Consider the following 915,557-nt stretch of genomic DNA (forward strand, 5'->3'; position numbering starts at 1 on the left):
GACCTCGGCGGTCCCCTTGCTTTCCATCGGCTCACCTCCGCTCGCGCGGAGAGCACACCGGGTCGGGGCACGGGATCCGGAAGCACGGCGGCTCACCTCCGCTCGCGCGGAAAGCACTGACTTCACCGGCTGCGTGACCAGCTCTCGGACGGCTCACCTCCGCTCGCGCGAAGAGCACCGCAGCTTGTCCGTCTTCCACGGACGCCCCAGCGGCTCACCTCCACTCGCGCGGAGAGCACAAACCCATGACGTACGGGCCGTTCCGGAACACCGGCTCACCTCCGCTCGCGCGAAGAGCACGTCATCAAGCGGATGCGGCACGTGCAGTACTGCGGCTCACCTCCGCTCGCGCGGAGAGCACAGGGCCACGAGCAGGGCTGGACAGTGGCCGACCGGCTCACCTCCGCTCGCACAGGTACAGCCCTGACCCCAGGTACGGCTCGCCTCCACTCATGCGGAGAGCACGCGGCACGTATCAGGGTCGACCTGCTGATCCTCGGCTCACCTCCGCTCGCGCGGAGAACACTCACAGCCCGGATGTATCGGGGCCAGGTCGCGCGGCTCACCTCCGCTCGCGCGGAGAGCACTCGTAGTCCAGGGTGGGGGTGCCGCCAGACTCTGGCTCACCTCCGCTGACGCGGAGAGCACGAGTGCCGCCAGTGCTGGCTCCACGCGTACGACGTCTCACCTCCGCTCGCGCGGAGAGCGCAACACCGTGTTCAGCGTGTCGGTCAGTACGGACGGCTCACTTTCCGCTCGCGCGGAGAGGACCAGGTGACGGTACACGGGATCACCACCACCGTCGCCTCACCTCCGCTCGCGCGGAGACCACTCCCAGATGACACCCAGGACGTCCCCGCCCCGCGGCTCACCTCCGCTCGCGCGGAGAGTACAAGTTTGGTGCGGGCAAGGCCGGTGTCTGCGCCGGCTCACCTCCGCTTGCGCGGAGAGCACCCCCCGACCCGTCCCGTAGTACCTCCGGCCTATCTCCGCTCACGCGGAAAAGCACTGCCGACAGGATTAGGTCGCAGGCCGAAACACCGGGTCGCCCCCGTTCCCGCACAGGAACACACGATCAGGCTGCCGTCGGCCCCGATCGTGACCGGCTCACGCCCTCTCGCGCACGGCGCAACGATCACGCTCTTCACGTTTCAAGGAACGGATGTTGAAGCAACGCGCCACGCGGGGTGTCGCGCGACACCGGCTCGCCGCCGCTCACCCAAAAGCCGACTACGCGACGGAGAAAGCAGGCCTCACAACCCAGGCGCCGGCTATACCTCGCTCGCGCGGATACCTTTGCTGGACGCGCGGGAAGGTATAGCCGTAGTGGGGATACCTCGGAAGCCAGCGGGACATCCTCGCCGTGTTGAGAGGCGACGGATCTCTGGGATCCGTCGCCGTTGGCTCAGAAGAGCCAGCTGACGAGTTCGTTGATCAGGACACGGAGTGCCGTGCTGACCACCACGCGCGATACCTCGAGGAGGACCTCGCGTCGCAGAACGAACTTCCGCAGGAACCGAGACACTGCTTCTCCAGAGCGCAGACACGGTCGAGGTTGCGCCACATCCCTCGAGAGGGTCGTGCGTTCATCTCGATGTGCTGTCGCCTGAAGAGCCAATGGGATTCCGCGCACCTCCCAGAGAGGCGTGCAGCAGTAAGTACTCTACGGGACGACGAACTTGGTGTACCTGCGGTTGTCCGAATTCCCCCGCGCCGGTCTTCACAGGGATGGTGCAAGGCGACGAAGGATTGCGAGACAGCTTCTTCTGCTGCGTTCATCGGCAGCACTACCTGCACCGAACCCGTGACAAGGAGCACCATGTCTCTGGAGTCCCGCCTCTGGGGCAAGGCTGCCGGGCTGGGTAAGGACGCCCGCGGTGCAGACCATAGGCATCCGCTGATCTGCCACCTGCTGGATACGGCCGCCGTCGCTGAGGTCGTCTGGGACGAGCTGCTGACCGTGCACCAGCGGAGCACGGTGGCGGAGGCGCTGCAGGTTTCGGATGACCAGGCGCGGGCGCTCGCGGCATTCTGGGCAGGACTGCATGACATCGGGAAGATCAGCGTGCCGTTTCAACTGCACCGGAATGGACCGAAGCACGGGGGGAAGCTGCTGACTCAGCCGCTGAGCGGTGAGCCGGGGTACGCGTTCGGTGCCGGCGCCGTGCAGGACCGGCAGTTACATGAAGCGGCGGCGCACTGGTACCTGGTCGGGATCTTCAAGGAGATCGGCTATCCGTCATCGAAGCGGCGTCCGCAGTCCCAGCTCAGTCACGCGGTGGCGCAGCTGCTCGGTGGCCACGGTGGCCGCTTCCACCCGGTGGTCTACGACAAGGACTCGCGGTGCCCTGCAGCGCGTCACCCCGGTATGGGCGTGGGGAGTTGGGAGGAGCAGCGACGGCTCCACTTCGATGAGGTGCGCAGAGTGGTCGGGGTGAGGTCGGTTCCGAAGGGTCGGATGACGCCAGGAGCGGCCGTCGTCCTGACGGGGTTGGTGACCTTGTCGGACTGGCTGGCCAGTATTGAAGAGGAGATTCGGACCCTGCTCAGGGACGAGGCGTGGGCTGGAACTCCTGACGATCTGGACTCCTACTGGCAGATCGCCCGCTCGGCCGCTCCCCGCCTGTTGCAACGGACGGACCTGCTCGGGACCGGGTTCGCCGGGCCGCCGGAACCTGCTCAGGGAGCGGGGAAGCCTGGTCTTGGGGCGAGTATGGCTCGCCAGGTGCCCGATCTGGTGGCCGAGCACGGGCCGGGCATGGTGGTCGTGACGGCTCCGCCGTCGGAGGAGCGTACGGAAGCGGCCCTTCGCGCAGCGGCCGTCCTCGGGCATGCAGCGGGCGCGCGGGGCCTCTTCTACGCACTGCCGACCGGTTCAGCGGCTGACAGCCACATGGCGCAGGTGCATGCGTTCGCCGAGCAGGCACTGACCGGCCCGTGGCGTTCGTTGCTGCTCCACAGCTCTTCCCGGTTGAAGCCGGCGGAAGCCGCGGAGCAGTGGGCGCACGCCAATGCGGCCGGCGGAGTCAGTCCGGAGCCTGGTGAGGAGTGGGCCCCGACGGCGAACAGCTGGCTCAACTCCCATCACCGCGCGCTATTGGCTGCGCTCGGCACGGGGACGGTGGACGAACTTCTGCAGGCTGTCATGCCGGTGAAGTTCAACGTCATGAGGCTCTTTGCTCTTTCCGGCAAGGTCGTCGTGGTGGATGAAGCCCATGCCCGCGGTGCCTGGGGGCATGAGCTGATGCTGCGGTTCCTGGAGTGGGCTGCAGCGTTGCGGATCCCGGTTGTCCTGGCCGCGACGGCTGCGGACAAGTCGGTAGACGCGATGCTGGCGGCCTACCGACATGGCGCAGGAGGGGGCAGGGAGCCAGTGATGCAGCCCCGCCGGTCGCCGGGGTGGTCGTTCGTGGATGCTCAGTCCGGAGGCGGTCACCTGCCCCAGCAGCCTGCCGATGCCGCTCGTGCAAGCACGCTCAGCATCGAAGTCGTTGACGGTATGCCGTACGGCGCGATCGATGCGGCTCTTGCACCGATCGTCGCAGCCGGAAACGGAAGAGCCGCTGTCTACCGAGCGACGTCTGCGGAAGCCATCCGCACGTTTCATCAGCTCACGAAGGACTTCCCCGGTCTGAACGTGACCCTGATGCATGAACAGATGCGGAACAAGGACCGGTGGCAGCGTCTTGCAGCCTGCCGGGGTGCCTTCGCCCTGAATGGTGGAGTCTCTGGCCCCTCGGTGCTGGTGACGACGTCGATGCTGGAGCATGTTCGGGGCCTGTATTTCGACCTCGTCCTATCCGGACCGGCGCCGCTCGCGGCCTTGCTGGCCCGTGCGGTGCAGAGCGTGGGTGACCGGTCGAGGCTGGTGGTGCTCCGAGCGGACAACGCGTCGGAACTGGACGACGCCGCGCTGGTACGGCGCACTGACCTGCTCCTGGGGACCGGCAGGACGGTTGCCTTGCCCGAAGAGCTGCCCCTCGTGCTGGATGAGGTGTATGCCGACGAGTTCGCCGACAGGCTGGAGGGGCCGGCGGCGCGTGAGCTCCAGCAGCTCGACAATCAGCGCACGGTCCGTGAACACAAGGCCAGCGGTACTGCGCGGTGGCTGGCGGTGCCTGGACCGGGAGAGCTCGATGGCGACCTCGGACTGCTGAGCCGCGACCACACCGGTATGGAGCCCGAGCTCCTCTCCTCCGTGCTCGGGGAGGACGTGGTGCAGGTGGTCTGTCTGTACGAGCACGGCCAGCCGGGGAACCGGGTGTATCTCCTGGAGGACGGCGTTCCGGAGCGGAGACTTGAGCGCGGTCCCAAGGGGAGACCGGTGCCGGGCCAGCTGGTCCCATATCTGATTCCGGTACCAAAGCGACTCGTCGAGGGCGTGGAGGGTGATGCCAATAATGCCTGGCGCGGCATGGCCGCCCTCAAGAATGTTCTCCGGCTGAATCTGAAAAAGTCGGAAGACGGTAGGTGGGTGTACACCGGCTCGAAGCATCGATTCTGCATGAGTGAACACGGCCTGATGATCGACGAGTTGCCGTAAACGGGCACTCCGTCCCGTACGTCCGTCTAGCATCTAGGGGATGTCCGACCACGGGGGGGGAGGGGCGTGGCTACGCCTGCGTCCAATCTGATCGAACAGCCATGGATTCCTGTCGCATGGCTGGAGGGGAAGTCGGGTCCGCCGTATGTGGGTCTGAGGAATCTGTTCCTGCGTGCCGGAGAGATTCGCACGCTGCTGGTTCCGGAAGCTCCGGCTCACTCGGCTCTGCTGCGCTTGCTGTACGCGCTGACCGCCCGGATCACCGCTCTGGACGAGGCCGGTCCCGGAAGCTGGGGCGATCGGCGGGAGGAGATCCTTGAGCAGGGCTTTCCTGAGCAGAGCATCGAACTCCCCGGCGGCCGCAAGGCGGGCATCGCGGGCTACTTCGACCAGTGGTCCCATCGTTTCGACCTGTTCGACCGTGATCGTCCCTGGTTCCAGGACCCTCGTCTCCCCGACCAGTGCGACAGGAACCAGACTGCCGGGATCCACAAGCTGGTCATGAGCCGGTCAGCGGGCAACAACCACTCCTGGTTCGGGCACTGGAGCCATGCCGAGCTCGTTCTTCCCCACCTTTCACAGGCGACGCTGTCGCTGCTGACCTGGCATTACTGGGGAGCCCCCGGGGCCCTCTCGAGGCGTGCAGTCGACCATGTGAGCCACCATTACGCGAAGGCGTCACCCCTGCGGGCCGCGCTGTCGTACCACCCGGAGTGCGACAACCTTCTACTAACGCTGCTGGCGGGTCTGACCCCGCCGGACGGCGACGTCAGCCGGCAGACCGACCTGTGCCCGTGGGAGCGAGAGGATCTTCCGGACCCGCTCAAGCCGATGCCCGAACCGCAGGGCCCCTGCTCGCGGCTCACCGCCTGTTCGCAGCACGCCCTGTACTTGGTCGCCGCCGAGGACGGCGAGCACGCCACCGACGCGTACATCACCTGGGCCTACGATGCCGGGCGGATCCGGCCGGAGGACGACTACCTGATCTGGGACATCGGCAAGGACGGAGAGACGTTCCCCCGGCTCGCACGCTCCTCCCGTTCCCTCTGGCGGGACATCGACGCCCTTCTGCTGAAGCAGCTGGACGACGCCAGCCCCATCCAGCCGAAGGTGATGGACCACGCCTTCGACGTCAGCGAGTACTTGCGAGTACGTGCGCTCGGCTTCGAACAGGACGCCAGCCAGGCCGCCAACCATCAATACGTCGACTCCGCCACCCCGGTACTTCTCTCCCGAGTCGAGGAAGACGTGGTGAGCAGCGACCTGCCCGTACGCCAGCTCCGCGAACTCGGCGAGCTCTTCGGGCACCGGCTGGAGCAGGCCACAAAAGAAGCGTGGCTGAAATACACGGATGACAAGAAGAACGACCCTGGGGCCTGGATGGACGCGGTCGCGGCACGGTACTGGCCGTCGGCGGAGGACGAGTTCTGGTCGAGGTTCCGGCAGTTGACCCGATCTGGCGGCGCTGTGGACTCCGGCTTCGATTTCGAGGCCGCATGCCGGGCCTTCGGGCGCCACGCACTTGACGCGTACGAGGCGGTAACCGATTCCGTGACACGCACCCCACGGGGCGCGAAGGCCGTCACCAGCGCGAAGGCGATCATCCTCGCCGCCCTGAAGGACCCGCTCAAGGCGATGGAGCAATCGAAGACGACCAGGGCGGCCAAGAAGCCGTGAGCGTCGCCCACCGACCCGAGGACAAGCAGTGACCCCCCAAGCCCCTGATCCAGACAAGCGCCAGAGGACTCGCGCCTCGTATGCCGCCTTCGCCCTGAGTATCGAACACCTGTGCCGCACGGACCCCGGGGCCCGTGCCGCGCTGCGCGCGGGGCTGCGCCGCGATCTGGACCACCCGCGCGCCCGCCCGATGCACCGGCTGCTGACGACGCGCCTGCCGGAAGGATGTGATGACCGAACAGCGCAGGCCCACTACACGGTGGCTTCACTGATCGCAGCCCAGCCACGACACGCTTTCGCACCCGGCCAGGAAGACGACGAAGACGCCGCCACAGAACAAGGCGAGCAGGCTCTTCCAGAGAACGGCGAACCGGACGAGGCAACCGCGCCGTCAGAACCCACCCCGTACGGATCCTCGTTCGGTGCGACTCTGGGACAAGCCGTCATGGCGAAGGGTTCCTCCATGCGGATGAGCGCCGCGGAGAACCGCATCAACCTCCTGACGCGGCAGAGTCTCCGCGGTATCCACCTGCACCTCCCCGCTGCGGTGAATCAGGTGCGCTCCGCCGGTGCCCCGATCGACTGGGGACAGTTGCTGGCAGACCTCGTCAACTGGCCCTACCAGTCGGGGCGTATCAGTCGCTGCTGGCTGCAGGACTTCTACCGGATCACGGCCCGTGCCGACCGGGACTGACCCTCTCACCCACAGGAGCTCCCTGATGGCCCTCAAGCCACGCTTCGTCGATATCCACGTCGTTCAGCCCGTTCCGTACGCGAACCTGAATCGGGACGACACCAACTCGGTCAAGACCATGCTCTACGGCGACGCCCTGCGGACCCGCATCTCCAGCCAGTCCTGGAAGCGGGCCATCCGCGAGCACTTCCAGGAAGCGCTCGGTGACAGCGCGCTGCGCACACGCCGCATCGGTGAGCGGGTCGCCGAAGTACTCCGCGACCGTGGGTGGGACGAGGCGCTTGCCGGACGTGCAGGTGCGCATGTTGCGGCGGGAAGCAGCATCAAGTGGGAGGTGGCCAAGGGGAAGGACAAGCAGCCCATCACGAACAAGGTTCTGACCAACGCGCTCATCTACCTCCCCGAAGACGCCGTCGAGGAACTGGCGGACATCGCCGAAGCCCACAAGGACGCGCTCACGACCGACTTCACCGGCAAGGGAAAGACGAAGCCCGAGAGCGCCCTGAAAGGGAAGATCGACAAGATCCTCCTCAAGAGGAACGGCGTCATCAACCTCTTCGGCCGCATGCTCGCCGAAGTCGACCGGGCCGGTGTCGACGGCGCCGTCCAGGTCGCGCACGCCTTCACCACCCACACCACCGAGGTCGAACTCGACTACTTCGCAGCCGTCGACGATGTCACCGCGACAAAGGGCGATGAAACAGGCAGCGGCCACATGGGCACCGCCGAGTTCAGCACCGGCACCCTGTACCGGTTCGCCACAGTCGACCTACAGGAACTCACCAAGAACCTGAGCGACGACAACGACATCGCCGTCGATGCCGCCCGCGAACTCGCCACCCAGTTCCTGCTCTCCTTCATCGAGTCGCTTCCGCAGGCCAAGAAGAACTCCACCGCCCCGCACTCGCTCCCCCACCTGGTCCACGTGGCGGTCCGCTCCGACCGGCCCCTGTCCTTCGCCGCAGCCTTCGAGGAGCCCGTACGGTCCGCCCAGCACGGCGGCTTCGTTGCGCGCTCCGTGGAAGGTATCGACGCCTACGCCAAGGCCGCGAACACCCTCCTCGGCCCCAGCCGCGTTCTCCACGCGGCGCACGCCTCCCTCCACTTCGACAAGCTGGAGCACCTCGGAGAGCGTCACGCGTCCTTCGAAGCCCTCGTCACCGCCACCGTCGACGTGGCGCTCGCCGAGGCCCCGCAGTGACCGAGCGACCCGCCCGCGGGCTGTTGCTGCGCGTGGCCGGCCCACTGCAGTCCTGGGGCACCCACAGCAAGTACCTCCTGCGTGACACCGCCAGATTCCCCACCCGGTCCGGCGTCGTGGGCATGCTGGCCGCAGGTCTCGGGCGGGAGCGAGGAGAACCCCTGAACGACCTCACAGCACTGTCGATGACCGTACGGGTCGACCGCCCCGGCGTAGTCCTGTCCGACTTCCACACCGTAGGCGGTGGGCTACCCGCCGACGAAAAGGTGATCACCGTTGACGGGAAACGCCGGGCCAAGGACAAGGGCACTCTGGTCTCCAAGCGTCAGTATCTGGCCGACGCGGCTTTCACCCTCGCACTCACCTCCGACGACGCCGAGCTGCTACACGTATGCGCCGATGCCCTCCGTGACCCGCACTGGCCCCTGTTCCTCGGCCGCCGGTCCTGCCCGCCGGAGGGCCCGATCCTGCTGGGAACCGTAGAAGATCCACTGCACCACCTCGTACGGCTGCCCCTGGCAACCAAGAGGCCGCGCCGCGGCCCACAGGCAACCGACTTCTACAGCGACAGACCGCTCGGGGCGCTCCCCGTTGACTCCGACGCCCCGGACAGGGGCGACGGCGATCACCACAGCGGCGAAGTCACCGACGAGCCGCTGTCGTTCGCACCGCTGGAGCGCCAGTACCGGCCCCGGCCGCTGTACCGGCGAGCCGTACACCTGCCGGAAGCCGCATACGAAGGCTTCGGCACTGGCTACTTGGAAAAGCTCCAAACCTATATCGACACCCATTTCGTTCAACCGGAGAGGAGCGCCCGGTGACTCTGTGGCTGACCCGCATCGTGCCCTCGCCCAGTTCTCGCGAAGCCCGAAGGGACCTCGCCGGCAGCGACCAAGGCATCCGGCTGCACCAACGCATGCTGCAGATGTTTCCCGACGGAGCCGAAGGGCCCGCCCGGGCCGCATTCGGAGTCTTGTTCCGCGCAGAGGAAAGCCCGCGTGGGCCGCAAATTCTGCTACAGAGCCACATAGAACCTGACTCCGCACGCCTGCCAGACGCTTACGGCAACGTCGAAACGCGATCACTCGACGCATTGTTGTCGAACCTGCACAAGGGGATGGTCGTCAACTACCGCTGCGTGGCCAGCCCCGTCCGGAAGCCAGGTGCCACCTCTCGACAAGCCTATAAGCTCCCGCCGGTCGTGGCCTTGAGCGGCAATGCCGCTATTGAATGGTGGGAACGCCAGTCCAACGCCGGCGGGCTGGAGCCATTGCACACCACCGCCCACCCGCTTGCCACTGTACGAGGCCAGCAGGGCCCCAAGGACCCTGCTGCAAAACAGAGAATTCAGCATGCCCGCACGCAATTCGATGGGACAGCGCGAGTACTCGACACCGAACTGCTTCGCGAAAAGATCACTACCGGCATCGGGCGCGGCAAGGCCTACGGATGCGGACTTCTCAGTATTGCTCCCGCTCGATGAGTTCACCAGAGTGCGATCGAAGCCGTGCCTGGCTCCTGGTCGCAGTGGGCCGCCCTTGCGCGGGAGTGAGAATAAGCCGCCCACCAGGGTAGTGTACGGAAGGTGGCGTTGCTGTCCGCGCACGAATTTATGTGAACCGCTCGGCGTGAGTTGTCTGAGCGACTATCTCCGATCAAATTCCGCTCGCACGGAAAGCAGCGGAATGACGTCGAGGATCGTAAAGCGAGGCCACGAAGAGAGCTCTCTACACGAACGGGCGTGAGCCGGTCGTCGCACCGTCAGCGAGGGATTCCACAGGGTACTGATCCGCAGGAGCGGAGGTGACCCGTCCGTCACCACCGCGATGTTCGCAGCTCTCCGCGAGAGCGGAGGTAAGCCGACCGAGGCGGCGCTGTTTGCGGCGTCGCTGCCGTGCTCTCCGCGCGAGCGGAGGTGAGCCGTCCTCGCCCAGGGGCAGTCCGCCGTGGCCGCAGCGCTCTCCGCGCAAGCGGAGGTGAGCCGACCACGGCCATGATGCTGTCCATACTCGACGCGTGCTCTCCGCGCGAGCGGAGGTGAGCCGGAGAAGCTGGTCACCGGGCAGTTCTCCCCGGGTTGCGGGCCGCCGTGCCGTACACAGCGGCCCAGGGGCGTTAGTTCGGCAGGTGGCACACGCCGTCGATCTCGCGGGGCGTCACGGTCTAGGTGAACAGGGGGACGTGAAATTGAGACCATCATCCAGATCGTCAATCCGTCGCTGCTCGACGACCTTCGCGAGCAGCAGAACACAGGGAGCCCTTCATGACCGACGCCTTGGTGGCCTTCCTCCGGGCGCGGCTCGACGAGAAGCTAGAGAAGGCACGTTTCGCTAGCAGCACGGTGGCTAGGGCCCCCGAGCGGTTCGGTGTAGATCCCGAGCAGGCCGCAGCGCATGCCCGGTTCTCCGTCGCCACCTGCGAGGTGCACCTCGCGCTCCTGGAGGACACCGTCATCCCGCACCTGGGAGCAGGTGGGGCAGCCGACCGGACTGCTGAGTACCAGCTGCGGCTCCTCGCCGCCCCCTACGTCGAGCACAAGGACTACCCGCACGACTAGCGCTCGACGGCAAGTCCCCTGCCAGAGTGGTGACCTCGGCTACAGGTCACCGTCGAAGCCGCCCCCTCCGCCGCTCCCCCCACGAGTTCCCGTGCTCTCCGCGCGAGCGGAGGTGAGCCGTAGCCCAGGCCCTCGCGCCGGGCGAACGCGGGGTGCTCTCCGCGCGAGCGGAGGTGAGCCGTGCGAACGGCACACCCCGGACGCGATCCGCGGGTGCTCTCCGCGCGAGCGGAGGTGAGTCGTTGGGGCGGTGGCCGTCGAATCCTCCGGCCCGGTGCTCTCCGCGCGGGCGGAGGTGAGCCGCCGACGCCGTGGCCCTTGCCCTGGCAGGTGCAGTGCTCTCCGCGCGAGCGGAGGTGAGCCGCCCGCCGCCGCAAGTAGCACCCCTAGAGCCTGTATCTGGTCGTGATCAATCTGTGGGAGCACCCACGTCTCGTGGCGCGATCTGGTAGATCGTGTGTATGGCCTGGAGGAAGGCCCGTCGGTCACAACACCGCCCTGTACAAGGAAGCGAGAGCCTCGTTCAAGATCCGGGCAACGTGCGGCAGTTCGTCCAGGTCGTGGTCCATCCAGGTTCCTCCTCCAGTCCTGTGCTAACCCTAGAAGACCCCAGGCCGGCCAGCACGCATTGCCCTGGTCGCGGCATCGGTCAACGCGTTGGCATAGCCGTCACCCCTCAGTGCATGAACATCGTTGACCGCGCGCTGTGGGCTCGGGCCTGGCTGCTGGCGGCCAATTCGCGACGACGCATGTGGGCGTCGGGTGCGCCCATCACCCAGCTCAGGGAGTGGTTCGCCCAACAGGAACGAGGAACTCGAACAGCTCCGCGCCGATGTCTCGGCCCTGATCCGGGTTGTCAATTAGCTCACCTTGGAGAAGCACCAACTCCGCACGGGGCTCGGGAAGCCACAACCCACAACAACGTGTCATCCACTTCGCGGGCCCGCGCCAGCCGTCCTGAAGTGCCTTCCGCCTGCGGCCAGCTGTACCGGCTGGCGACCCGGTCCAGCGGCACCATCCCGGCGTCGGCACGGTCACCGGCACCACGGCGTAGACACGTCCGCCGCCCAGCCCACCGGCGACCACGAGGAGACTGGCGACGACCGCTCCCCCGTTTGCACCCGCCGTTAGACCAGGAGACCGGCATGCCCGAGCAGCACATCCAGGCCGAAGGCATGTCGGTCGGAGACTTCGTAGCAAGCCCCCGCAGCGTCGCCGCGCAGGTGGCCGGCACCCGGCATCCGCAGAACTCTCGCTCATCAACCCCTCGGCGCAATCAAGTTGACCGGTGGCGTACGGAAGTGGGTGACCGTCGGCCCGTCCCCGAACTGCCCCAGCCCGCTCCGCGCGCCGTGTCCAGTGCGGGCCGGAAACGTCTGGAGATGTTGGCCAACCTGAAGACAGGGGCGTCGTGCTTCCGGTAGGTCTATGCAAGTGGACATCCGCGATGAGCCCGCTGCGGGCATTGAATCAACGGCGTGGGACGGCCAGACCCCCTCTACCACTCAGAAGGTGCGGGCCTTCCTCAGAAGGAACCGGGCAGCCATCTCTACCGGCGCGGCCTTGGCCGCAAGCATCGTGGTCGTGGCCGTCAACAATCGGCGAGACCTGGAGTTCCCTGTCCTGGACGCAGCGGACGACCCGTTCACCGTCACACCACCTTCTGTCCAGGAGGAGGGCAACGAGACGGCTGCTGCAAGGCACGCAAGGGCACACCGGATGAAGCTCCGCCCAGGCACGAGCGCCTCCCCGAGCGCGCGGGATGCGTACCGGGAAGCGACAAACGAAGAACTACCGCCCGGAGAGACCTACCGGCGAGCCTACTGACCCGGCCCCCCTGCACCATGGCGGCGTAGTGCAGCTCCACCATGAGGCACCTCGGGTCGTTGTCGTGTCGCGGAGCCTTTGCTCCTTGCCGCCCGGCTGCGCACTGCCACCAGGAGCAAGACACGGGACCATCCCCGCGGGCGCGGGGGAGCAGGCGACGAATCTCACGGCCTAAAGGTCGCACTGAGGACCATCCCCGCCAGCGCGGGGAGGAGCAGCATACGTCGGTGGTGTTGGTGGCGCATGCGTGGGGACCATCCCCGCGCGCGGGGATGCTCCGGCCACTGGATCAACGGGGAACTGTGTCCTGGCGGTCGCCGGTGAGGGCTTCGCTGCAGGTGAGCCGAATGGTCGTCGACGGTGGAGTGGACTAGGAGTAGCCGATCACCGGCGAGGCGGGCAGGCCCATGACCGGATCGATGCGGGCCGGTCCGAGCTTGCGGTCCCGACTCAGCGGCAGACCTGGCCCTCGACTTCGGCAGATGTGTCCGATGCGGAGTCCTGGCAGCCCAGCCGGAGCGGTCATGCAGGCTCTCGGCGAAGGCGGCTGGGCGATCAGCCGGACGAACTAGGCACCCCGTCACCCTCAGCTACACCACCTGGACCGGTTTCCGGCATCCGGCATCCGGCATCCGGCATCCGGCATCCGGGACGACAGACAGCCATCATCACCTGACCGTCAATCAGGAAAGTCAGCAGATGGTCAGCATCGATCCGATTGAACCCTGACACACAAGTTCGAACACGAGACTCGATAGACCGCCTCTCAAATCCACTAGTCCCCCGAGCCCCGAGCACAAGACAGGTGCGAATAGGGCAGTCGGCGTAGCGGCCGCCCGTGGAAGCGCGGCCAGCCCGTCTTCAGGTTTCCGCAGCTCAGCGCGCTCATCCGCGTGGCTTCGGCGGGGTCGTGGGCAGTTCCGGGGCGGGCAGGCGAGCGCCGCCGTAGCCCTGCACCTCACCGAACCGCAAGCCCTCCTGCCAGTCCTTTCGCGCCTGTACGATCTCCTCACCGGATCGGGCGAAATTCCACCACAACCTGGCCGCTCCACGTCGACCCCAACACTGGTTGCTCCATCACAGGGCACCCGAGCAAGCACCAAGATCCGGACCATTTCCAGACCATCTCGCTCGCGGAACGCATCAGCGCCAGCATCTCCGCAGGCCAGCCCTTCGGAAATCTTGTACCAGCAGCAGACGAAGAACCTGCGGTTCCACCTAAGCGTTGAAGTCATCGGGTGGCTCCCCAGAGGTCATGTAAGTCCGGGGGCCTTGGCGATCCCGTCGGCTTCAGGTACCAATACGTGCGGCACGCCTCTTGATGGACTTGCGGTCCACCTATTCCGCGACGCCAGTGATGGGGTTTCCCTTACAAGGGCGTTCGAGGCGAAGTAATACCGAAAGCCATACATCCGGTGCACCTTCTGTCGGCGCGCCGCATCAAGTTACGCAGGATCCGCCCGTTCCGTCGCCACGATGTTGCCGCAGGGATGGCTCCACCTCGCTCGTGTGAGATTTCCACATGCTCGTGTGACATTTCCACATCAAGGATGTCCGTCATATCCGGGAGCACACCGCCCCCGCAAAAGCTTCTCTGCACCGCGCCCAGCCCTCACCTCTCGGCAGGCTCGGACTCAGATGCCCACGCGCACCCCCACCATCCGGATCCGGAACGGCCACCTCAAGCTCCGACGCTTTGCCCCTGGACCTTCGCAGGCTGCCTTTGCGGTGGCATCGCACATGCCACGTTGGCATCATCACGTTGGAGCGCCCAGAAGCCATCCCTCAAGATCAAAAGCGCCGCGCCGATAAACTGACGACGAGTCAGCGAACTCAGCAAGCAGTCAGCATCAGTACCGCCACAAGCCGCAGCAAGCCGCCACGGACCGCCAAGATCCACAACTGGCCATACCTCTGCTGACCTGGAGAAACGCAGGTCACGAAGCCCTCTGCTACGCTCACCAGGAGATCGGCATGAAGATGCTCATCAACGTTCCCGAGACCGTCGTCGCCGATGCGCTGAGGGGGATCGCGGCCGCGCACCCCGAGCTGACCGTCGATGTGGAGAACCGGGTCGTCGCCCGGAGGGACGCGCCCGTTGCGGGGAAGGTGGGGCTCGTCTCCGGGGGCGGTTCCGGGCATGAGCCGCTGCATGCCGGGTTCGTCGGGCCCGGGATGCTGTCGGCCGCCTGTCCCGGTGAGGTGTTCACCTCGCCCGTGCCGGACCAGATGGTGCGGGCCGCGGCGGCCGTCGACAGTGGGGCGGGGGTGCTGTTCGTCGTCAAGAACTACACCGGTGACGTGCTTAACTTCGAGATGGCCGCCGAGCTGGCCGAGGACGAGGGGGTCCAGGTCGCCCAGGTGGTGGTGGACGACGACGTGGCCGTGAGCGACAGTACGTTCACCGCCGGGCGGCGCGGCACGGGAGCGACGCTGTTCGTCGAGAAGATCGCCGGAGCACTGGCGGACGAGGGCGCTCCGCTGGAGCGGGTGGCCGCCGTCGCGCGGCAGGTGAACGGGGCCTCGCGCAGCTTCGGGGTGGCGCTCGGCGCGGTCACCACGCCGGCCAAGGGCAGCCCCACCTTCGATCTGCCCTCCGGGGAGCTGGAGTTGGGCATCGGGATCCACGGGGAGCCGGGGCGTGAGCGGCGGCCGATGATGACGTCCGGGGAGATCGCCGACTTCGCCGTGAACGCCGTCCTGGAGGACCTGCGGCCCACCGGTCCGGTGCTGGCGCTGGTGAACGGCATGGGGGCGACACCGCTGCTGGAGCTGTACGGGTTCAATGCCGAGGTCCACCGGGTCCTGTCCGAGCGGGGCGTTCCGGTGGCTCGTACGCTCGTGGGGAACTATGTGACGTCGCTCGACATGGCAGGCTGCTCGGTGACGCTGTGCCAGGTCGACGAGGAGCTGCTGCGGCTGTGGGACGCCCCGGTGCGGACGGCCGCGCTCCGCTGGGGCTGCTGAGCCGCCGGCCGGATCCCGTGACCGCGTGCGCGACCCCGGCGCGGGGCCGGCCGGCCGTACTGCCCGCACTGTCCGTGCCACCGGGACGATCCGTTCCGGCGGGACCGAGGAACAGGAGATCATGTGCTCGACACCGACTTCTTCCGCCGCTGGATGACCGCTGCAGCGGCGTCCGTGGAGCGTGAGGCGAACCATCTGACGGAGCTGGACTCGGCGATCGGGGACGCCGATCACGGCAGCAATCTTCAGCGCGGCTTCACGGCGGTGACGGCGGTGCTGGAGAAGGACGCGCCCGCCACCCCCGGCGCGGTGCTCGCCCTGGCCGGACGCCAGCTCATCTCCACCGTCGGCGGGGCGTCCGGACCGCTGTACGGGACGCTGCTGCGCCGTACGGGCAAGGCGCTCGGCGACGCCGACGAGGTGACGCGGGAGCAGTTGGCGCAGGCGTTCGCGGCGGGGGTCGCCGCGGTGGGGCAGCTGGGCGGCGCCCAGGCCGGGGACAAGACGATGCTCGACGCGCTGCTGCCCGCGGCGGAGGCCCTCGCCACCTCGTTCGAAGGGGCGGCGAACGCGGCCCGGGCGGGTGCGGAGGCGACGGTGCCGTTGCAGGCGCGCAAGGGCCGGGCCAGCTATCTCGGCGAGCGCAGCATCGGGCATCAGGACCCGGGAGCGACCTCGTCGGCGCTGCTGGTCGAGGCCCTCGCGGCGACGGCGGCGGACGGAGCGGGCGCATGAGCGGCGAGGCGCAGGTGGGCATCGTGCTGGTCTCCCACAGCGGCCCGGTCGCCGAGTCGGTCGCGGAGCTGGCCCGGGGGCTCGCCGCCGGAGGGGTGACCGCGCCGGTCGCCCCGGCCGGTGGGCTGCCGAACGGCGCACTGGGGACGAGCGCGGAGCTGATCGGCCGGGCCGCCGCCTCGGTGGACCGGGGTGCGGGCGTGGCGGTCCTGGTGGATCTGGGCAGCGCGGTCCTCACGGTGAAGGCCATGCTCGCCGAGGGCGACGAGCTGCCCGAGAACACGCGGCTCGTGGACGCGCCGTTCGTGGAGGGCGCGGTGGCCGCCGTGGTGACCGCCTCGGCGGGCGGCGACCTCGCGGCGGTGGAGGCGGCGGCCTCGGAGGCGTACGGCTACCGCAAGACGTGACACCTCACCTGGCGCCCCGCACTCCGCCGCAGCAGACTTGACGACATGTCGACCGGCAGGCGCAGTGCGGGGCTTCTTCTCTTCCGGGTCACGGACGCCGGGGGCGAGCGGGATGTCGAGGTGCTGATCGGGCACATGGGCGGGCCGTTCTGGGCGGGGCGGGAGGCGGCCGCCTGGTCGGTGCCGAAGGGCGAGTACGAGTCGGAGGAAGGCGCCGAGGCTGCTGCCCGCCGCGAGTTCACGGAGGAGCTCGGGGTGCCCGTCCCGCCGGGTGAGTGGATCGCGCTCGGCGATGCCCGGCAGCGCGGCGGCAAGACGGTGACCGTGTGGGCCCTGGAGGCGGAGCTGGACGTGGCGTCCGTCGTGCCGGGGACGTTCACGATGGAGTGGCCGCGCGGGTCCGGCGTGCAGCAGGAGTTCCCGGAGATGGACCGGTTCGCCTGGTGCACGCCGGAGCAGGCCGTCGAGCGGCTGGTCGCCGGTCAGCGGGTGTTCGTCGACCGGCTGCGCGCTCAGCTGCGCGGGACGGCCGCCTCCCCCGACGCGTAGGCCGGGGCCGGGGGCGGAACCGTGCCCACCTGGCGGCCGGCCCGCAGTTCCAGCACGTCACCGGTGAAGCGGGACCGGAAGCTGCGGTCGTGCGAGACGACGACGACCGCGCCCCGGTACTGGTCGAGGGCCTGCTCCAGCTCCTCGACCAGGCTCAGCGCGATGTGGTTCGTCGGCTCGTCCAGCACCAGCAGATCGGCCGGCCGGGTCACCAGCCGGGCCAGGGCGAGCCTGCGCTGCTGGCCCACGGAGAGGGAGGCGACGGGCACGTCGAGGTCCTCGGGGCGGAACAGTCCGAGAGCCAGGAGCTCGTCGGCGTACTCGTCGGGGAAGCCGGGGCGGCCGGCCGCGAAGGTGGCGAGCAGGGTGCGCCGGGTCGGCCGGGCGGGCAGTTCCTGCGGGAGGTAGCCGATGCGGGCGTGCCGGGTGACCGTGCCGGTGTCGGGGGCCAGGTCGCCCGCGAGGACCCGCAGCAGGGTGGTCTTCCCGGCCCCGTTCTCGCCGGTCACCAGGAGGCGGGCTCCCGGGGCCACGCGCAGGGAGGGGAGGCGGAGGCGGTCCCCCACGGAGACGTCGGCCAGCTCCACGAGGGGCCTCGTGCAGTCCGGCCGGCCGGTGGCGTCGGCGGTCCCGGCGGTCCCTGTGGCCCCGGCGGTCCCCGTGGTCCCGGCGCTCTCCGCTCCGCTGGCCTCCGTGGTGACGGTCGGGCGGCCGGTGAAGGCGAGTGGGCGGGGCGGGGGTGGCACGGGGGACCTGCGCAGGGCGTCCAGCCGGGTCCGGGCGGACCTGACCTGGCCCGACAGTTTGGCCTCGTGCGAGCGGCGGTGCTTGCCGAAGCCCTGCTTCGGGTCGCCTCCGGTGGCCGCGAGCCGCGCTCCGGCCGCCTCGACCAGTTCCTCGGTGCGGGCCAGCTCCGCCACGTACTCCTCGTGCTCCTGGGCCCAGCGGCGGCGGGCGGCGGCCTTGGCGGTGCGGTAGCCGTCCCAGCCGTCGCCGTACCGGGTGACTGAGCGCAGATCGCGGTCGACCTCCAGGATCACCGAGGTGACGCGCTCCAGGAACGCCCGGTCGTGGGTGATCGCCACGACGGTGCCCCGGTGGGCGCGCAGGTGGTCCTCCAGCCAGCCGACGGCACGGGCGTCGAGGTGGTTGGTCGGCTCGTCGAGCAGCAGCAGTTCGGGGGCGGCGGCCAGGACGCAGGCGAGGGCGAGCCGGGACTGCTCGCCGCCGGAGAGTGTGGCGAGGGCCCGGTCGCGGGTGAGGTGGGCGAGACCGAGGCCGTGCAGAGCCGCTTCGGTACGGGCGTCCGCCCGGTAGCCGTCGCGGTCCTCGTAAGCGGTGAGGAGGTCTCCGTACGCGGCGAGTTCCGCGTCGGTGGGCTCCGGGTCGCCGGGCTTCCGCCCGGAGAGGCCGGCCTCCGCCTCGCGGATGCGGTGTTCGAGGTCGCGCAGTTCGGCGAGGGCCGCGTCGACGGCGTCCTGCACGGTGTCGGACGGGTCGAGGTCGAGGGTCTGGGCGAGGTAGCCGGTGGAGCCGGGGAACCGGACGGTGATCTCTCCGGTGTCCGGCTGTTCCGCTCCGGCCAGCAGCCGGAGCAGGGTGGACTTTCCGGAGCCGTTCTCGCCGATGACGGCGGTCTTCTCACCGGGCCGGACGGTGAGGGTCACCTGGTCGAGTACGGAGCGGTCCCCGTACGCCTTGGAGACGTCTTTCATGGCCAGTTGAGCGCGGTCGCGCTGGGGGTGCATGGGTGCCTTTTCCCTGGGTGACGGCCCGCGGCCGGGCGCACGGAGGCGCGGCACGGCGGGGCGTGGATGCCGGACGGCGGAAGGGACGGCGGCGGGCGCGCGGGGTGACGTCGACGTCACCGGGGCGTCTCAGCGGGACGCGTGGTGCGGCGCGCGGCGGCCGTCCGGGCCGGGAATCAGCGGAAGAAGTAGAAGCGGTACGAACCCATGCGGGCCAGTCTAACGAGGGCGGGCCGCCCACGCCGGGAATTTCCGGCCGCCCCCGGCACACCGGGCGTGTGCCAGGAGGGGCCGGGAGGGGCCGGAAGGTGCGGAAGGTGCCGGAAGGGGTCAGGCGCCGGGGAGGATGACGGCCCGGCCGTTGATCCTGCCGTCGTGGAGGCGTTCGTAGGCGAGCGGGGCCTCGTCGATGGAGTACGTCTCCACATGGACGTCCACCGCCCCGGCGTGGGCCAGGTCGAGGACCTCGGCGAGTTCCTTGCGCGAGCCCCAGTAGGGGGCGCTGACGTTGGTGCCGTACGGAAGTGTCCCGAAGCCGACCGGGAGCGCGCCGCCGCCGATGCCGACGATGGTGACGTCGCCGTCCACGCGGGCGACGGCCCCGGCGGTCACCACGGTGGGCGGCGCTCCGACGAAGTCGAGCACCACGTGCGCGCCGAGTCCGCCGGTCAGTTCCATGACACGGGCGGCCGCCTTCTCGTCGGAGAGAACGGCTTCGTGCGCGCCGACGGTCCTGGCCAGGGCGAGCTTGTCCTCGGTGACGTCCAGGGCGATCACCCGGGCGGCCGTCATGGCGCGCAGCAGCTGGATCGCGACATGACCGAGACCGCCGGTGCCGATGACGACCGCGGTGGAACCGGGCACCAGCTTCGCCCGCGAGCGGACGATCGCGTGGTACGGGGTGAGTCCGGCGTCGGTGAGGGGCACGGTCTTCACCGGGTCGAGGTCGCCGATCGGGATCAGATGACGGGGGTCGTCGACGATCATGTACTCGGCCATCGCGCCGGGTGCGCCGAGTCCGGGCGGCATGATGCCGAGCTCCTTGGCGCGCAGGCAGTAGTTCTCCTTGCCCTCGGCGCAGTTCACACAGGTGCCGCAGCCCCACGGCCCGTACACCGCGACGGAGTCGCCGACCGCGAAGCCGTCGACGCCGTCACCGAGGGCGGCGACCGTGCCGACGCCCTCGTGGCCCAGGGTGAGGGGCAGCGGGAAGGGGATCTGGTCGGCGGGCCAGCTCATCACGGCGATGTCGGAGTGGCAGACGCCGGCGGCGGTGACCTTCAGCAGGACCTGGCCGGGGCCGGGCTCGGGGTCCGGGACGGTGACCACCTCGGGGGCGGATCCGACGGCTCGGTACTGAACGGCTTTCATGGGGTCTCCTCGCCTCTTCCTTCTTGCTTCTCTTCGTTCTTTTCGTTCTCTTCTTCGCCCCGTGCCCCCGTGCCCCGTGTTCTCTTCGTTCTCTTTGTCGCCCCGGTGTCCCCCGTCCGCCACTCGGGGCCCTCGGTCACGGGGCGGAGTAGCCGCCGTCCACCAGGTGGTAGCTGCCGTGGATGAAGGAGGCCTTGTCGGAGAGCAGGAAGGCGGCGAGTTCGGCGACCTCCTCGGCGGTGCCGAGGCGTCCGGCCGGGTGGAGGGAGATCAGGTGCTCGCGGGCCGCCGGGTCGGTGTTCCGCAGGAGCGGGGTGTCGATGAAGCCGGGACCGACCGCGTTGACCCGGACGTTCTGTCCGGCGTATTCGAGCGCGGCGGTCTTGGTGAGGCCGACGACGCCGTGCTTGGCCGCGACGTAGGCGGGCGACCCCGCGAAGCCGTTGGTGCCGAGGATGGAGGACATGTTGACGATCGCGCCGCCGCCCGCCGCGACGATGGCGGGCAGTTCGTAGCGCATCGAGTGGAAGACGCCGCTGAGGTTGGTGGCGACGACGCGGTTCCAGTCCTCGACCGGGTACGCGCCGGTGGGGCTGCTGGGGCCGGCGATGCCGGCGTTGTTCACGGCCAGGTGGAGGGCGCCGAAGGTGTCCACCGCGAACCGCACGCCCGCTTCGACGGAGGCCGGGTCGGTGACGTCCATCGCGACGGCGGCGGCCCTGGCTCCGGTGCTCTCCAGCTCGGCCGCGGCCTTGCGCGCGTTCTCCTCGTCGTAGTCGGCGACGACGACCGCCGCGCCGCCTGCGGCGAGCCGCCGGGCCAGGGCGAGGCCGATGCCGGAGGCGCCGCCGGTGACGAGGGCGGTGCGGCCCGCGAACTCGTCCGAGACCGGGGCCGGGGCCGGGGCGGAGCTGTGGTCGGTGGAGGTGCTCATGAGGTTGCCTCTGTTTCTGCTGCTGTTTCTGGTGCTGCTTCTTCAGCCGCTACTGCTTCTGCTGCTGTGGTGCGGTGGTGTTCCGGAGCGGTGCGCGGTACGCCGAGCAGATCGGCGGAGAGCGCGTCGAAGGCCTCGGTGACCAGGTCGGGCAGGGCGTCCGGGCGGCCTCCGCGCACCCAGGCGGCCTGGGCGGCGAGCAGGGCGCCCGCGCCCGCGGCGACGGTCACGGCGGGCCGGATGTCCTGCCGCGGATCGACGCCGAGCCGGTCCGCGACGATGGCCACCGAGTCCTCCTGGGCGTCCACCCGGATGTGGTGGAAGACGGCGTAGAGCGTCGGCTCCTCCTCGGCGACGACCAGCAGGTCGAAGATCCGGGGGCGGCGGTGCCAGGGCTCCGCGCCGGGGTCGGCGAGCCAGTCGAGGACGGCCCGCCGGTAGGCGAGGAGCGGGGGTTCCGGGGCCGGACGGGCGCGCAGGGACGCGTTGATGCGGTCGCCGTCGCCCCGCAGGGAGTCGAGGGCGGCGGCCTCCTTGCTCGTGAAGTACCGGCTGAACGTACGGCGGTCGACGTCCGCGGCTTCCGCGATCTCCTCGACCGTCACGTTCCGCAGCCCCCGGTCGAGCACCAGCTCGAACGCGGCCTGCGCCAGGGTGTCGCGGGTGCGGCGCGCCTTGCGGCTGCGCCGTTCCGGGATCTTCCGTTCCGGGGTCATACATGCACCGTACACCTGAAAATGTCCCCACGCGACAAACGTCTCGTGGGGACATCTCGTGGGGGCATCAGGAGGGTTCGGTGGGTCAGACCGCCGCTACGCGCAGGGCGTCCTCGCCGGTGGTCTCGGACCGTCCGCCGCCGTCGACGGGGGCGTGGCTCAGGGCGAGCGCGGCGACGTCGTCGCGCCGGACGCCGCCGGAGAAGTCCTCCAGGTCGACGTGGAGCGCGTCGAGCAGTTCGCTCGGACCGCGTCCGGCCCAGGCGCCGACCCGCTCGTCCAGCGGGTAGAAGGCGCCGGCGGTGTCGCGGGCCTCGGTCACCCCGTCGGTGACGACGAGGAGTGTCGCGCCCGGCGGGAAGTCGAAGGACTCGGTCGCCCGGGCCTCCCGGCTGAGTCCGGCGAGGCCGAGCGGAACGTACGTCCGGTGGAGGGTGACGGCCGAGGCCCGTCCGTCGTGCAGCAGCCGGGGCGGCAGGTGACCGCAGTTCACGGCCTCCACCCGGCCGCTCCCGTCGAACCCGAGCACCAGCGCGGTCACGAAGCGTTCGGCCTCACCGGTCTGGGCGGAGAACACGTTGTGCCGGACGACGGCGTCCTCCAGCGCCTCCACCACCCCGGTGAGCGTGGGTTCGCGGATGGCCGCCTCGCGGAACGCGGCGATGGCCGCGAATCCGGCGCCGATGGCCGCGAGGCCCTTACCCTGGACGTCACCGATGATCACGCGGGTCCCGTAGGGCGACTCGACGACCTCGTAGATGTCGCCGCCGACGAAGCGGTCCTCCTCGATCGGCTCGTAGAGGCCGTGCGCGAGGACGTGACCGGTCACCACGGGCAGCGGCCGCAGGATCTGGCGTTGCAGGGTGACGGCGGCCGAGCGCAGCCGTGCCATCTCCGTGGCGTGCCGGATGCGCGCCGCGCAGGCGGCGACCCCGAGGGCGCAGGCCAGTACGGCGAAGCCGATGCCGAAGACGAAGTCCCAGAAGGTGCCGTCCGCGCCGGCCCGGAAGCCGACCACGACCGCGGTGATCCACACCGCGACCCAGATGGTCTGGCGGAGGCTGCAGTAGACGGAGGCCAGCGCGGGGACGACCACCAGCAGCGGCACGACCCGCAGGTCGTTGCCCGTTCTGATGTCGAGGAACACGACCAGCACCGTCAGCAGCGTGAGACCGCCGACCAGCGTCCAGTTGCCGATCCGGCTCCGGGAGACCGACGCGGTGCCCGCGTCCGGGCCGGGTGCGGCACCGCTCCGGTGCCGCACCCCTCTCTGCCTCCGTGCCTGCTTCGACGCCCGCTTCTGTGCCATGTCCAGCAACCTCATGGGCACGGCCTGTCCTCCCGCTGGTGTCTCGGCGCCGCCCGCAGTTTCGGCCGGTCCCTTCCAGTTGACCGGGGCGCGGGCGTTCGCACAGGAGGGCTTAGGGCCCTGAGCGGGTGCCGAAGGTCCCGTTCGGGACTTCCGGCCCGGGACCTCCGGCCTCCCGCCGGGATGCCGCAGGTCCCGTCGTACGGGTACCGGCGGCCCGGTCAGCGCAGTGAGGGCCTGCGGTTCCCCTCGGCCGACGGAAGCGTGGCGGGGACGAGGGCCGCGATGAATTCCGTACGCCGGCGGAGCCGGAACCCGAGGGACTCGTAGAGCCGTACGGCCCCGGTGTTCGAGGCGGACGCATGCAGGAACGGCGTCTCGCCGCGCTCTCGGATGCCGTGTGCGACCGCCAGGACCAGCCGGCTCGCCAGCCCCTGCCCCCGTACGGACTCGTCCGTGCAGACGCCGCTGATCTCGGTCCAGCCCGGCGGGTGCAGCCGCTCCCCCGCCATCGCCACCAGCGCGCCGCCCCGGCGGATGCCCAGATAGGTGCCCAGCTCGACCGTGCGCGGCAGGAAGGGGCCGGGGCGGGTGCGGGCCACCAGATCCAGCATCTCCGGCACGTCCCGCGGGCCCAGCAGGACCGCCTCCGGGTCGGGTGCGGCCTCCACCGACACGTCGACCAGCTGAACGCCCTCGGCCCGGAAGGTGATCTCCCACTCCTCCGGCGGCTGCGCCTGGAACGCGGCCAGGGCGACGGAGCCGCCCGGCCCGGCGAGCGCCGCGACATCGGCCCAGTCCTGGGCGTCCGGGGCGTCCGGGAGCCCGATCCAGGGGGTGACGTCGACGGGGTAGCGCAGGATCCGCCCGTGGCTCTCGGCGAAGTGGGCGTGCGGACCGGTGAGCGAGGAGCGGGCGGGGTTGTCCAGCGGGTGGAGCCGGGATGGGGTGTGGGCCCGGGGCATGGTGGGGTTCTGGGGCATGGTCTTCCTCGTTCCGTCCTTCGCGTCGCACGGTTCCTCGGCGGCGGGCGCTCGGCGCCGGGCACGAGACGTCCGCCGACAGCGGAAAGCCGGTGGGTCCGACACGTATTCCGCGCGGGGCGTCTGTTCATGACACCGCAATCAACGGGGCGCGCGGTACGCCCGGTGCGCGCCCGCTCGGGCGAGGGTGCGCGCCCGCGCGGACGAGCGGCGAAATCGACTCATCCGTAGGCCAATACGCGCCTGTCCGGTCCCAACGACCGCCTGCCTGTGGCACTCTGGTGGCGACCGCCCCACCGGGCTCCCCCGTACCGGTGGGGCGGTTTCTGTGCACGCCTCCGGCTCGCGCCTTTCCCTGACGGCGCCTCAGAGCCGAACCCCGCCTGTTTTCGGCCAACTCGCGCCGTGTGGCCAGATCAACTCCCTCCGCCGCGCATGAGAGCCGTACCCCTGGGAAGGCGAACATGCCTCAGGGCCTACGAATCCAGGAACCAGGGAGCGTGAAGCGACATGACCGTGCACAGCGCGCAGACCGCGCGGACGGCCGGTACGGAGCGGGCGGGCGCCGCCGAGGAGCTTCCGTGGATCGAGGATGCCGGGAAGATCGCCCCGATGGACGCGCGGCGGCTCTCGCGTCTCTTCTTCGACCGCCTCCAGGTCCTGGAGGAGGGCACGCACGAGTACCAGTACGCGCGCAACACCCTCATCGAGATGAACCTCTCCCTCGTCCGCTTCGCCGCCAACCGCTTCCGCAACCGGGGCAGCGGCGACATGGAGGACATCGTCCAGGTCGGCACCATCGGGCTGATCAAGGCGATCGACCGCTTCGACCTCTCGCGGGAGGTCGAGTTCACATCGTTCGCCGTGCCGTACATCGTCGGGGAGATCAAGCGGTTCTTCCGTGACACGAGCTGGGCGGTGCATGTGCCGCGGCGCCTCCAGGAGCTGCGGGTCGATCTCGCGAAGGCGAAGGAGTCCCTGGCCGGCGACCTCGACCGGGACCCCACGGTGCAGGAGCTGGCGGAGGACCTGGGGATCGAGGAGTCCGAGGTCACGGAGGGAATCGTCGCCTCCAACGGCTATACGGCGGGCTCCCTGGACATGCCGACCGACACCGCGGAGTCCGGGCCCGGCCAGCACTCCGGGCGCACCTTCGCCGATGTGCTGGGCGAGCCGGACCCCGCCATGGAGACCGTGGAGAACCTGCACGCCCTCGCGCCCCTGCTGGGCGAACTGGACGAGCGGGAGCGCCGGATCATCGACATGCGCTTCGGGCAGGAGATGACCCAGGCGCAGATAGGCGCGGAGCTCGGGATCTCGCAGATGCATGTGTCCCGGCTGCTGAGCCGGATGCTGAGCAAGCTGCGGAGCGGGATGCTCACCCAGGAGTGACCTGGCCGGCGTCGGCCGACGATGGGGCGTTGCGGTTCTGACTGATGCATCAGTCAGAACCGCAACGCCCTTTTCTGATAACGGAAGCACTTCTGCTGGTGTTGAGGTTTTCTCAACACATGGCTACGGTGGTCGACCATGCAGCAGGACGAGGTGGCCGCACGGGTCCGACAGGTGATCGACGCGGCGGGTGTGAGCGCGCGCGAGTTCGCGCGGCGGATCGTCATCGATCCGTCGAAGCTGTCCCGTTCCCTGAACGGCACTCGTCGCTTCACCGCCGCCGAACTGGCCCGGATCGCGGACATCGGCGGCGTGGACGTCGGCCTGCTGATCGGTGCGGCGGACGCGGCCGGCTCGGCAGGCGGCACGGCGGCCGGTGCGGCATCAGCGGTGTCGCCCGCGCGTTCCCCGTCGGCCCCTCGCCCGGCGTCGCCCTCGCCCGAGGGCGGCAGGCCGCTGCAGATCGTGCGCGAGACCGTCCGGCTGATCGCCGAGCGCGGGTTCCATGCCGTGCGGGTCGCGGACATCGCCGCGGCCTGCCACACCAGCACGGCCGCGATCCACTACCACTTCCCCGGCCGTGACGAGCTGCTCGAAGCGGCGGTCCGCTGGTGCATGGACGAGGACACCCGTCGCCGTGCCGACGCCACGGCCGGTACCCGGCACGCCGGGGACGAGCTGCGCCTGCTGATCGAGCTCCAGACGCCCCGCACCGAGCAGCAACGGCGGCAGTGGTGCGTCTGGCTCGACCTCTGGGCCGAGGCCGCCCGGTCCACCACGGTCGGACGGCTCCACGGGGAGTACTACCGCCAGTGGCGCGGGACGGTCGCGGAGGTGATCCGTCGCGGTGTCGAGCAGGGCGTGTTCCGTCCGGTCGACGTGGACGGCGCGGCCCTCGCCCTCACCGCGCTGATCGACGGCCTGGCCTCCCAGGTCCTGGCCGCCGAGCCCGGCTCCCCGGGCACCGGCGCCCAGTCCATGCACGACGCGCTGACCGCCCACGTGGACGCCTGCCTGACCGCACCCGCCCCCGGCCACTGACTCCACACCTCGCACCCCTCGCAACCCGTAGTTCCCCGAACTCCCCGAACTCCCCGAACTCCCCGAACTCCCCGAGAGGAGACGTTTTCGTATGCCCGTGAACCAGGACGTCATCATCACCTGCGCCCTCACCGGAGCCGGCGACACCGTCGGCCGCAGCCCCCATGTCCCGGTGACGCCCGCGCAGATCGCCGCCTCCGCCGTCGAGGCCGCCGGCGCCGGGGCGGCCGTGGTCCACATCCACGTCCGCGAGCCGGAGACCGGCGCGCCCTCCCGCGATCCCCGCCTCTACCGGGAGGTCGTGGAGCGGATCCGGGAGACCGGCACCGATGTGGTCATCAACCTGACCGCCGGAATGGGCGGTGACCTCGTCATCGACCCGGAGGCCCCACTCCGTCAGCTGCCGGGCACCGACCTGGTCGGCGGCCTCGACCGGCTGCCCCACGTCGAGGATCTGCTGCCGGACATCTGCACCCTGGACTGCGGTTCGCTCAACTTCGGCGACGGCAGCAACCTCTACGTCTCCACCCCCGACATGCTGCGCACCGGCGCGAAGCGCATCCAGGAACTCGGGGTCCGGCCCGAGCTGGAGATCTTCGACACCGGTCAGCTGTGGTTCGCCAAGCAGCTCCTCGCCGAGGGGCTGCTCGACGACCCCACGGTCTTCCAGCTCTGCATGGGCATTCCGTGGGGCGCGCCCGCCGACCCGGGCGTCCTCCAGGCGATGGTCACCATGCTTCCGCAGGGCGCCCAGTGGGCGAGCTTCGCGCTCGGCCGGATGCAGATGCCCTGGGTCGCCCAGTCGATCCTGCTCGGCGGACACGTCCGGGTCGGTCTGGAGGACAACCTCTATCTGGGCAAGGGCGTCAAGGCCACCAACGGCCAGTTGGTGGAGCGCGCCGTGCGGATCACCGAATCGCTGGGTTCCCGGGTCGCCACGCCCGACGAGGCACGCGAAAAGCTCGGCCTGCGCCCGCGCGCCTGATCGCCCACCCCCGTTCCACTCCCCCCTCCCCCTCTCTCCCCTCTCTCCCCTCTCTCCCCCCACCTTCCTGGAGTGCTGCCCGTGACTGTCACCCCCTCCCCTGCCCCCGCCGACGGCCCCGCCGCCCCCTGCGCCCCGGAGGACATACGCCGTGTGGCGTGCGTCGGGGCCGGGGTGATCGGCGGTGGCTGGGCGGCCCATTTCCTCGCCCGTGGTTACGACGTCACCGCCTGGGACCCGGCCCCCGACGCGGCCGACCGGCTGCGCCGGCTCGTCGCCGCCGCCTGGCCCGCGCTGGAACAGCTCGGCCTGGCCGACGGAGCGTCGCAGGACCGGCTGACCGTCACCGCCACCCTCGAAGAGGCCGTGGCCGAAGCCCAGTTCGTCCAGGAGAGCGCCCCGGAGAAGCTGGATCTGAAGCGTGATCTGCTGGCCCGGCTGGACGCCGCCGCTCCCGCCGGTACGGTGATCGCCTCGTCGACCTCCGGCTATCCGATGACCGACATGCAGACGGAGGCAGCCGACCCCGGGCGGCTCGTCGTCGGGCATCCTTTCAACCCGCCCTACCTCATCCCGCTGGTCGAGGTCGTCGGCGGTGACCGGACCACGCCCGCCGCGGTCGACTGGGCCTCGCGCTTCTACGCCGTCGCGGGCAAGTCCGTGATCACCATGGACCGCGAGGTGCCCGGCTTCATAGCCAACCGGCTCCAGGAGGCCCTGTGGCGCGAGGCCCTGCACATGGTCGCCAACGGAGAGGCGACCGTACAGGAGATAGACGCGTCGATCACCGAGGGACCGGGCCTCCGCTGGGCCGTGATGGGTCCGATGCTCACGTTCGCGCTCGCGGGCGGCGAGGGCGGGATGGCCCATATGCTCGACCACTTCGGCCCGTCGCTGAAGTCGCCCTGGACCCGGCTCGAAGCACCCGAACTGGACCGTGCCCTGTACGAGGCGGTGGTGGCCGGCTGCGAGGAGGCCGCGGACGGCCGGAGCATCGCCGATCTGGTGGCCGAGCGGGACCGCGGCGTCATCGACGTGCTGCGGGCCACGGGCCGGCTGCCCCGGTCCGCCGAGGAGGCGGCGACCCGATGAGCGAGCACACCCGTTCCGAGGACACCGACCACGTGGACACCCATCCCGAGGACAACACCGTGCGGGACACCACCACCGGCCTTCCCCTCTCCCGCAGCACCGTCCGGCCCGAGTGGATCGACTACAACGGCCATATGAGCGAGGCGTTCTACGTCCTCGTCTTCGGGTACGCCACCGACGCGATGATGATCGAGACCGGTCTGCACGCCGGGTACCGGGAGAGCACCGGCTGCTCGCTCTACACCGTCGAGTCGCATCTGCGCTATCTCCGCGACGTGGCCGAGGGCGCCCATCTCGTCATCCGCACCCGCCTGTTGGGGGCAGACGCGAAGAAGGCGCGCTTCTGCCACGAGCTGTACGTGGTCGACGCGCCGGACGGCGTACCGGAGCCGGAGGCCGTCCCGGTGGCGACGAGCGAGCTGCTGGCGCTCCACGTGGACCAACGGGCCGGCCGCACCGCCCCGTTCCCGGATTCCGTACGGGAACGGCTGACCGCGCTCGTCGAGCCGGCGCCCGAGTGGGCGGGCCGCTCGATCGCCGAGGTGCCGGCGGCCCGCTGAGCGGGCGGCGGTTCCGGGGCCCGGCATGGCGGCCCCGTTGCCGCCGTGTTGCGGGGGATGACGGGCCGTTGCGGGTTCGTGGCCAAGCGGGCGACACGCTTCCGAGGGTGCGGAGCGCGTCCTACGGTCCGTATTCAGCCCGTCACCACCCCCGTGCGAGGTACCACATGAGCCAGCCCCTCGACTCCGTCACCGCAGGCCACACCCCCGAGGACCAGAACCGGCAGGACCCCGGCGCCGCCTGGTCGTTCGAGACCAAGCAGATCCACTCCGGCGCCGCCCCGGACCCGACGACCGGCGCCCGCGCGGTGCCGATCTACCAGTCGACGTCCTTCGTCTTCCGCGACACGAAGCACGCGGCCGACGTGTTCTCGCTGGCCGAGCCCGGCAACATCTACACCCGCATCCACAACCCCACCCAGGACGTCCTGGAGCAGCGCATCGCCGCTCTGGAGGGCGGGGTCGCCGCCGTCGCGCTGGCCTCGGGGCAGGCCGCCGAGACGCTGGCGATCCTGACGCTGGCCGGGGCCGGGGACCACATCGTCTCCTCCCCCTCGCTGTACGGCGGCACGTACAACCTCTTCCGCCACACGCTTCCCCGCTTCGGCATCGAGGTGACGTTCGTCGAGGACCCGGAGGACCTGGAGTCGTGGCGGGCCGCCGTCCGGCCCAACACGAAGGCGTTCTTCGCCGAGACGCTCGGCAATCCGCGCGGCGACGTGCTGGACGTCAGGGCCGTCGCGGACACCGCGCACGAGGCCGGGGTGCCGCTGATCGTCGACAACACCGTGCCGACGCCCTTCCTGCTGCGGCCGATCGAGCACGGTGCGGACATCGTGGTCCACTCGGCGACCAAGTTCCTCGGCGGACACGGCACGACGATCGGCGGCGTGGTCGTGGACGCCGGCACGTTCGACTTCGGGGCGCACGCCGAACGCTTCCCCGACTTCCAGGAGCCCGACCCGAGCTACCACGGACTGCGCTACTGGCCCGACCTGGGCCCGAGCGCGTTCGCGGTGAAGCTCCGGGTGCAGCTGCTGCGCGACCTGGGCCCCGCCCTCGCTCCGCACTCGGCGTTCCTGCTGCTCCAGGGCATCGAGACGCTCAGCCTCCGGCTGGAGCGGCACACCTCCAACGCGCTGGAGCTCGCCCGCTGGCTGGAGCGGCGCGACGAGGTGGAGACCGTCCACTACGCGGGTCTGGAGTCGAACCGCTGGTACGAGGCCGGGCAGCGCTATCTGCCGCGCGGGGCCGGGGCCGTGCTGGCCTTCGAGCTGACGGGCGGGGCCGAGGCGGGCCGGCAGTTCGTGGACGCCGTCGGGCTGTTCAGCCACCTCGCCAACATCGGTGACGTACGGAGCCTGATCATCCACCCGGCCTCCACCACCCACAGTCAGCTCACCGAGGAGCAGCTCGTCGCCACCGGCGCCACGCCCGGGCTGGTGCGGCTCTCGGTGGGGCTGGAGAACGTGGACGACCTCAAGGCGGATCTGGAGGCGGGGTTCCGGGCCGCGAAGGCGGCGTCCTGAACCGGACGGCCGCGCACCGCGCACTCCCCCTCGCGCCGGCCTCCGGCGGCCGGCGCGAGGGGGACCCGCCCGGTCGTCGCCGCTGGGCGGCGATCGAGGATCCGCTGCCCCTGGAGTCCGGAGTCCGGCTGCCGGGGGTGCGCCTGGCCTACGAGACCTGGGGGCAGCGGGCGGCGGACGGCTCCAACGCCGTGCTGGTGCTGCACGCGCTGACCGGCGACAGCCATGTCGCCGGGCCCGCGGGGCCGGGCCACCCGACGCCCGGCTGGTGGGACGCGCTGGTCGGTCCGGGCCGGGCGCTCGACACCGACCGCTGGTTCGTCGTCGCGCCCAATGTCCTGGGCGGCTGCCAGGGCAGCACCGGCCCGTCCTCCCTCGGGCCCGACGGCACACCGTGGGGGTCCCTCTTCCCGTATCTGAGCGTGCGGGACCAGGTGACGGCGGAGGCGGCGCTCGCCGATGCGCTGGGCATCGACCGGTGGGCGGCCGTCGTCGGCGGGTCGATGGGCGGCATGCGGGCCCTGGAGTGGGCGGTGAGCAGGCCCGAGCGGACCGGTTCGCTGCTCGTCCTCGCCGCCCCGGCCGCCGCGTCCGCCGATCAGATCGCCTGGGGTTCGGTGCAGATCGCCGCGATCCGCTCCGACCCGGGGTGGCGGGGCGGCGACTACCACCGGGCGTCCCCGGGCGACGGACCGCACCGGGGCCTCGGGCAGGCGCGCCGCATCGCCCACATCACCTACCGCGGCGAACCCGAGCTCAACGCCCGCTTCGGCGGCCGGGCGCAGCCCGGGGAGGAGCCGGCGCACGGCGGCCGCTACCGGGTGGAGTCCTATCTCGACCACCACGCGGACAAGCTGGTCCGCCGGTTCGACGCGGGGAGCTATGTGACGCTCACCGAGGCGATGAACGGGCACGACGTCGGCCGGGGCCGGGGCGGGATCGCCCGTGCGCTGCGCCGGGCGGACATGCCCGCCCTGGTCGCGGGGGTGGACTCGGACCGGCTGTACCCCCTGACGCAGCAGGAGCGGCTGGCGGCACTGCTGCCGGGGGCGGACGCGTCGCGCACCATCGTCTCGCCCTGCGGGCACGACGGTTTCCTCATCGAGACGGAGCAGGTGGGCGCGCTCGTACGGGAGTTGCTCGCGCCGCTCCCGCAACCTCGTACCGTCCCCGCCTCCGACCCCGACCCCGTCCCCACCCCCACGTCACCCCTGACCTGACCCACGAGGAGTTTCCATGAGCCCGGTGCCGACCGAGGACGCCTATGACCGGATACGGATGCGGCAGTGGTCCCGGGGCCGGGCGCGCTCCGCCGGGATCGAGCGCCGCGATCTGCTGAAGCTGGTCGCGGCCGCGTCCGCCGCCGTACCGCTCGCCTCGGTCGCCGCACCGGCGCGGGCGGCCGACGGGCTGCCCGGGGTGGTCAAGCCGCTGCCGCCGGAGCTGTTCACGCTGCGCGGCACCAACGCGGAGACGAACTTCGACGCCCTGCGGGACACCGGGCTGCTGACCCCGGCCGACCGGTTCTTCGTCCGCAATCACACCGCCACCCCGCGCATCGACCGGGCCGACTGGAAGCTGACGGTGTGGGGCGACGGGCTGCGCGGCGGCCCGGTCGACTTCACGTTCGCGGATCTGCTGGCCCTGCCCTCGGTGACCCGGACCGCGTTCGTGGAGTGCGCGGGCAACGGGCGCAGCTACTTCACCTCGCAGCAGGGCCAGGCGGTCAGCGGCACCGCGTGGACGCTCGGGGCGATCGGGACGGCGCGCTGGCGCGGGGTGCGGCTGGCGGACGTGCTGCGCCGGGCGGGAATCGGGCGGCACGCGGTGGACGTCCTGCCGCGCGGCCTGGACGCGGAGGTCGTCACCGACGGGGTGAACCTGGGGCGGGTGCGCCGTCCGCTGCCCGTGGCGAAGGCGCTGGACGACGTCCTGCTCGCGTACGGGATGAACGGCGAGCCGCTGCCGCCCGACCACGGCCACCCGGTCCGGCTGATCGTGCCGTCGTGGGTGGGCATCGCCAACATCAAGTGGGTCGGCGACATCGAGGTGAGCGCCGAGCCGCTGCTCACGCCGTGGAACACGGGCCTCTACCGGCTGTTCGGTCCCGGGTATCCGCCCGAGGGCAGCGCGCCGCTGACCCGGCAGACGCTGAAGAGCGCCTTCGAGCTGGCCCCCGGGGCCTCGTTCCGCGCCCACCGGCGTGCGCTGCTGACCGGGCGTTCCTGGTCGGGCGGGGCTCCCGTGCGGGCCGTGGAGATCAGCACCGACGGCGGTACGCACTGGCGGACGGCCCGGCTGCGGGACGAGCCGAGGGCCGGGAGCTGGGTGCGCTGGACGGCGGACTGGGTGCCGAGGGAGCGGGGTCCTGCCGTGCTGCTGGCGCGGGCGACGGACCGTTCGGGGCGCAGGCAGCCGGTGGCCACCGCGCACAACACCCAGGGCTATCTGTTCGACGCGGTGGTGCGGCACCCGGTGACGGTGGTCTGAGTCCCGTCACGCCGCCGGGCGGGCTCCCGCCAGTACGGCCGTGTGGACGGCGCGGGCGATCCGCGCGCCCCAGGTGGAGCGGGGTCCGGCGAAGGGTTCACCCCCGTCGGGCCCCGGTTCGGGGGCGGCGACGCACACGGCGTCGGTGGGGGTGCCCGAGCAGTCGAGTCCGGCGTCCAGGAGTGCCTGGACCTTGGCCTCGGTGACGGTGGCGACGGCGTTGACGAGAGCGGCGTCGGAGAGCGCGACCGGAAGGGTGACGACGATGTTGACCGTGCCGGGCCGGAACGAGGAGGCCCGGCCGTCGTCGGGGGCCGCCGCCCAGCCCCGTACACCGAGACCCGCCGTGACGGTCGCCGTGACACCGCCGTCGTGGCCGGTCGTGTAAGCGGCGACGTCGGCGGCGGTCATCAGGCCGGCGCCCGGGCCGGTGAGCCCCTCCGCCGCGGCGATCTCGGCGAGATGGCGGTCCGGGTCGAGGCGCGGGTAGCCGCCGGGGACCTGGGCGTTGAGGATCCAGGCCCGGGGGCCGATGCCGCCGCCGAGGACCGCGCTGCTGCAGACCCGGACACCGGGCCCCAGCCGCCAGAGGAGGTGGTGGAGGCGGTGCCCGTCCTCGTGCCGGTCGCGCAGTTCGCCGCGTTGCGCGGGCAGCCGGACGCGTACGGAGGAGATGGCGCACCCCTGGTGGCTCGGCGGGTCGGCTGGTTCGGCAGGTCGGCGGTGGTCCGTCGTACGGCCGCCACGGTCCGCCGATCATATGCGGGACCTGCGCCCTCACCCGTTTGGCCTAACAGCTTTCGGGGCGGCCCGGCACCGCCGCACGGGGCCAAGGCCCCGCACCGGGCCTTCGGGGACCTAGATCCGGGCAAGCGGGCGGTTGCAGCGTGCATGCGGGTGAGGCGCGATGGAATCCGGACGCGCCACCTCCGGTGGAGCCAACCACAGGGCGTGCCCGAGAGGAGGAATCGGTTATGGGAGCCGCTGACGGTTTCACGGATTCCGGAGAACTCGACGGTCTGACCGTGTACGACAACGACGGCGAGAAGGTCGGCAGTGTGGGCCGGGTGTACGTCGACGACGACACCGGCAAGCCCGACTGGGTCACGGTCAAGACCGGTCTGTTCGGCATGAAGGAGAGCTTCGTCCCGCTCGCCGGAGCCCGTCGAGTGGGCTCCGACCTGCACGTCGCCCATCCGAAGGACAGCGTCAAGGACGCGCCGCGGGTGGACGCGGACGCGCACCTCTCCGTCGCGGAGGAGGAAGAGCTGTACCGGCACTACGGCCTGACCAGGAAGTCCGGCAACCTCGGCGACAACCGGTCGGCCGGCATGGACGCGCCGACCACCGCCGGGACCGGGGCGATGGGCGCGGCCGGTGCCGCGGGTGCGGCAGGCGCGGCCGGAACGGCCCCCGGAGCCAAGGCGACCGGGAAGGCGACCACGACCGGGACGAGCGCCGGGATGGCCGGCGCGGGAACGACAGGAGCTGCGGGCATGGCAGGAGCAGGCAGCGGTACGGGCAGGCACCGCGACACGGAGGCTTCCGCCACGGAACGCCCGCTGGCGGGCGCCGGAGCGGGCACGTCCCGGGCGGCCGACATGAGCGGCAAGGAGGAGATGATCCGCTCCGAGGAGCAGCTGCACGTCGGCAAGGAGGAGTACGAGAGCGGCAGGGCGCGGCTGCACAAGTACGTGGTGACCGAGGAGGTCACCCGGACCGTGCCCGTGTCCCACGAAGAGGTCCGCGTGGTCCGCGAACCGCTCCAGCCCGGCGAGAAGACCGTCGGGACGACGGACCTCGGTGAGCAGGACGTCGAGGTCACCCTGCACGCGGAGCGCGCCACCGTGCGCAAGGAGGCCGTGCCGGTGGAACGGGTCCGGCTGGAGACCAACCGGGTCACCGAGCAGAAGGAAGTCTCCGCCGAGATCCGCAAGGAGAAGATCGACTACGCGGACGGCAAGGACATGGGCACCGGCAAGGACGCCGGTGGCGAGTTCGGCCAGGGGCGACGCCGCTGACCAGCACCTCCTCAGGTGGCCATACGGCCGCTCCCACGTCCTCGGCCGCCGGGCGGACTCGTACACGGGTCCGCCCGGCGGGCTGTCCGGGGGCGTTTCCGCTGCCGCCCGGCCGGTCAGCGGCGCGGCAGGAACCGTACCGAGGGGCGTCCGTCGGGGCCTTCCGGGGTGACGACCGCCCGGACCCCGTAGACGTCCTCGATGAGTTCGCCGGTGATGACCTCGGCCGGGGTGCCGCCCGCGACGACCCGGCCGGCCTTCATCACGGTGATCCGGTCGCAGAACATCGCGGCGAGGTTGAGGTCGTGCAGCGCGACGACGCTGGTGACGGGGAGTTCGGCGACCAGAGCGAGCAGGTCCAGCTGGTGCTGGATGTCGAGGTGGTTCGTCGGTTCGTCCAGGAGGAGTTCGCGGGGCTGCTGGGCCAGGGCGCGGGCGATCTGGACGCGTTGGCGTTCGCCTCCGGACAGGGTGTGCCAGGACTGGCCGGACCGGTCCGTGAGCCCGGTGCGCCGCAGTGCCTCGGCGACGGCGTCCTCGTCGGTGCGGTCGGGGGCGGACCAGGCGCGGCGGTGCGGGATGCGGCCGAGGCGTACGACGTCCAGGACGCTGAGGTCGACCTGGGTGACCGCGTGCTGGTCGACGACGGCGATCCGGCGGGCGACGGTGCGGCGGCCGAGCCCGGCGAGGGGGTTCCCGTCCAGGGTGACGACACCGGTGGCCGGGGCGAGGAGGCCCGCGAGGATCCGCAGCAGGGTGGACTTTCCGGAGCCGTTGGGGCCGATGAGTCCGACGGTGGAGCCGGGCGGCGGGGCGATGTCCACGCCGTCGAGGATGAGCCGGCCGCCCGCCTCCCGGCCGACCCGTTCGGCCCGCAGGCCTCCGGAACCGTGCGTGGTTCGGCTCATGACGTGCTCCGGGTGCGGTACAGGACGAGGACGAAGGCGGGGACGCCGATCAGCGCGGTGACGACGCCGACTGGTACCTCCTGCGGGTCCAGGACGGTCCGGGCGAGGGTGTCGACCCACACCAGGAAGATCGCCCCGGCGAGTGCGGTGACCGGCAGGAGCCGCCGGTGCCCGGAGCCGGTGAGGGCGCGGGCCGCGTGCGGCAGGACCAGGCCGACGAAGCCGATCGCCCCGGCCGCGCTGACCACGGCGGCGGTCAGCAGGGCGGTGGTGCAGAGCAGCACGATCCGGGTGCGGGCGACGTTCACGCCGAGCGCTGCGGCGGCGTCCTGCCCGAAGGCGAAGGCGTCGAGCGTACGGGCGTGGGCCAGGCAGACCACCAGGCAGACGGCGAGCACGGCGGAGCAGAGGACGACCTCGCTCCAGCCGACGCCACTGAGCGAGCCGAGGAGCCAGAACAGCACCCCGCGGGTCTGCTCGGCGTCGGCGGAGGTCATCACGACGAAGGAGGTGAGGGCGGAGAACAGCTGCATCGCGGCGACGCCGGAGAGGACGACCCGGTCGGTGGAGCCGCCGAGGGTGTGGCTGAGCAGCAGCACCAGGGCGAACGAGCAGATGGCCCCCACGAACGCCCCGGCCGACAGCGACACCGCTCCCCCGCCGACCCCGAGGACGACCACCACGACCGCCCCGGTCGAGGCTCCGGAGGAGACGCCGAGGACGAAGGGGTCGGCGAGCGGGTTGCGCAGCAGGGACTGCATCACCGTGCCGCACACCGCGAGCCCCGCGCCGCACACGGCGGCGAGGAGGGTGCGGGGCATGCGGAGGTTCCAGATGATGCCGTCCCGGATCGGGCTGAGGTCACTGGCGCCGAACCCGAGGTGCGCGGCGACGGCGGACCAGACGTCGGGCACGGAGATCCGGGCGGGCCCGATGGTGACGGCGACCGCGACGGAGGCCAGGAGGAGGAGCAGGCCGCCGACCCACAGCAGCACGGTGAGCGGCACGCCGCCCCGGCCGGGACCGTCCGGGCGGGCGGTGCCAGGTGGCGCGTCGGCCGCCTTCACGGCCGTACGGCTATCGGTGCTCACCCCGTGAGCCCGAAGTCGCGCAGTCCGGCCGCGACGCGCTCCAGGCCCTCGACGGTCCGGATGGTGGGGTTCATGGCCTGGCCGCTGAGCAGCACGTAACGGCGGTTCTTGACGGCGTCCATCGTCTTGGTGACCGGGTTGGACTCCAGGAACTCGATCTTCTTCTCGGCGCTCTCGGCGGTCTGCGTCGTACGGCTCAGATCGCCGATGACCAGGACGTCGGGGTTGCGGTCGGCGACGGTCTCCCAGCTGATCTGGGGCCATTCGTCGTGGGTGTCGTCGAAGACGTTCTTCGCGCCGAGTTCCTTGGTGATGACGCCGGGGGCGCCGCAACAGCCCGCGAGGTAGGGGGCCTTGGAGTCGGAGAACCAGTAGAGGAGGGAGGCGTCGGAGGCGTCGACGCCCTCGGTGGCCTTGTCGACGCGGGCCCGGAGCTTCTTCACCAGGGCGTCACCACGCTCGGGGACGCCGAACACCTGGGCCAGTTCGCGGACTTCCGTGTAGACGCTGTCCATCGTCAGCGGTGCGGTACGGGCTCCGTCGCCGCTGCCGCTGTTGTCCTTGCCGACGCAGTCGGCGGGTGAGATGTAGGTCGGGACGCCGAGCTTCTCGAACTGTTCGCGGGGCGCGACGCCGCCCTTGGCGAGGGTCGAGGCGAAGGAGGCGCTGAGGAAGTCGGGTTCCTTGTCGAGGACCTTCTCCGAGGAGGGCCGGTTCTCCGATATGCGCTCGACGCCGGCGTTGGCCTTCTCCAGGCCCTTCATCACCGGGTCGCTCCAGGTGGCGGTGCCCGCGAGCCGGTCGGCGAGGCCGAGCGAGAGCAGGATCTCGGTCGACCCCTGGTCGACGGAGACGGCCCGCTGGGGCGGGGCCTTCACGGTGACGGTGCGCCCGCAGTTCTGGAGGGTGAGCGGGAAGCCCTCGGTCTTCTTCCCGTCGGCGGCCCCGGTGCTTTCGCCCCCGCCGCAGGCGGTCAGCAGGAGGAGTCCCGCCGCGAGCAGGGCGGCGGTACGTATCGGGGCGGGGGTGGCCGTGGACAGCACGAAGGACCTCTGTGTCTCTGGGCCCAGCCGCGGAGCCCGTCGTACGGTTCCCGTGCCCCGGTGCGGGCGCGGGTGCCAGCAGGTCTTCGGACTCGGGTTCGTCCGGGCGGGACGCCTTCCCGGAGCAGGTGGGTGCTCCAGTGGCCGTGGCCCCGCCCGTCCCCCTCACCGCTGCGCGTCAGTTCCGGTTTCGCACCGGATTCCCTGACCCCGTCGCTGGGGTTCGACTGGCCCCGGCAAGCTATCACGCGGCTTCCCGCAGATCAGGCGCGGTGCGGCGGGCCGCTGGGCGCGGGGCCGGTGCGGCGCGGGATCGGCCCGCCGCACCGGCCCGGGCGGACTTAGGGCGTGTCCGGCGCCTGGAGGGCGATCACCGCGTTCTGGCCGCCGAAGCCGAAGGAGTGGCTGACGGCCCGCCGTACCGGCACCTCGCGCGGGGTCTTGGTGACGCAGTCGATGTCGAACCCGGGCGCGGGGGCGTCCAGGTTCGCGATCGGCGGGATCATCCCGTGCTGGAGCGTGAGGATCGTCAGGCCCGCCTCGATGGCGCCGGCCGCGCCCATGCAGTGGCCCAGTACGCCCTTGGGGGCGGTGACGGGCGGCCGGTGCGGATAGGCCCGGCCGATGAGGGCGGCTTCGGTGGCGTCGTTGAGGGGGGTCGACGTCCCGTGCGCGTTGACGTGGTCGACGTCCTCGGGCCGCCAGCCCGCGTCGCGCAGCGCGCCGTCGACGGCCGCCCGCGCCACGTCCCCGGAGGGGTGGGGGCTGGTGGGGTGGTGGGCGTCGGTGGTGGCGCCGGTGCCCGCGATCAGCGCCCGGGGGGAGGCGCCTCTGGCCCGGGCGTCCTCGGCCCGCTCCAGGACCATGACGGCCGCGCCCTCGCCCATGACGATTCCGGCCCGGTCGGCGGCGAAGGGCCGGCAGAGGCGGGCGGGGTCGCCGTCCCGCGGTGCCGCCGCGCCGGAGCGGGCGAAGCCGGTCATCGCGACCGGGAACACGATGGACTCGGTGGCCCCGGCGATGGCGATGTCGCAGTGGCCCAGCGTCAGCATGTCCCGGGCCACGGACAGGGCGGTCACCCCGGACGAGCAGGCCGTGCACGGGGCGAGGCTGGGTCCGGTGGCCTTCATCCGGATGGCGATCTCGGCCGCGGGCATGTTCGGGATGGTCAGCAGGATGCCCGAGGGTGAGGTGGCCTCGGGGCCGCGTCGCTCCAGGGCGACGGCCTGTTCGGTGAGTCCGGCGGATCCTCCGCTGCTGGTGCCGACCACGACGGCGACCCGGGCGCCGTCCCACCGCTCGGGGTCGAGCCCGGCGTCGGCGACCGCCTCCCGGGCGGCCAGGACGGCGAACTTGACGTACCGGCCCATCCGGAACGCGGTCCGGCCGCCGACCGCGTCGTCGAGGTCGATGCCGGAGACGGTGCAGGCGAAGTCGACGGCGCAGCCGTGCAGTTCGGGGACGGTGCGGGCGGGCGACTCCCCGGCGCAGACTCCGTCCCAGGTGGTGTCGGTGGTGTGGCCGACCGGGGTGATCATGCCCAGCCCCGTGACGGCGATGACGGGTCGCTTCATCGGGTGTTGCTCACCGGCACCGTGGCATCGGCCGCCGCGCTGCCGACGGCCGCGTCGATGTACGCGGAGATGTCGGCCAGCGTGGCGTCCTTGTACAGCTTCTCCGAGTCCGCGTCGACGCCCAGCGTCTCCTTGATGATGACGGCGAACTCGGCGACCGCGAGCGAGTCCATCTCCAGGCTGTCCATGGTGGACTCCGGCAGGATCTCGGCGGCGGGCACCTTGAAGGTCCCGGTGAGTACCTCGGTGATCTTGGGGTGGATGGTCTTCATGGCGATTCCTCTCATCGGCGTTTCACCGGCATCTGGCCGGCTCGGGTCTTCCCGTACGGCGGGTGGCCGAACGCAGCGACCCACCGCCCCAAATAACTGGATGACGATCTTCCGGTTACGCCTTGGGGCGAACCGATTCGTCTACGCTCACCTGCGGCTTCTCGAACCATCGGGAGAGGATCGAGGTGGTTCCCCAGTACGCCAGCAGGACCCCGCGGGTGCCGAGCGCGGCCACCTTCTCGCGCAGCGGGCGCCTCCTGCTGCCGCAGTTGGGCCGCTTGAATTCCGCCGCGCGGCCCCGGATTCCCGCCCTGCGGCCCCGGTGCCAGGGCCCCTCGGGGTCGTCGTAGACGTCCGCGTAACCGGGTCCGGCGATCGGCCAGTCCGACATCAGGCGCTCGGGAAGGGCGAAGGACCCGACCAGGGCGGGGGTGTGCGCGGCCACCGCGGCGATCGCCCGCTCCACCACGTCGGGCAGAAAGGTGACCTGATCGGCGGTCAGCCGTCCGGAGGCGAGCAGGTCACCGCTGTTGCGGGCGATCCACTGGAGTGCGAAGAGCCTGCGCAGCTCGGTCAGCCGCTCGCGCGCCTCACCCTCGGGCAGTGCGGCGACGGCTTCGGCGTACGCTTCGTCCGCCTGCCGGTAGGCGTACGCCTCGACGCCGCGCAGCGCGGCCGGGGAGGCGGCGTTCCAGCGGCCGAGCGGGTCGCCGGGCGGGGCGGCGCTCATCCGCTCCCGGGCCCGGGCGAACCAGAGGTTCTCCAGGGCCGCGACGAGCCGGCCGAGGAAGGCGGGGTCGTCGAGCTCGCCGGGGCCGTCCTCGGCGTCCGCCTCCCCGGCGGTGGCGCTGAACAGCATCTCGGCGGCGGCCTTGGCGTGCACGGCGAGGTTGTCGCCCTCGGCGGTGATCGCGCCCTCGATGCCGGTGAACAGTTCGGTCATGCCGTTGTTCTCCAGGAGCCCCTGGGCGCCGCACCGTTCACGGCATTCGACGATGACGCCGCGCGCCTGCCAGGTGATCCACCCCTTGGCGACGGCCACCAGGCGCTCCGCCTCGTCCCGGTCGGTCTCCGGGGCCGACTCCCAGCGGTCCAGGGCCCTGCGGTGCAGCAGGCTCATCGCGTAGACGGTGGCCATCGCCCCGGCCAGCGGCCCGTGGTGGCTGCGGTGCGCGTACACCGGGACCCGTTGCGCGGCGCGCGATCCGGAGATCATCCGGTGACCGGCGTAGCGCACGGCGATGGCCAGGGTGACCCGGGCCGAGCCGACCGCGCAGGCGCTCATGGAGAGCTTGCCGGGGGTGACCCGGCCGATGGAGGTGAGGAACCGCCTTCTGCGGTTGGGGATTTCGCTGTGGAAACGGCCGTCGTCGCCGATCCGCCCCTGCTGTCCGGCGAGCAGCGCTTCCCGCGGGACGAAGCAGTGGTCGAAGGAGGTCAGACAGTGGTCGACCGGGGAGCCCATCCGGGCGGGCAGCCGCCGCACCCGTACGCCGGGCAGGGCGCGGTGGGCGTCGGTGAGCGGGGTGAGGAAGAGGAAGACCCCGCGGTCGGCGCCGTCGGCGAGCAACCGGGCCGCCACCACACCGGACTTGGGGCCTCCGGCGGGGCTGGTGTTGGGCATGAACTTCTGCGCCCCGGCGTGCGGGGTGTGCAGGACGAAGCCGTCGCGTCCGGGGTCGTACGTCGCGGTCGTCTCGACGGCCGCCGCGTCGTTGCCGTGCGCCACCTCCGTACAGAGGAAGGTGCCGACGCGCCGCAGGGCGAGGAAGTCCGACAAGTCCCGCAGAGTGTCCGCGTCGTGGTCGAGGAGGCTGCCGAGGAAGAGGTTGTAGTGGATGCCCGCCACGGTGGTCAGCGCCGGGTCGACCGGGCCGAGCCATTCGTGCAGGGCGGCCAGCGCCCGGGGGTCGGCCGCCAGCCTCGCGCCGCTGTCGAGCGCGTTGTTGAGGATGCGCATCCGGTGGTAAGAGAGGGCGAGTCGTTCGTCGGGGGTGCCGCCACCGGGGCGGCGAAACGGTTCTGTTGTGAGCAGCCGCCGCCAGAAGCCGTGTTCCTGGCGGAAGTTCGGTCCGAAGAGCACTGCGGTGAGCAGCTCGTTCGTGGACGGCGGGGCCGCGTCGTTCATCATGACGGTCACAACACAGTAACGATCAAGGAACGGCGAGGACACCCCCCGCCGTCCCGAAATGCCCCCGTTTATCAGGCGCGTTGGAAGGCGAGGGCGACGTTGTGGCCGCCGAAGCCGAAGGAGTGGCTCAGCGCCCGCTCGACCCGCTGGTGGCGGGGCTCCTTGGTCACGCAGTCGAGCGGGAAGGCGTCGGGGAGCGCGTCCAGGTTGGCGATCGGCGGAATGGCGGAACGTTCCAGCGTCAGGACGGTCGCCACCGCCTCGATCGCGCCCGCCGCCGCCAGGGTGTGCCCGACGACGCCCTTGGGCGCGGTCACCGGCGGCCGGTGCGGGAAGAGCCGGGAGATGAGGGTGGTCTCCATGGCGTCGTTGAGGGGTGTGGAGGTGCCGTGGGCGTTGATGTGGTCGACATCGCGCGGCGTCCAGCCCGCCTGGTCGAGCGCCGCCTGGACCGCCCGCTGGGCGCCGTGCCCGTCGGGGGCCGGGGCGGTGGGGTGGTGGGCGTCCGTGCTGGAACCGGCCCCGGTGAGCAGGGCGCGCGGGCGGCCGCCCCGGGCACGGGCCCCGGCCTCGCGCTCCAGGACGAGCATGGCCGCGCCCTCGCCGATGACGAAGCCGTCCCGGTCGGCGGCGAACGGGCGGGACGCGGCCGCCGGGTCGCCGGTGCGGGTGGACAACGCGCCCATCCGGGCGAAGGCGGTGACCACCAGCGGGGTCAGCACCGATTCCGCGCCGCCCGCCACCACCACGTCGCAGCTGCCGCCGAGCAGCAGATCGCGGGCGACGGCGACGGCGGTGGCCCCGGAGGCGCAGGCGGTGGCGGGGGCGAGGCTCGGGCCGCCCGCCTTGAGCGCGATGGCGACCTCGCCCGCCGCCGCGTTGGGGATCATCATCGGGACCAGCAGCGGGGAGACCGCGTCGGGGCCCGAGGCCGCCAGCTTGGCCGCGTTGTCGACGAGCACGGAAACACCGCCGACGCCCACGCCGAGCACCACGCCGACCCGGCCGCCGTCCCACCGTGCCGGGTCGAGGCCGGCGTCGGCGACGGCCTGCCGGGCGGCCACCAGGGCCAGCTTCACGAACCGGGCCATCCGCCACACCGAGCGGCCGCCCACCGCCGCGTCCAGGTCGATGCCGTCCACCGGACAGGCGAAGTCGACCGGCAGACCGGCCAGTTCCTCGCACCGCCGGGCGGTGGAGTGCCCGGAGCACAGCCCCTCCCAGAAGCTGTGCTCGTCCGCCCCTGCGGGTGTCACCAGGCCGACCCCCGTCACCGCGATGGCGGTGCCGGTAGCGGCCTCGGTGCCCTGATCAGCGGGGAGCGACATGCTGTGTTCCTTCCGTAGTTTCCGTGGAAATGGTCTGCGGGGTACCCGGCCAGCGAAGTGCCGCCGAACCCCAGGTCAGTCCGCCCCCGAAGGCGGTGAGCAGCACCCGGTCGCCGGCGCGGAGGAGGCCCCCGTCCGCCGCGTCGGCCAGGGCCAGCGGGATGGAGGCGGCGCCGGTGTTGCCGACCCGCTCCAGATGGGTGACGCAGCGCTGCGGCGCGATGCCGACCCGGTCGGCGACGGCGCGCAGGATCCGGGCGTTGGCCTGGTGCGGCACGAAGCGGTCGACCTCGGCCGGGTCCCAGCCGACCCGGTCCAGAAGTGTCCGGCAGGAGCCGGTCATCCGCTCGACGGCGTGCTGGTAGACGGTGCCGCCCTGCATCCGGAAGAACTCGTCGCCCGGGCCCGGTGGCTTTCCGCTCGCGCGTGCGCGGGCCCCGCCGCCGGGGACGGTGATCAGCTCGTAGCCGGTGCCGTCGCTGCCCAGGTCGAACGCGAGCAGTTCTCCGGGGTCGCCGGAGCGCCCGGCCGCCACCAGGGCGGCGCCCGCCCCGTCGCCGAAGACGACGCCCGCCGAGCGGTCGGCCGGGTCGAGCCAGGTCGAGTAGACGTCGGCGCCGACCAGCAGGACCCGCCCGTAGAGGCCCGAGGTGACCAGCCCGTGGCAGACGGCCAGTCCGTAGACGAAGCCGCTGCACACGGCGGCGAGGTCGAGGGCCGGTACGGTGCCGAGCCCGAGCCGGGCCGCGAGCGCGGGGGCGGTGCCCGGACAGAGGTGGTCGGGGGTGGCGGTGGCGAGGACCACCGCGTCCACCCCGCCCGCCGCCGGAGCGCGCGCCAGCAGCCGGGCGGCCGCCTCGTAGGCGAGGTCCCCGGTGGCGACGCCCTCGCCGGCGCGGTGCCGGCTGCCGATGCCGGTGCGGCGGCGGACCCAGGCGTCGTCCACGTCCCAGTCGGCGGGCAGCCGGTCGTTGCCGACCGGTTCCCCCGGCACCCAGCCCGCCACGCCCTCCAGCACCGCCGTGCGCGTCCCGGCCGCTAAGACGCCCGCCCGCGTCCCCGGTTCCGTACCGCTGTCGGCCGTCCGTCTCCTCGCCACCCGTTGCCCCGATCCCGTTGTCGTACTGCATCGGGTTGACGAACGGCGGAACGCCTCACGAGGGTGCGTTCGACTGAGCCGAACGGGTCATGACGAGGCGTCAGTTGTGCGCCAGGGCTTCCCGGAGCTCGTCCGGGCCGGGCGGGTTGGCCCCGGCCCGCGAGACGGTCACGGCGGCGGAGGCCACCGCGTGACGCAGGACGTCGGCCACGGTGTCCCGGTCCACGGCGCGCAGCCGCTCGCGCGCGTCCGGGCCGAGGAGATGGTGCGCGGCCAGCGCGTGGAGCGTCCCGGACATGAACGCGTCGCCCGCGCCCACGGTGTCGGCGACGGTGACGGGCAGCGCTTCGACATCGGCCCGGCCGCCGTCGAACAGGGCGAACGCGCCCGCCCCGCCCCGGGTGACGAGGACGAGCGCGGGACCGGCGGCGAGCCATCGCTCGGCGACCCGCTCCACCTCCTCGTCCGGGTGCAGCCACCGCAGATCCTCGTCGCTGGCCTTCACCACGTCGCTGAGCGCGACACAGCGCTCGACGCGGGCCACGGCCGGGGCGTGCTCACCCATCAACTCGGGCCGCACATTGGGGTCGTAGCTGACGGTGGCGCCGGCCCGCAGCGACTCCACGGCGGCCAGGACCGTCGCGGCCCCGGGCTCGACGACGGCCGCGATCGAGCCGGTGTGCACATGGAGCGGCGCCCGGTCGAGCGCCACCGGGCCCAGGGTCCAGTCGACGTCGAAGGCGTACGTGGCGTGCCCCTGGTCGTCCAGGGCGACGGCCGCCGACGGGGTGGGTCCGGTGGCGTCGTCGGTACGGACCTCGACGCCGGCGGCGGTGAGATGGTCCCGGACGAGCCGCCCGTGGCCGTCCTGCCCCAACTGGGTGAGCAGGGTGGTGTCGTGGCCCAGGCGGGCCAGTCCGTACGCGACGTTCGCGGGGCTGCCGCCGGGGTGGACCCGGTCGGCCTCGCCCGGCAGCCGGACGATGTCGGCGACGCATTCGCCGATGACCAGCAGTTCACAGGGGTCAGGCATGGGGGTGGGTCTCCTGCAGGGCGGTGGGGCGGTTGTCCCGGTCAAGCCTGACATTCTCCGGAGCCACCGGTGCGACGCACCGGACCCACAGGAGCCCGCCCGCGAGCAGCACGGCGGCGGCCAGCAGCCAGGGCAGTGGGCCCGTGGGCAGGGTGCCGGCGGCCAGTCCGGCGCCGGCGGCGACCAGTTGCAGGGAGAGCGACTGGACGGAGAGGGCGGTGGCGCGGCCCGAGGCGTCGACCCGGCGGTGCAGCAGATCGTTCTCGTTGGGGCCCGCGGCTCCGAGGCCGAGGTACACCAGCCCGTAGCCGGTGACGGCGACCGCTGTGGCGAGCGTGCTCATCGAGTGCGCGGTGAGGCCGAGCAGGGTCAGCCCCAGCGCCACCAGCCCGAGGCTCACGAGCACCGCACGCTCACTGCTGCCGGTCAACCGGGCGACGAGCGGGGCGAGTTGGCTGCCGAGGGCGGAGCACAGGAATCCGGCGCAGGCGAGCCCGGCGAAGACCAGGGCCCCGGATTCGGCCGCCCCCATGAGGGCGGCGGCCCGGCCGGGGGTGAGCAGTTCCACGGCGGCGAGCGCGGCCCCGGCAGCACTCGCGGTCAGCAGGATGCGCCGGATCAGGGCGTCCCGGGCGCCGAGCCGGAGACCGGCGGCGATGGCCGCGGGCACGCCGCCCACGACCCGGCGCAGCGTGGTCCGGGGCCGGGGCGGTTCGGGCAGGGCACTGAGCACGTAGAGCACGAAGACGACCTCGATCAGCGCGCCGAGCAGGGCGGGTACGGAGAGCGGGATGACCAGGCCGCCGGTCGTGTCGGCCGGCCACTCCCCCGCGCCGGGGACGAGGCCGAGCAGCCAGGGCAGCCCGCCGCCGAGCAGGGTGCCGAGCGCGAGGGCGGCCGAGGTGGCGGAGCTGCCGCGCGCCAGGCCCGTACGCAGATCGGCGTCGGGGCCCGCGTGGGCGTGGACGGTGTCGACGTACCAGGCCTCTGCTGGCCCGCTGGACAGGGCGCGGGCGAGGCCCATCAGGCCCATGCCGAGCACGATGGCCCAGACCGCCGCGCCGAGGCCGATGAGGGTGAAGGCGGTGAGGTTGAGCAGCCCGGCGACGGCCAGGACGGGGCGCCGGCCGATGACGTCGGACAGTCCGCCGGTGGGCAGTTCCATCGCGGCGGCCGTGAGCGAGTGGACGGCGTAGCAGGCGGCGATGGCCGCGAGACCCATGCCGCGTTCGGTGAAGAGGAGGACTCCCGTCGCGATGGACATGCCGATCGGGAGCCAGAAGAGGAAGGAGACCGTGACGAACCGGCGGCGCGCGGTCGCGCCGTCCAGCCCGTGACCGGTGGCGGCGGGGGCGGTGGCCGGTCCGCCGGTCATGAGGCGTCTTTGGCAGCGGTGGCGTCCGGGCCCGCAGCGTCCGTCGGCCCGGGTTCGGCGGGGATGTCCGCGCTGTCCTGACCGGTCACCGGGTCCGGGGCCAGCGGGAGTCCGGCGGTGAACAGCACGACCTGCTCGGCGCGTGGGTCTTCGGCGTCGCGGGCGGTCAGCTCGGCTGTCTTCGCCCGGAACGCCTCCCACAGCTCGGCGAGCGATTCGGGGGTCAGCCGGGGCATGAAGTCGCTGACACCTGACGGCTCCTGCCATTCCTGGCTCAGCCGACCGCTGTCCAGGTCCGCCTCGTGGCGGTCCAGCGACCGCTGGAGGTGCTCGATCTGACGGCGGTGCAGGACGCCGAGGATCGTGCTGCCGCCGGGGGTGCGGCGCATCGCCTCGTTGCTCCACGAGGTCATGTCGTGCACGGACCTCCAGCGCCGCTCCCGGCTGTCGCGGTGGTCGGCCTCGGCGACGAACCCGTACTTGGCGAGCACCCGCAGGTGGTAGCTGGTGGAGGCCGAGGACTCCCCGGTCCTGACCGCGAGCTCGCTGGCGGTGGCCGGGCCGTGCTGCCGCAGCAGCCCGAGCAGCGTGAGGCGCAGGGGGTGGGTGAGGGCCTTGAGGGCGGCCCCGTCCTGCGCCGGATCGAGTACGCGACGACCGTCTTCGCTGTCCATGACCGCAGCGTAGGACGGCAGGAGCACTTTGCCAAAGTATTTTTGCAGAATATTTTTGGGAAACTTGGACGGTGACGGTCAGGAGCCGGTGGAAACCTCCCGCCGCGACCGCAGGACCCGCATCACATCCCGGCACCAGTCACGGTTGGCGCGTTCGAAGTCCCGCCCCCGGCGGCAGGTGAGATACGGGCCGACGCGTGCGCCGCGGAGCAGGAACTCCGCCTCGTCCAGGCCGCCGCGCATCCTGCGCAACTGCTCCTCGAACAGCGCGGCCTTGGCCTCGGCGAACGCGTAGCGCTCGGTGAGCCGCTCGATCAGCACGTCGGCGTCGAGATGGTCGGCCGCCTGCACCTGGACCAGCAGGTCCTCCCGCAGGAACGCGGGCTTGGCGGCGGCGGACGCGAAGCTCTCCAGTTCGGCCAGCCCCTCACCGGTGACGCGGAACAGCCGCTTGTTGGGACGCGCCTCCTGGACGACCTCGCGCCCCGCGACCAGGCCCTCCTTCTCCAGCCTGGCCAGCTCCGCGTAGACCTGCTGCGGCAGCGCGTGCCAGAAGTTCGCGACGCCCGCCGCGAACGCCTTCGTGACCTGATAGCCGCTCAGCTCCTCGTCGAGCAGCGCCGCCAGCACCGCGTGGCGCAACGCCATCGGACCGCCTTCCCCTCCACCGCGTCCGGGTGATCCCCGCCCGCGTCCGCCCCTGTCCGGAACACCGCACCTCATGATAGTCATGAAAGTGACTAGTCACTTTCATGACTATGAAACGTGCCCCGGCAAGGGCGCGCCTCATCGAGGAGGATCTATGACCACCGCAGTGGACCGTTTCCGTGCCGCCGTGGACAACCGCGACCTCGGCGCTCTGGACGATCTGTTCACCGAGGACATCCGGCTCTACAGCCCGGTGAAGTTCACCCCGTTCGAGGGCCGGCCGGCGGTGCTGGGACTGTTCGGCGTCCTGCTGCGCACCTTCGAGGACTTCCGTTACGTCGGCGAGTTCGCGGGCGCCTCGCAGACGAGCGCCGACGGGTCCGATGCCCCGTCGGCGGTCCTGCTCTTCCGGGCGACGGTCGGCGGCAAGGAGATCCACGGCATCGACCTCCTGCACCTGGCCGAGGACGGACGCATCAAGGAGTTCACCGTGATGGTCCGCCCGGCCTCCGCCGTCCAGGCGCTGGGCGAGGCGGTGCTCGCCGGACTGGTCGCCGACGGCCTCGTCCCGGCCCCGTAGAACCGGGGACTCAGCTCGCCCGCGCCGCCTCCAGGGCGTCCGCGACCAGGCCCAGGAACCGGGCGTGGTCGCGGGGCCCGTAGAGGGGCTCGGGGTTCCACGGAACGACGGGCGTCGGCACGCCCTCGCTCCCCCGCAGTTCCTCCAGCGGGGCGGCGTGGGCGCGGATGTCGGTCAGGACCACCTCGGGACGCAGCGCGAAGGTGTCGGTGCGGCTCAGCGTCGACCAGTTGGCCCCTGGGCCTTCGGCCGGCTCCACGACCTGGACGCCCAGTTCGGTGAGCACACGCAGCTCGGGCCACATCCGGGGGCGTGCGACATGCGCCTGGTCCGGGCCGGCCGGGGAGAGCGCGAGCACCCGGGGCGCGTCGCCGGACGTGGCGGCGACGACGGAGCGCAGCCGCTCCCGGGCGGCGGCCGGCTCCCGGTCCGCGCCCGGCCGTTCCGTCGCGCCCAGCGAGCGGGCCAGCGCGGCGAACCGGTCGCCGATCTCACCGAACGTACGGGCCTGGCTGACGTCGAGGACGACCACCGGCACCCGCTCCTCCAGCGGCTTGGCCGTCTCGGGGGCCAGCCCGTAGACATGACCGCCGCCGTAGCTGACGGCCACCACGAGCTCCGGTCCGGTGCTCAGCAGCCGCTCGACGTCGAGAGCGGACCCCGCACCGACGTATTCGACCTCGTCCAGCGGCAGGGTCCCGGTCTTCGCCGTGTCGGGCTCCGGTCCGTCGTGGTCGGAGCCGAATATGCCCACCGGCCGGATTCCGAGGTCCCACAGGGTGGCCCCGGCCTGTACATAGGCCAGCACCCGCACCGGCGGCCGGGGTGCCGTCGACTGCTGCCCCCGGTCGTCGGAGAACCGCCATTCGCTCTGTTCCGTCACGTCACACACGCCTCTCTGCCGCCGACTGCCGTTCCATTCGTGCGAGTTCGTACACGTGTACCTGCCCACCTCTTCGCCCCCACACCCCTCTGGCCAGGGAACAAACGTCCGTCGACCGGTTTCGGCCACGATGGGCGCCTCACGTCACCGAATGTTAGAAATGAGGCACCCTCAGTCATCGGGCAGCGCCCTGGGCCGGCCCCCTCCAGACGGAGTCAACTCCCCATGCGCGCGACCTTCTTGAAGGCAGCACTGGCCGTCGGTGTCGGCGCGTCGCTCTGTGCGGCCTCGGCGGACACGCCGGCCACGGCCGGGGTCACGGCACGTGCGGCGGCAGGAGCGGCGAGGGCGGCGCAGTGTCCGGTGGTCGATGTGCTGGCCCTCTACACGCCGAAGGCCGCGAAGCGGGTCGGCGGCGAACACCGGGTGCCCGCCTCGGCCCAGCGGATCGCGACGCGGATGAACCGGTCCCTGGCGGCGGGCGGACTCTGCGGCATCATCCGGGTCGTCCACCCGTACACCGCGACCGACTACGAGGGCTCGGAGGAGTTCCGTACCGCGCACGCCACCCTCAAGGAGCACACGGCGGGGTTGGGACGGCGGGTGCACGAGCAGCGCGCGCGGTACGGCGCCGACCTGGTCACGCTCGTCGTGGACCGGCCGCAGCGGGGCGGCGGCACGGCGGACTACACCCCGGCGCTCGACGCCTCGACGGACGAGTTCGCCTACGCGGTCGTCGACGTCGACGGGATCGACCTGGATTCGGCGAGCCACGAGATCGGCCACAATCTGGGCCTCGCCCACGACCGTACGACGCTGGCGGGCAAGGCGGACGGCTCGATGAGCGTGAGCCGGAACCGCCCGTACAACACCGGCTGGATCACCGAGGACGGCAAGCGCTACACGATCATGGCGTACCGCTCCGCGTGCGGGGACCACTGCCGGCGGATCAGCCGGTTCTCCAGTGCGACGCAGAGCTGGAAGGGCCACCGGCTGGGCGACGCGGACAACGACGGGGTACGGGTGCTGCGCGAGACGATGCCGATCGTCGCCGGATACCGCGACAAGGGCTGACCCGGCCGCAGCGCTTCACCCGGTGGCGCGTCACCCGTCGGCCTGTCACCCGTTACGGGGGCGCGCGCCGTCCAGCGTCAGGTCCACGATCCGGCGTGCGAGCCCCCGGTCCAGCGGCGCCCCGGTCAGCAGGACCCGCGCGAACAGCGGCCCGGCCAGGGTCTCCGCCACCAGCCGGGGGTCGGTGTCCGGGGCCAGCTCGCCGCGCTCGACCCCGCGCCGCACGATGTCCTCGCCGCGCTCCAGCCGGGCGTCCCAGTACGGCAGCCGCTCCGCCTCGACGGGCCCCGCGTCGGGCGAGGCGCCGAGGTGGAGCAGGGCCGCGCCCTGCGGCGAGCCGAGATAGTCCGAGACCGCCGACATCAGCTGGGTCAGGTCCTGGCGCACGTCACCCGTGTCGGGCGCGGGCAGCGCGTCGTCGGCGTGCGAGCCGAGGGCGTCCAGCAGCAGGTTCTCGCGGGTCCCCCACCGCCGGTACACGGAGGTCTCGTGCACCCCCGCCGCCCGGGCGACCGCCGCGACCGTGGTGCCGGTGAGCCCTTCCGACGTGAGCAGGTCGACGGTCGCCGCCAGTACGGCCTGTCGCATGCGTTCGCCCCGGCGGCGCAGCGGCGCGGGGCTCTTCTCGGTGGTCACCCGCGAACCGTATCGCAGGTCTACTTGCTTTACGGGCAGGCCGGGCTTACGTTTCAAAGCAAGGCGACTTGCGATAGGCCGCCGATCCGAACCGTAAGGACCCGTCATGGAACGCATGCGCGCCGCGCGTCTCCACCTCCCCAGCCGCACCCTCACCGTGGAGGAGGTGGACAGGCCGGCGCCCGGCCCCGGCGAGGTGCTGGTGAAGGTCGGGGCCGCGGGGGTGTGTCTCTCCGATGTGCATCTCATCGACGGCACCCTGAGCCCGATGTATCCGGAGGGGGACACGGTCACCCTGGGCCATGAGGTGGCCGGGACCGTGGCGGAGACCGGGCCCGGTGTCGAGGGCTGGACGGTCGGCGACCGCGTGGTCCTCCAGGCCGGTGAGGAGCGCCGGGGCCGGACATACACCCGGGGCGTCGACTACGACGGCGGCTGGGCCGAGTATGCCCTCGCCACCGCGTCCACGCTCGTCGCCCTGCCCGACTCGCTGCCCTTCGAGCAGGCGGCGATCATCCCGGACGCGGTCTCGACGCCGTGGGCGGCGGTGACCGCCACCGGTGACGTACGGGCGGCGGAGGCCGTGGGCGTCTGGGGGGTGGGCGGCCTCGGCGCGCATGCCGTGCAGTTGCTGCGGGCGGTGGGCGCGCATCCGGTGGTCGCGGTGGACCCCGCCCCGGCGGCCCGGCGGCGGGCCCTGGAGTTCGGGGCCGATCTGGCGCTGGACCCGGCCGATCCGCAGTTCCGCGAGACGGTGCTCGGGGCGACGGGCGGCGCGGGCCTGGCGGCGGCGTTCGACTTCGCCGGGGTGCCTCCGGTCCGCGAGCAGGCGCTGACCGCGCTGGCGCCGAAGGGGCGGCTGGTGCTGGTGGGGCTGACCGACCAGCCGCTGACCGTGCCCGACGGCACGCTGTTCAGCTACCTCCAGCACCGGATCCTGGGCCACTACGGCTCGGAGGGCCACCATGTGCCGCAGCTCGTCCGGCTCGCCGAGGGCGGTCGGCTGGACTTCTCCCGCTCGATCACCGATGTGCTGCCGCTGGAGGACGCGGCGGAGGCGGTGCGGCGGGTGGAGACCAAGGAGGGCGACCCGGTCAGGATCGTTCTGCGGCCTTGACGGGCCCGTCCGAAGCGGCCTTGACGGGCCCGTCCGAAGCAGCCTCGACCGGTGGCCCGTCCGAGGCGTCCGGGACCACCGTGGCGGGCTCGTCCGCGGTGGTGCCGGGTTCCTCTTCCGGCTCCGCCTCGCGCCGCTCCAGCTCGACGTTGAACTGGGCGCCGGCCAGCAGCGAGAGGTTGGCGAACCAGACCCAGATGAGGAAGACGACGAGCCCGGCGAGCGATCCGTACAGCCTGCTGTAGCTGCCGATCCGGGTCGCGTACAGCGCGAATCCCGCCGAGGAGGCCAGCCACAGGAAGGCGGCCAGGACCCCGCCGGGCAGACCCCTGCGGATGCCGCGCGCGGGGCGCGGGCCGGTGCGGAAGAGCACCAGGATCAGACAGGCGACGAGGCAGAGCAGCACCGGCCACTTCAGGACCGCCCACAGCGTCTCGCCCCCGTGCGGCAGGCCGATGCGGCGGCCGAGCCAGCGGGCCAGCGGGCCGGTCAGGACCAGCGCGAGGGCGCTGGTCATCAGCAGGACGAGCAGACCGATCGCCGAGACGACGATGATGTGGGCCTTGCGCAGCGCCGGGCGGGTGTCCCGCACCTGGTGCATCGCGTGCATCGCCCGCCGGAACACCGCCAGATAGCTGCACGCGGACCACACGGCGCTCACGCTGCCGGTCGCCACGAGCACCCAGACGGCGGTGCGCTGCTCGGTCGCCGCCTCCAGCGGACGGCGCAGCGCCTCGCCGGACTCGGCCGGGGCGAAGGCGGTGATGTCGGCGATCAGGGCGCTGGTCGCGTCCGGGTTGGCCAGGCCGATCACGGACACGGTGACCAGGAGCGCCGGGAGCAGGGCGAGGATGGCGTAGTACGTCAGGGCGGCGGCCCAGTCGGTGACGTCGTCGTTCCACAGCGAGACCGGGGTGCGGCGCAGGGCGGTGGGCCAGCGGCGGGACGGTGCGGCGCGTCCGGCGGTGGGGACGGCGCTTCCCGCGGCGGACGCGGTCTGGGTGGGCAAGCTGGTACTCCGGGGACGTGGGCGGACGCGGTGGGCGGCGTGACCGGTCCGTTCCCGGACCCGCCGACCCCGCTCGATCCTCTCCTGCCACGTCGCGGCCGAAGCACACCCCCCTCCCCGGCCGGGGGAGCCTCCCGCGCTCCGGAGGGTCAGTCGTTGACGGCCGTGAGCAGGACCACGGCGTCCTGGAGCGCCAGCAGCCCGTGCCGTTCCTGCGGGATCGGGTGCAGGGTTCCGGCGGACAGTTCGGCGTCGCCGGACGCTGCGGTGAGGCGGACGCTGCCGCGCAGCACGAGGAGCGAGGCGGCGGGCGGCGCGTTGTGCTCGTCGAGCGCCGTGCCCTCGGTGAGAGCGATCACCGTCTGCCGCAAGGGGGGCTGCTGGAGCAGCAGGTGGGCACTGCGGCCGTGCGCGGAGGCGCGGGCCGCGGTCAGGTGTTCCTCGGCGAGTGCGTTGAGGTCGTCCATGTGCCCACTGTGCCGCAGCCGTGGCGGTGCCGCGATCCGCGTCGTTTCAGCGGGGCGCCTTCGCGGTGGAGCCCCGGACCACCAGCTCCGGCTCGAAGAGCAGCTCGTCGGGCGGGACCGAACCGCCCTGGATGCCCGCGCAGAGCAGTTCGACGGCGGCCCGGCCCATGGCCTCGATGGGCTGGCGGATCGTGGTGAGCGGGGGTTCGGTGCAGTTCATGAACGCCGAGTCGTCGTAGCCGACGACCGAGATGTCGGACGGTACTCCGAGGCCGCGGCGGCGGGCCGCCCGTACGGCGCCGAGCGCCAGGGGGTCGCTGGCGCAGATGATGCCGGTGACGCCCCGCTCCAGCAGCCGGGAAGCCGCCGCCTGGCCGCCCTCCAGGGAGAACATCGAGCGCTCGACATGCGCCTCGGCCAGCTCCCCGCCGTTGGCCGAGGCGACGGACCGGGCCGCGGCGAGCTTGCGGCGGGAGGGCACATGGTCGGAGGGGCCCATGACCACGCCGATGCGCTCGTGGCCGAGGGAGGCGAGGTGGCGCCAGGCGCGTTCGATCGCGACCGCGTCGTCGCAGGAGACGCAGGGGAAGTCCAGTCCTTCTATGGGGGCGTTGATCAGGACGACGGGGATGCGGCGCTCGGCGAGCCGGTGGTAGTGCTCATGGGCCTCGTCGGCCTGGGCGAACAGACCGCCGGCGAAGACCACCCCGGAGACCTGCTGCTGGAGCAGGAGGTCCACGTAGTCCGCTTCGGAGACGCCGCCCTTGGTCTGGGTGCACAGCACGGGGGTGAGGCCCTGCTGGGCGAGGGCGCCGCCGATCACCTCGGCGAAGGCGGGGAAGATCGGGTTCTGCAGTTCGGGCAGGACGAGACCGACGAGCCGGGCGCGCTCGCCCCGCAGCTGGGTGGGCCGCTCGTAGCCGAGGACGTCCAGGGCCGTCAGCACGGACTGCCGGGTGGTCCGCGACACCCCGGGCTTGCCGTTGAGCACCCGGCTCACCGTGGCCTCGCTGACCCCAACCTTCTTGGCAACCTGAGCAAGTCGTCGCGTCATGCCGCAAGGTTAGCGCAAGCCGCGCAAACACTTGACTTATCGACGCAAGGATTGCACGCATAGGGGGCACTTCCCGGCCATCGGGAAGCACCCCTTTGCGATCACTCGTCCGCGGTCACGTGGGCACCCTCCGGACTACGGGTTGATATTGATCTTGAAGGTGGAGGTGGTGTTCCGGACATCCTGCGCGTTGTCGCTGAGCTTCAGACCGTTGAAGGTGACCTCGCCGACGGCGGGCCCCTGCCCGGCCTCCGGCATCTCGTTGGCCCACAGTCCGAAGCCGGACTTGGCGTCGAAGGCGTCACCGCTCTTGCGTGCTCCGGAGATGGAGACGTCGGTGAGCACGGTGTCCTTGATCGGGAACTGCGGCTGTCCGCCGACGTAGTTCGTCTGGAACATGATCCCGCTGTAGGTGGGATCGACGATGTCGACGTTGTTGATGCGAATGCCCTGGAACACCTTGGACGCCGAGAACAGCCAGATGCCGGGGAAGGTCTGCGTGCCCCAGAAGTGACCGCCCGCGCGCACGATCGAGATGTTCTCCAGCGTCGTCGGTTCGGTCCCGAAGCCGTTCATCGGGTAGCCGAAGTCCAGCGAGCTGACGGTGATCCCGGAGTACACGAGGGTGTCGGCGATATGGATGTTGCGGAAGGTGTTGTCGTAGCCGCCGTAGACGGCGACACCGGCCGCGCGCCAGGTGAGGATCGAGGTCAGGTTCTCGTAGACGTTGTTCTTCATGTCCGCTCCCCCGGCGTCGATCGCCGAGAAGAGCGCGAAGCTGTCGTCACCGGTGGCCCGCGCCTCGTTGTTGGTCACGAGGTTGTCGGTGGACCCGTTGGTCATGTTGACGCCGTCGGCGAACATGTTGCGGATCCGGGAGTTCTTGATGGTGATGTCGTCGGTGTTGGCGCCCCAGTAGAGGCACACCATGTGCTCGTTCCAGATGTTGTCGATCACGATGTCCGACACATTGGAGAAGTCGAACACCTTGCCCGGCCCGTCGATCCGGGACGTGTAGTTGCCGAAGTACGCGAAGTTCGCGAACGACGACCCCTTGGCACTGGCCTCGGCCCGGAAGCCGATGTCGGTGTTGTCCTGGGTGGCCGGGGCGTTGAAGCGGGTGTACCAGGGCCCGGCGCCGACCACCTGGACGGCCTTGCCGTACACCTGGAACTTGCTCGCCGTGCTGTACTCCCCCGCCGGGAGATAGACGCCCACCAGCGTGCCGGTGGTGTCCATGCGGACCTTGTCCAGGGCGTTCTGCACGTCCTGGTGGGTGAAGCCGGCCGGCACGGTGTACGTGGCGGGGTCCGGGTTGGCGACCGGTGCGACCTGCTCCAGGTTGATGAAGTCGATCGCGTACGTGGAGGTGTTGGCGCTGTCCTTCTGGAGCCGGATCTTCGATCCCGCCGGGACGGTCTTGCCCAGCATCACGTTCGCCTCGTCGTAGATGTGACGGGGCGCCCCGGAGCCCGGGGAGTTGCCGGGAGCGGTCTCGTTCCCGTACAGCCAGGCGTACTTGGAGGTGAGGTCGATCGCCTTGAGGAAGACGCCGTCGACATAGACGTTCAGCGTGGAGTCGATGCCGTCGCCGCCCGGGGCGTCCGGGATGGAGAACCGGGTCACCAGGGTGTTGGTCGAGGCCCTGGTGGTGAACTCCACATAGTTTCCGGTGTTGTTGAGCGTGACGGCCTTGCGGCCCGAGGCCTCGCCCGCGATGTCGCCGACGGTCCGGTTCGGGCCGACGACCTGGGCGCCGCCGCCGGTCGTGCCGTCCTCGGCCTCGTACATGTCGTACGGCATGTTGGCGCCGCGTCCGACGAAGAGCGCCTGGGTGGAGGTGTTGTTCTCGCGCTTGACCGGCAGTTCGTTGGCGTCGTCCGCGATCACGGTCCGTACGGTGTACGAGCCGTTGGCCGCGGTCCAGGTGCCCAGCGGGACCGGCGCGGTGGTGGCGCCCGCCGCGATGGCCCCGTTGTGGGCGCCGGTGAGGGTCTTCACCGTGGCGCCCTTGCTGTCGACGAGGGTCAGTGTGATGCCGTGGCTGCCGCCCGCCGAGGCCACCGTGCCCTGGTTCCTGAGTGCGACGGAGAAGGTGACCGTGTCGCCCTCGGAGGCGGCCGAGGGTGAGGTGGTGACCGCGGCGGCGACCAGGTCGGAGCTGGAGACCGGCTTCACGACCAGCGGGGAGGCGCTGGTGTAGGTGTTGTTGGTCTCGTTCTGCTCGATGACCTCGTCCGCCGGGTCGGCGACCGCGCTCAGTTCGTAACTGCCCGCGTTCCGTGCCCCGATGGAGGCGCTGACCTCGGTGGAGGCGCCCGACGCGAGTGCTCCGACGGCGGCCGTGGCGACCTTGGTGGAGCCGAGGCGGAGCTCGACCTCGCTCGCCGGGGCGGCGAGCGCTCCGGCGTTGCGGACGGTCGCGGTCAGGGTGATCCCGTCCGTCTCCACCGGTGCGGCGGGTTCGGCGGTGATACCGGTGACCTGGAGGTCCGGGTTGGCCGCCGGAGCGCCCAGCACCTGGAACTCCGCCACCTGGCCGGCCCCGGAGCCGCTGTTGGCGGTGAACTTCAGCTGGACGTCGGCGACGCGGGCGGCGACCGGGATGGTCACCGTGTTGCCGGAGGCGGGGCTGAAGTCGTAGTCCTTCGCGGCGGAGAGGGAGGTGAAGGACGAGGCGTTCTGTTCGCGGCCGAGGACCTCGATGCGCTGGGTGCGCGGACCCCAGCTGCTGTCGGGGTTCAGCTTGACGACGATGTTCTCGGTGTCGGCGTTGGAGCCGAGCTTCACGGTGAGGGTGTTCGGGTAACTGCCGCCCGCGCCCTCCCAGTAGGTGGTGGTGCTGTTGTCGTTGGCGTTCTCCGCGACGAAGGTATGGACCACGGAGGAGGCGGTGATCGGCTTGTTCACGGCGAGGTTGGACGCGGAGCCGCTCTGCCCGTTGCGGGTGACGGTGTTGCTGTCGCCGGAGACGTTGCCCGCCGCGTCCTTGGCCCGCACGACATAGCTGACCGTGGTGGACGCCGACTGGGTGTCGGTGTACGTCAGCACATAGCCCGCGACGCTGCCGCGCAGCACGTTGTTGGCGTAGACGTCGTAGCCGGTCACGCCCTTGTTGTCGGTGGACGCCTGCCAGGTCAGCTTGACCGATCCGCTCGACGGTTCGGTGTACGCCAGAGCGGAGGGAGCGGTGGGGGCCTGGGTGTCGCCGCTGTCGCCGCCGCGGGTGACGGTGTTGCTGTCGCCCGAGACATTGCCCGCCGCGTCCTTGGCGCGGACGAAGTAGCTGACGTCCTGCCCGGCCGGGCGGGTGTCGGTGTACGTGGTGACGTCGCCCGCGACGCTGGTGAGGAGGGTGCCGTCAGCGTAGATGTCGTAGCCGGTGACGGCCTTGTCGTCCGTCGAGGCCTTCCAGGTCAGCCGGATCTGCCCGGTGGCGGGCTCGGTGAAGGCGAGGTTCGTCGGCGCGGTCGGTGCCTCGGTGTCGCCGGTGGTCGGCCCGTAGATCTCCAGCTCGGCCAACTGGGCTGCTTCCGCACCGGTGTTGGCGGTGATCAGAACACGGACATAGCGTGTCGTCGTGGCGTCGAAGGTGATCGTCGCCGACTGCCCGCCCGCCGCGTCGAAGCGGTGGTCCTTGGACGCGGTGAGGTCGGTGAAGTCCGTGCCGTTGGCGCTGCCCTGGAGCTTCAGGGTCTGGCTGCGGGCCGCCCAGCCGTCGGGCAGCCGCAGGACCACCCGGTCCACGCCGAGCGATGCGCCCAGGTCGGCCTGGATCCACTGCGGGAACTGGCCGTCGCGGCTCGCCCAGTAGCTGTCGCGGTTGCCGTCGTTGGCGTTGGCCGGGGTCTGCGCGCCGTTGCTGCTGCTGGCGGTGAGGGTCTTGCCGGCGGCGAGGTCGGCCGAGGACTCACCGGCGCCCCGGACCTCCAGTTCGGAGAGCTGGGCTGCCTGCCAGCCGGTGTTGGCGGTGATGTTGACGCGGACGAACCGGGTCAGGGTGGCCGGGAACGCGATGGTGACCTCGTTCGCGGCGCCCGGGGCGAAGGTGTACGTCGCGGAGTTCTTCAGGGTCGCGAAGCTGGTGCCGTCCGCGCTGCCCTGGAGGGACAGCGTCTGGGTGCGGGTCTCCCAGCCCGCCGGAAGGGTCAGCTTCACCTCGTCGACGCGGGCGCCCGCGCCCAGGTCGGCCTGGACCCACTGGGGCAGTCCGCCTCCGGCGCTCTCCCAGTACGTCGACCGGTTGCCGTCGGTGATGTTGGACGCGCCGTACTCCGCGTGGGCGCTGCTCGCGGCCGCGGCCCGGCCCGCGGCGAGGTTGGGACCGTCGGCCGCCGAGGCGGTGAGCGACGGCCAGCCGATCATCAGAAGACTGGTCGTGACCAAGGCGGATATCGCCCGCCATCTCCAGCGTTGGGCTCTCATGGCTCCCCGATCTTCGGCCTCGGCGCAGGGCGCGTCGAGGGCGCGGCTCTGTGACCGCAGCCAGGGAACATGGATTTCTGCGTTTGCTGCGGCCTGTTTTGCGTTGTGCCGTCAGAGAGTTGCAGAGAAATGAGAGACCGTCCACCGTTTCGGCAACAGCCGAACGGCCGGGCCGGGGAGCGGATTCCGCCGCGCGGTCACCGCTCCCCGGCCCCGTGGCGGGGATCCGGTCGGGCCTTCCGACGGATCGTCAGAGGCCGCCGGTGTACAGCAGCCGGTCGGGCGAGCCCTGGCCGAGGCCGGAGAGCACGTCGGGGGTGGCCGTGTCGTTGAGCCACCGGGCGACGGCGGCGGGCGAGGCCGTGGGGTTCTCCTGCTTGTAGAGCGCGGCGACGCCCGCGACGTGCGGGCTGGCCATCGAGGTGCCGTTCAGCGAGACGGTGCCGCCGCCGAGGCGGGCGGAGACGATGTCGGCGCCGGGGGCGTACAGGTCCAGGCAGGAGCCCCAGTTGCTGAAGGAGGTCTCCCGGTCCTGCCGGTCGCTCGCGCCGACCGTGACCACGCCGTCCGCGGCCGCCGGGGACACGTCACAGGCGTCCCGGTCGTCGTTGCCCGCGGCCACGACCGGCAGCACGCCCGCGTCGGCGACGGACTCGACCGCCGCGTCGACCGCGGAGGAACGGGCGCCGCCGAGCGAGGCGTTCAGCACGGCCGGGGTCGCGCTGCGCGCGGCGTCCTTGGCGACCCAGTCGAATCCGGCCAGGATGCCGGCCCAGGTGCCCCGGCCCTCGCAGTTCAGGACACGTACGTTCACCAGCGAGGCGTCCTGGGCCACGCCGGAGGTCGCGCCGCCGACCGTGCCCGCGACGTGCGTGCCGTGGCCGTTGCAGTCCATACCGCCGCGGCCGTCCCCGACAGCGTCGAACCCGTTCACGACCCGGCCGCCGAATTCGCTGTGCGCGGCGTCGATCCCGGTGTCGACGACGTACGCCTTGACGCCCTTGCCGGTGGCCGTGGTGGTAAAGGTGTCGTCCAGCGGCAGGGCGCGCTGGTCGATGCGGTCGGTGCCCCAGCCGGCCGCGGGGGCCCGGAAGAGGCCTCCCGCCCTGGGCGCCTCCACCGCCACCTCGGCGTTCTCCTCGACGGCGAGGACGCCGGGGACGGTCCGTACCGCTTCGAGCTCGGTGGCGGTCAGCGTGGCGGCGAAGCCGTGCAGGACGTTCCCGTAACGGAACAACGGGTCGAGCCCGAGCTCCCGCAGGACGGTGTCCGGTGAGAGCTCGGGCTCCAGGGTGACGATGTACTGCCCGGGTACGGCCCGGGTGGACTGTTCCACCAGGACCCCTTCCGGTCCGGTGTCGGCCGAGGCCGGAGTCGGTGCGGCGATCAGCGGAGCGACCAGCAGCAGAGCGGCCGTGGCCCAGCGGGCGGGCAGGCGCATGCATTCTCCTCGGGGTGGGGATCCGTTCACGGAGCGAGTGCATCCGCGAAGTGCGAACACCCGTTCCTTCGTCCCCGTCCGCCGGTCGCCTTAGCGGGTTCAGCCGGACAGCGCAACGCCCGCGGCCAGCTCCAGCGCGTCGAGGTCATGGTCGACGCCGGCCCGGAGGTCGTCGTTCGCCCAACTGCCGACGGCCACCTCGGCGGTGATGCCGGGTCCGAATCCGGCGATGAGCCCCTGCGCGGACTCGGCGGCGCCGCCGTCGTCGAAGAGCCGCGCCAGCGCGTCGAAGACGACGGAGCTGGCGATGTTGCCGCGTTCGGTGAGCGTGGCCCGGCTGTAGCGGAACATCTCGGGCGGCAGCTTCAGGAAGTGGCAGAGGTCGTCCAGGATGCGCGGCCCGCCCGCGTGGACGATGAAGAAGTCCATGTCGGGGACGGACCAGCCGTGCAGGTCGACCAGGTCCTGGAGCACCGGGGCGAGCATCTCCATGGTGCCCGGGACCCGCTTGTCCAGCAGGAAGTGGAACCCGGTGTCGCGGACCGCGTAGGAGATCCAGTCCTCGGTGTCGGGCACCAGGTGGGAGCCGTTGCGCTCCAGCCGCATGCCGGTGCCGCCCTGCCCCCGTACGACAGCCGCGGAGAGGGCGTCCCCGAAGAGCCCGTTGGAGAGCAGCGAGCCGACGCCGATGTCGGTGGGCTGGTAGCACAGCGAGCAGAACTCGCAGGAGACGATGAGCACGTTGGCCTCGGGGTAGGCCAGACAGAAGTCGTGCGCGCGGTTGATGGCCGCGCCGCCCGCCGCGCAGCCGAGCTGGGCGATGGGCAGTTGGCGGGTCTCGGCCCTGAAGCCCATCGTGTTGATGAGCCACGCGGTCAGCGAGGGCATCATGAAGCCCGTGCAGGACACGTAGACGATCAGATCGATCTCGGACGGGTCGGTCTCGGCGTTGGCGAGGGCCTGCCGGACGACTTCGGGGACCCGCCTCTTGGCCTCGGCCTCGTACACCCGGTTGCGGAGCTCGAATCCGGGATGCTTCAGGGTCTCCTCGATCGGCTGCACGAGGTGCCGGGTCTGGACGCCGGTGTTCTGGATGAGCCGCAGGACCAGGTCGCGCTGCGGGTGACCGGCGTGGGTCTCGCGGGCCAGGTCCAGGGTCTGCTGCATCGTGATGATGTGCTCGGGCACAGCGATGGCGGGTCTGCACAGGGTCGCCATGGATTCTCCTCGTGTCTCGGAGCGGAGGCTCTCGTCACCATGTGACGGGCAGGGCGAGCGGGTAACGCCAGATGGACGTCGTGTTCCACTGGATGTCCTCGGGCGGCACGTCCAGACGCAGGGCCGGGAAGCGGGTCAGCAGCGTGGAGAAGGCCACTTCCAGTTCCATGGTGGCCAGCGGCGCGCCCAGGCAGTGGTGGGCGCCCCAACCGAACGTCATATGGGGGATGGACGGGCGGTCGGGATCCAGCTCGTCGGGGCGGTCGAACTTGGCGGCGTCCCGGTTGGCCGTCAGATAGGACACGTGCACCACCTCACCGGCCCTGATGAGGACGCCGCCGAGCTCCACGTCCTCCAGGGCGATGCGCGGGATGCCGACGCCCTTGCGGAACGGGATGTGGCGCAGCAGCTCCTCCAGCGTGCGGGGCAGCCGCTGCGGTTCGGCCTGGAGGGAGTGGAGAAGTTCCGGGCTGGTGAGCAGGGTGTAGGCGATGTTGCCGAGCTGGTAGGTGGTGGTGTCCTGGCCGGTGATGAGCAGGACCATCGCCATGACGGCCAGTTCGTCGTCGTCGAGCAGTTCGGCGCCGTCCCGGGCCGTGGCCAGGGTGCTGATGAGGTCCTCGCCCGGGGAGCGGCGCCGGTCGGCGGTCAGCTCCTGGAAGTAGCCGCGCAGCTCCGCCTTGGCGCGGACCGCGTCCTGCTTGCCCGCGGCCCCGACGTTCATCATCGTCATGGCGTGGGCCCGGAGCCAGGGGCGGTCGGCCTCGGGGATGCCGAGCGCCTCGCAGATGGTGATCAGCGGCAGCGGCGAGGAGACCCGGGCGACGAAGTCGGCCGGTGAGCCCTCGTCCGCCATCTCGTCCAGCAGCCGGTCCACCACCCGCTGGGTCCCGCCGCGCATCTGCTCGACGCGGCGGGGGGTGAAGCTCTTGGCGACCAGGCTGCGCAGCCGGCTGCTGGCGGGCGGGTCCATGAGGTTGATGGACTCCGCCTGGACGATCGGCTCCGGGGTCATCCGGGGGAAGTCACGGCCGAGGACGGCGCTGCGGCTGAACCGCCGGTCGGTGGTGACCGTGCGGACGTCCTCGTAGCGGGTGACCAGCCAGGCCTCGCCCTCTCCGTACGCCATCCGGATGCGGGACACCGGCTCCTCGGTCAGCAATTGCCTGAGCTGGGGGTCGAACTCCAACTGCTGCGCGTAGTCGAACGGGCAGCTCCGGACGGTTTCCTTGTTCTGCACCGAGGTGTGCTCCACCGAGGTTTCTCCCAATGACCGCTTCGAGGAATGGGCGCGCCGGACCGGGACCCGGCACCAGACCTCACCCTGTGTGCCCCGTCACTCTCCGAAACATGTCAGTGACACACAGCAGTCAGCCGATCAGAGGGGCGCACGCCCCGGCGCTCAGCCGGCCGGCTCCCCTGCGGGCAGCGCCCCGGCCCGGTCCAGGACGTGGTGGCGGCCGATCGGGAGCATCAGGGGCCGGCCCGACACGGGGTCCTCGATGATGCGGCTGTCGAGGTCGAAGACGGCCCGTACGGTCTCCTCCGTCAGCACCTCGGCGGGGGTGCCGGACGCGTGCAGTCCGCCGCCGGCCAGGGCGATCAGATGGTCGGCGTACCGGGCGGCGAGGTTGAGGTCGTGCAGGACCATGACGATGGTGGTGCCGCGTGACCGGTTGAGGTCGGTCAGCAGGTCGAGGACCTCGATCTGATGGCTGGCGTCGAGGAAGGTGGTCGGCTCGTCGAGCAGCAGCAGATCGGTCTGCTGGGCGAGGGCCATGGCGATCCACACCCGCTGGCGCTGGCCGCCGGAGAGCTCGTCCACCGCGCGTTCGGCGAGCGGTTCGGTGTGGGTGGCCTCCAGGGCGGCGGCCACGGCGGCGTCGTCCTTCTCGTTCCAGCGGGAGAAGATCCCCTGGTGCGGGTGGCGGCCGCGGCCGACGAGGTCGGAGACGGTGATGCCCTCCGGCGCGACGGGCGACTGCGGCAGCAGGCCGAGGGTGCGGGCCAGCTCCTTGGCGGGCAGCCGGTGCACCTCCTTGCCGTCCAGGACGACGCGGCCCGCCCGGGGCGCGAGCAGCCGGGACATGGAGCGCAGCAGGGTCGACTTGCCGCAGGCGTTGGCGCCGACGATCACGGTGATCCGGCCGGGCGGTACGGCCAGGTCGAGGGAGTCGACGACGATGCGTTCGCCGTAGCCGAGGGTGAGTCCTTCGGCGGTCAGTCGGTGGTGCGTGGTCATAGCGAGCCTCCCGCCCGGTTGGTGCGGATGATCAGGTAGACGAGGTAGGGGGCTCCGAGGACGCCGGTGACGACGCCGACCGGATAGCGCTCGCCGAAGGCGAACTGGCCGGTGAAGTCGGCGACGAGGACGAGCAGCGAGCCGACGAGTCCGGCGGGCACCAGCAGGGAACCGCCCGCTCCGACGATCCGGGCCGCGATGGGGCCGGAGAGGAACGCCACGAACGCGATGGGTCCGGCCGCCGCGGTGGCGAAGGCGATCAGGCCGACGGCGGCGACGATCACGGTGATCCGGGTGCGTTCGACGCGTACGCCGAGGGCGGAGGCGGTGTCGTCGCCGAGTTGCAGCGCGGAGAGGTTACGGGCCTGGCCGAGCAGCAGCGGGGTGAGGACGGCCGCCGCGGCGAGCGCGGGGAGCACCTGGTCCCAGGTGGCTCCGTTGAGGCTGCCGGTCAGCCAGCGCATCGCCTCCTGGAGGTCCCATTCGGCGGCCTGCGACAGGACGTAGGAGGTGATGCTGTCGAGCATCGCGGAGATCCCGATGCCGATCAGGATGAGCCGGGTGCCGACGACGCCGCCCTTGAACGCCAGTGAGTACACCAGCAGGGCGACGCCGAGGCCGGCGGCGATGGCGAGGACGGAGACCTGGACCTCGCCGAGGGACAGGGTGACGATGGCGATGGCCGCGGCGGCGCTCGCCCCGGAGCTGATGCCGATGATGTCGGGGCTGGCGAGGGGGTTGCGGAGCATCGTCTGGAAGGTGACGCCGGCCAGCCCGAAGCTGAATCCGGTGACCAGGGCGAGGACGGCGCGGGGCAGCCGCAGCCGGCCCACCGTGAACGAGGCGCCCGGCACCTGCTCGCCGAGGATCACCCGGAACACGTCGCCGGGCGGGTAGAACGTGCGGCCCGCCATCAGGGTCACGGCGAACGCGGCGACGACGAGGACCACCAGCACCAGGGCGACGAGGCGGCGGCGCGATGCGGCGCGGACGCGTCGGCGGGTGGCGGCCTCGACGGATGCCGGCCGGGTGAGGACAGGGGCGCTCACAGGGCACGTACCTTCTGTCGGCGGACGATGTAGATGAAGAACGGGGCTCCGACGAGGGCGGTCACGATGCCGACGTCGATCTCCGAGGGGCGCGCCACGATCCGGCCGACGACGTCGGCGGCGGTGAGCAGGACCGCGCCGAGCACCGCGGAGAGCGGCAGGAGCCAGCGGTGGTCGACGCCGACGAGCAGCCGGCAGGTGTGCGGGACGACGAGGCCGACGAAGCCGATCGGCCCGGCGACGGCGGTGGCCGCTCCGCAGAGCAGTACGGCGCCGAGGGCGGCCACGGCCCGTGCCACGGCGACGCGTTCACCGAGTCCGGCGGCCAGTTCGTCGCCCAGCGCCAGGGAGTTGAGGGCGCGGGCCGAGAGCAGGCAGACGACGAAGCCGACCGCGAGGAACGGCGCGACCTGGCCGATGCGTTCGAAGGACGCGCCGCCGGTGCCGCCGATCTGCCAGAGCTTGAAGCTTCCGGCGATGTCGTTGCGCGGCAGGATGACCGCGCTGACGAGCGAGGCGAAGGCGGCGGAGGTGGCGGCTCCGGCGAGGGCCAGCTTGAGCGGGGTCGCCCCTCCTCTGCCGAGGGTTCCGACGGTGTAGACGAAGAGGGCCGACAGGGCCGCGCCGACGATGGCGACCCAGATGTATCCGGTCGGCGAGGTGAGCCCGAAGAACGCGACCGCCGTGACGACGGCGAGGGACGCCCCCATGTTGACGCCGAGGATGCCCGGGTCGGCCAGCGGGTTACGGGTCACGCCCTGCATCACGCCGCCCGCGAGGCCGAGGGCCGCGCCGATGACGACGGCGAGAACGGTACGCGGAACGCGCTTGGTCGCCGCCGCCCGGCCCAGGGTGTCGTCCGCGCCGCCGAGCGCCGCGACGACGTCGGACCAGGGCACGTCACGGGAGCCGAAGGCGACGGACGCGACCATCACGGCGGCCAGGGCGAGCACGGAGAGGAGAACCCACAGCAGGCGCACGCCCACCGGGCGCCTGGTGACGGCGTCCGGCGGGGTACGGGTGTCGAGCGTGGTCACTTGACCTTGTCCGCGGCCTTGGCGAGGGCGGCGGCGTAGTCGTCCAGCACGTAACCGATCGACAGGGGCGTCGGGTTGGCGGCGGTGGCCAGCGGGCTGGTGCCGGGCAGGAGGTAGACGGAGCCGCGCTCGACGGCCGGGATCTTCGAGAGCAGCGGGTCCTTGGTGACCGTCTTCAGCAGTTCGCCGGTGTCGTCGCCGTAGCCGGTGATGATGTCGACGTCGTCGAACGCGTCGATCTGTTCGGCGCTCTTGGTCAGGGCGAACTTGTCCGTGCCCTCGGACGCCTTCGCGATGGATCCGGGGATCTTCATCCCGAGGTCCTGGAAGAACTGGGTGCGGGTGTCGTGGGTGGTGTAGAAGCCGACCTGGCTGACGTCGTTGGGGTCGACGTGCGTCATGAACATCGCCGACTTGCCCTTGAGCTGCGGGTACTTCGCGGCGGTCTTGGCTATGTCCCCGTCGAGCTTCTCGATCAGCTTCTCGCCCTCGTCGGCCAGCCCGATCGCCTTGCTGTTCGTCCGGATGATCTCGCGCCACGGCGTCGCCCAGGGGGCGTCCGGGTAGGCGACGACGGGGGCGATCTCGCTGAGGGTCTCGTAGTCCTTCTTGGTCAGACCCGAGTACGCGGCCAGGATGACGTCCGGCTTGGTGTCCGCCACGGCCTCGAAGTCGATGCCGTCGGTCTCGTCGAAGAGGACCGGCGTGTCGGCCTTCAGCTCGTCGAGCTTCTCCTCGACCCAGGGCAGCACGCCGTCGTCGTTGTCGTCGCCGAAGTTGGCCGCGGACATGCCGACGGGCACGACGCCGAGCGCGAGCGGCACTTCGTGGTTGGCCCAGTTGACGGTCGCGACGCGCTTGGGCTTGGCCGGGATGGTGGTCTTGCCCAGGGCGTGCTCGACGGTCAGGGGGAACGCGCCGCCGGAACGGTTCTCGTCGTCCTTGTTCCCGGTGTCGGTGGTCCCGCCGCAGGCGGAGACGCCGACGAGGGCGGCCGCCACGATGAGCAGGCGGAGGCGGTGTGAAGACATGGGTGTGTACCCGGCTTTCCGGATGTCGGGGGTGCCGCTTCTCGCGCGTCCGGGCGTGGGCTGCCGTCGTGGAGCGCTGCGCGATGCGTGCGTCAGGGGCTTAGGTAAGGCTTGCCTTGGCACTTTATGAGAGGAAGCGCACCTGTCGCAATCAACTGTTTGAGACAGCTGTTGTAGCGATATGGACATCCGTCGTCGGCGGGACGGCGGCACCTGAGGCTCTTGACCCTCACGTGACGTCAGGCCGCACAGTCGGTGCCGTGGAAGAACACTGGACCGTGGGACGCGTGGCCGAGCTGGCCGGCGTGAGCGTCCGCACGCTGCATCACTACGACGGGATCGGGCTGGTCCGGCCGTCCGCGCGGACCGCGGCCGGATACCGGGCCTATGCGGCGGGCGATGTGGAACGGCTGCGTGAGGTGCTGGCCTACCGGCGGCTGGGCTTCGGACTGCGGGAGATCGCGGAACCGGTCGACGATCCGTCGGCCGACGCGGTCGCGCACCTGCACCGGCTGCGCGGCCTGCTGCTGGAGCGGCGTGATCGCGCCGACGCGATGGTGACGGCCATCGACAGGGAACTCAGGAGGCGGGCGAAGGGACTTGAAGTGACGCCGGAGGAGCAACTGAACATGCTCGGCGCACGGTTGTACGACGCGATCGGAGGCGCCTACACCGCGACCCGGCGGACCGATCCCCGGATCGCCGCGCAGATCTGGGACGCGCTCGGAGACGCGCGGACGGTGCTGAACGTCGGGGCCGGCACCGCCTCCTACGAGCCTGCCGACCGCCGGGTGGCCCGCCGCGTGGTGGTGCTCACCTTCGACACCGACGAGCCGGGATGGCAGGACCGGTTCTGGCTCACCCGCGACTACCTGCCCGAGTTCACCGGCGTCCTCGCGGAATTCCCCTCGCTCGCCGGGATGGCCGACGCGATCGGCGCCCGCGCCGAGCCGGTGCCCGTCCCGTGGGACTGCGCCGACGGCCTGTTCGAGGCGTACTGGCGTCGGCCGGGGGCGTATCTGGAGGAGCGTGCGCGCCGTGCGATGTCGGTGTGGACGAGGGTCGGGCCGGAGGCGGAGGAGCGCGCGGTGCGCAACCTCGGCGACGACCTCGCCTCCGGCCGGTGGGCCGAACGCAACGACGACCTCGTCGGCCTCGACGCGGCGGATCTCGGCCTCCGCCTGCTCAGGGCGTGAGCTCGGGCCGGAACGTCCCCGGGGTCAGCCCGGTGGTCCGCCGGAAGGCGGCGCCGAAGGCGCTCGCGGAGCGGTAGCCGACCTGTTCGGCGACCGACTCGACGTCCCAGCCCCGGGCGAGCAGGCCGATCGCGTGCTGCGCGCGGACCGCCGCCACCCAGCGTACGAAGCTCGTGCCCGTCTCGGCGCTGAAGGCGCGCGTGACCGTACGGGTGCTGACCCCCAGCTCGGACGCCCAGTCCGCCAGCGTCCGCTGGTCGCCCGGATCCTCGCGGACCGCGTCCGCGATGGGGCGCAGGAGGCCGGAGGTGGGGACCTGGACGAGCAGTTCGCGGGGCGACGGCGCGAGCACGTCGAGCACCAGCGCCTCGGTAGCGGCCCGGGAGGAGGGAGCGAGGCCGGGTTCGCCGAGCCGCTCCAGCAGCAGGCGCAGCAGCGGGGTGATCTCGACGGCGACGGGGATGTCGGAGATCGACGCGGTGGTGCGGAAGCCGAAGAAGCTGGCGCGCAGCCAGGTGCCGGCGCTCGCCGAACCGGTGTGCAAGGTGCCCGCGGGCATCCAGAGGCCGAGCGTGGGAGTGATCGTCCAGACGCGCGCGCCGACCACCGCCGTGGAGGCGCCGCGCTCGTTCCAGAGCAGTTCGTGGAAGGGGTGGGAGTGCGCGTCCCAGAGCGTGTCGTGGGAGACGATCTCGCCGTAGTCCTTGATGACGAACGGCGTCTCCACCGAACCGGGGGCGAGCTCGGGGAGCGTCCGGGTCTCCTGGGTCACGGGACCAGCCTAGAAGACCTGCCGGGGAGACCGGCCACCCCACCCGATGGACCCTGTCGATTACGGCCGATCACGCGTCACTTTTAAGTCAGTCGATTGATTTAAATCAGGGAATGCACTTGGCTGGGTTCACAGAGGCCGACACCGGATCCGGCTTCGGCCGCCGTACCGAGAAGACCGAGGAGACAGCCATGAGAGACGCACGCAAGACCCGCGAGTACCCCGGGGCGCCCGCACGGCGGGTACGCCGGTGAACCGCGCGGCGGCCCGCACGGACCGGGCCGCCGGAACCCGCGAGGCGATCATGGCGGCGGCCGAACGGCTCTTCGCGGAACAGGGCCTGTCCGCGGTGTCGAACCGGCAGATCGCCGAGGCGGCCGGGCAGGGCAATGTGACGGCCGTCAGCTATCACTTCGGCACCAGGACCGATCTGGTCCGCGCCCTGATGACCCGGCACGGCGAACACGTCGAGCTCATCCGCGCCCGGCACGTCGCGGCCGCCGAAGGCGCTCAGGACGTGACGACGTGGGTGAGCTGTCTGGTTCGCCCGGTCACCGAGTACCTGGCGTCGCTCGGCTCCCCCTCCTGGCAGGCGCGGTTCGCCGTCCAGGTCATGACCGACCCGATGATGCGCGCGCTCGTCACCGACGAGGCCCTCACCCGGCCCTGTCTGCGGCAGACCCTCGACGGTCTCGGCCGCTGCCTGGAGGCGCTGCCGGCCGAGGTCCGCGCCCAGCGCGGCACGATGGCCCGCCATCTGATCACCCACACCTGCGCGGAACGGGAGCGCGCGCGGGCCGACGGGATCGTCTCCTCCCCCGCCACCTCGTGGCAGGACACGGCCGACGCGTTGTGCGACGCGATCACCGGCCTGCTCACCGCGCCGGTCACCTCCCCCCACCCCGGCAATTCCCCCCACTCCAGGAAGCAGGACCCCGCATGAGGATCACGGTCGACGAAGAGAAGTGCTGCGGAGCGGGTCAGTGCGTGCTGATCGCTCCGGAGGTGTTCGACCAGCGCGAGGACGACGGCATCGTCATCCTCCTCGACGCCGAACCGCCGCAGGAACGGCATGCCGCCGTGCGCGAGTCGGCGGAGGTGTGCCCCGCGCTCGCCATCCACCTCGACGAGGCCCGGTGAACCCGCCCGGGAGCGTCCTGGTCGTCGGCGCGGGCGCGGCCGGCCTCAGCACGGTGGAGGCGCTGCGGCGCAAGGGGTTCGCGGGCCGGATCACCGTCCTCGGCGACGAGGACACCGCACCCTACGACCGGCCGCCGCTCTCCAAGCAGGTGCTGGCCGGGGACTGGACGGCCGAGCGGGCGCGGCTGCGCACCCAGGAGGCGCTCGACGCCCTCGACGCCGACTTCCTCCTCGGCGAGGCGGCCCGCTCCCTCGACGCCGCCGCCCGGACCGTCCGTACCTCGGCCGGGCGGGAACTCGCCGCGGACGCCGTCGTGCTGGCGACCGGGCTGCGCCCGCGCGCTCTTCCCGGCGCGCCCGGCGTACGGGTGCTGCGGACCCTGGCGGAGGCGACGGCGTTGCGCGGTGAACTGCTCGGGGCGTCCCGGGTCGTGGTCGTCGGCAACGGAGTCCTGGGAAGCGAGATCGCCGCCACCGTACGGCGCATGGGTCCCGCCGTGACCCTGGTGGGCCCGCAGCCGGCCCCGATGGCCGACCAGATCGGCTCCGAGGTGGCGCTCCACCTGGCCGCCCTGCACCGGCGGCACGGCGTCGAGCTGCGCGACAGCACCCTGGTGGCCGGAACGGTCCCGGAGGCCGGCCCGTCGCGAGGAGTGCGTCTGGCGTCCGGAGAGATCGTCGAGGCCGATCTCGTGGTGGCGGCGGTCGGGTCGCTGCCGGCCACCGACTGGCTGGCGGGCAGCGGGCTGCGGATCGCGGACGGAGTGGTCTGCGACTCCCGCTGCCGGGCGGCCGAGGGGGTCTACGCCGTGGGCGACGTGGCCCGCTGGCACCACGCCGCGCTGGGGGTGTCGCTCCGGCTGGAGAACCGGACCCATGCCGCTGAACAGGCCCTGGCCGTCGCGGCGGACATCCTCGGCGCGGACCGGCCCTTCACCCCGGTCCCGTACTACTGGAGCGACCAGTACGACGTGAAGATCCAGGTGTACGGCCTGCCGACACCCGCCGCCGACGTCGAGGTCGTCGAAGGCTCCCCCGACGAGGGGCGGTTCGTCGTCCGCTACACGCGGGGCGACGTGCCGGTCGGCGTGCTCGGCTGGAACATGCCGAAGCAGACCCGGCTGCACCGGCAGACGCTGCTGGAGCGCTACACCCGCACAGCGGCCCCGACGGCTCCCACGCCCTCGTGAGCGCGCGGCCGGACCACCGCCGCGCCCCGCTCGATCCCCCCACTCCCCCCACCGGAGGCAGTTCCATGACCCTCGACTCCCCCACCGCCGCCCCGAGCGACATCCCCGACTTCCCGCAGCCCCGCTCGGCGCGTTGCCCCTTCGACCCCTCCCCCGAACTGCGCGCGCTGACGGATCACGGCCCGCTGACCCGGGTCCGGTCCTGGGGCGGGACGACGCCCTGGGCGGTGACCGGCCACGCGGAGCAGAAGGCTCTTCTGGCGGACCCCCGGCTCAGTGCGGAGTTCTCCCGCCCGGGCTTTCCCAGCCCGGTGGACCCGCGGCACACGCACGCCGGTGGGACCGATCTCAGCTTCGTCGGCATGGACGACCCCGAGCACGCCCGTCTGCGCCGCATGGTCAGCGGTGCGTTCACGGTCAAACGGGTGGAGGCCCTGCGCCCGGTGGTGCAGCGGATGGCCGACGAGCACATCGACCGGATGCTGTCCGGCCCCCGCCCCGCCGATCTGGTCACGGCACTAGCCCTGCCGATCCCGTCCCTCGTCATCTCCGAGATGCTCGGGGTCCCCTACGCCGACCACGCGTTCTTCCAGACCAACAGCAAGACCCTGGTCTCGGCCGTCGCGACGGCCGAGGAACGCGGCCTGGCCCACCGGACCCTCGCCGACTACCTCCACCGGCTCGTCGGCGAGAAGCTCGACAGTCCCGGCGACGATCTGCTGTCCGCCCTCGCCGAACGGATCCGGGCCGGAGAGCTGACCCGGGCCGGAGCCGCCGCCATGGGCGTCCTCCTGCTGCTCGGCGGCCACGAGACCACCGCCAACATGATCAGCCTCGGCACCCTGATCCTGCTCGACCACCCCGATCAGCTGGCCCGCATCCGGGACACCGACGACCCGGCCGTCGTCGCCGCGGCCGTGGAGGAGCTGCTGCGCTATCTGTCCATCGTTCATCTGGGACGCCGCAGGACCGCGCTGGAGGACATCGAGATCGGCGGCCGCACCATCAGGGCGGGCGACGGGGTGATCCTTCTCGGCGAGCTGGCCAACCGCGACCCGGCCGTCTTTCCCGACCCCGACCGGCTCGACATCACCCGCAACGCCCGTCTGCACCAGGCGTTCGGCGCGGGCACCCACCACTGCGTCGGCCAGCCGCTGGCCAGGATGGAGCTCCAGGTCATCTATCCCACCCTGTTCCGGCGGATCCCCACCCTGCGTACCGCCGAGCCGGTCGACCGGCTGCCCTTCAAGTACGACGCCGTCGTCTACGGCCTCCATGCGCTGCCCGTGACCTGGTGAAGGCCCCTGAGCGCCGGCCGGGAGCCGCACGCCCCGGCCGGCGCGTCCACGGTACGAACCGGGGGCGCGCGGAGTGACCGGCCCCTCCCGTCTGCCTCAACTCGACGTTTAAGCCTGCCCAGTTACGTCCTTCAGGTGAAAGGGACACCGCATTCTTCGTGCACGCCGTCGCCCGGCCCGACAGTGAGGGGGCCGACCGGGCACCGAGTCGCGGTCGGACCCAACGTGACGTGCGGAGAAAGGTGACGGATTCATGGGCACTGAGGCCACCAGGCGGGTCGCGCTCGTCTTCTCCCTGTTCGACGCCAATGCCAACGGCGTCCTGGAGCAGGACGATTTCGATCTCATGGCCGACCGGGTCGTCCGCGAGGCGCATGCGTCGGACCGGGCGGCGAAGGACACGATGCGCGCGGCGTTCAGGCGGTACTGGACGACCCTGCTCACCGAGCTGGACGCCAACGGGGACGGCGAGATCAGCTTCGAGGAGTTCACGGCGTGCGTGCTCTCCCCGGAGCGGTTCGACGCCACGATCGCCGTGTTCGCCGAGGCGCTGGCCGCGCTGGGCGACCCGGACGGCGACGGGCTGATCGAGCGCCCGCTGTTCATGGCGCTGATGCGGGCGATCGGGTTCGAGCCCGACAACATCGACGCGCTCTTCGACGCGTTCGAGCCGACCGACGGGGACCGGATCCGGGTGGAGACCTGGGTCGCCGGGATCAAGGACTACTACGCCCCGGGCAAGGCGGGTATCCCCGGCGACCATCTGGTGGTCGGCACCGCGGTCTGACCGGCGACGCCGGGGAAGGACGGACGGAGCGGATCCCCTGGCCCCGGACCTGACCGTCGCGGTGAACGCCTCGCCCGGGCGTTCACCGCGTCGGTGTCAGCGCTCACCGAGGGACGGGCGCCGCGTCCCGGGCGTGCGCCCAGGGCGGTCCCGCGGAGAGTCGGCGGGCGGACGGTGGCCGATGAGGAGGACGGCCAGGCCCGCGGCGGCCATCAGACCGGACAGGGTGGCGAAGCCCGCGGAGAACGTGGCCACGTGTGCCGCCACGCCCAGCAGGAGGGATCCGACGCCGGTGCCCGCGTCGTAGCCGATGTTCCAGGCGACCGAGGTGGCGTGCCGGTTCTCGGCACCCGCGTAGGCGAACGCCTGGACCAGGGTGAGGCTCTGGAGCCCTCCGTACGCCGCTCCCAGGAGAAGCAGCCCGGACAGCAGGGCGGCGACAGGGGCGGCGTCCGAGCCGATGGCGTACGCGATCAGCGCCAGCCCCGTGCCCGCGGTGAGGGCGAGGACGCCGGTGATGGGCCGCAGCGCGATCCGGTCGGCGAGTTCTCCGCAGCCCCAGCGGGCCAGTGCGGCGGTGCCGGTGAGGGCGAGCAGCCCCGTGGCGGCGAGCGCGGGGGTGGCGGTGAACTGCGGGGCGAAGGTGAGTACGGCTCCGCCCGCCGCCGTGACCAGGAGCAGCACGGCCAGGGGACGCCGGATGCGCCGCAGCACCGTGGTCGCGCGGACCGGCTGCCGGGCGGTGCTGTCCTGGGTCGCCGGGGTGTCGGCCCGGGCCTCGACGGCGTGGCCGAGCGACCGCGCCCAGGGCAGGGCGAGGACGGGGAGCACGCCGCAGACGATGACGGCGGGCAGGGCGAAGGTGTCGGTCAGCCAGGGAGCGGCCGGGGTGAGGACCACCTGGGGCAGGGCGACGGCGAGACCGTAGAGGCCGATGACCGCGCCCTGGCGTCCGCGCGGAGCCAGTACGGCCGCCGCCGTGGCACCGCAGACGGTGACGATGCCGAAGCCCGCTCCGCGCAGTGCGGTCGTCAGCAGGACCGGCAGCAGGTGGTCGCTCAGGGCTTGCAGAAGGGCGGGCAGGCCGAGCAGAAGCGCGCCGAGGACGAGGGTGCGGGTCCAGCCGAGCCTGCGGAGCGTGGCCCTGACGCACAGCTGGGCCAGGACGGTGGCGGCCATCAGGACGGCGGTGACGAGCCCGGCGCCGAACGCGTCGGCTCCTCCGTGGACGGCCCAGGCCGGGGAGACCGGGAGCAGGAGGGCGAATCCGGAGAAGCAGAACAGCATCGTCACCAGCAGGTGCGGGATGCCGGGGGCCCGGACGACGGATTCCTTCGCGGGTACGGACATGAGGGTCGGCCTGTCCTGTTCGGTGCGGGGGCGAGGAGCGAACTGGGCAGCGCCCTGGGCGTGGCGGTCGTCGGAACCGTTCTCACCCACGGCGCCGGCATCGCCCTGCCGCGATGACGACAGGGCGGCGCACCGCCCGGCGCGGAGGCCGTCAGCCGGTCAGCAGGTCCGGGTTGCCCGCCAGTGCGGCCAGACGGCCCCGCGGGTCCGGGACGAGGCGGCGCTCGGCCAGGTCGAGGACGCCGGCCACTCCGGTGATCTCCGCGGCGACCGTGCCGTCCTCCTTGAGGATCTGCTGCTCCAGGGTGAACGTCTTGCCGGTGCCGTAGTCGAACCGGCAGGTGACCCGGACCCGCTCGCCGCCGCGCAGCTCGCGCCGGTACTTGACGGTGACCTCCAGCTGGACCGGGCCGATCCCGTCGGCCAGCAGCTTCTCCTGGGGCAGTCCGGCGGCCCGCAGCAACTCCCAGCGGGCGTGCTCCGCGTACTGGAGGTAGACGGCCTGGTTCAGATGGCCCTGGGTGTCGAGCTCGTAGCCGCGCACGGTCACATCAACGGAGAAGGTCATGACCGTGCGAACGCCTGCGGAAAACGGTCCATTCCGACGCGGTCCGACCCGATGGCCAGTCGCGTCCGGTGACCGGTCCGGTCCCGCCCGGTCAGGCGGTCGGCGCCGCGAGCTCCGCGTTGGCGCGCTCGGTGACCAGGGCGAGGACACGGCCGGCGGCGGCCAGGTCCTCGGCGGGGATCCCGCCCCAGATGCGGGCGGAGACGGGGGCGGTCTCCGCGCCGACGGCGGCGAGGAGTTCACGGCCCGCGTCGGAGGGGCGGACATACTCGCCGTCGAGGACGAGCAGGCGTGCGGCCAGCAGTTCGTCGAGCGTGGCGCGGATGTCCGCCGGATCCGCCTTGAGAGAGTTCCGGACCTCGGCGAGGAGATCGCCCGGCGTCCGCGGGGCGTCGGCGGTGACGGCGGCGCGCAGAGCGACCTGCTGCTGGAACGTGGCGCCGTGCCGGGCCAGGACCCGCTCCAGGACGCCGCGCGCCGCGTAGTGGGCCAGGGCGAGATCACGGGCGTTGGCGGGTGCGGTGGCCGCATCGGTGGTCATGGTGTCGTCCTCCGGTTGCTCTCGTCGTTCGGTACGGATGGAGCGAGAGGTGCGTCGAGCAGGGCCGTCAGTTCAGCGGTGAACGCACGCGTCCGCGCCGCGTCGAGGCCGCCGAGCGGCTCCAGCAGCTGCTGGAGCAGTTCCTGGACCACCTCGATGGCCTGGCGTGTGACGGCCTCGCCCTGTTCGGTGAGCGCGAGTCGCACGGCGCGCGGATCACGGGGATCGCGGGTGCGGTCGATCAGACCGGCCGACTCCAGGGCCCGCGCCAGCTTGGAGACGTACAACGCCTCCAGGCCCGTGTGGTCGGCGAGTTGACGCTGACTGGGGCGCTCGCCGGCGCGCTGCATGCCGTGCAGCGACGCGACCAGCGAGTACTGCGCGTGGGTGAGGCCCAGCGGAGCCATCGCCCGATCGACCGCCACACGCCATTTGTTGGCGAGCCGCCACACCAGGAATCCGGGCGTGGGACTCGGGGAACTCGCGCTCATGACCGATAGAGTACATGGCTATTATATCCATGGCTACTGTTTTCGATGGTGCCGCCCGCAGCGGCCGGACGCTCAGCCGGCCACCCGCCGCACCGTGCGCAGCAGGTACTCCTTGCGGTGCAGCGGGTCGTGGTCCGTGCGCGGGCGGTCCGGGACCGGTCCGGTGACCGGGCGGTAGTCGGCGAAGGCGGACTCCAGCACCCCCTCTCCCCGGGTCAGCCCCGGCAGCAGTTGCTGGAGTTCATGGACCCGGGCGGCCGGGATCTCGCCCTCCAGGGTGCAGAGCCCGCCGCTCGTCACCGGCGGCCCGGGGACCGCGCGGAGCCGGGCGAGGACCTGGGCGAGCGGGCCGTACGCGTCGGCGGGCAGTTCCAGCAGGAAGCGGTGCATCGGCTCGTACACCCGCGTTCCGGCCCGGCGCAGCGCGTCCATCAGGACGAGCGGGGTGAGATTGCGGAAATCGCCCGCCGTGCTCGACATGCTTTTGTCGAACGTGCCGTGGGAATGGCTCTGCCGGGGCCAGTATCCGGAATGCGTCTGGGTGACGACGCAATCGGTGACCTGCCAGCCGTGCATTCCCTGGCCCAGGGTGGCGTGCACGGTGTCTTCCACCGCCCGCATCAGCGCATAGGGCATCGAGCCCAGTTCGACCTCGCGGCGGAATTCCACGCCACTGCCGTACGGGGCGGGTTCCACGCGCAGTCCGACGGTGGCGAGGAAGGGGTTGGGGTCCTTGTCGATGAATGCGACGGCGGACCCGGTGGAGACGGGGCGCTCCCGGCAGATGGTGGTGGTCTCCCGGAAGGCGACCGCCACGCCGAACTCCTCGGCCAGGGTCTGCTGGACGACCTCCTTCTGCACCTCCCCGTACAGCGAGAGGGACACCTCCTGGCGGACGTCGTCGTGCCGGACGCCGATCAGCGGGTCCTGTTCGGCGAGCCTGCCGAGCGCGAGGTGGAGGGCGCCGCGGTCCTCCGGGCGGGCGGGGACGACGACCGTCTCCAGGGTCGGCGGGGCGAAGTGCCGGGCTCCGGCAGCCGCCGGGACCGTGCCGACGGTGTCGCCGACGCGGATGCCGGCCAGGCCGCGCAGTCTGCCGATGCGGCCCGCGCCGACCGAGGCGGCGATCGTCTCCGTACCGTTCTCGAACACCTCGATCGCGGAGACCTTGCCCTCGCCCGCCGTTCCGTCCGCGCTCCGGAAGGGCAGGACGTCCCGGGTGCGCACGGTGCCCCCGACCATGCGGACGTACGCGTTCCGCTCGCCGCCCGCACCGCGGTCCACCTTGAACACCCTGCCGTGGACCGGTCCTTCGGCGTCGCCGCGCGCGGCGGGCAGCAGCCCGGTGATGCCGGTGATCAGCTCCTCGACGCCCGCTCCGGTGGCGGCGGAGCCGAAGAAGACCGGGTGGACGAGGCAGCGGGCGGTCTGCTCGGCCAGGGCGGTGCGCAGCCGGGCGGCGGTGAGGGCCGCCGGGTCGTCGACGTACAGGGCGAGCAGCTCGTCGTCGTGGACGGTGAGCCGTTCGGTGAGCGCTCCGGTGAAGGCCGGGTCGTCGTCGGTGAACGCGGTGCTGGTCGCCTCACGGGTGCCGAGGCGGTCGGTGGAGCCCATCGCGACGATGTCCCGGGAGAGCCGGTCCGCGATGCTCGCGAGCAGCGAACCGTGGCGCGCTCCGGCCCGGTCGGTCTTGTTGACGAAGAGCAGCGTCGGGATCCGCAGCCGGCGCAGGGTGCGCATCAGGACGCGGGTCTGGGCCTGGACGCCCTCGACCGCGGAGACGACCAGGACGGCTCCGTCGAGCACACCGAGGGCCCGCTCCACCTCGGCGATGAAGTCCGGATGGCCGGGGGTGTCGATGAGGTTGACCGTGGTGTCGCCGACGGTGAAGGAGACGACGGCGGACTTGATGGTGATGCCGCGGCGGCGCTCCAGGGCGAGCGAGTCGGTCCGGGTGCTGCCGTCGTCGACGCTGCCGATGGTGTCGATGACTCCGGCGGTGTGCAGCAGCCGCTCGGTCAGGCTTGTCTTACCGGCGTCGACATGCGCCAGAATTCCCAGATTCAACGTGTGCACGGAGCTTCATGTCCTTGAGAGAAAGGTCAGTTTCTGTCGGGAGGAACACGAAAGCTCCGCGCATGATCGAACTCCTGGGTCGTTCCGATGGCTTGCGGGGAGTAGATCAGGGCGTTGTCGCCGGTCGCAACGGGATTTATCGCGCCCGCAGGTGCGGGAAGCGCCATTCGGTGCGGCTGCGCAGGGTTTCGCCGGGGCGCAGCACGGTGCTGGGGTGGCCGGGGCGGTTGGGCGAGTCCGGCAGATGCTGGGTTTCCAGGCAGAGCGATCCGTGGCGTTGGTGGCGGCGGCCCGCGCCGTCGGTGAACGCGCCGTCGAGCTGGTTGGCGGTGTAGACCTGGAGGCCCGGTTCGGTGGTCCAGAGCTCCAGCGTCCGCCGGTCGCCGGGGGCGGTGAGGCGGGCGGCGCGGCGCAGGGCTCCGGGGGCGGCGGGGCGCAGGACCCAGCAGTGGTCGAAGCCGCCGGCGCGCTCCAGTTGGGCGTCGGTGCGGTCGAGGCGTTCGCCGATGCGGTGCGGTGCGGTGAGGTCGAACGGGGTGTCGGTCACCGGGGCGGGCGGGCCTTCGGGGATGGAGTCGGCGTCGATGGGGAGGTAGGCGTCGGCGTCGACCTGGAGGGTGTGGCCGAGGATGTCGTCGTCGCCGAGGTTGAGGTAGGCGTGGTTGGTGAGGTTGACGACGGTGGGCCGGTCGGTGACGGCCGTGTAGTCGACGGCGAGTGTCCCGGTGGTGTCCAGGGTGTAGGTGGCGCTGACGTCGAGCGCTCCGGGGAAGCCCATGTCGCCGTCGGGGCTGTGCAGGGTGAGCCGGAGGACGGCGGCGGTGTCGGTACGGTGCCCGGCGGCCTGCCAGATCCTGGTGTGGAAGCCGTCGGGGCCGCCGTGCAGGGCGTGGCCCCGGTCGTTGGCGGGGATGTGGTGGGTGGTGCCGTCGAGGGTGAAGCGGCCGTGGGCGATGCGGTTGGCGTACCGGCCGACGACGGCCCCGAAGTACGGGTTCTTGTCGGTGTAGTCGTCGAGCGCGGGCAGCGAGCGGACGACCGGGCCGGGATCGCCGGCGGTGTCCGGCACGGTGAGGCTGTGCAGGACACCGCCGTAGGTGAGGACCTCGGCCCGGACGCCTGCGCCCGAGTCGAGGGTCCAGAGGTCGATCTCGCTCTGCCCGTGGGCGCGGCCGAACGGTTTGCGGTGCACGGTGGGCATGAGGATTTCCTTGGGGTGCGGAAGGGGCCCCGCGACGGCAGGCCGTGGGGGCGCTAGCGGGCCGGTTCGGAGGGCGCGCGGGGCGTGGTGGATTCGCGGACGACGAGGCGGTAGCCGGGGCGGGGCCGGCGGGGTTCGGCGACCGGGGTGCCGGCGAGGCGTTCGACGAGGCTGTCCACGGCGAGCCGGGCGATGGCCGCCTTGTCCGGCGCGATGGTGGTCAGGGTGGTCGCCCCGTACCGGCTCTCCTCGATGTCGTCGAAGCCGACGACGGCGATGTCGTCCGGGATGGTGAGGCCGCGTTCGGTGATGGTGCGCATGGCCCCGGTCGCGATCATGTCGTTGTACGCGAACACGGCGTCGGGCCGCTCGCCACGGTCGAGGAGGGAGGCCATGGCGGCCGCGCCGTCCTCGCGTCCGTAGCCGTCGGTGACGACGACCAGGGACTCGTCCGGTTCGATGCCGGAGGCGGCCAGTTCCTCGCGCCAGCCGCGCAGCCTGAGGTGGGCGGGCTGGCGTTCCTGGCCGGTGCGGGAGCCGAGGAAGGCGATACGCCGGTGGCCCAGCGCGATGAGGTGGGCGACGGCCTCGCGGGCGGCGGCCACGTTGTCGATGGCGATGTGGTCGTAGGGGGCTTCGTACTCGCGCTCGCCGAGCAGCACCAGCGGCGCGGTCTCGGTGCGGGCCATCAGGTCCTCGGTCTCCAGGTGGATGGGGCTGAGGATGAGGCCGTCGATGACGTGGGAGCGGAAGCCCTGGCAGACCAGCAGTTCCTTCTCCCGCTGGCCCGCGGTGTGGTCGACCAGGACGGTGTAGTCGTGCCGGGCGGCCGCGTCGACGACCTCGCCGGCCAGCTCCGCGAAGTACGGGTTGCCGAATTCAGGGACGGCCAGCGCGATGATGCCGGTGCGGCCCTTGCGCAGATGACGGGCGGTGAGGTTCGGCCGGTAGCCGAGCTCGTCGATCGCCTGCTGGACCTTGGCCCGCATCTTCGGGGTGACGTGCTGGTAGTTGTTGACCACGTTCGACACGGTCTTGATGGACACGCCCGCCCGTTGAGCTACGTCCTTGAGGCTGACGCCCACGGCACTCCTTGTTGCTTGGTTCGACTCGGCCCGGTCCGCACGGTTCAGGTGGTTCTCCGGCTGCGCGCGAGGTAACGCTGCGCCACCACGACAACGATAAGGAAACCGCCGCTGACCACCGACTGGTACGAGGAGTTGAGCGAGCCGATCTGGTTGATGAGGTTCTGGATCACGGCGAGCAGCAGGACGCCCCAGAGGGTGCCGCTGATCGAGCCCGCTCCGCCGATGAGGAGGGTGCCGCCGATGACGACGGCGGAGATCGCGTCCAGCTCCATGCCGACGCCGACGATGGTGACACCGGAGGAGAGGCGGGCGGCGTTCAGCGCTCCGGCGAGTCCGGCGAGCAGTCCGCTGAGGGTGTAGACGAGGATCTTCGTCCGGGCGACGGGCAGGCCCATCAGGGTGGCCGCGTCGCTGCTGCCGCCCACCGCGAACAGGGTCTGCCCGAACGAGGTGCGCTGGAGGAGGAGCCCGCCGGCCCCGAAGAGGGCCAGCGCGATGAGGATCGGGTAGCCGAAGCCCCAGACGCTGCCCTGGCCGAGCTCGGCGAACGCGGAGTCCTTGGGGACCAGGTAGGTGGTGGCGCCCTCGTCGGTGAAGGCGAGCAGCATGCCGCGCGCCGCGAGGAGCGTGGCGAGCGTGACGATGAAGGGCGCCATGTTCGCGCGGGCGATGAGCAGCCCGTTGACCAGGCCGATCGCGCCGCAGACCACCAGGGGCACGAGCAGGGCGGCGAAGAAGCCCCATTGGGATGCCCAGGCCGCCAGCACGCCGCCGAGGGCGAAGACGGAGCCGACGGAGAGGTCGATGCCGCCGGTGATGATGACCAGGGTCATGCCGAGGGCGACGATCGCGAGGAACGAGGCCTGGACGGTGACGCCCCGGGCGTTGTCGAGGCTGGCGAAGGTCGGGTAGACGAACGAGGCGATGAGGATCACGGTCAGCAGGACCGCGAGGACGCCCTGGCGCTGGACGAGTTCGCCGATACGGGAGCCGGTGGAGCGCTCGGGCCGGGGTTCGGTGCGCGAGGGGGCGTTCTTGAGCGGCGCCGGCGCCTGGGCGGCCGGGGCGGCGGGTGTGGTGTTCTTCATCGGGACCGACGCTCCCGGGCGACGTAGACGGCGGCGATGATGATGGCCGCCTGGGCGATCTGTGCGGTGGAGTCGGGCAGGTCGTGCTTGACGAGGGTGGCGCGCAGCAGCTGCATCAGCAGGGCGCCCGCGACGGTGCCGAGCACCCGGATGGAGCCGCCGTTCAGCGGGGTGCCGCCGACGACGACGGCCGTGATGGCGGAGAGCTCCATGAGGGTGCCGAGCGAGGACGGGTCGCTGGCGGTGAGCCGGGCGGTGGCGAGGATGCCGGCGAGGGCGGCCATCACCCCGCACAGGATGTAGACGCCGATCAGGACGCGCTTGACGGGCAGCCCGGACAGCGCGGCGGCCGAGCGGTTGCCGCCGATGGCGACGATCTGTCGGCCGAAGGTGGTGCGCTGCACCAGGAACGCGACGGCCAGCGCGAGGATGCCCGCGATGAGGACGACCGTCGGGATGCCGAGGAAGGAGCCGGTGCCGAGCGCGAGGATGTCCGGGTTGACGATCTGCTTGAGCTGACCGTCCGCCATCACGAGGGCGAGGCCCCGGCCGCCGACGAACAGGGCGAGCGTGGCGACGATGGGTTGCAGCCCGACGAGCGAGACGAGCGTTCCGTTGATCGCGCCGACCACCGCACCGGCGAGCAGCGCGATCAGGAGCGCGGGAACGAGTCCGTAGCCGAGGTAGAGCGGCAGCAGGGCGGCGGCGAGCGCCATGGTGGAGCCGACGGAGAGGTCGATGCCCTCGGTGCCGATGACCAGGGCCATGCCGAGCGCGACGATCACGATGGGCGCGACCTGGACCAGCTGGGTGCGCAGGTTGTCGGCCGTCATGAAGTGCTCGGTGAACAGGGCGTTGAACAGCAGGACGACGGCGACGGCCGCGTACACGCCGTACTCCTGGTACCAGGCGGGGTCGCGGAGCCGGGCCAGCGGCTTCGCGGGGCGTGGCAGGGTGGCCTGGGTGGTCATCGGGGGTCCTCCTGGCCGGCCGGGACCTTCCCACCGGATTCGGGCGTGCGGTTCTCGGTGTCGGGCGTGTGGTCGGCGAGCACTTCGAGCAGGCGGCTCTCGTCCACCTCGTCGCCGGCGAGTTCACCGGCGACCGCGCCGCCGCGCAGCACGACGATGCGGTCGGCGCCCTCGATCAGCTCCTCGATGTCGGAGGAGATCAGCAGGACGGCGAGGCCCTCGCGGGCGAGTTCGTCGATGAGGGACTGCACCTCGGCCTTGGCACCGACGTCGATGCCCCGCGTGGGCTCGTCGAGCAGCAGCACCTTGGGCTCCAGGCAGAGCCAGCGCGCGAGCAGCACCTTCTGCTGGTTGCCGCCGGAGAGTTCGCCGACCTTCTGTTCGGGGCTGGAGGCCTTGATCCGCAGCCGCTTCATGAAGATGTCGACAATGCGGTCCTGCTTGGCGCGGGAGACGATGCCGCCCCGGGAGAGCCGGGGCATCGCGGCGAGCACGATGTTCTCGCGGACGGAGAGTCCGGGGACGATGCCCTCGGCCTTGCGGTCCTCGGGGAGCATGCTGATGCCCGCGCGGATGGCGGCGGCCGGGGTGGGGCGGCCGATGCGCTTGCCGTCGACGGTGATCTCGCCACCGTCCAGCGGCAGCGCGCCGGTCAGCGCCTTGGCGGTCTCGCTGCGGCCGGAGCCCAGCAGCCCGCCGAGTCCCAGCACCTCACCGGCGTACAGCTCCACGGATATGTCGTGCAGTTGGTGGCGGCGGTCGAGACCGGTCGCGGTGAGGACGGGGGTGCGGGCCACCTCGTGTCCGGCGGCGTCGAAGTTGGTGAGGCCCTCGCGGCGCACCTCGGCCATGTCGCGGCCGAGCATCATCGACACCAGCTGCATCCGCTCCAGCGGGGCGAGTTCACCGGTGTGGATGTGGCGGCCGTCGCGCAGGACGGTGACCCGGTCGCAGATGCGGTAGAGCTCGTCCATGCGGTGGCTGACGTAGAGGACGGCGATGCCCTGGCCGCGCAGGTTCTCGATGACCCGGAAGAGGGTCTCGACCTCGCGGGGCTCCAGCGACGAGGTGGGTTCGTCCATGATGACGACCTGCGCCTTCACGGAGACCGCGCGGGCGAGCGCGACCATCTGCTGGGTGCCGATGCCGAGGGTGTGCAACGGGCGCTTGGGGTCGACGCGGACGCCGAAGCCGTCGAGGAGTTCGGTGGTCTCGCGGTTCATCCGGGCGAAGTCGATGAGCCCGAAACGGTTCTTCGGCTCCCGGCCCAGGAAGATGTTGCGCGCCACGCTCATCAGCGGGACGAGGTTCACCTCCTGGTAGATGGTGGAGATCCCGGCCTGCTGCGCCTCGAACGGGCGGGCGAAGCGGACCGGTTCACCGGCCACCCGCACCTCGCCCTCGTCGCTGCGGTAGACGCCGGTGAGCACCTTGATCAGGGTGGACTTGCCGGCCCCGTTCTCGCCGACGAGCGCGTGGACCTCGCCCGCGCGCAGCGCGAAGGAGACGCCGTCCAGGGCGACGACGCCCGGGAACCGCTTGCTCACCGAGCGCGCCTCGAGCACGGGGTCCGCCACGGCGGCGGCACCGGCGCCGGCGGTCTCCGGGTGCTGGGGTGTCGCTTGGGTTGGTGCCATGAATCCTGGCCTTCCGGTGTTACGGGAAACGGTGCCGGGCCGCCGTGACGCCTCCGGGATGCCCCGGGGGTCGCGGCGGCCGGCCGTCCGGTGGGGTCAGTACGCTCCGCCGAGCGAATCCTTGGCGTTGGCCTCGTCGTACTCGCGGTCGGTGATGATCACGTTCTCCGGGATCTCCTCACCGGCGTAGAACTTCTGCGCGGTGGCGAAGGCGAGCGGGCCGAAGCGCGGGTTGGACTCGATGACGGCGTTGTACTCGCCGTTGACCAGGGCCTGGACGGCGTTGCGGGTGCCGTCGACCGAGACGATCTTGACGTCCTTGCCGGGCTTCTTCCCGGCCGCCTTCAGCGCGGTGACCGCGCCGAGGCCCATCTCGTCGTTCTCGGCGTAGACGGCGGTGATGTCGGGCTTGGACTGGATGAGCTGCTCCATGACCTGCTGGCCCTTGTCGCGGGCGAACTCGCCGGTCTGCTGGGCGACGATCTCCAGGCCGGGGGCCTCGGCCTTGACCTGGTCGACGAAGCCCTTGGTGCGGTCGGTGGTGACGTTGTTGCCGGACGCGCCGAGCAGGATGGCGACCTTGCCCTTGCCGCCGGTGACCTTGATCATCGCGTCGGCGGCGCGCTTGCCCTGCTCGACGAAGTCGGAGCCGAGGAAGGCCACGTAGTCCTTGCAGGCGGTGGAGTTGACCTTGCGGTCGATGGTGAGGACGGGCACCTTCTTGGCGGCGGCCGCCTTCAACGCGGGCTCCAGACCGTCGGAGTTGAGCGGGGCGACGATGAGGAACTGGGCGCCCTGGGACAGCATGTCCTGGATGTCGCTGATCTGCTTGGACAGCTGGGACTGGGCGTTGGTGGTGAGGAGCTTCTTGACGCCGATCTTCTTCGCCTCGTCCTTGATGGACTGGGTCTCGGCGATCCGGAAGGGGTTGGCCTCCTTCTCCGACTGGGAGAAGCCGACCACGGCGTCCTTCAGGTCCAGCTTGGGTGCGCCGTAGGTCTCCAGCTTGCAGCCCGCACCGGACGAGGAATCGGGGGTCTTGGCCTCCTGCGCGCCCTGACTGCTGTCGCCGCCCGCGTTGTTGGAGGTCTCCGACTTGGCGCAGCCGGCGGCGGCCAGCGTGGTGACGGCGAGGACACAGGCCACGGCGAGGGTACGGGATCGACGCTGGATCATCATGCGCGGAACGCTCCTTGGCGGGTTGACGGCACGCTGATCGGCGTGCGGTCGGGCATGCGGGACGAGGCATCGGCTGCTCTGCGGCCGATGCCGCTGCATTCCTCACACCCCTGCTCCGTACTGCGGGAACAGCGGTCGTGAGAGCCTGCGCGGCCTGTCGGCGGCTCGGTTTACAACGTTATATAGGCGGTGCGGCACAGGCGGCAAGAGCGTTGTCGATGCGTTTCCAAAATGTGTCGGCCGAGGGCCGGGGCCGGTGTGCGGCAATCGGCCCGCCCTACGGCAACGGGTCCTGCGCGACCTCTGGACAGCCGCCCGGCACCGTGCTGTCATACCGCCGGACGCCACATTTCCAACGTTGCAAGAACGGCTGCCGTACGCCGGACCGACCGCGCGACGGCGACCTTCGGCATGCGCCCGACCCGCCCGCCCCACCCGCTCCCCCGGCCGGGCGGTCCCGCACACCCTCGCCCGCGCGCCATCCCCCCCACCGAGCCCGGCCGCGGCACAGGCGGCCGCGGCCGAGAGCAGGAGCCGCACCGATGCCCCTGAACCGCAGGCAGCTCATCACCACCGCGGTGGCCACGGCCGTCGCGACCGGCGCGGCAAGCCGGTGGGCGACCGCCGCGACGCCCGACCGCAACCGGGCGTCGGCCGCCCGGGGCGGCCACTACTCCCCCAACGCCGCGCCGCTCCACCCCACCGCGTTCCTGAAGCTGCCGCCGGGCAGGGTGACGGCGCGCGGCTGGCTGGCCGGGCAGCTGAAGCTCCAGCTGGAGGGGCTGTGCGGCCGGTACGAGGAGTTCTCGCACTTCCTGGACTTCACGGCGACCGGCTGGGTGCGCCCGGACCGGGGCGGCTGGGAGGAAGTCCCGTACTGGCTGCGCGGATACGCCGATCTCGCGATCGTCACCGGGGACGCGAACGCGCTGGCGACCACCCGCCGCTGGATGGACGCGATCCTCGCCACCGGTCAGTCCGACGGCTTCTTCGGCCCGAAGGCGCTGCGCACCTCGCTGAACGGCGGGCCCGACTTCTGGCCGTTCCTCCCGCTGATCCAGGCTCTGCGCTCCTGGCAGGAGTACAGCGGCGACACCCGGATCATCCCGTTCCTGAGCCGTTTCTTCCGCTACATGAACGCCCAGGGCCCGGGGGCCTTCGACACCAGCTGGATCGCGCTGCGCTGGGGCGACGGACTGGACAGCGTCATGTGGCTCTACAACCGGACCGGCGACGCCTTCCTCCTGAACCTCATCGACAAGATCCACCGGTACGGGGCCGACTGGGGCGACAACCTGGTCAACCCGCACAACGTCAACATCGCCCAGGGCTTCCGCGAGCCGGCCCAGTTCGCGCTGCGCAGCGGATCGGCCACCGACACCCGCAACACCTACGGCACGTACGCCAAGGCCATGGACGCCTACGGGCAGTTCCCCGGCGGCGGCTTCGCGGGCGACGAGAACGCCCGGCCGGGCCACGGCGACCCCCGCCAGGGCTTCGAGACCTGCGGCATCGTCGAGTTCATGGCGAGCCACCAGCTGCTCACCCGGATCACCGGGGACCCGCTGTGGGCGGACCGCTGCGAGGAACTGGCGTTCAACTCGCTCCCGGCCTCGCTCGATCCGTCGGGAAAGGCCGTCCACTACATCACCTGCGCCAACAGCGTGGACCTGGACGACGAGCCCAAGCGGGACCGCCAGTTCCAGAACCCCTTCGCGATGCTGGCGTATCTGCCGGGCGTCGACCAGTACCGCTGCTGCCCGCACAACTACGGCATGGGCTGGCCCTACTTCACCGAGGAGCTGTGGCTCGCCACTCCGGACGGCGGGCTGGCGGCGGCGATGTACGCACCGAGCGAAGTGACGGCGAAGGTCGCGGACGGCACGGAGGTGATGTTCACCGAGGAGACCGGATACCCCTTCACGGACACGGTCGAGCTCACCCTGACCGCGCCGAAGCCGCTGGACTTCCCGCTCGTCCTGCGCGTACCGGCCTGGTGCGCCGACCCGGAGATCCGGGTCAACGGGCAGCGGGTCGCCGCGCCCGCCGGGCCGGCCTTCACCCGGATCGAGCGGACCTGGTCCAGCGGCGACAAGGTCACGCTGCGGCTGCCGCAGCGCACCACCGTACGCACCTGGGCGGACAACCACGGCTCCGTCAGCGTGGACCACGGGCCGCTCACGTACTCGCTGCGGATCGGGGAGGAGTACGAGCGGATCGGCGGCAGCGATACGTTTCCGGAGTACGCGGTCCACGCCACGAGCCCCTGGAACTACGGCCTCGTCCTGGACCCCGCCCGCCCCACCGCGTCCCTGCGCCACCGCTCCACGGGCCGGGCCCCCGGCGACAACCCGTTCACGCTGGAGGGCACTCCGCTCACCCTCACCGCCCGGGCCCGCCGCATCCCCGAGTGGACGGCGGACGACGAGCACGTGGTGGCGCCGCTCCGGCCGGGCCCGGCGCGCTCGACGGAGCCGGTCGAGGAGGTCACGCTCGTCCCGATGGGCGCGGCCCGGCTGCGGATCACGTCGTTCCCCACGGCCGCTCCGGACGGCGAGCCCTGGCTCGCGGACCGCTGGTACCGGATCGCGAACCGGCACTCCGGCAAGGTGCTCGGCGTGGACGGCATGTCGACCGCGAACAGCGCGCATGTGGTCCAGTTCGGCGACACGGGGACGGCCGACCATCTGTGGCGGCTGGTGGCCAACGGCGACGGCTGGTACCGGATCCGCAACCAGCACTCCGGCAAGGTGCTGGGCGTCGACCTGATGTCGGCCGAGAACAGCGCGCACGTCGTGCAGTTCGACGACAACGACACCGCCGACCACCTGTGGCAGCTCGTCCCGGACGGAGACGGCTGGTACCGGATCCGCAACCGGAACTCGGACAAGGTGCTCGGCGTGGACGGCATGTCCACCGCCGACAGCGCCCATGTCGTCCAGTACGACGACAACGGAACGGCCGACCATCTGTGGCGGCTGCTGTGAGAGCTCTCCCCTGACGTACCGCCCGCCCCTGCCCGTACCACCGTAGAGAGGGATGTTCGACCATGCGACCAGCACCCGCACCCCGCCGCCGCACCTGGTGGCGGAGATTAACGGCCACCACCGGCCTGCTCGCCCTGGTGGCCACCGCGCTCGTGGGGACCGGCACCTCCCCGGCCGCCGCCGCGCCCGCCGCCTGGGAGCCGAAGCCCGCGCCCATGACGACGCCGTGGACGAATGACGTCCCGGTGGACAAGCCGCTGCCGGAGTACCCGCGTCCGCAGCTGACCCGCCCGGACTGGACGAACCTCAACGGCATCTGGGACTTCGCGGTCACCGGCCGTGACGCCGGGCAGCCCGCGACGTTCCCGGAGCAGATCCGGGTCCCGTTCGTCGCCGAGTCCGCGCTCTCCGGCATCCAGCGCCGGATCACCGAGAACGACAAGCTCTGGTACAAGCGGACCTTCACCGTCCCCGCGAACTGGGACGGCCGCCGGGTGAAACTGCACTTCGGGGCCTCCGACTGGCAGACCACGGTCTGGGTCAACGGCACCGAGGTCGGGGCGCACAAGGGCGGCTTCGACTCCTTCGCGTACGACATCACGCCGCAGCTCAACGGCGGGACGAACACCGTCGTGGTCTCCGTGTACGACCCGAGCCAGACCGGCGGCCAGGCGGTCGGCAAGCAGCGCATCAACGATGTGCGGCCGCATCCGGGCGGCGGCATCTTCTACACCGCGGCCTCCGGCATCTGGCAGACGGTCTGGCTGGAGCCGGTGGCCTCCGCCCACATCACCCGCCTCGACATGACGCCGAACCTGGACGACAGCACCCTGCGGGTGAAGGTGCAGACGGCGGGCGCGGCGGGCAGGAGCGCCCGGATCACCGTCTCCGCCGGCGGTACGGTGGTGGGCACGGCGACCGGCGCGGTGGGCGGGGAGATCTCCGTACCCGTTCCGAACCCCCGGCTGTGGAGCCCCGAGGACCCGTTCCTGTACGACGTGAAGGCGGACCTCCTCGACGGCTCGGCCGTCACCGACACCGTGGGCGGTTACACCGGCATGCGGTCGATCGGGATCGCCAAGGTGGACAACATCCTGCGGCCGGTCCTCAACGGGGAGTTCGTGTTCCAGACGGGCACCCTGGACCAGGGCTACTGGCCGGACGGCATCTACACCGCGCCGAGCGACGAGGCGCTGAAGTACGACCTCCAGGCGCACAAGGACCTCGGGTTCAACATGGTCCGCAAGCACATCAAGGTGGAGCCGCAGCGGTGGTTCTACTGGGCGGACAAGCTGGGTCTGCTGGTGTGGCAGGACATGCCGTCGATGGACACCGGCAAGGTGCCGGACGGGCCGGCCCGCACCCAGTGGGAGACGGAGTACCGGACCATCATCGACCAGCACCGCAGTTCGCCCTCGGTGGTGATGTGGGTCAACCAGAACGAGGGCTGGGGGCAGTACGACCAGGCGAGGATCGCCGACGAGGTCAAGGCCCAGGACCCCTCGCGTCTGGTCAACAACATGAGCGGGGTCAACTGCTGCGGCTCGGTCGACGGCGGCAACGGCGACGTGGTGGACAACCACATCTACGTCGGCCCCGGCAACACCGCGCCGAGCGCCACCCGGGCCGCCGTGCTGGGCGAGTTCGGCGGGCTGGGCTACAAGGTGCCGGGCCACGAGTGGTATCCGGGCGGCGGCTTCAGCTACGAGGACCAGCCGAGCATCGCCGCGCTCAACAACCGGTTCGTCGGGCTGCTCGACGCCATCCGGATCGGCCAACTGCCCGCCGGGCTCTCCGCGTCCGTCTATACGGAGATCACGGACGTCGAGAACGAGGCGAACGGGCTGCTGACGTACGACCGTCAGGTGGTGAAGGTCGACACCGCCCGGGTGAAGGCCGCCAACGAGGCCCTCATCCACGCGTCCCGGAACCCCGCTCCCCCGGTGGACCTCCCCACCGGGCAGAACAAGTCGCTGCGGGTCACCACCCCCGGGCACACCACGAAGCATCTGCGCCACTACGACGGGCTGGCCTTCACCGAGGTGGTGAACAGCGGGAGTTCGGCCGTACTGAAGGCGGACGCCACCTGGAAGATCGTCCCCGGGCTCGCCAACGGCAACTGCTACTCCTTCGAGTCCCGGAACTTCCCCGGTGAGTTCCTCCGCCACCGGGAGTTCCGGGTGCGCCGCGACGCCAACGACAACTCCGCGCTGTTCAAGGCGGATGCGACGTGGTGCGCGGTCGCGGGGAACGGCGGGGTGAGGTTCACCAGCGCCAATCTGCCCGGCAGCTATCTGCGCCACATCGACTCCGAGGTGTGGCTCGCCACTCCGGGCGGCGGGCAGCCCTTCGACAGCCCGGCGCTGTTCACCGAGGACACGACCTGGGCGGTGGACGCCCCGTGGGCGCCGTGATCTGACCGGGGACACGGGCAGGGGCCCGGCAGCGGCGGAGGACGTTCCCTCCGTCGCCGCCGGGCCCCTTTTGCGGAAGCCGTACGGCCGGGCTCAGCGGATCAGAAGCGGTTCGGGGCGCGCTCCGGGACCGGGGACCCGGGGAGCACGTCCGGCTTCTGGTTCTGGCGTGCCTGCGCGTTCGACTCGGCGGTCGCCCTGCAGGTGACGTCCTTCGCGGGCAGCTTGCCGGTGGCCAGGTAACGGTTGACCGCGCCGTCCGTGCAGGCGTTGCCGCTCGGGTAGACGCCGTGGCCCTCACCGCCGAGGACCGTGACCATCATCGAGCCCTTCAGCTGGGCGTGCAGGGCCTGGCCGCTGGGCAGCGGGGTCTGCGAGTCCCACTCGTTCTGGACGACGAGGGAGCCGACCTTGTTCTTGACCACGGTCACCGGCTCGGCGGACTTCCCCCAGAAGGCACAGGGCTTGATGCTGGACGCGAAGTCCCCGTAGAGCGGGTAGCGGCCCTTGTCCTCGATGGCGTCACGCCGGTAGGTCTCCGGATCGCGGGACCACGCGGCCGAGTTGTCGCCGCACACCACGGCCCAGAAGCTGGCCGTCCCGTTGTCGGCGGGGGTCTCGGCGGCGAGCGCGGCCTTCCCGGCCCACTCGGGCGCCCCGGCCCCGCCGCCCTCGGTGATCCGGGCCAGCTTCTTCGCGGAGGCCGGCTTGCCCGCCGCGGCCTTCTTCAGCTCCACGACCGCCTCGGAGGCGTACTTCGGGGTGAAGGACAGCCCGCGCATCCCGTCGCGGATGTCGTCGCCGGTGGTGGGCTGCCCGTCCACCACGATGGGGTCCTCGTCCGCCCGCGCGACGAGGTCCCAGAAGGTCCGGTCGACCTTCTTCGGGGTGTCGCCGAGACGGTACGTCTTCGAGCGGGCGGCGGCCCACTCGGTCCACCGGTCGAACGCGGGTTCCGCGCCCTCGGCCCACCACTGGATCATCCCGCGCCAGGCGCGCTGCGGGTCGACCGCGCTGTCCAGCACGAACCGGTCGGCCCGGGCCGGGAAGAGCTGGGCGTAGACGGCCCCCAGATAGGTGCCGTAGGAGTAGCCGAAGTAGGAGATCTTCTTCTCGCCGAGGATCGCCCGCACCAGGTCCAGGTCGCGCGCGGTGTTGCGGGTCGTGATGTGCGGGAGCCGGTCCCCCATCTTCTTGCGGCACTTGTCCGCCACCGTGCGCGCCCAGGCGACGTCCTTGGCGTACGTCTCCGCCTTGTAGGGCCGCAGCCAGTTCTCCTGCTCCGGTGTGAGGTTGCAGGAGACCGGGCTGGAGCGGCCGACGCCGCGCGGGTCGAAGCCGACCAGGTCGTAGCTCTTGAGCACGGACGTGGGCAGCTCCTCCTTCATCATCATCGGCATCCACAGCCCCTCGCCGCCGGGGCCACCGGGGTTGGAGAGCAGGATGCCGCGCCGCTTGCCGGGATCGGCGGTCCTGATCCGGGATATCGCCAGGTCGATCCGCTTGCCTCCGGGCTTCCGGTAGTCCAGCGGGACCTTGACGGTGGCGCACTGGTACGCGGCCGGGGAGTCGGCCTCGCACCGCTTCCAGGCGGGCTTCTGCTTCGCGTAGCGGTCGAGCGCGCTCTTGGCGGCGGGCGGGGCGACGGCCGAGGGGGTCCCGGCCGAGGGGGCGGCAGCCGGGGCCGCGGTGGCCGGCGAGGCGGCGAGCGCCGGGGCCAGTGCCGCCGTCAGACTCACGGCCACCAGGGGCGCGAGACGTCGTCTGCGCACGATATCGATCCTTCCGGTCGCATGTTCGGACAGGAGGATCTTGTCGGATCTGTGCACGTCTGCGGATCCCTCCCGGGGCCCCACCTCCTGTACGTCTCGGGAATGACGGCAACGGGCGTGAATGGTCCGCCGGTTGGAGAACCATTCACGCCCGTGGCGGGTCCGCCGCCCTCCCGGCGCGCCCGGCCACTCCGGTGCGCGCCGGGAGAGGACCCGGAATCCTTGCGGGTTACGGCTTCTGACGGCCGGTCAGCGCGGACACCTCCTCCGCGGTCAGGGCCTTGTCGTACACCGCGACCTGGTCGACGGAGCCGTTCCAGAAGTCGGTCCTGGCGCCGTCGTACTGGGCCCGCCCGACGGAGAGCGGACCGGTGCTCACATCGGCCGGTCCGGCCTCGGTGGTGGCGGCGGGCTTCCCGTCGACGTACAGCGTGATCGTGTCGCCCTTGCGGACCCCGACCAGGTGGTACCACTTACCGGTCTCCGGGACGATCTCCAGGCGGGCGCGCTTGCCGCCCGGGGTGGAGAAGGCGAACGCGCCCTGTCCGTACTGGAGATAGAAGGGGTTCTCGGTGCGCCGGCCGTCCTGGCTGACGACGGTGGCGTAGTTGCCCGGCACGGCGTCCAGCGAGGCCCACGCGGAGACCGTGTAGTCCTTCGTGGTGTCCACGACCGGGCCGGCGCTCTGCGCGTACTGCCCGTCGCCGTCGAACTTCAGCGCCGAGCCCGTGACGCCGGGAGCCCAGGTCGTGCCGCCCTCCAGGGTGAGATGGGCCTTGTTGGGACCGCTGTCACGTGCGGTCGTGCCCTTGTTCTCGTCGAGCGACCAGGAGCCGCCGCCCTTCAGCTCGTCGCGCTCACCGGCGTTGGCGCCTGCGGCGATCACCTGACGGTTGATCTCCCGGACCTTCTTCGGGTCGACCTTGATGTCCCGGCGGTCGTACGTCCAGAGCCCGTTGAGCTCGTTCTCCAGGTCGCTCACCTGGGTGTAGACGGAGCCGGACAGTTCGGCGCCGGCCGCGGCGAGATAGTACGTACGGGTGTTGTCGACGTACTTGGCGGTGAGAGCGGCCTTGTCCGCGACGCCGGAGTAGATGTTGGCGGGGGCGCCCGGCCACATGTGCCCGGGCGTGCGGAGCGTGAAGCCGCCGTGCTCGCCGTCCATCGCGGCGCGCCGGTCGTCCGGGAAGGCCGGGTCGTTGTTCACGTAGTCGTGGTGGTCGATGATCTCGCCCTTGCCGGAATCACCCTTGGAAGCACAGCAGTTGACCCCGCTGTGCGCGTTGACCACACGGGACGGGTCCAGCGCCTTGACGTCCTCGGCGATCTTGCCGGTCTCGGTCCGGTCCCACTCGCCCCAGCCCTCGTTGAAGACGATCCAGCCGCTGATCGAGGGGTAGTTGTGGAATTGCTTCATCAACTCCTTGCCCTGGGTGAGGAAGGCGTCCTTGCCGGCGTCGTTGTCGATGTCGGCGTTGACGAAGTCCTGCCACACCAGCAGCCCGAGCCGGTCCGCGTGGTAGTACCAGCGCGGCGACTCCACCTTGATGTGCTTGCGTACGGCGTTGAAGCCGAGGTCCTTCTGGGCCTTCAGGTCGAAGGTGAGGGCCGCGTCGCTGGGCTGGGTGTACAGCCCGTCGGGCCAGAAGCCCTGGTCGAGCATGGCGAGGGAGAAGAACGGCTTCCCGTTGAGGACGAGCTTCTGGTAGCCGCCCACCTTGTCGATCTTCAGCTGGCGCATCCCGAAGTAGCTCTCGACGCTGTCCTTGGAGCGGCCGTCGGCGAGAGAGACGTCGAGGTCGTACAGGTAGGGGTCGTCGGGCGACCAGAGGTGCTGGTTCTTGACCGGCAGGCTGAGCTTGCGGTTGGCCGGGCCGGTGACCGTGCCGACGACCTTGCCCTTGCGGTCGCGGGCGACGGCGGTGATCCGGGCGTCGGCGGAGGCCGTCGCGGAGTTGACGGTGACCGCGAGGCGGCCGGTGTCGATGTCCGGGGTGGTGGTCAGGGAGTCGATGGCGGCGGGGGCGACCGGCTCCATCCACACGGTCTGCCAGATACCGGAGGTCGGGGTGTAGACGATGCCGCCGGGATTGGTGGACTGCTTGCCCTTGGGCTGGTTCGGGCCGGTCTTGTCGGTGACGGCGACGACGATCTCCTGGGGGCCGCTGCCCTTGAGCGCGTCGGTGATGTCGGCGCTGAACCCGGTGTAACCGCCGGTGTGTTCGGCGACCTTGGTGCCGTTGACCCAGACGGTGGACCGGTAGTCGACGGCGTCGAAGTTGAGCTTCAGCCGCTTGTCCTTGCCGGACGCGCCCTTGCCGCTCTTGGCGCCCTTGCCGACCGACCAGTTCTTCGGCACGGTGACGAGCTTGCGGTAGAACATGTGGTCCTCGTCGCGCTCCAGGCCGGAGAGCTGGGACTCGACCGGGAACGGCACGATGATCTTCTCGTCGAGCTTCTTGCCGAAGACCGGCTGCTCGCCCTCGGTGGCCCCGGCGAACTCCCAGGGGCCGTTGAGGTTCTTCCACTGGTCGCGGACCTGCTGCGGCCGGGGGTACTCGGGCAGCGGGTGGTTCTTGTCCAGCTTGTCGCCCCAGGTGGTGGTGAGGCGGTGCGTGGAGAGGTTCTTGGCGGTGCGGCCGATCTCCGGAACGGTCTCGGACCCCGACTTCAGGCCGCCCTGACCGTCGTAGACGACCTTGACCCGCTGGTCCTTCAGGACCGGCGCGGCGAGATCGATGATCAGCGCCTTCGGGTTGTCCGAGGCCCGGTTCACCGACTTCACCGGCATCGGCGAGGTGTCGACCTCGATCTTGAGGTGCTCCTTCACCTTCCGGTAGTCCGAGACACGGTCACGGAAGGTGGCCTGGAGGCGCTTGCCGTTCTTCGCGACGCTCAGGGCGACCGGGTAGACCTCGAAGTCGGCGGGCGGGGTGAACGCGGACTCGGGCACGATCTGCTTCTTGAGGGTGTCGCTCCCCCAGCGCAGGAACATGCTGGCGCCGCCGGTGTCCTGGAACATCTCCAGCTTGAAGTCGTGCTTCTCGCCCGCCTTCAGAGCGATCGGAGCGCTGTGCTGCTCCTTGTCCCAGTCCGGCTCCCAGTGGTCGATGACAACGTTGCCGTCGAGGTAGAGGCGGAAGCCGTTGTCGCCGATGGCGGAGAAGGTGTAGTCGCCGGTCTCGGGGGCTTCGAGCTGTCCGGTCCAGCGGGCCGTCGTGTGCTCGGTCCTGCCGGTCGCCGACTCGAACGTCCCGGTGAGACCCGGGAAGTTGATCTCGGGGTCCAGGGACGTGGCGCCGAGCTCGGCGAAGTCACGGGCGCCCGGGGCGGACATGCTGAAGTACTCGCCCTTCAGCCCGTGGACATCGGTGACCGGATCGTCGGCCGTGAAGGTGTTCGCGATGGCTCCGGCCGGCGCGGCGGGTGCGGCGGCCGCCGTCGGGACCAGGGTGGCTCCGACCGGTATGAGCAGCGCCGCAGCGCAGGTCAGGGCCCTGAACAGGGCACGGGGGCGCGGGTGTTGTCGTCTCAAGGCGTCGTCCTCGTCGAAGAGCCGGGGGTGCCTCGAACCTGTGAGGCACTGCACATAGTCGAACATTGAGCCACAACACCAAACACTGCACAACGGTCGTGCACGGAGAATTTTCAACGATAGAAAGCATCGGGCCCCCGACCGGGGGAACGGCGCCGGGGGTCAGCCGAGGAACGGCGCGACGGTCGCCACGAACCGCTCCGCGTCATCGATCCACGGGTAGTGCCCCGCGCCGGGCTGCACGACGCACGCGCCGCGCGGGAACAGCTCCGCACCCGACGCCACCGCCGCGGGCGGGCTGTTGAGGTCGAACTCCCCGGCGAGCAACAGGACCGGGCGCGCGAAACCGGCGAGCGCCGCCCGCGTGGCCGCCGGATCGAAGGCGCCCTCGGCCGCGAACCCGGCGACGGCCTCGGCGTTGTCCGGCTGCCCCGCCGCGTGGTGCCGCCGGGCCTCGGCGTCCCAGCGGCCGCAGAAGAAGGGAGCGACGGCCTCCCAGTCACCGCCGGAGCCCGCCATAATCGCCTCCAGTGCGGCGAAGGCGGCCGGGAACCACGGCTCACCGGCCCGGCGCAGCGCGAGCGCACGCCGCATCCCGCCGTCGACCGGCACCCCCAGCGCCCGCAGGCCGGGGCCGACCAGGACGAGCCTGCCGACGCGTCGCGGATGGCGGGCGGCGTACCGTACCGCGAGGTTGGCGCCGCCGGAGTGCGCCAGGACGTCCATCCGGTCGAGGCCGAGGTGGACGCGCAGGGCCTCGACGTCGCCCACCTGGCGGTCGCAGCGGTAGGAGGCGGCCTCCTCCGGACGTGCGGAACGGCCGGTGCCGCGCGGGTCGAGGAGGATCAGCCGACGGTGCCCGGCCAGCCCTCCGAGGTCGCCGAGGTACCCGGCGTCGGTCGGACCGCCCGGCAGACAGATCAGCGGTTCGCCGTCCCCGGCCGCGCGAAGGGCGAGCCGGGTTCCATCGGGTGCGTGAAATGCGGCCGGTGCGTGAAAGGGGGACATGGCCCACACACTGCACGACATAACCCGGTTATACAACCAGGTTATGACCTTCGCTCCGTTCACGGTATAACCGAGCCATGACAGACGAGGAAGAGCCGCGCCATCACTCCGGGTTCCTGAGCGAGGAACAGGCCGGCATCGTGTTCGCCGATATGAACGAGGTGATCCGCGCCGGCGAGGAGATGCGGCGGCTGCGCAGCGAAATGATCACCCTGTTCGCCGGCCTCGGCTGGACCCAGGAGACCATCGCCCGGCTCAGCGGGATGAGTCAGCCCGCCGTGTCCAAGCAGGTGGCGAAGGAGCGGCCGGGGAAGTCCGCGCCGCCGGGCGTCGCCCTCGACCAGCACGACACGCCCTGGCTCGAAGGACGGCTGTGGGGCCTGGCGGAGGAGATCTCCGAGACCCTCCTCGACGACGCCCGCTGCACCCGGCTGGCCGACGCCCTCGGCCGGGGCCGCAAGCCCTTCACGCCGCGACACGTCGACGCGCTGCGGCGGCTCGTCGAGCAGGATCTGACGGAGCGTCGGGCGGAGCTGCCCGGCAGCCATCGGAGCGCGTACGACGTGATCAGCCGGGGACTCGACGTGCCCGTGCCCACGTCCGTCGCCGGGTCGGCGCAGGTACGCCGTACGCTGGCGCGCCGCGTCCAGCGGGACCGGCTCGCGGACGGACGCTGAGCCGTTTCGCCGGACCCCGCGCATTTTCTTCGGCCGATTTCCATGAAATGCCGTTGCGGGGGTACCCGAACTCCAGCCAGAAAGCTCACGCGACGGGGTGGACGCTATGAACGACCGTATTCTGATGACGTTTTCACCGGACGGCGAGACCCGTACCGATTTCGTCTGCCGGCCGGAGAAGGCCGCCGACGCGCGGGACGCGGTCAGCGCCTTCGTCGCCCGGCTGCACCCCGCGCCCACCTCGCACACGATCCAGAACCTCCTGCTCCTCGTGTCGGAGCTGGTCACCAACGCGGTCCGGCACGCGGGGGCCGTCACCGCGCTGTGGCTGACCGCCGACCGCAAGGGCGTCCATGTCCGGGTCACCGACCCCAGCCCGGCGCACCCGCAGGACCGGACGCCCGACCTGACCGGACAGACCGGCGGATTCGGCTGGCCGATGATCCAGCGACTGGCCCGGGAGGTACGGGTCCGTGAGGCGGCGGGCGGCGGGAAGGTCATCCTGGCGACCGTGGAGCGCTGAGTCACCGGGGCTTTCGCCGGCAGCGGGCGCCGATCGTTACGTCTCGGTAGAATTCAGGACATGGGAGAGCGGCCCGCGACGCCGACTGCGCCCGAACTCGTTCTGGAGACCGATCTGGGCTCCACGGTGATGAGTCCGAGCCGGGACTACCATGTCGGGCGCGACCCCGAGAGCGACATCGTCATCGACGACAACCGGGTCTCCTGGCACCACGCGATCCTCCATCCCGAGGCCGGTCACTGGACCATCGAGGACGAGGACAGCACCAACGGCACGTACACCGGCGGCCGGCGCATCCACGCCTCGGACGTCGGCGCGGGCAGCGAGATCCGCTTCGGCAATCCGAGCGACGGACCGCGCGCCGTCCTGCTGGGCCGGGAACCCCCCGCGCCCGCCGCCACCCCCTCCGCGGACCGGCCGTCGGCCGTGTCGATGCCCGCGGCGACCGGCACGTTCCGGCAGCCGACGACGGTGCGGCCGCTGCCCGCGAAGACGGTGCGCATCGGCCGCGACGCCTCCAACGATCTCGTCATCGACGATCTGGTGGTCTCGCGCCACCACGCCGAACTGCGCGCGCCGGCCGACGGCGGCTACGAGATCGTCGACCTCGGCAGCCACAACGGAACCTTCCTCAACGGTCAGCCGGTCGCCCGGGGCCCCGTCGGCCCCGGTGACATCGTCGGTATCGGCCACTCCGCCTTCTGTCTGGTCGGCGACTCCCTCCAGGAGTTCGTGGACACCGGCGAGGTGTCGCTGGACGTCCAGGACCTGGAGGTGACGGTCGGCCGGGCCGGCAAGGACGGCAAGACCCTGCTGGACCGGGTCTCCTTCCCCGTCGGCGAGAAGTGCCTGCTCGGCGTGGTGGGGCCCAGCGGTGCGGGCAAGTCCACGCTGCTCAACGCGCTCACCGGGCTGCGCCCGGCCGACAGCGGCACGGTCCTCTACGACGGCCGTGACCTCTACCGCGACTTCGCCGAGCTGCGCCAGCGCATCGGCCTGGTCCCGCAGGACGACATCCTGCACTCCCAGCTGACCGTGCGTAAGGCCCTCGGTTACGCCGCCGAGCTCCGCTTCCCGCAGGACACCGCGAAGGCCGAGCGGCAGGCGCGGGTCGCCGAGGTGATCCAGGAACTCGGCCTGGAACAGCGCGCCGACCAGCCGATCCACTCGCTCTCCGGCGGCCAGCGCAAGCGCGTGAGCGTGGCCCTGGAGCTGCTGACGAAGCCCTCGCTGCTCTTCCTGGACGAACCGACGTCGGGGCTCGACCCCGGTATGGACCGCTCGGTGATGCACATGCTGCGCGGGCTGGCCGACGACGGACGCACCGTCATCGTCGTCACGCACAGCGTGCTGAGCCTGGAGGTCTGCGACCGGCTGCTCGTCCTCGCGCCCGGCGGCCGCATCGCCTACTACGGCCCGCCGGAGGACGCCCTCGCCTTCTTCGGCTTCGCGGAGTGGCCGGAGGCGTTCGAGGCCTTCGAGAACGACCGCGACCGCGACTGGGCGACCACCTACGCGGACTCGCCCTTCCACCGGCAGTACATCGTCAACGCCACGGCACAGCCCCATCTGCCGCCGGCCGCGCCCGGAGCACTGGTCGCACCGCCGCCGAAGACCCGTAACTGGGGTGCGCAACTGCATACGCTCGTACGCCGGTACGCCTCCGCGCTGAGCGCGGACCGGACGTTCCTGATCATCATGATCGCGCTGCCCTTCGTCATGGGCGCCATGGCCCGCGCACTGGCGGGCAGCCGGCTCACCCAGGAGACGGCGATGAACGCGCTGCTGATCCTGTGCGTGGGCGGTGTGCTGACCGGAGCGGCCAACGCCGTACGGGAGTTGGTCAAGGAACGGGTGATCTACCAGCGGGAACGGGCCGTCGGGCTGTCCAGATCCGCGTATCTGATGTCGAAGATCGTGGTGCTCGGGACCATCACCGTCCTCCAGGCCGTGGTGCTGACGCTGGTGGGTCTGGTGGGCGTCGATCTCGGCGCACCGGGCGGCGAAGGGGTGTTCCTGCCACCGCTCGTGGAGATCACCCTGGCCGTGGCGCTGTTGTCCTTCACCGCGATGATGCTCGGCCTCCTGGTCTCCGCGCTGGTGCGCAAGGAGGAGGTGACGATGCCGTTGCTCGTCCTCCTCGCCATCGTCCAGGTCGTCTTCTGCGGTGCGCTGCTCAAACTGCACGGCGTCCCCGGCGTGGAGCAGCTGTCCTGGCTGGTGCCTTCGCGGTGGGCGCTCGGCGCGATGGCCGGCACGATCGATCTGGCGCGGATCGTGCCGGGCGACCTGACCTCCGATCCGCTGTTCGGGCACTCGGCCGGGGTCTGGCTGCTCAACATGGGCATGTTGATCGTCCTCTCGGTCGTCTTCGGATACGTGGTCGCGAAACTGCTGAGGCGGCACGAGCCCGCGGTCATGCGGAAGTGAGGCGGTTCGTTCCATGGCGACCCCGACCCCGGAATTCCGCCCCACACACGTCGTCCCGCCGGACGGCCTTTCGGCCTGGGAGTCCCCCGATGTCGCCCGGCCCACCGACCCGCTGGACCCGCTGCTCCCGGTGCAGGTGCAGGACCGGCGCGGGGACTGGGCGTACGTCGCCTGTTCCAACGGCTGGTCGGCCTGGGTCGACGGGCGGCTGCTCGTCTCCGTACCGCAGACGCCACCGGCCGCCGGGGCGCCGCTCGCCCGTACCGCGGACCCACGGCCGCTGCTGGCCAGGGCGGAGGAGTCGCTGAGCCGGTACCGCCGCGCGGCGCAGGACCTGGCCGAGGGCCGCAGCGACGGGGAGGGCTTCCGGCAGCGGACGCGGGGGCTGCGGGTGGGCATGGTGGTGGACGGGGAGTCGGTGTGGCTGTACGACGCCGAGCACGAGCGGTGGGTCTACTGCGACGGGACGCGGTTGAGTACGTACGCGGCGCAGGCGGGACCGGGAGCGGCGGCGAGCGAGGACTCGGCGGGCCGGGGGGCGGGCGCGGCCGGAGCGGCGTCCGGGGAGGCGGCGGCCCCGAGGGCCCCGGCTCCGGAGCCGACGCGGGTGGTGACCGGCGAGGAGCCGGATCCGGAGCCGACCCGCATGGCACCTCCGGAGGGCCCCGAACTCACCCGCGTGGTGTCCCCGGACGGGCCCGAACCCACCCGCGTCGTACCTCCGGACGGGCCCGAACCCACCCGCGTCGTGCCGCCGGACGGGCCCGAACCCACCCGCGCAGTGCCCCCCGACGGCCCCGAACCCACCCGCGTCGTGCCGCCCGACGCACCCGAACCCACCCGGGCGATCACCGTCGCCGGGCCCGACGAACCGCCCCGCGGCGGGGCGTCCGGGGATGCGGGGCGGTGACGGCCGATGGCGCCGCCGCCTCCGCCGTCGCACGATGCCGGGCTGCCCACCGGGCGCGAGGACGATCTCGTCGGCAAGCGGATCGCGAGCTATCTGGTGGAGGCCGAGATCGGGCGCGGCGGTATGGCGGTCGTCTACCGCGCCAAGGATCTGCGGCTGGACCGGATCGTCGCGCTGAAGCTGCTCGCGCCCGAACTGGCCCGTAACGACACCTTCCGGCAGCGGTTCACGCATGAGTCGCGGGTGGCGGCCGCGATCGACCACCCCCACATCGTGCCGGTGTTCGAGGCGGGCGAGACCGAGGGGCTGCTCTACATCGCCATGCGCTTCGTCGCGGGCGCCGACCTGCGCGTCCTGATCGACCGGCGCGGGCCGCTGGACCTCACCGCCGCCGTCCGGATCGCCGCGCAGGTCGCCTCCGCGCTCGACGCGGCCCACGACCACGACCTGGTGCACCGGGACGTGAAGCCCGGCAACATCCTGGTGGCGGCGGGCACCGACAGCGACCATCCGGAGCACGTGTATCTGACGGACTTCGGGCTGACGAAGAAGTCCCTGTCGCTGACCGGGTTCACCACGGTCGGCCAGTTCGTCGGCACCCTCGACTACGTGGCGCCGGAACAGATCTCCGGGCGGCCCGTGGACGGGCGGTGCGATGTGTACAGCCTCGCCTGCGTCGTCCAGGAGACCCTGACCGGTGCGCCGCCCTTCCAGCGCGACGACGACATGGCGCTCCTGTGGGCCCACCAGTACGACCCGCCCACCCCGCCGAGCTCCCTGCGGCCGGTGCTCCCGCCCGCGGTCGACGGCGTACTGGCGAAGGCGCTCGCCAAGTCCCCGGAGGACCGTTACGAGACCTGCCTCAGGTTCGTCGCCGCGCTGCGGGCCGCCGCGGCGGGCATCGGGCCCGGCGAGCACGCGCCGACCCGGGTGGACGCGCCGGCCGGTTCCTGGTCGTCGGCCCCCGAGGCTCCGCCCGCGCCGCCACGCTGGGCCGACCCGGTGTTCCCGTAGGCGGGTCGGTGTTCCCGGAAAGCCGGCCGACCGGTCCGGTGAGGCCGGTTCAGGCCTCGGGCCGCGCGTCCCGGACCTCACCGCGCCGGTGCACCCGGGAGGCCGCGAGACCGCCGAGGAAGCCGGTGACCAGACCCCACAACACCGCGAACCCGAGCGCCGTCCACAGCTTCGGGCGCAGCGACACCTCACCGCCGAGTCCGCCGCCGAGGTCCCCGAGGCCCAGGAGGGACAGTCCGTAGTGGGCGGAGATCCGGGCGGTGAGGCAGATGAACAGCACGGTCAGGGTCAGCGCCACCGCCATGTGCACGGCGTGCTGCCACAGCCGCGTACCGGCGGGCGACCGGGCCGCCATGAGGAACGCGGCGGCGAGCACCAGCACGGCGACGACGACCACGAGCCAGCGGACGCGCCCGTCCTGTTCGGCGAGGGTGCTCAGGTTCAGGGTGGAGAGGTCGGGGGTGCGCAGGACGGAGTCGAGCACCTGGGGCATGGGCAGCCCGAAGGGGCCCTCGACCTTGCCCTCCCAGGACGCGCCGAGGCCGAGCGTGAGCGCGAGCCAGACCAGGTTGGGCAGCCCGAGGAGGATCACCGCGGCGGTCTCGGCGGGGTGCCCGCGCGTGATCATCACGACGAGACCGGCGACGACACCGAGCGCGACGCAGGCGAGGAGCAGCGCCACCATGGCGAACGCCGCCGGGCGCACCGCTTCCTGGAAGCGCAGCAGCCGGGCCGGGAGCGGGGCCCGGCGCGAGACGAGCAGGGCCAGCACGAGGACGCCGGCCAGCCACAGCAGCCCGAAGACCAGGGTGAGGGGGATCTCCGCCCGGAATCCGACCTTCGGGTCGCTGCCGAGGAGGTCCCCGGCCTCACTGCCGGTGAGGTCATCGGCCGAGAGGGTGAAGGTGTGCCGGGCGATCAGTGAGAGCACGATCAGCGCGACGATCCACAGGGCGGCGACCCGGCCCGCCCAGCCGGCCAGTTCGCGGCCTCCGGCGACGGCCCGGTGGTGGAGCGGGCGCAGGAAGCCGCGGGCGACCAGGAGCGCGCCCACCAGGGTCACCGAGAGCGGCAGGACCGAGAGGTCGGCCTGCGTCCCCACGAGGGAACCGGCGTCCCCGGAAAGCCCGACGGAACCGCCCGCCGCCATCACCACCACCGCGGCGACGACGGCCGGGAAGGCGCCGCCGGGCAGCCCGGCCGCACCGGCGGCCCACAGGCCGAGGGCCGCGGTCACCACCATGGCCAGCACGCCGGTGAGGACCGCGAGGAGGGCGTGGCGCCAGCCGTGCGGGGCGGGCGCGCTGTTCTCGTCGTTGCTCGCGCGGACGTTCACGCTTGCCACGCTAAGCAGGGACCGTACGCTCCGCTTCCCGGGGAACCGGGCCCTCCCTCCGCTTGCGGGGACCGCCGGGGCGGGACAGACAATGGTGCGAAATGCTCTGGATTGTCGGCTTATGGACCTGGTACGGATACGGGACCGGGCAGGGACGTCCGGGGCGGGTACCGACATCGGGGAGTAAAGCCCGTGAGTGACCGACCGCCGCCATCCGGCCGCCCCACAGGGCCGCCGTCCGGCCCGCTCTCGGGCCCTTCGCAGGACGGCCCCGCACCGCCCCCTCCGACCGTGACCGGTCCGCCGCCCGGCCCGCCCAGCGGCGGCGACCACGGCGGACCGCACGGCTCCGGCGGTTCGGGCGGCGGGGGCGACGGCGGCGATGCGGGTGACTCCGGTCCTTCCGGTGGCGGTACCGGCGGCCCGGGAGGCGGCTCGGGCGCCGCCCCCGGTTCCGGACCGGACCGCCCCTGGTGGCGTTCGGTGCCCCGGATCGCGGCGATCGCGACGGCTCTGGTCGCGGCGGTGGTGCTGGTCGTCGTCCTGACCCGGCCCGACGGCGGGTCGAAGGCGGGCGGTGAGGTGTTCCTCCAGGCGGCGGGCGAGTCCGGACAGGATCCGTTCACGGAGTCCACGGCGAAGGAGAGCGACCCCGAGCCCGGCACGGCCAGCCCCTCCGTCGCGCCGAGCGCGTCCAGGACCGGCGCTCAGGTGACGCGGGGTGTGGACGGCGCGGCCCCGGGTCTGTACGGAGGCACCCGCAAGGTCGCCAGTTGCGATGTGGAGCACCAGATCAAGGTGTTGCGGGCGGCTCCGGACAAGAACCGGGCGTTCGCCTCGGTCCAGGACATCGAGCCGTCCGCCGTCCCCGGCTATCTGCGGGACCTCACCCCCGTCACGCTGCGCATGGACACCCGCGTCACCAACCACGGCTACCGCGACGGCGAGGCCAACGCCTACCAGGCGGTGCTCCAGGCGGGTACGGCGGTCCTGGTCGACGACCGGGGCGTGCCCAGGGTCCGGTGCGCCTGCGGGAACCCGCTGCTGCCGCCCGTGGCCCAGGACGATCCGCGGCAGGTGGGCAAGGCGTGGCCGGGCTACCGGGCCTCCGACGTGGTCGTGGTGGAGCCGTCGAAGAAGCCGGTGAAAGAGTTCGTGATGGTCGATCCGGAGAACGGCGACTGGTTCAAGCGGCCGGCCGGTGACACGGGCGACGGCGACAAGAAGACGGATCCGCCGAAGGACGCCTCCGCGTCCCCCTGCCCGCCCGGATCGGACCCCTGCCCCTCGTCGTCCGGGGCCACTCCGTCGGAGTCCTCGCCGGACGACCCGGCGACGCGGCCCGGTGACGATCCGGCGACCTCCGAGCCCCCGCCGGACGGCCCGGCGACCTCCGAGCCGCCGCCCGACGACCCGGGGACCGAGCCCGCGCCGGAGGACCCGCCGGGGTCGCCCGACTCGCAGTCGGCCCCGCAGCCGCCCGGACCTGACTCACCGGAGCCGCAGGATCCGGGACCGGGAACGTCGCCGCAGGGCGCGCCCGCGATCGGTTAGGACATCGCGCGGAGCCGCAGACTCGGGAGGATCGCGGGGCAGCGGGCCCCGGGAGGATCGCGGGACGGAAGACCTCGGGAGAGTCCTGCCGGTCGGAGTCCTGCCGGTCGGTCGCCTCAGCTCACGGCGTCCGGCCGGCTCTCCACCGGGGTCTTTGACCGCGTCCCCGTACGCACCCCGGCGGCCGACGCGGCCGAGTGGAGGGAGCGCAAGGCGACCAGCAGAAAGCCGATGTCGTCGAGGTAGACGGGGTCGGGCAGCAGGTCGACCGGTGACACGGTGTAGATGACGGCCGCCCAGACGAGCGCCTTGTTCCGCAGCGGGATCCCGGCGTCGACCAGCAGCTTCCTGGCCTTGAAGACGCGCACCAGCAGCACGACGGCCAGCGCCAGCATGAGCAGCGCGGCCACGGCGCCGAGAACGAGCCAAACGGTGGTGTCCATGGCTCATCGTGTACCCACTCGTCCCCGGATGACGAACCCGTGGCGGCGATGCCCGTACTCCGGGCCCGAAGGATCCGGCGGTGCGGGTCAGGCCGCGCCGCGTCCCCGGGACTCCGCCCGCCTGCGGCTGCGGCGCTTCAGGGCGCGCCGCTCGTTCTCGGACAGGCCGCCCCAGATGCCGGAGTCCTGGCGGTTCTCCAGGGCCCACTCCAGGCAGGCGGCCTGCACGGGGCAGCTCCGGCAGACGGTCTTGGCCTCCGCCTCCTGGACGACGGCGGGGCCGGTGCTGCCGATGGGGAAGAACAGGTCGGGGTCCTCCTCCCGGCAGGCGGCGTGCAGGCGCCAGTTCTCCATGCTGCTCAACTCTGCTCACTCCCGATGTCGATACGTCGTCGGTCACATGCCGTAGGTGTCTTTCGTGCGGGTGACCGACGAACGGCGCCTCAAACACGTAGCGCCGGATGCGTCGTACGGGAGGCGCCCGGCATGTTGTCCATCCGGCTGGCCCCCGTTCCGGACGGGGCGTGTACCGGATGGCCGGTGGCCCTCTCCCGTTCCTAACCTCGGATCATGATCTTTCGTCGTTCGTGGTTATCGGTCGCGGTGCTCGCCCTGGCCGTCTCGTCCCTCCCGTCCGCCGCGGCCTCGGCCGCTCCCCGCCCGTCCGGCACGGGCTGGTCGGTGCAGCATGACGCCGACGCGCTGCGGGACACCGGGGTCACCGGAGTGGCCGTCCGGGTGGAGACCCCGCGGGGCACGACCGAGGCCCGGTCCGGGGTGCGGGACCTGGTCACGCGCCGGCCGGTTCCCAGGAACGGCCATCTGCGTCTGGGCAGCACCACCAAGACGTTCGTCGCCACCGTCGTGCTGCAGCTGGTGGGCGAGAAGCGGATCTCCCTCGACCGGAGCGTGGAGGAACTGCTGCCCGGGGTCGTGTCCGGAGCCGGGAACGACGGCCGGACCATCACCGTCCGCGATCTGCTCCAGCACACCAGCGGCCTGTCCGACTACGTCCACGACGTCTTCCCCGACCCCGGCGCCCGGACCTACTTCGCCCACCGGTGGACCGCGTACGAGCCCGAGGAGCTGGTCGCCCTGGCCATGCGCCACGAGCCCGCCTTCCCGGCGGGCACCGGCTGGGAGTACTCCAACACGAACTACGTACTCGCCGGAATGATCATCCAGAAGGTCACCGGCCGCACCTGGGAACAGCAGGTCCACGACCGCATCCTGCGACCCCTGGGCCTCCGGCACACCGACACCCCGGGCACCGACCCCTTCCTGCCGTATCCGCACACGGCCGACTACCAGCAGTTCGCCGAGGACGGCCCGATGATCGACACCACGATCCCCTACCGGCCCTTCGACAGCGGGGCGGACGGGTCGATGACCGGCACGGCCCGCGACCTCAACCGCTTCTACACCGCCCTGGTCGACGGACGGCTGCTGCGGCCCGCCGAGCTCGCCGCCATGCGGACCACCGTCCCGGTGCCGCAGGACGGCGGCCACCCGGCGGGCACCCGGGACGGCCTGGGCCTCTTCTTCACGCCCCTGTCCTGCGGCGGCGGCTACCTCGGGCACGGCGGAAGCGGCTTCGGATACGTCGTCCGGGCAGCGACGACCACGGACGGCCGGCGCACGGTCACCGTCTCCGCGCACAGCCGCGCCGGGGATGCGCGGAGCGCGGCCCGCCAGGAGGACGCCCTGCGCACCCTGGTCGACCGCGCCCTGTGCCGTACCCCCTGACCGGAGCGGGCGCGCGGACGCCGGCGTGACCGCCGCCGGTGGCCGCGCCGCCGCCTACGCGCGCGGCCGGTGCAGGGCGAGGAGCGCCTGGTCGTCCTGGATCCGGCCGCCGGTGTGGTGCCCGACGTCCTCGATCAGCAGGTGGAGGATCTGCGCCGGGGTGGCCGGGTCGCCGATCAGCGCCCGGTGGCGGATCAGGAGGGGCAGCCGGACGGCCGCGTCGTAGAAGACCCCGGCCTCGTCCCGGGCCTCGGTGACCCCGTCCGTGTAGCAGACGAGCGTTGCGCCGGGCGGGAACGGGAACGTGTCGACCGGGGACGACCAGCTGCCCAGGGCGCTCATGCCGAGCGGGGGCGCCTCCTCGGACGGTTCGAGCACGGTGGCCCGGCCCTCGGCGTCCAGCAGCACCGGCGGCGGATGCCCCCGGTTGACGACCCGTACGGTGTCGAGGCCTCCGGCGAACTCGGCGATCAGCGCGGTGGTGAACCCCTCGTCCTCCTCCTGGCCACCGCGCCGGCCGCCCTCGCGCAGCAGGGCCCGCTCCAGCGAGGACACCAGGCCCGGCAGGTCCTCCGCCTCGTCGGCGGCGTACCGGAACGCTCCCAGGTCGGCGCAGACCGCGCTCACCGCGCCGAGGCCCTTGCCGCGGACGTCCCCGACCATCACGCGTACGCCGTGCGGGGTGTCCTGGACGACGTAGAGGTCGCCGCCGATGGTGGCCTCGTCCTCGGCGGGCACATAGCGGGCGGCGATCCTGAGCTCGCCGAGGCGCGACGGAGGCCGCGGCAGGACGGCGCTCTGGGCCACCGCGGCGATATGGCGGGCGCGCCGGGTCCGGGCGTGCTGGCCCTCCAGCGCGCGGTTGATGAGGACGGCCAGCACGGTTACGGCCAGAAGGGTGAGCTGGTTGGCGACGCCACGCTTCCAGCCGAAGGTGCCGTCGACCCAGGCGAGGACCGCGTGGACGGCCATGGCGAGAACGCCGATCGCGATGATGCCGCGCAGCCGCAGCAGCGGTGCGGCGGCGACGGGCGCGGCCATCAGCAGCGGCGCGGAGGTGACATCGGTCGGCGTCACCAGGTCCAGCACGACAGCCAGCACGATGACCCCGACCGGGATCCACTGGGCCCTGCGCAGCTGCACCACTCCCCCACGCTGTACGGCTCCGGGGCCCGCCGCATCCCGGCGGCGGCCCGGTGTGCCGCGCCGGGCCGGCTCACTCCGGCAACGGGGTCCCGGGACCGGGCGCGGCGGCGCACGCGGCGTCCAGCCGCATGCGGTGGGCCATCACGGTCTCGGGATCCTCGATGAGGTCGACCCGCACGCCCGGGGTCTCCAGCACCGCCTGGTCCCCGATCTCCGGTGCGGGCACCCGGAGGATGTGCAGGGGCGGCATGCCGGTCAGGGGATGCGGCGGATGGTCCAGCGGCACCACCTGGACGGTGATGTGCGGCTCCTTCATCGCCTCGGCCAGCGCGGCCCGCTGCTCCGCCATGGTCTCCCGGCCGCCGACCCGCGTGTGGAGGGCCACTGCCGGGAACAGGGCCCACAGGGCGGCCCCGCGCTCGTGCATGCGGCGGCGGCGCTCCCGCAGCAGCTCGACGCGGCGCTCGCGGCGGGCGGGGCTGTCGTCGGGGTACTGCGTACGGTGCAGCGCGGCGGCGTACGCGGGGGTGCGCAGAAGCTCGGGCACGAGCGCCGGGTGCCAGGTCCGGACGAGGCTCGCCGAGGATTCCACGCCGATGACGTCCTGCTGCCAGCCCTCCATCGCGTCCCGCCAGCGGTGCCACCAACCGGGCAGGTTCGCGGCCGAGAGCCCGGCCATGATGGGCTCGGCGACGGTGGGCGGTACGCCGTAGCAGCGCAGCAGTACGCCGACCTGCCGGGCGTCGAGTCCGGTCTCGGCGCGTTCGATGCGCCGGACGGTGGCGGGGTGGGCGTCCAGCGCCTCGGCCGCGGCCCGCAGGCTGATGCCCGCGCGTTCCCGCAGCATGCGCAGGCGGACCGCGAGGACGCGGTGCTCCACGGTGGGACCTGAACGGGCTCGCATGCGTATACCTTCTCCGTCGAGCCCCGGGGCGGAGCATTACACACTCTGTCGCTTGCAAAGTATGCGTTTTGCGTCGAGAGTGCATACATGTCGGAAATAGTCAGTTGCACGGAGCGTGCCCCCGATGACGGAGGTGTCCAAGGTGCCGGAGGCACCCGAAGTGCGCACAGCTGGTGGGTTCCCCGATTGCCAGGTGGCGTGCCGGAGGCCCGTCACCGGGTCCAGGAGGCCATGCGGGCCTGGGGCGAACCGGCCGAACGGATCGAGGCGGCGGCGCTGATAGTGACCGAGCTGGTCACCAACGCCGTGCAGCACACCAGCACCCGGCGGATCCGCTGCCGGCTCCTGCGCTCCGCGGAGGGCGTGCGGATCTGCGTGTGGAACCGCGGCCGGGCCCGGATCCCGGCCCCGGCGTCCCCGGGCGACTCGACGGGCCTTCCCGTCGCCGGGGTCCCGGCGACGGCCGACCTCGAAGGGGACGACGCCCTCGACCGTCTGTCCGAGGACGGCAGAGGGCTCCTTCTCGTCGAGGCGCTGGCCGCCCGCTGGGGCACCCGCGCCGCACTGGCGGGCCGGCTCGTCTGGGCCGACATCTGAGCCTGCCCCACAGCCTTCCCGCCCGAGCGCGTGCTCGCGTGATCAGGCGGGGGCGGTACGGCACTCCGGGTGACCCCAGCCGTTGGGGTTCTTCGCGATCGGCTCCTTGGCCGCGTACGGCTTTCCGCAGTGGCACCGGCCCGCGAAGCGCGCCTTGATCGTGCCGGTGGACCGTCCGCTCCGGGACGCACCCGTGGAGCCGCGCTCCTTGGCGCCGCCCGCAGCGCCGGACGCCTCCGCGCGCCCCTTCGTGGACCGCGCGGGCGCGGGCACCGGCAGAGCCGTGGCGCCGTGCGCCGTACCGGCCGGCCGCTGGGTCACGGCGGCTTCGCTGGCGGCCTGGTCGGCGAGCGCGTTGAGCGGGTCGCCGTTCACCTGGTGCGCGGGAACGTAGCGGAACGTCACCGAGCGGTCGGCGAGCAGGGCGTCGATGCGGGTGACCAGCTCACGGTTGGCGACGGGCTTGCCGCCGGAGGTCTTCCAGCCGTTGCGCTTCCAGCCCGGCAGCCACTTGGTCACGGCGTTCATGGCGTACTGCGAGTCCATCCGCACCTCGATACGCACCGCCGGATCGGTGGACTCCAGCAGCTCCGCCAGGGCGGTGAGCTCGGCGACGTTGTTCGTCGCGGTGCCGAGCGGACCGGCCTCCCAGCGCACCGGTTCGCCCTGCGCGTCGGCGGCGACCCACGCCCAGGCGGCCGGTCCCGGATTTCCCTTCGACGCCCCGTCACACGCGGCGATGATGCTCTCGTTCATCCCCCGATCATGCCAGCCCGGCATGACCGCTCCGACCGGCCGCGAGGGCGCCCGGCCATCCGCTCAGGGCACGATCGAGTCCACGTAACCGCCGTCGACGCGCACGGCCGCCCCGGTCGTCGCCGAGGCCTGCGCGGAGCTCAGGTAGACGACCATGTTGGCGATCTCCTCGGGCTCGATGAGCCGCTGGATCAAGGACTGCGGGCGGTGCAGCCGCATGAACGCGCGCTGCGCCTCGTCCCAGGGCAGCTCCCTGTCGACGAGCTCGTACACGAAGTCCTCCACGCCGCCGGTGTGCGTGGGTCCGGCGATCACGGAGTTCACCGTCACGCCCGTACCGGCGGCCTCCTTCGCGAAGCCCCGGGAGACGGCGAGCAGCGCGGTCTTCGACATGCCGTAGTGGATCATCTCGGCGGGGATCACGATCGCGGAGTCGCTGGCGATGTTCAGCACCCGGCCCCAGCCCTGCCCGGTCATGCCCGGCAGATAGTGCCGGATCAGCCGGACGGCGCTGAGGACGTTCGTGTCGAAGTACGTCCGCCACTCCGCGTCGGTGATCTCCAGCGGCGGCCTGGATCCGAAGATGCCGAGATTGTTGACCAGGACGTCGGCCGTGGGCACGGCCGCGTACAGCAGCTCGGCGCCCTCCTCGGCGGTCAGGTCGCAGGCCACCGTCACCACGGACGCGTCCGCGACCGCCGCGCGCAGGGTCGCCGCCGCCTCGTCCAGCCGGTCCGCGTTCCGTCCGGTGAGGACGACCTCGGCGCCGGCTTCGGCCAGCCCGGTCGCGATGGCGAGGCCGATGCCCTGCGAGGAGCCGGTCACCACCGCGTTCTTGCCCGTCAGATCGATGCGCACGCCACTTCTCCCCTGGTCTGTTCGTCCGTCGCCGGTACCGGCCCCCGGGTCCGCGGGGCCTTTCGCCTCCCAGGCTCGCACCGTCGCCCCGCGTCCGCTTGACCTCAACCATCGTTGAGGTCTTAGCGTTCCGAATGAACCCGGGGCCGCACGGCCGACAGGGTCCGCAGCCGTCGGCCATCCGCAGGCCATCAGAGTTCGGAGTGCCCCATGGACATGGAAGTCACCGCGTGGCATTCGCTGCACAGCGCGATGAACGCCCAGCAGGACCGCCGGCCGTTCTCCCGGGCTGCGTTGCGCCGCATCATGCTCTTCGCCCGGCCGCACCGGCGGCGGATCTACCGCTTCCTGCTGCTGAGCGTCCTCACCGCGCTGCTCGCGGTGGCCACCCCGGTGCTGGCCGGAAAGGTCGTCGACGCGATCGTGAACGGCGAGGACACCGGTACGGTCACCCGGCTGGCCCTGCTCATCGCGCTCATCGCCGTCGTCGAGGCCGGTCTCGGTCTGCTCACCCGCTGGCTGTCGTCGACGCTGGGCGAGGGCCTGATCCTGGATCTGCGCACCGCCGTCTTCGACCATGTGCAGAAGATGCCGGTGGCCTTCTTCACCCGGACCCGGACCGGCGCCCTGGTCAGCCGGCTCAACAACGATGTGATCGGCGCGCAACGGGCCTTCAGCAACACGCTCTCCGGCGTCGTCTCCAACCTCGTCACGCTGCTGCTGACGCTCGCGGTGATGCTCACGATCTCCTGGCAGATCACCCTGCTCTCGCTGGTGCTGCTCCCGGTGTTCGTCGTACCGGCCCGCCGGATGGGCGTCAGGATGGCCGGGCTCCAGCGGGAGGCTGCCGACCACAACGCCGCGATGGGCACCCAGATGACCGAGCGGTTCTCCGCCCCCGGCGCGACACTCGTCAAGCTCTTCGGGCGGCCCTCCGACGAGTCCGCCGAGTTCGCCGCCCGCGCCGACCGGGTGCGTGACATCGGCATCCGTACGGCGATGGCCCAGTCGGCGTTCATCACCGCCCTCACCCTGGTCTCCGCCCTGGCGCTGGCCCTGGTCTACGGACTCGGCGGCTTCTACGCCCTGCGCGGCACCCTGGAGCCGGGGGCCGTGGTGGCGCTGGCGCTGCTGCTGACCCGGCTGTACGCACCGCTCACCGCGCTGGCCGGGGCGCGGGTCGAGGTGATGAGCGCGCTCGTCAGCTTCGAGCGGGTCTTCGAGATCCTGGATCTCAAGCCGCTGATCGAACAGAAGCCGGACGCCCGGACGGTGCCGGAGGGCCCGGTCTCCGTGGAGTTCGACCGGGTCTCCTTCGGCTACCCCACCGCAGAGAAGGTCTCGCTCGCCTCGTTGGAGGAGGTCGCCACGCTCGACGACCGGGGCGGCTCGCCGGTCCTGCACGATGTCTCCTTCCGCGCCGAACCGGGCCAGATGATCGCCCTGGTGGGCTCGTCCGGCGCGGGCAAGTCGACGATCGCACAGCTGCTGCCCCGGCTGTACGACGCGGACGCCGGTTCCGTACGGCTGAACGGTGTCGACGTACGCGATCTGAGCGCCGACTCGATCCGGGACACGCTCGGCATGGTCACCCAGGACGGGCACCTCTTCCACGAGTCGGTGCGGGCCAACCTGCTGCTCGCCCGGCCCGACGCCTCCGAGGACGACATCTGGGACGCGCTGCGCCGCTCGCGGCTCGACGGGCTGATCGCCTCGCTGCCGGACGGGCTCGACACGGTGGTGGGCGAGCGCGGCTACCGGCTCTCCGGCGGGGAGCGCCAGCGGCTCACCATCGCCCGGCTGCTGCTGGCCCGTCAGCGGGTCGTGATCCTCGACGAGGCGACCGCGCACCTCGACTCCACCTCGGAGGCCGCCGTCCAGGAGGCGCTGACCGAAGCGCTGGCGGGCCGGACCGCCCTGGTGATCGCCCACCGGCTCTCGACCGTACGGGCGGCCGACCGGATCCTGGTCGTGGAGGCGGGCCGGGTCGTCGAGAACGGCACCCACACCGAGCTGCTGGCGGCCGGCGGGCGGTACGAGCAGCTGTACCGCACCCAGTTCGAGCGGCCGTCGTCGGACGAGCAGCGACAGGTCCAGCCGGTCTGCTGACCCGGCGCGCCCGCACCCACCCCCGTACACACGGAGCGCGCTGACGCCGTCCGGCCGATGAGATCCGGCCGGACGGCGTCAGCGCGTGCCGATGCGGGTGAGGGACGGCCGCTCCGCGGTACGCAGCCGGCGCAGCGCGTGGCCGCCGCACCGGCGCCACTCCTTCGGCGACACCCGCGGACGGTGCCCGCCGTTGGTGACGAGCGCGTTCACCGACGTCATCGGGTCCGCCGCCATGGTCTTGGCCAGCAGCACGCCGACCACGAGCGGGAGCAGCGTGACGGCCAGGGCGGAACCGGCGGTCGTGACGTGCTGGATACGGGGGTGGCGCGGCGCTTCGGAGGTCATACGGCCATCGAACAGCAGCCCGCGGTCCGGAACATCGGGGAACGTACTCAGGGGTGCGGGCCCGGCATACTCAGGCGCTCCCCGGGGGACGCTCACAGCGGCCGGGCAGATGGCTCCCGGCCGGCAGCCGGAGCACGGAAGGACCGCCTCGATGGGTGACAGCCAGGGACGTGTGGGCGAGGGTCACGGAAGTCCTGCCGCGGCGGTGTTCGACGCGCTGGGCGCGGAGTACGAACTGGCCTTCGCCTCCTCGGACGCCCACCGCGCGTCGCTGGAGAGACTGCTGGCGGACCTCGCGCCGGGGAGCCGGGTGCTGGACGTGGGCAGCGGGACGGGCCGGCCCACCGCGCGGACCCTGGCGGACGCGGGCCACCGGGTGCTGGGCGTGGATGTGTCGCCGGTGATGACCGCGCTGGCGGCCCGGCAGGTGCCGGGGGCCGAGTTCCGGTGTGCGGACATCCGTGATCTCCCGCTGGCCGAGGGCGAGTTCGACGCGGTCTGTGTGTACTTCTCGCTGCTGCAGCTGTCGCGCGGGGAGCAGGGCGAGCTGCTGGAGCGGCTCGTCCGGGCGCTGCGGCCCAGCGGGCTGCTGGCCGTCGCGACGGTGCCGGTGGACGTCGCGGACGTCGACGCGGTGTTCATGGGTCAGCCGGTGCGGGTGTCCAGCTTCGGGGCCGAGGAGTTCACCGCGCTGACCGAGCGGGCGGGCGTCTTTGTGGAGTGGTCGCACAGCGCGCTGTTCACTCCGGACCACCCGGCGGGCGCACCCGAGCCGCATCTGTTTCTGCACGGCCGCCGCAACTGACGGCGCAGCCTTCCCACACGGCACGCCTTGACCATTGGCGATCACAAAGAACAAGCCGAATGAATGACAAGGATGGCGCATTCGCGTTCCTTCACAAGAAGGTAATGCGATAGCAAAGTTCTGGTCTATATGCTCAGCTGTAGTCGTATCCGCGAGGAGCGACCGGAGTGGGTCTCATGACGGCTGCCATCCGGCATACCGCGAGGTGAGACACCTCCCCCATTCCGAACATCCATACGGATACAAACAGCGCATTCGTCAATATGACCCGACCACACCGCTCCCCGGCACCGCCGGATGCAGGAGGCAGGCCACCATGCAGTCCCTCGTAGACCACGCCCGGACATTCACCGAGCACGTCGCCGCGAACGCAAAGGATTTCGAACGTCTCGCGGACGGCCAGACCCCCGAAGCACTCTTCGTCACGTGTTCCGATTCACGTGTCGTCCCCTCACTGTTCACCGGCGCCCGCCCGGGACAGCTCTTCGAACTCCGCACCGCCGGAAACATCGTGCCGCGCTATCCGGCGCAGGACCGGCCCACCGGTGAGGCCGCGACCATCGAGTACGCACTGCGCATGCTCCAGGTGCGCGACATCATCGTGTGCGGGCACTCCCACTGCGGCGCGGTGGGCGCCGTGTTCCGCGGCGACGACCTCTCCGCCATGCCCGCCGTCCGCCACTGGCTGGAGCACTCCACGGACGGCAGGGATCCGGCGGCGGACCCCGCCGATCTCCCCGGGGCGATCCAGGCCCACGCCCTCGCCCAGCTCGACACCCTGCGCGGCTACCCCGCGGTGCGCGAGCGCCTCGCCGAGGGCTCCCTCGGCCTGCACGCCTGGTACTACGAGGTGGACACCGGTTCCATCAGTGTTCACCGGCCGGAGCGCGGGACCGAGTTCGCCCGCCTCTGACGGCTTCCCTCCCCCCACCCTCACGTGCCCGGCCCCGGCCGGGTGCGACCGTACCCACAAGGGAAGCCACCGTGATTTCCGCGAAGGAACTCAAGAACCCCCACGTCGTACGACGCGACCTGCTGGCGTCACTCGTCGTCTTCCTGGTCGCGCTGCCACTGTGCGTCGGCGTCGCCGTCGCCTCCGGAGTGCCGGCCGAACTGGGCCTGGTCACCGGCATCGTCGGCGGGCTCGTCGTCGGCTTTCTGCCGGGCAGCAAACTCCAGGTCAGCGGACCCGCCGCCGGACTCACCGTGCTCGTCTTCGAGGCGGTCAAGGAATTCGGGCTCAGCACGCTCGGCCCGATCGTGCTGGCCGCCGGGCTGCTCCAGGTGGTGCTGGGCCTGGCCCGCTTCGGCCGCTGGTTCCGCGCCATCTCCGTCTCCGTGGTGCAGGGCATGCTCGCCGGCATCGGCCTGATCATCATTCTCGGCCAGGTGTACGCCATGGCCGACACCGAACAGCCGGGCAGCGGGCTCGCCAAACTGGCCGGACTCCCCGGTCTCGCCGCCGAGATCGTCACCGACCAGGAGGCGCTGACCGCCTTCGGTCTCGGCGCCGGAACGATCGCCGTGCTCCTGCTGTGGCCGAGACTCCCGGCCACCGTACGCATCGTCCCCGCGCCACTGGCCGCGGTCGCGCTCGCCACCGCCGTCGCCTCCCTGGCCGGGCTGCGGCCCGCGGTGGCCGATGTGAACGGACTGCTGCACGCCATCGACCTGCCCGGCGGGGCGGAGTTCGGCCGGCTCGCCGATGTGGCGGTCATCGGCACCGTGCTGGCCTTCGCTCTCATCGCCTCGGCCGAGAGCCTGTTCAGCGCGGCGGCCATCGACCGGATGCACGACGGACCCCGTACCGACTACGACAAGGAGCTGGTGGCTCAAGGCGTCGGCAACACCATCTGCGGGGCGCTCGGGGCCCTGCCGATGACCGCGGTCATCGTCCGCAGCGCCGCCAACGTCCAGGCCGGGGCGACCACCGCGCTCTCCCGGATCGCCCACGGTCTGTGGCTGCTGCTCTTCGCGGCGCTGCTGCCCGCCGCCGTCGGGATCATCCCGCTGGCCGCCCTCGCCGGGATCCTCGTGCACGCCGGGTGCAAGCTGGTGCCCGCCAAGGAGTTCGGCCCGCTGTGGCGCGAACACCGGGGCGAGGCGGTGCTGTTGGCGATCACCGCGATCGCCATCGTGGTGACCAACCTCTTCGAGGGGGTCGTGCTCGGTCTGCTGCTGGCCGTGGTCAAGTCGGCCTGGGAGACCTCGCACGTACAGCTCACCACCCACGAGCTCACCGGCGGCCGGGTCGTGGTGACCCTCACCGGCAATGCCACCTTCCTGCGACTGCCCCGCATCCTGGAGCAGTTGGAACAGCTCCCGCAGGATCAGCCCATAGAGCTGGACCTGACCGGGCTGCGCCATCTCGACCACGCCTGCCGGGTCGCCCTGGAGAACTGGGCGCGCCGGCACAACAACGCGGAGATCGAGCCGGTGACGATCCGCCGGTAGAGACGGTCCAGGCGGCGAGCAGACGCAGCGAGTGGCGGCACCGATTCCGGTGCCGCCACAAAGCCACCGGATCAGGCGGCCTGCGCCAGTAGTTCGGCGCGGCCGAAGAGGAGCGCGTAGCCGGGCGGCAGCTGGGCGACGATCCGGGCGACGAGGTCGTCGCCGACCACTGAGGCGATCTGGCTGAGGACGACGCCGGCGTCCCACCGCGCGGTCGCCGGAGTGCCTCCGGTCCGCTCGGCGAGATCGCGGACGAAGGCGGCTCCGGAGCACTGCCGCACCGCCGGGACTTCGGCGGTGAAGACCAGCGCGGCCTCTCTGGACAGTGCGGCGGCGAGCGCGACACGTTCGTCGCCGGTGACCTGACGGCCGAGCGCGCCCAGTACCGCGCGGAGGCTCTCCTCGGCGCGTTCGCGCGTCGGATAGGCGCCCTCGTAGCGGATCTTCTCCAGCAGACGGCCGGTCGTCGTACCCTCCGGTGCGCCGGTCTTCCGAGGTTCGTGGATCATCGTGACGGCAGTCCTTCTCGTCGGTGGGGACGGGCGGCGAGGTGGATCACGTCAGGTGTCCCTCGCCCGCCCGCCGAAGAACACGTCGTAGTCGGGAGGCAGTTGAAGCGGGATGCGCCGGGTGGGTTCCTCGCCGGCCGCGTCCGCGACGACGCCGAGGACGGCGGCCGGTTCGGCCCGTTCCCTGCCGACCAGGTGTGCGCCGAGGAGGGCCAGGACGACGCGCGCGGCGCGTTCGGCCTCCGTCCGCGTCCCGTACTCGCCGCGTTCCCGGACCCGGTCCAGGAACGACTCCCATCGCAGCGTCATCTCGGCTGCCCCCTCGAACGGTGTGGGCGGGAGCCGGGACCGGGGAAGAGGGGGAGATCCGTCCCGGCCCTCGCCGCTTTCACGGGCGGACCTCGGTCAGCCCTTGATCTGCTTGCGCCGGGACTCCCCGCCGATGGCGATCTTCCGCGGCTTGGCGCGCTCGGCGATCGGGATACGCAGGGTCAGCACACCCGCGTCGTAGTCGGCGTCGATGTGTTCGGTGTCGAGCGTGTCCGCGAGGACGATCTGCCGGGAGAAGGCGCCGAGCGGACGCTCGGAGAGCTCCATCTGCACGCGATCGGCGTTCGCCGCGGGCCGACGCTCGGCCTTGACGGTCAGCATGTTCCGCTCGACGTCGATGTCGATCGCGTCCGGCGAAACCCCGGGGAGATCGAATGCGACCACGTACTCGTCGCCCTCGCGGTACGCGTCCATCGGCATCGCCGAAGGCCGCGACCAGGTGCCGGGGCGCAGGAGTTGCTCGGAGATCCGGTCGAGTTCACGGAAGGGGTCGGTACGCATCAGCATGACGGAAACACCTCCAGTCGATCGGGCGGACAGCCCGTGCTTTTCACCTGGCACCGTTGTAGCATGTCATCCATTCGATGACAACAGACCATGTCACCGAAAGGACGACAGAATCCCCGAGAGTGCCAAGGAGACCCCGTGCCCGCATCAGCCCACCCCGAACGGCCCGACCGCCCCGCGCCGGACGCCATCACCTTCCTCGCGGCGTCGGCGGCTCTCAAGGCCATCGACGAGGCGGTCCGTGACGCGCATGCCGGCACCGGTGACGCGACCGGCTCCGCACCGGACACCGAGCGAGCCCAGGCCCTGGCCTCGCTCCAGCTGTTGCGCGAGGTGCGGGAGCAACTCGCGGGCTGGGAGACCGGACTGATCGAGACGGCCCGAGCGGCGGGAGCGAGCTGGGCCGACCTCGCCGACCCGCTGGGCGTCGCCAGCCGGCAGGCCGCCGAGCGACGCTATCTGCGGCTGCGCCCCGGCTCCGCGGGCAGCACCGGCGAGCAGCGGGTCCAGGCGACCCGAGACCGCCGGGCGGGGGACCGGTCGATCACCACCTGGGCCCGGGAGAACGCAGCGGACCTGCGGTCCCTTGCCGGACAGATCACCGCACTGGCCGACCTCCCCAGCTCGGCGGACGGCTCGCTGGACCGGCTCCGCCAGGCGCTCGGGACCGACGACGCCGCCGCCCTGGTCACCCCCCTCGGCGCACTCCATCCTCATCTCGCGCCGGGTCACCGGCAATTGGCGGACCGCGTCGATTCACTCACCCGCCACGCCGGTCGGCTGCGCGAGGACACGGCCAACCGGAGGCGGAGCGGATGAACCGCACCGCCGTACGGCGGTGGCCACGGCGACGCCCGCGCCCGCGATTACGGCTTGCGGGCGACCAGGCCCCACTGGTCGACCGACACCGCGTCCTCCTCCTCGGGCCGCCAGCGGTCGATCGGGACGAAGCCGGGTTCGACCAGCTCCAGCCCCTCGGCGCAGCCGGTGATCTCCTCCGGTTCCCGGACGAGGTAGGGCGGGTTGTCGCCCGACGCGTACGCCTCCTGGGCCGCCAGCGTCTGCGGGGTCTTCACCGTGTCGCAGAGCACCAGATAGCTCCCCGAGGGCATCCGGGCCAGATACCGCTGGACGACCTCGATGCCCTCGGCCGGAACGAGGTGTCCGAGGGTCGAGAGCAGGAGCACGGCGACGGGCCGGGACAGGTCGAGCGTCTTCGCCGCCTCGTCCACCACCGTGTCCGTCGCGGACAGATCGGCGTCCACATAGGCCGTGCGGCCCTCCGGTGCGCTGGTCAGAAGCGCCTCGGCGTGGGCGAGGACGATCGGGTCGTTGTCCACGTAGACGATCCGCGAGTCGGGCGCGATGCTCTGCGCCACCTCATGGGTGCTGTTCGCCACCGGCAGCCCGGTCCCGACGTCCAGGAACTGGCGCACTCCCGCCGAGGCGAGGTAGCGGATCGCGCGGATCTGGAAGGCGCGCGAGGCGCGGGCGATGTCGACCATCTGCGGGTAGGCCGCGCTCACCACCTCGGCCAGCTCCCGGTCCACCGGATAGTGGTCCTTGCCGCCCAGCCACGCGTTCCAGACGCGCGCCGAGTGGGGAACGTCGGACCGGATGCTGCGGCGGAATTCTTCGTCGTCGACGCTCATCTCTCTCCTCTACTCGCTGTCCGTGCACGGCCGTTGACCGGATTCGCACTGGTCGGGGCCCTGGTGGCGACCGTACCCCGCCGTTCGACGGCACGCGGTGGAGACGAGGCCGCGGCGCTCGTCCGTCCGGCTCAGCCGGCATGGCGCGGCGCGACCCACACCGCCCCGCCTGTTGTCACTCTACGTATCATGATCGTGACCATCGGTACACAGGTGAGGGCGTCCGCTGCGGGCGGCCGTCCCGACAGAGATCCGGAGTCCACCATGTTCCCGATTCCCGCCATGAAGCGCCTTCTCACCGTTCTGGCCCTGGCCGGGGCCGTATCGGGCCTCGCCACGGCTCCGGCGGCCGCCCGGCAGGCCGAGGCCCTCGGTCAGTGCTCGGTGAGCGCCAGCAACCCGATGCACACCGGCAACTACGTCTGGGCCGAGGCTCCGTGGAACTGTTCCACGCTGCCGCCGGACGGCGGCGCGAAGATCTATCTGAAACTCTTCCGTGACGGCGAACTGGTGAAGTCCGCCGAGTTCTGGCAGGGCGGCGCCTTCAACTTCGTCTACTCGACCGGCGTCCCCTGTGTCGGTGGCACGCACACGTACCAGGTGCGGACGCACGGCTGGGACAGCGACCACATCAGCTACGACGCGTGGAGCCAGGAGATCTCACTCGGCTGCTGAGCGCGGGAACGGTCCGGGTCGGCCGGGGCCCGGACCGGATCCGCCCGTGCGACGGGATACGCGTACGGGATGACATGCGCCGTCGCCGTATGCGTCTCAGGTCGCACACGGTTGCGACGTGAGCGCGATGCGGCGGGCCGCCGGCCGGCCGGACGATGTCCGCATGAACGATCCGACCGCGGGGCTGCCGTTGTCCGCCCCGGAAGCCCTCACCGTGCTCGGCGCCCTTGTCCTGGTGGCGGCCCGCTGGCTCCCCGGCCGGCTGCGCGGACCGGCCGCGCTCGCCGCCGGAGCGTTGCTGGCGGGATCGGTGACCGTCCTCGTCATGACGGGGCTCCGCTGGCAGCTGGTCCCGGTGGTCGTCGCGGCGGCCGTCGTCGGCGCCTTCCTGCTCGCACCGGTGTCGGCCCGGCGCGCCGGCCGCACACCGTGGCGGGCCCGGTGGTGGCTGGCGGTGCCGGGCTCGGTGGTGTGCGCCGCGCTGATCGCGGCGGGGCCGGTGTCCGTATGGACGTTTCCGGTGCCGGACTTCCCCGCGCCGACGGGAGACTTCCCGGTGGGCACGGAGGCGCTGGAGTGGTCCGCGCGCCCCGCCGGAGCAGGCCCGGACGCGGAGCCGCGCCCGCTCGTGGTGCAGCTCTGGTACCCGGCGGGCCGGAGCGGTCCGGACGCCGGGCGGGCGCGGTACCTCGGACGTACGGAGGCGGAGGCGCGTACGGTCTCCTCGGCGCTGGCGGACTACGCGAGGGTTCCCGGTTTCCTGCTCGACTCCCTGCCGCGCGCCCGGAGCCACGCGGTGCCGGGTGCGCCGGTGGCGGACGGCGGCGGGCGCTTCCCGGTGGTGGTGTTCTCGCCCGGGCTCGGCGGTGTGCGCACCCAGAACACCGCCTGGGCGGAGGAACTGGCCTCCCACGGCTATGTCGTGGCGGCCGTCGACCATCCGTACGACTCCGCCGCCGTGGTCCTGTCGGACGGGCGGACCCTCCGTACCCGGGTATCGGCCACCGGCGACCGGGCGAAGGACCGGGCGTCGGCCGAGGAGTGGACCCGGACGCGCGCCGGTGATCTGCGGGCGGTGCTCAGCCGGCTGGAGCGGCTGGACCGGGGCCCGGGCGAAGGGCCGCTGGCCGGGCGGATCGACACCGGGCGGGTCGCGGCGGCCGGGCACTCGCTCGGCGGCGCGGCCGCGTTGCGGGCGGCCCGTCAGGACCGCCGGTTCGACGCGGTCGTCGATCTGGACGGCTTTCCGCACGGGCCCGTCGGCGATCGTTTCGAGCAGCCCGTGCTGGCCCTGACCCAGGAGATCGGACCGGGGGCCGACCCGGACTATCTGCCCCGGCTGACCCGGGTGCTGGAGCTCAGCGACACGGCGGGTTACCGGCTGACCGTGCCCGGGGCCGCACACCTCACCTTCACCGACGCCCCGCTCTTTCTGCCGCCGGTGCCCGGCGTCATCGGCTCCCTGGGCCGCACGGAAGGCCACCGCATCACGGCCGGGGCGACCCGGTCCTTCCTGGACGCCACCCTGCGCGGCACCGCCGTCGATCTGCCGGCCGCGCTCTCCTCGTACGGGGAGGTGACGGTGCACCGGCCGGAGGGCGCCGGCTGAACCGGCCCGCCGCGCGGGTACGCGCTCAGGCGTCCGGGGCCGCGGGCGCCACCGGTTCGTTGAGCTTCCCGAACGGCACATGCACGCTCGGGGTGGTCCGCGAGGTGCTCTCCAGGTGGCCCTGCTGATCGTCGAAGAAGATGTGCGGCTTCAGGATCTTCATGATCCGGCCCTTGTCGATGCCGCCGAGGAAGAACGCGTCGTTGACGGTCACGCCCCAGCCCTTGAGGCTCTGCACCGCACGCTCGTGCGCGGGCGCGTTGCGTGCCGTGACGATGGAGACGTGCAGACGGGTCCGGTAGTCGGGGTTCTTCCGGCGCTCCTGCTCCTCGCACTGCTGGATCCGGTTCACGTTCGCCAGGAAGTCCCGCAGCGGTCCGGCGTCGTGCGGAACCCCGGCGTGGGTGACCTCGTGGGCGCGGAACTTCTCGATGCCGCCCTCCTGGAACACCTGCTCCGACGCGTCCGTGGCCAGGACCCCGTCGAAGTCGAAGGAGATCCGCAGGTCGTGGTCGTCCGCGTCGTCCTCGTAGGGGGCGCCCAGGACATGTCCGGCGGGCAGCCCGGTGGCGACCGCGTCCCGGACGTCCTGTTCGTTCGCCGACAGGAACAGGGACATGTTGAGGGCGGGCATGAACCGGTGGGGCGAGCGGCCCTGCGTGAAGATCGCCCGGCTGATGGGCAGCCCGTGGCCTTCTATGGAGCGCATGACCCGCAGTCCGGTGTCGGGGTCGTTGCGGGACAGGACGATGACCTCGACCAGCGGGTCGTTCACCTCGCCCAGGTCGTTCAGCGACAGCAGACGCCGGATGAAGGGGAACGCGGTGCCCGGTCGGAGCCGGTCGCCGACGTGCTGCTCCTGGTAGGCGCGGTAGCCCTCCTCGCCCTGTTCCCGGAAGACGGCGTCCGACTCGGTCAGGTCGAAGAGAGCGCTGGACGCGATCCCGATGACCAGCCGGTCGGCCAGTTCGTAGTGCACGGCACCCCCTCCGGTCGGCACCGTGCCGACGCGCCCCAACTATCGCACCGCCGCACGGCTGTTCGCGCACGGGCCACCTTCCTCTTTACTGGCCGGTAGACATCTATGCGACGCAGGTCACACTCCTCTACCGTCGGGGCACTGCCCCGGCCCCTCCACATCGGTGAGCCGCCGACCGGGCCCGGGCAACCCGTCTCCCGCCCCAGGAGGTTCCATGCCACCCCCCACCACCCGCCGCTCCCGGCGCAGGCTCCCCGTCGCGGTGCTCGCCGCCGCCCTCGGGGCGGTCACCCTCGGCGCCCCCTCCCCCGCCACCGCTTCGGGCACCGCCGACGACGGGGACTATCTCGTCGGGCGCGGCATCGCCGATGTCACGGGCGAGGCCGCCGAGACCGGGATGATGGGCTACTCCAGCTTCGACCAGAAGACCTCGGGCATCCATCAGCGGCAGCGGTCGCGCGCCTTCGTCGTCGTCGACCGGTCGAGCGGCAAGCGCGTGGTGTACGTCAACGCCGACCTCGCGATGATCTTCCAGTCCGTCCAGCAGGGGGTCATCGCCCGGCTCAAGGAGCGTTACGGAAGCCTGTACGACGAGGAGAACGTCCTGCTGTCGGCCACCCACACCCACTCGGGGCCCGGCGGACACTCCCACCACGTCGCCTACAACCTCTCCGTCCTCGGCTTCCAGAAGGAGACCTACCGGGCGATCGTCGACGGCATCACGGACTCCGTCGCGAAGGCCCACGAGGACCTGAAGCCCGGCACGATGAGCCTGGGCACGGGGACGCTCACCAACGCCAGCGTCAACCGCTCCCGGGAGGCGTTCGACCGCAACCCGGCGGCCGACCGGGCGGCCTTCCCCGACGCGATCGACCCGGCGATGACCGTGCTGCGCTTCAAGCAGGGCGACAAGGACGCGGGCGCGATCAGCTGGTTCGCCACCCACAACACCTCGATCACCAACAAGAACACGCTCATCAGCCCGGACAACAAGGGGTACGCCTCCTACGCCTGGGAGCACGACCACGAGGGCGTGCGCTATCTCGACGACACCCCGGGGTTCGTCGCGGCCTTCCCCAACACCAACGCCGGCGACATGTCGCCGAACCTCAACCTCAAGCCCGGATCCGGGCCCACCGAGGACGAGTTCGAGAACACGCGCATCATCGGTGAGCGGCAGCTCGACAAGGCCCGCGAGATCTACGACGCCGCCCGGCCGGTGGCCGGCGGCGTCGACTCCAGGCTCGCCTACGTCGACATGGAGAACGTGACCGTACGCCCGGAGTACACCCCGGACGGCAAGGAGCACCGCACCTGCCCCGCCGTCGTGGGCGCGTCCACGCTGGCCGGCAGCGTCGAGGACGGCCCGGCGATCCCCGGTTTCGAGGAGGGCACCCGCACTCCGGTCGCGGGCATCATCGACGCGCTGCGCATCGACACCCCGTCCTGGCTGCAGACCTGCCAGTACCCGAAGGCGAGCCTGATCCCGACCGGCCTGCTGAGCAACGTCCACCCGGTCACCCCGAAGATCCTGCCGCTGCAGATCATGAAGATCGGCGAGCTGCATCTGGTGGCCGCCCCGGGCGAGTTCACGATCACCTCCGGTCTGCGCGTGCGCCGCACGGTGGCCGAGCGGCTGGGCGTCCCGCTGGACCGCGTCCTGCTCCAGGGGTACGCCAACGCCTACAGCCAGTACGTCACGACGCCGGAGGAGTACGACACCCAGAACTACGAGGGCGGCTCCACGCTGTACGGCCGCTACACCCTGCCCGCCTACCAACAGGAGTACGACCGGATCGCGACGTCCCTGCGCGAGGGCACCGACCCGGAGCGGGGCACGGCGCCGCCGGACGAGTCGGCGCGGCAGTTCACCTTCCAGACGGGGGTCGTGTACGACAACCCGCCCTCGGGCAAGGCGTTCGGCGGGGTCCTGAAGGCCCCGGAGGCCTCGTATGCGCGCGGCTCCACCGCGACCGTCGAGTTCGCGACCGGGCACCCGAAGAACAACGTCCGCCGGGGCTCCACCTTCCTGGAGGTGCAGCGGCTGGAGAACGGCTCCTGGAAGCGGGTGCTGGACGACGGTGACTGGGAGACCACCTACCGCTGGAGCAGGCTCAACGGGCTGACCGGCACCTCGAAGGCCACGATCACCTGGGACATTGCGGCGGACACCGCGCCCGGCAGCTACCGGATCGTGCACCACGGGGACGCGAAGAACCTGCTGGGCAGGATCACGCCGTTCACCGGGGCGACGGGCGCCTTCACGGTCGGCTAGGCGGTCAGTCCGTGCGCGGGGTGGGCTGGAACCAGGCGGGGCCCTCGGTGAGGGCCTGCTTGATCCGGAACAGGGCGAACTCGCCGAGCGGCGGGAGCCCGTCCAGCGGGAACCAGCCCACCTCCAGCGACTCGTCGTCGTTGACGCGCGCCTCGCCGCCGGTCGCCCGGCAGCGGAAGGTGATGTCGAGATACTGGCAGCGGTCGCCGTTGGCGTACTGCACGGGCTCCAGTGCCTGGGTGAGCACCACCCGCTCGGCCACGCAGTGCACGCCGGTCTCCTCCAGCACCTCGCGCTCCGCCGTCGCCGCGGGCTCCTCGCCCGGCTCGGAGATCCCGCCGATGACCGACCACTTCCCGGTGTCCGCGCGCCGCCCGAGGAGCACCCGGCCCTCGTCGTCGAGGACGATGGCCGTCACCCCGGGCAGCAGGAGCAGCTGGTGCCCGGCGGTGGCGCGGATCTCACGGATGAAGTCGGGAGTAGCCATGGATCCGAGCCTACGTGGCCGGACCGGGTGCTCCTACGCGGTGCCCCGGCTCCGGCGTGCCCGGACCGCCGAGACGCTCACCCAGCCGAGGCCCGCCAGGGCCAGCAGCGCGATGACGCCCTCGGGCAACGGGCCCATCCGGGTGGCGGGGGTGAGCGAGGAGCGCAGCGGCACCTCGGCGACGAGGGCGTCGGGGGTGAACATCCCGGTCTTCTGGACGATCGTGCCGTCCGGGCGGATCACCGCGCTGACCCCGCTGGTGACGGGGACGACGACGGCCCTGCCGTGCTCGACGGCCCGCACCTGGGACATGGCCAGCTGCTGGTAGGTCATCTCGCTGCGGCCGAAGGTCGCGTTGTTGCTGGGCACGGCGATCATCCGGCCGCCGTGGGTCACGGTGTCGCGCACGGCGTCGTCGAAGGCGGCCTCGTAACAGGTCACGAGCCCCACCTTCGTGCCCGCGAGGTCGAAGACGCCGACCTCGCTGCCGGGGACGAACTCGCGCTGCACCCGGTCGACGTCCTCGCTGAAGAAGCGGGCGACCGTGCGCATCGGCATGTACTCGCCGAACGGCTGGATGTGCCGCTTGTCGTAGGTGTCGACGGGGCCCCGGTCCGGGTCCCACTCGATCAGGGTGTTGCGCAGGCTGTCGGAGCCCTTCTCGACGACCGAGCCGACGACCGTGGGGGCGCCGATCGCCTTGACGGCGTCGTCGATGACCTGGCGGGCGTCCGCGTTGAGGTAGGGGTCGAGGTCGGAGGAGTTCTCCGGCCACAGCACGAAGTCGGGCTGCTTCGCCTTGCCCGCCTTCACCTCGTCGGCGAGCTGGGTGGTGCGCTTGGCGTGGTTGTCGAGGACGGCGCGGCGCTGGGCGTTGAAGTCGAGACCGAGGCGCGGCACGTTGCCCTGGATCGCGGCGACGGTGGCCGTGCCGTTCTCGGCCGAGTCGTCGACCAGCGGCAGCGCCGCGAGGGCGCCCGCGATCGGTACGAGGATGCTCGCGGCGGCCCCGGCGACGGCCGCGCGGGGGACCTTGCCGGTGGACCGGTACGCCATGGCCTGGCGCACCGCCTCGTAGAGCCCGAAGCCGCACAGCACGACGGCGAAGGAGAGCAGCGGGGTGCCGCCGAACGCGGCGAGCGGCAGGAAGGCGCTCTCGGACTGGCCGAAGGCGATCTTGCCCCAGGGGAAGCCGCCGAACGGGATCCGGGCGCGGACCGCCTCGTCCAGGACCCAGACCGCGGCCGCCCACACGGGCCAGTACGCGAGGCGGGTCACCGCGGCGATGCCCAGGCATCCCACGGCGATGAAGAGCCCCTCCGCGGCGGCCAGGGCCAGCCACGGCACCGGGCCGACGTCCTCGCCGGTCCAGTGCAGCAGCGGCAGCATGAAGCCGAGGCCGGACAGGAGACCGAGGCCGAAGGCGGCCCGGAGCCGGCGGCCGTGCAGCACCCAGCCGAGCAGCGCGAACCCGGGCAGCACGAGCCACCACACGGTCCGGGGCGGGAAGCTCGCGTAGAGCAGGAGCCCGGACAGCACGGCGGCGGCCGGGCGGAGGAGCCGCGGCAGCAGTCCGGCGGCCCGGGGTGCTGCGGCGGGCGGCGGGTCGTCGACGGGAGTCATGGTGGCGCTCACCCGGCGGAGTCTACGGTGGGCGGCTGTGAGCGGCGGCGTTGACCTGCGCGGGACCGGGACGCGGGTGGCGGCTCCGGGGCGGCGCCGCACGGCTCGGCGGCGGCGCGACGCGGGGCGGTGCCGGGCTTCCGGGCGGTGCGGGGCGAGGCGGTCAGCGGGCGGAGTGGGGTGACGCGGTCAGTCGCCGGACCGGCCGCCGGGTCGACCGCCGGGGCGGTTGCCGGGCCGGTTGCCGGTGGCGGGCAGGTGCAGCCGCTGCCGGATGAACCGTACGGCCGTCTCCGCGTCGTCGACCGTGACGGTGAAGACCCGGCCGTCGCCCAGGCGCAGGGCCATGCCCTCGCCCTTGCGGACCACCACGGCAGTGCCCTGCTCGGGACGCCAGCGGTAGCCCCAGCCGCCCCACTGGCGCGGGTTGATCCGGGGGACGAAGTCCGCGCCCGTCACATGGCTGAGCAGGATCCGGCGGCGCGGCAGACCGGCGTGGCCGCAGCGCACCTCCAGGCTGTCCCCGTCGACCTTGACGGACACATGGACGAAGGCGAGCGTTCCGAAGAGGATCAGGAGTCCGGCGGCGAGGCAGCCGATCACCGACATCAGCAGCGGGGCGATGCCCGAGGTCCAGGCCCCGTCGACGGCGAGCTCGATGCCGAGCGCCACACAGCCCGCGCCCGCGAGGGCCAGCAGCCACTGCATGCGGTTGGTGGCGCGGCCGTTCCACTCCGTGGGCGGCGCCTGGCTCGACCCGTGCCTCGCACTCTCGGGGTGGTCCGTCATATTCAGCAGCGTAGCCGCGTTCCGGGCTCCCGGCCGGGGACGCGGAGGGCCGATCGGGCGAGAAGTACGGTCAGCGGACGGGGGCCGCGGCCGCCAGGATCCGGCCCTCGGCGTAGGTCAGGGCGGTTTCCGGGAGGGTGGCGGGACGGCCGCCCTGGAGCACGGTGAGCGTGCCGGTGGGTTCGGCCGTCGGGGCGGGATCCGCGCCGATCCGGCGCAGCGCCTGGGCGGCGACCGCTCCGGCCGAACCGTGCAGGGCGAGCGGCGGGCGGCCGGGCCGCTGCACGGCGTCGCGGATCCGGGTGGCGACCAGCTCGTAGTGGGTGCAGCCGAGGACGACGGCCCGGACGTCGGGCGGGGTGAGGGCGGCGGCCGCCGCGACGGCGCGGTCGATCGCGGCCTCGTCGCCGTGCTCCACGGCGTCGGCGAGCCCGGGGCACGGGACCTCGGTGACCTCGGCGGTGCCGCCGAAGTCCGCGATCAGTCCGCGCTGGTAGGGGCTGCCGGTGGTGGCCGGGGTGGCCCAGATGGCGACGGAGCCGCCACCCGCGGCCGCGGGCTTGATCGCGGGGACCGTGCCGATGACCGGCAGGGCGGGCTCCAACTCGGCGCGGATCGTCGGCAGGGCGCGGACCGAGGCGGTGTTGCAGGCGATGATCAGCGCGTCGGGCCGGTGGGCCGCCGCGGCGCGGGCCACGGCCAGCGCGCGGGCGGTCACGTCCTCGGGCGTGCGGGGCCCCCAGGGCATCGAGCCGGGGTCGCTGGAGAGGACGAGTTCGGCGTCGGGCCGCAGGCGGCGCACTGCGGCCGCTGCCGCCAGCAGGCCGATTCCGGAGTCCATGAGCGCGATCTTCACCCGGTCACCCTAGCCGACAGCCCTTGCGGACCGGGCTCAGTGGGGCAGACTTCGGCGGATGAGCGCCGTTGCCTGGATCGCCGTGGGTTCGCTGATCGCGTGGGTGTGGCTGCTGCTGGGCCAGGGCTTCTACTGGCGGACGGACCAGCGGCTCCCCCGGCGCACCGACCCGGCCCGCTGGCCGTCGGTGGCGGTGGTGGTGCCGGCCCGCGACGAGGCGGAGATGCTGCCGGTGAGCCTGCCGTCGCTGCTGGTCCAGGACTATCCGGGGGACGCGCGGATCATCCTCGTCGACGACTGCAGCAGTGACGGCACCGGGCAGCTGGCCCGGGACCTGGCCGGGCGGTACGGCGGGCTGCCGCTGACCGTGGTGTCGCCCGGGGAGCCGGAGCAGGGCTGGACGGGCAAGCTGTGGGCCCTGCGGCACGGGATCGCGGTGGCCCGGCGGGACAAGCCGGACTTCCTGCTGCTGACCGACGCGGACATCGCGCACGAGCCGGACAGCCTGCGCGATCTGGTCGCCGCGGCCGGTCCCGGCGGCCCCGACGGATTCGACCTGGTGTCGCAGATGGCGCGGCTGCGGGTGGAGAGCGTCTGGGAGCGTCTTGTGGTGCCCGCGTTCGTCTACTTCTTCGGGCAGCTCTACCCGTTCCGCCGGGTGAACCGGCCCGGGTCGCAGACGGCGGCCGCGGCCGGGGGCTGTGTGCTGCTGCGCACCGAGGCCGCCGAGCGGGCGCGGATCCCGGAGTCGATCCGGCAGGCGGTGATCGACGACGTGTCCCTAGCGCGGGAGGTGCGGCGCGGCGGCGGCCGGATCTGGCTGGGGCTCGCGGAGCGGGTGGACAGTGTGCGGCCGTATCCGCGGCTGGCGGATCTGTGGCGGATGGTCGCGCGCAGTGCGTACGCCCAGCTGCGGCACAGCCCGCTGCTGCTGGCGGGGACGGTGCCGGGGCTGCTGCTCGTGTACGTGGCGCCGCCCGCGTCGCTGGTGGCGGGGGTGCTGACGGGCGACGGGGTGGCGGCCTGGGCGGGCGGTGCGGCGTGGGCGGTGATGACGGCGACGTATCTGCCGATGCTGGCGTACTACCGCCAGTCGCTGTGGCTGGGCCCGCTGCTGCCGCTGACGGCGGTGCTGTATCTGCTGATGACGGTGGACTCGGCGGTGCAGCACTACCGGGGGCGGGGCGCGGCCTGGAAGGGCCGTACGTACGCGCGCCCGGAGGCCGCGCCCGACCGGTGACGCCGCGCCGGGACCGGCGGGCGGCCGGCGGGGGCGCGGCGGGGACGGGTCACTTGCGGCCGGGCGTCCAGTTCATGCCCCAGCCGTAGGCGGCGTCGATGGTGCGCTGGGGGCTGACGCCCCGGTCCGGGACGAGGTAGCGGGCCTCGCGCTGGACGGTGAGGTCGCCGCCGTTGTTGGTGATCAGGGCCAGGGCGCAGACGGTGGAGGGCACGGTGCACTCGTCGAGGGAGAAGTCGATGGGCGCGCCGTTCTGCGGCTGGAGTGTGACGGTGGCGTGGAGGTCGGCGAAGCTCCGGGCGCCTTCGTAGATGGTGACGAAGATCAGGACGCGCCGCAGCAGGTCCTTGTGGTCGAGGTTGATGGTCATGTTCTCGCCGGTGGAGAGCGCGCCGGTGCGGTCGTCGCCGTCGAGGTGGATGAAGGGCGGCTGGCGCAGGGAGCCGAAGGCGTTGCCGAGGGCCTGCACCACTCCCTTGCGGCCGTCGGCGAGCTCGTACAGGGCGCAGAGGTCGAGGTCGAGATCGGCGTGCATGGCGACGGCCCGGCCGAGCTTCGCGCCCCAGCCCTTGAACTGCTTGCGGACCTCCCAGTTGAGGTTGACGCGCAGCGCGCCGGAGGTGCCGCCCTGCTTGGCGAGCGAGACGGAGGGCGCGCTCTTGGTCAGCGTCACCTTGGTCAGCCGTACGGGGGCCGGGGCGGGCGGGGCCGGCGGCATGGGGGCGGGAGGCGCCGGCGGCGCGGGGGCGACCGGAGCGGGGGCCGGGGCGGCGGGCCATGACTGCGCCGGGGCGGCCGGGGGCGCCGGGGGCTGCGGTGCGGGCGGGGTGGGTGCGGCGGCCGGGGCGGGGGCGGCCTGCTGCGGTTCGTCCACGGAGATGCCGAAGTCCGTCGCCAGGCCTTCGAGACCGGTGCTGTAGCCCTGCCCGACCGCGCGGAACTTCCAGGCGCCCTGGCGCAGATACAGCTCACCGAGGATGAAGGCGGTCTCGACCGTGGCGTCCGTGCTGTCGAAGCGGGCCAGCTCGGCGCCGTTCGCCGCGTCCGTGACCTGTACGGAGAGTCCGGTCACCCGGCCGAAGGTCCCGCCGTCCGCCGAGGCCGCGACGACGATGCGCTCGATCCCGGGCTCGACCTTGCCGAAGTCGACGAGGAGGGTGTCGGTGACGCGGTCGGCCGCGGTCTGCTTGCCCTCGTGCCGGACCGCGCCGGACGCGTGGGCCGGCTGGTTGTAGAAGACGAAGTCCGCGTCGCTGCGGACCTTGCCCGCCACCAGCAGGAGCCCGGAGGCGTCGACGTCCGGCGTGCCCGGTGCGGTGTGCCACCCCACCGTGACGCGCACGGTGCCGGCCGGCACCGGAACGTTGGTTCCTTTTTGCATGGTCATGGTCGCCCCCATCACGAGTCCGGCTGCCCGCAGGCCTTCCCCACAACTTAATCCCCACCTCCCGCGCGAAGCGCCGCACCCACCCCGGGATCCACCGCGGATCCTGTCGCGCCGACTCCGCTTCCACGGCGGCATCGCGTGATGATCCGTCACTTCCCTTTCCAGGAAACGCAGTGCGATGGCCGGAGGACGGACTGCGCGGGCCCCGCGTTGCACACCGAGGCGATACGGCATTTCACGGAGAGACGGGACTGCCGGGAATTCGCTCCGCCGGACGATGATCGAAAGAACTCCCCTTCGGCGAGGCCGCGGACGCCCGTCCGCTCGGGCCCCGCCCGGGCGGTGGGGGCCCGGGCGACCGGCGGAAAGACCTCTGCCGTTAACGAAGGCTTTAACGTTGTTTTGGCGAGCCGGGCGCACAGAACCAACGTAAAACGGATAACCCAAAGATTGGGGCTCCCCATCCAGCTCATCGTGGGCTTAACTTAGGTGGCATGACGTCCCCCCGCTCCACCTTCGGCGGCGGCTACTACGCCGCGTCGTTCCCCGACACTCCGATCTACGACTCCTTGGTCGCGGAGCGGGGAACCCCGCAGATCGCCCCCATCCGTGTGCCGGCCGCCTATGACACCGGCAACAGCTACCTGCCCGCGCTGCCGTCCGCGCTGCCGGCACTGCCCGCGGCCCCGTCGCAGCAGTCCGGCTCCTACGGCTACCCGCAGCAGCAGCCGATGCCGCAGTACCAGCAGGCTCCGATGCAGCAGGCGCCGATGCAGCCGGCCCAACTGCAGCACGCGCCCGCGCCGTACATCCCGCAGCAGCCCTCGGCGGTCCGCGGCTACCCGCAGCAGCCCCAGCCGCAGCGGCCCGCGCCCGCCACCGGGTACGAGGCGATGCGCCCGGCCTCGCCGCGGCCCGCGCCGGCGCAGTCGCCGTACGAGGACCCGTACAACCGGCCGTACCAGAGCCGGGGGTACTGACCCGCGACTCCGGTACGGCGAGGTGCGCCGGGGGACGCACCGGGGCAATCCGCCCACGCCCAGGGCCCATGGGTGTGCGGCCGACGCCTCGGAAAACCACGCCTACGGAGTCCGGAAGGTGCTGGCAGGATGGGCGCATGAGCTTTCCCGTGCTCCGGTCCGTCCACCTTTATCCGGTCAAGTCGCTCGCCTCGCGCGTCCGCGACACGGTCGCCGTCGAGCCATGGGGACTCGACGGCGACCGCCGCTGGATGCTGGTCGACAAGGCGTCCAGGGCCGTCACGCAGCGTCAGCAGCCGTCCATGGCGCGGATCTCGGCCGAGCTGCTGCCGGGCGGCGGTGTGGCCCTGTCCGCACCGGGCCACCCGCCCCTGCGGGTGACGGCGCCGGAACCGGGCCGGATGCTCACCGTGGAACTGCACCGGGACACGCTGGAGGTGGCGGAGGCGCCGGGTGACGCGCACGACTGGCTGAGCGCGGTCCTCGGTACGGAGGTCCGGCTCGTGCATCTCGACGATCCCGCGCACCGCCGGCCCGTCGATCCGCTCTTCGGCCGGCCCGGCGACGTGGTCTCCTTCGCCGACGGCTACCCGCTGCTGCTGACCACCACGGCCTCGCTCGACGCCCTCAACGCCCTGGTCGCCCGGGGTGACCGGCCCGAGGAGGGCCCGCTGCCGATGGACCGCTTCCGGCCCAACGTGGTGATCGACGGGACCGAGGCCTGGGCGGAGGACGACTGGCGGCGGATCGCGATCGGCGAGGTCGTCTTCACGGTGGCCAAGCCCTGCGGCCGCTGTGTGATCACGACGACCGACCAGCGCACCGCCGAGCGGGGCAGGGAGCCGCTGCTCACGCTGGCCCGCCACCGCCGGTTCGGCAAGCAGCTGGTCTTCGGCCAGAACCTGATCCCCGAGGGGACAGGAGTGATCCGGGTCGGGGATCCCGTCCGGATCCTCGATCGATAAAGTCGGCGCCGGAGGCGCGCGAAGGGGGAGGGGGCGCGGGCGTGTGGGCGCTGTGGGCACTACTGCGCGGGCGGGACAGTCCGCTGCGCCGTGCCACCGACCGCCGCGAGGCCTGGGTGGCGCTCGGCGCGCTGCTGCTCCTCCTGGTCGCCGCCCCGGCCGCAGGCTGGGCGGGCGGAGCGGTCGCCGACGCCTCCCTCCAGCGTTCGGTGCGCGCCCAGCACGCGGAGCGCCACCCCGTCGACGCGGTCGTGGTGGGCCGGTTCCCGGAGCGGGAGCGGTTCGCCGGTGATCCGGAGGGCGGCTCCGAACGGGCCCCGCGCACCTGGGTGGTGGCCTCCTGGCAGGCCCCGGACGGCAGTCCGCGCACCGGGAGGGTGGCCACCTCGTCACGGCCCGGCGCCCCGGGGTCCTCGGTGCGGATCTGGACGGACGCGACCGGCTTCCCGGTTCCGCCGCCGATGGACGGGCGCACCGCCCGGACCCACGCGGTGCTGGCCGGCATCGGTACGTTCCTGCTCGCTGCCGGATGCGTCGAGGCGGGCCGCCGGCTGACCGTAGGACGTATGGTGCGGCGGCGGTACGCGCGGCTGGACCGGGAGTGGGCCGCGGCCGGTCCGGACTGGGGCAGGGCGGGAACGAGCGGCTGAACACGGCCCCTTCCCCGACCGGAGACGAGCGGAGACGACGGGACCCGACCGGAGATGACCGGAGCCGGCCTCCGGCAACATCGCTCCGCGGGGCCGACTCGTCAACTCCCGCCCCTCACGCGCGCTACGGTGGTCCGACCCCGTCCGCCTCCCCGGCGACGGACGGACCCGAGGCAGCGCACAGCACGAGGTGGGGGCAGAGCAACTCCATGGCACAGGGCACGGTCCAGGTGACGCACACCGGAACATCGCGATGGCGCCGCCGCACGGGCGAGTACGCCTCCCTCGCCGCGGCCCTGGAGGCAGCAGCCGACGGCGACGTCCTCACCGTCGCGCCCGGCACCTACCGGGAGAACCTCGTCGTCCACCGCGCGGTGACGCTGCGCGGCCCCGAGGGCGCGGTGGGTTCCGTGCGGATCGCGCCGGTCGACGGCGTACCGCTGACCGTGCGCGCCTCCGCGGTCGTCCAGGGGCTGCACATCGAGGGCCAGGACTCGACGGCCCCGGCGCTGCTGGTCGAGGACGGCACGGCGGAGCTGACGGACCTGCGGATCGTGACGCGGTCCGCCGCGGGTATCGAGGCGCGCGGCGCGGCCCGGCCCACCGTGCGGCGCTGCACGGTCGACAATCCGGCCGGGGTCGGCATCGCCGTGCTGGACGGTGCGGGCGGGGTGTTCGAGGAGTGCGAGATCGTCTCGGCCGGCCAGTCCGGGGTCTCGGTCCGCGACGGGGGGCATCCGCGCCTGGACCGCTGCCGGATCCACCACGCGTCCGGGGCGGGCATCGGCGTCACCGGCGAGGGCAGCGGTCTGGAGGCGTTCGGCTGCGAGGTGTACGAGATCAAGGGCAGCGGCATCCAGGTCACCGCCCGCGCCTCGGCCCATCTGACCGACTGCACCGTGCACCGCACCTCGGCGGACGGGGTCACGCTGGACACCGACGCGGTGCTGACGCTCGCCGACTGCGACATCCACGACATTCCGGAGAACGCCGTCGATCTGCGGTCGCGTTCGGTGCTCACGCTGACCCGCTCCACGGTCCGCCGCTTCGGCCGCAACGGACTCTCGGTCTGGGATCCGGGGACCCGGGTCGACGCCAACCAGTGCGAGATCCACGACAGTACGGGCGACTATCCGGCGGTCTGGGTCAGCGACGGCGCGACGGTGATACTGGACGCCTGCCGGGTGCACGACGTGCCCGACGCGCTGTTCGTCCTCGACCGGGGGTCGCGCGCCGATGTGGTGGACAGCGACCTCTCCCAGATCCGTAACACCGCCGTCTCCGTGAGCGACGGGGCCACCGCCCAGCTGGACGACTGCCGGATCCGGGAGGCGTCCACGGGCGCCTGGTTCCGCGACCACGGCAGCGGCGGCACGCTGAACAACTGCACCATCGACGCCGCGCAGACCGGCGTCATCGTCACCAAGGGCGCGGATCCGACGATCGAGCGCTGCACGGTCACCTCGCCCGCCGAGGCGGGGTTCTACGTCTCGGCCGAGGGCCGGGGCACCTTCGACAGCTGCCGGGTGACGGGCAGCGAGGGCTACGGCTTCCATGTGATGGACGGCTGCCGCACCACGCTCACCCGCTGCCGTACGGAGCGGTGCGCGCGGGGCGGTTACGAGTTCCCCGAGGGCGACAGCGGCGGCGGGACCGGGCCGGTGGCCGAGGACTGCACGAGCGACGAGAGCGGTCTGCGTACGGCGCCGGCTCCGGCCCCCGCCGTGCTGACGGCCACGCAGTCGACGCCCGGCCTGCTCAACACCATGCCCGGCCAGCGGGCCGTGGAGCCCGAACCGGTGGCTCCGGCGGCGGAGCCCGCCCGGGACTCCTCGGCGGTCCTCGGCGAACTGGACGCGCTGGTGGGCCTGGACAGCGTCAAGCGCGAGGTGCGGGCGCTCACCGACATGATCGAGGTGGGCCGCCGCCGGCAGCTGGCCGGGCTCAAGGCCGCGTCCGTCCGCCGCCATCTCGTCTTCACCGGCTCCCCCGGTACGGGCAAGACCACGGTCGCCCGGCTGTACGGCGAGATCCTGGCCTCGCTGGGGGTGCTGGAGCGCGGCCATCTGGTCGAGGTGTCCCGGGTCGACCTGGTCGGCGAGCACATCGGCTCGACGGCGATCCGGACCCAGGAGGCGTTCGACCGGGCGCGCGGCGGGGTGCTGTTCGTCGACGAGGCGTACGCCCTCTCCCCCGAGGACTCCGGCCGGGACTTCGGGCGGGAGGCCATCGACACCCTGGTGAAGCTGATGGAGGACCACCGGGACGCGGTGGTGGTGATCGTCGCGGGCTACACCCACGAGATGGAGCGGTTCCTCACCGTCAACCCCGGGGTGGCCTCACGGTTCTCCCGGACCATCACCTTCAGCGACTACCTTCCCGAGGAGCTGCTGCGGATCGTCGAGCAGCAGGCCGAGGAGCATGAGTACAGCCTGGCGGAGGGCACCGGGGAGGCGCTGCTGAAGTACTTCACCGAGCTCCCCAAGGGCCCCGCCTTCGGCAACGGCCGCACCGCGCGGCAGACCTTCGAGTCGATGGTGGAGCGGCACGCGGGCCGGGTCGCCCAGCTCGCCGAGACGAGCACGGACGACCTGACCCTGCTCTATCCGGAGGACCTCCCCGAGCTGCCCTTCTGAAGCCCCTCCCCCGGCCGGACCGGCTCGCTCCCGGTCTGCCGGGGCACCAGCGGGCCCAGTTCGTCGAGGAGGGCGGCCCGCTCCTCGGCGAAGACCGGGTCGGCCTGGTAGTCGGAGTGGCCGAGGATCGGTTCGGGCAGCGGGAGCTTCGTGGTCCGCCCGTAGGCCAGCGGGTCCTTGAGCGGGCCCCGGTCGACGCCCGGGTCGGGGTCGGCGCAGATCCGGACGGGGCCGCCGATCGGGTCGGTGGCCCGCCACAGATTGCGCCAGCAGTGCACCGAGCGGTGCAGCCCGAGCAGCGGATCGGGGCCGAAGTAGGCCGGGAACCACCGCCCGTACAGCCGCTCCAGGGGCGAGCCGTAGGTGAGCAGCGCGACCCGGCGGCGGGTCGCGTCGGGCAGCTGCCAGACGGCGGACGCGGCGAGCACGCTGCCCTGCGAGTGGCCCGAGATGACGAGCCGGCCGCGGGGCGTGGTGGTCGTCCAGGCGGACATCCGGGAGGCGAGGTCGGGGACGGCGCGCTCGGCGTAGCACGGGGGCGCGAAGGGGTGGGCGGCGCGCGGCCAGAAGGTGCCCACGTCCCAGAGGATCCCGATGGTGCGGCGGGCCGAGGCGTCCTTGTAGGCGCGGCGGCCACCGGCGACGAACAGTATGAAGCCGAAGCCGATCAGCCAGGAGCCGGTCGACTGCGCGGCCTCGGCGAACGATTCGAGGAGCGGCCCGCTCCCGTCGGCTGCCCGGCCCGGCACCTCGTCGCTGCGCCAGGAGCCGGCGATCGCGCCCGCCCCGAGCAGCAGGGTGGCGGCGGAGACCACGCCGACGATCCAGGGCGCGGAGTCGGTGAGGGCGGCGGTCGCGCGGATCCGGGCGATGCGGCGGGTACGGCCCGCGTCGGGCGCTTCGGGGGCGTACTCCGCCTCGATGACCGGGCCCAGGCGGCGGGCGGCGCGCGCGGTGCGGACGACCAGCACCAGGACCGGGACGAGCAGGAGCAGCAGGAGCACCGGGATGACGGAGGCCTGCCAGCTGAGCAGGACCGGCGGTCCGGCGATGTCGGTGCCATGGCCCATGCCCGGGGTCCCGGACCCGTCGAGCCAGTCGGCGACGCGCTGGGCGACGCCGCCGGTCATCACGCCGCCGAGGGCGCAGGCGAGCATCGCGACCGCGGGGCCGCCGAGCCCGTACAGGATGGTGCGGGGTTCGGGGGTGCGCCGGTAGAGGCCCCGGGCGACCATGGCGAGGACCACGACGAGGACGCCCTGGCCGAGGGCGAGGAGCCGGAAGGTGGCCTCGCCGGGCAGGCTGCCGGAGGACTGCCAGTCCGGGCGCGACCAGGACGCGAACAGGACGGAGAGGGCGAGCAGGGCGAGTGCGGAGCCGGGCAGATAGGTGATGAGGGCGGCGTCCAGCCGGGTGTCGCGGGTGCGTTCGCTGCGGCCCCGGCGGCAGACCACCCAGACGACGACGAGCGCGCACAGGGCGATGCCGCCCTCGACGGCCGCGCCGATGACCTGCGGCACCGTTCCTCCGGCGCTCCGGTCGTGGCGTGCGGCGGCTCCGGCGACGGCCGCGGCGACGGTCAGGAACCCGGCCGCGGTATGGGCGGCGCGGAGCCGGGCGACGAGCCGGCGGCCGTACCAGAAGCCGGGCCTGCCGAGCGCGGGGCGGACCGGGGCGGGCGGCCGCGGGGCTCCGTCCTCGTCCGGTTCGGGTGCGCCGGGGCCGTGGGCCTCCTGCGAGCCGTCGGGGTCGTACGCGTCGATCTCCCCTCCGTCCAGGGGGCGTTGGGCCTCGTACGCACTCCAGGTCCGGTTGGAGAGATACCACAGGAGCCCCACCAGGGCCGCGGGCACCAGGGCCGCCAGGGCGAGGCGGCGGCCGGGCTGGGACCACCAGCCGCCCTGATGGGCCGACAGGAAGCCGAGCCAGGAACGGCGTTCGGCGCAGGCCTCGGCGCCCGCGCACTGCCAGGCCAGCAGGTCGAGGGCGACTTCGCAGGCGGCCGCCGTGAGCAGCACGGTGAGGCTGAGCGCGACGAGCCGCACCAGGACGCCGTACAGCCGGACCGCGCGGGTGCGGCCGGTGGCGGTGGGGCGCATCCAGTGGGCGAGGTTGACCACCATGAACGGCAGGAGCAGCAGCCACAGGGCGCGGGAGCCGTTGCCGGAGGTGAGGCCGGACCAGCAGTACGCCTCGGCGACGGGCTCGTCCCGGTAGCGCTCGGGGTGCTTCTCGCCGTGGGCGTCCTCGGTGCGCCGGTAGACGGCGGCGGTCGCGTCGCCGGTGACCCGGACGGTACGGGGGTCGCCCAGCATCTCCTGCGGGGTGGCGCCGCCGACGCCGTGGACGAGCAGTTCCAGCGCGGTCCCGGTGTGCCGCGGTGACGGGTCGGCAGGGGGAGGCGGGGGCGGGGCGGCAGGAGCCAAGGCGGGACTCTCTCTCGGGCGTGCCGGCCTCGCGGCCGACGAAGACGTGCGCAGGAGCGGGTGGGGCGGGGCCGGGACGCCGTGGGCTCCGGGCGTGGTGACCCGCCGGACGGTCCCCAGGATTCCGGGCAGGGGGCGGGTGCGTGAGCGGTCTCACGGAATCTCCCCAGGTGATACGCCGGACATGCCTGCGTGGCAGGATGAGCGTGTCGCGCAGGCCGCTGCGGACCGTACGGCAGAGGGAAGGACCGGACCCGGCGTTGAGCGAGAATCAGAACCTGCTCGCGGAGCAGCGCCGTGCGCTGATCCTCGACGAGGTACGCAGGCGTGGCGGGGTCCGGGTCAACGAGCTGACCCGCAAGCTGAACGTCTCCGACATGACGATCCGCCGGGATCTGGACGCGCTGGCCCGCCAGGGCGTCATCGAGAAGGTCCACGGCGGTGCGGTCCCGGTCGTCGAGGCGAGTACGCACGAGCCCGGGTTCGAGGCGAAGTCGGCGCTGGAGCTGAGCGCCAAGGAGGACATCGCCCGGACGGCGGCGGCGTTGGCGGTGCCGGGCAGCGCCATCGCGCTCTCGGGCGGGACGACGACCTTCGCGCTGGCCCGGCATCTGCTGGACGTGCCGGATCTGACGGTGGTGACCAACTCGGTGCGGGTGGCGGACGTGTTCCACGACGCGCAGCGTCCGGCCGGTGGGCGCGGCGCGCGGCCCGGGGCGGCGACGGTGGTGCTGACCGGCGGGGTGCGCACGCCCTCGGACTCGCTGGTGGGGCCGGTCGCGGACCGGGCCATCGACTCCCTCCACTTCGATGTGCTGTTCCTCGGCGTGCACGGGATCTCGGCCGAGGCCGGGCTCTCGACGCCCAATCTGGCGGAGGCGGAGACCAACCGCCGTTTCGTCCGGGCGGCGCGCCGGATCGTGGTCGTGGCCGATCACACCAAGTGGGGCACGGTGGGTCTGAGTTCCTTCGCCGCGCTGGAGGAGGTCGACACGTTCGTCACGGACGCGGGTCTGGCACCGGAGACGCGCGCGGAGATCGGCGAACATCTGCCGGGGCTGCTGGTGGCGGGCGACGAGCCCGCGGAGGCCTCGCCCGTCACCGAGGGCTGACGCGGGTCCCGTCGGTTCCGTTCGGCTCGCCGCGGGGCGGCCGGACACCCCATAGGATCGGGCTGTGGCCGTCTTCCGGATCGAGCGCTTCTCCCCTCTCCCCGCAGCCGAGGCCTGGCGCCGGGTGACCGACTGGGAACGGCACGCCGCGCAGGTGCCGTTGACCGCGATCTCGGTGCCGACGGGGCTTCCCTCGCAGCTCGGGACGGTCTTCGTGGCGCGTACGGGGCTGGGCCCGCTGGCGTTCGACGATCCGATGGAAGTGGTGCGGTGGACGCCGCCGGCCGGCGGCCGGGCCGGGGTGTGCCAACTGGAGAAGCGGGGCGCCGTGGTGCTGGGCCGGGCCTCGATCGACGTGCTGCCCACGGGTTCCGGTTCCCATGTGGTCTGGGTCGAGGAACTGCGGGTGCGGCTGGTGCCCCGGTGGGGTGATCCGCTGCTCGCCTCCACCGGGCGGCGGATGTTCGGCAGGGTCCTGGACGCCCTGCTCGCCTCCCCCGGCGACCGGTAGGGCCCCGGGAGCCGTCGGCGAGCGGCGGAAGCGCCGGAGCCACGGGCGATGTGACCGTCACACGATTGACTCGTTTGTCGGTATGACATCCCGCCACGGCCCCGGAAGGCACCCATTTCATGCCGATCCATCAACCGCAGCAGCTGACCGACGTACGCCCCGACCGCACCGGCGTGCAGCAGGCCGAGGCCGCCCTCGTGGAGCACTACCCCCGCCTGGTGCGGCTCGCCTACGTCGTCCTGCCGCCGGCGCTCGGCCGGCACCGCCGGGTCCTGGCCGCCCACGCCCTCGTCCAGCGGGCCCTGCCCCCGGCCGGAAGCAGCGTGCGCAGCCCGCGCGTTCCCGCCCAGTCCCGCCGGTCCGACGCTCCGGCGGGTGCGGAGCCCGCGCCCGGCGCGGGGCGGGACCGGGGTCCTTCGGGCGCGGCGTACGCGTGGATGCGGCTGCGGGTGCTGCGGGCTGCGCTGGCCCATGAGCGGCGGCCCCGCTGGTGGCCCGGACGGCTCCCGGCTCCGGCCGCGCTGCGCCCGACGGTGCCGGTGGTGTGGGGGCTGCGGCTCTTCCCCCGGGCGGGCGGCGTCGACGAACTGGCCCTGGACCGGGCGCTGTCCACGGTGCCCGGGCCGGTCCGGGCGGCGTTCGCGCTGGAGTTGCTGGAGGGTCTCGACGAGCGGGCGGCCCGGGCGCTGCTGGCCGAGGCGGAGGTGGTGGATCCGGCGGGTGCGCTGCGCCGGGCGGCCCGGCTAGGGAGGCCGGACCGGGCCGGGGCGCAGGCGATGCTCAGGTCGGGCGAGTTCGACCCGTGCACGGTGCAGACCCGGCCGAGCGATCTGCTGCGGCGCAGGCACCGGGTGCGGGCGGTGGCGGTCGCCGCGGCGCTGTGCGTGGTGGCGGGCGGTCTGGCGGTGGCCGTCGAGGAGGGGACGCGGGGCGGGGGCGGGGACCGGACCCCGGCGGGTGTGTTCGCGCCGGTGCTCGATCCGGCGGAGCTGATGCGGACGGCGGCGGAGCAGTGGGCGGACACCTCGCGCGTCGACTTCACCGCCTGGCCGGCCAGGGGCGGGCGCACGGACGACGACGGGTTGCTGGGCCGGGCGCTGCGGGCCTGGGCGGGGCCGCCGGAGTCGGTGCGGGTGTCCACGACGCCGGGCACGGTCGCGGTGCCGCCCGCGCAGCCGCCCCGGCTGCTGTTCGCCGGTGAGGTGGACGGGGCGGCGGTGGTGCTGTTCCACGACGGCGGGGTCCGGGTGGTGCGGTACGCGGAGCCGTTGTCCGGGTCCGGCGGGGCGGCCCTCGACTTCGCGCGGACGGACGACGCGGACGTGACGACGGGGGCGGCCGTCGTCGTCAGCCGTACGGGCGACAGCGCCCGGTTCCTGCTCGCGCCCTGGATCGACGGGACCACCACCCGGGACCTGCTCGCGCCGGACACGCCCGGACGGCCGCTGGAGGTGGGCCCGGACGGGATCACCGCCGCGGTGGACCGGCCCGCGGTGGGCGGCGGGTGCGACTCCTGGCCGGTGCTCCAGCTGCGGTCCTCCGAGCGGATCGTGGAGAACCACGCGTTCCTGCTGACGGATCTGGGCGATCTGGCCCCCACGCATCTGACGTACACCCCGAAGCCCGGCCGGGGCGCGCCGGCCCGGCAGCCGCGCGAGGCGACGGGCACGGACGCGCTGCTCGCCTGGGCGCGTACGGCGTGCTCCCTGCGGACCCTGGCCGGCTCCGGCGTACGGGCGGTCAACAACTGGGCCTTCGCCGAGCAGAGGCTGCCCGAGGGCGGGGCGTCGGCGAGCTGGCTGTGCACCCGGGCCGACACCTGGCGGGGTCCCGGCCGGGTCCTGGTCCAGTTCCTCGGGCCGGCCACCTCGCCGACGGACCCGGCCGCGGTGGTCGCCGACCGCGACGACACGGCCCTGTGCAGCAGGTTCGGGCAGCACGTCCTGGCGGGCACCCACTGGAAGGCGGCCTCCGGCCGGTGGTACGTCCTGGCCGCCGGGAGCCGGGCGGTGACCCGGATCGAGGCGAGCGGGGCGGTGCGGGGCGCGGCGGGCGGGCCGACGTTCGCGGTGCGGGCGCCCCGTGACGCCGACGTGGAGCTGACGGCGTCGCTGCGCGAGGGCGGGACGCTCGCGGCGGTGCGCTGAGCCGGCGCGGCGGCCGGGGGCCGTCACCGTACCGATGGCGTCGATGCCGCCGTACGGAGTCCCCGACCGGTCGTGCGGGCCGTCCGGTGCCAGACTCGGGCAGGTGACGAATCTTGACGACGGTTCTGACGACGGCTCCGGCGAGCTGAAGCTTCCCGATGCTCCGGACCGCCCGGACGGCTCGCCTCCGCGCTGTCTGGTGACCGGGGCCACCGGCTACATCGGCGGCCGGCTGGTGCCCGCCCTGCTCGACTCCGGGCACCGGGTGCGCGCCCTGGCCAGAACGCCGCAGAAGCTGCGCGACTACCCCTGGGCGGACCGGGTGGAGGTGGTGCGCGGCGATGTCACCGACGCCGGGTCGCTGGCGGAGGCGATGCGGGACGTCGATGTGGCGTACTACCTGGTGCACGCGCTCGGTTCCGGTGCGGACTTCGAGGAGACCGACCGCAGGGCGGCCCGGACCTTCGGCGAGCAGGCGCGGGCGGCCGGGGTGCGCCGGATCGTGTATCTGGGCGGGCTGACCCCGGCCGGGGTGCCGGAGAAGAGTCTGTCGCCGCATCTGCGGTCGCGGGCCGAGGTGGGGCACATCCTGCTGGACTCCGGGGTGCCGACGGCGGTGCTGCGCGCGGCGATCGTCATCGGTTCGGGGTCCGCCTCGTTCGAGATGCTGCGGTATCTCACCGAGCGGCTGCCGCTGATGATCACCCCGAGCTGGGTGCGGACCCGGATCCAGCCGGTGGCCGTACGGGACGTGGTCCGGTATCTGGTGGGGTGCGCGGCGCTGCCCGACGAGGTGAACCGGGCCTTCGACATCGGGGGCCCGGACGTGATGACGTACCGGGACATGATGCAGCGCTACGCGCGGGTGGCGGGGCTGCGGCGGCGGCTGATCCTGCCCGTGCCGGTGCTCACCCCGACGCTCTCCAGCCGCTGGGTCGGTCTGGTCACACCGGTGCCCAGCTCCATCGCCCGGCCGCTCACGGAGTCGCTGCGCCACGAGGTGGTCTGCCGGGAGCACGACATCAAGGAGTACGTCCCCGATCCGCCGGACGGGTCCATCGGCTTCGACCGGGCGCTGCGGCTGGCCCTGAAGCGGATCCAGGAGGCGCGGGTCGACACCCGCTGGTCCAACGCCTCGGTGCCCGGCGCGCCGAGCGACCCGCTGCCCACCGACCCGGACTGGGCGGGCGGCAGCCTCTACCGCGACGAGCGCGAGCTGGCCGTGCCGGTCGGGCCGCAGGCGCTGTGGCGGGTGATCGAGGGCATCGGCGGGGAGAACGGCTGGTACTCCTTCCCGCTGGCCTGGGCGGTACGCGGCTGGCTCGACCGGCTCGTCGGCGGGGTGGGGCTGCGGCGCGGCCGGCGGGACGCCCAGCGGCTGCGGGTGGGCGACTCGCTGGACTTCTGGCGGGTGGAGGAGATCGTGCCGGGCGAACTGCTGCGGCTGCGGGCCGAGATGCGGCTGCCGGGCCTGGCCTGGCTGGAGCTGTCGGTGCGCCGTGACGAGCGGGGCCGCACGGTGTACGGGCAGCGCGCCCTGTTCCATCCGCGCGGGCTGCCCGGCCACGCGTACTGGTGGAGCGTGTGGCCCTTCCACTCGGTGGTGTTCGGCGGGATGGCGCGCAACATCACCGAGGCGGCCGCGGCCGAGGAGAAACGGCGCGGACCGGTGGCCGACAGTGGTACAGACAACTGACGGTCCGGCCGCTATGGTGTGCCCGATCCGCCGGGTACGCCCTGGGGTGTGCCCCGCCCTGGTCCGCCGGACACACCGTGGGGTGTGCCCGGCTCCACATGTCGCAGAGCGCCGGGAGGTGCACGGGATGGCACGCCGACTCCGTACCGTGGGACGGGAGTTCGCCGACTCGGCGCCGATACGTCTGGTGTTCGCCGCCGAGGTGTCCGCGCCGGCCGACGTGGTGTACCGCGCGCTCGCCGAGGATGTCGCGTCCTGGCCGTCCTGGTTCACCGCCGTCACCCGGGCCACGCCCACCGACGCGGGCGCGGGCCGTGAGGTGCGGCTGCGGGGCGGGGTCCGGTTCCGCGAGACGATCGTGGCGGCCGAACCGGACACCTGCTACGCCTACCGGGTCGACGAGTCCAACGCACCTGGTCTGCGGGCCCTGTTGGAGGAGTGGCGGCTCACCCCGGAGGGGTCCGGGACCCGGGTGCAGTGGACCTTCGCCGCCGATGGGACGGGGCTGTTCCGTCTGGTGCTGAGCCTGGGCCGGGCCGGGGTGGGCCGGTCCTTCCGGGACGCCGTGCGCCGCCTGGACGCGCGGCTGGCGGTGCGAACGCCCTGACGGCTCCGGAGGACGGTGCTCAGCAGGGCCAGGCGCCGGTGGCGAGGAATTCGTCGATGGCGGCGGCGTACGGGGAGATGTCCAGGCTCTGCTCCTCCAGCCAGGCGTCGGAGTAGTACTTGTCCAGGTAGCGGTCGCCCGGGTCGCACAGCAGCGTGACGACGCTGCCCTGCTCGCCCCGCTCCACCATCTCGGCGATCAGCTTGAACGCGCTCCACAGTCCGGTGCCGGTGGACCCGCCCGCCTTGCGGCCGATGGCGCGTTCCAGGGCGCGGACGGCGGCGACGCTGGCGGCGTCGGGCACCTTCATCATGCGGTCGATGGCGCCGGGCACGAAGCTGGGTTCCATGCGCGGGCGGCCGATGCCCTCGATGCGTGAACCCCGGTCGCTGGTGGCGTGCGGGTCGTGGTGGGTCCAGCCGTCGAAGAAACAGGAGTTCTCCGGGTCGGGCACACAGATGCGGGTGTCGTGCTGGAGGTAGTGGACGTAGCGGGCGATGGTCGCCGAGGTGCCGCCGGTCCCGGCGGTGGCGACGATCCAGGCGGGTTCCGGGTAGCGCTCCAGGCGCAGCTGCTGGTAGATCGACTCCGCGATGTTGTTGTTGCCGCGCCAGTCGGTGGCGCGCTCGGCGTAGGTGAACTGGTCCATGTAGTGCCCGCCGGTCTCGGCGGCGAGGGCGGCGGACTGCTCGTACATGGTGCGCGAGTCGTCGACGAAGTGGCACTGGCCGCCGTGGAATTCGATGAGGCGGCACTTCTCCGGGCTGGTGGTGCGGGGCATCACGGCGATGAACGGGACGCCGATCAGCTTGGCGAAGTACGCCTCCGACACGGCGGTCGAACCGCTGGAGGCCTCGATGACCGGCTTGCCGGGCCGGATCCAGCCGTTGCAGAGCCCGTAGAGGAAGAGCGAGCGGGCGAGGCGGTGCTTGAGGCTGCCGGTGGGGTGCGTCGACTCGTCCTTGAGATAGAGGTCGATGCCCCATGCCTCGGGCAGCGGGAAGCGCAGCAGATGGGTGTCGGCGGAGCGGTTCGCGTCGGCCTGGACCTTGCGGACGGCCTCCTTCAGCCAGGCCCGGTACTCCGGGTCGCTGCGGTCGACGTCCACGGTCGCCGTGGCCCGGTGCCCGCGGGTGTGCTCACTGGTGTCCATGGGCCTGCTCCTGTTGTCGTCGCTCGATGCCGTCGGTCGTTGCCGTCGATCCGGTGTTCCTGCCTCCACGATATGCACCCCACCTGCACAAACGGTCACTTTGATGGTCCATAGCGCTGCCTTTGACCGGCGCCCCCGGGGCGGTTGTGGCAGGCGGTGCGGGCGGCCGCGCCGCCGGGCTCCGGGCCCTCTGGCGATCCGGCCCGTACCCGGGCACACTGCACAGCAGGAGTGGTGACGAAGGGGGGCGAATCCGCGATGGCGGACGTCGAGTTCAGCGCGTCGGGGGTCAGGATCGAGCGCTTCACCAGATCGCTGACCAGGGCTGGTCAGGTGGTCGTCAAGGACGGCCGGCTGTCCCTGCTCACGAGCAACGGCCGGGAGATCGACAGCGCCCCGGTGGGCACGGTCAGCGCCCGCAAGTGGTGGTTCATCGCGGCGGATTCCGTCATCGCCCGGGTGAACGGGGTGCGCTACCGGTTGACGATGGGGCAGCGCAGCCGCAGACGCGACGGAGCCGCCCCGCTGCGGCGTTTCCTGGAGACGCTGCGCAGTGCGGGCGGACGCCGGGACTGACCTGCCGTGACGGACACGGCCGACCGGTTCCCGGCCGGCCGGGCTCCGCCGCGAGTTGCGGAGCCGTATCCCCTGAGCCACGCTGGATCCATGTCACTGAAGGTGCACCATCGGTGACAGAGCGATCCGCTCCATGGAGCCGGGTCGCGCGACACGAGCAGACACGACAAGAGCAGAGCGGATTCGGCAGTCAGTCGTCCGCCGGGCCCGTTCGCGTCTCTTCTCTTCTTCCGGACCTATTTCGGGGAGTCGCAGCCGTGATCAGCGAGCCAAGCAGGCACTGCACGGTGGAGCTCCAGGCCCTGCCGTCGCGGATCGGTCAGGTCCGCAGAATCATCTCGGCGCAACTGCGCTACTGGCATCTCGATCCTCTGATCGACCAGGCGGCCCTGGGCGTCACCGAGCTTCTCACCAACGTTCACCGGCACGCACAGCCGGACAAGTCATGCACCGTCGACATCGAGCTGCTGCTCGACCGTCTGACGGTCTCCGTCCACGACCACGATCCGCGGCTGCCCACGGTGAACGAGGCGGACTCGTTCGCCACGTCGGGCCGCGGCCTGGCCCTGATCGCCGCCGTCAGCGAGAGCTGGGGCGTGCGGCCGATCGGCTCGGCCGGGAAGGCCGTCTGGTTCACACTGCCCGCGGCCTCCGGCGCCTCGACCCTGCCACCACTCGCGGTGTACGGGTCGATGACCGACGGGCCGTTCGGGGCCGTGACCATCACGCCCGACGACATCGTGTCCGCGCCCGCCCGGTCGGCCGTCGTCGGCTGACGGGCGAGGCCGCGACACGGTACGGACAGGACCGGGCGCGGCGCACCGGCGCGCGGCCCGGCCGGAACGTGCGGGCGGCGGAGCGGTTTCGCACCGCTCCGCCGCCCCGTGGTCCGGCCGGGGTCACGCCGGTCCGCCGCCCGCGGTCCGGCCGAACTGCTCGTCCAGCACGGACAGTCGGCGCCAGTACTCGTCCTCGTCGATCTCGCCCGCGGCGAAGCGGCGGCCGAGCAGGGCGATCGGCGAGGACTCGCCGGGGCCGCCCCGCGGTCCACCGGCGGCCACCCACGGGCCTCGGCGCCCGCGCCACACCGTGCGGCGCAGCAGGGTGACGATCCCGATGACGACCGCCGCCCAGACGAGCGGGAAGAGCAGGACCCAGGGGCCGGGCCCGCCGGAGTGCGCCAGGGTGTTCATCTCGGTCAGCTCCCTCGTTCGCGGATGGCGTGGTGCCTTCCGGTCGCTTTCGAGCCTGCCCGCAGGAGGTGGTCCGGGGCGTCGTCCACCCGGCGGCCGTGTCCGTACTCCGGCGGGAGCAGCCGGAGCCGGCGTCTCCCCTCCCCTTCTGTACCTACTAGTATGTACACTCCCTGCATGAGCACCCCTGACCGACTGATCGAGGCCACCCAGGAGCTCCTGTGGGAGCGCGGCTACGTGGGCACCAGCCCCAAGGCCATCCAGCAGCGGGCCGGCGCCGGTCAGGGCAGCATGTACCACCACTTCACCGGCAAGCCCGAGCTGGCGCTCGCCGCCATCACCCGCACCGCCGAGGAGATGCGCGGGACCGCGGAACGGCTGCTGGACGGCCCCGGCAGCGCGTACGAGCGGATCGCGTCGTATCTGCTGCGCGAACGCGATGTGCTGCGGGGCTGCCCGGTGGGGCGGCTGACGATGGACCCGGACGTCATCACCGACGACGAGCTGCGCGCACCGGTGGACGCCACGTTCGACTGGCTGCGCGGCCGGATCACCGCGATCGTCCAGGAGGGCGTGGACGCGGGCGAGTTCACCCCGGGGACCGACGCCGGTCCGGTCGCGGCGGCCGTGGTCGCCACGGTGCAGGGCGGCTATGTGCTGGCCCGCGCCTCGGGCTCGTCCGCCGCCTTCGACGGTGCGGTGGAGGGCCTGCTGTCGCTGCTCGCCGCCCGCACCCACCAGAACTGAGGAGTCCCGCGTGCACGCCATGCAGTACGAGATCACGCTGCCCGCCGATTACGACATGGGGATCATCCGCACCCGAGTGGCGACCAAGGGGCATCTCCTCGACGACTTCCCCGGGCTCGGCCTCAAGGCCTATCTGATCCGGGAGCGCGAGGCGGGTTCGCCGGTGAACCAGTACGCCCCGTTCTACCTGTGGAACGCCCCCGAGGGGATGAACGCCTTTCTGTGGGGCGCGGGATTCCAGGGCCTGGTCGACGACTTCGGCCGCCCCGAGGTGCAGCACTGGACGGGCCTGGCCTACGAGGAGGGCCCGTCGTCCGGCACGCTCCCCCGCGCGGCCGTCCGGCTGCGGCGGCCGGTGCCCGCCGGCGTACGCCCCGCCGACGCGGTCGGAGCGGCCCTGGCGGAAACCCGCCGGACCGCCGCTCTGCCCGGGGTGGTCGCCACCGCCCTGGCGGTGGATCCGCGCCACTGGGAGCTGGTGCACTTCACCCTGTGGGAGCGGCCGGAGCACGGGGCGGCGGGCGAGGCCTACGAAGTGCTGCACCTGTCGTCGCCGGAGGCCGGCCGGCTGCGGCGAGGACGGCAGTGGTGAACAGGATCTAGGCCCGGGCGCGCTTCAGGCCAGCGCGACGAGCGGGTCGTCGAGGACCGGCTGCCAGGCCAGTTCGGCGGCGCCCACCAGGCTGTTGTGGGCCAGGGTGCACGGCAGGATCGGCACACTGCCGCTGCGCCCCCACAGGCTGCGGTCGGCGACGACGGCGCGCAGCCGCTCCGGGTCCGCCTCCAGCAGGTCGCGGTGGAGCCCGCCGAGGATGATCCGGTCGGGGTTGAGGATGTTGACCAGCCCGGCCAGCCCCAGGCCCAGGCGGTCGATCAGCGCCTCGGCGGCGTGGCGTACGGCGGGGTCGTCGTACTCCGCGCGGAGCAGGTTCCCGGCCTGCTTGAGGAGGGACTCCTCGGGGCCCGGTTCGCGGCGGGCGGTGGTGAGGAAGGCCAGCGGGTCGGTCTCCACGTCGAGGCAGCCGCGTCCGCCGCAGTGGCAGGGCCGCCCCTCGGGGTTCACCGTGAGATGGCCGACCTCCAGCGCGAGGCCCGAACTCCCGCTGTGCAGGCGGCCGTCGAGCACCAGGGCCCCGCCGACGCCCCGGTGGCCGGTGGCGACGCAGAGCAGGTGCTGGGCGCCGCGCCCCGCGCCGTGCCGGTGCTCGGCCAGCGCGGTGAGGTTGACGTCGTTGCCGGTGAACGCGGGCCCGGTGATGCCCGCTTCGCGGACGCAGGCGGCGAAGATGTCGCGGACCGGGGAGCCCGCGGGCCAGGCGATGTGCAGCGGGTTGAGGGCGGTCCCCTCCGGTTCGGCGACCGCCGAGGGCACCGCGAGCCCGGCCCCGACACAGCGCAGCCCGCTCGTCCGGAGCAGCTCCGCCCCCGCCTCCACGACCTCGCCGAGCACCTGTGCGGGGTCGGCCATCACCGCGACGCAGCCCGGCGATGTGGCGACGATCCGGCCGCCGAGTCCGACCAGCGCGGCCCGGAAGCCGTCGGCGTGCACCTGGGCGGCGAGGACGACCGGGCCGGTCTCCAGGACGGACAGCCGGTGCGAGGGGCGGCCCTGGGATCCGGCCGCCGACCCGGGGCTGGAGTCGACCCGGATCAGCCCGAGCGCCTCCAGTTCCGCGGCGACCGCCCCGGCGGTGGCGCGGGTGACGCCGAGTTCGGAGGTAAGCACGGCCCGGGTGGGGGCGCGCCCGGTGTGGACCAGTTCCAGCGCGGGCCCGAGCGCGCTGCGGCCCCTCTCCAACTTCGTCCGGGTGGTGGTCGCCTTGCCGTTCATGGGGGCGAGTCTCCCATGATCCGGAGGCGTCCCGGACGCCCGGGGCCGGTCCGGGCATCGCGTCCCGGCCACCGCCGTACGCCGGGAACACCCCGTACGCGGCGGTGTTGCGCCCGCCGCCGGAGCGCCCCTATGCTGAGTTTGTGCCGCAACTAAACAAACTGCGGACGGCCCTACCGGGGGGACCTGGCGGAGACACCGCCCCACCCTCGTCGGCCCGCCTCCGTACCGCGCTGACCGTGTTCTTCGCCCTCGACGGGTTCCTCTTCGCCGGCTGGGTGGTCCGTATTCCGGCCATCAAGCAGCAGACCGGAGCCTCTGCCTCCACCCTCGGCCTCGCCCTGCTCGGCGTCTCCGCCGGTGCGGTGATCACCATGATGCTCACCGGCCGGCTCTGCCGTCGCTACGGCAGCCATGCCGTGACCGTAGCCTGCGGCGTCCTGCTCCCCCTGAGCATCGCCCTGCCCGCCCAGACCCACTCGGCGCTCTCGCTCGGCCTGGTGCTGCTGGTGTTCGGCGCGGCGTACGGCGGGATGAACGTGGCGATGAACAGCGCCGCCGTCGATCTGGTCGCCACCCTGCGCAGGCCCGTGATGCCGAGCTTCCACGCGGCGTTCAGCCTGGGCGGCATGGTCGGCGCCGGGCTCGGCGGACTGGTCGCGGGAGGCCTCTCCGCCTCCACCCATCTCTTCCTGCTGGCCGGGATCGGCCTGCTCGTCACCGCCTTCGCCGGCGCCTCCCTGATGCGCCACCGCCCGGCCCCCGCCGCGCCGGAGGCGGCCGGTCCGCGCGGACCGAAGCAGCGGCTGTCGCCCCGGGCCCGCCGGATCGTCGCGCTCTTCGGCGTGATCGCCCTGTGCACGGCGTACGGAGAAGGGGCCCTGGCCGACTGGGGCGCGCTGCATCTGGAACAGGACCTGGGCGCGCACCCCGGGCTCGCGGCCGCCGGGTACGCGTTGTTCGCCCTGACCATGACGGTGGGCCGGCTGAGCGGGACGATGCTCCTGGAACGGCTCGGCCAGACCCGAACCCTCGTCCTCGGCGGGGCGACGGCGGCGGCCGGGATGCTGCTGGGCTCGCTGGCGCCGACCGCCTGGCTCGCTCTGGCCGGCTTCGCGGTCACCGGGCTCGGCCTCGCCAACATCTTCCCCGTGGCCGTGGGCCGGGCCGGCGAACTCGCGGGACCGAGCGGCGTCGCCGCGGCCTCGACACTCGGTTACGGCGGGATGCTGCTCGGCCCGCCCGCGATCGGCTTCCTCGCCGACTGGTTCTCGCTGCCGCTGGCCCTGACGACGGTCGCCCTGCTGGCCGCCGCGGCGGCCGCCCTGGGGTACGGGGCCCGCAACGCGGCCTCGGGTGCGCACACCTGAACACCCGCACACCTGGTCGATTGAGTAGCCGTACTCAGGCGGGACCCGTTCCCCCGACGCACGATGGAAGCCCGAAGACCTTCCGCCGAGCAAGGGACCCGACCATGAAGCGGCTCACCGACCACCCGCACCTGAACACCCTGGTCCGGCTGACCTTCCGCAACCCCGCTTCCCTGATCTATCTCGGGCTGGTGCTCACGGCGACGCTCTACGTCGCCGTGGACACCCTGTTCGTCACCCACGAGGACGCCTCGTTCGCCGGTGTCTGGCTGTTCCTCCTCGCGGCCCCGACCGTCTTCCTGTTCTTCGTCGGCAGCTCGCTGGCGGGCGTCGGAGCGGACGGGCCCACGTGGTTCCTGGTGCTCGCCCTGGTGGTCTCGGTCCTCGTCCAGTCGCTGGCCCTGGGCTGGTTCGTCCGCCTGGTGCGCCGGGTCGGTTCGACCGGATCCGCGCACCCGCAGGGCATCTGACACCCGCGGGGCGGCCGACGGCCCCCTGGCACAATCACCGCCATGCAGATCGCCGAGCACATCGCGTCGTTGTCCGAGGAAGGACGGCTGCTCGCGGCCGCCGCCGAGCGGGCCGGACCGGGGGCATCGGTCCCGCCCTGCCCCGGCTGGCAGATACGCCATCTCCTGCGGCACACCGGCATGGTGCACCGATGGGCGGCGGCCTTCGTCACCGAGGGCCACACCGACTACCGGCCCGACGGCGGTGAACCCGCCCTGGACGGCGCCGAACTCCTGGCCTGGTTCCGCGAGGGCCACGGCCATCTGGTCCGGTCCCTGGAGGAAGCGCCCGCCGACCTGGACTGCTGGACCTTCCTCCCGGCCCCCTCGCCCCTGGCGTTCTGGTCCCGCCGCCAGCTGCACGAGACGGCCGTGCACCGCGTCGACGCGGAATCGGCGCTCGGCGGCCCCCTGACCCCGGTGCCCGCGGAGCGGGCGGTCGACGGCATCGACGAACTCCTCACCGGCTTCCACGCCCGGCCGAAGAGCAAGGTCCGCTCCAGGAAGCCCCGCACCCTGCGGGTGCGCGCCGTGGACACGGAGGCGACCTGGACGGTACGGATCTCCGAGGATCCGCCGGAGGCCGTACGCACGGTAGCCCCCGACGCCCCCGAGGACGGCGTCGACTGCGAGCTGAGCGGTACGGCCGAGGGGCTCTACCTCACCCTCTGGAACCGGCTGCCGCTGGCCGCCCTCTCCCTGCGCGGCGACCGCTCGGTGGCCCGCCTCTGGACGGACAACTCCGCGGTCACCTGGTGAGCGGCGCAGGGCGGAGGTGCGGCGAGTGCCCGGACGCGCCTCCGCTCAGCCCAGCCAGCCGGGGCGCACCAACCCCGACTCGTATGCGAGGACGACGAGTTGGGCCCGGTCGCGTGCTCCGAGTTTGACCATCGTACGGCTGACGTGGGTCTTCGCGGTGAGCGGGCTGACGACCAGTCGGCGGGCGATCTCCTCGTTCGACAGGCCGATGCCGACCAGCGCCATCACCTCCCGCTCCCGTTCGGTGAGCCGGGCGAGCGAGGCAGCGGCCGTCGGTTCCTTGGAGCGGGCCGCGAACTCGGCGATCAGCCGGCGCGTCACACTCGGTGAGAGCAGCGCGTCGCCGCCGACCACCGCCCGTACCGCGCGCAGCAGTTCCTCCGGCTCGGTGTCCTTGACCAGGAAGCCCGAGGCTCCGTTGCGGATGGCCTCGAAGACGTACTCGTCGAGCTCGAAGGTGGTGAGCATGACCACCTTCACCTCGTTCAGCTCCGGGTCGCCGGTGATCCGCCGGGTGGCGGCCAGTCCGTCCAGGCGGGGCATACGGATGTCCATCAGCACGATGTCGGGGCGCAGTTCGCGCACCAGGCGGACCGCCTCGTCTCCGTCGGCGGCCTCCCCGGCGACCTCGATGTCCGGCTGCGCGTCCAGCAGGGCCCGGAAGCCGGCCCGTACCAGCAGCTGGTCGTCGGCAAGCAGTACACGGATCACGGTGTCTCCTCGGCGGGCTCCGGCGGGTCCTGGCGGCGGCGGTCGTGGTCCGGGGCGGTGTACGGGAGTTCCGCGCGGACCCGGAAGCCGCCGTCCGGGCGGGGGCCCGCCTCGATCGTGCCACCGAGGGCGGCGGCCCGCTCCCGCATCCCGACGAGTCCGTTGCCGCTGCCGCCCGCGTCGTCGCCGGTGGCCGGTCCCGCGTCGTCGATGCGGAGGCGGACGCGCCCGGAGCCGTGGGCGATGTGCACCAGAGCCGTACGGGAGCCGGAGTGGCGGACGACGTTGGTCAGGGCCTCCTGGACGATGCGGAAGGCGGCGAGACCGGCGCCGGGCGGGACGGCGGCCGGGTCGCCCTCGCTCTCCACGGTGACGGTGAGCCCGGCGCCCGCCGCCTGTTCGACGAGTTCGGGGAGCCGGTCGAGGCCGGGGGCCGGGGCGGTGGGGGCGTCGCCGGGCGTACGGAGGTTGGCGAGCACCTGACGTACCTCGTCGAGCGCTTCCTTGCTGGCCCCCTTGATCGTGGTGAGGGCGCTCCTGGCCTGTTCCGGGTCGGAGTCGAGCAGCGCGAGGCCGACGCCGGCCTGGACATTGATGACGGAGATGGAGTGGGCCAGTACGTCGTGGAGTTCGCGGGCCATGCGCAGCCGTTCCTCGTCGGCCCGCCGCCGCTCCGCCGCCTCGCGCTCCGCCCGGACGGCCGCCCACTGCTCGCGGCGCACGCGCAGCAGTTCGGCGGCGGCCACCACGGCCACCACCCACGCGGTGATGAAGCCCTCCTGCGCCCAGGGCGCGGCCGGGTCGCCGTCCGGCGGCAGCCAGCGGTACAGCCAGTGGGCGACCAGGACGTGCCCGGCCCACAGCCCGCCCAGCGACCACCAGGCGGCCTTCCGGTGCCCGGCCACGATCGCGCTGAAGCAGCCCACGGCGACGGCGACGAAGACCGGTCCGTACGGGTAGCCCGCCGCGAGGTAGCCGAGGGTCACGGCACAGGTGGTGACCATGGCGAGCACGGGGCGGCGGTGGCGGAGGAGGAGCACGCCGACCGCGACGAACAGCAGCAGCCGGGCCACCAGGTCCAGCGGCCGGCGGTCCTGCCCGTGCTCGGCGAAGCCCGTACCGACCATGACGAACACCAGGAGCACGGCCGTCGACAGCCAGGGCAGTCCGGCGGCGGTCCGCGAGCGCGCGCCGGACAGCCACGGCGGCGGTCCGCCCCGTCCACCCGGCCGTGCGGACGGTCCGGGGAGGCCGCAAGGGAGGCCGCCGCCCCGGTGCGGCGGTCGCTGTTCGTCCATGGCGGCCACGCTAGACGGCGGACGGGCGCGGAGGCGTCCGCCGTGCGTGGTGATCACCCGTACTCCGCGGGGAGTACGCCGCCGGGAAGGGCGGCCCCTCGTCGTCAGGCCGTGGTGACACCGCGCAGGCCCACCGAGCGGGCCAGTCCACCGGCGGCCTGCCGGAACAGCGGCTCGCGCGCCTCGACGACCCGGTTGTACTGGCCGAACAGCTCGAAGGAGATCAGGCCGAACAGCTGGGCCCAGGCGGCGACCAGGGCCGCCACGGTCCCGGGCGGGACGCCTTCGGCGAATTCGGCGGCCATCCGCTCCGCGTCGGCGCGCAGCTCCGGGTCGATGGAGGGCACGGTCAGGTCGTCGGCCAGGAACGCGGTACGGACGATGTCGATGAGGACCAGGCCCACCCGCGAGGCGGGCCCCACCGTGTCCGTCGGGGCGATGTAGCCGGGCACGGGCGAGCCGTGGATCAGGGCGTACTCATGGGGGTGGGCGAGCCCCCATTCCCGTACGGCACAGGCCACGGCGACCCAGCGATCGGCGGGTGCGAGGGTCTGCGCCGATTCCGCCGCCGCTCGCTCCGCGGCCTCGCCGATCGCGTCGTACGCGTCGATGATCAGCGCGGTGAGCAGGTCGTCGCGGCTGGGGAAGTAGCGGTAGAGCGCGGAGGAGACCATGCCCAGCTCCCGGGCGACGGCCCGTAGCGAGAGCTTCGCCGCACCCTCCTCGGCGAGCTGCTTCCTGGCCTCGTCCTTGATCGCCGCGGTCACTTCGATACGGGCGCGTTCCCTGGCTCCTCGGATGCTGCTCATGTGATCAGTCTGCCATGCGGGCGGAGCGGCGATCAATGACGAGAGCACTGCTCTTGCTTTTGAGCACCCGTCCGAGCACACTGATCTCAAGCGAGAGCACCGCTCTCCCCCACGTCGGGAGTCACCATGTCGCAGCAGCCCTACTACCTCCGGGCGAGCGCCTCCGCCCACCGCTTCAACAAGATCGTCGGCTGGCTGGCCCGGCACGGCCTCAGCCTGCTGGGCTCCGCCGAGCTGTCGGTCCGCGGGCGCAGGAGCGGGCAGCCGCAGCGCGTCCCGGTCAACACCCACACCTTCGAGGGCGACCGCTATCTGGTCTCGGCCCGCGGCCACTCGCAGTGGGTGCGCAATATGCGCGTCGCGGGCGGCGGAGAGCTGCGGCTGGGGCGCAAGGTCAGCCGCTTCACCGCCGTGGAGATCCCCGACGACGCGCAGAAGGCACGGATCGTCCGCGCCTATCTGGAGCGGTGGGGCTGGGAGGTCAACCAGTATTTCCAGGGGGTCACGGCGAAGTCCACGGACGCGGAGCTGCTGGCCGCCGGTCCGGACCACCCGGTCTTCCGCATCACGGTCGAGGGCTGAACCGTGCCCGGCACGGGCTCGGGGTGCCGTTCCGTCCGGCCGGACGGAACGGCACCCCGAAAAGTGCGGTCGTGATGTGCGTGTCGGACGGCTGTGTCTAGCGGTCCATCGCGGACAGCGCCCGCTGCGCCAGCGGGTGCGTACGGACCAGCTCGGCCAGCGACGTCGTCCCCCGGGTGATTCCGGCGAAGGACTTCCACGCCGGGCGGAAACCGGTCAGCACCGCGTGCAGCAGGCCCGGCCGGCGCTCGAACAGCTTGAGCATGCGGCGGCCGACGCCCATCTCCACGCCGAGACCGGCCTTGATGGCGAAGGCGTAGTTGAGAGCCTGCCGGCGGGCGTCCACCGCATCGTGCGACTCGGCGATCCTGACCGCCCACTCCCCCGCGAGCCGGCCCGAGCGCAGCGCGAAGGAGATGCCCTCGCGGGTCCACGGCTCCAGCAGTCCGGCCGCGTCGCCGCAGACCACGACCCGGCCGCGGGAGAGCGGTGAGTCATCGCTGCGGCAGCGGGTCAGATGGCCCGAGGAGACGGCCGGCTCGAACCCGGCGAGGCCGAGGCGGGCGATGAAGTCCTCCAGATACCGCTTGGTGCCCGCGCCGTCGCCGCGCGCCGAGATGACGCCCACGGTGAGGGTGTCGCCCTTGGGGAAGACCCAGCCGTAACTGCCCGGCATCGGGCCCCAGTCGATGAGCACCCGGCCCGCCCAGTCCTCCGCCACCGTGGCCGGAACCGGGATCTCCGCCTCCAGTCCGAGGTCGACCTGGTCGAGCTTCACCCCGACATGGGCTCCTATCCGGCCCGCGCTGCCGTCCGCGCCGACGACCGCGCGCGCCAGCACCGTCTCGCCACCGGCCAGCACCACGGCGACCGTTCGCCGGTCGGGCACGGCGGGACCGTGCTGCTCGACCCGCACCACCGATGCCCCGGTGCGCAGTTCGGCCCCGGCCTTCTGCGCCTCCTCGACAAGACCGGCGTCGAACTCCGGGCGGTTGATGAGCCCGAAGAGCATGCGCCGGGAGCGGCGGGTGCGCGACAGCTTGCCGTTGAGCGAGAAGGTGACCGCGTGGATACGGTCCTTCAGGGGCAGTTCGAACCCCGGCGGCAGGGCGTCCCGCGAGAAGCCGATGATTCCCCCGCCGCAGGTCTTGTAGCGCGGCAGTTCCGCTTTCTCCAGCAGCAGGACTCTTCGGCCCGCCACGGCTGCCGCGTACGCCGCCGATGCGCCGGCCGGTCCGGCGCCGACCACGACGACATCCCACACGGACGACTCTTCCGGCTCATGTCCGGCGTCTGCGTTCTCGCTGCTCACGATGTGCTTCTGCTCCCGATCCGACCAGTGGCCCCAAGCTGCTCACGGCATCCTACGGCGCGTTCCGGCCAAGCCCTCCTGTGGGAGGATCGGCCATGATTTCGTCGTACATGCGTCGCCGCACGAACGGCGTCGTACACGGTCGCGTACCTACCGCGCCCTACCCATAACGTCGCACCCACGAGGAGCGTGCCCATGACCGCCCGTCCGATTTCCGAGACCGTCGCCTCGTTGATGCCCCGCGCCCGGGAGGAGCTGGCCGAACTGGTGGCGTTCCAGTCGGTGGCGGACCCGGCGGTGTTCCCGAGGAGCGAGTGCGAGGGCGCGGCGAGGTGGGTCGCCGACGCACTGCGCGCCGAGGGGTTCACCGACGTCGCGCTGCTGGACACCCCCGACGGTACGCAGTCCGTCTACGGGTTCCTGCCGGGGCCGGCCGGGGCGCCGACCGTGCTGCTCTACGCGCACTACGACGTGCAACCGCCGCTGGACGAGTCGGCGTGGATCTCCCCGCCGTTCGAGCTGACCGAGCGCGACGGCCGCTGGTTCGGCCGGGGCGCGGCCGACTGCAAGGGCGGGTTCATCATGCACCTGCTCGCGCTGCGCGCCCTCAAGGCGAACGGCGGTGTTCCGGTCTCGGTGAAGGTGATCGCCGAGGGCTCCGAGGAGCAGGGCACCGGTGGTCTGGAGCGGTACGCGGAGGCGCACCCGGAGCTGCTGGCGGCCGACACGATCGTCATCGGCGACACGGGGAACTTCCGGGTCGGGCTGCCGACGGTCACGGCGACGCTGCGCGGGATGACGATGCTGCGGGTGCAGTTGGACACCCTGGAGGGGAACCTGCACTCGGGGCAGTTCGGCGGCGCGGCCCCGGACGCGCTGGCCGCGATGATCCAGCTGCTGGCCTCGCTGCGCGCCGAGGACGGCACGACCACGGTCGACGGTCTGACCGGTGACGCCGACTGGGACGGCCTGCAGTACCCGGAGGCGGAGTTCCGGCAGGACGCCAAGGTGCTGGACGGGGTGGAGCTGATCGGCACCGGCACGGTCGCGGACCGGATCTGGGCCCGGCCCGCCGTCACCGTCATCGGCATCGACTGCCCGCCGGTGGTCGGCGCGACGCCGTCCGTGCAGGCGAGCGCGCGGGCGCAGGTCAGCCTGCGGGTGCCGCCGGGCCAGGACGCCGCCGAGGCGACGAAGCTGCTCACCGCGCACCTGGAGTCGCGTGCTCCGTGGGGTGCGCGGGTGAAGGTGGAACAGGTGGGCCAGGGCCAGCCGTTCCGCGCGGACATGACCAGCCCGGCGTACACGGCGATGGCGGACGCGATGCGGGACGCCTACCCGGGCCAGGAGATGCAGTCCTCCGGGATGGGCGGCTCCATCCCGCTGTGCAACACGCTGGCGGGCCTCTACCCGGAGGCCGAGATCCTGCTGATCGGGCTGAGCGAGCCCGAGGCGCAGATCCACGCGGTGAACGAGAGCGTGTCGCCGGAGGAGCTGGAGCGGATGTCGGTGGCCGAGGCGCTGTTCCTGCGCAACTACGCGGAGTCGAAGAAGGCCTGACCGCTCCGCCGTCGGCGGCTCGTAGGGCGCAGGGCGCTACGCCGTCGGCGAAGTCGCCCGAAGCGTAGATCCGTGCGGCGGACGTCCGCCGCTGCGTACGTTCGCCGCATGGATCTCGTCGAGGTGCTCCCCCAGCTGCACATGTTCCGCTTCCGGATCGGTCAGGCCTATCTCTGGCGTGACGGACCGGATCTGACGCTGGTCGACGCGGGCGACGTCGAGGCGGCCGCCGCGATCGAGGACGCGATCCGCTCGCTCGGCCACGACCCGGCCCGGATCCGCCGCATCGTCCTCACCCATGGGCACCGCGACCACGTCGGGGCCGCGCAGGAGCTGGCGGACCGGTACGGCGCCGAGATCATCGCCCACACGCTGGACGCACCGGTGATCCGGGGCGAGCGCCCCGTACCGGAGCCGGACCTGCTGGACTGGGAACGGCCGCTGTACGCACACGGGCTGACCTGCCCCGAGGCCCCGCCCACCCAGGTCGACCGCGAGGTGACCGGCGGCGAGGAGCTGCCGTTCGGGGACGGCGCGCGGGTGGTCCACGCCCCCGGTCACACGCCCGGCTCCATCGCCCTCCATCTGCCGCACCACGGTGTGCTGTTCACCGGCGACACGGTCGCCTCCGTGGAGCGGGTGATGCTCGGCGTCTTCAACGTGGACCGGGCCGGGGCGGCGGCCACGTTCCGGCGGCTGGCCGCGCTCGCGCCCCGTACCGTCTGCTTCGGACACGGCGACCCGCTCACCGAGGACGCGGCCGCGCTGATGGAGGCGGCGGCGAACGGCGGGTGAGCGACCTGCGTCGCCGCTCAGCCCACCGGCACCCCCGCCTCCAGGTTGAGCACCGTCGACCGCTCGCGCGCCCGCAGGGCCCAGCGCAGCCGTTCGTACCGGGTGGGCGGCAGCATCCCCGCGGCCTCCTCCTCGGTGACGAAGCGCCAGCCGCGCAGCTCGGAGCCGGGCAGCAGCAGCCGGCCCGCGTCCTCGGAGCGCAACAGGCCGCCGTCGAAGAGGAACCGCAGTCCGCCGTAGCCGGGCGGCCGGGGCGACTCCCAGTCGACGAGCAGCAGTGCGGGCACCCGGTCGAGGCGGAGGCCTATCTCCTCGGCCACTTCACGGATCCCGGCCTGTGCCGGCGCCTCGCCCGCCTCCACGACCCCGCCGGGGAACTCCCACCCCGGTTTGTACGTGGGGTCGACGAGTAGCACCCGGTCCTGCTCGTCGAAGAGCAGCACCCCGGCGGCCACCGTCTCGCCGGTCGGCTCGGGGCTCTGGACGATCGGGCAGGGCGCGGCGCTCCCGGTGCGCACGGCGTCCGCGATCCGCTCGGCGGTCTCGCGGGGCGTGAGCGCGCTGTTGTCGACCACATGCGCGTCCTCGGTGATCCAGCCGAGGGCGTCGCGGTACGGGCCGATGTGCTCGTACGCCCACCGACGCACCCGTTCGCTCTGTTCCTCGTCGCCGGGAAACTCCTCGCGGCCCGCGATCCGGCTTCGCAGGATCGTTTCCTCAGGTGAGAGCGCCACATGCCGGACCGGGATGCGCCGGGAGGCGAGCCCGCCGAAGATCTCGTCGCGGTACTCCTGTCGCAGCAGGGTCATCGGCACCACCAGCACCCCGGGCACCTCGGCGAGCAGCGCCGCCGCCGTGTCCACCACGAGCCGCCGCCAGATCGGCAGGTCCTGGAAGTCGGTGACCTCGGCGAGCCTCTTCTGCGGCAGCAGACTGCGCAGCCCCGCTCCGGTGATCTCCGGGTCGTACAACGTGCTGTTCGGGATCAGATCGATCAGTTCGCCCGCGGCGCTGGTCTTGCCCGCACTGAACGCACCGTTGATCCAGACGATCACGGTTCCCCCTCTTCCGTAGCCCCCTGTGGCTTGCCCGCAACACCCTGCCGCGGAAACCCCGCGACGGCGACGGCGTTGACCGGATGCGGTCGTCCGGAGCGCCCGGAGGCCGAAAAGACCCGGGGCGCGCCGTACGACGGAGGCCATGCGGGACCTTTCGGCGGGGCGCGCGGGAAGGACCGGAGGGCGCCCGGGAGATGGGCCAGGGGGCGCCCGGCCTGACGAACCGGGCGCCCCCTGGAAGCTGTTGCCGCGCGACGGGCCCTAGCGCAGCGCGATGGCCGCCGCCGCGGCCCCGACCAGACCCGCGTCGGTGCCCATCACGGCGGGCGCCACGGTCAGCCGTCGGAGGTAGGAGAGCGTGGCGTACTCGCGCAGACTGCAGCGCAGCGGCACGAAGAGCACGTCGCCGGCCCCGGCCACACCGCCGCCGACCACCGCGATGTCGAGGTCCGCCAGGGTGGCGGTGGCGGCGATGCCGGCGGCCAGCGCCTGGGCCGCGCGCTCGTAGGAGGCGATGGCGACCGGATCCCCGGCGCGGGCGGCGACGGCCACCGCGGCGGCCGTCGCGTCGCCGTCCGGGCCGGGCCGCCAGCCGTTCTCCAGTGCGCGGCGGGCGATGTTGGGGCCGCTGGCGATGCCCTCGACGCAGCCGCGCGCGCCGCAGGGGCACGGGTCGCCGTCCAGGTCGACGCTGATGTGGCCGATGTGCCCGGCGTTGCCCGAGGGGCCGGGCCGCAGGGTGCCGCCGAGGACGAGGCCGCCGCCGACGCCCGTCGACACGACGAGGCAGAGCGCGTTGTCGTAGCCACGGGCGGCGCCGAGCCAGTGCTCGGCGGCCGTCATCGCGACCCCGTCGCCCACCAGCGCGACCGACAGCCCGCCCGCCGTCTTGCGCACCCGCTCCACCAGCGGGAAGTCCCGCCAGCCGGGGACGTTGACCGGGCTGACCGTGCCGGCGGCCGCGTCCACCGGACCGGCGCTGCCGATGCCCACGGAACCGGCCCGGCCCCACAGCGGCGAGGCCATCAGCTCGCCCAGCACCTCGTCCACCGCCCCCATGACCGCCTCGGCGCCCTCCCGGGCGGGCGTCGGCCGCTGCGCCCGTACGAGGAGGGATCCGTCGCCGTCCACCAGCGCTCCGGCGATCTTGGTGCCGCCGATGTCGAGCGCGGCGACGAGGTCGGTATGCATCGGTGTGGGCTCTCCGGATCGGTGAAGGGGCGGGACCTGCGGGTTCCGTCCATAGTCTGCACAGTCTCCATTCTGTTGACAACGTTGTCCAGGGCCTATGCTCGACGCCACAGCCTCCGTCCGCCCCCGCGGCGCCCCCAGTCGGGCCCCGCCCGGCCCGGCCGGAGCACCCGCAGCCCCGCCCGTATCCGACGACAGGACAGCGCACGTGGACCGGACCGCCCGTCATTCCGAGACCCGCTACGGCAACCGGCCGACCATGAAGGACGTGGCGGCCCGGGCCGGAGTCGGCCTGAAGACGGTCTCCCGGGTGGTGAACAGCGAGCCCGGCGTCACGCCCGACACCGAACGGCGCGTGCAGGAGGCGATCGACGCGCTCGGCTTCCGCCGCAACGACAGCGCCCGCGTGCTGCGCAAGGGCCGTACGGCATCCATCGGACTGGTCCTGGAGGATCTGGCGGACCCGTTCTACGGTCCGCTGAGCCGCGCGGTGGAGGAGGTCGCCCGCGCGCACGGCGCACTGCTGATCAACGGTTCCAGCGCCGAGGATCCGGAGCGGGAGCAGGAGCTGGTGCTGGCGCTGTGCGCCCGCCGCGTGGACGGTCTGATCGTGATCCCGGCGGGCGACGACCACCGCTATCTGGAGCCGGAGATCAAGGCGGGCATCGCCACGGTCTTCGTGGACCGCCCGGCGGGCCATGTGGACGTCGACATGGTGCTCTCCGACAGCTTCGGCGGGGCCCGGGAGGGCGTGGCGCACCTCATCGCGCACGGTCACCGCAGGATCGGCTTCATCGGCGACCAGCCGCGGATCCATACGGCCACCGAGCGACTGCGCGGCTATCACACCGCCATGCGGGAGGCGGGCATCACCGTCGAGGACGACTGGGTCTCCCTCGGCTCCACCGAGCCGGAGCGGGTGCGGGCCGCCGTCGAGGGGATGCTCACCGGGCCCGAGCCGGTCACCGCCCTGTTCGCGGGCAACAACCGGGTGACGGTGACGGCGGTCCGGGTGATCGCGGAGCGCGAACGGCCGGTGGCACTGGTCGGGTTCGACGACATCGAGCTGGCCGATCTGCTCGGCATCACCGTGATCTCGCAGGACGCGGCGGCGGTCGGCAGGACCGCGGCCGAGCATCTGTTCCGCCGCCTCGACGGGGCGGACCACGCCACGGCACGGGTGGAGCTGCCGACGACGCTGATCCCGCGCGGCTCGGGCGAACTGCCCCCCGCCTGAGGCCCGTCGGATCCCGCCCGAGGCCCGTCGGATCCCGTCGGACCACGGCGGATTCGGTCAGACCCCGGCGCCGGCCGGCCGGAACTCCCGGGTCAGCAGGGCCAGCAGCTGTGCGGGGGCGTCCTCCTGCACGGTGTGGCCCGCGCCCTCGATCCAGTGCAGTTCGGAGTGCGGGATCAGGGCGTGCAACTGCTCGGCGAAGGGCGCCGGCAGGAACCGGTCCTCGCGGCCCCAGATGATCCGGGTCGGCACCGGCACGGTCCCCAGCAGATGCTGGAACGCGTCGGTGTCGGCCTGTTCGGCCTGCCGGTACTGGCGGTAGTACGCGGCCCGGCCGCGCTCGCCGCGCCAGGGGTCGACATGGGCGGCCAGCACGTCGGGCCGGTAGCCGGTGTGGGTGGCGTGGCGCAGATGGCTCTCGACCAGCGCTTCGTGGGCGTAGCCGGGGAGTTGCTCGAAGAGCTGTGCGTTCTCCCGGATGAGCCGGAAGAGTCCGGTGCCCCACTCCCCGCAGGCCACCGCGTCCACCAGGGTGAGGTCCGCGTACCGCGCCCCCTCCAGGAGCAGTGCCCGCAGGGCCACGGTCCCTCCGATGTCGTGGGCGACGACGCGTGGGCGCTCCAGCCCCCAGTGCTCCAGGAGCCGGGTGAACACCTTGGCCTGCGCCGCCGGGCCGACGTCCTGCCCGTCGCGCTGTTCCGACTGCCCGAACCCGAGCAGGTCGAAGAGGTGGACGCGGTGGTCACGGGCGAGCGCCGGTGCGATGTCGCGCCAGATGAGCGAGGAGAACGGGGTGCCGTGCAGCAGGACAAGCGGCTCCCCCTCCCCCAGGACGTCCCAGCGCACCACCCCGTCCGGAGTCTCGAACGTCCTGGTCAGCTGCCCGTTCATGGTGTGCCTCCTGAGCTGCGGGTGGGAGGGGCCGGAACCCCGCCGGACTTTCGACGTTACCAGCAAAGGTACATTGTCGGTAACGTTGATAAAGTAGTGATCATGCGAAGGAACCCTGCACCCGCGGAGCTCGAACTCGTCGAGGAGTTCTGCAACACCGCCACCCACCTCCACGGCGAGGACGACCTCGCCCAGCCGGAGACGGCGGCCCGGTGGCTCGGTGCGCACGGTTTCCCGGCCCTGAGCGATCCCGGAGACCTGCCGTCGCTCGCGGAGGCCCGGGAGACCGTGCGGGCCTTCCTGGTCGAGCGGACGTCGCCGGATGCGGTCGACGCCCTCAACCGGCTCGTCGCCGCGGTCGCGGGCGCTCCGGCCGTGCGCCCCGACGGCGCCCTCACCCTGCGGCCGGCCTCCGGCGGGGCGGTTGCGGAGGTGGTGCGCCCGGTGCTCGAAGCCCTCCTGTTCCACGGCCTGACCGGGCGTCACGCCACGCGCCTCAAGGCCTGCGCGGCTCCGGAGTGCCGCTGGGTCTTCTACGACCGGGCACCGTCGTCGAACGGCCTGTGGTGCGACATGGACGTGTGCGGTGCGCGGCACAAGATGCGCGCCTACCGAGCCCGTGGCGGCACGGCCGCCCGCCGCGACGTCTGAGGGCCTCGCGGGGTACGACGGAGACGTCCGGGGCCGTTGGGGTGGCCGCCCGGCCCGCCGGGGCGTGGTGCCGCCGGATCGGCGGGGGCGATTCCTAACGTCGGCTGGCGGCGCCCGAGAGGGCGTGTCCGGCGGATCAGGGCCGGACAACGCCGCGCCCCCAACCACGACCCGCCGGACACGACGCCCCGGGCCCGTACGGCAGCGGCAGCATGTCCAGAACAGGTGCGTACCTCATGAGCCATCGCGTAACAGCCCCGTCGGCGTCCAGGTCTCCCGGCGGGCCGGGGGCGGACGCCCCGAAGCCGGTCCGCGGGCGGCCGCGTTGGCGGCTCCCGGTGCTGGCGGCGGCGCTGCTGCTGTGCGCGACGCCGATCGCCTCCGCCGCGCCCGGGACGGCGGACGGGCACCCTCCGGCGCACGGTGCGGCGCCCCTGTACATCTCCGACTACACCGACAACACCGTGCTGCGACTGCCGCCCGGCGGCGGCGATCCGGTCACGGTCCCGGCCGACGGCCTGACCCGCCCGACCGGGATGGCGCTGGACGCCTCGGGGGACCTCTACATCGCCGACACGGGCAACAACCGGGTCGTACGGGTGCCGGGGGAAGGAGGTCCGCAGGTCACCGTGGACACCACCGGCCTCTCCCGCCCCATCGGGCTGGCCCTGAAGGCGAACGGCGACCTCTACATCGCCGACAGCTTCAACGACCGCGTGGTGATGGTGCCCGCCGACGGCAGCGGCCAGGTCACCGTCCCCACCAGCGGGCTGCTCCATCCCAACGGGCTGGCCCTGGACGGCGCGGGGAACCTCTTCGTGGCGGACTTCGTCAACGACCGGGTGGTGAAGGTCCCCGCCGACGGCGGCCCGCAGACGACCGTGCCCGCCACCGGGCTCTCCCAGCCGACCGGCCTCGCCTTCGACCGACGAGGAGACCTCTTCGTCTCCGACAGCGGCAACGACCGGGTGGTGGAGCTGCCGGCGGGCGGCGGTCCGCAGCGGACCGTTCCGGCGACCGGGCTCAACTCCCCGTACGGCCTGGCCTTCGACCCGGCGGGCGCGCTGTACATCGCGGACTTCAACAACGACCGCGTGGTGAAGCTGCCGGTACGCGGCGGCCAGCGCACGCTGCCCGTCGCCGGCCTGCACACCCCGGCGGGACTGGCCGTTCCGCCGGGGCGCGACGCCTACTGACGCGGCCCTACGGGGCGGTGACCGTCAGGTCTCCCCGGCGCGGCGAGGCGAAGGCGTCCAGGTCCGCCCGGGTCAGGCCGGTCAGCCGGGCGACCTCGGCGGTGTCCAGCGCGCCGCAGTCGATGCCGCGCAGCAGGTAGCCGCTGAGCGCCTTGGCGGTGGCGGGCTCGTCCATGACGTCGCCGCCCGCCTTGGCCACGTAGGCGGCGAGCCGGGCGGCGGCCGGCTCCAGGCCCTCGCGGTAGAAGGCGTAGACGGCCGCGTAGCGGGTCGGCAGGTGGCCGGGGTGCATGTCCCAGCCCTGGTAGTAGGCGCGGGCCAGAGCGCGGCGGGTGAGGCCGTAGTGGAGCCGCCAGGCCTCGTGGACCTGCTCGGTCGGGCCGACGGGCAGGACGTTGGTCGAGCCGTCGGAGACGCGTACGCCGGTGCCCGCGGCGGCGACCTGCATGACGGCCTTGGCGTGGTCGGCGGCCGGGTGGTCGCTGGCCTGGTAGGCGGCGCTGACGCCGACGCAGGCGCTGTAGTCGAAGGTGCCGTAGTGCAGTCCGGTGGCCCGGCCCTGGGCAGCGTCGATCATGCGGGCGACGGCGGCGGTCCCGTCGGCGGCGAGGATGGACTGGCTGGTCTCGATCTGGATCTCGAAGCCGATGCGTCCGGCGTCCAGGCCGTGGGCCTTCTCGAAGGCTTCGAGGAGCTGGACGAAGGCGGTGACCTGCTCGGGGTATGTGACCTTCGGCAGGGTCAGCACGAGCCCTTCGGGGAGCCCGCCCGCCTCGATGAGGCCGGTGAGGAAGACGTCCGTGGTGCGGATGCCCCGGTCGCGTACGCCCGCCTCCATGCACTTCATCCGGATGCCCATGTACGGGGCCGCCGTGCCGTTCGCGTACGCCTCCGAGACCAGACGGGCGGCACGGGCGGCGGCCTCGTCCTCCTCGGCGTCCGGGCGGGGGCCGTAACCGTCCTCGAAGTCGATGCGCAGGTCCTCCACGGGCTCGCGCTCCAGCTTGGCGCGTACGCGGTCGTGGACCGGCCCGGCCAGTTCCTCGGGGATGCCGAGGACGGCGGCGAACGCGGCGGCGTCGGGGGCGTGTTCGTCGAGGGCGGCCAGCGCCTGGTCACCCCAGGAGCGCAGGGTGCCGGGCTCGACGACGTCACCGGGTACGTAGACGGTGTGCACGGGCTGGCGGGTGCCGGGATCGCCCGGGTAGCGACGGGCGAGCTCCGCGTCGACCGCCGTGAGGGAGGCGCTGATCTCCTCGCTGACCGCACCGGCGAGGCTCGTTGCCACCTTCTCCTGCTGACCCATGACCGTACCCTCCACGCTCTCGCTGTTTCCGCTTCCCGGAATCAACAATCCGTATAGTGAAGTTATAAGGCCGCTCGACCTGCGTCAATGGTCGCCCGGAACGGCCCTGGGCCGCACAGTGGGTTCACCGTGCGGCCCAGGACGGGGTGGTACGAGTGATCAGCCCTTGCGGGTGTTGATCTCTTCGGTGAGCTGGGGAACGACGGCGAAGAGGTCACCGACGACGCCGTAGTCGACGAGTTCGAAGATCGGGGCCTCGGCGTCCTTGTTGATCGCGACGATCGTCTTCGAGGTCTGCATACCCGCCCGGTGCTGGATCGCCCCCGAGATACCCGAAGCGATGTACAGCTGCGGCGAGACCGACTTACCCGTCTGCCCGACCTGCGAGGTGTGCGGATACCAGCCCGCGTCCACCGCCGCACGCGACGCACCCACCGCCGCACCCAGGGAGTCCGCGAGCGCCTCGATCACGGGGAAGTTCTCCGCCCCGTTGACCCCACGCCCACCCGAGACCACGATCGCCGCCTCGGTCAGCTCCGGACGACCCGTCGACTCACGCGCCGTGCGCGCGGTCACCTTCGTGCCCGTCGCCCCCTCACCGAACGACACCGACAAGGTCTCGACAGTACCGGCGGCAGCAGCGGGCTCCACGGGGGCGGAGTTCGGCTTGACAGTGATCACCGGTACACCCCTGGAGACCCGGGACTTCGTGGTGTACGAAGCGGCGAACGCGGCCTGCGTCGCCACGACACCCTCCCCACCGGCCTCCAGATCGGTGGCGTCGGTGATGATCCCCGACCCGACCCGCAGCGCGAGACGCGCGGCGATCTCCTTGCCCTCCGCGGAGGACACCACCAAAACCGCCACCGGCGAGACCGCCTCGAACGCGGCCTGCAGCGCATCGACCTTCGGAACCACCAGATAGTCCGCGAACTCCGACGCCTCCGAGACCAGCACCTTCACCGCACCGTGCTCACCCAGCACACCAGCGGTCGCCTGAGCACCCGCACCCAGCGCCACCGCGACCGGGTCACCGATCCGACGCGCCAGCGTCAGCAACTCCAGCGTGGGCTTACGGACCGCACCGTCCACATGATCGACCAGAACAAGAACTTCAGCCATGACAACGCACTCCAGACGAGAAGAAACGAGAGAGGGAGGGAGAGGGTGGAGAGGGGCCTAGATGAACTTCTGGCCCGCGAGGAACTCGGCGAGCTGCTTGCCGCCCTCACCCTCGTCCTTCACGATCGTGCCCGCCGTACGCGCCGGACGCTCCGTCGCCGAATCGACCGCGGTCCACGCACCCGCCAGACCCACCTCGTCCGCCTCCAGACCCAGATCCTCCAGATCCAGCGACTCCACCGGCTTCTTCTTCGCCGCCATGATCCCCTTGAACGACGGGTAGCGCGCCTCACCCGACTGGTCGGTCACCGACACCACCGCCGGCAACGACGCCTCCAACTGCTCCGAGGCGGTGTCACCATCACGACGCCCCGTCACCACACCCTCCGCGACCGCAACCTCGGACAGCAGCGTCACCTGCGGCACACCCAGACGCTCCGCCAGCAGCGCCGGCAGCACACCCATCACACCGTCCGTGGACGCCATACCGCAGATCACCAGGTCATAGCCGGTCTTCTCGACCGCCTTCGCCAGCACCAGCGACGTACCGATCACATCCGTGCCGTGCAGATCGTCATCCTCGACGTGAACCGCCTTGTCCGCACCCATCGACAACGCCTTGCGCAACGCGTCCTTGGCATCCTCCGGACCCACCGTCACCACGGTGATCTCCGCATCATCAGCCTCGTCAGCGATCTGCAACGCCTGCTCGACCGCGTACTCGTCCAGCTCCGACAACAGACCGTCGACATCCTCACGGTCCAGCGTCAGGTCATCGGCGAAATGCCGGTCACCGGTCGCGTCGGGCACGTACTTCACACAGACAACGATCCTCAAGCTCACGCCGGCTCTCCTACTGCATCGTCATTTCTGGGCTGCCTTGTTGCACGCAGCATAGGCGCCTTGTCGGGCCGAATCCGGTCAGGACGACCGAGGCTCCGCACCCGATATTACTCGCCAGTACACCCAGTCTCTTACCCGTGAGCAAGCGCTGTGCACTGTGACCTTGCCGACCCGGCGGGCCTGTGCGTGCGTGACGTCAGTCTCGCAGAGCCGTGAAGCGTCCCTGGTGGTAGACCAGCGGGCGATCGGCTCCGGCGGGCGCTCCGGCCACGACCTCGGCGATGACGATGCGGTGATCCCCGGCCGGGACCCGGGACACGACGCGGCAGACCAGCCAGGCGGACACGCCGGCGAGCAGGGGAACGCCTTCGGGGCCGCTGCTCCAGTCGGTCGACGGGCCGAAGCGGTCGGCCCCGCTGCGGGCGAAGGTCGTGGCCAGTTCCTGCTGGTGCTCGTTGAGTATGTGGACGCCGACGTACTCGGCCCCGGAGAGCACGGGCCAGCTGGAGGACGACGTACCGATGCCGAAGGAGATCAGCGGGGGTTCGGCGGCCACGGAGGTCAGCGAGGTGGCGGTGAAGCCGACCGGGCGCTCCCCCTGGGCCGTGATCACGGCCACTCCGGCGGCATGGCGGCGGAAGACGGAGCGGAAGAGTTCGGGCGTGGCGACCGTCGGGGCGGGGGCGAGATCGGGCGTTGCCGTCATGGACGTGTCCTTCTGCGGGAGTGGCGTACAGGTCCGTGGGTGCTCAGACACCCGGACAGCGCGCACTCGCGTGGCGTGCGAGATCCACATGGACCCGGCCGTAAAGAAGGAGTTCTGGCGGCATAACGTCAGACTGACGATGCGTGGTGGGCGCAGTCAAGTGTGTTCCGGAATGTGGGAGATGCGTCACGGTCCGTCATATGGCGTGCCCCAGCGCCGCGACGACGTCGACCGTGCGGGGCTGACCGGTTGCCCGGCGGACCACCTCGCCCCCGGCGTCGAGCACCAGGACGGTCGGTGTTCTCGTGATGGCCAGCTGCCGCACCAGGTCGAGGTGGGCCTCGGCGTCGACCTCGATATGGGCGACGCCGTCGACCATCCCGGCCACCTCGTGGAGCGTGCGGCGGGTGGCCCGGCACGGCTGGCAGAAGGCGCTGGAGAACTGGACGAGCGTCGCGCGTTCCCCCAGTTCCGCGCCGAGTTGGGCTGCGTCGAGCCGCTCTCCGTGTGTGCCGCGGTCCACCTGGTGCCTCCTGGTCAGAGCTCTTCGTAAGGGGTCAGCACCGGCCGCCGCCCGGACATTCCCGCAGCTCCCGGCGGACGCGCACGTGACGAGAATCTCGCGCCCCGAGTCCGCCGGGACTGGCCAGCGGCTCCCTCATGGGGCACCATCGCCACAATGCCGAAAACCTACGGCTGCGTAACTTCCGCCGGGAGAACCCTCCCCAGGCACTGAAGAAGGGTCTTCCCCAGATGGCAGAACTCGTCTATCGACCGGTCATCGGCGCCGCTCGCACCATGTTCAAGGCGCTCGACCTGAAGATCGACACTCAGGGTTCGGAGCACATCCCGAAGACCGGTGGTGCGGTGCTGGTCAGCAATCACATCAGCTATCTCGACTTCATCTTCACCGGCCTGGGCGCCCTGCCGCAGAAGCGGCTCGTCCGGTTCATGGCGAAGGAGTCGGTCTTCCGGCACAAGATCTCCGGGCCTCTGATGCGGGGAATGAAGCACATCCCGGTCGACCGCAATCAGGGCGAGGACGCGTACGCCCACGCGCTGCAGTCGCTGCGCTCCGGTGAGATCGTCGGCGTCTTCCCCGAGGCCACCATCTCGCAGTCCTTCACGCTGAAGAGCTTCAAGTCGGGCGCCGCGCGCCTCGCCCAGGAGGCCGGGGTCCCGCTGATCCCGATGGCGCTCTGGGGCACGCAGCGAATCTGGACCAAGGGGCGGCCGCGCAACTTCAAGCGCAGCCACATCCCGGTCACCATCCGCGTCGGCGAGCCCGTGGAGGCGCCCGCCGACCAGTACGCCGGTGCGATCACCCGGCGGCTGCGGGAGCGGGTGCAGGAGCTGCTGGAGGCGGCGCAGCGGGCCTACCCGGTGCGCCCGAAGGACGCGAGCGACACCTGGTGGGTGCCGGCCCATCTCGGCGGTACGGCCCCGACCGCCGCCGAGGTGCGCGAACTCGGCTGACGGCCGCCCCTCGTCGGGGCGGCGTCACCTCACCGCGGTGCGTGGACGGTGATCCGCGCGCCGGGACTCAGCTGCTCGAGCGACGCGGCGAGTTCGGCGCCCGCGGCGTCGAGCTCGCCGTTCGTCATGGGCGCGAGGCCCTCCAGCAGGAAGAGGGCGCTGACCGACTCCTCGGTGAGCCGGGTGCGTACGCCCTGGCGCCAGTTCCAGCGGCGGCAGGTGACGCCCTCGTCGTCGCACCAGACGACCTCGCCGGGCTCGGGGTGCTCGATGATCTCCTCGCCGCCGGCGACGGTGGGGAACGGTTCGTCGCCCGTCGCGCGGATCAGCCGCATGCCGCCCTTGATGTGGTCGGTGTCCTCGCCGCCGACCGGGACGAGGTGGGCGACGCTGATCGCGTTGTAGGCGTCGACCAGGAGGTTGATGCGGGGCAGGCCGCCGTCGGCGAGGGCGCGCCGGGCGAGCGCCTCGGCGGAGTTGCGGGTGCGGGAGGGCTTGGCCCCGAACGCCGTGTAGACCTCGCGCCAGGCCGCGATGCGGGGGTCCTCGTGCGGGGCGCGGCCGTCCAGGCGCTCGGCGAGCCGGCGGGCGGCGTCGCCCAGCAGGGCGGCGCTACGGGCGTCGCTGGGGCCGTTGACCAGTCCGTGCGCCTCGACGGCGAGGTGGGTGAAGCCCGGTGCGATCGTGCGCACCTCGTCGGACACGGTGAGGGTGAGCGTCATCGTCTGCCTTACTGCCTTGCTGGGTGCGGTGGCTCGGTGCGGTGGTTGCGGGCGCCGGACGGCCTCAGAGGTCCGCGGGGAGGGTCCGCCAGAGCTCCGAGCGGTCCCGGGCGCCCTTCAGCGCATGGAGAATCACCTCGGATGGTGCAGCACAGACTACCGGACAGTCGATTTCATTGAACTGTTCGCGCACCACCCACGCGAGCTGCCCCTTCTCCGTCGAGAACTGCGCGTCGATGTCCGGGGAGTGCTGCGTCAGCTCCATGATCGAAGAGCGTACGAAGCGGCCGACCGGAAGTCCATCGATTTCCGGTCGGCCGCATAGTCATGCAGGGATCGCGTTACCGCGCCATCTCTTCCTTCAGCGCCTGGAGGAAGGCGTCGACGTCGTCCTCGCCGGTGTCGAACGCGCACATCCAGCGGACGTCGCCGGCCGCCTCGTCCCAGAAGTAGAAGCGGAAGCGCTGCTGGAGCCGCTCGCTGACCGCGTGCGGCAGCCGGGCGAACACGGCGTTGGCCTGGACGGGGTAGAGGATCTCCACCCCGTCGATCGCCCGGACGCCCTCGGCGAGCCGCTGGGCCATGGCGTTGGCGTGGCGGGCGTTGCGCAGCCACAGGTCCTTGGCGAGCAGCGCCTCCAGCTGGACGGAGACGAAGCGCATCTTGGAGGCGAGCTGCATGGAGAGCTTGCGCAGATGCTTCATCGCCCGGACCGCGTCCGGGTTCAGCACGACGACGGCCTCGCCGAAGAGCGCGCCGTTCTTCGTGCCGCCGAAGGACAGCACATCGACACCGACCGTGTTGGTGAACGTCCGCATCGGCACGTCCAGCGAGGCGGCGGCGTTGGCTATCCGCGCCCCGTCGAGGTGCACCTTCATGCCGCGCTCGTGGGCGTGGTCGCAGATGGCGCGGATCTCGTCGGGGGTGTAGACGGTGCCCAGCTCGGTGTTCTGGGTGATCGAGACGACCTGCGGCATGGCCCGGTGCTCGTCGTCCCAGCCGTACGCCTGCCGGTCGATGAGCTCGGGGGTGAGCTTGCCGTCCGGGGTGGGCACGGTGAGGAGCTTCAGCCCGCCCATCCGCTCGGGCGCGCCGCCCTCGTCCACGTTGATGTGCGCGGACTCGGCGCAGATGACGGCGCCCCAGCGGTCGGTGAGCGCCTGGAGGGCGACCACGTTGGCCCCGGTGCCGTTGAAGACCGGGAACGCCTCGGCGGTGGAGCCGAAGTGGCTGTGCATGATCCGCTGGAGGTGGCCGGTGTAGTCGTCCTCGCCGTAGGCGACCTGGTGGCCGCCGTTGGCGAGGGCGAGGGCGGCGAGGACCTCCGGGTGCGCTCCGGCGTAGTTGTCACTGGCGAAGCCGCGTACCTGCGGATCGTGGTGCCGTCGTGCGTCGGTCCTCACGGTTGCGGGGTCAGCCACAGGCGCTTTCCGTTCACTTCGGTGGCGGGCTCGTCCCAGACGCCGGCGATGGCCCGGGCCAGCTCCGTGACGTCGGTGAAGCCCGCGAATTTCGCATTCGGGCGCTCGGCGCGCATGGCGTCGTTCACCAGTGCCTTGACCACCAGGATCGCAGCAGCCGCCGCGGGCCCGTCCTCGCCCCCCGCCTTGCGGAAGGCGTCACCGAGCGCGAGCGTCCACGCCTCGGCGGCGGCCTTGGCGGAGGAGTAGGCGGCGTTGCCCGCGGTGGGCTTGCTGGCCCCGGCGGCGCTGATCAGGAGATAGCGGCCCCGGTCGCTGCGCTGGAGGGCCTCCTGGAAGGCCAGCGTGGTCGACTGGACGGTACGGATGAGCAGCTTCTCCAGGGCGTCCCAGTCGGACAGGACGGTCTCCTGGAACGACTTGCTGCCGCGCCAGCCGCCGACGAGGTGGACCAGGCCGTCGATGCGGCCGAACTCCGCCTCGGTGCGCTTGGCCCAGTCCCGGGTGGCGTCGAGGTCGAGCAGGTCGACGGTCTCACCGGTGACGGTCGCGCCCCCGTGGGCGTACCGGGCGGCGTCCACCGCCTCGGCGAGCCGTTCGGGGTTGGCGTCGCATCCGACAACCGTGGCGCCCGCCTCGGCGAGCCGCAGCAGCGTCGCGCGGCCCGCGGGGCCGGCCGCTCCGGCGACCGCGACCACGGCTCCTTCGAGCACACCGGTCCCCTCGCCCGTGCCGTTTCCGTTCATGGCCACCGCCTCCTCGGGAGAATGGTTCACGCGGCTGCCCGCTCGTCGTTCGCCGCGGTGATTCCCTTGGTGGAGGCAATCACGCGCTTCAGCTTCTTGGCGAGCGCCTCATAGAACATGCTCAGGGGAAACTCGTCCGGAAGCACGTCGTCGACGAGCTTGCGAGGAGGAAGTGTGAGGTCCAGGGCGTCGGGGCCCTTGGCCCAGCGGGATCCCGGGTGCGGGGCGAGATAGGTGGAGACCAGGTCGTACGCGGCGAACCAGTGGACCAGCTTGGGGCGGTCGATGCCGTCGCGGTAGAGCTTCTCGATCTCGGCGCAGAGCTGGTTGGTGACCTGCGGGGCGCGGTCCCAGTCGATCTTCAGGGTGTTGTCGGTCCAGCGGACGACGTCGTGCTTGTGGAGGTACGCGAAGAGCAGCTGGCCGCCGAGGCCGTCGTAGTTGCGGACGCGCTCGCCGGAGACCGGGAAGCGGAACATCCGGTCGAAGAGCACCGCGTACTGCACGTCACGGCCGTGGGCGTTGCCCTCGGACTCCAGTTTCACGGCCTCCTTGAAGGCGGTGAGGTCGCAGCGGAGCTCCTCCAGGCCGTACATCCAGAACGGCTGGCGCTGCTTGATCATGAACGGGTCGAACGGCAGGTCACCGTGGCTGTGGGTGCGGTCGTGGACCATGTCCCACAGGACGAACGCCTGCTCGCAGCGCTGCTGGTCGCCGATCATCTCGCGGATGTCGTCGGGCAGCTCCAGGCCGAGCAGGTCGACGGATGCCTCGGTGACCCGGCGGAAGCGGGCGGCCTCGCGGTCGCAGAAGATGCCGCCCCAGCTGAAGCGCTCGGGGGCCTCGCGCACGGCGATGGTCTCCGGGAAGAGCACCGCGGAGTTGGTGTCGTAGCCGGACGTGAAGTCCTCGAAGGTGATGCCGCAGAAGAGCGGGTTGTCGTAGCGGTTCGCCTCCAGGTCGGCGAGCCACTCGGGCCAGACCATCTTGAGCACGACCGCTTCGAGGTTGCGGTCGGGGTTGCCGTTCTGCGTGTACATCGCGAAGACGACGAGGTGCTGGAGGCCGTCGGCCCGGTCCTTCGCGGGCTGGAAGGCGAGCAGCGAGTCCAGGAAGTCGGGGACGCGGAAGCCGTCGGCGGCCCAGCGGCGCAGGTCGGTGACGAGCGCGCGGTGGTAGGCGACGTCGTGCGGGAGGAGCGGGGAGAGCTCCTCGACCGCTCCGATCACCCGGTCGAGGACCTGCTCGACGGTGGCCGGGGAAGGGGCGCCCTCGGCCTCGAAGTCGATGGATCCGTCCTTGGACTGCCAGGGGCGGATCTCCTCGACGGCATCCTTGAGCACGGGCCAGGCCGGGTGCTCGACCACCCGCTGGGCCGTAGCTATCGCGCCGTCGGTGGCGCTCTGCACAAGAATTTCCGTCATGACACTTCCTCCACGGGAGAACCTCGCGTGACATCACCGTAGCCGGGCAGGGCTCACCCCGACAAGGGGAGACCTGAAAATTATCCTGCGTACCCCCCATGGTCACCGCTGTTTTTCCTGCGAGATACCGGGTAGGAGCGCAGTTCCCGCAGCACCGCTCGGATCCTGGCGACCGGGCCCGCACGGCTGGGGACATCGCGGGCCGCGGCCGCTACCCTCCCCAGTGCCGTATTGCCGCAACCTCCGCACGGGCAGGAGCAGTCGACGGATCCCCGCCGACGGAAACGAGGTCGCCTTGTCTTTTCTCACCCTGGGTCATCGCGGAGTGATGGGCGTCGAGCCCGAGAACACCCTGCGCTCCTTCGTCCGCGCCGAGGCGTCCGGGATGGACGCCATCGAGCTGGACCTGCACCTCAGCAAGGACGGCGCGCTCGCCGTGATGCACGACACGGACGTGGACCGCACCACGGACGGGACCGGGCCGATCGCGGCCAAGACCCTGGCGGAGCTGCGCGAGCTCGACGCCGGTCAGGGCGAGCGGATCCCGGTCTTCGAGGAGGTCCTGGACGCCGTCTCCGCCCCGCTCCAGGCGGAGATCAAGGATGTGGCGGCGGCCCGCGCGCTGGCGGACGTGATCCTGGAGCGTGAGCTCGTGGACCGGGTGGAGGTGTCCTCGTTCCACGACGAGGCCGTCACCGAGATCGCCCGGCTGGTGCCCGGCGTACGCACGGTCCTGATCGCCAGCCGCTGGGGTGCGGACGTGGTGGACCGGGCGAAGGCGGCGGGCGCGGCGACGCTCGCGCTGAACATCCGCCGCCTCACCCTGGAGGTGGTGGAGCAGGCGCACGGCGAGGGCGTGAAGGTGATCGGCTGGGTGGTGAACACCCAGGACCATCTGCGCCTCGCCCGGGCGCTGGGCCTGGACGGCGCGACGACCGACTTCCCCGAGATCCGCCGCGCCGGGCGCTTCACCGCCTGAGGACGAGCGCCGTCAGGCGCTGCCCCCGAGGTTCTTGACGAGCAGTTCGAAGGCCAGGTCGTCGCGCTGCGGAATGCCGAAGCGCTCGTCGCCGTACGGGAACGGGGTGAGCTGTCCCGTACGGCGGTAGCCACGGCGTTCGTACCAGGCGATCAGGTCGTCGCGTACCGAGATCACCGTCATGTGCATCTCGCCCACGCCCCAGCTCTCCTGGGCGGTGCGCTCCGCCTCGGCGATGATCAGCTTGCCGAGGCCGCCGCCCTGGAGTCCGGGCCGGACCGCGAACATGCCGAAGTAGGCGGCGTCGCCCCGGTGTTCGAGCTGGCAGCAGGCGACGAGTTCGCCGCCGCGCTCGACCGCGAGCAGTCGGCTCGCCGGGGCGGCGATGACGTCGCGCACACCCTGTTCGTCGGTCCGCTGTCCCTGGAGGATGTCGGCCTCCGTGGTCCAGCCGGTGCGGCTGGAGTCACCGCGGTAGGCCGACTCGATCAGGGCCACCAGCGCCGCGACGTCGTCCTCGGTCGCGTCGCGGAAGGTCAGCCGGGCCGCGTCGGGCGTGGCGGTGTCCATGGTGGGGCTCTCCGTCTCTCTGCTGCCGTACGTGGTTTCTCTGTTGCCGTACGTCCGGTCGAGCGTAACGCGACCCGGAGCGCCCCCGGCGGGCCCCGGCGCACCCCCTTCACACCCCCGTGCGCCGGGTTCGGCCGCGGCCGCCCGGGCATCGATGGATCGACCCGTAACAGTGGTGTACGTCCGACCGGGGGGAGGCGTGCCGTGCACGGAGGGGCTCCGACCGGCTGGCTGCTGATGGCGTTGTGCGCGGTGAGCGGCGCCTACTGTCTGCTGCGCACCCGCACGGGGACGCCGCAGGAGCGGCGCACCGCGCGCTCGGAGGCGCTGATGGGCTTCGGCATGGCGGCGATGGCCGTTCCGGCGGCGGTGCTGTCGCCCCCGGACTGGACGTGGGCGGTGTACGCGGTGCTGTTCGGCGCCGCGGCGCTGCGGTCGCTGCGGCCCGCTCTGCGCGGCGGCCACCACCGGCATCATCTCGTCGGCTCGCTGGCCATGGTCTACATGGCCGTGGCGATGGCCCCGGCGGTCACGGGCAGCGGCGGGGGCGGGCACGCCGGGCACGGGGCGGGCGGCGGAGCCGGTGGCATACCCCTGCTGACCGGGGCGCTGCTGGTCTACTACGCGTTCTACGTCCTGGGCTCGGCCGGCCGACTGCTGCCCGGGACCGGGACGGCCGCGGTCCCGGTCGGCGGTGCGGGCGTCGGCGGACGTGGCGCGGGAGGATTCGGGGGCGGTTCGGACGGCCGGCCCGAGCTCACGACGGCCTGCCGGCTGACGATGGGCATCGGCATGTTCGCCATGCTGCTCACTCTGTGAGACAGGAAGTGGGACAGAACCCCCGGCAAACGGTGGTCTACGTCACTTGCCGGTCGAGGCCGTACCCCGGCAGACCCGCCCCTCCTAAGCTGAAGCCATGCTGGTCTCCCTCGCGCTGCTGCTGCTCGGTGCACTGACCGCCCTGGTGACTCCGCGCCTGATGGCGCGCGCCCGGTGGCCGGAGCGCGAGCCGGTCGTGGCCCTGTGGGTCTGGCAGTGCGTGGTGGCCGGGGTACTCCTGTCGTTCGCCCTGTCCATGACGCTGAGCGCGGCCGCCGCCTGGCAGGCGGTGCGCGGCCATGTCTTCGCACCCGCCCCGCACGCCGTGGTCGAGGCGTACGCCCTGGCGGCGTACGGGCCGTGGTCGGCGGTCATCGCGGTGCTGCTGGCGCTGGGCGGGCTGTGGACCGGGGCGATGCTTCTGCGGGAGATCCGGCGGGCGCGGCGTCGTCGCAAGCAGCGCCGGGCGGAACTGCTGGTGCGCTCCCCGCTGCTGCCCGGCGAGAAGCCGGGCGCCGACCGTCTCGTGGTGCTGGAGGGCGAGCGCCCCGACGCCTGGTGGCTGCCCGGTGCGGCTCCGCAACTCGTCATCACCACCGCCGCGCTGGGCCGGCTGAAGGGCCGTCAGCTCGATGCGGTGCTCGCCCATGAACAGGGTCATGCCCAGGCCCGGCACGACTGGTTGCTGCACTGCTCGTCGGCGCTGGCGATCGGTTTCCCGCAGATCCCGGTGTTCGCCGCGTTCCGCGACGAGATGCACCGGCTGGTCGAGCTGGCCGCCGACGACGTGGCGTCACGCCGCTTCGGCCGGCTGACGACCGCGCTCGCCCTGGTCGGACTCAACGAGGACCGCGGGGTGTTCGGCCCCTGCCCCACACCGGACGCCCAAGTGCCCCTCCGGGTCAACCGGTTGCTGGCCCCGGTCGACCGGCTGACGGCGGGCCGCAGGCTCCGGCTGACGGCCGCCGCCGCGCTGGTGCCGGTCGTCCCGCTGATCGTGACCTTCGTGCCGGGGCTGCGCGCGCTGGGCTAGGCCCCTTTCCTCCTGGAGTGGGTTTTCCGCGCCCCGAGTTGGCCTTCGGGCGGTGTCCTCCGCGAGGATCGCCTCATGTCCTCCCCCCTCTCCCGCTCACCGGACCGCTCCCCCCGCACCGCGGCCGCCCTGTGGACCGGAGCCGTCGTCGTGGCGTCCGTGGTCCTGCTCGTACTGGTGGCGGTGCGCTGGCCGCCGCTGATGTCGCTGGACCGGGCGGTCGCCGACGCGCTGCACCGGCACGCGGTGGCCGATCCCGGTCTGGTCCGGGTCAACCGGGTGTTGACCGACTGGGTGTGGGATCCCTGGACCATGCGCGCCCTGATCGCGGTGGCGGTGGTCGCCCTGTGGTGGCGGGGCGCGCGGCTGCTCGCGCTCTGGGTGGCCGCGACGAGTCTGCTCGCCTCGCTCCTCCAGCAGGGGCTCAAGGCCGTGGTGGGCCGGGAGCGCCCGCAGTGGCCCGATCCGGTGGACACGGCCCACTACGCGGCCTTCCCCTCCGGGCACGCCATGTCGGCCGTCGTGAGCTGCGGGCTGCTCTTCTGGCTGCTGCGGCTGTACGGCGCGGGCCCCGGCGCCCGGGGTGCGGCGCTGGCGGTCGCGGTGGTCTCGGCGGCCGGTGTGGCGGCGACCCGGCTGTACCTGGGGGTGCACTGGCTGACCGATGTCGTGGGCGGTGCGCTGCTGGGGGTGGCGGTGGTGGCGTTGAGCGCCGCCGGGTACGCCCGGTACGCGGCGCCGCGCGCCCCGGCGGAGGAGGACCGGCCCCTGCGGGCCTGAGCCGGGCGCTCTTGTCGGCGCGGGGACGTAGCGGGAAGGATCGCGCCCATGGTGATCAGAGGTGTGCTGTTCGACTTCTCCGGAACCCTCTTCCGTATCGAACCGGTGCGGGACTGGCTCGCCGCCGTGCTGCGCGAGGAGGGCGTCGAGGTGGTCCCGGAGGATTTCGAGCGGTACGTGAGCGGGCTCACGGCCGCCGGCGCCCTCCCGGGCGGCCCGCCTCCGGTCCGGGTGCCTGAGGAACTGGCGGACGCGATGGCGCGCCGGGATCTGACCGCCGCCCTGCACCGTGCGGCGTACACCGGTCTGGCCCGGACCGTCGCCCTGCCCGATCCGGGGCTGTACGACGCGCTGTACGACCGCCATCTGCGGCCGGAGGCCTGGCAGCCCTACCCGGACGCCGCGGAGGTGCTGGCGGGGCTGCGGGGGGCGGGTATCGCGGTCGGCGTGGTCAGCAACATCGGCTGGGACCTGCGGCCGGTCTTCCGCGCGCACGGGCTCGACGCCCTGGTCGACGCCTATGTCCTGTCCTTCGAGCACGGGCTCCAGAAGCCCGCCGCGGGACTGTTCGCCACCGCCTGCTCGCTGATCGGCCGGGATCCGGCGGAGGTGGTCATGGTCGGTGACGACCGGACCGCGGACGGTGGCGCGGCGGCCCTGGGCTGCGAGGTCCGGTTCGTGGACCATCTGCCGGTGTCGGAGCGGCCGGACGGCCTGCGCTCGCTGGGGCTGGTCCCGCGCTGAGGCCCACGGCGAACCGGGGAAATCGGGTCGGGGTGTGAGGCATATCCCGCCGCGGAAGGGGTAGTGACATACGTTCGTGGCCGTAACCTGGTGACCATGTCCCCTATGCCGTCGTCCATGTCCGCCCGTTCCGCAGCCGAGGTCAACGCGGAGATCCGCGACCTGTGGCAGCGCTCGGGCGGCTGCCTGACGCCGCAGGACGAGGCGGATTACCAGCGGCTGCTGGTGGAGTGGGCCGCCGCCACCGGCGGGAGCGTCCGCGCCGCCGCCTGATCGCCCGAGCCGCCCGTCGCCGCGCCGTGAGCGGGCGGAAAAACGCGCCCGATCCGGCGATCCCCCGCGTCGCCGGATCCGGGCGCACCCTCGGCCTGTCGCGTGGGACAGGGCCGCGGACCGCGCCGGGGACCGGAGTTGCGGAGTCCGCCGTCGCAGGGATCCAGCATGTCCCCACCCGGCTCATCGGTCAATGAATTTCCGGCTCCGCACGCACCGGGGCCGGTGTCTCCCGGGCGGTCGTCCGCCCGGGAGACACCGGCCCCGGACTGCGGGTCGAGTCGGCCACCGGAACCGCTGACGGATCAGCGGTCGAAGTAGTCCGGCTGCGTCTGCACGTTGAGCTCGTCCAGCTTGACCCGCTTGGCCGGGTCGGTGCGCCTGTCGTCGAGCTTCAGCACGTCGAAGCCCTTGGCGATGTCGCTGGAGTAGATGTGACCGTTGTAGTAGTACGCCGACCAGGGGCCGGCCGTGGTCACCTGGTCGAGCGTGACCGGGCCGCGCTCGAAGAAGGCGATCTCCTTGGGCTTGGACGAGTTGGTGAAGTCCCAGACGGAGATGCCGCCCTGGTACCAGGCCTGCACCATCAGGTCGCGGCCCTTCACCGGGATGATCGAGCCGTTGTGGGCGACGCAGACTTCGACGTCGGCCTGGTGACGGTCGATCTTGAAGTAGCTGCGGAAGACCAGCTTGCGCTTGTCGCCCTTGCCGACGATGTCGTAGATGCCGTCGGCTCCGCGCTTGGGGCCGATCTCCTCGTTGCAGGTGGCCGCACCGCCGCCGCCGAGCTCGTCGGTGAAGACGACCTTGTTCGCACCCTGGTTGAAGGTGGCCGAGTGCCAGAACGCGAAGTTCACGTTGTCCTGGACCCGGTCGATGATCTTCGGGCGCTCCGGGTCCTTGATGGAGAACAGCAGACCGTCACCCATGCAGGCTCCGGCGGCCAGGTCCTTGGACGGCAGCACCGTGATGTCGTGGCAGCCGGTCGTCTGGGAGACACCCGGGTTCGTGGGCGCTCCCGGGTTGCCACCGTCCGGGAAGAGCACCGGGAAGTTGACGATCCGGGCCTTCTGGGGCGCCTTCACCGGCACCTTGATGATGGAGATTCCGTCGTGCGGCGGCTGGCAGTCCGGGAACGTCGCGTTGGGCGAGTACGAGGAGACGTACACGTAGACGTTCTTGCCGTCCGGCACCAGCGTGTGCGTGTGGGAACCGCAGGCGGTCTCCACGGCGGCGATGTACTTCGGCGCCCGCTTGTTGCTGATGTCGAAGATCTTCATGCCCTCCCAGGACGACTTCTCCGTGGCGGGCTGGGAGGTGCTGGAGCAGGAATCGTCGCTGCGCGAGGAGTCCGTCGAGAGGAACAGCAGGTTCCCCGAGACCGAGATGTCGTTCTGCGATCCGGGGCAGAGGACCTGGGCGACCGTCTTGGGCTTCTTCGGCTTGCTGATGTCGTAGATGACGAAGCCGTCGTAGTTGCCGACGTAGGCGTACTTCCCCTGGAACGCGAGGTCCGTGTTGGTGCCCTGGAGGGCGCCCTTCGGCACGTTCGTCAGGTGCTTGATGTTGGAGCTGTGGACGATCTCGTCCACGCCGGGTATGTCGCCGCCGGCTATCGCGGCCCTGGCCTCGGCCTGTTCGCTCTTGGTGACCGACCCGCGCTCGACCGGGGCGTCGCCCGGGTCGGGGGTCGCGGCCGCTGTGGTGGCCGTCAGCAGCGTGGCGAGGAGTCCGGCCGCGGCTGCCACCGCGCCCAGACGTCTGCGCCGCACGCGGGTGGTGTGCAACGAGGTCACTGCGTCCTCCCTTGTATCCGTTCGGGGTCGAACGGTTCATGAACCCCCGGCAGTATCGTCCCTCCCATGTACACATCAACAGATGGCAACACAGACGTAATAAAAGTTTTTGATCTTCGGCCGGTGGAAGCGTGTTAGGACGGTCTGCAACAAACCATGTGGCACAGGAGGTCACCGTGTTGATCCATCGCCGGTCCGCGATTCTTCGCTCAACCGCTCTCGCGGCGGTGGCGGTTGCCGCCGCGCTCGTCCTCGGAGCCTGTGACGCGGACAGCGGTGACGGAACGTCGGACAAGGCCAAGGACGCAGGTCCGGGCGTGGTCGCGCCCGGCAGACCGGGCGAACCCGCGCGGACGCTCTCCGCCGAGGACGCCGTCAAGGAGGCCGGGCAGGACACCGCCAACTCCGCGGACTTCCGCTATGCCGAGATGATGATCGAGCACCACGGGCAGGCGCTCGTGATGACCGAACTCGTCCCCGAACGGGCCTCCGCCGCCACCGTCAAGCGGCTCGCCGAACGCATATCGGCAGGCCAGAAGCCAGAGATCGGCGCGATGGAAGGATGGCTGAAAAGAAACGGCGGCGACAAGCGCAAGCAGCACCACGACCACGCGGGGATGCCCGGCATGGCGACCGACGCCCAGCTGAAGAAGTTGCGCGCCGCCGAGGGCAAGGCCTTCGACAAGCTCTTCCTGGAGCTGATGATCACCCACCACCAGGGGGCGATCACCATGGCCACGGAGGCGCTCACCGAGGGGAACGACGTGATCGTGGAGGAGATGGCCAGCGATGTGGTCGCCCAGCAGACCGTGGAGATCAACCGGATGCGCGGCCTGATGGGCTGAGACCCGCCCCGGGGCCGTGCCCGTACCACTGCCCCGTGCCGGCATCCCGTGCACCGGCGGTGCGGATCGGCCCGGCGGTGCGATCCTGGAAGCAACCTCCGGGAAGAGGTGCGCCGTGCTCTCAGTCGCCGTCGTCGGTTCCGGTCCCAGCGGGGTCTACACCGCCCAGGCCCTGCTCCAGCAGTCGCTCGTGCCCGATGTGCGCGTGCACGTCCTGGACCGGCTGCCCACTCCGTACGGACTCGTGCGGTACGGGGTGGCCCCCGACCACGAGAAGATCAAGTCGCTGCAGAACAGCCTGCGGGCCGTACTGGAGGACGAGCGGGTCACCTTCGTGGGCAACGTCGGCGTCGGCGGGCCGGACGGCGTCTCCCCCGCCCGGCTCGCGGAGCTGTACCACGCGGTCGTCTACTGCGTCGGGGCCTCGACGGACCGAGCACTGGCGGTGCCGGGCGAGAGTCTGCCGGGCAGCTACTCCGCCACCCGCTTCGTCTCCTGGTACAGCGCGCATCCGGACATCGGCGCCGACCCGTTCGCCCGGGACGCTCTGGACGGCCGCTCGGCCGTCGTGATCGGCGTGGGCAACGTGGCGGTCGACGTGGCCCGGATCCTGGCCCGCGGCGCCGACGAACTGCGGACCACCGACGTACCCCGTGCCGCGCTCAGCGCACTGGCGGCCAGCCGGGTGCGCGAGGTGCACATCGTGGGCCGACGCGGCCCCTCCCAGGCCCGGTTCACCACCAAGGAGCTGCGGGAGCTGGGGGCGCTGCCCGGGGCCCGGGTCGTCGTCGACCCGGCGGAGCTGGCGCTGGACCCGGCGTACGCCGCTCCGGACGGCCTGCCCGCCGTGGTGCGGCGGAACCTGGCGGTCCTGCGCGGCTGGTCGGCGGCCGGGGCCGGGTCGGGCGGGCCCGAGGATGTGGCGGGGGCCGCGCGCCGCATCCGGCTGCGGTTCTTCCTGCGGCCGGTGGAGCTGCTGGAGCGCGGCGGGCGGGTCGCCGGGGTGCGGTTCGCCCGGACGGCTCCGGACGGCGCGGGCGGGGTCCGGGACACCGGCCGTTACGAGGACATCGAGGCGCGGCTGGTCCTGCGGGCGGTCGGCTATCGCGGGGTCGAACTGCCGGGGCTGCCCTTCGATCCGGTGCGCGGCACGGTGCCGCACACGGCGGGCCGGGTACTGCGCGACGGGGTGCCGTCGCCGGGTGAGTACGTGGCGGGGTGGATCAAACGCGGGCCGACCGGGGTGATCGGCTCGAACCGCTCCTGCGCCAAGGAGACGGTGGCCTCGCTCCTGGAGGACGCGGCCGGACTGACCCTGCGCCCGGTGGCGGCCGATCCGCTGGCCGTGCTGCGGGAGTGGGGGCTGCGGCCGGTGGAGTGGGCCGGCTGGCTGTCGATCGAGCGCGCGGAGGCGGAGCTGGGCCGTTCGCTGGGGCGTGGCCCGGTGAAGATCCCCGACTGGCCGGGACTGCTGGCGGCGGCCCGGGACGAGAACCGCTGAGGGACGCACCGCACTGTCGCGCCCGGCCTCCGCGAAACGCCCGGCACTGTCGCCCGGCCTCCGCGAAGTGCCCCGTGCCGTCACTCCCGGGTCGCCACCACCAAGCGGGCGCGGGGGCTGCCGTCGGGGCGCAGGCCCAGCTCGGTCAGCGGCTGCAGCCGTACGACGAATCCGGCCCGGGCCAGGTCCTCCAGCACATCACCGAGCCGGAACGTGCGGTAGTACATGACGAACGTCGGCCGCCACAGGGCGTTGCGCACCCGCATCGCCGCGTCGAAGCCCAGCAGCGACCAGTAGGCGCGTGATCCCACCGGGGGCGGTGCGCCGATCGGGAAGACGAACTGTCCGCCGGGCCGGAGGGATCCGTACACCTCGGCGAAGAGGCCCAAGCGTTCGGCGGGCAGGAAGTGGCCGAACGCACCGAAGCTCAGGGCGAGATCGAAGGCGGGCGCGAAGGGCAGGGAGCGGGCGTCGGCCCGCACCCAGTCGATCGCCGGTCCTCCGCCGGCCGGCGATGTCCCGCTCCCGGACGGGAAGGCGGCCCGGGCCTCGGCGAGCATGCCCGCGCTGAAGTCGACCCCGACCACCCGTTCCCGGCACAGCTGCCGGAGCACGCCCACTCCCGCCCCGGTGCCGCAGCAGACGTCGAGTCCGGTGTCGAAGGGGCCGAGTTCGCGCACGGCCCGGGTGACGGCGTCGAGCACGCGGTCGGGTGTGCGGTAGGGCGTCAGGTCGAACTTCGGGGCGAGGAGGTCGTATCCGCGCTCGATCGAGGAGAGCGCCTGGACGGCCAGTTCGCGCACGGTGGGGCCCTCTTCGGGGCCCTGTTCGGTGAACATCACGGACCACCCTACCGACGCGTGCCCCGGCCCGGTGCCGCCGCGCTGCCACCGGCCCCGATGTCGCCGCGCCCGTACGTCAACGGCCGTCGGGAAGACGCCGCTTGAGGGTGATGGCTGTGTCGGCGGCGTACGCCTGGGTCCAGCTGCGGCCGGCCCCGGACTTCCAGGTGACGTGGACCGTGGAGCCGTCGGTGCGGGTGCTCTCCACGGTCATGGTCCGGTCGCCGTCGCGTACGTCGCCGCGGCGCAGTTCGGCCGCCTCGACCGTGACGGGCCGCTCGCCCGGCGCGTTCTCGGTCTCCTCGGCCGCCCGGAGGAGTACGGCGGCCAGCTCGCGGGCCGCCTCGGGGGTGCAGGTCCAGACGAGCTCGCCGGCCGGGGGCGAGAGCCGGATGCCGACGCGGGGAGCCGGGCCGGTCTCCTCCGCGGTGGCCGTGACCGGGTCGGCCGTCCCCCCGGCGACCGTGAGCGGCGCGGGCTCGCCCGCGGTGACCGTGACCGGCACCGGGCGGCCGTCGGCGTCCGTGATCCCGCTGCCCATCGTCGTCTCCTCGGTGTCCTGCCGTGCCCGGGGCCGTCCCCGGGTTGCCGTCCGGCCGCTGCCCGGCCCCGGCCAGCATGTCAGCTCCCGGCGGCGCAGCGGGACGCCGGCCGTCATCGGCGCGGAAACCGGGCTCCGTGCGCACGCGGGCGGGCCTCGCCATGGGTCGGGTCCTCCGGGCGGGGCGGCTTCAGGCCCGACGTCAGGTCCGGCCTCGGGTCCGGCCTCAGGTCCGGCTTCGGGACCGGCCTCAGGTCCGGTAGACGTCCAGGCGGCCGCACATGCCGAACCTGCCGCGCTCCGAAGGCCGTTCGGCGTGGACACGGGCGTCGGCGAGGTGCCCGGCCTCGCCCTTGTCCAGCGCGTCGAGCTGCCCGGCGGTGACGGCGGCAGCCGTGGCGGCCCCCTTCTCCCAGCGGGTGCGCCACTCCGGCGTACGGGGGCGGACGAGCGCGGCGGCTGCGCGGTGGAACGCGGCCAGCGGCTCCGGATCACCGTCCTCCACGGCCTCGCGCAGGGCGAGGAACCCCTCCACCGCGAGGTCGCGCCGGGCCCGCGCCGCCCGTTCCTGCACGGCCTCCTCGGCGTCCACGGGCAGCGCCGCCGCCGCACGATAGACGTCCGGGTCGGCGAGGCAGCGCGGCGGCAGGGTCAGCACGGCGTCACCGGCCTCGGGCAGCCCGCTGTTCTGCATGAGCACGATGACGCGCAGCCCGTCCTCGTTGACCAGGCGGTGGATGGCGCCCGGGGTGAACCACACGAGCGCGCCCGGCGTCAGCGGGGTCTCCCGGAACCCGGTGGCCGTGAGGGTCTGCACCGAACCGCTGCCGGCGACCACGACGTACCCCTCCGAGCAGGTCAGGTGCAGATGCGGGGTGCCGCCGCGCAGCCCGTCGGCGGCGGGCCAGTCGTAGACGCTCAGATGCGAGACGGCGACGGCGCCGGGCAGTCCTTCGAAGGTCACCACGGGGGCTCCTGAGATTCGGCGGCACGGCCCGCAGCGACCCTCCGCAAGCGCTTTCTACGGCCACTGAAAGCTAGGCCGCCGCCGGACACCGGTCAAGGGCGCCGCACCCACCGGGCCACACGCACCGGGCAGCCCACGCCGACGTCGCCGGTACCGCGAGCGTGTGCGCGGGCCGCTGTCAGTGGCCGGGTGCAGACTGGCACTGTTCCGGCACAACGGCGTATCGGGAGGTCCAGGACCATGACCGACGTACTGCTCACCGCAGGCACCCGCAAGGGCCTCTTCATCGGCCGCAGACGTGCCGGGACCTGGGAGATCACCGGTCCGCACTTCAACGCGCAGGCGATCTACTCGGTCGCCGTGGACACCCGCACGGACACCCCGAGAATCCTGGTCGGCGGGGACAGCGCCCACTGGGGGCCGTCCGTCTTCCACTCCGACGATCTGGGCGAGACCTGGGTCGAGCCGCGACAGCCCGCCGTGAAGTTCCCGAAGTTCACCGGAGCCTCCCTGGAGCGCGTCTGGCAGCTGCACCCGGCGGGCCCCGAGGCGCCGGACGTGGTCTACGCGGGCACGGAGCCTGCCGCGCTGTTCCGTTCCGAGGACCGGGGCGAGTCGTTCGAGCTGGTCCGGCCGCTCTGGGAGCACCCGACCCGCTCGCGCTGGGTGCCGGGCGGCGGTGGCGAGGGGCTGCACACCGTTCTGACCGACCCCCGGGACGCCGGGGCCGTGACCGTCGCCGTGTCGACGGCGGGTGTGTTCCGGACGAAGGACGGCGGTGCGAGCTGGGCCCCGTCGAACAGGGGCGTATCCGCGGTCTTCCTCCCCGATCCGGATCCGGAGTTCGGGCAGTGCGTCCACAAGGTCACCCGGGACGCGGCCGACCCGGACCGGCTCTATCTGCAGAACCACTGGGGCGTGTTCCGCAGCGACGACTCCGGCGACCACTGGAGCGACATCGGCGCGGGGCTGCCCTCCGACTTCGGGTTCGCCGCCGCCGCGCACCCGCACCGCGGCGGCACGGCGTACATCTTCCCGATCAACGCCGACGCCGACCGGGTCCCGGCGGAGCACCGCTGCCGGGTGTTCCGCACGACCGACGCGGGGCGCACCTGGGAGCCGCTCACGGACGGCCTGCCGGACGGGGCGCACTACGGGACGGTGCTGCGCGACGCGCTGTGCACCGACGACGCGGATCCCGCCGGGGTCTACTTCGGCAACCGCAACGGCGAGTTGTACGCCAGCGCGGACGACGGGGACAGCTGGCAGCAGCTCGCCTCGCATCTGCCGGACGTCCTGTGCGTGCGGGCGGTGGCGCTCACCTGACGGCCGGGGGCCGGAGCGTCGGAGCGTCGGCGGCAGTTGATCGGAGTGGTCGTATCAGCAGTAGAGTGCGGGCCGTGGCAGCACGACCGTTGAAAGAGATCATCGAGCCGGGGTGGGCCGACGCCCTCGAACCCGTCGCCGAACGCATCGCCGCTATGGGCGACTTCCTCCGCGCGGAGATCGCCGCGGGACGCACGTACCTGCCCTCCGGGGCTCATGTACTGCGAGCGTTCCAGCAGCCGTTCGAGGAGGTGAGAGTACTCGTCGTCGGTCAGGATCCGTATCCCACCCCGGGACACGCGATCGGGCTGAGCTTCGCGGTGGCCCCGGACGTCCGGCCGCTGCCGGGCAGCCTGGAGAACATCTTCCGGGAGCTGCAGGCGGATCTGGGGCTGCCCAGGCCGTCCAACGGTGATCTCACACCGTGGACGCGGCAGGGGGTGCTGCTGCTCAACAGGGCGCTCACCACCGCGCCCCGGCGGCCCGCCGCCCACCGGGGCAAGGGCTGGGAAGAGGTGACCGAGCAGGCCATCAAGGCGCTGGTGGCCCGGGGCACTCCGCTGGTGTCGGTGCTGTGGGGGCGCGACGCCCGCAATCTCCGCCCGCAGCTGGGCGACTTCCCCGCGATCGAGTCCTCGCACCCCTCCCCCATGTCCGCGGACCGGGGCTTCTTCGGCTCGCGGCCGTTCAGCCGCGTCAACGAACTGCTGGCGCGCCAGGGGGCCCAGCCGGTGGACTGGCGGCTTCCGTGACGCACCCCCCGGCGTCGCCCGCCCCTGCCGGACCCGCGACCGCCGTGCCCTCCCCTGCCAGACCCGGCGCGTATGTCATCGGGGTGGACTCCGGGGGCTCCGGGCTGCGGGTGGCGCTCGGTCGGGTGGGGCTGCCCGGGCCGCTCTCGACGACGGTCTGCGCCGAGCCGGTACGGACGGGGCCCGGCGGCATCGACGCCGGGCATCTGCTGGACCAGCTGCTGCCCGCCGCCCGGGAGTTGCTGGAGCGGGCGGCCGGGTCCTCCGCCGCCGCCCCGACGGGTGAGGTCGCGGCACTGGCGATCGGGGCCGCCGGAATGGCCACCCTGGGCGAGCGGTTGCGGGCGGAGCTGCCCGGCGCGCTCGCGGACGCGCTGGGGGTACGCCGGCTGGCGCTGGCCGCCGACGCGGTGACGGCCTACGCGGGCGCGGTGGGACAGCGCCCCGGGGCGGTCGTGGCGGGCGGTACGGGCATGATCGCCCTGGGTACGGACCTGACGGAGTGGCACCGGGCCGACGGGTGGGGTCATCTTCTGGGTGACAGTGGCGGCGGTGCGTGGATCGGCCGGGCCGGGCTGGATGCCGCGATGCGGGCCCATGACGGGCGGCGGGGCGGTTCGCCCGCGCTGCTGGACCGGCTGCGGGCCGTGTTCGGACCGGCGGAGGAGCTGCCGGGGTTGCTCTATCCACGCTCCGACCGGCCGGCCGTGCTGGCCTCGTTCGCGCCGGAGGTGGCGGCGTGCGCCGGAGCGGACCCGGTTGCCGCCGGCATTCTGCGGGCGGCCGCAGGGCATATCGCCGAGGCTGCAGCGGCCGTCTGCCCGACGGCCTCGCGCCCGGCGGCCGCCGGGCCGGACAACGACGGCGGCGAGCTCGGCGAGGGCGGCGAAGTGGCCCTGACGGGTGGCCTGTTCCGGATGGGCGACCCGCTTCTCGTGCCGCTGCGCGAGGAGCTGGCACATCTGCTGCCGGGGGCTCGGGTGACTTCGGCGGAGGGCAATCCGCTGACCGGCGCACTCCGGATCGCGCGGGCCCTGGCGGCCGGGGATCTGCGCCTGCCGCGCCACCCGACGATGCTGTTCGTGCCCCTGGAGCACGGGACCGGGCAGCGGGTCGGAACGGCCGTGCGCGACGAGCCGCGGACAGGGTGACGGGCCGGGGCACGGAGCGGAGAAGGAGCGAGGGCGGAAGGCCGATCGAGAGGATCAACGAGCCGACAGACGGGGACACTCCGGTGGTACATCACTCATCGGACATAAGCGGATAGTTAACGCTCGACCGGACCCTCCCCGAACAGAGGGGCAGGCAAAACCAGTAGCATGCGGCGCCATGAGCACCCCCACTGGGCCCGCTTCCGGCCTGCCTGTACGAATGCCGCGACCTCGCCAGTCCGGACGGCACCGCCGCCCGGAGCCCGTGGTCGCACCCGAGGGCGCTGCCGCGCTCGTTCTCGCCGTTCCCGGTACCCCCTCCTCGGCCACGCGCAGCCTGGCCGAAGAGGTGATCAGCATCGCCCGTTCCGAGCTGCCCGGCCTCAACGCCCGGATCGGCTACCTCGACGGTGACGATGCCGAGTACCCGACTCTTGCCACCGTTCTCGCCCACACCGCCGCCGAGCGCGTCGCGCGCTTCGAGCAGGCCGTCGCCGCCGGGCGTGAGGTCGCCGAGCCCTCGGGTCCGCCCGCCGTCGTGGTCCCGCTGCTCGCGGGTCCCGACAGCGCGCTGATCCGGCGGATACGGCAGGCCGTGATGGACAGCGGTACGCAGGCCGAGCTGACCGATGTGCTCGGCCCGCACCCGCTGCTCGCCGAGGCCCTGCACGTACGGCTGTCGGAGGCCGGTCTCGCGCGCGCCGACCGCGCCAGGCTGTTCACCGTCGCCACCGCCGCCGACGGCATCGTGCTGGCCACCGTGGGCGGCGAGGAGGCCGTGCAGGCCGCCGGGATCACCGGCATGCTGCTGGCCGCCCGCCTCGCCGTGCCGGTGATGGCCGCCGCGCTGGACGTGGAGGGCTCGGTCGCCTCGATCGCCGAGCAGCTGCAGGGTTCCGGCTCCGCGCAGCTGGCGCTGGCGCCGTACCTGGTGGGCCCGGAGGTCGACCCCGGCCTGCTGGACGCCGCCGCGAAGGAGGCGGGCTGCGCGACGGCCGAGCCGCTGGGCGCCTACCCGGCGATCGGCAAGCTCGTGCTGTCCCTGTACGCCACGACGCTGGGCATCACGCCGGCGACGCCGCAGGGCACCCAAGGCGCTCAGGGCGCTCAGGCTCACTGACCGGACGCCGCCGCCCTCGGGCGGCGGCTCGGGAAGCCGGACAGCACAACGGGCCCGGACCGGAGGAAACCCTCGGTCCGGGCCCGCTGTGCTGTCCGAACGGCCGTGACCGGCCCGCCGCGCCGCCCGGAGCGGCCGTGCTGATCGGGATCAGCCGACCGGGGTCCGCGCCGCGCAGCCGTCAGGCGAAAACGACGCAGGAGGCCGCGGGGACCTCGATGGAGCCCGCGTGCTGCGGGACGCCCGTCTCGGCGTCCACGGCGAACCAGCTGACGTTCCCGGAGTGCTCATTGGCCGCGTACAGCCACTGCCCGCTCGGGTCGAGGGTGAGATCGCGCGGCCAGCGGCCACCGCAGCCGACGGTGGCCACCAGGGCCGGCTTCTCGCCGCTCTCGTCGAGGGTGAGCACGGAGATGCTGTCGTGGCCCCGGCTGGCGGTCCACAGGAAGCGGCCGTCGTGCGCGACGACCACTTCGGACGGGTAGGTGCGCGCCGCGCCCTCGGCCGCCTCGTGCTCGGGCAGCACCGACGTCTCGCCGAGCACGTCGAGGCTGCCGGTCGCCGCGTCCCAGCGGCACACGGTGAGGGTCGGCTCCAGCTCGCCCAGGACGTAGGCGAGGGTGCCGGAGGGGTGGAAGGCCAGATGGCGCGGGCCGGTGCCCGGCCGCAGGGCCGTCTCGCCGTGCAGTCGCAGGGAGCCGGTGGCCGGGTCCAGGGCGCAGACGCGTACGGAGTCGGTGCCGAGGTCCACGCTGACCACCCAGTTCCCGGAGGGGTCGGCGAGCACCTGGTGGGCGTGCGGCGCCTCCTGGCGGCCGGTGTCCGGGCCGCTGCCCTCGTGCCGGAGCACCGAGGCCGCCGCCCCGAGCGATCCGTCGGCGAGGACCGGCAAGGCGGTGACGCTGCCGGACCCGTAATTGGCCGTGACCAGGTGGTTCGCGGCGAGCGCGAGGTGGGTGGGCGATGCGGCGTCGACGGCCTGTACGGGGCCCAGGAGGGCAGGTACGTCGCCGTCGAGGGCGAAGGCGGCGGCGACGCCCCGGGCGCTCTCGCCGACCGCGTACAGGGCCGTGCCGCCCGCTCGGGGGCCGACGGCGAGGAACGAGGGGTCGGGCACGGCGTCGGTGGATCCGAGCACGGTCAGCGCGCCGGTGTCCCGGTCCACGGCGGCGGCGGTGATTCCGTGCCCGCCCGCCGAGGTGAACGACCCTATGAATGCCCGCCCGGCGCTGTTGCCGATCATCGCGCTACCCCTCTTCCACCGTCGCCGCGATCTTCACGGCCGACGGTAGCAGGCAGCCCGCTGCGGTCCAGACCAATGCGGCGGGCGGGAAGTGCCGCTGCGTCGGGCGGGCAGCGGCGTCCCCGGCCGCGCTCGACGTAACGGCCCGGTGGGCGCGATGTAACGGCGCGATGGGCGCGATCAGGCAGGTTCGGGCCCCACGGCGGGTGTCCGGCCGCCCCGGCCCTGGAGCGGTGCCGCCAGTGCGGCGAGGGCGCGCTCCAGGCCGTGCAGATGGGCCAGCGCGGGGTCAGCGGCGGTCGCGGGCAGCTCGGGCAGGTGAAAGCCCCGGGAGCCGTCGGGTGCGGTGAGCGCCTCGACGGCCGCCTCGACGCGGGAGCACGCGGCCGACAGCCGCGCGTCGTGCGAGGCGTCCGGGTCGGCGGCGATGGAGGCCAGCCCCCGTACCTCGCGTACGCAGTCGTCCAGCAGCGCGAGCACCTGGCGGGCGCGCGCCTTGCGGGCCGGCAGCGGGCTCAGGGGGTGTACCAGCGGGGCGAGCGAGAGCCGGACCCGGCCGAGCAGGACCTCCAGTTCGGCGACGCGGGGGCCGGGGTCGGCGAGCGTCGAGCCGGCGAGCCGGTCGGCCGCCTCGGCCGTGCAGGCGTGGACGCACCGCAGCGCCTTCTGGATCCAGGCGTCGGTGATGGCGTGGGTGGTGACGGGGAGGACCAGCAGCACGGCGAGCACCGCGCCGAGCGCGCCGACGGCGGTCTCCGCGACGCGCAGCCAGAGCAGACCGGCGTCCAGGACGCCCAGCGCCCCGTAGAGCATGCCGGCCATCATGGTCACGAAGAACATCATCCAGCTGTACGAAACCGCCGCCGTGTAGAAGATGCCGAAGACGCCGACCGCGACGACGACGGCGGTCGGGACGGCCGCGCCGTCGAGCGGGATGGCCACGGCGAAGCCGGAGACGATGCCGATGACGGTCCCCAGGACCCGGCGGAATCCGCGGACGAGCGTTTCGCCGCGGGAGGTGGTGTTGACGAAGACCCACCAGGTGGCGCCGACCGCCCAGTACCACCGCTCGTCGGACAGGACCTGCCCGATGCCGAGCGCGAAGGCCCCGCCCAGGGTGGCCTGGACCGCCTGCCGGGTGGTGATGCGCAGCCGGCCCCGGACCTCCGGCGGAGCGGGCTGGGCCGCGGCGGGGAGCCGTCGCTCGTAGCACCACAGGCCGAAGCGCACGGTGGACGAGGCGCACAGGGACAGCGCCACGGCGGCGTACAGCTCGGGCAGCTGGCCGGGCACGGTGTGCAGGAACTGGGCGGCGAAGAACATCATGAACGCGAAGACGCCCAGCGCGTGCCCGCGCGGCCCCCACCGCCGGGCGTACACGCCCGCCCCCATCACGGCGAGGAAGATCAGGTCCCGGGCGACCGGCTGGTCGTGCAGGACCGCCGCGACGGCGAGAACGGGCAGACCGGCGACGGGGAGCAGGGCGGTGGTGACCGCCTGCCCGCGCACCGTCGGGTCGGTCACGGTGAAGAGGGCGAGCAGTGCCGCGAGACCGCCGGTGATGGCCGCCACGAGCGAATGCCCGGCGAGGCCGCACAGCACGACCGCGAGGCCGATGCCGAGAACGGCCCGGACGGCGAAGCGCAGCCGTACCCGCCCCGGGTCCGGCGCCACGAACACCCTCTTCAGCACGCTTCCACCCCTTCCGCGTCACCGCGGTACTCGCATGAAAAAGGCGCCGCGGAAGTCCGCAGCGCCATCGACATCACCATTGCAGCACCCATCGGGCCCATGGATCAAACCAGGAGGAATATCCTGTACCAATGGACCAGTGCAACGACCGACGGATCAGCCATCAGCATGCCAACGGACCATCCGTGCGATGAGCACGCTCCGCCGTCGCACAAGGCGGCTCCTGCACGCTGGGTACAGTCGGAGCCGCACCCGGACGGCTCGGAAGGAGATCTGCGGATCATGGCGGTGGACGCTCTCGACACCCGCATCCTGCGCCTGCTGATCGAGCAGCCGCGCACGAGCGTCCGGGAGTACGCGCGCATCCTCGGCGTGGCCCGCGGCACCCTGCAGGCCCGGCTCGACCGGCTGGAGCGCGACGGCGTGATCACCGGCACCGGGCCGGCCCTCTCCCCCGCCGCACTCGGCCACCCCGTGCTCGCCTTCGTCCACCTGGAGGTCACCCAGGGGCACCTGGTCGAGGTGGGCGACGCCCTGGCGGCCGTGCCCGAGATCATCGAGGCGTTCTCGACGACGGGCGGAGGCGATCTGCTGACCCGCGTGGTCGCCCGGGACAACGGGCACCTGGAGGACGTGATCCAGCGGCTGATCCAGCTGCCGGGGGTCGTCAGGACGCGGACGGACGTGGCGCTGCGCGAGCGGGTGGCGCACCGGGTGCTGCCGCTGGTGGAGTCCGTGGGCCGCGCGGCGGGCGACCGGGATCGGCCGGGTCCCGCGACGGGTCAGGGGTGATCCGTCCGGCCGGTCCGGGCTACGGCATGCTGGGGCCATGACATCCCGCCCCGTGACCGCGTCCGACCTCCATGTGATCTTCGATCTCGACGGGACGCTGGTGGACAGCGAGCCGAACTACTACGAGGCGGGTCGCCGGCTGCTCGCCCGGTACGGGGTACGGGACTTCGGCTGGGAGGTCCACACCAGGTTCATCGGCATCAGCACCCTGGAGACGCTGACCGTCCTGCGCGCGGAGTACGGGATCGAGGCCCCGCTGAAGGAACTGCTCGCCGGGAAGAACGCCCTGTATCTGGAGCTCGCCGGGGCGTCGACGGAGGTCTTCCCGCAGATGCGGGTGCTCGTGGAGCGCCTGTACGCGGCCGGGGTGCCGATGGCGGTGGCCTCTGGTTCGTCCCGGGCCGCGATCGAGGCGGTGCTCGCGGTCACCGGGCTCGACGCGTACATCCCGCTGTACGTCTCCGCCGACGAGGTCGCGCACGGCAAGCCCGAGCCGGACGTGTTCCTGGAGGCGGCCCGGCGGCTGGGGGCGACTCCGGCGGACTGTGTGGTGCTGGAGGACGCCCCGGCCGGAGCGGCGGCCGCCCATGCGGCGGGCATGCGGTGCATCGCCGTGCCCTATGTGCCCGGGACCGCGTCCGACCCGGCGTTCGAGGCCGCCGATCTGCTGTTCGCGGGCGGGCAGTCCGCGTTCACCGCCGATGCCGCGTACCACCGGATGCTCGGCTGAGCCGGAGCACGGCGGGCATTCCTGATGCCGGGGCGGGCGGGGAGAGGTGCCGGGCCGTCAGCCGAGCCCGGTGAAAGGGCCGTCGGGGCATCCGGGCTCCGCCGGACAGATATCCTGATCATGTCGTTCGCCGCACCGCCCACGACTCCGCCGGAGCCCGGGGCTCCGGGGGGACCGACAGCCGGAGCGGGCCACAATTCGAGATAGGTGCACAGGTGCTGGTAGCTGGTCGGTACCGATTGGTATCCCCCATCGGTCGTGGCGGCATGGGCGAGGTGTGGCGCGCCACGGACGAGGTGCTGGGACGCGCCGTGGCCGTGAAGCTGCTGCTGGGCGACCAGGCGGACGCCTCGTCGACCGCCCGCTTCCGGCTGGAGGCCCAGACCGCCGCCCGGCTGAGCCACCCGCACCTGGTGGCCGTGTTCGACTTCGGCGCCTGGGAGGACCGGTTCTTCCTGGTGATGGAGCTGGTCGAGGGGCAGAGCCTCGGAGATCTGCTGAACGCCCAGGAGCGGGTCCATCCCGAACAGGTCGCCCTGATCGCGGGCCAGGCGGCCGCCGGGCTGGCCGCCGCGCACCGCCAGGGCATCGTCCACCGCGACATCAAGCCGGGCAACCTGATGCTGGACGCCGACGGCTCGGTGAAGATCGGCGACTTCGGCATCGCCCAGTTCGTCGACGACCCCTCGACCGCGCTCACGACGGCCGGTCACATCGTGGGCACCAGCCTCTATCTGGCCCCCGAACGCGCGCTGGGACGCACCGCCGACTCCGCCTCCGACATGTACTCCCTGGGCTGCGTCGTCTACCAACTGCTGCTCGGCCAGCCGCCGTTCAAATCCGACACCGCGACCGCCACGCTGTACCAGCATGTCGACACCCCGCCGGTCCCGCTGCGGCAGCACGGTGTGGACATCTCCGCCGCCTTCGACTCGTATCTGCTCGGGCTGCTGGCGAAGAAACCCGAGGAGCGGCCCACCGCCCAGCAGGTGTCCGACTGGTTCCGCACCGACGCCTGGCGCGGTCGCCCGGAGCCCCTCCCGATGCCGACGACGCCCACGTCCCACCGGGCGTCCGCCCCCATGGCCCCGAAGCCCTCGCCCGCCGCGCCGCCCGCACCGGTCGGCCCGACGACGTACCGCCTTCCGGGGCCCACCGGCCGAAGACGGCAGGCGCCGACCCGATCGGCTCCGGCCCGCCGTCGCAGCACCCGCGAGGCGATCCGGCGGCGTCCCAGGGTGGCCAGCGCCATCGCGGGCACGGCGACGTTCCTGGCCGCGGTGTATCTGGGGATGATCCTGTTCTCCCCGGACTCCAGCTCCGCCGGCACACCGGATCAGAGCCCGTCCTCGGGCCCCTCGCAGGACGTCCGCGACGGCGGCGAACACGACGGAGACGACGGGCGGGACGACTGAGTCCCGCCCGCCACTCCCCCGGCCCCGTCTCCCCGCCGGTCACCAGCGGTCGTGGACCTCCGCGCGGATCGACCGGTCGTACAGCTCCCGCACCGCGTCGAGCGTGGCCTGCGGCAGCGGCGGCAGATCGGCCGCCGCCGCGTTGGCGCGGGCCTGTTCCACCGAGCGTGCGCCGGGGATCACGCTGGTCACGCCCGGCTGCTGGATGATCCAGCGCAGCGCGGTCTGTGCGGGGGTGGCTCCTTCGGGGGCCAGTTCGGCGAACTCGGCGGCCGCGGCGACGCCGGTCGCGTAATCGATGCCGGAGAACGTCTCGCCCTGGTCGAACGCCTCGCCGTGCCGGTTGTAGGTCCGGTGGTCGTCGGGGCCGAAGACCGTCTCCTTGGTGTACCTGCCCGACAGCAGGCCGGAGGCGAGCGGAACCCGGGCGATGATGCCGACGCCCGCGGCGACGGCCGCCGGAAGGACCTCGTCCAGCGGCTTGAGGCGGAACGGGTTGAGGATGATCTGTACGCTCGCGACGCCCGGGCGCGCGATGGCGGTGAGGGCCTCGGCGCAGGTCTCGACGCTCACCGCGTAGGCGGCGATCCGCTGCTCGGCGACCAGGGTGTCCAGGGCGTCGTAGACGGCGTCCGAGGAGTAGACGGCGCTGGGCGGGCAGTGCAGTTGTACGAGGTCGAGCGTGTCGGTGCCGAGGTTGGCCCGGGAACGGTCGTTCCAGGCACGGAAGTTGTCCAGGACGTAGTTCTCCGGCAGCTGGTCGAGGCGGCGGCCCATCTTGGTGGCGACGAAGACGTCCGCGTCGGGGCGGTTCTTGAGGTAGCGGCCGATGAGCTGTTCGCTGCGGCCGTCGCCGTACACGTCCGCGGTGTCGAAGAAGGTGACGCCGGAGTCGACGGCCGCGTCGAGGAGCCCGAAGGCGTCGTCCTCCGCGACCTCGCCCCAGTCGCCTCCGAGCTGCCAGGTGCCCTGTCCGACGACCGAGACGTCACGGCCGGTCCTGCCGAGTGTGCGCTGTTCCATGAGGATCATGCTATTCCGCTTCGTGTGTGGACGTTCTCGGGTGGAAGCTCGGGGGGAAAGGGGTGGACGGCGGCAGGAGCACCGCTGCCGCCGTCCACGTCTGTGGGCCGCCCGGTGGGACGGGCGGGCCGGGGGTCAGCCCCGGTACTCCGCGAGGACCCGGGTGAAGTCCCACGGCTGCTGCCCGACACCGGAGCAGGTGTCGGCGCCGCCGCCGGTGCAGGGCCGGTCGCGGTTGACGGACCAGAAGGTCAGCCGGGCGAGGTGCCGCTGCCGGGCGTAGGCGAGGATGGTGCGGAAGTCGGCGACGGTGATGGTCTCGCCGACGTCGGTGGTGCCGTTCATCGAGGAGATGCCGGTGTGCCGGTAGGCCTGGTCGTCGCTGTAGCCGTAGGCGTTCTTGACGGCCGTCTTGAGCCCTTCGGCGGCACGGACGCTGAGTGTGCCCATGTTCTGGCCGTTGCCGCCGAAGTTGAACGGCATGATCGTCCAGCTGTCGACGGTGAGACCGGCCTGCGCGGCCCGGTTGATCAGGCTGGTGTCGGGGCCGTTCTGGCCGGTGCCGAAGGTGATGTACAGCTTGATGCCCGGGTTGTTCGCGCGGATCGTCCGCAGGGCGTCCACGGTGCGCTGCTGGACCGTCGGGGAGTCGTAGGCGGCGGCTTCGATGTCGATGTCGATGGCCTTGAGCCCGTACGCGTCGATGACCTTCTGGTACGCGGCGGCCAGTTCGCCCGCGCTGCCGCAGGAGCTCTCCAGTTTGTTGCCGCTCCAGCCGCCGAACGACGGGATCACATCACCGCCGGCGGCCCGTACGGTGGTGATCGTCTGCTGGTCCACGCCGCCGACGAGCGGACGGCCGCCGTCCCACTGGGGGTCGCAGTAGCCGTTGCTGAGGACGAAGGCGAGGGTGAACCACCTGACGCCGGTCGCGTTCATCACGGTCGTCGGGCTGGGCGGGCTGCCCCAGCCGTTGTAGAGGTAGGGCGCGACAGCCATCGGGGGGCCGCCCGGGTCGGGGTCGCCGCCGCCGGAGGGGGCGTTCCACTTCTGGTTGGCGGCTCCGGTGCAGGTCCACAGCTGGAGCCGGGTGCCGTTGGCGGAGCTGTTGCCGGTGGCGTCGAGGCACTTGTCGGCGGCGACGGAGACGATGTCGCGGGCGGCGGAGATCCCCCACCGCTGGTTGGCGGCGCCGGTGCAGTCCCACAGCTGGAGGACCGAGCCGTTGGCGGTCGCGCCGTCCTTGACGTCGAGGCATTTGCCGAGCGCCCGTACGGTGCCGTCGGAGCGTACGTCCCACTGCTGGGCGCCGGTCCCGTTGCAGTCGTAGAGCTGTACGGCGGCGCCGTTGGCGGCGGAGGCTCCGGCCACGTCGACGCATTTGCCGCCGATGCCGGAGATCTGCCCGACCGCGGCGACGGCCGCACCGGCGGGGCTGCTCGGGGTCAGGAACGCGGCCATGGCGGCGAGCGCCAGGGCGGACAGCGCGAGGCGCGCCGGCCGTCTTCGCGGGGTCCGTGGGTGTCGCGGAGCATCAATCATGCGGTCACCGTCCTTGTCGGAAAGAGCCGGTGCCCGTCCGCGGACTGCCGCGGACGGGCACCGGGGCCGCTGGTTCCGGTGGTCAGTCGCCGGTCGTCACACGGACGTAGTCGATGACCATCTGCTGCGGGAACTGGGTGGAGCCGTCGGGGTCGCCGGGCCAGTAGCCGCCGACCGCGAGGTTCAGGATGAGGAAGAAGGGCTTGTTGAACACCCACTGGTTGCCGCCCAGGTCGGCGGGGGTGCGCTGCTGGAAGACGTTGCCGTCGACGGACCAGGTGATGGAGTCGGGGGCCCAGTCGATGGCGAAGGTGTGGAAGTCGTCGGCGAACGCCTGGCCGTTGGGCAGGGTGTACGCGGCGCCGATGCCGCCGGAGCCGGAGTATCCCGGGCCGTGCAGGGTGCCGTGGACGGTGCCGGGCTCGAAGCCGACGTTCTCCATCACGTCGATCTCACCGCTGTCCGGCCAGCCGACGTTGCCGAAGTCGTCGCCCAGCATCCAGAACGCCGGCCAGATGCCCTGGCCGCGCGGGATCTTGATCCGGGCCTCGACATGGCCGTATGCGGCGGCGAACTTGCCCGAGGTGTTGAGCCGGGACGAGGTGTACTCACAGGTCCCGTACCAGCACTGGTAGTTGCCCGGGTTCTCCTTCCGGGCGGTGATCACGAGGTTGCCCTGGCCGTCGAGTGCGGCGTTGTCGTTGCCCGGGGTGTAGTACTGCCGCTCGTGGTTGTTGACGTTGTCGCCGGTCTCCAGCTGCCACTTGCCGCCGTCCACGGCGGCACCGGCCGGTCCGTCGAACTGGTCCTCGAAGACGACCGCTTGGGCCCCGGGGCCGGGCGCCTTGGAGTCGGCGGGTGCGGCGGACGCTCCGCCGGGGAGCGCGGTCAGGATGGCGGAACAGCAGAGGAGCGAGGCCGCGTAGAGGGCGACGCGGCGGCGCCGGGAGACGCTGCGCGCCGTGGAGTGCGTGGGGAGCACGGTCATCACATCACTTCGTGGGGGGACATGTGCATGACAGGTCGACGCCGAGAGGTGAACGGTTGGGGCGATCACCTCGGGCGCATATTTCAATTCTTGATTTAAGGGAGTGCCGCAGGAGCCGTCAATAACCTGGTCCAGACCGAAGAAGGAACGGCATACGCCTCTGGCATATGCGTCTGAAGACAGCCGCACATCGTGCGGTTCGCACCGTACGGCCGCAGAGTGGAGATACAGGAGATCCGGAAGACGCGGACGAGCGAGCCGAGTGGGGATCCGGACGAAGGGAGCACGACGTGGAGAACGACGGCCTGCCACGACCCCACTTCGTCGTGCAGATCCATGACGCCCGCCGGCTGCACTTCGACTTCCGGCTGGAGGTCGACGGCGTACTGAAGTCCTGGGCGGTGCCGCGCGGGCCGTCGGAGAACCCCAGCGACCGCCGGCTCGCCGTGCCGACGGAGGATCACGCCCTGGAGTACCGCGAGTTCGAAGGGGTCATCCCCCGGGGCGAGTCCGGCAGCGGCACGGTCATCGTCTGGGACCAGGGCACCTACCGGCCGCTCGGGCACGACGGCCAGGGCGACCGTGTCCCCTTCGCCGAGTCGCTGGAGCTCGGCCATGCGACGTTCTGGCTGTACGGGGCGAAGCTGCACGGCGAGTTCGCGCTCACCCGCATCCAGAAGGGCGACGAGCCGGACAGCGGCGGCCACGAGGCATGGCTGCTGATCAAGGCCAACGACCGCCTCGCCGTACGCGGCAGGCCCGGCTCCCCCGACCCGTACCACGCCCGCTCCGCCCGTACGGGACGGACGCTGCACCAGGTCGCCGCGGCGGCGGCCCGGCAGCACGGGGATCGCTAGGCTCCCGGGCCGAAGTCGAACTTCACGTCTCCCGGCCGAGGATCTCGGCGAGCACGTCCGTGTAGAGCGACCGCCGGTCGGGCCGGGCGTGGGCCGCGGCTCGGCGCAGCACCGGAACCGCCACCGCGCCGAACCCCACGAGCGCGTCCCGCGCCGCTCTGCGGACCACCGGCTTCGCATGGCCGAGGAGCCGGACGAGGTCGGGCAGCACGGGCTCCCAGGAGGCGCGGCCGAGCGTCCGGACCGCCATGCGCACCACGTCCGGCAGCGGATCGGACAGCAGGAGCGCGGTGAGCCGGGCGTGGGTCTCCCGGTCGAACAGGGCACGCGAGGTCCGGTGGGCGTGCAGCCGCACCCCGGCACGTGGGTGGCGCAGCAACTCCTCGACCAGGGCGCGTAGTTCCGGGTCCGGCCCGGCCCCGGTCATCCCCTGCGCGTGCTCCTCGACGAGCCGGGTGAGCACCCGGCGGGTCTGCTCGGGCGTTCCGGTGCGGGCGAGGGCGAGCAGTTCCGGCAGCGTCACAGGGTCCGCCGGGGCGGCCGGGGTCCGGGCCGGGGCACGCAGGGCGTCGAGCGTGGCGGCGTCCTCGGGTCCGGCCCCGGGCGCGCGCAGGGGCCCGTCGACGAGGACGAGCGCGTCGGCCAGTGCCTCGCGGCCTTCGGAACGCAGAAGGCGCTCGGCCCTGGTCAGCGCGGGAGTCCGGAGCAGGCGGAGACCGGTCAGCAGGTCGAGCAGCCCGAGGTCGCCCGCCTCGATGCGCGGTGTCAGGACGTGCGCGAGCGCATCGGCCCGAATGTTCCGCACCGCGGTCCGGGCCGCCTCGTGCACGGCGGGCGGACCGTGCTCCCACCACCCGACGATCAGCGGGACGAGCGGGAGCAGGTCGTCCTCGGGCAGCCGCGCCGCCCAGCGCAACGCCCGCTCGGGCAGCACGCCGTGGGCGGTCAGTTCGGCGACGGCCGGGTGGTCCTCGGAATGGTCCGTGGGGCGGCCTTCGGGGTATGCCTCGGGCTGGTCCTCGGTGTGGTCCTCGGTGTGGGCGAGGAGGTCCAGCGAGGCGGCTTCGGGGAGTACGTCGACCCGGCCGCGCAGATACGCGCGCAGTACGGCGAGCGAGGCATCCGGTTCGGGCCAACTGCTCAGGGCCCGCGCGGCGGTGGTGCGGCGCTCCGGCTGCCCGGCGTCCAGCAGGGCGAGCAGGCGGGCCCGTTGGGCGGCCGACCGGGGCTGGTCGAGATCGTCCGCCCGCACCGGACGCGACGAGGCTCCGGCGGCCGTGCTCGCCGCCCGGGTCTCGGCGATGGTCCACTCGGGCGCGTCGAGCGGCTGAAGCTCGGTCATCCAGTCGACGAGTCGACCCCGCGCACCGGGCGCGGCCCCCGGGTACGCCTCGACGAGCGCGGCGAGCAGTTCCCGTGCCCCGGGCGCGGCAGGGGCACAGTCGGCCTGCACGGTCGAAGCGCTGGGACCGCCGGGAGCACCTGAGGTTCCGGCCCCGGTGGTGGCAGCGCGCGCCCGGAACTCCGCCAGCGCTTCCACCGTCCGTACCGCCTCGGCCAACTCCGCCCGCCACACAGCCGGTTCATCGGACATCGCACGCTCATCCGGTACGCCGAACGCCTCCCGGAGCACGTCGGGCGCGGCCCGCCAGGGGTCGGCGCCGAGGTGGGCGGCGGCCAGGGCCCGGTCGAGATCGGCGCGGACGAGCACCGCGCCCGACCGCCGGAGCAGCGTGAACGCGGAGGCGGCCGCCCCGGTCCGGAGCGGGCTGTCCGGGCCGACGGGCGGCAGCCTGCGGAGCCCTTCGACGACGGCGAAACGCTGGACGGCGGACAGGTGCGGTGCGACGGCGTGCAGGACCTCGATCAGCTCCTCGACCCACCCGACCGGCCCGGCCCGGCCGGCCTCATCGCCCGTGGCGGCGTCGAACGCGTCGGTCACCGTACCTGCGTACCGGGCGAGCACCGCCACCTCGTCGGCGGACCAGGGCCCCGGGCACAGTCGCAGCCCGCACCGCACGAGGCGGCCACGGATTCCGGCCTCGTCGGCGCTCTCGGCCAGGCCGAGCCAGTCCCCCAACAGCACCCGCGCTGTGGGAAGTTCGCGGGCGATACCGGCATCCGGGGGCACGGGCCGCCGGGCGATCCGCAGGGCGAGCGCCGGGTCCCATCCGGTCCGCAGCAGCGCCGCCACCTCGGGGTCGGCCGCGCCCGGCGGCCCGCCCGGGACACCGGTCGGCGTCGGCACACCGTGCCGGGCCAGCGGTTCCGCCAGGTCCGCCACGGAGCCGGCGGCGAGCCGGACACCTCCGTCGGCGACGAGCGTCAGCAGGGCGGGCACGACCGGTGAGTCGCCCACGTCGAGGGCGAGCACGGCGCGGGCGGTGACCTCGCCGTCGAGGGCGCGCAGCAGGAGGCGGCGGGTGCGCTCGTCGCGCGCCGCCTCGGCGGCGGCGAGGAGGGTCGCGGCGTGGGCCCGGCCCACGACGGCGCGCAGTGCCCGGGTCAGCGCGGACCGCAGCCCCGGGTTGTCGTCGTGGCCGAGCGCCCGCAGAAGGTGCGGGACGGAGGCGGGCGCGCCGGTGTGGAGGAGGGTGGCGGCCGCGGTCTTCCTGATGTTCATGTTGGGGTGGTGGAGGCAGCCGGCGACCGCCTCGCCCGCCCAGCGGGCCCGTGCCGTGCCCAGGGCCAGCAGGGCCGCCCGTACGGTTCGGATGTCCGGGTCGGAGGTCAGCGGGACGAGCGTCGCGGACAGGGCCCGCGCGTCCCGGCCCGAGGCGTCGTGGGCCAGCAGGGCGATGACGTGCTTGCGCACCTGCGGGTCGCGGGTGCGCAGCATGCGGTGCACCCGGGCCCGGGTGGACGCGGTCGCGGGGACCTGGAGCAACGCCTTGAGCAGCACGGCCTGTTCACCGCCGGTGAGCCCGGGGCGCTCCAGCAGGCCGAGCACCGTCGCGGTGAGGAACGCGTGGCCCGCGCCGGTGTCGTCCCGAGCGTCGAGCAGACAGACGGGCCTGATCCACCGCCGCCCCCGCAGTCGGCGCCCGAGGGCGCGCACGGCTTCCAACGCCTCGTGCGGCAGCTCGGGTTCGCCGTCCGGCCGGGGCGGTTCGGCGGGTTCGACGCCGGGGAGCGCGGTGTCCGTCCTCGGCCGGTCCGGGCCGTCGGCGGGGTCGCGGGGTGCGGCGAGATCGCGCACGATGCGCAGGAGCAGGTCGGCCACGAGGGGCAGCGTCCCGGCATCGGCGTACGCGGCGATCCGGCACAGCGCCGCCACCGGGTCCTCCACGTCCACGCGGGCTCGCAGGACGGCGAGTTCCCGCGCGTCGGGGGCGCCGAGGTCGGCCTCGATGCCGGGCGGGAGGGCCTGGGGGTCGAGCCGGGCGACCAGGTCCCGCCGCTGCGCGGGCTCATGGGTGAGCTGCCACAGGAGGGCCGCGGCCCGGTCGCGTACGGGGCGCAGTTCGGGCGCGACCGGGAGGCGGGGTGTGCGGTCCGCAGCCATGGACGGACCGTCCACCGCGCCACCCACCGGGCCGTCCACCGCGCCGTCCGCCGGGCCTCCGATGCCGAGCCCTCGGGCCAGTGCCGATCGCGTACGGTCACCGCCGATGGCCTCCAGGGCGTCCAGGGCGGCGGACGGGGCCGCGGGCAGCAGGGCGAGTACGGCCTCCTCGGCGCCCGGCGGGCGCAGGACGCGCAGCGCGTCGAGGAACGGACGCGGAGCACGTGCAGTCGGGAGGAGCCGTGCGACGGCCTCGCCGATGGGAACGTCGGCGGCCCCCTGCCGCGCCAGGGCGACGAGCAGTTCCAGCCGGCGCGGCCAGTCCGGGGCGGCGGGCGGGGCGTCGACGAGGGCGTCGAACAGTGGGCGACGGCAGGTGTAGAGAACCGTGGCGATGTCCTCGGCCGGCAGCGTGCGGTCGGCCAGGGCGAGGGCGAGGAGCGGCCCGGTGTCCGGCTCCGCCGGGAAGTGGCCGCGCCGGTGCAGTCCGCGCAGACAGGTCAGCACGGGCCCGGCGAGCAGCAGGGGGTCCGTGGCGGCCAGGGCCACCAGACGGCCGATGTCGGTGCGCTGTGCCCGGTCGCCCAGGAGTTCCACGGCCTGTCGGCGCAGGGCCGGGGCTTCGGACGGGTCCTCGGCCGTGGTCCACAGCACCACGTGGTGGCCGTGCCGGGCTCCGGCGAGGAGAGCGGCGGCCGCGAGCGCCTCCGACGACGCAGGCCCGCCGCCCTCGGCGCACCGACTGCCGCCCCGGGCGTCCGCCGGCCGGCTCAGCAGCGACGCGTCCAGGGGCGTCACCACCGCCCAGGGCTCGGCGAGTTCGCGCAGCGCACCGGTCACGACGTCGTGCTCGGGCGCGTCGAGCAGCCGGACCAGCCGTCCGCGTACGAAGGCCGGTGCGAGCAGTCCGGCGTGCAGCCCGTCGCGGGCCAGCCGCAGCGCCTCGGCCCGGAGGACCGGGTCCCCGCTGTCGACGAGTTCGGCCACCAGCAGGTCGGGGCGGCGTGCGTCGGCGGCGGCGCTCTCGCGGACGGCCCGGTAGAGGAGTTCGCCCGCCGGTTCCGTGCGGAGGACCGACGGGTCGCCGAGGAGTTCGGTCCGCAGCCAGGCGATCCGTACCCGGGCGGGCAGCGCGGCGGCGCGCCAGTCGGGCAGCCGGTGGCGCGGCGCCCGCGTGACGAGCCGGGCGTGGAGCCGTGCGAGTAGGAGGGACTCCTCGGGCGTCTCCCCCGGGGAGGCGGGCAACAGCCGAGCCAGGAGCGCCGGATGACCGGCCCTGCCCTCGCCGCCATCCCCTGCGCCCGCATCCCCTCCTTCGCTGCGGTTTCCGGCGCGCGGGGTGTCCGTGCGTTCGGCGAGGAGGGTGAGGCCGAGGTGCCGTATCCGGGGCGCGGGGTGCCGGACCAGCCGGGCGAGCAGCTCCGGCGGGCAGGTGCGGGCGTCGAGGCGTCGGGCGAGCAGACCGGCGTCGGCGCGGTCGAGGGCGTCGCTGATCGGTTGGTCCGGTCGGGTGGTCACCGACGGAGCGTAGACGGCACATTCACTCCTTCGCCTCGGGATATTCGGACGCCCGGTTCCGCACCGGCCCCGCCTTGATCGATGATGTCGGCCGGGGCCGCCGCCCCGGCAGGAGCAACAGCCGTTGGACGAAGGGGTTGTGATGCGGGAACTGCCACCGGACCCGTCGACGACGAACGCGCGGGACGTGCCCCGTACGGGAGAGGACGCCCAGGTGATCGTGGTCGGGGCGGGCCCGGCCGGCTCGTCGGCCGCGTATCACCTGGCGCGGGCCGGAGTCGACGTGATCCTGCTGGAGAAGGCCCGCTTCCCCCGGGAGAAGGTGTGCGGCGACGGTCTCACCCCGCGCGCGGTGCACCAGCTCATCCGGATGGGCGTCGACATCACCGCGCCGGGCTGGACGCGTTCGCGCGGTATGCGGTGGGTGGCCGGGAAGCATCAGGTGCACATCGAGTGGCCGGCGCTGGGCCGCTACCCGGACTTCGGCCTCTCCCGCAGCCGGCACGACTTCGACGACATCCTGGCCCGGCACGCCGTGGCGGCCGGGGCCCGGCTGTTCAGCGGCTGGAAGGCGGAGCGGCCGCTGACGGACCGGGCGGGCCGGGTCACCGGCGTCGCCGCGTCATCGGACTCCCCGGACGTGCCGGAGCCGCTCGACTTCCGCGCTCCGATCGTCATCGCCGCCGACGGGGCGTCCGCCCGCCTCGCCCTGGCGCTGGGCCTGGAGCGGGACCCCCGGCGGCAGATCGCGACCGCGGCGCGCCGCTACTACCGCAGCCCGGAGCGCTCCCGGGAGGAGTATCTGGAGCTGTGGGCGGACCTCCGCTTCCCGAACAGCGGCCCGTACCTGCCCGGTTACGGCTGGATCTTCCCGATGGGCGACGGCCGGGTCAACGTCGGGCTCGGAGCCCTCCCCCACCGGCGGCACGGCAAGGCGGACCTGCGCGCGACCCTGGACCAGTGGCTGGCCCGGACCCCGGAGGAGTGGGGGCTGCGCGAGGAGAACGCGGAGGGCCCGGTCCGCAGCGCGGCCCTGCCCCTCGGTTTCAACCGCCATCCGCTGTACGCCCGGGGGCTGTTGCTGGTCGGCGACTCCGGCGGGATGGTCAGCCCCTGGAACGGCGAGGGCATCGCGCAGGCGATGGAGGCGGGCGAGGTCGCCGCCGAGAGCGCCGCCCTCGCCCTGGCCCACCCCCAGGGGCCCCGACGCGAACAACTGCTGCTCGGCTACCCGGTGGAGATGAACCGCCGCTGGGGCCGCTACTACCGGCTGGGCAACACGGCCGCCGACCTGATCTTCAGCCGCTCGGGGTTCCAGCCGGTGCTCAACCGGTACGTCATGGGCTCGCCGTTCCTCCTCGACGCGCTGGCCCGGCTGCTCACCGACCTCACGGACAAGCCCTCGCGCGATGTGATCGACCATGTCCTCAACACGGCGTTCCGTCTCGTCCCGGCTCCGAAGTCGGGCCCGCGCGGCGGCGGGCGGTTCCGGAAGCGCTGACCGCGGGGCGGGCGGACCGGTGACGCACGCTCCGGCCGGCCCCGCAGGATTCGGTCCCGCAGGAGCCGGTCAGGAGGCGGCGGGCCGAGCGGTGCCGTCCGGCTCCGGTCCGCCGTCGGCACGCAGCGCGCGGCGGGCCTCTGCGACGAAGTGCTCCTTGGCGTCCTCCAGTTCGTCGGGCCGGGCCTGGCCGCGCAGACCGTCGACGATGCCGCACGCCGCCCGATGGACCTCCGACGGCCCTTCCAGGGCGACCTCGGCCAGGGCCGACGACAGCGTGACCGCGCCCGGATCGCCGCCGACTCCGGTACGTGCCGCCGTGACGGCGCGCTCGGCGGCGTCCAGGAAGCGCACATAGGTCTGCCGACGCAGGTCGAGCACGCGCACCGAGGCCTGTTCCCGCAAGGTCATACGGACCGTGTCGAGCATCGCGTCGGCCTGCCGCTCACCGGCGAGACGGGCGGCCTCCGCCTGTCTGATCCCGGCGCTGCGGCCGAACCAGCCGGTGACGGCGCCGCCCGCGATGGCGGCCGCCGCCGTGATCAGTGCGATCACCCATTCACTCATGAACGGCATTGTCCCGTCCGGCGGGTGGCGTGCGCCGCCCGGCCTCGTCGACTGGGACGGGGATCACGTGGGCTCGGTCGTGGCGGTGCCGGAGCGATACGATCACCGTATGCCGTCCCGAACCCGCGAACCGCGTCTGATGTGGGAGAACTTCCCCTTCTCGGACCCGCACCACGGTAGAATCAAATGATTGAAGCGACGGGCGACGGGCGACGGGCGACGGGCGACGGGCGACGGGCGACGGGCGACGGGCGACGGGCGACGGGCGACGGGCGACGGGCGACGGGCGACGGGCGACGGGCGACGGGCGACGGGCGGACCGTTCTCTTTGCCGTGAGGTCCGCGGTGGCTCTGTACCGCCTCCTCGACGTGCTGCCGGTGCTCGCCGGTGACGACCGGATCAGCACCCGCTTCACGCTGGTGCCGGGGTCGGAGTTCGGTGCGGACGCCCTGACGGCCGTCGACACCGCGGGAGCCCGGATCATTCCGTGGGACAAAGCATGCGACCGCGTGTTCGACCTGGTTCTGGTGGCCAGCCCGAAGGGCGATCTACGGCTGCTGGACGGCCACCGCGTGCTCCTGCCGCACGGTGCGGGTTTCAGCAAGACGATCCGTGGCGAGGGCTCGCCCGGCTCCGCATCGGGCCTGGACCCGGAATACCTCCTGTCCGGCGAGGGCGGCCGGACCACCGTGCACGCCCTCGCCCATCCTCATCAGGTCGACCGGCTGCGTGTCGCGAGCCCGCACCACGGTGAGAGGGCCCGGGTCGTGGGAGATCCCACCCTTGAACGCCTTCTCGCATCCCGTTCCCTCCGTGACCGGTACCGCGCCGCGCTGGGCACCGGCGCACGGCAGTTGGTGGTGATCGCCTCCACCTGGGGCCCTCGCTCCCTGCTCCAGCAACGCCCTCACCTCCCGGCGGAGTTGGCTGCCGTACTGCCTCACGACACCCATCAGCTGGCGCTGATCGTGCACCCGAACGAGCGGGCCCGGGTGAGCACGTTCGAGCTGAGGGAGCACCTGACGCCCGCTCTCGACGCGGGTATGGCGCTCGTCGGGGCGCACGAGGAGTGGGCCGCCGCGCTCATCGCCGCCGACGCGCTGATCACCGACCATGGTTCGGCGGCCCTGTACTACACGGCGGTGGCCGACCGTCCGGTGATCGCCGCCTGCGACGGGGGCGACGAGCTGATCGCGGGCAGCCCGATGGCCCGGCTGCTGGGAACGGTTCCCCGACTGGGCCCGGCCCGGGAGATCCACCGCGCACTGTCCGCCTATCGTCCGGGGTCCGGACCGGAGGCGGCCCGGGCCGCGTTCGCCGAGCAGGGACACGCTCTGGACCGCATGCGGCAGCTGCTCTACGGACTGCTCGGCCTCACCGAGCCCCCCGTGCCGGTCGAACCGCGGACGCTGCCAGCCGTGTCTCCCACGACCCGTACACCGGTCGCCTTCGACGTCTTCCTCGACCGGGCCGGCGACCGGGTGCGGGTGGACCGCTTTCCCGCGCACACAGGGCTGCCGGGGAACCATCTGGCCGTCGAGTACGGTGCGGCCGGCGAACGGAACGTACAGAGCGCCGGGTTGCTCTACCGCCGCCCCCTGGCCACCGGGCCGGGTCCGCTGGACGCCGCGTGGACGGCGGGCGGCTGGTCGGCCGACGTACTCGACCGGTACCCGGGCTGCCGGGCGGCGGCGGCCGTGCTGCCCTCGGGGACGAGCGTTCTGCGGGTCCGGGGCACTGATCGGCTGCTCTCCGTCCGGGCCGAGCCCCGGATCGAGGGCGGCCGTGCGGTGCGTGCCGATCCGGCGGCCGTGCTCTCCGCCGTACACGCCTGGGTGGTGAAGCGGGAGGAGCCGCCTCCCGCCCTCCACTGCGTCCTCGGACACCGCGACTTCCGGGTGGTGGTGTCACCCGCCACGGCCGCCGAGGAGGCCCAGACCTTCTGACCGGGCGTCTCAGGCCAGCCCGTGCCGGCGCCTGAGCTCTTCGGCGGCGTTCCGGTGTTCCTCGGCCTCCACTGTGTTCCCCTCGTCGTCCGCGACCTGGGCGAGGACGTCCAGCGCCCCGGCCGCCCCGAGGTCCGACTTCCTCCCCCTGGCCGCTTCCAGCGACGCCTCGACGAACCCGCGGGCCTCCGCGGTCCGGCCGACCAGACGCAGCGCCTGCCCGAGGGCGAGCCCCGTGCGGCCGGTCATGCGCGCCCGCCCCTGGGCCAGGGCCGTCGCATGGGCCACGGACAGCAGTTCCGCCGCGGTCTGCGGATCACCGAGCTTGAGGTGGGCCTCGCCCAGCCGGTAGGTCAGCAGCATCTCTCCGTACGGGTTGGGGATCGCCCGGTGCAGTTCGCGGGACTCCTCGAAGTCCCGGACCGCCGATGCCCAGTCGCCCCGTACGCCGTTCAGCGTTCCCCGGAACTCCACGACGGAGGCGCGCAGCTTCGCGTCCCGCACCGAGTCGCCCAGCATGCGCGCTCCGGCCGCCGCGTGCCGGAGCGCGTCGGCGGCTTCGTCCGTCCGCCCCGACTGCCAGAGCGAGCGGGCCAGTTGGGAGTAGGTGCGCACGATGGCGGGGATGTTGTTCCCAGCGCGGACCGCGGCCTCGTTGGCCGTACGGAAGACCTCGGACACATCGGTCTGGTGCGGGTGGTCCAGGAAGAACGTCCATACGGGTTCGCTGAGCTGCCAGGCCTCCTCGTCCCAGCCCCGCGCGTGGGCGAGCCGCACACAGGCGAAGAGCGTGTGCCGCTCCTCGTACAGCCACCGCGCGGCCCGCAGTTTCCGCGCCTCGGCGACGGCCGGATCGGTGGCCTCCTCCGGGTTCTCCAGGAGGGCGTCCGGGGCCCCTTCGCGTTCGAGTACGTCGTCGGCGACGGTGAGACGCGGACCTGCGGCGAACCGGTCCGCCAGCTGGCCCTGGTGCAGCACCCATCGGACGAACCGGAGCTGGGCCGCGGCCAGTTCATCGTCGGCCGCGTCCAGGCGTGTCCGCCGCCGGGCGTGATCGCCGAGCCACTCGGGGAGCCGGATCCGGCCGTTCTCCCTGTGCAGCAGGTCCCGGATGTCCAGGAATCCCGCCCGGTTCAACTCCTGCAGGGCGTCGTCGCAGGCTTCGTCTCCCAGCCCCAGGAGCGCCGCCGCGGCCTCCCTCGTCAAGGACATGTCCGGGACTCCGGCCAGCAGGCGGTACAGGAGAGCGGCTTCCGGTCGTAACTCCGTGTACGTCTCGTCCCAGAGGGATTCCACTTCCGAGATTCCCTTCTCCTTCAACTGCGTGGACAGCTCGGTGATCAGTCGTGACAGGGGGAGCAACGGGTTTCTGCGCACCCAGGCGCCCACCGTGCGCAGCGCGGCGGGGAGGCCGGAGCAGAGCCTGACCAGTTCCCTGGCGGCGGCCGGATCGGCCGCCAGCCGGCGGTCCCGGACGAGGAGACCCAGCAGTTCCAGCGAGACGGATTCCGGGAAGGACGAGAGAGCGATCTCCAGCGCCGTGCCGTCGGCCAGATCCGGCAGCGGCCCCCGGCTCACCAGGATGACCATGGCGGTACCCGACGGCGGCAGCAGCGGGGCGACTTCGGAGTCGTACTTCGCGTTGTCCAGGACCAGGATCAGGGGTTCGTCCCCGGTCTTCCGCCAGAACTGCCTGCTCCGGTCGTCGAGCCGGGCGGCGAGCGTCTCCACCTCCAGCGAGTTGAGCAGATGGCCGAGCACGTCCCCGGCGTCGAGCCGGCCGCGCAGCCGGAACCGGTCGAGGTCGGCGGTCAGCACCCGCCCTCCGGTCCGGGCGTACCAGGTACGGGCGATCCGGTGGGCGAGCTCCGTCCTGCCCAGTCCGGCGGGGCCCCACACCACCACGGGAAACGCGCGGTTGGGGGCGGTCCACTCCTCCAGCCCTGCGAAGACCTGCGCCGTCTCGTCCTCACGGTCGACGAAGTGCGCGATCTCCGGCGGAAGTTCCGTCGTCATCCTGGTCCGGCCCCGTTCACGCGATCAGCATTGCCCAGGCGAAGCGTACGCAGGTTCCGGTGGGAACGGACAGGATCCCGGAGTACGTGTCCGCCACCGCCCAGGAGTGAACGCCGCTGATGGGCGTACGGTTTCGACGACAGGTGACCGGTCGGCCGGAGGAACGGCCGGAGGAACGGATCGACGACGGCATGAGAATGACCGCACGGGGGCTCAACCGATCGACGCTCGCCCGGCAGTTGCTGTTGCGGCGGGAGGCGCTGGACGCCGCCGAGGGGGTGCGGCGGGTGGTCGCGCTGCAGGCCCAGCAGCCGGCCTCGCCGTATGTCGCGCTGTGGAACCGGCTCGCCGGATTCGACCCGGCCGGGCTCGACGCGGCGTTCACGGACCACCGTGTGGTCAAGGCGACCATGATGCGGCTCACCCTCCACGCCGTGCACGCGGACGACCATCCGGCCTTCCGGGAGGCCATGCATCCGGTGGTGCGCGCCTCCCGGCTGGGCAGCCGCTTCACCGCGTCCGGGCTGACGGCAAAGGACGCGGACGCGCTGGTCCCCCGGCTGCTGGAGTTCGCGGACCGGCCGCGGACCACCGCCGAGTGCGAGGCCTGGCTGGGTGAACAGCTGGGCGCGCCGCCGAAGGCCGGGGCGTGGTGGGGGCTGCGGCAGTACACGCCGCTGCTCCACGCGCCCACCGCGTCGCCGTGGTCGTTCGGCCACCGGCCCTCGTACATCGCGCCGCGGAGCGGTGCGCCACGCACGGACCCGGAAGCGTCCGCCGCGTCGCTGCGGACGCTGGTCCTGCGCTACCTCTCGGGGTTCGGGCCCGCTTCGGTCGCGGACGTGGCGCAGTTCGCCATGGTCACGCGGGCCAGGGCGCGGGCGGCGCTGGCCGAGCTCGCCGGGGGTCTGGATCGGCTGGCCGGTCCGGAGGGCGAGGAGTTGTTCGACCTGCCGGGTGCTCCGCGGCCGGACGGGGCGGAGCCGGCGCCGCCCCGGCTGATGGCGATGTGGGACAGCGTGCTGCTGGCGTACGCGGATCGTGGCCGGGTTCTCCCGGAGGCGTACCGCAGGACCGTGATCCGGGCGAACGGCGATGTGCTGCCGACGCTGCTCGTCGACGGGTACGTGGCCGGGGTGTGGCGTCCGGTGGCCGGGGGTGTCGAGGCGACCGCGTTCCACTCTCTGCCGGACGACGCCTGGGAGGGGCTCGCCGCCGAGGCCCGGTCGCTGGTGGGGTTCCTCGCCGACCGTGAACCGGAGGTCTACCGCCGCTACGGCCACTGGTGGAGCCGCCTCCCGGATGCCACCGTACGTCTGCTGCCGGGGAGTTGATCCGGGATCCGGGAGGCGGGATCCGGGATCCGGGAGGCGGGAGGCGGGATCCGGGAGGCGTGATCCCGGAACCTGCGAACGGATGCTCTACAGACCTGTAGATTCATCTGTGCAGATTCAGCTCCGAAAACTCAGCCCTGCCGATTCGGCCCTGCGGATTCGGCGTCCAGTCCGCTCCAGAGAAAGCAGCGACCATGTTCGGGATCGGCGAGCTCACCATCCTCCTCCTGGTGATCGTGGCGGTGCTTGCCGTGAAACGGCTGCCCGATCTCACGCGGTCGGCCGGCAAGGCAGCCCGCATCCTCAAGAGCGAGAAGCAGGCGCTCAAGGAAGAGGACGGCCCCGTGGCCGGTGCGGCGGACGGCGGCGAAGCCCCTCGGACGGCTCCCCGTGTGATCCGCGGCGAGGCGACCGAACGCGATACGCCGTAGCCCTGGAGCGTCCGGCGGACCGGGCCCCTAGCACCGGTCGTCGTCGTACGCCCGGAGGAGCGTGTACCGCCGGCAGTCGGCCTTCTCGCGAGCGGCGGCTTTGTGGGCGGCGATGTCGGTCCATTCGGCGACGACCTTCGCCTGCTCACCGTCCGATGTCAGATGGATGTGCACCGCCAGCAGGCCCGGCGCCGGAGTGACGGCGGCTTCGGCTGCCTCCGCCGCCGTCGTGGTCACCACGAAGAGACCGGCCGGCCGCTCCGCGTCGTGAACCACGCTGCCGGCGAGGCGGGTTCGGAGCGGTCCCGGGCGCTCGATGCCGGGCACGAGCGCGTCGATGCGGCCGACGGTTCCGGTGCGATGGGCGCGGGCCCATGCCAGATGGTCCTCGTCGCTGGTCCACTGCGCGTAGAAGAGGAGCCTGCGGCCGTCCGTGGACAGGAAGACGTGCTGCGCCAGGCGCCCGGCGGGCGTCCTGGCCGCCGCCCATTCCTCCATCACCGCGTCGGCGGCCGTGAGGGAACGTTCAGCGGTACCGGTATGCCATTCACTGATCAGAGCCGTTCCGGCGGCAGGGCGAACGAGATCCGAGAAACGTGTCATGGGCGCGACTGTCGATCATCAACCGCACTTGAGGTCAACCGCATGGCGGGAATTCTTCTGTCGTGGACACGCCGGGGAACCGCGCGGACACCCTCCGCAGTTGTGCGAATGGCCCCGACCGGGGCCGCCCGCCGCCAAGGCGGGGAGACACGCTCCCAGGAGGCAGCAGTGGCCCAGATCGACCTGGACAAGGTGCTCGACAAGGCTTACGCGGACAAGGACCTGCCCACCATCCTCTCGGCTCCCGTCTCGGCCCTGAAGGGCGTCTCGGACCGCGACGGCGAGCTGCTCCAGGAGGCGTTCGGCGTCAAGACGGTGGCAGATCTGGCCAACCTGAAGTACGCCCGCTGGGCCCAGGCACTCGCCGCGCTGGACACCAGCTCGTCCTGACCCGACGGCACGTCGTGCCCCGACAGCGCTCGGCCCGCCGGAGCGATCCGGTGGGCCGAGCGCCCCGCGACGGCTACAGCGGTGTCGCCGCCTCCAGGACGAGGAACAGCGCGACGGCCGCGTTCAGCGCGGACAGTGCGGAGACGGTCGTCCCGGCCGCGGCGACGAGCGCGGCGGCGCCGGCCGGGGTGAGGGCCGGGGGCCAGCCGCGGTCCGGCGGTACCGGGCCCAGGAGGGCCGCCACCCGGCGCGGCACCGGTCCGGCGGCGGCGAACGCGGCGAAGGCCGTGCCGCCGGGGGCCGGGCGGGAGACGAGCGCCGCCTTGCCGACCGCGCGTGCGGTGAGCCGGCGGTCGCCGGTGACCCGGGCCGCCTCCTCGTCCGCCCAGCGCTCGGTGCTGTAGACCAGGGCTCCGAGCAGCGGCCACAGCAGCGGGTTGACGCAGCCGGCCAGCCGCGTGGCGAGCAGCAGCCGGTGGTGGTGGCCCGTCAGATGGGCCCGCTCATGGGCGAACAGCGCCCGGTGCTCGGCCGGTTCGAGGGAGGCGAGCAGGGCCGTGGAGACCATCACCCGCCCCGGGGAGCCGGGGAGCGCGTAGGCGTACGGGACGTCGTCGGGCAGCACGGCGACATCGCCGCCGCCCGGCAGACCGGCCAGCGCCCGGTGGGCCCGGGCCCGGAAGCGGTAGTGGCGGTGGACGGTGAACCCGCAGGCCGCCGTGACGGCGACGAGCGCCAGGATGGACGCCTTGCCCGCGAACGCGTCGTGCGGCACGGCATCGCGCACCTCGTCGTCGGACCAGCCGTCGGGCAGCGGGTTGCCGGGCAGTTGGGCCGTACCCACGACCACCAGCAGCCCGAGGCACACCAGGCTGCAGGAGGCGAGGATCACGGCGACGGTGGTCAGCAGCCGGGCGGCCCTGCGGGGGTGCAGGTGCTGTTCGGCCAGGCGGGCGATCGGCAGCGCGGTCAGGGGAAGGACGAGGGGCAGGTAGACGAAGACCCCCATCGTCAGCGCTCCGGCCGGTCCGAGGGCGCGCCGGTGCCGTCGGGACCGCTCTCGGCGAGCAGGGCCCGCAGCAGGTCCTCGTCGTGCGAGGAGAGTACGGAGACGAAGCTGGAGAGCACCGCGTCACGGTCGCTCTGTTTGTCGAGGAGCCGCCGCATCCGCAGGGCGGCGAGCCCCGCCTCGTTCGCCACGGGCTCCCACAGGACGGGGCGCCCCCGTCCGGTACGGGTGACCGCCTGCTTGGCGTGCAGCCGCGTCAGGATCGTGATGACGGTGCTGTACGACAGGCCCGCGCCGAGCCGCTCCAGCACCCAGGCGGCGGTCACCGGCTCGCTCGCCCCGCCCAGCACCGACAGCACCTGGGCCTCCAGCTCGCCCTGGCCACGCCTGCGGACAGGCGTTTCCCGTTCGCCACCGGCTCCTTCGGCGTCCACGGCACGGCCCCTTTCTCCTTCTCCCCGCCCGGGCGCGGCACTTCGCCCGCCGGGCATCGGGAAATCGTATCCACCCGGCGGCGGGACCGGCCACCGACCGGGGCTGGACCGCTCGCCTCCAGGTCGCTCGTCTCCATGCCGCTCGCCGCCTGGTCGCGAACCTTCCGGCCCCGACACCTTCTGGCCCCGAAAATCTACAGTGCTGTAGATTTTATTCATTGCCGCAGAGTGTCCGCGCCGTCACCCGTGGCGTGGCCGCCAGCACGTGAACACCCGTCACCGCACAAGGGAGAACATCATGGGCGTGAGCCTCGCCAAGGGCGGAAATGTCTCGCTGAGCAAGGAGGCTCCGGGGCTGACCGCGATCCTCGTCGGTCTCGGCTGGGACGTCCGCACCACGACCGGCGCCGATTACGACCTGGACGCGAGCGCGCTGCTCTGCGACGAGGCGGGCAAGGTGCAGTCCAACGAGCACTTCATCTTCTACAACAACCTGAAGAGCCCCGACGGTTCGGTCGAGCACACCGGCGACAACCTCACCGGTGAGGGCGAGGGCGACGACGAGATCGTCAAGGTCGACCTCTCCTCGGTGCCCGCGACCGTCGCGAAGATCGTGTTCCCGGTCTCGATCCACGAGGCGGAGGGCCGCGGCCAGAGCTTCGGCCAGGTGCGCAACGCGTACATCCGCGTGGTGAACCAGGCGGGCGGCGCGGAGATCGCCCGCTACGACCTCAGCGAGGACGCCTCCACCGAGACGGCGATGGTCTTCGGCGAGCTGTACCGGCACGGCGCCGAGTGGAAGTTCCGGGCGGTCGGGCAGGGTTACGCATCCGGCCTGAGCGGCATCATCGCCGACTTCGGCGTCAGTCTCTGACCCGCCGGGATCCGGACCAGCACCTCCCACCCACGTCACGACAGGCACCGAAGGCGGAACGATGACGATCAACCTCACCAAGGGCCAGCAGGTCAGCCTCACCAAGTCCGGCGGCGGCGAGCTCGACGTCGTACGGATGGGGCTGGGCTGGAAGTCCGCTCCCCGTAAGGGATTTCTGGCACGGCTGACCGCCCGTGAGATCGACCTGGACGCCTCGGCGGTGCTCTTCGCCGGCCGTGATCCGCAGGACGTGGTCTTCTTCCAGCATCTGACCAGCGACGACGGTTCGGTCCAGCACACCGGGGACAACCGGGTCGGCGGAGCGGGCGAGGGCGGCGACGACGAGTCCATCGTCGTCGATCTGCGGCGTGTGCCGGCCCATGTGGACCAGATCGTCTTCACGGTGAACTCGTTCACCGGCCAGACCTTCGAGGAGGTCGAGGCGGCCTTCTGCCGGCTGGTCGACGAGAGCAACGGCCAGGAACTGGCCCGGTACACCCTGACCGGTGGCGGGCGGCACACCGCCCAGATCATGGCCAAGGTCCAGCGGACCGGCTCGGGCTGGCAGATGACCGCGATCGGCGCGGCGGCGGACGGGCGGACCTTCCAGGACCTGATGCCCGCGGTCGTGCAGCACCTCTAGGAACATCTCACCGGACACCGGCGGGGGTGCGCACGCGGCAGGCGCGCGCCCCCGCTGTCCGGTGGGCGGCGCACACCCGCCGCCCCATCTGTATGTCGACACCCGCATAGACACCCGTATCGGCATAGACACCCGTATCGACAGCATCGACCGAGGGACAGCATGGGCAGACCTTCCCGGCTCGGGGACGAGGACAGATCCGACTACGCGAGCGCGCTCGACGAGGTGATCGCCTCCCCGGAGATCCGACGCCTGCTCGAACGCTCGGGGTTCCCCGGCGGTCGGCTGCGGGTCCTGGGCCTGGCGGCCGTCGCGCGCACGACCGCCGCCGCCGACGCCGAGTACCGGCGGTACGCGGCTCTGCGGCGGCAGGCGCGGGGCGGGCGGCGGGAAGCCGGGGTGTCGCCGCTCTCCGGGCCGGGCGACCAGGAACGGCCGGGAGCCGGAGTGCTGGCGGTCCTCGGGGTGCTGACGCCGGTGCTCGCCGCCGTGGCCGCGGCGACGTTCCTGCTCCTCGGGTACGGGCTGCGGCTCACCGGGAGTCTGTCGGCCCTGGCGGGCACGCTCGTCGGCGTCGGCTGGTCCAGTCTGGTGGTCGCGGCGGTCACGGGCCTGGTCAGCGTGGTCGCCCTCTACCGCACGGCGGCGAAGCAGTCGGCGGACGGCGCGGCGGACGTGCCCGACCGGTCCCCCGCCCTCCAGGACGCCCGTGAGGCGTGGCTGGCGGCGCTGCGCGACCGGGGGATCCGGCCGTTCCTGCTCCAGCGACTCGCCGAGACGGCCACGCCTGCGGCAGGTCGCGGCGAGGGCTCCGGCTTCAGCTCGCCGGCGTTCGCGGGGCCCGAGTTCTCCGGGCCGGGCTTCGAGAGTTCCGGCGGGGTCGCGGGGCCGCGCCTGCCCGACACCCGCCGCTGAGGTCCCACCGCCCCACGCACGCGCGGGACGGCTCAGCTCAGGCGCGTACGGGTGTTTCCGCCGCGGGCCGGGCGTCGGGCAGGTCCGCCGCTCCCCCGGCGGCCCGGACCAGGGCGGCCATGACCCGGGTGTCCTCGCCCATCTCCGGGTGCCACTGCACGCCGAGCACCAGGCTCCCGTGCCCGGGGAGTTCCAGGGCCTCCACGGTCCCGTCGGGCGCGTGGGCGGAGGCGACCAGGCCGGCGCCGAGGCGGTCGACCGCCTGGTGGTGGTAGGCGGGCACCACCGCGGTCTCCGGTACGGCGTCCGCGTACGCGGTGCCGGGCACGGGGGTCACCGGGTGGCTGCCGAAGACGCCGGGGCCGCCGGTGTGGTCGTCCAGGTGCTGGTGCAGGGTGCCGCCGAGGGCGACGTTCAGCAGCTGCATGCCCCGGCAGATGCCGAGCAGCGGGACCTGCTGTTCGACCGCCGCCCGGATCAGGGCCAGCTCCCAGGCGTCGCGTTCGCGGGCCGGGGGGCCGGTACGGGGGTCGGCGACCGCCCCGTACCGTGCCGGTTCCACGTCCGCTCCGCCGGCGATCACCAGCCCGTCCAGGGCGGCGACGGTGTCCCGGGCCGCGTCCGCCGCGTCGTCGGGCGGCAGCAGCACCGCGCGTCCGCCCGCCGCCCGGACGAGGCGCGGGTAGGCGGCGGGCAACAGCACCACGGGCATCTCCCACACACCCCAGCGGGCCGGGTCCTGGTAGGTGCTGATGCCGATGACGGGCCGGGACATGGAACGTACTCCTCGTTGGATCGTGGTGCTGGAGACAGGGGCGCGGGGCTCAGTCGCGGGCGAGTTCGGCCTCGGCCGCCGCCAGGGCGGCGAACTCCTCCTCCGGGGCTCCCGCGACCAGCCGGTGACGGCTGTAGAGGGCGAAGTAGGCCAGGGCCACGGCGTACACGCCGAGCGCGATGAACGCCGCGTCGCGGTCCACCAGGAAGGTCGCCACCAGCGCCGAGCATGCCAGAACGAAGGCCACGGACGAGGTGAGCGCGCCGCCGGGGGTGCGGTAGGGGCGCGGCAGTTCCGGTTCGCGGCGGCGCAGCATCATGTGGGAGAGCGCCATGAGGGCGTAGCTGATCGTGGCGCCGAAGACGGCGACGTTCAGCATCCGGCCGCCGTTGCCGCTCCAGGCGGCGAGCGTGAACCCGATGACGCCGGGGATCAGCAGGCCGAGGTAGGGGGACTTGCGGCGGTTGGTGAGGGAGAGGAAGCGGGGCAGGTAGCCGGCCCGGGAGAGGGCGAACAGCTGACGGGATCCGGCGAAGATCAGGGAGAAGAAGGAGGCGACCAGTCCGGCGAGGCCCGCGTAGTTCACGAAGCGGCTCAGGACGGTCGGCTCGCCGCTGCCCTGCAGGGCCACCACCAGCGGGTTTCCGGCTTCCTTGATGGCGTTGGCGCCCTGGGCCCCGGTGGCGGAGACAAAGGTGATGAGGGCCAGGAAGACCAGGACGGCGAGCGAGATGGCCAGGGCCTTCGGCATCGAGCGGACCGGGTCCTTGGCCTCCTCGGCGGCGAGCGGCACGCCCTCCACGCCGAGGAAGAACCACATGCCGAAGGGGAAGGCGGCCCAGATGCCGAGGAGTCCGTAGGGCAGCCAGGAGTTGGAGCCGAAGGCGGAGGCGTCCGCCGGGATGTCGTTGAGACGGCCCGCGTCGAACTCGGTGAACGCGCCGACGGCGAAGATGAGGAGCGCGGCCACCGCGATGGCGGTCACCACCAGGCTGAAGCGGAGCGCCTCGCCGACGCCCCAGAGGTGGATGCCGATGAAGATCGCGAAGCAGGCGAGGTAGACGGGCCAGCCGGAGGTGAGCCCGAACAGGCCGAGCGATTCGACGTAGTCGCCGATGAAGAGGGAGATGGCGGCGGGGGCGAGGATGTACTCGATGAGGATGGCCGTGCCGGTCAGGAAGCCGCCCCAGGTGCCGAGCGCCCGCCGGGCGAAGCCGTAACCGCCGCCCGCCGTGGGCAGGATGGCGGAGAGTTCGGCCAGGGCGAAGACCAGACACGCGTACATGACGCCCATCAGGACCATGGCCGCGGCGAGGCCGCCGAAGCCGCCCTTGGACAGGCCGATGTTCCAGCCGGAGAAGTCGCCGGAGACGACGTAGGCGACGCCCAGCCCGGTCAGCAGGAGCCAGCCGGCGCTGCCCCGGCGCAGGGTGCGGCGGTGCAGATACGCGTCCGTGCCGGACGTTCCCGGGTCCGCGCCGCCGGAAGGTCCGGCGGGTGGTCCGGCGGGTGTTTCGGTTCCCTGAGCCATGAGCGCTCCCGATGTCTGTCGACTCCGCCGATGGGAGTCGGTGGCACACTGCGTCGGTCAAAGGTTCGTCGGCACACCTTTGTGGAACGTAGGAGCGAATGGCAAGGGCCGTGCGTTAAAGAGTGGTTACGGATTCGCCGCGCGGGTCCGCCGGTCCACCGGTCCACCGGACCGCCGGACCGCCGGACCGGCTCAGGCGAGGAAGCCGCGCAGCAGGGCCGCCGTGCCGCCGCAGTGTTCGCGCATCATCTCGCGCGCCGCGTCCGCGTCCCGGTCGAGCACCGCCTCGACGACGGCCGCGTGCTGCTGCTGGGAGTGTTCCAGGTTGCGCACCAGCAGCGGGATGCAGTCGAGCAGTTCGTTGAGGGTGGCCCGGACCGCGGCGTACTGGGCGGCGAGCGTGCGGGAGCCGGAGAGTTCGGCGAGCGTGAGGTGGAGCAGGGTGTCCTGGCGGCGGTAGTCCTCCAGCCGGGCGCCGTGCGTCGCGTCCAGCGCGGCCCGCAGCCGGGCCTCGCCGTCGGCCGGCAGCCCCTCGGCGCACAGGCCCGCCGCCCCGGCCTCCAGCACCTCGCGGAAGCGCAGGGTGTCCTCCACGTCGACGGCGGCGATCCGGCGGCGCAGTTCGTCGCTGTCGTCGGGGGCGGCGGTGCGCGGCAGGACGAACGTTCCTCCGTAGCGGCCGCGGCGGCTCTCGACCATGTTCTGGTCCTGGAGGACCTTGAGGACCTCGCGCAGCGTGACCCTGCTGATCCGCAGATGCTGGGCCAGCTCGCGCTCGGAGGGCAGCCGCTCGCCGGGCGGCACCAGGCCGAGCCGCAGCAGTTGGAGGACCTGCTCCAGCGCCTCCTCGAAGCCGTTGCCCGCGCGGACCGGGCGCAGCACGGAGTCCAGCCGGGCGGTCGCGGCGTCCGGCTCGCCCGCCGCCGCGTCGGTGGCGGCTGCCGCCGGACGGGTGTCGTCCGCTCTCTCCCTCGTGGCCACTGGCGGATCCCCTTCCCAAGCAATGGTTCTCTGTCATACCTTATGCCTCCCGGTTCACCCAAGGAGGCATCCCGTGGCAGACCGCACACCCCCGCTCGGCGTCGACGAGCTCCGCTCGCGTGTCGCGGACGGGTCGATAGACACTGTGGTGCTGGCCTTCCCGGACATGCAGGGCCGGCTTCAGGGGAAGCGGTTCGCGGCCGGGTTCTTCCTGGACGAGGTGCTGGAGCACGGTACCGAGGGCTGCAACTACCTCCTGGCCGTGGACACCGAGATGCGGACCGTCGACGGCTACGCGATGTCCTCGTGGGAGAACGGCTACGGCGACTTCGGCATGGTCCCCGACGCCGCCACCCTGCGCCCCGTGCCCTGGCACGAGGGGACCGCCCTGCTGATCGCGGATCTCGCCTGGCACGACGGCAGCCCGGTCGTCGCGGCGCCGCGCCAGATCCTGCGGCGCCAGCTGGACCGGCTGGCCGCGCTCGGCTGCACGGCGCAGGTCGGCACGGAGCTGGAGTTCATCGTCTTCCGGGACAGTTACGAGGAGGCCTGGGACCGCGACTACCGCGGGCTGACCCCGGCCAACCAATACAACATCGACTACTCCATCCTCGGCACGGGACGGATCGAGCCGCTGCTGCGCCGCATCCGCAACGAGATGCAGCAGGCCGGGCTGACCGTCGAGTCCGCCAAGGGCGAGTGCAATCCCGGTCAGCACGAGATCGTCTTCCGCTACGACGAGGCGCTCACCACCTGCGACCAGCACGCCGTCTACAAGACGGGCGCCAAGGAGATCGCGGCCCAGGAGGGCGTCTCGCTGACCTTCATGGCCAAGTACGACGAGCGCGAGGGCAACTCCTGCCACATCCATCTCTCGCTGACCGACGCGGACGGCGAGAACATGATGGCGGGCGACGGCGAGGGCGGCATGTCCGAGCTGATGCGGCACTTCCTGGCCGGTCAGCTGGCCGCCCTGCGGGACTTCTCCCTCCTCTACGCACCCAACATCAACTCCTACAAACGCTTCCAGCCGGGATCCTTCGCCCCCACCGCGGTCGCCTGGGGCGTCGACAACCGCACCTGCGCCCTGCGGGTCGTCGGCCACGGGCGCTCGATGCGCTTCGAGAACCGGCTGCCCGGCGGCGACGTCAACCCGCATCTGGCCGTCGCCGGACTGGTCGCCGCCGGACTGTACGGGGTCGAGCACCGGCTGCCGCTGCCCGAGGCGTGTACGGGCAACGCGTACACCGGCGACTACGACCAGGTGCCGACGACCCTGCGCGAGGCGGCCGAGCTGTGGGAGGCCAGCCCCATCGCCAAGGAGGCGTTCGGCGAGGAGGTCGTCGCGCACTACCTGAACATGGCCCGCGTCGAACTGGCCGCCTACGACTCCGCGGTGACCGACTGGGAGTTGCGCCGCTCCTTCGAACGCCTCTGACCGCTCCCTCTTCCTGATCGAGGTCCGTACGTGTCACAGCACTCCGCGGCGTCCACCCTGGACGTCCTGAACCCGGCCACGGCCGAGGTCATCGCCACCGTCCCCGCCGCCTCCGCCGCCGATGTGGACGCCGCCGTCACCCGCGCGGCGGCCGCCCAGGGGCGCTGGGCCGCCGCCGCGCCCGCCGACCGGGCCCGGCTGCTGCGCCGCTTCGCCGTGGTCGTCGACGAACACATCGAGGAACTGGCCCAGTTGGAGGTCCGGGAGGCCGGACACACCATCGGCAACGCCCGCTGGGAGGCGGGCAACGTCCGCGACCTCCTCGACTACAGCGCGGGCGGGGCGGAGCGGCTGCTCGGCCGGCAGATCCCGGTCGCGGGCGGGATCGACTTCACCGTCCTGGAGCCGCTGGGCGTCGTCGGCGTCATCGCGCCGTGGAACTTCCCGATGCCGATCGCCGCCTGGGGTCTCGCCCCGGCCCTCGCTGCGGGCAACGCCGTCCTCCTCAAGCCCGCCGAGACGACCCCGCTCACCGCTCTCCGGCTGGCCGAACTCGCCCTGGAGGCCGGTCTTCCCGACGGTCTCTTCCAGGTGCTGCCCGGCGAGGGCCCGGTGGCGGGAAGCGCCCTGGTGGAGCACCCGGGTGTCGCGAAGATCGTGTTCACCGGCTCCACCCGGACCGGCAAGCACATCATGACCCGCTGCGCGGAGCGCGTGAAGCGGCTCACCCTGGAGCTGGGCGGCAAGAGCCCCAACCTCGTCTTCGCCGACGCGGATGTGGCGGCCGCGGCGGCGGCCGCCCCGATGTCCTTCCTGGACAACGCCGGTCAGGACTGCTGCGCCCGGACCCGGATCCTGGTCGAGCGGTCCGTGTACGACCGCTTCCTGGAGCTGCTCGTCCCGGCCGTCGCCGCCGTGGTGGTGGGCGACCCGGCCGACGAGAAGACGCAGGTGGGCCCGCTGATCTCGGCGCTCCAGCTCGACCGGGTACGGGGCTTCGTCGACGGCGACCGTGGCGCCGACGGCGTACGGACCGTTCTCGGAACGGCCCCCGAGGGCCCCGGGTTCTGGTACCCGCCGACCGTCCTCACCGGGGTCTCGCCGGACGCGCCGGTGGCCGTGGAGGAGGTCTTCGGGCCGGTCGCGGTGGTCCTGCCGTTCGAGGACGAACAGGACGCGCTGCGGCTCGCCAACGCCACCGAGTACGGGCTCGCCGGCTCGGTCTGGACCCGGGACGTCGGGCGTGCACTGCGCGTCGGGCAGGGTCTGCGGGCGGGCAACCTCTCCGTCAACTCGCACTCCAGCGTGCGCTATTCGACCCCCTTCGGCGGCTACAAGCAGTCGGGCCTGGGCCGCGAGCTCGGCCCGGACGCCCTGGCCGCCTTCACCGAAACCAAGAACGTCTTCATCAGCACGGAGGCCTGAGCCCATGACCGACACTTCTTCCGTCTGCCGCCGCCTGGTCGGCCGCACCGCCGTCGTCACCGGAGCCGGCAGCGGCATCGGTCTGGCCACCGTGCGGCGGCTGGCCGCCGAGGGCGCGCACGTCGTCTGCGCCGATGTGGACGAGGAGCGCGGCAAGGCCGCCGCCGAGGAGGCGGGCGGGCTCTTCGTCCGTACCGACGTCACCGACGCCGAGCAGGTGGACGCCCTCTTCAAGGCGGCGTTCGACACCTACGGCTCGGTCGACATCGCGTTCAACAACGCGGGGATCTCGCCGCCCGACGACGACTCCATCCTGGACACCGGCCTGGCGGCCTGGCGGCGGGTGCAGGAGGTCAATCTGACCTCCGTGTTCCTCTGCTGCAAGGCGGCCATCCCCTATATGCGCGCGCAGGGCAGGGGCTCCATCATCAACACGGCCTCGTTCGTGGCCCGGATGGGCGCGGCCACCTCGCAGATCTCGTACACCGCGTCCAAGGGCGGGGTGCTGGCGATGTCGCGCGAGCTGGGGGTGCAGTTCGCGCGCGACGGGATCCGGGTCAACGCCCTGTGCCCCGGGCCGGTCAACACCCCGCTGCTGCAGGAGCTGTTCGCCAAGGACCCGGAGCGGGCCGCCCGGCGTCTGGTGCACATCCCGGTCGGCCGGTTCGCGGAGCCGACCGAGATCGCCGCCGCCGTGGCGTTCCTGGCGAGCGACGACTCCTCGTTCGTGAACGCCACGGACTTCCTGGTCGACGGCGGGATCGCCGGGGCGTACGTCACCCCGGTCTGATCCCGGCACTCTCCGGTACTCCCCCGGCGGCCGGACGTCCGTGGACGTCCGGCCGCCGGTCGCCGTTCAGCGCGGGGCCGGGGCCGGCCCTCCCCTGAGGCGCTGGGCGCGGAGCACCAGGAGCATCTCGAAGCGCTGGTCCGGTTCGTCGATGGCGTCGCCCCACAGCTCGCGGATCTGCCGCAGCCGGTAGCGGGCCGTCTGCGGGTGGACGCCCAGGCGGGCGGCCACCTCGGGGGCGCCGCCGGGGGTCTCGATCCAGGCGAGCAGCGTCTCGGCCAGCCGCTTCGTCTGGGTCGGGCTGAGCCCGTCCAGCGGGGCGAGGCAGCGGCGGGCGGCGGCGTCGATCAGCTCCTGGGCCGGGAGGAGCAGCAGTTCCTCCGTCCGCTCGGTGCAGTACAGCACCTCGCCCTGCGGCAGCAGGTCCTTCTTGATCAGCTGGACCGCTGTCTCGGCCCAGCGCAGCGAGGTCGCCGCGGCCGCCAGCGGGACCGCCGGGCCGATCGCCCCGGACCAGCCGGCCGTGGCGCGCCGCAGGATCTCCGCGCGGCCCGCCGTGTCCGGATCCGGGATGACGATGCGCGGCTGCTCGCTCTCCATCTCCAGCAGGATGCCCTGCCCCACCGCGGGGGCCACGGCCTCGCGGGCCGGGCGCATCAGCACGCCCACGGCGATCGTCTCCGGCAGCTCCCAGCCGATCCGCGCTGCCCGCTCGGCCAGGCCCCGGGCCGCGTCGCCGCGGTGTTCCATCAGCAGGAGTTCGATCAGCTGGCGCTGGAGGCGGAGCCGTTCACTGGCGCGCCGGGCCGCCGCCTCGGCGTAGCCCCGTACCGACTGTTCCACGAGCCCGTCCAGATACTCGAATCCCGATTCGGCCAGCTCGTACATGGCGGGCGCGGGGATGTCGACCTGCTGGCCGATCTCGGCGAGCCTGCGCCAGGTGAGCCGGACCCCGAGGCGGTAGATGGCCTGAAGCGCGTCGAGACTGCGGCCTTCGAGCCCTTCGCCCCGGCCGAACTCCTGGAACATCTCCGGCGGCACCCGTGGGTGGGCGCCCGCGGTGAGGTTGTGGACGAAGCCTTCGATGGCGCGGCGGATGCCGACGAGGGCCAGCGGCTCTCCGGACTCGTCCTCGACAAGGTGTAGATAGGGATATTCCTGGCGTATCTGGTACAGGATCGTCTGGGCGAGCTCCGGGGCCTCGGACCGGGCGATCGCCTCGAAGCGGTCGAGCTTCGACCGGGGGACCTCCTGCCAGGCGGGCCGCGTCACGGAGCCGCCGGGCCGGTGTCATAGCTGATCAGAGGGGTATTGGGCTGGTCGGGAGTGGCTTCGAGCAGTGCCACGACACCGACCGCCGCACCAACGGCGAAGGACGCGGCCACCAGAACGGTGACGGTTGCGGCGATGAGTCTGCGCATAAGTCGGGTCAGCTCCTTGCTGGAGACGATCCCCACCCCTTCAGCCGGGCCCCTCCGGCTGGGACACAGTGTCGACAGCACATTGACATTCCGTCAAGGGCTTGCTTACTGTTCACGCCAATCAAGGGCTGACCGGCCCGGGGCCCGTGCACCTCCGCGAAGAGATTCGACCCAGGAGTGCCCGGATGCGCCACAACGCTTCACCCCTGTCGCTTGTCCTGCTGGGGGCAGGGGTCTTCCTGCTCGTCCTCGCGCCGCTGCTCGTCTGGTACGTCCAGCCGCATGCCAAGCGCACCCCCATAGACATCGACACCACCACCGTCTTCACCGGGACGGGCAGCTACTTCGACACCTCCGAGGTGGAGACGGTCGAGGGCAGAACGATCACGATCACCCGGCAGGTGCGCGGGGACGTGGCCGACAGCGAGAAGAGCGGCAACGCCGTGTGGGACGTGTCCACCTCGGTCGACCACCAGGGCACCCTGCCCGCCTCGGACCCCCGTGACGCCCTCCAGTGGACGCTGGAGCGCTGGGTGACCGACCGCTCCACCAACGAGCCGGTGCACTGCTGCGAGGAGTCCCCGGCCTTCGACGGGGAGGCGTACCTGAAGTTCCCCTTCGACGTCGAGAAGCGCTCCTACCGCTGGTGGGACAGCACGCTCGGCGGTGTGGTGCGGCTGTCCTACGCAGGTGAGAAGGAGATCCAGGGCTACTCCGGCTATCTCTTCAAGGGCGAGGTGGAGCCCACCAGGACCGGGGTGCGCCAGGTGCCGGGGCTGCTCGTGGGGAAGAAGAAGACCCCGCAGGTGCTGGCCGAGGAGTGGTATTCCAACAGCGGTATCGAACTGGTCGTGGACCGGCGGACCGGCCGCATCATCAACGCGGCGATCGGGCCGAGGAAGACGCTGCGCGCCCCGGGATCCACGAAGGACGCCGTCGTGCTGCTGGAGAGCAAGCGGGTGGAGTTCACCGAGGAGACCCAGCTCAAGCAGGTCGAGCTCGCTTCGGCGGACAGCGACCGGCTGGCGATGCTCGGCACGACCGCGCCGGCCGGGGCGGCCGGACTGGGCGGTGTGCTCACGATCGCGGGCGTCGTGCTCGTCGTACGGGGGCGTCGGACGGAGCCGGAAGCTCCGGATACTCACATGATGACGATTCCGCACACCTGAGTTACCGGCAAGTTGTTGCACCGGTGAGTAGCCGGGCGCGTACCCGTGCCGAAAACTGTCTATCCCCACCAGAGCACGGCCCCCCGGTCTCGTCCTTTCCTTTCCCTTCCCGTTCTTCCCCACCTCCTCCGTACTTCGCTTCTCCCCACCCTCCCGCTCCCCGCCCCGTACGGCACGGCCCTCGACCCCGAGGGTCGCTTCCCCGAATTCCCTACATCCCGAGCCGAGTTGGAGCACCGATGCCCCAGCACGTACCTCCCCCACTGCTCGACGCCGTCGCACGCCCGGGTCAGGGCCCGGCGTCCGCCCCGGTTCCCGCCGTCCCCAGACGTATCGTCTTCCTCGCCCACCGCGACCTGGGCAATCCGGCCGCCGGCGGCTCCGAGCTGCTGGTCGACCAGCTTGCCCTCGGCCTCACCGAGCAGGGCCACGACGTCACGCTGCTGTGCGGCGGGCAGGCCGCACGCCGGTCCTACCGGGTCGTCTCGGCGGGCAGCACGCTGGGGCACTACGTCGGCGCGCGATCCGCGTTCGCCCGGCACATCGGGACGTGCGACCTGCTCGTCGAGGTCTGCAACGGCATGCCGTACCTGGCGCCCCTGTGGCACCGCGGACCCACGGTGTGCCTGGTCAACCATGTGCACACCGATCTGTGGGACATGCGCTTCCCGACGCCGGTGGCCCGTGCCGGGCGCAAGCTCGAACACTGGGCGCTGTCCCGGGCCTACCGCGACCACCTGATGATCGCGGTCTCCCCGTCCACGGCGGGCGCCCTGCGCGAACTGGGCGTGCCCGACCGGCGGATCCGGGTGGTGCACAACGGGGTCCAGGAGCCGAGCCCGCAGGGCGAGCGGTCCGCCACGCCGCTGTTCGTGGCGCTGGGCCGGCTCGTCGACTACAAGCGCGTCGATCTGCTGCTCCAGCTCTGGGAGCGGGTCCGGCCGGTCACCGGCGGCCGGCTCGTCATCGTCGGCGACGGCCCGGAGCGGGCCCGGCTGGAACAACTCGCCGGTCCGGGTGTGGAGTTCGCCGGTCATGTGACCGAGGCGGAGAAGCACCGGCTGCTCTGTGCCGCGTGGATGCTGCTGCACCCGGCGGCCGTGGAGGGCTGGGGGCTCGTCGTCACGGAGGCGGCGGCCCGGTCCACCCCGACCCTGGGCTTCGACGTGCCGGGGCTGCGCGACTCCGTCGAGGACGGAGTCACCGGGATCCTCGCTCCGGGCGCGTCCTCCTTCGCCGCCGCCTGGTGTGCGCTGGCGCTGGACGACGAGCGGCGCGAGACGATGGGCAAGGCGGCCCGCGAACGCGCCGCGGACTACCGGTGGACCGCCAGTGTGCGCCGGTTCGCGGCGGTGGCCGCCGAGGCGGCCGCCGGTGCGGCGAGCGGCCCGGGCGCCCCGGCGATCGGCGCGAGCGCGTGAAGGACCCCTCGTTCCGGCGGTCGGCCGCCCTGTTCCGCGCCTTCCTGCGCGAACAGGGCGACCCCGCCACCGCATACACCCTGCTGGCCCGTGACGCGGCCGACCAGGTCGAGCGGCACGGTCCGCTCCGGGACAAGGTCGTCGTGGACATCGGCGGCGGCGACGGCTACTTCACCCGGGAGTTCCGGCGGCGCGGTGCGCACAGCTATCTCTTCGAACCGGATCCGGCGGAGATCGGCCCCGGGCAGCGCGCGGACACCGTCGTCGCCGACGGCTATCTGCTGCCGCTCGCCGACGGCGCGGCCGATGTCTGCTTCTCCTCCAACGTGCTGGAGCACGTCGCCGACCCCCACACCTTCCTCAGCGAGATGGCCCGGGTGACCCGCCCCGGCGGCCTCATCTACGTCTCCTACACCAACTGGCTCTCCCCGTGGGGCGGCCACGAGTGGGCGCCCTGGCACTACCTCGGCGCCGAACGCGCCCGGAGCCGCTACGAGCGGCGCACCGGCGGCCCGGCCAAACACCGGCTCGGCGAGAACCTCTTCAAGATCGGCGTCGGCGAGACGCTGAGCCATGTCCGGAGCCGCTCCGACGTGGCCGTCGTCTCGGCCCGCTCGCGCTACTGGCCCGTCCTTCCCCAGCTCGTGCCGCGGATCCCCGTACTGCGGGAGTTCGCCACCTGGAACCTCCTCCTCATCCTCCGGCGGTGTTCATGACCAGCGCTGTCCACCCACCCCGGCCCACGGCCCCGGACGGTGCGGGTCCCGTGCCGCCGGGCTCCTCCGAGGGCCCGCCCCCGCCCCGGTCGCGGCGTTGGCTGCTGGGCTTCTGGGCCGCCGTGTTCGCGGCGTTCCTCGCGGTGTCGCCCGGGCGGATGACGTTCGACACCAAGCTCGGCGTCGTCGCGGACCCCTGGCGCTTCCTGGGCGACCTGGGCGAGCTGTGGCACAGCCGGGCCGGGTTCGGCGGGATCGCCGACCAGTACGTGGGCTACGCCATCCCGATGCTGCCGTACTACGGGGCGGCCGACCTGCTGCACGTACCGGTCTGGCTCGCGGAGCGGCTGTGGCTCTCGCTGATCGTGGCGACCGCCTTCTGGGGCGCGCTGCGGCTGGCGGAGCGGCTGCGTGTCGGCTCCCCGGCGACCCGGCTGCTGGGTGCGGTGGTGTACGCGCTGTGGCCGACGTACACGATCGTCGTGGGCTCGACCTCGGCCGCCGCCCTGCCGGGCGCGCTGCTGCCGTGGGTGCTGCTGCCGCTGACGAACCCGCGGCTCGCGCCGAGGATCGCCGCGGCCCGCTCCGCGCTGCTGATCCCGCTGATGGGCGGGGTCAACGCCGCTTCCACGCTGGCCTCGCTGCTGCCGGTGGGGCTGTATCTGCTGTCCCGGCCGGGCGGTCCGCGCAAGCGGGCGCTGCTGGCCTGGTGGATACCGGGCGTGATCCTGGCGACCGCCTGGTGGATCGTGCCGCTGCTGCTGCTCGGGACCTTCGGCGAGAACTTCATGCCGTACGTGGAGTCCTCGTACACCACCACGACGACCATGTCGGCGACGGAGATGCTGCGCGGCGGCGGGAACTGGGTCGGCTATCTGAACTTCGGCGAGGCCTGGCTGCCCGCCGGCTGGACCGTCGCCACCGCGACCGTCACCATCCTCGGCTCGGCGCTCGCCGCCGCCCTGGGTCTGGCGGGTCTGGCGCGGCGTGATCTGCCCGAGCGCCGCTGGCTGGTGCTCACGGTCCTGAGCGTCGCGCTGGTGACGCTCGCCGGTTACGGCGGTGCGCTGGGCGGGCTGTTCCACGGGACCGTGCAGGAGTGGCTGGACGGCTGGCTGGTGCCGTTCCGGAACATCTACAAGTTCCAGACGGGTGTGGCGCTGGCCCTGGCGCTGGGGCTCGCGCACCTGACGGCGGTGGCCTCCGTCGCCGTCGCGGCGCGCGGTGGCGGCAACGCGGTGCGGGCCCGCCGGCTCGCGCCGGTGGTCGCCGCCGTGATCGTGCTGCCGGGTCTGGCCTGGCCGTACGTCAACGGCTCGATCCTGCAGACGGGTTCGTTCCAACAGCTGCCGAAGTACTGGGAGGCGACCGGTGGTTGGCTGAAGAAGAACGCGGCGAACGACCGCGCCCTGGTGGTGCCGGCGACCGCGCACGGTATCTACACCTGGGGCTCCCCCATCGACCAGCCGCTGGACGTGCTCGCCAACTCGCCCTGGGCACAGAGGGACTACGTGCCCTTCGGTACGCCGGGCAACCGGCGGGCGATGGACGCCGTCGAGCAGGCGCTGACCTCCGGCGGTGAGGTTCCGGGGCTGAGCGAGTATCTGAACCGGGCCGGGCTGCACCATGTGGTGGTCCGCAACGACCTGGATCCCGACCAGCTCGGGTATGTCCCCACGACGACGGTGAAGCGCACGCTGGAGGCCTCCGGGTACCGGCGCGTGACCGGGTTCGGTCCGGTGATGACCGGCGGCCGGATCGCCGCGGACACTCCCGTACAGGTCGAGGGCCTCTATCCACGGCAGCGGGCCGTGGAGATCTACGAACCGCCCGCCGGGACGGAACGTCCGGGCCGGGCGAGCACGGCTCCGGTGGCCTCGACGGCCGTCGTGAGCGGCGGGCCCGAGTCGCTGCTCCCGCTGTCGGCGAGCGGCGCGCTGGAAGGCCGGCCGGCCGTGCTGGCCGGTGACGCGCACCCGGGCCTGGGACGGCCCTCGCTGTACGCGGCGGGCGACGGGCTGCGGCGCGCCGACACCCGGTTCGGGCTGGTCAACTCCAACACCTCGTACACGTACACCGCGGATGAGCGCAACGCCGCCGAGGCCGCGCAGGATCCGGGCCGGAGCCCCCGGCAGATCCTGCCGACGTCCGGCGCGGAGCATCAGACGACCGCCGTGCTGCGCGGGGCGAAGAAGGTCAGCGCCTCCTCGGTGGGCAACTGGCTGTTCCATCTGCCGCAGTACGACCCGGTCAACGCGTTCGACGGCAATCCGGACACCGGCTGGGCCGAGGGCTCGCCGGGCTCGCCCGAGAACGAGTGGGTGCGGATCGACTTCACCGCCCCGACGGACCTTCCGGGCTCGCTCCAGGTGACTCCGCTGCCCAGTGCGAACGTGCGGGCCGCGCCGACCGTCGTCCGCGTCGAGACGGACCGGGGCTTCAAGGACAGTCCGCTGCGGACGGACGGGTCGGCGCAGCAGGTGGCCGCGCCCGCCGGGCAGGCCGCCTGGCTGAAGGTGACGATCCTGGAGTCCCAGCAGGGGCGCCCGGGTCTCACCGGCGCCGGGTTCACCGATATCGCGATCCCCGGGGTGCAGGTGACCCGGATGCTGGAGCTGCCCACGGACGCGCCGCGCGAGGGTGCGGACTCCACGGTCTACTCGCTGCGGCGCGGCAGCGACCCGGGCGGTCTGTCCTCGGTGGCGGCCGAGGTCGGTCTGCACCGGCAGTTCACCGCCCAGGAGGCGGGCACGTACAAGGTGTCCGCGAGCGCGGTCCCGGTACCCGGGGACGAGCTGGACAAGCTGCTGTTCGAGCTGACGGGCGAGCGGGACAGGATCGAGGTGAGCGCCGACTCCACCGCGCGGCTTGGCACCAACCTCAGTCCGCGCAATCTGACCGACGGTGATCTGACCACGGCGTGGATCGCGGGCGAACGCCCCGTACTGCATCTGTCGTGGCCGGAGAAGAAGGAGGTCGGCGAGATCGTCTTCGCGGCGGCCGGCGGTCTGTCCACCCGGCCCGAGCAGGTGCAGATCAGTTCGCCGGACGGTACGGCGGTGGCGGCCGTGGACGAGAACGGCATGGCCCGCTTCTCGCCGATCAACACCGACCGGATGGACATCACCATCTCGCGTCAGGCTCCGCTGACCGTCCACAACCCGGTAGCCGACGACCAGTTGCAGCTGCCGGTCGGTCTGAGCGAGGTCTACATCCCGGCGCTGGAGGAGTACCGCTCGCCGCAGCCGAAGCCGGACAAGACCTTCAGTCTGGCCTGCGGCAAGGGACCGGTCCTGTCGGTGGGCGGTACGTTCCTGGAGACCCGGGCCGAGGGCCGGGTGCGGGACCTGACCCAGCGCCGCCCCATCGAGGTCACGCCGTGCACGAAGGACGGCTCGGTGGAGCTGGCCGCCTCGTCCACCACCGTCGAGGCGGGAGACGCGGGACCGCTCGCCATCACGGACGTCACGCTGAGCAACGGCACCTCCGAGGCCGGGGCGGGCACGCCGCGGTCGGTGGACGTCGAGCAGGGCGACGGCGACCGGCGCACGATCGCCGTCGGCCCGGGCGCGGCCTCCTACCTCCAGATCCACGAGAACCACAACGCGGGCTGGAAGGCCACCCTGGACGGCAAGGAGCTGACGCCACTGCGGATCGACGGCTGGCAGCAGGCCTGGCTCGTCCCGGAGGGCGAGGGCGGCAAGGTCACCCTGGAGTACGAGCCCGCCCGGATCTACCAGGTGGGTCTGATCGGCGCGGGAGCACTGCTCCTGGTGCTCGTGGGACTCGCCTTCGTACGCCGGCGGGGAGCCGATCCGTACGCGGCCGAGGAGCGGCCCGTACCGCCGGGGCCGGGTCTGGTCCTGGGCACCGTGGCGCTCACCCTGGTGGGTGTGGTGATCGCGGGGCCGCTGGCCCTGGCGGTGCCCCTCCTCGCCGTACTCGCCCGCTTCCGGCCCCAGTGGCTCGCTCCGGTGGCGTTCGCGGCGATGGCCGCCGCGGGTGTCGTCGCGGCGGTGGGCACCGGGGACACCACGGCCGCGGACGAGGGCGCGTTCGGTGCGACGGCCCAGTTCCTCGCCCTGGTCGGCCTGTTCGCGGCGCTGGTCACGGTCGGACGCGGACCGCTCGGCCGACGGGCCGCCGGTGGCCCGGGCACGGCCGCCCCGGCCACGGCGTCCGGCGAGGCGCCCACGGTTCCGGCGCAGTCCGCCGCGCCCTCGGGCCGGACGGTGTCCACCGACCCGAAGCGGCCGCAGGGAACTCCGCCGCCCCGTCCCGGCGGGAGCACCTGATGGCGACCACGCAGCAGTCGCGGGCGCGGGGCGGCGGGCCCCGGCCCGGGCCCCCGGCGCGGGTGCCGTTCCCGGTGGTCGACGAGGTGGCCCGGCACTGCGAGCAGGACGCCGAGCCGAACACGGTGCACATCGAGATCCATCTGCCCGGCCGGGTGGACGAGGGGCGGCTGCGCTCCGCGTTCGCCGAGGCGCTGGCCCGGCACCCCCGGGCGCTGATGCGGGAGCGCCCCCGGGGTGCGTTCGCCCGGCGCTACGAGTGGGAGCTGACCGGGAGCGCCGACCCGGATCCGGTCTCCTTCCCGCCGTCCGGGCCCGGGGCGCTCGCCCGGGCCCGGGCCCGGGCGCTGGACCAGGCCCCGTCGCTGACCGCGTCGCCGCCGCTGCGGCTGGACGTGGTGCGGGAGCCGGGCGGCGAGGGGTGTGTGCTGGTGTTCGCCGTGCACCACACCGCTCTGGACGGCCCGGCGTGCATGCGGCTGGCGGCGACGGCCGCCGAGGTCTACGGCGCGCACCGCGCCGCGCCGGCGCCCGCCCCGGCGCGCCCGGCGTCCGAGCCGCCCGCCGGGGAGTCGCCGGCGGCTCCGCTGGCCCGTCCCGCCCGGATCGCGGCGGGCGCGCCGGGGCCGTCCCCGGTACCGGGCAACGCGATGCTGCTGGCCGAACTGCCGGTCCCCCGGCGGGAGTCCGGAGCGCCGTACACGGTGAACGACCAGCTGATGGTGGCCACCGCGCTCACCGTGGCCGACTGGAACCGGGCACAGGGTGCGCCGGGGGCCGACCGCAGGCCGCTGCGGATCACCATGCCGGTCGACGACCGCACCCGGGGGCCCGAGATGCCGATCGGGAACGGCACCCGGCTGGTGGAGGTCGGTTTCGCCGCCGCGGAGCTGGTGCCCGGGGCGGACGTCGCCGCCCTGCTCCGGGCGACCGCCGAGCGGACCCGGGCGCTCAAGGCGCGCCCCCGGCCGCCGCTGGGCCGCGCCGCCTCCCTGCTGACCGCGCCGCTGCTGCCGGTGGCCGCCCGCGCCGCGGTCACCCGGGGGCTGCGGGTGCTGGCGGGGCCGTGGACCTCGACGACACTGCTGAGCAACATCGGCCGGGTGCCGTATCCGCTGGACTTCGGGGAGGCGGGCCGGGCGACGGCCGTGTGGTTCTCCGCGCCCGCCCGGATGCCCCGGGGGCTGACGTTCACCACGGCGTCCACGGGCGGCCGGCTGCATCTGGCGCTGCGCTGGTCGCGGACCCTGCTGGGGGACGAGGACGGCGTGCGCCTGCGCGAGATGTTCACCCGTCACCTGGCCTCGACGTCCTCGGAGACCGTATGACCGGCACCGCCTCTCCCCCGCCCGGGCTGCGGGACTTCTACGAGAATCCGGCCGTGCCCGTCGCCTCGGGCGACGGGCGCAGCAGACGGCAGGCCCGGCTGCTGGCCGATGCGCTGGACGCGCCGGGGCAGGTGATCCTCGACATCGGGTGCGGCGACGGCACGGCGGCCGCGACGGCGGCCCCGTTCCTCGCCGGGCACCGGCTGATCGGGGTCGACTGGTCGCAGGACGCACTGCGCCGGGCCCGGCCCCGGATGGGCGCGGTGGTGCGCGGGGAGCTGGAGCACGGCGGGCTGCCGCTGGCCGACGGGTGCGCGGACGCGGTGCTGTTCAGCGAGATCCTGGAGCATCTGGTCGACCCGGACCAGGCGTTGGACGAGCTGCGGCGGGTGCTGCGGCCCGGCGGCCATCTGATGCTGTCCACCCCGAACCTGGCGGCCTGGTACAACCGGGCGCTGCTGCTCGCCGGGGTGCAGCCGGTGTTCTCGGAGGTCAGTCTGCGCGGGATCCACGGCCGCCCCGGCTCGGAGGTGGTCGGACATCTGCGGCTGTACACGGCCCGTGCGCTGCGCTCGTTCCTGACGGCGTCCGGCTTCACCGATGTGACGGTCAAGGGCGCCCCCTTCCACGGGGTGCCGCGTCCGCTGCGGCTGCTGGACCGGGCGGCGTGCGCGGTGCCCGGGGCGGCCTCCATCCTGCTGGCCCACGCGCGGCGGAGGTAGCGCGATGTGGTGGGGTGTCGGCGCGGCCCTGGTCGCCAACGCGCTGTACAGCGTGGGTTTCGTGGTGGAGAAACGGGCCCTGGGCTCACTGCCCGCGCTCTCCGCCGGCCGGCCGCTGCGGGTGATCCGGGTACTGGCGACCAGCCCGCTGTGGATCGTCGGCGCGCTGGCGCTGGCGGCCGGGTTCGGGGCCCAACTGGTCGTCTACCGCGCACTGCCGATCGCGGCGGCGCAGGGCATCTTCGTCTCCGGTCTGGTGCTGCTCCTGCTGTTGTCGTCGGCCGTGCTCGGCGAGGAGTCGACGGGCCGCGAACGCTACGCGCTCGGCGGGGTGCTCGTCGCCCTGCTGATGGTCGTCGCCTCGGTGCGCGAGGGCGAGGACGTGGTGAGCGGCGGGGCGCCGTGGATGCTGGTGCTGCTGGTCTGCGTGCCGGCGCTGGCGGCGGGCGTCTGGCTGTACGTACGGGTCGAGAGCCGGGCGGCCAAACGGCACCGGGTGCCGACCAGCGGGATCGGCTACGGAGTGGCGGTGGGTCTGCTCTACGGGGTCAGCTCGCTGGCCATCAAGGGCACGTCCAGCCGCCTGACCAGCACCGATCTGGGCGAGGCCGCGTGGTCGCTGCTGGGGTCCCCGTATCCGTATCTGCTGCTGTTCACCGCGGGGGCCGGTCTGGTGATGTCGCAGGCGGCCCTGCAGCGCTGCCGGGCGTCCCTCATCGTGCCGGTGTGCACCACGGTGACCTGTCTGTTCACCGCGGTGCTCGGGACGCTCGCGTTCGGCGAGAGGCTGCCCGAGGATCCGCTGCTGCTGGCCCTGCGGGTGGGCGGCACGGCGCTCGCCCTGTCCGTCCTGCTGGCCATGCCCCGCCACGATCCACCGCCCGCCGCGCCGTCCTGACCCCGGACACGATCCGCCGTCCGGTCCACCTGAGTTGAGGGAGCTGTACCGATGAACCCCGACGACCCGCTGCTCGCCCTGCTGGCCTGCCCGCTCGACAAGGGCCCGCTGTCGCTGCTGCCCGAGGAGGAGGCGGAGGGGGCGGCGCTCTACAACCCCCGGCTGCGCCTGAGTTACCCGATCGTGGACGGCATCCCGCAGTTGCTGCCCTCGTCGGGCCGGAAGGTCTCGGCGGTGGACCACGAGCGTCTGCTCAGCCGGCTCAAGGCCTCGGCCACGTGACCACGTTCGCCGCGGCGGTGGCGTCCCGGCTGCCCGCCCGCCTGGTCGGCGCGGCGGCCGTCGCCCTGTATCCGCGCTTCGAGCCCGAGCTGCGGCGGCTGGCCGACTTCTGCCCGCCGGACGGTATCGCCCTCGACATCGGGGGCTGGTACGGCCCGTGGTCGCGGCGGCTGGCCGCCCGCTGCGCCGAGGTGGTCACCATCGAGCCGGTGCCGCATCTGGCCGGGCATCTGCGCCGGACGCTGCCGTCGAACGCCCGGGTGGTCCAGGGCGCGGCGACCGACCGGGAAGGCACGGCCCAGCTGTGGTTCCCGGAGGGCGACCAAGGCGACCGGGGGGTGTCGTCGCTGGCCCGCCGCGACATCCACGCGCACTGCCTGGAGGTGCCGTCGATCACCGTCGACGGTCTGGGGCTGCGCGGGGTCGGCTTCGTGAAGATGGACGTCGACGGCGGTGAGCGGGCGGCCCTGCTCGGCGCGGCGGAGCTGCTGCGCGCGGACCGCCCGGCGCTGCTCATCGAGCTGGAGAGCCGGCTCGGCCCGATCGCCCCGGCCATCGAGCTGCTGACCGGACAGGGCTATGCGGGCTGGCTCCTGGCGGGCCGGCGCTGGATCACGCTCGACGGGTTCGACCTGGTGGCCCACCAGGCACGGACCGAGCACCTGGTGCACCGGGGTCTGCTGCGCCGGGCCCTGGTCCCGCACCGCGAGCGGTACATCAACTCGGTGCTCTTCCTGCCGGACGGACGGGTACCGGGCAGGACCTGACCGCCCCGCCGGGGCCCCGCGTATCCTCGGCCCGGGGGCAGGCCGAGCGGAGGATGGCGTACGTGGCGGGCAGCAGCGCAGGGCGGGACCGGACGCGGCCGGACGGTCCCGGGAGCGAGCCGACGGGCGCCCCGGAGCGCTTGTCGCTCAGCGCCCGTGCGCGGGACGCGGTCCGGCAGCGGATCGTCGACCGCCGCTACCCGCAGGGCGCCCGCCTCGTGGAGCGCGAGGTCGCCGAGGAGCTGCGGATGTCCCGGGTCCCGGTCCGCGAGGCGCTGCGCGCCCTGGTGGGCGAAGGGCTCCTGGAGCTGCTGCCGCACAGCGGGGTCCGGGTGCGCCGGCTGGAGCGGACCGATGTGGAGCACCTGTACGAGGTGTGGGAGCCGCTCGCGGTCCAGGCCTCCCGGCTCGCGGCCCGCCGGGTGGCCCGGTCCGCCCCGGCGGAGCTGCCGGGCGTCACCGCGCTGCGGACCTCGCTCGACCGGGCGGAGCAGGCGGCGTCCGACGACGAGGGGACCCGCGAGGTGGCGGCCCACACCGCCTTCCACGAGGACATCGTGGCCCTGAGCGGCAACCCGATGCTGGCCCGCACCATGGAGCAGCTCAGCGGACAGCTCCAGCTGCTGTTCGGGATGCGGGAGGAGCCGGAGCACATGCGGGCCCAGCACGCGGTCATGTTCCGGTACATCGCGACGGGCGACGAGGAGTCGGCGGCGGCGAGCACACTGCTGCACGTACGGGACAGCCGGGCCGTGGCCCTGCGGTCCCTGTTCCTCGACACCTGACCCTTTGTATACCAATCAGCCCCACCCTCCGAAGCCTCCTCAAGAGCAGCGCCCACTTCCTGCACGTTTCCTGCACGCACAGAGAGCGGAATCACTCCTTCCCAGATCGCCGACGATCCTGGTATACAAAATGCTCCCACGTTCGCTTCCGCTTGCCGCGGCCGAAGGAGCCCTCCCATGTGCGTCGAGAACACCCCGCCCCCCTCCGGCCGGCTGACCAGGCGAGGTGTGCTCGCCGGAGCCGCGGCCCTGGCCGGTACGTCCGCGGTCCTGGCCCGGGCAGCACCCGCCGCGCAGGCTTCGTCGCGCGGTGCGTCCGGCCGGGGCGGCGATCTGGTCGTGGAGGGCGGCACGCTGCTCGACCCGCTGACCGGTGAGGTCACCGAGGACGCGGTCGTGATCATCACCGGGGGCGTCGTCCGCGCGGCCGGTGCCCGGAACCGCCTCGGAACGCGGGTGCCCTCCGGCGTACCGGTGCTGCGCGCCCACGGGCAGTGGATCCTGCCGGGTCTGGTGGACGCCCACATCCACCTCAACACGGCGGCCGAGGCGCGCGACGCGGTCCTCAAGGGCGCGACCAGCGCACGCAGCGGCTCGACCAACTTCTACCAGGACATCGCCGTACGGGAGCTGGCCCGCCAGGCGCCGGAGCGGGCGCCCCGGCTGCGGGCCGCGGGCATCTTCGTCACCCCGGACCTCGGCGACACGATCCTCGCCGACCCGGACCTCGCACCGCTCGCCCGGCTGCGCGACGGGGTGCGCTCGCCCGAGGCGCTGCGCCGGGTGGTCGAGGTCAACCTCGCGCGCGGGGCCGACACCGTGAAGACCCGGGTGAACGAGCGGGCCGGCCTGCCCGAGCAGGACCCGCTGGTCCAGGTCTACGACCACGAGCAGCTGTCCGCGATCGTGGCGGCGGCCCGGCGCGGCGGAAAGGGGGTGCTCTGCCACAGCTACAGCGAGAAGGGCTGCCACGACGCGGTCACGGCCGGCATCCGTTCGCTGGAGCACGGGGCGTTCGTCGGTGAGCGCACGCTGCGCGAAATGCGCCGCAGGGGTACGTACTTCACGCCGACGCTCACCGCCATCGCCGGGCTCGCCGAGTCCCCGGACCCGGTTCTGGCGGAGCGCGGCCGCACCTATCTCCCGGTCCTGAAGCGGGCGGTCCTGGCCGCCCACGAGCTGGGCGTCCCCCTCGCCGCGGGCACGGACTCCTCGGGCGGAACGGTCGACCCGATCGGCCGCGAGGTGGAGCTGATGCACGCGGCCGGGCTCTCCGCCCTGGACGCGATCCGTACGGCGACCACGGGCGCCGCGAAGCTCCTGGGGTTCGACGCCACGGCCGGCCGGCTGGCGCGGGGCTTCGCCGGTGACGTCCTCGTCGTGGACGGCGACCCGCTGGCCGACCTCGGCGTGCTGAGCCGCCCGGCGCGGGTGGTGCGGGCAGGGTTCCCGGTACCGGTCCCTGCCGCCTGACCCCGCCCCCTCTTCGCTCCCTCCCCACCCCCTTCTTCTCCCCTTCTTCCCCCTCCTCGAAGGAGTTCCTGATGCACGCCGAGTCCACCGCCTCCCCCGCCGCCGGACTCTCCCGGCGTTCCATGCTGGCCGGGGCCGCCGCCGTCGCGGGCACCGCGGCGACGCTCAGCGCCTCGGCGGCCTCGGGGGCCCAGGCCGCCGAGGCCCGACCCGCCGGGTCGGCCACCGTTCCTGCCGCCGCGGACCGGATCACGGAGCAGCCCGACCGCACGGGCGGCCACGCGCGCGCCACGGTGTTCAAGAACGTGCGGCCCTACGGAGCGGAGCGGCCCGTCGACCTCACCGTCGTCGACGGCGTCATCACCGCCGACCCCGCGCCGCGCGGCGCCAAGGTCGTCGACGGCAAGGGCAGGATCGCGCTGCCGACCCTGGTCGACGCGCACATCCACCCCGACAAGACGGCCTGGGGCGAGCCCTGGGTGACCCGGAACCCGGCGAGCACCATCGCGGAGTACACCGAGGAGGACGTGAAGCTGTACCACGCGCTGCGCACTCCGCTGAAGAAGCGCGCGGAGCGCCTGATGGGCCATGCCGTGGCCCAGGGCACCCGGGCGATGCGGGCCCATGTCGACGTCGCTCCCGCCTACGACCTGGTGGGCGTCGAGGGCGTCGGTTCCGCCCGCAGCGCCCTGCGGCACGCGCTCGACGTGGAGATCGTCGCGTTCCCGCAGCACGGGGTGGTCCGGACGCCGGGAACCAAGGAGCTGCTGGAGGAGGCCGCGCGCACCGGGGCGATCGACCGGGTCGGCGGCATCGACCCGATCGGATTCGACGAGGCGCTCGACGAACAGCTGGACATCGTCTTCGGCATCGCGGACCGGCACGGCGTCGGCGTCGACATCCATCTGCACGAGCGGGCCGCGACCGGGCTCACGTCGCTGCACGCGATCATCGCCCGCACCCGGGCGCTGTCGTTGCAGGGCAAGGTGACGGTCAGTCATGTCTTCTGCGTGCCGGGGCTTCCCGAGCGTGAACTCGACCGCCTGGCTGCCGACTTGGCGGAGGCCGGGATCTCGCTGACGACGGTCGCACCCTCGTCCGACCTGGTCCTGCCGATCGAGCGGCTGCGCGAGCACGGGGTCCATGTGGGCCTCGGCTCGGACGGTGTACGGGACTCCTGGAGCCCGTTCGGCAACGCGGACATGCTGCACCGCTCGCACCTGCTGGCCTGGGTGCGGGACGCCCGCCTCGACGAGGAGCTGGAGGCGGCCTTCCGCTCGGGGGCCGACGGCGGGGCCCGGCTCCTGGGGCTGCCGGAGGCGGACCTGAAGCCGGGGTCGCCGGCCGACTTCCTGCTGGTGCGCGGGGAGTGCCTGCCGCAGGTCGTGGTCGATCTGCCGCGCCGCGAGATGGTGGTGCGCGGCGGGCGGATCGTCGCCCGGGACGGGGAGCTGGTCGGCCACTGACTCGGCGTGCGGTCGGGTCCTGACCGGCGTACCGGTCGGCCGCTGACCTGCGTAACCGCCGCTGCCCGGCGCGGTTAGGGTGACGGCGTGAGAGTGCTGCTGGTCGAGGACGACGCCAACCTCCGCTTCGGCGTGGCCGCGGCCCTGCGCGCCGCCGGGCTCGCCGTCGACGAGGCGGTCGATCTGCCGCAGGCCGACGAGGCGCTGTTCGTCACCGCGTACGACTGCGTCGTGTTCGACCGGATGCTGCCCGGCGGGGACGCGGCGGAGTACGTGGAGGAGCTGCGCCGCTCCGGGCGGGCGGTGCCGGTGCTGTTCCTGACCGCCCGGGACACCGTCGCCGACCGGGTGGAGGGCTTCGCCCGGGGCGGCGACGACTATCTGGTCAAGCCGTTCGCCGTCCCGGAGCTGGTCGCCCGGGTGCGCAGCCTGTGCCGCCGCGCCCCGGCCGTCACTCCGCCGGTGCTGCGGGTCGGTGATCTGGAGATCGACACGGCACGGCGGCGGGTGCGGCGGGGCGGGGTGCTGCTGACGCTGACGAGCCGGGAGTTCGCGGTGCTGGAGGTGCTGGCCGACCGGGCCGACCAGGCGGTCGGCCGGGCGGAGCTGGTCGAGCGCTGCTGGGACGAGATGGCCGAGCACCGGTCCAATGTGCTGGAGGTGCTGATCTCGCAGCTGCGTCGCAAGCTCGGCGCTCCCCCGCTGCTCCACACCGTGCGCGGCACCGGCTACCGGCTGGCCGTGGCGGAGGACCCGGCCTCGTGACCGGAGCCGTACGCAGCCGGCCCCGGCGCTCCCGCCCGCTCACCCCGACCGCCCGGGTGCGCCGGCTCCGCCGCCGTATCACCCTGTTGTTCGCCCTGACCAGTGCGGTGGGGCTGGTGGCGATGGCCGTCTGGGCGGTACGCGGCGACGACGGGCGCTGGCGCGATCAGCTGGACCGGACGATGAGCGCGGACACCAACTGGGCGCTCGGTCTGCTGGAGACGGACGAGAACGGGCAGCTGGACGCCGACGTGCTGCTCGACACGGCCGGGACCGCCTGCCCGCCCCTCCATCTGCTGTCCGTCCCGCCGGACGCGGCGCCGGACGGACGCCGGATCTCTCCGGCGGATCTGGTCGTCGAGCACGCGCCCCGCACGCCCTGTCTCACCGTCGACGGTCCTGCCGTACGCCGGGCCGCCGCGTCGGCCGTGAACGCCGACGAGGAACGGTCCATCGACGGCGGCACGACGACGGGTGAGCCGGTACGTCTGTTGGCCCTGCCGTTCTATCCGCCCGAGGCCGAGGAGGACGCCCGCCCGCAGGGAGCCCTGGTCACCGTGGCGGACACCGCCGCGCAGCAGGCGGACCACCGGCGGCTCGCCTGGCGGGTGACCGGCGGCTGCGCTCTCCTGGTGTGCCTGTCGGCGCTGGTCGGGCATCTGCTGTCGGGCCGGGCGGTCCGGCCCGCCCTGGAGGCCCTGGACCGGCAGGAGTCGTTCCTCGCGGACGCCGCGCACGATCTGCGGACGCCCGCGGCCTCGCTGCGGACCCTCGCCGAGACCGCGCTGCGCGGGGACACCGACAGCACCGACGTGCACCGGCGCACGCTACGGCTGGCCGAGGGGATGGGCGCGCTGGTCGACGGGCTGCTCACCCGGGCCCGGCTGATGTCCGGGACGGCGGTGCTCGCGGCGGAGCCGCTGCGGCTGGACCAGCTGGTGGAGGCGGTGGTGGAGGACGCGCCGGCGGACGGCCACCGGGTGACGGTGGAGGCCCAGGAGGCCGTCGTGGTCGCCGACCCCGACCTCGTACGGCGTGCCGTGGCCAATCTCGTCGGCAACGCGCTCGTCCACGGCCACCTCCCCGGGGCCCCGGCCGAGGTGGAGGTCACGGTCGCCGTCGACGGGGCGTCGACGACCGTGACGGTGGAGGACGCCGGTCCGGGGCTGCCGCCCGAGGTGGCGGGGGCGCTCTTCGACCGGTTCCGGAGCGGCTCCCGGTCGACGGGGCTCGGCCTTTCCATCGCCTCCTGGGTCGCGCACGCTCACGGCGGCAGCCTCACGGCCGGACCCGGACGGCGCGGCGGGGCCCGGTTCGTGCTGCGGCTGCCCGGCGGCGGCCTGCCGTGCACGGGCGGCTGACACCGGGCCGCGCGGCTGCCGCCGGGCCGACTCAGCAAATCCTCAGCATCGACCAGGGATGCTGCCGGGTAACCGCACGGTCCGATCCCCGGGAGCAGTCCGTTGAACCACCCCGTCCGCCGTCCCGCCCTCGTCACCGCACTGGCTCTCGCCTGCGTGGTCGCGCTCACCTCCTGCACGGCCGGTCCGGCCGCCGGACCGGGGCGGGCCGCCGCCTACCCGGTCTCGGCCGACCCCGCGTCCCGGCCGGACCTCAAGCCGTTCTACGGCCAGCGGCTGCGGTGGACGGACTGCGAAACCGAGGGGTACGTGTGTGCGCGGCTGACCGTTCCCCGCGACTACACCGACCCGGGCAACGGCAAGACCTTCGTCCTTCCTGTGGCACGCGCGGCGGCCGGGAAGCCGGAACGGCGCATCGGCTCGCTCGTCTTCAACCCGGGCGGTCCCGGGGCTGCCGGGGTCCGGTCGCTCAAAGAGGGCATGGACGAGGCGTTCGGCCGGGCGGTCCGCGACCGCTTCGACATCGTCGCCTTCGACCCGCGCGGGGTCGGCGCGAGCGTCCCGGCCCTGACCTGCACGGCGGCCGATGACGAGGAGGACGAGGCCGAGGAGGACACGACGGAGCCGGCCGCGTCGGAAGGCGTCGCGCCGCTCCACCCCCGTACGGACGAGGAACGCACCGCCGCCGACGAGGGGGCGCGGGCCGCCGCGGAGGACTGCGAGCAGCACAGCGGCGACCTGCTGCGGCACGTCGGAACCCAGGACGCGGCCCGTGACCTGGATGTGCTCCGCGCCGCGCTGGGCGAGCGTGAACTGACCTACCTGGGCTGGTCGTACGGGACGAGCCTGGGCACCGCGTACGCCGAGCTGTTCCCGCGCCGGGTCCGCGCGATGGTGCTGGACGGGGCGATCGACCCGTCGCTGGACTGGTCGCAGCGGGTGCTCAGCCAGTCGGCCGGATTCCGGCGGAGCGTGGACGACTACGCCGACCACTGTGCGGAGATCGCGGGCGACAGCTGCCCGGCCGACAGCCCCGACGCGATACGCGCGCTGATCGAACGGCTCTACACCCGTGCCGGACGCGAGCCGCTGCCGGTCTCCGAGGACAGCTCCTACGCGGAGTACGGCGGGATGGACGCGACGGCCGTCCTGGACGCGGTGTCGATGGCGATGTACACGCCGGAGGACCAATGGGAGCCGCTGTCGCGGGCGTTGGCCGCGGCGGACGCGGGTGACGCGACCGAACTGGGCGCGCTGGATGAGGAGGAGCCGGCCGAGGAGGAGCCCGCCCCCGAGAACGGCGGGGAGGACGGCCCGGGCGACGAGGACTTCACCCCCGTCGACAACGAGGGCGCCGCGCTGACCGCGGTCAACTGCCTGGACGTCCCGCACCCTCGCGGCCTCGACGCCTACTGGGACGTCCTGCCGCGTGCGGAGAAGGCCGCGGGCGTCTACGGCACCGCCGGGGTGACCGCCGAACTCACCTGCCGTGGCTGGCCGTCCGGCGGCCGGACGCCGCACCGGGTCGACGCCGACGGGGTGCCGCCGGTGCTGGTCGTGGGCACCACCGGCGACCCGTCCACCCCGTACGCGGAGGCGGTGAGCCTCGCGGAGCAGTTCCCGGGCGGGATGCTGCTCACGTACGAGGGGATGGGGCACACCGCGTACGGGCGCGGCGACGCCTGTGTCACGGAGAAAGTCGACGCCTATCTCGTCGGCCTGAAGCCCGTCCGCCCCGGCGCGACCTGCTGACCGGGGCGGGCCGTCGGCCTGTCTGTCGGACCGTCAGCTCTGCTGCGCCTCCTCGGCGTTGCGCCAGACGGTCAGGTCGAGGGTGATGTAGCGGCTGGGGTCGTCCGGGCCCGACTTGCCGCGGTAGGTCACCACGGCGATGTGTCCGGCCTTGCTGAGGACGCAGATCTCCGACCCGGACGTGAGCTGTTCGAGCTCGATCTTCTCGGTGAAGCGGGTCTCCTGACGGCAGACCTCCAGGGAGCCCTTCTGCGAGTTCTTCAGCACCACCAGCTTCCCGTTGGCGCTGCCGACCCGCTCGTCGCCGAAGAGGGAATCCCGGTAGAAGTAGAAGTCCCCCTTGCCGTAGCTGACGCCGCTGCCCTCGTCCTCCACCGGCCGGGGCGGATGGTCGGCCAGCTTCAGGGCGTAGTTCGCCGTCATGTCTATGCCCTTGTACGAGACCGGCTTGGGGTCGGCCGGCTTGTCCCCGGCCTTGTCCGCGGAACCGCCGCCGCTCGAACCGCCGTCGGAGGACGCCGTGGACCGGTCGCCCTTGCCGGATGTGTCGGAGTCGTCAGGCAGCAGGTTGCCGATGACGCCGAGGACGACCAGCGCGCCGAAGACCGAAGCGCCGATGATCAGACCCGTCCGCTTGGGGCGCGGCGCGGCGGGCTGGAAACCGGACGTGCTCCAGCCGGGCTGCTGGATCCCCGACTGCGGGAACCCGGGCTGCTGGAAGCCGGGTTGAGCGAATCCGGACTGCTGGTGGGGCGCCGGAGTGGGGTAGCCCTGGGGGCGGGTGTTCTGCTGCCAGTGGCCGGGCGGCACGGCGCCCGGCGCACCGGGGGCTCCGGGTGCGGCGGGCCCGGTCTGGGTGGGTGCGGCGGCCACCGCGTAGCCGGTCGGGGTGTAGTGCGGGCCTCCCGGCGGCGGGGTCGACGGCGCCTGCGGGGAGGCCTGGGTGGGCGTGGGCGCGGTGGTGGGCTGTGGCGGCGGGGTGGGCGCGGGTGCGGGGAGCTGGTGCCGTTCGGTGATCGAGCCGGCGACCGCCCGCGGGAGCCAGTCCTCGCCCTGGCGCAGGGGTTCGGGCGAGATCTCGTGGCAGATGCGGATGATGTCGGCGAGGGCGGGCCGGTCGGCGGGGTCGCGGCTGAGGCAGCGGGTGACCAGGGGCCGGAGTTCGTCGGGCAGCCGGCTGAGGTCGGGGTCCTCGTGCACGATCCGGTAGAGGACGGCGTGCGAGGGCCCGTCGCCGAACGCGGGTGCGCCGATCGCGGCGTACGCGGCGATCTGCCCGAGGGCGAACACATCGGTGGCCGGGGTGATCGTCCCGGCGGCCGCCTGCTCCGGCGCCATGAACGCCGGAGTGCCCACGCTGACCCCCGTACCGGTCAGGGCGGTCGTGTCGGCGGCCCGGGCGATGCCGAAGTCGATGACCCGCGGCCCGTCGGAGGCCAGCAGCACGTTCGCGGGCTTCAGATCACGGTGCACGATGCCCGCACCGTGAATCACTCCCAGCGCCTCGGCCACCCCGACCGTCAGCAGCAGCACGCTGCGCAACGGCAGCCCGCCGTGCCGGGACACCGCATGCGCCAGCGAAGGCCCGGGCACATACGCCGTCGCCAGCCACGGCTGCGCACCCTCGGTGTCCGAATCGATCACCGGCGCGGTGTACAGCCCCTGCACCCGCTGCGCCGCCCGCACCTCCTGCTGGAAGCGTCGCCGGAACTCCGGGTCCTCACTGAACTCGGCCCGGATCACCTTGATCGCGAGGGGCCGGCCACCGGGCGTGTACGACAGGTACACCTTGCCCATACCGCCCGCACCCAGCACTGCGGCCAGCCGATAGCCCCCCACCACCGCGGGATCGTCGGCCTTGAGTGGCTGGAACGGGTCGGTCGAAGGCGCGCTGCTCATAAGGAACCATCCCCCTGGTCACGGCAGTCCGGAGCCTGCACACGCCCCGAAGATCAGACGAGAGCGTATCGAATATCCGGGCAGGGTCAGGGACTGGCCACGTCGAAGGTGTACCGCAGCGGGGCGCGGTCGGTGCGGGGGTCTCGGCGGTAGACGTACAGCGCCGACACCCGTACGTCCGCTCCGACGCCGCCCGGGCCGTCGAGATCGCCCGAATCGCCGGAATCACCGCGGTCATCGGGATCGCCGGGGTCCTCCGGCGGGCAGGGGAGGGTGACCTGCAGGACATGTGGCCGGCCGGCGACCCTCGTGCGCAGCCCGTCTGCCGGGCCTCCGTCGAGTACCGCGGACTCCCAGCGTGACGCCTCGTTCCTTTCCATGACGACAGTTTAACTATTGCGCAATCCATGAATACTCATGAGGTCCGCCGAGCGGTACCGGACGCCTGCCGTCCGCCCGGAGGACCGGCCTTGCCGCACCCCCGCGCCGGGTCCATCCTGGTGCCATGGGTGACCTGGCCGGCCCCGAGCCGACGGTGTCCGTCCGGCAGGACCTCCGGTTGCTGGAGGCCGCCGGGGCGCACCCGGCCGGTGCCTCCGCGCAGCAGCTGGCCCACGAGGCCGGGCTGTCGGACGTCACTGCCCGGCGGCTGCTGCACGAGCTCGCCCTGGACGGTTATCTGGACGAGCTGGACGACGGCGCGTTCGCCCTCCACGAGCGGAACCTGCGGTCGCAGCCGGACGCGGACGGCCTGGCGCTGCAGCACCGCATCCGCCCCCTGCTGTCCTCGTTGCGCGACAGCCTGTCCGCCGCCGCCTATCTGACGCTGTACGACGAGGGCGAGATCCGGGTCCTGGAGATCGTCGACAGCCCGCGGGCCCCACGGGTGGACGTCTGGGTGAGCTTCCAGGAAGCCGGACACGCCACCGCGCTCGGCAAGAGCGTGCTCCGCGAGCTGGACGAGGAGGCGCGCGCCAACTACCTCTCCCGGCACGCCCTGCCCGACCTCACCCCCCGCACCATCACCCATCGCGAGGAGTTGCTGCGGGAGCTCGACTCCGCCCCGGCGGGCCCGCTCTCGCTGGACCGGGGGGAGTACACCCGGGGCACGACCTGCGTGGCGGTGCCCGTGTACAGCGGTGACCAGGTCGGCTCGATCGGCATCTCGTTCCGGTCGGACCGGATGTACCGGACCACCGAGGTCAGGGCGCGGCTGCTGGAGTCGGCGCTGCGCGTCACACGGCGGCTGACCCTTCCGGAGTGCTGAGCCTGCCGGAGTGTTCCGGGCCGCCCGCGGCGGCGGACGCGCCCCCGACGGCCTCTCAGCCGGTGACGATGCCGGCGACCAGGTTGATCGTGGTGGCCAGGATGCTCGCGCCGAACACGTACGACAGCAGACAGTGCCGGAGAGCGACCGCGCGGATCCTGGAGGTGGAGACGTTGGTGTCGGAGACCTGGTAGGTCATGCCCAGGTTGTAGCTGAAGTAGAGGAAGTCGATGTAGCGCGGCGGTTCCTTCGTGTTGAAGTCGATCCCGCCGGCGGGCGGCCGGTAGTAGATGTACGCGTAGCGGGCGGCGTACATCAGATGCAGCGCCGCCCAGGACATGAACACGCCGCAGAGGGCCAGGGCGGCCGCCGCGTGGCTCAGGTCGGAGTCGCCGATCAGGAGCAGCAGCACGATGCCGACCAGCCCGGACAGGGCGGCCGTGACGACGACGAGTTCCTCGGCCACGGGCCGGAACTCCTCGCGCCGGGCGTTCGCATGGGTGGCGGTGGCGTCCATCGGCCACAGGACGAGCCAGCCCGCGACGACGAAGAGGGTCTCCGCGGCGGCGATGCCGACGAGGATGCCCAGCGGCGCGTTGGTGAGCAGGAGGCCGACCAGCAGCCCGACGGCGGCTCCGGCCACCGCTGAGCAGGCGAGCCGGGGAACGGCGGGGAGCAGGATCCGACGGTTCATGGGAGCCTCACGTGTGCTGCCCGAGGAGGGGCCCGGGGCCCTGCCCCGCAGGCGCCCCACGGCGAGGGCCGGACCGTGTCAGCGTATGCGCGCGGGGTCCGGGGCGCAGCCCGGAGCGGCCCCCTGAGCCGAGTGGCAGCCGGGAATCACCGGACATAGCCTGCCCGGAAGGACCCGTTTCGCGCCGCCGCACCGTCCGGCCCGTCATACCCGCAGGTGAAAGGGTGGAAGTGTCGTGAGCACCGGCAACGAAGCACAGGAGCCCCTGGAGCCCCGGGTCGGTCCCGTTCCCGAGGCCGATCCGGAGTTCCGGCCCTACCACCACCCGGCCGCCGGCTGGGGAGCGGCGAAGAGCGTGACCCGCTTCCTGGTGGAGGAGCGCGCGCTGGTGGACGGTCCACGGGCCATCATGCGGATGAACCACGAGAACGGCGGTTTCGACTGTCCCGGGTGCGCGTGGCCGGACGACACCAAGGGCCTGCACCTGGACATCTGCGAGAACGGCATCAAGCACGTCACGTGGGAGATGACCCGCAAGCGCGTGGACCGCGACTTCTTCGCCGCGCACTCGGTGACCGAGCTGGCCGGGTGGAGCGACTACGACCTGGAGAACCAGGGCCGGCTGACCGAGCCGATGGTGTACGACGCGGCATCCGACCACTACGTGCCGATCAGCTGGAAGGACGCGTTCGAGCTGGTCGGAGCCACCCTGCGCGGCCTCGACAGCCCGAACCGGGCGGCGTACTACACCTCCGGGCGGCTCGGCAACGAAGCCACCTTCCTCTACCAGCTGATGGCCCGCGAACTGGGCACGAACAATCTGCCGGACTGCTCCAACATGTGCCACGAGGCCAGCGGGCGGGCCCTCCAGGCCTCCCTGGGCACCGGGAAGGGGACGGTCGACCTCAAGGACTGGGAGTCCGCGGACGCCCTGTTCATCCTGGGCGTCAACGCCGCGTCGAACGCTCCCCGGATGCTCACCGCCCTCGCCGAGGCCGACCGTCGCGGCGCGCAGATCGTGCACGTCAACCCGCTGGTCGAGGCGGCGGCCACCCGCACCATCGTTCCGCACGACTTCACGGACATGGCGCTCTTCAAGGCCACGAAGACCAGCACGCTGAACCTCCAGCCGCGCATCGGCGGCGACATGGCGCTGCTGCGCGGCATGGCCAAGGCGATCCTGGAGAAGTCGGCGAGCGACCCCAAGGCCCTGGACGTCGCGTTCATCGACCGCCACACCACCGGCTTCGAGGAGTACCGGGCGCTGTGCGAGGCCACGCCCTGGGAGGAGTTGGAGCACCAGTCCGGGCTGAGCCGCGACGACATCCTCAAGGCGGCGCAGGTGTACGAGGAGGCCGACCGTTCCATCGTCAGCTGGTGCCTGGGCCTCACCCAGCACGAGCACGGCGTCGACACCGTCCGCGAGATCGTCAACCTCCTGCTGCTGCGCGGCAATCTCGGCCGGGAGGGCGCGGGCCCCTCCCCCGTGCGCGGCCACAGCAACGTCCAGGGCAACCGCACCTGCGGCATCGACCACCGCCCCACCGAGGCGTTCCTGGACCGGCTCGCCGAGGCCTGCACGATCGATCCGCCCCGCGAACACGGCCTGGACACCGTGCGGACGATCCAGGCGATGCGGGACGGCGAGGTGAAGGTGTTCGTCGGGATGGGCGGCAACTTCGCGCTCGCCGCGCCCGACACCCCGGCCACGTACGCGGCGCTGCGCTCCTGCGACCTCACCGTCCAGGTGAGCACCAAGCTGAACCGCAGTCATGTCGTGCACGGCCGCGCGGCCCTCATCCTGCCGTGCCTCGGACGCACCGAGAAGGACCACCAGCGCAAGGGCGTCCAGAGCACCTCGGTCGAGGACTCGATGAGCATGGTCCACATGTCCGTCGGGATGAAGCGCCCCGCGTCCCCGCACCTGCTGTCCGAGCCGGCCATCGTCGCCGGGATGGCGCGCGCCGCCCTGCCGGACAGCGAGACGCCCTGGGACTGGTACATCGAGGACTACGACCGGATCCGGGACACGATGGCCGAGGCGCTGGACGGCTTCGAGGACTTCAACCGCCGGGTCCGGCTGCCCCTCGGCTTCCGGATCAAGCAGCCCGCCCGCGAACTGGTCTTCCTGACCCCGTCGGGGCGCGCCGAGTTCTCCGCGGCCGCCCTGCCCGACGTGGTGCCCGTGCCCGGCACCCTGGCGCTCGGCACGATGCGGTCGCACGACCAGTGGAACACCACCATCTACTCCGACAACGACCGCTACCGGGGCATCAAGAACCTGCGCACGCTGGTCTTCATGAACCGGGCCGACATGCGCGAGCGCGGCATCGCCGACATGGGCCCCGTCGACATCACGAGTACGGCGAAGGACGGCAGCCGGCGGTTCCTGACCGGCTACACGGCGATCCCGTACGACATCCCGCGCGGCTGCGCGGCCGGCTACATGCCGGAGATGAACGTGCTGTGCGCGCTGGGCGACTACAGCACCCAGAGCGACCAGCCGATCATGAAGCACGTCAAGGTCACGGTGGTCCCGGCGGCCTGAGCGGTCACCGGCCCGGCCGCGCGCCCGTACGGGGTCAGGCCGGTGGCCGGGCGAACCGCTCCAGGAGCAGGTAGGCGCGTCGTTCCGCGGCGGCGAGTTCGGTGGGGTCGATCTCCGCCGACCAGAGCTCCCCCGCCGCGGCGTCGTCGGCGGTACGCAACTCCACGACGGCCGCCGCCAGTTGTGCCTGGGCAGCGGGGAAGGGCGCCGTCGAGCCTCCGTCCAGGACGCGTTCGGCGTGGCCCGAAGCGGCCCGGCACGCGGCCAGGGCGCGCCGCGCCCGCACGGCGGCCCGGTCGTGGACCACCAGCAGCGCGCAGACCAGTGCGATGCCGACCCCGAGCAGACTGCCCAGCGCCCGGTCCTGGACGAGGTCCCCGGCCGGCGAGGGAGCGGCGAGATCGGTGAGCAGCAGTGCCAGCGGGGTGAGGAAGACGACGCCGAGACCGTAGTTGCGGGCGACGACGTACTCCAGCAGGAACTCCATCACCACGATCACCAGGACGAGGACCACCGGTTCGGGGCGCGCGGCGAGCACGCCGAGCGCGAGCAGCAGCCCCGCCATCGTGCCCAGGGTCCGCTGCACGGCCCGCTGCGCCGCCGTCCGCACATTGACCGAGTGCAGCACCGCCGCCGCGGAGATCGCCGCCCAGTAGCCGTGGCCGAGCCCCAGCGGGAGCGCCGCCGCTCCGGCGAGCCCGGTGCCGAGGAACATGCGCAGCGCGGGCACGGTCAGGACCGCCGTACGGGCGGCGCTGCCGTGTCCCCGCCCCGTCACCAGCTCGGTGGCCCGCGCCTCGGCGGCGCGCAGGGTGGCGCTGTCCGGGGCGCTCGCGGGCGGGGTGGCCTCGGACCGGGCGGCTGCGGGCGGGACGGCCAGGGTGCGGGACAGGGCCGCCGGTTCGGGGAGCATCGGTGGCGGGCGTCGGCGGCGGCTCACCAGGAGCGCGGCCTGACGGCGCAGATCCCGGGCCGGGCCGTGGGGGTCGCCGGGCGCCCGGCGCGCCGAACCGATGAGCAGCGCCCAGGCACACCGATCGCCGATCAGTTCCTGCACATCCGGGCGGGCGGCGACCTCGCCCTGTTCCAGGCCCTGAACCGGCTGCTGGGCGATGGGGCTCACCCAGCACAAGCACGGGGTGCCCACCATCCGCGAGGTGATCAACTTCCTGCCGGCCCAGGGCAACATCGGCAGGCCCGGAGCGGGCGCCTGCCCGGTGCGCGGGCACTGCCCGACAGTGCGGTCACCGAGGCCGCGATGCGCACCTGCCGGCTCACCGCGCACATCTCCACCGAGCTCAACCGCTCCCACACGGTCTGCGGCGACACCGCCCTCATCCTGCCGACCCTCGGCCGCAGCGACCGGGACGTGCAGGCCACCGGCGAGCAGTTCGTGACCGTCGAGGACTCCATGAGCGACGTCCACGCCTCCCGGGGAAAGCTGCCGCCCGCCTCCCCGCACCTGCTCAGCGAGGTCGCGATCATCGCCCGGCTCGCCCGGCTGACCCTGGGCGAGGAACCCGCGATCCCCTGGGAGCAGTTCGAGGCGGACTACGGCACCGTCCGCGACCGGATATCCCGGGTCGTCCCGGGCTTCGAGGACTTCAACGCGCGGGTGGCCGTGCCCGGCGGCTTCACCCTGCCCAACCCGGTGAACCCGGCCATGGGGACCACCGGTACAGCCGTTGGCGCCAAGCACTTGATCATGAAGTGGATGTATGAGGGGCGGAGTATGCAGAAGTCCTGTGTTTCTTCCCGGCCCAGGTCACCGGTACGGCACCGTGGTGAGAAAGTCCAGGACGAGTGGGCTTGCCACGGCGCGGTACTCCTCGAAATAGGCGTGCCGTGCTCCGGGGATCATGTGCAGCCGGGCGCCGGGGATGTGGTTCGCGAGCAGGGAGGCGTTTGCGGCGGGGTTGAGCAGGTCGTCGCTACCGTGGACGACCAAGGTGGGTGCGCTGATACCGGGCAGGAGCTGCCACGCGTCGTGCTGGTTGCTGGCCACCAGGTGGCGACGCCGGGCGTGGGCAGGCATGCCCGGGTCGCCGAGCGTCTGGTACGGGCCGGGGTGGGCCGCCAGCCAGGCCGGGGTGTACATCAGTTCCAGCAGGGCCTGTCGCGCCGCGCCCGGTTGAACCTGTGCCAGCGACATGCGTACGTCGTTGTCGCGTTCAACGCCGTGCGGGCCGCCCGGCGACGTGCACCCGAGAACCAGGGCACGCACCCGGTGCGGATGGCGGGCCGCGAGCTGCTGGGCCACGCGTCCGCCCATGGACGTGCCGTAGACGTCGGCCCGGTCGACACCGAGGTCGTCGAGCACCGCGATCACGTCCAGAGCGAAGCCCTCGGTGCTGTAAGGCTTGTCGGGCTTGTCGCTCTCCCCCGTCCCGCGGTAGTCGAGCGTGATGGTGCTGCGGTCGGCGTGGAAGTCGTCGCGCACACCGTCCCACCAGTGATGGTTGTTCGCCTGGCCCGCCAGCAGAACCAGCGGTGCCCCCTCGCCCCGGATCTGATAGGCGATACCAATCCCGTCAGGCGTCGTCGTGTGCGGCATTCAGGTCGTCACTCCTCATGGGCAGGATTCAGCGCGCGTGGTGACGCTGAGAGCGTCCGTAATCGAGTACCGCATGGACTGTATGACCTGCGTGTTCACCTCTGTGCCTGACTTCTCCATGCCACCTGCGGAGCAACTGAGGAGTGAACCGGCCGATGCAGCCACCACAGCACCCGTCCGGTCCGGCACGGTGACCGCCTCCGACCCCCCTGAGCATCCCTGGCGAGGCATTGAACTGGACGTGTACGAGCGGCATATGGGCGACTCGCGGGTCGCGCAGCTCCAGCGGCTCCGCGATATCACCGGTGAGCAGCTCGCGGCGTACCCGTTCCGCGCCGTCGGGGTGCTGGGAGTCGCGGGAGGACCGCTCCGTGAGGATCGAGCCCGTCTTCGCGGCTATCTTCCCGCCGCGGGTGCGGCAGGCGCTGTGCCTGCGGGAGGACGTCGGGCGGCACAACGCCGTGGACAAGGTCGTCGGCCACGCCCTGCGGTCGGGGCTCCTTCCGCTGCGCGGGTCGGTCCTGATGGTGAGCGGCCGGGCCTCGTTCGAGCTGGTGCAGAAGGCGGTGATGGCCGGCGTCCCGATGCTCGCGGCGGTCTCCGCGCCGTCCTCGCTCGCGGTCGACCTCGCGGCGGAGAGCGGTCTGACCCTGGTCGGGTTCCTGCGCGGCGCGTCCATGAACGTGTATGCGGGCGACGGCCGGGTGCGCCTCGCGCCGGTGGACTGAGACGGCGTCGGGCGGTGACGGGTGCCCCGGTGGGGCGATTGGCGTTCCGTGGGGGCGTCCGGCAGACCCATGGGGTGCTGTTCCGTCAACTCGAGTATCTGGTGGCCCTCTCCCGCGAGCGTCACTTCGCCCATGCCGCCCAGGCCTGTCATGTCTCCCAGCCCGCCCTGTCGGAGGCGGTCCGCAAGCTGGAGGACGAGCTCGACGTACCGCTGGTGCTGCGCGGCCGCAAGTACGAGGGGCTGACGCCCGAGGGCGAGCGCATCGTCGTGTGGGCGCAGCGGACCCTGGCGGACCGGGACGCCCTCACGAGCGAGGCCGGTCTGTTGCGTACCGGGCTCGGCGGGCGGCTGCGGATCGGTGCGGTGCCGACCGCGTCCGGGGCGGTCGCGCTGCTGACCGCGCCCTTCTGTCTGGCGCATCCGCTGGTCACGGTGGAGGTCATAGGGGATCTGCAGTCCGGGGACGTGCTGCGGCAGTTGCGGGACTTCGAGATCGACGCGGGAATCACCTATGTCCACGAGGGGCTCGGGGAGCAGTACCGGACGGTTCCGCTGTACGAGGAGCGGTACGTGCTCCTCACCGCGGCCGCCGACGCCCCGGCCCACCGGACGGCGGCGACCTGGGCGGAGGCGGCACGGCTGCCCCTGTGTCTGCTGACGGAGGCGATGCAGGGGCGCCGGGTGCTGGACGAGCTGTTCACGGAGGCCGGGGTGCGGCCCTCGCCCCGGGTCGAGACGGACTCGGTGGCGGCGCTCTTCGCCCATGTCAGGACGGGCCGCTGGGCGAGCGTCGTGCCGCACACCTGGCTGCATGTCTTCGGTGTGCCGCACGGGGTGCGGGCGGTGCCGCTGGTCGAGCCGGCCCGGACGGTGCCGGTCGGTCTGGCGACCGTAGCCCGGGAGCCGGGGTCGGTGCTGGCCCGCGCCCTGCGGGAGATCGCGGGCCGCACCGATGTGGCCGCCGCTCTGGAGCGGCTGCCCGAGGACCGGGACGTTTCCTAGTCGGACTTCCCGTCCTGGTCCGGGGGGAGGCCCACTTCCTCGCGGTCCTCCTCCAGGCGCTCGTCGAGTCGTTTCTCGTCCGGGCGGCGGGGCATTCCGCGGCTGTGGCCGGTGTCGGGGTCGCCCTCGACCTCTTCGTTCGACTTGTGGTGGTGATGGGACATCAGTCACTCACTCCTTGCCGTCGGGGGTGTCGGCGGCGGGGGTCTCGCCGTCGCCGTCGCCCTTGCGGATGGTGCAGTGCAGGGAGTCGTCGATCACATCGGCGACGATCGTGTCCCCGGGGTCGGCTTCGCCGCCGAGCAGCAGGGAGGCGACGCGGTTGTCCAGTTCGGTCTGGATCGTGCGGCGCAGCGGTCGGGCGCCGAACTCCGGCTGATAGCCGTGGGCGACCAGGAGTTTCTTCGCCGCCTCGGTGACCTCCAGGGTCATGCCCTGGGCGTGGACGCGGTGCTTGCTGCGGTCCAGGAGGTGGTCGACGATCTCGGACAGGTCGTCCTCGGTGAGGCTGTGGAAGACGATGATGTCGTCGATGCGGTTGAGGAACTCGGGCAGGAACCGGCCGCGCAGGTCCTCCATCAGCTCGTCCTTGAGCTCGGCGGCGTCGCCCTCGTGGGCGAGGATGCGGTGGGCGCCGATGTTGGACGTCATGATGACGACGCAGTGCCGGAAGTCGACGGTGCGGCCCTGTCCGTCGGTGAGGCGGCCGTCGTCGAGGATCTGGAGCAGCGTGTTGAAGACGTCGGGGTGCGCCTTCTCGACCTCGTCGAACAGGACGACGCTGTAGGGGTTGCGCCGCACCTTCTCGGTGAGCTGGCCCGCCTCGTCGTAGCCGACGTATCCGGGCGGCGCTCCGACGAGCCGGGCGACCGTGTGCTTCTCCTGGAACTCGCTCATGTCGAACCGGATCATCCGGTCGTCCTCGCCGAACAGCAGCTCGGCCAGCGTCTTGGCGAGCTCCGTCTTGCCGACGCCGGTGGGGCCGAGGAAGAGGAACGAGCCGACGGGCCGGTTCGGGTCGCCCATGCCCGCGCGGTTACGGCGTACGGCTTCGGAGACCGCGGTGACCGCCTCGTCCTGGCCGACGATCCTGGCGTGCATCTCCTCCTCCAGCTTGAGGAGCTTCTCCTTCTCGCTGGCGGTGAGCTGGGAGACGGGGATGCCGGTGCGGCGGGAGACGATGTCGGCGATGTCGGAGGAGGTGACCGAGACGACGCCCTCGCGGCGCTCCTCGATCCCGGCGAGTTCGCCCTCTACCTCGGCGATCTGCCGCTTCAGCCCGGACGCCTTCTCGAACTCCTCGCCGGCGACGGCCTCGTCCTTCTCGCGGCGCAGCTTGGCGAGGCGGTCCTCGCGGCTGACGACCTCGGTGGAGCGGTTCGCGCTGCGCAGCCGTACGCGGGCCCCGGCCTGGTCCATCAGGTCGATGGCCTTGTCGGGCAGGAAGCGGTCGCTGATGTAGCGGTCGGACAGCTCGGCCGCCGCCGTCAGGGCCCCGTCGGCGAAGCGGACCTGGTGGTGGGCCTCGTAGGCGTCCCGCAGCCCTTCGAGGATCTGTACGGTCTCCTCGACGGTCGGCTCCGGGATCAGGACGGGCTGGAAGCGGCGTTCCAGGGCGGCGTCCTTCTCGATGTGCTTGCGGTACTCGTCGATGGTCGTCGCGCCCACCACATGGAGTTCGCCACGGGCGAGGGCGGGCTTGAGCATGTTGCCCGCGTCCATCGAGCCCTCGCCGGTGGCGCCCGCGCCGACGACGGTGTGGAGTTCGTCGATGAAGAGGATGATCTCCCCTTCGGCCTTCTGCACGTCCTCGATGACCTTCTTCAGCCGCTCCTCGAACTGGCCCCGGTACTGGGCTCCGGCGACCATGCCGGACAGGTCCAGGGAGACGACCCGCTTGTCCTTGAGGGTGTCGGGCACCTCGCCGGCGACGATGCTCTGGGCGAGGCCCTCCACGATGGCGGTCTTGCCGACGCCGGGCTCACCGATGAGGACGGGGTTGTTCTTGGAGCGCCGCGAGAGGATCTCGATGGTCTGCTCGATCTCGTCGGCCCGCCCGACGACGGGGTCGAGCTTCCCCGCCTTCGCCTCCTCCGTGAGATCCCGGCCGAACTCGTCCAGGGTCGTCGCGGGCTGCTTGGCCCCGCCGGGAGCCCCGTCCGGGCCGGCCGCCCGGTCGGCCGCGCCGCGCAGCTTCCCCACATCGAGGTCGTCCGACCCCAGGAACCGCCCGGCCCCGGAGTCCGCGTCGTCGATGAGCGCGCCGAGGATGTGCTCGGGCCCGATGTAGGACACCCCGGCCGCCTGCGAGCGGGCGTAGGCGGCGGTGAGGGTCCGCTTGGCCGCCGGGGTGAGCCCGGGCTCGGCGGACGGCTCGGCGGACTCCCGGGGCAGCACCTCGTCGAGCTGCGCGGCGAGCGCGTCGGGGTCGACCCCGGCCCGGGACAGCAGCCCGCGCGAGGGTTCGACCTGGGTCGCCGCCCACAGCAGGTGCTCGGTGTCGAGGTCCGCGGTGCCGTCCTCGGCCGCTTTGCTGGTCGCCCGGCCCAGCAGCTCGTGGGAGGACTCGGTCAGCAGCCGCCCGATCGGCACGCGCTGCATCGCGGGGGGCGAGGAGGCGGGCGACATACCGAAGAACCGGTTCAGCAGATCGCTGAACGGATCGGAAGGACCGAGGGGTGAACCGAACGCCATCGACATGTCAGCTCCAGGGGCGGCGAGGGGGCCCTCCCACTCAAACGCGATGTCCACCACCCCGCAAACGGAGCGGCCCCCCGGTGCCGCCCAGGCCGGAGGCGTCTACTCCGCCATCTCGTACGCCCCCGAAAGCGCCTCGACGCGCTCCCAGATCCGGGCCGAACGCTCCGCGTCGACGACGGGACGGCGTACCGCTCCGAGCGCCCAGCTCTGCTGGTCCTCGGTGGCGGAGTCCTTGCCGTGCAGTTCGACGGCGTGCGCGGAGAAGTCGCGTACGAGCACGGCGAACAGCTCGTCCAGCAGCTCCTCGTCGAGGCCGGTCAGCCGGGCCTGCTCCAGGATCAGCTGGCCGTGGACGACGAGGGCGAAGAGCTGGCCGACGGCGAGGAGGAGGTCGAGGTCGCGGCTCTGCTCCTCGTCGGGGGCGGCCGTCTCGACGAAGGCGCACAGGGCGTCGGCCTGCTCGCGGAAGCGGGCGACGTTCGGCACCTCGGCGTACGCGTCGAACGCGGTGCGCCAGTCGTGGAAGCGTACGGAGCCGAGGCCGCGCGCCGGTCCCTGCTGGAAGAGGAACGCGTCGTCGGCGGCGTCGAGGCGGGTGGGGACGGCCGGGTAGTCGACCGGGTTGAGCAGGTGGTTGTGCATGAACTTGAGGATCAGCGCGAGGTTCACGTGGACCGTGCCCTCCAGCTTCGGCAGGCCCCGGATCTCGATGGCGGCCTGGGCGAAGTAGTTGTCCTTCTCGAAGCCCTTGGCGGCGATGACGTCCCACATGAGGTCGATGACCTTCTCGCCCTCCGTGGTCACCTTCATCTTCGTCATCGGGTTGAAGAGGAGGTAGCGGCGGTCGTCGGGCCCGGCGGAGCGGAAGTAGTCGACGGCGCGGTCGCTGAACAGCTTCATCCCGACGAGCCGGACGTAGGCGTCGGTCAGCTCGCGGCGCACGTGCGGGAAGGCGGTGACCGGGCGGCCGTAGAGGATGCGGTTGCTCGCGTGGGTGACGGCCTCGTACATCGCGTGCTCGCAGATGCCGATGGAGGCGGTGCAGAGGTTGAACTTGCCGACGTTGACGGTGTTGAGCGCGGCGTCGAAGGCGGCCCGGCCGGTGTGCAGGATGTCGGCGGGCGCCACCGGGTAGTCGTCCAGGCGGAATTCGCTGACGTACTTGGAGGAGTCGACGACGTTCTTCACCAGGTGGTACGCCTCGTGGCGGCTGTCGGCGGCGAAGAAGACGTAGCCGTCGGGGCCCTCGACGTCGGTGCGGCGGCCGAAGACGGAGACGAGACCGGCGGCGTTGCCGTTGCCGATGTAGTACTTGGAGCCGGAGGCCCGGAAGCCGCCTTCGCTGTCCGGCGTCAGCAGCATGTCGGTGGAGTAGATGTCGGCGCCGTGCGTCTTCTCGGAGAGGCCGAAGGCGAACACCTCGCCTTGCGAGAGGAGTTCGGCCGCACGGTCGCGGGCGGCGGCGTTGTCGCTCTGCCAGACCGGGCCGAGGCCGAGGATGGTCACCTGCCAGGCGTACCAGTAGTCGAGGCCGTAGAACCCGAAGATCTCGTTGAGGGCGGCGATCCGCGCGGTGTCCCAGCGCCGGTCGTCCTTCCCGGCGGCGGACGCGGGGGTGAGGAAGGTGGCGAACAGGCCCTCCTTCGCGGCGAAGGCGAGGAAGTCGCCCAGCCAGGCGCGGGAGCGGTAGTCCTCGATCAGCCGGCGCTTGCCACGCTCCTCGAACCAGTCGACGGTGGCACGCAGCAGCCTGCGGGTCTCCGGGTCGAAGTGCCGGGGGTCGTAGGTGCGCGGGTTGAACAGCAAGGACGCGGAGTCAGCCATGGAGGTCGCCTTACGGGAAGGAGGAGGGTGGTCGGTGCTTACGGAGGTGGCGGCGGGGCCGCCGCTCAGGCGTCCGGCCCGGAGGCCGCGAGCCGGTTGAGGGTGTCGAGTACGTCGTCGAGCCAGGCGATCGTCATCCGCTCGAACGCGATGCCGCCGCGCAGCACGACGTGCTGGAGCTCCTGGCCCGCGTCCTGCGGTGCGGGGGCGTCGGGCCCGGTGAAGTCGCGCAGTTCCCCGGCGAGGTAGTGCGCGAGCCGGTCCCGGTGCACCTGGTGGTGCCGTTCGACCTCGCGGATCAGGGCGGCCGGGTCGTCGAAGGCCGCGCCCCGGATCTTCACGGCGAGATCGTGCCGGAGGCTCTCGGGCTCGATCGGCTTGTGCAGCCACGCGGCGAGCGCGGAGCGGCCGGGCCCGGTGACGGAGTACTCCTTCTTGTCCGGCCGGCCCTGCTGCTCCACCTCGCGGACGAGAAGCAGACCATCGCTCACCATGCGCCCGAGCACGCGGTAGATCTGCTGGTGGGTGGCGGTCCAGAAGTACCCGATGGACCGCTCGAACCGGCGGGCCAGCTCGTAGCCGGAGCCCGGCCGCTCCAGCAGGGAGACGAGGATCGCGTGGTCGAGAGCCATACCGCGATCCTTCTATGCAACGAGTTGCATAGACAAGTCGTGGAGCTCCGGTGAGACACGGCTCACCCGGGCAGAAGACGTCTCAGGGCCGCGCACGTCGATGTCACCGGGAGGCGCCGTTCCGGTCCGCGTTGTTCAGTGGACGTGTACCGGTACACATCCGAGAGAAGGAGCAGGTCATGCCGGCTGGATCCAACCGGAAGCGCGAGCGCCAGTACGAGCACATCAAGGAGAGCCAGGAGGAACGGGGCGCCTCGCAGAAGCGCGCGAAGGAGATCGCGGCCCGGACCGTGAACAAGGAACGTGCGCGGTCCGGTGAGTCGAGGACGGCGAGCCGAACCTCCACCCAGGACAGGAAGTCCGCCTACCGGCGCGGCGGCGAACGCTCCCACGAGGGCGCGCAGGGCCCCACGAAGGACCAGCTCTACGCAGAGGCCAGGAAGAAGAACATCGACGGCCGTTCCACCATGAACAAGGCGGAGCTGCGCAAGGCACTCGGCCGCTGACGCCCGGGGCGCGCCCTCACCCGCCCTGGTGGTCCGCCCTTTCAGGACGTCAACGGTGTACGCAGCGCGGAGCGTCCGTCGCGCCACGCCGCCAGCAGGTGGTCGCCGAGGAGGTCCTCCAGGTGGCCGGTCGCCTCGATGCCCAGGACGACGTCGGCCGCCAGCCCCGGTTCGTCCGCCAGCAGGCCGGCGATCACCTCGTGGCGCACGACCTGTTCATGGACCGCGTCGGCTTCCACGTGCTCGTCGTAGAAGCGCTGCGCCGCCGGGCCCGCACCGGCCCGGCGGAGGGCCGCCGCCAGCCTCCTGGACCCCGGCGACGAGGTGATCTCCACGGTGGCGAAGTGTCCGACCAGCGCACCGCGCAGCCGCCGGTGGAGCCCGAACAGGGACATCAGGTTGACCGTGGCCAGGGCCTGGGTCGGCGCCGCGTCGAGATAGCGGCCGTACGACGGATCGAGGCCGAGATCGGCCATCAGATCGGCGAAGAGCTGGGCATGGATGTCCTCGGCACGGCCTGCGCCGAATTCGTCGAACTCCACGGCGACCATCGCCGCCTTCGCCCGGCCGCGCAGTCTGGGCACCACCCACAGATGCGGGTCGGCCTCCTTGAGGTGGTAGAGCGAGCGCAGTGCGGCGTATTCGCGCAGCTGCCACAGCTCCCCCGCCCGCTGGAGGTGGTGGCTGACGCCGCGGCCGTCGTCCGCGACGGGTTCCAGCAGCAGCGGCCCGATCGCCGCCGGTACGTCCGCCCCGCCCGGCCCGCTGTCGCGGCGCAGCGCGTCCAGGAAGACGTCCTCGGCCGCCGCGCGTACGCCGAGCAGGGCGGGGTCCCACTCCAGGCGCTCGTCCACGCCCGCGAACCCCCGGTAGTGGAGCTCGTACAGGACGTACAGGAGCAGCTGGAGATCGTCGCCGTACGGGTCGGCCCGGCGGACCTCGCCCGCTTCCGGCAGCCGTGTTCCGCGGCCGGCCAGGACGCGAAGGACGCGCTCGCTCAGGGGGCCTCGCGGCTGCGGGAGCCCGGGAGACTCCTCGGGGCTCCGGGGGGCGGGGGCGGCAGGGGTGGCGGGAGGCGTCACGGTCCGGATTCCTCCTCGCTCTCCCGGGGCCGCCGGCCGCCCGGGCCCGGACCTGCGGCCTTGCGGCGGCGGTGGCTGGTGTCGCACCAGGGATAGGTGCGGCTGCGGCGGCAGGTGCAGATCGCGACGACGAAGCGGTCGGACCGGGTCGTCGTACCGTCGTCGGCCACGACCTCGACCGGCCCTTCCACCAGGATGGGGCCGTCCCGGTTCACCACCACTCGGCGCGGCCGCTCGTTCCGCTCGTTCCGCCGGACCTGCCCGGCCCGTTCGGCCCGCTCATCGCTTCCGGGCACGGATCACCACCAGCTCCTCCCCGTCCTGGTGGACCGGCAGCAGCCCCCGGGACCGCAGCCAGGCCGACCGGCCGCGGGTGACGGGGCCGAGCGGAATCGTGACCCGGTCGGTCACCGAGACGTCGAGTCCGGCGCCGGACAGCCTGCCGACGGTCTCGTCGGGACGGCTCAGCCCCGACTGCACCAGGAGCAGCAGCCCACCGGGGCGCAGGGCGGCGAGCGCGCCGTCGCAGATGCGGTCGAGGACCATCCGTCCGTCGAGGCCCGCGTCCCAGGAGCGGGCGGCCCGGCGGCCGCGCGCCGTGAGGCCGGGGGCCGGTACGTACGGGGGGTTGCTGACGACCGCGTCGAACGTACGGCCCGGCAGCGCGTGGAGCAGGTCGCCCCGCCGCACCGTGACGGGCAGCCGGGCGAGCACCGTGTTCAGCCGCGCCGACGCCACCGCCCGGCGGCTGATGTCCACCGCGGTGACGCGGGCGCCCAGCCGGGCCGCGTGCAGGGCCAGCGCGCCGCTTCCGGTGCACAGGTCCAGTACGTCCATTCCGGCGCGGATGCCTTCACGGCGCATGGCGGCGGCCAGCAGGTGCGTGTCCTCCTGGGGCCGGTACACGCCCGGCAGCCGTACGACCCTGCCCGCTCACGGTGCGCCGCCGAGTCCTGACGGCAGGGCCTGCTGCGTCATCGGGGTCCTCCTGTGCCGTCGGCGGTGGTCCCATGGTCGAACGGTTCCCGGCTCCGCGCCCGCAAGGACGGGCCCGGACGCCGGTCCGGCGCCCGATCGCCGTACGCGGGGTCCGCAGGGCGGCCGGTCCGGGAAAACGAACGCCTCTACGGCGAACGGGTGGTGCGCACCGACGGCTCCCGGCCTCCTCGCCGGGTGCCGCCGCGCCGCTCCTGGGACAATGCCGGTAGGCAGGCAACCGCGCGGACCGAGTCATCAGGGGTCGCAGATGTCCGACACACCGACTGACTCCGGTGGAGCGCCGGTCCGTGTCTTCCTGCTGGACGACCACGAAGTGGTACGCCGCGGGGTGCGCGACCTCCTGGAGGCGGAGCCGGACCTGGAGGTGGTCGGCGAGGCCGCCACCGCCGGGCAGGCGCTGGCCCGTGGACCGGCGCTGCGGCCCGATGTCGCCGTGCTCGACGTCCGGCTGTCCGACGGCGACGGCGTCACCGTCTGCCGCGAGCTGCGGTCCCGGATGCCGGAACTGGCCTGTCTGATGCTGACCTCGTTCGACGACGAGGAGGCTCTGCTCGACGCGATCATGGCCGGAGCGGCCGGTTACGTACTCAAGCAGATCAACGGCTCGGACCTGGTCTCCGCCGTGCGGACCGTGGCGACGGGCCAGTCGATGCTGGATCCCGCGACCACGGCGAGGCTCATGCGGTCGCTGCGGGACCCGGAGGACGACGGGCCGCCGGAGGACGAGCGGCTCGCGGTGCTGTCCGAGCGCGAGCGTTCGGTGCTCGATCTCGTCGGCGAGGGGCTCACCAACCGGCAGATCGCCAAGCGGCTGTATCTCTCCGAGAAGACCGTCAAGAACCACATCTCCCGGCTGCTCGGGAAGCTGGGCGTGGAGCGCCGGGTGCAGGCGGCCGTCATCGCGGCGGAGGTACGGGAGCACCGGCAGCACGACGAGCGGTGAGGCGGCGGCGCCCGTGGACCGGCCGTTCAGCCGTGCCCGGGAAGCGACGGGACCCGCCACTCCAGCACGGTGCCGCTGCCGGGGCGCGGCTCGGCGCGGACGGACAGGGTGCCGCCCAGGCTCTCGGCCCGTTCGGCGAGGTTCCGCAGGCCGCCGCGCCGGCCGTCGGTCGGGAGGCCGGGCGGGAGGCCGATGCCGTCGTCGGTCACCGTCACCACGAGCACCCCTTCGTCGGCGGTGACCGAGACCTCCGCCCGGTTCGCCTCCGCGTGCCGGGCGACGTTGCTCAGGGCCTCCCCGATGACCGCGATCACATGGTCGGCCACGGCGCGCGGCACATCCGTGTCGATCAGCCCCTCCATCCGGAGCGCCGGGCTGAACCCCAGGGCGGGCGCCGCGTCGTCCACCGCCTGGACGACCCGGGTCCGGAGCGTCGGACCGCCCCTGGAGCTCCCGTGCTCCCGCAGGCCGAAGATGGTGGAGCGGATGATCTTGATGGTGGAGTCGAGGTCGTCGATCGCCCGGCCCAGCCGCTCGGCCGCCCCCGGATGCTCGACCAGCGGGCGGGCGCTCTGCAGGGTCATCCCGGTGGCGAACAGCCGCTGGACCGCCAGGTCGTGCAGGTCACGGGCGATCCGGTCGCGGTCCTCCAGGAGGCTCATCTGCTCGGCGTCCCGGCGGCGGTCGGCCAGTTCGAGGGCCAGGGCCGCCTGGTCGGCGAAGCCCGGCAGTGCGGCGATCTCCGCGTCCATGAACGCCGATTTGCCTTCGAGCCGGGCGAGGATCAGGACTCCGCTCAGCTTCTCCTGGGTGCCCACCATGACGGCCACCGCCGGGCCGAACCCCTTCCACCTGTCCGGCAGCACGGTCACCCTCGGGTCGTTGGCGACGTCCGGCACCGTGACGAGGCCGTCCTCGGCCAGGGCCACGGCGGCGAGCGTGCCCCGGCTGCTCGGCAGCACCATGCCGCCGTGCGCGTCGGCCCGCTCGCCCAGGGCGAGCGAACCGGTCAGCTCGCCGTCCGGCCCGAGGCGGTAGAAGACCCCGAGATCGGCCCCGGCGATGTCGACGGCCTGCTCCAGCATCCCGTGGAGCACCTCCGGCTCCCCGGAGCCGGACAGCAGCGCGCTGGTGACGTCCGAGCTCGCGGCGAGCCAGCGCTCCTTGAGCCGTGCCTCCTCGTAGAGGCGGGCGTTCTCGATGGCGATGCCGGCCGCGACCGCCAGGGTCGAGACGACGGCCTCGTCCTCAGCGTCGAAGTCGGCCGAACCGCGCTTCTCGGTGAGGTAGAGGTTGCCGAACACCTCGTCGCGTACCCGGATCGGCACGCCGAGGAAGGAGTGCATCGGCGGATGGTCGGGCGGGAAGCCGTACGAGGCCGGATGGTCCGAGAGCTCGGACAGCCGCAGGGGCTCGGGGTGCCGGATCAGCTCGCCGAGCAGACCGTGTCCGGAGGGAAGGTCGCCGATCCGCGCACGCACCTCGTCGCTGATGCCGATGGGGAGGAACTGGGCGAGTTTCCGGTCGTCGCCCACCACGCCCAGGGCACCGTACTCGGCGTCGACCAGCGAGACGGCGGACTCGACGATCCCGCGCAGCACCTGCGGCAGATCCAGCTCCCGCCCCACCGAGACGACCGCGTCGAGCAGGCCGTTCAGCCGGTCCCGGGTACCTCTGAGTTCGTCGATACGGCCCTGGATCTCGTCGAGCAGCTCATCGAGCCGCAGTCGCGGGAGCCGGGCCATGTGGGTCTCGTCGCCGTCCACGCCCATGGGCACCTCCGACGGCCGAAAGGAGACGAGGAGCGCTCACCGGCCGCTCTCCCAACGTATCCCGCGCACTCCGTCGGCTCATGTCGAGAAGCGCGTGAGGCGAGGGCGCGGGGCGGGTACGGAGCAGGTAGAGAGCGGTACCGCTGACCTCTCGCAGACAGGACACGCCATGCTCACGCAGGAACAACAACAGCTCACGGCGGTGGTGACGTCGCTGGTCGAGGATGCCGTCACCGCGCCGTCCATGCACAACGCCCAGCCCTGGAGATTCGTCCACCACGCGGGCTCCGGGCTGCTCTCCCTGTACGGCGATCCGGAACGTACACTGCCGGTCGGCGACCCGGACCTGCGAGGTCTGCACCTGGGGTGCGGCGCGGCGCTGCTCAATCTGCGCGTGTCCGCCGCCCTGCACGGGTGGACCGCCGAGGCCGAGCTGCTCCCCGACCCCTCGGACCACCTGCGGCTCGCCGACGTCCGGCTGACGGAGTCCGGGACCACGGACACCGTGCTGGCCGACCTCCATCCCGCGATAGCCCGCCGGCACACCAGCCGTTTCCCGTTCTCCGACGAGCCGATCCCGCCGGAGCTGTTCGACGAGCTGTGCGCGGCGGCCCTCCTGGAGGGCTGCCGGCTGATCGTGCCCGGCACCTGGCACCGGGACGCCGTACTGGACCTCGTCCACGACGCGGAGCTCCTGGAGTCCGCCGACGCGGCCATGCGCGCCGAGATCGCCGACTGGACGCGCACCGGCAGGACCGGCGAGGGCCCCGCCGACGACGGCATCCCGTCCTCCGCCTTCGGCCCGCGCCAGTACGGTGTGACGGCCCCCGCCCGGGACTTCGACACCCCCCGCACCGTGCCGGACCGTACAGCGGCCGCGTTCGAGGAGCGGCCGCAGATCGCGCTCCTCGGCACGGCGACGGACACTCCGGCGGACTGGCTGCGCGCAGGTCAGGCGATGCAGCGCGTGCTCCTGGAGGCCACGCTCGACGGTCTCTCGACCTCGCTGATGTCGCAGCCGCTCGAATGGCCCGAGCTCCGCCCACTCACCCGTGATCCCGGCTCCGCGACGGGCTTCGTGCACATGGTGCTCCGGCTCGGCTACGGCCCCTCGGGAACGGCCACCCCGCGCCGGCCGGTGGCCGACGTCCTCACCGTCGTATGACCCGGCGCCCCACCGTCGTACGACACCCGGGGCCGTACCGTCCCGTACGCCGGTGAGGACGCCGGCTCACGAGGCGTCCGCCACCTCCGGCGTCCCGGCGGTGGCACCGGCGTAACCGGGCGGAATGATCTCGACGGGGCAGTTCCCGTGGTGCAGCATCGCGTGAGCGACCCGTCCCAGCGCCGGACCGGCTCCCAGCACCCGCCGCTTGCTGCCCATCACCATCAGATCGGTGTGGACCGAGGCCTCGACGAGCATGCCGGGGACGCTGGTGCCCGTCTCGACGTGGTGGACGATCGGGAGGTCCGGATACAGCTGGGAGACGCGTTCGGCCACGGCCGCGACCTCGTGCACCTTCTCGTCGGCGATGTCCCCGAGACTGTCGAGCATGGTGGTGACACCGCCGACGTGCGCGAGGACGTTGTAGACGCTCAGCAGCCGCAGTGACGCCTTTCGGGCCTGCGCCTCGGCGGCGGCGATCCGCAGCCAGTCGAGATCCGACGCGCCGTGCACGGCGGCGGTGACCACGCCGGTCCCGGGCCGGTCGGCCGCGCCGCGTACCACGATCACCGGGACCTCGGTCCGCGCGGCCACCCCCAGCCCGACGGATCCGAGCATCAGGGAGCCGAAGCCCCCCAGGCCCCTGTTGCCCACGACGATCGTGCCGCGCTCCCCGGCCGCGGCGTGCAGCCCGGCCACGGGCCCCTGGCGGCTGAGTTCCGTCGTCACGACCAGGTCGGGCCGGCTCTCCCGCACCGCGGCGGCGGTCTCGGCGAGCAGCTTCCGTCCCGCCTCCCGTACGGCCTGGACGGTGTCGGCCGACGAGTGGAAGACCCGCCGGTCGCTGTCGGAGGCGTGGACGATGTGCAGCGGACCCCCACGGTGGTCCGCCTCGGCCGCGGCCCACAGCGCGGCCTCTCGTGCCGGTGCGGACGCGTCCACTCCGACCACGACGGCGCCGAGTTCCGGGCGCCCGGGAATGTCGCTGGTCATGACTGCTCCTCGCGCAGGGTCGGGAGAGGTGAACACCTCCACCGTCGCACCGGGCGGCGGGCGGCGGGCATGGGCCGTTCGGCCCCGATCGAGCCCTGTCGGCCCTCCCCCCGGCGGGGCCGGCGGCGGAAGGCTGGAGACGTGGTTCCGCACCGGGACCCGGCACGCCGAGGAGGCCCCGTCATGAACCGCCACGTCACCGTCGGCCTGGACGACTCCACCGAAAGCCACGCGGCAGCGGCCTGGGCCGCCCGTGAAGCGTCGTCGCGAGGTGTCGCACTGCGTCTGGTGCACGTGGAGGAGTGGCCGGTCACCCCGGAGATCCCGCTGACCCTCACCGAGGCGCTGGTCGAGCGGTACGAGACCCTGCTGCGCGAGGCGGCGGAGCGGGCCCGCCGTGACCATCCGGGCCTCGACGTCACGACGGAGATGGTGCACGGACGGGCCGGGGCCGAACTGACCAGGGCCGCGGACGAGTCCGAGGTGACGGCGCTGGGCTCACGCGGGCTCGGCGGGTTCGTCGGCTTCCTGGTCGGCTCGGTGTCGCTCGCGGTCGTCGCCACGTCGACACGGCCGGTGGTGCTCGTACGGGCGGAGCAGCCCGGGGCGGAGGCGGGCGCCACGGAATCGGGAGCCACGGAATCCGGGGCGGCGGCCGAGGGTGCCGGTGCCGCCGAGCGGGCTTCCGCGGGCGCGGAGGACGCTGCCGCCACGGGCTCGCCGCCGGATGTGGTCCTCGGCCTCGACATCTCGCGCCCGTGCGACCCGCTGCTGGAGTTCGCCTTCGGTACGGCCGCCCGCCGGAACCTACCGCTCCGGGTCGTGCACAGCTGGTCCCCGCCCGCCTCCTACGGGTACGCGGCGATCCTGGATCCGGAGATCGGCACCGGGCTCGGCCGGCGGGCCGCCGAAGGGCTGGCGGAGCTGCTCCGCCCCTGGCGGTCGCGGTTCCCGGAGGTCCGGGTCGTGGAGAAGGTGGTCGTCGGTCCGGCCGCCCGCGAGCTCGTCCACGCCTCCCGTGGCGCGGAGCTGCTCGTCGTCGGACGGCGCGGCAGGAGGCCCGCGCTGCCGCACCTCGGGCACGTCGCCCACGCCGTGATCCATCACAGCGCCGCGCCGGTCGCCGTCGTTCCGCTCGCCTGAGCGCCCTCCGGCCGGGCCCGCGTGGTTCAGCCGTCGTCGTCCGGAGCGTCCGGCACGATGATCTTCCGTCCGGTGATCCGCCGCGGCGCGAGCGTCATGACGTGTTCGCGCTCCTCCCCCGCCCACGGTGTCGCGTACGCCGCCTCCCTGAGCCGGCGCGCGGCCTCCTCGTCCGTCACGGCCCGCACGGGCCCGACGAGCAGCACGCTCCACCCCTTGCTGAAGGCGTCGTCGATGTGGTCGGCCTCGAAGGCGATCTCGGTGTCGGCGGCGGTGGCGAGCGGTGATCCCTCGCCGGTGCTGAACATGACCTCGCCGTCGAGCACCTGGTAGTTCACCGGCAGCACGACCGGACCGTCACCGTGGGTCAGGGCCACCCGTCCCACGCCGTGGTCGCCCAGCAGCGTCCAGCACATCGACTCCTCCAGTTCGACCATCCGGGCCCTGCGGGCGCCTCGGCCGATGCCCGGCGGCAGGTCGGCGGTGCCGCCCCACAGTTCCTGGACGGTGGTCTCCAGCGCGTCGGCCAGCCGGAGCAGGAAGCCGATGCCGGGCGTGGCCGGCTGCTCCTCCACGTACTCGATGTAGCCGGGCGCGGCGCCCGCCCGCAGCGCCACGTCCTGCCGGGACAGACCGAGCTGCAGGCGGCGTGCCGCGATGCGCCGGCCCAGGTCCCCTCTCGCCGGATGCGGTGATGAGGGCATCACGGGCTCCTTACTCATCGGATCACTCGTCGGATCGCTCGTCGGCGCGGTCGTACCGCTGTCGTACGGCCGCCACACGGCTCACGCTAACCAGGGCCGGGAGGAGCCGCAGCACGGAACGGACCGCCGCCGTCCGTCACCCTCCGAGGTCGGGGCGCGGCACCCGGCGCGGGTCGATGAGCGTGAGGGTGGTGAGGACGGCGACGACCGCGAGCGCCGTGGACACGCCCAGTACGGCCCGGGCCCCGTCGGTGACCGCCTGGGCGCCGTGACCGCCGTGCAGGGCGAAGACCGCGCCGAGCGCCGCGGTGCCGACACCGGCGCCGAGGGAGGCGAGGGTGGAGACGGTCCCGGCGACCATGCCGACGCGTTCGGGAGCCGTGACGCGTACGGCGACGGCCATGACGGGGGCGCCGGCGATCCCGCCGCCCGCTCCCCAGGCGAGCAGCGGCGGGAGCAGCACCCACCACGGGGTGTCGGGGGTGATCAGCAACGCCAGGGCGGCGAAGCCGATGCCCTTCAGCACGTATCCGGCGCCGATCACCGGGCCGGGCGCCCGGTTGCCGATCAGCTTGGAGCCGACCATGCCCATGACGATCTGGGCGAGGAAGATCGGGGTCATCAGGAGGCCCGCCCCGGTCGGGCTCAGGCCGAGGCCGTCGGAGAAGTACAGCACCAGATAGACGGATCCGCCGATGGTCAGGACGCGGGAGAGGAGGACGGCCAGCATCGCGCCGGAGAACGCGGGCCGGCCGAACATCCGCAGCTCCAGCGTCGGCGCGGGCACCCGGAGCTGGACGAGCAGAAAGGCCGCGAGCGCCAGGCAGGCGGTGAGCAGCACCGCGGTGTCCTGCCGGGACCAGGGCGTGTCACCGGGGCGGAGCATCAGCAGTGTCGCCGTGCCGAGGCCGAGCATCAGCAGCAGGCTGCCGAGCCAGTCCGTCCGGCCCGTTCCCCCGGTCCCCGGGGTACGGGGCAGTACGCGTACGGCCAGCAGCCAGGCGGCCGCGCCGAGCGGCAGGTTGACCGCGAAGACCGCCCGCCAGCCGAAGGTCTCGGCCAGGACCCCGCCGAAGACCGGGGCGAGCAGGCCCGCCGCGGTCGCGAACGAGCCCCAGGCGCCGATGGCGAGGTTCCGTTCCTCGCCGGAATAGCGGTCGGAGAGGAGCGGGATGCCGTTCACCATGATCGCGGCGGCTCCGGCGCCCTGGACCACGCGGGCGATATCGAGCCACAGCAGATCCGGGGCCACGGTCGCGCCCAGCGAGGCAAGGGTGAACACGGCGATCCCGGCGAGGAACAGGTTCCGTCGGCCCCACCGGTCCGACAGGCTTCCGACGACCTGGGTGAGCGCGCCCATGGCGACCATGTACGTCACCACCACGGACTCCGCCGAGGCTCCGTCCGCCACATCGGCGCTGATCAGCGGAAGCCCGATGGCCACGATCGTCAGGTCCACGACCACCAGGCCGGTGGACGCCATCACGAGCACCAGGACCCCGCTCAGCGGCGGAAAGCGGCGGGACTTCTGAGCCGGCATACGGGAATCGACCTCCGGGCGTCGAGGCGGCGTTGGGGTACGGAGGGCAACCCTGGCTCCATCCATCCTTAAAGTCAACATGTGTGAAGTTGAAGCGGCCCGTACGCTGTCGCCATGCCCGCCACCCCTCGCCGCCGCCCCGCAACCCGCAAGGGCCGCCCGGTCCTCACCCGCGAGATCATCGCCGCCAAGGCGCTGGAGATGGCCGGCACCCAGGGGTTTTCGGCCCTCACGATGCGCGCGCTGGCCGCCGAACTGGACGTGACCGTCAGGGCGTTGTACAACTACGTCGAAGATCGCGCGGAGGTCGTCGGCCTGGCCGTCGACCTCATGCTGAGCTCCTGGAACCCGCCTGCGCCCGACCCGGCGGACTGGGAGACCTCCGTCGCCGACTACGCCCGCTCTCTGCGTGCCCTGTACCGCCGGTGGCCCCGTGCCCTGCTGGTCTCCCTGGACGAGGACACCCCGCCGGCCTCGGTGCATCCGAACCGCCTGCTCAACCTGGACCGGTTCCTCGGCCTGCTGCGGGAGGTCGGCCTCGGGCTGCCGGCGGCGCTCGCGGCGCACCGTCAACTGTCGCTGCTCGTGCTGTCCTTCGCCCTCGTGGTCGACGGGCCCGCCGACCGGGCCGGGGACGACCGGAACACGATCGTCCCCGGCCAGTGGCTCTCGGCACACGCCGATCTCGACATTCCGACGCTCCGGAAGGCCGCCGCGCTGCCGCTGCCCGGCGCGGACGAGCAGTTCGACGAGGTCGTCGCGGCCGTCGTCGCCAAGATCCGCGACGGACTCAGCGCGGACTGACGGCCAGCGGCTCCCGGCGGGGCTCCCGGTCAGGCTCCCGGTGGGGCTCCCGGTGGATGGGTTCCGCGCCGCCGGTCAGCGGCACGCCCGTGCCGCCGCGCCGGGCGGCGACGATCTCCGCCGCGATGGACAGGGCCGTCTCCTCGGGCGTACGGGCTCCGAGGTCCAGGCCGATGGGCGACCGCAGGCGGTCCAGTTCGTCCTCGCCCAGGCCCGCCTCGCGCAGCCGCCGTGTCCGGTCCTCGTGGGTCCGGCGCGACCCCATCGCCCCGACGAACGCGGCGGGCATCCGCAACGCCTCCACCAGCAGCGGCACATCGAACCGGGCCTCGTGCGTGAGCACGCAGAGCACGGTGCGCGCGTCGGTCGGGGTGCCCCGCAGATAGCGGTGCGGCCAGTCGACGACCACCTCGTCCGCCTCGGGGAAGCGGGCCCGGGTGGCGAAGACGGGCCGGGCGTCGCACACCGTCACATGGTGGCCCAGGAACTTCCCGGCCCGTACCAGCGCCGCGGCGAAGTCGACCGCACCGAAGACGATCATGCGGGGCGGCGGCACGCTGCTCTCGACGAGCAGGGTGAGTCCGCCGGGGCAGTGCGATCCGTCCTCGGCGAGGGTGACGGTGCCGGTCCGGCCCGCGTCGAGCAGGGCCGAGGCCTCGGCCGCCGCCGTACGGTCCAGCTCCGGGTGGCCCCCGAGCCCGCCCTCGTGACTGCCGTCGGGGCGGACGAGCAAGGACCGGCCCAGCAAGCCGTCCGGGCCGCGCACCACCCGGGCGAGGGCGGCCGCCTCGCCGGAGACCGCGGCGGTCAGCGCGGCCCGCAGCACCTCCCGTTCCGGTGAGTCGGCGCGGACCGGCGTGATCATGATGTCGATGACCCCGCCGCAGGTCAGCCCGACGGCGAAGGCGTCCTCGTCGCTGTAGCCGAACTGTTCGCGCACGGTCGCGCCGTCCTGGAGGGCCCGCTCGCACAGTGCGTAGACCGCGCCCTCCACACAGCCGCCGGAGACCGAGCCGATCGCCGTGCCCCCGCTGTCGACGGCGAGGGCGGCGCCGGGCCCGCGCGGTGCGCTGCCGCCGACGGAGACCACGGTGCCGACGGCGAACTCCCGGCCCTCCGCCATCCATCGGTGCAGCTCGCCGGCGATGTCAAGCATCCACGGCTCCCCCGCCCGTGGGGGCCGCCGCGAGGATCCGGTCGGGGCGGATCGGCAGATCCCGGTGGCGTACGCCGGTGGCGTGCCAGACCGCGTTGGCCACGGCCGCCGCCGCGCCCACGATGCCGATCTCGCCGACGCCCTTGATGCCGACCGGGTCGTCCGGGTCGTGGTCGTCCACCCAGTCCACCTCGATGTCCGGGACGTCGGCGTGCGTGGCCACGTGGTAGCCGGCCAGATCGGGGGCGTAGTGGCCGCCGGTGTTCCGGTCGCGGACCGCCTCCTCGTGCAGGGCCATGGAGATGCCCCAGGTCATGCCGCCGACGAGCTGGTTGCGGGCGGTGAGCGGGTTGACGATCCGGCCCGCCGCGAAGATGCCCAGCATGCGCCGCACCCGGACCTCGCCGGTGGCGGTGTCGACGGCGACCTCGGCGAACTGCGCCCCGAAGGAGTGCCGTTCTTTCTGCGCGAGGGCGCCGAGTGCCTCGGTGGTGTCGGACCGGACGGTGATCCCCTCCGGGGGTACGGACGTGGTCACCGCGAGCCGCTCGCGCAGTTCCGCGGCGGCCGCCGTGACCGCCCAGGCCCAGGAGCGGGTGCCCATCGAGCCGCCCGCGATCATCGCGGGGCCGAAATCGCTGTCGCCGATGCGGACCCGGACCCGCTCGGGTGTGGTCTCCAGCGCGTCGGCGGCGATCAGGGTGAGGGCGGTGCGGGCTCCGGTGCCGATGTCGGCGGCGGTGATCCGTACGGTGAAGGAGCCGTCCGCCTCCGCCGTGACCAGGGCCGTGGACGGGGCCGCGCCCGCGCCGAAGGAGGCCGCCGCGGTGCCGGTGCCCAGCAGCCAGCGCCCGTCCCGGCGGGTGCCGGGGCGCGGGTCGCGGTCCGCCCAGCCGAACCTGCGGGCGCCCTCGCGGAAGCAGGCCGTGAGGTTGTTGCTGCTGAACGGGAGGCCCGAGACGGGGCCGACGGCCGGTTCGTTGCGCAGGCGCAGTTCGATCGGGTCGATGCCGCCGCGTTCGGCGAGTTCGTCGAGGGCCGCCTCGATCGCGAACGACCCCGGGGCCTCCCCCGGTGCGCGCATCCAGGTCGGTGACGGCACATCGAGCCGGACGACGTGGTTGGCGGTGCGGTGGGCGTCGGCGTCGTACAGCACCCGGGCGACGCCCGCGCTCGGCTCGACGAACTCGTACACCGTGGAGGTCTGGTTCAGCGAGCGGTGTTCCAGGGCCAGCAGCCTGCCGTCGGGGGCCGCGCCGAGCCTGACCCGCTGGGTGGTGGGGCTGCGGTAGCCGCCCAGCGAGAAGGTCTGACGCCGGGTCAGGACCACGCGTACCGGGCGCTGGAGGGCGGTGGCGGCCATCACGGCGGACACCTGGTGGGCGCGCAGGCCCTTGCTGCCGAAGCCGCCGCCGATGTGCTCGGAGCGCACCCGGACCGAGGACGCGTCGAGCGAGAACATCGTGGCCAGCTCGCCCTGTACCCAGCCGGCGCCCTGGTTGGAGTCGACGACCTCCAGCCGGCCGCCCTCCCAGCGGGCGGTCGCCGCGTGCGGCTCCATCATGCTGTGCTGCTCTTCGGGGGTGGTGTACCGCGCGTCCACCACGAAGGCGGAGGCGGCCAGTTGTGCGTCCAGGTCGCCCTTCTCCGTCTCGGCGGGCATATGGCCGGCGGCGGGGTAGGCGCCGGGGTGGCCGTCGACGAGCGCGGTGTCGTGCGGCTCCTGGTCGTACGTCACCACGAGCGCCTCGGCGGCCTCCCGAGCCTGCTCGGGGGTCTCGGCGACGACCAGCGCGACCGGCCAGCCGGCGAACGGCACCCGGTCGTTCTGGAAGACGGCGCAGGTCGGGTCCGGCGGGGTGCCGAGCATGCCGACGTAATCGGTGTGCAGGCGGGGGGCGTTGCCGTGGTGCAGCACGGTGAGCACGCCCGGCAGGTCGAGGACCGGTGCGGTCTGCACGTCGAGGATGCGGCCCCGGGTGACGGTGGAGAGCACGAGCCAGCCGTGGGCCAGGTCGGCGAAGGGGATCTCACCGGCGTAGCGCGCGGCGCCGGTGACCTTGTCGCGGCCCTCGATACGGGTGTGGGCGACGCCGACGGATCCGCGCACCGCCGAAGGGCCCGGCGTGGTGGTCGTCATCGGGCGTTCCCCTCGGCGAGTTCGGTGAGTACGGAGACCACGAGGTTGCGCATGAGGGTCACCTTGTATCCGTTGTCGGGCAGCGGCCTGGCGGCGGCGAGTTCGGCGTCCGCGGCGGCGGCGAAGGTCGCGCCGTCGGCGGGTGCGCCGATGAGGACGGCCTCGGCGGCACGGGCGCGCCAGGGCCGGGAGGCGACGGCTCCGAGGGCGAGGCGCGCGTCCCGTACGCGGCCGTCCTCGATGTCGAGCGCGGCGGCGACGGAGCCGATGGCGAAGGCGTACGAGGCGCGTTCGCGCACCTTGCGGTAGCGGGAGCGGGCGGCCACGGGCGCGGCGGGCAGGCTGACGTGGGTGATCAGCGCGCCGGGCGGCAGGGCGGTCTCCCGGTGCGGGGTGTCGCCGACGGGGAGGTAGAAGTCGGTGATCGGGCTCTCGCCGGGCCCCTCGGCGCTCTCGTAGGAGACGACGGCGTCGAACGCCGTCAGGGCCACGCCCATGTCGGAGGGGTGTACGGCCACGCAGTGGCCGGAGGCGCCGAGGACGGCGTGGTTGTGGTGCTCGCCGGCGACGGCGGGGCAACCGCTGCCCGGATCGCGCTTGTTGCAGGGCTTGCTCACATCGGTGAAGTAGCCGCAGCGGGTGCGCTGGAGGAGGTTGCCGCCGACGGTGGCCATGTTGCGCAGCTGTCCGGAGGCGCCGGCGAGCACGGCCTGGGCCAACGCCGGGTAGCGGCGCCGGACTTCGGGGTGGGCGGCGAGGTCGCTGTTGGTGACGGTCGCTCCGATGCGCAGGCCGCCGTCCGCCGTGGGTTCGATGCGGTCCAGCGGGAGTTCGCGGACGTCGACGAGGCGGGCGGGGCGCTCCACGCCGCTCTTCATCAGGTCGACGAGGTTGGTGCCGCCGCCGAGGTACCGCGCGTCGGGGTCGGCGGCGAGGAGGGCGACCGCGCCGGTGACGTCGTGGGCGCGCTGATAGCCGAACTCCTTCATGCGACGGTCTCCTCGGTGCGTGCCGTCCGGTCCTCGGCGTGGGTCTCGGCGGTGTGTTCCCGGGCGGCGTGGGCGACGGCCTGGACGATCGAGACGTAGGCGCCGCAGCGGCACAGGTTGCCGCTCATCCGCTCGCGGATCTCTTCGGGGGTCAGCGGCGGCGGCCCGGTCCCGGGGCCGACGTCGTCGGTGGCGGCGCTCGGCCAGCCGGCCGCGTGCTCCTCGATGACGGCGATGGCCGAGCAGATCTGGCCGGGGGTGCAGTAGCCGCACTGGTAACCGTCGAGGTCGAGGAAGGCCTGCTGGACGGGGTGCAGGCGGTCGCCCTCGGCCACGCCCTCGATGGTGGTGACCTCGCGCCCCTCGGCCGCGACCGCGAGGCTGAGGCAGGAGACGACGCGCCGCCGGTCGACCAGGACCGTACAGGCGCCGCACTGCCCCTGGTCGCAGCCCTTCTTGGTGCCGGTGAGGTCGAGGCGCTCGCGCAGGGCGTCGAGCAGGGTGGTGCGGTGGTCGATGGACAGGTGGTGCTTCTCGCCGTTGATGTTCAGGGTGATCGCACTGGACGTCGACGAGGTCGCTGGGGCCATGAATCAGCCTTTTCTGGTGTCAGGTGACGAGGTACCGGGCCGCGGACCGGTGACCGGCCGCCCCGGTCGGCAGTAAGGTAGCCCTAACCGGACTGTTGTCCGCTTGCCTGGAAAACGTAACGGACAGCTGTCCGGTTAACAAGGACGGGTTTCGGCCATGAACCCGCGAGGAGGATCCGTGTCCCGGTCGAACAAGGACGCCCCCCTGCGCTCGGACGCGCAGCGCAACCGTGAGCGCATCCTGCGGGTGGCCATGGTCGAGCTGACGCTGCGCGCGGACGCGCCGCTGAGCGTGATCGCCAAGAAGGCGGGGGTCGGGCAGGGCACGTTCTACCGCAACTTCCCGCACCGGGAGGCGCTCGTCCTGGAGGTCTACCGCTACGAGATGCAGCAGGTCGCCGAAGCGGCGTGCGAGCTGCTGGAGACCCGGCCGCCCGAGCGGGCGCTGCGCGAGTGGATGGACCGCCTCGCCCGGTTCGCCCTGACCAAGGCCGGTCTGGCGGACGCGATCCGGCTGGTCACCAGCGCCCCGAACGGACCGGCGAGGCCCGGCCCCACCCCGGTCATGGAGGCGGCCGGAACCCTGCTCCGCGCCTGCGAGGAGATCGGCGCCATCCGCCCCGGGGTGAGCCCGGACGACTTCTTCCTCGCCATCGCCGGTCTCTGGCAGATCGATCCGCACGAGGACTGGGAGCCGAGGGCCGGCCGGCTCCTGGACTTCGTCATGGACGGGCTGCGCGTGGGGGCGCCCGGGCGGTGACCGGCCTCCGCCGGGCACTGTCGGCGGGCCGTGTGATGATGCCCCGTACGGCGCTCGGACCTGGGGAGGGACCGGGCGCGGAAACAGGGGACGGGAGCGGTGAGTTGAGCGAGGGCGGGGCGTCCATACCGGACGAGGAGTGGGAGCGTTTCCTCAGGGAGGCCGAGGCCGGCAGCCCCGGTGCGCCCGAGGAACCGTCGGCGCGGGCCCGGATGGTGACGCGGCGGATCCAGGAGGAGCCCGGCCCGCCGGAAGGCTGGCGGACCTCCACACCGGTCAAGCGCCGAAGCGGCCGGAGCTGGTACGCGCTCGGCCTGGTGGTCGCCGTCGTCCTGCTGGTCGCGGTGGCCGTCGCCCCCGGCCGGATCATCGGCTGGTTCGACGGCGGGGACGCGGTGGACACCCTGCCCCTCGCCGCGGAGTCGGAGCGCCCGGACGGGCCGCCCGGACGGGAGGCGGACGGGCCGCACCCCACCCCGGACGAACCGTTCGCCGGATCCCCGGCGGCACGGTGGGCCGACGGCGCGGCGGGCATCCATCTGCCCGCGCCGCGGGCGACCGGCTGGATGAGCGAGGCGGAGGTCGGCGAGGCTCTGGACCGGACCCGGGACTTCCTGGTCGCCTCCAGCCTCGACCCCGCCGTGCTGCGCGGCGAACGGCCCGCGAAGGCGCTGGCGCTCATCAACCCGCACCAGTCGGATGTGCGGGACTACCTGAAGAAGGCGTTCCGCTCGCCCGACCGCGCGAACGACCCCCTGCTGCTGTTCAGCCGCTTCCGGTCCGCCGATGTGCGGCCGGCCGGGGACGTGGTCAAGACCCGCGGCCGGATCACTTTCCGGGAGGGCGAGAAGGGCTCGGTGGAGGTCGCCACCGACGTCACCTACGTCTACCCGGTCATGCGCGCCTCGGGGGACGGCGACGAGGTCGCGCGGACCATCGTGCGCCGCGAGACGGTGCTGAGCTGGGACGACCCGGCGAAGATCGTGATCGAGCCGGGGACGTTCTCCCTCGTCTCCTACAAGGTGGACACCACCAACGGCGGCTGCGACACCTACACCGGCTATCTGATCCCCGCGTTCCTCGCCGACCGCACCACCGCCGACGGCGGCGACGGCCCGGCGGTCGACCCGTACGACCGCAGCGCGCCGATCGAGGAGCGGATGCGGGAGGGCGACGGCTGCGACATCGCCACCCGCTCCTGAGCACCGCCCACCCCTGAGGGCCCCCGGCCACGGGGGCGGGCTACGGGCCCGGCTCTCCGAGCGGGCCCGAGGCCGCCCACAGCTCGGCGAACCGGTCGAGCAGCCCGGCCGCCGCCGCCACATCGTCCGTCAGGGGCCGGTCGGCGGCCTCCGCGTCGAGCACCGAGGCCGCCAGTTCGAAGGCGCGGCCGACCGGCAGCTCCGGGTCGAGCCGCAGCTCGCGCTGGCGCAACGCCCGGACGGCAGCGACGAGTTCGCAGCCCACGACGAGCCGGAACGCCTCGCACGCCCGCAGGGTCTGGCGCGCCGCCAGGGACGCGAAGCTGGCCTGCTCCTCGACGCCCCGCGAGAGCACGGCGTGGCCGAGCGAGGCGGGCGCGGAGTAGGCCCGCAGATCGCCGAGGGCCGCGCCGGCCGCGTATTCGAGGATCATCACGCCCGAGGACGCGGGCTCGCCGTCCGCGAGGAACGGCCGCAGCCGGGTGAAGCCCGGTTCGTTGAGCGTCGAGAGGCGGGAGGTGGACAGCCGGGCCACCTGGGTCAACGCGAGCCTGAAATGGTCCAGGGACAGGGCGAGTTGGGCGAGGTAGAAGCCGCCGTGGTGGTAGGCGGCCATATCCTCCGCCGAGATCAGCGGGTTCTCGGCGGCCGCGTTGATCTCGACCGCGAGGACCTCTTCGAGCGCGTCCGCCGCGTCGTGCGCGGGGCCGTGGATCTGCGGCAGGCATCGGAAGCCGTACGGGTCCTGGATCCGGCCGAGCGGGGGCGTCGGGCGGTCGGGGGCGCCGAGCAGCAGTCGCATCCGCTCCGCGACCGCGTACGAACCGGTGTGCCGCCGCGCCTCGTGGACGGGCAGCGCGTAGGCCTCGTAACTGCCGTCGATCGCCATCAGCGAGAGGGCCGCCACCACCTGGGTCGCCCCGATCAGGGCGCGCAGTTCCTGCAGGGCGAGGGCGGACTGGCCGAGGGTGAGGGCGTTGCTGCTGATCAGCGCGAGGGCGTCGTTGTTGTCGAGGGGCTGGGGTTCGGGGGCGGTTCCCGTGCCCTGCCAGGGGTGTTCGCCCGCCAGGGCGAGGCCCATCTGCGCGAGCGCGGCGATGTCGCCGGTGCCGACCGAGCCGAATTCGTTGACCTTCGGGTGGGCGCCGGTCTCCAGGGCCTCGCAGAGCGCGGTGACGACGGTCGGGCGCAGGCCGGCGCCACCGGCGAGGAGCTGGTTGGCGCGGACGGCGAGCATGGCGCGGACCTGACGTGCCGGAAGCTCATCGCCGATCGCTCCGGCGTGGCTGCGCAGCAGGCGCAGACCGTGGTCGGCGGCCGCCTCGGTGGGCACGGACTCATTCCGGTTCGCGCCCACGCCGGTGGAGCGGCCGTAGACGCGGCCCCACGAAGCGATTTCCCTGGCGGCGTTCCAGGAGTCCTCGACGCGCTTCATGCCCTCGGTCGCCGGAACGGGCCTGGCGATGGATTCGGCCAGGCGTACGACATCTGCGACCATCAGTCGGCGGCCGTCGAGGACGACGATCGCACTGGCGTCTTCGGCCACCCTGTCCGAGATATGAGACGACATCAGTGACAATTCCTCCTCGATCAGGCGCTTCGTCTTGCCCTACGACCACTCGTTACCAGGGATTTACGCCTGAGCGGCGACGACCTATTGACAACCTATTCAGTCACCGAGAACTCTGCATGATGATATGCAGCCGGGCAAGGGACTCCTCATGATCCAATTCGACAAGGCCCACAAGCGCTTCCCGAACGGCACGACCGCGGTGCACGACCTCACGCTCGACCTGCCGGAAGGGGGCGTGACCGTCCTCGTCGGATCTTCCGGTTGCGGCAAGACGACCACGCTTCGCATGATCAACCGGATGGTCGAGCCGACCTCCGGGACGATCAGGGTGGGCGGCAAGGACGTCCTGGAACAGGACGCCGCCGAGCTGCGCCGCTCCATCGGTTACGTCATCCAGCAGTCCGGGCTCTTCCCGCACCGGACCGTCCTGGACAACATCGCGACCGTACCGCTGCTGCTCGGCTGGGGCCGCAGAAAAGCGCGGGCACGGGCGGCGGAGCTGCTGGAGACGGTCGGTCTCGCCGCCGACGCGGGGAAGCGGTACCCGCACCAGCTCTCCGGCGGTCAGCAGCAGCGCGTCGGCGTGGCCCGCGCACTCGCCGCGGACCCGCCGGTCCTCCTGATGGACGAGCCCTTCGGAGCCGTCGACCCGGTGGTCCGCACCCAGCTCCAGGACGAACTACTGCGACTCCAGCGGGAGTTGAACAAGACCATCGTCTTCGTCACGCACGACATCGACGAGGCCGTACGGCTCGGGGACCGGATAGCCGTCTTCCGTACCGGTGGCCACCTCGTGCAGTGCGCGGCCCCCGCCGAACTGCTGGCCCGTCCGGCGGACGCGTTCGTCGCGGACTTCCTCGGCGCGGAGCGCGGCCTGAAGCTGCTGACCCTGACGACGCTCGAAGGGGTCGCCCAGGGCCCCGCCCCCGAAGGCGGCCGCTGGCGGCTCGCCCTCGACTCCGCCCGTAGGCCGCTGGCCTGGCGCGACAGCGAGAGCAAGGGCGACGCGGAGATACCCGTCCGGCCGCTGCGCGACACCGACTCGCTGCTCTCCGCGCTCAACGAGTCGATCGCCGCGCCGAGCGGCCTGGTCGCCCGGGTCGACGCGGACGGCGTCCTCACCGGTGTCACCTCCCGCGAGGACATCCACGACCGCGCGGGCCAGGTGCACAGCGCGGCGAGCACGGTGGCCGCATGAGCGTCGACTGGTCGTGGATAGCCGACCACACCGACGATCTCACCACCCTGACGCTCTCCCACCTCCAGGCCGCGCTGACCGCCGTACTCCTCGGCCTGCTGATCTCGCTCCCGCTGGCCGTGCTGGCCCACCGGGTGCGCAGGCTGCGCGGGCTCCTCCTCGGCCTGTCGAACGTCCTGTTCACGATCCCGTCCATCGCGGTGTTCGTGCTTCTTCTCCCGGTCAGCGGGCTCACCCGCACCACCACCGTCATCGGCCTGACGATCTACACCCTGGTCGTGCTCCTGCGGAACACCGTCGAGGGCCTGGACTCCGTCCCCACCCGGACGAAGGAAGCCGCGAAGGCGATGGGCGCCCGGCCGCTGCGCACCCTGCTCACCGTCGAACTGCCCCTCGCCCTCCCCGTGATCATGGCGGGCGTACGGATCGCGACGGTGATGGCGATCTCCCTGGTCTCCGTGGCCACGTACATCGGCGACGGCGGACTCGGACAGCTCTTCACCGACGGGTTCCAGCGCAACTTCCCCACCCCCGTCATCGTCGGCGTCGTCCTGACCCTGCTCCTCGCGATCGTCGCGGACGCCCTGCTCGTCACCCTCCAGTACGTCCTGACGCCGTGGACCCGCCGGCAGAAGCAGGGGGCCTGACCTCATGTACGAACTCCTCAAGGGCCTCGGCTCCTGGCTGGTCAGCGGTGAGCAGTGGACCGGCTCCGACGGCATCGGGCACCGCCTCGCCGAACACCTCCAGTACTCGCTGCTCGCCACCCTCGTCGCCGCCGCCATCGCCCTGCCGGTCGGTCTGCTCATCGGTCACACCGGACGCGGCGCGTTCATCGCCATCAACCTGTCGAGCTTCGGGCGGGCGCTGCCCACGGTCGGTCTGGTGGTCCTCGTCTTCCTCGCCAGCGGTCTTTCGATGTGGCCGGTCTACATCGCCCTGGTGGCGCTGGCGGTCCCGTCCATCGTCACCAACACCTACGCCGGAATGACGGCGGTCGACCCCGAGGTGCGGGACGCGGCACGCGGCCAGGGCATGCGCCGGCACCAGGTCCTCCTCCAGGTCGAACTGCCCCTCGCGCTGCCCCTGATCATGACCGGGCTCCGGCTCGCGCTCATCCAGGTCGTCGCGACAGCCACCATCGCCGCGTACGTCTCCTTCGGCGGGCTCGGCCGGTACGTCTTCGACGGGCTGGCCCAGCGCGACCTCGTGCAGGTGCTCGGCGGCGCCGTGCTCGTGGCGGTCGTCGCCGTCGTCCTCGATCTCGCGCTCTCCGCACTCCAGCGCGTCCTTTTCCGCCACCGCCCCGCCACGCAGGCCCAGGCCTAGGAGCACGCACCATGAACCGCAGGAATCTCCTCGGCGGCCTCTTCGCCGCCGCCACCGTCCCCGCGCTGGCCTCGTGCAGCAGCGGCATCACCTCCCTCGACGGAGACGGCGCCGGCGGCGGGGGCGGCGGCTCCAGCGAGGGCGGCGTCACGATCGGCACCGCCAACTTCACCGAGAACCAGGTCCTCGGGTACCTCTACGCCGCCGCCCTCGAAGCGGCCGGGGTGAAGACGAAGGTCCGCCCCAACCTGGGCACCCGCGAAATCCTCATCCCCGCGCTCAAGGGCGGTGACATCGATCTGCTGCCCGAGTACCAGGGCGCGCTGCTGCACTACCTCGACGCCGGGGCCACCGCCACGGAGGAGGGCACGATGCAGAACGCCCTCGCCATGCTGCTGCCGCGCGGCCTGCAGATCCTCCCCTACGGCGAGGCGGAGAACGCCGACGCGTTCGCCGTGACCAAGGAGACCGCCGAGGAGTACGGGCTGAAGTCCCTGGCCGACCTGGCGAAGCACAACGGCAAGCTCGTCATCGGCGCGGCGCCCGAGGTCAAGAAACGCACAGTGGGCTCCGTGGGCCTCAAGGAGGTCTACGGCGTGGAGTTCAAGGAGTTCAAGTCCCTCGACTCCTCGGGCCCGTTGGTCAAGGGAGCCCTCAAGAAGGGCGATGTGGACGTGGCGAACCTCTTCACCACCGACACCGACATCGCCGCCGAGGGCTGGGTCGTCCTCACCGACCCCAAGAACCTCATCCCCGGCCAGCACGTCGTGCCGCTCATCGCCGACCGCAAGGCCGACTCGACGGTCCGCAAGGCGCTCGCCCGCCTCGGGTCCGTCCTGACGACCGAGGACCTCACCGAGCTCAACCGCCTGGTGGACAAGGACCGCAAGGACCCCGAGGACGTCGCGAACGACTGGGCGGCCGAGCACGGCATCGAGAAGAAGTAGCCGCACCGGACCGGGAGCAGCGGAACCCGGTGACAGGACCGGGCGGCAGCACCACCACACCGAGAGACCAGGAGCCGAGTCATGGCAGCTGAAGATCTGGTAGAGCGCCGCTCCATCGACGTCGTCCCGGACGACGAACGGCACGGGACGGCGTTCAGTCAGTTCACCCTCTGGCTCGGCGCCAACCTCCAGATCACCGCGGTGGTCACAGGCGCGCTCGCCGTCGTCTCCGGCGGCGACGTGGTGTGGTCGGTCGTCGGCCTGCTGCTGGGCAATGTGCTCGGCGGCGCCGTCATGGCCCTGCACTCCGCACAGGGCCCGAAGCTCGGGCTGCCCCAGATGATCCAGTCCCGGGCCCAGTTCGGGGTGAAGGGCGCGGTCGTCCCGCTGCTCCTGGTCATCCTCATGTACGTGGGGTTCTTCGCGAGCGGCAGTGTGCTGGCCGGTCAGGCGACGGCTCGGCTCATGCACACGAACGACACCACCGGCATCGTCGTCTTCGCGGTCGTCACGGCCGTGATGGCGGCGGTCGGCTACCGCGTGATCCATGTCCTGGGGCGGGTGGCGAGTGTGGTCTGCGCGCTGGCCTTCGTCTATCTGGGCATCCGGCTGCTGGACCGGGTGGACCTCTCCGCGCTGCTCGCCGACGCGCACTTCGATCTGCCGATGTTCCTGCTGGCGGTGTCGCTCTCGGCGTCCTGGCAGCTCGCCTTCGGGCCGTACGTCGCGGACTACTCGCGCTATCTGCCGCGTACGACATCGGGGCGGTCCACGTTCTGGTGGACGTTGTCGGGGTCGGCCGTCGGCTCGCAGTGGTCGATGACCTTCGGCGTGCTCGTGGCGGCGACCGCCGGGGAGGCGTTCCTGACGGACCAGGTCGGCTATGTGGTCGGCCTGGGCGGCGCGGGGCTGATCGCGTCGTTCCTGTACTTCGTGATCGCGCTGGGCAAGCTGACCATCAATGTGCTGAACACCTACGGCGGTTTCATGTCGATGGTGACGAGCATCAGCGGTTTCCGCGGTCAGCGGACGCTGTCGCCGCGCGGCCGGGCGGTGTACATCGGGCTCATCATGGTGGCGGGAACGGCGCTGGCCCTGCTGGGCAAGGACAGCTTCCTGACGTCGTTCAAGGACTTCCTGCTGTTCCTGCTGACGTTCTTCACCCCGTGGTCGGCGATCAACCTGGTCGACTACTACCTGATCTCGCGGGAGCGGTACGACATTCCCGCGCTCTCCGACCCCGGGGGCCGCTACGGCGCCTGGCGCTGGGACGCCCTCACCGTCTACGGCATCGGCATCCTCACCCAACTCCCGTTCCTGGTCACGCACTTCTACACGGGCCCGTTGGCGGATCCGCTGGGCGGCGCGGACGTCTCCTGGATCGTGGGCCTCGTGGTCCCGGCGGTGCTGTACTGGCTGCTGGCCCGCCGGGACACCCGGCACATCCCGGAGAAGACGCTCTACACCCTCGCTTCTCCGCACGAGAACTGACGGTCCGTCACTGCCTGGGGCCGGTCGTGGCGTAGGCGGTGACTCCGCCGGCCAGCAGTGCGGCGGCGGTCCAGGCGGCGGGCCCCGAGCCGGCCGGGGCCTGCAGCCAGCCCGCGACGCCGCCCGGGTCCGGTGGCGCGAAGAGCGTCACGGCCGGCCAGCCGACGACCGGCGTCCAGGCGTACGACGCGCCGAACAGGACGGCCCCGAGTGCGGCCAGTCCGGTCAGCCCGGCGGCGTCCCGGAGCAGGAACGCCGCCGTCACCGGCTCTCGCCCCGCCGTCTGCGCCGCCAGGAGTACGAGGGTGACGGTCGTGGCGATCAGCAGGACGTGGGCCGCCCGGAGCGGGGCCCAGCTGATCGCCGCGGTCCGGTCCAGGGCGGCGTCCTGGCCGCCGAGCCCGGGGGCCGCCCCGGCGACGGCGGCGGCCACGGCCAGGACGGTCAGCCGGGGGTCGGCGGCGCCGTCGCCCGCCGCGGCCGCCCCGAGCAGGGCCGCCGACGCGAGGAGCGCTCCCGTGGCGGCCGGGGCGCGCCGCGACCGCGCGTACAGCAGGAGCCCGTTCGTCACCGTGCTCCCCCGGCCAGTTCCTCGGCCCAGGTGAACTCGCAGCGAAGAGCGGCCTCGCGCACCTCGGCGGCCCGGTTCCGCTGCTGGTGCGGGGAGAGCGCCGAGAACTCCTTCCACGTTTTGCTCAGGGAGGCGCGGTGGGCGTCGCGGTCGTACACATCGGCCTCGATCGGCCGGAACGTACCGAGCGCCCAGCTCGCCAGCACGCTCTGCACCACGAGCACCTCGTCGCCGCCGAACTCCCGTGAGCTGAGGGCCCGGCAGCTCGGCGCGAGGCCCTCGCCGACCAGCCGGCGCAGCAGTTGGTCGCCCTCCACCCCGCCGATCTGCGGGTCCTCGAAGTTCACGAGCACCGATCCGGCGACGAGCCTGCGGTCCGCGCCGACGGCCCGGAGCGCGGTCTCCTCGCGTACCCGGTGCGGCGCCACGTCGCCGAGCACGGTGTCCAGGACGTCCAGTGCCCGGGCACCGGCCGGGGCCAGCGTGTCCAGCCTTGGTCGCTGCAACTCCGTTACGCACACCCGGCCTTCGCAGACCTGCGCCGCGGCCGCCGGGTCGACGCGGTAGCTGCCGCGCGCGTCGCCGGGCAGCACCAGCAGCGCCAGGGCGGCTCCGGCGAGGACGGGCACGACGGACAGCAGCCTGCCGCGCGTGTTCCGGGCGCCGAGCAGGGCGAAGCCGGTGGCCAGCAGGCCGAGGAACCACAGGCTCTGGCCCAGGTGCACCGATCCGGTGATGGTCAGCAGCGCCTGACGCGGTTCGGCGACGGCCGGTGAGAGCTGCGAGAACAGATGCGATCCGATCCGGGCGGTGGGCAGTTCGCTGTCGCCCTGCTGCATCAGCAGGACGTTCGCCGCGAGGAACAGGACCGCCAGGGCGGGCGGGGTCAGCGGTGACGGCAGGACTCGTGCCACCCCCATGCCGAACACCGCCGCGGCCACCAGGGCGAGCAGCGCGACCGCCGAGATCGGCAGCCAGCCCAGATGAGTGTACGAGGCCGGGCCGAGCGCTACCAGGACGCCGCCGCACACCAGCAGGGCGCCGAAGCCGGTCACCAGCGCCAGGGCGATCGCGGTGGCCGGTGTCGCGGCGCGCTGCCAGCCGGGCCTCGGTGTGGTGGCCAGCAGTTCCGGCATCCGGGAGCGGTGGTCGCGCAGCCCGTACAGGGCTCCGATTCCGGCGGCCACGGGCCACAGATAGGCGAGCAGCACCCGGGTCCACAGGGCCAGCGAGGTCCACTGGCCGGTCCATCGGACCGTGCCGCGCCACCAGCTGCCGTCGATGGCGAACAGGAACAGGAAGCCGGCGACGAGCACGGTGAGGCCGGCCCAGAGCGCGGCGGAGCGCAGGAGTTCGGTGCGCAGGACGCGGAGGTTCACCAGCTGCCCTTTCCCTGGTCGGAGCCGGACAGCAGGGCGGAGTAGCCGCGTTCCAGCGGGCTGTCGCCGGGCTGGTCGGCGGTTCCGGCGGCGGCCAGCGCCTCCGGGGTGCCCTGGAAGACGAGGCGGCCGCGGTCGAAGAGCACCACATCGGTGCAGGCCACGGCGACGTCCTCGACCAGATGGGTGGAGACCAGCACACAGCTCTCCCGGCCGAGTTCCTGGAGCAGGGCGCGGAACTGGAGGCGCTGCGCCGGGTCGAGGCCGACGGTCGGTTCGTCGAGCAGCAGCACCGAGGGGTCGTTGACGATGGCCTGGGCGATGCCGACGCGGCGCACCATGCCTCCGGAGAGCGCCTTCATCCGGCTCTCGGCCCGGTCCGCCAGACCGACCCGTTCCACGGCGCGCTGCACGGCGCCGGGGATGTCGCGGGCGGGCATCTCCTTCAGCCAGGCCATGTATGTGACGAACTCGCGGACGGTGAACCGCTTGTAGTAGCCGAACTCCTGGGGCAGATAGCCGATGCGGCGGCGCAGCTCACGGTGGTGGGCGCGGTCGCGGACGGAGTGGCCGAACAGTTCGAGGTCTCCCCCGGTGGGCCGCAGGACGGTGGCGAGCGTCCGGATCAGGGTGGTCTTGCCGGCGCCGTTGGGCCCGAGCAGACCGTGGGTCCCGGTGCCCAGCGAGAGGTCGAGGCCGTCGACGGCGCGATGGCGTCGGCCCACTTCGACGGTGAGGCCGGTGGTGTGGATCTCGTGGACGTAGGTGCGTGGCGCGGTGTCGAGCGCGCCGGTCGGAACGGTCATCGGTTGCTCCTTGCGGGGGGCCGTCGCAGGCTTTCGGGGCGTCATCACAGGCTCTTGGGGGTGGTGTAGGACCGGCGGCGGGCCAGGACGACGCCGACGGCGGCGGCGAGTGCCAGGGCCCAGAGGGGAAGGTGTTCGGGCCGGAGGAGGAAGAGGCGGCCCAGGGCGGCGGCCGGGGCGAGGACCGCCACGGTCCACAGCGCGCCCAGGGCGACGGTGGCGCGGCCGACGCCGATGACGCCGCCCAGCGCCAGGGCCGTCGCGGTGAGGGCGAGGGAGGGCAGCAGCCACTGCGCGAGGGCGACACCGGTCAGGAGCCCGGCGACCAGGTGCACCGGCAGGACGACGGCGAGCACGGTCGCCGTGCGCCGCAGCAGCAGGGACAGTCCGGCGCGCGGGGTGACGGCGGTCAGTTCGAACGCCGGGTCCAGGCCGCGTGACCAGGCCGCGGCGACTCCGGCGAGCGGCAGGACCGGCGCCAGCAGCAGGACGGGCGGCGCCCCGCGCGTCCAGCCGGCGGTACGGTCCAGCAGCACCGCGACGACGCTCACACCGATGACCATGGCCAGCCAGGGGCCCATCACCGGGGTGGCCCAGGCCGTGGGGCGGCGACGGCGGCGCGGGGCGGGCGTCGAACGGTCCAGCGCCGGTTCCAGGCCGCTGCGGACGGCGGTCAGCAGGGCGGTGACGGCGGGCACCTCGGCCGCCGCCCCGGCCAGCCTGCCGCGACAGGGGGCGCACTGTTCCATATGGGCCTCCACGGCCCACAGTTCGTCGGCGGGCAGTTCGGTGTCGCCCTGCGCGTAGCTGCCGACCAGCCGGTCGGACGGATGCTCGACGCTCATGCCAGTGCCCTTCTCATCGCGATACGGGCCCGGCGGGCCCGGGTCTTGACGGTGCCTTCGGGAAGATCGAGCAGGACGGAGGCCTCGCGGACCGACAGCCCGTCGAGCACCAGGGCCTGGAGGACCTGGCGCAGTTCCGGGGCGAGGGTCCGCAGGGCGTCCCCGACCTCCCCGCCGACGTCGGCGGCCAGCGCCTCGTCCTCGGCGGCCGGGGCGGTGGCGTGCTCGGCGGCGGCGGCCGGTGGTGCGGCGTGGTGGGCGCGGCGGCGGAAGGCGTCGACCAGGCGGCGGGCCGCGATCGTCCAGAGCCACCCGGCGGCGCTCCCGCCGACCGCACTGCCGGCGAACGCGCCGGCGGCACGCCACACGGCGAGATAGGTCTCCTGCATGACCTCGGCGACGATCTGCTCGTCGGCGCAGCGGCGGCGCAGGCGTACCGCCAGCCAGGGCGAGGTCAGCCGGTACAGCTCGTCGAACGCGCCGCGGTCTCCGTCGGCGACCAGGCGGAGGAGGTGTTCCTCGGCCGGTTCCGGGGGGCGCTTCTTACGTAGTCTCACACCGGCCAGACGCGGGCCGGGGCGCACGGGTTCTCACCGGGGAGTGGCCTGCGTCACACCTTCGCCCGGGCCGTCCGGCCCGGTGGCTACCGGCCGAGCAGTGCGGCGACGGCGATCAGCACCGGGACCGAGAGCAGCGTGGACAGCAGGATGGACTCCCTGGCGAACCGCTCGGCGACCCGGTAGTGCGAGGCGTACGTGAAGAGGTTCTGGGCGGCCGGGAGAGCCGCGATCACGACGACGTCCAGCAGCGCCTCGCCCCGCAGCCCGAACAGGCCCGCGCCGACGGCCCAGGCGACGATCGGCTGGGCGACCGTCTTCAGCGCTGCGGACAGGTACAGCGCGCCCCGGTCCTCCCCACGGCCCGGCCGTTCGCTGCCGTGCAGGGATATCCCGAAAGCGATGAGGACCGCGGGGACCGACATGTCGCCGATGAGAGCGAGCGGTTCGAGCAGCGGTCCCGGCAGTGTCCGGCCGGACGCCGCCACCGTCACGCCGGCCAGCGATGCGATCGCCATCGGGTTGCGCAGCGGGGTGGTCAGCCGCCGCAGGACCGACACCGGTTCGCCGGGGCGGCCGAGGTCGAGGACGGTCAGGGCCAGCGGGGTCACCAGGATCTGCTGGAGGAGCAGGACGGGGGCGACGAGCGAGGCGTCGCCCAGGACGTACACGGCGATGGGGATGCCCAGGTTCCCGGCGTTGACGTAACTGGAGCACAGGGCGCCGATCGTGACCCGTCCGGCATCCCAGCGCAGGAACAGCCCGGCCACCACGGCGAAGACTCCGGCCGTGGCGGCCACGGCTATCGCGGTGACCAGCAGACGTGTCGACAGGACGACGGACAGGTCCGCGCCCGCGAGCATCGTGAAGAGCAGGGCCGGGGTCGCGACGTTGAAGGCCAGCCGGGTCAGCACGACACGGCCGTCCTGCCCCAGATAGCCGCGGCGCCCCAGGACGTAGCCGACGGCGATCACGGTGGCGATCACCGTGAATCCGGTGAGGACTCCCTGCATGGCTTCCTTGCGGGTGGATCAGGTGCGATGGCCGACCGGCCGGGCGCAACGCCTGGTCAGGTGCGGGCACAGCGTCTCAGACGGGTGGTCGCGTCCTTGAGGCGGGGCGGCGCCCCCGGTCGATCGGGGCGCACTCCCCCTTTCCCGACCGGTCGGGTGAGCGTCCTCTGCCACCCGGTCGGGTGAGCGTCATCGCCGTCCGCCGGCCTGCGCCGCGCGCCATCGGCCCCGGTCGCGGGGGAGGCCCCCGCATGCCCGGCCCTCCCGGTCAGATCGTCCCGATATGCCCGATCTCGTGAAACGCCTTAGCCTGCTGACACTGCTCGGATAGTCGACAGCCGGCGCCGTCGGCGGAGGGCGAGCTTCCATGGCTGAGCTACGCAAGAAGTACGGATTGATCGGCGAACTGTCCGCCGAGTTCGCGGGCACGATGATCCTCATCCTCTTCGGATGCGGTGTCGTAGCCCAGGTGGTGGCGGGCGGTGCCCTGACCGATCCGCCCGGCGGGCTCGGGGACCACGACAGCATCGCCTGGGCGTGGGGGCTGGGCGTCACGCTCGGCGTCTATGTGGCGGCGCGGCTGAGCGGGGCGCATCTCAACCCCGCGGTGACCCTCGCGCTGGCCGCGTTCAAGGGGTTCCCGTGGCGCAAGGTGGCTCCTTACGCGCTGGCGCAGACGGCCGGTGCGTTCGTGGCCGCGCTCCTCGTGCGCTGGAACTACAGCGAGGCGCTGGCGAAGGCCGACCCCGGGCACACCATCAAGACGCAAGGCGTGTTCTCCACGCTGCCGGCCAACGGCAACCCGGCTCTGCCGGTCCACGAGTGGGGCGCGTTCCGTGACCAGATCATCGGCACCGCCATCCTGCTGCTGCTGATCATGGCCATCACGGACATGCTCAACACCCCGCCCGGCTCGAACCTGGGCCCGTTCATCATCGGCCTGGTCGTGGTCGCGATCGGTATGGCCTGGGGCACCAACGCGGGGTACGCGATCAACCCGGCCCGTGACTTCGGGCCCCGGCTGGCGAGCTTCCTCACCGGTTACGGCGGGGCGTGGCGGGACCAGTACGGGAATCTGTACTTCTGGGTGCCCATCATCGGACCGCTGATCGGCGGTCTGCTGGGTGCGGGCTTCTACAAGGCCTTCGTCGGACGCTTCCTGCCGTCCGCCGAGCCCGAACCGCCGGGACGCGTCCCGGCGTCCGAGGACTGACGACACCGGCCGGAGAGGCGGCACATCATGGCGGACTTCATCGGCGCGGTGGACCAGGGGACCACCAGCACCCGATTCATGATCTTCGATCACGGCGGCAACGAGGTCGCCAAGCACCAGCTGGAGCACGAGCAGATCCTGCCGCGCTCCGGCTGGGTGGAGCACGATCCCGTGGAGATCTGGGAACGCACCAACTCGGTGATGCAGAACGCCCTGCGGCACGGCGGCCTCTCGCCGACCGACCTGGTGGCCATCGGGATCACCAACCAGCGCGAGACCACGGTGGTCTGGGACCCGCGCAACGGGCGGCCCTACTACAACGCGATCGTGTGGCAGGACACCCGTACCGACGCCATCGCGGCGAACCTGGAGCGCTCGGGGCAGGGCGAGGTGATCCGCCGCAAGGCCGGGCTGCCGCCGGCGACGTACTTCTCCGGCGGCAAGATCCAGTGGATCCTGGAGAACGTCGACGGCGTACGGGAAGCGGCGGAGGCCGGTCACGCGATCTTCGGCAACACGGACGCCTGGGTCCTGTGGAACCTGACCGGTGGCCCGAACGGCGGTATCCACGCCACCGACGTCACCAACGCGAGCCGCACCATGCTGATGAACCTGGAGACCCTCGACTGGGACGAGGAACTCCTGGGCTTCTTCGGCATCCCCCGCGCGATGCTGCCGAAGATCAACCCCTCGTCGGACGCGGAGGCCTACGGGTCCACCCGCACCTCCCGGCCGCTGAACGCCGCCATTCCGATCGGCGGTGTCCTCGGCGACCAGCAGGCGGCCACCGTCGGCCAGGTCTGCTTCGAGCCCGGCGAGGCCAAGAACACCTACGGGACCGGCAACTTCCTGGTGCTCAACACCGGTTCCGAGCTGGTCCGCTCGCAGCACGGCCTGCTCACCACGGTGGCCTACCAGTTCGGCGACAGCCCGGTGGTCTACGCGCTGGAGGGCTCCATCGCCGTCACCGGATCCGCGGTGCAGTGGCTGCGCGACCAGATGAAGATCATCAAGTCGGCGCCGGAGAGCGAGGAGCTGGCACGGAGCGTCGAGGACAACGGCGGTATGTACTTCGTCCCCGCGTTCTCCGGCCTGTTCGCGCCGTACTGGCGGTCCGACGCCCGCGGCGCGATCGTCGGCCTGGCCCGGTACAACGACAACGCCCATCTGGCGCGGGCCACCCTGGAGGCCATCTGCTACCAGAGCCGCGACGTGGTCGAGGCCATGGAGCAGGACTCCGGGGTCCATCTCGATGTGCTCAAGGTCGACGGCGGTGTCACCGCCAACGACCTCTGCATGCAGATCCAGTCCGACATCCTCGGCGTCGAGGTCAGCCGGCCCGTGGTCGCCGAGACGACCGCCCTCGGCGCCGCCTACGCGGCGGGGCTCGCCACCGGGTTCTGGCAGAACACCGATGAACTGCGCGCCCAGTGGCACGAGTCGAAGCGCTGGTCGCCCCAGTGGTCCGAGAAGCAGCGCGCGGACGGCTACGCGGGCTGGAAGCGGGCGGTGGAGCGCACCCTGGACTGGGTGAAGGTCCCCTGACCCGAGTCCCCTGACCCGAGGCCCCTGCCTCCGCCGACGTGCGGAGGCGGGGGCGTCCTCGCATAGGTTGGCCGTTCCATCCGACGCACCGCGACGAGGACCGCCATGCCCAGCAGCACCAGGATCCGCCTGATAGAGCCCGCCGACGCCGCCCCGATCGCCGCGCACCGGGTACGGGACGTCGAGGCCTTCCGGCGGTGGGAACCGGCCCAGCCGGCCGACTACTTCACCCCGGAGGGCCAGGCCGAGCGGATCGACGGCCTGTTGGCCGGTCACCGGGCGGGCACGGTCTGGCCGGGTGTGGTGCTCGCCGACGACCGGGTGATCGGCCAGGTGACCGTCGGCGGCATCCTGCCGCAGCCGCATCTGCGCCGCGGTTCGGTCGGCTACTGGATCGCCTCCGTCGCGCAGAACCAGGGGCACGCCGGGAACGCCGTCGGGCTGGTGCTCCGGGTGATGGCGGACGAGCTCGGCCTGCACCGCGCCGAGGCCTCCACCAACCTGGAGAACCTGCCCTCCCAACGGGTGCTGCGCCGCAACGGGTTCACCCCGTACGGCGTCGCGCACTCCGCGATCCTTCTCGACGGGGCCTGGCGGGACGGGCTGCTGTGGGAGCGGATCCTCGGCGACTGAGCCGGTCCTCCCGGTTCACGTACTCCCCCGGCTGTCTAGAACCCCCGGCGGGACTCGCGTACCAGCAGCACCAGCAGATACGCCCCGCCGACGCACACGGTGACCGCGCCGGTCGGCAGCACCACGCCCGGAATCGCGTGCTGCGCCGCGATGTCCGCGCCGAGCAGCAGGAGCGCCCCGACGAGCGCCGAACCGGCGAGGTCCACGGAGGTTCCGCGCCCGGTGAGACGGCGGGCGATCTGCGGCGCCGCCAGGGCGACGAAGACGATCGGGCCCGCGGCGGCGGTCACCGCGGCGGTCGCGGCCACGCCGAGCACGACCAGCAGCAGCTTCGTGCGCTCGACGTGTACGCCCAGCATCGACGCCGTGTCGTCGCCCAGTTCGAGCCAGCGCATCCGCCGCTGTGCCACCGGGGCCACCAGGGCGACCACGGCGATCAGGCCCGAGGACATCAGCACGGCGGGCCAGCCGATGGCGCTCAGCGAACCGGCGCCCCACACCGCGGCCCTCAGCGCGGTGTCCACATCGGCCTTCACCGAGAACCAGGTGTTGACCGAGGACAGCAGCGCACCGACCGCGATGCCCACGATGATGAGCCGGAAGCCGCGCACCCCCCGCCGGAACGCCAGCAGATACACTGCGAAGGCGGTGACGAGCCCGCCGGTGAGCGCGCCCACCGCGAGCGCCGAGTAGCTGCTCGCGCCCGCGAGCAGGGTGAGGACGACACCGGTGTAGGAGCCGGTGGTGAAGCCGATGACGTCGGGGCTGCCGAGCGGGTTGCGGGTCAGGGACTGGAAGATCGCGCCGCCCATGGCGAGCGAAGCCCCGAACAGGACGGCGGCCACGATGCGCGGCGCCCGCCACTCCAGGACGACGGTGCGGACGCTGTTCCTGGCGGTGCCGGACAGGACCGCGCCCAGGTCGCCGAGGCTCAGCGGGTAGCTGCCGAGCGTGAAGGCCCACAGCGCCAGCGCGATCAGCGCGAGCGACAGCAGCCCGCACACCAGGACCGAGCGGCGCGTCGCCCTGAGGCTCAGGGACCCCGCCCTGAGGACGAATGTCCCGCTCACAGCTCCCTCACCCGGCTTCCGCGCACCAGCATGATCAGTACGGGCGCGCCGATGAGCGGCATCATCACACCGACCTGCAGTTCGGAGGGGATCACGATCAGCCGGCCGAGGACATCGGCGATCAGCACGATCACCGGGGCGAGGACGGCGGAGTAGACGAGGATCCAGCGCCAGTCGGGCCCGGTGATCCAGCGCACGGCGTGCGGCACCATCAGCCCGACGAACATCAGCGGTCCCGCCGCGGCCGTCGCCGCACCGCACAGCAGCGCCACCGCGACCACCACACCGCACCGGACCGCGCCGACCCGCAGCCCCACGGCCCGCCCCGCGTCGTCGCCGAGGGCGATCGCGTTGAGCGGGCGGGCACAGAGGGCGGCGGCCAGCAGCCCGGCCAGGACGAAGGGCAGGATGTCGCCGGCGGTGCCCGTCGGGCGGTCGGTGATGGTGCCCGCTCCCCAGAACCGCATCCGGTCGAAGGTTTCCGTGTCGATCAGGGCGAGGGTCTGGGAGATGCCGACCAGGACCGCCGTGAAGGCGACCCCGACGAGGGTGAGGCGCAGCGGTGTGGGCCCGCCCCGGCCGCCGCTCGCGGCGAGGTAGACGAACGCCGCCCCGACGACGGCGCCGACGAGGGCGAAGGGCAGGTACTGCTCGATGCGGGTGACGCCGAAGACGGCGACGCCCAGGGTGACGGCGAAGCCGGCGCCCGCGTTGACGCCGAGGACTCCCGGGTCGGCGAGCGGATTGCGGGTGAGCGCCTGCATGAGCGCTCCCGCCACGCCCAGGGACAGGCCGACGACGATGCCGAGCAGCGTACGGTCCACGCGGGCGCCGCTGACCGTGGCGTGCGAGGCGGAGCCGTCGGGGGCGGTCAGCGCCTGCCACACCACGTCCGGCGGGAGCAGCGCCGAGCCGATCGCGACGCTGAGCAGCACCGCCACGAGGAGCGCGCCGAGGGCGACGCCCAGGCCGACGAGCCGGCGGGTGCGGCGACGCGCCGACCGCGGCGGTGCGGTCGGTGGTGGCGCGGCCGTCTTCGCGAGCGCCTGTGCCATCTGTCTGTTCTCCCTGAGCAACCCGCCACCCGGACAGGCCGAAGTGCCGTGCGTGATCGACGTACATGTACTGCTGGGGACCCGTCGGCCGGGCTCCCCCGGTTCAGTGGCCGCCGAGCGCCTCCGCCGCGTCCGTGGTGAGCGCGCTCACCGGCACCCCGGACTCCCGGCTCAGCGCGCGCAGCAGCCCGGCCCGGGTGGCGTAGCCCGCCGCCCTGGCCGCCGCCGTCAGCTCACCTCCGCCACGGAGGTGTTCGACGGCGGCGTTCATCCTGGCCCGGTTGCGCCACCGTGTGAAGGGCAGTCCGGTCTCGTCGAGGAAGACGCGCTGCACCTGGCGAGCGCTCATCCGGTGCCGTTCGGCGAGGCTCTCCAGGGTGGCGGAGGGGGTGCGCAGGGCCTCGCGGGCGAGGGCGCGCACCGCTGGATGGACAGGCAGGACGACCGGGAAGTACTGCCGGGAGATGCCTCTCAGGACGCGCCCGAGCGCCTGCCGGAACGGCTCGACCTGCTCCGGCGTGGTCGGTGCCGCGCCGAGTGCGGTGGTCATGACCTCGGTGAGCCCGGGCACCGCACCGAGCGGCTGAACCCGGCGTCGTGGCTGGTCAGCGGGGTCGAGGAAGGGTCCGAGCGCCATGCCGCCCGGCTCGATCCGCAGCGCGTGCGGCACCCGGGGGGCGAGCCAGAGCGCCTCGTGCCGCCCGAGCCGCCACTCCTGGCCGTCGGCGGTGAGACGGGCGTTGCCCGTCACCACGTAGACGAGATGGGGCTCGTCGTGCTGGTGCGTGTCGTGTCCCAGAAAGCGGATGGCGTTCTCGGCGACCACCGTGCCGAGGGATGTCGTCGGCAAGCGTGCCTCCCGTTGTGCGATACGTCGTGTCCGTCACCGACGATGTCGTACTCGGATCGACGCAGCGGAACCAGCGAGGTTAGCCTCACCTTACCAACAGCTCGAACGTTCGAGCCTACCCAGCCACATGAGGTCCCATGTTTGCTCCTGCCCGTCTTCTCGCCGTCGCGGCCGTCGCCGCGCTGGCCCTCACCGGCTGCTCGGCCTCCGACCCGTCGGGCGACGGGGACAAGGCGTCCGCCGCGAAGACCCGTACCGTCACGACCGACTACGGCAAGGTGAAGGTGCCGACCGAGCCCAAGCGGGTGGTCGTGCTGAACCACGCGCTGGCCGGTTATCTGTACGACCTCGATGTGCCGGTACAGGCCACGATTCCCGAGGACGCCGACGGCAAGGGCGAGTTCTCCCCGTACTGGGAGAAGGAGGCGAAGGAGGACGGCACGACGTTCCTGCCGTGGAGCGTCGACGGTTTCGATCTGGAGGCGATCCTCGCCCTCGATCCCGACCTCATCGTCGGCGGCGGCATCGGCTTCCCGCTGTTCCAGGCGGAGAAGGTGTACGACGACCTCTCCGACATCGCTCCCACCGTGCTCGTCGGCAAGAAGCTCGGCGACTGGCGGGCCCAGTTCTCCTTCCTCGCGGACGACGTGTTCGGCAAGCCCGACGTCTACACGAAGCACGTGGCCGCCTACGACAAGCGGATCGCCGAGGTGAAGAGCGCGATCAAGCCGCCGGCCGGGCCGGTGTCCTTCCTCACGCTCACCGGCGACGGCACCGCCTTCGGTCTGGTGGAGAGCGTGGGCCTGCCCACCGAGCTGAAGAAGGTCGGCATCGAGCCGGCGCCGATCTTCGCCGACGGCGGTTTCAAGGTGTACGGGCAGGGCGGTGACATGTTCGAGCTGTCGACCGAGAAGGTGGGTCAGACCATCACCCAGCCGTCCGTGTTCGTCATGGGCTTCAACGCCGACACCACCGACGTCGCCACCCTGAAGAAGAACCCGGTCTACGGCGCGCTGCCCGCCTTCAAGGCGAACCAGGCCTACGACCTCCCGCACTGGGTGCTGCGCGGCGACTACGACGAGTCCATGGCGCTGCTCGACATCATCGAGAAGAAGTTCTCCTGATGGCGGCCCAGCGCGCCTACACGACGCACCCCCTCGTACTGCGCCGGGTCACCGTGCGCCGCGTCGAGGAGGTGACCCCCCGGATGCGGCGGGTCGTCCTCGGCGGCGGGGACCTCGCGGCGTTCACCCGCGACGGGATCGACCACCCCGGCTTCGCCGCGCCCGGGTTCGACGACCACATCAAGCTGATCCTGGCCGCCGACGGGAACGTCCGCGCGGCGCTCCCGGCGCAGTTGCCGCACGGCATCGAGTGGACGCCGGCCGAACACCGGGTGACCCGCGACTACACGCCCCGGCGGGTCGACCTCCGTACGGGAGAGCTCCACCTCGACTTCGTGGTGCACGGCGAAGGGCCCGCGGAGGCCTGGTCGGCGTCGGCGCGGGAGGGCGACGAGCTGTGGTTCGTCGGGCCCAAGTCGTCGCTCCGGCTGCCGGAACGGCTGGACTGGATCCTCCTCATCGGGGACGAGACGGCGCTGCCCGCGATCGGCCGCTTCCTCGACGAGCGTCCGCTCGACGCCACGGCGCATGTCCTGGTGACCGTCTCGGACGACTCGGCACGCCAGGAACTGGCGCTGCGCGACGGCGACACGGTCACCTGGGTCCGCGCGGAGCCGGGCGACGCGGCGGCCCTGGAGACCGCGGTCCGCGCGCTGCCGGTGCCCTCGGGTGAGGGCTATGCCTGGGCGGCGGCGGAGAGCCGGGCGCTGCTTCCGGTACGCCGGTATCTCCGGCGGGAGCGGAAGCTCGCCAAGGACCGGGTGAACATCACGGGTTACTGGCACCGCGAAGAGGCCACCGCACCGGAGGCGGAGGGCGCCGCCGAGACGGGCGAGGCCGCACAGGGCCCCGCCGGGATCCCGTCGCCGCTGCCCTGGCTGGTCGCCCGCGCCGCGTTGCGGCTGGGCGTCGTCGACGCGGTGGCGGACGCGCCGGGGCTCTCCCCCGAGGCGCTCGCGACCCGCCTGGGCGTGCCCGGGCCGGGCATCGACGTCCTGCTTCCGCTGCTCGCCAGGTACGGCGTGGTGACCGGCGGCGACGAGGGGCTGCGGCTCGGTCCGGCGGGCGAGGAACTCCTGGAGGACCACGAGCGCGAGGAGTACACCGGCCACGAGGCCGAACTGCTGCTCGCCCTCGCCCACCTGGCCCCGGCGCTCCGGAGCGGCACATCACCGTGGCGGCTCGCCTCGGGCGCCTCCCTGCACGAGACGGTGACGCACGACGCGGAGCGTTACGGCGAACTGGTCGAGGAGTGCGAGCAGTTGGTCTTCCTGCTGAACGGTCTGACGGCCGACTCCCTGTGGGCGGACGTCGAAAGCTGCCTGCTGACCGGTCCTGGCAGTGCCTCGGTGGTCGCCGCCCTCGACGACGCCGGACGGCGGCCGAGGCTGCGGATCGCGGAGGAGGCCACACCGGCCGGGGTCCTGCGCGGGCACATCACGGCGCCGGACCGGATCGACTGGACGGCCGGTCCCGCCGATGTCGCCGTCGCCGCGAAGGCGCTCGCCCACCGCACCGACGAGGAGGCCGTACAGCTCCTCACGCGGCTGGCCGGCTGGACCCGGACGGCGGTCCTCGTCGAGGCCTCCCGCCCCGACGGCCTGAGCCCGCACGCGGCCGAGGCGGGCCTGCACGCCTACACCGCGACCGGCAGCCCGCTGCGCGACTCCGCCGCCGTCGCCGCCCTCGCGAGGCGGTCGGGCTGGGACGTCGAGCGGACCGTCGCGCTCGGCTGGGGCACGGAGGCCACGGTCCTGCGCCGGAGCTGACGCCCGCCCCCACAGGGGAGGGGCGGGCGGGAGGCCGCCGGGGTCAGTCCGACCTCGGCGGCTTCCGCGCGTCGAAGGCGAAGAGGGTGTTCTTGGCGGCGGCCACGAACACCGCCCGCCCCGCGACGGTCACCCGGGGGCTCGCGTCCTGTTCGCCCGTCAGACCGTCGGCCTGCGGATCCGTGCTCCACAGCGGGGCGCCGTCCTCCCGCGACAGCGCGACCACCCGGCCGGTGGCCGAGCTGAAGTACACCGCGTCGCCGCCGGTCGCCGGGCCCGACGCCCCCTCCACACCGGTCTGCCGTGACCACTTCCGCTCCCCGGTCGCGGAGTCGAGCGCCGTCACCCGGCCGGTCTGTCCGCTCACGTAGACGGTGCCGTCCGCCATGCCGGCCGTGCCCGCGTACACCTGGCCGAACCGGGAGTACGTGACCTTCCGCGCGGCCGGGTCGACCCGCACCACCCCGTCGTACCCGGCCTGCGCCACTCCTTCGTAGCGCTTCGAGAGGAGGACGAGCCTGCCGTCGGCGGCGCCCACCGGCACGACGGGGCCGTCGACCGCGACGGGTTCGCCGAGTGTCCCGGAGGCGAGGTCGAGCGTGGCCAGGGTGGGACGGTTCACCTGTACGGCGTCCACCTCCGCGTCCTTCGCGCACATGGCGAGCAGCCGGGGGCCCGCCGGAACGGGGGCGCACTGGGTGCCGCCGGGGAACGGCGTCGTCCAGGTGATCTCGCCGCTGTGGGCGTCCCGGGCCTCGAAGCGGGAGTTGGAGGCGTCGACCGTCACCACGGCGGAGCCGGTCACGACGGCGTCCATGGACCGGCCCGTGACGGCCGTCGACTGGGCGGCGGACGGCACGGACCACAGCTCACGGCCGCTGTCCGCGTCGAGGGCCACCACCTCGCTGCGCGGGTCCTGCGGGGCGTCCTGGGCGGCGAAGCGGTAGCCGAGGACGGTGTCGTCGGTGGCGCCCACCAGGTGCATGCCCTGGACGGGTACGCCCGGGCTCTTCGCCACCCACACCCGCGATCCGTCCCGGGCGTCGATCCGGGTCGCGACCACCCCGCCGCCCCCGCAGAACAGCGCGTCGTCCCGCGCGACGCACCGCAGTTCGTCGGGGATGTCCTCGCGGCCGCCCGGCACGGTCCTGTGCCACGGCTCGAAGCCCTTCGGAAGCGCGCCGGCCGGCGAGGCCGCGGTGCTGCGGCGCGTGTCCCCGTCGCCGGGGTCCGCCCCGCCGCCGGACGCCCCGAAACCGCCCGTCGTCAGCGCGGCCACTCCCCCGCCGATCGCGGCCACCGCGACCGCCGCCGCGAGCACCGGCCGCCAACGGCGGCGCAGCCGGCCGCCGATCGCGGTGCCGGTGCTTCCCGTGCCGGAACCGGCCGGGGCGGCGGGCGCCGGGTCGGCCCCGGTCGCGAGGTGGTGCTGCGTGACCATGTCGCGGGTGCGCCCGGCGACCGGCCCGCCGGGTCCTGCCCCGCCGAGGTCGGTCGGCAGGTCCCGCAGCAGCACGAGGAGTTCGTCCACCGAGGGGCGGCCCTCGGGCTCCTTGTCCAGGCAGGGCTCGACGACCGCGCGCAGGGCCGTCGGCACGGAGCCCAGCGACGGCTCCTCGTGCACCACCTGGTAGGCCGTTATGTAGGGGCTGTCGGCGTCGAAGGGCCCGTGGCCGGTCGCCGCGTACACCAGGAGCGTCCCGAGCGAGAAGACGTCGGACTGCGGCCCCACGCCGCGCGGCGCCTGCAGCTGTTCGGGCGACATGAAGGGCGGTGTGCCGATGACCCGCCCGGTCATCGTGAGTGTCTGCTGGTCCACGGCGCGCGAGATGCCGAAGTCGATGACGCGTGGGCCCTCGGGCGAGAGCACGACGTTGGAGGGCTTCAGATCGCGGTGGACGACCCCCACCCGGTGGATGTCGCGCAGCGCCTCCGCCAGGCCGATGGCAAGGCGTCTGAGCTCCGCGCCGTTCAGCGGGCCCTGTTCGGTGATGCGCTGGGCGAGCGTGGGCCCTTCGATGTAGGTCGTCGCCATCCACGGCTGATCGGCCTCGGGAGCGGCGTCGACCACGGCGGCGGTGAACGCTCCGCTCACCCGCCGCGCGGCCGCCACCTCCTGCCGGAAGCGGATGCGGAATTCGTCGTCCCCGGCGAACTGCTGGTGGATCAGCTTGATCGCGACGGGTCGCCCCGAGCTCGTACGGGCCAGGAAGACCGTGCCCATGCCACCCGAACCGAGCCGGTCCTCCAGCGGATAGCCGCCGATCTCGGCTGGGTCACCTCCGCGCAGCGACACTCTTCCCGACCTCCGTCCCCCGTGCGTCTCGGCCATCGCGGGCCTGCTCATCCGTCCTGCACACAAACTAGCCGCAGGGCGGTACGGGCGAGCGCGGCGGGTACCGCGCCCGGTGCCGCCGGGCCGCGGATCCGCGTCGGACGCGTGCTCCCGGATGTCACTCCGGATCGTCCCGGATGCCGGGCCCGGCGCCTCCGCCTCTACCGTGTCGACGGCGCCCGCCAGACCGACCCGTCCGGAGCCCGGGGAGCAGCGATGCCGACGACCCTCACCAGTGACGACCGCCCCACCGCCACGGCGTTGCGGCAGCAGGAACGCGAGGTGCTGTCCGCGGTCGGCTGCGGACTCGGGGACGAGGAGATCGCCGCCGCGCTGGCCGTTCCCGAGGACACGGTGGCCGAGCATCTCGCGCGGATCCTGGCGAAGCTGGGGCTGCGCGACCGGGCCGCCGCCATCGTCCACGCCTTCGACTGCGGTCTGGTCGCCCCCGGGCACGGCCCCCGGCCCCGGCCGGCGCGACCGGCCTCCGGGACCGTGGCCGTGCCGGTGGCGGGAGCGACACCGACGTTACGGGTCTCCCTGCTGGGGCCGTTGCGGGCCTGGCGGGACGGGCGTCTCCTCAACCTGGGGCACCAGCGCCAGCAGACCGTTCTGGCGGTTCTGGCGCTGCGCCTGGGGCGGCCCCTCACCCGTCGGGAACTCCTGGACGATGTCTGGGGGTTGGAGCAGCCGGCCGCAAACGTGGTGCCCGTGTACGTCTACCGGCTGCGCAAGGCACTGGGCGACGGGGGCGGTCCGGCCCCGGTCATCGAGCACGGCCCCCGGGGCTACCGGCTGGCCCCCGGCGCCGTCGATGTGGACGTGGCACGGGTGGAGGAGCTGGTCGCCGGCATCGGGGAGGCCGAGCGGGCGGACGATCCGGCGGAGGCGGTCCGGCTCTGTTCCCGGGTGCTGGAGCTGTTCCGCGGGGAGCCCCTGGCGGGGCTGCCGGGGCCGCTCGCGGAGCTGGAGCGGCTGCGGCTCACCGAGCGCAGGATCGCCGTGGTGCGGCGGAAGGCCCGGTGGCAGCTGCGTCTGGGCCGGGACGCCGAGGCGATCGCCGAGTTGTTCGCGCTGTCGGCGGAACACCCCCTGGACGAGCCGTCGGCCGCGATGCTGATGCGGGCGCTGCAGCGGGACGGGCGCCAGGCCGAGGCCCTGGCCGTGTTCGAGCGCGCCCGCCGCAGCCTCTCCGACGACCTCGGGGTCGCCCCGAGCAGGGTGCTGCGGCGGGCGCATCAGATGATCCTGCGCGGTGACGAGGCCGGACCGGACCTCGGCCCCGCCTGATCTACGCGGCGGCGAACTCGCTTTCCAGCCGGGGGATCAGGTCCTGGAGGTCCTGCTCCCAGCAGTGGCCGTTGTGGCCGCCGTTGCACTGGCCGCCCCACCCGGCCCCGTCGCCGTAGTTGACGTAGTAGTAGGACATGCCCAGGGCGTCCATGGCGGCCTTGACGTTCTTGGCCGCGCCCGCCACCCAGAACTCGGGATCGGTGATCTCGCCTCTCCCGTCGCCGGTGTAGACGGAGACCCGCACTCCGGCGTCGGCCAGCCGGTCCATGTGCTGCGAGGGGTCGACCTCGTTGAACCGCCAGTCGGCGTTGAACACCGGGTAGGGCGAGCCGAAGGCCGCGTCGCTGTCCACGGCGGGTCGGTACGGGGAGTAGTTCGGGTCGCAACTCCCGGACGCCAGGGCGCAGATGACGCCCTGCCCGTCGATGAGGGAGGCGACGACGGCCAGCCGCAGGCCCATGGACCTGACCGAGAAGTCGATGTCGCCGGAGAGGGAGGCGGTGTGGCTGAAGAGGTCGGGGCGGACCTGGGCGTAGTGGAAGGCGCCGAAGCCGCCCATGGAGACGCCGGCGACGGCCCTGGCCTTCTTGGTGGCGATGGTCCGCAGGTTCGCGTCGATGAACGGGATGACCTGGTCCAGGTGGAAGTTCTGCCAGTTCTGCGCTCCCGCCGCGGTCTTCTGGTTGAGCCAGTTGGTGTACCAGCCGCGGGCGCCGCCGTCCGGGATGACGGTGATCATCTCGTCCGACCGGTAGAGCGCCGGGTAGTTCTGCTGGACCGGGTCGTCGGGCGAGCCGTGCAGGAAGTACAGGACCGGGTAGCGGCGGTCCGGGGCGTCGTAGTAGCCGCTGGGAAGAATGATCTTGATGTGCTGCTCGCCCGCGACCTCGGGCGTGGTCACGGTGAGGTGGAAGTCGGTGGCGCTGCCGACCGGCGCGCCGACCTGGGTCAGGCCGAAGCCGTCGGGCAGCGACGGCGGCGTGCCGGGGTCGGCGGCGCGCACCGCCCCCGCGGGTGCGACCACGGCCACCGCCGCGACGGCCCAGGCCACCGCGAGCCGCCACCAGAGAGCTGTTCTTCGTACGGTACTCGTCACTGCGTTCCCCTCGTGAGGCTGTCGAAAGGCTCAGTTCAGAACGGTGGTGCGCAGGTGCGGTGAGGCCGCGATCTGTTCCTCGGTGAACCGCTCGGTCACCCACCCGCCGGCCGAGAACAACCTGGTCTGGTCGGCGTGGTGCGGCGAGTTCGGGTTGGCCGACTGGGAGTAGGCCATGACGGAGAGCGCCTGCGGCGGGCCGGTGGCGGTGAAGCGCACCTGCTGGATGAAGCTGGAGCCGAAGACGATGTCCGGCGCGCCGTCGACCTGGCCGGGGGTGATCACGTTCAGCACGCCGAGCTGGCCGAGCGAGCCGTGGATCGGGATCTGTTCGCCGCCCCGGGTGACCTTCTGGATCTCCGACAGCGGGGCGTTCAGCGCGATGTTCGCCTTGCGCAGCGCGAGGACGGCCCGGCCGAAGGCGTCACGTACGGCGGAGCTTCCGGAGTCCAGCGAATTGGGTGTGTGCACCGGGTCCTTGGGGTCGAAGGGGACCCGCCACGGCAGCTTCTCCACCCCCTGTCCGTTGAGCAGGAAGGCCCAGTAGTTGGCGAAGAGCCAGGAACCCCGGCTGTCCGTCGTGTAGTCGTGGCTCTTCCAGGCGGCCAGGACCGGGCAGGCCTCTCGCACGTCGACCAGGTTGCCGTCGACCAGGATGTGTCCGAAGGGCACGTTCTGACACATCGTCACCGTGGCGTCGAGGGCCAGGTCGGCGGCTCTGCTGTTGTCGGCGAACAGCAACTGCCCCATGGTTTCGGGGGTGAAGCCCTTGCCGGGGAGGCCGTCGGTGCCGGCGATCCGCTTCTGCGCGGTCAGGATGAGTTCCTGGGTGCGCAGCGACCGGGGCGCGGCGGTGTCGCCCATCACCCGGGGGAAGGCGAGCGGTTGCGCGGGGTTGGCCAGCCAGGGGCTGTCGTTGGCGTTGCCCACGAAGTCGCTGCGGATCAGGCGCGGTTGCTTGTGCGGGTCCAGCAGTCCCGGCGCGGCCGCGTTCGGGTCGTCGGGCCAGTCACAGGCGCTGCGTTTGCCGTCGAGGATGGAGATCGGCGGCACGTTCGGCAGCCGGAGCGACTGATCGAACAGCAGTCGGCCGGTGGCGGTGAGGCAGGACTCCGCGTGCTGGTCGGTGATGTTCGGGGTGGCCTGGATGTCCGCGTACAGCGCGTTGCCCGTGCGGTCGGAGGCGACGGTGTTGAAGAAGGGGACGCCCTGGGTGGTCTCCAGGATGTTCACGACGTCGTGGACGTCCTCGGCCTGGTCGAGGCGGAACCAGCTGTTCAGCGCCCGCAGGTTGTGCAGGTTCACATCGCGGACCGCGTGCGCGCTGACCACCCAGGGCAGGGGGATGCCCTGCATGGATGTGGTGACGGGGCCGTAGCGGGTGGACCACAGCGTCCTGGCGGCCTTGGCGAGGGAGCCGTCCGGCTTCAGCACATCGACCTCGACCCGCTGCGAGGCCATCCGCTCCCAGGCGCCGTCCACCAGGTACTTGGTGGGGTCGAGCGGATCCACCTGTACGTCGAACAGTCCGAACGGGGCCACCGTGGCGACCGTATGGCTCCAGGCCACGTTCTCGTTGTAGCCGATGTTCACCGCGGGGAAGCCCAGCAGGCTGGCCCCGGAGACATTGACCTTGCCCGGGATCGTCAGCTGGCTCTGCCACATCCGGTTCTTGCCCTGCCACGGGAAGTGCGGGTTGGCCAGCAGCATGCCGGTGCCCCCGGACACGCCCTGCGAGCCGACCGCCAGGGCGTTGCTGCCCATGCCCTGTTCGCGGCTCGCCGCCATCGCGTCGCGGATCTTCGCGGCGGTCTCCTCGGGCGAGGAGGCTCGTGGCGCGGGCTTGCCAGATGCGGCCTTCGGCCGTGCGGCGGCCGAGGCTCCCGGGGGCGCCGCGTTCACCTGGCCGTCCAGGAGCGCGTCGGCGCTGCCCATGATGATCTCGGCGTGCGCGTGCCGGTAGACGTCCAGCTCCGTGATCGGCCGGACCCAGTCCGCGCCGCGGCAGGCCGGGTCGGAGATGCCGTCCACGCCGGTCTCGGCCAGATATCTGTTGTACCCCTGGACATAGCCGCGGATGGCTTCCCGGACCTCGGGGTCGGGCCCGTCGGGGGCGGGCTTGTCGAGGAGCCGTTCCACCACCCGGTCGTCCTTGAGCCGCTGGAAGTACAGATCGCTGTTGAGGTTGCTGGTGGTGTTCTGGTTCTGTCCGGGGCTGGCCCTGCCGTCGGGGCCCAGATGACGGGACCGCCGGGCGTCGACCATCAGATAGGTGTCGGCCAGGGTGCAGATGTTGTCCTCGGCCGCCGCGTATCCGTAACCCGTTCCCAGCCCCTCCCAGTCCGAGGCGATGATGTGCGGAATGCCGTACTCGGTGTAGCGGATCGTCGGCCTGTCCGGCCCCGCTCCGGCGGCCGCCGCCCCCGTGGCCGTCGAACCGGTGGCCGCCAGTGTGCTCATCACCGCCACCGCGGCGACGACCGCCACCGGCAGCCTCGTTCGGTGTCTCCTCCGTGCCATCGCTGTCCCTCCCCTGTCGTACGGGCTGTCGCCCGAACGCGGTCAAGCTAAGGAGCGGCGATGAAATCCCGCTGAAATCAGAACGGTGACTTGGCCCACTGAACCCCGTCCAGAACGGGGCATCCATGGCGTCGGGCGGCGGGTTTTGGCTATGTGGCCGAAGAGCACCGATGAACTCCCCCGCCGGATGAGTATCGTTCCGCTCGTCCGACAAGCGACAAACAGGACGGGGGGCGCAGTGAGCGGTGTAGTCGTTCATCTGCCGCAGGGAAGCGGTGGCGCCGTCGGCGGCGGACCGCACGGGGACACGATGACCTTACGGCTGGGCCCCGGTGAGGCGGCCCGCTTCGGGCGGGGCTCCACGGCCCTGCCCGTGGAACTGCGCCTCGACGATCCGGCGATCTCCCGGCTCGCCGGGGAGATCCGGGTCACCGACGACCACTGGCAGTTGACGAACCACAGCACGACCCACAGCTATCTCGTGGAGAACCCGGAGGGCGCCGGGGAATACCTGCGGGTGCCGCCGCGACGGGTGGGGGCGCCGATCCCGTTCGAGTTCGCGCGCGTCGTGCTGCCGACGCGTGGTGACGTCACGACCTCCTTCCAGGTGTTCGCGCCCGACCACCTCTATCTGGACCCGGACGCGATGGGCGGCCCCTGGGGGAACAGCACGGTCACCGCGTACTCCCTGAACGAGACGGCTACCTACTTCCTGGTGCTGGTCGCGCTCTGCGAACCGCGGCTGCGCGACCAGTCGCGGGTGGCGGTCCCCACCACGCCGCACATCGTCGAGCGGCTCGGTGGGCATCTGCCCGGGGGCGAGCTGACCGCACGGGCGGTCAGCTCGCACATCGACTACCTCGCGGAGCAGAAGCTGCGCATCGGCGGCCCGGACACCCCCGAGCCGGGCAAGGGCGACCGCCGCAACGGCAAGCGGGAGGAGATCGTGGCCCTGGCGCTGCGGTTCGGGCTCGTACGGGAGGAGCATCTCGCGCTGCTGCCGCCCCTGACCGGGGCCGGCGGGCGGGAGCGGCAGGCCGCACGGTGAGCGCGCCGCACGGCGTGCGGGACATCGCGGACGGCGACGGCGCGGAGCTGCTTCCGCCCGGATACCGGGTCGGGGACTGGGTGGTCACCCGGCCGATCGGCTCCGGGGGCTGGTCCACGGTGTACGCGGCCCGGCCGGCCGAGGGGCGGACCGGCGGGGCCGCCGTGCCCCGGGGGCACACCGACGTGGCGCTCAAGATCATGCCGACCGCCGGGCTCGCGCCGCGCCAGGCGCGGCGGATCGTGGAGTCCGCCCGCCGCGAGGCCGAACTCGGGCGCGGGGCCGGGCATCCCCGGCTGATCGGCGTCCTGGAGTCGTTCGTTCTCACCGCGGCCGACCGCCCCGCGCTGGAGGGCGCGATCGTGCTGGTCATGGAGCGGGCCGTCGGCAGTCTGCGGGAACTGATCGACGCGGGGGTGCCGGAGGGTGATCGCGGCCGGCTGATCGCGGGCATCTGCGAGGGGCTCGCCCATCTCCACCGGTCGGGCTGGGTCCACGCGGATCTCAAGCCGGAGAACGTCCTGCTCGGCAGGGACCGGTCGGTGAAGCTCTCCGACTTCGGCCTCGCCACCGAGCTGACCGGCACCCACGGCCATGTGCCTCCGCTGGGCACCCTGGACTACTTCCCGCCCGAGCGCTGGCGGGCGCCGCTGGGCGAACTCGGCGTACGGGTGCGGCCGTCGGCGGACATCTGGGCGCTGGGCATCGTCATCCACGAGGTGTTCGCGTCCGGTGCGTCGCCGTTCCCCGGGGCCACGCCCATGGCGCGTGGCGCCGCGGTCCAGGAGTACGGCCAGGGGCGGGCGCCGCTGCGCATGGACCAGGCCGTACCGCCGTTCTGGCGGGCGCTGGCGGCCGACTGTCTCGCCCCGACCCACGAGGCCCGCGCGCCGCACAGCGCGGAGCGGCTGCTCGCCCGGATCGCCGCCCACCGGGCGGGAGCCGGGGCGGGTGCGGGTCGGCGGGGCTCCCGGGCCCGCGCGGCCGTCCTGGCGACCGCGCTGTGCGGGATCGCCGGCGCGACCCTGTCCGCGGACGCGGTACGGGCGGCCTCTTCCGCACCGCCGGGCCGCGCGGCCACCACGCCGCCCGGCGCGATCCAGGTGTACAACGCGGAGCGGGACTGCCGGGGACGGGCCGACCGGAACCCGCAATGCAGCCTCGGCCTGGCGATCGACCCCGTACGGCCCTACACCGCGGAGAACGTCGTGCCGACCAGGGTGTGGCACGGGGACGTCCTCATCGCCGACTGCCGGGTGCTCGACGGGGAGACCATCATCGACGAGGAGGACCGCCGCTCCACCCACTGGTTCCGCGTCCGCCTGCCGCCCGGCTCCGAACCGCCGGCCGCCTGGCTCCCCGCCGTACGCGCCAAGGAACGCCCGGCGCTGCCGGAATGCTTCTCCGACAGGCCCTAGGAGCGGCCGGACAGACCTGGTTCACCCGGAGCGTTCACCCGGGCGGGCGGTCGGTCTTCGGTACGTAGTGCTGGGCCATCCCGCGCCGCTCCTCGGGCGGGAGGTTCCGGGCCGGTGTCTCCACCGGGCCCGGCACCGCCCGGCCCCGCTCGCGGTCCCAGCCCGCACGGGCGCGCGGGTGGTAGCGGTGCCGTTCGGGGACGCGTTGCCAGGTGTGGTGCACCACCAGGCCCAGTGCGCGCAGCAGCCGTTCGTCGTGGGGCGTCCAGCGCAGGCCGAGGCGTTCCCGCACGGCCGGCGGATACATGCCGACCGTGATCCACAGTGTCAGCCGGACGAGCGGGATGCGGGCGAGGGCCCACAGCGGCGACGGCAGCAGCCGCAGGAGGGGCGGTTTGGCGATCCTGCGCATGTTCAGGACGTCCCGGGTCGGCCGGTTGTCCTCCAGGACGTCGGCGCACATGTGGTCCCAGTACCGCTGGAACTCCTCCCAGGTGCGGGGCACGGGTTTCATCGAGAGGCCGTACAGCGCGTACCAGCGGACGTGTTCGTCGAAGAGCGTGTGCCGCTGCGCGTCGGTGAGGCCGCCGCCGAAGCGCTCGGCCACCTGCACGGTCAGCATGAAGAACGTGGCGTGCGCCCAGTAGAACGTGCCCGGGTTGAGGGCGTGGTACGGGCGGCCGTGCTCGTCGACCCCGCTGATCGAGGCGTGGTAGCCACGTACCTCGCGGGCGGTCCGGGCGGCGAGCGGGCCGTCGTAGACGACTCCGCCGATCGGGTACAGCGAGCGGAAGAGGCGCTCCCAGCGCTCCTCGAAGAAGCGCGAGTGCTCGGCGACGCCCGCGCCCAGCTCGGGGTGCATGTTCTGCATCGATCCGGCCCAGGGCGCGAGGAGGAGACCTCGCCAGTCGCCGAACCACCGCCAGGTGAGGGAGTCGGGGCCGAGGGGTTCGGGGGCTGCCGGGCCCGCCGGGCGCGGTCGTTGGTCTGACGCTGTCACGTTTACCTCCGCTGGGGGTTTTCCGTTGCGAGGCCGTCGAGAGCAATCTGATGACACCTGTCCTCAGGTTAGAATGTGCGGACACCTGTCGTCAATTGCGTGAACAGAACACGGGGGAACCGGAGTTGACGGAACGGAGCTGGGGCGGGACCAAGCTCGCCGATCGTCGCGCCGCCCGCCGGCAGACCCTCCTGGACGTCGCCGAGCGGCTGGCCGGCGAGGAGGGGTGCGCGGCCGTCACGGTCCGGTCCGTGTGCCGGGAGGCCCGCCTGACGGACCGCTACTTCTACGAGAGCTTCACCGGCCGCGACGATCTGCTCCTCGCCGCCTTCGAGCGGGTCGCCGACGAGGCCAGAAGCGCGCTGGAGGAGGCCGTGGCACTCAGCGATCCACAGGTCGAGGTCCGGGCCCGGGCCGCCGTCGCCGCCTTCGTCGCCCTGGTCCTGGACGCGCCGCACAAGGGCCGTCTGCTGCTCCTGGAGCCCTTCGCCGATCCGGCCCTCGGGGCCCACAGCCACCGGCTCATGCCGGTGTTCACCGACCTCGTCGGCGGCCAGCTCGCCGGTACGGGCGACGACATCGACCGCCGCATGGCCGCGCACGCCCTGGTCGGCGGCCTGGCGAACCTCTTCGCCGGATGGCTGCACGGCACGCTCGACGTACCGCGCGAGCGGCTGGAGTCGCACTGCGTGGCACTGGTGCTCGCGGCGACCGCTCCCGGGGAGCGGCCCGGCGGCCGGTGCGGGGGTCACGCCACCTGACGCGTCACCATCACGCGAATCGAACAAGGTGAAAGTTTAACCAACACTCTTCTCAACCGGATTGCCCCTCACTACGGTGAGGGACCCATGAGTCCCCCCATCGCCCCCGTGGGCTGGAGTCGCTGGCTGGTTCCGCCCGCCGCCCTCTCGATCCACCTCTCCATCGGCCAGGCCTACGCCTGGTCCGTGTTCAAACCACCGCTGGAGGAAGCGCTCGGCCTCAGCGGCACGCAGAGCGCCCTGCCCTTCCAGCTCGGCATCGTCATGCTCGGCCTCTCCGCGGCCTTCGGCGGTACGCTCGTGGAGCGCCGAGGCCCGCGCTGGGCGATGACGGTCGCCCTCGTCTGCTTCTCCTCCGGCTTCCTGATCTCCGCACTCGGCGCCGCGACCGGGCAGTTCTGGCTGATCGTCCTCGGATACGGCTTCGTCGGCGGCATCGGGCTCGGCATCGGCTACATCTCGCCGGTGTCGACGCTCATCAAGTGGTTCCCCGACCGCCCCGGCATGGCCACCGGCATCGCCATCATGGGCTTCGGCGGCGGCGCGCTGATCGCCTCGCCCTGGTCGGCGCAGATGCTGGAGTCCTTCGGCAGCGACACCTCCGGGATCGCGCTGGCCTTCCTCGTCCACGGACTGTCCTACGCCGTCTTCATGCTGCTGGGCGTCCTGCTGGTACGGGTGCCGCGGCCGCGGGGCGAGCAGCGGGAGGCCGGTGGCACCACGGCGTCCGACGGGCCCCGGGTGTCGGCGCGGCAGGCGCTGCGCACCCCGCAGTTCTGGCTGTTGTGGGTCGTGCTCTGCATGAACGTCACCGCGGGCATCGGCATCCTGGAGAAGGCCGCGCCGATGATCTCGGACTTCTTCGCGGACACCTCCACGCCGGTGTCGGCGGCGGCCGCCGCCGGGTTCGTGGCCCTGCTGTCCGCGGCCAACATGGCGGGCCGGATCGGCTGGTCCTCCACCTCCGACCTGATCGGCCGCAAGAACATCTACCGCCTCTACCTCGGTGCGGGCACGCTCATGTACGCGCTCATCGCCCTGGTGGGAAGCTCCTCCAAGCCGCTGTTCGTGCTGTGCGCGCTGGTGATCCTCTCCTTCTACGGCGGCGGCTTCGCGACGATTCCCGCCTATCTCAAGGATCTCTTCGGCACCTATCAGGTCGGCGCGATCCACGGCCGTCTGCTCACCGCCTGGTCCACCGCCGGTGTGCTGGGGCCGCTGATCGTGAACTGGATCGCCGACCGGCAGGAGGAGGCCGGGAAGGACGGCGCGGAGCTGTACGGGACCTCGCTCTTCATCATGATGGGCCTGCTCGTCGTCGGCTTCGTGGCCAATGAGCTGGTCCGCCCGGTCCACCCGTCCCACCACCTCGACGCCGTGACGGCGCGGAAGGGAGCGCCCGATGTCCGACGACAGCAGTCAGAACCCGCCTGACGCCGCCGCGGTGAAGGACCGGCGGCCGCTGATCGCCTTCACCTGGCTGTGGGTGGGCGTCCCGCTCGCCTACGGGCTGTACGAGCTGATCCGCAAGGCCACCCAGCTCTTCACCGGCTGACCCGATGCGGGCTCCGGGCCCGGGCCGCCGGGCCCGGAGCCCGGCGCCCGGGACGGGTGCCGCCGGGCTCAGCCCACCAGGTCCGGGGCGCGCAGCAGTTCGGACGGGATGCCCCAGGCGTCGACGAGGCCGCCCGCGAGGGGCCGGACCTTGCGGCAGAGGTCGTTCACCTCGCGGGTGATCGCCTTGGAACGTTGGACGGTCAGCCGGCCGTGCTCCATGAACCACGCCCGGTCCGCCTCGATCGTCGACAGCGCGAACAGGTCGCACAGCAGGCCCAGCGCGACCTTGTTGCCGCCCTCGGGCAGCGTACGCAGCTTCTCGACGAAGGCCTCCAGCACCAGCCGCTCCACATGGGCGCGGGCCACGGCGATGACATGGTCCTGGACCTGGGAGAAGACGACGCCGGGATCGCGCTTCTGGTCGATCCCGCGCTTGAGCCTGCGGGCCACCCCGGCGAGCAGATGCTCCTCGCGGTAGCGGACCATGGCGAGCTGGTACTCCGAGTCGAGCAGACCGGCCTCCTGGTCCCACTCGTCGCCGCCGGGCAGCAGATCGCGTACCCGCTCCAGCAGTTTGTGGGCCGACGTCTTCTCGATGACCGTCTCGACGGCGAGGTTGGTGACGTAGCGGACCATGCCGAGCTGGTCCAGGTCCTCGAACTCACTGGCGTAGTCGGTGAGCAGGCCCTTGGCGACGAGCTGGAGCAGGACGTGGTTGTCGCCCTCGAAGGTGGTGAAGATGTCGCTGTCGGCCTTGAGGGCGGCGAACCGGTTGACGGCGAGATAGCCGGCGCCGCCGCAGGCCTCCCGGCACTCCTGGATCACCCGGGTGGCGTGCCAGGTGCCGAGCGCCTTGGTTCCGGCGGCCCGTGACTCCAGCCGGCGCCGTTCCTGCGGGTCGTCCTCGATACCGGAGAAGACCTCGTGGAGCTGCGTACGGACGACGTCCTGCGCGAAGTGCAACGCGTAGGTACGGGCGATGAGCGGCAGCAGCCGGCGTTGGTGCAGACCGTAGTCGAGGAGGAGCTGTTCCTCGTCCCGTGAGCTCGCCGCGAACTGCCGGCGGCGCAGTGCGTACTTCGTGGCGACCGCGAGGGCGACCTTGGCGGCGTTGACCCCGGCGCCGCCGACGCTGACCCGGCCCTGCACCAGGGTGCCGAGCATGGTGAAGAAGCGGCGGTCGGGGTTGTCGATCGGGCTCGTGTAGACGCCTTCCGGGGTGACGTCGGCGAACCGGTTGAGCAGCGCCTCGCGGGGCACCCGGACACCGTCGAACCGGATGCGCCCGTTGTCCACACCGTTGAGGCCCATCTTGCGGCCGTCGTCCTCGATGTCGACGCCGGGCGCCACCTCGCCGTCGACCCGGATCGGCACGACGAACGCGTGCACGCCCTCGGACGTCCCGCCCACCTCCAACTGGGCGAAGACGACCGCCAGTTCCCCGTGGCGGGCGGCGTTGCCGATGTAGTCCTTGCGCGCCTGCTCACCCTCGGTGGTGATGACGAACTCCCGGGTGGCGGCGTCGTACCGGGCGACCGTGCCGAGTGCCTGCACATTGGAGCCGTGTCCGGTCTCGGTCATCGCGAAGCAGCCCATCAGCTTTCCGGTGACCAGGTCCGGCAGATGGGCGTCGTGGTGGCGTTCGGTGCCCAGGTGCAGGATCGCGCCGCCGAAGAGCCCGAACTGCACGCCGACCTTCACCAGCACCGACAGATCGCCGAAGGCGAGCGTCTCGAACGCGGCGATCGAGGCCCCGACGTCGCCGCCCCCGCCGTACCGCTTCGGGAAGCCCATGCCGGTCTGGCCCGTCGCCGCCATCGCGACCACGAGCTCGCGCACCCGTTCGCGGAAGGCGTCGATGCCGAGCTCGTCGGCCTCGTCGAGCACCGAGGCATGCGTCACCAGGTTGGCCCGGACCAGGTCGCGCACCTCGGCGTACTCGCCGTCGAGCACCTCGGTCAGCGCCCGGACGTCGAGCTCCGGCTGTACGTATCCGCCGGAAGCGGTAGCTGTTTTGTCAGTGGTCATACCACTTCGCTACCCCGTCCGGGGACGATCACCTCGCAACCCCGCACGGATTTCGCCGGACCGGGGAACGTACCGGCGCAGAAGGCCCCGGTCCCCCGGCCGGCCGGGGTGGCATCGAGCCTCAGGAACCGGCCCGGCGTTTGTTCCAGACGTCGAATCCGACCGCGGCGAGGAGCGCCAGGCCCTTGATCACCTGCTGCCAGTCGGTGCCTATGCCGACCAGGTTCATCCCGTTGTTGAGGACCCCGAGGACCAGGCCGCCGATGACGGCGCCCAGCACCGTCCCGACACCGCCGCTCATCGACGCCCCACCGATGAAGGCGGCGGCGATGGCCTCCAGCTCGAAGTTGATGCCCGCCTTGGGCGAGGCCGCGTTGAACCGGGCCGCGAACACCAGTCCCGCCAGGGCCGCCAGCATGCCCATGTTCAGGAAGACCGCGAAGGTCACCTTGCGGTCCTTGACGCCCGACAGCTTGGCCGCGGGCAGGTTGCCGCCGATGGCGTAGACGTGCCGTCCCACCACCACGTTGCGCATCACGTAGCCGAAGCAGACCAGCAGGACGGCGAGGACGATCAGGACGACGGGCGCGCCCTTGTAGCTGGCGAGCAGGAGCGTGGCGACCGCGATGGCGGCGGTCAGGGCGACGAGCTTCAGCACGAACAGGTTCTTCGGCAGGGGCGCCAGGTCGAACTCCCGCTGCCGGGCCCGGTTGCGGATCTCCTGGTTGACCACCAGGGCGATCACTCCGAGCCCGAGCAGCAGGGTCAGGTTGTGGTAGTTGGTGACGGGCCCCACCTCGGGCAGGAAGCCGTTGGCCACCTTCTGCAGGCCTTCGGGGAAGGGACCGAGGGTCTGCCCCGCCAGGAAGATCTCGGTCAGGCCCCGGAAGAGCAGCATGCCGGCCAGGGTGACGATGAACGACGGTATGCCGACGTACGCGATGAAGAAGCCCTGGACCGCCCCCGCGGCCGCGCCGATGAGGAGGGTCACCACCACGGCGAGGGGCCAGGAGAGATGGTGTTCCACCATCAGCACCGCCGCGACCGCGCCGACCAGAGCGGTCAGCGATCCCACGGAGAGGTCGATGTGACCGGAGATGATGACGATCATCATGCCGATGGCGAGGATGAGGATGTAGCTGTTCTGCAGGACGAGATTGGAGACGTTGCGCGGCAGGAGCAGGTCGCCGCCCGTCCAGATCTGGAAGAGCAGCACGATGAGTCCCAGCGCGAACAGCATCCCGTACTGCCGGCTGTTGCGCCGGACGCTGTCCACCAGCAGACGCGCCACCGCCGGGGCGGCCCCGCGTGGCCCGGGGTCCGCGGCGGCCGGAGGGGTGGGACTGAGGTCAGTGCTCATCGGTGAGTCCTTCGTGGGGTGCGGGGTGCCGGGGCGCGGGGACGGCGGGGTCGTGCGTCATGTACCGCATCAGCAGCTCCTGGTCGGCTTCGGACCGGGAGCTCTCACCGGTGATCCGGCCGGCCGCCATCGTGTAGACCCGGTCGCACATGCCCAGGAGTTCGGGCAGCTCGGACGAGATCAGCAGGACCGCCTTGCCTTCGGCGGCGAGCCGGTCGATCACCGTGTAGATCTCGTACTTGGCGCCGACGTCGACGCCTCTGGTGGGTTCGTCCAGGATGAGGACCTCGGGCCCGGCGAGGATCCACTTGCTCAGGACGACCTTCTGCTGGTTCCCGCCGGACAGCCGGCCCACCTGCTCGAAGACGTTGCGGGCCCGGATGCTCATGGTGCGGCGGAAGTCCTCGGCGACGACGCGTTCCTGGTGGCTGTCGACCACCCCGCGCCGGGCCAGCCGGGGAAGCGAGGCGAGGGAGATGTTCCTGCTGACGGTGTCCTGGAGGTTCAGTCCGTAGTGCTTGCGGTCCTCCGTCACATAGGCGATGCCCGCCTCGATGGCCTCCGGCACGGTGCGGGTCCGCGCCTCGGCCCCGTCACGGAGCACCGTTCCGGCGAGGTGTCTCCCGTAGGAGCGGCCGAAGACGCTCATGGCGAGTTCGGTGCGGCCCGCGCCCATCAGCCCGGCGATGCCGACGATCTCGCCGCGCTCCACCCGCAGCGACACTCCGTCGACCACGGTTCGCTGGTGGTCGACGGGGTGGCCCACGGTCCAGTCGCGGATCTCCAGGGCCGGCGCGGGAGCGGGCGGGGCCGCACACGGGGTCCGGTCGGGGAAGCGGTTGTCGAGGCTGCGGCCGACCATGCCGCGGATGATGCGCTCCTCCGTGGTCCCGGGAGCGCCGAGGTCGAGGGTCTCCACGGTGTGGCCGTCGCGGAGGATGGTGACGGAGTCGGCGACCTTCGCGATCTCGTTGAGCTTGTGGGAGATGATGATCGAGGTGATGCCCTGGTTCTTCAGCTCGCCGATCAGGCGGAGCAGTTGGGCGCTGTCCTCGTCGTTCAGCGCGGCGGTCGGTTCGTCGAGGATCAGCAGTCCGACGTCCTTGGCCAGCGCCTTGGCGATCTCGACCAGCTGCTGCTTGCTCACGCCGATGTCGGCGACGCGAGTCTGCGGGTGCTCGTCAAGACCCACCCGGCGCAGGAGTTCGGCGGCCCGGCGCAGGGTCCGCGGCCAGGCGATGACTCCGCGCCGGGCGGGCTCGTGGCCCAGGAAGATGTTCTCGGCGATCGAGAGCTGGGGCACCAGGGCCAGCTCCTGATGGATGATCACGATGCCGCGCCGCTCGCTGGCGCGGATGTCGCGGAACCGGCACTCCTCGCCCTCGTAGCGGATCTCCCCCTCGTAGCTGCCGTGCGGATGGACGCCGGAGAGGACCTTCATCAGCGTGGACTTGCCCGCGCCGTTCTCGCCGCACAGCGCGTGGACCTCGCCGCGTGCGACCCGTAGGTTCACCTCGCTGAGCGCCTTCACGCCGGGGAACGTCTTGCTGATGGAGCGCATGTCGAGCACGAGGTCGCCGGCCGCGCCCTGTTCCGGGACGCCGCCGGCCTCCGGGGCTTCCTCCGTCACCGCAGGTCCTCGGCCTTCAGGTAGCCGGAGTCCACGAGCACGGCCTGGTAGTTGCTCCTGTCGACGCTGACCGGCGGCAGCAGGTGGGCCGGTACGACCTTCTTCCCGTTGTCGTAGGTCGTGGTGTCGTTGGTCTCGGGCTTCTTCCCGTCCAGGACCGCTCCGACCATGTCGGACGCCACCTGGGCGAGTGCGCGGGTGTCCTTGTAGACGGTCTGGGTCTGCTCGCCCGCGATGATCGACTTCACCGAGGCCGCCTCCGCGTCCTGCCCGGTGACCACCGGCAGGGGCTTGGCGGAGCTGCCGTAGTCGTCGGACTTCAGGGCCGACAGGATGCCGATGGAGATGCCGTCGTACGGGGAGAGAACCGCGTCGACCCGGGCGCTGGAGTACGCGGAGGTGAGGAGGTCGTCCATCCGCTTCTGGGCGGTGCCGCCGTCCCAGCGCAGGGTGGTGACCTGGTTGAGGCGGGTCTGCCCGGAGCGGACGACGAGGCGTTTGTCGTCGACGTAGGGCTTCAGGACCTTCATGGCGCCGTTGAAGAAGTACTTGGTGTTGTTGTCGTCGTTCGAGCCCGCGAACAGCTCGATGTTGAAGGGGCCCTTGTCCGGCTGCTCCTTCAGGCCGAGCTTGTCGACGATGTAGCCCGCCTGGAGCTCCCCGACCTTCTCGTTGTCGAACGAGGCGTAGTAGTCGACGTGGGGAGAGCCGAGGATCAGCCGGTCGTAGGAGATGACGGGGATGTCGGCGTCGGCGGCCTGCTGGAGCACGTTGGAGAGGGCCTCGCCGTTGATCGCGGCGATGACCAGGGCGTCCACCCCCTGGGTGATCATGTTCTCGATCTGGGAGACCTGCTGGTCGGGGTCGTCCTCGCCGTACTGGAGGGTGGTCCGGAAGCCGGCCTTCTTCAGGCTCGCCGTCATGTTCCGGCCGTCGGCTATCCAGCGCTCGGACGATTTGGTCGGCATCGCGATGCCGATGGTCCTGGCGTCCTCGCCGGACTTCTCACGGCTTCCGCCCTCGCTGTTCTGGCCGCAGCCGGTCAGCAGCAGGGCGCACGCGGTGGCGGCGGCGAGGAGCGGAAGAGCATGTCGTCGGTTCGTCATGGTCGTTACCTGGCATTCCCGTCGTTGGGGCGGCTCTGGGGGCAGGGGCGACAGCCGGCGGGCGCCCGCTGTCGCGGCGCGGGCGCCGTCGACAGGGGAACCGCTCACCAGCCACTGGATTGTTAGCGCTCACACATGTCGGGGGCAAGAGGCGTTAAGCTGTTTCTCGAATTCGAGGTGGGCCCGTCGCCCTCGCGGAGCACCCCGCGGCCGGGCCGCGGCCGTCGTCCGGAGGAAGCAAGGCATGACCCGCCCCACCGAGGCCGTCCGCCCACCGACGATGGCGGATGTCGCCCGGGAGGCGGGGGTCTCCCACCAGACCGTCTCCCGTGTGCTCAGCGGTCACCCCAACGTCCGGGCCACCACCCGGGAGCAGGTGACGGCCGCGATCGAGCGGCTCGGCTACCGCCGCAACTCCGCGGCCCGCGCCCTGGTCACCCGGCGTTCACGCACCCTCGGCGTCATCGCGGTCGACCCGACGCTCTACGGCCCCGCGAGCACCCTCGCCGGACTCCAGGAAGCCGCTCGCGACGAGGGCTACCTGGTCTCGACCGTCACCCTGCGCAGCGGCGGCGGCCATGCACTGGAGGACGCCCTGGACCATCTGGCGGCCTGGGGCGTCGAGGGCGCCGTCGTCATCACCCCCCAGCGTTCGAGCGTGGCCGCCCTCGCGCGGCTGACCCCGCCCTTTCCCGTGGTCACGGTGGAGGGCAGCCACGGGCTCGACGTCCCGGGCGTCTCGCTGGACCAGGAGCTGGGCGCCAGGCTCGTCACCGAGCACCTCCTCGCCGCCGGCCACGAGACCGTCTGGCACGTGGCCGGCCCCGAGGACTGGCTGGAGAGCGCCGCGCGCACCGAGGGCTGGCGGGCCGTCCTGGAGGAGCACGGGATCCGCCCGCCGCGCGTACTGCGGGGCGACTGGAGCCCCTTGTCCGGCTACCACGCGGGGCAGGAACTGGCGGGGCTGACCCTGGCCCGGCGCGGCACGGCCCCGGTCACGGCGGCCTTCGTCGCCAACGACCAGATGGCGCTCGGGGTGCTGCGCGCCCTGCGGGAGGCGGGGATCCGCACCCCGCGGCAGGTGGCCGTCGCGGGTTTCGACGACATCCCGGAGGCGGGGTTCTTCCCGCCCCCGCTGACCACCGTGCGCCAGGACTTCACGGCCATCGGCCGCCGCAGCATCCAACTGCTGCTGGAGCACATCGAGGGCACCGCGGCCGGCGTCGAGCACATCGTGGTGGAGCCGCAGCTCATCGTCCGCGCGAGCACCCGCTCGCAGGACGGCGCCTGAGCCGGCCGCCGGGAGCCCGTCCGGGCACGTCCGCGGTACGCGAAACGGCGCACCCTCTTGCCCGAACTGATTGTTAGCGCTAACAATCAGGGGCGGCGGCGCTCCCCCGCACCCACTCCCGCAGCAGAGAGTCTCGCTCGTGACCCCACAGCCCGATCCTCCCGGCAGCCCTGACGACCGTGCGCCCGACGACCGTGCCCCTGACGACCCTGCGCCCGACGCCTGCGCGATCGGCGTCGACTTCGGCACCCTCTCGGCACGCGCCGTGGTGGTGCGCGTCCGCGACGGCGCGGAACTCGGATCCGCCGTGCACACCTACCGCAACGGCGTCATCGACCGGAGCCTGCCGGGCTCGGACACCCCCCTGCCCCCCGACTGGGCGCTCCAGGATCCGCGCGACTGGCGGGAGGCGCTGCGTACCGCCGTACCGGAGGCGCTCGCGGCGGCGGGTGTCGACCCTTCCCACATCATCGGCATCGGCACCGACTTCACCGCCTGCACGGTGCTGCCGACCACGGCGGACGGCGTTCCGCTGGCCGAGCAGCCCGCCTGGGCGGACCGGCCCCACGCGTGGCCGAAGCTCTGGAAGCACCACGCCGCCCAGGAGCAGGCCGACCGCATCAACGCCCTGGCGCACCGGCGGGGCGAGCCCTGGATCAGGCGCTACGGCGGCCGGATCTCCGCGGAGTGGCAGTACGCGAAGGCCCTCCAGGTGCTGGAAGAGGATCCGCGGGTGTACGCCGCCTGCGCCCGCTGGATCGAGGCGGCCGACTGGATCGTCTGGCAGCTGACCGGCGCCGAGTCGCGCAACTCCTGCACCGCGGGCTACAAGGGCATCCACCAGGACGGCGCCTACCCCTCGCCCGCGTATCTCGCCGGGCTCCACCCGGACTTCGCCGACTTCCCCGCCACCCGGCTGGAACACCCGCTGCTCCCGCTCGGCTCGTGCGCCGGAACCGTGACCGCCGAAGCGGCGGCCCTGACCGGGCTCAGGCCGGGAACCCCGGTCGCGGTGGGCAACGTCGACGCCCACGTCACGGCCCCCGCGGCCGGGGCGGTGGAGAACGGCCGTCTGCTCGCCATCATGGGCACCTCCACCTGCCATGTCGTCAACAGCGACGCGTTGGCCGACGTACCCGGTGTCTGCGGTGTGGTCGACGGAGGCATCGTGGCGGGCGCGTACGGCTACGAGGCGGGGCAGAGCGGGGTGGGCGACATCTTCGCCTGGTGGCTGCGGCAGGGCGTGCCCGACGACTACCGCGCCGCCGCCGAGGCCGCCGGTGAGGACCTGCACGAGCAGCTGTCCCGGCTCAGCGCCGAGCAGCCGGTCGGGGCGCACGGGCTGGTCGCGCTGGACTGGATGAACGGCAACCGCTCCACGCTCGTCGACCACCATCTCTCCGGTGTGCTGGTGGGCCTCACGCTCGACACCCGCCCCGAGGACGTCTACCGCGCCCTGCTGGAGGCGACCGCCTTCGGCACCCGCGTCATCGTCGAGGCCCTGGAGCGACACGGGGTGCCCGTCACGGAGTTCATCGCGGCGGGCGGGCTCAAGAAGAACCCGCTGCTCATGCGGATCTACGCCGACGTCCTGCGCCGCCCCGTGTCGCTCGCCACCTCCGACCAGGGCCCCGCGCTCGGTTCGGCGATCCATGCGGCGGTGGCGGCCGGGGCGTACCCGGACGTACGGACGGCCGCCGCCCGCATGGGCGGCGTCGAGCGGAACGCGTATCTCCCCGACCCGGACAACGCCGACGTCTACGACGAGCTGTTCGCCGAATACCGCGCGCTGCACGACCACTTCGGCACCGGCGACGACCTCCTGCTGCACCGGCTGCGCAGGCTCCGCAACCGGGCCAGGGCCCACCGGGCCGCCCCCTGACCCCGGTCCTCGCAGCCCGCCACACCCGCACCACGACAAAGGAGTACCCGCCATGCCCCTCGTCCCCACCGACAGCGAAGTGTGGTTCCTGACGGGCAGTCAGTCGCTCTACGGCGAGGACACGCTCGCCCAGGTCGCCGCCCAGTCCCAGCGGATATGCGAGACGGTGGCCGCCGATGCCGCTGCCGGAGCGGCCGCACGGATCGTGTGGAAGCCCGTTCTGACGGAGGCGGACGCGATCCGCCGGATGTGTCTGGACGCCGAGGCGGACGACCGCTGCATCGGCGTCATCGCCTGGATGCACACCTTCTCCCCGGCCAAGATGTGGATCGGCGGCCTCGGTTCCCTGCGAAAGCCCCTCCTGCACCTCCACACCCAGGCCAACCGCGGTCTCCCCTGGTCCACGATCGACATGGACTTCATGAATCTGAACCAAGCGGCGCACGGAGACCGCGAGTTCGGCCATATCCAGTCCCGTCTCGGCGTCGTCCGCAAGACCGTCACGGGGCATGTCTCCTCGCCGGACGTGGCCCACCGCATCGCCGCCTGGACGCGTGCCGCCGTCGGCCGGGCCGAGTTCGCGCGCCTGCGCCTCGCCCGCTTCGGGGACAACATGCGGGATGTCGCGGTCACCGAAGGGGACAAGGTCGAGGCCCAGTTCAGGTTCGGCACGTCCGTCAACACCTATGGCGTCAACGAGTTGGTGGAGGCCGTGGACGCCGTCGGCGACGACGCCGTCCTGGCGCTCACCGAGGAGTACGCGGACAGCTACGCGCTGGCCCCCGAGCTGCGGCCCGGCGGAGAACGCCACGCGTCGCTGCGGTACGCGGCCCGCATCGAGGCCGGACTCCGCGGGTTCCTCACCGCCGGCGGCTTCCGCGCCTTCACCACCAACTTCGAAGACCTCGGCGGCCTGCGGCAGTTGCCCGGTCTGGCCGTCCAGCGCCTCATGGCCGACGGCTACGGCTTCGGCGGCGAGGGCGACTGGAAGACCTCGGCGCTGCTGCGTGCCACGAAGGCCATGGCGCACGGGCTGCCCGGAGGCACCTCCTTCATGGAGGACTACACCTACGACCTCGCTCCGGAGCGCGGTCTCGTCCTCGGGGCCCACATGCTGGAGGTGTGCCCGTCCCTCGCCTCGACGACGCCCTCCTGTCAGATCCACCCGCTGAGCATCGGCGGACGCGAGGATCCGGTCCGTCTCGTGTTCGACGCGGCCCCCGCCCCCGGAGTCGTCGTCGGGCTGGCCGACATGGGGTCCCGCTTCCGGCTGGTCGCCAACCGGATCGACGTCGTGGGACCGCCCGAACCGCTGCCCCTGCTGCCCGTGGCCCGTGCGGTCTGGCGCCCCGAACCCGATCTGCGCACCTCGACCGAGGCGTGGCTGACCGCCGGCGCGCCGCACCACACGGTCCTCACCACGGCTCTGGGCCGCGAGGAGTTCGAGGACCTGGCCGACATGCTCGCCGTGGAACTCGCCTTCATCGACGCGGACACCACCGTACGCCGGTTCGCCCAGGAGCTCCGCTGGAACCAGGCCTACCACCGGCTGGCCGAGGCGCTGTGAGCGGCCTCGCCCGGACGGCTCCGTCCCCACCCCCGCCAGGAGGCCCCGCCATGTCCCGCTCCGCTTTCGCGTCGCTGCGCGGCGAGGTCCTCTCCGCCAACCTGCGCATCCCCCGGTCGGGCCTGGCGACCCTGACCTGGGGCAATGTGAGCGGGGTGGACCGGGAGGCCGGTGTGTTCGTCATCAAGCCCTCGGGAGTCCCCTACGACCGGCTCGGCGAGGACCATCTCGTCGTCGTCGCGCTGGAGGACGGCCGGGTGGTCGAGGGCGACCTGCGGCCCTCGACGGACACCGAGACGCACCGCAGCCTCTACCGGGCCTTCCCCTCCGTGGGCGGGATCACCCACACCCACTCCCCCCATGCCGTGGCCTTCGCGCAGGCCCTCCGCCCGATCCCGGTGCTCGGCACCACGCACGCGGACACCTTCGACGGCCCGGTGCCGGTCACCGAGCCGCTCAGTCCCGAACAGTGCGCGGTGGACTACGAGTTCAACACCGGAGAGGTCATCGTGGAGCTGCTCGAAGGTGACGACGAGCGCGCCAGGACCGTGCCGGCCGCCCTCGTGGCCCACCACGGTCCCTTCACCTGGGGCGCGGACGCCCATGCCTCGCTGGAGCACGCCGTCATCTGCGAGGCTGTCGCGGAGATGGCGCTGCACACGCTGTCCCTGGGGGCCGTGCCGCCGCCTCAGCACCTGTTGGACCGCCACTTCACCCGTAAACACGGGGCGGGGGCCTACTACGGCAACCCTGGAGCTGTGTGAGCCCGGCTCCCGGATTCTCCCGGCGGGCCCGGTCAAGGGGAACACAAGGTGAACGGCGCGGCGCGGGGGCGTGAGTTGGCCCGCACAGTGCCCCGTTCGCCATCCCGCGCGCCCTGCCGGGGGGCCACGTGACGCGGCGAGGATGAGCCGACCGCACAAGATCCCGACGCATCCGCGCACCCGCCGTTCGGTGGGTGGCTCCGCGGTGGAAGGAATCCACGTTGCTGCTTCTCATCTCCCCGGACGGTGTCGAGGAGGCCCTCGCGTGCGCGAAGGCGGCGGAACACCTTGACATCGTCGATGTCAAGAAGCCCGACGAGGGCTCGCTCGGCGCGAACTTCCCCTGGGTCATCAGGGAGATCCGCGGAGCGGTCCCGGCGGACAAGCCGGTCTCCGCCACCGTCGGAGACGTGCCGTACAAGCCCGGCACGGTGGCGCAGGCGGCGCTCGGGGCCGCCGTCTCCGGGGCCACGTACATCAAGGTCGGCCTCTACGGATGCACGACGCCCGACCAGGCCATCGAGGTCATGCGCGGAGTCGTGCGGGCCGTGAAGGACTTCCGGCCGGACGCGTTCGTCGTCGCGTCGGGCTACGCCGACGCCCATCGGATCGGCTGCGTCAGCCCGCTGGCGCTGCCCGACATCGCCCGCCGCTCCGGCTCCGACGCGGCCATGCTGGACACCGCGATCAAGGACGGCACCCGGCTGTTCGACCATGTGCCGCCGGAAGCGTGCGGTGAATTCGTCCGGCTGGCCCACGAGGCCGGTCTGCTCGCCGCCCTCGCGGGCAGCGTGAAGGCGGAGGATCTCACCACGCTGACCCGGATCGGGACGGACATCGTGGGCGTGCGCGGGGCGGTCTGCGAGGGCGGCGACCGCAACTCCGGGCGGATCCAGCCCCGGCTGGTGGCCGCCTTCCGGGCGGAGATGGACCGGCACGCCCGGGAGCACGCGGCCGCCCCGGCCGCGAGCTGACCGCCCGCATGGCCCCGCATCGGCCCCGCCCGGAACCGGCGTCCCGCGGTGGGTACTTCACCGTCCTCGATCCGGCGACGGGCGAGGACTTCGACGAGGCTCCCGACCAGCGGGCGGAAGAGCTGGACGCGGTGGTCGGCCGGGCCCACGAGGCCTGGCCGGGCTGGCGGGCCGACCCGGCCGCCCGCACCACCGCGCTACTGGCGGCGGCCGACGCCGTGGAGGCGGCCGGGTCCCGGCTCGCTCCCCTGCTCACCCGTGAGCAGGGGAAACCGCTGCCCGAGTCGTACGCGGAGGTCGCCCGCACGGCGGCCCGCCTGCGCCACTTCGCCGCAGCGGCCCCCGAGACCCGTACGATCGCGGACGGCCGGCCCGGGCACAGCGAGATCCGCTGGCGGCCGCTCGGGCCCGTCGCCGCCATCGTCCCGTGGAACTTTCCGCTCCAGCTGGCGTCGGCGAAGTTCGCGCCCGCGCTCGCCGCGGGCAACACGGTGGTGCTCAAGCCCTCGCCCTGCACACCGCTGGCCACCCGACTGCTGGGCTCCGTCCTGTCCGCCGCGCTCCCCGAGGGCGTGCTGAGCATCGTCACCGGTCAGGAGCCCCTCGGGGAGCGCCTCGCCTCGCACCCGGGGATCCGCCATGTCACCTTCACCGGTTCGGTCCCCACCGGGCGGGCCGTCGCGGCGGGCGCGGCGCCCGGTCTGGCCCGGGTCACCCTGGAGCTGGGCGGCAACGACGCCGCGATCCTGCTGGACGACGTGGAGGTGGAGCGGATCGCGGACCGGCTGTTCTGGGCGGCGTTCCGCAACTGCGGTCAGGTCTGCATGGCGGTCAAGCGCGTCTACGCCCCGGCCCGGCTCCACTCCCGGGTGGTCGAGGCCCTCGCGGAACGTGCGAAGTCCGTGGTGGTCGGGGCCGGTCTCGACCCGGGTACGGAGCTGGGGCCGCTCAACAACGCCGCCCAGCTGGCCCGGGTGGAGCGGTACACGGCCCGTGCGCTGGCGGACGGGGCCCGGGCCGTGGCGGGCGGTCACCGGCTGGACCGGCCGGGCTACTTCCACGCCCCGACCGTGCTGGCCGATGTGGATCCCGACAGCCCGGTGGTGACGGAGGAGCAGTTCGGTCCGGTCCTGCCGGTGCTGTCGTACGGGAGTCTCGACGAGGCCGTCGAGGCGGCCAACGCCACCCGGTTCGGTCTCGGCGGCTCGGTCTGGGGGACCGACCTGGACCGGGCGGAAGCGGTGGCCGACCGGCTGGAGTGCGGGACGGCGTGGATCAACCACCACGCCGAACTCTCCCTCGCCCAGCCCTTCGCCGGGATCAAGGAGAGCGGTGTCGGCGTCGCGGGTGGGCCGTGGGGGCTGTACGGGAACCTCAGACCGTTCGTCGTGCACGGTGCGAGGGAGGCCGGAGGATGAGATTCGGCGCGGCGGTACTGCGCTCGTACGAGGACCCGTTCGCCGTCGAGGAGGTGATGCTGGACGCGGGTCCGGCCGCCGGGGAGATCCTGGTCCGGATCGCGGGCTGCGGCATGTGCCGGACCGATCTCGCGGTCCGGCGCTCGGCGGGCCGCTCACCGCTGCCCGCGGTGCTGGGCCACGAGGGCTCCGGCGTGGTGGTGGAGACGGGCGGCCCGGACACCGGGCTGAGCCCGGGCGACCATGTGGTGCTGAGCTTCGACTCCTGCGGACACTGCCGAAGCTGCCTGGGCGCGGCGCCCGCCTACTGCGACCGGTTCGCCGCGCTGAACCTCTTCGGCGGCCGCGCCGAGCACGCGTCCCGGTTCACCGACGCGGCCGGTGGCGCGCTGGCGCCCCGGTGGTTCGGCCAGTCCTCGTTCGCCGAGTACGCGATGGTCCCGGCCCGTAATGCCGTACGGGTCGACCCCTCGCTCCCCCTCGAACTGCTCGGGCCGCTCGGCTGCGGCTTCCTCACCGGCGCCGGGGCGGTCCTCAACTCCTTCGGCGCGGGCCCCGGCGACACCGTCGTGGTGCTCGGCGCCGGAGCGGTGGGGCTGGCGGCGGTCATGGCGGCCACCGCGTCCGGGGCCGCCGCCGTGGCGGTGGACCTGAACGCCGAACGGCTGGTGCTCGCCGAGAAACTGAACGCCACCGCGCTGCACGCCGCCTCGGCCGATCTGCCCGGCCGGATCCAGCGGCTGACCGGTGGCGGCGCGCGCTTCGCCCTCGACACCACGGGGTCCGCCCGGCTGATCAACGACGCGCTCCGGGCGCTGCGTCCGACCGGCCGTCTCGGGCTGGTGGCCCGGCTGCACACCGCGCTGCCGCTCGAACCGGGGACGCTGGACCGGGGCCGGACGGTCTCCCACATCTGCGAGGGCGACGCGGTGCCGGCCCTGCTGATCCCCCGGCTGACCGGGCTGTGGGAGGCCGGTCTGTTCCCCTTCGACCAGCTGATCCGTACGTATCCGCTCGCCGACATCAACGAGGCCGAACGCGACTGCGACCTGGGCCGCGTGGTGAAACCGGTCCTCGTTCCGTGAGCGGGCCCATGAAATCACCGACACCGAGGGAGTGCACATGGTCGACACGGCGCACCGGAACACCGATGTGGAGGGCGTGGCAGGAGGGGTCGGGGTGACCGCTCTGCTGGTCGCCGCGGCGCGGGCCATCGAGACACATCGCCCTGACAGCCTGGCGCGGGACGCCTACGCGGAGCACTTCGTGCGCGCGGCACCGGCGTCCACGGGCTGGCCGGTCCACCCCCGGGAGGTCCCGGACGGGGACACGAATCCGCTGTGGGGAAGGTTCGCGCGGTACTTCGGGCTGCGGACGCGGGTCCTCGACGACTTCCTCCTGAGGTCGGCGCACGCGGGGAACGCCCGCCAGGTGGTCCTGCTCGGGGCAGGGCTGGACTCCCGGGCGTTCCGGCTGGACTGGCCTCCCGGCTGTGTGGTCTTCGAGGTCGACCGGGAGGAGGTCCTGGCGTTCAAGCACCAGGTGCTCGGCGGCCTTTCGGCCACGTCGAAGGCGGCCCGGGTACCGGTCCCGATGGATCTGCGCGACGACTGGGCCGGCGCCCTGCCCGGCGCGGGCTTCGATCCGGCCGCGCCGAGCATCTGGCTGGTCGAGGGGCTGCTGTTCTATCTGCCGCCCGCCGCGGAGACGTATCTCATCGACACGGTGGACCGGCTGAGCGCCGCGGGCAGCGCGCTGGCCTTCGAGGTCAAGCTGGAGAAGGACCTGTTGGCGTACCGCGACAGCCCGCTCTACACCGCCACGAGACAGCAGATCGGCATCGATCTGCTGGAGCTGTTCGACCTGGAGCCGCGGCCCGACTCGGCGGGGCGGCTGACGGACCACGGCTGGTCCACCTCGGTCCGCACGCCGTTCGACTTCACCCGTCTGCACGGGCGCGGCCCGCTGCCCGAGCCGAACGACGCGCTGGCGGGCAACCGCTGGGTGTTCGCGAGCCGGACCCGGCGGTAGCCGCCGGCGCGTACCCGGCGGGCGGAGCGCCGGTCAGCGCTCCAGGGCGCCCTCGGCGGGTGCGGCTGCGCGCTTCGCCCGCTCGGCGGCGGCTTCGAGGTCGGCCCGCCTGCTCCGCAGGAGCTGTTCGGTGGCGGCGGCGTGCTCGGCCACCACCGGGTCGGGGCCGGCCGCGGCCTTCGCCAGGGCGGGCTCGACCACGTCGCCGAGGTCGACCAGGGCCCGGCTCAGGCTCATCCGCAGACTGCGGTTGCCGCGGCCGAGCTCCTTGACGAGTTCGGCGGTCAGCCATGTCTCCTCGGCTTCGGGTACGAGGGAGACCGCGACGCGCCACGCGGTCCGGGCGGTCTCGTCGTCGGCGTCGTGCAGCATGTCGCGCGTGATCCAGTCCCACGCGGCCTTGTCGCCGATCTTGGAGAGCGTGTGCATCGCCTGGCTGCGGGCCTGGGCGGACGCGGAGTCGAGCTCCCGGCGGATCCGGGGCAGGGTGACCTCGGGCGCGTAACGCATCAGCGCCCAGGACAGGGTGTCCCGTACGAAGAGGTCGGGTTCGACCCCGCACCGCTCGACCAGCGTCTCCAGGAGTACGGGGTCGGGGGCCGAGCCGATCGCCATGGCGGCCTTGAGCCGGACCGACGGGTCCTCGGCGCTCAGGGCGCCGGCCAGGCGGATGTGGTGCGGGGTTCCGTTCGTGTCGATCGGGACCATCTCCTGCGTGTAGTGAGAAACCTTGTCGATGCGGCAGGCCCGCCGCGCCCCCTGCCCCGGTCAGAGGCGGGGCAGCAGCCCGAACTGGCCGAGCACACCGGCCAGGTCCCAGTAGAGGGACTCCTCCTGGATGCGGCCGTCCGCGGAGAACCCGTACACGGTCGCGCCTCGCATCGTGAAGTGCTTGCCCTTGGCCAGGGCGGCGAGTTGCTCGGGCAGCCCGTCGAGGACGCCCTCCAGCGTGCCCGACATGGTCCACTCGCAGACCCCCGACCGGTCGTCGGCGAAGACGGACCGTACCGCCATCCGGGTCTCGGGGATCGCGGCCAGCCAGGAGCGTACCCCCGCTTCCAGTTCGGCCCGGCCGCTCCAGACGGAGTCGAGGGGCACGTCCCGTGAGACGGCGTCGTCGGTATAGGACGCGAGCCAGCCTGCCGCGTCCGCCTCGCTGATCGCGGCGAGGCAGACGCGGACGAGCTGTTCGTTGGTGTGCATGGGCTGCTCCGGTTTCGGGACGGGACGCCCCGTCTCCACGGAGCGTCAGGATGATGCGGGCGTCCGCAACATCGACGACAGGGTGCTGTCGAGGATGTCGGGGACGTCCTTGACCTTGAGGTGCCGCGCGTCGGCCTCGGCCGCCGCGGCGTGCAGCAGGCTGTAGAAGGTGGTCACCAGCCAGGACAGCGGGAGGTCCGTGCGGAACACGCCCTCCTCCTGGCCACGGACCAGGACCCGCTCCACCCGGGCGAGGACCTTCTCGTGGTGCCTGCGGCGCCGGGCCGGGGCGATGACGCCCTCGGACGCGGCGAGCAGGAACGCATGCTGTTCGAGGATCCGCCAGCCGGACCGGACGAGCAGCGAGAAGGCCTCGTCGGCCGGCCCCTCGTCGAGCACATGGGCCCCCAGCGCCGCGTCGGCCTGCTCGACGGAGTGCTCCAGCACGGCGTCGAGCAGGTCCTCGCGGGACGGGAAGTGCGCGTACAGCGTGACCCGGCTCACCCCGGCCGCGCCGGCGACCGCGGACAGGCTGACGTTGGGGTCCTTGCGGAAGCATTCGAGCGCGGCGGCGACGATGGACGCGATGCTGCGCTCCGCGTCCGCGCGTCGGCGCGGCTCTCCTCCTGGGGTGCGGCCGCCAGGGCGGCGCACCTTCTCATGCGGCGTGGACATGGTGTGAGCGTAGGCCACCCTCTCCGGGGACGGTCCGGGTGCCGGGCCGTGCCCCGGGGCCGGGCCCGTTCCGTGTCCTGTCAGGCATGGAGCCGCGGATCGGGCTCGGTCACGGCCGGCGCGTCGGACTGCTCCGGCAGCTTCGCGGGGCCCGCGTCACCGGCCCTGCCCTTGGGGAACAGCAGCACCGAGACGACGATGCCGACGGCGGCCACGGCGGCACCGGTGAACATCGAGGGTGCCATCCCGGAGACGAAGGCGGACCGTGCCAGTTCGGCGAACGCCTCCCCCGCCTCGCCGGGCAGCTCCCGGGCGACGGCGAGGGCGCCCCCGAGGGAGTCGCCCGCGGCGTCCAGGACCGGGTCCGGGAGACCGGCGGCGACGCCGCTGTCCGTCACCTCAGCGCGGTAAGTGCCGGCCAGCAGGCTGCCGAGGACCGCCACCCCGAGGGCCGCGCCCAGCTGCACGGCCGCGCTGTTGGTGGCGGAGCCGACGCCGAGGTCGTCCTCGGAGAGGGAGCCGACGATCGCGTCGCTGGTCGGGCCGATGATGAACCCGGCCCCGAAGCCGAGGAAGAGCATCGCGGCCAGCGCCCGGCCGTAGCCGTCGCCGTCGCCGGTGGTGGCGAGGATCAGCAGCGAGACCACGGCGAACGCGAGGCCGGTCGCCGCCAGCCAGCGGGTTCCCACCTTCTGGCCGAGCAGCCAGCCGCCGACCAGCGGGCCCATGGCCAGGCCGCGCCGATCATCGCGGACCAGCGGCCGATCGGGGGCGGGGGGCGACGCTGCAGTCACGACATGCTCCTCAACTTGAACACGACTGTTCGGGTTGAGGGTAACGCAGAGCGCAACGCAAGTCGAACAGCGTTGTAAAGGTTGAGGTGCCGCAACCATTCACACCCAGCAGTTCATCCTCATCGTCGACGTGACCGTGGCGAACCTCGCCCTTTCCGCGATCGGCGGACAACTCGGCGTGGATGCCTCGGCGTTGATGTACATCGTCGCTGCCTGCGGTCTCGCCGGAAGCGGCGGCACTCTTACTCACGGCGCGGGCCGTACAGGGCATCGGTGCCGCGGCCATGTCACCTGCGGTCATGGCGCTGATCACGATGGTGTTCCAGGGGCCGGAGCGTAACCGCGCGCTCGGCGTCTGGGCTGCGATCGGCGGCACCGGCGCCGCCTTCGGCGTCCTGGGCGGCGGCGCGTGCTGATCTCGGCGTTCTTCCTCTGCTCCCTCTACCTCCAGCACGTTCTCGGCTTCAGCTCGCCGCGCACCGACCTGATGTTTCTGCCGGTCGCCCTTGCCACCACCGTCGGCGCACACCTCGGCTCGGTGCTCATGGCACGGCTCGGCCGGACCCTGCTGCCGAAAGGCCGCCACGATCCGTCGGAGGGCCCACTGTTCGCCCACTGACAGGCTCTTCGGTGTTCATGCAGCCCTTGCCGAACGCCGAAGAACCCGTTCCCCGTCAAACGAACTCCCCGCTACCAGCCCGCCTTCACCGCGTTGTAGGCCGTGCGGCAGTCGGTGTTGGTGGCCTCCGCCGCCAGCTTCTCCATGGAGTTGCGCCAGACCTTCTTGGCCAGCTTCTCCAACTCACGGGTCTCGGCGGGGACGTTCGGGGCGTACTTCTTGAGCGTCTGCAGCGAGGACCTGGCGAACTTGTTGCACACGGGCCCGGCGGCGTTCCGGTAGCGGGTGTCCAGGTCCGTGGCGACGGCCTGCCCGTTCTGGGTCGCCCAGGTGTTCCAGGCCGCGCACGCCACCTCGGTGAGCGCCTCCTGGTCGGCCTCGCTCAGCCCCAGCACCTGGCCCAGCATGGCGTTCTTGGCCTTGTCGGGGACCGTGAAGTCCACGACGGGGAACTTGTCGAGGGTTTCGAGCAGCGCCTCCTGACACGCGGGAGGCATCGGGGCCGCGTGCGCGGTGGAGGGGACGGTCAGTGCGGAGGCGGCGAGCAGAACCGCGGTGAGGGCCGTGCGCCGGACGGTACGCGAAAGAGTCATGGGGGTGGTGCTCCTTGCGGGGGAAAGCAGGAATGGGGGTGACGTTCCGGGCGCGGCTTCAGCGCCCGACGGCTACAGAACGATCACCGCCTTCCCAGGTCACGGGCGTGTCAAGGGCGTTGCGGGTACGCCGGCGGAAGACCAGGAATCCGGCGGTCGCGGCGCCGATGAGCCACAGGCACTGGATCACGATTCCCCGGACGGCCGACGCGTCGGAGAAGGCGGCGGACATGCTGGCCTGCACGGCTCCGTAGGTCGGCAGGTAGCGCACGACCGCGCTGTCCGATCCGGAGCTGGAGAGGGGGTTCTGCAGGGCGACGTCGAGGATGCTGATCATCAGGATGGCGAACATGCCCTCGACCTCGCGGCGGAGCACCGATCCGAGGACGACGCCGAGCGCGCCGTAGGTCAGAGCGGCGCAGAACAGCGCGGCGGCGAGCAGGAGGGGTTGTCGCGGCGGCCAGGAGACCCCGACGGCGACCGTGGCGTACACCGCGATGGCGACACAGACCAGCGTGAGCGCGGAGAGTTTGGCGAGGACGAGGTGATACCGGGGGTAGCCCGCCATCGCGAGGCGGCGGTCGAAGGCGCCTCCCGTGAAGGTGGCCGCGAACATCATGAACCCGGCGATCAGGGTGACCGCGTTCAGCGCACCGGTGATCTGGGTGAGGTGGTTGCCGGGCGGGGACAGCACCTCACCGGTGGCCCGCAGCCGGAACGGGGCCGGCCGGTCGGGGATGGTCACATAGGCGAGGGCGATCCATACGGGGATGTACACGACCACCAGGAGCATCGCGAACCGGTTGCGGGCGTGCCCGATCAGCGCGTACTTGGACGCCGTGATGAACAGCTGCCGGTGCCGCCTCATACCGCCACCGCCTCCGTACGCCGTTCCTGGAGCTCCAGGCGCCCGTTCTCCAGCCGCCAGAGCAGGTCCAGCCGGTCGATGTCGTAGGCCAGGTGCGAGATGACCAGGACCGAGTGCCCGGCGTCGCGCAGCCTCTCCGCCAGCTCCCAGAAGCGCAGATACGTCTCCCAGTCGAACCCCTGGTAGGGCTCGTCGAGCAGGAGCACGTCCGGATCGTGCATGAGCGCCAGGGTCAGGTTGAGCTTCTGCCGGGAGCCCCCGCTGAGCAGTCCGGCCCGCTGGTCGAGGTACTCGGTGAAGGCCAGGGTCTCCATCACCTCCTCGGCCCGTCGCAGGTTCGCGAGTCCGAACGCGCTCTTGAAGAGGTCGAGGTGCTGGCGGACGGTGAAGGAGTCGTCCAGGACCACGGACTGCGGGCAGTAGCCGAATCTGCCGCTGTGCCGCACCGAGCCGCGGTCCGGCCTCAGTTCACCGGCGAGGATCTTCAGCAGCGTGGTCTTGCCCGCGCCGTTCTCCCCCACGATCCCGGCGAGGGTGCCGGGCCGCAGCCGTAGGTCGATGCCCCGGAGAACGGCATGCTGCCGGTAGGAGTGGTGCACATCGGTGACGTCCATCGCGTTGCTCCGTCGTACCAGGTGGTGTCGTACCAGGTGTTCCTGATGGCCCGCGGAACCCGTCCGCGTCGTGTGGTGGGCGGCGCCCGCCCGGCTCATACCGGCGTCGAGCTCTCCGCCAGCTCGCCCACGGCCTGCTCCCACAGCAGCGGCAGCGACTCCCCCAGGGGCAGGGCGCGGTCGGCGAGGAAGGACACCTCGGCCCAGTCGCCGAAGAACGACAGCCCCACCGCGAAGAGATGGCCCGGCACGAGCAGGGGCAGCAGGGCGGTGCCCGTCACCTGCGAACCCCCCAGGCTTCCCCGGTCGGCCAGCGGCATGGAGGTGGCCATGACGTTGGTGACGCGCGGGGAGAGCATCCTGCGCAGATACCACTCGGTGGGGGCGTCCGGCATGAAGCGGACCAGGTCCTGAATGGCCTGCCGCCAGGTCTCGCCCCGCAGCTTCCGGGTCGTCGCCATGACCTGGTCCAGCCGTCGCAGCGGCGCCTGAGTGTTCCGGGGACCGTCCGGGTGTTCCCGGGCGGTGTGCACGGGCAGCTCGAACGGCAGGGCGAAGCAGCGGTTTCCCCAGGTCTGTTCCTCGTCCGCGCGGCGTGCGTCGACGGGCAGCACGGCCGTCGCCCGGGGAAGCGGTACGCCGGCCCGCGCCGACCAGACCGACAACGCCCCCGCCAGGGCGGCCAGATGTGCGTCGTGGGCGGAGCCGCCCCGGCCGGCGCCGATCCGGCGCAGGGTGTCCGACGGTACGCGGCCGCGCCACAGCCGCCGTTCGCCGGAAGGAGTGAAGGCCGCGTCCGGGCGGTGACCGCGTACGGCGAGCGAGCCGGCGAGGAACCTGGTGGCGAGACCGACGGCCGCGCCGACCCGCCGGGGCGCCCCGGAGAGCCGGCTGTGGCCAGGCACCGGACGGGCGGACGGCTCGCCTCCGCTCAGCAGGGCCCGGAAGGTCATGGCGGCGGCCGCGCCGTCCTGGCAGGCGTGGTGGAAGCGGTAGCAGACGGCGTACGCGTCGGGTTCATGGCCGTGGACCAGCCAGACCCCCCAGTAGGCGCCGGGGGCGAACGGGGCGTTGAGCGCGGTGTCCAGGGCCGGGTCCCAGCCGGCGGGCCCGTCGGCGACCACCTCGTGCACATGCCGGTCGACGGCGAAGTCCCCGTCCGGCTGCCAGCGTGACCGCCGGCCGCCCGCCACCCGGCTCGTGAGCAGGGGCAGTTCGCCGAGGCGGAAGCCCACGTACGCGCGCAGGTCCGCCAGGGACGGCGGCGGTCCGCTGAGGTAGGCGATGCCACCGGCATCCCAGCGGACGTCCGGCCGACGGCGCTCCAGGCTGAGGAACGCGCGGTCGACCGAGTGGGTGGGGTGGCGGGGCGGGGGAACGGACGCCTCGGACCGGGCGGACGTGACGGACGCCTCGGACCGGGCCGACGGTACGGATGAGGTGGACGGGGCGGGTGGCGGGGCGGACGGGGTGCGCTGCTCGGAATCGGGCATGAGGCTTCGGGGCTCCCATTCGGGCCGGGGCGATCGCGCTGACGACCGGAGGGCGGTGGGACGTGAGCGTGGGAGGCCACCGGCCCCGGGCGGCCCGTCCGTCCGGAACCGGCCCGGCGCACTGCCCGGACCGGCCGACCATCAGGATGACCATCGCCCGGAGCGGTTCCGTCCGGCGTCCGCACGCCGCCCCGGCCCCGGCAGCCGGATTCCGGCCGTCCCCGCGGCCGCCGGCCGCATCCGCCATCGGCCCCGGCGGCCCCCGGTTTCCCTGTCCTGACGGGCCCGGCGGCCCCACCCGGCCACAACCACTGTCGACATGGCGACTCTTCAACGACCGGTCCGGACCCCGGCGACGGGTTCCCCCGAAAGGAGGACAGGGCTCCGGCCACCGCCGTACGGCTCCGTCCGCGCACGGCTGCCGCGCAGGTGAGGGGCCGCCCGGCCACGCACCGGACCGACGGCTCTTCACCCTCCTCGGGGTGGCGTACTTCGTTCGGGTGAGCAGCGGAGATCGAGGCGCGTTCTCCGCCGCTCGTCTGCCATTGTGTGCCGTGCGCCGGAGATCACCGGGTCCGAAAGGCCCGAGAACCCCCGTCCGGACGGGTGGTCGGAGAACCGGCGAGCAAGCACCAGCCGCACCGGACCGGCCGGACGAACCGGACCGTGCGCGGTGCGATCGCCGGTGACGATCCGCGACGCACGACGGCCGGTGCCGTCGTCCTCCTCCCGCACCCGGTCTCCGCAACGGCAGCACCGCCCTCTCTCTCCTCATCCCGCTCTTCTCCGCACACGGTCGGCGATCCGCCCCCTCTCACCGCCCTTGGAGCCACGCTCGTGCACGTCGCACTCACCGGCGCCACCGGATTCCTCGGACTGCGCCTGTTACGTCGCCTGCTCGGCACCCATCGGTCGGTGACGGTCCTGGCCCACGCCGGATCGGGGGACGCGCTGCACCGCATCACCCGGTACTTCGAAGTGACGGGCGCACCGGAGGCGTTCATCGCCCGGCTCCCTCATCGGCTGCGGGTGGTGGAGAGCGATCTGGCACTGCCCCGGCTGGGGCTGCCCGCCCGGACGTATCAGGAGCTGGCCGACAGCCTCGGCGCGATCTGGCACAGTGCGGGCAGCATCAATCTGGAAGGCGACCTTCCCGAGCTGCGCCGGACCAACGTCGAAGGGACCCGGCGGGTGCTGGAGCTCGCGGCCTCGGGCCGTGGGTCGCCCGTGGTCCATCACGTGAGCACCGCGTTCGTGGCCGGGGCGCGGCGGGACGGGGTGGCGTACGAGGACGAGCTGGACGACACCGGTGGTTTCGAGAACGCCTACGAACGGTCCAAGTACGAGGCGGAGCTGCTGGTTCGCGCCTGGTCCCGGGAGCACGGCCGTCCGGTCCTCGTCCTGCGGCCGAGCATTCTGGTCACGGACCTGCCACCGCACCCCGAGCTGCCCTCGCACCCGCTGCAGGTCGTCGAGCGGATCCTGCGCGACGCGCGAAGCACCGCCCCCGCGAGCCCGGACCCGCCCGGTGGCGTGGGCGCGTCGGGCGGCATCGCCGGGTCCCGGCCGCGCGTCCGCACCGTGGGGCACCCGCACGGCCGGCTGAACCTGTTGCAGGTGGACCACGCGGCCGAGGTCATGGTGCGGCTGGCCGGTCTGAAGCCCTCCGGCGGGGTCGACACGTACCACGTCGTCCATGACCGCGATGTGCCCGTACCCGTCGTCGTGGCCTTGCTGGAGCGGCTGGTCCCGATCGCGATCGACCTGGTGGCCGCCAGGCCGGAGCGCCCGTCGGCGCTGGAGGCGCTGATGGAGTTCTACCCGGGCGTGACGGCCTACCTCGCCCACCGGCGGCGGTTCGACGACACCCGGGTCAGGGCCCGGCTGGGGCCGTCGGCGGTCTCTGCTCCGGTGGGCCTCGACTACCTCTGGTCCGGTCTGGCCCCACGGGACAGGACCCGCCCCGTCCCCCTGCCCCCGCAGATCCCCACGACCGTCTCCTGACCTGCTGACCTGCTGACCTCTTGGCCTGCTGACCTCTTGACCCGCTGACCTGCTGACCTGCTGATCTCCTCTTCCGTTGGAGTCTTCGCGTGTCCGTCCTCACCGTCCCCGGCGCCACCGCCGCGCCCCCGCCGGTCTTCTCGCCCGAGGGGATCGCGACCTGCGCCCGGCGGATCCGGGAACCCGTCCATGTCGTCGGCGGGCCGGACGGCCGGGAGCTGGGGCTCGCGACCGGCCCACCGCCCGGCGGCCCGGTGCTGGGCACGCTGCCACCGCTGTACCCCGAGTGGCTCGGCGGTCGTACGTTCTGCGAGGCGCACGGCGTCCGCTTCCCCTATGTCGCCGGTGAGATGGCGAACGGCATCGCGACGACCACGATGGTCGCGGCGATGGCCCGGGCCGAGATGCTCGGCTTCTTCGGGGCCGGAGGTCTGGCGTACGCCGAGGTGGAGCGGGCCGTGCACACGCTCGCACGCGAGCTGGAGTCCCGCCCGAACTGGGGTGTCAACCTCATCCACTCACCGGCCGAACCGGGCCTGGAGTTCCGGGTCGCCGAGCTGCTGCTGCGCTGCGGTGTCCCCCGGATCTCCGCGTCGGCGTTCATGGAACTGACCCCGGCGGTCGTGCTGTGCGCGGCCCATGGTCTGCGCCGGGGCGCGGACGGCGGCGTCGTCCGGCGTACGCGTCTGTTCGCCAAGGTCTCGCGGCCCGAGGTGGCCGAGAGGTTCCTCTCCCCCGCCCCGTCCGCCCTGCTGGAGCCGCTCGTCGCCCGGGGGAAGCTCACCCGCGAGGAGGCGGAGCTGGCGGCCCGGGTGCCGGTGGCCGAGGACATCACCGTGGAGGCGGACAGCGGTGGGCACACCGACAACCGGCCGTTGTCGGTCCTGCTGCCGAGGATCACCGTCCTGCGTGACGCGTTGTGCCGGCGGTTCGGCTACCGCCGGCCGGTCCGGCTCGGTGCGGCCGGTGGTCTCGGCACACCGGACGCGGTGGCCGCCGCCTTCGCTCTCGGCGCGTCCTATGTGGTCGTCGGGTCGGTGAACCAGACGGCGGTCGAGGCGGGCCTGTCCGACGAGGCCAAGGCGATGCTCTGCGAGGCGGACGTCGCCGATGTGGCCATGGCGCCCTCGGCCGACATGTTCGAACTCGGCGTGAAGCTCCAGGTGCTGTCCCGGGGCACGATGTTCGCGCAGCGGGCCGGCCGGCTGTACGCGGCGTACCGGGACCACGGATCGCTGGAGGAGATCCCGTCCGCGCTGCGCGCCCCGATCGAACGCGATGTGCTGCGGGCCTCGTTCGACGAGACCTGGCGGCATACGCGCGCGTTCTGGGAGCGGCGCGATCCTGCGGAGATCGCCCGAGCGGAGGCCGACCCGAAGCACCGTATGGCCCTGGTCTTCCGCTGGTACCTGGGCAGTTCCAGCCGGTGGGCGATCTCCGGGGAGGAGTCGCGGCGGGCCGACTACCAGATCTGGTGCGGACCGGCGATGGGCGCGTTCAACCGGTGGGTGGCGGGCACGTTCCTGGCCGAGCCGGCGCACCGGTCCGTGGTGCAGATCGCACTCAACCTCCTCGAAGGGGCCGCCGTGCTCACGCGCGCCCATCAACTGCGCACCTATGGCGTTCCGTTGCCGGTCGAAGCGTTCGCCTGCACGCCGTGCGAGCTGGCGTGAGCGGCCCCGGAGCAACCGACGCCCCGGCACCGACCGTTCGACCCCGAGGAGAGACCGTGCCCGGCTCCACCCCCCGTCAGATCCCCGTCGCCGTGGTCGGTGTGGGCGCTCTGGTGCCCGGCGCGACGGACGCGGCCGGCTACTGGCGGATCGTGACCGGCGGCCGCGATCTGCTCACCGAGGTGCCCGCCTCCCGCTGGCGGGTGGAGGACCACTACGACCCGGACCCGGCCGCCCCCGACAAGACGTACGCCCGTCGGGGCGCCTTCCTCCCCGAGGTGGACTTCGACCCGATGGCCTACGGGGTGCTCCCGTCCAACCTGCCCGCGACGGACACCTCCCAGCTGCTCGCCCTGATGGTCGCCGACCAGGTGCTGAAGGATGCAGGCGGCCCGGGCCGGGTGGACCGGGACCGGACCGGTGTCGTTCTCGGCGCGGCGGCCCTCGAACTGCTTCCGCACATGTACGGGCGCGCCCAGCGCCCGCTGTGGCTCGCGGGTCTGCGGGAGAGCGGACTCGGCGAGGCCGAGGCGGAGGCCGTGTGCGACCGCATCGCGGCCCGCTTCGAGCCATGGCGTGAGTCGTCCTTCCCCGGGCTGCTGGGCAACGTCGTCGCGGGCCGGATCGCCAACCGGTTCGATCTGCACGGCGTCAACCACACCACCGACGCGGCCTGCGCCAGTTCGCTGGCGGCCCTGTCGACGGCGGTCGGTGAACTGGCCCTCGGCCGGGCCGACCTGGTGATCAGCGGTGGTGTGGACACCGGGAACGACATCGGCATGTTCCTGTGCTTCTCCAAGACGCCCGCGCTCTCCCCCAGCGGCGACTGCCGGCCGTTCTCGGCCGCGGCCGACGGCACCATGCTCGGCGAAGCGGTCGTCATGTACGCGCTGAAGCGGTTGTCCGACGCGGAGCGTGACGGCGATCGGATCCACGCGGTGATCCGGGGCATCGGCACCTCGTCCGACGGCAGGAGTACGGCGATCTACGCCCCGCTGCCCGACGGCCAGGCGCGGGCCCTGCGCCGCGCCTACGAGGAGGCCGGTTACGGGCCGGAGACCGTGGAGCTGGTCGAGGCGCACGGGACCGGCACGAAGGCCGGGGACACCGCCGAACTGGCCGCGCTCACCGAGGTGTTCGCCGCTTCGGAGCGTCAGGACGGACAGTGGTGCGCGATCGGCTCGGTCAAGTCGCAGATCGGCCACACCAAGTGCGCGGCGGGCGCGGCGGGGCTGCTCAAGGCGGTGCTGGCCCTGCACCACAAGGTGCTGCCGCCGACGGTCAAGGTCGACCGGCCGAACCCGGCGGCCGCCGCCCCGGACGGCCCGTTCTACGTCAACACCGAGACCCGCCCCTGGGTCCGGCCGGCCGGTCATCCGCGCCGCGCGGCGGTGTCGAGCTTCGGCTTCGGCGGCAGCAACTTCCATGTCACGCTGGAGGAGTACACACCCTCGTCAGGACCGGGGCGTGCGGCCCTGCGCCATCGCACGGCCCCGAGCGAACTCGTCCTGTTCAGCGGCGACTCCCCGTCGGACCTGGTCCCGCCCGTGCCGGACGACGGGCGTCCGCTGGCCGCACTGGCCCGGGAGAGCCACGCCGCCTTCTCGTCCGCCGCCCCGGTACGGCTGGCCGTCGTCGCCACCGATGCCGAGGACCTGCGGAAGAAGTACGCGCAGGCGGCCGAGTCGATCCGGCGGCGGCCCGACACAGCGTTCTCCACACCGTCCGGCATCCGGTACGCGTACGGGAAGGGCTCGCCCGGCCGTATCGGCTTCCTGTTCCCGGGGCAGGGTGCCCAGTACGTCGGGATGGGGGCCGGCCTCGCGATGCTGGCACCGGCCGCCCAGACCGTGTGGGACCGGCTGGGGCCGACCCGCTTCGACGGGCGGGGCCTGCACCGGGTCGTGTTCCCGCCGCCCGCCTTCACCGACGGGGAACGCGCCGCGCGGGCGGCCCTGTTGGACGCCACCGAGTGGGCGCAGCCGGCGCTGGCGGTGCACGCGCTGGCGCTGCTGGAGGTGGTACGGGGGCTGGGGCTGCGGCCGGACTGCGTGGCGGGCCACAGCTTCGGCGAGCTGGTGGCGCTGCACTGCGCGGGGGTGCTGGACGCCGATGCGCTGGTGGGTCTGGCCCGTCGCCGCGGTGAGCTGATGCGGGACGCGGCGACCGCTTCCGGCGCGATGCTGGCGGTGGCGGCGGACCGGGCGCAGGTGGCCGAGGTGCTGGCCCGTGGCGGGTTCGGCGACCTCTGGCCCGCCAACCACAACGCGCCGCGCCAGGTGGTGCTTTCGGGCTCGGCGGAGGCGGTCGGGCGTGCCGAGAAGGCGTTCTCGGCGGCGGGGGCCGGCACCCGTCGGCTGGCCACGTCGACCGCCTTCCACAGCCCGCTGGTCGCCCCGGCCGTCGAACCGCTCGCCGCGTATCTGCGCACGGTGCCACTCGCGAAGCCCCGGCTCCAGGTCTACGGCAACGCGGACGCGCAGCCGTATCCGTCGTCGCCGGACGAGGTGCGCCGCCGTATCGCCGGTCATCTCGCCTCACCGGTGCTCTTCGAGGACCAGATCGAGGCGATGTACGCGGCGGGGGTACGCACCTTCGTCGAGGTCGGCGCGGGTGCGGCGCTGACCGGCCTGGTCGGGCAGATCCTCGGCGACCGCGAGCACGCGGCGGTGCCCCTGGACCGGTCGGCACGTCCCGGGGCCGACACCCTGCACGCCGCGCTCGGCGAACTGGCCGTACGAGGTGTCCCCCTCGACCTCGACACCCTCTGGGCCCCGTACGCCCCGCCCGAAGCCTCAGCGAAGGAGCCCGAGCCCCGGATGACCGTGAAGATCAGCGGAGGCAACTACGGCCAGTCGCAGCCGCCGCGCGCCGCGTCCACCGTGCCGCCGCCACGGGCCGCGTCCGCCGAACCGCCGCCGCGCACCACGTCCGTCGAGCCGTCGCCACCCGCACCGGCTCCCGTACTCGTCCCCGTGCCCGAACCCGTCCTCGTCCCCACCCCCGTATCCGCGTCCCACACCCCGGCGGTTCCCATGCCCGCGCACGTTCCTTCCCCGGTCCACACCCCGCAGCCGTCGGCGTACGGGACGGCTGTCGCCGACGGCGACCGGCTCGCCGCCGTCGAGAGCGTCCACCGGCAGACGGCGGAGGCTCACGCGGCCTGCCAACGCCTGCTGACGGAAAGCCACATGGCGTTTCTGCGCATGACCGAGACGACTCTGTCCGCCCTGCTCGGGGTGCCGGACGCGGGCGCGGCCGTGGAGGTGACGACCGCCGCCGCGCCGGCGCTGCCGCTGCCGCGCGCCTCGTCACCGCACCCCGCACCGGCGGCCGTTGCGCCGCCTTCCGCAGCTGCCGCATCTGCCCCAGCGGCTCCGTCGGTTCCATCGGTTCCGTCAGCTCCTGTCGTGACCGAGGTCCCCGCGCCGGAAGCCGCTCCCGCTCCCGTCGACGACGCGGTGTCCCTGTCGCCGTCGGAGCTGGAGGAGTTGCTGCTGTCGGTGGTGGCCCAACTCACCGGCTATCCGACCGCCATGCTCAACATGGACATGGAGCTGGAGGCGGATCTCGGCGTCGACTCCATCAAGCGCGTCGAGATTCTGTCGGCCGTGCGCCGGCAGGTGGGTGATGTGGCGGCGGGAGACGTCGGGCGGCTCGGCAAGCTCCGTACGCTGCGCGAGATCGTCGCGGCGATCACCGGTGACGCCCGGCCCGCCGTGCCCTCCGTGGTCGTCGAAGCTCCCGCCCCGGTGCAAACGACCCACGAGGCTGCCGGACCAACGTCGCTGACACCACCGACGCCGCTGGCACCGCGGACACCGCTGACGCGGCTGGTGCCGCGCATGGTGGAGGCTCCGGTGTCCGGGCTGGTGACGGCGGGGCTGCTGGACGGTCCGGTCGTGGTGACCGGCGAGGGCGGGGACGGGTGCTCGATCGTCGCTCTCGTGGCCCGGAAGCTCACCGAGCACGGCGTGGACGCGACCGCCGCGAAGGAGGTGCCCGAGGACGCCCGTGGCGTCATCCACCTCGGCGCGCTCACCGCGAGCGGTGATCCGGACGCGGCGCGGGAGGTCCACCGGTCGGCGCTGCGCGCGGCGCGTGCGGTGGCGTCACGGGCGGCGGCGGACGGCGGGGTGTTCGTGAGCGTCCAGGACACCGGGGGCGACTTCGGGCTCGGCGGCCACGCGGCCGGCCGGGCGTGGCTGGGCGGGGTCGCCGGGCTGGCCAGGACCGCGGCGAAGGAGTGGCCGGACGCCTCGGTCAGGGTCGTCGACTGCGAGCGGGGCGGCCGGGACGACGAGGAGGTCGCCGAGGCCGTCGTACGGGAACTCCTCCGGGGCGGGGCCGACCCCGAGGTCGGTCTCCGCGCGGACGGCGCCCGCGCCCTCCTGCGGTCGGCGCCCGAGCCCGTGACGCCAGGCGGCGCGGGCCGGATCACCGCCGACTCGGTGATCGTGGCCACCGGCGGGGCGCGCGGGGTGACCGCCGCCGCCCTGCTCGACCTGGCCAGGGCCCACCGTCCGAGGATCGTGCTGCTGGGCAGGACCGATCCGGCCGCCGAGCCGGCCGGGCTGGCGTCGGCGGCCGACGAGGCGGCGCTCACCCGCCTGCTCGCGGACCGCACGGCCGAGGTCGCGGCGGACTCCTCGCCCGCCCGGATCGCGGAGCGGGCCCGGGAGATCCTGGCCGCGCGCGAAGTACGTTCGACCGTGACGGAGTTGGAGGCCGCGGGGTCAGCCGTCCGATACGTGCGGGTGGACGTCCGCGACGCCGACGCCCTCGCCGCCGCACTGCGCGAGGTGCGCGAGACCTGGGGGCCGGTCACCGGCATCGTGCACGGTGCGGGGGTGCTGGCCGACAAGCTGATCGCCGACAAGACCGATGAGCAGGCCGAGTTGGTGATGTCCACCAAGGTGGACTCTCTGCGGGCGCTGCTGGCGGCGACGGCGGACGATCCGCTGGACACGATCTGCCTGTTCTCCTCGGTGGCCGCCGTGTTCGGCAACGCGGGGCAGAGCGACTACGCCATGGCCAATGAGGTGCTCCGCCAGGTCGCCTCGGCCGAGCAGGCCCGCCGCCCCGGCTGCCTGGTGCGGTGCGTGGCCTGGGGCCCCTGGGAGGGTGGCATGGTCACCCCGGCCCTGGCCGCGCACTTCGGCAGGTCCGGGGTGCCGCTGATCCCCCTGGCGCAGGGTGCCGCGGCGTTCACCGCCGAGCTGGACGGGGCCGTCGGCGAGGTCTGCGTCGTCCTGGCGGCCGGGGACGATCCGGCCGCCCTGTCCCCGGCCGGAGCCGGGCGCCGCGCCCAACTGCTGGTGCGCGCGGACACGCTGCCGCAGTTGGCCGACCACGCGCCCGCCGGGACTCCGGTGCTACCCGTGGCCCTGGTCCTGGACTGGTTCGCGGGCGCGGGCACGGCCTGGCTGCCGCAGGCCGGGCGGCTGGTCCTGCGCGATCTGCGGGTGTACCAGAAGTACGCCCTGCCGGAGCTGTCCGGGGCGGGCCACCGGCTCACCGTGCTCGGTGGCGGGGGCGCGCCCGGTTCGCCGTCGGGTCTGGAGGCGGAGCTGCGGGGCGAGGTGGGCCCGGCGCACTTCCGGGCCGTGCTGGACACCGGGTCCGAGGAGCCGATGCGGCCGCCTGGGACACCCCGGACGGTCTGAAGCCGCTCGACCGGACCGATCCGTACGACGGGGACGTCCTCTTCCACGGCCCCCGGTTCCACGCTCTGCGCACGGTGCGCGGTGTCTCCGAGCACGGGGCCGAAGCGACCGTCGCGGGCCTGCGGGCCCTGGGCTGGGAAGCGGGTGGGCACGGGCCGCTCGATCCGGCCGCCGTGGACGGCGCACTCCAACTCGCGCTGCTCTGGGGCGAGAAGGTGCTGGGTGCGGCGACGCTGCCGATGGCCGTCGCCGAGTGCCGGGTGCACCGGCGCGGCCCGGTGGACGACGCCGTGCGCTGTGTGGTGCGCGGACGAAAGGCGCACGACACGGGGGCGCGCTGCGACGCGGCACTGATCGACGCCGACGGATCCGTCCGGCTCGAACTGCTCGGCGTGGAACTCGTCCGCCGCCCCTCCTGAATCCTCACCCCCACTGCCGCCCCTCCCGGCCCCGCCGCCCGGGCCTCGGCCCCGCCGTGAAGCGAGATCCCCATGCATGTCGAACCGATCGCCGTCGTCGGGCGGGGCTGTGTGCTGCCCGGCGCGCTGGACCCGGACACGTTCTGGGAGAACATCGCCGCCGGCCGCGTCAGCCTGTCGGCCGCCCCGGCGGACCGGTGGCGGCTGCCGCGCCGCTGGGCGATGGGCTCGGTGGACGACCACCTCGACCGCACCTGGACCGATGTCGGCGGTTACGTCCAGGGGTTCGACTCCGTCTTCGATCCGGGCGGCTTCGACCTCGCCCCGGAGCGGATCGCCTCGCTGGACCCGCTCTTCCACTGGGTGCTGTACGGGGTGCGGCAGGCGCTCACGGAGGCGGGCCGCACCGGCGAGCGCCTGCCGCGCGGGGGGCTGGTGCTGGGGAATCTGTCGTACCCCACACCCGCCGGCGCGGCCTTCGCCGAACACGTCTGGCTGTCCGCACAGCGGCCCCCGCTCCGCGACGCCCTGCTGACGGGTGGGCGCCGTACGCGCCCGGACGCCCGCAACCGCTTCTCCTCCGGGCTGCCCGCCCGGCTCGCGGCCCGTGCGCTCGGTCTCGGCGCGGGGGCGTGGTCCCTCGACGCCGCCTGCGCGTCCTCGCTGTACGCGATCAAGCTGGCGTGCGACCGGCTGCACGACGGCACGGCCGATCTGATGGTGGCCGGTGCGGTCAGCCGCCCCGACCCTCTCTACCTGCATGTGGGGTTCTGCGGGCTGTCCGCGACGAGCCGCACGGGACGCAGCCGCCCCTTCCACCGGGACGCGGACGGGCTGGTGCACGGCGAGGGCGCCGGGTTCGTCGCCCTGATGCGGCTGTCCGACGCCCGCGCCGCGGAGCTGCCCGTGTTCGGCGTGATCCGTGGCGTGGGGCTGTCCAACGACGGACGTGGTTCCGGGCTGATCAGCCCGTCGGAGGAGGGTCAGGTGCGGGCCATGCGCCTGGCGTACGACATGGCGGGCGTCGCTCCGGAGTCGGTGTCGCTCGTCGAGTGCCATGCGACGGGGACGCCGGTCGGGGACGCGGTGGAGGCGCGCGGCATGGCCCGGGTCTTCGGGGCGGCCGAGGGCGTGCCCATCGGTTCGGCCAAGTCGAACGTCGGGCATCTGCTGGCCTCGGCGGGTGTGGCGGGGCTGCTGAAGGTGCTCGGCGCGATGCGTGCGGGGGTGCGGCCGGCGACGCTCGGCGCCCAACAGCCTCTGGACGCGCTGGCGGACACGCCGTTGCGGGTGCTGGGCGCGCCGGAGGAGTGGGCGGGTCCGCGCAGGGCGGCGGTCAGCGCCTTCGGCTTCGGCGGGACCAACGCCCATCTGATCGTCGACGCCGCGGACCACGGCGCCCCGCCCGTCGGCCCCCGGCCGGCGCGTACCCCCCTGTCCACCGCACTGACCGACGGCCCGACGCCCCAAGCCCCGGGCCCCGCACCGGAACCGGCTCCGACCCTGGCGGCCGACGCGACCCGCCCCCGTACACCGGTGGCGATCGTGGCCGTCGGCGCCCGGGTCGGCGAGGGTACGTCCACCGAGGACCTGCGCCGGGCGGTGCTGGGCGGTGAACGGCGGGGTCCCGTCGCGGAGATCGCCGTGGAGTTGACGGACCTGTGCTTCCCGCCGCTGGCGCTGGAGCGGACCGTACGCCATCAGCTCCTGGTCCTGGAGGCCGCCCGGGAGGCCGTACGGACGGTGCGTCTGCCCCGCGAGCGGACCATGGTGGTCATCGGTACGGGGGTGGACCCGGAGGTGGCCCGCGCGGGCGCCCGCTGGCGGATTCCGTACTGGCTGGAGCAGTCGGGTGTGCGGATCACGGACGGGGCGGCGGATCTCGCCCGGGAGGCGTTCACCCCGGCGATGACGGCGGAGGGCGTGGTGGGCAGCATGCCTAACCTCGCGGCGAACCGCATCAGCACCCAACTGGACCTGGCCGGGCCCGGCTTCACGGTGTCGGCGGAGGAGGCGTCCGGGCTGGTGGCGCTGGAGGTCGCGGCCCGGGCCATCCGCTCGGGCGAGGCCGATGCCGCTCTCGTCGGCGCCACCGACCTGTCCTGCGAGGCCGTCCACCGGGCCGCTCTGCGGGAACTCGGTCGCGAGGAGCAGCCCGGGGACGCGGCCGTGGTTCTGGTCCTCAAGCCCCTGGACGCCGCCCGCGGGGACGGTGACACCGTCGTCGCGCTGCTGGACGAGGAGGCCGCCGGCCCGCCCGACATGGTCATCGGCGACGGCCCGGACGCGGTGTTCGACCCGGCGTCCGCGTTCGGGCGGGCCCATGCGGCGTCCGGGCTGGTCTCCGTCGCGGTCGCGGCGCTCTCGCTCCAGCATCGCGCGGTCCCCCGGCCGGGCGGGTCCGCGGACACCGCGGCCGTCGCCCGTACCGCGCGGGCCGTGGCCACCCCGCTGGAGGGGCCGCCCGCGAGCGTACGGCTGCGCGCGGGGGACGCCCGGCCGTGGCTGCGGGGCCCGGCCCCGCGTCTGCAGGTGTTCTCCGGGGCCGACCGCGCGGACGTGCTGGCCGCGCTGGAGTCCGGTACGGAGTCCTCGGCAGGCCCGGCCCGGCTGGCGCTCGTGGTCGACGGCGGCACCGCGTCGGCGGACCGCAGGGAAGCGGCCCGCCGTTGGCTGACGGAGGGCGGGATCCGCCCGGCCGATGTCCTGTACCGGGACGGTCCCGTCACCGGGCAGACCGCCTTCGTGTACACCAACGGCTCGGCCGCCTACCCGGGAATGGGCCATGAGCTGGCGCTCGCGCTTCCTTCGCTGGGCGAGACCGTCCGGGAGCAGCACCGGGCGGTGGGGGCGCGGCTGCGGTCGCGTACGGAGCCCGGAGTGCTCGGCCAGATCTGGGCGGTCGCCGAACTGGCCGTCTTCCACACGGTGTTCAGCCGTGATGTCCTCGGGCTGCGGCCGGACGCCGCGATCGGGTACTCCTCGGGCGAGTCGACGGCACTGGTCGCGCTGGGCGCCTGGCCGGACGCCCCGGGGCTGTACGAGGCCACCCGGGACAGCGGTCTGTTCACCACCGAACTCACCGGTGAACTGCGGGCGGTACGGCGCTACTGGCGGCAGCGGGGCATCCGGGGAGAGAGGTGGTCGAGCTATCTGGTCGCCGCACCGGTGGAGACCGTCCGCGCGGAGCTGGCCGGGGAGGCGGCGGTCCATCTGATGGCGGTGAACGCGCCCGGGGTCTGTGTCATCGGCGGCGAGTCCCGGGCGTGCTCGGCCGTCGTGGCGAGGATCGGCGCCGACCTGGCGATCGAGCTGGACTACGACATGGCCGCCCACGCCCCGGAGCTGGCGGAGGTCCGTGAGGTGTGGCGCGAGGCCCACCGCCGCCCCACGGTCGAGGTGCCCGGGGTCCGGTTCTACAGCGGGGCCACCGGCCGGGCGTACCGGCCGACGACCGAGCGGGCCGCCGAGGCGCTCACCGCCCAGGGCCTCGGCACGATCGACTTCGCGGCCACCATCGAGCAGGCGTGGGCGGACGGGGTCCGGATCTTCGTGGAGCACGGGCCGCGAAGGCTGTGCACCGGCTGGATCCAGCGGGTGCTCGGCGACCGGGAGCATGTGGCCGTCGCGCTGGACGCCCCGGGCGACACCGGGCTGCGGCAGCTGTGTCTCGCGGTCGCCGAACTCGTCGTCGCCGGAGTGCCGGTGGAGGCCGACGCACTGCTCGCCCGGCTCGCCGGGGCCGCGACGGACCTCCCGCGCCCCGGCCCCACCGTCACCGTTCCCGTACCCCCCTCTCCGCGCCTACCGCCCCTGGAGCCCGCCGTGACCGTACTGCCCCGGGCCCCCGAACTGGCCCCGGTACCGGACAGGGCCCCCGGCCCGCCGCCGTCCACCGACCTCGCCGTCGCCGTGCCGCCCTTCGCCCCGGCCCAGAGGACTGCGGGGGTCGGCGGCATGATCGCCCGGCAGCATCTGCGGGTCGCGGCGCTGCACCAGGAGGTCATGGCCGCGCACGCCGAGGCGCACCAGCGGTTCCTGCGCATGTCCGCGCGCACCATCACGGCACTGACCACCGCGGGAGCCACCACAGGATCCGCGCCCACACCCGTACCCGTACGCCTGCCCGATCCCGTACGCCTGCCAGGTCCCGCACCCGCACGCGTGCCCGCCACCCCGGCGGCAGCGCAGGGGCCGACCTTCGACCGCGCCCAGCTGGAGCATCTCGCCTCCCGTGAGATCTCCGCCCTGTTCGGTCCGCGCTTCGCCGAGCAGGACGGCTACCCGGTGCAGACCCGGATGCCCGGGCCGCCCATGCTGTTCGCCGACCGGGTCACCGGCATCGACGCGGTGCCCGCGGCGCTCGTGCTGCCGGGCCCGGTCCGCACGGACGGGAGGATCTGGACGGAGACGGATGTCCTGCCCGACAGCTGGTACCTGGACTCCACGGGGCGGATGCCGGCCGGGGTGCTGATCGAGGCGGGCCAGGCCGATCTGCTGCTGCTCAGCTGGCTGGGGGTCGATCTCCTCAACCGGGGCGAGCGCGCCTACCGGCTGCTCGGCTGCGAGGTGACGTTCCACGGCAGCCCGCCGCAACCCGGCGACACCCTGTGCTTCGAGATCCATGTCGACGGCCACGCGGAGGCGGACGGGGTCCGGCTGGCCTTCTTCCACTACGACTGTTACGTGGACGGTGAGTTGCGGCTCAGTGTCCGCGAGGGCCAGGCCGGCTTCTTCACCCCGGCGGAGCTGGCGGGCAGCGGTGGTGTCCGCTGGGATCCCGCCGAGCACCCGCCCGGGGACGATCTGCCGCTCGACCCGCCGGCCGTGCGCTGCGAACGGACCCGGTTCGGCACGGACCGGCTGCGAGCGCTGGCGCAGGGGCGCCCGGCGGACTGCTTCGGGCCCGGCTGGGAGACGACGGCGGCCCATGTGCGCTCGCCCGTGCTGGACGAGGAGCGGCTGCGGCTGCTGGACGAGATCACGGCGTTCGACCCGTCCGGAGGGCCGTGGGGCCGTGGATATCTGCGCGCGGAGACCGCGTTGTCGCCCGACGACTGGTTCTTCTCCGGCCACTTCGTGAACGACCCCTGTATGCCGGGCACACTGATGCTGCAGGGCGGTCTGCAGGCGATGGCGTTCTATCTGACGGCCATGGGCTTCACCGTCGACCGGGACGGCTGGCGCTTCGAACCGGTCGACGAGCATCCCGCCAGGGCGATGTGCCGGGGCCAGGCGACCCCGGAGTCCCGGCGGGTCGTCTACGAGGTGTTCGTACGCGGCGTCTCGGCCGGTCCGGTGCCGACCCTCCACGCCGACGTCCTCGGCTCGGTCGACGGGGTGAAGGCGTTCCTGGGCCGTGGCATGGCGCTCCGGCTGGTCCCCGACTGGCCGCTGTCGCACTGGCGGCACACGGGCCCGCCCGCGGTGCAGGCCGACGGGGTGCCGGTGCCGCTGCCGCGGCTCGGCGGGCTGGCGGGGCACCGGGAGGAGAGGCCGGTGGCCGTGGCGGCCGACGGATTCCCCTTCGACCACGCGTCGTTGCTGGCGTGCGCCTGGGGCCGGCCGAGCGAGGCGTTCGGCGCGATGTACGAACCCTTCGACGGCACCCGCCGGGTCGCCAGGCTGCCCGGCCCTCCGTACCACTTCATGAGCCGGATCGTGTCGGCGGACGGGCCGCAGGGCGGGATGCGCGAGGGCAGCGTCGTCGTCGCCGAGTACGACGTACCGGACCGGGCGTGGTTCTTCGAGGAGAGCGCCGGCCGCACCATGCCGTTCGCCGTCCTCATGGAGGTCGCGCTGCAGCCCTGCGGGTGGCTCGCCTCGTACGTGGGCAGCGCGACGACCAGCGGGACGGACCTGCTGTTCCGCAACCTCGACGGGACGGGAACGGTCACCGGCGAAGTCACCCCGGCGACGCGTACGGTCCGCACCAGGGCCGAGCTGACCCGCCTCTCGCACAGCGGAGACATGATCATCGAGTCGTTCCGGGTGACGTGCGCGGCCGATGACGTGACCGTGTTCGAACTGTCCACGGTCTTCGGCTACTTCCCCCCGTCGGCCTTCGACGACCAGCAGGGCCTGGCGACTTCGGCGGACGACCTGACCCTGCTCGCCGAGCCCTGCGGCCGTACGGTCGACCTGACCACCCGCCCCGCCCGGTACTGCTCGGGCGAACCGCGCCTGCCGGGGCCGATGTTGCTGATGCTGGACCGGATCACGGGCTACTGGCCGGACGGCGGAAGCGCGGGACTCGGCCGGCTGAGGTCGGAGAAGGACGTCCACCCGGACGCCTGGTTCTTCCGGGCCCACTTCTTCCAGGACCCGGTGCAGCCCGGCTCGTTGGGGATCGAGGCCATGTGCCAGCTGCTCCAGTTCCACCTGCTCGAACGAGGCGCGGCCGACGGGATCGCCGCCCCCAGGTTCGAACCGGTGCTGCCCGGCCGCGAGGCGGCCTGGACGTACCGCGGTCAGATCACCCCGGCGAACCGGCTGATCCGGGTGGACATGGACATCGCGGAGAGCGGCACGGACGCGCGGGGCCCCTATGCCGTGGCGGACGCGTCGTTGTGGGGCGACGACACCTGTATCTACCGGGTGCGAGGGCTGGGCATGCGCGTGGTGCCGGGGGCCGTGTCCGCACCCGTGCCCGTGCCGTGAGCGGGAGCGGGAGCGGGGGCGGGGGCACGCGTCGCTACAGCTCGTAGTCCTCGGCCAGCCGCTCCCAGCGAAGCCCACGCAGCGCGGGATCGGCGTCCTCGCCCGCCGGTACCTCCGCCGTCGCCTGGAACCAGGCGACGACGAGGCCGGAACCGTCCATGGCCGGGTCGAGCGCCGAGGAGTCGAAGGAGCCGATGCACGCCACGGGAGGAAGCACCTCGACGGGCCCGAAGGCGCCCGCGCTCCCCTCCGGGTACTCACGGGAGGGCTCGACGCAATGGACCCGCATGGCGGAATACTCGCGTTCGGCCTGCCGCTGGAGCCACCCGACCTTCAGGTCGTTGACGCGCTTGCACGGATAGCCCTCCAGCATGCCCCCGTAGGTCGAGGACATCCGCAGCTCGGTGAGCCGGATCGTACGGCCGGACGTGAGGACTATGCGGCTCAGCGACATGCCGACACCCTAGTGCGACGTCGTCGCGCGCTCAGGCGCAGGACGGGCACAGGCCGCGGTAGGTGATCTCCACCGAGCCGACGGCGAAGCCGAACCGCTCGGCCTCGGGCAGGTCGCCGATGGCGTTGCCCGCCGGGTGGACGTCGCGGACCGTGCCGCAGCCGGAGCACACCAGGTGCTGGTGGGGGCGGCGTGCGTTCGGGTCGTAGCGCTTGGCCCGGCCCACGGTGGAGACCTCCAGCACCTCGCCGAGCGCGACGAGCTCGCCCAGCGTGTTGTAGACGGTCGCGCGGGAGATCTCGGGCAGTCGTGCGGCCGCCTGCAGGTGCACCTCGTCCGCCGTCAGGTGCACGTGGTCGCCGTCGAGGACCTCCGCGACGACGCGCCGCTGCGAGGTCAGCCGCCAGCCACGGCTCCGCAGCCGCTCAAGGAGGTCACTCATCTCGTCTCACCTGCTCCGGTTCGCGGGGGACGTACGGCCTCGGAAGATCCGACGGCACGCGCCCTGGCCATTATAGTTTTAGCGCACTTCTTGACTTGGACGAAGTCCATCGTAGGATCGATCCTGGCGACATCCAAGAGACAGGAAGACTCCGGTACGGCAGCAGAGACACGCGGCGGGGCTCCGCCGGTCGACCGCACAGCGCCGCCAGCCGGCCAGGCGCCGTCCTCGCCACACCGCCCGGGACCGTCCGGTCCGGTGGTCCGTGAGGCGTTCGGGCGACCCGCGGTGAGGCCCCGGCACACAGCGTGCCCCCTTCTGCACGGCCCGAATCCTCCTCCCCCGTTCAGCGCCCCACGACCCGCCGGGTCCGGAAGGATTGCTCATGACCGAGAACCACGAGTCGCACGTCTTCGACCCCGTCACCCCGGATTCGCCCGAGACGGCCGTTCCCGAGGTGCCCGAGGCGCAGGCGAGCGGCTGCCCCGTGGCGCACGGCCGCGCGCCGCACCCCACGCAGGGCGGCGGAAACCGCCAGTGGTGGCCGGACCGCCTCAACCTGAAGATCCTCGCCAAGAACCCCGCCGTGGCGAACCCGCTCGGTGCGGACTTCGACTACGCGGCCGCGTTCGAGGCGCTCGACCTGCCCGCGGTGAAGCGGGACATCGCCGAGGTGCTCTCCACCTCGCAGGACTGGTGGCCGGCCGACTTCGGCAACTACGGACCGCTGATGATCCGGATGGCCTGGCACAGCGCCGGCACGTACCGCATCAGCGACGGCCGCGGTGGCGCGGGCGCCGGTCAGCAGCGGTTCGCCCCGCTGAACAGCTGGCCGGACAACGGCAACCTGGACAAGGCCCGCCGGCTGCTGTGGCCGGTCAAGAAGAAGTACGGCCAGGCGCTGTCCTGGGCTGACCTGCTGATCCTCACCGGCAACGTCGCCCTGGAGACCATGGGCTTCGAGACCTTCGGCTTCGCCGGTGGCCGCGAGGACGTCTGGGAGTCGGAGGAGGACGTCTACTGGGGCCCGGAGACCACCTGGCTCGACGACGAGCGCTACACGGGCGACCGTGAGCTGGAGAACCCGCTCGGCGCGGTCCAGATGGGTCTGATCTACGTCAACCCCGAGGGCCCCAACGGCAACCCGGACCCGGTCGCGGCCGCCCGCGACATCCGCGAGACCTTCCGCCGGATGGCGATGAACGACGAGGAGACCGTCGCCCTCATCGCCGGTGGCCACACCTTCGGCAAGACCCACGGCGCGGGCCCGGCCGAGAGCGTCGGCGCGGACCCCGAGGGCGCTTCCATCGAGGAGCAGGGCCTCGGCTGGCGCAGCTCGTACAAGTCGGGCAAGGGCGGCGACGCCATCACCAGTGGGCTGGAGGTGACCTGGACCAGCACGCCGACGCAGTGGGGCAACGAGTTCTTCCACAACCTCTTCGCCTACGAGTACGAGCTGACCAAGTCCCCGGCCGGCGCGCACCAGTGGGTCGCCAAGGACGCGGAGGCGACCATCCCGGACGCGCACGACGCGTCGAAGAAGCACCGGCCGCAGATGCTCACCACCGACCTGTCGCTGCGCTTCGACCCGGCGTACGAGCAGATCTCGCGCCGCTTCCACGAGAACCCGGAAGAGTTCGCGGACGCCTTCGCGCGCGCCTGGTACAAGCTGACGCACCGTGACATGGGCCCGATCCAGCGGTACCTGGGCCCGGAGGTGCCCTCCGAGGTGCTGCTGTGGCAGGACCCGCTGCCCGCGCGCACCGGTGAGCCGCTGGACGCCGCGGAGATCGCCGCGCTCAAGGAGCAGGTGCTCGCCACGGACCTGACGGTGGCGCAGCTGGTCTCGGCCGCCTGGGCCTCGGCCTCGTCCTTCCGCGGCAGCGACAAGCGCGGCGGCGCCAACGGCGCCCGGGTCCGTCTGGAGCCGCAGCGCGGCTGGGAGGCGAACGACCCGGACGAGCTGGCCCAGGTCCTCCGGGCGCTGGAGAGCATCCAGGAGTCCTTCAACGCCAAGGGCGGCAAGCAGGTCTCGCTGGCCGACCTGATCGTCCTCGCGGGCAGCGCGGCCGTCGAGCAGGCGGCCAAGGACGCCGGTGTCGAGGTGGAGGTGCCGTTCACCCCGGGCCGGGTCGACGCCACGCAGGAGCAGACGGACGTCGAGTCCTTCGCCGCTCTGGAGCCCGCGTACGACGGCTTCCGCAACTACGTCGGCAAGGCGGCCCGGCTGCCCGCCGAGTACCTGCTCCTGGACCGGGCGAACCTGCTGACGCTGAGCGCCCCGGAGACCACCGTTCTGGTCGGCGGTCTGCGGGTGCTGGGCGCCAACACCGGCGGCTCGAAGCACGGCGTGCTCACCGACCGCCCGGGCACGCTGACCAACGACTTCTTCGTGAACCTGCTCGACCTGGGCATCACCTGGAAGTCCACGTCGTCGGCGCAGGACGAGTTCGAGGCCCGGGACGCGTCCGGCAAGGTCAAGTGGACCGGCACCCGTGCCGACCTGGTCTTCGGCTCCAACTCCGAGCTCCGTGCCCTCGCCGAGGTGTACGCGAGCGACGACGCGCGGCAGAAGTTCGTGACGGACTTCGTCGCCGCCTGGACCAAGGTCATGGACCTGGACCGCTTCGACCTGGTCTGACAGCCCTCGCCTCTCCTCCTGCGAGCAGGAGGAGAGGCTCCGGCGGTGGGGCCGATACCGGACCCGGTGGACGCCCTCAGCTGTGCGCTCTTTTCATGGCCGGGACGCCGGAGCCCCGGTCCCCTCCGCCACGATCTCCGCAAGCCCCTCCGTGGCCAGCACCATGCTGACAGCTGCCGAACTGTTGAGGAACAGACTGTGCCCGGAGGGGATTCGGGTGAGCAGTTCCGAAACCGGCAGCGTGACGGATGCCAGCTGCCCGATGCTCCGGAGGTAGCGCTCGGAGGTGTACACGGGGACGACCGCCGTGCCGTCGGGTGCCGACGCGCTCACCGGATCGCCGTCCGCCGTGACCGGTACCGCGACCTCGGCCCCGGCCAGTGCGGCGGTGACGTCCTCGGCCGGACCGTACCCGGTGGTGGCAAGCTGGACGGCACGGTCCACCGCGTCGGCCGGCTCCGGCCACCCCATCGCCTCCGGCGATGGCCGGTACGCCTCGTTGTCCTCCCACTCCACGATCTCTCCCGCGGAGTCGGAGCGCCACTGGCCGACCACGGCCCACTCCGGTGGCGGCCCGTCACCCTGCCAGGCGGGGTCGGCCAGGTAGAGCCAGTGGTCGGGTGCCAGACGGGCGGCCTCGACGAACTCCTCGGGGGGCGCGGGATCCAGCGCGGAGGTGGACGTCCGGACGCCGGGCTCAGTCATGGTCTCCTCGTTCACCGGGGGTGCCTGCATCGGGGGTTTCGGTTCCGCCGGCCGGGGCCGGTGCCGTCTCCTCCCACCGTGCCCGCAGCTCGTCCGCAGCCACCAGCTGGGCCGCCGGGGCGGACGCGCTGAGGAACATCACGTCCCGTCCGGGCGGAAGCAGGTCGAGGAGTTCGGGCAGCGTCATCATCACATGCGGGGGGATGCGGTCCGGTGGCGCCTGCGGCGACTCCGGGAAGACCGGCAGTGCGAGAGCGCCGCCGGGGACACGTGTCCACCCCGGTCGGCCGTCCTCGCCCACGCAGACGGCCACCGCCGCCGCCTCGGCGAGCGCCAGGGCCACGTCCGACTCGGGACCGTACCCGGTGGAGGCCAGCTGTACGGCGGCGTCGGCGTCGCTGACCGGTGGGGCCCAGCCCCGTGCGGCGGGCGAGGGGCGATAGTCCGGGTTGGGCTCCCACTCCACGATCCGGCCGCGCGCGTCACTGCGCCAGCGGCCGAGGACGGCCCATGGGGGCGCCGGTTCCTCGTCGTTCTCGCCCAGCCAGTGCCGGTCGGTCGCCGAAAGCCAGTGGTCCGGCGCGATACGGGCTGCCGCGACCATGTCCGCGGGCGGCACCGGAAAGCCCGGGTCGCCGACGGCGATCACCCCGGCGTCAGGCGTCCGGGCCCGGCCTTCCGCCGCGCCACCGTGAGCGCTCGGCCCAGGGGCGTCCGAGGGACGTGCGTCAGAGTCCGGCATCGAGGTCGCTCCAGAGCGTCGTGCCGCGCGGGCGTGCGGCTCGGGTCATGTGGTCGCACGGGCGGCACCGCGAGGCGTCGCCCGGAGAAGAGGGCCCGAGGGAGGCCCATCGGGCGGTCCTGGCGCGGGGTGCGACAGCCGTCACGGCTCTCCCCCACCCCGGCGGCCCTCGGCACGGCGCCGCTCCTGTTCCTCCAGTACGGTCGACAGCGCCCTGGCGTGCTCGTCCGGGAACCGTCCCTCCCGGGCGACGGAAGTCCGCAGCTCCTCCTCCGTCAGCGGGAGGACGTCCCAGTAGCGCCCCCAGTTGTCGGCGTAGACGGAGGCCGCCGCGGGATCGATCTCGTCGAGAGCGTGCTGCGCACCGGTCATCACCTCGTGGAAGCTGTGATGACCGACGCCGACGAGGATGCTCGCCAGTCCCGACCGGATCAGGCCCAGGTCCACGGACACCCCGGCGAGCCGGTTCAACCGGGCCACGTGCGTGATGATCCGATAGGCGCTGCCGGAGGTTCCGGTCAGGACCAGGCCGCCGGAGTCCTCGGAGCGCGCCTGGAAATCGGCGGCCATGGGCAGCGTGTGCAACTGCCCGGCGGGCGACCACAGCAGAATGCCGTCGCGGACGGCGAGGCGCCGTTCGGCCGGGCTCAGCGCCGGCCCTACCTCGTGGGGCCGCAGCGGCGTACGCAGCATCGCCTCCAGCTCCGCCATCTCCTGCGCCTCGTCCTCGGGGTCCAGCTCCGCGTCCCGGAGTTCGGCCACCTCACGCTCGAACCGCCTCAGTTGCTCACTCCGGTGCCGGTCGCGGCGCTCCACCCCGATCACCGGGTGCTGAGGCTCGACACCGCCCATGAGGTAGGGGACGAGATTGCTGGCGACGCCGTTGAACAGGAAGGTGACCCGTTCGCGCAGGTTGCCCGAGTCGACCACCCGCGCGAGGTTCTCGTACGCGGTGCCGACCGCACCGCCGTCCTCGCCTCTGTCGCTGCCGAACAGCCGGTAGTCCAAGCGGTTGTTCAGGGCGATGTGCCAGAACGCCCGTACGACCTTGCCGAACTCCTCGTTGATCTGAGGGTTCTCCCCCAGGTGCGCGGCCAGTCGGCGTTCGAAGTACAGCGCTTCCTGTGCGTAGCGCACGCGTGCCAGGACCCAGGCGGGCGCGGGAAGTTCGTCGGCGTCCTCGTCGGAGTCCGAGGAGTCTTCCGGTTCGACGGCCTGCCGGGGCGCGGCCGGAGCCGGGGTGGTCGCGCGGTCCGTCGACGGCTCCCGACCGCGCGAGGGTGGCGGAGTCGAGTCGTCCCGCGACAACAGCGGCCTGGGGTCGTCGTCCGAGTCCGACTCACCGTCGGTGTCCAGGGACAGCGCCGGGAACGACTCCAGGACCGGACCGGCGCCCGGCGCCGGCGGGCCCGAGAAGTCCGCGTCCTCGGCCTGGGCCCGGGCGTGCGGCTCGAAGTGCGGGTTGGGAACGTACGGGCCCACCGCCGTACCGAACATCATCGGCTGCGCGCCTCGGATGTACCGGCGGGCGATGCCTCCGGGGAAGAGCACCTCCTCCTGATCGGGGAAGGGTGAGGCGAGCCCCAGGGTGGCGTTCACGTCGATACCGCCGGGTGCCTGGATGTCGTAGCGCCAGCGGTAGCGGCGGTGGAGGGCGTCGGCTCCCAGCGGGTTGGACCGCGCGCTGTCGCGTACGTAGTGCGGGTTGGCGGTGGAGCTCGCGAAGACCGTGTTCGGGACCAGCGCGCTGCCGCCGTAGACGTGGTCGATCAGATGCACCATCTCGGGGCCGTACGGCTTGAGTCCCTCGCTGAAGATCCGCTCGGGGCCATCGGGGCTGAAGCGGTACAACGGGCCGTCGTGGTCGCGCCAGAGGGCGTCGGGCAGCGTCGCGCCCTCCAGCGCGACGGGGGCGGCGGCGACCACGGCCGGATCCACGGGGGGCGTCGGACTGACCGGCCCGGTGGCCGGCCAGCCGACCGGTACGGGCTCCGCCGCGCCCTTGCGCGTCTCCAGCCGGGAGGAGGCGACCAGACCGCGGCCGGGCAGGTACCAGTTCCACGCGGGCCCGTCGCGGTGGATACGCCCGGACATGTCGGTGACGCCGCCGGCGGACGGGCCGTCCGACGTGTACTCGCCGCGCAGTCCCAGCGACGGGATCTCGGCCACGAAGACGTAGGTGTCCGGGTCGTCCTCACCGAAGCCCCACACGGTGTGCCGATCGGTGGAGTCGGCCACCGGGAACTCCGCCAACGTCTCGGCGAACGCCCTGTCGAACGTGCCGTCCGCCGAGTAGGGCAGCGGCGTCGCGGGGACAGCGGAAGCATCCGCCTCCGGCTGCGCGTTCCACCTGGCGGAATCGGCCGGGGAAGGCCGTACGGGGGCGACCGGGAGCCGCGGCCGAGTGCTGACCCAGGCGGCCGGTTCGGGGTTCGCCTCGGCCGGTTCCACCCGGGGGTTCGGCCGGGTGGTCGGCACGGCGGGATGCGTCGGGCCGTCCCCCTCGGGGAGCAGGAGCGGACCGCCGTAGCTCCAGACCGTCCGGTCGTTGCGCAGGGCGAACTCCCCGAGTGCGGTGTCCGGTCCCGTGTCCAGGCCGGACACCAGCAGCACCAGGGGGCGGCGGCTGCTGATGAGTGCCATCTCCGGGTCGGATTCCAGGAGAGCGTAGACCTGGTCCGGGGGCACAGGGACCGTTCCGCCCGGCAGCCGCAGGACGACCGCGCCGGAGGCGTCCGTCTCCGCGTACACGAACCAGGGGGCGGCGGCTCCCTCCTGGGCCCAGGGGGCGAACCGCAGGGTGGCGGTGCCGTCCGGGCCCGTCTCCGAGAGCCGGAGCGGGTCGATTCCGCCGGGCGTCGGCACGGGTCCCCAGTTACGGCCCTGAGGGGTTCCTCCCGGCTGGTGGACACGGGTCTCCTCGACGAAGGCGCCGAGCGACTCCAGGTGGAAGACGGCAAGATCACCGGGGTTGCCGACGGACCGCCCCGCGGCCAGGGCCTGTTCGGCCAGCTCCCGCAGCCGGACTTCGGCCGTGGCGTCCCACAGCGCGTCGGCGGGCAAGTGCAGCGCTGTGCGTCCGCCCTCCTCGCGCTCGGCGGGGGAACGGGCGTCCAGCAGTTGGGCGGCCCCGGTCATCGCCCACAGCGCCCGGGCCCGGTCGCGCGGACCGACCGGGCCGGCGGGCCGTCGCAGCACGGCGCGCACCTCGGCGTCACCGTGGGTGTCGAGCCGGCTCAGCGCGGTCCTCAGCGCGGGAGCCGTCCACACATCGGTGAGGGAGGCGTCGCTCGAAGCGGCCAGGGCCCGGTCCAGGACGGCCTCGTGGTCGGCGACCGTCGGCCGGGCCCCGCCGGGGGGTGCGGCGAGCAGGTCCCACAGCTCACGGCGGAGCGGCGTCAGGGCGGCCAGCGACGGGTCGTTGGCCCGCAGTGTCTCCAGTGCCCCGATCCCGCGCAGCAGCCGCTCGTAACGGCCGCCGGGGACGCCCAGGTCGGCTTCCACGTCGTTGCCGAAGACCTGACGCAGCGCCCGGACGAGGCGCAGGACGCGTGGTCCCGTCCCGTCCCAGGCGTCCAGGCCGGAGGGGTGGGTGAGCGGGCGGAGACCCGCGGCGGCGGCGAAGCGCGCCGTGTCGTCCACCGGCTCGGGACGGAAGGTCTCCATCCGGGCGAAGGTGCCGTCCGGGGTCGCGGCCAGCAGACGGCCGGTGTCGTTGTAACCGGTGCGCCCGGTGGCCGCGGTGGTGGTACGCCCGCTGTGGTTGGCGACGTGCTGGGCGGTCGCCACCTCTTCCCAGGGATCCTCGACGGGCGGTGCGGGCCTGGTCTGCGGCTGGTCGCGGCGGGGGTCTCCGGGGACGCCTCCGTAGCAACTGGCGAGGTGCAGGTCGTCTCCGGCGGCGCGGGCGACCACCTCGGGCAGCCCGCCGACATAGCGTCCGCCTTCCTCGGCCCCGAGCAACAGCGCTCGGCCGTCCCGGTGGACGAGCTTCAGGCCACCGGGCACGCCGTGGGCGTGGAAGGTGTAGACGGACGCCTCGGGATCGGGGGCGACCTCCTCGGAGGCGACCGTGTGGTACGCGTCGCCCACGCGAAGGACATGGGTGCGTTCGCGCATCTCGCGCCAGCGGCGCAGCCGCCGCTCCCGCAGCCGCCCGCGGCCGTCGTCCGGCATCGACTCGCGGCCCTCGAAGCGGTGGTCGGAGCCGACCAGGGGGCGCGTGTCCACGTCGCTGTCCCTGAACCGGATGCCGTCGACGGTGACCCACTCGCGGTCCACGGAAGGGGCCGCCGCCCCGTCGGCGGGCGGGTCGAACGGCACCCAGTCGCCGTACGCGGCGTTCGGATCGGCGTCCACGAGCGTCGGTGTCAGGGGGCCCGCGCCGGCGCGGGAGGAGCCGGGTGCCGGGGGCGCCTCCGGCGCGCTCTCCAATCGCCCGTCCCCGCTGGGCGCCCAGACCCGCCGGCCCAGTCGCCGCGCCACGGCGTGGGCGATCCGACCGTCCTGTGCGCCCGCGTAGGGGCTCGCCAGCACCACGGGGACGCCGGGCGGCAGCAGAGCCAGCACCGGGTCGGCGGCCAGCAGTTCCGCGATCTCCTCCGGGCCGAGCTCGCGGCCCGCGGCGAACAGCGCCTCGTAGCCTCCCTCCGCCGCGATCACATAGGCATCGCGCCCCCAGGGGGCGGGCTGTTCGGTCACGTCGTCAGCGCCGTCGCCGAGGCCGCGGAGGCGTATCCGGCTCGGATCCACGACTCCGGCGGCCGACCCGGTCCAGTCCCTGCCCCTCGCCGCGCCGGACACGTCGGTGAGCAGGGTGGCGTCCGAGAGCAGCGCGAGGGCGGCTCCGGAGGTTTCGGGGTCGACGTCCGTGCCGGTGGACGTGGCGGCCGAGGACGCTGCGGAGACGGGCGAGAGGGGCGCGGGGCCCGTCTCGTGGGCCGGGGCGAACGCCCAGTCGGGGCCGGGCTCTTCGCCCCGGTCCACACGACCGCCGCTCCGGGGCAGCGGCTCCGGAAGCGGGCGTGACGCCTCCTGCGTCCGGCCGGGGTGCACGGGCTGTGCCTGCTGCCAGGGCTGGGACCCGGGGGTGCTTCCGTCGGCCGAGGCATGCAGGGTGAGCACGGGGGTTCCCGAGTCGTCCGTGCCGGAGAGGCCGGCCGGGAAGCCGGTCCACCACACACCGCGGCCCAGTCGCCGGGCGACCCGGTCGGCGGTGGGCCCGGGGTCGGCCACCGGGTCCGGGAAGGCCAGCACCACCGGGACGATCGTCCCCGGGCGCGTCGATGCGGGTTCGTGGGCCAGGAGTTCGGCGAGCTCCCCCAGTGGCATCCGATGGGTCCGGCCCTCCCGGGTCACCTCCACCAGGTCCGGGTCGTCCGCGTCGGGAGTGACCCGGACCAGGAAGGGGGCGGGCAGCTTCCTGCCCCTGTCGTCGCTCGCCCAGGGCGCGTCGTGCAGCCCCGACGGGGTGCGGAACCGGCCCAGGTCGGCGTCCGGCAGATCTGTTCCCGGGTGGGAGAAGCCGAATCCGTCGAGGTCGCCCAGGGCGCTGAAGTCGAGGCTGGCCAGGTCGGCGCCGGACTGGGACCGGCCGGCCGGAGGAGGCTCCGGGGCGGACTCCTCGACCGCCGCGGAGCTGGCCGACGCGGTCCAGCGCGGTGACAGGCCGAGGCCGGGGCGCAGGGTGTCGGCCAGCTCCGCGGCGGAGTCCTGCGCGTCCCCGGTGCCGGAGCGCGTCGCGTCCTCCGCGAGAAGGTGCGCGGCCACGCGGCGTACCGCGTCGCGGTAGCCGTCCGCCGCGTAGCGGAAGTCGGCGAGCACCGGGTGTGGTTCGGGCGGCAGCACCAGGGCCAGGGCGGCGGACCAGGCTCGGTCGAGCTGCTCGTCGTCCGTGCCCTGCGGCGCGGCGGCGGTGAGCTCGGAGCGGGTCTGCGCCCACAGGCGCCGCGCCACGTCGGCGGCCACCTCGTCCAGCGTCCGCGTCCAGGGCTCGGCGCGGCTCAGACGGACCCGGGTGAGATCGAGCGGGGTGAGCGTGCTCGCGGGCAGCCGGCCGTCGGCGCGCAGCATCGCCTCGGTGCGCTGGCCCGGGCTCGGCGTGCCGCCCGCCTCCATCAGCTCGGGGATGCCCACGGTCTCGTCGGCACCGGGTGTCGGCGCTTCGTTCGGCAGGTCGGCTTCGGTCACCCGCCGGGTGAGCCAGCGGACCAGCTCGGCGTCACGGGGCACCACGGGGGCGGCGTCGGTCGGGGTGGAGTCCTCCGCGGGAGCGGTGGTCCGGGCGGCTCCCAGTGCCTCCGCCGCGACTCCCCCTTCCCGGAGCCGGGCTTCGGCGTCCTCCAGCGGTCGGCGGGCGGCGTCGGCCCGGGACCAGGCCGACGCGGTCGCGGATGCCTCCTGCCCGGACCGTTGAAGCCCGGCCGCCTCGGCGGTGGCCTCGCCGAAAGCCGCCAGGGCCTGTGTGTGCGCCTGCCAGGCGGAGGTGAGGCGGTCATCGGCCGGAGAGGCGGAGTTGGCGGCCGTCGGGACCGGCGCCTGCCCGGGGTCGGGGGCGGTGCCGACAGGGTCGCCGTCGGAGGGTTCGGTCCGGCTCCAGGAGGCGGCGGTGCCCGGCTGTCCGTCCGGGCCCGGGAGCAGCGCGACGGTGTACGTACCGGTCGCCGGGTCGTGGTGGAGGGTGGCGGCGCCGCTGGTGGTCCACCAGTTGCGGGCCGAGTTGCGGGCGCCTTCACCCGGTACGGTGCCGCGGGCCGGGCTGCCCGCTGCCGGAGAGCCGTGCGGGAGCACCGCGACGACCTCGGCGTACCCGTCCTCGGCGACCAACTCCGGGTCGCGGAAGACCAGTTCGCCGAACTCCCGGGGCGGCACCGGTCCCGGCATGCGCAGCGCGTCGGCGTCCCCGTCGGCGACGTACACGAAAGGCGCCGGGCGGTGCGGATCGGCCGCCCAAGGGGCCGGTTCGGTGCCCATCGGGACGAGCGATCCGTCGGCGGCACGGCCCAGCAGCGTGATCACGGAGGGGTCGAAGGCGCCTTCCGGGCGATCGACACCGTCCAGGGCGCGTCCCCATGAGGTGCCGTCGTCACGCGTGAGGAGCCGGTCCTCGTCGAGCACGCCCTGCTGCTCCAGGTGGAAGGCGGTCAGCTCGTGGACCTGCCAGAGGTCACGGCCGGCCGCGGCGGCCCGGCGCGCCACCTGGAGGGCCTCGTCGTACCGGGTGGCGTCCGGTGCCGGCAGGTGCAGCACGACAGCGGCGAACAGACCGTGGTCCTGTCCATTGGCGAAGGTGGCCACGCGGTAGGACGCCCACAGCAGCCGGGAGAGTTCGGCCTCCCCCACCGGATCCGTGGCCTCCAGACCCAGGACCTCGCGGGCCAGGGTCGCGCGGTGGGGCGCGGCGGCCAGGCCGTCCAGCATGTGGGTCAGATGGGGCAGGCCGATCCAGTCGGTGAGCGGGCCCTGTCGGCCCGCGTCCAGGCGATCGGCCGCCTCGGTCAGCAGGGCCCGGTGGGCGTCCGGCGTGAAGGCCGGGACCGGGCCGGACAGATCGGCGCCGGAGTGGCGTCTCAGGATCTGCTCGTACAGGTCCATGGTGAACCGGCGCGCACCGTCCCGGTCGAGCCGGGGGTCGGCACCGCGCATCAGGTCGAGTGCGCCCATCCCGCGCAGCAGCCGCGGGTACTCCGGAGTGTCGTCGACCGTGGGGCCGAAGATCCGGCGCAGCGCCCGTACGAGTCGCAGGGTCCGCTCGGCGGTCTCGGGCGGGACGGGTCCGGGGCCCTGGTGGAGTCCGGCGTCACGGGCCCGCGCGTCAACGGCGTCCCCGGTGGGCTCGGGCCGGAACATGACCCAGTCGTGGGCACGGCCCCGGGCGTCGGTCTGGAGGTTGATGCGAGGCTCGGGGGAACCGGTGGGCCGGTGTTCGACGGCGTTCATCAGGACGGAGGCGAACACCGTGCGCCCCGTCTCGTTGGCTGTGTGCTGGGCGACCGCGACGGAGGCGAGCGGGTCCGGCACGAACGGCAGGGGACCGTCGATGTGACGGCCGTGCATCTCGCCGATGCCGGGAGCCGTCGCCGCGTAGCAGGTGAGCAGCACCACGGGATGTTCGGGGTCGAGGGACGCCAGGCTGCGGCGGCGGGCGAGGGTGCGGGCGAACCGGGGGCCGTCGTCCCTGCGCTCGCCCAGCGGGGTGTGCCACATGACCGCCCCGGGCAGACCGTGGTTGTTCGCGAAGTAGGGCTGGGCCAGGTTGAGTTCGGCCCAGGGCACCGGGGCGGGCGCCGGGCGGCCGAAGCCGTAGCCGTTGCGCTGGTGGGTGTATACGGTCACCGAGCCCAGTCCGCTGTGCGCCAGGGTCCGGGACCAGCCGCCGTCGGAATCGGAGGCGAGGTCCATGGAGATGTAGCCGGTCGCCCCGGGACCGCCGTGGCCGATGGAGACGGCGGCGATCCGGTCGTCGGGCGGGGTGGTGGGAGAGGCCGGGGACGTGGCGGGCGAGCTGAGGAGCCACTGGGCCCGAGGAGCCCGGTCCACCTCGTCCAGGAGGAGCAGCATCGAACCGCCCGGTGTGCCCGGGAGCCGGCCGATATCCGCTCGTCCCGCGGTGGCCCAGACCTGGCGGCCGAGCCGGTCCGCGATCCGGCGCGGTAGCTCCAGGTCCGTGGCGGCGGCGCGTTCCACGTGCAGCAGCAGCGGCACGTCGGCGGCCTGTCCGGTCAGTTCCGGGTCCAGGGCCAGGAGTTCGCGCAGCACCTCGGGGCTGACGGAGCGCGAGAATCCGCCGAGTCCGCGGACCACCGCGGATGCGGAGCCGGCGGTGAGCAGCAGGGTGTAGGCGGCGGGGTGGCCCGGGGCGGGACGCCACGGCGCGTCCCACGGGTCGCTGTGTCCGGTGGTGCCGTCGGGCGTGCGGGAGACGCGGCCGGTGTGGTCGGGGTCGAAGTCGGCGGGCAGCGGCCGGCCGAGCCAGTTCCAGCCGCGTGCGCGCCCCTGCGCGTCGGTGAGCCGGAAGTCGGGGTGGAAGGCCCCGCGCCGGACGAGGTGGTGGGCGGAGAGCCCGTCCAGGCCGACGGCCCCGGTGGTGGACGGATCGGTGGCCAGCCGCAGCAAGGCGGTCCGGGCCGCCGCGTTCAGCGGATCGGTGGGGGCCATCAGCAGGACGCGCCGGGCCACGGCGTCCAGGTCGAGGAACCCGCCGCTCAGCCCGGGGTCGGCCTGACGCAGCCGGTCCAGCCGTTCCAGGCCCTCGGCGGCCGCCTCCCTGGGGATGCCGTCCAAGGAGCCGAGGCCGTACAGCGCGTCGAGGAGGGCTTCGCGGTGCTGCTCCGCCTCCGCGGCGGTGACCGGCCGGACAGCGGGAGAGGCGGCCGGGGGCGGCGCCGTGGCCGACGGGTGGTTGGGGAGCTGCGGGGCGGGCCGGTTGGGTCGGCCGGCCACGGGTCGGGTCGGGATGGACCGGAGCGGGAGCGAGCGCCGTGCGACCGGTGCGGGCTCGGCGAGCGCTTCCCCGGCGTGCTCGTCGGGGAACCGGCCGTCCCGGGCGACGTGGTCGCGCAGTTCCTGCTCGGTGAGCGGGTAGACGTTCCAGTAACGGCCCCAGTTGTCCTGGTAGTCCAGGGCGGGGTCGTGGCCGGGCATGTCGTCGAGGGCGAGCTGGGCTCCGCGCATCACCTCGTGGAACGAGTGGTGGCCGGCGGGCAGGGAAGTGGCGATCATCCCGGCCCGGATCAGGCCGAGGTCCAGGTCGACGCCCCACTGGTCCCGCATCCGCGCGGCATGCACCAGGAAGCGGTACGTCGAACCCGAGGTGCCGGTCATGACGAGGCCACCGGTGTCCTCGGACAGGCTCTGGAACACGGCGTTCATCGCGATGTCGTGCTGCGAGGAGGCCGGATACCAGGCCAACCGCCCGTCGGCCGGCCCGAGCCCGCGCTCCGCGTCGCTCAGCGGCGGCCGTACCGCGCCCGGGTCGGTCTGCACCAGCAGCGGCCTGGTGGCTTCCGTCAGCCGGTCCTGCCGCTCCTGCGGGGACAGGGTGGGATCGTTCTGCAACCGCTGGGCCAGGCGCTCCAGTTCGGAGCGGACTTCGGCGGTACGCCGGCTGGGCCGCTCGGCGGCGATCTCCGGGTGCTGTTCCTCGACTCCGCCGAGCATCTCGGGCACCAGGTCGGTGGAGATGCCCTGGAACATCAGCCTCACGAGCTCCCGCAGGTTTCCGTCGCGCACGACCCGCTGGAGGGCGGGCCGGCCCGTTCCCACGGCCCCGTCGTGGACCGCGGCGGCGCTGCCGAACGCGCCGAGCGCGTTCGGGTATCGCATGCGCGCCTGCTCCCAGGCGGCCCGCGCCATCTTCCGGAACTCCTCCACCACGGCCTGGTTGTCGGCGAGATGGTCGGCCAGCCGCCGTTCGAAGACCGCGGACTCCTGGGCGTACCGGATGCGGGCCTGTACCCATGCGGGCACGGGTGTGCCGCGGTCCGGGCCGGGGGGCGTCGAGCGCCGCGGGGACCGTGAGCGTTCTCCGGAGGGGGATGGGGATACGGACGGGCCGGTGCTCCCGGGGCGTTCCCCGGTGGCCGGGGCGGGGCTCGTGGACCTGGACGGATCGGGAGTGACGGTCCGGGAGGGCAGCGCGGAGGTGGCGGGAGACGGAGACATGGCCGGGGTTCCGCGCCGGTCGTCGATGCCGACCGTCACCAGCCTGCCCAGGTCCGGGTCGGCCGCACGCCGCACCCGCTTCGCCTCCAGGGCCACGGGGAAGTCGGAGGGGGCCACGAGCGGTCCGGAAGCGTCCGCCTGGTGGTCCTTCAGCAGCCGTTCGAGCCGTGCCAGGAGGGCGCTTCGGACCGCTTCGGCGCGCTTGTGTCCGCTGGCCTGCGAGCGGTTTCCGTGGCCGGTGAGGGTGGTCATCGGCAGGGGCAGGCCATGGGCCCGGTTCCACAGACCGGTCCGTACGAGCGACAGAGCCAGCCCGTCCAGGGTCGCGTCCGCCTCGGCGGACGGGGTGTGCCGTTCCCGCGCGAAGGGGATCGTACGGTGGTGCCGCAGCGGCGCGTGGCCGTGCAGGGCCACCGTGGTGAGGGGGTTGGCGACGGAGGGTGCGTGGTCCGTCAGAAGGGCCGCGTTGACCGCGTGTGCCGATTCCCCGGGGCGCTTGCTGTAGGCCCGGAAGAACCACAGGTCCGTGCTGTCGGTCACGGGCGCGGCCGCCCGGACGGCGTCCCGGGCCCGGCCCCTGGCCACGTCGATCTCCCGCTGCGCCAGGGCGTGTTCGGGCCGGTCCTCGGTGAAGTACGACTGGACCTGCTCCGCCCGGTGGACCTCGGCGAGAGCCCGTGCCGCGCGGATGAAGCTCTCCAGCCGGGTGGTCTCGGCTCCGTCGCGCCGGGCCGTTTCGAGGAGGCGGCCCGCGTCGTCCGCCAGCCGCTCCAGCTGGTCCTCGTCGTAACGTTCCAGGTTCTCGTCGACGACGGTGTCGAGCTGGTCCGCCACCATCTCGGCGCGGGTGTGGGTCTCGTTCTCCAGGGTGATCTGGTGGGTGCCGTCCTCACTGGCCAGCACCACCTGGGCGAAGTGGTACGGGGCGTGCGGGCCGACCGGGTCGCCGGGCTTGGCGTGGTTGTGGGTGAAGAGCTGGGCGACGCCGTCGTTGGTGGTGCTGACCGACTGGATCAGATAGCCCTCGCCCACCTCTGCCCAGGCGAACTCGTTGATTCCGGCACGGGCCGCGGCCGCGGTCAACGGGCCGCGGCGGGTGTTGTCCGGGGTCTGGCTCAGGGCACTGCCGTAGGCCGCGCCGGGCATCGGCGCACCCACCACCCCGCCGCCGAACCGCGGGTCGGCGGAGACCTGGTGGGCCGCCCAGCGGGGGGTGGCATCGGTGGCGGGGCGGGTGCCGTCGGCGATCCCGGCCAGTGCCTGCGCCAGGTGGTGGGTGCCGGTGACCTCGCGGGAGTGCTGCGCGTTGGCCGGGGCGGTGGCCAGGGCTCCGCTCGGGGAGCGGAAGGCGAGGTGGGAGAGGGGCGGGGCGCCGGTGCCGGCGACCATGCGGGCGAAATCCCGGGTGAAGGCGTGTTCGGACACTCCTGAGGGGGTCAGGAACCGCGGCTCCACCCGGAACAGCGGTTCTCCCGTCGAGCCGTCCTCGTGGTTCAGCAGAAGGCTCACCGCCGGGTCGGCGACGAGTCGCACGCCGGCCCCGGCCGCGGTCAGGCGAACCGAGGCGCGCTCGATGGCGACCCGGGTGGCGTAGACCTGCCGGGAGCGGCCGGTGGTGTCGTCGCCTGCCGAGAGGAGCGCCAGGGTGCGGTCGGCGGAGATGTGCAGCGGCGGCCGCTCGGTCGCACGGACCTCGCCCCCGGCCTGACGGGGAAGGACGAGGGAGGGTGCGTCGGGATCAGCCGTGGCGGGCACCTCGCCCACCGTGCGGGTCCCCGGCCCGGTGAACAGCACCCCGGTGCCGCTCTCGTCGACGACCTGGTAGTCGCGGGTGATCAGCGGCCGGGGGCGCAGGGCGTCGATCCGGCGCTCGCGTTCCAACTCCTCGACCATACGGTCGAATTCCGCGTCGCCGTCGCTGTCGGTTTCGCTGTCCGCCTCGGACTCGCTGTCGCTGCTGAGGTCGCGCGCTCCGGCCAGACCGGGTTCCCGGGGCGGCGGGGGCGTGGCCCAGCCCGCCTCGGGGTCGCCGTCGGACTGGTGCAGCACCAGGTGGCGGACCTGGGTCCGGGGGTGCGTCGCGATCTCGACGGGGCCCTGCGGATACCAGACGGGCCGGGCCGTCGTCCCCGCGACCATGTCGGCGACGGCGGGCGCGTACGCGGCGGGGAGCGCGAGGACGATGTCCGCGCCGGGCGGGCGGCGGGAGTCGTAGGAGACGATCCGGGCCATCTCGACAACGTCACGCACCACGAAGGTGCGGGTGGGCGTGACGATCTCGATGCCGCCGCCCTCGGCCTCTTCGGCGACGAACAGGTACGGGTTGCGCCAGGGCGCCCGCAGTCGGGTGAGTCGACCGGACCGTTCGGTGAAGGTGGCGTCCAGGGCCGGCGCCGGCTCGTCGGCGTCGGTGAAGTCGCGTCCGACCGGCTGCCCGTCGGTCGTGCGCACCAGGGTGTCGTCGGCCAGGGCGTCGCTGTGGAACTCGATCTGCCGGTCGACGAAGTACAGCGCGAGGTCCTCGGCACTGGCGAGGTCGTCGGAGGACGCCTCCAACGCCAGCGATCCCAGGGCCAGTACGTCCTGGGCGGTCACCGGAGCGTTGTCCGGCATGTGCAGGACCTGCCGGGTGAGGTCGGCCAGCCCGTCGCGCAGGCTTCGGCCGGCGGCGGTCTCCTCGGCACGTGCGTACAGGGCCTGTGAGGTCTCCTGGAGCCGGGCGTCCGGGGCCTGCCTCCACTGCGGTCCGAAGACGGGGGCGAGCCAGTCCGGCCAGGTCCAGACCGGGGGGTCGGCGCTCTCGTCGGAGTCGGCCGGGAGGGTTCCGGGGGGCAGCGGTGGCGGCACGGAGCCGTCCGGCTCGGTCTGCGGGGAGGGTGTGGGCAGCGACACCGGGTCGGCCCACACCCGTTCCCTGCGTTCTTCCCTCGTGTCCGCCCAGGCCTGGTCCCAGCTCGTGCCGTCCGCCACGACGTGCGCCGGAAGATCGCCGACGACGGCGGCCCACACCTGGAGGTGACGGTCGCGCAGTCCGCCCTGTGCGAGACCGGCGGGCGCCTGCTCCCGGAACGGCCCGAGGAGGCTGCCGGGGGCGTGCAGCCGGGCCGGGTTGTCGGCCCCGCGGGTCTCGTCGCGCAGGAAGAGCTGGTGGGCCAGCTCGTGGGCGAACTCCACCGGTTCGGCGTCGGCCCACCACGCCCGTTGGTTCATCGGCCGGTCCCGGCCGACGAGGTCGACGGTCAGGTGAGGGGAGGCGTCCGGCGCGACCGGGGTGATGGTGATGTGCACCCGGTCGCCGTTGGGGAGACGGTGTTCCGGGCGGTTGTAGAACTCCTCCACGCCCTCGCGTACCCGCGCCAGCACGGTGTCGGTGGCCTCTTCTCCGTCCCCGGGGCGCAGCGCGAGGCGAATCTCCAGGTCGGTGACCGACTCGCCGCCGAGGGCGATCCGGCGTACGTCGAAGGAGGATCGCACGACGACGCGCGGCCGGTCGTCGATGCGGGCGCGCGGCGCGGGTCCCTCGCGCAGCGGGATGCGGAACGCGGTGCCGCCGCCGTCCTCGGGCACCAGGTGCAGCGACGAACCGTCGGTCGTGACGCGGTACGGAGCCGCGTCCGGGTCGAGATGCGACAGAGCCGGCGCGAGGGTGTCGATGTTGGCGACCCGGCCCAGCCAGCCACTGTCGCCCCGCAGAAGCGCGCCGGTCTCGGTGTGCACGAAGTCGTCGCCGAACCGCGTCCAGCCGGTGGGCGGGATCTGCCGTCCGGTCGGCAGGCGAAGGTGCCCGGTGTCGGCGACCTCGTACCGGAAGGGTTCCGGCCGGGAGTCGGCGGTCCGGATGTAGGGGAACCAGCGCCGGGGACCGGGCTCGGGGCTCTTGCCCTTCCCGGAGGTGGAGGACTGGTCGGGCTCGGGCGCCTCGGAGACGGACGGCGCCGCTGGGGGCGTCCGCTCGCCGAATCGGGGGCGCATCACGGTGACCGGGCGTCCGATCGGCCACTGCTCGGCCATCGGGTCGAGGCCGTCGTCGGGCGAGCCGCCGAGCAGGCCCCGGACGGCGACCCTCCGGGGTCCGCCGCGTCGGTCGTCGACGGTGATGCGCACGGCGTCGGCGGCGGAACTCCCCCGGTCGCGCGTCGACACCGGCCGGACGGTGAAGAGGTCGGCGCTCAGGTGTGGCCCCGGCAGCCCGTCCTGGAGCTGGGCGAGCGCGGTCTCCAGCTCCCGCCGGACCGTCTCGGCGACCGCCTGGGCACGGATCTTTCCGAGGTCGCGGCCCAACCGGCCGGGCCGGTGACCGGTCAGCGTGATCTCGGGGAGCGGCAGCCCGTTGGCGTGGTTCCACAGCCCGGTGCGGGCCACTCCCCTGCTGAGGTGCCGGACGGCCTGCGTCGAACCCTCGGGCGTCCGTTCCGTGCCGGGATCGAAGAGCACCTGGACGGGGAGCAGTTGCTGCCCCCGCACGACGCTCGCGGTGAGCGGGTTGGCCTCCGCCGAGGGCTCATCGCCCACCAGATGGGCGTTGACGTCGTGTGCCGACTCCCCGGGCCGCTGGGTGTACATCCGCATGTACCAGCGCCGGTTGCCCGGCACGACCCGTTCGATGCCCCTCACCCGTTGGGCGGCCGACTGCAGCAGGCCGGTGAACCTCGCGTGCGCCTGGGTGTGTTCCGGGGTGCCGACGGCGAAGGCGTTCCGCGTCTCCTCGGCGTTCTTGGCGCTGATCAGGAGGATCGTGAGATCGCGGAAGCGCTGCACCTCCCTGAGGTTCTCATCCGCGCCGTCGGCCTCCTGCCGGGCGATCTCGCGGCCCAGATCCTCCTTGAGCTCCTGCAGTTCCGCCATCGTGCGGGCCTCGTAGTTCGCGGTGACGGTCCGGCGGTAGCGCTCCTCGTGCTGGTACTGCCGGGCGTGGTTCTCCAGGGAGACCTGGTGGGTTCCGTCCTCGCTGGCGAGCACCACGGTGATGAAGTGGTAGCCGAAGTGCGAGGCGTCGGGCGGGCTCGACGGCACGGCGTAGTTCGTCGCCAGACTCGGGCCGTTCTCCCCCGGTGCCGCGATGGACTGGACGAGATAGCCCTCGCCGACATCGGCCCACGCGTGTTCGTTGACCCCGATCCGCAGGGCCGCCGCCGTCAGTTTCTCGCGCCGGGGGTCGTCATCCGCCTCCAGGCTGAGGGCGCTGCCGTACGCCTCGGCGGGGGTGGGACCGGTGTCGTCGCCGCCGGCGGGCCGATCGTCCTGACGGACCAGCGAAGCCGCCCAGTGGGAGTCCACCCGGTCGAGGGACACGTCGCCGTCGGCGGCCCCGGCGAGTCCTTCGGCCAGGTGGTGGGTGCCGGTGACCTCGGTTCCGCTGGTGGCGTTCACCGGCGCGGTGACCACGGGCCCGCCGTGCGGGGTGCGGAAGATCAGGTGGGACGTCCGGCCCTGGTCCGCCAGCATGTCGGCGAAGTCACGGCACACCTCCTCGGTGGAGTCGCCCTCGCGGTTGACGAAGAAGGGGGTGACCCGGAAGAGCTGTTGGCTGCCCCCTCCGGGCAGCGGCAGGACGATGCCCAGCTCGTCGTCCGTCCCGAGCCGGACGATCAGTCCGGCCCGCTTCAGCTTGGCGGTGGCCTCCTCGACCGCTCGCGAGGTGGCATAGACCTGCTGCCCGTACGCATCGTTCAACACGGCGAGCGTACGGTCGGCCGAGATCCGGACCAGGGGACGGTCGTCGGTCGTCGCCACGTCCCACAGCTGGACCGGCAGGGCGAGTTCGGGCGCGTTCTCGGTGCCCTCGAGAGCTCGCGGCGCGTTCCACCGCAGGTCACCGTTGCCGATGGTGCGGAAGAGGACGCCGTCGCCCCGCCGGTCGATGATCCCGTAGTTCCGCGTGAGCAGCGGCCGGGCCCTGCGCGCCTCCCTGGCGGTCGTGCTCCCGGTCCGGTCGGGCGGTCCATCGGCCGTCTCCAGGCCGTCCGGAGCGCGTTCGCCCGCGACCGGTTCCTGTCCCGGCCGCAGAGACATCCATGCGTGCGCCGAACCGTCCCGGATCGGACCGATGGAGAGGCGGTCGGGGCCGCCACGCCAGTCGGTGACCAACTGCACGGTGGGCGGGGATCCCCCGAGGGCGGAGCCGGTGAGGTTCGGGAACCAGACGCGCGAGCCGGTGAGATCCGCCACGAAGCGCGCGACCGACTCGATCTCCTCGTGGGAGAAGGCCAGCACCACGTCCGTCCCCTCGTCCCTGAGAGGATCACGGGCCACCAGCCCGGCCAGTTGCTCGGGCTCCTCCAGGCGCAGCGTTCCGTCCGGGGTGTGCAGACGCAGGGTGCCGCCGAAGGGCTGGGCCAGCACGACATATGCGGCCGGCCAGGGGGCGGGCCAGATGGTCTGGAGGCCGTTCTCGTCCTGTGCCGCGTAGGAGTCGAGCGGCGGCGTCCGGCCGCCGACACCGGCCCAGTTCCGTCCGGTGCTGTGCCCGGAAGCGACCAGGGTTCCCTCGCCCAGGGCGATGTCCAGACGCGTCAGGTATGCGGCGAGCAGGTCCTCGTCGGCCAGTTCGTCGGGCGAGGCGCTGAGCGCCAGCGATCCCAGCAGCAGCAGGTCGCGCGGCCCGACCGGCGTACCGGGGTCGAGGTTCAGCACCCGCCGGGCCAGGTCGTGCAGGCTGTCCAGGACACCGGTCGCCACCGACGCGTGCGCACCGTCCCGGCGGGACAGCTCTTCCAGCGACCGGGCGGCCTCGGCCAGAGCCTCGGGCGAGTAGTCGTACCTGGCGGCGGGTCCGAACAGCAGGTCCCCCCACCCGTGCGGCACCGTGTCGGCGTCGTTCTCCACGCTCGCGGAGTCGTCGCTGTCGCCGGTCTCGGTGAAGCGGAAGCGCGACAGCGCCTCCGCGTCGGGGTCGCCGGCGCGCATCCGGTCCAGCGACTCGATCAGCCCCTCCGGCGGCTCGGCCCAGCCGCTGCGGCGGTCGGGCGGCGGGGGCAGAGCGGTCGGTCCGTCGCCTGCCGTCCCCGCGTCCGCCGTGGGGGGCGTGCCGGGGAGCGTGGGGGCGGCCGGGTGCGGCTGCGGGAGGTGGAGGCCTTCCGTCTGGTCCCAGAGCGCGCGGAACCCCTCGTACATCTCGTTCTCTGCGCGGGTGGCCTCGACGGGGTTGGCGGGTCCGGGGCCGTCCTGCCCGGGGGTGGCGCCGAACAGTCGCTCCAGCAGGGGGAGCAGATCGGGCTCGTTGGCCCGTACCCAGTCCGGGCCGTTGTTGCGCGGCTGCTGCGTGTACGGGTCATGGCCGGTGTTGGTGGAGAGGTAGGCGTTGACGGCCTGCGCGAAGTACTCGAACTCGTTGGTGGAGGCGTAGTTGTCGGTCGGCCGACCGTCCACCGCGCTGCGGCGGGGACCGTCCGGCCAGTCCACGTGGGCGGGGTCCCGCCCGTCGGTCGGGTTCAGTTTCGCGTGGTAGGCGGCCGTGATCGTCCGCCGGTCGGACTCGCTGAGCCCGTACAGGTGGATGGTGTGCGCGAACTCGTGGGTGGTGGTGGAGTATCCGTCCACGTAGCTCGACGCGCCCGGTACGCCGGTGGTCTCGCCGAGGAGGTTCTCCTCGGTGATGCCGGTGCTCAACTCGCCCGCGCCGCGCACGGTGTCCCAGGTGCGCGGTTCCGTCGGGGAGAGCCGGCGGCCGGCGAGTTCGCGGAAGGGGCCGAGCGTCGTCAGGGCTTCGTTCTTCGGCACCACGAGCACCCGGGCTCCCCGCTCCAGCAGGCGGATCGCCACCGCGGGGTCGCGCAGCATGGCCGCGATCCGCTCCCGTGCCACGTGCCCGGCGGACACCGGCTGGTCCACACCGGATGCCACATGCACGAGCAACTGGGCTGCGGTTTCGGCGAGTTCGCCATCGGAGAGGCTCGAGCGGAGCTCCGTCACCAGGGCGGGATCGGCGGCCAGCCGTTCCCGGTCGGCGGAGGACAGCAGGGCCAGCTCCCTCGCCCGGTCGCCGGCCGTCATACCGGGCAGCAGGGCCGCCAGGTCGGCGAGCGCGCCGGTCGGCGGGGGGACGGCGGCGGCCGTCGCCGGGGCGGGCACCGTGCTCGGCTGCCCGGACGTGGGTACGACGTTGCCCTGGGCGGGCGGCGGGGGCAGCGAGGTGCCTTCGGACAGGGCCGGGGCGGTCGCCGGGGTCAGTTCGGTGAGCGGGACGAAGTCGCCACCGCGGCGGCGGAGCCGGATGTGCGGTTCTCCGGCCGCGGCCGGGCCGGGGTAGGTGTGCGCGGTGCCGTTCTCCTCGATCAGGGTGACGACGGTGCCGGTGGCGGACGCGGCCCACTCGGCGAGCAGGCGGTCGGCGTCCGGGCCCCAGGGGGCGGTGGCGAGGTAGCGGCGCAGATGGCTGTCCACCGCCTGTGGGCCGGGGGCGGGCGCGCCGGGCCGGACGACCATCGGGGGCGGGTCGAAGAGCCTCCCGCGCTCCTCCGGGGTGCCGGGCAGCCCGTTCATCCGCATCAGGGCGGCCGGTGGTTCGGCGGCCCGCCGGGTCAGCCGGCGGGCCTCGCGCCGGTCGAGGCCCGGCCGGCTCGCGGTCTGCTCCAGGGCGGCGGAGAGCGCGCCGAAGAAGCCGTTGCCGCGGCCGGTGGGGGTTCCCTGGCGGTAGGTGGCTCCGTCGGGGGCGGTGAGGATCCCCTGGCGGTCGAGCCGGTAGCGGGGGCCCGCCGCGTCGGCGGGCGGAGCCCACGGGAGCGCGCTGTGGGTGCGGTGCGCGGAGGGATCGGTCCGGGTGCCGCCGTCCGTCTCCGCGTCGGAGGCGGACGCGGGCCCGGGGAGAGCCGCGGTACGGGGGGCCGGGGATCCGGGGGGCAACGCGGCGTGGAAGTAGCCGTCGGCCAGGAAGAGCACGGGATCGGTCGCCGGGCGAAGGGACGCCGGATCGCCGCCGCGCGGCAGGAAGACCTGGTCACGCCCCTCGCCGGTGACCACGGTGAGGGGCATGCCCAGCACCCGGGCGGCCAGAGCGGGCAGCAGATCCGCCCCTCCGTGGTCGCCCGCGCGGCGTGCCGACTGCTCGGTTCCAGCACCGGGTGCGGTGGTCGCGGGCTCGGCGGTGAACGGACGGGAAAGCGCCGAGAGCGCGAGCGAGGCCCGCTGCTCCGGGCTCGGCCAGAGCGTCTGCGGCAGGCGCCCGAGGGCGTCGAACTCGGCCTGTTGCGCGGGGGTCAGCCGGATGCCCGCCGCGTCGATCTCGTCCTGGGTGAAGCTGTCGGCCGCGTCCAGCGCGAGGGCGTCCAGCAGATCTTCGTTGGCCGGGTCCCCCAACGCCCAGCCGAGCCGGTCGCGTACCGAGGTCACGGCCTCGGCGGTGAGCGCCGTGTCGCCCGGATTCGCGGCATACCGGGCGGCGAGGTCGTCGCCGAGCAGGTAGGGCAGCCGGTCCGGTGTGCTGGAGGCGGTGGCGAGCAGCGCGTGGAAGAACGACGCTCCGTCGTGGGGCACCTCGTGCACGTCGCGCGTCGTGGCGCCGTCCGGGGAGGTGAGGGTGCGCGGGGCCGTGTCCGTGGCATCGGTGACCTTGTACGGTTCCGGCGCCTCGGAGCGCCAGTCCGGTGCGGCGTATTCCTGTGCGGCTTCCTTGTCCGGCGTCAGCCCCTGGTGGTGAGCGGTGAGCCGGGCGGCGGCCCGGTGCAGGCGATGGTGATCGGCGGCGGCGGTCTCCAGGCGCTGCTGCCACCGGCGTACCTCTTCTCGGGCTGTCTGCCAGGCGGCGACGGCCGGGGACGCGGCGACCGTCCGGGGCAGGACTGTGGCCGTGTCGTCGTCGCCGAGCGCGGCCTGCTCCTCGGGGCTCAGGTCGAGCCAGGTCTCCCGGGTCTTCGCGCGGGCGTCGTAGTAGTTCTTCTCGGCGGTGGCGAGGTCGGCCGCGGCCTTGGCCTGGTCGTCCCAGGCCGCACGGGCTTCGTCGGGGAAGGTGGTGTCGTCCAGGAGGCCGTAGTCCCGGGCGATGTCCTCGCGGAGCCAGACCAGGGCGGTGGTCTCGGCCTCGACGGCGCGCGGGCCGCGCCTGGGCTTGCCGAGGGCCTGCATCGGCCGGCTGTCGGTGACCCGGTGGTCCACCTCGGCCACCGAGAGCCAGCTGACCGGGACCGCGAAGAGCATGCTGCGGTCGGTGACCACCTTGACGTGGGTGCCGAGGGTGGTGTCGGTGGCGCTCTTGAGCGCGGTTGAGTCGTTGGCGCCGCCGATCGGGACCGTGGCACCGGGGTTGGTCACGCCCGCGTTGCTGTTGCCCGCCAGCGGCGACGTACTGATCGCGCCCTCGACGTTGTCGGTGATGCCCGCGTCCAGCGCGTCGCCGGTCTTGCGCCGCTGCATGGCCTCCATGCGCGGCTTGTTCTCCACGGCCAGCAGCCGCGCGCCGCTCCGGTGCATCTTGGCGTAGAGACGGGAGTCGGCGGTGTGGGACTGGCCGAGGAGACGGGCGGAGGACTGGGTGGGCAGCGGCGAGCCGTCGGCCCCGAGCGCCTCGCGGAAGCCCGCGGTCAGACCGACCTGGGAGGTGGCCTCCTGCTGGGCCTGGGCCGGAGCGGTGCCGAGGGCGGTGAGCGGGGTGTGCCGGGCCATCCGTACCCGCTCGGTGAGCGTGGTGTCCGTGTGCCGCTTGCCGAGGTCCGTGTCGCCGGGGAAGCCGTCGGCGCGTGCGGTGGCGAGGGTCAGGGCGTCCTGCACATTGGCCGAGCCGAGGATGTCCACGGCGAGGATGCCGGAGCCGATCACATCGTCGAAGGGCAGGATGTCCGGGTCGCTCCCACCGGCCTCCCCGCCCGCCGTGCGCCACCGTGCGATGGAGTCCGGCAGGGCCTGATCGGCCGTCAGCACCTTCACTGCGCGCGGCGGTTCCGGAACGTCCTGTTCGGTGAGCGCACCGTCGGCGCCGTCGCCGTCCGGGGTGAGCAGGCTCGCCGGGAGGATCTCGTTGAGGCTGCCGACGGGGGCGGTGGCGGTGGGGCCGAGCGGCTTGCCGGACGCGTCGACCAGGGTGGCCGTCAGCGTGTAGGTGGTCACGATCTCGGCGTGTGCCTGGGTGGTCGCGATGTTGGGCATCGAGGTGCTGCCGACCGCCTCGGTCACGTTGCTCGACCGCTGCTTGGCCGCGGTGCCCTGGAGCGCGGGGTTGGCGGCCAGCACCCCGCTGCCCGCGGCGCGTTCGCTCGCGCTGAGCGTCACATCGGCACCACGGTCCTGGGAACGGCCGTCGACGTCGTCGCGGGCGGTGGTGCGGTAGTCCTCCAACTCATAGCCGGTGCGCAGCCGTTCCACAGTGGTGGTGACCGGCGTCAGGGTCAGTCGCAGCTGCCCGGGGCTGCCGCCGACCGGCAGGTGGTGCGGGCTGGACCAGGTGCGGTAGTGGACCGGCAGGGCCATCCCGTCGGTGGTCAACTCATGCACATGGGAGCGGAGGAAGTCCGGCGAGAGGCGCTGGAGCACCTGTTCCCGGTCGTGCGACGGCACGCCCATCCGCTCCAGCTGCCGCATCAGCTGCTGCGCCGCCCGGCTCGCGTCGAGTTGGCCGCTGGGGTGGGAGGGGAAGTGGCGGCGGCGGAGGAACGGGGGCAGCCGGTAGCCGCCGCCGAGGTTGTCCGGTGTGCTGGTGCCGAGCCCGTCCGGGGCGAGGCCGGCCTCGATCGCGTCCTGCATCGGCAGGTGGAACATCACCGCGTCGCGGACGCGGTGAAGTGCGGCGGCCGCGCGGCGCGGCGAGAGCCCGCGCCCCAGCCGGCCGGAGATCCGGCCGGCGGCGGAGCTGATCCGGCCCCCGGCCCGGGTGCCGACCGTCCCCATCGCGGCCGTCCAGCGGTCGCGTACGGCCACGGTCTCGGCGGCGTCGGCGACCACCAGGTACATCCGGCCGGCGTAGCTGAGGGTGGTGTTGCGGCCCCGGGTGAGGGTCTGGGAGACGCTGCGGCCCTTGCCCCAGGCGTACTGGAGCGCGGACGAGTACGCACCCACCAGCGCCTGTTGACCGGGGGCGCGCTGCACCGGCGTCACGGCGCCCTGGAGTCCGAGGGTGGTCCGGGAACCGCTGCCGGAGGTGCCGGCGACGCGGTGCTCGTTGCCGATCGTGGCTTCGAGGTTGCCCGGCTTCGGGTCGCTCTTGACACGAAGGTTCTCCAGCTCGCCCCGCACCGCCGCCTTGAGGTAGTGCGTCGAGAAGGGGCCCGCACCGGTGAGACCGGTGATGCGGGAGCCGAACGGGCCCAGGTACTGGCCGAGTTGCCCGGCGACGCCGAGGTTGGCCATGGCCCGGCGCAGGGCCGTGCGGATCGGGGTGCCGGGCGCGTTGACGTGCCAGGAGTCGCCGGTGGCGCGGTCGGCGGTGTCTTGGACGAGCTGCTGGCGCCGCTCGCCGCCCTCAGCACCGAGAACTACGTGCGGGGCGCTGAGCAGCTTGTTCACGAGTTGCCGGTCGGCCGCGGAGGTCCGGGGCAAGGGCCGTGTGCCGTCCAGGAGTTGGTCGGCCTCGGTGGAGGACAGGGTTCGCGGTGCCGGGGCGGGTGCGGGCGTCGGCGCGGGGCCGGTGGCCGGGGGGTCGACAGGGGCGTGGCGCTCGGAGCCGTGGGCTGCGGGGACGGCCAGCTCCACCCGGCCCACGGTCTCGGTCCCCCGGGCGAACAGCGGGCGCTCCGCGACCTTGCTGACGAAGACGCCGGCGCCCAGCAGTCCCACCGAGACCAGCCGGGTCCAGCCGCGCGGGCGGCGGTGCCCCTCGAAGGTGGCGCCCAACTCCACCTGGTAGCTGTAGAGGTCGGAGTTGTTCTGGAAGGCCAGCTGATCGTGGGTGACCGCGACGGTGTTCTTGGTGGCACGCGTGCGGGTGTGCGCGTAGCGGGCGCCCAGAGAGACGTTGCCCGCCTGACGGGGCAGCCCGGTGCCGGGGTCCTTGTCGTGTTCGCGCGGCGAGATGCCCAGCTCGACGCCGGCGGAGAGAGTGGTGGAGTCCTGCTGGCCCTGACCGGAGATCTCGGTGCCGACGACGGCGTTGCGCAGCGAGCGTTCGCTCAGAGTGGTCTCGAACCGTCGGTCGGTGAGCCGGGCGCGCAGGATGAGCGTGTGGTGCCCCCGGCGGACCTTGCTGTCCTCCGTCAGGGTGACCGGCACGCCGGTGGTGGTCAGATCGTCGAGGCTCTGCGCGAGGGTCGGCCGGTTCAGCGCCTCGCGCACCTGGCGCTCGTTGTGCAGAGCGGTCCGCATGCGCCCGTCCCCGTACCAGAGCTTGGCCAGGTGGGGGTGGCGCAGCATCAGCGGCGGGACGAAGAGCGACGGGTACGCGCGGTGCAGCGTGTCCAGGACCGTGTCGGTGAAGGCCTTCAGAGGGTCCTGGGGAACGGGCGCGGGCGTGACCGGTGGCGGGGCGGGCGTGGTCGTCGCCGGGGCGGGAGCCGTCGTCGCGGCGACCGGGGCAGGCGTGGCCGTCGTCGGGGCCGGGGGCCGCTGGTCCGGCACGAAGCCCTCGGCACGGACCTGGCCGCCCAGGTGCACCGGGTCCTCCCGCGTGAGGTACCACGGCACCGGCGGTTCGGCGGTCGGGTTCGGCCCGGTCGCTCCGGGGGTACGGCTGTCCCAGCCGGCGAGCCGGCGCGCGTCCTGGGTGGAGTACCAGTCGAGGCTGACCACGCGGACCGGCCGGGCCGCGGAGCTGGGCTGACCGGCCTTGCGGACCATCAGGGTGCGCTCCACCCGGTAGAGCGCCACCGGTTGGTTGCGGACACGGCCGGTCACCTTGCGGGCGGAGTCGGCGCCGAGGAAGTGGCTCCGGCCCGCACTCAGATCGGTGCGGACCAGAGCACCCGCCTGGATGCGTACGTCGGTCTCGGGGCCGATGAGGGTGTTGTTCGGCCCCGCGGTGACCTGTACGCCGAAACCCGTGTTGCGCGCGTGAGCGCGCTGGTTCTGGTAGGTGGTCTGGGCGAGGTCCCGGATCTCGGCCTTGACCGACTCCGTGACCAGAGTGGCCCGGTGCGGGATCGACCTCTCGACGATCAGATGGCCCAAGGGGTGCTGCCCGCTGCCCCGGGTCAGCTCGGGCCCGCTGACGGGTCCGGAGAGGCGGCCGAAGAGTCCGAGGAGCCGCCCGGGACGTACGTACGAGATCAGCGTGCGATGCGCCGAGCTTCCGGGGCGTGCACCGGAGATGGCGAGTGCGATCTCCTCGGGCGGATCCGTCAGGTGAAGGGCGGTCGTGTCGGCGATCCGCGGCTCGACCCCGTCCGGGAAGGTGAGCGTCTCCGGGGCGCGCTTCGGCCCCGTGAAAGGCACGGTGAGGTCGTCCGGCAGCCGCCAGCTCAACCCGTCCCGCATGGCGAACCCGGCCGAGTGCACCTCGCTGCGCTGCCAGTGGGGTGCGGCGGCGGGCGGCACACCCGGTACGGGGGCCGACGGATCCTCGGTGATCCGCTCGACACGCACCTGGTAGTGGACATCGTCCAGGTGCAGGTGGGACCCCGTCCAGGCCCGGTATTCGCTCTGGTGGTACGCCTGGGTGCCCAAGGTGTAGTCGGTCCTGCGGGTCCAGCCCAGCGAGACGCCGATCTTGAGCAACCAGTTGAGGGGCGGGCCCATGCCCAGCGCCGCGGCGACCCGGCGGCCGACGCCGACGCTGCGCCCGCCGCCCGTACCGGCCTGGCCGCGCCTCATCGTGTCCAACCGGACGGTGGCGCCGCCCGCTTCGGAGAAACGCTCCCAGCGGTGGTACGGGACGGCCTCGACGATCATCTCGTGGCCGACCCCGGACTTCTCCCGGCCGACGAGGCGGGCACCGCGCGGGGAGGTGAACGCACCGGGCTGGTCCCGCAGCAGGCGCAGCAGCTCCGCCCCGTCGAACTGGGTGCGGAGCTTCTTCGGCAGCTGGTCGAAGATCTCCTTCGCCACCTGCTCGGGTGAGCGCAGCGTGAGGACGCCCGGGCCGTTGAGGAGTCCGGTCCTCGGCGTCCCGGCGGTCCGCGCGCCCGGTCCGGTGGAGCCGTCGCCCGGATCGGCGTCCGGGCTGATCAGGACGGTGGGCAGGCGACTGCCGTCGTCGAAGGTGACGGTGCGCGGAGCGGGGCCCGGCGGCCGGGCGTCCTCGCCGGTGAGCAGTCTTGCCGGACGGTGCCGCTCCAGCTGCGTCTCCAGCGGTACGGGATCGCCCCGGTCCGGGCTTTCCTCGGCGGAGACGTCCGGGACCGGGCTCTCCTTCGCGGGGACGACCGGGACCGGGCTCTCCTCCGTGGGGACGACCGGGACCGGGCTCTCCTCCGTGGGGACGTCCAGATCCGTGATCCCACCCATGCTCCGCAGCCACTCCCCGAAGACGTCGGAGCCGGCCGGATCTTCGGTGGCCCGGGTGGGATCGGGGTTGGGGGTGGGGGTGGGGGTGGGCAGAGCCGTGGCCGGAACCAGGGTGTCGTAGTGGTCGGAGCCGTTGTAGGCGACGTGCAGGGTGCCGCCACGGCCTCCGGGGTTGAGCGGAATGACGGAGGTGCCCTCCGGTGCCGACGTGTCGGGCCGGACGAGCCGGAGCTCCAGGTCGAGGGTGTGTGCCAGCGCGAGCGGGAGCGCGTCGGCGAAGGGCGAGGACCACAGGGCCGTTTGTTCGGCCGCGGCGAGGATCAGCCCGTCCGTGCCGAGCCGCCGCGCGTCGGCGGGGGTGGGCGCCACGGCGGCGAGGCGGGGATAGCCGCTCTCCTCCAGGATCTGCCGCCACCGGCGTTCGTCCCCGGCCTCGACGACCTCCTGCGCGATCCGGTCCCAGGTCTCCCGTGTCCGGTCCCGCTCCTCGGCGTTCCGTGCCCGGTCCAGAGCGGCCATCCGCAGGTCGTCGACGACGACGAGCACCGGATCGGGGGCGGCTTCGACGTTCGGGGCGAGCAGTTCGGAGCCGGCGAGCCGGTCACGAAGCAGCTCGCGGAGTCCGGCGACGTTCCGCGCGGCCCAGGCAGGCGGGACAGGGTGGCTGCGCGCGGTGTCGAGGAGCGACCGGAAGAGGCAGTCCCCGTCGCCCCGGGTGGGCATCCTGTGGAAGGTCTGGCCGTCCGCCTGGACCGTCCCCGCCAGGCCCGGGACAGCGGTGTGCTCGCGGGGCGATTTCCTGTTCTCGACCGGGCGGGCTGCGGGGTGGACGAGCTCGGCGTGGTCGCTGTTCGGGGTGAAGCGCAGCAGCGGTTCGCCGGAAGGCCCCTGATGGGAACCGACGATCTTGTCGAACACCGACTTGTCGAACGCCGTCGGCGGATTCCAGAACATGTGCGCACCATGCGCCACCGCCATGTCCTTGGCCCGCATCTCATCAATCAGCGCATCATGCTCCGGATGCGAAATCCGAGAACCATCCGGAGACGACACATCGAACAGATCATGATCTCCCGTGATCGGACGACGCCCACCCTCGGCATCAAAACCGAACACGATACCGTCATGCACCGTGAACTTGCCCTCAGCCTCATACTGGGCCATCTTCCCGGCCAGCTCATGAAACTCCACGGACCGCTGATTGAACCGCGAGACCACCCCGTCCCACGCATCCACCGGAACCGAACCCTCAGCAGGCAGAACCGGCTTGAAATAACCCACCAGACCGACGTTCCCCGCATCAGCCCCCAACAGAACATCAACCTCGTTGACCGTCTTCGCCTTGATGTCCTGCGGCTTCGGCATCGCCCCCGCATCCAACCACTTCGGCGCAGACGGATTCGTCGGCCGCACATCCACGACCACATTCCGATCCCGCGCCACATCACGGAACTTGGAAAAATTCTTCTCCGGAATGCCATACACATGCCGAGCCGTGTAGGAATCGACCTGTCCGGGCTTGAGCTTCTGCGTCCACGTGAGCACGGCGTGGTCGCTGTTCGGGGTGAAACGCAGCAGCGGTTCGCCGGAAGGCCCCTGATGGGAACCGACGATCTTGTCGAACACCGACTTGTCGAACGCCGTCGGCGGATTCCAGAACATGTGCGCACCATGCGCCACCGCCATGTCCTTGGCCCGCATCTCATCAATCAGCGCATCATGCTCCGGATGCGAAATCCGAGAACCATCCGGAGACGACACATCGAACAGATCATGATCTCCCGTGATCGGACGACGCCCACCCTCGGCATCAAAACCGAACACGATACCGTCATGCACCGTGAACTTGCCCTCAGCCTCATACTGGGCCATCTTCCCGGCCAGCTCATGAAACTCCACGGACCGCTGATTGAACCGCGAGACCACCCCGTCCCACGCATCCACCGGAACCGAACCCTCAGCAGGCAGAACCGGCTTGAAATAACCCACCAGACCGACGTTCCCCGCATCAGCCCCCAACAGAACATCAACCTCGTTGACCGTCTTCGCCTTGATGTCCTGCGGCTTCGGCATCGCCCCCGCATCCAACCACTTCGGCGCAGACGGATTCGTCGGCCGCACATCCACGACCACATTCCGATCCCGCGCCACATCACGGAACTTGGAAAAATTCTTCTCCGGAATGCCATACACATGCCGAGCCGTGTAGGAATCGACGACCAGGGAGTTCACCGGGGGCGCGGGCAAGGGCGGGATCCCACCGGACTCGGGCACGTCGTGCGGCCTGGTCGGGGTGGGCGGGGCCGGGGTGGGCGGGGCCGGGGGCTCCGGCCGGTGCAGACGGCGGGCCAGCTCGGCGGTGTCCTCGGGGCCCAGGCCCAGTTCGGGCAACGGGAGCGGTGCGTTCGACAGTGACCAGGCGATCTCGGCGGAGCGCGCATAGGAAAGACCGAGGGCATCGGACCGCGAGACCAAGGTGTCCGGGGGCAGTTCGGGCGGTGGGGGCGGCAGCAGGGCGTCGAGAGTCGTCGCCGGGGTCGCACCGGCCCGCAGTTCGGCGGCGGCTTCGAGGAATGCCCTGTACTGCCCCGGTGTGGGTCCGGTGGCCGGGTCGACGTTCGTGAGGTCGGTGGCGGTGTACCAGTCGGTGACCATCCGGTCCAGCAGGTCCGGGGTCATACGACCGTCGCCGTAGCGGGCGGCGGTGCCCGGGGCACGCCAACGCACACCGTCGACGTAGGCGAGAGCTGCCAGTGCCTGCCGGTTCTCCGGCTGCTGTTCGGCGTCCGGTCCGAGGACCTCGCGCAGAGTGCGGACCTGTTGGAGGGTGCGGGCGCGGGCAAAGGCGTCGGCCGGGTCGGGGCCCGCGTGCAGCCCCGCCTCGCGTGCCAGCGCGTCCAGGTCGGCCCCGGCGGGTTCCGGGGTGAACAGCCGCCACCGGCCCGGTCCGTCCGCCCCATCGGTGAGCACCGGCCAGACGTTGCCGTCCTCGTCCTGGGCGGTGCCGACCTCCGAGGTGGGGGCGTAGACGGAGCGGCCTGTCCGGTTCGCCACATGCTGAGCCACCGCCAGGCCCGCGATGTTCGGCTGCCGGCCGGTCTCGCAGGAGAACAGCAGTAGCGGCCGGTCCTGCGAACCGTCCGTCGCCCAGGACTTGAGGACCTCGCCGAGCTGGATCCCGCTGACCTTGACCGTGGGCCGGGTGGCGTCGTCGGTGCCGAGGGTAACGGTCCGAGAGGTGCCGTGCCCGGCGAAGGCGTCGGCGCCCCGTTCGGTTCCGGAAGCGGGCAGCGGCGCGGGCGGGCCGGTGAAAATCCTGCCGGGGGTGGCCGGTGCCACGGTGTCCGCGCCCGGGAGCGGGGGTGTGGTCCGTACGCCACGGAAGGTGTCCTGGCCCAGCAGGGCACGACGGCCCGCGCTGCGCTCCGTACCGTCCTCGGCCGGGTCCTGAGAGACCGTCAGTGTCTGTACGGCCTTGCCGGGGCGGGGACGCACCGCCGCTTCAGGAACCCAGCGGCGCACCTGTGCGAGAGGGACCGTCGCGCCGTCCAGCGTGGTGATGGACGGTTCGCCACCGGACCGTCCGTCACCGGTGGCGCGGGCGGCGGGCCGTGTGACGACCCGGCCGGCCGGTGACGGGGGCGCGGGCGGCGGCGTGGCCGCCGACAGGTCGTCCGTGGCGGTCTCCACGGGGGGCGAGGTGGCCGATCCCCTGCCAGGTCCGCGTCCGCCACCGGTCCCGGGGGTGTTCCCTCCGGTGCCCCGCCCTCCGCCGTCGCCCGGGTCCGACTCCAGGAGCACGGAGGAGGCCGTTCCGGTCCACGGGCGGGATGAGGCGGCCAGCTTCCCGGGGCCCGACGAGACGGTGGGAACGACCCCGTCGGCGCGTGCGGCCCCGGGCTTCTCCCGGTCACGTCCGACGGTCGAAGCGGGCTTCTCCGGACCGCTTGTCGTCGTGGACTTCCTCGGGACATCGCCGGTGGGCGGCGGGGTGTCGGAGGACGTCGTGGCGGGTGTCGTGGACGAGGTGGTCGAGGGAGCGGAGGGGGTGGCCGTGCTGCTGGGCTGGGCGGGACGGGGCGCCGGTCCGAAGGCATCGGCCAACGGACGCAGCACATCCGCGCCGGGGAAGACCGTGCCGTCCGCGGTCGCGGCGGTGCCGGGCCCGGTGAGAGGACGGACCCGCACCGGCGCGCCCGGTGCGTCGCGGGTCAACTCGACGGCGGCGCGTACCGGGCCGGTGCCGTCAGCCGTGGTCACGGGGCCGAGCACCACGACCCGGTCGGTTCCCGCCGTGTCGAGCAGCGTGGCCGACTCCGGCGTCCCCTCCCCCGGCGGTTCCGCGTCGGAGACCACGATCGTCAGCGACGGAGCCGTCGTGCTCCCCGTCTCCCGGGAGGAGTCGGGAGCCGTCCTGACGTCGGTGACGGCGCTGTCGGGACCCTGGCCCACGGGGTCGGCGAACGAGCCTACCGTGCTCGGTTTCGACGGTGCGGCGGACGGACCGGAGTCCGTGGTCACGTTCAGGTCCGTGGCCCGGGAGGTGTCGACGTCACTCGACCGGGACGGGTCGGAGCCGGGGCGAGGGGCGTCGTCGGCAACGGTCCGCGTGGAGTGGTCCTCGTCCGTGGTCTGCGTCGCGCCCTCGGTGGTGGTGGTCCCGGGGCCGTCCGCGGAAGGGGTGGCGTCCGGGGTGCGCGTGCCCGGGGCCGGACCGGTCGAGGGTCCCGCGGCAGGAGGGCTCGCGGTGGTGGGGGCGCCTCCTGGCCGGGCGGAACCGCCCTGCCCCGGAGCGGCGTTGGCCGCGGGGGCGACGGGCACGCCTTCCGTCCCACCGGACACGGGATCGGTGCGCCCGCTCCCCTCGGTTGAGCCGTCCGCGAGATCCGAACCCGACGCGCCTCCTCGTGCCTCGCCGAGGGACGTCCCGGCGGTGGCGGAGCCGTCGGAGGGCGACGTGTCCGCGTCGGCGGCGGGGCCCGTCGTCGGGTCGGCGGGCCGGTCCGTGGCGACGGCGTCCGGATGAGGCGCGGTGTGCGCTTCCGGCTGCTCCGGTGTGCCGTCCGCCGGGGAGACGAGACCGGGGTCAGCCTTCCGGCCTCCGGTCTCTTCCAGGACGTCCGGGCCGGAACTGTCCCGGCTCGCGCCGGAGACGTCGCCGAGGTCGGCGTCGCTCCCGTCCCGTTGAACCGCCGGGGCCGGACCGGGCCCGTCGACGGACACGGTCCCGTCGGCCGACGCATCGCCCCTCACCGGTACGTTCTCGCCGACCGGCGGGTCGCCCTCGACCGGGCCGCCGCTCGGCCCCGGGGAGCCGACGGTGGCCGGGCGGTCGATGGTGACCTGGGTGTCGAAACCGCCGAGGGCACGGCGGATCTCGTCGGTGTCCACCTGGGTGGCCGGGGAGCTGTCGCCCGGCACCACCCGTACCTCGGGAATGCCCGACAGGCCGTCCTGAAGGCGATCGCGGATCTCTATCTCCGCAGCATCCGGGGTCTGGCCGCCCCGCAGCGCCGCCAGATCTCGCAGCGCCTGCTCGCGCACCTCCACCGGGCCGCTGTGGACCTGCTGCCAGAGCTCGTTCTCGGCCGCGGTGACCGGCATCGGGCCCGGGGTGTACGCCGGAGGCGCCGGACTGCTGTACGGGGGCGGTGCGGAGCTGAACGGTGTAGAACCGTCCCCGACGTAGGGCGGCGGCTCGCTGCCGACGAGGTCGCTGTGGCCCGTGGTCTGCTGGGCGAGCGGTGGCGGCGTGCCGCGTCCGGCGCCGCCGGTGCTGCCACCGCCGTCGCTCCCCTCCGTACGCGAGGGACCGTGGGAGTCCTCGGCGCCGGCGGATTCCCCGGATCCGGGCGCACCGATATCGCCCGAGGAGACGGTCGGCGGCGGCTGGACGCGCAACTTGTCGATGACATGGCGCAGTTCGGCGCCACTGTTCAGAGCCGTGTCGGAGAGCGTGGACTCGACCTGGCTGCTCACTCCCGCGCCGACGAAGGTGGTCCAGCTGGTGGACCAGTCACCGTCGAAGGCACCCTTGATCAGGATCTCCGCCAGGGCCTCGCCGGATCCGGCGGCGAGGAAGTCGGCCGTGCCCTTGAGCCCGTAGTGGCCGGCCAGCGCTCCCGGCCGATCGGAGTTGTAGCGCAGGATCTGGTTGTTCCGCCACAGCTCGGGGTTGTTCCGGAAGGACAGCGGACCGTCCCGGAAGGTGACGGGTACGGGGCCGGGCGAGGGGGTCGGGCCGTTGCCGTTGCCGTACGGCTTCGGGTCGGGGCGGTCCTTCGGCAGATCGTCGAGGTCGGGGCCCGGCTTGGGGTTGGGGCGAGGGTTCGGGCCGTTGGGCTTGAGGTCGACGTCCGGCGTGTCCCGCCACTTGGGGTTCTTGAAGTCGAGGTCCGGGCCTCCCTTGAGGAAGTTGCCGTCGAAACTGCGGACGATGTCCTTGGCGAACTTGTCGAAGACGCTGGTGAAGAAACCCGCTGCCGCGCCGAACGCGGCTGCCTTGCCGATGTCGCTCCAGTCGATGCCGTCGGGACGGCGTCCGTCCGGAGCGAAGTTCATCATCGCGAGCCGGACCGCGAAGGTGGTGAACGCCTCGGCGAACGCTTCGGTCAGCGAGGGCGCCAGGTGCAGCCGCTGGAGGAGGTGGCTGAGGGTGGTGAGGATGAAGAACCGGCTGCGCAGCTTGGCCATCATGATCTGGCTGGCCGAAGCGCCACCGGTGAAGAAGGACATCGCCAGATAGATCGCGATCTCGATGAGCAGCCGGATGATTTCAGCGATGACCTGCCACTTGGACTCCATGATGTCCATGGAGGTCTTGCGGCGGCCTTCGGCGATCTTGTCCAGCTGGTCGGAGAAGTCGCGCAGGTAGTTCTTGCCGCCGTCGTCGATGAGCATGCCCATCGCCTTGGCGTACGACGAGGCGAGATCGTCCGGCATGGACTCACCGATGTCATGGATCGACTTGTCGATCAGCGAGGACAGCCGGTCCAGTTTGCGCCCGAGGCCGGAGTAGGGCCGACGGCTCTCGAAGGCGAGGTCCTCGTCCGCGTCCATGAGCTTCTCCCCGGTGAGGATGAAGATCATGGCGTTGACCTCGGGCGATACCTGGATGCTCACCGACGGCCGCCCCGGGGGCCGTGCGGGCAGGACGGAGCCGCCGCTTCCCCCTGTGTGCGGGAGCGACGTGCGGGGCGGAGGTCAGCGCCGGCCATGCCCGCCCGTGCCGTCGAATCCGTCCGTTTCGATGCGGCTGTTGCCGTGCTCGATCTCGTCGATGTTGCGGTCGCGCGTGTCCTTCATCATCCGCACGTTGCCGATCGTGGCGTCCGTGATGCCCACCAGCGCGTCCCTGATGGAGAGCATGGTGTCCTTGGTGGTCTGCCGCTCCTCCTGCTCCTGCGGCTTGGCCTTCTCCGAGAACTCGCTGTTGGTGCCGGGCCAGCTGACCGTCAGCGCCAGTTCGTCCAGGAACTCCTCGGTCATGGTGCGGGTGAGCACCCCGATCTCCTCCAACTGGCGTGCCAGGGCCTCGATGCGCTCCGGATCGACGTAGTACCGCGGTCCCATCGTCAGTCCTCTCCCTCGTCGCCGATGACATCCCGCCAAGCCGGGGTCGCCGGACCGCCTCGTGAGGTGTCCTCGTCGTCCTCACGCAGAACCTCGGGGCCGAAGATCCGCTCCCAGTCCAGTTCGAAGCCCTTCAGCTCCGGCAGGTCGCTGCTCGGCTCGGCGAAGGGAGCCATCGCCTTCATCACGTGCCGGTTCATCTTCAGCCGAGCCGCGCCGGCCGCTTCCAGGACACTGGCGGCCAGTTCCTGCGGGGACATGTCGCGGTACTTGTTCTCCAGGAACTCGATTCCGGTCAGTTCGCCCTGCGGACCCGCGGTGGCCCGTACCGCCCGGTCGGAGGAGAGAACGGAGAACGACGCCGACCGCAGTTCGCGCTCGGTGCGCGCCACCGCCTCCTGGGCGGCGTGCAGTTCGGCCATGGCCTTTTCCAGGCGCTTCTCCAGCGGTTCCGTCATGCGCGCACCCCTCCTAGCTTCATGATCATATCGCCATCCGTACACATGACCGTACGTCCACCTCGGCGGCTGCGTACTCCGGCTCCGCCTCTGCCGCCGCCACGGCTGTCACCGGCCGATGACAGCCGGAGTGCCGCCCTCCTCCGTGCCCCACACGTCCACGTCCTCCTCCAGGTAGTCGGCGGCGGTGGCGGGCCTGCGCTCCTGCTCCCCCTCCTCCTCCGGGGAGTTGCCGCCGGTGGTCGAGACCCGTTGCGCGGGGGCCAGGAAGGTGTCGCTGTCCTCCTGGCGGTTCCACGGACTACGCCTGCGGCGGTTGCGGCGTTCGCTCTCCTCCGCCGCGTCGACCAGGACGGCCCGCACACGCTCGCCGTTGCCCTTCTCGCCGCCGCCCGCGCCCATCCCGCCCATTCCGCCGCCCATCGGCATACCGGGGGTGCCTGGCGTGCCCGGGGCGCCGGGCGCTCCCGGACCGCCGCCGGAGCCGGCGCCCGGGGTCGTCGCGTTGTTCGCCGCGCTGTCGGAGAGCGGAGCGACCTGGCCGAGGGTCTCCGCGGACGGAAGGTTCGCACCGGGGAGGCCACCGCCGGAGCCGCCCGCTCCGGTCTGGGAACTCAGCCCCAGCTCCGAGAGGGCGACGTCCCGGGTGCTGGTCCCGTCGCCGCCACCACCCCCACCACTGCCGCCACTGCCGTTGGCGAGGTCCTTGAGCCCGTCGAGATCGAGGTCCCGGTTCCCGTTCAGGCCGTCCAGGTCCTGGTTCCCGTTGAGATCTCCGAGGTTGCCGAGATCACGGTTCTGGCCGAGGTCCCGCAGGTCGTCCAGGAAGTCCGGCCTGCTGTCGTTGCCACCGCTGTTCCCACCGGCCGAGTTGAGCTCGTCCAGGGTGACCGTCTCGGTCCTGCCCTGCGGGTCGGTGACGGTGGCGATCCCGGTGTCCGGGTCGATGGAGTGACTGGAGCCGTCCGGGAAGGAGTTGAGGAACCGGCCGTTGTCCAGCGAGGAGACGGAACCGTCCGGGTTGGTCACCTCGGCCCCGTGGGTGAGGTCGGTGGTGACCTTCGAGCCGTCCGGAGCGATGCTGGTGAGCTGTCCCGTGTCCGGGTCGAAGACGGCCTTGCCGCCGTCCGGGAAGGTGGTGGCGAAGTCGCCGTTCTCCAGCCCGGTGAGACTGCCGGTCGGGGACTTCAGGCCCGCGTCGTCGGTGTTCAGGTTCCCGAGGTCGCCCAGGTCGTTGACGGTCTCGCGATCACCGAGGTCACCGGGCGACTCGGTCGGCAAGTCGGCGTTGATGTTCCCCAGGTCGCCCAGGTCACCGATGCCGTTGCGGTTGTTCAGGCCTTCGAGGCTGCCGAGGTTCTCCGTGGTCACACTGCCGTCCGGGGCGGTGGAGGTGACCTGACCGGTCGCCGGGTCGATCTCCTGCTTGGTGCCGTCGGGGTACGTCGTCGTCAGCTTGCCGTCGTCACCGAGAGAGGTGACCGAACCGTCGGGATTGGTCACCCGGGTTCCGTCGCCCAGATCCTGCGTGGTGACGCTGCCGTCCGGGTGGGTGGTGGTGAGCAGTCCGCTGTCCGGATCGAAGGAGGTGCTGCTGCCGTCCGGGAAGCCCGTGGTGAGCTGATTGCCGTCGAGCTGGGTCCGACCGCCGGTCGGGGTGTCGAGTGAGCCGCCCGCCCCGTTGTTGAGGTCGCCCAGGCTGCCCAGGTTCTCGGTGACCGCCTGGTTGGCGGCGTCGTTGGGGTTCCGCGTACCGGGGCCGCCGTTGATCCCGCCGAGATTGCCGAGGTTGGAGCTCACCGGGAGCGGGCCGCCGCCGGCGGTGTTCACGTCACCCGGGTTGTTCACGTCGCCCGGGTTGTTCACGTCGCCCGGGTTGTTCACGTCGCCGAGATTGCCGAGGTTCTCCGTGACCGCGTTGGTCACGTCGTCGAGGCTGGGCGTGTTCGATCCGCCGGGGCCAGGGCCGTTGATGCCGTCGAGGTTGCCCGTGCTCTCCGTCACCGGGATGTCCTGCTTGAGGTTGAACAGATCGTCGAGGTCGCCGAGGCCCTCGCCACCGCCACCGCCAGGCCCGTTGATGTTGCCGAGGCTCTCCTCCATCTGCTTGGCCTGTTCCTCGGCCTCCCGCTTGGCCTCCTCCTGCTCCCGACGCTGCTCCTCACGGAGCTCGTCCTGGTACTTCTTGTCCTCCTCGCGCTGCTTGTTCTGCTCCTCACGCAGCTCGTCCTGAAGCTTCTTGTCCTCCTCGCGCTGGAGGCGCTGCTCCTCACGGAGCTCGTCCTGAAGCTTCTTGTCCTCCTCGCGCTGCTTGTTCTGCTCCTCGCGCAGCTCGTCCTGATACTTCTTGTCCTCTTCCCGCTGCTTGCGCTGCTCCTCGCGCAGCTCGTCCTGGTAGCGGCGGTTCTCCTCGTTCTCCTCGTTGATCTTCTCCTTCTCCTCCTCCAGCTTCTTCTTCTCGTACTCCTCGCTCGCGGTGCCGGTCGACTTGGGCTCGGGTACGTTCTCGGAGAAGTCCTTGGAGAGCGTCAGGAACTGGTTGTTGAGCCTCGACTGCACCTCGCGGGCGGGTTTCACGAGCATGTCGTCCACGGCCCGGCTCCAGATGTCCACCGCCTTGTCGCCGACCTTCGCCCAGTTGGCGATGTCGGTGAGGTCTCCGTAGTCGGGGTGCACCTGGGAGAAGCCGGCCTGCGGGCTGTGGCTGACCGTCGTGGTGTAGCGGGAGGTGTACGACTTGATGTCGGTCTTGGCGACGTTCTCCCTGTCCACCCACTGGGCCAGGTCGTCGAGGACGTAACGCAGCACCTGGTGCGGGTCGTAGTAGTCCGACCGGGCCCAGGCCAGCCACTTGTCCAGCAGGTCCCGGGCGGCCTGCTCCAGGTGGGAACGGCCGAGGGAGAGCGCCCGGGAGTAGACGGTGCTGCCGGTGCCGATGGCGTCCCCGCTGCCCGCCGTCTCGTTGAAGGTCTCCACATAACTGTCGTAGTTCTCGCGGATCTTCTTGATGAGGCTGCGGAAGACCTCCGCGGCCTCGCCCTTCCAGCTCGCGTCGTCGGCGCCGAACCGGTCCTCCCAGTCCTTCAGCAGCGGCGCATGGTCCTTGAAGAACTTGGCCGCGTAGTCGAAGGAGTAGCCGGCCTTGGTGAAGGAGCTCAGGTCGACGACGTCGGACTCCTTGGCGACCAGGCCGCTGAAGCGGCCGTCGCCGCTGTTGCCTTTCAGCAGAGCCATCAGGGCCGCCCGGGGACCGTTCATGTACCGGGCCAGCGGGATGGTGCTGAACTTGTCCTTGTTGTAGTCCGTGAACTCGTTGCCCTCGCGCACGGACACGTCGTTGACGTCGGTGGAGTCGGTGCCGGCGAAGATGACCTCGTCACCGGACTTCACACGGCCCTCGAAGACGATCCGGGCCTGCATGATGGAACGCTTCTTACCGCTGTCGAAGAACCAGATGTCGTAGTCCTGGCCCTTGTCCCGCAGGAAGCCGGAGTCCTTGACGAGAAGGCCGAGGCTGCGCTCCTTGATGTCCATCCGGAAGAGCTTGCCGCCGTGGTCGGAGCGGAGCGTGTCGAAGATCTCGCCGCGCTTGGGCACGGGATAGCCGGTGATGTGCGTGACAAGGTCGGCCCAGTTGTCGCTGGACGCCGCATCCGTGTTCTCGTACTTGTCGACGTTCCCGACGGATGATTCGTCGTACCGGTCGGCCACCGCGCGCCCTCTCTCGTCCTTCGCCGTCCACCCCGGTGCTCGGGGCGGCTACTTCTCTTCCGTGCCCGAGGAGCCGCTCGTGAGCGTGTCGACCTCCTCGAAGGTCTGGAGCAGCGTCTGTGCGTCGATCGCGTCCAGGTTCTTGTTCTTGGTCTTGTTGGCCTCTTCGATGGTGTCGCTGAGGGCTTCCTTGAGCTCCTTGAAGAGCTCCATCTGGTCACCGAGCAGCTTGTCGAGGGAGGTCGCGACGGACTTGACGCTCTCCACCAGCGTCGGACCGGAGATCAGCTTCTCCCGGTTGATCAGCCCGAGGCGCAGCAGCTGCGATTCCTGGTCGAGGTTGTCGGCCGTGGTGTAGCCGCCGATCAGCTCGCTCAGGGGGCGGATGCGGCTGTCGCCCTCACCCTCTCCATCCTCCTTGTGCTTCTTGGCCTTGGTGTAGACCGGGTGCACCTCGTTGTCGCGGAAGTTCTCCATCTGCTTGAGGTCGAAATGCTTGACGTCGGCGTGCTCACCGGCCATGGGACGTCCTCCTGCGATCGGGCCCGGACGGGATGACTGCAACGGGGCAGCGGGAAGCCGGGGCCCGCCCTCCTGCGCGCGGCAGGGGGCGGGCCCCGAGCAGTGGGCTAACGGGCCCGCACACTGCCCCAGTTGTCGGCGCTGCGACGCTCGTCCCGGGAGTGGTTGTCGTGGATGCTCTGGACCAGTTCGCCGCTGTCGCCGAGGAGCAGGGCCATGTTCTTGGTCGCCTGGTCCCACTCGGCCTGCACGCCGCGGTACATCGCCTGGTCGTCACCCTCCCAGGAGGTGACGAGCGGCTTGAGCTCGTCCTCCAGGTTGTTGAGGGTGGTGATGATCTGCTGGGTCTGCTGCTTCAGCTCCTCGATCGCGTTACGGACCGTGGAGTACTGCACATCGATGATGCCGTCGGCCATGACATCTCCTCTCGGGTGGCCGGGCGCGCGGGCCCGGAGCTGCTCACGGGGTCCGGCCGCCACGGAGGGGGCCGGTCACGCGAGGGGGTCAGCGCAGCGCTTCGAAGACGCCTTGGCTGGTCTTGCTGTTGAGCACCTCGGTGAGGTCCTGGTTCTCCTTCGCCAGCCGGTTGGCCGACGTCACGTTCTCCTGGAGCGCGTCGATCATCTTGCTGATCTGGACGACGACCTTCTGGGCCTCGCCGTTCCAGCTGCGGAAGAGCTTCAGCAGGGCCTGGCCCTCGTCACCGCCCACGCCCGAACGCGCGGCGATCTCGGCGACGTTGTTCTGAGTCTTCTCCACCGAGGCACGGGCCGACTCCAGTGAGGAGACACCTCCCAAGCCCTTGGCATAATCGGCCCTCCTCTGGCCACTGTCCGCCATGTCACGCTCCCTTCGTCGAGGTAACTCTCGTCACACCGTTGTTCGCCGAGGTTATGGAGAACTCACCGCCCGACGCAACGCATGTAAGGAAGATTTGAGCATAGGTTTGGGTACCGGATTACCCGCCGGCGCACGGCAGTTGCCGCATGTTTCCGGGAAATGAACAGGCGTCGGCGCCGGACCGCCCGCGAACGGGAAACGGACAGGAAACGGGCGTCGGAGAAATCCGAACGGTCACCGGGGCAGCCCATTTCTGAGCTTTGTTTGAGGTTGACCGCTCACACCCCTCACCAAATCTCCCCGACCCGGCTCCCTTTACGGCCGACGCCGCGCACGCGCTTCTTCGCACTTGCGGTCGTTTGGGGTTTTCGCCGGGATCATGGCCGAGAATCGGCTGCTCCGGCGGCCTCCACCGCACCCGGCGCGCCGTCCTTGACCGCCGTGCCCTTCTTGCTCGCGGCCCCGTCCTTGTCGGCAGCGCACTCGGGGGCCGTGATCCTGGGCTCCGCGGTGCCGGAAGCGGCAGCGGGGTCCAGGTCCGCACCGGTCGGCAGGGCCGCGAGCAGCGGTGCCGGGACCGAGCCGATGTCGTCCTCCCCATAGCCGAGCGCTCCCAGGGCCTCCTTGGCCGGGACGCGGTACTTCACGCCGTTCTCCGCCACCAGGTAGGTCGTCCCCGCGTGCGCCGCGCCACTGGCGTGCAGGGCCCTCACCAGGGCGCCGCGCCCGGGACGGACCACCGTGGCGTCCGTACGGGCGCAGGCGTCGGCAAGCGGCTGGGCGGCTCCCTGCGAGAACGCCACGGGGGCGAGCCCGGTGAGCGGGACCAGCACCGACCTGATCCGGGCGCCGCCGTTGCCGCCGTCCACCTGGGCGCAGAGCGCGCTGCCACGGGGCGTGGACCGGGGCAGCGGGGGGGTACTCGGCAGCTCTGCGGCGTTCCCGTCACCGGCCGTCTCCTTCGCCCGGTGCGTGCGCAGCACGTCCGCGCCGACCTTTCGGGCCTCGGGCGAGCGCCCTTGGTAGGCCTCCTTCTGCGTGGCCGGGTCGCCCAGCACCAGGGCGGCCTGAAGCCCGGAGAGCGGCACGAGGCCGTCCTTGCGCAGCAGGTGGTACGTGGAGCCTCCGCCGACCACGCTCACCTCGAAGAGCTGACCGATCCGGCTCGGCTCTCCGCCGATCTCCGGCCCCTTCCCCCCGCGGCCCGGGACCTCCGGCGGCTTCAGGGCCGGGCCGGGGGCCAGGGCGTCGAGGAAGGCGGCCGAGACCGGCATGGCCTGTTCGGAGCCGTAGCCGAGGGCGTTGCGGGCGTCGGAGGCGCGGTCCAGGGGCAGTCGGCTGCCCCGCCACACCAGATACTCGCTGCGGTCGGGCCCGCGTACGAGCACTCCCCGGTCGGCTCCGACATCCTGGGTCTCCAGCGGCGCCCCGGCGACCAGCGTGGTGGCTCCGGGCTCGTCGACACCGGTGCCCGTGACACCGCCGGTGGTGCTGGGCAACGCTCCGGACGGGCCGGTGACGCACATGTTCCAGGCTCCGGAGTCGAGTTGTCCGGGGCCGGGCAGGGTGTCGGGGGCACCGGGGATACCGGCCGGGGACCCGACGGGGACGTCCCGCAGCGAGGCCGTGGAGACGTCCACGGCCTTCAGCTGCGGGCCTCCGATCAGCCGGGCCGAGGCGTAGTTGCGCACCGGGTGGAGCACGCCGTCGGTGCCGGTCCACAGGTAGCGGGCACCTGTCTCACGGTTGACCACCAGGTTCTCGCCCTTGCGCCAGGTCTCGTTGCCACCGGGCCGCAGGAGTCCGTAGACGGTGGCTCCGGCGCCGATCAGGACCGTCACCAGGAGACCGAAGACCACACCCCGGGTCGTCCGGCCCAACGGGCTCTCCGGGGCGTCCGGGTCGGCCGTCAGCAGGCCCGAGCTGAGCCTGCCCATCATGAAACCGTGGGCCTGCACCTGGTCGCGCTTGGACTGCACAGCCTCTCCTCAACTCTTTTTCGATGGACCGGCGATGGAACGGCGTACGGGGTTGCTCAGCCGAACAGGCCGCGCAGCCAGCCGAAGAGACCCGCCACCCACAGGGCGAACGGCAGCAGCGCGACCGCGAGCCCGGTGTGGGCCAGCTCGGCCGCCCGGCCCCAGTACGGCAGTACCCGGCGGCCGGGCACGATCCAGGACGCGGTCACCAGCGCGGCCGCGGCGGCGAGCAGCACCGCGAAGACGACCACGCGGCCGTCGGCGTCACTGTCCACCGCCCAGGCGCGGGCGAAGAGGAGCAGCCCCAGGATCCCCGGCACCGCCAGCGTGAGCCGCTGGCCGATGTGGACAAGCCCCCGGGAGTGCAGGAGCAGCAGCAGGGACAGGGCGAGCCCGGTGAGCGTCTCGGGCAGGTCGGGGGTGTGGGCGAGGACGGCCAGGGCGGCGGCGGCGATGGCGCCGGTGGCCGCGAAGAGCGCGGTGACCCAGCGCCCGGCGAGCTCGGTGCGCTCGGCGACCTCGTCACCCGCGTACGGGTCGATGCCCTCCTGGAGCTGTCCGGCGGAGGAAGGGAGCGACGGCATCCGCATCCCGGCCAGTTTGAAGGCGAAGGGTGCGACCGCACCGGCGGCGAGAGCGACCACTGTCGCCACCAGCGCCACGGCGGCGGGCACGTCCAGACCGGTGTAGCCCATCAGCGCACCGGAGAGGGCGGCGGCGACCGCGACCACGGCGGTGGCGAGCAGAGCGGGTGCGCCGACGGCGGTCGCCGCGAGCGCGAGGACCGCGCCGCCCGCCGCGGCCGCGCCCGCCGCGAGCAGCCGTGCGCCCGCGACCTGCGCCGCGTCCGGACCGGTCAGGTCGCCGCCGGGCAGCACCCAGCCGACCAGGGCGAAGCACGGGGCGACCAGCAGGCCGAGGGCGGTGGCGGAGAGCCGGTCGCCGACCGCGCGGCTGGCGGAGCCGGCACCGGCGAGAAGCAGCACCCCGGCCACGGCCGCGCAGGCAGCCCGAATACCGGTGGAGCGGGCGACTCCGGGCCAGAACACCAGCACCAGCGCGGCCACCACGGTGGCCACCGCGGTGCCCACCAGCAGGCCTCGCGCCGCACCCGCGTGCCAGGTGTGCAGTCGGCGGCCCACCGTCTCGGCGATCCCGTCGACCAGGTCGTCCAACCGCGCCTCGGGCAGCGCCTCGGTGTGCGGGCGCAGATGCAGCACGGCGCCGTCGGCGAGACCGGCCTGGGCCAGGGTGGTCTCCTCGTCGAGCGGGGCGTCGCCGAGCCGCTGGAGCACCCAGCCGGCGTGGTCGAGGCCGGCCTCCTCGGCCTCCTCGCCGACGTAGCGCAGGAGCGTGGGGAGCAGATCGGCGACCGGCACGTCGGCGGGTACGGCCAGATCGATGGTGACGCTCGGCGCACGTACGGTCAGGCGGCACGATTCGGCCACCGCACTGTCGGTCATCAGCAGAACTCTCGTCTTCGGTGCGGGCTTTGACAGGCTTCCCCGGGAGCGGGAATGTGCGAAGAGTACGGATAAGTCCGCGTGGCTGTGAGCGAGGGGGCCGGGCAGAGAAAATGTGCCCGCACACCCGGTGACCGCCACTCCCGCGTGGACAGGGCGCGTTCCGTGAATGCAGACTACTGCCTGCGGCCACCGGCCGTGCGGTGGGCCGGGGTGAGGAATCCGGCAAATGGGCGGCGGACACGGAAGTTGACTGCCCCCGCCGTCAACTCGAAACATTCACCCGGCGTTCATCGTGGCACCCGCGCCCGGGGAATCCGTCGGGTGCGGCCCTTTCCTCCCCCGGATGCGCCGGTATTCGGCGGAGCCGGAAAGTCAGTGAACCGGAGGTTCTTTTCCTTGAGTGTCGTGCTGTTTCGCCGCCCGGCCCGCAGGCGCGGGCCGGAGATGCCCGAGGGGCAGTTGACCCTCCAGGAGCCGCCGGTCCTCGCCGAGACGGTGCCCGACACCTCGGCGGTGTGGACCTACCTGCCGATGGCGCTGATGTCGGTGTCGATGATGCTGATGTTCCTGCGCCCCGGCGGCGGGAACGGCGTCTTCATGTACCTGGCCATGGGGGTCATGGCGCTCTCCGCCGGCGCCATGCTGCTGGGGCAGCTCATGCGCCGCTCCAGCGAGCGCAAGCAGCGGCTGAAGGGCGAACGCCGCGACTACCTGCGCTACTTGGCCCAGACCCGCAAGCGGGTGCGCACCACCATCGCGGAGCAGCAACGGGCGCTGGCCTGGCGCCACCCGGAGCCGGCCTCGCTCCGCTCACTGGCCCGCACCTCCCGGCTGTGGGAGCGCCGCCCGGCCGACGAGGACTTCGGCGAGGTCCGGCTCGCGGTGGGTGAACAGCAGCTCGCGCTCACGCTGAACCCCGTCTCCACCCGCCCGGTCGAGGATCTCGAACCTCTCTGCGCACACGCACTCCGCCGCTTCATCCGGGCCTACTCCACCATTCCCGAGCAGCCGCTGGGCCTCTACCTGCGTTCCTCGGCCCGGATCCTGCTGCGTCCGGAGGGAGAGGCCCCCGACGGGGAGACCCCGGAGCACGACGCCGTACAGGCGCTGGTGCGGGCGATGCTCGGGCAGCTGGCGGTGTTCCACGCACCCGAGGAACTGTGGATCGCGTTCTGCGTCAGCGACGAACGGCGGGCCGACTGGGAGTGGGTCAAGTGGCTGCCGCACGTGCTGGATCCGCACGAGGAGGACGGCGCCGGGCAGGCCCGCCGGATCACCGCCGACCTCGCCGAGCTGGACGACCTGCTCGGCGCCGAGTTCGCCGAGCGCCCCGGCTTCGATCCGGACGCCCGCCCCGGCCGTGACGAGCCGTACACCGTCGTCGTCCTGGACGGCGTCAGCGTCCCGGAGGGCCACCGCTGGGAGGGCCACGGCTACCGCAACGCCCTCATCCTCGACGTCTCCGGGGCGCTGCGCTGGCGGCCCGGCCGCAACACGCTGCGCCTCACCGTGGGGCCCGACCAGGTCAACCTGGTGCGCACCGACCGCAGCCGCAAGGAGCGCACGGTGCCGCTCGGCCGCCCCGACCGGCTCGGCCCGCTCGGCGCGGAGGCGCTGGCCCGGCTGCTCACCCCGCGCCGGATGAGCCTCGGCACCGACATCGCGCAGCCGCTGGACACCGACGTCGAGCTGACCACCCTGCTCGGCATCCCCGATCTGCACCGGCACGACCCGCAGACCCTGTTCGACCGGCACTCCGGCTCCGGCCGGCTCCGGGTGCCGATCGCGGTCGGCGTGGACGGCCGCCCGGTCGAGCTCGACATCAAGGAGTCCGCGCAGGGCGGCATGGGCCCGCACGGCATGCTCATCGGCGCCACCGGCTCCGGCAAGAGCGAGCTGCTGCGCACCCTCGTCCTCGGCCTCGCGCTGACCAACTCCTCCGAGACGCTCAACTTCGTCCTGGTCGACTTCAAGGGCGGCGCCACCTTCCTCGGCCTGGAGGAACTCCCGCACACCTCCGCCGTGATCACCAACCTGGCCGACGAAGTCGCCCTGGTGGAACGCATGCAGGACGCCCTGCACGGCGAACTCATCCGCCGCCAGGAGCTTCTTCGCTCGGCGGGCAACTACACCTCGGCGCTGGAGTACGAGCGGGCCCGCGCCGCCGGAGCCGATCTCGCGCCGCTGCCCAGCCTCTTCGTGGTGGTCGACGAGTTCAGCGAACTGCTCTCCACGCACCGGGAGTTCATGGAGCTGTTCGTGATGATCGGCCGTCTGGGCCGCTCCCTGGGCGTGCATCTGCTGCTCGCCTCCCAGCGCCTGGACGAGGGGCGCATGCACCAGCTGGAGAGCCACCTCTCGTACCGCATAGGCCTGCGGACGTTCTCCGCGATGGAGAGCCGCGGTGTGCTCGGGGTGCCGGACGCCTACGAACTGCCCGCCGCGCCCGGCAGCGGCTATCTGAAGTCCGGGGTGGAGGCGCTGACCCGGTTCCGCGCCGCGTACTCCTCGGGGACGTACCGACGCCGTACGGGGGCCGTCGTGCAGGCCCGGGTGGCGAGCCAGGTGGTGCCGTGGACCAGCGGCTGGGTGGTGCCGCGCACCCTGGAGGCCGCGCCCGAGCCGGAGCCCTCGAACGAGGAGGACGAGGAGGCGCTGCTGGAGGTGGCGCTGGAGCGGCTGCGCGGCTCCGGGCCGGACGCCCACCAGGTGTGGCTGCCGCCGCTGGACGAGCCGTCGCCGCTGGACGCGCTGCTGCCGGGGATCGCGCCGGACAAGGAACGGGGCCTCATCGCCGGGCGGTGGCCGGGCACCGGGAAGCTGCGGGTTCCGGTCGGCCTGGTGGACAAGCCGTTCGAGCAGCGGCGCGACCCGCTGATCGTGGACCTTTCCGGGGCGGGCGGCCACGTCGCCGTCGCGGGTGGTTCGCAGAGCGGCAAGTCCACGGTCGCCCGGACGCTCATCGCCGCGCTCGCGCTCACCCACACCCCGGCCGAAGTGCAGTTCTACTGCCTGGACTTCGGTGGCGGCGGGCTATCCCAGCTCGCCGCGCTCCCGCACGTCGGCGGGGTCGCTGCGCGGCTCAACCCGGACCGGGTGCACCGGACGGTGGCCGAGGTGATGGCGCTCCTGGCCCGGCGTGAGCAGTTCTTCGTGGACCACACGCTGGACTCCATGCAGTCCTACCGGCGGCGCCGCGCCGCCGGGGAGTTCCCCGACGAGCCTTACGGCGATGTGTTCATGGTGGTCGACGGCTGGTCCACGGTCCGCCAGGACTACGACGATCTGATCCCGAAGTTCAACGAACTCGCCGCCCGGGGACTCAACTACGGCATCCACCTGATCATCACCACCACCCGCTGGGTGGAGTTGTCCGCACAGGTCCGCGACCAGGCCGCCACCCGCCTGGAGCTGCGGATGGGCGATCCGATGGACTCCGAGATCGACACCCGCAAGGCCCGCTCGGTGCCGCGCACCGGTGGCCGGGGCATCACCGCGGACAGCAAGATGCACTTCCTCGCCGGCCTGCCCCGGCTGGACGGCAGCGGTTCCCTGGAGGATCTCGGCGAGGGTGTCGCCCACTTGGTCGGAGAGATCTCCCGGCACTGGTCCGGCCCGCCCGCCCCGCAGGTGCGGATGCTCCCGCACCGCCTCCCGCTTTCCGAACTCCCGGCGCCCGAGGCCACCGAGGGCGGCGGCATGCGTCTCGCGCTCGGCCTCGACCAGGACGCGCTGGAGCCGGTCTGGCACGACTTCAGCCGGACCCCGCACCTGATCGCGGTCGGCGACACCGAGAGCGGCAAGACCAACCTGCTGCGCCTCGTCACGAAGGGCATCACCACCCGGTACACCCCCGAGGAGGCGAAGATCATCGCGGTGGACTACCGCCGCACCCTGGTCGACGCCATCCCCGAGGAGTACCGCATCGGGCACGTCATCTCGCTGGACAACCTCAACGAGACCATCGAGGGCGCGGCCCGCGCGCTGAAGACCCGGGTGCCCGGGGCCGACATCTCACCGACGCGGATGCGCAACTGCGACTGGTGGACGGGCCCGCGTCTGTTCATCCTGGTCGACGACTACGACATGGTGTCGGGCAACTCCTTCCAGAGCCCCTTCGAGCCGGTCTTCGAGCACCTGACACTCGGCTACGAGATGGGCCTTCACCTGGTCGTCGCCCGCAGCGCCATGGGCGCGGGGCGCGGTCTGAGCGACGGGCTGATCCGCCGCCTGGACGAGGCGAACAACCCGGCGGTTCTGCTCTCCTGCCCGCCCACGGAGGGCCGCCTCTTCGGCAACGCGAAGCCGCTGAACCTGCCGCCGGGCCGGGCCCTGCACATCCAGCGCCGCAAGCCGCGGCTCGTACAGACGGCCCTGGTGGAATAGAGCCGGGCCGAACGCGAAGGGCCCCCTCCGGTCGGAGGGGGCCCTTCGCGTTCAGCTCCGGTCCGCGGTGCCCGCCCCCGCCGGGCGCCAGCCCCGGGCACGGGCCCGGGTGAAGGCGAAACCGGCCCAGAGCAGGGAGCCGACCCCCGACGCCCCCAGGAGGACGAAGAGAACCGCCCGGCCGGTGGCGCGGTCGGTGTCGGAGGTGTCGCGTACCGTCACCGGGTCCGCGGCTCGCTCCGCACCGGCGACGGGAGCGGCCGAGTCGTCGAGAATCGTGGTCACGGCGGCGTACGCGTCCAACTGGGGAGTATCGGCCGGGTACGCGGTGGCGGTCAGCCGACGGATCACGGCGCCGGCCGACTCCTCGGGGTGGGTGGCGCGGACGGCGGCGGCGGCCCCGGCCGCGTACGCGGTGGCCACCGCCACACCGGCGCCGAGGTAGTGGCCCTTCCCCCGCGGCCCGCCGGAAACGACCCCGGCACCCGGGGCGGCCAGATCGACGCCCTCGGTGGGCAGCGCCCCGTCCGGCCGGGCGCCGACGGGCAGCATGTCCGCGACCGCGAGGACGCCGGGTTCCCCGGCGGGCCAGTAGGTACGGGAAGGGATCTCGTCGGCCGATCCGCGCGTCGGCGGCTCCGGGGTGGCCGCCGCGACCACCACGGCCCCGGCCTTGCGAGCCTCGGCGACCGCCCGGGTGAGCGCGGCGTCCTTGCGCGGGAGAGCCACCGCGACCGCGATCACGTCGGCCTCGGCGGTGGTCGCGGCGCGTACGGCCGCCGTGACGAGCGCGGGGTCCGCTTGTCCGCGCCGGTCGGTGCCGCGCAGGGCGAGGACCTTCGCCCCCGGGGCGACTCCGGCCAGGCCCGGGGTGGAGCCACCGGTCCCGGCGATCAGCCCGGCCAGGAACGTCCCCTGTCCGACGCAGTCATCGGCGGCCTCGCCCTCGGCGGTGACGCGGCCGTCGAGTCCTTCGGCTTCGGGGTCGACGCCGGTGGAGATCAGCGCGACGGTCACGCCCGCCCCGACGGTGTGCCGGTGCAGCCGGTCGAGGTCGAGGCGCTGCCGCGACCAGTCCTGCTTCTTCGCCTGCTCCTTCGAGGCGGGGGTGCAGGCGACGGCTTCGGCCCGCGCGTCGAGCGCGGTGGGCATGCCGGGCAGCTCCTGGCCCTTGGCGCCGTCGGCGGCCGGGAGAGCCATCGGTGTACGGGACGGGGGCACGGCGTGCGCGGGCAGGGCCGCGGGCACCACCAGGGCGGCGGCGAGCGAGGCCCCGTACAGCAGGCGGGTCGTCCTGCGGGCGGGCGGCCTCACTGGGGCACCACCTTCGGGGCTGCGGCGGTGACGTCTGCCGGGAGGAGGATGCGCAGATCGTCCAGGGTGGGCGCGGCCAGCGAACTGAGCCTGCCCGCCTGGCGGGTGACCATCGACTCGACGACCTGGCGGGCCAGGCGGGCGTTGCCGAAGGAGCGGTCGCGGGGCACCGCGTCGAAGTACTCCTTGAGCAGCGGCCCGGTGCCGGGCCCGCACTCGTACCCCATGGCCGTGGCCTGGGCGCGCACGATGGTGACCAGTTCCTCGGAGGAGTAGTCGGCGAAGGCGATCCGGCGGGGGAAGCGGGAGGAGAGGCCGGGGTTGGAGCCGAGGAAGCGCTCCATCTCGTCGGTGTAGCCGGCGACGATGACGACGACCTCGTCGCGGTGGTCCTCCATCAGCTTCAGCAGGGTGTCCACCGCCTCCTGGCCGAAGTCGGCGCCGCCGCCGCGCGGGGTGAGGGTGTACGCCTCGTCGATGAACAGCACACCGCCACGGGCCCGTTCGAAGACCTCGCGGGTCAACTGGGCGGTGTGGCCTATGTAGCGGCCGACGAGGTCGGCGCGGGCCGCCTCGACCAACTGGCCGCGTTCCAGGACGCCGAGCTGGGTCAGCACCTCGCCGTAGAGGCGGGCGACGGTGGTCTTGCCGGTGCCGGGCGGGCCGGTGAAGACCAGGTGGTTGCTGAGCGAGGGGACCGGCAGCCCGGCGGCGGCGCGGTGCCGGGCGGTGGTGATGAGGTTGACCAGGTCGGCCACCTCGCGCTTCACCTCAGCCAGGCCGATCATGTCGCCGAGGCGGGTGAGCGGGTCGTCGGCCGGTGCGGCGGTCTCGGCGGCCGACGCGGCGGCGGTGGCGGAGACATCCTCGGGGAGCAGCAGTCTCAGATCGTGCTCGCTGACCTGGGTCTGGGCGGAGAGCCGGATCGCCTGCCGGTCCACCATCTCCTCGAACACCCCGCGCGCGGCACGGCCGTTGCCGAATCCGGCGTCCCGGTCCATGGCCCCGAAGTGGGCGGCGAGCGCCTGAGCTGTCCCCTCCCCCAGCTCGTACTGGTGCTGGGCGCACATGCTCTCCATGATGGCGACCAGGTCGTCCACCGCGTAGTTCTCGAACTCGACCGTCCGCGAGAACCTGGACGCCAGGCCCGGGTTGGAGCTGAGGAAGGACTCCATCTCCCGGGAGTAGCCGGCCGCGACCACGACCACATCGTCGCGGTGGTCCTCCATGAGCTTCAGCAGGGTGTCCACCGCCTCACGGCCGAAGTCGGCGCCGCCGTTGCCGCTGTCGGCGGTGAGCGTGTACGCCTCGTCGATGAACAGGACCCCGCCGAGGGCCCGTTGGAAGGTCTCGGAGGTCTTGATCGCGGTGCCGCCGACCACCTGGGCGACCAGGTCGGCGCGGGAGACCTCGACCAGGTGGCCGCTGCGCAGCGAACCCAGCTCGGCCAGGATCGCCCCGTAGAGGCGGGCGACGGTGGTCTTGCCGGTGCCGGGAGGCCCGGCGAAGATGAGGTGGCGGCTCATCGGCGGTGCGGGCATGCCGAGTTGTTCGCGGCGCTGGGCGAGCTGGGTGAGGTTGACCAGGGTGCGCACCTGTTGCTTGACGTTCTCCAGGCCGATCAGCGCGTTGAGGGCCCCCAGCGGCCCGTCCGCACGGTCCGGCGGAGGCGCGTCGGCGGCGCCGGAACCGGCCGGGTCGGTGTTCTCGGCGCTGCCGCTGCCCCAGGCGTCGCGCTTGCCGTTGCCGACGCTGTTGAGACCGTCCACGGCGAGCCGTTCGCCGGGGGTGGTCTGCACCAGGCCGCCGCCCTCGTTCTCCCGGGCGGTGCAGTTGACGAGCGAGACGGGCGCGGTGGACTCCACCCGGAAGCCGTCCTGGGCGCCCCCGTTGGCCTCGCAGCCGCTGAGCGAGGCGAGCGCGCCCTCACGGATCAGGAAACCGTGGCCCTTGGGGGCGTGGACGGTGGTGCGGTTCGCGGTCAGTTCACCGCCCGCGGCGACGACCACACCCTCCTCACCGGAGATCTCGACCCGGAAGTCGCGGACGGTGACGTTGCCGCCGTCCTCCACGATCAGACCACTGGTGGCGGTGTCGGAAACCCCGCCGCCGGCCAGGTAGAGGGTGGAGCCGGAGGCCACCCGTACCCCGGCGCCCTGGGGCCGGACGATCTCACAGTCCTCGACGCGGCCCCGGGCGTCCTTGGTGGCCGCGATGCCGTCACCGGCGGGCTCGACCAGCCGGGCCCGGCGCAGCAGCGGGTTGGCACCGCCCTGCAGAGCGACGGCGGGCGAGGAGCCGATGACCTCCAGGCGGTCCAGCTCGGGCGCCGCGTCCTCCTCCAGGAGCAGTCCGGCCCCCTCGCAGTCGCGGACGGTCAGACCGGTCAGCGCCGGGGAGGAAGCCCCGGCGACCCGCAGTGCGGCGCCCTGCGCCCCGTCCACCCAGCAGTCCTCGAAGGTGCCGCGCGCCCGGTCGGTGACGAACAGGCCGTGCCCCCGTGCGCGTGACACACGGCAGCGGCGCAGTACCGGATCGGTGCCCGCCGCGAGGACGATTCCGTTGCCGGAGGCGCCGGTGACGCGGACGTCTTCCAAGGTGGTGCGGCCCGTGGTGCTCAGGTGGACACCGGTACTGGTGTCGTGCACGACGGTGCGGACGACCGAGAGGGCGGAGTTCTCCTCCAAGGCGATCGAGGGCTTGTCGGTGGAGGAGATGTCGCAGTCCTCGACGGTGCCCCGGGTATCGCCGTTGGCCAGCAACCCGTTGCCCCGGGCACCCCGCACAGTGCAGTCGCGGACACGGGCCTCGCCTTGTTCGGCGAGGACGATTCCACTGGTGCCGAGGTGTTCGAGCGTGCAGGACTCGACGGTGGTGGGGGTGGTGGAGGTGACCACGATGCCCGCGCCCTGCGGGTTGCTGACCCGGCAGTCCCGCAGCGCGAGCGAGCCGGTCCCGCCGGCCAGCATCGCGGTCCAGGCCGCGCCGATGATCTCGCAGCCGTCGAACGCGGCCTGCCCGCGCCGGACATCGACGGCGGGCAGCTCGGCATCACCGCCGCGCAGGGTGAGTTCGGAGAGCATCACGGCGTCGGCGCGCAGCGCGATGACGCTGCCCGAACGCGGCCGGATCTCCACCGTGCCCCGCCCCTCGGCGGCGGTGAGGGTCACCCGGGTGTGGATCACCAGGTTCTCCGCGTACGTCCCGGGCCGGACGCTGATGAGCGCACCGGTACGGGCGGCGGCGAGCGCCTCACCGATCGTGGAAAAGCGGTCCGCGGGGCCGACCGTCAGTACCTGGCGCGACACGCACCAACCTCCTTGCTACGGCGGCGTCCTGTCCGGACGCCCCTCTTCGCCGGGGACACGGTTCGGCGCTCCGGCGATTTCATCATGTCTCGCTGCGTGCGCCCGGGTCAGGTGCTCCACTTCTGGTTGTCGAGCCCCGTGCACTCCCACAGGATCAGGTAGGTCTCCGGGCCCCGGCCCTTGCTGTGGTTCGGGATGTCGACGCACTTGCCGACCGCGGTGTTGACCAGGTCGTGGGCGCCGTTCAGGGTGAACTTCTGGCGTCGGCGCCGTTGCACCAGGCCAGCTGGATGCGGGTTCCGTTGTTGAAGTTCGCGTTGGCCACGTCCAGGCACTTGTCCCTGGCCCGGATGGTGCCGTCGGAGCCGAAGCGCCACTTCTGGGCGTCGGCGCCGTTGCAGTCCCACATGAACAGCGGCTGGCCGTCGTTGAAGTTGTGACCGGGGACGTCGAGGCAGCGGCCGGAAAGGTGGCTGCGGAAGGAGACGGGCCCGCTGAACGTGACGGCCGGCTGAGCCTTGGCGGGCTGGTTCTTGCCACCGCCACCGTCCCCCTTGGGCTTCTCCTTGGACGCATCGTCCTTCTTCGACGAATCCTTGGTGGTGTCGCCCTTCTTCGCCTCTTCCTTGCCGCCGTCCACCGGGGGGATGGCCGGCACGGGATTGCCGGCCTTCTCCGACTTCGCCCCGTCCTTCTCGCCCTTCCCGTCCTCGGTGGGAGCGCTGGTCTCGGGCGCGGTGACGGCGAATTCCCCCGGCGCCTCCGGTCCGCTCCCGTCGAGGACGGTCCCGGCTCCTGCGGCCTTCGTCCGCTCGGGCCCGTCGTCGTTGTTCCCGGCGAGCACGAGGAAGGGCACCGACACGAGCAGCGCCCCCACGACCGCCGCCCCCGCGAGCGCGGCCTTGCCCGGCCGTCCCACGGGCCCGGCCTCCTGCTGGGGCTGCCCGATGGCGGTGGCGGTCATGGTCCGTACGAGGGCGGGGAGCCGGCTCTGGGCGGCGGCGGAGGCCTCGGGGTCGGTCTCGGATTCAGCAGCGGTGGCGGTGGCGGCCTGGTCCGGTGCCACCTGCGGCGCGGGAGACCGGACTTCGGCTGCCTGCGCCTCAGGGCGCGCTCCCTTTTCGCCGCCCTCGCCCTCACCCGTCTTCGGGGTCTTCGCCGCCTCGGCGGACTCGGCCGCCGCGGCTTCGGTCTTCGCCTGTGCGGGAGCGGAGGCGGGGGCCTGCTGGGACGATGAACGCGTCACGGGGTCCTCCCTGTGGTGTGGGGGCGGGATTCGGTCGGGGCGACGCCTGCGGCCACGGTCACCGGGCCGGAGTTCTCGGCGTCGGGAAGGCTGTCGGCGGGGACGAGCAGCGGGGCCGCGGCACCGGAGTTGACCATCAGCAGAGCGCCGGTGCCGGCCAGCGACCCGGCCAGCTCCCTGGCGGACACGGTGTCATGGTGAAGTGCCGCGGACATGAACGCATGTGTGAGCGAGGTGAACAGGAGCACCACCGGCGTCCCGTCCCGCCCCGCGGCCATGAGCGGCCCGCCGTCCGGACCACGGACGACGCTGACGTCCGCCTCCGCGAGCGCGGCCAGCGCCTCGTCCACCGTGCCGTACCCGGTGGCGGCCCGCTGAGCTGCCGCGTCCACCGGATCGGTGGGCTCCGGCCAGCCGAGGACATGGGCCGAGGGACGGTACGCGGGGTTGGCGCGGTATTCGCCGACGTTTCCGTTCTCGTCCGACCGCCACTCTCCCAGCACCGCCCATTCCGGCGGCGTCCGCGGTCGCGACCACTCCGGATCGACGATTCCGACCCAGTGGCCCGGCGCACGACGTGCGGCGTCCTTCACGGCTTCCGGCACGAGGGAGGCATCCACTTGAACTCTTGGCTCCGTACGAATCTTTGAGTGCCGAACGGCCTCAACAGGATGTCATACGCGCTCCGCTCACGGGGCCCGGTGGCGGGCCCGAATCGGCCTTCCACCTGCCCGTTCCCTGCCCGAGTGGGGAACTTTTCGCGACAGGACGGGCTTGGGATGACAAAGCGACGGTGACGTATCGGGGCGGGTGACCTCTCCCACTCCTCCGACGGGCTACGTTGTGCATGCCCCCGAGGAGGAGTCCCCGTATGCCCCCCGAGTCCCGTACCCCCGGCACCGATTCCGTGGCAGCAGCCGCGGAGAAGTCCCCGACGCCCGCCGCCCTCGCCGAGGCACAGGAGACACGGAGCGAGGCCGCCACGACGGCCGGCGCCGCGAAGTCCCCGACCGAGCCCGCCGCTGCAGCCGGCGCCGAAGGTGCCCGGGCTCCCGCCGAGGCCGAAGCCACGGCCGCGCCCGGGGAATCGCCGGCGACAGCCGCGCCGTCCGAGCCCTCGTCCACGGCGCGGAGCGCCGAAGTCTCCGAGGGGCACACCGAGGGCATCGCCCTGGCGGCGGCCGTCGCGGCGAAGCCGGACACCAAGACCCTCACCGCTGCCGACCGGGGCCGGCCCCGGGCACCGGTCCTGGCGGGAGCCGCGTTCGTCGGCGCCGCCCTGGTCGCGATACCCGTGCTGCTCATGGGCAGCGCGAACGACGACGAGCCCCGGAACCCCGCCACCACCCCGGTCGCGGGGAGCGCCGACACGGTGCTCAACCCCGAATCGGCTCCGGCGGCCATGGACGACTACGTGGCGGTGAAGCCCACGCCGTCCGCGACGGAACAGAAGAAGATCGCCGCACCGAAGGCCGTTCCCGCACCCGTGCCCACACCCGCGCCCCGGACGAGCGCTCCCGCCGAGAAGCCGAAGGCCTCACCGAAGCCGAAGCCCAAGGCGGCCCCGAAGCCGAACTGGGGCACCCAGACGGTCTCCGCGACCAGCTCCATCGGGGTCGGCCAGTCCTGGGCCACCAACCGCATCCGTATGACGATGCAGCAGGACGGCAACCTGGTCGTCTACAACGAGCAGAACAAGCCGATCTGGGCCGCCATGACCTTCGGCGAGAACCACCGGGCGATCTTCCAGCCGGACGGCAACCTGGTCATCCACAACGGCGACGACCGACCCATCTGGGCCTCCAAGACCCATGATTTCGGCGGTGCCCAGATGGTCCTGAGGCCCGACGCCAAGGTGGTCATCGTGCACAACGGCAGGGTGGTCTGGTCGACCTGACCGGCGCGGAGTGCGCCCGGGCCTCGGCGGAAGGCCGACAACGGGGCAGACAACGGTGCCGGGCCGAAGTTCCCACGGGAGCCCGCTACCCGCCCGGTCGTCAACAGCGCCGGATTCAGGCCGACCCGGCCGAGCCCGGCCTCTCCCCTGCGGGCCCGCCCACCACGGTGAGCAGGTCCACGACGAAGACCAGCGTCGAGTTCGCCGGGATCAGCGAAGAGGGCGACTGCTTGCCGTACCCGAGACGCGGAGGAACGACGATCTCGCGCCGCCCGCCGACCGCCATCCCCCTGATGCCCCGGTCCAGGCCCTTGATGACCCTGCCACCACCCACGGCGAACTTGAACGGCTGCCCCTGCTCCCAGGAGGAGTCGAACTCCCGACCCGACGCGAACGCGACCCCCACATAGTGAATCCGGACCACCCTGCCCGCCTGCGCCTCGGGCCCGTCACCGACCACGAGATCCCGGATCGTCAGCTCGGCAGGAGCAACACCCTCCGGAACCTCGACCTCGGGCTTCGCCAGTTCACTCATCACGGTCCCATCGCTCACCACCGGAACCCTCCGTACGGGCCGGCCGGCCCCATGGACACTCCACGCGGCAACCGATCACGCTACCGGCAGGACCCCACGCTCCGGGATGCGAGCACCACCCCGTCACGACAACCCTAGGATGCGCGGCATGAGTGGAATGCATTCATGGCCGCGGTGATCGCGATGCTGGAAGCGCTCAGGGGCCACGCCCCGCTGACCGCCGAGGCTGCGGCGGCACGGTTCTCGGCTCAGGAGTGGATGCCCGGGGACAAGGTCCGCGGCGGCGTGGAGACGTCGTGGGACAAGGGCAATGTCGGGGGCTGGATCCAGACGTTCGGCGGTGGGGCGGTCAGCGTCTCGTTCTTCGTCTGGATCCGCGACGTCGACGAGTCGGGCTACTTCGACGACGTGGATGCCGCCTATGAGCAGGGGGAACAGGCCCTGGCCGACTTCCTCCCCGAGATCGAGGAATCCTCTCTCGCCGGCCACCTCGTCGAGGCCGAACAAACGGAGGCGGACAAGGACGAGTTCATCCGGCTGAAGAAGTGGACCCTCGACGGCCGGACCCTGACCGCCGGTGTGATCCAGCAGGACGCCGACCTTCCGGTAATGGTCGTCGTGGCACTGGAGGAGCCCGGCATCGCGTGACCCGGACGACGAGAACGCCGCGTTCTTCACGTCGGACCAGCGGAGAGCACAGGGAGTACATGGACGACCTAGCCCCCTACTGGGCAGGGCAAGGGAATAACACACTTGACTGAGGCGATTGACGGCAGACGCCGCTCTACCCGAGGAACGACAGACGGACCTGACGCTCCGGGTTGTCCCTGTTCGTGTCGACCAGGCAGACCGACTGCCAGGTGCCCAGTTCCAGTCGGCCGCCGATCACCGGCAGGGTGGCGTGGGGCGGGACCAGGGCGGGGAGTACGTGGTCGCGGCCGTGGCCGGGGCTGCCGTGGCGGTGTTGCCAGCGGTCGTCGGCGGGGAGCAGGTGGTGGAGGGAGGCCAGCAGGTCGTCGTCGCTGCCCGCGCCGGTCTCCAGTACGGCGATGCCGGCCGTGGCGTGCGGGACGAAGACGTTGAGCAGGCCGTCGCGGCCGGGCGCGGTGCGGGTGAGGAACTCCTCGCAGGCGCGTGTCAGGTCCGTGACGCTCTCGGCCGTACCCGTGGTGATGTTCAGGACCGTGGTGGTGAAGGAATCGGACATGCCTCCATCTTCGCCCCACAGCCGTGAGATGCCGCGTCCACGCTCCGAGACGCCATTGACCGTGTCCCAACCGGATGACTACGTTCAGTGCCATGTTCCGATCAGCTCTGCTCACTTCGCGCGGTCACATCGACCTGCTGCGAGTGGCATCCGCCGCGTGTTGTCGCGGCTGCTGACGTTCTTTCGGCGACCCCGCCTCCAGCGACTTCCGGGCCGTTTCCGGCCGTACAGCTGCCCCGGTGTCCGCGGTATTTCCGTCGCTCGTCCTCTTGTAGCCGCGTCCGGCGCCGTGCCTGACGTCGACCGCTGAGCGCTCCCCCCGCCTGCCCGCTTTCCGTCTCCCCGTCCGTCTCCGGTCGGTCATGGCGCATGCGTACGGGGTCGCCTCGGCATGCCCGCGATCCCTCGCCCGCCCCGCATCCGTGCGGCCTTCCGTGGAGCCCCCATGACCGTCAGCCATGCGCCACCCCCACCCGCAGCGCCCCTCGCTCCGGAGAAGGCCTCCGCGCCGACGCGTACCCCGCCTGATCTGGAGGCGGTCGTTCCGGCGTCCGTGCGCCGGTCGTGGCTGCGGGCCGCTCCGCGGTGGGTGCGGCGGGCGGTGGGGCCGTTGCTGTTGCTCGCGTTGTGGCAGGTCTTCAGCGCCACCGGGGTGCTGCATCCCGATGTGCTCGCCTCGCCCGGGACCATCGCCCGCGCCGGTGCCGATCTGGTGGCCGACGGGACGCTGCCCGCCGCGATGGGGGTCTCGCTCCAGCGGGTCGTCGTGGGGCTGCTGCTCGGCGGGGTCATCGGGACGGCGCTCGCGCTCGCCTCGGGGCTGTCCCGGCTCGGGGAGGACCTGGTCGACGCGACCGTGCAGATGCTGCGCACCGTGCCCTGGGTGGGGCTGATCCCGCTGTTCATCATCTGGCTCGGGATCGGCGAGGCGCCGAAGGTGGCGCTCATCGCGCTCGGGGTGGCCTTCCATCTGTACCTCAACGTCTATGCGGGAATCCGCGGCGTCGACGCCCAACTCATCGAAGCCGGTGAGTCGTTGGGGCTCGGGCGGTGGGGCCTGGTACGGCATGTGGTGCTGCCGGGGGCGCTGCCCGGGGCCATGACCGGTCTGCGCTACTCGCTGGCCACGGCCTGGCTCGCCCTGGTCTTCGGTGAGTCGATCAACGCCGACGCCGGGATCGGGTTCCTGATGAACCAGGCCCGCGAGTTCTTCCGGACCGACGTGATCGTCGTCTGTCTCGTCGTCTACGCCTTCCTCGGCCTCACCGCCGACGTCATCGTCCGGATCCTCGAAAGGCTGCTGCTGCAATGGCGACCGACCTTCACCGGCCAGTGAAAGACATCCTTGAGCCCGGCCTCGGGACCGCTGCGTCGGCCGATGCGCCGGAGGCGGCCGTACGGGTCGAAGGGCTCACCCGCGCCTTCGACGGGCGTGCGGTCATCGACGACCTCGATCTCACCCTGAGGGCAGGCGAGTTCACCGCGCTGCTCGGGCGCAGCGGCTGCGGCAAGTCGACCCTGCTGCGCGTGCTGGCCGGGCTCGACCGGGAGATCTCGGGCACCGTGCTGGTGCCCCGCCGGCGCGCGGTCGCGTTCCAGGCCCCGCGGCTGATGCCCTGGAAGCGGGTCTGGCGCAATGTGCTGCTCGGGCTGCCCGGCAAGCCCGAACGCGCCGTCGCCGAGCAGGCGTTGGCGGAGGTCGGCCTGGCGGAGCGGGCCGGGGCGTGGCCCAAGACGCTGTCCGGCGGCGAGGCCCAGCGCGCCTCCCTGGCCAGGGCCCTGGTGCGTGAGCCCGACCTGCTGCTGCTCGACGAGCCCTTCGGCGCACTGGACGCGCTGACCCGGATCAAGGCCCAGCAGCTCGTCGCCGAGCTCTGGCAGCGGCGCGGCTGCGCGGTGCTGCTGGTCACCCATGACGTGGACGAGGCCCTGCTGCTGGCCGACCGGGCGCTGGTGATGCGGGAGGGGCGGATCGCGTACGACACGCCCGTCGCGCTGGACCGGCCGCGCGGGGTCGGCTCCCCCGGGTTCACCGAACTGCGCTCCCGGCTGCTGGCCGAACTCGGCGTCGAGGACCAGGACGGCCCGGAGGCTGAGGGCAGCCCGAAGGGCCAGGGCGAACCGGAGGGCGAGGGTAGCCCGGAGGGTCAGGACGGGCCGGAAGGCGAGCGCCGCACCCGCGCTGCCCATGGTGAGCCGGGCGCCGCCGCCCGCGGCACGTCGCGCATCCCTGCCCGCCGCGAGCCGGGCGCCGCCGCCGACGAGCCCCCGTCCGAAGTCGCCGTACCTCCCCGCCCGAACGGCCCCGTCGTCACGAAGAACCCCGCCGCATCGCCCGCACACCCCCGTCACGGAGACGTCTCATGAAACGCCGTACCCTGCCCGCCCTTCTCCTGCCCCTCGCCCTTCTCCTCTCCGCGTGCGGCGGCGCCTCGTCCGCGAACTCGGGCGGCAGCACGGACGGGAAGGGCAGTCTGACGCTCAACGTCGGTGACCAGAAGGGCGGTTACGAGGCGATCCTGCGGGCATCCGGCGAGCTCGACGATCTCGACTACCGCATCAAGTGGTCCACCTTCACCTCGGGACCGCCCATGCTGGAGGCCGTCAGCGCGGGGGCGGTGGACATCGGGGGCGTGGGCAACACGCCGCCCGTCTTCGCCGCCGGGGCGGACTCGAACATCGCCGTCGTCGGCGCCAACCACGGCTCGTCCGCCGGTGAGGCCATCGTCGTGCCGAAGGACTCGCCGCTGAAGAAGCCGGCCCAGCTCAAGGGCAAGTCCATCGCCGTGGCGCAGGGCAGTTCGGCCCACTTCCAGCTGGTCGCCTCGCTCAAGGAGGCCGGGCTCGGGATCAAGGACGTGAAGCTGAACTACCTCCAGCCCGCCGACGCGCTCGCCGCGTTCAGCCGGGGCAAGGTCGACGCCTGGGCGATCTGGGACCCGTACACCTCGCAGGTCCTGCGCACGGCGGACGCCCGGGTGCTCACGACCGGCGAAGGGGTCGTCAACGGCCTCGGATTCCAGGTCGCCTCACCCGTGTCGCTCAAGGACCAGAAGAAGTCGAAGGCCATCGGCGATCTGCTCGTCCGGCTGGAGCGGGCCCAGAAGTGGGTCTTCGAGCACCCGGAGGAGTGGGCGAAGGTCTGGGCGAAGGAGACCGGGCTCCCCTACGAGGTGGCACTGGACGCCGTGAAGCTCACCTACGGCACCCGCGTCCCGGTCGCGATCGACGCCGCGGCCATCGCCTCCGAACAGGACATCGCCGACACCTTCGCCGAACTGAAGCTGATTCCCCGGAAGTTCGACTTCGAGGACTACGTCGACACCCGCTTCAACCGTGACCTCCCCGCTTCCTCCACCGCACCGCGCTCGTACGGAAAGGCCTCCTCGTGAACGTCCATCTGCACTGGTTCCTGCCCACCGGAGGCGACGGCCGGACGCTCGTCGACCGGCACGCGTACACCGACGGCGGCATCAAGCGCGACCGGATCACCCCGGTGAGCGGCGTACGCGCCCCGGACATCGAGTATCTGGCCCAGATCGCCAAAGCCGCCGAGCAGTTGGGCTTCGAGGCCGTGCTGACGCCGACCGGCACCTGGTGCGAGGACGCCTGGCTGACCACGGTGGCGCTCGCCCAGCACACCGAGCGGCTGAAGTTCCTGGTGGCGTTCCGGCCCGGAGTCATCTCGCCCGTGCTGGCCGCGCAGATGGCCGCCACCTATCAGCGGATCACCCGGGGACGGCTGCTGCTCAATGTGGTGACCGGCGGCGACTCCACCGAACAGCGGCGCTTCGGGGATCACTTGGACCACGACCGGCGCTATGCGCGGACCGCGGAGTTCCTGTCCGTGGTGCGGGGCGCCTGGAGCGGGCAGCCGTACGACTTCGACGGTGAGCACTACCAGGTGGAGGGCGGGCTGACCGCGCTGCCGCCGGACCCGCTGCCGGAGATCTTCTTCGGTGGGTCGTCGGCGGCCGCCGGGCCGGTCGCCGCCGCCCACGCCGATGTCTATCTGACCTGGGGCGAGCCGCCGGCCGCGGTGAAGGAGAAGATCGACTGGATTCGCCGTCTCGCGGAGGAGCAGGGGCGCACGGTCCGGTTCGGTATCCGGCTGCACACCATTTCGCGGGACTCCTCGGCCGAGGCGTGGGCCACCGCCGACCGGCTGCTGGGCGACCTCGATCCGGAGACGATCGCGGCGGCGCAGCAGGCGCTGGGGAAGAGCGAGTCGGTCGGGCAGCAGCGGATGCTGGCGCTGCACGGCGGTTCGCGGGACAAGCTGGAGATCGCGCCGAACCTCTGGGCGGGGGTCGGTCTGGTGCGCGGCGGAGCCGGTACCGCGCTGGTGGGCAGCCATGCGGAGGTCGCTGACCGGATCGAGGAGTATCACGCGCTGGGCGTGGAGCACTTCGTGCTCTCCGGCTATCCGCACCTGGAGGAGGCGTACTGGTTCGGCGAGGGCGTCACACCCGAGCTGGCCCGGCGCGGGCTGCTGTCCACCGTGCCCGCGTCTCCGCTGCTGGGTGGCCCCGGCGCCGAGAGCCGGACCGTCCCGGCTCCGGGCGGGGCGCCCCTGCTGCTCGCCGGGGGCCGCTGACCCGATGCCCCACCGCCGGGGCCTGTCATCGGAACCTGCCATCGAGACCGGTCGCCGACGGTGAACCGCATCGGGGCTCCGGGGCCTTCCTCCGTACGGGAAGATCCCGGAGCCCCGAACAGTTAGTAGAAGCGTGAACATTTCTGGGGTGCGTGAGCTGGACGTGGTCGTGATCGGCGCGGGTCAGGCGGGGCTGTCCGCCGCCCACCACCTGCGCCGCGTCGGGCTGAAGCCGGACGACGACTTCGTCGTGCTGGACCACGCGCCCCGGCCGGGCGGCGCATGGCAGTTCCGCTGGCCCTCGCTGACGTACGGCAAGGTCCACGGGATGCACGCGCTGCCGGGCATGGAGCTGACCGGCGCGGATCCCGACCGTCCCTCGTCCGAGGTGATCGGCGAGTACTTCACGGCGTACGAGGAGCGCTTCGACCTGCGCGTGCACCGGCCCGTCGAGGTCAGCGCCGTACGCGAGGGGAGCGGCGGGCGGCTGCTCGTGGAGACGTCCGAGGGTACGTACGCCCCTCGGGCTCTGATCAACGCGACCGGCACCTGGGACCGGCCGTTCTGGCCGCGCTACCCGGGTCAGGAGACGTTCCGGGGGCGGCAGTTGCACACGGTGAACTACCCGGGGCCCGAGGAGTTCGCGGGGCAGCGCGTCCTGGTGGTCGGGGGCGGCGCCTCCGGTACGCAGCATCTGATGGAGATCGCCGACTACGCGGCCGACACCTTCTGGGTGACCCGCACCGAACCGATCTTCCGCGAAGGTCCGTTCACCGAGGAGTGGGGGCGGGCTGCCGTGGCGATGGTGGAGGAGCGGGTACGCAACGGGCTGCCGCCGAAGAGCGTGGTCAGCGTGACCGGGCTGCCACTGAACGATGCGGTGCGGCGGGCCAGGGCCGCGGGCGTGCTGGACCGGCTGCCGATGTTCGACCGGATCACGCCGACCGGCGTGGCCTGGGACGACGGCCGTACCGTCGAGGCCGATGTGATCCTCTGGGCGACCGGGTTCCGGCCCGCCGTGGACCATCTGGCACCGCTGAAGCTGCGCGAACCGGGTGGCGGCATCCGGGCCGAGAACACCAAGGCCGTCCGCGACGGGCGCGTCCATCTCGTCGGGTACGGCCCGTCGGCCAGCACCATCGGCGCCAACCGGGCGGGCCGCGCGGCGGTCCGGTCGGTCCTGCGGCTGCTGAGGGAGACCGGTGGCGGGCGGGCGGACGAGGAAGCCGGGGCGGCCGTCGCCGCGCCGGTCCCGGGGGCCTGATTCCCTCCGACCTTTCCCCCCGGCCCCCTCCGTCTTTCTCCGTCGGCGGACGCGGTCAGCTCGTGGTGGCGGAGCCTCGGCCGCGGTTGAACTCCTCGACGTTCCTCTGCTGCTCGTCGTAGTCGTCCGTGAACCGGGTGTCGCCCGGGCCGACCGTGACGAAGTACAGCCAGGGCCCGGGCGTCGGGCTGACGGCCGCGCGCAGCGCCTCCTCCCCCGGGTTGCCGATGGGCGTCGGCGGCAGACCCTTGATCCGGTAGCTGTTGTACGGGCTGTCCAGCTGGGTGTCGGAGGTCGTCGTGTCCAGGGTGGAGCGCTTGAGGGCGTAGTTGATGGTGGAGTCCATCTGCAACGGCATGTCCTTGAGCAGCCGGTTGTAGACGACCCGGGCCACCTTGCCCATGTCGGAGGCAGTGTCGGCCTCGGCCTGGACGATGCTGGCGATGGTGATCGTGTCGTAGACGGAGACGTTGTTGCGCTGCGCGCCCGCTGTGACGTGGTCCGCGCCGAAGTGCTTGCGGGCGGTGTCGGCCATGTAGCGCAGCAGCCCGGCGGGCTCGGTCCCGGCGTCGACCGGATACGTGGCCGGGAAGAGGTATCCCTCGGGGTTTCCGGCGGCCTGGTCGGGCAGCTCCAGGTCCACCGTGGAGGCGGCCTTCTCGGTACTGCCGGCCTTCAGGTCGAGCGCCTTGTCGACGGCCTCGTACACCTGCGAGGCGCGACGGCCCTCGGGGATCATCAGGGTCTTCTGCTGCGGGCGTTCCTTCTCCCGCCCGCCCTCGTCCGATCCGGTCAGGGCCAGCGGGACCAGGACGGCGGCCGATACGACGAGCAGTGCGCCGACGACCAGGACGGCCTTCCCCCGTCGGGTCGGGCGGAGTCTGCGGCGGGGTCGGGCGTCCGGGGACTCGTTCACCATGCGGGCACGTTAACCCGGGGTGCGGGCCACGGCCGGTAGCCCGGCCACGGCGTCGGCTCCGGCGGGACGAACGCGACACGAACGCCGTACCGCACGAACAAGGGATCGGGTGTTCGGGTGTTCGCTGGAACGCGTGATCGTCAGGGGATTCGTTGCTCTTCACCCGTCCGGGGCGTGATGATTGCAGAGCGCAGTCAACGGGCTGCAGACCGCTACTGCGCAGTCCCACAGATACACCACGTACAAGGAGAACGACCAGATGAACTTCCTGACCAACCTGCTTGCCGGCGTCGTCCACTTCGTGGGTTGGCTCGTCTGACCATTGCTCCATCCGGCGCCGTCGCTCCCCGTCCCACGGGAGCGGCGGCGCCGCTGCGTTGACGTCGTGTACGAAGCCGGGCGGCTCAGCCGCTCGTCGCGGCCGGTCCGGTGAACGGCGGCAGCGCGGTGAACTCGGGTACGACCGTCACCGCCTCGGCGAGCACGTCGAGCGTCCGGCGGACCCGGGTGAGCGGGTGGTCCGGGAACTCCGCATCCCACTGGACGTGGTCCGCCGCGTGGAAGGGCAGCCCGCCCTGGACCTCGGGGGCGTAGGGGTGCTGCCGGAAGTACTGGTCGGGGCCGAGCTTGGCCATCACCACGGCTTCCCGCATGCCCGTCATGCCGCGCTCCGCCGCCTGGATCTTCACCACGGTGCTGCACCCGGCGCGCGGCACGGTGTAGCTGCCGATGAACGCCTGGCCGCTAGGCTGTCCCGGCAGCGGCAGCTTGAGTATCTGCCGCAGGGCGGGCAGCTCGCCCAGCCGCTTCACCGATGCCTCGATGAGTCCGCCGCCCGCTCGCGCGGTGAAGTGGGTCAGGCCGTGGCGCAGGGCCGGGCCGTCGTCCAGGGCGGCCGGCAGATCCGGCGGCAGGTCGAAGAAGTGCAGCGACAGCACATCGCCGTGGTCGTTCAGCCAGGTGTCGGTGTCGACGGTCCGGTAGCCGGGGAGTTCCACCCCGAGGAGAGCTCTCATGCGCGGCGATCATGCCGTACGCGCGGTGCGCCGGTGCCATCAGGGGCCGATGCCGTCAGTGGCCGGCCCCTCCTCTCCCCCCTCAGGAGGCGGGCACCGGGACCTGGTGGGAGTCGCGGCGGATCAGCGCGGCGTAGCGGCCGTCGCGGTCGAGCAGCTCCTCGTGCGTACCGCGTTCGGCGGCGCGGCCGTCCTCCAGGACGACGATCTGGTCCGCGTCGCGGACGGTGGAGAGGCGGTGCGCGATGGTGAGCGTGGTCCGTCCGGCGGACAGGGCGTCGATCGCTTCCTGCACGGCCTGTTCCGTACGGGTGTCGAGCGCGCTGGTCGCCTCGTCGAGGATCAGCACCGGCGGGTCGCGCAGGATCGTGCGGGCGATGGCGAGGCGCTGCTTCTCGCCGCCCGAGAAGCGGTAGCCGCGCTCGCCGACGAGGGTGTCGTAGCCGTCGGGCAGGGAGGCGATGTGGTCGTGGATCTGCGCGGCGCGGGCCGCGGCCTCGATCTCCTCGTCTGTGGCGTCCGGCTTGGCGAAGCGCAGATTGTCGGCGACCGAGGCGTGGAAGAGGTAGGCCTCCTGGGAGACGACGCCGACCGCTCGGGCGAGGGTGTCGAAGTCCAGGTCGCGGACGTCGACCCCGTCGAGCGTGACCCGGCCGCCGGTGACGTCGTACAGCCGGGGCACGAGATAGCTGAGGGTGGACTTGCCGGAACCGGTGGATCCGACGACCGCGAGGCTGTTGCCCGCGGGGACGGTCACATCGATGCCGGTGAGCGTCGGGCCGTTCTTCTCGTCGTAGCTGAAGTCGACGTTCTCGAAGGCGATCTCGCCGCGGATCTTCTCCAGGCGGACCGGCTTCTCCGGTTCGGTGATGTCCACCGTGAGGTCGAGATACTCGAAGATGCGCTGGAAGAGGGCGAGGGAGGTCTGCATCTGCACACCGGTGGAGAGCAGGCTGACCGCCGGGCGGAACAGCCCCTGCTGCAGCGTGACGAAGGCGACCAGCGTGCCGAGGGAGACGGCGGTGGCACCGGACTGGAGGGTGATTCCGGCCGCCCAGTAGATGACGGCGGGCATGGCGGCCATCACGATGCCGATCGTGGACATCCGCCAGCGGCCGGCCATGTTGGAGCGCACTTCGAGGTCGACCAGGCGCTCGGACTCCTCGGCGAAGCCCTGGGTGAGGGAGTCGGAACGGCCCATCGTGCGGCCGAGGAGGATGCCGCTGACCGAGAGGGACTCGGTGACCGTGGCGGCCATCGCCGCCATCTGCTTCTGGCGCTGGGTGGTGATCCTCTTGCGCTCGCGGCCGACGCGGCGGCTGATCGCGACGAAGACCGGCAGCAGGAGCAGCGAGACGACGGTGAGCCGCCAGTCGAGGGCGAGCATGGCGACGACGGTGGCGATGACGGCCGTGAGGTTGGAGACGAGCGAGGTCGCGGTGGAGGTGACCGTCGCCTGCATGCCGCCGATGTCGTTGGCGATGCGGGACTGGACCTCGCCCGTGCGGGTGCGGGTGAAGAAGGCTAGCGGCATCCGCTGGAGCTGGGTGTAGACGGCGGTGCGCAGGTCGTGCATGACGCGCTGGCCGACGGTGGTCGAGATCAGCGTCTGGAGCACGCCGAAGACGCTGGTCATCACGGCGGTGAGGATCATGCCGAGGGCCAGCAGGGTCAGCAGTCCGGTGCGGCCCTGAGGGATGGCGGTGTCGAGAATCTCGCGCAGCAGGAACGGGGAGGCGACCCCGACCAGGGAGGATGCGCCGACCAGGAGGCCGACGACGGCCAGGCGGCCGCGGTAGGGGCGGAAGAGGCGGAGGATGCGGCGCACCTCGGCGGGCGGCCGGTCGGCGTCGGTGCGGGCATCGGGCGGGGGCGTCCACGTGGGTTCGTCGGGTTTCATGGGCTCCTTCGTCGGGCGTGAGACGAGGCCGGGCAGTCCCGGCCCCGCAGAGTAAGAGCCTAGCTCATTGTTACCTATACTCACAATGAACAAGGTCCTGATATTGTTCCCGTATGGACGCCCCAGATTCCCCCGGTCCGCCCGGCTCATCCGACGCCGACGGCATACTCGCCGAGCAGCTGCTGCGGCTGACCCGTCGGCTGCACCGCATCCAGAGCCGCCAGCTGGAGCCGATCGACATCACTCCGGCCCAGTTCCGGCTGCTGCGGACGGTCGCGAGCTACGACGCGGCCCCCCGGATGGCGGATCTCGCCCGGCGTCTGGACGTCGTTCCGCGCGCCGTGACGACACTGGTCGACGCGCTGGAGGCGAGCGGCCGAGTGCGCCGCGCCCCGGATCCCGACAGCCGCCGGGTGGTCCGCGTCGAGATCACGGACGAGGGGCGCGCCACGCTGCGGTCCCTGCGCAGCGCGCGCCGGGCGGCCGCAGAGGAGATCCTGGCTCCATTGACCGCCGATCAGCGCGAGGTGCTCGGCGGGCTGCTGTCCGCTCTGGTCGACGGCATGCCGGAACGCCACTGCTGAGCACCGCGCCGAGCCGCCGAGAGGATGGCCGAGATGCCGCTGCTGGAGCCCGACCCGGATGCCCTGCGCCCCGGAACGGCCCGGGAACCCGCCCCCGACCGGGTCACCGACGGCAGCTCCGGGGGCACCCCGGAACCGCTGCGCGGCGAGCTGACGGCCCTGCTCGGCGCGGACAAGGTGCTCTGGAAGATCTCCGACCTCGTGCGGTACGCCTCCGACGCCAGCCCCTACCGCTTCCTCCCCCGGGTCGTGCTGGTCCCCGAGGATCTCGACGACGTCTCCGCGATCCTGTCGTACGCCCACGGCAAGGGCCGTGACGTGGTCTTCCGGGCCGCGGGCACCAGCCTCAACGGCCAGGCGCAGGGCGAGGACATCCTCGTCGACGTACGCCGTCACTGGACCGGCGTCGAGGTGCTGGACGACGGGGCGCGGGCCAGGATCGGGCCGGGGACGACGGTCATGCGGGCCAACGCCACCCTCGCCCGGTACGGCAGGCTGCTGGGCCCCGACCCGGCCAGCGCCATCGCCTGCACCGTCGGCGGGGTCGTCGCCAACAACGCCTCGGGCATGACGGCGGGCACCACCCGCAACTCCTACCGGACGCTCGCCTCGCTCACCTTCGTGCTGCCCGGCGGCACCGTCGTCGACACCGCCGGCCCCGCCGCCGACGAGGAGCTGGCCCGCGCCGAGCCGGAGCTGTGCGCCGGGCTGATGGAGCTGAAGGCCGAGATCGAGGCGGACGAGGAGCTGACCGCCAGGATCCGCGCCAAGTACACGATCAAGAACACCAACGGCTATCGCCTGGACGCCTTCCTCGACGGGGCCACCCCGGTGGAGATCCTGCGCGGGCTGATGGTGGGCTCCGAGGGCACATTCGGCTTCATCTCGGAGGTCGTCTTCGACACGCTGCCGCTGGACCGGCACGTCTCCAGCGCCCTGCTGTTCTTCCCCTCCCTCACCGCCGCCGCGGCCGCCGTGCCCGGGTTCAACGAGGCGGGGGCCATCGCGGTGGAGCTGATGGACGGCAACACCCTGCGCGCCTCCGTCAGCGTGCCGGGCGTTCCGGCGGACTGGGCGGCGCTGCCCCGGGGGACGACCGCGCTGCTGGTGGAGTTCCGGGCGGCCGACGAGGCCGGTCAGGAGGCGTTCGAGCGGGCGGCCGACGCCGTCGTCGCCGGTCTCGACCTGGTCGTCCCGGCCGTGTCGGTGACCAACGCGTTCACCCGGGACGCCGGGACGATCGCCGGGTACTGGAAGGCGCGCAAGGCGTTCGTCACGGCGGTCGGCGGGTCCCGGCCCTCGGGCACCACCCTGATCACGGAGGACTTCGCGGTGCCGCCCGCCCGGCTGGCGGACGCCTGCGAGGCGCTGCTGGAGCTCCAGGCGCGCCATGGCTTCGACGCCGCCGTGGCCGGTCACGCCGCCCACGGCAATCTGCACTTCCTGCTCGCGTTCGACGCGGCGAAGCCGGCCGACGTCGAGCGGTACGACGCGTTCATGCAGGAGTTCTGCGCGCTGGTGGTGGACCGTTTCGACGGATCGCTCAAGGCGGAGCACGCCACCGGACGCAATATCGCGCCGTTCCTGGAACGGGAGTGGGGGCCGCGCGCCACCGAGCTGATGTGGCGGACGAAGCAGGTCATCGACCCCGCCGGGGTGCTCGCTCCGCGCATCGTGCTGGACCGGGATCCGCGGGCCCATCTGCGGGGCCTGAAGACCATTCCGAAGGTGGAGGCGGTCGCCGACCCGTGCATCGAGTGCGGCTTCTGCGAACCGACCTGTCCCAGTGAGGATCTGACGACCACTCCGCGCCAGCGGATCGTGCTGCGCCGGGAGATGATGCGCCAGGCCGACGGCTCGCCGGTGGAGGCCGGTCTCCTGGACGCCTATGGATACGACGCCGTGGACACCTGTGCCGGGGACTCCACCTGCAAGCTCGCCTGCCCGGTCGGCATCGACACCGGGGCGATGATGAAGGGCTTCCGGCACCGCAGGCACACCCCGCGCGAGGAGCGGATCGCGGCGCTCACCGCGAAGAACTTCCGGGTCGTGGAGGCCTCGGCGCGCCTCGCCGTGGGAGCGGCCGACACGGTCGGCGAGCGGGTGGGCGACGGTCCGCTCCAGGCGGTGACGCGGCTCGCGCGCAGGGCCGTGCGCCCCGATCTCGTACCGGAGTGGCTGCCGCAGCTCCCCGGTGCGGCGGCCCGGCGGCTGCCGCGCACCACGAGGGTCGGGGCGAGCGCGGTCTACTACCCGGCCTGCGTCAACCGCATCTTCGCCGGGCCCAAGGAGAAGGGGACGCCGGGTCTCTCCCTGGCCGAGGCGGTCGTCGCCGTGTCCGGGCGGGCCGGGAGGCCGGTGTGGATCCCCGAGGACGTCGCGGGGACGTGCTGCGCGACGATCTGGCACTCCAAGGGGTACGACGCGGGCAACAGGATCATGGCGAACCGCATCGTGGAGGCCGCCTGGAGCTGGACGGCGGGCGGGACGCTGCCGCTGGTCGTGGACGCGTCCTCCTGCACGCTCGGTATCGCCGAGGAGGTGGTGCCCTACCTCAGCGAAGACAACCGCGCCCTGCACCGCGAACTGACCGTCGTGGACTCGCTGGTGTGGGCGGCCGAGGAGCTGCTGCCGCGTCTGACGGTGTTCCGGACGGCCGGCTCGGCGGTCCTGCATCCGACCTGTTCGATGGAACACCTGGGCGACGTAGGGCAGTTGCGGGCGCTGGCCGAGGCCTGCGCGAAGGAGGTGGTGGTGCCGGACGACGCGGGGTGCTGCGCGTTCGCCGGCGACCGGGGCATGCTCCACAAGGAGTTGACCGACTCGGCGACGGCCAAGGAGGCGGCCGAGGTCGACCGCCGCCCCTACGACGCCTATCTGTCGGCGAACCGGATGTGCGAGATCGGCATGGAACGCGCCACCGGGCATCCGTACCGTTCGGCGCTGATCGAGCTGGAGCACGCCACCCGGCCGACCGTCCGGTGAGCCCGTGACGGCAGGCGCGGACACCCCCGCCGGCCTGCACAACTGAGCGTTTCGGAGCCCCAATTGGTTGCACCAGTTGGGGCTTCGGCGTGCCGTGAAGAAAGTCCAAGGTTTGAGGACGAGAGTCCAAATACTTCCCTTGCGCACCATCAGCCTCACCCTCCAGGGTCCTTACCGAGACCCGGTCCCCGCGCCCGTATCCGTACGGGGGACCGGACGCGCTCGCGCACCGTCTGAACCCCCAACCCCACCTGGAGGCTCGATGAACGACGACGCCCGGCCCGCACCGGAACCGCAGGACATACCCCCGCACAGCGGCGCGGCCGACGAGCCGGCCCGGCAGGATCCCAGTCGCCGTTCCGTGCTGTGGACCACGGCGGGCGTGGCGGGGGCCGGACTCGGCCTCGGCGCACTGGGCGGGGGCACCGCGTCGGCGGCCGAGGCGACCGCCGTCTCCACCGCGGAGGCGGTCGCCGCCGCTCCCGCCCGGCAGGGCCGCACCATGGCGAGCGTCCGCTTCGAGGGCCGCTCCACGGTCCGGGTCGGCATCGTGGGCCTCGGCAACCGGGGCGGCAGCATGATCGACCTCTTCCTCGCCGTCCCGGGCGTCCAGGTGAAGGCGGTCTGCGACCCGGTCCGGGACAAGGCCGAGAAGGCCGCCGCGAAGGTGACGGCGGCCGGTCAGCCCGCCCCCACGGTCTACGCCAAGGGCGAGGACGACTACGAGAATCTCTGCAAGCGCGGCGACATCGACTTCGTCTATGTGGCGACGCCCTGGGAGCTGCACTTCCCGATGGCGAAGGCGGCGATGCTGAACGGGAAGCACGTCGGCGTGGAGTGCCCGATCGCCATGCGGCTGGAGGAGCTCTGGCAGCTGGTGGACCTCTCCGAGCGGACCCGGCGGCACTGCATGCAGCTGGAGAACTGTTGTTACGGCAAGAACGAGATGCGGGTGCTGCGCATGGCGCACGCCGGTCTCTTCGGTGATCTGCTGCACGGGGCGGGGGCCTACAACCACGATCTGCGCGGGCTGATGTTCGACCCCGACTACTACGAGGGCCCGTGGCGGCGGCTGTGGCACACCCGGCTGCGCGGTGACCTCTACCCCAACCACGGGTTCGGGCCGGTCGCCAACTACATGGACGTCAACCGGGGCGACCGGGCCGTGAGCATCACGAGCATCGGCACGCCCGCCCTGGGACTCGCCGAGTACCGCAAGGAGCACATGCCGGCCGGCGACCCCAGCTGGAAGGAGTCGTACATCGGGGCCGACCGGACGATCAGCCTCGTGCAGACGGCCAAGGGCCGGGTGATCCGGCTGGAGCACGATGTGTCGACCCCGCACCCGTACTCCCGGATCAACAGCCTCGGCGGTACGCGGGGCGTGTTCGAGGACTACCCGGAGCGGATCTATCTGGAGCCCGACAACACGGACGACCAGTGGGCGGACTTCTCGAAGTACGCCGAGTGGGACCACTGGCTGTGGAAGGAGCACGCGAACCCGCCGGGCGGGCACGGCGGCATGGACTACATGATGGTCTTCCGGCTGATGCAGTGCATGCGGCTCGGTCTGGTCCCCGACTTCGACGTGTACGACGCGGCCACCTGGACAGCCCCCGTGCCGCTGAGTCATCTCTCCATCAAGGCCAAGGGCGCGCCGCTGCCGATCCCGGACTTCACCCGGGGCGAGTGGAAGAAGGCCCGGTCCGGCGTGGACTCCGAGAAGCCCGCGGAGTGACGTTCCCGGGGTCCCGGGCCGACCTGGCGCGGGACCCCGCAGGGCGGTGGCACACCGTAAAACCGGTTGCCCCGGAACGGGACGAACAGGGAACCTTGCACGTCACCCCGTTCTTGAGGTCCACCCGGATCTCCGTTTCACGAGCCCTGGGACGTCATGCAGATTCGCGACCTTCCGTATTCGGATCCCGGCGACCCCGATGTCCGTTCAGGCCCTCGATTCCTCTACTGGCTCGGGCGCAATCAGCTCGCCGGGCAGCTGAAGTCCCTCTCCTGGGGGCTGCTGCACCAGCTCGGCATCGCCGGTCTTCCGGTCACCGTGGGGCTCGCCGTCCAGGCCGTCATCGATCGCTCCGGCGGGCGGCTCGCGCTGGCCGGCGGCCTCATCCTGGCGCTCGGCGTCGTGATCGCCGTCGGCGACACCATGCTCCACCGGACGGCCGTGACCAACTGGATCAGCGCCGCCGCCCGGGTCCAGCAACTGCTCGCCCGCAAGACCGCCGAGCTGGGCTCGGCGCTGACGCGGCGGGTCGCGGCCGGTGAGGTCGTCGCCGTGTCGACCGGCGACGTGGAGAAGATCGGCTGGTTCGTCGAGGCGCTCTCCCGCTTCGCGGCGGCCGCCACCGCCCTCGTGGTGATCTGTGTGGGCCTGGCCTTCTACCTCCCCTCCCTCGGGCTGATGGTGGCGCTCGCCATGCCGGTGCTCGCGCTGGCCGTACTGCCGTTGCTGCCGCGCGCCACCCGGCGCGCCGACGAGCAGCGCGAGAAGGCGGGCAAGGCCACCGAGCTGGCCTCGGACACGGTCGCCGGACTGCGCGTGCTGCGCGGTATCGGCGGCGAGGAGCTGTTCCTCGGCCGCTACCGCCGCGCCTCCCAGGAGGTCCGCAGGGCGGCCGTGCGCAGTGCCCGGATGTGGGCGCTGATCTCGGCGGTGCAGGTGCTGCTGCCGGGCATCCTGCTGATCTCGCTGGTCTGGTACGGGGCGACGCTGGCCCGGGACGGCCGCATCGACGTCGGCCAGCTGGTCACCGTCTACAGCGCGGCCACGCTGATGCTGTTCCCCTTGCGTCACTTCGAGGAGATCGCGATGGCGTACTCCTTCTCGCGGCCGTCCGCCCAGCGTGCGGTGCGGGTGCTGTCGCTGCACCGCAGCACGCGGGAGGCCACGGTGGAGGGCGTGACGCCGACCGGCGATCTGTACGACCCGGCGACCGGTCTGATGGCCCCGCGGGGGCGGTTCACCGCCGTCGTGTGCGGCGACCCGGACGAGGCGGGCCGGCTGGCCGAACGGCTCGGCGGGCACGCGGAGACCGGCGAGGACGGCGGGGACGAGAAGGCGACGGCTCCGTCCGTGCTGCTCGGCGCGGTCGCCCTGGACGAGATCCCGCTGGACACCGCACGGGCCGCGGTGCTGGTCCAGGACAAGGACCCGGTGCTGCTGTCCGGCACCCTGCAGGAGCTGCTGGACGTACCGTCCTCCGGCCTGGTCACGGCGGAGGCGGCGTTGGAGGCGGCCCAGTGCGGTGATGTGCTGAGTGCCCTGGCGCAGGCCTCCCCCGACAACGACGGGGACCCGATGCGGACCCGGATCACCGAGCGCGGCCGGTCCCTGTCCGGCGGTCAGCGCCAGCGCCTGGCGCTGGCCCGGTCGCTGGTCACCGACCCGGAGGCGCTGGTGCTGGACGAGCCGACCTCGGCGGTCGACTCGCACACCGAGGCGCGGGTCGCCGCCGGGATCGCGAAGCTGCGCCAGGGGCGTACGACGGTGGCGTTCGCCTCGTCGCCGCTGCTGCTCGACGCCGCCGACCGGGTGGTCCTCGTCCACGAGGGCACCGTCGTCGCCGTGGGCGTCCACCGTGAACTGCTGCGCACCGAACCGCGCTACCGGGCGGTCGTCACCCGGGAGACCGACGACGAAGCGGCGGCGTCCGCACCGGACGCCGTGACGGACATCGCGTCCGTACCTGCCGCGAAGAGCATCCAGGAAATCGAGGAGAGGGCATGATCGGCGTCGCACCCCCGGCGTACGACCCCGCGGCCCCGGAGTCGGCGACGACGCTGCCCGTGGGCACGCCGACGACCGTGCGGAGTTACGTACGGAGTCTGCTGCGCCGGCACCGCGGGGCGTTCGTCGTCCTGATCGCGGTCAACGCGGTGGCGGTGATCGCCTCGATCACCGGACCGTATCTGCTGGGCGGACTGGTCGAGGACCTGTCGAACGGCGTCACCGATCTGCATCTGGAGCGCACCGCCGCGATCTTCGCGGTCGCGCTGGTCGTCCAGGTCCTGTTCACCCGCTCCATGCGGCTGCGCGGGGCGATGCTGGGCGAGGAGATGCTCGCGGACCTGCGTGAGGACTTCCTCGTACGGTCCGTCGGGCTGCCGCCGGGCGTCCTGGAGCGGGCCGGGACGGGCGATCTGCTGTCCCGGATCACCACGGACATCGACCGGCTGGCGAACGCGATGCGTGAGGCCGTGCCGCAGCTGGCGATCGGCGTCGTGTGGGCCGGGCTGCTGCTCGGCGCGATGACGGTGACCGCTCCCCCGCTGGCGCTGGCCGTGCTGGTCGCGCTGCCGGTGCTGATCGTGGGCTGCCGCTGGTACTTCCGCCGGGCCCCCTCGGCGTACCGCTCGGAGGCCGCCGGTTACGCCGCCGTCGCCGCGATGCTCGCGGAGACCGTGGACGCCGGGCGGACCGTGGAGGCGCACCGCCTCGGCGACCGCCGGGTGGCGCTGTCGGACCGGCGGATCAAGGAGTGGACGGCCTGGGAGCGGTACACGCTGTTCCTGCGCTCGGTGCTGTTCCCCGTCATCAACGCGACGTACGTGACGATCCTCGGCGCGGTCCTGCTGCTCGGCGGCTGGTTCGTGCTGGAGGGCTGGATCACGGTCGGGCAGCTGACGACGGGGGCGCTGCTGGCCCAGATGATGGTCGACCCGATCGGTCTGATCCTGCGCTGGTACGACGAGCTCCAGGTGGCGCAGGTGTCGCTGGCCCGGCTGGTCGGCGTCCGGGAGATCGAGCCGGACGCGGGTGACGCCGGGGTGGGCCCGGACGGGCGCGACGTACGGGCTGACGAGGTCCGCTTCGGTTACCGGGAGGGCGTCGACGTCCTGCACCGGGTGTCGCTCGACGTGGCTCCGGGCACCCGGCTCGCCCTGGTCGGACCCTCCGGCGCGGGCAAGTCGACGCTGGGCCGGCTGCTGGCGGGGATCTACGCGCCGCGCACCGGTGAGGTGACGCTCGGCGGGGCGGAGCTGTCGCGGATGACGGCGGAGCGGGTCCGTGAGCATGTGGCCCTGGTCAACCAGGAGCACCATGTCTTCGTCGGATCGCTCCGGGACAATCTGCTGCTGGCCCGCGACGGGGCGAAGGACGCCGAGCTGTGGGCGTCGCTGGCCGCGGTCGACGCGGACGGCTGGGCGAAGGGCCTGGACAAGGGGCTGGACACCGAGGTCGGTTCGGGCGGGTTCGCGCTGACCCCGGCGCAGGCCCAGCAGATCGCGCTGGCCCGTCTCGTGCTGGCCGATCCGCACACCCTGGTCCTGGACGAGGCGACCTCGCTGCTGGACCCGCGGGCCGCCCGTCACCTGGAGCGTTCACTGGCCCGGGTGCTGGAGGGCCGTACGGTGGTGGCCATCGCGCACCGGCTGCACACCGCGCACGACGCGGATGTGATCGCGGTGGTGGAGGACGGCCGGATCAGCGAGCTGGGCAGCCATGACGAACTGGTGGCGGCGGACGGCGCGTACGCCTCCCTGTGGCGGTCCTGGCACGGGTGAGCGACCCGGCACCGGTGATCGACCCGACACGGGTGAGTGACCTGAACGGCCCGGGGTTCACCGGGCCGTTCGGGTGCGGTTGGGCTGGAGGAGCTGGTCGACGGGCGCATGGTCGTCGGTGAGCACCCGGGCGTTCCCGGTCCAGGAGGCGAGGGCGTCGCCGGTGGTGATCCTCCAGCCGACGTCCCTGGCGTCCAGGGCCTCCTGGATCGCGGGGGCGTCGACCGGCCGGCCGGAGGCGACCACCACCAGATTGCCGCCGACGGTCGAGGCCGTCGGGTCCAGCCCGATGTCCGCCGGCTTCCCCACCAGCGCGACGTGCGGGAAGACCGAGGCGAGGGTGGCCACCTCGGCGCGGGCGAAGGCCAGTTCGCCGTGGTCGATGAGGTTGGCGACGTACAGTCCGTCCTCGTCGAGCGCCCGGCGTACGTCGCCCAGCGCCTGTGCCGTCGTGAGGTGCCACGGCACGCTGACGCCGCCGAAGGCGTCGCCGACGATCAGATCGCGGCTGCCCGCCGCCAGTCTCCGCAGGCCCAGCCGCCCGTCCTCCACCCGTACGTCGATACCGGTCGTGGCCGAAGGGCCGAGGCCGAACCGGTCGTGGTCGATGCGCACGACCCCGCCGTCGATCTCCGAGACGAGGCTCCGGGTGCCGGGGCGTGCGGCCGCGAGGTAGCGGGGGAAGGTGAGGCCGCCGCCCCCGATGTGGTGGGCGGTCAGCGGCTCGCCCTCGGGGAAGGCGGTGTCGACCACGGACGCGATGGCGCGGACGTAGGCGAACTTCAGATGTGCCGGGTCCTCGACGTCGACGTAGGAGTGGTTCAGGCCGTCCAGGACGAGCGTGCGGCCGCTGCTCCGGTCGGGGTCCGCGACGACCTGGGCGCAGTGGTAGCGGGTCTCCGCGTCGCAGCCGCCGGGGGCGAACGCGGTGGCGAGGGAGCCCGCGACGACGGTGGCGAGGGCCACGGCCGTGGCGCGCCGCCGCCGGGCCTGCCATCCGACGACGGCGGCACCGAGTACCAGCAGCGTTCCCAGACCGATCAGGATGGTGCTGACGGGCAGTCGGGAGACCAGGACGAATCCGGTGAGGACGGTGCCGACGATGGCTCCGAAGGTGCCCACGCCCGAGAGCCGTCCGACGACCGTGCCGGTCTCGGCGAGGTTGGTGAGCCGTAGCTTCGTGACGAACGGGGTCACCGCGGAGAGCAGTGCGCCGGGCACCAGGAGGGTCGCCGACGCGACCGGCAGCAGCAGGGCGGGCGACCACTCGGCGGTGGTGCGGAGCAGGAGCGGGGTGAGCGCGACGACCACGCCCGACACCCCGAGCGCCGGGCCGATGAGCCGGTGCGGATCGACCTGGTCCGCGATGCGTCCGCCCAGCCAGGAGCCCAGCGCGATGGCGGTGAGGGCGATGCCGATCACCATGGTGCTGGTTTCCAGCGTGAGGCCGAGGTACGGGGCCAGCAGGCGCAGGGCGACGATCTCGACCACGAGGACGGCGGCCGAGGAGCCGAACACGAGCACCGCCGCGGTCCGGGGTCCCGGGCTCCGGTCGCGGGGCGGATCGTCTCCGCCTTTCCGGGAGTCGTCGGCCACGGGCGAGGAGGGCGTTGTGGTCACCGCAGCATCCTCGCACGCGGGCCGCGGCCGAACTCCCGTTGTACCGAAGGGCGGAGAGGGCGCGAACACCCGTTCCCGCGTCTCGCGAAAGGTGCTTCCGGAAGGCCGGTGCGGGCGGAAATCGCGGTGCGTTCTCGCCGGGGCCGGTGATCCAATGGGCCGGTGCGCAGCGACGAGAAGAGCACGACCGTGGACCGTGGACGTTTTCCGGATGCCGTGACGCCGTGGGAGGACCCGGTCTGGCGGGCCGAAGCGCTCGACTGGGTGGCCGGGGGTCTCGCCGCCCACGGTCTCGTGGAGTCGGGCCCCCGGCAGGTGCGCCTGCGCCCCTGGTCGGTGCTGGTACGGCTGGCCGTCGCGGACCGTGCGCCGGTGTGGTTCAAGGCCGTTCCGCCCGCCGCGGCCTTCGAGGCCGGGCTCGCCGACGCCCTGGCCCGCTGGGTTCCCGCGCATGTGCTGACACCGCTCGCCGTCGAGGCGGAGCGCGGCTGGACACTCGTCCCGGACGGCGGTCCGGTGCTGTGGGAGCTGCTCGAAGCACGGCCCGTCGACCCTGACCCCCGGTACTGGGAGGAGCCGCTGCGGCAGTACGCCGCGATGCAGCGGGCGCTGGTTCCGTACGCGGACGAGATCGGGGCGCTCGGGGTGCCGGCGGCCCGGCCGCGCGATCTGCCGACGCTGTTCGACCGGCTGGTCGCACAGAACGCCGCGCTGACGCCGGAGGACCGGGTGGCGCTGGCGGCCCTGCGGCCCCGGGTGGCGGACTGGTGCGAGGAGCTGGCGGCGTCGGGGGTGCCGGATTCGCTGGACCACGCCGATCTGCACGAGAGCCAGCTCTTCGAGCCCACGCCCGGCCGGTTCGCCTTCTTCGACTGGGGCGACGCGCTGGTCGGGCACCCGTTCCACAGTCTGCTGGTGCCCGCCCGGGCCGCCCGCGAGCGGTTCGGCCCCGAGGTGCTGCCCCGGCTGCGGGACGCTTATCTGGAGCCGTGGACCGGCGGGGGTGTCACGGCGGCCGGGCTGCGGCGTGCGGTGAGCCTGGCGTGGCGGCTGGCGGCGCTCGGCCGGGCCGCCTCATGGGGGCGGATGTTCCCCGTACCGCCGGGTCCGGCGGCCGTGCCAGGGGACGCCGAGGCCGCCTACTGGCTGCGGGAGCTGTCGGTCGCCCCGCCGCTGTGAGCGGGCCCCCGTTCACCTCTGCCAGGAGGCGGATGCCGGGCCGTCCGGTGAGGATGAGGGGTGAATCACCCGGTAAACGGGGCAGGCGAGCGCAGAACCACGCAAGCCCGAGAAGGGACGCAGACCGTGGCACCACCCAGGATTCTCGTCGTCGGCGCCGGCTTCGCAGGCGTCGAGTGCGTACGCCGCCTGGAGCGCAGGCTCGCTCCGGGCGAGGCCCAGATCACGCTCGTCACACCGTTCTCGTACCAGCTGTATCTGCCGCTGCTCCCCCAGGTGGCCTCCGGGGTGCTCACCCCTCAGTCCGTCGCGGTGTCGCTGCGCCGCAGCCGCCGTCACCGGACCAGGATCGTGCCGGGCGGGGCGATCGGCGTGGACACCCGGGCGAAGGTCTGTGTGATCCGGAAGATCACGGACGAGATCGTGAACGAGCCGTACGACTACATCGTGCTGGCGGCGGGCAGCGTCACCCGGACCTTCGACATCCCCGGGCTCCTGGACCACGCCCGGGGCATGAAGACGCTGGCCGAGGCGGCGTACGTCCGGGACCACGTGATCGCCCAGCTGGATCTGGCGGACGCCAGTCACGACGAGGCCGAGCGGGCGTCCCGGCTCCAGTTCGTGGTGGTCGGCGGCGGTTACGCGGGCACCGAGACGGCGGCCTGCCTCCAGCGGCTGACCACCAACGCGGTCCGGCACTATCCGCGGCTGGACGCCCGGCTGATCAAGTGGCATCTGATCGACATCGCTCCCAAGCTGATGCCGGAGCTGGGCGACAAGCTGGGGCAGGCCGCCCTGGAGGTGCTCCGCAAGCGGAACATCGAGGTGTCGCTCGGGGTCTCGATCGCCAAGGCGGGGCCGGAGGAGGTCACGTTCACCGACGGCCGGGTGCTGCCCTGCCGGACCCTGATCTGGACCGCCGGAGTGGCGGCCAGCCCGCTGATCGCCACCCTCGGCGCGGAGACGGTGCGCGGCCGGCTCGCGGTGACGCCGCAGCTGACGCTGCCGGGCTCGGACGGGGTGTTCTCGCTCGGCGACGCGGCCGCGGTGCCCGACCTGGCCAAGGGCGACGGGGCGGTCTGCCCGCCCACCGCGCAGCACGCGATGCGTCAGGGGCGGGTGCTCGCCGACAATCTGATCGCCTCGCTGCGCCGTCAGCCGCTCAAGGACTATGTGCACAAGGACCTGGGGCTCGTCGTGGACCTCGGCGGCAAGGACGCGGTGTCCAAGCCGCTGGGCATCGAGCTGCACGGACTGCCCGCGCAGGCGGTGGCGCGCGGCTACCACTGGTCGGCGCTGCGGACGAACGTCGCCAAGACCCGGGTCATGACGAACTGGATGCTGAACGCGGTCGCCGGCGACGACTTCGTACGGACCGGGTTCCAGTCCCGCAAGCCGGCGACGCTGCGGGACTTCGAGTACACGGACGTCTATCTGACGCCCGAGCAGATCAAGGAGCACACGGCGTCGACGGTCATCAAGCACTGACCGGCCGGACACCTCGGTGAGCGCGCCCTCAGAAAGACTGGGGCGCGCTCAGCGCTGCCGGGACAGGACCGTCTCCACGGTGTCCGCCTCCTGTGCGGTCTTGTCCTCCCGGTAGCGCAGGACGCGGGCGAACCGCAGGGTGACGCCCGCCGGGTAGCGGGTGGAGCGCTGGAGCCCGTCGTAGGCGATCTCCACGACGAGTTCCGGGCGTACGGTGACGACATGGCCGTCGTCGTCGGTGGCCAGCTCGCCCAGCTTCTCGGTCTGCCACTCCAGCAGGGCGTCCGTGAGCCCCTTGAAGGTCTTGCCGAGCATCGCGAACGTACCGTCGGGCCGCCGCGCGCCCAGGTGCAGGTTGGAGAGCTTGCCGGAGCGCCGGCCGCTGCCCCGCTCGACGGCCAGCACCACCAGGTCCAGGGTGTGCACCGGTTTCACCTTCAGCCAGGACGCGCCCCGGCGGCCCGCGCTGTAGGCGGCGGCCAGGTCCTTGACGACGACGCCCTCGTGGCCGCGGTCCAGGGTGCCGGCGAGGAAGGCGTCGGCGGCCGCGCGGGCGCCGGGGTCGTCCGGGTCGGTGACGAGGGTGCGGCCGACCCGCAGGTGCTCCGGGAGGAGCCGGGCGAGGGCCGTGTGGCGGTCGGCGTAGGGCAGGTCGAGCAGGTCCTCGTCGTCGACGAGGAGCGCGTCGAAGAAGACCGGCACGACGGGCACGTGCGCCGCCGCTCCGGCCACGTCCCGCCGTGAGCCCACCCGGGAGGCGGTCTCCTGGAAGGGCCGGGGTCTGCCGTCCTCCCCCAGGGCGATCACCTCGCCGTCCAGGATGAAGCGGCCCGCCGGCAGGGCGGCGACGGCGGCGGTGAGCTCGGGCAGCCGGTCGGTGATGTCGTCGAGGGTCCGGGTGTAGGCGCGGATCCGGTCGCCGTCGCGGTGGACCTGCACCCGGATCCCGTCGAGCTTCTCCTCGACGGCGCACGGGCCCAGCTTGTCGAGGGCGTCCCCGACCGAGCCGGCCGTGTGCGCGAGCATCGGCTGGACGGGCCGCCCCACGGTGAGGCGGAAGGCGGCGAGCGCGTCGGGGCCCTCCGCGAGGAGCACCCCGGCGACCTCCTGGAGCGATCCGGCGAGCATCACGGCGCGCCGGACGTCGGCGGGCGGTGCTTCGGCGGCGCGGGCCAGGGCGTCGGCGGCGACGGCGTCCAGGGCCCCCTGGCGTACCTCGCCGGTGAGCAGGGCCCGCAGGAAGCGCTGTTCGTCCTCGGTGGCGGCGGCGAACAGGGTGCGCAGGCGCTCCTTGCGCCGGGCCTGCGAGCCGGTGCCGGAGATGGCCGCGAGGGCGGTCAGCTCGGCGTCGACCCCGGTGACGGTGAGGGTGGGCTCCGGCGCGGGCTCCACGGGGTCGCCGAGGGACCGCCATCCCACCCCGATCCGGCCCTGGGGCAGCCGTCCGGCGAGGTACGGGATGACGACGGGGACGTTCTCGGGTCCGGCGTCCCGGAAGAGACCGGCCAGGAGCGCCACCTTCCGGGACCGGGCGGAGGTGGCGGCGACCTCCAGCGACACCTGGGCGAGCTCGGCGAGCAGCATGCGCCCATGGTGCTACGGGGCGGAGCGCGCCGCCCGCCGGAGAAGCACCGGGCACGCCGCCCGCCGATGGCCCCGGCAGGGCGTCATATGTAGTTGAGGGCGGCGGCCCCGCCCACTCCCCCGAGCACCATGAAGGCGGGCATCAGCACCTTCATCTCCACCCAGCTGCCGGCCCGGAAGCGCATGGCCTTCGGCGGGCCGATCGGGTACCAGCGCTTGCGGCCGATCGGGATGGGCCACAGGATCGGGCAGCCCGAGACGGTCAGCGCGTCGCCGATGTCGTGGACCAGGGCCCCGAGCACGATGGGCAGACCGAGCCACATGTACTCCTGGCCGGGGGCGTCGAAGAGCCAGCCGGCTCCGTTGCCCGGCTGGTCCAGGACACCGGCGAGAATCCAGGCGCTGGTGGCGCCGAGCAGCCAGACGAGGACGTCGCTGGAGACCCGGGCGGCCCGCCACAGCAGGCCCTCGACCGCGAGCACCAGATGGATGAAGAGGATCGCGAGGACGGCCCAGCGTCCGCCGAAGATCGCCGCGGCGGAACAGCCGCCGCCGATGAGGACGGCCCAGAGCCAGGTGTGGGTCAGGGTCCGGTGGCCGCCGGTGCGGCGGGGGTCGCCGGCGCTCCTGGTGGCCTTGTAGACGGCGAAGGAGAGCTTGTCGACGATCTCGCAGAGGGTCTTGGAGACCGGGCCGAAGGCGCGCGAGATGGTCGCGGACTTGTGGTCGAGGTCGGGGGCGAGCGCGGCGCCCGCGCAGATCAGCGCCCCGACGACGAGGACGGGCCAGGGCATCGTGTGGCCCGCGGCGGTGGCCGCCGCACCCACCCCCAGCCAGGCCGCCGCCCCTGACAGAGAGTGTGCCGGTCCCATCATGGTCTGTCCCGCCCCCAGTGGTTCGTGCGCCCATCACCGGTACGGCGCGGGCAGGTTGAGACCGCAGCGTATCGTCCGTGATCTTCGTGCCGTCCGCCGGTTCCCTCATCCGGGCGGAAGACAGGCAAGATGGGGGCGTGACCCTCATCGACCAGCTTCCCCAGACCGCCGACCCGGACGCCCTCTTCGAGGCCTTCTCCTCATGGACCGAGAGCCAGGGCATCACGCTTTATCCGGCTCAGGAGGAGGCGCTGATCGAGGTGGTCTCCGGGGCGAACGTGATCCTGTCCACCCCGACCGGCTCCGGCAAGAGCCTGGTGGCGGCGGCCGCGCACTTCACCGCGCTGGCGCAGGACAAGGTCACCTTCTACACCGCGCCGATCAAGGCCCTGGTGTCGGAGAAGTTCTTCGACCTGTGCAAGCTCTTCGGCACCGAGAACGTCGGCATGCTCACCGGCGACGCCTCGGTCAACGCGGACGCCCCGGTGATCTGCTGTACGGCCGAGGTGCTGGCCTCCATCGCGCTGCGCGACGGCAAGTACGCCGACATCGGCCAGGTCGTGATGGACGAGTTCCACTTCTACGCCGAGCCGGACCGCGGCTGGGCCTGGCAGATTCCGCTGCTGGAGCTGCCGCAGGCGCAGTTCGTGCTGATGTCGGCGACGCTCGGCGACGTCTCGATGTTCGAGAAGGACCTGACCCGGCGCACCGGCCGCCCCACCTCCGTGGTGCGCTCGGCGACCCGCCCGGTGCCGCTGAGCTACGAGTACCGCTTCACGCCGATCACCGAGACGCTGACCGAGCTGCTGGACACCCGGCAGTCGCCGGTCTACATCGTGCACTTCACGCAGGCGGCGGCCGTCGAGCGGGCGCAGTCGCTGATGAGCATCAACATGTGCACGAAGGAGGAGAAGGAGAAGATCGCCGATCTGATCGGCAGCTTCCGCTTCACCACCAAGTTCGGCCAGAACCTCTCCCGTTACGTACGCCACGGCATCGGCGTGCACCACGCGGGCATGCTGCCCAAGTACCGCCGCCTGGTGGAGAAGCTGGCCCAGGCGGGTCTGCTGAAGGTGATCTGCGGGACGGACACGCTCGGCGTCGGCGTCAACGTCCCCATCCGCACGGTGCTGTTCACGGCGCTCACCAAGTACGACGGCACCCGGGTGCGGACCCTGCGCGCGCGGGAGTTCCACCAGATCGCGGGCCGCGCCGGGCGGGCCGGTTTCGACACGGCCGGGTTCGTCGTGGCGCAGGCCCCCGAGCACGTCATCGAGAACGAGAAGGCCGTCAAGAAGGCGGGCGACGACCCGAAGAAGAAGCGCAAGGTCGTCCGCAAGAAGGCCCCGGAGGGCTTCGTCGCCTGGTCGGAGACCACCTTCGACAAGCTGATCCAGTCCGAGCCCGAGCCGCTGAACTCCCGTTTCCGGGTGACGCACACGATGCTGCTCGCGGTCATCGCCCGCCCGGGCAACGCCTTCGAGGCGATGCGGCATCTGCTGGAGGACAACCACGAGCCGCGCCGGGCGCAGTTGCGGCACATCCGGCGGGCCATCGCGATCTACCGTTCGCTGCTGGACGGCGGTGTGGTGGAGCAGTTGGAGACGCCGGACGCCGAGGGCCGGATCGTGCGGCTGACGGTGGATCTCCAGCAGGACTTCGCGCTGAACCAGCCGCTGTCCACGTTCGCGCTGGCCGCGTTCGACCTGCTGGACGCCGAATCGCCGTCGTACGCGCTGGACATGGTCTCGGTCGTCGAGTCGACGCTGGACGATCCCCGGCAGATCCTGGCCGCCCAGCAGAACAAGGCGCGCGGCGAGGCCGTGGGGCAGATGAAGGCGGACGGGGTCGAGTACGAGGAGCGGATGGAGCGGCTGCAGGAGGTCACGTACCCGAAGCCGCTGAGCGAGCTGCTGTGGCACGCCTACGACGTGTACCGCACGAGCCACCCGTGGGTGAACGACCACCCAGTGTCGCCGAAGTCGGTGATCCGGGACATGTACGAGCGCGCCATGACGTTCACGGAGTTCACCTCGCACTACGAGCTGGCCCGGACCGAGGGCATCGTGCTGCGGTATCTGGCGAGCGCGTACAAGGCGCTGGAGCACACGATCCCGGACGACGTGAAGTCGGAGGACCTCCAGGACCTGATCTCCTGGCTGGGCGAGATGGTGCGTCAGGTGGACTCCAGTCTGCTGGACGAGTGGGAGCAGCTGGCCAACCCCGAGGTGGAGACCGCCGAGCAGGCCCAGGAGAAGGCGGACGAGGTCAAGCCGGTCACGGCCAACCCCCGCGCCTTCCGGGTGCTGGTGCGCAACGCGATGTTCCGCCGGGTGGAGCTGGCCGCGCTGGACCGGGCCGGCGCGCTGGGCGAGCTGGACGGCGAGGCCGGGTGGGACGAGGACGCGTGGGGCGAGGCGCTGGACGCGTACTGGGACGCGCACGAGGAGATCGGGACCGGTCCGGACGCGCGCGGTCCGAAGCTGCTGAAGATCGAGGAGGATCCGGCGCACGGGCTGTGGCGGGTCTGGCAGGCGTTCGCCGACCCGGCGGGCGATCACGACTGGGGCATCAAGGCCGAGGTGGATCTCGCCGCGTCCGACGAGGAGGGCCGGGCGGTCGTCCGGGTCACCGAGGTCGGCCAGCTGTGAGCAGCCCATCGGTACGGGAGTGGAGAGGTACGGCATGACGAATCCGGCCGAGCGTCTGGTCGATCTGCTCGACCTGGAGCGGATCGAGGTCAACATCTTCCGCGGCCGCAGCCCGGAGGAGTCCCTGCAGCGGGTCTTCGGCGGGCAGGTAGCGGGCCAGGCGCTGGTGGCGGCGGGCCGGACGACCGACGGGGAGCGGCCGGTGCACTCGCTGCACGCCTATTTCCTGCGGCCGGGGAGGCCCGGGGTGCCGATCGTCTATCAGGTGGAGCGGGTGCGGGACGGGCGGTCCTTCACCACCCGGCGGGTGACGGCCGTGCAGGAGGGCCGGACGATCTTCAACCTGACGGCGTCCTTCCACCGCCCCGAGGAGGCGGGCTTCGAGCACCAGCTGCCGCCGGCCCGGATCGTCCCGGACCCGGAGGAGCTGCCGACGGTCGCCGAGGAGGTGCGCGAGCACCTGGGCGCGCTGCCGGAGGCGCTGGAGCGGATGGCCCGGCGGCAGCCCTTCGACATCCGTTACGTGGACCGGCTGCGCTGGACGAAGGACGAGGTCGAGGACGCCGATCCGCGGAGCGCGGTGTGGATGCGGGCGGTGGGCCCGCTGGGCGACGACCCGCTGGTGCACACCTGCGCGCTGACGTACGCGAGCGACATGACGCTGCTGGACGCGGTCCGTATCCCGGTGGAGCCGCTGTGGGGGCCGCGCGGCTTCGACATGGCGTCCCTGGATCACGCCATGTGGTTCCACCGGCCGTTCCGGGCGGACGAGTGGTTCCTGTACGACCAGGAGTCGCCGATCGCGACGGGCGGCCGGGGGCTGGCGCGGGGGCGGATCTACGACCGTTCGGGGCAGCTGCTGGTGTCGGTGGTGCAGGAGGGGCTGTTCCGGCGGCTGCAGCCGTAGCGGCGTTCCGGCTCAGGTGCCGGGCAGCGGGTCCTGGTCGACCTCGTGGCGGCGGGTGCGGATGTCCGGCGGCGCGGGGTGCAGCTTGGCGTCGCAGGACGGTCCGAGGCCGGCCCGGCGCGAGTCGGTCCCGGTGAGGGGGCGGCCGCAGAGCCGGCAGCGGACGAGGCGGCGACGCCGGGGCTGCTCGTCCGCCGTGTCCCGGGCGACGGTTCCGTCGGCCCCGGGCAGCGGTTCGGGGAAGGTTTCGGGAGTGTCCACCCCTTGATCCTCCCAGTACGGCTGCGTGGCGGCGGCATGTGTCCGTTCCGCCGGGTTGGGTGTGCCGGGCGTCCGGTTTGCCGAACGGGGCCGGGGCCGCGTTACTGGAGTGAGCCCCGGGCCACCGGCCGGGCACAGCTCCGTGCGACGGGGCCGGGAGCCGCGGAGGTGCCGGGATGGACATGATCCACATCCGCGCGGTGAGCCCGCCGGACCTGACCGACGAGGTCGTCGGCCGGCTCTCGGGCGACCCCTGCGTCCTCAATCTCATCGTCCAGCGCGACGCCGCCCGCCATCCCGACGGCGACTCCATCGCCTGCGACGTGCTGACGGGGGCGGCCAACGACGTGCTGCACCGGCTGCGCGCCGTCCACCTCGACCAGCGGGGCTCCCTCGTCATCGAACCGGTCGACATGGCGTTCTCCGGCGCGGCCACCGAAGGCGGGCAGCGCGAGCTGGGGCCGCTGAGCCGGGCGCCGGTCTGGGAGCAGGTCGAGGCACGCATCCGGTCCGGCGGGCGGTATCCGCCGAGCTTCTATCTCTATCTGGTCATCGCCGGTCTGATCGGTTCGGTCGGCATCGTCACCAACTCGCAGATCCTGATCGTGGGGGCGATGGTCGTCGGGCCGGAGTACGGCGCCATCGTCAGCGTGGCGCTGGGGATCGACCGGGGCCGCCGGGCCATGGTGCGCAGCGGGCTGGCCGCCCTGGGCGCCGGTTTTCTCCTCACCATCGTGGTCACCTTCCTCTTCGCCCTCCTCATCCGCGGTTTCGGGCTGGAGTCGGAGGCCTTCGAGCGGGGGCTGCGGCCCGTCTCCAATCTCATCAACACACCGAACTTCTTCTCGGTGGCCGTCGCCACCCTGGCCGGGATCGTCGGGATCGTGTCGCTCACCGAGGCCAGGACGAGCGCCCTGCTCGGGGTGTTCATCTCCGTGACGACGATCCCGGCCGCCGCGGACATCGCCGTCTCCACCGCGTTCACCAGCTGGTCCGACGTACGGGGCTCGGCCGTCCAGCTCGTGGTGAACATCCTGGTGCTGATCGTGGTGGGCACCGCCACGCTCAAGGCCCAGCGGGCGATCTGGCGGCGGGTCGGACTGCGGCGCGACCGTGCGCGGCGGCTCGCCGAAGAGGCCTGACGCACTACCCGAAGACGCCCGACGCACTCCGGAAGGAGCACCTCATGGACCGGGAAGCCGCCGCGCCGCTGCGCGCCGCACCGCACGCGACACCGGCCGAACGGGCGGCGCTGGGCAAGGCCGCGCGCCGGACCGCACCGCGGTCGGGCCATGCGGAGTTCACGCCGTCGCCGCACCGCCCCGACCCGCTGACCGTCCTCGAAGCGCAGTCCGCGGACCGGGTTCCCGAGCTGGTCCCGATCCGCTACGCCCGGATGACCGAGTCCCCGTTCCGCTTCTACCGGGGCGCGGCCGCCCTGATGGCCGCCGACCTGGCGGGCAGCCCCGACTCGGGGATCCGGGCGCAGCTGTGCGGCGACGCCCATCTGCTGAACTTCCGGCTGCTGGCCTCGCCCGAGCGGAATCTGCTCTTCGACATCAACGACTTCGACGAGACGCTGCCGGGTCCCTGGGAATGGGACGTCAAACGGCTGGCGGCCAGCCTCGTCATCGCGGGGCGGGCGAACGGCTTCACGGACCGGGAGCGGGCCGGGATCGTCCGGGCGGCGGTCGGCTCGTACCGGGAGTCGATGGCGGCGTTCGCCGGGATGCGCAATCTGGATGTGTGGTACGCGCGGACGGATGCCGAGCGGCTGCGTTCGGTGGCCGCGGAGCAGCTGGGCGGCCGGGGGCGCAGGAATGTCGACCGGGCGCTGGGCAAGGCCCGTACCAAGGACAGCCGGCAGGCCTTCGGCAAGCTCGCCGAGGTGGTCGACGGGCGGCTCCGGATCGCCCCGGACCCGCCGATGGTCGTGCCCCTCACCGATCTGATGCCCGGGGTGGGGCGCGCGGAGATCCACCGGCGGTTCGCCGGTCTGGTGGCGGGCTACGCCAGGAGTCTGGTGTCCGACCGGCGCAGTCTGCTGGAGGATTTCACGCTGGTGGACGTGGCCCGGAAGGTCGTCGGTGTGGGCAGTGTCGGCACCCGGTGCTGGATCATCCTGCTGCTCGGCAGGGACGGCGGGGATCCGCTGTTCCTCCAGGCCAAGGAGGCCGGCCCGTCGGTGCTGGCCGAGCACACCGGGGCGAGCCGGTACGCGAACCAGGGCGAGCGGGTCGTCGCGGGCCAGCGGCTGATGCAGGCCTCCAGCGACATCTTCCTCGGCTGGGAGCGGGCCGATGGCATCGACGGCGAGAGCCGGGACTTCTATGTGCGTCAGCTGCGCGACTGGAAGGGCATCGCGGAGCCGGAGTCGATGGTGCCGAAGGGGATGCGGGCGTTCGGCGAGGTGTGCGGCGCCACGCTGGCCCGCGCCCATGCCAGGTCGGGTGACCGGATCGCCATCGCGGCCTATCTGGGGAGCGGGGACGTCTTCGACCGGGCGCTCGCCACGTTCGCGGAGGCGTACGCGGACCGCAACGAGCTCGATCACCGGGCGCTGGTGGACGCGGTGGCCTCCGGGCGGCTGCCGGCGGACGGCTCGGCGGGGCGCGCTGGCGACGGCGCGAACGGTCTTCCGGGGCCGGGCGGCTGACCTTCCGCACCGGCGGGCGTGTCCCGGTGGCGGGGCGGCGCCCGGCCCGCCGGTGCGTGGTATCCCGACGTGAACCCGTGGGGACGCGTCCCCTTCCCGGGGGTCGTCACGCCGAGGAGTCGAGATCATGCCGGCCACACCTCCGGGCCCACCCGTCGCCGCGCCCGAGGACCCGTACGCACCGGTCCGTACGCGAAGGTACGCGGGGCTGCTGCTGATGGCGGCGCTCCTCGGGGTGCCCGTCTCGGCGATCGCGTTCGGCTTCCTGGCCCTGGTCTCGGAGCTCCAGTCGCTGACGTACACGGAGCTGCCGAGGACGCTGGGCTTCGCGGCGACGCCGTCGTGGTGGCCCGTACCACTGCTCGGGATCGCCGGTCTCCTGGTCGGGCTCACCGTCCGCCGGCTGCCGGGCGGGGGTGGGCACCGGCCGGCGGAGGGGCTGGTGTCCACCGGAGCGCCGGCCGCGGTGGATCTGCCCGGTATCGCGCTCGCGACGCTGCTCTCGCTGGGGTTGGGCGCCGTGCTGGGGCCGGAGGCGCCCCTGATCGCGCTGGGCGGCGGGCTGGCCGTCTGGGCGGCGGGCCGCGTCAAGCGGGACCTGGCGCCGGACGCACGGGCGCTGGTCGGGGCCTCGGGGAGTTTCGCCGCGGTGAGCGCGCTGCTGGGGTCACCGCTGCTGGGCGCGTTCCTGCTGATGGAGGTGTCGGGGCTGGCCGGGCCGATGCTGGGCGTGGTCCTGGTGCCGGGGCTGCTCTCCGCGGGGATCGGGGCGCTGATCTTCACGGGGCTGGGTTCCTGGACGGGGCTCGGCACCTACTCCCTGACCTTGGGCGAGGTTCCGTCGGCGGCGGACCCGGGCGTCGCCGGGTTCGGGTGGGCGCTGGTGCTCGGTGTGACGGCGGCCTTCGCCGGTGCGGGCATCCGCCGGCTGTCGCTGGCGCTGCAGGAACGCGTGGAGCGGCGGACGGTGGTGGCCACGGCGGTGATGGGGCTGGTCGTCGGCGGGCTCGCGCTGGTGTACGCCGAGGTCTCGGGCAAGGACGCGTCCGAGGTGCTGTACTCGGGCGAACACGAGCTGGGCCATCTCCTGACCGGGAGCGCCGCGTACTCGGTGGGCGCGCTGGTGCTGCTCATCGTCTGCAAGTCGCTCGCCTACTGCGCCTCGTTGAGCTGTTTCCGGGGCGGCCCGGTCTTTCCGGCGATGTTCGTGGGCGCGGTCGGCGGTATCGCGCTGTCCCATCTGCCGGGGCTGGATCTCACCGCCGGGTTCGCCATGGGTGTCGGGGCCATGTGTGTGGCGATGCTGCGGCTGCCGATGACCTCGGTGCTCCTGGCGACGCTCCTGCTGGGCAAGGAGGGGCTCACCGTGATGCCGCTGGTGATCGTCGCGGTGGTGGTGGCGTACGTGGTCACGCTCCGGCTGACGCCCGTGCCGGTGGACAGGGCGGGGCCGGAAGCGGTGTGATCTTCCTGTGGGTTTCCTCCCGGCCCCTGCTTCTGTTTCGTGAAAGGACCCTCCCATGACCGAGATCGTCCATGTGTCCGCACCCGAGCTGGTCACGTACGCCGACGACCTGGCCGGTCTCCTGGCCGAGACCGTCGATGAGGGGTCCTCGGTGGGTTTCCTGGCCCCGCTGGACCGGGAGGCGGCCGCCGTCTGGTGGCGGGAGCGGGCGGCCGCGGTGGAGGCGGGAAGCATCGGGATCTGGATCGCCCGGGAGGGCGGGAAGGTCTCCGGGACGATCGCCCTGGTCCGCGCTCCGCTGCCGAACGCCCGGCACCGCGCGGAGGTCGCCAAGCTGATGGTCCGGCCCTCCGCCCGTGGCCAGGGGCTCGGCGGGGCGCTGCTGGCCGCCGTCGAGGCGTACGCGGCGACCGAGGGCATCACGCTGCTGATCCTGGACACCGAGAGCGGCAGCCTGGCCGAGCAGGTCTACTGCCGGGCGGGGTGGACGAAGGTCGGGAGCGTGCCGGGATACGCGGCGGATCCGGCGGGCATCCTCAAGCCGACGACCTTCTACTACAAGGAGCTCGCCGCTCCGTGAGCGGCGGGCGGCACAATGTGCACCACCACGCAATGATCAGGGAGAGCTTCATGACGCTGCACGACATTCCGCTGCGCACCCTCACGGGCGAGCCGACCACGCTGGGCGCGTACAGCGGCCGGACCGTCCTGTTGGTGAACGTGGCCTCCAAGTGCGGGCTCACCCCGCAGTACGAGGGCCTGGAGCGGCTGCAGCAGAACTACGGGGACCGGGGACTGACCGTGCTCGGCGTTCCGTGCAACCAGTTCGCCGGGCAGGAGCCGGGCAGTGCGGAGGAGATCCAGACCTTCTGCTCGACGACGTACGGGGTCACCTTCCCGCTGCTGGAGAAGATCGACGTCAACGGTGCGGACCGGCATCCGCTGTACGCGGAGCTGACGCAGCTGGCCGACGCGGACGGGGAGGCCGGGGACGTCCAGTGGAACTTCGAGAAGTTCGTGATCTCGCCGGCCGGTGAGCCGGTGGCCCGGATCCGGCCGCGCTCGGAGCCGGAGTCCACGGAGGTCGTGGCGGCGATCGAGGCGCAGCTGCCGGGCTGAGTGCGCGCGGGGGCGGTCCGGAACACACGTTCCGGACCGCCCCCTTTTTTTGGGCTCTTCTGCCGGGCCGGGTCGCGCAACCCGCCGATAGCGCATATCGAATGCAGACTGTGCAATCTCTATTCACCTGATGGGATCTACGGTAAATTCCCGCCGGTCGCCCCCTCCAGCACCCCTGCTGGATCCGCCCGCAACCGACAAGGAGTCACCGTGCGCCGCGTCCCGTCCCGCGCCTTCCTGGCCCCGGCCGCCGTCATGACGGCCGTCCTCGCCCTCCTCCCGGCCGCCTCGCCGGCCGGCGCGGCCCCCGCACCCGCCGCTCCCACCGCTTCCGTCGAGCAGGTCCCCTACGCCATGGACGAGTCCAACCAGGCGGCGTGGTGGACTCCCGCGGCCACCTACAAGGGCCGGGGCCAGTACGCCTACTTCGCGTTCAACGAACCCGGCTCCACCGCGGCCACGCACCGCCCCGCCATCGCACGCCGCGACCCGGACGGGGTATGGAGCCGCCTGCCGCTGCTCACGAAGGACGGGCAGCAGGCGGAGTTCACCGACGACAACGGGCACAACCAGCCCTCCGTCGCCCGGGACGGCAGCGGACGGCTGCATGTGTTCACCTCGATGCACGGTGACACCTGGCGCTACTTCCGTACCGACGCGACGACCGGCCCCGTCACCGATCACTCCTCCGACATGCCCGACCAGGGCCAGCGCATCACCTATCCGGTCCTGACCACCGCGCCCAACGGCGACCTCTATCTCGCCGCCCGCATCGGCAACGGCAGCGACCGCCGCCCCGGCAAGCTCTACCGCTGGGACAACGCGGCCGCCGAGTGGAGCGTCGTCGCGACCTTCGCGTCGGCGCAGTACCGGTCCGTCTACCCGGACGATCTGGCGGTGGACGCCGCCGGGAACGTCCACCTTCTCTACGAGTGGTCCAAGGCGCCGTCGTCCGCCTTCCGGCACAAGCTCTCCTACCTCCGTCTCGACCCGGACTCCGGCCGTTTCACGGACAGTTCGGGCGCTTCCCTCACCGTGCCGACCACCCCGGACACCGCCGACGTCATCCAGGACTTCACCAGCGGCGAGGAGTGGAGTTCGGACAACACCGGATACACCGCGGCAGCCGTGCAGAGCGCCAAGCTCACCCTGGACGGCTCCACGCCCAAGGTGGCCTACCGCTACCGCTCCGCCGCGAGCGGGGCGAACTTCCAGGTGTTCTACGCGTATCCGAGCGGCGGCGGCTGGCTGCGCCAGAGCGTGTACGCGGAGGGGCAGACCAGCGCGGCGCTCGGCATCACCTGGGACGGGACCGACGCCAAGCGCGTCTACTACGTGAAGAGTTCCGGGACCGAACGCGTCTTCGCCGCCACGGAGAAGAACGGCTCCTGGACCTCCGTCTCCGCCGTCCCCGGAGTGAGCGCCGACCGGCTCGCCGTACGCCGCGACAGCGACGGGAACGACATCCTCTACCTCCCGGACACCAAGAACCGCCGTCTGCACTACGCGCGCCGCTGAAGGAACCACCGCAGCCGGCCGCCCGTCTCACCACCCCGCGAGGAGAGAACGTGTCCCCCCATCCGCCCGCGCCGCAGCACAGCACTGCCGGCCCCCTCCCCCACGACTTCCCCTTCGACCCCACCCACGGCTACGACCTGCCGCGCCTGCTCTCCGTGGGAGCCCCATCGGCGCCCGGGGACTTCGCCGACTTCTGGCGGGACCGCTACGCCCGGGCGCTCTCCGTCGACCCGGCGCCCCGGATCGAGGGGCCCTGGACCACCCTCGCCGACGTGCGGGTGGCCGACGTCTCCTACACGTCCGCCGACGGGGTCCGGATCGGTGGCTGGCTGACCGTCCCCGCCGACGGCCCCGTCACGCGCGGCTGTGTGGCGGCCCATGGTTACGGGGGCCGGGCGGCCCCGGACCCCTGGCAGTGCCCGCCGGGGACCGCGACCATCTGGCCCTGCCTGCGCGGGCTCGGAACGCGGAGCCTGCTGCCCGGAGTTCCGTCGGACGCGGCGGGGCACGTCCTGCACGGCATCGGGTCGCGGGACTCCTCGCTCCTCGGCGGGTGCGTGGCCGACGTCTGGTGCGCGGCCACCGCACTGCGACGGCTGGTGCCGGAGACCGCCGGGGCGCTGGCCTATCTCGGCACGAGTTTCGGCGGCGGCATCGGGGCGCTGGCGCTTCCCTGGGACGACCGCTTCCGGGCCGCCGGCCTCACCGTGCCGACCTTCGGCAACCATCCGCTCCGTGTCACCCTGCCGTGCACGGGCAGCGGGGAGTCGGTGCGCGGGCGGCATGCGGACGACCCGTCGGTGCTGGACGTCCTGGCGTACTTCGACGCGGCGACGGCGGCACGGCACATCCGCATCCCCGTGCATGTGGGCGCCGCCCTGTTCGACCCGTCGGTCCCCCCGCCCGGGCAGTTCGCCGTGTACGGGGCGCTGGCGGGGCCGCGCGAGCTCTTCGTGCTCCGGGCGGGCCATTTCGACCACCCGGGGGAACCGGACGAGACGGCGGCCCTGGAGGAGTCCCAGCGCCGCTTCCTGTCGGAAGCGACCTCCGGGCACCGCGCCCGGGCTGATTCGGAGGACGGGTGACCGGCACACACGCTAAGCTGATGCAGATAGTGCAATAGATTTGCAGAAAGAGGAGGGCCATGGCTAGCCGGGCTACTGACGCCGGAACGAACCAGAGCGTCGAACGGGCGGTCTCCGTACTGCGCGCACTCGACTCCGGCCGGCCCGAGCTACGCGTCTCCGACGTCGCCGAGCTCACCGGGCTGGGCTCGTCGACCACCTCACGTCTGCTGTCCACCCTGGAACGCCTCGACATGGTCGAACGCGATCCGGTCAGCAACCTCTACCGGCTCAGCCTCGGCATCCTCCCGCTGGCCGCCACCGCCACCAACCGCCACCCCGTGCACCGGGCCGCGCGGATGGTGCTCCAGGACCTCGCCACCCGCACCGGCCTGGGGGCCAATGTGGCCGTACGCCGGGACGGCGAGCTGATGTTCCTGTGCAACTTCGAGGGCGCGCGCGCCCCCAAGTCGTACACCCAGGGCGGACACACCGCCCCGCTGCACGCCACGAGCATCGGCAAGTGTCTGCTCACCGCTCTCGCCCCCAAGGAGCGCCGCAGGCTGCTGGGGGACCCTCTCGCGGCGCACACCGAGTACACGACCACCAGCCACGATCTCCTCGACGAGGAGCTCGACACCGTGCGGCGCACCGGTTACGCCGTCGAGGCGGAGGAGCGGGCGCTCGGCCGGGCGTCGCTGGCCGCACCCGTCCGCGACGCCTCGGGGGACATCGTCGCGGCCATCTCGCTGTGGGGTCCGACCTCGCTGCTCGGCGAGCGCGCCGACGCCGAGGAGGAGCGCCTCGCCCTCGTGCGCGAGGTCATCGAGGCCGCCGACGCCATCAGTCAGGCGCTCGGCGCGCTCTGAGCAGCCATGGCGAAGGGCCGGTGGGAACCGCTCGGTTCCCACCGGCCCTTCGTCGTCCGGCGGACTGTGCCGGTCAGTCCGTCCGGTCGCCGTACGCCTTGAAGGCGACCACGTGCGCGTGCCGTGCCCCGTGCGTCGCGTCGACCACGAGCCGCAGCGCGGCGGTGCGTACGGGGCCGCCGTCCTCGGTCCGCACCGGGTGCACCCGGTGGCGGCGCCGGTTCTCCGTCACCGTCAGCAGCGTGTGCCAGTCGCCTGCGGCGTCGCACGCCTGAAGGCGGTAGTCCCGTACCAGCTCCGGCATGACCTCGTACGGGGTGCGGTGGCGGTGCAGGTTGTTGAGGTACTCGTCCACGTCGTCGTCGAACACCAGGCGGACCTCGGTGACGTCCTGCTCGGCGTCCCAGTCGAGGCGGAGCCACTCCGCTTCGCCGGCCGGCCCGGAGGACCACATGTGCGGTCCGCCGTAGGGGCGTTGGTACCCGCCCACGGCCCGGGCGGGGCCGAATGCCGCGGTGTCGGGTGCGGCCCGGAAGGCGAAGGTCTGCCGGCGCAGGCCACGGGCCTGCCATTCCAGGACCGGCTGCCCGTCCTCCTCCGGTATGTCGTGATCGACGGCCGCGTCCCCCTCGGCCTTCCGGCGCAGTGCGAGGACTCCGTCGGTGCGCTCGGGCAGCAGGGTCAGGGCTGTGTCCGCGCGGGCCCGGACGAGGAGGATCGCGTTGCCGGGGGTCTCGGGACGGTGGCCGAGGCGGACCGTGACCCAGTGGGGGCCGCCGGGCGGGACCGTGACCGCGGTGGTGAGGAGGTGGTCGGCCGGGACGGCGTTCTCGGCGCGGCCGGTTCCCCACAGCTCCACGGTGAGTTCACGGGACGCGCCGTCCGGGGCGCCGTGGACGAGGAGGTCGACCGTGTCCAGGGCGGGGTCGACGGGCAGCAGGAGGGCGAGGTCACGGGTGAGGGGGTACGGGGTTCCGGGCGCGGCCGCCGTCGGCTCGGCGGCCAGCCGGGTCAGGCTGGAGGAGGCGCTGACCCGGGCCGCGCGCGCCAGGTTGTCGGGGTCCTCGTCGGCGAGGCCGATCACGGAGGCGTCCTGGCGCAGCAGCGTGCGGTGCACCAGGTCCGGCCGTTCGGTGGCGAGTTGCCTCGGCGTGAGGCCCTCGGCGACGCACAGGGCCGCGGCGGTGCCCGCGGCCTCGCCGAGCGTCGCGCAGGTGGCCATGACGCGGGTGGCCCCGAAGGCGATGTGGGTGGCGGAGATGTTGCGCCCGGCGAAGTGCAGGTTCGTCACGTTCGCCGAGTACAGGGAGCGCAGCGGGATGTGGAAGATGCCGTCCGCGTACCGCTGGCGTGCGCCGGGCTCGTCGGCGTACATGCCCTGGACGGGGTGGAGGTCGACGGACCAGCCGCCGAAGGCCACCCGGTCCTCGAACCGGCGCTGCTGGAGGATGTCCTGCTGGGTGAGGACGTGGTCACCGAGGAAGCGCCGGTACTCCCGCTTGCCGGGGAGGCTGCCGACCCACTCCAGGGTGAGGTTCGCCGCGTCCGGGAACCGGCCGGAGTTCTTGATGTGGTCCCAGATCCCCATGATCACGGACTGGAGTTCGTCGCGGATGCGCTCGTTGTCGTGGACGGTGTCGAGTTCGCCGCCCCACTCGATCCACCAGTAGTCGCAGCCGTTGTCCCCGGTGCGCAGGACGCGGTTGCGCAGGATGGGCGTGTCCGAGAGGTCCTTGGCGTGGGCGGGCGGCACGAACTTCACCGGCCGGCCCAGGTCCTTGGTGTGGAAGAGGATCGTCGAGCCGAGGAGCGCGTCGTCCGCCTCCGGGGGCGCCCAGGGCTCGTCGAACTCCGGCCGCCCCTCACGGCCCGTCCGGTAGCGGGCGCCGGCGAGATGGCCGAGCAGACCGTCTCCGGTGCAGTCGAGGAACTGGCGTGCGTGGAAGGTGATGCGGCGCTCCGAGCCCATCATCCAGCCGGTGCAGGAGTGCACCTCACGACGGTCGTCGGGGCCGCTCGCCTCGACCTCGCGCACATCGGTGTTGAGGAAGAGGTCGATGTTCGGTTCGGCCCGGACGGCGTCGAGGACGACCTGGTCCCAGTAGTACGGGTTGCCCTCGGGGTTGCGGTACTGGTTCTCCGTGTACAGCTCGCCCATGATCCCCGTCTCGCGGGCCCAGCGGTGCACGCCGTGTGCGGTGGCGCCGCAGACCCAGACGCGGATCTCGCTGCTGGCGTTGCCGCCGAGTACGGGCCGGTTGTTGACCAGGGCGACGCGCCGGCCGAGCCGGGCCGCGGCGATGGCCGCGCAGGTCCCGGCCAGTCCACCGCCGATCACGGCGATGTCGTAGTGGCCCTCTTCTTCCCGCACGATGCGGCCTCCTTGGTGTGAAGCTCGGGTACTCCCCGCCGCGGCGGAGACCTCGAACGTACATCACATCCATATTGTGCAACCACTGTTCAGTCAGTGGGATTGGCTGTAAGTTCCGGTTGCGGCCGCCGACCGGGCCGCCGCGCACCGAAGGGCGCGCTCACCACGGATCGGGCCTGCTCACCGGGGCCGCACGGAACCGGTGAGCAATCGCCCCAAAGGGTTGACTCCGTCGCACTATATGGAGAACGATCCCGCATGTTGCAACTTGTGTTCAGTGAAGCTGGGACGGCGTTCACGCACAGGGCCCCGGCGCTCCCGCCACCGTTCGAGAGGACAGACCCATGAGTACGGCCGCACCTCCCCAGAAGGCTCCTCCGCCCCGCAGGCGGACAGGGGCGCGACTGTCCGACGGTGCGTTCGCCCTGCTGCTCACCGCTCCGGGAATCGCCCTCTTCGCGGCGATCATCTTCTATCCGCTGCTGTCCGCCCTGTTCACCGGCTTCTTCCGGCAGGATCTGCGCCTCCCGGGCCGGGAGTTCGTCGGCCTGGACAACTTCGCGTACTGGCTGAACGGCGACCTGTTCACCATTCTCGAACAGACGCTGGTCTTCACCGTCGGCGCGACGCTCGCCCCCTTCGCCGTCGGCTTCGCCCTCGCGCTCGCGCTCAACACCGGCATCAAGGGCAGCGGATTCCTGCGCGGGGTGTTCCTGTTCCCCTGGGTGATCCCGGGCGTGGTGGTTTCCTTCCTCTGGATGTGGATCTTCAACGCGAACTACGGCGTGCTCAACGGGGTCCTCGTCCAGGCCGGGATCATCGAGGAGTCGGTGGCCTGGCTCGGCCGGCCCGGCACCGCGATGCTCGCCGTGATCGTCACCAAGACCTGGGCCAGCTTCCCCTGGATGATGGTGATGCTCCTGGCCGGTCTGCAGACCGTGCCCAAGGAACTGCACGAAGCGGCCTCGATGGACGGGGCGGGCGCGATCCGGCGTTTCTTCACCGTCACCTGGCCGCAGGTCCGGGGGGTCGCCTCGATCGTGCTCCTGCTGGAGTTCATCTGGAACTTCCAACACTTCGACACCATCTACGTGCTCACCGGCGGCGGCCCCGCCGGCACCACGGAGACGTTCGCGACCGCCGTCTACCAGACCGCGTTCAGCGGCTTCGACATCGGCCGGGCCACGGCGCTCGGCGGACTGTGGATGGTGCTCCTGCTCCTCCTCGTCGTCGTCTACCTCAGGATCACCGAGCGGAAGGGCGACGCCTGATGAGCACCACGTCCACCACCCCCACCCCGCCGCCCGTGACCGACCGGCCGCGGCCGCCGGCCACGCGGCCCGGCCCCGCCCCCCGGCGCCGCGTCCGCAAGGACCTGCTGCGCTCGCGCGTCGCCGCGTGGAGCGCGGTCGTCGTCATCGGCGCCTTCGGACTGCTGCCGGTCTACTGGCTGCTCGCCACCGCGCTGAGCACACCCGATGCGACCTTCCAGTTCCCGCCGAAGCTGATCCCCACCGATCTCACCCTCGGCAACTTCACGGCCCTGGCCGAGAACGACCAGCTGATCTCCTACATGGTCAACTCGCTGATCGTGGCCTCGATCACCGCCGTGCTGAGCGTGATCGTCGCCACGTACATGGGCTACTCGTTCTCCAAGTTCCGCTACCGGGGGCGGAAGTCGCTGATGCACCTGGTGCTGGCCTCCCAGATGTTCCCCCAGGCCCTTCTGCTGGTGACGCTGTACGCCGTCTTCTCCAGCTTCGGCATGCTCAACACGTACACGGCGCTGGTGCTCTCCTTCACCACGTTCACGATGCCGCTGTGCGTCTGGATGCTGAAGGGGATCTTCGACACGGTGCCGGACGCCCTGCTGGAGGCCGCGAGCATCGACGGCGCGTCCCGGTGGCGGACGCTGCACTCGATCGTGGCGCCGCTGGCCGCTCCGGGCATGATCGCCGCCGGGCTCTTCGCCTTCGTACGCGGCTGGAACGACTTCATCTTCGCGCTGACCCTGGCCGACAAGGAGAAGCAGACGCTGCCCCCCGGGCTCGTCTCCACCTACATCGGCGAGTTCCAGACGGCCTGGCCCCAGCTGATGGCGGCCTCGCTCGTGGTGTCGGTCCCGGTGATCGTCGCCTTCATGTTCCTTCAGCGCTACCTCGTCGGCGGCATGACCGCCGGTTCGGTCAAGAGCTGAACCGGCGGGGCCGTTGGCGCCCCCGTCCGCTTCCCCTCCCGTCCACTGCCCCATGGAGAGACCATGACCACCTCTGGCATCAGCCGGCGCGGCGCGCTGCGCATGTTCGGCATCGGCGCGCTCGGCGTAGCGAGCGCCGGTGTGCTCGGCGCCTGTGCGCCGTCCGGCGCCGGCACCCCCGCAGGCGGCGGCGACCCGAAGTCCAAGAACTTCGACTTCACCTCCTGGTCGCTCAACGAAGAGGCCGCCAAGCCCTCGATCGAGAAGATCATCAAGGCGTGGGAGAAGGCCGAGAAGTCGACCGTCCGCGCGGTCTCCTATCCGTACAACGAATACCTCAGCCAGCTCACCCTCAAGCTGGGCGGCGGGGAGACCACGGGCGCGGTGCACCTCGACATCGCCTGGCTCGCGGCGATCGCGCAGATGGGCAGACTGGCCGACGTCGGACCGGCGGCAGCCGGGGGCGGTTACACGGACGTGGCGCTGAAGAGCGGCGTCTACGACGGCACGCAGTACGGACTGCCGTGGAACATCGGGTCGATCGGGGTGATCGCCAACTCCAAGCTGCTGAAGAAGGCCGGGATCGACAAGCACCCGGTCACCGTCGAGGAGTTCGAGGACGCGCTGCGGGAGCTGAAGGGGCTCGGCGGCGGTGTCGTGCCGTACGCCGCCGCCACCAAGGTCGCGCAGCTCAAGGACATCTTCCCGTGGATGCAGACCTTCGGCTGCACGCTGTACGAGGGCGGGAAGGTGACGATCGGCGACGACGCCTCGGTCGACGCGGTCGCCTGGTACAAGAAGCTGCACGACGCGAAGCTGATCGCCGCCGACGTGGACCGCTTCGACGCACGCGCCCTGTTCGGCCAGGGCAAGGCCGCCTTCTACGACGACGCCATCATCGGCAAGGGCGTGACCTCGGCCCAGTCCAAGGACAAGACGCTGGCGGCCGCCATGCAGCCGGTGGAACGCCCGGTGCTCAAGGCCGGAGACACCCCGCAGGCACTGCTGTGGGGCGGGGTGATCGCGATCGTGAAGGGCAGGGGCCAGGACGCGGCGACCGAGTTCGCGCTGCACACGACGACCGACCGGGCCACCACCTCCGAGTACTTCGCGGCACGCGCGCTGCCTCCGTCCACCACCGCGGGGCTGGCCGCACCGGAGGTCGCCAAGGACACCTTCACCACGGAGTGGACCGAGAAGATCACCAGGACCGCGACCGGCAGCCCCTTCTGGCAGTTCGCCCAGAGCACGCAGATCGACGAGGCCGTCGCCAAGCACGTACAGGCCGTCCTCGTCGGCAGGGAGAAGCCGAAGGACGCGATGAAGGAGGCCCGCGAGGAGGTCACCGCGCTCATCAAGCGCTGAGCCCGGGCCGCCGCTCCCTGTGGAGGAGCGGCGGCCCGGTCCGGTGGGTACGGGGTCAGCGGATCGGCATGCCCGAGAGCGTGCGGGCGATCACCAGGCGCTGGATCTCGCTGGTGCCCTCGAAGATGGTGTAGATGGCCGCGTCGCGGTGCATGCGCTCGACCGGGTACTCACGGGTGAAGCCGTTGCCGCCGAGGATCTGGATGGCCTGCGCGGTGACGTCCCGGGCGGTCTCGCTCGCGTAGAGCTTCGACATGGAGCCCTCGGCGGAGGTGAACGGCTTGCCGGTGGTGGCCATCCAGGAGGCGCGCCAGACCAGCAGCCGGGCCGCGTCGATGCGGGTGCGCATGTCGGCGAGCTGGAAGGCGATGCCCTGGTTGTCGATGATCGGGCGGCCGAACTGGCTGCGGGTCTTCGCGTAGTCGAGGGCGACCTCGTAGGCGGCGCGGGCGGTGCCTACGGCCATCGCGCCGACGGCCGGGCGGGAGGCCTCGAAGGTGGCCATGGCCGCGTTCTTGACCCGCTCGCCGCCGGCCTTGGCGCGCTCCCGGGCGCGGGCGAGGCGCTCGTCGAGCTTCTGCTTGCCGCCGAGCAGGCAGTGGCCGGGGATACGGACTTCCTCCAGGACCACCTCGGCGGTGTGCGAGGCGCGGATGCCGTGCTTCTTGAACTTCTGGCCCTGGGAGAGGCCGGGGGTGTTCGGGGGCACGATGAAGGAGGCGTGGCCCTTGGAGCCGATGTCGGGATCGACGACGGCGACGACGACATGGACGTTGGCTATGCCGCCGTTGGTCGCCCAGGTCTTGGTGCCGTTGAGGACCCACTCGTCCTTGGCCTCGTCGTAGACGGCCCGGGTGCGCATCGAGGCGACGTCGGATCCGGCGTCGGGCTCGGAGGAGCAGAAGGCGGCGACCTTCACGTCGTCGGCGTCGCCGTACATCTGCGGGATCCAGGTGCCGATCTGCTCCTCGGTGCCGTTGGCGAGGACGCCGACGGCCGCCAGGCCCGTACCGACGATCGACAGGGCGATGCCCGCGTCGCCCCAGAAGAGCTCTTCCATGGCCATGGGGATACCGAGCCCCGTAGGGTCGAAGAACTGCTGGGCGTAGAAGTCAAGCGAGTAGATGCCGACCTTGGCCGCTTCCTGGATGACGGGCCAGGGCGTTTCCTCACGCTCGTCCCATTCCGCGGCGGCGGGGCGGATGACATCCGCCGCGAAGCCGTGGAGCCACTCCTTGACCTGCTTCTGGTCGTCATTGAGCTCAAGCGTGAACTCGGCCATGTTCCCCTCCAGGCACTGCGGCGAGAATCCGTGCGTTACTTGCGGTAACCACAGTCTGTTACTGGCAAGTAGGTACTGTCAACCGCCTCGGAGCCGATCAAGCGCCCGCCCTGCGGAGTGTTACGTTGCGCGGGCGTGCAAGAGCGGTGCGACGGCACCGCGTGGCCAGGGGTGGGAGAGACGACATGGAGACCGCACGAAGCGCCGAGCGACAGCGGACCGCGGCCGAGCGCCGTCGCCGCGAGTTGCTGGAAGCGGCGGACCGGGTGGTGCTCAGGGACGGACCGCAGGCCTCGATGAACGCCATCGCCGCCGAGGCCGGGATCACCAAACCCATCCTCTACCGCCACTTCGGCGACAAGGGCGGCCTCTACCGCGCCCTCGCCAAGCGCCACACCGACGCACTGCTCAGCGCCCTGCGGGCCGCCCTGGACGCGCCCGCCGACCGCCGCAAGCGGGTGGAGTCCACGCTCGACACCTATCTCGCCGCGATCGAGGCCCGCCCGCAGGTCTACCGCTTCCTGATGCACCCGGCCGACGGCGGAGCCGACGCCGCCCCCTCCCCCGAGCAGGGTTTCGACGTCGGCCGGCACTCCGCCCCGCTGCTGCGCCGCCTCGGCGAGGAGCTGGGCCAGGTGATCGTCGAGCGGGTCGACCTCGGCCCGGACAGCGAGCAGATGGCCCGCATCTGGGGCCACGGGATCGTCGGCATGATGCACGCGGCGGGCGACTGGTGGCTCGCCGACCGGCCCTGCTCCCGCGAACGGCTGGTGAGCAGCCTCGCCGATCTGCTGTGGGGCAGGCTCGCGGAGGCGGGCGACCTCCAGGGCGGCCCCGGGTTCTGACCGGCTGTTCCGACCGGCTCTTCCGACCAGCTGTTCCGACCGGATCTTCCGACCGCGGACGCTCAGACCTTGCGCGCCCAGGGCGCCCGACGCGCCGCCCGCAGCGCCCGGGTGCGCCGCAGCCCGGTCAGCCGGTCGGTGTAGACCCTGCCCTCCAAGTGTCGCACTCGTGCTGGAGGCACCGGGCGAACCATCCCGTCCCGGCGATCCGGACCGGCTCACCGGTCATCGTCAGCCCCTCGACGACCGCGTGGTCGAAGCGTTCCGTGCCCGCTTCCAGACCGGGAAGTGACAGACAACCCTCCGGTCCGCGTACGGTGAGTCCGTCCGCCTCGACCAGTTCGGGATTGACCACGTGTCCCAGATGGCGGACATCGTCGTCGTCCGGGCAGTCGTAGACGAACACCTTGAGCGGGACGCCGATCTGGTTGGCGGCGAGCCCGACACCCTGTGCGGCGTACATCGTGGCGAACATGTCCTCGACCAGCCTCGCGAGCGACGGGCCGAAATCCGTGACGTCCTCGCAGGCGCGGTGGAGCAACGGGTCGCCGAGCAGACTCATCTCACGGACGAGTCCGGAACTGCCGGGGATCGGGCGGTTTCGCATGGCGGCAAGCGTACGTTCCGCCGGGGCCGGGGAGTTCGCGTGGTGCCGCGGTGCGGTCGCCGCGCCGGACATCGATAGGCTGGGCGCGGACCGATGCAAGGAGGATCTAGGACGATGGCAGGCAACACGGAGCCGTTGTCGCCGCGGGCCAAACTGGCCGTGACGGCGGGCAAGGCCGCGGCGGCGGTGTCACGCGCCGCGGGGCGGGGCAGCGGATCGGTGATCGGCGGCCGGGTGGCGCTCAAACTCGACCCCGACCTGCTGGGGCGACTGGCGCAGCACCTGGACGTGATCCTCGTGTCGGCGACGAACGGCAAGACGACCACCACACGGCTGATCGCCGAGGCGCTGCGGGCCGCCGGGCCCGTCGTGTCGAACGCGCTCGGCGCGAACATGCCTGCGGGCATCACCTCGGCGCTGGCCGGCGGCTCGGACGCGAAGTTCGGGGTGATCGAGGTCGACGAGAAGTATCTGGCGGGGGTGGCCCGGGACACCACGCCCAAGGCCATCGCGCTGCTCAACCTCTCCCGCGACCAGCTGGACCGCGCGGCGGAGACCCGGATGATGGCCGAGCACTGGCGCGAGGGCCTGTCCGGCTCGAAGGCCGTGATCATCGCCAACGCGGACGACCCGCTGGTCGTCTGGGCGGCCTCCTCCTCGGCCAACGTGGTGTGGGTGGCGGCCGGCCAGGCGTGGAAGGACGACGCCTGGTCCTGCCCGTCCTGCGGCGGTGTGATGCAGCGCCCGGGCGACGACTGGTTCTGCGGGCAGTGCGGCTTCCGCCGTCCCGCCCCGAGCTGGGCGCTCAACGGCGACTACGTCCTGGACCCGCACGGTTCGGCCTGGCCGATCCACCTCCAGCTGCCGGGCCGCGCGAACAAGGCGAACGCCGCCAGCTCGGCGGCCGTGGCCGCCGTCTTCGGGGTGCCGCCGCAGGTCGCGCTGGAGCGGATGTACCAGGTGCAGGCGGTGGCCGGACGGTACGACGTCGTCACCTTCCAGAACCGTGAGCTGCGCCTGCTGCTGGCGAAGAACCCGGCCGGCTGGCTGGAGACGTTCTCGCTGATCGACCCGCCGCCGACGCCGGTGATCCTCTCGGTGAACGCGCGCGGCGCGGACGGCACCGACACCTCCTGGCTGTGGGACGTGGACTACACCCAGCTGGCGGGCCACCCGATCTTCGTGCTCGGCGACCGGAAGCTGGACCTCGCGGTCCGCCTCGAAGTGGCCGGTCTCGACTTCCGGGTCTGCGAGACGCTCGACGAGGCCGTGCAGTACGCCCCGCCCGGCCGTATCGAGGTCATCGCCAACTACACCGCCTTCCAGGACCTGCGCCGTCGTGTCGGCAACTGACCCCGGCCCCGGCCACCTCCGGAGAGGACGAAGCATGAGCAACAACGGTCTGCGTCTGGTCTGGGTCTACCCCGACCTGCTCAGCACCTACGGCGACCAGGGCAACGCCCTGGTCGTGGAGCGGCGGGCCCGGCAGCGCGGTCTGGACGTGCAGCGCGTCGACGTGCGCAGCGACCAGCCGGTGCCGACGTCCGGCGACATCTATCTGATCGGCGGCGGTGAGGACCGGCCGCAGCGCCTCGCGGCGGAGCGGCTGCGCCGCGACGGCGGGCTGAGCCGCGCCGCGTCCAACGGCGCGATCATCTTCTCGGTCTGCGCGGGCTACCAGATCCTCGGGCACGAGTTCGTCAACGACCTCGGCGAGCGCGAGCAGGGTCTCGGTCTGCTCGACGTGGTCTCCACCCGGGGCGAGGGCGCGCGGTGCGTCGGCGACGTACTGGCGGACATCGATCCGCAGCTGGCGCTGCCGCCGCTGACCGGGTTCGAGAACCACCAGGGCGTCACCCATCTCGGCCCGACGGCACGGCCGTTCGCGCGGGTCCAGTTCGGCCGGGGCAACGGCACCGGGGACGGCACGGAGGGCGCGTACAACGACACGGTCTTCGGGACGTACATGCACGGTCCGGTGATGGCCCGCAACCCGCAGATCGCCGATCTGCTGCTCAAGCTGGCCCTCGACGTGAACGCGCTGCCGCCCACCGACGACCGCTGGTACGAGGCGCTGCGCGCCGAGCGGATCACCTCGGCGACCCAGCCCGCCTGAGGCACTTTCCGCTCGCCTGAGCGGTGTCCGCCTGAGGTGTTTTCCGCTCGGTTGAGCGGAGTCCAGCAGGCGGACGGCCGGTTCGGTCCCGCCACCCTGCGCCGGTAGGGTGGCGGGGATCCAACCGGACGACGTGGTCCGGTCGTCGACTTAACGTTGCAAAGGTTTTCGGGCCATGCGCATTGGCGTACTCACCTCCGGCGGCGACTGCCCCGGCCTCAACGCCGTCATCCGTTCCGTCGTGCACCGCGCGGTGGTGGACCACGGCGACGAGGTCATCGGCTTCCACGACGGCTGGAAGGGCCTGCTGGAGTGCGACTACCGCAAGCTCGACCTTGACGCGGTCGGCGGCATCCTGGCCCGCGGCGGCACGATCCTCGGCTCCTCCCGCGTCCAGCCCGCGCATCTGCGCGACGGGGTGGAGCGGGCCCGCGGCCATGTCGCGGACCTCGGCCTGGACGCCATCATCCCGATCGGCGGCGAGGGCACCCTCAAGGCCGCGAACCTCCTCTCCGAGGCCGGTCTCCCCATCGTCGGCGTTCCCAAGACCATCGACAACGACATCGCCTCCACCGACGTCACCTTCGGCTTCGACACCGCCGTCGGCGTCGCCACCGAGGCGCTGGACCGGCTGAAGACGACCGCCGAGTCGCACCAGCGGGTGCTGATCGTCGAGGTCATGGGCCGGCACACCGGCTGGATCGCCCTGCACTCCGGGATGGCCGCCGGCGCCCACGCGATCGTGGTGCCCGAGCGCCCCTTCGACATCGACGAGCTGACCGAGCTGGTCGGCAAGCGCTTCTCGGCGGGCAAGAAGTTCGCCATCGTGGTGGTCGCCGAGGGCGCCAAGCCGCGCGCGGGCTCCATGCAGTTCGAGCAGGGCGTCAAGGACATCTACGGCCACGAGCGGTTCGCCGGGGTGGCCACGCAGCTCTCCGGCGAGCTGGAGCAGCGGCTCGGCAAGGAGGCCCGCCCGGTCATCCTCGGCCATGTCCAGCGCGGCGGGACGCCGACCGCGTACGACCGGGTCCTGGCGACCCGGTTCGGCTGGCACGCGGTGGAGGCGGCGCACCGGGGCGAGTTCGGGATGCTGACCGCCCTGCGCGGCACCGACATCGTGATGGTCCCGCTGGCGGAGGCGGTCGAGACGCTGAAGACGGTTCCGGCCGAGCGGTACGCCGAGGCGGAGTGCGTGCTCTAGGAGACATGCCGTCCAGAACTGCCCCCGGCCGCAGGTGCGGCCGGGGGCAGTTCTACGCTGTACCGGACAACCGGCACGAAACGGGGACGTGTCCCCATCGGGAGTGAACAGATGGATCACAGCGGGCACGGCATGAACATGGATCTGCCGCCGTTCACGCTGGAGCGGGGGCTGGAGCTCTCGGCCGACCCGTTCTTCCTGACCGGCTGCGTCCTGGCGCTCGCCCTGTACGGGTACGGCGTGGTGCGGCTGCGTCGGCGCGGGGACGGCTGGCCGGTGAACCGGATCGTGTTCTTCACGGTGGGCGTGCTGAGCATCGCGCTGGTGATGTGCACCAAGCTCAACGACTACGGCATGGTCATGTTCAGCGTGCACATGGTGCAGCACATGGTGATCAGCATGCTGTCGCCGATCCTGCTGCTGCTGGGCGCCCCGGTGACGCTGGCGCTGCGCGCGCTGCCGCCGGCCGGCCGGGGGCGGACCGGGCCGCGTGAGCTGCTGCTGAAGCTGCTGCACAGCCGCTACATGAAGATCATCACGCATCCGGTGTTCACGATTCCGCTGTTCATCGCGAGCCTGTACGCGCTGTACTTCACGCCGATCTTCGACTTCCTGATGGGCTCGAAGCCCGGCCACATCGGGATGATGGTGCACTTCCTCGCGGTCGGCCTGGTCTTCTTCTGGCCGATCATGGGCGTGGACCCGGGTCCGCACCGGCCCGGCTATCTGATGCGGATGCTGGAGCTGTTCGCCGGGATGCCGTTCCACGCGTTCTTCGGGATCGCGCTGATGATGGCGTCGACGCCGATGGTGAAGACGTACGAGAATCCGCCCGCCTCGCTCGGCATCGACGCCCTGAGCGACCAGAACTGGGCGGGCGGCATCGCCTGGGCGTTCAGCGAGATCCCCTCCGTGCTGGTGCTGATCGCGCTCGTCTACCAGTGGTACAACTCCGAACAGCGTGCCGCCCGGCGCTCGGACCGGGCCGCGGACCGCGACGGTGACAAGGAGCTGGCGGCGTACAACGCCTATCTCGCGTCTTTGCAGGCGCGCGGACAGTAGCGCGGAGGGCGCATACGGGGTGACCATGGGGACAACGGCCGCGCGGCCGACGAGGAGCGTGCGCGCATGTCCGGATCGACGAAAACCATGGGATACATGACCGTCGGGGCGCTGGTCGCGGTGACCGCGTACACCGTGGCGCTGGGAAGCAGCGGCTGGCTCTGGTTCGGCTGGGTGGTGCTGGGCCTGTGCACCCTCGGCATGCTGGCCACCCAGGACACCTGACCGCCGTGAGCGACCACGAGGGCGCCCGACCGTCGCGGGTGACCACGAGGAGTCCGACCGTCGCGGCGGGTGATCAGGCCTGACCGGCCCGGGGGCGGGTACCAGCCAGGAGACCGGTTCGCTACGGTCGCACCGTCACGCCGGAGCCTTACGCTGTAGGGCCCCGGCACCCCTGTGACCCGGTAGTACGCAGTCCTGAGTCGGCCCGGCAGAGCGAGGTGCACCCGCAAGGTGTTTTATTACGTCCTGAAGTATGTCGTGCTGGGGCCCGTGCTGCGGCTGCTGTTCCGGCCCCGCATCGAGGGCCTGGAGAACATTCCTACGGGCGGCGCGGCGATCGTCGCGGGCAACCACCTCTCCTTCTCCGACCACTTCCTGATGCCGGCCATCATCAAGCGCCGGATCACCTTCCTGGCGAAGGCGGAGTACTTCACGGGCCCGGGGATCAAGGGCAGGCTCACGGCCGCCTTCTTCCGCAGCGCGGGCCAGATCCCGGTGGACCGGTCCGGCAAGGACGCCGGGCAGGCCGCCATCCGCGAGGGGCTCGGCGTCCTCGGCAAGGGCGAGCTGCTGGGGATCTATCCGGAGGGCACCCGCTCGCACGACGGGCGGCTCTACAAGGGCAAGGTCGGGGTCGCGGTGATGGCGATCACCGCGCAGGTTCCGGTGATCCCGTGTGCCATGGTCGGCACCTTCGAGATCCAGCCGCCCGGCCAGGTCGTGCCGAAGATCAAGCGGGTCGCGATCCGCTTCGGCGAACCGCTGGACTTCTCCCGCTACGCGGGCATGGAGAACCAGAAGGCCGCGATCCGGGCGGTGACGGACGAGATCATGTACGCGATCCTCGGACTCTCCGGCCAGGAGTACGTGGACGAGTACGCGGCCAAGGTGAAGGCGGCCGAGCAGGAGGCCGCGCCGCCGAGGAAGTTCCCGAAGCTGCGACGCTGAGCGCGAATTCGCCACCGGCAGAGCGCCCTCGTCCGGGCGGTCCCGCTCCCCTAGCGTCGGTTCCATGAGCAACGGACAGGCATGGGTGCTGGGAGCGACGGGTCAGATCGGGCGGGCCGCGGTCCGCGCGCTGACCGCCGACGGCTGGGAGGTCACCGCGGCCTCGCGCGGCGGTGACCGGGACGAGGGATGGGATGCCGGGGTCCGGGCGGTGGCGCTCGACCGGGACGAGCAGGGGGCGCTGGAGAGGGCGCTGGGCGACGGCTGTGACGTGCTGGTCGACATGGTGGCGTTCGACGGCGCGCACGCCCGGCAGTTGACGGGGCTGGCCGACCGGATCGGCTCGGCCGTCGTGATCTCCAGCGGCGCTGTGTACGAGGACGAGCGGGGCCGCAGCTTCGACACCCAGGCCGAGCCGGACGGCTTCCCTCGCTATCCCGTGCCACTGCCGGAGAGCCGGCGCACGGTGGCCCCGGGGGACGCCACGTACGGCACACGGAAGATCCTGCTGGAGCGGGAGCTGCTGGCGGCGGGCGAGGCACTGCCGGTGACGCTGCTGCGCGCGGGCGCGGTCCACGGCCCGTACTGCCGGACACCGCGCGAGCTGTACTTCGTGAAGCGGCTGTTGGACGGGCGGCGGCGACGGGTGCTCGCGTACGGCGGGGAGAGCCGCTTCCACCCGGTGCATGTGTCCAACGCGGCGGAGCTGATCCGGCTGGCCGCCCGCAGGCCGGGATCGCGCGTGCTGAACGCGGCGGACCCCGAGGCGCCGACGGTCGCGGAGATCGCGTCGGCGATCGACGTGGTGCTCGGGCGGGAGACGGAGACGGTGCTGGTCGACGGCGCTCCCCCGGAGGGACATGTCGGGGAGACACCGTGGAGCGGCGCGCACCCGGTCGTCTACGACATGACGGCCGCCGGGGAACAGCTCGGCTACCGGCCGGTGACGGGGTATGTGGAGTCGCTGCCGGAGACGGTCGGGTGGCTCGCCGGGGAGCTGGCGGGGCGCGACTGGCGCGAGGCGTTCCCGAAGATGCTGCGCAACTACGGCGAAGGGCTCTTCGACTACGCGGCGGAGGACGCCTGGCTGGCGGCGTACGACCGGGGCCGCCGCTGAGCGGCCCCGGTCGTACGGCTCCTGAGTGCGTTACGGCTTCGGCGTGGCGTGCGGGGTGCACGTCACGTCGCGCCGGTCGGTCTTCCCGGTGAGCAGGTAGGTGTCCACCCGGTCGTTGACGCAGGGGTTGACCAGTCCGGTGACACCGTGGGATCCGGCGTCCTTCTCGGTGATGAGCCGGGAGCCCTTGAACCGCTTGTGCAGCTCGACCGCGCCCGCGTACGGGGTGGCGGCGTCGCGGGTGGACTGCACGATGAGGACGGGCGGCAGGCCCTTGCGGGTCTTCACGTCCAGCGGGGTCTGCTGCTTGGCCGGCCAGGTGGCGCAGGGCAGGTTCATCCAGGCGTTGGCCCACGTCATGAACGGGTAGTCCGCGTGCAGCCGGGTGTTGTCCCGGTCCCAGGTGCGCCAGTCGGTGGGCCACTTGGCGTCGGCGCACTCGACGGCGTTGTAGACCGCGTTGCCGTTCTCGGCGGCGGCGTTGCCCGCGAGGTCGCTCATGTCGGGGGCCGCGGCGTCGATCAGGGCCTGGGTGTCACCGGCCCGGTAGGCGCTCCAGGTCTTGGCGGTGGGGGCCCAGGCGGAGTCGTAGTACGGCGCGCTCTGGAAGAAGCCGATGAGCTCGGCGGGGCCGAGCACGCCCCCGATGGGCTCCTTCTTGGCGGCGGCCCGCAGTTCCAGCCAGGCCTTCTCGACCTTCTGCGGGGTGTCGCCGATGCCGTAGACGGAGTCGTGCTTCGCGACCCACGCCTTCCAGTCGTCCCAGCGTGCCTGGAAGGCGATGTTCTGGTTCAGGTTCGCCCGGTACCAGATGTTCTTCCGCGAGGGGTCGACCACGCTGTCGACGACCATGCGCCGTACGTGGGTCGGGAAGAGCGTGCCGTAGACGGCGCCCAGGTAGGTGCCGTAGGAGACGCCGATGAAGTTGAGCTTCTTCTCCCCGAGCGCGGCCCGGATGACGTCCAGGTCGCGTGCCGTGTTCGGCGTCGTCATGTGCGGCAGCATCGCGCCGCTGCGCTCGCCGCACCCCTCGGCGTACTCGCGGGCCAGCTTGCGCTGGGCGCGCTTGTCGGCCTCGCTGTCGGGGACCGGGTCGGCCTTGGGGACCTTGACGAACTCCTGCGGGTCCACGCAGGAGATCGGGGCCGAGCGGCCGACGCCGCGCGGGTCGAAGCCGACGAAGTCGTACGCCTTCGCGGTCTTCGTCCAGAGCGGGTTCTTGGTGGTGACCCGGGTCGGGAAGCGCAGTCCGGAGCCGCCGGGGCCGCCCGGGTTGTAGAGCAGGGCGCCCTGCCGCTCGCGCTTCGTGCCGGTGCTGACGTGCCGGTCGACGGCGATCTTGATCTTCTTGCCGTTCGGCTTCGCGTAGTCGAGCGGCACCGTCACCCGGCCGCACTGGATGGGGGCGGTCAGGCCCCAGTCCTCCGGGCAGTCCTGCCAGTCGATCCCGGCCTTGGCGGCCCGCTGTGCCGCGAGGGCGACCCCGCGCGCCTCCGCGTCGCCCCGGCCGTGGTGGCGGCCGTCGGCACTCGCGGCGGGCGCGGCCATCGCCCCCGCTATGAGCGTGCCCGCGACGAGAGCCCCGGCCGAGCCGAGCACCGTTGTACGTCTCACGTGAATCTCCCCCTTCATCCGATCCGCCGCCGAGGGCGGCGTGGTCATCGGTACGTCGCGGGGATCCTTTCGTCTGTGGGGCACCTGGGGCCAGGGCGTACACCTGTTTCTTTACCGAACCCATAACCGGTGAAGGAAGTTCGCTCAGCGGACTCAGCGGACTCAGCGGGTCTCCGGAACGCGATCGAGCCGCAGAGGGCGTGGAAGGACGACGCCGTCGCCCAGCGCGCTGAGTTCTCGGGCCGGCAGCGGTGGGTTGGTCCACGACACGCCTGTGCGGGGCACGAAGGCAGGAGATCGGTTCATGCCGACCTTCGTGCCGGTCCCCGCAAGTCCCTTGCTTCTGTTCGCTCTTGACGCCGCGCGCCGGTCCGACCACGCTCAGAAGCACAACTGACCAACTGCGGGGAACCGGTCCCGATGTGGCATGAAGGGACGAACGTGCGGCAAGAGACACCGGTGACGCAGCTGCCGGGCGATCCCGCCACGGTGTGGGAGTACGCCGCGGAGCACCCGGGCACGGACCTCGTGCGGCGGCGGGAGGTACCGCGGCCGGAGTCCGTCGAGGAAGTCGCGAAGTGGGAGGACCCGGACGGCCTGGGCAAGGTCGAGCTCTACTACGCGCCGGCGTTCTGGGTGCTCCTCCCCCTCTCGGCGCTCGGCTGTCTGGTCTGGGGCACGATCACGAGCCCCGAGGGTCATGACTGGGTCGGGACGGTGTTCGGCGGGATCGTCCAGGGTCCGCCGTGGACGCTCTGGCTCGTCTGGGCCGGCGTCGGAACCTGGCTGCTCGTCGCTCTCGGTGTGTTCGCCCTCCGTGCGAGCCTGACGCCGGAGGTCCGCAGAGCGAACCAGTGGATCTTCGAGCACGGCGTACCGCACACCCTTCACCGCTCCCCGTTCACGCGTGACGGAGGCGAGGGCTTCATCTCGCCCACGCTCATCGCGATCGACCACCGCCTCGACGACGCGCAGGCCACCCGGATCCACCAAGCGCTCCACACTTGGCTGTCGGACGAGGCCGTGCAGGAGCGACTGAGCCACGGGACCCTGCGACAGCCGCAACAAGTCGTCCCGGCGCAGGAGATCTTCGGCCCGAACGCCAAGGGCGGCTACTACGTCGAGTCCGTCCCCGGGTTCGGCTCACCCGACGACTTCGAGCCGCACCGGTGGGCGCTCATCACCGAGTCCCGTGACGAGCGGAGCGAGCCGCATGTCACCGCGGTGCCGGCCGAGAAGAAGCTGCAGCGGTTGCGTGCGAAGCTCCGCCGGAAGGCAGCGCGAAGGAGCGGACGATGAAGTGGCTCGACCAGTGGATCCACAACGCCGACGACCAGACCGAGGACTGGATGTCGAAGACGGGTTCGCCCGGGACGCGTACACGCATCCGGCGGTGGTCGCGGATGGAGACGGTCGGCGTGGTGGCGACGCTGGCCGCTGTCCCGCTGCTCCTCCTCGCCCCGCTCGCCACGCTCGCGTTCGCCATCTGGTTCAGCGTTGCCGGCATCGGTCGCACGGACGTGTACTGGTGGCTGTGGGGCATCGCGGTCGGGGTGCCGCTCGTCGGAGGCGTACTCATGGCCGTAGGCAGTGGCAGGCGCCTCGCGGCCTGTTTCGCGGACGGGTATGTGTCGACAGGTCGCGTCGACCGGGTGATCGAGTGCCCCGGCAGCGGCGACGACACCGCGTCGTACGAGTTGAGGGTCAGCGCGGAGCTGCCCGGCGGGGTCGTCCTGCGCCGGAAGGTGTACCGGGAGGGGAGCAGCCCGCTTCGGCGGGTCGGAGGACCGATCCGCTTCCGTCACAACACCCTCGATCCTGAGGACCTGCACGACGTTCTGTTCGACGGGTTCCCCGGCGCGGAGACGAAAGCGGTGCGATCATGAGCCGGCCCGAGGAGCGCCTGCGTTCCGAGCGCTGGCGGTTCAGGGCCATGTGGCTCGTGGTCATCGCCCTGGTCGCCTGGCTGGCCTTCGGGTTCGTCCGGGAGCCGGCGGCCTCCGGGCCGGAGCGGTTGACCGTCGGGATCCTCGCCTGCTGCTTCGCCGCGCCCATGGTGGTGACGATGGGCTACCGCAGGACGCTTCCCGCGCTCGACCGGACTCCACGGCAGGCCACCGTCACCGGGCGCGTCCGCTTCGAGGTGGATCCCGACTCCGACAGCGACATGCCCGCCTACGACCTCGTCGACGTCCGCGTCGACGTCGACGGCGTCCAGGTCGACACGACGATCGCCGACATCGTCGCCGCGGAAAGCCTTGCGCGCTTCGCGGTCGGCTCGGTCTGGGACGTGTACGCCTTCGAAGACCCGGCCGAGCTGAACAACGACCCCCACCTGACCCGGGTCATCCTCACCGAGGCCCACGAGGACGTCGTCCGGACCGGATACGACCTCGGCACCTACGTGCTGCATCAGGAACCGGGGCCCGGATCGGACCTGCTGCTGCGCCACTTCGCCAACGACCACCGTGCGCGGAAGGCAGCAGCGTCATGACGTGGGGGCAGACCGACGCGTGGATGAGCCGCGCGAGGACGCCGGAGACCCGGGCGCGGATCCGACGGTGGTCGCGCGTGGAGCAGGTCTCCGGCTGGATCCTGTTGACCGGTACGGTCGCGTTCGTCGCGTCGGTCCCGGTCGGCATCGGTCTCGCCATCTGGTTCTGGGCCGCCGGCGTCGACCGGTTCGACGTCTTCGCCTGGTTGTACGGATCGGGCGTAGGGGTGCTGCTCATAGCAGTTGGCCTCGACGCATGGGTCGGCCCCCGGCTCGCGGAGGCCCGGTTCGCCGACGGGCGGTGCACCGTGGGCACCATCGAGGAGGTGGTCGAGCTGCCCGGGCCCGATGCGGACGGGAACCCGACCTACGACCTCGTCGTCCGCGCCGAACTTCCGGGACGGCCCGCGCTCCGGCGCACCCTCGGCTGGGGTTCGGGAGACTCGTCGGGGCCGGACGATCGCTGGGCCGGGCGGGCGATCCGCTTCCGCCACAACACGCTCGACCCCGACGACGAGCACGACGCGCTCTTCGACGGATGGCCCGACGACAGGCAGGAGAGCTACCGGTGAGCTTCGGACGCCTTGGCGGGCAGGCCCGCCCGAAAGAGAAACCCCTCACCGAGGGGCACGTGGCCGTCGGCGTGATCGAGGAGGCGATCGAGGACGGTCCCACCGAGGTGCAAGGCCCCGACACGCTCATCATCGGCGCCGACGTGCCGGCACACGGGCGGCTCCGCCGAAGGGTGACCTCCCCGCTCCCGGCGCCCGGCGCGGGGCGCGGCCTGGTCGGACGGACCGTCCGCTTCCGGCACCACACCCACGACCCCGACGACATGGACGACATCCGCGTCGTCCGGTGGCCCGCCGAGCTCAGGAGGACTCTGGAACCGTTCCGTCCGGAAGTGCCCGGGTCGGGACGTGCACGGGCCTGGAGGTTCCTCGGCCGGTGCAGCGCTGTCGCCACGGCGGGAGGCATCCCGCTGACCATGGTGATGCTCATCGGCGTGGTGTTCACCTCCGGCGAGCTGTTCGCCGATCTCCCGGAGTGGTTCCGGCCCGGCGCGGTGCTCGCGGCGAGTGCGGGCGCGGCGGTGCTGGGGCCGTTCGCGTTCGCCTTCTGCGAATCCCGCAGGACAGCGGCTCTGGCTCATTCCCGATGTATGAACCCCACCCCTGCGCCAACTACGCGTAAGGGGTAGAACAATGGCATCACTGCGGTCGACCATGCCCGAGACGAACCGCAGGTCATGTGCGCAATATCGTGGGGTCCTGCGCTCGACTGTCGGCAACACACCGGGCTCGTTCCAACATGCCATGTTGGTAGGGCAGTTGATGTGACGCACAAGTGAAGCCCCTGGCAGACGAGTTCACGACCAAGCTCACCCGCACCACCAGAGGCTTCACCCCTTGAGTCCGTCCAGAAGTTCGCGCGTCGCCTCGTCCAGGATCCCCCGCAGCAGGCGGGCGTCGGCGGCCACCGCGGTGACCAGGACGGCGGGTCCGGCCAGCGGGGTGAGGGCGGCGGTGGGGCCGAGGAGGCGGGCGGGGAGCGGGGCGTCCTCGAAGGACGGGTCGGCCAGGAGGAGTTGGCCGACGGCCCGGTGGCCGGCGAGGACGGCGGGGCCGTCCCAGCCGCCGGGGGCGCCGGGGCCGTAGGCCAGTTGCTGGTCGAGGAGGGGGCGGCCCGCGCGGTGGACGGTGAGGCGGGTGGTGAGGGCGCCGGTGGGTTCGCCGTGGCGGCCGAGGATCTGTTCCTCGCGCAGGAGAAGGCGTGCGGTGGCAGCGAGTTGGACGCGGGTGGTCTGGTGCAGGCGGCTGCCGTGGGCGGAGACCAGTTGTTCGGGGAGCCAGTGCAGGGTCGCCCCCTCTCCCACGGTCAGGTTCACCGTGTACGTGGACGGGTCGGCGTCCGGCTTGGGGCCCGGGAGGGCGACGGTGGCCGCCGCCGCGTCGACCGTGAGGCGTGCGCCCTCGGCGGCCTCCGCCTCGATGGCGAGGCGGTCGCCGTTCAGCGGGGCGCTCATCGCGCCGACCACGGTGACCCGGGCGTACGTGGCCCGTGGGGAGCGGGTGCGGCGCAGGGCGAGCGGGCCGTCGCTCTCCAGGACGGGCAGCGCGGTGCCGCCGCGGCCGTCGGGCTCGGCGCGCAGCCGGGCCTTCGCGCGGACGCTCACGCGGTCCAGGAGGCGAGCTGTGCGCGCACCCAGTCGGCGACCGGTCCGACGCCCTCGGCCGAGGTCAGCGAGGTGAAGGCGACGGGGAGTTCGCCGCGCTGCTTCTTGGCGTCCAGGGCCATCCGCTCCAGGTCGGAGCCGACGTAGGGGGCGAGGTCGGTCTTGTTGACGACGAGGAGGTCGGCGGTGGTGACGCCGGGTCCGCCCTTGCGCGGGATGTCGTCGCCGCCCGCGACGTCGATGACGAAGATCTGCGCGTCGACCAGGCCCTTGGAGAAGGTGGCGGTGAGGTTGTCGCCGCCGGACTCGACGAGGATCAGGTCGAGCGGGCCGACCGCGTCCTCCAGGTCCTCGACCGCTTCGAGATTGGCGGAGATGTCGTCGCGGATCGCGGTGTGCGGGCAGGCGCCGGTCTCGACGGCCTGGATCCGCTCGGGCGGCAGGACGGCGTTGTTCAGGAGGAAGTCGGCGTCCTCGCGGGTGTAGATGTCGTTGGTGACGACGGCGATGGAGATCCGGTCGCGCAGTTCGCGGCAGAGGGCGGCGACGGTGGCCGTCTTGCCGGAGCCGACCGGTCCGCCCAGGCCGATGCGCAGGGCGCGCCGGGTGCCGTCGGGACGGGTGGCGTCGGCGCCGACGGCAGCGGGGCCGTCGTGGGTGTGGCCGAGGTGCATGAGACTGCTCCTGCTTCTTGAAGGGCTATGAGGCGAACAGGCGGACCGGCCAGGCGGCGTGGGCCTCGGCGGTGATGTCGAGGAGCGGCGCGGAGGCGGCGGGCAGGGCGTCGATGCCCTGCCGGGCGGCCTCGGCGGCCTGTTCGGCGACCCGGTCCAGCTCGGGGGCGAGCCGGGCCAGGACGGCGGTGGCGTGGAAGGGGTCGAGGGAGAGGAGGCGGACGACGGCGGTGGCGGGGCCGCTGACGGTCTCGTACGCGACACAGTGCGCGGCGTCCACGGGGCCCAGGCCCGCCGCCCGTGCGGTGAGTCCGAGGACGACGGGCTGGTGGGCGCCGCGCGGCCGGGCCGTGGCGAGCGCGTCCAGTTCGGGGCTCGGCCAGGTGGCGCGGGCGGCCCGCATCATCTGCCGGCCCAGCTTCCGGGCGGTGGCCCGCAGGGCCGGCGAGGGCGTACGGGCGTCGGCGGCCTCGTCCAGGGCGAGCGGGTCGAGGCCGTGGGCCGCCGCCGCGGCGAGGGCGGCGGCGGTGAGGCCCGCGGTGTGCAGCCGGCCCCGGCAGAAGGCGGCGAGGGAGTCGGCGTCCCGGACGCGGCCTTCGGCGACGGCCGGTTCGGCGCCGCCGGAGTGGGCGTGGCCCCCGGCGGGGAACCGACCGTCGGCGAGGACGAGGAGAGCTGCGCGTGACATGGCTGCGACCGGCTCTCAGAAGAGGAAGTAGCGCTGGGCCATGGGCAGTTCCGCCGCCGGTGCGGGCTCGACCGGATCGCCGTCGATGGTGACGGCGAAGCTGTCCGGGTCGACGTGGACCTGTGGCACGGCGTCGTTCTCCCGCATGTCCGCCTTGGTGACCCCCCGGGTGCTGGTGATCGGCACGAACCGCTTGTCCAGGGCGAGCCGTTCGGGCAGTCCGTCCTCGATCGCGGCGGTGGAGACGAAGTTGAACGAGCTGTGGGCCGCCGCCCGCCCCAGGGCGCCGAACATCGGCCGGGGCATGACCGGCTGGGGCGTCGGGATGGAGGCGTTGGCGTCGCCCATCTGCGCGTACGCGATCTGCCCGCCCTTGATGACGGTCTGCGGCTTGACGCCGAAGAACGCCGGGTCCCAGAGGACGAGGTCGGCGAGCTTGCCGGTCTCCACGGAGCCGATCTCGCCGCCCATGCCCTGGGCGACGGCCGGGTTGATGGTGTATTTGGCGACATAGCGACGGACCCGGTGGTTGTCGGCCCGGCCGTCGCCGGGCAGGGCTCCGCGCCGCTTCTTCATCACATGGGCGGTCTGCCAGGTTCGCAGGATCACCTCGCCGATGCGGCCCATGGCCTGGGAGTCGGAGGAGATGATCGAGATGGCGCCGAGGTCGTGCAGGATGTCCTCGGCCGCGATGGTGGAGGGTCGGATCCGGGACTCCGCGAAGGCCAGGTCCTCGGGGACGGCGGGGTTCAGGTGGTGGCAGACCATCAGCATGTCGAGGTGTTCCTCGATGGTGTTGACGGTGTGCGGCCGGGTGGGGTTGGTCGAGCTGGGCAGGACGTACGGCTCGGAGACCACGCTGATGATGTCGGGCGCGTGCCCGCCGCCCGCTCCTTCGGTGTGGTACGCGTGGATCGTCCGGCCGGCGATGGCGGCGAGGGTGTCGGCGACGAACCCGGCCTCGTTGAGGGTGTCCGTGTGGATGGCCAGCTGTGCGCCGGTCCGCTCGCAGACGGTGAGGCAGGCGTCGATGACCGCGGGCGTGGCGCCCCAGTCCTCATGGATCTTGAATCCCAGTGCGCCGCCGCGCAGTTGGGAGTGCATGGCGTCCTGCGACATCGTGTTGCCCTTGCCGAGCAGCCCGATGTTGACCGGGAAGGTTTCCAGCGCCTCGAACATCCGGGCGAGGTGCCAGGGTCCGGGGGTGATGGTGGTGGCCTTGGTGCCCTCGGCGGGGCCGGTGCCGCCGCCGACGAGGGTGGTGATGCCGCTGGAGAGCGCCTGGTCGACGAGGGTGGGCGAGATGAAGTGGACATGGGCGTCGACCGCTCCGGCGGTGAGCAGCTTCCCGTTGCCCGCGATGATCTCGGTCTCGGGGCCGATCACCAGGTCGGGGTGGACGCCGTCCATGGTGTCCGGGTTGCCGGCCTTGCCGATGCCGGTGATCCGGCCGTCCCGGATGCCGATGTCGGCCTTGACGATGCCCCAGTGGTCGATGACGACGGCCCCGGTGATGACGGTGTCGGGCGCGCCTTCGGCCCGGGTGGTGCGGGCCTGACCCATCGACTCCCGGATCACCTTGCCGCCGCCGAACACCGCCTCGTCGCCCGCGTGTCCGGGGCCGCCGGAGCGGTCCTCCTCGATCTCGACGAGCAGATCGGTGTCGGCGAGCCGGATCCGGTCGCCGGTGGTGGGGCCGAACAGGTCGGCGTACACCGCTCGCTTGAGGTCAGGCATCGAGGGCACCTCCGGTTTCGCCGCGCAGGCCGGGGACGACGCGGCGGCCGGCGAGGGGGACGAGTTCGACGTCGGCGGGGATGCCGGGTTCGAAGCGGACCGCTGTGCCGGCCGCGATGTTCAGCCGCAGACCGTGCGCGGCGGCGCGGTCGAAGCGCAGTCCGGGGTTGGCCTCGGCGAAGTGGTAGTGGGAGCCGACCTGGACGGGGCGGTCGGCGGCGTTGAGGACGGTGAGGCGGGTGACCGCCCGCCCCTCGTTGAGGGGGATGTCCCCGTCGCCGTACAGGATCTCTCCGGGAATCATCGGCGCTCCCCCGTCAGACGATCGGGTCGTGGACGGTGACGAGCTTCGTGCCGTCGGGGAAGGTGGCCTCGACCTGGACGTCGTGGAGCATCTCGGGGATGCCGTCCATGACCTCGTCGCGGGTGAGCAGTTTGCGGCCGGACGCCATGAGTTCGGCGACGGTGCGGCCGTCCCGGGCGCCTTCCAGGAGGTGGGCGGTGATCAGGGCGACGGCCTCGGGGTGATTGAGCTTCAGCCCGCGTGCCCGGCGCTTCTCGGCCACGTCGGCGGCCACATGGATGAGCAGACGTTCCTGCTCGTGCGGGGTCAGTTGCACGCTTCCACCTCATCGTCTTCCGTCCGGCTCCGGCTCCGGACGCAGCGGGACCATATCCCCGTTCAACAATCCGTTGAACGGGGATGGCGGTCTCGCGACCATGCATTGCACGTTAGGGCGGAAGTTTTTCCGTTGCGTTAACTGATCTTTTGCGGGTTCATGGACATGAGCCCGCACAACCCGTTCGCCGGCACTTCCGGGCGTACGTCCCCGAAGAGCGCCTCCTGCACGATGAAGCCCTGCGCCGTCGCGATCATCGTTCGCGCCACATGGTCGGCGGGCACGTCGCTCTCCAGGATCCCGGCGGAGCGATAGGCGTCGACGAGTTTCGCCCAGGCGACGCGCATGGTGGCGTACCCCTCGTCGAGCAGCGCGGCGAGCCGTTCGTCGCGCAGCGTCTCCGACCAGAGCTGGACGACGAGCGCGGCGAAGATCCGGCGCTCCAGTCCGTGCACCTGCCCCGCGAGCACCCCGCCCAGCACCTTGCCGAGCAGCGCGTCCGGAGTGGGCGGCGGCGCCGTGCGGGCCGCTTCCTCGAAAGCGCCGCGAATGACACCGAAGGTCTCCTCGGTAATGGCCGCGATGATGTCCTCCTTGCCCGGGAAGTAGCGGTAGACCGCTCCGGCGGACAGGCCCGCCTCCTTGAGGACGTCCTGCATGGACGTGCCGTGGAAGCCGTTGCGGGCGAAGCAGCGCGCCGCGCCGTCGAGGATCTGGCGACGGCGGGCGTCGAGGTGTTCCTGGGATACGCGAGCCATGACCTCAATCTAAAACGAACATTCCTTCTTGACAATCGAACGCGACGTCCCGACAGTGGGAGCAGACCGTAAAACGAACGATCCTTCTCTCAAAATCTTCCGCTGTGCCGCACGAATCGAGGCCCCTCATGCCCACCGCACCCAACCGCCGCGCGGTGGCGGTAGTCCTGCTGATCCCGCTGATGGTGACGCTCGCCCTCTGGGCCTTCGCCTGGCCCGCCGCCCGGATCGCACCGCGCGACCTCCCGGTCGGGGTGGCGGGCGCGGCGCCGGCCGCCCAGCAGCTGGAGCAGCGGTTCCAGCAGCGCGACGGCGCCTTCGAGGTGCACCGCTTCGACGACGAGGCCGACGCCCGCGCCGCGATCGAGGACCGGGTCGTATACGGAGCCGTCGTCGCCACCCCGCAGGGTCCGCACCTGCTCACCGCGTCGGCGGCGAGCCCGGTCGTCTCCCAGCTGCTGCGCGAGGCCGTGACGGCGTCCGCTCCGGAGGGCACGCAGGTCCAGGTCACCGATGTGGTCGCCGCGCCGCCCGGCGACCCCCGGGGCAGCGCGCTCGGCGCGAGCGTCCTGCCGCTGGCCCTGGCGGGCATGGCGGCCGGAGCCGTCGTCACGCTGATGGGGCTGCGCGGGGTGCGGGCCGCGCTGACCCTCGTCGGGTCGGCCGCGCTGGTGGGCCTCGCCGCCACGGCCGTGGCGCACAGCTGGCTCGGCGTGGTCACGGGCGACTGGTGGACGGAGGCGGGCGTGCTCGCGCTCACCGTGCTGGCCATCGGTTCGGCGGTGGCGGGGCTCGCCGCCCTGTTCGGGCCGCGCGGCATCGGCATCGGCGCGCTGCTGATGGTCCTGCTGGGCAACTCCTTCTCCGGCGTCACCAGCGCACCGCAGCTGCTGCCCGAGCCCGTCGGCGCGATCGGCCAGTGGCTTCCGCCGGGCGCGGGCGGTTCGCTGCTGCGCTCGGTCGCGTTCTTCGACGGCAGTGCGGCGGGCGGTGCGGTGCTGACGCTCTCGCTGTGGTCGCTGTCCGGCCTGGCGGCGGTGCTGCTCGCCCGCCGCGCACCGGCTGCGGCCGAGCCGGTAGGGCCGACCGAGCCCGCCCGGGAGCCGGCTCTGACCGGCTGAGCGCCGGGCCCGCGTCCGTACCGAACGAGCCGGGCGCCCCTCCCGCGGGAGGGGCGCCCGGCTCTGTGCTGTCACGGGACGGTCGGGCGTCAGGTGTCCCGGCCGTCGTGGGGGCGGTGCTCGGCGGCGATGCCGAACCTGCGCCGTTCGCCCTGAGCGGATGGCGCGGAGCCGATCGAGGAGACCGAGCTGATCACCTGCTCCTCGGCAGCGGCCTCATCCGCTTCAAGTCGTTGCAGGTCAGCGGCGGATACCAGCGCGATGAGCGGTTTGCCGTGCCGCGTCACCACAACGCGTTCACCGCCGTAGACGACGCGGTTGATCAGTTCGGCTAGCTCCGCCCGTGCTTGCGTCACCGGAATCTCGTAGGCCATAGTCCCCATCATAACCTTCTGTACGTCCTGTACATTTTTTACGCACAGCCGGACGGGCTGACGGACGGACAGACGGATGGCCGGTTCCACGAGAGAGGCACGCCATGATCCGCCCCGCCGCCCGCTACGTACTGCCCGAGTTCACCGAGCGCACCGCGACCGGGACCGGGACGCTGGACCCGTACTCCAAGCTGCTGTCCGAGCGGATCGTCTTCCTCGGGACCCCGATCGACGACACGGCGGCGGGCGACCTCGTCGCCCAGCTCATGTATCTGGAGCACGCCGATCCGGACCGGCCCCTGTCGCTCTACATCAACTCCCCCGGCGGCTCGTTCCAGGCGATGGCGGCGGTCTACGACACGATGCGGTTCCTGACCTGTGAGGTGGAGACCTTCTGCCTGGGGCAGGCGGGCTCCTACGCGGCGGCTCTGCTGGCGGCCGGGGCGAAGGGGCGGCGACATGCGCTGCCCGGCGCGCGGGTAGTCATTCAGCAGCCCGCACTGGAGGAGCCGATGCGGGGCCAGCCGTCCGACCTGGAGATCCACGCGCGCGAACTGGTGCGCACCCGCGAGATGTTCGCGGCCATGCTGGTCCGGCACACGGAGCAGACCGCGGAGCGCATCACCGCCGACATCGAGCGCGACACCATCCTCGACGCGAAGGCCGCCCTCGCCTACGGGCTGGTCGACCACGTCGTGGAGAACCGCTGACACTCCCGGCCGGCGTACGACGTGAGGTGAACCGCCGATGGAACCACCCGAGTTCCCGCCCCTGCCCGCACTGACGCGGGCCGAGGGCGAGTTCGTCGACTGCTATCTGGCCGTGCTCGACCAGGTGGGCCGGATCAATCCGGCCCACGGCGGCGACACCTACAGCGCGCTGCGGGCCGCCCAGGCCCTGGCCTCCCGGGCGGCGGCCCTGCGCGACGCCCTGGCCCTGATGCACGAGCGCGGCGAGTCGCGGATCCACGCCGCCACCCTGGCGCGGGCCCTGCGGGTCCTGGACGGGGAGCGCAGGGCCGGCCGGGTCGCGATGCCGCCGCCGGTGACTGACCCTCGGTGAACCGACGCGCCCGGCGCACCGGGAGCGCCTTACGGGAGCGGACCGGTCGACCCGCCGCACGACACGCCCGATCGCGCGATCACTTTTCCTCGCTCGTTCGGCGTAGGCGATCACCCGCGCGAGCGACGGCCCAACTTGCGTTCCGCGCGCGACCCGTACTCGAAATGTTTCGTTTCGTCGCTGGTGCGAGGGTGTGCGCCCGGCTCACGGGCGAGCGCGAATCCGACCTGTCCACCTGAATGGATCAGTGGTGAGGAGACTCACAAACCGCCGTTTCAGCTCGGAAATCCGGCACCGGGTGCGTCAAGATCCCTGGGACGACAAGCCCCCGCCACCGCGGCGGGGCGGTCCGGGCGGACGCCGAGTCCTGCCGCCGCCCGGATGACTGGTCGACAGAAGTGGATCGGCAGGAGTGGAGGACCCGAGCACAACGGGCCGACCGGGAGACCGGGAAGCCCTCGGGGTGAAGCCGCGTCGAGCGGCCGGGCAACTTCGCCAGCCCGAACCCGACAGGTCATCCTTCACAGGCGGCTGACGAAGGGTTGCGCATGTCTGCGCAGGTTCATGTCCCGTCTCTGTTCGCCCGGGTCGGCACGGCCTCGGTACTCACTCTGGCCGTGACGTCCACGATGCTGGCGCCCGGCCTGGTGAGCGACGCCGAGGCCGCCACCCACTCGACGAAGGCCCTGAAGGTCGCCGCGTCGAAGAAGGGGGCTCCCTACAAGTACGGAGCATCCGGCCCCAGTCGCTTCGACTGCTCGGGGCTGACGCTGTATTCGTTCAAGAAGGCCGGGAAGAAGCTCCCCCGCACCGCACAGCAGCAGTACAACAAGACCCGCCATATCCCCAAGTCGCAGCGCAAACGCGGCGACCTCGTCTTCTTCCATTCGGGGCGCAGCGTCTACCACGTGGGCATCTACGCCGGGGCCGGGAAGATCTGGCACTCCCCCAAATCGGGGGACGTGGTGCGACTGGCGAAAATCTGGTCCAAGAGCGTCTGGTACGGACGGGTCCGCTGACCCACCGACCGGACGCTCTTTCCGTGCGGACGCTCCTCCTCGCGGAAAGGGCGTCCGGTCTCAGCGCAACAGCGGGCCGGTGACCAGCGCGAGCCCCAGACCGGTGAGCGCCACACCGCTGCCGCCCTCGATGGCGCGGGCGGTACGCGGGCGGCGCAGCCACCGGCCCAGCCGGTCCACGAGCAGGGCGACGGCCGGAAACCAGATCAGCGCCAGCACCACCACGAGGGCCGCGAGCAGCAGGGTCCTGGGCAGCGGCGGCTGACCGTGGGGCACGAACTGCGGCAACAGGCTGAGGAAGAGGACCGGGGCCTTCGGGTTGAGCGCGTTGGTCAGGAACCCCTGGCGCAGCGCGCGCCCGAACTCCCGGGGCACGGGCCGCCCCGGCGCGTCCTCGGGCGCCGCGTCGCCGCTCCCCGGGCGGCGACGCCGGATCGCGTACAGCGCGCTGATCCCGAGGTAGAGCACGTACGCGCCGCCGAGCAGCTGGACGGTGCGGAAGAGCACCGGCATCGTCACGAGCACCGCGGCGAGTCCGGCGACCGCGAGCGCGGTGTGCACCAGCAGACCTCCGGCGACGCCGAGCGCGGTGGCCAGGCCGGCGGTGCGCGAGGCCAGGGCGTTGCGTACGACGACGGTGAAGTCGGCGCCGGGCAGCGCGACCATACCGGCGGCGACCCCCGTGAAGGCGATCAGTTGTGCGTCCATGAGGTCCACCTTGGACCTGCGGAGCCTTTAGCGTGTACTTGCAATCTTCTGGGTCTGCCTAAAGGAATGCTTTCATGTACGACCCGACACGGCTCGCGGCACTCGTGGCGGTGGCGGAGGCCGGTTCGATCACCCGGGCCGCCGCCCGCCTGGGCTACACCGCGCCCGCGCTCTCCCAGCAGCTCGCCAAGCTGGAACGGGAGGCCGGGGCGGCGCTGCTGGTGCGCCACCATCGCGGGGCGCGGCTGACGGCGGCGGGCGAGCTGCTGGCGGGCCGGGCCCGGCGGGTCCTGGACGAACTGGACCAGGCGCGGCACGAGCTGGCGCAGCTGGCCGGGCTCTCGGGCGGCAGACTGCGGGTGGGCACGTTCACGACGGCCGGGATCCATCTGCTGCCGCCGGTCCTGAGCGCGTTCCGGCGGGCTCATCCGGAGGTCGAGCTGGCCGTCGCCGACTACGAGCCGCCCGGCGGGATCGCCGCGGTGGTCGCGGGCGAGGTGGACCTCGCCCTGACGCACGCCTACGAACCGGCGACGACGGGTCCCACGCCGGTGGGCGTTCTCGTCGAACCCCTGCTGGTCGAGGAGCTGGTGCTGGTCACCTCGGTGGGCCACCGGCTCGCCGAGGGCACCGGACGGCTGCCGGTCACCGAACTGGCCGGGCGTCCGCTGATCAGCAGCGCGCCCACCCATCCGCCCCGGCGCGGCGTCGAGAACGCGCTCGCCGAGGCCGGGGCGACGCCCGCGGTGGTCTGCGAGTCGCCCGGGTACGCGCTGGTGTGCGCGCTGGTCAGCGCGGGGCTCGGGGTGGCGGTGGTGCCGGAGATGGTCGCCTCGATGGCGGCGGCCCCGCTGTCGGTCCGGCGGCTGGAGCCGGCCTCGTTCCGCCGGACCATCTCGGTCGTGCACCGGGGCGAGCGGTCGACCGCCGCGGCCGCGACGCTGCTCGCACTGCTGCGCAGCGGATTCGGCCGGGGAAGCACGGCCCAGGCGGCGAACCGGCCCCCGCAGGGCTGATCAGCCCTGGACCTGCCCCCGCCGCCGGCTCTGCGGGGCGGGGGCGGCCCCGGGCTGCTCCGGGATCAGCCCTGGACCGGGACGACCCACGGGAGTGCGATCCAGACCGTCTTGCCGCCCTCGGCGGTCGGGGTGACCTGGAGCCGTCCGCCGCGCTCCTTGGCCAGCGCCCGGATGATGACCATGCCCCGGCCGTTGTCCTGCCGTACCGCGGCGGGCAGTCGCTGGGGCCAGCGAGGGTGACTGTCCGTGACGCCGACGTACAGCTCCTCGTCGCGTTCGAGGCGCAGATCCACGGTGAAGGTGGGCGACTGGCCGAAGGTGTGCTGGACGGCGTTGGTGGCCAGCTCCGAGATGATCAGCCGGATGGTGTCGGCGAACTCGGTGTCGTCGGGCAGGCCCCATTCGGCCAGGGTCCTGGCGACATATCTGCGGGCCGAGGAGACCGAGGCCGGATCGCTCGGCAGAGTGACGGTTGCTTCCTGATGGTCTGCCATGGCGACGCCGTCCCTTTCCCGCCCCGGCCGACCGGCGGTCGGCCAGGATTGTGCTTCGCGCCAGACTGCCATTGATGCAGCTCCCTGTAACGGCGTTCGGCCAAGATATGCATATATCTGTCGCTCGAAGCGGTGAATTCAGGACCCGCACGGCGTGGACGGACGGCACACTGGCCCCTCTGCGGGCCGCTCCGGCGACGGACCGGCCCTTCCCGACAGCAGAGAAGGAGACCGGCATGCTGCACGGCCCCGTCGTCCGGCGGCGCAAGCTCGGTGAGGAGCTGCGGAGCCTGCGCCACGCCTCCGGGCTGACCAGCCGGGACGCGGCGCGGCTGCTCGGCTGGCACCAGTCGAAGGTGAGCCGTATCGAAACGGGCGCGAGCGGGGTGACGCCTGCCGATGTGTCGCGGCTGCTGGACGTCTACGCGGTGCGCGACACCCAGTTGCGCTCGCTGCTCGAAGTCCTCGCGGGGTCGGCGGGCGGCGGCGGTTCGGGCTGGTGGCACGCCTACCGGGGGCTGATCCCACCGCAGTACCGCGACTTCATCAGCCTGGAGTCGCAGGCCAGTACGGTCCGCACCCTGGAGACCTCGGTGGTGCCGGGACTGCTCCAGACCGCCGGGTACGCCCGGGCCGTGACCCGCGCCTCCTTGGACGGGTTACCGGACGGCCGGCTCGACTCCCTGGTCGAGGTCCGGCTGACCCGTCAGCGGGTGCTGCGCGCGAGCCCGCCGCTGCGGTTCACCGCCGTGCTGGACGAGGCGGTGCTCCATCGCGAGGTGGGCGGTCCCGAGGTGATGCGGGATCAGTTGCATCATCTGATCCAGGTGTCCCAACTGCCGCATGTGCAGCTCCAGTTGCTGCCGTTCTCGGTCGGCGGGTACATCGGGCTCACCGGCCCTTTCGTTATTTTCTCCTTTCCGAACATTTCTGATCTGGACGTGGTCGTTCTTGACCACTTGACGAGTAGCCTCTATCTGGAGCGAAGAGAAGACCTGGAGGCGTACAGCTCGGCCTTCCGCACCTTGCAGGCTCACGCGTTGTCGCCCGAGCGGTCGCAGGACCTCATCACCGAGATCAGACGCAGCTTCAGACGCAGCTAAGGGGGCCGCCGCCATGTCGGACCGACTCGCACCGCCCGTTGCACCGCCGCCGTCGTCGTCCGTGAGTCCGCCCGCCGCACCGTGGCGGCGCAGCAGCCGCTCGACCGGGATGAACAACTGCGTGGAGACCGCGCGGCTCGGCGACGCGCTCCTCGCCGTACGGGATTCGAAGGACGTGGACCGGCCGCCACTGCGTTTCTCGGCGGCGGCCTGGACCACGTTCGTGACCGGACTCGCCCCGGACGGATCCGGGCCGGACGGAACCGGTCCACGGCACGTCAGCTGAGGTCCGCGGCCGCCTGCCGGGGGGCGGTGGCGACGATCGTGGCCACCGCGGTCGTGATCTGCTCCTCGGTCAGGTCGGCGCGCGCGGTCAGCCGCAGCCGGGAGACGCCGTCCGGAACCGACGGCGGGCGGAAGCAGCCGACCGCCATCCCGGCCGCACGGCAGTCGGCCGCCCAGCGCACCGCCGCGTCCGCCGAGGGCGCGCGGACGGAGACGACGGCCGCGTCGGGCCGGACCGCGGTCAGCCCGGCGGCGGTGAGCTTCCCGTACAGCGAGGCGGCGACCTCCCGGGCGCGGGCCGCCCGTTCGGGCTCCCGGCGCAGCACTCCGAGGGCGCCGAGCGCGCCGCCGGCCGCCGCCGGGGCGAGTCCGGTGTCGAAGATGAACGTACGGGCCGTGTTGACGAGGTGCTCGATGACCCGGGCGGGCCCCAGGACCGCTCCGCCCTGGCTGCCCAGGGACTTGGACAGGGTGAGGGTCGCCACGGTCCCCTCGCCGCCCGCCAGTCCGGCCGCCGCGAGTGCTCCGCGGCCGCCGTCGCCCAGGACGCCGAGACCATGGGCGTCGTCGACCAGCAGGGCGGCGTTCGCGGAGCGGCAGACCTCGGCCAGCGCGGGAAGCGGGGCGGCGTCGCCGTCGACGGAGAAGACCGAGTCGGTGACGGCGAGGGCCCGCCCGTCGTGCGCCCCGAGCGCCTTGGCGACCGCGTCCGGGTCGGCGTGCGGCACAACGGCGGTCTCGGCACGGGAGAGCCGGCAGCCGTCCACGATCGAGGCGTGGTTGCCCGCGTCGGAGACGATGAGGGAGCCGCGCCCGGACAGCGCGGTCAACGCGGCCAGGTTGGCCGCGTACCCGGAGGAGAGCACGAGGGCCGCCTCGAACCCGCAGAACGCGGCCAGCTCCCGTTCGAGTTCGGCGTGCAGGGCGGTGGAGCCGGTGACCAGCCGGGATCCGGTGGCGCCCGCTCCCCAGCGGCGGGCGGCGGAGGCCGCGGCGGCGGTGACCTCCGGGTGCCGGGTGAGGCCCAGGTAGTCGTTGCTCGCGAGGTCCAGCAGCTCCGGCTCGGCGTCGCGCGGACGCAGCGTGCGTACGAGTCCGGCGTCGGCCCGCCTGCGGGCCTCGGCGTCGATCCAGTCGAACGGGGCGAAGGACATGGGGCGGGTCCCTCTCTTTGTAGGCAGCCAACAGACCCTAGCCGGGTGCGCAGCAGGTCAGGGTGTGGCAATACACACACCCTCGCCGGGGTCTCCTGTCTGGTTCCTCCTTGGCTGGAGGCGGTGCGGTAAGCAAGGATCATCTTCCATGGACCTGCTGAACACGCTGGTGGACAAGGGGCTGCGGCGCGAACTGCCGACCCGCGAAGAAGCGCTCGCCGTTCTGGCGACCTCCGACGACGAGCTGCTCGACGTGGTGACCGCCGCCGGGAAGGTGCGCCGTCAGTGGTTCGGGCGGCGCGTCAAGCTCAACTATCTGGTCAACCTGAAGTCGGGGCTCTGCCCCGAGGACTGCTCCTACTGCTCGCAGCGGCTCGGTTCGAAGGCCGGGATCCTCAAGTACACCTGGCTGAAGCCGGACGAGGCGTCCAAGGCCGCCGCCGCCGGGGTGGCGGGCGGCGCCAAGCGGGTCTGCCTGGTGGCGAGCGGGCGCGGCCCGACGGACCGGGACGTCGACCGGGTCTCGAAGACCATCGAGGCGATCAAGGAGGAGAACGAGGGCATCGAGGTCTGTGCCTGCCTCGGTCTCCTCACCGACGGACAGGCCGACCGGCTGCGTTCGGCGGGCGCCGACGCGTACAACCACAACCTCAACACGTCCGAGGAGACGTACGGGGCGATCACCACCACCCACACGTACGCGGACCGGGTGGAGACCGTGCAGCAGGCCCAGGCGGCCGGGCTCTCGGCGTGTTCCGGGCTGATCGCCGGGATGGGCGAGAGCGACAAGGACCTGGTCGACGTCGTGTTCGCGCTGCGGGACCTGGACCCGGACTCGGTGCCGGTGAACTTCCTCATCCCGTTCGAGGGCACGCCGCTCGCCAAGGAGTGGAACCTCACCCCGCAGCGCTGCCTGCGCATCCTGGCGATGGTCCGCTTCGTCTGCCCCGACGTCGAGGTGCGGCTCGCGGGCGGCCGTGAGGTGCATCTGCGCTCGATGCAGCCGCTGGCGCTCCACCTGGTCAACTCCATCTTCCTGGGCGACTACCTGACGAGCGAGGGCCAGGCCGGCCAGACCGACCTGGACATGATCGCGGACGCCGGTTTCGAGGTGGAGGGGGCGGGCACGACGACGCTGCCGCGCCACCGGGCCGACGCCCTGGCGGGCGGTTGCGGTACGCGGGACGCCTCGGCGGGATCCGGCTGCGGATCGCACGAGGCCTCCGGAGCCGGCGGCTGCGGTTCGCACGGTGGCGGGGGCTGCGGGCCGTGCGGTGGCCACGGGGAGCAGGAGCCCGCGGCCGTCGCGAACGCCGACGCCGAGGCCGACGGACCGGTCGCGCGTACGGACGCGGGCGGCGTGGCGCGTACGGATCTGGTGGCGGTGCGCCGTCGCGGTGCGGGAACGGATCTCGCGCCCAATGCCTGAGCCGTACGCCGCCGGATCCACCCCGGAGCCCGCCGCGCCGAAGCCGTACACGCCCGACGAACTGCGGGCGCTGGACCGCGCGCACGTCTGGCACCCGTACGGTCCGATGCCCGGCCGGCAGGAGCCGCTGATCGTGGAGTCGGCCTCCGGCGTACGGCTCCGGCTCGCCGAACCCGTCGAGGGCAGGCGCGAGTTGGTGGACGGCATGTCCTCCTGGTGGTCGGCGGTGCACGGTTACAACCACCCGGTCCTCAACGAGGCCGCACGCGGCCAGCTGGACCGGATGAGCCATGTGATGTTCGGCGGGCTCACCCATGAGCCCGCCGTCCGGCTGGCGACCCGGCTGGTGGAGATCACCCCCGAGCCGCTCCGGCACGTCTTCCTCGCCGACTCGGGGTCCGTCTCCGTGGAGGTCGCGGTCAAGATGTGCCTGCAGTTCTGGCGTTCGGCCGGGCGTCCGGCCAAGCGCCGGCTGCTGACCTGGCGCGGCGGCTACCACGGGGACACCTGGCAGCCGATGTCCGTGTGCGACCCGGAGGGCGGGATGCACCAGCTGTGGTCGGGCGCCCTGCCCCGGCAGGTCTTCGCCGACGCCCCGCCGGACGGCTTCGACGCCGAGCCGGACGCCGCCTATGTGACGCACCTGCGGGAGCTGATCGCCGCGCACGCCCACGAGCTCGCGGCGGTCATCGTGGAGCCGGTGGTGCAGGGGGCCGGCGGGATGCGGTTCCACTCCCCCGCCTATCTGCGGGTGCTGCGCGAGGCGTGCGACGAGCACGACGTCCTGCTGGTCCTCGACGAGATCGCGACCGGTTTCGGGCGTACGGGCACGCTGTTCGCCGCCGGGCACGCCGGGATCTCACCGGATGCCATGTGTCTCGGCAAGGCGCTGACCGGCGGTTATCTCACGCTGGCGGCGACGCTGTGCACCACCCGGGTGGCCGAGGGCATCTCCAGCGGCGAGGTGCCGGTGCTGGCGCACGGGCCGACGTTCATGGGCAATCCGCTGGCCGCGTCGGTGGCCTCGGCCTCCGTGGATCTGCTGCTCGGGCAGGACTGGGAGGGCGAGGTGGCGCGGATCGGCGCGGGCCTGCGCTCCGGGCTCGCCGCCGCCTCCGGCATCGCCGGGGTGGTGGACGTGCGCGTCCTGGGCGCGATCGGGGTCGTCCAGCTCGACCACGAGGTGGACATAGTGGCGGCGACCCGGGCGGCCGTGCGCGAGGGCGTATGGCTGCGGCCGTTCCGCGACCTCGTCTACACGATGCCGCCGTACGTCACGGGCGACGAGGACGTGGCACGGATCTGCAGGGCCGTGTGCGCCGCGGCACGGGAGGGCTGAGCCGATATGTCGATGATTCTGGTGGTGTCCGGTACGGGCACGGAGATCGGCAAGACCGTGGTGACCGCCGCGGTGGCGGCCGCCGCGCGGGGCCGCCGGGTCGCGGTGCTCAAGCCCGCGCAGACCGGGCTCGCGCCCGGGGAGCCGGGCGACGCGGCCGAGGTGGCGCGCCTGGCGGGCAGCCATGTCACCGCTGTCGAACTGGCCCGGTTCCCCGAGCCGTTGGCCCCGGCCACGGCCGCCCGGCGGGCGGGACTCGTGCCCGTACGTCCGTTCGAGGTGGCCGAGGCGGCGGAGAAGCTGGCCACCGAGCACGACCTGGTGCTGGTGGAGGGTGCGGGCGGGCTCCTCGTACGGTTCGACGACGAGGGCGGCACGCTCGCGGACGCGGCCCGGCTGCTGTCCGCGCCGGTGCTGGTGGTGGCCCCCGCGGGCCTGGGCACGCTGAACGCCACCACGCTGACCGCCGAGGCGCTGCGGAACCGGGGGCTGAGCTGCCGGGGCGTCGTGATCGGCAGCATGCCCGCGGAGCCGGACCTCGCGGCCCGCTGCAACATCGAGGATCTGCCGGTGGCGGCCGGCGCACCGCTGCTGGGCGCCGTACCGGCCGGAGCGGGATCGCTGTCGGGCGCCGACTTCGCCGAAGGCGCGCCGGGTTGGCTGGCTCCGGAGCTCGGCGGGACCTGGGCCGCGCGCTGACGGGGCGTGCGGTGGCGGCGGGCGGTCCTCGGGGATTCCCGCCGGGGCGATCCGGGGGAGAATCGTGGAGGAGCGTCACGTCCACTCCTTGAGCGTCACGTCCACTCCTCGACGGAGGTCCGTCATGCAGCTGCGCAGCAGGAAGCTTCCCCGGGACGCCGTGCACCACCCGGTCTTCGCCCGCTTCTACGCCCGGGTGAGCGTGACCGCCGACCTGAAGGGCGGCATCGCCGCGTACCGCGAGGAGCTGCTGGCGGGGCTCTCGGGCCGGGTCATCGAGGTCGGCGCCGGGAACGGGCTGAACTTCGCGCACTACCCCGGCGCCGTCTCGGAGGTCGTGGCGCTGGAGCCGGAGCGCTCGCTGCGGCAGCTCGCCGTCCGCTCCGGGCTGCGCGCCGAGGTGCCGGTGGACGTGGTGCCGGGGGCCGCGGAGGCGCTGCCGGTCAAGAGCGAGGCCTTCGACGGGGCGGTGGCGTCCCTGGTCCTGTGCACCGTACGGGATCTGCCCCGGGCGCTCGCCGAGATCAGGCGGGTCCTGCGCCCGGGCGGTGAACTGCGGTTCTTCGAGCACGGGCTGGCTCCGGGCCGGGCGCTGGCCACGGCGCAGCGGGCGGCCGACCGGACCGTGTGGCCGCTGCTCTTCGGCGGCTGTCACACCGCCCGGGATCCGCTGGCGGCGATCGCGGCGGCGGGCTTCGAGATGGGCACGTACCGCAGACTGCGCATTCCGGAGTCGGGCCTCCAGATGCCTTCCTCGCCCTGTGTCCTGGGCGTGGCCCGCAAGCCGTTCACGGAGGACTGAGCACGCCCGGTGGTGCGGCCCGGTCTCACACGCTCCACTGCCGCAGCTCGTCGGCGATGGCCCGGACGTCCGCCTTGCCCTGCTTCACCAGCAGCGCCAGATCGCGGACCTGCTCGGGCGAGGTGATGACCTTGAGCCCGGAGGCGACGAGATAGCCGTACGCGACGGCCGAGGCGAACATCGCGTTGGAGTGTTCGAGTGCGGGCACGTGCAGCAGCAACTGCAACAGGGCGGCCGCCCGCGCGTGCGGGTCGCTGTAGACGGCGCTGCCGAAGATCTCCGCGTCATGCCGTGCGACGGCGGCGACCAGCGCACCCCAGTCGACGACCTGCGGGTCTCCGGGCGTCTTGTGCTCGGCGACCATCAGCAGCCAGGAGAGGTCGATCCGCAGATTCAACGGTTGCCTTCGTGCTCCGGGCCGAACTCCTCGGCGAACACCGACTCGTACTGCTTCATGAAGTCGGCCGCGGCCTCGACGAAGGTGTGTCCGACCTCGCCCGCGTCCCGCTGGACCAGTTCTTCTATGTAGCGGTTCACGCTCATCCCCCTCTGCAGCGCGCGCTGTCGCGCGGCCTCGGCGGTGGCCTCGTCCACTCGAACGTTCAACTGGGTCTTGGGCACACCATCACGCTAGCGCGGCCGCGCTAGCACCGGCAAGAGGAGGGTGTGTCCGCACGGCGAAACGCGATCGACGCCCCGGCGCGGCGGGTGGTGGGATGGCCGCCATGAACGATCTTTCGATACGGTCCGCGACCCCGGCCGACCTGGACGAGGTCCTCGCCTTCTGGAAGGTGGCCGCCGAGGGCACCAGCATCAGCGACGACGGGGACGGCGTCGCACGCCTGGTGGAACGGGACCCCGAGGCGTTGCTCCTCGCGGAACGGGAGGGGGCGCTGGTGGGCACCGTCATCGTCGGCTTCGACGGCTGGCGCTGCCATCTCTACCGGCTCGCGGTCCATCCGGACCAGCGGCGCCGGGGCGTGGGCGGCGCCCTGCTCGCGGCGGCCGAGGAACGGTTCACCGCACTGGGCGGACGGCGCGCCGACGCCATGGTGCTCGACCGCAACACGTCGGCCCAGCACGCCTGGCGCGCGGCGGGCTACGCGCCCGAGCCGCAGTGGAGCCGCTGGGTGAAGCATCTGACGGACCGACGGCGGTAGGACGGCGCGCGGCCGGGCAGACGCCCAGGATGCTTGGTAGCCGTTTCCGCCGACACCGCGCGGTCTTTCCGTCCCTGCCCGATCATGGGACGGAGGTGAACCGATGACCGAAGTGCTTCTGCTGCTCGTCGCCCTGCTGCTCTGCGTCGCCTGCGGCGCGTTCGTCGCGGCGGAGTTCTCGCTGACCACCGTGGAGCGCGGTGAGCTGGAACGGGCCGTCGAACGGGGCGACCGGGGCGCCGCGAGCGCGCTGAAGGCGGTGCGCAGCCTCACCTTCCAGCTCTCGGGCGCCCAGCTCGGCATCACCGTCACCAACCTGGTGATCGGCATGCTCTCCGAACCGTCCATCGCCAAGCTGATCCGGAGCCCCGTCGAGGCGGCGGGGCTGCCTCCCGCCGCCGCGTCCACCCTGGCGCTCGTCATCGGTACGGCGCTGTCGACGGTGGTCCTGATGGTGGTCGGCGAACTGGTTCCGAAGAACTGGGCGATCTCCTCGCCGCTGGCCGTGGCCAAGGCGGTGGCCACCCCGCAGCGCGCGTTCACCGCGGTCTTCCGACCCTTCATCAGCCACCTCAACAACACGGCCAACCGGATCCTGCGCCGGTTCGGTCTGGAACCGACCGAGGAGCTGGCCTCCGCCCGCAGCCCGCAGGAGCTGGTGGCACTGGCCCGGCACTCCGCGAAGGCCGGGGCGCTGGAGGCGGACACGGCCGAGCTCTTCGTCCGCACCCTGAACCTCTCGGAGCTGACCGCGGAGAACGTGATGACCCCGCGGGTCCAGGTGACCGCGCTGGACCTGCACGCGACGGCCGAGGACGTCGCCAACGCCACGCGGGCGACCGGTCTGTCCCGCTTCCCCGTCTACCGGGGCAGCCTGGACACCGTGGTCGGCGTGGCCCACATCAAGGACGTGCTGGCGATCCCCGCCGACCGGCGGCCCCGCACCCGGATCTCGGAACTGCTGCGCGAGCCCCTTCTCGTACCGGAGACGCTCACCGTGGACAAGCTGCTGGACCGGCTGTCCGGACGGCTCGCCATGGCCGTGGTGATCGACGAGTACGGCGGGACGGCCGGGGTCGCGACGCTGGAGGACATCGTGGAGGAAGTCGTCGGCGAGGTCCGGGACGAGCACGATCCGCACGAGACGCCCGACCTCGCGGCGGCCGGTGAGGACGCCGACGGGCGGACCCTGTGGTCGGCCGACGGGGCGGCGCGCACCGACCAGCTCCGCAGGATCGGTCTACGGGTGCCGGACGGGCCCTACGAAACGCTCGCGGGGCTGATCGCCGCCGAGCTCGGGCGGATCCCGACGGTGGGCGACCGCGTCGAGCTGGCCGGATGGCGGATCGACGTGGTGGACGCCGCGGGCCGGCGGGCCGCGCGGGCCCTGCTGCACGCCCCGCTGCCCGGCTCCGAGGACGACCGGGCGGAGGGCGCGCGGTGATCGTTCTGCAGCTCTTCATCGGCCTGCTGACCCTCGTGGCCAACGCCTTCTTCGTGGGCGCCGAGTTCGCCCTGATCTCCGTACGCCGCAGCCAGATCGAGCCGGAGGCCGAGGCCGGGAACCGGCGGGCCCGCAGTGTCATCTGGGGGCTGGAACACGTCTCCGCGCTGCTCGCCGCCGCCCAGCTCGGCATCACGCTCTGCACCCTGGTGCTGGGCATCGTCGCCGAACCGGCCATCGCGCATCTGCTGGAGCCGGTCTTCGACGCCGTGGGGGTGCCGCACGGGCTGGTCCACCCGCTGTCGTTCGTCATCGCGCTGGCGGTGGCGACCTATCTGCACATGTTGCTGGGCGAGATGGTCCCGAAGAACATCGCGCTGGCCGAACCGGCGCGGAGCGCCCTGCTGCTGGGCCCGCCGCTGGTCGCCATGGCCCGTGGTCTGCGTCCGGTGATCTTCACGATCAACGCGTTCGCCAACACCCTGCTGAAGCTGTTGCGGGTGGAGACGAAGGACGAGGTCTCCGCGACGTTCTCGGACGACGAACTGGCCCGGATGGTGCAGGACGCCGGCGACGCCGGGCTGGTCGACGACCGTTCGGCGCAACGGCTCCACCACGCTCTGGAGCTGGGCCGTCGGCCGGTACGGGATGTGGTCATGCCGGTCGACCGGGTGCTGTACGCCAGGGTCGGCACCACTCCGGAGGAGCTGGAGCGGCTCTCGTCCGAGTCGGGGTTCTCCCGCTTCCCGGTGATGGACAGCGAGCAGCGCATCCTCGGCTACCTCCATGTGAAGGACGCCCTGGACGCGACGCCCCGCGACGTGCCCTTCCCGGTGACGGCGATGCGGCCGATCGCCCGGGTCCGGGCGGCGACCCCGCTGGACGATGTGCTCACCGCTCTGCGGCGCAGCAGGACCCACCTGGCGGCCGTCCTCGACGAGGACGGCAGACTGGTCGGCATGGTCACGATGGAGGACGTCCTCCGCGAACTCGTCGGACGCCCGCAGTCCCGCTGACCCTCCGGCCCTCCGCCGGCCGACCCGCTGGTCTACCGACCTACCGACCGGTAGGATTGTCGGGCCATGGAACTGAATGCCTCCTACACCAGTCTTGTCGCGGTCGGCGACTCGTTCACCGAGGGCATGTCGGACCTGCTCTCCGACGGCAGCTACCGGGGCTGGGCCGATGTCCTCGCCTCCCGGCTGGCCTCCCGGTCCCCCGGTTTCCGGTACGCCAATCTCGCCGTACGCGGGAAGCTCATCGGCCAGATCGTCGACGAGCAGGTGGCGGCGGCGGCCGCGCTCCGGGCCGATGTGGTGACGCTCGTCGGCGGGCTCAACGACACGCTGCGCCCGAAGTGCGACATGGGCCTGGTCAAGGGGCGGCTGGAAGAGGCCGTGGAACGTCTGGCCCCGTCCTGCAAGCAGCTCGTCCTGATGCGCAGCCCCGCCCGCAACGGACCGGTGCTGGAACGCTTCCGGCCCCGCATGGAGGAGCTGTTCACCCTGATCGACGACCTGGCCGCCCGGCACGGGGCGACGGTGGTCGATCTCTACAGCGCACCGTCGCTCAGTGACCCCCGGATGTGGGACGTGGACCGGCTGCACCTCACCGCCGAAGGGCACCGGCGTGTCGCCGAGGCGGTCTGGCAGACCCTGGGACTTCCGGCCGAGCAGGACTGGTGGACGCCGGTCCCCGCTACCGCGCCCCCGCGCTGGGCGTCCCGGCGCACCGAGGACATCCGCTTCGCCCGCCGTCACCTCGCCCCGTGGATCGGGCGACGGCTCACCGGCCGCTCCTCCGGCGACGGCCGCTCGGGCGCGCAGTTCGACGCCACCACGGGCAGGGCCTTCTGGATCACGCCCACGAACACCGAGACCCCCGGCCCGGTGACGGAATGGCACCGCGCCGCCTCCCCCGACGCCACGCTGAGCAGCCCCGAAGCCGACTGACCCTGGACCACCAGGCCCGCACCTTCGTAGCAAGCCACAAATAAGGGCGCGTCGCTGGCCTGCACAAACCGCCAGTAGAATCTGTTTACGTGACTGCTGTGTCTGCGAAGCCTCGCATCCCCAATGTCCTGGCCGGCCGCTACGCCTCGGCGGAGCTGGCCGTCCTCTGGTCCCCCGAGCAGAAGGTGAAGCTGGAGCGTCAGCTGTGGCTGGCGGTGCTGCGCGCTCAGAAGGACCTCGGGATCGAGGTGCCCGATGCGGCGCTGGCCGACTACGAGCGCGTGCTGGACCAGGTGGACCTGGCCTCGATCGCCGAGCGCGAGAAGATCACCCGGCACGACGTGAAGGCCCGGATCGAGGAGTTCAACGCCCTCGCCGGTCATGAGCAGGTCCACAAGGGCATGACCTCCCGGGACCTGACGGAGAACGTCGAGCAGCTTCAGATCCGCCTTTCGCTGGAGCTGATGCGCAACCGCACCGTGGCCGTACTGGCCCGGCTCGGCAAGCTCGCGGCGGAGTACCGCGAGCTCGTCATCGCCGGCCGCTCCCACAACGTCGCCGCGCAGGCGACGACGCTGGGCAAGCGCTTCGCGACCGCGGCCGACGAGCTGCTGGTCGCCTACGGCCGCCTGGAGGACCTTCTCTCCCGCTACCCGCTGCGCGGGATCAAGGGCCCGGTCGGCACGGCGCAGGACATGCTGGACCTGCTCGGCGGCGACGCGGACAAGCTCGCCGACCTGGAACAGCGCATCGCCGGGCACCTCGGCTTCGCCGAGGCGTTCACCTCTGTCGGTCAGGTCTACCCCCGATCGCTCGACTACGACGTGGTCACCGCCCTGGTGCAGCTCGCCGCCGCGCCCTCCTCGGTGGCGAAGACCATCCGGCTGATGGCCGGCCACGAGCTGGTGACCGAGGGCTTCAAGCCCGGCCAGGTCGGCTCGTCCGCGATGCCGCACAAGATGAACACGCGCTCCTGCGAGCGGGTGAACGGTCTGATGGTGATCCTGCGCGGCTACGCCTCGATGACGGGTGAGCTGGCGGGCGATCAGTGGAACGAGGGCGACGTGTCCTGTTCCGTGGTCCGCCGGGTGGCGCTCCCGGACGCGTTCTTCGCATTCGACGGCCTCTTGGAGACCTTCCTGACGGTGCTGGACGAGTTCGGCGCGTTCCCCGCCGTCGTGGCGCGCGAGCTGGACCGCTACCTTCCGTTCCTGGCCACCACCAAGGTCCTGATGGGCGCCGTCCGGGCCGGAGTGGGCCGCGAGGTGGCGCACGAGGCGATCAAGGAGAACGCGGTCGCCTCCGCCCTCGCGATGCGGGAGCAGGGTGCCGAGCGCAACGAACTGCTCGACAAGCTCGCCGCGGACGAGCGGATCCCGCTGGACCGCGCGCAGTTGGACGAGCTGATGGCCGACAAGCTCTCGTTCACGGGTGCCGCCGGCGACCAGGTCTCGTCGCTCGTCGCCCGGATCGAGGAGATCACCAAGCAGCACCCCGAGGCGGCGAACTACACCCCCGGCTCGATCCTCTGACCGGCACCGCCCCCACCGTATGACCCCCGAAGAGCTGAGCGCCGCCCGTGACCGCATCGTCCCCGATGTGGCCGCGGGCGGTCTGCGCGTGCTCTTCTGCGGCATCAACCCGAGCCTGATGACCGCGGCGACGGGCCACCATTTCGCCCACCCCGGGAACCGGTTCTGGCCGGTCCTGCACCGGTCGGGTTTCACGCCCCGGCAGCTGCGTCCTTCGGAGCAGAGCGAGTTGCTCGGCCTCGGGCTCGGCATCACCAATGTGGTGGCGCGGGCCACGGCCCGGGCGGACGAGCTCGGCGCGGACGAGTTCCGGGAGGGCGGGGTCGCTCTGACGGCGAAGGTCGAGCGGCTCGCCCCGCAGTGGCTCGCGGTGGTCGGCATCACCGCCTACCGCACGGCCTTCGGTGAGCCCCGGGCCCGCATCGGCCCCCAGGACCGCACGGTCGGCGGCGCCCACGTGTGGGCACTCCCCAACCCCAGCGGCCTCAACGCCCACTGGACGGTCCAGAGCATGGCCGAGGAGTACGCCCGCCTCCGGGACGCCGTGCTCACCCGCCCTTCCCGTCCGTCTGGCCGGCCGGACGCCGGCCCGGCGCTGACCGACTGAGCCGGGTCGGCCGCCCGGCCCCGCCTGCACCGACCGAGCCGAGCCCGCCAGCCCCTTTCGGTTTGGGCCTCACGCGTCCCGGTTGCGGACCGCCCACCAGCCCGCCAGGAGCGCTGCCGCCGCCCACGCGGCTGCCACCGCAAGGCCGGTCCATGGCCCCAGGCTGTCTCCCGGATTCTGGTGCAGCACCGCCTGCCCGGCGCGATCGGGCAGATACCGCACCACCGCGGTGGCGACGTCCACGAATACGAAGGGGACGATCAGAAGGAGCGGTATAAGCAGCCCGAGCACCGCGACCGCGCTGCGCATGAGTGCCGCGAGACCTGCCGCGAGCAGCGCCATCAGCGCGAGATAGATCCCTCCTCCGACGGCGGCCCGCAGTGCACCGGGGTGCCCCAGGCCGATCGCGTGCTCCTCCAGGAAGAGTTGACCGACCAGGAACGCCGCGAAACTGGTCACCAGGCCGATGACGAGCGCCGCCCCGCCGATCGCCGTCATCTTCGCCGTGTAGAAGAGGGAGCGGCGGGGAACCGCGGCGAGCGATATACGCAGGGCTCCGTTGAGGAACTCCGAGGAGACCGCGGTCGCTCCGAACGCGATGGCCGCGATCTGCCCGAAGTTCAGTGCGAAGAAGGCGTTGAGGACCGCATCGGATCCGGCCCGCTCCGCCTGCTCCTGGCCGACGGTCCCGAGGACGAGCACGGTGACGATGAGGGTGATGGCGAAGACGGCCATCAGGGAGCCGTAGGTCGACCGTATCGATCTGATCTTGATCCACTCGGAGTGGAGTACTGCCGTCAGGGTCATGTTCACGCCTCCGTGCGGTCGCGGGTGGTCGATGCGGCGAAGGGGGTGTCGTCGGCCGTGAGGTCGAGATAGGCCTGTTCCAACGTGGCCCTTTCATCGCCCAGTTCGAGCAGGGGAATGCCTTCGTCGGCGGCGAGCGCGCCGATCGCTTCCGCTGTGACGCCGTCGATCGTCCAGCGGTCGTCCTCGGCCCGTATCCCGGTCAGCCCCCTGGAGGTCAGCGCCGAGCGGAGCCTGCCGGGTTCGGTCGTGCGCAGGCGTACGCGGGGGCGGCTGCGGGAATCGAGGAACTCCTTCATCGCCATGTCGGCGAGCAGGCGGCCCCGGCCGAGCACCACGAGGTGGTCGGCGAAGGAGGCGGTCTCGTTCATGAGGTGGCTGGAGACCAGCACCGTCCGGCCCTCGCGGGCAAGTCGCTTCATGAGTTCGCGGATCCAGATGATGCCTTCGGGGTCCAGCCCGTTCGACGGCTCGTCCAGCATGACCACCTGCGGGTCGCCGAGCAGGGCGGCCGCGATCCCGAGACGCTGGCGCATGCCGAGGGAGAAGGACTTGATGCGCCGGGTGCTCACATCGCCGAGTCCGGTCTCCTCCAGCACGGCCGCCACCCTCGACAGGGGTATGCCGTTGCTCGCGGCGAGTGCCGACAGGTGACTGCGCGGTGTGCGTGAGCCGTGCGCGGCCTGGGCGTCGAGCAGGGCGCCGACGGTGCGCAGCGGTTCGGGGAGCTCCGCGTAGGGCCGCCCGCCGATCGTGGCGGAGCCGCCGGTCGGCCGGTCCAGGCCGAGAACGAGACGCATGGTCGTGGACTTGCCGGCGCCGTTGGGGCCGAGGAATCCGGTGACCCTGCCCGGTCGCACGCGGAAGCTGAGGCGGTCCACCGCACGGGTGGTTCCGTACTCCTTGGTGAGTTCGTGGACGTCGATGCTGGTCATGTCTCGAGCCTGGCCGGTGCGGCGGGTGTGCCGCTTCCCCCGCCGGCGGGGTTCGTCTCCCTCTCATGGGGGAGCCGGTCCGCCCGGCCCGCTGGGACGATGAGGACATGCACCGCATCCTCACCCCGCTGACCAGCGCGGTCACTTACAGCCGCTGGTTGCACATGTTCATTCCAGCCGCCGCTGCCAGCCTGTGGTTCTTCATCTCCGACCAGCTCTGGATGCCCCTGCTCTTCGCGGTGCCGGTGGGCCTCATACCCGCGATGCGTCTCGAGGAGGGCCTGCAGGCGCAGTTGCTGCTGACTCCGTCCGAGCGCGGGCAGCCCGACGCCTCCATCGCGGTGGCGTCCTCGGCCAGTTGGGCCGAGCGGTGGCGGACCGTGCTCTGGCTGGAGGTGCGGCTCCTGATATCGGCCGCCGCGATCCTGGCCCTGTGGTTGCCCGTGGCCTCGATCGAGCTCGTCCTGTCGGCGACGGGCAGGCCTCCGGGCGGGCTGGTCGAAGGTGTGAGCCCGCACTGGTGGAACGTGCTGCTCGCACCGCTGCCGATCGTTCCGCTGCTCGTTCTCGTGGTGCTCGGGGGCCGGCTCAGTACGGCTGCCGCCCGATGGCTGCTGGGTCCCTCGCCGACGGACCGGCTCAGTGTGCTGGAGGAGCTGACCGAGCAGTTGCTGGAGCGCAATCGCATGGCTCGCGAGCTGCACGATTCCATCGGCCATGCGCTGACGGTGGCGGTGGTGCAGGCCGGTGCAGCGCGGGCGGCGAACGATCCGGCGTTCACGGAGCGGGCGCTGGCCGCCATCGAGGAGACCGGGCGCGATGCGCTGGAGGACCTGGAGCGGGTGCTGCGGGTGCTGCGCGAATCCGGCACACCCGTGAGCCGGCGGCCGACGCTGGGCGAGGCGGAGCGGCTGTTGGACTCCGCGAGGAGTTCCGGGGCGACGGTGGATGCGCGGGTGTCCGGGGATCTCGGCCTGGTCCCGGCGCCGGTTTCACGGGAGGGGTATCGGATTCTTCAGGAGAGCCTGACCAATGTGCTCCGTCACGCGGGACCGGTTCCCGTCCGGGTGAGCATCACGGTGGCCGACGAGCGGCTGGAGCTGGAGGTGGTCAACCCGCTGTCCGGGACGGCCGGCCTGCCGGGGAGCGGCAGTGGACTGCGCGGTATGCGGGAGCGGGCCGCGTTGCTGGGCGGGAAGGCGCGGACGGAGTCGCGGGAGGGTGAGTGGCGGGTGCGCGTGAGCCTCCCCCTGGACGGCATACGCTGGTCGGATGCCCTTCACCGTTCTTCTGGTCGATGACGAGCCCTTGGTGCGCGCCGGTCTGCGTGCCGTGCTGGAGGCCCAGCCCGATATCGAGGTGGTGGGTGAGGCGGCGGACGGCGCCGCGGTGATCCCCCTGGTGAACCGGTTGCGGCCCGACGTGGTGGCGATGGATGTGCGGATGCCGCTGATGGACGGCATCGAGGCGACTCGGCTGGTGCTGCGTACGGTGCCGGATCCTCCGAAGATCCTGGTGGTGACGACGTTCGAGAACGACGAGTACGTGTACGAGGCGTTGAGGGCGGGGGCGGACGGCTTTCTGCTCAAGCGCGCCAGGCCCGCGGAGATCGTGCACGCCGTGCGGCTGGTGGCCGAGGGTGAATCGCTGCTGTTTCCGGCGGCGGTCCGGCAGCTCGCCGCCGAGTACGGGACGGACAAGGCGCGGGCCGCCCTCGATCGGGCGGCACTCACCGACCGGGAGGCGGCGGTGCTCCGGCTGATGGCCCGAGGGCTGTCGAACGCGGAGATCGCGGCCGACCTCGTCGTCGGGATCCAGACGGTGAAGTCCCATGTCAGTTCGGTCCTGGCGAAGTTGGGTGCGCGGGACCGCACGCAGGCGGTCATCGCCGCCTACGAGTCCGGATTCGTCGCTCCGGGGTGACCCAGGTTGCGGCTCGGTACCGGCTTTCCTCGCTGGTCGCAGGGGTCCCGGCCAGCGAGTACGATCCGGCAGACATGCGCACGAGCTGGGAGGACATACCGTGGGCCGGCTGACCGGTGGGGACCCGTCCCTGTTGCGACGGATCAATTCCGCGGTAGTGCTGCACGCGCTCAGGGGGGCCGGCGCGCCGACGCTGACGGACCTGACCCGGATCACCGGGCTGTCCCGGCCGACGGTCGAAGGAGTCGTCGAGGGGCTGTTCGCAGCGGGCCTCGTGGTCGAGGCCGTGCCCGACGAGAGTGAGGCGCGACGCCAGGGGCGCCCTGCCCGCAGGTTCCGTTTCCGGGCCGAGGCGGGTCACCTCCTCGGGGTGGAGATCGGCCCGCACCGGGTGTCCGCGCTCATCTCGGGGCTCGACGGCCGGATCGTCGGGGCCGGTTCCCGCGCGGTGTCGGAGACCGCCTGCGCCGATGACCGGCTCGACCAGGTCCGGGCCGTCATCGCGGATGTGCTGCGGCGCACCGGGGTGGCCCGGAGCAGTCTGCGTGCGGTCGGCGTGGGCAGCCCCGGGATCGTGGAGGCCGACGGCACGGTGCGGCTGGGTACGGCGTTGCCGGACTGGACCGGGCTCGCGCTCGGGGAGCGGCTTCGTCGTTCGTTCCGCTGCCCGGTGCTCGTCGAGAACGATGCCAACGCCGCCGCGGTGGCCGAGCACTGGAAGGGCGCGGCCACCGAGTCCGACGATGTGGTCTTCGTGCTGGCAGGGCTGAGCCCCGGAGCGGGTTCCTTGATCGGCGGGCGTCTGCACCGGGGGTTCGGCGGGGCCGCCGGGGAGATCGGCGCTCTGCACCTGCTGGGCAGGGATGTGACGCCGGAGCATCTGCTGTCGACGACGGACACGCCGCTGGACCCGCTGGACGAGCCCGCGGTGGCTGCGGTGTTCGCCAAGGCCCGGGAGGGTGACGCGGGGGCCCAGGCGGCGGTCGAGCGGTTCCTTCAGCGGCTGGTGCACGATGTGGCGGCGCTGGTGCTGGCGCTCGACCCGGAGCTGGTCGTGGTCGGCGGCTGGGCCGCGGGACTGGACGGAGTGCTGGAACCCCTCCGCCGGGAGCTGGCCCGCTACTGTCTGCGTCCGCCCCGGGTGACGTTGTCGCTGCTCGGAGAGGCCGCCGTCGCGACAGGGGCGCTGCGGCTCGCCCTGGACCACGTCGAGGAGCAGTTGTTCGCCGTCGAAGGGGCTGTGACCGCCCGCCGCTGACCGCCCGCCGGTCGCCCACGGGGGGATCTCCAGGAAAGCGCGCGCCCGCCGCTTCCGAGGGCCGGAGTCCTCAAGAACGGCGGGCGTGGGGCGAGCGGGCCGGTGGTGTCAGGAGGCCTGGCGCTCCGGCTGATCGTCGTGGCTGATCTCCAGTGCGCCGGAGTCCCCGAAGGTGAGCCGGCAGGTGTCCGCGCGGTAGGTGGCGACGGACACGGCCGCCGTGCCGTCCACGGTGAAGTAGCGGGTGGTGACGACGAGGACGGGGGCGCCGGGGAGCCGGTCCAGTTCCTTGGCGTCGTCCGCCCGTGCGGAGCCGAGCTCCACGGAGCGGTCCTGGCCCTGCAGGCCGAGCCGGTGCAGCTCGCGCAGCACGCTACGGGCCCGGACGGGGCCGGACGGGGCCTCGATGGCGGAGAGATCGGGCACCGAGGAGGCGGGGATGTAGAGGAGCTCCGCGGCTACCGCCTGCCCCTGGGTGTCACGGATACGGCGCACCACGTGGACCGGTTCGGCGGGGTCCGTGCCGAGCATGACGGCCACCGCCGCCGGGGCCTTGTCCATGGTGCTGTCGACCGGCTGCCAGGCCTCGCCGCTGACACCGCCCGTCCATTCGTGCTGGGCGGTGGAGACGGCGATGCCCACGCGCGGCGGGGCGACGGTCGTCCCGACTCCACGGCGGCGCTGCAGTCTGCCTTCGAGTTCGAGCTGCTCCAGGGCCTGCCGGAGCGTGGCTCGCGCGACACCGAACCGCGCCGCGAGGTCCCGCTCGTTGGGCAGGATCTCCCCCACCGCAAAGTCCGAGTCGAGTGCCTCACTGAGCACGGTCTTGAGGTGCCAGTACTTCGGCTCCTGAACCGATTCCAGCTGCGTGGTCCCCACCCTGTCCTCCGCAATCGCCCAGCGTCTTTTTCCGCGACGTTATTTATTAAAGGTTCCTGTCTTAAGTGGAGACCCTAGGACGGCATACCCCCTTGGTCAAGACCAATACTTATTCCGTAACGGAACGAAACGGGACTCTGGCGCAGAGCGTTCACACGACGTTCGTGGTGCCGTGAGGCGCACGCAGCACAGAGCCCCGCCATCGCGGTGGATGGCGGGGCTCTGACCAGGCTCGGAGCGGACCCGCGGGGTCGAGGTGGCCGGTGGTGCTTTTGACTATGCGGCGGACAGTCCGGAGAGCTTGTCCGGATTACGAATGATATAGGCGCATTGAATGACACCTTGGCTGACTTCGATCTGAAAGACGGCGTCGGGCTTCCCGCCGACGAAGTAGACGGCGGCGGGTCCGCCGTTGATCTCCACGATGCGGATTTCCCCGTCCGGGCCGACGTCGCCCGCCACCGCGAAGAGGAAGCGGCCGACCTTGTCGGCGGTCTCGATGATCCGCCGCGGCGCCTTCGCCTTGCCTCCGCTGTCGCTGACGAGCCGGACGTCGGGGGCCAGCAGCGCGAGCAGCTGCTCGATACCGCCTCCGGAGGCGGCGGCCAGGAAGCGTTCGGTGAGGTCGCGCCGCTCGGCGGGGTCCACGTCGTAGCGCGGCTTGCGCTCCTCCACATGGCGTCTGGCACGGCCGGCGAGCTGCCGGACGGCCGCCTCGGTGCGGTCCAGGGCGGTGGCGATCTCGGCGTACGGGAATCCGAAGGCCTCCCGGAGCACGAACACCGCACGCTCCAGCGGTGAGAGCGATTCGAGGACGACCAGCACGGCGAGCGAGACGGAATCCGCGAGGACGGCGCGTTCCGCGGTGTCGGGTAGGGCCGGGCCGAAGTCCGTGACCACCGGCTCCGGCAGCCAGGTCCCCGGATACGACTCCCGCCGCGACTGCAAGTGCCGGAGCCGGTCGATGGCCAGCCGGGTGGTGATCCGCACCAGGAAGGCGCGCGGCTCCCGGATGTCCTCGCGCGCCGCCGCCGACCACCTCAGCCACGCCTCCTGGACCACGTCCTCGGCGTCGGCGATGCGGCCGAGCATGCGATAGGCGACACCGGTGAGAACGGGCCGGTGTTCTTCGAAGAGCTCGGTCGCGGCGTCGGCGGTCATCACTCCATCCCAGCCCACGGGCCACCCGCTGTCCAGCGGGAATCGCCCGGCCCCTTGAACTCCAAGCTACCCGGCGGTAATTGTTGTTGACGAGACGTCTAACCACTCCAGGGAGCAGCATGACCACCACGGCCTCCTTCACCGTCGCAACGGCCGACGGCCCCCGTCCGGTCTCGGTCGCGTACGAACGGACCGGTGCGGGCGAACCGTTGCTGCTCCTGCACGGCATCGGGCACCATCTGCGGGCCTGGGATCCGGTGACCCGGATCCTGGCCGCCGAACGCGAGGTGATCGCCGTGGACCTGCCCGGCTTCGGCACTTCGCCCGCGCTGCCGGACGGAGTTCCGTACGACCTCGGGACCGTCGCCCCGGTGTACGGGGCCTTCTGTGCCGAACTCGGCCTGGACCGCCCCCATGTCGCCGGGAACTCGCTGGGCGGCATGCACGCGCTGGAACTGGGCCGCGCCGGGCTGGCGCGGTCGGTGACCGCGCTGTCCCCTGCGGGCTTCTGGACCGAGGCGGAGCGTCGCTACGCCTTCGGCACCCTGCGGACGATGCGCCGGAGCGCGCTGGCCCTGCCGGTGCCGCTGATAGAGCGTCTGTCGCGCAGCGCGGCCGGCCGGACGGCTCTCACCAGCACCATCTACGCCCGGCCCGGCAGGCGTTCACCGGAGGCCGTCGTCGCCGAGACGCTCGCCCTGCGCGGGGCGACCGGCTTTCACCAGACGCTGGAGGTCGGCCGGGGCGCCTCCTTCGACGAGGACGTCAAGGGCATACCCGTCACCGTCGCCTGGGGCACCCGCGACCGGATCCTGCTGCGCCGACAGGGAGTCCGCGCCAAGCGGGTGATCCCCGACGCCCGGCTCGTGCGACTGCCCGACTGCGGGCACGTCCCGATGAACGACGACCCGGCGCTCGTGGCCCGCGTCATCCTGGACACCAGCCGCTGAGCCGTCCCGGCGGTACGCCCGCGCACCGCCGGAGGGTCGCGCCCCGGCGCCCCCGCGCCGGCCGATGACGCCCGAGCCGTACGCCACGCCGGCGCCGACCAGGAGGCTTCCCGCGCCCTGGGCGATGCCGTACGTCCCGGCCCCGACCAGCGGTGCGGTCAGGGCTGCGGAGACCGGGATCAGACCGGAGAAGAGCGTGGCGCGTTCGGCTCCGATGCGCTGCATCCCGCTGTACCAGCAGACGAATCCGATCACGGTGACGACAGCGGCCTGCCACAGCAGGGCCGCCGTCTCGCCACCCGTCGGGACCCGCAGGAACGAGCCGCCGTCCAGCAGCAGACCGAGCAGCGCCGATTCGACGGCGGCGACGGCACAGACCGTCGCGGAGAGCAGTTTCGGGCCGAGCGGCCGCAGTACCGCGACGGCGAGGACCGCGAAGCCGACCTCGCCCGCGAGCGCACCCACCGAGAACAGCACCCCCGCCAGGTCGGTGCGCCCCCAGCCCTGCACGGTGAACGCCCCGACGGCGACGAGTCCGGCCGCGTACAGCGTGACGCTGGACGGCCGACGACCGTCCAGCAGCGGAACGAGTACGCCGACCACGATCGGCGCGCAGCCGACGAAGACGCCCGGAACAGCTGGTTCCGCCGACTGTTCGGCCGCCAGGACCGCCAGGTTGAACCCGACCATGCCCACGGCGGCGAGCAGCGCGATCCGCCCCCACCGGCGGCGGGTGAGACGCCGGAGCCGGACCGCCGCGGAGTCGGGGTCACGCCGCAGGAACGGGACGAGCAGAAGCGCGGCGAGACCGTACCGGAGGGCCTGGCCACCCGCGAACGGGTAGTCGCCGAGGACGCTGTTGGCCGTGAAGGATGCCCCCACCAGCACACACGCGAGAGCCGCGAGGAGGGCCCCGCGCAGAGAGGTTGCGTTCATGGGCCCGACGCTAGGGTCGGCGGCGGACCGGTTTAAGGTCCACTTCCATGACGTCTTCGGGGACCAATCCGGACCGGCGGCCCACGCGCGCGGCGGACGGCCACGGCGCAGGAGACGACCGTGCCGGTTCCCTCTCTCCGGCTTGGGAGTTGCTGCTGCCCGCCGCTGCCGCTCCGGCGCGCGGGCGGGGGCGCGCACTCCGGTCCGCGCTACGGGAGGCGGTTCGCTCCGGCCGCCTCACGGCGGGCACGAGGCTGCCCTCCAGCCGTGAACTCGCGGCCGATCTGGGGGTGTCGCGCGGACTGGTCACCGAGGCGTACGAGCAGCTGACCGCGGAGAGCTATCTGCGCAGCGGGCGGGGTGCGGGCACCTGGGTGAGCGAGGGCGTACGCGCTGCGGTGCGTCCCGCACGTGACCGTGCGCCGCGCGCGCCGGGCGCGCGGGTGGACTTCCGGCCCGGCACCCCCGATCTGTCGCTCTTCCCGCGCGGTGCGTGGAGTGCCGCCCAGCGGACGGTGTTCGGGCGGCTGCCGCACGGCGCGCTGGGCTACCCCGACCCGCGCGGGCTGCCGGAGCTGCGCGAGGCGCTGGCCGGGCTGCTCGCCCGGCGTCGGGGCGTGGTCGCCGATCCGGAGCGTCTGGTGGTCTGTTCGGGGGTCGCCCAGGCGACGACGCTGCTCGGTTTCGTACTCCGGGACCAGGGGGTGACCTCGGTCGGGGTGGAGGATCCGGGCAGCCCGGAGCACACGTCGCTGTTCGCGGCGACCGGTCTGGGTACGGTCCCGCTGCCCCTCGACGACGACGGCCTGGCCCTCGCGCCCCTGCAGCGCTCCGGCGTACGCGCGGTGGTGACCACGCCCGCGCACCAGTTCCCCACCGGAATCGGATACTCCGCCCGGCGTCGCGGTGAGCTGCTCGGGTGGGCCCGGGACACGGACGCCGTGATCATGGAGGACGACTACGACGGGGACTTCCGGTACGACCGGGCGCCGGTGGGTGCCTTGCAGGGGCTGGATCCCGAACGGGTCGTGTACACCGGATCCGTGAGCAAGTCGCTGGCTCCCGGTCTGCGGCTCGGCTGGCTGATCGCCCCCGCCGCGCTCACCGAGCGGATCGTCGCCCGCAAACGGACCATGGATCTGGGCAACCCGGTGATCGACCAGGCCGTGCTGGCGGACTTCATCGTGCGCGGCGGCTACGACCGGCAGTTGCGGCGCTGCCAACGGGCCTACCGGGAGCGCCGGGACGCGATGGTGGCCGCGCTCGACGAGCACTTCCCGGGCACGGCGGTCAGCGGCATCGCGGCGGGCCTGCACATCATCGCCCGGCTGCCCGCGCGGTACGGCCCCGAGGATGTCCTCCTGGAGCGGGCGGCCGGGGCGGGCATCGCGCTGCGCCCGTTGCGCGACTGCGGAGCGGCCGGTTCCGAGGACGGCACCGTGCCGCTCGTCCTCGGCTACGCCCATCTCGCACCCGGCGACATCGCCCGCGGGGTCGCCGCGCTGGCGGAGGCGTGGCGTTCCGGCGGGGCCTCCGCCGGCTGACCGTACGGTCCCGGCCGACCGTGCGGGCGCGGCCGACGGGCGCCGTTCACCCGGGGTTGGGGCCCCGGTCTCCGCAGGGCACTAGGCATGGGCTCAGACCGGCGCCGGTCCACGTACTCTCGCGAACGGCGCACCGCCCGCCCACCTCACCGGAGGCGCTTCGATGCCCGTGCCCTACCGTCCGCACCGTCCGCACATGGCCTCGCCCGGCCGCCGCGCCCTCCTCCGCGGCTCGCTGATCGCCCCGGCGGCGGTCGCCCTGTCGCCCGCCGTCGCTTCGGCGGCACCCGCGCTGCGTCTGGCGGGGCGGCCCGAAGCGTCCTGGGGTGTGCAGGTCGGCAGCGTCACCGCCTCGTCGGCGCTCCTGTGGGTGCGCTCGGACCGGCCGGCCCGGATGCTGGTGGAGACCTCGGCGACCGAGTCGTTCCGGCGGGTCCGCAGGTGGTACGGGCCGTCGATCGGCCCCGGAACGGACTTCACCGGCACCACACCGCTGTACGGCCTGCCCGCGGGCGAGCAGGTGCACTACCGCGTGACGCTCGCCGATCCGGGCGATCCGCGCCGTACCGGCAAACCGGTGTACGGAACGTTCCGTACCGCTCCGGCTCGGCGCCGGGCCGGGGTGCGGTTCCTGTGGTCGGGCGATATCGCGGGGCAGGGCTGGGGCATCAATCCGGACATCGGCGGCTACCGGGTGTACGAGGAGATGCGCCGTCTGGACCCCGACTTCTTCCTGTGCAGCGGCGACAGCATCTACGCGGACGGTCCGCTGGAGCCGAGCGTGACGCTGCCGGACGGCCGGATCTGGCGCAATGTCATGACCGAGGAGAAGGCGAAGGTCGCCGAGACGCTGGACGAGTACCGGGGCAACTTCCGTTACAACCTGCTCGACCAGAATTTCCGCCGTTTCAACGCGCAGGTGCCCTCCGTCGTGCAGTGGGACGACCACGAGGTGCGCAACAACTGGTATCCCGGCCAGATCCTCGACGACGCGCGCTACACCGAGAAGAACGTGGACATCCTGGCGGCGCGCTCCGTGCGCGCCTTCCACGAGTACGTGCCGCTCGCCCCCTCGTCCGCTCCCGGGCGCCGTTCACGTATGTACCGGGTCGTCCACCACGGGCCGCTGCTGGACGTGTTCGTGCTCGACATGCGGTCGCACCGCAATGCCAACTCCCCTGGCCGGCAGCCCGACGACACGACGGGGATCCTGGGCGCGGAGCAGTTGCGGTGGCTGAAGCGCTCGCTCGCCGCGTCCCGCGCGGAGTGGAAGGTGATCGCCGCCGACATGCCGCTCGGCCTCGTGGTCCCGGACGGTGCGACGGACTTCGAGGCGGTGGCGCAGGGCGATCCCGGGGCGCCGCTCGGGCGCGAGCTCCAGATCGCCGAACTGCTGCGGTTCGTCAAACACCGCGGGATCACCGGCACGGTGTGGCTGACGGCCGATGTGCACTACACCTCGGCCCAGCACTACGCGCCGGAGCGGGCGGCGTTCAAGGACTTCGCCCCGTTCTGGGAGTTCGTGTCGGGCCCGCTGGCGGCGGGCGGCTTCCCGGCCAACGCGCTGGACGGCACCTTCGGCCCGGACCGGGTCTTCGTGCGGGCCCCCGAGCGGGCCAACGTCTCGCCGATGGAGACCCCGCAGTATTTCGGCGAGGTGGAGATCGACGGCGACAGCGCGGAGCTGACGGTGCGTCTGCGGGCGGAGGGCGGTTCGGTGTTGTTCACCAAGGTGCTCCGGCCCGGTCGCGTCGGGCAGTAGACCGCGGCCTCCGGGCGGCCGACAGCTGTTCCGAGGGCCGTTGTCAGTGGTGGGTCCTACGCTTTTTTTCATGACCCGATCCGTTCAGGCCCTGGCCTACGCACGCCCGTCGTCCCTGGAGTCCTCGCAGGTGGGGCCCTCCCTCGGTCTGGAGACCGCAGGAGGGCTCACCCCGCGCGGAGCGGAGGCGCACCCGCGGTTCTTCGCGGGCTTCCTCTCCGATCCGCGCATAGCGGCACGCGGGCTGCTGGCGGTGGCGGACGTAGCCGCCGCCCGCTACTACCAGCGCACGCTGCCCGCCTCGCTGGACCCGGTGGTGACGGGGAACGGCGACCGGTTGCGCTTCGAGTCGTTCTCCGGCTGCTGCGGGGTGTACGCCCGTCTCGATGTGCTCCGGGAAGGGCTGGACGGGCGGGAGACCGGCCACGGAACGACGAATGTGGACGTGAACGCTCCGCTGCGGGAGGCGCTTTCGCGGATCACGGCGGACGATCCGCTGCATCTGCGGGTGGGGCCCGAGGAGATGGCGGTGACCACGCTCGACGGTCCGGTGGTGGAGAAGAAGGTGCCGTTGCCCGACCGGTGGCTGCGCGGTTTCGCGGAGGCGCAGGTCGCCTCGGCGAGGTTCGATCTGCGGGCCGAGCTGACGGCGGCCCAGGCGGTGGCGTTCCTGCGGTCGCTGCCCCGCTCCTCGCCTTCGGGCCGTGCGGCCCGTGGGGCCCGGTGGGTGGTGGCCTCGGGCGGGTCCCTGCGCCCGACGACCCGGCCGGTCCCGGGCGCGGTGTGTCTGCCGGGCCCGGAGCGGCTGGTGGCGTTGCAGCGGGTGCTGCGCGACGCGACGGCCCTGAGGGTGTACGGGCCGGTGGCCGACGGTGCGGCGGCGGCGAGCGCCTGGGAGGTGGTGCTGCCGGGGATGCGGCTCACGTTGACGCTCTCCCCGGACTCCGCGCGCGGGTTCTCGGGCGAGGGCGGCGTGCTGGAGGCGCTGGCCACGGATGACGCGGCGGCCGATGCCGAGCTGGTGTCCGTGCTGCTCGCCTGGGAGCCCCGGATCGAACCGGCGTCGCTGGCCGAGCAGGCGGGGCTGAGCGTGGAGCGGGTGCGGGCCGCGCTGACCCGGCTCGGTACGGCGGGCCGCGTCGGCTACGACCTGGCGGACGCGGCGTACTTCCACCGGGAGTTGCCGTACGACGCGGACCGGGCGGAGCGGCACAATCCGCGTCTTGTGGCCGCCCGCAGGCTGGCCGGTGAGGGTGCGGTGTCGCTCGACGGTTCGCGGGCGACGGTCGCTTCCGGGGACCGTCGCTACCGGGTGCGCGAGAGCGGTTCTGCGTTCACCTGCACCTGCCAGTGGTGGGCGGACTACCGGGGGCGTCGGGGGCCCTGCAAACACGCGCTCGCCGTGCGCATGGTCCGCCGGGGTGCGACGGTCGCGGGAGGCGTGCGATGAACGAGCTGCTCACCGCTGTACGGGCGGGGCGCCACCACGAGGTGCCTCCGCTGGTGCTCGCCCTGGACCGGCCCGGACGCCGGGCCGCCCTCACCGAGTTGAAGGAGCTGCGCAAGGAGGTGCGGAACTGGGACTGGCAGCGGCGGGACAGGATCCGCAAGGCGCTGCTGGTGGCCGGCGCGGGCTGTCACACCGGTGCGGCGGGGTGCGCCGCCTGGATCGGGGGCCGGGATCTGCGCGACTGGACCCGCTCTCCGTATCCGTTGATCCTCGCGTCGCTCAAGGACCGTGCTCCGGAGTGGCTCGGCGATCTCGCCCACCGGTTCGCGGGGCGCGCGGCCCTCTCCGACGCGGAGTACACCTTCGTCGGCGAGCTGACGCGGATCGCCGGGGTCCCGCTCCCCGTCACGGACAACCTGGTGGTGGGCTGGGCGGAGCTGGTCGGCGCGGCGCGTTGGCGCGGGCGGACGCGCCGTCCGCTGACCGACATCCTGCGGGACGACCCGCACACCGCCGTGCTGGCGTCCCGGTTGTTCGAGATGCCGGAGCTGCCGCCGCAGGTCGATTTCTACGACGCGCCGGACTCGCAGGACCACTGGCCCGGGGCGCTGTGCGCGCTGGCCGACGACGGGGTGCTGGACCGGGCCCATCTGGTGGAGCGGTGCGTGACCCGGCTGATGCGCGGCGGCAAGTCCGTCGATCAGCGGTTCTTCCTGGCCGTTCTGCTGCGCCTGGGCACGACGGAGGAAGAGGAGGACCGGCATCTGCGGGACTGGACGGCGATGGCGGCGGACGGGATCGCGCCGGTCGCCTCGCACGCCCAGCAGGTGCTCGTACGGCTCGACGCGCGGGGCGTGCTGTCCACCCGGGAGCTGGCGGACGTTTCGGGCGCGGTGCTCTTCCGCCAGGAGAAGAAGCTGGTACGGGCCCAGCTGACGCTGCTGGGCAAGGCGCTGCGCCGGGACGCCTCGACGGCGGGCGAGCTGCTTCCGGCGGTCGCCGAGGCGTTCGGCCACGAGGCCATCGATGTCCAGGAGCGGGCTCTGAAGCTGGTCACGCGGTATCTGCCCGGGGCCGGGGACCCGGAGGTTCGGGAGCGGCTGGCCTCCGCCGCCGGGCAGTTGGGCCCGCTGCACCGGGAGTCGGTCGCCGCCCTGTTCGGTGATCTCGTGGAGGAGGAGGCGGCCGAGGCGTACGAGGAGTTCCTGCCGCCCGCGCCGGTGCTGCGGCGTCTGGAGCCCGCCCCGGAGACCGTGGCCGAGCTCGTCGAGGAGGTGGCCGCCCGGGTGAAGGCGCATGCGTCGGAGCACTGGATCCCGTCGTCGGCCGTCCTGGACACCTCGGACGGGATCACCGGGTTCGAGCGGGCGCTCGACGGCCTCGTCCGGCTGGCCCGGACCGACCGGGAGGAGCTGGCGGGGGCCTTGCGGGAGGCGCTGGCCGGTGTGCACTTCGTCGAGCACGGCCTGTCTCCGTACATGATCGACCCCCAGTACATCTCGACCTCGCACGGGCTGTCCGCGGTGGCGGCCTCGCTGCTGGGCCTGGTGTCCGAGCGGGACAGGATCGCCTGGCGGGCGAAGACCACCGTGAAGGGTGCGGACGCCTGTGCCCACGCCGCGTTGAACGGGGTGCTGCTCGACCGGGTGTGGGAGGCGGTGGAGGCGATAGCGGCCGGGCGGCCATTCCTGGTGGCCACGCCGACCTGGCACACCGGGGCGATCGAGGCGGCCGAGCTCGTCGAGCGGCTGCGGGCCTACCGTGAGCTGGGCGCCCGTCCGGGCCCCGCCGACTTCGCCCAGGCCCTGCTGCGGGTCCGCCGGAACAGCGGTCCCGAGGGCGCGGCCGCGGCGGCTGCGGCCGAGGCGCTGGGCACCGGCGAGGGCGACCGGCTGGCCGCCTGGATCCGTGCCGACGAGCCGGTGGCCCCGGTGCTGCGGCATCCGGCGACCGCCGTCTCCCGTCCGTCGGCGGGCAATTGGTGGCAGCGCACGACGACCGGGGCCCGTCAGGTGCTGCTGGCGACCCGGGAACGGCTGGTGATCCAGCGTGAGTTCCCGGAAGCGTTCCACTGGCTGGGCCGGGCGCAGCTCCCGCACGCCCGGGAGTGCTACCACTGGGGGCCCGAGCGGTCCTCGCACTGGACCGCCACCCTGCCGGAGGATCCGGAGACGCTGGCCGCCTGGCTGATGCCGGACCTGCTGTTCGCCGCCGACCAGGGGCAGCGGGGAGCCGTCGGGTTCCTGCCGGCACTGGCCGAGAGCGCGGGCGAGGCGGGCGGGGCTATGCATCTCGCGCTGGCCTACGGGCTCGGCGCCCGGCATCCGGAGGACCGCACGGCGGCGGTGGACGCCCTGCTCGTGCTGGCCGCGCGGGGCCGGCTGGACGGTGCGTCGCTCGGGCGGGAGCTGGCGATCCTGGTCGACCGCGACCTGGTGAAGGTGAACCGTACGGCGGACGCGCTCGGCACGGCGGCGGCCACCGGTGCGTACCGGACGGTGCTGACCGTGCTGGCGGCGATGCTGCCCGGTCTCCTGGCGTACGAGAAGACGCCCCGGGGGCTCGGCGATCTGCTGTCGGTGGCGGCCGGGTGCGCCGAGCGCTGCGGTACGGACGGGATCCCGCCGATCGCGGGGCTCGCGGCGACGGCGGGGCGCAAGGGCTCCTCGCAGACGGTCCGCCAGGCCGCCCGCCTGCTCGCCGCGTTCCCCGCCGGGGCGGAGGAGTCCACGCCGGAGGCCCTCGGCCCGGATGCCCCCGCGCCGGAAGCCGTCGGGCCGGAGGGTGTCGGTCCGCAAGCCTCCTGTGCGGACCGGAAGGATCAAGGAGTGGCCGGTCTCAAAATCTGACCGAAAGACGACGATAGCGACCAGATCCACACTTAACCCATCAGTCACAAGGCGTTCGTGATCAGGCAACACCGTTCGTTCACAGTGAGGATATGACTGATGTGACCTCTGCGAAGAGCGCCCGCCGTCCGCACCACTGGCGGCGGGACCTGATCGAACTGGCCGCCCTGTTCACCGCCGTGGCCGTGGCCGACGCGATCGCCAACCTGATCGGACACCAGCCGGACGGGCCCTATCTGCTCGTGGCGTCGGCGGTGGCGCTGGTGGCCACCGCGGCGTTCCACACCTGGTGGGCGCGACGGCACAGTCACGCTCCCCCGTCCGGAGAGGAGGGCGGGGCCGACGGCGGGGCGGCGGGCGAGGCCGGGAGCAGCGGTGCGGGCGAGCTCGCCGGGGCCGAGGAGACCGTGCTGTGGCGGATGCGGACGACGGTGCGCGACGCCCCGGGCAGCCTGGCCGCGCTGTGCGTGGCCCTCTCCGGGCTGCGGGTGGACATCCTCACCCTGCAGACCCACCCGCTCGCGCAGGGGACGGTCGACGAGTTCCTGCTGCGGGCCCCGGTCTCGCTCCCGGCGCAGGAGCTGTCCCGGGAGATCGCGGCCGCCGGTGGCGCGTCCACCTGGATCGAGAGGGCGGACGCCCACGATCTGGTCGACACCCCGACCCGGGTGCTGTCCCTGGCCACCAGGACGGCGCTCGACGCGGCCGAGCTGCCGCTCGCCCTGCGCCAGTTGCTCGGCCGGTGCACCATCCACTCGCTGCCCGCCGTCTCCGTCACCGGCCGGGCCACCGGTCAGAGCGCCCCGGTCGAGGGCGTGCTGGAGGAGACGATGATGCGGCTGCGGGACCCGTCCGGCGGGGTGATCGTCGTCGAGCGGCCCTATCTGCCGTTCACGCCGACCGAGTTCGCCCGGGCCCGGGCGCTGGTCGAGCTCGACGCCCGGCTCGGTCCGCGCGTACCCCGCAGCGAGGACGTCCTCACCCTGCCCGAGGGCAACGAGATCACCGTGCGCCGCGCGGACCGCGGCGATCTCGCCGCAGCCCGCGCCATGCACGACCGCTGCTCGCAGCGCACCCTGGGCCTGCGCTACCACGGTCCCGTCAAGGACGCGGACCGCTACCTCGACCATCTGCTGAGCCCCCGCTTCGGCCGCACCCTGGCGGTGCAGACGGCGTCCGGCAAGCTGGTGGCGCTGGGCCACCTCCTGTGGGACGGCGACGAGACCGAGGTCGCGCTCCTCGTCGAGGACGACTGGCAGCGCCGGGGCATCGGCTCCGAGCTGCTCGGCCGGCTGGTGGCCCTCGCCGTGGAAGCGGGCTGCGACAGCGTGTACGCCGTGACCCAGTCCCACAACACCGGCATGGTGGCGGCGATGCGCGCGCTGGAGCTGCCCCTCGACTACCAGATCGAGGAGGGCACGCTCGTCATCACCGCCCGGCTGACGACTGAAGGTGCTGCTCGGCCCTCCGTGCCGACGGAACAGGCCCGTCGCTGAGCGCCTGGCACAGATCCGCCCACAGGTCCTCGACGTCCTCCAGGCCGACCGACATCCGCAGCAGCCGGTCGCCGACACCGGACGCCCGCCGGTCTCCCTCGTCCACAATGCGGTGGCTGATGGAGGCCGGGTGCTGGATCAGCGAGTCCACGCTGCCGAGGCTGACGGCGGGCGTGATGAGCCGCACCCCGGAGATCACCCGGTGCGGGTCCCCGTACACCTCGAAGGAGATCATCGCGCCGCCGATCCGCGGGTAGTGCACCCGGGCGATCCGCGGGTCGGCGGTGAGCCTGCGGACCAGTTCGGCGGCGCTCGTCGAGGCCGCCCGGACGCGTACCGGAAGCGTGGACAGACCGCGCAGCAGCAGATAGCCGGCCAGCGGGTGCAGCACTCCGCCGGTGGCGAACCGCACCTGGCGCAGCGTCGCGGCGAACTCCTCGTCGCAGGCGACGACGCCGCCCATGACGTCCCCGTGGCCGCCGAGGTACTTGGTGGCGCTGTGCAGGACGATCCGCGCGCCGTGTTCGACCGGGCGCTGCAGGACGGGGGTGGCGAAGGTGTTGTCGACCAGCAGCGGCACGGATCCGCAGGCGTGGGCGACGGCCCGGATGTCGATCTCGGCCAGCGTCGGGTTGGCCGGCGTCTCGATCATCACGAGCCCGGTGTCCGGGCGGATGGCGTCGGCGATGCCCGCCGGGTCGGTCCAGGTCACCTCGGTGCCCAGCAGCCCGGCGCCGAGCAGATGGTCGCTGCAGCCGTAGAGCGGGCGGACGGCGACGACATGGCGCAGCCCCTGGCTCGCGCGGGCGAGCAGTACCGCGGTCAGCGCGGCCATCCCGCTGGCGAAGGCGACCGCGCTCTCCGCGCCCTCCAGCCGGGCGAGCGCCGTTTCGAAGCGGCCCGTGGTCGGGTTGTCCAGCCGCGCGTAGACGGGCGGCCCGTCGGGTCGGGCCCCGGTGGTGGCGAAGTCGTCGATCCGCATCGCCTCGGCGCGCGAGTCGTAGGAGGGGTAGGTGGTGGACAGATCGATCGGCGGGGCGTGCACGCCGAGGGAGGCGAGGTCGTCGCGTCCGGCGTGCACGGCTTCGGTGGCGAGAGCCCTGGACGGGGTGGGAGCAGGGGGCGTCATCGAGACTTCGTTGTCCATGCCGTCACTCTGAACAGTTACCGGCTCGTAGCGGCAGAACCCCGTGCTACGTTCGCCGCATGGCTGATTCCGTCGCTCTCGATCCGGTGGATCTGCAGATTCTGCGGCTGTTGCAGAACGATGCGCGGACCACGTACCGCGAGCTCGCGGCCGAGGTCGGTGTGGCCGCTTCGACGTGCCTGGACCGGGTGGCCCGGCTGCGTCGTTCCGGGGTGATCCTCGGGGATCAGCTGCGCCTCGATCCGGCGAAGCTCGGCCGGGGGCTCCAGGCGCTGCTCCTGGTGCAGGTCCGGCCGCACCGCCGGGAGCTCATCGGGCCGTTCGTCGACCGGATCAGGTCACTGCCGGAGTCGCGGGCGCTGTTCCACCTCACCGGCCCCGACGACTATCTCGTGCAGGTCGCGGTGGCCGACGCGGCGGATCTGCAACGGCTGGTCCTGGACGAGTTCACCTCGCGCCGGGAGGTGGCCAGGGTGGACACCCGGCTGATCTTCCAGCAGTGGGACTGCGGACCGCTGCTGCCTCCCGCCACCACAAGCTGACGCGCCGACACCAGCACCGGCACCAGCACCGACACCGGCCCAGAAGTGCGGAGAAGTGATCGTCTTTTGGACGTCCGACGGCCCCTGGTGATGACGAAGAGGCCACCACCGTACGAGGATGTCCGCATGTCAGACACTTCGAGCAGCGCGCTGCCCCGTCAGGTCGCCGACGCCTACGTCGACGCAATCATCGAACTCGACCCCATCACGGGCACCTATCTGGGTGTGTCCGAAAGCTCGCGCCGGCTGCCCGACTTCTCACCGGCCGGCCAGGCCGCGACCGCCGACCTCATCCGCACGACCCTGCGGGAGCTGGACGCGGCGGAACAGCGCCCCGGTGCGGACAGCGATGCCGAGCGACGCTGCGGGCGGCTCCTGCGGGAACGCCTGACGGCGGAACTTGCCGTGCACGAGGCCGAGGAAGGCCTGCGGACCGTCTCCAACCTCCAGTCGCCCGCCCACAGCATCACCGAGGTCTTCACCCTCACGCCGACCGAGACGGACGAGGACTGGGCGGCGGTCGTGGAACGGCTGCGGGCCGTGCCCGCCGCGCACGAGGGGTACCGCGCCTCGCTCGCGCTCGGTCTGGAGCGCAAGCTGTACGGCGGCCCGCGCGCGACCGCCACGTTCGTCGGACAGCTCACGGAGTGGGGCGGGGAGGGCGAGGGCACGGCGTTCTTCACGGAGTTCGTCGCCCCGGGCCCCGCGTCGCTGCGGGCCGAGCTGGACGAGGCCGCCCGGCTGGCGACGGCCTCGGTGCTCGCGCTGCGCGACTGGGTGCGCGATGTGTACGCCCCGGGCATCGAGGGTGCCCCGGACCCGGTCGGCCGGGAGCGCTACGCCCTCTGGTCGCGGCTGTACAACGGCACCGATCTGGATCTCGACGAGGCGTACGCGTACGGCTGGTCGGAATACCACCGGCTGCTCGCCGAGATGAAGACCGAGGCCGCCAAGATCCTGCCCGGGGCCGGCCCCTGGGAGGCGCTCGCCCACCTCGATGTGCACGGCAAGCACATCGAGGGCGTGGACGAGGTCCGCGAGTGGCTGCAGGGTCTGATGGACGAGGCGATCGAGGCGCTGGACGGCACGCACTTCGATCTCGCCGAGCGGGTACGGAAGGTGGAGTCCCGCATCGCGCCGCCGGGCGGGGCCGCCGCGCCGTACTACACCGGCCCCTCCGAGGACTTCTCCCGCCCCGGGCGCACCTGGCTGCCGACCATGGGCGAGACCCGTTTCCCGGTGTACGACCTGGTCTCCACCTGGTACCACGAGGGCGTTCCCGGCCATCACCTGCAGATCGCCCAGTGGACGCATGTCGCCGACAGCCTCTCCCGCTACCAGGCGTCGGTCGGCATGGTCAGCGCGAACGCGGAGGGCTGGGCGCTGTACGCGGAGCGGCTGATGGACGAGCTGGGCTTCCTGCCCGACCCGGAACGGCGGCTCGGCTACCTCGACGCGCAGATGATGCGTGCCTGCCGGGTGATCGTCGACATCGGCATGCATCTGGAGCTGGAGATCCCGGCGGACTCCCCGTTCCACCCGGGCGAGCGCTGGACGCCCGATCTGGCCCAGGAGTTCTTCGGCAACCACAGCGGCCGTCCCGCCGACTTCGTGGAGAGCGAGCTGACCCGCTATCTGTCGATGCCGGGCCAGGCCATCGGCTACAAGCTCGGGGAGCGCGCCTGGCTGCTCGGCCGGGAGAACGCGCGCGCCGCGCACGGCGACGCGTTCGATCTCAAGACCTGGCACATGGCGGCGCTCTCGCAGGGGTCGCTGGGCCTGGACGATCTGGTGGACGAGCTGTCCCGGCTCTGAGCGAAGAAGGCGAGCGGCCCGTCATGAGCGGCACGAGCAGCACGAGCGGTACAAGCAGCGCGAGTGAGCGGAACGGATTTCTGTTCTGCGCCGATCCGTTGCGCCTCTCGCGGCCCGATCCGCAGTTCGCCGACGAGCTCGCGGCAGCGCGGGCGGCCGGCGGGCGGATCGCGCTGCTCGATCATGACGCGCTCCTCGCGGGCGACGCGGCCGGGGCGGTGGCCCGGGTCGCGCGGGACTCCGGGCCGTACTGGTACCGCGGATGGATGATCCCCTCCGGCCGGTACGCGGAGCTGGAGGCGGCACTCGCCGCCCGGGGCTGCACTCTGCTCACCGGTGCCGCCGGCTATCGGCGAGCGCATGAACTCCCCGGCTGGTACGAGGAGTTCGGCGGTCTCACGCCACGCAGCGTCTGGTGCGCCCTGGCTCCGGGGGCTCCGGCGCCCACGGCCGACGAGCTGGCCGGGCTCGCGGCTCCCCTGGGGCCGGGGCCCGGCATAGTGAAGGACTTCGTGAAGTCCCGCAAACACGAGTGGTTCGAGGCCTGTTACGTGCCGGAGCTCGCGGACCGGGAGCAACTGGCGTCAGTGGTGGGCCGGTTCGTGGAGCTGCAGGACGCTTTCCTCGCGGGCGGCCTGGTGTTGCGGGCGTTCGAGCCGTTCGTCGCGGGCGGCGAGGCGCGGGTGTGGTGGGTGGACGGGGAGGCGGTGCTCACCACCGCCCACCCGGACACCCCGGACACCCCGAACTCTCCGGACCGTGACCCCGTCCGCGAACTCCCTTCTCTGCGGGAGGCGGTGGGCCGTCTCGGGCTGCGCTGGGTCACCACCGACCTGGCGTTGCGCGAGGACGGAGTGTGGCGGGTGGTGGAGGTCGGCGACGGCCAGGTCAGCGGACTGCCCGCCGGGGCGGAGGCCGGAGAGCTGTTCGCCGCGCTCGCCGCAGCCGGAGCGCGCTGACGTCTGCCGGACCCGCCGTCTCAGCAGCCGCAGTCGGCCGCCTCGACCGGTGCGGTGAGCGGGTCGACGCCGCGCCGCTCACCGCCCTCCCAGGTCTCGTAGGCGAACCCCTCACGCGCCCAGTACTCGAATCCGCCGAGCATCTCCTTGACCTGGTAGCCCAGTTGGGCGAGGGCCAGGGCCGCGCGGGTCGCACCGTCGCAACCGGGACCCCAGCAGTATGTGACCACCGGGACGGCCGGGTCCAGCAGTGCCGCCGCCTGCTCGGGGATCAGCGCGGTGGGCAGGTGGACCGCCCCGGGGATGTGCCCCTGGTCCCAGGACGCGGTGGAGCGGCTGTCCAGCACGACGAACCCGGGGTCGCCGTCGGCGGCGAGCGCGGAGGCGACGTCGGAGACGTCCGCGTGGAAGGCGAGCGAGGCGCCGAAATAGGCCGCGGCGGCAGCGGGAGAGGCGGGCGCGACGCGCAGGACGGGGTGGTCGGCCGGGGCCGTGGTGTGCGAGGTCATGACCATGAATCTATGACCGCGGAACGGGCCCGAGAAGTGAGATTCCCCGGCACTCCGCTTGATTCACCGGGGCTTTCCCTGTTCCCTCGGAGGGTGACCGACTATTCCCCGGACGCCACCGACTGGCGCATCCTCGATGTCCTCCAGCGCGACGGCCGCGCCACCTTCGCCGAGCTCGCGCGGGCCGTCGCCATGTCCCCGAGCGCCGTGACGGAGCGGGTGCGGCGGCTGGAGGAGCTGGGCGTGATCAGCGGGTACGCGGCGGTGGTGGACGCCGAGCGGCTCGGGCTGCCCATCCTCGCCCTGGTCCGCCTGCGCTACCCGAACGGGAACTACAAGCCCTTCCACGATCTCCTGGAGACCACGCCGGAGATCATCGAGGCCCACCACGTCACCGGCGACGACTGCTTCGTCCTCAAGGTCACGGCCCGTTCGATGAGACATCTGGAGGAGACCACGGGCCGGATCGGCGCACTGGGCTCCGTCACCACCAGCATCGTGTACTCCTCACCGCTCCCCCGCCGCGCGATCGGCCGCTGAACCGCCCGCCCGGGGCTCCGCTCACGCGAGGCGGTGCCGCACGGACGAGCCCTGCCGCTCCTTAACCACTTCCAGGCGGACCGGGATCCGGCGGCGCAGGTCGGCGACATGGCTGACGATGCCGACGCTGCGGTCCCGCTCCCGCAGCGAGTCCAGCACGTCGAGCACCTCGTCCAGCGTCTGGTCGTCCAGGCTGCCGAACCCCTCGTCGATGAAGAGGGTGTCCAGACGTACGCCGCCGGCCTCCTCGGTCACCACGTCGGCGAGGCCCAGCGCGAGGGCCAGCGAGGCGAAGAACGTCTCACCGCCGGACAGCGTCGCGGTGTCCCGTTCGCTGCCGGTCCAGGCGTCGACCACATGCAGCCCGAGCCCGGCCCGGCGGCCGCCGGTGCGGGCGTCGGAGTGGACCAGGGTGTAGCGGCCGGAGGACATCTGCCGCAGCCGTGCCGTGGCGGCGGCCGCCACCTGTTCGAGGCGGGCCGCCAGGACGTACGCCTCCAGGCGCATCTTGCGTTCGTTGTCGGCGGAGGTGCCCGCCGCCAGACCCGCGAGCCGGGCGATCCGCTCGTACTCCTGGCGCACCGGGCCCAGCCGTCGCACCTCGTCGGCGGCCTCCCGGGAGAGCCGGACCAGCTCCGCGCAGCGCTCCTCGGCGGCGGCGCGCGCGGAGGAAGCCGCCCGCAGCAGCCGCTCCGCCGCATCGAACTCACGCTGTGCGGCTGCTGGTTGGGCAGGGGCCTGTTCGGCGGCCTCGCGGGCGTCGCGTTCACCGCGGCGGTCGGCGACCGCGGCGGCCTCGGCCTGCCAGGCGTCGATACGGTGCTGGAGCTCGCGCTGGGCCGAGGCGTCGAGGAGGGTCGCCGCGGCGGCCTCCGGGGTGTCGAAACCGGCCCGGAACGCCGCGTCGGACAGTCGGCCGTCGGCTTCCTTGCGCCGCCGGCCCGCCTCCTGTTCGGCGCGTACGGCCTCGGCGGCCGCCGCGAGCAGCGCCACCCGGCGGGTGAGGCGTTCCGCATAGGCGGCGACGGACCCGGACTCGCCCCGGACCACGGCGAGTTCGTCGCGCAGCACGGACTGCTCGCGGTCGAGCGCCTCCCGCCGGGAGGTGCGGGCGGCGGTCCGGCGTTCGGCCTCCTGCCGGAGTTCGAGGCGCTTGAGGTGCTCGCGCTCGGCGGCGTCGAGAGCCTCGCGCGCGGCGTGCGTCCCGGCGGCGAGACGGTGCGCTCCGGCGTGCTCGGCGGTCAACCGCTCGACGAGGTCGCGGAGTTCACCGACGGACGGGCCGGGATCCGGCTCGGTCCCGGCGTCGGCCCCGGCGGCAGCCAACGAAGGCTCCGCATCCCGCGCCCCGGCGACGGCCGACGAAGGCTCCGCGTCCCGTGCCTCGGCTGCCGCGGCCGCGTGGCGTTCGCGGACGAGGCCGAGGGCCTGCTCCGCGCGGGTACGAGCTTCCTCGGCGCGCCGGTGGGCGGTGAGGGCGGCCTCCTCGGTGGCCCGGTCGACATGGCCGTCGCCCTCGGTGGCGGGGGCCGGGTGCTCGGCGGAGCCGCAGACGGTGCAGGGCGCGCCCTCGACGAGTCCGGCGGCCAGCTCCGCCGCGATGTCCCGCAGCCGCCGCTCCCGCAGCCCGAGCCAGGTCTCGTGGGCGCCCAGGGCGCGTTCGCGGGCCTCGGTCAGCGCTTCCCGGGCGGTTTCGGCCTCGGCGGCCAGCGCCTCGCGGCGGCGGGCGGCGTCCAGTCGGCGGCGGGCCGGGGCGAGGAGTCCGGCGAGCTGTTCGGCGCGGGTCGCGGCCTCCTGGGCCGTCGCGATGCGTTCGCGGAGCCCGGCGTGGACGGTGTCCCAGCCCGCCAGCCAGGCGTCCCCGTCCCGGACGGTCGCTTCGTCGGCGCGGGACTCGCGCTCCAGCCGGTCCCGCTCCCCGTCGATCTCCGCGCTGCGCGCCTCGGCCCGGCGGGCCGACTCCAGCCCGCCCAGCTCCTGCCGGAACCGGCGCTCCAGCTCGGTGAGTTGATCGGGTCCCGCGTCGGCGAGGTCGGGCGGCAGCTGCGCCCTGGCCCGGTCGAGTTCGTCGGCCGCCCGCCGGTGGGCGCGCTCCGCCTCCTCGCGCAGGTCCAGTGCGGGGGCGACCCGGTCCGCCTTGCGGGCGCGCTCCAACTGCTCCTGGCAACGGTCGTGTTCGGGGCGCCGCTCCTCCAGCGCCGCCGAGCGTCGCCGGGTCTCCTCGTACCGCTGCTGAAGGCGGTCCCGTTCGCGTTCGGCGTCCAGAGCCTGGCGGGCCGTGCGCTGTCGGCCCTCGGCGTCGGTGACCGCACCGTGGGCGATGTCGAGCCGTTCGCGGGCCGTGGACCGGGCGATCGCGGCCCACTCCAACACCGCTTCGGCGAGGCCCGGTTCGCCGGGCCGGGCCGCGATCGGGGTGGCCTCGGCCCCGACGGGTCCGGCCGCCTGCGCGGTGCGCTGGGCGAGGGCGAGGATCCGCTCGTCGGCGGCGGTGACCTTGGCCTCGGCGCCCCGGCGCAGTTCGGCGAGGCGGTCCTCGACGGCGGCGAAGCGGCGGGTGTCGAAGAGCCGGCCGAGGAGCTTGCCGCGGGCCTCGGCGTCCGCGCGCAGGAAGCGGGCGAAGTCGCCCTGCGGCAACAGCACGACCTGGCAGAACTGGTCCCGGCTCATGCCGATGAGCTGGGTCATCTCCTCGCCGATCTCCTGGTGCGACTTGCTGAGGGCCTGCCAGCCGCGCTCGGGGTCGTAAGCGCGCAGCCGGCTCTGGGCCTTCTCCATGGTGAAGCCGTCGCCCCGCTTCTTGGGGCGGGGCTGGGCGGGGCTGCGGGTGACTTCGAGGCGTCGGCCGCCGACGGTCAGCTCCAGCTGGACCTCGGTGGGCAGACCGGCCGGGGCGTGGTCGCTGCGCAGGGAGGCCCCGGGGCTCTGCCGGGCGCCGGGAACGGCTCCGTACAGGGCGAAGCAGACGGCGTCCAGGACGGAGGTCTTGCCCGCGCCGGTGGGTCCGTGGAGCAGGAACAGCCCGGCGGAGGAGAGGGCGTCGAAGTCGACTTCCTGGGTGGCGCCGAACGGGCCGAAGGCGGTGATGCTCAGGCGGTGCAGTCTCACCGGGACACCTCGCGCGCGGTCTCGTCCACCCGTACGTCGTCGAACGCGGCGCGCAGCACGGTGCGTTCGAGGTCGCTCGGGCCGCTGCCGCCGCGCACATGGGCGACGAAGTCCTCGGCGATCTGGTGGTCGTCGCGGCCCTTGAGCCGCTGGGCGTAGGACGCCGCCGGGTCGTCGGGCGGCCGCTCGGGGTCGAAGACGAGGCTGAGGGTGTGCGGGAAGCGCCGGGCGAGGCGGGCCATGGGTTCGGCGGGGCGCACCGGGTCGGTGAGGGTGGCCTCGACCCAGGCGTGCTCGTGGCGGTCCAGGGCGGGGTCCTCCAGGAGGGTGTCGAGCCGGCCGCGGAGCCGGGCGAGGGGCCGCTCCACGGGGCAGTCGATCCGTTCCTCGGCGGCGATGCCCCCGTCGGCGTCGAGGTCGATGAGCCACATGGTCTTGCGGTGGTCGGCCTCGGAGAAGGAGTAGGCGAGCGGCGAGCCGGAGTAGCGGACGCGCTCCGTGACCCGCTGGGAGCCGTGGAGATGGCCGAGGGCGGCGTAGTCGACGCCGTCGAAGACCCCGGCGGGGACGGCGGCGACCCCGCCGACGGTGATGTCGCGTTCGCTGTCGCTGGGCTCGCCGCCCGCCACGAAGGCGTGCGCGAGGACGACGGAACGGGTGCCTCCGGGGCGGGTCGCGAGGTCGGCGCGGACCCGGTCCATGGCGGCGGTGAGGACCGCCTCGTGGCCGGCCTTGGCGGCCCGGAGGGTGTCCTTGACCAGGGCGGGCTCCAGATAGGGCAGCCCGTAGAACGCCACGTCGCCGTGGGCGTCGGCGAGCACGACGGGGGTGGCGCAGCCCTCGGGGTCGGTGCGCAGATGGATCCCGGCCCGGTCGAGGAGCCCGGCGCCGACGCCGAGCCGGCGGGCCGAGTCGTGGTTGCCGGAGATCATGACGGTCGGGACGCCGGCGTCGGCGAGCCGGTGCAGCGCGCGGTCGAACAGCTCGACGGCGGTGAGCGGCGGGACGGCCCGGTCGTAGACGTCTCCCGCGACGAGGACAACATCCACCTCGCGTTCCCGGACGGTCGCCACGAGGTGGTCCAGGTAGGCGGCCTGGGCCTCCAGCAGAGAGACGCGGTGGAAGGACCGGCCCAGGTGCCAGTCCGAGGTGTGCAGGATCCTCACGCCATCACTCCGCCGGTTCCGGCCTGCATCGTCGTCGTCCTCCACCCCGTGGGCCGCGCACCGGCGGCCCGTGATCCCGCTGTCAGCACGGACCACGCTAACGCCGCCGGGCCGCCGAACCCGCATCGATCATGATTTTGGCCCCCCGTGGCCCCCATGGGATTGCCCTCACTCACGAAGTTCACGCGGTCGCGTCGCCGTACGCCTCGCCGCCCAGCTCCAGCCTGGCGGTCCCCGCGGTCGCGTCGGCCAGCCAGGCGGTGAACGCCTCGACGTCGGCGTCCGGCAGCCCGATGTCGATGGTGACGGCCTCGGCGTACCGCACCTCGCGGACGTCCCGTCCGGTGGCCCGCAGGTCGTTCTCCAGCTTTCCGGCCCGCTGGTGGTCGACGTGGACCGTGGCGAGCCGGAAGCGCTGCCGGGTGATGGTGCCGATCGCGTCGAGGGCTTCGCCGACCACTCCCCCGTACGCCCGGATCAGTCCGCCCGCCCCGAGCTTGACACCGCCGTAGTAGCGGGTGACGACCGCCACGGCGTACCGCACCTCGCGTCGCGTGAGCATCTGGAGCATCGGGACGCCCGCGGTGCCGCCGGGTTCGCCGTCGTCGCTCGCCTTCTGTACGGAGGCGTCGGCGCCGATCACGTACGCGAAGCAGTTGTGGGTGGCGGTCGGGTGCTCCTTGCGGACGCGGGCGATGAAGTCCTGCGCCTCCTGTTCGGTGGCGGCGGGGGCGAGGGAGCAGAGGAAACGCGATCGGTTGATCTCGCTCTCGTGCACACCCGCGCGGGCGACGGTCCGGTACTGCTCCTGCATCCGTCCACCCTATGTCCCGCCCGGGCCGGCACATTCCGGCGGGAATGACGGGGTGGGGCCGTCGGTTGTCCCGGCATGAGCGCAGACGACAGGTACGCGGACGGCGCCGGCACATTCGCGGACGCCGCGACGATCCGGCGGATTCTTCGGGACTCGGGCGACACCTGGGCGGTGGTGGGTCTGTCCGGCAACCGTTCCCGGGCGGCCTACGGGGTGGCGGAGGTCCTTCAGCGGTTCGGCAAGCGGGTGGTGCCGGTGCACCCGAAGGCCGAGACGGTCCACGGGGAGCAGGGGTACGCCTCGCTCGCGGACATTCCCTTCCCGGTCGACGTGGTGGACGTGTTCGTCAACAGCGAGCTGGCGGGCGGGGTCGCGGACGAGGCGGTGGCGGTGGGGGCGAAGGCGGTGTGGTTCCAGCTCGGCGTGGTGGACCCGGCCGCGTACGAACGGACGCGCGCGGCGGGGCTGGACATGGTCATGGACCGGTGCCCCGCCATCGAGATCCCGCAGCTGGGCGGGCGTGCCTGAGCGGTCCGGGTGTGGGAGGCGCCCCGGGGCGGGAAGAATCCCCGCCGTGAACGACGTGAACAGCACGGACGGCGTGGACGGCGTGCTCGACGAGGACCGGGCGGCGGCCGCTCTGACCGCGCTGGGCGTACGGTCCGGCGCCGTACTCCTGGTGCACGCCTCGCTGCGGTCACTGGGGCCGGTGGCGGGCGGGGCCCGGGGCGTGCTGGGCGCGCTGCGCCGGGCCGCGGGGCCGGAGGGGACGGTGGTGGTGCCCGCCTTCACCACGGAGAACTCCGACACCTCCCCGCACTACCGCGCGCGGGTCCGGGGCCTGGGCGCCGGGGCGGTCGACGCCGTGCGTGCCGCGATGGAGCCGTACGACCCGGAGGTGACCCCGGCGCCGTCGATGGGCGCGCTGGCGGAGACCGTACGGACGGCGGCGGGGGCCGGGCGCAGCGCGCATCCGCAGACCTCGTTCGCCGCGCTCGGACCCGGGGCCGGGCGGTTGCTCGCCGGGCACCGGGCCGACTGTCACCTCGGGGAGGACTCGCCGCTGGCCCGGCTGTACGAGGCGGATGCCCGGATCCTGCTGCTCGGCACCGGCTACGCCACCTGTACGGCGTTCCACCTCGGCGAGTACCGGATGGACCGCCCGCCGCGCCGGAGCTATCGCTGTGTGGTCGCGGCGCGGGGGGTGCGGCAGTGGTGGGAGTACGAGGATGTCGCCCTGGACGACGGGGACTTCGCCGCCCTGGGCGCGGCGTTCGAGGAGTCCGCCGCCGACGGTGACGTACGGATCGGACGGGTGGGCGCGGCGGCCTGCCGGCTCGTCCGGCTGCGCCCGGCCGTCGACTTCGCCACGGACTGGCTCACGGAGCACCGGGCGGCGACGGTGCGTTGAGGCCGCCCGGGGCTGAGGTCAGACGCCGAGGCCCTCGACCACGACGGCGCCCGGGAGGGCGGCGAGCGCCTTGCCGGGGACGATGAGCTTGCCGCGTCGGCGGCCGCTGCCGATCAGGACCCATTCCTCGTCCACCACGGCCGGGTCCAGCAGGAGGGGCCAGGCGGCGGGCAGGCCGATCGGGGTGATGCCGCCGTACTCCATGCCGCTCTCGCCGACCGCCGTGTCCATCGACGCGAAGGAGGCCTTGCGGGCGCCGAGGTGCTTGCGGACCGCGCCGTTGACGTCGACCCGGGTGCGGGAGAGCACCACGCAGGCGGCGAGCGTGACGTCCTGGCCGCGCTTGCCCGCCACCACGACGCAGTTGGCCGAGGTGTCCAGCAGGTCAGCGCCGTAGTGCTCGACGAAGACCGCGGTGTCGGCGACGGCCGGGTCGCTGTCGACATGGACGACCTGCCCGGCGGTGAACTCGCCCCAGCCCGCGGTCAGGGCCGCGACGACGGGGGCGGGGAGCAGATCGAGCCGTTCCGCAGCGGGAGCGGCGTCCTCGAAGGTGCCGATGGGTGCGCGCATGGCGCTCACGCTAACAGCGGCCGGCGTGCGGGTGGCCGGGCGTCTCAGCGGACGGGCGGGATGGCGACGGCCATGGTGAACACGGCAGGTTCGTCGCCCTCGTTGCGGTAGCCGTGCGGCACATGCGCCTCGAAGGTGGCGGAGGTGGTGGCGGGGACGCGATGGGTGCGGCCGTCGACGAGGAGGGTCAGTTCGCCCTCGGTGACATGGAGGAGTTCGACGGTGCCCTCGGGGTGCGGGTCGGAGGTGCTGCCCTCGCCGGGCATCAGCCGCCAGGTCCACAGTTCGAGCGGGCCCCGCGCCTCGGTGCCGACGAGCAGGGTGGTGGAGCTGCCCGCGTCGGTGGACCACATGCGCACGGCCTGGCTCTCCGGGACCAGCCGGACCTGGGTGCCCTGCTCGTGGTCGAGGAGGGTGGTGATGCTGACGCCGAGCGCGTCGGCCAGTTTGACCGTGGTGCCGACGCTCGGGTTCGTCCGCGCCTGCTCGATCTGGATGATCATCCCCCGGCTCACTCCGGCGCGGGCCGCGAGGGCGTCGAGGGTGAAGCCGCGCTCCCCGCGCCAGCGCTTGAGGTTGCGGGCCAGCGACTGGGTGAGCTGGTCGAGGTCGGACACGGACCGTCCCTGCGGTGGATGGCGGAGTGCGGGTGGCTGGTGCGGGCGGCCGGTGCGGTGACCGGGTCGACCACGGCGGATGTCGTGGTCAAGAATATTGCACTGCCGTACGGTGCACCGCCGCGTTCAGCCGGTTGTACCGCCGTAGGGTGACCGCCGCCGCGTCCAGCCGGTGGGCGTACCGCCGCCACCGCGCTACGAGGTCTCGCGCGCCTCGTCCATGTCGGCGAGGGCGAGCAGCTGCTCGGGCGTGACGCCCTCGGGGATCGGCACGGGCGCGGGCGTACGCAGCGGCGGCTGCCAGCCCTTCTCCGGGTCCCAGCTGCGCACGACCCGGGCGGGGGCCCCGGCGACCACCGCGTGGTCGGCGACCTCGCCCCGGACGATCGCGCCCGCCGCGACCACCACGTTCCGGCCGAGCCGGGCCCCGGGCAGGATCACCGCGCCGGTGCCGATCCAGCAGCCGGGGCCGATCGCCACCGGTTCCATCCGGGGCCACTGCTTGCCCACGGGCTCGTGCGGGTCGTCGTAGCTGTGGTTCGTGGAGGTGATGTAGACGTACGGGCCGCAGTACGTGTCCGAGCCGATCGTCACCGTGGTGTCCGCGATCACATGGCTGCCGCGCCCCAGCACCACGCCGTCGCCCAGGGTGAGGATGGGCTCGGGCCCCAGGTCCAGGTCCGGCATCATCCCGGCGGTGAGCGTGACCTGCTCGCCGATGATGCAGTGCGCGCCGAGCTCGATCCACGGCTCCCCGAACACGGTCCCCTGCGGGAAGGCGAGGCGGGTGCCCTCGCCGATCGCGCCGAACCGCAGCCGCCCGGGGTGCTCGGCGGTCACCGCGCCCGCCCGCTGCGCCCAGGCCCAGCCGTGGTGGACCGCACGGGAGGCGGCGCGGCGCGGCCAGCGGGCGAGGAAGGAGAACGTGTTTCGGTTCTTCGGCACGCGCTCACGGTAGTCGGCGGCGCGGTGGGCGATCCGTGCGGTGACCTGTGATGTTCACCCCACTGCGCGGTGTGCGCCGGGAGCCGTCGCCTACCGTGGGGCGGAGGACCACACCGGCACGAAGGAGCAGGCGATGGCGGAGCAGGCGTTGATCACGGGCATGGGCGGCAAGGAGCCGGACATCGACGTGGACGCGTTCGTGGCCCCGACCTCCGTGGTCATCGGCGAGGTGACGCTCGCCCCGGGCTCCAGCGTCTGGTACCAGGCCGTGCTGCGCGCCGACTGCGGTCCCATCACGCTCGGCCCCGACAGCAACATCCAGGACAACTGCAGCGTCCACACCGACCCCGGCTTCCCGCTCACCGTGGGCGCGCGGGTCTCGGTCGGCCACAACGCGGTGCTGCACGGCTGTGTGATCGAGGACGACGTGCTGGTGGGCATGGGCGCCACGGTGCTCAACGGCGCGCACATCGGCGCGGGTTCACTGGTCGCGGCACAGGCCCTCGTACCGCAGGGGATGCGGGTGCCGCCGGGCTCGCTCGTCGCCGGGGTGCCCGCGAAGGTGAAGCGGCCGCTGACCGCCGAGGAGCTGGAGGGCATCCGCTTCAACGCGGCCGGTTACGTGGAGCTGGCGAAGGCCCACCGCGAGGCGCACGGCGGCTGACGGCCGCACCCGGCAGATGACGCAACCGGGCCGCCGCACCTCCCGTTCGAGGAGGTGCGGCGGCCCGGTTCCGCTTGTGTACGGCGGCGGTCAGCCGTTGGGGCGCAGGGTCCACACGACGGTCATCTCGCCGGTGACCGCACCGTCGGCGCGGGTGATCTCGATGCCGACGGGGAATTCCGGCCGCTGCCCGGCGTCCAGTTCGGCGACGACGTCGGCGATGGGGCGGCCGAGGGTCGCGGTCGCCGTGACCTCGCCCATGGCGAGCTTCTTGTAGCCGATCTCGGCCTTCACGGCGAGCGGCACGGCGCGCGACATCTGGTCGCCGAAGGCGGCGATGACGATCGCGCCGCTGGCGGACTCGGCGAGCGTGAACATCGCTCCGGCGTGGGGTCCGCCGACGTGATTGTGGTAGTCCGCCTGGTCGGGCAGCCGGACGACGGCGCGCTCCGGGGTGGTCTCCAGGAATTCGAGGTTGAGGGTCCGGGCCATCGGAACCGTCGCGACGAGCATCTCGCCCACGGTCATCTGTTCAGCGCTCATGCCCGAAGGTTACTCACCAGTAGAACCGTTTGGCCATCCCCTTGTGACGGCTCTGGGACAGGGCGGCCGTAGAAGTGGGCGCACAGCCCATCTATGGTTACTGGCCATGTGGCCAGGAACGCAGCCGCCCGGGGGCGAGCAGAACCCGCAGGACCAGAATCAGAACCCGTACCAGCAGCCGGGGTACCAGCAGCCGAATCCCTATCAGCAACCGGGATATCCGCCGCAGGGCCAGCCGGGGCAGCCCACCGAGGGCTACGGGTACCCGCAGGGCCCGCCGCCCGGCGGGCAGCCGGGCTATCAGCAGCCCAATCCCTATCAGCAGCCGACCGTGCCGCAGTACGCCGTCACGACTCCGCCCGGCGCACCGAAGCCCGGCGACGACAAGAAGAAGACGACGATCGTGGCGATCGTCGCGGCGACCGCGGTCGTGATCGCGGCGGGCGTCACCGGTTTCCTCGTGCTCGGCAAGGACGACGAGGGCAGCAAGAACGTCGCCGACGACAAGAAGTCCGCGTCGCCGAGCGCCAAGCCCAGCGAATCGGCCACCGACTCCGCGCCGCCCGCGGACAACCCGCGCGGCTCCGCAAGCGACCCCAAGCCGGTCATTCCGGGCTGGAAGGTCGTCACCAACCCCAAGTGGGGCACGCAGTTCGACGTTCCCGGTGACTGGGAGGTCGCGAGCTCGGGAACCTTCTCCGGGTTCGAGGACGCCAAGAAGCCCGACGGCCCGCCGGTCGCCGGCTTCTCCGCGCCCGCCTACTACAAGAGCAAGTGGTGCGTCGACGACTCCGACGGCGACGGCAGCCAGGAGGACACCGGGCTCGCCGGCGTCGGGACGAAGGGCGCCCAGGGCGCCAAGAGCACCGACGAGGCCGCGACGAACGAGGCCGCCAACTGGGTGTGGGCCGCCTACGCCCAGCTCGACCCGAAGTCCAAGGTCAAGATCGGCAAGGCCAAGCCCTTCACCACCGAGTCGGGTCTCTCCGGCAGCGTCGTGCAGGCCACCGCCCTGGAGCTGGCCAACAAGGACAAGTGCGACAGCGACGGCAAGTCGATCGCCTTCTCCTTCAAGAACTCCAAGGGCGACTTCTCGACCTGGGTCCTCTACGCCGCCGCCGGCGTCAAGGACGAGCTCCCGGACACGACCATCCAGAAGATCCTGAGCACGGTCCGCCTCGCGGGTGATCCCACGGGCTGATCCGCCCCGCGTCCCGTTCACCTGGCCGCATCGACCCGCCCGCCCGACGGGGCCCTCAGCCGACGCTGAAGGCCCCGTCGGGCGGTTCGGGCGAGGCGACCGCGTCCGCGTCCGCCACCGGGCGGGCCCCGCCGAGGAACCGGGTCAGCGCCGCACCGTGGGTGACCCGGGCCGGAAACGCGTCGGCGGCGCAGCCGCGGACGAGCGGGGCCACATCGATCGGCGCGTACGAGGCGAGCAGCACGACATTGCCGAAGCGCCGCCCGCGCAGCACCGCCGGTTCCCCGATCAGCGCGAGTTCCGGGAAGACCGCGGCGAAGTTCGCCAGCTGGGAGCGGAGGAAGGCGAAGGGCGCGCTGTCGGCCAGGTTGGCCGCGTAGACGCCGTCCTCGCGCAGCGCCCGGCCGGCGGCCCGCGCGTACTCGACGGAGGTCAGGTGCGCCGGAACCCGCGAGCCGCCGAAGACGTCCGCGATCAGCAGATCGACGGAGGCGGGGGCCGTCGCCTCCAGCCGTTGCCGGGCGTCGGCCGCGTGCAGGGAGATACCGCTCCCGTCGGGCAGCGGCAGATGCTCCCGGACCAGCCGCAGCAGTTCGCGGTCCGCCTCCACGACGTCCTGCCGTGAGCCGGGGCGGGTCACCGCCACATAGCGGGGCAGGGTCAGCGCCCCGCCGCCGAGGTGCAGGACGTCCAGGGGCGCGCCCGGCTCCGCCGCACCGTCCACGACGTGGGCGAGCCTCCGTACGTACTCGAACTCCAGGTAGGACGGGTCGTCGAGGTCCACATAGGACTGGGGCGCGTCGTCGACCGTGAGCAGCCAGGCCCGGTCGCGGTCCACGTCGGGCAGCAGCCGGGCGGTGCCGCAGTCGACCTCGCGGATGACGGGTATCGGCTCGTTCACCTCTCCATTGTCGCCTGCCCCGCGGTGCGGCCCGCCACCCCGGACGAGGGGTGACGGGCCGCGGTGGAGCTCAGAGCAGCTCGGTGACCGTGCCCGCGCCGACCGTGCGACCGCCCTCGCGGATCGCGAAGCCGAGACCCGACTCCAGCGGTACGTCACGGCCCAGCTCCACGGTCATGGTGACCGTGTCGCCGGGGCGCGCGACGGCCGCCTCGCCGAGGTCGACATCGCCGACGACGTCCGCCGTACGGATGTAGAACTGCGGCCGGTAGCCGGTGGCGACCGGGGTCGACCGGCCGCCCTCCTTCGTCGACAGCACGTACACCTGCGCGGTGAACCGGCGGCTGGGCGTGACGCTGCCCGGCGCGGCCACGACATCGCCGCGGCGGACCCGGTCGCGCTCCACCCCGCGCAGCAGCAGCGCCACGTTGTCCCCGGCCTCGGCGGACTCCATCGGCTTGCCGAAGGTCTCCAGGCCGGTGACGACCGTCTCGATGTCCGCGCCCAGCACCGCGACCCGGTCGCCGACGCGGACGGTGCCGCGCTCGACCGCGCCGGTGACGACGGTGCCCCGGCCGGTGATGGTCAGGACGTTCTCGACGGACAGCAGGAACGGCGCGTCGGTGTAGCGCACCGGAATCGGTACGTACGTGTCGACGGCGTCCAGCAGCCCTTCGATGGCCGCCGTCCACCGTGGGTCGCCCTCCAGCGCCTTGAGCCCGGAGACCCGGACCACGGGGACGGTGTCGCCGCCGTACCCGTGCGCGGAGAGCAGCTCGCGGACCTCCAGCTCGACCAGGTCGGTCAGCTCGGGGTCGCCCGCGTCGGCCTTGTTGAGGGCGACGACGATGTGGTCGACGCCCACTTGACGGGCCAGCAGGACGTGCTCGGCGGTCTGCGGCATGATCCCGTCGAGCGCGGAGACGACGAGGATCGCCCCGTCGAGCTGCGCCGCGCCCGTGACCATGTTCTTGATGTAGTCGGCGTGTCCGGGCATGTCCACGTGCGCGTAGTGGCGGGTGTCGGTCTCGTACTCGACGTGGGCGATGTTGATGGTGATGCCGCGCTGGGCCTCCTCGGGGGCCCGGTCGATCCGGTCGAAGGACACGTAGGAGGTGGAGCCGCCGCCGCGCTCGCTGAGGACCTTGGTGATGGCGGCGGTCAGGGTGGTCTTGCCGTGGTCGACGTGGCCCATGGTGCCGATGTTGAGGTGCGGCTTGGTGCGCACGTAAGCCGTCTTGGACATGGCTCGTTCCTTCGGAGAACTCGAAGCTGAGAAAGGATTGAAGACCCCAGGGCCCCGCCGACCCTCCCCTTGCGGGGTCCGCCGGACTGTCGGGGGAGGGTCAGCTTCGGGCGCCGCCGATGGGCGCTGCGGCAGCGGTGCACGCTGCTGCTTCCGCGGAGAAGGCGGCCGCGAGGGCCGCGTCGTTCACGGCAGCCTTCGGCGCGTCCGCGACTGCGGACTGCGCTGCGAGGAAGGCGTACCGGAACATGCCCCTGATCATGGCCGGGCGCGGCGGTCGCGTCGAATGGTTTTCCGGGCGGCTCTCAGAGGTTCTTGAGCGCCTCGCGCACCGAGAGCGGCGACAGCCGGGGCCGCGCGCCGTCGACGAAGTCGCGTACGGCGGCGGGATCGGTCTTGGCGTATTCGCGCAGCGCCCAGCCGATCGCCTTGCGGATGAAGAAGTCGGGGTGGTCCGCGCGGCGCAGGCAGTAGCCGAAGAGCCGGTCGGCGTCGGTGGCTTCCTTGTAGCGCAGCTGGTGCAGGAGCGCGGTCCGGGCGGCCCAGAGGCTGGGGTCGTCGATCCACCGGTCCATGGCCCGGGCGAGCGTCGGGTCGGCGGTGACCAGGGGCCCCGCGACATGCGCGGCGAGCACGTCGACCGTGTCCCACCAGGGGACGGTGGTGACGAGGTGGTGCAGGACGGGCAGGAAGCCGGAGCCGCAGCGGCCCACGTACCGGCGCAGATAGTCGGCGGCGAAGTACTGGTACTCCCGCTCCGGCAGCCGCCAGCAGCGCAGCGCGATCGCCGTGCAGTCCCGCTCGTCCGGCCGCCCGACGCCTGCCAGCACGGTCCGTGACAGGGCCCGGCGCTCGGGCGTCGGGATCCCGAGGAAGGGCGCGACCCGCTTCATGTACGCGGCGGCGCCTTCGGCCCGTACGGGGTCGGCGGCCGGGGCGTAGACGGCGACGAGGCGCTCCAGGACGGTGTCGGCGAGGGCGCTGTCCGGCGGGACGGGGGTGTCGGCGGCGGGGTTCACGGGACGCACATTACGGCGATCACATGGCGTTTTCGGTTACTCTCCCCGAATGTTCGACCCCGCTCCCGCCGCCCGGCCCGCCGGTTCGGCCCTGCGCCTCTCCCGGGCGCTGTTGTCGCCGTGGTCCCGGTTCTCGCTGCTCGTGGTGGTCCTGCTCGGGGCCGCGTCGACGATGCTGCTGTTCGAACCACAGCGGCTGCTGGCGTCGGGCTGGCCGCCCCAGCTGACCGGGGGCGCGGCCGCGGTGCTCTTCGGGCTCGCGTACGGGGCGCTGACGGTGGCGTTCGTGCCGCGCCCGCTGCTCAACATCGCCGCGGGTGCGCTGTTCGGCGCGCAGACGGGTCTCGCGGCGGCGCTGGCGGGCACGGTGCTGGGCGCGGGCGTGTCGTTCATGCTGGGCCGGGTGCTGGGCCAGGACGCGCTGCGGACGCTGCTGCGCGGAAAGCTGCTCACCGCCGCGGACGGGGTGCTGAGCCGGCACGGCTTCCGGTCCGTCCTGGCGCTGCGGCTCTTCCCCGGCGTCCCGTTCGCCGCCGCCAACTACTGTGCGGCGACCTCCCGGATGGGCGCTCCGCCGTTCCTCCTGGCGACCGGGCTCGGGTCGATCCCGAACACGGCGGCGTACGTGATAGCCGGCAGCGAGGCCGCTTCGCCGACCTCGCCGGCGTTCCTGGCCGCCATGGGCTTCATCGTGCTGTCGGGTCTGGGCGGCGCGCTGGTCGCCTGGCGCAAACGCCACCGGCTGGGCCGGAGCGCTCCGCGGGACTGAGCGTACGGCGGCACGTGGAAGACGGATGCGGTCATCCTGGCGTTCACCTTCAGGAGATACGCTGCCCGCGACCTCGATGTCCTTGACCGCACTCCGCACTTTGCACGCAGCCGGCGGGCCCAGCCGCCCGCGGCCGATGCACGATCACCTCCGGGATGGCCTAAGCCCCATGAGCTGGTTCGAATCATTCGTCCTGGGACTTGTTCAGGGACTGACCGAGTTCCTGCCGATCTCCTCCAGCGCCCACCTGCGGCTGACCGCCGCGTTCGCCGGCTGGCACGACCCGGGGGCGGCGTTCACCGCGATCACCCAGATCGGCACCGAGGCGGCGGTGCTCATCTACTTCCGCAAGGACATCGCGCGCATCCTGTCCGCCTGGTTCCGCTCGCTGACGGACCGTACGATGCGCGGCGATCACGACGCCCAGATGGGCTGGCTGGTCATCGTCGGCTCGATCCCCATCGGGGTGCTGGGCCTCACGCTCAAGGATCAGATCGAGGGCCCGTTCCGCGACCTGCGGCTGATCGCGACGACCCTGATCGTCATGGGCATCGTCCTGGGCATCGCGGACCGGCTGGCCGCACGGGACGAGACGGGCGGCAGGCACCGCGTGGTGAAGGAGCGCAAGACGCTCAAGGACCTGGGGGTCAGGGACGGTCTGATCTACGGTTTCTGCCAGGCGATGGCGCTGATCCCCGGCGTCTCCCGCTCGGGCGCGACGATCAGCGGTGGCCTGCTGATGGGCTACACCCGCGAGTCGGCGGCCCGCTACTCGTTCCTGCTGGCGATCCCCGCGGTGCTGGCCTCGGGCGCCTACGAACTCAAGGACGTGGGCGAGGGGCATGTGTCCTGGGGCCCGACGATCTTCGCCACGCTGGTGGCCTTCTTCGTCGGATACGCCGTCATCGCGTGGTTCATGAAGTTCATCACCACCAAGAGCTTCATGCCGTTCGTGATCTACCGCATCCTGCTCGGCATCGTCATCTTCGCGCTGATCTGGTCCGGCGCGCTGAGCCCGCACGCGGGTGAGTCGGCGGGCTGACCCGACAGACGCACGCACCTGAGAATCCGGTGTCCAGTTCGAGAGAATGACGAGGGTTCGACACTTCCTCCACCTTTCGGTCACATCTCCCACACTTCTAAGGCAATCGGCCCCTTTGGCTGCCCGCGGCTCGTTACGTTCATGCCTCCACGAACCGCACAGGGGGGCACATGTCGAACCAGCAGCCGCAGCAGCCCGGATGGGGGCAGCAGCCGCCCCCGGCGCAGAAAAGGAAGACCGGGAAGATCGTCGGCTTCGGGTGTCTCGGGATCGTCGGCCTGATCGTTCTCATCGCCGTGATCGCCGCGGTCGCCAGTGGCGGAGACGACGGCAACGAGTCGTCGACCACCAAGCCGGCCGCCAGCCAGGGCGAGACCAAGAAGGATGAGCCCAAGGAAGAGAAGAAGGAAGAGGAGTCGGCCGAGAAGGCTCCCGTCACCGTCACCGCGAAGGCGATCGCGTTCGAGAAGAGCGTCCTCGCCCAGGGTGACGACTACACCAGCGTCCAGGTCACCATCACGAACAACAGCAAGAACGACATCGACGTGAACCCGCTGTACGTGACCATCACCGGCACCGACGGCAGCAAGCACACGGCGGAACTCGGCGTCGCCGAGGACCAGTTGGACGCTGTGAAACTCGCTCCGGGCGAGAATGTCACCGGAACCGTCACCGGCAAGGGCACGTTCGACGCCAAGTACGTGACGTACACCGACGGACTCCTCGGCGACAGCGTCCGCGGCGACGTGTCCTGAGCTGACACGGGCCCAGGCCCCGCTGACCGGAAGGTGGTGGGGCACTGCTGCGCATGCCCCGCCCGGGAGCAGCCGGGCGGGGCGATCCAGCAGCGCAGCAGCCAGCAGCGCGGATAGATGTCATCACCGTACGGCGGGGGTCTGACAACGCCTGGGGCGTCAGGGCTGCCGAGGCGTCAGCCCGGTGGCGGACAGGACCGCGTCGACCGTTTCGGCCACCGTCAGCCGCGCATTGTCGATCCAGATCTTCTCGTCGGCCAGTTCGGTGCGCATCGCCGCGTCCAGCGGGGACCAGTCCGTCGTCAGCGTCTTGTCCCGGGCGAGGTTGCGTTCCTGGGCCTTCGCCGCGCCCGGGGCCAGGACGACGCAGTGCAGCGGTCCGCCGGTGAGCGTCGAGCGGTAGAAGTCGAGGTGGGCGCGGCGTACGACGACGTCGTCGATGACCGGGAGGAAGCCCGCGGCGGCGAAACTGTCCGCCAGCAGGCAGGCGTTGCGGGCCCGGAGGAAGATCTGCCGGTCCGCCTCCTCGTCCCGCTCGGGCGAGGGCCAGCGGCCGCCGGAGACGATGAGTTCCTGGAGGGCGTCCACCTCGATGTGGGCGGAGGCGGCGAACCGGGCGGCGAGGGCCGCGGCCACCGTGCTCTTGCCGCTGCCGGGGATGCCGATCAGCAGGACCGCGCCCGCCGCCGGTGATCCGGTGTCCACCGGTACGTCCGCCCAGGCCATCCCCGTACTCCCTCGGTCAGTCCGTCAGTACACGTCCCGTACGTATCTGCGGTCCGAGGTTAGTTGTTTCACCTGGGCGGTCGCGGCGTCGGGGTCGAGGCCGCCATGGGCGACGGCGATGTCGCGCAGGGCCCGGTCGACGTCCTTGGCCATACGGGAGGCGTCGCCGCAGACGTAGAGGTGCGCGCCGTCCCGGAGCCAGGACCAGAGCTGGGCTCCGTGTTCGCGCATCCGGTCCTGGACGTAGACCTTGGCGCGCTGGTCGCGGGAGAAGGCGGTGTCGAGCCGGGTGAGGGTGCCCGAGCGGCTCATCGCGTCGAGTTCCTCGCGGTAGTAGAAGTCCGTGGCGCGGTGCTGCTCACCGAAGAACAGCCAGTTGGAGCCGGAGTGTCCGAGCGCCCGGCGTTCCTCCAGGAAGCCCAGGAACGGGGCGACTCCGGTACCGGGCCCCACCATGATCATCGGTGTGGCCGGGTCGGCGGGCGGGCGGAAGCGGTCGTTGCGCTGGACGAACACCGGGACGGGGCTGTCCGGTTCGGCGTCGGCGAGGAAGGTCGAGGCGACGCCCTTGCGTATCCGGCCGCGGTGGCCCTCGTAACGGATCACGGAGACGGTCAGCCGCATCCGGTGCGGGTCCACGAGCGGGCTGGAGGCGATGGAGTACAGGCGGGGCCGGAGCGGTCCCAGCACCTCCGCCCAGGCCGCGGCGGTGGCCCGTACCGGATGCTCGGCCAGGACGTCGACGGCCTGCCGCCCCCACGCCCACCGGTCCCTCTCGCCCTTGTTGTCGGGGCGCAGCAGCTTCTTCAGTGTCCGGTCCCCCGTGTGGTCGGCGACCAGGCGCAGCAGGTCCGGGGTGATGCGGGCGATGTCGAAGTGGCGGTGGAGGGCTTCACCGAAGGGCACCGGTCCGTGCCCGGGTACGTCCACCTCGGCGGCGGGGTCGAGTCCGGTCGCGGCGAGCCATTCGGCGACCAGATCCGGGGAGTTGAGGGGCTGTACGCCGAGGGCGTCGCCGGCCGTGTACGTCAGGGGCGTGTCGGCGTGCCGCGTGTCGATCGTGAAGGCGCGGACCTCCTTCGTGGCGCCGGGCAGGCTGAGGAGGCGGTTCCCGGTAAGGAGGGCGGTGACGGGCGCGGCCCTGGAGGGGCGGGCGGGCTGCTTCTCTGCCGGTGGCGCCGGTGCCGCAGCCGCTCTCGGTGTCGGCGTCGGCTCGGCTTCCGGCGCCTTCGTTCCTTCCGGTGTCGTCGTCTCCAGTGCCGCCCGGACCTCCTTGAGCCACTGGCCGAAGGGCTGCTCGTACTCCGGTTCGCAGTCGGTGCGCGGGACCAGCCGCTCCGCGCCGAGTTCGCCGAAGCGTTCGTCCAGGCGGCGGCCGTGGCCGCAGAAGTCGTCGTACGAGGAGTCGCCGAGCGCGAGGACGGCGTAGCGGATGCCCTCCAGGCGCGGGGTCACGGGGGCGTTCAGCGACTCCCAGAAGCCGGAGCCGTTGTCGGGGGCGTCGCCGTCGCCGAAGGTGCTGGTGACGACGAGGATGTCGGCCGGGCTCGGCAGGGCGTCCGGGGTTCCGTCGTCCATGCCGAGGAGCGTGGTGCGGTATCCCTCGTCCGCGAGTGTCCGGGCGGCCGTCGCCGCGACCTCCTCGGCGTTTCCGGTCTGCGAGGCCCACAGCACGACGACCGGGCGGCCGCCCTGTTCCGCCGGGGCGCTCTCCGGCGGTGCGGGCGCGGTCCCGGGCCCCGAGGACTCCGGGAGCCGGGAGTAGGCGCCGGCCAGCATGCCGTTGACCCACAGCGCGTGGTCCGGGGCGAACGGGGCTCCTGCCGGAAGCACCGGGGTGCCGTCGGGGCGGGCGCCGATGCCCGCCAGGAAGCCGGCCAGATAGCGGCGTTCCGCGTCGCCGAGGACGGGCGGGGTGGTGTCGGCGAGCCCCAAGGCGTCCACCAGTTCCGAGGTGCGTGCGGGACCTGAGGTGCCTGCGAGATCCGAGGTGTCCGGCATGCCTTCCGCGGTGACCGCCGGTGCCGCGACCTTCGCCAGCCGGACCGCGCACACCTTGAACTCCGGCTGGAACGAGATCGGGTCGACCGCGTCGTTGGTCACGGCGTTCACGCCGAGGTACTCGCCGAACAGGTCGTTCCAGTGGAACGGGGCGAAGCACTCCCCCGCCCGGACCCGGTCCGTGATCCGCGCCGGGAGCACCGCGCGGCCCCGCCGCGAGGCGACCTCGACGCCGTCGTTCTCGCCGATGCCCAGGGCCGCCGCGTCGTCCGGGTGGATCTCCACGAACGGGCCGGGGTCCAGCCGGTTCAGCTTGGCGATCTTCGCGGTCTTGGTCAGGGTGTGCCACTGGTGCTGGAGACGGCCGGTGTTGAGGACGAACGGGAAGTCCCCGTCGGGCATTTCGGCCGGCGGCAGATGCGGGCGCGCGTGGAAGACGGCCCGGCCGTCGGGCAGGGGGAAGGCAAGCCTCGGGACCGTTCCGTCGGGTCGTACGGTCAGCTCCTGGCTGACGCCGTCGTTGAGGTAGCGGACGGGGTTGCGGGCCGGTCCGTCGATGTCCGCGCTCGGCCACTGGACCGGCGTTTCGCGCAGCCGCTCGTACGTCACGCCGCGCAGGTCGTAGCCGGTGCGCGGGTTCCAGGCCCGGGTGATCTCCGCGAAGATCTCCTCGGCACTCGTGTAGCCGAAGGCGTCCTCGTACCCCATGGCGCAGGCCACCGCCGCGATGATCCGCCAGTCCGGCCAAGCCTCGCCCGGCGGGTCGGTGGCGCGGCGGGAGAGGGTGAGGGTGCGCTCCGAGTTGATCATCACGCCCTCGGACTCGGCCCAGAGCGCGGCGGGCAGGACGACATCGGCGTACGCGTTGGTCTCGGTGTCGGCGAACACGTCCTGGGTGACGACGAATTCGGCGGCTTCCAGCCCCTCGATGACGGTCCGGCGGTTGGCGACCGAGGCGACCGGGTTGGTGCAGATGATCCAGCAGGCCTTGATCTCCCCCTCGGCCATGCGCCGGAACATGTCGACGGTGCCGCTGCCCGAGCCGTCCGGGCGCAGCGTGCCGGGCTCGACGCCCCACAACTCCTCGGTGAAGGCGCGGTCCTCGTCGACGAGGACCGATCGCTGGCCGGGCAGTCCCGGGCCCATGTAGCCCATCTCGCGGCCGCCCATGGCGTTGGGCTGGCCGGTGAGCGAGAACGGGCCGCTGCCGGGACGGCAGATCGCCCCGGTCGCCAGGTGCAGGTTGACGATCGCGTTGGTGTTCCAGGTGCCGTGGGTGGACTGGTTGAGGCCCATCGTCCAGCAGCTCATCCAGTCACCGGCCTCGCCGATCCAGCGGGCCGCCTGCCGGATGTCGTCCTCCGGGATACCGGTGATCTCCGCGACCGCGGCGGGCGGATAGTCGCGGAGGAAGGCGGGCATCTCCTCCCAGCCCCCGGTGTGCTCGGCGATGAACGCGGGGTCCGTGTGGCCGTTCTCGACGAGGAGGTGCAGCAGCCCGTTGAGGAGGGCCAGGTCGGTGCCGGGCCGGATCCGGAGGTACAGATCCGCCTTGGCGGCGGTGGCGTTGCGCCGGGGGTCGACGACGATCAGTTTCGCGCCCGCCTTGACCCGCTCCATCATCCGCAGGAAGAGGATCGGGTGGCAGTCGGCCATGTTGGCGCCGGTGACGAGGAAGACGTCGGCGTGCGCGAAGTCCTCGTAGGAGCCGGGAGGCCCGTCCGCGCCGAGCGACAGCTTGTAGCCGCTGCCCGCGCTCGCCATGCAGAGCCGGGAGTTGGACTCGATGGTGTTGGTCCCGATGAAGCCCTTGGCCAGCTTGTTGGCGAGGTACTGCGCCTCCAGGCTCATCTGGCCGGAGACGTAGAGGGCCACCGCGTCGGGGCCGTGGGTGTCCAGCACGGACCGCAGCCGGCGCGCGGTCTCCGCGATGGCGGCGTCCCGGGCGAGCGGGGCGGGCTGCTCGCTGCGGTCGGGGCGGGCCAGGGCGGTGGTCAGCCGGCCGGGCGCGGCGAGGAGGTCGGCGCCGGTGGCGCCCTTGGTGCAGAGCCGGCCGGCGTTCGACGGGTGCTCCTTGTCGCCCGAGGCCTTCACGACGGTGCGGCGGCCGTCGGGGCCGGTGGCGATGTCGAGGACGATCCCGCAGCCGACACCGCAGTACGAGCAGACCGTGCGCACCCGGTCGGTGGCGGGAGCGTCCGGCGGCGGGGTCGGCACGGTCATGGGGGCCCTTCGGGGGCGGGCGTACCTGGAAGGACGCGGGGCGGGCGGCGGTCACCCCCGAATCTAGGAAGGGCCCGTTACCCGGGGATGTCACCGGGCGAACGACACCGGTTACGTCGCCTGCACAGCGGCCGGAGGCCTCCGGTGAGGCTTGCGGCAGGTGGCGGGCCGTGATCGCGCCGACGGCCTCCGGTGGGGCCTTCGCGCCGACCGTCCGTGATCGTGCGGGAACTTCCCTGCCGGGGCCACCGACTACTGGAGAGACGCCGGGTGCGGGAGGCCCGCCCGGTGACGGAAGCGGCGGCCGGTGACCCGACACGGCTGCCGGGGCGACGCAGCAGCACACCCAGGGGGCCTCCGGGCCCGGGAGGAGGCCGCGAGGCATGCACTGGTACGAGGACGACGCGCTCTGGTCCGATTTCGCCCCGACGATGTTCCCGCCGGCCCGGGCCGAGTCCGCCGCCGCCCTGGTCGCCTCCTCCCCGCTGCTGGACTTCCCACCGGGCACCAGAGTCCTGGACCTGTGCTGCGGGCCCGGCCTCTTCGTGGTGCCGCTGGCCGGGCGCGGGTACGAGGTGACCGGGGTCGATCTGTCGCCCTCCATGCTGGAGAGCGCCCGTGCCGCCTGCGAGGCGGCGGGCGCCGCCGTCCGGCTGGAGCGCGCCGACATGCTCACGTACCAAGATCCGGGCGCCTTCGACGTGGTGCTGAACGTCTTCACGTCGTTCGGCTACTTCGACGAGGCCGAGGACAACCTCCAGGTGCTGCGCAACGCGTACGAGAGCCTCGCGCCGGGCGGGCAGCTCCTGGTGGACGTGATGGGCAAGGAGGTGCTGGCGGGCTGGATCGGGCGGCCGAAGGCGGTCGACCTGCCCGACGGCGCGTACGTCGTCCAGCGCGACACCGTCCTTGACAGCTGGCGTCGGCTGCGCACGGACTGGACGCTGGTGCGCGGCACCTCGGCGCGGACCGCGTCCATCACCTCCTGGCTCTACTCGGCGGCCGAGCTGCACGCCCTCTTCGAGAGCGCGGGCTTCACCGACGTGGAGTGCTTCGGCGGGTTCGACGCGTCCGGCTACGACCAGCGCTCGGACCGGCTCATCGTGCGCGGGCGGCGCAAGTGAGGGCCGGTGCGGACGCCCGTCCGCGTACCGCCGAGCACGGCACCCGACCGCCGCGTCCCGCCGCCGCGACCGTCCACGAGCACATCACCGACGCGGTGAAGACCCCGGACCTGATCCGGCTGAGCGGCGACGTCGTCCTCGCCCGCTTCGAGACGATGAAGGTGTACGCGGCGCTCGGCGCGGTCCGTTCGCTGCTGCGCCGGGGCCGGGTGGTGCCCGGGCAGACCCTGGTCGACAGCTCCAGCGGGATCTACGCGCTGGCGCTCGCCATGGCCTGCCACCGCTACGGGCTGCGCTGCCACATCGTGGCCTCCACCACCGTGGACGCCACCATGCGGGCCCAGTTGGAGATCCTCGGCGCGACGGTCGACGCGATGCCGCCCTCGCAGAGCCTGCGCCTGGACCAGGAGCTGCGGGTGCGCCACGTGCGCCGGCTGCTGGCCGAGCGGCCGGACTTCCACTGGATGCGGCAGTACCACGACGGGGTTCACCACGAGGGCTACCGGGAGTTCGCGGAGCTGCTGACCGGGGCGCTGCCGGAGGGTCCGCTGACCGTGGTCGGCGCGGTCGGCACGGGTGCCTCGACCGGTGGACTGGCCCGCGCGCTGCGGGAGTCGGGGCGGTCGGTGCGGCTGGTGGGCATCCAGCCGTTCGGCAGTGTGACCTTCGGGAGCGAGCGGTTCGAGGACCCGGAGGCGATCATCGCGGGCATCGGCAGCTCGATCCCGTTCGGGAACGTCCGCCACGAGCTGTACGACACCGTCCACTGGCTGGACTTCCGCCATGCGATGGCCGGTGCGGTCGGACTGCTGCGGGAACACGCGGTGTTCGCGGGCCTGTCCACCGGAGCGGCGCATCTGACGGCGTCCTGGGAGGCGGCCCGTGACCCGGGCCGGCTGCATCTGGTGCTGGGCGCCGACACCGGACACCGGTACGCGGAGCGGGTGTTCGCCCGGCACGCCGAGGCCCTGGACCCGGCCGGTCTGCGGCCCCGGACCATCGCGTCGACGGCCGAACTGCGGCCGCCGTGGTCGGTGATGGAATGGGCGGGGCGCGCCGCTCCGGAGGCCGCCAGGACCACCGAGGCCGCCGGATCCGTCGAGCCCGCCAGAACCGTCGAGGGCGAAGTCCCCTCCCCCGTAACGACCGTGGAGATGCTGCCATGACGATCGCCGCACTGGAGTCCCTGTCCTTCGGCCTGGGGCGGATGGCGGAGGCCGCCGCGCAGGCGGGGCACCGGCTGTGCCTGCTGACCGGCGACCGTGCGGTCTACCGGCACGAGTTGGCGGTGCTGCCGCCGGACGCGCTGGACGTCGTGGACGTCGACACCTGGGACCAGGAGGCCGTCCGCCGGGCGCTGACCGCCGTGCCGGACCTGGCCGGGCTGATCAACACGACGGACACCTGGAGCCTGCCGGCCGCCGAGCTGGCCGCCGGGCTCGGGCTTCCGGGGCCGGATCCGGAAGCCGTACGGCTGCTGCGCGACAAGCGCCGGGTCCGGGAGACGCTGCACGCGCACGGGCTGAGCCGAAGCACGGCCGTAGCCGTCCCGCCGGGTCCCGAAGGCGCCGGGGAGGTGCTGCGGGCAGTGGGGCTGCCCGCGGTCCTGAAGGACTCGGCGGGCACCTCCTCCCGCCATGTGTGGATCGTGCACGACGAGGAGGCCCTGCACCGGGCGCTGGCGGAGGCCGGGCAACAGAGCCTGACCGGCGCGCTGTTCGCCGAGGCGTTCCTGGCCGGTCCGCTGTACAGCGCGGAGACCCTCAGCTGGGACGGGACGACCCGGCTGCTCGGGGTGCTGAGCCGCCAGACGTCCCGGGCAGCGGTCGTACGGGAGGAGGCGGCGGCCTTCCCGGTGGCGCTGCCGGAGGAGGAGCGGGCCGGGATCGAGGCGTGGGTGGGCCGGGTCCTGGCGGTGGCCGGGCATGAACGGGGCTTCGCCCATGTGGAGTTCATCCTGACGGCAGGGGGCCCGGAGCTGGTGGAGATCAACCGCAGGATCGGCGGCGCGCTGGTCGGCGAGGTGCTGTGCCGGACGCTGCGGACCAATGTGTACACGGCCATGATGGACGAGGCGCTCGGCCGCCGCCCGGGCCTGCTGGACGCAGCGCTGGACGCCGGAGGACCCGCGTACGGCTTCGTGCTGGTGTACGCGGAACGGCCCGGGGTGCTGAAGGGCTGGCTCGGCCTCGACGAACTCGGGGCGTTCCCCGGGGCGGTGGAGTGGTTCCCGGTCCGCGAACCCGGCGAGAGCGTGCTCCACGTCGGCGACCAGCGGGGCTGTACGGGCATGGTGCTGGCCGAGGCGCCGACGGCGGAGCTGGCCCAGCACCGGGCGTGGAGCGCGGCCGTCCGGGTCCGCCCGGTCGTGGCCGTCGGCACGGCGTGAGCCCGGGGCGGTGAGGCCGCTGCACGCGGAGGCGTCCCCCGGGTCGCGTGTACGGCAGCCGTTCTCCGGTCCCCAGCGGTTCCTGCTGGCGGGCTCGTTCCTGATCACGCTGGGCAGCTTCGCCGTGCTGCCCTACATGTCGGTGCTGCTGCACCAACGGCTCGGCCTCGGGCTCGGCACGGTCGGATTCGTGCTGGCCGTCGCCTCGCTGATCCAGTTCGCCGGAGGTGTGGTCGCCGGGCCGGTGACCGGGCGGATCGGGCTGCGGCGCGCGATGCTGCTGGCGCTGGCGCTGCGTACGGCGGGCTTCGCCGCGTTCGTCCCCGGGCTGACCAGTCCGGTCCTGGCCGTCGGGGCGCTGCTGCTGGTGTCGGCGGGCGCGGCACTGTATCTCCCGGCGAACAAGGCGTATCTGGTGGACGGGGCGTCCGAGGCCGCCCGGCCCCGGCTGCTGTCGGCGAGCGGTTCGGCGTTCAACGCGGGGATGGCGCTGGGCCCGCCTGCCGCCGCGCCGCTCGTCATGGGCTCCCCCGGGGTGCTGTTCTCCTGCGTCACCGTGCTGTTCGCGCTCGTCGGGGCCGGGCACGCGCTGCTGCCGCGCGCGGCGGCGGACCGGGGCGGGGAAGCACGGGCCGCCGCCCCGGACCGGGTTTCCGACGCACCGCGCCCGGGGCCTTCGCCGTTCGTGGTGACCGTGCTGAGCGTGTACGCGTTCATGTTCTTCCAGCACTATCTGGCGCTGTACGCGGTCCCCCGGACGTCCGCCGCCTTCTACGGGGCCGTCCTGACGGGGTACGCGGCCCTCCTCGTCGTCGCCCAGCCGTTGCTGGCGGAACGGGTCGCCGCACTGAGCTACCCGGCCGCGCTGCGGTGGGGCTTCGGTGCGATGGCGGCGGGCATGGCGGCGATCGGCGTCGGAGGGCACGCGGGCATCGCGGTGGGCGGGGCGCTGCTGTGTCTCGGCGAGATCGTGCTCTTCCTCAAGAACGACCTGGAGGCGCTGGCCCGTTCGACCGCCGCCCCGGCGAGCGTGTTCGGGCGGCAGCGGCTGGCGGCGGGCATCGGCGCGTTCGCCAGCGGGGTGGTGGGCGGTCAGCTGTACGGGGCGGCGGAGGCGGCGGGCTCGGCGCGGGGGTTCTGGGCGGCGGTCTGCCTCCAGTGCCTGCTGCTGCCGGTGTTCCTGCTCCGCCGGCCCGTGTTCCTGGTCCGCCGTCGGCCGGTGTTCCTGCTCCGCCGTCGGCCGGGGGCGGAGGCACGGGGCCGTACCGCCCGGGACCCCGAAGGATCCCGGGCGGACGCCGACTAGGCCGCGTCGGGCGCGGGTTCGACGGGTTCCGCGCGCCACTGCCCGGCGAGTTCGCGGCGGGCGCGCGCCACACGGGAGCGCACCGTGCCGATCGGGCAGCCCGCGGCGGCCGCCGCCTCCTCGTAGGACGCGCCCAGCAGTTGGGTGAGGACGAAGGCCTGGCGGCGCGCCGGGTCCAGCCGCCGCAGGGCGTCCAGCACCGCGGCGGACTCCTCGAACCCGGGCAGATGGCGGGGCTGGGCGCGTTCCGCGGCGGTCTGCCAGTCCGCGGTGTCGGCGGTCCGGGGACGTACGGCGGCGGCGCGGTGCCGGTCGATGACGACGCGCCGCGCGATCGACATCAGCCAGGTCCGGGCGCAGGAGCGCCCCGCGAACCGGGCCAGCCCGCTCATCGCCCGGAGGTAGGTCTCCTGGGCCAGGTCGTCGGCCCCGGGGACGTCGGCGCTGAGGTACGCGACGAACCTGCGGACGTCCTCGTAGGTCGCCCGGACGAAGCGGTCGGCGGCCTCCCGGTCCCCGCCGCCCGCGGCCAGCGCCCAGTCGGTGATCTGCCCGTCGTTCTGCCGGGCGGCCGGCACCCGGGGGCCGGGCGGGCGGGTCACGGACACCCGAAGGACCGGCGGCCTGGTGACGGGCGCCCGGACGGACGGCGCGGAGGCCGGTGGTGCCGCGGCCGGTGGTACGGAGGCGGTGGGCGGGCGTACGGCGACAGCGCTCGGCGCCGGAGTGGCCGGAGGCGCGGCGGGGCGTACGGGTGCACGCAGCGCGGCCGGTCGAGCGGATGCCGGTGGCACCGGGGCCGGTGGCGCGGTGGCCGGTCGTGCGGGGGCAGGAAGTGTCACAGCGGTCCTTCGCGTCCTTGCGGAGCCGCGGCAGCGGTCGCCCGGCTCCGGTGACCGGTCCCGGGCGCCGCTGGGGGCGGCCCGGAGAACCGGCATGCCTGTCACGGGTGTGCGCGGGCGCACACCCGTACCGCCTCCGGCGCACAGAGGCCGGAGGGCGGATGGAGGTCAGAGGAAGCGGAGGGAGAGCGGTGGCCCGCGCCGGGAGAGGGCGTGCGGGGCCGGCAGGCCCTGGGGGCGGCGGCCGGGCCGGCGGCGGGTACGTCGCCGGGCGGGCGGCGCCGGGGCGGGCGGCGCCGCGGACCACAGGCGCCAGGCCGTCCGCAGCGGGGCCCGGACGAACAGCACCAGGCAGCGGCCCAGCCGGGCGAGGGCGACCTCGCCGCGCCACAGCCACCAGCCGCAGATCAGCCCGGCCATCGCGTGGGCGGCGGCCATGCCGAGGGTGAACACCGTGCCGTCGAAGGCCGCCAGAAGCCCCATCAGGTCTGACGAACCGCCGATCGGGACCTCGTGCGCGGAGTGGCTCATCGCGCCCGACGCATGATGCCCCGCGCCCGCATGGTGCGCGCCGGAGCCGGGCGGCAGCCAGGATCCCGCGTCGGCGAAGAAGGCGTGCAACCCCAACTGGCCCAGGACATGGGCCGCGACGGTCACCGGAGCGCTCCGCTCCCGCGCGGCGAGCCACCAGCCCGCCGCGCACACCGGCAGCAGGGCGACGGCCTGGACGAGCAGGGGCAGGGGCGCGCCGGACATCAGCGCGTGACCGAGTCCGGACACGGCGACGCACACCAGCGCGAACAGCGCGGTGCGTCCGAGTCGGAGTGCGGTTCCGGCTCCCATGGCAGCCATCGTGCCAGCCGCACCCGCCCGGGAGAGAAGAGCACCAGATGCCGAAACAACGGGAGTTCGCCTCGTTTGCCCCACCAGCCCCATGGTGTGATCCATGTCACAACAAGGTGTCGGGAACTTTCCCGCCCTCACGCCCGACTGCTCCAACAACGCGTCTGCGTACGCCTCGTGGCCCGGGGCCGCCGCATCCGCCCCCGCCAGCCGATGCCCCGCACCGAAGAGGCCGCATGACGAACCAGCCCCCCACCCCCGAACCGGAAGCGGCCACCGAGGCGCCCACCGCCGGCGCGGCCGCACCCGACGACGGCCGGGTACCCGCACCCCGTTCGCCGGGCGAGCCGAAACGTCCGACACTCCGCTCCGACCTGCGGGCCTCGTGGCCCGACGGTCTGGTGGCGCTCCTCATCACTGCGGCGATCTTCGTCCTGCTCTACCTACGCATCCGCAACAAGACCTCCTCCACCGTCACCGTGATGCCGTTCATGGCCGACGCGGGCGGCTTCTGGATGTACTTCCTCAGCCAGGCGTTCGGATGGTCCGCCCTGCTCTGGGCGTGGGGGACCGTCATCCTCGGGCTGCTGCTGTCCGGGCCCCGGCCGGGCCGGCTGCCGCTGTCGGGCCCCCGGCTGGAACGGCTGCACCGCACCACCAGCCTCAACAGCATCTCCCTGATCGTGGCCCACGCCCTGCTGTTCGGGGCCGAACTGGTCCGGCACGACACGGCGTCCTGGAACTCCGCGGTGGCCACCGCCTTCGTGGAGGCCTTCGTCCCCGGCGGCTACGACTCGGGGACCGGGCGGATCGCCATGCCCATCGGCCAGGCGGCCCTGTATCTCGCGATCCCGCTCGGCCTGCTCTTCTACGTACGCCATCGCATCGGCCCCAAGACCTGGCGCGTACTGCACCGCTGCGTGATCGTCGTCTACGTCCTCAGCGTCTGGCACACCCTGCTGTACGGGACCAACGTCTGGTACGACGGCTGGTTCCGCACCAGCGTCTGGCTGCTCCAGCTGCCGATCGCCGCGCTGCTGCTCCTGCGGCTGATGCGGCCCGCCCGCCGTTCCGAGAAGCTGCCCGCGCGGCCCGGAGCGACCGCCGGGGCCCGCACCGGCTGGGCCCTGCGGCTGGGCGGCCGGCTCGCGGTGGTGGCGGTCCTGGCCGTCCTGGTCGCCGTCGTGGCGAGCGGCAGCGACGGCGGGCGCAGCGCGCCCCCGGAGGACACCTCCTCCACCCACAACCACGACTGATACGACGACGGCCGTCACCGCCGGCACGGCTGACGACACGACCGGCTCGGCCGGGAGGCGACGGCCCGCCACCACGCCGCGAGGCCGTCCGCCCGGCGACGTACGCTCGGAGACATGACCACCAACGATCTTCCCGTGATCGCCGCCGTCGACGGATCCACGCACAGCCGGCAGGCGCTCGACTGGGCCACCCGCGAAGCCGTGCGGCGCGGGCTGCCTCTCCTGATCGTCCACGTCCGCCCGATCACCCGGCAGGTCGACGAGGAGACCGGACGGCGCGAGGCGGAGACGCTCCTCGCCGACTGCGTACGCCGGAGCGCGCTCATCGCCCCGGAGCTGCGGCCCTCGACGCTGGCCCCGCTGGACTTCCCGTCGGCGGCCCTGGTCTCGCTGTCCCGGGACGCGTCGATGATCGTGGTCGGATCGCGCGGGCTGGGCGGCTTCCGCTCGCTGATGATCGGTTCCAACAGCCTCGCCACCGCGTCGATGGCGAGCTGTCCCGTCGTCGTCGTGCAGGAGGACCGCCCGGAGGGTGACGAGGACCGGGCCGGGGACGCGGGGGCGTTCACCGACATCGTGGCGGGGGTGGCCGCCGACGAGAGCAGCGAGGCGGTCCTGGAGTTCGCCTTCGCCACCGCGGCCTCCCGGCCCGGCGCCCGGCTGCGGATCGTGCACGGCTGGACGATGTTCTCCTCGATGCTCGCGGGCGGACCCGTCCTGGACCGGGCGGAGGCGGCGGGCTCGGCGGCCCGCACCCTGGCCGAGCTGACCTCGGGCTGGCACGAGAAGTACCCGCAGGTGGAGATCGTCCGCGAGCCGGTCAACGGTTCCGCCTCGCGCACCCTGGTGACCGCGTCGGCGACGGCGGCCCTGACGGTGATCGGGCGTCGCAAGGGCGGCGAGTCGCTGGGGCTCGGACTGTCCCCGGTGGCGCAGACGACGGTCACGCACGCGCTGGGACCGGTCGCCGTGGTGCCCTGCTGAGCCGCTCCCCCGTACCCTGCCGAGTCGCCCCGCGCCCGCGTCCCGTCGGCGCAGGCCCCTTGGCCTGGCGGGCGGCTTGACCGAGACTTGACCAATGACTCAGCGTGTGGCGCTCGCGACCGTGATGGACCGGCTTGCCATCGATGCGGTGATCACCGGGTACGCGGTGGCCGTCGACGACGGGGCCTGGTCGGACTACGGCGCCCTGTTCACCCCGGACGGCCGCGCGGACTACCGGGGCGCGGGCGGCGTGGAGGGCCCGGCCGACGAGATCGCCCGGTGGCTGGCGGAGACGATGCGGCTCTTCCCCGTACGCCAGCACCTGATCGTCAACCGCCGGATCGACCTGGAGGATCTGGGCGGCTACACGGGCGACCGGGCCGAGGTGCGGGCCGACTACCTCAATCCGATGTGCCTGGACCGGAAGGCGGCGGGCGGCCCGGACACGGACCCGGCGGGCGGGGCGGACTCCGGGCGGGCCGGGATCGCCACGCCCGACTTCGTGACCGGCGGCCGCTACACCTTCGAGCTGCAACGCGCCGAACCGGGCTGGCTGATCCGTACGGTCACCGTCCACGAGAAGTGGCGCCGAGCACCGGGCGCGTAGGGCCCGCCGTCCCCCTCGCATCCGCCTGCCGTCCGCCTGCCGTCGCCGCCCGGAGGAAGGGCCGGGCGGCGCGGTCGGGCGCCCGCTCGGCCGCGTCCTGTGTCCGGCGGGGATCACCTCCCCCACACTGGGTATCCAGACGGGTGTCCGGATCGGTTGTCCGGATCGGGTGTCCGGGCCGGTATCCAGGGTTGACGCGGTGACGGCTGCCGCCCGCCCACGCACGACCGAGGAGGGCACGGCATGCGCATCCGGGGCAGGCGTCTCCCGGTCGGCCGGAACGCGGCCGACGCGTCCGGCCACGGCGCACCCGGGCACAACACCTCCGGGCAGAGGTCCTCCGAGGGCGGCGCCACGGGCGACAGCGTCTCCGAAGACACCGCCTCCAAGGACACCGCCTCCGGCGACAGCACCTCCGGTGACGGACCGGCCGCCGGTGGCCGGGGCTCCGCCGGTACGGGACCGCTCGCGTCGCCCTGGGGGCGGGGCGCGGTGGCGCTGCTCGCCGGGGCGCTGCCCGCGCTCGCCTTTCCCGCGCCCGGCCTCTGGTGGTTCGCCTACGGGGCGCTGGTCCCCTGGCTGTTGCTGATCCGTACGGCGCGCTCGCCCCGCCGGGCGGCGCTGGACGGGTGGATCGGCGGCATCGGGTTCGTCATCGCCGTGCACCACTGGCTGATGCCGAGCCTCCACGTGTTCATCGTGCTGCTGGCCGCCCTGCTCGGGCTGCTCTGGGCGCCCTGGGGGCTGCTGGTGTCCCGGCTGCTCAGTGGTTCTCCTTCCGTGCCGCGCGCCGTGGCCGCCGTGGTCGTCGTGCCCTCCGGGTGGCTGATGATCGAGCTGGTGCGCTCCTGGGAGGGACTCGGCGGGCCCTGGGGGCTGCTCGGCGCGAGTCAGTGGGAGGTCGCCCCCGCCCTCCGGGTCGCCTCGGTGGGCGGGGTGTGGCTGGTGAGCCTGCTGGTGCTGGCGGTGAACACCGGCGTGGCCCTGCTGATCGCCGTTCCCGCCGCCCGTACGACCGCCGGGGTGCTGCTGGTGGTGTGCGCCGTGTCCGTCACGGCGATGTGGGCCTGGGCGCCCCGGCCCACGGGCGACGGCACGGTCAGGATCGCCGTCGTGCAGCCGGGCGTCGTGGAGGGGCCGGGGAGTGTCGCGCGCCGCCTCGACCGGGGCGAGGAGCTGACCCGTTCGCTGGAGGGCCGGGGCGTGGACCTGGTGGTGTGGGGCGAGAGCAGCATCGGGGCGGGTGCGTGGCAGAACCCGGAGACCGCGCGGCGGCTGGCGGAGCTGTCCCGCCGGGTCGGCGCGGATCTGCTGGTCAATGTGGACGCCCGGCAGACGGACGGCTCGGGGCGGTCGGGGATCTTCAAGTCGGCCGTGCTGGTGGGTCCTGACGGGCCGACCGGGGACCGCTACGACAAGATGCGTCTCGTCCCGTTCGGCGAGTACGTCCCGGCCCGCTCCCTGCTGGGCTGGGCGACCTCCGTGGGCAAGGCCGCGGGCGAGGACCGGCTGCGCGGCGACCGCCAGGTGGTGATGACCCTGCCGGACGGGGACCGGGGGCTGCGAGTAGGCCCGTTGGTCTGCTTCGAGTCGGCGTTCCCCGACATGAGCCGCAGGCTGGTGCGCGACGGTGCGCAGGTGCTCGTCGCCCAGTCCGCCACCTCGACGTTCCAGGACAGCTGGGCCCCGGCCCAGCACGCGTCGCTGGGCGCGCTGCGGGCCGCCGAGAACGGCCGCCCGATGGTCCATGCGACGCTCACCGGGATCAGTGCCGCGTACGGGCCCCGGGGCGAGCGGGTGGGCCGCCCGCTCGGCACGGACGCGAGCGCGGCCGAGGTGTTCGACCTGCCGCTGGCACGCGGCGAGACGCTCTACGTCCGGCTCGGCGACTGGTCGGTGTACGGGGCTCTCGCGGCGCTGGCCGCGCTGTGCGCCGTGGAGGGGCTGCGGGCGCTCAGGAGGCCTGCTCCAGGGCCTCCCGGACCACCCGCTCGCACAGCTCATGGGTCGCCAGGGCGTCCCGGGCGCTGAGCGTCTCGCCCCGGCGCACGGCGTCGAGGAAGGCGTGCACACAGCTCTCGATGCCGCGCTGCCGCGCCACGGGGACCCAGTCGCCGCGCCGCCGCACGCTGGGCTGGCCCTTGTGGTCGATGACGTCCGCGAGGTTGAGGACCTGGCGCTTGGAGTCCTGGCCGGAGACTTCGAGGATCTCCTCGGTCGACCCGTTCAGCCGGTTCATCATGCCGATCGCGGTGAATCCGTCGCCGGACAACTGGAGCACCACGTGGTGCATCAGGCCGTCCACGATCCGGGCCCGCACGGTGGTGTGGTCGACGGTCCCCGGGACCAGGAAGCGCAGGGTGTCGACGACGTGGATGAAGTCGTCGAGGATCATGGACCGGGGGTCCTCGGGCAGTCCGACCCGGTTCTTCTGCATGAGGATCAGCTCGCGCGGGTGCTCCGCGCACTGCGAGTAGCCCGGGGCGAAGCGGCGGTTGAAGCCGACGGCGAGGCTGACGCCGCGCTCCTCGGCGAGGTTCACCAGCCGTTCGGACTCGGCGTACTCGTAGGCGATCGGCTTGTCGACATAGGTGGCGACGCCTGCTTCGAGGAGGCGTTCCACGATCTGCGGGTGCACGGCGGTCGGGGCGTGCACAAAGGCCGCGTCCAGCCCTTCGGCGATGAGGGAGTCGAGGGTCGTGTGACGGTTCCCGGCCGGGATGCGATGGGCGTCGCCGACCGTGTGGAGCGTGGCGGGGGTGCGGGTCTGCAGATGCGGTTCGACCCCCGGTACGGCGGTGAGCACCGGCAGGTACGCCTTCTGCGCGATGTCGCCGAGCCCGATGCAACCGATCTTCACGAGGTCTCCCTGTCGCCGTGCCGTGCCGCGGTGCGTGGCTGTTCGCCCCTCGGCAGCATACGTCGCCACTCACCGGCGGCCCGATCCGCGGTTCCACCGGTAAAACGCCTGGCCAGGGACATGATCAATGGGTGAGGATGGCCGCCATGACTTCTTCCGCAGGCCCCGAACGCTCCGAGCCCGCCTTCGACGCCGCCGAACGTCCCATGCTGGAGGGCTGGCTCGACTACCACCGCGAGACGCTCGCCATGAAGTGCGCCGGTCTCACGGACGCCCAGCTGCGCGAGGCGTCCGTGCCGCCCTCCGCGCTCACCCTGCTCGGTCTCGTACAGCACCTGGCCGAAGTGGAGCGCTTCTGGTTCCGCGAGATCCTGGCGGGCGCGGAGCTGCCGGACCTCTACTCCACCGAGGAGGACCCGGACGCGGACTTCAGGGTGACGGAGTCCACCACCTGGACCGGGACCGAGGACGTCTGGCGGGCGGAGATCGCGGCGGCCCGGGAGAGCGCCGCCGCGTACGGCCTGGACGACCTCTCCAAGGGCGTCAGCTCGTCGGGCAAGCCGTTCAGCCTCCGCTGGATCTATCTGCACATGATCGAGGAGTACGCCCAGCACAACGGCCACGCCGACCTGGTGCGCGAGCGCGTCGACGGGGCCACCGGCAAGTAGCGGCACCGCCGCCCGGCCGGTACCTGATTTCAGCGCGGTCGGGTGCCCGGTTCGGTGCACGCCGCTGACCGGGTCACTCGTGCGGGCCATTCCGCGCCCACCGGGCCGCCGGAGGCCGGGCCGCACCGCAGAGTTGGCCGGGTGCAGAGAACCAGAATCACCGCGAAACTCCTGGTCGGGTTAGCGGTCACGACCGTCTCCGGCTGCGTCTCGGTGGAGCCCGGAGCCGCTCCTCCCCCGCGTCCGGGGGTCGCCGGGCCGGTCCAGGACGTGGCCCCGCAGATCGTGCAGCCACCCGCCCGAGAGGCGCTGGAGGTCGTACCGGATCCGGGCCCGCCGACCGCCCGGCCGCCCTCCCCCGCGCCCCCGGCCGCCGGCTCCCCCGCCGCATCCCGCGGCAACGGGCCCACGGGAACCGCCCCGCCACGCAAGCGCGCCGACCCGCCGTCGCCCCGGACACCTCACCGCCCGCCGGGCGTCCCGGCCGTCACCGTGCCCGCCCTGCCACGCGTCCCCGGCGGCGGCACGGACGTCTGCGCGCTCGGCCGGGGTTACGGCGGCTGGCCCGCGGGCAGCCCGGAGGCCCGCATCTGCTCGAAGACGTACGGCCGCTGACGCTCCCGACCCCACGGGCTCCGACCCCACGGGCCCGGCTCTCCCGGGCCCGTGGGGTCACTGCTCCCGCATGCGGAGCTCCAGGCGGTCGATGGCGGCGCGGACCCCGCCGCCGTATCCGTCGTCCGCGAGCGACTCGGCCGCGGCGCGGGCCCGCTGGAGGTGGATACGGGCCGATTCGGGGCGCTGGAGCTTGAGGTAGTCCGCCGCGAGGTTGAGGTGCAGCGAGGGGTAGAACGCCCGGACGGCCGGGATGTCCGGGTGTTCCGCCGCCGGCCCGCCGTCCGCCCCTTCAGAACCGCCGGGAACATCAGAGGCCCCCGCCCCCTCAGCCGCCCCCGCACCCGCGCCTCCGGCCTCGGCGCCACCTACCCCCTCGGCGGCTCTCAGCCCCTCCGCGGCCGTCAGCGCCCGCAGGTCCCAGGCCAGCTCGTCGCCGGGGTCGTCCTGGGTGTCGGCCATGTAGTGCGCCAGGGTGCAGCGGTGGAGGGCGTCGCCGTCCGCTCCGAGCTCCGACCAGAGCGCGCCGAAGCGGTTGCGGGCCTCCTCCCGGTCACCTCCGTGGAGCAGCATGATCGCCTGGCCGATCCTGGTCATGACGGCGTCGCCGGACGCCTCCTGCTGCTCCACCACTGCGGTCTCCTCGTCGCCCGTCCAGCCGATTGCCCTCCGTCCGACGCTAACGCCGGGCTTCCGCATAACCGGTCAGACACGGGCTCTCCGGGGCTGTCCGTCAGCCGAGGTCGGGGATCCGCCAGTCGATCGGCTGGTGCCCCTGGGCGGCCACGGCCTCGTTGATCTGCGTGAACGGGCGGGAGCCGAAGAACTTCTTGGCGGACAGCGGCGAGGGGTGCGCGCCCTTCACCACCACATGGCGCTCCTCGTCGATCAGGGGCAGCTTCTTCTGCGCGTAGTTGCCCCAGAGCACGAAGACCGCCGGGTCGGGCCGGTCGGCGACGGCGCGGATCACGGCGTCGGTGATCTTCTCCCAGCCCTTGTTCTTGTGGGAGTTGGCCTCGCCGCCGCGCACGGTGAGCACGGCGTTGAGCAGGAGGACGCCCTGCTCGGCCCAGGGCATCAGATAGCCGTTGTCCGGGATCGGCAGACCGAGCTCCTGCTGCATCTCCTTGTAGATGTTGCGCAGCGACGGCGGCGTCCTGACGCCGGGCCGCACGGAGAAGCAGAGCCCGTGCCCCTGGCCCTCGCCGTGATACGGGTCCTGGCCGAGGACCAGGACCTTCACCTTGTCGTACGGCGTGGCGTCCAGGGCGGCGAAGACCTGCTCGCGCGGCGGATAGACCGGGCCCTTGGCCCGCTCCTCCTCGACGAAGTCCGCCAGCTCCTTGACGTACGGCTTCTGCAGTTCTTCGCCGAGGACGCCGCGCCAGGACTCGGGCAGCAGGTCGATATCGGTCACGTCCACAACCTCCGGTGAGCAACAGGTTCTTGATCCCAGAACCTACCGGGCGCCACTGACAACGGACGCCCGCAGCCCTTCCGTACGGCTCCTACCAGCTGGCCTTGCGGTACAGCTCCCACATCTGCATGACGGTCTGCGGGTCGAGCGCGCGCTCGCCGCCGCCGATGTCCTCGCCCGCGGCGACGTACAGCTTGCCCTGCCACAGCGGCAGCAGCCGGACGTCGTCGACGAGGATCTCCTGGGCCCGCTCGAACTGCTTGCTGACCGCGCCCCGGTCGCTCTCCTGCCGCGAGGCGGGGATCAGCTGCTGGGTGATCTCCTTGTTGATGTAGGGGGTGCCGGTGACCGGCTCCTTGCCCACGAACGGAGCGATGAAGTTGTCGGGGTCCGGGAAGTCCGGGAACCAGCCGCGGCCGAAGACCGGGTACTCGCCCTTGTTGAAGTCTTCCTGGAACTCCTTCCAGGGCTTGCCCTCAAGCTTGATCTTGAAGAGTCCGGAGGCCTCCAGCTGCCGCTTGAGCTCCTCGAACTCGGGCTCGGTGGCGGAGCCGTAGCGGTCCGTGGTGAACCAGAAGTTCATCTTCACGGGCTCGGTGATGCCGGCCCCGGTGAGGATCTCCTTGGCCTTCTTCACGTCCGGGTCGCCGAAGGTGTCGAAGAAGCTCGTGGTGTGTCCGGCGATGCCCTTGGGGATCATGGAGTAGAGGGGCTCGGCGGTGCCCCGGTAGACCTTCTCGACCAGGGCGTCGCGGTCCACGACATGGGCGATGGCCTTGCGGACGGCGGGGTTCGCGGCGGCCGGGTCCTTGGGGTTGAAGACCAGGAAGCGGATGTCCGCGCCCGTGCTCTCGACGATCTGGAGGCCCTCGTTGTCGTCCTTGTTGTCCTCCAGGCTGACGACCTCCTCGGCGGTCAGACCCCGGTAGGTGGCGTCGATGCCCTTGGCCTTGAGCGCGCTCACCATGTCGGCGGACTTCTCGAAGTAGCGGATACTGACCGCGTCGTTCCGCCGGTTGGCGAAGCCCTTGTAGTCCGGGTTCTTCTTCAGCTCGGCGGTCTTCCCGCCCTCGTAGGACTCCAGGAGGTACGGCCCGGAGCCGGTGACCTTGCCGTCGTCGCGGATCTTGTCCTGGCGGTAGTCGCCGGGGGCGACGAGCGACATGGCGGGCGTGGCCAGGATGAACGGGAACGTGGCGTCGGACTTGTTGAGGTGGAAGACGACCGTGTCGTCGCCCTTGGTCTCGATCCGGTCGAGCGAGCCGAGCATGCCGGCCGGGCCGCCCTTGAAGTGAATGTCCACGATGCGGTCGATGGAGTACTTCACGGCCTCGGCGTCGAGCTTCTCGCCGTTGGAGAACTTGAGGTTCTTCTTGAGCGTGCACCGGTACGCCATGCTCGTGGCGTCGGTGAACTTGCATTCCTCCGCCGCGTCCGGTTCCGGGCTCGTGCTGCCGGTGGGGAAGCTCACCAGGGTCTGGTAAACGTTCCGCATCAATTCCCAGGAACCGTCCCAGGCCGCCGCCGGATCGAGCGTGGACGGGGAGCTGGTCGTCCCGACGGTTATCTTCTGGTCCGTTTCCGATCCGCTGTCGGAAAGGAGACCGCAGCCGGCCAGCAGAGAAAGGGAAGCTAGGGCTGCAGCAGCCTGCAGACTGGCCCGGTAGAACACGTGCACGCTCCTCGATCAGCCATGGGTCGGCAGACCATACCGCAGCGCCCCGCCAGGTCAATCCGCTGACCCGACGGGGCACTTGACTCAATCAGGGCCAAATCGGTTCAGGCCGCTCTCAGCCCACACCCGCGTTGAGGAAGATTCCTCCGTCGACCACGAGCGTCTGCCCGGTGATCCAGTCGGACTGCGCGGAGGTCAGGAAGGCCGCCGCACCCCCGATGTCCTCGGGCACTCCGAGCCGGCCCAGCGGGTAGGCGGCGGCCGCCTCCGCTTCGCGGCCCTCGTAGAGCGCCTCGGCGAACTTCGTCTTGACCACGGCCGGGGCGATGGCGTTGACCCGGACGACCGGGGCGAACTCGTGCGCCAGCTGGGCGGTCAGGTTGATCATGGCCGCCTTGGACATCCCGTACGCGCCGATGAACGGCGAGGGGGCGACGCCGGCGACGGAGGCGATGTTGACGATCGCCCCGCCGTTCTCCTTCTGCCAGGCCTTCCAGGTCTGCTGGGCGAAGCCGAGCGCCGAGATCACATTGGTCTCGTAGACCTTGCGGGCCACATTGAGGTCGAGCTCGGCCATGGGGCCGAAGACCGGATTCGTCCCGGCGTTGTTGACCAGATAGTCGACCCGGCCGAACGCCTCCATCGTGCGCTCGACCGCCGCGGCCTGGTGCGCCTCGTCGTGCGCCTTGCCGGGGATGGCGATGACCCGGTCGGCGCCGAGCCGCTCCACGGCCTCCTTCAGGGCGTCCTCGCCCCGCCCGGTGATGGCCACCCGGTCGCCGCGGGCGACGAGCGCCTCGGCGATCCCGTAGCCGATGCCCCGGCTGGCGCCCGTGACGAGGGCGACCTTTCCGCTGTCCTGCACCGTCATGATGTCCGCTGCCCTTCGGATCAGTTGAGGGGTCCGCCGGCCACGTACATGACCTGGCCGGAGACGAAGCCCGCGTCGTCGCCCGCGAAGAAGGCGATGGCGTTCGCGACGTCCTCGGGACGGCCGACGCGCTGGACGGGGATCTGGGTGGCGGCCGCCGCCTGGAACTCCTCGAAGCCCATGCCGACGCGCTCGGCGGTCTGCGCGGTCATCTCGGTGACGATGAAGCCGGGCGCGACGGCGTTGGCCGTGACGCCGAACTTGCCGAGCTCCTTGGCGAGGGTCTTGGTAAGGCCCTGGAGCCCCGCCTTGACCGCGGAGTAGTTGGCCTGGCCCCGGTTGCCGAGGGCCGAGGAGGAGGAGAGCGAGACGATCCGGCCGAACTTGGCCTCGACCATGTGGGCCTGGACGGCCTTCGCCATCAGGAACGCGCCCTTGAGGTGCACGTTCATCACGATGTCCCAGTCGGACTCGCTCATCTTGAACAGCAGGTTGTCGCGGAGCACGCCCGCGTTGTTCACCAGGATCGTCGGCGCGCCCAGCTCGGCGGCGACCCGCGCGACGGCGGCTTCCACCTGGCCGGCGTCCGACACGTCGCAGCCGACGGCGAGCGCGGTGCCCCCGGCGGCGGTGATCTTCTCGACCGTGTCCTTGCAGGCCGCCTCGTCGAGATCGAGTACGGCGACGGCGCGGCCCTCGGCCGCGAGGCGTACGGCGGTGGCGGCGCCGATGCCCCGCGCCGCTCCCGTCACGATGGCGACGCGCTGCTCGGTGGTGGACATGCTTGGTTCTCCTCGCCCTTGGATAGCGGCTCAGCGGGCGTCGGGGCGTTTCCCTGACAGAAAGACTCCCGATCGCTGAGCAACCGCTTAGTACCTTCAGCAGACGAGACGCTAGAAGCCCTGGCACCCGGTGTCAACGGCGCACGCCCCGGCGGGCCGCACGTCACACCGGGCGGGAGCGCCCGCCGTGGTGCCGTGCCGGTCCCGCCGGGGCGTGTCTCAGCGCACCAGCAGGTCGAGCAGCCGTTCCACCTCGCCGGCCGGGTCGGTGGTCAGCCCGCTGTGCACGGCGCCGGGCTGGACGACCGTGGAGCGCGGGGCGATCAGCCAGCGGAACCGCCGCCCGGCGTCGTCGTCCGCCGCCTGACCGGCGCCCCGGCCCCCGCCGCAGACCCCTTCGACGGCGCGCAGGGCGGCCCGCACCCCGACGACGTCGGCGTCCGGGTCCAGCGCCTTCAGCTTCGCCTCGTCGAGGTGCGTACGGGCCGCGACGAACGAGTGCGCCCGGCAGTAGACGAGCACCCCCGCGTTGAAGCACTCGCCCCGCTCGACCCGGGGCACGACGCGCAGGATCGCGTACTCGAAGACATCGCGCCGCGTCATCGGCCGCCCTCCTCGCCGGTACGGGCGGCTGTCGCCGCGCGGTCGCCGTCGGCCGGTTTCGGCCGGGGCGGCAGCCGCTCGGTGAGCCAGCCGGGGGCCTGGGAGGGCCGGGTCGCGGTCGGCGCGTCCAGCGTGATCCGCTCGTGGATGCCTGCGGCCCGGGCGAGCAGCGGGGCGATGTAGGCGCGGCGCACCTCGTCGGCGGAGGCGAAGCCGGGCTCGTCGGCCAGCCAGACGTCCGGCACGTCGGCGGTCACCTCGGTGAGCAGTTCCTCGGTGACCAGCGGGGCGAGCTCGGCGGCGGCGGACGCGATGTCCGGCCCGAAGGAGGCCAGCACATGGTCCGAGGCGTTGTAGGGCTTGGCGGCGGAGGCCTGGGCGCCCGGCCAGTTGTGGTGCCAGATCATGGTCGCGCCGTGGTCGATGAGCCAGAGGTCGCCGTGCCAGACGAGCAGGTTGGGGTTGCGCCAGGAGCGGTCCACGTTGTTGATCAGCGCGTCGAACCAGACGATCCGCCCGGCCTCGGCCGCCCCGACCTCGTAGGCGAGCGGGTCGAACCCGAGCGAGCCCGGCAGGTAGTCCATCCCGAGGTTGAGTCCACCGCTCGCGCGGAGCAGCTCCTGCACCTCCTCGTCGGGCTCGGCGAGTCCGATGACGGGGTCGAGCTCGATGGTCACCAGCTCGGGCACCCGCAGTCCCAGCCGGCGGCCGAGCTCCCCGCAGATGATCTCGGCGACGAGCGTCTTGCGGCCCTGACCCGCCCCGGTGAACTTTATGACGTACGTACCGAGATCGTCCGCCTCGACGATGCCGGGGAGCGAGCCGCCCTCACGCAGAGGCGTGACATAGCGGGTCGCAGTGACCTCTTTCAGCACGTTACCGGGCCACCCATCTCTGCAGCTCTTCAGCCTTGCTTCCGGCATGAAGTGAGCATAGTAACCAAAAGTGATCACGGACGAGGAGACGTGAACCGCCGCGGCCGGGCCGGCCGACAGTCCGTGGTTCGCGGAGTGTGCGTGCGGCGGCGGCGGTAGTAGGAATACGTGACCGCTCCCAGCAGCGGCCCCCAGGCGAGCAGCGGTCCATAGGAGACGACCAGCACCCATCCGGTGCTCATCACGCCCGACGGGTCCTTGTCATCGGTGCCGATCATCGGCTCGGGGTGGAAGTGGAAGACGAAGGTGTTCAGCAGGAAGTAGACACAGGCGGCGGTGACGGCGAACGCTCCGAGCGCGGCTGGGACGACCGCAGCGGCCACCGGTACGCGCCGGCCGCCCACGAGCGGAATCCGGCGCGGCAGGATCTCGCCCCAGGGCCGGACGAGGCCGAGGGTGAGCAGCGCGAGCAGCTCGGAGACAACCGTCAGGGCGAGCATGTACGCCTCTTCGGCGATGCTCGTCCCGCCCTCCAGCAGGCCGAGGGTCATGCCGATGATGACGGCCACCCGCCAGAGCCCCGACGGCAGGACGCACCAAGGAACCGCCCTTGCCGCCAACTCGGCCCAGCGCGGGACGGGTTGCGAAAGGACGGCGGGGGCGGGGGTGCGGGCGTCCGTGGCAGTCATGACACTTCCTTCGGCGGGAGGTGCTCATCAGTATTCGCGGCGGCGCCGGCCCGGAACTCCTGCTCAGGTAGGGATCGCCTCATCCGCCCGGGCCAGGGCATGTCCGACGGCCCGAACGGAGAGACCGGCATATCCCGTCGCGCCCGCGGGTATTGGCCTGTTCGCCGTCCGATGGAGCGTCCATGCTGCGGATCCACTTCACCCCCGAGGACATGACCCGGGTCAGGGTGGCCCCGGGACCGGATCTCCTCTGGGAGATCAGCAACAGCGTGCAGACCCTGCAACGGACCGACGGGGCACGGGTCTTCGGCGACTGGCGGCGCTGGGTGCGGCCCCGGCTCCCGGAGAGCCGCCGGCTGCTCTCCCCGCTGCTGCCGCCCTACGGCTACTCCCCCGACTTCCTCACCCCCACCTCCGGGGAGCGCACCACGCTCCGGGCCGCCGTCGACACCCTGCTCGGAACGCCGCGGCCGAGGCTGCGCGCGGAGCTGACCCGGCTGGCCGGATCGACGTCGCTGCCCGGCTGGGCCGCCGCCCTGGCCGAGGGCGACACGGACGCGCTCGCGCGGCTGGGCGACGCGCTCCACGCCTATCAGGCGCAGGCGCTCCTGCCGCACTGGCGGCAGGTCCGCGCGGACCTGGAGGCCGACCGGGCGCTGCGGATGCGGCATCTGATGGACGGTGGCACCGAGGCGCTGCTGACCGGACTCGGGCCCGGCGTCCGCTGGCAGCCGCCCGTGCTGGAGGTCGCCTACCCGGTCGACCAGGACCTGCGGCTGGACGGCCGCGGACTCGTGCTCCAGGCGTCGTTCTTCTGCTGGCCCACCCCGACCACCCTCGCGGACGGTGAGCTGCCGCCCGTCCTGGTCCATCCCATCCAGCACACGGCCGACTGGGCCGGACGCCCGGGGGCGACGGAACCGACGACGGACCGCGGTCCCCTCGGCCGTCTCCTCGGGCAGACCCGTGCGGACCTGCTGCGGGCCACCCGTACCGGCTGCTCCACCGTGGAGGCGGCCCGGCTGCTCCAGGTGACCCACCCGGCCGTCAGCCAGCACATGAACGTGCTGCGCGCGGCGGGGCTGACCACCACCGTGCGCACGGCTGGCCGCGCGTTTCACGTCGCGACCGCCGAGGGGCGTGCGCTGCTGGCCGCGGAGGACCGGCGCGCCGGGCGTGGGCCGGGCGGCGAACCGCGCCCGTAAGCCTGGGCTTACACCGCTTGTGCCCGTCCCGGGCCGGCCGCCACGCTGGCTGCTTCCATCGCACCGCACCCGGCCGGGTGGCCCCCACCGCCGCCCCGCGCCGGTGTTTCCGTACGGCACCCTCCCCACAGGAGCCCTCATGCGCGCGAGACTTGTCACCGGCACGGTCGCAACGCTTTTCCTCGGAGCACTTCTTCTCCCCGGCACCGCCCAGGCGTCGCCCGCCCCCGCCGTCCCGGTCGTGGACGTACGGGCCCATGACTCGACGGCCGGCACGGCCCTCGTCTCCGGCTACGACGAGCCGGGGGCCGGGCTGCGGGTCGCCGCCGGGCGCACGAGCGACGCACGCTGGCTGGAGATCGACTACCAGGTCCAGGAGACCGGCTACTGGTGCGGTCCCGCCGCGACGCGCATCGCGCTCTCCGCCCGGACCGCCGCGCCGAGCCAGGGCGAACTGGCCGCGCAGCTCGGTACGACCGAGGCGGGCACCGATCACATCGGCCAGGTCACGGGCGTGCTCAACGCGCGTCTCGGCGGCGGCTGGTACGAGACCAAGGAGATGCCGAACGACCCGCCCACCCAGGGGCAGCGGGACCTCCTGTGGCACGACATCGTGTTCGACATCGACCGCAACTATCCGCTGGTCGCCAACATCGTCGCCCCGCCGGGCAACCAGCCGCCCGGCTACCCGCCGGACCAGACGATCTACCACTACTTCACCGTCTTCGGCTACGACGCGGTCGACCGCACCGTTCTCATCGCGGACCCGGCGTCCTTCGGCGGCAACCAGATCTACTGGATCTCCTTCGACCAACTCGCCTCCCTCATCCCGCCGAAGGGCTACTCCGCCTGACCGGCTGCCACCTCCCGCGTGAACATCCGCGCGGCGCGGCACGTACCCCTGATCGAAGTCATCGAGGACGGGGCCCGGACACCACCGGGCCCCCACCGGGACACCGACGAAGGGAATTGCCGCGATGAGCGCAACGCAGGAGCACCGGATCCTCCTCGGACGCCGCACGGTGGTCGTGGCCGTGGGGGCGGCCGGAGCGGCGGCCGCCCTCACCGCGTGCGGCGGATCGGACGATCCGGGCGGCTCGGACGCGGTCGAGCAGCCCGGGAACGGCGGCGGGGGCAAAGGCGGTGACGTGCTCGCCGCGGCCTCCGACATTCCGGAGGGCGGCGGGGTGGTCTTCGCCGCGCAGAAGGTCGTGGTCACCCAGCCGCGGCCGGGCGAGTTCAAGGCGTTCTCGTCCACGTGCACCCATCAGGGCTGCGCGGTCAAGGACGTCTCGGCCGGCACGATCACCTGCCCCTGCCACAACTCCACCTTCGACGCCGCCACGGGCAGCCCGACCGGCGGGCCCGCCACCCAGCCGTTGCCCGCCCGCGAGATCGTCGTCAAGGGCGATGCGATCAGGCTGGCGTAGGACCGGCTCTCAGACGGCCGTCGTCCGCTGCCTGCGCGGTCGCTTCCAGCTGCCGAGGACGGCGTCGGTGGTGGTGACGGTGGCGACCAGGGCGAGGGTGTTACGGACCATGGCGGGGGTGTACTCGGCGGGCACCCCCGCGATGGCGTCGGCCGGGACGACGGCCGTGTAGCCGAGGTTGACCGCGTCGAAGACGGCGTTGGGGATGGCGATGTTGGCCGATACGCCGATGATGACGAGCGTGCGGCAGCCGAGGTTGCGCAGCAGCGGGTCGACGTCGGTGCCGGCCAGGGGCGAGAGGCCGTGCAGCCGGCGGACGACGAGATCCTCGTCGGCCACCTCGATGGGGGGTGCGACCCGGACGGCGGTGGTGCCGGTGTGCTGCTGGACGGGCAGCCGGGCGGCGGCGCGGAAGAGCCGGGCGTTGCGGTTGCCGCCGCGCCCGTCGGGCCGGCTCTCGGCGATCGCGTGCATCACCTGGACGCCGCTCTCGTGGGCGGCGGCGACGAGCCGGGCGACGTGGTCCAGGGCGCCCGACGAGCGGGCTGCGGCGGCGAGTTCGGGCAGGGCGCTGTCCGGCCCCACCACCCCCTGCTGGCACTCGACGGTCAGCAGGACGGTGGTGGCGGGGTCGAGCAGCGCGGTGAGCCGCTCCTGTGATTCCCTCGACGGCACGGGCGCTCCTCCCTTTCCTGTTCCCGGGGCGGGTTCCGTGGACGGGACCGGGCGCGCGAGAGTAGCGGCCATTGCGTCATGAAGGAAGAGCGTCCATGATTTCTGACACCTAGTCAGATTCGGGCGAGATTCCAGGAGAGGGCGGCACATGACCGACACCCAGCGACGAGGCCGCCGGATCATGATGACGCCCGAGGAGCGGGACGCCTACCTCGGGGAGCAGCGCACCTGCCGGGTGGCCACGCTCGGCTCCGACGGCGCTCCGCACATCGGCGCGCTGTGGTTCGTCTGGGACGGCGGCTCGCTCTGGCTGTACTCCATCACCCGCAGCCGTCGCTGGTCCCAGCTGCGCAAGGACACCAGGATCGCCGTGGTCGTGGACGACGGCGAGGGGTACGAGGAGCTGCGCGGCGTGGAGCTCACCGGCCGGGCGGAGTTCATCGGCGAGGCTCCGCGCACGGGCGAGCCCTGCCCCGAACTCGTGGAGCCGGAGCGGCTGTTCCCGGTGAAGTACTTCGGCATCACGGAGATGCCCCACGACGGACGGCACGCCTGGCTGCGGCTCACCCCGGAGACGATCACCTCCTGGGACTTCCGCAAGCTCGCCGGTCTCACCTGACCTCGGCGGCCGCCACGCCCGCGCCCGCCGCCCGCAGCGCGTCCACCGCCGCGCGGACCGACGGCCGGCGGTCCGCGTCGGTGCGCCAGACCACATGGACGTGCCGTCGCATGGTCTGCCGCACCGGCACCAGGCGCACCCCGTCGGGAACCGGGCCGCGCCCCAGCCGGGGAGCCACACAGACGCCGAACCCGGCCGCGATCAGCGCGAGTTGCGTATGGTGCTCACCGGCCAGATGGGCGATGCGCGGCTCGATGCCCCGCGAACGCAGCGTGAACATCAGCCACTCGTAACAGAATTCACCCTCGGGCCAGGACACCCACGGGTCGTCCGCGAAGTCCTCCAGCTCCACCTCGTCGCGGTCCGCCAGCGGATGCCCGGCCGGCATGGCGATGTCCGGTGCGTCGTCGAGGAGTTCGGCCTTGGTCAGACCGCCGGGCACGGGCAGCCGCTTGTTGCTCCAGTCGAGCACGACGGCCAGGTCGACGTCACCGCGCAGCACCGCGCGCAGCCCCTGCTCGGGCTCCAACTCCCGGGTACGGACGGTGAGGTCGGGGTGGTCGGCGCGCAGGGTGGTGAGCGTCGCGGGGAACAGCCCGCGCGCCGCGGTCGGGAAGGCGCAGATCCGTACCTCACCGACGACCTCGCCGCGCTGCGCCTCGATGTCGGACTGGGCCAGCTCCACCTGCGACAGGATCCGCGCGGCATGGTCCGCGAGCAGCCGGCCCGCGTCGGTGAGGCGGACACCCCGGCCGTTCTTGGCGAGCAGCCGCTGCCCGACCTCGCGCTCCAGCTTGGCCATCTGCTGCGAGACCGCCGACGTGGTGACGTGCAGCCCGTCGGCCGCCCCGCTCACCGAGCCGTGCCGGGCGAGGGCGTCCAGGGTGCGCAGCCGCTCCAGGTTCAACATGTAAGCGATGCTACGCGAACACGCACAGAAACTCTCGCTTGTCCTACGAGGTCATCTTCGTCAGGCTGGGCACCATGAGCGCTCCCTGCGAGCCGAGGGCCACGGCCCCGGCGTCAGCACCTCCCCCGCCCGTCCCGTCCGCACCACCGGCCCGGCGCCCCGCTCTCGACTGGCGGATCCGGTTCGCGGCGCTCTCGCTCATCTGGGGGTTCAGCTTTCTGCTGATCAAGGTCGGGACCGAGGGCTACGCCCCGTTCCAGGTCACCTTCGGCCGGCTGCTCGCCGGTACGGCGGTGCTGGTCGCGGCCATGGCGATGCGCCGGGAACGGCTGCCGCGTTCGGCCCGGACCTGGGGGCACCTCACGGTCGCGGCGTTCCTTCTGAACGCGCTGCCGTTCTCGCTCTTCTCCTACGCCGAGCTGACGATCCCCTCGACGCTGGCCGGTATCTGCAACGCGACCTCGCCGCTGTGGGGCATGGCGCTCTCGGTGGTCGCCCTGTCGGAGGACCGCCCGACCCGCCGCCGGGTGGCCGGTCTCGGTCTCGGCTTCCTCGGCGTTCTCACGGTGCTGGGCGCCTGGCAGGGCTTCTCCGGCCTGGACCTGCCGGGTACGGGCATGGCGCTGCTCGCCTCGTTCTGCTACCCGGTCGGCTGGATCTACGTCCGCCGCACGCTGGCCGGCACCGGCTCGTCGACGCTGGCGCTGACGGGCAGCCAGCTCTTCCTCGGTACGGTGCAACTGGCCGTGGTGACACCGCTGTTCACCTCGGCGCCCACCTCCTTCCCGCTGCTTCCGACGCTCAGCATCCTCGCTCTGGGCGCGCTGGGCACGGGCCTGGCGGTGCTGCTCCAGTACGGTCTGGTCCAGGAGGTCGGTCCGACGACGGCCCAGATGGTCACGTACTTCATTCCGGTGATCGCTACGGCGGCGGGCGTCGCGCTGCTGGGTGAACGGCTGAGCTGGAACACCCCGGTCGGGGCGCTGATCGTCCTGGTCGGGGCGGCCCTCACCCAGAGCCGCGCCCGCCCGGCCGCCACCGCCGTACCGAAGGAGCCTGCGGGGCACCCGGCCGCCGCCCCGCCCGAAGCGGCCGCCACCGCCGTACCGGACGAGCCGACCGGGCACCCGGCCGCCGCTCCGCAGGGCGCGGACGCCCCACGTCTCAGCCGTAGTTGACCGGTCGCGCCGGCCCCGCGGCGGCGGCCACCGCGTCCGCCAGGGGGCCGATGTCCGCCGCCGTCAGCGGGGAGACGGTGAGTCGCACCCCGGGGGGCGTGTCCAGCCGGAAGCGCGCGCCCGGGGCCGCCGCCCAGCCCGCGTGGAGCAGCCGGGCGACCGCCCCGGTCTCGTCGCTCACGGGCACCCACACGTTCATCCCGCTGCGCCCCCGAGCCGGCACACCGCGCTCCGCCAGCGCCTGGATGAGCGCGTCCCGGCGAGCCCCGTAGGACCGGGCGACCGTACGGGTGTCGACGGCGCCCGAGGTCCACAGATGGAGCACGGCGCGCTGGAGCAGCCGGCTGACCCAGCCGGGCCCGAGCCGCTGCCGCCCCGCCACCCGGTCGACCGTGACGGCGTCCCCGGTGAGCGTGGCGACCCGCAGATCCGGGCCGTACGCCTTGGCCGCCGAGCGGATGAACGCCCAGTGGGCCGTCGCCCCGGCCAGCGGATGCAGCGGCAGGTCGACGATGGCGTGGCCGTGGTCGTCCTCGATCAGCAGCACGTCCGGGTGGCGGGCGAGGACCGCGCGCAGTTCCCGGGCGCGCGGCGCGTCCAGCGACGCGCCGGTCGGGTTCTGCGCCCGGTCGGTGACGACGAGGGCCCGCGCCCCGGCCCGCAGCGCCCGCTCCACATCGGCGGGCAGCGGGCCGGAGTCGTCCACGCCCACCGGTACGGCGCGCAGCCCGAGCGCCGGTACGAGGTCGAGCACGCTGCCCCAGCCGGGGTCCTCCACCGCCACCGCGTCGCCCGGCCTGAGGTGCGCCGCGAGGACCCGCTCGATCGCGTCCAGGGCGCCGGAGGTCACGGCGAGGGGCCCGGCGGGAACCCCGTCGGCGTCCATCGCGGCGCGGGCGTACGCGGCGAACTCCGCGACCACCGGGGCCTGCCCGTACAGACCGTGGCTCTCCGCGTCGGCCGCGGCGGCTGCGGCGAGCGCAGGACCGAGGCCGGGCAGCAGCTCCGGATCGGGATTGCCCTCGCCCAGGTCCCGGACGCCCGGAGGCGCCTCGATCCGCAGCGATCCGCGCGATGTGCTGGCCGGGGCGGGACGCACCCGGCTCCCCCGGCGGCCCGCCGTCTCGATCACCCCGCGCTCGCGCAGCGTCCGGTAGGCGGCCGCCACCGTATTGGGATTGACCTCCAGGCGCGCCGCCAACTCCCGCATGGGGGGCAGCACATGACCCGGCGGGAGGTCTCCGGAGCCGACCCCGCGCTCGACACTGGCGGCAATCTCCGATGCGCGCCGCCCACTGATCCGATATTCTCCTAGCACAAACAACATTATGCACTAGCGCAATGGAGTAAGCAATGCAGCACACCGCACCGCCCGACGGCACGGGCTCCGGCGTCGCCGCCCCCTACCTTCCCACCGATCGCACCGTGCCCACCCGATCCAAGGAGCGCGCCTCCTACGACCGCGAGCTGGTCCACTCGATCCTCGACGAGGCCTACCTCTGCCACCTGGGCTTCGTGCGCGACGGCGCCCCGGTCGTCCTGCCGACCCTCTTCGGCCGGATAGGAGAGCGGCTGTACGTCCACGGCTCGACGGGCTCGCGACCGCTCCGCTCGGCCAGGAGCGCGGACCCCGGGCTGCCGGTCTGCCTGACGGTCACCCATGTCGACGCCCTCGTGCTGGCCAGGTCCGCCTTCCACCACTCGATGAACTACCGCTCGGTGGTGGTGCACGGCACGGCCGTGACGGTGACCGACCCCGAGGAGCGCAGGCGCGCCCTGGACGCGATCGTGGACCAGGTCGTGCCCGGCCGCTCCCGCGACTCCCGGCCGGCCGACACCAAGGAACTGGCCGCGACGGCGGTGATCCGGCTGGACCTCGACGAGGTGTCCGCGAAGGTCCGCACCGGCGGCCCCAACGACGAGCCCGAGGACAGCACCCTGCCCCACTGGACCGGCATCGTGCCGCTCACCCGGGGCTACGCGGCGCCGGTCCCCGCGGACGACCTGGATCCCGCGATCGGCGTACCGGACTACCTGTCCGCGCTCTGACGGAGGTCGCGGCGGCCACGGCTGCCGCGACCCGTCGGACTGGGCCCGTCACACCGCGACGCCCACGGCCTCCTTCCGGCGGGCGGCCGCCGCACCGCGTGCCTCCGCGAGAGCCAGTCCGGCCACGGCGGTCAGCAGGAGCAGCGTGCCGAGAACCGTGGCCGCCGTCAGCCGCTCCCGCAGGACGGTCACCGCGATGACCGCCGCGCTCACCGGCTCCAGGAGCATGATCACGGAGACGGTGGCCGACCGGACGGCGGCCGCTCCGGCGAAGTACAGCGCGTAGGCGAGCGCCGTGGGCACCGCCGCCACATAGACCAGCAGCCACAGCACCTGCCCGGTCTCCGCGGTGTGCGGCACCAGCCCCTCGGCCAGCGCCATGGGCAGCAGGCCCACCGCTCCGATGCCGAACGCCCAGGCGCTGGTGGTCAGCGCGTCGCCGCCGTCGCCGTCCCGCCCGAGCCACCGGGTGAGCAGCGTGATCGCCGCGTACCCGGCGGCGGACAGCAGCGCCAGGAGCACCCCGGCCGGCACGACGTCGCCGCCCTCACCGCCCAGGACCAGCACGACGAGCCCGGTCAGCGCGCCGGTCACGGCGGCCAGTCCGCCGCCGCCGAGGCGTTCGCCCAGCAGCAGACGCGCCCCGACGGCGATCAGTACGGGCCCGGCGCCGAGCGTGACGACGGTGCCGACGGCGAGACCGGTGGCCTCGACCGCCGCGAAATACGCGCTCTGGAACAGGGTGAGCCCGATGCCGGTACCGAGGATCCGGAGCAGCCGGCGACGCCGGGGCTCGGGCTTGCGGGGTGCGCGGCGGGGGCGCAGCGCGAGGGCCCCGGCGAGCAGGACGAGACCGCCCGCGCAGCGCCAGAAGGACAGGGCGAGCGGTCCGAGATCGCTGACCCGGAAGATCAGCGAGGCGGCCGCGCCGGCGGTGCCCCAGGCGACTCCGGCCACGACGAGGTACAGCAGGCCGCGCCCGACGGGCAGCGCGGAAGCAACAGGGGTGTGCATATGAACTTCTCCAGAGAAGGACAGAGTGGTGGGTCGCTCGACTCCGCACGCGGGCAGCGACGAACCGCTCGGGGACTGCCCGAGCCCGGTCTTCGTCAGGAGTGGCCGCGCGCTCTAGGCGGCAGGCGGCGGCAGCACAGTCAGATGCATGGTGGGCACACTAATGCGGGGCCCGGCCGCTGGACAACTCGCCCTCGACGCCCCCGGCCACCGCACCGGTGCCGGACCCGGCGGCGACCGGGCCCGACGGGGGCTTCGGCGCGGCGGACTGGGCGATGAACGCTCCGGTCAGCACGACGAACCCGCCGATGAGCTGCGGCGCGGAGAGGTGTTCGCCGAGGAGCACCCAGGCCAGACCGGTCGCGATGACCGCTTCGAGGCAGGCGACGACCCCGGCCACCTGGGGCGAGAGCAGCCGGACCGAGACGACCCCGGTGACGTACGCGAGCACGGTGGCGAGCAGCACGATCCAGCCGAGCAGCAGCCAGGCGGGGACCTCGTTGCCGTTCATGCCCGCGCTGCCGCCGAGCAGTGACCATTCCATGCCCCAGGGGCGGGCGACGACGGTCAGGACGGCCGCGCCGACGATCAGTCCGTACGCGATGACGCCGACGGGGTGCGGAGGCTCGGCTCGCTCACCCTCGCCGCCGCTCTGCCCGCCGTGGTCGGAGAGGACGAAGTAGCCGACCTGGCAGCAGGCCGCGCCGAGGGCCAGCAGCAGCCCGAGGAGATCGAAGCTGAGCCCGGCCCAGACCTCGACGACGCAGGCGAGGCCGCCGACCGCCAGCACCACACCGACCGCGGCGGCCCGGGTGACGGGCCTGCGCTGCACGAAGCGGACCCAGCCGAGGACCAGCGCGGGCGCCAGATACTCCACCAGGAGCGCCACACCGACCGGGATACGGGAGATCGAGGCGAAGTAGAAGGCCTGGACACCGGCCACCGCGAACAGGCCGAACCCGGCGAGCAGCGCGGGGCGTTCCCGTACGAGGTTCCGGTGGCGCCAGGCGACCGGGAGCATGATGACGGCGGCGCCCGCGACACGCAGCCAGACCACGTGCAACGGGTCGAGACCCGCCTCGATCAGCGGCTTGGCCGCCACTCCCGAACCGCCGAACGCAAAGGCCGAGAGCAGGGCGAGGCCCAGCCCGGCGCTTCTGCCCTGAAACCCCGAAGACGCGTGCATCGGCACATCATGGCAGCAGTCGACAGCACCGTCATCCCCGTGACACCTGTCGAGACGACACCCGCGCCACGGCCCCGGAGCGGGCCGCGCACACGGCGGCCACGGGAACCCGCACCGCCTCCGTAACGCAAGGCCGGTAGGTCACCGTCGCGGGAGGGATCGCACCGTCGCCACCACGCGGAGGCGGCTCACCCCTGGCGTGCCGCCTCCGCCGACAGCGCGGCCACCCGGTCCGCCAGCCACCGCGCTTCCACGCCCCCGCGGGAGAGCACCTCCACCGCCCGGCACTCGGCGTCGGCCGCCAGCGCGGCGAGCAGATCGAGGCCGGCGGCGCGCGCTTCCCCGCGCGTTGCCGCACGGTCCAGCGCGCCCTCCATCGCGGCGAGGGCCGAGGGCGACCAGCCGTCGACGGCCGGGTCGCGCACCAGCGGAACGGCGCCGGAGTCCTCGACGGAGCCCTGCCAGCGGAGCCCGTAACCGATGCTGCGCTGGACGAGATAGCCGAGCACCCTGGCCAGCTGAGGACCGCCGTCGAAGGCCTCGCGGACCTCGGGGTCCAACTCGATCAGCGAGTGGAGCAGGTGGGCGGTGTCGATCTGCCGGTCCCCGTCGCGCAGCGCACGCCTGCGCGCACCCGTCAGCACCGATGCCAGTTCCACGGTGAAGCGGGCATCGAGTTCGGCGTGGTTCGGTGCGGGCTGTTCAGGCATCCGCGGCGTCCGGTTTTGCACACCTCTACCCCATCAGTCCCACGGCCGGAAGACATCCCCGGAGCGACCCATTGGACATCCCACCGAAGTTGGGGACACCGGAGCGGCCCCTCATCCTTGCGGATGAGATCGTGCCGAGGGGCACAACCATGTCAGCCCGGGGGCGCGCGCCGCCTTGCATCGCACGCCCCCACGGCAACCGCCGACCCCCGCGCACACGTCCCTCACGCGACAGCGCACGCGGCTCGGAGAACGGGGACGGGAAGGGAGCAACGGGTTGTTCTGGATGGTCGCCCTGCTCGCCCAGGACGGGCTGCAGTACGTCTACCGCGTGTACGCACCCGATGACGCCCTGCCCGCCGATCTCTTCTGGACGGCCTTCCACTGCCACGACGAGGGCCCCCACCCCCGCGCGTCGGACCGCTTCGACGCCGCGGTGATCTGGCGGAACCGGCAGCCGCAGCAGATCTGACGGTTCATCAGTATTGAATGTTGACGCGACTGCCACTACGTTCCGCGACACCGAAACCGGACGAACCAGGGGTGGTCGCATGGCTGAAGTCAGCGCCGAGGCACGCATCGAGGCGCCCGCCGAGAAGGTCTGGGACCGCCTGACGGACTTCTCGTCGTACGGGGAGTGGAACGCCACCCACACCAGCTTCCCCGGGGGCGGCCCGGCCGAACTGAAGCTCGCGGCCACCTACGAGGAGAACATGAAGCTCATGGGCTTCCCGGCCGAGGTGACCTGGACGGTCGACGAACTGGAGCAGGGCCGCCTGCTGGCGACCCGGGGCAAGGGCCCGATGGGGGCCAACCTGGCCATGCGGTACTCCCTGACCCCGGAGGGCGACGCCACGACGATGCGCATCGACGGGGAGTTCACCGGAGCGGCGGTCTCCCTGATGGGCGGCAAGCTCAAGGACTCCGCGACGGCGGCGCTCCAGGAGTCGCTGCGCAAGCTCGGCGGACTGGTCGCCCCCTGATCACGCCCGGCCGCACGGCACGCGAAAGGCCCCGCGGAATCCGTCCCACGGGGCCTTTCGCATCTGCCACCCACTCGCCTCGGGCGCACAGCCGGCTTCCGGTACGGCTCAGTGCTCGTCGGCGAGAATCAGATAGAGCTTCTTGCGCGCGTCGTTGATGACCGTGAGCGCCTTCTGCCGCTGGTCGGCCGAGCCGGTCTTCCAGACCTGCCCGAACGCCTCCATCAGACCGAATCCGGCCTGCCGGATCTCGTTGACGCCTTCCCAGTCCACGCCGCGCCCGGCCTCCTCCCACGGAGCCTCGGGGCCGGTCTCGGCCTCGCTCCGTCCGGATTCGGTGAGCGTGAACAGCTTCTTGCCGCCCTCGCTGGCGCTGACGATCAGCCCCTCGTCCTCCAGCAGCTGGAGCGTCGGATAGACGGAGCCGGGACTGGGCCGCCAGGCCCCGCCGCTGCGCTCGCCGATCTCCTGGATCATCTCGTAACCGTGCATCGGGCGGTCCTTCAGCAGAGCCAGGATCGACGCCCGCACATCACCGCGCCGCGCCCGCCCCCGGCCACCGCCGCCCCGACCGCGCCCGCCACCGAAGGGCCCGCCGCCGAACGGCGGCCCGAACGGCCCGAAAGCGGCCCGACGGCCGTCACCCTCGCCTCGACCGTGATGACCGGGCCCGTAGTGCCCCGGCCCGTGCTCATAACCATGTCCGTGTGAACGCATCGCTACGCTCCTTCCATCGTTGATCTGTCGCGATGCGTCAACGATATATCGGAAACTATCGGATGACAAGGCCGTCGAATCTCGGTGGATGACGATCTCTCGCGGCGAAGGTTGAGTGATCGCTAAGGATGACCGTCCGGGGGGACCGCTCAAGTCGACATCGTGACGGCCTCGGGCGAGTTGGCGGTTGCCGACGGGATCACGAAGAAGACCAGTGCCGCGAGGGCCGCCACGCTCGCTGCGAGCGCCAAAGCGCCTGGAAGAGACCACGTCGCTACGGGTCCGGCAACTGCTGCTCCCAGGGCGAATCCGGTGATCTTCAGGCTGGCGCCGGTGGTGAAGATCTGGCCTCGCAGGTGATCCGGGGCCTCCCGGTGGCGGACTGCGAACAAGGCGGCCAGCTGGGGACCTTCCCCTATCCCCACGATGAGCACGGCCACGATGAGTACGACTGGTTGACCCCACGGGGCCAACGCCAGCGCGGCAGCCTGGACAAGGGCACTGGCCCAGATGATCGTGTCGGGGGCGACTGAACGCGGGAACCCGGCGAGTACGACGTTGGCCACCAAAGCTGCTATCGCCACGCAGGAGAGCAGCACCGCGCCGCGGCCGGCCTCGCCCAGAACACGTTCGCCGAGGAGCGGGATGCACGCCATCAGCATTCCCTGGGCGATGCAGGAGACGGTCGAGGTGAGAGTGGCTCGGGCCAAGGACGGTCTTCCGAGGATGACCCGTACTCCGGCAACAAGGTCGCTGGTCACCGAAGTTGCCCGCACTCCCAGCACTCGGCCGGGACGGGCGGGCAGCATCCATGCGGCGGGCAGCGCCAAGGCGATGAGCACCACAGAGACCACCACGGCCATCGGGGCGCCCAGCGCCTCTGCCACACCGCCGGCGAGAGCCGGACCGGCCAGACTCGCCATATTGAACGTCATGGCATCGAGCGCATTCGCCCGGGGCAGTCGGTCACCCGACACCACACGCGGAAGTTGGGCCGTCCATCCGCCCGACAGCGCCGGCCCCAACAGCCCTGTCACCGCTGCGATCAAGATCGTGACAGCGAACGGCCACCGCCCCAGTCCCCCAAGAATCGCCCCCAGCCCCACCGCATACAGGACAAGGGCTCCGGCCAGCAGGCGTCCCGGCCGATGCGTTCTGTCGAGGAGTGCCCCGAGCACCGGCCCCCCTACAGCGGCAGAGATCGTGATGGCCGCGAGCAGCGACGACGCGGCGATGGTCGATCCGGTCAACGCAAACGCTGTCAGCATCAGCGCCGGCCCTGACATCTCGTCCCCGGCACGGGCTGCCACCGCACCGCCGAGATAGAAGCGAAGTGAGTAACGCTTTTTCACCAGCAAGACGTTACGGATGTAACTCAAAACTTAGCAAGATGCGTTACATTTCACAGGTGTCATTCCACAGCGACGATGGGTCCACCCGGCACTCCGTGCTGACCACAGCCCGGCGCACCGCAGCCCTGATCAACGCCCTGGCTGACGACTGCCCCGACCCCACCGACGTCGCCGACGTGCTCCGTGACTACGGCGAGACCGACCCCATCGACCTCACCACCCGCGACGTTGCCGGGATGCACGCGGCCGCCGCACTGCTGCGGCCGGTCTTCGCCGCTCAGCACGCCGATGACGCCGCGACCATCCTCAACCAGCTCCTGGCGGACCACACCGGACCGCTCCGCCTGACCTCGCACAACGGCAGCACTCCCTGGCACCCCCACCTCGACAGCGAGGACGACGCCCCCTGGGACGAGTGGCTTCTCGCCTCGTCCTGCATGGCCCTGACCGTTCTCGTCTGGGACCGCCAAAGTCCGCCCGGCAGGGTCTGCGCATCCCCCACCTGTCAGAACGTCTTCATCACCCAGGGCAGCGGCCCGGAGCGTCGCTACTGCTCCCGTCGATGCGCGACCCGCGAACGAGTCGCAGCCCATCGACACTCCCGCTCCGCCGAGTCACTGCGACGGGTCAGATGACGCGCGACGGGAACCGCGGGCCGTGACCAGTAGCGGAGGCGCTACGTGAGCAGGTGGCGGCGGTAGCCCTCGGCCACCGCCGAGGCCCGGTCGCGGACGCGGACGCGGAGCTTGTCGTAGATGTGCTGCAGATGGGTCTTGACGCTCGCGTCGCCGATGAACAGCGCCGTGGCCGCATCGCGATTCGGGTGGCCGTTCGCGACCAGTTGCGGCACCTGTTTCTCCCGATCGGTCAGCGGCCCTCGGCTCTCTCGCCTCTCTTGCCGTCCCCTCGCTTCCCTTTCCTTCGCTTCCGGGGATGGGAATACTTCGCCGGATGATCGTGATGCGGCCCGTTCTGGAGATGAACACCCCTGACGGCTTCGACCTCTGGCCCGTCGTGGAGACCGAACGGTTCGGCTTCCTGCCGCTCGGCGGTGACCTCTCGCCCGCCGAGGTGGGGACAGCTCTCATGCGCATCGCCGCGTGCAATGACGTCGACCCCGCGGACGACGGAGAACTGCCGCCCCGGCCGGCCGACCCCGTCGGCGGCTTCCTGCACGGACTGCTGCATCTCGACAACCTCTACGCCGCGGGCGGCCTGCGGGTCACGGACACCGCCACGGGCGTCGTCTTCTCGCCCGGCTGCTGCGACGGGCTGGAGGACTGGCGGGACTGGTACGTGGTCGCCGACTGCGGGGGCGGAATCGGGTACGGCCACGAGCCTCAGTCGTCGCTGGCCGAACGCCTCGGCGACACCGTCCGCCTGACCGTCGACACTGACCGGACCGACAGCCCGGTGATCGACCTGTCGGTCACCGAGCTCCGCCGTCTGCTCGCCGACGTCGAGCGCGACCTGACCGGGTTCCTCGCGGCGGCGGCCGACTGGGTCTCCGAGCACCTGCCCGGCCACTCCGCTCCCCTGATGGCCGCCCTCTCCCGCGTTCTCGACGTGCCTCCGCCCGGCACACCGCAGGCGCCGCCCACCACGGAACGGACGTAGGACACAGGGCGCAGGACATCGGCCATCGGCCTCCGGTCCAGGTCCGGCGACACGGGCCAGCGGGCCAGCGGGCCGACCCGACCCGGCGGAGTATCAGGGTCCGCCCGGGCGGAAGGGCTCCCGGGATACCTCTCCGTAGCGGGCGGCGACCGTGGCGGCCCGGTCCCGCAGGGCGTTGCGCAGCGACTGCGGGGCCAGGGCTTCCGCGTCCGTGCCGAGCTGCCACAGGGCCCATTCGGCGTGCCGTGAGTCCTGGAAGGTGACCTCCAGCCTCGGCCAGCCGTCCGCGTCGGGGGCTTCCGCGCGGACGGCCAGCACGGTGCCGAGCAGCTCCTCGCGCCGCACCGGGTTCACCCGTACCAGCACGGTGAGGTGGTCGTCGGCGAGGAACCGCGCGGAACGTTCCCGCCAGATCCGGTCCAGATCGACCCGGTCCGGCCGCTGTGCCGGTTCGGGCAGCTCCTCGGCGGCCAGCACCCGCGACAGCCGGTAGGTGCGGTCCTCGCCGGATCTCGTGGCCAGCAGATAGCCCCGGTCCCGTACGGTGACCAGGCCGATCGGGTCCACCGTGCGCCACCGCGGCCCCTGCCCCGTGGCCGCGTAACGGATGCGCAGCTTGTGCCCGGCGAGGACGGCCCGGCGGACCTCGACCATGGTGGCGCCGGGCACCTCGTCGGCGGCGGTCCGGCGTGAGAGCAGATCGGTCTCCGGGTCGACGAGGAACCGCCGGGCCGCGTCGCCCGCGGTGGCCTGATGACTTTCGGGCAACGCGTCGACGACCTTCCGCATCGCCGAGGCCAGCGCCGCCCCGAGGCCGAACACCTGCTCCCCGCGCCCCGATCCGGCGGCCAGCAGGGCGAGGGCCTCGTCGTGGTTCAGCCCCGTGAGCTCGGTCCGGAAACCGGGCAGCAACGCGAACCCGCCGTGCCGGCCGCGTTCGGCGTAGACCGGAACGCCTGCCGCGGACAGCGCCTCGATGTCGCGCAGCACGGTACGGGTGGACACCTCCAGCTCGCGGGCCAGTGTGTCCGCGGTCAGCCGGCCGCGCTGACGCAACAGCAGTACCAGGGAGACCAGTCGGTCGGCGCGCATGCGGGAACCGTAGCGAAATACATGACCAAGGGTGTCGTCTTTGATTGGGAGGCTCCTCGGCACGACATCGAACCCGCGGTCGCCGCCCGAGCAGGCAGCTACCGCGTATCGAATGAACCGAATGGAGCTGAAGTGGCCGTGGAACGAACAGCCGTCAACCCGGTGACCTGGTCGGTGGACCTGGGGTTCAACCAGGGTGAGGTCGTCTCCGGGCAGACCCGGACCCTGTACATCTCGGGGCAGACCGCGATGAGCGACGACGGCAAGCCTCTGCACGACGGCGATATGGCGGCGCAGTTGGCGCTGAGCACCGACAACCTGGAGGCCGTGCTAGGCGAGGCCGGCATGTCGCTCGCGAACCTCGTCCGGCTCAACGTGTACACGACCGACGTCGATCTGCTCCTCCGGCACTACGGCGTGCTGGCGGGGCGGTTGGGCGCGGCCGGGGTGGCGCCGGCCAGCACCCTGCTCGGGGTGACGCGACTCGCGGTCCCCGGCCAGCTGGTGGAGGTGGAGGGCACCGCCGTCGCGTGATGCGGCCTCGTACGCCCGTACTCACCCGTAGTCGCCCGTAGTCGCCCGTAGTCGCCTGCGGACACCCGTAGTCGCCTGTGGCCGCCTACGGTCGCCTGCGGTCGTCGGTAATCGCCTGTCGCCCCGGCCCGCCGAGCGCTAGCGTTCGGGGCGACGAGTGAGCCACGGAGCGGGGAAGGCGGAGAGACATGCCCGGTCGTCCGAGCGCGCGTTGACGTCGTAGGCCGAGACCGGCCCGTCATCGCGTGCTGCCTCTGAAGTCGCGGCACAGCGAGCCCTTTTCCGCCCGATGCCCGGCGTGCTCTGCGCGCCGGGCGGTGGTTCTCGTTTCCGGCGACCCCAGAGGCTTCCGTGCAGTCCCCTGCTTCTCCTCCTTCCCCTTCTCCCTCCCCCGCCCCTTTCCTGTGGCGGGACGCCGACTTCCGCAGGCTCTGGGTGGGCCAGACGGCCTCCCAGCTCGGCGAACACACCACACTCGTCGTGCTGCCGCTCTTCGCCGTCCTGACGCTCGACGCCCCCGAGCGCCAGTTGGGCGTCCTCCGCGCCGTGGGGCAGGCGCCGGTCCTGCTGCTCTCGCTCCTCGCGGGTGCGTGGGTGGACCGGTGGCGGGCCCGCACCGTGATGGTGCTCACCGACGCCGGCCGCGCCGTGGCGCTGGGCGCGGCAGCCGTGGCCGGACTCCTCGGACTGCTCGGCCTGCCCGCGCTGTTCGTGGTGGCGTTCACCGTCGGGGCCCTGTCCGTGCTCTTCGACGTGGCCTACCAGGCCTCCCTCGTACGGATGGTGCGGCGCGATCAGCTCGTGCGGGGCAACAGCGCGCTGGAAGGCAGCCGGTCCGCCGCGCAGATCGGTGGTCCCGCGCTCGGTGGTGCGCTGGTGTCCCTGCTGTCGGCGCCGGTCGCCACCGCCTCCGGCGCGCTGTTCTTCGCGGTGTCGTTCCTGTCCCTGCGGCGGATCCGCCGACACGAAGCAGTGCCTCCGGTACGCGGAGAGCAGCCGGAGCGCGCCCCTCGGATCCGGCACCGGATCCACGAGGGCCTCCGCTTCGTCGCCGGAAACCCCTGGCTGCGGGCCGTGTGCCTCGCCTCGGCCGCCTTCCAGTTCTCCCTCGCGGCCACGATGACCGTCTACCTCCTCTTCCTCCCGCGCGAACTGCAGCTGCCGGGCGCCACCGTCGGTCTCGCCCTCGCGGCGACCGGGCCGGGTGCGCTCCTGGGCTCGGTCCTGGCCGCACGGCTGCCGGGGCGGTTCGGCCACGGTGCGGTGCTCGTGTCGGCGGCGGTGCTCGGCAACGGCGCGCTGCTGTGCGTACCGGCACTGCACGGCTCATCGACCGCGACGGTCCTCGCGCTCCTTGCCGTCAACTTCGTGTTCGGGGCCTTCAGCCAGCTGGTGAACGTCACGGTCATGTCGGTACGGCAGGCCGTCACGCCCGACGGGATGCAGGGGCGCGCGGCCGCGACGATCACCTTCGTCGGTATGGGCCTCACCCCGCTCGGCTCGCTGCTCGGCGGCATCCTCGCGCAGGAGTGGGGGCTGCGTGCCGGGCTTCTGGTGGCAGCCGCGGGCATGATGCTGTCCCCGGCCGTCATGGCGGCCTCCCCGCTCGTACGCCTGGGACGGAGGCTCACGCTATGACGTGCGCCACAAGGCCGCGCGCCCTGCCGGGCCGCCGTGAGCACCTCCGTACGGACAACACCCCGTCCTCGCCCACCGATCCGAGGACGCGTCCCCGGGGCTGCGGGACCGAGGCTCCACCGGGCGACTTAGGTCACCCTTCCCTGCCGCCGCGGACCCCTGGTACAGATGGTGAGGATTCACCCCCCACACCGGAAGCGCAGCCATGAACGCACCCCTGCATCAGGACGGGACAGCCGAGCTCACCCCCTTCACCATCGACCTGACCTTCGAGGAAGCCCGGCGCCGGGCCGAGGTCGTCGCCGCGCTGGGGCCCGACTGGGATCCGGTGGCCGCCCTCCGCAGCGAGAACGAGGCCTACGCCCTGCTCTACTCGGGCCTGGACGCCGATCAGCAGCGCACCTACGACCGGCTGGTGGCCGCCGGTGTCCTGCCGGACGAGGACCCGGGCCGTGCGGCTGCCCATTGATCCGCAGGCGGACATCGCCCGCCGCGCCTGGCTGGCCTGCCCCGCCTGCGACGACGCCCGGCACTGCGCGACCTGCGCGGACCGTCGCACCTGCGGCGAGCACTGGCGCTATCTGATCTCCAACAACGGTCCGGTCGTGCATCTGCAGTGCCCCGGCTGTACGCACACCTGGTCGCTCGACACCCGCCCCGGCCGTACGCCGGTCGAGCCGGGGCCGGGGCGTACCGCCGAGGGGTGACCCCGCTGCGGGACCCTCGGCTCCAGGAGTCGCGGGTGCGCGGCGCGCCGACAGGGGCGGGCAGGGGCCAGACACCCGGAATTGGCCTTGGCCGAGTTCCGCGCCGCCGCCCTACGGTCGACCCATGAGGATTCGCATCGTCGACGCGTTCACCGACCGCCCCTTCTCCGGAAACCCCGCCGGCGTGCTGCTGCTGGAGAGCGGCGCGTTCCCGGCCGCCGAACGCCTCTCGGAGATCGCCGCCGAGGTCAACCTCTCCGAGACGGCCTTCGCCCACCCGCTGCCGCCGGGCGGCACGGCCGACTGGGCGCTGCGCTGGTTCACCCCGACCGCCGAGGTGGACATGTGCGGGCACGCGACGCTCGCCACCGCCCATGTCCTGCACACCACGGGCCTGGCCACGGGCCCGGTACGGTTCGCCGCGCGCTGCGGGATCCTGACCGCGACCGCGCACCCGGACGGCTCCCTGACCCTCGACTTCCCGACCTCCCCACTGGCCGAGGAGCCGGTGCCGTACGGTCTCGCCGACGCCCTCGGGGCCGACCCCGTCTCGGTGCACGACACCGGCGAGTACGTCGGGGACCTGCTCGTCGAGCTTCGCGACGAGGCGACCGTACGGGCGCTCGCCCCGGACTTCGCCGCGCTGGTGGCCCACTCCCGGCGCGGCGTCATCGCCACCGCCGAGGCCGAGGACCCCGCCCGGGGCTACGACTACGTCTCGCGCGGCTTCTTCCCGGGCGTCGGCATCGACGAGGACCCGGTCACCGGCAGCGCCCACACCGCGCTGGCCCCCTTCTGGTCGGCCCGCCTCGGCCGCGACGACCTCACCGGACTCCAGGCCTCCGCCCGCTCGGGCCTGGTCCGCACCGCGCTGCGCGGCGAGCGCACCCTGCTGACCGGCAGCGCGGTCACGGTGATCGACGGCGAACTGCTCACCGCGCTCTGACCGACGGCCCCACCGGGGTGCGCCGAATCCCGGCGCACCCCTTCCGCCCCCTCACCGCACCGCACCCGCTCAGAGCGTGGGCAGCCAGCCGACCCGGCCCGCGAGCAGCGCGTATCCGACGAACGCCCCGATGTCCAGGAGCGCGTGCGCGACGACCAGCGGGCCCACCCGGCCCCAGCGCCGGTAGAGCAGGACGAAGACGACGCCCATCACCACGTTGCCGATGAAGCCGCCGATCCCCTGGTACAGGTGGTACGAACCGCGCAGCACGGAGCTGGCCACCAGGGCCGCCATCGGGGTCCAGCCCAACTGCCCGAGTCTGCGCAGCAGATAGCCGACGACGATGACCTCCTCGACCACGGAGTTCTGGATCGCCGAGAGGATCAGTACGGGGTACTTCCACCAGACCTCGGGCAGGGACTCCGGGACGACCGTCAGGCTGAATCCGGTGGCGTGCGCCACGAGGTAGAAGGCCAGTCCGGCGCTGCCGATGCCGGCCGCGACCAGGGTTCCCCGCCCGAGGTCGAACCAGGGCCTGGCCCGGTCGAAGCCGATGGCCCGCAGGCCCGTTCCCTCCCGGATCAGCAGATGCGCGACCAGCGCGACCGGCACCAGCGCCGTTGCGATTCCGAACATTTGCCAGGACAGATCAAGCCATGGGCGGTCCGGAGCGTACGAACCGTTGAGCTTCGCCGCCTGGTCCTTCAGTCCTCCCGGTTTCGTCAGTGATCCGACAAAACTGATGAGGGAGGAGAGTGCACTGGCGCCCAGCGAGAGCGCCAGGACCAGTACCACCTCGGACCGCAAGATCCTTCGTGACACGGCCTCTTGGGGAAAAGAATCAGCCACGCGCCCGGCCTCCACCTGCACACCTGCCTTTTGTTCTGCAATCGCGTCTCATCCCGCCAACCGTCCCGCTAGTGTCTCGAATGCACGTACGAAGATCATGCGCGACAGGCCGGGGGACGACCGCCATCGCTGATGGCGCGGTCCCCCTTTCCTTGTTTCATCCTCAAGGAGGGGCACCACCGACATGGGACGTCATAGCTTGCCCGACGACCACGCGGCGGAAGGACGCCGGGACCACCAAAGCCCCCGGCGCCGGCGTCGCACGGTCGCCATCGCCACTGTGCTCGTCCTCGCCGTGGCGGCGGGAGGGGCGGTGGCGGTCAAGGGCGGCCTGTTGTCGTTCTCCGGGCCCTGCGGGGACTCCACCGTCCAGCTGACCGTGGTCGCCTCCCCGGACATCGCCCCCGCCGTACGCTCCGTGGCCGAGCAGGTCCGCGCGGACGAGGTGAGGGCCGACGGCCGCTGCCTCGCGGTGGAGGTGCTGGCCCGCGATTCGCACAAGGTCGCCGAGGCGCTCGCCGGGGGCGTGGAACCCGACTTCCAGGTCTGGCTGCCCGACTCCGACCTGTGGCTGGAGCGGGCCAAGGGGCTGGGCGAGGGCATTCCCGTCTCCCCGTCCGACTCGGTGGCCTCGTCGCCGGTGGCCCTGGCCATGGTGCCGTCCGCCTCACGAACCCTGGGCTGGCCCGAAAAGACGTACTCCTGGGCCGAGTTGGTCGCGGCGGCACTCGGTTCCGACCGGGTGCGCCTCGGTGCGGCGGACCCGGCGCGCAGCGCCACCGGCCTGCTGGCGCTCACCGGCATCGGCGCCTCGTCCGCGCGGCAGGGCGGGGACAGCGACACCCGGCTCGCCCAGACCGCGAAGGTGCTCGCCGAGCGGATGTCGGACAGCGACGCGCAGGTGCTGGAGACCCTGGCGCGCAGCACGTCAGGGGCCGAGGAGGGCAACCCGAAGCGCAACCAGGCGGTCCTGATCTCCGAGCAGTCGGCCTTCACGCACAACGCGGAGGCGACCGGCGGGGGCAAACTGGATCTCTTCTACCCGGAGGACGGCACGCCGCTGCTGGACTACCCGTACACGCTGGTGAACGAGGCACGGCTGAGCACCGCGGAGTCCCGTGCGGCCCTGCGCTTCATGAATCTGCTGGGCGACCGGGAGGCGCGGGCCACGTTCGCCGAGCACGGGTTCCGGGCCGGCGACGGGACCGCGGAGGACTCCCTCGTCGCGGCGGCGGGCGGCCGAAAGCCCCAGCCGTACGCCGAACAGGCCGCCGAGGCGCCGTCGGCGAAGGTGCTCCAGGAGACGCTGGGAATGTGGACCATCACCGTGCAGAGCGCCCGGCTGACCACGGTGGTCGACGCCTCCGGCTCCATGGCGACACTCGTTCCGGGCCGGGGCCAGTCCAGGATGGACGTCACCAAGGAGTCGCTGATCCAGGCGCTGGGCCAGTTCACCCCGAACGACGAGATCGGGCTGTGGGAGTTCGCCACCACGCTGGACGGCGACAAGGACTACCGGCGGCTCATGCCCACGAAGCGGCTCGGCGACCCGGTGAAGGGCGGCGGGACCCACCGGGAGAAGCTCACGGCCGCGTTCGCGGCCCTGCAGCCGGTGCCGGGCGGTGCGACCGGGCTGTACGACACGACGCTGGCCTCGTACAAGGAGGCCCGGTCGACGTATCGGAAGGGCAAGTTCAACGCCCTGGTGATCCTCACCGACGGCTCCAACCAGGACGAGAACAGCATCTCGCGGACCGGGCTCATCGCCGAGCTGAAGGAACTGGTCGATCCGGAGCGGCCCGTCCCGGTCATCGCCATCGCGGTGGGCCCGGACGCCGACCGCGACGAGGTCGCCGAGATCGCGCGGATCACCGGCGGCGACGGCTACGAGGTGAGCGACCCGGCGGAGATCCAGGCGGTGATCCTGCAGGCCATCATGGCGGCGGGGCAGAACGGACGCGCCGCACAGGAGTGACCGGCCGACAGGCCCCCGCGCGGCGCGTCCGGCGCCCCGCGTCAGGGCGCCGGGAAACCTACCGGCCAGGTGTGCACCGGCTCCCCCGCGTGCATCAGCTCCGCATAGCGGCGGGTGGTCGCCGCGAGCGCAGCGTCCCGTCCGAGCCCGGCGTCCAGGGCCCGGCGGTACGTGGCCACCTGCCAGGAGGCCCCGTTGACGCGCCGTTTGCAGCGCTCCTCGATCACCCCGAGATAGCGGTCCCGGTCCGCGGGCTCGATGTGCCAGGCGTCCAGCCCCGCGGCGGCCAGCGGCAGCAGTTCCTCCAGCACCAGCTGTACGGCGGGGATCCTGGCCAGCCCGCCGGAGCGGCCCGGCCGGGGCCAGAGCAGCTCGGCCTCGATGCCGTGCCGGCAGGCCTCGGTGAAGTTCTCCTCGGCGGCCTCGAACGGCAGCCTGCTCCACACCGGCCGGGACTCCTCGGCGAGCGCCCGTACGAGCCCGTAGTAGAAGGCGGCGTTGGCGATCACATCGGTGACCGTCGGCCCGGCGGGCAGCACCCGGTTCTCCACCCGCAGATGCGGGACGCCGTCGGCGATCCCGTACACCGGGCGGTTCCAGCGGTAGACGGTGCCGTTGTGCAGCACCAGCTCGGCCAGCTCGGGCACCCCGCCCTCGTCCAGCACCTTCAGCGGGTCCTCGTCGTCGCAGATCGGCAGCAGCGGCGGGAAGTAGCGCAGGTTCTCCTCGAAGAGCTCCTGGGCCGAGCCGATCCAGCGCTCGCCGAACCAGGTCCTGGGGCGCACGCCCTGGTTCGCCAGCTCCGGCGGCCGTACGTCGGTGGCCTGCTGGAACAGCGGCGGCCGGGACTCCCGCCACAGCTCCTTGCCGAAGAGGAAGGGGGCGTTGGCGCCCAGCGCGATCTGGACGCCGGTGATCGCCTGGGCGGCGTTCCACACGTCGGCGAACCGGGCGGGCGTCACCTGGAGGTGCAGCTGGACCGAGGTGCAGGCCGATTCCGGGGCGATCGAGGGCGAGGTGCAGACCAATCGCTCGACGCCTTCGATATCCAGGGCGAAATCCTCCCCCCGGGCGGCCGCCATTTGATCGTTGAGCAGGGTGTAGCGGTCCACGTCCGAGAGATTCGCGGACACCACGTCGTGCTCGCCCAGGGTGGGCAGGATTCCGATCATCACGATCCCCGCGTCCACCTCCCCCGCCTTGCGGTGGGCATAGGCGAGACCGGTCCGCAACTCCTCCGAGAGCTGATCGAATACCCGGCCGCCGAGGCGGTGCGGGACGATATTCACTTCGAGATTGAACATCCCCAGTTCGGTCTGGAAATCCCGGCTCGCGATGCGCTGGAGTACTTGCTGATTCATCATCCGGGGCAACCCGTCGGATCCCGCGAGATTCAGCTCTATCTCCAGCCCCATCAGGTTCCGCGGACGGTCGAACCTCCGCTCCGCCAGGAGTCTGCCCAGCGCCTCCAGGCACTGGTTGAGCTTGGTGCGGTAGGCCTGTCGATCGGACAGGTCAACGGCTTCCGCCACGACCTTCTCCCCCATCTAGGGGTCCCTCCTCCAGTGGGCGGCCCGCGGCCCAGGCCGCTCGCATCACGATCGATAATGCCCAGTGGGAGTGATCCGTAACGCCCCCACGGGCCTCCGATACCCGATAGTCTGGTTGAAGGAGACCGGGGGCACATTCCCGCGGCATGCGGCTCCCCGCATTTTCGGCCGGAGCATGCGTGGCGGAAACACCGACGAGTTTCGGCCGACCGCACTGCCGGAAGGACGCCAGGTGAGCGTCGACAACACGGGCTCAAATCACCAGGAATACCGCGATTCGAAGGCCGGATGACGCCTTGTGCGACATATCAGCGGCTGCTAGCGGAAACACTGTGTGAACATGCGTCATATAAACTCCGCTCAACGAGGCAGAGAATCGATACGACTCGCCCGTCACCGGCCGTCTCCGGCCCGCATGCCCGCATGCCGACAGCGCCGTCTGCACCCGCCCAAGCTCCACCGTGTCTCCGAAGTGAGAGGCGACCCACTATGCCGCTGCATGTTCCCTCGGCTCCCGCGCCCGCCCTGCGCAGCGTTCTCGCGGCCCTCGGTTCTCCCACCGCCGTCCGCGAGGCCAAAACGTCCGCCCTGCGGTCCGTCCAGGGACCGCTGAGCCCCGAACTACCGCTTCCCGTCCATGTGCTGGACCGGATCACTCCCGCCAGGACAGCACCGCTGACACGCCTCGCGGCCTGGCGTTTCCTGATCCGGAGCGAAGGCCGCGCGATCGCCGCGGCGGACACGGTGCTCACCCCCGACGGCTGGACGTTCTCGCACTTCTTCGAGGGGCCCTACCTCGCCTCGACCGAGCTGGCCGTCCGGCAGGCCGAGGCGTCGGCCCCCGCCTGCCAGGCGCGGCTGCTGTCCATCCCGGAGCTGTACATGCTCACCCTCTGGCTGCACGGCGACACCGAGGCCGATCCCGCCGGCGGGGTGCTCGCGCCGACGGACGTCCTGGTGCCCCTGGCGCCGGCCCCGCCGGGCATCGCCGCCCACCGCCCGCACCGGGTCGCCGATCTGCTGCCCGTCATCTCGCTGCGCGTGGCCCCCGGGCCGCTCCTCAGCTCGGCCTGACCGGCGCCGTTCCCGGCACACCGCCCCCGCAGCGACCCCCGTCCGCCCGCACACCGGCGGAGGGGATCACTGCGGGGGCGGTGTGCTGCCCACTCGGACTAGCCCCATCCGGCCACCCCGAACCACCCAAAGGGACAGTGCAGTTGCGGTGAACCGTCCGCGCGGGTGATGCGTCATGGGAGGAGTACGGGTGCTGCAGCGAAATCCCTGCGGATTCTTCCCCGTAGGGCAACACTGGGACCGGACCGACTGATACGGGGGCGGCCATGAACAACTCATCCAGCCGCAGGACACTCGACTCGACGCAGCGAAAGAACCCATCCATGTGCCAGCACCAGCCACCCTGCCCCACCGCCGATTCACCCGACCGGGAGGCCGCCCGCCTGACGGCCCACCATCCCGAACAGGGGTGGAGCCTCCTGTGCAACGGCGTCCTGCTCTTCGAGGACACCGGCGAACTGCTGCCCGACGGGCAGATCATCGCCCCGCACCGGCCGCTGGCAGCCGGCCGCGTGGTGAAGGCCGCCTGAGAGCGGCCGTACGAAACACTCGTACGAAGAAAAGGGGCCGGCCCGGAGAGATCTCCGCACCGGCCCCGACGCATGTCCGGGCGTACGCCGCTCACGGCGCACGCCCCGCGACAGGCGGTCTCAGTCGTCGTACGCGTCCAGCGGCGGGCAGGAGCAGACCAGGTTGCGGTCGCCGAAGGCCCCGTCGATCCGGCGCACCGGCGGCCAGTACTTGTCCGCGGCGGACACCCCGGCCGGGAAGACGGCCTCCTCACGGCTGTAGCCGTGCTCCCAGTCGCCGCCGAGCGCGGCCGCGGTGTGCGGGGCGTTGGCCAGCGGGTTGTCGTCCTTGCTCCACTCCCCCGATGCGACCTTCTCGATCTCGGCGCGGATCGCGATCATGGTGTCGCAGAACCGGTCGAGCTCCGCGAGGTCCTCGCTCTCCGTCGGCTCGATCATCAGCGTGCCGGCCACCGGGAACGACATGGTCGGCGAGTGGAAGCCGTAGTCGATCAGGCGCTTGGCCACGTCGTCGATGGAGACGCCGGTCGCCTTGGAGATCGGGCGCAGGTCCACGATGCACTCGTGCGCGACCAGTCCGGCCGGGCCGTTGTACAGGATCGGGAAGTGCGGCTCCAGGCGCTTGGCGATGTAGTTCGCGGCCAGCACGGCGACCTGCGTGGCCCGCTTGAGGCCCTCGCCGCCCATCAGACGGACGTACGCCCACGAGATCGGCAGAATGCCCGCCGAGCCCCACGGGGCGGCCGAGATCGGGCCCACACCGGTCTCCGGGCCCGCGGCGGGCTGGAGGGGGTGGTTGGGGAGGTACGGGGCGAGGTGCGCGCGGACGCCGACCGGGCCGACGCCGGGGCCGCCGCCGCCGTGCGGGATGCAGAAGGTCTTGTGCAGGTTCAGGTGCGAGACGTCGCCGCCGAACTTGCCGGGCTTGGCGAGCCCGACCAGCGCGTTGAGGTTGGCGCCGTCGACGTAGACCTGGCCGCCCGCGTCGTGCACCTCGCCGCAGATGTCGGCGACGTGCTCCTCGAACACCCCGTGCGTGGACGGGTAGGTGATCATGAGCACGGCCAGTTCGTCGCGGTGCTGCTCGATCTTGGCGCGCAGGTCCGCGATGTCGACCTCGCCGTCGTCGGCGGTCTTCACCACGACGACCTTCATGCCCGCCATGACGGCGCTGGCGGCGTTGGTGCCGTGGGCGGAGGACGGGATGAGACAGACGGTGCGCTGGTCGTCGCCGTTGGCCCGGTGGTACGCACGGACGGCCAGCAGACCCGCGAACTCGCCCTGGGAACCGGCGTTGGGCTGGATGGAGACGGCGTCGTAGCCGGTGACCTCGGCCAGGCGCTCCTCCAGCTCACGGATGAGGGTGAGGAAGCCCTGCGCCTGCTCGGCCGGGGCGAAGGGGTGCAGTGCGCCGAACTCGGGCCAGGTGATCGACTCCATCTCGGCGGTCGCGTTCAGCTTCATGGTGCAGGAGCCGAGCGGGATCATGCCGCGGTCCAGCGCGTAGTCGCGGTCGGCGAGCTTGCGCAGGTAGCGCAGCATCGCGGTCTCGGACCGGTGCTGGTGGAAGACCGGGTGGGTCAGGATATCGTCCGAGCGCAGCAGCGCCTCCGGCAGCGCGTCGGCGACCGTGGCGTCCAGCGCCTCGATGTCGCCCTCGGCGCCGAAGGCGGCCCAGACGGCGGAGATCTGCGCACGGGTGGTGGTCTCGTCGCAGGCGACGGAGACGTGGTCGGCGTCGACGAGGCGGAGGTTGACCCCGCGCTCCCGGGCGTCCGCGACGATGTCCGCGGCCTTGCCGGGGACGCGCACGGTCAGGGTGTCGAAGAACGCGCCGTGCACGACCTCGGCGCCGGCCGTGCGCAGACCGTCGGCCAGGATCGCGGCGAAGCGGTGGGTGCGCCGGGCGATCGTCCGCAGCCCCTCGGGGCCGTGGTAGACCGCGTACATCCCGGCCATGACGGCGAGCAGCACCTGCGCGGTACAGATGTTGCTGGTGGCCTTCTCGCGGCGGATGTGCTGCTCGCGGGTCTGGAGGGCCAGGCGGTAGGCCTTGTTGCCGTCGGCGTCGACGGAGACGCCGACGAGGCGGCCGGGCAGGGAGCGGGCGAACTTCTCGCGGACCGCCATGAAGCCGGCGTGCGGGCCGCCGAAGCCCATCGGGACGCCGAAGCGCTGGGTGGTGCCGACCGCGATGTCGGCGCCGAGCGCGCCGGGCGAGGTGAGCAGCGTGAGGGCCAGCAGGTCGGCGGCGACGGTGACGATCGCGCCGAGCTCGTGGGCCTGCTCGATGACGGGTTCGATGGCGCGCACGGCCCCGGAGGCGCCCGGGTACTGGAGCAGGACGCCGAAGACGCCGCGCTCGGCGATCCCGGCGGGGATGCCGTCGCTCAGGTCGGCGACGACGACCTCGACGCCGGTGGGCTCGGCGCGGGTCTCGATGACCGCGACGGTCTGGGGCAGGGTGTCGGCGTCGACCAGGAAGACGCCCTTCTTGACCTTGCCGACGCGCCGGGACAGGGCCATCGCCTCGGCGGCCGCGGTGCCCTCGTCGAGCAGGGAGGCGCCGGAGGTGGGCAGCCCGGTCAGCTCGGCGACCATCGTCTGGAAGTTCAGGAGGGCTTCGAGTCGGCCCTGGGAGATCTCCGGCTGGTACGGCGTGTAGGCCGTGTACCACGCGGGGTTCTCCATGACGTTGCGCAGGATGACGGGCGGCGTGAAGGTGCCGTAGTAGCCGAGGCCGATCATCGGGGCCAGCACCTGGTTGCGGTCGGCCAGCGAGCGCAGCTCTGCCAGCACCTCCGCCTCGGTGCGCGCCGACGGAAGGTTCAGGGCCTCCGCGCTCTTGATCACGTCGGGCACCGCGGCGGCGGTGAGCTCGTCGAGGGAGCCGTAGCCGACCTGGGCGAGCATCTTCGCCTGGGCTCCGGCGTCGGGCCCTATGTGGCGCTGCTCGAACGGAATGCCCTGCTCCAGCTGGGAGAGCGGAGTGCGACGGGGGGTCATGGTGGAGGCCTCCTGGTCTGTCACGACCTGCGAGGGGCACCACGGCGCGGGTGCCCGAACGGCCTCCCCCTCTGTCATCTCAACCTGAGAGCTTCACCGGCCCGCCCGGAGGCGTACCGGCTTTCACCGTCGGTGAGGGTCGAATCCGCCTGGGCCTGCGCCCGCACGGAACCGCCCTGCTTTCCAGAGTGACCTCAACCGTGCGGTACGGGGGCCTGAGAGATTCCGGGGAGGATTTGCTCCTTCGGCGCCTCCGGATTCTGCACCGGAGGACTCTCCCGCACGGGGTCAGCAGCCACTGCCAGCCTACCAGCGGGCTTCGTGCCGGAGCTCTCGAGTGGCCGACACCACGGATCTGCACTTGTGTGGTCCTGGTGGAGCGACCGGGTCCACCCTGAGCAGTTGCGACCAGTGGGAGGCACCGTGGAGACCGATATCGATCCGCGCCGCCTGATCGGCCGCAAGGCATTCGATCGCAAGGGCGCCAAGATCGGAACGGTGGATGAAGTCTATCTCGACGATGCGACGGGCGTGCCCGAGTGGGCGGCCGTCCGTACCGGCCTGTTCAGCAGGGACGCCTTCGTCCCGCTGGAACCGAGCGAGTTCGTCGACGACGCGCTCCGCGTCCCGTTCGACCGCGCGTTGATCAAGGGCGCGCCGGACTTCGGCGTCGGACGGCACCTCTCGCCCGAGCAGGAACTGCAGCTCTACCGGCATTACGGGCTGGACTCCCCGCCCCCTGAGGACGCGGCGGATCCGGCGTCCGACCGGGACTTCGGCAGGCTGGCCGGCCAGGAGGAGTAGTCGGCCGGCTCGCGGACGAGCGGCAGCGGATCGGCGGGCCGCAGCCGCGGATCGTCGACGCGGAACGTGAGGACCCGGCCGGGGGCGCTCCATGGTTCCTCGAACCGGACGGTGACCCGGCCGACGCCGCTGCCCTGCACCCAGCCGTGCCCGTGCTCCTCGTGGCGCACATCGTGTCCGGCGGGCCAGCGCCGGGCGGCGAGCAGTTCCGCGCTGTCCGGCTCGGGCTCCGGGGCGGTCTCCTCGCCGCCGTCCTTCTCGGCCGGAGCCCGGTGCTCCTCGGCCCGCTGCGCGAGCTCCCGGGCGTCGGCGGCCTGGGCGAACAGGTCCTCCTGGGTGTAGTCGGCGAGCCCCGTGACGCCGACCCCGAGCAGCCGTACGCCTCCCGTGGTGTCGACCGACTCCAGCAGCCGCCCCGCCGCCTCACGGACCACCGTGGGGTCGTCCGTGGGGCCTCTGAGGGTCTCGGAGCGGGTCAGCGTGGAGAAGTCGTAGCGGCGCACCTTCAGCACCACCGTGCGGCCCGAGCGGTCGGCGGCGCGGAGCCGTTCCACGCACCGGACGGCCAGCCGCTCCACCTCGGCACGCACCCGCACCCGGTCGTGCAGGTCCACGTCGAAGGTGTCCTCCACCGATACGGACTTGGCGTCCCGCTCGGCGACCACCGGCCGGTCGTCGAGCCCCAGCGCCATCCGGTAGAGCCCGTGGCCGTGAGCCTTGCCGACCAGCCGTACGAGCTCCGCCTCGCCCGCCTCGGCCAGGTCGTGGACGGTGGTCATGCCCGCGCGTCTGAGATGGTCCCCGGTGGCCGGGCCGACCCCCGGCAGGATGCGGACGGACATCGGGGCGAGCAGCTCGCGTTCGGTGCCCGGTTCGATGACGAGCAGCCCGTCGGGCTTGGCCTCCTCGGAGGCGATCTTGGCGAGCATCTTGGAACCGGCCAGTCCGACCGATCCGCTGAGCCCGGTCACCGCCCGGATGGCCGCCCTCAGCCCCTCCCCCGTCGCCCGGGCCGACGCCGTGTCGTCAGCCGTGCCACCGGCCTCCAGGTCCACGAAGGCCTCATCCAGGCTGAGCGGCTCCACCAGGGGCGACAGCCGCCCGAGCAGCTCCATCACCTGGTCGCTCACGGTCCGGTACAGCGAGAAGCGGGGCACCAGGTAGGCCGCGTTCGGCGCGAGCCGCCGGGCCTGCGCGGTGGGCATCGCCGAGTGCACACCCAGGCGCCGGGCCTCGTACGAAGCGGTGGCGACCACCCCGCGCGGGCCGAGGCCGCCCACCACGACCGCCTTGCCGCGCAGGCTCGGCTTGGCCGCCTGCTCCGCCGACGCGTAGAAGGCGTCCATGTCCAGGTGGAGGATGGTGGGCGCGGGTCTCACACCGTCGATGCTGCCCTACGGCACTGACAACGGGACGGTCCGCCGCTCCTGCGAGCGCCGGACCGTCCCGTTGCGTGCTGTTCGTCGTCCCGATCGTCGACCGGTGCTCAGCCGGCGCGGTTACGCCGCCGCGCCAGCTCGTCCGCGGGGTTGTGGCCGACGAGCGTCTCGCCGGTGTCGACCCGCTCGCCGTGCAGCTGCGAGAGCGCCGCCTCCACATCCCGCCAGACGACGCCGACGGCGATCCCGAAGACCCCCTGCCCGCCCTGGAGCAGGCTGACGACCTCGTCGGGCGAGGAGCATTCGTAGACCGTGGCCCCGTCGCTCATCAGCGTCATGCGTTCGAGGTCCTGGAAGCCACGGGCCCGCAGATGCTGGACCGTGGTGCGGATGTTCTGCAGAGCGACCCCGGTGTCCAGGAACCGCTTGACGATCTTGAGGAGGACCACGTCCCGGAAACTGTAGAGACGCTGCGTCCCCGACCCGTAGGCCGGGCGCACACTGGGCTCGACCAGCCCCGTACGCGCCCAGTAGTCCAGCTGGCGGTAGGTGATCCCCGCCGCCGCGCACGCCGTAGGTCCGCGATAGCCGATGTCGTCGGCATCGCTCGCCGCTGCCACGCCGCCCGCTGCCACCGCTGCCGGTTGAACCGGCTGCCTGATGGCGTGGTCGGCTCCACTGCCGTGCTGCGGATACGGCCCACCCGCCGCCGTACCGTCGCCGCTGCTTCTCACGCCGACCTCCGTCCTTGACCTGCCCACTCGAAGGTAGGCAGTCACTCGGGGTGCGTCAACGATCGCCACACTCGGCACGCCGAGTGATAATCACCCTGAGGGTGGTTTCCCGTGTCTCGTTTCCGGGAAAGGCTTGTCGGATGCGCTGACGGCACCCCCGCGGGACGGTCACTGACTGTTCGTACCGAAGTCCTCCGGAGAGATCTGGTCGAGGAATTCGCGGAACTTCTCCACCTCGTCCTCCTGCTCGTCGGGGATCGCGATGCCCGCATCGTCCAGCACGCCGTCACTGCCGTAGATCGGCGTGCCGGTCCGCAGGGCGAGCGCTATGGCGTCGGAGGGCCGGGCGCTCACCTCGACTCCGCTGGCGAAGACGAGCTCCGCGTAGAAGACCCCTTCGCGAAGGTCCGTGATCCGGACTTCGGTGAGCTCCTGGCCCACGGCCTCGAGCACATCCTTGAACAGGTCATGGGTCAGCGGCCTGGCCGGAGCCATGCCCTGCTGGGCGAAGGCGATCGCGGTCGCCTCTCCAGGACCGATCCAAATGGGGAGGTACCGGTCGCCTCCCACTTCGCGCAGGAGAACGATCGGTTGGTTGGAGGGCATTTCCACCCGGACACCGACAACGTCGAGCTCGTTCACACAGCAACCCTAGGACGTGCTCGCCATGTTTGGGTAGTCGGGCTCCGCCGAGCTCAGTGCAGACGGCTGCGCAGAGCGCTCTGCACGAGTGCCGCGTGCAGCCGTACGGACAGCTCGGCGAGCTCGTTCGCGGTGGCCTCGGCATGGGCTCTGGTCTGCGGATTACGGTGCCGGCGCAGGGGCGCTACCAGCTGCTCCACCAGCCCCGCCTCCCGGTCGGCGGAGGCCCGCATGGCGCGAAGATGCCGCGGTTCCAGACCGAAACGCCCCAGATCCGCCACCAGCTTGGCGACGGTCACCATCTCGGCGTCGTAGCCGCCCTCGGGAGCCGGGACGATGAGCCCGTAGGACTCCCATTCGGCCAGCCGGTCCTCGTCGACCTCGGCCGCGGCGAGCAGCTCGGCCCGCCCGATCCGGGCGGCGGTCGCCGCGCCGGGACCGCCTTCCCACACCCCGTCGGCGAGATCCCGCCGGTCGCCGGGCGTGGGCAGGACGGGCTGCTCGCCCCGGGCCAGGGCGTCCAGGTGCTCCCGGATGACCTTCAGCGGCAGGTAGTGGTCCCGCTGCATGCGGAGCACCTGCGCCAGCCGCTCCACATCACGCGGAGCGAACTTCCGGTATCCGGAAGGCGTGCGCTGCGGCTCGATGAGCCCCTCGGCCTCCAGGAACCGGATCTTGGAGATGGTGACTTCGGGAAACTCGTCGCGCAGCTGGATGAGCACCGTTCCGATGCTCATCGGGCGCGCTTCCGCGGTGGCGGTGCCGTGGCCGGCACCGCCTGTCGGTGTTCGCAGCATGGGCCTTCCTGGGGGTCCCCCCGGACGGATTCCGGGGCTGGTCACACGCCCCGCGGGCTCGCATAGAAGACCAGGCGGTACTTTCCGATCTGGACTTCGTCGCCGTTGGACAGCTGGACCGAATCGATGCGCTCACGGTTGACGTAGGTGCCGTTGAGGCTGCCGACATCGCCCACGGTGAAGCTACCGTCCGGGCTCCTGCGGAACTCCACATGACGCCGCGACACGGTCACATCATCGAGAAAGATGTCGCTCTGCGGGTGACGGCCGGCCGTGGTCAGGTCGCTGTCGAGCAGGAAGCGGCTGCCGGAATTCGGGCCGCGCCGTACGACCAGCAGGGCCGAGCCTCCGGGCAGCGCGTCGACCGCGGCCTGGGCCTCCGGCGAGAGCGAGGGCAGAGCCGTCTGGCCCGTGGCCTCCGCCTCGTACGCCTCGAGACCGGAGATGGAGATCGTGGACGTCGTCTCCGAGGGGCGCTCGGGAACGCCGCCCCGCAGCGGCGCGCCGCAGTTGGAACAGAACCTGCTGGCCTCCGCGTTACGGTGACCGCACCTCGTACAGACCGGCATCGACGAGCCCTCCGGGGTGAACCCTCCACCCGCACTCGAGGCTGATGATTCGCCGAAACCTATGCGTCCGGCACCGGCAGGGTCAACAGACGACACGCCGTCACCACCCGGGGCGCCGGACACCTCGTCGCGGAAGAGCGGGCGCTCCGCCTCCTGCTCCTCGCCCTGACCGTGGCGCGGCGCGCGGTGGCGGGCAGCACTGTTGCTGTCCTCGCGTGCACTCTTCCCGAACAACTTCGCAAACAACTTCACGGGCGATTCCCCTTGACCGACATAGACCCGCCCGTGGGGCAGGACGAACCCTGAATGAACACACCTGCCGACCCGGACATCTTCACAACGTCCGTATCCACCCGACAGTTTCCACCACGCACCACCAATCCGGTGCGCCGACCCCCCGCAACCGTCCGACCCGCTCCACCGGCCCTCACGCTCGCCCGGCTCACGGGGACGACGACCGAGCGTAGTCAGGCCGCTGCGCCGGTCGCAAGGCATCGACGACGATGTCGTCGGACCGCTCCACCAGCACCGTGGCCTGCTCCTTCTCCAGCGTCTGGACCACACCGCCGGGGATGTTGAGGGCGGGCTCCAGATCCTGCGGCTTGCCGATCACCGTGAACTCGTACGGTGCTTCGATCTTCTTCCCGTCCACCCGGACATCACCCGCGTCACCGGAGAAGTAGGTGTTGGCCACCACCCGTACCCCGTTGACCTCGATCGCCTCGGCGCCCGCCGCCCGCAGTTCCTGGATGGCGTCGAGCAGCATGTCGGGCGCGACCGCCCCCGAGGGGTCGGTGATCGTCAAGGTGATGCCGGGGCCCTTGGCCGCCACGGTGCCCGCGAGGATGCCGAGCTGCCGTTCCTTCTCCAGCGTCTGCTTCCGGGCCTCCTCGGCCTGGTCGGAGCTGTTCTCCAGCTCCGCGCGCTGATCGTCCAGGCGCTGCTTCTCGTCCTCCAGCCGCTGGGTCCGGTCGTCGACCTCGTCGAGGATGCGGACCAGGTCCTCCTGCCGGGCGCCTCGCAGCGCACCGTCGTCGCTGGTCGACCGCACCTGGATGGCGAGCCCCAGACCGAGCCCGAACAGCAGCACGGCGACGATGAGTTGCGCCCGGCTCAGCCGGGGCGGCCAGAGCCCCGCCTTGAGCCGTTGGCGACCGGACGCCTCCTCGGCCGCGGGCGGCGGCGCTGGAGCGTCCGGGACAGCGGACGCGCCGCCCTCGGGCTGTTCGCTGCGGGGGTTCTCGTCGTTGTTCATCGGCCTCAAGCCCGGAAGACGTGCCGGCGGATCGCGGCGGCGTTGGAGAAGATCCGGATGCCGAGCACGACCACCACACCCGTGGAGAGCTGAGCGCCGACACCCAGTTTGTCGCCGAGGAAGACGATCAGCGCGGCCACCACCACATTGGAGAGGAAGGAGACCACGAAGACCTTGTCGACGAAGATTCCGTCGAGCATGGCCCGCAGACCGCCGAACACGGCGTCGAGCGCGGCGACCACCGCGATCGGCAGGTAGGGCTCGACCACCGCCGGTACCTCGGGCCGGACCAACAGTCCGACCACGACTCCCACGACGAGGCCCAGTACGGCGATCACGATGTGCCCTTCCCTGTGTCTGCCGCACCACTGCCGGCGGCCTTCGGCTCTGCTGTACGGACGATCAGGCTCGGCGCGGCCGGAAGCTGCACCTTCGCCTGATCGGAGATGCTGGTGCGGATGTCGAAGCTCTCCTTGAGCGCCTGCAGGTACTGGCCGTCGGCGCTGTCCCGGAAGGCGGTCGCGAGCTTCTTCCCGTCCCCCACCGCGAGCACCGTGTACGGCGGTACGAGCGGCCTGTTGTCGACCAGTATGGCGTCCCCGGCGGCCCGGATGGCCGACAGTGCCGTCAGCCTTTGCCCATTGATGGCGATGGCCTCGGCCCCGGATTCCCAGAGGCCGTTGACGACCCGCTGCATGTCCCGGTCGCGTACCCGCCCGGTGTCGGCGAAGCCCGACGACTCGCGCGGCCCGCCGCCGCCCTGGTCGGTGTTCTTCGCGTCGTCGACGACCAGCTTCACCCCGGGGCCCTCCACCGGAGTCGCTCCGGCCAGCAGGGCCACCAGCTCGCCCTGGTCCCCGCCGTGCTGCTCCAGGGCCTTGCGCTGACGTTCGCTCACATCGGAGCGGAGCGCGTCGACACCCGACTCCAGCGTGTCCGCGGCCTGTGTCTCCGCGTTGATCCGGTCGATCAGCTCTTCGCGCTCCTTGGCGACGACCGGCGCCGCGATCCGCGCCTCGGCGGCGCCGAGGGTGACCACGAGGGCGGCCACCACCAGTCCGGCGGCCAGGCCGAGCTTCGATTTGAGCGTACGGGGCAGCCCCGCGCTCCCGTCGGCCTTGCGCCGAGCCGAGGCCTCCGCGTAACCGTCGTCGAGGCTGTGGTCCATCACGTTGTTCAGCAGCGACATGGAGGCGTCGGGGCGTGCGGGCGGCGAGGCGGTGCTCCGATCGGGGGACTGCTGCGACATGCCGCACATCGTCGCACGTCATCACGGCTGCCGCCGAATGGCCCCACCGGTGCGCCACAACCCCCTGTCCGGGGCGTCGCGGCGCACCGTGCGGGTCCGGGCCTCAGTCGCCCGCGCTGTCCACCACCGCGGCCCACTCGTCGAGCAGCGCCTGGGCCGAGGCGTCGTCCGGGCCTTCCGCCCACAGATGGGTGACGGCCTCCGCCCGGTCGGGCAGGACCATGATCCACCGCCCGTCGGCCTCGACCACCCGGACCCCGTCCGTGGTGTCCACGCTGCGGTCACCGGCCGCCTCGACGACCCGCCGCATGACGAGCCCCTTGACGGCCCAGGGCGTCGCCAGGTCACGGCGCAGGACATGCGCCCGGGGGATGCGGGCGTCGATCTGGCTCAGGGTGAGCTGGGTGCGCGCGACGAGCCCGATCAGCCGGACGAAGGCGGCGCTCCCGTCGAAGACACTGCTGAATTCGGGAACGATGAACCCGCCGCGCCCGTCTCCTCCGAAGATGGTGTCCTCTTCACGGCCCACCCGGGTCAGATCGTCGGGCGAGGTGGTCGTCCACTCCACCTGGGTGCCGTGGTAGGCCGCCACCTGCTCGGCGACGCGCGTGGTCGTCACGGGCAGGGCGACCCTGCCGCTGCGCCGCTCGGCGGCGACGAGATCGAGGAGGACCAGCAGGGCCCGGTCGTCCTCGATGATCCGGCCCAGTTCGTCGACGAGGGAGAGCCGCTCGCCCACCGGGTCGAACCGCACCCCGAAGGCGGCCCGCGCGGAGGACACGATCTCCCCGAGCCGCACCAGACCGGCCCGCCGGGTGTCGGCGGACTCGGTGGGCCGTGCCTCGTCGAGCCCGGGGTTGATCGTCAGCGCGTCCACACCGAGCCGGCCGAGCAGGCTGGGCAGAACGAGCCCGGCGCTGCCGTTGGACGCGTCGACGACGACCTTGAGCCCGGATTCGGCGATGCCCTCGACATCGACGTTCCGCAGGAGGGAGCCGGTGTACGAGTCGAAGACGCTGGACGGGAAGTGCAGGTCCCCGATCTCGCCGGGGAACGCCCTGCGGTACTCCTGGCGGGCGTAGACCCGGTCGAGCTTGCGCTGCTGGGCCTGCGAGAGGTCCGCGCCCCGTTCGTCGATGAACATGATGTCCACGGAGTCAGGCACCCCAGGCGACGTACGGATCATGATGCCGCCGGCGCTCCCCCGGGCGGTCTGCTGGCGTGCCACGGGCAGCGGTACATTCTCGAGGTCCCGTACGTCGATGGCGCTGGCCTGCAGGGCCGAGATGACGGCCCGCTTGAGGGCGCGGGCGCCTCGGGAGTGGTCACGGGCGGTCGTGACCGTCGAGCCCTTCTTGAGAGTCGTGGCGTAGGCGCCGGCCAGCCGTACGGCCAGTTCGGGGGTGATCTCGACGTTCAGGATCCCGGAGACCCCGCGCGCTCCGAAGAGGTGCGCCTGTCCACGGGATTCCCAGATGACCGAGGTGTTGACGAACGCGCCGGCCTCGATGGTCTTGAACGGATACACCCGCACATTGCCCTGGATGATCGACTCCTCGCCGACCAGGCATTCGTCGCCGATGACGGCGCCGTCCTCGATGCGGGCCGCACGCATGATGTCGGTGTTCTTGCCGACCACACAGCCCCGGAGATTGCTGTGCTGGCCGATGTAGACGTTGTCGTGCACCACCGCCTTGTGAAGAAAGGCGCCGGTCTTGACGACGACGTTCGACCCGACGACCGTATGTTCCCGGATCTCGACGTCGGCCTCGACCTTGGCGTAGTCGCCGATGTACAGCGGCCCGCGCAGTACGGCGTCGGGGTGCACCTCCGCGCCTTCGGCGACCCATACGCCGGGCGAGATCTCGAAGCCGTCGAGTTCCACATCGACCTTGCGCTCCAGGACGTCCGCCTGGGCCTTCACATAGCTCTCGTGGGTGCCGACGTCCTCCCAGTAGCCCTCGGCGATATAGCCGTAGATGGGCTTGCCCTCCTTCATCAGCTGAGGGAAGACATCACCGGACCAGTCGACCGAGGTGTCGGCCTGGACGTAGTCGAAGACCTCGGGCTCCATGACATAGATGCCCGTGTTGACGGTGTCCGAGAAGACCTGCCCCCAGGTCGGCTTCTCCAGGAACCGTTCGACCTGACCGTTCTCGTCCACGATGGTGATGCCGAATTCCAGCGGATTGGGAACCCGGGTGAGGCAGACCGTGACGAGGCCGCCCTTTTCCTTGTGGAACGCGATGAGGTCGGTGAGGTCGAAGTCGGTGAGCGCGTCACCGGAAATGACGAGAAACGTGTCGTCCTTCAACGCCTCCTCGGCGTTCTTCACGCTGCCCGCGGTGCCGAGTGGCTTCTCCTCGTTGGCATAGGTGAGCTCCATCCCGAGCTCCTCGCCGTCCCCGAAGTAATTCTTGACGAGGGAGGCGAGGAACTGGACGGTCACTACGGTTTCGCTGAGCCCATGCCGCTTGAGCAGCCGCAGCACGTGCTCCATGATCGGCCTGTTGGCCACGGGCAGAAGCGGCTTGGGCATGCTTGAGGTCATGGGGCGAAGACGTGTGCCTTCGCCGCCAGCCATCACGACGGCCTTCATGTCGGAAACGTCCTCCTAGAAGAGACGACGGTTAGCCGACTTCGCCCGCCGGGGCATCATTCACGCCATCTGCCGCGGGCCGGCCACATTGCGCGGCACCGCATCAACGAGCTCAATCGGCTACTGCGTCCGCCTTCACGAGCCGGCGGACCTGAACCACGTAGAGGATCCCTGCCCACCAGTAGAGCGTTGTACCCCATCCTGCGAACGCCCATCCGAAAACGGCGGCCAGTGTGGCCAGCCAACCACTCCCGTCGCTGAGCAGCAACAAGGGGAACGCGTACATCAGGTTGAAGGTTGCAGCTTTCCCGAGGAAGTTGACCTGCGGGGGCGGATAGCCGTGGCGTCGCAGAACGGCCACCATCACGAGAAGCATCAGCTCACGGGCGAGAAGCGCCGCGGTGACCCAGAGGGGCAGGATCTCACGCCAGGTGAGGCCGACCAGGGTGGAAAGGATGTAGAGGCGGTCCGCCGCCGGGTCCAGGAGCCGGCCGAGGCTGCTGATCTGGTTCCACTTGCGGGCGAGCTTCCCGTCCAGGTAGTCGCTGATGCCGCTGAGCATCAGCACCAGCAGCGCCCAGTTGTCACTGTTGGGCCCACCGAACACGGGGCGAAGAATCAGCCACAGGAAGAGCGGTACCCCGACAAGGCGAGCCATGCTGAGGATGTTGGGGATGGTGAGGACCCGGTCCGTCTGGACCCGAGTCTCCTGGACCTCCACCCGGGGGCCTCCTGTGAAGAACGTGCCAATGATGCCCCCTGACCCTACCCTCAGCTTCCTCCGTTCGGTGCACGGGGGTGCGGCGAAGACCGTCTGCAGAGCGCAAAGGCCCGGAAACGCAGAAAAGCCCCGCACCAAAAGGCACGGGGCTTTCCCGGAAAAATTGTTCGGCGGCGTCCTACTCTCCCACAGGGTCCCCCCTGCAGTACCATCGGCGCTGAAAGGCTTAGCTTCCGGGTTCGGAATGTAACCGGGCGTTTCCCTAACGCAATGACCACCGAAACACTATGAAACTGTGAACACCGGACATAAACACGGCCGTTCGTTATTTCAGAACTAACACAGTGGACGCGAGCAACTGAGGACAAGCCCTCGGCCTATTAGTACCAGTCAGCTCCACCCGTTACCGGGCTTCCACATCTGGCCTATCAACCCAGTCGTCTACTGGGAGCCTTAACCCCTCAAGAGGGTGGGAATACTCATCTCGAAGCAGGCTTCCCGCTTAGATGCTTTCAGCGGTTATCCTTTCCGAACGTAGCCAACCAGCCATGCCCTTGGCAGGACAACTGGCACACCAGAGGTTCGTCCGTCCCGGTCCTCTCGTACTAGGGACAGCCCTTCTCAATATTCCTACGCGCACAGCGGATAGGGACCGAACTGTCTCACGACGTTCTAAACCCAGCTCGCGTACCGCTTTAATGGGCGAACAGCCCAACCCTTGGGACCGACTCCAGCCCCAGGATGCGACGAGCCGACATCGAGGTGCCAAACCATCCCGTCGATATGGACTCTTGGGGAAGATCAGCCTGTTATCCCCGGGGTACCTTTTATCCGTTGAGCGACAGCGCTTCCACAAGCCACTGCCGGATCACTAGTCCCGACTTTCGTCCCTGCTCGACCCGTCGGTCTCACAGTCAAGCTCCCTTGTGCACTTACACTCAACACCTGATTACCAACCAGGCTGAGGGAACCTTTGGGCGCCTCCGTTACTCTTTAGGAGGCAACCGCCCCAGTTAAACTACCCATCAGACACTGTCCCTGATCCGGATCACGGACCCAGGTTAGACATCCAGCACGACCAGAGTGGTATTTCAACGACGACTCCACAACCACTGGCGTGGCCGCTTCAAAGTCTCCCACCTATCCTACACAAGCCGAACCGAACACCAATATCAAACTATAGTAAAGGTCCCGGGGTCTTTCCGTCCTGCTGCGCGAAACGAGCATCTTTACTCGTAGTGCAATTTCACCGGGCCTATGGTTGAGACAGTCGAGAAGTCGTTACGCCATTCGTGCAGGTCGGAACTTACCCGACAAGGAATTTCGCTACCTTAGGATGGTTATAGTTACCACCGCCGTTTACTGGCGCTTAAGTTCTCAGCTTCGCCAACCCGAAAGTCAGCTAACCGGTCCCCTTAACGTTCCAGCACCGGGCAGGCGTCAGTCCGTATACATCGCCTTACGGCTTCGCACGGACCTGTGTTTTTAGTAAACAGTCGCTTCTCGCTGGTCTCTGCGGCCACCCCCAGCTCACCGAGTAAATCGGATCACCAGTGATGGCCCCCCTTCTCCCGAAGTTACGGGGGCATTTTGCCGAGTTCCTTAACCATAGTTCACCCGAACGCCTCGGTATTCTCTACCTGACCACCTGAGTCGGTTTAGGGTACGGGCCGCCATGAAACTCGCTAGAGGCTTTTCTCGACAGCATAGGATCATCCACTTCACCACAATCGGCTCGGCATCAGGTCTCACCCTTAACGTGTGACGGATTTACCTACCACACGGGCTACACCCTTACCCCGGGACAACCACCGCCCGGGCTGGACTACCTTCCTGCGTCACCCCATCGCTTACCTACTACAAGTCTGGTTCATCGGCTCCACCACTACCCTCAACTCCGAAGAGATCGGGCCGGCTTCACGGACTTAGCATCGCCTGATTCAGTACTGGGCGTTTCAAAGCGGGTACCGGAATATCAACCGGTTGTCCATCGACTACGCCTGTCGGCCTCGCCTTAGGTCCCGACTTACCCTGGGCAGATCAGCTTGACCCAGGAACCCTTAGTCAATCGGCGCACACGTTTCTCACGTGTGTATCGCTACTCATGCCTGCATTCTCACTCGTGAACCGTCCACAACTCGCTTCCGCGGCTGCTTCACCCGGCACACGACGCTCCCCTACCCATCCACACAGGCGTTGGCCCTATATGTGTGAATGACACGACTTCGGCGGTACGCTTGAGCCCCGCTACATTGTCGGCGCGGAATCACTTGACCAGTGAGCTATTACGCACTCTTTCAAGGGTGGCTGCTTCTAAGCCAACCTCCTGGTTGTCTCTGCGACTCCACATCCTTTCCCACTTAGCGTACGCTTAGGGGCCTTAGTCGATGCTCTGGGCTGTTTCCCTCTCGACCATGGAGCTTATCCCCCACAGTCTCACTGCCGCGCTCTCACTTACCGGCATTCGGAGTTTGGCTAAGGTCAGTAACCCGGTAGGGCCCATCGCCTATCCAGTGCTCTACCTCCGGCAAGAAACACACGACGCTGCACCTAAATGCATTTCGGGGAGAACCAGCTATCACGGAGTTTGATTGGCCTTTCACCCCTAACCACAGGTCATCCCCCAGGTTTTCAACCCTGGTGGGTTCGGTCCTCCACGAAGTCTTACCTCCGCTTCAACCTGCCCATGGCTAGATCACTCCGCTTCGGGTCTAGAGCGTGCAACTCAAACGCCCTATTCGGACTCGCTTTCGCTACGGCTTCCCCACACGGGTTAACCTCGCTACACACCGCTAACTCGCAGGCTCATTCTTCAAAAGGCACGCAGTCACGACTGTATGTGCAAGCACATACAGCGACGCTCCCACGGCTTGTAGGCACACGGTTTCAGGTACTATTTCACTCCGCTCCCGCGGTACTTTTCACCATTCCCTCACGGTACTATCCGCTATCGGTCACCAGGGAATATTTAGGCTTAGCGGGTGGTCCCGCCAGATTCACACGGGATTTCTCGGGCCCCGTGCTACTTGGGTGTCTCTCAAACGAGCCGTTAATGTTTCAGCTACGGGGGTCTTACCCTCTACGCCGGACCTTTCGCATGTCCTTCGCCTACATCAACGGTTTCTGACTCGTCTCACAGCCGGCAGACTATGAAAGAGAGATCCCACAACCCCGCATGCGCAACCCCTGCCGGGTATCACACGCATACGGTTTGGCCTCATCCAGTTTCGCTCGCCACTACTCCCGGAATCACGGTTGTTTTCTCTTCCTGAGGGTACTGAGATGTTTCACTTCCCCTCGTTCCCTCCACACTGCCTATGTGTTCAGCAGCGGGTGACAGCCCATGACGACTGCCGGGTTTCCCCATTCGGAAACCCCCGGATCAAAGCTTGGTTGACAGCTCCCCGGGGACTATCGTGGCCTCCCACGTCCTTCATCGGTTCCTGGTGCCAAGGCATCCACCGTGCGCCCTTAAAAACTTGGCCACAGATGCTCGCGTCCACTGTGCAGTTCTCAAACAACGACCAGCCACCCATCACCCCACCCACAACAGGCGAGTTCACTGGGACCGGATCAGAAGGACAGCCACAATCGGCCGTACCCTCAGACACCCAACAACGTGCCCGACACGATCAACCCGTTCCCGTTTTCCACGCCGAAGCAGTACTAACGAAACCGTGCTCACCGTGCCGAATAGTCAACGTTCCACCCATGAGCTGACCACCGTCGAACATTTGCCGACGTAGTGGCTCTGGATTCCTTGCGGAATCTAGATGCTCCTTAGAAAGGAGGTGATCCAGCCGCACCTTCCGGTACGGCTACCTTGTTACGACTTCGTCCCAATCGCCAGTCCCACCTTCGACAGCTCCCTCCCACAAGGGGTTGGGCCACCGGCTTCGGGTGTTACCGACTTTCGTGACGTGACGGGCGGTGTGTACAAGGCCCGGGAACGTATTCACCGCAGCAATGCTGATCTGCGATTACTAGCAACTCCGACTTCATGGGGTCGAGTTGCAGACCCCAATCCGAACTGAGACCGGCTTTTTGAGATTCGCTCCGCCTCGCGGCATCGCAGCTCATTGTACCGGCCATTGTAGCACGTGTGCAGCCCAAGACATAAGGGGCATGATGACTTGACGTCGTCCCCACCTTCCTCCGAGTTGACCCCGGCAGTCTCCTGTGAGTCCCCATCACCCCGAAGGGCATGCTGGCAACACAGAACAAGGGTTGCGCTCGTTGCGGGACTTAACCCAACATCTCACGACACGAGCTGACGACAGCCATGCACCACCTGTATACCGACCACAAGGGGGGCACCATCTCTGATGCTTTCCGGTATATGTCAAGCCTTGGTAAGGTTCTTCGCGTTGCGTCGAATTAAGCCACATGCTCCGCTGCTTGTGCGGGCCCCCGTCAATTCCTTTGAGTTTTAGCCTTGCGGCCGTACTCCCCAGGCGGGGAACTTAATGCGTTAGCTGCGGCACCGACGACGTGGAATGTCGCCAACACCTAGTTCCCAACGTTTACGGCGTGGACTACCAGGGTATCTAATCCTGTTCGCTCCCCACGCTTTCGCTCCTCAGCGTCAGTAATGGCCCAGAGATCCGCCTTCGCCACCGGTGTTCCTCCTGATATCTGCGCATTTCACCGCTACACCAGGAATTCCGATCTCCCCTACCACACTCTAGCTAGCCCGTATCGAATGCAGACCCGGGGTTAAGCCCCGGGCTTTCACATCCGACGTGACAAGCCGCCTACGAGCTCTTTACGCCCAATAATTCCGGACAACGCTTGCGCCCTACGTATTACCGCGGCTGCTGGCACGTAGTTAGCCGGCGCTTCTTCTGCAGGTACCGTCACTTTCGCTTCTTCCCTGCTGAAAGAGGTTTACAACCCGAAGGCCGTCATCCCTCACGCGGCGTCGCTGCATCAGGCTTTCGCCCATTGTGCAATATTCCCCACTGCTGCCTCCCGTAGGAGTCTGGGCCGTGTCTCAGTCCCAGTGTGGCCGGTCGCCCTCTCAGGCCGGCTACCCGTCGTCGCCTTGGTAGGCCATTACCCCACCAACAAGCTGATAGGCCGCGGGCTCATCCTTCACCGCCGGAGCTTTTAACCCCGTCCCATGCGGGACAGAGTGTTATCCGGTATTAGACCCCGTTTCCAGGGCTTGTCCCAGAGTGAAGGGCAGATTGCCCACGTGTTACTCACCCGTTCGCCACTAATCCACCCCGAAAGGCTTCATCGTTCGACTTGCATGTGTTAAGCACGCCGCCAGCGTTCGTCCTGAGCCAGGATCAAACTCTCCGTGAATGTTTACCCGTAATCGGGTGCACACATCACGAGAGCGGAACAACCGGTCGGAATAAGACCCGTTGTTCACAGCGTCCTCGCTGTGTAATTGCCTACCCGGTCACCGAAGCGAACCCGATAGGACTTTCAAAGGAACCACCAACCTGCCGAAGCAGGCCGGGGTATCAACATATCTGGCGTTGACTTTTGGCACGCTGTTGAGTTCTCAAGGAACGGACGCTTCCTTCGGTCCCGTTTCACCGGGGCCCTCCGGGCGCTTCCCTTCGTTCTTACGTTTCCGACTCTATCAGACTCTTTCGTGTCCGATTCCCGGTCGAAGCGGGTTCTGCATTTCGCTTCCGAGGAATTCGCTTTCGCGTTTTCCCTTTCGGCGGGTCCGACTCTATCAGGCCTTTTCCGTCTCCCTGACCACGGCCTGCGGGCATGCCGAAGGAAGGAGCAAGGTTAGGATCTGGGCTTGAAAGTCGCCGCCGACCCCCGACTCAAAGTCGCGTTGGGGTCAGGCAGGAGTACGACAGTACAGGCCGCCGGGAGTCGAGGCAAATCGTTTCTGGTGCACCCCTAGGTCCGCCAAGCGGTAGGTCTCGGGCGGAACCGGGACTTCATATGACTTACTCTGCTGAGCAGTACGCCGTCCCCCATCAGTCGCGGCGGCGACACCTGAATCTCCACCCCCTGGGAGGCTCCCCATGACCAACGTGACGTCCCCTCTTGCTGGACGCGCCATCGGACTCACCGCGGTTCCCGACCCGGTCTTCTCCGGCGCGATGGTCGGTCCCGGCACCGCCATCGACCCCGTGCGCGAGCCCTCCGAGGCCGTGTCCCCGGTCGACGGCATCGTCGTCTCCCTGCACCCGCACGCGTTCGTCGTCGTCGACGCGGACGGGCACGGGGTCCTGACGCACCTCGGCATCGACACCGTCCAGCTCAACGGCGAGGGCTTCGAGCTTCTCGTGAACAAGGGGGACACGGTGACCCGGGGCCAGAGCATCGTGCGCTGGGACCCGTCCGCGGTCGAGGCCGCCGGCAAGTCACCCATCTGCCCGATCGTGGCCCTGGAAGCCACCGCCGAATCGCTCTCCGACGTCCGTGAGGACGGGGACGTGAAGGTCGGCGACACGCTGTTCGGCTGGCAGTAGCGCCTCGGGCGCAGTGACGAGCCAGTTGCACAACCACCGCGGTGACTCGGTCGCCGCACAACCGGAGACGGGTGAAATGGAGACAACGCTGCGAGGCGTCGGCGTGAGCCACGGTGTGGCCATCGGCGAGGTTCGGCACATGGGTACGGCGGTGCTGGAGCCGCCGGCCAAATCGATTCCCGCCGAGGAGGCCGGCCGCGAACAGGGGCGTGCCCGGCAGGCGGTGGAAGCGGTCGCCGCCGATCTCATCGCGCGCGGCAACCTGGCCGGCGGCGAGGCACAGCACGTGCTCGAGGCGCAGGCCATGATGGCGCAGGACCCCGAGCTGATGTCCGACGTCGACCGGCGCATCGCTGTGGGCAGCACCGCCGAGCGTGGCGTGTACGACGCCTTCGCCGCCTACCGGGCGTTGCTCGCCAATGCCGGGGAGTACCTGGCGGGGCGGGTCGCGGACCTCGACGACGTACGGAACCGGATCGTGGCGCGGCTGCTCGGTGTGCCGATGCCCGGTGTGCCGGACAGCGACGAGCCGTATGTGCTGATCGCGCGCGACCTCGCGCCGGCCGACACCGCGCTCCTCGACCCGACGCTGGTGCTCGGCTTCGTCACCGAGGAGGGCGGGCCGACCAGTCACAGCGCGATCCTGGCGCGGGCGCTCGGCGTTCCGGCCGTGGTGGCGCTGCCCGGCGCGGGTGAGCTGGCCGAGGGCACGGTCGTCGCGGTGGACGGCAGCACGGGTGAGATCTTCGTGAACCCGAGCGCCGAGAAGCGGGAGGAGATGGAGAGCGCCGCCGCTGCCCGTAAGGCCGCGCTGTCCGCGTCCACCGGTCCTGGTGCCACCTCCGACGGGCACAAGGTGCCGCTGCTCGCCAACGTCGGCGGCCCGGGCGATGTGCCCGCGGCGGTCGAGGCGGGTGCCGAGGGTGTGGGGCTGTTCCGGACCGAGTTCCTGTTCCTGGACGACAGCAAGCAGGCTCCTTCCGAGGAGAAGCAGATCGCGGCCTACCGCGCGGTGCTGGAGGCGTTCCCCGAGGGGCGTGTCGTCGTGCGTGTGCTGGACGCCGGGGCCGACAAGCCGCTGGACTTCCTGACGCCGGCCGACGAGCCGAACCCGGCGCTCGGCGTGCGCGGGCTGCGGAGTCTGCTGGACCACCCCGAGGTGCTGCGTACCCAGCTGACCGCGCTGGCGAAGGCCGCCGAGGGTCTGCCGGTGTACCTGGAGGTCATGGCCCCCATGGTGGCGGACCGTATCGACGCCAAGGCGTTCGCGGACGCGTGCCGCGAGGCCGGGCTGCGGGCGAAGTTCGGCGCGATGGTGGAGATTCCGTCGGCCGCCCTGCGGGCGCGGTCGATTCTCCAGGAGGTGGAGTTCCTGTCGCTGGGCACCAACGACCTGGCGCAGTACACCTTCGCGGCCGACCGTCAGGTGGGCGCGGTGTCGCGGCTCCAGGACCCGTGGCAGCCGGCGCTGCTGGATCTCGTGGCGCTGTCCGCCGAGGCGGCTCGTGCCGAGGGCAAGAGCTGTGGTGTGTGCGGTGAGGCCGCGGCCGATCCGCTGCTGGCGTGTGTGCTGACCGGGCTGGGTGTCACCTCGCTCTCGATGGGTGCGGCGTCCATTCCTTATGTGCGGGCCACGCTGGCCAAGTACACGCTGGCGCAGTGCGAGCGTGCGGCGAACGCCGCTCGCTCGGCCGACTCGGCCGAGGAGGCGCGCAGCGCCGCTCAGGCTGTGCTGTCCGGCGAGTAGCCGAGGCAGGTGTGTTGGACAGGAGGGGCTTTCCGCCGGGTGGTGGGAAGCCCCTCCTGCTGTGTGGTGGTGTTCCCCGGCGTCTCAGTGGTGGGGTTCCGCCGGGTCGGCTCCGATGTCGAACCCCGCGCAGTACTCCACTCCGGACTCCGGGGAGACGGGCTCTCCGGTGTCCGCGTCGGTGCAGTAGGCGTTGAAGACCTCGCCGGCGGTGAGCGGGGCGAGTGCGCCGTGGGCCAGTCGCCAGCCGTGGACGCGGTCCGGGCTGTCGGGGGCGCTGGTGCGCAGGACGACTCCCCCGCGTGATTCGAGGGCGATGGCGACCGCGAGGACGGTGGCGAACTCCGCGCCCTCCGCGCTGTCGAGGCGGGCCGGTCCCTCGGTGTCGCGGTGGGTGTGGAGCACGGCCAGGAGCTGGTCGTGCTCCGTCGGGGTGCTGCACACCAGGTGGTGGGTGCCCGGTCCCGCCGTTTCCAGCAGACGCATCAGGAGGTGGGAGGCGCGGTCGAAGGCCGCGCGTCCGATGTCCTGGCCGCAGTCGGCGCAGTTGCCGAGGTCGGCGAGGAGGAGGGTGGCGTACTCCCAGGTGGCCTGGCGGACCGCGCGGGAGACGAGGACGGGGATGAGGTCGCTCAGGCGTTGGCCGGTGTAGGTGACCGTGGCTCCGGCGGCGGCGATCTCCGCGGTGAAGCGGCTGCGACTGGCGCCGGTGTCGGCGTCGAGTCCGGATTCGGCGCAGAACTCCGCGTAGTCCTCCGGGTCGAAGAGGGCGACGGTGGTGTGCACGCCCTGGGCCGTGAGCGTTTTGAGCAGGCCCTCGACCTGCTGGAGATAGACGGTGTGGTCGTCGAAGGTGAAGGTGCGGTAGTGCCGCATGGCCGCGAAGTCCTGTGCGTCGGCCAGCAGGCCGATGGTGCTGGGTGCTTCGCGGCGCAGCGTGCGTCGCATGGTGGTGGCGTGGCTCGTGCCGGGCTTCCGGTCGTGTTTCGGGTCGTGGGTGGAGCTGTGGTCGGTGTGGTCGGTGTGCGCCATGTGTCCCCCTGTGCGCGGTGAATCCTTGCTCACTCAGCGTAATCAGGGGGACTGACAGTGGTGTTACGCGCGGCGACTCGCGGCCAGTTCGGCGTAGAAGTGGAGGAGGTCGAGGTTGTCGACGGAGCCCGGGTTGACCGCCTTGGCCAGGTCGGTTCCCTGGAGCAGGCGCTTGACCGGAACCTCGATGCGCTTGCCGGTGAGGGTGTGCGGGATGCCGGGGACCTCGATGACCTCGTCCGGTACGTGGCGCGGGGAGAGGTTCTCGCGGATGGTCTGCTTGATCGCCGCGCGCAGGTCGTCGTCGAGGGTCGCGCCTTCGGCGAGGTGGACGAAGAGCGGCATCCAGTAGCCGCCGTCGGGTTCTTCGAGGCCGATGACGAGGGATTCGCGGATCTCGGGGAGCCGTTCGACGGCTTCGTAGATGTCGGCGGAGCCCATGCGGACGCCCTGGCGGTTCAGGGTGGAGTCGGAGCGGCCGTGGATGATCACCGAGCCGCGGTCGGTGATGGTGATCCAGTCGCCGTGCCGCCAGACGCCGGGGTACATGTCGAAGTAGCTGTCGTGGTAGCGGCTGCCGTCGGGGTCGTTCCAGAAGCGGATCGGCATGGACGGCAGCGGGTTGGTGACGACCAGTTCGCCGACCTCGCCGGTCAGCGGTTTGCCGGCCGGGTCCCAGGACTGGAGGTCGGTGCCGAGGCAGGGGGCCTGGAGCTCGCCGATGTGGACGGGGAGGGTGGGGACGGCTCCGGCGAAACAGGAGCAGACGTCGGTGCCGCCGCTGACGGAGGCGATCCAGAGGTCGCCGGCGACCTCGTCGTGGAGCCAGCGGAAGCCGTCGGGCGGGAGCGGGGAGCCGGTGGTGGCGACGCACTGGACGCGGGAGAGGTCGAAGTCGCGGCCGGGGTGGATGTCCGCCTTGCGGCAGGCCATGACGTACGCGGCGGAGGTGCCGAAGAGGGTGGCGCCGGTCTGTTCGGCGACCCGCCACTGGGCGCTGACGTCGGGGTAGCCGGGGCTGCCGTCGTACAGGACGACGGTGGTGCCGGTGAGGAGGCCGGAGACGAGGAAGTTCCACATCATCCAGCCGGTGGAGGTGTACCAGAAGAAGCGGTCCTCGGGTCCGAGGTCGCAGTGCAGGCCGATCTGCTTGAGGTGTTCGAGCAGGATGCCGCCCTGGGACTGGACGATGGCCTTGGGCAGGCCGGTGGTGCCGGAGGAGTAGAGGACCCACAGCGGGTGGTCGAAGGGGACCTGTTCGAAGACCGGCTCGGTGTCGGCGGAGGTGAGGGCGGCCCAGGCGAGCGCGCCCTCGGGGGCGTCGGTGCCGAGCAGCGGGATGTGGACGACGGCGCGCAGGGTGGGCAGTTCGCGGCGGAGTTCGGCGACGGTCTCGGTGCGGTCGTGCTCCTTGCCGCCGTAGCGGTAGCCGTCGACGGTGAACAGGACGACGGGCTCGATCTGCTGGAAGCGGTCGAGGACGCTGCGGGCGCCGAAGTCGGGGGCGCAGGAGGTCCAGACGCCGCCGACCGCGGCGGTGGCGAGGAAGGCGACGACGGCCTGCGGGATGTTGGGCAGGTAGCCGCTGACGCGGTCGCCGGGGGTGACGCCGAGGGCGCGGAGTTCGGCGGCGAGTGCGCCGACCTGGCGGCGGAGTTCGGCCCAGCTGACGGGGAGCTGGGTGTGGGTCTCGTCGACGTACAGCAGGGCGGGGGTGTCCGCGCGGGACGGGTCCTCGGCGGTGCGCAGGGCGTGTTCGGCGTAGTTGAGGGTGGCTCCGGGGAACCAGGTGGCGCCGGGCATGGCGCGGTCGCCGAGGACGCTCTCGTACGGCGTGGAGAAGCGGATGTCGAACCATTCGGCGACGGCGCGCCAGAAGGTGTCGAGCTCGTCGACGGACCAGCGGTGCAGGGCGGCGTACCCGCCGTCGGCCGGGGCGCCGTACCGGGTCGCGGCCCAGTTCTGGAAGCGGGTGACGGCCGCGGCCTCGATGCGGTCGGGGCCGGGCTGCCAGAGCGGGGCGTCGTCGGGCGTGGCTGCGGTCATGAGGGCTGCTCCCTGGCTGTACGGGTACGCGGGGTGGGCGTCGGCGCGCACGGGCTGGGGTGTGCGCGTGAGCGGCTGACACGGACGATGCCATGTGATCGTCTTCGGCACCAGGGTGGCCCCGCCGTGAGGAGCTCGGTCGCTTTCGGGCCGGAGCGGGTGAACGGGAGTTGAACGGAAGGTTCTGCGGGTCGGGCGGGTGGCAGGGTGTGCGCCATGGACGGTCGTGACCTGGTGCGTCGGGTGAGGTTGGTCGGTTCGGTGCGGGGGCTGCGCACCGTGCGTTCGGCGTGGCGGCGCCGGTCCGCGGACGCGGCGGCGTTGCCGGCGCGCGGGGCGGAGCGGGCCCGGGTGCCCGGTGCGCTGACGGGTGCGGAGCCGGGGCCCGGCGGGGGTGTGGTGCGGTTCGCCCGTTCGGAGCTGCGGATCCGGGTGTCGGTGGGCGGTGCGGTGTTCTGGGCGTGGGACGGGGCGGAGCCGTTGCCGTCGTACGCGGTGCCGGGCGAGGCTCCCGCGCCGGATCCGCGGGCGGTGCTGGAGCCGGACAAGGACGGCGGCTGGCAGGTGGTCTCGGAGCGGCTGACGGTGGTGGTGTCGCGGACCGGGTCGGTGGAGCTGCGGACACCGGGCGGTTTGCTGCTGCGCCGGGAGCTGCCGCCGCGCTGGTGGGAGCCGGTGGGCGGGGGGCCGGTGCGGTGGGTGCAGCGCTCGGAGGTGCCGGCGGACGCGCGGTTCTTCGGGCTGGGCGGCCGGGCGGGCGGGCCCCGGTTGCGGGACGGGGTGTACGGGCTGTGGAACACCGATCCCGGCGGGCGTTTCGGTCCGCAGGACGATCCGCTGTATCTGACGATGCCGGTGCAGGTGGTGGTGTCGGACGCGGGGACGCATCTGGCGTTCCACGACAACAGCTGGGCGGGGCGGGTGGTGCTGCGGGAGGGCGAGGAGGGCGCCGGCTCGGGGCATGACCGGCCGGGTACCTGCGAGGTGCGGATGGAGGGTGGTCCGCTGCGCTGCTGGGTGGTGGCGGGGACGCCGGCCCGGGTGCTCCAGGGGTGGACGGCGCTGACGGGTGCGCCGGCGCTGCCGCCGTCCTGGGCGCTGGGGCCGCAGCACGCCCGGTGGGGGTTCGGCGGTGAGCGGGAGGTGCGGCGGGTCGCCGCCGGGTACCGGGAGCGGGGGCTGCCGCTGTCCGTGCTGCATCTGGACATCGACCATTTCGACGGGCACCGGGTGTTCACGGTGGACCGGGAGCGGTTCCCCGGTCTGCCTGCCCTGGCGAAGGAGCTGCGCGAGGACGGGGTGCGGCTGGTGTCGATCGTGGATCCGGCGGTGAAGGCGGAGCCGGGCGACGCGGTGTTCGACGCGGGGCGGTCGGTCGGTGAGCGGGGTGCGTATGTCCGGGACGCGCGGGGGCGGGTGGTGGTCGGGGAGGTGTGGCCGGGGGCGTCCGTCTATCCGGATTTTACTGATCCGCTTGTGCGGGATTGGTGGGGATCGCTGTACGAGGAGCGGCTTGCGCAGGGCTTCTCGGGGATCTGGCACGACATGAACGAGCCGGTGTCCTTCGCGGCGTTCGGGGATCCGTCGCTGCCGCGTTCGGCCCGGCACGCGCTGGAGGGCGCCGGTGGTGATCATCGCGAGGCGCACAACGTGTACGCGCTGGCGATGGCGCGGGCGGGCTATGAAGGGCTGCTCCGGTTCCGCCCGGAGGAGCGGCCGTTCCTCTTCTCACGGTCGGGCTGGGCGGGGATGCAGCGGTACGGGGGCACCTGGTCCGGTGATGTGTCGACGGGGTGGCCGGGGCTGCGGGCGTCGTTGTCGCTGGTGGTGGGGCTCGGGCTGTGCGGGGTGCCGTATTCGGGTCCGGATGTGGGCGGGTTCGACGGGTTCCCGTCGCCGGAGCTGTATCTGCGGTGGTTCCAGCTGGGGGCGTATCTGCCGTTGTTCCGTACGCACTCGGCGACCGGCGCGGGGCGGCGGGAGCCGTGGGAGTTCGGGCCGGAGGTGCTGGAGCACGCGCGGGCGGCGCTGGTGGAGCGGGAGCGGCTGCGCCCGTACTTCGTGACGCTGTCGCACGTGGCGCGGCTGACCGGTGCGCCCTATGTGCGGCCGCTGTGGTGGGGTGCGCCGGGCGACCGGTCGCTGCGGGAGTGCGAGGACGCGTTCCTGCTGGGCGACGCGCTGCTGGTGGCTCCGGTGCTGGAGCCCGGGGCGCGGCGGCGGGCGGTGCGGCTGCCCCGGGGGCGGTGGTACGACACGGTGACCGGGCGGGCGTACGAGGGTCCGGGCCAGGTCCTGGTCGACGCTCCGCTGTCCCGGGTGCCGGTGCTGGCGCGGGCGGGCGCGGTGGTTCCGGTGCGGGGTGCGGACGGCGGGCCGGAGCTGGAGGTGTGGGCGCCCGCGCCGGGGCGTACGGGCGGCGGGCTGGTGGTGCGGGACCCGGGCGACGGGTGGGCGGAGCCGGAGGTCGAGCGGTATGTGACGCGGTGGGAGGGCGACCGTGTGGTGGTGGAGCGGGACGGCGCGGAGGGCGGGGTGGACTGTCCGGTGCGGGTGCGGGGGGTGGTGAACGGGCTCTAGGGCCTCCGGGGGGACGCCCCCTTCTCCGTAAGCCCCGGTTCCTCAGCCGTGGCGCCCCGCGAACCAGGCGTCGGCGGCTTCCGTGTGCAGGGGGAACGCCAGGGGGCGCGGGCTGTACAGGATGTCGTAGCCGGACGTCTCGTCGGTGGGGGTCGAGGGCGGGAGGCTCGCGAGAGGGCGGGCCGGGAGGAGGCCGAAGACCAGGAGGTGGCCGCCGGTGTCGCTGAGGGCGTCGGCGAGGCGGACGTCCTGTGCGGCGGCCTCGATGCCGGTCTCCTCGCGCAGTTCGCGGGCGACCGCGTGACGCCAGTCCTCGGCGTGGTCGATGAACCCGCCGGGCAGGGCCGTGCCGCCCTTCTGCGGTTCGATGGTGCGGGTGATGACGACGAGGCCGGTCGAGCGGGGGCCGATGACGGGGAGCAGGGCCACCGCGACGGGAAGCGGGTTGCGGTACGCGGTGGTTCCGCAGCGCGTGCAGGTGCGGGGCCAGGCGTCCGCGGAGGGGAGCGCGGTGTACGGGGCTCCGCAGGTGCCGCAGTGGGAGTTCCGTACGTACCGGGGCGGCTGCGGGGCGGTCGGGGAAGGGCTGTCGCCGGGTTCGGACACGGGCGGACTGTATCGGACCGCCCGTGTCCTTTCCCGCGGGGCGCCCGAGCTGATAGACGGTGTGCCCATGACAGGAATGCGTACCGCTCTCCGCGCCCTGGCCGCCACGGCCGCCGCCCTCCTCGCCGTCACCGCCCTCTCCCCCTCGGCACAGGCACGCCCCGAACCGAAGGCTCCCGAGGAGTTCGTGGCGCTGCGTTCGGTGGATCCGACGATCATCCAGGAGATGCGCTACACCACGGCGCACACCTTCATGGGCGAGCGGGTGGACGGATACCGGCAGCCCGTCTGCATCCTGACCCGGCCCGCCGCCCGCGCCCTGCACTTGGCGCAGAAAAAACTGCTGCGCCAGGGGTACTCGCTCAAGGTGTACGACTGCTACCGGCCGCAACGGGCGGTGGACCACTTCGTGCGCTGGGCGAAGGACCTCGACGACCAGGCGATGAAGGAGGAGTTCTATCCGCTGGTCGACAAGGACCGGCTCTTCGAGGACGGCTACATCGCCGAGAAGTCCGGGCACAGCCGGGGCAGCACGGTGGACCTGACCCTGGTGAGGCTGCCGGCCCTGCCGACCAGGCCGTACCGTCCGGGCGAGCGGCTGACCCCCTGCTTCGCACCGAAGGGCGAGCGCTTTCCCGACAACTCGCTGGACATGGGCACGGGTTACGACTGCTTCGACACCCTGTCGCACACGGACGACCCCCGGATCCAGGGGCCGCAGCGCGCCAACCGGCAGTTCCTGAAGCGGACGTTGACCGAGGTGGGGTTCGTGAATCTGCCGGAGGAGTGGTGGCACTTCACGTACAAGCCGGAGCCGTTCCCGGACACCTTCTTCGACTTCCCGGTGCACCGCCGGTCGGTGGGCAGGTCCTGAGGAGAACGGGCGACCGGGACCACCCCCGTGGGCTCCGGCCGCCCGTTCTTCATTTCGGACGCGAAAGGGGCGTGTTCGGTTGCCGATCGGGCGACTACGGTGCCCGTATGTCACAGCAGACGTTCGATTCGTACGAGGAATTCTGGCCGTACTACGTCGCGATGCACTCCCGTGCCGCCACTCGCTGGGTCCATCTGACCGGCACCCTGACCGGGCTCGCGATCTCCGCCTACGGGCTGGCGCGGGGCCGTAAGCGCTATCTGGCGGCCCTGCCGCTGATCGGGTACGGCACCGCGTGGCCCGCGCACTTCCTGATCGAGAAGAACAACCCGGCCACGTTCGGGCATCCGGCCTGGTCGCTGCGCGGCGACGCGCAGATGATCCGGACGATGCTCGCGGGCCGGGACGCGGAGTTGGCGGAGACCGCGGCGAAGTGGCTGGCCGAGCACGGGGAGGACCGGAAGGACGGCTGAGGCCGAGGGGCCGGACCCCTCGCCGGACGACGGGGCCCGTGGCACACTTCTGACGTTCCGTCAGATCCAGTGTCGGGAGGGGCTTTGTCGCGCACGCGCACACCCGTGGTGGCCGGTTGGTTCACCGAGGACACCGCGGAGGAGGATTTCCGGCTGCTGGGCACCCGCTGCTCCGGCTGCCGGTCGGTCCACTTCCCCCGCGAGGACGACCACTGCCGCAACCCGGCATGCCCCGGCGGCGCGTTGGCGGAGGTGCCGCTGTCGAAGCGGGGCACGGTGTGGTCCTGCACCGACGGGCGCTACCGGCCGCCTCCCCCGTACGTCAGCGACCCCGGGGAGCCCTGGGTCCCGTACACGCTGGTCGCCGTCGAGCTGGCCGCCGAGCGCATGGTGGTGCTGGGGCAGGCCGCGCCCGGGGTCGGCGTGGGCGATCTGCCCGTCGGCTCGGTGGTGGAGGTGGTGCCGGGCGTCCTGGACGAGGACCGGGCGACGGGCACCGTACACACGACCTGGCACTGGCGGCCCGTACCGGCGGGCGGGGACGCCTCATGAGCGGCGACGTGGCCGTCCTCGGGGCCGGGATGCACCCGTGGGGCAAGTGGGGGCGCGGCTTCGTCACGTACGGGCGGATCGCCGCACACGCCGCGCTCGCGGACGCGGGCATCGGCTGGCCCGAGGTCGGGTCGGTGGTCGGCGCGCAGACGGTGCGCGGGGGCTATCCGGGGTACGTGGCGGGGGCGACGTTCGCCCGGGCCCTCGGGTGGCAGGGGGCGCGGGTGGCGTCCGTGTACGCCGCGTGCGCCTCGGGGGCGCAGGCCATCGACACGGCGCGGGCGCAGATCCTGGCGGGACTGGCGGACGTGGTCCTGGTGGTGGGGGCGGACGCGGCGCCCAAGGGGTTCTTCGCACCGGCGGGCGGGGAGCGGCCGGACGATCCGGACTGGCTGCGCTTCCGGGTGCTCGGGGCGACGAACCCGGCGTACTTCGGGCTGTACGCCCGCCGTCGTATGGCGCTGTACGGGGACACGCCGGAGGACTTCGCGCTGGTCAAGGTGAAGAACGCGGCGGCGGGGGCGCTGAACGAGTTCGCCCGCTACCGCAGGCCGGTGACGGCCGAGGAGGTCGCCGCCTCCGCGATGGTCGCCGATCCGCTGCGGCTGCTGGACATCTGCGCCACGTCCGACGGGGCCGCCGCCCTGGTGCTGAGCAGCATGGAGTTCGCGCGGCGTCGGGGGGTGCGTGATCCGGTGCGGATCCGGGCGGTCTCCACGGTGACGCCGACCTTCCCGAGGACCGTCCTGGATCTGCCGGACATCGGCACGGACTCGGCAGTGGCCGTGGACCCGTCGCCCGAGAGCTTCCGGGCCTCGATCGCGCGGACCGCGTACGAGGAGGCGGGGATCGGGCCGGAGGATCTTTCGCTGGCCGAGGTCTACGACCTGTCCACCGCGCTGGAGTTGGAGTGGTACGAGGACATCGGGCTGTGCGGTCCGGGCGAGGGGGCGAAGCTGCTGCGTTCAGGGGCGACCGGGCCGGGCGGGCGGGTTCCGGTGAACGCGAGCGGCGGTCTGGCCTCGTTCGGCGAGGCGGTCCCGGCCCAGGCCATCGCGCAAGTATGCGAGCTGACGCGGCAGTTGCGGGGGCAAGCCGGGGAACGGCAGGTGCCGGGGGCGCGGGTCGGCATCACGGCGAACCAGGGGCTGTTCGGGCACGGCTCGGCGGTGGTGGCGGTCCGCTGAGCGCGGACGGCCTCAACAGGTTTTCCCTGCCCTTCACTTGACTGGACGTCACCCCCGCAGAACACTCGGGGCCCGGCGCGCCGGACAGCGTGCGGCCCGTACCCCTGTCGGCGGGGGTACGGGCCGTACGCGTGCCCGGACACCTGTGGCTCAGGTGGCGACGGTGGCTCAGGTGGCGACGGGTTCGCGGGCTCGCGCGGCGCGCTCCGCCGCGGCACGCTCCAGCGCGTGCTCCACGACAGCCACCAGGACATCGCGCACGGAGGAGCGGTCCCGCGCGTCGCAGACGAGCACCGGGACCTCGGGGTCGAGGTCGAGGGCGGCCTGCACGGTCTCCGTGGGAAACCGCTCGGCGCCCTCGAAGGTGTTGACCGCCACCGTGAACGGGATCCGCCTGCGCTCGAAGTAGTCGACCGCGGCGAAGCAGTCCTCCAGACGCCGGGTGTCGGCGAGGACGACCGCGCCCAGGGAGCCCTGGGCCAGTTCGTCCCAGAGGAACCAGAAGCGGTCCTGGCCCGGGGTGCCGAACAGATAGAGGACCAGGTCGTCGCGGAGCGTGATCCGGCCGAAGTCCATCGCGACCGTGGTGGTGGTCTTGGACTCGACCCCGTCCAGATCGTCCACCGGGCGGCCCGCCTCGCTGAGGCGTTCCTCGGTGCGCAGGGGCCGGATCTCACTGACCGCGCCGACGGCGGTCGTCTTGCCGACGCCGAAACCTCCCGCCACCAGGATCTTCAGGGTGACGGGCTCGACGGGCCGCTGCTCGGCGCGGCTAGAGCGCCCGAAGGCCATTGATCACCTCGCGGAGAATGTTCACGTCCGGCAGCTCGGCCGGCGGAACGGGACGGGTGACGTGCACCAGCTCGTCCTCGACGAGATCGCCGACCAGGACCCGCACCACCCCTACCGGGAGGTCGAGTTCGGCGGCGAGCTCGGCGATCGACTGGGGCATGTCGCTGCAGAGTTCGACGATCGCCACATGTTCGGGGGCGAGCGTCTGGTCCCGGCCGGGATCGTCGGCGGCCGGTTCCGGCACGACGAGCGCGATCAGGTCGAGGCGATGGCGGGAGGCGCTGCTCGTACGCCCCCGGGTCATCGCGTACGGGCGGACCACCGGTCCGGCCTCGGCGTCGTACCACCGCGAGGCCTGGGGATCGACGGTCCCGTCCGGGGATCCGGGGCCGGTGGCCCGGGGGGAGTCGGCGCTCATGCCCGCCACACTCACCCTCCGGCGGGCGTACCGGTCGTCCGTGGGGCGTTGGCCAGATGGACCCCCACGCGCTTGACCATCAGCGTCATCTCGTAGGCGACCTGGCCCACGTCGGAGTCGGCCTCCGCCAGAACGGCGAGGCAGCTTCCGTCGCCGGCGGCGGTGACGAAGAGGAACGCCTCGTCCAGCTCGACGACGGTCTGGCGCACCCGGCCCGCGTCGAAGTGGTGGCCCACGCCCTTGGCGAGGCTGTGGAACCCGGAGGCGACGGCGGCGAGATGCTCGCTGTCCTCGCGGGTCAGGTCCGCCGACGCGCCGGTGGCGAGCCCGTCGCTGGAGAGGACCAGCGCCTTGCGGATGCTGGCGACGCGCTGGACGAGCTCGTCGAGCAGCCAGTTCAGTTCGCCCGAGCCGTGGCGTGCGGGGTTGGGTGCTGCGGCGTTCGGTGCGGTCATCGACCGTCCCCTCCCGGAGTGGTTCCTGGTGCTGTGCCACCGGGGCCGCCGGTGTTCGCGGTGTCCTCGGCGGTTTCGGTGGTAGCGGTGTTCCCGGTCGTCCCGGTGCTCTCGGTCGGCCCGTTCGTCCCGGTGCTCTCGGTACTTTCAGCGTTCTCGGTGCTCTCGGCGTTCTGTCGGCGGCCGCGCTGCCAGCCGCGCTGGAGCGAGGCCATGCGGTCGCGCACCTCGTCCGCGTCGCGCTCGGCGTCGTCGAACGTGTCCACGGGCGCCCGGTGCACCGGGCGCTCCACGGACTCCTCACGGAGCTGGCGGGCGAGGCTGGCCTGCCGGACCCGCCGGGGCAGGCCGCCGATGGTGTCGGGGGCCGGTGGGGCGGCCGGCGCGGGGGTTCCCCCGGCGCGGGACGCCTCTGCCGGGCGGGGCGCATCGGTCGTACGGGATGCCCCGGTGTCGTGGGACTCCTCGGTCGTACGGGGTGGCTCCGGCGCGCGGCGGGCGGCGGCTCGCACGGTCCAGGGCGCGTCAGCGGTACGGGGCCGGTCGGCCGGGTCGGAGGCGCGGTCGGCGGTGTGCGGGACCGGGCCGGTGGCCTTCGCGGGGGGCGAGAGCGGGTCGTCGCCCGGGGTGTCGACCCGGCGGCCCCGGTCGGTGACCAGGGTCGGCGGCGTACGACGGGGCAGCGGGACGGGTCCGGCGGGGCGCATCGGGCGGACCTCCGCCGTGGGCTCGTCGCCGTGGTCGCGGGCCTGCTGGTGCTGGTCCCGGTCGGTGTCCCGGCGCGGGCGGCCGCCGGGCTTCTCGCGGCGGGGCTCGCGGTCGCCGTCACGGCGAACGTCCCGGGCGCGGAAGATGCCGCCGCGCTCGCTCTCGGTGTCCTCCAGGTCGGAGACGCCGTCCAGGACGGGGCCGAGGGCCGGGTCCAGGGCGGGATCGGACGTACGGTCCAGCCGGTCGCCGGCGAAGTCCAGCGGTCCGACCGGGGCCTCCAGCTCGACCGGCCCGTCCAGGACGCCCGGTCCGGTGAGTCCGGTGGGCACCGGCGACAGGACGGCGGACCTGCCGTTGACGCGGCGTTCCCCGCCCGGGGCCGTGTTCTGCGCGCCCTGCGGTGCGTCGGAGCTCCGGCCGCTGCCGATCGCCCGCTCGGCCCGGCGGTCGAGGCGGAACCCGGTGCCGTGGGTGTCGGGGGCGTCGGTGAGCAGGGCGGCCGGGATGAACACGACCGCGGTGGTGCCTCCGTACGGCGATTTCTGCAGGGAGACCCGGACGTTCTGGCGCTGGGCCAGCCGGCTGACCACGAACAGGCCGAGCCGGTCGGTATCGGAGAGCTCGAAGTCGGGGGTCTCGGCGAGGCGCAGGTTGGCGTCGAGGAGGACCTCGGGGGCCATGCCGAGGCCGCGGTCGTGGATTTCGAGCGTGAATCCGTTGGAGACGCGTTCACCGTGCACCTGGACCGCGGTGTGCGGGGGCGAGAAGACGGTGGCGTTCTCCAGGAGTTCGGCGATCAGATGGGTGAGGTCGGCGACGGCCGGTCCGCCCACGCCGATCCGGGCCAGGCGGCGGACCTCGATGCGTTCGTAGTCCTCGACCTCGGCGACGGCGGCCCGCACCACGTCCATCAGCTGGATGGGCTTGCGCCACTGGCGGGAGGGCGCGGCGCCGGAGAGGATCACGAGTCCTTCGGCGTGCCGGCGCATGCGGGTGGTGAGGTGGTCGAGGCGGAACAGGTCGGCCAGTTCGTCGCTGTTCTCGGTGCGGCGCTCCATCGCGTCCAGCAGCGTGAGCTGGCGGTGCAGGAGGACCTGGTTGCGGCGGGCGAGGTTGACGAAGACCTCGGAGACGCCGCGGCGCATGTCCGCCTGTTTGACGGCGGCCTCGACGGCGGCCCGCTGAAGGGTGTTGAGCGCCTGGCCGACCTGGCCGATCTCGTCGGGCTCGTAACTGAGGTGCGGGGCCTCGGTCTCGACGTCCACCTGCTCGCCCGCGGCCAGCCGGCGCATCACGCTCGGCAGGCGTACGCCGGAGACCTCATGGGCGTCCTTGCGGAGCCGGGAGAGGTCGCGGACGAGTTCACGGCCGATGCGGACGGAGACGAAGATCGAGACGATCAGGGCCAGGAAGCCGAGGATTCCGGCGATACCGGCCTGGGCGAGGACCCGGTAGGCGGCCGGTTCGGCGCGGTCCTGGAAGCGGTTGCCCATCTCGGTGGAGTCGTTCGCCAGCCGGTCGAGGACGGGCACGGCCGCCTCCTCCCAGCGGGCGGCGTCGACGGCGCCGGGGCGCTTCGTCGGACCGGCGGCGATCAGGGCGTCCTCGGCGGTGCGCAGCGGTTCGGTGTCGGGGCTGCCCCAGAACTGCTCGACGCGTCGGCGCTCGGCGGCGGGGAGGCTCTCCAGACTGACTTCGTACAGCAGCTCGCGCTGGGCCACCAGGCCGGATATCTGGCGCAGTTCGGAGGTGGTGAAGCGGCCGGCTATGAGGCCCGATGCGATGAGCGCGTCCTCGCGCGAGAGCATCTCCCGGGCCCGGGAGACCCCGACCAGCGCCCGCATCTCCTTGTCCATCGACACGTTCTCCAGGGTGTGGAGTCCGTTGAGGAAGCGGTACGAGGGGTCGACGAGGCCGTTGTAGAAGTCCAGCGCCTTCGCCCGGCCGATGGTGCGCTTCTCGACCGATTCACGTAGGGCGTCCAGTCCGTCGACGGCGCTGAGGATCGCGTCCAGGCGGCTGCTGTCGGCGGCGCTCAGCGATTCCCGGACGTCCTGCGCCCGGGCGTTCTCCCTGACCTCGCTCACGATGCGGTCGGTGGCGGCGCGTTGGCCCATGAGGACGGGGAGCGCGTCGGAGGCCCGGGGGTCGGCGAGGAAGACCAGGGTCTGCCGTCGCTCGGCCTGTACGGCGCGGACGGCGTCGTCCAGCGGGTGGGCGACCTTCTCCACGATGGATCCGGCGCTCATCAGCTCGTCGGCCTCACGGCCGGTGATGTAGGTGGCGAAGACCCAGAGGCCGGTGAGGGAGACGAGCGGCACCAGCAGCAACGCCACGATCTTCCTGCGGATGGACTTCCCGCGAAAGCGCATGGCCTCCCCCAGATCGGCCCCGCACCGCGGGGGTGGTCTTCTCCTGGCCGTTGCTCGGCCCTGTGTCAATAAACGGCGCGAGCCTACTACTGACACAGAGACAACTCGAAGACACGTCCGGATGATTTTCAGCCGTCCGTACTGGGCTTGATCATGAGTTGTCCCGGTATTCCCGGAGATGAAATTCGCGAAAGCGACAGAGGATACCGGCCGGACCTGCCGGTACCGGCAGGTATCAGTTGGCTGGAATTCTTCGGTCCGTGACCTTCTGTGCCCTGCGGGCGCTTTTCAGGGGAATCTTCGGGACGGGTGGTTCGTCCATATGTACGGGGTAGACGCACGGTGGGGTCGTGCGCGGCAGGGCGGACGTGTTCCGCCCGCGTAGAACCGGCGCAAGCCGGGCAGCCACCCTGAAGTCGGACAGTGGTGGGGAGTTGAAGGACCTTGAGCACGCAGGAACGCGGGAGCGCCGGAGTACCGGCGGCCGCGAGGGCGGAAGCCGCGGACGGGGCACGGATCCCGCGGCAGTTGTGGGTGGAGGAGCCGGCCTCGAAGCGGCGGATGCCCGATGCGGTGCGGACGGCCGCCGTGCGTGCCGTTCTCATCATGTCGCTGACGATCATCCAGGCGATGATCGCCTTTCTGAGCACCTTGACCGGCTCCTGGCTGGCCTTCCCGATGGTGCTCAGCAGTGTGGCCAGCACGGTGGTCGCCACCTGGTCGGTGCTCGACGTCTGGGTGACCCGGCAGGTGTGGAACCAGCGCAACGGCGTGGTGTCCGTGCCGAGCAGTTCGGCCCGGCAGATACGCCGTGAGCGGCGCCGGTCCCGCCGGGCCGAGCGGGCGGCCGAGCGGGACGGCACGGGCGGTGGCATAGGCGGCCGCCGGAACACCGGCGACCTCTCCCGGGCCTGACCTGCTGGGCCTGGCCCGCTGCCGGGTCTGGCCTGCTGGACCTGGCCTGCTGCCGAGCCTGACCTGCGGGTCGGTCCCGCCGCCGGGTGGCTCTACTCGCCCGGTTCGGGGTCCGGGTGGGCGGCGGCCACGGTCTGTTCGCTCCGTTTGAACATGCGGGTGGCCGTGATCTCGCCGTGGACCGTCTCTCCGTCCGGGTCCTGCTGCGGCAGGCCGGGGCGCAGATGCTCCTCCACGCTGATGTACTTCAGCCCCGCCCTCAGGTCGGCGTCGTTGCGCAGCCGGATGACGAGGGGGAATTCGGCGAGCGCCGTCGTGTCGAACAGGCCGGTCGTGTACAGCAGTTGCACGCCCAGCGCGTCCGAGACGGCCCGCTGGAGCTCCAGCAGATACGTGGCGTTGGCGCGGCCGATCGGGTTGTCGAGGAACAGGGTGCCCGCGTGCCGGTGGCGGTCGCGGCCCCGGTCGTTGCTGCGCAGGGCCGCCATCGTGCAGTAGAGGGCGATGGCGGCGGTGAGCAGCTGGCCGCCGGAGAAGACGTCGCCCATCTGCCCGACCGGGACGCGCTCGGCGCGCAGCACGGCGTCCGGCTTCAGGATCTCCACCGCGATGCCCTTGGGCCGCAGGGCCGCCTCGACACCCCGCAGCAGCAGGGACATGCCGTCCCGGCGCAGATCGGAGTTCTTCTTGAGGGCGGCGTGGGTGGCTTCGTCGATGACCTCGCCGAGGCGTTCGGTGAGGGTGGCCTGGTCGGGTTCCTCGAAGCGGATCCGGAGGAATTCCTGCCCCGACCACTCCCCCAGGCCCTCGGGGAGCTGGGACAGCCGCTGGGCGGAGCGCAGCGTGGTGAGCGCTGATTCGACCAGGCCGCGCAGCCGGTCGACGATCGAGTCGCGGTTGCGTTCCAGCTGGACGAGCTCGTCGGTGAGGACCCGCAGCCGGGGGGCGAAGGCGTCGGCCCACTTCTGGGCGTGCTCGGGCAGGGCGGAGGCGGGCAGCTCACGGATCTGCTGGCGGGCCGGGGTGCGGACCTGTTCGTAGCGGGTGGAGTTGGCGTGCCGGACGAGGATGTCGCTCGCTTCCCGGACGGCGCTCTCGGCCGCCGAGAGATCGGCGTTGCAACCGCGCAGGGAGCGGCGGGACTCGGCGGCGGACTGCCGGGCCTCCTCCAGACTGCCGGGGTACGGGTCGGGGTCCTCGGTTCCGTCGTCCGTGCCGTGGTCACGCAGCAGGTCCCGCAGGAGCGCCGCGGTCTCGTCGAAGCCGCCGGCGGAGTCCTCCGCGGTGCGGTGGGCGTGCAGCAGCTCGCTGTGGGCGGCGCGGGCGGTGTCCAGGGCGGCGGTGGCTTCGGCCAGTTCGGCGGTGGCGGTACGCAGCAGGGCCTGGGCGCTCTCGGCGTCGGCCGGGACCAGGTCGTCCGGCAGTTCGGTGTGGTGCTGCCGCTCGTCGTCGGGGGCGAGCCGCTCGGCCTCGCCGCGCAGCCGTCCCAGATGCTCGCTGGCGGTGGAGGCGCGGGTCTCCAGGAGCTGGACGTGCGCCTCGGCGCGGGCTGCGGCGGCCTGGCGGGAGGGCCCGTCGGCTCCGTCGGTGCCTTCCAGGAGCTGGGCGGCGCGGGTGCGGACCTTGTTGGTGAGGCGGTCCAGCTCGGCCAGGGCGGCGCTCTCGTCGCTCTCGGCGCGGGCCTGTTCGGCGCGCAGGTCGGCGCCGACGCCGACCTTCTCGTACAGCTGGGAGGCGGCTCGGTAGGCCTCGCGCAGGGTGGGCAGGGCGGTGCGGGCCTTGGACTCGTCCTCCTCGGGGAGGACTTCGGGGACACCGGCGATCTCGGCGCGCTCGGCCCGCAGGGCGCGGGCGGTGCGCCGGGCGTCGTCCCCGGCGCGCTGGGCGGCCCTGCGGTCCTCGTCGGCGGCGCGGGCGAGGTCGAGGCAGACGGCGGCGCGGGCCTCGGACTCGGCGGCCTCGTCGACCAGTTCGCGCAGCCGGACCTGCCAGCCGGCCCGTTCCCGCAGCCGGTGGGCGAGGCCGGCCAGGGCGTCGGCGGCGCGGCGGGCGCGCTGGGCGGCTTCCTGGCGTTCGTCGCGGACCCGGGCGGTGTCGGCGGCGGCCTCGTCGGCCTCGGCGCGGGCGGTGCGGGCCTCGGCGAGGACGGCTTCGGCGCTCTCGGCGGCCGTACGGGCGGTGGCGGCGGCCTCGGCCAGCTCGGCGAGCATGCCGGGCGGGCAGTCGGCGCGCCAGGAGCCGATCCGGGCGGCGAGCGCGCGGTCCCCGGAGAGGCGGGCGGCGAGGGTCCTGATGTCCTCGTCGCGGGCGGCGGCGCGGCTGCGCAGTGCGTGGCGTTCCTCGTCGGCGGCGTGCTCGTCGTGCATGGCCGGGTTCGGCGGGACGAGGAAGACGCCGTCGTGCTGGGCGTCGGAGCCGGTGCCGGGGTCCGGGACGGGGGCCAGGAGGGCGGCGGCGGTGCCGACGGCCACGGTCGAGCGGGGCAGCAGGGCCGCGCCGCCGAGGACCTCGCGGGCGCGGCTGTGGGCGTCGGGGTCGGTGATGACGACGCCGTCGACGAGCTCGGGGCGGGCGGCGAGGACGGCGGCGTGGTCGGCCGGGTCCACGGCCTGGGCGAGGTAGCGCCAGCCGGGCAGGGCGGGGATGCCGTGCTCGCCGAGATACTCGACGGTGGCGAGGACGTCGGGGCCGGGCGGCAGCAGCCCGCCCTCGCCGAGCGCGCCGAGGATGCGGGCGTCGTCGGCGGCGGCGGTGCGCAGGTCGAAGAGGCGGCGCTCGGCGGCGGCGACGGACTGGTCGAGGAGCTCGCGCAGCTCGTCGGCGCTGCGGTCGAACTCCTCGGCGGTCAGCGGCTGCTGGGCGGTGGTGGGCTGGTCGGCGAGGGCCACGGCGCGGTCGGCGGCCGGTTCGGCGGCAGTGGCCGTGGTGTCGCCGCCGCTCCCCGGGCCGGTGCGTGCGGTGGCGCCCTGGGCGGATCCTGACGTCTCGTCGGCGGTTTCCCGGCGCGGGTGCGGGACGCCGGTGCCGGAGGGCAGGCCCAGCAGATCGCCGAGGCGGGGGTCGGCGGCGATGGACGCGGCGGCGCGGTGCTCGTCCTCGTAACTCTGCTCGGCGGCCTTGGCCCCGTCGGCGGCGCGGGCGGCGGCCAGTTCGGCGCGGCTCTCGGCGGCGGCGGCCTCGCGGGCGGTGTCGGCGGCGCTCCGGGCGGCTTCGCGGGCGGTGTCCCAGGCGGCGACGGCGGACTGTTCGGCGTCGCTGGCGGCGAGGGCGGCGCGGGCCGGGTCGGCGTCGGGCGCGGTGTCGTCGAGCCAGCCGGCCCGGACGGCCTCGGCGGTCTCCTGGCCGACCTCGGCGAGGCGCTGGCGCAGATGTCCGGCCTCGCTGCGGGCGCGCTGGGCCTCGGTGGCGGCGACCGTGGCGTCGCGGTGGGCGCGTTCGCCGGTGGCCTGGAGCGTGTCGGAGCGCTCCTCCTCCTCGTTGGCGACGCGCTCGCCCTCCTCGGCGGCCCGGTGCAGGGCACGGACGAGGTCGGTGGCGGCGGCGCTGCGGGCGGCGAGGGCCGGGGCGGCGTCGCGTTCGGCCTCGCGGATGGCGACGGCGACCCTGGCGGAGCGGTCGGCGGCGGCGCGGTGGCGCAGGACGGCTTCGGCGGCCTGCCAGGCGGCGTGCAGGGTGCGGGCCTCGACCAGCTCCTTGCGCCCGGCGGCGGCGCTCTTCTCGGCGGCGGTCAGGGCCAGCGAGGCGTGCCGGTAGGCCAGTTCGGCGGCGATCAGGGCGCGGCGGCCCCGGGCGGACTCGGCTTCGGTGACGGTGTGGGCGGCGGCGGTGACCCGCTCGGCCAGCTCGGCGGTGCGGCCGCGCTCCTCGGCGGCGCGGACGCTCAGACGGCGGGCCAGGGTGCGGGTGCGGCGCTCGGCGCCGGCGTGGATGTCGCGGGCCCGGGCGCGGGTCTCGGTGGCCTCGACGATCCGGTTGAGCAGCTCCACGGAGCCCGCGGTGAAGTCGCGTTCGGCGGTCAGCTCGGCGCGGCGGCCCAGTTTGTTGCCGAAGCCGCTGACCAGGTCGGCGAGTCCGTCGGTGTCGCGGGTGTCGGTGACGGCGCGGAGCAGCAGGTCGGTGAAGTCGGAGTCCTTCTTCACCGCGAAGAGTCCGGCTGCCTCGCCCTCGTCGGCGTTCATCTCGCGCTGGTAGCGGAAGAGTTCGGGGTCGAGGCCGAGGTCGCCGAGGTGTTCGTTCCAGCGGTCGTGGATCTCTTCCCAGTGCACGTCGAGGTGGGCGTAGAACTTGCCCGCGTCCATCAGCGCGTCGCGGAAGCCCTTCATGGTGCGCCGCCTGCCGCGCGCCCCGGAGACGCCCTCGGCGGGGCGGCCGACGGCGGAGGACTCGGCGACGGGCAGGCTGTCCAGGCTGAGCCCGGGGCCGGGGCGGAACGAATACCAGGCCTCGGCGAACTTGCGCGGGTCGTTGGAGACCTGGCGGCCGCGCCATTCGCTGACCTTGCCGACGACGACGCACTCACCGGTGAGGGTGTGCTGCCACTCCAGGGCGACATGGCCGCAGTCGTCGGCGAGGAGGAACTTGCGCAGCACGCCGGAGCTGGCGCCGCCGAGGGTGTTGCGGTGGCCGGGGAGCATCACCGAGAAGATCAGCTTGAGCAGGACGGACTTGCCGCCGCCGTTCTCCAGGAAGAGGACGCCCGCCGGGGCGGGGCGGCGGGGCGGGCCGACCGGCTCGTCCTCGAAGAACTCCGCCTGGGCGGGCGCGGGGTTGGGGACGGGTGCGCCGACGCCGCGCAGATCGAGGACGGTGTCGGCGTAGCGCGCACCGGCAGGCCCGATGGAGTAGAGGCGGACCCGGGACAACTCGTACATGGCGGCGGACTCTCGTCGTTCGGTGAGCGGGGGTGGAGCGGCGGGGTGTGCGGGCTGGTCGGGAACGGTCGGGCGGGTCAGGAGTGGAAGGGCAGGCCCGCGTCGGCGGCCAGCTCCACGCTGTCGGGGTCGGGCGGCGGCAGCAGGGTGGCGGAGCCGTCGGTGACGGGGACGACGCCGAGCTCCAGCAGTTCGGCCATGGCGGCGCTGCCCGCCATGTCGCGGACCTGGAGCTGGTAGCGGGCGGTGGTGCGGTAGGCGCCGCCCGCGTCGTCGCCGGTGCGCTGGAGGAACCCGGAGTCGGTGAGGAAGGCGACGGCCTTGCCGATGATGCCGGTGGTGGATCCGGCGAGCCGGCGGGCGTCCTTGGTGGCGCCGGTGGCGCTGCGGCGGGCGTAGATCCGCCAGCCGGCTTCGAGCCCGGGGGCGTCGCTGGCCGGGTCGGTGTTGTCGCCCTGTTCCTCGGCGCGCTCCTCAAGACGCCGGCAGGCCTGGCGTACGAAGGCGTCGACGCCGTTGACCGTGATGCGGCCGATGTACGCGTCGTCGGCGAGGTCCTCGGGGCGGGGGAAGGCGAGGGCGGCGACGGCCAGGTGGGCGAGGCCGTGGAGGAAGCGGTCGGCGGCGTCGGAGGAGGCGCGGCGGGCGTAGTCGCCCATGCGGACGGCGAAGACGGAGTCCTCGCCCGCCGTCACGGCCATCCCGGCGCGCGGCGAGACCTCCAGGACGATGAGGCCGAGGCCGGTGGCGACGGCGTCGGCGAGCCGGGCGAAGGCGCTCTCCTCGCGGTAGCGCCGCAGCAGGTCGGCGTATTCGGCGTCGCGGGCGGGCAGCAGCTTGGGCTGGAGCCCGAAGGAGACCAGCCGGGCGGCGTCGGCGGCGTCGGCCGGGGTGACGGGGGTCTGTCCGGCGGGCTCGGCGGTGTGCGGAGCGCTGTGCACGGAGTCGGCCGCGTACGCCGTGGCGGGAGCCCCGTACGTCGGGGAAGGGCCTGTGTGCGCGGAGGGCTCGGTCCACGCGTCGGGGTGCTCGGCGTCGTGGTCGCTCACGGCTGGGACTCCTCGGTACGGAAGTGGTGCGGGTGCGGCGGGAGGGCGGGGCCGGTCACGAGGCCTCCTGGCGGTCGGCGGCCATGCCGACGGCGTCCAGCAGGGCGGTGCCCACGATCAGGTCGGCGCCGCCGAACTCCGGGTCGTCCAGCTCGGCCCCGTCGTCCACGGCGAACAGCAGGCGGCGCTCGCCCTGGCGGTAGGCGGTGCCGACCGGCGGGCTGGCGGCGTGGACGGCGAGCAGGGCGACCAGGTACGGCAGGTCGGTGTCGCCGGTGCGGCGGGCCTCGGCGAGCAGTCCGGAGAGCCGGCGCGGGGCGTCGTGCTCCAGGTCGAGCAGGGTCATGGCGCGGGCGAGCTGCTCCTCGCTGAACCGGCTGTCGTCCGGGGTGGCGATCAGATCGGGCTCGGGCATCTCCGCGCCCAGGTGCTCACGCTCCAGGGGCGGGGTGAGCAGCATGTCGACCAGGTCCCCGACCCGTACGGCGGTGGGGGTGCGCAGTCCGGTGCCGTGGGCGAAGAAGGCGTCGGTGGCCCGGGTGGACTGCTCGACGGGGAGCGGGAGGAGCGGGGCGAGGAGCTGCCCGTACAGATCGAGGCCCGCGTGGGCGGCGGGCGGGGCGAACGCCTGCCGGTCCTGCTCCGCGCGGAAGAGGGGGCCCGCCTCCAGGAGCCGGGACTGGAGCTGGGTGTGGCGGCGGATGCAGTCCTTGACGATGTCGACGAGCTCGGCGGCCCGGCGCTTGTGCTCGGGGTCCTCGGCCTCGTCGCGCGCCTTGCGGATGTTGGTGAGGATCGCGTTCTCGTGGCGGTAGCGGTCGGCCACGTGGTCCAGGGCCTCGGCGATCATGTCCGGGACGGTGTGGAGCCAGTCGACGGCGCGGACGTTGCGCCGGGTGGCCTCCAGGGTGCGGCGCAGGGTCTCGGCGTACTGCACGGTGCGGTAGCGGGCCTGTTCGGCGGCGAGCTGGGCGTCGGCGAGACGGCCCCGGCTGATGAGGACCTCCAGCTTGACCTCGGCGGCGATCTGGGCGCTGGTGACATCGGTGTCCAGCGCGCCGACCAGGACGTTGACCGCTTCGTCGGTGGCGCGGAGGTAGACCGTGCCGCCGTAGCCGGGGACCTCTTCGATGAGCTTGAAGTCGTAGTCCCGGCGGACGTAGACCCCGTCGGGGTTGAAGGTGCCGTAGACCGCGCGGAAGCCGCGGTCCACGCTGCCGACATTGATCAGGTTCTCCAGGACCCAGCGGGCGACCCGTTCGTGCTCGGCGACGGGGCGGTCGGGGGCCTGGGCGCCGACCCGGGGCAGCAGTCTGGCCACTATCTGGTCGTGGTCGGCCCCGGTGTCGAAGTCCATGTTGAGCGTGACGTGGTCGATCGCGGCGAGGGCGACCTCCGCCATGGCGTACACCGTGTACTCGCCGGCCAGATTCGCCTTGCGGACGTCGAGGTCGTGCAGCGGAGCCGTGCACGCGAGCGCGCGCAGCCGCCGCGAGAGCCCCTCGTCGGCGGCGGGGCCCGGGGCAGGCCGCGGCCCCGCGCTGAGCTGCGGCGAGGCGTGGTCCGGGTAGGCAGGCGAAGTCACGTGGGACAGATTAGGTCCTCGCACTGACAACGGTCGAAACGGCGCTAATGCGACCGGCCCGGGGCGGGCGTCCCGGGTGCCGCCGGTCCGTATCCTCCGCCGCCCGGCGTGCGCACCACCAGGACGTCACCGGCGTCCAGTTCGGCGGTGTCGCAGCCCTCCAGCGGGACGGTACCGCCCCCGGCCCGCTCGATGTACTGCGCTCCGAGCGCCCCCGGATCCCCGCCCTCCGCTCCGTACGGCGGGACGCGGCGGTGGCCGGAGAGCAGCGCCACCGTGACCGGTTCCAGGAAGCGGATGCGGCGCTCGACGCCGTGCCCGCCGTGCCACCGCCCCGCTCCCCCGCTGTCGCTCCGTACGGCGAAGGACTCCAGGCGGACCGGCAGCCGCCACTCCAGGATCTCGGGGTCGGTGAGCCGCGAGTTGGTCATATGGGTCTGCACGGCGTCGGCGCCGTCGAAGCCGTCGCCGGCTCCGGATCCGCTGGCGATCGTCTCGTAGTACTGGACGTTCTCGTTGCCGAAGGTGAGGTTGTTCATGGTGCCGGAGCCCTCGGCCTGGCCGCCGATCGCTCGGTACAGGGCTCCGGTCACGGCCTGGGAGGTCTCCACGTTGCCCGCGACGGTCGCCGCCGGGTAGCTGGGGTCGAGCATGGAGCCGGGCGGAATCGTCACCTCCAGGGGCTTGAGGCAGCCGCTGTTGAGGGGGATGTCCTGGCCGACGAGGGTGCGGAAGACGTAGAGGACGGCGGCCATGACGACGGACCGGGGCGCGTTGGCGTTGCCGGGCTGCTGGGGCGAGGTCCCGGTGAAGTCGAGGTGGGCGCCGCGGGCGTCGCGGTCCACGGTGAGCCGGACCTGGATCACGGCCCCGCCGTCGGTCTCGTAGCGGCAGTGGCCGTCGTGCAGTCCGGCGACGATGCGGCGTACGGACTCCTCGGCGTTGTCCTGGACGTGGCCCATGTAGGCGTCGACCACGTCGGCCCCGAACTGGTCGACCATGCGCCGCAGTTCGGCGATGCCCTTCTCGTTGGCGGCGATCTGGGCGCGCAGGTCGGCGAGGTTGGTGTCCGGGTCGCGGGAGGGGTACGGGGCGGCGGCGAGCAGTTCGCGGGTCTCGTCCTCGCGCAGTCGGCCGTCGCGGACGAGCAGCCAGTTGTCGAAGAGCACGCCCTCCTCGTGGATCGTCCGGCTGAAGGCGGGCATGGAGCCGGGGGTGATGCCGCCGATCTCGGCGTGGTGACCGCGCGAGGCGACCAGGAAGCGCAGCCGGCCGTCGCGGTCCCGGTCGAACACGGGGGTGATCACGGTGACGTCGGGCAGGTGGGTGCCGCCGTGGTAGGGGTCGTTGACCGCGTACACGTCGCCGGGGCGCAGCGTGCCCTCGTTGCGCCGCAGGATCTCCTTGATCGACTCGCCCATCGAGCCGAGGTGCACGGGGATGTGCGGGGCGTTGGCGATCAGGTTGCCCTCGGCGTCGAACAGGGCGCAGGAGAAGTCGAGGCGCTCCTTGATGTTGACCGAGTGGGCGGTGTTCTCCAGCCGGACGCCCATCTGCTCGGCGATCGACATGAAGAGGTTGTTGAAGACCTCCAGCATCACCGGGTCCACCCGGGTGCCGACGGCGGTGCGTTCGGGGCGGGGGCGGCCGCGGGTGAGGACGAGGTGTCCGGTGGAAGCCGCTTCGGCCTGCCAGCCGGGGTCGACGACGGTGGTGGCGTCGTCCTCGGCGACGACCGCGGGTCCGGTGACGGTGTCGGCGGGGCGCAGGTCCGCCCGGCGGTACAGCGGGGCCCGCTGCCACCGGCCCTCGGCGTAGAGGTTCACGGTGTCGGCGGGTTCGGGCGGGCCGTTACGGAGACCGGCGTCGGGGGCCGGGTCGGGCGCGGCAGCGTCTGCGAGCCCGGGCTCGGCAGCGGGCGTGGCATCTACGGTCTCACCGGTGTCATCGGCCTCACCGGCCGCCCCGGTCGCTTCCACCGACACCGTCTCCACGACGACCGGCTTGTCCATCGTGAAGCCGAACCGGGTCCGGTGGGCGGCGGTGAACGCCTCGGCCATGGCGGACTCCGTGTCCAGGTCCACCGGCAGCGCCGCGTCCGTCCCGGCGTACCGCAGCAGGACGCGGGCCCGTGCGGTGATCGCGGAGTCCGGCACTCCGTCGGCGCGCAGCGCTTCGCGGGTGCGGTCGGCCAGCTCCGCGCAGAGCCTCTCCACGCGCTCCCGGGCGGCCGCGTCGAGCTCTTCCTCCACCGACTGTTCGCGCATCGCGGTGGCGTCGGCCAGGCCGATGCCGTACGCGGAGAGCACCCCGGCCAGCGGGGGGACGAGGACCGTGTCGATGCCGAGGGCGTCGGCGACGGCGCAGACGTGCTGGCCGCCCGCGCCGCCGAAGCCGGTCAGCGCGTAACGGGTGATGTCGTGGCCACGCTGTACGGAGATCTTCTTGACGGCGTTGGCCATGTTGAGCACGGCGATCTCCAGGAAGCCCGCCGCCACCTCCGCCTCGTCCGGCCGCCGCCCGGTGGCGCGCCCCACCTCGTCGGCGAGCGCGGTGAACCGTTCGCGCACGTGGTCGGCGTCGAGGGGAAGGTCGCCGTCCGCGCCGAAGACCGCCGGGAAGTGGGCGGGCTGGACGCGGCCGAGCATCACGTTGGCGTCGGTGACGGTGAGGGGGCCGCCCCGGCGGTAGGAGGCGGGGCCGGGGTGGGCGCCGGCCGAGTCGGGGCCGACGCGGTAGCGGCTGCCGTCGAAGTGCAGGACGGAGCCGCCGCCGGCCGCGACGGTGTGGATGCTCATCATCGGGGCGCGCATCCGGACCCCGGCGACCTCGGTGCCCAGCTCGCGTTCGAACGCGCCGGCGTAGTGGGAGACGTCGGTGGAGGTGCCGCCCATGTCGAAACCGATGACGCGGTCGTACCCGGCCCGCTGCGAGGTGCGGACCATGCCGACGACGCCGCCGGCCGGTCCGGACAGGACGGCGTCCTTGCCACGGAACCGGGCGGCTTCGCGCAGGCCTCCGTTGGACTGGAGGAACATCAGCCGGATGCCGTCGAGGCGGGCGGCGACCTCGTCGACGTACCGGCGCAGGACGGGTGAGAGGTAGGCGTCGACGACGGTGGTGTCGCCCCGGGGGACGAGCCTGATCAGCGGGCTGACCTCGTGGGAGCTGCTGACCTGGGTGAAGCCCGCCGCACGGGCCGCCTCGGCGACGGCCCGCTCGTGCTCCGGGTGGCGGTACCCGTGCATCAGGACGACGGCGGCGCTGCGCAGACCGTCCGCGTGGGCGGCGCGCAACTGTTCGCGTACGGGGTCGAGTTCGAGGGGCCGTACGGTGCGGCCGTGGGCGTCGAGGCGTTCGGGGACCTCGATCACGCGCTCGTGAACGGCCTCGGGCAGGACGATGTGCCGGTCGAAGAGCCGGGGCCGGTTCTGGTACGCGATCCGCAGCGCGTCCCGGAAGCCCTCGGTGATCAGCAGGACGGTCGGCTCGCCGCGCCGCTCCAGCAGGGCGTTGGTGGCGACGGTGGTGCCCATCCGGACGGCGGCGACCCGGTCGGCGGGCACCGGTTCGCCGGGGTCCAGGCCGAGGAGCAGCCGGATTCCGGCGACGGCGGCGTCGTCGTAGCGGCCGGGGTCGTGGGAGAGGAGCTTGCGGGTGATCAGCCGGCCGTCGGGGCGGCGGCCCACCACATCGGTGAAGGTGCCGCCCCGGTCGATCCAGAACTCCCAGCGTCCGGTCATGGCGCCATTGTGTGCCCGCGCCCCTGACCCCGCAGCGAAGGTCAGTCCAGGAAGAGCGCCGCCAGCCGGGGCAGGCGCCTGCGGTTCGCCTCGTCGTCCTCGGCGTCCCAGGCCTCCCCCTCCGGTCCCGCCGGGCGTATCCGCTCGCGCAGCGCCGCCTCCACCGCCGCGTCGAGCGAGTCCGTCTCACCCCGGACCCGCCGGTAGGCCTCGGCCACGGGGACGTTCAGGGACTCGTACCCGATCCAGCCGCGCTCGCCCCGGCCCATCCGGACCACCACCGGCAGCCCGGCCAGGGAGTCGGGGTCGGCCACCGCCCGGGTGAAGGTCTCCCGGCCGAGCAGGGCGAGCCCGTCGCGGAAGTCCATGAAGCCGTCGTCGCCGCAGCCGCCCTCGATGAGGTAGGCCGCGTTCCACAGGGGCCACCGGTACGCGGAGCGGGACACCTCCGCCGCCGTGACGGAAAAGGCGGCTATCCGCTCGGGCTCCAGGGCCGCGAGCACATCCGTCAGCGCGCCCGGCAGCGGATCGTCGGGGGCGTCCCGGTCGTCCGCCCGGTCCCCGGCCGCCTCACGTGCTCGTTCGACGAGCCCCCACCACTCGTTGATGTCCATGGGGAAAGCGTAGGAGGAGGGTCTGACAGCGACCCTCCTCCTGGGAACCGTGCGGTCAGACCGCCGGTGCGTCCGGCCCGATCCGGCTCCGTACCGCCGTCTGGACCTCGGCCTCCTCGGCCGGGTCGGCGGCGAGGCGGCGCAGGCGTTCGGCGACGCGGATGTCTCCGGTCTCGGCGTGCAGGGCGGCCACCTCGCGGGTGGTCTCCTCGCAGTCCCAGAGGCACTCCACCGCGAACCCGGTCGCGAAGGACGGGTCGGTGGCGGCCAGGGCGCGGGCGGCCCTGCCCCGCAGGTGCGAGGAGGACGTCTCGCGGTAGACGTGACGCAGCACGGGGGCGGCGCAGACGATGCCGAGGCGGCCGGCCCCGTCGACCAGGGTCCACAGCCGGGGGGCGTCGGGTCCGTCGCCGCGTACGGCCTCCCGGAGCGCGCCGAGGACTTGGGGAGCGTCCTGGGCGGTGCCTCGGCAGGCGAGCACTCCGGCGGCCGAGGCGCCGAGGGCGTCGGGGCGGTGGGCCCAGCGGCGGGCCCGCCGCACGGCGTCGGCGCTGGTCATCCGCTCGAAGGCGGCGATGGCCGTGTCGGCGACCGTACGGTCGGGGCTGATGGCGGCGGCCTCGATGAGGTCGAGGACGACGGGGTCGCCGGCCTCGGCGAGGTAGTGCAGGGAGGCGCAGCGGGCGCCCTCCGGGCCGCTGCGGGCGGCCTCGACGATCTGGGGAAGGTCGTCGGGTCCGGCGACGGCGGTGAGGCAGCGGGCCGCGGGGACGTGCAGTTCGCTGCCGCGTTCCAGGGCCTGCTGGGCCCAGTCGAAGACGGCCTGGACGCTCCATCCGGGGCGGGGCCCCCCGGGGCGCATCTGGCGCTGCCATCGGTCGAACGAGCCCTGTTCTCCGGCGGCCCTGACCCGGGCGCCGACCGCTTCGCGCGGGTCGTCGGCCCACAGCCGCCAGGGGCGCGGTTCGAAGGAGTCGCGTACGGCGGCGGCGAGGTCGGCCGCGCCCTGGTCGGTGGCCGGGAAGCGGGCGAGGACGGGCAGCGCGAGGGAGCGCAGACCGGCGTCGTCGTCGCGCAGGGCCAGCTCGTCCAGGGCCCAGGCCCAGTTGGCGCCGGTGGCCGCGTAGCGGCGGAGCAGGGCCAGGGCGTCGTCGCGTCCGTAGGAGGCGAGGTGGCCGAGGACGGAGAGCGCCAGACCGGTGCGGGAGTCGTCGGTATCGATGTGGTCGTCGGGATCGGCGAGGTGCCGCTCGATCTCCTCGATACCGCCGTCGAGGTCGAGATAGAGACGCGCGTAGTAGAGGGAGCGGTTCTCCACCTGCCAGTCGTGACGGGGGTCGCTCACGACGCAGTGGTTGAGGGCCGCGAGGGCCTCGGGGCGCGGTGCGGCGAGCGCGTGGAGCGTGCCGTCGCCGCGGCCCCTCTGCAACAGGCCGAGCAGGGTGCCGCTCGGCGCTATGAACGGATCGAACATGGGAGAAAGCCTCACATCAAGCTGTCGACGCAACCGGGACTGTGCAGTGCCCCGTGCCTCTCGGCACGTGGGGGTGTCCGGGGGACACCGTTACGCCGCGCAGTGACATGATCGGCCGACCGCCGTCTTTCGCCTGGTGTAGAGCATCTTCCTCTGCCTCTCGTCGGTGGCCCTGAGCGGGCCCGCGACGTCATGATGACCCAGCCATTTCGCCACCGCGACCACATTTACGACGGACCGGTCAGCGGAGCCCACGGCGGACGCGTCGACGAGCGCGCCCGCCGGCGTCTCACCGCGCACCGAAGCGTTCCAGCAGGTCGGCCTTGCCGAACATCCGGGCCGTGTCCAGCGCGGACGGCGTTCCGGCGGCCGGGTCGGCGCCCGCGGCGAGCAGGGCGTCGATGACGGCGTCCTCGCCCTTGAAGACGGCTCCGGCCAGCGGGGTCTGGCCGCGGTCGTTGGCCCGGTCCGGGTCGGCCTCGCGGGCGACGAGGGCGGCGACCGTGGCGGCGTGCCCGTGGTAGGCGGCGAGCATCAGGAGCGTGTCGCCCCGGTCGTTGGTGAGGTTGGCGGGGACTCCGGCCTCGACGTACGCGGTGAGCGCCTCGGTGTCGCCGGTGCGGGCCAGGTCGAAGACCTTGGTCGCCAGCTCGACCACCTCGGGATCGGGGGTTTCGCTCATCGGACGGACCGCCTTCCTTGACTGCTGCCGCGGCTGTCACCGCCGCGGTTGACCTGGTGGGGAGTACGACACAGGGCCGTACGAGTGAATCGACAGGGTACTGCTCCCGGGCCGACATGACCCGGCCCGGATGCGGCAAGGGATCACCGCGGCTGATCCTGCCCGGCACGGACGAGGTGATGCCGCTCCCCGGGGGCCGACTTCTGTGGGCCAGTCAAGTGAAAGAGCAGGATATTCACTCGATTGCACCTTTTGTCGTATAGATACTTCCCGTGATCCTGGAAGGACTCATGGTGACTGTCCCCTTCAACCAGGAGAGAACCGCTCATGATCCTTTCCATCTCGGGCGTGGTACTGCTCGCCATCATCGTCTTCCTGTTCTTCAAGAAGGACGGGCTCAAGGCCTCCCACGCCATCGTCTGTGCCCTGTTCGGCTTCTACCTGGCCGGCACCGCCATCGCCCCGAGCATCACGGCGGGCGGGGCGAGCCTCGCCGGCCTGCTGGGCGGGATCAAGTTCTGACGCTCCGCAACCGCTCCCACCCCTTCAGGAGACCGATGTGGCCCGGCGACCACTCCCCCGCATTCTGAGCAGCGGCAGCGCTTCGATCACTCGCAGCAGAGAGATCGCGCGCACGGCCGCCGACAGTGCCACCGACGTTCTCCACCCGCTGATCACGGTGGTCCGCGGGCTGCGGCTGCTGGCCGTGTCCGGCCGGCAGAAGTGGGTCGCGACCCCCAAGGAACGGCGTGGTCCCAAGCTGTTCCTCGGCGCGGCCTGTGTGCTGGTGGTGGCGCTCGTCCCCTACGGGCCGATCCTGGCCCTGATCACGGTGATGGGCGCTGCCGCGTGGAAGGGGCGGGAGCGGACCCCCGTGCGGACCGGGCCCGACGAGACGGAGACCGCGCGTCTGCGGTCGCTGTACGAGGCGCTCGTGCCGTACTTCTCGACGGCCGACGACCCCGATCCGCTGTTCGCCCACGGCGGCGACTGGGCGAAGGCCTTCGACGGGTACGCCTTCGACGACGACGGCCGGCTCACCCGGCTCCAGGTCTCCTACCCCGCGTACTTCACGGACGGCGAGGCAGCCGCCCGCTCCCGGATCGAGCAGCTGCTCCACACCAAGTCCGGCCGGGGCCGCGAGTACCACTTCGGCTGGGACGAGGAGGCCAACCGCCTCGTCATGACCGTGCTGGACGCGCTCCCCACGACGATCGCCGCCCAGCGCTTCGTCACCGCCCCCGGCGAGACGGTCCTCGGCTTCACCGACCCGAACGCCGTCTCGCGCACCGCCCCCGTGCGCGACGGCGACACGACCGTGGACGCCTCACCCGTGGTCTGGCGGACCGGCGGCCGCTCCACCGAACCGCATCTGCTGGCCGTCGGACATCCCGGCGGCGGCACCACGACCCTGATCCGCTCGATCGCCCTCCAGGCCCTCCAGAACGGCGACGTCATCATCGTGGACGGCGGCGGGACCGGTGAGTACGGCGCCCTGGCCGGGCGCACCGGCGTCCTCGCCGTGGAGTCCGGCCTCGGCGGGGCGCTGGCCACGCTGGAGTGGGCGGCGCACGAGACGGAGCGCCGGCTGATCACCGCCAACCGGGCCCGGCAGAACGGTCACCCGGTGCCCGACGACATCCGGCGGCCGCTGTGGATCCTGCTGGACCGGCCCGGCGTGCTGGGCCATCTCGCGGCGGCCGACGGCCGGCCCGACCCGCAGGAACTGCTCCGGATCCCGCTGCGGCACGGCCGGGCCGCCCAGGTCACGGTCGTGCTGGCGGAACAGTTCGACGCGCTGGACACTCTCACGGAGACCGTGCGGACCCACACCCGCGCCCGCACCGTCCTCGGACCGGCCTCCCGTGAGCAGATCGAAGCCGTGCTGGGCGTCGAACCGCACACCACACCCCCGTCCGAGGTACCCGCGGGCCGCGGCTACGTCCGCCTGGGCGCGGGCCCGGTCCTGCGGCTCCAGGTGCCCGCCACCCCGGATCCGTACGACGACGCCACGAGCGACGCGCACCGGCAGGCGGTCCTCGGTCTGCTGCCCGGCCGGCACTCCTCGATGGAGGCGGCGCCCGCGCGGGAGCACGCCGACGACGGCCCCGCGACGGAGCAGGTCCCCGTGGCGGTGGACACCGCGGCCCATCCGGTCGAGGCGGTGCCGGTGGAGGCGATGGTCGCCGAGGCCAGGCCGTCCGAGCCGCTGGCGAAGGCGCAGCCGGCAGGCGCCGAGAGCTGAGCCGGGCGGAGCGGAACAGCACGGCGGGCGGGGAGCGGACCCGATGGTCCCCTCCCCGCCCGCCGTCGTTCCCGCCCGTGGGAAGGGCTCCCCGGAAGCGCTCAGGCCACGAAGCTGCGCGGGGTGTCCGCCCCGACGCCCGCCCCGGAGCGCACCAGGTCCACCGCGGCCGCCAGGCGTACGGCCGCTTCGTCGGCGACCGGGCCGCTCACCGTGAACGGCAGCCGTACGTATCCCTCGAAGGCCCCGTCGACCCCGAAGCGGGGCCCCGATGGCACCCGGACGCCGACGCGTTCGCCCGCCACGGCCAGCCGCGACCCGGAGAGGCCGCCGGTGCGCACCCACAGCGTCAGACCGCCGCGCGGTACGGCGAACTCCCAGTCCGGCAGCTCCCGGCGCACCGCCGCGACCAGCGCGTCCCGGTTCTCCCGCGCCTGGCTCCGCCGGACCTCGACGGCCTGTTCCCAGCCGCCCGTGCCCATGAGCCAGTTGATCGCGAGCTGTTCCAGGACGGGGGTGCCCATGTCGGCGTAGGCGCGGGCGGCGACCAGGCTGCGGATGACGTCCGGGGCGGCACGCACCCAGCCGATGCGCATGCCGGCCCAGAAGGCCTTGCTGGCCGAGCCGACCGTCAGGACCGTGCTGCCGGCCGGGTCGAAGGCGCAGACCCGGCGCGGCATGTCGATATCGGTGTCCAGGCGGAGTTCGTTCATCGTCTCGTCGACGACCAGGACCGTACCGGCGGACCGGGCCGCCTCCACCAGGTCCCGGCGCTGCTGCTCGTCGGCGAGCGCGCCGGTGGGGTTGTGGAAGTCGGCGACCACGTAGGCGAGCCGGGGGGCGGCGTCCCGCAGCACCTGGCGCCAGCGGTTCATGTCCCAGCCGCCGAGCCCCTCCTCCATCGCGACCGGGACCAGGCGGGCGCCCGTCTCGCGCATCAGCTGGAGGATGTTGGCGTAACTGGGCGACTCCACCGCGATGCGTTCGCCGCGGCCCGCGAAGAGGTGACAGATCGCATCGATGGCGCCCATCGCTCCGGTGGTGACCATGATCTGCTCGGGCATGGTCGGAACGCCGAGCGCGGTGTAGCGGTCGGCGATCATCTGGCGCAGGGCGGGCAGTCCGGCCGGGTAGTCGCCGTGGGTGTGGGCGTACGGCGGCAGTTCCTCCAGCGCCCCCTGGACGGCACGGGTCAGCCAGGGCTCGGGCGCGGGCAGCGCCGCGCAGCCCAGGTCGATCATCGAGCCGAGCGCCTCCGGCGGCAGCGGCTCCAGGCCGCGGGCGGGCAGCGGGTTGCCGGCCGGGACGGCGGTCCAGCTGCCCGCGCCGCGCCGCGACTCCAGGAAGCCTTCGGCGCGCAGCGCCTCGTAGGCGGCCGCGACGGTCGTCCGGCTGACGGATAGGGCGAGGGCCAGTTCGCGTTCGGCGGGGAGCCGGGCGGCGACCGGGACCCGGCCCTCCAGGACGAGCAGCCGTACGCCGTCGGCGAGCGCGCGGTAGGCGGGCGGCTTACGGCCGCCGGGGCCGGTGGGCCTGGCCTGCTGGGAGCGGAGCTGGCGGGCGAGCTGTGCCGCGCCTACCGTTGATGTCCACTGCGCCATGAAAATCAGTCCACCTTCCGCGAATTGGCCATAGTTGGTGGCCTGTCCCCTGCCACAGAGTGACACGAAGCAGTCCACTACCACTACATCAGGGGGCACAACGTGGCCAGGACCACCGGCCGGAGCACCACCCATCTCACCCGGCGGCTGGTCCAGCTGTATGTCGGACTGACGCTGTACGGGGCCAGCTCCGCGCTCCTGGTGCGGGCCGAGCTGGGCCTGGAGCCGTGGGGCGTGCTGCATCAGGGCCTCGCGGAGCTGACCGGGATCTCGATCGGCGTCGTCTCGATCATCATCGGCGCGGTCGTGCTGCTGCTGTGGATCCCGCTGCGCCAGCGGCCGGGGCTCGGCACGGTCTCCAACGTCTTCGTGGTCGGGCTGGCGATGGACGGGACGCTCGCCGTGGTCGGCGACCTGGAGAGCATCGGACTCCGGATCCCGGTGATGGTCCTGGGCATCGTGCTCAACGGGGTGGCGACCGGGCTGTACATCGCGGCCCGGTTCGGCCCCGGCCCCCGGGACGGGCTGATGACCGGGCTGAACCACATCACCGGCCGTTCGATCCGGCTGGTCCGCACGGCGATCGAGGTGGCCGTCGTCGCCACGGGCTTCGTGCTGGGCGGCTCGCTGGGCGCGGGCACGGTGCTGTACGCCCTGGCCATCGGCCCGCTGGCGCAGTTCTTCCTGCGGATGTTCGCGCTGCCCGCACCCGCCGAGGCCGCCGAGGCCGCCCCGGCCTCCGACGGACCGGCCACCGCCGCGCCGCCCGCCGGTTCCGGCCCCGTTGCCGCCCCGGCACCCGGGCAGGCCATACTGCCGCAGTGAAACCGAGCCACCCCTATCTGGACCATCCGGCGCCGATCGCCTTCGCCCATCGCGGCGGGGCGGCGGACGGCGTGGAGAACACCGTGACCGCCTTCCGCCGGGCGTCGGACGCGGGCTACCGCTACTTCGAGACCGATGTGCACACCACGGCGGACGGCCGGCTGGTCGCCTTCCACGACGCGACGCTGGACCGGGTCACCGATGCCCGGGGCCGGATCGCCGAGCTGCCCTGGAGCGAGGTGAGCCGGGCCCGGGTCGGGGGCAGCGAGCCGCTCCCGCTCTTCGAGGAGCTGCTGGAGGAGTTTCCCGAAGCCCGCTGGAACGTGGATCTCAAGGCCGCGTCGGCGCTGGAGCCGCTGCTCGGTCTGATCCGCCGCACCGACGCCTGGGACCGGGTCTGCGTCGGCTCGTTCTCGGAGGCCAGGGTGGCCCGCGCCCACCGCCTGGCGGGGCCCCGGCTGGCCACGTCGTACGGGGTGCGCGGCGTCCTGGCGCTGCGCCTGCGTTCGTACGGGATCCCGGCGGCGCTGCGCGCGGGCGCGGTCTGCGCGCAGGTCCCAGAGCGGCAGGGCGGCATCCCGGTGGTGGACGCCCGCTTCGTCCGCACGGCGCACGCGCTGGGGCTCCAGGTGCACGTCTGGACGGTGAACGAACCGGAGCGGATGGCGGCGCTCCTGGACCTCGGTGTGGATGGCATCATGACCGATCACATCGAGACGCTGCGTACGGTGCTGAGCGAGCGTGGGGCATGGTCCTGACGCCCGGTCCGTCCGCGTCCACAGGGGACGACCGAGGGGGCGCGGGATGAGCACCGGCACCGAAGGCAAGGCCGAACCGTCCGGACAGCCGCCGGGCGACGAGACGGCTGCCGCCCGCAAACGCGAGCAGCACGGCTGGTACTTCTACGACTTCGCCTGCTCCGTCTACTCCACCAGCGTGCTGACCGTCTTCCTCGGTCCGTATCTGACGTCGGTCGCCAGGGCGGCGGCCGACCCCGACGGGTTCGTGCACCCGCTGGGCATACCCGTGCGCGCGGGCTCTCTGTTCGCGTACTCCGTATCGGCCTCCATCGTGGTGGCCGTGATCCTGATGCCGATCGTGGGCGCGGCGGCGGACCGTACGGGGCGCAAGAAGCCGCTGCTGGCGGCTGCCGCCTACACGGGGGCGGCGGCGACGGCCGGGATGTTCTTCCTGGACGGTCACCGCTATCTGCTGGGCGCGTTCCTGCTGATCGTGGCCAACGCCTCGATCTCGGTGTCGATGGTGTTGTACAACGCCTATCTGCCGCAGATCGCCGGGCCGGAGGAGCGCGACGCGGTCTCCTCGCGCGGCTGGGCCTTCGGCTACACCTCGGGCGCCCTCGTCCTGGTCCTCAATCTGATCCTGTACACCGGCCACGAGTCCTTCGGGCTCTCGGAGTCCGACGCGGTGCGGATCTGCCTCGCGTCGGCCGGTGTGTGGTGGGGCGCGTTCACTCTCGTACCGCTGCGTCGGCTGCGCGACCGCCGGGTGGAGCCGGGCGGCGAGGGAACGGTCGGGTCCGGGTGGAAGCAGCTGCGGGCGACGCTGCGCGACATGCGGCGCCACCCGCTGACGCTCTCCTTCCTGCTCGCCTATCTCGTCTACAACGACGGGATCCAGACGGTGATCTCGCAGGCCTCGCTGTACGGCTCCGAGGAGCTGGGCCTGGACCAGACGACGCTGATCGTCGCGGTGCTGCTGGTGCAGATCCTGGCGGTGGCGGGGGCGCTCGGCATGGGGCGGCTGGCCCGGAGGCACGGCGCCAAGCGCACGATTCTCGGGTCGCTAGTCGTCTGGACCCTGATCCTGGTCTCCGCCTACCTGCTGCCGGCCGACGCGCCGGTGTTCTTCTTCGTTCTGGCGGCGGCGATCGGCCTGGTGCTGGGCGGCAGTCAGGCTCTGTCGCGGTCGCTGTTCTCGCATCTGGTGCCGCGCGGCAAGGAGGCGGAGTACTTCTCCGCGTACGAGATGAGCGACCGGGGACTGAGCTGGCTGGGGCCGCTGGTGTTCGGTCTGGCGTACCAGCTGACCGGCAGCTACCGGGAGGCGATCATCTCGCTGATCGTGTTCTTCGCCCTCGGCGCGGTGCTGCTCGCGCGGGTCCCGGTGAGGCGCGCGATCCAGGCCGCGGGCAACCCGGTGCCGGAGCGAATTTAGACGTTGAAGTCAAAGGCCGGTAGTATACGTCTTTGGCCTGCCCGGAGGACCGTTACTGCGAGTGGAAGCGGTTCAACCGTTGGGTGACAACATCCACCAGAGGTGACAAACCGGGCATGTGCGGGTACTCAACCCAGATAAAGCAGCGGCACGACGGGCGACGCATGACCGGCAACGGGAATCTTTGCCGCCGACCGGACGTTGACCGGATGACGACGACAGCGACATTTTGTCCTGTGGGCGACAAGCCCGGGAGGCACGATTCATGAGTGAGCGAGCTCTCCGCGGCACGCGACTTGTGGTTACCAGCTACGAGACGGACCGCGGCATCGATCTGGCCCCGCGCCAGGCGGTGGAGTACGCATGCCAGAACGGACATCGATTCGAGATGCCGTTCTCGGTAGAGGCGGAAATTCCGCCGGAGTGGGAGTGCAAGGCGTGCGGCGCCCAGGCACTCCTGGTGGACGGGGACGGCCCCGAAGAGAAGAAGGGCAAGCCTGCGCGCACGCACTGGGACATGCTCATGGAGCGGCGCACCCGCGAGGAGCTGGAGGAGGTGCTGGCCGAGAGGCTGGCGGTTCTGCGCTCCGGAGCCATGAACATCGCCGTGCACCCGCGGGACAGCAGGAAGTCTGCCTGACCGCGTAGCACCGCACAGCATCACGTAACACCGCAGTACAGCACCGAGAGCCGCGGGCCGTGACACAGCATCTGTGTCACGGCCCGCGGCTCTTGCCATGCCTTCTCCCCCTCAGGCCCTCAGGCCCCTCGGCTCACGGGGTGAGCGGCGGGCGACGGTCCTGGGGGTCGTCGTCGGGCCCGGAGGACGCCTGGGAGCCGTCCTCGCGGATGACCTCGCCCTGGACGACCTTTCCGTCCGGCCGGTGCATCCTGGCCTGCTGGAAGGCGTCCGAGAGGCTGCCCGGCGGCGCGGCCCGCATCCGGCGTTCCAGCGAGCGCTCCGCGTAACGGCTGATCATGGTGCGGACCGGCGGCACCAGCAGGAGCAGCCCGGCCGCGTCCGAGATCAGTCCGGGGATCAGGAGCAGCAGCCCGCCCAGCATCAGCAGCCCGTTGCCCCGGGAGCCCTTGCCGCCCGCGGGGGCGGCCGGCGGGGTGGCGGGGGCGCCGGGCTGTCCCGGCATCTGCTGGAGCGTCTCGGTGAGGTTCTTGAAGGCACGCCGGCCGGCGCTCTTGATGACCACGGCGCCGAGCACGGCGCCGGCCACCAGGATCAGCAGGACGGCGAGGCCGCCGGCGGCCGAGGCGACCAGGGTCAGCAGCCAGATCTCCAGGACCAGCCAGGCGGCCAGGGCCAGCGGCAGGAATCTACGGGCGCGCGAGCGCCGGGGACGGGTCGGGGGCGGAGTGCCGGTCGTCATGCCCCCAGTGTGCCCGTAACGGCGTGCAAGCGGCGTAAGGGGGTGATCATGAAGTGGACCGGGCGGCGGGCCCCCGGGGCGGTCAGAGGGTCTTGCGGCCCATGACCTTGTTCGCGCGGGAGGTGATGCCCCAGCCGGTGACCCGCCAGAGCGCCTCGACGAGGATGTCCCGGCTCATCTTGGAGTCGCCGATCTCCCGGTCGACGAAGGTGATGGGGACCTCGACCACGTGGTAGCCCGCCTCGACCGCGCGGCGGGCGAGGTCCACCTGGAAGCAGTAGCCCTGCGAGGCGACCTCGCCCAGTCCGAGGCCGTCGAGGGTCTCGGTGCGGAAGGCGCGGTAGCCGCCGGTGACGTCGCGGACGGAGAGGCCGAGGGCGAGCCGGGAGTAGAGGCTGCCGCCGCGCGAGATCACCTCGCGGCTCTTGGGCCAGTTGACCACACGGCCGCCCGGCACCCAGCGGGATCCCAGGACCAGGTCCGCGCCCTTGAGCGCGGTGAGCAGCCGGGGCAGCTCCTCGGGCTGGTGGGAGCCGTCGGCGTCCATCTCGACGAGGACGCCGTAGCCGTGCTCGGAGCCCCAGGCGAAGCCCGCGAGATAAGCGGCGCCGAGCCCTTCCTTGCCCTTGCGGTGCAGGACGTGCACCTGGCCGTCGGCCGCGGCGATCTCGTCGGCCGCCTTGCCGGTGCCGTCGGGGCTGTTGTCGTCGGCCACCAGGATGTCGGCATCCGGGACGGCGGTGCGCACCCGGTCGACGATCGGCCCGATGTTCTCGACCTCGTTGTAGGTCGGAATGATCACCAGAACCTTGCCGAGCGGGCCGAACTGCCTCTGACCGCCGTCGTTCACTACTGCCCCTTAGAGTCCGTACACAGGGGGACACCATATCCAGCACGGCGGGCGGCGGAGCGCGCCCCCACGTCGGAACTTCGGATCGGGGCCCGGCGCCCTTCGGGCCGACCTGGGACCCGCTGGCTGCGGGTCGACCGAAAGCCGTTGTCTACTGAACGTCCGGGCCCCACCCGGATCCCACCCTCCGTCCGGCTGCGACCTTCCCTCGCCCCCGAGGCGCGGGCGCTGAACCTGGCTGTCAGTGGTGGTGCGCCGGTGCGGCACACCACCCCATGACCCAGCGGCGTTCGACGACTGCGTGGAGGTCAAACCGGTCGGACGTCCTGTGGTGGACCCGGCCGAACCTACCGGCCTGTGGGCGCGTTCTGTCAACAGCCGTGCGACCTGCGACTTCTTCCGAAATTGCCTGGTCAGTGCCGAAGGGCCGCAGGTCGTGGACCAGCCATCGGGCCATCGATCGGCGGTACGAAATGTCCCGACGTCACTCGTTCGGTCGCACGTAGACAGTTTGTCCGAGGACCACCGTCCGCAGGCAGACGGGAAGGTCGGCGCCGGGCGTCAGGTCCGGCAGTCCCGGCGTGCCGGACCGGGGGTCGGTGGACCAGCGGGCGACCCGGTCGTCGGGGGCCTGGACCAGCAGTTCGTCGGTGCGCCAGACGGCGTAGTCGGCCGGGGCGCCGGGCACCAGGAGGCCCGCGTCGTCGCGGCCGACGGCCCGCCAGCCGCCCCGGGTGTGGGCGGTGAACCCGGCGCGGACCGAGACGCGGTGCTCCGGGGTGCGGTGGTGGGCGGCGGCGCGCACGGTGCCCCAGGGGTCGAGCGGGGTGACCGGGCTGTCGGAGCCGAAGGCGAGCGGCACCCCGGCGCGCAGCAGTGCCGCGTACGGGTTGAGGCCCGCGGCCCGCTCCGCGCCCAGGCGCTCGGCGTACATCCCCTCCGGGCCGCCCCAGGCGGCGTCGAAGGCGGGCTGGACGGAGGCGGTGAGGCCCAGTTCGGCGAAGGCGGCGATGGTCTCGGGGGTGAGCATCTCGGCGTGCTCGACGCGGTGGCGGGCGGCCCGGATCCGGTCGAGGCCGAGCGTCGCGGCGGCGGCCCTGATCCCGTCCACGACGGCGGTGACCGCGGCGTCGCCGATGGCGTGGAAGCCCGCCTGGAGGCCCGCCTCGGTGCAGGCGGTGACATGGGCGGCGATCCGGGCGGCGTCCAGGTGGGCGGTGCCGGTGTGCGGGTCGTCCGCGTAGGGCTCGTGCAGACAGGCGGTGTGCGAGCCGAGGGAGCCGTCGACGAAGAGGTCGCCGGCGGCGCCGATCGCGCCGAGTTCGCGGATGCGCCGGGCGTCCTTCTCGTTCGCGATCTCCTCGGCCCAGAGGCCGAAGACGCGCGGCCCCGGCCGTTCGGCGGCCAGCGCCAGGAGGCCGGTGAAGTCCTCCTCGTCGGAGATCTCGGGCCCGCCGCACTCGTGCACGCTGCCGATGCCGAGCGAGGCCGCGTGGTCGAGGGCGGCGCGCTGGGCGGCGGTCCGCTGGGCGGCGGACAGCGCGCCGTGGGCGGCGGCCCGTACGGCGTGGTGGGCGTCGCCGGTCAGCGGCGCGTCCGGGTGATATCCGGCCATCGCGGTGACGCCGGGGACGAGGTCCAGCAGGGCCGTCGTGACGACCGCGGAGTGCACGTCGATCCGCGGCAGATACAGGGCACGGCCGTCGGCCGCCTCGTCGAGCTCGGCGCGCGAGGGGTGACGCCGCTCCGGCCAGCGGGCGGCGTCCCAGCCGTGTCCGAGCAGGACGTCCCCGACGGCGTGCCGGTTCGCGAACGCACGGACGAGGCCGAGGGCCTCGGCGAGCGTGCGGGCGCCGGAGAGGTCGAGTCCCGTCAGGGCCAGGCCGGTGGCGGTGGTGTGCACATGCGCGTCGGTGAACGCCGGGGTGACCAGGGCGCCTTCGAGGTCGACCACCTCGTCGACGCCGCTCGCGAAGGCGTCGGCGGCGCCCTCGGACCCCACCCAGGCGACATGCCCGCGTTCGACGACCATCGCGGTGGCGAACGGGTCGGCGGGGCTGTGGACGTCTCCGCCGCGCAACAGCACGGTGCGGTGTTCGGGGGCGCTCTGGGGGGCGGTGCTCTGGCTCATGGGACCAGTCTCGCGCCTGGCGGTGCCCGCCCGGACCTCGGCCCCCTCCCGGGGGAACGGGCGGGACCCGGATCCGCAGGGTGCCTGGCCCGGGCCCCGGGGTTCCGGAGCTTCAGATGCGCGGGGGGCGGGCCTCGTACGGGGTGGAGAGGACGACGGTGGTCCGGGTGGACACGCCGGCGAGCGTACGGATCCGGGTGAGCAGGTGTTCCAGCTCCAGCGGGGTCGCGACCCGCACCTTGAGGATGTAGTTCTCGTCACCGGCGACGCTGTGGCAGGCCTCCAGTTCGGGCACCCCGGCGAGCCGTTCGGCGATGTCGTCGGGGGCGCTCGGGTCGAACGGCTTCACCGAGATGAACGCGGTGAGGGGCAGCCCGACGGCCTCGGGGTCGACGACCGCGGCATAGCCGCGGATCACCCCGCGCTGCTCCAGTCGGCGGACGCGCTGATGAACCGCCGAGGTGGACAGGCCCGTGGCCTTGCCCAGGTCGGTGTAGCTCATCCGCCCGTCCTTGACGAGCAACTCAACGATCTGACGGTCCAGCTCCTCCATGCGGATCAACCTATGGCCCAGGGCGCCCCTCGGCACAGTCGCGCGGGTCACGGAACGGCACCTGCGGGCGGCATGTGACGAATGCCACAGGTTTGTGGGTCGGTAGCGGGCCGCCTCGCGGTTATCGGCCACGCGCGACGGGAAGTGCTTGCTGTGGTCGAGGCCGTGGCGCCTTGTCGGCCCACCCGAGGGGGGAATTCCCATGCAGAGCCTGAAGCTCACCGGACGTACCGAACCGGAGCCTGTCGATCCGGACGACGACGGTACCGCCGACGCGTACGACATGTTCGAGATGGTCCGGGTGATCTGCCCGGACTGCGCCCAGCCCATCGCGCTGCTGGCCGACGAGGACGTTCTGCCGGAGCACGCCCGGTGCCCCACGCCGTGGAACCCGTTCGTCCTCACGGTCTGCTCCGGAACCGGTCGCGGTGTGGGCGACGCCCCGCCCGCGGACGAGACGCTGGAGCTCCAGGAGCAGGAGACCGGGCTGCTGCTGACGCTCCCCCAGGGTCTCGACTGGCGGATGCAGCCCTTCTCGCACGCCGGAGGACCCGGCTCCCGTCCGCTGCGGGTGCCGCGGATGCGGCGCGAGGCCGCCTGACCCATACGCCGTACGCGAGGCCCAGCACCACGACGGCCCGGCCGCCGTGGTGCCCGCGGTTCCGCGTCCCGGTCGCCGGCGCGGGGTACGGGCCCCCGCGAACGGGCGCTCGAATCGGCGGGGCAGTGACCCCGGCCCGGCCTGCCGCGTTGGCCCCGTATGACCACGCTGCATTCACCAGTCGGTTCGGGTCGCCGCCGGCTCGCCGCACCCGCCCCCGAAGAATCGGTTCCGCAGCCGGGTACGCCCGCACAGCCGCTGCCCCGATCCACCGGAGCCTCGCCCATGGGCTCCCCCGCCGACCCGCCGATCTACAGCGCGCTGCTCAGACAGTGGGAGAGCTCGGGCCGGACCGTGCCGGGGCGCCGCGACCCGGAGTGGACCCAGGCCGCGGCACTGCCCCCGTGGTCCGAGGCGCCCTTGCGGTTCAGCGCGTCTCGGGACCCGCGAGGTGGCGGGCGATGACCATGCGCTGGATCTGATTGGTGCCCTCCACGATCTGGAGCACCTTCGCCTCGCGCATCAGCCGCTCGACCGGGAAGTCGAGCGTGTAGCCGTAGCCGCCGAGCACCTGTACGGCATCGGTGGTCACCCGCATGGCCGCGTCCGTGCAGAACAGCTTCGCCATGGCGGCCTGCCGGGAGAAGGGCTCCCCCGCGTCGCGCAGCCGGGCCGCCTCCAGATAGAGCGCCCGGCCGGCCTCGATCTGGGTGGCCATGTCGGCGAGCATGAACCGCAGCCCCTGGAAGTCCGCGATGGGGCGGCCGAACTGGTGCCGGTCGGTGGCGTACCGGACGGCCTCGTCGAGGGCCGCCTGGGCGACCCCGACGGCACACGCGGCGATGCCGAGGCGCCCGGAGTCGAGCGCGGACAGGGCGATGGCGAAGCCCTGGCCCTCCTCGCCGATGCGCCGGTCGTCGCCGACCCGTACGCCGTCGAAGTGGAGCTGGGCCGTGGGCGAGCCCTTCATGCCCATCTTCTTCTCGGGGAGCGCCGCGTTCAGCCCCTCGGCGTCGCCGGGGACGAGGAAGGCCGTGATGCCGCGGGGGCCCTCGACGCCGGTACGGGCGAGCACGGTGTAGAAGTCCGCCACGCCGCCGTGGGTGATCCAGGCCTTGGTCCCGGTGATGACCCAGTCGTCCCCGTCCCGTACGGCCTTGGTGCGCAGCGAGGCGGCGTCGGAGCCGGAGGCGGGCTCGGAGAGGCAGTAGGCGCCCAGCAGGCCGCCGGTGAGCATCGCCGGGAGGTGCGCGGCGCGCTGCTCGTCGGTGCCGTATCCGGCGAGGGCGTGGCAGGCCAGGGAGTGGACGCTGACGCCGAGTCCGACGGTGAGCCGGGCGGCGGCCAGTTCTTCCAGGACCTGGAGGTAGACCTCGTAGGGCTGGTCACCGCCGCCGTGGGCGGAGTCGTACGGGAGTCCCAGGAGTCCGGACTCGGACAGCAGGGTGAAGACCTCGCGCGGGAAGACGCCGGCTTCCTCCTGCTCGGCCGCCCGGGGAGCGATCTCCTTCGACACGATGTCGCGGACGAGCGCGACGAGCTGCCGGGACTCCTCGGTGGGCAGACGGCGTTCCACCGGCTGCGGGGCACGGTCGGACATGACGGCGCTCTCCTCCCTGTCGGGCGTTGCGACGGTCGCGCGCTCGGGGTGTGAGAGGCGCCGCCGGGTGATCTCCCGGAAGTGACCCGGGAAAAACAGACTGCCCCGCCGATCCTGCCCTCCCGGGTCACGGGTGGCGCGGTCATCGGCTGTGGCGGGTTGAGTATGCCCGATCGGATGTCTCCCGTCACGGGGCAACGGGCAGGTCGGACGGCCTGGAGGGGCGCCGGGAGATCAGCTAATTGGTCCGAACCATTGACCCAACTGGTCTAGTCCTTCTACGGTTCCACCGAACGCCTAACGCGTTCATGTCAAACCGGGCGCAGTCGCCCGGTGTTCGGCCAGCACCCCCCACGCACCAGCCCTCCCCCACGAGGAGCCACGATGCTCAAGCTGCACCGTCCCCGCGCCCGGCTCCGGGCGCTCGCCGCGGCCGCCTGTACGGCGGCCCTCGGCGCCACCCTGCTCGGCGTCGCCGGTATGTCCCCGGCCGGCGCGGCCCCCGCCGCACAGCCGGCCGCCGCCGAGGCCGCCCCCACGGCGGCGGGCGACAAGGTGATCGGATACTTCACCAACTGGGGTACGTACGACCGCAATTACCACGTCAAGAACATCGAGACGTCGGGTTCCGCGGACAAGCTGACCCACATCAACTACGCCTTCGGGAACGTGACCGGCGGCAAGTGCCAGATCGGCGACTCCTACGCCGACTACGAGAAGGCCTACACCGCCGAGGAGTCGGTCGACGGGGTCGCGGACACCTGGGACCAGGAACTGCGCGGCAACTTCAACCAGTTGCGCAAGCTCAAGGAGCTCCACCCCGATCTGAAGGTCCTCTGGTCCTTCGGCGGCTGGAGCTGGTCCGGCGGCTTCGGTGAGGCCGCGCAGAACCCGGCCGCGTTCGCGAAGTCCTGCTACGACCTGGTGGAGGACCCCCGCTGGGCCGATGTCTTCGACGGCATCGACATCGACTGGGAGTACCCCAACGCCTGCGGTCTCACCTGTGACACCAGCGGCCGCGACGCCTACGGCAACCTGCTGGGCGAGCTGCGCAAGGCCTTCGGGAACGACAACCTGATCACCTCGGCGATCACGGCGGACGGCTCCGACGGCGGCAAGATCGACGCGGTGGACTACGCGGGTGCGGCGACCCACCTCGACTGGTACCTGCCGATGACGTACGACTTCTTCGGCGCCTTCGCGGCGCAGGGCCCGACGGCCCCGCACTCCCCGCTGACGTCCTACCCGGGCATCCCGTCGGAGGGCTTCAACTCCGACGCCGCGATCTCCAAGCTGAAGTCGCTGGGCATCCCGTCGGAGAAGCTGCTGCTGGGCATCGGCTTCTACGGCCGCGGCTGGACCGGCGTCACGCAGTCCGAGCCGGGCGGCAGCGCGACGGGCGCCGCGCCGGGCACGTACGAGGCGGGCATCGAGGACTACAAGGTCCTCAAGGACAGCTGCCCGGCCACGGGCAAGGTCGCGGGCACGGCGTACGCCCACTGCGGGAACAACTGGTGGAGCTACGACACCCCGGAGACCATCGGCACCAAGATGACCTACAAGAACGAGCAGGGCCTCGGCGGCACGTTCTTCTGGGAGCTGAGCGGTGACACCGGAAACGGCGAGCTGATCAAGGCGATCAACTAGCTCTCACGGGGCAGACGGAGAGAACGGGCGGGGTGCCGGGCGGGCGCCCCGCCCTTTCGCGTGCGTCGCCGCCCGCGAGGCCTCAGGGGGTACGCGGCCCTCACGCCGTCACAGCAGACCGATCTGGGTGACCAGCATCGCGAACACGACCACGAAGGCCCAGCCGGCGATGTGCTCCATCAGCTTGGAGCCGTCCTCGGGGCCGCCGGTGCGTGCGCGGCGGGCGTGGTGGGCGTTTCCTGCGGCGGTGGTCGCGGTCATGGCGTCTCGCTGTTCGTACGGCGTGGGCGGGGTCCCCCGTGACCCGACCAGAGTGCCAGCGCCCCGGGCCGTACAGAACGAGATCCCGGTCACGGCCCGGGGCGGCCGGGGCGGCCACGGACGTCCCGCTGCCCCGCAACGGTACGGAAATACGCCGCCGGGGCCGGTGGCGCGGGCGGGGCGCGCTGTGGGCGACGCCACACCGGGTCCGGGCCGATGCTCGAACCAGGGGCCGCGCGGAAAGAATCAGGACATACGCGGGAACCTTTTCGGCCACTGGGCCGACTACTGCCCCATGGGAAGAGACCGCGGTACCGAGCCCGCCGCCGAGCCCCGCCGGGCGGCTGGCTACCTTGTGCCCATGCGTGCACCGGGCGGCCTGCCGAGGCGAGCGGCCAGGGGCCTGCTCTGCGGTTCGGCATGCCTGCTGCTCGGTGCGGTGAGCCATGTCGCGGCGGGCGGACGGCTGCCCGGCGCGGGGGTGCTCGGTCTCCTGCTCCTCGCCCTGACCGCGCAGGGGGCGCTGCTCCTGGGCGGCCGAAAGCGCCGCTTCGATCTCGTGGTGCTGGTGCTCGGGGCGACGCAGTTCGCCCTGCACAACGCGTTCCACCTCTTCCCGGCCCCCGGCGGGGATCCGCACGCCGGGATGCCGGCCGGGCACGCGCACCACATGGCCGGGCCCTCCGCGGGCCCCGGTACGGACGCGGGCGGCGGGCACACCATGGACGCCGGGATGACCGGGGCCCACGCGGCGGCCACGCTCGGAACGGCCCTGTGCGTGCTGTACGGGGAGCGGGTCCTGCGACGCCTCGCGGCCCTGGTCGCCCCGCTCGTCGTCCTCCGGTGGGCCGCCTCGCTCCCCTGCCCGCCCCGGCCGCGCCCGGCGCCGCCGGTGGTGGCGCGGATCCGGTTCGGGGCGCTCCTCGCCCGGTCCCGGTCCCGGCGCGGGCCGCCTCCGGTGGCCCCCGCCTGACCTCACCCGCACCAGCCGTCGACGCCGGAAGTGACCCGGCGTCCCTCAGGCATGCGCACGGGAGACGTCGGGCGCGCGTCCGCCACCGTCCGCCCTCCGAGGAGCACCCATGTCCAACAGAACCGAACACATAGCGCGACACGACCACGATCCGACCGACCCCCCGACCGACACCCCGGCCGGAAAACCGGCCCGACCGGCCCGCTCCTGGGCGGAGGTCCGGCATCTCCTGGTCCGGCTGCACTTCTACGCCGGAGTGCTCGTCGCCCCCTTCCTGCTGGTGGCCGCGCTGACCGGGCTGGCCTACACCCTGACGCCCCAGCTCGACCGGCTCGTCTACGGCGACCAGCTGCGGGTCGAGCGGGTCGGCGAGGAGGTGCGCCCGCTCTCCGAGCAGATCGCCGCGGCGCGGGCCGCGTACCCCGAGGGCACCCTGGCATCGGTGATCACACCGCCGGGCCCGGAGGACACCACCCGGGTGGTGCTCGCGGTGCCGGAGCTGGGCGAGAACCAGCGCACGGTCTTCGTCGATCCGTACACCGCCGAGGTGCGGGGCGAGCTGACGACCTGGTTCGGGTCGACGCCGCTCACCACCTGGCTCGACGACCTGCACCGCAATCTGCACCTGGGCGACACCGGCCGCCTGTACTCCGAGGTCGCCGCGAGCTGGCTGTGGGTGGCCGTCGCGGGCGGCCTCGTCCTGTGGCTCGGGCGCGCCCGGGGCCGGCGTGCGAAGTCGGCCCGGGGCGTGCTGCTTCCGGACCGTACGGCCAAGGGGGTGCGGCGGACCCGGAGCTGGCACGCGGTGACCGGGGTGTGGCTGGCACTGGGCCTGCTGTTCCTGAGCGCCACCGGCCTCACCTGGTCGAACTACGGCGGCGAGCGGTTCGGGCGGCTGCTGGACGCGGCCAACGGCAACGCCCCGGCCCTGGACACGGCGCTGCCCGGCGCCGAGGCCCCCGCCGAGGACCACTCCGAGCACGCCGGGCACGGCGGTTCCGGCGGCGCGACGGCCGACGCCGACCCGGCGGACTTCGACGCGGCCCTGGCAGCGGCCCGGGGCGCGGGCCTCGGCGGGATCGTGGAGGTGACGCCTCCGGCGGACGCGTCGAGTGCGTGGGTCGTGGCGCAGACCGACAACACCTGGCCGGTGCACTACGACCGGGTGGCCGTGGACACCACGAGCGGCGAGATCACCTCACGCACCCGCTGGGCGGACCACCCGGCCCTGAACAAGCTCAGCAAGCTGGGCGTGCAGGGCCACATGGGCGTGCTGTTCGGCGTCGTCAACCAGATCGCGCTGGCGCTCCTCGCGCTCGGTCTGACCGCGGTGATCGTCTGGGGCTACCGCATGTGGTGGCAGCGGCGGCCCACCCGCGGCGACCGGTCCGCGCCGGTCGGCAGGGCCCCGGAGCGCGGGGCGTGGCGGCGGATTCCGCTGCCGGCCCTCGTCCTGGGCATCCCGGCCGTGGCCGCCCTGGGCTGGGCGCTGCCGGTCCTGGGGGTGACGCTGGCCGGGTTCCTGGTGGTCGACGCGGTGGTGGGGGCGGTACGCCGACGGCGTACCGCCTGACGCGTCGGTGGGGTGGGCGCTGTGGCCCGCGCCCACCCCACCGGCGGCCTCCCGGGCGCTCACGGCGGGTCTTCCGCGGGTCCCACCGCCGAGCGCCCTCGGGGCGTGCGCTCTCATCCCCGGGTCAGGCTCCTGAGCGCGGTGTTCAGCTCCAGGACGTTCACCCGGGGCTCACCCATGAAGCCGAGGAGCCGGCCGGTGGTGTGGGCGGCGACCAGGTTCTCGACCTTCTTGACGGCGAGTCCGTTCCTCTCGGCGACCCGGTGGACCTGGAGCTTCGCGTACGCGGGTGAGATGTCCGGGTCCAGGCCGGAGCCGGAGGAGGTGACCGCGTCGGCCGGCACATCGGCGGGCTCGACCTTGTGCGTGGCGGTGGAGTTGTCCTTCACCACGGCCGCCCTGGCGTCCTTCACCCACCGGATCAACTCCTCGTTGTCGCCGGAGCGGTTGGTGGCGCCGGAGAGGAGCAGGGCGTACTGGGTGTTGACGCTGTTGGCGCCCAGGCCGTTGGACGGGCGCGGCTGGAACCACTTCAGGTCCGGGGCGGGCGACTCCTCGCCCTCCTTCATCGGGAGGTCGTACCGCTGGCCGATGAGGGAGGAGCCGACGACCTGCCCGCTCCGGTCCCTGATCTCGGAGCCGTTGGCCTGGTCGCTGAACAGGGTCTGGGCGACACCGGTCACGGCGAGCGGGTAGAGCACCCCGCAGACGAGGGTGAGGACGAGCAGGGCGCGGAGCCCCGCCCCGAGCAGGCGGGCGGTACTGCTGACGGTGTTGTGGGTCATGGCGGATCAGCCGATTCCGGGGATGAGGGTCAGGAGCAGGTCGATGAGCTTGATGCCGATGAACGGGGCGACGAGGCCGCCGAGTCCGTAGAGGCCGAGGTTGCGGCGGAGCATCCGGTCGGCGCTCGCGGGCCGGTAGCGGACACCCTTGAGGGCGAGCGGCACCAGGGCCACGATGATCAGCGCGTTGAAAATGACGGCGGACAGGATCGCGGACTCGGGCGAGGCGAGCCCCATGATGTTCAGCCGGTCCAGCGACGGGTAGGCCACGGCGAACATGGCGGGGATGATCGCGAAGTACTTCGCGACGTCGTTGGCGATGGAGAACGTCGTCAACGCGCCCCGGGTGATGAGGAGTTGCTTGCCGATCTCGACGATCTCGATGAGTTTGGTGGGGTTGGAGTCGAGGTCGACCATGTTCCCGGCCTCCTTGGCGGCCGAGGTGCCGGTGTTCATCGCGACGCCGACGTCGGCCTGGGCCAGGGCGGGGGCGTCGTTGGTGCCGTCGCCGGTCATCGCGACGAGCTTGCCGCCGGCCTGTTCCCGCTTGATGAGGGCCATCTTGTCCTCGGGCGTCGCCTCGGCCAGGAAGTCGTCGACCCCGGCCTCGTCGGCGATCGCCTTCGCGGTCAGCGGGTTGTCGCCCGTGATCATGACCGTACGGATGCCCATCCGGCGCAGTTCGTCGAACCGCTCCCGCATGCCCTCCTTCACCACGTCCTTGAGGTGGATGACGCCGAGGACCCGTGCGCCGCGAGCGTCCTCCACCGCCACCAGCAGCGGCGTGCCACCGGCCTCGGCGATCTGTTCGGTGAGCGCCCGCGCGTCCTCACCGGCGCTCCCGCCCCGCTCCTTCACCCAGGCAGCGACCGCGCCGGCCGCGCCCTTGCGGACCTTCCGCCCGGCCAGGTCGACACCCGACATCCGGGTCTGTGCGGTGAACGCGACCCACGCGGCGTCGGCGAGTTCCCCCCGGTCCCGTTCGCGCAGCCCGTGCGTCTCCTTGGCCAGCACGACGATCGACCGGCCCTCCGGCGTCTCGTCGGCGAGCGAGGAGAGCTGGGCGGCGTCGGCGAGTTCGGCTTCCGTCACACCCTCGACCGGGACGAACGCGGCCGCCTGGCGGTTGCCGAGGGTGATCGTGCCGGTCTTGTCGAGCAGCAGGGTCGATACGTCACCCGCCGCCTCGACCGCGCGGCCCGACATGGCCAGGACGTTGCGCTGGACGAGCCGGTCCATCCCGGCGATGCCGATGGCGGACAGCAGCGCCCCGATCGTGGTGGGGATCAGGCACACCAGCAGGGCCGTGAGCACGATCAGCGAGGTCTGGTCGTCCGCGCCCGCGTAGATCGCGAACGGCTTCAGGGTGACGACGGCCAGCAGGAAGACGATCGTGAGGGAGGCCAGCAGGATGTTCAGGGCGATCTCGTTGGGCGTCCGCTGCCGGGCCGCGCCCTCCACCAGGCCGATCATCCGGTCGATGAAGGTCTCGCCCGGCCGGGTGGTGATCCTGATGACGACGCGGTCGGACAGCACCTTCGTACCGCCGGTGACGGCCGAGCGGTCGCCGCCGGACTCGCGGATGACGGGAGCCGATTCGCCGGTGATCGCGGACTCGTCGACGGAGGCGACGCCCTCGACGACGTCTCCGTCGCCGGGGATGACGTCACCGGCCTCGCAGACCACCAGGTCCCCGATGCGCAGCTCCGTTCCGGCGACCCGTTCCTCGTGCGTGCCGGCGATCCGGCGCGCGACGGTGTCGGTCCTGGCCCGGCGCAGGGTGTCGGCCTGGGCCTTGCCCCGGCCCTCCGCCACGGCCTCCGCCAGATTGGCGAAGAGCGTGGTCAGCCAGAGCCAGCCGGTGATCGCCCAGCCGAACCGGTCGGTCGGGTCCATGAGGGCCAGCACGGTGGTGACCACCGAGCCGACCAGCACGACGAACATCACCGGCGACTTGATCATCACGCGCGGGTCGAGCTTGCGCAGCGCGTCCGGGAGGGACCTCAGGAGCTGCTGGGGGTCGAAGAGTCCGGCGCCGGCACGGTGGGCGGTTCCCCGGCCACCGGTGGGCGGCAGGTCTTCGTGAGGAGCGCGGAGGGGGGTGACGGTGCTCATGAGGCGAGCCCTTCGGCGAGCGGCCCCAGCGCGAGGGCGGGGAAGTAGGTGAGTCCGGTGATGATGAGGATCGTGCCGACGAGCAGCCCCGCGTAGAGCGGCTTGTCGGTGCGCAGCGTGCCCGCGGTCTCGGGTACGGGCTTCTGCTCGGCGAGCGAGCCGGCGAGGGCCAGGACGAACACCATCGGCACGAACCGGCCGAGCAGCATGGCGATGCCGATGGTGGTGTTGAACCACTGGGTGTCGGCATTCAGCCCGGCGAAGGCGGAGCCGTTGTTGTTGGCTCCGGAGGTGTAGGCGTACAGGATCTCGGAGAAGCCGTGCGCGCCGGAGTTGGTCATCGAGTCGCCCGGGGTGGGCAGGGCCATCGCGACGGCGGTGAAGCCGAGGACGAGGGCCGGGGTGATGAGGAGGTAGCAGGCGGCGAAGGTGATCTGGCGGGTGCCGATCTTCTTGCCGAGGTACTCCGGGGTGCGTCCGACCATCAGCCCGGCGATGAACACCGCGATGACCGCCATGATCAGCATGCCGTAGAGGCCGGAGCCGACGCCGCCGGGGGCGATCTCGCCGAGCTGCATGCCGAGCATCGTGATGCCGCCGCCGAAGCCGGTGTACGAGGAGTGGAACGAGTTCACCGCGCCGGTCGAGGTCAGCGTCGTGGCGACCGCGAAGAGGGACGAGCCGGCGATCCCGAAGCGGGTCTCCTTGCCCTCCATGGCCCCGCCCGCGATCTCGAACGCCGGACCCCGGTGGGCGAACTCGGTCCACATCATCAGGGCCGTGAAGCCGATCCAGATGACGGCCATCGCGCCGAGGATCGCGTACCCCTGCTTCAGCGAACCGACCATCCGGCCGAAGGTCCGCGTCAGCGCGAACGGGATCAGCAGGATGAGGAAGATCTCGAAGAGGTTGGAGAGGGGGTTCGGGTTCTCGAAGGGGTGGGCGGAGTTGGCGTTGAAGTAGCCGCCGCCGTTGGTGCCCAGCTCCTTGATGGCCTCCTGGGAGGCGACCGCGCCGCCGTTCCATTCCTGGGTGCCGCCCATGAACTGTCCGACCTGGTGGATGCCGGAGAAGTTCTGGATCACCCCGCAGACGACCAGGACGATCGCGCCGATCACCGAGACCGGGATCAGGATGCGGACGGTGCCGCGCACGAGGTCGGCCCAGAAGTTGCCGAGTTCGCCGGTACGGGACCGGGCGAAGCCGCGTACGAGTGCCACCGCGACGGCCATGCCGACGGCGGCGGACAGGAAGTTCTGCACCGCGAGGCCGCCGGTCTGCACGACGTGGCCCATGGCCTGTTCGCCGTAGTAGGACTGCCAGTTGGTGTTGGCGACGAAGGACGCGGCGGTGTTGAACGCCTGGTCCGGGTCGATGGAGGAGAAGCCGAGCGAACCGGGCAGCGAGCCCTGTACCCGTTGCATCAGATACAGGAAAAGAACGCTCACCGCCGAGAAGGCGAGCACACCGCGCAGATAGGCGGGCCAGCGCATTTCGGCGGCCGGATCGGCGCCGATGACTTTGTATATCCACTTCTCCGGCGTGTAGTGCTTCTCGGAGGAGTAGACCCTGGCCATGTAATCGCCCAGCGGGCGATAGGCGAGCCCAAGAGCGGCTATCAGGGCGAGCAGCTGGAGCACACCAGCGATCTGGGAACTCATTGCGGCACTCAGAACCTCTCCGGGAAAAGGAGAGCCAGTACGAGATACCCGATCAGGGAGACGGCCACGACGAGTCCGACGACATTCTCGGCGGTCACAGCTTGGTCACCCCCCGGGCGATGAGAGCCACCAGCGCGAATACCGCGACCGTGGTGACGACGAAGGCCAGATCGGCCATCGCGAGCTCCTGATTGACGTGGGGAAGGGAAGTCGGCCCAGTGGCCGAGAAAAGGAAACCTCGGCTTCATCCCCCGGGTAAGCCGTTTTGACGGGCTCCATACGACGACCGGGATTCCTTGACGCCGGTCTGACGCGGACGGCCGCGCCCCACCACGAAGCGCTTCGCGGGTTTCCACGGAAAGTGACATCCACCGGTCCCGGATGCGTTCCGGACGCGGCGGTCACGGAGCCCGGAACGCGCGTTGCCCGGGACGCCGAAGCGTCCCGGGCAACATTCCCGCTTCCTCACGGGCGCACGGAGCTCAAGCGGCTCCGCGCCCGCTCACAGCAGACCGAGCGACCGCAGGACCCGCTGCTGGGAGGGTGTCGGCCGGGCCGGCCAGTAGACGTAGCACACCCCGCCCGTGCCGCTTCTGACCTGGCCGTTCGCGTCGTAGCGCTTGGTGCGGAGCCAGATGTTCTCCCATTCGCGCCGGCGGTAGACCCGGCGTACCGCGTCGTTGTCGGGCGAGGCCGGGTCATTGGCGATGACATCGCCCTCGGGGGTGAAGCCGATGACCGTCATCAGATGGCCCGACGTGCCGTATCCGGCGCCGGTCAGCTCCTCCTTCAGGAAGGACTGGGAGGTGATGACCGGGATTCCGGCGCGGATCAGCCGCTCCACGTCGGTGAGCGAGCCGAGCCGGGTGACGGCGGCGTTCATGTCGCGGTACGTGGCCGCGTAGGCGGCGTTGAACGGCCAGTTGCCGCAGCCCCCGTACTGGTAGTCGTAGGTGTTGCGGGCGGCGTGGCAGACCTGGGGGTCGGGCAGGCCGGGCTTGACCCAGGCGAGGTCCTCCGCGGTGGGCTTCCGGCCCCAGTACTCGATGATCATCTGCGAGGAGGTGGGGCTGCACCACGCCTCGCCGCCGTTGTCGTACTCGGGGTACTGCCCGATGTGGATGTTCTGCGAGTAGCGCGGCACGGGCAGTTCGCGGGCGAGCGCGGGTGCGCTCGCGGGCACGGTGAAGCGGTCGGGCACGTCGGAGGCCATCGCGCCGACCCGCCAGACGGTCGGGGTGAGGCGGCTGCCCGGGGCGCGGTACAGCGTCAGCCGCAGCCGGTAGGAGACCAGGCGTACACCGCTCGCCGGGTCGTCCACCGAGAGGGTGTCCGTCCACACGGAGCTGTGCGGGTCGCCCTGGTCGTCGACGGACGTACGGCGGATGTCGCCGTCGCCCGCCGCCCAGCGGCCCATCACGAACCAGGGGGTGGCGGTGCCGTCCGCGTAGGCGCCGCTCAGCTCGACCTGGATCCAGGTGCCGGCCGGGGTACGGGCGTTCCAGGAGGCGATCACCTCGGTGGCGGGGACGGCGGAGCGGTGCACGGAGGAGGTCCAGGTGGCGTAGTCCCAGGCGGCCGTCGTACCGGTGTGCGGGTCGGTGTAGTCGGTGCGGCCGGCCGGGGTGGCGATCACCAGGCCGGGGCGGGCGCCGGGAAGCACCCGGGTGCCGTCGCCCGTACCGCAGCGCCAGTCGGTGTAGGTGTGCCAGAAGCGGTTGTCCACGAGGGCTTTCGGGGCGGCGGCGGAGCCGGCGGGCGAGGGCGGGGCGGTGGACGAGGACGCGGCGGCCGTCGCGGGCGTGGCGGAGGCCACCGTCCCGGCGCCTGCCGCCGCCGCGAGCGCGGCGGTCAGAACGGTTCTGCGCGAAGTCGGACTGGTCATGGTCGTGACCCCCGGTCGGATGCGGAAGGTGGTCTGCGGGTGCCGTTCGGTGCGCCAACTATCCCGGTTCCGGGCCGGATCGGGCCAGCGGTTCGGCAACCGCCACCGGACCAACATGGGTCTGGACCACTGGCGTGACCTGCGGTGGTTCGCGGCGCACCCCGGGGCGGCTCCGTGCCGGAACGTACCCTGGAGCCATGGACGACCTGGCCCGCCACGCCGATGACCTGCGCTCACTGCCCCCTTCCTGCGGACCGGTCCGGCTGGTGGCGGTCGACGGGCACGCCGGTTCGGGCAAGAGCACCTTCGCGGCCCGCCTCGCGGCGGCGCTGGGCGGTGCGCCGGTCCTCCATCTGGACGATCTCGCCACGCACGAGGAGCTGTTCGGCTGGACGGGGCGGCTGCTGGAACAGGTGGTCCTGCCGCTCTCGCGCGGCGAGAGCGCCCGCTATGCCCCGTACGACTGGACGGAGCGCCGCTTCGACCCGGCGCGGACCCTGGAGCCGGCCCCGGTGGTGCTGGTGGAGGGGGTCGGCGCGGGACGCCGGGAGGTGCGGCCGTGGCTGGCGGCGCTGTGCTGGATGGAGCTGGGGCGGGAGACGTCCTGGCAGCGGGGCCGGCGCCGGGACGGCGACGGGCTCACCGGGTTCTGGGACGGATGGACGCTCGCCGAGGAACGGCATTTCGCCGAAGACCCGTCACGTCCGTACGCCGACACGCTGGTACGCCAGGTGCCGGAGGGGTACGTGTGGCTGCCGGGGCCCCGCGCGACAGCGGGAGAGAGCCGTATCGTCACCCACGGTAGCCAGGAGATCCCGCCATACTGAGCAGTCGGAAATCAGCTCAGAAGAGCCTCAACTCCGCTTGACCGGCGGGCCTTACTGGTCTTACGTTCTCGTTGTGCGGCTTTTCGGAGCCCCCGCAGACGCGAAGCCCCCGGTTGTTCCCCCGTGATCGGGGGCTTCGCTCTGCGCTCCCCGCACCGCTCCGGCGACTACGCAGAGCGATGCACTCACCCTCGGTGACCACCCCTGAGGGTCGGCCGGAGAGCGGCCCCACCCCCGGTGCGCGGGTACGATGCAGCTCGGTGTGGTCAATTCCCTTCCTCCACGCCGTGATTCAGCACGCTCCGGTGGGCATGCTGTGCGGGCGGGACATCCTGGGGGCACGGTTTGTGGGGGACCTGATGGACATCGGCACACAGGGCGCTGGAGCCCCTGCCGACCTCGCCTGGCTGCGTGGCATGGACGCCTACACGATGGGCGCCTACCCGCAGGCCGAGGAGGAGTTCAGAGCCGCGGTGCGGTTCGATCCCGGCATGGCGGACGGCTGGCTCGGCCTCCACGCGCTGCGCATCGACACCACCACGGCCCTGTTACGCATGTACCGGCACCGCGACCGCTTCGGCGAACAGCGCGCACGCCACCGACGTACGCTCAACTCCTGGTACTGGCTGGGCTGGTGGGTGCAGCCGGTGCTGGAGAGCCCGCGCGACCTGCTGCTGGCGCACGCCTCGCACTGGCTGGACGGACGCCATGTGCCGGAGCTGGACCGGGCGTTGGCCGGGCTGCCGCCGGTGGACGCGGATCCGCAGGTGCGGTTCCTGCACGCCTGCCGCTCGTATCTGGTCAAGGACTGGGAGCAGTTGGTGCGCTGCACCGAGCAGCTCGTCGACGATCCGATGCTGGGCATCGAGGCGGGGCTGTTCGGCGGGATGGCGCGGGTGCGGCTGGAGATGTTCGGGCAGGCGGAGCCGCTGCTGTCGGCCGCGCTGATGCGCTGTCGCAGCGAGCAGCCGCAGCGCAAGGAGCTGCGCTACTGGCTGGCGCGGGCCCACGAGGGCACCGGGCGCAGTGCGGCCGCCCTGCCGCTGTACCGGGCGGTGCACCGGGTCGACCCGGCCTTCATGGACACCTCCGCCCGGCTCGCCGCGCTCGTGGAGGGCGACGGGTACGACGAGTCGGCGGATCTGGCCGCGGTGACCCTGACCGGCTTCGGTGCGGGGGCCCCGGGGGCGGAGGCGCAGCCGGAGGGCGACGCGCTGCTCGGCACCGATCTGGTGGACGGGCGCGAGTCCTGGCCGGTGGGCGAGGCGGGGCTGCTCGGCGACGAGCCGGCGCCCGGTCCGGCCGTGCCCGTCGAGGGCACCCGGCGCACCAGGACCCGCAAGGCGCCGCCCTTCCCGGCCGGGCCCAGCGATCCCGCCCTGCTGGCCGAGGCACTGGCGCAGCTGGAGCGCATGGTCGGTCTCGAACCGGTGAAGCGTCAGGTCAAGGCGCTCTCGGCGCAGTTGAACATGGCCCGGCGGCGGGCCGAGCAGGGCCTGCCCGTCCAGCCGCCGAAGCGCCACTTCGTCTTCTCCGGCCCCTCCGGCACCGGCAAGACCACGGTGGCGCGCATCCTGGGCCGGGTGTTCTACGCCCTCGGGCTGCTCGGCGGCGACCACCTGGTCGAGGCCCAACGGTCCGATCTGGTGGGCGAGTTCCTGGGTCAGACGGCGGTCAAGGCCAATGAGCTGATCGACTCGGCGCTCGGCGGGGTGCTGTTCGTCGACGAGGCGTACAGCCTGGCCAACTCCGGTTACAGCAAGGGCGACGCGTACGGCGACGAGGCGCTTCAGGTGCTCCTCAAACGGGCCGAGGACAACCGGGACCATCTCGTCGTCATCCTCGCGGGCTACCCGGAGGGCATGGACCGGCTGCTCGCCACCAACCCGGGTCTCTCCTCCCGCTTCACCAGCCGGGTCGACTTCCCCAGCTACCGGCCGCTCGAACTCACCGCGATCGGGAGCGTCCTGGCCGCCGAGAACGACGATGTGTGGGACGAGGAGGCGGTGGACGAGCTGCGTTCCATCAGCGGCCATGTGGTGGACCAGGGCTGGATCGACGAGCTGGGCAACGGCCGCTTCCTGCGGACGCTGTACGAGAAGAGCTGCGCCTACCGTGATCTGCGGCTCTCCGGCTATCCGGGCGAGCTGACCCGCGAGGACCTGTCGACGCTGCGGCTCCCGGACCTGATGCAGGCCTACGGCGAGGTGCTGTCGGGGCGCGGTCCGGTGGGCCGGGGCAAGCAGGAGCCGGGCGCGGTGTGACACCGTGCCGGGAGCGTCGGCTCCCGGCACGGTGTCGCGTCAGTGCACGAGGGCCCCGGGCGTCGGGAGCCCCGGCGTCCTGGCCACGTCCACCGTGCGGCGGGGCACCGACACCGACCGGTGGGCCGGGTCGCGCACCTCCCCCACCAGCGTCTCCAGGACGTCCTCCATGGCGACCAGACCGAGGACCCGGCCCGATCCGTCCGCGACCTGCGCCAGGTGCGTCGCGGCGCGGCGCATCACGGTCAGGGCGTCGTCGAGCGGGAGTTCGGCCCGTACGGTCGCCATCGGGCGCCAGATCTGCTGCGGGACCGCCCGGTCGGCGTCCTCCAGCTCCAGGACGTCCTTGACGTGCAGATAGCCCATGAAGGGGCCGCCGCCCTCCGCGCAGACCGGGAAGCGGGAGAAGCCGGTGCGTACCGTCAGCTCCTCGATCCGGCGCGGGGTCACCGACGGGTCGACCGTGACCAGTGAGGCCCGCTCCAGCAGGACGTCGGCGACGGGCCTGCTGCCCAGTTCGAGGGCGTCCTCCAGTCGTTCGGCGGCCTCCGGTCCGAGGAGACCGGCCTGTCCGGAGTCCTCCACGAGCCGGTTGAGCTGCTCGCTGGTGAAGACGGCCTCCACCTCGTCCTTCGGCTCCACGCCGAACAGCCGCAGCACCAGACCGGCGCAGGCGCCGAGCGCGGTGGTGACCGGGCGGCAGAGCCGGGCGAAGGCGACCAGGCCGGGGCTGAGCCAGAGCGCGGTCCGCTCGGGCGCCGCCATCGCGAGGTTCTTCGGGACCATCTCGCCGATGACCAGGTGCAGGACGACCACGGACAGCAGCGCGAGGGCGAAGCCGAGGGGGTGGACGAGACCGTCGGGGACGTGCGCCGCGTGGAAGACCGGCTCCAGGAGATGGGCGACGGTCGGCTCGGCGACGGCCCCGAGGGTGAGGGAGCAGACGGTGATGCCGAACTGGGCGGCGGCCATCATCTGCGGCAGGTTCTCCAGGCCGTGCAGGACCGTGCGGGCCCGGCCCGACCCCTGGGCGGCCAGCGGTTCGATCTGGCTGCGGCGGACGGAGACGAGGGCGAACTCGGCGCCGACGAAGAAGCCGTTCGCCAGCACGAGGAGGGCGGCGAGGAGGAGTGGGAACATGCTCATCGCGCGGCCTCCAGCAGGCCGGGTGCGGCCGTCTCCGGCAGCGGGCCGGACGTCCGGGTGAAGCGGACCCGTTCGGCGCGGTTGTGGCCGACCTGGCGGACGGAGATCCGCCAGCCGGGAGTTCGGCCCGGTCGCCGGGGGCGGGGATGCGGCCCAGGAGTTCCGCGACGAGCCCGGCGACGGTCTCGTACGGTCCGTCGGGGACGTCCAGGCCGCTGCGGCGCAGGGTGTGGACCCGGCAGCTGCCCTCGGCGTCCCACACCGGGCGGCCGTCCTCGCCGGTGGCGGTGGTCAGCTCGGGGCGGTCGGAGCCCTCGGCGTCGTGCTCGTCGCGGACCTCGCCGACGAGCTCCTCGATGATGTCCTCCAGGGTGACGACGCCGGCGGTGCCGCCGTACTCGTCGACGACCACGGCTATGGGCTGTTCGTGGCGCAGCCGCCGCAGCAGGTGTTCCACCGGCAGCGTGCCGGGCACCAGGAGCGGCGGGACGGCGATCCGGCCGGCCGGGGTGCGCAGGCGCTCGTGGGCGGGGACGGCGAGGGCGTCCTTGAGGTGGACCATGCCGATGACCTCGTCGATGCGGTCCCGGTAGACCGGGAAGCGGGAGAGGCCGGTGGCGCGGGTGAGGTTGAGGACGTCCTCGGCGGTCGCGGAGGAGTGCAGGGCGCTGACCTTCACCCGGGGGGTCATGACGTGCTGGGCGGTGAGGCCGGCCAGCGAGAGGGTCCGGACGAAGAGGTCGGCGGTGTCCTGTTCCAGGGCCCCGGCCTCGGCGGAGTGCCGGGCCAGGGAGACCAGTTCGCCCGGGGTGCGGGCGGAGGCCAGTTCGTCGGTGGGCTCGACGCCCAGGAGGCGCACCAGCCGGTTGGCCAGGGCGTTGAGGAGGGTGATCACCGGTCGCAGGAGCGCGGCGAAGCGGGCCTGCGGTCCGGCGACGAAGCGGGCCACCTGGAGCGGCCGGGAGACCGCCCAGTTCTTGGGCACGAGTTCGCCGACGATCATCTGGACGGCGGAGGCCAGCAGCATGCCGATGACGACGGCGGCCCCGGACACGGCCCCCGCGGGCAGTCCGGTGGCGGTGAGGGGTCCGGCGAGCAGCTGGGCCAGGGCCGGTTCGGCGAGCATGCCCACCACCAGGGAGGTGATGGTGATGCCGAGCTGGGTGCCGGAGAGCTGGAAGGAGAGTTCGCGCAGGGCTTCGACGACGGTACGGGCCCGTCGGTCGCCCTCGGCGGCGGCGCGTTCGGCGTCGGGCCGGTCCACGGTGACGAGCCCGAATTCGGCTGCCACGAAGAACCCGTTGGCGAGGATGAGGAGGAAGGCCGCCGCGAGGAGCAGCAGGGGGGTGGTCATGAGGCCGCCGCCTCCGGGGAAGGGGCGGCGCAGGTATTACCGGACGATCCGTCCATTGCTGGAGGGAGTCACTCCTTGGGTCGCAGGAAGAACCCCGCGGGCCCGGGATGGGGCCGTGGTACGGGCGGGGCGGGGCGCACGGGGCGCCGCCGCCCACCAGAGTAGACAAGAAGGCCCCGGGTCGGGCAGGGGCTCAGCCGCTGCCGGGGGTGTCGTCGCTCCCGACGCCGCGCGACTCGGCGAGGTCGCGCAGGGCGCGGGCGTCACGGATGGCCTGCTGCTTGGCCAGGCCGGGCTGGATGCCGAGGGCGGGCAGGCTGGTGCCGTCGCTGAGGTCGAGGAAGACCCAGGGGTCGCCGGAGCGCAGGTTGACGCGGAGGATCTCCTCCCACGCCAGCCTGCGGGACCGGGTGAGGTTGACGACGGTGACCCCGGAGTCGTCGGCGGTGACCCGGGGCCTGCTGAGCAGGGCCAGGACGCCGAAGAAGAGTGCCGCGACGAAGATGAAGCTGACCCGCTCCCCCGGGTTGAGCCGCTCCAGCATCAGGGCGATGACCGTGATGACGAGGAACATCGCCAGGCCCACGCTCAGCAGGACCACCCGGGTGAGGATGGGCCGGAAGGTGACCGGCAGGGTGGGGAGTTCGGGCCTGGGCGCGGACATCGGGGTCTTCTCTCGGGAGGTGCGGGCCGTCAGAGGCGGCAGGCGTGGATGGCCGTGGTGAGGATGGCGCGGGCGCCGAGCTCGTACAGGTCGTCCATGATCCGCTGGGCCTCCTTGGCGGCGACCATGGAGCGGACGGCGACCCAGCCCTCGTGGTGCAGCGGGGAGATGGTGGGCGACTCCAGGCCCGGGGTGAGGGCGACGGCGCGCTCCAGGTGCTCGACGCGGCAGTCGTAGTCCATCATCACGTAGGACCGGGCGACCAGGACGCCCTGGAGGCGGCGGAGGAACTGCTGCACCTTGGGGTCGTCGGCGGGGGCGCCGTTGCGCCGGATGACGACGGCCTCGGAGGTCATGATCGGCTCGCCGATCACCTCAAGACCGGCGTTGCGCAGGCTGGTGCCGGTCTCCACCACGTCGGCGATGATCTGGGCGACGCCCAGCTCGATGGCGGTCTCGACCGCGCCGTCGAGGTGAACGACGGAGGCCTTGACGCCCGCCTTGTCGAGGTGGTTGGCGACGATGCCCTCGTAGGAGGTGGCGATCGTCATGCCGTCGAAGTCCTGCGGGCCCGCCGCGGTGCCGGGCTTGGTGGCGTAGCGGAAGGTGGAGCGGGCGAAGCCGAGCTGGAGGATCTCCTCGGAGTCGGCGCCGGAGTCCAGCAGCAGGTCGCGGCCGGTGATGCCGATGTCGAGCTTGCCGGAGCTGACGTAGATCGCGATGTCGCGCGGGCGGAGGTAGAAGAACTCCACCTCGTTCTCCGGGTCGACCAGGACCAGCTCCTTGGACTCCTTGCGCTGCTGGTAGCCGGCCTCATGGAGCATCGCCATCGCAGGTCCGGAGAGTGAACCCTTGTTGGGAACGGCGATGCGCAGCATGAGGTCGGCTTCCTTCGTGCGGAGGGGAGAGATGAGGAGACGGGGCGTGCGGAGCTCGGGACCGGCTCAGAGATGGGCGTAGACGTCGTCGAGCGAGATCCCGCGCGCGACCATCATCACCTGGACGTGGTACAGCAGCTGGGAGATCTCCTCGGCGGCGGCTTCCTTGCCCTCGTACTCGGCGGCCATCCAGACCTCGGCGGCCTCCTCGACGACCTTCTTGCCGATGGCATGGACGCCCTTGTCCACCAGTTCGGCGGTGCGGGAGGTCGCGGGGTCGCCTTCGGCGGCCTTGAGCTGGAGCTCGGTGAAGAGCTCTTCAAAGGTCTTGTTCGCCATGATGGTCCTCAGAATACGGGGTCGCCGGGACGCACTCAGCGCCAGGGTTCGCTGACGGTGCGCAGCGTGGCGGCGGTGGCCACGGCGGCGGTGACCGCTTCGTGCCCCTTGTCCTCGTTGGACCCTTCGAGGCCGGCCCGGTCGAGCGCCTGCTCCTCGGTGTCGCAGGTCAGTACGCCGAAGCCGACGGGAACACCGGTGTCGACGGTGACCTGGGTGAGGCCGAGGGTGACGCCCTGGGAGACGTACTCGAAGTGGGGGGTGCCGCCGCGGATGACCACACCGAGGGCGACGATCGCGTCGTAGCCGCGTCCGGCGAGCACCTTGGCGACGACGGGCAGCTCGAAGGAGCCCGGGACGCGGAGCAGGGTGGGCTCGTCGATGCCCAGCTCGCGCAGGGCGCGCAGGGCGCCGTCGACGAGGCCGTCCATGACCTTCTCGTGCCACTGGGCCGCGATCACGGCCACGCGCAGGTCGCCGCAGTTGCGTACGGACAGTTCGGGTGCACCCTTGCCGCTCATGTTTCTCCTGAAGACGCTGATGTGGGGATGGTCGGTTACTGGTTGGCGCAGGTCGACGCGGGGGCGTCGAGCCAGGGCAGATCGTGGCCCATGCGGTCGCGCTTGGTGCGCAGGTAGCGCAGATTGTGCTCGCCGGCCTGGACGGGCATGGGCTCGCGGCCGGTGACGGCGAGACCGTGGCGGACGACGGCCTCGGTCTTGTCGGGGTTGTTGGTCATCAGCCGCAGGCTGGTGACGCCGAGGTCCACGAGGATCCGGGCTCCGGCCGCGTAGTCGCGGGCGTCGGCGGGCAGGCCGAGCTCCAGGTTGGCGTCGAGGGTGTCGACCCCGCGCTCCTGGAGTTCGTACGCGCGCAGCTTGGAGAGCAGGCCGATGCCGCGCCCCTCGTGGCCGCGCAGATAGACGACGACGCCCCGGCCCTCCTCGGTGATGCGTCGCATGGAGGCGTGCAGCTGGGGGCCGCAGTCGCAGCGCTGGGACTGGAAGATGTCGCCGGTCAGGCACTCGGAGTGGATCCGGACGAGGATGTCCTCGCCGTCGCCGATCTCGCCGTGGACCAGGGCGACGTGCTCGACCCCGTCGACGGTGGAGCGGTAGCCGTACGCGGTGAAGTCGCCGAAGGCGGTGGGCAGCCGGGTCTCCGCCTCGCGGCGGACGGTCGGCTCGTTGCCGCGGCGGTAGGCGATCAGGTCCTCGATGGAGATGATCGTCAGTCCGTGCTTGCGGGCGAAGGGCACCAGCTCGGGCAGCCGGAGCATCACGCCGTCCTCGCCGGCGATCTCGACGATCGCGCCGGCCGGGCGCAGTCCGGCGAGCCGGGCGAGGTCGACGGCGGCCTCGGTGTGGCCGTTGCGGACGAGGACGCCGCCGGAGCGGGCGCGCAGCGGGAAGATGTGGCCGGGCCGGACGAAGTCGCCGGGGCCGGCGACGCCGCCCGCGAGCATCCGCAGGGTGGTGGCGCGGTCGGCGGCGGAGATGCCGGTGGTGACGCCGTGCGCGGCGGAGGCGTCGACGGAGACGGTGAAGGCGGTCTGCATCGACTCGGTGTTGTGCTGGACCATCTGCGGGAGGTCGAGGCGTTCCAGCTCGTCGCTCTCCATGGGCGCGCAGATCAGGCCGCGGCACTCGCTCATCATGAAGGCGACGATCTCGGGGGTGGCCTTCTCGGCGGCGATGACGAGGTCGCCCTCGTTCTCGCGGTCCTCGTCGTCCACGACGACGACGGGGCGGCCGGCGGCGATGTCACGGATGGCCTGCTCGACCGGGTCCAGCGAGAGGTCCTCGGCGAGCGGGTCGTGGCCGGGGTGCAGCCAGGTGGGCTGAGCAGTCATGCCGTGGCTCCTTCCAGAGCGGGTGTCCGCGTACGCAGCCACCAGTCGCGCATGCCCCACAGGACGAGCGCGCCGTAGATGATGTAGACGAAGCCGGAGAAGGCGAAGCCGTTGGCGAAGTTCAGCGGGACGCCGACCAGGTCGACCAGCAGCCAGGCGAACCAGAACTCGACCATGCCGCGGGCCTGGGCGTACATCGCGACGACGGTGCCGACGAAGATGTACGCGTCCGGCCACGGGTCCCAGGACAGCGACGGGAAGGCGGTGAACAGGCCGCCGACGGCGAGGGTGCCGACGGCGGCGGCGCCGATCAGCACGCCGCGCTCGCGCCAGGTGGCGAAGCGGACGGCGATGGAGCCGTCCTGGGCCTGCTGCCTGCCGCGGTTCCAGGACCACCAGCCCCACAGGGCGACGACGATGACGACCAGCTGCTTGCCCGCGCTGCCGGAGAGGTGCGCGGAGGCGAAGGCGACCAGGAGGATGGCGCCGGAGAGCAGCTGGGCGGGCCAGGTCCAGATGGAGCGTCGCCAGCCGAGGGCCAGGGCGACCAGGCCGATGATGTTGCCGATCATGTCCGACCACTTGATGTGCTGGCCGAACACGGTGAAGGCCTCGGAGTTGAGCCAGGACGCGGCGTTCATCGCGGGTCCTGTCCGGCCCGGTCGCCGAGCATCCGCTCGACGTACTTGGCGATGACGTCCACTTCCAGGTTGACCGGGTCGCCGGGCTGCTTGTGGCCGAGGGTGGTCAGGTCGAGGGTGGTGGGGATGAGGCTGATGGTGAAGTGGTCGGCCGCCGCCTCGACGACGGTGAGGCTGACGCCGTCGACGGTGATGGAGCCCTTCTCGACGACGTACCGGGTCAGCTCGGGCGGCAGCGAGACCTTGACGATCTCCCAGTGCTCGGAGGGGGTGCGCTCGACGATGGTGCCGGTGCCGTCCACGTGGCCCTGGACGAGGTGTCCGCCGAGCCGGCCGCCGAGTTCCATCGGGCGTTCCAGGTTGACCCGGGAGCCGGTGGTGAGCGCGCCGAGGCTGGAGCGCTTCAGTGTCTCGGCCATCACGTCGGCGGTGAATTCGCCGTCCGCGGTGTCCACGACGGTGAGGCAGACGCCGTTCACCGCGATGGAGTCGCCGTGCTTGGCGCCCTCGGTGACGACGGGGCCGCGCAGCCGGAAGCGGGAGGCGTCTTCCAGCCGCTCGACGGCGGTGACCTCACCCAGTTCTTCGACAATTCCGGTGAACACTCAGTTTCCCTTCCGAGCAGGGGCGGGGACGGCGGTGATGCGCAGATCGGGGCCGATGGGCACGGTCTCGGTCACATCGAGGCGCAACGCCCCGGAGATGGTGGAGATTCCGGCGTCGGCGAGGGCGGCGGGGCCCGCGCCGAGCAGGACCGGGGCGAGATAGCCGACGACCTTGTCGACCTTCCCGGCGGCGACGAAGGCTCCGGCGAGGGTGGGCCCGCCTTCGAGGAGTACGGAGCGGACGCCGCGCTCGTGCAGGGCGGCGAGGAGGGCGTCGAGGTCCAGGCCGCGTCCGGCGGCGGCGCGGGGCAGCCGCAGGACGGCGGCCTCGGGGAGGTGATCGGCCGGGGCGTCCTCGGCCACGGCGAGCAGCGTGGGCGCGGTGTCGTCCAGGACCCGGGCGCCGGGCTTCACGGCGGTGGCGTTCGTGTCGACGACGACCCGCAGCGGCTGGGTGGCGCCGTCGATGCCGCGTACGCCCAGCTGGGGGTCGTCGGTGCGGGCGGTGCCGGAGCCGACGAGCACGGCGTCGGCCTCGGCGCGCAGCCGGTGGACGTCGGCTCGGGCCCCGGGCGAGGTGATCCAGCGGCTGGTGGCGTCGGCGGCGGCGATCCGGCCGTCGAGAGTGGCGGCGTACTTCCACAGGACGTACGGCCGGCCGAGGCGCACCGAGGTCAGCCAGGCGGCGTTGCCCGCCTCGGCCTCGTCGGCGAGGAGGCCCTGCTCCGCCCGGACCCCGGCCGCGCGCAGGGTGTCGCCACCGCCGGTGGCCTGCGGGTTCGGGTCGCCGACCGCGTACACGACACGGCTGATCCCGGCGGCCAGGAGGGCCTGGGCGCAGGGGCCGGTGCGGCCGGTGTGGTTACAGGGTTCGAGGGTGACGTAGGCGGTGCCGCCGCGGGCCCGCTCGCCGGCCGCGCGCAGGGCGTGGACCTCGGCGTGCGGCCCTCCGGCGCGCTGGTGGAAGCCTTCGCCGGCCAGTTCTCCGGCGGCGTCGGTGATCACACAGCCGACGACCGGATTGGGGCTGGTGGAGCCGAGACCGCGCGCCGCGAGCGTGATCGCTCGGCGCATGGCGGTGATGTCGGCTGCGGTGTCCACCGGGTCCTCCTGCCTCTTCGGGCACGGACTCCGGGGCCTGTCGATGACGACAGATGAAGCGGCTGATCAGGGGAAACGCCGAAAACCCGAGAACGGGAAACGCCAGGAACGCACGGGGTCCCGGGAGATTCCCGGCCATGCGTCCGCCGACGGCGGCGTACCGATGACAAACCGCCGCGCACTGCCTCCCATCCGGACTTTCACCGTCGGTCCAGGAATTTCACCTGGTCAACCGGCCGCTGGCTGCGGACGGGTCGCGGACTGTAACCGCCGGTTCGGAATTGCACCGACCCCGGAGTGCGCTGCTATTGGTACGCAACCAGTCTGCCACGGTCACCTCTCGGCCATGCGGGTGAGGGCTGTGGGCTGGGTCACAGCGGACGCGGCGGATCCTGACGTGTTCCCGTCGGCCTCCCGTCGGCGCGAAGTCGACAACGTAGTCATCGACGCGGCAGCGGAAAAGTTGACCGTTAAAGGTCCAGACCTATTGACGCACTGGTCTAGTCCTCTTAATCTCTGCGTCACCTCCGAGGTTCGGTCCGGCGGTGTGCGCACACCAGGACCCCGACACGACCCACCCCTTTGCCAGTTGTGTTCTGCCGACCTCCCCAGGAGGAACGACCACATGCTGTCCCCCACCCGAGCGAGAGCCACCCTGCTCGCCGCCGGCGCCGCCGTCGCCGGACTGCTGTTCAGCTCACTCGCCGCAGGTCCGTCGGCCGCCGCCGCCGACCAGACCTCCTGTCGCCCCGACGGGCTGTATCAGACCCCCGGCGTCGACGTCCCCTACTGTTCCGTCTACGACGCCGACGGCCGCGAGAAGATGGGCGCCGACCACCAGCGGCGCGTCATCGGTTACTTCACCAACTGGCGTACCGGCAAGGACGGCAAGGACGCCTACCTGGTCCCGGACATCCCGTGGGACAAGGTCACGCACCTCAACTACGCCTTCGCGCACGTCGACGGGTCCAACAAGCTCTCGGTCGGCCCCGACAGCGCCGACAACGCCTCCACCGGCATGACCTGGCCCGGTGTCGAGGGCGCGGAGATGGACCCGGCGCTCCCCTACAAGGGGCACTTCAACCTGCTGACGAAGTACAAGAAGCAGCACCCGAACGTGAAGACCCTGGTCTCCGTGGGCGGTTGGGCCGAGACGGGCGGCTACTTCGGCCCCGACGGCGAGCGCGTCGACTCGGGCGGCTTCTACTCGATGGCCACCAACGCCGACGGCTCGGTCAACCAGACGGGCATCAACACCTTCGCCGACTCCGCCGTCGACTTCATCAAGAAGTACGGCTTCAACGGCGTCGACATCGACTACGAGTACGCGACCACGATGAAGGACGCGGGCAACCCGCTGGACCACGCGCTGTCCAACGGCCGCCGCGCCGGGCTGGTCAAGGGCTACGACGCCCTGATGAAGACGCTGCGCGAGAAGCTCGACCGCGCGGGCGAGGCCGACGGCAAGCACTACCTGCTGACCGTCGCCGCCCCCTCCTCCGGCTATCTGCTGCGGGGCATGGAGACGTACCAGATGCAGAAGTACCTGGACTACGTCAACATCATGTCCTACGACCTGCACGGCGCCTGGAACGAGTACGTCGGCCCGAACGCCTCCCTGTTCGACGACGGCAAGGACGCCGAACTGGCGCAGGCGGGCGTGTACTCCACCTCGCAGTACGGCGGCACCGGCTACCTCAACACCGACTGGGCCTACCACTACTTCCGCGGTTCGATGCCGGCCGGCCGGATCAACATCGGCCTGCCGTACTACACCCGCGGCTTCAAGAACGTGCAGGGCGGCACCGACGGCCTGTGGGGCAAGGCGGCCACGACCGACTGCCCGGCGGGCGCGGGTCTGACCAAGTGCGGTGACGGCGCGGTCGGCATCGACAACCTGTGGCACGACAAGGACACCAACGGCAAGGAATCGCCCGCCGGTTCCAACCCGATGTGGCATGCGAAGAACCTGGAGAAGGGCATCGTCGGCGATTACGTCACCGACTACGGCTTCCCCGCGAACACTCAGCTGACCGGCACGTACGCCCGTAAGTACGACTCCACGCTGGTCGCCCCGTGGCTCTGGAACGCCGAGAAGAAGGTGTTCCTGTCCACCGAGGACGAGCAGTCGGTGAAGGCCAAGGCCGACTACGTCGTGGACAAGGGCATCGGCGGCACGATGATCTGGGAGCTGGCGGGCGACTATCAGTGGAACGCGGCGAAGGGGCAGTACGAGACCGGCTCCACGCTGACGACCGCGATGTACGACGCGTTCAAGTCGGCCACCCCGTACGGCGCGAAGCGCTCCACGATCGACCTGCCGACCGAGGCGCTGGACATCGACGTCTCCTTCGGGCAGTTCCCGCTGGGCGACTCCAACTACCCGATCAGCCCCAAGCTGAAGATCACCAACCGGACCCAGGCCACGCTGCCCGGCGGTACGGAGTTCCAGTTCGACTACTCCACCTCCGCCCCGGCCAACGCCAAGGACCAGTCCGGCTTCGGCACGGCGATCATCCGCAGCGACCACACGGCGGCCAACAACATCGGCGGCCTGAAGGGCGACTACAACCGCGTCTCGCTGAAGCTCCCGGCCTGGCAGACGCTGGCCCCGGGCGCCTCGGTGGAGCTGGACTTCGTCTACTACCTGCCCACCTCCACCCCGTCGAACTGGACCGTGACCTTCGGCGGGAAGTCCTACTCCCTCGCCGGTGACCTGGCCCGCGGCACCACCGTGGTCGAGCCCGGCACGGGGACCAACCCCACGCCGACGCCGGACCCGACCGGCCCGACGCCGACCCCGACCCCGACGCAGCCGGGCGGCGACTGCTCGGCGGCGGCCTGGAACGCGGCCACCGAGTACACCGGCGGCTCCGTCGTCAGCCACGGCGGCCACGAGTGGAAGGCCTCGTGGTGGACGAAGGGCGAGACGCCCGGATCCACCGAGTGGGGCGCCTGGAAGGACCTCGGCGCCTGCTGAGGCCTCTGCTGCCCTCCGGCCCGGTGCGAGCGGATCTCCCCGCTCACGCCGGGCCGGACCCCGCTCCGGCAGACTGGCCGCATGACGACGATTCTGGTCACCGGCGCCACCGGAACACTCGGCCGCCAGGTCGCGGAGCGACTGCGCACCGAAGGGGCCGACGTCCGCGGCCTCAGCCGGCGCTCCCCCTCGTACGCCGTCGATCTGCGTGACGGCAAGGGGCTGGACGCGGCGGTCGAGGGGGCGGACGTGATCGTCCACTGCGCCACCGCCCCGCGCGGCGGCGACGACCGGGCGGCGGGCTTTCTCATCAACGCGGCGAAGCGGGCCGGGACGCCGCATCTTCTCTACATCTCGATCGTCGGCGTGGACCGGCTGCCGCTGGGCTACTACACGGTCAAGCACCGGGTCGAGCGGATGATCGAGGACTCCGGGCTCGGCGCGACGATCCTGCGGACCACGCAGTTCCACGATCTGGCCCTGCGCATCCTGTCCGGAGCGGCGAAGCTGCCCGTGCTGCCGGTGCCCTCCGGCGTGTCGCTCCAGCCGGTCGACAGCGGTGAGGTCGCCGGCCGGCTGACGGCCCTGGCGCTCGGCGGTCCGGCGGGCCGGGTGCCCGACCTGGGCGGCCCCGAGGTCCGTGAGCTGACCGACCTGGCCGGGGCGTTCCTGCGGTCCACCGGCCGCAGCCGGCGGGTGGTGCCGGTCCGGCTGGCGGGCAAGGCGTACGCGGGCTACCGGCGCGGCGACCATCTGGCGCCCGAACACGCCGTGGGGACCGTGACGTTCGAGGAGTTCCTCGACCACCGCCGCCGTCCGGCCTGAGCGGAGTTCCCGGGCGTCAGCCGCCCGTGGCGAACAGCGCGTCCTGCGCCGCGTCCCGCGCCGTGATCAGCGCCCCGCGCAGCACCGCACCGTCGCCCAGCGAACCGGCGCGGACCTCGGTGCGCAGCGGAGACATCGTGGCCAGCCGCTCCTCGACCCGGGCGGCGAGCGCGGCCCCGCCCGCATGGCCGACGGCCCCCGCGAGCAGGACGCAGCCGGGGTCGAGCACCGAGACGACGGCGGCGGCGCCGAGGGCGAGGCGGTCCGCCAGCTCCTTCAGGAAGGGCTCGCCGGCCTCCCCCGCCTCCAGGGCCCCGCGCACCACGTCCGCGGCCGCCGCCTCCTCCCGGCCCTCGGCCACCGTGCCGAGGTCCACCAGTCCGTGCCCGGCGGCGAGTTCGCACAGCGCGACCGAACCGGCCAGCGAGTGGAAGCCGCCCTCGCAGTTGACCGCGGAGGGCAGCCCGCTCACCCCGGGAACGGGCAGGAAGCCGATCTCGCCCGCGCCGCCGGACGCCCCCTGACGCAGCTTGCCGTCCAGCATCACGGCGGCCCCGATCCCCTGGCCGAGCCAGAGCAGGACGAAGGTCTCCCGGTCGTGGGCGGCGCCCTCCCGGTGTTCCGCGACGGCCGCGAGGTTGGTCTCGTTCTCCACCAGGACGGTGGCGGGCAGCCGTCGCTGGAGCTCCCGTACCAGGCCCCGGTGCCAGGCGGGCAGGCCGGAGCTGTCGCGCAGTTCGCCGGTGACGGGGTCGATCAGCCCGGGCGCTCCGATCCCGACGCTGTGCAGCGGTACGGAACCGGCTTCGCGGGCGGTGCGCTCCAGCAGGGCGGCGGCCAGCTCGACGGCGGGTTCGGTGCCGGTGTCGCTGCCGATGGGCAGGGAGCCCTCGGCGAGGGTGGCGCCCAGCAGATCGGCGACGACCACACCGACGCTTCCGAGGCGCACGTCGAGCGCCGCGAGATGGGCCCGGTCGGCGACGATCCCGTACAGCTTGGCGTTGGGTCCCCGGCGCACGGCCCCGGACTCGCCCACGACCTGGATCAGCCCGGCCTCCCGGAGCCGCTCGACGAGGTCGGCGACGGTGGGGCGGGAGAGTCCGGTCAACGTCTTGAGCTGGGCGGCCGTCAGCGGGCCCTCCTGCTGGAGCAGCCGCAGGGCGAGCCGGTCGTTGATGGCCCGAGCCGTGCTCGGTGATGCGGGCATAACCGGGATCCTTCCAGATCGCCGCCGCGCCGTTCTCCCGGGCGTTCTCCGGGGCGCGAAGTAACGACTATTTATCAGGCAGGGTTCCTGATAGTTTACGCCACGCATCGTCGCAGGGGAGCGCCGGGACGGCCGGGGCACCCGAGAATTCCCAGGGGAGGGACACGACGGCATGACGAACGACTCGACCGTCACGGTCTACAGCGCACACCAGGTGAGGCGGGCGCGGATCGCCGTCGCCGCGGTCTTCACCGTGCACGGGGCGGTGACCGGCAGCTTCGCGACCCGGGTGCCGTGGATCCAGGATCATGCCGGGGTGAGCGCGGGCCAGCTCGGTCTGGCGCTGGCCTTCCCGGCGATCGGCGCGTCGATCGCGATGCCGCTGGCCGGCCGGATCAGTCACCGGTTCGGGGCGCGGACCGCCCTGCGGGGGCTGCTGACGCTGTGGACGCTGGCGCTGATCCTGCCCGCCCTCGCGCCGAGCCTGGTCACCCTGTGCGCGGCGCTGTTCGTCTACGGGGCGACGGCGGGCATGTCCGATGTCGCGATGAACGCCCTGGGCGTCGAGGTGGAGAACCGTCTCGACAAGTCGATCATGTCGGGGCTGCACGGCATGTGGAGCGTGGGCGCGCTGATCGGTTCGGCGGCGGGCACGGTCGCCGCCCACACCGGGACCGACGCCCGCCTCCACCACCTCGTCGCGGCCCTGGTCCTCACGGCGCTGGGGCTGATCGCCTGCCGGGGCGTCCTCGACCTCCAGAGCGGTCCGGAGGAGGAGCCGCCGCCGCGTTTCACGCTGCCGCCGAAGTCGGCCCTGGTCATCGGGGCGATCGGATTCTGCGCGGTGTTCGCCGAAGGGGCGAGCCTGGACTGGTCCGCGGTCTATCTGCGGGACGTCCTGGACAGCTCCGACGGCCTCGCCGCGGCGTCCACCACGGCGTTCGCGCTGACGATGGCGGTGGCCCGGATCGCCGGGGACCGGATCGTCGACCGGTTCGGCGCGGTCCGCACGGTGCGCACCGGCGGACTGCTGGCCACCATCGGCGGGCTGCTGGTCGTGTTCTCGCCCTCCCCGGCGGCCGCGATGTGCGGCTTCGGGCTGCTGGGCCTCGGCGTGGCGGTCGTGGTCCCGCTGGCCTTCGCCGCGGCGGGGCGCAGCGGACCGAACCCGAGCCAGGCCATCGCGGGCGTCGCCACCATCACGTACACCTCGGGCCTCATCGCCCCCTCCGCGATCGGCTCGCTGGCCGAGGCGACCTCGCTGGTGGTGTCGTTCGGCGTGGTGACGGCGCTGGCCTTCGGCCTGGTGCTGGGCGCCGGAGTGCTGAGGTCGGCCGATCGCAAGGTCACCGGCTCGGCGGTGGGCGGCGGCACGACGACGAAGAGCGCCGCCGGGAGCTGACCGGGGCGGGCGGTGTGCGCGGCGGCGGGAGGCGTACGGCCCCGGAAACCGGGAGGCGCGTGAGCGGTACGGCGACGGCGACCCGGTACGGCGGCGCGCGGCGGGCGACCTCCGCGCGGCCGCCGTCCGCCGCACCACTACCATTGCGCTGATCTTTTCCGCAGGTGAACACCGAAGTCCCGATCGCGGACCGGCCGGCACACCGAGCAGACCTTCAGGGAGCAACCATGAGCCTCGGCGTGCGCTGGACCTTGCACGGCGACGGGAAGACACCCGCGCCCGGGGCGGTGGTGCGCCCCGACGAGCGGCTCTCCTGGCCCCGTACGTTCGGACTCGGCGCCCAGCATGTGGTGGCGATGTTCGGGGCCTCGTTCGTCGCCCCGGTCCTGATGGGCCTCGATCCGAACCTCGCGATCATGATGTCCGGTGTCGCGACCGCGATCTTCCTGCTGGCGACCAAGGGCCGGGTGCCCAGCTATCTGGGCTGCTCGCTCTCCTTCGTCGGTGTCGCGGCCACGATCCGGGCGAGCGGCGGTGACAGCGCGACCGTCACGGGCGCGGTGCTGGTGGTCGGCGCGGCCCTGTTCCTGGTGGGTCTGGCGGTGCAGCGGTTCGGCGCGCGGATCATCCACGCGGCGATGCCGCCGGTGGTGACCGGCGCGGTCGTGATGCTGATCGGCTTCAACCTGGCGCCGGTGACCGCCTCGACGTACTGGCCGCAGGACCAGTGGACGGCGCTCGCGGTGATGCTGTTCACCGGGCTCGCCGTGGTATGCCTGCGCGGGTTCCTCTCCCGGATCGCGATCTTCCTGGGGCTGGTCTTCGGATACGTGCTGTCCTGGATCCTGGACCTGGTGTTCGGCAGGATCCACTCTCCGGCGGGCGGCGCGGAGGCGGTCGACCACTGGCGGCTGGACCTCTCCGCCGTCGGCAAGGCCGACTGGATCGGTCTGCCGGACTTCCACGCCCCGGCCTTCGAGTGGTCCGCGATCCTGGTGGCGCTGCCCGTGGTGATCGCGCTGGTCGCGGAGAACGCCGGGCATGTGAAGGCCGTGGGCGAGATGACTGGCGATTCGCTGGACGACAAGCTCGGCACCGCCATCGCGGCGGACGGCGCGGCGTCGATGCTCTCCACCGCCGTGGGCGGGCCGCCCAACACCACGTACTCCGAGAACATCGGCGTGATGGCCGCGACCCGCGTCTACTCCACGGCCGCCTACTGGGCGGCGGCCTGTTTCGCGCTGCTCTTCGGCCTGTGCCCGAAGTTCGGCGCGGTCGTCGCCGCGATCCCGGGCGGGGTGCTCGGCGGGATCACCGTGATCCTGTACGGGATGATCGGCCTGCTCGGCGCGCAGATCTGGCTCAACGGCCGGGTGGACCTGCGCAATCCGCTCAACCTCGTCCCGGCGGCGGCGGGCATCATCATCGGCGTCGGCGGGGTCAGCCTGAAGATCACCGACAACTTCGAACTGGGCGGCATCGCGCTCGGCACGATCGTCGTGATCACCGGCTACCACGTGCTGCGGGCCTTCGCCCCGGCGCACCTCAAGACGCAGGAACCGCTGCTGGATTCGGGCACCTCCGCGTACGACGAGGACGCCACCGGGCCCGAGGGACCGGCCGGACCCGGGAAGTCCTGAGGCACGGCAGCCGACGGACGGAGGGGCGGGACGCATACGGTGCGTGCCGCCCCTCCGTCGTGTCTCACCGGTCCGGCCGGTCACCGCCGGAGGTGATCCGCCGGACCACACCGGTCAGCAGATGGGCCCGCCCGTGGATCAGCCCGTGGCCAGGGCATAGGCGTACTCCGGGGTGAAGGAGCCCGCCGTGCCCGAGCAGCCGTCGGACTCCCCCGGCAGCTTCACCCAGAGATACGCGTCGATGCGGGCCTCCCCGGTCCGGGTCGTCGGGGTCTGCCCCAGGGCCCGGCCCGCCGGGTCGCACCACTGGCCGGCGGCGGGTGCTCCGTTGCCGTTGCGGCTGGTGTCGACGACCGCGCCGAGGCCGGGCGGGCCGCCGAGCGCGGCGAGCACCCGGCGGGCGTAGGCGGTCTCGTCGGCGGTGCGGTGGAAGTTGGACACATTGGTGAAGATGCCGTCGCCGCTGGTGGCCGCTCCGGCGGCCCGGAGCGCCGCGGCCTGTTTCGCGGGGGTGTGCCAGCCCGAGTGGCCGCCGTCGAAGTAGACCCTGGCCTGCGGGTTCGCGGTGCGCAGGGTGCGTCCGGCGCGGGCCAGCGAGGCGAAGCGGGCGGCTCGTTCCGGGGCGGTGAGGCAGTCGGACAGGGCGATGGCGTCCGGCTCCAGGATCACTATCGCCGGACCCGCGCCGAGCCCCTCGGCGAACTCCCGTATCCACGCGTCGTACGCGGCCAGGTCCGGGGCGCCGCCCTGGGACGCGCCGCCGCAGTCCCGGTCGGGTATCGCGTACGGCACGAGCACCGGGGTCCGGCCCGCGGCTGACGCGCCCCGGGTGACCGCGCGGACCTGCGCCGCTATCCCGTCCGGGTTGTGGGCGGTGAACCAGACGGCGGCGGGCTGCGCCGCGATGCGGGACTCGATGACCGGGCGGCGCGGGTCGTCGGGGTTGGCCCGCACCCAGTCCAGGACCTGCGACCGCGGGTGCCGGAACAGCAGGGTGCGGGGCGGCGGGGCGGGGGTGGCCGATCGGGAGGGCGCGGTCGTCGCGGGGGCGGTGCGCGGGCGGGTCGCGGTGCGCGAGGGGGACGGGGCCGGAGCGGGGGTCGCGGAGGACGGGGACGCGGTGGGCGACGGGGCCGTGGGCGTCGGCACGGCGGGGAGGGGCTGGAGGACCGGCGGGGGCGTCGGCTCGGGGCGGGCGGTGTTGCGCCCGTCGTCCCGGCCCGCGTCGATCAGCCCGGCGGTGGCGCCGATCGCCACGACCGCCGAGGCGACGGCCAGCACGGCGTGACGGCGGGTGGCCCGCCGGCGTTCCCGGTGTGCGATACGGCGCTGCGCGCGTGAACCCGGCACTCCTCGATCCCCTTTTCCGGCACCGTCGTTCGTCCGTTCCGATGAACCTCGGGCCGGTCGGCGCCGTGGCGAGCCTATGGCTGGGACGCTCCGCGCATGACGCAGATCGAGCAGTCCGCAGTACCGGCCCACGTCGGCGGCGCGCCGACGGGCGGCTCCCCGGTGATCGAACGTATGCGGGAATTGCGTTCCCGGTGGCCGTCAGCGGACGGGGTGGCGGTCTTCAACGAGGCCTATCTGGAGGTCGTCGAGACGACCGGTCCGGGCCTCGGCAGGGGTGGTCCCGACGACCGGGAGGCCGCCGCTCTGCTGGGCGTGCGCTGCGTGGAGCGCTATCTGTCGGCCGTGGAGACGGCGACGGCGGGCGGGCGGCCGCCGCAGTGCTGGCGCCCGCTGCTCCAGTACCGCCGCCATCCCGGCGTACGCCCGCTGCAGTTCGCGCTGAGCGGTCTGCAGGCGCACATCGGGCACGATCTGGTCCTGGCGGTGGTGGACACCTGTCGTACGCTCGGCTGCGCTCCGCCGGACCTGGAAGGGGAGTTCGAGCGCGTGGGTGATCTCCTCGTGTTGCTGGAGGAGCGGATCCACGACGATCTGATGCCGGGTCCCGATCTGCTGGAGATCGCGGACCCGGTGACGCATCTGGTGAGTTCCTGGAGCCTGGAGCGGGCCCGCGAGGCGGCCTGGTCGGCGGCCCGGGTGCTCTGGCGGCTGCGCGGATTCCCGTCGCTGGCCGAGGAGTTCAGCCGGCGGACCGACGCGAACGCGGGTCTGGTGGGGCGTTTCCTGCTCACGCCCTGCCGCTGACGCCCGCGCCCGCGTCGGTGCGCCGTGCCGCCGGTCAGTCCTCCGGGAGTTCCACCGGGGCGATCTCGTCGTAGACGTCGCCGGGGCCGGGGTTGGTCGCGTCGGTCGCCCCGCCGAACTGGTGCATGACGCCCCACACCGCGTTCAGCGCGGTCTGCACGGCGCCCTCGGCCCAGCCGGCCGTCCAGGAGATGTCGTCCCCGGCGAGGAAGATGCCCCGCTTGTCCTCGGGCAGCCGGTCCTGCATGAAGTGGGTGAACAGCCGCCGCTGGTAGCGGTAGTGGCCGGGCAGGTTCGCCTTGAACGCGCCCATGAAGTACGGCTCGTTCTCCCAGGAGACGGTGACCGGGTTGCCGATGATGTGGCTGCGGATGTCGACGTTCGGGTAGATCTCGCCGAGCGACTTGAGCATGACGTCCATGCGCTCCTTCGGGGAGAGCGGCAGCCACTTCAGGCTGTCGTCGCACCACGTGTAGGAGAGGCAGATGACGGCGGGCCTGTCCGGGCCTTCGTCCAGGAGGTACGTCCCCCGGGTCATCCGGTCGGTGAGCGTCATCGACATGGTGTCGCGGCCGGTGACGTTGCCCTGGCCGTCGACGGCCTTGTCCAGCCAGAACGGCCGGTCGACCGGCACGAACAGCTTGGACGACTCCATGTAGTGGGTGCGCTCCATCGCCGTCCAGTGGTCGATCGGGAAGAGCGCGTCATCGCAGTCGATCTTGGAGAGCAGCAGCCAGGACTGGCCGGTGAAGACCGCGGCCCGGAAGGTGCGGATGTCGCCGGTGGCGTCGGTGACGGTGATGCGGTTGCCCGCGGTGCGGGTCAGCCGGGTCACGGCGCCGCGCGGCTCGCCGTCGTGCAGGGAGGAGAGCGAGGTGCCGAGCGGCCAGTGGACGATCTTCTGCGGCTCGCGGTCCCACAGGCGCAGCGGGAGCTGCTGGCTGCCGCCGACGATGCCGCGGTGGTGGTCGTCGGCCTCGGTGTAGACGACGCGCAGGATCTCCAGGATGGAGTTGGGGAAGTCGGTGTCCCAGCCGCCGGTGCCGAAGCCGACCTGGCCGAAGATCTCACGGTGCCGGAAGGACTTGAAGGCCTCGGACTCGCAGAGGAAGCCGTAGAAGGTCTGGTTGTCGAGCCGCTCGACGAGCTGCGCCCAGATCTCCCGGATGCGCGGTACGTCGCGCTCGCGCAGCGCCCGGTTCATGTCGGAGAAGTCGGCGCCCTCCTCCAGGCAGGCGTTCCAGGCCTCGGCCACATCGCGGTAGACCTGCGGCAGGTCGTCGATGGTCTCGGCGTAGTGCGACTCGCCCTTGAGGTCCACGACGGTCGAGGGCGTGGCCGGGGAGAGCGGGTTGGGGAAGGGCCGGGTCTCCAGTCCCACCAGGTCGATGTAGTGCTGGAGCGCCGTGGAGGACGGCGGGAAGCGCATCGCGCCCATCTCGGCGGTGAGGTCGCCGTCGCAGCCGTCGAAGCCGACGGTACGCAGCCTGCCACCGATCTGATCGGCCTCGTAGACGACGGGCTTGAGGCCCATCTTCATCAGCTCGTACGCGGCGATGATGCCCGAGAGCCCGCCGCCGATGACGGCGACCTCCTGGCCGTGCTCGGTCGCCGGGATCTGCCCGAGGCCCGCCGGGTGGGCGAGGAAGTCGTCGTACGCGTACGGGAAGTCCGGCCCGAACATGGTGATCGGCGGGGCGGCCGCGTCGGTGTGCTGGACGGCGTTGGGCACCGTGGACGTCATGGGGTACGGACTCCTTGCGCGATGACTCTGGGGAGGTGAAGTCGGGGAGGGGGCGGGCTCAGGCGAGGGAGCCGTACAGACCGGGGCGGCGGTCCTGCAGATAGGGGTTGGCGGCGCGCGAGGCGGCCAGGAACTCCGGGTCCACCTCGCCGACGACGAGCTCCTCGCCGCGGCCAGCGCGGGTGCGCACGGTGCCGTCGGGTCCGGCCAGGCAGCTGAGCCCGACGAACTCGAACTCGCCTTCCGGGCCGGTGCGGTTGACGTACGCCACGTACATCTGGTTCTCGAAGGCGCGGACGGGGACGACGGATTCGGCGACGAACTGGAAGGGGTGCATCTGCGCGGTGGGCACCAGCAGCAGATCGGTACCGGCCAGGGCGTGCGCCCGGACGTTCTCCGGGAACTCGACGTCGTAGCAGATCAGCAGGCCGATGCGGAGGCCGTCGAGGTCGGCCTGGACGACGGTCTGCTCGCCGGGGGTGAACCACTCCTGTTCGAAGCAGCCGAACAGGTGGGTCTTGCGGTAGTTCGCGAGACGGGTGCCGTCGGGGCCGATGAGCTGGGAGGCGTTGAAGATCCGCTCCCCGTCGTGCTCCGGGTAGCCGTAGAGGACGGCGAGGCCGTGGCGTACGGCGATCTCGGCGACGGCCTGCGCGCCGGGGCCGTCGGCCGGCTCGGCGAGTACGGGGACGGCGTCGCCGATGGCGTAACCGGTGAGGAACAGCTCCGGCGAGACCAGCAGCCGGGCTCCGGCGCCGGCGGCCCGTGCGGCGGCCTCGTCGAGCACCTTCAGGTTCTCGGCGACGGCGCCCGGACGTCCGGAGCTCTGGAGCAGGGCGGTGCGCAACGACGGCATGGCTGACCTCGGGCGGTGCGGGCGGGGTGGGGAGACGTATCGAAGGTACGTGGCCCGCTTCGGCCCGGACAAGGCGCGAGTGTTGCGCGTCGACCGTTGATTCGTTGCGCGGGAAGGCTCCCTGGCGGCGAAACGTTGCGTCCGACATCGTCGCAGGTCAGAGGGGTGATCTGCGCCACCTGTTTCCGGCCGCGGCAGTCTCGGAACGCCCGGCGCGCCCTAGGCGGGCGGCGCCTCCGCCGAGTACCGGCGCAGCAGTGGCGAGAGCACCAGGACGGACTTGGTCCGCTCGACGTACGGCTCCCCCGCGATCCGCTCCAGGACCTGTTCGAAGTGGCGCATGTCGGCGGCGAAGACCTGCACCACCGCGTCCGCTTCGCCCGTGACGGTGGAGGCCGCGGCGATCTCCGGATAGCGGGCGAGGCCCTGCTTGATCGCTTCCGGGGAGGTGTTGCGGCTGCAGTAGATCTCGATGAACCCCTCGGTCTCCCAGCCGAGCGCCGCCGGGTCGACCCGCACGGTGAAGCCGGTGATCGCGCCCTCGGCCCGCAGCCGGTCGACGCGGCGTTTCACGGCGGGGGCGGAGAGGCCGATGAGCGCGCCGATGTCGGCGTAGGAGCGCCGGGCGTCTTCGGCGAGGGCGTGGACGATGCGTTCGTCGAGGTCGTTCAGGCGCACGTCGGGCGGTTCACTTCTCTGCGGTGGGTCGGCTGGCGGGAGGCGGAGGGTGCCGCCTCCCGCAGTAGACCACGGGCCGCCGCACCGGGCATGCCCGGTGCGGCGGAGCAGGCCGTCAGAAGGGGAACTGCGAGCGGCCGTGCTGGATGGAGATCCACTTCTGGGTGGTGAAGGCCTCGGTCATCGAGTCGCCGTTCAGCCGGCCGAGGCCGGAGCTCTTCTCGCCGCCGAAGGGGACGATCGGCTCGTCGTGGACGGTGCCGTCGTTGATGTGGATCATGCCGGTGTGGATGCGCTGACCGATCCGCACCCCGCGCTCGATGTTGCCGGTGTGGACGGCGCCGCTGAGGCCGTACGGGGTGTCGTTGGCGATGCGGACGGCCTCGTCCTCGCCGTCGAAGGGGATCAGCAGGGCGACGGGGCCGAAGATCTCCTGGTGCAGGACGGGCGAGTCGGCGGCGAGGCCGGTCAGGACGGAGGGGCTGACCAGGTTGCCGTCGGCGCGGCCGTGCAGGAGGGCCGTCGCGCCGGCCGCCACGGTCTGGTCGACGAGCTTGGAGACGGACTCGGCCTGCGAGGAGTTGATCAGCGGGCCGATCTGGGTGGCCGGGTCGGCGGGGTCGCCGACGGTGAGCGAGGCGACCTTGGCGACGAACTTCTCGGTGAACTCCGCCTCGACGGCGCGGTCGACCAGGATGCGGTTGGCGGCCATGCAGACCTGGCCCTGGTGGACGTACCGGCTGAAGACCGCCGCGTCGACGGCGTAGTCCACATCGGCGTCGTCGAGCACGATCAGGGCGCTGTTGCCGCCGAGTTCGAGGACGGCGCGCTTGAGGTTGCGGGCGCAGACGGTGGCGACGTGGCGGCCGACCTTGTCCGAGCCGGTGAAGGAGATGACCTGCGGCACGGGGTGCTCCAGCAGGGTGTCGCCGATCTCCGCGATGTCGGTGATCACGACGTTCAGCAGTCCGGCGGGCAGCCCGGCGTCCTCGAAGATCTTGGCGAGCAGGGTGCCGCCGCAGATCGGGGTGTTCTGGTGCGGCTTGAGGACGACGGCGTTGCCGAGGGCCAGCGCGGGCGCGACGGACTTGAGGGAGAGCAGGAAGGGGAAGTTGAACGGGCTGATCACGCCGACGACCCCGACGGGCACGCGGTAGACGCGGTTCTCCTTGCCCTCGGTGGGCGAGGGGAGGATCTGTCCGGCGGGGCGCAGGGCCAGCTGGATCGCCTCGCGGAGGAATTCCTTGGCCAGGTGCAGTTCGAAGGCGGCCTTCAGCCGGGTGCCGCCGAGCTCGGCGACGATGGCCTCGCCGATCTCCGGCTCGCGCTCCTCGACGAGGCGCAGCGCCTTCTCCAGGACGGCCCGCCTGCTGTACGGGTTGGTGTCCGCCCACGCCTGCTGGGCGCGCTCCGCGGCGCGGTAGGCCTGGTCGACCTCGTCGGCGGTGGCGACCGGGATCGAGGCGAGCTTCTCCCCGTCGAACGGGTTGAAGTCGATGATGTCCCAGGACCCCTTCCCCGGCCTCCACTCGCCGTCGATGTACTGATGGGCCAGGTCAGTGAAGAAGGACATGAGATCCCTTACCGCAGAGAGGCAGGCAGCTGAGTGCGCTTCATATTACTTATATTTCAACAGAGTTGAAGCGCCGCCCCGGCCACTCCGGAAGGCCGGAAACGGCCCCGCCCCCTCCGGCGCGAAATGGCCGGAAGGGGCGGGGTCGTTGCGGTGATCGGGGATCAACTCCAGCTGGCGTGCAGCGGCTTGCCCTCGGCGTAACCGGCGGCGCTCTGGACGCCGACGACGGCCTTCTCGGCGAACTCCGCGAGGGAGCCGGCACCGGCGTAGGTGCAGGAGGAGCGGACGCCCGCGATGATCGAGTCGATCAGGTCCTCGACGCCCGGGCGGGTCGGGTCCAGGAACATCCGCGAGGTGGAGATGCCCTCCTCGAACAGCGCCTTGCGGGCGCGGTCGTACGCGGACTCGTCCGAGGTGCGGTTCTTGACGGCGCGGGCCGAGGCCATCCCGAAGGACTCCTTGTAGAAGCGGCCGTCGGCGGACTGCTGGAGGTCGCCGGGCGACTCGTACGTGCCCGCGAACCAGGAGCCGATCATCACGTTGGACGCGCCGGCGGCGAGCGCCATCGCGACGTCGCGCGGGTGCCGGACGCCACCGTCGGCCCAGACGTGCTTGCCGTGCTTCTTCGCCTCGGCGGCGCACTCCAGGACGGCGGAGAACTGCGGGCGGCCGACGCCGGTCATCATCCGGGTGGTGCACATGGCGCCGGGGCCGACGCCGACCTTGATGATGTCCGCGCCCGCCTCGATCAGGTCGCGCACGCCCTCGGCGGCGACGATGTTGCCCGCGACGATCGGCACCCGGGGGGCGAGCGCCCGCACGGCCCTCACCGCGCTGATCATGGATTCCTGGTGGCCGTGGGCGGTGTCCACGACGAGGACGTCGGCGCCCGCGTCCAGGAGCTGCTTGGCCTTGCCGGCCACGTCGCCGTTGATGCCGACGGCGGCCGCGATGCGCAGCTTGCCCTCGGCGTCGGTGGCGGGGGTGTAGAGCGTGGCGCGCAGGGCGGCCTTGCGGGTCAGGATGCCGACGAGGCGGCCGTCGGCGTCGACCGCCGGGGCGAGCTTGCGGTTGGCGCCGTCGAGCTTGTTGAAGGCGTCGCGCGGGTCGATGTCGGCGTCGAGCAGCACCAGGTCCTTGGACATGACCTCGGAGAGCTGGGTGAAGCGGTCGACGCCGGTGAGGTCGTGGTCGGTGACGACGCCCACCGGGCGGCGGTCGGCGTCGACGACGACGCCCGCGCCGTGGGCGCGCTTGGGCAGCAGCGACAGCGCGTCGGCGACGGTCTGGCCGGGGGCCAGCTCGATCGGGGTGTCGAGGACGAGGTGGCGCGTCTTGACCCAGGAGATGACGTCGGTGACGACCTCGATCGGGATGTCCTGGGGGATGACGACGAGCCCGCCGCGGCGGGCGATGGTTTCGGCCATCCGGCGGCCCGCGATGGCGGTCATGTTGGCGACCACGAGCGGAATGGTGGTGCCGGTTCCGTCGGGCGACGAGAGGTCCACACCCTGCCGGGAGCCGACCGCGGAGCGGCCCGGAACCATGAAGACGTCGTCGTACGTGAGGTCGTACGGGACCGCGGGGGACTCTGTGTAGCGACCGGTGCCCGGCTCAAGAAAACGCATAACACTCATTTTTTCATACGAAACGGTGCAGGTCGTTTCCACGAAGACACAGCAAAAGACCCCCGCGTTCGTCCGTTCCTCCAAGGAGCACCGAGGAGTGCTCCGAGAAGGTGGCCGGGGGCCCCGGGCAAGTGGAACCTGCCTTACCCACGGACTCTACCCGAACGGTATTCGAATCATTCGTGATCACGATCCCTGGACCGGGTGACAAGGGGTCAGGTAGCTTCAAACCCGCAGGTCTCGGGGGTGTCCGAAGCGTCGATCCGGCTCGTCGGCACCCCTGGGCACACCGTTTGACCGGAGAGGATCCAGATCCGCCTGTGGACAGCGAACTGCCGGACATCTACTGCCCGTTCCCGCAGCGGACCAACCCGCACGTGGGACACACCCGGGGGCATCTGGACGCCTGGACCAGACGGACGGGTCTGGTCCACCGCGAGTCCGCGAGGCACCGATTCGAACAAGCCGATTTCGGGTCGTTCGTCGGCATGGTCTACCCGACGGCCGACGAGGAGCACCTCGACCTGGTGGCCGACTGGTTCGTCTGGCTCTTCCTGGTCGACGACCAGCTCGACGACGGCCACCTCGGCCGTTCACCCGATCGGGTGAGAGATGTCGTCGAACGCATGCGCGCGGTGGTCGACGGCTCCGCCCCCGAGCCGCTGCCCGGGGAAGAGGTCCCGGCCGCCGTGACCGCACTGGCCGATCTGTGGAAACGTACGACGCCGAACGCCGCGCCCCACTGGCGCACCCGGTTCGCCTGGCATCTGATCACCTACCTCACGACGGCCACGACCTGGGAGGCGGGAAACCGCGCCGAGGACGTGGTGCCCTCGGAGGAGACGTACATCGCCAAGCGGCGGCACACCGGGGCCATCCACGTCTGCATGGACCTCATAGAGATCGTGGCGGGCATCGAGGCGCCGGAGTCGCTCCACAACGACCCCCGCTTCATCACCGCGCTGGAAGCCGCGTGCAACCACGTGTGCTGGGCCAACGACGTGTACTCCTTCGAGAAGGAGCAGGTGCTCGGCGAGATCCACAACCTCGTCCACCTGGTCCGCCACCACCGGGGCTTCGGGGAGCAGCAGGCGCTGGACCATGTCGCGGAGCGGCTCGCGATGGAGACCGAACGGTTCCTGACCGCTGAGGACGAGCTGCTTGAGCTGTATCCGGAGCTGTCCGGGCTGCTGGTGCCGTATCTCGACGGGATGCGGAGCTGGATGCGCGGCAATCTGGACTGGTCGCGCCAGACGCCCCGCTACAACCCCGCGGACGTGGGCCAGTACGAGGAGCCTGAGGAGTATCTGGAGGAGACCGTGCTGGGCGTCCCGCCCGCGCGCACCGAGGTGGCGGCTCCCGCCCCGTGCGCGGCGAAGGCGCCGCCGGCCGGCTGAGGGCGGCCAGGACGTGCCGAGGGCCGTGCACCCCGCTGGGTGCACGGCCCTCGGCGCGTCCTGGGTGTCACTCCCCGTCCGGGTCGGCCCGCTCCAGCGCCGGGCGGACGCCCGCGGCGGACTCGGTGAGCAGATAGTCGGCCGCGGCGGTGTCCGTGACCAGGCTGGTGACCAGACCGGAGCGGAGCACCGCGCCGATCGCCGCCGCCTTGCGCCGGCCGCCCGCGATGGCGACCACCTCGGGGATCCGGCGCAGCCGGTCCGCCTCCACGGTGATGCAGCGCTCCCCGAGGTCACGGCCGACCCGGCGGCCTTCGGAGTCGAAGAGGTGCGCGGACATCTCGGCGGCGACGCCGAGCGAGGCGTAGTGGGCGCGCTCCTCGTCCGAGAGCATGTCGTGGACCGTGGAGATGCCCGGCTCCCAGGAGCCGATGGAGACGGCGGCGACCGTCACCTTGTCGAAGTACTCGAAGGCGCGGGCGATGCCCGTCTGCTCGCGCAGCGCGGCGGCCGTCGCGGGGTCGGGCAGCAGCATCGGGGCGTAGATGGGGTGCGCCTCGCCGCCGGACACCTGGGCGGCCCGGCGGACCGCCTCGACCGAGCCGCGCTCGGCGGTGCCCGCGTCGTACACCCCGGTCAGCTGGACGACCGTGCACGGCGGGAGCCGGTCGAGGGCGGCCGCCATGTGGATGGTGGAGCGACCCCAGGCCAGGCCGAGCACATCGCCCTCGGCCACCAGTTCGCCGAGGAGGTCGGCCGCGACCTCGCCCAGGTTCTCCGGGTCGGGGGCGTCCTCCGGCTCCTCGGCCGGGGACTCCACGACGACCGCGTGGCGCAGCCCGTAACGGGCCCGGAGCGCGTCGGAGCGTTCGGCGTCGAGCTCGGCCGGTACCCGGATCTCGATCCGTACGAGATCGCGTTCGAGGGCGGTCTCCAGGACCCGGGCCACCTTGAAGCGGCTCACGCCGAACTCCTCGGCGATCTGGATCTTGGACTTGCCCTCCAGGTAGAACCGGCGGGCCATGGCCGCCGCCTGCACCAGCTCCGCGGGTCCCATCCGCATGGCTGACCGACCCGCCGAGATGCCAGACACCGCGATCTCCTCACTGCTGTTCACACGCCCGATACGCCGTTCATCCTGTCAGATCCGGCGATCCTTGATCGGCCCTGTCGGACCGCGTTCATCTGCCCTTGGTTCAGTGGCCGCATGCCCAGGGGGCGGCGGCCGTGACCGCCTCCGCCTGCGCCCGCAGCCCGCGCACCGCAGCCGCCGGGTCCGCCGCCCCGTAGACCGCGGATCCGGCCACGAAGACATCGGCGCCGGCCTCGGCACACCGCTCGATGGTGGTGGCCGAGACCCCGCCGTCGACCTGGAGCCACAGTTCGAGGCCGTGCTTGCTGATCAGCTCCCGGGTGCGGCGGATCTTCGGCAGCATGATGTCCAGGAAGGCCTGCCCGCCGAAGCCCGGCTCGACCGTCATGATCAGCAGCATGTCCAGCTCGGGCAGCAGATCCTCGTACGGCTCGATCGGCGTCGCGGGCTTCAGCGCCATCGAGGCGCGCGCCCCCTTCGCCCGGATCTCCCGCGCCAGCCGCACCGGAGCCGCCGCGGCCTCCACGTGGAAGGTGACGGACCCGGCTCCGGCCTCCACGTACTGCGGGGCCCAGCGGTCCGCGTCCTCGATCATGAGGTGGCAGTCCAGCGGGGTGTCCGTGGCCTTGCCGAGCGCCTCGACGATCGGCACGCCGAGGGTCAGGTTGGGCACGAAGTGGTTGTCCATGACATCGACGTGGAGCCAGTCCGCGCCTTCGACCGCCTTCGCCTCCTCGGCGAGACGCGCGAAATCGGCGGACAGGATGCTGGGGTTGATCTGCGCCATGACCCAAGCGTGCCACGTCCGCGGCCGGTTCCCCGCCTCGATGCCCTCCGAAGCCTCACACGGCCATCACAGTCCGCACATTCTGGGCATTTTGCCAGCGCTTTACTTTTCTTTTGCCCAACGGGCGGACACGCTGACGCGGTGATATTCAGCCGGTCCGGCGCAGCAGAGCCAGATACATCGCGTCCGTGCCGTGCAGATGCGGCCAGAGCTGGACGTCGGGCCCCTCCCCCAGCGCGGGCACGTCGGGCATCAGCGGGCGGGCGTCGACCCACTCCGCCTCCACCGGATCCCCGCCCCGGCCCTTGAGGACGTCCTCGACCACCACCCGGGTCTCCGCGAGATGCGGCGAGCAGGTCGCGTAGCCCACCACTCCGCCGACCCGCACCGCCTTCAACGCCTCGCGCAGCAGGCCGCGTTGGAGCGGGGCGAAGCCCTCCAGATCCTCGGGCCGACGCCGCCAGCGGGACTCCGGGCGGCGGCGCAGCGCACCGAGGCCGGAGCAGGGCACGTCCATCAGGATGCGGTCGAAGGTGCCGGGCAGCCACGGCGGGCGGGTGCCGTCGGCGGTGATCACCTGGTACGGGCCGGGGTTGCCGGCGAGCGCCCGCTCGACCAGCCGGGCACGGTGCGGCTGCTTCTCGGCGGCGAGCAGCATCGCGCCGCGTCCGGCGGCCAGCGCCGCGAGCAGGGCGGCCTTGCCGCCGGGGCCCGCGCAGCCGTCCAGCCAGCGGGTGTCGCGGCCCTCGACGGGTACGGCGGCCAGGGCGGCGGCGACGAGCTGGCTGCCCTCGTCCTGGACGCCCGCCCGGCCCTCCTGGACGGCTTCCAGCGCGCCGGGCTCGCCGCCCTCGGCCATCCGGACGGCGTACGGCGACCAGCGGCCCGGCAGGGAGTTGTCCTCGCCCAGGGCCTTGACCAGCTCGTCGGTGGTGGAGCGGCCGGGGCGGGCCGCCAGCGTCACCTCGGGCCGCTCGTTGTCGGCCTCCAGGAGGTCCTCGATGCCCGCCCGGCCGCCGCCCAGCGCGTCCCAGAGGGCGGAGACGATCCAGCGGGGGTGGGAGTGGACGACGGCGAGGTGGTCCTCGGCGTCCTCGTCGTACGGCGGGGCGACCTTCTCCACCCAGCCGTCGAGGTCGTGCGCGGTGACCTTGCGCAGCACCGCGTTGACGAACTTCGCACGCCCCTCCCCCAGCACCACCCGGGCCAGCTCCACACTGGCGGAGACGGCCGCGTGGGTGGGGATACGGGTGCCGAGCAGCTGGTGGACGCCCATGTTCAGGACGTCCAGGACCGGCGGGTCGACCTCGCGCAGCGGCCGGTCGATACAGGCCGCCACGATCGCGTCGTACGTGCCCTGGCGGCGCAGCGTCCCGTAGACCAGCTCGGTCGCCAGCGCCGCGTCCCGGCCGTCGAAGTCGCCCTTGGCGCGGGCCTTCTTCAGCAGCGGGGGCAGCACCAGGTTGGCGTACGCGTCGCGCTCGTCGACGGCCCGCAGCGCCTCGAAGGCGAGGAAGCGGACCGGGTCCTTCTTGGGACGGCGGTGGGGCTTGGCGGGACGGCGACGCGGCTGGTCGTTCACGTGAAAGGTGCTCCGCTGAGGGTGAGAGGGGCGAACCCTCCCAGCGTACGTCGCCGTCCCCGGCCGCCCGAACGGCAGCCCGGGGCGCGCGAACGCCGCCCCGGGCCCGGGAAGCCCGCTACAGGCCCAGCAGCTCGCCGTGGGCGATGCGGACGCCGCGCGCCCAGTCGGCGGCCTTCATCGGCTTCTTGCCCTGCGGCTGGACCCAGAGCAGCTCGACCGCGTGCGATCCGGTGCCCACGTACACGTTGTTCTTGGCGGCCGACAGCTCGCCGGGGGCCAGGTCGGTGCGGTCCAGGACCGGCGTGGCCTGGATCAGCTTGAGCCGCTCGCCGCGGAACAGGGTCCAGGCGCCGGGGGCCGGGGTGCAGCCGCGTACGACGCGGTCGACGCGCAGCGCCGGAGCGGACCACTGGATCTGCGCGTCCTCGACGGTGATCTTCGGGGCCAGGGTGACCCCGTCGTGCGGCTGGGGCACGGCGTGCAGCGTGCCGTCCTCGATACCGTCCATGGTGGCCGCCAGCAGCCCGGCGCCGGCGAAGGCGAGCCGGGTGAGCAGATCGCCGCTGGTGTCGGTGGGGCGGATCTCCTCGGTGAGGACGCCGTAGACCGGCCCGGAGTCCAGGCCCTCCTCGATCAGGAAGGTCGAAGCGCCCGTCACCTCGTCGCCCGCCATCACCGAGTGCTGCACCGGCGCCGCGCCCCGCCAGGCGGGCAGCAGCGAGAAGTGCAGGTTGACCCAGCCCCGGGCGGGCACGTCGAGGGCGACCTTGGGCAGCAGGGCGCCGTAGGCGACGACCGGGCAGCAGTCGGGGGCGATCTCGCGCAGCCGGGCGAGGAACTCCTCGTCCCGGGGCTTGGCCGGCTTGAGCACCTCGATCCCGGCCTCCTCCGCCCGCTCGGCCACCGGGCTCGCGACGAGTCGGCGGCCCCGCCCGGCCGGGGCGTCGGGACGGGTCACCACGGCGGCCACCTCATGGCGCTCGGAGGCGATCAGGGCGTCCAGGGCGGGGACGGCGACTTCGGGGGTGCCGGCGAAGACGAGCTTCATGGTGGCTGACTGCCTCTCGGGCCAAGACGTACGGTGACGAGCAGCACACCAGTCTAGGGGTGCCCCGGCCGGCACGGCCCGGCCGCACCCTGGTGCGGGGGCGGCTACCAGGGGGCGTACGCGCGCCGCGCACGCCCCGTGCATATGCACATACGCCCCGATAGCGTGACCACATACCCGGCTCGGGCGTTGGTCAAAGGAGATTGACCGAAGCGGGCCGCCCCGATGCGGCCCGATCCCTTTCAACGCCGGTTCGAGAGGCTTCTTCATGGCCGACCACGCAACCCACGACGCCCAAGCGCGGGCCAGTCTGCATCTTCTGGTGCGGGACATCGAGCGGGTCCGGCGGCAGGTGGACGCGCTGCGCACCCTCACCGCCCAGCTGGGCAACGTCTACCGTCCGCGCCGCTCCGGCCCCTCCGCGGGCTTCGTCGTCTACGGCAGGGCCCCGGCCCCCACCGTCCGCCTCGCCCAGGAACTGCGGGACAGCGTCGAGACCCTGGTCACGGCCGCGGTGGACTTCGACCGCTCGCTGGGCTTCTCCTGGGACGCGGTGGGCTCCGCCCTCGGCGTCACCAAGCAGGCCGTGCACCGCCGTTACGGGACCCGCCGGGCCACGCCGCAGCCCGCGGCCGAGACGGCGGGCGAGACGACGGCCGTGCCGCGCCCCGTCTCCGTCGGCCCCGGTCTGACCGGGTCCTCCGCCGGAGGGTCCGGCTCCCCGGTGCCCTCCGTCCCGGCGGCCCGCTCCATGCCGCCGCAGCCGTCGGCGGCCCAGCAGCCGGCCCGCGAGGAACTGCGCCCCGGCGCCTTCCCCGGCCCCCGCAACGGCTGACCGTACGCCGCCCCTCTGCCCCACCGTGCCGGTCGCACGGCGGGGCAGTCCGCTGTCCGGGCCCAGAGGCCGGGGGCTTCCCCTGGTCTCAGCCGATGTCCGGCGGGTCGATCCTGATGCGTATCGGGTCGGTGGCGCCCTTGGCCGTACGGGCCGCGAGCGCCGACTTCAGGGCGCGGGCCAACGCCGCGCCGCGCCCCGGGACCACCCGGACCAGGGCCCGCTCCCAGGTCTCGCCCGGCGGGGCGTCCCCGGGTCGGCGGGGTCGGCCGGGTCCGGCCGACGGGACCGGCACCGGGCCCAGGATCTCGGCCTCCGGCGGCAGCCCGGCGGTCCGGAGGAAGACGGCCAGGGCCTCGGCCGGGCCGGTCACCGAGGCCATCCGGGAGACCGGCGGGAAGCCCAGCTCGGCCCGCTCCGCCAGCTCCCGCCGGGCGAATCCCGCCGGGTCCCAGCGGACCAGCGCCTGCACCGCACGCTCCGTCGGCTCGGCCACGATCACCACCGTGCCGCCCTCGTCCTGCCCCCGCACCAGCGCCGACGCCGCCGTCCACCGCCGCAGCGCCTCCTCGCCCGCCCGCAGATCGGGGCGGCCGAGCATGGCCCAGCCGTCCAGCAGCAGGGCCGCCGCATAGCCGCCCTCGGCGACGGGCTCCGCGCCCGGCGTGGAGACGACCAGGGCCGGGGCGTCCGGCACCGCGTCCAGGATGTGATCGCGCCCCGAGGTGCGGACCGGCACGGCGGGGAAGGCCCGGCCCAGCTCCTCCGCCGTGCGTCGGGCACCGACGATCTGGGCGCGCAGCCGGTTGGCGCCGCACTGGGCGCAGTGCCAGGACCGCTCGGCCCGCCCGCACCAGGCGCAGTTCAGATCCTGCTGGTCCGGGGCCTGGAGAGGGCCCGCGCAGTGCCGGCAGCGGGCGGGCGTGCGGCAGCGTTCGCAGGCGAGGCGGGGGGCGTAACCCCGCCGGGGCACCTGGACCAGCACCGGGCCGTTGCGCAGGCCGTCGCGCACGGTCCCCCAGGCCAGGCTGGGCAGCCGGGCGGACCGGGCGGCGCCGTCCCGGGCCAGCTCGCCGTCGCCGACCGTACGGATGAGGGGCGCGGCCCGGCGCAGTCGCTCGCGGTCCGCGAGGAGCGGCAGCGCCCAGCCGCTCTCCACGAGCTGGGCGGCCTCGACCGTGCAGCTGGTGCCGCCGAGCAGAAAGCCGCACCGGCCCTGTGCCGCCCGTAGCTCCAGGACCTCGCGGACGTGCGGGAAGGGGGCGTTGTCGTCGCTGTGGCTGGAGTCCCCGTCGTCCCAGATGACGACCAGCCCGAGGTCCTGGACGGGGGCGAACATGGCGGCCCGGGTCCCGACGACCGCCCGGACCGAACCCCGGCGCACGGCGAGCCACTGGCGGTAGCGCTTCTCGGGGCCGGATTCGGCGGTCAGCAGGGCGTGCCGGCCCGCGCCGAGCGCCTCGGTCAGGGCCGCGTCGACCCGTCCGGCGGCCCGCCCGTCCGGGACGACGACGAGTGCGCCGCGCCCGGAGGAGAGCGTCGCCGCGACGGCCCCGGCGATCTCGGCGGGCCAGTGCGGGCCGGGCAGGGCGCTCCACACGGCGCGCGGCGCACCGCCCTCGGCCAGTGCGCGCAGGAAGGCCGGGCCCTGGCCGTACCGCTCCCAGCTGCCCGGCTCGGGGGGCGGTGGCGGGGGCAGCGGGTCCGGGGAGGGCTTGGACTCGGCGCGGGCGTTGCGCGGTGGCACGGCGAGCTGGAGGACGTCGGCGAGGCTGCCCGCGTACCGGTCGGCGACGGCACGGCAGAGGGCGAGCAGCTCGGGTCCGAGGACCGGCTCCGGGGAGACCACCGAGGCGATGGCGGCCAGCGCTCCCTGATAGTCGGAGTCGGCGCGGCGCTCGACGATGAAACCGTCGATGAGGCCGCCGCCCTCGCGCCGCCCGCCCTGGACGTTGCGCCCGCCGGCTCCGAAGCGGACCCGCACCCGGACGCCGGGCCGGGCGTCGGCGTCCAGCTCCTCGGGGACCGCGTAGTCGAAGTACTGGTCGAGGTGGAGGACGCCCTTGTTGACGAGGACGCGGGCGACGGGCAGTTCCCCGGCGAGGGGCGCGCCGCGCCAGGTCCGCGGCTTGGCGCGCGGCACCTTCGCCCGGCGCACGGTCTCCCGGATCAGCGCAAGCTGCTCCGGAGCCCCGGCACCGGGCTCGGCGGACTGCTCGTTCTCGCTGCTCACAGCTGAATTCCTACCAGAGACCACTGACAGCGGCGGGGGCACGGCAGCGGGGCCCGGCCACCGCGTTCGGTGTCCGGGCCCCGCCGTCGTACTCGATGTCGCCCGCTCCGCTGTCGTACGCGGACGGGTCGGCCGCGGACCTAGAGGCCGGCGGCGGCGCGGAGTGCGTCCACGCGGTCCGTGCGCTCCCAGGTGAAGTCCGGCAGCTCACGGCCGAAGTGGCCGTACGCGGCGGTCTGGGCGTAGATCGGACGCAGTAGGTCGAGGTCACGGATGATCGCGGCCGGACGCAGGTCGAAGACCTCGCCGATCGCGTTCTCGATCTTCTCCGTGTCGACCGCGGCGGTGCCGAAGGTCTCCACGAAGAGACCGACCGGCTCGGCCTTGCCGATCGCGTACGCGACCTGGACCTCGCAGCGCGCGGCGAGACCGGCGGCCACCACGTTCTTGGCGACCCAGCGCATCGCGTACGCCGCCGAGCGGTCGACCTTGGACGGGTCCTTGCCCGAGAACGCACCGCCACCGTGGCGGGCCATCCCGCCGTACGTGTCGATGATGATCTTGCGGCCGGTGAGGCCCGCGTCGCCCATCGGGCCGCCGATCTCGAAGCGGCCGGTCGGGTTCACCAGCAGGCGGTAGCCCTCGGTGTCCAGCTTGATGCCGTCCTCGACGAGCTGCGCGAGGACGTGCTCGACGACGAACTCACGGATGTCCGGCGCGAGCAGCGAGTCCAGGTCGATGTCGCTCGCGTGCTGCGAGGAGACGACCACCGTGTCCAGCCGGACCGCCTTGTCACCGTCGTACTCGATGGTGACCTGCGTCTTGCCGTCCGGGCGCAGGTAGGGGATCGTCCCGTTCTTGCGCACCTCGGAGAGCCGCCGGGAGAGGCGGTGGGCGACGTGGATCGGGAGCGGCATCAGCTCCGGGGTCTCGTCGCAGGCATAGCCGAACATCAGGCCCTGGTCGCCCGCGCCCTGCTTGTCGAGCTCGTCCTCATCGCCCTCGACCCGCTTCTCGTACGCGGTGTCGACGCCCTGCGCGATGTCCGGCGACTGCGCGCCGATCGACACCGAGACGCCACAGGAAGCACCGTCGAAGCCCTTTTTGGAGGAGTCGTAACCGATCTCCAGAACCTTGTTGCGCACGAGGTTGGGGATGTCGGCGTAGGCCTTGGTGGTGACCTCGCCCGCGACATGCACCAGACCGGTGGTGATCAAGGTCTCGACGGCGACGCGCGAGGAGGGGTCCTCACGCAGGAGCGCGTCGAGAATCGTGTCGCTGATCTGGTCAGCGATCTTGTCGGGGTGACCCTCGGTGACAGATTCCGAGGTGAAGAGACGGCGGGACACATCGCTCCCTGGGGTTGCAGCGGCTGCTGGCTGATCATGGGTGGCACGGCTCGAGAGCTGCGCTCGGCTCGTACCGACGGCCAGTTTATCGGTCGCATCCGGCGGCCGGGCCAGGTGTCTCGCCCTTTGGGAGGTTCGTGACGTGCGCCACGTGGGTCACCAGTAGGACAATCCACCCTTCCCGGCCGCCATTTTGGGCCTTATGGGACGATTTTGCTCGCCCGGAGGGTTGATTATGAAATCGGCTGGAACCTTCCTGAAACCAGATCCCAGACCGTGTCGGCAAGCGCTTCCTTCGGTCCGTACGGCACCGGGGTCTCCTGGCCGTCGGCGGCGAGGACGACCGCTTCGTTCTCCTCCGAGCCGAAGGTCTTGCGCTCCCCCACCTCGTTGACGACGAGGAGGTCGCAGCCCTTGCGGCGGAGCTTCGCCCGGCCGTTGGCCAGCACGTCGTCGGTCTCGGCGGCGAATCCGACGACGATCTGACCGGGCCGGGCCCGCTCGGCGGAGACCTCGGCGAGGATGTCGGGGTTACTGACCAGGGTGACCGCGGGGGCCTCCTCGCCGTCCTTCTTCTTGATCTTGCCGGTGGCGTATTCGGCAGGGCGGAAGTCGGCCACCGCGGCCGCCATCACCACGACGTCCGCGTCGGAGGCGGCCTTCAGCACGGCCTCGCGCAGCTGGACGGCCGTGCCGACCCGCAGGACGTCGGCCCCGGCCGGGTCGGGCAGCCCGGTGTTGGCCTCGATCAGGGTGACCCGGGCCCCCCGGGCCACCGCGGTACGCGCCAGCGCGTAGCCCTGCTTGCCGGAGGAGCGGTTGCCCAGGAAGCGCACCGGGTCGAGCGGCTCACGGGTGCCGCCCGCGCTGATCACCACATGGCGGCCCGCGAGGTCGCTCCCGGTGACCCCGCGCGCCAGCACCCGGCGGCAGACCTCGAAGATCTCGCCCGGGTCGGGCAGCCGGCCCTTGCCGGTGTCGACACCGGTGAGCCGCCCGACGGCGGGCTCGATGACCACGGCGCCCCGGCGGCGCAGGGTGGCGACGTTCTCCTGGGTGGCCGGGTGCTCCCACATCTCGGTGTGCATGGCGGGGGCGAAGACCACCGGACAGCGGGCGGTCAGGAGCGTGTTGGTGAGCAGGTCGTCGGCGAGCCCGTGGGCGGCCTTGGCCAGCATGTCCGCGGTGGCCGGGGCGACCACGACGAGGTCGGCGCCCTGCCCGATCCGCACGTGCGGGACCTCGTGGACGTCCTGCCAGACCTCGTCGGAGACCGGGTGGCCGGAGAGCGCCGACCAGGTGGCGGCCCCCACGAAGTGCAGCGAGGCGGCGGTCGGGACGACCCGTACGTCATGGCCGGACTCGGTCAGCCGGCGCAACAGCTCGCACGCCTTATAGGCGGCGATGCCCCCGCTGACCCCCAGGACCACCTTCGGCTTGTCCACTGCGTCTCCCCGCACTCGGCAACGTCACGGCAACGTATGCGTCCCATGCTGCCTCACCGCGTGGAGAGCGCGTTCACCCGGCCCCGGACACACCTCAGGCCCGGCGGACGGGCCGCCGGGCCTGGAGTGAAGGTGCCGTGGTGCTGCTGAATTACTGCGCGGGGCCCTCGATGGCCTCGGAGGTCAGCAGGCCCGCGTTGATCTCGCGGAGCGCGATCGACAGCGGCTTCTCGTGCACGTGGGTGTCGACGAGCGGACCGACGTACTCGAGGAGACCCTCGCCGAGCTGCGAGTAGTACGCGTTGATCTGGCGGGCGCGCTTGGCCGCGTAGATCACCAGGCTGTACTTCGAGTCGGTGGCCTCGAGGAGCTCATCAATCGGCGGGTTGATGATGCCCTCGGGCGTGGTGATGGAAGAGGACACTCTCTGCCTTCCGAAGGGGGTGTAGATCAAAGATCCGGGAGATCTGGACGATCTCGGAGATCTAGGCCTGAAGCATCAACGTTAGCAGCTCGCGTGCCACGTCCTCGACGGAGGTGTTGACGAGCGTCGTATCGAACTCGGCCTCGGCGGCCAGTTCGACCTTCGCGGCGGCGAGCCGGCGCTCGATGACCTCGGGCGCCTCGGTGCCCCGGCCGGTGAGCCGGCGCACCAGCTCCTCCCAGCTCGGCGGAGCCAGGAAGACCAGGCGGGCGTCGGACATCGACTGGCGGACCAGCCGGGCGCCCTGGAGGTCGATCTCCAGCAGGACCGGCTCGCCCGCCTCCAGGCGGTCCAGCACGGCGCGACGAGGTGTGCCGTAGCGGTTGCCCGCGAACTCGGCCCACTCCAGCAGCTCACCGTTGGCGATGAGCTTGTCGAACTCCTCGTCGTCCACGAAGAAGTAGTGGACACCGTTGCGCTCCCCGGGGCGCGGCTTGCGTGTCGTCGCCGACACGGAGAGCCAGACCTCGGGGTGCACGGTGCGCATATGAGCGACGACCGTGCTCTTGCCGACGCCCGAAGGGCCGGAGAGCACGGTCAGCCGCGGACGTACGTCCGGGGGTACGGGGGACGTCCCCCGGGATGTTGCAGCCATGGGGCGATTATCCAGGTTCTCAGGAGTGCCTGAGAACGTCAGGCGGGGCTGCCGCCGAACTCACGCTCCAGGGATGCGATCTGATTGGAGCCAAGACCCCTGACCCGGCGGCTCTCGGAGATGCCGAGACGCTCCATGATCTGCTTGGCGCGGACCTTGCCGACGCCCGGCAGGGATTCCAGCAGTGCGGAGACCTTCATCTTCCCGATGACGTCGTTCTCCTGGCCCTGCTTGATGACCTCGTGGAGGGAGGCGCCGGAGTGCTTGAGTCGATTCTTGACCTCGGCCCGCTCCCGGCGAGCCGCGGCGGCCTTTTCGAGCGCGGCTGCGCGCTGTTCAGGGGTAAGGGGCGGAAGAGCCACGCCTACGTCACCTCGGATGTCGATCTGTCGGATACGGACCGGCGGGGAAGCTGGACGCCACCCCACCAGGTGAGCGACGAACACACTGTGCTCGGCCGCTCTTCGACGGAGACTAGCGCCAAGGGCCGCTGTAGTCAGCGAGAACAGACGAAAAGTCCTGGTCAGCTGTGGCCGACCAGGATTTTCCCGACATATCGACCAGGTTTCCCGTCAGTAATTCGTCAACACGCTGTAAACGTGTCAGGGTCAGCTGCCGGATACGGCACGACGGACCTCGTCCGCGAACCGCTCGGCCGCTTCGCGCAGCCCGGACACGTCCGGGCCGTGGCGCAGCACGCCCCGGCTCACGCTGGGCACCACATTGCCCACCGCGTCGCCGAACACCGTCGGCAGATCCGCGGGGGTCGCGCCCTGGGCGCCGATGCCGGGCGCGAGCAGCGGTCCGTTGATCGCCAGGTTCACCCCCGCGTCGCCGAGCGTCGCGCCGACCACCGCGCCGACCGAGCCGAGCGGAGCCGCTCCCTCGTTCTCCGCCGCCATGTGGTCGAGCATCAGCTGGGCGAGCGAGCGGCCGTCGGCGGCCGTGGCCCGCTGGACCTCGGCGCCCTCCGGGTTGGAGGTGAGGGCGAGGACGAAGACGCCCGCGCCGGAGACGGCGGCGGCGTCCAGTGCCGGGCGCAGCGAGCCGAAGCCCAGGTACGGGGAGACGGTGACCGCGTCCGAGAAGAGCGGCGAGTCCCTGTCCAGGTAGGTCGCCGCGTAGGCGCCCATGGTGGAGCCGATGTCGCCGCGCTTGGCGTCCATCAGGACGAGCGCGCCGGCCGCCCGCGCCTCCTCGACGGCCTTCTCCAGGACGGCGACGCCGCGCGATCCGAAGCGCTCGAAGAACGCGGACTGCGGCTTGAGGACGGCGACCCGGTCGGCCAGCGCCTCCACGACGGTCCGGGTGAAGCGCTCCAGGCCGGCGATGTCGTCGTTCAGGCCCCAGGAGGTGAGCAGCGATGCGTGCGGGTCGATGCCGACGCAGAGCGGCCCGCGGGTGTCCATGGCGTGGCGCAGGCGGGCGCCGAAGGGTTCGGTGGTCACAGGGCGGCCTTCTTCCGGGTCTCGGCGCCGACGGCTTCGGCGAGGGTGGCGTACGGGGAGGCGGCGAGCCGGGCGGCGAGGCCCTGGTGGATCGCGCGGGCGTAGCAGGGGCCCTCGTAGATGAAGGCGCTGTAGCCCTGGACGAGGGTGGCTCCGGCGAGGATGCGCTGCCAGGCGTCCTCGGCGGTCTCGACGCCCCCGACGCCCACCAGGGTGATCCGGTCCCCCACGCGGGCGTACAGGCGGCTCAGGACCTCCAGCGAGCGCTCCTTGAGGGGCGCGCCGGAGAGTCCGCCGGTCTCCCCCACCAGCTCGGGGGCGGACTTCAGGCCCAGGCTCTCGCGGGCGATGGTGGTGTTGGTGGCGATGATGCCGTCCAGGCCCAGCTCCACGGCGAGGTCGGCGACGGCGTCGACGTCCTCGTCCGCGAGGTCCGGGGCGATCTTGACGAGCAGCGGGACGCGCCGGGTGGTGACGGTGCGGTCGGCGGCCTCGCGTACGGCGGTGAGCAGCGGCCGCAGCGACTCGGTGGCCTGGAGGTTGCGCAGGCCGGGGGTGTTGGGCGAGGAGACGTTGACGACCAGGTAGTCGGCGTGGGCGGCCAGCGCCTCGGTGGACTTCACGTAGTCGGCGGCGGCCTCGGCCTCGGGCACGACCTTGGTCTTGCCGATGTTGACGCCGACCGTGGTGCGGAAGACCGGGTTACGGGCGGCCAGCCGGGCGGCGACGGCGGCGGAGCCCTCGTTGTTGAAGCCCATGCGGTTGATCAGCGCACGGTCGGCGACGAGCCGGAAGAGGCGCTTCTTGGGGTTGCCGGGCTGCGGTTCGCCGGTGACGGTGCCGATCTCGATGTGGTCGAAGCCGAGCATCGCCATGCCGTCGATCGCGACGGCGTTCTTGTCGAAGCCGGCGGCGAGCCCGAAGGGGCCGTGCATCCGCAGGCCGAGGGCCTCGGTGCGCAGCTCCTTGTGGCGGGGGGCGAGGGCGGCGGCGACGAAGGTGCGCAGCACGGGGGTCCGGGCGGCGAGGCGGATCCAGCGGAAGGCGGCGTAGTGGGCCTGCTCGGGGTCCATCCGCTTGAAGACCAGCCGGAAGAAGAGCTTGTACATGAAGAGATGTCCTCACAGAGAGGGGGACACCGTTTCCGGTGTCCCCCTGCTGGGCTGCCGGGGGTGCCCGGCGGATCAGGGCCGGACAGGCCGCGGCGCATGGTGCGGTGCATCGCAAGGCGCCGGAGCGTCCTCATCGCGGAGCGATTCGGGCGTTTCGGCAACGCCGCGAGGTGCCGTGCCAGGCGTCGCGGACCCGGCCATGATCCGCCGGGTGCCCCCTTAGTCGCGGGCCGCTGTCAGATGCTCGGCGTGTTCCTGGAGGGAACGGACGCCCACGTCGCCGTGGTTGAGCGCGTCGATGCCCTGGACGGCGGCGGCGAGCGCCTGGACCGTGGTCAGGCACGGCACGGAGCGGGAGACGGCCGCGGTGCGGATCTCGTAACCGTCGAGCCGGCCGCCGGTGCCGTACGGCGTGTTGACGATGAGGTCGACCTCGCCGTCGTGGATGAGCTGGACGATGGTCTTCTCGCCGTTGGGGCCGGGGCCCTCGGACTGCTTGCGCACGATGGTGGCGTTGATGCCGTTGCGCTTGAGGACCTCGGCGGTGCCGGAGGTGGCCATCAGCTCGAAGCCGTGGGCGACCAGCTCGCGGGCCGGGAAGATCATCGAGCGCTTGTCCCGGTTGGCGACCGAGATGAACGCGCGGCCCTTGGTGGGCAGCGGTCCGTAGGCGCCGGCCTGCGACTTGGCGTACGCCGTGCCGAAGACCGAGTCGATGCCCATGACCTCGCCGGTGGAGCGCATCTCCGGGCCGAGGACCGTGTCGACACCGCGGCCGTGGATGTCGCGGAAGCGCGACCACGGCATCACGGCCTCCTTGACGGAGATCGGCGCGTCCAGCGGCAGGGTGCCGCCGTCGCCGGTCGCCGGCAGCAGGCCCTCCGCGCGCAGCTCGGCGATGGTCGCGCCCAGCGAGATGCGGGCGGCGGCCTTGGCGAGCGGGACGGCGGTCGCCTTCGAGGTGAAGGGGACCGTGCGGGAGGCGCGCGGGTTGGCTTCGAGGACGTAGAGGATGTCGCCGGAGAGCGCGAACTGGATGTTGATCAGTCCGCGGACGCCGACGCCCTTGGCGATGCCCTCGGTGGAGGCGCGCAGCCGCTTGATGTCGAAGCCGCCGAGGGTGATCGGGGGCAGGGCGCAGGCCGAGTCGCCGGAGTGGATGCCGGCCTCCTCGATGTGCTCCATGACGCCGCCGAGGTACAGCTCGGTGCCGTCGTAGAGGGCGTCCACGTCGATCTCGATGGCGTCGTCGAGGAAGCGGTCGACCAGGACCGGCCGGGTGGGGCTGATCTCGGTGGACTCGGAGATGTACGAGGCGAGACGCGTCTCGTCGTACACGATCTCCATGCCGCGCCCGCCGAGGACGTAGGACGGCCGTACGAGGACGGGGTAGCCGATCTCGTCGGCAATGGCCTTGGCCTCGCCGAAGGTGGTGGCGGTGCCGTGCTTGGGCGCGGGCAGTCCGGCCTCGGCCAGGACCCGGCCGAAGGCGCCCCGGTCCTCGGCGGCGTGGATGGCCTCCGGGGAGGTGCCGACGACGGGCACGCCGTTGTCCTTGAGCGCCTGCGAGAGACCGAGCGGGGTCTGGCCGCCGAGCTGCACGATGACACCGGCGATCGGGCCCGCCAGCGATTCGGCGTGCACGATCTCCAGGACGTCCTCCAGGGTGAGCGGCTCGAAGTAGAGCCGGTCGGAGGTGTCGTAGTCGGTGGAGACGGTCTCCGGGTTGCAGTTGACCATGACGGTCTCGTAGCCCGCGTCGCTCAGGGCGAAGGAGGCGTGCACACAGGAGTAGTCGAACTCGATGCCCTGGCCGATGCGGTTGGGGCCCGAGCCGAGGATGATCACGGCCGGCTTGGTGCGGGTCGCGACCTCGCTCTCCTCGTCGTAGGAGGAGTAGAAGTACGGCGTCCTCGCCGCGAACTCGGCCGCACACGTGTCAACGGTCTTGTAGACCGGGCGGATGCCGAGCGCGTGCCGGACCTCGCGGACGACGTCCTCGCGCAGTCCGCGGATCTCGCCGATCTGGGCGTCGGAGAAGCCGTGCCGCTTGGCGTCGGCGATCAGCTCGGCGTCCAGGCGCTCGGCGGTGGCCAGTTCGTCGGCGATCTCCTTGATCAGGAAGAGCTGGTCGACGAACCAGGGGTCGATCTTCGTGGCGTCGAAGACCTCTTCCTGGGTGGCTCCGGCGCGGATCGCCTGCATGACGGTGTTGATCCGGCCGTCGGTCGGGCGGACCGCCTCCGCGAGCAGCTCGGCCTTGTCGCCGGGCTCGCCGGTGAAGGCGAACTGCGAGCCCTTCTTCTCCAGCGAGCGCAGGGCCTTCTGGAGGGCCTCGGTGAAGTTCCGGCCGATCGCCATGGCCTCGCCCACCGACTTCATGGTGGTGGTGAGGGTGGAGTCGGCGGAGGGGAACTTCTCGAAGGCGAAGCGCGGGGCCTTGACGACGACGTAGTCGAGGGTCGGCTCGAAGGAGGCCGGCGTCTTCTCGGTGATGTCGTTGGGGATCTCGTCCAGGGTGTAGCCGACGGCCAGCTTGGCGGCGATCTTGGCGATCGGGAAGCCGGTGGCCTTGGAGGCGAGCGCCGAGGAGCGGGAGACGCGCGGGTTCATCTCGATGACGATGACCCGGCCGTCGGTGGGGTCGATGGCGAACTGGATGTTGCAGCCGCCGGTGTCGACGCCGACCTCGCGGATGATCGCGATGCCGATGTCGCGCAGCCGCTGGTACTCGCGGTCGGTGAGCGTCATGGCCGGGGCGACGGTGATCGAGTCGCCGGTGTGGACGCCCATCGGGTCGAAGTTCTCGATGGAGCAGACGACCACGACGTTGTCGTTCTTGTCGCGCATCAGCTCCAGCTCGTACTCCTTCCAGCCGAGGATGGACTCCTCCAGGAGCACCTCGGTGGTCGGGGAGAGCGTGAGGCCCTGTCCGGCGATGCGGCGCAGCTCCTCCTCGTCGTGGGCGAAGCCGGAGCCGGCGCCGCCCATGGTGAAGGAGGGGCGGACGACGACGGGGTAGCCGCCGAGGGTGTCGACGCCGGAGATGACGTCGTCCATGGTGTGGCAGATGACGGAGCGGGCGGACTCGCCGTAGCCGATCTTCTCCTTGACGGCCTCCACGACGCCCTTGAAGAGGTCGCGGTCCTCGCCCTTGTTGATCGCCTCGACGTTGGCGCCGATGAGCTCGACGCCGTACTTCTCCAGGACACCGTTCTCGTGCATGGAGATCGCGGTGTTCAGCGCGGTCTGGCCGCCGAGGGTGGGCAGGAGCGCGTCGGGGCGCTCCTTGGCGATGATCTTCTCGACGAACTCGGGGGTGATCGGCTCGACGTAGGTGGCGTCGGCGATCTCCGGGTCGGTCATGATCGTCGCCGGGTTGGAGTTCACCAGGATGACGCGCAGGCCCTCGGCCTTGAGGACGCGGCAGGCCTGGGTGCCGGAGTAGTCGAACTCGGCGGCCTGGCCGATGACGATCGGGCCGGAGCCGATGACCAGGACGGACTGGATATCGGAGCGCTTAGGCACGCTGGCCCTCCATCAGGGAAACGAAGCGGTCGAAGAGGTACGCGGCGTCGTGCGGGCCCGCGGCGGCCTCGGGGTGGTACTGGACGCTGAAGGCGGGCCGGTCCAGGAGCTGGAGGCCTTCGACCACCTGGTCGTTCAGGCAGACGTGGGAGACCTCGGCGCGGCCGAACTCCGTGTCGGAGACCTGGTCCAGCGGGGCGTCGACGGCGAAGCCGTGGTTGTGCGCGGTGACCTCGACCTTGCCGGTGGTGCGGTCCTGCACCGGCTGGTTGATGCCGCGGTGGCCGTACTTCAGCTTGTAGGTGCCGAAGCCGAGCGCGCGGCCGAGGATCTGGTTGCCGAAGCAGATGCCGAAGAGCGGGGTGGAGCGCTCCAGGACGCCGCGCATCAGGGCGACCGGGTGGTCGGCGGTGGACGGGTCGCCGGGGCCGTTGGAGAAGAAGACGCCGTCGGGCTTGACCGCGTACACCTCCTCCAGGGTGGCGGTGGCGGGCAGCACGTGGACCTCGATGCCGCGCTCGGCCATCCGGTGCGGGGTCATGCCCTTGATGCCGAGGTCGATCGCGGCGACGGTGAACTTCTTCGTGCCGATCGCGGGGACGACGTAGGCCTTCTTGGTGGCGACCTCGGTGGAGAGGTCGGCGCCGGTCATCTCGGGGGCCTGGCGGACCTTGGCGAGGAGGGTGCCCTCGTCGGGGATGGCGTTGCCGGAGAAGATCCCGACGCGCATCGCGCCGCGCTCGCGCAGGTGGCGGGTGAGGGCGCGGGTGTCGACGCCGCTGATGCCGACGACGCCCTGCGCCACCAGCTCCTCGTCCAGCGAGCGCTGCGAGCGCCAGTTGGAGGGCTTGCGGGCGGGGTCGCGGACGACGTAGCCGGAGACCCAGATGCGGCCGGACTCGGGGTCCTCGTCGTTGACGCCGGTGTTGCCGACGTGCGGGGCCGTCATGACGACGACCTGGCGGTGGTACGAGGGGTCCGTCAGCGTTTCCTGGTAGCCGGTCATGCCGGTGGAGAACACCGCTTCGCCGAAGGTCTCCCCCACGGCCCCGTAGGCACGGCCGCGGAAGGCGCGGCCGTCCTCCAGGACGAGAACGGCGGGGGTGTGGTCCCCCCGGGTGGAGATCGTCATCGTGCGGTGCCTTCCGTCGTGGTGCTGGTGAGTTCCGTGGTGCCGGCGAGCTGGTTGACGGCGTCGACCCAGGCCTGGTGCTCGGCGGCGCGGTCGGAGCGGAAGCCGGAGTCGATCATCGTCTCCCCGTGCTGCCAGGTGACGATCAGCAGGCCGCCCTCGGGGAGGACCTTGCCCGCGAGCGCCTTGTCGAGGCGGGCCTCGCGCAGGGCGTCGGCCGGGATGAAGAAGTCGGCCGCTCCGGGGCGTACGACGTCCAGGCCGCGGGCGGTGAGCGTCAGCTCGGTACGGCTGCGGGTGCCGAGGCCGTGCGCGACGATCCGGTCGAGCCAGTGCCCGGCGGTGGTGGAGGCGTGGTAGCGCCCCTGGAGGGTCAGCAGGGTCTCGTCGTCGGCGAAGCCCTCGGGGGTGGCCGGGAGCTCCGGCAGGTCCGACTGGAGGCTGGCGCGCCACTTCCAGCCCTGGCGCATCAGCCAGTAGACGAGGGCGATGAAGACGAACAGGCCGACCACCCAGGCGATGCGGGCGGCCCAGTCCGTCACTTCCGCCGACTTCTGCTCGGCGGCCAGGTGGTACAGGGGGGTCAGAGTTGTCACGCGAGCTTCCCGTCGACGACCGTGGCACGGCCCCGCAGGAAGGTGTGGGTGACACGGCCCGGCAGCTCACGGCCCTCGTAGGGGGTGTTGCGGCTGCGGGACGCGAAGCCCGCGGGGTCCACGACTCCACGGTATGCCGGATCGACCAGAGTGAGGTTGGCGGGCTCACCCGCCGAGACGGGGCGGCCGTGTCCTTCGAGCCGGCCGATGGCCGCGGGGCGGAAGGACATGCGGTCGGCGACGCCCGCCCAGTCGATCAGGCCGGTGTCCACCATCGTCTGCTGGACGACCGAGAGCGCGGTCTCCAGGCCCACCATGCCCATGGCGGCCGCGGCCCACTCGCAGTCCTTGTCCTCGTGCGGGTGCGGGGCGTGGTCGGTGGCGACGCAGTCGATCGTGCCGTCGGCGAGCGCCTCGCGCAGGGCCAGCACGTCGGCCTCGGTGCGCAGCGGCGGGTTCACCTTGTAGACCGGGTTGTAGCTGCGGACCAGCTCGTCGGTGAGGAGGAGGTGGTGCGGGGTGACCTCGGCGGTGACGTTCCAGCCCTTGGACTTGGCCCAGCGGACGATCTCCACGGAACCGGCGGTGGAGAGGTGGCAGATGTGGACGCGGGAGCCGACGTGGGCGGCGAGGAGGACGTCGCGGGCGATGATCGACTCCTCGGCGACGGCGGGCCAGCCGCCGAGGCCGAGCTCGGCGGAGACGATGCCCTCGTTCATCTGGGCGCCCTCGGTGAGGCGGGGCTCCTGGGCGTGCTGGGCGACGACGCCGTCGAAGGCCTTCACGTACTCCAGGGCGCGGCGCATGATCACCGCGTCGTCGACGCACTTGCCGTCGTCGGAGAAGACCTTCACCCCGGCGGCCGAGTCGTGCATGGCGCCGAGCTCGGCGAGCTGCTTGCCCTCCAGGCCGACGGTGACGGCGCCGACGGGCTGTACGTCGCAGTAGCCGGACTCCTTGCCGAGCCGCCAGACCTGCTCGACGACGCCGGCGGTGTCGGCGACGGGGAAGGTGTTGGCCATGGCGTGCACGGCGGTGAAGCCGCCGACGGCCGCGGCCTTGGTGCCGGTGAGGACGGTCTCGGAGTCCTCGCGGCCGGGCTCGCGCAGATGGGTGTGCAGGTCGACCAGGCCGGGCAGCAGGATCTGCCCCTCGGCCTCGATCACGGTGGCGTCGGCGGCGTCGAGGCCGGTGCCCACCTCGGCGACGGTCTCGCCGTCGATCAGAACGTCCTGCGGCTCGCCGCCGAGGATCCGCGCACCGCGGATAAGGATCTTGCTCATGGTTACTTGTTCTCCTCGGTACGGGCGGGGGCGGCGGACAGCGCGGTGTCGGAGCCGCCGAGCAGCAGGTAGAGCACGGCCATGCGGATGGAGACGCCGTTGGCGACCTGCTCGACGACCGTGCAGCGGTCGGAGTCGGCGACCTCGGCGGTGATCTCCATGCCGCGGACCATCGGGCCGGGGTGCATGACGACGGCGTGTTCGGGCATCTTCGCCATCCGCTCGCCGTCCAGGCCGTAGCGGCGGGAGTATTCGCGCTCGGTCGGGAAGTACGCGGCGTTCATCCGTTCGCGCTGCACACGCAGCATCATCACCGCATCCGACTTCGCCAGCACGTCGTCGAGGCTGTAGCTGACGTCGCAGGGCCACTGTTCGACGCCCACGGGCACGAGGGTCGGCGGGGCCACCAGGGTGACGTGCGCGCCGAGCGTGGTCAGCAGGTGGACGTTGGAGCGGGCGACGCGGCTGTGCAGGATGTCGCCGACGATCGTGATGCGGCGGCCGTCCAGGTCGCGGCCGAGCCCGGCGTCGGGGCCGACGAGCCGGCGGCGCATGGTGAAGGCGTCCAGCAGGGCCTGGGTGGGGTGCTCGTGGGTGCCGTCCCCGGCGTTGACCACGGCCCCGTCGATCCAGCCGGAGGTGGCGAGCCGGTAGGGGGCGCCGGAGGCGCCGTGCCGGATGACGACGGCGTCGGCGCCCATCGCCTCCAGGGTCAGCGCGGTGTCCTTGAGCGACTCGCCCTTGGAGACGGAGGAGCCCTTGGCGGAGAAGTTGATGACGTCGGCGGACAGCCGCTTGGCGGCCGCCTCGAACGAGATGCGGGTCCGGGTCGAGTCCTCGAAGAAGAGGTTGACGACGGTACGGCCGCGCAGGGTGGGGAGCTTCTTGATCGGCCGGTCCGCGACCCGGGCCATCTCCTCGGCGGTGTCGAGGATCAGGACGGCGTCGTCGCGGGTGAGGTCGGCGGCCGAGATGAGGTGACGCATCATCTGGGGTTCTCCGGGTGGCTGGAGGGAGTTTCAGGCATGCGGGCGCGCGGAAGGGCGCCGTACGCCCCCACAAGGGCGTACGGGAGAGCTCGGGCTACTGCGCGTCCGCGGGGGCGGTCTGCTTGACGCCGAGCAGCACGGCGTCGCGGCCGTCCTCCTCGGCGAGCTGGACCTTGACCGTCTCCCGCAGCGACGTGGGGAGGTTCTTGCCGACGTAGTCCGCGCGGATCGGGAGCTCCCGGTGGCCGCGGTCGACGAGGACCGCGAGCTGCACCGCACGCGGGCGGCCGATGTCGCCGAGCGCGTCGAGGGCGGCGCGGATCGTGCGGCCGGAGAAGAGCACGTCGTCGACCAGGACGACCAGGCTGCCCTCGATCCCCTCGCCGGGGATGTCGGTGCGGGCCAGGGCGCGCGCCGGGCGCAGCCGCAGGTCGTCGCGGTACATCGTGATGTCGAGCGATCCGACCGGCGTCTTCCGGCCGGTGATCTGTTCGAGTTTGTCGGCGAGCCGGCGGGCGAGGAAGACGCCCCGCGTCGGGATGCCGAGCAGCACCACGTCGTCGGCGCCCTTGGCGCGTTCGACGATCTCGTGGGCGATACGGGTCAGAACACGGGCGATGTCGGGGGCCTCGAGAACGGGGCGCGCCGCGTTGCCGGTGTCGTCGTGCTGTGCGTCCATAAGAAACGGACCTCCTTCTCCGCCTCACGGGACGGATCGTTAAAGGACGTCGAAATTGCGTCATCCACGCTACCAGGGCTTGTGCTCGGCCCTGACCCCGCCCCCGGGAGGTGCCGGTCCGGACCATTCGGCTTGACGCATCCAAGTAACGCTGCGTAACCTCACAGTGAGTTACCAGCCACGCGGCGGAGCCGCACACTGTTCCAGCGTCCGGGGAGCCATATGTCCAGCGAATACGCAAAGCAGCTCGGGGCCAAACTCCGTGCCATCCGCACCCAGCAGGGCCTTTCCCTCCACGGCGTGGAGGAGAAGTCCCAGGGTCGCTGGAAGGCCGTCGTGGTCGGTTCGTACGAGCGCGGCGACCGTGCCGTGACCGTGCAGCGCCTCGCCGAGCTGGCGGACTTCTACGGGGTCCCGGTGCAGGAGCTGCTGCCCGGTACGACGCCGGGCGGAGCCGCCGAGCCGCCGCCGAAGCTCGTTCTGGACCTGGAGCGCCTCGCCCACGTCCCGCCGGAGAAGGCCGGTCCGCTGCAGCGCTACGCGGCGACCATCCAGAGCCAGCGCGGTGACTACAACGGCAAGGTGCTCTCGATCCGTCAGGACGACCTGCGCACGCTCGCCGTGATCTACGACCAGTCGCCTTCCGTGCTCACGGAGCAGCTCATCAGCTGGGGCGTGCTGGACGCGGACGCGCGCCGCGCGGTCGCCCACGACGAGGGCTGAGCGAGCGGGGCCGGACCCCACAGCAGAAACGTGCCGCCGGGCGGGCGGGGACCTTCGGGTTCCCGCCCGCCCGGCGTCTTTCTGTGCCCGGTGTCGCGGCGGGTACACCGAAGGGCCCACGGCCGGTCGGCCGTGGGCCCTTCGAGGCGTGTGCGACCGAACCGTCGCGGCCGGGGCTACTGCTCCCGGCGGAGGTTCGGCTTGAGGTCCTTGAAACGGGCCAGCAGGCCGTTCACGAAGGACGGGGAGTCATCGGTGGAGAACTCCTTGGCGAGCTGGACGGCCTCGTCGATCACCACGGCGTCCGGGGTCTCGTCCATCCAGATCAGCTCGTACGCACCGAGCCGCAGGATGCTCCGGTCGACGACCGGCATCCGGTCGATCTCCCAGTCCACGGCGTAGGTGACGATGAGGTCGTCGATCCGGTCCGCGTACTGCGCGTACCCCTCGACGAGCTCCATCGTGAATTCGCCGACCGGCGGCTGACGGTCGTCGGTCCGCGAGTGCCGAACCCAGTCCGCGAGGACGCTCTGCACGGACTCACCGCGCTGGTCGGCCTCGAAGAGGATCTGGAAGGCGCGCTTGCGGGCCTTGTTCCGGGCAGCCACGGTTAGCTGTTCACCCGGCCGAGGTAGTCGCCCGAGCGGGTGTCGACCTTGATCTTCTCGCCGGTGCTGATGAAGAGCGGCACGCCGATCTCGTAGCCGGTCTCCAGGGTGGCGGGCTTGGTGCCGCCGGTGGAGCGGTCGCCCTGCACGCCCGGGTCGGTGTGCTGGATCGTCAGCTCGACGGCGGCGGGCAGCTCGACGTAGAGCACCTCGCCCTCGTGCTGGGCGACGGAGGCGGTGAAGCCCTCGATCAGGAAGTTGGCGGCGTCGCCGACGGCCTTGCGGTCGACCATGAGCTGGTCGTACGTGTCCATGTCCATGAAGACGAAGTACTCGCCGTCCATGTACGAGAACTGCATGTCACGGCGGTCAATGGTGGCCGTATCGACCTTCACGCCGGCGTTGAACGTCTTGTCGACGACCTTGCCGGAGAGCACGTTCTTGAGCTTGGTGCGCACGAAGGCGGGGCCCTTGCCGGGCTTGACGTGCTGGAACTCGACGACGGACCAGAGCTGGCCTCCGTCGAGCTTGAGCACCAGGCCGTTCTTGAGGTCGTTCGTGGAAGCCACGGTTGCGGAATCTCCTGGACTGAAGCTGGTGGAACGACCGAGGATGCGCGCTAGAGCGCGAGCAGCTCCTTGGTCGTCATGGTGAGTAGCTCGGGTCCGCCGTCCGCCTCGGGGCGCACGACGAGCGTGTCATCGATCCGGACACCGCCCCGGCCCCGGAGGTGGACCCCCGGTTCGACGGTGACCGGCACACAAGCGTCCAGTTTACCCATGGCTGTCGGTGCCAGTTGCGGGTCCTCCTCGATTTCGAGCCCCACACCGTGCCCGGTCCTCGGCTGAAGCCCCTCTCCGTGCCCCGCGGATTCCAGCAGGTGCCGGGCGGCCCGGTCCACGTCCCGGTAGGCGGCCCCCGGTGCCAGGGCTTCCCGGCCGGCCCGCTGAGCGGCGAAAACGAGGTCGTAGAGCTCGATCTGCCACTCGGCGGGCGCGGTGCCGATGACGAAGGTCCGGCCGATCTCGCAGCGGTAGCCGTGGTAGCTCGCGCCCAGCCGGACGGAGAGGAAATCCCCCTCCTCCACCCTGCGGTCGGAGGGCCGGTGGCGGCCCTGGCCGGAGTTGGGGCCGGTGGCCACGGAGGTGGCGAAGGCGGGGCCGTCCGCCCCGTGGTCGACCAGGCGGCGCTCCAGTTCGAGGGCGAGATGGCGCTCGGTGCGGCCGACCAGGATCGATTCGAGGAGTTCGCCGAGGGCCTGGTCGGTGATCTCGGCGGCAATCCGGAGGCAGCCGATCTCCTCCTCGTCCTTGACGATCCGCTGCTGCTCCACGGTGAAGCCCAGATCGGCCAGGTCCAGGCGCGGAGCGGCCTTCGCCATGGCCCGGTGCCGGGCCACGGTCAGATCGTGCTCCTCGACGGCGAGCGAACCCGCGCCGGACGCGGCGGCGAGGCCGGCGGCGGCGACCACCGGATCCGCGTCCGGTACGGGCAGGAGGTCGATCCGGAGCGCCTCGTCGGGCCGCCCGTGGGCGGGTTCACCGGTCGGGGCCCGGGGGCAGAGCAGAACGTCCTCGCCGGGGCCGAGCAGCAGCACGGCGCCGGGCGGCGCTCCGCCCGCGAGATAGCGGACGTTGGCGGGGCGGGAGACCAGGGCGGCCGCGGAGCCCGCGGCGGCGCACCGGTCGCGGAGCAGCCCGCGTCGGACGGCGTGCACCTCTGACATGGTTCGAGCGTACGAGCGGGGGCGCAGGCCCGCCCGGCCAGCGCACCCGACCGGGGGGCGGAGCGCTGTCGTTACCAGGCGGGCGGGCTCGCGATGGAGCGGGCCAGCACGTCGTCCAGGACGCGGGCGGTGGTCTCGACGTCGTACGTGGAGTTGTCGATGATCGGGAGGCCGGAGCCGTACCAGCCGGCCATCCGGCCGTGGATGCGGGCGACCTCCTCGTCGGAGAGCCTGCGGTTGCCGCTGCGGGCGGCGTTGCGCTCCAGGACGATCTCCAGGCCGGGCAGCAGGACCACGGGCAGCAGGCCGGGGCCCACATGGCGCTTCCAGCCGCCGAGGCCGACGACCGGGCGGTCGGGGAAGACGGCGTCGTCGAGGATGCAGGAGATGCCGTTGGCGAGGAAGTTACGGGCGGCGAAGCCGCAGGTGCGGCGGGCCAGGCGGTACTGCGCCTCGGAGTGGTCGTTCCAGCCGGCCTGCGGGTCGGCGAAGCCGGAGCAGACCCATTCGCGGACGTCGTCGAGGGAGACATGGGCGGTGGGCACCCGGCGACGGGCGGCCCAGAGCTTGGCGACGGTGGTCTTGCCCGCCCCGGCCGGGCCGATGAGCAGCACGGCGAGCGTCGCGCCGCCGGTGCCGGCCCCGGCGGGGGGCGCGGGCAGCGGTACGGGTCCGCCCGGGGGCAGCTGGACGTGCCCGGTGTGCCCGACGGCCTCCCTGGCGGGGGGCGTGGGGCCGGTGCCGCTCCAGCCGTGCTGCGGGGTCTGGCCGGGAGCCTGCGGAGGCGGTGCCTGACCCGGAGCCGGAGGGGGCGGGCCCTGCCCCGGAGCGGGGGGAGGCGGTGCCTGGCCCGGGCCCTGGAGAGGCGGGGCCTGACCGGGCGCGGGAGGCGGCGGGGCCTGGCCGGGGGCCGGGGGCGGCGGGGGTATCGGGGGCGTGCCGGGGTGACCGGGGTGCTGGGCCTGGTACGGCCGGCCGACGTGCCCGATACCGGGTCCGTGGGGCGGCGGCAGCGGGGCCCCCACTGCGTGCTGCATCCGGTGCCACTCCGTCTCGTAACCGCAACTGACGCTGATGGGACGGCTACCGTACCTTCCCGGGCCGTCTCGGGGTGAACGGCCCGGGAGGGTGCGAAGTGCCCGCCGGCCGTACGGAGGCGGACGGGCATCGCGTCGGTGCCCGTCCGTGCGTCGGTCCTCCGTAGGTCGCTCCGTCAATCCGTCAGTTCGTCGGCCAGGGCGCGCAGGGCGAGCCGGTAGGAGCCGATGCCGAACCCGGCCACCGTGCCCGTGGCCACCGCGGCGACCACGGACGTGTGCCGGAACTCCTCGCGGGTGTACGGGTTGGAGATGTGCACCTCGATCAGCGGGGCGGTGCGCTGGGCCGCCGCGTCCCGCATCCCGTACGAGTAGTGCGTGAAGGCGCCCGGGTTGAGAACGACCGGAATCGACCCGTCCGCCGCCTCGTGGAGCCAGCGGATCAGCTCGCCCTCGTCGTTGGTCTCGCGCACCTCGACGTCGAAGCAGAGCTCCTTGCCGAGCGCGGTGCAGGTCTCGACGAGTCCGGCGTAGGAGGTGGCCCCGTAGACGTCGGGCTCGCGCGAGCCGAGGCGGCCGAGGTTGGGGCCGTTCAGGACGAGGACCCTGCGGGTCACGCGGAGACCTCCCCGTAGGCGGCGAGCAGCACGGCCGGGTCGGGACCCTCCAGGACGGTGGGCTTGCCGATGCCGTCCAGGACGATGAAGCGCAGCAGGTCGCCGCGCGACTTCTTGTCGACCTTCATGTTCTCCAGCAGCTTGGGCCACTGGTCACCGCGGTAGGTGAGCGGCAGGCCCACCGACTCCAGGACGCTGCGGTGCCGGTCGGCGGTGGCGTCGTCGAGGCGTCCGGCGAGCCGGCCCAGCTCGGCGGCGAAGACCATGCCGATGGAGACGGCCGCGCCGTGGCGCCACTTGTAGCGCTCGTTCTTCTCGATGGCGTGGGCCAGGGTGTGGCCGTAGTTGAGGATCTCGCGGAGTCCGGACTCCTTGAGGTCGCTGGAGACGACCTCGGCCTTGACCCGGATGGACCGCTCGATCAGCTCGGCGGTGTGCGGACCGGCCGGGGTGCGCGCGCCCTCGGGGTCGGCCTCGACCAGGTCGAGGATGACCGGGTCGGCGATGAAACCGGCCTTGATGATCTCGGCCATGCCGGAGACGTAGTCGTTGACCGGCAGCGATGCGAGCGCGGCGAGGTCGCAGAGCACACCGGCGGGCGGGTGGAAGGCGCCGACGAGGTTCTTGCCCTCGGCGGTGTTGATGCCGGTCTTGCCGCCGACGGCCGCGTCGACCATGCCGAGCACGGTGGTCGGGATCGCGATCCAGCGGACCCCGCGCAGCCAGCTGGCCGCGACGAACCCGGCGACGTCCGTGGTGGCGCCGCCGCCGATGCCGACGATGACGTCGGTGCGGGTGAAGCCGGTCTGGCCGAGCGCCTTCCAGCAGTAGGCGGCGACCTCGACGGTCTTGGCCTCCTCCGCGTTGGGCAGCTGGATGGCGATGGCCTCGTACCCCTGGTCGGCGAGGTCCTGGCGGACCGCCTCACCGGTCTCGGCGAGCGCCTCGGGGTGCAGCACGGCGACCCGTTGGGCACGGTCGCCGATGAGCTGGGGCAGCTCGCCGAGGAGCTGGTGGCCGACGAGGACCTCGTACGGGTCGGAGCCCGCGGAGCCTGCGACCTGGATGCGGGTGGGGCCCTGCTGCGTCATGCCGGTGTTCTCCACGCCGGGGGCGGCAGCGCCCTCCGGCAGTTCCAGTGCGTCGATGATCGCCTGGGCGACCTCTTCGGGGGTGTGTTCGTCGGTGGCGACGACGGTACGGGCGACCTCTTCGTAGAGGTGGCGGCGGGCGTCCATCAGCTCGCGCCACTGCCGGCGCGGGTTGACCGCGAGCAGCGGGCGGGCGGCGCCGAGGCCGACGCGGCGGACGGCCTCGTCCACGTCCATGGAGAGGTAGACGACCGGCCGGCCGGCCAGCAGCTCCCTGGTCGCCCGGTCCAGGACGGCTCCGCCACCGAGGGAGAGGACGCCCGGGTGCCCGGCGACGGCCGCCTCGACGGCGCGGCGCTCCAGGGCCCGGAAGTGCTCCTCGCCCTCGTCGTAGAAGATCTCCGCGATCGGCTTGCCGGCCTCGGCGACGACGTCCGCGTCGGTGTCCCGGTAGGTGGTGCCGAGCCGGGCGGCGAGCAGTTCGCCGACGGTGGACTTGCCGACGCCCATCGGGCCGACGAGGACGACCAGGGGGCCGCTCATCGGATCTGGAGGTGGTCGAGGTACGACTGGACGTTGCGGCGGGTCTCGGCCACGCTGTCGCCGCCGAACTTCTCCGCGACCGCGTCGGCCAGGACCAGGGCGACCATCGCCTCCGCGACGATGCCTGCCGCCGGGACGGCGCAGACGTCGGAGCGCTGGTGGTGGGCCTTGGTGGCCTCGCCGGTGGTGACGTCCACGGTGGCCAGCGCGCGCGGCACGGTCGCGATGGGCTTCATCGCGGCGCGCACGCGCAGCAGTTCGCCGGTGGTGAGGCCGCCCTCGGTGCCGCCGGAACGCCCGGAGGTGCGCCGGATGCCCTCGTCGGTGGCGACGATCTCGTCGTGCGCCTTCGAGCCGGGGACCCGGGCCAGCTCGAAGCCGTCGCCGACCTCGACGCCCTTGATGGCCTGGATGCCCATGAGCGCGGCGGCGAGCCGGGCGTCCAGACGCCGGTCCCAGTGCACGTGCGAGCCGAGCCCGACGGGCACGCCGTACGCCAGCACCTCGACGACGCCGCCGAGGGTGTCGCCGTCCTTGTGGGCCTGGTCGATCTCGGCCACCATCGCCTTGGACGCGTCGGCGTCCAGGCAGCGGACCGGGTCGGCGTCCAGCTTCTCCACGTCGGCGGGGACCGGGAGGACGCCGTACGGCGCCTTGGCGGCGGCCAGTTCGACGACATGGCTGACGATCTCGATGCCCGCGGTCTCCTTGAGGTAGGAGCGGGCCACGGTCCCGAGGGCCACGCGGGCGGCGGTCTCCCGGGCGCTGGCGCGCTCCAGGATCGGCCGGGCCTCGTCGAAGCCGTACTTCTGCATCCCCGCGAGGTCGGCGTGGCCGGGCCGGGGGCGGGTCAGCGGGGCGTTACGGGCGAGCTGGGCCAGCTCCTCGGGGTCGACCGGGTCGGCCGACATGACCTGCTCCCACTTGGGCCACTCGGTGTTGCCGACCATGACGGCGACCGGGGATCCCATGGTGAGGCCGTGGCGTACGCCGCCGAGGAAGGTGACCTCGTCCTTCTCGAACTTCATCCGCGCACCGCGCCCGTAACCGAGCCGTCGCCTGGCCAGCGCCTCCGCCACCATCTCCGTGGTGATCGGGACACCGGCGGGAAGACCCTCCAGCGTCGCCACCAGTGCGGGACCGTGCGACTCGCCTGCGGTCAGCCAGCGCAACCTGCTCAACGGTGCTCCTCATGCTCGCGCCTGAATCCAACGGCGCCACCGGGTGCGCGGCCCTGGCCCGCCGCCTCCGATCCTCCCACGACCCGGGACACGATCCGGCCGCCGGTCCAGCAGACGGACCGGCGGGGCCGGCGAGTGGCCGGTCAGCGGGCGGCGAGCGCCGCTTCCCCGGCCTGCCGCATGGCGGCCAGCGGGGCCGGAACACGGCCGGTCATCTGCTCGACCTGGAGCAGGGCCTGGTGCACGAGGAGGTCGAGTCCGCCGACCACCGCCCCGCCGCGCGCGGACCAGGCGGCGGCGAGCGCGGTGGGCCACGGCTCGTACAGCACGTCGAAGAGGATGCCGGGGGTCTCCGGTACGGATCCGGCCAGGGCGTCGGTGGCCCCGGCCGGGGTGGTGGCGATGACCAGGGGTGCGCTCAGTGCCGCCGCCGCGTCCGTCCAGTCGGCGATCACGACGTCGACGCCGAGCCGGTCCCCCCAGGCGCGCATCTCGGCCGCCCGCTCGGCGCTGCGTACATAGGCGGTGACCGGTCCGGCGCAGATCGCCGCGAGCGCGGCCAGCGCGGAGGAGGCGGTGGCGCCGGCGCCGAGGACGGCGGCGGTCTCGACCTTGTCGACGCCGCGTTCGCGCAGGGCGGCGATCATGCCGGGGATGTCGGTGTTGTCACCGACGCGGCGGCCGTCCTCGGTGAACACGACCGTGTTGACGGCCTCCACGGAAGCGGCCGTCGCGCTGATCTCGTCGAGCAGCGGGATGATCGCCCGCTTGAGCGGCATGGTCAGCGACAGCCCGGCCCAGGATCCGTCCAGCCCCTGGACGAACCCGGGCAGCGCGGCCTCGTCGACCTCGAACCGGTCGTAGGACCAGTCCTCCAGGCCGAGTTCGGCGTACGCGGCGCGGTGCAGGACCGGGGAGAGGGAGTGGGCGATGGGCGAGCCGAGGACGGCGGCCCGGCGTGACGCGCTCACTGGCCGGCCTTCCCGTCCTCGTACTCCCGACGGTTCTTCTCGTGTTCCGCGTTGGTCTCGGCGAAGACGGTCTTGTCCTCGTTGATCGAGACGAAGTAGTACCAGGGGCCCGGTGTGGGGTTCATGGCCGAATGCAGGGCGTCCGCACCCGGATTGCTGATGGGACCGGAGGGCAGCCCGATGATCTTGTACGTGTTGTACGGGTCGTCGATCTTCCGCAGATCGTCGACGGCACCCACGTCCAACGTGCTCTGGCCCTTGATGTAGTTGACCGTGGAGTCGAATTCCAGCCGCCCGACGGTCTCCATGTTGCCCGGCTTGAGACGGTTGTAGACGACCCGCGCGACCTTGTCGAAGTCGTGCTTGTACTTGCCCTCGACCTGCACGAGGCTCGCGACGGTGATGAGCTCCCACGGACTCTTGAGACCGAGCTTCTTCGCACTGGCCTTCAGGTCGACCTTGTCGTACTCCTTGTTCGCCCGCTTGACCATCCGCTTCAGGGCGTCCTCGGGCTTCGATCCCTTGGGGACCGGGTAGGCCGCCGGGTAGAGGAAGCCCTCCAGCGGGTCCTTCACATCCGGGTTGTCGTCCGCCCAGTCGGGCAGGCCCAGCGACTCCGCCTTGGTCTTGGCGATCTTCGCCGTGGTGCCCTTCTTCAGCTCCAGCCGCTTGTCGATCAGCTCGTAGACCCTGACGTTACGGGTCCCCTCCGGGATCACGAACGCGTTCTGGCTCTTGGGGTCGAGCATCAGGTCGATCGCGCTGGCGGCGGACATCTCCTTCTTCAGGAGGTAGACGCCGGCCTGGAGCAGCTTCCCCTTGGGGTTGTCGTTCTGCGCCGCGACGAAGGCGTCGGAGGACTTGATGACGCCCTTCTTGCGCAGGATGTTGGCGATGTCGTAGCCGAGTGAGCCTTCCGGGATCTCGACCTCGACCTCGCCGGTGCCCGCCCCCGCGAAGTCGGCCGGAGCGCCGAACTGCTTCTTCCAGAAGGTGTAGCCGACATAACTGACTCCGCCGAGGCCACCGAGCAGGACGACGGAGACCACCAGGCAGGCGCAGCCGCTGCGGCTCTTTTTCTTCTTGCTCTTGCCGCCCCGGCGCGAGGCGCGCGATCCGTCGTCGTCCGGGTCGTCGTCGCCGTCACGCGGCTCACGGCCGGCCGGATCGTCCGCACCGGTGAAGAAAGGATGCGTCTCTTCCTGCGGCTCGTCCGGGTCCCAGTCCGTCGACGGCTGCTGCTGGTGCTGGTGCTGTTCCTGCTGCTGGTGTTGCTGCTGCTCGGGCGCGGCCTCGCGGCGGCCCGGGGGCTGCGGCGGCGGGTAGGCCTCGGGGGTGCCGTAGTAGTCCTGCGTCGCGTCGTAGCCGCCGGGGTGCTGCGCGTACGGGTCCTGGGGCTCGGCCCCGTACGGCATGGCGGTCTGCTGCCCGGTGTCCCAGCCGCCGTTGTACTGCGGCTGGGCACCCTGCTGCTGGGCGTACGGGTCCTGCTGGGGCGCTCCGTACTGCTGCTGGTGGTTCTGCTGCGGCTGCTGCCCGTACCCCTGGTGCTGCTGGTGCTGGTGATGCTGCTGGTCGTACGGCTGCTGCGGGTACTGCTGGTGGTTCTGGTACTGCTGGGCGTACGGGTCCTGCGGATAGGACTGCTGCTGGTCGCCGTACTGGCCCTCGCCGTGGGCGGCCTGCGGGCCTCCCCATCCCTGGTCCCCGTACAAGGGGTCCTCGGGATGCCACGGTTCGGAGCCGGGGCCCCGGCCATACTCAGTCATCGATCCCCTAGAGCCGCGAGACGACGTTCCGTCTCTTCGCTTCGCTGTGCGGTGTTTGTTCGAACACCGCCGCATCGCGCGGAACGTTACCGTATCGCGATCAGACAACCACTTCGACGCCCTCACCGGGGGGATTGCCAGACGCCCGTTCGGACTCCAGAGCGTTCTGAAGGATCACCACAGCGGCAGCCTGGTCGATGACAGACCGGCCCTTCTTGGACTTCACGCCCGAGGCGCGCATTCCCTGAGCGGCCGTCACTGTGGTCATCCTCTCGTCCACCAGTCGCACCGGAACGGGTGCGATCGAACGAGCGAACACCTGCGCGAACTCCCGGACCTTGGCGGCCGCGGGGCCCTCGCCGCCACCGAGGGAGCGCGGCAGGCCGAGGATGACCTCGATCGGCTCGTACTCCTCGACGAGTCCGCGGAGCCGCCGGTGGGCGGCCGGGACATCGCGTCCCGGCACGGTCTCCACCGGCGTGGCCAGGATCCCGTCGGGGTCGCACGAGGCGACCCCGATCCGGGCGTCCCCTACGTCGACGGCGAGCCGTCGGCCGCGGCGCATCGCCGTCATCCCGCTCGTCACGCCGTCTCGGTGACGAGGCGTTCGACCGCGGCGACGGCGTCGCCGATGGCGGCCGGGTTCGTGCCGCCGCCCTGGGCGACGTCCGGCTTGCCGCCGCCACCGCCGCCGAGGGTCTTGGCGGCCGTACGCACGAGGTCACCGGCCTTGAGGCCGCGCTCGCGGGCCGCCTCGTTGGTGGCGATGACGGTGAGCGGGCGGCCGTTGGCCGTGGTGAACAGGGCCACGACGGCCGCGCGGTCGCCCTGGATGCGGCCGCGTACGTCCAGGACCAGCTTGCGCAGGTCGTCGGCGGAGGTGCCGTCGGGGACCTGGCCGGTGACCAGGGCGACGCCGCGGACGTCCTTGGCGGACTCGACGAGCCCGGCGGCGGCCGCGAGGACCTTCTCCGCGCGGAACTTCTCGATCTCCTTCTCGGCGTCCTTCAGCTTGCCGAGCATGCCCGCGATCTTCTCCGGAAGCTCCTCGGGACGGCCCTTGACCAGCTCCTGGAGCTGGGCGACGACGGTGTGCTCCTTGGCGAGGAAGTTGTACGCGTCGACGCCGACGAGGGCCTCGATGCGGCGCACGCCGGAGCCGATGGAGGACTCGCCGAGCAGCTTCACCAGACCCAGCTGGGCGGTGTTGTGGACGTGCGTGCCGCCGCACAGCTCCTTGGAGAAGTCGCCGATGGTGACCACGCGGACCCGCTCGCCGTACTTCTCGCCGAACTCGGCGATGGCGCCCTGCTTCTTGGCCTCGTCGATGGACATGACCTCGGCCTGGACGTCGAGTTCCCGCGAGAGGACCTCGTTGATCCGCTGCTCGACGTCGGTGAGGACCGTGCCGGGTACGGCGGCGGGCGAACCGAAGTCGAAGCGGAAGCGGCCCGGCGAGTTCTCGGAGCCGGCCTGGGCGGCCGTCGGGCCGAGCGCGTCGCGCAGCGCCTGGTGCGTGAGGTGGGTGGCGCTGTGGGCGCGGGCGATGGCGCGGCGGCGGGTGTTGTCGATGGAGGCGAAGACGGAGGCTCCGACCGTCACCTCGCCGACCTGGACGACGCCCTTGTGGACGTGGACGCCGGGGACCGGCTTCTGCACGTCGCGGACCTCGATCACGGCGCCGGTGTCGAGCCGGATCCGGCCGGTGTCGGCGAGCTGGCCGCCGCCCTCGGCGTAGAAGGGGGTGCGGTCGAGGACGACCTCGACCTCGTCGCCCTCGGTGGCGGCGGGCGAGGGCACGCCGTCGACCAGCAGACCGACGATGGTGGACTCGCCGGCGGTGGAGGTGTAGCCGGTGAACTCGGTGGCGCCGGAGGTGTCGGCGACCTCGCGGTAGGCGGACAGGTCGGCGTGACCGGTCTTCTTGGCGCGGGCGTCGGCCTTGGCCTTGTCGCGCTGCTCCTGCATGAGGCGGCGGAAGCCGTCCTCGTCCACGGAGAGCCCCTGCTCGGCGGCCATCTCCAGGGTGAGGTCGATCGGGAAGCCCCAGGTGTCGTGGAGCAGGAACGCCTTGTCGCCTGCGAGGACCTGGCCGCCGGCGGCCTTGGTCTCGGTGACGGCGGTCTCCAGGATGTTGGTGCCGCCCTTGAGGGCCTTGAGGAAGGCGGCTTCCTCGGCGAGCGCGACCGTCTCGATGCGCTTGCGGTCGGTGATCAGCTCCGGGTACTGCAGCCCCATCGTGTTGATCACGACGTCCACCAGCTCGTTGACGACGGAGCCGGTGGCGCCCATCAGGCGCATGTTGCGGATGGCGCGGCGCATGATGCGGCGCAGCACATAGCCGCGGCCCTCGTTGCCGGGGGTGACGCCGTCGCCGATGAGCATCACCGACGTACGGATGTGGTCGGCGACGACGCGGAGCGAGACGTCCGTGCTCTTGTCGGCGCCGTACCGGACGCCGGTCAGCTCGGTGGCCCTGTCCATGACGACGCGCAGGGTGTCGGTCTCGTACATGTTCTGCACGCCCTGCAGGATCATGGCGAGGCGTTCGAGGCCGAGACCGGTGTCGATGTTCTTCGACGGCAGGTCCCCGAGGATCGGGAAGTCCTCCTTGCCGTCGCCGGCGCCGCGCTCGTACTGCATGAAGACCAGGTTCCAGATCTCCACGTAGCGCTCGTCGTTGACGGCCGGGCCGCCCTCGACGCCGAACTCGGGGCCGCGGTCGTAGTTGATCTCGGAACAGGGGCCGCAGGGTCCGGGGACGCCCATGGACCAGAAGTTGTCCTTCTTGCCCAGGCGCTGGATGCGCTCGGCCGGGACGCCGATCTTGTCGCGCCAGATCTGCTCGGCCTCGTCGTCGTCGAGGTAGACGGTGATCCAGAGCTTCTCGGGGTCGAGGCCGTAGCCGCCGTCCTCGACGGAGTTGGTCAGCGCCTCCCAGGCGAGCTGGATGGCGCCTTCCTTGAAGTAGTCCCCGAAGGAGAAGTTGCCGCACATCTGGAAGAAGGTGCCGTGGCGGGTGGTCTTGCCGACCTCTTCGATGTCCGGCGTACGCACGCACTTCTGCACGCTGGTGACGCGCGGGGCGGGCGGCTTGACCTCGCCGAGGAAGTACGGCTTGAAGGGGACCATGCCCGCGGGGACCAGCAGCAGAGTCGGGTCGTCCGCGATGAGCGACGCCGAAGGCACGGCGGTGTGACCGCGCTCCTCGAAGAAGCTCAGCCAGCGGCGGCGGATTTCAGCCGACTCCATCAGTGGTCCTCATTCCGGTTGTTCGTTTTGTAGGGAAGCGTGCGGTACGTGTTCGCGGGCTCGGCCGCTTCGACGGCGAAGTGCCGCTGTACGGGAAGATCGGGGTCGACCGGTGCGTCCAGGCCCAGGGCGCCGCCCAGTTCGGCTTCGCGGCGGACCATGCCCTCCCGTACGTCGAGGGCGAAGTCCTTGAGCCGGTGACCGGTCTCGATCGCCTTGTCCGCGGCCTGCGCCGCGAGGCTTTCGGGGGTCAGCTGCTTGAGCTTGCGGTTGACCTTGGTGGTGGCCCACACACCGGCGGCTGCGCCGGCGGTGAACCAGAACGTGCGGCGGAACATCGCTCGATCAGTCCTTCTGTCCGCGGGCGTTTCGGCGTTCGCGCCTGCGTTCGCGCGCCGAGGGTACGGTCCGGCCGACGATCACCGTGCGGCGGGCGGAGCCACGGCCCCGCGCCGGTTCCGGTTCGGGCGTGGTGCGGCGACCGAGGGCCTGCCGTACGCCGTAGCCGAAGGCGGCGACCTTGACGAGGGGGCCGCCGAACGTGGAGGCGACGGTGGTGGAGAGCGCGGAGGCGTTGGAGGTGACTTCCTGGACGTCGCTCGCGATGGCGTCGACCTTGTCCAGCTGGGTCTGCGCGGAGCGCACCGTCGCCGAGGCGTCGGCCAGCAGCGGAACGGCCTGGTCGGTCACGTCCGCCACGAGTTTGGTGGTCGCCCTGAGCGTCTGGGCGAGCCTCACCAGCACCACGGCGAGGAACGAGACCAGGATCGCCCAGAAGACGGCCACGAGGATCCCGGCCACCTCTCCACCGGACACTGTGCACCGCTCTCTGCTCGTCGCTCGGGCCCTGCCGGGCCTTGTCCCACGAGCCTATCGCGCCGCGCATCTCCTCCCCTACCGCATTCCCCGCGGGCGGGGCGGGAGTTGCATTACGAGATTGTACGGAGAGCTTTCAAGCCAGTACTCTGCGTGTTTCATGCGACGCCTGCAGGACCCCTCCCCTCATCCCGATGATCCGGACGCCCGCCGCCCGGCCGCGCCCGGCAACCTCCCGGCCGAACTGAACCCGTTCGTGGGACGTGAGGACGAGCTGACCGAGCTGGGCGGACTGCTGGAGGAGTCCCGGCTCGTGACCGTCGCCGGGGTGGCGGGCGTGGGCAAGACCCGGTGCGTGACCCGGATCGCCGCTCTGCGGGAGAAACGGTACTGCGACGGGGTCCTGCTGGCCGAGCTGTCCGCCGTACGCCACCCCGACCTGCTGGAACACGCCCTGGTCGACGCGTTGGGCCTGACCGACCACACCAGCAGGCCGCCCCGCGCCGTCCTCGTCGACCATCTCTCCGAGCGCCGGACGCTGCTGGTGATCGACGGCTTCGAGCACCTCGTCGACGCCTGCGCCGACCTCGTCACCGAACTGCTGCGCCGGGCGCCGCGCCTCCAGGTGCTCGCGGCCGGGCGCTGCCCCCTCCGGGTGGACGGGGAACGGACGTACCCGCTCGCACCGATGTCCGACGAGGACGCGGTGGAGCTCTTCACCGAACGGGCGCGCGGGGTGCGGCCGGGCTGGCGGCCGACGGCGGGCGAGCGGACGACCGTGCTGGAGCTCTGCCGCCGCCTCGACGGAATCCCGCTGGCCCTGGAGCTGGCGGCCGGGCGGCTGCGCGCCCTCTCGGTGGAGCAGGTGCTCCTGCGGCTGGACGACCGGTTCCGGCTGCTGACCGGCGGCCGTCGCGGTGCGCCGCCGCGCCACCAGACGCTGCGTACGGCGATCGGCTGGAGCCATGAGCTGTGCACACCGGAGCAGCGGCTGCTGTGGGCGCGGCTGTCGGTGTTCGCCGGGCAGTTCGACCTGGAGGCCGCCGAGTACATCTGCGGCGGGGCGGATCTGCCGGCCGACGCGGTGCTCGATGTGCTGGACGAGCTGCTCGCCCAGTCGGTGGTGGAGCGCGAGGACGGGCCGGCCGGCGCCCGCTACCGGCTGCTGGACACGGTCAGGGAGTACGGGGCGCAGTGGCTGGCGCCCACCGGGGACGCCCAGCGGCTGCGGCGGCGGCACCGGGACTGGTTCCTGGGGCTCGCGACCTGGTGCGAGCTGGACTGGTTCAGTCCGCGCCAGGCGGAGGTGGCGGCGCGGATCGACAGCGAGCTGCCCAATCTCCGCCGGGCGATGGAATGTTCGATGGAGAGCCCCGACGAGGTGCATCTCGCGCAGTATCTGGCGGGCACCCTGTGGTTCTACTGGACCGGCTGCGGCCGGCTGTCCGAGGGGCGGCACTGGCTGGACCACGTCCTGGAGGAGCCGGCCCCGCACGATGCCGCGCGGCTGAAGGTGCTGTGGGTGCTGGGGTATGTGGCGGTGCTGCAGGGCGACGCGGTCGGCGCGATCTCGGCGCTCCAGGAGTGCCGGGAGGAGGCCGAGCGGGTCGGGGACGCGACGGCGCTGGCGTACGCGGTGCACCGCACGGGGTGTCTGGCGATCGTGACGGACGACATGGAGCGGGCCGAGGAGCTGCTGCGCGACGCGCTCGGCCGGTACCGCGAGGTGGGCGAGCTGAACAGCAATGTACTGATGGCGCAGGTCGAGCTGGCCATGGCGGTGGCGTTCCTCGGCGATCTGGAAGCGGCAGCGGTGATCTGCGACGAGGTCCGGGAGATCTGCGAGGACCACGGGGAGCGGTGGGCGCTGGCGTACGCGCTGTACGTCCTGGCGTACGCGGCGCTGCGGCGGGGGCGGCCGGCCCGGGCGCGGCAGATGCTCGGCGAGTGCCTGTCGATCGGGCGGACCTTCAACGATCTGCTGGGCACGGTGCTGTCGCTGGAGCTGCTGGCCCTGGTGACGGCGGTGGAGGGGGACGCCGGGGAGGCCGCCGTGCTCCAGGGCGCGGCGGAGGGCATCTGGCCGTCGGTGGGTCTGCAGCTGTTCGGCTCGGCGTTCTACGGGCGGCCGCGGGCGGAGTGCGAGGAGCAGGTGCGCCGGGAGCTGGGGAACGCGGCGTACGAGGAGGGGCTGCGGGCGGGCCGGCGGCTGGATCCGGACACCGCGGTGGCCCGGGCGCTGGCGGGCGGACCGGGCCCGTCGACGGACGCGCCGGGCGCGGGCGGCGGGGCGCCGGGCGGCCCCGGCCCCGGACCCGGGGGAACGCGAAGGCCCGCCGCCTCCCGGATGATCGGGAGGGGCGGGCCGGAGCGCTGGTGAGAGCGGCTACGCCTGGATCAGCGGGCGTAGTACTCGACGACGAGCTGCTCGTCGCAGATCACCGGGATCTCCTTGCGGTTCGGGTCCCGGTCCAGGCGGAAGGCCAGGGCCTTCAGGTTCACCTGGAGGTAGCGCGGGGTCTCGCCCTCGGTGTCGTAGCCACCCTCGCGGGCCACCTGGAAGGGGACCTTGGCGCGGCTGCGCTCGCGGACCTGGACGATGTCGTCCGGGCGCACGCGGAAGGACGGCTTGTCGACCTTGCCGCCGTTGACCTCGATGTGGCCGTGGACGACCATCTGGCGGGCCTGGTAGATGGTGCGGGCGATGCCCGAACGCAGGACCAGGGCGTCGAGGCGACGCTCGAGCTCGACGACCAGCGCCTCGCCCGTCTTGCCTTCGGCCTTCTTGGCGCGGTCGTAGGCGCGCGCCATCTGGCGCTCGCTGATGTCGTACTGCGCACGCAGGCGCTGCTTCTCCAGCAGACGGACCTTGTAGTCCGAGTTCTGCTTGCGGCCACGGCCGTGCTCGCCCGGCGGGTACGGACGAGCTTCGAAGTACTTGACAGCCTTCGGCGTCAGGGCGATGCCGAGGGCACGCGACTTCTTGACCTTGGGACGCGACTGGTTAGGCACGTTCTCCAGACCTCCGTTGTAGGTTAGGTTAGGCTTACCTTACTCAAGGAGATCGCATGTCTCGCCCTGGGAACACCACTCACGTCACGGACAGCACAGACAGCGGCAGCACCTCAAAGGAGGATGCTGCTACGACGGAAGGCCGATCAGATCGTGGTCAGCCGCGTCCCAGCGGGCTAGAAAACACTCGGATGCCGTCAGCAGCCGAGCGCACACGAACTCTCGTACAGAGTACCTGCTCCGCGCTGCTCGTCGTACCGGGGCTCGATCTGGCCCGTGCGGAACCGCTGGTCCCGGACAGCAGGAGCGTGGGACCCGAGGGCGATCTGTTCCTCGAATTCCCCGCGGATTCCCCGGCGGTCCGGGCCGCGACCCACGCGCAGGGCGACGAGCTGACGGCCGTGCTGGAGATCACGGACGTCGCCCCGGTCTCCGTACCGCACCGCATCCGTGGCCGCGCGTGGGTCTCCGGCTGGCTCACCTCCGTGCCCGGCATCGCCGAGCCCGGCCGGATGATGCTGCGCCTGGAGTTCGGCGAGGCGTACGTGGACGACCTCTGGGGCGCCGAGGACATCGAGGCGGAGGACTTCCGCGACGCGGCCCCCGACCCGCTGGCCTTCCACGAGGCGGAGCTGCTGCAGCATCTGCACTCCGCCCACGACGAGCAGATGCGCACCCTGTGCGGGCTGCTGGGCGAGCGCACCGCCCGCGCCTGCTCCGCGCACCAGCCCAGGGCCGTGCCGGTGGCGCTGGACCGCTTCGGGCTGCGGGTCCGCTTCGTCGAGGGCCAGGGGTCCTGCTTCGACGCCCGCTTCGAGTTCCCGGAGCCGGTGCGCGATGTCACCGAGCTGCGCCGCGCCATGCACACCCTCTTCGAGGCCGCCGCCTCCTGACCGGTCGGCTGGAGGCCCCCTACGTCTGCTCGCCGCTCTCGCCGGAGCGGCCCAGGCGTTCGCGGACCCGCTCGACGACGTCCGCGTACCGCGCCTCGGCGCCGTAACGGGTGGGGGTGTAGTACTGCCGGTCGCTGACCGCGTCCGGGGCGTACTGCTGGGCGGCGATGCCGCCCTGCACGTCGTGCGGATAGACATAGCCCTGGGCATGGCCGAGCTTGGCCGCGCCCTTGTAGTGACCGTCGCGCAGATGGGCCGGGACGGGACCCGCGAGCCCTTTGCGGACATCCTCCTGCGCCGCGGAGATCGCCAGCGTCGCCGCGTTGGACTTGGGCGCGAGCGCCAGCGCGATGGTGGCGTGGCTGAGGGTCAGCGCCGCCTCCGGGAAACCGATCATGGCCACCGCCTGGGCGGCGGCCACGGCGGTCGGCAGCGCGGTGGGATCGGCCAGGCCGATGTCCTCGCTGGCCGAGATCATCAGCCGCCGGGCGATGAACCGCGGGTCCTCCCCCGCCTCGATCATCCGGGCCAGGTAGTGCAGAGCGGCGTCCACGTCGGAGCCGCGGATCGACTTGATGAGCGCGCTGGCCACGTCGTAGTGCTGGTCGCCGTCACGGTCGTACTTCACGGCGGCCCGGTCGACGGTCGCCTCGACCGTCTCCAGGGTGATCTCCGCCTCCCCCGTGGCGATGGCCGCGCCCGCCGCGGCCTCCAGCGCCGTCAGGGCCCGGCGCGCGTCGCCGCCCGCGATCCGCAGCAGATGCGCCTCGGCGTCCTCGGGCAAGGTGACCGCCCCGCCGAGACCCCGCTCACCGGTCAGCGCCCGGCGCAGCAGCGAGCGCAGATCGTCGTCGGTCAGCGGCTCCAGGGTGAGTAGCAGGGAGCGCGAGAGCAGCGGCGAGATGATGGAGAAGTACGGATTCTCCGTGGTGGCGGCGATGAGCGTCACCCAGCGGTTCTCCACGGCGGGGAGCAGGGAGTCCTGCTGGGCCTTGGAGAAGCGGTGGATCTCGTCCAGGAAGAGGACGGTCTCCTTGCCGAAGCCGCCGGTGGCGCGGCGCGCGCTCTCGATGACGGCCCGGACCTCCTTGACGCCCGCGGTGATCGCGGAGAGCTCCACGAAGCGCTTGTTGGTGGCCTTGCTGACCACATACGCCAGGGTCGTCTTGCCGGTGCCGGGCGGACCCCAGAGGATCACTGACGACGCACCGGCCGGACCGCCGCTCCCCTCGACGAGCCGGCGCAGCGGCGAGCCCGGCTTCAGCAGATGCTGCTGGCCGACGACCTCGTCGAGGGTGCGCGGACGCATCCGGACAGCGAGGGGGCTGCTGGACGGGTCCTTCTCCTGGCGGTCTTCGGCGGCTGCGGTAAAGAGGTCGGGCTCCACGTCATGAAGCCTAAGCGACCCCACTGACAGCGCCGCCGGGGCAAAGGGCACCTACCACGTTGGTAGGTGCCCATCAGCTGGTCCAGAAGTCCCACCAGCGGGTCAGGATCAGCATGCCGATGATCCCGATCCACAGCACCGGAAGCACCCAGGGGAACTCGGTGAGCCCGCTGCGCAGCCAGGCCGGGGCCGGGAGGATGCGGTGCTTGACGTTGTGCGTGGTCACGTAGGAGAACATGACGATGGTGGCGACCCAGGCCAGGCAGCACCACAGGCAGAGCGAGTTGATGTTGTAGAGCGACTGGTACTGGAGCCAGGTGCAGAAGCCCACGCCGAACAGCGTCCCGGCGTTCAGCCCGAGCCAGAACCAGCCGCGGTAGCGGGCGCCGGCGAGCAGGCCCATGCCGATCGCGATGACCATGCCGTACGTGACCAGGCCCAGCATCGGGTTGGGGAACCCGAAGGCCGAGGCCTGCTCGCTCTTCATGATGTTGCCGCAGGCGACGACGGGGTTGAGGCTGCAGCCGGGGGTGAAGGAGGGGTCCTCCAGCAGCTTGAACTTGTCGATCGTGATGACCCAGGAGGCCAGCAGTCCGGCCGCGCCGGTGATCACCAGGAGCAGGGCGAGACCGCGTCCGGCCCCGAAGGTGCGCTTGCCGCCGCCCTCGTCCTGGTCGGAGGAGAGGTCGTGGTCTACCGCAGCAGTCGTCATATCGCCGTTCCATCACCGAGTGGTCAGCCGGGCAAGGTCATTGTGCCGCACCCCTGTACGGGTCAACCGTTCGATGGACATAAAGGTGTACGACCGGTGGGCAGCGGAACGCCGGTCCCACGGAATGCTCGGACCCATGACGGAACTCGTGGTGAACGTGCGCGGACTGCGCAAGCGATACGGCGGTGTGACCGCGCTGGACGGCCTGGACCTGGGCATCCGGCGCGGCGAGGTGTGCGGGCTGCTCGGCCCGAACGGTGCCGGGAAGAGCACCTGCGTGGGCGTGCTCCAGGGGCAGCGGGACCGGGACGGCGGCCGTGTGGAGGTCCTCGGCGTCGACCCCGCGACGGCCGACCGCCGTCAACGGTCCCGGGTCGGGATCGTCTGGCAGGATGAATCCGCGCCCGCCGAGTTGACGGTACGGGAGACGGTCCGGCACTTCGCCCGCTACTACCCGCACCCGCGCGACCCCGACGAGACCATCGCCCTGGTCGGTCTGGAGGCGAAGGCGGGATCCCGGACCAAGGCCCTCTCGGGTGGTCAGCGCCGCCGTCTCGATGTGGCGCTCGGGGTGATCGGCTCCCCCGAACTCCTCCTGCTCGACGAGCCGACCACCGGTTTCGATCCGGCGGCCCGACGGCAGTTCTGGGAGCTGATCCGGCTGCTCGCGGACGGCGGCACCACCATCCTCCTGACCACGCACTATCTGGAGGAGGCCGAGGCGCTCGCCGACCGGCTCGTGGTCGTCGCCTCGGGCGCCGCGGTCGCCGAGGGAACTCCTGAGGAACTGCGGGCCCGGTACGGCACCCGCGCCACGGTCCGGTGGACGGAGCCCGACGGATCGCCGCGCTCCGAGGAGACCGGGACGCCGACGCGTACGGTCACCGCGCTCGCCGACCGTTTCGGCGGCGAGGTCCCGGGGCTGCTGGTCACCCGGCCCACGCTGGAAGACGTCTATCTGCGGCTCACCGGACAGTCGGAGGCCGGCCGATGACCGCCCAGGACATCACCGGACTGCCCGGTGCGTGGCGCCTGGGGCTGCTGCGCGGCGGTCTGGAACTGAAGCAGTTCTTCCGCCTGCGCGACCAGGTCGTCTTCTCGCTCGCCTTCCCCGTCGTCCTCCTGGTGCTGCTCGCCTCGATCTTCGGCGGTGAGGTGGCGGACGGCGAGGTCCCCGTCTCGCAGATCTATGTGGCCGCGATGCTCGGGGCGGGCATCATGGCGACCAGTTTCCAGTCGCTCGGCATCTCCATCGCGATCGAGCGCGACGAGCGGCTGCTGCGCCGGCTGATCTCCACACCTATGCCGCCCGCCGCCTACTTCCTGGGAAAGGTGTGGCTGGTCCTGGTCACCGGGGCCCTGGAGGCGGCCGTCCTGCTGACGGTCGGAGTGGGACTGTACGATCTTGACCTGCCCGGGGACGTGTCCACCTGGCTGACGTTCGGCTGGATCTTCCTGCTCGGGACGGCGGCCTGCGCGCTGCTCGGCATCGCGATCAGCAGTCTGCCCGGGTCGGGCCGGAGCGCGGGCTCGGTGGTCATCCTGCCGTTCCTGGTGCTCCAGTTCATCTCCGGCGTCTACATCCCGGCGAGCGAACTCCCGGACTGGATGCTGAACATCGGCGCCCTGTTCCCGCTGAAGTGGATGTGCCAGGGCTTTCGCGGGGTCTTTCTGCCCGAATCGGCCGCCGTGCTGGAGCAGGCGGGCGGCTGGGAGTTCGGACGGATCGCCCTGGTGCTGGGCGCGTGGTGCATCGGAGGATTGCTGCTGTGTCTGCTGACGTTCCGCTGGAAGAGCCGGCGCGACGGCTGACCGGAGCGGGCGGGGCTCGTGACTCCGACGTCTGGGTCCGGTCGCTGCCTCCCTGGGACGGGTATTTCGCCGTCGTCTGGGCGGTCACCCTCGCCGTGGTGCTGGGTGCCGCCGAACCGTCGTGGCCGGTCCGCGCGACGGCGGCCGCGATCGTGGCGCTGAATCTGCCGTGGTACATCCTGGTCGGCCGGCCCGCCATGCTGGACGACAGCGGGTCCGAGGGGCCGGCCCGCCGCTATGTGGTGGGAGCGCTGCTGCTCTTCCTGCCCACCGCGATGCTGGTCGGCGAGACGCAGCTGGTCACGTTCGCGCTGGCCCCGCAGTGCTTCATGCTGCTGCGGCTGCGGGACGCGCTGTGGGTGCTGGGCGGTATGGGCGCGGTGCCGTTCGTCGGCTGGACGCTGCTGTGGCATCCGACGGCGGGCGAGGCCGCGTTCCGGCTGCTGCTGGCGGTGGCGACCTTCGCGTTCAGCGCGTTCCTGGGCCGGTGGACGATGCGGATCATCGCCCAGAGCCGCGGCCGGGCCGCGCTGATCGCCGAGCTGGAGGCGGGCCGTGAGGAGATCGCCCGGCTCTCCACGGCGCACGGGGCGCTGGCGGAGCGGGAGCGGATGTCGCGGGAGATCCACGACACGCTGGCCCAGGGCTTCACCAGCCTGCTGATGCTCTCCCAGGCCGTCGAGTCGGAGCTGGACCACGATCTGCCGCAGGCCCGGCGCCATGTGGAGCTGATGACCCGGACCGCGCGGGAGAACCTCGCCGAGGCACGGGCGCTGGTGGCCGGTGGCTCTCCGGCCGACCTGGCGGGCAACTCGCTGGCGGACGCCCTGAACCGGCTGACCGACCGGCACACCGCGCAGACCGGCGCCCCGGCCCGGCTGACGGTGACCGGCGGCGTCCGCCCGCTGCCGACCGCGTACGAGGTCGTCGTCCTGCGCGCCTGTCAGGAGGCCCTCGCCAACACCCGTAAACACGCGGGCCCGTCCGTACCGGTGGCCGTCGTGCTGACGTACGCCTCCGACGCCCTGACCCTGTCCGTACGGGACGAGGGGCGCGGCTTCGACCCCCGGGCGCCGCGCGAGGGCTACGGCCTCGACGGTGTACGGGCCAGGGCCGAGGAAGCGGGCGGCGGCGCGGCGGTCCGCAGTGCGCCGGGCGCCGGGACCTCGGTGACCGTGACCCTGCCGCTGCCCCCGGCCGCCCCGTCCGCGGGCGCCACCCGCGCCCCCTAGAAGGAGTTTGTGATGATCCGAGTCCTGCTGGCCGACGACCACCCCGTCGTACGGGAGGGGCTGCGCGGGATGCTGGACGCCGAGCCGGACCTGGAGGTCGTGGGTGAGGCGTCCAGCGGTCCGCGCGCCGAGGCGCTCTGCGCCGAACTGCTGCCGGACATCGTGCTGATGGACCTGCGGATGCCGGGCGGCGGAGGCGTCGAGTCGATCCGCCGGATCCGGGCGGCCGGGCTGCCGTGCCGGGTCGTCGTGCTCACCACGTACGAGAGCGACAGCGACATCCTGCGCGCGGTGGAGGCCGGCGCGTCCGGCTATCTGCTCAAGGACCTGGGCCGGGCGGAGCTGGCGGACGCGATCCGGGCCGCGGCCCGGGGCGAGACCGTGCTCGCGCCGACGGTGGCGACCCGGTTGGTGGACCAGTTGCGCGAAGCGCCGGAGGTGCCCCGGCTCTCGGAGCGCGAGACGCAGGTGCTGCGGCTGGTGGCGGAGGGGTGCACCAACGCGGAGATCGGGCGGCGGCTGTTCATCGGCGAGTCGACGGTGAAGACCCATCTGCTGCGGGTCTTCGGCAAGCTGGGCGTCGGCGACCGGACCGCCGCGGTGACGGGGGCGATGCGCCACGGGCTGCTGTGAGCGGACGGAAAAGGCGCGGGCGGCAGGACCTGGAGTCCTGCCGCCCGCGCCCCGTTCACGGCTCTGTCAGCCGAGGCGCTTCGCCAGTTCGGCCGCGACCTCGGTCAGCGGCACCGCGCTCTGCTCGCCGGACTCCATGTCCTTGAGCTGGACGACGCCCTCGGCGAGATCGCGCTCGCCCGCCACCAGGGCGTAGCGCGCGCCCGAGCGGTTGGCGCTCTTCATCGCGCCCTTCAGCCCGCGGCCGCCGAACGCGAAGTCCGCGGCGATCCCCGCCCGGCGCAGCCCGGTGACCACGCCGAACAGCACCCGGCGGGCCTCCTCGCCGAGCGGGACCGCGTACACGCTGGTGGTGTAGGGCAGGTCGAGCTCGATGCCCTCGGCCTCCAGCGCGAGGACCGTGCGGTCCACGCCGAGCGCCCAGCCGACGGACGGCAGCTCGGGGCCGCCGATCATCTCGGACAGCCCGTCATAGCGGCCGCCGCCGCCCACCGCGGACTGGGAGCCGAGACCGTCGTGGACGAACTCGAAGGTGGTGCGGGTGTAGTAGTCGAGGCCGCGCACCAGCTTCTCGTCGTCCTCGAAGACCACGCCGGCGGCCGTGAGGAGCGCCCGGACCTCCTCGTGGTACGCCTTGCACGCGTCGCACAGATAGTCGCGCAGCTTCGGGGCATCGGTGAGCTGCTTCTGTACGTCGGCCCGCTTGTCGTCCAGGACGCGCAGCGGGTTGATCTCGATGCGGCGGCGGGTCTCCTCGTCGAGGTCGAGGTCGCGCAGGAAGGTCTGGAGCGCCTCGCGGTAGACCGGGCGGCACTCCTTGTCGCCCAGCGAGTTCAGCAGGATGCGGAACTGCCGCAGGCCCAGCGAGCGGTACGCCTGGTCGGCGAGGATGATCAGCTCGGCGTCCAGGACCGGGTCCTCGGTGCCGATGGCCTCGGCGCCGACCTGCGAGAAGTGGCGGTAGCGGCCCGCCTGCGGGCGCTCGTAGCGGTAGTACGAGCCGGAGTACCAGAGCTTGACAGGGAGGTTGCCCGCCTTGTGGAGGTTGGACTCCAGGGCCGCGCGCAGCACGGAGGCGGTGCCCTCGGGGCGCAGCGCCAGCTGGTCGCCGCCCTTGGTGGTGAGGGTGTACATCTCCTTGGTGACGATGTCGGTGGACTCGCCGACTCCGCGCGCGAAGAGCTCGACGTTCTCGAAGCCGGGCGTCTCGATGTAGCCGTAGCCCGAGTCGCGCAGCGGGGCCGCGATGGCCTCGCGCACCGCCAGGAACGTCGCGGAACGGGGCGGGGTCAGGTCGTACGTGCCCTTGGGGGCCTGAAAGGTGCTCACGTGAATACGTCTCTCGTCTACAGTCCTCGGCGCGGCGCCGCGTCCAGACCGTTCAGGAACGGGTTGGAGGCGCGCTCGCGGCCGATGGTCGTCTGGGGGCCGTGGCCGGACAGCACCACGGTCGAGTCGTCGAGCGGCAGGCACACACGGGCCAGCGACTCGAGCAGCTCGGCGTGGTCGCCGCCGGGCAGGTCGGTGCGTCCGACGGAGCCGGCGAAGAGCAGGTCGCCCGAGAAGAGGACCGGCGGAATGTCCGCGGCCTCGGGCATCCCGAACGTCACCGACCCCTTGGTATGGCCGGGCGCGTGCGAGACGCCGAACTCGAGCCCGGCCAGGGTCAGCTTCGAGCCGTCGGTCAGCTCCTTGACGTCGTCCGGCTCCCCCACGGTCAGCTCGCCCATGAGCGGCATCCCGATCGAGCGGCCGAGCGCCTTCTCCGGGTCGCTCATCATGTAGCGGTCCTGGGGGTGGATCCAGGCGGGGACGTCGTGGGCGCCGCAGACGGGGACGACCGAGGCGACATGGTCGATATGGCCGTGGGTGAGCACGACGGCGACGGGCTTGAGCCGATGCTTCTTCAGCGTTTCCTCGACGCCCTGGGCGGCCTGGTGGCCCGGGTCGATGATCACGCACTCCTCACCGGCGGCGGGGGCGACCAGGTAGCAATTGGTCCCCCAGGCCCCGGCGGGGAACCCGGCAATGAGCACGATCGTCCTTAATGTTCGTCCGGAGGATGCGGCCGCAGCGGCGGATGCGGCAGATCAGAGCCTACCGGCGCTCCTCATGACACAGGTAACCCATATACGGTACGGGCAACTCAGGCCCTCATTTCACGACGTAACAAGGAGCCCAACCGGTGTCCAGCAGCGAACAGCGGCGGCGGCAGCTCGCCCGGGAGAAGTTCGAGCGCCAGCAGAAGCGCCGGGAGGAGGCCCGCCGCAGGACCAGGCGCATCACCGCGATCGTCGCGGCCTCGGTGGCCGTGGTCGCCGTCGTGGGCGTGAGCGCGTTCGTCGTATCGGGCAAGGACGACGACAAGGACAAGAAGACCGACGCCGCGGCGAGCCAGAGCCCCGCTCCGGAGCCTTCGGAGAGCGAGAGCAAGGCTCCCACGCCTCCGATGAAGATCGACAAGAAGGCGACGTACACGATGTCGCTCAAGACGAGCCAGGGCGACATCGCGTTCTCGATGGACGCGGCGAAGACCCCGGAGACGACGAACTCCTTCAAGGCGCTCGCCGACAAGGGCTACTTCGACGCCACCAAGTGCCACCGGCTGACCACCCAGGGCATCTTCGTGCTCCAGTGCGGCGACCCGAAGGGCGACGGCACCGGCGGCCCGGGCTACAACATCCCGGACGAGAACCTGGACGCGCTCGGCAAGGCGGGCGCCGACGGCACGGTGTCCTTCCCTCCGGGCACGGTGGCGATGGCCAATACCGGCCAGCCCGGCACCGGCGGCAGCCAGTTCTTCCTGGTCTACAAGGAGACGAAGCTCCCGCCCACCTACACCCCGTTCGGCACGATGGACGACGCCTCGCTGAAGGCCGTCCAGAAGGTCGGCGAGGCCGGTGTCGAGGGCGGCGCGGGCGACGGCGCCCCGAAGAAGGCCGTGACGATCGAGAAGGCTTCGGTCGAGAAGGACTGAACCGGCGGGACGGAAGCGGCAGGACGGCGACCGGCCGGGCGGCCACCGGCGGGGCAGCGGGCTGCCCCGGGCCGGAGCGGAGAATTTCGGCCGCGCTGAGTGCGGACAGCCGGGTGGCCGGTCGCCTAGATTGGCGTTGTGCAGGGCGGGCGAGGCCCGCCCCAGGAAACTGTGGACGATGCCCGGGGGGCGAACCCCCTCGCAGGTATCAGGTGGAGGAGGCGCTGTGAGCAGCGACCCGTGGGGCCGCGTCGATGAGACGGGCACCGTGTACGTGCGTACAGCCGACGGCGAGCAGGTCGTCGGATCGTGGCAGGCCGGTTCCCCCGAGGAGGCTCTGGCCTATTTCGAGCGCAAGTACGACGGCATTGTGGTCGAGATCGGCCTCCTCGAACGGCGGGTGAAGACCACCGACCTGTCGGCCAAGGACGCGACGGCGGCGATCGACCATCTGCGGCAGCAGGTCGACGAGCACCACGCGGTGGGCGACCTCGACGCGCTGCGCAAGCGGCTGGACGCGCTCGTCTCGACGGTCGAGGCGCGCCGCGAGGAGCGCAAGGTCCTCAAGGCCAAGCAGACCGACGAGGCCAAGCAGGCCAAGGAGGCGCTGGTCGCCGAGGCGGAGGAGCTGGCACAGAGCGAGCAGTGGCGGTCGGCCGGTGAGCGGCTGCGGGCGCTGGTGGACACCTGGAAGGGTCTCCCCCGCCTGGACCGCAAGTCGGACGACGAGCTGTGGCACCGCTTCTCGCACGCCCGATCGGCGTTCTCCAAGCGGCGCAAGGCGCACTTCGCCGCGCTGGACGCCCAGCGCGAGGACGCCCGCAAGGCCAAGGAGAAGCTGGTCACCGAGGCCGAGGCGCTGTCCGGCTCCACGGACTGGGCGGGCACGGCGGCGCGCTACCGCGACCTGATGACCGAGTGGAAGGCGGCGGGCCGCGCCCAGCGCGAGGCCGAGGACGACCTGTGGAACCGCTTCCGCGGCGCCCAGGACGTCTTCTTCGCCGCCCGCGGCGAGGTCTTCGCGGAGCGGGACGCCGAGCAGGGCGAGAATCTCAAGCTCAAGGAGGAGCTCGCCGCCGAGGCCGAGAAGCTGGTGCCGGTGAAGGACCTCAAGGCGGCCCGGGCCGCGTTCCGGTCCATCAACGAGCGCTGGGAGGCCATCGGGCACGTACCGCGTGACGCCCGCCCGAAGGTCGAGGGCCGGATGCAGGCGGTGGAGCGGGCGCTCCAGGAGTCCGAGGAGTCCGAGTGGCGCCGGACGAACCCGGAGGCGCGGGCCCGGGCCGCGGGTCTGACCGGTCAGCTCCAGGCCGCCGTGGACAAGCTGCGCGGCCAGATCGACACGGCGCGTGCCCAGGGCAACAACGCCCGTGCGGACAAGCTGGCCAAGGAGCTGGAGGGCCGGCAGGCGCTGCTGGACCAGGCGCTCAAGGGCCTGGAGGAGTTCGGCGGCTGAGACCCGCTGTACGAGGGAGGGGCCCCGGTACGCATCGCGTACCGGGGCCCCTCTCGTATGCGCTGCTACGGCCTGCGGGCCGAGGTGACCCGGTAGACGTCGTAGACGCCCTCCACGCCGCGTACGGCCTTCAGGACGTGGCCCAGGTGTTTGGGGTCGCCCATCTCGAAGGTGAAGCGGGAGGTGGCCACCCGGTCGCGGGAGGTCTGGACGGCCGCCGAGAGGATGTTGACGTGCTGGTCGGAGAGGATCCGGGTGACGTCGGAGAGCAGCCGGGAGCGGTCCAGCGCCTCGACCTGGATGGCGACCAGGAAGACCGAGGACTGGGTGGGGGCCCACTCGACCTCCAGGATCCGCTCGGGCTGCTGCGAGAGCGATTCCACGTTGACGCAGTCCGCGCGGTGCACGGAGACGCCGCTGCCCCGGGTGACGAAGCCGATGATCGGGTCGCCGGGGACGGGCGTACAACAGCGGGCCAGCTTGACCCAGACGTCCTCGACGCCCTTGACGACGACGCCGGGGTCCGCGTTGGCGCGGCGCTTGCTGCGGCCGCCGTGCGAGGGCGGGGTGGACTCGGCGATGTCCTCGTTGGCCTCGTCGTGGCCGCCGAGCGCCTGCACCAGCTTCTGCACCACGCCGGCGGCGGCGACATGGCCCTCGCCGATCGCCGCGTACAGCGAGGAGATGTCCGGGTAGCGCATCTCGTGGGCGAGGGTGACCAGCGAGTCGCCGGTGAGGATGCGCTGGATCGGCAGGTTCTGCTTGCGCATGGCGCGCGCGATGGCGTCCTTGCCCTGCTCGATGGCCTCGTCGCGGCGCTCCTTGGAGAACCAGGCGCGGATCTTGTTGCGGGCGCGCGGCGACTTGACGAAGCCGAGCCAGTCCCGGGAGGGTCCGGCGCCGGCCGCCTTGGAGGTGAAGACCTCGACCAGATCGCCGTTGTCGAGCGTCGATTCGAGCGGGACGAGCCGCCCGTTGACACGTGCTCCTATGGTCCGGTGGCCGACCTCGGTGTGGACGGCGTACGCGAAGTCGACGGGGGTCGCGCCGGCGGGCAGCGCTATCACGTCGCCCTTCGGCGTGAAGACGAAGACCTCGTTGCGTGAGAGGTCGAAGCGCAGGGACTCCAGGAACTCGCCGGGGTCCTCGGTCTCCTTCTGCCAGTCCAGGAGCTGGCGCAGCCACGCCATGTCGTTGACGGTGTCCTGGCCGCGGCCGGTGTTCTTGGGGACGTCGGTGCGCACCTTGGAGGCGCCCGCGACGGCTTCCTGCTTGTACTTCCAGTGGGCGGCGATGCCGTACTCGGCGCGGCGGTGCATGTCGAACGTACGGATCTGGAGCTCGACGGGCTTGCCGCTGGGACCGATCACCGTGGTGTGCAGCGACTGGTACATGTTGAACTTCGGCATCGCGATGTAGTCCTTGAACCGCCCGGGCACCGGGTTCCACCGGGCGTGGACGGTGCCGAGCGCCGCGTAGCAGTCGCGGACGGTGTCGACGAGGACGCGGATGCCGACCAGGTCGTAGATCTCGGCGAAGTCGCGGCCTCGCACGATCATCTTCTGGTAGACGCTGTAGTAGTGCTTGGGGCGGCCGGTGACGGTGGCCTTGATGCGGGCGGCGCGCAGGTCGGACTGGACCTCGTCGGTCACTATGGCGAGGTACTCGTCGCGCTTGGGGGCCCGCTCGGCGACGAGGCGGACGATCTCGTCGTACATCTTGGGGTAGAGGATCGCGAAGGCGAGGTCCTCCAGCTCCCACTTGATGGTGTTCATGCCCAGCCGGTGCGCCAGCGGGGCGTAGATCTCCAGCGTCTCGCGGGCCTTCTTCTCCTGCTTCTCCCGCTTGAGGTAGCGCATGGTGCGCATGTTGTGCAGGCGGTCGGCGAGCTTGATGACCAGGACCCGGGGGTCCTTGGCCATGGCGACGACCATCTTTCGTACGGTCTCGGCCTGCGCGGCCTCGCCGAACTTGACCTTGTCCAGCTTGGTGACACCGTCGACGAGCAGGGCGACCTGGTCGCCGAAGTCGCGCTTGAGGGTGTCCAGGCCGTACTCGGTGTCCTCGACGGTGTCGTGCAGCAGGCCCGCCATCAGCGTCGCCGGGTCCATGCCGAGCTCGGCGAGGATCGTGGTGACGGCCAGCGGGTGGGTGATGTAGGGGTCGCCGCTCTTGCGCTTCTGGCCCCGGTGCCAGCGCTCGGCGACCTGGTAGGCCTTCTCGATCTGGCGGAGCGTGGCCGTCTCGATCTTGGGGTCGTTGCCGCGGACCGTCCGCAGGAGGGGTTCCAGGACCGGGTTGTACGGGCTGGAGCGCTGTACGCCCAGTCGGGCGAGGCGGGCCCGCACCCGGTTGGACGAGCCGCCGCTGCGGGAGGCGGACCCGGTGGAGGCTGCGGCCTTCGCGGGGGGTCCGGGCGGCGGGGGCTTGGGGGCGGCGGCGGCCGGTTTCCTGGCCGGCGGCTGCGCCGGGCTGCCGGTCCCGGCCGGTTTCGGGGCCTCGGGGGCCGCGGGCTTGGCCGGAGCGGCGGACTCCGCGGGCTTCGCGGGAGCGGTGGGCTCGGCGTCCTTCGCGGGAGCGGCGGGCTTCGCGGCGGCCGGGGGGCGCGCGGCGTCGGCGGCGGGCCCGGGGGGCGCGGGCTTCGGCGCGTTCGAGGGCGCGGCCTTCTGCGGCGTGGCGGGGGCCGCCACGGGCTTGTCGGGCTGCGGGGCGGCGGCTGACTGGGCCTCGTCTGGCAAGAGCGCTCCTCGTGCGGATCCGGGGTACCCGGGAGCCCATGGTATCGATCCCCCGGCGGGACCTCGCCCGGGGACGGTGGGAGCCTGCACAACGAGGGATGGGCACCCGGTGTTCCCGGGTGCCCATCCCTGGTGCTCGATGTCCGTCGCCGGACGGTCGCCGGTGGTTCAGACCGTGATCAGAGCCTCCAGCGGCGCCCCGGCGAGAGCGGGCTCCAGGCGGGCCCGGCCCGCGAGGAAGCCGAGCTCCATGAGGACCGCGACGCCCGCGACCTGGGCGCCGGCCCGCCGGATGAGCTCCAGCGAGGCCCCGGCGGTGCCGCCGGTGGCGAGGACGTCGTCGATGACCATGATCCGGTCACCGGCGTCGAGGTCCTCGGCGTGGATCTCGATCTCCGCGCTGCCGTACTCCAGCTCGTAGGACTGGCTCAGCGTGGCCCCGGGGAGCTTCCCGGCCTTGCGGACCGGGATGAAGCCGATGCCCGCCCGAACCGCGACGGGCGCGGCCAGGATGAAGCCGCGGGCCTCCAGGCCGACGATCTTCGTGGCGCCGTGCCGTACGCACAGCTCCGCGAGGACGTCGGTGAGCGCCGTGAAGGCCACCGGGTCCGCGAGCAGCGGGGTGATGTCCTTGAACATCACGCCCGGCTTCGGGTAGTCCGCGACATCGCGGATCCGGCTGAGCAGCAGCTCCCTGGTGGATTCGGTGGTGCTCGTCATCGCTCAGCGCTTCCCGGGGGTGCGGTGCGACCGGGGGCGGCCGATCGCCGTGCCCGCCGTCTCGGCGCTGTCCGGCGCGTCCTGGAAGCCGTCGTCCTCGGGGGACTCGCCCTTGGCGGCCGCGGCGGCCCGCTTGGCCAGGACACGCTTCTTCAGGGCCTTCATCTGCGGGTCGCGTTCCTTGAGGTCGGCGACGAGCGGCGTGGCGATGAAGATCGAGGAGTAGGCGCCGGCGGCGAGACCGACGAACAGCGACAGCGAGATGTCGTTCAGCATGCCCGCGCCGAGGACGCCGCCGCCGATGAACAGCAGACCGGCCACCGGCAGGAGCGCCACCACGGTGGTGTTGATGGAGCGGACCAGGGTGCTGTTGATCGACCGGTTGGCGATCTCGCTGTACGTGAAGCGGGTCTGCTTGGTGATGTCCTTCTGGCCCTCCTTGAGGCTGTCGAAGACCACCACCGTGTCGTACAGGGAGTAACCGAGAATGGTCAGCAGACCGATCACCGTGCCCGGGGTGACCTCGAAGCCGACCAGGGCGTAGACGCCGACCGTGATGGTGATGTCGTGGATCAGCGCGATGAGGGCGGCGACGGCCATCCGCCACTCGAAGGCGATGGCCAGATAGATCACCACCAGGATCATGAAGACCCCGAGGCCGGTCCACGCCTTGTTGGCGATCTGCTCACCCCAGCTGGGGCCGACCAGGTCCGCGTTGATGTCGTTGGCCGGGATGCCGAGCTCGTCGGAGAGGGTCTCCTTGATCTCGTTGGCCTTGGCGGTGTCGACCTCGGTGATCTGGATGCGCAGACCGCCGTTGCCCAGCTCCTGGACGATGGCCTGGTGCCCGGAGGCCTCGGTCGCCACATCCGTGGCCTGCGAGGTCGAGATCTGAGCCTGGGTGTCGGTCGTGAAGACCGCGCCGCCCTTGAACTCGATACCCATGCGGAGGCCGCCGACCGCCACGCCGATGATGGCCGTGATGGTGATCAGTATCGAGATGCCGTACCAGATCTTGCGGTTGCGGATGAAGTCGTAACCGACCTCACCGCGGTAGAGCCGGGCGCCGAGATTGCCGAGTCGCGACATCTCACGCCTCCTTCGGTTCGGTGGGGGCGTTGACACGGCGCGAGCGGCGCAACGGCGGCTGGGCGCCGAGCCGCTTCGGGTCCAGCCCGGACCACGGACCGCCACTGGAGAAGAACTTCGTCCGGCCCATGAGCGTCATCAGGGGCTTGGTGAAGAGGAACACCACGACGACGTCGAGCAGCGTGGTGAGGCCGAGCGTGAAAGCGAAGCCCTGCACCTTGCCGACGGTCACGATGAAGAGCACCGCGGCGGCCAGGAACGACACGAAGTCGGAGACCAGGATGGTGCGCCGGGCGCGCGGCCAGGCGCGCTCGATGGCCGGCCGCAGCGTGCGTCCTTCGCGGATCTCGTCTCTGACGCGTTCGAAGTAGACGATGAAGGAGTCCGCCGTGATGCCGATGGCGACGATGGCGCCGCAGACCGCCGGCAGGTTCAGCGCGAAGCCGATGGCCGGGCCCAGCAAGGCCATGATCGTGTACGTCAGGATGCCGGAGACCAGCAGGCTGAGCAGGGCGATGAACGCGAGGCCCCGGTAGTAGACGACCAGGTAGATGATGACCAGCGCCAGACCGATCGCACCGGCGATCAGGCCCGCCTGGAGCTGCTCGCTGCCGAGCGCCGCGGTCACCGTGGTGACGCTGACCTCCTTGAAGGTCAGCGGCAGTGCGCCGTAGGACAGGATGTTGCCGAGGTCCTCGGCCGACTGCTGGGTGAAGCTGCCGGAGATCTGGGCGTTCTTGCTGAGCGCCGTGCGCACCGAGGGGGCGGAGACGACCTCGCCGTCGAGGACGATGGCGAACTGGTTCATCGGCGGCTGCTGCTGCGAGAGCCGGCCGGTGATCGTCTGGAACTTCTTCGCGCCCTTGGAGGTGAACTCCATCGACACGATCCACTCGCCGGACTGCTGGTCGATGGCCGCCTTGGCGTCGTCGACGTCGCTGCCGGAGACCTCGGCCGGGCCGAGCACGTACTTCTCGTAGCTGCCCGGGACGTTCGAGCCGCAGGCGACGATCGAGTCGGTGGGCTTGGCGTTCTGGCCCGCCTCCGTGCGCTGCTTGGGGTCGGTGCAGTCGAGCTTGGCGAACTCCTCCTGGAGCTTGGCCGTCGCCGGGTCCGCGGAGGGCGAGGCCTCGGGGGAATCGGACGGCTTCGGCTTGTCGGAGGCGCCGGGGGTCGGGTCGTCCTTCTTCAGGGCGCCGGTGACCGCGCGGCCCTGGGTGGTGGCGCTCGCCGAGGGGGTGGCCTCCGTACCGGTGGCCTCCTCGCCCTCGGGCTTGTCCTCGCCCTTGGCCTTGTCCTCACCCTCGGCGGACTCGCCGGGCTTCGGAGTGGCGCTGCCCGAGGGCGTCGCCGAACCGGAGGGCGTGGGCGCCTCCGGGCCGCTCGCCTGCACCGTCAGAACAGGCCGGAAGTAGAGCTGGGCGGTGGTGCCGACCTGCTCCTGGGCCTGCTTGGAGTTCGTCCCCTTGGGGATGTTGACGATGATGTTCTTCGAGCCCTGGGTCTGGACCTCGGCCTCGGAGACGCCCAGACCGTTGACACGCCGCTCGATGATCCCGACCGCGGTGTCCATGTTGGTCTGGTTGATCGCGTTCGGCTTGCCGGGCTGGTTCTGCGCTTCCAGCGTGATCGACGTCCCGCCGGCCAGGTCGATGCCCAGCCGGGGCGTGGTGTGCCCGGACAGGAACAACCCGCCGGTGAGCGCGACCATGGCGATGAGGATCAGAGCCAGGGCACGCCCCGGCCTGCCTTGACCGCCGGACGGCCCTCGGCCCTTCTTGGGTGCTGCCACCTTCTCGTTTCTCCCTGTCCAACCGCCCCGCGCCGGGTACGCGCCCGAGCGGCCACGAAGTGTAGTGGGGACCCTGCCCCCCGCAGACGACCGCACGGTCCCGGGGACGCCGCGCGCCGGTGGGCGCACGACGTCCCCGGGATCGTGAAACTACTTGGAGTCGGCCTCGCCGTCGGTCTTGCCCTCGCCCTTGGCGTCCTTGACGTCCTTGGCGGCGGCGTCCTTGGCGGGCGCGTCCTCGGTCTCGGCGTCGTCGGCCGCGTCGTCCTTGCCCAGGTCGATCTTGGCGACCTCGGCGGCGTCGGACTCGCCGGTCAGCGAGGAGGCGTCGTCGGGAACGACCGTGCCCTCCGCGTCCAGCTCCGGGTCGTCGCCGTGCACGATGCGGTTGTACTCCGCGTCGTCCAGGACGGCGCCGATGGCGTTCTTCGCGTAGATGGCGTGCACGCCGGGGGCGACCTCGAGGAGAACGGTGTCGTCGTGGACTTCCTTGACGGTCGCGTACATGCCCCCGATCGTCCGGACGCCGGTACCGGGCTGCATGTCGTTGCGCATCTGCGCGGCGGCCGCCTGCTTCTTCTTGGCGGAGCGGGTCATCAGGAACATGGCCCCGATGAGCACGATGAAGGGGAGGAGAGTCAAGAGATCCACGGGACGGGAATTCCTTCGCACGACCGCGCTGGAATGCGGCCTGTATCTACGGGGGTGGGTACACCGACCGGTAAGGGCGGCATCGGCGGAGTCTAAGCGAGTCCGCATCGATGGAACAACGCCCAGCATGACACCGGGGTTCCTGTACACGCGAACCTGTGACGCATCACGCCCCGAACAGACCCTGTTGTCCCTTTGCTCCGTGCTGCGGCGGGACCAGGCCCAGATGCGCCCAGGCAGCGGGGGTCGCGACCCGGCCGCGCGGCGTCCTGGCCAGCAGTCCTTCCCGTACGAGGAAGGGCTCGGCGACCTCCTCGACGGTCTCCCGCTCCTCCCCCACGGCGACCGCCAGGGTGGACAGGCCGACCGGGCCGCCGCCGAAGAGCTTCAGCAGCGCGCCGAGGACGGCACGGTCCAGCCGATCGAGTCCGCGGGCGTCAACCTCGTACACCTTGAGGGCGGCCGCGGCGATCTCCCGGTCGATCGCTCCCTCCGCCTTGACCTGGGCGTAGTCGCGAACCCGGCGCAGCAGCCGGTTGGCGATACGGGGGGTGCCGCGGGAGCGTCCGGCGATCTCGGCGGCGCCCTCCACGTCGATCTCGACGTCGAGGAGGCGGGCGGAGCGGTGGATGACGCGCTCCAGCTCGGCGGGGGCGTAGAACTCCATGTGCCCGGTGAAGCCGAAGCGGTCGCGCAGCGGGGGCGGCAGCAGTCCGGCCCGGGTGGTGGCCCCGACCAGGGTGAAGGGGGGCAGCTCCAGCGGGATCGCGGTGGCGCCGGGACCCTTGCCGACGATGACGTCGACCCGGAAGTCCTCCATCGCCATGTAGAGCATCTCCTCGGCGGGCCGGGACATGCGGTGGATCTCGTCGAGGAAGAGGACCTCGCCCTCCTGGAGGGAGGAGAGGATCGCCGCGAGGTCGCCGGCGTGCTGGATGGCGGGGCCCGAGGTGATGCGGATCGGGGCGTTCATCTCGGCGGCGATGATCATCGAGAGGGTGGTCTTGCCGAGGCCGGGGGCGCCGGAGAGCAGCACATGGTCGGCGGTGGCGCCGCGGGCGCGGGCGGCCTTGAGGACCAGGTCGAGCTGTTCGCGGACCTTCTCCTGGCCGACGAACTCCTCCAGGTCCTTGGGGCGCAGGGCCGCCTCGACCGCGGTGTCCTCACCGTCCGCGTCGGCGTCGACCAGCCGGTCGTCGAGGACCGGGCCGGTCGGCTCGTCGGTCTCGGGTCCGGTCTCGTCCCAGTTCATCAAGGGCCTCTTCGGTGGTTCGGTGCCGGTCAGCGGGCGCGGTTGAGAGTCTGCAGGGCGGCCCGCAGCAGCTGCGGCACGGGGGGTGCGGTGCCTTCGGCGACGGCGGCCTCGGCCTGCGGGGCGACGGCGTTGACCGCCTCGTCGGCCTCGCGGCTCGCGTAGCCGAGGCCGATCAGGGCGGCCTGGAGCTGGTCGCGCCAGCCGGAGGTCACAGGGGTCCCGATGCCCTGCTGGCCGATGTGTGCGCCGACCGGTTCGCCGAGCCGGTCCTTGAGCTCCAGAAGCAGCTTCTGGGCGCCCTTCTTGCCGATGCCGGAGACGGCGGTGAGCGCCTTCTCGTCGCCGGTGGAGACCGCGAGGCGCAGGGCGTCGGGGCTGTGGGTGGCGAGCATCGCCTGGGCGAGGCGGGGGCCGACGCCGCTGGCGGTCTGGAGCAGCTCGAACACCTGCCGCTCGTCGTCGTCGGCGAAGCCGTAGAGCGTGAGCGAGTCCTCGCGGACGACCAGCGAGGTGGCGAGGCGGGCCTCCTTGCCGACGCGCAGATCGGCGAGGGTGTGCGGGGTGCACTGGACGGCCATGCCGATGCCGCCGACCTCGATGACGGCCGTGGTCGGGGCGAGGGCGGCCACCGGGCCGGAGACGAAGGCGATCATGCGGTGCGGCCTTTCAGCGTGCGGGACGTGCCGGTCGTGCGCGGGGCGCCGGGCGTACGGGAGGCGCCGGGCGCGGCCTGGGTGCGGTGCGCGGCGACCGCCTGCTGGAGGCGGTTCTGCGCGGGCGCCCGCCAGATGTGGCAGATGGCGAGCGCGAGGGCGTCGGCGGCGTCGGCGGGCTTGGGCGGTGCGTCCAGCCGCAGCAGCCGGGTGACCATCGCGCCGACCTGGGCCTTGTCGGCGCGGCCGGAACCGGTGACGGCCGCCTTGACCTCGCTGGGGGTGTGCAGGGCGACCGGGATGCCGCGGCGGGCGGCGCAGAGCATGGCGATGGCGCTGGCCTGGGCGGTGCCCATCACCGTACGGACGTTGTGCTGGGCGAAGACGCGCTCGACGGCCACATAGCCCGGGGAGTGTTCGTCGAGCCACTGCTCGATGCCGCGCTCGACGGCGACGAGCCGGTCGCCGAGCTCCGCGTCGGCCGGGGTGCGCACGACGCCGACGCCGAGCATGGTCAGCGGGCGGCCCGCGACCCCTTCGACCACGCCGACACCGCACCGGGTCAGCCCCGGGTCGACACCCAGAACCCGCATGGAGCTCCCCCCTGTCCTCGACGCTCGCCGCGCCCGCTCGATCATCTGTTCCCGCAGGCTATCGGCTCGCACTGACAAACCGTCGTAACCACAGGACGACGGGCCGACGGGGAGTGCCCCGTCGGCCCGTCGTGTGAAGCCGTGCCGGCCGTGCCGTCAGGCGTCGACCTTCTCCATGACCTCGTCGGACACGTCGAAGTTGGCGAAGACGTTCTGCACGTCGTCGCTGTCCTCCAGCGCGTCGATGAGCTTGAAGATCTTGCGGGCGCCCTCTTCGTCCAGCTCGACCTGCATGGTCGGCAGGAAGTTGGCCTCGGCGGAGTCGTAGTCGATGCCCGCCTCCTGGAGCGCGGTGCGCACCGCGACCATGTCGGTGGCCTCGCTGACCACCTCGAAGGTCTCGCCGAGGTCGTTGACCTCCTCGGCGCCCGCGTCGAGGACCGCGCCGAGGACGTCGTCCTCGGTCAGCTCGCCCTTGGGCACGATCACGACGCCCTTGCGGTTGAACAGGTACGAGACGGAGCCCGGGTCGGCCATCGAGCCGCCGTTGCGGGTCATCGCGACACGTACGTCGGAAGCGGCGCGGTTGCGGTTGTCGGTGAGGCACTCGATGAGCACCGCGACACCGTTGGGGCCGTAACCCTCGTACATGATCGTCTCGTAGTCGGCGCCGCCCGCTTCGAGACCGCCGCCGCGCTTGACGGCGGACTCGATGTTCTTGTTCGGGACGGAGCTCTTCTTCGCCTTCTGGATGGCGTCGACGAGCGTGGGGTTGCCGTCGGGGTCGACGCCGCCGGAGCGGGCCGCGACCTCGATGTTCTTGATCAGCTTCGCGAAGAGCTTGCCGCGCTTGGCGTCAATCACGGCCTTCTTGTGCTTCGTCGTAGCCCATTTAGAGTGGCCGGACATCTGCCTTCTCCTTCGCGTCACCAAAATCGAGTCGAACCCGAGAGATCCTACCGGGGTCCGCTCAGTTCACTGCGCGCACCATGTCCACGAACAGGGCATGTACGCGATGATCGCCGGTCAGTTCGGGGTGGAACGAGGTGGCGAGGGCGTTTTTCTGCCGGACGGCCACGATGTGCCCGCCGTGTTCGGCGATGACCTCGGCCTCGGCCCCGACGGACTCGACCCAGGGCGCGCGGATGAAGACGCCGTCCACCGGGCCGCCTTCGACGCCGTCGACCTCGACCGCGGCCTCGAACGACTCGTTCTGCCGGCCGAAGGCGTTGCGCCGCACGATCATGTCGATGCCGCCGACGGTCTCCTGGCCCGAACGCGGGTCCAGGATCTTCTCGGCCAGCAGGATCATTCCGGCGCAGGTGCCGTAGACCGGCATACCGGCCCGGACCCGCTCGCGCAGCGGCTCCATCATGCCGAAGAGCACGGCCAGCTTGGACATGGTGGTGGACTCGCCGCCCGGGATGACCAGGCCGTCCACCTCGGCGAGTTCCTCGGGGCGCCGGACCGGCCTGGCCACGGCGTCCGCCGAGGCCAGGGCGATCAGATGCTCCCGTACGTCACCCTGGAGAGCCAGGACGCCGATCAGGGGGGTGTCGCTCATCAGTGGTTACCAGCCGCGGTTGGCGTAGCGCTCGGACTCGGGCAGCGTGTCGCAGTTGATGCCGACCATGGCCTCGCCCAGGTTGCGGGAGGCGTCCGCGATGACCTTCGGGTCGTCGTAGAAGGTGGTGGCCTTCACGATGGCGGCGGCGCGCTTGGCCGGGTCGCCGGACTTGAAGATGCCGGAGCCGACGAAGACGCCCTCGGCGCCGAGCTGGCGCATCAGCGCGGCGTCGGCCGGGGTGGCGACGCCACCGGCGGAGAACAGCACGACGGGCAGCTTGCCGAGCTCGGCGACCTCCTTGACCAGCTCGTACGGGGCACGGAGGTCCTTGGCGGCGGCGTACAGCTCGTTGTTGTCGAAGCCGCGCAGCCGGGCGATCTCGTTCTTGATCTGGCGCAGGTGGCGGACGGCCTCGACGACGTTGCCGGTGCCGGCCTCGCCCTTCGAGCGGATCATGGCCGCGCCCTCGGCGATGCGGCGCAGGGCCTCGCCCAGGTTGGTGGCGCCGCAGACGAAGGGGGTGGTGAAGGCGAACTTGTCGCTGTGGTTGACCTCGTCGGCCGGGGTGAGGACCTCGGACTCGTCGATGTAGTCGACGCCGAGGGACTGGAGCACCTGGGCCTCGACGAAGTGGCCGATGCGGGACTTGGCCATGACGGGGATGGAGACGGCCCCGATGATCTCCTCGATCATGTTGGGGTCGGACATCCGGGCCACGCCGCCGTCCTTGCGGATGTCGGCCGGGACCCGCTCCAGGGCCATGACGGCCACGGCGCCCGCGTCCTCGGCGATCTTCGCCTGCTCGGCGTCGACAACGTCCATGATCACGCCGCCCTTGAGCTGCTCGGCCATGCCGCGCTTGACGCGGGCGGTGCCGGTGGCGGGGGACTCGGCGGACTGCGGGGTGCTGGGAAGCGTGGACACGGGACCTCACTCGGTGAAAAGACGCTGGATGCTGCATCGCCGAGCAAACGCCGCGGGACCGGTCCACAGCAAGGGCCAATGAACAGGCCGTGGATCGTTTTGGCCCCGGCCCCACGCCGGGTCCGCCCCCGGCCCCGCCCCCGGACTCAGGTGCCCGGGCGGTCCGCGAGGGCCACCGGCGGGGCGTCGTCCATCTCGAAGGCCAGCGGGAAGGGCGCGTGCCCGGCGAGCCGGAAGAGCCGGACGGTACGGTGCCGGCGCAGCGCGCGGGCGGCGCGCACGGCGTCGTTGTGGAAGCGCCGGGCCATGGGTACGCGGCGTACGGCGGCGGCCAGTTCGGTGGCGGCCTCCTCGCCGCCGGGGATCTCCTTCACCGCGTCGACCTGGGCCGGTTCGCCGAAGACGGCGCGCAGGGCGGTGCTCAGTTCGCTCTCGGCGACCTCGCGGTGGTCCTCCTCGGACTGCCGGGCGGCGTGCGCGGCCTCGTACAGGACGATCGAGGCGGCCGGGTCCAGGACGCCGGAGGTGGCCAGCTCCTGGGTGACCGAGGCGCGGCGCAGCAGTTGGGCGTCGAGGGCGGCGCGGGCGGCGTCGATCCGGGAGTGCAGGCGGTCGAGGCGGCCGGCGGTCCAGCTGAGGTACACGCCGATCGCGACGACGGCGAGGACGATCCAGACGATGAGGGTTACGGTCACGGGCCCACACGCTACCGTCGCGCGGGGCCCGGCCCTCAACCGCCGGGAGCCCCGGCGTCGGCGGGAGCCCGCGCGGTCAGTCCCGGGCCAGCCCGAACCGGGCCCGCAGCCCGGAGCGTTCGTCCGCGGCGACCGAGGCGGCCCCGTCGGTCACCGTCTCGTACACCGCGAGGATGTCGGCCCCCACCGTCGCCCAGTCGAAGCGCCGTACGTGGGCCTCGCCGCGCTCGCGCAGCCCCTTCCGGCGCTCCGGGTCGCCCAGCAGCCGGATCGCGGCGGCGGCCAGCGCGTCGGCGTCCTCGTTGGCGAACAGGTCGCCGGCCGCGCCCTGGTCCAGGACCTGGGCGAAGGCGTCCAGGTCGCTCGCCAGCACCGGCGCTCCGGCCGACAGCGCCTCGACCAGGATGATGCCGAAGCTCTCGCCGCCGGTGTTCGGGGCCACGTACACATCGACGCTGCGCAGCAGCCGGGCCTTGTCCTCGTCGCTGACCATGCCGAGGAACTCGACGCGCTCGCGCAGTTCCTTCGGCAGCGAGGCCACCGCCTCCTCCTCGTCGCCGCGCCCGGCGACCAGCAGCCGGGCCTCGGGGCGGGCGGCGAGGATCGCGGGCAGCGCCTTCATCAGGACGGGCAGGCCCTTGCGGGGTTCGTCGATGCGGCCGATGAAGCCGAGGGTCTGGCCCTGCCATTCGGCCTTCGGCTCGGCCTTGGCGAAGAAGCCGACGTCGACGCCGTTCGGGATGACGACGGCGTCCCCGCCGAGGTGTTCGACCAGCGTGCGCCGGGCGTACTCGCTGACCGCGATCCGCGCGCTGATCTTCTCCAGCGCGGGCTGGAGGATCGGATACGCGGCGATCATCGCCCGGGAGCGCGGGTTGGAGGTGTGGAAGGTGGCCACGATCGGCCCCTGCGCCGCCCAGCAGGCCAGCAGCCCGAGCGACGGGGAGGTCGGCTCATGGATGTGGATCACGTCGAACGTGCCGTCGTGCAGCCAGCGCCGCACCCGGGCCGCCGACAGGAAGCCGAAGTTCAGCCGGGCGACGGAGCCGTTGTACGGGACCGGGACGGCCCGGCCCGCCGAGACGACGTACGGGGGCAGCGGTGTCTCGTCGTCGGCGGGGGCCAGCACGGAGACCTCGTGGCCGAGCCGGATCAGATGCTCGGCGAGATCCCGGATGTGGAACTGCACGCCGCCCGGTACGTCCCAGGAGTACGGGCAGACGATGCCGATCTTCACGTGGGTTCCCCCCGGGGGTCCAGGTCGTCCAGCCAGAGCCGCTGGAGCATGTGCCAGTCCTCCGGGTGCTCGGCGATGCCGCCGGCGAAGGCGTCGGCCAGGGCCTGGGTCATGGCGGAGGTCTTCTCGGCGCGGGTCCCCTCCTCCGGCACCTCGACCGGCGGGTGGACGCGTGCGCCCATCACCGGCGTGCCGTCGTACCAGAGGGTCACCGGCAGCAGCAGCGCGCCCGTCTGCTGGGCGAGCAGCGCCGGGCCCGCGGGCATCCGGGCGGTGGCGCCGAAGAACGACACCTCGACCCCGGACGCGGACAGGTCCCGGTCGGCCACCAGGCAGATCAGGCCGCCCGCGCGCAGCCGCCGGGCCAGGGTGCCGAAGGCGGTGCCGCCGCTGTGCGGCAGGACCTCCATGCCCAGGCCCTCGCGGTAGGCGACGAACCGGTCGTAGAGCGTGGCGGGCTCCAGCCGTTCGGCGACGGTGGTGAAGGGGACCTTGAGGTCGGTGGTGACCCAGGCGCCCGCGAGGTCCCAGTTACCCAGGTGCGGCAGGGCGATGATCACGCCGTTCCCGGCGTCCAGGCCCTCGGTCAGATGGTGGGCGTCCTTGACGTCGATGCTCGCCTTGATGCGCTCCGGCGTCCAGGTCGGCAGCCGGAAGGACTCCATCCAGTAGCGCATGTAGGAGCGCATCCCGGCCCGGGACAGCTCGGCCAGCCGCTCCGGGCCCGCGTCGGGGACGACCCGGGCGAGGTTCGACTCCAGGCGCAGCACGCTCTTGCCGCGCCGCTTCCACGTCTGGTCCGCGATGGTGCGGAAGAGGCGGGCGGCGGCGGGCTCGGGCAGCTTCTTGACGGCGCTCCAGCCCAGTCCGTACAGCCCGTCGGTGATCCGGCCCTTCAGACCGGACGCTCCGGCGCTCACCGGTCGGCCTCGCTCCCCCGCCCGGCGGCGTCCGCTCCCGCCGGACCGGCGGCGGCCTCCGCGGCGTCCGCCTCGGCGGATTCGCGGCGTACGGTCACCACGCGCTGGATCAGCGTCACGAGGCTGCCCGCGGCGACGATCCACAGCGCGATCGGCAGCAGGACGTCGATACCGGGGACGCCGAACGTGTGCAGTCCGGCGAGACCGGCGGCGACCAGCGAGATGACCAGGCGCTCGGCGCGCTCCACGAGGCCGTTGACCGCGACCGGCAGGCCGATCGACTCGCCGCGCGCCTTGGTGTACGAGACCACCTGGCCGCTGGCCAGGCAGAAGATCGCGACGGCGCACAGGATGTTGTCGTCACCGCTGCCCGCGTACCAGAGGGCGAAGCCGGCGAAGATCGCCCCGTCGGCGACCCGGTCCAGCGTCGAGTCGAGGAACGCGCCCCACCGGCTGGAGATCCCGGCCTGCCGCGCCATGTTGCCGTCGACGAGGTCGGAGAAGACGAAGATCGTGATGACGATCGTGCCCCAGAAGAACTCCCCCATCGGGAAAAAGACCAGCGCACCTGCCATCACTCCGGCCGTGCCGATGAGAGTGACCGCGTCGGGGCTGACCCCGAGGCGGAGCAGCAGAGCGGCGAACGGTGTGAGGACACGCGTGAAGAATGCACGCGCGTACTTGTTCAGCATGGCCTTCCCGAGGGTTCGGTTCGCCGGAGGACCCCTACGGCCACCGGCTGGCCCATCGTAGTCACCACCGGTGCCCCGCACCGGACGGGCACCCGCCGCCGGGTGTCACACCGGCCCCCGCCCGGCCCCGCGGCGCCGCTGCGCGACGTATGGACGGGGCCCCGCTCCGGTGCCAAGCTCGAAGGACCGCGGGCGTCGCCGAAGCCGCCGCGGCGGCCTCCCCGTGCCCGTGACCACCGCTGCTCCGCGCGCGGTCGCCCTCCCCCGCACCGCGCCATCGACCGGGAGGCACGCATCATGGGCGACAAGGCACACGCACATTCCGGAGCCGCCGGAGGAGTACCGACGGCCGACCACCCCGCCGCCGTACGGAACGTGGTGCTGGTCGGCCCCAGCGGTTCGGGCAAGACCACGCTGGTCGAGGCGCTGGCCCTGACGGCGGGGGCCGTGAACCGGGCCGGGCGGGTCGAGGACGGGGCGACCGTCTCCGACTACGACGAGATCGAGCAGCGCCGACGGCGTTCCGTACAGCTCTCACTGGTTCCGGTGGCCTGGGACGGCTGCAAGATCAATCTGCTGGACACCCCCGGTTACGCGGACTTCGTCGGCGAGCTGCGGGCCGGTCTGCGCGCGGCGGACGCGGCCCTCTTCGTCGTCTCGGCGGCCCAGGACGCCTCGTCCGTGGCCGCGACCACCCGGGCCGCCTGGGAGGAGTGCGCGCTCGTCGGCATGCCGCGGGCGATCGTCGTGACGCATCTGGACACCGCCCGCACCTCCTACCGGGAGATGAACCGGATCTGCGCCGAGGCCTTCGGGGGCGACGACCCCGACGCCGTACTGCCGCTGTACCTGCCGGTGCTCGGCCCCGAGGGCGCCGACGGGCACGCCCCGCTCACCGGGCTGACCGGGCTGTTGAGCCGGCGGATCCTCGACTACTCCTCGGGCGAGCGCGCCGAGCTGCCGCCCGCGCCCGGCCAGGAGGAGCCGCTGCGGGAGGCCCGGGAGCGGCTGATCGAGGGGATCATCGCCGAGAGCGAGGACGAGTCCCTGATGGACCGCTATCTCGACGGCGAGGACATCGACGTCGCGACGCTGATCGGCGATCTGGAACGAGCCGTGGCCCGGGGCTCCTTCCACCCGGTCCTCACCGCGGCTCCGGCGGCCGAGGGCGCCCGCCAGGGCATCGGCACCGTGGAGCTGCTGGAGCTGATCACCCGCGGCTTCCCGACCCCGCTGGAGCGCACCCCGCCCGCCGTCACCACTCCCTCGGGCACACCGCAGCCCGCGCCGGTCTGTGATCCCGGGGGCCCGCTGGTCGCCGAGGTCGTCAAGACGGCCTCCGACCCGTACGTGGGCCGGGTCTCGCTGGTCCGCGTCTTCTCCGGCACCCTGCGGCCCGACGACGCCGTGCATCTGTGCGGCCACGGTCTGACCGCGACGGGCCACGCGCCGCGCCCCTGCCACGAGGCGGAGATCCGGGTCGGGGCGCTCAGCTCGCCGTTCGGCCGCCGGCAGCACGCCCTGGACCGGTGCGTCGCGGGCGATCTGGCGTGTGTGGCCCGGCTCGGCGAGGCGGAGACCGGCGACACGCTCTCCCCGGCCGGCGACCCGGTCCTGATCGAGCCCTGGACGACGCCCGACCCGCTGCTCCCGCTGGCCGTACGGGCGCACGGCAAGGCGGACGAGGACAAGCTGTCGCAGGGCCTGGCCCGGCTGGTCGCCGAGGACCCCACGCTGCGCCTGGAACAGAACCCGGACACCGGTCAGGTCGTCCTGTGGTGCCTGGGCGAGGCCCATCAGGAGGTCGCGCTGGAGCGGCTGCGCAGCCGGTACGGCGTCCAGGTCGACGCCGAGCCGCACCGGGTGCCGCTGCGCGAGACGTTCGCGGGCCGGGCGGCCGGGCGCGGACGGCACGTCAAGCAGTCGGGCGGGCACGGGCAGTTCGCGATCTGCGAGATCGAGGTGGAGCCGCTGCCGCCGGGCTCCGGCATCGAGTTCGTCGACAAGGTGGTCGGCGGTTCGGTGCCGCGTCAGTTCATCGGCTCGGTGGAGAAGGGCGTCCGGGCCCAGGCCGCCCGGGGGCTGGCCGCCGGGCATCCGCTGGTCGACGTGCGGGTCACGCTGCTGGACGGCAAGGCGCACTCGGTGGACTCCTCGGACGCCGCCTTCCAGACCGCCGGGGCGCTCGCGCTGCGGGAGGCCGCGTCCGACACCCGTATCCAGCTCCTGGAGCCGGTCTGTGAGGTGAGCGTCCTGGTTCCGGACGACTACGTGGGCCCGGTGATGAGCGATCTGTCGGGGCGGCGGGGCCGGGTCGTGGGCACCGAACAGAGTCCGGGCGGGCGCACCCTCGTACGGGCCGAGGTGCCGGAGATCGAGGTCGGCCGGTACGCGGTGGACCTGCGCTCCCTGTCGCACGGCACCGGCCGCTTCGACCGTACGTACGCCCGGCACGAGGCGATGCCGCCGCAGCTCGCCGACCGGGTCCGCGCCGAGCGGGCGGACGGGTCACCCGGCGCGTGACCGGCGCACTGTCGCACACACCGTCCGCGTACCCGCCGGTGACCGGTGGTGGTGTGATCCGGACGATACGCTGTGGTCGCAGCTCAGAAGGTATGCCGCGTACGGTAGTTGGGCACACCGCAGGAGCAGACGTGCGGCGAGTGGGGGCGACAGGTGGCCAACGACGGATTCGACTTCTCACCCGGGGCCCAGATCCCGATCCAGGGCTCGGGCGGCCAGACCGTGGCGACCAACGCCCTGGCCTCGGCGGCGTATCGGGACAGTCCGGTGGAGACGATCCTCGACGCCAACAGCGAGTGGCACAAATCGGAAGTGAAGCCGGGCTCCTCCAAGCTCTTCAAGTCCGACTACTTCAAACCGAATCTCGGTGAGGCGTTCGCCCGTGCCGTCCAGGAACGCATGCTCGGCGGCGCCCGCAAGGCGCTGATCCAGTCCTTCGGCACGGACCCGCAGACCGTGGTGGAGCACTGTCTGTCGGCGAACAACCTGCGCAAGGCCCGGGACACCCGGCTCACCCTGGTGACCGTGGTGTTCGGCATCCTGTTCCTGCCCGGCATGCTGGCCTGGGTGATCGCCTTCCGGATCCGGGACGCGCTCAACAAGTCCAAGGACACGGCGTTCCGCGCGGTCGGCACGGTGCTGCTGGCCGCCTTCGGGATCGGCGCGCTGGTCCTGATGGTCAGCCTCCCGCTGGACGGGCTGCTCGCGCTCTACGTCCGGGGCGCGCTCGTCGCCCCGGTGATCGGCTGGCTGCTCGCCAAGCGGATCGCGGAGACCTCGGCCAAGGACCTGCGAGCCCGCTGGGAAGGCCTGCTCTCCGGCACCGGCGTGATCGCGAAGATCCCCGAGGCGGTGCCGAAGAACCCCAACGAGACCGCGCGCGAGGCCCTGCGCCAGGGCCTGGAGAAGCTGTCGGCCGAGCAGCAGTCGAACTCCGTGTTCTACGCCGGCCCCAAGGGCGTCCTCGGCATGGGCACCCGCTGGGGCAGCTGGCAGCTGGCGGAGGAGCTGATCCCCAAGGACCCGACGAAGGAGATCCACCAGTTCCGCAGCTGGGACCTGATCCGGATCATCCACGACCAGCTGAAGATGCTGGAGCGCGGGCCGCTGAACACCGGCGGCTTCCCGAAGCCGTCCGTGAAGCACTGGATCGTCTCGCCCATCGGGGAGAACGCCGACTCGGTCACGCGCCCCGAGGGGGAGGACGTCGCCACCTTCCAGGTGAAGCCGCACGAGATACAGCGGATCTGCAACCACCAGCAGTTCGGCAGCGGTGACCGGCACTATCTGGGCGTCCAGTTCACCCTGTGGGACGGCCAGCTGGTGATCACCATGATGATCACGGTCACCGTGCTCCACGAGACCCTGCGCATCGAGGTCACCGGCCATGCGCTCGGGCCCGTGCACGGTCTGTTCCTGACCAAACCGGCCGCGAAGACGAAGACGGTCAACAAGACGGTCCGCTTCTGGGAGACCCGGGACATCCAGCTGGCCCTGGTGGACGCCAAGGAGGTCGTCCGGCTCGCCCTGCGGGCCCCGCTCACCTGGTATCCGCCGCTGCTGGACTACCTGGGCGGGAAGATAGTGCTGCCCGAGCCGTTCGGGCTGCGGCACGCGTGGGCGGCCAAGCCGTGGAACCACCGCTTCATGGCGGACGGCGATGCGGGCCGCCACCCCGGTGCTGCGGGCCGTCCATACGGCGGCGATGCGCGTCCTCGCGGAGAACGGCGTCGACACGGAGCGCTTCGACAACCGCTCGATGATACTGAGCGGCCTCGTCCAGGACCCGGCCCCGCGCAAGGCCGACGTCTACGACGCGTAGGCACGGCGTCGTACGGAAAAGGGCCCCCACCGAGGCGGGGGCCCTCTCCTTTCGACGTACTAGACGGCGGCGGGCCAGGCCTCGGCCAGCATCGCCCGGGTGTCGCCCAGCAGCTGGGGCAGCACCTTGGTGTGTCCGATGACCGGCATGAAGTTGGTGTCGCCGCCCCAGCGCGGCACCAGGTGCTGGTGCAGATGCGCGGCGATCCCGGCGCCGGCCACCGAGCCCTGGTTCATGCCGATGTTGAAGCCGTGCGCCCCGGAGGCCGCCCGCAGCGCGACCATCGCCCGCTTGGTGAAGTCCGCCAGCTCCGCGGTCTCCGGCCCGTCCAGCTCGGTGTAGTCGGCCACATGACGGTAGGGGACGACCATGAGGTGGCCGCCGTTGTACGGGTAGAGGTTCAGCACCGCGTAGACGTGCTCCCCGCGGGCCACGACGAGCCCGTCCTCGTCGGATTTCGCGGGAATCGAACAGAACGGACAGCCGTCCTCGGCACCCGGGCCGGTCGGCTTGTCCTGACCCTGGATGTACGCCATCCGATGAGGCGTCCACAGACGCTGAAACGCGTCGGGCGTCCCCACGCCGATCTGCTGCTCCGGCTCACTCGTCATGCCGATCAGCATATTGCGTCACCCCGGCGGAGCGTGTCGCCGGGGCCGCCGCGCCCGCCCGCCCGCGATGCTGAGGCGATGAGCGACCGACCCGCCCCCGAGGCGCCCGCCCGGCTGACGCGCTGGGAGCAGCGCACGGAGGTTCCGCTCTTCGCCGCGGGGCTGCTCTTCCTGACGGGGTACGCGGTCCGGGTGCTGGCCCCGCACGACGCCCAGCCGTGGCACGACATCGCGCTGACCCTCGTCTGGTCGACCTGGCTGCTCTTCCTCGTCGACTACGTGACGCGGCTGCGGCTCAGCGGCCTGGGCTCGCGCTTCGCCCGTGTGCACTGGCTCGACACCCTGGTCCTGCTGCTGCCGCTGCTGCGCCCGCTGCGCATGGTGCAGGTCTACCAGGCGGTGCAGCGCCGCCACGACCGGCCGCGGCTGAACCTGTACGCGCGGGTGATGGCGTACGCGGGCATGACCGTCGGCCTGCTCGGCTTCGCCGCCTCGCTCGCGGTCTACCACCTGGAGCACCGGGCCCCCGGCGCCTCCATCCGTACGTTCGGCGACGCGGTGTGGTGGGCGTGCGCGACGCTCACGACGGTCGGTTACGGGGACGCCACCCCGGTCACGTTCTGGGGGCGGGTGGTCGCGGCGGGGCTGATGGCCTGCGGTCTGGCGCTGCTCGGCGCGGTGACGGGGTCGTTCTCGTCGTGGCTGATCCAGGTGTTCGCGCGGGAGGACGAGAAACGGCCCCCGGAGCGGGGTTAGCGCTCCGGGGGCCGTTTCTGTCGTAAGGATCGAGCCTCTGCCGTACGGATCAGACCTGTACGCGGTCCTCGACGGCCTTCGCGATCTTGGCGATGGCCTCGTCGACCGGGATGCCGTTCTCCTGCGAACCGTCGCGGTAGCGGAAGGAGACGGCGCCGTTGGCCATGTCCTCGTCACCAGCGATGATCATGAAGGGCACCTTGGCCTTCTGCTGGTTGCGGATCTTCTTCTGCATCCGGTCCGAGGACGCGTCCACGTCCACCCGCAGCCCCTGCTTGCGCGCCTTGGCGGCGAACTCCTGGAGGTACGGGATGTGGGCGTCGCCGATCGGGATGCCGACGGCCTGGACCGGGGCGAGCCAGACCGGGAACGCGCCCGCGTAGTGCTCCAGGAGCACGGCGAAGAAGCGCTCGATGGAGCCGAACAGGGCACGGTGGATCATGACCGGGCGCTGCTTCGAGCCGTCCGGGCCGGTGTACTCCAGGTCGAAGCGCTCCGGCAGGTTGAAGTCGAGCTGCACGGTCGACATCTGCCAGGTGCGGCCGATGGCGTCCTTGCACTGCACGGAGATCTTCGGACCGTAGAACGCGGCGCCGCCCGGGTCCGGGACCAGGGGCAGCCCCTGCTTCTCGGCGACCTGACGGAGCGTCTCGGTGGCCTCTTCCCAGGTCTCGTCGGAGCCGACGTACTTCTCCGGGTCCTTGGTGGAGAGCTCCAGGTAGAAGTCGGTCAGCCCGTAGTCGCGGAGCAGGTTCAGCACGAAGGTGAGCGTGCGGTCGAGCTCCTCCGCCATCTGCTCCTTGGTGCAGTAGATGTGCGCGTCGTCCTGCGTGAAGCCGCGCGAGCGGGTCAGGCCGTGCACGACGCCCGACTTCTCGTAGCGATACACCGTGCCGAACTCGAAGAGGCGCAGCGGCAGTTCACGGTAGGAGCGGCCGCGCGCGTCGAAGATCAGGTTGTGCATCGGGCAGTTCATCGGCTTGAGGTAGTAGTCCACCCCGTCGTCGAGCTGCATGGGCGGGTACATGCCGTCGGCGTACCAGTCCAGGTGGCCGGACTTCTCGAAGAGCTTGCCCTTGGTGGCGTGCGGCGAGTAGACGAACTCGTAGCCCTCCTCCTCGTGCCGGCGGCGCGAGTAGTCCTCCATGGCCCGGCGGATGACGCCGCCCTTGGGGTGGAAGACCGCGAGGCCGGGGCCGATCTCGTCGGGGAAGGAGAAGAGGTCCAGCTCGTTGCCGAGCTTGCGGTGGTCGCGCTTGGCGGCCTCCTCCAGGAACTCCAGGTGCGCCTTCAGCTCGTCCTTGGTGGGCCAGGCGGTGCCGTAGATGCGCTGGAGCATCGGGTTCTTCTCGCTGCCGCGCCAGTACGCGGCGGCGTTGCGCATCAGCTTGAACGCCGGGATGAACCGGGTGGTGGGCAGGTGCGGACCGCGACAGAGGTCCTTCCAGCACAGGTCACCGGTCTTGGGGTCGAGGTTGTCGTAGATGGTCAGCTCGCCGCCGCCCACCTCGACGTCCGCGCCGTCGTCCGAGGAGGCGGAGCCCTTGATGCCGATGAGCTCCAGCTTGTACGGCTCGTTCGCGAGCTCCTCGCGGGCGTCCTCGTCGGAGACCACGCGGCGGGAGAACTTCTGGCCCCGCTTCTGGATCTCCTGCATCTTCTTCTCGATGGCCTTGAGGTCCTCGGGCGTGAACGGCTTCTCGACGTCGAAGTCGTAGTAGAAGCCGTCCTTGACCGGCGGGCCGATGCCGAGCTTGGCCTCGGGGAAGAGCTCCTGCACGGCCTGGGCCATGACATGCGCGGTGGAGTGGCGCAGGATGTTGAGGCCGTCCTCGGAGGAGATCTCCACCGGCTCGACGCTCTCGCCGTCCTGGAGGACGTAGGACAGGTCCTTCAGCTCGCCGCCGATGCGCGCGGCGACGACGGTGCGCTGACCGGGGAAGAGCTCGCCGGCCGTCGTGCCCGTCGTCACCACGTGCTCTTCCCGCTCGGAATCGCGTTGGATGATCACACGGACGTCTGACACCGGTCTCTCCTGACTGAGGGGGTTGTCTGTCTTCCTATTGACTAGACAATGCGAATCGTACCGAGCCGTACGCCCCCGACGCGAACGCCTTCCGGCCGGGCTACGGCTCCTCCCCCGCGCACGCCTCCTCGAAGAAGTCCACGTTCTCCTGGAGCGCCTTCATCAGCCGGTCCCGCTCCGCCTCGTCGACCTGGACGGGCGCGACCTGCGAGGCCCCGGTGAGCCGCCGGAAGCCGCCCCGGTTCTCCAGCCGCCCCTCCACCCGCAGCGGCAGCCCCACGAGGTGGGCGTGGCCCGCGATGCGGTACGCCTCCTCGTCCAGCTCCACGCGGACGTGCGCGACCTCGGCCCCGGCCAGCACCCGCAGCCGTACGATCCCGGCGCCGCGCGGCCCGGAGCGGCGCAGCCGGACCACCGCGCCGGTCAGCCGCACCTGCACGGCCGGCTCGTCGCGGAGGTAGCGGGCTCCGGCGGCGCGCAGGGCGGGCAGGTCGCCCGGCGAGAACTCGACGGGCGCGGGGCGGGCCGGGCAGCCGTCCGGGGTGCCCGCGGCGGGCGCCCACCGCAGATCGATCCCGGCCCCCTCGGTGCCGCGCACCAGGGCGATCAGCGCCTCGGTCAGCTCCCGGCCGACGCCTGCCTCGACCGCGCTGTCGAAGGCCTCCATGCCGCCGGTGGCCCGCTGGTAGTCCACCGCCTCGCGGGTGGCGTGCAGGGCGTGGCAGAGCCGGACGGCGACGGCGCGGCCGGAGGCGACGGGGACGTACGCGGTGAGGGTCCGGCCGTCGGCTCCGGGCCCGATCAGGGCGTCGTCCAGGGCGGCCCGCGCCTTCCTGCGGTGCCGGGCCCCGTGGTACCCGGCCCGGCCGCGGGCCGCCAGCGCACCGGCCATGAGGACCTGCCGGGCGGCCGAGCGCAGCTCCTCCGCCTCGGTCCAGCCCGATGCGCCCGCGGCCGCCGCCACCGACTCGGGGACCTCGCGCCACCAGCGGATCTCGTCGCTGGGCACGGTGAGGGAGACCAGGACGTCGCGGGCGGAGGGGTCGGCGCTGCGGCCGAGGGCGAGCAGCGCCTCCTCGATCAGCTCCCCGCTGTCGGGGAAGGCCGCGCTCTCGGGCACCAGCAGGCTCGTCGCCCCGGCGGCGGACCCGGGCGGGGTCCACCGGCCGTAGCGGCCCGCCGCTCCCCCGCGCCGCTGCCAGCCGTGCCGGCGCAGGAGCGCCCCGAGGACGGCGGGATCGGGCAGCTCCGCCCCGGAGACCGGCGGCGGGCCGGTGCGGGCGGTGGGGTGCGAGCGGGCGGCGGGCAGTCCCGCCCCGCCCGTGGACTCGTCCATCGACCGGTGCATCAGGGTCTCCCTCCGGCCCCGACCCGGGCCATGATGTCGCAGAGTGCGCGGTCGTCGAAGATCCGCGAGGTCGGGATGCGCACAGTGGTCCGGTACCGGCCCGTCACCGCGTGGCCGGCCAGGTTGGTCCAGTAGCAGCAGTGGCGCAGGTCGAGGCCGCCGGGCCCGGCGCGCAGCCAGTCGTCCTGGCTGCGCGGCACGATCATCACGACCAGGATCTTGTGCACCGACACGGGGCTGCGGGCGAGCTTCACGAGGTGGGCGTTGTCGAGCGTGAAGGAGAACGCCCCGCCCGCCGGGTGCGGCGGTATCTGGTAGGTGCACTTGAGCTGCACCTTGATGGTCACTTCGTCGTCGACGGTGTGGGCCGGGGCGCCGTGGCTGACGTGCCAGTCGATGCCGTTGTCGGGGAAGGGCTGGGACAGCGAGCATCCGGCCGCCGCCGCGACGGCGTGCAGATAGCCCACCTGAAGGGTCTCCATGCAGGCGGTGGTGGCGAGGGAGCCGCGCAGCGGCGCGTCGAGCTGCTGCGGCAGCCGGGGCCCGAAGGCCTCGGCGCGGGCGGTTCCTCCGGGGTCGGGCTGCGCGAGCGCCATGGCTCCGTGTGCCTTCCGGGCGTGCCGATCGATGGCAGGTGGCCTGCCGGCGGGTGTCGTGGGCTGGGCGGATCGACGGACGCCGGAGATAACTTCCGTACGTCTCAACTGTGTTGTCACCGCATCGGACCGCCCGCAAACGGCGTATCAGGCAAACAGCCCGGGTATCACCGATATCGGGCAGGGGAATCACTCCATCTGCCGCGCAGGTGCGAGGAGTTCGGGGATGATGCACTGGTTCGAGGGGCCACTGGCCGCTTTTGACACGGAGACGACAGGCGTGGACGTCGAGCAGGACCGGATCGTTTCGGCCGCTCTCGTCGCGCAGGACACCGCGGGCGGTCGCGTCCGCGTCACCCGCTGGCTGGTCAATCCGGGGGTTCCGGTCCCGCCCGGGGCGACCGAGATCCACGGACTGACGGACGATCACCTTCAGCGCAACGGGCGTTGGCCCGCGCCGGTGATGGACGAGATAGCCCGTTCGCTGGCGGAGAGCTGTGCGACGGGCCGGCCGCTGGTCGTGATGAACGCCCCCTTCGATCTGACGCTGCTGGACCGGGAGTTGAGGCGGCACCGGGCGTCGTCGCTGGCCGGGTATCTCGACGGCGTGCCGATGCGGGTGGTGGACCCGAGGGTGCTGGACAAACACCTGGACCGCTACCGCAAGGGCCGCCGTACGCTCACGGATCTGTGCGCGCGGTACGAGGTGGTGCTCGACGGGGCCCATGACGCGGCGGCCGACGCGACCGCGTCGCTGGAGCTGGTGCGGGCGGTGTGCCGGCGCTTCTCGGCCCGGATGGAGCGGCTGTCGCCGGCCGAGCTGCACACCCTCCAGGCGACCTGGCACGCGGCCCAGGCGCGTGGCCTGGAGGCGTGGTTCGCCAAGAGCGGGACGCCGGAGGCGGTGGACCCGTCCTGGCCGCTGCGCCCGGAACTGCCCGCGGCGGCGTGAGGGGTTCGAGGGCCCGGACATGCGAAAGCCGGTCCGCGTGATGCTTGCGGACCGGCTTTCCCCGGTGGGCGATACTGGGTTCGAACCAGTGACCTCTTCGGTGTGAACGAAGCGCTCTCCCACTGAGCTAATCGCCCGGGAACGGGTTGAACCATACAGGGCTCCGCGGGCTTCGTTCAAACCGCTTCCGGCGGAGCTCTACTCAGAGCGTCCCGGCCGGGAAGTGAGTATCCGAGCGCATGTACGGGCCGGGCGGCCGGGGTCACACTCCCGTACATGGAACATGTGCCCCCGCCCGCCGAGGAACTGGCCCGCCTCGACCGCGAACTGGCCGAGCTGGACGCCCGCCGGGCCCAGCTGCTGACCCGGCGTGCCTGGCTGCTCGCGGCGCTGCGGCCGCCCGCGCCGACGGCCGCACCGGGCTGGAACCCGTCGGCCTGGGGCGCGCCTCCCGGCGGCGGGCCGGGCGCTCCGGCCCAGCCGTGGGGTTATGTGCCGCCGAAGCAGCCGTCCGCGCCGCGCAGCGCCCAGAACGTCCTGCTGACCCTGGGCGGCCTGCTGCTGACGGTGGCGGCCGTCGCGTTCACGTTGGTGAGCTGGGGCTCGATGGGGATCGGCGGCCGGTCGGCCGTGCTGGCCGTGGTGACCCTGGGGGCGCTGACCGCCCCGGCGGTGCTGCTGCGGCGGAAGCTGGCCGCCACCGCCGAGGCGCTGGCGGCCCTGGCCCTGGTGCTGACGCTGCTGGACGCCTACGCGGTCCACGCGGTGGCCGCGCCGGACACGGACGGGCTCGGTTTCACGGCCGTCGCCTCTGCGGTGCTGGCGGCGCTGTGGACGGCGTACGGGCTGGCGCTGGGCAAACTGCGTCTGCCGCTGCCGGCGGCCGTGGTGCTGGCCCAGTGGCCGCTGCTGTTCTGGGCGTGGGCCGCCGGTGCTCCGGCGCTGGTGGTCGGGTGGGCGCTGCTGGCCACGGCGGTGCTGGACGGGACGATCGCGCTGCTGGGCAAGGGCGCCGGGGTGCGGATCACGGCCTGCGTCGGCGGAACGGTGATGGGCTTCTCGGCCCTGCTGGTGGGTCTGACGCTGTCCACGACGGCCTCCGGGCCGCTCGGCGCGGTGGCGCCGGGCGCGCTGCTGCTGACGGCAGCGGCGGCGGCGCTGGCCGGGGCCTGGCGCGCGCCGAAGGGCTTCGCGCGCACGGGCGGCGTGGTGGCCGGTCTCGCCGCGGTGGCCGCGGTGGGCGGCGTACCGGCGCATGCGGTGCCGGACGGCTGGCAGGTGCTCGTGTACCTGCTGTGCGGCCTCGCGCTGACGGCGGTCGTACGTTCTCGGCTGCCGGGGAACGCGACGCGCGGGGTGCTCGCGGCGTCGGGTGCGGTGCTGGCCGGGGCCCTGGTGTGGGCGCTGCCGCCGGTCGCGGCGGTGCTGCTGGGCCCGGTGACGCTGCTGCCGGACGTGTGGGCGGGCTCGCCGGAGGACTTCCGGTCCGCGCTGGGGTCGACGCTGCGGTGGCCGGAGCTGTCGGCAGCCCCGGTGGTGCTCGCCCTGGTGGCCGGGCTGCTGGGGGCGGCGTACCGATGGTGGCCGTCACTGGCCCGGCTCGCGGCGCCGCTGGGCGAGCCGGGGGCGGCGAGTGCGGCGGAGGCAGGAGTGCCTGGCGCTGGGACGCCGGGTGCGGGTGTGCCGGGGGCCGGAGCGGCTGGCGCCGAGACTGCTGGCGCGGGAGCGCCGGGTGCCGGAGCACCGGGTGCCGGAACGCCGGGGGCCGGGACGCCCGGCGCTGGGGCGGCGAGTGCGGGTGTGCCGGGGACCGGGGCGGCGGCGCCCTGGCCGGGCTGGCCCGCCTGGTCCGGCGCGGGTGCCGGCTCCGGGGCCGGGGTGCGCAGGCCCTCCGGGGCGGCGCTGCGTGGGGCCGCCGGTGCGGGGGCGGTGGCCCTCGGCTGGGGAGCCCTGCTGCTGGCCGGGGCCGTGCTGAACGTGCCCTACGCGCTCGCGCTGGCCGGGGAGACGGTCCTGGTGGCCGGGCTGCTCGCGCTGGCCGTCCGGGGCGCCGGGAGCGGCCGGGGCGCGTCGGCGGTGCCGGTGACCGCGCTGGTGGGGGCGGTGGCCGGGGCGGCGAGCGTCGGGGTGCTGTCGCTGGCGTCCGAGGGCGCGTCCTACGCGGTGGTCGGCGCGCTGGCGGCGCTGTTCGCCGGGGCGGCGGTCCGGGCGGGGTCCGAGGTACCGCGTGCGGTGTTCGCGGTGGCCTCGACGGTCATGGCGACCGTGCTGACGGGGTTCGCGGGCCGGTCCCTGGGGCTCGCCCCGCACGAGACCGCACCGCTGGTGCTCCTGGTGCCCGCGCTGACGGTGCTGCTGGGGGCCCGGCTGCGGCGGAACCCGGTGGCGTTGCCGGTGGAGCTGACGGGCGCGCTGGGTGCGCTGGTCGCCGTGGGGCTCGCGGTGCCGGACGCGCCGTTCCTGGCCCTGGTGCTTGCGCTGTGCGGGGTGCTGGCGGCGGGCGCGGCGGTACGGCCCGAGCGGCGGCCGGTGGCGGGCTACCTGGCGGCGGCGCTGTTCGTGCTGGCCACCTGGGTGCGGCTGGCGGCCTCGGAGGTGTCGTTCCCGGAGGCGTACACACTGCCGGTGACCGTGCCCGCGCTGGTGGTCGGGTTCCTGCGGCGGCGCAAGGACCCGGAGGCGTCCTCGTGGACGGCGTACGGGCCGGGGCTCGCGGCGACGCTGCTGCCGAGCCTGGCGGTCGCCTGGACCGACACGGACTGGCTCCGGCCGCTGCTGCTCGGCGTGGCGGCGCTGGTGGTCACGCTGCTGGGTGCGCGGTACCGCCTCCAGGCGCTGCTGGTGCTCGGCGGGGCGGTGCTGGCGCTGGACGGGCTGCACGAGCTGGCGCCGTACGTGGTGCAGGTGGCCGGGGCGCTCCCCCGCTGGCTGCCGCCGGCCCTGGCCGGGCTGCTGTTGCTGGTGGTGGGCGCGACGTACGAGCAGCGGCTGCGCGACGCCCGCCGGCTGAAGGACGCGCTGGGGCGGATGCGCTGAGCCGTGCCGGTCCGGGGGCGCGCTGTTCACGGCGGCTCCCGGACCGGCGGGAGCGGGAAACGCAGAGGGCCCGGGAGACGGAATCCGTCTCCCGGGCCCTCTGTCCGGGTGGGCGATACTGGGTTCGAACCAGTGACCTCTTCGGTGTGAACGAAGCGCTCTCCCACTGAGCTAATCGCCCGGGCGCACCGCAAACATTACCCCATGTCAGCGGTGCTCCTGGACCGTCCCCGGGCTACTCGCTGATCTTCCACGGCATGGTGAGGCCGAACTTCCAGACGTAGATGCCGACCAGTACCGCCATGATCACGAGCCCCACCGTGGTGAGGATGATGTTGCGTCGCCGGACCTTGGGATCGAGGGCCCGCTGCGCCGCCTCGGTGACCTTGCGCTTGGTCCAGCGCAGCACCAGCTGGGCCCAGACGAACTCGGTCGCCCAGATCGCCATGCCGCCGAAGATCACCAGCCAGCCGGGACCGGGCAGCACCAGCATGAGCACGCCCGCGATCACGACGCCGAGGCCGACGACGAAGACGCCGACCTGCCAGCTCAGGTGGAGCGCTCTGGATGCCTTGATGAACCCCGGCGCCCGCGAGCCCAGCTCACGTTCCGCCCGGTCCGATTCCCCCGTGGCGGATGCCGGGTCCGCCTGTTCGGCGACCTTGCTCCGCTCGTCACTCTCCGCGTTCATGAAGCTCAACTTACCCGACCCGTCCTCGTCACTGGAATGGACGCATAACTCAAAGTTACACGCCGCTGAGCGAGGGACCCGAAGCATCACAAATGGGTCAGAGGGGTTTACAACGCCACCGTAGGTGGCATGTCGATTTCGCCGACGTGCGAATCCCCGAGCGCACACTGAGCGAAAGGCCCTGGCGCTTATGAACACCACGGTCAGCTGCGAGCTGCACCTGCGCCTCGTTGTGTCGAGCGAGTCCTCACTGCCTGTACCCGCGGGCCTGCGGTATGACACGGCCGATCCCTATGCCGTGCACGCCACCTTCCACACCGGAGCGGAGGAGACGGTCGAATGGGTATTCGCCCGTGACCTCCTTGCCGAGGGGCTGCATCGGCCCACCGGCACCGGAGACGTCCGCGTCTGGCCATCTCGTAGTCACGGTCAAGGCGTCGTATGCATCGCCCTGAGCTCCCCAGAGGGGGAAGCCCTGCTCGAAGCTCCGGCGCGGGCCCTGGAGTCGTTCCTGAAGAGGACCGACGCCGCGGTTCCGCCCGGCACCGAGCATCGCCACTTCGATCTCGACACGGAGCTCTCCCACATCCTGGCCGAGAGCTGAGCCAGGCAGAGAGCCGCTCGACGCCGTCGACTCGGGGAGACGACGTCGTGCCGACAACCGCATAGGGCAGACACCGGCGCCGTCGTCGCGGAATCCACCGCGACGACGGCGCCGCTGCGCGCCCGGACACCCCACCCGGCCGGAAGGGCCGATTCCGCTCCCGTGCGGGCCCGCACGGGGCCCGCACCGGGCCCGGCACCGGCGGATCGAGCCAGTAGAGTCAGCCGCCATCGGCAGGCGCCCGCCCGCCGGAGGCCAGGGAGCGAAGCGTGCTGATCCCTCACGACACCCGGATCGCCCTCGACACGGTGGTCGATCTGGTGAACACCGCACCGGAGAGCGAGCCGCCGCCGGACGACCCCGCGGACGGACCCGTGGACGGTCTCGCCGATGTCGCCGCGCTGTACGCCTTCGCGGAGCGGCATCACATCAGCGGGGTCGGCACGCTCGGCGAGAAGGACCTGGCCGCCGTGCGCGACGTACGGGCCCGCTTCGCCGAGGTCTTCGCGGCGCCCGACCCCCGCACCGCCGCCGACCTGGTCAACCGGCTCGTCGCGGCGGCCGGGACCACCCCGCAGCTCACCGACCACGACGGCTACGACTGGCACGTGCACTACTTCGCCCCGGACGCCTCGATCGCCGACCACCTCGCGGCCGACTGTGGCATGGCGCTGGCCTTCATCATCGTGGCGGGCGAGCAGGAACGGCTGCGACGCTGCGAGGCGCCGGACTGCGGGCACGCGTTCGTCGACCTGTCGCGCAACCGCTCCCGCCGCTACTGCTCCAGCCGTACGTGCGGAAACCGGCTCCATGTCGCGGCGTACCGGGCCCGGCGCAAGGAAGCCGCGGGCTGACGCCCGCGCCGCCCCGCACGGTGGCGCGGCCCGTCACAGCACGAAGAGATCGTGCAGGGCTGCCATCAGCAGGAGCACCCCGATCACCGTCAGGAAGATCATCAGGGGCGGCTGGGAGAGCGCGAAGAGACAGCCGCGGGGCTCTTCGGCGGGGGGTGCGGGGGCTTCGCCCCGGGAAGTGTCCACCATCTCGGAGTGATCATGACGCACCCGCGACCGGGTTGGCGATCAACCGGGGTCATTCCCCCGGGAGTTCACCGTCCCGTGGCCATCGATAATCGCTCCGGCGTACGGGTCGCCGTCAGGCATTCGGACCGGCGGCCCGGGCGAGACCCCGGAGCCGGACGCCGCGCCTCTCTCGGATGCCGTGCTTCTCTCAGATGCCGTGCTTCTTGAGGATCGCCTCGATGTCGCTGAAGTCGTCGCCGGGCGCGGCGGCCTCCTGCTTCTTCTTCGCCCTGGGCTGCGGCTTCGCGGCGGCCGCGGCGGCCGGTCCGGCCGGGGCGCCGGCGCCGAGCGAGGGGGCGGAGGCGGCCGGGGCGACCGCCTCGTTGCGTTCGGCGGCCCGCGCGGCCTTGCGTTCCGCGCGGGTGGTGCCGCTGCGGCGCTCGATGGCGCGGGTGGTCATGAACAGCAGCCAGGAGAGGCCCAGCACCCCGAAGCCGAGCCAGACGCTCGGCTTGAAGGCGATCCCGGCGACCCACTCGACGACCCCGGTCAGCACGAGCCCGATCGGGACGAGGGAGTAGGCGGCGATCCGCGTCGCCGTGAGGAACCGCTTGCGGTACGCGGTCACCGCGGCGATGCCCAGGCCGGCCGCCGACACCGCGGAACAGATGGTCTCGGCAAGCATCAGGGCCTCCAGGCGCAGGGGATACGTCCCTTCCATCCTGCACCGACGACCGCCGCCGGGGCCACGGCGGCGGCTCACTTCAGGGACATTTCAGGGCCGGGCTCCTCCCCAGGGGGTGTGCCGGTCCCGGTTGGGACGCGCCCGCCGGGCCTGAAAGACTGGGCGCATGAGCGATTCCACCCCTGCGGCACCGGTCGTCCTCGACCTCTGGTGCGATCTCGAATGCCCCGACTGCCACCGCGCCCTCGACGATGTGCACGCCCTGCGCGCCCGGTACGGGGACCGCGTCGAGATCCGACTGCGGCACTTCCCGCTGGAGAAGCACAAGCACGCGTTCGCCGCGGCCCAGGCCGCCGAGGAGGCCGTCGAGCAGGGCCAGGGCTGGCCGTACATCGAGGCCCTGCTGTCCCGGACCGACGACCTCGGCCGCACGGGCGAGCCGGTACTCCTCGATGTGGCCCGCGAACTGGGCCTGGACGCCGAGGAGTTCGACACCGCACTGATCGACGGCCGGCATCTGCTGATCGTCGACGCCGACCACGCGGAGGCCAAGGCGATCGGCGTCACCGGCACCCCCACCTATGTGATCGGCGACCAGCGGCTGGACGGCGGCAAGAGCCAGGACGGGCTGCGCGAGCGGATCGAGGAGATCGTCGACCGGACCCTGGCCGCGCAGGGCTGACCGGGACCCGCCGGGCGCCGACGGGATCGGCCGGGCGCAGGCGGACCCAGGCGGACCGGGAAGCCGCTACAGCGCCTTGGCCAGGTTGTACCGCGTCGTCGTATAGCCCAGCGACTCGTACAGCCGCAGGGCCGGGGTGTTGGAGGCGAAGACGTGCAGGCCGAGCCGGTCCGCGCCGCAGGTGCGGGTGATGTCCTCGGCGAGCAGCATCAGGGCCCGGCCGTACCCCCGGCCCCGGTGTTCCTCGCGGACCTCGACGTCGAAGACGAATCCGGCCGGGCCGCCCGGCGGCAGCTCCCGCAGGGCCACCCACACATGGCCGACGACCTCTCCCGCGTGCACCAGCACGTCGAAGCGGACGCCCTCGGTCGCCAGCCCGTCCGGCAGATGGGCGGCGTGGTCGGCCTCGGACTTGCGCCGGGCCTGCTCGGGCTCCACGCCGCGGTCGATCCAGTCCTGCGCGTACGCCAGCAGCGCCTCCTGCCGCCAGGCGGCGAACTCCTCCTCGCTCATCGCGCGCGAGGTGAGGCCGCCGGGGAGCGGGGCGGTCTCCGGACCGAGGTCCTTGACCATGTTGCGGCTGCGTTCGGTGTAGCCGAGGGCGGCCGCGAGGCGGCGGGCGGGGTCGTTGCCGGCGGGGACCTCCACCCGGACGCGGGTGCAGCCCCACCCGCGCAGCACCTCCTCGGCGGCGAGCGCGGCGATGGTGCCCCGGCCGCGTCTGCGCCGGGGCTCCTCCACGCTGAGAGGGCCCAGCACCCCGGCGGTCGCGCCGAACGCGTCGTCGGTGCTGATCGCGACGGCGCCGACCGGCCGCCCGTTGTCGCACACGTCGTACTGGCGGGCCCGCGCCCCGTCGGCGCCTTGCTGAAGCGGCCCGGACGGCCGGAGTGTCGTGGTCATCAAAGGTTTGTATCCCCTGCACGACACCCCGTCACGCGCTTTTCCGGGCCTCCGAGGGACCACCGGGTCTCCGAGGGGCCCGGCATCGGGCCTGTTACGGGTCGAGGTCGTCGCCGGCCCGCTCGGCGAAGATCCGCATGGCCTTCGCCGTCACCGGTCCGGTCTCCGGGGTGAGCTCACGGTCGTCGACCCGGTGCACCGCCTGGATGTCGCGGAGCGTCGAGGTCAGGAACACCTCGTCGGCCTCGGCGAGCACGTCCATCGGCAGGTCGGTCTCCTCGGCCCCGGTCCACTCCACGGCCAGTGCGCGGGTGATCCCGGCGAGACAGCCCGAGGCCACCGGCGGGGTGTGGATACGGCCGCCCAGGACGACGAACACATTGGAGCCGGTGCCTTCGCAGAGGCGGCCGACGGTGTTGGGGAACAGCGCCTCGGACGCGCCCCGTTCCCGCGCCCGGGCCAGGGCGACGACGTTCTCGGCGTACGAGGTGGTCTTCAGGCCCGCGAGCGCGCCGCGTTCGTTGCGCGTCCAGGGAACGGTGATCACCGCGGTGCTGTCCGGGCGGCGGTTCACCCCGTCGAGGGCGACGACGAGGCTCGTCCCGTGGTCGCCCCGGTCCGAGCCGAGCGGGGAGAGCCCGCCGGTGTAGGTGATCCGCAGGCGTCCCAGGGCGACGGGGTTGGCGTCGATGACCGCGGCGACGGCACGCCGGACCTCGTCGTGGTCCGGTTCGGGCAGGCCGAGGCCCCGGGCGGACCGGGTGAGGCGGTCGAGGTGCCGGGTCAGGGCGAAGGGGCGCCCCTCGCTCGTACGCACCGTCTCGAAGATGCCGTCGCCCACGGTCAGCCCGTGGTCGAGCACCGAAAGCCGGGCGTCGTCGGCGTCCCGCAGTCCGCCGTTGACCCAGATCCTCATCATGCGGTCCTTCCTGTCTCCAGATGCGCACCCGACGCTACAGCGAGCAGCCGGGAGGCCTTGAGTTCGGTCTCGTCCCATTCGCGCTCGGGATCGGATCCCCAGGTGATCCCGGCGCCGGTCCCGAAACGCAGCAGCGGCGCGGGCCCGGTCCGGTCGATCCAGAACGTCCGTATGCCCACCGCGAGCGAGGCCGTGCCCCGGTCGGCGTCGACCCAGCCGACCGCGCCGCAGTACGGCCCGCGCGGGGCCGTCTCCAGCTCGGCGATGATCCGCAGCGCGCTGGACTTCGGCGCGCCGGTGACCGAACCGGGCGGGAAGGCCGCCGCGAACAGTTCGGGCCAGCCCGCGCCGTCGGCCAGCCGGCCCCGGACGGTGGAGACGAGGTGGACGAGACCGGGGTGCTTCTCCACCACACAGAGATCGGGCACGCCGACGCTTCCGGTGGCACAGACCCGGCCCAGGTCGTTGCGGACCAGGTCCACGATCATCACGTTCTCGGCGTGGTCCTTCTCCAGCAGATCGTCCTCGGTCCGGCCGGTGCCCTTGATCGGCCCGGACTCCACGATCCGCCCGTCGCGCCGGAGGAAGAGCTCCGGGGATGCGGTGGCGATCTCCACACCGTGGCCGGGCAGCCGGATCGTTCCCGCGTACGGGGCGGGGTTGCCGCGGGCGAGCAGGGAGGTCAGGGCGTCGATGTCGGCCCCGGACCCGTCGCCGGGGAACGGCGCGGACAGCACCCGGCAGAGGTTGGCCTGATAGACGTCGCCCGCCGCGATGTGTTCACGGATCCGCCGTACGCCCGCCGTGTAGGCGTCACGGCCCAGTGAGGAGGTCCAGTCCCCGGCGGCGGGCCCACGCCAGGCTCCTGGCACGGGAGGGGGCACCGCCTCCTGGTGTACGTCGGAGAAGCGGGCGCAGACGATGCGGCCTTCGAAGTCGGCGGATACCGCCCAGAAACCGGACGAGTCGAGCGCCGCGGGATCGTGGGTCACATCCTGCAGACCGGAGGCTATGAGGCCGTCGAAGCGGGCCATGGGGGCGAGGTCGGACACGCGAATGAGTCTAGGACCGTGCGCGGTGACCTGCGTCGGGGCGAGGAGCGGGCCGGGGTCGCCGCAGCACGCTGCACAAACGCGTTTTTGTACTGGCCCAGGAATCCGCTAGAGTTCAACACGTCGCCGGGACGCGGAAGCGGAACGGGAAAGACAAGCGGACGTAGCTCAGTTGGTAGAGCGCAACCTTGCCAAGGTTGAGGTCGCCAGTTCGAACCTGGTCGTCCGCTCGCAGAAGGTGGGGGATTCTTCCCGAGCTCCCATCCCTGGTGGAGTGGCCGAGAGGCGAGGCAACGGCCTGCAAAGCCGTCTACACGGGTTCAAATCCCGTCTCCACCTCCAAGGACGATTAGCTCAGCGGGAGAGCGCTTCCCTGACACGGAAGAGGTCACTGGTTCAATCCCAGTATCGTCCACTGATCCGCAAGGATCATCGGTCCGCAAGGATCCCCGCGCGATTAGCTCAGCGGGAGAGCGCTTCCCTGACACGGAAGAGGTCACTGGTTCAATCCCAGTATCGCGCACGCAGTACACGCAGGTTCGCCCTGCGCGATTAGCTCAGCGGGAGAGCGCTTCCCTGACACGGAAGAGGTCACTGGTTCAATCCCAGTATCGCGCACCACCGAGAACCCCCGGTCGTCTCCACGACCGGGGGTTCTTTCGTCGTCGTACGGTCAGCACCGCCCGTCCGGGAACGATCAGGACGAGAAGAGCATCCGGCCGAAGCCCTTCTGGCGGCGGTGGCCGTAGTGTCCGCCGTGCTGCGGCGCACCCCAGGCGGGGGCGTGGGAGGCGGGAGCGGCCGGGTACGCCTGCGGGGCGGGAGGGGCCGGGTAGCCGCCGGGGGCGGGGGGCGCGGGCGGAGCCTGCTGGGACCACTGGGACTCCAGGCGGGTCAGCGACTCCAGCTCGCCGTAGTCGAGGAATATCCCCCGGCAGCCGCTGCACTGCTCGATCTGGACGCCGTTGCGGTTGTACGTGTTCATCTGCGCGTGACACTTCGGACACTGCATCATCGACTCGGCTCCTCGCCCTCGTTGTGCCGTCGCCGGAATGTCTGCCCGGCCACGGTCCGTTCACCCTACGACGCGTGGTCGGTGGTCAACTCGGGCGGCAACGTAGCGATTCGGGCACAGGATTCGATCATCAACTGCTCGGGTTCGTCCGGATCGCGCTTCTCCGCGGCGCACTTGGCCAGGGCGAGCGCCGCCGTCTGCACCGTCAGCGCGCGGGCCGGTACGTCCAGTTCGGGCCAGGGGTCCCCGTCGGCGGGGACCGCGGGTCCGCCGGCGGAGCGGTAGGCGTCCAGGAAGGCGGACCAGTCCTCGGGGTCCAGGAGTCCGGCCGCGTACCAGGCGGCGGGCCGGGCAAGGTCCCACGCCGGGTCGCCCGCCCCCGCGTCGTCCACGTCGATGAGCAGCCAGGGCCCGTCCGGCGCGGGATGGCGGACGAGCTGGCCGAGGTGCAGGTCTCCGTGGCACAGGTAGCCGGCCCTCGGTGCGGGCGGCGGCCCCTCGCCCCGGGCCCAGGCGGGCAGGGCGCGCCAGCAGGCCAGCACGGGCAGGACGGCCGGATCACCGGGGCGGGCGGCCCGCATCCGGGCGACGGCCCGCGCCGCCTTGGCCGGCCCGCGCATCGGCGGGAGCCGGAACGGGGGCTGTGTCCGGTGGAGCCGGGCGAGCAGCACGGCGGCCTCGGCCCAGGGCGCCGCCTCGGGGTCGGTGGGGTCGACGGGCGCGCCGAACGGCCAGAGCGTGACCGGGCGAGGGGCGGGTGCGGGCGGCTCGGGGAGCCCTGGCCGCCGGGAGGCGCCGGAGGGCTCCGGGTGCTCGGGGGCGGTGAGCGGTGGCAGCAGGATTCCGGTCAGCTGCGGGGCGGCGGCCAGGGCGATCCGGGCCGCCAGCGCCTCCCGGTCGGTGTCGGCGGCGTGGGCCTTCGCGACGATCGCGCCGCTGCGGACCACGGTGCCGTCGGGCCGGTCCGCGAGAACCTGCGGCGGCTCGCACACGCACCGCGTCCTGGCCGAGTGGGAGAGGCGGTGCGCGAGGGCGCCCAGGTCATGGACGACTGAGGTCTGCGTGGCGGTCAACGGCTCCCCCGGCGGCGGTCGACCGGCCGTGGCACCGGTCCCGCCGTGAGCGTAACGCGGGAGCCGGGGCGGCCGGCCCGGATCCGGTGGTGCGGGGTGGCCGGCCCGGATCCGGTGATGCGGGGCGGGTACGAAGGCCCGGGGCGGGGCTGTGCGTGGCACGGTTGGGGGGCTGTACGTGGCTCGGTGGGGGGAAGTGCAGGGGTCCGGAAAGCGCGATGCCCGGTCAGCTCCCCAGCTGACCGGACAAACGCTGCCGTCCGCCGCACCCCCGTCCCCACGGGGCTGTTGGCCGGATGTGCGGGTCCGGACCGCTCTTCCGGACCCCGGGCGCCGCTCAGCGCCCCAGCATCACCGCCACGGACGACGCCTGTGTGACCACCGCGTCCCAGCCGCCGAAGACGACCACGAGCAGGGCCGCCAGGGGAAGGACCATCGCCGTCGCCACCAACGGGTGACGGGTGCCGGACGAGCGGCCGCCGAACGCGGCGTACGCCTTGCGTCCCTGCATACGGACCATCGTCCGCGTCGCCGTGTCCGACATGGTTCCTCTCCTGACCTGATGGGGGGCGGCGGGCGTGTGACCTCGGGGGACGAGTGCTGCGCCCGCCGCTTGATCTCAACATTAGGTAAGCGGCGGGAACGGGGCGTCATGCCCGCGTACCGAATCCCGGGCCTCCCGGAGGATGAGCCGTCGTCGATCGGCGTACTCCCCTGGGTGGAGACGGACCACCGCAGGTTGGGGTCATCCCGGAGGGGACATCGGGACCTGGCCGGATGACTGCCCGCCGCCTGTCCTGATCCAGTCCCTTCCCGTCCGCCGACCTCGCGACAGCGCCCGCCGGGTGACTTCACTCACGCCCCCGCGCCCCGGCGGGCGCCCGCCGGGGCGCGGGGGCCGCTCGGCGCACCGCCACCCCGGACGCCGGGGCGGCGGTCGCGGCCCGCGTGACGACCGCGTCCCGGCGTTCCCGTACCGATCCAATCCCCCCTGCCCGACGGCCCCTTGAGCAGGCGGGTCGGCCGAGGGGCCCGGATCCGCCGTGTCCTGACCCCTCTTCATCTCTCCCGTACGGCACGGACAATCGAATCCCCGGCGAGGGCGCGGCCTCTGAGCGCGCCGGGCGCGGGGTACGTAAGCTGTGCCTCGTCAGGCGGACCAGGCAGCGGGGATGGGCAGACGATGGCGATGATGCGGCTCCGGCGCGAGGACCCGCGTCTCGTCGGCTCGTTCCGGCTGCACCGGCGGCTCGGCGCGGGCGGCATGGGCGTCGTCTACCTCGGCTCCGACCGGCGCGGCCAGCGCGTCGCGCTCAAGGTGATCCGGCCCGACCTCGCGGAGGACCAGGAGTTCCGTTCGCGGTTCGCGCGCGAGGTGTCGGCGGCCCGGCGGATCCGCGGCGGCTGCACGGCCCGGCTGGTGGCCGCCGATCTGGAGGCGGACCGTCCGTGGTTCGCGACGCAGTACGTGCCCGGCCCCTCGCTGCACGACAAGGTCGCCGAGGAGGGCCCCCTGGCCGCCGCCGAGGTCGCCTCGATCGGGGCGGCGCTCTCCGAGGGTCTGGTGGCGGTGCACGAGGCGGGGGTGGTCCACCGGGACCTGAAGCCGTCGAACATCCTCCTCTCCCCCAAGGGCCCCCGCATCATCGACTTCGGTATCGCCTGGGCGACCGGGGCGAGCACACTCACCCATGTCGGTACGGCGGTGGGGTCGCCCGGCTTCCTCGCACCCGAGCAGGTGCGGGGCGCGGCCGTGACGCCCGCGACGGACGTCTTCTCGCTCGGCGCGACACTCGCGTACGCGGCGATGGCCGACTCCCCCTTCGGACACGGCAGTTCCGAGGTGATGCTGTACCGCGTCGTGCACGAGGAGGCGCAGCTTCGCGGCGTGCACGACGCGTTGGCCCCGCTGATCAGCGCCTGTCTGGCGAAGGATCCGGAGGAGCGGCCCAGCACGCTGCAACTGTCCATGCGGCTCAAGGAGATCGCTGCGCGCGAGGCGCAGGGCCTGCACGAGAGCCGGCCGCCCGTCCAGCGCTCCGCCCAGGACGCCGACCGGCCGACCGGGCGGATGGCCGATCCGTACGCCGAGCAGCACACCCGCCGCGCGGAAGGCCCGTCCGCCTCCCGCCCCCAGCCGGGCAGGCGCGGCGCGCCCGCGCGTTCGGGGCCGCCGCGCACCGGTGGCTCGCGCCCGCAGCAGGCGTCGCGCAACACGACGCGTTCGGGTGGGAAGGCCGGGAAGCGGCAAGGGGCTCCGGCCGGGACGAACGGACGGCCCGGGACCCGTTCCGGGGGTCGCACGACCTCGGCGGGGCGGCGTCCGGCCAATCCGCGACTGCTGCGGCAGCGGCTGGTGGTGTTCGTCGTGGTGACGCTGCTGGTGGCGCTGGGCATCGCGGCGGCGCAGGGCTGCCAGGGGCCGGCCCGAGGTCTGGGCGGAAGCGAGCAGCGGGAGCGGACGCCGCGGGCACTGGTCACGCAGGGCGTGGAGCAAGTGCGGGCCGTGGAGGGAGTCCAGGCCGCGCAGGCCGCGCTAGGCGTTCAGGTTGCGCAAGGCGTTCAGGATCTTCGGACCGCACCGGCCTCGCGGGACGCGCAGGCTTAGCAGCCCGCCCTTTGCAGGTCGCGCAGAGCGCGCAGGCTCAGCGGCCGGCGCAAAGGGCGGCGTGGTCGTTCTGACGCCGGGCCCCCGGGCAGGGGCTGTTCGTGCTCAGTTCTCCGGACGGCCGGTGGCCACCGCGTAGAAGGCGACCGCCGCCGCCGCGCCCACGTTCAGTGAGTCGACGCCGTGCGCCATCGGGATGCGGACCCATTCGTCGGCGGCCATCAGCGCCCGTGTGGACAGCCCGTCGCCCTCCGCGCCGAGCATCAGCGCCACCCGCTCCAACCGGTGCGGGGCAGCCTCGTCGATGCTGGTGGCCTTGGCGTCCGGGGTGAGGGCGAGGAGCCGGAAGCCCGCTTCCCGTACCGTCTCCAGCGCCTTGGGCCAGGCTTCCAGGCGGGCGTAGGGGACCGAGAAGACCGCGCCCATCGAAACCTTGACCGAGCGCCGGTAGAGCGGGTCGGCGCAGTCCGGGGAGAGCAGGACCGCGTCCATGCCGAGCGCGGCCGCGCTGCGGAAGATGGCACCGATGTTGGTGTGGTCGTTCACCGACTCCATGACCACCACCCGGCGTGCGGTGGCGAGCAGTTCGTCGGCGGCCGGCAGCGGCTTGCGCTGCATGGAGGCGAGCGCTCCGCGGTGCACGTGGTAGCCGGTGACGCGTTCGGCGAGCTCGGGGGCGACGGCGTACACCGGGGCCGGGACCTCGTCGATGACGTCGCGCATGACGTCGACCCACTTGGCGGAGAGCAGCATGGACCGCATCTCGTACCCGGTCTGCCGGGCGCGCCGGATCACCTTCTCGCCCTCGGCGATGAAGAGGCCCTCGGCGGGTTCGCGTCGTCGTCGCAGCTCGACGTCGGTCAGGCCGATGTAGTCGCTCAGCCGCGGGTCGTCGGGGTCGTCGACGGTGATGATGTCTGCCACAGGGTGATACTGCCTTGTCCGGTGTGTGGTGCCAACGTCTGGGATCGAGATCCCTGTAACCGCGGGTTACTTCGCCGTGGTCACTCGGCCTGGTCCGGGGCGGTCCTCGGTGCGGAGTCCGGGCCGACCGCGACGACCTCGCCGATCACGATCACGGCGGGCGGGCGCACCTCCTCGGCGACCGCGCGCTCGCCGACGTCCGCGAGGGTCGCGTCGACCCGGCGCTGGGCGGCGGTGGTGCCCTCCTGGACGAGGGCGACCGGGGTGGCCGGGTCCTTGCCGTGGGCGATCAGGGCGGCGGCGATGGCGCCGATCTTGTCGACGGCCATCAGCAGGACGAGGGTGCCGCGCAGCCGGGCGATGGCCTCCCAGTCGACCAGCGAGCGCGGGTCCTCGGGGGCGACATGGCCGCTGACCACGGTGAACTCATGGGCCACCCCGCGGTGGGTGACCGGGATGCCGGCCGCTCCGGGCACGGAGATGGTGCTGGAGATACCGGGGACGACCGTGCAGGGGATGCCCTCGGCGGCCAGCGCCTGGGCCTCCTCCATGCCCCGGCCGAAGACGAACGGGTCGCCGCCCTTGAGCCGGACCACGGACTTGCCCGCCTTGGCGTGCTCGATGAGCGCCTGGTTGATCGCCTCCTGGGCCATGAACCGCCCGTACGGGATCTTCGCGGCGTCGATCACCTCGACGTGCGGCGGGAGTTCGTCGAGCAGGTCGCGGGGGCCGAGGCGGTCGGCGATGACCACGTCGGCCTCGGCGAGGAGGCGGCGGCCGCGCACGGTGATCAGGTCCGGGTCGCCGGGGCCGCCGCCGACGAGGGCGACGCCGGGGGTACGGGTGCGGTGGTGCGGGGCGGCGAGGGTGCCGTCGCGCAGGCCTTCGACGATGGCGTCTCGGATGGCGGCGGAGTGCCGGGGGTCGCGGCCCTGGGAGGTGGTGGTGAGGACGGCGACGGTCACGTTCTCGCTGCGGCCGGTGGCCGGGGTCCAGGCGGTGGCGGCCTCGGCGTCGTCGGACCGGACGCACCAGGTGCGGGTGCGCTCGGCCTCGGCGGACGCGGCGTCGTTGGCCGAGGTGTCGGAGGAGGCGATCAGGGCGTACCAGGTGTCGGCGAGGTCGCCGTCCTGGTAGCGGCGGCGCTCCCAGCGGATCTCCCCGGCGTCCGCCATGGCCTCGACGGAGGGCGTCGCGGAGGGGGAGATCAGGGTGATGACGGCACCGGTGGCGATGAGCTGCGGCAGCCTGCGCTGGGCGACCTGGCCGCCGCCGACGACCACGACGCGGCGGCCGTGCAGACGCAGGCCTACGGGGTACGCGGGGTGGTCGGCGTGGTCGGTGCGACCCGCGCGGTCTGCGTGACCTGAGCGGTCGGCGTGGTCTGCGGGCTCGGCCATGGCGGTACGGCTCCTCGTGCGGGTGCTGCGTTGTGTGCCGCTGCGGCGGTGGAGCGGCTGTGACGTGCGGAAAGTGGGGGTCGGGTGGGGGACACGATACGGGGTGGGGGTGGGTGGGGGCCTGGGGCGGGGCGGAGCGGGGGGCGCCTGCGGCGGGCCTTCTCCCCTGCCCCGCCCCTTCCCGAAACCGGGGCGTTGCCCCGGGCCCCCTTGTCCTCAAGCGCCGGACGGGCTGGGCTTCGGGGCTCCGCCCCGGACCCCGCTCCTCAAACGCCGGAGGGGCTGGAAGGACGCCGGACCGGTCGGTGGGTGTTCTACTTTTCCGTTACGCCTGCCGAGTCGAACGTCGCCACCTCGTGCATCGCGCGCGCCGCGCTCTGCACGATCGGGAGCGCCAGCAGCGCGCCGGTGCCCTCGCCCAGGCGGAGGTCGAGGTCGACCAGCGGGCGCAGGCCCAGCTTGTTCAGTGCGGCGACGTGGCCGGGCTCCGCGCTGCGGTGGCCGGCGATGCAGGCGGCCAGGGCCTCGGGGGCGATGGCCCGGGCGACCAGAGCCGCCGCGCCCGCGCTCACGCCGTCCAGGATCACCGGCGTACGCAGGGAGGCTCCGCCGAGGAGGAAGCCGGCCATCGCCGCGTGCTCCAGACCGCCGACCGCCGCGAGCACGCCGATCGGGTCGGACGCGTCCGGCTGGTGGAGGTCGAGCGCACGGCGTACGACGTCGACCTTGCGGGCGTGCATCTCGTCGTTGATGCCGGTCCCCCGGCCGGTCACCTCGGAGGCGTCGATCCCCGTGTACACGCAGATCAGCGCGGCCGACGCGGTGGTGTTGGCGATGCCCATCTCGCCGGTGAGCAGGGCCTTGTTGCCCGCCGCCACCAGGTCGCGGGCGGTCTCGATGCCCACCTCGATCGCGGCCAGGACCTCCTCGCGGGTGAGCGCGGGGCCCGTCGTGAAGTCCGCCGTACCCGGGCGCACCTTGCGGGGCAGCAGGCCGGGCGTCGCGGGCAGGTCCGTGGCGACGCCGACGTCCACGACGCAGACCTCCGCGCCCACCTGGGCCGCGAACGCGTTGCAGACGGCTCCGCCGCCCAGGAAGTTCGCCACCATCTGGGCGGTGACCTCCTGCGGCCAGGCGGTGACGCCCTGGGCGTGCACCCCGTGGTCACCGGCGAAGATCGCGACGGCCGCGGGCTCCGGGATCGGCGGCGGGCACATCCGGGAGAGCCCGGACAGCTGGGCCGAGATGATCTCCAGCATGCCGAGCGCCCCGGCGGGCTTCGTCATCCGCTTCTGGCGTTCCCACGCCTCGCCGAGCGCCTTCGCGTCCAGCGGGCGGATCGCGGAGATCGTCTCCTGGAGCAGATCGTGCGGCTCGGCGCCGGGCAGCGCGCGACGGCCGTACGTCTCCTCGTGGACGACCCAGGACAGCGGGCGGCGCTTGGACCAGCCCGCCTGCATCAGCTCGGGCTCCTCGGGGAACTCGTCGACGTAACCGACGCAGAGGTAGGCCACGACCTCCAGGTGCTCGGGCAGGCCCAGCGCCCGGACCATCTCCCGCTCGTCGAAGAAGCTGACCCAGCCGACGCCGAGGCCCTCGGCGCGGGCCGCCAGCCACAGGTTCTCCACGGCCAGGGCCGAGGAGTAGGGAGCCATCTGCGGCTGCGTGTGGCGGCCCAGGGTGTGCCGGCCGCCGCGGGTCGGGTCGGCGGTCACGACGATGTTGACCGGGGTGTCGAGGATCGCCTCGATCTTCAGTTCCTTGAACTGCTTCGCCCGGCCCTTGGGCAGCGACTTGGCGTAGGCGTCGCGCTGGCTCTGGGCCAGCTCGTGCATGGAGCGGCGCGTCTCCGCGGAGCGGATCACGACGAAGTCCCACGGCTGCGAGTGGCCGACGCTCGGCGCGGTGTGCGCCGCCTCCAGCACCCGGAGCAGCACCTCGTGCGGAATCGGGTCGCTGCGGAAGCCGTTGCGGATGTCCCGGCGCTCGCGCATGACCCGGAGCACCGCTTCGCGTTCCGCGTCGTCGTATCCGGGGGCGGGCGGGGTGGACGCCTCGGCGAACTCCTCGGGCTGCGGTGCCGGCGCGGCCTGCGGCTGCTGCGGCGCGTCGGCGCTGTCCGCCGTCTCGGTGTCCCGCGGTGCGTCGGTCTGCTGCTGCGGTGCCTCGGCCTGCGGCTGCGGCTGCGGGGCGGTGGCCGGGGTCTGCTCGGCGAGCTCCGGCTCCAGCGGCTCCGGAAGCTCCGGCGTCTCGATGACCTCGGGGCCGGTGCCGTCCTCGGCGTCGGGCGCGACCACCTGGGCGGCTGCTGTTTCGTCCGCCGCTCCGTCTGCCGTTTCTGCCGTCATCGCCTCTGCGGGCTCCGGGGCCGGGGCGGCTTCCTGCTCCGTTACGGGGAGTTGCTCGACGGGCTCTGCGGGCAGTTCCGCGACCGGCTGCGGCTGTACGGGCTCGGAGGCGAGCGGCGCTGCCACCGGCTCCGGAGCCGCGACGGGCTCGGGGTTCCCGGTCACTGCCGTGGGTGCCGGGACCGGCTCGGCGACCGGCTGTTCCGGTGCCGGGGCCTGGGGTTCGGGGGCTGCGGCGTGCACCGGGGCGGCCTGCGCCTCGGCCTCCGGGGCCACCGGCGCCTCGGGGGCGGGCGTCACCTCGTCGGCCAGGAGCTGGACAGGCGCCTCGACCGGGGTCTCCGGCCGGGCCGCCTCGGGCTCCGGGACGACGACCGGACCGGCGGGGGGCAGCTCCACGGCAGCCGGCTCGGGAACGACCGTTTCTGCCGGGACGGCCTGCGGGGCGGGCTCGGACTGCACGGCCTGCTCGGGCTGCGGGGCCGGCTCGGGCTGCGCCACGGCGGCGGCCTGCACGGGCTGCTGGTTCAGCTGCTCCGGCTGATCCAGGTGCTCCGCGTGGTGCGGCTGCTCCGGCTGGTCGGCCGGGGCCACCGGGGCGGACGCCGTGACCGGCTCGGCCGCCTGCACCGGCGGAACCGCCTCCACCGGCTGCTCCGCCTCGGCCACCGGCAGCGCGGCCTCCGCCACCGCGGCCTCGGCGGCCGCCTCGGGCTCCATCACCGGCTGCGCGGCCTCGACAGGCTGCTCCACCTGATCCGGCTGCTCCACCGCCTCGGCGGGCACGGGCACCGGCTCCGGCTGTGCCTGCTGCGGCTGCGCGCCCCACGGGGCGCCGGCCTGCGGCGGGATCTCGCCCAGCTGCGGGCCCGGCAGGGTCGAGGGGTCCTCGGCCGGGACGTCGAAGTACTCGGGGCCCGTCGTCGGCGGGCCCGCGTGGCGGGCGGGGGCGGTCCGGGTGGCTCCGGCGGGGCCGCGGTCGGCCAGCGAGCGCACGACGCCGCCCTGCGTACCGCCGCCGTACGACGGAGGGTCGGCGGCGGCCGGGCCCCGGTGCAGGGGGCGGCGGGCGGGGGCGGCGGCCGCGTGCGCGCCGACCGGTGCCGGTGCGGGCGCCGGGATGCGTACGCCGTTGAGGTCCACGGAACCGGAGTCGCGGCCACCGGACTCATGCGTGCCGTGCGACTCGGCGGGGGCGGGCGCGGGGGCGGCCTGCGCCTGCTGCGCCGGGAACTGCGGCTGGGGCTGCTGTGCACCGTGCTCGGGCCCGGAGGGCTGTGCCGCCACCGCGGCCGGCGCGGCGGGCTGGCCCTGTGCGGGGGCCGGGGCTGCCTGCGGGTCGCTCCAGGCGCCCTGGGAGGTCGGCATCAGGAGAAGGTCGTCGTCCTCGGTGGTGTGCTCGGAGGGGTCGAGGAAGGTGTACGCGTCCGGGGCGGGGATGCCCGGCTGCTCCACCATGCCTGCGTTCTCCGGCAGTCCCTCGCCCGGGATCTGGCCGGTGTCAGTCATGCGTACCCCTCGCCCATCGTCAGTGCTCCTTCGGCCCTTCGCCCGGGACGCCGAACCACGGCACGCCGGTGCTCGTCATCAAGAACGAGCGGGCTCGCCGCGCGGCACGAAACGCCCGCGGGTCTTCCTATTCTCGCGGCCGTTCGCCGCCGCGACAGGCAGTTCTGCCACGGCTCACTGTGGACTGCGCCACGTTGCGCGTCCCCCGGGTGGTGCCGTACCACAGTGCGGACCAAAACGGTCCACTTTTCCGGACATTGACGAACGAAGCGACGAACGGCCGGGCGCGGTACAACAATCGGCCAGCCTACCTCGCGTACCGGGCCGAACGGGTCAGGGGGCGAGGTCCGAACGCCGCGCGGACAGCAGGAACACGACCGACCTTTCGCGCTCGGTCCAGGCGGTGGTGTCCAGGTCGACGGACTGGAGCAGGGAGCACTCGACCGTGTAGCCGTTGCCGGTGAGGGCCCCGCCGAGGGCCTCGGCCTCGTCCCGGGTCGAGGCGTGGGTGACGATGCGTTCGGGGCGGCGGTCGGCGACCGCGGTGGCCACCGGCACTCCCCCGCCGCCGATCCGTACGACGTCCGGTTCGGGCAGCCGTTCCAGGACGTGCGGGGCCTGGCCGCGGACGACCTGGACGGGGACGCCGAAGGCGCGGGCGGCGGCCTCGGTGCGGGCGCAGGCGGCCGGGTCGGCGTCCACGGCGAGGACGGCCGCGCCGAAGCGGGCCGCCTCGACGGCCAGGGCGCCGCTGCCGGAGCCGATGTCCCAGAGCAGGTCGCCGGTGCGGGGGCCCAGGCGGGCGAGCTGGGCGGCGCGCAGGCCGGGGAACTCGCCCTCGCCGGCCTCCTGCATCCGCTCGGCCCCGGCCGCCCGGTAGGCCTCGGCGGGCAGGGCCCAGCCGCGTATGCCCTGGGGGTAGGCGGGCCGGCGGCCGGCGATCCAGGCGCCGGCGGTGGTGGTCTCGGGGCCGCTGCCGATGACGATGACGACGTTGGGGTCGCGCCAGGCGTGGTCGGCGGCCTTGTCGGAGGTGAGGACGGTGACGCGCTCGCGGTCGGTGCCGAGCTCCTCGCAGATCACGAAGGTGCGGTGGACGCCGTCGAGGAGGAGGGCCAGTTCGGCGGGTCCGGCGCCCGGTGAGGTGAGGACGGCGACCTTGTGGTGGGCCCGGCAGACGTTGACCGCGCGGCGCAGGGTGCGGGGGTGGGCGACGACGATCTGGGCGTCGTCCCAGGGCATGCCGGCCCGGGCGAAGGCGGTGGCCACGGAGGAGACGGCGGGGACGACCTCGACCTCCAGACCGTGTTCCCGGGCGCGCAGGGTGCGGACGACGCCGAAGAAGCCGGGGTCGCCGTCGGCGAGGACCACGGCGCTGCCGCGGTGTCCGGCGATCCTGCGGGCGGCCAGGTCGACGCTGCCGAGGCGGATGCGTTCGGCGTTCGGGGGCACTTCCGGCAGGGCGAGGTGGTGGGCGGCGCCGGCGACGAGCGTGGCGGCCGAGAGCGCGGCCGTGGCCGCTCCGGGCAGTGGCGAGCCGTCCCAGCCGATCACCGTGACCCGGTCGGCCATCGTCGTCTGTCTCCTGGGGTGTCGGAGGGTGCGGGGTGTGCCCGTGCGGTACGGGGCGTTGCCCGTGCGGGGCGTTGCCCGTGCGTGCCGGGCAGGGGTGAGGGTATCCGGTCCGGACCTTTGGCTCCGCGGGGGGCCTCGGGGTGCTACTTCCAGTCGTTGTAGGTGCCGTAGCCGCCGGCGTCGGCGAGCTGTTCGGCGACGCCTTCGAGGTCCTCGGGGAGGAGTCCCCAGACGATCAGGTCGGTGCGGATGTCGGTCCAGCCGCCGTCGGTGCCGTTCTCGGTACGGGTGCGGGCGATGCGGGCGTTGCGCAGGACGCCCTCGCTGATGCAGCCGAGCTTCTGGGCGACCTGCTGGGAGGCGGTGTTGTCGGCGGGGGTGCGCAGCTCGATGCGTTCGAAGCCCTGGTCGCGGAAGAGCCATTCGGCTATGGCGAGCACGGACTCGGTGGCGTACCCCTCACCGCGGGCCCAGGGAGCGGTGATGTAGCGGACCTCGGTGGAGCGGGTGCGCCAGTCGGTGTTGAGGAGGCGGACGCTGCCGACGAGCCGCTGGGTGAGGAACTCGGTGACGGCGAGGGCGATGCCCTGGCCGGAGGTGCGTTCGGCAGGAGCGATCCTGCGGACCCAGCGTTCGGCGTCGACCTGTTCGTACGGGTTCGGTCCGTCCATCCACGCGACGACCATCTCGTCGTTCATCATCTCGATGTACGCGGGGATGTCGGCCGTTTCGAAGGGGCGCATCACCAACCTGTCCGTGCTGATGGAGATGGACGGAAAGGTGGTAGTCATGCGCAGCTCCATGCCGAAGACCGGGTAAAAGCACAGCATGCAGCATCGGGTCCGCCTTGTGCATGGGCGGGTCGGCACGACGGAGCCCCGCACCTCCGGGCGGAAGGTGCGGGGCTCCGTCGACAAGTACCGGTCGGGCTTCAGGACTTGGCGGGTGCGCCGAAGGCCGGGACGATCGAGCCCTGGTAGGTGTCCTCGATGAACTTCTTGACCTCGTCGGAGTTGAGGAGCTTGGCGAGCTTCTCGACGCGCGGGTCGTTCTCGTTGCCGTCCTTGACCGCCAGGAAGTTGGCGTACGGGTTGCCCTCGGCCTTCTCCAGGGCGAGGGAGTCCTTGGCCGGGGAGAGCTTGGCCTCCAGGGCGTAGTTGCCGTTGATGACCGCGGCGTCCACGTCGTTGAGGGCGCGGGGCACGGTGGCGGCCTCCAGCTCCTTGAACTCCAGGCCCTTCTTGTCGGTGATGTCGCTCAGCTTGGCGCTGGTGCCGACGCCGTCCTTGAGGGTGATCAGGCCGTTCTCGGCGAGCAGCTGGAGGGCGCGGCCGCCGTTGGTGGTGTCGTTGGGTACGGCGATGGTCTGGCCGGCCTTGATGTCCTTGAGGTCCTTGACCGTCTTGGAGTAGAGGCCGAGCGGCTCCAGGTGGACGTTGACCACAGGCACGATGGTGGTCTTCTGCTTCGCGTTGAAGTCGTCCAGGTAGGGCTTGTGCTGGAAGAAGTTGGCGTCGACCTGGCCGTTCTGGGTGGCGGTGTTCGGCAGGACGTAGTCCGTGAACTCCTTGACCTCCAGCTTGAGGCCCTCCTTCTCCGCCAGGTTCTTCTTGACGAAGTTCAGGATGTCGGCGTGCGGCGTCGGGGACGCGGCGACGACCAGGGCCTTCGAGGTGTCGGCGTTGGCGCCGGTCTCGCTCTTGGAGGCCGGGTCGGAGTCCGTACCGCAGGCGCTCAGGCCCAGGGCGAGGGCGGCGGCGGAAGCGACGGCAGCGGTGATCTTGATGTTCTTGCGCACGAAAAGTGCCTCTTTCTTGTGGTGGTGGTGCGCCCGGACAAGGAGTTCGGGCTCGATGGGGAGAGAAAGTCGGGGGCCGGGTGGCCGCCTCAGGAGGCGGTGCGGCCCCGGCGGGCCAGCAGCCGGACGGCGAGGTCGCCGATCAGCTGGATCACGGTGACGATGACGATCAGCAGCGCGACGGTGATCAGCATGAACTGGTTGTCGAAACGCTGGAATCCGTAGGTGACGGCCTTGGAGCCGAGCCCTTCGCCGCCGACCGCGCCGGCCATCGCGGAGTAGCCGATGAGCACGATGAGGGTGGTGGTGACGCCCGAGACGAGCGAGGGCAGGGCCTGCGGGAGGAGCACCTTGCGGACGATCGTGGGGATGGAGCCGCCCATCGACTGCACCGCTTCGACGAGTCCGTGGTCGACCTCGCGGATCGCCGTCTCGACGAGCCGGGCGAAGAACGGGATGGCTCCGACGGCGAGCGGCACGATCATCGCGGTGGGGCCGATGAAGGTGCCGACGACCCAGGTGGTGAAGGGGATCAGGGCGATCAGCAGGATGATGAACGGCAGCGAGCGGCCGATGTTCACGATCACGCCGATGACCTTGTTCACCACGGTGTTCTGGAGCAGTCCGCCCTTGTCGGTGAGGACCAGCAGAACGCCGAGCGGCAGTCCGCCGACGACGGTGACCAGCGCGGACCACAGCACCATGTAGAGGGTGTCGACGGTGCCCTGGGTCAGCAGAGGCTGCATTTCGGACCAGGTCACTTGACGACCTCCTTGGTGATCGCGGCGGGCGCCTGCTCAGGTACGGCGGGGGCGGCGGGCGCCGTGGTCCCGGCGGCCTCCGCGGTGGCCCTCGGGCCGGTCTCGTCCTCGACGACCTCGGCCTGGAGGCCCTGTTCGCGCAGGAAGCCGATGGGGACGACGTTCTCCTCGAAGCGGCCGGGCAGCTCGATGCGCATCCGGCCGATCTGCTTGCCCGCGACGGTGTCCATCGCGGCGCCGAGGATCGAGATGTCGATGTTGTACGTCCGCGAGAGCTGGGAGATGACCGGCTGGGAGGCCGACTCGCCCTGGAAGGTGACGTCGACGACCGTGCGGTCCGGTCCTGAGGCGGTGCCGCCGACCGGGAACAGCTCGTGGGCCAGTTCGGAGCCGGGGGTGGCGAGGAGTTCGCCGACGGTTCCGGACTCGACGATCCGGCCGCGCTGCATGAGCGCCGCGGAGTCGCAGATGGTCTTGACGACGTCCATCTCGTGCGTGATGAGCAGGACGGTCAGGCCGAGCTGCTGGTTGAGGTCGCGCAGCAGCTGGAGGATGGAGCGGGTGGTCTCGGGGTCGAGCGCGGAGGTCGCCTCGTCCGAGAGCAGCACCTGGGGGTCGCCCGCCAGGGCGCGGGCTATGCCCACCCGCTGCTTCTGGCCGCCGGAGAGCTGACCGGGGTAGGACTTCGCCTTGTCGGCGAGGCCGACCAGGTCGAGCAGCTCCTTGGCCTTGCGGGTGCGTGCCTGGCCGGAGACGCCGAGGATCTCCAGCGGCAGCTCCACGTTGTCCAGGACGGTGCGGGAGTCCAGCAGGTTGAAGTGCTGGAAGACCATGCCGATACGGGTGCGTGCCCGGCGCAGTTCGGCGCTCGCGCGCCGGCCGCGGCCGGCGAGGGCGGTGAGGTCCTGGCCGGCCACCGTCACGGTGCCGGAGGTGGGGCGTTCCAGGAGGTTGACGCAGCGGATGAGGGAGGACTTTCCGGCGCCGCTCTGTCCGATGACGCCGTACACCTCGCCTTCGCGGACATGCAGGTCGACGCCGTCGAGTGCGGTGACCTCACGGTCGCGCGACTGGTAGACCTTCGTGAGGCCCGTCGTGGTGATCACAGGGGTTTCCGTCACTGTCGAGTGCGCGGCGCGGTGTCCGCCGGGCACGGGGCATTCGTCTGAAGAGACTGTTCGGGCTGGTCGGCCGGGGGTCTCGGCATGGCTGTACGCGGCGGTCGGCCGGGGGGCAGCGCATGCGCGGGCGCGCTCGTTCCGCGGGGTGCGGACGGCGCTGGCTCGGTCTCGCTTCGGGGCGCGAGGCTCAGGCGGGGGCCCTCAGAAGGCGCGCATTCGACACATACAACGAGCACCGGGCGTGCTGATCGCCTCGGTCGCAAGGGTGCGGCTGCTCGTCGTGGTCATGGGCCCAAGTAAAACAGACGTGAGGTCTCCACGATCCCGGCTGTCCGGATAGCGGACAGTGCTGGATGGTCGGACGCCGGCCTTCCGGTTCCCCTGTCCGACCCCCGCAACACGTCTGCGACCTGCGATGACAGGAGTATTACGGGGGTACGTCCGGCGGCGTTCGGGCGGCCTGGGAGCGGAACTTCGGCCGCCGGTTGTGGTCAAGGCCACGGTCATCGCCGCCGGGGTCGTGGCCGCCCGTGTGGTGGCCGGGGCCGCACGCGGGCGGACGTTCCCTCCGTAATACCCTCGACTCATGCTTGACGCCCTGACGGTCGCGGTCGCCGTGGCCGCGCTCGCCCTCGCCGCCTGGTGCGGACACGCCGCCTACCGGGACCAGCCGACGAAGGACTGGCACTTCATCGGGATGGCGGTCGTCTCCGTGCTGGCGCTGGCCCAGTTGGCAGTGGGCGTCGTGCAGCTGGCGCGCGGGGAGCGGCCGGAGCAGGGGATGGCGGTGTTCATCGCCTATCTGATCGGTTCGTTCGCCGCCGTGCCCGCGGCCGGGTTCCTGTCGTTGACCGAGCGGACCCGCTGGGGCTCGGTCACGGTGGCGGCGGGCGCGATCGTGCTGGCGGTTCTGGAAGTCCGGCTCTATGACATCTGGGGAAACTGACGTGAGCGACACCGACCGCCCCGAGGTGGACGCGGCCCCGAAGCCGTCCTTCGAACTGGGCACCGGTCCCGGCCGGGTCCTGGTCTGGTTCTACGGGGTGTTCACGGTCGCGGCGGCCTCGCGCTCGATCGTCCAGATCATCATCGACTTCGACCGGGCGCCGCTGGCGTACGTGCTCTCGGCCGTCGCGGCCGTGGTGTACGGCTTCATCACGTACTCGCTGGTGCGCGGCGGGGAGAAGGCACGCCGGGCGGCGCTGGTGTGCTGTGCCGCGGAGTTGCTGGGCGTGCTGGTGGTCGGCGCGTGGACGCTTGCCGAGCCGGCCGCCTTCCCGGACGCGACGGTGTGGTCGGACTTCGGGATGGGCTACCTCTTCATCCCGGTGATCCTGCCGGTCACCGGGATGATCTGGCTGCGCCGCGCGAAGACGGTCGCGGTCTGAGCGTCTGCCGCTCCGCTCCGCCGCGCGCGGCGCACGGTCAGGCGCTGGCCACGTAGTCCCGGTCGGCGGCGTCCTTCTCCAGCAGGACCATCTGTACGCCGTCGGCTCCGGTGACGGCCCCGACCTGGGCGTATCCGGCCCGCCGGTAGAGCCGCAGATTGCCCTCGCTGCGGTGGCCGCTGTGCAGCCGGAAGCGGGTCGCGGACCGCTCGGCGGAGAGCGCCGACTCGGCGGCCAGCAGCAGCCGGGCGCCGAGGCCGTGGCCCTGGAGCCGGGGGTGGACGCAGAGCTTGCCGATCAGACCGGTGCCGTCGGGATCGGTGAATCCTCGGACCGCGCCGACGACTTCGTCCCCGAGCCGGGCCACGAACACCAGGTCGTCGGCGACTTCGGCGCGCAGCGAAGCGAGGCTCTGGACGAGCGGATCGATCCGGTAGTTGTCGTACAGCTCCGCCTCGCGCTGGAAGCAGAGGTACTGAAGTCTGAATATCTGCTCGACGTCCTGTGCCGTCGCCGCCGAGATGGTCACGCTCATGCCCATGTGTGCACGCCTCCCGCTCACCTGTCCGCCGGTTGCCTACCGCTCCCTATCCCCGCACGGATGGGGCGACAACCTCCGCAGCCAGCATTCTGCGCAGACATCCAAGGCAACGGGAACGGATCGGGCCCAAGCTCCCCTGTGACATACCCAACTCCCCTGCGATTTCCCGGTAGGTCGGGTCGCTGGGGGCGAGCATCGCCGCCAGCAGCCGGGGGCAGTGTCCGGGCAGCCGGGCCATCGCGGAGCGCAGCGCCCGGCGTTCGGCGGCGCCGATCGCGGCGCGTTCCGGGCAGTCGGCCGGCCCGGCGGCGGGTTCCGTTCCGGCGTACGGGCGTTCCCGCCGGGCCGTGCGGCGGCCTCTGCGGGCCTCCGCCCGTACGGTGTCGCGCACCCAGCGGGCCGGGTCGGCGGGCGGTCCGGCGGCGGCCGGGCGCTCCAGGAGTCGCACCCAGACGCTCTGTTCGAGGTCGGCGGGGTCGACCCCGGCGGCCGGGGCCTCCGCCCTCGCCTCCGCGCGCACCAGGGGCTGTAAGGCGCGGACGACGTGGGCGGTGGCCGCGGCCGCGTCGAGGTCATGATCGAGAAGCGTCATGCCCCGGCGGACGTGCCGGTGGGGGCGGCCGGTTGCTCCGGGCGCGCCGCACCACCCGACCGGGGCATGCGGGGGCGTACGGCTGACGGCGCGCCCCGCGTACGGGAGGTGCGCCGCCCCGTACCGCCTCAGCGCCCCGCGTGGTCCGCCGCCGCGAGGAGGGCGGTGTCCGGGTGGTCGGCGAAGATGCCGTCGATGCCGGTGGCGAGGTAGGCCGCGTAGGCGCCGAACACGTCCCCGTAGGCGTTGGGGTCGGTGCCGCGCCGGAAGTCGGCGGGCAGGAAGCTGTTCTCGTTGCGCAGCGTGTACGGGTGCAGCAGCAGGCCCTTGGCGTGCGCGTCCCGTACCAGCGTGGTCGGGGTGGTGAGCCGGCCCGCGGCGTCCTTCGGGATGACCAGGTCGAGCGTGGGGCCGATGCCCTGGGCGAAGGAGGCCAGCCACTTCAGCCCGGCGGGCTTCACCAGATCGGCGACCGTGCGCGGGTCGCCCGACTCGACGAAGTCCCAGGGGCGCTCCTTGGGGCCGGAGAGCAGGACGATGCGCGGGGTGTCGACGAGCCGGGCGAGGCGCTGGACCGAGCCGGGCTCGAAGGACTGGAGGATGAGCGGGGAGTTCCGGCGGTCCCGGCCGTACCGGCGCAGCAGCCGGGCGAGCGGCTCCTCCAGGCCGAGGCCGAGCTTGCGGAAGTAGGTGGGGTGCTTGGTCTCCACGTACAGCCAGACGGGCTTACCGCGCTTGCGGCCCTCCTTCTCCGCCCAGCGCAGGACCTCCTCGAAGGTGGGGATCGTCCAGCGGCCGTCGTAGAGGGTGTTGTCCGGGCGGTTGCCCGGGATGCGCTCCTTGGCCCGCAGGGTCTTGAGCTCGGCGAGGGTGAAGTCCTCGGTGAACCAGCCGGTGTAGGAGACGCCGTCGATGCTCTTGGTGGCCTTGCGGCCGGCGAACTCGGGGTGGTCGGCGACGTCGGTGGTGCCGGTGATGTCGTTCTCGTGGCGGCAGACGAGGTGGCCGTCCTTGGTCGGCACGAGGTCCTGCTCGACGATGTGCGCGCCCAGGTCGAGGGCCAGCTGGTAGGAGCCGAGCGTGTGCTCGGGGCGGTAGCCGCTGGCGCCCCGGTGGCCGATCACCGTCGGCACGGGCAGATCGCGCAGCGATCCGTGGCCGCCGCCGTGACCGCGCCCCCGCTCGGCCGCCTGGGCGGCGGCGGGCAGGCCCAGGGCCGCCGTGCCGAGGACGGCGGCGCCCAGCAGGGTCCGCCGGCCGGGGGTCTTCCGCGCACGCTCCGTCATGAATGCTCCTCGCTCGGTGATGTCCGGGACCGGTCCAGCGAGGCCCGATCGTAGGCTGGGAGACGTACGAAAGGACGGACCGTCGGCCAACATGGCGGAAACACACGTCAACACTGCGTATCCGCTTCGTGAACCCGATGTGCGATCAGCGCATACCCGCGAGTATCGTCCTCACCTGCACCGACCATCATCCGTCGGCACCGGCCACCGCCCGGTGGACCCCGAACCACCGCGGCCGGCCCGGCCACGACACCGGAGGAACCGTTGTCCCGTCTCACGGTCATCAAGGCAGTGCTCGGACCGATTCTGCGCCTGATGTTCCGCCCCCAGGTGGAGGGCGCCGAGAACATTCCCGGGACCGGGCCGGTGATCCTCGCGGGCAACCACCTCACGTTCATCGACTCGATGATCATGCCGATCTGCTGCGACCGGCCGGTGTTCTACATCGGCAAGGACGAGTACGTCACGGGCAAGGGGCTCAAGGGCCGGCTGATGGCCTGGTTCTTCACCGGCTGCGGCATGATCCCGGTGGACCGGGACGGCGGCCGGGGCGGGGTCGCGGCGCTGATGACCGGGCGCCGGGTGCTGGAGGAGGGGCAGGCCTTCGCGATCTACCCCGAGGGCACCCGCTCCCCCGACGGCCGCCTCTACCGGGGCCGTACGGGCATCGCGCGGCTGACCCTGATGACGGGTGCGCCGGTGGTCCCCTTCGCGATGATCGGGACCGACAAGCTCCAGCCGGGCGGTGCGGGTCTGCCCCGGCCGGGCAAGGTCACGGTGCGCTTCGGCGAGCCGATGGAGTTCTCCCGGTACGAGGGCATGGACCGCGACCGCTATGTGCTGCGGGCGGTGACCGACTCGGTGATGGCCGAGGTGATGCGGCTGTCCGGCCAGGAGTACGTGGACATGTACGCGACGAAGGCGAAGGCCGCCTGACGCCGTAGGCCGTCCAGGACACGGGAAGGGCCCGCACCCACGCCGGGGTGCGGGCCCTTCTCCGTGACCGGGTGCGGCTACGGGTGTTCGATGCCGTCCTCCAGCTTCTGGCCCCGCAGCAGGAACCAGGCGGCGACGGCCGCCGCCAGCAGGACCGCCGCGCCGACGCCCGCGGCCGACCGCAGTCCGTCGACGAACGCCTCCTGGGCCGCCGCCACCAGCGGCCCCGCCTGGGCGGCGGGCAGCGTCCCGGCGGCCTCGACCGCCCCGCCCAGCGACTCGTGGGCGGCCGCCTCGACGCCGGCGGGGATGCCGGACGGGGTCGGGAAGCCCCGGTAGACACCGGTGACGATGGAGCCGAGCAGGGCGATGCCGAGGGCCGCGCCCAGTTCGTACGCGGTCTCCGAGACGGCCGAAGCGGAACCCGCCTGCTCCTTCGGGACGCTGGAGAGGATCACGTCGGCGGTGACGGTGAAGGCGAAGCCCGCGCCGACGCCGACGACCAGCAGCATGGCGCCGAGCAGCGGATAGCCGGTGTGCTGGTCGAGCAGCGTGACACTGCCCAGGGCCAGACCGACCGCGGCCAGGCCGCCCGAGACGACGGAGCGGACCGTGAAGCGGCGGGCGGCGAATCCGGCCAGCAGACCGGCGGTCACCGCGCCGATCGCGGCGGGCAGTTCGGCGAGTCCGGCCTCCAGCGGGCCCCGGCCCTGCACCAGTTGCAGGAACTGGGAGAGGAAGAAGACCAGGCCCGACAGTCCGAGGATGGTCAGCAGGTCGGCGAGGACCGCGCCGGAGAAGCCCCGGTGGTGGAAGAGCCGCATGTCCAGCAGGGGCGCGGGCAGCCGCAGTTGCCTGCGGACGAACCAGGTGAGCGCGGCGACGCCGAGCACGGCCGCCGCCCCGGCGTCCCAGCTCACCCCGTGCGAGGCCGTCTCCTTGATGGCGTAGACGACACCGATCATGCCGACCAGCGAGAGCCCGACGCTGAGCATGTCCCAGGGGCCCGGGGCCGGGTTCTTGGACTCGGGGATGAGCTTGATGCCGACGACGACGAGGACGGCCATCACGGGCAGGTTGATGAGGAAGACCGAACCCCACCAGAAGTGTTCGAGCAGGAACCCGCCGACGACCGGGCCGACCGCCGCGCCCGCCGAGGCCATCGCACCCCAGATCCCGATGGCGAGGCTGCGCTCGCGCGGGTCGTGGAAGAGGTTGCGGATCAGGGCGAGGGTGGACGGCATCAGGGTGGCGCCCGCGACACCCAGGAGCGCCCGGGCCACGATCATCATCTCGGGCGAGGTCGCGTACGCGTTGAGCACGGAGACCGCGCCGAACGCGACGGCGCCGACCAGCAGCAGCTTCTTGCGGCCGATGCGGTCGCCGAGGCTGCCCATCGAGACCAGCAGACCGGCGATGACGAAGGAGTAGACGTCACCGATCCAGAGCAGCTGGGTGCCGGTGGGCTCCAGGTCCTCGCTGAGGAACGGGGTGGCGAGACCGAGGACGGTCGCGTCCACCGCCACCAGCAGCACGGCGAGGACGAGGATGGCGAGCGCGATCCACCGCCCCGGGCGGCGTACCGCGTCCGTGGTGTCCGGGTTCTGGTCGATGCTGGTCATTGCTCCACGCTCCGGCGTGCTCCGCCGAGCAGCAACTCGACGATCATGTGTTGGAAATCCTGTGCGGCGACCCGTCCCACCTGGACGGCCCAGGCGCCGGTGCCGATGAGCCCGTAGAGGGCCTCGGTCAGCCAGGCGGGGGTGAGGTCGATACGGAACTCGCCGCGTTCCTGGCCACGGCGGAAGAAGGCGGAGACGCGGGCGTCGGCCCGGTTCCAGCCCTCGTTGACCTCGTCGCCCTCGAAGAGCTGGTTCTCGTTGACGAGGAAGGACAGCAGTCCGGCGCTGGGCTCGACGGCCGCGATGAGGCGGCGGAGCCCCTCCTCGGAGGTGTCCTCGTCGAGCCGGGCGGCGTCCAGGGCCGCCTCGAACTCCTGGATGCCGAGATCCTCCAGCGCCTTCACCAGGGCGTCGCGCCCGGCGAAGTGGCGGTGGAGGGTGGCGCGGCCGATGCCCGCCGCCCTCGCGACCTCGTCCATGGTGGCGGTCGATTTGTGGGACAGCAGGGCGGCGGCGCTGCGCAGCACCTGCTCACGGTCGAGAGTCATGAGACGACCATAACTCACTTGAGACATCTTCGTCTCATCGGAGGTGTCGGCGACGCAGGGGCGCGGTGCCGCGCGACAGGTCGGGTGGGGAAATAAAAAAGTGGCCGGAGGTAAAACCACTCCTTGCCACTCTTAATTTATAGCGGATGGGGGGCCTTGCCGCAAGGCCCCCCATATACCGCAGAATCGTCCGCATTCGACGTCGACGAAGGCGGAATGGTGATGATCGACGTAATAGTCGTCGGCGGCGGGCCCACCGGGCTGATGCTCGCCGCTGAGCTGCGGCTCGCCGGGGTGCATACAGTCGTGCTGGAGAAGCGGGTGGAGCCGGGCCAGGAGTCCCGGGGGCGCGGACTGCATGTGCGCAGCGTCGAGGTGATGGACCAGCGCGGGCTGCTGGACCGATTCCTGGCGGTCAGTGAGAAATTCCAGGTGGGCGGCTTCTTCGGCGGAATTCGGAAACCGTGGCCGGACCGCCTGGACACCGCGCACCCGTACGGCCTTTCCACTCTGCAGCCGGTGACCGAGCGGCTGCTGCGCGAACGCGCCGTCGAGCTGGGCGCCGAGATCCGGCGCGGCTGCGAGGTGGCCGGGCTGAGCCGGTCCGGAGACACGAACGGGGACGGCGACGAGGCCGGGGTGACCGTCGAGCTGACGGACGGCACGCGGCTCCGCTCGCGCTACGTCGTCGGGTGCGACGGCGGCCGCAGCACCGTGCGCAAGCAACTCGGCGTCGACTTCGCCGGGCAGCCCGCCACGGTCGAGACGCTGCTCGGTGACATGGAGCTGGGCGAGGACCCGGCGACGGTCGCCGCCGTCGTCGAGAAGGTCCGCGGGACGCAGCTGCGGTTCGGCGTCATCCCCAACGGCGACGGCACGTTCCGGGTGATCGTGCCCGCCGAAGGGGTGTCCGAGGACCGGGCGACCGCGCCGACGCTGGAGGAGTTCAGGCAGCGGCTGCGGGCCCTCGCGGGCACCGACTTCGGCGTCCACTCGCCCCGCCGGCTGTCCCGCTTCGGCGACGCCACCCGGCAGGCCGAGCGGTACCGGGTCGGCCGGGTCTTCCTGGCCGGCGACGCGGCGCACATCCAACCGCCGACCGGCGGGCAGGGGCTCAACCTCGGGGTGCAGGACGCGTTCAACCTCGGCTGGAAGCTGGCGGCGGCGGTCAACGGCTGGGCGCCGGAAGGGCTGTTGGACAGCTACCACGCCGAGCGGCACCCGGTGGGCGCGCGGGTCCTGGACAACACCCGGGCGCAGATCGCCCTGCTGGGCACCTCGCCGGGCGCGGTCGCGCTGCGGGAACTGTTCTCCCGGCTGATGGACTTCGAGGAGGTCAACGCGTATCTGACCGGCATGGTCACCGCGGTCGACGTCCGCTACGACTTCGGCGAGGGCCACGACCTGCTCGGCCGGCGGCTGCGGGACCTGCCGCTGAAGCGCGGCCGGCTCTACGACCTGACGCACGAGGGCCGCGGGCTGCTGCTCGACGGCACCGGCCGGCTGTCCGTGGCGGGCTGGGCGGACCGGGTCGACCATGTCGTCGACGTCGCCGAGGGCCTCGACGCCCCGGCCGTACTGCTGCGGCCGGACGGCCATGTGGCGTGGGCCGGTGAGGAACAGGCGGACCTGCACGCCGCGACGGCCCGGTGGTTCGGCGCCCCCACCGCCTGACCGCACGCCGCGCCCGACTCCACCCGGGGGAACGCCGCCCCCGGTACGCACATGTACGCACCGCAGATCGGAACCGACCACGTGAAACCCCTGACCACCAGCGCGTTCGACCTCCCCGACCGTCTCTCCCCCAAGGCCGACCCGGCGCTGATCGCCGATGACGAGCAGCACTTCGCGGCCATCGCCGACTGCCTGGAGCAGTCGATCGCCGAGCTGACCGACCGGCTCGCGGCCGAACGCAGGGCGCCCGGCGGGGCCAGCCGGCAGGCGATGGACCGGGACGTGGAGATCCACCGGCTGACCGCCCGGCTGCGCGCGCTGCGCCGGTTCGGGCTGGATCTGTGCCTCGGGCGCATGGTCTCCGCGGACGGCTCCGGGCCGCTGTACGTGGGCCGGCTCGGGCTCACCGACAGCACGGGCCGCCGACTGCTGCTCGACTGGCGCTCCCCGGCGGCCGAACCGTTCTTCGGCGCCACCCACGCCGACCCGATGGGCCTGGCCAGCCGCCGCCGCTACCGCTGGCAGGGCGGCCGGATCAACGACTACTGGGACGAGGTGTTCGCCCCGGAGGGGATCGCCGGGCATGCCGCGCTGGACGACCAGTCGGCGTTCATCGCCGGCCTCGGCGGCAGCAGGTCGGCCCGGATGCGCGATGTGCTGGGCACCATCCAGGCCGACCAGGACGCCATCATCCGGGCGGGCTCCCGGGGCACGCTCGTCGTCGACGGCGGGCCCGGCACCGGGAAGACCGTCGTCGCCCTGCACCGCTCCGCCTATCTCCTGTACTCCGACCCGCGCCTGGGCCACCGGCGCGGCGGGGTCCTGTTCGTCGGCCCGCACGAGCCCTACCTCGGGTACGTCTCCGATGTGCTGCCCAGCCTCGGGGAGGAGGGCGTACAGACGTGCACCCTGCGGGACCTGGTCGCGGAGGGGGCCGGGGCGGTGGCCGAGACCGATCCGGAGGTGGCGCGCCTCAAGGCGTCGGCAGACCTCGTGCGCGCGATCGAGCCGGCCGTCCGGTTCTACGAGGAGCCGCCCGCCGAGGGCGTACGGGTGGAGACGCACTGGTCCGACATCTGGCTGAGCGCCGCCGACTGGGCCTCGGCGTTCGGTTCGGCGGACCCGGGCACCCCGCACAACGAGGCGCGCGACCAGATCTGGGAGGAGCTGCTCACGATCCTCGTGGACAAGCACGACGGCGACGCCCCGGAGGAGGCGCTGCGCGCCTCACTGCGGCAGAACCGGGAGCTGTTCGCCCTCTTCGACCGGGCCTGGCCGCTGGTCGAGGCGGCCGACCTGGTCGGCGACCTCTGGTCCGTACCCGCCTATCTGCGCAGGTGCGCGCCCTGGCTGAGCCCCGAGGAGGTCCGGCGGTTGCAGCGCCCGGACGCGCGGGCCTGGACGGAGTCGGACCTGCCGGTCCTGGACGCGGCCCGGCAGCGGCTCGGCGACCCGGAGGCGTCCCGGCGCAGGCGTCGCCACGAGGCGGCGGCCGCCGCCGAACGCGAGCGGATGGACGAGGTCGTCGACAGCCTGCTGGCCGACGAGACGCTGGCCGACGCCGACGCGGACGGCGAGGGTGCGCTGGTGATGCTGCGCGGGGGGGATCTGCGCGAGTCGCTGGCCACCGCCGACCGGCCCAGCGGGGTGGAACCCGACCTGCTGGCCGGGCCCTTCGCGCACATCGTCGTGGACGAGGCCCAGGAACTGACCGACGCCCAGTGGCAGATGCTGCTCCAGCGGTGTCCGTCCCGGAGCTTCACCGTCGTCGGGGACCGGGCGCAGGCCCGGCACGGGTTCACCGAGTCGTGGCGGGAGCGTCTTGAGCGGGTCGGGCTCGACCGGATCACCCTGGCCTCGCTGACCATCAACTACCGGACGCCGGAGGAGATCATGGCGGAGGCGGAGTCAGTCGTCCGGGCCGTGCTCCCCGACGCCAATGTGCCGGTCTCCGTCCGCAGCAGCGGCATTCCCGTCACCCACGGGTCCGTGGCGGACCTGGACACGGTCCTCGCCGACCGGCTCGCCGCGCACGACGACGGGACCGCCTGCGTCATCGGCGCCCCCGCGTTCCGGGCGACGACGCCCCGGGTGCGGTCGCTGACCCCGGAGCTGTCGAAGGGCCTGGAGTTCGACCTGGTCGTCCTCGTCGACCCGCAGGACTTCGGCGAGGGCGTCGAGGGGGCGGTGGACCGCTATGTCGCGATGACCCGGGCGACCCGGGAACTCGTCGTCCTGACGAGCTCCTGAGGCCGACGGGTTCAGGGGCCGGGGCGGGTTTCAGTGCCAGGGCAGGCCGGCGCGGTGCCGCCAGTACGCCTCCGGCTCCTCGACCAGGGCGTCGAGGCGGGCCCGCTGCTCGTCGTCCAGGTCGACGACGGCGGCGTGCAGATTACCGGAGAGCTGGGCAGCCGTGGCTGCGCCGGAGAGCACGACGCCCGCCCAGGGCTGGTGCAGGACCAGGGCGAGGGCGACCGCGTCGCCGCCCACGCCCGCGCCGGCCGCGATCTCCTGGAACACGGCGGGGGCCTCCTCCCCGGCGAGCCGCCCGTTGGCCATGCCCTCCTTGACGATCACGGTGAGCCCGGCGTCGTGGGCCTCGGCGAGCGCGGGCGCGGCCGAGGTCTCCAGGGCGTTGTAGGTGGCCTGGACCGTACGGAAGAGGGGTTCGCCGTCGACCGTGACGGCGAGGGCGGCCCGGATCGCCTCGGCCTGGGCGGGGCCGCTGGTGGAGAGGCCGACGGTGACGCCGTCGGCGGCCAGGGCGGCGAGTCGGTCGAGCAGTTCCTTGTCGCTGAGCGCCGGGCTGTCCGGGGTGACCGAGTGGACCTGGTAGAGGCTCAGCCGGTCGCCGAGGAGGGCCCGGGTCTCGGCGTACTGGCGCTCGAAGGTGGCAAGCGAGTGGTCCTTGACCTCGTGGGCCTCGGCCTCGACGCTCCAGTCGGCGGTGTAGGTGTAGCCCCATTTGCTGCCGACGACGAGGTCGGTGAACGAGGGCCTGGCGTCCAGCCACTCGGCGAGGAACTCCTCGGCACGGCCGTAGGAGCGGGCGGTGTCGATGTACCGGACGCCCTGGGCGTAGGCGGCGTCCAGCAGCTCGTGGGTGCGGGCGCGCAGGGCGTCGACGTCCCGGTCGGCGGGCAGGTCCCGGTCTCGGTGGAGATTGATGTAGCCGGGCCTCCCTACGGCGGCCAGGCCCAGTCCGATGTGGGCGGTCGGGGTCGTCGCGGCGGCCAGGGCGGCGAAGGGCATCGCGGGCTCCTCGGGTCGGGTTTCGGTTACTCCTACCCCGGTGAACGTAGTCCGCGACACCCTTCATACACCTGCGACGACACCGTACGTACGTGACGCCGTACGTACGCGACACCGTACGGGTCGTCGGCGCTGCGGCTACCGGCGGGCGGTCGCCCAGGCGTGCTGGGCGGCCAGGTCCTCCTTCACCTCGGCGAGCTGGACGGCGACGGCGGAGGGCGCTGTTCCGCCCCGGCCGTCGCGGGAGGCGAGGGCGCCCCGCACGTTGAGGACGGTGCGGACCTCGGGGGTGAGGTGCTCGGAGATCTTGGCGAACTGCTCGTCGGTGAGCTGGTCCAGCTCGATGCCGTGCTGCTCGCACTCCTTGACGCAGGCGCCGGCCACCTCGTGCGCCACCCGGAACGGCACGCCCTGCTTGACCAGCCACTCCGCGATGTCGGTCGCGAGCGAGAAGCCCGCCGGGGCCAGCTCCTCCATGCGCTCGCGGTTGACGGTGAGGGTGGCCATCATGCCGGTGAAGGCGGGCAGCAGGACCTCCAGCTGGTCGCAGGAGTCGAAGACGGGCTCCTTGTCCTCCTGGAGGTCCCGGTTGTACGCCAGCGGGAGCGCCTTGAGCGTGGCGAGCAGGCCGGTCAGATTGCCGATGAGACGGCCGGACTTGCCCCGGGCCAGCTCCGCGATGTCCGGGTTCTTCTTCTGCGGCATGATCGAGGAGCCGGTGGAGAAGGCGTCGTGGAGGGTGACGAAGGAGAACTCCTTCGTGTTCCAGATGATGACCTCCTCCGCGATCCGGGAGAGGTTCACGCCGATCATCGCGGTGATGAAGGCGAACTCCGCGACGAAGTCCCGCGAGGCGGTGCCGTCGATGGAGTTGGCGACCGAACCGTGCTCGAAGCCGAGGTCGGCGGCGACCGCCTCCGGGTCCAGCCCGAGCGAGGACCCGGCGAGCGCCCCGGAGCCGTACGGCGAGACCGCCGTGCGCTCGTCCCACTGGCGCAGCCGCTCGGCGTCCCGGGAGAGGGACTGGACGTGGGCGAGCACATGGTGGGCGAAGAGAACGGGCTGGGCGTGCTGGAGGTGGGTCCGGCCCGGCATGGCGACGTCGGCGTTGGCCTCGGCGAGGCCGACCAGCGCGCTCTGGAGGTCGGCGATCAGACCGCCGACGATCCGGGCGTGGTCGCGCAGGTACATCCGGAAAAGCGTGGCGATCTGGTCGTTCCGCGACCGGCCGGCCCGCAGCTTGCCGCCCAGGTCCGGGCCGAGGCGCTCCAGGAGCCCGCGCTCCAGGGCGGTGTGGACGTCCTCGTCGGCGATCGTGCCGGTGAAGGAGCCGTCGGCGACGTCGGCTTCGAGCTGGTCGAGCCCGGCGAGCATCCGGGTCAGCTCGTCCTCGGTGAGCAGGCCCGCCTTGTGGAGGACGCGCGCGTGGGCGCGGGAGCCGGCGATGTCGTACGGCGCGAGCCGCCAGTCGAAGTGGACGGACGCCGACAGCTTGGCCAGCGCCTCGGCCGGTCCGTCGGCGAAACGCGCGCCCCAGAGCCGGACGTCACCGTTGTTGCTGCTCACTGCGTGCTCCTCAAAAAGCGAAAGCAAGGGCCGAGGCCAAGGCGTAGGCCCGGATGCGGATATGCGGCCGCCTCCCTGCCGCGTGACGACGGGGAGGCGGCTGTACAACGAGAGGGGGTCAGGCGAGGTCGCGCTTCGCGGCGATCTTCGAGGAGAGACCGAAGATCTCGATGAAGCCCTGCGCCTTGGACTGGTCGAAGGTGTCGCCCGAGTCGTAGGTGGCGAGGTTGAAGTCGTACAGCGACTCCTCGGACTTCCGGCCGGTGACGACGGCGCGGCCGCCGTGCAGGGTCATCCGGATGTCGCCGGTGACGTGCTGGTTGGCCTCGTTGATGAAGCCGTCGAGCGCCCGCTTGAGCGGGGAGAACCACAGGCCGTCGTAGACCATCTCGCCCCAGCGCTGCTCGACCTGCCGCTTGTAGCGGGCCAGTTCGCGCTCGACGGTGACGTTCTCCAGCTCCTGGTGGGCGGTGATCAGCGCGATCGCGCCGGGCGCCTCGTACACCTCGCGGGACTTGATGCCCACGAGCCGGTCCTCGACCATGTCGATCCGGCCGATGCCCTGGGCGCCAGCCCGCTCGTTGAGCTGCTGGATCGCCTGGAGGACGGTGACGGGACGGCCGTCGATGGCGACGGGCACGCCCTCCTTGAAGGAGATGACGACCTCGTCGGCCTCGCGCTGGGTGGCGGGGTTCTCGGTGTACTCGTAGATGTCCTCGATCGGCGCGTTCCAGATGTCCTCCAGGAAGCCCGTCTCGACGGCGCGCCCGAAGACGTTCTGGTCGATGGAGTACGGGGACTTCTTGGTGGTCGCGATCGGGAGGTTCTTCTCCTCGCAGAAGGCGATCGCCTTGTCCCGGGTCATCGCGTAGTCGCGGACCGGCGCGATGCACTTCAGGTCGGGGCCGAGCGCGGAGATGCCGGCCTCGAAGCGGACCTGGTCGTTGCCCTTGCCGGTGCAGCCGTGGGCGACGATCCCGGCGTTGTGCTTGTGGGCGGCGGCGACGAGGTGCTTGACGATGGTCGGCCGGGAGAGGGCCGAGACCAGCGGGTAGCGGTCCATGTAGAGGGCGTTGGCCTTGATCGCCGGGAGGCAGTACTCCTCGGCGAACTCGTCCTTGGCGTCCGCGACCTCGGCTTCGACGGCACCGCAGGCGAGCGCGCGCTTGCGGATGACGTCCAGGTCCTCGCCGCCCTGGCCGACGTCCACGGCAACGGCGATGACCTCGGCGCCCGTCTCCTCGGCGATCCAGCCGATGGCGACGGAGGTGTCCAGGCCGCCCGAGTAGGCGAGTACGACGCGCTCGGTCACGGGTTTCTCCTTACGGTGCAATCACTGATGGGTATAACTATGCAGTCCTCCGTATTGTTTGTCAAAACGGCAGGTCAGGGCGGTGCGCGCGGCCGTACGGACGGAAAATGCCGAGGTTCCTCGGCCGGAACGCCTCTAGCATCGGCAGCCGATGAAGGGGGCAGCCGTGGAGAGCTGGGACGGCCGGGACGGGGAGACCGTGCGAGCCGTGGTGCGGGTGTGCGAGGGCGCTGCGCCGGAGGAGGCGTTCGACATCGCGTCGGCCGTGGCCTGGTTGGCCTTCGACGCCGGCGTGCGGAGTCTGGACGACCGCCCCTGGCTGTGGACCCGCCCGCCCGGGGAGCCGGAACGGCCGGCCCGGACACTGCTGGACCGGTTGCGCGGACGTACGGGCTCCCGGGCCGCTCCCCCGGCCCCGCCACCGCCACCGCCTCCCGCCGTCGCCCTGTGCCACCGGGACGGGCGGGTCCGGGAGGCGGCCCTGGACACGGTCCGCACCGCCCCGGAGCTGCGCCCGCTGCTGGTGGTGCGGTGCGCGGACTGGGTCGCTCCGGTCCGCGCGAAGGCGCGGACGCTGCTCGCCGAACTGCCCGGCGGCGCCCTGTTCCCGCTGGCCGGGCTGATCCTGCGGCTGGCACGACGGGAGCGGGGCGACTTCGCCCGCGCTCTGCTGGCGGACGCGCTGCGCGAGGGCCCGGCAGCAGAGGTGCTGGCGCTGACGGCCGATCCGGACCGGGCGACGTACAGGCTCGCGTACCGGATCGCGGTGGAACGCGGGCTGCTGACGCCGATGGAGCTGGCCGCCACGGCGGCGAGCTGCGGTGACGTCACCCTCCAGGACCTCTGCGCGGAAGCAGCCGTGAAGCCGGCCGGGCTCGTGGATCCGGGCGTAGCTGTGGCCCCGGACGCGGCCGTGGATCCGGGCGCGGCCGTAGACCCGGGCGCGGCTGTGAAGCCGGCCGGGCTCGTGGACCCGGACGCGGCTGTGGACCCGGGCGCGGCCTTGGATCCGGGCGCGGCCTTGGATCCGGGCGCGGCCGCCGTGCTGGACCGGCTGCTGGCGGCCCGCTCGCCCCGGGTGCGTTCGGCCGGGGTGACCGCGCTGCGGCGGGCCGGGCGGCACGGTGACGCGGAGCGGTTCCTCGCCGACCGGTCCGCCCTCGTACGGGCCTGCGCGCGCTACGTGCTGCGGCAGGGCGGCATCGACCCGCTGCCCCTCTGCCGGGCGCTGTGCGCCGAGCCCGCCGCGTACCCGGGTGCCGCCGCGGGCCTCGGCGAGTGCGGCGACCGTGCGACGGACGCCGGGACGCTGTGGGCCCTGGTGGAGCACCCGCTGCCCGCCGTGCGCCTGCACGCGATCGGCGGACTGCGTGCGCTGGACGTGGTGGTACGGGAGCGGCTGACCCCGTTGCTGGACGACGCGAGCCCGGCCGTGGTGCGGGCGGCGACCCGGGCCCTGCTGCCGGAGGCCGCCGGGATTCCGGAGCACCTGCTGCGCGAGCGGAGTGCGCCGGACCGGCCGCGCGCGGTGCGGGTGGCGGCGGACCGGCTGTTGCGGGCGGCGGGGCGGCAGCGGCTTCCGGAGCCCGGGTACCGGTGATGCCCCGGCCCGTGATGCCCGACCGGTGATGCCCCGCCCGGTGTGCGCCGCTGGGCCGTACGGAGCAGGTCCGGTGGGGCGATCCTGCCGGTCGCCGTACGGTCCGGAGCATGCGCAGATCACTGGTGACCGCCGCCGTACTCCTCGCCCTGGCCGGCTCCCTCGGGGCCGGGCCCGCCGACGCCTCCGCCACCGACGTACCGCCCCTGCCGGACCGGCTGGCGGACACCGGCGGCGGCTCGCAGCTGATCACCGCCGAGGCCCCGGACACCGGCTCCACGACGGGCACGGTGACCTGGTGGGAGCGGCGCGGGGGCCGGTGGGCGGAGGCCGGGTCCGCGCCCGCGCGGTTCGGGGCGAACGGGCTGGCCGAGGGGACGACCCGGGAGCAGGGCACGAACACCACCCCGACCGGGCTGTACGACCTGCCGTACGCCTTCGGCATCGAGGACGCCCCGGCCGGCACGACGTATCCGTACCGGAAGGTGAACGAGGACTCCTGGTGGTGCCAGGACAACGACTCGGTCGCGTACAACCGCTGGGTGGAACCGCGGCCCTCCCACTGCCGGGCGGCGGAGGCCGAGCATCTGGTCTCCTACGGCACGCAGTACGCCCGGGCGCTGGTGATCGGCTTCAACTACGAGCAGCCGGTACTGGGCCGGGGCGCGGGCATCTTCCTGCATGTGAACGGGCGCGGGGCGACGGCGGGTTGTGTGTCCGTACCCGCCGACGCCATGGCGGAGATCCTGGCGTGGGCGAAGCCGGAGCGGCGGCCGCACATCGCGGTCGGGACCAGCTCGGGCCCGACCGCGATCACGCGCTACTAGTACCGGGCTCAGCGGTCGTTCTGAGCGAGCCTCAGCAGATGGTCGGCGAGCGCCTGACCGCCGTTCGGGTCGCGGCTGATGAGCATCAGCGTGTCGTCGCCCGCGATCGTGCCGAGGATGTCGTGCAGTTCGGCCTGGTCGATGGCCGAGGCGAGGAACTGGGCCGCGCCCGGCGGCGTACGGAGCACCACGAGGTTGGCCGAGGCCTCGGCCGAGATGAGCAGTTCGGCCGAGAGCCTGCGCATCCGCTCCTCCTTGGCCGAGCCGCCCAGCGGGGCCTGCGGGGTGCGGAATCCGCCCTCGCTCGGCACCGCGTAGATCAGCTCGCCGCCGGTGTTGCGGATCTTCACCGCGCCCAGCTCGTCGAGATCGCGGGAGAGCGTCGCCTGGGTGACGCTCAGCCCGTCGTCGGCGAGGAGCTTGGCCAGCTGGCTCTGCGAGCGGACCGGCTGCCGGTTCAGGATGTCCACGATCCGGCGGTGGCGGGCGGTGCGGGTCTGCGGCACGGACGGCCCGCCGTGCTCGGTTTCCTGCGCCTCGGTCATCGTCGTCGCCTCATTCTCCGGAGGGTCATGCTCCGGATCGTCCGTCCCCGTGTGCCGCGTCGAGAGCGCTCGGCAGGATCTCCAGGAACGCGTCCACCTCCGCGTCACCGATGATCAGCGGCGGCATGAGCCGTACGACATCGGGGGCGGGCGCGTTCACCAGGAGGCCGGCTCCCTGGGCCGCCTGCTGCACCTGCGGTGCGAGGGGTCCGGTGAGCACGATACCCAGCAGCAGGCCGCTGCCGCGGACATGGGAGACCAGCGGGTGTCCCAGCGCCTCCACGCCGTCGCGGATCTTCTCGCCGAGCCGCTTGACCTCGTCGAGCGCGCCGTCGGCCGCGAGGGTGTCGATGACGGCGAGTCCGGCGGCGCAGGCGACCGGGTTGCCGCCGAAGGTGGTGCCGTGGTGACCGGGCTTCAGCAGGTCGGCGGCCGGACCGAAGGCGACGGTCGCGCCGATCGGCAGACCGCCGCCGAGGCCCTTGGCGAGGGTGACGACGTCGGGCTCGACGCCCTGGTGGGCCTGGTGCTCGAACCACTGGCCGCAGCGGCCGATACCGGTCTGCACCTCGTCGAGGACGAGGAGGGTACCGGTCGCCCGGGTGATCTCGCGGGCGGCTTCCAGATAGCCCTTGGGCGGGACGACGACACCGTTCTCGCCCTGCACCGGCTCGATGATGACCAGGGCGGTGTCGGTGGTGACGGCTGCGCGCAGGGCGTCCACGTCTCCGTACGGCACATGCGTGACGTCGCCGGGCAGCGGGACGAACGGCTCCTGCTTCCCCGGCTGTCCGGTCAGCGCGAGCGCGCCCATGGTCCGGCCGTGGAATCCGCCGTCGGTCGCGACCATGTGGGTGCGCCCGGTGAGCCGGCCGATCTTGAAGGCGGCCTCGTTGGCCTCCGCGCCGGAGTTGGCGAAGAAGACCCGGCCCTGACGGCCGAACAGCTGGAGCAGCCGTTCGGCGAGCGCCACGGGCGGCTCGGCGATGAACAGGTTCGACACATGGCCGAGGGAGGCGACCTGGGTGGAGACGGCCTCGACGACGGCGGGGTGGGCGTGGCCGAGGGCGTTGACCGCGATGCCGCCGACGAAGTCGAGGTAGCGGGTGCCGTCCTCGTCCCAGACGTACGCGCCTTCGCCGCGGACGAGCGGCAGGCGGGGCGTGCCGTAGTTGTCCATCAGCGCGCCCTGCCAGCGCGAGGTGAGTCCGGTATCGGCTCCGGTGCCGGTCATGATTCCCCCTGTTCAGGCCCTGCGTGTACGTCGGCTGCGTGTACGTCGATGGGGGCGTCCGGCACGACCATCGTGCCGATGCCCTCGTCGGTGAAGATCTCCAGCAGGATCGAGTGCTGGACCCGGCCGTCGATGACCCGGGCGGTCTCGACGCCGTTGCGCACGGCGTGCAGACAGCCCTGCATCTTGGGGACCATGCCGCTGGACAGCTCGGGCAGCAGCTTCTCCAGCTGGCTCGCGGTGAGCCGGCTGATGACGTCGTCGCTGTTGGGCCAGTCCTCGTACAGCCCCTCGACATCGGTGAGGACCATCAGCGTCTCGGCGTTCAGGGCGGCGGCGAGCGCGGCGGCCGCGGTGTCGGCGTTGACGTTGTAGACGTGGTGGTCGTCGGCGGAGCGGGCGATGGAGGAGACGACCGGGATGCGGCCGTCGTCCAGCAGCGCCTGGATGGCCCCGGTGTCGATGGCGGTGATCTCGCCGACCCGGCCGATGTCGACGGACTCGCCGTCGATGGTGGGCCGGTGCTGGGTGGCGGTGATGGTGTGGGCGTCCTCGCCGGTCATGCCGACGGCGAGGGGGCCGTGCTGGTTGAGGAGGCCGACCAGCTCGCGCTGGACCTGTCCGGCGAGCACCATCCGGACGACGTCCATCGCCTCGGGGGTGGTGACGCGCAGCCCGGCCTTGAACTCGCTGACCAGGCCCTGCTTGTCGAGCTGGGCGCTGATCTGGGGGCCGCCGCCGTGCACGACGACGGGCTTGAGGCCGGCGTGCCGCAGGAAGACGACGTCCTGGGCGAAGGCGGCCTTCAGCTCCTCGTCGATCATGGCGTTGCCGCCGAACTTGATGACGACGGTCTTGCCGTTGTGCCGGGTCAGCCAGGGCAGCGCCTCGATGAGGATCTGCGCCTTCGGGAGTGCGGTGTGCTTCCGCGCGGCGCTCATGAGCTGTACGCGCTGTTCTCGTGGACGTAGTCCGCGGTGAGGTCGTTGGCCCAGATGACGGCGGACTCGGCGCCGGCGGCGAGGTCGGCGGTGATCCTGACCTCCCGGTAGCGCATGTCGACGAGGTCGCGGTCCTCGCCCACTCCCCCGTTCTTGCAGACCCAGACGTCGTTGATGGCGACGTTGAGCTGGTCCGGCTCGAAGGCGGCCTTCGTGGTGCCGATCGCGGAGAGGACCCGGCCCCAGTTGGGGTCCTCGCCGTGGATGGCGCACTTGAGGAGGTTGTTACGGGCGATGGAGCGGCCGACCTCGACGGCGTCGTCCTCGGTGGCCGCGTTGATCACCTCGATCCGGATGTCCTTGGAGGCGCCCTCGGCATCGCCGATGAGCTGCCGGGCGAGGTCGTCGCAGACGGTCCGTACGGCTTCGGCGAACGCGTCCTGGTCCGGGGTGATGCCGCTGGCGCCGGAGGCGAGGAGCAGCACGGTGTCGTTGGTGGACATGCAGCCGTCGGAGTCGACCCGGTCGAAGGTGGTCCGCGTGGCCTCACGGAGGGCGGCGTCCAGCTCCGGGGCGGGGACGTCGGCGTCGGTGGTGAGGACGACGAGCATGGTGGCGAGGCCGGGGGCGAGCATGCCCGCGCCCTTGGCCATGCCGCCGACGGTCCAGCCCTCGCCGCCCGCGACGGCCGTCTTGTGCACGGTGTCGGTGGTCTTGATGGCGATGGCGGCCTTCTCGCCGCCGTGCTCGCTCAGCGCGGCGGCGGCCTGCTCGATGCCGGGGAGGAGCTTGTCCATGGGGAGCAGGAGCCCGATGAGCCCGGTGGAGGCGACGGCTACTTCTCCCGCGCTGTGGCCCTCCAGCACCTCGGCGACCTTCTCGGCGGTGGCGTGGGTGTCCTGGAAGCCCTGGGGGCCCGTACAGGCGTTGGCGCCGCCGGAGTTGAGGACGACGGCGGTGACCTCGCCGCCCTTGAGGACCTGCTCCGACCAGAGCACCGGGGCGGCCTTGACGCGGTTGGAGGTGAAGACGCCCGCGGCGGCGCGGCGCGGCCCGTTGTTGACCACGAGGGCCAGGTCCGGGTTACCGCTCTCCTTGATTCCCGCGGCGATGCCCGCCGCCGAGAACCCCTGTGCTGCCGTGACGCTCACGGTGCAACTCCGATCGTCGTGAGACCTGTGTCCTCGGGGAGCCCGAGGGCGATGTTCATGCTCTGCAGGGCGCCGCCCGCGGTGCCCTTGGCGAGATTGTCGATGGCGCAGATGACCACGATCCGTCCGGCGGCCGGGTCGTGGGCGACCTGGACCTGTACGGCGTTGGAGCCGTGGACGGCGGCGGTGGCGGGCCACTGCCCCTCGGGCAGGAGGTCCACGAACGGCTCGTCCGCGAACGCCTTCGCGTACACCGCGCGCAGGCTCTCCGCGCTCACGCCGGGCTTGGCCTTCGCGCTGCACGTGGCGAGGATGCCGCGCGGCATGGGCGCGAGGGTGGGCGTGAAGGAGACGGTGACCGGCTCGCCGGCGGCGGCGCTGAGGTTCTGGATCATCTCGGGCGTGTGGCGGTGCCCGCCGCCGACCCCGTACGGGGTCATGTTGCCCATCACCTCGGAGCCGAGCAGATGCGGCTTGGCCGCCTTGCCCGCACCCGAGGTGCCCGACGCGGCGACGATGACGGCCTCCGGTTCGGCGATCCCGGCCTCGTACGCCGGGAAGAGCGCGAGCGAGACAGCGGTCGGGTAGCACCCCGGCACGGCGATCCGCCGCACCCCGGCGAGCGCGGCCCGCCCGCCCGGCAGCTCGGGCAGCCCGTAGGGCCAGGTCCCGGCGTGCGGTGACCCGTAGAACGTCTCCCAGTCACCGGCGTCCTTGAGCCGGAAGTCGGCCCCCATGTCGACGACGAGGACCTCGTCCCCGAGCTGCTCGGCGACGGCGGCGGACTGCCCGTGCGGAAGCGCCAGGAAGACGACGTCATGACCGGCGAGAACCTCGGCGGTGGTGGGCTCCAGCACCCGGTCGGCCAGCGGCCGCAGATGCGGCTGGAGCGACCCGAGCGCCTGCCCGGCGTTGGAGTGCCCGGTGAGGGCGCCGATCTCGACCTCGGGGTGCGCCAGCAGAAGGCGGAGCAGCTCCCCGCCGGCGTATCCGCTCGCCCCTGCCACTGCTGCTCGTACCACCATCGGTAACCCTCCTGATCGATGGCATGACTATACGCATCGACGCACTTTTATGCAAAGCGCTTGCGGGTGGGGCGGTCTCGTTCCGTCGTCAGGCCAGGAGGGTGGTGGCGAGGGCTGTGGCGAGGTACGCGGCGCCGAGGCCGGCGACGACGCTGACGACGGCGTTGGCGGCGGCGAAGTACTTCGCGCCGGTCTCGGCCAGGCGCATGCTCTCGAAGGAGAACGTCGAGTAGGTGCTGAGCGTCGCGCAGAGGCCGGGGCCGATCAGGTGCTGGAGTGCGGCGGGCACGGTGGTGGCGGTGGCGGCGCCGGTGAGGAAGCCGAGTCCGGCGCAGGCGGCGATGTTGACGGTGAAGGTGCCCCACGGGAAGACGGTGGTGTGGCGGGCCTGGACGGCGCGGTCGGTGAGGTAGCGCAGCGGGGCCCCGACGATCGCCCCGGCGATGACCATCAGCCAGTTCACGAGCGCCCCCGCTCCGCACCCGTGCGCGGGAGGACGATCAGGCGGGTGAGGGCGGCGGTCGCCCAGACCGCGGCGAACGCGGCCGTCAGGGTCGCCGCCGCGTACAGCAGCCCGGTGCCGTGTTTGCCGTGGTCGAGGAGGCGCTGGGTGTCGAGGGTGGCGGTGGAGAAGGTGGTGTAGCCGCCCAGGACGCCGGTGCCGAGGAACGGCCGGGTCAGGGGGTGGACGGTGAAGCGTTCGGTGATCAGGACCATCAGGACGCCCATGGCGGCGCAGCCGGAGACGTTGATCCAGAAGACGGTCCAGGGGAACGCGGTGGGAGCGCCGGGCCAGATCAGGGTGGCGCCGTAGCGGGCGCAGGCGCCGATGACGCCGCCGGCCGCGATGGCGGCGAGGATCTCGCCCTGGCGGTGCTTCGGGCCGGGCGCCTTCGCGGACGGCCACGGGTCGACGGCGGTGTCCGGGTCGACCGGTTCGGCCTGCCTGCCGGTGGGCGGAGTGTGGTGTTCGGGGCGGTCGGGGTGCACGTGTTCAGGCTCCTACCTGATCGGCCGGTCCGTGCGCGGGCGCGCGGAAGTGTCAGGTAGGGACCGTTGGCGGCCGACGACGGTTGCGGCTGCGGTTGGGTACGGCGGGCCCCACCGCCGTACAGCCGCCCGCACGGGGTGGCTGTACGACCAGATTACCGGTCGTGGGGCCGACGGGTCACGTGGCGCAGGGCCGTCTCCGCCGCGTTGGCGCCGCACATGCCGTGCGCGCCCGGTCCTGGCGGGGTGGCGGCCGAGCAGATGTACATGCCGGGGACACCGGTGTCGTACGGGGAGAGCGTGGACCGCGGTCCGAGGACCAGTTGGCGCGGGTCCTTGGCGCCGGTGACGATGTCGCCGCCCACGTAGTTGGGGTTGTGGGCGTGCAGGGCCGTGGTGGATCGCGCCACGTGGCCGACGACGCGGTCCCGGAATCCGGGGGCGAACCGTTCGATCCGGTCGATCACCGCCCCGGTCGCGTCGCCGGTGTAGCCGTGGGGCACGTGCGCGTAGCTGTAGACGGGGTGGATGTCGCCGACGGAGCGCTGGGGGTCGGCGAGGTACTGCTGGCCGACGAGGACGAACGGGCGCTCCGGCATGCGGCCCGCGTGGATGTCCCGTTCGGCGGCGGCGGTCTCGGCGTACGGGCCGCCGAGATGGACCGTGCCGGCCCGACGGGCGGCCGGGTTCGTCCACGGGACGCCGCCCTCGACCGCGAAGTCGACCTTGAAGGCGCCCGGTCCGTGCCGGAAGCGCCGGTAGGCTCGGGCGACGCGGGCGGGCAGCCGGTCGCCGACGATGTCGGCGACGGCGCGCGGCGCGAGGTCGAACATCGTGATGTCGGCGGGTGGCAGGTCCCGCACGCGCCGCACCTCGACGCCGGTCTCGATGGTGCCGCCGTGTTCGGCGAGGGCCGAGGCCAGCGCCGCCGCGATCGACCGCGATCCGCCGGCGGCGACGGGCCAGCCGTGCCGGTGCCCGGCGGTGATGATGCCCAGGCCGATGGCGGCGGAGAGCGGGTGGTGCAGCGGCCGGAACGCGTGCGCCGCCACCCCGCCGAACAACGCCCGGCCGGCCTCGGTGGTGAACAGGCGCGCGACGGCCGAGGCCGGCAGCAGGGCCGGCAGGCCGAACCGCGCCAGGGCGAGCGGGTGCCCGGGCAGGCGCAGCAGCGGCCCCATGATGTCCTCGGCCAGCAGGTCGAAGCGGGCCGCGGGCCCGGCGAACGCCAGCCGCCAGCGGGAACCGTCCCGGCCGAGCCCGGCGGCCGTCTCCTCCACCGAACGGTGCAGCACGCCGGCCTCGCCGCCGTCGAGCGGGTGGACACAGTCGATCTCCGGCCGACGCCAGACCAACCCGTGCCGCTCCGGATCGAGGCTCCGCAGGAACGCCGATCCGGCTGCCATCGGGTGGATGGCCGAGCAGTGGTCATGCAGCAGCCCCGGCATGACGACCTCGCCCGAGCGGGTGCCGCCGCCGATCTCGTCGGCCGCCTCCAGCACGGTGACGCGGGCCCCCGCCCGGGCGAGGACGACAGCGGCGGCGAGCCCGTTGGGCCCACTGCCGACAACGATCGCGGTAGTCACGCGAGCGACCCTAACGGCCCGGCGTCTCGCGAACGAACCGCAGTGAACGGCGCCGAACCGCAGCGGACTTGAGCGCATCTCGACCAGTTCTTCGCGAACAGTTCTTTGCGAAGAACCCTTTGCACGGTCCGTCGACGGCCACCCGCCTCGCGGAGCGGCTGGAGGTGAACTCCGGTACGGCCAGCCACCACCTGCGTCAGCTCAGCGCGGCGAGCTTCGTCGAGGAGGACTCGGAACGCGGCAACGCGCGGGAGCGCTGGTGGCGTTCGGCGCACCGGACGATCCGGTTCAGCGATCCGGAACTGGCCGAGCGGGAGCCCGATGCCGCGCTGGCCTATCTGCGGTCCGTCGCCGCGATCCACACGCTGCGCACGCAGCAGACCCTGAACGGGCTGCAGACGGTGCCCCGCGCCTGGCGCGGCGCCTTCGACATGAGCGAGGGCGGGAGGCGGACACCTCGCAGGACCGGGCGGACGCGGCGTCATGACGGCGACCGGAGCGTTCGGTCGGCGGCATGCCGCTTACCGGAACGTTCGTCCGCTCCGGCACTCGCGCGCTACGGCACGTCGTACCGTACGAGCGCCTCGGCGACCGGCGTACCGCTGCGCTGCGCGTACGTCATCCGCTCGCGCACCTCACGCAGCCCTCGGGGCCGGAAACCCGGGCCTCCGCAGCAGCTCTTGTGAAACCCCACGCCCGCGTTGAGCAGCACGGTGAGGGCCCGCCATGCCGCGACGTCCCGCCGCCGCGGTGCCGCGAACGCCGATCCGGCGTGGATCATCGGCTTCGCGCAGTTCGGGCAGGTCCGCTGCCTGGCCCTGTCGTGGGGCTGCTTGTACGACACCCGGCAGGAGAGGCAGACGTACGACGTTTTCCCGTGGCTCATCGGCTCAGCCTAGGGATCACTCCGGTCCATGGCCATCGACTTCTTCGGCTCCGGCCCGGCTGCCGCCGAGGCCGTGGGGCGGGCGGGGGCGATACTGGTCGTAGCAGTCGCCTCGCCGCCGAACCGGCTCCCGGCCGGGGCGGACGGTGGGGCCCCGCCTTGTCGACGCCTCTGAGGGGAGCCGTACATGACCACGGCGAAAGACCTGTTCATCATCGCCATGGACCCGGAGCCGGAGCACACCGTGGGGCAGGGCGATCTGTCGCTCGCGCTCGCGGGAGCCGAACTCCTCGATCTCATCGGTGCGGGAACCATCACCGTGGACGGCGACCTCATCGTGCCGGGCGGTTCCTCGGCGCCGGACGACCGGCTGCTCGGCGAGGCAGCGGCGGGGCTCACCCGGCAACCGCCCTTCGAGCGGATCGAGGACTGGCTGTGGCGCCGCGGCCGGGACCTCTCGGCCGCCTACCAGGACGCTCTGGAACGTGACGGCGAGCTCACGCAGAAGCGGAGCGGTCTGCTGCCCTTCGGCCCGAAGCAGGTGGAGCTGGTGGATACGCCCGCCCGCCGCCGCGCCGTCGCCCGCCGGGAGGAGGGCGACCCCGTTCTGGCCTCCCTCGCGTCGGCCGTGGGTCTCGACGGGGCCGGGTCCGATGACGACGAAACCCGCCTCGACGACGAGACGGTGACCACCGTGGTCGCCACCGTCCATGAAGCGGTGATGGAGCTGGAGGCCGTACGCCAGCGGCGGACCATCGAGAACACGGCCTTCGCCAACGTATGGCGCGGGCCGTGAGCCGGGGCCCGGCCGCTCCGGTTTGACCTTGACACGGTGACAAGCTCTTCACTGCTGGTCGAGGAGGTGGTCTCGATGACGGTCACGGGACACGGCACGGGCATGGGCACGAGTACGAGTACGGACGTGGGCGCGGAAGCGGGCGCGGACGCCGGCACTGTACGGGCGCTTCGCGGGCTGGAGGACGGCCGTTCGGCCGTACGGCTGCGGGCCGCGCTGGCCGTCGGCACGACGCCGGACCCCCGCTTCGTCGACAAGCTCGTCGAGCGGTGTGCCGTCGAGCCCGACTTCTTCGTCCGGGACATGCTCACCTGGGCGCTCACCCGTCACCCGGTGTCCGTCACGCTTCCCCGGCTGCTCGGCGAGGTCCGCTCGGAGCGGGCATCGGCGCGGAGCCAGGCGCTGCACACGCTGTCCAAGATCGGGGACCGGCGGGCGTGGCCGGCGATCACCCGGGCGCTCCTGTCCGACGCCGACGACGAGGTGGCGCGGAGCGCCTGGCGGGCGGCGGTCGTGCTCGTACCGGAAGAGGAGGAGGCCGCGTTGGGCGCTCTGCTGGCGACGCAGCTCGGGCGCGGCGGGCCGGCGACGCGGCTGAGTCTCAGCCGGGCGCTGATCGCGCTCGGGGACGCGATGGCGTCGGCTCTGGCCGCCGCGACGAAGGACCCCGACCCGCGGGTACGCGCGCACGCGCTCGCCACGGATCGCCTGCTGCGCGACCCGGACGCCGGATTCACGTTCGCGCTGGAGGAGGCGAAGCGGGTCGTCGCCCTCGGCGCCGGTTCGGGCGAGGCCGGCGAGGCCGGCGGTTCGGGCGAGCCCGAGGGGTCCGGCGGCTCCGGCACGGCCGAGGGTTCCGGCGGCTCCGGCGGTTCGGGCGGTTCCGGCCCGGCCGGCGGTCCCGGCGGTTCCGGCGAGCCCGAGGGGTCCGGCGGTTCCGAGGGGGCCCGGGCTGCCATCCGCTCCGGCGAGGAAGGGCCGTGAAGCGTGCTGATCGGTGAGGTCGCGCGGCGGTCCGGGGTCAGTGCCCGGATGCTCCGGCACTACGAGTCGCTCGGTCTGGTGCGGCCCTCGGGCCGCACCGGGTCCGGCTACCGGGAGTACTCCGGGGCGGACATCCAGCGGATCTTCCATGTCGAGAGCCTGCGGGCGATGGGGCTGTCGCTGCGCGAGGTCGGGCGCGCTCTCGACGATCCCGGCTTCACCCCGTCCGCGCTCGTCGACGACCTCATCCGCCGGACGCGTGAACGCATCGCGGCGGAGACCGAGTTGCTCACGCGGCTGCGCCGGGTCCATGCCACGGATCCGGCCGGCTGGGAGGACGTCCTCCAGGTCGTCACGCTCCTGGGCGCCCTGGGGTCGAAGAACGCCGACGCACGCCAGCGCGCGGCCCTCACCCCGGTCGCCGAGGTTCCGGTGGAGGCCCTGGCCGAGGCGGCGCTCGGCGAGAGCGACCCGAACGTGGCCGGGGCCCTGCGATGGGCGCTGGCCCGGGCGGGCGGCGGCGGCCCGGCGCTGCTGGCCCGGGGGCTCGGCTCACCGGAGGCCGCGGTGCGGGAGCGTGCCGTACGGTCGCTCGCCGAGATGCCCGGCGGCGAGGCCACCGCGCTGCTGCGGGACGCCCTCGCGCACCCCGATGCCGTGGTCCGCGGCCACGCCGCTCTGGCGCTCGGGACACAGGGCGAGGCGGACGCGGTCCCGGAGCTCGTCGCCATGGTCGTGGCCGGAAGGAACGACGCCGACCGCGCCGTCGCGCTGACCGCCGCGTACGTTCTCCGGCTCCGCGAGGTCGGGTGACGGCCCTCGCCCGGACACGGGGGCGGGTGCGGCCTGCCGGTCCAGGAGCAGCGGGACCGCCAGGACGGGCAGCAGCCAGACGAACACGATGAGGCGGTGGCCGAGGAGCTGGTCGAGGTTGGGGTGGCCCGCCTGGTTGAGGAGGCCCGCCGCTCCCGCCGCCAGGGCCACGGGCAGCACCACGGAGCGCCGCCGCAGCAGCGCCCAGGCCGAGAGCGCGAGCAGAACCGGAAGGACCGGGTAGGTGGCCTGCCGCCGGAGCCACGCCGTCCAGAAGACCCGCTCCTGGACGAAGAACTCGGGCCAGGGGTCGGGCAGATCGGGGCGCTGGTAGTGGTGGGTCAGCAGATCCTGGGCGCTGTCCTGACCCATGGGCCAGGACAACAGATGCGCCCCGGCGTAGACGACCGCCGCCAGCACCCCGCACAGTCCGGCCGCCCGCAGTACGGGAGTGGGCCGCCGCCGCTTCAGACGCAGCCACCCGGCCCAGGCCAGGAAGACGCCCGCGAGAGCGGCTGCCAGCAGCAGTGCCTGCGAGTACCGGACGAGGAACATCAGGGCCAGGCCACCCGCGACGAGCGCCGCGCCGGTGCGTGGCCGGTCCCGCAGCAGCAGGACGCAGCCGAGGAGGACCGCCGTACCGAGCGCCAGGGAGAGCCCGTCGCTCAGGGGGTTCATCGCGACGGTGCCGGTGGGCAGGGCCAGGTACAGGGCCTGCCCGGCCAGACCGGCGCGCCGGGAGGCGCCCGCGGCACGGAGGGTGAGCAGCACGCAGACGCTTCCGGCCAGCGCGACGACGAGCCCGGCGAGCCAGAGGCCCCAGGTGGCGCCGAACACGGTCACGAAGGGGACCAGGAACAGCGGATAGCCGGGCCGGGCCTCGAAGATGGCCATGAACCGCTGGTTGGCGAACGGGGCGGTCATCCCGGACGTGTTGCCGTGGCGGGACCAGTACGCGACCGAGTCGGTCAGCCGGAGCACGCACTGTTCCTCCGACTCGCCCGCGGCCTTCCGGCTGGTCCAGGGGATGGAGTCCAGGGGCCCGTGCTGCCCGCTGGCGCAGGAGTGGCCGATGGCCCGGCGGCCCGCTTCCGCACGGCTCTCGCCGCTCAGACTCAGGGCGTAGGAGAGGTAGTTCTTCGTGTCGGGCGAGGCTCGTCCGGTGACCGCCGTCAGCTGGAGTCCGGCGAAGGCCACGGCGATGAGCAGCATCCCGACGAGCCCGAGATCCCGGGTTCTGCGCGCGCCCGGCAACGGTCTGCGGGTGCCCGGCAACGACGTGCGCGGGCCCGGCGAAGGGCTGCGGGTGCCCGGCAGCAGACCGTGGGTGCTCTGCGACGGGCTGCTGCCGGTGTTCGGCATCGGTCGGCGGATGTTCGGCATCGGACGGACGCTCCCCTGCATACGGCGGTTGCCCGGTCAACGAGGCAACCGCCGTGGGGTGGCGTTACGGTGCGGATCCGGACGCGCTACCGGCCCCGCGGCTTTCCGCGCTTGCCGCTCTGGCCGCCGGTCCGGCCTCCCGACTGCGGCTTCCTGCCCGCCGCGGGCTTGTTCCGGGCGCCGCCCGATCCGCCGCCCGTGCCGGCCGCCCGACTGCTCCTGGCCTTGTCCTTGGCCTTGTCCTTCGCTTTTTCCTTGGCCTTCGCCGGGGCGGCCGCGCGGCCCCGGGTGCTGTTGACGGTGCGCCCCCGGACGATCCCGATGAACTCCTCCACCAGGTCGGGGGTTTCCTCCGCCTGGGGCCAGGACAGGGCGACGCGCGACTCGGGGGCGTCCGGGACCGGGCGGTAGGTGAGGTCCTTGCGGTGGTGGAGGCGGGCCAGGGACTGCGGGACGAGGAGGACGCCCACGCCCGCCGCCACCAGCTCGATCGCGTCCGCCGTGGTCGCCGGGCGCTCGACGGCGGGGCGGCCGGGCAGGGTCTCCCAGTCGAGGACGTCGTCCAGCGGGTGCAGCACGATCTCGTCGGCCAGCTCGGCGAGCGCCACCTCGTCGGCGGCGGTCACGACATGGTCCTTGGGGATCACGACGACGGTCGTCTCGGTGTAGAGCGGGATCGCGCTCAGGACGTTCCGGTCGACCGGGAGCCGTACGAGACCGGCGTCGGCGCCACGGCCCGCCAGCAGGTCCGGCGCCTCGGCGGCGGTGGCCTGGACGAGCTCCAGGGAGGTGTCGGGCAGCCGCTCGCGCCAGACCCTCACCCACTTGGTGGGCGTCACGCCGGGAACGTACGCGAGCCTGAAGGATGAGGGGATGTCCGAGCCTGTCACGGAACCAGGCTACCGGTCGGTGGTCGGAGGTATGTCCCATGGTCGATACCCTGGACCCATGACGTCGCACAAGACCGCCCAGACCATGAAGCCCGCCACGGCGGCGAAGAAGCTGGGTGTGTACCTCCAGGCCACCCCCGCCGATTTCCAGGAGGGTGCCGTCTCCCGCACCGAGCTCAACGCCCTCCAGACCGACCCGCCCGCCTGGCTGGTGGAGCTGCGCCGCACCGGTCCGCACCCCCGCCCGGTCGTCGCGTCGAAGCTCGGCATCTCCATCGCGGGGCTCGCCCGCGGCGGGGTCACCGAGCCGCTCACGACCGAGCAGATCGACGCGCTCAAGGACGAGATGCCCGAGTGGCTCCAGAAGGAGCGCGCCACGCAGGCCGAGGTGCGCAAGGAGGCCGCTCGTATCAAGGAGCGCAACGCCGAGCGGGCCGCGCAGTCCGGCGACCAGCAGTAGGTCCCCGGCCCGCCGTCAGGGAGTCCGGCGTTCAGTGGCCCGGCGGCCGAACGGACCCGCCGTCAGGGCCTACGGCCCCGGCCCTGCGGAAACTCGCCGAGGCTGACCGCACGGTGAATCGTCTCGGCCAGTTCTCGCGCGTCCTCGGTGAACGTGTCGACCCGGATCTTCCGCGCGCTCCGCAGTTCGATGGCGAAGCGGAAGCCCATTCCCCGGGCCTCGGCCAGCGGGCGCCCGTCCTCGGCCGAGGCGGACCCGATCCCCTCGATGTCCGTCCAGGGAATCAGGGTGGCGGTGCCCGCGATCCGGTGGGTCAGCCCCCGCTCGTGGACGTCGAAGGACTGTTCCCGGGTGCGCAGGGCCTGCATGAGGCGCCAGCCGCCGAGGCCCAGCCCGACCAGCCCCACCCCGAGGAGCAGACCCGCCAGTTCGGGCGCGCCGTCGGTGGTGCCGATGGAGGCGATGGTCACGGGCACCCCGAAGGCGAGGCCGACGACACCGGTGACCAGCAGGGCGCCGGCCAGTCGTAGCCGTCTGCTGCCGTCGGTGCGGTGTTCGCGGACGAATCCGCCGAGCTCTCGTGCGGCTTCGGTACGTCGCATCGCCGTTCCCCCCGTCGTGGACATGTCGCATACTGCCCGATCGCGGGGGCGGGCACCACGGAAACGGCCGGAACATGCCGCGGGCCCGCGGCCGGCCGTTCCGCCGACGCGTACGTCGGGGAACGGCCCTGCCACGGGCCCGTCGGGCGACCGGGTCGGTCAGAGAACGCCGGACTCGGCGATGGTGACCTTGGCGCTGGTGCGGCCGCTGCCGGAGCCGAGGGCCTCGATCTTGCGGACCAGGGCCAGGCTGTCCTCGTCGGCGACCTCGCCGAAGACCACGTGCTTGCCGTCCAGCCACGGGGTGAGCACGGTGGTGATGAAGAACTGCGAACCGTTGGTGTTCGGGCCGGCGTTGGCCATCGAGAGCAGGCCGACACGGTCGTGCTTGAGCTTGAAGTTCTCGTCGGCGAACTTCTCGCCGTAGATGCTCTTGCCGCCGGTGCCGTCACCGCGGGTGAAGTCGCCGCCCTGGAGCATGAAGTCCGTGATGACGCGGTGGAAGGACGAGCCGGCGTAGCCGAAGCCCTTCTCGCCGGTGGCGAGCGCGCGGAAGTTCTCCGTCGTCTTGGGGACGACGTCGTCGAACAGGTTGAACGTGATCCGCCCTGCGGGCGCGTCGTCGATGGTGATGTCGAAGTAGACCTTGGTTGTCATGGTGACATCCTCACATTCCTGGCAACCGCAGGTGAAACCCGGGTTGGGTCGGCACGTCGGATGTCCGGATCCGCTCACCCTCCGGCGGCCCCCCGACGGGCCGCGTACACGGCGTTCACCAGGGCCGTCTTGCGCGGGTCGTCGGCGAGCCGGGAGCCCATCCGGTTCATGACGTAGCCGAGGGCGATTGAGGCATCCGGGTCGGCCAGCCCGCAGGAGCCGCCCGCGCCGTCGTGGCCCAGCGCCCGCGGGTCGGGGCCGTACGAGCGGTTCGCACCGCTCAGCCAGAGGCCGAGGCCGAGCTCCGTCTCGTGGGCGAAGCCGTCGCCGAGGACGAGGTCGCGGCAGGCCCCCTGTCCTTCGCCGACGCGGGCGGCGGCCTTCTCGGAGAGGATCCGGCGGCCGTCGAGGCTGCCGCGTCCGGCCAGGATCCCGTAGAGCGCGGCGATCGCGCGGGCGGTGCCGTGGCCGTTGGCGGCGGGGATCTCCGCGGCGCGCCAGGCGGGGGTGTTGGCGGCGGCCCGGCCGGTGGGCGGGTTGAGCAGGGAGGCGACGGCGACCGGGGTCATCCGCTCCAGGAGGGCCGCCTGGGCGGCCCGGTCGGGGCGTTCCTGGACGAGTTCGGCGAGCCGGTGGGTCTCGCTCTCCGGGAGGCCGAAGGTGAAGTCGATGCCGAGCGGGCCGGTGATCTCCTGCCGGAGGAACGCCCCGGGCCGCAGCCCGGTGATCCGGCGGACCACTTCGCCGACGAGGAATCCGTAACTGATCGCGTGGTAGCCGGAGCGGGTTCCGGGCTCCCACCAGGGTGCGGTGGCGGCGAGCCGGGCGCAGGCCGTCTCCCAGTCGTACAGCTCCTCCAGGGTGAGCGGGGTGTCGGGCCCGGCCACTCCGGAGCGGTGCGAGAGGAGGTGGCGTACGAGGACGGATTCCTTGCCGTTAGCGGCGAACTCCGGCCAGTAGGCGGCGACCGGGGCGTCCAGATCGAGCAGGCCCCGGTCGGCCAGGACATGGGCGCAGAGCGCGGTCGGGCCCTTGCCGGTGGACCAGACGTTGACCACGGTGTCCCGCTCCCAGGGGCGGGTGCGGGCGGCGTCGGCCCAGCCGCCCCACAGGTCGACCACCGGTGCGCCGTCGACCAGGACGGTCACCGCCGCGCCCAGTTCGCCGCGGTCGGTGAAGTTCTCCTCGAAGGCGTCCCGGACCCCGGCGAACCGGTCGTCGCAGTGGCCGTGGATCTGCGGCACGGGGCCTCCCTCGTGGTGGACGCGGCTCCGGCGGCGGACACCGGAACCGGATGCCCCGCAACGTACCGACTGGTCGGACCGGAGGGAAGAGCGGATGGCCGGAGGGAGGCGCGGCGGTGGGCGGTGCCGCGCGGGTCAGCGGATGCCCGCCTCCAGGCTCAGGCTCCAGCGGCCCGGCAGTCCGGTCAGCGTGATGGTGGACAGTGGGCGGACGTCGACGTTCCAGTACGCGGAGGGCGGGGCGTTGAGGGCGTAGACGAGGGCCGCCCGGATCACGGCGGGTTCGGCGACCGCGACGACGAGGCCGTCGTCGGCCGGGCGGGTGTCCAGCCAGCCGCCCACCCGCCCGATGAAGCCGAGCATCGACTCGCCGCCGTGCGGGGCGCTGCGCGGGTCGGCGAGCCAGAGGTCCACGGCGGCCGGTTCCCGGGCGGTGACCTCGCCCAGGGTCAGTCCGCGCCAGCGGCCCATCTCCCAGTCGCGCAGGGCCGGTTGAGCCATCGGCGCGAAGCCGAGGGCGTCCCCGGTGGCGCGGCTGCGCGGGGTGGGCGAGCAGTAGCGCAGCTCGGCGGCGGCGAGCGGGACGAGCGTGTGGGCGACGAGCTGCACCTCGTGCCAGCCGGCCTGATCGAGCGGCCGGTCGTCGTCGAAGCGTTCGGCCAGCCGGGAGGAGCTGCGCGCCGCTGCGACCAGGGAGACCCGAAGCGTCATGGCGGGATCGTGAGGCCGAACGCCTGTTTGGTCAAGAGGGCCTGTGCGGCGGGTGCCGCGTTCAGCTGTCCGGGAGGCCGTCGAAAGCGGTACGGAGGCGGCGGACGCCCTCCGCGATCTCGGCCGCTCCGGAGACCCCGGCGAAGCTCAGGCGGATGTGTCCGGCCGGGGGTTCGGCGCAGAAGTAGGGGCGGCCGGGGGCGACGGCGACCGAGGCGCGCAGCGCGGCCGAGACGACGGCCGGCTCGTCGGCGCCCCCTCCCGCGCCGCCGCCCGGGAGCCGGAGCCAGAGGCTGCCGCCGCCCGCCGGGAGGTGCGGCAGCGTCAGTTCCGGCAGCTCGCCGCGGATGGCCGCCGCCATGGTCGTACGGCGGTGCCCCAGCTCGGTGGCGACGGCCGCCAGGTGACGGCCCCAGGAAGGGGAACCGACGAGTTCCAGGGCGGCTTCCTGGAGCGGGCGGGGTACGAAGAAGCTGTCGACGACCTGGATGGCCCGCAGGCGTTCCAGCACCGGGCCCCGGGCGGCCAGGGCGCCGACCCGGAGGCTGGGCGAGGTGACCTTGGTCAGCGAGCAGACATGGACGACGACGCCGTCGGGATCGTCGGCGGCCAGCGGCGCGGGGAGCGGTCCGGAGTCGTCGTGGACGAGCCGGCGGGCGAAGTCGTCCTCGACCACGAACGCCCCGGCCGCACGGGCGATGGCCAGGACCTCGGGGCGGCGGGCGGGCGCGAGGGTGGCCCCGGTGGGGTTCTGGAAGAGCGGCTGGGTGACGAAGACCCGGGCGCCGGTGGCCCGGAACGCGTCGGCGAGCAGCTCGGGGCGGACCCCGTCGGCGTCCATCGGCACCGGGACGGGGCGCAGTCCGGTGGCGCGGGCGGCGGCGAGCATCCCGGGGTAGGTGGGCGACTCCACGAGGACCGGGGCGCCCGGCGGGGCGAGCGCGCGCAGCGCGGTGGCCAGGGCGCTCTGGCCGCCCGCGGTGATCAGGACGTCGGCGGCGGAGACCGCGGGGCCGATCTCGCGGGCGAACCAGGACCGCAGTTCGGGCAGCCCGTCCGTCGGGGGGCGGCCCCAGGCGCCCGGCCGGCGGCCCGCGCGGGCCAGGGCCGCGGAGAGCGCCCGCTCGGGCTGGAGCGAGGTGTGGAGGTAGCCGCCGTTGAACTCGATGACGCCGGGCGGCGGCGCGGCGAGGGTGACCAGGACCCCGGAGGCGTCGACGGTGCGCGGCACCACCTCGGGCCCGCCGTCGCCGCTCAGCGACACCTCCTGCCAGGACGTGTCGCCCGGGGCGGGCAGTTCGGTGCGGGGGTGCGCGCGGAAGGCGCCGGAGCCGGGGCGGGTCGTGACGAGCCCCTCGGCGGCGAGCTGGGCGATGGCGCGGGAGACGGTGACGGGGCTGACCCGGAACCGTTCGACGAGCGTACGACTGGACGGCAGCTTTCCACCCGGTGAGTAGCGGTTGAGCTCGGCCCGCAGGGAAGTGACCAGTTCGGCGACGCTGCTACGCTCTTGCATGAGAGCACAGGATAGCGCTACCCCGCCTTCATTGATAGCGGTCGCCGAGTCGGCCCCCGCCCCTCGAACCGCTTCCGCGACCACGGCGAACACGGCCCGGAGCACCGCCCCGAGCACCGCCCGGAACGCGGCCGGGAGCACATCGGCGAGCCGCCGGACCGCGCCCGGGCCCTCGGCCGGCCGGGGCGGCACCGTACTCGCCGGGCTCGGCGTCGTGGCGTTCTCGCTCACCTTCCCGGGTACGGCCTGGGGCCTGGAGAGCTTCGGCCCCTGGTCGCTGGTCGCCCTGCGCAGTGTGCTCGCCGCCCTGATCGCGGGCGGTGTGCTGCTGGCCGGGCGGGTGCCGCTGCCCGAGCGGCGGCACCGGGCCGGGCTCGCGGTCGTCGGGGGCGGGGTGGTGGTGGGCTTCCCGCTGCTGACGACGCTCGCCCTGCAGACCTCCACCACCTCGCACGCGGCCGTGGTCGTGGGCCTGCTGCCGCTGACCACGGCGGCGCTCGGGTCGCTGCGTACCGGGGAGCGGCCGTCGCGCACGTTCTGGGTCGCGGCCCTCGCCGGGGCGGCCGTGGTGATCGCCTTCACCGTGCAGCAGAGCGGCGGGGCGCTCGCCTCCGGCGACCTGTATCTGTTCGGCGCACTGCTCGTGTGCGCGGCCGGATACACCGAGGGCGGCCGACTGGCCCGGGAGATGCCGGGGTGGCAGGTGATCGGCTGGGCCCTGGTCCTGTGCCTGCCGCTCGCGGTGGCGGGCAGCCTGGTCGCCCTGCCGCTCGAACCCGTGCACCTGAACGCCCACGGCGTCATCGGCCTGGTCTGGGTCGCCGCCGGATCGACCTTCCTCGGGCTGTACGTCTGGTACCGCGGCATGGCGGCGATCGGGGTCGCCCGGGCCAGTCAGCTCCAGCTCGCCCAGCCGCTGCTGACGCTCGTGTGGTCCTTCCTCCTGCTCGGCGAGGAGATCTCGGCGGCGGCCCCGGTCGCGGCGGTGGCCGTGCTCGTCTGCATCGCCGCCACCCAGCGGGCCGGCCGCCGCGCAGGACGGGAATCCCGGACCGTACGGTCATAGACTTGTCGACACGGACACCGTGACGCGTCGACACGGACACCGTCTCCCCCTGTGAGGAGGTCGCTCCCGATGGAGGCACACACGGGCGACCGGCTGCTGGTGCACGGCAGGACCGTGGGACAGCACGACCGGGTCGCCGAAATCATCGAAGTACTCGGTGACGGGGGCGCTCCCCCGTACCGGATCCGCTTCGACGACGGCCACGAACACCTGATGTCACCCGGCCCCGACAGCGTCGTCCAGCACAGCGACGTACCGAAGGACGGTCAGCCGCAGTAGGAGCGCGCCGGGCCGGGACCCGCACACCGGATCCCGGCCCCGCCGGCCCCCGCCCCCTCCTCAGCCCCCGGATCGCCCCGAAGGACGGCCGTGGTGCGGATAGGTGCGGCCCCGGTCCGGATAGAGCCGGACCCGGTCCGTGTAGTGGTCGGCCACCACGCGCCGCATCGCGCCGATCCGGTCCGCCATCACGCTCTTCCCCGAGAAGAACACATGGCCGCCCACCTCCTCGTACCCCCGGGCGAGGGTGAGATGGCGGGACAGCTCCGCCGGGTCCTGCCAGGCAGCTGCCTGGGCGGGGTCGCCCGCCTTGTACAGCGCCTCGCCCACGTACAGACCGACGCCCGTGCCCCGCACGGTCTCGCTCCACCAGGCGAGGACCTTCGCGTAGTCGGCGGCGGTCTGGCCGATGTGCCAGTAGATCTGCGGGCAGATGTAGTCGATCCACCCCTCGCGCACCCACTTACGGGTGTCGGCGTGCAGGTCGTCGTAGGTCTGCACGCCCGCCCGGGTGTCCGAACCCAGCGGATCGGTCTCCTTGTTGCGCCAGACCGCGAAGGGACTGATACCGAAGCGGACGTGCGGCTTGATCCGCCGGATCCGCTGCCCCGTCTCGCGCACGAGCCGGTCGATGTTGTCGCGCCGCCAGGCCGCCCGGTCCGCGAAGCCGCCGCCGTACCGCTCGAACGCGGCATCGTCGTCGAAGGACTGCCCTGCCACCGGATACGGGTAGAAGTAGTCGTCCCAGTGCACCGCGTCGATGTCATAACGGCGCACGGCGTCCAGCATCGCGTCCTGGACGAACCGGCGAACCTCCGGCAGCCCGGGGTTGTAGTAGAGCTTCCCGCCGTACGGCACGGTCCAGCCCGGGTTCAGCCGGGCCGGGTGGGAGGCGACGAGGCGGGTGAGGTCCGTGTGGTTCGCCACCCGGTAGGGGTTGAACCAGGCATGCACCTCCAGACTCCGGTCGTGCGCCGCGCGCACCGCCGTGCCGAGCGGATCCCAGCCCGGGTCCTCACCCTGCCTCCCGGTGAGACAGTCGGCCCACGGCTCGTACGGCGAAGGCCACAGGGCGTCGGCGGTCGGCCGGACCTGGAGCATCACCGCATTGAGCCGCAGCTCGACCGCCCGGTCCAGATACGCGAACAGCTCGGCCTCCTGCCGCACCGCCGTGAGGCCCGGCTTCGAGGGCCAGTCGATGTTGGCGACAGTGGCGATCCACATGCCGCGCAACTGCCCCGGCACCGCCCCCGGCCGCCCGCCGCCCCTCCTCCCCCCGGCCGGAGAGCTTCCCCCCGCCGGGGACGTTCCCCCCGCCGGGGAGGCCACCGCGTCACCGGCCGTCGTCATCGCCGCCAGCAGTCCGGCCGCGCTCAGCACGAAGGCTCTCCTGGCCACACCCGTACGCCGCATCCTGGTCCACCTCTCTCACCCTGTCCCGCACCCGACTCCGATAGCTCTACGTAACCGCATCCTTCCCACCCGTAGCCTCCGTGACCCGCGGGACGTCCGCGTCGGCATTCGGAGTAACGTCGTGGGGTCGAGGCGGGCACCGGAATCACACGGGACCCTGCGATACGGAGAACAGCGAAAGGCACGAGGTGACGGACTCTATGGCCGACATTGCACGCGTCGGAGTGGTGGGCTGTGGCCAGATGGGCGCAGGTATCGCGGAGGTGTGCGCGCGCAGCGGCCTCGAAGTGAAGGTCGCCGAGACCACCGGCGAAGCGCTGGAGATCGGCCGCACCCGTCTGCACAACTCGCTCTCGAAGGCCGCCGAGCGCGGCAAGATCACGGCGGAGGAGCGGGACGAGACCCTCGGCCGGCTGAGCTTCACGACCGATCTCGGGGAGTTCGCCGACCGCGATCTCGTCATCGAGGCCGTCGTGGAGAACGAGCAGGTCAAGACCGAGATCTTCCAGGTGCTGGACCAGGTGGTGACCCGGCAGGACGCGATCCTGGCCTCCAACACCTCCTCGATCCCGCTGGTGAAGCTGGCCGTCGCCACCTCACGCCCGGACCGGGTCATCGGCATCCACTTCTTCAACCCGGCCCCGGTGCAGAAGCTCGTCGAGCTGATCCCGGCGCTGACCACATCGGACGAGACCATCAAGCGCGCCGAGGCCGTCGTGCAGGACGTGCTCGGCAAGCACCCGATCCGCGCCCAGGACCGGTCCGGCTTCGTCGTGAACGCGCTGCTGATCCCGTACCTCCTCTCCGCGATCCGGATGTTCGAGTCGGGCATCGCCAGCCGCGAGGACATCGACAACGGCATGGAGATGGGCTGCGCCCACCCGATGGGGCCGCTGAAGCTCGCCGACCTGATCGGCCTCGACACCGTGGCCTCGGTCGCGGACTCGATGTACGCCGAGTACAAGGAGCCGCTGTACGCCGCTCCCCCGCTGCTCCAGCGCATGGTCGACGCGGGCCGCCTCGGCCGCAAGACGGGGTCGGGCTTCTACCCGTACGCCTGAGGTCCCCGTACGCCTGAAGTCCGGTACGCGCGAGCCCCGTACGCTCGCGTCCCGTACGGCTTTCGCTGTCAGGAGCCGGTCCCGGTCACCCCGGGGCCGGCTCCTCGCGTGTGCGGACCAGGGGTCAGCCCAGTCTCAGGTGGTGCAGCATCAGCAGGGCGGCCGCCATGTTCGCGGCGGGCACCTCGCCCCGGGCGATCATGTCCGGGACCACCTTGAGCGGTATCCACTCACGGCGTGAGGACTCGAAGGCGTCCGTGGGCTGCCCCGTCCAGTGCGCCTCGTCGGACCAGTAGAGGTGGTGCCGGGCGTCGGTGAGGCCGTTCGACGGTTCCACGGTGAGCAGCGGGCGCAGTTCGCCGGGGCGCCAGCCGGTCTCCTCCTCCATCTCGCGGGCGGCCGCCGCCGCGATGTCCTCGCCGTCCTCGACGACGCCCGCGGCCAGCTCCCACCCCCAGCTGTCGGTGATGAACCGGTGCCGCCACAGCAGCAGCACCTCGTTCGCCTCGTTGACGACGGTGGCGGCCGCGACGGGTCGCAGCCGGATGACGAAGTGGTCGAGACGGCTGCCGTCGGGGAGCTGGACGTCCGCCAGATTCACCCGGAACCACGGGTTCTGATACACATTCTGTTCGCTTAAGTTCATCCACTGCACGGTTGTGCCACCTTTCGACATGTTGGGGTCAACATGCCAGCAGGCTCGGCCGCGGTGGTGAACGAAGGGCGGGGCGTCGGTGGAGCTCACAGAGGCACGCGGAGCGCCTCGTCGATGAGATCGGTGGTTCCCACGGCGTCGGCGCAGCCGCTCGCGGCCAGCTCGCCGCGGACCTGCCGCAGCCGGTCGCGCAGCCGCTGGGACTCCATCCCCCGGGCCCGTGTCGCCATTTCGGCAGCTGTACCGGCCGCGCGGTCGGGTTCGCCCTGAAGCAGCTCGATATGGCTCAGCATCGCGAGACGGTGCACGCGCCCCCGGTCGTGCGCCGGGGCGCGCACCGCGGAGGCCGCGTGCTCCCGGGCGGCCGGCAGATCCCCGAGACCGAGGAGCGCCTCCGCCACCTGGACGTCGACCAGGCCCGGCTGGACGTACCCCGTCTCGTCCGGCTCCCGGCCGCTGTGGATCCGGCCGGCCTGGGCCTCGGCCCGCCCGATGCAGGCCCGGGCGCTCGCCGCGTCGCCGAGCCGGGCGTACGCCTTGGCCTGCATGGCGTGCAGATCGGCGGCGAGCGCGGGGGTGATGTGGGCTCCGGCGGCCCGCAGCGCGGCCTCGGCGAAGGCGATGGAACGGCGGTAGTCGCCGAGGAACAGCGACTGGGTGACCAGCAGGGCGATCACATAGCCGCCGAGCCCCCGGTCCCCGCTGGACTTGGCGAGCCGCAGCGCCTGGTGGAAGTAGCGCTGGGCCAGTCCGTGCGCGTCGGAGTCGTAGGCGCAGATGCCGGCCACCGCCACCAGCCCGGCGGTCGCCCGGTGCAGGCTCCGGCCGAGCGCGTCGCTGTAGCCGCCGCGCAGCAGCGGCGCGGCCTCCGCGTTGAGGAAGCGGACGATCCGGGACCTGGTCGCGACGCCGCCCGTCTTGCGGTACATCTGCTCGTAGTGGTCGCGGGCCGCCTTGAGCATCGCTATGTCGGCCGCGCTCACCCGGCCCGGTCCCGGCCGTGAGACATCGGTGTCCTCCGGCGGGTTCTCCCACTCCCAGACCGGCATCACCGCCGGGGTGCCGGTGACGGCGGGCACGGTGGCCAGGTCCGGGCGCCGCTGTTCGTCGGAGCGCCACAGGGCGGTGGCCCGCTCGACGAACCCGGAGAGCGAGGCGCCCTCGGCGCCGGTGTCCGCCCCCGGCGCGGCGCAGGCGCCCATCCCGATGTCGTCGAGCCCGACCGGCCGCGCCAGCCGGCCGGCCAGCACCTCGCAGATCAGATCGGGCACCTGGCCGCGCGGGCGCTGGCCCTTGAGCCAGCGGGAGACCGCCGTGTGTTCGTACCGCAGGCTCAGACCGCGGGTCAGGCCCGCCCGGTTGACGTGACCGGCGAGGCCCGCGCGGGACATGCCGGCCTCCTCGACCAGAGCTTCGAGCAGGACATTGGGCTCCATCGTCCCCCCAGGTGCGTGTCGCAATGAGCCTAGTGGAGCACGATTCACACGGGGTGTGAACGGAATGCCCGAACCCTCCTGCTGTGCGCTCTGCCGCACGGATCCCGGGCTCGATTGAATGAGCTCCCTCGCAAGAGGCGGCCGGGTCGTCGGCTCCCCCTCGTAACAGCCCTCGACCCGCACCCGCGCCGTCCGCACTGCTGACCTGCCCGACACTCCGAGGCAGCGCGGACGGCGCCCGGACCGCACGGCCCACTGACCGACGACGAAGGAGGGTGGCTGCGGAACGGCAGCCGGAACCGCGTTCCTCCCGGTTCCCGCTCCGGATCCGGCGTGTGGTCCCTCCGCCGATCGGCGGGACGGAGAAGGGGCGTATCCGGTGGCCGGATACGCCCCTTCTCAACGCTGTCGCGCCCGCGGACTACGCCCCGCGCAGCACCGCGCCCGTACGCTCGGCGGCCAGGGCCACCGCGCTGTCGCGGGCGGCCGATGCCTCCTCGACGGTCAGCGTGCGGTCGGCGGCGCGGAAGCGCAGCGCGTACGCCAGGGACTTGTTGCCCGCGCCGATCTGCTCGCCGGTGAAGACGTCGAACAGCCGTAGCGATTCGAGGAGTTCACCCGCGCCCTCGCGCAGCGCCCGCTCCACGTCGGCGGCCGGGACGTCCCCGGCGACGACGAGCGCGACGTCCTGGGTCGCCACCGGGAAGGTGGAGATCCGGGGCGCCTGGAGCGCTCCGTCGACGGCCTGTTCCAGGACGTCCAGCTCGACCTCGGCGGCACAGGTCCGCTCGGGCAGGTGGAGCGCCTTGATCACACGCGGGTGCAGTTCGCCCGCGTGTCCGAAGAGGGTCTCCTCGCCGTTCACGGTGACGTACAGCGCGGCGCAGCGTCCCGGGTGCCACGGGGCGTGCTGGTCGGCGCGGACGATGACCTCCACACCGGCCTCCGCGGCGATGGAGCGGGCCGCCTCGACGGCGTCCGCCCAGGTCGCCGGGGTGCCCTTGCCCCACCAGCCGGACTGCTCGCGGGCGCCCGCGAGGACGACGGCGGCGCGGCGCGGCTGACGCGGCAGGGCCGCGTTCAGAGAGGCGATCTCCTCGTCCGTGGGACGGCGGTCGACGGGGAGGCGGACGGCCTGCTTCTCCTCGCCGGTCGGCCGGAAGACCAGGCCGGTCTCGAAGAGCGCCAGGTCGTGGCTGCCGCGGCCGTCGTTGCGGCGCAGTGCGCCGAGGAGGCCCGGCAGCAGCGTGGTGCGCAGCGCCGGCTCCTCGTCGGAGATCGGGTTGACCAGCTTGACCGTACGGCGGCGGGCGTCGTCCGCCTCCAGGCCGAGCTGGTCCAGGACCGCGTCGCCGATGAACGGGTAGCTCAGCGCCTCGACGTAACCGGCTCCGGCCAGCACCCGGCCGATGCGGCGGTGCAGCCGCTGGCGGTCGGTGAGACCACGGCCGGAGGGGGGCGTGGGCAGGGTGGAGGGCAGGTTCTCGTAGCCCTCCAGCCGGATGACCTCTTCGGCGAGGTCGTTCGGCTCGTTCAGGTCGGGCCGCCAGGACGGGACGGTGACGATCAGCTCGTCCTGCCCGTAGACGTCGCAGCCGACCTGCTGGAGGCGGCGGACGACGGTCTCGCGGCCGTACTCCACACCGGCCACCTTGTCCGGGTGGTTCGCCGGCATCGCGATGGTGCGCGGCGCGGAGGGCGAGGTGATCTCGGTGACCCCGGCCTCGGCGGTGCCGCCCGCCAGCAGGACCAGCAGGTCGACCGTGCGCTGCGCGGCAGCGGCGGCGGCCTGCGGGTCGACGCCGCGCTCGAAGCGCTTGGACGCCTCGGAGGACAGCTTGTGGCGGCGCGCGGTGCGGGCGATCGAGATCGCGTCGAAGTGCGCGGCCTCGATGACGACCTCGGTGGTCAGCGCGTGCTCGCCGTCCGCGTCGGCGATCTCGGTGTTGGCGCCGCCCATGACGCCCGCGAGGCCGATCGGCCCGCGGTTGTCGGTGATGACCAGGTCTTCGGCGTCCAGCACGCGCACGGTGCCGTCCAGCGTGGTGAGCTTCTCGCCCTGGGTGGCGCGGCGCACGCCGATCGGCCCGTCGACCCGGGTGCGGTCGTAGGCGTGCAGCGGCTGGCCGAGCTCCAGCATCACGTAGTTGGTGATGTCGACGGCCAGCGAGATCGGCCGCATCCCGGCCTTCTGGAGGCGTCGCTGCATCCAGATCGGCGAGCGGGCCTCGGGCTGGAGACCGGTGACGGTGCGGGCGGTGAAGCGGTCGCAGCCGATCGGGTCGGAGATCTGGACCGGGTAGCCGTACGCGTTCGGCGCGGGCACGTCCAGGAGCGCCGGGTCGCGCAGCGGCAGCCCGTACGCGGTCGCGGTCTCGCGGGCGACACCGCGCATCGAGAGGCAGTAGCCCCGGTCCGGGGTGACGGCGATGTCGAGGACCTCGTCGACGAGCTGGAGCAGCTCGATGGCGTCGGTGCCGACCTCGTGCTCCGGCGGCAGCACGATGATGCCGTGCGTGCCGTCGTCGCCCATGCCGAGCTCGTCGGTGGAGCAGATCATGCCGTGCGAGGTCTTGCCGTACGTCTTGCGGGCGGCGATCGCGAAGTCGCCGGGCAGCACAGCGCCCGGGAGGACCACGACGACCTTGTCGCCGACCGAGAAGTTACGGGCGCCGCAGACGATCTCCTGCGGTTCGCCGGTGCCGTTGGCCGTGCCGACGTCGACCGTGCAGAAGCGGATGGGCTTCTTGAACCCCTCCAGCTCCTCGATGGTCAGGACCTTGCCGACGACCAGGGGGCCCTTGAGGCCCGCGCCGATCTGCTCGACGGTCTCGACCTCGAGGCCCACGGAGACGAGCTTGGCCTGTACGTCACGGCCGGTCTCCGTCGCCGGCAGGTCGACGTACTCCCGCAGCCAGGAAAGCGGGACGCGCATCAGATCTCCATCCCGAACGGCCGGGTGAACCGGACGTCACCCTCGACCATGTCTCGCATGTCTTCGACGTTGTGGCGGAACATCAGCATCCGTTCGATGCCGAACCCGAAGGCGAATCCGCTGTACTTCTGGGGGTCGACACCGCAGGCGGTGAGCACCTTGGGGTTGACCATGCCGCAGCCGCCCAGCTCGATCCAGCCCTCGCTGCCGCAGGTGCGGCAGGGGCGGTCGGGGTTGCCGACGGACTCGCCGCGGCAGACGTAGCAGACCATGTCCATCTCGGCGGACGGCTCGGTGAACGGGAAGAAGTTCGGCCGCAGCCGGGTCTTCATGTCCGGCCCGAAGAGCGCCTGGACCATGTGGTCCAGGGTGCCCTTGAGGTCGGCCATGGTGAGGCCCTCGTCGACGGCGAGCAGCTCGATCTGGTGGAAGACCGGGGTGTGCGTGGCGTCCAGCTCGTCGGTGCGGTAGACCCGGCCGGGGCAGACCACGTAGACGGGGGGCTTGCGCTCCAGGAGCGAGCGGGCCTGGACCGGCGAGGTGTGCGTACGCAGCACGACGCCGGACTCGTCACCCTCGGTGGCCTTGCCGTCGGGCGTGGTGCCCTGGACGAAGAAGGTGTCCTGCATCTGGCGGGCCGGGTGGTCGGGCACGAAGTTCAGGGCGTCGAAGTTGAACCACTCCGCCTCGACCTCGGGGCCCTCGGCGATCTCGTAGCCCATGGCCACGAAGACGTCCGCGACGCGCTCCATGATGGTCGTCAGGGGGTGGCGGGCGCCGGCCGGGGTGCGGTCGTAGGGCAGCGTGACGTCCACGGCCTCCTCGACGAGCACCCGGGCGTCCCGCTCGGCCTCCAGCTCCGCCTGGCGGGCGGCGAGCGCTTTGGAGACGGCGCCGCGGGCCTGGCCCACGCGCTTGCCCGCCTCGGCCTTGGCCTGCGGGGGCAGGGCGCCGATCTCGCGGTTGGCGAGGGACAGCGGCGAGGTACCTCCGGTGTGCGCGGTCTTCGCCTGGGCGAGCGCGTCGAGGTCACCGGCGGCGGCGAAGGCGGCGAACGCCTCGTCCCGCAGGCGCTCGATCTCTTCCGGTTTCAGTGCCTCGACCTCGACTGGGTCGTACGACTTGTTCGGTGCCGACATCTCTTCCCGTGCTTCCGATTGGCTGATGGCGCGACCCGGCTCGACGACCGCAGGACGCAAAGGTGCCAAAGGTCGAGTCTAAAGGCCGCAGGACGGTCGGGGAGCCCGTGGGCTGCTCACACCAGGTAGGCGGGCATGCTCACAGGCAGAATAAATCGGAACTCGGCCCCGCCGCCGGGCCCCCGGTCGACGGTGATCGTGCCGCCGTGGGCCTCGACGATGCCCTTGACGATGTAGAGGCCCAGGCCCGTGCCGCCGCGCTTGCTCCCCCGCCAGAAGCGGGTGAAGACACGGCCCATCGACTCCTCGGGGATGCCGGGGCCTTCGTCGCTCACGGTGACAGCCGTTCCCATCTCGTCGCACGCACCCGGCGCGGGTGCGGGGGCGATCTCAATGGTGACGGTTCCCTCGCCGTGGCGCACCGCGTTTTCCAGGAGGTTCCCGAGGACCTGGTCGACCTTGTCGGGGTCGGCCCACAGGTCGGGCAGCGGTCCCCGGGTGCGGACGAGGAAGCGCTCGGGGGCCTGGCCGCCCGTGATGAGCGCCTGGATGTGCCGGGCCACGGCGGCGGAGACGTCGACGGGCTGGCGGCGCAGCTCCAGGCGTCCGGAGTCGATCCGGGAGATGTCGAGCAGCTCGGCGATGAGCCGGGTCACCCGGCCCGCGTCGGCGTCGACGGTCTCCAGCATCAGCCGCTTCTGGTCGTCGGTGAACCTCTCCCACTTGGCGAGCAGGGTGGCGGTGAACCCCTTGACGGAGGTCAGCGGGGAGCGCAGCTCGTGGGCGACGGTGGCGATCAGCTCGGCGTGGCTGCGTTCGGTACGACGGCGGGCCTCGGTGCCGCGCAGGGACACGACCACCCGGCGCACCGGACCGGTCGGCCGCTCGCGTACGTAACGGGCGGAGACCAGGACCTCACGGCCGCCGGGCAGCAGCAGATTGCGCTCGGGCTGGCCGCCCCGGGTGGCGAGTCCGCCGTACGGGTCGGTCAGCGCCCACCAGCGCTTGCCCTTGAGGTCCTCCAGCGGGAGGGCGGTCTCCAGGGGGCGGCCGATCGCTTCGGCGCGCGGGGTGGCGGTGATGCGGGCGGCGGCGGCGTTGAAGCAGATGACGTGCCCGCTCTCGTCGGCGACGACGAGACCGTCGGGAAGGTCGTCCGGGTCGATGCCGGCGCCGAGGCCGTCCGGCTCCTCGCCCGCAGCGCGTGGTGCGGTGCTGTGCGCCGGTCGCGGCGAGCTCATGCCGACAGCCATCTTCCCGTATCCCCACCTCTCGAACCGGTGCAGTGGGCCCCCGAGTTCGTCACCCTACTAGGCGGTGGTGAACCGGCGACACCCTGTGGGGGCGCGGAGAGGAGTGCGCCGGTGGCAGGGGCGCGGGAATGGCCGGGATCGTGTGCTGACGGGCCGTGAGGGCGGCGCTCGTGTTACGCGTCGGGGGCGCGCCGCGGCCGCTGCGCGCGGGCGGAGGCGTAGAGGCAGACGGCGGCGGCGGTGGCGAGGTTGAGGCTTTCCGCCTTGCCGTGGATGGGGACACGGACGACGGCGTCGGCGAGCGCCCGGGTCTCCTCGGGCAGCCCCCAGGCCTCGTTGCCGAAGACCCAGGCGGTGGGGGTGCCCATGGTGCCCGCGTCCAGCTCGTCGTCCAGGTCGTCGTCCCCGGCGCCGTCGGCGGCGAGGATGCGCACCCCGGCGTCCCGCAGGCCCTGCACGGCCTGTTCGACGGGGACGCCGACGGCGACGGGCAGGTGGTAGAGCGAACCGACCGAGGCGCGTACGGACTTGGGGTTGTAGAGGTCGACCGACGCGTCGGTCAGGATCACCGCGTCCGCGCCGGCGGCGTCCGCGCAGCGCAGTACCGTACCGGCGTTCCCGGGGTCGCGGACGTTGGCCAGAACGGCCACCAGGGTGGGCTTGGCGTCGAGGATCTCCTGGAACGGGGTGTCCAGGAAGCGGCAGACGCCGATGAGGCCCTGCGGGGTGACGGTCTGCGAGACGTCGGCGAGGACGTCGTCCCCGGCCAGGTGCACCCGGGCCCCCGCCGAGTGGGCGGCCTCGACGATGTCGGCGTAGCGGTCGGCGGCCTCGGGGGTGGCGAACAGCTCGATGAGGGTCGGCTCCCCGTCGCCGCCCCGGTGGGCGGCGGCCTCGCGGACGGCCTGGGGCCCCTCGGCGATGAACCTGCGCTCCTTGCCGCGGAAGTTGCGGCGGGCCAGCCGGCGGGCGGCGGCGACACGCGGGGAGCGCGGGGAGATCAGTTCGGGGGTGCCCATGGTCGGCGGGAGGCCTCTCTGCGTACGGCGGTGGGGGTCAGCGGCAACGCACCGGACCCGCAGGCGGCGGGCGCCTGCGGGTCCGGTTCACGTACTGCCTGGAAGGCGGGGCCTGGATCAGGCGGCCTTCGGGGCGTTGACGTCGCTCGGGAGGGCCTTCTGAGCGACCTCGACGAGGGCGGCGAACGCGTTGGCGTCGTTGACCGCGAGCTCGGCCAGGATCTTGCGGTCCACCTCGATGTTGGCGGCCTTCAGACCCTGGATGAGGCGGTTGTACGTCATGCCGTTCTGGCGGGCAGCGGCGTTGATGCGCTGGATCCACAGCTGACGGAAGTCGCCCTTGCGCTTCTTGCGGTCGTTGTAGTTGTAGACCAGGGAGTGGGTGACCTGCTCCTTGGCCTTGCGGTACAGACGCGAGCGCTGACCGCGGTAGCCGCTGGCGGCTTCGAGGATTGCCCGGCGCTTCTTGTGGGCGTTGACTGCCCGCTTGACGCGTGCCACTTGTTAACTCCTTGTAGCGGGGCCGTGGGTGTCTTCACACGGCCCGGAAACGAATTGGTCCCGGTGTGATCGAGGTCGTGCCTCCGGCGCGAGCCGGAGGCCGAGCCTCACTTGCCGAGAAGCTTCTTGATCTTCTTGGCGTCGGCCGGAGCCACGACGACCGTGCCGGTCAGCGAGCGGGTCTTCTTGGACGACTTGTGCTCGAGCAGGTGGCGCTTGCCGGCCCTCTCGCGGAGCACCTTGCCGGAGCCGGTGATCTTGAAGCGCTTGCTGGCACCGCTGTGCGTCTTGTTCTTCGGCATCGCGCCGTTCTCTCCTCGTCAGTGGCGCCCCTCACGGTGCGGGGCACCGGACTACAGGGGCGTCAGATCTCTATGGGATTCCGGGATGACCCGGGGGCGCCTGGATGGCGACCCCCGAAGGTCACGCCTCGGAAGGTGTCTCGGCCGGAGCCTCGGCCGCTGCGGCCGGAGCCTCAGCGGTCTCGTCCTCGGACGGTGCGTCGGTCGTGCCCTGACGCTCCGCCTTGCGGGCGGCCTGGGCCTCGCGGGCCTCGGCCATGGCTTCGGTCTTCTTCTTGTGCGGGCCCAGAACCATGATCATGTTCCGGCCGTCCTGCTTCGGGTTGGACTCGATGAAGCCCAGGTCCTCGACGTCCGAAGCGAGACGCTGGAGCAGTCGGAAGCCCAGCTCGGGGCGGGACTGCTCACGACCACGGAACATGATCGTGATCTTGACCTTGTCGCCCTGCTTGAGGAACCGGACGACGTGACCCTTCTTGGTGTCATAGTCGTGCGGGTCGATCTTCGGCCGGAGCTTCATCTCCTTGATGACCGTGTGCGCCTGGTTCTTGCGCGCCTCACGGGCCTTCATGGCCGACTCGTACTTGAACTTCCCGTAGTCCATGAGCTTGCACACGGGCGGACGGGCTGTCGCCGCCACCTCGACCAGGTCGAGGTCATACTCCTGTGCGAGTTCCAGGGCCTTGGCAAGCGGAACAATCCCGACCTGCTCGCCACTGGGACCGACAAGTCGGACCTCGGGAACGCGAATCCGGTCGTTGATGCGGGGCTCGGCGCTGATGGATCCTCCTCGGTAGCACCACGCGACCGCCTGGCGGACAGCCGCGTAACGTCTTATAACGTCAAGACCAACCGAGCCGGAACGACAAAAATGCCCCGGACGGGACACAGGCGGGGCTCCATGAACTACCGGAGCACCGCCGCGGTCAACCGCGGGGCGCATCGGGCGGCTCCATCGTCCGTACGGAACGATGGGGACCGCCTGACCGGTGACCCGCCGTCCGGTGAGGACGGCCAGGTGGGAGATCGGAGCCTCCACTTGTGGGCCGGGCACATAGGTGTCCGGCCGGTCGTCACACAAGGTTAGCAGCCCGGTCCCGGGTGCGCTAATCCTGCGTCCGCTCCGGCCCCCCGGCCGCCTCCCGCGCGCGGGAGGGCGGTGGCCTGGCCTTATCGTGTGGGGCATGAGTGACGCGACCCCCAGCAGTGAGAACCCCGGCTTCGACGACATGGCCCGCGACATCGCGGAGGTCCCCGCGGTCGAGGTGATCGTGACGGTCGCCGTCAACCTGATGAGCGCAGCCGCCGTGAAGCTCGGCCTCACGGAGGAGGGCGAGGACCACAAGGACCTCGACGAGGCCCGCAAGCTGGTCCACGCCCTGGCCGGACTGCTGGACGCGAGCACCACGGAGATCAGCACCTTCCACGCCTCGCCGCTGCGCGACGGCCTGAAGTCGCTCCAGCTCGCCTTCCGCGAGGCCTCGCTGGTGCCGGACGAGCCCGGCCAGGGCCCCGGCGAGAAGTACACCGGCCCGGTCTACGGCTAGCCGCCGCCCCTCCCCCGTACGCCGAGGAGCCCGCCGTCCCCCCGTGGGGCGGCGGGCTCCCGCGCGTGCGGCTCCTCAGACGGCGTCCTCCGTCTCTTCGGGCAGCACGTTGGGGAAGGGGTGGGTGAGCCGGTGGGCGTAGGCGGCGATCACTCCGCCGACCAGGGGCGCGACGAGGAACAGCCAGAGCTGGGAGAGGGCCGCGCCGCCCGCGAAGAGCGCCGGGCCGAGGCTGCGCGCCGGGTTGACCGAGGTGCCGGTCAGCGGGATGCCCACCAGGTGGATCGCGGCGAGCGCCAGGCCGATGGGCAGTCCGTCGAAGCCGGTGACCGCCACTTTGTGGGTCACCGCGAGGACGACGTAGACGAGCAGGAAGGTGAGCACCACCTCGGCGAGGAACGCGCCGCCGATGTTGATGCCGACGGCCGACCGGTCGTCGTAGCCGTTGGTGCCGAACTCGCCGCTGGTCTCCAGGCCCGGGATCTGCTTGGCCAGCAGGAACAGCAGGGCCGCGCCGACGATCGCGCCGAGGATCTGGGCCACCCAGCGCTCGACGGCCGTACGGAGGTCGATCCGGCCGGCCATCAGCATGCCCAGCGTCACCGCGGGGTTGACGTGGCAGCCGGAGATCGGGCCGAGCGCGTAGGCGAGCGCGAGGAGGGTGAAGCCGAAGGTGAGGGCGATGCCCACCGTGCCGAGGTATTCGACGGCGACCACCGCGGACCCCACGGCGAAGAACACCAGCAGCAGGGTGCCGAGGAACTCTGACGCCACGATCCGCGTCTTCATGCAACCACCTCGCGAGCTCGGTCGGTCGGCCGGATTTCTCCGGATTCCCGATCATTCTCACGGCGGTGGGCGCTTCGCGCTCGTCGGGCCGGGACGGGCCCGCCCCGCCCCGCCCCGTCGCGTCAGCGGACGAAGAGGGGCTCACCCGGAGTGGCCGTGCCGGCGGGGAGGAGCGCCAGGTCCAGGCCGTTCACCAGCCGGGCCCGCAGCACCTCGCTGACCGCCAGCGCACCGGCGATCCGGCGGGCCGCCTCGGCGGGCACCGCGTCCGGGGCGAGGACCAGCGCGAGGGTGCCGTCCGCACTGCCGGGCCCGAGGTGGGCGCGGACCACGGCGGGGTCGGCGGCCACGGTCTGCCGTACGGCCTCGATGACGGCGGGGTCCTGGAGCGGGTCGGTGGAGGCGCGGTTCTCGGCGAGGGCCAGGAGCGCCTGCCCGCTCAGCTCGAAGGCGACGGGCCCGGCGAGGTCCAGCACGACGGTGTCGGCCTTCTCGTGGGCGGCGGCCTGGAGCGCCTGGTGCAGCGGTACGGCGACGGGGCGCGCCTCCGGGTCCCAGAGCGCCAGCGAGGCGGTGGAGGTGAAGGCGGGCAGCGCGCGCCGGTCGCCGGCCCGGAGGGTGGGCACGGCCATGTCGCTGGTCTTCTCGCGCCGGAGCCCCTTCTCGTCCTCCTCGACCTCGCCGAGGACGGCGACGACGGGGACCAGGAGCCGGGCGCCCTGGAGTGCCGCGAGGACCGGGCCGACGGCGCTCCGGTCCCGGGACCAGGTGTCCAGGGCCCTGGTCAGGGCGGGGGACGCCGAGCCGTCGTCGTCGGAGAAACCGGGGTCCGGAATGTTCTTGAGCTCCACGGGACGAGGGTAGTGCCTGGTCCCTCGCGGCCTGCCCGCAGGTGGCGGCTGACCGTCGGGGGCTCAGCTCCCGGTCGCCCCGGCCAGCAGGGCGCGCGCCTCGTCGCGGGCGTGGGCGACGGGGTCGGGGAAGACCTTCAGGCCGTGGGCGGCCAGGGCCCCTTCGTGCAGCACCATCAGCGTCCGGCCCAGCCGGTCGGCCGCGTCGGCGCCGAGGCCGTCGAGCCCTTGGGCGAGCCGGGTGAACAGGTCCAGCATCCACCTCTTCTGGCCGGTGATGACCGCGTGCGCCGGGTGGGCCGGGTCGCTGATCTCGGCGTGGGCGTTGATCATGCTGCAGCCCTTGGAGCCGTTGTTCGACATCCAGGCGCGCGAGGCGTCGAAGACGGCCAGGATGCGCGCCTTCGGCTCGGGCGGCGCGGCGTCGAGGCGCTCGGCGAGCAGGGCACGCCAGCGTTCGTCGCGGCCGGCGAGGTACTCCACGACGATCTGCTCCTTGGAGCCGAAGCGGTCGTAGAGCGTCTTCTTGGTCACCCCGGCCTCGGCGGCGATCAGGTCCACTCCGACGGCATGGATGCCCCGCTCGTAGAACAGCCGCTCGGCGGCCGCCAGGGCCCGTCGCGCGGCAGGCGTCATGGCGATCCGCCGCGGCTCGTTCGAAGCGCCCGTACTCGTTTCCGTACCCGTACCCATGGCGACGAGTATACCGATCTGTATAGTCGAGCGTAGGTATACCGATCTGTATAGCGAGGTGCGTACATCATGAACGTCCTGCTTCCGGTCGCCTTCGTGCTGTGCTGGAGTTCCGGGTTCATCGGGGCGAAGCTCGGCGCCGGGAGCGCGTCCGCGCTCACGATCCTGATGTGGCGGTTCCTGCCGCTGACGGTCGTCCTGGTCGCGGTCGCCGTGACCGTGGGACGGGCCTCCTGGCGGGGCCTGGGCGTACGAGACGTGGCCCGGCAGACCGTGATCGGCGCACTGTCGCAGAGCGGCTATCTGCTGACCGTCTACTACGCGATCCAGCTCGGGGTCTCCACGGGCACCACGGCCCTGATCGACGGGGTCCAGCCGCTGGTGGCGGGGGCGCTGGCCGGACCGCTGCTGCGCCAGTACGTCACCGCCCGGCAGTGGCTCGGCCTGTGCCTGGGGGTGAGCGGGGTCGCCGTGGTCACGCTGGCCGACGCCTCGGCCGCCGCCGGGGTGGCCTGGTGGGCCTACGCCCTGCCGTTCGTCGGCATGCTGGCGCTGGTGGCCGCCACCTTCCTGGAGAGCCGTTCCGCCACCCGGGTGGCTCCTTCGGTGTCGCTGACCGTCCACTGCGCCGCCAGCACCGTGATCTTCACCGCGCTCGCCGTCGGCACCGGGACCGCGCTGCCGCCCGCCGAGCTCGCGTTCTGGGGCGCGGTCGGCTGGCTGGTGGTGCTGTCCACCTTCGGCGGGTACGGGCTGTACTGGCTGATCCTGCGGCGCTCGGGCGTCACCGCGGTCAACACGCTCATGTTCCTGATGGCCCCGGTCACGGCGGTCTGGGGCGCCCTGATGTTCGGGGAGCCGTTCGGGCCGCGGACCGCGCTCGGCCTGGCCCTCGGCCTGGTGGCGGTGGCCGTGGTGTACCGGGGGGGGCCGCACCGCGTGGTGACGGACCCGCCGGGGAGCCGGAGCCGGGCGCGCGCGACAGGGCGGAAGCCCTGCCCGGGGCAGTGAGGCGGTGAGGCGGTGAGGCCACAGTCTGGGCGGGCTCAGCGGCGGCCGGAGGCGTTCCGGCCGCGCCACAGGACGACGGCGGCCGCCAGCAGCACCGCGCCGAGGCCGCCGGCGAGCGGAGCCGCCCAGTTGACCGTTCCGTCGGCGGCCGGGGCCGGGTCCGGGCCGTCGCCGAAATACCGCCCGCGGTGCCCGGCCGGGGCGGCCTTGGCGTCCAGGTCGCCCACATCGGCCGGGCGCAGCCGGGAGCCCGCCTCGATGGCCTCCGCCGGGTCGACGATGCCGTAGCCGCGGGCGTCGTCGCGGCCCTGGGCGGGGGCGTCACGGGCGGTGTCGGCAAGCAGCTTCTTGATCTGGGCCGGGCCGAGACCGGGGTGGGCGGCCCGGACCAGGGCGACCGCGCCGGAGACGAACGCGGCGGCGGCCGAGGTGCCCCACTCGATGTAGTAGTGCCCGTCCGGGTTGGCGACCACGATGTCGACGCCGGGGGCGCTGACGGTGGCGTACCAGCGGCGGGTGGAGAACGAGGCGTGGGTGCCGTACTCGTCGACGGCGGCGACCGCGATCACTCCGGGGTACGCGGCGGGGTAGGAGATCCTGTCCCCCTTCTCACCGCCGTTGCCCGCCGATGCGACCACGGGGATGCCCTTGGACAGGGCGTACTGGATGGCCTCGTCCTCGCCGGGGTCGGGGTGGGCGGACTTGCTGTCGTCGCCCAGCGAGAGGTTGATGACGTCCGCGCCGTTGTCGGCGGCCCAGCGGATGCCGTCGGCGAGGGCGGTGCCGCGCGACTTGCGGGCCTTGGCGCGGGCTGGGTCCTTGGACTCCAGGATCACCCGGACCGGCAGGATCCGGGCCTCGGGGGCGATGCCGAGGATGCCGTCGGCGCGCCCGGGGCCGTTGCCGCGCCCGGCGATGATGCCGGCCATCGCGGTGCCGTGCAGGGCCCAGGAGGAGTCGCCCCGGGCCGCGCCGAAGCCCACGAGGTCCTTGCCGGGGAGCACCTGGCCCGTCAGGTCGGGGTGGGCGTCGTCGACCCCGGTGTCCAGGACGGCGACGGTGACGCCCTGCCCCCGGGTGGTCTGCCAGGCCCGGTCCGTGTGCAGGGCCTTCAGGGCCCACTGCTGGTCGCGGATGGCGTCCGCCTGGGCCGGTGCGGCGGGGGTGAGGGCCAGGACGGCGGCGGCGCAGACCGCGGCGAGGACGCGGTGGGGTCGTCGGGTCATCCGGGCTGCTCCGTGAGTTCGGCGACGGCTGTGCGCAGTCCGCGCTCCACCCGGTCCGCGACGCCCTTCGCCTCGTGGCCGAGCCCGGCCTGGGCGATGTCCGTCGCCGCGCCCGGCGCCATGGCGTCGGGCGCGGGCTGCGGTTCGGCGACGGGGCGGCCGTCCGCGAAGCCGGAGACGGCGAGGACGACGACCGGGATCTCGGTGAGCGGGTTGACCGTCCAGCTGGCGCGCTGCTTGTCGCCGAAGGAAGCGGCGGGGGTGTCCTCGGGGGCGTACGTCCGCGGCATGAGGTCCTTGCGCGCACCGAGCTTCTGCTCGGTGAACCGGCTGCGCAGGGCCTGCATGCCCGGCGCGTCGGCCTCGGTGAAGACCAGGGACACGGTGGTGACGGCGGAGCGGGTGGCGTCGGTGTAGGTGGCGCGCACCAGCCGTTCGCAGCCGACGGACCGGAGCGTGGTCAGGAGCAGCGGGTCGAGTCCGGCGGTGCAGGTGCTGTCGGCGGCGACGGCGAGCCGGGTCCAGGTGCGGTGGGTGCCTCCGGGGCCCGCGCCCCTGCCCTGGAGGGTGCGCGGGAACAGCGTGTCGACGGGGACGCTGTGCCAGGCGTCGCGGGCGGTGGTGTACGGGTTCCGGGTGGTCTCGGCCGAGGAGTCACCGGTCAGCCAGGCTCCGGTGGCCGCCCCGCCGATCAGCCCGAGCCCGAGCACGACACAGGCGGCGGCCGCGACGGTACGCCACCGCTGCCGGGGCCGGACGGGCCGCAGCCGGGTGGTGGTCTCGGCGGGGGTCTCCGGGTAGCCGTAGCGGAGCGGCGCCCGGTAGCCGCCGGGGGGCGGCGGCACGGCTCCCGGCGCGGGCGTCAGGTCGACGGCCCCGACGGGCCTGCGCCGGGTGACGGGAGGCGTCGGACTCGCGGTGGGCGGCGCGGGGTGTGCGGGGCTTGTGGGTGGCTGTACGGGTGCGGCTGCGGGCATGGGCCGCCGGCCGGGCGGAGCCGGCGGGGCCGTCCGGGCGGAAGTGGCCGCTGGGTCCTGCGGGGCGGAGGTCGCCGACGGGGCCGGGCGTGCCGGTGGGGCCTGCGGGGCTCGCGGGGCAGACGGGGCGGACCTGGCCTGCAGGGTGAAGTGGGCAGGCGGGCCCTGCGAGGTCGGAGCGGCGGAACGGGCCGGAGGGTCCTGCCGGGCCGGGCGGGACGGTGAGGTCTGTGGGGCCTGTGGGGCCTGCGCGGCGCCCGGGGCGGAAGCAGCCGAAGCTCCCGGACGGGCCGGCGGGCCCTGCGGGGCCGGAGGGGTCTGCCGGGCCGGGGCTGGAGCCGGTGAGGGGGCCGACGGACCGGTCGCTCCCCGCACGGGCCGCGCGCCGGGAGCCGACGGACCGGTCGCGCTCTGCGGGGCCTGAGCCGCTGGACGGGCCGGGGGCGCGGTCGCGGGGGCCGGAGGCGCAAAGGCGGGCGCCGCCGGTGCCGAAGCGCGCGCCGCAGGCGCGGAGGCCGGTGCTGACGGTGCTGAAGCGCGCTGCGCCGCAGGCGCAGAGGCCGGTACTGCCGGTGCTGCCGGTGCTGCCGGTGCCGAAGCGTGCTGCGCCGGAGGTGCCGAAGCGGGGGCCGCGGGTGCGGGAACGGAGGCCGCCGGAAGGGGCGTGGGTGGGGCCGTCGGAGGGGTTGTCGGGCGGGGCGGCACAGGGGCGGGCTGCGCTTCGGTACTCATCCGGCCCCCTGCTCACACGTCCTCGTACCGACCACGGATCACCGCCGCTGACAGGCCCGTTGGTGCTCGCGTGCAGGTCACTCTACGGGCTGCGGGCGGGCGGCGGGGAACAGGATGCCCCGGTCGGCGGAGGATCTGTCCTGATCGTCCCGTCCCCCTACCCAGCCGTAGCGGCTCTCTGGCAAGCTGCGGCCATGACTGCCCGTGCCGCTGACCGGACCCGGTACAACCGGGCCACCGCCCATCTCGACGCCCCGATCGCGATCGTCGATCTGGACGCGTTCGACGCCAACGCCGACGATCTGGTGCGGCGGGCGGGCGGGAAGCCCATCCGGGTGGCCAGTAAGTCCGTGCGATGCCGGGCGCTGTTGGAGCGGGTGCTCGCGCGGCCCGGGTTCGCCGGGATCATGTCGTACACGCTGGCGGAGTCGCTGTGGCTGGCCCGGGCCGGGTTCGACGACGTACTGCTCGCCTATCCGTCGGCCGACCGGGGCGCGTTCGCGGAGCTGGCCGCCGATCCGAAGCTGGCCGGGGCCGTGACCGTGATGGTCGACGACCACGCCCAGCTGGAGCTGATCGACGCCTCCCGGGCGGGCGGTCAGGAGGAGATCCGGGTCTGCCTGGAGCTGGACACCTCGCTGCGGATGCTGGGCGGCCGGGTGCGGATCGGGGCGCTGCGCTCGCCGCTCCGCTCCCCCGCGCAACTCGCCGAGCTGGCCCGTTCGGTGGCCCGCAGGCCGGGCTTCCGGCTGGTGGGCCTGATGGCGTACGAGGGGCATGTCGCCGGGGTCGGCGACGCGCTGGCGGGGCGGCCGCTGCGGTCCCGGGCGATCCGTCTGATGCAGTCGGCCGCCCGCAAGGAGCTGGCGGTGCGCCGGGCCGAGGTCGTGCGGGCCGTCCGGGCGGTCGTGCCGGATCTGGAGTTCGTGAACGGCGGTGGCACCGGCAGTGTGCAGCACACCGCCGCCGAGACCGCGGTGACGGAGATCGCGGCCGGTTCGGGGCTGTACGTGCCCCGGCTGTTCGACAACTACACGTCGTTCACCGGCCGCCCGGCCGCCCTGTTCGCCCAGCCCGTGGTGCGCCGGCCCGGCGTGGGCGTGGTGACGGTGCTCGGGGGCGGCTATCCGGCGTCCGGCGCGGCCGGTGCGGACCGCTCGCCGGTGCCGTATCTGCCGGAGGGGCTGCGCTACGACGCGCAGGAGGGCGCGGGCGAGGTGCAGACGCCGCTGCTGGGCTCCCCCGCCGACGACCTGCTGATCGGCGACAAGGTCTGGTTCCGGCACGCCAAGGCCGGGGAGTTGTGCGAGCGCTTCGACGCGCTGCACCTGATCGAGGGCGACCGGGTCACGGCGAGCGTTCCGACGTACCGGGGCGAGGGACAGACCTTCCTCTGACCGGCCGCTCCCCCGGCGGCCACGGCAGCGGTCAGGGGCCGACGGACGCGCCCACGCCGCCGCTCGTCGCGCTGTCGCCGAGCGGGCGGATGCCCTTGGTGATCGTGTCCATCAGCGAGAGCGGCAGGTCGTCGACCCCGGCGTCGAAGGCGAACCGGACGATCACCGGGATCTCGGCGCCCACCGATGAGGGGAAGACGACGGACTGCACGTATCCGCCGGGCCCCTTGCCGGTGGTGACCTGCCAGCGCACCAGATAGCCGGTGCGGCCGGCGACGGACAGCTCCTGCGCCCTGAGCACCTTGTGGGACGTGATGCCGCCGTGGAGGCGGCGGCCGATGGAGTCCTCCTCGTAGGCCTTGTCGGCCGCGGTGACGATGTCGGCCTCGGCCAGGGCCCTGGGGTCGGTCTCCGCGCTCCTGGCCGTATGGGTGGTGACCGTGCCGTGGTAGCAGAACGAGGCGGCTCCGGGGCAGTCGTAGGACTGCTCGGTGCGGATGGTCGGGACGTCCTCGGTGGTGCTCTCCGGCTTCTCCCAGCCCTCGGGCACCGGCAGGGTGACCCCGTTGAGCTGGTCGACGAGGACGGTCGGGTCCGCGTCCGGCTCGGGCTCGGCGGAGTTCGTGGCGGTGGCGGTGGGGCTGGTGACGGGGGCCGGGGCCGAGGTGGTCGTCGTCGGGGCCGCGGGCGTACCGCTGTCGTCGCGGCCCAGCAGGATCGCGCCGGTGACGGCCGCGCCGAGGACCAGCACACCGGAGAGCGTGATCGCCAGGACCTTCGTACGGCTGCCGCCGCCGGGTCCGTCGTGCGGGTCGCGCTGGTGCGGGAGCGGAAGCGACGGCGGGCCGAAGCCCTCCGGGGCGGGGGCGGCGGCGAGCGGGCGGGTGTGCGCGGTCCAGGCCGTGCCGTCCCACCAGCGCTCGGTGCCGGGTGCGCCCGTGTCCGGATACCAGCCGGGCGGCGTCGCGTAGCTCATGCCCACACTCTAGAGTCCGGCTCCGACCCGGTCGCGGGGGTTCCCGGCCTTCTCCGGGTCAGGCGTCCCGGCCGGTCAGGGACAGCAGATCGCGGGCCGGTCCGGTGGGGCGGTGGCCGCCGGGCCAGACGGCGCGCAGCTGGCGGCGCAGCCGTACGCCCGCGACGGGGACCTTGATGAGGCGGCGGGCGGACAGCTCCTCGCCGAGGGCCAGTTCGCTCAGGACGCAGGGGCCCGCACCGCTCTCCGCCGCGCCCTTGACCGCCGTGGTGGAGGAGAGTTCCAGCAGGGGCTGGGCCAGTCCGCCGTGCACGGCGAGCGCGGCGTCCAGTACCTGGCGGGTGCCGGAGCCGTGTTCGCGCAGGATCAGCGGGGTGGCGGCGAGTTCGCCGGGCAGCAGCGGGGTGCGGCGGCGGGCCCAGGGGTGGCTGGGGGCGACCACGACGACGAGGCGGTCGTGGGCGATGACGGTGCCGTCGAGGCCCTCCGGTATCGACAGGCCCTCGACGAAGCCGAGGTCGGCCTCGCCGGTGACCAGTCGGCGGGCGACGGCGGCGGAGTTGCCGACGAGCAGCGAGACCGCGGTGTCCGGCCGCTCCCCGCGCAGGGCGATCAGCCAGCCCGGCAGCAGGTATTCGGCGATCGTCATGCTGGCGGCGACCCGCAGCCGGGAGTCGCGGCGGTCGCGCAGCGCCTGGGTGCCCGCGTCGAAGGCCTCGGCCGCCTCGACGACCCGGCGCGCCCAGTCGGTGACCAGCGCGCCCGCGTCGGTGAGCCGGGAGCCGCGCGGCGAGCGGTCCAGCAGGGCGACGCCGAGCTGTCGTTCCATGGACCGGACGCGGCTGGAGGCGGCGGGCTGGGTGATGCCGACGTCCTTGGCGGCCCGGCCGAGGCTGCCGTGCCGGGCGACGGCGAGCAGCAGTTCCATCGCCCCCAGGTCGGGTACCCGGTGGGAGAGCGGGATGTGCGGTGCGTGTGCGTCGTCGCCGGTCATCAAGCCAGCTTATGACCTCATAGGAACGGGGTCCCTGGTGGGCGGGGGCGCCGCCGCGAAGAATCGTGGCATGGCCATCTTTCCGCAGACCCGGACCCCCGTACCGCCTCTTCCCGTCGCTTTTCCCCCGCGGGGGGCGGACGACCGGCCGGGCGTACGGCGGCTGCCGTCCCTGCGGCATATCGGCCCGAACTGGTACGCGAGCGTGATGGGCACAGCGATCGTCGCGAGCGCCGGCGCGGTGCTGCCGGTGGACGTTCCGGGTCTGCGTGCCGTGTGCACCGTCGTGTGGGCGCTGTCGGCCGTGCTGCTGGTGGCCGTGCTCACCGCGCGGGCCGGGCACTGGCTCTGCCACCGCGATCAGGCCCGCGCGCATCTGCTGGACCCGGCCGTCGCCCCGTTCTACGGCTGTCTGTCGATGGCGCTGATGGCCGTCGGCGGGGCCACGCTGACGGTGGGCGTGGACGTGGTGGGTGCGCGGGCGGCGCTCGCGGTGGACGTGGTGCTGTTCGTGGCGGGTACGGCGGTGGGGCTGGTCGCGGCGGTGGTGGTGCCGTATCTGATGGTCGTACGCCACCGTCCCGCGCCCGGGACCGCGTCGCCGGTCTGGCTGCTGCCGCTGGTCGCGCCGATGGTGTCCGCCTCGCAGGGCGCGCTGCTGGTGCCGCACCTGGGGGCCGGGCAGGGGCGTGAGGCGCTGCTGCTGGCCTGCTATGCGATGTTCGGTCTGTCGTTGCTGGCCACGCTGGTGGTGCTGCCGGTGGTCTTCTCGCGGCTGGTCCACCACGGTCCGCTGCCGCTCGCGCTGACCCCGACGCTGTTTCTGGTGCTGGGGCCGCTCGGGCAGTCGACGACCGCCGTGAACCAGCTGGCCGATGTGGCGCCGGGGGCGGTCGGGGCTCCCTACGCCTCCGCGTTCGGCGCGTTCGCCGTGCTGTACGGGGTGCCGGTGATGGGTTTCGCGCTGCTGTGGCTGGCTCTGGCGGCCGCGATGGTGGTGCGGGCCGCGCGGCACGGGATGGGGTTCGCGATGACGTGGTGGGCGTTCACCTTCCCCGTCGGTACGTGTGTGACGGGCGCGGCGGGTCTGGCGCGGCACACCGGTCTGGACGCGCTGACCTGGCTGGCGGTGGCGCTGTACGTGTTCCTGGTGGTGGCGTGGGCGGCGGCCGGGACGCGGACGGCGCGCGGGCTGCTCAGCGGAGCGCTGACGGCAGCGCCCGTGCCGCCTCGGCCAGCGACGGCCCGTACCAGGTGAGCAGCCGCCCGTCGACGAGTGCGGCGGGCAGGGCGGGGAAGGCCTCGGGCCCGTCGTCGGCGGTGAAGCGGTAGGGCTCGTCGGGCAGCACGATCAGCTCGGCCCCGGAGGCGTTCAGTTCGTCGAGCGGGATGCGCGGGTAGCGATCGGGGTGGTCCGCGTAGACGTTGCGGATGCCGAGGCGGGCGAGGAGGTCGCCGGCGAAGGTGTCGTGGCCGAGCACCATCCAGGGCCGGCGCCAGATCGGTACGGCGGCGGGGCGCGGGCTTCCGGAGGGTGCGGGCAGGGCGGCCCAGGCTGCCTCCGCCTCGTCCAGCCAGCGGGGCCTGGCGAGCCCGCAGCCGTCGACGAGGACGCGGTGGAGTTCGGCGAAGGCCTGGTCCAAGGTGCGGACCTCGGTGACCAGGACGTCGATGCCGGCGGCCCGGAGCGCGTCGAGGTCGGGGGCCCGGTTCTCCTCCTCGTTGGCGATCACGAGGTCGGGGGCGAGGGCGGTGATCGCGGCCACGTCCGGGTTCTTGGTGCCGCCGATCCGGGCGGCGGCGAGGTCCGCCGGGTGGGTGCACCAGTCGGTGACGCCGACGAGCAGTCCGGGCGCGGTGGCGGCGACGGCCTCGGTGAGCGAGGGGACCAGGGAGACGACGCGCACGGAACGCCTTTCGGAAGGGGCCGGGGCTCAGCGGCGCGAGTCGAAGGTGGCGTCGATGTGTTCGGCCACCGAGACGACGAGCAGCCGGGTGCCGGGCACGGTGGCGCGCCAGCGGTGGCGGACCCCGCCGGAGAGGAACAGGGTGTCGCCGCTCTCCAGCCGGTGCACCTGGCCCTCGGCCTCGACGTCGACCGCGCCCGCGACGACGTACATCAGTTCGTCGTTGCGGTGCTGGAACTCGCGCCCGAGGTCCGGCTCGCCGGTGAACTCCAGGGCGCTGAGCTGATGCCGGCCGCGCACCAGCCGGCGTACGCCCTCGCCCTCCTCGGCCCGGACGACGTCCACGGCGCGCGCGGAGTCGGCGGCGGCGTGGAGCTTCTTGGTCGTGGTCTCCAGCGCTTCGGCGACCCGGTCGAGGGAGCGGGCGCTGGGGCGGGCCCGTTCGTTCTCGATCTGGCTGAGGAAGGGCACGGAGAGCCCGCTGCGCTCGGCGACCGCGGCCAGCGTGAGGCCGAGGGTTCTGCGCCGTCGGCGGACGGCGGCGCCCACCCGCGGTGTGTCCTTGTCGTCCATGTCCCAGCTCCCTCCCGCCCCCGCCATCCTCCCGGTTGCCAGCACCTTACGCACATGGTTGCGCACGACGTCCGGTAAACGACCTCCGGGCATCCGGAAGGGGTGGCCCCGCCCGACGGCGGGGGCCACCCCTTTCGACCTGTGCTTTCGTGCCCGTGGAGCCCCTACTGGGGTGCCATGGTGTCCGCGATGCCCGGGTTCTCGTCCATCCAGGCCTTCACGGCTTCCTCCTCGTGACCCGCGCCGCGCTTCTGGATCTCGTTCTCCAGTCCGCCGAGCTGCTCCTCGGTGAGCTTGAAGTCCTTGAACCACTTCGTGAGCTGCGGGTACTGCTTCGGGAACTCCTTGGAGGCGATGGTGTGCAGCCGGTCGCCGTCACCGAACGCCTTCTTCGGGTCCTTCAGCTTGGTCATGCCGTACTCGTTGTACGCCCAGTGCGGGGTCCACAGCAGGACGGCGATGGGCTCCTTCTTGGCGTACGCGCGCTTCAGCTCGGCGAGCATGCCGGGCGTGGAGGAGTCGAGGACCTCGTACTCCTTGTCCAGGCCGTACTGCGGCAGGACGTTCGTCTTGAGGTTCTCCATGGTGGCGGTGCCGGGCTCGATGCCGACGATCCGGCCCTTGAAGTCGGAGCCCTTGCCCTTGAGGTCGTCGAGGGTCTTGACGTCCTTGACGTAGTCGGGGACGGCCACCTCGATGGAGGTGGGCCCGTACCAGGAGCCGATGTCCGTCAGCTTGTCGCCGTACTTGTCCCAGTAATTCTTCTGGGTGTACGGGAGCCAGCCGTCGAACTGCACGTCGATCTGGCCGCGCGACATCGCCGCGTACATCGGGCCGACCTCGAACTGCTTGAGGTTGATCTTGTAGCCGCGCTCCTCCAGGACCGCCTTCCACAGGTACGTGGCGGCGATGTCCTCCTCCCAGGGGAACCAGGCGACCTCCAGCGCGCGGTCGCGCTCGTCCTTGCCGCCGGCGGCCTTGGCGTCCTTCGGGACCGGGGACCACTTGTCGGCGACGCCCGGGTTGGCCTTCAGCCAGGTGCGGACGGCTTCCTGCTCCTTGCCCGAGCCGGACTTCTGGATCTCGGCTTCCAGGCTGGTGAGCTGGTCCTCGGTCATCTTGAAGTTCTTCAGCCACTTGCCGACCTCGGGGTTCTCCTGGGAGAAGCCCTTGCGCGCCAGGGTGTGGATGCCGTCGCCCTTGCCCCAGAGACCCTTGGGGTCCTTGAGCTTGGTGAGGTCGTACTGGTTGTAGGCCCAGTGCGGCGACCAGAGCGGAACGACGATCGGTTCCTTCTTGGCGTACGCGCGCTTGAGCTCGGCCAGCATGGACGGCGTGGAGCCGTCGATGAGCTTGTACTCCTTGTCGAGGCCGTAGCCCGGCAGGAGCTTGTCCTTGAGCAGCGCGGTCTCGCCGGCGCTCGGCTCGATGCCGACGATGCGGCCCTTGAACTCGGAGGCCCGGCCCTTCAGGTCCTCCATGGACGTGACGTCCTTCATGTAGGACGGGACGGCCAGCTCCAGCGAGGTGGGGCCGAACCAGGAGCCCATGTCCTCCAGGTCGTCCTGGTACTTCTTCCAGTAGCTGGCGTGGGTGACCGGCAGCCAGGAGTCGGTCTGGAAGTCGATCTGCCCGTTGGCCATACCGGTGTACAGCGCGCCGGCCTCGTACTGCTTGACGTCGACCTCGAAGCCGCGCTGCTCCAGCATCTCCTTCCACAGGAAGGTGGAGGCGATGCCCTCGTCCCACGGGATGTAGCCGATGCTGATCTTCTTGCCGTCGCCGATCTGCGTGCTCTTGCCGGCGGTGTCGTCCTTGGAGCCGCCGAAGAGGCTCATGCTGCCCGCGACGAGCGCGAGGACGACGATGCCGACGGCCGCGATGCGGGGCTGCGGGCGGTAGGTCCAGATCTTCCAGCCCTCGGCCATGGCCTGGGCCTTGGCGACCGCGCGGCGGCCCAGCGGGGAGACCTCGGTGCCCAGCGCGCCGGTCATCCGGTCCAGGTACATGGCGAGGATGACGATGGAGATGCCCGCCTCGAAGCCGAGGCCGACGTCGACGTTGCCGATGGCGCGGTAGACGGAGCCGCCGAGGCCACCGCCGCCGACCATGCCCGCGATGACGACCATGGAGAGGCCGAGCATGATGACCTGGTTGATTCCGGCCATGATCGTGGGCAGGGCGAGCGGCAGCTGGACGCGCAGCAGGGTGTTGCGCGAGGTGGTGCCGAAGGCCTCGGCCGCCTCGACGAGTTCGCCGTCGACCTGGCGGATGCCGAGTTCGGTCATCCGGACGCCCGGGGGCAGCGCGAAGATGATGGTGGCGATGATGCCGGGGACCACGCCGACGCCGAAGAAGATGACGCCGGGGATCAGGTAGACCATGGCGGGCATGGTCTGCATGAAGTCCAGGACCGGCCGGGTGATCGCGCTGACCGTCCGGGACCGGGAGGCCCAGATGCCCAGCGGTACGGCGATGACCAGGGTGACCAGCGTCGCGACGAGCACCAGGGTGAGGGTGTCCATCGCCTCGTCCCACAGTTCGACGGAGTCGATGAGGGCGAAGCCGACGAAGGTGAGCAGGGCCGCGGGCAGGCCGCGCAGCCACCAGGCGATGACGGCGACGATGCCCGCGAAGAGCAGCGGCGCGGGGGCGGACAGGACGGCGGCTATGCCGTCGAACATGCCGCTGACGAGCGAGCTGATGGCGTCGAAGAGCCAGGCGAGATGGGTCTGCAGCCAGTCGACCGCGGAGTCGACCCATTCGCCGAGGGGGAGTCTAAACACCGGCCACCTTCTTCACGTCGGCGCCGGCCGGGGCCGCGGACCCGGTGTCGCGGGGGGCCTCGGCCGGGGTCATCGGCTCGCCGAGGACGGCGAGCAGCCGGGAGCCGGGGACGACGCCGACGAGCTTGCCCTTGGCGTCGGTCACGGCGACCGGGTTCGTGCTCTGCGAGCAGGGCGTGAACAGGTCGATGATCGGTGTGGCCTCGGAGACCGTGGCGGGGGCCGCGGCGAGCACGTCCTGCGGGGTGCGCATTTCCTTGCCGTCCGCGGCCTTGCTGCCCATCACGGTGTGCGGCTCGGCCATGATCGCGCTCGCGGTGAGCACCCGGGAGCGGTCGACGTCCTGGGTGAAGGAGGCGACGTAGTCGTTGGCCGGGGTGACGAGGATGTCCTCGGCGGTGCCGAGCTGGACGATCTCCCCGTCGCGCATCACGGCGATCCGGTCACCGAGGCGCATGGCCTCGTTGAGGTCGTGGGTGATGAAGACGATGGTCTTCTTCAGCCGCTTCTGGAGCTCCAGGAGCTGGTCCTGCATGTCACGGCGGATCAGCGGGTCGAGCGCGCTGAAGGACTCGTCCATGAGCAGCAGGTCGGCGTCGGTGGCCAGGGCGCGGGCGAGGCCCACGCGCTGCTGCATACCGCCGGACAGCTCGTCGGGCCAGGACTTCTCCCAGCCTTCGAGGCCGGTGAGCCGCAGCGCCTCGGCGGCGCGCACCTCGCGCTCCTCGCGCGAGACGCCCTGCACCTCCAGGCCGTACGCGGCGTTCTCCAGGACGCTCCGGTGGGGGAAGAGCGCGAAGTGCTGGAACACCATGCTGATCTTGGTGGAGCGGACGTGCCGCAGGTCGCGGGGGCTCAGGGCGGTGAGGTCCTGGCCGTCGAACAGCACGCGGCCCGCGGTCGGCTCCAGCAGTCCGTTCAGCATGCGGAGCAGGGTGGACTTGCCCGAGCCGGACAACCCCATGACGACGAAGATCTGACCCGGCTCCACGGTGAACGAGGCGTCGATCACTGCGGCGGTCGTTCCGTCGGCGCGCAACTCGTCGCGGTCGGAGCCGCTCTCGAGCTTCCGCACGGCTTCATCGGGTCGTCTGCCGAAGACTTTGTACAAGTGCTCGGCTTGCAGCCTGGACACATACACCTCACGCGTTGAACCGAAAAACGGTCTGCCACCCCCTCCGGCAGACCGTGGAGCAGTGCGGGTTCTGTCCGCGTGGCACATGCACTGGTTGAAAATGCGACGTGGTCCGCTCCGGTGGCGCGCCTGCCCGCACTTACGCAACCCAAACGCGACCGTGACCCAGGTCACTGACCTGCGACGAAGCGGAAGCAAGCGGTTACCCGGAGCGACTGTGGGTGCGGTGGGGCATCATCGGGTCTGTGACGCGACGCCTGATGCTCCTCGACACCGCCTCCCTGTACTTCCGCGCCTACTTCGGCGTGCCCGACTCGGTGCGCGCGCCGGACGGGACGCCCGTGAACGCCGTGCGCGGTCTCCTCGACTTCATCGGCCGCCTGGTGCTCGACCACCGGCCGGACGAGCTGGTCGCCTGCTGGGACAACGACTGGCGTCCGCAGTGGCGGGTCGACCTGATCCCGACGTACAAGGCGCACCGGGTCGCCGAGGAGACGCCCGCCGGACAGACGGACGAGGAGGAGATCCCCGACACGCTGTCCCCGCAGGTCCCGATCATCGAGGACGTGCTGGCGGCGCTCGGCATCGCCCGGGTCGGCGTCACGCCGTACGAGGCGGACGACATCATCGGCACGCTCACCGCGCACGCGAAGGGCCCGGTGGACATCGTCACCGGCGACCGCGATCTGTATCAGCTGGTCGACGACGCCCGCCGGGTGCGCGTGCTCTACCCGCTCAAGGGCGTCGGCACGCTCCAGGTGACCGACGAGGCGTGGCTGCGCGAGAAGTACGGTGTGGACGGCGCGGGCTACGTCGATCTGGCGCTGCTCCGCGGCGACCCGAGCGACGGACTCCCGGGCGTCCCCGGCATCGGCGAGAAGACGGCGGCGAAGCTGCTGGACGCGTACGGCGATCTCGACGGGATCATGGCGGCGGTGGACGACCCGAAGGCGAAGCTGACCCCGTCGCAGCGCAAGCGGCTGGACGAGTCGCGCGCCTATGTGGCCGTCGCGCCGAAGGTGGTCCGGGTGGCCGGGGACGTACCGCTGCCGGACTTCGACGCGACGCTGCCGCGCGAGCCGCACGACCCGGCCGCGCTGGAGGCGCTGGCGGAGCAGTGGGGGTTGGGCGGAGCGCTTCAGCGGCTGCTGAGCGTCCTTCAGCACTGAGGCGTCGAACGGGGCGCCGGACGAAGCGCCGGACATGGCGCTGACCGAGGCGCCGGACGAAGTGTTAACTTAGGTATACCTAAGTCATCGAACCAGGGAGTACCTCGTGGCAGAGCGGCCGGCCCGGCAGGGACCCAAGGCCCAGGGGGCGCAGGTCGTGCGCACCGAGCAGATCACCCCGCACATGGTGCGGGTGGTCCTCGGCGGCGAAGGGCTCGCGGACTTCACCCTCTCCGGCTTCACCGACCACTACATCAAACTGTGCTTCGCACCCGAGGGCGCGGACTACGCACATCCGTTCGACATGGCCGCCATCCGCGAGGAGTATCCGCGCGAGCTGTGGCCCACCACCCGTACGTACACGGTGCGTTCGTGGGACCCGGTCGCCCGGGAGATGGCCGTCGACTTCGTCGTGCACGGCGACGAGGGCCTCGCGGGACCGTGGGCGCAGCGGGCGCGGGTCGGCGAGCAGGTGACCTTCCTCGGCCCCGGCGGCGGTTACGGACCGGACGCCTCGGCGGACTGGCATCTGCTGGTCGGCGACGAGAGCGCGCTGCCGGCCGTCGCCGCGGCGCTGGAGCAGATGCCGACGGGCGCGGTGGTGCACGCCTTCGTCGAGGTGCCGGACGCCTCGGAGGAGCAGAAGATCGTGACGCCCGACGGAGTGGCCGTGACCTGGCTGCACCGCGGCGACCGGCCGGTCGGCGAGCTGCTGACGGCCGCCGTGAAGGGGCTGGACTTCCCCGAGGGCCGGGTCCAGGCCTTCGTGCACGGGGAGGCGGGCTTCGTGAAGGAGATCCGCCGGTATCTGCGCGTGGAGCGCGAGATCCCGCTGTCGCAGCTGTCGATCTCGGGCTACTGGCGCCTGGGCCAGAACGACGACGCCTGGCGCGCCGTGAAGCGCGAGTGGAACGAGCAGGTGGAGCGCGAGCAGGAGAGCGGCACGACCGCCGCCTGAGCCCCTCCCCCCTTCGGCGCGGCCGCACCTGGAGCGACCGCCCGGCGAGCAGACCCACCGGACCCCGTCCGCCGCACATCGCGGCGGGCGGGGTCCGCGCGTCGGCCTCAGCCCGCCGCTGGAGCGTCTTCCTCCGGCGGAGCGTCACCCTCCGGGCGGGCCGCCCGGTCGCCCGAGAGGTACTCCGGGGACTCGAAGCGCCGGAACGACGCATCGATGTGCGCCAGCCTGCGCAGCGCGCCGAACATCGCCTCGCCGAGGACGGTCCCCACGACGACGCTCTCGACCAGGTCCTCGCGGGCCACCCGCCGCTGTACGTAGTCGAGGTCGGCGTGGGCGACCGGCTCGGCGGCGTCCGCGTAGACGTCCATCAGGTCGATGTATCCGCCGTGCCCGGCCCGGCGCAGCGCGGCCAGCACCTGAGCCAGCGATTCGGCGGCGGGGCTCTGCCCGTCGGCCTGCCAGTCGCGCCGCAGCAGCAGCTCGGCCACCTCCTCGCGCGCCTCCTCCAGTTCGGGCCCCGCCTGCTCATCGCCGGTCGGTGTGACGCCGTCCGCCGCGACGCCGAGCACCTTGTGCACCGGCTGCTCGGGGTCGTCCACGGCTCCCAGGACCTCGCCGATGGCGGCGAGCGAGAGGCCGCCGACATCCAGCAGCGCCCGGATCAGCCGCAGTCTGCGCTCGTGCCCGGAGCCGTAATGCGCCTGGTTCGGGCTGGTCAACTCCCCTGCGGCCAGCAGACCTTCCCGTAGGTAGTACTTGATCGTCGGCACCGGAACCCCGGACCTGCGACTCAACTCACCGATGCGCACCGCGTGTTCGTCCTTCCGCCCTTGCCAGAAACCGCCCCCATCATAGATAGTCCACCTATCGGATAGCGGGCAGCGCGGCTATCCATACTGATCGCATCACCACCGCATCACCACAGGGGGTCTCCCATGCCGTCATGGCGTTCCTGGCATCGCCCGTTAGTCGTCTTCTCCGCCGCGATGGCCGCTCTCGCCGTCGTCTCCGCCGTCGGCCTCGTGGTCGACGACCGGGTCCTGGTGGGGGCGCCGATCTGGGCGAAGCCGTTCAAGTTCAGCGTGTCCTTCGTCGCGTACTGCCTGACGCTGGCCTGGATGCTGACGCTCCTCACCCGCGGGCGGCGGATCGGCCGGTGGGCGGGGCACGTGATCGTGCTGACGAGCCTGGTCGAGATGGTGATCATCACCGTGCAGGTCGTCCGGGGGAAGCGCAGCCACTTCAACACCGCGACCGCCTTCGACTCGGCGCTGTGGAACGCGATGGGCATGACCATCGCCGTCCTGTGGGCGGCCACCCTGGTGATCGCCGTCCTGTTGCTGCGTACCCGCATCGCCGACCGTGCCGAGGCCCTGGCCGTCCGGGGCGGGCTGCTGATCGCCCTGGCCGGCGCGGCACTCGGCTTCCTGATGGCGCTGCCGAGCGAGAGCCAGCAGGCGGTCGGGAATCTCGACGCCTCCGATGCGATCGGCGCGCACTCCGTGGGCGTACCGGACGGCGGCCCGTCCATGGCCCTGACCGGCTGGTCGACGACCGGCGGCGATCTGCGGGCCCCGCACTTCGTGGGCATGCACGCCCTCCAGCTGATACCGCTCCTGCTGATCGCGCTGGTCCTGCTCGCGCCCCGGTTCGCCCCGCTGTGCGACGCCGGGGTGCGGCTGCGCCTCGTCCGGGTCGCCGTGGCCGGTTACGCGGCGCTCGTCGCGCTCATCACCTGGCAGGCGCTCCGGGGCCAGCCGCTGATCCACCCGGACGGGGTCACGCTGGCCGCCGCCGGAGCGATCCTCGCGGCGGTGGCGGGCGGCGCCTGGGCCGCACTGCGCCCGGCCGCCGGCGAACACCCGGTCCGTACCGCCCACGACGACAAGGAGCCCGTCGTATGACCGGCGCACTCTTCGAGATCACGTTCTATCTGGCCGCGCCCTTCTGGCTGCTGATGATCTTCGCCCCGGCCTGGTCCGGCACCGCCCGCGTCGTCGCCTCGCCGCTGACCGTGCTGCCGGTGCTCGCCGTCTACGTCGTCCTGGCCGTGCCGGTGTTCCCGGAACTCTGGACGGCGGTGAGCAGCCCGGACATCGACACCTTCCGTGATCTGACGGCGCTGGCCGGCGGAGCGGGCGCCATCTGGGCGCAGGTGATCGCCTGGGATCTTCTGCTGGGGCAGTGGATGTATCTCCAGAGCCGGAAGCTGGGGCTCTCGCCGTGGCTGATGGGGCCGTTGCTGGTCCTGACGATCCTGCTGTCGCCGTTCGGGCTGCTGATCTTCCTCGCCGTCCGGGCCGTCCGGCTGCGGCGGCGCGGAACGCCCGCCGGCTGAGTCGCGCCTCCTCCCGGGGCCCGGTCTGGAAAGATCGCGCGCATCCGACCAATCCGTACGGCCGTCGGCTCCGAATCACTGCCGGAACCGACGATCGCCCCGGGAGGAACCCGCGTGAAGGAAGCCGTACACATCAGTGGGGTGCCCTCGCCCGGTCCCGATCTCCAGGAGCTCCTGGTGCGGGTCGCGCGGGGCGACCAGGACGCGTTCGCCGCGGTGTACGACGCGGTGAGCGGGCCCGTGCTCGGCCTGGTGCGCAGTGTGCTCCGTGATCCGGCCCAGTCGGAGGAGGTGGCTCAGGAGGTCCTGGTGGAGGTGTGGCGGACCGCGCCCCGTTTCCAGGCCTCCCGGGGCAGCGCGATGAACTGGGTGCTGACCCTGGCCCACCACCGGGCCGTCGACCGGGTCCGCTCGGCCGAGTCCGCCGCCGCCCGGGAGCACAAGGCGGCGCTGCTGGACCGGACGCCCGCCTTCGACGAGGTGTCCGAACAGGTCGAGACCCGGCTGGAGCGGGAGCAGGTACGGCGCTGTATGCGCACCCTGTCCGAGCTGCAGCGGGAGTCGGTGACCCTGGCCTACTACCGGGGCCTGACCTACCGTGAGGTCTCCGAACTCCTCGCCGTTCCGCTCGGCACCATCAAGACACGACTGCGCGACGGCCTCATCCGGCTGCGCGACTGCCTGGGGGTGAGCGCATGAGCACGGCCGAGCTGCACACGCTGACCGGGGCCTACGCCCTGCACGCGCTGCCGGATTCCGAACGGCAGGAGTTCGAGCGGCATCTGGCGGACTGCGACGCGTGCGCCCAGGAGGTACGGGAGCTGTCGGCGACCGCCGCCCGGCTCGGCCTCGCCGTCGCCGAGACCCCGCCGCGCGAGCTGCGCGCGAGGGTGCTGCGGGAGATCACGACCGTACGGCAGGAGACTCCGGCGACGCACGGCAGACGTGAGCGGACCGGCGGCGGCGGACGCACCGGACGGTGGTACGCCTACGCGCTCGCCGCCTGTGTCGCGGCGGCCGCCGCGTTCGGCGGGGTCGCGGTCTGGCAGAACCAGCTGGCGCAGGACGCGCGGCAGGAGGCGAACCAGGCGCAGCGGCAGAACGAGCAGCTGGCGCAGGTGCTCTCGGCCCCGGACGCGAAGACCTCCTCGGGCGAGCTGACCGGCGGGGCGCGCGGCACCGTCGTCGTCTCGCAGAGCCAGAACCGTGCGGTGTTCCTGGCCTCGGGGATGGAACGGCCGCCGAGCGGCAAGGTCTACCAGCTCTGGTTCAACGACGAGGGCACGATGCGTTCGGCCGGTCTGATGGACCCGACGGCGAGCGACGACGCGGTCCTGCTGGACGGGCCGGTGGACCGGGCGTCCGGGATGGGCATCACGGTGGAGCCTGCGGGCGGGTCCGCCGAGCCGACCTCGTCACCGGTGGCGCTGATGGACTTCCCGACCGCGTGACCGCCCGGCCCGCCTGACCTCTGGGCCACGAACAACGCAAGGAGCACGCTTTCCATGAGTGTCGCGGTGGTGCTGTTCACCTCCGATCTGCGTCTGCACGACAACCCGGTGCTGCGGGCCGCCCTGCGCGAAGCGGACGAGGTCGTCCCGTTGTTCGTGCGGGACGACGCCGTCCACCGCACCGGGTTCGACGCGCCCAACCGGCTGGCGTTCCTCGCCGACTGCCTGGCGGACCTGGACGCCGGACTCCGCCACCGGGGCGGCCGGCTGGTCGTCCGCCGGGGCGATCCGGCCCGCGAGGTGAAACGGGTCGCCGAGGAGTCCGGGGCGGCCTCCGTGCACATGGCCGCCGGGGTCAGCGGGTACGCGGCAGGGCGCGAGGAGCGGATCCGGGAGGCCCTGGCGGGCACCGGCCGCGAGCTGCGCATCCATGACGCGGTGGTCACCGCGCTCGCTCCGGGCCGGGTGGTCCCGACGGGCGGCAAGGACCACTTCGCGGTGTTCACCCCGTACTTCCGCCGTTGGGAGGCGGAGGGAGTACGGGGCACACTGACCGCTCCGCGTACGGTCCGGGTGCCGGACGGGGTGACGGGCGACCCGCTCCCGGAACGCGACACCGTCAAGAACCTCTCCCCCGGTCTGGCCCGGGGCGGCGAGGACGCGGGCCGCAAGCTGGTGACGTCCTGGCTGCACGGGCCGATGGCCGACTACGAGGACGGCCATGACGATCTGGCCGGCGACGCGACGTCCCGCCTCTCCCCTCATCTGCACTTCGGTACGGTCTCCGCCGCCGAACTGGTCCACCGCGCACGGGAGAAGGGCGGGCCCGGCGGCGAGGCGTTCGTACGGCAGCTGGCCTGGCGCGACTTCCACCACCAGGTCCTCGCGGCCCGCCCGGACGCCTCCTGGTCCGACTACCGGCCGCGCCACGACCGCTGGCGCTCGGACGAGGACGAGATCGACGCCTGGAGGTCCGGGCGGACGGGCTATCCGCTGGTGGACGCGGCGATGCGGCAGCTCGCGCACGAGGGCTGGATGCACAACCGGGGCCGGATGCTGGCCGCGAGCTTCCTCACCAAGACGCTGTACGTGGACTGGCGGGTGGGCGCCCGGCACTTCCTGGACCTGCTGGTCGACGGCGATATGGCGAACAACCAGCTCAACTGGCAGTGGGTGGCGGGCACCGGAACGGACACCCGGCCCAACCGGGTGCTCAACCCGGTGATCCAGGGCAAGCGCTTCGATCCACGCGGCGACTACGTACGCCGCTGGGTGCCGGAGCTGGCGGAGGTGGAGGGGCCCGCGATCCACGAGCCCTGGAAGCTGGAGGGCCTGGACCGGGCGGGCGTCGACTATCCCGACCCGGTGGTGGACCTGGCCGAGGCACGGGCCCGCTTCGAACGCGCGCGCGGCCTGGACTGACCGTACGCGTACCGGGAAGGGCCTGTTCCGCGCGGCTGCGGAACAGGCCCTTCCGGGTTCTCACACCCGGCGCGGCGGCCGAGGAAAGAAGCCGCTCGTCCGCGCCACGTACGCGTCGAAGCCGGGCCGGTCGGCCATGTGGCGCTCCAGCAAAGCCGCGCCGCTGCCCTTGGTGAGCAGGAAGCTCATCACCAGCGGGGCGACGACGGTGGCGGCAGCGGCGGCCGGGGCCTGGCAGACGAAGAGGAAGAGGCCCCACCAGACGCAGAAGTCGCCGAAGTAGTTCGGATGGCGGGTCCAGGACCACAGCCCCCGGTCCATGATCGTGCCCTTGTTGGCGGGGTCGGCCTTGAACCGGGCGAGCTGGGCGTCGCCGATCGCCTCGAAGGCGAGCCCGACCGCCCACAGCAGCACCCCCGCCCAGGCCCACCAGGCGAGCGGCGCGGTGAGGTACTGGGCGGCCTGCACCGGCAGCGAGACCAGCCAGACCAGCGCGCCCTGGAGCAGATACACCTTGCGCAGGGCGTACAGCTGGGGGTTGCCGGGGGCCTTGGCCAGCATCTTCGCGTAGCGCGGGTCCTCACCGTGACCCCGGCCGCGCCGCCCGATGTGGACGGCGAGCCGCACCCCCCAGATCACCGTCAGCGCGGTGACCAGAAGCCGGCGGCCGTCGTCGCCGACGCCCGCCGAGAGGGCGTAGGAGACCAGGGCGACGACGGCGAAACCGAGGCCCCAGGCGATGTCGACGATCCGGTGCACGCCCTTGTTCAGGGCGACGGCGAAGGTGACGAGCATGACGCCGAGGGCGGCGACGGCCGCGCCCGCGAGTCCGTTCGCGAACGCGGCCCAGGCGAAGCCGCTCACCGGTCCGCTCCCGGCTCCGCCGGCTCGTACCAGCCCCGCCGGGTGGCCGGCATCGCGGCGGAGCCGACCGGATCGGGCCGTACGGTCAGGATCTGGTCGACGCCCATCCGCCGTTCCTCGAACGCGAGCGCGCCGCCGACGAGATAGAGCCGCCACACCCGCGCGGTCTGCTCCCCGACCAGGGCGACGAACTCCGCCCAGCGCTCCTCCAGCGTCCGCCGCCAGGCCTCCACCGTCCACACGTAGTGCTCGCGCAGCGACTCGACGTCCCGCACTTCGAGACCGGCGCCCTCCAGCAGCGCGACGGTCTCGCCGAGCGGCCGCATGTGCATGTCGGGGGCGATGTACGACTCGATGAACGCGCCGCCGCCCGGGGCGGTCGTGCCCCGGGACATCTGCTGGACCAGGGCCCGTCCGCGCGGCCGGAGGGAGTCGTGCAGGATCCGGGTGAACGCCGGGTACTCGGCGTCTCCGACGTGCTCGCCCATCTCGATCGTGGACACCGCGTCGTACGCGCCCCGGGTCTCCGGCCGCTCCGCGATGTCCCGGTAGTCGATGTTCAGCACCTCGACGAGGTCGCCGAGCCCGCGTGCCGCGACCTGTTCCCGTACATACGCGGCCTGTTCGGCGGCGAGGGTGACGGCGGTGACCCGGACGCCGTGGCGCTCGGCCGCGTACAGGGTCAGCGAACCCCAGCCGCAGCCGATGTCCAGCAGCCGTGCGCCGGGCCGCAGTCCGAGCTTGCGGCAGATCAGCTCCAGCTTGTCGCGCTGGGCGTCGGCCGGGCCGTAGTCGGGGGCGTCGCTGGTCCAGTAGCCGCAGGAGTACGCCATCGTCGTGTCGAGGAGCAGGGCGTAGAAGGCGTTGGACAGGTCGTAGTGGTGGCTGATCGCCGCCCGGTCGCGGGCCTTGCTGTGCAGCTCCCCGCGCAGTCCCGCGCGGGCTGCGGGCACCGGGGGCCGGGGGCCGACCGCGCCGAGGCGCAGGGCGAGGCCGGCCGCCCTGAGGCGGTCGGCGAGGGCGGGCGCGGGCGCGGCGAGACCGCGTTCGCGCACGGCGCGGCGCATGGCGCGCAGCCCGTCGCCGAGGTCGGCGTCCAGGTCGATGTCGCCGGTGATGTAGGCCTCGGCCAGGCCGAGTTCGCCCGGTTCCCACAGTAGGCGGCGCAGGGCTCTGCGGGTCCGCACATGGACGGTGGGGGCGTCGCGGGGCCCGGTCTCGCTGCCGTCCCACATCCGTACCCGGACCGGCAGTGCGCCGCCGAGGAACCGCTCGATCAGCGGTTCGACGCGCTGGGCGGCCCCGGTGGGGGTGCGCCGGGCGGGGGGCTTGGCTGCGGTCGTGGTCACGCCGTCTCCTCACGGGTCAGCAGCAGTTGCTGCACATCGAGATAGCCGGAGCGGAAACCCGCTTCGGAGTAGGCGAGATAGAAGGTCCACATCCGGCGGAAGACGGCGTCGAAGCCGAGTGCGTCAACCTCGGCGGCCCGTTCGGTGAACCTCTCCCGCCACAGCCGGAGCGTCTCGGCGTAGTGCGCGCCGAAGCGGATGCGTTGGGTGGTGCGCAGGCTCGTGCGGCCGGTGGTGATCCGCTCCACGGCCTCGGTGGAGGGCAGCAGCCCGCCGGGGAAGATGTACTTCTGGATCCAGGTGTACGTGGAGCGGCTGGCGCGCAGCCGGTCGTCGGGCATGGTGATGGCCTGGAGGGCGATCCGGCCGCCGGGGGCGAGCAGCCGGTCCAGGGTCTCGAAGTAGACCGGCCAGAACTCCTCGCCGACCGCCTCGACCATCTCGACGCTGACGATGGCGTCGTAGTCGCCGGTGACCTGGCGGTAGTCGCTCAGCCGTACCTCGACGCGGTCCTCGAACCCGGCCTCGCGGATGCGGATACGGGCCAGTTCGCGCTGTTCGGCGGAGAGCGTGACGGTGGTGACCCGGGCGCCGCGGGCGGCCGCGCGGACGGCCAGTTCGCCCCAGCCGGTGCCGATCTCCAGGAGGCGGGTGCCCTCGGTGACCCCGGCGGCGTCGAGCAGCCGGTCGATCTTGCGGTGCTGGGCGGCGGGCAGCAGCTCGTGCTCGGCGGGGAAGCCGCGGAAGACGGCGGAGGAGTAGGAGAGCGTCTCGTCGAGGAAGAGGGCGAAGAGCTCGTTGGACAGGTCGTAGTGGTGGCTGATGTTGTCCCGGGAGCCCTCGGGGGTGTTCAGCTGCGCGGCGGGCCTGCGCAGCGCCCAGATGGAGCGCAGGCGTTGCAGCGGCCGGGGGACGAGGTCGGCGGCGTTGTCGGCGAGCACGGTCAGCACGCCGACCAGGTCCGGCGCGTCCCACTCCCCCGCCATGTACGACTCGCCGAAGCCGATGAGTCCGCTCGCGCCGATCCGCCGGAAGAAGGCGTCGGGGTCGCGGATGTCCATGAGCGGCCCGCCGAGGCCGATGTCGCCCCGGCCCGCGAGCCGGGCGCGCAGCGGAAGCCGGGCGAGCGCGCGGCGGACGATGCGTTCGGCGACGGCGGTCCGGGCGCGGGAGACCCGGGGCAGGGTGACGACGTCGGGCCAGCGTTCCGGGTCGGTCCCGGGGATGTGTTCTGCCGGCGGCGCAGAGGTGGGAGCGGTCACTGCATGCCTTCCTGAGTGCGGTGCGGGGGACGGGGCTGCACGGGGAGCCCGCGCAGGTAGAGCCGGATGCCGTGCAGGCGGATCGCGGCGGAGACGAGGACGGTGGAGAGGGGGTGGCGCAGGGCGAGGCGCACCAGCTGGCCCGGTGTGGCGGGGCGGCGCCCACCGCGTACGGTCGCGGTGAACGGGCGGCCGCCGTCCCGCTCCAGATGGATGCTCAGGTCGAGACGCGACCCGGGCTCGGGCAGCCGCATCCGGTAGCCGCCGTCCACGGGGAAGAACGGCGAGACGTAGAACTCCTTGCCGGTCACCGCACGGTGGTCCCCATCGGGACGCAGCAGATAACCGTGCCGTCCGCCGTACGTGTTGTGCACCTCGGCGACGACGCAGAGCGGGCTGCCGTCGGCGCGGTGGCACCAGTAGACGGTGATCGGGTTGAAGACGTATCCGAGGACCCGGGCCTGGGTGAGCATGGTGACCGTGCCGTCGTCGCCCAGCTCCACGCCCCGGGCCCGCAGGAAGCGCTCCAGACCGGCCCGAATGGTGGGCGCGGTGCCGCCGAAGTGGTCGCGGGCGTCGAACCGGGCCAGCGGCCGCAGGGCGCGCGGCAGCCGGGGCGGCCGGTCGGGGTCGATCAGCCACAGATAGGTGCGGTGCCGGAACGCGTACGTCGTCGGCCGGGTCCGTACGTGCGTGATCGTGCACGGGTAGAGGGCGTTCACCACCTCACCCCCAGGGCGGCGGCGGCCTCGACCCCCGAACGGCAGCCGTCCTCGTGGAACCCCCAGCCGTGGTAGGCCCCCGCGTAGGCGGTGACGGGACCGGACAGGGCGGGCAGCCGGCTCTGGGCCTCGACCGACTCCGGCGTGTAGACGGGGTGTTCGTAGACCATGCGGGCGCGAACGCTCTCCGGGTCGACCCGGTCGGCGCCGTTCAGCGTGACGACGAAGGTGTCCGGGGCGTCGAGCCGCTGGAGCCGGTTCATGTCGTAGCTGACGGTGACGCGGTCGGCGTCGGCGGCGCACGAAGGCATCAGGTAGTTCCAGGAGGCCCTGGCGCCCCGGGCGCGCGGCAGCAGGGCGGTGTCCGTGTGCAGCAGCGTCGGGTTGCGGGAGTAGCGGAACGCGCCGAGCGTGTCGCGCTCGGCGTCGGTCGGGTCGGCGAGCAGCCGCAGCGCCTGGTCGGGGTGGGTGGCGATGACGACGGAGTCGTACGGGGTGGTGGTGCCGTCCTCGGTGGTGACCTCGACGCCGTCCGCGTGCCGGGTGACGGCGCGCACCGGGGTCGCGGTGTGCACGGCGGTGAGCTGCTTGACGACGCGGTCGACGTAACTGCGCGAACCGCCGGTGACGGTACGCCAGACCGGCGAGCCCCCGACGGTGAGCATGCCGTGGTGATCGAGGAAGCGGAACAGATAGCGGGCCGGGTAGCGCAGGGCGGTGACCGGGTCGCAGGACCAGACGGCGGAGACCATGGGGGTGAGGAAGTGGGCGTGGAAGTACGGTGAGAACCGCCCGCGCCGGGCGAACTCCCCCAGCGTCATCCCGCTCGCACCGCTCTCCGGCAGCGCCAGCAGGGCCCGGGCCGCACGGTGGAAGCGCGGCACCTCGGCGAGCATCCGCAGATAGGGGCCGCGCACGGCGGAACGCGGCTGCGCGAAGAGCCCGGCGGGCCCGCGCGCTCCGGCGTACTCCAGACCGCACCCCTCGCACCGTACGGACATCGACATCTCGGACTCCTGCGTGGCGACCCCGAGCTCGTCGAAGAGCCGCAGCAGATGGGGGTACGTCCGCCGGTTGTGCACGATGAACCCGGAGTCGACGCGGTGCACCCGGCCGTCGGACGCGCCCAGATCATGGGTGTGGGCGTGGCCGCCGACGCGGTCGTCCGCTTCGTACAGCGTCACCTCATGAGCGTCGCGGAGAACGTGGGCGGCGGTCAGTCCCGCCACCCCGGACCCCACCACGGCCGTCCGCCGCCGTTCCCCTGCCATGCCGGCTCCCTCCGGTCCTTCCGCACTGGTCGGAGCGGTGCTGGAACGCTCCTCACCCTCCATTCGTGGCCGGGGGCCGCGCGGATTGGTCGATCTCCGACTCTCCTCCGAACGAGTGAATGAGCCCCCGGGACCAATCCGCGGCCGGGCCGGCGCCGAACCCCTTGTGTGAGAACAGACCGGAACGATGCGCGGATGGACGGGGCACTCCTGCCCCAGCGGTCCCACCCGGCGCGTGTTGAGCGCCCGGGCGCCCGACCTCCCCTCCACCCCCGCGCGCGACCGGCCCACCCCCACTCCACCCCCCGCTTCGCACGACACCTTCGATCCAGGAGAACGCCATGAACACGCTCCTCTTCCGCCGCGCAGCCGTAGCCGTGTCCGCAGCAGCCGTGCTGCCGCTGACGCTGACGGCCTGCTCGTCGGACGACTCCTCCAAGGACGCGGCCGCGGGCTCGACGCCCAGCGCCTCCGCGCCGGCGAGCCCGTCGGCCGATGACCCGGCGACCATGGACGAGCCGTTCGGCCCGGCCTGTTCGTCGGTGCCGAAGGAAGGCGCGGGCTCGTTCGACGGCATGGCGCAGGACCCGGTCGCCACGGCCGCCTCGAACAATGAGGAGCTGTCGACGCTGGTGGCCGCCGTGAAGCAGGCGGGTCTGGTCGACACGCTCAACAACGCGGAGAACATCACGGTGTTCGCCCCGACCAACGACGCCTTCGCGAAGATCCCGAAGGCCGACCTGGACGCGCTGCTGGCGAACAAGGCCGAGCTCACCAAGGTGCTCACGTACCACGTGGTGGGCGAGAAGCTGACGCCGCAGCAGCTGGAGAAGGGCTCCTTCGACACCCTGGAGAAGAGCAAGCTGACGACGGCCGGCTCGGGCACCGAGTACACCGTGAACGACTCCTCGAAGGTCGTCTGCGGCAATGTCCCGACCGCCAACGCGACGGTCTACATCGTCGACACGGTCCTGATGCCCCCGAAGTAACCCCCGCAGATCCCCCCACGGACGAGGGGCGGGAAGCCGCACACACCGCGGCTCCCCGCCCCTCGTCGTTCTGCGCCGCCTGAGGATTCCCCTCCGAGAATATCGCCCGAAATGTACACATAAGCGTCAGATAAGAGCACTATGGAGGAAAGGGTGCCTGCCGCATCCATCCGCACGGCGGCGGGGCCCGTAGGAACGAAGGAGACGAAATCTCATGAGCAACGTCTCACACGCGAGGAGCGATATATCGGGCCACCCCGATGCCTCCGAAATGCGTGCGCGCTACGACCGCGTGATGGGCGGCCGTGATGTGGCGCTGGTGGACGCGCCGGTGTTCCTCGTCGGTCTCTACTGCGCCGTTTCCCCGTGGGTGCTGCACTTCACGGCCAGCCAGCCGGCCCTGGTGACGCACAACCTGGTGATGGGCATCGCCATCGCGGTCCTGGCCCTCGGCTTCACCGTGATGCCCGAGCGCATGTCCGGCCTGAGCTGGGCGCTCTGCGCGATCGGGGCGTGGATCATCGTGTCGACCTGGGTGGTGGGCAGCAGCCCCGACGCCGGGGTCGTGATCAACAACATCATCGTCGGCGGACTGGCGGTCCTGCTGGGCATGGTCTGCGCAGGAGCCGCGGCCAAGAGCCGCAAGACCTGACCACGACACCGACGACCAACCCCGACAACCCCCGCCCCTCTTCCAGCCCCCGGGTCCGCTTTCCAGCCCTTCCGGCGCTTGAGGAGCGGGGCTAGTCTCTCAGCCCTTCCAGCCTTCCAGCCCTGCGCTCGATGAGCAGGGTCCGCATTTCAGCCCCTCCGGCCCGGCGCTTGAGGAGCGGGGTCCGCTTTCCAGCCCCTCCAGCCCGGCGCTCGATGAGCAAGGTCCGCTTTCCAGCCCTCCGGCCCGGCGCTCGAGGAGCAGGGTCCGCTTTCCAGCCCCTCCGGCGTTTGAGGAGCGGGGTCCGGGGCGGAGCCCCGAAACCAGCCCGTCCGGCGCTTGAGGACGACAACACCCAGGCCCACCCCCGGTCACCCGACCGAGCTGTAAGCCACCACCCCCCGCAACACCGCATCCACCGCCTTACGCGCATTCCTCGCCACCCCGGAAGCCCCCGCCCCCGCATCCCGAGGAGCCGCCGCGGCCACCTGCCCCAGCACATCGATCACCTGCTTGCACCACCGTACGAAGTCCCCCGCCGGCATCTCCGCCTCGCGCAGCACCTCGTCCAGCGTCCGGCCGGAGGCCCACATGTAGACCGCCCAGGCAAAGCCGAGATCGGGCTCGCGCTGCCCGACCCCCTCCGTCTGGTTGATCTTGAAGTCCTCCTCCAGGGCATCCAGCCGCCCCCAGATCCGCACCATCTCGCCCATGGCGACCTTGGCAGGACCGGACGGCAGCTTCGGCGCCACCGCGTCATCGGCCTGCCGCGCCTCGTACACCAACGCCGAGACACACGCCGCCAGTTCAGCAGGGTTGAGGCCTTCCCAGACCCCCTCCCGCAGACACTCGCTGGCGAGCAGATCCAGCTCCCCGTACAACCGGGCCAGCCGCCGCCCGTTCTCCGTGACCTCGTTGCCCCGGAGATAGTCCATCTCGGTCAGGAGCGCGACGATCCGGTCGAAGGTCCGGGCGATCGTGTTCGTCCGCCCCTCGATCCGCTTCTCCAGCTGCCGCGTGTCCCGCTGCAGCCGGTGGTAGCGCTCGGCCCACCGCGCGTGGTCCTCCCGCTCGTCGCACCCGTGGCACGGGTGGGCGCGCAGCTCGGTCCGCAGCCGGGCGATCTCCCGGTCGTCGGCGGCCGGCGCCCGCCCCTTGCGGTGCCGGTCGGGCACGATGTGCCCGGCCTTGGACCGCAGCGCGGAGGCCAGATCGCGCCGGGACTGCGGCGAGCGCGCGTTGAACGACTTCGGGACGCGCATCCGGTCCAGCGCCTCGACCGGCACCGGGAAGTCCATCGAGGCCAGCCGCTTGACCTGCCGCTCGGCGGTCAGCACCAGCGGACGCGGCCCGTCGTGGTGGTCGAACCCGCGGTGCCCGTTGGCCCGCCCGGCGGGCAGGCCCGGGTCCAGCACCAGCGCCAGACCCGCGAACTTCCCCGTCGGCACATGGATGATGTCGCCGGGCTTCAGCTTCTCCAGCGAGGAGGCCGCCGCCGCCCGCCGCTGCGCCGCCCCCTGCTTGGCCAGCTCCGTCTCGCGGTCCTTGAGGTCGCGGCGCAGCCGCGCGTACTCCTCGAAGTCGCCGAGGTGGCAGGTCATGCCCTCCTTGTAGCCCTCCAGGCCCTCCTCGTTGCGCTGGACCTGCCGCGAGATCCCGACGACCGACTTGTCGGCCTGGAACTGGGCGAACGAGGTCTCCAGCAGCTCCCGCGAGCGGTGCCGCCCGAACTGCTGCACCAGGTTGACCGCCATGTTGTACGAGGGGCGGAAGCTGGAGCGCAGCGGATACGTACGCGTCCCGGCGAGGCCGGCCAGCGCCGTCGGGTCCATACCGCGCTGCCACAGGACCACCGCATGGCCCTCGACGTCGATGCCGCGACGCCCGGCCCGGCCGGTGAGCTGGGTGTACTCGCCGGGGGTGATGTCGGCGTGCTGCTCGCCGTTCCACTTGACGAGCTTCTCCAACACCACGGAGCGCGCGGGCATGTTGATGCCGAGCGCGAGGGTCTCGGTGGCGAAGACGGCCTTCACCAGACCCTTGACGAACAGTTCCTCGACGACCTCCTTGAAGGTCGGGAGCATGCCCGCGTGGTGCGCGGCGATGCCCCGCTCCAGCCCTTCGAGCCACTCGTAGTAGCCCAGGACGTGCAGGTCCTCGCCGGGGATGGAGGCGGTGCGCTCCTCGACGATCTCGCGGACCAGCCGGCGCTTGTCCTCGTCGTTGAGGCGGAGTCCGGCGTACAGGCACTGCTGTACGGCGGCCTCGCAGCCGGCCCGGCTGAAGATGAAGGTGATGGCGGGCAGCAGGCCCTCGTTGTCCAGCCGGTCGATGACCTCGGGCCGGCCCGGTGTCCAGATCCGGCTGCGCTGCCGCCGCTCGCGCTCGCGGTCGGCCTCGCGCACCATCTTGCCCCGGCGGCGGTCGCGCGGGTTGTAGGTGTTCTGGCTCTCCTGCCGGGCGAGGCGGACCAGGTCCGGGTTGACCTCGCGGCGTCCGGCGCCCCGGCCGCCGTGGTCGGTCGCCTCCTCGAAGAGGTCGTACATCTTGCGGCCGGCCATCACGTGCTGCCAGAGCGGCACCGGGCGGTGCTCGGAGACGATCACCTCGGTGTCGCCGCGCACGGTGTCCAGCCAGTCGCCGAACTCCTCGGCGTTGGAGACGGTCGCCGACAGGGAGACCAGCGTCACCGACTCCGGCAGGTGGATGATCACTTCCTCCCACACCGCGCCCCGGAAGCGGTCGGAGAGGTAGTGCACCTCGTCCATGACCACATAGCCGAGCCCGGAGAGCGCCTGGGAGCCCGCGTACAGCATGTTCCGCAGGACCTCGGTGGTCATCACGACCACCGGCGCCTCGGAGTTGACGCTGTTGTCGCCGGTCAGCAGGCCGACCTTGTCCGCGCCGTAGCGCTTGACGAGATCGGCGAACTTCTGGTTGGAGAGCGCCTTGATCGGCGTGGTGTAGAAGCACTTGCGGCCCTGCTCCAGGGCCAGGTGCACGGCGAACTCGCCGACGATCGTCTTGCCCGACCCCGTCGGGGCCGCGACCAGCACCCCCTTGCCCGCCTCAAGGGCCTGGCAGGCCTCGATCTGGAATGGGTCGAGACCGAACTCGTACATCTCCCGGAAAGGCCCGAGGGCCGTCGCCATCTCGGCCGCGCGGGCCCGGGATGCCTGGTATCGCTCAGCTGGTGAGAGGTCCTCTGTCATCTTGGCTACGAGCCTACCCGCCACCTCTGACACTCAGCGCGATCTTTAAATGCCCTGGGATCTTCCCCCGCCCGGCACCCGGCCGGCGCCCCGGGTCAGCTCCCGGTGAGCACCCGCACGGCACCCGGTACGCAGGTGGCGGTGAGCGGCAGCGCGCCCAGCGGTTCGCCGTCCGCGTACGCCGTGATCCCGGCCGCCGCCAGCTCGATCGAGGAGACCCGGTGCACGGTGACGGCGGGGTGGCCCAGGTGCGTGCCCTTGTAGACCTTCGGGAAGACCTTGAGAAGCGTGGTGCGGGTGCACTCCCCCACCACGGTCACGTCGAAGAGCCCGTCGTCCATCTCGGCGTCGGCGCAGATCCGCATGCCCCCGCCGTACGTGGTCCCGTTGCCCACCGCGATGAGCGTGGCCTCGATCTCGCGGGCCTCTCCCCCGTCGAGCCGGATCCGGTACGGGATCGGCCTGAAGGCGGCCAGTTCGGCGAGGATCGCAAGGTCGTACTTGAACCGTCCGCCGACGAAGCGCATCCGGTTGCCCCGGTCGTTGACCCGGGAGTCGAACCCGGAGGCGAGGACGGAGCCGAACCAGCGGTCCCCGACCCGGCCGAGGTCGATGTCGCGGTGGCCGCCCTCCTTGAGCGCCCGCGCGGCCAGTCGTCCGGCGGCGGCCGGGTCGCGGATCGGCAGCCCCAGCGCGCGGGCGAAGTCGTTGCCGGTGCCGACGGCGACGACGCCCAGCGGCGTACTCGTCCCCGCGACGGCCTGGAGGGCGAGGGACATCAGCCCGTCCCCGCCCACGGCTATCAGCGCCCCGGTCCCCGCCGCGACGGCCTCGCGGGCCCGACGCAGGGCGTCGTCGGCATCCTCGCCCAGCACCGTACGGACGGAGAATCCGGCGTCCCGCAACGCGGAAGCGGCCGGCTGCGCGGCGTGCGCGCCCCGGCCGCGTCCTGCGGTGGGATTGACGAAGAGGGTGATCTCGCTGGTCACCCTCCCGGACCCTACAAGGTCAGGTGATGTCGTCGTAACCGTTGAGCCGCTGTGATCCGGATCCGTCCGCCTCACCGGATGCCTGCTCCGGAAGCGCCCGGCGCGGGGTTGCGACAGGCTCCACACCTTCGACGGGCTCGGGCGTCAGATCGAGATCCGAGGCCTCGTCGTCGCTGAGCTCGGCGTCGGGGTTGCCGCGGTTGCGGCGCTTGTCGTTCAGCAAGGAGAAGCCGACGGCGATGAAGTAGAGGAGCGCGAGCGGACCGGCCAGCAGCAGCATCGAGATGGGCTCGCCGCCGGGGGTGGCGATGGCCGCGAAGGCGGTGAGGCCGACGATCATGCCGCGCCACCAGGTGAGCATCCGCTTCCCGGAGACGATGCCCGTCATGTTCAGCGCGATGAGCAGCAGGGGCAGCTCGAAGGCGAGCCCGAAGACGATCACCATGCGGACGAGCAGATCCAGATAGCTGTCGAGCCCGATCTGGTTCTGCACATCGTCGGGGCTGAACCCGAGCATGATCTCGGCGGTCTGCGGCAGGATCGCGTAGGCGAGGTACGCGCCGCCGGCGAAGAGCGGTGCGCCGACGACCGCGAAGGCATAGGCGTAACGCTTCTCGCCCTTGTGCAGCCCCGGGGCGACGAACGCCCAGAGCTGGTAGAGCCAGACCGGGGTCGCCAGCAGGACACCGGACATCAGCGCGACCTTGAGCGCGTTGGTGAACGGTCCGATCAGGGTGTCCGTCTTCAGCAGCGCACAGGACTTGCCGTCGACGGTGGTGACCACGCCGTTCTTGCAGCCGACGGACTCCTGGATGGGAGCCAGAAGGAACTCGTAGATCTCCTTCTGGTAGAACGCCGCCACGATCATCACCACGATGATCGCGAGCACGGCCTTCAGCAGCCGGTTACGCAGCTCACGCAGGTGATCGAGGAGGGGCATCCGCCCTTCGTCGTCCTTCTCCTGCTTGCGGGCAGACTTGAGCAACCCACTTCCCTCGTCTCGTGCGGCGGCTGTCGGCGGAGCGCGTCAGCGGTCAGCTCTGGGTGGTGGGCTTGGCCTCGTTGACCGGGCGGGAGCTGGTGACGTCTCCCGGGGCGGCCTGGATGGTGCGCGCGGTGGTGGACTGCGGGGGGACCGTGTCCTCTACGGTCTCCGTGGTGGGCGTCGCGGTCGCCGCGTCGTCCTTCTTCATGGCCTTGGCCTCGCTCTTGAGGATGCGGGCCGACTTGCCGAGCGAACGCGCCATGTCGGGAAGCTTCTTGGCACCGAAGAGCAGCAGGATGACCGCGATGATCAGAACGATCTCGAGGGGCTTCAGATTGCCGATCATGTGCGACTTCCTTCTCACTGAGGCGGCTGGAGGGCGGGCTCGCTACCCGTTCGACCGGGCATACGTCCGATCGTTGCGCTTGGCAGCGATCGTAACCCGCGGGAGTAAACGCGAGGCAATGCCCGTGCGTACTCCGGCTTGCGGCCCGTACCTCCCTGCCTGGGCCGACCCATGCAGCGTACCCCCCGGTGCTGTCGAACATCAGGCCCCCGGGCCCGTTATCGCAGGCCGTCACCGGTGGCCGCGAGGCGGGTGGCGGCCCGTTCCAGGTCCTCCGACGCCCGGTTGATCCGCTCGGTGGTGACCGTGACCTGGCGGCCGAGACGCTGGGCCTCGACGAAGACCTTGATGCCGAGGACACCGAGCACGGCGATGCCCAGGAATCCGAGGGCGATGGCGAGCATGGGCCAGAACATACGGCGGTGCCTCTTCCTACGGGCTTCCCGCGGGCGCCGTGGTCGGACGCCACAGGGGGCGGGCGCTACAGGGCGGTGTGCAGGCGCAGGGTCCGTACGCCGCCGCCGGTGAGCAGTTCGATGATGCGCTCCCCGGCCGGTTTACGGACCGAGGCGCCGCACTCGGGGCAGGTGAAGGTGTAGAAGGTGGTGCGGCGGGTGGCGCCGATCGCCAGGCGCAGTGCGGCGGCGGCCAGCTCGAAGCGCCCGCGGCAGTCGGGGCAGGCGGCCCGGAAGCGTACGGCGGCGGGCACCGGTACGGGTACGGGACCGGTGCCGGTGCTGCTGCCGGGCAGGGGCGCCGGGCGTATCCCGGTGGCGGGCAGAGCCTCCGGGCGGACTCCGGTGGTGGCCGGAAACAGGGTCGTCCGGTTCATCGTCGTCTCCCTCCCCGGGCCCTCAGACCGCGTCCTCGTAGGCGGCGAGCGCCTCACGGGCGGCCGCGCGGGCGCTGTCCGCGAGCTCCGGCGGGGTGACGATGCGGCCGTCGCCGCCGAGGCGCAGGCCGAGCCGGCGCAGCGAGGCCGGGTCGGGGGTGCGCAGGGTGATCCGCAGGCCGCCGTCGGGGAGTTCCTCGGCGGAGTCGTGCGGGTAGTACTCGGCGACCCAGCGGCCGCCGGTGCCGACCTCGATCACGACCTCCGGGTCCTCGGCGGCGGGCTGGACCAGCCCGGCGGACAGGTCGCGCAGCTCCAGCTCGGGCGGGGCGGCAGGGGCGTCGAGGAGGCGGATCTCGGCGACCCGGTCCAGCCGGAAGGTCCGGCGGGCCTCGGAGAGCCGGCACCAGCCCTCCATGTAGGTGTGGCCGACGGCGAAGAGCCGGATCGGGTCGACCTCGCGTTCGGTGAGTTCGTCGCGGGCGGGCGAGTAGTAGCGCAGCCAGAGCCGGCGGCGCTCGGAGATGGCCCGGTCGACGTCGGCGAAGACGCCGCCCTCGGCCTCGAAGGTCACCGAGAGCCGGGAGCTGGCCGCGCCGGACTCGCCGGCGGCCGTCTCCAGCTTGGCGGTGGCGCGGACCAGGGCGTCCCGGTCGCTCTCGCGCAGGCCGGGCAGGGTGGCGACGGCGCGGGCGGCGACGAGCAGCGCGGTGGCCTCGTCGGCGGCGAGCCGGAGCGGCTCGGCGACGTCGTCCGGGTTGTGCCACCAGATGCGGTCGCCGTCGGTGTCGATGTCGAGGAGGTCGCCGCCGCGGAAGCTGGTGCCGCACATGGGCAGCACGTCGAGGTCCGAGATCAGCTCGTCCTCGGTGATCCCGAAGGCCCGGGCCACGTCCTGGACGTGGGCGCCGGGGCGCTCGCGCAGATAGGTCACCAGGGACAGCATCCGGCGGGTCTGGTCGATCGCGTTCGTGGCCATCGTTTCCCTGCCCCTAGTCCTTGGCCACGGCGCGGAGCCGGTCCACCACATCGGCCCGCAGATCGGCGGGTTCCTCCACGACGACGTCCGGGCCGAACTCGACGAGCCAGGCGTCGAGGCCGTGTCCGTACGGGATCTCCAGCTCGTCCCAGCCGTCGCCGCGTTCCCGGACGGCGCTCGCGCGCGACCGCAGCGGGTAGCCGGCTCCGGCGCGGAGCCTGATCCGGGCGGTCCGGGTCGCGGTCTCCCCGGCCCAGCTCTCGACGGTCTCGCGGACGGTGACCGCGTCGGGCACCTCGGCGCTGAAGGCTCCGGCGCGGGAGCGGACCTTGCCGGTGATGCGGGAGAGCCGGAAGACGCGTTCGGCGCCGCGCTCGCGGTCCCAGCCGGCCAGATACCAGTGGCCGCGCCAGCATTCGAGGGTCCAGGGCTCCACCTGGCGCTGTTCGGCGCGGGCGGAGTTGGCCTTGCGGTAGTCGAAGGTGACGGGGCGGCGGTCGCGGCAGGCCAGCATCAGGGGCTCGAAGGCGGCCTCGTGGACGGGGATGCGGGGTTCGAGGGCGCTGTGCACCTCGTAGGCGTCCTCGGCCTCGGGCATTCCGGCGGCGCGCAGCTTCTGCAGGGCGCCGCTGGCGGCTCCGGCGAGGCGGGCCTGCTGCCAGACCTTGGCGGCGAGGCCGAGGGCGGCGGCCTCCTCGGCGTCCAGGGTGATGGGGGGCAGCCGGTTGCTGTCGCGGCGGGCCAGGTAGCCGGTGTCGCCGTCGAGGTTCTCCACGGTCTCGATGACGAGGCCGAGTTCGCGCAGATCGTCCTTGTCGCGCTCGAACATCCGGTTGAAGGAGTCGTCGGAGCCCGCTTCGAGGTAGGCCTCGATGGATCCGCGGAGTTCGCGCTTGCTGAGCGGGCGCCGGGTCCCCAGCAGGCACAGCGCGAGGTTCATCAACCGCTCGGCCTTGGCAATCGCCATCGACGCCCTTTCTCTTGTTGCTCTACGACCGTCGACCGTACCGCCCCCGGGGTGCCGGGACCAAAGCCGGGCCGCGGTCCGCCGAGCGGTGGAGGGCGCCGCCGGACAGCGATGAGGGCCCCCGCCGTGCGGCGGGGGCCCTCATGCGCAGAACCGGAACGGATCAGACCGCGACGAGGTCGCAGACGAAGATCAGCGTCTCACCGGGGGCGATCTTGCCGCCGGCGCCGCGGTCGCCGTAGGCGAGGTGCGCGGGGATGGTCAGCTGGCGACGGCCGCCGACCTTCATGCCCTGCACGCCCTGGTCCCAGCCGGCGATGACCTGGCCGCCACCGAGCCGGAACTGCAGCGGGGTGCCGCGGTTCCAGGAGCTGTCGAACTCCTCGCCGGTGGAGAAGGACACGCCCACGTAGTGGACGGAGACGTTCTGGCCGGACTGGGCCACCGCGCCGTCGCCCTCCCAGATGTCCTTGATCTCCAGATCGGCCGGCGGCTCGCCGCCCGGGAAGTCGACCTCGGGCTTCTCGATGCTCACTGCGCTGCTCCTAAAAGAATCGTGGGGACAAACCCCACAAGTTTTGCACGGGTCGCCCCGTCGCTCAGACAGTACCGAGGATGTCGACGACGAAGACCAGGTTGTTCTTGGCGAGCTGGCTCGACGGGTCGGCGCCGTAGGCCTGGTTCGGCGGGATGGTCAGCAGGACGCGGTCGCCGACGTGCTTGCCGACGAGACCCTTGTCCCAGCCCTGGATGACTCCGCCGACACCGATCGGGAAGGCGCTCGCGCCACCGTGGTCCCAGGAGGAGTCGAACTTCTCGCCGTCCTCCCACTTCACGCCGGTGTACTGGACGACCAGGCCCTCACCGGCCTTGACCGCGGCTCCGTCGCCCTTGATCAGCACCTGCTCCTGAAGGTCCTTCGGAGCCTTCTCGCCCTTGGGGATGGTGATCGTCGCGGCCTTCTGCGAGGCGGCCTTCACCTCGGGCATCCCGGCCTCGCTCGCGGCCTGGGTCCCCTCCGCCTCGCCCTTCTTGTCGACCTTCTTGGCGTTGACGATGTCGACGACCCAGACCAGCGGGTCGGTGGGCTTGATCCCGGACTGCGGGTTCAGCTGGTCGCCGACGATCGCCTTGGCCGTGCCCTCGACCAGGACCCGGCTGCCGACCTTGCGGCCGGTCAGCGCGTCCGCGACCTTGGTCGGCAGCATCTGACCCTGCTGGCCGACCTCCTGCACGACCTGGGCGCGCGGGGCCTTCGGGTCGGCGCCCTGCCGCTGGGCCCAGGTGGAGCCGAGGGCCTCGATGTTGCCGGCGAAGTCCAGGCGGACGATGTCGCCCTTCTTCACCTCGGCGCCGTCACCGGTCGAGACGTCGTCCGCGACGACCTCGTCGGCCACCTTGGCGTCCTTGGCGATCTCGATCTTGGGCTCGGCACCGAACTTCCCGGTCACCTCGGCGACGGGCCCCGACTTCTTCGGTGCGGCGTCGTCCTTGGAATCGGAACCGCAGGCGGCGGCGGTGATCAGCAGAGCGGGCACAACCAGTACGGCGGCGGCTCGCCGGGCAGTTTTCGTGGGGATCATCAGTCCAACTCGCGTAGGGGGGCTCCGGGCACTCCCGCCACTCTACGACTTCGCCCCAGCGGCATCACGGGTACCGACACGGCTGTACGCCGGGGCTGGTCCGCCCCGGCGTACAATGTGTCCTTTTTCCCGCGGGCTCCCCGCGAGTGCCCCGCGCGCGGGCCCGGTCACATGCCCGCGATCAGCTTCTCCACCCTCTCGTCCACGGAACGGAACGGGTCCTTGCACAGCACCGTGCGCTGCGCCTGGTCGTTGAGCTTGAGGTGGACCCAGTCGACGGTGAAGTCCCGCCGCTGCTCCTGGGCCCGGCGGATGAAGTCGCCGCGCAGCCGCGCCCGGGTGGTCTGCGGGGGCACCGACTTGCCCTCGAAGATCTTCAGGTCGTTGCAGATGCGGGCGGTCTGCCCCTTGCGCTCCAGGAGGTAGAAGAGGCCTCGGCGGCGGTGGATGTCGTGGTAGGCGAGGTCTATCTGGGCGACCCGCGGGTTCGACATGGTCATGTTGTGCTTGGCCCGGTACCGCTCGATGAGCTTGTACTTCATGACCCAGTCGATCTCGGTGTCGATCCGGTCGAGGTCCTCGGCCTCGATCGCGTCCAGGGTGCGGCCCCACAGCTCCAGGACCTGGTCGACGGTGCCGGTGCGGATGCCCCGGCGCTCGACGAAGTCCACGGCCTTCTCGTAGTACTCCCGCTGCACCTCGATGGCCGAGGCCTCCCGGCCGCTGGCCAGGCGCACCTTGCGCTGCCCGGTGAGGTCGTGGCTGACCTCGCGGATCGCCCGGATCGGGTTCTCCAGGGTCAGATCGCGCATCACCGTGCCCGCCTCGATCATGCGGAGCACCAGGTCGGTGGCGCCGACCTTGAGCAGCATGGTCGTCTCGGACATGTTGGAGTCACCGACGATGACGTGGAGGCGGCGGTACCGCTCGGCGTCGGCGTGGGGTTCGTCGCGGGTGTTGATGATCGGCCGGGAGCGGGTGGTCGCGGAGCTGACGCCCTCCCAGATGTGCTCGGCACGCTGGCTGACGCAGTAGACCGCGCCGCGCGGGGTCTGGAGCACCTTGCCCGCGCCGCAGATCAGCTGCCTGGTGACGAGGAACGGAATGAGGATGTCCGCGAGCCGGGAGAATTCTCCGTGCCGGGCCACGAGGTAGTTCTCGTGGCAGCCGTAGGAGTTTCCCGCCGAGTCGGTGTTGTTCTTGAAGAGATAGACGTCGCCCGCGATTCCCTCCTCGTGCAGGCGGCGTTCGGCGTCGACGAGCAGGCCTTCGAGAATGCGCTCGCCCGCCTTGTCGTGCGTGACCAGTTCGGTCACGTTGTCGCATTCGGGGGTTGCATATTCCGGATGCGATCCCACGTCGAGGTAGAGGCGGGCGCCGTTCCGCAGAAAGACATTGCTGCTGCGGCCCCATGACACAACACGGCGGAAGAGGTAGCGCGCCACTTCGTCAGGTGACAGTCGGCGCTGTCCCCTGAACGTGCACGTGACGCCGTACTCGTTCTCCAGCCCGAAAATGCGGCGGTCCATGACTGAACATTACGCCTTATGGCCCGAGCTGAAACCGGGTTCGACGGCACCGTTTCGATCATTTTCCGATCCCGTCACGACGGCGGCCGTACGGGCGGGAGCTGCCGAGACACCCCCGAGGACCCTTCCGGTGGCCAGGAGGACCACCAGGGCGGCCACTCCCCCGGCCCCCGCCACGGCGAAGCTCCAGGCGGTCGAGCCGAGTTCGACGGCCGGTCCGGCGACGGCCGTGCCGGCGGCCGCGCCTACGCCGAACGTGGTGACGAGCCAGGAGAACGCCTCGGTCACCGTGCCGCGCGGGGCGTGCCGGTCGACCACGATGAAGGAGCAGGCGATGGCCGGTGCGAGGAACACTCCGGCGAGGGCGGCGAAGGCGGTCATGACGGGCACGGAAGGGGTGAGCGTCAGCGGCAGATAGCCCAGCGCCAGCAGCCCGACGATGACCCGCAGCCGCTTCTCCGGCGCACCGGCCCACTGCCGCGCCCCGTAGGCCAGACCGCCGATCAGCGCTCCGAGGCCGAGCGCGGCCATCAGCCAGCCGTACACCGACTCGCGGCCGTGGTCGTCGGCGTAGGCCACCCCGGCCACCGTGATGGAGCCGAGGGCGAGTCCGACGAAGAAGAACGCGCCGAGCAGGGCGAGGAGTCCGGGCGAGCGCAGGGCGCCGAGCCAGTGCGCCTCGCGGGGCGCGGAGCGCCAGGTGCGCGAGGGCTCGGACAGGACGACCGAGAGCGCGCCCAGGACGCCGATGGCGTTGATGACGAGCAGGGCGGCGGCCGGGGACCAGAGCGAGACGAGCAGCGTCACCAGGAGCGGTCCGACGGTGAACATGATCTCCTGCGCCACGGCGTCCATGGCGTAGGCCCGGTGCACCTGACCCTCGCCCTTGAGGACGCTGGGCCACAGGGCCCGCAGGCCGCCCTCCAGGGGCGGTGTGGCGACTCCGGCGATGATGACGGCGAGGTAGGCCAGCGGGAGCGGGTCGAGGCCGGTGAGGGCCAGCAGGGCCATGCCGAGCGCGGAGAGCACGGCCGCCGGGAGCTGGACACGCGGCTGCCCGTACAGATCCACCGCGCGGCCGAGCAGCGGCTGCCCGACGGCGGTGGCCAGACCGTACGCGGCGGCGAGCGCGCCGGCCAGGGTGTAGCTGCCGCCCTCCGCCCGGGTGAACAGCACGATCGCGATGTGCGCGGTGCCGTTGGGCAGCCGCCCCACCAGGGTGCCCGTCAGCAGCCGGGCGGCATGCCGCGCCCGGAGGATGTCCAGATATCCCGCGGCCATTCCCGCCCCTCTCCGCCCCGGCCGGCCGTGCCGCCCACCGAGGTGTTACGTATAACGTCGAGGCTCATACGTACCATGTGCGCAGTTCGCGGGTCCACCTCGCGGCGTTACGGAACATCCCGCACGGAGGCACGAGTGACCAGCGCGCAGCAGCCCGTCCCCGCCCGGCCCACCAGCCGTGACGTGGCCCGTGCGGCGGGCGTCTCCCAGGCGACGGTCTCGCTGGTGCTCGGCGGGAAGTGGCCGGGCAGGGTGTCGGAGGTCACCGCCCAGCGGGTCCGGGACGCGGCGGCGGAGCTCGGCTACCGGCCCAATCTGGCGGCCCGCAGTCTGCGGCTCGGCAGCACCAGGACGGCGCTGCTGGTGGTTCCGGCGCTCACCAACGAGTTCTTCGCACGGGTGTACGCCGGGGCGGCGGCGCTCGCCGCCGAGCACGACTTCGGCGTGGTGCTCTACCCCTCGCCGGACGGCACGGGACCGGCCCGGGATCCGTTCGCCTCGGCCCGCGCGGCGCTCGACGGCGTCATCGCGTCCTCGATGGCCGCCGGCGCGCTGGGCGCGCTGCACGGGGCGGATCTGCCGCTGGTGATGCTGGACAGCGACCCTTCGGACACCGGGCCCGCCGCCCATGTGAACCTCGACATCGCCGACGGGATGCGGCAGGTGACGGACCATCTGCTGGGCCTCGGCCACCGCCGCTTCCTGCATCTGGCGTCCGCCGTGGACACCTGGACGTTCGCGGTGCGCGCCGGGGCGCTGCACGACGCGCTGGGCGCGGCGGGGGACGCGACGGTACGCACGGTGCGGGCCCCGCTGGACGTACGGGCGGGGCGCGAGGCGGTGGAACAGGCGCTGGCGGCCACCGGAGACCGGCCCACCGCGATCGTCTGCGACGACGACATCCTGGCCGCCGGCGCCTGCAAGGCGGCCCGCAGGCTCGGGCTGCGGGTGCCGGAGGAGCTGTCGGTCACCGGATTCGACGACCTGGCGCTGGCCACCGCGCTGGAACCGGAGCTGACCACGGTGCGGCTGCCTGCCGAGCAGGTCGGCGAGCGGGGCATGGAGGCGCTGCTCGCCGTGCTGGACGGCCGCCCCGCCCGGCCGGGCGGTCTGCCGGTCCGCCTCGTCGTACGCGGCTCCACGGCGCCGCCGCCCGCCGCCCGGACATGACGGTGCCCCCGGGCCGCGGCCCGGGGGCACCCGAGGTGCTGCCTACTTCTCCGTCTCCTCCGCGGAGCCGGACGCACTGCCGGTGTCCGTATCGGTGGAGTCGCCGTCCTCGGCGTCGGACGGGGCGTCCGTGGGCGTGCTGGCCGCGGCTTCCGCTTCCAGCAGCCGGGCCAGCTGACGGCCGACGATCCGCTTGAACTTGCGCTGCTGGGGGCGGGTGCGGTCCAGGACCGCGACCTCCAGCCGCTCCGCGGGGATCTCCCGCTCGCCGCCGCCCGGCTCCCGCGAGAGCGCCTGGACGGCCAGCTTGAGCGCCTCGGCGAGGGTCATGCCGTCGCGGTGGCGCTGGTCGAGGAAGCTGCTGATCTGTTCGGCGTTGCCGCCGACCGCGACCGAGCCGTGCTCGTCCACGATCGAACCGTCGTGCGGCAGCCGGTAGATCTGGTCGCCCTCGGCCTCGCTGCCGACCTCGGCGACCACCAGCTCCACCTCGTACGGCTTCTCGGCCGCACTGGAGAAGATGGTGCCGAGCGTCTGGGCGTAGACGTTGGCCAGCCCACGGGCCGTCACATCGTCGCGGTCGTAGGTGTATCCGCGCAGATCGGCGTAGCGCACACCGCCGATGCGGAGGTTCTCGTACTCGTTGTACTTGCCGGCGGCCGCGAAGCCGATCCGGTCATAGATCTCGCTGAACTTGTGCAGCGCACGGGACGGGTTCTCGCCGACGAACACAATGCCGTCGGCATACTGCAGCACAACGAGGCTGCGACCACGGGCGATGCCCTTGCGGGCGTATTCCGCCCGGTCGGCCATGGCCTGCTGGGGTGAGACATAGAACGGCGTCGACACCGGCTATCCGTCCCTTTCTGTCAGTGACGAGTGCGTCTGGGGAGGCTCGGGGTCCGGATCAGAGCAGCGCGGCGCGCGGGCCGTCGGGCTGCTCGAGTCGGCGTTCCAGGACGGAGCGCGCGATCTCGGCGGACTCCTGGTCGGTCAGCCTCCGGAAACCCTCGTCGGTGATGACGGTGAGGATCGGGTAGATGCGGCGGGCCACGTCCGGGCCGCCGGTCGCCGAGTCGTCGTCCGCCGCGTCGTACAGCGCCTGTACGACCAGGGTGAGGGCCTGATCCTGGGTCAGGTCCTCGCGGTAGAGCTTCTTCATGGCGTTACGGGCGAAGATCGACCCGGAGCCGGTGGCGGCGTAGCCGGTCTCCTCGGAGCGGCCGCCGGTGACGTCGTAGGAGAAGATGCGGCCCTTGTCGCGGTCGACGTCGTAACCCGCGAAGAGGGGCACCACCGCGAGGCCCTGCATGGCCATGGCGAGGTTGCTGCGGATCATGGTGGAGAGCCGGTTGGCCTTGCCCTCCAGGGAGAGCTGGGCGCCCTCGACCTTCTCGAAGTGCTCCAGCTCCAGCTGGAACAGCTTGACCATCTCCACGGCCAGTCCGGCGGTGCCGGCGATGCCCACCGCCGAGTACTCGTCGGCCGGGAAGACCTTCTCGATGTCGCGCTGCGCGATCATGTTGCCCATGGTGGCGCGCCGGTCACCGGCCAGGACCACACCGCCCGGGAAGGACGCCGAGACGATGGTCGTCCCGTGCGGCGCCTCGATGGCCCCCTGGAGCGGCGGAAGGCTCCGGTTGCCCGGGAGCATCTCGGGCGACTGGTCGGACAGGAAGTCCATGAACGAGGACGAACCCGGCGTCAGGAAGGCAGCTGGTAGACGCCCGGTGCTACGAGTGTTGGCTTCCACGCGTTTCCCTCCAGGTATGCGATGGCCCTGCGCAAGAAAGTCAGGATCATCCCCCAACTTGCCGATGGCCGAATTGCAGTTGAAGCAAGTAGCTGTGCCACGGACCCTACCCGCCCGGCGGGAGTGATCCACATGTTCGGCGGGGGTTATCCGCACCGATCCGGCGGGGCCGGAAAACGGCCCCCGGGTCGGCGGGCAGGGTGACGGCGCACGCCGTGGCGGGCACCGTCACCCCTGCTCCCCCGTTACTCACCGTTCACACTGGTGAACTACTGCCCACCCTTTTGAACGAAGGAACGGACGAAGTCCTCGGCGTTCTCTTCGAGGACGTCGTCGATCTCGTCCAGAACCGAGTCGACATCGTCGCTCAGCTTCTCCTGGCGTTCCGCGAGGTCCTCGGACGCCTGCGCGTCCTGCGCCTGCTCCTCGACTTCCTCGGTGGAACGCGTCGCCTTCTGCTGTCCGCCGCCGGTGTCCTTGGTCGCCATGTAGCTCACCCCGCTCGGTTCGAAGCAATCGAAGCTCTTGATCAGACCCTACCCACGGGGTCCGACATTTGGCCCGGTAGTTGTTCAACGTCCGGGCCTCGGGTGATTGATTCCCAGCCCGGAGGCCTTTCAGCCGCCCGACAGCGTCCGGACCAGCTCTTCCGCCGTACGGCAGCGGTCCAGCAGGTCCTTGACGTGTTCCTTCGTCCCGCGCAGCGGCTCCAGGGTGGGCACCCGCTGCAGCGAGTCGCGGTCCGGCAGGTCGAAGATCACCGAGTCCCAGGAGGCCGCCGCCACGTCGTCGGCGTACTGCTCCAGGCAGCGGCCCCGGAAGTAGGCCCTGGTGTCCTCCGGAGGCTTCGTACGGGCCCTGGTGACGTCGTCCTCGTCCAGGAGGCGCTTCATCTTCCCGCGGGCCGCCAGACGGTTGTAGAGGCCCTTGTCGGGCCGTACGTCCGCGTACTGGAGGTCCACCAGATGCAGCCGGGGGGCGTCCCAGTCCAGCGCATCGCGGCGGCGGTAGCCCTCCATGAGCTCCCGCTTGGCGATCCAGTCCAGCTCGCCCGACAGGCTCATCGGATCCGTCTCCAGCCGATTGAGCGTGTCCTCCCAGCGGGTCAGGATGTCCTTGGTCTGCTCGTCGGCGTCCGCACCGTACCGCTCGTCGACGTATTTGCGAGCCAGCTCGAAGTACTCCATCTGCAGCTGGACCGCGGTGAGTGTCCGGCCGCTGCGCAGCGTGATCAGCTGCCGCAGATCCGGGTCGTGCGAGACCTGGTGCAGGGTGCGTACGGGCTGGTCGACCGCGAGGTCGACGTTGATGAAGGCGTCCTCGATCATGGACAGCACCAGGGACGTGGTGCCGAGCTTGAGATAGGTGGAGATCTCCGAGAGGTTGGCATCGCCGATGATCACATGGAGCCGGCGGTACTTCTCCGCGTCGGAGTGGGGCTCGTCCCGGGTGTTGATGATGGGGCGCTTGAGCGTGGTCTCCAGACCGACCTCGACCTCGAAGTAGTCGGCGCGCTGACTGATCTGGAAGCCGTGCTCGTGGCCGTCCTGGCCGATGCCGACCCGGCCCGCGCCCGTGACGACCTGGCGCGAGACGAAGAACGGCGTCAGATGGCGCACGATGTCCGAGAACGGCGTCTCCCGCTGCATGAGGTAGTTCTCGTGCGTGCCGTAGGAGGCGCCCTTGTTGTCGGTGTTGTTCTTGTAGAGGTGGATCGGCTGGGCGCCGGGGATGGCGGCCGCCCGCTCGGCGGCCTCCGCCATGATCCGTTCGCCGGCCTTGTCCCAGAGCACCGCGTCACGCGGATTGGTGATCTCCGGAGAGCTGTATTCGGGGTGCGCGTGGTCGACGTACAGCCGGGCGCCGTTGGTGAGGATGACATTGGCCAGGCCGATGTCCTCGTCGGTGAGCTGGCTGGAGTCGGCGGTCTCACGGGCGAGGTCGAAGCCTCGCGCGTCACGCAGCGGGTTCTCCTCCTCGAAGTCCCAGCGGGCGCGTCGCGCCCGGTGCATCGCCGCCGCGTAGGCGTTCACGATCTGGGACGAGGTGAGCATGGCATTGGCGTTGGGGTGGCCGGGGACGGAGATCCCGTACTCCGTCTCGATGCCCATTACTCGCCGTACGGTCATGCGGCCCTCCTTGCCCGGCGTCGGTCCCGTCCGGGAGCGACGCTCAAGTACCGCTGCTGTGTCCGGTGCGTGTGCGGTGCCCGTCACCGCACTGCGCGACTCGGCGGTACCGCAGAGCCTAGAGCGCCTCTGCGCCGGTGGGGAGCTCCATTACGACATTGCTCCGGCATGGCCGGAACGGGGGAATGCAACCGGCTGCGGAGGCCCCTGAGGACTTCCGCAGCCGGTCCGCGTATTACAGGTACTGGCCGGTATTGGCCACCGTATCGATGGAGCGTCCGGTGTCCGCGCCCTGCTTTCCGGTGACGAGTGTGCGGATGAAGACGATCCGCTCACCCTTCTTACCGGAAATCCTGGCCCAGTCGTCCGGGTTGGTGGTGTTCGGCAGGTCCTCGTTCTCCTTGAACTCGTCCACGCAGGCCTGCAGGAGATGAGCCACCCGCAGCCCCTTCTGGCCTTGTTCCAGGAATGCCTTGATGGCCATTTTCTTTGCCCGGTCGACGATGTTCTGAATCATCGCGCCGGAGTTGAAGTCCTTGAAGTACAGGACTTCCTTGTCGCCGTTGGCGTACGTGACCTCGAGGAAGCGGTTTTCCTCGGACTCCGTGTACATCCGCTCCACGACCGACTGGATCATGGCGTGGGCGGCGGCCTCGCGCGAGCCGGTGTGCTCGGAGAGGTCGTCCGCGTGCAGCGGGAGCGACGGGGTCAGGTACTTCGCGAAGATGTCCTTCGCGGCCTCGGCGTCCGGACGCTCGATCTTGATCTTCACATCGAGACGGCCGGGTCGCAGGATGGCGGGGTCGATCATGTCCTCGCGGTTGGAGGCGCCGATGACGATGACGTTCTCCAGGCCCTCCACCCCGTCGATCTCGGCGAGCAGCTGCGGGACGATGGTGTTCTCCACGTCCGAGCTGACGCCGCTGCCGCGGGTGCGGAAGAGGGATTCCATCTCGTCGAAGAAGACGATGACGGGGGTACCCTCGCTCGCCTTCTCCCGCGCACGCTGGAAGACCAGGCGGATGTGCCGCTCGGTCTCGCCGACGTACTTGTTGAGCAGCTCGGGGCCCTTGATATTGAGGAAGTAGCTCTTCCCCGCGGGCTGCCCGGTGACCTCGGCGACCTTCTTGGCGAGCGAATTGGCGACGGCCTTGGCGATGAGGGTCTTGCCACAGCCGGGCGGTCCGTAGAGCAGGATGCCCTTCGGCGGGCGCAGCTCGTGTTCCTTGAAGAGGTCGGGGTGCAGATACGGAAGCTCGACCGCGTCGCGGATCAGCTCGATCTGGTCGCCCAGGCCGCCGATCTTGTCGTAGTCGATGTCCGGGACCTCTTCGAGGACGAGCTCCTCGACCTCGCTCTTGGGCACCACCTCGTAGACGTAACCCGACCTGGAGTCCAGGAGCAGGGCGTCGCCGGCGCGGATGGTGATGTCCAGCAGCGGCTCGGCGAGCCGCACCACCCGCTCCTCGTCGGTGTGCCCGACCACCAGGGCACGCTCGCCGTCCTCAAGGATCTCCTTGAGGGTGACGATGTCCCCGGCCCGCTCGAACTCCATGGCCTCGACCACGTTGAGCGCTTCGTTGAGCATGACCTCCTGGCCACGCCGGAGGTCCTCGAGCTCGACACTGGGGCTGACGTTCACCCGGAGCTTGCGGCCCCCGGTGAAGATGTCGCAGGTGCCGTCCTCGTTGGCCTGCAGGAAGACGCCGAAGCCGGCCGGCGGCTGCGCGAGCCGGTCGACCTCTTCCTTGAGGGCCACGATCTGGTCACGCGCCTCACGGAGCGTGTTGGCGAGCCGCTCGTTCTGTGCGGACACGCCTGCCAGGTTCGTCTGCAACTCGACGATCCGCTCTTCGAGAATCCTCGTATGACGCGGAGAGTCGGCGAGCTTACGTCGCAGGACGGCGATTTCCTGCTCGAGATAGGCAACCTGGCCGGCTGGGTCCTCTGACCCTCGCGCGGGCCGGATGCCGCGGTTGATGTCGTCGTCGTGGGCTGCCACGGTCCTCACCTCCTCCATGGGGAGCTGGACGCTTCCTGACCCTACCTGGGTGGGTGGTGATTGAAACCCCTAGATCACAAAGACTGCGGGGTGTGTCCGATCTTCACCCTTGCGCTCTCCCTCACGTCAAGGGAATACCCACCCTTCGGCACCGGAAAGCCGCCGGTTGTATCGTCGAACTGTTCAACACCCGTCAGGGCTTGGCTCCATTTGGTTCGGATACGCAGGAACGGCAGGACACATGACCGTGCAGCAGGACTCGCCGGGCGACAGTGACACGCAGGACCTGGAGGTCTGGATCGACCAGGACCTCTGTACGGGCGACGGCATCTGTGTGCAGTACGCCCCCGACGTCTTCGAGCTGGACATCGACGGCCTGGCCTATGTGAAGAGCTCCGACGACGAGCTGCTGCAGGACCCGGGGGCGACCACTCCGGTGCCGCTGCCGCTGCTCCAGGACGTCGTGGATTCGGCCAAGGAGTGCCCCGGCGACTGCATCCATGTGCGGCGCGTCAAGGACAACGTCGAGGTGTACGGGCCGGACGCCGACTAGCCGGCCGGGGCCCATTGCCCGGACAGCGGGAGCAGAGCCGTGCGGCGCCGCTCAGACGCTGCGGGCGAGGTCTCCGGAGGTGCGGACGAACGCCTTCCCCTTCCACCGCCAGGAGGCCTGTTCCTCCTGGTCGGGGCAGCAGCGGGGGACGTCGAGCGAGGAGTAGCCGAGGAGGGTCGCCGAGACGACGCCGTCCCGTACGGCGAAGTCCCCGACCGTCTTCTTGTCAGCGGGGTCCACCAGGGTCGCCACGACCCGGGGTGCGGCCCCGCTCGCCTGTGTCAGTACGTAGATGCCGCCGGGCGGGGTGCCCGATCCGGCGGCGCAGTGCACCACGGCGACGGTTTCCGGCCGCCCGTCGCCGTCGAGGTCACCGGGGGCCTGTTCGGCGACCGTCGTCCCGGCGCCGCCGCACTCCAGTGGAAAGTCGACCCCGGCCGGGTCCGGGGCGGGCACCGGAGCGCCGTGCTGCGTGGTGGTCCGCTGCTCGGGGGCCGTGGCGGTCGCGGTGGCCGTACGGGGCTGGAGCAGCCCGGCCAGCGCGACGACGCCCGCCATCGCCGCGGCCGTGGCGAGCCAGTGCACCGGCTTGGCGGCGGTGTGGGCGAGCTCCGGGAGCGCGGGGGTCTGCACGCGGTATGTCTCCTGATGGTTCCTGGAAGCCCGGTGAGGGGGTGGGAACACCCCCGAGGGGTGGCCAGCATCGTGCCACACCTCACACCCGGGTGGAACGGCGGGGTCTCGACGAATGAGGGTCCCAACGAAAAGGCGCCGCCGCGCAGTTCCCCGGTCGGTCGGGGAACTGCGCGGCGGCGCCGGTGCGTTGTCCGGGTCAGCCGCGGTCGGCGGCGGAGCCTCCGCGGCTCTGGCTGCCCGGTCCCTCGTAGTCCTCGCCGTAGGCGCCCTTGGACGGGCGGCGGCGGCGCAGCGGCGGCTCGACGCCGTCCGCGAGGCGGCGGGCGGTGACCAGGAAGCCGGTGTGGCCGATCATCCGGTGGTCGGGGCGGACGGCGAGGCCCTCCACGTGCCAGTTGCGGATCATCGACTCCCAGGGCTGCGGTTCGGCGAAGCAGCCGATCTCGCGGATGGACTCGACGGTGCGCGAGAGCTGGGTGGTGGTGGCCACGTAGGCGCAGAGGATGCCGCCGGGCACCAGGGCCTTGGAGACGGCCTCCAGGCACTCCCAGGGGGCGAGCATGTCCAGCACGACGCGGTCGACGTCGGTGTCGGAGAGGTTGTCCTGGAGGTCGCCGACGGTCAGCTGCCAGGCGGGGTGCGGCGAGCCGAAGTAGCGCTCGACGTTCTGCTGGGCGATCTCGGCGAAGTCCTCGCGGCGCTCGTAGGAGTGCAGCATGCCCTGCTCACCGATGGCGCGCAGCAGGAAGGTGCTGAGCGATCCGGATCCGACCCCGGCCTCCACGACGCGGGCGCCGGGGAAGATGTCGGCGAAGGCCAGGATCTGCCCCGCGTCCTTGGGGTAGACCACGGCGGCGCCGCGGGGCATGGACAGGACGTAGTCGGGGAGCAGGGGGCGCAGCGCGAGGTAGGCGACGTTTCCCGTGGTGCGGACAACACTGCCCTCGGGAGCACCGATCAGCTCGTCGTGCGGGAAAGAACCCTTGTGGGTGTGGAAGTTCTTTCCGGCTTCGAGCGTGAAGGTGTAGTGGCGGCCCTTGGGGTCGGTGAGCTGTACCTGGTCCCCGACCTTGAAGGGCCCGCGTCGGCGGGCGGCACCGGTCGGTTCAGACATGTGACCAGCCTACCGGTGATTCCGGGCCCGCCGACCGCCCGGGGCGGCGGCGGTCGAAGGGCCGGGAGGCCCGTCAGGCTTCGGGGCGGGCCATGGCTTTGACGAAGGCGCGCTCCACGTCGGCGGTGGAGAGGACTCCGTAGATCTGGCCGGTCTCCTCGACCACCAGGTACTCGGTGGCGGGGGTGGCCTTGAGCCGGTCCAGGAGGGCTTCGCCGGCCAGTTCCGCGGGGACCTTCATGCCGTCGGTGAGGTCCTGGGCGAGGCCGCTGACGGCGACCCAGGGGCGGCGGTGCTCGGGGACGCCGACGATGGCGGCCTCGCGGACGACGCCCTTGGGGTTGCCCTGTCCGTCGACGACGACCAGCGCGCGGGCGCCCGCCTCGTTGGCCCGGCGCAGCGCCTCGGAGAGCGGGGTGGCGGACTCGACGGGGACGGCGCGGCGGGTCAGGGTGCGGGCCCGGAGGTCGGGCAGGTGCTCGCGGAGGCGGGCCATCCGCAGGCTGTTCCCGGCGCCGGTCCAGATGATGCCGGCGAGGATCGCGGCGAGCAGCGCGTCCATGACGGTCTCGACGCCGCCGATGTCCTGGGCGGAGCCGCCGAGCGCTCCGGTGTGGGTGAGCAGCGGCAGTCCGACGAGGACGACGACGGCGAGGCCGCGGCCGACCCAGGCGGCGGCGATGGTGCCGCTCATGGGCTTGCCGGTGATCTTCCAGACGACGGCGCGGAGCATCCGGCCGCCGTCGAGGGGCAGGCCGGGCAGCAGGTTGAAGGCGGCCACGATGAGGTTGGAGATCATCAGGCCCGCGAGCAGGACGCCGGGGACCGTGCCGGGCTCGACGAACTGCATCGCGCCGTAGAAGACGCCGCCGAGGACCAGGGACAGGAGCGGTCCGACGAAGGCGAGGACGAACTCGCGGCCGGGTGTCTCGCTCTCCTTCTCGATCTCCGAGACGCCGCCGAAGAACTGGAGCTGGATGCGGCGGACCGGGAGCTTGTAGCGCAGGGCGGCGACCGTGTGGGCCAGTTCGTGGACGAGCACGGAGGCGTAGAAGGCGATGGCGAAGAACAGCGCGACGAGATAGCGGGCGGCGCCGAGCTCGGGCAGCACACGGTCGAGCTGGCCGCCGAACACCCAGGTGATCAGTGCGGCGACGACGAACCAGCTGGGGGCGACGTAGACGGGCACGCCGAAGGGACGGCCCATGAGCAGGCCGCCGCCGGGTTCCGCGGGGCGTTTCGGCTTGCCGTTGTCGGGGTCGGTGCCGGGGGCCGTTCCCCCTGCGCCGGGCTGCGGCCGCCCGCTGTCGCCGCTCTCGTCCACGGGGTCCCTTCGGTTCGGTGAGTGGCCTTTGCCACGATCATGCAGTGTGCGAGGGTCTGCCGTCGATGGTATGCCGCTGACTGTCAGTGGCGGGCCGTAGGGTCTGGAGACATGACTTCCGTGCCGCGGCCGCCCCGGCCGCCTTCGTCCCTGTCGCCGTCGCGGGCGAGCGATTTCATGCAGTGCCCCTTGCTCTACCGCTTCCGGGTCATCGACAGGCTGCCGGAGAAGCCCAGCGAGGCGGCTACCCGCGGCACGCTGGTCCATGCGGTGCTGGAGCGGCTCTTCGACGCCCCGGCGGCGGACCGTACGGCGCCGCGGGCGCGGGCGCTGGTTCCGGGCCAGTGGGACCGGCTGCTGGAGTCGAAGCCGGAGCTGGGCGAGCTGTTCGCGGAGGACACCGAGGGCGAGCGGCTGACGCGCTGGCTGGGCGAGGCGGAGCAGCTGGTGGAGCGGTGGTTCTCGCTGGAGGACCCGACGCGTCTTGAGCCGGCGGAGCGCGAGCTGTTCGTGGAGACGGAGCTGGAGTCGGGGCTGCGGCTGCGCGGGGTGATCGACCGGGTGGACGTCGCGCCGAGCGGTGAGGTCCGGATCGTCGACTACAAGACGGGCAAGGCGCCGCGGCCGGAGTATTCCGACGGGCCGCTGTTCCAGATGACGTTCTACGCGCTGGTGATCTGGCGGCTGAAGGGCGTCGTGCCGCGCCGGCTCCAGCTGGTCTATCTGGGCAGCGGGGACGTCATGACGTACGACCCGGTGATCGCGGACCTGGAGCGGGTGGAGCGCAAGCTGCTGGCGCTGTGGGACGCGATCGCGCTGGCGACGGAGACCGGTGACTGGCGGCCCCGGCCGACGAAGCTGTGCGGCTGGTGCGACCACCGGGCGGTGTGTCCGGAATTCGGCGGGACTCCCCCGGTCTATCCGCTGTCGGTCCGCCCGGCGGACCCGGGTGAGGATGGCCAGGGCAGAATGGGACCGGTCCGGGCCGAGGCCGGCCGAGCCGTGGCCCTTGAGGGCCCTTAAGGAGTTCCTGTGGCGATCCGCGTCCTTCTGGTCGATGACCAGCCTCTGCTGCGCACCGGTTTCCGGATGATTCTGGAGGCCGAAGGCGATCTGGCGGTGGTCGGTGAGGCCGGTGACGGTCTGCAGGCCATCGATCAGGTGCGGGCGCTGCAGCCCGATGTGGTGCTGATGGACATCCGGATGCCGCGGATGGACGGGGTGGAGGCGACCCGTCAGATCACCGGCCCCGGAAAGGACGGCCCGGCGAAGGTGCTGGTGCTGACCACCTTCGATCTCGACGAGTACGTGGTGGAGGCGCTGCGTGCGGGGGCGAGCGGCTTCCTGCTGAAGGACGCTCCGGCGGCCGAGCTGGTGCAGGCGATCCGGGTGGTGGCGGCGGGCGAGGCGATGCTCGCGCCGAGCATCACGCGCCGGCTGCTCGACAAGTACGCGGACCATCTGCCGTCCGGTGAGGACCCGGTGCCGGACGCCCTGCACACGCTGACGGACCGTGAGGTCGAGGTGTTGAAGCTGGTGGCGCGGGGGCTGTCCAACGCGGAGATCGCGGCGGATCTGTTCGTCAGCGAGACGACGGTCAAGACGCATGTGGGCCATGTGCTCACGAAGCTGGGCCTGCGCGACCGGGTGCAGGCCGCGGTGTACGCGTACGAGAGCGGGCTGGTGCGCCCCGGCGCGCAGTAGCGGCCCCCACGACGAAGTTCCCGTACGACGAAGCCGTCCGGCCCGTCCGTCCTGTTTCCAGGAGGGCGGGCCGGACGGCTTTCCGGCCGGGTCTCAGACGCTGGGCCGGTTGAGCTCCCAGAGCTGGAGTTCGGAGGTGGCGCTGACGGAGCGCTCCACCCCGGCGATGCCGTCACGGGAGGCGACGTACTGCTTGCCCTGCCAGATCGGAAGGACCGGCACATCGGTGGCGACGATGTCCTGGAGCTTCTCGTAGGTGATGGCGGCGGCGGTGCGGTCGGCCTCGCGGCGGGACTGCGGGATGAGGACCTTCTGCGCCTCGCGCGAGCGGTAGGGCGAGTTGAGGAAGTTGTTCGCGTCCAGGAAGGGCGCGGTGTAGTTGTCCGGGTCCGGGAAGTCGGGGAACCAGCCCATGCCGTAGGCCGCGTAGTCGCCGCGCTTCTGCTCGGGGCGGTACTTCGACCACTCCTTGCCCTTGACGGAGACGTCGAAGAGGCCGGAGCTGTTCAGCTGCTTCTGGAGCGCCTTGAACTCCTCGGCGGTGGCCGAGCCGTAGTGGTCGTTGGTGTAGTGCAGGGTGAACTTCACCGGCGTCTTGATCCCGGCGTCGCGGAGGATCGTCGCGGCCTTGGCGGTGCTGGGCTCGCCGTACTTGTTGAAGAAGGCGTTGGTGTGCCCGGCGATGCTGGAGGGGATCAGCGAGTAGAGCGGTTCGGCGGTGGTGCCGTACACCTTGCCCGCGATCTCGCCCCGGTCGATGATCTGCGCCATGGCCTGCCGGACGGACTTGTTGACCACGGGGTCTTTGGTGTTGAACCCGAGGTAGCTGATGGCCAGGCCGGGCATCTCGGTGAGCTCGACGCCCTTCTTCGGCTCCACGAGCATGTCGTGGGCCTGCTCGGGCGACATCGCCCGGGTCATCATGTGGATCTTCTTCTCGTCGAGCGCCTTGCCCATGGCCTCGGCGTCGGGGAAGAGGTCCATCTCGACCTTGTCGTTGAGCACCTTCAGCTCGCCCTTGTACGAGGGGTTCTTGGTGAAGGCGATCTTGACGACCCGGCCGTCCTCGACCTGCGGCTTCATGGTGTACGGGCCGGAGCCGTCGACCTGGAAGCCGGTGCGCGCCTCCTTCGCCGGGTACTGCGCCTTCGGGACGATGCCGGCGGCGGGGGTGGCGAGCTTGTACGGGAAGGTCGCGTCGGGCGTGTTCAGGTGGAAGATCACCTGGTCGTCGCCCTTGGTCTCGATCATGTCGATGTTGGCGAGCAGGCCGACCGGCCCGCTGTCCGAGTCGATGTCGATGACGCGCTGGATGGAGTGCTTCACGTCCTCGGCGGTGACGGGCGTCCCGTCGGCGAAGGTGAGGCCCGCCCGCAGGGTGCAGCGGTAGCTCTCGTTCGCGGTGTCGGTGAAGGTGCAGCTGCGGGCGGCCTCGGGCACCGGCTCGCCGCCGCCGTTGGGCACCGCGGTCAGGGTCTGCACGGTCTGCCGCAGGACGTTCCAGACGCCCGCTTCGTAGCCGATGGCCGGGTCGAGCGGCGCGGGGTTCTCCTTGGAGGCCACGAGCTGGTCCGTGGTGCCGACGACGATGGCTCCGTTGCCACCGGCGCCGCTGTCCGCGCTGCCGCAGGCGGCGAGCACGGGGGCGAGCAGGCCGACAACGGCCGGCAGCACCAGGGTCTTGCGGTTCATCTGGACGTTCTCCCTCATCCCGGCAGGTGAGGAATCAAAGTTAGTAGCCGCCGGTGGCCGCTCCGACCGCGTGGAGGACGGCTCACGCTCGCCCGGCGGCCGCAGCGGGCGACATACAAACACGATTACGGACAGCTCACCCGATCCCGGCGGGCCCCGGGAGGCTTCCGGGTGAGGAAGGTCACGCGTCCACCCTCTTCACATATGCGCCTCGTGGCTGATCCTCATCCATGGAACGTTGCCGGAACGCACACGGGCGGAAGCAGAAAATCCGCTGTTCGTTCACAAACGGACGCCGGGTTCGCATGGGCGATCGGTGTACGTCAGCCCGTTCCGCCCGCTCCGGTGATGAGCTTGCGGAGGAAGGCCAGGTCGACCTCTTCGAGGGAGCCGACGACCACGCGTCCGGCCGCGGGCGCGATGGGGGCGACGGACGGTACGGCGACGACCCGGCATCCTGCGGCCTCGGCGGCGGCCACGCCGGTCGCGGTGTCCTCGATGACGGCGCAGCGCCAGGGGTCGGCGCCGAAGCCCGCGGCGGCGGTGAGATACGGCTCGGGGTGGGGCTTGGTCCGGGCGACCTCGTCCCCGGCGACCGTGAGCGCGAAGTGGTGACGGCCCACCGATTCCAGTACCCGGTCGATGATCCGGCGGTGCGAGGCCGAGACGAGCGCGGTGGGCACCTCGTAGGCGCCCAGTTCGGCGAGCAGCCGCTCGGCCCCGGGCATCAGGGGCACCCCGCGCGCGATACGGCTCTCGAATCCGTCGTTGAGCAGCACCGTCAGCTCGTCCAGCCGGATGTCGGCGCCGGTGACGTCGATGAGGTAGCCGGCGCTGCGGGTCATCGGACCGCCGACGACCACGTCCCGCCAGGACTCGTCCAGCCGGTGCCCGAGGCCGGCGAAGACCTCTTTCTCGACGTCCCACCAGAAGCCCTCGGTATCGACCAGGGTTCCGTCCATGTCGAGAAGGACCGCCTGCAGGGCGGCGCCTTCGGCCGTGCGGGTCAAGGACGCGGGGACCGTACTGGTCATCCGGCACACCTTCCGTAAGGGACGAGAAGGCCGGCCGCCATTCCCGAAAGTGGGAGGGCGACCGGCCTGCACTGGACCGACCAGTGTACGACGTGTCCCGTCGCGGTGCGCGAAAGGCGCGTGACCACGGGGCGAAGTCCGCCCTACCGGGCGTTGAAGTACTTCGCTTCGGGGTGGTGGATGACGATGGCGTCGGTGGACTGTTCCGGGTGGAGCTGGAACTCCTCGGAGAGGTGGACGCCGATGCGTTCCGGCTGGAGGAGGTCGGCGATCTTGGCCCGGTCCTCCAGGTTCGGGCACGCCCCGTAACCGAGCGAGAACCGTGCGCCGCGGTACTTCAGCGCGAACATGTCCTCGACGTCCGCCGGGTCCTCGCCGCCGAAGCCCAGCTCGCTGCGGACCCGGGCGTGCCAGTACTCGGCCAGGGCCTCGGCGAGCTGGACGGACAGGCCGTGCAGTTCCAGGTAGTCGCGGTAGGAGTTGGCGGCGAACAGCTCGGCGGTGGCCTCGCCGATCCGCGAGCCGACAGTGACGATCTGCAGACCGATGACATCGGTCTCGCCCGACTCCTCCGGACGGAAGAAGTCCGCGAGGCAGAGCCGGCGCCCACGCCGCTGACGCGGGAACGTGAAACGCGTGCGCTCGGAACCGTCCTCGTGCAGGAGGACCAGGTCGTCGCCCTTGGACACGCAGGGGAAGTAGCCGTAGACGACGGCCGCCTCCAGGAGGTTGTTGGACTGGAGGTGGTCGAGCCAGCCGCGCAGATGCGGGCGGCCCTCGGTCTCCACCAGCTCCTCGTACGTCGGCCCGTCACCGGACCGCGCCTGCTTCAGACCCCACTGCCCCTTGAACAACGCGCCCTCGTCCAGCCAGGACGCGTACTCCTTGAGCGGAATGCCCTTGATGACGCGGGTGCCCCGGAAGGGCGGCTCGGGAATGGGGTTGGTGATGGAGACGTCCGAGCGCACCGAACCCTCGGGCTCCTCGACCTCCAGCACCGCCGTCACATCCTTCTTCGGCACGCGGCGTTGCTTGAGTTCGGGAAGGGCCGCGCCCGGAACGCCACGCTTGACGCCGATCAGCGCGTCCATCAGCCGCAGGCCCTCGAACGCGTCGCGGGCGTAGCGGACTTCGCCCTCGTAGATCTCGTGGAGGTCCTGTTCGACGTAGGCGCGGGTGAGGGCGGCGCCGCCGAGGATGACGGGGAAGTCGGCGGCCATCTTGCGCTGGTTGAGCTCCTGGAGGTTCTCCTTCATGATCACGGTCGACTTCACCAGGAGACCCGACATGCCGATGACATCGGCCCGGTGTTCCTCGGCCGCTTCGAGGATCGCGGAGACGGGCTGCTTGATCCCGAGGTTGACGACGTTGTAGCCGTTGTTGGAGAGAATGATGTCGACGAGGTTCTTGCCGATGTCATGGACGTCACCACGGACGGTGGCCAGCACGATCGTGCCCTTGCCCTCGTCGTCGGACTTCTCCATGTGCGGCTCCAGATGAGCCACCGCACTCTTCATGACCTCGGCGGACTGGAGAACGAACGGCAGCTGCATCTGACCGGAGCCGAACAGCTCCCCGACCACCTTCATCCCCTCCAGGAGGGTGTTGTTGACGATGTCGAGGGCGGGGGTGGTCTGGAGTGCCTCGTCGAGGTCGGCCTCCAGGCCGTTCTTCTCGCCGTCGATGATGCGGCGCTGGAGGCGTTCGTTCAGCGGGAGGGCCATCAGCTCCTCGGCCTTGCCCGCCTTCATCGACTTCATGTTGACGCCCTCGAACAACTCCATCAGCCTCTGCAAGGGGTCATACCCCTCGGCACGGCGGTCGTAGATCAGGTCGAGGGCGACCTTGACCTGCTCCTCCTCCAGCCGGGCGATCGGCAGGATCTTCGAGGCATGCACGATCGCGGAATCCAGCCCCGCCTTCACGCACTCGTCGAGGAAGACGGAGTTCAGCACGACGCGGGCGGCCGGGTTCAGGCCGAAGGAAATGTTGGAGAGGCCCAGTGTGGTCTGGACGTCGGGGTGGCGCTGCTTCAGCTCACGGATCGCCCCAATGGTGGCGATGCCGTCACCCCGGGACTCTTCCTGGCCGGTGCAGATCGTGAACGTCAACGTGTCGATGAGGATGTCGGACTCGCGGATGCCCCAGTTCGTGGTCAGGTCCTCGATCAGCCGCTCCGCGATGGCGACCTTGTGCTCGACCGTGCGGGCCTGGCCCTCCTCATCGATCGTCAACGCGATCAACGCCGCACCATGCTCAGAAGCCAGGGCGCTGACCTGCGCGAACCTCGACTCCGGACCGTCACCGTCCTCGTAGTTCACCGAGTTCAGCACCGCCCGCCCACCCAGCTTCTCCAACCCCGCCCGCAGCACGGGCAGTTCGGTGGAGTCCAGCACGATCGGGAGGGTGGAGGCGGTCGCGAAGCGGCCGGCCAGCTCACTCATGTCGGCAACGCCGTCACGGCCCACATAGTCGACGCAGAGGTCGAGCATGTGCGCGCCCTCACGGATCTGATCGCGGGCCATCTCCACACAGTCGTCCCAGCGGGCCTCCAGCATCGCCTCGCGGAACTTCTTGGAGCCGTTGGCGTTGGTCCGCTCCCCGATCGCGAGGTAGGCGGTGTCCTGACGGAAGGGGATGTGCTGGTAGAGGGAGGCGGCGCCGGGCTCGGGGCGCGGGTCGCGCTCGGTGGGCGTCAGCTCGCGGGCGCGGTCGACGACGGCCTTCAGGTGTGCCGGAGTCGTACCGCAGCAGCCGCCGATGAGGGACAGGCCGTAGTCCCGGACGAAGTGCTCCTGGGAGTCGGCGAGTCCGTCGGGGCCGAGCGGGAAGTGCGCACCGTCCTTCGTCAGGACCGGCAGGCCGGCGTTGGGCATGCACATCAACGGCGTACGGGAGTGGCGGGCGAGATAGCGCAGGTGCTCGCTCATCTCGTCCGGGCCGGTGGAGCAGTTCAGGCCGATCAGGTCGATGCCCAGCGGCTCCAGGGCGGTCAGGGCCGCGCCGATCTCGGAGCCGAGGAGCATGACGCCGGTCGTCTCGAAGGCGAGGGAGCAGATCAGCGGCACCTGGAGGCCCAGCGCGTCCATCGCCCGGCGCGCGCCGATGATGCTCGACTTCGTCTGCAGGAGGTCCTGGGTGGTCTCGACGATCAGCGCGTCCGAGCCGCCCGCGAGGAGGCCCTCGGCGTTCTTCTGGTAACCGTCACGCAGCACGTCGTAGGTGATGTGACCGAGCGAGGGCAGCTTGGTGCCGGGGCCGATCGAGCCGAGGACCCAGCGCTGGCGGCCGTCCTTGGCACCGAACTCGTCGGCGACCTCGCGGGCGATCCGGGCGCCGGACTCGGAGAGCTCGTAGATCCGGTCGGCGATCTCGTACTCGTTGGCGGCGGAGTGGTTCGCGCCGAACGTGTTGGTCTCCACGCAGTCGACACCGACCGCGAAGTACTCCTCGTGGACGGAGCGCACGATGTCGGGCCGGGTGATGTTGAGGATCTCGTTGCAGCCTTCGAGATTCTCGAAGTCCTCCAGCGTGGGGTCCTGAGCCTGGAGCATGGTGCCCATCGCCCCGTCGGCCACCACCACACGCGTGGCGAGTGCCTCTCGGAGTGCTTCTGCGCGGGTCCGGCTGTCGGCGGCGGGTGTCGGCAACGAGGCCATGGATGATCTCCCAGGGATGCGACGGCTGTCGGCTTTGCGTCCTTCTTGGGGAAGGCGCACCTCGCCAGCGTAGCCCGACGTCGGCCGGCGCTGTCAGTACGTCCATGAGGCGGACTGCATGCTGTGCGGGGTGCGGCGGGTGCGTCCCGGTGGCGGACACTTTCCCCCGGAGTCCGGCGCAGGTCGGCATCGACCGATAGTGTTCAGCATTGTCGAACCGAGGTGGAGGAGTACGGCGCGATGGCCAAGAACATCCAGTCGCTGGAGCGGGCGGCCGCGATGCTGCGTCTGCTGGCGGGCGGCGAGCGCCGGCTCGGGCTCTCCGACATCGCCTCCTCGCTGGGGCTGGCCAAGGGCACCGCGCACGGCATTCTGCGCACCCTGCAGCTGGAGGGCTTCGTCGAGCAGGACGCGGCGTCCGGGCGCTACCAGCTGGGCGCGGAGCTGCTGCGCCTCGGCAACAGCTATCTGGACGTCCACGAGCTGCGGGCGCGCGCCCTGGTCTGGACGGACGACCTGGCCCGCTCCAGCGGCGAGAGCGTCCACCTCGGGGTG

At 72.2% G+C, this 915,557-nt stretch carries 770 protein-coding genes, 7 tRNA genes, 3 rRNA genes, 15 pseudogenes, 1 CRISPR repeat array and 4 riboswitches (1 of these 800 only partly in view); of the genes and pseudogenes, 348 read left to right on the plus strand and 447 right to left on the minus strand.

Annotation, left to right across the window (positions count from 1 at the left end; genetic code table 11):
• Positions 1-1,819 precede the first annotated feature (1,819 nt).
• The 7 genes from ACSMXR_RS01440 (at position 1,820) to ACSMXR_RS01470 (ending at position 10,672) form a co-directional block, all read left to right on the plus strand.
• A complete protein-coding gene (locus tag ACSMXR_RS01440) occupies positions 1,820-4,543 on the plus strand; it encodes a CRISPR-associated endonuclease Cas3'' (RefSeq protein WP_473171020.1) in 2,724 nt (907 codons plus the stop codon).
• A gap of 66 nt (positions 4,544-4,609) precedes the next feature.
• Complete coding sequence (casA, locus tag ACSMXR_RS01445) at positions 4,610-6,220, plus strand: type I-E CRISPR-associated protein Cse1/CasA (protein ID WP_473171021.1); 1,611 nt, start codon at positions 4,610-4,612, stop codon at positions 6,218-6,220.
• 28 nt (positions 6,221-6,248) lie between these two features.
• On the plus strand, positions 6,249-6,914 hold the full coding sequence (casB, locus tag ACSMXR_RS01450) for a type I-E CRISPR-associated protein Cse2/CasB (protein WP_473171022.1): 666 nt from the start codon (positions 6,249-6,251) through the stop codon (positions 6,912-6,914).
• A 25-nt stretch (positions 6,915-6,939) separates the two neighbouring features.
• Positions 6,940-8,115: a type I-E CRISPR-associated protein Cas7/Cse4/CasC gene (gene cas7e / locus ACSMXR_RS01455; protein WP_473171023.1), complete on the plus strand. Its 1,176-nt coding sequence runs from the start codon at positions 6,940-6,942 to the stop codon at positions 8,113-8,115.
• A complete protein-coding gene (gene cas5e, locus ACSMXR_RS01460) occupies positions 8,112-8,936 on the plus strand; it encodes a type I-E CRISPR-associated protein Cas5/CasD (RefSeq protein ID WP_473171024.1) in 825 nt (274 codons plus the stop codon). The genes cas7e and cas5e overlap by 4 nt, the downstream gene beginning before the upstream one ends.
• Positions 8,933-9,598 carry a type I-E CRISPR-associated protein Cas6/Cse3/CasE gene (gene cas6e / locus ACSMXR_RS01465; protein ID WP_473171025.1) on the plus strand — a complete coding sequence of 222 codons (666 nt, stop codon included), beginning with the start codon at positions 8,933-8,935 and terminating at the stop codon, positions 9,596-9,598. Before cas5e ends, cas6e begins: the two co-directional genes overlap by 4 nt.
• 780 nt (positions 9,599-10,378) lie before the next feature.
• Complete coding sequence (locus tag ACSMXR_RS01470) at positions 10,379-10,672, plus strand: DUF6221 family protein (protein ID WP_473171026.1); 294 nt, start codon at positions 10,379-10,381, stop codon at positions 10,670-10,672.
• 91 nt (positions 10,673-10,763) lie between these two features.
• A CRISPR array of direct repeats spans positions 10,764-11,037; the repeat unit is 30 nt; unit sequence GTGCTCTCCGCGCGAGCGGAGGTGAGCCGT.
• A gap of 1,847 nt (positions 11,038-12,884) precedes the next feature.
• Here ACSMXR_RS01470 and ACSMXR_RS01475 read toward each other — a convergent pair.
• Positions 12,885-13,029, minus strand: a pseudogene (locus tag ACSMXR_RS01475) (IS481 family transposase); the annotation flags it as partial.
• A gap of 355 nt (positions 13,030-13,384) precedes the next feature.
• Positions 13,385-13,537: pseudogene (locus ACSMXR_RS01480) on the minus strand (pirin family protein); the annotation flags it as partial.
• A 936-nt stretch (positions 13,538-14,473) separates the two neighbouring features.
• Between ACSMXR_RS01480 and dhaK the strand changes: the two are divergent.
• The 4 genes from dhaK to ACSMXR_RS01500 all read left to right on the plus strand — a co-directional run bounded on the left by dhaK (position 14,474) and on the right by ACSMXR_RS01500 (position 17,157).
• Complete coding sequence (dhaK, locus tag ACSMXR_RS01485; protein ID WP_103510353.1) at positions 14,474-15,466, plus strand: dihydroxyacetone kinase subunit DhaK; 993 nt, start codon at positions 14,474-14,476, stop codon at positions 15,464-15,466.
• Positions 15,467-15,589: 123 nt separating this feature from the next.
• Positions 15,590-16,201: a dihydroxyacetone kinase subunit DhaL gene (gene dhaL, locus ACSMXR_RS01490; protein ID WP_137230941.1), complete on the plus strand. Its 612-nt coding sequence runs from the start codon at positions 15,590-15,592 to the stop codon at positions 16,199-16,201.
• Positions 16,198-16,608, plus strand: a complete 411-nt coding sequence (locus ACSMXR_RS01495; protein ID WP_103510355.1) for a PTS-dependent dihydroxyacetone kinase phosphotransferase subunit DhaM — start codon at positions 16,198-16,200, stop codon at positions 16,606-16,608. The genes dhaL and ACSMXR_RS01495 overlap by 4 nt, the downstream gene beginning before the upstream one ends.
• A 45-nt stretch (positions 16,609-16,653) precedes the next feature.
• A complete protein-coding gene (locus tag ACSMXR_RS01500; protein WP_473171027.1) occupies positions 16,654-17,157 on the plus strand; it encodes an NUDIX hydrolase in 504 nt (167 codons plus the stop codon).
• Here the strand turns inward: ACSMXR_RS01500 and ACSMXR_RS01505 are convergent.
• The 6 genes from ACSMXR_RS01505 to ACSMXR_RS01530 form a co-directional block, all read right to left on the minus strand.
• Positions 17,121-18,905 (minus strand): ABC-F family ATP-binding cassette domain-containing protein, encoded by a 1,785-nt coding sequence (locus ACSMXR_RS01505; protein WP_473171028.1) that lies wholly within the window; start codon positions 18,903-18,905, stop codon positions 17,121-17,123. The genes ACSMXR_RS01500 and ACSMXR_RS01505 overlap by 37 nt on opposite strands.
• A 330-nt stretch (positions 18,906-19,235) precedes the next feature.
• Positions 19,236-20,276 carry an NAD(P)-dependent alcohol dehydrogenase gene (locus ACSMXR_RS01510; RefSeq protein ID WP_218527117.1) on the minus strand — a complete coding sequence of 347 codons (1,041 nt, stop codon included), beginning with the start codon at positions 20,274-20,276 and terminating at the stop codon, positions 19,236-19,238.
• Positions 20,277-20,412: 136 nt separating this feature from the next.
• Positions 20,413-21,210 carry an SDR family NAD(P)-dependent oxidoreductase gene (locus ACSMXR_RS01515; protein WP_473171029.1) on the minus strand — a complete coding sequence of 266 codons (798 nt, stop codon included), beginning with the start codon at positions 21,208-21,210 and terminating at the stop codon, positions 20,413-20,415.
• Positions 21,207-21,926: a TetR family transcriptional regulator gene (locus ACSMXR_RS01520; RefSeq protein WP_473171030.1), complete on the minus strand. Its 720-nt coding sequence runs from the start codon at positions 21,924-21,926 to the stop codon at positions 21,207-21,209. Before ACSMXR_RS01520 ends, ACSMXR_RS01515 begins: the two co-directional genes overlap by 4 nt.
• Before the next feature lie 85 nt (positions 21,927-22,011).
• Positions 22,012-23,235: a PP2C family protein-serine/threonine phosphatase gene (locus ACSMXR_RS01525; RefSeq protein WP_364890999.1), complete on the minus strand. Its 1,224-nt coding sequence runs from the start codon at positions 23,233-23,235 to the stop codon at positions 22,012-22,014.
• Between the two features lie 221 nt (positions 23,236-23,456).
• Positions 23,457-24,218, minus strand: coding sequence for a GNAT family N-acetyltransferase (locus ACSMXR_RS01530; protein WP_473171031.1), 762 nt, complete (start codon positions 24,216-24,218; stop codon positions 23,457-23,459).
• A 510-nt stretch (positions 24,219-24,728) separates the two neighbouring features.
• Between ACSMXR_RS01530 and ACSMXR_RS01535 the strand changes: the two genes are divergently transcribed.
• The 8 genes from ACSMXR_RS01535 (at position 24,729) to ACSMXR_RS01570 (ending at position 33,307) form a co-directional block, all read left to right on the plus strand.
• On the plus strand, positions 24,729-25,610 hold the full coding sequence (locus ACSMXR_RS01535) for an RNA polymerase sigma factor SigF (RefSeq protein WP_473171032.1): 882 nt from the start codon (positions 24,729-24,731) through the stop codon (positions 25,608-25,610).
• A 138-nt stretch (positions 25,611-25,748) separates the two neighbouring features.
• On the plus strand, positions 25,749-26,651 hold the full coding sequence (locus ACSMXR_RS01540; protein WP_473171033.1) for a TetR/AcrR family transcriptional regulator: 903 nt from the start codon (positions 25,749-25,751) through the stop codon (positions 26,649-26,651).
• A 91-nt stretch (positions 26,652-26,742) separates the two neighbouring features.
• Positions 26,743-27,636: a beta-keto acid cleavage family enzyme gene (locus ACSMXR_RS01545; RefSeq protein WP_030082469.1), complete on the plus strand. Its 894-nt coding sequence runs from the start codon at positions 26,743-26,745 to the stop codon at positions 27,634-27,636.
• 81 nt (positions 27,637-27,717) lie between these two features.
• Positions 27,718-28,728 (plus strand): 3-hydroxyacyl-CoA dehydrogenase NAD-binding domain-containing protein, encoded by a 1,011-nt coding sequence (locus ACSMXR_RS01550; protein ID WP_473171034.1) that lies wholly within the window; start codon positions 27,718-27,720, stop codon positions 28,726-28,728.
• The gene (locus ACSMXR_RS01555) at positions 28,725-29,288 is read left to right on the plus strand and encodes a thioesterase family protein (RefSeq protein ID WP_473171035.1); all 564 of its coding nucleotides are present in this window, start codon (positions 28,725-28,727) and stop codon (positions 29,286-29,288) included. Before ACSMXR_RS01550 ends, ACSMXR_RS01555 begins: the two co-directional genes overlap by 4 nt.
• A gap of 167 nt (positions 29,289-29,455) precedes the next feature.
• Complete coding sequence (locus ACSMXR_RS01560; RefSeq protein WP_137230923.1) at positions 29,456-30,817, plus strand: bifunctional o-acetylhomoserine/o-acetylserine sulfhydrylase; 1,362 nt, start codon at positions 29,456-29,458, stop codon at positions 30,815-30,817.
• Entirely contained in the window at positions 30,814-32,037 is a 1,224-nt protein-coding gene (metX, locus tag ACSMXR_RS01565; protein ID WP_381796343.1) for a homoserine O-acetyltransferase MetX, read from the plus strand. The genes ACSMXR_RS01560 and metX overlap by 4 nt, the downstream gene beginning before the upstream one ends.
• A gap of 16 nt (positions 32,038-32,053) precedes the next feature.
• Positions 32,054-33,307 (plus strand): sulfite oxidase, encoded by a 1,254-nt coding sequence (locus ACSMXR_RS01570; RefSeq protein ID WP_137230919.1) that lies wholly within the window; start codon positions 32,054-32,056, stop codon positions 33,305-33,307.
• A 6-nt stretch (positions 33,308-33,313) separates the two neighbouring features.
• On the opposite strand, the pseudogene ACSMXR_RS01575 reads toward ACSMXR_RS01570, so the two are convergent.
• Positions 33,314-34,053: pseudogene (locus ACSMXR_RS01575) on the minus strand (adenosylcobinamide amidohydrolase).
• A gap of 228 nt (positions 34,054-34,281) precedes the next feature.
• Here ACSMXR_RS01575 and ACSMXR_RS01580 point away from each other — a divergent pair.
• Positions 34,282-35,328 carry a PRC and DUF2382 domain-containing protein gene (locus ACSMXR_RS01580; RefSeq protein WP_473171036.1) on the plus strand — a complete coding sequence of 349 codons (1,047 nt, stop codon included), beginning with the start codon at positions 34,282-34,284 and terminating at the stop codon, positions 35,326-35,328.
• A 116-nt stretch (positions 35,329-35,444) separates the two neighbouring features.
• On the opposite strand, the gene ACSMXR_RS01585 is transcribed toward ACSMXR_RS01580, so the two are convergent.
• From ACSMXR_RS01585 to ACSMXR_RS01640, 12 genes are all read right to left on the minus strand, one after another.
• Entirely contained in the window at positions 35,445-36,236 is a 792-nt protein-coding gene (locus ACSMXR_RS01585) for an ABC transporter ATP-binding protein (RefSeq protein ID WP_473171037.1), read from the minus strand.
• Complete coding sequence (locus ACSMXR_RS01590) at positions 36,233-37,327, minus strand: FecCD family ABC transporter permease (RefSeq protein ID WP_473171038.1); 1,095 nt, start codon at positions 37,325-37,327, stop codon at positions 36,233-36,235. The genes ACSMXR_RS01585 and ACSMXR_RS01590 overlap by 4 nt, the downstream gene beginning before the upstream one ends.
• Positions 37,324-38,370, minus strand: coding sequence for an ABC transporter substrate-binding protein (locus ACSMXR_RS01595; RefSeq protein WP_473171039.1), 1,047 nt, complete (start codon positions 38,368-38,370; stop codon positions 37,324-37,326). The genes ACSMXR_RS01590 and ACSMXR_RS01595 overlap by 4 nt, the downstream gene beginning before the upstream one ends.
• A gap of 60 nt (positions 38,371-38,430) precedes the next feature.
• Positions 38,431-38,617, minus strand: a riboswitch (cobalamin riboswitch).
• A 94-nt stretch (positions 38,618-38,711) separates the two neighbouring features.
• Positions 38,712-39,944: a beta-ketoacyl-[acyl-carrier-protein] synthase family protein gene (locus tag ACSMXR_RS01600; RefSeq protein ID WP_473171040.1), complete on the minus strand. Its 1,233-nt coding sequence runs from the start codon at positions 39,942-39,944 to the stop codon at positions 38,712-38,714.
• Positions 39,941-40,216, minus strand: coding sequence for an acyl carrier protein (locus tag ACSMXR_RS01605; protein ID WP_030082444.1), 276 nt, complete (start codon positions 40,214-40,216; stop codon positions 39,941-39,943). The genes ACSMXR_RS01600 and ACSMXR_RS01605 overlap by 4 nt, the downstream gene beginning before the upstream one ends.
• A gap of 115 nt (positions 40,217-40,331) precedes the next feature.
• Positions 40,332-42,344 carry an acyl-CoA dehydrogenase family protein gene (locus ACSMXR_RS01610; RefSeq protein WP_473172327.1) on the minus strand — a complete coding sequence of 671 codons (2,013 nt, stop codon included), beginning with the start codon at positions 42,342-42,344 and terminating at the stop codon, positions 40,332-40,334.
• Positions 42,345-42,418: 74 nt separating this feature from the next.
• Entirely contained in the window at positions 42,419-43,675 is a 1,257-nt protein-coding gene (locus ACSMXR_RS01615; protein WP_137230905.1) for a beta-ketoacyl-[acyl-carrier-protein] synthase family protein, read from the minus strand.
• Entirely contained in the window at positions 43,659-44,693 is a 1,035-nt protein-coding gene (locus ACSMXR_RS01620; RefSeq protein WP_364889757.1) for a beta-ketoacyl-ACP synthase 3, read from the minus strand. Before ACSMXR_RS01620 ends, ACSMXR_RS01615 begins: the two co-directional genes overlap by 17 nt.
• A gap of 181 nt (positions 44,694-44,874) precedes the next feature.
• Positions 44,875-45,807 (minus strand): carbohydrate kinase family protein, encoded by a 933-nt coding sequence (locus ACSMXR_RS01625; protein ID WP_473171041.1) that lies wholly within the window; start codon positions 45,805-45,807, stop codon positions 44,875-44,877.
• Positions 45,800-47,182 (minus strand): MFS transporter, encoded by a 1,383-nt coding sequence (locus tag ACSMXR_RS01630; protein ID WP_473171042.1) that lies wholly within the window; start codon positions 47,180-47,182, stop codon positions 45,800-45,802. The genes ACSMXR_RS01625 and ACSMXR_RS01630 overlap by 8 nt, the downstream gene beginning before the upstream one ends.
• A complete protein-coding gene (locus ACSMXR_RS01635; protein WP_473171043.1) occupies positions 47,179-47,856 on the minus strand; it encodes an ArsR/SmtB family transcription factor in 678 nt (225 codons plus the stop codon). Before ACSMXR_RS01635 ends, ACSMXR_RS01630 begins: the two co-directional genes overlap by 4 nt.
• Positions 47,857-47,934: 78 nt before the next feature.
• Positions 47,935-48,504 carry a PadR family transcriptional regulator gene (locus tag ACSMXR_RS01640; protein WP_364889768.1) on the minus strand — a complete coding sequence of 190 codons (570 nt, stop codon included), beginning with the start codon at positions 48,502-48,504 and terminating at the stop codon, positions 47,935-47,937.
• 154 nt (positions 48,505-48,658) lie between these two features.
• Between ACSMXR_RS01640 and ACSMXR_RS01645 the strand changes: the two genes are divergently transcribed.
• Entirely contained in the window at positions 48,659-49,084 is a 426-nt protein-coding gene (locus ACSMXR_RS01645; RefSeq protein ID WP_473171044.1) for a nuclear transport factor 2 family protein, read from the plus strand.
• Positions 49,085-49,094: 10 nt separating this feature from the next.
• Here ACSMXR_RS01645 and ACSMXR_RS01650 read toward each other — a convergent pair whose 3' ends face one another.
• On the minus strand, positions 49,095-49,967 hold the full coding sequence (locus ACSMXR_RS01650; protein WP_473171045.1) for a substrate-binding domain-containing protein: 873 nt from the start codon (positions 49,965-49,967) through the stop codon (positions 49,095-49,097).
• Between the two features lie 225 nt (positions 49,968-50,192).
• On the opposite strand from ACSMXR_RS01650, the gene ACSMXR_RS01655 reads away from it, so the two are divergent.
• The gene (locus ACSMXR_RS01655; protein ID WP_473171046.1) at positions 50,193-51,041 is read left to right on the plus strand and encodes a M12 family metallo-peptidase; all 849 of its coding nucleotides are present in this window, start codon (positions 50,193-50,195) and stop codon (positions 51,039-51,041) included.
• A gap of 45 nt (positions 51,042-51,086) precedes the next feature.
• Here the strand turns inward: ACSMXR_RS01655 and ACSMXR_RS01660 are convergent, their stop codons facing one another.
• A complete protein-coding gene (locus ACSMXR_RS01660) occupies positions 51,087-51,677 on the minus strand; it encodes a TetR-like C-terminal domain-containing protein (protein WP_473171047.1) in 591 nt (196 codons plus the stop codon).
• A 106-nt stretch (positions 51,678-51,783) separates the two neighbouring features.
• Between ACSMXR_RS01660 and ACSMXR_RS01665 the strand changes: the two genes are divergently transcribed.
• Complete coding sequence (locus tag ACSMXR_RS01665) at positions 51,784-52,794, plus strand: zinc-binding dehydrogenase (RefSeq protein WP_137230897.1); 1,011 nt, start codon at positions 51,784-51,786, stop codon at positions 52,792-52,794.
• Here ACSMXR_RS01665 and ACSMXR_RS01670 read toward each other — a convergent pair.
• The 11 genes and pseudogenes from ACSMXR_RS01670 to ACSMXR_RS01720 all read right to left on the minus strand — a co-directional run bounded on the left by ACSMXR_RS01670 (position 52,772) and on the right by ACSMXR_RS01720 (position 67,767).
• Entirely contained in the window at positions 52,772-53,803 is a 1,032-nt protein-coding gene (locus ACSMXR_RS01670; RefSeq protein WP_473171048.1) for a YihY/virulence factor BrkB family protein, read from the minus strand. The two genes, ACSMXR_RS01665 and ACSMXR_RS01670, sit on opposite strands and share 23 nt — an antisense overlap.
• A gap of 149 nt (positions 53,804-53,952) precedes the next feature.
• Positions 53,953-54,270 (minus strand): cupin domain-containing protein, encoded by a 318-nt coding sequence (locus ACSMXR_RS01675; protein ID WP_137230895.1) that lies wholly within the window; start codon positions 54,268-54,270, stop codon positions 53,953-53,955.
• A 46-nt stretch (positions 54,271-54,316) separates the two neighbouring features.
• Entirely contained in the window at positions 54,317-55,324 is a 1,008-nt protein-coding gene (locus tag ACSMXR_RS01680; RefSeq protein WP_137230893.1) for a LacI family DNA-binding transcriptional regulator, read from the minus strand.
• 135 nt (positions 55,325-55,459) lie between these two features.
• A complete protein-coding gene (locus ACSMXR_RS01685; RefSeq protein ID WP_473171049.1) occupies positions 55,460-59,749 on the minus strand; it encodes a discoidin domain-containing protein in 4,290 nt (1,429 codons plus the stop codon).
• A gap of 250 nt (positions 59,750-59,999) precedes the next feature.
• Positions 60,000-61,190, minus strand: a complete 1,191-nt coding sequence (locus ACSMXR_RS01690; RefSeq protein WP_376187204.1) for a S8 family peptidase — start codon at positions 61,188-61,190, stop codon at positions 60,000-60,002.
• A gap of 99 nt (positions 61,191-61,289) precedes the next feature.
• A pseudogene (locus ACSMXR_RS01695) lies at positions 61,290-62,420 on the minus strand (type III polyketide synthase); the annotation flags it as partial.
• 22 nt (positions 62,421-62,442) lie between these two features.
• Positions 62,443-63,663 carry a cytochrome P450 gene (locus tag ACSMXR_RS01700; protein WP_381910866.1) on the minus strand — a complete coding sequence of 407 codons (1,221 nt, stop codon included), beginning with the start codon at positions 63,661-63,663 and terminating at the stop codon, positions 62,443-62,445.
• A 147-nt stretch (positions 63,664-63,810) separates the two neighbouring features.
• Positions 63,811-64,650 (minus strand): ABC transporter ATP-binding protein, encoded by an 840-nt coding sequence (locus ACSMXR_RS01705; protein ID WP_137230883.1) that lies wholly within the window; start codon positions 64,648-64,650, stop codon positions 63,811-63,813.
• Positions 64,647-65,699: a FecCD family ABC transporter permease gene (locus ACSMXR_RS01710; protein ID WP_137230881.1), complete on the minus strand. Its 1,053-nt coding sequence runs from the start codon at positions 65,697-65,699 to the stop codon at positions 64,647-64,649. The genes ACSMXR_RS01705 and ACSMXR_RS01710 overlap by 4 nt, the downstream gene beginning before the upstream one ends.
• Positions 65,696-66,736 carry a FecCD family ABC transporter permease gene (locus ACSMXR_RS01715; protein WP_473171050.1) on the minus strand — a complete coding sequence of 347 codons (1,041 nt, stop codon included), beginning with the start codon at positions 66,734-66,736 and terminating at the stop codon, positions 65,696-65,698. The genes ACSMXR_RS01710 and ACSMXR_RS01715 overlap by 4 nt, the downstream gene beginning before the upstream one ends.
• Positions 66,733-67,767: an iron-siderophore ABC transporter substrate-binding protein gene (locus ACSMXR_RS01720; RefSeq protein ID WP_137230879.1), complete on the minus strand. Its 1,035-nt coding sequence runs from the start codon at positions 67,765-67,767 to the stop codon at positions 66,733-66,735. Before ACSMXR_RS01720 ends, ACSMXR_RS01715 begins: the two co-directional genes overlap by 4 nt.
• A gap of 278 nt (positions 67,768-68,045) precedes the next feature.
• Between ACSMXR_RS01720 and ACSMXR_RS01725 the strand changes: the two genes are divergently transcribed.
• The gene (locus ACSMXR_RS01725; protein ID WP_473172328.1) at positions 68,046-68,963 is read left to right on the plus strand and encodes a MerR family transcriptional regulator; all 918 of its coding nucleotides are present in this window, start codon (positions 68,046-68,048) and stop codon (positions 68,961-68,963) included.
• On the opposite strand, the gene ACSMXR_RS01730 is transcribed toward ACSMXR_RS01725, so the two are convergent.
• Positions 68,953-69,735, minus strand: coding sequence for a helix-turn-helix domain-containing protein (locus ACSMXR_RS01730; protein WP_473171051.1), 783 nt, complete (start codon positions 69,733-69,735; stop codon positions 68,953-68,955). The genes ACSMXR_RS01725 and ACSMXR_RS01730 overlap by 11 nt on opposite strands.
• Before the next feature lie 304 nt (positions 69,736-70,039).
• Here ACSMXR_RS01730 and ACSMXR_RS01735 point away from each other — a divergent pair, with 304 nt between their 5' ends.
• The 5 genes from ACSMXR_RS01735 to ACSMXR_RS01755 all read left to right on the plus strand — a co-directional run bounded on the left by ACSMXR_RS01735 (position 70,040) and on the right by ACSMXR_RS01755 (position 74,150).
• Positions 70,040-70,678, plus strand: a complete 639-nt coding sequence (locus ACSMXR_RS01735) for a TetR/AcrR family transcriptional regulator (RefSeq protein ID WP_473172329.1) — start codon at positions 70,040-70,042, stop codon at positions 70,676-70,678.
• Positions 70,675-70,875 carry a ferredoxin gene (locus ACSMXR_RS01740; RefSeq protein ID WP_030082396.1) on the plus strand — a complete coding sequence of 67 codons (201 nt, stop codon included), beginning with the start codon at positions 70,675-70,677 and terminating at the stop codon, positions 70,873-70,875. Before ACSMXR_RS01735 ends, ACSMXR_RS01740 begins: the two co-directional genes overlap by 4 nt.
• Positions 70,872-72,065 carry an NAD(P)/FAD-dependent oxidoreductase gene (locus tag ACSMXR_RS01745; protein ID WP_473171052.1) on the plus strand — a complete coding sequence of 398 codons (1,194 nt, stop codon included), beginning with the start codon at positions 70,872-70,874 and terminating at the stop codon, positions 72,063-72,065. The genes ACSMXR_RS01740 and ACSMXR_RS01745 overlap by 4 nt, the downstream gene beginning before the upstream one ends.
• 65 nt (positions 72,066-72,130) lie before the next feature.
• Entirely contained in the window at positions 72,131-73,363 is a 1,233-nt protein-coding gene (locus ACSMXR_RS01750; protein ID WP_376187216.1) for a cytochrome P450, read from the plus strand.
• A gap of 253 nt (positions 73,364-73,616) precedes the next feature.
• The gene (locus ACSMXR_RS01755; RefSeq protein WP_473171053.1) at positions 73,617-74,150 is read left to right on the plus strand and encodes an EF-hand domain-containing protein; all 534 of its coding nucleotides are present in this window, start codon (positions 73,617-73,619) and stop codon (positions 74,148-74,150) included.
• A gap of 96 nt (positions 74,151-74,246) precedes the next feature.
• Here ACSMXR_RS01755 and ACSMXR_RS01760 read toward each other — a convergent pair whose 3' ends face one another.
• The 11 genes from ACSMXR_RS01760 to ACSMXR_RS01810 form a co-directional block, all read right to left on the minus strand.
• Positions 74,247-75,500 (minus strand): MFS transporter, encoded by a 1,254-nt coding sequence (locus tag ACSMXR_RS01760; protein ID WP_473171054.1) that lies wholly within the window; start codon positions 75,498-75,500, stop codon positions 74,247-74,249.
• A gap of 151 nt (positions 75,501-75,651) precedes the next feature.
• Positions 75,652-76,068: an acyl-CoA thioesterase gene (locus ACSMXR_RS01765; protein ID WP_137230865.1), complete on the minus strand. Its 417-nt coding sequence runs from the start codon at positions 76,066-76,068 to the stop codon at positions 75,652-75,654.
• A 91-nt stretch (positions 76,069-76,159) separates the two neighbouring features.
• On the minus strand, positions 76,160-76,609 hold the full coding sequence (locus tag ACSMXR_RS01770; protein WP_473171055.1) for a MarR family transcriptional regulator: 450 nt from the start codon (positions 76,607-76,609) through the stop codon (positions 76,160-76,162).
• Positions 76,606-77,100: a MarR family winged helix-turn-helix transcriptional regulator gene (locus tag ACSMXR_RS01775; RefSeq protein WP_137230862.1), complete on the minus strand. Its 495-nt coding sequence runs from the start codon at positions 77,098-77,100 to the stop codon at positions 76,606-76,608. Before ACSMXR_RS01775 ends, ACSMXR_RS01770 begins: the two co-directional genes overlap by 4 nt.
• 72 nt (positions 77,101-77,172) lie before the next feature.
• Positions 77,173-79,176, minus strand: a complete 2,004-nt coding sequence (locus ACSMXR_RS01780) for a GTP-binding protein (RefSeq protein ID WP_473171056.1) — start codon at positions 79,174-79,176, stop codon at positions 77,173-77,175.
• 136 nt (positions 79,177-79,312) lie between these two features.
• A complete protein-coding gene (locus tag ACSMXR_RS01785) occupies positions 79,313-80,377 on the minus strand; it encodes an aldose epimerase family protein (RefSeq protein ID WP_473171057.1) in 1,065 nt (354 codons plus the stop codon).
• A 53-nt stretch (positions 80,378-80,430) separates the two neighbouring features.
• Positions 80,431-81,462, minus strand: coding sequence for a LacI family DNA-binding transcriptional regulator (locus ACSMXR_RS01790; protein WP_137230856.1), 1,032 nt, complete (start codon positions 81,460-81,462; stop codon positions 80,431-80,433).
• Between the two features lie 44 nt (positions 81,463-81,506).
• Positions 81,507-82,553, minus strand: a complete 1,047-nt coding sequence (locus ACSMXR_RS01795) for an ABC transporter permease (protein ID WP_218527086.1) — start codon at positions 82,551-82,553, stop codon at positions 81,507-81,509.
• Complete coding sequence (locus ACSMXR_RS01800; RefSeq protein WP_030082376.1) at positions 82,550-83,524, minus strand: ABC transporter permease; 975 nt, start codon at positions 83,522-83,524, stop codon at positions 82,550-82,552. The genes ACSMXR_RS01795 and ACSMXR_RS01800 overlap by 4 nt, the downstream gene beginning before the upstream one ends.
• Positions 83,521-85,161 (minus strand): sugar ABC transporter ATP-binding protein, encoded by a 1,641-nt coding sequence (locus tag ACSMXR_RS01805; protein WP_218527085.1) that lies wholly within the window; start codon positions 85,159-85,161, stop codon positions 83,521-83,523. The genes ACSMXR_RS01800 and ACSMXR_RS01805 overlap by 4 nt, the downstream gene beginning before the upstream one ends.
• 96 nt (positions 85,162-85,257) lie before the next feature.
• A complete protein-coding gene (locus ACSMXR_RS01810) occupies positions 85,258-86,340 on the minus strand; it encodes an ABC transporter substrate-binding protein (RefSeq protein ID WP_030082372.1) in 1,083 nt (360 codons plus the stop codon).
• 542 nt (positions 86,341-86,882) lie between these two features.
• Here ACSMXR_RS01810 and ACSMXR_RS01815 point away from each other — a divergent pair.
• Together ACSMXR_RS01815 and ACSMXR_RS01820 are read left to right on the plus strand one after the other, a co-directional pair.
• Positions 86,883-89,327, plus strand: a complete 2,445-nt coding sequence (locus tag ACSMXR_RS01815) for an RICIN domain-containing protein (protein WP_473171058.1) — start codon at positions 86,883-86,885, stop codon at positions 89,325-89,327.
• Between the two features lie 62 nt (positions 89,328-89,389).
• Complete coding sequence (locus ACSMXR_RS01820) at positions 89,390-91,741, plus strand: AbfB domain-containing protein (protein WP_473171059.1); 2,352 nt, start codon at positions 89,390-89,392, stop codon at positions 91,739-91,741.
• A gap of 101 nt (positions 91,742-91,842) precedes the next feature.
• On the opposite strand, the gene ACSMXR_RS01825 is transcribed toward ACSMXR_RS01820, so the two are convergent.
• The 3 genes from ACSMXR_RS01825 to ACSMXR_RS01835 all read right to left on the minus strand — a co-directional run bounded on the left by ACSMXR_RS01825 (position 91,843) and on the right by ACSMXR_RS01835 (position 98,056).
• Positions 91,843-93,513, minus strand: a complete 1,671-nt coding sequence (locus tag ACSMXR_RS01825; protein WP_473171060.1) for an alpha/beta hydrolase — start codon at positions 93,511-93,513, stop codon at positions 91,843-91,845.
• 229 nt (positions 93,514-93,742) lie between these two features.
• The gene (locus tag ACSMXR_RS01830) at positions 93,743-97,114 is read right to left on the minus strand and encodes a LamG-like jellyroll fold domain-containing protein (protein WP_381796258.1); all 3,372 of its coding nucleotides are present in this window, start codon (positions 97,112-97,114) and stop codon (positions 93,743-93,745) included.
• Positions 97,115-97,210: 96 nt separating this feature from the next.
• The gene (locus ACSMXR_RS01835; protein ID WP_473171061.1) at positions 97,211-98,056 is read right to left on the minus strand and encodes an alpha/beta fold hydrolase; all 846 of its coding nucleotides are present in this window, start codon (positions 98,054-98,056) and stop codon (positions 97,211-97,213) included.
• A 77-nt stretch (positions 98,057-98,133) separates the two neighbouring features.
• On the opposite strand from ACSMXR_RS01835, the gene ACSMXR_RS01840 reads away from it, so the two are divergent.
• The 5 genes from ACSMXR_RS01840 to ACSMXR_RS01860 all read left to right on the plus strand — a co-directional run bounded on the left by ACSMXR_RS01840 (position 98,134) and on the right by ACSMXR_RS01860 (position 103,610).
• Positions 98,134-98,733, plus strand: a complete 600-nt coding sequence (locus tag ACSMXR_RS01840; RefSeq protein ID WP_137230842.1) for a sigma-70 family RNA polymerase sigma factor — start codon at positions 98,134-98,136, stop codon at positions 98,731-98,733.
• A gap of 106 nt (positions 98,734-98,839) precedes the next feature.
• Positions 98,840-99,256: an ATP-binding protein gene (locus tag ACSMXR_RS01845; protein WP_137230840.1), complete on the plus strand. Its 417-nt coding sequence runs from the start codon at positions 98,840-98,842 to the stop codon at positions 99,254-99,256.
• A gap of 60 nt (positions 99,257-99,316) precedes the next feature.
• Positions 99,317-101,686, plus strand: a complete 2,370-nt coding sequence (locus ACSMXR_RS01850; protein ID WP_137230838.1) for an ABC transporter ATP-binding protein/permease — start codon at positions 99,317-99,319, stop codon at positions 101,684-101,686.
• A gap of 13 nt (positions 101,687-101,699) precedes the next feature.
• Entirely contained in the window at positions 101,700-102,596 is an 897-nt protein-coding gene (locus ACSMXR_RS01855) for an SH3 domain-containing protein (RefSeq protein WP_473171062.1), read from the plus strand.
• A 6-nt stretch (positions 102,597-102,602) separates the two neighbouring features.
• Complete coding sequence (locus ACSMXR_RS01860) at positions 102,603-103,610, plus strand: serine/threonine-protein kinase (RefSeq protein WP_137230834.1); 1,008 nt, start codon at positions 102,603-102,605, stop codon at positions 103,608-103,610.
• 49 nt (positions 103,611-103,659) lie between these two features.
• On the opposite strand, the gene ACSMXR_RS01865 is transcribed toward ACSMXR_RS01860, so the two are convergent.
• On the minus strand, positions 103,660-104,946 hold the full coding sequence (locus ACSMXR_RS01865) for a streptophobe family protein (protein WP_381796268.1): 1,287 nt from the start codon (positions 104,944-104,946) through the stop codon (positions 103,660-103,662).
• A gap of 192 nt (positions 104,947-105,138) precedes the next feature.
• On the opposite strand from ACSMXR_RS01865, the gene ACSMXR_RS01870 reads away from it, so the two are divergent.
• Positions 105,139-106,500, plus strand: a complete 1,362-nt coding sequence (locus ACSMXR_RS01870; RefSeq protein ID WP_473171063.1) for a DUF6777 domain-containing protein — start codon at positions 105,139-105,141, stop codon at positions 106,498-106,500.
• Positions 106,501-106,616: 116 nt separating this feature from the next.
• Here ACSMXR_RS01870 and ACSMXR_RS01875 read toward each other — a convergent pair whose 3' ends face one another.
• Together ACSMXR_RS01875 and ACSMXR_RS01880 are read right to left on the minus strand one after the other, a co-directional pair.
• Positions 106,617-106,943, minus strand: coding sequence for a YkvA family protein (locus tag ACSMXR_RS01875; protein WP_473171064.1), 327 nt, complete (start codon positions 106,941-106,943; stop codon positions 106,617-106,619).
• An 87-nt stretch (positions 106,944-107,030) separates the two neighbouring features.
• Positions 107,031-107,297 carry a WhiB family transcriptional regulator gene (locus ACSMXR_RS01880; protein ID WP_137230828.1) on the minus strand — a complete coding sequence of 89 codons (267 nt, stop codon included), beginning with the start codon at positions 107,295-107,297 and terminating at the stop codon, positions 107,031-107,033.
• 216 nt (positions 107,298-107,513) lie between these two features.
• On the opposite strand from ACSMXR_RS01880, the gene ACSMXR_RS01885 reads away from it, so the two are divergent.
• On the plus strand, positions 107,514-108,689 hold the full coding sequence (locus ACSMXR_RS01885) for a serine hydrolase domain-containing protein (protein ID WP_473171065.1): 1,176 nt from the start codon (positions 107,514-107,516) through the stop codon (positions 108,687-108,689).
• A 54-nt stretch (positions 108,690-108,743) separates the two neighbouring features.
• Here the strand turns inward: ACSMXR_RS01885 and ACSMXR_RS01890 are convergent, their stop codons facing one another.
• Both ACSMXR_RS01890 and ACSMXR_RS01895 read right to left on the minus strand, forming a co-directional pair.
• Positions 108,744-109,835 carry a PP2C family protein-serine/threonine phosphatase gene (locus ACSMXR_RS01890; protein ID WP_473171066.1) on the minus strand — a complete coding sequence of 364 codons (1,092 nt, stop codon included), beginning with the start codon at positions 109,833-109,835 and terminating at the stop codon, positions 108,744-108,746.
• Positions 109,836-109,905: 70 nt separating this feature from the next.
• Positions 109,906-110,739, minus strand: coding sequence for a helix-turn-helix domain-containing protein (locus ACSMXR_RS01895; protein ID WP_473171067.1), 834 nt, complete (start codon positions 110,737-110,739; stop codon positions 109,906-109,908).
• Positions 110,740-110,970: 231 nt separating this feature from the next.
• Between ACSMXR_RS01895 and ACSMXR_RS01900 the strand changes: the two genes are divergently transcribed.
• On the plus strand, positions 110,971-111,336 hold the full coding sequence (locus tag ACSMXR_RS01900; protein ID WP_240805865.1) for an ATP-binding protein: 366 nt from the start codon (positions 110,971-110,973) through the stop codon (positions 111,334-111,336).
• Between the two features lie 42 nt (positions 111,337-111,378).
• On the opposite strand, the gene ACSMXR_RS01905 is transcribed toward ACSMXR_RS01900, so the two are convergent.
• Together ACSMXR_RS01905 and ACSMXR_RS01910 are read right to left on the minus strand one after the other, a co-directional pair.
• Positions 111,379-112,092, minus strand: a complete 714-nt coding sequence (locus ACSMXR_RS01905; RefSeq protein WP_473171068.1) for a ribonuclease H family protein — start codon at positions 112,090-112,092, stop codon at positions 111,379-111,381.
• A 63-nt stretch (positions 112,093-112,155) separates the two neighbouring features.
• Entirely contained in the window at positions 112,156-112,950 is a 795-nt protein-coding gene (locus ACSMXR_RS01910) for an SDR family NAD(P)-dependent oxidoreductase (protein WP_218527072.1), read from the minus strand.
• Positions 112,951-113,160: 210 nt separating this feature from the next.
• Here ACSMXR_RS01910 and ACSMXR_RS01915 point away from each other — a divergent pair, with 210 nt between their 5' ends.
• The gene (locus ACSMXR_RS01915; RefSeq protein ID WP_473171069.1) at positions 113,161-115,059 is read left to right on the plus strand and encodes an ABC transporter ATP-binding protein; all 1,899 of its coding nucleotides are present in this window, start codon (positions 113,161-113,163) and stop codon (positions 115,057-115,059) included.
• Positions 115,060-115,137: 78 nt separating this feature from the next.
• Here the strand turns inward: ACSMXR_RS01915 and ACSMXR_RS01920 are convergent, their stop codons facing one another.
• Positions 115,138-115,407: a hypothetical protein gene (locus tag ACSMXR_RS01920; protein ID WP_030082335.1), complete on the minus strand. Its 270-nt coding sequence runs from the start codon at positions 115,405-115,407 to the stop codon at positions 115,138-115,140.
• A gap of 151 nt (positions 115,408-115,558) precedes the next feature.
• Here ACSMXR_RS01920 and ACSMXR_RS01925 point away from each other — a divergent pair, with 151 nt between their 5' ends.
• The 3 genes from ACSMXR_RS01925 (at position 115,559) to ACSMXR_RS01935 (ending at position 118,666) form a co-directional block, all read left to right on the plus strand.
• Positions 115,559-116,212, plus strand: coding sequence for a class I SAM-dependent methyltransferase (locus ACSMXR_RS01925; protein ID WP_473171070.1), 654 nt, complete (start codon positions 115,559-115,561; stop codon positions 116,210-116,212).
• A 316-nt stretch (positions 116,213-116,528) separates the two neighbouring features.
• Entirely contained in the window at positions 116,529-117,125 is a 597-nt protein-coding gene (locus tag ACSMXR_RS01930) for a carbonic anhydrase (protein ID WP_030082330.1), read from the plus strand.
• A 71-nt stretch (positions 117,126-117,196) separates the two neighbouring features.
• Positions 117,197-118,666: a SulP family inorganic anion transporter gene (locus ACSMXR_RS01935; RefSeq protein WP_137230812.1), complete on the plus strand. Its 1,470-nt coding sequence runs from the start codon at positions 117,197-117,199 to the stop codon at positions 118,664-118,666.
• 71 nt (positions 118,667-118,737) lie between these two features.
• Here ACSMXR_RS01935 and ACSMXR_RS01940 read toward each other — a convergent pair whose 3' ends face one another.
• From ACSMXR_RS01940 to ACSMXR_RS01950, 3 genes are all read right to left on the minus strand, one after another.
• Positions 118,738-119,175, minus strand: coding sequence for a DUF2267 domain-containing protein (locus ACSMXR_RS01940; RefSeq protein ID WP_473171071.1), 438 nt, complete (start codon positions 119,173-119,175; stop codon positions 118,738-118,740).
• Positions 119,176-119,226: 51 nt separating this feature from the next.
• Positions 119,227-119,484 carry a DUF2267 domain-containing protein gene (locus tag ACSMXR_RS01945; RefSeq protein WP_473171072.1) on the minus strand — a complete coding sequence of 86 codons (258 nt, stop codon included), beginning with the start codon at positions 119,482-119,484 and terminating at the stop codon, positions 119,227-119,229.
• Positions 119,485-119,580: 96 nt separating this feature from the next.
• Positions 119,581-120,012, minus strand: coding sequence for an Hsp20/alpha crystallin family protein (locus ACSMXR_RS01950; RefSeq protein WP_473171073.1), 432 nt, complete (start codon positions 120,010-120,012; stop codon positions 119,581-119,583).
• A gap of 138 nt (positions 120,013-120,150) precedes the next feature.
• Here ACSMXR_RS01950 and ACSMXR_RS01955 point away from each other — a divergent pair, with 138 nt between their 5' ends.
• Complete coding sequence (locus ACSMXR_RS01955; protein WP_030630155.1) at positions 120,151-120,831, plus strand: hypothetical protein; 681 nt, start codon at positions 120,151-120,153, stop codon at positions 120,829-120,831.
• 47 nt (positions 120,832-120,878) lie between these two features.
• On the opposite strand, the gene ACSMXR_RS01960 is transcribed toward ACSMXR_RS01955, so the two are convergent.
• A complete protein-coding gene (locus ACSMXR_RS01960; RefSeq protein ID WP_381856187.1) occupies positions 120,879-121,664 on the minus strand; it encodes an SAM-dependent methyltransferase in 786 nt (261 codons plus the stop codon).
• Positions 121,665-121,946: 282 nt separating this feature from the next.
• Here ACSMXR_RS01960 and ACSMXR_RS01965 point away from each other — a divergent pair, with 282 nt between their 5' ends.
• Both ACSMXR_RS01965 and ACSMXR_RS01970 read left to right on the plus strand, forming a co-directional pair.
• The gene (locus ACSMXR_RS01965) at positions 121,947-122,339 is read left to right on the plus strand and encodes a hypothetical protein (RefSeq protein WP_137230806.1); all 393 of its coding nucleotides are present in this window, start codon (positions 121,947-121,949) and stop codon (positions 122,337-122,339) included.
• Positions 122,340-122,502: 163 nt separating this feature from the next.
• Entirely contained in the window at positions 122,503-123,948 is a 1,446-nt protein-coding gene (locus ACSMXR_RS01970; RefSeq protein ID WP_473171074.1) for an alpha/beta hydrolase family protein, read from the plus strand.
• Between the two features lie 25 nt (positions 123,949-123,973).
• Here ACSMXR_RS01970 and ACSMXR_RS01975 read toward each other — a convergent pair whose 3' ends face one another.
• Positions 123,974-124,927 carry a 5'-nucleotidase gene (locus ACSMXR_RS01975; RefSeq protein ID WP_137230802.1) on the minus strand — a complete coding sequence of 318 codons (954 nt, stop codon included), beginning with the start codon at positions 124,925-124,927 and terminating at the stop codon, positions 123,974-123,976.
• 214 nt (positions 124,928-125,141) lie between these two features.
• On the opposite strand from ACSMXR_RS01975, the gene ACSMXR_RS01980 reads away from it, so the two are divergent.
• The gene (locus ACSMXR_RS01980) at positions 125,142-127,202 is read left to right on the plus strand and encodes a neutral/alkaline ceramidase (protein ID WP_473171075.1); all 2,061 of its coding nucleotides are present in this window, start codon (positions 125,142-125,144) and stop codon (positions 127,200-127,202) included.
• Between the two features lie 4 nt (positions 127,203-127,206).
• Here ACSMXR_RS01980 and ACSMXR_RS01985 read toward each other — a convergent pair whose 3' ends face one another.
• The 4 genes from ACSMXR_RS01985 to ACSMXR_RS02000 form a co-directional block, all read right to left on the minus strand.
• Positions 127,207-127,689: an NUDIX hydrolase gene (locus tag ACSMXR_RS01985; protein ID WP_137230798.1), complete on the minus strand. Its 483-nt coding sequence runs from the start codon at positions 127,687-127,689 to the stop codon at positions 127,207-127,209.
• Between the two features lie 33 nt (positions 127,690-127,722).
• Positions 127,723-129,312, minus strand: a complete 1,590-nt coding sequence (gene lnt, locus ACSMXR_RS01990) for an apolipoprotein N-acyltransferase (RefSeq protein ID WP_376188446.1) — start codon at positions 129,310-129,312, stop codon at positions 127,723-127,725.
• Positions 129,313-129,501: 189 nt separating this feature from the next.
• The gene (locus ACSMXR_RS01995; RefSeq protein WP_319601204.1) at positions 129,502-130,101 is read right to left on the minus strand and encodes a hypothetical protein; all 600 of its coding nucleotides are present in this window, start codon (positions 130,099-130,101) and stop codon (positions 129,502-129,504) included.
• A gap of 70 nt (positions 130,102-130,171) precedes the next feature.
• The gene (locus tag ACSMXR_RS02000; RefSeq protein ID WP_473171076.1) at positions 130,172-130,957 is read right to left on the minus strand and encodes a glutamate racemase; all 786 of its coding nucleotides are present in this window, start codon (positions 130,955-130,957) and stop codon (positions 130,172-130,174) included.
• Between the two features lie 58 nt (positions 130,958-131,015).
• Between ACSMXR_RS02000 and ACSMXR_RS02005 the strand changes: the two genes are divergently transcribed.
• Positions 131,016-132,197 carry a glycosyltransferase gene (locus ACSMXR_RS02005; protein WP_473171077.1) on the plus strand — a complete coding sequence of 394 codons (1,182 nt, stop codon included), beginning with the start codon at positions 131,016-131,018 and terminating at the stop codon, positions 132,195-132,197.
• A 49-nt stretch (positions 132,198-132,246) separates the two neighbouring features.
• Here the strand turns inward: ACSMXR_RS02005 and ACSMXR_RS02010 are convergent, their stop codons facing one another.
• Positions 132,247-133,578: a TerD family protein gene (locus ACSMXR_RS02010; RefSeq protein WP_473172330.1), complete on the minus strand. Its 1,332-nt coding sequence runs from the start codon at positions 133,576-133,578 to the stop codon at positions 132,247-132,249.
• 500 nt (positions 133,579-134,078) lie between these two features.
• On the opposite strand from ACSMXR_RS02010, the gene ACSMXR_RS02015 reads away from it, so the two are divergent.
• The 4 genes from ACSMXR_RS02015 (at position 134,079) to ACSMXR_RS02030 (ending at position 138,815) form a co-directional block, all read left to right on the plus strand.
• Positions 134,079-134,564: a DUF6643 family protein gene (locus ACSMXR_RS02015; protein ID WP_137235573.1), complete on the plus strand. Its 486-nt coding sequence runs from the start codon at positions 134,079-134,081 to the stop codon at positions 134,562-134,564.
• A gap of 137 nt (positions 134,565-134,701) precedes the next feature.
• Positions 134,702-135,529, plus strand: coding sequence for an MOSC domain-containing protein (locus ACSMXR_RS02020; RefSeq protein ID WP_473171078.1), 828 nt, complete (start codon positions 134,702-134,704; stop codon positions 135,527-135,529).
• A 41-nt stretch (positions 135,530-135,570) separates the two neighbouring features.
• Positions 135,571-136,179, plus strand: a complete 609-nt coding sequence (locus ACSMXR_RS02025) for an Rv1733c family protein (RefSeq protein ID WP_473171079.1) — start codon at positions 135,571-135,573, stop codon at positions 136,177-136,179.
• A gap of 209 nt (positions 136,180-136,388) precedes the next feature.
• A complete protein-coding gene (locus tag ACSMXR_RS02030) occupies positions 136,389-138,815 on the plus strand; it encodes a right-handed parallel beta-helix repeat-containing protein (protein ID WP_381796300.1) in 2,427 nt (808 codons plus the stop codon).
• On the opposite strand, the gene ACSMXR_RS02035 is transcribed toward ACSMXR_RS02030, so the two are convergent.
• Entirely contained in the window at positions 138,782-141,241 is a 2,460-nt protein-coding gene (locus tag ACSMXR_RS02035; RefSeq protein WP_473171080.1) for a hypothetical protein, read from the minus strand. The two genes, ACSMXR_RS02030 and ACSMXR_RS02035, sit on opposite strands and share 34 nt — an antisense overlap.
• 260 nt (positions 141,242-141,501) lie before the next feature.
• On the opposite strand from ACSMXR_RS02035, the gene ACSMXR_RS02040 reads away from it, so the two are divergent.
• From ACSMXR_RS02040 to ACSMXR_RS02060, 5 genes are all read left to right on the plus strand, one after another.
• Positions 141,502-142,353 (plus strand): DeoR/GlpR family DNA-binding transcription regulator, encoded by an 852-nt coding sequence (locus ACSMXR_RS02040; RefSeq protein ID WP_137235578.1) that lies wholly within the window; start codon positions 141,502-141,504, stop codon positions 142,351-142,353.
• A 64-nt stretch (positions 142,354-142,417) separates the two neighbouring features.
• Positions 142,418-142,864, plus strand: a complete 447-nt coding sequence (locus ACSMXR_RS02045; RefSeq protein ID WP_137235579.1) for an SRPBCC family protein — start codon at positions 142,418-142,420, stop codon at positions 142,862-142,864.
• Between the two features lie 119 nt (positions 142,865-142,983).
• Positions 142,984-145,011, plus strand: a complete 2,028-nt coding sequence (locus ACSMXR_RS02050) for a hypothetical protein (protein ID WP_473171081.1) — start codon at positions 142,984-142,986, stop codon at positions 145,009-145,011.
• A gap of 103 nt (positions 145,012-145,114) precedes the next feature.
• Entirely contained in the window at positions 145,115-146,707 is a 1,593-nt protein-coding gene (locus ACSMXR_RS02055; RefSeq protein WP_376188438.1) for an SDR family oxidoreductase, read from the plus strand.
• Between the two features lie 127 nt (positions 146,708-146,834).
• The gene (locus tag ACSMXR_RS02060; protein WP_473171082.1) at positions 146,835-147,314 is read left to right on the plus strand and encodes an SRPBCC family protein; all 480 of its coding nucleotides are present in this window, start codon (positions 146,835-146,837) and stop codon (positions 147,312-147,314) included.
• A 19-nt stretch (positions 147,315-147,333) separates the two neighbouring features.
• Here the strand turns inward: ACSMXR_RS02060 and cds1 are convergent, their stop codons facing one another.
• Complete coding sequence (gene cds1 / locus ACSMXR_RS02065; protein WP_137235582.1) at positions 147,334-148,467, minus strand: L-cysteine desulfhydrase Cds1; 1,134 nt, start codon at positions 148,465-148,467, stop codon at positions 147,334-147,336.
• Between the two features lie 258 nt (positions 148,468-148,725).
• Here cds1 and ACSMXR_RS02070 point away from each other — a divergent pair, with 258 nt between their 5' ends.
• Positions 148,726-149,043, plus strand: a complete 318-nt coding sequence (locus tag ACSMXR_RS02070) for a hypothetical protein (RefSeq protein WP_030083549.1) — start codon at positions 148,726-148,728, stop codon at positions 149,041-149,043.
• 257 nt (positions 149,044-149,300) lie between these two features.
• The gene (locus ACSMXR_RS02075) at positions 149,301-149,819 is read left to right on the plus strand and encodes an ATP-binding protein (RefSeq protein ID WP_030634339.1); all 519 of its coding nucleotides are present in this window, start codon (positions 149,301-149,303) and stop codon (positions 149,817-149,819) included.
• 123 nt (positions 149,820-149,942) lie between these two features.
• Here the strand turns inward: ACSMXR_RS02075 and ACSMXR_RS02080 are convergent, their stop codons facing one another.
• Entirely contained in the window at positions 149,943-150,236 is a 294-nt protein-coding gene (locus ACSMXR_RS02080) for an SHOCT domain-containing protein (protein WP_473171083.1), read from the minus strand.
• A gap of 177 nt (positions 150,237-150,413) precedes the next feature.
• Between ACSMXR_RS02080 and ACSMXR_RS02085 the strand changes: the two genes are divergently transcribed.
• Positions 150,414-150,983, plus strand: a complete 570-nt coding sequence (locus ACSMXR_RS02085; RefSeq protein WP_473171084.1) for a TetR/AcrR family transcriptional regulator — start codon at positions 150,414-150,416, stop codon at positions 150,981-150,983.
• A gap of 10 nt (positions 150,984-150,993) precedes the next feature.
• Positions 150,994-151,575: a DUF4865 family protein gene (locus tag ACSMXR_RS02090; protein WP_473171085.1), complete on the plus strand. Its 582-nt coding sequence runs from the start codon at positions 150,994-150,996 to the stop codon at positions 151,573-151,575.
• 24 nt (positions 151,576-151,599) lie between these two features.
• On the opposite strand, the gene ACSMXR_RS02095 is transcribed toward ACSMXR_RS02090, so the two are convergent.
• Positions 151,600-152,814, minus strand: coding sequence for an ROK family protein (locus tag ACSMXR_RS02095; RefSeq protein WP_473171086.1), 1,215 nt, complete (start codon positions 152,812-152,814; stop codon positions 151,600-151,602).
• Positions 152,815-153,053: 239 nt separating this feature from the next.
• Between ACSMXR_RS02095 and ACSMXR_RS02100 the strand changes: the two genes are divergently transcribed.
• From ACSMXR_RS02100 to ACSMXR_RS02110, 3 genes are all read left to right on the plus strand, one after another.
• Positions 153,054-154,184: an MFS transporter gene (locus tag ACSMXR_RS02100; RefSeq protein WP_137235588.1), complete on the plus strand. Its 1,131-nt coding sequence runs from the start codon at positions 153,054-153,056 to the stop codon at positions 154,182-154,184.
• Positions 154,185-154,288: 104 nt separating this feature from the next.
• Complete coding sequence (locus tag ACSMXR_RS02105; RefSeq protein ID WP_473171087.1) at positions 154,289-154,654, plus strand: SCO4225 family membrane protein; 366 nt, start codon at positions 154,289-154,291, stop codon at positions 154,652-154,654.
• 42 nt (positions 154,655-154,696) lie between these two features.
• Positions 154,697-155,452 (plus strand): maleylpyruvate isomerase family mycothiol-dependent enzyme, encoded by a 756-nt coding sequence (locus tag ACSMXR_RS02110; protein ID WP_473171088.1) that lies wholly within the window; start codon positions 154,697-154,699, stop codon positions 155,450-155,452.
• A 45-nt stretch (positions 155,453-155,497) separates the two neighbouring features.
• Here the strand turns inward: ACSMXR_RS02110 and ACSMXR_RS02115 are convergent, their stop codons facing one another.
• The 3 genes from ACSMXR_RS02115 to ACSMXR_RS02125 all read right to left on the minus strand — a co-directional run bounded on the left by ACSMXR_RS02115 (position 155,498) and on the right by ACSMXR_RS02125 (position 158,270).
• Positions 155,498-156,163, minus strand: a complete 666-nt coding sequence (locus ACSMXR_RS02115) for a response regulator transcription factor (protein WP_473171089.1) — start codon at positions 156,161-156,163, stop codon at positions 155,498-155,500.
• Positions 156,160-157,461, minus strand: a complete 1,302-nt coding sequence (locus tag ACSMXR_RS02120) for a sensor histidine kinase (protein ID WP_473171090.1) — start codon at positions 157,459-157,461, stop codon at positions 156,160-156,162. Before ACSMXR_RS02120 ends, ACSMXR_RS02115 begins: the two co-directional genes overlap by 4 nt.
• Before the next feature lie 104 nt (positions 157,462-157,565).
• The gene (locus tag ACSMXR_RS02125) at positions 157,566-158,270 is read right to left on the minus strand and encodes a TetR/AcrR family transcriptional regulator (protein WP_218527045.1); all 705 of its coding nucleotides are present in this window, start codon (positions 158,268-158,270) and stop codon (positions 157,566-157,568) included.
• A gap of 126 nt (positions 158,271-158,396) precedes the next feature.
• Between ACSMXR_RS02125 and ACSMXR_RS02130 the strand changes: the two genes are divergently transcribed.
• Entirely contained in the window at positions 158,397-158,852 is a 456-nt protein-coding gene (locus tag ACSMXR_RS02130; protein ID WP_473171091.1) for a nitroreductase family deazaflavin-dependent oxidoreductase, read from the plus strand.
• A gap of 97 nt (positions 158,853-158,949) precedes the next feature.
• Here the strand turns inward: ACSMXR_RS02130 and ACSMXR_RS02135 are convergent, their stop codons facing one another.
• A complete protein-coding gene (locus ACSMXR_RS02135) occupies positions 158,950-160,164 on the minus strand; it encodes a geranylgeranyl reductase family protein (RefSeq protein ID WP_086778572.1) in 1,215 nt (404 codons plus the stop codon).
• A gap of 195 nt (positions 160,165-160,359) precedes the next feature.
• On the opposite strand from ACSMXR_RS02135, the gene ACSMXR_RS02140 reads away from it, so the two are divergent.
• Together ACSMXR_RS02140 and ACSMXR_RS02145 are read left to right on the plus strand one after the other, a co-directional pair.
• Positions 160,360-161,724, plus strand: a complete 1,365-nt coding sequence (locus ACSMXR_RS02140; RefSeq protein WP_473171092.1) for a M20/M25/M40 family metallo-hydrolase — start codon at positions 160,360-160,362, stop codon at positions 161,722-161,724.
• Between the two features lie 108 nt (positions 161,725-161,832).
• Positions 161,833-162,519 (plus strand): MBL fold metallo-hydrolase, encoded by a 687-nt coding sequence (locus ACSMXR_RS02145; protein WP_473171093.1) that lies wholly within the window; start codon positions 161,833-161,835, stop codon positions 162,517-162,519.
• Between the two features lie 17 nt (positions 162,520-162,536).
• Here ACSMXR_RS02145 and ACSMXR_RS02150 read toward each other — a convergent pair whose 3' ends face one another.
• Positions 162,537-163,574: an NUDIX domain-containing protein gene (locus tag ACSMXR_RS02150; RefSeq protein ID WP_381911665.1), complete on the minus strand. Its 1,038-nt coding sequence runs from the start codon at positions 163,572-163,574 to the stop codon at positions 162,537-162,539.
• Positions 163,575-163,838: 264 nt separating this feature from the next.
• Complete coding sequence (locus ACSMXR_RS02155; RefSeq protein ID WP_473171094.1) at positions 163,839-164,768, minus strand: ROK family protein; 930 nt, start codon at positions 164,766-164,768, stop codon at positions 163,839-163,841.
• A 208-nt stretch (positions 164,769-164,976) separates the two neighbouring features.
• Between ACSMXR_RS02155 and ACSMXR_RS02160 the strand changes: the two genes are divergently transcribed.
• On the plus strand, positions 164,977-166,005 hold the full coding sequence (locus ACSMXR_RS02160; protein ID WP_137235598.1) for a LacI family DNA-binding transcriptional regulator: 1,029 nt from the start codon (positions 164,977-164,979) through the stop codon (positions 166,003-166,005).
• 57 nt (positions 166,006-166,062) lie between these two features.
• Here ACSMXR_RS02160 and ACSMXR_RS02165 read toward each other — a convergent pair whose 3' ends face one another.
• Positions 166,063-166,896, minus strand: coding sequence for an alpha/beta fold hydrolase (locus tag ACSMXR_RS02165; protein ID WP_473171095.1), 834 nt, complete (start codon positions 166,894-166,896; stop codon positions 166,063-166,065).
• A gap of 102 nt (positions 166,897-166,998) precedes the next feature.
• On the opposite strand from ACSMXR_RS02165, the gene ACSMXR_RS02170 reads away from it, so the two are divergent.
• Both ACSMXR_RS02170 and ACSMXR_RS02175 read left to right on the plus strand, forming a co-directional pair.
• Positions 166,999-167,547 (plus strand): CGNR zinc finger domain-containing protein, encoded by a 549-nt coding sequence (locus ACSMXR_RS02170; RefSeq protein ID WP_473171096.1) that lies wholly within the window; start codon positions 166,999-167,001, stop codon positions 167,545-167,547.
• A 341-nt stretch (positions 167,548-167,888) separates the two neighbouring features.
• The gene (locus ACSMXR_RS02175; RefSeq protein ID WP_473172331.1) at positions 167,889-168,743 is read left to right on the plus strand and encodes an NHL repeat-containing protein; all 855 of its coding nucleotides are present in this window, start codon (positions 167,889-167,891) and stop codon (positions 168,741-168,743) included.
• A 7-nt stretch (positions 168,744-168,750) separates the two neighbouring features.
• Here ACSMXR_RS02175 and ACSMXR_RS02180 read toward each other — a convergent pair whose 3' ends face one another.
• The 5 genes from ACSMXR_RS02180 to ACSMXR_RS02200 all read right to left on the minus strand — a co-directional run bounded on the left by ACSMXR_RS02180 (position 168,751) and on the right by ACSMXR_RS02200 (position 173,243).
• Complete coding sequence (locus tag ACSMXR_RS02180; RefSeq protein WP_473171097.1) at positions 168,751-170,049, minus strand: DUF6986 family protein; 1,299 nt, start codon at positions 170,047-170,049, stop codon at positions 168,751-168,753.
• Between the two features lie 159 nt (positions 170,050-170,208).
• Positions 170,209-171,171: an electron transfer flavoprotein subunit alpha/FixB family protein gene (locus tag ACSMXR_RS02185; protein WP_473171098.1), complete on the minus strand. Its 963-nt coding sequence runs from the start codon at positions 171,169-171,171 to the stop codon at positions 170,209-170,211.
• Between the two features lie 57 nt (positions 171,172-171,228).
• Entirely contained in the window at positions 171,229-172,014 is a 786-nt protein-coding gene (locus ACSMXR_RS02190) for an electron transfer flavoprotein subunit beta/FixA family protein (protein ID WP_218527037.1), read from the minus strand.
• A 196-nt stretch (positions 172,015-172,210) separates the two neighbouring features.
• The gene (locus ACSMXR_RS02195; RefSeq protein WP_381855565.1) at positions 172,211-172,720 is read right to left on the minus strand and encodes a flavin reductase family protein; all 510 of its coding nucleotides are present in this window, start codon (positions 172,718-172,720) and stop codon (positions 172,211-172,213) included.
• A 196-nt stretch (positions 172,721-172,916) separates the two neighbouring features.
• Positions 172,917-173,243 carry a thioredoxin family protein gene (locus ACSMXR_RS02200; RefSeq protein ID WP_218527035.1) on the minus strand — a complete coding sequence of 109 codons (327 nt, stop codon included), beginning with the start codon at positions 173,241-173,243 and terminating at the stop codon, positions 172,917-172,919.
• A gap of 230 nt (positions 173,244-173,473) precedes the next feature.
• On the opposite strand from ACSMXR_RS02200, the gene ACSMXR_RS02205 reads away from it, so the two are divergent.
• Positions 173,474-174,196 (plus strand): lysophospholipid acyltransferase family protein, encoded by a 723-nt coding sequence (locus ACSMXR_RS02205; protein WP_137235745.1) that lies wholly within the window; start codon positions 173,474-173,476, stop codon positions 174,194-174,196.
• Positions 174,197-174,225: 29 nt separating this feature from the next.
• On the opposite strand, the gene ACSMXR_RS02210 is transcribed toward ACSMXR_RS02205, so the two are convergent.
• The 5 genes from ACSMXR_RS02210 to ACSMXR_RS02230 form a co-directional block, all read right to left on the minus strand.
• Complete coding sequence (locus ACSMXR_RS02210; protein WP_473171099.1) at positions 174,226-174,918, minus strand: B3/B4 domain-containing protein; 693 nt, start codon at positions 174,916-174,918, stop codon at positions 174,226-174,228.
• Positions 174,919-174,982: 64 nt separating this feature from the next.
• Positions 174,983-175,183, minus strand: a complete 201-nt coding sequence (locus ACSMXR_RS02215; RefSeq protein ID WP_473171100.1) for a hypothetical protein — start codon at positions 175,181-175,183, stop codon at positions 174,983-174,985.
• A 76-nt stretch (positions 175,184-175,259) separates the two neighbouring features.
• Positions 175,260-176,321 carry a threonine aldolase family protein gene (locus ACSMXR_RS02220; RefSeq protein ID WP_179889516.1) on the minus strand — a complete coding sequence of 354 codons (1,062 nt, stop codon included), beginning with the start codon at positions 176,319-176,321 and terminating at the stop codon, positions 175,260-175,262.
• On the minus strand, positions 176,318-177,085 hold the full coding sequence (locus tag ACSMXR_RS02225; protein ID WP_137235747.1) for an SDR family NAD(P)-dependent oxidoreductase: 768 nt from the start codon (positions 177,083-177,085) through the stop codon (positions 176,318-176,320). Before ACSMXR_RS02225 ends, ACSMXR_RS02220 begins: the two co-directional genes overlap by 4 nt.
• Positions 177,086-177,111: 26 nt before the next feature.
• On the minus strand, positions 177,112-178,509 hold the full coding sequence (locus ACSMXR_RS02230; protein WP_473171101.1) for a DUF6421 family protein: 1,398 nt from the start codon (positions 178,507-178,509) through the stop codon (positions 177,112-177,114).
• Positions 178,510-178,804: 295 nt separating this feature from the next.
• Here ACSMXR_RS02230 and ACSMXR_RS02235 point away from each other — a divergent pair, with 295 nt between their 5' ends.
• Positions 178,805-179,488, plus strand: coding sequence for a glycerophosphodiester phosphodiesterase (locus ACSMXR_RS02235; RefSeq protein WP_473171102.1), 684 nt, complete (start codon positions 178,805-178,807; stop codon positions 179,486-179,488).
• Positions 179,489-179,500: 12 nt separating this feature from the next.
• On the opposite strand, the gene ACSMXR_RS02240 is transcribed toward ACSMXR_RS02235, so the two are convergent.
• Entirely contained in the window at positions 179,501-180,058 is a 558-nt protein-coding gene (locus tag ACSMXR_RS02240; RefSeq protein ID WP_473171103.1) for a GNAT family N-acetyltransferase, read from the minus strand.
• Positions 180,059-180,262: 204 nt separating this feature from the next.
• Between ACSMXR_RS02240 and ACSMXR_RS02245 the strand changes: the two genes are divergently transcribed.
• The 5 genes from ACSMXR_RS02245 to ACSMXR_RS02265 all read left to right on the plus strand — a co-directional run bounded on the left by ACSMXR_RS02245 (position 180,263) and on the right by ACSMXR_RS02265 (position 183,707).
• Positions 180,263-180,877: a DUF5134 domain-containing protein gene (locus ACSMXR_RS02245; protein WP_137235751.1), complete on the plus strand. Its 615-nt coding sequence runs from the start codon at positions 180,263-180,265 to the stop codon at positions 180,875-180,877.
• Positions 180,878-180,974: 97 nt separating this feature from the next.
• On the plus strand, positions 180,975-181,910 hold the full coding sequence (locus ACSMXR_RS02250) for a M56 family metallopeptidase (protein WP_137235752.1): 936 nt from the start codon (positions 180,975-180,977) through the stop codon (positions 181,908-181,910).
• 75 nt (positions 181,911-181,985) lie between these two features.
• Positions 181,986-182,690, plus strand: a complete 705-nt coding sequence (locus ACSMXR_RS02255; protein WP_473171104.1) for a phosphatase PAP2 family protein — start codon at positions 181,986-181,988, stop codon at positions 182,688-182,690.
• A gap of 48 nt (positions 182,691-182,738) precedes the next feature.
• A complete protein-coding gene (locus tag ACSMXR_RS02260; RefSeq protein WP_473171105.1) occupies positions 182,739-183,434 on the plus strand; it encodes an HAD family hydrolase in 696 nt (231 codons plus the stop codon).
• A gap of 117 nt (positions 183,435-183,551) precedes the next feature.
• Positions 183,552-183,707 (plus strand): hypothetical protein, encoded by a 156-nt coding sequence (locus tag ACSMXR_RS02265; protein WP_218527356.1) that lies wholly within the window; start codon positions 183,552-183,554, stop codon positions 183,705-183,707.
• Between the two features lie 305 nt (positions 183,708-184,012).
• Here ACSMXR_RS02265 and ACSMXR_RS02270 read toward each other — a convergent pair whose 3' ends face one another.
• Positions 184,013-185,503 carry an LVIVD repeat-containing protein gene (locus ACSMXR_RS02270; RefSeq protein ID WP_137231729.1) on the minus strand — a complete coding sequence of 497 codons (1,491 nt, stop codon included), beginning with the start codon at positions 185,501-185,503 and terminating at the stop codon, positions 184,013-184,015.
• A gap of 158 nt (positions 185,504-185,661) precedes the next feature.
• Between ACSMXR_RS02270 and ACSMXR_RS02275 the strand changes: the two genes are divergently transcribed.
• Both ACSMXR_RS02275 and ACSMXR_RS02280 read left to right on the plus strand, forming a co-directional pair.
• A complete protein-coding gene (locus tag ACSMXR_RS02275; RefSeq protein WP_376189133.1) occupies positions 185,662-186,348 on the plus strand; it encodes a DUF305 domain-containing protein in 687 nt (228 codons plus the stop codon).
• A gap of 115 nt (positions 186,349-186,463) precedes the next feature.
• The gene (locus tag ACSMXR_RS02280; RefSeq protein ID WP_473171106.1) at positions 186,464-187,849 is read left to right on the plus strand and encodes an FAD-dependent oxidoreductase; all 1,386 of its coding nucleotides are present in this window, start codon (positions 186,464-186,466) and stop codon (positions 187,847-187,849) included.
• Positions 187,850-187,929: 80 nt separating this feature from the next.
• Here ACSMXR_RS02280 and ACSMXR_RS02285 read toward each other — a convergent pair whose 3' ends face one another.
• The 3 genes from ACSMXR_RS02285 to ACSMXR_RS02295 form a co-directional block, all read right to left on the minus strand.
• Positions 187,930-188,688: a class I SAM-dependent methyltransferase gene (locus tag ACSMXR_RS02285; protein ID WP_364891710.1), complete on the minus strand. Its 759-nt coding sequence runs from the start codon at positions 188,686-188,688 to the stop codon at positions 187,930-187,932.
• 79 nt (positions 188,689-188,767) lie between these two features.
• The gene (locus ACSMXR_RS02290; RefSeq protein ID WP_473171107.1) at positions 188,768-189,232 is read right to left on the minus strand and encodes a hypothetical protein; all 465 of its coding nucleotides are present in this window, start codon (positions 189,230-189,232) and stop codon (positions 188,768-188,770) included.
• A 250-nt stretch (positions 189,233-189,482) separates the two neighbouring features.
• On the minus strand, positions 189,483-190,199 hold the full coding sequence (locus ACSMXR_RS02295; protein WP_473171108.1) for a cupin domain-containing protein: 717 nt from the start codon (positions 190,197-190,199) through the stop codon (positions 189,483-189,485).
• A 240-nt stretch (positions 190,200-190,439) separates the two neighbouring features.
• Between ACSMXR_RS02295 and ACSMXR_RS02300 the strand changes: the two genes are divergently transcribed.
• The 4 genes from ACSMXR_RS02300 to ACSMXR_RS02315 all read left to right on the plus strand — a co-directional run bounded on the left by ACSMXR_RS02300 (position 190,440) and on the right by ACSMXR_RS02315 (position 194,548).
• A complete protein-coding gene (locus tag ACSMXR_RS02300) occupies positions 190,440-191,525 on the plus strand; it encodes a WD40/YVTN/BNR-like repeat-containing protein (RefSeq protein ID WP_473171109.1) in 1,086 nt (361 codons plus the stop codon).
• 74 nt (positions 191,526-191,599) lie between these two features.
• Entirely contained in the window at positions 191,600-192,277 is a 678-nt protein-coding gene (locus tag ACSMXR_RS02305) for a uracil-DNA glycosylase (RefSeq protein ID WP_103510831.1), read from the plus strand.
• The gene (locus tag ACSMXR_RS02310; RefSeq protein ID WP_473171110.1) at positions 192,274-193,428 is read left to right on the plus strand and encodes an N-acetylglucosamine kinase; all 1,155 of its coding nucleotides are present in this window, start codon (positions 192,274-192,276) and stop codon (positions 193,426-193,428) included. Before ACSMXR_RS02305 ends, ACSMXR_RS02310 begins: the two co-directional genes overlap by 4 nt.
• A 178-nt stretch (positions 193,429-193,606) precedes the next feature.
• Positions 193,607-194,548 (plus strand): sirohydrochlorin chelatase, encoded by a 942-nt coding sequence (locus ACSMXR_RS02315; RefSeq protein WP_218527021.1) that lies wholly within the window; start codon positions 193,607-193,609, stop codon positions 194,546-194,548.
• A gap of 181 nt (positions 194,549-194,729) precedes the next feature.
• Here the strand turns inward: ACSMXR_RS02315 and ACSMXR_RS02320 are convergent, their stop codons facing one another.
• The gene (locus ACSMXR_RS02320) at positions 194,730-195,791 is read right to left on the minus strand and encodes a lactonase family protein (RefSeq protein ID WP_473171111.1); all 1,062 of its coding nucleotides are present in this window, start codon (positions 195,789-195,791) and stop codon (positions 194,730-194,732) included.
• 180 nt (positions 195,792-195,971) lie between these two features.
• Complete coding sequence (locus ACSMXR_RS02325; protein WP_381796724.1) at positions 195,972-197,483, minus strand: FUSC family protein; 1,512 nt, start codon at positions 197,481-197,483, stop codon at positions 195,972-195,974.
• 282 nt (positions 197,484-197,765) lie between these two features.
• Here ACSMXR_RS02325 and ACSMXR_RS02330 point away from each other — a divergent pair, with 282 nt between their 5' ends.
• The 3 genes from ACSMXR_RS02330 (at position 197,766) to ACSMXR_RS02340 (ending at position 200,420) form a co-directional block, all read left to right on the plus strand.
• Entirely contained in the window at positions 197,766-198,275 is a 510-nt protein-coding gene (locus ACSMXR_RS02330; protein ID WP_473171112.1) for an Lrp/AsnC family transcriptional regulator, read from the plus strand.
• A 37-nt stretch (positions 198,276-198,312) separates the two neighbouring features.
• Complete coding sequence (locus ACSMXR_RS02335; RefSeq protein ID WP_473171113.1) at positions 198,313-199,005, plus strand: HAD family hydrolase; 693 nt, start codon at positions 198,313-198,315, stop codon at positions 199,003-199,005.
• Between the two features lie 215 nt (positions 199,006-199,220).
• Positions 199,221-200,420, plus strand: a complete 1,200-nt coding sequence (locus ACSMXR_RS02340; protein WP_473171114.1) for a serine/threonine-protein kinase — start codon at positions 199,221-199,223, stop codon at positions 200,418-200,420.
• A gap of 39 nt (positions 200,421-200,459) precedes the next feature.
• On the opposite strand, the gene ACSMXR_RS02345 is transcribed toward ACSMXR_RS02340, so the two are convergent.
• The 3 genes from ACSMXR_RS02345 to ACSMXR_RS02355 all read right to left on the minus strand — a co-directional run bounded on the left by ACSMXR_RS02345 (position 200,460) and on the right by ACSMXR_RS02355 (position 203,973).
• Positions 200,460-201,452, minus strand: coding sequence for an aldo/keto reductase (locus ACSMXR_RS02345; RefSeq protein WP_473171115.1), 993 nt, complete (start codon positions 201,450-201,452; stop codon positions 200,460-200,462).
• 126 nt (positions 201,453-201,578) lie between these two features.
• Positions 201,579-202,985, minus strand: coding sequence for a ricin-type beta-trefoil lectin domain protein (locus tag ACSMXR_RS02350; RefSeq protein WP_473171116.1), 1,407 nt, complete (start codon positions 202,983-202,985; stop codon positions 201,579-201,581).
• 82 nt (positions 202,986-203,067) lie between these two features.
• Positions 203,068-203,973, minus strand: coding sequence for a glycoside hydrolase family 16 protein (locus tag ACSMXR_RS02355; protein ID WP_137231701.1), 906 nt, complete (start codon positions 203,971-203,973; stop codon positions 203,068-203,070).
• A 290-nt stretch (positions 203,974-204,263) separates the two neighbouring features.
• On the opposite strand from ACSMXR_RS02355, the gene ACSMXR_RS02360 reads away from it, so the two are divergent.
• Positions 204,264-204,830, plus strand: a complete 567-nt coding sequence (locus ACSMXR_RS02360) for a DNA polymerase ligase N-terminal domain-containing protein (protein WP_137231699.1) — start codon at positions 204,264-204,266, stop codon at positions 204,828-204,830.
• A 22-nt stretch (positions 204,831-204,852) separates the two neighbouring features.
• Here ACSMXR_RS02360 and ACSMXR_RS02365 read toward each other — a convergent pair whose 3' ends face one another.
• Positions 204,853-209,853 carry a HEAT repeat domain-containing protein gene (locus ACSMXR_RS02365; protein WP_473171117.1) on the minus strand — a complete coding sequence of 1,667 codons (5,001 nt, stop codon included), beginning with the start codon at positions 209,851-209,853 and terminating at the stop codon, positions 204,853-204,855.
• A 142-nt stretch (positions 209,854-209,995) separates the two neighbouring features.
• On the opposite strand from ACSMXR_RS02365, the gene ACSMXR_RS02370 reads away from it, so the two are divergent.
• On the plus strand, positions 209,996-211,354 hold the full coding sequence (locus ACSMXR_RS02370) for a geranylgeranyl reductase family protein (RefSeq protein WP_473171118.1): 1,359 nt from the start codon (positions 209,996-209,998) through the stop codon (positions 211,352-211,354).
• A 69-nt stretch (positions 211,355-211,423) separates the two neighbouring features.
• Here ACSMXR_RS02370 and ACSMXR_RS02375 read toward each other — a convergent pair whose 3' ends face one another.
• The gene (locus ACSMXR_RS02375; protein ID WP_137231694.1) at positions 211,424-211,921 is read right to left on the minus strand and encodes a hypothetical protein; all 498 of its coding nucleotides are present in this window, start codon (positions 211,919-211,921) and stop codon (positions 211,424-211,426) included.
• 333 nt (positions 211,922-212,254) lie between these two features.
• Here ACSMXR_RS02375 and ACSMXR_RS02380 point away from each other — a divergent pair, with 333 nt between their 5' ends.
• Positions 212,255-213,868, plus strand: coding sequence for a translation initiation factor 2 (locus ACSMXR_RS02380; RefSeq protein ID WP_473171119.1), 1,614 nt, complete (start codon positions 212,255-212,257; stop codon positions 213,866-213,868).
• Between the two features lie 9 nt (positions 213,869-213,877).
• On the opposite strand, the gene ACSMXR_RS02385 is transcribed toward ACSMXR_RS02380, so the two are convergent.
• On the minus strand, positions 213,878-215,884 hold the full coding sequence (locus ACSMXR_RS02385) for a regulator (RefSeq protein WP_473171120.1): 2,007 nt from the start codon (positions 215,882-215,884) through the stop codon (positions 213,878-213,880).
• A 191-nt stretch (positions 215,885-216,075) separates the two neighbouring features.
• Here ACSMXR_RS02385 and ACSMXR_RS02390 point away from each other — a divergent pair, with 191 nt between their 5' ends.
• Together ACSMXR_RS02390 and ACSMXR_RS02395 are read left to right on the plus strand one after the other, a co-directional pair.
• Positions 216,076-217,218: a winged helix DNA-binding domain-containing protein gene (locus tag ACSMXR_RS02390; protein WP_473171121.1), complete on the plus strand. Its 1,143-nt coding sequence runs from the start codon at positions 216,076-216,078 to the stop codon at positions 217,216-217,218.
• 194 nt (positions 217,219-217,412) lie between these two features.
• Complete coding sequence (locus tag ACSMXR_RS02395) at positions 217,413-217,649, plus strand: twin-arginine translocase TatA/TatE family subunit (RefSeq protein WP_218527010.1); 237 nt, start codon at positions 217,413-217,415, stop codon at positions 217,647-217,649.
• Positions 217,650-217,676: 27 nt separating this feature from the next.
• Here the strand turns inward: ACSMXR_RS02395 and ACSMXR_RS02400 are convergent, their stop codons facing one another.
• A complete protein-coding gene (locus ACSMXR_RS02400; protein ID WP_473171122.1) occupies positions 217,677-218,252 on the minus strand; it encodes an antibiotic biosynthesis monooxygenase in 576 nt (191 codons plus the stop codon).
• A 168-nt stretch (positions 218,253-218,420) separates the two neighbouring features.
• Here ACSMXR_RS02400 and ACSMXR_RS02405 point away from each other — a divergent pair, with 168 nt between their 5' ends.
• Complete coding sequence (locus ACSMXR_RS02405) at positions 218,421-218,642, plus strand: hypothetical protein (RefSeq protein WP_030629153.1); 222 nt, start codon at positions 218,421-218,423, stop codon at positions 218,640-218,642.
• Positions 218,643-218,715: 73 nt separating this feature from the next.
• Here the strand turns inward: ACSMXR_RS02405 and ACSMXR_RS02410 are convergent, their stop codons facing one another.
• The gene (locus ACSMXR_RS02410) at positions 218,716-219,651 is read right to left on the minus strand and encodes a M56 family metallopeptidase (RefSeq protein ID WP_137231685.1); all 936 of its coding nucleotides are present in this window, start codon (positions 219,649-219,651) and stop codon (positions 218,716-218,718) included.
• Between the two features lie 2 nt (positions 219,652-219,653).
• Positions 219,654-220,085 (minus strand): BlaI/MecI/CopY family transcriptional regulator, encoded by a 432-nt coding sequence (locus ACSMXR_RS02415; protein WP_086778814.1) that lies wholly within the window; start codon positions 220,083-220,085, stop codon positions 219,654-219,656.
• A gap of 298 nt (positions 220,086-220,383) precedes the next feature.
• On the opposite strand from ACSMXR_RS02415, the gene ACSMXR_RS02420 reads away from it, so the two are divergent.
• The 3 genes from ACSMXR_RS02420 (at position 220,384) to ACSMXR_RS02430 (ending at position 222,517) form a co-directional block, all read left to right on the plus strand.
• Complete coding sequence (locus tag ACSMXR_RS02420; RefSeq protein ID WP_103508141.1) at positions 220,384-220,959, plus strand: TerD family protein; 576 nt, start codon at positions 220,384-220,386, stop codon at positions 220,957-220,959.
• Between the two features lie 61 nt (positions 220,960-221,020).
• Positions 221,021-221,602, plus strand: coding sequence for a TerD family protein (locus tag ACSMXR_RS02425; protein ID WP_030083110.1), 582 nt, complete (start codon positions 221,021-221,023; stop codon positions 221,600-221,602).
• A gap of 162 nt (positions 221,603-221,764) precedes the next feature.
• Positions 221,765-222,517: a hypothetical protein gene (locus ACSMXR_RS02430; protein ID WP_473171123.1), complete on the plus strand. Its 753-nt coding sequence runs from the start codon at positions 221,765-221,767 to the stop codon at positions 222,515-222,517.
• A 37-nt stretch (positions 222,518-222,554) separates the two neighbouring features.
• Here the strand turns inward: ACSMXR_RS02430 and ACSMXR_RS02435 are convergent, their stop codons facing one another.
• The 3 genes from ACSMXR_RS02435 to ACSMXR_RS02445 form a co-directional block, all read right to left on the minus strand.
• Complete coding sequence (locus ACSMXR_RS02435; protein ID WP_137231682.1) at positions 222,555-223,292, minus strand: gamma-glutamyl-gamma-aminobutyrate hydrolase family protein; 738 nt, start codon at positions 223,290-223,292, stop codon at positions 222,555-222,557.
• A gap of 49 nt (positions 223,293-223,341) precedes the next feature.
• Complete coding sequence (gene eat / locus ACSMXR_RS02440) at positions 223,342-224,823, minus strand: ethanolamine permease (RefSeq protein WP_137231680.1); 1,482 nt, start codon at positions 224,821-224,823, stop codon at positions 223,342-223,344.
• Positions 224,824-225,015: 192 nt separating this feature from the next.
• Complete coding sequence (locus ACSMXR_RS02445) at positions 225,016-225,804, minus strand: FadR/GntR family transcriptional regulator (RefSeq protein WP_381796691.1); 789 nt, start codon at positions 225,802-225,804, stop codon at positions 225,016-225,018.
• A 73-nt stretch (positions 225,805-225,877) separates the two neighbouring features.
• Between ACSMXR_RS02445 and ACSMXR_RS02450 the strand changes: the two genes are divergently transcribed.
• The 3 genes from ACSMXR_RS02450 to ACSMXR_RS02460 are packed head-to-tail and all read left to right on the plus strand — an operon-like array spanning position 225,878 to position 229,457.
• The gene (locus tag ACSMXR_RS02450) at positions 225,878-227,242 is read left to right on the plus strand and encodes a glutamine synthetase family protein (RefSeq protein ID WP_473171124.1); all 1,365 of its coding nucleotides are present in this window, start codon (positions 225,878-225,880) and stop codon (positions 227,240-227,242) included.
• 30 nt (positions 227,243-227,272) lie between these two features.
• Complete coding sequence (locus ACSMXR_RS02455; protein ID WP_473171125.1) at positions 227,273-228,667, plus strand: aldehyde dehydrogenase family protein; 1,395 nt, start codon at positions 227,273-227,275, stop codon at positions 228,665-228,667.
• A 4-nt stretch (positions 228,668-228,671) separates the two neighbouring features.
• Positions 228,672-229,457 carry a 3-oxoacyl-ACP reductase gene (locus tag ACSMXR_RS02460; protein WP_381910433.1) on the plus strand — a complete coding sequence of 262 codons (786 nt, stop codon included), beginning with the start codon at positions 228,672-228,674 and terminating at the stop codon, positions 229,455-229,457.
• A 66-nt stretch (positions 229,458-229,523) separates the two neighbouring features.
• Here the strand turns inward: ACSMXR_RS02460 and ACSMXR_RS02465 are convergent, their stop codons facing one another.
• Both ACSMXR_RS02465 and ACSMXR_RS02470 read right to left on the minus strand, forming a co-directional pair.
• Positions 229,524-230,729, minus strand: a complete 1,206-nt coding sequence (locus tag ACSMXR_RS02465) for a PucR-like N-terminal domain-containing protein (protein WP_473171126.1) — start codon at positions 230,727-230,729, stop codon at positions 229,524-229,526.
• Positions 230,726-230,878: a hypothetical protein gene (locus ACSMXR_RS02470; RefSeq protein WP_218527001.1), complete on the minus strand. Its 153-nt coding sequence runs from the start codon at positions 230,876-230,878 to the stop codon at positions 230,726-230,728. The genes ACSMXR_RS02465 and ACSMXR_RS02470 overlap by 4 nt, the downstream gene beginning before the upstream one ends.
• 185 nt (positions 230,879-231,063) lie before the next feature.
• On the opposite strand from ACSMXR_RS02470, the gene pgfA reads away from it, so the two are divergent.
• From pgfA to ACSMXR_RS02545, 15 genes are all read left to right on the plus strand, one after another.
• Positions 231,064-232,047, plus strand: a complete 984-nt coding sequence (gene pgfA, locus ACSMXR_RS02475) for a cell envelope lipid trafficking protein PgfA (RefSeq protein ID WP_137231674.1) — start codon at positions 231,064-231,066, stop codon at positions 232,045-232,047.
• 239 nt (positions 232,048-232,286) lie between these two features.
• A complete protein-coding gene (locus tag ACSMXR_RS02480) occupies positions 232,287-233,468 on the plus strand; it encodes a glycosyltransferase family 4 protein (RefSeq protein WP_473171127.1) in 1,182 nt (393 codons plus the stop codon).
• Positions 233,465-234,184, plus strand: a complete 720-nt coding sequence (locus ACSMXR_RS02485) for a class I SAM-dependent methyltransferase (protein ID WP_030083088.1) — start codon at positions 233,465-233,467, stop codon at positions 234,182-234,184. Before ACSMXR_RS02480 ends, ACSMXR_RS02485 begins: the two co-directional genes overlap by 4 nt.
• Positions 234,181-238,479 (plus strand): alpha-(1->3)-arabinofuranosyltransferase domain-containing protein, encoded by a 4,299-nt coding sequence (locus ACSMXR_RS02490; protein WP_473171128.1) that lies wholly within the window; start codon positions 234,181-234,183, stop codon positions 238,477-238,479. The genes ACSMXR_RS02485 and ACSMXR_RS02490 overlap by 4 nt, the downstream gene beginning before the upstream one ends.
• Positions 238,479-239,807 carry a condensation protein gene (locus ACSMXR_RS02495; protein ID WP_473171129.1) on the plus strand — a complete coding sequence of 443 codons (1,329 nt, stop codon included), beginning with the start codon at positions 238,479-238,481 and terminating at the stop codon, positions 239,805-239,807. Before ACSMXR_RS02490 ends, ACSMXR_RS02495 begins: the two co-directional genes overlap by 1 nt.
• Positions 239,804-240,529: a class I SAM-dependent methyltransferase gene (locus ACSMXR_RS02500; RefSeq protein ID WP_030083082.1), complete on the plus strand. Its 726-nt coding sequence runs from the start codon at positions 239,804-239,806 to the stop codon at positions 240,527-240,529. The genes ACSMXR_RS02495 and ACSMXR_RS02500 overlap by 4 nt, the downstream gene beginning before the upstream one ends.
• 4 nt (positions 240,530-240,533) lie before the next feature.
• The gene (locus ACSMXR_RS02505; protein ID WP_137231663.1) at positions 240,534-241,427 is read left to right on the plus strand and encodes a hypothetical protein; all 894 of its coding nucleotides are present in this window, start codon (positions 240,534-240,536) and stop codon (positions 241,425-241,427) included.
• 51 nt (positions 241,428-241,478) lie between these two features.
• Positions 241,479-241,709 (plus strand): Trm112 family protein, encoded by a 231-nt coding sequence (locus tag ACSMXR_RS02510; RefSeq protein ID WP_473171130.1) that lies wholly within the window; start codon positions 241,479-241,481, stop codon positions 241,707-241,709.
• A complete protein-coding gene (locus ACSMXR_RS02515) occupies positions 241,706-242,476 on the plus strand; it encodes an FkbM family methyltransferase (protein WP_473171131.1) in 771 nt (256 codons plus the stop codon). The genes ACSMXR_RS02510 and ACSMXR_RS02515 overlap by 4 nt, the downstream gene beginning before the upstream one ends.
• Before the next feature lie 53 nt (positions 242,477-242,529).
• A complete protein-coding gene (locus tag ACSMXR_RS02520) occupies positions 242,530-243,261 on the plus strand; it encodes a GntR family transcriptional regulator (RefSeq protein ID WP_218526995.1) in 732 nt (243 codons plus the stop codon).
• 177 nt (positions 243,262-243,438) lie between these two features.
• Positions 243,439-244,734, plus strand: coding sequence for an amidohydrolase family protein (locus tag ACSMXR_RS02525; protein ID WP_473171132.1), 1,296 nt, complete (start codon positions 243,439-243,441; stop codon positions 244,732-244,734).
• 71 nt (positions 244,735-244,805) lie between these two features.
• Positions 244,806-246,200 (plus strand): amidohydrolase family protein, encoded by a 1,395-nt coding sequence (locus ACSMXR_RS02530; RefSeq protein ID WP_473171133.1) that lies wholly within the window; start codon positions 244,806-244,808, stop codon positions 246,198-246,200.
• A 93-nt stretch (positions 246,201-246,293) separates the two neighbouring features.
• Positions 246,294-246,965 carry a response regulator transcription factor gene (locus ACSMXR_RS02535; RefSeq protein WP_137231763.1) on the plus strand — a complete coding sequence of 224 codons (672 nt, stop codon included), beginning with the start codon at positions 246,294-246,296 and terminating at the stop codon, positions 246,963-246,965.
• Positions 246,962-248,326: a sensor histidine kinase gene (locus tag ACSMXR_RS02540; RefSeq protein WP_473171134.1), complete on the plus strand. Its 1,365-nt coding sequence runs from the start codon at positions 246,962-246,964 to the stop codon at positions 248,324-248,326. Before ACSMXR_RS02535 ends, ACSMXR_RS02540 begins: the two co-directional genes overlap by 4 nt.
• A gap of 102 nt (positions 248,327-248,428) precedes the next feature.
• A complete protein-coding gene (locus tag ACSMXR_RS02545; RefSeq protein ID WP_473171135.1) occupies positions 248,429-250,078 on the plus strand; it encodes an alpha/beta hydrolase in 1,650 nt (549 codons plus the stop codon).
• Between the two features lie 33 nt (positions 250,079-250,111).
• Here the strand turns inward: ACSMXR_RS02545 and ACSMXR_RS02550 are convergent, their stop codons facing one another.
• Together ACSMXR_RS02550 and ACSMXR_RS02555 are read right to left on the minus strand one after the other, a co-directional pair.
• Entirely contained in the window at positions 250,112-251,977 is a 1,866-nt protein-coding gene (locus ACSMXR_RS02550) for a serine/threonine-protein kinase (protein ID WP_473171136.1), read from the minus strand.
• Between the two features lie 86 nt (positions 251,978-252,063).
• Positions 252,064-252,357: a hypothetical protein gene (locus ACSMXR_RS02555; RefSeq protein ID WP_473171137.1), complete on the minus strand. Its 294-nt coding sequence runs from the start codon at positions 252,355-252,357 to the stop codon at positions 252,064-252,066.
• 125 nt (positions 252,358-252,482) lie between these two features.
• Between ACSMXR_RS02555 and ACSMXR_RS02560 the strand changes: the two genes are divergently transcribed.
• Positions 252,483-253,244, plus strand: a complete 762-nt coding sequence (locus ACSMXR_RS02560; RefSeq protein WP_381855467.1) for an IclR family transcriptional regulator — start codon at positions 252,483-252,485, stop codon at positions 253,242-253,244.
• Between the two features lie 55 nt (positions 253,245-253,299).
• Here the strand turns inward: ACSMXR_RS02560 and ACSMXR_RS02565 are convergent, their stop codons facing one another.
• Positions 253,300-253,938, minus strand: coding sequence for a DUF1345 domain-containing protein (locus ACSMXR_RS02565; RefSeq protein WP_376184814.1), 639 nt, complete (start codon positions 253,936-253,938; stop codon positions 253,300-253,302).
• A 235-nt stretch (positions 253,939-254,173) separates the two neighbouring features.
• On the opposite strand from ACSMXR_RS02565, the gene ACSMXR_RS02570 reads away from it, so the two are divergent.
• Positions 254,174-256,486 carry an FdhF/YdeP family oxidoreductase gene (locus ACSMXR_RS02570; RefSeq protein ID WP_473171138.1) on the plus strand — a complete coding sequence of 771 codons (2,313 nt, stop codon included), beginning with the start codon at positions 254,174-254,176 and terminating at the stop codon, positions 256,484-256,486.
• A 34-nt stretch (positions 256,487-256,520) separates the two neighbouring features.
• On the opposite strand, the pseudogene ACSMXR_RS02575 reads toward ACSMXR_RS02570, so the two are convergent.
• A pseudogene (locus tag ACSMXR_RS02575) lies at positions 256,521-257,516 on the minus strand (FUSC family protein); the annotation flags it as partial.
• A 73-nt stretch (positions 257,517-257,589) separates the two neighbouring features.
• Here ACSMXR_RS02575 and ACSMXR_RS02580 point away from each other — a divergent pair.
• Positions 257,590-258,134: pseudogene (locus ACSMXR_RS02580) on the plus strand (hypothetical protein); the annotation flags it as partial.
• Between the two features lie 117 nt (positions 258,135-258,251).
• Here ACSMXR_RS02580 and ACSMXR_RS02585 read toward each other — a convergent pair.
• Positions 258,252-259,040 (minus strand): alpha/beta fold hydrolase, encoded by a 789-nt coding sequence (locus tag ACSMXR_RS02585; protein ID WP_376184816.1) that lies wholly within the window; start codon positions 259,038-259,040, stop codon positions 258,252-258,254.
• 392 nt (positions 259,041-259,432) lie between these two features.
• Between ACSMXR_RS02585 and ACSMXR_RS02590 the strand changes: the two are divergent.
• Both ACSMXR_RS02590 and ACSMXR_RS02595 read left to right on the plus strand, forming a co-directional pair.
• A pseudogene (locus ACSMXR_RS02590) lies at positions 259,433-259,768 on the plus strand (formate dehydrogenase accessory sulfurtransferase FdhD); the annotation flags it as partial.
• A gap of 74 nt (positions 259,769-259,842) precedes the next feature.
• Entirely contained in the window at positions 259,843-260,772 is a 930-nt protein-coding gene (locus ACSMXR_RS02595; protein ID WP_473171139.1) for a LysR family transcriptional regulator, read from the plus strand.
• Here ACSMXR_RS02595 and ACSMXR_RS02600 read toward each other — a convergent pair.
• The 4 genes from ACSMXR_RS02600 to ACSMXR_RS02615 form a co-directional block, all read right to left on the minus strand.
• Entirely contained in the window at positions 260,769-260,936 is a 168-nt protein-coding gene (locus tag ACSMXR_RS02600; RefSeq protein ID WP_170994507.1) for a hypothetical protein, read from the minus strand. The genes ACSMXR_RS02595 and ACSMXR_RS02600 overlap by 4 nt on opposite strands.
• A 7-nt stretch (positions 260,937-260,943) precedes the next feature.
• Positions 260,944-263,472, minus strand: coding sequence for an ATP-dependent Clp protease ATP-binding subunit (locus ACSMXR_RS02605; protein ID WP_364890188.1), 2,529 nt, complete (start codon positions 263,470-263,472; stop codon positions 260,944-260,946).
• A 99-nt stretch (positions 263,473-263,571) separates the two neighbouring features.
• Complete coding sequence (locus tag ACSMXR_RS02610) at positions 263,572-265,296, minus strand: acyl-CoA dehydrogenase family protein (protein ID WP_473171140.1); 1,725 nt, start codon at positions 265,294-265,296, stop codon at positions 263,572-263,574.
• Positions 265,297-265,361: 65 nt separating this feature from the next.
• A complete protein-coding gene (locus tag ACSMXR_RS02615; RefSeq protein WP_364890186.1) occupies positions 265,362-265,928 on the minus strand; it encodes a PadR family transcriptional regulator in 567 nt (188 codons plus the stop codon).
• A gap of 179 nt (positions 265,929-266,107) precedes the next feature.
• On the opposite strand from ACSMXR_RS02615, the gene ACSMXR_RS02620 reads away from it, so the two are divergent.
• The gene (locus ACSMXR_RS02620) at positions 266,108-266,434 is read left to right on the plus strand and encodes a plasmid stabilization protein (RefSeq protein ID WP_137231634.1); all 327 of its coding nucleotides are present in this window, start codon (positions 266,108-266,110) and stop codon (positions 266,432-266,434) included.
• Between the two features lie 41 nt (positions 266,435-266,475).
• Here ACSMXR_RS02620 and ACSMXR_RS02625 read toward each other — a convergent pair whose 3' ends face one another.
• From ACSMXR_RS02625 to ACSMXR_RS02635, 3 genes are read right to left on the minus strand one after another with little or no spacing between them, the layout of a single operon-like run.
• Positions 266,476-267,516, minus strand: coding sequence for an iron-containing redox enzyme family protein (locus ACSMXR_RS02625; protein ID WP_473171141.1), 1,041 nt, complete (start codon positions 267,514-267,516; stop codon positions 266,476-266,478).
• Entirely contained in the window at positions 267,513-267,812 is a 300-nt protein-coding gene (locus ACSMXR_RS02630; protein WP_473171142.1) for a CDGSH iron-sulfur domain-containing protein, read from the minus strand. Before ACSMXR_RS02630 ends, ACSMXR_RS02625 begins: the two co-directional genes overlap by 4 nt.
• Entirely contained in the window at positions 267,796-268,431 is a 636-nt protein-coding gene (locus ACSMXR_RS02635) for a HemK2/MTQ2 family protein methyltransferase (RefSeq protein WP_473172332.1), read from the minus strand. Before ACSMXR_RS02635 ends, ACSMXR_RS02630 begins: the two co-directional genes overlap by 17 nt.
• A gap of 331 nt (positions 268,432-268,762) precedes the next feature.
• Between ACSMXR_RS02635 and ACSMXR_RS02640 the strand changes: the two genes are divergently transcribed.
• A complete protein-coding gene (locus ACSMXR_RS02640) occupies positions 268,763-269,458 on the plus strand; it encodes a response regulator (protein WP_137231629.1) in 696 nt (231 codons plus the stop codon).
• Between the two features lie 26 nt (positions 269,459-269,484).
• On the opposite strand, the gene ACSMXR_RS02645 is transcribed toward ACSMXR_RS02640, so the two are convergent.
• Positions 269,485-271,230: a sensor histidine kinase gene (locus ACSMXR_RS02645; RefSeq protein ID WP_381796651.1), complete on the minus strand. Its 1,746-nt coding sequence runs from the start codon at positions 271,228-271,230 to the stop codon at positions 269,485-269,487.
• Positions 271,231-271,399: 169 nt separating this feature from the next.
• Between ACSMXR_RS02645 and ACSMXR_RS02650 the strand changes: the two genes are divergently transcribed.
• Positions 271,400-272,395 (plus strand): Acg family FMN-binding oxidoreductase, encoded by a 996-nt coding sequence (locus tag ACSMXR_RS02650; RefSeq protein WP_473171143.1) that lies wholly within the window; start codon positions 271,400-271,402, stop codon positions 272,393-272,395.
• A 66-nt stretch (positions 272,396-272,461) separates the two neighbouring features.
• On the opposite strand, the gene ACSMXR_RS02655 is transcribed toward ACSMXR_RS02650, so the two are convergent.
• On the minus strand, positions 272,462-273,388 hold the full coding sequence (locus ACSMXR_RS02655; protein WP_218526965.1) for a universal stress protein: 927 nt from the start codon (positions 273,386-273,388) through the stop codon (positions 272,462-272,464).
• Between the two features lie 183 nt (positions 273,389-273,571).
• On the opposite strand from ACSMXR_RS02655, the gene ACSMXR_RS02660 reads away from it, so the two are divergent.
• The gene (locus ACSMXR_RS02660; RefSeq protein WP_473171144.1) at positions 273,572-274,531 is read left to right on the plus strand and encodes a universal stress protein; all 960 of its coding nucleotides are present in this window, start codon (positions 273,572-273,574) and stop codon (positions 274,529-274,531) included.
• A 26-nt stretch (positions 274,532-274,557) separates the two neighbouring features.
• Here ACSMXR_RS02660 and ACSMXR_RS02665 read toward each other — a convergent pair whose 3' ends face one another.
• The gene (locus tag ACSMXR_RS02665; RefSeq protein WP_137231620.1) at positions 274,558-275,235 is read right to left on the minus strand and encodes a helix-turn-helix domain-containing protein; all 678 of its coding nucleotides are present in this window, start codon (positions 275,233-275,235) and stop codon (positions 274,558-274,560) included.
• Positions 275,236-275,371: 136 nt separating this feature from the next.
• Positions 275,372-276,775 carry an MFS transporter gene (locus ACSMXR_RS02670; protein ID WP_473171145.1) on the minus strand — a complete coding sequence of 468 codons (1,404 nt, stop codon included), beginning with the start codon at positions 276,773-276,775 and terminating at the stop codon, positions 275,372-275,374.
• A gap of 114 nt (positions 276,776-276,889) precedes the next feature.
• Between ACSMXR_RS02670 and ACSMXR_RS02675 the strand changes: the two genes are divergently transcribed.
• On the plus strand, positions 276,890-277,579 hold the full coding sequence (locus ACSMXR_RS02675) for a TetR/AcrR family transcriptional regulator (RefSeq protein WP_473171146.1): 690 nt from the start codon (positions 276,890-276,892) through the stop codon (positions 277,577-277,579).
• Here the strand turns inward: ACSMXR_RS02675 and ACSMXR_RS02680 are convergent.
• From ACSMXR_RS02680 to ACSMXR_RS02695, 4 genes are read right to left on the minus strand one after another with little or no spacing between them, the layout of a single operon-like run.
• Complete coding sequence (locus tag ACSMXR_RS02680; RefSeq protein ID WP_473171147.1) at positions 277,566-278,735, minus strand: XdhC family protein; 1,170 nt, start codon at positions 278,733-278,735, stop codon at positions 277,566-277,568. The genes ACSMXR_RS02675 and ACSMXR_RS02680 overlap by 14 nt on opposite strands.
• Complete coding sequence (locus tag ACSMXR_RS02685; protein WP_473171148.1) at positions 278,728-280,875, minus strand: xanthine dehydrogenase family protein molybdopterin-binding subunit; 2,148 nt, start codon at positions 280,873-280,875, stop codon at positions 278,728-278,730. Before ACSMXR_RS02685 ends, ACSMXR_RS02680 begins: the two co-directional genes overlap by 8 nt.
• Entirely contained in the window at positions 280,872-281,864 is a 993-nt protein-coding gene (locus tag ACSMXR_RS02690) for an FAD binding domain-containing protein (RefSeq protein WP_473171149.1), read from the minus strand. The genes ACSMXR_RS02685 and ACSMXR_RS02690 overlap by 4 nt, the downstream gene beginning before the upstream one ends.
• Complete coding sequence (locus tag ACSMXR_RS02695; RefSeq protein WP_137231609.1) at positions 281,861-282,454, minus strand: (2Fe-2S)-binding protein; 594 nt, start codon at positions 282,452-282,454, stop codon at positions 281,861-281,863. Before ACSMXR_RS02695 ends, ACSMXR_RS02690 begins: the two co-directional genes overlap by 4 nt.
• 157 nt (positions 282,455-282,611) lie before the next feature.
• Here ACSMXR_RS02695 and ACSMXR_RS02700 point away from each other — a divergent pair, with 157 nt between their 5' ends.
• Both ACSMXR_RS02700 and ACSMXR_RS02705 read left to right on the plus strand, forming a co-directional pair.
• Positions 282,612-283,214: a TetR/AcrR family transcriptional regulator gene (locus tag ACSMXR_RS02700; protein ID WP_381910392.1), complete on the plus strand. Its 603-nt coding sequence runs from the start codon at positions 282,612-282,614 to the stop codon at positions 283,212-283,214.
• Positions 283,215-283,318: 104 nt separating this feature from the next.
• Positions 283,319-284,416, plus strand: coding sequence for a hypothetical protein (locus ACSMXR_RS02705; RefSeq protein ID WP_473171150.1), 1,098 nt, complete (start codon positions 283,319-283,321; stop codon positions 284,414-284,416).
• Positions 284,417-284,456: 40 nt separating this feature from the next.
• Here the strand turns inward: ACSMXR_RS02705 and ACSMXR_RS02710 are convergent, their stop codons facing one another.
• Complete coding sequence (locus ACSMXR_RS02710; RefSeq protein WP_473171151.1) at positions 284,457-285,986, minus strand: aromatic amino acid ammonia-lyase; 1,530 nt, start codon at positions 285,984-285,986, stop codon at positions 284,457-284,459.
• Positions 285,987-286,113: 127 nt separating this feature from the next.
• Here ACSMXR_RS02710 and ACSMXR_RS02715 point away from each other — a divergent pair, with 127 nt between their 5' ends.
• From ACSMXR_RS02715 to ACSMXR_RS02735, 5 genes are all read left to right on the plus strand, one after another.
• Positions 286,114-287,187, plus strand: a complete 1,074-nt coding sequence (locus ACSMXR_RS02715; protein WP_137231603.1) for an ABC transporter ATP-binding protein — start codon at positions 286,114-286,116, stop codon at positions 287,185-287,187.
• The gene (locus ACSMXR_RS02720) at positions 287,184-287,834 is read left to right on the plus strand and encodes an ABC transporter permease (protein WP_137231601.1); all 651 of its coding nucleotides are present in this window, start codon (positions 287,184-287,186) and stop codon (positions 287,832-287,834) included. Before ACSMXR_RS02715 ends, ACSMXR_RS02720 begins: the two co-directional genes overlap by 4 nt.
• Positions 287,835-287,838: 4 nt before the next feature.
• Positions 287,839-288,516 (plus strand): ABC transporter permease, encoded by a 678-nt coding sequence (locus tag ACSMXR_RS02725; RefSeq protein ID WP_137231599.1) that lies wholly within the window; start codon positions 287,839-287,841, stop codon positions 288,514-288,516.
• A gap of 11 nt (positions 288,517-288,527) precedes the next feature.
• Positions 288,528-289,463, plus strand: a complete 936-nt coding sequence (locus tag ACSMXR_RS02730) for an ABC transporter substrate-binding protein (protein ID WP_137231597.1) — start codon at positions 288,528-288,530, stop codon at positions 289,461-289,463.
• Positions 289,464-289,544: 81 nt separating this feature from the next.
• Positions 289,545-290,954, plus strand: a complete 1,410-nt coding sequence (locus tag ACSMXR_RS02735) for a purine-cytosine permease family protein (protein ID WP_473171152.1) — start codon at positions 289,545-289,547, stop codon at positions 290,952-290,954.
• A gap of 7 nt (positions 290,955-290,961) precedes the next feature.
• On the opposite strand, the gene ACSMXR_RS02740 is transcribed toward ACSMXR_RS02735, so the two are convergent.
• The 6 genes from ACSMXR_RS02740 to ACSMXR_RS02765 all read right to left on the minus strand — a co-directional run bounded on the left by ACSMXR_RS02740 (position 290,962) and on the right by ACSMXR_RS02765 (position 296,125).
• Positions 290,962-291,525, minus strand: a complete 564-nt coding sequence (locus tag ACSMXR_RS02740) for a hypothetical protein (RefSeq protein WP_473171153.1) — start codon at positions 291,523-291,525, stop codon at positions 290,962-290,964.
• Positions 291,522-292,904, minus strand: coding sequence for a hypothetical protein (locus ACSMXR_RS02745; RefSeq protein WP_381855414.1), 1,383 nt, complete (start codon positions 292,902-292,904; stop codon positions 291,522-291,524). The genes ACSMXR_RS02740 and ACSMXR_RS02745 overlap by 4 nt, the downstream gene beginning before the upstream one ends.
• Complete coding sequence (locus ACSMXR_RS02750; RefSeq protein ID WP_376184845.1) at positions 292,901-293,710, minus strand: ABC transporter ATP-binding protein; 810 nt, start codon at positions 293,708-293,710, stop codon at positions 292,901-292,903. The genes ACSMXR_RS02745 and ACSMXR_RS02750 overlap by 4 nt, the downstream gene beginning before the upstream one ends.
• Before the next feature lie 44 nt (positions 293,711-293,754).
• Complete coding sequence (locus ACSMXR_RS02755) at positions 293,755-294,555, minus strand: zf-HC2 domain-containing protein (RefSeq protein WP_137231589.1); 801 nt, start codon at positions 294,553-294,555, stop codon at positions 293,755-293,757.
• The gene (locus ACSMXR_RS02760; protein ID WP_030082983.1) at positions 294,552-295,112 is read right to left on the minus strand and encodes an RNA polymerase sigma factor; all 561 of its coding nucleotides are present in this window, start codon (positions 295,110-295,112) and stop codon (positions 294,552-294,554) included. The genes ACSMXR_RS02755 and ACSMXR_RS02760 overlap by 4 nt, the downstream gene beginning before the upstream one ends.
• Before the next feature lie 86 nt (positions 295,113-295,198).
• Positions 295,199-296,125, minus strand: coding sequence for an AEC family transporter (locus ACSMXR_RS02765; RefSeq protein WP_473171154.1), 927 nt, complete (start codon positions 296,123-296,125; stop codon positions 295,199-295,201).
• Between the two features lie 367 nt (positions 296,126-296,492).
• Between ACSMXR_RS02765 and ACSMXR_RS02770 the strand changes: the two genes are divergently transcribed.
• From ACSMXR_RS02770 to ACSMXR_RS02780, 3 genes are all read left to right on the plus strand, one after another.
• A complete protein-coding gene (locus tag ACSMXR_RS02770; RefSeq protein ID WP_030082956.1) occupies positions 296,493-297,338 on the plus strand; it encodes an MIP/aquaporin family protein in 846 nt (281 codons plus the stop codon).
• Positions 297,339-297,365: 27 nt separating this feature from the next.
• On the plus strand, positions 297,366-298,883 hold the full coding sequence (glpK, locus tag ACSMXR_RS02775; protein WP_137231585.1) for a glycerol kinase GlpK: 1,518 nt from the start codon (positions 297,366-297,368) through the stop codon (positions 298,881-298,883).
• Between the two features lie 105 nt (positions 298,884-298,988).
• Positions 298,989-299,516: a GNAT family N-acetyltransferase gene (locus ACSMXR_RS02780; protein WP_473171155.1), complete on the plus strand. Its 528-nt coding sequence runs from the start codon at positions 298,989-298,991 to the stop codon at positions 299,514-299,516.
• Positions 299,517-299,551: 35 nt separating this feature from the next.
• Here ACSMXR_RS02780 and ACSMXR_RS02785 read toward each other — a convergent pair whose 3' ends face one another.
• From ACSMXR_RS02785 to ACSMXR_RS02795, 3 genes are all read right to left on the minus strand, one after another.
• Positions 299,552-300,586, minus strand: coding sequence for a FecCD family ABC transporter permease (locus ACSMXR_RS02785; RefSeq protein WP_137231582.1), 1,035 nt, complete (start codon positions 300,584-300,586; stop codon positions 299,552-299,554).
• Entirely contained in the window at positions 300,583-301,641 is a 1,059-nt protein-coding gene (locus ACSMXR_RS02790) for an iron chelate uptake ABC transporter family permease subunit (RefSeq protein WP_137231580.1), read from the minus strand. The genes ACSMXR_RS02785 and ACSMXR_RS02790 overlap by 4 nt, the downstream gene beginning before the upstream one ends.
• Before the next feature lie 103 nt (positions 301,642-301,744).
• Positions 301,745-302,491: a helix-turn-helix domain-containing protein gene (locus ACSMXR_RS02795; RefSeq protein WP_137231578.1), complete on the minus strand. Its 747-nt coding sequence runs from the start codon at positions 302,489-302,491 to the stop codon at positions 301,745-301,747.
• 137 nt (positions 302,492-302,628) lie between these two features.
• On the opposite strand from ACSMXR_RS02795, the gene ACSMXR_RS02800 reads away from it, so the two are divergent.
• Both ACSMXR_RS02800 and ACSMXR_RS02805 read left to right on the plus strand, forming a co-directional pair.
• On the plus strand, positions 302,629-303,615 hold the full coding sequence (locus ACSMXR_RS02800) for an ABC transporter substrate-binding protein (RefSeq protein WP_137231576.1): 987 nt from the start codon (positions 302,629-302,631) through the stop codon (positions 303,613-303,615).
• Positions 303,615-305,384, plus strand: coding sequence for a siderophore-interacting protein (locus ACSMXR_RS02805; protein ID WP_473171156.1), 1,770 nt, complete (start codon positions 303,615-303,617; stop codon positions 305,382-305,384). The genes ACSMXR_RS02800 and ACSMXR_RS02805 overlap by 1 nt, the downstream gene beginning before the upstream one ends.
• Before the next feature lie 43 nt (positions 305,385-305,427).
• Here ACSMXR_RS02805 and ACSMXR_RS02810 read toward each other — a convergent pair whose 3' ends face one another.
• A complete protein-coding gene (locus ACSMXR_RS02810) occupies positions 305,428-307,680 on the minus strand; it encodes a serine/threonine-protein kinase (RefSeq protein WP_473171157.1) in 2,253 nt (750 codons plus the stop codon).
• Positions 307,681-307,935: 255 nt separating this feature from the next.
• Here ACSMXR_RS02810 and ACSMXR_RS02815 point away from each other — a divergent pair, with 255 nt between their 5' ends.
• Positions 307,936-309,009 (plus strand): BTAD domain-containing putative transcriptional regulator, encoded by a 1,074-nt coding sequence (locus tag ACSMXR_RS02815; protein ID WP_381910372.1) that lies wholly within the window; start codon positions 307,936-307,938, stop codon positions 309,007-309,009.
• 1 nt (position 309,010) lies between these two features.
• Here the strand turns inward: ACSMXR_RS02815 and ACSMXR_RS02820 are convergent, their stop codons facing one another.
• Together ACSMXR_RS02820 and ACSMXR_RS02825 are read right to left on the minus strand one after the other, a co-directional pair.
• Positions 309,011-310,108: an alpha/beta hydrolase gene (locus ACSMXR_RS02820; protein ID WP_473171158.1), complete on the minus strand. Its 1,098-nt coding sequence runs from the start codon at positions 310,106-310,108 to the stop codon at positions 309,011-309,013.
• Between the two features lie 30 nt (positions 310,109-310,138).
• Complete coding sequence (locus ACSMXR_RS02825) at positions 310,139-312,595, minus strand: penicillin acylase family protein (RefSeq protein ID WP_473171159.1); 2,457 nt, start codon at positions 312,593-312,595, stop codon at positions 310,139-310,141.
• A gap of 271 nt (positions 312,596-312,866) precedes the next feature.
• Here ACSMXR_RS02825 and ACSMXR_RS02830 point away from each other — a divergent pair, with 271 nt between their 5' ends.
• Together ACSMXR_RS02830 and ACSMXR_RS02835 are read left to right on the plus strand one after the other, a co-directional pair.
• On the plus strand, positions 312,867-313,676 hold the full coding sequence (locus tag ACSMXR_RS02830) for an FHA domain-containing protein (protein WP_170994505.1): 810 nt from the start codon (positions 312,867-312,869) through the stop codon (positions 313,674-313,676).
• Complete coding sequence (locus tag ACSMXR_RS02835; RefSeq protein ID WP_473171160.1) at positions 313,673-315,094, plus strand: serine/threonine-protein kinase; 1,422 nt, start codon at positions 313,673-313,675, stop codon at positions 315,092-315,094. Before ACSMXR_RS02830 ends, ACSMXR_RS02835 begins: the two co-directional genes overlap by 4 nt.
• A gap of 34 nt (positions 315,095-315,128) precedes the next feature.
• Here the strand turns inward: ACSMXR_RS02835 and ACSMXR_RS02840 are convergent, their stop codons facing one another.
• The gene (locus tag ACSMXR_RS02840; protein ID WP_473171161.1) at positions 315,129-316,094 is read right to left on the minus strand and encodes an oxygenase MpaB family protein; all 966 of its coding nucleotides are present in this window, start codon (positions 316,092-316,094) and stop codon (positions 315,129-315,131) included.
• Between the two features lie 125 nt (positions 316,095-316,219).
• Here ACSMXR_RS02840 and ACSMXR_RS02845 point away from each other — a divergent pair, with 125 nt between their 5' ends.
• From ACSMXR_RS02845 to ACSMXR_RS02855, 3 genes are all read left to right on the plus strand, one after another.
• Positions 316,220-316,855 carry a TetR/AcrR family transcriptional regulator gene (locus ACSMXR_RS02845; RefSeq protein ID WP_473171162.1) on the plus strand — a complete coding sequence of 212 codons (636 nt, stop codon included), beginning with the start codon at positions 316,220-316,222 and terminating at the stop codon, positions 316,853-316,855.
• 87 nt (positions 316,856-316,942) lie between these two features.
• A complete protein-coding gene (locus ACSMXR_RS02850; protein WP_376184862.1) occupies positions 316,943-318,289 on the plus strand; it encodes an OFA family MFS transporter in 1,347 nt (448 codons plus the stop codon).
• Positions 318,258-318,410, plus strand: a complete 153-nt coding sequence (locus tag ACSMXR_RS02855; RefSeq protein ID WP_170994504.1) for an MFS transporter small subunit — start codon at positions 318,258-318,260, stop codon at positions 318,408-318,410. The genes ACSMXR_RS02850 and ACSMXR_RS02855 overlap by 32 nt, the downstream gene beginning before the upstream one ends.
• A gap of 68 nt (positions 318,411-318,478) precedes the next feature.
• Here the strand turns inward: ACSMXR_RS02855 and ACSMXR_RS02860 are convergent, their stop codons facing one another.
• The 4 genes from ACSMXR_RS02860 to chvE form a co-directional block, all read right to left on the minus strand.
• Entirely contained in the window at positions 318,479-320,440 is a 1,962-nt protein-coding gene (locus tag ACSMXR_RS02860) for an acyl-CoA dehydrogenase family protein (protein WP_137231556.1), read from the minus strand.
• A gap of 121 nt (positions 320,441-320,561) precedes the next feature.
• Complete coding sequence (mmsB, locus tag ACSMXR_RS02865; protein ID WP_137231555.1) at positions 320,562-321,800, minus strand: multiple monosaccharide ABC transporter permease; 1,239 nt, start codon at positions 321,798-321,800, stop codon at positions 320,562-320,564.
• On the minus strand, positions 321,790-323,361 hold the full coding sequence (mmsA, locus tag ACSMXR_RS02870) for a multiple monosaccharide ABC transporter ATP-binding protein (RefSeq protein ID WP_473172333.1): 1,572 nt from the start codon (positions 323,359-323,361) through the stop codon (positions 321,790-321,792). Before mmsA ends, mmsB begins: the two co-directional genes overlap by 11 nt.
• Positions 323,362-323,426: 65 nt before the next feature.
• Positions 323,427-324,536, minus strand: a complete 1,110-nt coding sequence (chvE, locus tag ACSMXR_RS02875; RefSeq protein ID WP_137231551.1) for a multiple monosaccharide ABC transporter substrate-binding protein — start codon at positions 324,534-324,536, stop codon at positions 323,427-323,429.
• A 244-nt stretch (positions 324,537-324,780) separates the two neighbouring features.
• Here chvE and ACSMXR_RS02880 point away from each other — a divergent pair, with 244 nt between their 5' ends.
• The 8 genes from ACSMXR_RS02880 to ACSMXR_RS02915 all read left to right on the plus strand — a co-directional run bounded on the left by ACSMXR_RS02880 (position 324,781) and on the right by ACSMXR_RS02915 (position 334,463).
• The gene (locus ACSMXR_RS02880; protein ID WP_376184865.1) at positions 324,781-325,827 is read left to right on the plus strand and encodes a LacI family DNA-binding transcriptional regulator; all 1,047 of its coding nucleotides are present in this window, start codon (positions 324,781-324,783) and stop codon (positions 325,825-325,827) included.
• Between the two features lie 139 nt (positions 325,828-325,966).
• Positions 325,967-327,709, plus strand: a complete 1,743-nt coding sequence (gene araB / locus ACSMXR_RS02885) for a ribulokinase (RefSeq protein WP_473171163.1) — start codon at positions 325,967-325,969, stop codon at positions 327,707-327,709.
• A 52-nt stretch (positions 327,710-327,761) separates the two neighbouring features.
• A complete protein-coding gene (gene araA, locus ACSMXR_RS02890; protein ID WP_381796594.1) occupies positions 327,762-329,276 on the plus strand; it encodes an L-arabinose isomerase in 1,515 nt (504 codons plus the stop codon).
• 50 nt (positions 329,277-329,326) lie between these two features.
• A complete protein-coding gene (araD, locus tag ACSMXR_RS02895) occupies positions 329,327-330,040 on the plus strand; it encodes an L-ribulose-5-phosphate 4-epimerase AraD (RefSeq protein ID WP_381855098.1) in 714 nt (237 codons plus the stop codon).
• A gap of 221 nt (positions 330,041-330,261) precedes the next feature.
• Entirely contained in the window at positions 330,262-331,014 is a 753-nt protein-coding gene (locus tag ACSMXR_RS02900; protein ID WP_473171164.1) for a (5-formylfuran-3-yl)methyl phosphate synthase, read from the plus strand.
• A gap of 8 nt (positions 331,015-331,022) precedes the next feature.
• The gene (locus tag ACSMXR_RS02905) at positions 331,023-332,432 is read left to right on the plus strand and encodes an aldehyde dehydrogenase family protein (RefSeq protein ID WP_473171165.1); all 1,410 of its coding nucleotides are present in this window, start codon (positions 331,023-331,025) and stop codon (positions 332,430-332,432) included.
• Positions 332,429-333,517: an NAD(P)-dependent alcohol dehydrogenase gene (locus tag ACSMXR_RS02910; protein ID WP_473171166.1), complete on the plus strand. Its 1,089-nt coding sequence runs from the start codon at positions 332,429-332,431 to the stop codon at positions 333,515-333,517. Before ACSMXR_RS02905 ends, ACSMXR_RS02910 begins: the two co-directional genes overlap by 4 nt.
• Before the next feature lie 37 nt (positions 333,518-333,554).
• Positions 333,555-334,463, plus strand: coding sequence for a class I SAM-dependent methyltransferase (locus ACSMXR_RS02915; protein ID WP_473171167.1), 909 nt, complete (start codon positions 333,555-333,557; stop codon positions 334,461-334,463).
• Positions 334,464-334,496: 33 nt separating this feature from the next.
• On the opposite strand, the gene ACSMXR_RS02920 is transcribed toward ACSMXR_RS02915, so the two are convergent.
• The 5 genes from ACSMXR_RS02920 to ACSMXR_RS02940 all read right to left on the minus strand — a co-directional run bounded on the left by ACSMXR_RS02920 (position 334,497) and on the right by ACSMXR_RS02940 (position 337,436).
• Positions 334,497-335,171, minus strand: a complete 675-nt coding sequence (locus tag ACSMXR_RS02920; RefSeq protein ID WP_256342953.1) for a HEAT repeat domain-containing protein — start codon at positions 335,169-335,171, stop codon at positions 334,497-334,499.
• Positions 335,172-335,231: 60 nt separating this feature from the next.
• Positions 335,232-335,666 (minus strand): nuclear transport factor 2 family protein, encoded by a 435-nt coding sequence (locus ACSMXR_RS02925; protein ID WP_473171168.1) that lies wholly within the window; start codon positions 335,664-335,666, stop codon positions 335,232-335,234.
• Between the two features lie 45 nt (positions 335,667-335,711).
• Complete coding sequence (locus tag ACSMXR_RS02930) at positions 335,712-336,341, minus strand: TetR/AcrR family transcriptional regulator (RefSeq protein ID WP_063751847.1); 630 nt, start codon at positions 336,339-336,341, stop codon at positions 335,712-335,714.
• Between the two features lie 80 nt (positions 336,342-336,421).
• Positions 336,422-337,135, minus strand: a complete 714-nt coding sequence (locus tag ACSMXR_RS02935) for an MFS transporter (RefSeq protein WP_473171169.1) — start codon at positions 337,133-337,135, stop codon at positions 336,422-336,424.
• Between the two features lie 10 nt (positions 337,136-337,145).
• Positions 337,146-337,436, minus strand: coding sequence for a hypothetical protein (locus tag ACSMXR_RS02940; RefSeq protein WP_473172499.1), 291 nt, complete (start codon positions 337,434-337,436; stop codon positions 337,146-337,148).
• Here ACSMXR_RS02940 and ACSMXR_RS02945 point away from each other — a divergent pair.
• Together ACSMXR_RS02945 and ACSMXR_RS02950 are read left to right on the plus strand one after the other, a co-directional pair.
• Complete coding sequence (locus tag ACSMXR_RS02945; RefSeq protein WP_473171170.1) at positions 337,420-337,551, plus strand: hypothetical protein; 132 nt, start codon at positions 337,420-337,422, stop codon at positions 337,549-337,551. The two genes, ACSMXR_RS02940 and ACSMXR_RS02945, sit on opposite strands and share 17 nt — an antisense overlap.
• Entirely contained in the window at positions 337,545-337,754 is a 210-nt protein-coding gene (locus ACSMXR_RS02950; protein ID WP_473171171.1) for a hypothetical protein, read from the plus strand. Before ACSMXR_RS02945 ends, ACSMXR_RS02950 begins: the two co-directional genes overlap by 7 nt.
• A gap of 71 nt (positions 337,755-337,825) precedes the next feature.
• Here the strand turns inward: ACSMXR_RS02950 and ACSMXR_RS02955 are convergent, their stop codons facing one another.
• From ACSMXR_RS02955 to ACSMXR_RS02970, 4 genes are all read right to left on the minus strand, one after another.
• Entirely contained in the window at positions 337,826-338,347 is a 522-nt protein-coding gene (locus ACSMXR_RS02955; RefSeq protein WP_473171172.1) for a hypothetical protein, read from the minus strand.
• Positions 338,348-338,405: 58 nt separating this feature from the next.
• On the minus strand, positions 338,406-339,215 hold the full coding sequence (locus ACSMXR_RS02960) for an ABC transporter permease (protein WP_218526928.1): 810 nt from the start codon (positions 339,213-339,215) through the stop codon (positions 338,406-338,408).
• Positions 339,212-339,829: an ABC transporter ATP-binding protein gene (locus tag ACSMXR_RS02965; protein ID WP_137231529.1), complete on the minus strand. Its 618-nt coding sequence runs from the start codon at positions 339,827-339,829 to the stop codon at positions 339,212-339,214. Before ACSMXR_RS02965 ends, ACSMXR_RS02960 begins: the two co-directional genes overlap by 4 nt.
• A 95-nt stretch (positions 339,830-339,924) precedes the next feature.
• Positions 339,925-341,322 (minus strand): wax ester/triacylglycerol synthase domain-containing protein, encoded by a 1,398-nt coding sequence (locus ACSMXR_RS02970; RefSeq protein WP_473171173.1) that lies wholly within the window; start codon positions 341,320-341,322, stop codon positions 339,925-339,927.
• 837 nt (positions 341,323-342,159) lie between these two features.
• Here ACSMXR_RS02970 and ACSMXR_RS02975 point away from each other — a divergent pair.
• The 5 genes from ACSMXR_RS02975 (at position 342,160) to ACSMXR_RS02995 (ending at position 357,744) form a co-directional block, all read left to right on the plus strand.
• Positions 342,160-343,326, plus strand: coding sequence for an SDR family oxidoreductase (locus ACSMXR_RS02975; RefSeq protein WP_473171174.1), 1,167 nt, complete (start codon positions 342,160-342,162; stop codon positions 343,324-343,326).
• An 89-nt stretch (positions 343,327-343,415) separates the two neighbouring features.
• Positions 343,416-344,999, plus strand: coding sequence for a PfaD family polyunsaturated fatty acid/polyketide biosynthesis protein (locus tag ACSMXR_RS02980; protein WP_473171175.1), 1,584 nt, complete (start codon positions 343,416-343,418; stop codon positions 344,997-344,999).
• 56 nt (positions 345,000-345,055) lie between these two features.
• Entirely contained in the window at positions 345,056-350,665 is a 5,610-nt protein-coding gene (locus ACSMXR_RS02985) for an SDR family NAD(P)-dependent oxidoreductase (protein ID WP_473171176.1), read from the plus strand.
• Positions 350,666-350,739: 74 nt separating this feature from the next.
• Positions 350,740-351,084 (plus strand): polyketide synthase dehydratase domain-containing protein, encoded by a 345-nt coding sequence (locus tag ACSMXR_RS02990; RefSeq protein ID WP_473171177.1) that lies wholly within the window; start codon positions 350,740-350,742, stop codon positions 351,082-351,084.
• A 72-nt stretch (positions 351,085-351,156) separates the two neighbouring features.
• The gene (locus tag ACSMXR_RS02995) at positions 351,157-357,744 is read left to right on the plus strand and encodes a beta-ketoacyl synthase N-terminal-like domain-containing protein (RefSeq protein WP_473171178.1); all 6,588 of its coding nucleotides are present in this window, start codon (positions 351,157-351,159) and stop codon (positions 357,742-357,744) included.
• A gap of 34 nt (positions 357,745-357,778) precedes the next feature.
• Here ACSMXR_RS02995 and ACSMXR_RS03000 read toward each other — a convergent pair whose 3' ends face one another.
• Complete coding sequence (locus ACSMXR_RS03000; RefSeq protein WP_473171179.1) at positions 357,779-358,198, minus strand: hypothetical protein; 420 nt, start codon at positions 358,196-358,198, stop codon at positions 357,779-357,781.
• Positions 358,199-358,229: 31 nt separating this feature from the next.
• On the minus strand, positions 358,230-358,640 hold the full coding sequence (locus ACSMXR_RS03005; protein ID WP_030081500.1) for a Fur family transcriptional regulator: 411 nt from the start codon (positions 358,638-358,640) through the stop codon (positions 358,230-358,232).
• Between the two features lie 385 nt (positions 358,641-359,025).
• Here ACSMXR_RS03005 and katG point away from each other — a divergent pair, with 385 nt between their 5' ends.
• On the plus strand, positions 359,026-361,281 hold the full coding sequence (gene katG, locus ACSMXR_RS03010; protein WP_137231519.1) for a catalase/peroxidase HPI: 2,256 nt from the start codon (positions 359,026-359,028) through the stop codon (positions 361,279-361,281).
• A 93-nt stretch (positions 361,282-361,374) separates the two neighbouring features.
• Here the strand turns inward: katG and ACSMXR_RS03015 are convergent, their stop codons facing one another.
• The 11 genes from ACSMXR_RS03015 to eccD all read right to left on the minus strand — a co-directional run bounded on the left by ACSMXR_RS03015 (position 361,375) and on the right by eccD (position 405,235).
• Positions 361,375-361,986 carry a type VII secretion system-associated protein gene (locus ACSMXR_RS03015; protein WP_137231517.1) on the minus strand — a complete coding sequence of 204 codons (612 nt, stop codon included), beginning with the start codon at positions 361,984-361,986 and terminating at the stop codon, positions 361,375-361,377.
• Positions 361,979-362,728 (minus strand): type VII secretion system-associated protein, encoded by a 750-nt coding sequence (locus ACSMXR_RS03020; protein WP_137231515.1) that lies wholly within the window; start codon positions 362,726-362,728, stop codon positions 361,979-361,981. The genes ACSMXR_RS03015 and ACSMXR_RS03020 overlap by 8 nt, the downstream gene beginning before the upstream one ends.
• Positions 362,729-362,869: 141 nt before the next feature.
• Positions 362,870-395,779, minus strand: a complete 32,910-nt coding sequence (locus ACSMXR_RS03025; RefSeq protein WP_473172334.1) for a lonely Cys domain-containing protein — start codon at positions 395,777-395,779, stop codon at positions 362,870-362,872.
• Between the two features lie 114 nt (positions 395,780-395,893).
• Complete coding sequence (locus ACSMXR_RS03030) at positions 395,894-396,262, minus strand: hypothetical protein (protein WP_364886304.1); 369 nt, start codon at positions 396,260-396,262, stop codon at positions 395,894-395,896.
• 2 nt (positions 396,263-396,264) lie between these two features.
• Positions 396,265-396,720, minus strand: a complete 456-nt coding sequence (locus ACSMXR_RS03035) for a YbaB/EbfC family nucleoid-associated protein (RefSeq protein WP_473171180.1) — start codon at positions 396,718-396,720, stop codon at positions 396,265-396,267.
• A gap of 108 nt (positions 396,721-396,828) precedes the next feature.
• Positions 396,829-400,431 (minus strand): AAWKG family protein, encoded by a 3,603-nt coding sequence (locus tag ACSMXR_RS03040; RefSeq protein ID WP_473171181.1) that lies wholly within the window; start codon positions 400,429-400,431, stop codon positions 396,829-396,831.
• A gap of 48 nt (positions 400,432-400,479) precedes the next feature.
• Positions 400,480-400,953 carry a type VII secretion system-associated protein gene (locus tag ACSMXR_RS03045; protein ID WP_137231507.1) on the minus strand — a complete coding sequence of 158 codons (474 nt, stop codon included), beginning with the start codon at positions 400,951-400,953 and terminating at the stop codon, positions 400,480-400,482.
• A gap of 107 nt (positions 400,954-401,060) precedes the next feature.
• Positions 401,061-401,369, minus strand: coding sequence for a WXG100 family type VII secretion target (locus ACSMXR_RS03050; RefSeq protein WP_030081478.1), 309 nt, complete (start codon positions 401,367-401,369; stop codon positions 401,061-401,063).
• An 88-nt stretch (positions 401,370-401,457) separates the two neighbouring features.
• Positions 401,458-401,793 (minus strand): hypothetical protein, encoded by a 336-nt coding sequence (locus ACSMXR_RS03055; protein WP_030081476.1) that lies wholly within the window; start codon positions 401,791-401,793, stop codon positions 401,458-401,460.
• A 377-nt stretch (positions 401,794-402,170) separates the two neighbouring features.
• A complete protein-coding gene (eccB, locus tag ACSMXR_RS03060) occupies positions 402,171-403,772 on the minus strand; it encodes a type VII secretion protein EccB (protein ID WP_376184909.1) in 1,602 nt (533 codons plus the stop codon).
• Positions 403,773-403,828: 56 nt separating this feature from the next.
• A complete protein-coding gene (gene eccD, locus ACSMXR_RS03065; RefSeq protein ID WP_137231503.1) occupies positions 403,829-405,235 on the minus strand; it encodes a type VII secretion integral membrane protein EccD in 1,407 nt (468 codons plus the stop codon).
• A gap of 399 nt (positions 405,236-405,634) precedes the next feature.
• Here eccD and eccCa point away from each other — a divergent pair, with 399 nt between their 5' ends.
• A complete protein-coding gene (gene eccCa / locus ACSMXR_RS03070; protein ID WP_381855057.1) occupies positions 405,635-409,624 on the plus strand; it encodes a type VII secretion protein EccCa in 3,990 nt (1,329 codons plus the stop codon).
• A 51-nt stretch (positions 409,625-409,675) separates the two neighbouring features.
• Here eccCa and ACSMXR_RS03075 read toward each other — a convergent pair whose 3' ends face one another.
• From ACSMXR_RS03075 to ACSMXR_RS03095, 5 genes are all read right to left on the minus strand, one after another.
• Positions 409,676-410,938, minus strand: coding sequence for a S8 family serine peptidase (locus ACSMXR_RS03075; protein ID WP_381910327.1), 1,263 nt, complete (start codon positions 410,936-410,938; stop codon positions 409,676-409,678).
• Complete coding sequence (locus tag ACSMXR_RS03080) at positions 410,935-414,246, minus strand: right-handed parallel beta-helix repeat-containing protein (protein ID WP_137231500.1); 3,312 nt, start codon at positions 414,244-414,246, stop codon at positions 410,935-410,937. Before ACSMXR_RS03080 ends, ACSMXR_RS03075 begins: the two co-directional genes overlap by 4 nt.
• A 107-nt stretch (positions 414,247-414,353) precedes the next feature.
• Complete coding sequence (locus tag ACSMXR_RS03085) at positions 414,354-414,524, minus strand: RICIN domain-containing protein (RefSeq protein ID WP_473171182.1); 171 nt, start codon at positions 414,522-414,524, stop codon at positions 414,354-414,356.
• Positions 414,491-415,492, minus strand: a complete 1,002-nt coding sequence (locus ACSMXR_RS03090; protein WP_473171183.1) for a ricin-type beta-trefoil lectin domain protein — start codon at positions 415,490-415,492, stop codon at positions 414,491-414,493. Before ACSMXR_RS03090 ends, ACSMXR_RS03085 begins: the two co-directional genes overlap by 34 nt.
• Positions 415,489-416,112 carry a type VII secretion system-associated protein gene (locus tag ACSMXR_RS03095; protein WP_473171184.1) on the minus strand — a complete coding sequence of 208 codons (624 nt, stop codon included), beginning with the start codon at positions 416,110-416,112 and terminating at the stop codon, positions 415,489-415,491. Before ACSMXR_RS03095 ends, ACSMXR_RS03090 begins: the two co-directional genes overlap by 4 nt.
• Positions 416,113-416,363: 251 nt before the next feature.
• On the opposite strand from ACSMXR_RS03095, the gene ACSMXR_RS03100 reads away from it, so the two are divergent.
• Positions 416,364-417,389 carry a mannose-binding protein gene (locus tag ACSMXR_RS03100; RefSeq protein WP_137231495.1) on the plus strand — a complete coding sequence of 342 codons (1,026 nt, stop codon included), beginning with the start codon at positions 416,364-416,366 and terminating at the stop codon, positions 417,387-417,389.
• Between the two features lie 115 nt (positions 417,390-417,504).
• On the opposite strand, the gene ACSMXR_RS03105 is transcribed toward ACSMXR_RS03100, so the two are convergent.
• Positions 417,505-417,924 (minus strand): FKBP-type peptidyl-prolyl cis-trans isomerase, encoded by a 420-nt coding sequence (locus ACSMXR_RS03105; protein ID WP_137231756.1) that lies wholly within the window; start codon positions 417,922-417,924, stop codon positions 417,505-417,507.
• A gap of 165 nt (positions 417,925-418,089) precedes the next feature.
• On the opposite strand from ACSMXR_RS03105, the gene ACSMXR_RS03110 reads away from it, so the two are divergent.
• Positions 418,090-418,572 carry a hypothetical protein gene (locus tag ACSMXR_RS03110; protein WP_473171185.1) on the plus strand — a complete coding sequence of 161 codons (483 nt, stop codon included), beginning with the start codon at positions 418,090-418,092 and terminating at the stop codon, positions 418,570-418,572.
• Between the two features lie 136 nt (positions 418,573-418,708).
• On the opposite strand, the gene ACSMXR_RS03115 is transcribed toward ACSMXR_RS03110, so the two are convergent.
• Positions 418,709-419,131 (minus strand): secondary thiamine-phosphate synthase enzyme YjbQ, encoded by a 423-nt coding sequence (locus ACSMXR_RS03115; protein ID WP_098024165.1) that lies wholly within the window; start codon positions 419,129-419,131, stop codon positions 418,709-418,711.
• A 92-nt stretch (positions 419,132-419,223) separates the two neighbouring features.
• Here ACSMXR_RS03115 and ACSMXR_RS03120 point away from each other — a divergent pair, with 92 nt between their 5' ends.
• The 6 genes and pseudogenes from ACSMXR_RS03120 (at position 419,224) to ACSMXR_RS03145 (ending at position 424,992) form a co-directional block, all read left to right on the plus strand.
• Positions 419,224-419,307 carry a putative leader peptide gene (locus ACSMXR_RS03120; protein ID WP_311307964.1) on the plus strand — a complete coding sequence of 28 codons (84 nt, stop codon included), beginning with the start codon at positions 419,224-419,226 and terminating at the stop codon, positions 419,305-419,307.
• Positions 419,308-419,576: 269 nt separating this feature from the next.
• Complete coding sequence (locus tag ACSMXR_RS03125) at positions 419,577-420,467, plus strand: ABC transporter permease (RefSeq protein WP_170994500.1); 891 nt, start codon at positions 419,577-419,579, stop codon at positions 420,465-420,467.
• Positions 420,440-421,207: pseudogene (locus tag ACSMXR_RS03130) on the plus strand (ABC transporter ATP-binding protein); the annotation flags it as partial. The gene ACSMXR_RS03125 and the pseudogene ACSMXR_RS03130, both read left to right, overlap by 28 nt.
• Positions 421,208-421,494: 287 nt before the next feature.
• Positions 421,495-422,523: an ABC transporter substrate-binding protein gene (locus ACSMXR_RS03135; protein WP_137231492.1), complete on the plus strand. Its 1,029-nt coding sequence runs from the start codon at positions 421,495-421,497 to the stop codon at positions 422,521-422,523.
• A complete protein-coding gene (locus ACSMXR_RS03140; RefSeq protein ID WP_364886283.1) occupies positions 422,520-423,728 on the plus strand; it encodes an LLM class flavin-dependent oxidoreductase in 1,209 nt (402 codons plus the stop codon). Before ACSMXR_RS03135 ends, ACSMXR_RS03140 begins: the two co-directional genes overlap by 4 nt.
• A 148-nt stretch (positions 423,729-423,876) precedes the next feature.
• Complete coding sequence (locus ACSMXR_RS03145) at positions 423,877-424,992, plus strand: NAD(P)-binding domain-containing protein (protein ID WP_473171186.1); 1,116 nt, start codon at positions 423,877-423,879, stop codon at positions 424,990-424,992.
• 55 nt (positions 424,993-425,047) lie between these two features.
• Here the strand turns inward: ACSMXR_RS03145 and mltG (ACSMXR_RS03150) are convergent, their stop codons facing one another.
• The 3 genes from mltG (ACSMXR_RS03150) to ACSMXR_RS03160 form a co-directional block, all read right to left on the minus strand.
• Positions 425,048-425,911 (minus strand): endolytic transglycosylase MltG, encoded by an 864-nt coding sequence (gene mltG / locus ACSMXR_RS03150; RefSeq protein WP_473171187.1) that lies wholly within the window; start codon positions 425,909-425,911, stop codon positions 425,048-425,050.
• A 404-nt stretch (positions 425,912-426,315) separates the two neighbouring features.
• Positions 426,316-426,927, minus strand: coding sequence for a hypothetical protein (locus tag ACSMXR_RS03155; RefSeq protein ID WP_137231488.1), 612 nt, complete (start codon positions 426,925-426,927; stop codon positions 426,316-426,318).
• An 82-nt stretch (positions 426,928-427,009) separates the two neighbouring features.
• Entirely contained in the window at positions 427,010-428,827 is a 1,818-nt protein-coding gene (locus ACSMXR_RS03160) for an ABC transporter ATP-binding protein (protein WP_473171188.1), read from the minus strand.
• A gap of 113 nt (positions 428,828-428,940) precedes the next feature.
• Between ACSMXR_RS03160 and ACSMXR_RS03165 the strand changes: the two genes are divergently transcribed.
• From ACSMXR_RS03165 to ACSMXR_RS03185, 5 genes are all read left to right on the plus strand, one after another.
• Positions 428,941-429,411: a MarR family winged helix-turn-helix transcriptional regulator gene (locus ACSMXR_RS03165; RefSeq protein WP_473171189.1), complete on the plus strand. Its 471-nt coding sequence runs from the start codon at positions 428,941-428,943 to the stop codon at positions 429,409-429,411.
• A 33-nt stretch (positions 429,412-429,444) separates the two neighbouring features.
• Positions 429,445-432,396 (plus strand): FAD-binding and (Fe-S)-binding domain-containing protein, encoded by a 2,952-nt coding sequence (locus ACSMXR_RS03170; protein ID WP_473171190.1) that lies wholly within the window; start codon positions 429,445-429,447, stop codon positions 432,394-432,396.
• A gap of 262 nt (positions 432,397-432,658) precedes the next feature.
• On the plus strand, positions 432,659-434,134 hold the full coding sequence (locus ACSMXR_RS03175; protein ID WP_473171191.1) for a Gfo/Idh/MocA family protein: 1,476 nt from the start codon (positions 432,659-432,661) through the stop codon (positions 434,132-434,134).
• 156 nt (positions 434,135-434,290) lie between these two features.
• The gene (locus ACSMXR_RS03180) at positions 434,291-436,138 is read left to right on the plus strand and encodes an ABC transporter transmembrane domain-containing protein (RefSeq protein WP_473171192.1); all 1,848 of its coding nucleotides are present in this window, start codon (positions 434,291-434,293) and stop codon (positions 436,136-436,138) included.
• On the plus strand, positions 436,135-437,916 hold the full coding sequence (locus ACSMXR_RS03185) for an ABC transporter ATP-binding protein (protein ID WP_137231483.1): 1,782 nt from the start codon (positions 436,135-436,137) through the stop codon (positions 437,914-437,916). Before ACSMXR_RS03180 ends, ACSMXR_RS03185 begins: the two co-directional genes overlap by 4 nt.
• 57 nt (positions 437,917-437,973) lie before the next feature.
• Here the strand turns inward: ACSMXR_RS03185 and ACSMXR_RS03190 are convergent, their stop codons facing one another.
• A complete protein-coding gene (locus ACSMXR_RS03190; RefSeq protein WP_376188587.1) occupies positions 437,974-439,536 on the minus strand; it encodes a fused MFS/spermidine synthase in 1,563 nt (520 codons plus the stop codon).
• Between the two features lie 162 nt (positions 439,537-439,698).
• Here ACSMXR_RS03190 and ACSMXR_RS03195 point away from each other — a divergent pair, with 162 nt between their 5' ends.
• Positions 439,699-440,715 carry a phosphotransferase gene (locus ACSMXR_RS03195; protein WP_473171193.1) on the plus strand — a complete coding sequence of 339 codons (1,017 nt, stop codon included), beginning with the start codon at positions 439,699-439,701 and terminating at the stop codon, positions 440,713-440,715.
• Between the two features lie 126 nt (positions 440,716-440,841).
• Entirely contained in the window at positions 440,842-442,203 is a 1,362-nt protein-coding gene (locus ACSMXR_RS03200) for an NAD(P)/FAD-dependent oxidoreductase (protein WP_218526900.1), read from the plus strand.
• Positions 442,204-442,251: 48 nt separating this feature from the next.
• Here ACSMXR_RS03200 and ACSMXR_RS03205 read toward each other — a convergent pair whose 3' ends face one another.
• Together ACSMXR_RS03205 and ACSMXR_RS03210 are read right to left on the minus strand one after the other, a co-directional pair.
• A complete protein-coding gene (locus ACSMXR_RS03205; protein WP_473171194.1) occupies positions 442,252-443,787 on the minus strand; it encodes an ATP-dependent DNA ligase in 1,536 nt (511 codons plus the stop codon).
• Positions 443,788-443,870: 83 nt separating this feature from the next.
• Positions 443,871-444,662: a metal-dependent hydrolase gene (locus tag ACSMXR_RS03210; RefSeq protein WP_218526898.1), complete on the minus strand. Its 792-nt coding sequence runs from the start codon at positions 444,660-444,662 to the stop codon at positions 443,871-443,873.
• A 137-nt stretch (positions 444,663-444,799) separates the two neighbouring features.
• Here ACSMXR_RS03210 and ACSMXR_RS03215 point away from each other — a divergent pair, with 137 nt between their 5' ends.
• Together ACSMXR_RS03215 and ACSMXR_RS03220 are read left to right on the plus strand one after the other, a co-directional pair.
• Positions 444,800-447,313 carry a DEAD/DEAH box helicase gene (locus tag ACSMXR_RS03215; protein WP_137231477.1) on the plus strand — a complete coding sequence of 838 codons (2,514 nt, stop codon included), beginning with the start codon at positions 444,800-444,802 and terminating at the stop codon, positions 447,311-447,313.
• Between the two features lie 34 nt (positions 447,314-447,347).
• A complete protein-coding gene (locus ACSMXR_RS03220) occupies positions 447,348-448,220 on the plus strand; it encodes an acyl-CoA thioesterase (RefSeq protein WP_137231476.1) in 873 nt (290 codons plus the stop codon).
• A 12-nt stretch (positions 448,221-448,232) separates the two neighbouring features.
• On the opposite strand, the gene ACSMXR_RS03225 is transcribed toward ACSMXR_RS03220, so the two are convergent.
• Positions 448,233-448,481: a DUF6011 domain-containing protein gene (locus tag ACSMXR_RS03225; protein ID WP_103511577.1), complete on the minus strand. Its 249-nt coding sequence runs from the start codon at positions 448,479-448,481 to the stop codon at positions 448,233-448,235.
• Between the two features lie 176 nt (positions 448,482-448,657).
• Between ACSMXR_RS03225 and ACSMXR_RS03230 the strand changes: the two genes are divergently transcribed.
• The 8 genes from ACSMXR_RS03230 (at position 448,658) to ACSMXR_RS03265 (ending at position 457,172) form a co-directional block, all read left to right on the plus strand.
• Positions 448,658-449,623, plus strand: coding sequence for a DUF389 domain-containing protein (locus ACSMXR_RS03230; protein ID WP_137231475.1), 966 nt, complete (start codon positions 448,658-448,660; stop codon positions 449,621-449,623).
• A 44-nt stretch (positions 449,624-449,667) separates the two neighbouring features.
• The gene (locus ACSMXR_RS03235; RefSeq protein ID WP_473171195.1) at positions 449,668-451,137 is read left to right on the plus strand and encodes a DUF2252 domain-containing protein; all 1,470 of its coding nucleotides are present in this window, start codon (positions 449,668-449,670) and stop codon (positions 451,135-451,137) included.
• 127 nt (positions 451,138-451,264) lie between these two features.
• Positions 451,265-452,602, plus strand: coding sequence for a chloride channel protein (locus ACSMXR_RS03240; protein ID WP_473171196.1), 1,338 nt, complete (start codon positions 451,265-451,267; stop codon positions 452,600-452,602).
• A 55-nt stretch (positions 452,603-452,657) separates the two neighbouring features.
• Positions 452,658-453,182, plus strand: a complete 525-nt coding sequence (locus tag ACSMXR_RS03245; RefSeq protein ID WP_137231472.1) for a GNAT family N-acetyltransferase — start codon at positions 452,658-452,660, stop codon at positions 453,180-453,182.
• A 50-nt stretch (positions 453,183-453,232) separates the two neighbouring features.
• A complete protein-coding gene (locus ACSMXR_RS03250) occupies positions 453,233-453,721 on the plus strand; it encodes a glutathione peroxidase (RefSeq protein ID WP_103511578.1) in 489 nt (162 codons plus the stop codon).
• A 210-nt stretch (positions 453,722-453,931) separates the two neighbouring features.
• A complete protein-coding gene (locus ACSMXR_RS03255) occupies positions 453,932-455,239 on the plus strand; it encodes a BNR-4 repeat-containing protein (protein ID WP_473171197.1) in 1,308 nt (435 codons plus the stop codon).
• A 50-nt stretch (positions 455,240-455,289) separates the two neighbouring features.
• A complete protein-coding gene (locus tag ACSMXR_RS03260; RefSeq protein ID WP_473171198.1) occupies positions 455,290-456,324 on the plus strand; it encodes an acetylxylan esterase in 1,035 nt (344 codons plus the stop codon).
• 59 nt (positions 456,325-456,383) lie between these two features.
• Positions 456,384-457,172, plus strand: a complete 789-nt coding sequence (locus ACSMXR_RS03265; RefSeq protein WP_137231470.1) for an IclR family transcriptional regulator — start codon at positions 456,384-456,386, stop codon at positions 457,170-457,172.
• 73 nt (positions 457,173-457,245) lie between these two features.
• Here ACSMXR_RS03265 and ACSMXR_RS03270 read toward each other — a convergent pair whose 3' ends face one another.
• Positions 457,246-459,543 (minus strand): FAD-dependent oxidoreductase, encoded by a 2,298-nt coding sequence (locus ACSMXR_RS03270; RefSeq protein ID WP_473171199.1) that lies wholly within the window; start codon positions 459,541-459,543, stop codon positions 457,246-457,248.
• Between the two features lie 344 nt (positions 459,544-459,887).
• Here ACSMXR_RS03270 and ACSMXR_RS03275 point away from each other — a divergent pair, with 344 nt between their 5' ends.
• The 3 genes from ACSMXR_RS03275 (at position 459,888) to ACSMXR_RS03285 (ending at position 463,105) form a co-directional block, all read left to right on the plus strand.
• The gene (locus ACSMXR_RS03275; RefSeq protein ID WP_473171200.1) at positions 459,888-460,814 is read left to right on the plus strand and encodes a carbohydrate ABC transporter permease; all 927 of its coding nucleotides are present in this window, start codon (positions 459,888-459,890) and stop codon (positions 460,812-460,814) included.
• A complete protein-coding gene (locus tag ACSMXR_RS03280) occupies positions 460,814-461,740 on the plus strand; it encodes a carbohydrate ABC transporter permease (RefSeq protein ID WP_137231467.1) in 927 nt (308 codons plus the stop codon). The genes ACSMXR_RS03275 and ACSMXR_RS03280 overlap by 1 nt, the downstream gene beginning before the upstream one ends.
• A gap of 63 nt (positions 461,741-461,803) precedes the next feature.
• Entirely contained in the window at positions 461,804-463,105 is a 1,302-nt protein-coding gene (locus ACSMXR_RS03285; RefSeq protein WP_137231466.1) for a sugar ABC transporter substrate-binding protein, read from the plus strand.
• Between the two features lie 55 nt (positions 463,106-463,160).
• Here ACSMXR_RS03285 and ACSMXR_RS03290 read toward each other — a convergent pair whose 3' ends face one another.
• Positions 463,161-464,387, minus strand: a complete 1,227-nt coding sequence (locus ACSMXR_RS03290; protein WP_473171201.1) for an acyl-CoA dehydrogenase family protein — start codon at positions 464,385-464,387, stop codon at positions 463,161-463,163.
• 185 nt (positions 464,388-464,572) lie between these two features.
• Between ACSMXR_RS03290 and ACSMXR_RS03295 the strand changes: the two genes are divergently transcribed.
• Positions 464,573-465,232, plus strand: a complete 660-nt coding sequence (locus tag ACSMXR_RS03295; RefSeq protein ID WP_218526888.1) for a TetR/AcrR family transcriptional regulator — start codon at positions 464,573-464,575, stop codon at positions 465,230-465,232.
• A gap of 62 nt (positions 465,233-465,294) precedes the next feature.
• Here the strand turns inward: ACSMXR_RS03295 and def are convergent.
• Positions 465,295-465,839, minus strand: a pseudogene (gene def / locus ACSMXR_RS03300) (peptide deformylase).
• A gap of 114 nt (positions 465,840-465,953) precedes the next feature.
• On the opposite strand from def, the gene ACSMXR_RS03305 reads away from it, so the two are divergent.
• The 7 genes from ACSMXR_RS03305 to ACSMXR_RS03335 all read left to right on the plus strand — a co-directional run bounded on the left by ACSMXR_RS03305 (position 465,954) and on the right by ACSMXR_RS03335 (position 472,508).
• Positions 465,954-467,192: a MurT ligase domain-containing protein gene (locus ACSMXR_RS03305; protein WP_030081346.1), complete on the plus strand. Its 1,239-nt coding sequence runs from the start codon at positions 465,954-465,956 to the stop codon at positions 467,190-467,192.
• Between the two features lie 34 nt (positions 467,193-467,226).
• Entirely contained in the window at positions 467,227-467,955 is a 729-nt protein-coding gene (locus ACSMXR_RS03310) for a type 1 glutamine amidotransferase (protein ID WP_103538596.1), read from the plus strand.
• Positions 467,956-468,130: 175 nt separating this feature from the next.
• On the plus strand, positions 468,131-469,156 hold the full coding sequence (locus ACSMXR_RS03315) for a 6-phosphofructokinase (RefSeq protein ID WP_030081342.1): 1,026 nt from the start codon (positions 468,131-468,133) through the stop codon (positions 469,154-469,156).
• A gap of 111 nt (positions 469,157-469,267) precedes the next feature.
• The gene (locus tag ACSMXR_RS03320; RefSeq protein WP_137231461.1) at positions 469,268-470,218 is read left to right on the plus strand and encodes a cytochrome c oxidase assembly protein; all 951 of its coding nucleotides are present in this window, start codon (positions 469,268-469,270) and stop codon (positions 470,216-470,218) included.
• Between the two features lie 96 nt (positions 470,219-470,314).
• Positions 470,315-470,443 (plus strand): hypothetical protein, encoded by a 129-nt coding sequence (locus tag ACSMXR_RS03325; protein WP_266490095.1) that lies wholly within the window; start codon positions 470,315-470,317, stop codon positions 470,441-470,443.
• Positions 470,444-470,674: 231 nt separating this feature from the next.
• A complete protein-coding gene (locus ACSMXR_RS03330; protein WP_030081338.1) occupies positions 470,675-471,391 on the plus strand; it encodes a lysophospholipid acyltransferase family protein in 717 nt (238 codons plus the stop codon).
• Positions 471,392-471,476: 85 nt separating this feature from the next.
• Complete coding sequence (locus ACSMXR_RS03335; protein ID WP_137231749.1) at positions 471,477-472,508, plus strand: NAD-dependent epimerase/dehydratase family protein; 1,032 nt, start codon at positions 471,477-471,479, stop codon at positions 472,506-472,508.
• 30 nt (positions 472,509-472,538) lie between these two features.
• On the opposite strand, the gene ACSMXR_RS03340 is transcribed toward ACSMXR_RS03335, so the two are convergent.
• Positions 472,539-474,122 carry an alpha/beta hydrolase gene (locus ACSMXR_RS03340; protein WP_381933538.1) on the minus strand — a complete coding sequence of 528 codons (1,584 nt, stop codon included), beginning with the start codon at positions 474,120-474,122 and terminating at the stop codon, positions 472,539-472,541.
• 459 nt (positions 474,123-474,581) lie between these two features.
• On the opposite strand from ACSMXR_RS03340, the gene ACSMXR_RS03345 reads away from it, so the two are divergent.
• The 5 genes from ACSMXR_RS03345 to ACSMXR_RS03365 all read left to right on the plus strand — a co-directional run bounded on the left by ACSMXR_RS03345 (position 474,582) and on the right by ACSMXR_RS03365 (position 477,817).
• Positions 474,582-475,421 carry a hypothetical protein gene (locus ACSMXR_RS03345; protein WP_473171202.1) on the plus strand — a complete coding sequence of 280 codons (840 nt, stop codon included), beginning with the start codon at positions 474,582-474,584 and terminating at the stop codon, positions 475,419-475,421.
• Positions 475,418-476,008, plus strand: coding sequence for a hypothetical protein (locus tag ACSMXR_RS03350; protein WP_473171203.1), 591 nt, complete (start codon positions 475,418-475,420; stop codon positions 476,006-476,008). Before ACSMXR_RS03345 ends, ACSMXR_RS03350 begins: the two co-directional genes overlap by 4 nt.
• Positions 476,005-476,616: a hypothetical protein gene (locus ACSMXR_RS03355; RefSeq protein WP_473171204.1), complete on the plus strand. Its 612-nt coding sequence runs from the start codon at positions 476,005-476,007 to the stop codon at positions 476,614-476,616. Before ACSMXR_RS03350 ends, ACSMXR_RS03355 begins: the two co-directional genes overlap by 4 nt.
• 77 nt (positions 476,617-476,693) lie before the next feature.
• Positions 476,694-477,188 carry a hypothetical protein gene (locus ACSMXR_RS03360; RefSeq protein WP_381796497.1) on the plus strand — a complete coding sequence of 165 codons (495 nt, stop codon included), beginning with the start codon at positions 476,694-476,696 and terminating at the stop codon, positions 477,186-477,188.
• Complete coding sequence (locus ACSMXR_RS03365; protein ID WP_381796495.1) at positions 477,185-477,817, plus strand: hypothetical protein; 633 nt, start codon at positions 477,185-477,187, stop codon at positions 477,815-477,817. Before ACSMXR_RS03360 ends, ACSMXR_RS03365 begins: the two co-directional genes overlap by 4 nt.
• 201 nt (positions 477,818-478,018) lie before the next feature.
• On the opposite strand, the gene ACSMXR_RS03370 is transcribed toward ACSMXR_RS03365, so the two are convergent.
• From ACSMXR_RS03370 to ACSMXR_RS03400, 7 genes are all read right to left on the minus strand, one after another.
• Positions 478,019-478,792: an urease accessory protein UreD gene (locus ACSMXR_RS03370; RefSeq protein WP_381796493.1), complete on the minus strand. Its 774-nt coding sequence runs from the start codon at positions 478,790-478,792 to the stop codon at positions 478,019-478,021.
• A complete protein-coding gene (gene ureG / locus ACSMXR_RS03375; RefSeq protein WP_381796492.1) occupies positions 478,789-479,466 on the minus strand; it encodes an urease accessory protein UreG in 678 nt (225 codons plus the stop codon). The genes ACSMXR_RS03370 and ureG overlap by 4 nt, the downstream gene beginning before the upstream one ends.
• 25 nt (positions 479,467-479,491) lie before the next feature.
• A complete protein-coding gene (locus ACSMXR_RS03380) occupies positions 479,492-480,154 on the minus strand; it encodes an urease accessory protein UreF (protein ID WP_218526880.1) in 663 nt (220 codons plus the stop codon).
• Between the two features lie 15 nt (positions 480,155-480,169).
• Complete coding sequence (locus ACSMXR_RS03385) at positions 480,170-481,891, minus strand: urease subunit alpha (RefSeq protein ID WP_376188893.1); 1,722 nt, start codon at positions 481,889-481,891, stop codon at positions 480,170-480,172.
• The gene (locus ACSMXR_RS03390; protein ID WP_044369300.1) at positions 481,884-482,195 is read right to left on the minus strand and encodes an urease subunit beta; all 312 of its coding nucleotides are present in this window, start codon (positions 482,193-482,195) and stop codon (positions 481,884-481,886) included. Before ACSMXR_RS03390 ends, ACSMXR_RS03385 begins: the two co-directional genes overlap by 8 nt.
• A 13-nt stretch (positions 482,196-482,208) precedes the next feature.
• The gene (locus ACSMXR_RS03395) at positions 482,209-482,511 is read right to left on the minus strand and encodes an urease subunit gamma (protein WP_030081323.1); all 303 of its coding nucleotides are present in this window, start codon (positions 482,509-482,511) and stop codon (positions 482,209-482,211) included.
• Between the two features lie 137 nt (positions 482,512-482,648).
• Positions 482,649-483,269, minus strand: coding sequence for a TetR/AcrR family transcriptional regulator (locus ACSMXR_RS03400; RefSeq protein WP_381796489.1), 621 nt, complete (start codon positions 483,267-483,269; stop codon positions 482,649-482,651).
• A 128-nt stretch (positions 483,270-483,397) separates the two neighbouring features.
• Between ACSMXR_RS03400 and ACSMXR_RS03405 the strand changes: the two genes are divergently transcribed.
• Positions 483,398-484,390 carry an ABC transporter permease gene (locus ACSMXR_RS03405; protein ID WP_473171205.1) on the plus strand — a complete coding sequence of 331 codons (993 nt, stop codon included), beginning with the start codon at positions 483,398-483,400 and terminating at the stop codon, positions 484,388-484,390.
• A gap of 89 nt (positions 484,391-484,479) precedes the next feature.
• Here the strand turns inward: ACSMXR_RS03405 and ACSMXR_RS03410 are convergent, their stop codons facing one another.
• The gene (locus tag ACSMXR_RS03410; protein WP_030081320.1) at positions 484,480-484,764 is read right to left on the minus strand and encodes a type II toxin-antitoxin system Phd/YefM family antitoxin; all 285 of its coding nucleotides are present in this window, start codon (positions 484,762-484,764) and stop codon (positions 484,480-484,482) included.
• A 104-nt stretch (positions 484,765-484,868) separates the two neighbouring features.
• Here ACSMXR_RS03410 and ACSMXR_RS03415 point away from each other — a divergent pair, with 104 nt between their 5' ends.
• From ACSMXR_RS03415 to ACSMXR_RS03425, 3 genes are all read left to right on the plus strand, one after another.
• A complete protein-coding gene (locus ACSMXR_RS03415; protein ID WP_381796485.1) occupies positions 484,869-485,474 on the plus strand; it encodes an ATP-dependent Clp protease proteolytic subunit in 606 nt (201 codons plus the stop codon).
• A 37-nt stretch (positions 485,475-485,511) separates the two neighbouring features.
• Complete coding sequence (locus ACSMXR_RS03420) at positions 485,512-485,826, plus strand: hypothetical protein (protein WP_137231447.1); 315 nt, start codon at positions 485,512-485,514, stop codon at positions 485,824-485,826.
• Positions 485,827-486,206: 380 nt separating this feature from the next.
• Positions 486,207-486,371, plus strand: a riboswitch (cyclic di-AMP (ydaO/yuaA leader).
• A gap of 3 nt (positions 486,372-486,374) precedes the next feature.
• The gene (locus ACSMXR_RS03425) at positions 486,375-486,845 is read left to right on the plus strand and encodes a C40 family peptidase (protein WP_030081314.1); all 471 of its coding nucleotides are present in this window, start codon (positions 486,375-486,377) and stop codon (positions 486,843-486,845) included.
• Between the two features lie 60 nt (positions 486,846-486,905).
• On the opposite strand, the gene ACSMXR_RS03430 is transcribed toward ACSMXR_RS03425, so the two are convergent.
• A complete protein-coding gene (locus ACSMXR_RS03430; protein ID WP_218526874.1) occupies positions 486,906-487,553 on the minus strand; it encodes a LysE family translocator in 648 nt (215 codons plus the stop codon).
• 74 nt (positions 487,554-487,627) lie between these two features.
• On the opposite strand from ACSMXR_RS03430, the gene ACSMXR_RS03435 reads away from it, so the two are divergent.
• Positions 487,628-488,569, plus strand: coding sequence for a LysR family transcriptional regulator (locus ACSMXR_RS03435; protein ID WP_381796483.1), 942 nt, complete (start codon positions 487,628-487,630; stop codon positions 488,567-488,569).
• A gap of 65 nt (positions 488,570-488,634) precedes the next feature.
• On the opposite strand, the gene ACSMXR_RS03440 is transcribed toward ACSMXR_RS03435, so the two are convergent.
• Positions 488,635-489,066, minus strand: a complete 432-nt coding sequence (locus tag ACSMXR_RS03440) for an ATP-binding protein (protein ID WP_137231444.1) — start codon at positions 489,064-489,066, stop codon at positions 488,635-488,637.
• A 236-nt stretch (positions 489,067-489,302) separates the two neighbouring features.
• Between ACSMXR_RS03440 and ACSMXR_RS03445 the strand changes: the two genes are divergently transcribed.
• Positions 489,303-490,169, plus strand: a complete 867-nt coding sequence (locus ACSMXR_RS03445) for a helix-turn-helix domain-containing protein (protein WP_030081302.1) — start codon at positions 489,303-489,305, stop codon at positions 490,167-490,169.
• A gap of 13 nt (positions 490,170-490,182) precedes the next feature.
• Positions 490,183-490,455, plus strand: a complete 273-nt coding sequence (locus ACSMXR_RS03450; protein ID WP_381796481.1) for a DUF397 domain-containing protein — start codon at positions 490,183-490,185, stop codon at positions 490,453-490,455.
• Here ACSMXR_RS03450 and ACSMXR_RS03455 read toward each other — a convergent pair.
• Positions 490,448-491,608 (minus strand): 8-amino-7-oxononanoate synthase, encoded by a 1,161-nt coding sequence (locus tag ACSMXR_RS03455; protein WP_381796479.1) that lies wholly within the window; start codon positions 491,606-491,608, stop codon positions 490,448-490,450. The genes ACSMXR_RS03450 and ACSMXR_RS03455 overlap by 8 nt on opposite strands.
• A 148-nt stretch (positions 491,609-491,756) precedes the next feature.
• Between ACSMXR_RS03455 and bioB the strand changes: the two genes are divergently transcribed.
• From bioB to ACSMXR_RS03475, 4 genes are all read left to right on the plus strand, one after another.
• A complete protein-coding gene (gene bioB / locus ACSMXR_RS03460; RefSeq protein WP_381796477.1) occupies positions 491,757-493,037 on the plus strand; it encodes a biotin synthase BioB in 1,281 nt (426 codons plus the stop codon).
• Positions 493,030-494,376, plus strand: coding sequence for an adenosylmethionine--8-amino-7-oxononanoate transaminase (locus ACSMXR_RS03465; RefSeq protein ID WP_473171206.1), 1,347 nt, complete (start codon positions 493,030-493,032; stop codon positions 494,374-494,376). The genes bioB and ACSMXR_RS03465 overlap by 8 nt, the downstream gene beginning before the upstream one ends.
• A 6-nt stretch (positions 494,377-494,382) precedes the next feature.
• Positions 494,383-495,075 (plus strand): dethiobiotin synthase, encoded by a 693-nt coding sequence (bioD, locus tag ACSMXR_RS03470; protein ID WP_137231439.1) that lies wholly within the window; start codon positions 494,383-494,385, stop codon positions 495,073-495,075.
• Between the two features lie 124 nt (positions 495,076-495,199).
• Positions 495,200-495,877, plus strand: coding sequence for a class I SAM-dependent methyltransferase (locus ACSMXR_RS03475; protein WP_137231438.1), 678 nt, complete (start codon positions 495,200-495,202; stop codon positions 495,875-495,877).
• 25 nt (positions 495,878-495,902) lie between these two features.
• On the opposite strand, the gene ACSMXR_RS03480 is transcribed toward ACSMXR_RS03475, so the two are convergent.
• Together ACSMXR_RS03480 and ACSMXR_RS03485 are read right to left on the minus strand one after the other, a co-directional pair.
• On the minus strand, positions 495,903-496,274 hold the full coding sequence (locus ACSMXR_RS03480; protein WP_018957883.1) for a hypothetical protein: 372 nt from the start codon (positions 496,272-496,274) through the stop codon (positions 495,903-495,905).
• Entirely contained in the window at positions 496,271-496,498 is a 228-nt protein-coding gene (locus tag ACSMXR_RS03485) for an antitoxin (protein WP_381796471.1), read from the minus strand. The genes ACSMXR_RS03480 and ACSMXR_RS03485 overlap by 4 nt, the downstream gene beginning before the upstream one ends.
• Before the next feature lie 95 nt (positions 496,499-496,593).
• On the opposite strand from ACSMXR_RS03485, the gene ACSMXR_RS03490 reads away from it, so the two are divergent.
• The 6 genes from ACSMXR_RS03490 to mug all read left to right on the plus strand — a co-directional run bounded on the left by ACSMXR_RS03490 (position 496,594) and on the right by mug (position 502,572).
• Positions 496,594-497,037, plus strand: coding sequence for a GNAT family N-acetyltransferase (locus tag ACSMXR_RS03490; protein ID WP_137231436.1), 444 nt, complete (start codon positions 496,594-496,596; stop codon positions 497,035-497,037).
• 103 nt (positions 497,038-497,140) lie between these two features.
• On the plus strand, positions 497,141-498,481 hold the full coding sequence (locus tag ACSMXR_RS03495; protein WP_364886219.1) for a hemolysin family protein: 1,341 nt from the start codon (positions 497,141-497,143) through the stop codon (positions 498,479-498,481).
• The gene (locus tag ACSMXR_RS03500; protein ID WP_137231434.1) at positions 498,478-499,497 is read left to right on the plus strand and encodes a hemolysin family protein; all 1,020 of its coding nucleotides are present in this window, start codon (positions 498,478-498,480) and stop codon (positions 499,495-499,497) included. The genes ACSMXR_RS03495 and ACSMXR_RS03500 overlap by 4 nt, the downstream gene beginning before the upstream one ends.
• 66 nt (positions 499,498-499,563) lie before the next feature.
• The gene (locus ACSMXR_RS03505; protein WP_473171207.1) at positions 499,564-500,433 is read left to right on the plus strand and encodes an SGNH/GDSL hydrolase family protein; all 870 of its coding nucleotides are present in this window, start codon (positions 499,564-499,566) and stop codon (positions 500,431-500,433) included.
• Between the two features lie 89 nt (positions 500,434-500,522).
• Positions 500,523-501,965, plus strand: coding sequence for an adenylosuccinate lyase (gene purB, locus ACSMXR_RS03510; RefSeq protein ID WP_179889526.1), 1,443 nt, complete (start codon positions 500,523-500,525; stop codon positions 501,963-501,965).
• Positions 501,966-501,984: 19 nt separating this feature from the next.
• A complete protein-coding gene (gene mug, locus ACSMXR_RS03515; RefSeq protein WP_473171208.1) occupies positions 501,985-502,572 on the plus strand; it encodes a G/U mismatch-specific DNA glycosylase in 588 nt (195 codons plus the stop codon).
• A 69-nt stretch (positions 502,573-502,641) separates the two neighbouring features.
• On the opposite strand, the gene ACSMXR_RS03520 is transcribed toward mug, so the two are convergent.
• Both ACSMXR_RS03520 and ACSMXR_RS03525 read right to left on the minus strand, forming a co-directional pair.
• Positions 502,642-503,379 (minus strand): ABC transporter permease, encoded by a 738-nt coding sequence (locus tag ACSMXR_RS03520; protein WP_364886216.1) that lies wholly within the window; start codon positions 503,377-503,379, stop codon positions 502,642-502,644.
• A 2-nt stretch (positions 503,380-503,381) separates the two neighbouring features.
• Complete coding sequence (locus ACSMXR_RS03525; RefSeq protein WP_473171209.1) at positions 503,382-504,314, minus strand: ABC transporter ATP-binding protein; 933 nt, start codon at positions 504,312-504,314, stop codon at positions 503,382-503,384.
• 107 nt (positions 504,315-504,421) lie between these two features.
• Here ACSMXR_RS03525 and ACSMXR_RS03530 point away from each other — a divergent pair, with 107 nt between their 5' ends.
• The 3 genes from ACSMXR_RS03530 (at position 504,422) to ACSMXR_RS03540 (ending at position 507,495) form a co-directional block, all read left to right on the plus strand.
• Positions 504,422-505,615 carry a sensor histidine kinase gene (locus tag ACSMXR_RS03530; protein ID WP_218527321.1) on the plus strand — a complete coding sequence of 398 codons (1,194 nt, stop codon included), beginning with the start codon at positions 504,422-504,424 and terminating at the stop codon, positions 505,613-505,615.
• Positions 505,587-506,237, plus strand: coding sequence for a response regulator transcription factor (locus ACSMXR_RS03535; protein WP_103513136.1), 651 nt, complete (start codon positions 505,587-505,589; stop codon positions 506,235-506,237). The genes ACSMXR_RS03530 and ACSMXR_RS03535 overlap by 29 nt, the downstream gene beginning before the upstream one ends.
• Before the next feature lie 100 nt (positions 506,238-506,337).
• On the plus strand, positions 506,338-507,495 hold the full coding sequence (locus ACSMXR_RS03540) for an ROK family transcriptional regulator (protein ID WP_137231429.1): 1,158 nt from the start codon (positions 506,338-506,340) through the stop codon (positions 507,493-507,495).
• 108 nt (positions 507,496-507,603) lie between these two features.
• Here the strand turns inward: ACSMXR_RS03540 and ACSMXR_RS03545 are convergent, their stop codons facing one another.
• Positions 507,604-508,374 carry a GntR family transcriptional regulator gene (locus ACSMXR_RS03545; protein ID WP_364886212.1) on the minus strand — a complete coding sequence of 257 codons (771 nt, stop codon included), beginning with the start codon at positions 508,372-508,374 and terminating at the stop codon, positions 507,604-507,606.
• A 276-nt stretch (positions 508,375-508,650) separates the two neighbouring features.
• Positions 508,651-509,535: an RNA polymerase sigma factor SigJ gene (sigJ, locus tag ACSMXR_RS03550; RefSeq protein WP_137231428.1), complete on the minus strand. Its 885-nt coding sequence runs from the start codon at positions 509,533-509,535 to the stop codon at positions 508,651-508,653.
• Between the two features lie 119 nt (positions 509,536-509,654).
• Here sigJ and ACSMXR_RS03555 point away from each other — a divergent pair, with 119 nt between their 5' ends.
• Positions 509,655-510,485, plus strand: a complete 831-nt coding sequence (locus tag ACSMXR_RS03555) for an alpha/beta fold hydrolase (protein ID WP_473171210.1) — start codon at positions 509,655-509,657, stop codon at positions 510,483-510,485.
• A 522-nt stretch (positions 510,486-511,007) separates the two neighbouring features.
• On the opposite strand, the pseudogene ACSMXR_RS03560 reads toward ACSMXR_RS03555, so the two are convergent.
• Positions 511,008-511,421: pseudogene (locus ACSMXR_RS03560) on the minus strand (EamA family transporter); the annotation flags it as partial.
• A 47-nt stretch (positions 511,422-511,468) separates the two neighbouring features.
• Here ACSMXR_RS03560 and pdxR point away from each other — a divergent pair.
• The 5 genes from pdxR to ACSMXR_RS03585 all read left to right on the plus strand — a co-directional run bounded on the left by pdxR (position 511,469) and on the right by ACSMXR_RS03585 (position 520,522).
• On the plus strand, positions 511,469-512,965 hold the full coding sequence (pdxR, locus tag ACSMXR_RS03565) for a MocR-like pyridoxine biosynthesis transcription factor PdxR (RefSeq protein ID WP_473171211.1): 1,497 nt from the start codon (positions 511,469-511,471) through the stop codon (positions 512,963-512,965).
• A 163-nt stretch (positions 512,966-513,128) separates the two neighbouring features.
• Positions 513,129-514,727 carry an alkaline phosphatase D family protein gene (locus ACSMXR_RS03570; RefSeq protein ID WP_473171212.1) on the plus strand — a complete coding sequence of 533 codons (1,599 nt, stop codon included), beginning with the start codon at positions 513,129-513,131 and terminating at the stop codon, positions 514,725-514,727.
• 70 nt (positions 514,728-514,797) lie between these two features.
• The gene (locus ACSMXR_RS03575; RefSeq protein WP_473171213.1) at positions 514,798-516,177 is read left to right on the plus strand and encodes an SWIM zinc finger family protein; all 1,380 of its coding nucleotides are present in this window, start codon (positions 514,798-514,800) and stop codon (positions 516,175-516,177) included.
• Positions 516,174-519,026, plus strand: coding sequence for a DUF7825 domain-containing protein (locus tag ACSMXR_RS03580; protein ID WP_473171214.1), 2,853 nt, complete (start codon positions 516,174-516,176; stop codon positions 519,024-519,026). The genes ACSMXR_RS03575 and ACSMXR_RS03580 overlap by 4 nt, the downstream gene beginning before the upstream one ends.
• Positions 519,027-519,127: 101 nt before the next feature.
• Positions 519,128-520,522, plus strand: coding sequence for a GNAT family N-acetyltransferase (locus ACSMXR_RS03585; RefSeq protein WP_473172335.1), 1,395 nt, complete (start codon positions 519,128-519,130; stop codon positions 520,520-520,522).
• Here ACSMXR_RS03585 and ACSMXR_RS03590 read toward each other — a convergent pair.
• Complete coding sequence (locus tag ACSMXR_RS03590; RefSeq protein ID WP_218526861.1) at positions 520,455-521,669, minus strand: trans-sulfuration enzyme family protein; 1,215 nt, start codon at positions 521,667-521,669, stop codon at positions 520,455-520,457. The genes ACSMXR_RS03585 and ACSMXR_RS03590 overlap by 68 nt on opposite strands.
• Positions 521,670-521,728: 59 nt before the next feature.
• On the opposite strand from ACSMXR_RS03590, the gene ACSMXR_RS03595 reads away from it, so the two are divergent.
• The 3 genes from ACSMXR_RS03595 (at position 521,729) to ACSMXR_RS03605 (ending at position 524,985) form a co-directional block, all read left to right on the plus strand.
• Positions 521,729-522,211, plus strand: coding sequence for an Lrp/AsnC family transcriptional regulator (locus ACSMXR_RS03595; RefSeq protein WP_218526860.1), 483 nt, complete (start codon positions 521,729-521,731; stop codon positions 522,209-522,211).
• Between the two features lie 126 nt (positions 522,212-522,337).
• Complete coding sequence (locus tag ACSMXR_RS03600; RefSeq protein WP_381796446.1) at positions 522,338-524,026, plus strand: DUF885 domain-containing protein; 1,689 nt, start codon at positions 522,338-522,340, stop codon at positions 524,024-524,026.
• Positions 524,027-524,049: 23 nt separating this feature from the next.
• Positions 524,050-524,985, plus strand: coding sequence for an ATP-grasp domain-containing protein (locus ACSMXR_RS03605; protein WP_473171215.1), 936 nt, complete (start codon positions 524,050-524,052; stop codon positions 524,983-524,985).
• A 20-nt stretch (positions 524,986-525,005) separates the two neighbouring features.
• Here the strand turns inward: ACSMXR_RS03605 and ACSMXR_RS03610 are convergent, their stop codons facing one another.
• Positions 525,006-525,500, minus strand: a complete 495-nt coding sequence (locus ACSMXR_RS03610) for a rhodanese-like domain-containing protein (protein WP_137231420.1) — start codon at positions 525,498-525,500, stop codon at positions 525,006-525,008.
• Between the two features lie 87 nt (positions 525,501-525,587).
• On the opposite strand from ACSMXR_RS03610, the gene ACSMXR_RS03615 reads away from it, so the two are divergent.
• A complete protein-coding gene (locus ACSMXR_RS03615; RefSeq protein WP_359144110.1) occupies positions 525,588-526,034 on the plus strand; it encodes an Lrp/AsnC family transcriptional regulator in 447 nt (148 codons plus the stop codon).
• A 21-nt stretch (positions 526,035-526,055) separates the two neighbouring features.
• On the opposite strand, the gene ACSMXR_RS03620 is transcribed toward ACSMXR_RS03615, so the two are convergent.
• The 3 genes from ACSMXR_RS03620 to ACSMXR_RS03630 form a co-directional block, all read right to left on the minus strand.
• A complete protein-coding gene (locus tag ACSMXR_RS03620; RefSeq protein WP_473171216.1) occupies positions 526,056-529,142 on the minus strand; it encodes an AAA family ATPase in 3,087 nt (1,028 codons plus the stop codon).
• Positions 529,139-530,308 (minus strand): exonuclease SbcCD subunit D, encoded by a 1,170-nt coding sequence (locus tag ACSMXR_RS03625; protein ID WP_473171217.1) that lies wholly within the window; start codon positions 530,306-530,308, stop codon positions 529,139-529,141. Before ACSMXR_RS03625 ends, ACSMXR_RS03620 begins: the two co-directional genes overlap by 4 nt.
• Before the next feature lie 181 nt (positions 530,309-530,489).
• The gene (locus tag ACSMXR_RS03630) at positions 530,490-531,122 is read right to left on the minus strand and encodes a YigZ family protein (protein ID WP_137231416.1); all 633 of its coding nucleotides are present in this window, start codon (positions 531,120-531,122) and stop codon (positions 530,490-530,492) included.
• 75 nt (positions 531,123-531,197) lie between these two features.
• Between ACSMXR_RS03630 and ACSMXR_RS03635 the strand changes: the two genes are divergently transcribed.
• Complete coding sequence (locus tag ACSMXR_RS03635) at positions 531,198-531,650, plus strand: CoA-binding protein (RefSeq protein ID WP_364886197.1); 453 nt, start codon at positions 531,198-531,200, stop codon at positions 531,648-531,650.
• A gap of 46 nt (positions 531,651-531,696) precedes the next feature.
• Positions 531,697-532,533, plus strand: coding sequence for an AAC(3) family N-acetyltransferase (locus ACSMXR_RS03640; RefSeq protein WP_473171218.1), 837 nt, complete (start codon positions 531,697-531,699; stop codon positions 532,531-532,533).
• 18 nt (positions 532,534-532,551) lie between these two features.
• Here ACSMXR_RS03640 and ACSMXR_RS03645 read toward each other — a convergent pair whose 3' ends face one another.
• The 3 genes from ACSMXR_RS03645 to ACSMXR_RS03655 all read right to left on the minus strand — a co-directional run bounded on the left by ACSMXR_RS03645 (position 532,552) and on the right by ACSMXR_RS03655 (position 534,668).
• Positions 532,552-533,106, minus strand: a complete 555-nt coding sequence (locus tag ACSMXR_RS03645; protein ID WP_164617712.1) for a YbaK/EbsC family protein — start codon at positions 533,104-533,106, stop codon at positions 532,552-532,554.
• 44 nt (positions 533,107-533,150) lie between these two features.
• On the minus strand, positions 533,151-533,723 hold the full coding sequence (locus tag ACSMXR_RS03650) for a helix-turn-helix domain-containing protein (protein ID WP_137231413.1): 573 nt from the start codon (positions 533,721-533,723) through the stop codon (positions 533,151-533,153).
• Positions 533,724-533,918: 195 nt separating this feature from the next.
• A complete protein-coding gene (locus tag ACSMXR_RS03655) occupies positions 533,919-534,668 on the minus strand; it encodes an acyltransferase (protein ID WP_473171219.1) in 750 nt (249 codons plus the stop codon).
• A 133-nt stretch (positions 534,669-534,801) separates the two neighbouring features.
• Here ACSMXR_RS03655 and ACSMXR_RS03660 point away from each other — a divergent pair, with 133 nt between their 5' ends.
• Positions 534,802-535,332 carry a gamma carbonic anhydrase family protein gene (locus tag ACSMXR_RS03660; protein ID WP_007453770.1) on the plus strand — a complete coding sequence of 177 codons (531 nt, stop codon included), beginning with the start codon at positions 534,802-534,804 and terminating at the stop codon, positions 535,330-535,332.
• 90 nt (positions 535,333-535,422) lie between these two features.
• Here ACSMXR_RS03660 and ACSMXR_RS03665 read toward each other — a convergent pair whose 3' ends face one another.
• Complete coding sequence (locus ACSMXR_RS03665; RefSeq protein WP_364886313.1) at positions 535,423-535,860, minus strand: DUF4442 domain-containing protein; 438 nt, start codon at positions 535,858-535,860, stop codon at positions 535,423-535,425.
• A 121-nt stretch (positions 535,861-535,981) separates the two neighbouring features.
• Here ACSMXR_RS03665 and ACSMXR_RS03670 point away from each other — a divergent pair, with 121 nt between their 5' ends.
• On the plus strand, positions 535,982-537,076 hold the full coding sequence (locus tag ACSMXR_RS03670) for a DUF8017 domain-containing protein (RefSeq protein WP_137231411.1): 1,095 nt from the start codon (positions 535,982-535,984) through the stop codon (positions 537,074-537,076).
• 55 nt (positions 537,077-537,131) lie between these two features.
• Here the strand turns inward: ACSMXR_RS03670 and ACSMXR_RS03675 are convergent, their stop codons facing one another.
• From ACSMXR_RS03675 to ACSMXR_RS03685, 3 genes are all read right to left on the minus strand, one after another.
• Entirely contained in the window at positions 537,132-537,977 is an 846-nt protein-coding gene (locus tag ACSMXR_RS03675) for a spermidine synthase (protein ID WP_137231410.1), read from the minus strand.
• Between the two features lie 70 nt (positions 537,978-538,047).
• Positions 538,048-539,223, minus strand: coding sequence for an elongation factor Tu (gene tuf / locus ACSMXR_RS03680; protein ID WP_473171220.1), 1,176 nt, complete (start codon positions 539,221-539,223; stop codon positions 538,048-538,050).
• Between the two features lie 305 nt (positions 539,224-539,528).
• Positions 539,529-540,242 carry a DNA alkylation repair protein gene (locus ACSMXR_RS03685; RefSeq protein WP_473171221.1) on the minus strand — a complete coding sequence of 238 codons (714 nt, stop codon included), beginning with the start codon at positions 540,240-540,242 and terminating at the stop codon, positions 539,529-539,531.
• Between the two features lie 49 nt (positions 540,243-540,291).
• Here ACSMXR_RS03685 and ACSMXR_RS03690 point away from each other — a divergent pair, with 49 nt between their 5' ends.
• The 3 genes from ACSMXR_RS03690 to ACSMXR_RS03700 all read left to right on the plus strand — a co-directional run bounded on the left by ACSMXR_RS03690 (position 540,292) and on the right by ACSMXR_RS03700 (position 542,808).
• Positions 540,292-541,011, plus strand: coding sequence for a TVP38/TMEM64 family protein (locus ACSMXR_RS03690; RefSeq protein WP_137231407.1), 720 nt, complete (start codon positions 540,292-540,294; stop codon positions 541,009-541,011).
• A gap of 169 nt (positions 541,012-541,180) precedes the next feature.
• Positions 541,181-542,053, plus strand: a complete 873-nt coding sequence (locus ACSMXR_RS03695; protein WP_137231406.1) for an undecaprenyl-diphosphate phosphatase — start codon at positions 541,181-541,183, stop codon at positions 542,051-542,053.
• Positions 542,054-542,223: 170 nt separating this feature from the next.
• A complete protein-coding gene (locus ACSMXR_RS03700) occupies positions 542,224-542,808 on the plus strand; it encodes a DUF4352 domain-containing protein (protein ID WP_473171222.1) in 585 nt (194 codons plus the stop codon).
• Between the two features lie 159 nt (positions 542,809-542,967).
• On the opposite strand, the gene ACSMXR_RS03705 is transcribed toward ACSMXR_RS03700, so the two are convergent.
• Both ACSMXR_RS03705 and ACSMXR_RS03710 read right to left on the minus strand, forming a co-directional pair.
• Positions 542,968-543,534, minus strand: coding sequence for an AAA family ATPase (locus ACSMXR_RS03705; protein WP_137231404.1), 567 nt, complete (start codon positions 543,532-543,534; stop codon positions 542,968-542,970).
• 24 nt (positions 543,535-543,558) lie between these two features.
• A complete protein-coding gene (locus ACSMXR_RS03710) occupies positions 543,559-547,758 on the minus strand; it encodes a molybdopterin-dependent oxidoreductase (RefSeq protein WP_473171223.1) in 4,200 nt (1,399 codons plus the stop codon).
• Between the two features lie 383 nt (positions 547,759-548,141).
• Between ACSMXR_RS03710 and ACSMXR_RS03715 the strand changes: the two genes are divergently transcribed.
• From ACSMXR_RS03715 to ACSMXR_RS03730, 4 genes are read left to right on the plus strand one after another with little or no spacing between them, the layout of a single operon-like run.
• Positions 548,142-548,882 (plus strand): class I SAM-dependent methyltransferase, encoded by a 741-nt coding sequence (locus ACSMXR_RS03715; protein ID WP_473171224.1) that lies wholly within the window; start codon positions 548,142-548,144, stop codon positions 548,880-548,882.
• Complete coding sequence (locus ACSMXR_RS03720; RefSeq protein WP_473171225.1) at positions 548,879-550,048, plus strand: pyridoxal-phosphate dependent enzyme; 1,170 nt, start codon at positions 548,879-548,881, stop codon at positions 550,046-550,048. The genes ACSMXR_RS03715 and ACSMXR_RS03720 overlap by 4 nt, the downstream gene beginning before the upstream one ends.
• Positions 550,045-551,271, plus strand: coding sequence for an ATP-grasp domain-containing protein (locus ACSMXR_RS03725; protein WP_473171226.1), 1,227 nt, complete (start codon positions 550,045-550,047; stop codon positions 551,269-551,271). The genes ACSMXR_RS03720 and ACSMXR_RS03725 overlap by 4 nt, the downstream gene beginning before the upstream one ends.
• A 10-nt stretch (positions 551,272-551,281) precedes the next feature.
• Positions 551,282-552,577 carry an MFS transporter gene (locus tag ACSMXR_RS03730; RefSeq protein ID WP_473171227.1) on the plus strand — a complete coding sequence of 432 codons (1,296 nt, stop codon included), beginning with the start codon at positions 551,282-551,284 and terminating at the stop codon, positions 552,575-552,577.
• Here ACSMXR_RS03730 and ACSMXR_RS03735 read toward each other — a convergent pair.
• Together ACSMXR_RS03735 and ACSMXR_RS03740 are read right to left on the minus strand one after the other, a co-directional pair.
• Positions 552,574-553,185, minus strand: coding sequence for a sigma-70 family RNA polymerase sigma factor (locus ACSMXR_RS03735; RefSeq protein ID WP_137231398.1), 612 nt, complete (start codon positions 553,183-553,185; stop codon positions 552,574-552,576). The genes ACSMXR_RS03730 and ACSMXR_RS03735 overlap by 4 nt on opposite strands.
• 402 nt (positions 553,186-553,587) lie before the next feature.
• Positions 553,588-554,262 carry a hypothetical protein gene (locus ACSMXR_RS03740; RefSeq protein WP_473171228.1) on the minus strand — a complete coding sequence of 225 codons (675 nt, stop codon included), beginning with the start codon at positions 554,260-554,262 and terminating at the stop codon, positions 553,588-553,590.
• A gap of 236 nt (positions 554,263-554,498) precedes the next feature.
• Between ACSMXR_RS03740 and ACSMXR_RS03745 the strand changes: the two genes are divergently transcribed.
• The 4 genes from ACSMXR_RS03745 to lnt (ACSMXR_RS03760) all read left to right on the plus strand — a co-directional run bounded on the left by ACSMXR_RS03745 (position 554,499) and on the right by lnt (ACSMXR_RS03760) (position 559,140).
• The gene (locus ACSMXR_RS03745) at positions 554,499-555,518 is read left to right on the plus strand and encodes a ferric reductase-like transmembrane domain-containing protein (protein ID WP_473171229.1); all 1,020 of its coding nucleotides are present in this window, start codon (positions 554,499-554,501) and stop codon (positions 555,516-555,518) included.
• A gap of 114 nt (positions 555,519-555,632) precedes the next feature.
• Positions 555,633-556,502, plus strand: coding sequence for a universal stress protein (locus tag ACSMXR_RS03750; RefSeq protein WP_137231395.1), 870 nt, complete (start codon positions 555,633-555,635; stop codon positions 556,500-556,502).
• A gap of 94 nt (positions 556,503-556,596) precedes the next feature.
• A complete protein-coding gene (locus ACSMXR_RS03755) occupies positions 556,597-557,109 on the plus strand; it encodes a nuclear transport factor 2 family protein (protein WP_473171230.1) in 513 nt (170 codons plus the stop codon).
• Between the two features lie 243 nt (positions 557,110-557,352).
• A complete protein-coding gene (lnt, locus tag ACSMXR_RS03760; protein WP_473171231.1) occupies positions 557,353-559,140 on the plus strand; it encodes an apolipoprotein N-acyltransferase in 1,788 nt (595 codons plus the stop codon).
• Here the strand turns inward: lnt (ACSMXR_RS03760) and ACSMXR_RS03765 are convergent.
• Positions 559,064-559,969 carry a Gfo/Idh/MocA family protein gene (locus tag ACSMXR_RS03765; RefSeq protein ID WP_103512152.1) on the minus strand — a complete coding sequence of 302 codons (906 nt, stop codon included), beginning with the start codon at positions 559,967-559,969 and terminating at the stop codon, positions 559,064-559,066. The two genes, lnt (ACSMXR_RS03760) and ACSMXR_RS03765, sit on opposite strands and share 77 nt — an antisense overlap.
• Before the next feature lie 146 nt (positions 559,970-560,115).
• Between ACSMXR_RS03765 and ACSMXR_RS03770 the strand changes: the two genes are divergently transcribed.
• Together ACSMXR_RS03770 and ACSMXR_RS03775 are read left to right on the plus strand one after the other, a co-directional pair.
• On the plus strand, positions 560,116-560,637 hold the full coding sequence (locus tag ACSMXR_RS03770; protein ID WP_473171232.1) for a DinB family protein: 522 nt from the start codon (positions 560,116-560,118) through the stop codon (positions 560,635-560,637).
• A gap of 270 nt (positions 560,638-560,907) precedes the next feature.
• Positions 560,908-561,252: a hypothetical protein gene (locus ACSMXR_RS03775; protein WP_473171233.1), complete on the plus strand. Its 345-nt coding sequence runs from the start codon at positions 560,908-560,910 to the stop codon at positions 561,250-561,252.
• Positions 561,253-561,309: 57 nt separating this feature from the next.
• Here the strand turns inward: ACSMXR_RS03775 and ACSMXR_RS03780 are convergent, their stop codons facing one another.
• The 8 genes from ACSMXR_RS03780 to ACSMXR_RS03815 all read right to left on the minus strand — a co-directional run bounded on the left by ACSMXR_RS03780 (position 561,310) and on the right by ACSMXR_RS03815 (position 568,164).
• The gene (locus ACSMXR_RS03780) at positions 561,310-561,885 is read right to left on the minus strand and encodes a hypothetical protein (protein WP_473171234.1); all 576 of its coding nucleotides are present in this window, start codon (positions 561,883-561,885) and stop codon (positions 561,310-561,312) included.
• 100 nt (positions 561,886-561,985) lie between these two features.
• A complete protein-coding gene (locus ACSMXR_RS03785; protein ID WP_170994495.1) occupies positions 561,986-562,675 on the minus strand; it encodes a uracil-DNA glycosylase in 690 nt (229 codons plus the stop codon).
• A gap of 85 nt (positions 562,676-562,760) precedes the next feature.
• On the minus strand, positions 562,761-564,341 hold the full coding sequence (locus ACSMXR_RS03790) for an ABC transporter substrate-binding protein (protein ID WP_473171235.1): 1,581 nt from the start codon (positions 564,339-564,341) through the stop codon (positions 562,761-562,763).
• 118 nt (positions 564,342-564,459) lie between these two features.
• Positions 564,460-565,215: an SDR family oxidoreductase gene (locus ACSMXR_RS03795; protein WP_065489216.1), complete on the minus strand. Its 756-nt coding sequence runs from the start codon at positions 565,213-565,215 to the stop codon at positions 564,460-564,462.
• A gap of 20 nt (positions 565,216-565,235) precedes the next feature.
• Positions 565,236-565,997 (minus strand): 3-oxoacyl-ACP reductase FabG, encoded by a 762-nt coding sequence (gene fabG, locus ACSMXR_RS03800; RefSeq protein ID WP_006122981.1) that lies wholly within the window; start codon positions 565,995-565,997, stop codon positions 565,236-565,238.
• A 219-nt stretch (positions 565,998-566,216) separates the two neighbouring features.
• Positions 566,217-566,600, minus strand: coding sequence for a DUF3037 domain-containing protein (locus ACSMXR_RS03805; protein WP_242740347.1), 384 nt, complete (start codon positions 566,598-566,600; stop codon positions 566,217-566,219).
• Positions 566,597-567,475, minus strand: coding sequence for a HipA family kinase (locus ACSMXR_RS03810; protein WP_473171236.1), 879 nt, complete (start codon positions 567,473-567,475; stop codon positions 566,597-566,599). The genes ACSMXR_RS03805 and ACSMXR_RS03810 overlap by 4 nt, the downstream gene beginning before the upstream one ends.
• A gap of 74 nt (positions 567,476-567,549) precedes the next feature.
• Positions 567,550-568,164 carry a hypothetical protein gene (locus ACSMXR_RS03815; RefSeq protein ID WP_473171237.1) on the minus strand — a complete coding sequence of 205 codons (615 nt, stop codon included), beginning with the start codon at positions 568,162-568,164 and terminating at the stop codon, positions 567,550-567,552.
• 182 nt (positions 568,165-568,346) lie between these two features.
• Here ACSMXR_RS03815 and ACSMXR_RS03820 point away from each other — a divergent pair, with 182 nt between their 5' ends.
• The 3 genes from ACSMXR_RS03820 to ACSMXR_RS03830 all read left to right on the plus strand — a co-directional run bounded on the left by ACSMXR_RS03820 (position 568,347) and on the right by ACSMXR_RS03830 (position 570,799).
• Positions 568,347-569,369 carry a winged helix-turn-helix domain-containing protein gene (locus ACSMXR_RS03820; protein WP_137231385.1) on the plus strand — a complete coding sequence of 341 codons (1,023 nt, stop codon included), beginning with the start codon at positions 568,347-568,349 and terminating at the stop codon, positions 569,367-569,369.
• Positions 569,370-569,508: 139 nt separating this feature from the next.
• A complete protein-coding gene (locus ACSMXR_RS03825) occupies positions 569,509-570,222 on the plus strand; it encodes a C39 family peptidase (RefSeq protein ID WP_364886160.1) in 714 nt (237 codons plus the stop codon).
• A gap of 124 nt (positions 570,223-570,346) precedes the next feature.
• Positions 570,347-570,799: a Rieske (2Fe-2S) protein gene (locus ACSMXR_RS03830; RefSeq protein WP_473171238.1), complete on the plus strand. Its 453-nt coding sequence runs from the start codon at positions 570,347-570,349 to the stop codon at positions 570,797-570,799.
• Between the two features lie 9 nt (positions 570,800-570,808).
• Here the strand turns inward: ACSMXR_RS03830 and ACSMXR_RS03835 are convergent, their stop codons facing one another.
• Positions 570,809-571,474: a cysteine hydrolase family protein gene (locus ACSMXR_RS03835; protein WP_473171239.1), complete on the minus strand. Its 666-nt coding sequence runs from the start codon at positions 571,472-571,474 to the stop codon at positions 570,809-570,811.
• 148 nt (positions 571,475-571,622) lie between these two features.
• On the opposite strand from ACSMXR_RS03835, the gene ACSMXR_RS03840 reads away from it, so the two are divergent.
• Positions 571,623-572,093 (plus strand): pyridoxamine 5'-phosphate oxidase family protein, encoded by a 471-nt coding sequence (locus ACSMXR_RS03840; protein ID WP_030623818.1) that lies wholly within the window; start codon positions 571,623-571,625, stop codon positions 572,091-572,093.
• On the opposite strand, the gene ACSMXR_RS03845 is transcribed toward ACSMXR_RS03840, so the two are convergent.
• A complete protein-coding gene (locus ACSMXR_RS03845; RefSeq protein ID WP_473171240.1) occupies positions 572,086-573,003 on the minus strand; it encodes a LysR family transcriptional regulator in 918 nt (305 codons plus the stop codon). The genes ACSMXR_RS03840 and ACSMXR_RS03845 overlap by 8 nt on opposite strands.
• A 74-nt stretch (positions 573,004-573,077) precedes the next feature.
• Here ACSMXR_RS03845 and ACSMXR_RS03850 point away from each other — a divergent pair, with 74 nt between their 5' ends.
• On the plus strand, positions 573,078-574,181 hold the full coding sequence (locus ACSMXR_RS03850) for a DMT family transporter (RefSeq protein WP_473171241.1): 1,104 nt from the start codon (positions 573,078-573,080) through the stop codon (positions 574,179-574,181).
• Here ACSMXR_RS03850 and ACSMXR_RS03855 read toward each other — a convergent pair.
• Positions 574,168-575,499 (minus strand): aminotransferase class I/II-fold pyridoxal phosphate-dependent enzyme, encoded by a 1,332-nt coding sequence (locus ACSMXR_RS03855; RefSeq protein WP_030623811.1) that lies wholly within the window; start codon positions 575,497-575,499, stop codon positions 574,168-574,170. The genes ACSMXR_RS03850 and ACSMXR_RS03855 overlap by 14 nt on opposite strands.
• Before the next feature lie 35 nt (positions 575,500-575,534).
• Here ACSMXR_RS03855 and ACSMXR_RS03860 point away from each other — a divergent pair, with 35 nt between their 5' ends.
• Positions 575,535-576,230, plus strand: coding sequence for a pyridoxamine 5'-phosphate oxidase family protein (locus tag ACSMXR_RS03860; protein WP_137231378.1), 696 nt, complete (start codon positions 575,535-575,537; stop codon positions 576,228-576,230).
• Between the two features lie 48 nt (positions 576,231-576,278).
• On the opposite strand, the gene ACSMXR_RS03865 is transcribed toward ACSMXR_RS03860, so the two are convergent.
• The 3 genes from ACSMXR_RS03865 to ACSMXR_RS03875 form a co-directional block, all read right to left on the minus strand.
• Positions 576,279-577,244 carry a DMT family transporter gene (locus ACSMXR_RS03865; protein ID WP_364886151.1) on the minus strand — a complete coding sequence of 322 codons (966 nt, stop codon included), beginning with the start codon at positions 577,242-577,244 and terminating at the stop codon, positions 576,279-576,281.
• A gap of 160 nt (positions 577,245-577,404) precedes the next feature.
• Positions 577,405-578,430 (minus strand): EamA family transporter, encoded by a 1,026-nt coding sequence (locus tag ACSMXR_RS03870; protein ID WP_473171242.1) that lies wholly within the window; start codon positions 578,428-578,430, stop codon positions 577,405-577,407.
• 188 nt (positions 578,431-578,618) lie between these two features.
• Positions 578,619-579,161 carry a peptidase gene (locus ACSMXR_RS03875; protein ID WP_473171243.1) on the minus strand — a complete coding sequence of 181 codons (543 nt, stop codon included), beginning with the start codon at positions 579,159-579,161 and terminating at the stop codon, positions 578,619-578,621.
• Between the two features lie 256 nt (positions 579,162-579,417).
• Here ACSMXR_RS03875 and ACSMXR_RS03880 point away from each other — a divergent pair, with 256 nt between their 5' ends.
• Together ACSMXR_RS03880 and ACSMXR_RS03885 are read left to right on the plus strand one after the other, a co-directional pair.
• A complete protein-coding gene (locus ACSMXR_RS03880; protein ID WP_007455626.1) occupies positions 579,418-579,612 on the plus strand; it encodes a hypothetical protein in 195 nt (64 codons plus the stop codon).
• A gap of 79 nt (positions 579,613-579,691) precedes the next feature.
• Positions 579,692-580,123: a type II toxin-antitoxin system Rv0910 family toxin gene (locus ACSMXR_RS03885; RefSeq protein ID WP_473171244.1), complete on the plus strand. Its 432-nt coding sequence runs from the start codon at positions 579,692-579,694 to the stop codon at positions 580,121-580,123.
• Between the two features lie 108 nt (positions 580,124-580,231).
• On the opposite strand, the gene ACSMXR_RS03890 is transcribed toward ACSMXR_RS03885, so the two are convergent.
• Both ACSMXR_RS03890 and ACSMXR_RS03895 read right to left on the minus strand, forming a co-directional pair.
• Positions 580,232-580,840, minus strand: a complete 609-nt coding sequence (locus tag ACSMXR_RS03890) for a PadR family transcriptional regulator (protein WP_078611145.1) — start codon at positions 580,838-580,840, stop codon at positions 580,232-580,234.
• Positions 580,841-580,989: 149 nt separating this feature from the next.
• Positions 580,990-582,192, minus strand: a complete 1,203-nt coding sequence (locus ACSMXR_RS03895; RefSeq protein WP_473171245.1) for an MFS transporter — start codon at positions 582,190-582,192, stop codon at positions 580,990-580,992.
• A 38-nt stretch (positions 582,193-582,230) separates the two neighbouring features.
• Between ACSMXR_RS03895 and ACSMXR_RS03900 the strand changes: the two genes are divergently transcribed.
• Entirely contained in the window at positions 582,231-582,827 is a 597-nt protein-coding gene (locus ACSMXR_RS03900; RefSeq protein WP_381796377.1) for a CGNR zinc finger domain-containing protein, read from the plus strand.
• Positions 582,828-582,868: 41 nt separating this feature from the next.
• Here ACSMXR_RS03900 and ACSMXR_RS03905 read toward each other — a convergent pair whose 3' ends face one another.
• A complete protein-coding gene (locus tag ACSMXR_RS03905) occupies positions 582,869-583,063 on the minus strand; it encodes a response regulator transcription factor (RefSeq protein WP_381910481.1) in 195 nt (64 codons plus the stop codon).
• A gap of 62 nt (positions 583,064-583,125) precedes the next feature.
• Here ACSMXR_RS03905 and ACSMXR_RS03910 point away from each other — a divergent pair, with 62 nt between their 5' ends.
• Positions 583,126-583,809: a hypothetical protein gene (locus ACSMXR_RS03910; protein WP_473171246.1), complete on the plus strand. Its 684-nt coding sequence runs from the start codon at positions 583,126-583,128 to the stop codon at positions 583,807-583,809.
• Between the two features lie 93 nt (positions 583,810-583,902).
• On the opposite strand, the gene ACSMXR_RS03915 is transcribed toward ACSMXR_RS03910, so the two are convergent.
• Positions 583,903-584,901, minus strand: a complete 999-nt coding sequence (locus ACSMXR_RS03915; protein WP_364886142.1) for a helix-turn-helix transcriptional regulator — start codon at positions 584,899-584,901, stop codon at positions 583,903-583,905.
• 138 nt (positions 584,902-585,039) lie between these two features.
• Between ACSMXR_RS03915 and ACSMXR_RS03920 the strand changes: the two genes are divergently transcribed.
• The 5 genes from ACSMXR_RS03920 to ACSMXR_RS03940 all read left to right on the plus strand — a co-directional run bounded on the left by ACSMXR_RS03920 (position 585,040) and on the right by ACSMXR_RS03940 (position 588,726).
• Entirely contained in the window at positions 585,040-585,435 is a 396-nt protein-coding gene (locus ACSMXR_RS03920) for a RidA family protein (protein ID WP_137231370.1), read from the plus strand.
• Between the two features lie 402 nt (positions 585,436-585,837).
• Complete coding sequence (locus ACSMXR_RS03925) at positions 585,838-587,073, plus strand: MFS transporter (protein ID WP_473172336.1); 1,236 nt, start codon at positions 585,838-585,840, stop codon at positions 587,071-587,073.
• 205 nt (positions 587,074-587,278) lie between these two features.
• Entirely contained in the window at positions 587,279-587,542 is a 264-nt protein-coding gene (locus tag ACSMXR_RS03930; RefSeq protein WP_240805871.1) for a DUF6400 family protein, read from the plus strand.
• Entirely contained in the window at positions 587,526-587,780 is a 255-nt protein-coding gene (locus tag ACSMXR_RS03935; RefSeq protein WP_218526822.1) for a hypothetical protein, read from the plus strand. The genes ACSMXR_RS03930 and ACSMXR_RS03935 overlap by 17 nt, the downstream gene beginning before the upstream one ends.
• Before the next feature lie 124 nt (positions 587,781-587,904).
• Positions 587,905-588,726 (plus strand): PhzF family phenazine biosynthesis protein, encoded by an 822-nt coding sequence (locus ACSMXR_RS03940; protein WP_137231367.1) that lies wholly within the window; start codon positions 587,905-587,907, stop codon positions 588,724-588,726.
• Positions 588,727-588,795: 69 nt separating this feature from the next.
• Here the strand turns inward: ACSMXR_RS03940 and ACSMXR_RS03945 are convergent, their stop codons facing one another.
• Complete coding sequence (locus tag ACSMXR_RS03945) at positions 588,796-589,596, minus strand: CPBP family intramembrane glutamic endopeptidase (RefSeq protein WP_449657955.1); 801 nt, start codon at positions 589,594-589,596, stop codon at positions 588,796-588,798.
• Positions 589,597-589,759: 163 nt separating this feature from the next.
• Between ACSMXR_RS03945 and ACSMXR_RS03950 the strand changes: the two genes are divergently transcribed.
• Positions 589,760-591,550 carry a substrate-binding and VWA domain-containing protein gene (locus ACSMXR_RS03950; RefSeq protein ID WP_473171247.1) on the plus strand — a complete coding sequence of 597 codons (1,791 nt, stop codon included), beginning with the start codon at positions 589,760-589,762 and terminating at the stop codon, positions 591,548-591,550.
• A gap of 41 nt (positions 591,551-591,591) precedes the next feature.
• Here ACSMXR_RS03950 and ACSMXR_RS03955 read toward each other — a convergent pair whose 3' ends face one another.
• Entirely contained in the window at positions 591,592-593,097 is a 1,506-nt protein-coding gene (locus tag ACSMXR_RS03955) for a glutamate-cysteine ligase family protein (RefSeq protein ID WP_473171248.1), read from the minus strand.
• A 492-nt stretch (positions 593,098-593,589) separates the two neighbouring features.
• Here ACSMXR_RS03955 and ACSMXR_RS03960 point away from each other — a divergent pair, with 492 nt between their 5' ends.
• Both ACSMXR_RS03960 and ACSMXR_RS03965 read left to right on the plus strand, forming a co-directional pair.
• Positions 593,590-594,174, plus strand: a complete 585-nt coding sequence (locus tag ACSMXR_RS03960; protein ID WP_218526820.1) for a hypothetical protein — start codon at positions 593,590-593,592, stop codon at positions 594,172-594,174.
• 323 nt (positions 594,175-594,497) lie between these two features.
• Positions 594,498-594,704, plus strand: coding sequence for a DUF5999 family protein (locus ACSMXR_RS03965; protein WP_007452228.1), 207 nt, complete (start codon positions 594,498-594,500; stop codon positions 594,702-594,704).
• A gap of 120 nt (positions 594,705-594,824) precedes the next feature.
• On the opposite strand, the gene gcvP is transcribed toward ACSMXR_RS03965, so the two are convergent.
• Positions 594,825-597,710 carry an aminomethyl-transferring glycine dehydrogenase gene (gene gcvP / locus ACSMXR_RS03970; RefSeq protein ID WP_137231363.1) on the minus strand — a complete coding sequence of 962 codons (2,886 nt, stop codon included), beginning with the start codon at positions 597,708-597,710 and terminating at the stop codon, positions 594,825-594,827.
• A 193-nt stretch (positions 597,711-597,903) separates the two neighbouring features.
• A riboswitch (glycine riboswitch) is annotated at positions 597,904-598,001 on the minus strand.
• Positions 598,002-598,133: 132 nt separating this feature from the next.
• Between gcvP and ACSMXR_RS03975 the strand changes: the two genes are divergently transcribed.
• Complete coding sequence (locus ACSMXR_RS03975; protein ID WP_086778760.1) at positions 598,134-598,514, plus strand: PRC-barrel domain-containing protein; 381 nt, start codon at positions 598,134-598,136, stop codon at positions 598,512-598,514.
• Here the strand turns inward: ACSMXR_RS03975 and ACSMXR_RS03980 are convergent.
• From ACSMXR_RS03980 to ACSMXR_RS04040, 13 genes are all read right to left on the minus strand, one after another.
• Positions 598,427-599,893: a DNA polymerase IV gene (locus ACSMXR_RS03980; protein ID WP_137231362.1), complete on the minus strand. Its 1,467-nt coding sequence runs from the start codon at positions 599,891-599,893 to the stop codon at positions 598,427-598,429. The two genes, ACSMXR_RS03975 and ACSMXR_RS03980, sit on opposite strands and share 88 nt — an antisense overlap.
• 107 nt (positions 599,894-600,000) lie before the next feature.
• The gene (locus tag ACSMXR_RS03985; protein ID WP_030081121.1) at positions 600,001-600,627 is read right to left on the minus strand and encodes a MerR family transcriptional regulator; all 627 of its coding nucleotides are present in this window, start codon (positions 600,625-600,627) and stop codon (positions 600,001-600,003) included.
• Positions 600,628-600,795: 168 nt separating this feature from the next.
• Positions 600,796-601,269, minus strand: a complete 474-nt coding sequence (locus ACSMXR_RS03990; protein ID WP_006123076.1) for a bifunctional nuclease family protein — start codon at positions 601,267-601,269, stop codon at positions 600,796-600,798.
• Between the two features lie 53 nt (positions 601,270-601,322).
• Complete coding sequence (gene ftsR / locus ACSMXR_RS03995; RefSeq protein WP_030081118.1) at positions 601,323-602,066, minus strand: transcriptional regulator FtsR; 744 nt, start codon at positions 602,064-602,066, stop codon at positions 601,323-601,325.
• Positions 602,067-602,107: 41 nt separating this feature from the next.
• Complete coding sequence (locus tag ACSMXR_RS04000; RefSeq protein ID WP_137231360.1) at positions 602,108-602,887, minus strand: FHA domain-containing protein; 780 nt, start codon at positions 602,885-602,887, stop codon at positions 602,108-602,110.
• 190 nt (positions 602,888-603,077) lie between these two features.
• A complete protein-coding gene (locus ACSMXR_RS04005) occupies positions 603,078-603,890 on the minus strand; it encodes a DUF881 domain-containing protein (protein WP_381910179.1) in 813 nt (270 codons plus the stop codon).
• A gap of 5 nt (positions 603,891-603,895) precedes the next feature.
• Positions 603,896-604,228 (minus strand): small basic family protein, encoded by a 333-nt coding sequence (locus tag ACSMXR_RS04010; protein WP_003970459.1) that lies wholly within the window; start codon positions 604,226-604,228, stop codon positions 603,896-603,898.
• On the minus strand, positions 604,225-605,139 hold the full coding sequence (locus tag ACSMXR_RS04015) for a DUF881 domain-containing protein (protein ID WP_473171249.1): 915 nt from the start codon (positions 605,137-605,139) through the stop codon (positions 604,225-604,227). Before ACSMXR_RS04015 ends, ACSMXR_RS04010 begins: the two co-directional genes overlap by 4 nt.
• Positions 605,140-605,242: 103 nt before the next feature.
• The gene (locus ACSMXR_RS04020) at positions 605,243-607,738 is read right to left on the minus strand and encodes a mannose-1-phosphate guanyltransferase (protein ID WP_137231358.1); all 2,496 of its coding nucleotides are present in this window, start codon (positions 607,736-607,738) and stop codon (positions 605,243-605,245) included.
• Between the two features lie 112 nt (positions 607,739-607,850).
• Entirely contained in the window at positions 607,851-608,459 is a 609-nt protein-coding gene (locus ACSMXR_RS04025; RefSeq protein WP_030081108.1) for a CDP-alcohol phosphatidyltransferase family protein, read from the minus strand.
• Positions 608,460-608,624: 165 nt separating this feature from the next.
• Positions 608,625-608,741 (minus strand): 5S ribosomal RNA (gene rrf, locus ACSMXR_RS04030).
• A gap of 78 nt (positions 608,742-608,819) precedes the next feature.
• Positions 608,820-611,944, minus strand: a 23S ribosomal RNA gene (locus tag ACSMXR_RS04035).
• A 299-nt stretch (positions 611,945-612,243) separates the two neighbouring features.
• Positions 612,244-613,769, minus strand: a 16S ribosomal RNA gene (locus ACSMXR_RS04040).
• Together the 16S, 23S and 5S rRNA genes form the textbook arrangement of a ribosomal RNA operon.
• Before the next feature lie 689 nt (positions 613,770-614,458).
• Between ACSMXR_RS04040 and ACSMXR_RS04045 the strand changes: the two genes are divergently transcribed.
• Both ACSMXR_RS04045 and ptsP read left to right on the plus strand, forming a co-directional pair.
• A complete protein-coding gene (locus ACSMXR_RS04045) occupies positions 614,459-614,908 on the plus strand; it encodes a PTS sugar transporter subunit IIA (RefSeq protein WP_103511197.1) in 450 nt (149 codons plus the stop codon).
• 76 nt (positions 614,909-614,984) lie between these two features.
• The gene (gene ptsP / locus ACSMXR_RS04050; protein ID WP_137235402.1) at positions 614,985-616,655 is read left to right on the plus strand and encodes a phosphoenolpyruvate--protein phosphotransferase; all 1,671 of its coding nucleotides are present in this window, start codon (positions 614,985-614,987) and stop codon (positions 616,653-616,655) included.
• Positions 616,656-616,739: 84 nt separating this feature from the next.
• On the opposite strand, the gene ACSMXR_RS04055 is transcribed toward ptsP, so the two are convergent.
• Positions 616,740-617,687, minus strand: a complete 948-nt coding sequence (locus tag ACSMXR_RS04055) for a hypothetical protein (protein ID WP_376186665.1) — start codon at positions 617,685-617,687, stop codon at positions 616,740-616,742.
• Positions 617,688-617,750: 63 nt separating this feature from the next.
• Positions 617,751-619,733: an acetoacetate--CoA ligase gene (locus ACSMXR_RS04060; RefSeq protein WP_473171250.1), complete on the minus strand. Its 1,983-nt coding sequence runs from the start codon at positions 619,731-619,733 to the stop codon at positions 617,751-617,753.
• A gap of 216 nt (positions 619,734-619,949) precedes the next feature.
• Here ACSMXR_RS04060 and ACSMXR_RS04065 point away from each other — a divergent pair, with 216 nt between their 5' ends.
• Positions 619,950-622,313: a glycoside hydrolase family 31 protein gene (locus ACSMXR_RS04065; protein WP_473171251.1), complete on the plus strand. Its 2,364-nt coding sequence runs from the start codon at positions 619,950-619,952 to the stop codon at positions 622,311-622,313.
• A gap of 42 nt (positions 622,314-622,355) precedes the next feature.
• On the opposite strand, the gene ACSMXR_RS04070 is transcribed toward ACSMXR_RS04065, so the two are convergent.
• Positions 622,356-622,919 carry an NUDIX domain-containing protein gene (locus tag ACSMXR_RS04070; RefSeq protein ID WP_473171252.1) on the minus strand — a complete coding sequence of 188 codons (564 nt, stop codon included), beginning with the start codon at positions 622,917-622,919 and terminating at the stop codon, positions 622,356-622,358.
• Positions 622,920-622,986: 67 nt separating this feature from the next.
• Here ACSMXR_RS04070 and ACSMXR_RS04075 point away from each other — a divergent pair, with 67 nt between their 5' ends.
• From ACSMXR_RS04075 to ACSMXR_RS04090, 4 genes are all read left to right on the plus strand, one after another.
• Positions 622,987-623,793 carry a M15 family metallopeptidase gene (locus ACSMXR_RS04075; RefSeq protein ID WP_473171253.1) on the plus strand — a complete coding sequence of 269 codons (807 nt, stop codon included), beginning with the start codon at positions 622,987-622,989 and terminating at the stop codon, positions 623,791-623,793.
• Between the two features lie 107 nt (positions 623,794-623,900).
• Positions 623,901-624,266 (plus strand): Mpo1-like protein, encoded by a 366-nt coding sequence (locus tag ACSMXR_RS04080; RefSeq protein WP_103511190.1) that lies wholly within the window; start codon positions 623,901-623,903, stop codon positions 624,264-624,266.
• An 84-nt stretch (positions 624,267-624,350) separates the two neighbouring features.
• Positions 624,351-624,818, plus strand: coding sequence for a Zn-ribbon domain-containing OB-fold protein (locus ACSMXR_RS04085; RefSeq protein ID WP_364888178.1), 468 nt, complete (start codon positions 624,351-624,353; stop codon positions 624,816-624,818).
• Positions 624,815-626,005, plus strand: a complete 1,191-nt coding sequence (locus ACSMXR_RS04090) for a lipid-transfer protein (RefSeq protein WP_473171254.1) — start codon at positions 624,815-624,817, stop codon at positions 626,003-626,005. The genes ACSMXR_RS04085 and ACSMXR_RS04090 overlap by 4 nt, the downstream gene beginning before the upstream one ends.
• Before the next feature lie 168 nt (positions 626,006-626,173).
• Here ACSMXR_RS04090 and ACSMXR_RS04095 read toward each other — a convergent pair whose 3' ends face one another.
• Genes ACSMXR_RS04095 through ACSMXR_RS04110 form a run of 4 tightly spaced genes read right to left on the minus strand, consistent with a single transcriptional unit; the run spans position 626,174 to position 630,753 of the window.
• Positions 626,174-626,797: a GTP-binding protein gene (locus tag ACSMXR_RS04095; RefSeq protein ID WP_030633881.1), complete on the minus strand. Its 624-nt coding sequence runs from the start codon at positions 626,795-626,797 to the stop codon at positions 626,174-626,176.
• Entirely contained in the window at positions 626,778-627,215 is a 438-nt protein-coding gene (locus tag ACSMXR_RS04100) for a DUF742 domain-containing protein (protein WP_030080261.1), read from the minus strand. The genes ACSMXR_RS04095 and ACSMXR_RS04100 overlap by 20 nt, the downstream gene beginning before the upstream one ends.
• 11 nt (positions 627,216-627,226) lie before the next feature.
• Positions 627,227-627,670: a roadblock/LC7 domain-containing protein gene (locus ACSMXR_RS04105; protein ID WP_218526810.1), complete on the minus strand. Its 444-nt coding sequence runs from the start codon at positions 627,668-627,670 to the stop codon at positions 627,227-627,229.
• Positions 627,667-630,753, minus strand: coding sequence for a sensor histidine kinase (locus ACSMXR_RS04110; protein WP_473171255.1), 3,087 nt, complete (start codon positions 630,751-630,753; stop codon positions 627,667-627,669). The genes ACSMXR_RS04105 and ACSMXR_RS04110 overlap by 4 nt, the downstream gene beginning before the upstream one ends.
• Before the next feature lie 561 nt (positions 630,754-631,314).
• On the opposite strand from ACSMXR_RS04110, the gene ACSMXR_RS04115 reads away from it, so the two are divergent.
• Complete coding sequence (locus ACSMXR_RS04115) at positions 631,315-631,668, plus strand: hypothetical protein (RefSeq protein WP_030080267.1); 354 nt, start codon at positions 631,315-631,317, stop codon at positions 631,666-631,668.
• Between the two features lie 92 nt (positions 631,669-631,760).
• Here the strand turns inward: ACSMXR_RS04115 and ACSMXR_RS04120 are convergent, their stop codons facing one another.
• The 7 genes from ACSMXR_RS04120 to ACSMXR_RS04150 all read right to left on the minus strand — a co-directional run bounded on the left by ACSMXR_RS04120 (position 631,761) and on the right by ACSMXR_RS04150 (position 645,686).
• Positions 631,761-636,539: a hypothetical protein gene (locus ACSMXR_RS04120; protein ID WP_473171256.1), complete on the minus strand. Its 4,779-nt coding sequence runs from the start codon at positions 636,537-636,539 to the stop codon at positions 631,761-631,763.
• A 77-nt stretch (positions 636,540-636,616) separates the two neighbouring features.
• Positions 636,617-637,588: a hypothetical protein gene (locus ACSMXR_RS04125; protein ID WP_473171257.1), complete on the minus strand. Its 972-nt coding sequence runs from the start codon at positions 637,586-637,588 to the stop codon at positions 636,617-636,619.
• Between the two features lie 55 nt (positions 637,589-637,643).
• Positions 637,644-639,173: a hypothetical protein gene (locus ACSMXR_RS04130; protein WP_473171258.1), complete on the minus strand. Its 1,530-nt coding sequence runs from the start codon at positions 639,171-639,173 to the stop codon at positions 637,644-637,646.
• 44 nt (positions 639,174-639,217) lie between these two features.
• Positions 639,218-642,916 (minus strand): hydantoinase B/oxoprolinase family protein, encoded by a 3,699-nt coding sequence (locus tag ACSMXR_RS04135; protein WP_473171259.1) that lies wholly within the window; start codon positions 642,914-642,916, stop codon positions 639,218-639,220.
• A gap of 41 nt (positions 642,917-642,957) precedes the next feature.
• On the minus strand, positions 642,958-643,530 hold the full coding sequence (locus ACSMXR_RS04140) for a DUF4240 domain-containing protein (protein ID WP_137235387.1): 573 nt from the start codon (positions 643,528-643,530) through the stop codon (positions 642,958-642,960).
• 55 nt (positions 643,531-643,585) lie between these two features.
• A complete protein-coding gene (locus ACSMXR_RS04145) occupies positions 643,586-645,004 on the minus strand; it encodes a HEAT repeat domain-containing protein (protein WP_218526804.1) in 1,419 nt (472 codons plus the stop codon).
• A 289-nt stretch (positions 645,005-645,293) separates the two neighbouring features.
• Positions 645,294-645,686, minus strand: a complete 393-nt coding sequence (locus ACSMXR_RS04150) for an ankyrin repeat domain-containing protein (protein ID WP_103510335.1) — start codon at positions 645,684-645,686, stop codon at positions 645,294-645,296.
• A gap of 327 nt (positions 645,687-646,013) precedes the next feature.
• Between ACSMXR_RS04150 and ACSMXR_RS04155 the strand changes: the two genes are divergently transcribed.
• Entirely contained in the window at positions 646,014-646,208 is a 195-nt protein-coding gene (locus tag ACSMXR_RS04155) for a hypothetical protein (protein ID WP_006123109.1), read from the plus strand.
• A gap of 37 nt (positions 646,209-646,245) precedes the next feature.
• Positions 646,246-647,931 (plus strand): hypothetical protein, encoded by a 1,686-nt coding sequence (locus ACSMXR_RS04160; protein WP_473171260.1) that lies wholly within the window; start codon positions 646,246-646,248, stop codon positions 647,929-647,931.
• Positions 647,932-648,032: 101 nt separating this feature from the next.
• On the opposite strand, the gene ACSMXR_RS04165 is transcribed toward ACSMXR_RS04160, so the two are convergent.
• Positions 648,033-649,532 (minus strand): SCO1417 family PLP biosynthesis transcription factor, encoded by a 1,500-nt coding sequence (locus ACSMXR_RS04165; RefSeq protein ID WP_218526801.1) that lies wholly within the window; start codon positions 649,530-649,532, stop codon positions 648,033-648,035.
• 102 nt (positions 649,533-649,634) lie between these two features.
• Between ACSMXR_RS04165 and yczE the strand changes: the two genes are divergently transcribed.
• The 4 genes from yczE (at position 649,635) to ACSMXR_RS04185 (ending at position 653,175) form a co-directional block, all read left to right on the plus strand.
• Positions 649,635-650,357: a membrane protein YczE gene (gene yczE / locus ACSMXR_RS04170; RefSeq protein WP_473171261.1), complete on the plus strand. Its 723-nt coding sequence runs from the start codon at positions 649,635-649,637 to the stop codon at positions 650,355-650,357.
• Positions 650,354-651,115: a glycerophosphodiester phosphodiesterase family protein gene (locus ACSMXR_RS04175; RefSeq protein WP_473171262.1), complete on the plus strand. Its 762-nt coding sequence runs from the start codon at positions 650,354-650,356 to the stop codon at positions 651,113-651,115. The genes yczE and ACSMXR_RS04175 overlap by 4 nt, the downstream gene beginning before the upstream one ends.
• A gap of 46 nt (positions 651,116-651,161) precedes the next feature.
• On the plus strand, positions 651,162-652,535 hold the full coding sequence (locus tag ACSMXR_RS04180) for an MFS transporter (protein ID WP_218526798.1): 1,374 nt from the start codon (positions 651,162-651,164) through the stop codon (positions 652,533-652,535).
• A gap of 265 nt (positions 652,536-652,800) precedes the next feature.
• Positions 652,801-653,175, plus strand: coding sequence for an RNA polymerase-binding protein RbpA (locus ACSMXR_RS04185; protein WP_003959706.1), 375 nt, complete (start codon positions 652,801-652,803; stop codon positions 653,173-653,175).
• A gap of 133 nt (positions 653,176-653,308) precedes the next feature.
• Here the strand turns inward: ACSMXR_RS04185 and fxsA are convergent, their stop codons facing one another.
• The 4 genes from fxsA to ACSMXR_RS04205 all read right to left on the minus strand — a co-directional run bounded on the left by fxsA (position 653,309) and on the right by ACSMXR_RS04205 (position 657,451).
• Positions 653,309-653,917 (minus strand): FxsA family membrane protein, encoded by a 609-nt coding sequence (gene fxsA / locus ACSMXR_RS04190; RefSeq protein WP_218526797.1) that lies wholly within the window; start codon positions 653,915-653,917, stop codon positions 653,309-653,311.
• A gap of 82 nt (positions 653,918-653,999) precedes the next feature.
• The gene (locus tag ACSMXR_RS04195; RefSeq protein ID WP_137235379.1) at positions 654,000-654,767 is read right to left on the minus strand and encodes a polyprenol monophosphomannose synthase; all 768 of its coding nucleotides are present in this window, start codon (positions 654,765-654,767) and stop codon (positions 654,000-654,002) included.
• Positions 654,768-655,251: 484 nt separating this feature from the next.
• Entirely contained in the window at positions 655,252-656,898 is a 1,647-nt protein-coding gene (locus tag ACSMXR_RS04200) for an amidohydrolase (protein WP_364888156.1), read from the minus strand.
• A 112-nt stretch (positions 656,899-657,010) separates the two neighbouring features.
• Entirely contained in the window at positions 657,011-657,451 is a 441-nt protein-coding gene (locus ACSMXR_RS04205) for an Lrp/AsnC family transcriptional regulator (RefSeq protein WP_010057405.1), read from the minus strand.
• A gap of 202 nt (positions 657,452-657,653) precedes the next feature.
• Here ACSMXR_RS04205 and ACSMXR_RS04210 point away from each other — a divergent pair, with 202 nt between their 5' ends.
• Complete coding sequence (locus ACSMXR_RS04210; protein ID WP_086780101.1) at positions 657,654-658,052, plus strand: hypothetical protein; 399 nt, start codon at positions 657,654-657,656, stop codon at positions 658,050-658,052.
• Positions 658,053-658,479: 427 nt separating this feature from the next.
• Here the strand turns inward: ACSMXR_RS04210 and ACSMXR_RS04215 are convergent, their stop codons facing one another.
• Positions 658,480-659,652 (minus strand): acyl-CoA dehydrogenase family protein, encoded by a 1,173-nt coding sequence (locus ACSMXR_RS04215; RefSeq protein ID WP_137235376.1) that lies wholly within the window; start codon positions 659,650-659,652, stop codon positions 658,480-658,482.
• 384 nt (positions 659,653-660,036) lie between these two features.
• Between ACSMXR_RS04215 and ACSMXR_RS04220 the strand changes: the two genes are divergently transcribed.
• Positions 660,037-661,299, plus strand: a complete 1,263-nt coding sequence (locus tag ACSMXR_RS04220; RefSeq protein WP_137235375.1) for a glycoside hydrolase family 18 protein — start codon at positions 660,037-660,039, stop codon at positions 661,297-661,299.
• Positions 661,300-661,407: 108 nt separating this feature from the next.
• Here the strand turns inward: ACSMXR_RS04220 and ACSMXR_RS04225 are convergent, their stop codons facing one another.
• The gene (locus ACSMXR_RS04225) at positions 661,408-661,560 is read right to left on the minus strand and encodes an SCO1431 family membrane protein (protein WP_103510322.1); all 153 of its coding nucleotides are present in this window, start codon (positions 661,558-661,560) and stop codon (positions 661,408-661,410) included.
• A 481-nt stretch (positions 661,561-662,041) separates the two neighbouring features.
• On the opposite strand from ACSMXR_RS04225, the gene ACSMXR_RS04230 reads away from it, so the two are divergent.
• Both ACSMXR_RS04230 and ACSMXR_RS04235 read left to right on the plus strand, forming a co-directional pair.
• On the plus strand, positions 662,042-662,533 hold the full coding sequence (locus tag ACSMXR_RS04230) for a hypothetical protein (protein ID WP_473172337.1): 492 nt from the start codon (positions 662,042-662,044) through the stop codon (positions 662,531-662,533).
• A gap of 109 nt (positions 662,534-662,642) precedes the next feature.
• Positions 662,643-664,106 carry a PepSY-associated TM helix domain-containing protein gene (locus tag ACSMXR_RS04235; RefSeq protein ID WP_473171263.1) on the plus strand — a complete coding sequence of 488 codons (1,464 nt, stop codon included), beginning with the start codon at positions 662,643-662,645 and terminating at the stop codon, positions 664,104-664,106.
• A 113-nt stretch (positions 664,107-664,219) separates the two neighbouring features.
• On the opposite strand, the gene ACSMXR_RS04240 is transcribed toward ACSMXR_RS04235, so the two are convergent.
• The 5 genes from ACSMXR_RS04240 to ACSMXR_RS04260 form a co-directional block, all read right to left on the minus strand.
• Positions 664,220-664,891, minus strand: coding sequence for a potassium-transporting ATPase subunit C (locus ACSMXR_RS04240; protein WP_473171264.1), 672 nt, complete (start codon positions 664,889-664,891; stop codon positions 664,220-664,222).
• A 6-nt stretch (positions 664,892-664,897) separates the two neighbouring features.
• Positions 664,898-667,006 (minus strand): potassium-transporting ATPase subunit KdpB, encoded by a 2,109-nt coding sequence (gene kdpB / locus ACSMXR_RS04245; protein ID WP_473171265.1) that lies wholly within the window; start codon positions 667,004-667,006, stop codon positions 664,898-664,900.
• Entirely contained in the window at positions 667,003-668,667 is a 1,665-nt protein-coding gene (gene kdpA, locus ACSMXR_RS04250) for a potassium-transporting ATPase subunit KdpA (RefSeq protein ID WP_473171266.1), read from the minus strand. Before kdpA ends, kdpB begins: the two co-directional genes overlap by 4 nt.
• Positions 668,668-668,675: 8 nt before the next feature.
• Entirely contained in the window at positions 668,676-668,765 is a 90-nt protein-coding gene (kdpF, locus tag ACSMXR_RS04255) for a K(+)-transporting ATPase subunit F (protein ID WP_032787837.1), read from the minus strand.
• A gap of 404 nt (positions 668,766-669,169) precedes the next feature.
• On the minus strand, positions 669,170-670,552 hold the full coding sequence (locus tag ACSMXR_RS04260) for a peptidase C39 family protein (RefSeq protein WP_381911607.1): 1,383 nt from the start codon (positions 670,550-670,552) through the stop codon (positions 669,170-669,172).
• Positions 670,553-670,749: 197 nt separating this feature from the next.
• On the opposite strand from ACSMXR_RS04260, the gene ACSMXR_RS04265 reads away from it, so the two are divergent.
• Both ACSMXR_RS04265 and ACSMXR_RS04270 read left to right on the plus strand, forming a co-directional pair.
• Complete coding sequence (locus ACSMXR_RS04265) at positions 670,750-671,379, plus strand: uridine kinase family protein (protein ID WP_364888145.1); 630 nt, start codon at positions 670,750-670,752, stop codon at positions 671,377-671,379.
• A gap of 359 nt (positions 671,380-671,738) precedes the next feature.
• Positions 671,739-673,643, plus strand: a complete 1,905-nt coding sequence (locus ACSMXR_RS04270) for an AAA family ATPase (protein ID WP_473171267.1) — start codon at positions 671,739-671,741, stop codon at positions 673,641-673,643.
• Between the two features lie 39 nt (positions 673,644-673,682).
• Here ACSMXR_RS04270 and ACSMXR_RS04275 read toward each other — a convergent pair whose 3' ends face one another.
• From ACSMXR_RS04275 to ribD, 10 genes and pseudogenes are all read right to left on the minus strand, one after another.
• Positions 673,683-674,789, minus strand: a complete 1,107-nt coding sequence (locus ACSMXR_RS04275; RefSeq protein WP_381853199.1) for a hemolysin family protein — start codon at positions 674,787-674,789, stop codon at positions 673,683-673,685.
• Positions 674,786-676,143 (minus strand): annotated as a pseudogene (locus ACSMXR_RS04280) (hemolysin family protein). The gene ACSMXR_RS04275 and the pseudogene ACSMXR_RS04280 overlap by 4 nt, the downstream one beginning before the upstream one ends.
• A gap of 193 nt (positions 676,144-676,336) precedes the next feature.
• Positions 676,337-676,807 carry a PH domain-containing protein gene (locus tag ACSMXR_RS04285; RefSeq protein WP_137235365.1) on the minus strand — a complete coding sequence of 157 codons (471 nt, stop codon included), beginning with the start codon at positions 676,805-676,807 and terminating at the stop codon, positions 676,337-676,339.
• A 29-nt stretch (positions 676,808-676,836) separates the two neighbouring features.
• Positions 676,837-677,685 (minus strand): ATP phosphoribosyltransferase, encoded by an 849-nt coding sequence (hisG, locus tag ACSMXR_RS04290; protein ID WP_030080338.1) that lies wholly within the window; start codon positions 677,683-677,685, stop codon positions 676,837-676,839.
• 66 nt (positions 677,686-677,751) lie between these two features.
• Positions 677,752-678,024 (minus strand): phosphoribosyl-ATP diphosphatase, encoded by a 273-nt coding sequence (locus tag ACSMXR_RS04295; protein ID WP_003970410.1) that lies wholly within the window; start codon positions 678,022-678,024, stop codon positions 677,752-677,754.
• A 35-nt stretch (positions 678,025-678,059) separates the two neighbouring features.
• Complete coding sequence (ribH, locus tag ACSMXR_RS04300; RefSeq protein WP_007453188.1) at positions 678,060-678,545, minus strand: 6,7-dimethyl-8-ribityllumazine synthase; 486 nt, start codon at positions 678,543-678,545, stop codon at positions 678,060-678,062.
• A gap of 35 nt (positions 678,546-678,580) precedes the next feature.
• Positions 678,581-679,876 carry a bifunctional 3,4-dihydroxy-2-butanone-4-phosphate synthase/GTP cyclohydrolase II gene (locus tag ACSMXR_RS04305; protein ID WP_137235364.1) on the minus strand — a complete coding sequence of 432 codons (1,296 nt, stop codon included), beginning with the start codon at positions 679,874-679,876 and terminating at the stop codon, positions 678,581-678,583.
• The gene (locus tag ACSMXR_RS04310; RefSeq protein WP_137235363.1) at positions 679,873-680,517 is read right to left on the minus strand and encodes a nicotinamide mononucleotide transporter family protein; all 645 of its coding nucleotides are present in this window, start codon (positions 680,515-680,517) and stop codon (positions 679,873-679,875) included. The genes ACSMXR_RS04305 and ACSMXR_RS04310 overlap by 4 nt, the downstream gene beginning before the upstream one ends.
• Positions 680,514-681,122, minus strand: a complete 609-nt coding sequence (locus ACSMXR_RS04315; RefSeq protein WP_137235362.1) for a riboflavin synthase — start codon at positions 681,120-681,122, stop codon at positions 680,514-680,516. The genes ACSMXR_RS04310 and ACSMXR_RS04315 overlap by 4 nt, the downstream gene beginning before the upstream one ends.
• Entirely contained in the window at positions 681,123-682,223 is a 1,101-nt protein-coding gene (ribD, locus tag ACSMXR_RS04320; protein ID WP_473171268.1) for a bifunctional diaminohydroxyphosphoribosylaminopyrimidine deaminase/5-amino-6-(5-phosphoribosylamino)uracil reductase RibD, read from the minus strand.
• Positions 682,224-682,397: 174 nt separating this feature from the next.
• Positions 682,398-682,528, minus strand: a riboswitch (FMN riboswitch).
• Positions 682,529-682,848: 320 nt separating this feature from the next.
• Between ribD and ACSMXR_RS04325 the strand changes: the two genes are divergently transcribed.
• Entirely contained in the window at positions 682,849-685,203 is a 2,355-nt protein-coding gene (locus ACSMXR_RS04325; RefSeq protein ID WP_473171269.1) for a chitinase C-terminal domain-containing protein, read from the plus strand.
• Positions 685,204-685,284: 81 nt separating this feature from the next.
• Positions 685,285-686,028 (plus strand): SDR family oxidoreductase, encoded by a 744-nt coding sequence (locus ACSMXR_RS04330; RefSeq protein ID WP_473171270.1) that lies wholly within the window; start codon positions 685,285-685,287, stop codon positions 686,026-686,028.
• A 16-nt stretch (positions 686,029-686,044) separates the two neighbouring features.
• Here the strand turns inward: ACSMXR_RS04330 and ACSMXR_RS04335 are convergent, their stop codons facing one another.
• Positions 686,045-687,235, minus strand: coding sequence for an ROK family transcriptional regulator (locus tag ACSMXR_RS04335; protein ID WP_473171271.1), 1,191 nt, complete (start codon positions 687,233-687,235; stop codon positions 686,045-686,047).
• Positions 687,236-687,407: 172 nt separating this feature from the next.
• Between ACSMXR_RS04335 and ACSMXR_RS04340 the strand changes: the two genes are divergently transcribed.
• A complete protein-coding gene (locus ACSMXR_RS04340) occupies positions 687,408-688,637 on the plus strand; it encodes an MFS transporter (protein ID WP_473171272.1) in 1,230 nt (409 codons plus the stop codon).
• Between the two features lie 227 nt (positions 688,638-688,864).
• Positions 688,865-690,277 (plus strand): uracil-xanthine permease family protein, encoded by a 1,413-nt coding sequence (locus ACSMXR_RS04345; RefSeq protein ID WP_218526782.1) that lies wholly within the window; start codon positions 688,865-688,867, stop codon positions 690,275-690,277.
• Between the two features lie 138 nt (positions 690,278-690,415).
• On the opposite strand, the gene ACSMXR_RS04350 is transcribed toward ACSMXR_RS04345, so the two are convergent.
• Positions 690,416-691,627 carry a glycoside hydrolase family 6 protein gene (locus tag ACSMXR_RS04350; RefSeq protein WP_473171273.1) on the minus strand — a complete coding sequence of 404 codons (1,212 nt, stop codon included), beginning with the start codon at positions 691,625-691,627 and terminating at the stop codon, positions 690,416-690,418.
• A 96-nt stretch (positions 691,628-691,723) separates the two neighbouring features.
• On the opposite strand from ACSMXR_RS04350, the gene ACSMXR_RS04355 reads away from it, so the two are divergent.
• The gene (locus ACSMXR_RS04355) at positions 691,724-692,434 is read left to right on the plus strand and encodes a DUF5995 family protein (RefSeq protein ID WP_473171274.1); all 711 of its coding nucleotides are present in this window, start codon (positions 691,724-691,726) and stop codon (positions 692,432-692,434) included.
• Between the two features lie 34 nt (positions 692,435-692,468).
• Here ACSMXR_RS04355 and ACSMXR_RS04360 read toward each other — a convergent pair whose 3' ends face one another.
• From ACSMXR_RS04360 to ACSMXR_RS04380, 5 genes are all read right to left on the minus strand, one after another.
• Positions 692,469-694,178 (minus strand): flavin monoamine oxidase family protein, encoded by a 1,710-nt coding sequence (locus ACSMXR_RS04360; protein ID WP_218526778.1) that lies wholly within the window; start codon positions 694,176-694,178, stop codon positions 692,469-692,471.
• Positions 694,179-694,236: 58 nt separating this feature from the next.
• On the minus strand, positions 694,237-695,034 hold the full coding sequence (locus ACSMXR_RS04365; protein WP_473171275.1) for a carbon-nitrogen hydrolase family protein: 798 nt from the start codon (positions 695,032-695,034) through the stop codon (positions 694,237-694,239).
• Positions 695,035-695,253: 219 nt separating this feature from the next.
• Positions 695,254-695,712 carry an Lrp/AsnC family transcriptional regulator gene (locus tag ACSMXR_RS04370; RefSeq protein ID WP_030080365.1) on the minus strand — a complete coding sequence of 153 codons (459 nt, stop codon included), beginning with the start codon at positions 695,710-695,712 and terminating at the stop codon, positions 695,254-695,256.
• Positions 695,713-695,827: 115 nt separating this feature from the next.
• Positions 695,828-697,285 (minus strand): aldehyde dehydrogenase family protein, encoded by a 1,458-nt coding sequence (locus ACSMXR_RS04375; RefSeq protein WP_103507178.1) that lies wholly within the window; start codon positions 697,283-697,285, stop codon positions 695,828-695,830.
• Between the two features lie 164 nt (positions 697,286-697,449).
• On the minus strand, positions 697,450-698,916 hold the full coding sequence (locus ACSMXR_RS04380) for a GuaB1 family IMP dehydrogenase-related protein (protein ID WP_473171276.1): 1,467 nt from the start codon (positions 698,914-698,916) through the stop codon (positions 697,450-697,452).
• Between the two features lie 320 nt (positions 698,917-699,236).
• On the opposite strand from ACSMXR_RS04380, the gene ACSMXR_RS04385 reads away from it, so the two are divergent.
• Positions 699,237-700,313 carry a terpene synthase family protein gene (locus tag ACSMXR_RS04385; protein WP_137232324.1) on the plus strand — a complete coding sequence of 359 codons (1,077 nt, stop codon included), beginning with the start codon at positions 699,237-699,239 and terminating at the stop codon, positions 700,311-700,313.
• Positions 700,314-700,380: 67 nt separating this feature from the next.
• On the opposite strand, the gene ACSMXR_RS04390 is transcribed toward ACSMXR_RS04385, so the two are convergent.
• From ACSMXR_RS04390 to fmt, 4 genes are all read right to left on the minus strand, one after another.
• Positions 700,381-701,376 (minus strand): sugar-binding transcriptional regulator, encoded by a 996-nt coding sequence (locus tag ACSMXR_RS04390; RefSeq protein WP_137232323.1) that lies wholly within the window; start codon positions 701,374-701,376, stop codon positions 700,381-700,383.
• 133 nt (positions 701,377-701,509) lie between these two features.
• Complete coding sequence (gene rpe / locus ACSMXR_RS04395) at positions 701,510-702,193, minus strand: ribulose-phosphate 3-epimerase (protein ID WP_137232322.1); 684 nt, start codon at positions 702,191-702,193, stop codon at positions 701,510-701,512.
• A 148-nt stretch (positions 702,194-702,341) separates the two neighbouring features.
• Positions 702,342-703,775 carry an RsmB/NOP family class I SAM-dependent RNA methyltransferase gene (locus ACSMXR_RS04400; protein ID WP_473171277.1) on the minus strand — a complete coding sequence of 478 codons (1,434 nt, stop codon included), beginning with the start codon at positions 703,773-703,775 and terminating at the stop codon, positions 702,342-702,344.
• Between the two features lie 118 nt (positions 703,776-703,893).
• Complete coding sequence (gene fmt, locus ACSMXR_RS04405) at positions 703,894-704,826, minus strand: methionyl-tRNA formyltransferase (protein WP_218526774.1); 933 nt, start codon at positions 704,824-704,826, stop codon at positions 703,894-703,896.
• A gap of 268 nt (positions 704,827-705,094) precedes the next feature.
• On the opposite strand from fmt, the gene ACSMXR_RS04410 reads away from it, so the two are divergent.
• The gene (locus ACSMXR_RS04410; RefSeq protein ID WP_137232319.1) at positions 705,095-705,661 is read left to right on the plus strand and encodes a hypothetical protein; all 567 of its coding nucleotides are present in this window, start codon (positions 705,095-705,097) and stop codon (positions 705,659-705,661) included.
• 88 nt (positions 705,662-705,749) lie between these two features.
• On the opposite strand, the gene ACSMXR_RS04415 is transcribed toward ACSMXR_RS04410, so the two are convergent.
• From ACSMXR_RS04415 to pyrR, 14 genes are all read right to left on the minus strand, one after another.
• On the minus strand, positions 705,750-707,894 hold the full coding sequence (locus ACSMXR_RS04415) for a primosomal protein N' (RefSeq protein ID WP_364888105.1): 2,145 nt from the start codon (positions 707,892-707,894) through the stop codon (positions 705,750-705,752).
• A 140-nt stretch (positions 707,895-708,034) separates the two neighbouring features.
• Positions 708,035-709,243 carry a methionine adenosyltransferase gene (gene metK / locus ACSMXR_RS04420; RefSeq protein ID WP_047175686.1) on the minus strand — a complete coding sequence of 403 codons (1,209 nt, stop codon included), beginning with the start codon at positions 709,241-709,243 and terminating at the stop codon, positions 708,035-708,037.
• A 233-nt stretch (positions 709,244-709,476) separates the two neighbouring features.
• On the minus strand, positions 709,477-710,688 hold the full coding sequence (gene coaBC / locus ACSMXR_RS04425) for a bifunctional phosphopantothenoylcysteine decarboxylase/phosphopantothenate--cysteine ligase CoaBC (protein ID WP_473171278.1): 1,212 nt from the start codon (positions 710,686-710,688) through the stop codon (positions 709,477-709,479).
• Positions 710,689-710,839: 151 nt separating this feature from the next.
• Positions 710,840-711,112, minus strand: coding sequence for a DNA-directed RNA polymerase subunit omega (rpoZ, locus tag ACSMXR_RS04430; RefSeq protein ID WP_003970369.1), 273 nt, complete (start codon positions 711,110-711,112; stop codon positions 710,840-710,842).
• 61 nt (positions 711,113-711,173) lie between these two features.
• On the minus strand, positions 711,174-711,767 hold the full coding sequence (gene gmk, locus ACSMXR_RS04435; RefSeq protein ID WP_103508894.1) for a guanylate kinase: 594 nt from the start codon (positions 711,765-711,767) through the stop codon (positions 711,174-711,176).
• A 38-nt stretch (positions 711,768-711,805) separates the two neighbouring features.
• Positions 711,806-712,129, minus strand: a complete 324-nt coding sequence (locus tag ACSMXR_RS04440) for an integration host factor (protein WP_003970367.1) — start codon at positions 712,127-712,129, stop codon at positions 711,806-711,808.
• Between the two features lie 246 nt (positions 712,130-712,375).
• Complete coding sequence (gene pyrF / locus ACSMXR_RS04445; RefSeq protein WP_473171279.1) at positions 712,376-713,215, minus strand: orotidine-5'-phosphate decarboxylase; 840 nt, start codon at positions 713,213-713,215, stop codon at positions 712,376-712,378.
• Entirely contained in the window at positions 713,212-714,324 is a 1,113-nt protein-coding gene (locus ACSMXR_RS04450) for a quinone-dependent dihydroorotate dehydrogenase (protein WP_137232315.1), read from the minus strand. Before ACSMXR_RS04450 ends, pyrF begins: the two co-directional genes overlap by 4 nt.
• A gap of 222 nt (positions 714,325-714,546) precedes the next feature.
• Positions 714,547-717,855 carry a carbamoyl-phosphate synthase large subunit gene (gene carB / locus ACSMXR_RS04455; RefSeq protein ID WP_473171280.1) on the minus strand — a complete coding sequence of 1,103 codons (3,309 nt, stop codon included), beginning with the start codon at positions 717,853-717,855 and terminating at the stop codon, positions 714,547-714,549.
• Positions 717,848-718,987: a glutamine-hydrolyzing carbamoyl-phosphate synthase small subunit gene (gene carA / locus ACSMXR_RS04460; RefSeq protein ID WP_473171281.1), complete on the minus strand. Its 1,140-nt coding sequence runs from the start codon at positions 718,985-718,987 to the stop codon at positions 717,848-717,850. The genes carB and carA overlap by 8 nt, the downstream gene beginning before the upstream one ends.
• Positions 718,984-719,583, minus strand: coding sequence for a PH-like domain-containing protein (locus ACSMXR_RS04465; RefSeq protein ID WP_137232312.1), 600 nt, complete (start codon positions 719,581-719,583; stop codon positions 718,984-718,986). Before ACSMXR_RS04465 ends, carA begins: the two co-directional genes overlap by 4 nt.
• Positions 719,580-720,866 (minus strand): dihydroorotase, encoded by a 1,287-nt coding sequence (locus tag ACSMXR_RS04470; protein WP_473171282.1) that lies wholly within the window; start codon positions 720,864-720,866, stop codon positions 719,580-719,582. Before ACSMXR_RS04470 ends, ACSMXR_RS04465 begins: the two co-directional genes overlap by 4 nt.
• A 2-nt stretch (positions 720,867-720,868) precedes the next feature.
• A complete protein-coding gene (locus ACSMXR_RS04475; protein ID WP_030085981.1) occupies positions 720,869-721,855 on the minus strand; it encodes an aspartate carbamoyltransferase catalytic subunit in 987 nt (328 codons plus the stop codon).
• Positions 721,856-721,949: 94 nt separating this feature from the next.
• Positions 721,950-722,534 carry a bifunctional pyr operon transcriptional regulator/uracil phosphoribosyltransferase PyrR gene (pyrR, locus tag ACSMXR_RS04480; RefSeq protein ID WP_030085979.1) on the minus strand — a complete coding sequence of 195 codons (585 nt, stop codon included), beginning with the start codon at positions 722,532-722,534 and terminating at the stop codon, positions 721,950-721,952.
• Positions 722,535-722,756: 222 nt separating this feature from the next.
• On the opposite strand from pyrR, the gene bldD reads away from it, so the two are divergent.
• On the plus strand, positions 722,757-723,257 hold the full coding sequence (gene bldD, locus ACSMXR_RS04485) for a transcriptional regulator BldD (protein WP_014157378.1): 501 nt from the start codon (positions 722,757-722,759) through the stop codon (positions 723,255-723,257).
• A gap of 176 nt (positions 723,258-723,433) precedes the next feature.
• Here the strand turns inward: bldD and nusB are convergent, their stop codons facing one another.
• From nusB to ACSMXR_RS04550, 13 genes are all read right to left on the minus strand, one after another.
• On the minus strand, positions 723,434-723,865 hold the full coding sequence (gene nusB / locus ACSMXR_RS04490; protein WP_010057335.1) for a transcription antitermination factor NusB: 432 nt from the start codon (positions 723,863-723,865) through the stop codon (positions 723,434-723,436).
• A gap of 2 nt (positions 723,866-723,867) precedes the next feature.
• On the minus strand, positions 723,868-724,434 hold the full coding sequence (gene efp, locus ACSMXR_RS04495; RefSeq protein ID WP_018515205.1) for an elongation factor P: 567 nt from the start codon (positions 724,432-724,434) through the stop codon (positions 723,868-723,870).
• 50 nt (positions 724,435-724,484) lie between these two features.
• Positions 724,485-725,591: a M24 family metallopeptidase gene (locus ACSMXR_RS04500; protein WP_473171283.1), complete on the minus strand. Its 1,107-nt coding sequence runs from the start codon at positions 725,589-725,591 to the stop codon at positions 724,485-724,487.
• A 71-nt stretch (positions 725,592-725,662) separates the two neighbouring features.
• The gene (locus ACSMXR_RS04505) at positions 725,663-726,628 is read right to left on the minus strand and encodes an AAA family ATPase (protein WP_381853153.1); all 966 of its coding nucleotides are present in this window, start codon (positions 726,626-726,628) and stop codon (positions 725,663-725,665) included.
• A gap of 176 nt (positions 726,629-726,804) precedes the next feature.
• On the minus strand, positions 726,805-727,245 hold the full coding sequence (locus ACSMXR_RS04510) for a type II 3-dehydroquinate dehydratase (RefSeq protein WP_473171284.1): 441 nt from the start codon (positions 727,243-727,245) through the stop codon (positions 726,805-726,807).
• Positions 727,242-728,879, minus strand: coding sequence for a 3-dehydroquinate synthase (aroB, locus tag ACSMXR_RS04515; protein WP_137232307.1), 1,638 nt, complete (start codon positions 728,877-728,879; stop codon positions 727,242-727,244). Before aroB ends, ACSMXR_RS04510 begins: the two co-directional genes overlap by 4 nt.
• Positions 728,876-730,060, minus strand: a complete 1,185-nt coding sequence (aroC, locus tag ACSMXR_RS04520) for a chorismate synthase (RefSeq protein WP_103512187.1) — start codon at positions 730,058-730,060, stop codon at positions 728,876-728,878. The genes aroB and aroC overlap by 4 nt, the downstream gene beginning before the upstream one ends.
• A 143-nt stretch (positions 730,061-730,203) precedes the next feature.
• Positions 730,204-731,031 carry a shikimate dehydrogenase gene (locus ACSMXR_RS04525; protein ID WP_473171285.1) on the minus strand — a complete coding sequence of 276 codons (828 nt, stop codon included), beginning with the start codon at positions 731,029-731,031 and terminating at the stop codon, positions 730,204-730,206.
• Positions 731,028-732,800, minus strand: coding sequence for an endolytic transglycosylase MltG (gene mltG / locus ACSMXR_RS04530; protein WP_473171286.1), 1,773 nt, complete (start codon positions 732,798-732,800; stop codon positions 731,028-731,030). The genes ACSMXR_RS04525 and mltG (ACSMXR_RS04530) overlap by 4 nt, the downstream gene beginning before the upstream one ends.
• Positions 732,801-732,900: 100 nt before the next feature.
• On the minus strand, positions 732,901-733,374 hold the full coding sequence (gene ruvX / locus ACSMXR_RS04535) for a Holliday junction resolvase RuvX (RefSeq protein ID WP_181011087.1): 474 nt from the start codon (positions 733,372-733,374) through the stop codon (positions 732,901-732,903).
• A gap of 8 nt (positions 733,375-733,382) precedes the next feature.
• Complete coding sequence (alaS, locus tag ACSMXR_RS04540; RefSeq protein WP_137232303.1) at positions 733,383-736,052, minus strand: alanine--tRNA ligase; 2,670 nt, start codon at positions 736,050-736,052, stop codon at positions 733,383-733,385.
• Positions 736,052-736,390, minus strand: coding sequence for a DUF6167 family protein (locus tag ACSMXR_RS04545; RefSeq protein WP_137232302.1), 339 nt, complete (start codon positions 736,388-736,390; stop codon positions 736,052-736,054). The genes alaS and ACSMXR_RS04545 overlap by 1 nt, the downstream gene beginning before the upstream one ends.
• Positions 736,391-736,397: 7 nt before the next feature.
• Positions 736,398-736,853: a DUF948 domain-containing protein gene (locus ACSMXR_RS04550; protein WP_103512203.1), complete on the minus strand. Its 456-nt coding sequence runs from the start codon at positions 736,851-736,853 to the stop codon at positions 736,398-736,400.
• Positions 736,854-737,028: 175 nt separating this feature from the next.
• Between ACSMXR_RS04550 and ACSMXR_RS04555 the strand changes: the two genes are divergently transcribed.
• Entirely contained in the window at positions 737,029-739,248 is a 2,220-nt protein-coding gene (locus ACSMXR_RS04555) for an ATP-binding protein (protein ID WP_473171287.1), read from the plus strand.
• 17 nt (positions 739,249-739,265) lie between these two features.
• Here ACSMXR_RS04555 and rpsD read toward each other — a convergent pair whose 3' ends face one another.
• Positions 739,266-739,880: a 30S ribosomal protein S4 gene (gene rpsD / locus ACSMXR_RS04560; RefSeq protein WP_137232299.1), complete on the minus strand. Its 615-nt coding sequence runs from the start codon at positions 739,878-739,880 to the stop codon at positions 739,266-739,268.
• 191 nt (positions 739,881-740,071) lie between these two features.
• Between rpsD and ACSMXR_RS04565 the strand changes: the two genes are divergently transcribed.
• On the plus strand, positions 740,072-740,773 hold the full coding sequence (locus tag ACSMXR_RS04565) for a DUF2470 domain-containing protein (RefSeq protein ID WP_137232298.1): 702 nt from the start codon (positions 740,072-740,074) through the stop codon (positions 740,771-740,773).
• A 19-nt stretch (positions 740,774-740,792) separates the two neighbouring features.
• Here the strand turns inward: ACSMXR_RS04565 and ACSMXR_RS04570 are convergent, their stop codons facing one another.
• Both ACSMXR_RS04570 and ACSMXR_RS04575 read right to left on the minus strand, forming a co-directional pair.
• Complete coding sequence (locus tag ACSMXR_RS04570; protein ID WP_473171288.1) at positions 740,793-742,160, minus strand: replication-associated recombination protein A; 1,368 nt, start codon at positions 742,158-742,160, stop codon at positions 740,793-740,795.
• A gap of 73 nt (positions 742,161-742,233) precedes the next feature.
• Positions 742,234-742,872: a vitamin K epoxide reductase family protein gene (locus ACSMXR_RS04575; protein ID WP_030085949.1), complete on the minus strand. Its 639-nt coding sequence runs from the start codon at positions 742,870-742,872 to the stop codon at positions 742,234-742,236.
• Positions 742,873-743,008: 136 nt separating this feature from the next.
• On the opposite strand from ACSMXR_RS04575, the gene ACSMXR_RS04580 reads away from it, so the two are divergent.
• Genes ACSMXR_RS04580 through ACSMXR_RS04595 form a run of 4 tightly spaced genes read left to right on the plus strand, consistent with a single transcriptional unit; the run spans position 743,009 to position 746,549 of the window.
• Positions 743,009-743,866 (plus strand): ABC transporter ATP-binding protein, encoded by an 858-nt coding sequence (locus tag ACSMXR_RS04580; RefSeq protein WP_137232296.1) that lies wholly within the window; start codon positions 743,009-743,011, stop codon positions 743,864-743,866.
• Positions 743,863-744,684, plus strand: coding sequence for an ABC transporter permease (locus ACSMXR_RS04585; RefSeq protein WP_137232295.1), 822 nt, complete (start codon positions 743,863-743,865; stop codon positions 744,682-744,684). Before ACSMXR_RS04580 ends, ACSMXR_RS04585 begins: the two co-directional genes overlap by 4 nt.
• Positions 744,642-745,916, plus strand: a complete 1,275-nt coding sequence (locus tag ACSMXR_RS04590; protein WP_473171289.1) for a sensor histidine kinase — start codon at positions 744,642-744,644, stop codon at positions 745,914-745,916. The genes ACSMXR_RS04585 and ACSMXR_RS04590 overlap by 43 nt, the downstream gene beginning before the upstream one ends.
• A gap of 12 nt (positions 745,917-745,928) precedes the next feature.
• Positions 745,929-746,549 carry a response regulator gene (locus ACSMXR_RS04595; protein ID WP_137232293.1) on the plus strand — a complete coding sequence of 207 codons (621 nt, stop codon included), beginning with the start codon at positions 745,929-745,931 and terminating at the stop codon, positions 746,547-746,549.
• A 66-nt stretch (positions 746,550-746,615) separates the two neighbouring features.
• Here ACSMXR_RS04595 and hisS read toward each other — a convergent pair whose 3' ends face one another.
• A complete protein-coding gene (gene hisS, locus ACSMXR_RS04600) occupies positions 746,616-747,878 on the minus strand; it encodes a histidine--tRNA ligase (protein WP_218526757.1) in 1,263 nt (420 codons plus the stop codon).
• Between the two features lie 17 nt (positions 747,879-747,895).
• Entirely contained in the window at positions 747,896-748,585 is a 690-nt protein-coding gene (locus tag ACSMXR_RS04605; protein WP_473171290.1) for an MBL fold metallo-hydrolase, read from the minus strand.
• Between the two features lie 149 nt (positions 748,586-748,734).
• On the opposite strand from ACSMXR_RS04605, the gene ACSMXR_RS04610 reads away from it, so the two are divergent.
• Together ACSMXR_RS04610 and ACSMXR_RS04615 are read left to right on the plus strand one after the other, a co-directional pair.
• Positions 748,735-749,526 (plus strand): peptidylprolyl isomerase, encoded by a 792-nt coding sequence (locus ACSMXR_RS04610; RefSeq protein ID WP_030085939.1) that lies wholly within the window; start codon positions 748,735-748,737, stop codon positions 749,524-749,526.
• 226 nt (positions 749,527-749,752) lie between these two features.
• Positions 749,753-750,982, plus strand: a complete 1,230-nt coding sequence (locus ACSMXR_RS04615) for a DUF349 domain-containing protein (RefSeq protein ID WP_137232290.1) — start codon at positions 749,753-749,755, stop codon at positions 750,980-750,982.
• Positions 750,983-751,047: 65 nt separating this feature from the next.
• Here ACSMXR_RS04615 and ACSMXR_RS04620 read toward each other — a convergent pair whose 3' ends face one another.
• The 15 genes from ACSMXR_RS04620 to pgsA all read right to left on the minus strand — a co-directional run bounded on the left by ACSMXR_RS04620 (position 751,048) and on the right by pgsA (position 766,508).
• The gene (locus ACSMXR_RS04620) at positions 751,048-753,720 is read right to left on the minus strand and encodes a RelA/SpoT family protein (RefSeq protein WP_473171291.1); all 2,673 of its coding nucleotides are present in this window, start codon (positions 753,718-753,720) and stop codon (positions 751,048-751,050) included.
• 168 nt (positions 753,721-753,888) lie between these two features.
• Entirely contained in the window at positions 753,889-754,440 is a 552-nt protein-coding gene (locus tag ACSMXR_RS04625) for an adenine phosphoribosyltransferase (protein WP_473171292.1), read from the minus strand.
• A gap of 3 nt (positions 754,441-754,443) precedes the next feature.
• Positions 754,444-755,529 carry a protein translocase subunit SecF gene (gene secF / locus ACSMXR_RS04630; RefSeq protein WP_218526755.1) on the minus strand — a complete coding sequence of 362 codons (1,086 nt, stop codon included), beginning with the start codon at positions 755,527-755,529 and terminating at the stop codon, positions 754,444-754,446.
• A gap of 1 nt (position 755,530) precedes the next feature.
• Positions 755,531-757,321, minus strand: a complete 1,791-nt coding sequence (secD, locus tag ACSMXR_RS04635; RefSeq protein ID WP_137232286.1) for a protein translocase subunit SecD — start codon at positions 757,319-757,321, stop codon at positions 755,531-755,533.
• 150 nt (positions 757,322-757,471) lie between these two features.
• On the minus strand, positions 757,472-757,972 hold the full coding sequence (yajC, locus tag ACSMXR_RS04640) for a preprotein translocase subunit YajC (protein ID WP_137232285.1): 501 nt from the start codon (positions 757,970-757,972) through the stop codon (positions 757,472-757,474).
• Positions 757,973-758,138: 166 nt separating this feature from the next.
• Positions 758,139-759,224, minus strand: coding sequence for a Holliday junction branch migration DNA helicase RuvB (gene ruvB / locus ACSMXR_RS04645; protein WP_030633286.1), 1,086 nt, complete (start codon positions 759,222-759,224; stop codon positions 758,139-758,141).
• A 29-nt stretch (positions 759,225-759,253) separates the two neighbouring features.
• Positions 759,254-759,880, minus strand: a complete 627-nt coding sequence (gene ruvA / locus ACSMXR_RS04650) for a Holliday junction branch migration protein RuvA (protein WP_376188953.1) — start codon at positions 759,878-759,880, stop codon at positions 759,254-759,256.
• Positions 759,877-760,473, minus strand: a complete 597-nt coding sequence (gene ruvC / locus ACSMXR_RS04655; protein WP_137232282.1) for a crossover junction endodeoxyribonuclease RuvC — start codon at positions 760,471-760,473, stop codon at positions 759,877-759,879. Before ruvC ends, ruvA begins: the two co-directional genes overlap by 4 nt.
• A gap of 156 nt (positions 760,474-760,629) precedes the next feature.
• Positions 760,630-761,382 carry a YebC/PmpR family DNA-binding transcriptional regulator gene (locus ACSMXR_RS04660; protein WP_030085918.1) on the minus strand — a complete coding sequence of 251 codons (753 nt, stop codon included), beginning with the start codon at positions 761,380-761,382 and terminating at the stop codon, positions 760,630-760,632.
• Between the two features lie 61 nt (positions 761,383-761,443).
• A complete protein-coding gene (gene pdxT, locus ACSMXR_RS04665; RefSeq protein ID WP_103509835.1) occupies positions 761,444-762,037 on the minus strand; it encodes a pyridoxal 5'-phosphate synthase glutaminase subunit PdxT in 594 nt (197 codons plus the stop codon).
• A gap of 6 nt (positions 762,038-762,043) precedes the next feature.
• Positions 762,044-762,964: a pyridoxal 5'-phosphate synthase lyase subunit PdxS gene (gene pdxS, locus ACSMXR_RS04670; protein ID WP_003970325.1), complete on the minus strand. Its 921-nt coding sequence runs from the start codon at positions 762,962-762,964 to the stop codon at positions 762,044-762,046.
• A 146-nt stretch (positions 762,965-763,110) separates the two neighbouring features.
• A complete protein-coding gene (locus ACSMXR_RS04675; protein WP_137232280.1) occupies positions 763,111-763,659 on the minus strand; it encodes a hypothetical protein in 549 nt (182 codons plus the stop codon).
• Positions 763,660-763,735: 76 nt separating this feature from the next.
• The gene (locus tag ACSMXR_RS04680) at positions 763,736-764,896 is read right to left on the minus strand and encodes a glycosyltransferase family 4 protein (RefSeq protein ID WP_359145615.1); all 1,161 of its coding nucleotides are present in this window, start codon (positions 764,894-764,896) and stop codon (positions 763,736-763,738) included.
• Positions 764,893-765,816: a phosphatidylinositol mannoside acyltransferase gene (locus ACSMXR_RS04685; protein ID WP_473171293.1), complete on the minus strand. Its 924-nt coding sequence runs from the start codon at positions 765,814-765,816 to the stop codon at positions 764,893-764,895. Before ACSMXR_RS04685 ends, ACSMXR_RS04680 begins: the two co-directional genes overlap by 4 nt.
• Positions 765,813-766,508 (minus strand): phosphatidylinositol phosphate synthase, encoded by a 696-nt coding sequence (pgsA, locus tag ACSMXR_RS04690; RefSeq protein ID WP_086778122.1) that lies wholly within the window; start codon positions 766,506-766,508, stop codon positions 765,813-765,815. The genes ACSMXR_RS04685 and pgsA overlap by 4 nt, the downstream gene beginning before the upstream one ends.
• 297 nt (positions 766,509-766,805) lie before the next feature.
• On the opposite strand from pgsA, the gene ACSMXR_RS04695 reads away from it, so the two are divergent.
• Together ACSMXR_RS04695 and ACSMXR_RS04700 are read left to right on the plus strand one after the other, a co-directional pair.
• On the plus strand, positions 766,806-769,031 hold the full coding sequence (locus ACSMXR_RS04695) for an elongation factor G-like protein EF-G2 (protein ID WP_473171294.1): 2,226 nt from the start codon (positions 766,806-766,808) through the stop codon (positions 769,029-769,031).
• A 153-nt stretch (positions 769,032-769,184) separates the two neighbouring features.
• A pseudogene (locus ACSMXR_RS04700) lies at positions 769,185-770,853 on the plus strand (hypothetical protein).
• 59 nt (positions 770,854-770,912) lie between these two features.
• Here ACSMXR_RS04700 and ACSMXR_RS04705 read toward each other — a convergent pair.
• A complete protein-coding gene (locus tag ACSMXR_RS04705) occupies positions 770,913-771,476 on the minus strand; it encodes an HIT family protein (RefSeq protein ID WP_137232275.1) in 564 nt (187 codons plus the stop codon).
• A gap of 450 nt (positions 771,477-771,926) precedes the next feature.
• Here ACSMXR_RS04705 and ACSMXR_RS04710 point away from each other — a divergent pair, with 450 nt between their 5' ends.
• Entirely contained in the window at positions 771,927-772,220 is a 294-nt protein-coding gene (locus tag ACSMXR_RS04710) for a potassium channel family protein (RefSeq protein WP_473172338.1), read from the plus strand.
• A 49-nt stretch (positions 772,221-772,269) separates the two neighbouring features.
• On the opposite strand, the gene thrS is transcribed toward ACSMXR_RS04710, so the two are convergent.
• The 3 genes from thrS to ACSMXR_RS04725 all read right to left on the minus strand — a co-directional run bounded on the left by thrS (position 772,270) and on the right by ACSMXR_RS04725 (position 776,190).
• Complete coding sequence (thrS, locus tag ACSMXR_RS04715; protein WP_103536704.1) at positions 772,270-774,246, minus strand: threonine--tRNA ligase; 1,977 nt, start codon at positions 774,244-774,246, stop codon at positions 772,270-772,272.
• Between the two features lie 100 nt (positions 774,247-774,346).
• Entirely contained in the window at positions 774,347-775,594 is a 1,248-nt protein-coding gene (locus tag ACSMXR_RS04720; protein WP_137232273.1) for a hypothetical protein, read from the minus strand.
• Entirely contained in the window at positions 775,594-776,190 is a 597-nt protein-coding gene (locus ACSMXR_RS04725) for a DUF4365 domain-containing protein (RefSeq protein ID WP_137232272.1), read from the minus strand. The genes ACSMXR_RS04720 and ACSMXR_RS04725 overlap by 1 nt, the downstream gene beginning before the upstream one ends.
• A 226-nt stretch (positions 776,191-776,416) precedes the next feature.
• Between ACSMXR_RS04725 and ACSMXR_RS04730 the strand changes: the two genes are divergently transcribed.
• Positions 776,417-777,142, plus strand: coding sequence for a 3'-5' exonuclease (locus ACSMXR_RS04730; protein WP_137232271.1), 726 nt, complete (start codon positions 776,417-776,419; stop codon positions 777,140-777,142).
• A gap of 65 nt (positions 777,143-777,207) precedes the next feature.
• Here ACSMXR_RS04730 and ACSMXR_RS04735 read toward each other — a convergent pair.
• Positions 777,208-777,279 (minus strand) — tRNA-Val (locus ACSMXR_RS04735).
• A gap of 139 nt (positions 777,280-777,418) precedes the next feature.
• Here ACSMXR_RS04735 and ACSMXR_RS04740 point away from each other — a divergent pair.
• The gene (locus ACSMXR_RS04740; RefSeq protein ID WP_473171295.1) at positions 777,419-780,178 is read left to right on the plus strand and encodes an SCO7613 C-terminal domain-containing membrane protein; all 2,760 of its coding nucleotides are present in this window, start codon (positions 777,419-777,421) and stop codon (positions 780,176-780,178) included.
• 109 nt (positions 780,179-780,287) lie between these two features.
• Here ACSMXR_RS04740 and ACSMXR_RS04745 read toward each other — a convergent pair.
• Together ACSMXR_RS04745 and ACSMXR_RS04750 are read right to left on the minus strand one after the other, a co-directional pair.
• Positions 780,288-780,359: transfer RNA gene (locus ACSMXR_RS04745), tRNA-Val, on the minus strand.
• 54 nt (positions 780,360-780,413) lie between these two features.
• Complete coding sequence (locus ACSMXR_RS04750) at positions 780,414-780,869, minus strand: TIGR02611 family protein (protein WP_137232269.1); 456 nt, start codon at positions 780,867-780,869, stop codon at positions 780,414-780,416.
• Positions 780,870-781,059: 190 nt separating this feature from the next.
• Between ACSMXR_RS04750 and ACSMXR_RS04755 the strand changes: the two genes are divergently transcribed.
• Together ACSMXR_RS04755 and ACSMXR_RS04760 are read left to right on the plus strand one after the other, a co-directional pair.
• Positions 781,060-781,473 (plus strand): SsgA family sporulation/cell division regulator, encoded by a 414-nt coding sequence (locus ACSMXR_RS04755; RefSeq protein WP_003959770.1) that lies wholly within the window; start codon positions 781,060-781,062, stop codon positions 781,471-781,473.
• A gap of 269 nt (positions 781,474-781,742) precedes the next feature.
• The gene (locus ACSMXR_RS04760) at positions 781,743-782,327 is read left to right on the plus strand and encodes a CGNR zinc finger domain-containing protein (protein WP_137232268.1); all 585 of its coding nucleotides are present in this window, start codon (positions 781,743-781,745) and stop codon (positions 782,325-782,327) included.
• Between the two features lie 33 nt (positions 782,328-782,360).
• Here ACSMXR_RS04760 and ACSMXR_RS04765 read toward each other — a convergent pair whose 3' ends face one another.
• The gene (locus ACSMXR_RS04765) at positions 782,361-782,516 is read right to left on the minus strand and encodes a hypothetical protein (protein ID WP_170994538.1); all 156 of its coding nucleotides are present in this window, start codon (positions 782,514-782,516) and stop codon (positions 782,361-782,363) included.
• Between the two features lie 187 nt (positions 782,517-782,703).
• Positions 782,704-783,180, minus strand: a complete 477-nt coding sequence (locus ACSMXR_RS04770) for a hypothetical protein (protein WP_473171296.1) — start codon at positions 783,178-783,180, stop codon at positions 782,704-782,706.
• Positions 783,181-783,346: 166 nt separating this feature from the next.
• On the opposite strand from ACSMXR_RS04770, the gene ACSMXR_RS04775 reads away from it, so the two are divergent.
• Positions 783,347-783,862, plus strand: a complete 516-nt coding sequence (locus ACSMXR_RS04775; RefSeq protein WP_218526744.1) for a DsbA family protein — start codon at positions 783,347-783,349, stop codon at positions 783,860-783,862.
• A 66-nt stretch (positions 783,863-783,928) separates the two neighbouring features.
• Here the strand turns inward: ACSMXR_RS04775 and ACSMXR_RS04780 are convergent, their stop codons facing one another.
• The 3 genes from ACSMXR_RS04780 to ACSMXR_RS04790 all read right to left on the minus strand — a co-directional run bounded on the left by ACSMXR_RS04780 (position 783,929) and on the right by ACSMXR_RS04790 (position 786,718).
• On the minus strand, positions 783,929-784,765 hold the full coding sequence (locus ACSMXR_RS04780; protein ID WP_137232266.1) for a GNAT family N-acetyltransferase: 837 nt from the start codon (positions 784,763-784,765) through the stop codon (positions 783,929-783,931).
• Between the two features lie 94 nt (positions 784,766-784,859).
• The gene (locus tag ACSMXR_RS04785) at positions 784,860-785,681 is read right to left on the minus strand and encodes an aminotransferase class IV (protein WP_473172339.1); all 822 of its coding nucleotides are present in this window, start codon (positions 785,679-785,681) and stop codon (positions 784,860-784,862) included.
• Complete coding sequence (locus ACSMXR_RS04790; RefSeq protein WP_364888197.1) at positions 785,681-786,718, minus strand: chorismate-binding protein; 1,038 nt, start codon at positions 786,716-786,718, stop codon at positions 785,681-785,683. The genes ACSMXR_RS04785 and ACSMXR_RS04790 overlap by 1 nt, the downstream gene beginning before the upstream one ends.
• 175 nt (positions 786,719-786,893) lie before the next feature.
• On the opposite strand from ACSMXR_RS04790, the gene ACSMXR_RS04795 reads away from it, so the two are divergent.
• The 5 genes from ACSMXR_RS04795 to ACSMXR_RS04815 all read left to right on the plus strand — a co-directional run bounded on the left by ACSMXR_RS04795 (position 786,894) and on the right by ACSMXR_RS04815 (position 787,357).
• A tRNA-Gly gene (locus ACSMXR_RS04795) sits at positions 786,894-786,966 on the plus strand.
• Positions 786,967-787,004: 38 nt separating this feature from the next.
• Positions 787,005-787,078 (plus strand) — tRNA-Cys (locus ACSMXR_RS04800).
• A 1-nt stretch (position 787,079) separates the two neighbouring features.
• Positions 787,080-787,151 (plus strand) — tRNA-Val (locus ACSMXR_RS04805).
• 36 nt (positions 787,152-787,187) lie between these two features.
• A tRNA-Val gene (locus ACSMXR_RS04810) sits at positions 787,188-787,259 on the plus strand.
• Between the two features lie 23 nt (positions 787,260-787,282).
• A tRNA-Val gene (locus ACSMXR_RS04815) sits at positions 787,283-787,357 on the plus strand.
• Positions 787,358-787,433: 76 nt separating this feature from the next.
• On the opposite strand, the gene ACSMXR_RS04820 is transcribed toward ACSMXR_RS04815, so the two are convergent.
• The 3 genes from ACSMXR_RS04820 to ACSMXR_RS04830 form a co-directional block, all read right to left on the minus strand.
• Positions 787,434-787,751 (minus strand): TFIIB-type zinc ribbon-containing protein, encoded by a 318-nt coding sequence (locus tag ACSMXR_RS04820; RefSeq protein ID WP_030085879.1) that lies wholly within the window; start codon positions 787,749-787,751, stop codon positions 787,434-787,436.
• Between the two features lie 65 nt (positions 787,752-787,816).
• Positions 787,817-788,824 carry a phosphotransferase family protein gene (locus ACSMXR_RS04825; RefSeq protein WP_376189168.1) on the minus strand — a complete coding sequence of 336 codons (1,008 nt, stop codon included), beginning with the start codon at positions 788,822-788,824 and terminating at the stop codon, positions 787,817-787,819.
• Between the two features lie 337 nt (positions 788,825-789,161).
• The gene (locus ACSMXR_RS04830) at positions 789,162-789,368 is read right to left on the minus strand and encodes a hypothetical protein (RefSeq protein ID WP_030085875.1); all 207 of its coding nucleotides are present in this window, start codon (positions 789,366-789,368) and stop codon (positions 789,162-789,164) included.
• A 639-nt stretch (positions 789,369-790,007) separates the two neighbouring features.
• Here ACSMXR_RS04830 and ACSMXR_RS04835 point away from each other — a divergent pair.
• The gene (locus ACSMXR_RS04835; protein WP_473171297.1) at positions 790,008-791,432 is read left to right on the plus strand and encodes a serine/threonine-protein kinase; all 1,425 of its coding nucleotides are present in this window, start codon (positions 790,008-790,010) and stop codon (positions 791,430-791,432) included.
• A 105-nt stretch (positions 791,433-791,537) separates the two neighbouring features.
• Here ACSMXR_RS04835 and ACSMXR_RS04840 read toward each other — a convergent pair whose 3' ends face one another.
• From ACSMXR_RS04840 to ACSMXR_RS04875, 8 genes are all read right to left on the minus strand, one after another.
• Entirely contained in the window at positions 791,538-792,356 is an 819-nt protein-coding gene (locus tag ACSMXR_RS04840) for a TrmH family RNA methyltransferase (protein ID WP_137232264.1), read from the minus strand.
• An 80-nt stretch (positions 792,357-792,436) separates the two neighbouring features.
• Positions 792,437-793,756, minus strand: coding sequence for a uroporphyrinogen-III C-methyltransferase (cobA, locus tag ACSMXR_RS04845; protein ID WP_218526740.1), 1,320 nt, complete (start codon positions 793,754-793,756; stop codon positions 792,437-792,439).
• 314 nt (positions 793,757-794,070) lie between these two features.
• On the minus strand, positions 794,071-797,613 hold the full coding sequence (gene cobT, locus ACSMXR_RS04850) for a nicotinate-nucleotide--dimethylbenzimidazole phosphoribosyltransferase (RefSeq protein ID WP_473171298.1): 3,543 nt from the start codon (positions 797,611-797,613) through the stop codon (positions 794,071-794,073).
• Positions 797,614-797,946: 333 nt separating this feature from the next.
• On the minus strand, positions 797,947-799,185 hold the full coding sequence (gene cbiE / locus ACSMXR_RS04855) for a precorrin-6y C5,15-methyltransferase (decarboxylating) subunit CbiE (protein WP_218526739.1): 1,239 nt from the start codon (positions 799,183-799,185) through the stop codon (positions 797,947-797,949).
• 146 nt (positions 799,186-799,331) lie between these two features.
• A complete protein-coding gene (locus ACSMXR_RS04860) occupies positions 799,332-800,018 on the minus strand; it encodes a GNAT family N-acetyltransferase (RefSeq protein WP_218526738.1) in 687 nt (228 codons plus the stop codon).
• A 101-nt stretch (positions 800,019-800,119) separates the two neighbouring features.
• A complete protein-coding gene (locus ACSMXR_RS04865) occupies positions 800,120-800,986 on the minus strand; it encodes a MetQ/NlpA family ABC transporter substrate-binding protein (protein WP_030088465.1) in 867 nt (288 codons plus the stop codon).
• Positions 800,987-801,075: 89 nt separating this feature from the next.
• Positions 801,076-801,747 (minus strand): methionine ABC transporter permease, encoded by a 672-nt coding sequence (locus ACSMXR_RS04870; RefSeq protein WP_030088464.1) that lies wholly within the window; start codon positions 801,745-801,747, stop codon positions 801,076-801,078.
• The gene (locus ACSMXR_RS04875) at positions 801,744-802,853 is read right to left on the minus strand and encodes a methionine ABC transporter ATP-binding protein (RefSeq protein WP_473171299.1); all 1,110 of its coding nucleotides are present in this window, start codon (positions 802,851-802,853) and stop codon (positions 801,744-801,746) included. The genes ACSMXR_RS04870 and ACSMXR_RS04875 overlap by 4 nt, the downstream gene beginning before the upstream one ends.
• 601 nt (positions 802,854-803,454) lie before the next feature.
• Between ACSMXR_RS04875 and ACSMXR_RS04880 the strand changes: the two genes are divergently transcribed.
• Entirely contained in the window at positions 803,455-803,814 is a 360-nt protein-coding gene (locus ACSMXR_RS04880; RefSeq protein WP_218526736.1) for a hypothetical protein, read from the plus strand.
• Position 803,815: 1 nt separating this feature from the next.
• On the plus strand, positions 803,816-804,256 hold the full coding sequence (locus ACSMXR_RS04885; protein WP_030088458.1) for a hypothetical protein: 441 nt from the start codon (positions 803,816-803,818) through the stop codon (positions 804,254-804,256).
• Positions 804,257-804,293: 37 nt separating this feature from the next.
• Here the strand turns inward: ACSMXR_RS04885 and ACSMXR_RS04890 are convergent, their stop codons facing one another.
• From ACSMXR_RS04890 to ACSMXR_RS04900, 3 genes are all read right to left on the minus strand, one after another.
• Positions 804,294-804,797 carry a GNAT family N-acetyltransferase gene (locus tag ACSMXR_RS04890; protein WP_137232257.1) on the minus strand — a complete coding sequence of 168 codons (504 nt, stop codon included), beginning with the start codon at positions 804,795-804,797 and terminating at the stop codon, positions 804,294-804,296.
• A gap of 46 nt (positions 804,798-804,843) precedes the next feature.
• Positions 804,844-805,389 carry a sigma-70 family RNA polymerase sigma factor gene (locus tag ACSMXR_RS04895; protein WP_137232256.1) on the minus strand — a complete coding sequence of 182 codons (546 nt, stop codon included), beginning with the start codon at positions 805,387-805,389 and terminating at the stop codon, positions 804,844-804,846.
• A gap of 128 nt (positions 805,390-805,517) precedes the next feature.
• Complete coding sequence (locus ACSMXR_RS04900; protein WP_473171300.1) at positions 805,518-806,675, minus strand: glycerophosphodiester phosphodiesterase; 1,158 nt, start codon at positions 806,673-806,675, stop codon at positions 805,518-805,520.
• A gap of 264 nt (positions 806,676-806,939) precedes the next feature.
• On the opposite strand from ACSMXR_RS04900, the gene ACSMXR_RS04905 reads away from it, so the two are divergent.
• The gene (locus ACSMXR_RS04905; protein ID WP_030088450.1) at positions 806,940-807,611 is read left to right on the plus strand and encodes a lysophospholipid acyltransferase family protein; all 672 of its coding nucleotides are present in this window, start codon (positions 806,940-806,942) and stop codon (positions 807,609-807,611) included.
• A 77-nt stretch (positions 807,612-807,688) separates the two neighbouring features.
• Here ACSMXR_RS04905 and ACSMXR_RS04910 read toward each other — a convergent pair whose 3' ends face one another.
• Both ACSMXR_RS04910 and ACSMXR_RS04915 read right to left on the minus strand, forming a co-directional pair.
• Positions 807,689-809,233, minus strand: a complete 1,545-nt coding sequence (locus ACSMXR_RS04910) for an MFS transporter (protein ID WP_473171301.1) — start codon at positions 809,231-809,233, stop codon at positions 807,689-807,691.
• Positions 809,230-809,781: a TetR/AcrR family transcriptional regulator gene (locus ACSMXR_RS04915; RefSeq protein WP_103507467.1), complete on the minus strand. Its 552-nt coding sequence runs from the start codon at positions 809,779-809,781 to the stop codon at positions 809,230-809,232. The genes ACSMXR_RS04910 and ACSMXR_RS04915 overlap by 4 nt, the downstream gene beginning before the upstream one ends.
• Positions 809,782-810,003: 222 nt before the next feature.
• Between ACSMXR_RS04915 and rox the strand changes: the two genes are divergently transcribed.
• Positions 810,004-811,455, plus strand: coding sequence for a rifampin monooxygenase (gene rox / locus ACSMXR_RS04920; protein ID WP_473171302.1), 1,452 nt, complete (start codon positions 810,004-810,006; stop codon positions 811,453-811,455).
• Between the two features lie 81 nt (positions 811,456-811,536).
• Positions 811,537-813,705, plus strand: coding sequence for an RNA polymerase recycling motor ATPase HelR (helR, locus tag ACSMXR_RS04925; RefSeq protein WP_473171303.1), 2,169 nt, complete (start codon positions 811,537-811,539; stop codon positions 813,703-813,705).
• A gap of 30 nt (positions 813,706-813,735) precedes the next feature.
• On the opposite strand, the gene ACSMXR_RS04930 is transcribed toward helR, so the two are convergent.
• From ACSMXR_RS04930 to ACSMXR_RS04940, 3 genes are all read right to left on the minus strand, one after another.
• Positions 813,736-814,707, minus strand: a complete 972-nt coding sequence (locus ACSMXR_RS04930; RefSeq protein ID WP_137232252.1) for an aldo/keto reductase — start codon at positions 814,705-814,707, stop codon at positions 813,736-813,738.
• A gap of 138 nt (positions 814,708-814,845) precedes the next feature.
• Positions 814,846-816,273 (minus strand): argininosuccinate lyase, encoded by a 1,428-nt coding sequence (gene argH, locus ACSMXR_RS04935; protein WP_364888998.1) that lies wholly within the window; start codon positions 816,271-816,273, stop codon positions 814,846-814,848.
• A gap of 118 nt (positions 816,274-816,391) precedes the next feature.
• Complete coding sequence (locus ACSMXR_RS04940; RefSeq protein ID WP_030632240.1) at positions 816,392-817,585, minus strand: argininosuccinate synthase; 1,194 nt, start codon at positions 817,583-817,585, stop codon at positions 816,392-816,394.
• Between the two features lie 151 nt (positions 817,586-817,736).
• On the opposite strand from ACSMXR_RS04940, the gene ACSMXR_RS04945 reads away from it, so the two are divergent.
• Together ACSMXR_RS04945 and ACSMXR_RS04950 are read left to right on the plus strand one after the other, a co-directional pair.
• A complete protein-coding gene (locus ACSMXR_RS04945) occupies positions 817,737-819,185 on the plus strand; it encodes a hypothetical protein (protein WP_473171304.1) in 1,449 nt (482 codons plus the stop codon).
• A gap of 110 nt (positions 819,186-819,295) precedes the next feature.
• Positions 819,296-820,012 (plus strand): L,D-transpeptidase family protein, encoded by a 717-nt coding sequence (locus tag ACSMXR_RS04950; RefSeq protein WP_137232249.1) that lies wholly within the window; start codon positions 819,296-819,298, stop codon positions 820,010-820,012.
• Between the two features lie 8 nt (positions 820,013-820,020).
• Here ACSMXR_RS04950 and ACSMXR_RS04955 read toward each other — a convergent pair whose 3' ends face one another.
• The 8 genes from ACSMXR_RS04955 to ACSMXR_RS04990 all read right to left on the minus strand — a co-directional run bounded on the left by ACSMXR_RS04955 (position 820,021) and on the right by ACSMXR_RS04990 (position 827,484).
• Positions 820,021-820,557, minus strand: coding sequence for an arginine repressor (locus tag ACSMXR_RS04955; protein WP_019764598.1), 537 nt, complete (start codon positions 820,555-820,557; stop codon positions 820,021-820,023).
• A 25-nt stretch (positions 820,558-820,582) separates the two neighbouring features.
• The gene (locus ACSMXR_RS04960; RefSeq protein ID WP_473171305.1) at positions 820,583-821,791 is read right to left on the minus strand and encodes an acetylornithine transaminase; all 1,209 of its coding nucleotides are present in this window, start codon (positions 821,789-821,791) and stop codon (positions 820,583-820,585) included.
• Positions 821,788-822,732: an acetylglutamate kinase gene (gene argB, locus ACSMXR_RS04965; protein ID WP_218526731.1), complete on the minus strand. Its 945-nt coding sequence runs from the start codon at positions 822,730-822,732 to the stop codon at positions 821,788-821,790. The genes ACSMXR_RS04960 and argB overlap by 4 nt, the downstream gene beginning before the upstream one ends.
• Entirely contained in the window at positions 822,729-823,883 is a 1,155-nt protein-coding gene (argJ, locus tag ACSMXR_RS04970) for a bifunctional glutamate N-acetyltransferase/amino-acid acetyltransferase ArgJ (RefSeq protein WP_364889007.1), read from the minus strand. The genes argB and argJ overlap by 4 nt, the downstream gene beginning before the upstream one ends.
• A complete protein-coding gene (argC, locus tag ACSMXR_RS04975) occupies positions 823,880-824,908 on the minus strand; it encodes an N-acetyl-gamma-glutamyl-phosphate reductase (protein WP_218526730.1) in 1,029 nt (342 codons plus the stop codon). Before argC ends, argJ begins: the two co-directional genes overlap by 4 nt.
• A gap of 88 nt (positions 824,909-824,996) precedes the next feature.
• Positions 824,997-825,371, minus strand: a complete 375-nt coding sequence (locus ACSMXR_RS04980; RefSeq protein WP_473171306.1) for a fluoride efflux transporter FluC — start codon at positions 825,369-825,371, stop codon at positions 824,997-824,999.
• Positions 825,368-825,898 (minus strand): fluoride efflux transporter FluC, encoded by a 531-nt coding sequence (locus tag ACSMXR_RS04985; protein WP_137232245.1) that lies wholly within the window; start codon positions 825,896-825,898, stop codon positions 825,368-825,370. The genes ACSMXR_RS04980 and ACSMXR_RS04985 overlap by 4 nt, the downstream gene beginning before the upstream one ends.
• Positions 825,899-826,053: 155 nt before the next feature.
• The gene (locus ACSMXR_RS04990) at positions 826,054-827,484 is read right to left on the minus strand and encodes a phytoene desaturase family protein (protein ID WP_473171307.1); all 1,431 of its coding nucleotides are present in this window, start codon (positions 827,482-827,484) and stop codon (positions 826,054-826,056) included.
• Between the two features lie 119 nt (positions 827,485-827,603).
• Between ACSMXR_RS04990 and ACSMXR_RS04995 the strand changes: the two genes are divergently transcribed.
• The 4 genes and pseudogenes from ACSMXR_RS04995 to ACSMXR_RS05010 all read left to right on the plus strand — a co-directional run bounded on the left by ACSMXR_RS04995 (position 827,604) and on the right by ACSMXR_RS05010 (position 830,963).
• Positions 827,604-828,170, plus strand: a complete 567-nt coding sequence (locus ACSMXR_RS04995; protein ID WP_473171308.1) for a helix-turn-helix domain-containing protein — start codon at positions 827,604-827,606, stop codon at positions 828,168-828,170.
• Between the two features lie 387 nt (positions 828,171-828,557).
• Positions 828,558-829,166 carry a GOLPH3/VPS74 family protein gene (locus ACSMXR_RS05000; RefSeq protein ID WP_473171309.1) on the plus strand — a complete coding sequence of 203 codons (609 nt, stop codon included), beginning with the start codon at positions 828,558-828,560 and terminating at the stop codon, positions 829,164-829,166.
• Positions 829,167-829,241: 75 nt separating this feature from the next.
• Positions 829,242-829,964 (plus strand): annotated as a pseudogene (locus ACSMXR_RS05005) (HEAT repeat domain-containing protein); the annotation flags it as partial.
• Positions 829,965-830,198: 234 nt separating this feature from the next.
• Positions 830,199-830,963 (plus strand): HEAT repeat domain-containing protein, encoded by a 765-nt coding sequence (locus ACSMXR_RS05010; protein ID WP_473172340.1) that lies wholly within the window; start codon positions 830,199-830,201, stop codon positions 830,961-830,963.
• On the opposite strand, the pseudogene ACSMXR_RS05015 reads toward ACSMXR_RS05010, so the two are convergent.
• A pseudogene (locus ACSMXR_RS05015) lies at positions 830,907-832,175 on the minus strand (hypothetical protein); the annotation flags it as partial. The gene ACSMXR_RS05010 and the pseudogene ACSMXR_RS05015 sit on opposite strands and share 57 nt — an antisense overlap.
• Before the next feature lie 257 nt (positions 832,176-832,432).
• Positions 832,433-833,236 carry a LysR family substrate-binding domain-containing protein gene (locus tag ACSMXR_RS05020; RefSeq protein WP_473171310.1) on the minus strand — a complete coding sequence of 268 codons (804 nt, stop codon included), beginning with the start codon at positions 833,234-833,236 and terminating at the stop codon, positions 832,433-832,435.
• A gap of 58 nt (positions 833,237-833,294) precedes the next feature.
• Between ACSMXR_RS05020 and ACSMXR_RS05025 the strand changes: the two genes are divergently transcribed.
• Positions 833,295-833,696, plus strand: a complete 402-nt coding sequence (locus tag ACSMXR_RS05025) for a DUF5997 family protein (RefSeq protein WP_030088390.1) — start codon at positions 833,295-833,297, stop codon at positions 833,694-833,696.
• Positions 833,697-833,758: 62 nt separating this feature from the next.
• Here ACSMXR_RS05025 and ACSMXR_RS05030 read toward each other — a convergent pair whose 3' ends face one another.
• The 5 genes from ACSMXR_RS05030 to ACSMXR_RS05050 form a co-directional block, all read right to left on the minus strand.
• Positions 833,759-834,298, minus strand: coding sequence for a hypothetical protein (locus tag ACSMXR_RS05030; protein WP_381853067.1), 540 nt, complete (start codon positions 834,296-834,298; stop codon positions 833,759-833,761).
• 159 nt (positions 834,299-834,457) lie between these two features.
• A complete protein-coding gene (locus tag ACSMXR_RS05035) occupies positions 834,458-834,955 on the minus strand; it encodes a peptidylprolyl isomerase (RefSeq protein WP_364889029.1) in 498 nt (165 codons plus the stop codon).
• 74 nt (positions 834,956-835,029) lie between these two features.
• Positions 835,030-836,199, minus strand: coding sequence for a serine hydrolase domain-containing protein (locus ACSMXR_RS05040; RefSeq protein WP_137232236.1), 1,170 nt, complete (start codon positions 836,197-836,199; stop codon positions 835,030-835,032).
• A gap of 135 nt (positions 836,200-836,334) precedes the next feature.
• Positions 836,335-836,910 (minus strand): histidine phosphatase family protein, encoded by a 576-nt coding sequence (locus tag ACSMXR_RS05045; RefSeq protein ID WP_030088384.1) that lies wholly within the window; start codon positions 836,908-836,910, stop codon positions 836,335-836,337.
• Between the two features lie 61 nt (positions 836,911-836,971).
• Positions 836,972-838,426 carry an aminotransferase-like domain-containing protein gene (locus ACSMXR_RS05050; protein ID WP_473171311.1) on the minus strand — a complete coding sequence of 485 codons (1,455 nt, stop codon included), beginning with the start codon at positions 838,424-838,426 and terminating at the stop codon, positions 836,972-836,974.
• Here ACSMXR_RS05050 and ACSMXR_RS05055 point away from each other — a divergent pair.
• Positions 838,425-839,492: a DMT family transporter gene (locus tag ACSMXR_RS05055; RefSeq protein ID WP_473171312.1), complete on the plus strand. Its 1,068-nt coding sequence runs from the start codon at positions 838,425-838,427 to the stop codon at positions 839,490-839,492. The two genes, ACSMXR_RS05050 and ACSMXR_RS05055, sit on opposite strands and share 2 nt — an antisense overlap.
• A 69-nt stretch (positions 839,493-839,561) precedes the next feature.
• Entirely contained in the window at positions 839,562-839,771 is a 210-nt protein-coding gene (locus tag ACSMXR_RS05060) for a DUF1918 domain-containing protein (protein WP_137232233.1), read from the plus strand.
• 60 nt (positions 839,772-839,831) lie between these two features.
• Here the strand turns inward: ACSMXR_RS05060 and ACSMXR_RS05065 are convergent, their stop codons facing one another.
• Complete coding sequence (locus tag ACSMXR_RS05065) at positions 839,832-841,184, minus strand: glycoside hydrolase family 10-like protein (protein WP_473171313.1); 1,353 nt, start codon at positions 841,182-841,184, stop codon at positions 839,832-839,834.
• Positions 841,185-841,384: 200 nt separating this feature from the next.
• On the opposite strand from ACSMXR_RS05065, the gene ACSMXR_RS05070 reads away from it, so the two are divergent.
• The gene (locus ACSMXR_RS05070) at positions 841,385-842,245 is read left to right on the plus strand and encodes a 3-hydroxybutyryl-CoA dehydrogenase (protein ID WP_018515303.1); all 861 of its coding nucleotides are present in this window, start codon (positions 841,385-841,387) and stop codon (positions 842,243-842,245) included.
• Between the two features lie 124 nt (positions 842,246-842,369).
• Here ACSMXR_RS05070 and ACSMXR_RS05075 read toward each other — a convergent pair whose 3' ends face one another.
• The 9 genes from ACSMXR_RS05075 to infC all read right to left on the minus strand — a co-directional run bounded on the left by ACSMXR_RS05075 (position 842,370) and on the right by infC (position 852,323).
• Positions 842,370-842,900: an NUDIX domain-containing protein gene (locus ACSMXR_RS05075; protein ID WP_473171314.1), complete on the minus strand. Its 531-nt coding sequence runs from the start codon at positions 842,898-842,900 to the stop codon at positions 842,370-842,372.
• A gap of 86 nt (positions 842,901-842,986) precedes the next feature.
• Positions 842,987-844,336 (minus strand): transcriptional regulator, encoded by a 1,350-nt coding sequence (locus ACSMXR_RS05080; protein WP_218526715.1) that lies wholly within the window; start codon positions 844,334-844,336, stop codon positions 842,987-842,989.
• 421 nt (positions 844,337-844,757) lie between these two features.
• Positions 844,758-847,271 carry a phenylalanine--tRNA ligase subunit beta gene (gene pheT, locus ACSMXR_RS05085; RefSeq protein WP_473171315.1) on the minus strand — a complete coding sequence of 838 codons (2,514 nt, stop codon included), beginning with the start codon at positions 847,269-847,271 and terminating at the stop codon, positions 844,758-844,760.
• Positions 847,271-848,410, minus strand: coding sequence for a phenylalanine--tRNA ligase subunit alpha (gene pheS, locus ACSMXR_RS05090; protein WP_030632315.1), 1,140 nt, complete (start codon positions 848,408-848,410; stop codon positions 847,271-847,273). Before pheS ends, pheT begins: the two co-directional genes overlap by 1 nt.
• 116 nt (positions 848,411-848,526) lie before the next feature.
• On the minus strand, positions 848,527-849,663 hold the full coding sequence (locus tag ACSMXR_RS05095) for a sensor histidine kinase (protein ID WP_218526713.1): 1,137 nt from the start codon (positions 849,661-849,663) through the stop codon (positions 848,527-848,529).
• 173 nt (positions 849,664-849,836) lie between these two features.
• Positions 849,837-850,682, minus strand: a complete 846-nt coding sequence (locus tag ACSMXR_RS05100; RefSeq protein ID WP_364889044.1) for a TrmH family RNA methyltransferase — start codon at positions 850,680-850,682, stop codon at positions 849,837-849,839.
• 117 nt (positions 850,683-850,799) lie between these two features.
• Positions 850,800-851,183 (minus strand): 50S ribosomal protein L20, encoded by a 384-nt coding sequence (rplT, locus tag ACSMXR_RS05105; protein ID WP_003970214.1) that lies wholly within the window; start codon positions 851,181-851,183, stop codon positions 850,800-850,802.
• A gap of 107 nt (positions 851,184-851,290) precedes the next feature.
• Positions 851,291-851,485: a 50S ribosomal protein L35 gene (gene rpmI / locus ACSMXR_RS05110; RefSeq protein ID WP_003970213.1), complete on the minus strand. Its 195-nt coding sequence runs from the start codon at positions 851,483-851,485 to the stop codon at positions 851,291-851,293.
• Positions 851,486-851,606: 121 nt separating this feature from the next.
• Positions 851,607-852,323, minus strand: coding sequence for a translation initiation factor IF-3 (infC, locus tag ACSMXR_RS05115; protein WP_103507614.1), 717 nt, complete (start codon positions 852,321-852,323; stop codon positions 851,607-851,609).
• 346 nt (positions 852,324-852,669) lie between these two features.
• Between infC and ACSMXR_RS05120 the strand changes: the two genes are divergently transcribed.
• On the plus strand, positions 852,670-853,032 hold the full coding sequence (locus ACSMXR_RS05120; protein WP_103507582.1) for a DUF1844 domain-containing protein: 363 nt from the start codon (positions 852,670-852,672) through the stop codon (positions 853,030-853,032).
• A gap of 75 nt (positions 853,033-853,107) precedes the next feature.
• Here ACSMXR_RS05120 and ACSMXR_RS05125 read toward each other — a convergent pair whose 3' ends face one another.
• The 3 genes from ACSMXR_RS05125 to ACSMXR_RS05135 all read right to left on the minus strand — a co-directional run bounded on the left by ACSMXR_RS05125 (position 853,108) and on the right by ACSMXR_RS05135 (position 855,365).
• Positions 853,108-853,821: an MIP family channel protein gene (locus tag ACSMXR_RS05125; RefSeq protein ID WP_137232227.1), complete on the minus strand. Its 714-nt coding sequence runs from the start codon at positions 853,819-853,821 to the stop codon at positions 853,108-853,110.
• A 122-nt stretch (positions 853,822-853,943) separates the two neighbouring features.
• A complete protein-coding gene (locus ACSMXR_RS05130) occupies positions 853,944-854,672 on the minus strand; it encodes an SseB family protein (protein ID WP_473171316.1) in 729 nt (242 codons plus the stop codon).
• 63 nt (positions 854,673-854,735) lie between these two features.
• Positions 854,736-855,365, minus strand: coding sequence for a TetR/AcrR family transcriptional regulator (locus ACSMXR_RS05135; RefSeq protein WP_473171317.1), 630 nt, complete (start codon positions 855,363-855,365; stop codon positions 854,736-854,738).
• Between the two features lie 69 nt (positions 855,366-855,434).
• On the opposite strand from ACSMXR_RS05135, the gene ACSMXR_RS05140 reads away from it, so the two are divergent.
• Positions 855,435-856,376 carry a DMT family transporter gene (locus ACSMXR_RS05140; protein ID WP_473171318.1) on the plus strand — a complete coding sequence of 314 codons (942 nt, stop codon included), beginning with the start codon at positions 855,435-855,437 and terminating at the stop codon, positions 856,374-856,376.
• Between the two features lie 35 nt (positions 856,377-856,411).
• Here the strand turns inward: ACSMXR_RS05140 and mycP are convergent, their stop codons facing one another.
• Positions 856,412-857,602 carry a type VII secretion-associated serine protease mycosin gene (gene mycP, locus ACSMXR_RS05145; protein WP_376187525.1) on the minus strand — a complete coding sequence of 397 codons (1,191 nt, stop codon included), beginning with the start codon at positions 857,600-857,602 and terminating at the stop codon, positions 856,412-856,414.
• Positions 857,599-858,447 carry a hypothetical protein gene (locus ACSMXR_RS05150; protein ID WP_473171319.1) on the minus strand — a complete coding sequence of 283 codons (849 nt, stop codon included), beginning with the start codon at positions 858,445-858,447 and terminating at the stop codon, positions 857,599-857,601. The genes mycP and ACSMXR_RS05150 overlap by 4 nt, the downstream gene beginning before the upstream one ends.
• Before the next feature lie 1,058 nt (positions 858,448-859,505).
• Here ACSMXR_RS05150 and ACSMXR_RS05155 point away from each other — a divergent pair.
• Positions 859,506-860,708, plus strand: coding sequence for an amino acid deaminase/aldolase (locus ACSMXR_RS05155; protein ID WP_137232222.1), 1,203 nt, complete (start codon positions 859,506-859,508; stop codon positions 860,706-860,708).
• A 31-nt stretch (positions 860,709-860,739) separates the two neighbouring features.
• Here ACSMXR_RS05155 and ACSMXR_RS05160 read toward each other — a convergent pair whose 3' ends face one another.
• Positions 860,740-861,684: a DUF2510 domain-containing protein gene (locus tag ACSMXR_RS05160; RefSeq protein WP_381853042.1), complete on the minus strand. Its 945-nt coding sequence runs from the start codon at positions 861,682-861,684 to the stop codon at positions 860,740-860,742.
• Between the two features lie 58 nt (positions 861,685-861,742).
• Complete coding sequence (locus tag ACSMXR_RS05165; RefSeq protein WP_137232220.1) at positions 861,743-862,678, minus strand: LysR family transcriptional regulator; 936 nt, start codon at positions 862,676-862,678, stop codon at positions 861,743-861,745.
• Positions 862,679-862,748: 70 nt separating this feature from the next.
• Here ACSMXR_RS05165 and ACSMXR_RS05170 point away from each other — a divergent pair, with 70 nt between their 5' ends.
• Positions 862,749-863,936, plus strand: coding sequence for a TDT family transporter (locus ACSMXR_RS05170; protein ID WP_473171320.1), 1,188 nt, complete (start codon positions 862,749-862,751; stop codon positions 863,934-863,936).
• On the opposite strand, the gene ACSMXR_RS05175 is transcribed toward ACSMXR_RS05170, so the two are convergent.
• From ACSMXR_RS05175 to ACSMXR_RS05190, 4 genes are all read right to left on the minus strand, one after another.
• Positions 863,875-864,585 carry a helical backbone metal receptor gene (locus ACSMXR_RS05175; protein WP_473171321.1) on the minus strand — a complete coding sequence of 237 codons (711 nt, stop codon included), beginning with the start codon at positions 864,583-864,585 and terminating at the stop codon, positions 863,875-863,877. The genes ACSMXR_RS05170 and ACSMXR_RS05175 overlap by 62 nt on opposite strands.
• A 27-nt stretch (positions 864,586-864,612) precedes the next feature.
• Positions 864,613-865,158 carry a helix-turn-helix domain-containing protein gene (locus ACSMXR_RS05180; RefSeq protein WP_137232217.1) on the minus strand — a complete coding sequence of 182 codons (546 nt, stop codon included), beginning with the start codon at positions 865,156-865,158 and terminating at the stop codon, positions 864,613-864,615.
• A gap of 164 nt (positions 865,159-865,322) precedes the next feature.
• Complete coding sequence (locus ACSMXR_RS05185; protein ID WP_473171322.1) at positions 865,323-867,944, minus strand: ABC transporter permease/substrate binding protein; 2,622 nt, start codon at positions 867,942-867,944, stop codon at positions 865,323-865,325.
• A complete protein-coding gene (locus ACSMXR_RS05190) occupies positions 867,937-869,019 on the minus strand; it encodes a quaternary amine ABC transporter ATP-binding protein (protein WP_137232215.1) in 1,083 nt (360 codons plus the stop codon). The genes ACSMXR_RS05185 and ACSMXR_RS05190 overlap by 8 nt, the downstream gene beginning before the upstream one ends.
• A 320-nt stretch (positions 869,020-869,339) precedes the next feature.
• Between ACSMXR_RS05190 and ACSMXR_RS05195 the strand changes: the two genes are divergently transcribed.
• Both ACSMXR_RS05195 and ACSMXR_RS05200 read left to right on the plus strand, forming a co-directional pair.
• Positions 869,340-870,248 (plus strand): 5'-3' exonuclease, encoded by a 909-nt coding sequence (locus ACSMXR_RS05195; RefSeq protein ID WP_376187543.1) that lies wholly within the window; start codon positions 869,340-869,342, stop codon positions 870,246-870,248.
• 106 nt (positions 870,249-870,354) lie between these two features.
• A complete protein-coding gene (locus tag ACSMXR_RS05200; RefSeq protein WP_137232214.1) occupies positions 870,355-871,206 on the plus strand; it encodes a siderophore-interacting protein in 852 nt (283 codons plus the stop codon).
• Positions 871,207-871,313: 107 nt separating this feature from the next.
• On the opposite strand, the gene ACSMXR_RS05205 is transcribed toward ACSMXR_RS05200, so the two are convergent.
• Entirely contained in the window at positions 871,314-871,979 is a 666-nt protein-coding gene (locus ACSMXR_RS05205) for a MerR family transcriptional regulator (RefSeq protein WP_381853030.1), read from the minus strand.
• A 165-nt stretch (positions 871,980-872,144) separates the two neighbouring features.
• Here ACSMXR_RS05205 and ACSMXR_RS05210 point away from each other — a divergent pair, with 165 nt between their 5' ends.
• The 5 genes from ACSMXR_RS05210 (at position 872,145) to ACSMXR_RS05230 (ending at position 876,420) form a co-directional block, all read left to right on the plus strand.
• Entirely contained in the window at positions 872,145-873,113 is a 969-nt protein-coding gene (locus tag ACSMXR_RS05210) for a hypothetical protein (protein ID WP_473171323.1), read from the plus strand.
• Complete coding sequence (locus ACSMXR_RS05215) at positions 873,110-873,547, plus strand: ABA4-like family protein (RefSeq protein ID WP_137232212.1); 438 nt, start codon at positions 873,110-873,112, stop codon at positions 873,545-873,547. The genes ACSMXR_RS05210 and ACSMXR_RS05215 overlap by 4 nt, the downstream gene beginning before the upstream one ends.
• Positions 873,548-873,661: 114 nt before the next feature.
• Entirely contained in the window at positions 873,662-874,246 is a 585-nt protein-coding gene (locus ACSMXR_RS05220; RefSeq protein ID WP_030088295.1) for a sigma-70 family RNA polymerase sigma factor, read from the plus strand.
• A complete protein-coding gene (locus tag ACSMXR_RS05225) occupies positions 874,243-874,998 on the plus strand; it encodes an anti-sigma factor (protein WP_137232211.1) in 756 nt (251 codons plus the stop codon). Before ACSMXR_RS05220 ends, ACSMXR_RS05225 begins: the two co-directional genes overlap by 4 nt.
• Before the next feature lie 54 nt (positions 874,999-875,052).
• The gene (locus ACSMXR_RS05230; RefSeq protein ID WP_473171324.1) at positions 875,053-876,420 is read left to right on the plus strand and encodes a cryptochrome/photolyase family protein; all 1,368 of its coding nucleotides are present in this window, start codon (positions 875,053-875,055) and stop codon (positions 876,418-876,420) included.
• A 60-nt stretch (positions 876,421-876,480) separates the two neighbouring features.
• Here the strand turns inward: ACSMXR_RS05230 and ACSMXR_RS05235 are convergent, their stop codons facing one another.
• Genes ACSMXR_RS05235 through ACSMXR_RS05255 form a run of 5 tightly spaced genes read right to left on the minus strand, consistent with a single transcriptional unit; the run spans position 876,481 to position 881,888 of the window.
• On the minus strand, positions 876,481-877,284 hold the full coding sequence (locus tag ACSMXR_RS05235; protein ID WP_381910667.1) for a DUF1295 domain-containing protein: 804 nt from the start codon (positions 877,282-877,284) through the stop codon (positions 876,481-876,483).
• Entirely contained in the window at positions 877,281-878,633 is a 1,353-nt protein-coding gene (locus tag ACSMXR_RS05240; protein WP_473171325.1) for a class I SAM-dependent methyltransferase, read from the minus strand. Before ACSMXR_RS05240 ends, ACSMXR_RS05235 begins: the two co-directional genes overlap by 4 nt.
• Positions 878,630-879,895 carry a class I SAM-dependent methyltransferase gene (locus ACSMXR_RS05245; protein WP_473171326.1) on the minus strand — a complete coding sequence of 422 codons (1,266 nt, stop codon included), beginning with the start codon at positions 879,893-879,895 and terminating at the stop codon, positions 878,630-878,632. Before ACSMXR_RS05245 ends, ACSMXR_RS05240 begins: the two co-directional genes overlap by 4 nt.
• A complete protein-coding gene (locus ACSMXR_RS05250) occupies positions 879,892-880,620 on the minus strand; it encodes a DUF1365 domain-containing protein (protein ID WP_473171327.1) in 729 nt (242 codons plus the stop codon). The genes ACSMXR_RS05245 and ACSMXR_RS05250 overlap by 4 nt, the downstream gene beginning before the upstream one ends.
• Complete coding sequence (locus ACSMXR_RS05255) at positions 880,614-881,888, minus strand: NAD(P)/FAD-dependent oxidoreductase (RefSeq protein ID WP_473171328.1); 1,275 nt, start codon at positions 881,886-881,888, stop codon at positions 880,614-880,616. Before ACSMXR_RS05255 ends, ACSMXR_RS05250 begins: the two co-directional genes overlap by 7 nt.
• Before the next feature lie 341 nt (positions 881,889-882,229).
• Between ACSMXR_RS05255 and ACSMXR_RS05260 the strand changes: the two genes are divergently transcribed.
• Together ACSMXR_RS05260 and ACSMXR_RS05265 are read left to right on the plus strand one after the other, a co-directional pair.
• A complete protein-coding gene (locus tag ACSMXR_RS05260; RefSeq protein WP_137232204.1) occupies positions 882,230-882,877 on the plus strand; it encodes a fasciclin domain-containing protein in 648 nt (215 codons plus the stop codon).
• A gap of 214 nt (positions 882,878-883,091) precedes the next feature.
• Entirely contained in the window at positions 883,092-883,529 is a 438-nt protein-coding gene (locus ACSMXR_RS05265; protein WP_137232203.1) for an SPW repeat protein, read from the plus strand.
• 371 nt (positions 883,530-883,900) lie between these two features.
• Here ACSMXR_RS05265 and ACSMXR_RS05270 read toward each other — a convergent pair whose 3' ends face one another.
• The 12 genes from ACSMXR_RS05270 to ACSMXR_RS05325 all read right to left on the minus strand — a co-directional run bounded on the left by ACSMXR_RS05270 (position 883,901) and on the right by ACSMXR_RS05325 (position 896,232).
• Positions 883,901-886,741, minus strand: coding sequence for a DEAD/DEAH box helicase (locus tag ACSMXR_RS05270; protein ID WP_137232202.1), 2,841 nt, complete (start codon positions 886,739-886,741; stop codon positions 883,901-883,903).
• Between the two features lie 95 nt (positions 886,742-886,836).
• Positions 886,837-887,730: a diacylglycerol kinase gene (locus ACSMXR_RS05275; RefSeq protein WP_473171329.1), complete on the minus strand. Its 894-nt coding sequence runs from the start codon at positions 887,728-887,730 to the stop codon at positions 886,837-886,839.
• 19 nt (positions 887,731-887,749) lie between these two features.
• Positions 887,750-888,715, minus strand: a complete 966-nt coding sequence (tatC, locus tag ACSMXR_RS05280) for a twin-arginine translocase subunit TatC (protein WP_381853004.1) — start codon at positions 888,713-888,715, stop codon at positions 887,750-887,752.
• Between the two features lie 49 nt (positions 888,716-888,764).
• Positions 888,765-889,061, minus strand: coding sequence for a Sec-independent protein translocase subunit TatA (gene tatA / locus ACSMXR_RS05285; RefSeq protein ID WP_137232199.1), 297 nt, complete (start codon positions 889,059-889,061; stop codon positions 888,765-888,767).
• A 218-nt stretch (positions 889,062-889,279) separates the two neighbouring features.
• Positions 889,280-889,477: a hypothetical protein gene (locus ACSMXR_RS05290; RefSeq protein ID WP_137232198.1), complete on the minus strand. Its 198-nt coding sequence runs from the start codon at positions 889,475-889,477 to the stop codon at positions 889,280-889,282.
• 65 nt (positions 889,478-889,542) lie between these two features.
• Positions 889,543-889,893, minus strand: a complete 351-nt coding sequence (locus ACSMXR_RS05295; protein ID WP_170994534.1) for a hypothetical protein — start codon at positions 889,891-889,893, stop codon at positions 889,543-889,545.
• 22 nt (positions 889,894-889,915) lie between these two features.
• Positions 889,916-890,872, minus strand: a complete 957-nt coding sequence (locus tag ACSMXR_RS05300) for a helix-turn-helix transcriptional regulator (RefSeq protein ID WP_137232197.1) — start codon at positions 890,870-890,872, stop codon at positions 889,916-889,918.
• Positions 890,873-890,885: 13 nt separating this feature from the next.
• Positions 890,886-891,839 (minus strand): helix-turn-helix transcriptional regulator, encoded by a 954-nt coding sequence (locus ACSMXR_RS05305; protein ID WP_030088264.1) that lies wholly within the window; start codon positions 891,837-891,839, stop codon positions 890,886-890,888.
• Between the two features lie 163 nt (positions 891,840-892,002).
• A complete protein-coding gene (locus tag ACSMXR_RS05310; RefSeq protein ID WP_137232196.1) occupies positions 892,003-892,374 on the minus strand; it encodes an FKBP-type peptidyl-prolyl cis-trans isomerase in 372 nt (123 codons plus the stop codon).
• Positions 892,375-892,438: 64 nt separating this feature from the next.
• Positions 892,439-893,422 (minus strand): FKBP-type peptidyl-prolyl cis-trans isomerase, encoded by a 984-nt coding sequence (locus ACSMXR_RS05315; RefSeq protein ID WP_218526689.1) that lies wholly within the window; start codon positions 893,420-893,422, stop codon positions 892,439-892,441.
• 167 nt (positions 893,423-893,589) lie between these two features.
• Complete coding sequence (gene pafA, locus ACSMXR_RS05320; RefSeq protein ID WP_026290808.1) at positions 893,590-894,951, minus strand: Pup--protein ligase; 1,362 nt, start codon at positions 894,949-894,951, stop codon at positions 893,590-893,592.
• Between the two features lie 9 nt (positions 894,952-894,960).
• The gene (locus ACSMXR_RS05325; protein ID WP_137232194.1) at positions 894,961-896,232 is read right to left on the minus strand and encodes an MFS transporter; all 1,272 of its coding nucleotides are present in this window, start codon (positions 896,230-896,232) and stop codon (positions 894,961-894,963) included.
• A 135-nt stretch (positions 896,233-896,367) separates the two neighbouring features.
• On the opposite strand from ACSMXR_RS05325, the gene ACSMXR_RS05330 reads away from it, so the two are divergent.
• Positions 896,368-897,402 (plus strand): LacI family DNA-binding transcriptional regulator, encoded by a 1,035-nt coding sequence (locus tag ACSMXR_RS05330; protein WP_381852998.1) that lies wholly within the window; start codon positions 896,368-896,370, stop codon positions 897,400-897,402.
• 42 nt (positions 897,403-897,444) lie between these two features.
• Here ACSMXR_RS05330 and prcA read toward each other — a convergent pair whose 3' ends face one another.
• The 6 genes and pseudogenes from prcA to arc form a co-directional block, all read right to left on the minus strand.
• Positions 897,445-898,251: a proteasome subunit alpha gene (prcA, locus tag ACSMXR_RS05335; protein WP_137232192.1), complete on the minus strand. Its 807-nt coding sequence runs from the start codon at positions 898,249-898,251 to the stop codon at positions 897,445-897,447.
• A 58-nt stretch (positions 898,252-898,309) separates the two neighbouring features.
• Positions 898,310-899,155: a proteasome subunit beta gene (prcB, locus tag ACSMXR_RS05340; RefSeq protein WP_103506979.1), complete on the minus strand. Its 846-nt coding sequence runs from the start codon at positions 899,153-899,155 to the stop codon at positions 898,310-898,312.
• Positions 899,107-899,299, minus strand: a pseudogene (locus tag ACSMXR_RS05345) (endonuclease domain-containing protein); the annotation flags it as partial. The pseudogene ACSMXR_RS05345 and the gene prcB, both read right to left, overlap by 49 nt.
• A 125-nt stretch (positions 899,300-899,424) precedes the next feature.
• Positions 899,425-899,643: a ubiquitin-like protein Pup gene (locus tag ACSMXR_RS05350; RefSeq protein WP_003970166.1), complete on the minus strand. Its 219-nt coding sequence runs from the start codon at positions 899,641-899,643 to the stop codon at positions 899,425-899,427.
• A gap of 129 nt (positions 899,644-899,772) precedes the next feature.
• Positions 899,773-901,284 carry a depupylase/deamidase Dop gene (gene dop, locus ACSMXR_RS05355; RefSeq protein WP_137232191.1) on the minus strand — a complete coding sequence of 504 codons (1,512 nt, stop codon included), beginning with the start codon at positions 901,282-901,284 and terminating at the stop codon, positions 899,773-899,775.
• Positions 901,285-901,519: 235 nt separating this feature from the next.
• The gene (gene arc, locus ACSMXR_RS05360; protein WP_030632382.1) at positions 901,520-903,286 is read right to left on the minus strand and encodes a proteasome ATPase; all 1,767 of its coding nucleotides are present in this window, start codon (positions 903,284-903,286) and stop codon (positions 901,520-901,522) included.
• Positions 903,287-903,527: 241 nt separating this feature from the next.
• Here arc and ACSMXR_RS05365 point away from each other — a divergent pair, with 241 nt between their 5' ends.
• A complete protein-coding gene (locus tag ACSMXR_RS05365) occupies positions 903,528-903,839 on the plus strand; it encodes a ferredoxin (protein ID WP_103506981.1) in 312 nt (103 codons plus the stop codon).
• A 51-nt stretch (positions 903,840-903,890) separates the two neighbouring features.
• Here the strand turns inward: ACSMXR_RS05365 and ACSMXR_RS05370 are convergent, their stop codons facing one another.
• The 3 genes from ACSMXR_RS05370 to ACSMXR_RS05380 all read right to left on the minus strand — a co-directional run bounded on the left by ACSMXR_RS05370 (position 903,891) and on the right by ACSMXR_RS05380 (position 906,913).
• Positions 903,891-904,472 carry a hypothetical protein gene (locus ACSMXR_RS05370; RefSeq protein WP_137232190.1) on the minus strand — a complete coding sequence of 194 codons (582 nt, stop codon included), beginning with the start codon at positions 904,470-904,472 and terminating at the stop codon, positions 903,891-903,893.
• A 199-nt stretch (positions 904,473-904,671) separates the two neighbouring features.
• Positions 904,672-905,589, minus strand: coding sequence for a tRNA (adenine-N1)-methyltransferase (locus ACSMXR_RS05375; protein ID WP_003970161.1), 918 nt, complete (start codon positions 905,587-905,589; stop codon positions 904,672-904,674).
• A 73-nt stretch (positions 905,590-905,662) separates the two neighbouring features.
• On the minus strand, positions 905,663-906,913 hold the full coding sequence (locus tag ACSMXR_RS05380) for a site-2 protease family protein (RefSeq protein WP_137232189.1): 1,251 nt from the start codon (positions 906,911-906,913) through the stop codon (positions 905,663-905,665).
• 177 nt (positions 906,914-907,090) lie between these two features.
• Between ACSMXR_RS05380 and ACSMXR_RS05385 the strand changes: the two genes are divergently transcribed.
• Both ACSMXR_RS05385 and ACSMXR_RS05390 read left to right on the plus strand, forming a co-directional pair.
• Positions 907,091-907,936 carry a RecB family exonuclease gene (locus ACSMXR_RS05385; protein WP_240805910.1) on the plus strand — a complete coding sequence of 282 codons (846 nt, stop codon included), beginning with the start codon at positions 907,091-907,093 and terminating at the stop codon, positions 907,934-907,936.
• A gap of 9 nt (positions 907,937-907,945) precedes the next feature.
• A complete protein-coding gene (locus ACSMXR_RS05390; RefSeq protein WP_003970158.1) occupies positions 907,946-908,617 on the plus strand; it encodes a response regulator in 672 nt (223 codons plus the stop codon).
• Between the two features lie 93 nt (positions 908,618-908,710).
• Here the strand turns inward: ACSMXR_RS05390 and ACSMXR_RS05395 are convergent, their stop codons facing one another.
• The 3 genes from ACSMXR_RS05395 to metH form a co-directional block, all read right to left on the minus strand.
• Positions 908,711-910,309, minus strand: a complete 1,599-nt coding sequence (locus ACSMXR_RS05395) for an ABC transporter substrate-binding protein (RefSeq protein WP_381796871.1) — start codon at positions 910,307-910,309, stop codon at positions 908,711-908,713.
• 323 nt (positions 910,310-910,632) lie between these two features.
• Positions 910,633-911,343 carry an HAD family hydrolase gene (locus ACSMXR_RS05400; protein WP_086778025.1) on the minus strand — a complete coding sequence of 237 codons (711 nt, stop codon included), beginning with the start codon at positions 911,341-911,343 and terminating at the stop codon, positions 910,633-910,635.
• A gap of 143 nt (positions 911,344-911,486) precedes the next feature.
• The gene (metH, locus tag ACSMXR_RS05405; protein ID WP_473171330.1) at positions 911,487-915,002 is read right to left on the minus strand and encodes a methionine synthase; all 3,516 of its coding nucleotides are present in this window, start codon (positions 915,000-915,002) and stop codon (positions 911,487-911,489) included.
• A 240-nt stretch (positions 915,003-915,242) separates the two neighbouring features.
• Between metH and ACSMXR_RS05410 the strand changes: the two genes are divergently transcribed.
• A protein-coding gene (locus ACSMXR_RS05410; protein WP_030085562.1) for an IclR family transcriptional regulator crosses the window boundary here: on the plus strand, positions 915,243-915,557 show its 5' portion. Its footprint extends 450 nt past the window's final position; only the first 315 of its 765 coding nucleotides appear in the window; its start codon is at positions 915,243-915,245; its stop codon lies beyond the right edge, outside the window.

It is taken from the genome of Streptomyces sp. DSM 106670 (genome assembly GCF_055792845.1).

Excerpts from the sequence above, each read along its gene's own strand:
- ACSMXR_RS01440 (WP_473171020.1), top strand. The coding sequence starts at position 1,820 with ATGTCTCTGGAGTCCCGCCTCTGGGGCAAGGCTGCCGGGCTGGGTAAG.
- cas7e (WP_473171023.1), top strand. The coding sequence starts at position 6,940 with ATGGCCCTCAAGCCACGCTTCGTCGATATCCACGTCGTTCAGCCCGTT.
- ACSMXR_RS01470 (WP_473171026.1), top strand. The coding sequence starts at position 10,379 with ATGACCGACGCCTTGGTGGCCTTCCTCCGGGCGCGGCTCGACGAGAAG.
- dhaK (WP_103510353.1), top strand. The coding sequence starts at position 14,474 with ATGAAGATGCTCATCAACGTTCCCGAGACCGTCGTCGCCGATGCGCTG.
- ACSMXR_RS01495 (WP_103510355.1), top strand. The coding sequence starts at position 16,198 with ATGAGCGGCGAGGCGCAGGTGGGCATCGTGCTGGTCTCCCACAGCGGC.
- ACSMXR_RS01500 (WP_473171027.1), top strand. The coding sequence starts at position 16,654 with ATGTCGACCGGCAGGCGCAGTGCGGGGCTTCTTCTCTTCCGGGTCACG.
- ACSMXR_RS01505 (WP_473171028.1), bottom strand. The coding sequence starts at position 18,905 with ATGCACCCCCAGCGCGACCGCGCTCAACTGGCCATGAAAGACGTCTCC.
- ACSMXR_RS01510 (WP_218527117.1), bottom strand. The coding sequence starts at position 20,276 with ATGAAAGCCGTTCAGTACCGAGCCGTCGGATCCGCCCCCGAGGTGGTC.
- ACSMXR_RS01515 (WP_473171029.1), bottom strand. The coding sequence starts at position 21,210 with ATGAGCACCTCCACCGACCACAGCTCCGCCCCGGCCCCGGCCCCGGTC.
- ACSMXR_RS01520 (WP_473171030.1), bottom strand. The coding sequence starts at position 21,926 with ATGACCCCGGAACGGAAGATCCCGGAACGGCGCAGCCGCAAGGCGCGC.
- ACSMXR_RS01525 (WP_364890999.1), bottom strand. The coding sequence starts at position 23,235 with ATGGCACAGAAGCGGGCGTCGAAGCAGGCACGGAGGCAGAGAGGGGTG.
- ACSMXR_RS01530 (WP_473171031.1), bottom strand. The coding sequence starts at position 24,218 with ATGCCCCAGAACCCCACCATGCCCCGGGCCCACACCCCATCCCGGCTC.
- ACSMXR_RS01535 (WP_473171032.1), top strand. The coding sequence starts at position 24,729 with ATGACCGTGCACAGCGCGCAGACCGCGCGGACGGCCGGTACGGAGCGG.
- ACSMXR_RS01540 (WP_473171033.1), top strand. The coding sequence starts at position 25,749 with ATGCAGCAGGACGAGGTGGCCGCACGGGTCCGACAGGTGATCGACGCG.
- ACSMXR_RS01545 (WP_030082469.1), top strand. The coding sequence starts at position 26,743 with ATGCCCGTGAACCAGGACGTCATCATCACCTGCGCCCTCACCGGAGCC.
- ACSMXR_RS01555 (WP_473171035.1), top strand. The coding sequence starts at position 28,725 with ATGAGCGAGCACACCCGTTCCGAGGACACCGACCACGTGGACACCCAT.
- ACSMXR_RS01560 (WP_137230923.1), top strand. The coding sequence starts at position 29,456 with ATGAGCCAGCCCCTCGACTCCGTCACCGCAGGCCACACCCCCGAGGAC.
- ACSMXR_RS01570 (WP_137230919.1), top strand. The coding sequence starts at position 32,054 with ATGAGCCCGGTGCCGACCGAGGACGCCTATGACCGGATACGGATGCGG.
- ACSMXR_RS01580 (WP_473171036.1), top strand. The coding sequence starts at position 34,282 with ATGGGAGCCGCTGACGGTTTCACGGATTCCGGAGAACTCGACGGTCTG.
- ACSMXR_RS01585 (WP_473171037.1), bottom strand. The coding sequence starts at position 36,236 with ATGAGCCGAACCACGCACGGTTCCGGAGGCCTGCGGGCCGAACGGGTC.
- ACSMXR_RS01600 (WP_473171040.1), bottom strand. The coding sequence starts at position 39,944 with ATGAAGCGACCCGTCATCGCCGTCACGGGGCTGGGCATGATCACCCCG.
- ACSMXR_RS01605 (WP_030082444.1), bottom strand. The coding sequence starts at position 40,216 with ATGAAGACCATCCACCCCAAGATCACCGAGGTACTCACCGGGACCTTC.
- ACSMXR_RS01610 (WP_473172327.1), bottom strand. The coding sequence starts at position 42,344 with ATGAACGACGCGGCCCCGCCGTCCACGAACGAGCTGCTCACCGCAGTG.
- ACSMXR_RS01615 (WP_137230905.1), bottom strand. The coding sequence starts at position 43,675 with ATGTCGCTCCCCGCTGATCAGGGCACCGAGGCCGCTACCGGCACCGCC.
- ACSMXR_RS01625 (WP_473171041.1), bottom strand. The coding sequence starts at position 45,807 with ATGCCTGACCCCTGTGAACTGCTGGTCATCGGCGAATGCGTCGCCGAC.
- ACSMXR_RS01630 (WP_473171042.1), bottom strand. The coding sequence starts at position 47,182 with ATGACCGGCGGACCGGCCACCGCCCCCGCCGCCACCGGTCACGGGCTG.
- ACSMXR_RS01635 (WP_473171043.1), bottom strand. The coding sequence starts at position 47,856 with ATGGACAGCGAAGACGGTCGTCGCGTACTCGATCCGGCGCAGGACGGG.
- ACSMXR_RS01640 (WP_364889768.1), bottom strand. The coding sequence starts at position 48,504 with ATGGCGTTGCGCCACGCGGTGCTGGCGGCGCTGCTCGACGAGGAGCTG.
- ACSMXR_RS01645 (WP_473171044.1), top strand. The coding sequence starts at position 48,659 with ATGACCACCGCAGTGGACCGTTTCCGTGCCGCCGTGGACAACCGCGAC.
- ACSMXR_RS01655 (WP_473171046.1), top strand. The coding sequence starts at position 50,193 with ATGCGCGCGACCTTCTTGAAGGCAGCACTGGCCGTCGGTGTCGGCGCG.
- ACSMXR_RS01665 (WP_137230897.1), top strand. The coding sequence starts at position 51,784 with ATGGAACGCATGCGCGCCGCGCGTCTCCACCTCCCCAGCCGCACCCTC.
- ACSMXR_RS01675 (WP_137230895.1), bottom strand. The coding sequence starts at position 54,270 with ATGGACGACCTCAACGCACTCGCCGAGGAACACCTGACCGCGGCCCGC.
- ACSMXR_RS01680 (WP_137230893.1), bottom strand. The coding sequence starts at position 55,324 with ATGACGCGACGACTTGCTCAGGTTGCCAAGAAGGTTGGGGTCAGCGAG.
- ACSMXR_RS01685 (WP_473171049.1), bottom strand. The coding sequence starts at position 59,749 with ATGAGAGCCCAACGCTGGAGATGGCGGGCGATATCCGCCTTGGTCACG.
- ACSMXR_RS01690 (WP_376187204.1), bottom strand. The coding sequence starts at position 61,190 with ATGCGCCTGCCCGCCCGCTGGGCCACGGCCGCTCTGCTGCTGGTCGCT.
- ACSMXR_RS01705 (WP_137230883.1), bottom strand. The coding sequence starts at position 64,650 with ATGACCACGCACCACCGACTGACCGCCGAAGGACTCACCCTCGGCTAC.
- ACSMXR_RS01720 (WP_137230879.1), bottom strand. The coding sequence starts at position 67,767 with ATGTCTTCACACCGCCTCCGCCTGCTCATCGTGGCGGCCGCCCTCGTC.
- ACSMXR_RS01735 (WP_473172329.1), top strand. The coding sequence starts at position 70,040 with ATGGCGGCGGCCGAACGGCTCTTCGCGGAACAGGGCCTGTCCGCGGTG.
- ACSMXR_RS01740 (WP_030082396.1), top strand. The coding sequence starts at position 70,675 with ATGAGGATCACGGTCGACGAAGAGAAGTGCTGCGGAGCGGGTCAGTGC.
- ACSMXR_RS01750 (WP_376187216.1), top strand. The coding sequence starts at position 72,131 with ATGACCCTCGACTCCCCCACCGCCGCCCCGAGCGACATCCCCGACTTC.
- ACSMXR_RS01755 (WP_473171053.1), top strand. The coding sequence starts at position 73,617 with ATGGGCACTGAGGCCACCAGGCGGGTCGCGCTCGTCTTCTCCCTGTTC.
- ACSMXR_RS01760 (WP_473171054.1), bottom strand. The coding sequence starts at position 75,500 with ATGTCCGTACCCGCGAAGGAATCCGTCGTCCGGGCCCCCGGCATCCCG.
- ACSMXR_RS01765 (WP_137230865.1), bottom strand. The coding sequence starts at position 76,068 with ATGACCTTCTCCGTTGATGTGACCGTGCGCGGCTACGAGCTCGACACC.
- ACSMXR_RS01770 (WP_473171055.1), bottom strand. The coding sequence starts at position 76,609 with ATGACCACCGATGCGGCCACCGCACCCGCCAACGCCCGTGATCTCGCC.
- ACSMXR_RS01775 (WP_137230862.1), bottom strand. The coding sequence starts at position 77,100 with ATGAGCGCGAGTTCCCCGAGTCCCACGCCCGGATTCCTGGTGTGGCGG.
- ACSMXR_RS01785 (WP_473171057.1), bottom strand. The coding sequence starts at position 80,377 with ATGCCCACCGTGCACCGCAAACCGTTCGGCCGCGCCCACGGGCAGAGC.
- ACSMXR_RS01795 (WP_218527086.1), bottom strand. The coding sequence starts at position 82,553 with ATGAAGAACACCACACCCGCCGCCCCGGCCGCCCAGGCGCCGGCGCCG.
- ACSMXR_RS01800 (WP_030082376.1), bottom strand. The coding sequence starts at position 83,524 with ATGACCACCCAGGCCACCCTGCCACGCCCCGCGAAGCCGCTGGCCCGG.
- ACSMXR_RS01805 (WP_218527085.1), bottom strand. The coding sequence starts at position 85,161 with ATGGCACCAACCCAAGCGACACCCCAGCACCCGGAGACCGCCGGCGCC.
- ACSMXR_RS01810 (WP_030082372.1), bottom strand. The coding sequence starts at position 86,340 with ATGATGATCCAGCGTCGATCCCGTACCCTCGCCGTGGCCTGTGTCCTC.
- ACSMXR_RS01815 (WP_473171058.1), top strand. The coding sequence starts at position 86,883 with ATGCCCCTGAACCGCAGGCAGCTCATCACCACCGCGGTGGCCACGGCC.
- ACSMXR_RS01820 (WP_473171059.1), top strand. The coding sequence starts at position 89,390 with ATGCGACCAGCACCCGCACCCCGCCGCCGCACCTGGTGGCGGAGATTA.
- ACSMXR_RS01830 (WP_381796258.1), bottom strand. The coding sequence starts at position 97,114 with ATGTTCGACTATGTGCAGTGCCTCACAGGTTCGAGGCACCCCCGGCTC.
- ACSMXR_RS01835 (WP_473171061.1), bottom strand. The coding sequence starts at position 98,056 with ATGTCCCCCTTTCACGCACCGGCCGCATTTCACGCACCCGATGGAACC.
- ACSMXR_RS01840 (WP_137230842.1), top strand. The coding sequence starts at position 98,134 with ATGACAGACGAGGAAGAGCCGCGCCATCACTCCGGGTTCCTGAGCGAG.
- ACSMXR_RS01845 (WP_137230840.1), top strand. The coding sequence starts at position 98,840 with ATGAACGACCGTATTCTGATGACGTTTTCACCGGACGGCGAGACCCGT.
- ACSMXR_RS01850 (WP_137230838.1), top strand. The coding sequence starts at position 99,317 with ATGGGAGAGCGGCCCGCGACGCCGACTGCGCCCGAACTCGTTCTGGAG.
- ACSMXR_RS01855 (WP_473171062.1), top strand. The coding sequence starts at position 101,700 with ATGGCGACCCCGACCCCGGAATTCCGCCCCACACACGTCGTCCCGCCG.
- ACSMXR_RS01860 (WP_137230834.1), top strand. The coding sequence starts at position 102,603 with ATGGCGCCGCCGCCTCCGCCGTCGCACGATGCCGGGCTGCCCACCGGG.
- ACSMXR_RS01875 (WP_473171064.1), bottom strand. The coding sequence starts at position 106,943 with ATGGACACCACCGTTTGGCTCGTTCTCGGCGCCGTGGCCGCGCTGCTC.
- ACSMXR_RS01880 (WP_137230828.1), bottom strand. The coding sequence starts at position 107,297 with ATGGAGAACTGGCGCCTGCACGCCGCCTGCCGGGAGGAGGACCCCGAC.
- ACSMXR_RS01885 (WP_473171065.1), top strand. The coding sequence starts at position 107,514 with ATGATCTTTCGTCGTTCGTGGTTATCGGTCGCGGTGCTCGCCCTGGCC.
- ACSMXR_RS01895 (WP_473171067.1), bottom strand. The coding sequence starts at position 110,739 with ATGCGAGCCCGTTCAGGTCCCACCGTGGAGCACCGCGTCCTCGCGGTC.
- ACSMXR_RS01900 (WP_240805865.1), top strand. The coding sequence starts at position 110,971 with ATGCGGGCCTGGGGCGAACCGGCCGAACGGATCGAGGCGGCGGCGCTG.
- ACSMXR_RS01905 (WP_473171068.1), bottom strand. The coding sequence starts at position 112,092 with ATGAACGAGAGCATCATCGCCGCGTGTGACGGGGCGTCGAAGGGAAAT.
- ACSMXR_RS01915 (WP_473171069.1), top strand. The coding sequence starts at position 113,161 with ATGGACATGGAAGTCACCGCGTGGCATTCGCTGCACAGCGCGATGAAC.
- ACSMXR_RS01920 (WP_030082335.1), bottom strand. The coding sequence starts at position 115,407 with ATGACCTCCGAAGCGCCGCGCCACCCCCGTATCCAGCACGTCACGACC.
- ACSMXR_RS01925 (WP_473171070.1), top strand. The coding sequence starts at position 115,559 with ATGGGTGACAGCCAGGGACGTGTGGGCGAGGGTCACGGAAGTCCTGCC.
- ACSMXR_RS01930 (WP_030082330.1), top strand. The coding sequence starts at position 116,529 with ATGCAGTCCCTCGTAGACCACGCCCGGACATTCACCGAGCACGTCGCC.
- ACSMXR_RS01940 (WP_473171071.1), bottom strand. The coding sequence starts at position 119,175 with ATGATCCACGAACCTCGGAAGACCGGCGCACCGGAGGGTACGACGACC.
- ACSMXR_RS01945 (WP_473171072.1), bottom strand. The coding sequence starts at position 119,484 with ATGACGCTGCGATGGGAGTCGTTCCTGGACCGGGTCCGGGAACGCGGC.
- ACSMXR_RS01950 (WP_473171073.1), bottom strand. The coding sequence starts at position 120,012 with ATGCTGATGCGTACCGACCCCTTCCGTGAACTCGACCGGATCTCCGAG.
- ACSMXR_RS01960 (WP_381856187.1), bottom strand. The coding sequence starts at position 121,664 with ATGAGCGTCGACGACGAAGAATTCCGCCGCAGCATCCGGTCCGACGTT.
- ACSMXR_RS01965 (WP_137230806.1), top strand. The coding sequence starts at position 121,947 with ATGAAGCGCCTTCTCACCGTTCTGGCCCTGGCCGGGGCCGTATCGGGC.
- ACSMXR_RS01970 (WP_473171074.1), top strand. The coding sequence starts at position 122,503 with ATGAACGATCCGACCGCGGGGCTGCCGTTGTCCGCCCCGGAAGCCCTC.
- ACSMXR_RS01980 (WP_473171075.1), top strand. The coding sequence starts at position 125,142 with ATGCCACCCCCCACCACCCGCCGCTCCCGGCGCAGGCTCCCCGTCGCG.
- ACSMXR_RS01985 (WP_137230798.1), bottom strand. The coding sequence starts at position 127,689 with ATGGCTACTCCCGACTTCATCCGTGAGATCCGCGCCACCGCCGGGCAC.
- lnt (WP_376188446.1), bottom strand. The coding sequence starts at position 129,312 with ATGACTCCCGTCGACGACCCGCCGCCCGCCGCAGCACCCCGGGCCGCC.
- ACSMXR_RS01995 (WP_319601204.1), bottom strand. The coding sequence starts at position 130,101 with ATGACGGACCACCCCGAGAGTGCGAGGCACGGGTCGAGCCAGGCGCCG.
- ACSMXR_RS02005 (WP_473171077.1), top strand. The coding sequence starts at position 131,016 with ATGAGCGCCGTTGCCTGGATCGCCGTGGGTTCGCTGATCGCGTGGGTG.
- ACSMXR_RS02010 (WP_473172330.1), bottom strand. The coding sequence starts at position 133,578 with ATGCAAAAAGGAACCAACGTTCCGGTGCCGGCCGGCACCGTGCGCGTC.
- ACSMXR_RS02015 (WP_137235573.1), top strand. The coding sequence starts at position 134,079 with ATGACGTCCCCCCGCTCCACCTTCGGCGGCGGCTACTACGCCGCGTCG.
- ACSMXR_RS02020 (WP_473171078.1), top strand. The coding sequence starts at position 134,702 with ATGAGCTTTCCCGTGCTCCGGTCCGTCCACCTTTATCCGGTCAAGTCG.
- ACSMXR_RS02030 (WP_381796300.1), top strand. The coding sequence starts at position 136,389 with ATGGCACAGGGCACGGTCCAGGTGACGCACACCGGAACATCGCGATGG.
- ACSMXR_RS02050 (WP_473171081.1), top strand. The coding sequence starts at position 142,984 with ATGCCGATCCATCAACCGCAGCAGCTGACCGACGTACGCCCCGACCGC.
- ACSMXR_RS02060 (WP_473171082.1), top strand. The coding sequence starts at position 146,835 with ATGGCACGCCGACTCCGTACCGTGGGACGGGAGTTCGCCGACTCGGCG.
- cds1 (WP_137235582.1), bottom strand. The coding sequence starts at position 148,467 with ATGGACACCAGTGAGCACACCCGCGGGCACCGGGCCACGGCGACCGTG.
- ACSMXR_RS02070 (WP_030083549.1), top strand. The coding sequence starts at position 148,726 with ATGGCGGACGTCGAGTTCAGCGCGTCGGGGGTCAGGATCGAGCGCTTC.
- ACSMXR_RS02080 (WP_473171083.1), bottom strand. The coding sequence starts at position 150,236 with ATGAACACCCTGGCGCACTCCGGCGGGCCCGGCCCCTGGGTCCTGCTC.
- ACSMXR_RS02085 (WP_473171084.1), top strand. The coding sequence starts at position 150,414 with ATGAGCACCCCTGACCGACTGATCGAGGCCACCCAGGAGCTCCTGTGG.
- ACSMXR_RS02095 (WP_473171086.1), bottom strand. The coding sequence starts at position 152,814 with ATGAACGGCAAGGCGACCACCACCCGGACGAAGTTGGAGAGGGGCCGC.
- ACSMXR_RS02105 (WP_473171087.1), top strand. The coding sequence starts at position 154,289 with ATGAAGCGGCTCACCGACCACCCGCACCTGAACACCCTGGTCCGGCTG.
- ACSMXR_RS02110 (WP_473171088.1), top strand. The coding sequence starts at position 154,697 with ATGCAGATCGCCGAGCACATCGCGTCGTTGTCCGAGGAAGGACGGCTG.
- ACSMXR_RS02120 (WP_473171090.1), bottom strand. The coding sequence starts at position 157,461 with ATGGACGAACAGCGACCGCCGCACCGGGGCGGCGGCCTCCCTTGCGGC.
- ACSMXR_RS02125 (WP_218527045.1), bottom strand. The coding sequence starts at position 158,270 with ATGAGCAGCATCCGAGGAGCCAGGGAACGCGCCCGTATCGAAGTGACC.
- ACSMXR_RS02130 (WP_473171091.1), top strand. The coding sequence starts at position 158,397 with ATGTCGCAGCAGCCCTACTACCTCCGGGCGAGCGCCTCCGCCCACCGC.
- ACSMXR_RS02140 (WP_473171092.1), top strand. The coding sequence starts at position 160,360 with ATGACCGCCCGTCCGATTTCCGAGACCGTCGCCTCGTTGATGCCCCGC.
- ACSMXR_RS02145 (WP_473171093.1), top strand. The coding sequence starts at position 161,833 with ATGGATCTCGTCGAGGTGCTCCCCCAGCTGCACATGTTCCGCTTCCGG.
- ACSMXR_RS02155 (WP_473171094.1), bottom strand. The coding sequence starts at position 164,768 with ATGCATACCGACCTCGTCGCCGCGCTCGACATCGGCGGCACCAAGATC.
- ACSMXR_RS02165 (WP_473171095.1), bottom strand. The coding sequence starts at position 166,896 with ATGAACGGGCAGCTGACCAGGACGTTCGAGACTCCGGACGGGGTGGTG.
- ACSMXR_RS02170 (WP_473171096.1), top strand. The coding sequence starts at position 166,999 with ATGCGAAGGAACCCTGCACCCGCGGAGCTCGAACTCGTCGAGGAGTTC.
- ACSMXR_RS02180 (WP_473171097.1), bottom strand. The coding sequence starts at position 170,049 with ATGGGTCAGCAGGAGAAGGTGGCAACGAGCCTCGCCGGTGCGGTCAGC.
- ACSMXR_RS02185 (WP_473171098.1), bottom strand. The coding sequence starts at position 171,171 with ATGGCTGAAGTTCTTGTTCTGGTCGATCATGTGGACGGTGCGGTCCGT.
- ACSMXR_RS02195 (WP_381855565.1), bottom strand. The coding sequence starts at position 172,720 with ATGACGGCAACGCCCGATCTCGCCCCCGCCCCGACGGTCGCCACGCCC.
- ACSMXR_RS02205 (WP_137235745.1), top strand. The coding sequence starts at position 173,474 with ATGGCAGAACTCGTCTATCGACCGGTCATCGGCGCCGCTCGCACCATG.
- ACSMXR_RS02210 (WP_473171099.1), bottom strand. The coding sequence starts at position 174,918 with ATGACGCTCACCCTCACCGTGTCCGACGAGGTGCGCACGATCGCACCG.
- ACSMXR_RS02215 (WP_473171100.1), bottom strand. The coding sequence starts at position 175,183 with ATGGAGCTGACGCAGCACTCCCCGGACATCGACGCGCAGTTCTCGACG.
- ACSMXR_RS02225 (WP_137235747.1), bottom strand. The coding sequence starts at position 177,085 with ATGAACGGAAACGGCACGGGCGAGGGGACCGGTGTGCTCGAAGGAGCC.
- ACSMXR_RS02230 (WP_473171101.1), bottom strand. The coding sequence starts at position 178,509 with ATGACGGAAATTCTTGTGCAGAGCGCCACCGACGGCGCGATAGCTACG.
- ACSMXR_RS02240 (WP_473171103.1), bottom strand. The coding sequence starts at position 180,058 with ATGGACACCGCCACGCCCGACGCGGCCCGGCTGACCTTCCGCGACGCG.
- ACSMXR_RS02250 (WP_137235752.1), top strand. The coding sequence starts at position 180,975 with ATGCTGGTCTCCCTCGCGCTGCTGCTGCTCGGTGCACTGACCGCCCTG.
- ACSMXR_RS02255 (WP_473171104.1), top strand. The coding sequence starts at position 181,986 with ATGTCCTCCCCCCTCTCCCGCTCACCGGACCGCTCCCCCCGCACCGCG.
- ACSMXR_RS02260 (WP_473171105.1), top strand. The coding sequence starts at position 182,739 with ATGGTGATCAGAGGTGTGCTGTTCGACTTCTCCGGAACCCTCTTCCGT.
- ACSMXR_RS02265 (WP_218527356.1), top strand. The coding sequence starts at position 183,552 with ATGTCCGCCCGTTCCGCAGCCGAGGTCAACGCGGAGATCCGCGACCTG.
- ACSMXR_RS02285 (WP_364891710.1), bottom strand. The coding sequence starts at position 188,688 with ATGTTCACCGAACAGGGCCCCGAAGAGGGCCCCACCGTGCGCGAACTG.
- ACSMXR_RS02290 (WP_473171107.1), bottom strand. The coding sequence starts at position 189,232 with ATGGGCAGCGGGATCACGGACGCCGACGGCCGCCCGGTGCCGGTCACG.
- ACSMXR_RS02300 (WP_473171109.1), top strand. The coding sequence starts at position 190,440 with ATGACCGACGTACTGCTCACCGCAGGCACCCGCAAGGGCCTCTTCATC.
- ACSMXR_RS02315 (WP_218527021.1), top strand. The coding sequence starts at position 193,607 with ATGAGCACCCCCACTGGGCCCGCTTCCGGCCTGCCTGTACGAATGCCG.
- ACSMXR_RS02320 (WP_473171111.1), bottom strand. The coding sequence starts at position 195,791 with ATGATCGGCAACAGCGCCGGGCGGGCATTCATAGGGTCGTTCACCTCG.
- ACSMXR_RS02330 (WP_473171112.1), top strand. The coding sequence starts at position 197,766 with ATGGCGGTGGACGCTCTCGACACCCGCATCCTGCGCCTGCTGATCGAG.
- ACSMXR_RS02335 (WP_473171113.1), top strand. The coding sequence starts at position 198,313 with ATGACATCCCGCCCCGTGACCGCGTCCGACCTCCATGTGATCTTCGAT.
- ACSMXR_RS02345 (WP_473171115.1), bottom strand. The coding sequence starts at position 201,452 with ATGATCCTCATGGAACAGCGCACACTCGGCAGGACCGGCCGTGACGTC.
- ACSMXR_RS02350 (WP_473171116.1), bottom strand. The coding sequence starts at position 202,985 with ATGATTGATGCTCCGCGACACCCACGGACCCCGCGAAGACGGCCGGCG.
- ACSMXR_RS02355 (WP_137231701.1), bottom strand. The coding sequence starts at position 203,973 with ATGACCGTGCTCCCCACGCACTCCACGGCGCGCAGCGTCTCCCGGCGC.
- ACSMXR_RS02370 (WP_473171118.1), top strand. The coding sequence starts at position 209,996 with ATGCGGGAACTGCCACCGGACCCGTCGACGACGAACGCGCGGGACGTG.
- ACSMXR_RS02375 (WP_137231694.1), bottom strand. The coding sequence starts at position 211,921 with ATGAGTGAATGGGTGATCGCACTGATCACGGCGGCGGCCGCCATCGCG.
- ACSMXR_RS02385 (WP_473171120.1), bottom strand. The coding sequence starts at position 215,884 with ATGACGACGGAACTTCCGCCGGAGATCGCGCACTTCGTCGACCGTGAG.
- ACSMXR_RS02390 (WP_473171121.1), top strand. The coding sequence starts at position 216,076 with ATGAGAATGACCGCACGGGGGCTCAACCGATCGACGCTCGCCCGGCAG.
- ACSMXR_RS02395 (WP_218527010.1), top strand. The coding sequence starts at position 217,413 with ATGTTCGGGATCGGCGAGCTCACCATCCTCCTCCTGGTGATCGTGGCG.
- ACSMXR_RS02400 (WP_473171122.1), bottom strand. The coding sequence starts at position 218,252 with ATGACACGTTTCTCGGATCTCGTTCGCCCTGCCGCCGGAACGGCTCTG.
- ACSMXR_RS02410 (WP_137231685.1), bottom strand. The coding sequence starts at position 219,651 with ATGGGGGTCTTCGTCTACCTGCCCCTCGTCCTTCCCCTGACCGCGCTG.
- ACSMXR_RS02420 (WP_103508141.1), top strand. The coding sequence starts at position 220,384 with ATGGGCGTGAGCCTCGCCAAGGGCGGAAATGTCTCGCTGAGCAAGGAG.
- ACSMXR_RS02425 (WP_030083110.1), top strand. The coding sequence starts at position 221,021 with ATGACGATCAACCTCACCAAGGGCCAGCAGGTCAGCCTCACCAAGTCC.
- ACSMXR_RS02430 (WP_473171123.1), top strand. The coding sequence starts at position 221,765 with ATGGGCAGACCTTCCCGGCTCGGGGACGAGGACAGATCCGACTACGCG.
- ACSMXR_RS02435 (WP_137231682.1), bottom strand. The coding sequence starts at position 223,292 with ATGTCCCGGCCCGTCATCGGCATCAGCACCTACCAGGACCCGGCCCGC.
- eat (WP_137231680.1), bottom strand. The coding sequence starts at position 224,823 with ATGGCTCAGGGAACCGAAACACCCGCCGGACCACCCGCCGGACCTTCC.
- ACSMXR_RS02460 (WP_381910433.1), top strand. The coding sequence starts at position 228,672 with ATGACCGACACTTCTTCCGTCTGCCGCCGCCTGGTCGGCCGCACCGCC.
- ACSMXR_RS02470 (WP_218527001.1), bottom strand. The coding sequence starts at position 230,878 with ATGCGCAGACTCATCGCCGCAACCGTCACCGTTCTGGTGGCCGCGTCC.
- pgfA (WP_137231674.1), top strand. The coding sequence starts at position 231,064 with ATGCGCCACAACGCTTCACCCCTGTCGCTTGTCCTGCTGGGGGCAGGG.
- ACSMXR_RS02480 (WP_473171127.1), top strand. The coding sequence starts at position 232,287 with ATGCCCCAGCACGTACCTCCCCCACTGCTCGACGCCGTCGCACGCCCG.
- ACSMXR_RS02490 (WP_473171128.1), top strand. The coding sequence starts at position 234,181 with ATGACCAGCGCTGTCCACCCACCCCGGCCCACGGCCCCGGACGGTGCG.
- ACSMXR_RS02495 (WP_473171129.1), top strand. The coding sequence starts at position 238,479 with ATGGCGACCACGCAGCAGTCGCGGGCGCGGGGCGGCGGGCCCCGGCCC.
- ACSMXR_RS02500 (WP_030083082.1), top strand. The coding sequence starts at position 239,804 with ATGACCGGCACCGCCTCTCCCCCGCCCGGGCTGCGGGACTTCTACGAG.
- ACSMXR_RS02505 (WP_137231663.1), top strand. The coding sequence starts at position 240,534 with ATGTGGTGGGGTGTCGGCGCGGCCCTGGTCGCCAACGCGCTGTACAGC.
- ACSMXR_RS02510 (WP_473171130.1), top strand. The coding sequence starts at position 241,479 with ATGAACCCCGACGACCCGCTGCTCGCCCTGCTGGCCTGCCCGCTCGAC.
- ACSMXR_RS02520 (WP_218526995.1), top strand. The coding sequence starts at position 242,530 with ATGGCGTACGTGGCGGGCAGCAGCGCAGGGCGGGACCGGACGCGGCCG.
- ACSMXR_RS02525 (WP_473171132.1), top strand. The coding sequence starts at position 243,439 with ATGTGCGTCGAGAACACCCCGCCCCCCTCCGGCCGGCTGACCAGGCGA.
- ACSMXR_RS02530 (WP_473171133.1), top strand. The coding sequence starts at position 244,806 with ATGCACGCCGAGTCCACCGCCTCCCCCGCCGCCGGACTCTCCCGGCGT.
- ACSMXR_RS02550 (WP_473171136.1), bottom strand. The coding sequence starts at position 251,977 with ATGAGCAGCGCGCCTTCGACCGACCCGTTCCAGCCACTCAAGGCCGAC.
- ACSMXR_RS02555 (WP_473171137.1), bottom strand. The coding sequence starts at position 252,357 with ATGGAAAGGAACGAGGCGTCACGCTGGGAGTCCGCGGTACTCGACGGA.
- ACSMXR_RS02560 (WP_381855467.1), top strand. The coding sequence starts at position 252,483 with ATGGGTGACCTGGCCGGCCCCGAGCCGACGGTGTCCGTCCGGCAGGAC.
- ACSMXR_RS02565 (WP_376184814.1), bottom strand. The coding sequence starts at position 253,938 with ATGAACCGTCGGATCCTGCTCCCCGCCGTTCCCCGGCTCGCCTGCTCA.
- ACSMXR_RS02585 (WP_376184816.1), bottom strand. The coding sequence starts at position 259,040 with ATGCCGCACACGACGACGCCTGACGGGATTGGTATCGCCTATCAGATC.
- ACSMXR_RS02600 (WP_170994507.1), bottom strand. The coding sequence starts at position 260,936 with ATGTCCCATCACCACCACAAGTCGAACGAAGAGGTCGAGGGCGACCCC.
- ACSMXR_RS02605 (WP_364890188.1), bottom strand. The coding sequence starts at position 263,472 with ATGTCGATGGCGTTCGGTTCACCCCTCGGTCCTTCCGATCCGTTCAGC.
- ACSMXR_RS02610 (WP_473171140.1), bottom strand. The coding sequence starts at position 265,296 with ATGGCTGACTCCGCGTCCTTGCTGTTCAACCCGCGCACCTACGACCCC.
- ACSMXR_RS02615 (WP_364890186.1), bottom strand. The coding sequence starts at position 265,928 with ATGGCTCTCGACCACGCGATCCTCGTCTCCCTGCTGGAGCGGCCGGGC.
- ACSMXR_RS02620 (WP_137231634.1), top strand. The coding sequence starts at position 266,108 with ATGCCGGCTGGATCCAACCGGAAGCGCGAGCGCCAGTACGAGCACATC.
- ACSMXR_RS02640 (WP_137231629.1), top strand. The coding sequence starts at position 268,763 with ATGTCCGACACACCGACTGACTCCGGTGGAGCGCCGGTCCGTGTCTTC.
- ACSMXR_RS02645 (WP_381796651.1), bottom strand. The coding sequence starts at position 271,230 with ATGGGCGTGGACGGCGACGAGACCCACATGGCCCGGCTCCCGCGACTG.
- ACSMXR_RS02650 (WP_473171143.1), top strand. The coding sequence starts at position 271,400 with ATGCTCACGCAGGAACAACAACAGCTCACGGCGGTGGTGACGTCGCTG.
- ACSMXR_RS02655 (WP_218526965.1), bottom strand. The coding sequence starts at position 273,388 with ATGACCAGCGACATTCCCGGGCGCCCGGAACTCGGCGCCGTCGTGGTC.
- ACSMXR_RS02660 (WP_473171144.1), top strand. The coding sequence starts at position 273,572 with ATGAACCGCCACGTCACCGTCGGCCTGGACGACTCCACCGAAAGCCAC.
- ACSMXR_RS02665 (WP_137231620.1), bottom strand. The coding sequence starts at position 275,235 with ATGCCCTCATCACCGCATCCGGCGAGAGGGGACCTGGGCCGGCGCATC.
- ACSMXR_RS02670 (WP_473171145.1), bottom strand. The coding sequence starts at position 276,775 with ATGCCGGCTCAGAAGTCCCGCCGCTTTCCGCCGCTGAGCGGGGTCCTG.
- ACSMXR_RS02675 (WP_473171146.1), top strand. The coding sequence starts at position 276,890 with ATGCCCGCCACCCCTCGCCGCCGCCCCGCAACCCGCAAGGGCCGCCCG.
- ACSMXR_RS02680 (WP_473171147.1), bottom strand. The coding sequence starts at position 278,735 with ATGCTTGACATCGCCGGCGAGCTGCACCGATGGATGGCGGAGGGCCGG.
- ACSMXR_RS02685 (WP_473171148.1), bottom strand. The coding sequence starts at position 280,875 with ATGACGACCACCACGCCGGGCCCTTCGGCGGTGCGCGGATCCGTCGGC.
- ACSMXR_RS02690 (WP_473171149.1), bottom strand. The coding sequence starts at position 281,864 with ATGAAGGAGTTCGGCTATCAGCGCGCCCACGACGTCACCGGCGCGGTC.
- ACSMXR_RS02695 (WP_137231609.1), bottom strand. The coding sequence starts at position 282,454 with ATGGCCCCAGCGACCTCGTCGACGTCCAGTGCGATCACCCTGAACATC.
- ACSMXR_RS02700 (WP_381910392.1), top strand. The coding sequence starts at position 282,612 with ATGAACCCGCGAGGAGGATCCGTGTCCCGGTCGAACAAGGACGCCCCC.
- ACSMXR_RS02710 (WP_473171151.1), bottom strand. The coding sequence starts at position 285,986 with ATGTCGTCTCATATCTCGGACAGGGTGGCCGAAGACGCCAGTGCGATC.
- ACSMXR_RS02715 (WP_137231603.1), top strand. The coding sequence starts at position 286,114 with ATGCAGCCGGGCAAGGGACTCCTCATGATCCAATTCGACAAGGCCCAC.
- ACSMXR_RS02720 (WP_137231601.1), top strand. The coding sequence starts at position 287,184 with ATGAGCGTCGACTGGTCGTGGATAGCCGACCACACCGACGATCTCACC.
- ACSMXR_RS02725 (WP_137231599.1), top strand. The coding sequence starts at position 287,839 with ATGTACGAACTCCTCAAGGGCCTCGGCTCCTGGCTGGTCAGCGGTGAG.
- ACSMXR_RS02730 (WP_137231597.1), top strand. The coding sequence starts at position 288,528 with ATGAACCGCAGGAATCTCCTCGGCGGCCTCTTCGCCGCCGCCACCGTC.
- ACSMXR_RS02735 (WP_473171152.1), top strand. The coding sequence starts at position 289,545 with ATGGCAGCTGAAGATCTGGTAGAGCGCCGCTCCATCGACGTCGTCCCG.
- ACSMXR_RS02750 (WP_376184845.1), bottom strand. The coding sequence starts at position 293,710 with ATGACCGTTCCGACCGGCGCGCTCGACACCGCGCCACGCACCTACGTC.
- ACSMXR_RS02755 (WP_137231589.1), bottom strand. The coding sequence starts at position 294,555 with ATGAGCGTCGAGCATCCGTCCGACCGGCTGGTCGGCAGCTACGCGCAG.
- ACSMXR_RS02765 (WP_473171154.1), bottom strand. The coding sequence starts at position 296,125 with ATGCAGGGAGTCCTCACCGGATTCACGGTGATCGCCACCGTGATCGCC.
- ACSMXR_RS02770 (WP_030082956.1), top strand. The coding sequence starts at position 296,493 with ATGGCTGAGCTACGCAAGAAGTACGGATTGATCGGCGAACTGTCCGCC.
- glpK (WP_137231585.1), top strand. The coding sequence starts at position 297,366 with ATGGCGGACTTCATCGGCGCGGTGGACCAGGGGACCACCAGCACCCGA.
- ACSMXR_RS02780 (WP_473171155.1), top strand. The coding sequence starts at position 298,989 with ATGCCCAGCAGCACCAGGATCCGCCTGATAGAGCCCGCCGACGCCGCC.
- ACSMXR_RS02790 (WP_137231580.1), bottom strand. The coding sequence starts at position 301,641 with ATGGCACAGGCGCTCGCGAAGACGGCCGCGCCACCACCGACCGCACCG.
- ACSMXR_RS02800 (WP_137231576.1), top strand. The coding sequence starts at position 302,629 with ATGTTTGCTCCTGCCCGTCTTCTCGCCGTCGCGGCCGTCGCCGCGCTG.
- ACSMXR_RS02805 (WP_473171156.1), top strand. The coding sequence starts at position 303,615 with ATGGCGGCCCAGCGCGCCTACACGACGCACCCCCTCGTACTGCGCCGG.
- ACSMXR_RS02815 (WP_381910372.1), top strand. The coding sequence starts at position 307,936 with ATGCCGACGACCCTCACCAGTGACGACCGCCCCACCGCCACGGCGTTG.
- ACSMXR_RS02850 (WP_376184862.1), top strand. The coding sequence starts at position 316,943 with ATGAGTCCCCCCATCGCCCCCGTGGGCTGGAGTCGCTGGCTGGTTCCG.
- ACSMXR_RS02855 (WP_170994504.1), top strand. The coding sequence starts at position 318,258 with ATGTCCGACGACAGCAGTCAGAACCCGCCTGACGCCGCCGCGGTGAAG.
- ACSMXR_RS02860 (WP_137231556.1), bottom strand. The coding sequence starts at position 320,440 with ATGACCACTGACAAAACAGCTACCGCTTCCGGCGGATACGTACAGCCG.
- mmsB (WP_137231555.1), bottom strand. The coding sequence starts at position 321,800 with ATGAGCACTGACCTCAGTCCCACCCCTCCGGCCGCCGCGGACCCCGGG.
- mmsA (WP_473172333.1), bottom strand. The coding sequence starts at position 323,361 with ATGCGCTCCATCAGCAAGACGTTCCCCGGCGTGAAGGCGCTCAGCGAG.
- chvE (WP_137231551.1), bottom strand. The coding sequence starts at position 324,536 with ATGACGAACCGACGACATGCTCTTCCGCTCCTCGCCGCCGCCACCGCG.
- ACSMXR_RS02880 (WP_376184865.1), top strand. The coding sequence starts at position 324,781 with ATGACCCGCCCCACCGAGGCCGTCCGCCCACCGACGATGGCGGATGTC.
- araA (WP_381796594.1), top strand. The coding sequence starts at position 327,762 with ATGCCCCTCGTCCCCACCGACAGCGAAGTGTGGTTCCTGACGGGCAGT.
- araD (WP_381855098.1), top strand. The coding sequence starts at position 329,327 with ATGTCCCGCTCCGCTTTCGCGTCGCTGCGCGGCGAGGTCCTCTCCGCC.
- ACSMXR_RS02905 (WP_473171165.1), top strand. The coding sequence starts at position 331,023 with ATGGCCCCGCATCGGCCCCGCCCGGAACCGGCGTCCCGCGGTGGGTAC.
- ACSMXR_RS02910 (WP_473171166.1), top strand. The coding sequence starts at position 332,429 with ATGAGATTCGGCGCGGCGGTACTGCGCTCGTACGAGGACCCGTTCGCC.
- ACSMXR_RS02915 (WP_473171167.1), top strand. The coding sequence starts at position 333,555 with ATGGTCGACACGGCGCACCGGAACACCGATGTGGAGGGCGTGGCAGGA.
- ACSMXR_RS02920 (WP_256342953.1), bottom strand. The coding sequence starts at position 335,171 with ATGGTCCCGATCGACACGAACGGAACCCCGCACCACATCCGCCTGGCC.
- ACSMXR_RS02925 (WP_473171168.1), bottom strand. The coding sequence starts at position 335,666 with ATGCACACCAACGAACAGCTCGTCCGCGTCTGCCTCGCCGCGATCAGC.
- ACSMXR_RS02930 (WP_063751847.1), bottom strand. The coding sequence starts at position 336,341 with ATGTCCACGCCGCATGAGAAGGTGCGCCGCCCTGGCGGCCGCACCCCA.
- ACSMXR_RS02945 (WP_473171170.1), top strand. The coding sequence starts at position 337,420 with ATGTCACCTGCGGTCATGGCGCTGATCACGATGGTGTTCCAGGGGCCG.
- ACSMXR_RS02940 (WP_473172499.1), bottom strand. The coding sequence starts at position 337,436 with ATGACCGCAGGTGACATGGCCGCGGCACCGATGCCCTGTACGGCCCGC.
- ACSMXR_RS02955 (WP_473171172.1), bottom strand. The coding sequence starts at position 338,347 with ATGACTCTTTCGCGTACCGTCCGGCGCACGGCCCTCACCGCGGTTCTG.
- ACSMXR_RS02960 (WP_218526928.1), bottom strand. The coding sequence starts at position 339,215 with ATGAGGCGGCACCGGCAGCTGTTCATCACGGCGTCCAAGTACGCGCTG.
- ACSMXR_RS02965 (WP_137231529.1), bottom strand. The coding sequence starts at position 339,829 with ATGGACGTCACCGATGTGCACCACTCCTACCGGCAGCATGCCGTTCTC.
- ACSMXR_RS02970 (WP_473171173.1), bottom strand. The coding sequence starts at position 341,322 with ATGCCCGATTCCGAGCAGCGCACCCCGTCCGCCCCGCCACCCGCCCCG.
- ACSMXR_RS02995 (WP_473171178.1), top strand. The coding sequence starts at position 351,157 with ATGCATGTCGAACCGATCGCCGTCGTCGGGCGGGGCTGTGTGCTGCCC.
- ACSMXR_RS03000 (WP_473171179.1), bottom strand. The coding sequence starts at position 358,198 with ATGTCGCTGAGCCGCATAGTCCTCACGTCCGGCCGTACGATCCGGCTC.
- ACSMXR_RS03005 (WP_030081500.1), bottom strand. The coding sequence starts at position 358,640 with ATGAGTGACCTCCTTGAGCGGCTGCGGAGCCGTGGCTGGCGGCTGACC.
- katG (WP_137231519.1), top strand. The coding sequence starts at position 359,026 with ATGACCGAGAACCACGAGTCGCACGTCTTCGACCCCGTCACCCCGGAT.
- ACSMXR_RS03015 (WP_137231517.1), bottom strand. The coding sequence starts at position 361,986 with ATGACTGAGCCCGGCGTCCGGACGTCCACCTCCGCGCTGGATCCCGCG.
- ACSMXR_RS03020 (WP_137231515.1), bottom strand. The coding sequence starts at position 362,728 with ATGCCGGACTCTGACGCACGTCCCTCGGACGCCCCTGGGCCGAGCGCT.
- ACSMXR_RS03025 (WP_473172334.1), bottom strand. The coding sequence starts at position 395,779 with ATGATCTTCATCCTCACCGGGGAGAAGCTCATGGACGCGGACGAGGAC.
- ACSMXR_RS03030 (WP_364886304.1), bottom strand. The coding sequence starts at position 396,262 with ATGGGACCGCGGTACTACGTCGATCCGGAGCGCATCGAGGCCCTGGCA.
- ACSMXR_RS03035 (WP_473171180.1), bottom strand. The coding sequence starts at position 396,720 with ATGACGGAACCGCTGGAGAAGCGCCTGGAAAAGGCCATGGCCGAACTG.
- ACSMXR_RS03045 (WP_137231507.1), bottom strand. The coding sequence starts at position 400,953 with ATGGCCGGTGAGCACGCCGACGTCAAGCATTTCGACCTCAAGCAGATG.
- ACSMXR_RS03050 (WP_030081478.1), bottom strand. The coding sequence starts at position 401,369 with ATGGCCGACGGCATCATCGATGTGCAGTACTCCACGGTCCGTAACGCG.
- ACSMXR_RS03055 (WP_030081476.1), bottom strand. The coding sequence starts at position 401,793 with ATGGCGGACAGTGGCCAGAGGAGGGCCGATTATGCCAAGGGCTTGGGA.
- eccD (WP_137231503.1), bottom strand. The coding sequence starts at position 405,235 with ATGACCGACAGTGCGGTGGCCGAATCGTGCCGCCTGACCGTACGTGCG.
- ACSMXR_RS03100 (WP_137231495.1), top strand. The coding sequence starts at position 416,364 with ATGCCCCCCGAGTCCCGTACCCCCGGCACCGATTCCGTGGCAGCAGCC.
- ACSMXR_RS03105 (WP_137231756.1), bottom strand. The coding sequence starts at position 417,924 with ATGAGTGAACTGGCGAAGCCCGAGGTCGAGGTTCCGGAGGGTGTTGCT.
- ACSMXR_RS03110 (WP_473171185.1), top strand. The coding sequence starts at position 418,090 with ATGGCCGCGGTGATCGCGATGCTGGAAGCGCTCAGGGGCCACGCCCCG.
- ACSMXR_RS03115 (WP_098024165.1), bottom strand. The coding sequence starts at position 419,131 with ATGTCCGATTCCTTCACCACCACGGTCCTGAACATCACCACGGGTACG.
- ACSMXR_RS03120 (WP_311307964.1), top strand. The coding sequence starts at position 419,224 with ATGTTCCGATCAGCTCTGCTCACTTCGCGCGGTCACATCGACCTGCTG.
- ACSMXR_RS03125 (WP_170994500.1), top strand. The coding sequence starts at position 419,577 with ATGACCGTCAGCCATGCGCCACCCCCACCCGCAGCGCCCCTCGCTCCG.
- ACSMXR_RS03135 (WP_137231492.1), top strand. The coding sequence starts at position 421,495 with ATGAAACGCCGTACCCTGCCCGCCCTTCTCCTGCCCCTCGCCCTTCTC.
- mltG (WP_473171187.1), bottom strand. The coding sequence starts at position 425,911 with ATGGTGAACGAGTCCCCGGACGCCCGACCCCGCCGCAGACTCCGCCCG.
- ACSMXR_RS03155 (WP_137231488.1), bottom strand. The coding sequence starts at position 426,927 with ATGAGAGCTCTCCTCGGGGTGGAACTCCCCGGCTACCGGACCGTCGAC.
- ACSMXR_RS03160 (WP_473171188.1), bottom strand. The coding sequence starts at position 428,827 with ATGAAACCCGACGAACCCACGTGGACGCCCCCGCCCGATGCCCGCACC.
- ACSMXR_RS03165 (WP_473171189.1), top strand. The coding sequence starts at position 428,941 with ATGGACGCCCCAGATTCCCCCGGTCCGCCCGGCTCATCCGACGCCGAC.
- ACSMXR_RS03170 (WP_473171190.1), top strand. The coding sequence starts at position 429,445 with ATGCCGCTGCTGGAGCCCGACCCGGATGCCCTGCGCCCCGGAACGGCC.
- ACSMXR_RS03175 (WP_473171191.1), top strand. The coding sequence starts at position 432,659 with ATGAACGACGACGCCCGGCCCGCACCGGAACCGCAGGACATACCCCCG.
- ACSMXR_RS03180 (WP_473171192.1), top strand. The coding sequence starts at position 434,291 with ATGCAGATTCGCGACCTTCCGTATTCGGATCCCGGCGACCCCGATGTC.
- ACSMXR_RS03185 (WP_137231483.1), top strand. The coding sequence starts at position 436,135 with ATGATCGGCGTCGCACCCCCGGCGTACGACCCCGCGGCCCCGGAGTCG.
- ACSMXR_RS03205 (WP_473171194.1), bottom strand. The coding sequence starts at position 443,787 with ATGCTGCTCGCCGAGCTCGCCCAGGTGTCGCTGGAGGTCGCCGCCACC.
- ACSMXR_RS03210 (WP_218526898.1), bottom strand. The coding sequence starts at position 444,662 with ATGATGGGACCGGCACACTCTCTGTCAGGGGCGGCGGCCTGGCTGGGG.
- ACSMXR_RS03220 (WP_137231476.1), top strand. The coding sequence starts at position 447,348 with ATGACGAATCCGGCCGAGCGTCTGGTCGATCTGCTCGACCTGGAGCGG.
- ACSMXR_RS03230 (WP_137231475.1), top strand. The coding sequence starts at position 448,658 with ATGGACATGATCCACATCCGCGCGGTGAGCCCGCCGGACCTGACCGAC.
- ACSMXR_RS03235 (WP_473171195.1), top strand. The coding sequence starts at position 449,668 with ATGGACCGGGAAGCCGCCGCGCCGCTGCGCGCCGCACCGCACGCGACA.
- ACSMXR_RS03240 (WP_473171196.1), top strand. The coding sequence starts at position 451,265 with ATGCCGGCCACACCTCCGGGCCCACCCGTCGCCGCGCCCGAGGACCCG.
- ACSMXR_RS03245 (WP_137231472.1), top strand. The coding sequence starts at position 452,658 with ATGACCGAGATCGTCCATGTGTCCGCACCCGAGCTGGTCACGTACGCC.
- ACSMXR_RS03250 (WP_103511578.1), top strand. The coding sequence starts at position 453,233 with ATGACGCTGCACGACATTCCGCTGCGCACCCTCACGGGCGAGCCGACC.
- ACSMXR_RS03265 (WP_137231470.1), top strand. The coding sequence starts at position 456,384 with ATGGCTAGCCGGGCTACTGACGCCGGAACGAACCAGAGCGTCGAACGG.
- ACSMXR_RS03275 (WP_473171200.1), top strand. The coding sequence starts at position 459,888 with ATGAGTACGGCCGCACCTCCCCAGAAGGCTCCTCCGCCCCGCAGGCGG.
- ACSMXR_RS03280 (WP_137231467.1), top strand. The coding sequence starts at position 460,814 with ATGAGCACCACGTCCACCACCCCCACCCCGCCGCCCGTGACCGACCGG.
- ACSMXR_RS03285 (WP_137231466.1), top strand. The coding sequence starts at position 461,804 with ATGACCACCTCTGGCATCAGCCGGCGCGGCGCGCTGCGCATGTTCGGC.
- ACSMXR_RS03290 (WP_473171201.1), bottom strand. The coding sequence starts at position 464,387 with ATGGCCGAGTTCACGCTTGAGCTCAATGACGACCAGAAGCAGGTCAAG.
- ACSMXR_RS03295 (WP_218526888.1), top strand. The coding sequence starts at position 464,573 with ATGGAGACCGCACGAAGCGCCGAGCGACAGCGGACCGCGGCCGAGCGC.
- ACSMXR_RS03305 (WP_030081346.1), top strand. The coding sequence starts at position 465,954 with ATGGCAGGCAACACGGAGCCGTTGTCGCCGCGGGCCAAACTGGCCGTG.
- ACSMXR_RS03310 (WP_103538596.1), top strand. The coding sequence starts at position 467,227 with ATGAGCAACAACGGTCTGCGTCTGGTCTGGGTCTACCCCGACCTGCTC.
- ACSMXR_RS03315 (WP_030081342.1), top strand. The coding sequence starts at position 468,131 with ATGCGCATTGGCGTACTCACCTCCGGCGGCGACTGCCCCGGCCTCAAC.
- ACSMXR_RS03320 (WP_137231461.1), top strand. The coding sequence starts at position 469,268 with ATGGATCACAGCGGGCACGGCATGAACATGGATCTGCCGCCGTTCACG.
- ACSMXR_RS03325 (WP_266490095.1), top strand. The coding sequence starts at position 470,315 with ATGACCGTCGGGGCGCTGGTCGCGGTGACCGCGTACACCGTGGCGCTG.
- ACSMXR_RS03350 (WP_473171203.1), top strand. The coding sequence starts at position 475,418 with ATGAAGTGGCTCGACCAGTGGATCCACAACGCCGACGACCAGACCGAG.
- ACSMXR_RS03355 (WP_473171204.1), top strand. The coding sequence starts at position 476,005 with ATGAGCCGGCCCGAGGAGCGCCTGCGTTCCGAGCGCTGGCGGTTCAGG.
- ureG (WP_381796492.1), bottom strand. The coding sequence starts at position 479,466 with ATGCACCTCGGCCACACCCACGACGGCCCCGCTGCCGTCGGCGCCGAC.
- ACSMXR_RS03380 (WP_218526880.1), bottom strand. The coding sequence starts at position 480,154 with ATGTCACGCGCAGCTCTCCTCGTCCTCGCCGACGGTCGGTTCCCCGCC.
- ACSMXR_RS03385 (WP_376188893.1), bottom strand. The coding sequence starts at position 481,891 with ATGCCTGACCTCAAGCGAGCGGTGTACGCCGACCTGTTCGGCCCCACC.
- ACSMXR_RS03390 (WP_044369300.1), bottom strand. The coding sequence starts at position 482,195 with ATGATTCCCGGAGAGATCCTGTACGGCGACGGGGACATCCCCCTCAAC.
- ACSMXR_RS03400 (WP_381796489.1), bottom strand. The coding sequence starts at position 483,269 with ATGGCTCGCGTATCCCAGGAACACCTCGACGCCCGCCGTCGCCAGATC.
- ACSMXR_RS03405 (WP_473171205.1), top strand. The coding sequence starts at position 483,398 with ATGCCCACCGCACCCAACCGCCGCGCGGTGGCGGTAGTCCTGCTGATC.
- ACSMXR_RS03410 (WP_030081320.1), bottom strand. The coding sequence starts at position 484,764 with ATGGCCTACGAGATTCCGGTGACGCAAGCACGGGCGGAGCTAGCCGAA.
- ACSMXR_RS03415 (WP_381796485.1), top strand. The coding sequence starts at position 484,869 with ATGATCCGCCCCGCCGCCCGCTACGTACTGCCCGAGTTCACCGAGCGC.
- ACSMXR_RS03420 (WP_137231447.1), top strand. The coding sequence starts at position 485,512 with ATGGAACCACCCGAGTTCCCGCCCCTGCCCGCACTGACGCGGGCCGAG.
- ACSMXR_RS03425 (WP_030081314.1), top strand. The coding sequence starts at position 486,375 with ATGTCTGCGCAGGTTCATGTCCCGTCTCTGTTCGCCCGGGTCGGCACG.
- ACSMXR_RS03430 (WP_218526874.1), bottom strand. The coding sequence starts at position 487,553 with ATGGACGCACAACTGATCGCCTTCACGGGGGTCGCCGCCGGTATGGTC.
- ACSMXR_RS03435 (WP_381796483.1), top strand. The coding sequence starts at position 487,628 with ATGTACGACCCGACACGGCTCGCGGCACTCGTGGCGGTGGCGGAGGCC.
- ACSMXR_RS03440 (WP_137231444.1), bottom strand. The coding sequence starts at position 489,066 with ATGGCAGACCATCAGGAAGCAACCGTCACTCTGCCGAGCGATCCGGCC.
- ACSMXR_RS03445 (WP_030081302.1), top strand. The coding sequence starts at position 489,303 with ATGCTGCACGGCCCCGTCGTCCGGCGGCGCAAGCTCGGTGAGGAGCTG.
- ACSMXR_RS03450 (WP_381796481.1), top strand. The coding sequence starts at position 490,183 with ATGTCGGACCGACTCGCACCGCCCGTTGCACCGCCGCCGTCGTCGTCC.
- ACSMXR_RS03455 (WP_381796479.1), bottom strand. The coding sequence starts at position 491,608 with ATGTCCTTCGCCCCGTTCGACTGGATCGACGCCGAGGCCCGCAGGCGG.
- bioB (WP_381796477.1), top strand. The coding sequence starts at position 491,757 with ATGGACCTGCTGAACACGCTGGTGGACAAGGGGCTGCGGCGCGAACTG.
- ACSMXR_RS03465 (WP_473171206.1), top strand. The coding sequence starts at position 493,030 with ATGCCTGAGCCGTACGCCGCCGGATCCACCCCGGAGCCCGCCGCGCCG.
- bioD (WP_137231439.1), top strand. The coding sequence starts at position 494,383 with ATGTCGATGATTCTGGTGGTGTCCGGTACGGGCACGGAGATCGGCAAG.
- ACSMXR_RS03475 (WP_137231438.1), top strand. The coding sequence starts at position 495,200 with ATGCAGCTGCGCAGCAGGAAGCTTCCCCGGGACGCCGTGCACCACCCG.
- ACSMXR_RS03490 (WP_137231436.1), top strand. The coding sequence starts at position 496,594 with ATGGCCGCCATGAACGATCTTTCGATACGGTCCGCGACCCCGGCCGAC.
- ACSMXR_RS03495 (WP_364886219.1), top strand. The coding sequence starts at position 497,141 with ATGACCGAAGTGCTTCTGCTGCTCGTCGCCCTGCTGCTCTGCGTCGCC.
- ACSMXR_RS03505 (WP_473171207.1), top strand. The coding sequence starts at position 499,564 with ATGGAACTGAATGCCTCCTACACCAGTCTTGTCGCGGTCGGCGACTCG.
- mug (WP_473171208.1), top strand. The coding sequence starts at position 501,985 with ATGACCCCCGAAGAGCTGAGCGCCGCCCGTGACCGCATCGTCCCCGAT.
- ACSMXR_RS03520 (WP_364886216.1), bottom strand. The coding sequence starts at position 503,379 with ATGACCCTGACGGCAGTACTCCACTCCGAGTGGATCAAGATCAGATCG.
- ACSMXR_RS03525 (WP_473171209.1), bottom strand. The coding sequence starts at position 504,314 with ATGACCAGCATCGACGTCCACGAACTCACCAAGGAGTACGGAACCACC.
- ACSMXR_RS03530 (WP_218527321.1), top strand. The coding sequence starts at position 504,422 with ATGCACCGCATCCTCACCCCGCTGACCAGCGCGGTCACTTACAGCCGC.
- ACSMXR_RS03535 (WP_103513136.1), top strand. The coding sequence starts at position 505,587 with ATGCCCTTCACCGTTCTTCTGGTCGATGACGAGCCCTTGGTGCGCGCC.
- sigJ (WP_137231428.1), bottom strand. The coding sequence starts at position 509,535 with ATGACCGCCGACGCCGCGACCGAGCTCTTCGAAGAACACCGGCCCGTT.
- ACSMXR_RS03555 (WP_473171210.1), top strand. The coding sequence starts at position 509,655 with ATGACCACCACGGCCTCCTTCACCGTCGCAACGGCCGACGGCCCCCGT.
- pdxR (WP_473171211.1), top strand. The coding sequence starts at position 511,469 with ATGACGTCTTCGGGGACCAATCCGGACCGGCGGCCCACGCGCGCGGCG.
- ACSMXR_RS03570 (WP_473171212.1), top strand. The coding sequence starts at position 513,129 with ATGCCCGTGCCCTACCGTCCGCACCGTCCGCACATGGCCTCGCCCGGC.
- ACSMXR_RS03575 (WP_473171213.1), top strand. The coding sequence starts at position 514,798 with ATGACCCGATCCGTTCAGGCCCTGGCCTACGCACGCCCGTCGTCCCTG.
- ACSMXR_RS03580 (WP_473171214.1), top strand. The coding sequence starts at position 516,174 with ATGAACGAGCTGCTCACCGCTGTACGGGCGGGGCGCCACCACGAGGTG.
- ACSMXR_RS03590 (WP_218526861.1), bottom strand. The coding sequence starts at position 521,669 with ATGGACAACGAAGTCTCGATGACGCCCCCTGCTCCCACCCCGTCCAGG.
- ACSMXR_RS03595 (WP_218526860.1), top strand. The coding sequence starts at position 521,729 with ATGGCTGATTCCGTCGCTCTCGATCCGGTGGATCTGCAGATTCTGCGG.
- ACSMXR_RS03600 (WP_381796446.1), top strand. The coding sequence starts at position 522,338 with ATGTCAGACACTTCGAGCAGCGCGCTGCCCCGTCAGGTCGCCGACGCC.
- ACSMXR_RS03605 (WP_473171215.1), top strand. The coding sequence starts at position 524,050 with ATGAGCGGCACGAGCAGCACGAGCGGTACAAGCAGCGCGAGTGAGCGG.
- ACSMXR_RS03610 (WP_137231420.1), bottom strand. The coding sequence starts at position 525,500 with ATGGTCATGACCTCGCACACCACGGCCCCGGCCGACCACCCCGTCCTG.
- ACSMXR_RS03630 (WP_137231416.1), bottom strand. The coding sequence starts at position 531,122 with ATGCAGGAGCAGTACCGGACCGTCGCCCGCGCGGGTGTGCACGAGAGC.
- ACSMXR_RS03635 (WP_364886197.1), top strand. The coding sequence starts at position 531,198 with ATGAGCGCAGACGACAGGTACGCGGACGGCGCCGGCACATTCGCGGAC.
- ACSMXR_RS03645 (WP_164617712.1), bottom strand. The coding sequence starts at position 533,106 with ATGCGCGCACCCATCGGCACCTTCGAGGACGCCGCTCCCGCTGCGGAA.
- ACSMXR_RS03660 (WP_007453770.1), top strand. The coding sequence starts at position 534,802 with ATGGCGGAGCAGGCGTTGATCACGGGCATGGGCGGCAAGGAGCCGGAC.
- ACSMXR_RS03665 (WP_364886313.1), bottom strand. The coding sequence starts at position 535,860 with ATGACCGTGGGCGAGATGCTCGTCGCGACGGTTCCGATGGCCCGGACC.
- ACSMXR_RS03670 (WP_137231411.1), top strand. The coding sequence starts at position 535,982 with ATGTGGCCAGGAACGCAGCCGCCCGGGGGCGAGCAGAACCCGCAGGAC.
- tuf (WP_473171220.1), bottom strand. The coding sequence starts at position 539,223 with ATGTCCAAGACGGCTTACGTGCGCACCAAGCCGCACCTCAACATCGGC.
- ACSMXR_RS03690 (WP_137231407.1), top strand. The coding sequence starts at position 540,292 with ATGTTCGACCCCGCTCCCGCCGCCCGGCCCGCCGGTTCGGCCCTGCGC.
- ACSMXR_RS03695 (WP_137231406.1), top strand. The coding sequence starts at position 541,181 with ATGAGCTGGTTCGAATCATTCGTCCTGGGACTTGTTCAGGGACTGACC.
- ACSMXR_RS03700 (WP_473171222.1), top strand. The coding sequence starts at position 542,224 with ATGTCGAACCAGCAGCCGCAGCAGCCCGGATGGGGGCAGCAGCCGCCC.
- ACSMXR_RS03705 (WP_137231404.1), bottom strand. The coding sequence starts at position 543,534 with ATGGCCTGGGCGGACGTACCGGTGGACACCGGATCACCGGCGGCGGGC.
- ACSMXR_RS03710 (WP_473171223.1), bottom strand. The coding sequence starts at position 547,758 with ATGACCGTGCCGACCCCGCCGCCGGACGCTCCCGCCACCGACCGGGTG.
- ACSMXR_RS03715 (WP_473171224.1), top strand. The coding sequence starts at position 548,142 with ATGCACTGGTACGAGGACGACGCGCTCTGGTCCGATTTCGCCCCGACG.
- ACSMXR_RS03725 (WP_473171226.1), top strand. The coding sequence starts at position 550,045 with ATGACGATCGCCGCACTGGAGTCCCTGTCCTTCGGCCTGGGGCGGATG.
- ACSMXR_RS03740 (WP_473171228.1), bottom strand. The coding sequence starts at position 554,262 with ATGGGAGCCGGAACCGCACTCCGACTCGGACGCACCGCGCTGTTCGCG.
- ACSMXR_RS03745 (WP_473171229.1), top strand. The coding sequence starts at position 554,499 with ATGACGAACCAGCCCCCCACCCCCGAACCGGAAGCGGCCACCGAGGCG.
- ACSMXR_RS03750 (WP_137231395.1), top strand. The coding sequence starts at position 555,633 with ATGACCACCAACGATCTTCCCGTGATCGCCGCCGTCGACGGATCCACG.
- ACSMXR_RS03755 (WP_473171230.1), top strand. The coding sequence starts at position 556,597 with ATGACTCAGCGTGTGGCGCTCGCGACCGTGATGGACCGGCTTGCCATC.
- lnt (WP_473171231.1), top strand. The coding sequence starts at position 557,353 with ATGCGCATCCGGGGCAGGCGTCTCCCGGTCGGCCGGAACGCGGCCGAC.
- ACSMXR_RS03770 (WP_473171232.1), top strand. The coding sequence starts at position 560,116 with ATGACTTCTTCCGCAGGCCCCGAACGCTCCGAGCCCGCCTTCGACGCC.
- ACSMXR_RS03795 (WP_065489216.1), bottom strand. The coding sequence starts at position 565,215 with ATGACGGTGCAGGACAGCGGAAAGGTCGCCCTCGTCACGGGCGCCAGC.
- fabG (WP_006122981.1), bottom strand. The coding sequence starts at position 565,997 with ATGTCCACCACCGAGCAGCGCGTCGCCATCGTGACGGGAGCGGCGCGG.
- ACSMXR_RS03805 (WP_242740347.1), bottom strand. The coding sequence starts at position 566,600 with ATGACGCGGCGCGATGTCTTCGAGTACGCGATCCTGCGCGTCGTGCCC.
- ACSMXR_RS03815 (WP_473171237.1), bottom strand. The coding sequence starts at position 568,164 with ATGACTGCCACGGACGCCCGCACCCCCGCCCCCGCCGTCCTTTCGCAA.
- ACSMXR_RS03820 (WP_137231385.1), top strand. The coding sequence starts at position 568,347 with ATGCTGCGGATCCACTTCACCCCCGAGGACATGACCCGGGTCAGGGTG.
- ACSMXR_RS03825 (WP_364886160.1), top strand. The coding sequence starts at position 569,509 with ATGCGCGCGAGACTTGTCACCGGCACGGTCGCAACGCTTTTCCTCGGA.
- ACSMXR_RS03830 (WP_473171238.1), top strand. The coding sequence starts at position 570,347 with ATGAGCGCAACGCAGGAGCACCGGATCCTCCTCGGACGCCGCACGGTG.
- ACSMXR_RS03840 (WP_030623818.1), top strand. The coding sequence starts at position 571,623 with ATGACCGACACCCAGCGACGAGGCCGCCGGATCATGATGACGCCCGAG.
- ACSMXR_RS03845 (WP_473171240.1), bottom strand. The coding sequence starts at position 573,003 with ATGTTGAACCTGGAGCGGCTGCGCACCCTGGACGCCCTCGCCCGGCAC.
- ACSMXR_RS03850 (WP_473171241.1), top strand. The coding sequence starts at position 573,078 with ATGAGCGCTCCCTGCGAGCCGAGGGCCACGGCCCCGGCGTCAGCACCT.
- ACSMXR_RS03860 (WP_137231378.1), top strand. The coding sequence starts at position 575,535 with ATGCAGCACACCGCACCGCCCGACGGCACGGGCTCCGGCGTCGCCGCC.
- ACSMXR_RS03865 (WP_364886151.1), bottom strand. The coding sequence starts at position 577,244 with ATGCACACCCCTGTTGCTTCCGCGCTGCCCGTCGGGCGCGGCCTGCTG.
- ACSMXR_RS03870 (WP_473171242.1), bottom strand. The coding sequence starts at position 578,430 with ATGCACGCGTCTTCGGGGTTTCAGGGCAGAAGCGCCGGGCTGGGCCTC.
- ACSMXR_RS03885 (WP_473171244.1), top strand. The coding sequence starts at position 579,692 with ATGGCTGAAGTCAGCGCCGAGGCACGCATCGAGGCGCCCGCCGAGAAG.
- ACSMXR_RS03890 (WP_078611145.1), bottom strand. The coding sequence starts at position 580,840 with ATGCGTTCACACGGACATGGTTATGAGCACGGGCCGGGGCACTACGGG.
- ACSMXR_RS03900 (WP_381796377.1), top strand. The coding sequence starts at position 582,231 with ATGCGTTACATTTCACAGGTGTCATTCCACAGCGACGATGGGTCCACC.
- ACSMXR_RS03910 (WP_473171246.1), top strand. The coding sequence starts at position 583,126 with ATGGGAATACTTCGCCGGATGATCGTGATGCGGCCCGTTCTGGAGATG.
- ACSMXR_RS03915 (WP_364886142.1), bottom strand. The coding sequence starts at position 584,901 with ATGCGCGCCGACCGACTGGTCTCCCTGGTACTGCTGTTGCGTCAGCGC.
- ACSMXR_RS03930 (WP_240805871.1), top strand. The coding sequence starts at position 587,279 with ATGAACGCACCCCTGCATCAGGACGGGACAGCCGAGCTCACCCCCTTC.
- ACSMXR_RS03940 (WP_137231367.1), top strand. The coding sequence starts at position 587,905 with ATGAGGATTCGCATCGTCGACGCGTTCACCGACCGCCCCTTCTCCGGA.
- ACSMXR_RS03950 (WP_473171247.1), top strand. The coding sequence starts at position 589,760 with ATGGGACGTCATAGCTTGCCCGACGACCACGCGGCGGAAGGACGCCGG.
- ACSMXR_RS03955 (WP_473171248.1), bottom strand. The coding sequence starts at position 593,097 with ATGGGGGAGAAGGTCGTGGCGGAAGCCGTTGACCTGTCCGATCGACAG.
- ACSMXR_RS03960 (WP_218526820.1), top strand. The coding sequence starts at position 593,590 with ATGCCGCTGCATGTTCCCTCGGCTCCCGCGCCCGCCCTGCGCAGCGTT.
- ACSMXR_RS03965 (WP_007452228.1), top strand. The coding sequence starts at position 594,498 with ATGTGCCAGCACCAGCCACCCTGCCCCACCGCCGATTCACCCGACCGG.
- gcvP (WP_137231363.1), bottom strand. The coding sequence starts at position 597,710 with ATGACCCCCCGTCGCACTCCGCTCTCCCAGCTGGAGCAGGGCATTCCG.
- ftsR (WP_030081118.1), bottom strand. The coding sequence starts at position 602,066 with ATGCTGCGAACACCGACAGGCGGTGCCGGCCACGGCACCGCCACCGCG.
- ACSMXR_RS04005 (WP_381910179.1), bottom strand. The coding sequence starts at position 603,890 with ATGAACAACGACGAGAACCCCCGCAGCGAACAGCCCGAGGGCGGCGCG.
- ACSMXR_RS04015 (WP_473171249.1), bottom strand. The coding sequence starts at position 605,139 with ATGTCGCAGCAGTCCCCCGATCGGAGCACCGCCTCGCCGCCCGCACGC.
- ACSMXR_RS04020 (WP_137231358.1), bottom strand. The coding sequence starts at position 607,738 with ATGAAGGCCGTCGTGATGGCTGGCGGCGAAGGCACACGTCTTCGCCCC.
- ACSMXR_RS04045 (WP_103511197.1), top strand. The coding sequence starts at position 614,459 with ATGACCAACGTGACGTCCCCTCTTGCTGGACGCGCCATCGGACTCACC.
- ptsP (WP_137235402.1), top strand. The coding sequence starts at position 614,985 with ATGGAGACAACGCTGCGAGGCGTCGGCGTGAGCCACGGTGTGGCCATC.
- ACSMXR_RS04055 (WP_376186665.1), bottom strand. The coding sequence starts at position 617,687 with ATGGCGCACACCGACCACACCGACCACAGCTCCACCCACGACCCGAAA.
- ACSMXR_RS04060 (WP_473171250.1), bottom strand. The coding sequence starts at position 619,733 with ATGACCGCAGCCACGCCCGACGACGCCCCGCTCTGGCAGCCCGGCCCC.
- ACSMXR_RS04065 (WP_473171251.1), top strand. The coding sequence starts at position 619,950 with ATGGACGGTCGTGACCTGGTGCGTCGGGTGAGGTTGGTCGGTTCGGTG.
- ACSMXR_RS04075 (WP_473171253.1), top strand. The coding sequence starts at position 622,987 with ATGACAGGAATGCGTACCGCTCTCCGCGCCCTGGCCGCCACGGCCGCC.
- ACSMXR_RS04080 (WP_103511190.1), top strand. The coding sequence starts at position 623,901 with ATGTCACAGCAGACGTTCGATTCGTACGAGGAATTCTGGCCGTACTAC.
- ACSMXR_RS04090 (WP_473171254.1), top strand. The coding sequence starts at position 624,815 with ATGAGCGGCGACGTGGCCGTCCTCGGGGCCGGGATGCACCCGTGGGGC.
- ACSMXR_RS04095 (WP_030633881.1), bottom strand. The coding sequence starts at position 626,797 with ATGGCCTTCGGGCGCTCTAGCCGCGCCGAGCAGCGGCCCGTCGAGCCC.
- ACSMXR_RS04100 (WP_030080261.1), bottom strand. The coding sequence starts at position 627,215 with ATGAGCGCCGACTCCCCCCGGGCCACCGGCCCCGGATCCCCGGACGGG.
- ACSMXR_RS04105 (WP_218526810.1), bottom strand. The coding sequence starts at position 627,670 with ATGACCGCACCGAACGCCGCAGCACCCAACCCCGCACGCCACGGCTCG.
- ACSMXR_RS04110 (WP_473171255.1), bottom strand. The coding sequence starts at position 630,753 with ATGCGCTTTCGCGGGAAGTCCATCCGCAGGAAGATCGTGGCGTTGCTG.
- ACSMXR_RS04115 (WP_030080267.1), top strand. The coding sequence starts at position 631,315 with ATGCCCGATGCGGTGCGGACGGCCGCCGTGCGTGCCGTTCTCATCATG.
- ACSMXR_RS04120 (WP_473171256.1), bottom strand. The coding sequence starts at position 636,539 with ATGTACGAGTTGTCCCGGGTCCGCCTCTACTCCATCGGGCCTGCCGGT.
- ACSMXR_RS04135 (WP_473171259.1), bottom strand. The coding sequence starts at position 642,916 with ATGACCGGACGCTGGGAGTTCTGGATCGACCGGGGCGGCACCTTCACC.
- ACSMXR_RS04140 (WP_137235387.1), bottom strand. The coding sequence starts at position 643,530 with ATGGACATCAACGAGTGGTGGGGGCTCGTCGAACGAGCACGTGAGGCG.
- ACSMXR_RS04145 (WP_218526804.1), bottom strand. The coding sequence starts at position 645,004 with ATGTTCGATCCGTTCATAGCGCCGAGCGGCACCCTGCTCGGCCTGTTG.
- ACSMXR_RS04150 (WP_103510335.1), bottom strand. The coding sequence starts at position 645,686 with ATGAGCGAAACCCCCGATCCCGAGGTGGTCGAGCTGGCGACCAAGGTC.
- ACSMXR_RS04155 (WP_006123109.1), top strand. The coding sequence starts at position 646,014 with ATGATCCTTTCCATCTCGGGCGTGGTACTGCTCGCCATCATCGTCTTC.
- ACSMXR_RS04165 (WP_218526801.1), bottom strand. The coding sequence starts at position 649,532 with ATGGCGCAGTGGACATCAACGGTAGGCGCGGCACAGCTCGCCCGCCAG.
- ACSMXR_RS04180 (WP_218526798.1), top strand. The coding sequence starts at position 651,162 with ATGAGCACCGGCACCGAAGGCAAGGCCGAACCGTCCGGACAGCCGCCG.
- ACSMXR_RS04185 (WP_003959706.1), top strand. The coding sequence starts at position 652,801 with ATGAGTGAGCGAGCTCTCCGCGGCACGCGACTTGTGGTTACCAGCTAC.
- fxsA (WP_218526797.1), bottom strand. The coding sequence starts at position 653,917 with ATGACGACCGGCACTCCGCCCCCGACCCGTCCCCGGCGCTCGCGCGCC.
- ACSMXR_RS04200 (WP_364888156.1), bottom strand. The coding sequence starts at position 656,898 with ATGAGCCAGAGCACCGCCCCCCAGAGCGCCCCCGAACACCGCACCGTG.
- ACSMXR_RS04205 (WP_010057405.1), bottom strand. The coding sequence starts at position 657,451 with ATGGAGGAGCTGGACCGTCAGATCGTTGAGTTGCTCGTCAAGGACGGG.
- ACSMXR_RS04210 (WP_086780101.1), top strand. The coding sequence starts at position 657,654 with ATGCAGAGCCTGAAGCTCACCGGACGTACCGAACCGGAGCCTGTCGAT.
- ACSMXR_RS04215 (WP_137235376.1), bottom strand. The coding sequence starts at position 659,652 with ATGTCCGACCGTGCCCCGCAGCCGGTGGAACGCCGTCTGCCCACCGAG.
- ACSMXR_RS04220 (WP_137235375.1), top strand. The coding sequence starts at position 660,037 with ATGCTCAAGCTGCACCGTCCCCGCGCCCGGCTCCGGGCGCTCGCCGCG.
- ACSMXR_RS04225 (WP_103510322.1), bottom strand. The coding sequence starts at position 661,560 with ATGACCGCGACCACCGCCGCAGGAAACGCCCACCACGCCCGCCGCGCA.
- ACSMXR_RS04235 (WP_473171263.1), top strand. The coding sequence starts at position 662,643 with ATGTCCAACAGAACCGAACACATAGCGCGACACGACCACGATCCGACC.
- ACSMXR_RS04240 (WP_473171264.1), bottom strand. The coding sequence starts at position 664,891 with ATGACCCACAACACCGTCAGCAGTACCGCCCGCCTGCTCGGGGCGGGG.
- kdpB (WP_473171265.1), bottom strand. The coding sequence starts at position 667,006 with ATGAGCACCGTCACCCCCCTCCGCGCTCCTCACGAAGACCTGCCGCCC.
- kdpA (WP_473171266.1), bottom strand. The coding sequence starts at position 668,667 with ATGAGTTCCCAGATCGCTGGTGTGCTCCAGCTGCTCGCCCTGATAGCC.
- ACSMXR_RS04260 (WP_381911607.1), bottom strand. The coding sequence starts at position 670,552 with ATGACCAGTCCGACTTCGCGCAGAACCGTTCTGACCGCCGCGCTCGCG.
- ACSMXR_RS04265 (WP_364888145.1), top strand. The coding sequence starts at position 670,750 with ATGGACGACCTGGCCCGCCACGCCGATGACCTGCGCTCACTGCCCCCT.
- ACSMXR_RS04270 (WP_473171267.1), top strand. The coding sequence starts at position 671,739 with ATGGACATCGGCACACAGGGCGCTGGAGCCCCTGCCGACCTCGCCTGG.
- ACSMXR_RS04275 (WP_381853199.1), bottom strand. The coding sequence starts at position 674,789 with ATGAGCATGTTCCCACTCCTCCTCGCCGCCCTCCTCGTGCTGGCGAAC.
- ACSMXR_RS04285 (WP_137235365.1), bottom strand. The coding sequence starts at position 676,807 with ATGTCCGCGCCCAGGCCCGAACTCCCCACCCTGCCGGTCACCTTCCGG.
- hisG (WP_030080338.1), bottom strand. The coding sequence starts at position 677,685 with ATGCTGCGCATCGCCGTTCCCAACAAGGGTTCACTCTCCGGACCTGCG.
- ACSMXR_RS04295 (WP_003970410.1), bottom strand. The coding sequence starts at position 678,024 with ATGGCGAACAAGACCTTTGAAGAGCTCTTCACCGAGCTCCAGCTCAAG.
- ribH (WP_007453188.1), bottom strand. The coding sequence starts at position 678,545 with ATGAGCGGCAAGGGTGCACCCGAACTGTCCGTACGCAACTGCGGCGAC.
- ACSMXR_RS04305 (WP_137235364.1), bottom strand. The coding sequence starts at position 679,876 with ATGACTGCTCAGCCCACCTGGCTGCACCCCGGCCACGACCCGCTCGCC.
- ACSMXR_RS04310 (WP_137235363.1), bottom strand. The coding sequence starts at position 680,517 with ATGAACGCCGCGTCCTGGCTCAACTCCGAGGCCTTCACCGTGTTCGGC.
- ACSMXR_RS04325 (WP_473171269.1), top strand. The coding sequence starts at position 682,849 with ATGCTGTCCCCCACCCGAGCGAGAGCCACCCTGCTCGCCGCCGGCGCC.
- ACSMXR_RS04330 (WP_473171270.1), top strand. The coding sequence starts at position 685,285 with ATGACGACGATTCTGGTCACCGGCGCCACCGGAACACTCGGCCGCCAG.
- ACSMXR_RS04335 (WP_473171271.1), bottom strand. The coding sequence starts at position 687,235 with ATGCCCGCATCACCGAGCACGGCTCGGGCCATCAACGACCGGCTCGCC.
- ACSMXR_RS04340 (WP_473171272.1), top strand. The coding sequence starts at position 687,408 with ATGACGAACGACTCGACCGTCACGGTCTACAGCGCACACCAGGTGAGG.
- ACSMXR_RS04345 (WP_218526782.1), top strand. The coding sequence starts at position 688,865 with ATGAGCCTCGGCGTGCGCTGGACCTTGCACGGCGACGGGAAGACACCC.
- ACSMXR_RS04355 (WP_473171274.1), top strand. The coding sequence starts at position 691,724 with ATGACGCAGATCGAGCAGTCCGCAGTACCGGCCCACGTCGGCGGCGCG.
- ACSMXR_RS04360 (WP_218526778.1), bottom strand. The coding sequence starts at position 694,178 with ATGACGTCCACGGTGCCCAACGCCGTCCAGCACACCGACGCGGCCGCC.
- ACSMXR_RS04365 (WP_473171275.1), bottom strand. The coding sequence starts at position 695,034 with ATGCCGTCGTTGCGCACCGCCCTGCTCCAGAGCTCCGGACGTCCGGGC.
- ACSMXR_RS04375 (WP_103507178.1), bottom strand. The coding sequence starts at position 697,285 with ATGTCCTTCTTCACTGACCTGGCCCATCAGTACATCGACGGCGAGTGG.
- ACSMXR_RS04380 (WP_473171276.1), bottom strand. The coding sequence starts at position 698,916 with ATGCGTTTTCTTGAGCCGGGCACCGGTCGCTACACAGAGTCCCCCGCG.
- ACSMXR_RS04390 (WP_137232323.1), bottom strand. The coding sequence starts at position 701,376 with ATGCGGATGGGACCCGCGGAGCTGGTGCAGGCGGCGGCCATGGCCCGC.
- rpe (WP_137232322.1), bottom strand. The coding sequence starts at position 702,193 with ATGGCGCAGATCAACCCCAGCATCCTGTCCGCCGATTTCGCGCGTCTC.
- fmt (WP_218526774.1), bottom strand. The coding sequence starts at position 704,826 with ATGAAGCTCGTCTTCGCCGGCACCCCCGAAGTCGCCGTCCCCGCCCTG.
- ACSMXR_RS04410 (WP_137232319.1), top strand. The coding sequence starts at position 705,095 with ATGGCCGACCACGCAACCCACGACGCCCAAGCGCGGGCCAGTCTGCAT.
- gmk (WP_103508894.1), bottom strand. The coding sequence starts at position 711,767 with ATGGCTGCAACATCCCGGGGGACGTCCCCCGTACCCCCGGACGTACGT.
- ACSMXR_RS04450 (WP_137232315.1), bottom strand. The coding sequence starts at position 714,324 with ATGTACAAGCTCTTCTTCCGGCTGGTCTTCAAGCGGATGGACCCCGAG.
- carA (WP_473171281.1), bottom strand. The coding sequence starts at position 718,987 with ATGACGATCTCCACCCGGGGGGACCACACCCCCGCCGTTCTCGTCCTG.
- ACSMXR_RS04470 (WP_473171282.1), bottom strand. The coding sequence starts at position 720,866 with ATGAGCAAGATCCTTATCCGCGGTGCGCGGATCCTCGGCGGCGAGCCG.
- ACSMXR_RS04475 (WP_030085981.1), bottom strand. The coding sequence starts at position 721,855 with ATGATGCGTCACCTCATCTCGGCCGCCGACCTCACCCGCGACGACGCC.
- pyrR (WP_030085979.1), bottom strand. The coding sequence starts at position 722,534 with ATGGACGCACAGCACGACGACACCGGCAACGCGGCGCGCCCCGTTCTC.
- bldD (WP_014157378.1), top strand. The coding sequence starts at position 722,757 with ATGTCCAGCGAATACGCAAAGCAGCTCGGGGCCAAACTCCGTGCCATC.
- ACSMXR_RS04500 (WP_473171283.1), bottom strand. The coding sequence starts at position 725,591 with ATGTCAGAGGTGCACGCCGTCCGACGCGGGCTGCTCCGCGACCGGTGC.
- ACSMXR_RS04505 (WP_381853153.1), bottom strand. The coding sequence starts at position 726,628 with ATGCAGCACGCAGTGGGGGCCCCGCTGCCGCCGCCCCACGGACCCGGT.
- aroB (WP_137232307.1), bottom strand. The coding sequence starts at position 728,879 with ATGAGCGGCCCCCTGGTCGTCCTCGTCGGCCCGATGGGCGTCGGCAAG.
- mltG (WP_473171286.1), bottom strand. The coding sequence starts at position 732,800 with ATGACTGAGTATGGCCGGGGCCCCGGCTCCGAACCGTGGCATCCCGAG.
- ruvX (WP_181011087.1), bottom strand. The coding sequence starts at position 733,374 with ATGACGGCGATGCGCCGCGGCCGACGGCTCGCCGTCGACGTAGGGGAC.
- alaS (WP_137232303.1), bottom strand. The coding sequence starts at position 736,052 with ATGGAGTCGGCTGAAATCCGCCGCCGCTGGCTGAGCTTCTTCGAGGAG.
- ACSMXR_RS04545 (WP_137232302.1), bottom strand. The coding sequence starts at position 736,390 with ATGTTCCGCCGCACGTTCTGGTTCACCGCCGGCGCAGCCGCCGGTGTG.
- ACSMXR_RS04555 (WP_473171287.1), top strand. The coding sequence starts at position 737,029 with ATGCGACGCCTGCAGGACCCCTCCCCTCATCCCGATGATCCGGACGCC.
- ACSMXR_RS04565 (WP_137232298.1), top strand. The coding sequence starts at position 740,072 with ATGCCGTCAGCAGCCGAGCGCACACGAACTCTCGTACAGAGTACCTGC.
- ACSMXR_RS04575 (WP_030085949.1), bottom strand. The coding sequence starts at position 742,872 with ATGACGACTGCTGCGGTAGACCACGACCTCTCCTCCGACCAGGACGAG.
- ACSMXR_RS04580 (WP_137232296.1), top strand. The coding sequence starts at position 743,009 with ATGACGGAACTCGTGGTGAACGTGCGCGGACTGCGCAAGCGATACGGC.
- ACSMXR_RS04585 (WP_137232295.1), top strand. The coding sequence starts at position 743,863 with ATGACCGCCCAGGACATCACCGGACTGCCCGGTGCGTGGCGCCTGGGG.
- ACSMXR_RS04595 (WP_137232293.1), top strand. The coding sequence starts at position 745,929 with ATGATCCGAGTCCTGCTGGCCGACGACCACCCCGTCGTACGGGAGGGG.
- ACSMXR_RS04625 (WP_473171292.1), bottom strand. The coding sequence starts at position 754,440 with ATGACGAGCACCACCGAATCCACCAGGGAGCTGCTGCTCAGCCGGATC.
- secF (WP_218526755.1), bottom strand. The coding sequence starts at position 755,529 with ATGTCGCGACTCGGCAATCTCGGCGCCCGGCTCTACCGCGGTGAGGTC.
- ruvB (WP_030633286.1), bottom strand. The coding sequence starts at position 759,224 with ATGAACTGGGACGAGACCGGACCCGAGACCGACGAGCCGACCGGCCCG.
- ruvA (WP_376188953.1), bottom strand. The coding sequence starts at position 759,880 with ATGATCGCCTTCGTCTCCGGCCCGGTGGCCGCCCTCGCCCCGACCACG.
- ruvC (WP_137232282.1), bottom strand. The coding sequence starts at position 760,473 with ATGCGGGTTCTGGGTGTCGACCCGGGGCTGACCCGGTGCGGTGTCGGC.
- ACSMXR_RS04660 (WP_030085918.1), bottom strand. The coding sequence starts at position 761,382 with ATGTCCGGCCACTCTAAATGGGCTACGACGAAGCACAAGAAGGCCGTG.
- pdxT (WP_103509835.1), bottom strand. The coding sequence starts at position 762,037 with ATGAGCGACACCCCCCTGATCGGCGTCCTGGCTCTCCAGGGTGACGTA.
- pgsA (WP_086778122.1), bottom strand. The coding sequence starts at position 766,508 with ATGCTGAACAAGTACGCGCGTGCATTCTTCACGCGTGTCCTCACACCG.
- ACSMXR_RS04695 (WP_473171294.1), top strand. The coding sequence starts at position 766,806 with ATGGGCGACAAGGCACACGCACATTCCGGAGCCGCCGGAGGAGTACCG.
- ACSMXR_RS04705 (WP_137232275.1), bottom strand. The coding sequence starts at position 771,476 with ATGCTGATCGGCATGACGAGTGAGCCGGAGCAGCAGATCGGCGTGGGG.
- ACSMXR_RS04710 (WP_473172338.1), top strand. The coding sequence starts at position 771,927 with ATGACCGTCGGCCTGCTCGGCTTCGCCGCCTCGCTCGCGGTCTACCAC.
- ACSMXR_RS04720 (WP_137232273.1), bottom strand. The coding sequence starts at position 775,594 with ATGCACCGGTCGATGGACGAGTCCACGGGCGGGGCGGGACTGCCCGCC.
- ACSMXR_RS04725 (WP_137232272.1), bottom strand. The coding sequence starts at position 776,190 with ATGGCGCTCGCGCAGCCCGACCCCGGAGGAACCGCCCGCGCCGAGGCC.
- ACSMXR_RS04730 (WP_137232271.1), top strand. The coding sequence starts at position 776,417 with ATGATGCACTGGTTCGAGGGGCCACTGGCCGCTTTTGACACGGAGACG.
- ACSMXR_RS04740 (WP_473171295.1), top strand. The coding sequence starts at position 777,419 with ATGGAACATGTGCCCCCGCCCGCCGAGGAACTGGCCCGCCTCGACCGC.
- ACSMXR_RS04750 (WP_137232269.1), bottom strand. The coding sequence starts at position 780,869 with ATGAACGCGGAGAGTGACGAGCGGAGCAAGGTCGCCGAACAGGCGGAC.
- ACSMXR_RS04755 (WP_003959770.1), top strand. The coding sequence starts at position 781,060 with ATGAACACCACGGTCAGCTGCGAGCTGCACCTGCGCCTCGTTGTGTCG.
- ACSMXR_RS04765 (WP_170994538.1), bottom strand. The coding sequence starts at position 782,516 with ATGGTGGACACTTCCCGGGGCGAAGCCCCCGCACCCCCCGCCGAAGAG.
- ACSMXR_RS04770 (WP_473171296.1), bottom strand. The coding sequence starts at position 783,180 with ATGCTTGCCGAGACCATCTGTTCCGCGGTGTCGGCGGCCGGCCTGGGC.
- ACSMXR_RS04775 (WP_218526744.1), top strand. The coding sequence starts at position 783,347 with ATGAGCGATTCCACCCCTGCGGCACCGGTCGTCCTCGACCTCTGGTGC.
- ACSMXR_RS04780 (WP_137232266.1), bottom strand. The coding sequence starts at position 784,765 with ATGACCACGACACTCCGGCCGTCCGGGCCGCTTCAGCAAGGCGCCGAC.
- ACSMXR_RS04785 (WP_473172339.1), bottom strand. The coding sequence starts at position 785,681 with ATGAGGATCTGGGTCAACGGCGGACTGCGGGACGCCGACGACGCCCGG.
- ACSMXR_RS04790 (WP_364888197.1), bottom strand. The coding sequence starts at position 786,718 with ATGGCCCGCTTCGACGGCCTCATAGCCTCCGGTCTGCAGGATGTGACC.
- ACSMXR_RS04820 (WP_030085879.1), bottom strand. The coding sequence starts at position 787,751 with ATGATGCAGTGTCCGAAGTGTCACGCGCAGATGAACACGTACAACCGC.
- ACSMXR_RS04830 (WP_030085875.1), bottom strand. The coding sequence starts at position 789,368 with ATGTCGGACACGGCGACGCGGACGATGGTCCGTATGCAGGGACGCAAG.
- ACSMXR_RS04835 (WP_473171297.1), top strand. The coding sequence starts at position 790,008 with ATGGCGATGATGCGGCTCCGGCGCGAGGACCCGCGTCTCGTCGGCTCG.
- cobA (WP_218526740.1), bottom strand. The coding sequence starts at position 793,756 with ATGGCCGAGCCCGCAGACCACGCCGACCGCTCAGGTCACGCAGACCGC.
- cobT (WP_473171298.1), bottom strand. The coding sequence starts at position 797,613 with ATGACTGACACCGGCCAGATCCCGGGCGAGGGACTGCCGGAGAACGCA.
- cbiE (WP_218526739.1), bottom strand. The coding sequence starts at position 799,185 with ATGGCCGACCGGGTCACGGTGATCGGCTGGGACGGCTCGCCACTGCCC.
- ACSMXR_RS04860 (WP_218526738.1), bottom strand. The coding sequence starts at position 800,018 with ATGCTGTGCTTTTACCCGGTCTTCGGCATGGAGCTGCGCATGACTACC.
- ACSMXR_RS04880 (WP_218526736.1), top strand. The coding sequence starts at position 803,455 with ATGCTTGACGCCCTGACGGTCGCGGTCGCCGTGGCCGCGCTCGCCCTC.
- ACSMXR_RS04890 (WP_137232257.1), bottom strand. The coding sequence starts at position 804,797 with ATGGGCATGAGCGTGACCATCTCGGCGGCGACGGCACAGGACGTCGAG.
- ACSMXR_RS04895 (WP_137232256.1), bottom strand. The coding sequence starts at position 805,389 with ATGACGCTTCTCGATCATGACCTCGACGCGGCCGCGGCCACCGCCCAC.
- ACSMXR_RS04900 (WP_473171300.1), bottom strand. The coding sequence starts at position 806,675 with ATGACGGAGCGTGCGCGGAAGACCCCCGGCCGGCGGACCCTGCTGGGC.
- ACSMXR_RS04910 (WP_473171301.1), bottom strand. The coding sequence starts at position 809,233 with ATGACCAGCATCGACCAGAACCCGGACACCACGGACGCGGTACGCCGC.
- ACSMXR_RS04915 (WP_103507467.1), bottom strand. The coding sequence starts at position 809,781 with ATGACTCTCGACCGTGAGCAGGTGCTGCGCAGCGCCGCCGCCCTGCTG.
- rox (WP_473171302.1), top strand. The coding sequence starts at position 810,004 with ATGATCGACGTAATAGTCGTCGGCGGCGGGCCCACCGGGCTGATGCTC.
- ACSMXR_RS04930 (WP_137232252.1), bottom strand. The coding sequence starts at position 814,707 with ATGCCCTTCGCCGCCCTGGCCGCCGCGACGACCCCGACCGCCCACATC.
- ACSMXR_RS04945 (WP_473171304.1), top strand. The coding sequence starts at position 817,737 with ATGAAGGGGGCAGCCGTGGAGAGCTGGGACGGCCGGGACGGGGAGACC.
- ACSMXR_RS04950 (WP_137232249.1), top strand. The coding sequence starts at position 819,296 with ATGCGCAGATCACTGGTGACCGCCGCCGTACTCCTCGCCCTGGCCGGC.
- ACSMXR_RS04955 (WP_019764598.1), bottom strand. The coding sequence starts at position 820,557 with ATGACCGAGGCGCAGGAAACCGAGCACGGCGGGCCGTCCGTGCCGCAG.
- ACSMXR_RS04960 (WP_473171305.1), bottom strand. The coding sequence starts at position 821,791 with ATGACCGGCACCGGAGCCGATACCGGACTCACCTCGCGCTGGCAGGGC.
- argB (WP_218526731.1), bottom strand. The coding sequence starts at position 822,732 with ATGAGCGCCGCGCGGAAGCACACCGCACTCCCGAAGGCGCAGATCCTC.
- argC (WP_218526730.1), bottom strand. The coding sequence starts at position 824,908 with ATGGTGGTACGAGCAGCAGTGGCAGGGGCGAGCGGATACGCCGGCGGG.
- ACSMXR_RS05000 (WP_473171309.1), top strand. The coding sequence starts at position 828,558 with ATGACCACGGCGAAAGACCTGTTCATCATCGCCATGGACCCGGAGCCG.
- ACSMXR_RS05010 (WP_473172340.1), top strand. The coding sequence starts at position 830,199 with ATGCTCCGGCACTACGAGTCGCTCGGTCTGGTGCGGCCCTCGGGCCGC.
- ACSMXR_RS05025 (WP_030088390.1), top strand. The coding sequence starts at position 833,295 with ATGACGTCGCACAAGACCGCCCAGACCATGAAGCCCGCCACGGCGGCG.
- ACSMXR_RS05030 (WP_381853067.1), bottom strand. The coding sequence starts at position 834,298 with ATGCGACGTACCGAAGCCGCACGAGAGCTCGGCGGATTCGTCCGCGAA.
- ACSMXR_RS05035 (WP_364889029.1), bottom strand. The coding sequence starts at position 834,955 with ATGACAACCAAGGTCTACTTCGACATCACCATCGACGACGCGCCCGCA.
- ACSMXR_RS05045 (WP_030088384.1), bottom strand. The coding sequence starts at position 836,910 with ATGACGCTTCGGGTCTCCCTGGTCGCAGCGGCGCGCAGCTCCTCCCGG.
- ACSMXR_RS05055 (WP_473171312.1), top strand. The coding sequence starts at position 838,425 with ATGAGAGCACAGGATAGCGCTACCCCGCCTTCATTGATAGCGGTCGCC.
- ACSMXR_RS05050 (WP_473171311.1), bottom strand. The coding sequence starts at position 838,426 with ATGCAAGAGCGTAGCAGCGTCGCCGAACTGGTCACTTCCCTGCGGGCC.
- ACSMXR_RS05060 (WP_137232233.1), top strand. The coding sequence starts at position 839,562 with ATGGAGGCACACACGGGCGACCGGCTGCTGGTGCACGGCAGGACCGTG.
- ACSMXR_RS05065 (WP_473171313.1), bottom strand. The coding sequence starts at position 841,184 with ATGCGGCGTACGGGTGTGGCCAGGAGAGCCTTCGTGCTGAGCGCGGCC.
- ACSMXR_RS05070 (WP_018515303.1), top strand. The coding sequence starts at position 841,385 with ATGGCCGACATTGCACGCGTCGGAGTGGTGGGCTGTGGCCAGATGGGC.
- ACSMXR_RS05080 (WP_218526715.1), bottom strand. The coding sequence starts at position 844,336 with ATGGAGCCCAATGTCCTGCTCGAAGCTCTGGTCGAGGAGGCCGGCATG.
- pheT (WP_473171315.1), bottom strand. The coding sequence starts at position 847,271 with ATGCGCGTCCCGCTTTCCTGGCTGCGGGAGTACGTCGACCTGCCGGCG.
- pheS (WP_030632315.1), bottom strand. The coding sequence starts at position 848,410 with ATGTCGGCACCGAACAAGTCGTACGACCCAGTCGAGGTCGAGGCACTG.
- ACSMXR_RS05095 (WP_218526713.1), bottom strand. The coding sequence starts at position 849,663 with ATGGCTGTCGGCATGAGCTCGCCGCGACCGGCGCACAGCACCGCACCA.
- ACSMXR_RS05100 (WP_364889044.1), bottom strand. The coding sequence starts at position 850,682 with ATGGGCACCCCCGAACTGATCTCCCCGCGCTCCCCGCGTGTCGCCGCC.
- rpmI (WP_003970213.1), bottom strand. The coding sequence starts at position 851,485 with ATGCCGAAGAACAAGACGCACAGCGGTGCCAGCAAGCGCTTCAAGATC.
- ACSMXR_RS05120 (WP_103507582.1), top strand. The coding sequence starts at position 852,670 with ATGAGTGACGCGACCCCCAGCAGTGAGAACCCCGGCTTCGACGACATG.
- ACSMXR_RS05125 (WP_137232227.1), bottom strand. The coding sequence starts at position 853,821 with ATGAAGACGCGGATCGTGGCGTCAGAGTTCCTCGGCACCCTGCTGCTG.
- ACSMXR_RS05135 (WP_473171317.1), bottom strand. The coding sequence starts at position 855,365 with ATGGGTACGGGTACGGAAACGAGTACGGGCGCTTCGAACGAGCCGCGG.
- ACSMXR_RS05140 (WP_473171318.1), top strand. The coding sequence starts at position 855,435 with ATGAACGTCCTGCTTCCGGTCGCCTTCGTGCTGTGCTGGAGTTCCGGG.
- mycP (WP_376187525.1), bottom strand. The coding sequence starts at position 857,602 with ATGACCCGACGACCCCACCGCGTCCTCGCCGCGGTCTGCGCCGCCGCC.
- ACSMXR_RS05155 (WP_137232222.1), top strand. The coding sequence starts at position 859,506 with ATGACTGCCCGTGCCGCTGACCGGACCCGGTACAACCGGGCCACCGCC.
- ACSMXR_RS05160 (WP_381853042.1), bottom strand. The coding sequence starts at position 861,684 with ATGAGCTACGCGACGCCGCCCGGCTGGTATCCGGACACGGGCGCACCC.
- ACSMXR_RS05165 (WP_137232220.1), bottom strand. The coding sequence starts at position 862,678 with ATGACCGGCGACGACGCACACGCACCGCACATCCCGCTCTCCCACCGG.
- ACSMXR_RS05170 (WP_473171320.1), top strand. The coding sequence starts at position 862,749 with ATGGCCATCTTTCCGCAGACCCGGACCCCCGTACCGCCTCTTCCCGTC.
- ACSMXR_RS05180 (WP_137232217.1), bottom strand. The coding sequence starts at position 865,158 with ATGGACGACAAGGACACACCGCGGGTGGGCGCCGCCGTCCGCCGACGG.
- ACSMXR_RS05195 (WP_376187543.1), top strand. The coding sequence starts at position 869,340 with ATGCTCCTCGACACCGCCTCCCTGTACTTCCGCGCCTACTTCGGCGTG.
- ACSMXR_RS05210 (WP_473171323.1), top strand. The coding sequence starts at position 872,145 with ATGCCGTCATGGCGTTCCTGGCATCGCCCGTTAGTCGTCTTCTCCGCC.
- ACSMXR_RS05215 (WP_137232212.1), top strand. The coding sequence starts at position 873,110 with ATGACCGGCGCACTCTTCGAGATCACGTTCTATCTGGCCGCGCCCTTC.
- ACSMXR_RS05225 (WP_137232211.1), top strand. The coding sequence starts at position 874,243 with ATGAGCACGGCCGAGCTGCACACGCTGACCGGGGCCTACGCCCTGCAC.
- ACSMXR_RS05230 (WP_473171324.1), top strand. The coding sequence starts at position 875,053 with ATGAGTGTCGCGGTGGTGCTGTTCACCTCCGATCTGCGTCTGCACGAC.
- ACSMXR_RS05255 (WP_473171328.1), bottom strand. The coding sequence starts at position 881,888 with ATGGCAGGGGAACGGCGGCGGACGGCCGTGGTGGGGTCCGGGGTGGCG.
- ACSMXR_RS05260 (WP_137232204.1), top strand. The coding sequence starts at position 882,230 with ATGAACACGCTCCTCTTCCGCCGCGCAGCCGTAGCCGTGTCCGCAGCA.
- ACSMXR_RS05265 (WP_137232203.1), top strand. The coding sequence starts at position 883,092 with ATGAGCAACGTCTCACACGCGAGGAGCGATATATCGGGCCACCCCGAT.
- ACSMXR_RS05270 (WP_137232202.1), bottom strand. The coding sequence starts at position 886,741 with ATGACAGAGGACCTCTCACCAGCTGAGCGATACCAGGCATCCCGGGCC.
- tatA (WP_137232199.1), bottom strand. The coding sequence starts at position 889,061 with ATGATCGGCAATCTGAAGCCCCTCGAGATCGTTCTGATCATCGCGGTC.
- ACSMXR_RS05290 (WP_137232198.1), bottom strand. The coding sequence starts at position 889,477 with ATGTTCTGGCCCATGCTCGCCATCGCCCTCGGATTCCTGGGCATCGCC.
- ACSMXR_RS05295 (WP_170994534.1), bottom strand. The coding sequence starts at position 889,893 with ATGAACCGGACGACCCTGTTTCCGGCCACCACCGGAGTCCGCCCGGAG.
- ACSMXR_RS05300 (WP_137232197.1), bottom strand. The coding sequence starts at position 890,872 with ATGGCCACGAACGCGATCGACCAGACCCGCCGGATGCTGTCCCTGGTG.
- ACSMXR_RS05305 (WP_030088264.1), bottom strand. The coding sequence starts at position 891,839 with ATGGCGATTGCCAAGGCCGAGCGGTTGATGAACCTCGCGCTGTGCCTG.
- ACSMXR_RS05315 (WP_218526689.1), bottom strand. The coding sequence starts at position 893,422 with ATGATCCCCACGAAAACTGCCCGGCGAGCCGCCGCCGTACTGGTTGTG.
- pafA (WP_026290808.1), bottom strand. The coding sequence starts at position 894,951 with ATGGACCGCCGCATTTTCGGGCTGGAGAACGAGTACGGCGTCACGTGC.
- ACSMXR_RS05325 (WP_137232194.1), bottom strand. The coding sequence starts at position 896,232 with ATGGCCGCGGGATATCTGGACATCCTCCGGGCGCGGCATGCCGCCCGG.
- ACSMXR_RS05350 (WP_003970166.1), bottom strand. The coding sequence starts at position 899,643 with ATGGCGACCAAGGACACCGGCGGCGGACAGCAGAAGGCGACGCGTTCC.
- dop (WP_137232191.1), bottom strand. The coding sequence starts at position 901,284 with ATGACCGTACGGCGAGTAATGGGCATCGAGACGGAGTACGGGATCTCC.
- ACSMXR_RS05365 (WP_103506981.1), top strand. The coding sequence starts at position 903,528 with ATGACCGTGCAGCAGGACTCGCCGGGCGACAGTGACACGCAGGACCTG.
- ACSMXR_RS05375 (WP_003970161.1), bottom strand. The coding sequence starts at position 905,589 with ATGTCTGAACCGACCGGTGCCGCCCGCCGACGCGGGCCCTTCAAGGTC.
- ACSMXR_RS05385 (WP_240805910.1), top strand. The coding sequence starts at position 907,091 with ATGCAGTGCCCCTTGCTCTACCGCTTCCGGGTCATCGACAGGCTGCCG.
- ACSMXR_RS05395 (WP_381796871.1), bottom strand. The coding sequence starts at position 910,309 with ATGAACCGCAAGACCCTGGTGCTGCCGGCCGTTGTCGGCCTGCTCGCC.
- ACSMXR_RS05400 (WP_086778025.1), bottom strand. The coding sequence starts at position 911,343 with ATGACCAGTACGGTCCCCGCGTCCTTGACCCGCACGGCCGAAGGCGCC.
- metH (WP_473171330.1), bottom strand. The coding sequence starts at position 915,002 with ATGGCCTCGTTGCCGACACCCGCCGCCGACAGCCGGACCCGCGCAGAA.